The sequence below is a fragment of the Citrobacter sp. Ce119 genome, assembly GCF_030334525.1.
In the GTDB taxonomy this organism is placed as follows: Bacteria; Pseudomonadota; Gammaproteobacteria; order Enterobacterales; family Enterobacteriaceae; genus Citrobacter; species Citrobacter europaeus.
Genome location: NZ_JAOWDR010000060.1, coordinates 57,672 through 750,240, shown reverse-complemented (window position 1 = coordinate 750,240; position 692,569 = coordinate 57,672). Strand labels below are relative to the sequence as shown.

The 692,569-nt window shown below is 52.0% G+C and carries 618 protein-coding genes, 9 tRNA genes, 5 pseudogenes, 2 riboswitches and 1 other annotated feature (1 of these 635 running past the window's edge); of the genes and pseudogenes, 257 read left to right on the top strand and 375 right to left on the bottom strand.

All coding sequences use genetic code 11. The features are described 5' to 3' along the window. Positions 1–2: 2 nt before the first annotated feature. The 4 genes from OGV80_RS23785 to uvrY all read right to left on the bottom strand — a co-directional run bounded on the left by OGV80_RS23785 (position 3) and on the right by uvrY (position 3,319). Positions 3–78: transfer RNA gene (locus tag OGV80_RS23785), tRNA-Gly, on the bottom strand. A 151-nt stretch (positions 79–229) separates the two neighbouring features. Continuing rightward, a complete protein-coding gene (gene pgsA / locus OGV80_RS23780) occupies positions 230–778 on the bottom strand; it encodes a CDP-diacylglycerol--glycerol-3-phosphate 3-phosphatidyltransferase (RefSeq protein WP_043016768.1) in 549 nt (182 codons plus the stop codon). Positions 779–833: 55 nt separating this feature from the next. After that, positions 834–2,666 carry an excinuclease ABC subunit UvrC gene (gene uvrC, locus OGV80_RS23775; RefSeq protein WP_087052593.1) on the bottom strand — a complete coding sequence of 611 codons (1,833 nt, stop codon included), beginning with the start codon at positions 2,664–2,666 and terminating at the stop codon, positions 834–836. Beyond that, positions 2,663–3,319, bottom strand: coding sequence for a UvrY/SirA/GacA family response regulator transcription factor (gene uvrY, locus OGV80_RS23770; protein ID WP_003834023.1), 657 nt, complete (start codon positions 3,317–3,319; stop codon positions 2,663–2,665). Before uvrY ends, uvrC begins: the two co-directional genes overlap by 4 nt. A gap of 296 nt (positions 3,320–3,615) precedes the next feature. Here uvrY and OGV80_RS24545 point away from each other — a divergent pair. The 3 genes and pseudogenes from OGV80_RS24545 to OGV80_RS23760 all read left to right on the top strand — a co-directional run. Beyond that, positions 3,616–3,696: pseudogene (locus tag OGV80_RS24545) on the top strand (hypothetical protein); the annotation flags it as partial. Continuing rightward, positions 3,669–3,782, top strand: coding sequence for a hypothetical protein (locus OGV80_RS23765; RefSeq protein WP_140389851.1), 114 nt, complete (start codon positions 3,669–3,671; stop codon positions 3,780–3,782). The pseudogene OGV80_RS24545 and the gene OGV80_RS23765, both read left to right, overlap by 28 nt. Continuing rightward, the gene (locus OGV80_RS23760; RefSeq protein WP_286515824.1) at positions 3,779–4,003 is read left to right on the top strand and encodes a DUF2594 family protein; all 225 of its coding nucleotides are present in this window, start codon (positions 3,779–3,781) and stop codon (positions 4,001–4,003) included. The genes OGV80_RS23765 and OGV80_RS23760 overlap by 4 nt, the downstream gene beginning before the upstream one ends. A 66-nt stretch (positions 4,004–4,069) precedes the next feature. On the opposite strand, the gene sdiA is transcribed toward OGV80_RS23760, so the two are convergent. The 8 genes from sdiA to OGV80_RS23720 form a co-directional block, all read right to left on the bottom strand. After that, positions 4,070–4,792 carry a quorum-sensing transcriptional regulator SdiA gene (gene sdiA / locus OGV80_RS23755; protein ID WP_043016771.1) on the bottom strand — a complete coding sequence of 241 codons (723 nt, stop codon included), beginning with the start codon at positions 4,790–4,792 and terminating at the stop codon, positions 4,070–4,072. A 230-nt stretch (positions 4,793–5,022) separates the two neighbouring features. Next, positions 5,023–5,775 carry an L-cystine ABC transporter ATP-binding protein TcyN gene (gene tcyN / locus OGV80_RS23750; protein ID WP_003030477.1) on the bottom strand — a complete coding sequence of 251 codons (753 nt, stop codon included), beginning with the start codon at positions 5,773–5,775 and terminating at the stop codon, positions 5,023–5,025. After that, positions 5,772–6,440, bottom strand: coding sequence for a cystine ABC transporter permease (gene tcyL / locus OGV80_RS23745; RefSeq protein ID WP_003030474.1), 669 nt, complete (start codon positions 6,438–6,440; stop codon positions 5,772–5,774). The genes tcyN and tcyL overlap by 4 nt, the downstream gene beginning before the upstream one ends. Positions 6,441–6,461: 21 nt before the next feature. Then, positions 6,462–7,448: a D-cysteine desulfhydrase gene (gene dcyD, locus OGV80_RS23740; RefSeq protein WP_032943823.1), complete on the bottom strand. Its 987-nt coding sequence runs from the start codon at positions 7,446–7,448 to the stop codon at positions 6,462–6,464. Positions 7,449–7,555: 107 nt separating this feature from the next. Then, the gene (tcyJ, locus tag OGV80_RS23735) at positions 7,556–8,356 is read right to left on the bottom strand and encodes a cystine ABC transporter substrate-binding protein (RefSeq protein ID WP_043016773.1); all 801 of its coding nucleotides are present in this window, start codon (positions 8,354–8,356) and stop codon (positions 7,556–7,558) included. Between the two features lie 225 nt (positions 8,357–8,581). Next, positions 8,582–9,133, bottom strand: coding sequence for a flagella biosynthesis regulatory protein FliZ (gene fliZ / locus OGV80_RS23730; RefSeq protein WP_016153478.1), 552 nt, complete (start codon positions 9,131–9,133; stop codon positions 8,582–8,584). A 57-nt stretch (positions 9,134–9,190) separates the two neighbouring features. Continuing rightward, a complete protein-coding gene (gene fliA, locus OGV80_RS23725; protein ID WP_016153479.1) occupies positions 9,191–9,910 on the bottom strand; it encodes an RNA polymerase sigma factor FliA in 720 nt (239 codons plus the stop codon). Between the two features lie 162 nt (positions 9,911–10,072). Next, positions 10,073–11,572, bottom strand: a complete 1,500-nt coding sequence (locus tag OGV80_RS23720) for a FliC/FljB family flagellin (RefSeq protein WP_087052592.1) — start codon at positions 11,570–11,572, stop codon at positions 10,073–10,075. A 255-nt stretch (positions 11,573–11,827) separates the two neighbouring features. Between OGV80_RS23720 and fliD the strand changes: the two genes are divergently transcribed. The 4 genes from fliD (at position 11,828) to amyA (ending at position 15,581) form a co-directional block, all read left to right on the top strand. Then, on the top strand, positions 11,828–13,231 hold the full coding sequence (gene fliD, locus OGV80_RS23715) for a flagellar filament capping protein FliD (RefSeq protein WP_043016777.1): 1,404 nt from the start codon (positions 11,828–11,830) through the stop codon (positions 13,229–13,231). Between the two features lie 15 nt (positions 13,232–13,246). After that, positions 13,247–13,654 carry a flagellar export chaperone FliS gene (fliS, locus tag OGV80_RS23710; protein ID WP_043016778.1) on the top strand — a complete coding sequence of 136 codons (408 nt, stop codon included), beginning with the start codon at positions 13,247–13,249 and terminating at the stop codon, positions 13,652–13,654. Beyond that, the gene (gene fliT / locus OGV80_RS23705; protein WP_003030458.1) at positions 13,654–14,025 is read left to right on the top strand and encodes a flagella biosynthesis regulatory protein FliT; all 372 of its coding nucleotides are present in this window, start codon (positions 13,654–13,656) and stop codon (positions 14,023–14,025) included. Before fliS ends, fliT begins: the two co-directional genes overlap by 1 nt. Before the next feature lie 68 nt (positions 14,026–14,093). Next, on the top strand, positions 14,094–15,581 hold the full coding sequence (amyA, locus tag OGV80_RS23700; protein ID WP_075146002.1) for an alpha-amylase: 1,488 nt from the start codon (positions 14,094–14,096) through the stop codon (positions 15,579–15,581). A gap of 40 nt (positions 15,582–15,621) precedes the next feature. On the opposite strand, the gene yedD is transcribed toward amyA, so the two are convergent. Further along, on the bottom strand, positions 15,622–16,035 hold the full coding sequence (gene yedD, locus OGV80_RS23695) for a lipoprotein YedD (protein ID WP_043016780.1): 414 nt from the start codon (positions 16,033–16,035) through the stop codon (positions 15,622–15,624). Positions 16,036–16,199: 164 nt separating this feature from the next. Here yedD and yedE point away from each other — a divergent pair, with 164 nt between their 5' ends. Both yedE and yedF read left to right on the top strand, forming a co-directional pair. Next, positions 16,200–17,426 carry a selenium metabolism membrane protein YedE/FdhT gene (yedE, locus tag OGV80_RS23690; protein ID WP_370867271.1) on the top strand — a complete coding sequence of 409 codons (1,227 nt, stop codon included), beginning with the start codon at positions 16,200–16,202 and terminating at the stop codon, positions 17,424–17,426. After that, positions 17,423–17,656, top strand: coding sequence for a sulfurtransferase-like selenium metabolism protein YedF (gene yedF / locus OGV80_RS23685; RefSeq protein WP_000790504.1), 234 nt, complete (start codon positions 17,423–17,425; stop codon positions 17,654–17,656). Before yedE ends, yedF begins: the two co-directional genes overlap by 4 nt. A gap of 54 nt (positions 17,657–17,710) precedes the next feature. On the opposite strand, the gene fliE is transcribed toward yedF, so the two are convergent. After that, positions 17,711–18,025 (bottom strand): flagellar hook-basal body complex protein FliE, encoded by a 315-nt coding sequence (gene fliE, locus OGV80_RS23680; protein ID WP_043016782.1) that lies wholly within the window; start codon positions 18,023–18,025, stop codon positions 17,711–17,713. A 216-nt stretch (positions 18,026–18,241) separates the two neighbouring features. Between fliE and fliF the strand changes: the two genes are divergently transcribed. From fliF to rcsA, 14 genes are all read left to right on the top strand, one after another. Continuing rightward, positions 18,242–19,924 (top strand): flagellar basal-body MS-ring/collar protein FliF, encoded by a 1,683-nt coding sequence (fliF, locus tag OGV80_RS23675; RefSeq protein WP_043016783.1) that lies wholly within the window; start codon positions 18,242–18,244, stop codon positions 19,922–19,924. Next, a complete protein-coding gene (fliG, locus tag OGV80_RS23670; protein ID WP_003030443.1) occupies positions 19,917–20,915 on the top strand; it encodes a flagellar motor switch protein FliG in 999 nt (332 codons plus the stop codon). The genes fliF and fliG overlap by 8 nt, the downstream gene beginning before the upstream one ends. Continuing rightward, on the top strand, positions 20,908–21,615 hold the full coding sequence (fliH, locus tag OGV80_RS23665; protein WP_043016784.1) for a flagellar assembly protein FliH: 708 nt from the start codon (positions 20,908–20,910) through the stop codon (positions 21,613–21,615). Before fliG ends, fliH begins: the two co-directional genes overlap by 8 nt. Continuing rightward, complete coding sequence (fliI, locus tag OGV80_RS23660) at positions 21,615–22,985, top strand: flagellar protein export ATPase FliI (protein WP_047410431.1); 1,371 nt, start codon at positions 21,615–21,617, stop codon at positions 22,983–22,985. Before fliH ends, fliI begins: the two co-directional genes overlap by 1 nt. Before the next feature lie 21 nt (positions 22,986–23,006). Further along, the gene (fliJ, locus tag OGV80_RS23655; protein WP_003839084.1) at positions 23,007–23,450 is read left to right on the top strand and encodes a flagellar export protein FliJ; all 444 of its coding nucleotides are present in this window, start codon (positions 23,007–23,009) and stop codon (positions 23,448–23,450) included. Then, positions 23,447–24,661 carry a flagellar hook length control protein FliK gene (gene fliK, locus OGV80_RS23650; protein WP_087052590.1) on the top strand — a complete coding sequence of 405 codons (1,215 nt, stop codon included), beginning with the start codon at positions 23,447–23,449 and terminating at the stop codon, positions 24,659–24,661. Before fliJ ends, fliK begins: the two co-directional genes overlap by 4 nt. Positions 24,662–24,765: 104 nt before the next feature. Further along, a complete protein-coding gene (gene fliL / locus OGV80_RS23645; protein ID WP_003030435.1) occupies positions 24,766–25,233 on the top strand; it encodes a flagellar basal body-associated protein FliL in 468 nt (155 codons plus the stop codon). A gap of 4 nt (positions 25,234–25,237) precedes the next feature. Further along, the gene (gene fliM / locus OGV80_RS23640) at positions 25,238–26,242 is read left to right on the top strand and encodes a flagellar motor switch protein FliM (protein ID WP_003030434.1); all 1,005 of its coding nucleotides are present in this window, start codon (positions 25,238–25,240) and stop codon (positions 26,240–26,242) included. Further along, positions 26,239–26,652: a flagellar motor switch protein FliN gene (fliN, locus tag OGV80_RS23635; protein WP_003030433.1), complete on the top strand. Its 414-nt coding sequence runs from the start codon at positions 26,239–26,241 to the stop codon at positions 26,650–26,652. Before fliM ends, fliN begins: the two co-directional genes overlap by 4 nt. A gap of 2 nt (positions 26,653–26,654) precedes the next feature. Further along, positions 26,655–27,029, top strand: a complete 375-nt coding sequence (gene fliO / locus OGV80_RS23630) for a flagellar biosynthetic protein FliO (protein WP_080624994.1) — start codon at positions 26,655–26,657, stop codon at positions 27,027–27,029. Then, a complete protein-coding gene (gene fliP / locus OGV80_RS23625; protein WP_006684053.1) occupies positions 27,029–27,766 on the top strand; it encodes a flagellar type III secretion system pore protein FliP in 738 nt (245 codons plus the stop codon). Before fliO ends, fliP begins: the two co-directional genes overlap by 1 nt. A 9-nt stretch (positions 27,767–27,775) precedes the next feature. Then, positions 27,776–28,045 (top strand): flagellar biosynthesis protein FliQ, encoded by a 270-nt coding sequence (fliQ, locus tag OGV80_RS23620; protein WP_003030425.1) that lies wholly within the window; start codon positions 27,776–27,778, stop codon positions 28,043–28,045. A gap of 8 nt (positions 28,046–28,053) precedes the next feature. Beyond that, positions 28,054–28,839 carry a flagellar biosynthetic protein FliR gene (gene fliR / locus OGV80_RS23615; protein ID WP_286515823.1) on the top strand — a complete coding sequence of 262 codons (786 nt, stop codon included), beginning with the start codon at positions 28,054–28,056 and terminating at the stop codon, positions 28,837–28,839. A gap of 288 nt (positions 28,840–29,127) precedes the next feature. Beyond that, positions 29,128–29,751: a transcriptional regulator RcsA gene (gene rcsA, locus OGV80_RS23610; protein WP_043016789.1), complete on the top strand. Its 624-nt coding sequence runs from the start codon at positions 29,128–29,130 to the stop codon at positions 29,749–29,751. A gap of 51 nt (positions 29,752–29,802) precedes the next feature. Here the strand turns inward: rcsA and dsrB are convergent, their stop codons facing one another. Continuing rightward, positions 29,803–29,991, bottom strand: coding sequence for a protein DsrB (gene dsrB / locus OGV80_RS23605; protein WP_003030419.1), 189 nt, complete (start codon positions 29,989–29,991; stop codon positions 29,803–29,805). Positions 29,992–30,154: 163 nt separating this feature from the next. Between dsrB and yodD the strand changes: the two genes are divergently transcribed. Then, positions 30,155–30,382, top strand: coding sequence for a YodD family peroxide/acid resistance protein (yodD, locus tag OGV80_RS23600; protein ID WP_003030417.1), 228 nt, complete (start codon positions 30,155–30,157; stop codon positions 30,380–30,382). 206 nt (positions 30,383–30,588) lie between these two features. Here the strand turns inward: yodD and OGV80_RS23595 are convergent, their stop codons facing one another. Beyond that, positions 30,589–30,771, bottom strand: coding sequence for a YodC family protein (locus OGV80_RS23595; protein WP_043016790.1), 183 nt, complete (start codon positions 30,769–30,771; stop codon positions 30,589–30,591). Between the two features lie 77 nt (positions 30,772–30,848). Continuing rightward, positions 30,849–31,763 (bottom strand): DUF808 domain-containing protein, encoded by a 915-nt coding sequence (locus OGV80_RS23590; protein ID WP_200001030.1) that lies wholly within the window; start codon positions 31,761–31,763, stop codon positions 30,849–30,851. A 175-nt stretch (positions 31,764–31,938) separates the two neighbouring features. On the opposite strand from OGV80_RS23590, the gene yedA reads away from it, so the two are divergent. Then, the gene (gene yedA, locus OGV80_RS23585) at positions 31,939–32,859 is read left to right on the top strand and encodes a drug/metabolite exporter YedA (protein WP_075146000.1); all 921 of its coding nucleotides are present in this window, start codon (positions 31,939–31,941) and stop codon (positions 32,857–32,859) included. Here yedA and OGV80_RS23580 read toward each other — a convergent pair. From OGV80_RS23580 to OGV80_RS23570, 3 genes are all read right to left on the bottom strand, one after another. Continuing rightward, the gene (locus OGV80_RS23580) at positions 32,851–33,318 is read right to left on the bottom strand and encodes a very short patch repair endonuclease (RefSeq protein ID WP_043016793.1); all 468 of its coding nucleotides are present in this window, start codon (positions 33,316–33,318) and stop codon (positions 32,851–32,853) included. The genes yedA and OGV80_RS23580 overlap by 9 nt on opposite strands. Continuing rightward, a complete protein-coding gene (locus tag OGV80_RS23575; RefSeq protein ID WP_200000812.1) occupies positions 33,299–34,729 on the bottom strand; it encodes a DNA cytosine methyltransferase in 1,431 nt (476 codons plus the stop codon). The genes OGV80_RS23580 and OGV80_RS23575 overlap by 20 nt, the downstream gene beginning before the upstream one ends. Before the next feature lie 76 nt (positions 34,730–34,805). Next, positions 34,806–35,498: a phosphohydrolase gene (locus OGV80_RS23570; RefSeq protein ID WP_047410411.1), complete on the bottom strand. Its 693-nt coding sequence runs from the start codon at positions 35,496–35,498 to the stop codon at positions 34,806–34,808. A 441-nt stretch (positions 35,499–35,939) separates the two neighbouring features. On the opposite strand from OGV80_RS23570, the gene ompC reads away from it, so the two are divergent. Continuing rightward, complete coding sequence (gene ompC / locus OGV80_RS23565; RefSeq protein WP_087052585.1) at positions 35,940–37,142, top strand: porin OmpC; 1,203 nt, start codon at positions 35,940–35,942, stop codon at positions 37,140–37,142. Between the two features lie 169 nt (positions 37,143–37,311). Here ompC and OGV80_RS23560 read toward each other — a convergent pair. Then, positions 37,312–37,401 (bottom strand) — tRNA-Ser (locus tag OGV80_RS23560). Between the two features lie 93 nt (positions 37,402–37,494). Between OGV80_RS23560 and mtfA the strand changes: the two genes are divergently transcribed. From mtfA to OGV80_RS23545, 3 genes are all read left to right on the top strand, one after another. Next, positions 37,495–38,292 carry a DgsA anti-repressor MtfA gene (mtfA, locus tag OGV80_RS23555; RefSeq protein WP_075145996.1) on the top strand — a complete coding sequence of 266 codons (798 nt, stop codon included), beginning with the start codon at positions 37,495–37,497 and terminating at the stop codon, positions 38,290–38,292. Between the two features lie 99 nt (positions 38,293–38,391). Then, positions 38,392–38,467 (top strand) — tRNA-Asn (locus tag OGV80_RS23550). A 161-nt stretch (positions 38,468–38,628) separates the two neighbouring features. Continuing rightward, positions 38,629–39,897, top strand: coding sequence for a tyrosine-type recombinase/integrase (locus OGV80_RS23545; RefSeq protein WP_049097176.1), 1,269 nt, complete (start codon positions 38,629–38,631; stop codon positions 39,895–39,897). A gap of 160 nt (positions 39,898–40,057) precedes the next feature. Here the strand turns inward: OGV80_RS23545 and OGV80_RS23540 are convergent, their stop codons facing one another. Then, positions 40,058–40,780, bottom strand: a complete 723-nt coding sequence (locus OGV80_RS23540; protein WP_286515822.1) for a sulfite exporter TauE/SafE family protein — start codon at positions 40,778–40,780, stop codon at positions 40,058–40,060. An 11-nt stretch (positions 40,781–40,791) separates the two neighbouring features. Next, a complete protein-coding gene (locus OGV80_RS23535; RefSeq protein WP_049097175.1) occupies positions 40,792–41,688 on the bottom strand; it encodes an oxidoreductase in 897 nt (298 codons plus the stop codon). Positions 41,689–41,764: 76 nt separating this feature from the next. On the opposite strand from OGV80_RS23535, the gene OGV80_RS23530 reads away from it, so the two are divergent. The 3 genes from OGV80_RS23530 (at position 41,765) to OGV80_RS23520 (ending at position 46,516) form a co-directional block, all read left to right on the top strand. Continuing rightward, a complete protein-coding gene (locus OGV80_RS23530) occupies positions 41,765–42,649 on the top strand; it encodes a MurR/RpiR family transcriptional regulator (protein WP_134878370.1) in 885 nt (294 codons plus the stop codon). Continuing rightward, the gene (locus tag OGV80_RS23525) at positions 42,649–43,506 is read left to right on the top strand and encodes a DMT family transporter (protein ID WP_049097172.1); all 858 of its coding nucleotides are present in this window, start codon (positions 42,649–42,651) and stop codon (positions 43,504–43,506) included. Before OGV80_RS23530 ends, OGV80_RS23525 begins: the two co-directional genes overlap by 1 nt. A gap of 235 nt (positions 43,507–43,741) precedes the next feature. Beyond that, complete coding sequence (locus tag OGV80_RS23520) at positions 43,742–46,516, top strand: ATP-binding protein (RefSeq protein ID WP_049097170.1); 2,775 nt, start codon at positions 43,742–43,744, stop codon at positions 46,514–46,516. On the opposite strand, the gene OGV80_RS23515 is transcribed toward OGV80_RS23520, so the two are convergent. Continuing rightward, a complete protein-coding gene (locus tag OGV80_RS23515) occupies positions 46,493–47,680 on the bottom strand; it encodes an MFS transporter (RefSeq protein WP_049082432.1) in 1,188 nt (395 codons plus the stop codon). The genes OGV80_RS23520 and OGV80_RS23515 overlap by 24 nt on opposite strands. A gap of 172 nt (positions 47,681–47,852) precedes the next feature. On the opposite strand from OGV80_RS23515, the gene OGV80_RS23510 reads away from it, so the two are divergent. Then, positions 47,853–48,659, top strand: a complete 807-nt coding sequence (locus OGV80_RS23510; RefSeq protein ID WP_064360569.1) for an SDR family NAD(P)-dependent oxidoreductase — start codon at positions 47,853–47,855, stop codon at positions 48,657–48,659. Between the two features lie 235 nt (positions 48,660–48,894). Beyond that, a pseudogene (locus OGV80_RS23505) lies at positions 48,895–49,813 on the top strand (hypothetical protein). 572 nt (positions 49,814–50,385) lie between these two features. Here the strand turns inward: OGV80_RS23505 and OGV80_RS23500 are convergent. The 4 genes from OGV80_RS23500 to OGV80_RS23485 all read right to left on the bottom strand — a co-directional run bounded on the left by OGV80_RS23500 (position 50,386) and on the right by OGV80_RS23485 (position 53,959). Then, positions 50,386–50,742 carry a helix-turn-helix domain-containing protein gene (locus tag OGV80_RS23500; RefSeq protein WP_049097167.1) on the bottom strand — a complete coding sequence of 119 codons (357 nt, stop codon included), beginning with the start codon at positions 50,740–50,742 and terminating at the stop codon, positions 50,386–50,388. 112 nt (positions 50,743–50,854) lie between these two features. Beyond that, positions 50,855–51,718 (bottom strand): efflux RND transporter periplasmic adaptor subunit, encoded by an 864-nt coding sequence (locus OGV80_RS23495; RefSeq protein WP_004899294.1) that lies wholly within the window; start codon positions 51,716–51,718, stop codon positions 50,855–50,857. Further along, positions 51,715–51,930: a DUF1656 domain-containing protein gene (locus OGV80_RS23490; protein WP_004899298.1), complete on the bottom strand. Its 216-nt coding sequence runs from the start codon at positions 51,928–51,930 to the stop codon at positions 51,715–51,717. Before OGV80_RS23490 ends, OGV80_RS23495 begins: the two co-directional genes overlap by 4 nt. Further along, on the bottom strand, positions 51,920–53,959 hold the full coding sequence (locus OGV80_RS23485; RefSeq protein WP_502873999.1) for an FUSC family protein: 2,040 nt from the start codon (positions 53,957–53,959) through the stop codon (positions 51,920–51,922). Before OGV80_RS23485 ends, OGV80_RS23490 begins: the two co-directional genes overlap by 11 nt. A 76-nt stretch (positions 53,960–54,035) precedes the next feature. Between OGV80_RS23485 and OGV80_RS23480 the strand changes: the two genes are divergently transcribed. The 19 genes from OGV80_RS23480 to mobC all read left to right on the top strand — a co-directional run bounded on the left by OGV80_RS23480 (position 54,036) and on the right by mobC (position 70,818). Further along, positions 54,036–54,842, top strand: coding sequence for an AraC family transcriptional regulator (locus OGV80_RS23480; RefSeq protein WP_049096918.1), 807 nt, complete (start codon positions 54,036–54,038; stop codon positions 54,840–54,842). Positions 54,843–55,446: 604 nt separating this feature from the next. Then, positions 55,447–55,632, top strand: coding sequence for an AlpA family transcriptional regulator (locus OGV80_RS23475; RefSeq protein WP_032936812.1), 186 nt, complete (start codon positions 55,447–55,449; stop codon positions 55,630–55,632). A 61-nt stretch (positions 55,633–55,693) separates the two neighbouring features. After that, positions 55,694–56,278 carry a DUF2857 domain-containing protein gene (locus tag OGV80_RS23470; protein ID WP_032936811.1) on the top strand — a complete coding sequence of 195 codons (585 nt, stop codon included), beginning with the start codon at positions 55,694–55,696 and terminating at the stop codon, positions 56,276–56,278. Then, complete coding sequence (locus tag OGV80_RS23465; protein WP_048211278.1) at positions 56,268–56,477, top strand: TraR/DksA family transcriptional regulator; 210 nt, start codon at positions 56,268–56,270, stop codon at positions 56,475–56,477. Before OGV80_RS23470 ends, OGV80_RS23465 begins: the two co-directional genes overlap by 11 nt. Positions 56,478–56,873: 396 nt before the next feature. Then, positions 56,874–57,107 carry a hypothetical protein gene (locus OGV80_RS23460; protein WP_134878368.1) on the top strand — a complete coding sequence of 78 codons (234 nt, stop codon included), beginning with the start codon at positions 56,874–56,876 and terminating at the stop codon, positions 57,105–57,107. A gap of 71 nt (positions 57,108–57,178) precedes the next feature. Continuing rightward, a complete protein-coding gene (locus OGV80_RS23455; RefSeq protein WP_049096915.1) occupies positions 57,179–57,841 on the top strand; it encodes a lytic transglycosylase domain-containing protein in 663 nt (220 codons plus the stop codon). After that, positions 57,838–58,116 (top strand): TrbC/VirB2 family protein, encoded by a 279-nt coding sequence (locus OGV80_RS23450; protein ID WP_049096914.1) that lies wholly within the window; start codon positions 57,838–57,840, stop codon positions 58,114–58,116. Before OGV80_RS23455 ends, OGV80_RS23450 begins: the two co-directional genes overlap by 4 nt. Before the next feature lie 11 nt (positions 58,117–58,127). Beyond that, a complete protein-coding gene (locus tag OGV80_RS23445; protein ID WP_120763963.1) occupies positions 58,128–60,875 on the top strand; it encodes a VirB4 family type IV secretion/conjugal transfer ATPase in 2,748 nt (915 codons plus the stop codon). A gap of 22 nt (positions 60,876–60,897) precedes the next feature. Beyond that, a complete protein-coding gene (locus tag OGV80_RS23440) occupies positions 60,898–61,626 on the top strand; it encodes a TrbJ/VirB5 family protein (protein WP_090049478.1) in 729 nt (242 codons plus the stop codon). An 11-nt stretch (positions 61,627–61,637) separates the two neighbouring features. After that, on the top strand, positions 61,638–61,913 hold the full coding sequence (locus OGV80_RS23435) for an EexN family lipoprotein (RefSeq protein ID WP_090049480.1): 276 nt from the start codon (positions 61,638–61,640) through the stop codon (positions 61,911–61,913). Positions 61,914–61,984: 71 nt separating this feature from the next. Next, complete coding sequence (locus OGV80_RS23430; RefSeq protein ID WP_049096909.1) at positions 61,985–63,016, top strand: TrbL/VirB6 family protein; 1,032 nt, start codon at positions 61,985–61,987, stop codon at positions 63,014–63,016. Positions 63,017–63,105: 89 nt separating this feature from the next. Continuing rightward, entirely contained in the window at positions 63,106–63,246 is a 141-nt protein-coding gene (locus tag OGV80_RS23425) for a hypothetical protein (protein WP_032936799.1), read from the top strand. Next, positions 63,239–63,922, top strand: coding sequence for a VirB8 family type IV secretion system protein (locus OGV80_RS23420; protein WP_049096908.1), 684 nt, complete (start codon positions 63,239–63,241; stop codon positions 63,920–63,922). Before OGV80_RS23425 ends, OGV80_RS23420 begins: the two co-directional genes overlap by 8 nt. Further along, positions 63,922–64,809, top strand: coding sequence for a P-type conjugative transfer protein VirB9 (gene virB9 / locus OGV80_RS23415; RefSeq protein ID WP_064360579.1), 888 nt, complete (start codon positions 63,922–63,924; stop codon positions 64,807–64,809). The genes OGV80_RS23420 and virB9 overlap by 1 nt, the downstream gene beginning before the upstream one ends. Continuing rightward, on the top strand, positions 64,806–66,113 hold the full coding sequence (gene virB10 / locus OGV80_RS23410) for a VirB10/TraB/TrbI family type IV secretion system protein (RefSeq protein WP_049096906.1): 1,308 nt from the start codon (positions 64,806–64,808) through the stop codon (positions 66,111–66,113). Before virB9 ends, virB10 begins: the two co-directional genes overlap by 4 nt. Continuing rightward, positions 66,103–67,122, top strand: a complete 1,020-nt coding sequence (gene virB11 / locus OGV80_RS23405) for a P-type DNA transfer ATPase VirB11 (protein WP_049096905.1) — start codon at positions 66,103–66,105, stop codon at positions 67,120–67,122. Before virB10 ends, virB11 begins: the two co-directional genes overlap by 11 nt. A 60-nt stretch (positions 67,123–67,182) precedes the next feature. After that, the gene (locus tag OGV80_RS23400) at positions 67,183–67,485 is read left to right on the top strand and encodes a TrbM/KikA/MpfK family conjugal transfer protein (protein WP_075208278.1); all 303 of its coding nucleotides are present in this window, start codon (positions 67,183–67,185) and stop codon (positions 67,483–67,485) included. A gap of 699 nt (positions 67,486–68,184) precedes the next feature. After that, positions 68,185–70,059, top strand: a complete 1,875-nt coding sequence (locus tag OGV80_RS23395; protein ID WP_286515814.1) for a type IV secretion system DNA-binding domain-containing protein — start codon at positions 68,185–68,187, stop codon at positions 70,057–70,059. A gap of 12 nt (positions 70,060–70,071) precedes the next feature. After that, positions 70,072–70,818, top strand: coding sequence for a MobC family replication-relaxation protein (gene mobC / locus OGV80_RS23390; RefSeq protein WP_286515845.1), 747 nt, complete (start codon positions 70,072–70,074; stop codon positions 70,816–70,818). Positions 70,819–71,019: 201 nt separating this feature from the next. On the opposite strand, the gene OGV80_RS23385 is transcribed toward mobC, so the two are convergent. From OGV80_RS23385 to OGV80_RS23360, 6 genes are all read right to left on the bottom strand, one after another. After that, positions 71,020–71,967 (bottom strand): ArdC family protein, encoded by a 948-nt coding sequence (locus OGV80_RS23385; protein ID WP_090049486.1) that lies wholly within the window; start codon positions 71,965–71,967, stop codon positions 71,020–71,022. 867 nt (positions 71,968–72,834) lie between these two features. Further along, on the bottom strand, positions 72,835–73,989 hold the full coding sequence (locus OGV80_RS23380; RefSeq protein ID WP_158613265.1) for a RecB family exonuclease: 1,155 nt from the start codon (positions 73,987–73,989) through the stop codon (positions 72,835–72,837). A gap of 5 nt (positions 73,990–73,994) precedes the next feature. Next, positions 73,995–79,991 carry a DEAD/DEAH box helicase gene (locus OGV80_RS23375; RefSeq protein ID WP_154911216.1) on the bottom strand — a complete coding sequence of 1,999 codons (5,997 nt, stop codon included), beginning with the start codon at positions 79,989–79,991 and terminating at the stop codon, positions 73,995–73,997. A 17-nt stretch (positions 79,992–80,008) separates the two neighbouring features. Beyond that, positions 80,009–82,822 carry a coiled-coil domain-containing protein gene (locus OGV80_RS23370; RefSeq protein ID WP_286515813.1) on the bottom strand — a complete coding sequence of 938 codons (2,814 nt, stop codon included), beginning with the start codon at positions 82,820–82,822 and terminating at the stop codon, positions 80,009–80,011. 34 nt (positions 82,823–82,856) lie between these two features. Further along, the gene (locus tag OGV80_RS23365; protein ID WP_090049493.1) at positions 82,857–85,634 is read right to left on the bottom strand and encodes a hypothetical protein; all 2,778 of its coding nucleotides are present in this window, start codon (positions 85,632–85,634) and stop codon (positions 82,857–82,859) included. A 5-nt stretch (positions 85,635–85,639) separates the two neighbouring features. After that, complete coding sequence (locus OGV80_RS23360) at positions 85,640–86,725, bottom strand: DNA cytosine methyltransferase (protein ID WP_045338337.1); 1,086 nt, start codon at positions 86,723–86,725, stop codon at positions 85,640–85,642. A 306-nt stretch (positions 86,726–87,031) separates the two neighbouring features. On the opposite strand from OGV80_RS23360, the pseudogene OGV80_RS23355 reads away from it, so the two are divergent. After that, positions 87,032–87,789: pseudogene (locus tag OGV80_RS23355) on the top strand (integrase core domain-containing protein). A gap of 398 nt (positions 87,790–88,187) precedes the next feature. Here the strand turns inward: OGV80_RS23355 and OGV80_RS23350 are convergent. Further along, complete coding sequence (locus OGV80_RS23350; RefSeq protein WP_120763976.1) at positions 88,188–89,351, bottom strand: anti-phage protein; 1,164 nt, start codon at positions 89,349–89,351, stop codon at positions 88,188–88,190. A 17-nt stretch (positions 89,352–89,368) separates the two neighbouring features. Further along, on the bottom strand, positions 89,369–90,556 hold the full coding sequence (locus OGV80_RS23345) for a nucleoid-associated anti-phage protein (protein WP_090049498.1): 1,188 nt from the start codon (positions 90,554–90,556) through the stop codon (positions 89,369–89,371). A 622-nt stretch (positions 90,557–91,178) separates the two neighbouring features. Between OGV80_RS23345 and OGV80_RS23340 the strand changes: the two genes are divergently transcribed. Genes OGV80_RS23340 through OGV80_RS23330 form a run of 3 tightly spaced genes read left to right on the top strand, consistent with a single transcriptional unit; the run spans position 91,179 to position 94,582 of the window. Further along, the gene (locus OGV80_RS23340; RefSeq protein WP_043016798.1) at positions 91,179–92,216 is read left to right on the top strand and encodes an extracellular solute-binding protein; all 1,038 of its coding nucleotides are present in this window, start codon (positions 91,179–91,181) and stop codon (positions 92,214–92,216) included. Then, positions 92,200–93,888 carry an ABC transporter permease gene (locus tag OGV80_RS23335; RefSeq protein WP_087052584.1) on the top strand — a complete coding sequence of 563 codons (1,689 nt, stop codon included), beginning with the start codon at positions 92,200–92,202 and terminating at the stop codon, positions 93,886–93,888. The genes OGV80_RS23340 and OGV80_RS23335 overlap by 17 nt, the downstream gene beginning before the upstream one ends. 10 nt (positions 93,889–93,898) lie before the next feature. Next, positions 93,899–94,582, top strand: a complete 684-nt coding sequence (locus OGV80_RS23330) for an ABC transporter ATP-binding protein (protein ID WP_087052583.1) — start codon at positions 93,899–93,901, stop codon at positions 94,580–94,582. Positions 94,583–94,604: 22 nt separating this feature from the next. Here OGV80_RS23330 and ldtA read toward each other — a convergent pair whose 3' ends face one another. The 23 genes from ldtA to pduF form a co-directional block, all read right to left on the bottom strand. Continuing rightward, positions 94,605–95,534, bottom strand: a complete 930-nt coding sequence (gene ldtA / locus OGV80_RS23325; RefSeq protein WP_043016801.1) for a L,D-transpeptidase — start codon at positions 95,532–95,534, stop codon at positions 94,605–94,607. A gap of 125 nt (positions 95,535–95,659) precedes the next feature. Then, on the bottom strand, positions 95,660–96,724 hold the full coding sequence (gene cobT, locus OGV80_RS23320; protein WP_043016802.1) for a nicotinate-nucleotide--dimethylbenzimidazole phosphoribosyltransferase: 1,065 nt from the start codon (positions 96,722–96,724) through the stop codon (positions 95,660–95,662). A 24-nt stretch (positions 96,725–96,748) separates the two neighbouring features. Beyond that, positions 96,749–97,492 (bottom strand): adenosylcobinamide-GDP ribazoletransferase, encoded by a 744-nt coding sequence (gene cobS / locus OGV80_RS23315; protein ID WP_019077089.1) that lies wholly within the window; start codon positions 97,490–97,492, stop codon positions 96,749–96,751. Further along, on the bottom strand, positions 97,489–98,034 hold the full coding sequence (cobU, locus tag OGV80_RS23310) for a bifunctional adenosylcobinamide kinase/adenosylcobinamide-phosphate guanylyltransferase (protein ID WP_080624988.1): 546 nt from the start codon (positions 98,032–98,034) through the stop codon (positions 97,489–97,491). The genes cobS and cobU overlap by 4 nt, the downstream gene beginning before the upstream one ends. Next, positions 98,031–99,551, bottom strand: a complete 1,521-nt coding sequence (locus OGV80_RS23305) for a cobyric acid synthase (RefSeq protein ID WP_043016805.1) — start codon at positions 99,549–99,551, stop codon at positions 98,031–98,033. Before OGV80_RS23305 ends, cobU begins: the two co-directional genes overlap by 4 nt. Continuing rightward, the gene (locus tag OGV80_RS23300) at positions 99,548–100,363 is read right to left on the bottom strand and encodes an energy-coupling factor ABC transporter ATP-binding protein (protein ID WP_043016806.1); all 816 of its coding nucleotides are present in this window, start codon (positions 100,361–100,363) and stop codon (positions 99,548–99,550) included. Before OGV80_RS23300 ends, OGV80_RS23305 begins: the two co-directional genes overlap by 4 nt. A gap of 8 nt (positions 100,364–100,371) precedes the next feature. Beyond that, a complete protein-coding gene (locus OGV80_RS23295; protein WP_043016807.1) occupies positions 100,372–101,049 on the bottom strand; it encodes an energy-coupling factor ABC transporter transmembrane protein in 678 nt (225 codons plus the stop codon). Then, positions 101,036–101,317, bottom strand: a complete 282-nt coding sequence (locus tag OGV80_RS23290) for an energy-coupling factor ABC transporter substrate-binding protein (RefSeq protein WP_043016808.1) — start codon at positions 101,315–101,317, stop codon at positions 101,036–101,038. The genes OGV80_RS23295 and OGV80_RS23290 overlap by 14 nt, the downstream gene beginning before the upstream one ends. A gap of 2 nt (positions 101,318–101,319) precedes the next feature. Then, entirely contained in the window at positions 101,320–102,057 is a 738-nt protein-coding gene (cbiM, locus tag OGV80_RS23285; RefSeq protein ID WP_043016809.1) for a cobalt ECF transporter S component CbiM, read from the bottom strand. After that, entirely contained in the window at positions 102,054–102,767 is a 714-nt protein-coding gene (locus OGV80_RS23280; RefSeq protein WP_087052581.1) for a cobalt-factor II C(20)-methyltransferase, read from the bottom strand. Before OGV80_RS23280 ends, cbiM begins: the two co-directional genes overlap by 4 nt. Further along, positions 102,764–103,558 (bottom strand): sirohydrochlorin cobaltochelatase, encoded by a 795-nt coding sequence (gene cbiK / locus OGV80_RS23275; RefSeq protein ID WP_043016811.1) that lies wholly within the window; start codon positions 103,556–103,558, stop codon positions 102,764–102,766. The genes OGV80_RS23280 and cbiK overlap by 4 nt, the downstream gene beginning before the upstream one ends. Positions 103,559–103,568: 10 nt before the next feature. Next, the gene (locus OGV80_RS23270) at positions 103,569–104,354 is read right to left on the bottom strand and encodes a cobalt-precorrin-6A reductase (protein WP_043016812.1); all 786 of its coding nucleotides are present in this window, start codon (positions 104,352–104,354) and stop codon (positions 103,569–103,571) included. Then, the gene (locus OGV80_RS23265) at positions 104,351–105,076 is read right to left on the bottom strand and encodes a precorrin-3B C(17)-methyltransferase (protein ID WP_087052579.1); all 726 of its coding nucleotides are present in this window, start codon (positions 105,074–105,076) and stop codon (positions 104,351–104,353) included. The genes OGV80_RS23270 and OGV80_RS23265 overlap by 4 nt, the downstream gene beginning before the upstream one ends. After that, positions 105,076–106,131, bottom strand: coding sequence for a cobalt-precorrin 5A hydrolase (gene cbiG / locus OGV80_RS23260; protein ID WP_043016813.1), 1,056 nt, complete (start codon positions 106,129–106,131; stop codon positions 105,076–105,078). Before cbiG ends, OGV80_RS23265 begins: the two co-directional genes overlap by 1 nt. After that, positions 106,112–106,885: a cobalt-precorrin-4 methyltransferase gene (locus tag OGV80_RS23255; RefSeq protein ID WP_003030275.1), complete on the bottom strand. Its 774-nt coding sequence runs from the start codon at positions 106,883–106,885 to the stop codon at positions 106,112–106,114. The genes cbiG and OGV80_RS23255 overlap by 20 nt, the downstream gene beginning before the upstream one ends. Beyond that, positions 106,878–107,447, bottom strand: coding sequence for a decarboxylating cobalt-precorrin-6B (C(15))-methyltransferase (locus tag OGV80_RS23250; protein ID WP_043016815.1), 570 nt, complete (start codon positions 107,445–107,447; stop codon positions 106,878–106,880). The genes OGV80_RS23255 and OGV80_RS23250 overlap by 8 nt, the downstream gene beginning before the upstream one ends. Further along, complete coding sequence (locus OGV80_RS23245; RefSeq protein WP_087052578.1) at positions 107,437–108,042, bottom strand: cobalt-precorrin-7 (C(5))-methyltransferase; 606 nt, start codon at positions 108,040–108,042, stop codon at positions 107,437–107,439. The genes OGV80_RS23250 and OGV80_RS23245 overlap by 11 nt, the downstream gene beginning before the upstream one ends. Beyond that, on the bottom strand, positions 108,036–109,172 hold the full coding sequence (gene cbiD, locus OGV80_RS23240) for a cobalt-precorrin-5B (C(1))-methyltransferase CbiD (protein WP_043016817.1): 1,137 nt from the start codon (positions 109,170–109,172) through the stop codon (positions 108,036–108,038). The genes OGV80_RS23245 and cbiD overlap by 7 nt, the downstream gene beginning before the upstream one ends. Continuing rightward, entirely contained in the window at positions 109,169–109,801 is a 633-nt protein-coding gene (locus OGV80_RS23235) for a cobalt-precorrin-8 methylmutase (RefSeq protein WP_087052577.1), read from the bottom strand. Before OGV80_RS23235 ends, cbiD begins: the two co-directional genes overlap by 4 nt. Before the next feature lie 10 nt (positions 109,802–109,811). Next, positions 109,812–110,771, bottom strand: coding sequence for an adenosylcobinamide-phosphate synthase CbiB (cbiB, locus tag OGV80_RS23230; protein WP_087052576.1), 960 nt, complete (start codon positions 110,769–110,771; stop codon positions 109,812–109,814). Next, positions 110,768–112,147, bottom strand: a complete 1,380-nt coding sequence (locus OGV80_RS23225; RefSeq protein WP_043016820.1) for a cobyrinic acid a,c-diamide synthase CobB — start codon at positions 112,145–112,147, stop codon at positions 110,768–110,770. The genes cbiB and OGV80_RS23225 overlap by 4 nt, the downstream gene beginning before the upstream one ends. Positions 112,148–112,235: 88 nt before the next feature. Continuing rightward, a riboswitch (cobalamin riboswitch) is annotated at positions 112,236–112,410 on the bottom strand. Positions 112,411–112,742: 332 nt separating this feature from the next. Then, a complete protein-coding gene (pocR, locus tag OGV80_RS23220; RefSeq protein WP_043016821.1) occupies positions 112,743–113,654 on the bottom strand; it encodes a transcriptional regulator PocR in 912 nt (303 codons plus the stop codon). Positions 113,655–113,855: 201 nt separating this feature from the next. After that, on the bottom strand, positions 113,856–114,665 hold the full coding sequence (gene pduF, locus OGV80_RS23215; protein WP_043016822.1) for a propanediol diffusion facilitator PduF: 810 nt from the start codon (positions 114,663–114,665) through the stop codon (positions 113,856–113,858). A 524-nt stretch (positions 114,666–115,189) separates the two neighbouring features. Between pduF and pduA the strand changes: the two genes are divergently transcribed. The 21 genes from pduA (at position 115,190) to OGV80_RS23110 (ending at position 131,948) form a co-directional block, all read left to right on the top strand. Next, positions 115,190–115,471, top strand: a complete 282-nt coding sequence (gene pduA, locus OGV80_RS23210; protein WP_003030255.1) for a propanediol utilization microcompartment protein PduA — start codon at positions 115,190–115,192, stop codon at positions 115,469–115,471. Further along, entirely contained in the window at positions 115,471–116,283 is an 813-nt protein-coding gene (gene pduB, locus OGV80_RS23205) for a propanediol utilization microcompartment protein PduB (protein ID WP_003834129.1), read from the top strand. Before pduA ends, pduB begins: the two co-directional genes overlap by 1 nt. Before the next feature lie 18 nt (positions 116,284–116,301). After that, entirely contained in the window at positions 116,302–117,966 is a 1,665-nt protein-coding gene (gene pduC, locus OGV80_RS23200; protein WP_003030249.1) for a propanediol dehydratase large subunit PduC, read from the top strand. Between the two features lie 10 nt (positions 117,967–117,976). Further along, positions 117,977–118,651, top strand: a complete 675-nt coding sequence (pduD, locus tag OGV80_RS23195) for a propanediol dehydratase medium subunit PduD (protein WP_047410249.1) — start codon at positions 117,977–117,979, stop codon at positions 118,649–118,651. 14 nt (positions 118,652–118,665) lie between these two features. Then, a complete protein-coding gene (pduE, locus tag OGV80_RS23190; RefSeq protein ID WP_043016824.1) occupies positions 118,666–119,184 on the top strand; it encodes a propanediol dehydratase small subunit PduE in 519 nt (172 codons plus the stop codon). Positions 119,185–119,199: 15 nt separating this feature from the next. After that, a complete protein-coding gene (locus OGV80_RS23185; RefSeq protein WP_087051374.1) occupies positions 119,200–121,032 on the top strand; it encodes a diol dehydratase reactivase subunit alpha in 1,833 nt (610 codons plus the stop codon). Further along, positions 121,022–121,372: a glycerol dehydratase reactivase beta/small subunit family protein gene (locus tag OGV80_RS23180; RefSeq protein ID WP_043016826.1), complete on the top strand. Its 351-nt coding sequence runs from the start codon at positions 121,022–121,024 to the stop codon at positions 121,370–121,372. The genes OGV80_RS23185 and OGV80_RS23180 overlap by 11 nt, the downstream gene beginning before the upstream one ends. A gap of 19 nt (positions 121,373–121,391) precedes the next feature. Next, positions 121,392–121,667, top strand: coding sequence for a propanediol utilization microcompartment protein PduJ (gene pduJ / locus OGV80_RS23175; RefSeq protein ID WP_001057752.1), 276 nt, complete (start codon positions 121,392–121,394; stop codon positions 121,665–121,667). 23 nt (positions 121,668–121,690) lie between these two features. Continuing rightward, the gene (locus OGV80_RS23170) at positions 121,691–122,155 is read left to right on the top strand and encodes a BMC domain-containing protein (RefSeq protein ID WP_087051373.1); all 465 of its coding nucleotides are present in this window, start codon (positions 121,691–121,693) and stop codon (positions 122,153–122,155) included. Beyond that, positions 122,155–122,787 carry a phosphate propanoyltransferase gene (locus OGV80_RS23165; protein ID WP_043016828.1) on the top strand — a complete coding sequence of 211 codons (633 nt, stop codon included), beginning with the start codon at positions 122,155–122,157 and terminating at the stop codon, positions 122,785–122,787. The genes OGV80_RS23170 and OGV80_RS23165 overlap by 1 nt, the downstream gene beginning before the upstream one ends. Next, the gene (gene pduM, locus OGV80_RS23160; RefSeq protein ID WP_087051372.1) at positions 122,784–123,275 is read left to right on the top strand and encodes a microcompartment protein PduM; all 492 of its coding nucleotides are present in this window, start codon (positions 122,784–122,786) and stop codon (positions 123,273–123,275) included. The genes OGV80_RS23165 and pduM overlap by 4 nt, the downstream gene beginning before the upstream one ends. A 3-nt stretch (positions 123,276–123,278) precedes the next feature. Beyond that, a complete protein-coding gene (locus OGV80_RS23155) occupies positions 123,279–123,554 on the top strand; it encodes a EutN/CcmL family microcompartment protein (RefSeq protein ID WP_043016830.1) in 276 nt (91 codons plus the stop codon). 8 nt (positions 123,555–123,562) lie between these two features. Continuing rightward, positions 123,563–124,570: a two-domain cob(I)yrinic acid a,c-diamide adenosyltransferase PduO gene (gene pduO, locus OGV80_RS23150; protein WP_075145984.1), complete on the top strand. Its 1,008-nt coding sequence runs from the start codon at positions 123,563–123,565 to the stop codon at positions 124,568–124,570. Next, a complete protein-coding gene (gene pduP, locus OGV80_RS23145; protein ID WP_043016832.1) occupies positions 124,567–125,952 on the top strand; it encodes a CoA-acylating propionaldehyde dehydrogenase PduP in 1,386 nt (461 codons plus the stop codon). Before pduO ends, pduP begins: the two co-directional genes overlap by 4 nt. 10 nt (positions 125,953–125,962) lie before the next feature. Continuing rightward, complete coding sequence (locus OGV80_RS23140) at positions 125,963–127,075, top strand: 1-propanol dehydrogenase PduQ (RefSeq protein ID WP_080624978.1); 1,113 nt, start codon at positions 125,963–125,965, stop codon at positions 127,073–127,075. Then, positions 127,072–128,427 carry a cobalamin reductase PduS gene (pduS, locus tag OGV80_RS23135; RefSeq protein WP_043016834.1) on the top strand — a complete coding sequence of 452 codons (1,356 nt, stop codon included), beginning with the start codon at positions 127,072–127,074 and terminating at the stop codon, positions 128,425–128,427. Before OGV80_RS23140 ends, pduS begins: the two co-directional genes overlap by 4 nt. 2 nt (positions 128,428–128,429) lie before the next feature. Next, positions 128,430–128,984, top strand: coding sequence for a propanediol utilization microcompartment protein PduT (gene pduT, locus OGV80_RS23130; protein ID WP_003030201.1), 555 nt, complete (start codon positions 128,430–128,432; stop codon positions 128,982–128,984). Further along, positions 128,984–129,334, top strand: a complete 351-nt coding sequence (gene pduU, locus OGV80_RS23125; protein WP_286515804.1) for a propanediol utilization microcompartment protein PduU — start codon at positions 128,984–128,986, stop codon at positions 129,332–129,334. The genes pduT and pduU overlap by 1 nt, the downstream gene beginning before the upstream one ends. A gap of 3 nt (positions 129,335–129,337) precedes the next feature. Continuing rightward, positions 129,338–129,790: a propanediol utilization protein PduV gene (gene pduV, locus OGV80_RS23120; RefSeq protein ID WP_043016835.1), complete on the top strand. Its 453-nt coding sequence runs from the start codon at positions 129,338–129,340 to the stop codon at positions 129,788–129,790. After that, positions 129,775–130,989, top strand: a complete 1,215-nt coding sequence (locus OGV80_RS23115; protein WP_286515803.1) for an acetate/propionate family kinase — start codon at positions 129,775–129,777, stop codon at positions 130,987–130,989. Before pduV ends, OGV80_RS23115 begins: the two co-directional genes overlap by 16 nt. Positions 130,990–131,081: 92 nt before the next feature. Then, positions 131,082–131,948 carry a GHMP family kinase ATP-binding protein gene (locus tag OGV80_RS23110; RefSeq protein WP_075145982.1) on the top strand — a complete coding sequence of 289 codons (867 nt, stop codon included), beginning with the start codon at positions 131,082–131,084 and terminating at the stop codon, positions 131,946–131,948. 40 nt (positions 131,949–131,988) lie between these two features. On the opposite strand, the gene OGV80_RS23105 is transcribed toward OGV80_RS23110, so the two are convergent. The 7 genes from OGV80_RS23105 to phsA all read right to left on the bottom strand — a co-directional run bounded on the left by OGV80_RS23105 (position 131,989) and on the right by phsA (position 139,238). Beyond that, positions 131,989–132,324, bottom strand: a complete 336-nt coding sequence (locus OGV80_RS23105) for a DUF496 family protein (protein ID WP_043016838.1) — start codon at positions 132,322–132,324, stop codon at positions 131,989–131,991. A 237-nt stretch (positions 132,325–132,561) separates the two neighbouring features. Next, on the bottom strand, positions 132,562–133,620 hold the full coding sequence (locus OGV80_RS23100; RefSeq protein ID WP_200000820.1) for an FUSC family protein: 1,059 nt from the start codon (positions 133,618–133,620) through the stop codon (positions 132,562–132,564). Between the two features lie 85 nt (positions 133,621–133,705). Continuing rightward, entirely contained in the window at positions 133,706–134,173 is a 468-nt protein-coding gene (sbmC, locus tag OGV80_RS23095; protein ID WP_043016840.1) for a DNA gyrase inhibitor SbmC, read from the bottom strand. Positions 134,174–134,295: 122 nt separating this feature from the next. Beyond that, complete coding sequence (gene dacD / locus OGV80_RS23090; RefSeq protein ID WP_043016841.1) at positions 134,296–135,468, bottom strand: serine-type D-Ala-D-Ala carboxypeptidase DacD; 1,173 nt, start codon at positions 135,466–135,468, stop codon at positions 134,296–134,298. Between the two features lie 139 nt (positions 135,469–135,607). Then, positions 135,608–136,375 (bottom strand): thiosulfate reductase cytochrome B subunit, encoded by a 768-nt coding sequence (gene phsC / locus OGV80_RS23085; protein WP_200000821.1) that lies wholly within the window; start codon positions 136,373–136,375, stop codon positions 135,608–135,610. Continuing rightward, complete coding sequence (gene phsB / locus OGV80_RS23080) at positions 136,372–136,950, bottom strand: thiosulfate reductase electron transport protein PhsB (protein ID WP_075145980.1); 579 nt, start codon at positions 136,948–136,950, stop codon at positions 136,372–136,374. The genes phsC and phsB overlap by 4 nt, the downstream gene beginning before the upstream one ends. 14 nt (positions 136,951–136,964) lie before the next feature. Further along, positions 136,965–139,238: a thiosulfate reductase PhsA gene (gene phsA / locus OGV80_RS23075; protein ID WP_200000822.1), complete on the bottom strand. Its 2,274-nt coding sequence runs from the start codon at positions 139,236–139,238 to the stop codon at positions 136,965–136,967. Positions 139,239–139,639: 401 nt separating this feature from the next. Between phsA and sbcB the strand changes: the two genes are divergently transcribed. Beyond that, the gene (gene sbcB, locus OGV80_RS23070) at positions 139,640–141,064 is read left to right on the top strand and encodes an exodeoxyribonuclease I (protein WP_087052569.1); all 1,425 of its coding nucleotides are present in this window, start codon (positions 139,640–139,642) and stop codon (positions 141,062–141,064) included. A gap of 59 nt (positions 141,065–141,123) precedes the next feature. On the opposite strand, the gene plaP is transcribed toward sbcB, so the two are convergent. The 4 genes and pseudogenes from plaP to OGV80_RS23055 form a co-directional block, all read right to left on the bottom strand. Then, positions 141,124–142,485 (bottom strand): putrescine/proton symporter PlaP, encoded by a 1,362-nt coding sequence (gene plaP, locus OGV80_RS23065; RefSeq protein ID WP_016153551.1) that lies wholly within the window; start codon positions 142,483–142,485, stop codon positions 141,124–141,126. Then, positions 142,475–142,537 carry a membrane protein YoeI gene (yoeI, locus tag OGV80_RS24440; RefSeq protein WP_100194947.1) on the bottom strand — a complete coding sequence of 21 codons (63 nt, stop codon included), beginning with the start codon at positions 142,535–142,537 and terminating at the stop codon, positions 142,475–142,477. The genes plaP and yoeI overlap by 11 nt, the downstream gene beginning before the upstream one ends. A 164-nt stretch (positions 142,538–142,701) precedes the next feature. Then, positions 142,702–143,686 (bottom strand): annotated as a pseudogene (locus OGV80_RS23060) (LysR family transcriptional regulator). Positions 143,687–143,726: 40 nt separating this feature from the next. Beyond that, positions 143,727–144,551, bottom strand: coding sequence for an SDR family oxidoreductase (locus tag OGV80_RS23055; protein WP_286515801.1), 825 nt, complete (start codon positions 144,549–144,551; stop codon positions 143,727–143,729). A gap of 174 nt (positions 144,552–144,725) precedes the next feature. Between OGV80_RS23055 and hisL the strand changes: the two genes are divergently transcribed. The 9 genes from hisL to hisIE all read left to right on the top strand — a co-directional run bounded on the left by hisL (position 144,726) and on the right by hisIE (position 151,956). Further along, on the top strand, positions 144,726–144,773 hold the full coding sequence (gene hisL, locus OGV80_RS23050; RefSeq protein WP_100250077.1) for a his operon leader peptide: 48 nt from the start codon (positions 144,726–144,728) through the stop codon (positions 144,771–144,773). Beyond that, positions 144,749–144,871 (top strand) — a sequence feature (His leader region). It overlaps the preceding gene by 25 nt. 45 nt (positions 144,872–144,916) lie before the next feature. After that, positions 144,917–145,816: an ATP phosphoribosyltransferase gene (hisG, locus tag OGV80_RS23045; RefSeq protein WP_003030161.1), complete on the top strand. Its 900-nt coding sequence runs from the start codon at positions 144,917–144,919 to the stop codon at positions 145,814–145,816. Positions 145,817–145,821: 5 nt separating this feature from the next. Further along, positions 145,822–147,126: a histidinol dehydrogenase gene (hisD, locus tag OGV80_RS23040; protein ID WP_043016848.1), complete on the top strand. Its 1,305-nt coding sequence runs from the start codon at positions 145,822–145,824 to the stop codon at positions 147,124–147,126. Further along, the gene (hisC, locus tag OGV80_RS23035) at positions 147,123–148,202 is read left to right on the top strand and encodes a histidinol-phosphate transaminase (RefSeq protein ID WP_286515800.1); all 1,080 of its coding nucleotides are present in this window, start codon (positions 147,123–147,125) and stop codon (positions 148,200–148,202) included. Before hisD ends, hisC begins: the two co-directional genes overlap by 4 nt. Next, positions 148,199–149,266 (top strand): bifunctional histidinol-phosphatase/imidazoleglycerol-phosphate dehydratase HisB, encoded by a 1,068-nt coding sequence (gene hisB / locus OGV80_RS23030; protein WP_075145973.1) that lies wholly within the window; start codon positions 148,199–148,201, stop codon positions 149,264–149,266. Before hisC ends, hisB begins: the two co-directional genes overlap by 4 nt. Then, the gene (gene hisH, locus OGV80_RS23025) at positions 149,266–149,856 is read left to right on the top strand and encodes an imidazole glycerol phosphate synthase subunit HisH (protein WP_199994417.1); all 591 of its coding nucleotides are present in this window, start codon (positions 149,266–149,268) and stop codon (positions 149,854–149,856) included. The genes hisB and hisH overlap by 1 nt, the downstream gene beginning before the upstream one ends. Next, a complete protein-coding gene (hisA, locus tag OGV80_RS23020; RefSeq protein WP_043016852.1) occupies positions 149,856–150,593 on the top strand; it encodes a 1-(5-phosphoribosyl)-5-[(5-phosphoribosylamino)methylideneamino]imidazole-4-carboxamide isomerase in 738 nt (245 codons plus the stop codon). Before hisH ends, hisA begins: the two co-directional genes overlap by 1 nt. Then, on the top strand, positions 150,575–151,351 hold the full coding sequence (gene hisF / locus OGV80_RS23015; RefSeq protein ID WP_019077116.1) for an imidazole glycerol phosphate synthase subunit HisF: 777 nt from the start codon (positions 150,575–150,577) through the stop codon (positions 151,349–151,351). The genes hisA and hisF overlap by 19 nt, the downstream gene beginning before the upstream one ends. Beyond that, on the top strand, positions 151,345–151,956 hold the full coding sequence (gene hisIE, locus OGV80_RS23010; RefSeq protein WP_043016853.1) for a bifunctional phosphoribosyl-AMP cyclohydrolase/phosphoribosyl-ATP diphosphatase HisIE: 612 nt from the start codon (positions 151,345–151,347) through the stop codon (positions 151,954–151,956). The genes hisF and hisIE overlap by 7 nt, the downstream gene beginning before the upstream one ends. Before the next feature lie 46 nt (positions 151,957–152,002). Here hisIE and ugd read toward each other — a convergent pair whose 3' ends face one another. The 38 genes from ugd to OGV80_RS22820 form a co-directional block, all read right to left on the bottom strand. Then, a complete protein-coding gene (gene ugd, locus OGV80_RS23005; protein ID WP_087052563.1) occupies positions 152,003–153,169 on the bottom strand; it encodes a UDP-glucose 6-dehydrogenase in 1,167 nt (388 codons plus the stop codon). Between the two features lie 279 nt (positions 153,170–153,448). Further along, on the bottom strand, positions 153,449–153,823 hold the full coding sequence (locus OGV80_RS23000) for a GtrA family protein (RefSeq protein ID WP_043016855.1): 375 nt from the start codon (positions 153,821–153,823) through the stop codon (positions 153,449–153,451). Then, positions 153,813–156,695, bottom strand: a complete 2,883-nt coding sequence (locus OGV80_RS22995; RefSeq protein WP_200000828.1) for a hypothetical protein — start codon at positions 156,693–156,695, stop codon at positions 153,813–153,815. The genes OGV80_RS23000 and OGV80_RS22995 overlap by 11 nt, the downstream gene beginning before the upstream one ends. Before the next feature lie 8 nt (positions 156,696–156,703). Further along, the gene (locus OGV80_RS22990) at positions 156,704–157,438 is read right to left on the bottom strand and encodes a glycosyltransferase family 2 protein (protein WP_170928030.1); all 735 of its coding nucleotides are present in this window, start codon (positions 157,436–157,438) and stop codon (positions 156,704–156,706) included. A gap of 1 nt (position 157,439) precedes the next feature. Further along, positions 157,440–157,838, bottom strand: a complete 399-nt coding sequence (locus tag OGV80_RS22985; RefSeq protein WP_085452483.1) for an HAD family hydrolase — start codon at positions 157,836–157,838, stop codon at positions 157,440–157,442. Positions 157,839–157,847: 9 nt separating this feature from the next. Then, positions 157,848–159,329, bottom strand: coding sequence for a hypothetical protein (locus tag OGV80_RS22980; protein WP_286515799.1), 1,482 nt, complete (start codon positions 159,327–159,329; stop codon positions 157,848–157,850). A gap of 11 nt (positions 159,330–159,340) precedes the next feature. Further along, a complete protein-coding gene (locus tag OGV80_RS22975; protein WP_087051361.1) occupies positions 159,341–160,210 on the bottom strand; it encodes a lysylphosphatidylglycerol synthase domain-containing protein in 870 nt (289 codons plus the stop codon). A 1-nt stretch (position 160,211) separates the two neighbouring features. Next, on the bottom strand, positions 160,212–161,012 hold the full coding sequence (locus OGV80_RS22970; protein WP_087051360.1) for a glycosyltransferase family 2 protein: 801 nt from the start codon (positions 161,010–161,012) through the stop codon (positions 160,212–160,214). 275 nt (positions 161,013–161,287) lie between these two features. Further along, positions 161,288–162,694 carry an NADP-dependent phosphogluconate dehydrogenase gene (gene gnd, locus OGV80_RS22965; RefSeq protein WP_087051359.1) on the bottom strand — a complete coding sequence of 469 codons (1,407 nt, stop codon included), beginning with the start codon at positions 162,692–162,694 and terminating at the stop codon, positions 161,288–161,290. A 128-nt stretch (positions 162,695–162,822) separates the two neighbouring features. Then, positions 162,823–164,799, bottom strand: coding sequence for a glycosyltransferase (locus OGV80_RS22960; protein WP_087051358.1), 1,977 nt, complete (start codon positions 164,797–164,799; stop codon positions 162,823–162,825). A 6-nt stretch (positions 164,800–164,805) separates the two neighbouring features. Then, complete coding sequence (locus OGV80_RS22955) at positions 164,806–165,987, bottom strand: class I SAM-dependent methyltransferase (protein WP_286515798.1); 1,182 nt, start codon at positions 165,985–165,987, stop codon at positions 164,806–164,808. A 45-nt stretch (positions 165,988–166,032) separates the two neighbouring features. Further along, the gene (locus tag OGV80_RS22950) at positions 166,033–167,181 is read right to left on the bottom strand and encodes a glycosyltransferase family 4 protein (protein ID WP_087051356.1); all 1,149 of its coding nucleotides are present in this window, start codon (positions 167,179–167,181) and stop codon (positions 166,033–166,035) included. A gap of 9 nt (positions 167,182–167,190) precedes the next feature. Further along, a complete protein-coding gene (locus OGV80_RS22945; protein WP_231130625.1) occupies positions 167,191–168,270 on the bottom strand; it encodes a glycosyltransferase in 1,080 nt (359 codons plus the stop codon). A gap of 17 nt (positions 168,271–168,287) precedes the next feature. Beyond that, positions 168,288–169,040 carry an O89/O101/O162 family O-antigen export ABC transporter ATP-binding subunit gene (gene wzt / locus OGV80_RS22940; RefSeq protein WP_000018741.1) on the bottom strand — a complete coding sequence of 251 codons (753 nt, stop codon included), beginning with the start codon at positions 169,038–169,040 and terminating at the stop codon, positions 168,288–168,290. A gap of 6 nt (positions 169,041–169,046) precedes the next feature. Next, on the bottom strand, positions 169,047–169,826 hold the full coding sequence (gene wzm / locus OGV80_RS22935; protein WP_043016863.1) for an O89/O101/O162 family O-antigen export ABC transporter permease subunit: 780 nt from the start codon (positions 169,824–169,826) through the stop codon (positions 169,047–169,049). After that, positions 169,823–172,039 (bottom strand): glycosyltransferase, encoded by a 2,217-nt coding sequence (locus tag OGV80_RS22930; protein WP_286515796.1) that lies wholly within the window; start codon positions 172,037–172,039, stop codon positions 169,823–169,825. The genes wzm and OGV80_RS22930 overlap by 4 nt, the downstream gene beginning before the upstream one ends. 33 nt (positions 172,040–172,072) lie before the next feature. Further along, positions 172,073–173,089, bottom strand: a complete 1,017-nt coding sequence (gene galE, locus OGV80_RS22925; RefSeq protein ID WP_043016865.1) for a UDP-glucose 4-epimerase GalE — start codon at positions 173,087–173,089, stop codon at positions 172,073–172,075. A gap of 443 nt (positions 173,090–173,532) precedes the next feature. After that, positions 173,533–174,426: a GalU regulator GalF gene (gene galF, locus OGV80_RS22920; protein WP_000609089.1), complete on the bottom strand. Its 894-nt coding sequence runs from the start codon at positions 174,424–174,426 to the stop codon at positions 173,533–173,535. A 165-nt stretch (positions 174,427–174,591) separates the two neighbouring features. After that, the gene (gene wcaM / locus OGV80_RS22915) at positions 174,592–175,986 is read right to left on the bottom strand and encodes a colanic acid biosynthesis protein WcaM (RefSeq protein ID WP_286515795.1); all 1,395 of its coding nucleotides are present in this window, start codon (positions 175,984–175,986) and stop codon (positions 174,592–174,594) included. An 11-nt stretch (positions 175,987–175,997) separates the two neighbouring features. After that, positions 175,998–177,218, bottom strand: coding sequence for a colanic acid biosynthesis glycosyltransferase WcaL (gene wcaL, locus OGV80_RS22910; RefSeq protein ID WP_047410133.1), 1,221 nt, complete (start codon positions 177,216–177,218; stop codon positions 175,998–176,000). Beyond that, positions 177,215–178,495, bottom strand: a complete 1,281-nt coding sequence (wcaK, locus tag OGV80_RS22905) for a colanic acid biosynthesis pyruvyl transferase WcaK (protein WP_043016868.1) — start codon at positions 178,493–178,495, stop codon at positions 177,215–177,217. Before wcaK ends, wcaL begins: the two co-directional genes overlap by 4 nt. A 65-nt stretch (positions 178,496–178,560) precedes the next feature. Next, a complete protein-coding gene (wzxC, locus tag OGV80_RS22900; protein WP_200000833.1) occupies positions 178,561–180,039 on the bottom strand; it encodes a colanic acid undecaprenyl disphosphate flippase WzxC in 1,479 nt (492 codons plus the stop codon). Position 180,040: 1 nt separating this feature from the next. Further along, a complete protein-coding gene (gene wcaJ / locus OGV80_RS22895; RefSeq protein ID WP_043016870.1) occupies positions 180,041–181,435 on the bottom strand; it encodes an undecaprenyl-phosphate glucose phosphotransferase in 1,395 nt (464 codons plus the stop codon). A 54-nt stretch (positions 181,436–181,489) separates the two neighbouring features. Continuing rightward, on the bottom strand, positions 181,490–182,860 hold the full coding sequence (cpsG, locus tag OGV80_RS22890; protein WP_087052550.1) for a colanic acid biosynthesis phosphomannomutase CpsG: 1,371 nt from the start codon (positions 182,858–182,860) through the stop codon (positions 181,490–181,492). A 127-nt stretch (positions 182,861–182,987) separates the two neighbouring features. Beyond that, positions 182,988–184,424 carry a mannose-1-phosphate guanyltransferase gene (gene cpsB, locus OGV80_RS22885; RefSeq protein WP_043016872.1) on the bottom strand — a complete coding sequence of 479 codons (1,437 nt, stop codon included), beginning with the start codon at positions 184,422–184,424 and terminating at the stop codon, positions 182,988–182,990. After that, complete coding sequence (wcaI, locus tag OGV80_RS22880; protein WP_087052549.1) at positions 184,424–185,650, bottom strand: colanic acid biosynthesis fucosyltransferase WcaI; 1,227 nt, start codon at positions 185,648–185,650, stop codon at positions 184,424–184,426. Before wcaI ends, cpsB begins: the two co-directional genes overlap by 1 nt. Next, entirely contained in the window at positions 185,647–186,126 is a 480-nt protein-coding gene (locus tag OGV80_RS22875; RefSeq protein ID WP_087052548.1) for a GDP-mannose mannosyl hydrolase, read from the bottom strand. The genes wcaI and OGV80_RS22875 overlap by 4 nt, the downstream gene beginning before the upstream one ends. Before the next feature lie 2 nt (positions 186,127–186,128). Continuing rightward, entirely contained in the window at positions 186,129–187,094 is a 966-nt protein-coding gene (gene fcl, locus OGV80_RS22870) for a GDP-L-fucose synthase (protein WP_087052547.1), read from the bottom strand. A 2-nt stretch (positions 187,095–187,096) separates the two neighbouring features. Continuing rightward, positions 187,097–188,218, bottom strand: coding sequence for a GDP-mannose 4,6-dehydratase (gene gmd, locus OGV80_RS22865; protein ID WP_047410111.1), 1,122 nt, complete (start codon positions 188,216–188,218; stop codon positions 187,097–187,099). A 24-nt stretch (positions 188,219–188,242) separates the two neighbouring features. Then, positions 188,243–188,797 carry a colanic acid biosynthesis acetyltransferase WcaF gene (gene wcaF / locus OGV80_RS22860; RefSeq protein ID WP_043016877.1) on the bottom strand — a complete coding sequence of 185 codons (555 nt, stop codon included), beginning with the start codon at positions 188,795–188,797 and terminating at the stop codon, positions 188,243–188,245. Positions 188,798–188,806: 9 nt separating this feature from the next. Next, a complete protein-coding gene (wcaE, locus tag OGV80_RS22855; protein WP_087052546.1) occupies positions 188,807–189,553 on the bottom strand; it encodes a colanic acid biosynthesis glycosyltransferase WcaE in 747 nt (248 codons plus the stop codon). A 5-nt stretch (positions 189,554–189,558) separates the two neighbouring features. Further along, positions 189,559–190,776 carry a colanic acid polymerase WcaD gene (gene wcaD / locus OGV80_RS22850; RefSeq protein WP_087052545.1) on the bottom strand — a complete coding sequence of 406 codons (1,218 nt, stop codon included), beginning with the start codon at positions 190,774–190,776 and terminating at the stop codon, positions 189,559–189,561. Then, positions 190,751–191,968 carry a colanic acid biosynthesis glycosyltransferase WcaC gene (gene wcaC / locus OGV80_RS22845; protein WP_087052544.1) on the bottom strand — a complete coding sequence of 406 codons (1,218 nt, stop codon included), beginning with the start codon at positions 191,966–191,968 and terminating at the stop codon, positions 190,751–190,753. The genes wcaD and wcaC overlap by 26 nt, the downstream gene beginning before the upstream one ends. After that, the gene (gene wcaB / locus OGV80_RS22840; RefSeq protein WP_047410100.1) at positions 191,965–192,453 is read right to left on the bottom strand and encodes a colanic acid biosynthesis acetyltransferase WcaB; all 489 of its coding nucleotides are present in this window, start codon (positions 192,451–192,453) and stop codon (positions 191,965–191,967) included. The genes wcaC and wcaB overlap by 4 nt, the downstream gene beginning before the upstream one ends. Before the next feature lie 2 nt (positions 192,454–192,455). Continuing rightward, positions 192,456–193,298, bottom strand: a complete 843-nt coding sequence (wcaA, locus tag OGV80_RS22835; protein WP_043016882.1) for a colanic acid biosynthesis glycosyltransferase WcaA — start codon at positions 193,296–193,298, stop codon at positions 192,456–192,458. 77 nt (positions 193,299–193,375) lie between these two features. Next, complete coding sequence (wzc, locus tag OGV80_RS22830) at positions 193,376–195,538, bottom strand: tyrosine-protein kinase Wzc (protein ID WP_087052543.1); 2,163 nt, start codon at positions 195,536–195,538, stop codon at positions 193,376–193,378. Beyond that, the gene (gene wzb / locus OGV80_RS22825) at positions 195,538–195,984 is read right to left on the bottom strand and encodes a low molecular weight protein-tyrosine-phosphatase Wzb (RefSeq protein WP_043016884.1); all 447 of its coding nucleotides are present in this window, start codon (positions 195,982–195,984) and stop codon (positions 195,538–195,540) included. Before wzb ends, wzc begins: the two co-directional genes overlap by 1 nt. A 5-nt stretch (positions 195,985–195,989) precedes the next feature. Then, complete coding sequence (locus OGV80_RS22820) at positions 195,990–197,129, bottom strand: polysaccharide export protein (RefSeq protein WP_043016885.1); 1,140 nt, start codon at positions 197,127–197,129, stop codon at positions 195,990–195,992. A 654-nt stretch (positions 197,130–197,783) separates the two neighbouring features. On the opposite strand from OGV80_RS22820, the gene OGV80_RS22815 reads away from it, so the two are divergent. Next, complete coding sequence (locus tag OGV80_RS22815) at positions 197,784–199,367, top strand: TerC family protein (protein WP_043016886.1); 1,584 nt, start codon at positions 197,784–197,786, stop codon at positions 199,365–199,367. A gap of 44 nt (positions 199,368–199,411) precedes the next feature. Here OGV80_RS22815 and asmA read toward each other — a convergent pair whose 3' ends face one another. The 3 genes from asmA to udk all read right to left on the bottom strand — a co-directional run bounded on the left by asmA (position 199,412) and on the right by udk (position 202,605). Further along, a complete protein-coding gene (gene asmA, locus OGV80_RS22810) occupies positions 199,412–201,265 on the bottom strand; it encodes an outer membrane assembly protein AsmA (protein ID WP_075145947.1) in 1,854 nt (617 codons plus the stop codon). Positions 201,266–201,290: 25 nt separating this feature from the next. Further along, complete coding sequence (dcd, locus tag OGV80_RS22805) at positions 201,291–201,872, bottom strand: dCTP deaminase (protein WP_003036774.1); 582 nt, start codon at positions 201,870–201,872, stop codon at positions 201,291–201,293. A 91-nt stretch (positions 201,873–201,963) separates the two neighbouring features. After that, complete coding sequence (udk, locus tag OGV80_RS22800) at positions 201,964–202,605, bottom strand: uridine kinase (protein ID WP_003036776.1); 642 nt, start codon at positions 202,603–202,605, stop codon at positions 201,964–201,966. Positions 202,606–202,920: 315 nt separating this feature from the next. On the opposite strand from udk, the gene OGV80_RS22795 reads away from it, so the two are divergent. Next, positions 202,921–206,250, top strand: a complete 3,330-nt coding sequence (locus OGV80_RS22795; RefSeq protein ID WP_087052617.1) for a diguanylate cyclase — start codon at positions 202,921–202,923, stop codon at positions 206,248–206,250. Here the strand turns inward: OGV80_RS22795 and alkA are convergent. Beyond that, positions 206,218–207,087, bottom strand: coding sequence for a DNA-3-methyladenine glycosylase 2 (gene alkA, locus OGV80_RS22790; protein ID WP_087052618.1), 870 nt, complete (start codon positions 207,085–207,087; stop codon positions 206,218–206,220). The genes OGV80_RS22795 and alkA overlap by 33 nt on opposite strands. A 136-nt stretch (positions 207,088–207,223) precedes the next feature. Here alkA and yegD point away from each other — a divergent pair, with 136 nt between their 5' ends. Beyond that, positions 207,224–208,576 (top strand): molecular chaperone, encoded by a 1,353-nt coding sequence (gene yegD / locus OGV80_RS22785; protein ID WP_087052542.1) that lies wholly within the window; start codon positions 207,224–207,226, stop codon positions 208,574–208,576. 99 nt (positions 208,577–208,675) lie between these two features. Here yegD and OGV80_RS22780 read toward each other — a convergent pair whose 3' ends face one another. Next, positions 208,676–208,735, bottom strand: coding sequence for a type I toxin-antitoxin system Ibs family toxin (locus OGV80_RS22780; RefSeq protein ID WP_109017525.1), 60 nt, complete (start codon positions 208,733–208,735; stop codon positions 208,676–208,678). A gap of 279 nt (positions 208,736–209,014) precedes the next feature. Here OGV80_RS22780 and OGV80_RS22775 point away from each other — a divergent pair, with 279 nt between their 5' ends. The 8 genes from OGV80_RS22775 to trhP all read left to right on the top strand — a co-directional run bounded on the left by OGV80_RS22775 (position 209,015) and on the right by trhP (position 222,215). Then, the gene (locus tag OGV80_RS22775) at positions 209,015–210,262 is read left to right on the top strand and encodes an MdtA/MuxA family multidrug efflux RND transporter periplasmic adaptor subunit (RefSeq protein WP_043016890.1); all 1,248 of its coding nucleotides are present in this window, start codon (positions 209,015–209,017) and stop codon (positions 210,260–210,262) included. Continuing rightward, positions 210,262–213,384, top strand: coding sequence for an MdtB/MuxB family multidrug efflux RND transporter permease subunit (locus OGV80_RS22770; RefSeq protein WP_087052541.1), 3,123 nt, complete (start codon positions 210,262–210,264; stop codon positions 213,382–213,384). Before OGV80_RS22775 ends, OGV80_RS22770 begins: the two co-directional genes overlap by 1 nt. Next, entirely contained in the window at positions 213,385–216,465 is a 3,081-nt protein-coding gene (gene mdtC, locus OGV80_RS22765; RefSeq protein WP_087052540.1) for a multidrug efflux RND transporter permease subunit MdtC, read from the top strand. Next, a complete protein-coding gene (locus tag OGV80_RS22760; protein ID WP_075145942.1) occupies positions 216,462–217,874 on the top strand; it encodes an MFS transporter in 1,413 nt (470 codons plus the stop codon). Before mdtC ends, OGV80_RS22760 begins: the two co-directional genes overlap by 4 nt. Beyond that, the gene (gene baeS / locus OGV80_RS22755) at positions 217,874–219,277 is read left to right on the top strand and encodes an envelope stress sensor histidine kinase BaeS (RefSeq protein WP_087052539.1); all 1,404 of its coding nucleotides are present in this window, start codon (positions 217,874–217,876) and stop codon (positions 219,275–219,277) included. Before OGV80_RS22760 ends, baeS begins: the two co-directional genes overlap by 1 nt. Beyond that, complete coding sequence (gene baeR / locus OGV80_RS22750) at positions 219,274–219,996, top strand: envelope stress response regulator BaeR (RefSeq protein WP_043016895.1); 723 nt, start codon at positions 219,274–219,276, stop codon at positions 219,994–219,996. The genes baeS and baeR overlap by 4 nt, the downstream gene beginning before the upstream one ends. A 26-nt stretch (positions 219,997–220,022) precedes the next feature. After that, positions 220,023–220,733, top strand: coding sequence for a tetratricopeptide repeat protein (locus tag OGV80_RS22745; RefSeq protein ID WP_043017945.1), 711 nt, complete (start codon positions 220,023–220,025; stop codon positions 220,731–220,733). A gap of 120 nt (positions 220,734–220,853) precedes the next feature. Then, on the top strand, positions 220,854–222,215 hold the full coding sequence (trhP, locus tag OGV80_RS22740) for a prephenate-dependent tRNA uridine(34) hydroxylase TrhP (protein ID WP_043016896.1): 1,362 nt from the start codon (positions 220,854–220,856) through the stop codon (positions 222,213–222,215). A gap of 268 nt (positions 222,216–222,483) precedes the next feature. Here trhP and clpA read toward each other — a convergent pair whose 3' ends face one another. Both clpA and clpS read right to left on the bottom strand, forming a co-directional pair. After that, entirely contained in the window at positions 222,484–224,760 is a 2,277-nt protein-coding gene (gene clpA / locus OGV80_RS22735) for an ATP-dependent Clp protease ATP-binding subunit ClpA (protein WP_003036804.1), read from the bottom strand. 30 nt (positions 224,761–224,790) lie between these two features. Beyond that, the gene (gene clpS / locus OGV80_RS22730; RefSeq protein ID WP_003036810.1) at positions 224,791–225,111 is read right to left on the bottom strand and encodes an ATP-dependent Clp protease adapter ClpS; all 321 of its coding nucleotides are present in this window, start codon (positions 225,109–225,111) and stop codon (positions 224,791–224,793) included. Positions 225,112–225,434: 323 nt separating this feature from the next. Between clpS and cspD the strand changes: the two genes are divergently transcribed. Further along, positions 225,435–225,659: a cold shock-like protein CspD gene (gene cspD, locus OGV80_RS22725; protein WP_003036813.1), complete on the top strand. Its 225-nt coding sequence runs from the start codon at positions 225,435–225,437 to the stop codon at positions 225,657–225,659. A gap of 74 nt (positions 225,660–225,733) precedes the next feature. Here cspD and macB read toward each other — a convergent pair whose 3' ends face one another. Together macB and macA are read right to left on the bottom strand one after the other, a co-directional pair. After that, positions 225,734–227,680: a macrolide ABC transporter ATP-binding protein/permease MacB gene (gene macB / locus OGV80_RS22720; protein ID WP_286515790.1), complete on the bottom strand. Its 1,947-nt coding sequence runs from the start codon at positions 227,678–227,680 to the stop codon at positions 225,734–225,736. Beyond that, a complete protein-coding gene (gene macA, locus OGV80_RS22715; RefSeq protein WP_043016898.1) occupies positions 227,677–228,792 on the bottom strand; it encodes a macrolide transporter subunit MacA in 1,116 nt (371 codons plus the stop codon). The genes macB and macA overlap by 4 nt, the downstream gene beginning before the upstream one ends. Positions 228,793–228,952: 160 nt before the next feature. Between macA and OGV80_RS22710 the strand changes: the two genes are divergently transcribed. Further along, a complete protein-coding gene (locus tag OGV80_RS22710; protein ID WP_075145940.1) occupies positions 228,953–229,903 on the top strand; it encodes a VirK/YbjX family protein in 951 nt (316 codons plus the stop codon). On the opposite strand, the gene OGV80_RS22705 is transcribed toward OGV80_RS22710, so the two are convergent. Further along, positions 229,900–231,558, bottom strand: a complete 1,659-nt coding sequence (locus OGV80_RS22705; protein WP_043016900.1) for an ATP-dependent endonuclease — start codon at positions 231,556–231,558, stop codon at positions 229,900–229,902. The genes OGV80_RS22710 and OGV80_RS22705 overlap by 4 nt on opposite strands. Before the next feature lie 372 nt (positions 231,559–231,930). Here OGV80_RS22705 and aqpZ point away from each other — a divergent pair, with 372 nt between their 5' ends. The 5 genes from aqpZ to OGV80_RS22680 all read left to right on the top strand — a co-directional run bounded on the left by aqpZ (position 231,931) and on the right by OGV80_RS22680 (position 238,281). Beyond that, positions 231,931–232,626: an aquaporin Z gene (gene aqpZ / locus OGV80_RS22700; protein WP_043016901.1), complete on the top strand. Its 696-nt coding sequence runs from the start codon at positions 231,931–231,933 to the stop codon at positions 232,624–232,626. A gap of 143 nt (positions 232,627–232,769) precedes the next feature. Beyond that, on the top strand, positions 232,770–233,669 hold the full coding sequence (locus OGV80_RS22695) for a LysO family transporter (RefSeq protein ID WP_087052538.1): 900 nt from the start codon (positions 232,770–232,772) through the stop codon (positions 233,667–233,669). A 156-nt stretch (positions 233,670–233,825) separates the two neighbouring features. Further along, the gene (hcp, locus tag OGV80_RS22690; RefSeq protein ID WP_043016903.1) at positions 233,826–235,478 is read left to right on the top strand and encodes a hydroxylamine reductase; all 1,653 of its coding nucleotides are present in this window, start codon (positions 233,826–233,828) and stop codon (positions 235,476–235,478) included. A gap of 10 nt (positions 235,479–235,488) precedes the next feature. After that, a complete protein-coding gene (gene hcr, locus OGV80_RS22685; protein ID WP_043016904.1) occupies positions 235,489–236,457 on the top strand; it encodes an NADH oxidoreductase in 969 nt (322 codons plus the stop codon). A gap of 201 nt (positions 236,458–236,658) precedes the next feature. Next, positions 236,659–238,281 carry an FAD-NAD(P)-binding protein gene (locus OGV80_RS22680; protein ID WP_286515789.1) on the top strand — a complete coding sequence of 541 codons (1,623 nt, stop codon included), beginning with the start codon at positions 236,659–236,661 and terminating at the stop codon, positions 238,279–238,281. Positions 238,282–238,351: 70 nt separating this feature from the next. On the opposite strand, the gene OGV80_RS22675 is transcribed toward OGV80_RS22680, so the two are convergent. After that, positions 238,352–238,786: a DoxX family protein gene (locus tag OGV80_RS22675; RefSeq protein ID WP_043016906.1), complete on the bottom strand. Its 435-nt coding sequence runs from the start codon at positions 238,784–238,786 to the stop codon at positions 238,352–238,354. 152 nt (positions 238,787–238,938) lie between these two features. Here OGV80_RS22675 and poxB point away from each other — a divergent pair, with 152 nt between their 5' ends. From poxB to OGV80_RS22655, 4 genes are all read left to right on the top strand, one after another. Continuing rightward, positions 238,939–240,657 carry a ubiquinone-dependent pyruvate dehydrogenase gene (poxB, locus tag OGV80_RS22670; RefSeq protein WP_286515788.1) on the top strand — a complete coding sequence of 573 codons (1,719 nt, stop codon included), beginning with the start codon at positions 238,939–238,941 and terminating at the stop codon, positions 240,655–240,657. 155 nt (positions 240,658–240,812) lie between these two features. Further along, complete coding sequence (gene ltaE / locus OGV80_RS22665) at positions 240,813–241,814, top strand: low-specificity L-threonine aldolase (protein ID WP_286515787.1); 1,002 nt, start codon at positions 240,813–240,815, stop codon at positions 241,812–241,814. A gap of 10 nt (positions 241,815–241,824) precedes the next feature. After that, positions 241,825–243,255, top strand: coding sequence for an SDR family oxidoreductase (locus OGV80_RS22660; RefSeq protein ID WP_286515786.1), 1,431 nt, complete (start codon positions 241,825–241,827; stop codon positions 243,253–243,255). Between the two features lie 97 nt (positions 243,256–243,352). Continuing rightward, positions 243,353–244,366 carry a 3-beta-hydroxysteroid dehydrogenase gene (locus OGV80_RS22655; protein WP_043016909.1) on the top strand — a complete coding sequence of 338 codons (1,014 nt, stop codon included), beginning with the start codon at positions 243,353–243,355 and terminating at the stop codon, positions 244,364–244,366. Here the strand turns inward: OGV80_RS22655 and OGV80_RS22650 are convergent. Together OGV80_RS22650 and OGV80_RS22645 are read right to left on the bottom strand one after the other, a co-directional pair. Continuing rightward, positions 244,363–245,193: an N-acetylmuramoyl-L-alanine amidase gene (locus tag OGV80_RS22650; protein WP_220771481.1), complete on the bottom strand. Its 831-nt coding sequence runs from the start codon at positions 245,191–245,193 to the stop codon at positions 244,363–244,365. The two genes, OGV80_RS22655 and OGV80_RS22650, sit on opposite strands and share 4 nt — an antisense overlap. Further along, positions 245,190–245,513: a heavy metal-binding domain-containing protein gene (locus OGV80_RS22645; protein WP_043016911.1), complete on the bottom strand. Its 324-nt coding sequence runs from the start codon at positions 245,511–245,513 to the stop codon at positions 245,190–245,192. The genes OGV80_RS22650 and OGV80_RS22645 overlap by 4 nt, the downstream gene beginning before the upstream one ends. 126 nt (positions 245,514–245,639) lie before the next feature. Here OGV80_RS22645 and OGV80_RS22640 point away from each other — a divergent pair, with 126 nt between their 5' ends. The 7 genes from OGV80_RS22640 to yegS all read left to right on the top strand — a co-directional run bounded on the left by OGV80_RS22640 (position 245,640) and on the right by yegS (position 251,272). Beyond that, positions 245,640–246,155, top strand: a complete 516-nt coding sequence (locus OGV80_RS22640) for a lipoprotein (RefSeq protein WP_047410047.1) — start codon at positions 245,640–245,642, stop codon at positions 246,153–246,155. A gap of 225 nt (positions 246,156–246,380) precedes the next feature. After that, the gene (gene artP, locus OGV80_RS22635; protein WP_003027295.1) at positions 246,381–247,109 is read left to right on the top strand and encodes an arginine ABC transporter ATP-binding protein ArtP; all 729 of its coding nucleotides are present in this window, start codon (positions 246,381–246,383) and stop codon (positions 247,107–247,109) included. A gap of 16 nt (positions 247,110–247,125) precedes the next feature. Further along, positions 247,126–247,857 carry an arginine ABC transporter substrate-binding protein ArtI gene (artI, locus tag OGV80_RS22630; RefSeq protein ID WP_003027298.1) on the top strand — a complete coding sequence of 244 codons (732 nt, stop codon included), beginning with the start codon at positions 247,126–247,128 and terminating at the stop codon, positions 247,855–247,857. 6 nt (positions 247,858–247,863) lie between these two features. Further along, entirely contained in the window at positions 247,864–248,580 is a 717-nt protein-coding gene (gene artQ, locus OGV80_RS22625; protein ID WP_286515785.1) for an arginine ABC transporter permease ArtQ, read from the top strand. Next, positions 248,580–249,248, top strand: coding sequence for an arginine ABC transporter permease ArtM (gene artM, locus OGV80_RS22620; RefSeq protein ID WP_075145931.1), 669 nt, complete (start codon positions 248,580–248,582; stop codon positions 249,246–249,248). The genes artQ and artM overlap by 1 nt, the downstream gene beginning before the upstream one ends. Positions 249,249–249,509: 261 nt before the next feature. Continuing rightward, positions 249,510–250,241: an arginine ABC transporter substrate-binding protein ArtJ gene (artJ, locus tag OGV80_RS22615; protein WP_043016914.1), complete on the top strand. Its 732-nt coding sequence runs from the start codon at positions 249,510–249,512 to the stop codon at positions 250,239–250,241. A 131-nt stretch (positions 250,242–250,372) separates the two neighbouring features. Further along, positions 250,373–251,272 (top strand): lipid kinase YegS, encoded by a 900-nt coding sequence (yegS, locus tag OGV80_RS22610; RefSeq protein ID WP_080624937.1) that lies wholly within the window; start codon positions 250,373–250,375, stop codon positions 251,270–251,272. Between the two features lie 21 nt (positions 251,273–251,293). Here the strand turns inward: yegS and fbaB are convergent, their stop codons facing one another. Then, positions 251,294–252,346, bottom strand: a complete 1,053-nt coding sequence (gene fbaB / locus OGV80_RS22605) for a class I fructose-bisphosphate aldolase (RefSeq protein WP_043016916.1) — start codon at positions 252,344–252,346, stop codon at positions 251,294–251,296. A 252-nt stretch (positions 252,347–252,598) separates the two neighbouring features. On the opposite strand from fbaB, the gene OGV80_RS22600 reads away from it, so the two are divergent. From OGV80_RS22600 to OGV80_RS22590, 3 genes are read left to right on the top strand one after another with little or no spacing between them, the layout of a single operon-like run. Then, on the top strand, positions 252,599–253,876 hold the full coding sequence (locus tag OGV80_RS22600; protein WP_043016917.1) for a nucleoside permease: 1,278 nt from the start codon (positions 252,599–252,601) through the stop codon (positions 253,874–253,876). After that, positions 253,873–254,877 carry an ADP-ribosylglycohydrolase family protein gene (locus tag OGV80_RS22595; RefSeq protein ID WP_043016918.1) on the top strand — a complete coding sequence of 335 codons (1,005 nt, stop codon included), beginning with the start codon at positions 253,873–253,875 and terminating at the stop codon, positions 254,875–254,877. Before OGV80_RS22600 ends, OGV80_RS22595 begins: the two co-directional genes overlap by 4 nt. Continuing rightward, complete coding sequence (locus OGV80_RS22590) at positions 254,874–255,839, top strand: PfkB family carbohydrate kinase (protein WP_087052537.1); 966 nt, start codon at positions 254,874–254,876, stop codon at positions 255,837–255,839. Before OGV80_RS22595 ends, OGV80_RS22590 begins: the two co-directional genes overlap by 4 nt. Here OGV80_RS22590 and OGV80_RS22585 read toward each other — a convergent pair. From OGV80_RS22585 to OGV80_RS22560, 6 genes are all read right to left on the bottom strand, one after another. Further along, complete coding sequence (locus OGV80_RS22585; RefSeq protein ID WP_043016920.1) at positions 255,813–256,559, bottom strand: GntR family transcriptional regulator; 747 nt, start codon at positions 256,557–256,559, stop codon at positions 255,813–255,815. The two genes, OGV80_RS22590 and OGV80_RS22585, sit on opposite strands and share 27 nt — an antisense overlap. A 41-nt stretch (positions 256,560–256,600) precedes the next feature. Beyond that, positions 256,601–257,401, bottom strand: a complete 801-nt coding sequence (gene thiD / locus OGV80_RS22580; RefSeq protein WP_043016921.1) for a bifunctional hydroxymethylpyrimidine kinase/phosphomethylpyrimidine kinase — start codon at positions 257,399–257,401, stop codon at positions 256,601–256,603. Then, a complete protein-coding gene (gene thiM, locus OGV80_RS22575) occupies positions 257,398–258,186 on the bottom strand; it encodes a hydroxyethylthiazole kinase (RefSeq protein ID WP_043016922.1) in 789 nt (262 codons plus the stop codon). Before thiM ends, thiD begins: the two co-directional genes overlap by 4 nt. A gap of 31 nt (positions 258,187–258,217) precedes the next feature. Further along, positions 258,218–258,314, bottom strand: a riboswitch (TPP riboswitch). A 221-nt stretch (positions 258,315–258,535) separates the two neighbouring features. Beyond that, positions 258,536–259,153: a TetR/AcrR family transcriptional regulator gene (locus OGV80_RS22570; RefSeq protein WP_087052536.1), complete on the bottom strand. Its 618-nt coding sequence runs from the start codon at positions 259,151–259,153 to the stop codon at positions 258,536–258,538. Next, a complete protein-coding gene (locus OGV80_RS22565) occupies positions 259,146–262,271 on the bottom strand; it encodes an efflux RND transporter permease subunit (protein WP_286515784.1) in 3,126 nt (1,041 codons plus the stop codon). Before OGV80_RS22565 ends, OGV80_RS22570 begins: the two co-directional genes overlap by 8 nt. 15 nt (positions 262,272–262,286) lie before the next feature. Continuing rightward, complete coding sequence (locus OGV80_RS22560) at positions 262,287–262,739, bottom strand: hypothetical protein (RefSeq protein ID WP_140389849.1); 453 nt, start codon at positions 262,737–262,739, stop codon at positions 262,287–262,289. A gap of 345 nt (positions 262,740–263,084) precedes the next feature. Between OGV80_RS22560 and OGV80_RS22555 the strand changes: the two genes are divergently transcribed. Continuing rightward, the gene (locus OGV80_RS22555; protein WP_003834436.1) at positions 263,085–263,417 is read left to right on the top strand and encodes an RcnB family protein; all 333 of its coding nucleotides are present in this window, start codon (positions 263,085–263,087) and stop codon (positions 263,415–263,417) included. A gap of 55 nt (positions 263,418–263,472) precedes the next feature. Here OGV80_RS22555 and OGV80_RS22550 read toward each other — a convergent pair whose 3' ends face one another. From OGV80_RS22550 to apbC, 6 genes are all read right to left on the bottom strand, one after another. Beyond that, a complete protein-coding gene (locus tag OGV80_RS22550; protein ID WP_286515782.1) occupies positions 263,473–264,456 on the bottom strand; it encodes a fimbrial protein in 984 nt (327 codons plus the stop codon). Between the two features lie 11 nt (positions 264,457–264,467). Continuing rightward, positions 264,468–266,954 (bottom strand): fimbrial biogenesis outer membrane usher protein, encoded by a 2,487-nt coding sequence (locus tag OGV80_RS22545; protein WP_286515781.1) that lies wholly within the window; start codon positions 266,952–266,954, stop codon positions 264,468–264,470. A gap of 13 nt (positions 266,955–266,967) precedes the next feature. Continuing rightward, positions 266,968–267,648 (bottom strand): fimbrial assembly chaperone, encoded by a 681-nt coding sequence (locus OGV80_RS22540; protein ID WP_087052532.1) that lies wholly within the window; start codon positions 267,646–267,648, stop codon positions 266,968–266,970. A 63-nt stretch (positions 267,649–267,711) separates the two neighbouring features. Next, positions 267,712–268,251, bottom strand: a complete 540-nt coding sequence (yehD, locus tag OGV80_RS22535; protein ID WP_087052531.1) for a fimbrial protein YehD — start codon at positions 268,249–268,251, stop codon at positions 267,712–267,714. 274 nt (positions 268,252–268,525) lie between these two features. Continuing rightward, entirely contained in the window at positions 268,526–268,807 is a 282-nt protein-coding gene (locus tag OGV80_RS22530; RefSeq protein WP_075146373.1) for a DUF2574 family protein, read from the bottom strand. A 261-nt stretch (positions 268,808–269,068) separates the two neighbouring features. Continuing rightward, positions 269,069–270,178 carry an iron-sulfur cluster carrier protein ApbC gene (apbC, locus tag OGV80_RS22525; RefSeq protein ID WP_043016929.1) on the bottom strand — a complete coding sequence of 370 codons (1,110 nt, stop codon included), beginning with the start codon at positions 270,176–270,178 and terminating at the stop codon, positions 269,069–269,071. Between the two features lie 164 nt (positions 270,179–270,342). Between apbC and metG the strand changes: the two genes are divergently transcribed. Further along, on the top strand, positions 270,343–272,376 hold the full coding sequence (gene metG / locus OGV80_RS22520) for a methionine--tRNA ligase (RefSeq protein ID WP_080624930.1): 2,034 nt from the start codon (positions 270,343–270,345) through the stop codon (positions 272,374–272,376). A gap of 210 nt (positions 272,377–272,586) precedes the next feature. Further along, positions 272,587–273,045, top strand: coding sequence for a YehR family lipoprotein (locus OGV80_RS22515; protein ID WP_087052530.1), 459 nt, complete (start codon positions 272,587–272,589; stop codon positions 273,043–273,045). 44 nt (positions 273,046–273,089) lie between these two features. On the opposite strand, the gene OGV80_RS22510 is transcribed toward OGV80_RS22515, so the two are convergent. From OGV80_RS22510 to OGV80_RS22500, 3 genes are read right to left on the bottom strand one after another with little or no spacing between them, the layout of a single operon-like run. Next, positions 273,090–273,560 carry a YehS family protein gene (locus OGV80_RS22510; protein WP_087052616.1) on the bottom strand — a complete coding sequence of 157 codons (471 nt, stop codon included), beginning with the start codon at positions 273,558–273,560 and terminating at the stop codon, positions 273,090–273,092. 46 nt (positions 273,561–273,606) lie between these two features. Further along, on the bottom strand, positions 273,607–274,326 hold the full coding sequence (btsR, locus tag OGV80_RS22505; RefSeq protein ID WP_003840155.1) for a two-component system response regulator BtsR: 720 nt from the start codon (positions 274,324–274,326) through the stop codon (positions 273,607–273,609). Then, a complete protein-coding gene (locus OGV80_RS22500) occupies positions 274,323–276,008 on the bottom strand; it encodes a sensor histidine kinase (protein ID WP_043016932.1) in 1,686 nt (561 codons plus the stop codon). The genes btsR and OGV80_RS22500 overlap by 4 nt, the downstream gene beginning before the upstream one ends. Before the next feature lie 225 nt (positions 276,009–276,233). Between OGV80_RS22500 and mlrA the strand changes: the two genes are divergently transcribed. Both mlrA and OGV80_RS22490 read left to right on the top strand, forming a co-directional pair. Next, a complete protein-coding gene (gene mlrA / locus OGV80_RS22495; RefSeq protein WP_043016933.1) occupies positions 276,234–276,965 on the top strand; it encodes an HTH-type transcriptional regulator MlrA in 732 nt (243 codons plus the stop codon). A gap of 51 nt (positions 276,966–277,016) precedes the next feature. Then, a complete protein-coding gene (locus tag OGV80_RS22490) occupies positions 277,017–277,124 on the top strand; it encodes a protein YohO (RefSeq protein ID WP_003027354.1) in 108 nt (35 codons plus the stop codon). On the opposite strand, the gene OGV80_RS22485 is transcribed toward OGV80_RS22490, so the two are convergent. The 5 genes from OGV80_RS22485 to bglX form a co-directional block, all read right to left on the bottom strand. After that, entirely contained in the window at positions 277,105–277,836 is a 732-nt protein-coding gene (locus OGV80_RS22485) for an ABC transporter permease (protein ID WP_043016934.1), read from the bottom strand. The genes OGV80_RS22490 and OGV80_RS22485 overlap by 20 nt on opposite strands. Then, positions 277,820–278,767 carry an ABC transporter ATP-binding protein gene (locus OGV80_RS22480; RefSeq protein WP_043016935.1) on the bottom strand — a complete coding sequence of 316 codons (948 nt, stop codon included), beginning with the start codon at positions 278,765–278,767 and terminating at the stop codon, positions 277,820–277,822. Before OGV80_RS22480 ends, OGV80_RS22485 begins: the two co-directional genes overlap by 17 nt. Continuing rightward, positions 278,760–279,926 carry an ABC transporter permease gene (locus tag OGV80_RS22475; protein ID WP_043016936.1) on the bottom strand — a complete coding sequence of 389 codons (1,167 nt, stop codon included), beginning with the start codon at positions 279,924–279,926 and terminating at the stop codon, positions 278,760–278,762. Before OGV80_RS22475 ends, OGV80_RS22480 begins: the two co-directional genes overlap by 8 nt. A gap of 15 nt (positions 279,927–279,941) precedes the next feature. Continuing rightward, positions 279,942–280,859: a glycine betaine ABC transporter substrate-binding protein OsmF gene (osmF, locus tag OGV80_RS22470; RefSeq protein WP_047410003.1), complete on the bottom strand. Its 918-nt coding sequence runs from the start codon at positions 280,857–280,859 to the stop codon at positions 279,942–279,944. A gap of 231 nt (positions 280,860–281,090) precedes the next feature. Further along, on the bottom strand, positions 281,091–283,388 hold the full coding sequence (bglX, locus tag OGV80_RS22465; protein ID WP_080624927.1) for a beta-glucosidase BglX: 2,298 nt from the start codon (positions 283,386–283,388) through the stop codon (positions 281,091–281,093). 232 nt (positions 283,389–283,620) lie between these two features. On the opposite strand from bglX, the gene dld reads away from it, so the two are divergent. Beyond that, positions 283,621–285,330, top strand: a complete 1,710-nt coding sequence (gene dld, locus OGV80_RS22460; protein WP_043016938.1) for a D-lactate dehydrogenase — start codon at positions 283,621–283,623, stop codon at positions 285,328–285,330. 102 nt (positions 285,331–285,432) lie between these two features. Here the strand turns inward: dld and pbpG are convergent, their stop codons facing one another. Both pbpG and OGV80_RS22450 read right to left on the bottom strand, forming a co-directional pair. Next, a complete protein-coding gene (gene pbpG, locus OGV80_RS22455) occupies positions 285,433–286,380 on the bottom strand; it encodes a D-alanyl-D-alanine endopeptidase (RefSeq protein WP_047410000.1) in 948 nt (315 codons plus the stop codon). 180 nt (positions 286,381–286,560) lie between these two features. Then, positions 286,561–287,148, bottom strand: a complete 588-nt coding sequence (locus OGV80_RS22450; protein ID WP_043016940.1) for a Yip1 family protein — start codon at positions 287,146–287,148, stop codon at positions 286,561–286,563. A 162-nt stretch (positions 287,149–287,310) separates the two neighbouring features. On the opposite strand from OGV80_RS22450, the gene OGV80_RS22445 reads away from it, so the two are divergent. Then, positions 287,311–287,898, top strand: coding sequence for a DedA family protein (locus OGV80_RS22445; RefSeq protein ID WP_043016941.1), 588 nt, complete (start codon positions 287,311–287,313; stop codon positions 287,896–287,898). 17 nt (positions 287,899–287,915) lie between these two features. On the opposite strand, the gene mdtQ is transcribed toward OGV80_RS22445, so the two are convergent. Further along, on the bottom strand, positions 287,916–289,355 hold the full coding sequence (gene mdtQ, locus OGV80_RS22440) for a multidrug resistance outer membrane protein MdtQ (protein ID WP_087052529.1): 1,440 nt from the start codon (positions 289,353–289,355) through the stop codon (positions 287,916–287,918). A 169-nt stretch (positions 289,356–289,524) separates the two neighbouring features. On the opposite strand from mdtQ, the gene OGV80_RS22435 reads away from it, so the two are divergent. Then, positions 289,525–290,259, top strand: coding sequence for a class I SAM-dependent methyltransferase (locus OGV80_RS22435; protein WP_087052528.1), 735 nt, complete (start codon positions 289,525–289,527; stop codon positions 290,257–290,259). Between the two features lie 71 nt (positions 290,260–290,330). Next, the gene (gene yohP / locus OGV80_RS22430) at positions 290,331–290,414 is read left to right on the top strand and encodes a small membrane protein YohP (RefSeq protein ID WP_015572324.1); all 84 of its coding nucleotides are present in this window, start codon (positions 290,331–290,333) and stop codon (positions 290,412–290,414) included. Positions 290,415–290,517: 103 nt separating this feature from the next. On the opposite strand, the gene dusC is transcribed toward yohP, so the two are convergent. From dusC to mhbT, 6 genes are all read right to left on the bottom strand, one after another. Continuing rightward, a complete protein-coding gene (gene dusC, locus OGV80_RS22425; protein ID WP_043016944.1) occupies positions 290,518–291,462 on the bottom strand; it encodes a tRNA dihydrouridine(16) synthase DusC in 945 nt (314 codons plus the stop codon). A 61-nt stretch (positions 291,463–291,523) separates the two neighbouring features. After that, on the bottom strand, positions 291,524–292,717 hold the full coding sequence (locus OGV80_RS22420) for a 3-hydroxybenzoate 6-monooxygenase (protein WP_100194591.1): 1,194 nt from the start codon (positions 292,715–292,717) through the stop codon (positions 291,524–291,526). Between the two features lie 14 nt (positions 292,718–292,731). Beyond that, complete coding sequence (gene maiA / locus OGV80_RS22415) at positions 292,732–293,376, bottom strand: maleylacetoacetate isomerase (protein ID WP_043016946.1); 645 nt, start codon at positions 293,374–293,376, stop codon at positions 292,732–292,734. 8 nt (positions 293,377–293,384) lie between these two features. Beyond that, entirely contained in the window at positions 293,385–294,086 is a 702-nt protein-coding gene (locus tag OGV80_RS22410; RefSeq protein WP_087052526.1) for a fumarylacetoacetate hydrolase family protein, read from the bottom strand. Positions 294,087–294,101: 15 nt separating this feature from the next. Beyond that, entirely contained in the window at positions 294,102–295,139 is a 1,038-nt protein-coding gene (gene gtdA, locus OGV80_RS22405) for a gentisate 1,2-dioxygenase (RefSeq protein ID WP_087052525.1), read from the bottom strand. Between the two features lie 11 nt (positions 295,140–295,150). Beyond that, positions 295,151–296,509: a 3-hydroxybenzoate transporter MhbT gene (mhbT, locus tag OGV80_RS22400; RefSeq protein ID WP_087052524.1), complete on the bottom strand. Its 1,359-nt coding sequence runs from the start codon at positions 296,507–296,509 to the stop codon at positions 295,151–295,153. Positions 296,510–296,635: 126 nt separating this feature from the next. On the opposite strand from mhbT, the gene OGV80_RS22395 reads away from it, so the two are divergent. From OGV80_RS22395 to preA, 8 genes are all read left to right on the top strand, one after another. Continuing rightward, the gene (locus OGV80_RS22395) at positions 296,636–297,544 is read left to right on the top strand and encodes a LysR substrate-binding domain-containing protein (RefSeq protein ID WP_043016950.1); all 909 of its coding nucleotides are present in this window, start codon (positions 296,636–296,638) and stop codon (positions 297,542–297,544) included. Between the two features lie 131 nt (positions 297,545–297,675). Next, entirely contained in the window at positions 297,676–298,074 is a 399-nt protein-coding gene (locus OGV80_RS22390) for a CidA/LrgA family protein (RefSeq protein ID WP_043016951.1), read from the top strand. Further along, the gene (locus OGV80_RS22385) at positions 298,071–298,766 is read left to right on the top strand and encodes a CidB/LrgB family autolysis modulator (RefSeq protein WP_043016952.1); all 696 of its coding nucleotides are present in this window, start codon (positions 298,071–298,073) and stop codon (positions 298,764–298,766) included. The genes OGV80_RS22390 and OGV80_RS22385 overlap by 4 nt, the downstream gene beginning before the upstream one ends. Before the next feature lie 148 nt (positions 298,767–298,914). Then, positions 298,915–299,799, top strand: a complete 885-nt coding sequence (gene cdd, locus OGV80_RS22380) for a cytidine deaminase (protein WP_043016953.1) — start codon at positions 298,915–298,917, stop codon at positions 299,797–299,799. Between the two features lie 169 nt (positions 299,800–299,968). Continuing rightward, positions 299,969–300,688, top strand: coding sequence for an outer membrane permeability protein SanA (gene sanA, locus OGV80_RS22375; RefSeq protein WP_043016954.1), 720 nt, complete (start codon positions 299,969–299,971; stop codon positions 300,686–300,688). Positions 300,689–300,690: 2 nt separating this feature from the next. Continuing rightward, positions 300,691–300,930 carry a DUF2542 family protein gene (locus tag OGV80_RS22370; RefSeq protein WP_047409976.1) on the top strand — a complete coding sequence of 80 codons (240 nt, stop codon included), beginning with the start codon at positions 300,691–300,693 and terminating at the stop codon, positions 300,928–300,930. A 233-nt stretch (positions 300,931–301,163) separates the two neighbouring features. After that, positions 301,164–302,405 (top strand): NAD(P)-dependent oxidoreductase, encoded by a 1,242-nt coding sequence (locus OGV80_RS22365; protein WP_286515779.1) that lies wholly within the window; start codon positions 301,164–301,166, stop codon positions 302,403–302,405. After that, positions 302,399–303,634 (top strand): NAD-dependent dihydropyrimidine dehydrogenase subunit PreA, encoded by a 1,236-nt coding sequence (gene preA, locus OGV80_RS22360; RefSeq protein ID WP_075145910.1) that lies wholly within the window; start codon positions 302,399–302,401, stop codon positions 303,632–303,634. The genes OGV80_RS22365 and preA overlap by 7 nt, the downstream gene beginning before the upstream one ends. A gap of 58 nt (positions 303,635–303,692) precedes the next feature. On the opposite strand, the gene mglC is transcribed toward preA, so the two are convergent. The 6 genes from mglC to folE all read right to left on the bottom strand — a co-directional run bounded on the left by mglC (position 303,693) and on the right by folE (position 310,613). Then, positions 303,693–304,703 (bottom strand): galactose/methyl galactoside ABC transporter permease MglC, encoded by a 1,011-nt coding sequence (gene mglC / locus OGV80_RS22355; RefSeq protein ID WP_005129205.1) that lies wholly within the window; start codon positions 304,701–304,703, stop codon positions 303,693–303,695. Positions 304,704–304,718: 15 nt separating this feature from the next. Beyond that, positions 304,719–306,239 carry a galactose/methyl galactoside ABC transporter ATP-binding protein MglA gene (gene mglA / locus OGV80_RS22350; RefSeq protein WP_003027396.1) on the bottom strand — a complete coding sequence of 507 codons (1,521 nt, stop codon included), beginning with the start codon at positions 306,237–306,239 and terminating at the stop codon, positions 304,719–304,721. 71 nt (positions 306,240–306,310) lie between these two features. Next, positions 306,311–307,309 (bottom strand): galactose/glucose ABC transporter substrate-binding protein MglB, encoded by a 999-nt coding sequence (mglB, locus tag OGV80_RS22345; protein WP_043016958.1) that lies wholly within the window; start codon positions 307,307–307,309, stop codon positions 306,311–306,313. Between the two features lie 293 nt (positions 307,310–307,602). After that, positions 307,603–308,628: an HTH-type transcriptional regulator GalS gene (gene galS, locus OGV80_RS22340; RefSeq protein ID WP_043016959.1), complete on the bottom strand. Its 1,026-nt coding sequence runs from the start codon at positions 308,626–308,628 to the stop codon at positions 307,603–307,605. 144 nt (positions 308,629–308,772) lie between these two features. Next, positions 308,773–309,930, bottom strand: coding sequence for a DUF418 domain-containing protein YeiB (yeiB, locus tag OGV80_RS22335; protein ID WP_286515778.1), 1,158 nt, complete (start codon positions 309,928–309,930; stop codon positions 308,773–308,775). A gap of 14 nt (positions 309,931–309,944) precedes the next feature. Beyond that, positions 309,945–310,613 (bottom strand): GTP cyclohydrolase I FolE, encoded by a 669-nt coding sequence (gene folE, locus OGV80_RS22330; RefSeq protein WP_003027410.1) that lies wholly within the window; start codon positions 310,611–310,613, stop codon positions 309,945–309,947. A gap of 321 nt (positions 310,614–310,934) precedes the next feature. Between folE and fghA the strand changes: the two genes are divergently transcribed. Further along, on the top strand, positions 310,935–311,771 hold the full coding sequence (gene fghA, locus OGV80_RS22325) for an S-formylglutathione hydrolase (RefSeq protein ID WP_043016961.1): 837 nt from the start codon (positions 310,935–310,937) through the stop codon (positions 311,769–311,771). Here fghA and OGV80_RS22320 read toward each other — a convergent pair whose 3' ends face one another. Both OGV80_RS22320 and OGV80_RS22315 read right to left on the bottom strand, forming a co-directional pair. After that, on the bottom strand, positions 311,772–312,161 hold the full coding sequence (locus OGV80_RS22320; protein ID WP_286515777.1) for a helix-turn-helix domain-containing protein: 390 nt from the start codon (positions 312,159–312,161) through the stop codon (positions 311,772–311,774). It lies immediately after the preceding gene. Further along, positions 312,158–313,522, bottom strand: coding sequence for an L-serine ammonia-lyase (locus OGV80_RS22315; RefSeq protein WP_286515776.1), 1,365 nt, complete (start codon positions 313,520–313,522; stop codon positions 312,158–312,160). Before OGV80_RS22315 ends, OGV80_RS22320 begins: the two co-directional genes overlap by 4 nt. Before the next feature lie 216 nt (positions 313,523–313,738). Here OGV80_RS22315 and serB point away from each other — a divergent pair, with 216 nt between their 5' ends. From serB to OGV80_RS22300, 3 genes are all read left to right on the top strand, one after another. Then, positions 313,739–314,626 carry a phosphoserine phosphatase SerB gene (serB, locus tag OGV80_RS22310; protein WP_087052518.1) on the top strand — a complete coding sequence of 296 codons (888 nt, stop codon included), beginning with the start codon at positions 313,739–313,741 and terminating at the stop codon, positions 314,624–314,626. A 31-nt stretch (positions 314,627–314,657) separates the two neighbouring features. After that, positions 314,658–315,980, top strand: a complete 1,323-nt coding sequence (locus OGV80_RS22305; protein WP_286515775.1) for an MFS transporter — start codon at positions 314,658–314,660, stop codon at positions 315,978–315,980. 333 nt (positions 315,981–316,313) lie between these two features. Next, positions 316,314–318,299, top strand: a complete 1,986-nt coding sequence (locus tag OGV80_RS22300; RefSeq protein ID WP_043016965.1) for a ligand-gated channel protein — start codon at positions 316,314–316,316, stop codon at positions 318,297–318,299. A 73-nt stretch (positions 318,300–318,372) separates the two neighbouring features. Here OGV80_RS22300 and lysP read toward each other — a convergent pair whose 3' ends face one another. Together lysP and yieE are read right to left on the bottom strand one after the other, a co-directional pair. Then, entirely contained in the window at positions 318,373–319,842 is a 1,470-nt protein-coding gene (gene lysP / locus OGV80_RS22295; protein ID WP_003027419.1) for a lysine-specific permease, read from the bottom strand. 194 nt (positions 319,843–320,036) lie between these two features. Beyond that, the gene (yieE, locus tag OGV80_RS22290; RefSeq protein WP_080624919.1) at positions 320,037–320,918 is read right to left on the bottom strand and encodes a DNA-binding transcriptional regulator YeiE; all 882 of its coding nucleotides are present in this window, start codon (positions 320,916–320,918) and stop codon (positions 320,037–320,039) included. Between the two features lie 244 nt (positions 320,919–321,162). On the opposite strand from yieE, the gene OGV80_RS22285 reads away from it, so the two are divergent. The 3 genes from OGV80_RS22285 (at position 321,163) to OGV80_RS22275 (ending at position 324,232) form a co-directional block, all read left to right on the top strand. Beyond that, positions 321,163–322,212 carry a YeiH family protein gene (locus tag OGV80_RS22285; protein ID WP_043016967.1) on the top strand — a complete coding sequence of 350 codons (1,050 nt, stop codon included), beginning with the start codon at positions 321,163–321,165 and terminating at the stop codon, positions 322,210–322,212. Positions 322,213–322,283: 71 nt separating this feature from the next. After that, entirely contained in the window at positions 322,284–323,141 is an 858-nt protein-coding gene (gene nfo / locus OGV80_RS22280) for a deoxyribonuclease IV (protein WP_043016968.1), read from the top strand. 2 nt (positions 323,142–323,143) lie between these two features. Further along, positions 323,144–324,232 (top strand): sugar kinase, encoded by a 1,089-nt coding sequence (locus tag OGV80_RS22275; protein ID WP_087052517.1) that lies wholly within the window; start codon positions 323,144–323,146, stop codon positions 324,230–324,232. 43 nt (positions 324,233–324,275) lie between these two features. Here the strand turns inward: OGV80_RS22275 and OGV80_RS22270 are convergent, their stop codons facing one another. From OGV80_RS22270 to hypT, 4 genes are all read right to left on the bottom strand, one after another. Further along, positions 324,276–325,526 (bottom strand): NupC/NupG family nucleoside CNT transporter, encoded by a 1,251-nt coding sequence (locus tag OGV80_RS22270; RefSeq protein WP_043016970.1) that lies wholly within the window; start codon positions 325,524–325,526, stop codon positions 324,276–324,278. Between the two features lie 96 nt (positions 325,527–325,622). Further along, entirely contained in the window at positions 325,623–326,558 is a 936-nt protein-coding gene (locus tag OGV80_RS22265; protein ID WP_043016971.1) for a pseudouridine-5'-phosphate glycosidase, read from the bottom strand. Next, a complete protein-coding gene (locus OGV80_RS22260) occupies positions 326,546–327,487 on the bottom strand; it encodes a pseudouridine kinase (RefSeq protein ID WP_047409937.1) in 942 nt (313 codons plus the stop codon). The genes OGV80_RS22265 and OGV80_RS22260 overlap by 13 nt, the downstream gene beginning before the upstream one ends. A gap of 303 nt (positions 327,488–327,790) precedes the next feature. Next, the gene (gene hypT / locus OGV80_RS22255; RefSeq protein ID WP_256145798.1) at positions 327,791–328,711 is read right to left on the bottom strand and encodes a hypochlorite stress DNA-binding transcriptional regulator HypT; all 921 of its coding nucleotides are present in this window, start codon (positions 328,709–328,711) and stop codon (positions 327,791–327,793) included. Positions 328,712–329,055: 344 nt separating this feature from the next. Here hypT and cuyB point away from each other — a divergent pair, with 344 nt between their 5' ends. Both cuyB and OGV80_RS22245 read left to right on the top strand, forming a co-directional pair. Beyond that, positions 329,056–329,775 carry a cysteate racemase gene (gene cuyB, locus OGV80_RS22250; RefSeq protein WP_043017952.1) on the top strand — a complete coding sequence of 240 codons (720 nt, stop codon included), beginning with the start codon at positions 329,056–329,058 and terminating at the stop codon, positions 329,773–329,775. Positions 329,776–329,851: 76 nt separating this feature from the next. After that, on the top strand, positions 329,852–331,150 hold the full coding sequence (locus OGV80_RS22245; RefSeq protein ID WP_286515772.1) for an anaerobic C4-dicarboxylate transporter: 1,299 nt from the start codon (positions 329,852–329,854) through the stop codon (positions 331,148–331,150). 61 nt (positions 331,151–331,211) lie between these two features. Here OGV80_RS22245 and OGV80_RS22240 read toward each other — a convergent pair whose 3' ends face one another. From OGV80_RS22240 to fruB, 4 genes are all read right to left on the bottom strand, one after another. After that, positions 331,212–331,448, bottom strand: a complete 237-nt coding sequence (locus tag OGV80_RS22240; protein ID WP_043016974.1) for a YgdI/YgdR family lipoprotein — start codon at positions 331,446–331,448, stop codon at positions 331,212–331,214. Between the two features lie 146 nt (positions 331,449–331,594). Continuing rightward, a complete protein-coding gene (gene fruA, locus OGV80_RS22235; protein ID WP_043016975.1) occupies positions 331,595–333,283 on the bottom strand; it encodes a PTS fructose transporter subunit IIBC in 1,689 nt (562 codons plus the stop codon). Positions 333,284–333,299: 16 nt separating this feature from the next. After that, positions 333,300–334,238 (bottom strand): 1-phosphofructokinase, encoded by a 939-nt coding sequence (fruK, locus tag OGV80_RS22230; RefSeq protein WP_003834544.1) that lies wholly within the window; start codon positions 334,236–334,238, stop codon positions 333,300–333,302. Continuing rightward, on the bottom strand, positions 334,238–335,368 hold the full coding sequence (gene fruB / locus OGV80_RS22225) for a fused PTS fructose transporter subunit IIA/HPr protein (RefSeq protein WP_087051319.1): 1,131 nt from the start codon (positions 335,366–335,368) through the stop codon (positions 334,238–334,240). The genes fruK and fruB overlap by 1 nt, the downstream gene beginning before the upstream one ends. Before the next feature lie 368 nt (positions 335,369–335,736). Between fruB and setB the strand changes: the two genes are divergently transcribed. Further along, entirely contained in the window at positions 335,737–336,918 is a 1,182-nt protein-coding gene (gene setB, locus OGV80_RS22220; RefSeq protein ID WP_043016978.1) for a sugar efflux transporter SetB, read from the top strand. Here setB and OGV80_RS22215 read toward each other — a convergent pair. Beyond that, positions 336,915–337,169 (bottom strand): YkgJ family cysteine cluster protein, encoded by a 255-nt coding sequence (locus OGV80_RS22215; protein WP_016153739.1) that lies wholly within the window; start codon positions 337,167–337,169, stop codon positions 336,915–336,917. The genes setB and OGV80_RS22215 overlap by 4 nt on opposite strands. Positions 337,170–337,326: 157 nt before the next feature. On the opposite strand from OGV80_RS22215, the gene yeiP reads away from it, so the two are divergent. Beyond that, positions 337,327–337,899 (top strand): elongation factor P-like protein YeiP, encoded by a 573-nt coding sequence (yeiP, locus tag OGV80_RS22210; protein WP_005129255.1) that lies wholly within the window; start codon positions 337,327–337,329, stop codon positions 337,897–337,899. Positions 337,900–338,294: 395 nt separating this feature from the next. Here yeiP and torD read toward each other — a convergent pair whose 3' ends face one another. From torD to torC, 3 genes are read right to left on the bottom strand one after another with little or no spacing between them, the layout of a single operon-like run. Continuing rightward, complete coding sequence (gene torD / locus OGV80_RS22205; protein WP_181231242.1) at positions 338,295–338,927, bottom strand: molecular chaperone TorD; 633 nt, start codon at positions 338,925–338,927, stop codon at positions 338,295–338,297. Next, positions 338,917–341,415 carry a trimethylamine-N-oxide reductase TorA gene (gene torA / locus OGV80_RS22200; RefSeq protein ID WP_286515771.1) on the bottom strand — a complete coding sequence of 833 codons (2,499 nt, stop codon included), beginning with the start codon at positions 341,413–341,415 and terminating at the stop codon, positions 338,917–338,919. The genes torD and torA overlap by 11 nt, the downstream gene beginning before the upstream one ends. A 9-nt stretch (positions 341,416–341,424) precedes the next feature. Then, on the bottom strand, positions 341,425–342,558 hold the full coding sequence (gene torC / locus OGV80_RS22195) for a pentaheme c-type cytochrome TorC (RefSeq protein WP_043016981.1): 1,134 nt from the start codon (positions 342,556–342,558) through the stop codon (positions 341,425–341,427). 165 nt (positions 342,559–342,723) lie between these two features. On the opposite strand from torC, the gene pdxR reads away from it, so the two are divergent. Continuing rightward, positions 342,724–344,199, top strand: a complete 1,476-nt coding sequence (gene pdxR, locus OGV80_RS22190) for a MocR-like pyridoxine biosynthesis transcription factor PdxR (protein WP_080624910.1) — start codon at positions 342,724–342,726, stop codon at positions 344,197–344,199. A 42-nt stretch (positions 344,200–344,241) separates the two neighbouring features. Here the strand turns inward: pdxR and uxuA are convergent, their stop codons facing one another. Further along, on the bottom strand, positions 344,242–345,432 hold the full coding sequence (uxuA, locus tag OGV80_RS22185; protein WP_043016983.1) for a mannonate dehydratase: 1,191 nt from the start codon (positions 345,430–345,432) through the stop codon (positions 344,242–344,244). 202 nt (positions 345,433–345,634) lie between these two features. Here uxuA and OGV80_RS22180 point away from each other — a divergent pair, with 202 nt between their 5' ends. The 9 genes from OGV80_RS22180 to yejF all read left to right on the top strand — a co-directional run bounded on the left by OGV80_RS22180 (position 345,635) and on the right by yejF (position 357,296). Next, positions 345,635–347,101 (top strand): mannitol dehydrogenase family protein, encoded by a 1,467-nt coding sequence (locus OGV80_RS22180; protein ID WP_087052513.1) that lies wholly within the window; start codon positions 345,635–345,637, stop codon positions 347,099–347,101. A 119-nt stretch (positions 347,102–347,220) separates the two neighbouring features. After that, the gene (locus tag OGV80_RS22175; protein WP_047409913.1) at positions 347,221–348,207 is read left to right on the top strand and encodes a CobW family GTP-binding protein; all 987 of its coding nucleotides are present in this window, start codon (positions 347,221–347,223) and stop codon (positions 348,205–348,207) included. A gap of 28 nt (positions 348,208–348,235) precedes the next feature. Beyond that, the gene (locus OGV80_RS22170) at positions 348,236–348,955 is read left to right on the top strand and encodes a phosphatase PAP2 family protein (protein WP_087052512.1); all 720 of its coding nucleotides are present in this window, start codon (positions 348,236–348,238) and stop codon (positions 348,953–348,955) included. A gap of 413 nt (positions 348,956–349,368) precedes the next feature. After that, positions 349,369–349,938, top strand: coding sequence for a bifunctional murein DD-endopeptidase/murein LD-carboxypeptidase (gene mepS / locus OGV80_RS22165; RefSeq protein ID WP_003027474.1), 570 nt, complete (start codon positions 349,369–349,371; stop codon positions 349,936–349,938). 173 nt (positions 349,939–350,111) lie between these two features. Next, positions 350,112–351,671 carry a cyclic di-GMP phosphodiesterase gene (locus OGV80_RS22160; protein WP_047409910.1) on the top strand — a complete coding sequence of 520 codons (1,560 nt, stop codon included), beginning with the start codon at positions 350,112–350,114 and terminating at the stop codon, positions 351,669–351,671. A gap of 99 nt (positions 351,672–351,770) precedes the next feature. Further along, positions 351,771–353,585, top strand: coding sequence for an extracellular solute-binding protein (locus OGV80_RS22155; protein ID WP_043016988.1), 1,815 nt, complete (start codon positions 351,771–351,773; stop codon positions 353,583–353,585). Beyond that, on the top strand, positions 353,586–354,680 hold the full coding sequence (locus OGV80_RS22150) for a microcin C ABC transporter permease YejB (RefSeq protein WP_286515768.1): 1,095 nt from the start codon (positions 353,586–353,588) through the stop codon (positions 354,678–354,680). Further along, positions 354,680–355,705: an ABC transporter permease gene (locus OGV80_RS22145; RefSeq protein WP_043016990.1), complete on the top strand. Its 1,026-nt coding sequence runs from the start codon at positions 354,680–354,682 to the stop codon at positions 355,703–355,705. Before OGV80_RS22150 ends, OGV80_RS22145 begins: the two co-directional genes overlap by 1 nt. Position 355,706: 1 nt before the next feature. Beyond that, positions 355,707–357,296 (top strand): microcin C ABC transporter ATP-binding protein YejF, encoded by a 1,590-nt coding sequence (yejF, locus tag OGV80_RS22140; protein WP_286515766.1) that lies wholly within the window; start codon positions 355,707–355,709, stop codon positions 357,294–357,296. 3 nt (positions 357,297–357,299) lie between these two features. Here the strand turns inward: yejF and OGV80_RS22135 are convergent, their stop codons facing one another. The 3 genes from OGV80_RS22135 to rsuA form a co-directional block, all read right to left on the bottom strand. Further along, positions 357,300–357,644, bottom strand: coding sequence for a YejG family protein (locus OGV80_RS22135; protein WP_029139605.1), 345 nt, complete (start codon positions 357,642–357,644; stop codon positions 357,300–357,302). Positions 357,645–357,977: 333 nt separating this feature from the next. Continuing rightward, on the bottom strand, positions 357,978–359,168 hold the full coding sequence (locus tag OGV80_RS22130) for a Bcr/CflA family multidrug efflux MFS transporter (protein WP_043016992.1): 1,191 nt from the start codon (positions 359,166–359,168) through the stop codon (positions 357,978–357,980). A 15-nt stretch (positions 359,169–359,183) separates the two neighbouring features. Then, on the bottom strand, positions 359,184–359,891 hold the full coding sequence (gene rsuA, locus OGV80_RS22125) for a 16S rRNA pseudouridine(516) synthase RsuA (RefSeq protein WP_080624908.1): 708 nt from the start codon (positions 359,889–359,891) through the stop codon (positions 359,184–359,186). A gap of 151 nt (positions 359,892–360,042) precedes the next feature. Between rsuA and radD the strand changes: the two genes are divergently transcribed. After that, positions 360,043–361,803: a DNA repair helicase RadD gene (gene radD / locus OGV80_RS22120; RefSeq protein WP_087051440.1), complete on the top strand. Its 1,761-nt coding sequence runs from the start codon at positions 360,043–360,045 to the stop codon at positions 361,801–361,803. A 124-nt stretch (positions 361,804–361,927) separates the two neighbouring features. Then, positions 361,928–362,212, top strand: a complete 285-nt coding sequence (rplY, locus tag OGV80_RS22115; protein ID WP_043016994.1) for a 50S ribosomal protein L25 — start codon at positions 361,928–361,930, stop codon at positions 362,210–362,212. Between the two features lie 119 nt (positions 362,213–362,331). Here rplY and yejK read toward each other — a convergent pair whose 3' ends face one another. Continuing rightward, entirely contained in the window at positions 362,332–363,339 is a 1,008-nt protein-coding gene (yejK, locus tag OGV80_RS22110; RefSeq protein ID WP_043016995.1) for a nucleoid-associated protein YejK, read from the bottom strand. A gap of 134 nt (positions 363,340–363,473) precedes the next feature. Between yejK and OGV80_RS22105 the strand changes: the two genes are divergently transcribed. The 4 genes from OGV80_RS22105 to narP all read left to right on the top strand — a co-directional run bounded on the left by OGV80_RS22105 (position 363,474) and on the right by narP (position 366,499). Then, positions 363,474–363,701, top strand: coding sequence for a YejL family protein (locus tag OGV80_RS22105; RefSeq protein WP_003027506.1), 228 nt, complete (start codon positions 363,474–363,476; stop codon positions 363,699–363,701). Between the two features lie 31 nt (positions 363,702–363,732). Next, positions 363,733–365,493, top strand: coding sequence for an LPS biosynthesis-modulating metalloenzyme YejM (gene yejM / locus OGV80_RS22100; RefSeq protein ID WP_043016996.1), 1,761 nt, complete (start codon positions 363,733–363,735; stop codon positions 365,491–365,493). A 74-nt stretch (positions 365,494–365,567) separates the two neighbouring features. Beyond that, positions 365,568–365,644, top strand: a tRNA-Pro gene (locus tag OGV80_RS22095). A gap of 207 nt (positions 365,645–365,851) precedes the next feature. Continuing rightward, complete coding sequence (gene narP, locus OGV80_RS22090; protein ID WP_016153764.1) at positions 365,852–366,499, top strand: nitrate/nitrite response regulator protein NarP; 648 nt, start codon at positions 365,852–365,854, stop codon at positions 366,497–366,499. 96 nt (positions 366,500–366,595) lie between these two features. Here narP and OGV80_RS22085 read toward each other — a convergent pair whose 3' ends face one another. The 15 genes from OGV80_RS22085 to napF all read right to left on the bottom strand — a co-directional run bounded on the left by OGV80_RS22085 (position 366,596) and on the right by napF (position 378,780). Beyond that, positions 366,596–367,645 carry a cytochrome c-type biogenesis protein CcmH gene (locus OGV80_RS22085; RefSeq protein ID WP_043016997.1) on the bottom strand — a complete coding sequence of 350 codons (1,050 nt, stop codon included), beginning with the start codon at positions 367,643–367,645 and terminating at the stop codon, positions 366,596–366,598. Next, on the bottom strand, positions 367,642–368,199 hold the full coding sequence (dsbE, locus tag OGV80_RS22080) for a thiol:disulfide interchange protein DsbE (RefSeq protein ID WP_080626298.1): 558 nt from the start codon (positions 368,197–368,199) through the stop codon (positions 367,642–367,644). The genes OGV80_RS22085 and dsbE overlap by 4 nt, the downstream gene beginning before the upstream one ends. Next, entirely contained in the window at positions 368,196–370,151 is a 1,956-nt protein-coding gene (locus tag OGV80_RS22075; RefSeq protein WP_047409894.1) for a heme lyase CcmF/NrfE family subunit, read from the bottom strand. Before OGV80_RS22075 ends, dsbE begins: the two co-directional genes overlap by 4 nt. Further along, positions 370,148–370,627, bottom strand: coding sequence for a cytochrome c maturation protein CcmE (gene ccmE, locus OGV80_RS22070; protein WP_047409891.1), 480 nt, complete (start codon positions 370,625–370,627; stop codon positions 370,148–370,150). The genes OGV80_RS22075 and ccmE overlap by 4 nt, the downstream gene beginning before the upstream one ends. Further along, the gene (ccmD, locus tag OGV80_RS22065; RefSeq protein WP_016157004.1) at positions 370,624–370,836 is read right to left on the bottom strand and encodes a heme exporter protein CcmD; all 213 of its coding nucleotides are present in this window, start codon (positions 370,834–370,836) and stop codon (positions 370,624–370,626) included. Before ccmD ends, ccmE begins: the two co-directional genes overlap by 4 nt. Further along, the gene (locus OGV80_RS22060; RefSeq protein ID WP_043017001.1) at positions 370,833–371,570 is read right to left on the bottom strand and encodes a heme ABC transporter permease; all 738 of its coding nucleotides are present in this window, start codon (positions 371,568–371,570) and stop codon (positions 370,833–370,835) included. Before OGV80_RS22060 ends, ccmD begins: the two co-directional genes overlap by 4 nt. A gap of 75 nt (positions 371,571–371,645) precedes the next feature. Continuing rightward, positions 371,646–372,305 carry a heme exporter protein CcmB gene (ccmB, locus tag OGV80_RS22055; RefSeq protein ID WP_003027542.1) on the bottom strand — a complete coding sequence of 220 codons (660 nt, stop codon included), beginning with the start codon at positions 372,303–372,305 and terminating at the stop codon, positions 371,646–371,648. Continuing rightward, a complete protein-coding gene (gene ccmA, locus OGV80_RS22050) occupies positions 372,302–372,922 on the bottom strand; it encodes a cytochrome c biogenesis heme-transporting ATPase CcmA (protein WP_286515762.1) in 621 nt (206 codons plus the stop codon). The genes ccmB and ccmA overlap by 4 nt, the downstream gene beginning before the upstream one ends. Positions 372,923–372,942: 20 nt before the next feature. Continuing rightward, a complete protein-coding gene (napC, locus tag OGV80_RS22045; protein WP_006683729.1) occupies positions 372,943–373,545 on the bottom strand; it encodes a cytochrome c-type protein NapC in 603 nt (200 codons plus the stop codon). Positions 373,546–373,554: 9 nt separating this feature from the next. After that, positions 373,555–374,004, bottom strand: coding sequence for a nitrate reductase cytochrome c-type subunit (gene napB, locus OGV80_RS22040; RefSeq protein WP_016153772.1), 450 nt, complete (start codon positions 374,002–374,004; stop codon positions 373,555–373,557). Further along, complete coding sequence (gene napH / locus OGV80_RS22035; protein ID WP_043017003.1) at positions 374,001–374,864, bottom strand: quinol dehydrogenase ferredoxin subunit NapH; 864 nt, start codon at positions 374,862–374,864, stop codon at positions 374,001–374,003. Before napH ends, napB begins: the two co-directional genes overlap by 4 nt. Beyond that, on the bottom strand, positions 374,851–375,546 hold the full coding sequence (gene napG / locus OGV80_RS22030; RefSeq protein ID WP_043017004.1) for a ferredoxin-type protein NapG: 696 nt from the start codon (positions 375,544–375,546) through the stop codon (positions 374,851–374,853). Before napG ends, napH begins: the two co-directional genes overlap by 14 nt. A gap of 6 nt (positions 375,547–375,552) precedes the next feature. After that, a complete protein-coding gene (gene napA, locus OGV80_RS22025) occupies positions 375,553–378,039 on the bottom strand; it encodes a nitrate reductase catalytic subunit NapA (RefSeq protein ID WP_286515761.1) in 2,487 nt (828 codons plus the stop codon). Next, positions 378,036–378,299, bottom strand: a complete 264-nt coding sequence (gene napD, locus OGV80_RS22020; RefSeq protein ID WP_016153776.1) for a chaperone NapD — start codon at positions 378,297–378,299, stop codon at positions 378,036–378,038. The genes napA and napD overlap by 4 nt, the downstream gene beginning before the upstream one ends. Then, positions 378,289–378,780: a ferredoxin-type protein NapF gene (gene napF, locus OGV80_RS22015; RefSeq protein WP_087052505.1), complete on the bottom strand. Its 492-nt coding sequence runs from the start codon at positions 378,778–378,780 to the stop codon at positions 378,289–378,291. Before napF ends, napD begins: the two co-directional genes overlap by 11 nt. Positions 378,781–379,193: 413 nt before the next feature. On the opposite strand from napF, the gene eco reads away from it, so the two are divergent. Next, the gene (gene eco / locus OGV80_RS22010; RefSeq protein WP_075146372.1) at positions 379,194–379,691 is read left to right on the top strand and encodes a serine protease inhibitor ecotin; all 498 of its coding nucleotides are present in this window, start codon (positions 379,194–379,196) and stop codon (positions 379,689–379,691) included. 95 nt (positions 379,692–379,786) lie between these two features. On the opposite strand, the gene mqo is transcribed toward eco, so the two are convergent. Further along, positions 379,787–381,448: a malate dehydrogenase (quinone) gene (gene mqo, locus OGV80_RS22005; RefSeq protein WP_043017007.1), complete on the bottom strand. Its 1,662-nt coding sequence runs from the start codon at positions 381,446–381,448 to the stop codon at positions 379,787–379,789. 278 nt (positions 381,449–381,726) lie between these two features. Between mqo and OGV80_RS22000 the strand changes: the two genes are divergently transcribed. Beyond that, a complete protein-coding gene (locus OGV80_RS22000; RefSeq protein ID WP_043017955.1) occupies positions 381,727–382,974 on the top strand; it encodes a SulP family inorganic anion transporter in 1,248 nt (415 codons plus the stop codon). On the opposite strand, the gene mgtE is transcribed toward OGV80_RS22000, so the two are convergent. The 6 genes from mgtE to OGV80_RS21970 form a co-directional block, all read right to left on the bottom strand. Then, complete coding sequence (gene mgtE, locus OGV80_RS21995; protein ID WP_043017008.1) at positions 382,937–384,373, bottom strand: magnesium transporter; 1,437 nt, start codon at positions 384,371–384,373, stop codon at positions 382,937–382,939. The two genes, OGV80_RS22000 and mgtE, sit on opposite strands and share 38 nt — an antisense overlap. A gap of 105 nt (positions 384,374–384,478) precedes the next feature. After that, the gene (locus OGV80_RS21990) at positions 384,479–386,122 is read right to left on the bottom strand and encodes a multidrug ABC transporter permease/ATP-binding protein (RefSeq protein WP_043017009.1); all 1,644 of its coding nucleotides are present in this window, start codon (positions 386,120–386,122) and stop codon (positions 384,479–384,481) included. Between the two features lie 75 nt (positions 386,123–386,197). Further along, positions 386,198–386,848 carry a DNA oxidative demethylase AlkB gene (alkB, locus tag OGV80_RS21985; protein ID WP_043017010.1) on the bottom strand — a complete coding sequence of 217 codons (651 nt, stop codon included), beginning with the start codon at positions 386,846–386,848 and terminating at the stop codon, positions 386,198–386,200. Further along, complete coding sequence (gene ada, locus OGV80_RS21980; protein WP_286515759.1) at positions 386,848–387,912, bottom strand: bifunctional DNA-binding transcriptional regulator/O6-methylguanine-DNA methyltransferase Ada; 1,065 nt, start codon at positions 387,910–387,912, stop codon at positions 386,848–386,850. Before ada ends, alkB begins: the two co-directional genes overlap by 1 nt. Before the next feature lie 79 nt (positions 387,913–387,991). Beyond that, a complete protein-coding gene (gene apbE, locus OGV80_RS21975; RefSeq protein WP_043017012.1) occupies positions 387,992–389,044 on the bottom strand; it encodes an FAD:protein FMN transferase ApbE in 1,053 nt (350 codons plus the stop codon). A 115-nt stretch (positions 389,045–389,159) separates the two neighbouring features. Continuing rightward, complete coding sequence (locus OGV80_RS21970; RefSeq protein WP_043017013.1) at positions 389,160–390,284, bottom strand: porin OmpC; 1,125 nt, start codon at positions 390,282–390,284, stop codon at positions 389,160–389,162. 739 nt (positions 390,285–391,023) lie between these two features. On the opposite strand from OGV80_RS21970, the gene rcsD reads away from it, so the two are divergent. Together rcsD and rcsB are read left to right on the top strand one after the other, a co-directional pair. Further along, on the top strand, positions 391,024–393,693 hold the full coding sequence (gene rcsD, locus OGV80_RS21965; RefSeq protein WP_286515758.1) for a phosphotransferase RcsD: 2,670 nt from the start codon (positions 391,024–391,026) through the stop codon (positions 393,691–393,693). 16 nt (positions 393,694–393,709) lie between these two features. Next, complete coding sequence (gene rcsB / locus OGV80_RS21960; RefSeq protein ID WP_003027592.1) at positions 393,710–394,360, top strand: response regulator transcription factor RcsB; 651 nt, start codon at positions 393,710–393,712, stop codon at positions 394,358–394,360. Positions 394,361–394,472: 112 nt separating this feature from the next. Here the strand turns inward: rcsB and rcsC are convergent, their stop codons facing one another. Further along, positions 394,473–397,319 (bottom strand): two-component system sensor histidine kinase RcsC, encoded by a 2,847-nt coding sequence (gene rcsC / locus OGV80_RS21955; protein ID WP_199994362.1) that lies wholly within the window; start codon positions 397,317–397,319, stop codon positions 394,473–394,475. A gap of 120 nt (positions 397,320–397,439) precedes the next feature. Then, on the bottom strand, positions 397,440–400,076 hold the full coding sequence (gene gyrA / locus OGV80_RS21950; RefSeq protein ID WP_047409857.1) for a DNA topoisomerase (ATP-hydrolyzing) subunit A: 2,637 nt from the start codon (positions 400,074–400,076) through the stop codon (positions 397,440–397,442). Between the two features lie 158 nt (positions 400,077–400,234). Here gyrA and ubiG point away from each other — a divergent pair, with 158 nt between their 5' ends. The 4 genes from ubiG to yfaE all read left to right on the top strand — a co-directional run bounded on the left by ubiG (position 400,235) and on the right by yfaE (position 405,163). Beyond that, positions 400,235–400,963: a bifunctional 2-polyprenyl-6-hydroxyphenol methylase/3-demethylubiquinol 3-O-methyltransferase UbiG gene (gene ubiG / locus OGV80_RS21945; RefSeq protein WP_043017017.1), complete on the top strand. Its 729-nt coding sequence runs from the start codon at positions 400,235–400,237 to the stop codon at positions 400,961–400,963. A gap of 418 nt (positions 400,964–401,381) precedes the next feature. Beyond that, the gene (gene nrdA, locus OGV80_RS21940; protein WP_043017018.1) at positions 401,382–403,667 is read left to right on the top strand and encodes a class 1a ribonucleoside-diphosphate reductase subunit alpha; all 2,286 of its coding nucleotides are present in this window, start codon (positions 401,382–401,384) and stop codon (positions 403,665–403,667) included. Between the two features lie 111 nt (positions 403,668–403,778). After that, entirely contained in the window at positions 403,779–404,909 is a 1,131-nt protein-coding gene (nrdB, locus tag OGV80_RS21935; RefSeq protein WP_043017019.1) for a class Ia ribonucleoside-diphosphate reductase subunit beta, read from the top strand. Continuing rightward, positions 404,909–405,163 carry a class I ribonucleotide reductase maintenance protein YfaE gene (gene yfaE / locus OGV80_RS21930; protein ID WP_087052501.1) on the top strand — a complete coding sequence of 85 codons (255 nt, stop codon included), beginning with the start codon at positions 404,909–404,911 and terminating at the stop codon, positions 405,161–405,163. The genes nrdB and yfaE overlap by 1 nt, the downstream gene beginning before the upstream one ends. 172 nt (positions 405,164–405,335) lie before the next feature. Here yfaE and glpQ read toward each other — a convergent pair whose 3' ends face one another. Beyond that, positions 405,336–406,403, bottom strand: coding sequence for a glycerophosphodiester phosphodiesterase (gene glpQ / locus OGV80_RS21925; RefSeq protein WP_286515757.1), 1,068 nt, complete (start codon positions 406,401–406,403; stop codon positions 405,336–405,338). Between the two features lie 3 nt (positions 406,404–406,406). After that, positions 406,407–407,765, bottom strand: coding sequence for a glycerol-3-phosphate transporter (gene glpT, locus OGV80_RS21920; protein WP_043017022.1), 1,359 nt, complete (start codon positions 407,763–407,765; stop codon positions 406,407–406,409). 270 nt (positions 407,766–408,035) lie between these two features. On the opposite strand from glpT, the gene glpA reads away from it, so the two are divergent. The 4 genes from glpA (at position 408,036) to OGV80_RS21900 (ending at position 413,227) form a co-directional block, all read left to right on the top strand. Further along, the gene (gene glpA / locus OGV80_RS21915; RefSeq protein ID WP_286515756.1) at positions 408,036–409,664 is read left to right on the top strand and encodes an anaerobic glycerol-3-phosphate dehydrogenase subunit A; all 1,629 of its coding nucleotides are present in this window, start codon (positions 408,036–408,038) and stop codon (positions 409,662–409,664) included. Then, the gene (gene glpB, locus OGV80_RS21910) at positions 409,654–410,913 is read left to right on the top strand and encodes a glycerol-3-phosphate dehydrogenase subunit GlpB (protein ID WP_200000936.1); all 1,260 of its coding nucleotides are present in this window, start codon (positions 409,654–409,656) and stop codon (positions 410,911–410,913) included. The genes glpA and glpB overlap by 11 nt, the downstream gene beginning before the upstream one ends. Continuing rightward, entirely contained in the window at positions 410,910–412,100 is a 1,191-nt protein-coding gene (gene glpC / locus OGV80_RS21905) for an anaerobic glycerol-3-phosphate dehydrogenase subunit GlpC (RefSeq protein ID WP_043017025.1), read from the top strand. The genes glpB and glpC overlap by 4 nt, the downstream gene beginning before the upstream one ends. Before the next feature lie 185 nt (positions 412,101–412,285). Further along, a complete protein-coding gene (locus tag OGV80_RS21900; protein WP_075145889.1) occupies positions 412,286–413,227 on the top strand; it encodes an Rpn family recombination-promoting nuclease/putative transposase in 942 nt (313 codons plus the stop codon). A gap of 38 nt (positions 413,228–413,265) precedes the next feature. On the opposite strand, the gene OGV80_RS21895 is transcribed toward OGV80_RS21900, so the two are convergent. Both OGV80_RS21895 and OGV80_RS21890 read right to left on the bottom strand, forming a co-directional pair. After that, positions 413,266–414,462 carry a nicotinamide mononucleotide deamidase-related protein YfaY gene (locus OGV80_RS21895; RefSeq protein ID WP_043017027.1) on the bottom strand — a complete coding sequence of 399 codons (1,197 nt, stop codon included), beginning with the start codon at positions 414,460–414,462 and terminating at the stop codon, positions 413,266–413,268. 79 nt (positions 414,463–414,541) lie between these two features. After that, a complete protein-coding gene (locus tag OGV80_RS21890; RefSeq protein WP_286515755.1) occupies positions 414,542–415,084 on the bottom strand; it encodes a YfaZ family outer membrane protein in 543 nt (180 codons plus the stop codon). A 317-nt stretch (positions 415,085–415,401) separates the two neighbouring features. On the opposite strand from OGV80_RS21890, the gene nudI reads away from it, so the two are divergent. From nudI to arnF, 8 genes are all read left to right on the top strand, one after another. Next, positions 415,402–415,827: a nucleoside triphosphatase NudI gene (gene nudI, locus OGV80_RS21885; RefSeq protein ID WP_043017029.1), complete on the top strand. Its 426-nt coding sequence runs from the start codon at positions 415,402–415,404 to the stop codon at positions 415,825–415,827. A gap of 282 nt (positions 415,828–416,109) precedes the next feature. Next, the gene (arnB, locus tag OGV80_RS21880; protein WP_286515844.1) at positions 416,110–417,249 is read left to right on the top strand and encodes a UDP-4-amino-4-deoxy-L-arabinose aminotransferase; all 1,140 of its coding nucleotides are present in this window, start codon (positions 416,110–416,112) and stop codon (positions 417,247–417,249) included. Between the two features lie 2 nt (positions 417,250–417,251). After that, positions 417,252–418,235 (top strand): undecaprenyl-phosphate 4-deoxy-4-formamido-L-arabinose transferase, encoded by a 984-nt coding sequence (gene arnC / locus OGV80_RS21875; RefSeq protein WP_043017031.1) that lies wholly within the window; start codon positions 417,252–417,254, stop codon positions 418,233–418,235. After that, positions 418,232–420,214 carry a bifunctional UDP-4-amino-4-deoxy-L-arabinose formyltransferase/UDP-glucuronic acid oxidase ArnA gene (gene arnA / locus OGV80_RS21870; protein WP_286515754.1) on the top strand — a complete coding sequence of 661 codons (1,983 nt, stop codon included), beginning with the start codon at positions 418,232–418,234 and terminating at the stop codon, positions 420,212–420,214. The genes arnC and arnA overlap by 4 nt, the downstream gene beginning before the upstream one ends. Next, positions 420,211–421,113 carry a 4-deoxy-4-formamido-L-arabinose-phosphoundecaprenol deformylase gene (arnD, locus tag OGV80_RS21865; RefSeq protein WP_043017033.1) on the top strand — a complete coding sequence of 301 codons (903 nt, stop codon included), beginning with the start codon at positions 420,211–420,213 and terminating at the stop codon, positions 421,111–421,113. The genes arnA and arnD overlap by 4 nt, the downstream gene beginning before the upstream one ends. Then, entirely contained in the window at positions 421,110–422,768 is a 1,659-nt protein-coding gene (gene arnT, locus OGV80_RS21860; RefSeq protein WP_087052495.1) for a lipid IV(A) 4-amino-4-deoxy-L-arabinosyltransferase, read from the top strand. The genes arnD and arnT overlap by 4 nt, the downstream gene beginning before the upstream one ends. Next, positions 422,765–423,100: a 4-amino-4-deoxy-L-arabinose-phosphoundecaprenol flippase subunit ArnE gene (gene arnE / locus OGV80_RS21855; protein ID WP_043017035.1), complete on the top strand. Its 336-nt coding sequence runs from the start codon at positions 422,765–422,767 to the stop codon at positions 423,098–423,100. Before arnT ends, arnE begins: the two co-directional genes overlap by 4 nt. Further along, on the top strand, positions 423,100–423,489 hold the full coding sequence (gene arnF, locus OGV80_RS21850; RefSeq protein WP_043017036.1) for a 4-amino-4-deoxy-L-arabinose-phosphoundecaprenol flippase subunit ArnF: 390 nt from the start codon (positions 423,100–423,102) through the stop codon (positions 423,487–423,489). Before arnE ends, arnF begins: the two co-directional genes overlap by 1 nt. A gap of 2 nt (positions 423,490–423,491) precedes the next feature. Here the strand turns inward: arnF and pmrD are convergent, their stop codons facing one another. The 9 genes from pmrD to OGV80_RS21805 form a co-directional block, all read right to left on the bottom strand. Next, a complete protein-coding gene (gene pmrD / locus OGV80_RS21845; protein ID WP_043017037.1) occupies positions 423,492–423,755 on the bottom strand; it encodes a signal transduction protein PmrD in 264 nt (87 codons plus the stop codon). Positions 423,756–423,850: 95 nt separating this feature from the next. Continuing rightward, positions 423,851–425,275, bottom strand: a complete 1,425-nt coding sequence (gene menE, locus OGV80_RS21840) for an o-succinylbenzoate--CoA ligase (protein ID WP_047409811.1) — start codon at positions 425,273–425,275, stop codon at positions 423,851–423,853. Beyond that, complete coding sequence (menC, locus tag OGV80_RS21835) at positions 425,272–426,234, bottom strand: o-succinylbenzoate synthase (RefSeq protein WP_100194618.1); 963 nt, start codon at positions 426,232–426,234, stop codon at positions 425,272–425,274. The genes menE and menC overlap by 4 nt, the downstream gene beginning before the upstream one ends. Beyond that, positions 426,234–427,091: a 1,4-dihydroxy-2-naphthoyl-CoA synthase gene (gene menB / locus OGV80_RS21830; protein ID WP_003027671.1), complete on the bottom strand. Its 858-nt coding sequence runs from the start codon at positions 427,089–427,091 to the stop codon at positions 426,234–426,236. Before menB ends, menC begins: the two co-directional genes overlap by 1 nt. A 14-nt stretch (positions 427,092–427,105) precedes the next feature. Then, a complete protein-coding gene (gene menH / locus OGV80_RS21825; protein WP_087052493.1) occupies positions 427,106–427,864 on the bottom strand; it encodes a 2-succinyl-6-hydroxy-2,4-cyclohexadiene-1-carboxylate synthase in 759 nt (252 codons plus the stop codon). Further along, positions 427,861–429,531, bottom strand: a complete 1,671-nt coding sequence (menD, locus tag OGV80_RS21820) for a 2-succinyl-5-enolpyruvyl-6-hydroxy-3-cyclohexene-1-carboxylic-acid synthase (RefSeq protein ID WP_286515753.1) — start codon at positions 429,529–429,531, stop codon at positions 427,861–427,863. Before menD ends, menH begins: the two co-directional genes overlap by 4 nt. An 84-nt stretch (positions 429,532–429,615) precedes the next feature. Beyond that, positions 429,616–430,914, bottom strand: coding sequence for an isochorismate synthase MenF (gene menF, locus OGV80_RS21815; protein ID WP_286515752.1), 1,299 nt, complete (start codon positions 430,912–430,914; stop codon positions 429,616–429,618). 104 nt (positions 430,915–431,018) lie between these two features. Further along, positions 431,019–431,324 carry a stress response protein ElaB gene (elaB, locus tag OGV80_RS21810; RefSeq protein WP_003027683.1) on the bottom strand — a complete coding sequence of 102 codons (306 nt, stop codon included), beginning with the start codon at positions 431,322–431,324 and terminating at the stop codon, positions 431,019–431,021. A gap of 63 nt (positions 431,325–431,387) precedes the next feature. After that, positions 431,388–431,849, bottom strand: a complete 462-nt coding sequence (locus OGV80_RS21805) for a GNAT family N-acetyltransferase (RefSeq protein ID WP_043017044.1) — start codon at positions 431,847–431,849, stop codon at positions 431,388–431,390. A 67-nt stretch (positions 431,850–431,916) separates the two neighbouring features. Between OGV80_RS21805 and rbn the strand changes: the two genes are divergently transcribed. Together rbn and OGV80_RS21795 are read left to right on the top strand one after the other, a co-directional pair. Beyond that, positions 431,917–432,834, top strand: a complete 918-nt coding sequence (gene rbn / locus OGV80_RS21800; protein ID WP_043017045.1) for a ribonuclease BN — start codon at positions 431,917–431,919, stop codon at positions 432,832–432,834. Positions 432,835–432,898: 64 nt separating this feature from the next. After that, on the top strand, positions 432,899–433,903 hold the full coding sequence (locus OGV80_RS21795) for a chemotaxis protein (RefSeq protein ID WP_047409800.1): 1,005 nt from the start codon (positions 432,899–432,901) through the stop codon (positions 433,901–433,903). Positions 433,904–433,961: 58 nt separating this feature from the next. On the opposite strand, the gene nuoN is transcribed toward OGV80_RS21795, so the two are convergent. The 14 genes from nuoN to lrhA all read right to left on the bottom strand — a co-directional run bounded on the left by nuoN (position 433,962) and on the right by lrhA (position 450,660). Next, positions 433,962–435,419, bottom strand: coding sequence for an NADH-quinone oxidoreductase subunit NuoN (gene nuoN, locus OGV80_RS21790; protein WP_003027689.1), 1,458 nt, complete (start codon positions 435,417–435,419; stop codon positions 433,962–433,964). Between the two features lie 6 nt (positions 435,420–435,425). Then, on the bottom strand, positions 435,426–436,955 hold the full coding sequence (gene nuoM / locus OGV80_RS21785) for an NADH-quinone oxidoreductase subunit M (protein ID WP_003027692.1): 1,530 nt from the start codon (positions 436,953–436,955) through the stop codon (positions 435,426–435,428). 251 nt (positions 436,956–437,206) lie between these two features. Continuing rightward, complete coding sequence (gene nuoL, locus OGV80_RS21780; RefSeq protein ID WP_043017047.1) at positions 437,207–439,048, bottom strand: NADH-quinone oxidoreductase subunit L; 1,842 nt, start codon at positions 439,046–439,048, stop codon at positions 437,207–437,209. Then, positions 439,045–439,347 (bottom strand): NADH-quinone oxidoreductase subunit NuoK, encoded by a 303-nt coding sequence (gene nuoK, locus OGV80_RS21775; protein WP_006683663.1) that lies wholly within the window; start codon positions 439,345–439,347, stop codon positions 439,045–439,047. The genes nuoL and nuoK overlap by 4 nt, the downstream gene beginning before the upstream one ends. Then, on the bottom strand, positions 439,344–439,898 hold the full coding sequence (nuoJ, locus tag OGV80_RS21770) for an NADH-quinone oxidoreductase subunit J (protein ID WP_043017048.1): 555 nt from the start codon (positions 439,896–439,898) through the stop codon (positions 439,344–439,346). Before nuoJ ends, nuoK begins: the two co-directional genes overlap by 4 nt. Before the next feature lie 11 nt (positions 439,899–439,909). Further along, positions 439,910–440,452, bottom strand: a complete 543-nt coding sequence (gene nuoI / locus OGV80_RS21765) for an NADH-quinone oxidoreductase subunit NuoI (RefSeq protein ID WP_003028062.1) — start codon at positions 440,450–440,452, stop codon at positions 439,910–439,912. 14 nt (positions 440,453–440,466) lie between these two features. After that, the gene (gene nuoH, locus OGV80_RS21760; RefSeq protein ID WP_003028063.1) at positions 440,467–441,444 is read right to left on the bottom strand and encodes an NADH-quinone oxidoreductase subunit NuoH; all 978 of its coding nucleotides are present in this window, start codon (positions 441,442–441,444) and stop codon (positions 440,467–440,469) included. Further along, positions 441,441–444,167, bottom strand: a complete 2,727-nt coding sequence (gene nuoG / locus OGV80_RS21755) for an NADH-quinone oxidoreductase subunit NuoG (RefSeq protein WP_075146370.1) — start codon at positions 444,165–444,167, stop codon at positions 441,441–441,443. The genes nuoH and nuoG overlap by 4 nt, the downstream gene beginning before the upstream one ends. 80 nt (positions 444,168–444,247) lie before the next feature. Next, positions 444,248–445,585 carry an NADH-quinone oxidoreductase subunit NuoF gene (gene nuoF / locus OGV80_RS21750; protein WP_003834753.1) on the bottom strand — a complete coding sequence of 446 codons (1,338 nt, stop codon included), beginning with the start codon at positions 445,583–445,585 and terminating at the stop codon, positions 444,248–444,250. Continuing rightward, positions 445,582–446,082: an NADH-quinone oxidoreductase subunit NuoE gene (gene nuoE / locus OGV80_RS21745; RefSeq protein WP_003028069.1), complete on the bottom strand. Its 501-nt coding sequence runs from the start codon at positions 446,080–446,082 to the stop codon at positions 445,582–445,584. Before nuoE ends, nuoF begins: the two co-directional genes overlap by 4 nt. A gap of 2 nt (positions 446,083–446,084) precedes the next feature. After that, the gene (nuoC, locus tag OGV80_RS21740) at positions 446,085–447,887 is read right to left on the bottom strand and encodes an NADH-quinone oxidoreductase subunit C/D (RefSeq protein WP_075145879.1); all 1,803 of its coding nucleotides are present in this window, start codon (positions 447,885–447,887) and stop codon (positions 446,085–446,087) included. Positions 447,888–447,972: 85 nt separating this feature from the next. Continuing rightward, entirely contained in the window at positions 447,973–448,635 is a 663-nt protein-coding gene (gene nuoB, locus OGV80_RS21735; RefSeq protein WP_003028075.1) for an NADH-quinone oxidoreductase subunit NuoB, read from the bottom strand. A 15-nt stretch (positions 448,636–448,650) separates the two neighbouring features. Continuing rightward, on the bottom strand, positions 448,651–449,094 hold the full coding sequence (gene nuoA, locus OGV80_RS21730) for an NADH-quinone oxidoreductase subunit NuoA (RefSeq protein WP_003028077.1): 444 nt from the start codon (positions 449,092–449,094) through the stop codon (positions 448,651–448,653). A gap of 627 nt (positions 449,095–449,721) precedes the next feature. After that, positions 449,722–450,660, bottom strand: coding sequence for a transcriptional regulator LrhA (gene lrhA, locus OGV80_RS21725; protein ID WP_016153838.1), 939 nt, complete (start codon positions 450,658–450,660; stop codon positions 449,722–449,724). A 928-nt stretch (positions 450,661–451,588) separates the two neighbouring features. On the opposite strand from lrhA, the gene alaA reads away from it, so the two are divergent. Both alaA and yfbR read left to right on the top strand, forming a co-directional pair. Next, positions 451,589–452,806, top strand: coding sequence for an alanine transaminase AlaA (gene alaA / locus OGV80_RS21720; RefSeq protein WP_003028082.1), 1,218 nt, complete (start codon positions 451,589–451,591; stop codon positions 452,804–452,806). Between the two features lie 83 nt (positions 452,807–452,889). Beyond that, positions 452,890–453,489 carry a 5'-deoxynucleotidase gene (gene yfbR / locus OGV80_RS21715; protein WP_003028083.1) on the top strand — a complete coding sequence of 200 codons (600 nt, stop codon included), beginning with the start codon at positions 452,890–452,892 and terminating at the stop codon, positions 453,487–453,489. A 63-nt stretch (positions 453,490–453,552) separates the two neighbouring features. On the opposite strand, the gene OGV80_RS21710 is transcribed toward yfbR, so the two are convergent. The 4 genes from OGV80_RS21710 to yfbV form a co-directional block, all read right to left on the bottom strand. Then, positions 453,553–455,385 carry an SLC13 family permease gene (locus OGV80_RS21710; RefSeq protein WP_043017051.1) on the bottom strand — a complete coding sequence of 611 codons (1,833 nt, stop codon included), beginning with the start codon at positions 455,383–455,385 and terminating at the stop codon, positions 453,553–453,555. Between the two features lie 77 nt (positions 455,386–455,462). After that, a complete protein-coding gene (locus tag OGV80_RS21705) occupies positions 455,463–456,140 on the bottom strand; it encodes a sugar phosphatase (protein WP_087051296.1) in 678 nt (225 codons plus the stop codon). Next, positions 456,133–456,627 (bottom strand): YfbU family protein, encoded by a 495-nt coding sequence (locus OGV80_RS21700; RefSeq protein ID WP_003028086.1) that lies wholly within the window; start codon positions 456,625–456,627, stop codon positions 456,133–456,135. Before OGV80_RS21700 ends, OGV80_RS21705 begins: the two co-directional genes overlap by 8 nt. An 83-nt stretch (positions 456,628–456,710) precedes the next feature. Next, positions 456,711–457,166 carry a terminus macrodomain insulation protein YfbV gene (yfbV, locus tag OGV80_RS21695; RefSeq protein ID WP_003028087.1) on the bottom strand — a complete coding sequence of 152 codons (456 nt, stop codon included), beginning with the start codon at positions 457,164–457,166 and terminating at the stop codon, positions 456,711–456,713. 339 nt (positions 457,167–457,505) lie between these two features. Between yfbV and ackA the strand changes: the two genes are divergently transcribed. The 4 genes from ackA (at position 457,506) to OGV80_RS21675 (ending at position 463,971) form a co-directional block, all read left to right on the top strand. After that, positions 457,506–458,708 carry an acetate kinase gene (ackA, locus tag OGV80_RS21690; protein ID WP_043017052.1) on the top strand — a complete coding sequence of 401 codons (1,203 nt, stop codon included), beginning with the start codon at positions 457,506–457,508 and terminating at the stop codon, positions 458,706–458,708. Between the two features lie 75 nt (positions 458,709–458,783). Next, positions 458,784–460,928 (top strand): phosphate acetyltransferase, encoded by a 2,145-nt coding sequence (gene pta, locus OGV80_RS21685; protein WP_043017053.1) that lies wholly within the window; start codon positions 458,784–458,786, stop codon positions 460,926–460,928. 200 nt (positions 460,929–461,128) lie between these two features. Then, complete coding sequence (gene yfcC / locus OGV80_RS21680) at positions 461,129–462,649, top strand: putative basic amino acid antiporter YfcC (protein ID WP_047409785.1); 1,521 nt, start codon at positions 461,129–461,131, stop codon at positions 462,647–462,649. A gap of 311 nt (positions 462,650–462,960) precedes the next feature. Next, complete coding sequence (locus OGV80_RS21675) at positions 462,961–463,971, top strand: fimbrial protein (RefSeq protein ID WP_286515750.1); 1,011 nt, start codon at positions 462,961–462,963, stop codon at positions 463,969–463,971. Positions 463,972–464,021: 50 nt separating this feature from the next. Here OGV80_RS21675 and yfcD read toward each other — a convergent pair whose 3' ends face one another. The 3 genes from yfcD to yfcF are packed head-to-tail and all read right to left on the bottom strand — an operon-like array spanning position 464,022 to position 465,875. Then, the gene (gene yfcD, locus OGV80_RS21670) at positions 464,022–464,567 is read right to left on the bottom strand and encodes an NUDIX hydrolase YfcD (RefSeq protein WP_043017056.1); all 546 of its coding nucleotides are present in this window, start codon (positions 464,565–464,567) and stop codon (positions 464,022–464,024) included. A gap of 56 nt (positions 464,568–464,623) precedes the next feature. Further along, positions 464,624–465,175 carry a phosphodiesterase gene (yfcE, locus tag OGV80_RS21665; protein WP_181634523.1) on the bottom strand — a complete coding sequence of 184 codons (552 nt, stop codon included), beginning with the start codon at positions 465,173–465,175 and terminating at the stop codon, positions 464,624–464,626. A gap of 55 nt (positions 465,176–465,230) precedes the next feature. Further along, the gene (yfcF, locus tag OGV80_RS21660; RefSeq protein ID WP_199994354.1) at positions 465,231–465,875 is read right to left on the bottom strand and encodes a glutathione transferase; all 645 of its coding nucleotides are present in this window, start codon (positions 465,873–465,875) and stop codon (positions 465,231–465,233) included. Positions 465,876–466,009: 134 nt separating this feature from the next. Here yfcF and yfcG point away from each other — a divergent pair, with 134 nt between their 5' ends. The 4 genes from yfcG (at position 466,010) to OGV80_RS21640 (ending at position 468,562) form a co-directional block, all read left to right on the top strand. Then, on the top strand, positions 466,010–466,645 hold the full coding sequence (gene yfcG, locus OGV80_RS21655; protein WP_047413416.1) for a GSH-dependent disulfide bond oxidoreductase: 636 nt from the start codon (positions 466,010–466,012) through the stop codon (positions 466,643–466,645). A 54-nt stretch (positions 466,646–466,699) separates the two neighbouring features. Beyond that, on the top strand, positions 466,700–467,062 hold the full coding sequence (gene folX / locus OGV80_RS21650) for a dihydroneopterin triphosphate 2'-epimerase (protein ID WP_043017059.1): 363 nt from the start codon (positions 466,700–466,702) through the stop codon (positions 467,060–467,062). Positions 467,063–467,081: 19 nt separating this feature from the next. Continuing rightward, positions 467,082–467,975: a TIGR01777 family oxidoreductase gene (locus OGV80_RS21645; protein WP_286515748.1), complete on the top strand. Its 894-nt coding sequence runs from the start codon at positions 467,082–467,084 to the stop codon at positions 467,973–467,975. A gap of 71 nt (positions 467,976–468,046) precedes the next feature. Beyond that, positions 468,047–468,562, top strand: coding sequence for a GNAT family N-acetyltransferase (locus tag OGV80_RS21640; RefSeq protein WP_286515747.1), 516 nt, complete (start codon positions 468,047–468,049; stop codon positions 468,560–468,562). A 33-nt stretch (positions 468,563–468,595) separates the two neighbouring features. Here OGV80_RS21640 and hisP read toward each other — a convergent pair whose 3' ends face one another. The 7 genes from hisP to OGV80_RS21605 all read right to left on the bottom strand — a co-directional run bounded on the left by hisP (position 468,596) and on the right by OGV80_RS21605 (position 474,682). Next, positions 468,596–469,369, bottom strand: coding sequence for a histidine ABC transporter ATP-binding protein HisP (gene hisP, locus OGV80_RS21635; RefSeq protein WP_200005637.1), 774 nt, complete (start codon positions 469,367–469,369; stop codon positions 468,596–468,598). Positions 469,370–469,382: 13 nt separating this feature from the next. Further along, on the bottom strand, positions 469,383–470,090 hold the full coding sequence (gene hisM / locus OGV80_RS21630) for a histidine ABC transporter permease HisM (protein ID WP_043017063.1): 708 nt from the start codon (positions 470,088–470,090) through the stop codon (positions 469,383–469,385). Next, positions 470,087–470,773, bottom strand: a complete 687-nt coding sequence (locus OGV80_RS21625) for a histidine ABC transporter permease HisQ (protein WP_043017064.1) — start codon at positions 470,771–470,773, stop codon at positions 470,087–470,089. The genes hisM and OGV80_RS21625 overlap by 4 nt, the downstream gene beginning before the upstream one ends. Before the next feature lie 185 nt (positions 470,774–470,958). Then, entirely contained in the window at positions 470,959–471,741 is a 783-nt protein-coding gene (hisJ, locus tag OGV80_RS21620; RefSeq protein WP_003028120.1) for a histidine ABC transporter substrate-binding protein HisJ, read from the bottom strand. Between the two features lie 247 nt (positions 471,742–471,988). After that, positions 471,989–472,771, bottom strand: coding sequence for a lysine/arginine/ornithine ABC transporter substrate-binding protein ArgT (argT, locus tag OGV80_RS21615; protein WP_043017065.1), 783 nt, complete (start codon positions 472,769–472,771; stop codon positions 471,989–471,991). A 287-nt stretch (positions 472,772–473,058) separates the two neighbouring features. Next, on the bottom strand, positions 473,059–473,628 hold the full coding sequence (locus OGV80_RS21610; protein ID WP_043017066.1) for a UbiX family flavin prenyltransferase: 570 nt from the start codon (positions 473,626–473,628) through the stop codon (positions 473,059–473,061). Between the two features lie 40 nt (positions 473,629–473,668). Beyond that, a complete protein-coding gene (locus OGV80_RS21605) occupies positions 473,669–474,682 on the bottom strand; it encodes a LacI family DNA-binding transcriptional regulator (protein WP_213731910.1) in 1,014 nt (337 codons plus the stop codon). Positions 474,683–475,021: 339 nt separating this feature from the next. Here OGV80_RS21605 and OGV80_RS21600 point away from each other — a divergent pair, with 339 nt between their 5' ends. Further along, the gene (locus OGV80_RS21600) at positions 475,022–476,425 is read left to right on the top strand and encodes an MFS transporter (RefSeq protein WP_286515741.1); all 1,404 of its coding nucleotides are present in this window, start codon (positions 475,022–475,024) and stop codon (positions 476,423–476,425) included. 7 nt (positions 476,426–476,432) lie between these two features. After that, positions 476,433–478,394, top strand: coding sequence for a glycoside hydrolase family 127 protein (locus OGV80_RS21595; protein ID WP_087052488.1), 1,962 nt, complete (start codon positions 476,433–476,435; stop codon positions 478,392–478,394). 102 nt (positions 478,395–478,496) lie between these two features. On the opposite strand, the gene purF is transcribed toward OGV80_RS21595, so the two are convergent. From purF to pdxB, 9 genes are all read right to left on the bottom strand, one after another. Further along, a complete protein-coding gene (gene purF / locus OGV80_RS21590; RefSeq protein ID WP_016153855.1) occupies positions 478,497–480,014 on the bottom strand; it encodes an amidophosphoribosyltransferase in 1,518 nt (505 codons plus the stop codon). A gap of 33 nt (positions 480,015–480,047) precedes the next feature. Continuing rightward, positions 480,048–480,536: a colicin V production protein gene (cvpA, locus tag OGV80_RS21585; protein ID WP_005129678.1), complete on the bottom strand. Its 489-nt coding sequence runs from the start codon at positions 480,534–480,536 to the stop codon at positions 480,048–480,050. A gap of 220 nt (positions 480,537–480,756) precedes the next feature. Further along, complete coding sequence (gene dedD, locus OGV80_RS21580) at positions 480,757–481,419, bottom strand: cell division protein DedD (RefSeq protein WP_043017070.1); 663 nt, start codon at positions 481,417–481,419, stop codon at positions 480,757–480,759. Further along, positions 481,409–482,677 carry a bifunctional tetrahydrofolate synthase/dihydrofolate synthase gene (gene folC, locus OGV80_RS21575; RefSeq protein WP_043017071.1) on the bottom strand — a complete coding sequence of 423 codons (1,269 nt, stop codon included), beginning with the start codon at positions 482,675–482,677 and terminating at the stop codon, positions 481,409–481,411. Before folC ends, dedD begins: the two co-directional genes overlap by 11 nt. A gap of 192 nt (positions 482,678–482,869) precedes the next feature. Continuing rightward, complete coding sequence (gene accD, locus OGV80_RS21570) at positions 482,870–483,784, bottom strand: acetyl-CoA carboxylase, carboxyltransferase subunit beta (RefSeq protein WP_043017072.1); 915 nt, start codon at positions 483,782–483,784, stop codon at positions 482,870–482,872. A 149-nt stretch (positions 483,785–483,933) separates the two neighbouring features. Continuing rightward, positions 483,934–484,593: a DedA family protein gene (locus OGV80_RS21565; RefSeq protein WP_043017073.1), complete on the bottom strand. Its 660-nt coding sequence runs from the start codon at positions 484,591–484,593 to the stop codon at positions 483,934–483,936. Positions 484,594–484,617: 24 nt separating this feature from the next. Next, complete coding sequence (gene truA, locus OGV80_RS21560; RefSeq protein WP_047409760.1) at positions 484,618–485,430, bottom strand: tRNA pseudouridine(38-40) synthase TruA; 813 nt, start codon at positions 485,428–485,430, stop codon at positions 484,618–484,620. Further along, positions 485,430–486,443 (bottom strand): aspartate-semialdehyde dehydrogenase, encoded by a 1,014-nt coding sequence (locus OGV80_RS21555; protein ID WP_043017075.1) that lies wholly within the window; start codon positions 486,441–486,443, stop codon positions 485,430–485,432. The genes truA and OGV80_RS21555 overlap by 1 nt, the downstream gene beginning before the upstream one ends. Positions 486,444–486,510: 67 nt before the next feature. Beyond that, positions 486,511–487,647 carry a 4-phosphoerythronate dehydrogenase PdxB gene (gene pdxB / locus OGV80_RS21550; RefSeq protein ID WP_087052487.1) on the bottom strand — a complete coding sequence of 379 codons (1,137 nt, stop codon included), beginning with the start codon at positions 487,645–487,647 and terminating at the stop codon, positions 486,511–486,513. A 108-nt stretch (positions 487,648–487,755) separates the two neighbouring features. Between pdxB and flk the strand changes: the two genes are divergently transcribed. Then, positions 487,756–488,757, top strand: coding sequence for a flagella biosynthesis regulator Flk (gene flk / locus OGV80_RS21545; protein ID WP_043017959.1), 1,002 nt, complete (start codon positions 487,756–487,758; stop codon positions 488,755–488,757). Here the strand turns inward: flk and OGV80_RS21540 are convergent. Then, positions 488,754–489,932: an MFS transporter gene (locus OGV80_RS21540; RefSeq protein ID WP_286515737.1), complete on the bottom strand. Its 1,179-nt coding sequence runs from the start codon at positions 489,930–489,932 to the stop codon at positions 488,754–488,756. The two genes, flk and OGV80_RS21540, sit on opposite strands and share 4 nt — an antisense overlap. A gap of 289 nt (positions 489,933–490,221) precedes the next feature. Between OGV80_RS21540 and OGV80_RS21535 the strand changes: the two genes are divergently transcribed. Beyond that, complete coding sequence (locus OGV80_RS21535) at positions 490,222–490,740, top strand: YqhG/Tai3 family protein (RefSeq protein ID WP_087052484.1); 519 nt, start codon at positions 490,222–490,224, stop codon at positions 490,738–490,740. A gap of 50 nt (positions 490,741–490,790) precedes the next feature. Here the strand turns inward: OGV80_RS21535 and fabB are convergent, their stop codons facing one another. Then, the gene (fabB, locus tag OGV80_RS21530) at positions 490,791–492,005 is read right to left on the bottom strand and encodes a beta-ketoacyl-ACP synthase I (RefSeq protein WP_003028160.1); all 1,215 of its coding nucleotides are present in this window, start codon (positions 492,003–492,005) and stop codon (positions 490,791–490,793) included. A 159-nt stretch (positions 492,006–492,164) separates the two neighbouring features. Here fabB and mnmC point away from each other — a divergent pair, with 159 nt between their 5' ends. After that, complete coding sequence (gene mnmC / locus OGV80_RS21525; protein WP_286515735.1) at positions 492,165–494,165, top strand: bifunctional tRNA (5-methylaminomethyl-2-thiouridine)(34)-methyltransferase MnmC2/FAD-dependent 5-carboxymethylaminomethyl-2-thiouridine(34) oxidoreductase MnmC1; 2,001 nt, start codon at positions 492,165–492,167, stop codon at positions 494,163–494,165. A 110-nt stretch (positions 494,166–494,275) separates the two neighbouring features. Here mnmC and OGV80_RS21520 read toward each other — a convergent pair whose 3' ends face one another. The 6 genes from OGV80_RS21520 to prmB are packed head-to-tail and all read right to left on the bottom strand — an operon-like array spanning position 494,276 to position 498,829. Continuing rightward, positions 494,276–494,554 (bottom strand): YfcL family protein, encoded by a 279-nt coding sequence (locus tag OGV80_RS21520; RefSeq protein WP_043017078.1) that lies wholly within the window; start codon positions 494,552–494,554, stop codon positions 494,276–494,278. Positions 494,555–494,586: 32 nt separating this feature from the next. Continuing rightward, positions 494,587–495,135, bottom strand: coding sequence for an elongation factor P hydroxylase (locus OGV80_RS21515; RefSeq protein ID WP_005129723.1), 549 nt, complete (start codon positions 495,133–495,135; stop codon positions 494,587–494,589). Beyond that, the gene (locus OGV80_RS21510; RefSeq protein WP_043017079.1) at positions 495,135–495,944 is read right to left on the bottom strand and encodes a sulfite exporter TauE/SafE family protein; all 810 of its coding nucleotides are present in this window, start codon (positions 495,942–495,944) and stop codon (positions 495,135–495,137) included. Before OGV80_RS21510 ends, OGV80_RS21515 begins: the two co-directional genes overlap by 1 nt. Continuing rightward, positions 495,944–496,768 (bottom strand): penicillin-insensitive murein endopeptidase, encoded by an 825-nt coding sequence (gene mepA / locus OGV80_RS21505; RefSeq protein ID WP_043017080.1) that lies wholly within the window; start codon positions 496,766–496,768, stop codon positions 495,944–495,946. The genes OGV80_RS21510 and mepA overlap by 1 nt, the downstream gene beginning before the upstream one ends. 3 nt (positions 496,769–496,771) lie before the next feature. Next, on the bottom strand, positions 496,772–497,857 hold the full coding sequence (aroC, locus tag OGV80_RS21500; protein WP_043017081.1) for a chorismate synthase: 1,086 nt from the start codon (positions 497,855–497,857) through the stop codon (positions 496,772–496,774). Positions 497,858–497,896: 39 nt separating this feature from the next. Further along, positions 497,897–498,829: a 50S ribosomal protein L3 N(5)-glutamine methyltransferase gene (gene prmB, locus OGV80_RS21495; protein ID WP_043017082.1), complete on the bottom strand. Its 933-nt coding sequence runs from the start codon at positions 498,827–498,829 to the stop codon at positions 497,897–497,899. Positions 498,830–498,995: 166 nt separating this feature from the next. Between prmB and smrB the strand changes: the two genes are divergently transcribed. Beyond that, the gene (gene smrB, locus OGV80_RS21490; protein ID WP_003839296.1) at positions 498,996–499,547 is read left to right on the top strand and encodes an endonuclease SmrB; all 552 of its coding nucleotides are present in this window, start codon (positions 498,996–498,998) and stop codon (positions 499,545–499,547) included. A gap of 80 nt (positions 499,548–499,627) precedes the next feature. Here smrB and sixA read toward each other — a convergent pair whose 3' ends face one another. The 4 genes from sixA to OGV80_RS21470 all read right to left on the bottom strand — a co-directional run bounded on the left by sixA (position 499,628) and on the right by OGV80_RS21470 (position 504,240). After that, positions 499,628–500,113 (bottom strand): phosphohistidine phosphatase SixA, encoded by a 486-nt coding sequence (gene sixA, locus OGV80_RS21485; RefSeq protein ID WP_003028179.1) that lies wholly within the window; start codon positions 500,111–500,113, stop codon positions 499,628–499,630. Positions 500,114–500,321: 208 nt separating this feature from the next. Further along, entirely contained in the window at positions 500,322–502,469 is a 2,148-nt protein-coding gene (gene fadJ / locus OGV80_RS21480) for a fatty acid oxidation complex subunit alpha FadJ (RefSeq protein WP_080626274.1), read from the bottom strand. Next, positions 502,469–503,779, bottom strand: coding sequence for an acetyl-CoA C-acyltransferase FadI (gene fadI, locus OGV80_RS21475; protein ID WP_043017084.1), 1,311 nt, complete (start codon positions 503,777–503,779; stop codon positions 502,469–502,471). The genes fadJ and fadI overlap by 1 nt, the downstream gene beginning before the upstream one ends. Before the next feature lie 176 nt (positions 503,780–503,955). Then, positions 503,956–504,240, bottom strand: coding sequence for a YfcZ/YiiS family protein (locus OGV80_RS21470; protein ID WP_003028186.1), 285 nt, complete (start codon positions 504,238–504,240; stop codon positions 503,956–503,958). Between the two features lie 371 nt (positions 504,241–504,611). Here OGV80_RS21470 and fadL point away from each other — a divergent pair, with 371 nt between their 5' ends. Beyond that, entirely contained in the window at positions 504,612–505,892 is a 1,281-nt protein-coding gene (gene fadL / locus OGV80_RS21465; RefSeq protein WP_043017085.1) for a long-chain fatty acid transporter FadL, read from the top strand. 59 nt (positions 505,893–505,951) lie between these two features. Here fadL and mlaA read toward each other — a convergent pair whose 3' ends face one another. Continuing rightward, complete coding sequence (gene mlaA, locus OGV80_RS21460) at positions 505,952–506,707, bottom strand: phospholipid-binding lipoprotein MlaA (RefSeq protein WP_043017086.1); 756 nt, start codon at positions 506,705–506,707, stop codon at positions 505,952–505,954. Between the two features lie 288 nt (positions 506,708–506,995). On the opposite strand from mlaA, the gene OGV80_RS21455 reads away from it, so the two are divergent. After that, complete coding sequence (locus OGV80_RS21455) at positions 506,996–507,937, top strand: formate/nitrite transporter family protein (RefSeq protein WP_043017087.1); 942 nt, start codon at positions 506,996–506,998, stop codon at positions 507,935–507,937. Between the two features lie 75 nt (positions 507,938–508,012). Further along, positions 508,013–508,084, top strand: a tRNA-Arg gene (locus OGV80_RS21450). 51 nt (positions 508,085–508,135) lie between these two features. On the opposite strand, the gene OGV80_RS21445 is transcribed toward OGV80_RS21450, so the two are convergent. Both OGV80_RS21445 and OGV80_RS21440 read right to left on the bottom strand, forming a co-directional pair. Beyond that, positions 508,136–508,765 carry an ECs1377 family protein gene (locus OGV80_RS21445; protein WP_043017088.1) on the bottom strand — a complete coding sequence of 210 codons (630 nt, stop codon included), beginning with the start codon at positions 508,763–508,765 and terminating at the stop codon, positions 508,136–508,138. A gap of 174 nt (positions 508,766–508,939) precedes the next feature. Continuing rightward, entirely contained in the window at positions 508,940–510,838 is a 1,899-nt protein-coding gene (locus OGV80_RS21440) for a methyl-accepting chemotaxis protein (protein WP_047409736.1), read from the bottom strand. A 373-nt stretch (positions 510,839–511,211) separates the two neighbouring features. Here OGV80_RS21440 and OGV80_RS21435 point away from each other — a divergent pair, with 373 nt between their 5' ends. Continuing rightward, positions 511,212–511,751 (top strand): DUF2058 domain-containing protein, encoded by a 540-nt coding sequence (locus OGV80_RS21435; protein WP_043017090.1) that lies wholly within the window; start codon positions 511,212–511,214, stop codon positions 511,749–511,751. A gap of 104 nt (positions 511,752–511,855) precedes the next feature. Here the strand turns inward: OGV80_RS21435 and pgtA are convergent, their stop codons facing one another. Genes pgtA through pgtC form a run of 3 tightly spaced genes read right to left on the bottom strand, consistent with a single transcriptional unit; the run spans position 511,856 to position 516,298 of the window. Then, the gene (gene pgtA, locus OGV80_RS21430) at positions 511,856–513,103 is read right to left on the bottom strand and encodes a two-component system response regulator PgtA (protein WP_047409734.1); all 1,248 of its coding nucleotides are present in this window, start codon (positions 513,101–513,103) and stop codon (positions 511,856–511,858) included. Then, positions 513,093–515,087: a two-component system sensor histidine kinase PgtB gene (pgtB, locus tag OGV80_RS21425; RefSeq protein ID WP_193145567.1), complete on the bottom strand. Its 1,995-nt coding sequence runs from the start codon at positions 515,085–515,087 to the stop codon at positions 513,093–513,095. Before pgtB ends, pgtA begins: the two co-directional genes overlap by 11 nt. Before the next feature lie 11 nt (positions 515,088–515,098). After that, positions 515,099–516,298, bottom strand: a complete 1,200-nt coding sequence (gene pgtC / locus OGV80_RS21420; protein WP_155762297.1) for a phosphoglycerate transport regulator PgtC — start codon at positions 516,296–516,298, stop codon at positions 515,099–515,101. A 416-nt stretch (positions 516,299–516,714) separates the two neighbouring features. Here pgtC and pgtP point away from each other — a divergent pair, with 416 nt between their 5' ends. Then, positions 516,715–518,106 carry a phosphoglycerate transporter PgtP gene (pgtP, locus tag OGV80_RS21415; RefSeq protein ID WP_043017094.1) on the top strand — a complete coding sequence of 464 codons (1,392 nt, stop codon included), beginning with the start codon at positions 516,715–516,717 and terminating at the stop codon, positions 518,104–518,106. A 107-nt stretch (positions 518,107–518,213) separates the two neighbouring features. Here the strand turns inward: pgtP and OGV80_RS21410 are convergent, their stop codons facing one another. Beyond that, the gene (locus OGV80_RS21410) at positions 518,214–518,456 is read right to left on the bottom strand and encodes a YfdY family protein (RefSeq protein ID WP_043017095.1); all 243 of its coding nucleotides are present in this window, start codon (positions 518,454–518,456) and stop codon (positions 518,214–518,216) included. 439 nt (positions 518,457–518,895) lie between these two features. Here OGV80_RS21410 and lpxP point away from each other — a divergent pair, with 439 nt between their 5' ends. Beyond that, on the top strand, positions 518,896–519,816 hold the full coding sequence (gene lpxP / locus OGV80_RS21405; protein WP_286515731.1) for a kdo(2)-lipid IV(A) palmitoleoyltransferase: 921 nt from the start codon (positions 518,896–518,898) through the stop codon (positions 519,814–519,816). Positions 519,817–519,857: 41 nt separating this feature from the next. Here the strand turns inward: lpxP and OGV80_RS21400 are convergent, their stop codons facing one another. Further along, positions 519,858–520,472 carry a lysozyme inhibitor LprI family protein gene (locus OGV80_RS21400; protein ID WP_200000962.1) on the bottom strand — a complete coding sequence of 205 codons (615 nt, stop codon included), beginning with the start codon at positions 520,470–520,472 and terminating at the stop codon, positions 519,858–519,860. A 343-nt stretch (positions 520,473–520,815) separates the two neighbouring features. On the opposite strand from OGV80_RS21400, the gene ypdK reads away from it, so the two are divergent. Beyond that, positions 520,816–520,887: a membrane protein YpdK gene (gene ypdK, locus OGV80_RS21395; RefSeq protein ID WP_010723117.1), complete on the top strand. Its 72-nt coding sequence runs from the start codon at positions 520,816–520,818 to the stop codon at positions 520,885–520,887. 66 nt (positions 520,888–520,953) lie between these two features. Here the strand turns inward: ypdK and alaC are convergent, their stop codons facing one another. Further along, positions 520,954–522,192 (bottom strand): alanine transaminase, encoded by a 1,239-nt coding sequence (gene alaC, locus OGV80_RS21390; RefSeq protein WP_043017098.1) that lies wholly within the window; start codon positions 522,190–522,192, stop codon positions 520,954–520,956. A 387-nt stretch (positions 522,193–522,579) separates the two neighbouring features. Here alaC and OGV80_RS21385 point away from each other — a divergent pair, with 387 nt between their 5' ends. Genes OGV80_RS21385 through OGV80_RS21375 form a run of 3 tightly spaced genes read left to right on the top strand, consistent with a single transcriptional unit; the run spans position 522,580 to position 525,905 of the window. Beyond that, on the top strand, positions 522,580–524,277 hold the full coding sequence (locus OGV80_RS21385) for a sensor histidine kinase (RefSeq protein ID WP_087051437.1): 1,698 nt from the start codon (positions 522,580–522,582) through the stop codon (positions 524,275–524,277). 14 nt (positions 524,278–524,291) lie between these two features. Then, positions 524,292–525,026, top strand: a complete 735-nt coding sequence (ypdB, locus tag OGV80_RS21380) for a two-component system response regulator YpdB (protein ID WP_043017099.1) — start codon at positions 524,292–524,294, stop codon at positions 525,024–525,026. Between the two features lie 15 nt (positions 525,027–525,041). Beyond that, on the top strand, positions 525,042–525,905 hold the full coding sequence (locus OGV80_RS21375; RefSeq protein ID WP_286515729.1) for an AraC family transcriptional regulator: 864 nt from the start codon (positions 525,042–525,044) through the stop codon (positions 525,903–525,905). A gap of 368 nt (positions 525,906–526,273) precedes the next feature. Here the strand turns inward: OGV80_RS21375 and ptsP are convergent, their stop codons facing one another. From ptsP to glk, 6 genes are all read right to left on the bottom strand, one after another. After that, positions 526,274–528,769, bottom strand: coding sequence for a phosphoenolpyruvate--protein phosphotransferase (gene ptsP, locus OGV80_RS21370; protein WP_220771508.1), 2,496 nt, complete (start codon positions 528,767–528,769; stop codon positions 526,274–526,276). A gap of 23 nt (positions 528,770–528,792) precedes the next feature. Continuing rightward, positions 528,793–529,833 carry an aminopeptidase gene (ypdE, locus tag OGV80_RS21365; protein WP_286515726.1) on the bottom strand — a complete coding sequence of 347 codons (1,041 nt, stop codon included), beginning with the start codon at positions 529,831–529,833 and terminating at the stop codon, positions 528,793–528,795. Beyond that, the gene (gene ypdF, locus OGV80_RS21360) at positions 529,833–530,918 is read right to left on the bottom strand and encodes an aminopeptidase (RefSeq protein ID WP_286515723.1); all 1,086 of its coding nucleotides are present in this window, start codon (positions 530,916–530,918) and stop codon (positions 529,833–529,835) included. Before ypdF ends, ypdE begins: the two co-directional genes overlap by 1 nt. A gap of 17 nt (positions 530,919–530,935) precedes the next feature. Then, positions 530,936–532,183, bottom strand: a complete 1,248-nt coding sequence (locus OGV80_RS21355; protein WP_047409694.1) for a PTS fructose transporter subunit IIC — start codon at positions 532,181–532,183, stop codon at positions 530,936–530,938. Positions 532,184–532,203: 20 nt separating this feature from the next. After that, a complete protein-coding gene (locus tag OGV80_RS21350) occupies positions 532,204–532,530 on the bottom strand; it encodes a PTS fructose transporter subunit IIB (RefSeq protein ID WP_003028254.1) in 327 nt (108 codons plus the stop codon). A gap of 218 nt (positions 532,531–532,748) precedes the next feature. Beyond that, complete coding sequence (gene glk / locus OGV80_RS21345) at positions 532,749–533,714, bottom strand: glucokinase (protein WP_043017106.1); 966 nt, start codon at positions 533,712–533,714, stop codon at positions 532,749–532,751. 204 nt (positions 533,715–533,918) lie between these two features. Here glk and OGV80_RS21340 point away from each other — a divergent pair, with 204 nt between their 5' ends. Then, on the top strand, positions 533,919–535,154 hold the full coding sequence (locus OGV80_RS21340) for an ion channel protein (RefSeq protein WP_075145852.1): 1,236 nt from the start codon (positions 533,919–533,921) through the stop codon (positions 535,152–535,154). Here OGV80_RS21340 and OGV80_RS21335 read toward each other — a convergent pair whose 3' ends face one another. Further along, positions 535,155–536,807, bottom strand: coding sequence for an alpha-keto acid decarboxylase family protein (locus tag OGV80_RS21335; protein ID WP_286515722.1), 1,653 nt, complete (start codon positions 536,805–536,807; stop codon positions 535,155–535,157). A gap of 181 nt (positions 536,808–536,988) precedes the next feature. Between OGV80_RS21335 and mgrA the strand changes: the two genes are divergently transcribed. The 6 genes from mgrA to OGV80_RS21305 all read left to right on the top strand — a co-directional run bounded on the left by mgrA (position 536,989) and on the right by OGV80_RS21305 (position 543,557). After that, on the top strand, positions 536,989–537,978 hold the full coding sequence (mgrA, locus tag OGV80_RS21330; RefSeq protein ID WP_286515720.1) for an L-glyceraldehyde 3-phosphate reductase: 990 nt from the start codon (positions 536,989–536,991) through the stop codon (positions 537,976–537,978). A gap of 137 nt (positions 537,979–538,115) precedes the next feature. Continuing rightward, complete coding sequence (gene ypeC / locus OGV80_RS21325; RefSeq protein WP_003834889.1) at positions 538,116–538,442, top strand: DUF2502 domain-containing protein YpeC; 327 nt, start codon at positions 538,116–538,118, stop codon at positions 538,440–538,442. Between the two features lie 293 nt (positions 538,443–538,735). Then, positions 538,736–539,944: a PfkB family carbohydrate kinase gene (locus tag OGV80_RS21320; RefSeq protein WP_043017110.1), complete on the top strand. Its 1,209-nt coding sequence runs from the start codon at positions 538,736–538,738 to the stop codon at positions 539,942–539,944. A gap of 43 nt (positions 539,945–539,987) precedes the next feature. Further along, positions 539,988–540,950: a sugar ABC transporter substrate-binding protein gene (locus tag OGV80_RS21315; protein WP_043017111.1), complete on the top strand. Its 963-nt coding sequence runs from the start codon at positions 539,988–539,990 to the stop codon at positions 540,948–540,950. 73 nt (positions 540,951–541,023) lie between these two features. After that, positions 541,024–542,550 carry a sugar ABC transporter ATP-binding protein gene (locus tag OGV80_RS21310; RefSeq protein WP_220771504.1) on the top strand — a complete coding sequence of 509 codons (1,527 nt, stop codon included), beginning with the start codon at positions 541,024–541,026 and terminating at the stop codon, positions 542,548–542,550. Between the two features lie 14 nt (positions 542,551–542,564). Next, the gene (locus OGV80_RS21305; protein WP_043017112.1) at positions 542,565–543,557 is read left to right on the top strand and encodes an ABC transporter permease; all 993 of its coding nucleotides are present in this window, start codon (positions 542,565–542,567) and stop codon (positions 543,555–543,557) included. A gap of 52 nt (positions 543,558–543,609) precedes the next feature. Here the strand turns inward: OGV80_RS21305 and OGV80_RS21300 are convergent, their stop codons facing one another. Next, on the bottom strand, positions 543,610–544,848 hold the full coding sequence (locus tag OGV80_RS21300; protein ID WP_043017113.1) for an Nramp family divalent metal transporter: 1,239 nt from the start codon (positions 544,846–544,848) through the stop codon (positions 543,610–543,612). Then, positions 544,845–544,919 (bottom strand): hypothetical protein, encoded by a 75-nt coding sequence (locus tag OGV80_RS24540; RefSeq protein ID WP_418219455.1) that lies wholly within the window; start codon positions 544,917–544,919, stop codon positions 544,845–544,847. Before OGV80_RS24540 ends, OGV80_RS21300 begins: the two co-directional genes overlap by 4 nt. 273 nt (positions 544,920–545,192) lie before the next feature. On the opposite strand from OGV80_RS24540, the gene nupC reads away from it, so the two are divergent. Beyond that, a complete protein-coding gene (gene nupC / locus OGV80_RS21295; RefSeq protein ID WP_042306965.1) occupies positions 545,193–546,395 on the top strand; it encodes a nucleoside permease NupC in 1,203 nt (400 codons plus the stop codon). Positions 546,396–546,538: 143 nt separating this feature from the next. Here nupC and OGV80_RS21290 read toward each other — a convergent pair. After that, a tRNA-Ala gene (locus OGV80_RS21290) sits at positions 546,539–546,614 on the bottom strand. A 42-nt stretch (positions 546,615–546,656) separates the two neighbouring features. Beyond that, a tRNA-Ala gene (locus OGV80_RS21285) sits at positions 546,657–546,732 on the bottom strand. Positions 546,733–546,953: 221 nt separating this feature from the next. Between OGV80_RS21285 and OGV80_RS21280 the strand changes: the two genes are divergently transcribed. Both OGV80_RS21280 and OGV80_RS21275 read left to right on the top strand, forming a co-directional pair. Further along, on the top strand, positions 546,954–547,316 hold the full coding sequence (locus OGV80_RS21280; RefSeq protein ID WP_006683575.1) for a YfeC-like transcriptional regulator: 363 nt from the start codon (positions 546,954–546,956) through the stop codon (positions 547,314–547,316). A 1-nt stretch (position 547,317) separates the two neighbouring features. Next, positions 547,318–547,710 carry a MerR family transcriptional regulator gene (locus tag OGV80_RS21275; protein ID WP_043017115.1) on the top strand — a complete coding sequence of 131 codons (393 nt, stop codon included), beginning with the start codon at positions 547,318–547,320 and terminating at the stop codon, positions 547,708–547,710. A gap of 56 nt (positions 547,711–547,766) precedes the next feature. Here the strand turns inward: OGV80_RS21275 and gltX are convergent, their stop codons facing one another. Then, positions 547,767–549,182, bottom strand: a complete 1,416-nt coding sequence (gene gltX, locus OGV80_RS21270; protein WP_043017116.1) for a glutamate--tRNA ligase — start codon at positions 549,180–549,182, stop codon at positions 547,767–547,769. Between the two features lie 258 nt (positions 549,183–549,440). Between gltX and OGV80_RS21265 the strand changes: the two genes are divergently transcribed. Both OGV80_RS21265 and OGV80_RS21260 read left to right on the top strand, forming a co-directional pair. Then, positions 549,441–549,516: transfer RNA gene (locus tag OGV80_RS21265), tRNA-Val, on the top strand. Between the two features lie 4 nt (positions 549,517–549,520). Next, positions 549,521–549,596, top strand: a tRNA-Lys gene (locus OGV80_RS21260). Between the two features lie 163 nt (positions 549,597–549,759). Here the strand turns inward: OGV80_RS21260 and OGV80_RS21255 are convergent. The 3 genes from OGV80_RS21255 to xapA form a co-directional block, all read right to left on the bottom strand. Further along, positions 549,760–550,644 carry a LysR family transcriptional regulator gene (locus tag OGV80_RS21255; RefSeq protein WP_286515717.1) on the bottom strand — a complete coding sequence of 295 codons (885 nt, stop codon included), beginning with the start codon at positions 550,642–550,644 and terminating at the stop codon, positions 549,760–549,762. 98 nt (positions 550,645–550,742) lie between these two features. Further along, positions 550,743–551,999, bottom strand: coding sequence for a nucleoside permease (locus tag OGV80_RS21250; RefSeq protein ID WP_043017118.1), 1,257 nt, complete (start codon positions 551,997–551,999; stop codon positions 550,743–550,745). Between the two features lie 57 nt (positions 552,000–552,056). Further along, on the bottom strand, positions 552,057–552,890 hold the full coding sequence (gene xapA, locus OGV80_RS21245; protein ID WP_087052469.1) for a xanthosine phosphorylase: 834 nt from the start codon (positions 552,888–552,890) through the stop codon (positions 552,057–552,059). Between the two features lie 291 nt (positions 552,891–553,181). Between xapA and OGV80_RS21240 the strand changes: the two genes are divergently transcribed. Beyond that, positions 553,182–553,523, top strand: coding sequence for a FlxA-like family protein (locus OGV80_RS21240; protein WP_087050899.1), 342 nt, complete (start codon positions 553,182–553,184; stop codon positions 553,521–553,523). On the opposite strand, the gene OGV80_RS21235 is transcribed toward OGV80_RS21240, so the two are convergent. Beyond that, on the bottom strand, positions 553,514–554,440 hold the full coding sequence (locus OGV80_RS21235; protein WP_043017121.1) for a LysR family transcriptional regulator: 927 nt from the start codon (positions 554,438–554,440) through the stop codon (positions 553,514–553,516). The two genes, OGV80_RS21240 and OGV80_RS21235, sit on opposite strands and share 10 nt — an antisense overlap. A gap of 89 nt (positions 554,441–554,529) precedes the next feature. Between OGV80_RS21235 and OGV80_RS21230 the strand changes: the two genes are divergently transcribed. Further along, positions 554,530–555,528 carry a bile acid:sodium symporter family protein gene (locus tag OGV80_RS21230; protein ID WP_047409665.1) on the top strand — a complete coding sequence of 333 codons (999 nt, stop codon included), beginning with the start codon at positions 554,530–554,532 and terminating at the stop codon, positions 555,526–555,528. On the opposite strand, the gene OGV80_RS21225 is transcribed toward OGV80_RS21230, so the two are convergent. From OGV80_RS21225 to zipA, 3 genes are all read right to left on the bottom strand, one after another. After that, positions 555,525–555,743, bottom strand: a complete 219-nt coding sequence (locus OGV80_RS21225) for a DUF3820 family protein (RefSeq protein WP_003038102.1) — start codon at positions 555,741–555,743, stop codon at positions 555,525–555,527. The two genes, OGV80_RS21230 and OGV80_RS21225, sit on opposite strands and share 4 nt — an antisense overlap. A gap of 1 nt (position 555,744) precedes the next feature. Continuing rightward, positions 555,745–557,760: an NAD-dependent DNA ligase LigA gene (gene ligA / locus OGV80_RS21220; protein WP_047409663.1), complete on the bottom strand. Its 2,016-nt coding sequence runs from the start codon at positions 557,758–557,760 to the stop codon at positions 555,745–555,747. A 71-nt stretch (positions 557,761–557,831) separates the two neighbouring features. After that, positions 557,832–558,845 (bottom strand): cell division protein ZipA, encoded by a 1,014-nt coding sequence (zipA, locus tag OGV80_RS21215; protein WP_043017124.1) that lies wholly within the window; start codon positions 558,843–558,845, stop codon positions 557,832–557,834. Positions 558,846–559,075: 230 nt separating this feature from the next. Between zipA and cysZ the strand changes: the two genes are divergently transcribed. The 5 genes from cysZ (at position 559,076) to crr (ending at position 563,936) form a co-directional block, all read left to right on the top strand. After that, the gene (gene cysZ / locus OGV80_RS21210) at positions 559,076–559,837 is read left to right on the top strand and encodes a sulfate transporter CysZ (RefSeq protein WP_087052468.1); all 762 of its coding nucleotides are present in this window, start codon (positions 559,076–559,078) and stop codon (positions 559,835–559,837) included. Between the two features lie 163 nt (positions 559,838–560,000). Next, the gene (gene cysK / locus OGV80_RS21205; protein WP_003038091.1) at positions 560,001–560,972 is read left to right on the top strand and encodes a cysteine synthase A; all 972 of its coding nucleotides are present in this window, start codon (positions 560,001–560,003) and stop codon (positions 560,970–560,972) included. A 383-nt stretch (positions 560,973–561,355) separates the two neighbouring features. Next, positions 561,356–561,613, top strand: coding sequence for a phosphocarrier protein Hpr (gene ptsH, locus OGV80_RS21200; RefSeq protein ID WP_043017126.1), 258 nt, complete (start codon positions 561,356–561,358; stop codon positions 561,611–561,613). Between the two features lie 45 nt (positions 561,614–561,658). Beyond that, positions 561,659–563,386 (top strand): phosphoenolpyruvate-protein phosphotransferase PtsI, encoded by a 1,728-nt coding sequence (ptsI, locus tag OGV80_RS21195; RefSeq protein WP_008785405.1) that lies wholly within the window; start codon positions 561,659–561,661, stop codon positions 563,384–563,386. A gap of 40 nt (positions 563,387–563,426) precedes the next feature. Beyond that, positions 563,427–563,936, top strand: coding sequence for a PTS glucose transporter subunit IIA (crr, locus tag OGV80_RS21190; RefSeq protein WP_000522253.1), 510 nt, complete (start codon positions 563,427–563,429; stop codon positions 563,934–563,936). A gap of 89 nt (positions 563,937–564,025) precedes the next feature. Here the strand turns inward: crr and OGV80_RS21185 are convergent, their stop codons facing one another. Both OGV80_RS21185 and pdxK read right to left on the bottom strand, forming a co-directional pair. Beyond that, positions 564,026–564,265, bottom strand: a complete 240-nt coding sequence (locus OGV80_RS21185; RefSeq protein ID WP_043017128.1) for a hypothetical protein — start codon at positions 564,263–564,265, stop codon at positions 564,026–564,028. Continuing rightward, positions 564,262–565,128 carry a pyridoxine/pyridoxal/pyridoxamine kinase gene (gene pdxK / locus OGV80_RS21180; protein ID WP_087052467.1) on the bottom strand — a complete coding sequence of 289 codons (867 nt, stop codon included), beginning with the start codon at positions 565,126–565,128 and terminating at the stop codon, positions 564,262–564,264. Before pdxK ends, OGV80_RS21185 begins: the two co-directional genes overlap by 4 nt. Before the next feature lie 82 nt (positions 565,129–565,210). Between pdxK and ptsJ the strand changes: the two genes are divergently transcribed. Together ptsJ and OGV80_RS21170 are read left to right on the top strand one after the other, a co-directional pair. Further along, positions 565,211–566,503 (top strand): MocR-like B6 salvage transcription factor PtsJ, encoded by a 1,293-nt coding sequence (ptsJ, locus tag OGV80_RS21175; protein WP_087052466.1) that lies wholly within the window; start codon positions 565,211–565,213, stop codon positions 566,501–566,503. 13 nt (positions 566,504–566,516) lie between these two features. Beyond that, the gene (locus OGV80_RS21170; RefSeq protein WP_043017131.1) at positions 566,517–567,233 is read left to right on the top strand and encodes a type 1 glutamine amidotransferase; all 717 of its coding nucleotides are present in this window, start codon (positions 566,517–566,519) and stop codon (positions 567,231–567,233) included. An 81-nt stretch (positions 567,234–567,314) separates the two neighbouring features. Here OGV80_RS21170 and cysM read toward each other — a convergent pair whose 3' ends face one another. The 7 genes from cysM to OGV80_RS21135 all read right to left on the bottom strand — a co-directional run bounded on the left by cysM (position 567,315) and on the right by OGV80_RS21135 (position 573,886). Then, positions 567,315–568,226, bottom strand: a complete 912-nt coding sequence (cysM, locus tag OGV80_RS21165) for a cysteine synthase CysM (protein WP_181231206.1) — start codon at positions 568,224–568,226, stop codon at positions 567,315–567,317. Between the two features lie 67 nt (positions 568,227–568,293). Then, positions 568,294–569,391 carry a sulfate/thiosulfate ABC transporter ATP-binding protein CysA gene (gene cysA, locus OGV80_RS21160; protein ID WP_047409650.1) on the bottom strand — a complete coding sequence of 366 codons (1,098 nt, stop codon included), beginning with the start codon at positions 569,389–569,391 and terminating at the stop codon, positions 568,294–568,296. Further along, positions 569,381–570,256 (bottom strand): sulfate/thiosulfate ABC transporter permease CysW, encoded by an 876-nt coding sequence (gene cysW / locus OGV80_RS21155; RefSeq protein ID WP_043017134.1) that lies wholly within the window; start codon positions 570,254–570,256, stop codon positions 569,381–569,383. Before cysW ends, cysA begins: the two co-directional genes overlap by 11 nt. Continuing rightward, positions 570,256–571,089 carry a sulfate/thiosulfate ABC transporter permease CysT gene (gene cysT / locus OGV80_RS21150; RefSeq protein WP_003038061.1) on the bottom strand — a complete coding sequence of 278 codons (834 nt, stop codon included), beginning with the start codon at positions 571,087–571,089 and terminating at the stop codon, positions 570,256–570,258. The genes cysW and cysT overlap by 1 nt, the downstream gene beginning before the upstream one ends. Further along, positions 571,090–572,106, bottom strand: a complete 1,017-nt coding sequence (gene cysP, locus OGV80_RS21145) for a thiosulfate/sulfate ABC transporter substrate-binding protein CysP (RefSeq protein WP_047409644.1) — start codon at positions 572,104–572,106, stop codon at positions 571,090–571,092. A 158-nt stretch (positions 572,107–572,264) separates the two neighbouring features. Continuing rightward, complete coding sequence (gene ucpA / locus OGV80_RS21140; RefSeq protein ID WP_047409642.1) at positions 572,265–573,056, bottom strand: SDR family oxidoreductase UcpA; 792 nt, start codon at positions 573,054–573,056, stop codon at positions 572,265–572,267. 173 nt (positions 573,057–573,229) lie between these two features. Further along, positions 573,230–573,886: a FadR/GntR family transcriptional regulator gene (locus OGV80_RS21135; protein WP_043017137.1), complete on the bottom strand. Its 657-nt coding sequence runs from the start codon at positions 573,884–573,886 to the stop codon at positions 573,230–573,232. Between the two features lie 144 nt (positions 573,887–574,030). Between OGV80_RS21135 and OGV80_RS21130 the strand changes: the two genes are divergently transcribed. Next, entirely contained in the window at positions 574,031–575,347 is a 1,317-nt protein-coding gene (locus OGV80_RS21130; protein WP_043017138.1) for an anaerobic C4-dicarboxylate transporter family protein, read from the top strand. Positions 575,348–575,471: 124 nt separating this feature from the next. On the opposite strand, the gene OGV80_RS21125 is transcribed toward OGV80_RS21130, so the two are convergent. The 6 genes from OGV80_RS21125 to OGV80_RS21100 form a co-directional block, all read right to left on the bottom strand. Beyond that, the gene (locus tag OGV80_RS21125; RefSeq protein ID WP_047409640.1) at positions 575,472–576,788 is read right to left on the bottom strand and encodes an anaerobic C4-dicarboxylate transporter family protein; all 1,317 of its coding nucleotides are present in this window, start codon (positions 576,786–576,788) and stop codon (positions 575,472–575,474) included. 62 nt (positions 576,789–576,850) lie between these two features. Then, positions 576,851–578,227 (bottom strand): argininosuccinate lyase, encoded by a 1,377-nt coding sequence (gene argH / locus OGV80_RS21120; RefSeq protein WP_043017140.1) that lies wholly within the window; start codon positions 578,225–578,227, stop codon positions 576,851–576,853. 453 nt (positions 578,228–578,680) lie between these two features. After that, positions 578,681–579,580: a porphyrinogen peroxidase gene (yfeX, locus tag OGV80_RS21115; protein ID WP_087052464.1), complete on the bottom strand. Its 900-nt coding sequence runs from the start codon at positions 579,578–579,580 to the stop codon at positions 578,681–578,683. 93 nt (positions 579,581–579,673) lie between these two features. Continuing rightward, on the bottom strand, positions 579,674–580,249 hold the full coding sequence (locus OGV80_RS21110) for an RpoE-regulated lipoprotein (RefSeq protein ID WP_043017142.1): 576 nt from the start codon (positions 580,247–580,249) through the stop codon (positions 579,674–579,676). A gap of 59 nt (positions 580,250–580,308) precedes the next feature. Next, entirely contained in the window at positions 580,309–580,758 is a 450-nt protein-coding gene (locus OGV80_RS21105; RefSeq protein ID WP_087052463.1) for a DUF2919 domain-containing protein, read from the bottom strand. Beyond that, a complete protein-coding gene (locus OGV80_RS21100) occupies positions 580,745–581,170 on the bottom strand; it encodes a GNAT family acetyltransferase (RefSeq protein WP_003038048.1) in 426 nt (141 codons plus the stop codon). Before OGV80_RS21100 ends, OGV80_RS21105 begins: the two co-directional genes overlap by 14 nt. A 212-nt stretch (positions 581,171–581,382) precedes the next feature. On the opposite strand from OGV80_RS21100, the gene amiA reads away from it, so the two are divergent. Beyond that, the gene (gene amiA / locus OGV80_RS21095) at positions 581,383–582,252 is read left to right on the top strand and encodes an N-acetylmuramoyl-L-alanine amidase AmiA (protein WP_003038046.1); all 870 of its coding nucleotides are present in this window, start codon (positions 581,383–581,385) and stop codon (positions 582,250–582,252) included. Between the two features lie 2 nt (positions 582,253–582,254). Then, a complete protein-coding gene (hemF, locus tag OGV80_RS21090; RefSeq protein ID WP_286515709.1) occupies positions 582,255–583,154 on the top strand; it encodes an oxygen-dependent coproporphyrinogen oxidase in 900 nt (299 codons plus the stop codon). Positions 583,155–583,253: 99 nt separating this feature from the next. Here the strand turns inward: hemF and eutR are convergent, their stop codons facing one another. The 18 genes and pseudogenes from eutR to maeB all read right to left on the bottom strand — a co-directional run bounded on the left by eutR (position 583,254) and on the right by maeB (position 600,690). After that, positions 583,254–584,306: an HTH-type transcriptional regulator EutR gene (gene eutR, locus OGV80_RS21085; RefSeq protein WP_043017145.1), complete on the bottom strand. Its 1,053-nt coding sequence runs from the start codon at positions 584,304–584,306 to the stop codon at positions 583,254–583,256. A 48-nt stretch (positions 584,307–584,354) separates the two neighbouring features. Then, positions 584,355–584,885 (bottom strand): ethanolamine utilization microcompartment protein EutK, encoded by a 531-nt coding sequence (gene eutK, locus OGV80_RS21080; RefSeq protein WP_047409617.1) that lies wholly within the window; start codon positions 584,883–584,885, stop codon positions 584,355–584,357. An 11-nt stretch (positions 584,886–584,896) separates the two neighbouring features. Next, entirely contained in the window at positions 584,897–585,556 is a 660-nt protein-coding gene (eutL, locus tag OGV80_RS21075; protein ID WP_047409614.1) for an ethanolamine utilization microcompartment protein EutL, read from the bottom strand. 9 nt (positions 585,557–585,565) lie between these two features. Next, on the bottom strand, positions 585,566–586,468 hold the full coding sequence (gene eutC / locus OGV80_RS21070) for an ethanolamine ammonia-lyase subunit EutC (RefSeq protein WP_043017963.1): 903 nt from the start codon (positions 586,466–586,468) through the stop codon (positions 585,566–585,568). 20 nt (positions 586,469–586,488) lie between these two features. Further along, positions 586,489–587,850 (bottom strand): ethanolamine ammonia-lyase subunit alpha, encoded by a 1,362-nt coding sequence (eutB, locus tag OGV80_RS21065; RefSeq protein WP_005121914.1) that lies wholly within the window; start codon positions 587,848–587,850, stop codon positions 586,489–586,491. Positions 587,851–587,861: 11 nt separating this feature from the next. Beyond that, entirely contained in the window at positions 587,862–589,265 is a 1,404-nt protein-coding gene (eutA, locus tag OGV80_RS21060; protein ID WP_047409611.1) for an ethanolamine ammonia-lyase reactivating factor EutA, read from the bottom strand. Then, the gene (eutH, locus tag OGV80_RS21055; RefSeq protein ID WP_043017149.1) at positions 589,262–590,494 is read right to left on the bottom strand and encodes an ethanolamine utilization protein EutH; all 1,233 of its coding nucleotides are present in this window, start codon (positions 590,492–590,494) and stop codon (positions 589,262–589,264) included. The genes eutA and eutH overlap by 4 nt, the downstream gene beginning before the upstream one ends. A 119-nt stretch (positions 590,495–590,613) precedes the next feature. Continuing rightward, on the bottom strand, positions 590,614–591,801 hold the full coding sequence (gene eutG / locus OGV80_RS21050; protein WP_286515706.1) for an ethanolamine utilization ethanol dehydrogenase EutG: 1,188 nt from the start codon (positions 591,799–591,801) through the stop codon (positions 590,614–590,616). After that, positions 591,791–592,630: an ethanolamine utilization protein EutJ gene (gene eutJ / locus OGV80_RS21045; RefSeq protein WP_199994334.1), complete on the bottom strand. Its 840-nt coding sequence runs from the start codon at positions 592,628–592,630 to the stop codon at positions 591,791–591,793. The genes eutG and eutJ overlap by 11 nt, the downstream gene beginning before the upstream one ends. A 12-nt stretch (positions 592,631–592,642) precedes the next feature. Further along, positions 592,643–594,046, bottom strand: coding sequence for an aldehyde dehydrogenase family protein (locus tag OGV80_RS21040; protein WP_043017152.1), 1,404 nt, complete (start codon positions 594,044–594,046; stop codon positions 592,643–592,645). A gap of 11 nt (positions 594,047–594,057) precedes the next feature. Continuing rightward, positions 594,058–594,345, bottom strand: a complete 288-nt coding sequence (gene eutN, locus OGV80_RS21035; protein ID WP_003038011.1) for an ethanolamine utilization microcompartment protein EutN — start codon at positions 594,343–594,345, stop codon at positions 594,058–594,060. 114 nt (positions 594,346–594,459) lie between these two features. Further along, positions 594,460–594,753, bottom strand: a complete 294-nt coding sequence (gene eutM / locus OGV80_RS21030) for an ethanolamine utilization microcompartment protein EutM (protein WP_003835054.1) — start codon at positions 594,751–594,753, stop codon at positions 594,460–594,462. A gap of 167 nt (positions 594,754–594,920) precedes the next feature. Next, positions 594,921–595,931 (bottom strand): annotated as a pseudogene (pta, locus tag OGV80_RS21025) (phosphate acetyltransferase); the annotation flags it as partial. After that, complete coding sequence (eutT, locus tag OGV80_RS21020) at positions 595,928–596,731, bottom strand: ethanolamine utilization cob(I)yrinic acid a,c-diamide adenosyltransferase EutT (protein ID WP_286515703.1); 804 nt, start codon at positions 596,729–596,731, stop codon at positions 595,928–595,930. The pseudogene pta (OGV80_RS21025) and the gene eutT, both read right to left, overlap by 4 nt. A 9-nt stretch (positions 596,732–596,740) precedes the next feature. Continuing rightward, positions 596,741–597,445, bottom strand: a complete 705-nt coding sequence (gene eutQ, locus OGV80_RS21015; protein ID WP_286515701.1) for an ethanolamine utilization acetate kinase EutQ — start codon at positions 597,443–597,445, stop codon at positions 596,741–596,743. Further along, positions 597,423–597,902 carry an ethanolamine utilization acetate kinase EutP gene (gene eutP / locus OGV80_RS21010; RefSeq protein ID WP_003037998.1) on the bottom strand — a complete coding sequence of 160 codons (480 nt, stop codon included), beginning with the start codon at positions 597,900–597,902 and terminating at the stop codon, positions 597,423–597,425. The genes eutQ and eutP overlap by 23 nt, the downstream gene beginning before the upstream one ends. Before the next feature lie 12 nt (positions 597,903–597,914). Next, positions 597,915–598,250: an ethanolamine utilization microcompartment protein EutS gene (gene eutS, locus OGV80_RS21005; protein ID WP_003037995.1), complete on the bottom strand. Its 336-nt coding sequence runs from the start codon at positions 598,248–598,250 to the stop codon at positions 597,915–597,917. Between the two features lie 160 nt (positions 598,251–598,410). Then, positions 598,411–600,690 (bottom strand): NADP-dependent oxaloacetate-decarboxylating malate dehydrogenase, encoded by a 2,280-nt coding sequence (maeB, locus tag OGV80_RS21000; protein WP_286515699.1) that lies wholly within the window; start codon positions 600,688–600,690, stop codon positions 598,411–598,413. A 281-nt stretch (positions 600,691–600,971) separates the two neighbouring features. On the opposite strand from maeB, the gene tkt reads away from it, so the two are divergent. Then, on the top strand, positions 600,972–602,966 hold the full coding sequence (tkt, locus tag OGV80_RS20995; RefSeq protein ID WP_286515697.1) for a transketolase: 1,995 nt from the start codon (positions 600,972–600,974) through the stop codon (positions 602,964–602,966). Here the strand turns inward: tkt and OGV80_RS20990 are convergent. The 3 genes from OGV80_RS20990 to aegA all read right to left on the bottom strand — a co-directional run bounded on the left by OGV80_RS20990 (position 602,956) and on the right by aegA (position 606,834). Next, complete coding sequence (locus tag OGV80_RS20990) at positions 602,956–603,999, bottom strand: DUF1176 domain-containing protein (RefSeq protein WP_075146368.1); 1,044 nt, start codon at positions 603,997–603,999, stop codon at positions 602,956–602,958. The two genes, tkt and OGV80_RS20990, sit on opposite strands and share 11 nt — an antisense overlap. A gap of 123 nt (positions 604,000–604,122) precedes the next feature. Then, positions 604,123–604,698, bottom strand: a complete 576-nt coding sequence (nudK, locus tag OGV80_RS20985; protein WP_087052461.1) for a GDP-mannose pyrophosphatase NudK — start codon at positions 604,696–604,698, stop codon at positions 604,123–604,125. Between the two features lie 156 nt (positions 604,699–604,854). After that, a complete protein-coding gene (gene aegA, locus OGV80_RS20980) occupies positions 604,855–606,834 on the bottom strand; it encodes a formate-dependent uric acid utilization protein AegA (RefSeq protein ID WP_286515694.1) in 1,980 nt (659 codons plus the stop codon). 260 nt (positions 606,835–607,094) lie between these two features. Between aegA and narQ the strand changes: the two genes are divergently transcribed. Together narQ and acrD are read left to right on the top strand one after the other, a co-directional pair. After that, positions 607,095–608,792, top strand: coding sequence for a nitrate/nitrite two-component system sensor histidine kinase NarQ (gene narQ, locus OGV80_RS20975; RefSeq protein WP_286515692.1), 1,698 nt, complete (start codon positions 607,095–607,097; stop codon positions 608,790–608,792). Positions 608,793–608,976: 184 nt separating this feature from the next. After that, positions 608,977–612,090 (top strand): multidrug efflux RND transporter permease AcrD, encoded by a 3,114-nt coding sequence (gene acrD / locus OGV80_RS20970; protein ID WP_043017160.1) that lies wholly within the window; start codon positions 608,977–608,979, stop codon positions 612,088–612,090. A gap of 75 nt (positions 612,091–612,165) precedes the next feature. On the opposite strand, the gene ypfM is transcribed toward acrD, so the two are convergent. Continuing rightward, the gene (gene ypfM, locus OGV80_RS20965; RefSeq protein WP_001386977.1) at positions 612,166–612,225 is read right to left on the bottom strand and encodes a protein YpfM; all 60 of its coding nucleotides are present in this window, start codon (positions 612,223–612,225) and stop codon (positions 612,166–612,168) included. A gap of 387 nt (positions 612,226–612,612) precedes the next feature. Here ypfM and OGV80_RS20960 point away from each other — a divergent pair, with 387 nt between their 5' ends. The 3 genes from OGV80_RS20960 to OGV80_RS20950 are packed head-to-tail and all read left to right on the top strand — an operon-like array spanning position 612,613 to position 614,328. Next, positions 612,613–612,969, top strand: coding sequence for an ArsC family reductase (locus tag OGV80_RS20960; RefSeq protein ID WP_075145835.1), 357 nt, complete (start codon positions 612,613–612,615; stop codon positions 612,967–612,969). Positions 612,970–612,972: 3 nt separating this feature from the next. Further along, positions 612,973–614,100: a succinyl-diaminopimelate desuccinylase gene (gene dapE / locus OGV80_RS20955; RefSeq protein WP_003037976.1), complete on the top strand. Its 1,128-nt coding sequence runs from the start codon at positions 612,973–612,975 to the stop codon at positions 614,098–614,100. A 27-nt stretch (positions 614,101–614,127) separates the two neighbouring features. Continuing rightward, positions 614,128–614,328, top strand: coding sequence for a YpfN family protein (locus tag OGV80_RS20950; RefSeq protein WP_003835080.1), 201 nt, complete (start codon positions 614,128–614,130; stop codon positions 614,326–614,328). 92 nt (positions 614,329–614,420) lie between these two features. Here OGV80_RS20950 and ypfH read toward each other — a convergent pair whose 3' ends face one another. The 6 genes from ypfH to dapA all read right to left on the bottom strand — a co-directional run bounded on the left by ypfH (position 614,421) and on the right by dapA (position 620,973). After that, positions 614,421–615,119, bottom strand: coding sequence for an esterase (gene ypfH / locus OGV80_RS20945; RefSeq protein WP_286515690.1), 699 nt, complete (start codon positions 615,117–615,119; stop codon positions 614,421–614,423). Positions 615,120–615,192: 73 nt separating this feature from the next. Then, entirely contained in the window at positions 615,193–617,208 is a 2,016-nt protein-coding gene (locus OGV80_RS20940; protein WP_286515689.1) for a tRNA(Met) cytidine acetyltransferase TmcA, read from the bottom strand. A 15-nt stretch (positions 617,209–617,223) separates the two neighbouring features. After that, positions 617,224–618,090, bottom strand: a complete 867-nt coding sequence (gene ypfJ / locus OGV80_RS20935) for a KPN_02809 family neutral zinc metallopeptidase (RefSeq protein ID WP_005121887.1) — start codon at positions 618,088–618,090, stop codon at positions 617,224–617,226. Between the two features lie 129 nt (positions 618,091–618,219). Next, on the bottom strand, positions 618,220–618,933 hold the full coding sequence (gene purC, locus OGV80_RS20930) for a phosphoribosylaminoimidazolesuccinocarboxamide synthase (protein WP_003835086.1): 714 nt from the start codon (positions 618,931–618,933) through the stop codon (positions 618,220–618,222). Between the two features lie 110 nt (positions 618,934–619,043). After that, positions 619,044–620,078, bottom strand: coding sequence for an outer membrane protein assembly factor BamC (bamC, locus tag OGV80_RS20925; protein ID WP_043017164.1), 1,035 nt, complete (start codon positions 620,076–620,078; stop codon positions 619,044–619,046). A 16-nt stretch (positions 620,079–620,094) separates the two neighbouring features. Continuing rightward, complete coding sequence (gene dapA, locus OGV80_RS20920; RefSeq protein WP_199994329.1) at positions 620,095–620,973, bottom strand: 4-hydroxy-tetrahydrodipicolinate synthase; 879 nt, start codon at positions 620,971–620,973, stop codon at positions 620,095–620,097. Positions 620,974–621,118: 145 nt separating this feature from the next. Here dapA and OGV80_RS20915 point away from each other — a divergent pair, with 145 nt between their 5' ends. Both OGV80_RS20915 and bcp read left to right on the top strand, forming a co-directional pair. Next, positions 621,119–621,691, top strand: a complete 573-nt coding sequence (locus OGV80_RS20915; RefSeq protein WP_043017165.1) for a glycine cleavage system transcriptional repressor — start codon at positions 621,119–621,121, stop codon at positions 621,689–621,691. Beyond that, positions 621,691–622,161, top strand: a complete 471-nt coding sequence (gene bcp / locus OGV80_RS20910) for a thioredoxin-dependent thiol peroxidase (RefSeq protein ID WP_003835095.1) — start codon at positions 621,691–621,693, stop codon at positions 622,159–622,161. Before OGV80_RS20915 ends, bcp begins: the two co-directional genes overlap by 1 nt. Positions 622,162–622,276: 115 nt before the next feature. Here bcp and iadA read toward each other — a convergent pair whose 3' ends face one another. The 4 genes from iadA to OGV80_RS20890 all read right to left on the bottom strand — a co-directional run bounded on the left by iadA (position 622,277) and on the right by OGV80_RS20890 (position 625,805). Continuing rightward, entirely contained in the window at positions 622,277–623,440 is a 1,164-nt protein-coding gene (iadA, locus tag OGV80_RS20905; RefSeq protein WP_200000996.1) for a beta-aspartyl-peptidase, read from the bottom strand. 11 nt (positions 623,441–623,451) lie between these two features. Further along, entirely contained in the window at positions 623,452–623,913 is a 462-nt protein-coding gene (locus OGV80_RS20900; protein WP_003037948.1) for a YjiG family protein, read from the bottom strand. A 1-nt stretch (position 623,914) separates the two neighbouring features. Next, a complete protein-coding gene (locus OGV80_RS20895) occupies positions 623,915–624,574 on the bottom strand; it encodes a nucleoside recognition domain-containing protein (protein ID WP_047409568.1) in 660 nt (219 codons plus the stop codon). Between the two features lie 166 nt (positions 624,575–624,740). Further along, positions 624,741–625,805, bottom strand: a complete 1,065-nt coding sequence (locus OGV80_RS20890; RefSeq protein ID WP_006683504.1) for an AI-2E family transporter — start codon at positions 625,803–625,805, stop codon at positions 624,741–624,743. 226 nt (positions 625,806–626,031) lie between these two features. Here OGV80_RS20890 and bepA point away from each other — a divergent pair, with 226 nt between their 5' ends. Together bepA and arsC are read left to right on the top strand one after the other, a co-directional pair. Next, entirely contained in the window at positions 626,032–627,495 is a 1,464-nt protein-coding gene (gene bepA / locus OGV80_RS20885) for a beta-barrel assembly-enhancing protease (protein WP_043017169.1), read from the top strand. Positions 627,496–627,506: 11 nt separating this feature from the next. Continuing rightward, a complete protein-coding gene (gene arsC / locus OGV80_RS20880; protein WP_040233488.1) occupies positions 627,507–627,866 on the top strand; it encodes an arsenate reductase (glutaredoxin) in 360 nt (119 codons plus the stop codon). 35 nt (positions 627,867–627,901) lie between these two features. Here arsC and OGV80_RS20875 read toward each other — a convergent pair whose 3' ends face one another. From OGV80_RS20875 to OGV80_RS20860, 4 genes are all read right to left on the bottom strand, one after another. Next, entirely contained in the window at positions 627,902–628,603 is a 702-nt protein-coding gene (locus tag OGV80_RS20875; RefSeq protein WP_211924219.1) for a DnaA inactivator Hda, read from the bottom strand. Positions 628,604–628,698: 95 nt separating this feature from the next. Beyond that, on the bottom strand, positions 628,699–629,988 hold the full coding sequence (gene uraA, locus OGV80_RS20870; RefSeq protein ID WP_016157119.1) for a uracil permease: 1,290 nt from the start codon (positions 629,986–629,988) through the stop codon (positions 628,699–628,701). Positions 629,989–630,083: 95 nt separating this feature from the next. Then, complete coding sequence (upp, locus tag OGV80_RS20865) at positions 630,084–630,710, bottom strand: uracil phosphoribosyltransferase (protein ID WP_003835110.1); 627 nt, start codon at positions 630,708–630,710, stop codon at positions 630,084–630,086. Between the two features lie 183 nt (positions 630,711–630,893). Continuing rightward, on the bottom strand, positions 630,894–632,324 hold the full coding sequence (locus OGV80_RS20860; protein WP_286515687.1) for a 6-phospho-beta-glucosidase: 1,431 nt from the start codon (positions 632,322–632,324) through the stop codon (positions 630,894–630,896). Positions 632,325–632,619: 295 nt separating this feature from the next. On the opposite strand from OGV80_RS20860, the gene purM reads away from it, so the two are divergent. The 4 genes from purM (at position 632,620) to ppx (ending at position 638,123) form a co-directional block, all read left to right on the top strand. Further along, positions 632,620–633,657, top strand: a complete 1,038-nt coding sequence (gene purM, locus OGV80_RS20855; RefSeq protein WP_003838485.1) for a phosphoribosylformylglycinamidine cyclo-ligase — start codon at positions 632,620–632,622, stop codon at positions 633,655–633,657. Continuing rightward, the gene (purN, locus tag OGV80_RS20850; protein WP_075145831.1) at positions 633,654–634,295 is read left to right on the top strand and encodes a phosphoribosylglycinamide formyltransferase; all 642 of its coding nucleotides are present in this window, start codon (positions 633,654–633,656) and stop codon (positions 634,293–634,295) included. Before purM ends, purN begins: the two co-directional genes overlap by 4 nt. Before the next feature lie 215 nt (positions 634,296–634,510). Continuing rightward, positions 634,511–636,577 (top strand): polyphosphate kinase 1, encoded by a 2,067-nt coding sequence (ppk1, locus tag OGV80_RS20845; RefSeq protein ID WP_043017172.1) that lies wholly within the window; start codon positions 634,511–634,513, stop codon positions 636,575–636,577. Between the two features lie 4 nt (positions 636,578–636,581). Further along, complete coding sequence (gene ppx, locus OGV80_RS20840) at positions 636,582–638,123, top strand: exopolyphosphatase (protein ID WP_043017173.1); 1,542 nt, start codon at positions 636,582–636,584, stop codon at positions 638,121–638,123. Here the strand turns inward: ppx and OGV80_RS20835 are convergent. Further along, a complete protein-coding gene (locus OGV80_RS20835) occupies positions 638,103–640,373 on the bottom strand; it encodes a bifunctional diguanylate cyclase/phosphodiesterase (RefSeq protein WP_286515685.1) in 2,271 nt (756 codons plus the stop codon). The genes ppx and OGV80_RS20835 overlap by 21 nt on opposite strands. A gap of 350 nt (positions 640,374–640,723) precedes the next feature. Here OGV80_RS20835 and OGV80_RS20830 point away from each other — a divergent pair, with 350 nt between their 5' ends. Next, positions 640,724–640,927, top strand: coding sequence for a YfgG family protein (locus OGV80_RS20830; protein ID WP_286515683.1), 204 nt, complete (start codon positions 640,724–640,726; stop codon positions 640,925–640,927). Between the two features lie 367 nt (positions 640,928–641,294). Next, the gene (mscS, locus tag OGV80_RS20825; protein WP_043017176.1) at positions 641,295–642,173 is read left to right on the top strand and encodes a small-conductance mechanosensitive channel MscS; all 879 of its coding nucleotides are present in this window, start codon (positions 641,295–641,297) and stop codon (positions 642,171–642,173) included. A gap of 118 nt (positions 642,174–642,291) precedes the next feature. On the opposite strand, the gene guaA is transcribed toward mscS, so the two are convergent. Both guaA and guaB read right to left on the bottom strand, forming a co-directional pair. Further along, positions 642,292–643,869, bottom strand: coding sequence for a glutamine-hydrolyzing GMP synthase (gene guaA, locus OGV80_RS20820; protein WP_043017966.1), 1,578 nt, complete (start codon positions 643,867–643,869; stop codon positions 642,292–642,294). Between the two features lie 63 nt (positions 643,870–643,932). Then, complete coding sequence (gene guaB / locus OGV80_RS20815; RefSeq protein WP_003037756.1) at positions 643,933–645,399, bottom strand: IMP dehydrogenase; 1,467 nt, start codon at positions 645,397–645,399, stop codon at positions 643,933–643,935. 160 nt (positions 645,400–645,559) lie between these two features. On the opposite strand from guaB, the gene xseA reads away from it, so the two are divergent. Next, positions 645,560–646,942 carry an exodeoxyribonuclease VII large subunit gene (gene xseA / locus OGV80_RS20810; protein ID WP_043017178.1) on the top strand — a complete coding sequence of 461 codons (1,383 nt, stop codon included), beginning with the start codon at positions 645,560–645,562 and terminating at the stop codon, positions 646,940–646,942. Between the two features lie 37 nt (positions 646,943–646,979). Here the strand turns inward: xseA and OGV80_RS20805 are convergent, their stop codons facing one another. The 16 genes from OGV80_RS20805 to OGV80_RS20730 all read right to left on the bottom strand — a co-directional run bounded on the left by OGV80_RS20805 (position 646,980) and on the right by OGV80_RS20730 (position 678,341). Beyond that, positions 646,980–655,115: an adhesion domain-containing protein gene (locus tag OGV80_RS20805; RefSeq protein WP_286515681.1), complete on the bottom strand. Its 8,136-nt coding sequence runs from the start codon at positions 655,113–655,115 to the stop codon at positions 646,980–646,982. Positions 655,116–655,229: 114 nt separating this feature from the next. Then, positions 655,230–656,192: a SinI family autotransporter-associated protein gene (locus OGV80_RS20800; RefSeq protein WP_047409545.1), complete on the bottom strand. Its 963-nt coding sequence runs from the start codon at positions 656,190–656,192 to the stop codon at positions 655,230–655,232. 43 nt (positions 656,193–656,235) lie between these two features. Beyond that, on the bottom strand, positions 656,236–658,428 hold the full coding sequence (gene sinH / locus OGV80_RS20795; RefSeq protein ID WP_286515679.1) for an intimin-like inverse autotransporter SinH: 2,193 nt from the start codon (positions 658,426–658,428) through the stop codon (positions 656,236–656,238). Positions 658,429–658,632: 204 nt separating this feature from the next. Continuing rightward, positions 658,633–658,851: a zinc ribbon domain-containing protein gene (locus OGV80_RS20790; RefSeq protein WP_043017181.1), complete on the bottom strand. Its 219-nt coding sequence runs from the start codon at positions 658,849–658,851 to the stop codon at positions 658,633–658,635. Between the two features lie 51 nt (positions 658,852–658,902). Then, positions 658,903–659,985 (bottom strand): Gfo/Idh/MocA family oxidoreductase, encoded by a 1,083-nt coding sequence (locus OGV80_RS20785; RefSeq protein WP_286515678.1) that lies wholly within the window; start codon positions 659,983–659,985, stop codon positions 658,903–658,905. A gap of 63 nt (positions 659,986–660,048) precedes the next feature. Then, positions 660,049–661,590, bottom strand: coding sequence for a peptide MFS transporter (locus OGV80_RS20780; RefSeq protein ID WP_047409540.1), 1,542 nt, complete (start codon positions 661,588–661,590; stop codon positions 660,049–660,051). A 300-nt stretch (positions 661,591–661,890) separates the two neighbouring features. Further along, positions 661,891–663,363 carry a ribosome biogenesis GTPase Der gene (gene der, locus OGV80_RS20775; protein ID WP_047409536.1) on the bottom strand — a complete coding sequence of 491 codons (1,473 nt, stop codon included), beginning with the start codon at positions 663,361–663,363 and terminating at the stop codon, positions 661,891–661,893. A 116-nt stretch (positions 663,364–663,479) separates the two neighbouring features. Continuing rightward, entirely contained in the window at positions 663,480–664,658 is a 1,179-nt protein-coding gene (gene bamB, locus OGV80_RS20770; protein ID WP_016153997.1) for an outer membrane protein assembly factor BamB, read from the bottom strand. Positions 664,659–664,668: 10 nt separating this feature from the next. After that, positions 664,669–665,289, bottom strand: coding sequence for a YfgM family protein (locus tag OGV80_RS20765; protein ID WP_043017184.1), 621 nt, complete (start codon positions 665,287–665,289; stop codon positions 664,669–664,671). Positions 665,290–665,302: 13 nt separating this feature from the next. After that, entirely contained in the window at positions 665,303–666,577 is a 1,275-nt protein-coding gene (gene hisS, locus OGV80_RS20760) for a histidine--tRNA ligase (protein WP_043017185.1), read from the bottom strand. A gap of 110 nt (positions 666,578–666,687) precedes the next feature. Beyond that, a complete protein-coding gene (ispG, locus tag OGV80_RS20755; protein ID WP_043017186.1) occupies positions 666,688–667,806 on the bottom strand; it encodes a flavodoxin-dependent (E)-4-hydroxy-3-methylbut-2-enyl-diphosphate synthase in 1,119 nt (372 codons plus the stop codon). Positions 667,807–667,832: 26 nt separating this feature from the next. Next, positions 667,833–668,822 (bottom strand): cytoskeleton protein RodZ, encoded by a 990-nt coding sequence (gene rodZ / locus OGV80_RS20750; protein ID WP_043017187.1) that lies wholly within the window; start codon positions 668,820–668,822, stop codon positions 667,833–667,835. Between the two features lie 284 nt (positions 668,823–669,106). Beyond that, positions 669,107–670,273 (bottom strand): dual-specificity RNA methyltransferase RlmN, encoded by a 1,167-nt coding sequence (gene rlmN, locus OGV80_RS20745; protein WP_003037713.1) that lies wholly within the window; start codon positions 670,271–670,273, stop codon positions 669,107–669,109. A 251-nt stretch (positions 670,274–670,524) separates the two neighbouring features. Beyond that, entirely contained in the window at positions 670,525–670,956 is a 432-nt protein-coding gene (ndk, locus tag OGV80_RS20740; RefSeq protein WP_003037710.1) for a nucleoside-diphosphate kinase, read from the bottom strand. A gap of 137 nt (positions 670,957–671,093) precedes the next feature. Continuing rightward, positions 671,094–673,406 carry a peptidoglycan glycosyltransferase PbpC gene (gene pbpC, locus OGV80_RS20735; protein ID WP_286515676.1) on the bottom strand — a complete coding sequence of 771 codons (2,313 nt, stop codon included), beginning with the start codon at positions 673,404–673,406 and terminating at the stop codon, positions 671,094–671,096. Beyond that, on the bottom strand, positions 673,407–678,341 hold the full coding sequence (locus tag OGV80_RS20730; RefSeq protein WP_286515675.1) for an alpha-2-macroglobulin family protein: 4,935 nt from the start codon (positions 678,339–678,341) through the stop codon (positions 673,407–673,409). Between the two features lie 206 nt (positions 678,342–678,547). Here OGV80_RS20730 and sseA point away from each other — a divergent pair, with 206 nt between their 5' ends. After that, positions 678,548–679,393, top strand: a complete 846-nt coding sequence (sseA, locus tag OGV80_RS20725; protein WP_286515674.1) for a 3-mercaptopyruvate sulfurtransferase — start codon at positions 678,548–678,550, stop codon at positions 679,391–679,393. 43 nt (positions 679,394–679,436) lie between these two features. Here sseA and sseB read toward each other — a convergent pair whose 3' ends face one another. The 11 genes from sseB to trmJ form a co-directional block, all read right to left on the bottom strand. Further along, positions 679,437–680,213, bottom strand: coding sequence for an enhanced serine sensitivity protein SseB (gene sseB, locus OGV80_RS20720; RefSeq protein ID WP_286515672.1), 777 nt, complete (start codon positions 680,211–680,213; stop codon positions 679,437–679,439). Between the two features lie 70 nt (positions 680,214–680,283). Beyond that, positions 680,284–681,567 (bottom strand): aminopeptidase PepB, encoded by a 1,284-nt coding sequence (gene pepB / locus OGV80_RS20715; RefSeq protein ID WP_286515670.1) that lies wholly within the window; start codon positions 681,565–681,567, stop codon positions 680,284–680,286. 61 nt (positions 681,568–681,628) lie between these two features. After that, complete coding sequence (gene iscX / locus OGV80_RS20710; RefSeq protein ID WP_003037694.1) at positions 681,629–681,829, bottom strand: Fe-S cluster assembly protein IscX; 201 nt, start codon at positions 681,827–681,829, stop codon at positions 681,629–681,631. A gap of 11 nt (positions 681,830–681,840) precedes the next feature. Beyond that, the gene (gene fdx, locus OGV80_RS20705) at positions 681,841–682,176 is read right to left on the bottom strand and encodes an ISC system 2Fe-2S type ferredoxin (RefSeq protein ID WP_286515668.1); all 336 of its coding nucleotides are present in this window, start codon (positions 682,174–682,176) and stop codon (positions 681,841–681,843) included. Between the two features lies 1 nt (position 682,177). After that, positions 682,178–684,028, bottom strand: a complete 1,851-nt coding sequence (gene hscA / locus OGV80_RS20700; RefSeq protein ID WP_286515667.1) for a Fe-S protein assembly chaperone HscA — start codon at positions 684,026–684,028, stop codon at positions 682,178–682,180. Between the two features lie 15 nt (positions 684,029–684,043). Further along, a complete protein-coding gene (gene hscB, locus OGV80_RS20695; protein ID WP_043017193.1) occupies positions 684,044–684,559 on the bottom strand; it encodes a co-chaperone HscB in 516 nt (171 codons plus the stop codon). A gap of 108 nt (positions 684,560–684,667) precedes the next feature. Beyond that, on the bottom strand, positions 684,668–684,991 hold the full coding sequence (gene iscA, locus OGV80_RS20690) for an iron-sulfur cluster assembly protein IscA (RefSeq protein ID WP_003835203.1): 324 nt from the start codon (positions 684,989–684,991) through the stop codon (positions 684,668–684,670). Positions 684,992–685,011: 20 nt separating this feature from the next. Continuing rightward, positions 685,012–685,398, bottom strand: coding sequence for a Fe-S cluster assembly scaffold IscU (gene iscU, locus OGV80_RS20685; RefSeq protein ID WP_002913991.1), 387 nt, complete (start codon positions 685,396–685,398; stop codon positions 685,012–685,014). A gap of 25 nt (positions 685,399–685,423) precedes the next feature. After that, positions 685,424–686,638 (bottom strand): cysteine desulfurase, encoded by a 1,215-nt coding sequence (gene iscS / locus OGV80_RS20680; RefSeq protein WP_003835233.1) that lies wholly within the window; start codon positions 686,636–686,638, stop codon positions 685,424–685,426. Between the two features lie 184 nt (positions 686,639–686,822). After that, positions 686,823–687,314 (bottom strand): Fe-S cluster assembly transcriptional regulator IscR, encoded by a 492-nt coding sequence (gene iscR, locus OGV80_RS20675; protein ID WP_003037674.1) that lies wholly within the window; start codon positions 687,312–687,314, stop codon positions 686,823–686,825. 159 nt (positions 687,315–687,473) lie between these two features. After that, the gene (gene trmJ / locus OGV80_RS20670; RefSeq protein ID WP_087050921.1) at positions 687,474–688,205 is read right to left on the bottom strand and encodes a tRNA (cytosine(32)/uridine(32)-2'-O)-methyltransferase TrmJ; all 732 of its coding nucleotides are present in this window, start codon (positions 688,203–688,205) and stop codon (positions 687,474–687,476) included. Between the two features lie 118 nt (positions 688,206–688,323). Here trmJ and suhB point away from each other — a divergent pair, with 118 nt between their 5' ends. Beyond that, positions 688,324–689,127 carry an inositol-1-monophosphatase gene (gene suhB / locus OGV80_RS20665; protein WP_003037670.1) on the top strand — a complete coding sequence of 268 codons (804 nt, stop codon included), beginning with the start codon at positions 688,324–688,326 and terminating at the stop codon, positions 689,125–689,127. Between the two features lie 72 nt (positions 689,128–689,199). Here the strand turns inward: suhB and OGV80_RS20660 are convergent, their stop codons facing one another. Together OGV80_RS20660 and OGV80_RS20655 are read right to left on the bottom strand one after the other, a co-directional pair. Then, a complete protein-coding gene (locus OGV80_RS20660; protein WP_087050922.1) occupies positions 689,200–690,180 on the bottom strand; it encodes a nickel/cobalt transporter in 981 nt (326 codons plus the stop codon). Beyond that, positions 690,171–690,809, bottom strand: a complete 639-nt coding sequence (locus tag OGV80_RS20655) for a DUF1007 family protein (protein WP_286515665.1) — start codon at positions 690,807–690,809, stop codon at positions 690,171–690,173. The genes OGV80_RS20660 and OGV80_RS20655 overlap by 10 nt, the downstream gene beginning before the upstream one ends. Positions 690,810–691,229: 420 nt before the next feature. Between OGV80_RS20655 and OGV80_RS20650 the strand changes: the two genes are divergently transcribed. Together OGV80_RS20650 and OGV80_RS20645 are read left to right on the top strand one after the other, a co-directional pair. Then, positions 691,230–692,213, top strand: a complete 984-nt coding sequence (locus OGV80_RS20650) for an autoinducer 2 ABC transporter substrate-binding protein (RefSeq protein ID WP_043017197.1) — start codon at positions 691,230–691,232, stop codon at positions 692,211–692,213. 103 nt (positions 692,214–692,316) lie between these two features. After that, positions 692,317–692,569, top strand: the 5' end (the start) of a protein-coding gene (locus tag OGV80_RS20645) for a sugar ABC transporter ATP-binding protein (RefSeq protein ID WP_047409499.1). 1,256 nt of this gene lie beyond the right edge of the window; only the first 253 of its 1,509 coding nucleotides appear in the window; it begins with the start codon at positions 692,317–692,319; its stop codon lies off the right edge, out of view.

Here is a 692,569-nt window from a genome sequence, read left to right as displayed (position 1 = left end):
TTTGGAGCGGGAAACGAGACTCGAACTCGCGACCCCGACCTTGGCAAGGTCGTGCTCTACCAACTGAGCTATTCCCGCATCACCAAGTAAGTTTGTTAATCACTTGATTTTGTTATCGTCTGGCAATCAGTGCTGCCGTTCGATGCGTTGCATTCTACTTACCTGACGCAATGAGTCAACGATATTTTTCACCACTGACGATCGTTTGCTGAAATTTGCGCCGAAACGATCACTGTTCAAGCAAATCTCCCCATGCAGCGCTCAAATACTGGAACATTGACCACAAAGTCAGTATCGCGGCGACGAAGAAAAGTGCGATCCCGGCGTACTCTACCCAGATATTTGGACGCCACAGCAACCATGCGAGCGCGGCCATTTGCGAAGTAGTTTTCACTTTACCGATCCAGGACACTGCCACACTGCTGCGTTTACCCAGCTCGGCCATCCATTCACGCAGCGCAGAGATAATTATTTCACGCGCGATCATCGTGGCGGCAGGCAGCGTCACCCACCAGCTGTGATAGTGTTCGGTCACCAACACCATCGCGATAGCCACCAGCACTTTATCAGCAACCGGATCGAGGAAGGCACCAAAACGGGTGCTTTGGTTCCAGCGACGTGCCAGAAAACCGTCAAACCAGTCGGTGACCGCCGCAATACAGAAGATCAGCGCACAAACGAAGGGAGCCCAGGTAAATGGCAGATAAAAAGCCAATACAAAGAATGGGATCAGGATGACGCGAAACAGCGTGAGCAACGTAGGGATATTAAATTGCATATGACGGATAACTATCTGTTGTCAGTGAAATTACCCCTATGTTGCTACAGAGGGCCTAATGTTTCAACGAGTAGAAGATCTTTTCTGCCAGAGCTTGCGAAATACCCGGCACTTTTGCAATTTCTTCGATACTCGCGTTACGAAGACCTTGCAAACCGCCCATATATTTCAACAACATCTGCCGACGCTTTGGACCAACGCCTTCAATGGTCTCAAGCGTACTGGTACTTTTCACCTTCGCCCGTTTTTTACGGTGCCCGCTAATCGCATGATCGTGAGATTCATCGCGGATATGCTGGATAACGTGCAATGCAGGCGAATCAGGCGGCAGGCTAAAGCCCTCACCTTCCGGCTCAAAGAACAGCGTTTCCAGGCCGGCTTTACGATCGGCCCCTTTTGCCACCCCCAACAAGAGTGGGTGCTGTTTGTCCCAGGGAACATCCAGCTCCGCAAAAACGGCTTTCGCCTGCCCTAACTGACCTTTACCGCCGTCGATCAATATGACGTCCGGAATCTTACTGTCTTCAATCGCCTTACCGTAACGCCGACGCAGAACCTGATTCATGGCCGCATAATCGTCACCCGGCGTAATGCCAGTGATGTTATAGCGGCGATATTCTGCACGCAGCGGACCATTGGCATCGAATACCACGCAGGAGGCTACCGTCTGCTCGCCCATCGTGTGGCTGATATCAAAACATTCCATGCGTTTTACTGCCGGTAGCTTAAGTACCGATGCCAGCGCCGTCAGACGTTGGGTAATGGTCGACTGCTGGGAAAGCTTCGTGGTTAACGCCACCGCCGCGTTGGTTCTCGCCAGCTTCAGATAACGAGCGCGATCGCCTCGCGGTTTCGTCTGAACGTTAACCTTCCGCCCGGCCAGCTCAGACAAAGAATCCGCCAGCAGGGTTTTATCGCTAAGATTAAAATCGAGCAGGATCTCACCGGGGAAGGTGCGCATCTGGCTTCCCTGCAAATAGAACTGTCCGACAAAGGTTTCGACGACCTCGCCGAGTTCTGTTCCACTCGGTACTTTCGGGAAATAGCTGCGACTGCCTAACACTTTCCCCTGGCGAATGAACAGAACGTGCACACAGGCCATGCCAGCGTCAAACGCCACGCCGATGACGTCCAGATCGTCTCCGGTATTTGAGACAAACTGTTTTTCAGTCACGCGGCGTACGGCCTGAATTTGATCACGAATGCGGGCAGCCTCTTCAAATTCGAGATTTTGGCTGGCCTTTTCCATCCGGGCGATCAGTTGCGTTAATACCTGATCGTCTTTCCCGGACAGGAACAGACGAACGTAATCAACCTGCTGCGCATACTCTTCTTCACTCACCAGACCCGCGACACACGGACCGAGGCAGCGACCAATCTGATATTGCAGACAAGGACGCGAGCGATTGCGATAAACACTGTTCTCGCACTGACGAATAGGGAAGATTTTCTGCAGCAGCGCCAGCGTCTCACGTACAGCATAACCGTTAGGGAACGGTCCAAAGTACTCGCCTTTGGCATGCTTAGCCCCACGATGCATCGCCAGGCGAGGATGGGTATCGCCGCTGAGGAAAATAAAAGGATAGGATTTATCGTCGCGCAGCAAAACGTTGTAGCGCGGCTGATACAGCTTGATGTAGTTGTGCTCAAGCAGTAACGCTTCGGTTTCGGTGTGCGTTACCGTGACATCAATCTGCTGTATTTGCGCGACCAGCGCTTCGGTCTTACGCGACGCGAGGTTGCTACGGAAGTAGCTGGAAAGCCTTTTTTTCAGGTCTTTCGCTTTCCCGACGTAGATGACCGTCCCGGCGATATCATACATACGATACACGCCGGGCTGACTGGTCACGGTTTTCAGGAACGCTTTGGCATCAAACTGATCGGTCACTGGCTTGTTAATGTCTCCGCATTACACAGGCCATGGCGAATTGCCAGATGAGTCAGCTCAACATCGCCGTGAATGTTTAATTTACTGAACATTCGATAGCGATAGCTGTTCACCGTTTTAGGACTAAGATTCAGCTGTTCTGAGATCTCATTGACCTTCTGACCTTTGGTGATCATCAGCATAATCTGCAACTCACGTTCAGACAAACTGGCAAACGGGGTTTCCGTTTTCTCAGGCTCAATCTGGCTGAGCGCCATTTGCTGAGCGATATCGGAGGCAATATAACGTTGGCCGGAAAAAACCGAACGAATCGCACTCACAACTTCCTGGGGGGCGGCTCCCTTGCTGAGATAGCCCGCAGCTCCTGCCTGCATGACTTTAGCAGGCAACGGGTTTTCGGTATGGACCGTCAGCATGATCACTTTAATGTCAGCCGTTGAACGCGCAATTTTACGCGTTGCCTCAAGGCCACCAATACCGGGCATATTCATGTCCATCAGCACGACGTCAACGGAATTTGAGCGACACCATTTTACCGCATCTTCACCGCAGCACGCCTCACCGACAACTTTAATGCCTTTTATATCTTCAAGAATGCGTCGTATCCCTGCGCGCACCAGTTCGTGGTCATCAACAAGAAAAACGTTGATCAAAGGAATATCTCCAGAATAGGGATAACGCTACCGATAGTTAATCGGTCCTATGTTAACGGGTTTTATCTCAACTTTGAAATGTAAAAAACGCCCGACTTTCGATTTTGCTCTCGTTTTTGGAAATTAGATTGTACGACGGGTGGAAACATTCAGTACTGGCAACCTTCGGCCACGGTTATATCTGCATAGCTGTTTCATAATAGTGACAAAAAAATCATATTCCTTCGCTGAATGCGAACCAGGCAGTTAAAGTTGTAACAATAATTAACGAAGAAAATACTCGAAATAAACATCAAGTGGAGAAAATATATGCAGTGCAACATGTTGTTTATTTTAATGTCACCCACTTTTGTTTGCGCAAAAAACAACCGCTGATATTTTTAGCCTCACTTATGGTATACTCCGCCGCCTTAAGATTTCACATCGCACTTTTTCATTGAAACATAACGAGGAAAATAAATGAGTACGCCTGACTTTTCCACTGCTGAGAATAACCAGGAACTGGCCAATGAAGTCACCTGCCTGAAAGCCATGTTAACGCTGATGCTGCAGGCAATGGGTCAAGCTGATGCAGGACGCGTGATTATTAAAATGGAAAAACAGATCGCACAGATTGAAGATCAATCACAGGCTGCGGTATTTTCCAGCACTGTTAAGCAAATTAAACAGGCCTACCGCCAGTAATAAGAAACCGGCTGAAAGCATCGCTATCAGCCGGTTCTGCGTCTGACACTCAGAACGATAATTTATTCAGATAAGCCCGGTCGCAGCGGCGTAACAGGCAATCTGCGTTTTGTTTGGCGCATTGAATTTCTTTTGCATATTCTTCTGGTGAAAGTTAACGGTATTTTCAGAAATCGAGAGAATTATTGCTATTTCTGAAGATGTTTTGCCCTCAGCGGTCCATTTCAATATTTCTTTTTCCCGCTTGCTAAAGCGCATCTCTGGCGCCATGACCATGTCATCTTCCAGTCGCGTCAGAACGGATAAACTTTCCCGCACCAAGAGCTGCATCCTGAGCTCCACTTCATCATTCGCAAAGCGACTATTGCGGATACTTGCACGTGACACCGATAAAAATCCCAACGCTCGATTAGGTAACATTAAGCATTGCGTCATCCCTTTACGTAAACCATGATTGCGCGCGGCATCCCACAGGGGCTGCGCATCGCGAAATAAGGTGTCGTTCCAGGGTAAATGCCCCTGACTGAAGTTTTCAGGCTTCAGCACCGGATCAATCGCGAAATAATTCTCGGACTGATAATGCGCCACCCAGGCTTTGGGATACGTCGTGTGAAGTGATGTTTTGGGCCGGGTAAAAGGTACGGGATGACGAACACATAGCGCGTAAAAATCGAACTCTAAGTGCTGCGTCTGTTGCTGTAATTCATTATAGACATCCTCTGCCGTCGCCATTTCCTGAAAGCGTAACAGCATGCTCCGTCGCCAGGTGAAGAAATCATGATCCTGCATACTAAGTGGTATTGCCCCTGAGATTGATAATCATCCAAACATATGAAACAAGCTAACACATAAATGTATTTTATATATGCAAATTATCGGACAAAGGAACAATTACTTGAGCGTTACTCAACGGCGAGAGGAAGTAACAGAATCGGGGGTTGATAATAAAGCAATATTTATAAATAGTTATGCGAGCAGTACTCACCCAAAACATTATCGGTGAGTACTGTATGCACAATTTATTGCATCAGAAACTTTTCAAGAAACTGACGGGTTCGTGGCTGTTGCGGATGCGTGAACAGGGATTTAGCGGGGCCCTGCTCCACGATCCTGCCTTGATCCATAAATATCGCCCTGTCGGCCACATCGCGGGCAAAGCTCATTTCATGCGTCACAATCACCATGGTGCGTTTTTCCTGCGCCAGTTGACGGATGGTATTAAGTACCTCGCCAACCAGTTCAGGATCGAGCGCAGAGGTCGGCTCATCAAAAAGAATAACCTCTGGTCGCATCGCCAGCGCCCGGGCAATAGCCACGCGCTGCTGCTGCCCACCGGACAAACGCCGCGGATAGCTGGTTTCTTTACCTGCCAGGCCAACCTTCGCCAGCAGTTCGCGCGCACGTGCTGTCGCTTCGGCTTTCGGCTCGCCTTTAACAATCACCGGGCCTTCAATAATGTTTTCCAGCACCGTACGATGTGGGAACAAATTAAAGTTCTGAAACACAAACCCCACGTGCTGGCGCAACTGACGAATCAGGCCTTTTTGCTGAGTTAACGAACGTGCGGTATCAATGGTAATCTCACCCACTTTAATGGTGCCCGCCTCCGGTTGCTCCAGCAAATTAATGCTACGCAACAGCGTGGTTTTGCCGGAACCGCTCGGCCCGATAATCGCCACGACCTCACCGGGTTTAACGTCGAGATCGATCCCATGTAACACCGTTTGCCCATGGAATTTTTTGACCAGGTTTCTGACTTCGATAGCACTCATTTCGGCTCTCTCTCCTGGCGGTTCAGTTGTTCTTCAAAATAGTTTTGCAGTGCGGAAAGCACCGTCGCCATCACCCAGTAAATCAACGAGGCCGCCAGATACATTGTGAACACTTCCAGAGTACGCGAGGTAATCAGCTGCGCCTGGCGGAACAGTTCCGGTACCTGAATAGTGGCAGCCAGAGAGGTGTCCTTCACCAGGCTAATAAAGCTGTTGCTCAGCGGCGGGAGCGCAACCCGCGCGGCCTGCGGCAGGATCGCCCGGCGCATGGTTTGCCATCTCGTCATGCCAATACTGGCGCCCGCCTCCCACTGCCCTTTGTCGATGGAAGAGATTGCCGCACGCAGGGTTTCCGCAGCATAGGCTGCCGTATTAAGCGACAAGCCAATCATCGCCGCCGGGATGGGATCCAGCTCAATACCAAACTGCGGCAGACCGTAATAGATCATGAACAGTTGGGCAATCAACGGCGTTCCGCGAAAAATTGAGATATAAAAGCGCGCCAGCCAGCGCACAGGCAACAGCGGCGACAGACGCATCAGCGCCAGGATAAACCCCAGCACGAGGCCAAAGAACATCCCGCCGATGCTCAGTTGCAGCGTAAAAACCGCACCTTTGAGCAGGTACGGCAGAGAATCAATCACCAGTTGGATACTTTCATGCATTAGCGTTTTTCTACCTGGTCGTTACACGTGAGGATGGTAGGCAAACAGCGCAGGCGCCCCACCAGTATGAATAAAGAGAATTGGCCCTTCATCTTTGAAGCGTTTCTGGCTGATGCCGTCAATCAGACCTGCCATCGCCTTGCCGGTATACACCGGATCCAACAAGATACCTTCCAGCCGTGCCAGCAGTTTTACCGCCTCCATGCCCTCTTCGTTTGGCGTACCGTAGCCCGGCGCAAAATAATCGTCCCATAGCAGGATATCCGCGGAGGCCGTCAGTTCCAGTTCTCGGGCAATATCCTGCTGTAGCGTAACAACTTTGGGTTTTTGATCCGCCACGCTGCGCGAGACAGTCACGCCGATAAGTTCGACGTCTGGCATCAATTGTTCCAGACCGACGGCAAGTCCGGCATGCGTTCCCGCACTGCCCGAGGCAACCACTACGGAAGAGAGCGCAACAGCGCCTTCACACTGTTGGGCTATTTCCAGCGCACTTTCCACATAACCCAGTGCGCCCAGCGCATTAGAGCCTCCAACCGGGATCACATACGGGCGGAACCCTTGCGCTTCAATACGCGTCGCCAACTCCTGCAGTTGTGCATTCGGATCGGTCAGCGCATCGCACATTTCAATTTGCGTATTAAACAGGTCCAGCAGCAGACGGTTGCCATTGGTGAGATAGTTTTCCGCAGTGGTGCCAATCGGATTTTCCAGCAGCGCCACACAGTGCAGACCGAGCTTAGCCGCTACCGCCGCCGTCTGGCGAACGTGGTTAGACTGAATCGCACCGGCGGTTATCAGCGTATCAGCGCCTTCACGCAGCGCGTCTGCGGCGAGAAATTCCAGCTTACGCAGCTTATTGCCGCCCATGGCCATCGGCGTGACGTCATCGCGTTTGATGAAAATATCGCGCCCGAGGTAGTCGGAAAAGCGTGGAAGATATTCGAGCGGTGTTGGCGCGCCAATAAATTCCAGACGTGGAAAGCGCGTTAAGTTATGCAGCGGCATACAGCCTCCGGTATTCGTTGTTGTGATGTTCTTTTTATTATGCACGTTCAGGCGCAATGAAATAAAAAAAGGCGCTGTTAAAGGCGCCTTTTTTCATCGGATGACGATTATTTCGTCACATCCGCTCCAAACCATTTTTCAGACAGCGCTTTCAGCGTACCGTCTTTTTGCATTTCGGCAATGGCAGCATCAACCGCTTTCAGCAGATCTTCATTGCCTTTGCGCAGCGCCACGCCGGACTCCTGGCGGGAGAATGCTTCACCGGTAACGGCCAGCGTATCCTTGGTTTTTTTCACCAGGTCCAGTGCGGCCAGGCGGTCAACCAGAATGGCATCGATACGGCCTACGCGCAGATCCTGGTATTTGGTCGGATCATCATCATAGGTACGAATATCCACGCCCTGCACGTTCTGACGCAGCCACTCTTCATAGTTGGTACCCAGACCAACGCCGACTTTTTTACCTTTCAGATCGGCAGCAGTCTTAATAACGCCTTCATTGCCTTTCTTCACCAGCGCCTGAATACCAGACACAGTATACGGGGTAGAGAAATCGTATTTTTTCTTCCGTTCGTCAGAGATGGTCACCTGGTTGATGACCACGTCAATGCGTTTGGAATCAAGAGAGGCCAGCATACCGTCCCATTTGGTCGGTTTGAGCGAGGCTTTCACACCCAGATGTTTAGCCAGCTCCTCGGCAAATTCCACTTCAAAACCGGTCAGCTTGCCGTCATCGCCCTGAAAACTAAACGGGGGATAGGTCCCTTCCAGGCCCACCAGCAGCGTGCCGCGCTCTTTAACTTTATTTAACAGACCTTCATCCGCATAAGTCTTTACGCTCATTCCGGCGACAAGTGCAACAGCCATTACACCCATCAGAGCCTGACGTCCCAGAAGTGCTAATTTCATAGTTACCCCGAATATTGTCATTAGTGACTGCTATTTATACACAAAATCATTCTAGTTGCATCAAGGCGGCAAGCGAGTAAGTCCCCAGGAGCTTACTAAAGTAAGTGACTGGGGTGAATGAGCGCAGCCAACACAGAGGCAACTTGAAGGATGACATGTTTATGAGCGTAGTGTAGAGCGCTTGTCGTGATCCACAAACATCACTCTGTTACACCTTATTCGTTTTTAATATATATCAGAACTGGCTGTCCAGGAGGATTTCTGCATATGTCCCATATGGGTATGGGCTTTGAACTGCTCATACTTACGCAAGGCGATGCGGTAATTGTTGGTGCTGGTTTCCGGCAGCCACGGGGCAAGGTTTTCGTCGAGGAACCCTTCCTGCAGCAGGTCGTGAGAGATATTTTGTTCGGTCAGATGATTTCCGAGGCGGCGCAGGCGGACAACGTATTCACGTACCGTGCCGTGGCTCATTTCGGTCTGCTCGAATAAAAATTGTTTAAAACCGATAATGTCAAAAAAGTCGCTCTGCTCTTTGCAGTGCAAATCACCGCAAAAACGACACAGTGCCACCCACTCTTTTTTTTCCTGTTCCCACTCAGCTTCATTGAGCAAAGTGTCCAGTCGGGCGATGGCGATTTTATTCACAATTTGCCCGCGGCGAACCAACGTGATCCGGTCGAGCAGCTTAAAGCAATGGGCGCAATGCGTCTGGCTGTGTTTGAAATCTTTGAGGTAGCGGCTTAGAGGCCGTCTTTTTGATTGCTGCACCGTCATGAGAACTCCTGGTAGTCAATTCGTAATGCGGCATTGTTCAGGGGTAATAATGTACCCCTATAGCTTACCCAGCTTGGTGCGTAGACGTTTGATGGCCTGACTGTGCAACTGGCTGACCCGTGATTCCCCGACTTCCAGTACCGCGCCAATCTCTTTCAGATTCAGCTCTTCCTGGTAGTACAGCGTTAACACCAGCTTTTCGCGCTCCGGCAACGCCTCGATCGCGTCCATCACGCGCTGGCGGAGGTTACCCTCAAGTAGCTGTTGTAACGGGTTTTCCTGCTGATGTTCTTCCGTCACCAGCTCAATACTATCGCCATGCTCTTCCCGCCACTCGTCATAAGAGAAGAGCTGGCTGTTATTGGTATCAAGCAACATCTGACGATACTCTTGCACAGGAATAGCCAGACGCTCCGCCACTTCGGTTTCAGTCGCGTTACGCCCTAATTCCTGCTCCAGTTGTCCCATCGCCTGTGCCACTTCGCGAGCATTGCGCCGAACGCTACGCGGCACCCAGTCCCGGCTACGTAGTTCGTCCAGCATCGCTCCACGAATACGCTGCACTGCGTAAGTGGTAAATGCCGTTCCTTGCAAAGCGTCATATCGGTCAACTGCATTCAATAACCCGATGCCGCCCGCTTGTAGCAGGTCATCCAGTTCTACGCTCGCCGGCAAACGCACCTGAAGGCGCAATGCTTCGTGACGCACCAACGGTACATAACGCTGCCACAGCGAGTGTTTATCCATTACACCTTCAGCGGTATACAGTGAATTCACGATAAACAGCCCTGCGTTAAATGAGTTATCGGCATGATTATCCGTTTCTGCAGGGGTTTTAATCGGGTGAATAGTGGGTGAAATGGGGGGTTATTTAGGGGTTACGGGTAAAGCTAATTATAAAAAACCCCGCCGGAGCGGGGTTTGCGCAGTAAGCGTAAATTAACGCAGCAGAGACAGAACGTTCTGCGTGGTCTGGTTAGCCTGTGCCAGTACAGAAGTACCTGCCTGTTGCAGAATGTTTGCACGAGACATGTTGGACACTTCGGTCGCGTAGTCAGCATCTTCGATACGGCTACGTGCTTCAGACAGGTTGTTTACGGTGTTACCCAGGTTGGTGATGGTAGAGTTGAAACGGTTCTGTACCGCACCCAGGTCGGAACGCAGGTCAGCAACCTGAGCCAGCGCTGCGTCGATTTTAGCCAGTGGGCCTTCAGTTTTCACGGCAGCGACTTCGTTCAGCGCTGCACCAGATTTGAAGTTGTGATCTTTTACGCTGGATGCCAGGTACTGTTTTCCACCTACGGTAGCGATTTCAGTTTTACCGTTCACACCACCAAACTGAACAGCGGCTTCTTTGCTAACACCTTTATCGTCGGTGTATGCAACAGTTTTAGCAGTGATTTTGCCGTCTTTGTAATCAGCAGCGTAGTATTTGCCACCGTTTTCCAGAGCATAGCCGCCATCAATCACTTTACCGTTTTTGTCTTCAAAAGACATTTTCACCAAGGTGGTGTTGGCAGCAGTTGCACCGGTAACACCTGCATCAGCCAACGCTGTTGCTGCATCTGTTGTAACTGGTTTAGCTGCAGGAGTATCTACAACCTGATTTTTGGTAACGGTTGTAGTTTCTGCTTTGGTAATGCCTGTTGCATCTTTAGCACCAAAGGTTACGGCACCAGTAGTCCCATCGATTGTCGCCTTGTACATGCCGTCACCTTTGGTTGGATCCGTTTCATCCGAACCAGTGACGCTTATATAATGCTGACCATCTTTAAACTCAATCGTCGCCTTACCTTTACCAGCAGTGCCCCCAACTGCAGTATCAATTAACCCTTGAGCAGGTCCGGTAAGAGCGACACCGTCTTTATAGGTTGCTGCACCTACAACTGTAGCGCTAGTCTTATAACCGTCCTGCACGCTCAGGCTATCCAGACCCAGAGTTTTGGAGTTAATTTCTTTCAGGTTGATATCGATGGTTTCGCCATCGTTGGCACCGACCTGGATGGTCAGGGTGTTGTCTTTCGCCAGCACTTTCACGCCGTTGAACTGGGTCTGACCAGATACGCGGTCGATTTCGTTCAGACGCTGAGTGATTTCAGCCTGGATAGAGTCGAGGTCAGACTGGGAGTTGGTACCAGTAGAAGACTGAACCGCCAGCTCACGAACACGCTGCAGGTTGTTGTTGATTTCAGACAGAGAACCTTCAGTGGTCTGCGCGATGGAGATACCATCGTTGGCGTTACGGGACGCCTGAGTCAGACCTTTGATGTTAGAGGTGAAGCGGTTAGCAATCGCCTGACCAGCAGCATCATCTTTCGCGCTGTTGATACGCAGACCAGAGGACAGACGCTCGATAGCGGAGCTCAGGGAAGACTGAGATTTGTTCAGGTTATTCTGGGTCAACAGCGACAGGCTGTTTGTATTGATGACTTGTGCCATGATCTTTTCCTTATCAATTACAACTTGATGTTATTGGGCTGTTGCCCACGGTTTCTCACCGTAACCCTTGTATCGGCACCTTAATTTCGAACTTTAGAAAATTTTTACTTTCCGTCGTTTTTTTTCTTAGCCGCTGAAATACCCTCTATATGCACCACTATTCCGCGCATTATTTTTGCAAAACTATTATTAAACTTTGCGCGCAGATTGCCGATAAAGCGGTTAACTACTGTTTGCAATCACAAGGAATTAGGCATGCCTTCATTTACATCACTGGGCGTTGGTTCGAACTTACCGCTGGATACATTGCTGACAAACTTAACCACTGCTGAGAAAAAGCGTTTAACGCCGATTACTCAGCAGCAGAGCGCTAACACCTCGCGTCTGACCGCGTATGGCACGCTAAAAAGTGCATTAGAAAAATTTCAGACTGCGAATACCGCACTGAACAATGCCGATCTGTTTAAAAGCACCACTGCTACCAGCAGCACAGAAGATTTAAAAGTCAGCACCACCGCGGGCGCTGCTCCAGGGAAATACACCGTCAGCGTCACTCAACTGGCGCAGGCACAGTCATTATCGACTACGGCGAAAATTACCTCGACTAAAGAACAGTTGGGCGATACCAGCGTCGATGAACGTACGATTACGATTTCCCAACCGGGCCGTAAAGAGCCACTGGAAATCAAATTAGGCAAAGGCGAAACCTCACTGGAAGATATTCGCGATGCCATAAATGATGCCGACAGCGGTATTTCCGCAAGTCTGGTGAAGGTTAAAGAAGACGACTACCAGTTGGTGTTAACCGCAGAAAGCGGCACTGAAAGTGAAATGACCATCTCGGTGTCCAACGACGCAAAACTGAGCGATTTACTGTCCTATGACAGCAAAGCCGGCAGCGGGAAAATGAAACAGCTGGTCGGGGCGCAAAATGCGCAATTGACGGTCAACGGCATTGATATTGAACGTCAAAGCAATACTGTAACTGACGCTCCGCAGGGCATCACGCTCCAGCTGACCAAAGAAGTAAAAGATGCGTCTATCACGGTAACAAAAAGTGATGAAAAAGCCACCACGGCGATCAAGGCCTGGGTAGAAGCCTATAACTCACTGGTGGATACCTTTGGCACGCTGACGAAATATAAAGAAGTTGAACCGGGTGAAGCGGCCAGCGCCGATAACGGCGCGTTACTGGGCGACAGTGTTCTCCGTACAATTCAAAACGGCATTCGTGCGCCATTTGCTAACAGCGGCAGCGAGTCCCCGTTTAAAACCATGTCTGAGATTGGTATTACGCAGGATGGCGGCACTGGCAAGTTAAAAATTGATGAAGAAAAACTGGCTAAGGCACTGAAAGATAACACGGCAGCGACCCGTGAACTGTTGGTGGGTGACGGCAAAGAGACCGGTATTACCACTAAGATTGCCACCGAAGTAAAAAGCTATCTGGCCGATGACGGCATTATCGATAATGCGCAAGACAATATTAACGCCAACCTGAAGCTGCTGACTAAACAGTATCTGACCGTCAGCAACAGTATTGATGAAGTCGTTGCTCGTTATAAAGCCCAGTTTACCCAACTGGATTCCATGATGAGTAAGCTGAACAGCACCAGTACCTATCTGGGCCAACAATTTTCAGCGATGAATAATTCCTGATAACACGAGGTAAGCATGTATACCGCGAGCGGTACCAAAGCCTATGCACAGGTCAGCGTGGAAAGCGCCGTAATGAGCGCCAATCCACATCAGCTGATTGAAATGTTGTTTGATGGTGCGAACAGCGCCCTGGTGCGCGCTCGCCTGTTTATGCAGCAGGGTGATATCGTCGCCAAAGGTGAAGCGTTAAGTAAAGCCATCAATATTATTGATAATGGCCTGAAAGCCGGCCTGGACCACGAAAAAGGGGGAGAACTCGCCACCCATCTCTCTTCATTGTATGACTATATGGTTCGCCGCTTACTGCACGCTAATCTGAATAATGATTGTCAAGCCATTGAAGAAGTCGAAGGGTTACTCGGCAACATTGCGGATGCCTGGAAACAGATCTCACCGAACGCGTCGTCCCAGGAGTCTCGTTAATGACCTCAGCCGTGGAGTTTATCAACCGTTGGCAGCGCATCGCGCTACTCAGTCACTCGCTGCTGGAACTGGCGCAGCGTGGTGAATGGGACCTTTTACTGGAACAGGAAGTTACCTATCTGCAAAGTATTGAAGTGGTCATGGAAGAGCAAACTCCACCAGGCATTACGCGAAGTATTCAGGACTTAGTGGCCGGGTACATTAAACAGACGCTGGATAACGAACAACTGCTCAAAACATTGTTGCAGCAGCGCCTGGATGAACTCAGCAATCTCATCGGTCAGTCGACGCGCCAAAAGACGCTGAATAACGCCTATGGTCGTCTTTCCGGCATGCTGTTAGTCCCCGACGCCCCCACTGCCCCACAATAATTTCCCGTCTCGTCTGAATTATCTTCCATACTCCAGAGGTCGGCCAAACGACTTCTGGAGCACGGAAGATGAAAAATCCCACGTTATTGCAGTATTTTCACTGGTATTACCCTGAGGGCGGTCAACTCTGGCCCGAACTTGCCGAACGCGCAGGCGGACTCAATGACATCGGCATCAATATGGTGTGGTTACCTCCCGCCTATAAAGGCGCATCCGGCGGCTACTCCGTTGGCTACGACTCCTACGATCTGTTTGATCTGGGCGAATTCGACCAAAAGGGAACCGTCGCCACCAAATACGGCGATAAAAACCAGCTGCTGGCGGCGATAGACGCGCTAAAACACAATGATATTGCCGTCCTGCTCGACGTGGTGGTCAACCACAAAATGGGCGCGGATGAGAAAGAGAATATCCGCGTTCAGCGGGTTAACGCCGACGATCGCACGCAAATAGATGATGAGATAGTCGAATGTGAAGGCTGGACGCGTTACACCTTCCCTGCCCGCGCAGGCCAGTACTCGCAATTCATTTGGGACTTTAAATGTTTCAGCGGCATTGACCATATCGAAAATCCAACCGAAGACGGCATTTTTAAAATCGTTAACGACTACACCGGTGAAGGCTGGAACGATCAGGTTGATGATGAGTTGGGTAATTTTGATTATCTGATGGGCGAAAACATCGATTTCCGTAATCACGCGGTCACCGAGGAGATCAAATACTGGGCTCGCTGGGTGATGGAGCAAACCCAGTGCGACGGTTTTCGCTTAGATGCCGTGAAACATATTCCGGCATGGTTTTATAAAGAGTGGATCGAGCACGTACAGGAAGTCGCTCCCAGGCCACTGTTTATCGTCGCGGAATACTGGTCCCACGAGGTCGATAAGCTACAAACCTACATTAATCAGGTGGAGGGGAAAACCATGTTGTTCGATGCCCCTTTGCAGATGAAATTCCACGAAGCCTCCCGTCAGGGTCGTGATTACGACATGAGCCAGATTTTCACCGACACGTTAGTGGAGGCCGATCCATTTCATGCCGTAACGCTGGTAGCCAACCACGACACTCAGCCCTTACAGGCGCTCGAAGCCCCTGTCGAGCCGTGGTTTAAGCCGCTGGCCTATGCGTTGATCCTGTTACGAGAAAACGGCGTGCCGTCGGTGTTTTATCCTGACCTCTACGGAGCGCATTACGAAGACACTGGCGGAGATGGCGAAACCTATCCTATCGACATGCCGATCATCGAGCAGCTTGATGAACTGATCCTCGCGCGCCAACGCTTCGCGCACGGGGTACAGACGCTCTTTTTCGATCATCCTAACTGTATTGCTTTTAGCCGCAGCGGAACGGATGAAGATCCCGGCTGTGTGGTGGTCCTGTCTAACGGCGATGATGGGGAGAAGACAATTAATCTCGGCGCGAATTATGGCAATAAAACCTGGCGTGACTATCTGGGAAATCGCGAAGAAAGCGTGGTCACCGATGAAAACGGTGAAGCAACGTTTTTCTGTAACGGCGGTAGCGTCAGCGTGTGGGTAATTGAGGACGTGTTGTAAAACTTAACCCCGGTGGCCGTTGGCTACCGGGGCGTATAACTTATGGCAGTGGCGTGGCCAGCGGCGTTTTCTTTAACGCGTCAGCACATTCCTGCGTCGGGCGATCGACCCGCTGCAGCGTCATACCGTCATATTCCAGCGTATTGCCTTCCCGCTCAATCTCATACAGCTCGCGTTTCACCGTCACGTTGGTGAGATCGCCTGAAATCATCGTCAGTTTCCCCGGCAGGGCAATGACCCGCTGCCACTGGCGACAATCCAGCGTATCGCCCTCTTTTGTTACCACCAGGCTGGCAATCGCTTCCGGGCTGACCAGGCTGCGTTGCGGACCTTTTGACTGCCAGTATCCTTCCAGACCGGCTGGCGCTGGCGTTTTCACCACGTCGTTATAATTTTCTACTTCGGCGCATCCGGTAAGCGCCAGAAATACACCAACGATTGCTAATTTTTTCATCATTCATCCTGCATGCGAAGAAAATGGGATTGTGGCATTAAAGGCCTGATGCCGCCAGCCTTTCGGCTGCGTTGAGAAAGATTGATCCAGACGGTATTACCTCTTATTACTCATAGTCAAAAATTCTGATCGGTGTAGTATCCACACTTCTTGTTACATACCTTCTGAGTTCAGAGGCAAAACGCATGTCATGGCAACACTTCAAACAGGCCTGGTTAATTAAATTTTGGGCCCCCGCCCCTGCGGTCATCGCAGCGGGTATTCTCTCTACTTATTATTTCGGCATTACGGGAACCTTCTGGGCCGTGACCGGAGAATTCACTCGCTGGGGTGGTCAAATCCTGCAACTTTTTGGCGTGCATGCCGAAGAGTGGGGATACTACAAATTGATCCATCTCGAAGGCTCGCCCCTGACCCGCATTGACGGGATGATGATCCTCGGCATGTTTGGTGGCTGTTTTGCTGCCGCGCTGTGGGCAAACAACGTCAAATTACGCATGCCGCGCAGTCGGGTGCGCATTATGCAGGCGATAGTCGGCGGGATGATCGCCGGTTTCGGTGCCCGACTGGCAATGGGCTGTAACCTGGCCGCATTCTTCACCGGCATTCCGCAGTTCTCGCTACACGCCTGGTTTTTCGCACTGGCAACGGCTATTGGCTCGTGGTTTGGCGCACGCTTTACCCTGCTGCCGATGTTCCGTATTCCGGTCAAAATGCAGAAAGTCTCCGCCGCTTCACCGTTGACGCAAAAACCGGACCAGGCCCGTCGCCGTTTTCGCCTCGGCATGCTGGTGTTTATCGCCATGATCGGCTGGGCGCTACTCACCGCAATGGATAAACCCAAGCTCGGTCTGGCGATGCTGTTTGGCGTCGGGTTTGGTCTGCTGATTGAACGGGCGCAGATCTGCTTCACCTCCGCCTTCCGCGACCTGTGGATTTCCGGTCGCACCCATATGGCAAAAGCGATCATCTTCGGGATGGCGGTCAGCGCCATCGGTATCTTTAGCTACGTGCAACTTGGCGTTGAGCCTAAAATCATGTGGGCGGGTCCAAATGCGGTGATCGGCGGCTTGCTTTTCGGCTTCGGTATTGTTTTAGCGGGCGGGTGTGAAACCGGCTGGATGTACCGCGCCGTTGAAGGTCAGGTACATTACTGGTGGGTTGGTCTGGGCAACGTAATTGGCTCGACCATTCTGGCCTACTACTGGGATGACTTTGCTCCCGCGCTTGCCACCAACTGGGACAAAGTGAATCTGCTTAACACCTTCGGCCCGCTCGGTGGTCTGCTGGTGACCTATCTGCTGTTATTTGCCGCGCTGATGCTGATTATCGGCTGGGAAAAACGTTTCTTCCGTCGCGCAGGGCTGACGCCTGCCAAGGAGTCTGTATGAAAAATATCGTGCCTGATTATCGCCTCGATATGGTCGGCGAACCGTGCCCGTACCCGGCTGTAGCCACGCTGGAAGCGATGCCGCAATTGAAGAAAGGTGAAATTCTGGAAGTGGTGAGCGATTGCCCGCAGTCAATCAACAATATTCCACTGGATGCGCGTAATCACGGTTATACGGTGCTGGATATTCAGCAGGATGGCCCAACGATCCGCTATTTGATTCAGAAATAACTCGTTGCCGGATGGCGCTGCGCTTATCCGGCAAACATTCTCTGCACGCAGTCTCTACACCTGCATCGACATCACTTCCTGATACGCCGACACCAGTTTATTACGCACCTGAATACCCATCTGCATCGATACCGACGCTTTTTGCATATCGGTCATCACATCATTCAGCGCAATACCCGGTTCACCGAGGGTAAATTTCTCAGCCTGCACACGGGATGCGGTTTGCACATCGCTGATCCTGTCTAACGCTGCATGCAGTTGACCGGCAAAACTCACGGTCGGTTGTGGCTGCAAATCCTGCATTTTTGCTGACATCGCCGTGGTCTGTAGCTGGCTGATGACCCCTTCAATCCCCTGTATTGCCGACATTCTGATCCCCTGGATGATTTTTTACGTAGTTGAGATTACCAGTTAGTCAATAAGATAAAGGCGTTAAATAACGATAAAAAACCACGGTTTTTAACGCATAGAAAAATTCGAAACCGCAAATAATGAGACCGTCAATTTTTCGAGTTTGCTGACCCGGGAGTGAGTCTTGTTCCACTTTGCAAAAAACGCCGTCCACGATAAGCCACGAGGTGCGAGATGAGTGCGACAGCATCGACTGCAACCCAGCTTAAACCTCTCGAGTGGTTAAACCGCCTGCGCGCGAATCCCAGAATTCCTCTGATTGTGGCGGGAGCCGCTGCCGTCGCTATCATCGTGGCGATGGTCCTGTGGGCCAAAGCGCCTGACTACCGCACGCTGTTCAGCAATCTTTCCGATCAGGATGGTGGCGCGATTGTCACCCAACTGACGCAGATGAACGTTCCCTACCGTTTTACTGAGGGAAGCGGCGCCATTGAAGTTCCTGCCGATAAAGTCCACGAACTGCGCTTACGTCTGGCGCAACAAGGCCTGCCGAAAGGCGGTGCGGTGGGCTTTGAACTGCTGGATCAGGAAAAGTTTGGTATCAGCCAGTTTAGCGAGCAGGTCAACTACCAGCGTGCGCTGGAAGGTGAATTAGCCCGTACCATTGAAACGCTGGGACCGGTAAAACGCGCCCGCGTGCATCTGGCAATGCCGAAACCGTCGCTGTTTGTGCGTGAACAAAAAGCGCCTTCAGCCTCCGTCACCGTCAATCTCGAGCCGGGCCGCGCCCTCGATGAAGGTCAGATCAGTGCGGTCACGCATTTGGTCTCCAGCGCTGTTGCAGGCTTACCTCCGGGCAACGTTACGCTGGTCGACCAGGCGGGTCACCTGTTAACTCAGTCGAACACCAGCAGCCGCGATCTTAACGATGCGCAACTGAAATACGCCAGCGATGTTGAGGGCCGCGTTCAGCGTCGTATCGAATCGATCCTGTCGCCGATTGTCGGCAACGGTAATGTACACGCTCAGGTCACCGCACAGCTGGATTTTGCCAACAAAGAGCAAACCGAAGAGCAGTATCGTCCAAACGGTGATGAGTCCCAGGCCGTGCTGCGTTCACGTCAGTTGAACGTCAGCGAACAGGTTGGTAGCGGAGCGCCAGGCGGCGTCCCGGGCGCATTGTCTAATCAGCCTGCTCCGGCAAATACCGCGCCAATCGCCACCCCACCGGCTAATCAGCAAAACGCGCAAAATACGCAAAACCCGCAAACGGCGAATAACAGCAATAATGCCGGCCCGCGCAGTACGCAGCGCAATGAAACCAGCAACTATGAAGTCGACCGTACCATTCGCCACACCAAAATGAACGTTGGCGATGTACAGCGTCTCTCGGTGGCAGTAGTCGTCAACTATAAAACCTTGCCAGACGGCAAACCGTTGCCGTTAACCGCCGAGCAGATGAAACAGATTGAGGATCTGACCCGCGAAGCGATGGGCTTCTCAGACAAGCGTGGCGATACCCTGAACGTGGTGAACTCTCCCTTCACGGCGACCGACGATTCCATTGGCGAGCTACCGTTCTGGAAACAGCAGTCCTTTATTGATCAGTTAATGTCCGCAGGTCGTTGGTTACTGGTTCTGTTAGTCGCCTGGATCCTGTGGCGAAAAGCTGTTCGCCCGCAGTTGGTTCGTCGCAGCGAAGAAGCAAAAGCCGTTCAAGAGAAAACGCGTATCCGTCAGGAAACCGAAGAAGCGGTTGAAGTTCGCCTCAGCAAAGACGAACAAACCCAGCAGCGTCGAACTAATCAGCGTCTGGGTGCAGAAGTCATGAGTCAGCGTATTCGTGAAATGTCAGATAACGATCCGCGCGTCGTGGCGCTGGTCATTCGCCAGTGGATGAGTAACGATCATGAGTAATGCCCTTACCGGTACCGATAAAAGCGTCATCCTGCTGATGACCATTGGCGAAGATCGCGCGGCGGAGGTGTTTAAGCACCTTTCCACGCGCGAAGTTCAGGCGCTCAGTACAGCGATGGCGAACGTACGCCAGATCTCCAACAAACAGTTGACGGAAGTGCTGGCCGAGTTTGAGCAAGAAGCAGAACAGTTTGCCGCACTGAATATCAACGCCAACGAATATCTACGCTCCGTGCTGGTGAAAGCGCTTGGCGAGGAACGTGCCTCCAGCCTGCTGGAAGATATTCTGGAAACCCGCGATACCACCAGCGGCATTGAAACGCTCAACTTTATGGAGCCGCAAAGCGCCGCCGACCTTATCCGCGACGAGCATCCGCAGATTATCGCCACCATTCTGGTGCACCTCAAACGGGGTCAGGCTGCCGATATTCTGGCGCTGTTTGACGAACGTTTACGTCATGACGTCATGCTGCGTATCGCCACATTCGGCGGCGTACAGCCTGCCGCGCTGGCAGAACTGACCGAGGTACTCAACGGTCTGCTCGATGGCCAGAACCTCAAGCGCAGCAAAATGGGCGGCGTGAGAACGGCGGCAGAAATTATCAACCTGATGAAAACCCAGCAGGAAGAAGCCGTTATTACCGCCGTACGCGAATTCGACGGCGAACTGGCACAGAAAATTATCGACGAGATGTTCCTGTTCGAAAACCTGGTGGACGTCGACGATCGCAGCATCCAGCGCCTGCTGCAGGAAGTGGATTCCGAATCGCTGCTGATTGCCCTGAAAGGTGCCGAACAGCCGCTGCGCGAGAAGTTCCTGCGCAACATGTCGCAACGTGCTGCCGATATTCTGCGCGACGACCTCGCCAACCGCGGTCCGGTGCGTTTGTCGCAAGTGGAAAACGAACAGAAAGCCATTCTGCTTATTGTGCGTCGTCTGGCGGAAACCGGCGAGATGGTGATAGGCAGCGGCGAGGATACCTATGTCTAACGAACTGCCATGGAAAGTCTGGACCCCGGACGATCTCGCCCCACCAATGGCGGAGTTCATACTGGCCGACCACAGCGAAACGCCGCTGTCAGAAGAGTCCGACGAGCCGGAACTCTCTGCAGAGCAACAGCTTGAGCAGCAGCTTGCACAGTTGCAAATGCAAGCCCATGAGCAAGGCTATAACGCGGGCCTGGCGGAAGGTCGACAAAAGGGCCACGAACAAGGTTATCAGGAAGGTCTGAACCAGGGGCTGGAGCAAGGTCAGAGCCAGGCGCGCGCTCAGCATGCGCCGATTCATGCCCGCATGCAGCAGTTGGTGAGCGAATTTCAGAATACGCTGGACGCACTGGACAGCGTTATCGCCTCACGCCTGATGCAAATGGCGCTGGAAGCCGCGCGTCAGGTGATTGGTCAGACGCCAATCGTGGATAACGCGGCGTTGATTAAGCAAATCCAACAGCTGTTGCAGCAGGAGCCGTTGTTTAGCGGTAAACCGCAATTGCGTGTGCATCCGGACGATCTCCAGCGTGTGGAGGAGATGCTCGGTGCGACCCTCAGCCTGCACGGCTGGCGGTTGCGCGGCGATCCGACGCTGCATCACGGCGGTTGTAAAGTCTCAGCCGACGAAGGCGATCTGGATGCCAGCGTCGCCACGCGTTGGCAAGAACTCTGCCGTCTGGCAGCGCCGGGAGTCGTGTAATGACCACTCGCCTGACTCGCTGGCTCAATACACTGGACAACTTCGAAGAGAAAATGTCGCTACTGCCTGCGGTGCGCCGTTACGGTCGACTGACCCGTGCCACCGGGCTGGTGCTGGAGGCCACGGGATTACAATTGCCGCTCGGCGCCACCTGCGTTATTGAGCGTCAGGACGGCAACGAAACCCAGGAAGTCGAAAGTGAAGTTGTGGGCTTTAACGGTCAGCGTCTGTTTCTGATGCCGCTCGAAGAGGTCGAAGGCGTTTTGCCTGGCGCGCGCGTGTACGCAAAGAACATTGCTGGCGAAGGTCTGCAAAGCGGCAAGCAATTACCGCTTGGCCCTGCACTGCTCGGGCGGGTGCTAGACGGTAGCGGCAAACCGCTCGACGGACTGCCCGCCCCGGATACCACCGAAACCGGGGCGTTGATTACTCCGCCGTTTAACCCGCTCCAACGTACCGCGATTGAACACGTACTGGATACCGGCGTACGTCCCATCAACGCGTTGTTAACCGTTGGTCGCGGCCAGCGTATGGGACTTTTCGCAGGCTCCGGCGTTGGTAAAAGCGTTCTGCTCGGCATGATGGCGCGCTATACCCAGGCCGATGTTATCGTCGTGGGCTTGATTGGCGAACGTGGCCGTGAAGTTAAAGATTTCATTGAAAATATCCTCGGAGCCGACGGTCGCGCACGCTCGGTGGTGATTGCCGCTCCGGCAGATGTCTCGCCGCTATTACGTATGCAAGGCGCGGCCTATGCTACGCGTATTGCTGAAGATTTCCGCGATCGTGGACAGCACGTATTGCTGATTATGGACTCCCTCACCCGCTACGCGATGGCGCAACGTGAGATAGCCCTGGCGATCGGCGAGCCGCCGGCAACCAAAGGTTATCCCCCTTCAGTATTCGCCAAATTACCGGCGCTGGTTGAACGTGCCGGGAACGGTATTCACGGCGGCGGTTCAGTTACCGCGTTTTATACGGTACTGACCGAGGGTGACGACCAGCAGGACCCCATTGCGGATTCCGCGCGCGCGATTCTGGACGGCCACATTGTGCTGTCACGTCATCTGGCTGAGGCGGGTCACTATCCGGCCATCGATATTGAAGCCTCGATCAGCCGCGCTATGACCGCGCTCATTAGTGAACAACACTATGCGCGGGTGCGTAACTTTAAACAGTTGCTATCCAGCTTCCAGCGCAACCGCGATCTGGTTAGCGTGGGGGCGTATGCCAAAGGCAGCGATCCCATGCTGGATAAAGCCATCGCCTTATGGCCGCAACTGGAAGCGTTCTTACAGCAAGGCATCTTTGAACGGGCTGACTGGGAAGATTCTCTGCAAGCTTTAGAACTGATTTTCCCTGGTGTGTGATTAAGCAGGAGAGCATAGGTCATGGCACAACATGGTGCATTAGCAACATTGAAAGACCTGGCTGAAAAAGAGGTAGATGACGCCGCTGTCTTATTGGGAGAGATGCGTCGTGGCTGTCAGCAGGCGGAAGAGCAGTTGAAGATGCTGATCGATTATCAGCATGAGTATCGCAACAATCTTAACACTGACATGGGTCAGGGTATTACCAGCAATCGCTGGATCAATTACCAGCAATTTATTCAGACGCTGGAAAAAGCCATTGAGCAACATCGCCAACAGCTCAATCAATGGACGCAGAAAGTGGACCAGGCTTTGAACAGTTGGCGTGATAAAAAACAACGTTTACAGGCATGGCAGACTCTGCAGGACAGACAAACCTCGGCGGCATTGCTGGCTGAAAACCGCCTGGATCAGAAAAAAATGGATGAATTTGCTCAGCGCGCAGCTATGAGGAAACCCGAATGATTACTTTACCCCAACTGATTACCACCGACACCGACGTAGCCGCAGGTCTTCAGTCTGGCAAAGCGGTAGATTCAGCCGAGGATTTTTTAGCGCTGCTGGCTGGCGCATTAGGTGCGGGCGACGCACAGGGTAAAGACGCCCCGCTGTCGCTTGCCGACTTACAGGCGGCCGGTAGCAAACTGCAAAAAGGGTTGCTGCAAAAAAATGGCGATCCAACCCCGTCGCTCAAGTTATCCGAGCTGCTGGCGCAAAAAGAGATGCAAACCGATGCGTCTCTTGCTGACATGACAGACGCTCAGCAACTGTTGTCAGCCCTCACGCCCTCCTTGAAAGCTAATGCCCTGACAACACTGGGCAAAGTCGCTCAGCAGGATGAAAAAACCACCACGCTCAGCGATGACGATCTCGCCAGCCTGAGCGCGTTGTTCGCCATGCTGCCAGGACAACCACTGGCTACGCCTGCCATCGACAGCGCGCCAGTCCCAGTTGATGCCGCACTTTCGGCGTTGTCACGCGGCACGGTACACGGCGCTATCGCCGATAACGCGGGCGAATTGCTGCCCGGTGATGCCAAAAAAGGCAAAGCGGATATTGCCAATCCTGGCAGCAGCCTGGATCAGACAAACAATCCGACGCTAACCCCGTTGACGGCAGCAGCGACGACCAAAGCGGAAATTGACAGTTCCCCTTCGCCAACCAGCGTTGGCGTTACGGCGGCTCCGTTAAGTAGCCCGCAACCCCATGCTCAGCCGTTACCGACCGCCGCCCCCGTGCTCAGCGCCCCATTGGGTAGCCACGAATGGCAGCAATCTCTGAGCCAGCACGTCACGCTGTTTACGCGTCAGGGTCAGCAAAGCGCAGAACTGCGCCTGCATCCACAGGATCTCGGCCAGGTGCATATTTCCCTCAAGCTGGATGACAACCTCGCGCAGCTGCAAATGGTATCGCCACACAGTCACGTACGTGCTGCGCTGGAAGCCGCGTTACCGATGCTGCGTACGCAGTTGGCTGAAAGCGGGATCCAGCTTGGGCAAAGCAGTATCAGTAGTGAAAGCTTTGCCGGCAATCAGCAGTCTTCCGGGCAGCAACAGCAGACGGGTCGCGCTCAGGGACAAGACATTTTTGCCGCTGAGGATGACGCCGTACTGGCTACGCCAGCCTCACTGCAAGCCGCAGCTCGCGGTGATGGAGCAGTAGACATCTTCGCCTAACGCCAGAGGTAGCATGATTATCCGCGTCTTTTCCACGCTTTGTCGTGGACAGGACACGGGATAATCAGCCCATAAGCTGTACCGAAACAGGAAGCCCGTATCTGATGACTGACTCCGCGATTAACAAAAAAAGTAAACGCGCTATTTGGATCCCTCTGCTGGTATTAATTACCCTCGCCGCCTGCGCAACTGCGGGGTATAGCTACTGGCGCATGCAGCAGCAGCCGTCCGCCAGCGTCAAAGCGGAACCGGCTCCACCGCCAGCCCCGGTATTCTTCGCGCTGGATACCTTTACCGTCAATCTGGGTGATGCGGACCGTGTACTGTATATCGGTATCACACTGCGTATGAAAGACGAGGCGACGCGTTCACGTCTTAACGAATATCTGCCGGAAGTACGCAGCCGTTTGCTGCTGCTGTTTTCCCGCCAGAACGCGGCTACGCTCGCCACCGAAGAAGGTAAGCAACAGTTGATTACCGCCATCAAAGAGACGCTCGCGACTCCGCTCGTTGTTGGTCAACCCAAACAGGTTGTCACCGACGTTCTTTATACAGCTTTTATTCTGCGGTAAAGACATGGGCGACAGTATTCTTTCTCAGGCTGAAATCGACGCATTGCTTAACGGCGATAGCGAAACTAAAGACGAACCCATTTCCGGTATCGCAAAAGAAAGCGATATTCGTCCTTACGATCCCAACACCCAGCGCCGCGTAGTACGTGAGCGTTTACAGGCGCTGGAGATTATTAACGAACGCTTCGCGCGCCAGTTCCGTATGGGATTATTTAACCTGTTGCGCCGTAGCCCGGATATTACCGTGGGTGCGATCCGTATCCAGCCATACCACGAGTTTGCGCGTAACTTACCGGTTCCGACCAACCTGAACTTAATCCACCTGAAGCCGCTGCGCGGTACGGGTCTGGTGGTGTTCTCACCGAGTCTGGTATTTATCGCCGTTGATAACCTGTTCGGCGGTGATGGACGCTTCCCGACGAAAGTTGAAGGTCGGGAATTTACCCATACCGAACAGCGCGTTATCAACCGCATGCTGAAGCTGGCGCTGGAAAGCTACAGCGACGCGTGGAAGGCCATCAATCCGCTGGAAGTGGAATACGTTCGTTCCGAGATGCAGGTGAAATTTACCAATATCACCACCTCTCCTAACGACATCGTGGTGAATACTCCGTTCCACGTTGAAATTGGCAACCTGACCGGTGAATTTAACATCTGTCTGCCATTCAGCATGATTGAACCGTTGCGTGAGCTGCTGGTGAACCCGCCGCTGGAAAACTCGCGTAATGAAGATCAGAACTGGCGCAATAATCTGGTGCGTCAGGTTCAGCATTCTGAACTGGAGCTGGTGGCAAACTTTGCCGACATTCCGCTGCGGCTATCCCAGATTTTAAAACTGAAACCCGGCGATGTACTGCCGATTGAAAAACCCGACCGCATTATTGCTCATGTGGACGGCGTGCCTGTACTGACCAGCCAGTATGGCACCGTAAACGGTCAGTATGCGTTACGCGTAGAACATCTGATAAACCCGATTTTGAATTCGCTGAATGAGGAACAGCCCAAATGAGTGATATGAATAATCCGTCCGATGAGAACACTGGCGCATTGGACGATCTGTGGGCTGACGCGTTAAACGAGCAAAAAACCACGCCCACCAAAAGTGCGGCCGATGCGGTATTCCAGCAGTTAGGTGGCGGCGACGTCAGCGGTGCTTTGCAGGACATCGATCTGATCATGGACATTCCGGTCAAACTGACCGTCGAATTGGGCCGTACCCGCATGACCATCAAAGAACTGCTGCGTCTGACGCAGGGTTCGGTCGTCGCATTGGATGGTCTGGCTGGCGAGCCGCTGGATATCCTGATCAACGGTTACCTGATTGCCCAGGGTGAAGTGGTGGTGGTCGCAGATAAATACGGCGTTCGTATCACCGACATTATTACCCCATCAGAACGCATGCGCCGTCTGAGCCGTTAAGCATGAATACCCAGGCGACAGTTTCTCAGCCAGCCGCCGTACCCGGCTCACCGCTGGTACAGGTAAGCGGCGCGCTGTTTGGGATCATCGTATTGATCCTGGCTGCGGCCTGGGTCATTAAGCGTCTGGGGTTTGCCCCCAAAAGCGCTGGTACGCGCGGACTGAAAGTTACTGCGAGCACCTCACTGGGTCCACGTGAGCGCGTGGTGATTGTTGAGGTTGAAGATGCGCGCCTGGTGCTGGGCGTCACGGCCTCGCAAATTAACGTATTGCACACCCTGCCCGCGGCGCCTGCCGAGGCAGAAGAAAAACCGGCCTCCCCCGCGGATTTCCAGGCCATGATGAAGAGTTTGCTCAAGCGTCCTGGGAGATCCTGATGCGCCGTTTGTTATCCATCACGCTGGCAGGCTTATGGCTTTTCAGCCCTGTTGCCCTCGCTCAGCTTCCGGGACTGGTAAGCCAGCCGTTGCCAGGCGGCGGACAAAGCTGGTCTTTGCCAGTGCAAACGCTGGTGTTTATCACCTCGCTGACATTCCTGCCCGCCATTTTATTGATGATGACCAGCTTCACCCGCATCATCATCGTTTTCGGCCTGTTACGAAATGCGCTGGGAACACCTTCTGCACCGCCGAACCAGGTGCTACTGGGGCTGGCGCTATTTTTGACCTTTTTCATCATGTCGCCAGTAATCGACAAAATTTACGTCGACGCGTATCAACCGTTCAGTGAAGAGAAGATCTCCATGCAGGAAGCCATGGAGAAAGGCGCACAGCCGCTGCGTGAGTTTATGCTACGCCAAACCCGTGAAGCGGATCTGGCGCTGTTCGCTCGTCTGGCAAACAGCGGCCCTCTGCAAGGACCAGAAGCCGTACCGATGCGAATTTTGCTTCCGGCCTATGTCACCAGCGAGCTGAAAACGGCATTCCAGATAGGTTTTACTATTTTTATTCCGTTTTTGATTATCGACCTGGTCATCGCCAGCGTGCTGATGGCGCTCGGGATGATGATGGTCCCCCCGGCCACGATCGCGCTGCCGTTCAAGCTGATGCTGTTTGTGTTGGTAGATGGTTGGCAGCTGCTTGTCGGCTCGCTGGCACAAAGCTTTTACAGTTAGAGGCGCGAAATGACTCCTGAATCGGTCATGATGATGGGCACAGAGGCGATGAAGGTCGCCCTGGCCCTTGCCGCGCCGTTGCTGTTGGTCGCCCTCGTCACAGGTCTTATCATCAGTATTTTGCAGGCGGCGACCCAGATTAATGAAATGACGCTGTCCTTCATTCCCAAAATTGTCGCGGTGTTTATTGCCATCATTGTTGCCGGACCGTGGATGCTTAACCTGCTGCTCGACTACGTACGTACGCTGTTCAGCAATATCCCCTATATCATCGGGTAGATGACATTATGCTGCAGGTGACCAGCGTTGAATGGCTCCACTGGCTAAACCTTTACTTCTGGCCTTTGCTGCGCATACTGGCGCTCATCTCAACGGCCCCTATTCTCAGCGAGCGCGCCATCCCCAAACGGGTAAAACTGGGGCTTGGATTAATGATAACCGTCGTTATCGCCCCATCGATTCCCCCCGTAGACGTCCCTATCTTTTCTGTTGGCGCGCTATGGCAGGCAATGCAACAAATCCTGATCGGCATCGCCATAGGCTTCACCATGCAGTTTGCATTTGCGGCAGTACGAACCGCCGGGGAATTGATCGGCCTCCAAATGGGTCTCTCCTTCGCAACCTTCTTCGACCCCGGCAGCCGTCTGAACATGCCGGTGCTGGCACGCCTGATCGACATGCTCGCCATGCTGTTGTTCCTGACGTTTAACGGTCATTTATGGCTTATTTCACTGCTGGTGGATACCTTTCATACCTTGCCAATCGGCGGCAATCCGGTGAACAGCAATGCGTTTCTCGCGCTGGCGCGGGCGGGTAGTCTGCTTTTCCTCAACGGTCTAATGCTGGCCCTGCCGATAATGACGCTGCTACTCACACTGAACCTCGCACTCGGTTTGTTAAATCGTATGGCCCCCCAGCTGTCGATTTTCGTCATCGGCTTTCCACTCACCCTCACCGTGGGTATTTCATTAATGGCGGCGCTGATGCCATTAATTGCGCCATTCTGCGAACGATTATTCAGCGAAATTTTTAATTTATTGGCTGATATTGTCAGCGAAATGCCCGGAAAATAATAACCCTTATTTTTTATCCTGTTTTACTAAGGATTGTCCTAAATTTAAAAAGTGACAACATCCACCAGGATATCTCTGTCGCGGTTTATTTGTTTTTGCCTCACTCACATAACGCAACATTTACTTTACTTTAAGATGTTTCCTGGCAAATTATACGCAACTTTACGGGATAGTAATTTCGCCTGAAAAACAGCGAAAGCGTCATCTTGGGTCGTTATTATTCCGTTTAGTTGTGATGAAATAATCAGGTAAGGGGAATTATCGTTACGCATTGAGTGAGGGTATGCCATGTCAACGATTATTATGGATTTATGCAGTTACACCCGGCTAGGGTTGACCGGATATCTGGTAAGTCGGGGGGTGAAAAAAAGGGAAATCAACAACATTTCCAACGTTGATGAACTCAGTCTCGCCTGTGTCTCTCAACAGCCCGCTGTGGTGTTTATTAATGAGGACTGCTTTATCCACGATCCTGCTAATAGCCAGCAAATAAAGCAAATCATTAATCAACATCCCGGTACATTATTTATTGTGTTTATGGCAATTGCCAACGTACATTTTGATGAATATCTATTAGTAAGAAAAAATTTATTGATTAGTTCTAAGTCGATTAAACCAGATTCATTGGATACACTTCTTGGCGATATTCTGAAAAAGGAAGTGGATATTGTCATTGATGTTAATCTGCCGACACTGTCATTAAGCCGTACCGAGTCCAGCATGCTGCGCATGTGGATGGAGGGTCAGGGAACAATACAGATATCCGACCAAATGAATATCAAGGCCAAGACCGTGTCATCCCATAAGGGGAATATAAAACGAAAGATAAAGACGCATAATAAGCAAGTTATCTATCACGTTGTTCGACTCACGGATAATGTCACCAATGGTATCTTTGTGAATATGCGCTAAAACGTTCTGACTGGTGGTGAATCCACCAGTCAGAATCACTGCAGAACGGGTTTACTCCACTTTTTCCACAAAGATACCATCCTGATGACCTGACTCATTAAAGAACCAGATACCGAGCGGGTAGTCTTCCAGCGAAACCAGGTACATAGTGCCTTCACTAAACTCTTCAATAGCCAGTACCACGCCCGGTCGACGAGGACCGCCGTCCGTTTTGACTGTGACCCGATCATTCACCTTCATAGTTTTCCTCCTGTGGCTTTGTGCCAGTGTAGAACAATTTCCTTTTTCTGGCAGCGCCTGGCTCGTGCGATTGCGGGTTTTATCGACGGTCTATACTTAAGTTGTGCGTATCTGATGTCCGGATACGCTCCCCCGGTATCCTTAACGGTTGAGAGGTATGAGGATGAAAACCGCGAAAGAGTACAGCGATACGGCCAAGCGTGAAGTCAGCGTCGATGTGGACGCGCTGCTGAAGGCAATCAACGAAATCTGCGAGAGTGAAATTCATCGCAGCCAGGATGACCCGGAACGCGTCAGCGTCGACGGGCGTGATTACCATACATGGCATGAACTGGCCGACGCATTCGAGCTTGATATCCATGATTTTAGCGTGTCGGAAATCAATCGCTGACTGAGGGCGAAAAAAATCCCGGCCCTTATCGGGTCGGGATCAAACTTGCTTATGCAAGAAGCACTTGAAAATTCGTTACACCAGGAAATCTGATGTGAAACAAACCTTATCTGCAATTTTTTTGCCTGACAAGTAAATAATTCTCACTAAAATGATAAATATAACTAATGGTTGAGAGATCGCCCGGTTACGCGCAAGCCAGATGTTCAGGGATCCTGGCACAGCTTTCTGCGCTCGCCCGGCACCAGTTCATCTTCACGGAATGCTTCCCGTTTGACGCCAAAGCCGTCGTACCAGCGACACTCCACCATTCCGCTGGCATATCCGGTAACGATCATGCGTGGGCCACCCTCTTTTGAGGTGACTTCCTCACTGACAGAAAAGACCATACCTGCCTCCTGTATCAAGAGAAACCTTTACACCTTAGACGACAAAGAGGCGTTTTGCGTAATCAACCCTGCGACATTTAGTGCGAAACTCCGCGCAGTCTGGCAACAGCTTTCACCAGCAGCACGACTATCCCGCCAATGATAAAACCAAGCACCAGATTCAGCAGGGTTGGAAGCATCAGCGCAATCAATGCACTTTGCTGTTGGGAAAAATGTTCAATCGCATGATGCAATGGTGATATTCCATGCACCACAATTCCGCCGCCGACCAAAAACATCGCCAGCGTGCCGACCACGGAAAGTGTTTTCATCAGCCAGGGGGCAACGACCAGCAATCCTTTACCCAGCGACTGGGCAAGCGCGCTACCTTTTTCTGCCAGCCAGTACCCAATATCATCGAGCTTAACGATAATCCCGACCAGACCATAGACCCCCACGGTCACCACTAACGCGATGCCCGATAACACCAATACCTGATTCAACAATGGCGCATCCGCTACGATCCCCAGCGTAATCGCGACAATCTCAGCAGATAAAATAAAGTCGGTACGTATCGCCCCTTTGATTTTATCCTTCTCAAAGGTGAGCGGATCCTGCGCCGCCAAAGATGTCAGACGCTGCTGACGTTCTTCCGGAGTTTCTTTGTGTTTACGCGCTTCCAGGGTATGGAGAACTTTTTCCACACCTTCAAAACAGAGAAACGCCCCGCCTACCATTAATAAGGGGGTAATCGCCCAGGGAATGAAAGCGCTTATCAATAGCGCCAACGGCACAAGGATAACTTTGTTAACAAACGATCCCTTCGCCACGCTCCAGACCACCGGGAGTTCGCGATTCGCCCGCACGCCCGACACCTGCTGCGCGTTAAGCGACAGGTCATCTCCCAGTACGCCCGCGGTTTTTTTCGCGGCCAGTTTTCCCATGACGGAGATATCATCCAGCAGCGTGGCGATATCATCGAGTAAGGTCAATAAGCTACTTCCTGCCAAAATTTTTACCCTCAATATTATTTTTTTGCAGTCATAAGTATGAAGTAAAACACGCAATGCTGAAACTGACCTTTCTGGTCAACAAATTTTTAACATCGGCAGGTAATTATAAATCTCGCCAGCAAGATAGTTTTAACGTTTACTATGTTGCACCTTTTTATTTCCACCGTGAGGGATTATGCGTTTCAGGCAATTGCTACCGCTTTTCAGTGCGCTTTTCGCGCTGTACATCATTTGGGGTTCCACGTACTTCGTTATTCGCATTGGCGTTGAAAGCTGGCCGCCGTTGATGATGGCTGGCGTTCGTTTTCTCTCTGCGGGAATTTTGTTAACCGCATTCTTACTTATTCGCGGACATAAGCTGCCGCCTCTGCGTCAGCTTTTGAACGCCGCGTTAATTGGTATCCTGCTGCTGGCTGTAGGTAACGGACTGGTGACTGTCGCTGAGCATCAAAACGTGCCTTCCGGTATTGCCGCCGTAGTGGTCGCCACCGTGCCGCTGTTTACGCTGTGCTTTAGCCACTTTTTTGGCATTAAAACGCGCAAGCTGGAGTGGATGGGGATCGCAATTGGACTCGCTGGGATCATCATGCTGAACAGCGGAGGTAATTTGAGTGGTAATCCGTGGGGCGCTGTTTTAATCCTGATAGGTTCAATGAGCTGGGCATTTGGATCGGTGTACGGTTCACGCATAACGCTACCCGTTGGCATGATGGCCGGGGCCATTGAAATGTTAGCCGCCGGTATTGTGCTGATGTGCGCCTCGTTGCTTTCCGGGGAAAAGTTGACCACTATGCCAACATTTTCAGGCTTTATGGCGGTCGCCTATCTGGCCCTGTTTGGTTCTATTATTGCCATTAACGCGTATATGTACCTGATCCGCAACGTCAGTCCGGCATTAGCCACCAGCTATGCCTACGTGAACCCGGTTGTCGCCGTATTGTTAGGTACCGGTCTGGGAGGAGAAAGCCTGGCGCCCATCGAATGGCTGGCGCTTGGCGTGATTGTATTTGCGGTAGTACTGGTCACGCTCGGTAAATACTTATTTCCCGCTAAAGCGGACGCCGTTGTGACCCCGTCGGAAAAGACGTTACAGTAAATGAATACCGAGAGTGTCGATCTGCGCGCTGGCGCCACCACCGCAGATCCACTCGATAACACGTTCGGATAACGCGTCATCCCCCAGCTTTTCGCGCCCACGCAGGGCGCACTCCCAGACAATCAGTACACGCCAGCCCAGCGCCTGCAACATTTCACCGTCCCGCGCGTCACGCTGGACATTTTTGCCAATTTTTTCCAGCCAGAATTCCGTTCGTGTTGCGGGGACTTTAAATAGATAGCAGTGGTGATGATGCCAGAAACAACCGTGGGTAAAAATCACACAACGATAATCATCGACCACGAAATCGGGGCGACCGGGTAACGTCGCATCCTGCACGCGAAACGTTACCCCCTGCTCTGTCAGCAAGCTGGCAAGGCGTTTTTCAATGGCAGTATCGCGGGTGGCTATCGCCCGCATATTTTTACTGCGCGTTGCCTTATCGTGAACGTCTGCCACGCAGGTTCTCTTTCTCGCGAATAGCGACCGCCTGTTTGATTTTTGGCTCCAGCAGCCTGGCGACCGCCGCAAACGCCGGGACGACCACCGAGTTACCAAACTGACGATATGCCTGCGTGTCCGACACCGGGATCCTGAACTGATAACCCTGAGGTGATTCGAACCCCATCAGACGCGCGCACTCTCTGGGCGTCAACCTGCGAGGACGGTGTCGCTGATTGTGCGGATCATCAAAATCCTTTTCACCCAGCGCCAGATCCCAGCCGCGGTCGATCAAGATCTCCGCCCCATCTTTATAGTAACGCGCCGATAATGTACGCGTTACGCAATCGGGATTGCCGGGATACACCATGCCATAGCCAAACCCATTCCCCCGCGCCTGATGCTTTTTCGCATAGCGATACAGATATTTCCACAGCACCGGCGTCAACACATATTTTGCATCAACGGTCGGCTCAAGCAGCTCCGCCAGCGTAGTGCGCCGCTGAGGATAGCGGGAGATAATATCGCGCAGCGTGAAGTCTGATTTCAGATTTAGATCGCGGCGAAAGCCGACGAGCACAATACGTTCGCGATGCTGAGGCAAGAAATGTTGCCCGTCGATAATTTTCGGATCGTCCGGTCCGTTATCGTCTGCATCCGCCACGTCATAACCCAGCTCGTCCAGCGTTTGCATAATGATGCGGAAAGTTTTTCCCTGATCGTGGCTCTTCAGGTTTTTGACGTTTTCGAGCACAAATATTGCTGGCCGACGCGCATTGATGATGCGCACCACGTCAAAAAAAAGTGTGCCCTGCGTGTCGCAGGCGAAGCCATGAGCACGACCTAACGCGTTTTTCTTTGATACGCCGGCCAGTGAGAATGGCTGACAAGGAAACCCCGCCAACAGCACATCATGCTGAGGAACATGCTGGCGAATATGTTCTGCCGCCTGCTGGTCGCTCACCCCATCATGATGACTGAGGGTGATATCGCGAATATCTTCATTAAAATGGTGCTGGTGAGGATCGCAGTAGTGATTCGCTTTGTAGGTACGCACCGCATGCTTGTTCCACTCACTGGTGAACACACACTGCCCGCCAATCGCCTCAAAGCCGCGACGAATGCCGCCAATACCGGCAAAAAGATCGATAAAGCGAAAAGCATAATGTGGATGATGCGCAGGCGGCGTCGGCAGCAAGGCTTTCAGATGAGCCAGCTCGCCATCGCTGAGACGATGCCATGTCTCATTGGCGACAACTCGCTTAAAGATGGCCGGACTCCAGCGGTTCTCGCCAACACCATTCAGATGAGCAACCAGCGTTTTCACGTCATAAATTTCAAGCAACTTCGCCAAAATCACCTGTGCGGCGGCGTCGTTATCATCTGTCATCGGGTTCATGGAGCCTGCTACTGAAAAATTATCCTGCATACATTTAACCGGCCGAAATGGATAACCGACAGATTAACATAAAATAGCGCGGTTGACGTTGCGGCTGTACTGGCAACTAACGCGCTATAAGGGGTTGAATCGCGTCAAGATCCAGCATTTCATATTCTCCTTTTAACTCCGCACTCAGTTTCGCCATGTACGTCAATAAGAAGTCAGCATTATGTTGCGCCAAATGCCGGCCTTGCGCGGTTTGCATCGTTAGCGGCAGCGTCAACAGTTTGGTCTGGAAGTGATCGAGCGCGTACTGTTTATCATCAAGATTACGCTGCCTGGCAAACGGATCTTCCGCATCAAACAGCGCCACGCCTAACGCCCCGGACACGGCAAATACACGCGCTAAACCAATCGCCCCCAGCGCCTCAAGCCGGTCAGCATCCTGCACAATTTTGGCCTCAAGGGTTTCTGGTACAATTTTGGCGCTGAAACTGTGCGCCTCAATGGCATGGCACACGGCAGGTAATCGTTGGTGTGGAAAGTCAGGGAAATCGTGCATCAAAACGCGACGTGTTTCCTGGGCTGCCATTACCGATGAACGATGACGATCGGGATGATTCTTCGGCAAACTGACGAGATCATGGAAGTAGCATGCCGTCAGCACCACCAGCCAGTCTACGGTCGCATCCGTGCTCAGCTTTTGAGCCGTCTTCCACACACGCCGAAAATGAAAGATGTCGTGAGCAGCGTCGTGCCCTGAATGATTTTCACGCAACCAGGCTTCAAATTTCGACTGCCAGTCATGTCGCTCCATACTCTCACTCTTCGCAAAAAGAAAACCACCTTAGCAACAATTCTCATATCAGACTACCGCCAACCCTGCATATCACCACCATATATTATTTTATGATAGTCATACTTTCTACAAATGTATAATCACCATTAGTCTTGACGAGCAGATAAATTATAAATATGACAGAAAAATAAATAACAAATATCAATAATATATATTTAACAATAAAAATAAACATAAAACATAACTCAATGATAGCAAAGCATTTATCATAAAAATAAAATCATGATAAACATACAATATTAATGATGATAATGCGCTGGTGACATATTTTGAAATATCTTAAATACATTTGTTACATGTTATATTTTAAATTAAATGAACTTCATAGATAGTATCCAAATGTAGTCTTTCAAATAGTGTTACATATTCATTTTAATTATTATATAAAGGGAATACATAATGAAAAGAAAAGTACTGGCACTGCTTCTCCCTGCTTTATTAGCTGCAGGCGCAGCTAATGCGGCTGAAATTTATAATAAGAACGGCAATAAACTGGATCTGTACGGTAAAGTCGATGGTCTGCGTTATTTCTCTGACGATGCAGGCAGCGATGGCGACATGTCCTATGCACGTCTGGGTTTCAAAGGCGAAACGCAGATCAATGATATGCTGACTGGTTATGGTCAGTGGGAATATAACATTCAGGCCAACGGCACCGAAGGTGATAAAGGCGATTCCTGGACTCGTCTGGCTTTCGCTGGCTTAGGATTTGGTGAGAACGGCACCTTCGATTACGGTCGTAACTATGGCGTCGTCTATGACGTAGAAGCCTGGACCGACATGCTGCCAGAATTTGGTGGCGATACTTACACCCAGACCGACGTGTACATGACCGGTCGTGCTAACGGCGTTGCCACCTATCGCAATAAAGGCTTCTTTGGTCAGGTTGATGGTCTGAACTTCGCCCTGCAGTATCAGGGTAATAACGAAGGTAGCAGCTTAGGTCAGGAAGGTTCCGGTAACAGCACTAACCGTAAACTGGCGAAAGAAAACGGCGACGGCTTCGGTATGTCTACCTCCTATGACTTCGACTTCGGTTTAAGCCTGGGTGCGGCGTACTCCAGTTCCGATCGTACTAACGAGCAAGTTGCAGCTGGCCGCGGCGATCGTAGCTATACCGATAAATATGCTGGTGGCGAAACAGCGGATGCCTGGACTATTGGCGCGAAATATGACGCTAACAACGTGTATCTGGCTGCTATGTACGCAGAAACCCGTAACATGACAGCATACGGCAGCGGCTCTTATAAGAATGCTGCAGGGGAAGATGTTGCGAAAGGCGGTATCGCCAACAAAACGCAAAACTTTGAAGTCACTGCTCAATACCAGTTTGACTTTGGCCTGCGTCCTGCGGTTTCTTTCCTGATGTCTAAAGGTGTTGATTTAGGCGGCTGGGATCGCGACAGCAATGGCAATTACCGCTACACCGACAAAGATCTGGTCAAATATGTTGATGTGGGTATGACTTACTACTTCAACAAAAACATGTCCACCTATGTTGATTATAAAATCAACCTGCTGGATGAAGACGACAGCTTCTACTCTGATAACGGTATCGCGACAGACGACATCGTTGCCGTTGGTTTAGTCTATCAGTTCTAATTGATGCACAAACGCGCAAGCCCGCTTCATATGAAGCGGGCTTTTTATTTATATGAAACGTATTTTTTTACCGCACGGGCATGACAACGATAAACTTGTGAGGATACTCAAAGAAAAAAACATCCGTGAGAACTGTCGTTGAAAGCAAGGCGTGCAAGTGCTTGAATAGTGGCGGAGAGAGGGGGATTTGAACCCCCGGTAGAGTTACCCCTACTCCGGTTTTCGAGACCGGTCCATTCAGCCGCTCTGGCATCTCTCCGTTTTGGCGGTTGCCATGATGCCAGGTAATTTGGCATTTTAACAGACCCAGTTCCGTCAATTTCGTTCAAGTGACGAGTTTGCGAGCAAAACGATGATTAAGTGGCCCTGGAAAGAACAAGAAACAACCCGGAGTGACGACTGGCCGTGGGACGACGCCATGGCTATTCCCCTTTTGGTTAATCTCACCGAGCAAGAACAAGCCAGACTTGTCGCCCTGGCAGAACGCTTTTTACAGCAAAAAAGAATGGTCGCTCTTCAGGGATTTGAGCTGGACCCGCTAAAAAGTGCGCGCATTGCTCTGCTGTTTTGCTTACCTGTTCTGGAACTGGGGATTGAGTGGCTCGACGGGTTTCATGAAGTTCTCATCTACCCTGCCCCGTTTGTCGTAGACGATGAATGGGAAGACGATATTGGGCTGGTGCATAACCAACGCGTTGTACAGTCCGGACAGAGCTGGCAACAAGGCCCAATAATCCTCAACTGGCTTGATATTCAAGATTCCTTTGACGCCTCCGGCTTTAATCTGATCATCCATGAAGTGGCACACAAGCTTGATATGCGTAATGGCGATCGTGCCAGCGGTGTTCCGGCAATCCCCCTGCGCGACATCGCCGGTTGGGAACATGACCTGCATGCCGCAATGAACAATATTCAGGATGAGATCGATCTGGTTGGAGAAACGGCCTGCAGTATAGATGCCTACGCAGCGACCGATCCTGCAGAATGCTTTGCCGTGTTATCCGAGTATTTTTTCAGCGCGCCTGAATTATTTGCTCCGCGTTTTCCTGCCTTATGGCAGCGTTTCATCCAGTTTTATCGCCAGAACCCCATGGAACGGTTACGCGATACCCGGGGAGACGACGATTATCGCTCACCAAATGCGCATTAACACTGAATTTGAAGATTAATTAACCAATTGAAATGACGCGCTAATTTTACTGTTGACACCTCATGGCGAGGTCAGTAATATGCGCCTCGTTCACACGATTCCTCTGTAGTTCAGTCGGTAGAACGGCGGACTGTTAATCCGTATGTCACTGGTTCGAGTCCAGTCAGAGGAGCCAATTTCCTGTTTGCATGCATCTTTGCGAATCCTTATCTGATATTGATTCAAGAGGTTAGCGTGAAAACTCTTCCCGGTGCATTTTGATTTTACCCTCCGCATCGGGAAAAATTGGTGGTCAAATCTGGGGTCAGGTTAGTTCGATGACGGAGTGACCCCCAAATGTCCCTTAACGACTCAAAAATCCGCAACTTAAAACCATCCGCAAAACCCTTCAAAGTTTCTGATTCTCACGGTCTGTACCTTCTTATCAAACCAGGCGGCTCACGTCACTGGTATCTTAAATATCGTATAAACGGCAAAGAATCCCGCATTGCACTGGGTGCCTATCCTGCCGTCTCCCTGTCTGATGCCCGCCAGCAGCGCGAAGGTATCCGTAAGATGCTGGCGCTGAACATCAACCCGGCACTGCAGAGGGCTGCTGAACGCAGAGCCTGCACACCAGAGAAGGTGTTTAAAACAGTGGCGCTGGCATGGCATAAAAACAATAAAAAGTGGTCGCAGAACACCGCTGACCGTCTGCTTGCCAGCATGAACAACCATATCTTTCCTGTAATTGGTCATCTGTCCGTCACGGAGCTTAAACCCCATCATTTCATTGACCTGCTGAAAGGCATTGAGGAAAAGGGCCTGCTGGAAGTCGCGTCCCGCACGCGGCAGCACCTCAGTAACATCATGCGCCATGCGGTCCATCAGGGATTTATCGACACCAACCCGGCAGCAAATCTTGATGGCGTGACGGCTCCCCCCATGAGACACCACTATCCCGCCCTGCCGCTGGAGCGGCTGCCTGAACTGATTGAACACATTGAAGCATATCATCAGGGCCGTGAACTGACCCGGCTTGCTGTCCTGCTGACGCTGCATCTGTTCATTCGCTCCAGTGAGCTGCGCTTTGCACGCTGGTCAGAAATTGATTTCATAAACAGAATTTGGACGATACCCGCCACACGCGAAGCCATTGTGGGTGTGCGTTATTCAGGGCGCGGTGCAAAAATGCGCACTGCTCATATCGTGCCCCTCTCACAGCAGGCTATAGCTATTCTGAAACGGATTAAGGAAATATCCGGGGCTTACGAACTGGTCTTCCCCGGCGACCATAACCCGTACAGGCCGATGTGCGAAAACGCGGTTAATAAAGCACTGCGCCTTATGGGATTCGACACGAAACAGGACATCTGCGGACATGGCTTTCGGGCAATGGCATGCAGTGCCCTGATGGAGTCTGGCTTATGGTCGCAAGATGCAGTGGAACGCCAGATGAGTCACCAGGAGCGCAACACCGTGCGTCTGGCTTACATTCATAAGGCTGAGCATCTGGAAGCCCGCAAGGCGATGATGCAGTGGTGGTCAGATTATATCGATACATGCCGGGTCGCATACGTACCACCTTTTAACACAGGGCGGGATAAAAACAACGAAGCTGCATGACCAATAACAAAAAGCTGTATCAGCATACCCTGGTACGGCTTTATTCATTTCTGATGGCTTGCCAACCCCTCCACCCCGACCCGACCCGTCGCTGCCTGTAGAAAGCTGTTACACAACAACAACAACAACACGCTTGCGCCGTCAGCCCTGGCGTGCCATTTCATTTGAGAGCAAGGATCATCCCTACTGCCCCAGCGACGAGAACGGCATCAATGAGAAGCTCGAACGTATGCGTCTGGAGTTTCTGGACGAGACGTTTCGCAATCATCGAACCGACGAACAATGCGATGCCGATGGCAAGTCCATGTGTGAGGACAGGCTGCGCGAGTGCGCCCGATATACCGAACGTAGCTAGCTTACCAGCGTAGAGCAGGATTGCGCTTGCCGCCTCTGATCCCAAAAATACGCCTCCACTCATTCCGTACCCGGTAAATACCGGCACGCTGAGCGGCCCGGTGGACAGCACGAATCCGGTCATAAACCCGACAATCGCCCCGGCCAAACTCATGTGCCAGAGATTCAAGTGGAGGTTCGATCGTCTGATGAGACGGCGCAGCGGGATCATCGCAAGGAAGAAAGCTGCTAGGAATACCTCCACTGTGCCAGGAGAAATCGTAAGTAACGTGTGCGCCCCGAGAACAGCCGCAGGAACTCCCACCAACGAATAGGCAAACACCGGTCGCCAACGAATCTCATGCCACCAGACAATCACCCGTCCGATGTTGCCGAAAAGGGAGGCGATCGCCATAACAGGCACAGCAATCCGTGGCCCGTACGTGGCGACGAGGACGGGCAGCATGATTAACGACGAGCCAGTGCCGACGACACCGCTGAGTACTCCGGCACCGAGAGCGACGAAGAAGAGAAGTAAGAGTGCAATCATCGGCTTTAAGATCAACCAGGGCCATCGCTCGCAGCCGCAAGAAGCGGCACCAGGATGTCGCTGATCGGCGTTGGAATGCTGTGAACCCGGCCGCGACGCGCAATGACGCCGTTGCGGATATCCCATTCAAGCGGTCGGCCAGCTTCTCGATCCGTGAGGATGGAGGTGCTCATGTCTGCAGGAGCCGCCCGGAACTTATCGAGGATCTCCTGCGGCACTTCGTCTCCGAGTTCAGCGCCCTCTGCACGTGCCACGGCCAAGCATTCCTGCAGATAAGCCAGCGTAAGCCTGGCGATATCAGCACGGCCAAACATGCCTGAGCGGCGGTGCGTGAGTGCCATGAGTCCAGCCACCGCATTCTGCATCAGCTTGCGCCAGGCCAGGGAGCTGAAATTCGCGGCCAGATCTACGGAGCACCACGTGCCTTGCAGCGCTGCGGCCACTACACGGGAAGCTGGTGCGTCTGGCACGCTGAGGCGCGCCTCACCACGCAAGCGTACCGAGCCATCGGACTGCGCTTGCGCAGGGAACCACACGACAGCGGGAACAATCTGTCCGGGCAGAGAGTACGTAGCGAGCCTGTCCAACTGTTCGACCCCATTCTGGAGCACGCATATAACCGTCTCCGGGCCAGTCAACGCCCTGAGCCATTCTGCTGCCGCGTCGATTTGTGTGGACTTGACTGCCAGAAAGATAAGATCAACCGTGCGAGTGATTTGTGCCGGATTCGTCTGTACCGGACCGGGTACGGTGATAAAGCGGTTGCCATCTTGCAAGGTCAGGCGATCGCGGGGAGTACGTCCACACAGCAATGGTGTGCGGTCGACTTCGTGTAACGCCGCCGCGACTGTTGTGCCGATGGCACCTGGACCTAAAACAGCAACAACTGTATTGATTTCAGTGTTCATGAATGCGGACTCCTTGCAACAGAATCTAATTACGTGGTGGTTGTGCCCTTCCCAAAGGACATGTAATATATTACATATGAATAAAGAAAATGGTAATAAAATTTCAGAAGGTGAGCAGCGGTTACAGCAATGGCTTGGCAGCATTCACGCCCGAAGCGGCGACCTCGCTGCAAGTGAGGCTAAAGTTGTCGATCTCCTGCTTGTCGATCCTTTATTTGTCGGTACAAGCACGGCAGCACAGGTTGCCACCCGTGCTGGTGTATCACCGCCGACAGTAATACGCGCTGCACGAGCGATCGGGTTCACCGGGTTCACTGAACTTAAGATAGAGATTGCCCGGGCTCGTGGCACTGCCCAATTCTTTGCCCCGCCTGAAGTTCTTACAGCGGATGCGACGCTGGCATCAGTGCTGGAAACATCAATTCGTGCTGGTGTAGACGCACTGACTGCGCTCAGCGGTGCTATCGAAATCTCCGCACTTGATGAGGCGGTCGATTTAATCCAGAGCGCACGCCAGGTATTTGCATTTGGTGCTGGTCCCTCTGCGACGGTTGCCGCTGATGCGGTCTTTCGTTTGCGGACGGCGGGTGTGATAACCGTCAGTATCCAGGATTATTTATCAGCGATGATTGCTGCTCGTCTACTCGGTCCAGGCGATGTCATCATCGTCGTCAGTTCAACAGGGCGCACATCATCCACACTCTCCATCGCTGATGCAGCATCCTCGGCAGGAGCATCGCTTATTGCAATAACTAACCAGTACGATACCCCACTGGCAACACTCGCCAACGTTTCGCTCGTTGTTGGCGGAATGCCACTCCCGGCACAGATGGCCGCTGCCGGGAGTCGACTGGCCCAGCTCGTCGTTATTGATACGCTGGTCGCTGCTCTCACTCTGCGGGATAAAGAACAAAGTCGCCGGGCTGAACGGGCGGGTATTGATTTGCCCGATATGTCCTGATGCAGTTCAGCACGGTAGCAATGATTCTTACTGCTGCGGTAGCTCATGCAGTATGGAATATAGCCTCAAAATACAAGAGGGAAGACACTCTTGTGTTCGTCTGGGCGTACAGCTGTGCCTCAGCATTGCTGTGGCTCCCGTTCAGCCTCATTCTGATAGTTGAGGGACAACAGGAACTCGACTGGAGACTCGCTGTCGGCGCAGTTATCTCGTCTGCACTTCATATCGCTTATTCTCTAATCTTGCAGGCTGGCTACGAGCGCGCCGAACTGGGTGTTGTTTATCCGATTGCCCGAGGAAGTGGACCAGTTCTGACGATACTGTTTGCAACCCTTCTCATGGGAGAACGGCTTTCACCAGGCGCTTTACTCGGCGCTTTTATCGTTATCGCTGGTATTTTCGTTGTCACCGGCAATCCGTTCAGGAGCGGAAGCCGACCACTACAGGGAATGCTTTGGGGGGCAGCGACAGGCACCGCCATCGCTGGCTATACACTCTGGGACGGTTATTCGGTAATCTCTCTGCACTTGGATCCAGTGCGCTACTACGCCAGCACACTCCTGCTACAGAGTCTGATTCTTACCCCTGGTGCGATGCGGCGACGAAATCGCATTCCAACTGCTGTACGTGTGGATATCATCCCAATCCTTATCATTGCTGTATGCTCTCCCCTTGCCTACATCCTTGTACTGACAGCCATGCAGAGCATGCCACTGGCACTCGTCGCTCCTCTCAGGGAAACATCCATTATTGTCGGCTCCCTTCTTTCGTACTGGCTGTTTCGTGAAAATCATCTGGCACGCCGGATTGCCGGTGCAGTGGTGGTGCTGACCGGCATCGCAATAATTAGCCTTTGATCGCTTCGTTGGATGCCAATCGTCGTCTTATTGTCAGCGTGGATCGTTCGTCGAAGTTCAGTTTTCATCACCAGTTTGATCGCAAAGCTATGCCACATAGCACTATTGGCTTTATAATCATTAACGGTAAAAGTGGTATTGAATAGTGATACTCCGATGCAACACATTCAACATGTAGCCTGATTCTGATAACCGCTTTCGTTAGAAATGGCTTACTCCATAGCGAGAGTTCGTGATGCTCAAAACAGAAGATCTCAACACTATGATATCAATTGATGAGATTCACTTTGCTGACTGGCAAATCTGGCCACAGCTAAGGATTCTGTTACATCGGGGTAAGCCAGTAAGAATTTCTGCCAGAGCTTTTGATGTTCTGGTTGTTCTGGTGAGTGCCAGAGGTAAAGCGGTAAGTAAAGAATCTTTACTTACGCAAGTGTGGGGAAATGAAATCGTCGAAGAAAATAATCTTCAGGCACAAATTTCAGCTATACGCCGCATACTGGGACATGACCGCCATCTACTGGTTACTGAATTTGGTTGTGGTTATCGCTTTAATATCAACAAATCGCCAACTGAACCTCTCTCTAAATCAAAAATACCTGAGCCCGCTATTACCCCTTTTCTAGCGTCGATTCTGGGGCGTGATAAAGCTGTGCAGGAATTATGCGCCTTATTGGATCAATACCGTCTGGTGACGATTACAGGCTCAGGGGGCGTGGGTAAGACTCGTCTGGCATGGGAAGTCGTCAGTCTTACACACACGCATTTTCCTGATGGAATATGTGTGGCTGAACTGGCTCATATCACCGAAGCATCCAGCTTGCTATCCGTTATTTCACAAGCGCTCCATCTTCCATTAGCTGCCATTCATAATGATGCCGATTTACGGCAACAGCTTGCACGGCGTCGATGTTTACTGCTGATTGATAACTGTGAACATGTAATTAATGAACTTGAACCAGTGATTACGTTGCTCCTGCACCTGGCTCCCCATATCAAACTGTTGTTGACTAGCCAGGTAGCGTTGCAGGTTGCCGGCGAGCAACAATATCTACTACCACCATTACAAGTTCCTGAGAGCGAAGAGGCTGATACCCACGAGTTACTGACTTTTTCCAGTGTCCGCCTCTTTATCGAACGCGGGCAGGCAAATCGACATGATTACCATCCATCAGCCAGCGAACTGTCTTTGATTGGCGAGTTATGCCGTCATCTTGACGGTCTGCCGTTGGCGATTGAACTTGCGGCCTCCCGTCTGCCAGTCATGAGTGTCAAAGAGATCTATAGCCGACTGGAAGACCGTTTCCAGCTATTGAGCAATACGCACAGATCTCTGGAGCCCAGACATCAGAAAATACTGACCGCGCTGGAGTGGACTTATCAGTTGCTCAACACACGTGAACAACGATTATTTTGCTCTCTGGGGATCTATACCGATATGTTCAGTGCGAAATCAGTAAGCGACCTTCTGCTGATTAAAGACAAGCATCGCTGGCAGGTTGTTGACGATCTGCAAAGATTACTGTCTTTATCCCTGATTCAGGTCAGTACTCAGGTACCAGAGACCCGTTTCCGCCTGCTGGAAACCATGCGCCAGTTCGCATGCGATAAACTCAGGCAACAGGGTGAATATACTGTTCTTGAGGCCCGTTTTGCCGGTTATTATAAAGTTCTGGTAGAAGAGGCCCAAGGTGATTGGTTTATGCTGCCAACGGGACAGTGGCGTGAACGTTATAGCCATATGCTTAATGATTTGCGGAGTGTATTACAGCAAACGTTGACTGAGGGGGCCGATCCTTCTAAGGGGCTTAAGATATTACAAGCGATGACCCCTTTTTGGATTGAATATTCACTATACGATGAATGTCAGCGCCATATTTATCCTCTGCTTTATGAAAATACTTCGCAGGTAGTATTAACGCTACGCCAGAGAATGAATCTCAGCGCTGTAGCAGGTAAGGCGTCAACCTGGGCAAAAGGCCCTACGCCTGAAACACATTCAGCCTGGAAAACCGCGCTGACAATTGCAGAAAAGCTCGACGACAAAGAAATACGTTTACAGGCTCATTACGGATTATGGTTGTATTATCTGCGTACTGGCGAGTTGGATAAAGCGCTTGAGCATGCGCAATCTATGTGCGAGCTAGCACGGTCCATTACCGACGAGGAGGCGATGGCAACCGGGCTGCGTATTCTCGGTGTATCCCTGCATTTTTTGGGCCGTCATGATGTCGGGCGTGATTATCTCCAGCAATCTCTTGATTGGTATGAACATGGTGAATTAAGCCACTCTTTCCGTTTTGGTCTTGATCAAGCGAGCGCCGGTCAGGCCTTTCTGTCTCGTTTACTCTGGTTACAGGGTGAGTATAAGGCCGCGAAACAGATGGCATGGCGCGGTGTTAAAAAAGCCGCTCGTTTGCAGCATGTCTGTTCTCTTTGCTGTGCACTGGCTGAAGGCGCTTGTATGACAGCAGCACTGGATCGTAATCCGCGTTGGGTTATAAAGGCCGCAAACTGGCTTATTCATCTGGCAAAAAGGCATGATTTATATTTCTGGAAGACATACGGCGAGCTGTTTCTTGTTTGGGCCAAACAGTTCAGTCATACCGATGTTAGTCAAACTACACTGTTTAGCTCGTTGCGGGCGATGGGATTAGACTGGCAATATTCCCCCTTGTTGTCAGAAATTGATACCGGGGTATCACTGAGAGCCACCCGCCAAGATCATGAAAACTGGTGCACGCCTGAGCTGATGCGTCTTTCTGCCACTCAATTACCTCCTCAGAAGCAACGCCTGCTGTTGGAGAAGGCCCTGGACAAAGCGCGTCAGCAACAGGCTCATGGCTGGGCCCTCCGTATTGCTTATTCATTGGCGACATTGCAGGCTGAAGCCGGGGAAAAATGGGCTGCTAAACAATTGATACAGGACGCTTTACATGATGTTGATGACTCAGACAATGCGACGGATGTAAGAAGTGCTATTGCGCTATGTGCCCGAATAGGGACCTGAATATTTACGTTTTACGGCTATTAACATCCCCATGATCACGAGTCCGCCCCCTGCTGAAGAAATCAGCGCCCAGCTATGAGTTGTCTCCCATAACCAGGTGGCAGTCAGTGAGCCACATGCTCCGCCAATAAACATAACGCACATAAATAATGTATTAAGACGGTTTCTGGCATCCGGACGCAAAGAATAAATCGTGTGCTGATTAGCTATCAGTACACATTGCTCACCCGCATCCAGTAGTAGAATGCCCACCACCATACCCACAATACTGTTCCATCTCCAAAAAACAGTCCAGGCTAGCAGCATGAGTATCACACCAAAAACAACCATTCGGAATGGTCCCTGACGATCGCTGAAACTTCCCGCCAGAGGCGCACACAGAATACCGATTAACCCCAAAGCAGCCAGGGCGCCGGTTATCCCTGCACCGTAATCGTAGCGATGAGCTAACCAGAAAGGGAGCACGGTCCACAGCACGCTGAAGGAGGCAAACAGCATTGCTTGTGTAAGAGTTGCACCACGCACCTGCGGCTCGTTTTTCCACAGCAGTCCTAATGAACGTAATACCGCCAGATAGTTAAACTTTGGCGTTGACAACGACTGAGTAGGCAAAATGCGTAAGATGAAAAATATAGCCAGCAATGTCATGATCGCGCCGGATAAAAAGACGCCACGCCAGCCGAAATACTGACCAATAAGGCCTCCGATAGCCCGGCCAGCAAGGATACCTGCCAGGACACCGCTCATCACCGTACCAACGGTTTTACCTCGTGCAGAAGTTCTTGAGAGCGAGGCGGCAAGCGGCACTATCTGTTGAGCTACTGTTGCAGCCATCCCGGTAAGGAAGGAGAAGAACACCAACACTGTCGCCGTTGGGGATAACATCATGCCGATCATTGCCAGGAAAAGCACCTGCGCTTGACGCAGGATAAGCCGCTGACGTTCAATATAATCGCCCAGGGGGATCAGAAAGAATAAGCCCACCGCATAGCCTACCTGGGTGACCATGGGGATCAAAGAAACAGCTCCCCATTCATTGGGAAATGATCCGGCAATTAAATTCAGGACAGATTGATTAAAATAAATATTAGCCACAACAATACAACAAATAATCCCCAGCATAAGAATCCTGGTAGAAGAAAGCTCGTGATTGTCCGAACGCATTGACCACTCCTGGCACTAAACTCAATATTGTCTGGAGTATAAGCAAAGGCGACACCCAACTCTTTGACCGCTTTTTTCAGACATCTGAATTCTGATGCACAAGCTCCTGAAAAAGAGATTTGTTACTAATACTGCTCATGTTATTGACTGTGCTTAACTTGAGGAGCAACAAATGGATTTAAAACTGACTGGAAAAGTGGCTCTGGTAACTGGAGCCCGTACCGGAATTGGTTTCAGCATTTGTGAAGAATTGGCCGTGAATGGTGTGCATTTAGTCATGGTGGCCAGACGAGAACCTGAGCTGATTCTTGCTGCGAAAAAAATTTCAGAGAAATACGGTGTTTCGGTGCTGCCTATTGCCGGGGATGTGACTGATCCCAAACTACCTTCTTTAGTGGTTGAACAAGCGGAAAAAGTTTTTCAGCGTATTGATTTACTGGTGAACAATGCCGGAAGAGCCCATGCGGGCACGCTGTTAACCACTTCGGAAGAAGACTGGCAGATAATGACTGAGACCAAATTCTCCGCCATGCGACGTTTTTGTAAGGTAATCATCCCCGGGATGCAGAGACGAAACTGGGGGCGTATTGTCAATATCTCATCCATTGGCGGTATCTACCCTAATCCGCAACTTACCGTCTCACACGCACTGAGCGCCGCTATCAACAACCTGACCCGTAGTTTAGCACTTAGCGTGGCTCCGGATGGCATTCTGGTCAATGCGATCGGAGTGGGTGCTGTCGCGACGGATAACTGGGCGCAGAACATGCTACCGAATGTTCGCAATCGTCGTCCTGAACTGGCTGACAGAACAGACGAAGAGGTAATGGCATTACTGGGTAAAGAGAAAACGCCTGTGGGCCGCTTTGGACTTCCTGAAGATATTGCTGCAATTGCTGCGTTCCTACTTTCTGGGAGGAATCAGTTTGTTACTGGACAGACAATTGAAGCATCAGGCGGAGCAGACAGATTTATGTAATGTCTTCCATTCAACTTAAATAATGTTTGAGAATTGAATTAGTTTAACCTGATATTTGTTCTTCTTTTCAATCACTGCGAAATATGAGGCCGGATATGGGGGGCTGAAACGCTAAGAAGCCCCCGCGCCAATATAATCCAAATATTATAACGTAATAAATCCCGCACCATGAAATTAATTTCACTGGAAAATTCATGGTATTTTTTTAAAAAAATAGAAATAGAGGCAAACCACTATGTCAAAAAAACAAACACTATCAAATACAAACTATAGTTCGCCTGACTGGCTGACTATCCGTGAAGCAGTCGAAGTGATAAATAAAAAAGGACTGAAAATTAAAAAAAAGTGACATTTACAAGCATGCATTACATGGCAGCATTCATCTCTCTATTTACTTTCAGTCGCCAATTACATTACGAAAAATACAGAGGTCGGGCTACAAAGTAAGGCTCAGACCATGTGATATGTCATCAATAAATCGTTTATGCCTTCTTGACAAAAAAGCGTTTATTGAAGGACATAATTTTATTGTTAGCACTACTGGCAAATATATCATCCCCACAGAGAGAGTTATTGACACTCTATTGATTGGATATGAATATGTTCTAGTACAAAAATTACTTGCCCAATCTCTTAAAATACCATTACCTGTAACAGGAGCTATTGATTTTAATCATGGCATAACAGTTAGCTTACAAGGAGAACCATTTCAACTATTCGATAAAATGACATGGGAAGAAAGAATAACACAAAAAATTATGCAACTCCCTAAAAACATTTCACCATATGTACATAAAGAGATATTCTCAAAGAGGATAAATAATTACCTGGGGAAAGAGTATTTCCCGGCTCATATTTTACCTCGGGATGCCTGGTTTGTTATTCGACACACTGAACTTGATAAAGTCATTGACATCATAACCAATAGCAGAATGCCCCCATTATCTGCAACGCGAATATCAACACCACTATCTCGTTTTTTCTGGCTGGCCTGTAAAAACAATGAAGTCATCCGTCCATTAATTAGTAAACCGTACAAACTACTATCTATTTTCGAACAATGGGCATCTGACGAAGGCATTACCGACAGGCTCAGTGGTGATACGTTAAAAACTGCACTCGTACGCGGTTCCCCCACATCAATGTCGGATTGACGCAAGTGAATTTTACCAAACCCAAATGTCCGTATTAAGGACCCTAAAATCAGTAATACGGACATAATTAGTTTTTTTGACTCTTTTTTCCTTGTCACCTCAAGGGATATTATATTTCTGCATTACGGGTATAAATACATATCATCAATTACCAAGCATTAGAAATGTAAAAACAAAATAGTACTTAAATGCTCACAACCCCACACATACATAAAGCCACCCCTTATTCAAGGAGGATTTAGCCGACCTGCATAGGTTCGATCGAATCCAAAATGCGAAAAATAGATTAACCTTAATTTATCCAACCATTAAATACACACATGGGTTCGTAATTATATTCCAATTAATTAATCTAAAATTTACTCACCAATACATTACACATGCAAAAACACGAAAACATACATTGCACAGAAAGACTTAGATTCATTTACAATGAAATAAATGAGTGATTTCATTTCGCTCAACAAATATATAACTGAGGTACTAAGGCCATGATTACTAGATGAACCCGTCCATAATCCAGATAGTTACTAAAGATTTAAAAACTCATCCTTATGATACGAGTAATTACCTTATTCCCTAGTAGACTTGCTTTTAATATTTACGGCCTTTTTTCTATACCGGTGCGGGGGGACATTATACCTTTTCCGAAATGCCCTGGTTAATGATTGCTGAGAGTCAAAGCCAAATCGCATCGCGATGTTTATCAAAGGTTCATTAGTTGTGATAACAGCCTCTAAAATAAGACATAATTTTTTCTCTCTGATAAAACCTCCCAGGCTCTGCCCTGTTTCAGAAAAAAACAGTCTCTGCAAATGCCATTTTGAATATCCGGACCTGATAGCCACATCATCAATTTTTAGTGGCATCTCTATATTTTTGTTTATCCAGATAATTAAGTCATTTACAAAATCTTTTCTGTTTTTCATAACCGAAACCTTAGAATTACTCTACTAGAAATACATTTTCATCAGGCATATAGATCAAGAGCTGACAATCCCTAAGTTCTGCATAAATCCTCAATAGAAACCATACTTTTTATTATGGTGTGATGGATATACTCGCAGACAGTCCAGCCACCAATTCAACTCCCTCCGGCAATCTGTCAATATGAATCCGAACCGGGATACGCTGCGCGAGCCGCACCCAGCTAAAGGTTGGCTCGACATTAGGCAGGCCAAGCCCCCCGGTCTCGTCATTGTTATCATCTATTCCGCGTCCGATACTCTCAACATGACCCGTGATCACCGGCTTAAATCCCATCAGCGTAATGTGTGCAGTATTTCCCGTGCGGATATGTTGCAACTTAGTCTCTTCAAAATAGCCAACCACCCAAAAACTATTGGCATCAATGATGGAAACTTTAGTTTCTCCCGCTGTGGCATAGTCACCAGGGCGAAGCCGCAAATGTGTGACATAGCCCGTAACCGGTGACCGAACAATAGCATGCGATAAGTTAAGCTCTGCAAGGTCCAGCGCAGCCAGTGCACCGTGGTAATTAGCCGCAGCGACGCTGGCTGCGCTGGCTGTTTGTTGTAAATCCTCGCTGGAAATCACCCCTTTAATCTGAGAGCGTCGCCTCGCCGCATCCTGGCGCATCAGCATTTCATGACGTTTCGCCTCAACATCAGCCTGGGCGCTGACCACTGCCAACCTCAACCAGTGCGGGTCAATGGAATAGAGCACATCGCCCCGATTAACCCACTGATTATCGCGGACGGCCACATTCAGAACCGGTCCAGAGACATCCGGCGCAATCTGAACCACATCCGCACGAACCCGACCATCGCGGGTCCAGGGGGTTTGCACATAATGTTTCCAGAGAATAAAAGCCAAAAGCGTAGCAACCGCCACAGCGCTGAGCGTCAGCAAATAGCGGCCCAGTAGAGAAAGTAACGATTTCATTTTAAAAACCCCAGTTCGGTCAGTCCCTGCAATAACAGGTAAAAAGTAATAATAAAGATGGAAAAATCGATCATCGGGCGAAACGGCAAGCGACGGTAACCCTTGCTTAGCGAGAAAAGCTGCACGAGTAATAGCGTACAGGTGAGCGCGACGAGGGAAATTAACAGTAGACCGGGTACAAAAACGCCCTCAATATTGAAATCATTGATCATCGACAGGCTCCATTTCCTGAGTGCTTAATGCGCAGTACAGATCAACCAGTTGATTAACATGATGCCGCGATAGTTCATCTGCTACGGACAGGCTACGCTCAGTCAGGCTGACAATCCGTTCAAGTAAGGTGTTAATATCCGTCGAGTGTGTAAGACAATTGAGAACCTCTTTTATTTCTTTGTCTGCATGCGCATCCCATCGGCGTAATCGCATTACACACAGGCCTATACGCAGGGTGTGCAAAAGATGATTCAATGCCTGTTCTGATGACTGTCCGCTGCGCGGCAAACGTGGCAGTATCAACGCAGCCCGATCGATCATCAGGTTGATCCAGAGAGTTTCATCAGTATTCAACACACCTTTCACGCTGCGGTTAATATCGCGCTGGCATAATTTAAGCAGGCGATTTATTGCCGCATCTGCCTGCACAGTCTGCAGAAAGCCCATGCTGAATACCGCAAAGCCAGTTGCAGAAAATAATGCGATAGAGGTATTCACCGCCACGGCAAAATCCCCGCTGTAATGAGCACCCAGCTCGCACAAAATAGGCAGCGTCAGTGTGATCCCCATCGCCATAAACGTGGTGGGCGGCCTTGCCTGGAGCGATCCGGCAAGCAGATATACCGGAGCTAGAACCACTACCAGCACGATAAAATCACTGACTTGCGGTAGGAGAAAGAAGCTGTAAATCAGGCTTATCACAACTCCCCAGAGGGAACCAATGATGTATTTCACAATATGCGGGGCAGGCGTATCGAAGCTGCCAAACAGTGTGCAACAAACGCCAAGGATAGATACTGCCGTACCGCCATCAGGCCATGCCGAGAAAATCCACACCATGCAGCCGCTCAAAATGATGGTGAAAGCGCCCAATGCGGTGCGGGCAGCAGTAAGAGGATCGCGGTGGAATACATACCCTTTCACGGTATTCATTTCTGAGTGCGCAGGCATCTGATTCGCGTGATGAATGGCATCCGAAAGACGATAGCACTGCTGCACGAGGACAATGGCCTCTGTCAGGTAGCGCATAAAACTTACATGCAGTGCTTCTACAAACGTCAACTCATGTACGACATAGCGCTGCAGTAATTTTTCACTGCGTTTTTTGAGCTCTTCCCCCTCGCTTTTAAATTTTCCTTCATCTTTGCAGGCCAGCCAGACCTCAACATCATCCATTAAAATTTGCACATCGAAAGGTATCTTCGCTATCAGCGCTAAACGGTCACGTAACTCACAGTTAACAATGACTAATCGCGCAAGCCTGTCATGAAGCCTTTTTCTCGCTTGCCGGACCGGTACAGAGAACGCAAAATCATAAGGGATATGATGGCTGATGCCCTGCAGGAACTGCAATGCCAGTGCCATATGCAGCGGCGAGGAAACAGGATCGGGTTTGCCTGTTAAAGTCTCTGCGATACGCTGTCGCGCCGCGAGCAGCGTCTGCGATAATTTACTGTTGAACTGGCCTGAGATGCGCGCGGGCAATACATAGCGATGGATAAGTGCCGCGCAGAAGATACCGATCATGATTTCCTGTACCCGAGTGATAGCGATTTCAAAAATCGCGCCAGGATCGGATACAGCAGGGAAGCCAATCAGACTCGCAGTGTAACCAGCAAGGACAAAACCATAGGCCCGGGGCGTACGTTCCAGCAAGGACAAATAGAGGCAGAATGTAATCCAGCCTGCCAGTATCACGCTGCAAAATACGGGGGAATTCACGAACGTGGGTACAATTAATACCGTCATGCCAGCGCCAATTACCGTTCCCACCAGACGATACAAACTTCTGCTTAGCGATGCTCCGACGGAGGTTTGGGAAACAATATATACGGTGATAATTGCCCAGGAAGGCCGCTCCAGGCCAATTGATAATGCAATATAGTATGCGAGCATCGCAGCGGTAAAACTCTTCGCCGAATAGAGCAGAGCGTTCGCATCATTCAGTAGTGAAGGAGAAGCCATACCGTGAAGACTATGGCATATCGTGTGTAAAAAAATGAAAGTAACTCGCGTTAATTTTTTCATGCCGGAAATTATTACCGGCTTGCATATCTACTTAAATACTCTATTCTGTCAAAAAATACCTAAATGTTGCCAATCTATGTTACCCCCACTTGCCAATACGCTGTTCGATCCGGATACCACCTCCTGCCCCGCAGTCGCGCGTCATTTGGATTTTGTCGATTACGCGGCCGAAGTGCCTGTGCATACGCACCGCAAAGGGCAATTGATTATTGCCCTCTATGGAGCGGTCATTTGTCGCGCCGAAAATGATATCTGGATCGTGCCGCCTGATTGTGCCGTCTGGATCCCTGGGGGAGTGCCGCACAGCGCAAAAGCTACTTGGAATGCGCATCTCAACTATCTTTTTATCGAGCCTGGAGCCGCCGAGCTGCCGGAGCGATGCTGCACTCTGGCCATTTCTGGTCTGATCAAAGAACTCATTGCCCGTTTAACCCACGAGGGCGTCGGATACCCACCAGAAAGCCATCTAGCCAGACTGACCAGAGTAACACTTGATGAATTAGCCACCATGCCTCAGCAGAAACTGAGCCTCCCTGTGTCGTCGCATCCTAAAATCCGCGCCATGGCCGATGCTCTGGTCAGTCAACCTGATGACCGAAGCACATTCAAAACATGGGCAAAAAGACTGGCGCTTAGCGAGCGTTCTCTCGCGCGTTTAATGCTGCGCGAAACCGGGTTGACGTTCGGACGCTGGCGTCAGCAACTGCAACTGATAATTGCTCTCCGGGAACTGGCTAGCGGCGTTTCGGTTCAGAATGTTGCAGCTAATCTGGGGTATGAATCGGTTAATGCGTTTATCACCATGTTCAAAAAAACCATGGGCAGTACACCCGCACACTATTTTGCCGAACGGAAAACAAGCGCACACTTAACCGATATTTAGCGACATCAGGTTTTCCAAGAAACCAGAGGTGAGTCATAGAGCTGCCATATCCGTCTCCCTATGCGGGGGATCACACTACAGAATCTTTACCGCATGGAACCTCCAGCCAGGACTATATTGCCTCAGCCGCCTTAACGATAAAAAGAATCAAAGGACGGTATTATATCTGTTGGATCGGTCTATACATGATCGGGAAGCACAATCAATTCAGCATTGTGTTAAGGAAGTAGTTGAGCATATATGTTTCGACCACACAGAACACTTCTATGGCGATGCTTCATAGCGCATTACCGCCACAGTGGTAACGCCCCCCCCCCCTGACTGAAATTCACAATGAATGTATTTAACCGCATCTTTTTATTGTCCTCATTATCACGCTAAGTCATGACACCATTGCAGCAGCGAAACGCTGAAAACTACACAGCAGCACAACTATCCTTCTCCACATCCTTATACAACTAATAACTTATTATTTATTCACTACAAAACCGTACTAAGGATCTTCCCATCAGTAATAAGGTGCTATCGGCTTTTCCTAAGCTTACTGCTGTGTTCTTTTATTTTCTCTGGACATGCACCAGTCATTCCACAATAGGAGAATACAATGACATCACATCAGTTGTTACGTTTAAAACAGGTCGAAGAAAAAACCGGTTTGAAACGCTCTCAAATTTACTTGTATATGAAAAATGGTTCGTTCCCACGTTCAATAAAAATTGGCCCGGCCAGTGTGGCCTGGCTCGAATCGGAAATTGATGAATGGATCAACCTTAAGTTAGCCGGACGTTAGATCAGTTAAAAATGTCCGTTTATTTGCTCAACTTTTCCATATGGATTGAGGAGATAACAGAATGATTCCATTAATTAATTACACCATCTTAACTGATGCATTGCACGCTCTGAAAGAAGGCAATATTCGTCACTGTAAATCCCTCGGATTTACTTTCGACGAAATGAATGCTCTTAATCAGTTATCACTCGATGAACTGTTTACGGTCAGCCGGGCGGCAGTTCCCTTTGTTTCGGTCAGTGTCCGCCATGATGTTCTGCATCATTTACTGGCGCAGGCCCGCCAGGAATACCAGCATCAACAGGAGATTAACCGTGCTATCCGCCTGGGTGGCTCTATCTCGTTGCTCAACCACTATTTTGGCCTGACATCAAATGAAGTCTGCCTTCGTCGCCGGTTGCTGAGTGTCAGCGTGCCGTATGGGCGGACGCCTGAACCAGATGAAGAGACAGATGCCGAAATCTGGAGGCAATGGCAAAAATGTCGGGTGGATAACCTTGAATCCTCCGACGCGCTGGCCGCCATGATGCAGGTGACGGAAAAGCTATTGCCGGACGCCGAAGGTCTGTCTCTCACCACCATCTGGAAGCGCATCACACTCTGCGAAAAGGAAGCCGCCAACAGGAGGGCATCAAATGCCGGATGAGATCGACCGCGATCAGGAGTTCAATGAACAACGACTGGAAGAGATGATTGAACAGAGCCGTTTCAAACCAGGAACAACACCATCATTATTCCACTGCCGTTTATGCGGTAAACCTATTCCTGAAAAACGACGGCAGGCACTACCAGGCGTAACAACCTGTACGGAATGTCAGGATAAACTTGAACGCCGTCGTTGTTAAATGTGAACCAAAAGACGTATGAGTAATAAATGCTCATACGTCTTTATCTGTATCAGAAAGTAAAAATAAATCCCCATAATTTACTTCAACTTCCTTTCCTGCTCTCCAATTTCTTTATTTATCCATCCGACTAACTCTTTCATTTTTGTTTTGAGTTTATCGTTTATGACTCGATCCAGCCCCCTCATGCTGAACACGCCATTACAGAATGGTTGCCCTAATGGACGTTAATTCGTCCGGGCCGGGTATTGCTCTTTAATAATACGGAACGGGCTGTCACAAAACCACAATTCAGGGTGCCGCTGAATGTTCTCGCTGACCCGTTAAAACCGGAATGCAGAATCGGGACGTGATCGAAAAATATTATTTTCTACCATTTTATTAAAAGGGCTCATCATGAGAAAACCCGATTATTATGCATATGTTGCCCAGGAAAGTCAGCCGGATACTCAGGGCGAGAAAAATACGTACTGGACAAAAGTCGGCGTTGCCTTTGCTCACCACGGTAAAGCCGGTCTGAATATTGTCCTGACGCCCGGTATTGCCGTCTCCGGCAAACTAGTCCTGCTGGAACCTCGCGAGGAAAACAGTCCGCAGCAGAGTACGGCTCCTGTCGAAACCACGCAGTAATCCCTTTGATTCTGACTCCACAGCATGCAGCGTCTGCAGACCCTGCATGCTGTCTGCTTTCTGAGGCCATCATGCTTTCCACCACTGCCTTTCTGGCGGCGGCCATGCAGTGCGCCGCCAGCATTCATCCGTCCACGGCACTCGACGTGGCGCGGGTGGAATCCGGTTTTAACCCGTATGCCATTGCCGAGATTGTCCCGAACTCCGGAGAATCTTCCGGCGATAAACACGTTAATTCTCACCAGCCAGCCAGTCGGGGAGAGGCAGAGCATATTCTCCGCAGCCTAATGGCTCAGGGCCGCCGTTACTCTGTTGGACTGATGCAAATCACCAGCACCAATTTCCGCCATTACGGCGTCACGGCCAGCGACCTACTTAACCCTTGCATCAATCTGTCGGTATTTGAGCGCATTCTCGCCGACTGTTACCGGCGCGGCGGCACCCTGAAACGAGCACTCAGTTGTTACTACTCCGGCAACTTTGAAACCGGACAGCGACCGGAATCCGCCTTTAACCAGACCAGCTACGTACAGCGCATTGGCTATGTCGTCCCGTCCACGCGGGAAGACCGGCACCGTGCCCCTGACCGGAGTGTACAGCCCTCTGTCCGTTATCCCGCCGTTGTGCTGCGCGGCGAGCCTGCCGGTGCCACTGCGCCGATCCTGACTTCTCTGCATTATCCCGGTGCCGTCATTCGCGGCGCTATCCCTGTTATCCCTGATGAGGATAAATGATCATGCGTAAACGCCGTTACTCCGTTGTTGCTTCCGTGCTGCTGCCTGCCCCACTGCTGGCGGCGGACAGCGGATTTAACAAGGCCAATGAGACACTGAGCAATACTTCGACCGGCCTGCTGGGACTGGCCGCCGTCACCATCACGCTGGCGACCATGTGGGTGGGCTACAAGGTGCTTTTCGACGGCAAGAGCCTGCACGACATGCGTAACGTCATCATCGGCGCGATCCTGATTGTCGGCGCGTCCGGCTTCGGTGCCTACTGGGTGTCATAAGCGAGGTAACGATGGCTACGCTGAATAAAGCACTCACGCGGCCTGCCGCCATTATGGGTATTCCTCTTGTGCCGTTCGTTCTCGTCAGCGGGGCCATCGTCCTGCTGGCGGTCTATGTCAGCTATTACCTGGCACTGTTGCTGATCCCGGCCTGGGCGGAAATGAAAAATAAAGCCCGGAAGGATATTCATTATTTCAGTCTGCTCTGGCTGGCATTTAAAACCCGTGGGCGACTTTTCACCAGTAAGCATTTTGGCGCGAATGCCCTTCTGGCAAACCAGTACGATAATGTTGATGTGTCGGAGTTTATTCAGAAAATGAAATTAAACGAGCGTATTACGCTGGATAAATATATTCCGTATTCCTCCCATATTCACCCTTACGTCATCAGAAACCGTCACCGTGATTTGGTTGCCACCTGGGAACTGGGCGGTACAGTCTTTGAATGTGAAGACGAACATCACCTGACCCTGATGGCCACGCATCTGAACAATATTATCCGCTCGTATGAAGGTCTGCCGGTAACATTTTATATTCACCGGCTCCGTGAAAAATACCATGATGCTTTTGAAGCCTGTTCGGGCATACCCTTTTCTGATGACGTGACCCGGCGGTATTACCAGCCGGTAAAAGAAAAACCGTTCTGGCGGCACCGGCTGTTTTTCACCGTCTGCTACGCGCCGTTCTCTGCGATTGAGAAAAAAACCATGAAAGCGCAGTCGCACGGTAAACGCCAGCCAGCTCTGGATGACGCGCTCAAAATCATGCAGGAATACCGTGAAGCACTGGAATCTTCATTATCCCGCTATATGGCAACGCCGCTGGGGATATATGAAGAAAACGGGCGGGTATATTCCTCACAACTGGCGTTCTTCCACCGCCTGATCACCGGCCAGTGGCAGAAAGTGGCCGTAACGCGCTCGCCGTTTTATGAAACGTTAAGCACGCCGGACGTGTTTTTCACCACCGACACCGGTGAATGCCAGACGGTCAGCGGTTCCCGCTTCTTCCGCAGTCTGGAGATTAAGGATTATTCCCCGGAAACCCACACCGGCATGCTGGATGCGCTGCTGTACGCCGAAAGCGAGTATGTTCTGACGCAGTCCTTTACCTGCATGGCACGGGATGAGGCACAGCATCATATCCGGCTGGCGGAAAAACGGCTTAACTCCACGGACGACGACGCGACTTCCCAGCGCGAAGAGCTGATTGTCCTGCGCGACCTGCTCCAGTCCGGACATGTGTCATGCGGTAAATTCCACTTTTCCCTGCTGGTCTCCTCAGACAGTGCCGGACAGGTGGTGAAGGACACTAACGTTCTGGCCCAGCCCTTCGCCGATTTGGGTATTATGACGACGCTTTCCACCCTGTCACTGCCAGCTGCATATCTGGCGCAACTGCCGGGCGTCTATATGCTGCGTCCCCGACTGGTGGCCGTCAGCAGCCAGAATTTCGCCGATATGGCCTGCCTGCATAACTTCCATCCCCACAAACGTAGCGGCAATCCGTGGGGGGAAGCCATCGCCATCCTCACATCTCCCGGCGGTGGCGGGTATTACCTGAACCTGCACGACAGCCAGGCCGGACGGGATGACACTGGTGAGAAAACGCCGGGGAATACGGCGATTATCGGGAAAACCGGCTCCGGCAAAACCCTGCTGATGACCGTCATGCAACAACTGATGCAGAAATACCGTAACCCGGCGTCGTTTGCGCCTTCTGCCACCCTCAAACGGCTGACCACGGTGTATTTCGATAAGGACCGGGCGGCGGAGATGGCGATCCGCCAGGCGGGCGGGCGTTATTTCCGTATCCGTACCGGCGAGCCCACCGGCTTCAACCCGTTTGCGCTGGAGCCAACCCGCCGGAACATCAGTTTTATCAAACGGCTGGTGCGCATGCTGTGCCGCCGCAACGGTAAGCCGCTCGATCCGCGCGATGAGGAGCGGATCAGTGCCGCCGTTGACACCATCATGCTGGACTATCCGCCGGAGTACCGCCGGTTCGGGATCACCCGGCTACTGGAAGTGCTGCCGGAGCCGCCGACCACAGACGCCCGCACCAACGGGCTGCGTATTCGCCTGAAACAGTGGGCGCAGGGGGGCGAGTTCGGCTGGGTGTTTGATAACGAGGCCGATACATTCACCATCAGCGATGTCGATAACTTTGGTATCGACGGCACCGAATTTCTGGATGATGACGATATTCGCGGCCCCGTGACCTTTTACCTGCTGTATCGCGTGACCAGCCTGCTGGACGGTCGCCGCCTGGTGATGTTTATGGATGAGTTCTGGCGCTGGCTGGCCGATGTCGAATTTTCCCGCTTCTCGCTCAATATGCTGAAAGTCATCCGCAAGCTGAACGGTATCTTCGTTCCGGCAACACAGTCACCGGATGAAATCGTCAAACATCCCATAGCCCCGGCGATTATTGAGCAGTGCGGTACCCAGATTTTCCTCGCCAACCCGAAAGCCAGCCATGCGGATTACGTGGAAAAAATGAAAGTACCGGAAAGTGTTTATGACACGGTCAGGAATCTGGATCCGGGCGAGCATTATATGGTCATCCTGAAAACACCGCTTCGGGCCGGGGAAACCCGCCCGTTTATGGCGATGGCGAAAATGGATCTGTCCGGACTGGGTAAATTCACCCGGCTTCTCAGCGGCAGTGAGGACAACCTGAAAATATTCGATGCCATTTATCAGGACGGTATGCGACCTGATGAATGGAAAGATACGTTTCTTGACCGGGCAATCTGAAAGCCAACCGGAGGTAATATCAATGCGTTCCAGGAATCACCTTCTGGCATTATCGTTATTTTTCTCAGCACAGACGTTCAGCGCCGGAATACCGGTTTTCGACGCCGTGCAGAATACCGAATCCATTAACCAGTGGATGCAGAAACTACAGCAATGGGAAGATACGGTTACCCATTATAAAAGTGAACTTGATGCATATAAGAAACAACTGGCTACCGCAACCGGCGTGCGGGATATTCAGGGTTTTCTCAGTGATGCCCGAAGCCTGAAAACCGATATTGATAATCTCCGTAAGAATGATATTTCACTGGATGATCTGCTGACCACGCAGAACAGTTCATATTCTGCTGAACTGCAAAACCTTTACAGTAAATACAAATCGTTCAGCGTATGCAGCCCGGAACAGGAAGGAATAAAATCCCAGTCTCTGGCCGACAGTTGTAAACAGATGATCCTCAATCAGGCAATGGCGATTGAGAATACCACTGACGTTGAAAACAGGATCAACAGCACACTCAGCGACATATCAGACTTATCTGACCGTATATCGAATGCGCAAGACTCGAAAGAGTCTCAGGATCTGGCTAACGCCATCGCGGCGAAAAGCGTACAGTTAAATGCGCTGACGAATCAGTGGGAGATGTCTGTCAGACAGGCTGAACAGCGAACGACATTGCTGGAACAGCAAAGACAGAAAGCCTTTGAACAGCAGCAGCTAACGGCACCTGTTGCTGACCTTAATAATTTATAAGGAGGTTATCCGTGCTCAGATCCTTATTCACCTTATGCATACTCTCAGGCGTTATCGTGCTCTCCGGCTGCAAGGAAACCAAATCCGAAGCCTGGTATAAACAGCATCCTGACGAAACTTATGCGGTTTATACGCAATGCCTGAAGGATGGCGAGGCAAGCGATAACTGCGAATTTGCCCACCGGGCAGCACTTATGTTTGCACAGGAAGGCCAGCCCGGGGTTAAGGAGAAATTTGAGGCGATATTTCAGCAGGAAGCTGAAAAACGAAATGCTGTGACACAGTAATTTTTCCTTCAGCAAAACAGGGAATTCTCCCTGTTTTTTATTTCCTTTCTTTATATATCAGGTGAGGCACCATGTCCGGTGGTATTTTTGTTGGTATGGACAAAAACATCATGAATGGACTGAATGCCGTACTGGAAGGCCAGTCTTCCACTTACGGCACGATGATCAGCGTCATCATTGTCAGCTCTTTTACCTTATTTATACTGTTTCGCGGTTATCAGACGCTGGCTGGCAAACTCCGGACCCCGGTTGAAGATATCGCCTGGGATGTGGGGCGAATGCTGCTTATCACCACCTTTGTGTTAAACCGGGATGGCTGGCTGGATATGGCGGTAGCGGCTATCCAGGGACTTAAAGACGGTATCAGCGGCGATGATAACGTCTGGGCGCTGCTCGATACTGTCTGGGAAAAGGCACAGGCGCTGGGGCAAAAGTTATTTAATATGGACACCTCAACTTACGTCAAACTGAATGGCGGCCTTGCCGAAGTTCTGGTATGGGGCGGCTCTATTGTCCTGCTGATGGCAGCCACCTTTGTCAACCTGCTCGCCGAAATCACCATCCTGTTAATGACGACCACCGCGCCGCTCTTTATTTTCTGCCTGCTGTACGGTTTTCTTAAGCCGATGTTTGATAACTGGCTGAAAACGATTTTCGCGGCAATATTAACGGTCATGTTTTCCGCCTTATCCATCCGTATCGCCATTAATTACCTGAATAAAATACTGGATGCCGCAGCAAAAACATCCGCTGAAACCAATATGGTCACGCTGGCAGCGCAGTGCCTGCTGGCCGGGATAGCGGCGGGTGTGGTGGTCTGGTTCTCCGCGAAGCTCGCCAGCGCACTCAGCGGGGCCGCCGTACAGGCGGTGCTGCAGGGTGCAGCCATGAGTGGCCTGAGCGGACTGGCGAATAAATCCGCCAGTCTTGCCGGGCCGGGTGTAAAGGGAGGTGCCCGCCTGGCTGCGAAAGGCGGCATGGCCGTCGCCGCGGCGACAGGCAGGCTCACCGGCGCAGGCGTGGGTAAAACCGTGAGCGCCTGGCAGAAACGCGCCGCCGCCATCGAAAGTATGAAACGCCTGAACCGGCAGCGTTACCGTTAATCCTCCCGGCTGTTAATTTCCTTTCCCCGTCACGCCGTGCCCAGCGCCACCGGTGCGGCATTCCTGCATCCATACGATAAGAGGCTTCCATGAAATTCAGCATCTTTCTTCTGATGCTGTGCGCGCTCACGGGCTGCGCACGGCATCAGGGCGACCTCCCGCCGGTATCCGGCGAACCCGAGCCGGTGAATTCCCCCGCCATCATTCAGGAGCTGACTCACCATGTCTGATATTCAGAACATTGTTAATGTTTCCCGCTCTTTTGAATCCATCCTGCTGGAAAAGGAAGAGCGTTCCCGAAGAACCGCCTGGCGGGTGGCCGCTGCCGGACTGATTCTGGCTGCAATGGCGATTGCGGCCATTATTATTCTGCTGCCGCTGAAAACTACCGACACTGAATTATGGTCAGTGGATAAACAGACCGGGCGCTATGAATATATGACCCGTGTGAAGGAGCGGGATATCTCGTCTGAAAAAGCACTGGCGCACTCTCTGGCAGCACACTATGTCAGACTTCGCGAGGGGTATAATTATTTCTCCCTCCAGCGTGATTATGACGACGTACAGTTATTTAACAGCGACAGCGTGAACCGGGACTATCTGGACGGGTTTAACGGTGACCAGGCACCGGACGTTATTTTTAATAAGGCGGAATATGTTGTCTATATCGACATTATTTCCAATGTTCATACGCCTGCCACCGGGCCGGATAATCTGGCAACCCTGCGTATCAAGCGCACTATCCGCCGTATTGCTGATAATTCCGTGAAAACGGATGTGTGGAATATCCGTCTCACATACCGCTACGTCCCGCACCGGCAACTGACCGACAGCCAGCGCGAAGTGAACCCGCTGGGCTTTATCGTCACCAGCTACCAGCGCGACAAAGAGCTGAGGGGGGAATGATGCTGAAATACATTCTGCTCCTCACGGGTTTACTGGCGTCATGCGTGGCATGGAGCGCGGCGACACCGCGCGGCAGCGCGTATGACAGCCGGATGCAGAACGTCACGTACAACAGCCAGAACGCCACGGTCGCCAGTACCCGACCCGGCTACGTCACCATGCTGGTGTTTGATGATGATGAAACCGTTATCGATGCGCAGGCGGGTTTCCCCAGAGGCTGGACCGTGACGAAAAGCGATAACCGGGTGGGCGTCAGCCCGAACCCGATTACCCAGCCGGTCACGGACGCCAGCGGCAACAACGTCAGTCAGGTGTTTCTGCCGACGGCAAAAGACTGGAAAACCAACCTGTTCGTGGTGACATCGAAGCGCGATTACAGCCTGGAGCTGAACGTGCTGGATAAAGACTCGCCCGCCCAGGCCTTTGTTATCCGCTACCACTATCCCGATGAGCAGCGGAAAAAGTCAGCGGCCACCAGCGCCACCCTCCAGCAACGACAGCAGGAAACACTGGACCGGCAGCGGATAGCGGCGGCATTCGGGCAGACAACCACGCCGCGCAACTGGCGCTATACAAAACGGGTGGCCGCCGGTTCCGCCGCCATCGCCCCGGACTTTACCTGGGATGACGGTCGTTTTGCGTATATCGGTTTTTCTCCTGCGAAAACCCTGCCTTCCGTTTTCCGGGTGGTTAACGGCCAGAAGCAGGCGGTCACGCCCGGAACGGTTAAACGGGGCAACTACACCGTGATGGTGGTTCCGGCATCGCCGCAACTGGTTCTGCGTTACGGCAGCTCGGTGGTGGGGATCGAAAACGACGGATTCGGGCGTATCCCGCTGACCAACAGTGACACCGTTTCGCCGTCCGTTACGCTGGAGGAAAAATGACCGACAAATCTTTCCCGGACGAACCGGAAAAAACCACCGCAGAACGGGAAGCAGAAGCCCGCGAACGCGCCCGCGCGGCAATGGCATATCAGGAACCGGAGCAGAAAACGCCGCCCGGTCAGCCGGAAGTGACCCGCTTTCGTAAAGCTTCTGGTCGCCGCACGCTGATCGTCAGCCTGCTGAGTCTGGTACTGGTCATCGCGCTGGCATCCGGTGGCGATCGTCTTCTCAGCGCCCTGAAAAGGGGTGCTGAGAAAGAATCTGACACTGCGCCACCGCCCGCCTCCGGGACGGTGCAGCAGGAGCGTAAGAATCTGGGCATGGACAGTAACCCGTTTGGCCTGTTCGGCCCAGGGAGGCAGGAAAGCGCAGGCACTGCCAGTCAGAGCGCCCCGGCCACTCCAGCTCTGCCGCCCGGGCCGCCCGCTCTGAACAAGGCGGCAGCACTGGCAGGCGGGCTGAACAGCGGCAGTACAGGGTCAGGCGACGATATGCGCACGCCCCGAAGCGGATCGCGCAGCAACGCGGAAACGTCGGGCAGCCCGTCAGCCTCAACGGCGTACACATCCTGTCAGTCGGTACTGGTCAGTGGCGAAGATGGGCGCCTGCGTTGCCCGGATAGGGTCACACCGGCAGCCAGCAGTAACAGCGACAATCCAGGCCTCGCCAGCGTTACCGGCGTGAAGCGGCTTGGCCTCAATCCCGATCTCTATATCCCGGTGGATCGCTATATTCCGTGTTCGATGATGCGGCGCTTCGTATCCGATGTTGGCGGTCAAATCTCCTGCCTGATCGGTGAGAATGTCTGGAGCGCCAGTAACCATGTGAAGCTGATCCCGGCAGGAACGGTCGCCCGTGGCGTCTACCGCACCGGGGCACTGCAACACGGACGCAGCCGGATGTTTGTGCTGTGGACGGAGCTGCGCACGCCGGAGCCCGGCAGCCTGCAAATCCCGCTCACCGATACGCAGGCCACCGGCCCGCTCGGTGAGGCGGGGATCGCGGGCTGGATCGACAGCCATTTCTGGGAGCGTTTCGGCAATGCCCTGATGCTCAGTACCGTGCAGGACGTGGCGGTGGCGGCATCAGATGCCGCACCGGGTAAAGACCGTAATACCGACTATACCGAAAACACCCGCGCTGCCACGGCGGAAATGGCGAAAACGACGCTGGAAAACAGCATCAGTATCCCGCCCACCATGTACCTGAACCAGGGTGATGTGATCGGCATCATGACCGGCACGGATATTGATTTTTCCTCTGTTTATCAACTTCGACTGAAAAAGAAATGGTATGAACGCTGAAAACCTGTCACTGGATTTTATGAAAAACCGGCTGTTTGGTGATTTTCTCGCGCAGGATGGCCTGACAGAAATTGCTGTTAACCGACCGGGTGAGCTGCATACAAAAATTCGGGGAAAATGGCAAAAACAGGCATCTCCCATCACGTTACGTCAGTGTCATGCTTTTGCCAGAGCGCTGGCGTCCTGGCATGACGATAATATCGACGATACATCACCCATCCTTTCAGCAACATTAGGATCCGGCGAACGTATTCAGGCGATTATTCCCCCGGCCTGCGAGCGTAATACGGTGTCCATTACGCTTCGCAAACCCTCGTTTGAGCAGAAAACACATCAGTCATGGATTGATGCGGGATTTTATCAGCACGTGGCTGGTCAGGAAAATACGGAAAGTCAGGATAATGCACTGATCCGGTTATATCACAGCGGGGATATTCCCCGTTTTATGGAAAAGGCGGTGGAATACGGCAAAACGATTTTTATTGTGGGTGAAACCGGCTCCGGCAAAACCACCTATATGAAAACGCTGCTGTATTATATTCCACTACATCTCCGTCTGGTAACGATTGAGGATAATCCCGAAATCCGTTTTTATCACCATGCCAATTATGTTCATCTTTTTTACCCGGCGGATGCCGGGGATAACGCCATTGTCACACCCGGCAGGCTGATCCGTGCTAATTATCGTATGAACCCTGACCGGATATTACTGGCGGAAATTCGTGGACGGGAGGCGTGGGATGCGCTGAAAATTGTCGGCTCCGGGCATGAAGGGTTAATAACCTCCCTGCATGCGGGCAGCCCGGAAGAATGTATTGAAGGCATCATTGACCGCTGCTATGAAAACCCGGACTGCCGGAACATTCCTTTTGATGTGCTGTTACGCAAGGTACTTAAAAGCATCGATGTCATCGTCAGCATTGATATACACGGCGATGTGCGACGGATGCGTGACATTTACTTTAAGCCAGTTCATTTAAATGGCATGAAAGAGACATTCAGACAATAACTCCGGCAAATAACATTACTCAAGATACGTAACCTTTCATTAATCATAATGGTAACTGAAATGAAAAAAACAATATTATCCGTATTATTACTCTGCGTTATGGCGTCATGTCCAACATCTGTACTGGCTGCTGATGCCTGCAAAGTGGTGTTATGTATGTACGGTAAAGCAACCGGGAATGGCGGCAGCAGTGAATGTCACACCGCTGAACGGGCATTTTTTAATATCGCAAAAAAGAACAGGCATGGTTTTCTACCTGACCATACGGCTGATGCCAGAAAATCGTTTTTACTTGAATGTGACTCGGCAGACCCGGCGGCTATCAGTCGGGTCATCAGTAAATATGGCCGCGTTCGTGGTTAATACTGGCGAGACGGGCACAGAGCGTGACGGTTTTCAGGTTTTTACGGCTTCTGTTTTTCGCGGATTAAGGAGCGAAGAAACAGGGGCCGTAAAAATGAGGCAGCGGACAGAAATATTTTCGCGGGTTAAGGAGCGAAAATAATTCAGGCACCGCCCCTCACCTGCAAACAGCCGCGCCCACGCGGATTTTGCAGGCCGGGGGGAGCCGGATAAATTTCGCCGCCCCAGCGAGCGAAAAGCTGTCGCCCACGACAGCGATTTATCTGGGGGGCACAGCCCCGCACACCGTCGCGGCTAAGTCTCCGGCCAAAAGCCGGTAGCGTGGCGCGACCACCCTCTTTAAAGGTCAGCTTCCCTTTTATTCCCGCTGCGAGGAACGAGCAAAGGGAAGAAAAAGGCGAAAGCGACCGTCTTAAAGGGGGTGGTCGCGCGTAGCGGGCGACGGTGTGCCGCCGTTGACATTGGGGGTTTTGGCGTGGCGTCCAGCTGCGACATTACCCCCATGTGACATTACATAAGGGCGTCCAGCCCGCATGTAATGGTGCACGCCGTTTCGTGCAGGGAGGCATGCTTTCCTGCACATGGTCGCATAGCGGCCACCTTCTCCGTCCCTGACGTTCGCCCCGCCTTTTCGCCCAACACCGTGGGGCGAATTAATGGGGCGACGTCATGGGGCCAACTGCTGACGAAGGAGGCATCGTGATTTTGAATAAGCTGGCCGTTTCACTGTCGCCGATAGTGAATGGCGCGCTGAACTTCATGGCTTTTATGCAACAGCATCAGCTGATGCTGGCGCTGTTATCGGGGCTGACGATGCCGTTTTTCGCGTCGATGAAAAGCGATGAACGGCAAAAAGCCCCGTTGTGGCAAAAGCTGATTATCGCTTTTTCCCTGCTGTGTTTTCTTTCCGGTACCATGGCCCCGGTTGTTATCTGGATTTTCCAGTGGCTTTATAAAGGCCGTGTAGTCGCCAGCATTCCCGTTCTGGCATTGCCGGTGCTGATTGCCTTTACCGTAACGGGTTTTATTTTGCATATTCTGCTGCGAAGGGTATTAACCCCTGAATTAGACAAAATAAAGAAACGCCTCGTCAGAAAAACCACGCTTGAACGGGAATTGCGCACCGATGTCCGCACGGTAAAATCCCTGCTGCCGGAAACGCTATATTATGACCCGCTGGATTATATCGACCTGAACAAAGGGTTATTTATCGGCATTGACCGAGATATTCAGCCGATGTATTTGCCGTTAAAAGACTGGCAAAAACAACACGCGGATATTATCGGCACCACCGGTGCCGGTAAGGGCGTTGCCACCGGGATATTACTTTATCAAAGTATTCTGGCCGGTGAAGGCGTATTTGTGATGGACCCCAAGGATGATGAATGGGCTCCGCACCTTTACCGCAAAGCCTGCGAGGATGCCGGTAAACCTTTTGCCCTGATTGACCTGCGAAAACCCCAATACCAGTTAAACCTGATTGAAGAGATCACCGCCGATGAACTGGAAGAGCTTTTTGTTGCCGGTTTCAGTCTGGCGGAAAAAGGCCAGGAGTCGGACTTTTACCGGATTGACGACCGGAAAGCGGCACGAATAGCCGCGCAGTTTGTCACCCGTAATACTGCCTCAACCATTCGGGATGTGTATAACGGAGACTACGTTCAGGGCATTGCAGATAAAATAAAAGCCTTTTTCGGGAAAATTGAAGAGCTGGCCTTACTCAATGCCATCAATGCGCCGACAGGATTTTCGCTTAATAGGATATTTGATGAAGGAGGTTGCTGTTATGTGATTGGCTCAATGCGCAACAGCAAAATCATTACCACTCAACGCATGTTGCTGGTTCGCCTGTATCAACTGGCAGAAAGGCGCGAGCGGGTTAAAGACGTGCCCCGCCCCATTGCTATTTATCTTTCCGAACTGAAATACCATTTATCCAGGTCCGCGCTGGAAGGTTTAGGCGCGGCACGCGATAAAGGCGTGCACATTATTATGGACCATCAGTCGATTGCCGATTTAAAAGACTGCCCGGCAGATTTGAAAGGGGACGCTGTTGTCGGCGCAGTCGTTGAGAACGCCAAATTCAAACTGGTTTATCGTGTCATGGATCCGGACACCGCTGAATGGGTGGCCAGGATGTCCGGCACCATATTAGTCGATGATGAGGTCCGCAAAGCGAAAACCGACGCCGTGCTGACGGAGACTATCGACGATGAACGCACCATCAGGCAGGCCGAGCGTTTTTTTACCGACAGCAATATGATCCTGAATCTACCCGATTTTGTCAGCTTCATCTTCACGACAAAAACACTCCCGTCGGCCTCTCTGATTTCGCCCATTAAGGTGAAAAAACGCGACCTGCAGATCTGTGCCGTGTCGCCCGCGATTGCCGCCAACGCCGCAACGGTAAACATCACCCTGGATTTTAACGAGGAGGAAACTTCCCCCGGACCCGCATCAAAGACGGATATCACCACAACGCGACCCGATCTTTTTTTTGATAATACGGACGAAGAAGACACAACAACATCGAGCGCCGATAAAGAGGAAAACCCATCATTGCTGGATTTTTAAAGGGGGGGAATGATGCTTATCACCGCATACCGCGAACGCCAGGCGCGACATCACGAAAAAATACAACGACTGCTGAATTTCCTGAAGGAAGAAACGTACAGTGACTTTAAAACCCTGATGTTGCTGTTCAGGTTCAGAGACCATAAATCGCTGTATTCCCTGCTTTCAAAAGTCGAGAACATGGGCTTAATACAAAAGCACGTCCTGGTATCGCGCACCGTGAAAATTTCATTGTGGGGCATAACCAGTGACGGACTGACCGTTGTGTTAACCTCCGACGATGTGCTTTTTCCGGCGCGGTTTGAGCCTTCAAAAATCACCGGCTGGACGCTGGAGCATCACCTTGATAATCAGGCGGCCCGGATTATCCTTGAGCAAAAAGGCGCATCCGGATGGATAAACGGCGATCGCACAACTTTCCTCAGCCGGTATCAGGTCAGTCACCGCCCGGACGGGCTGATCACCCTGCCCGGCGGCACCGTTATCGCCATTGAAACCGAGCGCCGCTTGAAAACCCGAGCCCGTTATCAGTCGATCATTGCCAGCCACCTACTGGCCCGGACCCGCAAGCAGTGGATTTACGTTTTTTATGTTGTGCCCAATCCACAGAAGAAGCGTGCGCTTGAACTGCTGTTTGACAGCATCAGGCATGTCATCATCAACCATCAGCACGTCCCGCTGGAAGAACGCCACCGTCGGGTGTTTCGCATTTATACCTTTGATGAACTGAAACACCTGTCATTAGGCAGCTATACGTAAGCTTTTACTCAGGCCATCTCGATGGCCTCACCGGCCTGGCGGCGATACCGCCAGGCCGGACGATTTTTTATTCCACTGCGAGGCGTAGACTGTTCGGTACTCGCTGTGCTGCGTGCTGCGTTCCGCCTCAGTCTGCGCCTTGCAGCGTTGCCGGTTAAAAACCATGTAACCGCATTCCCTTGCGGTTGTTTGATTCCGGTCTCAGAGTTTATCCATCAGGTAACGATGTGCTTTGGAGGCAGCGCTGGCCGCTTTGAAAATATAACGCTTGTCGTTTTTCAACGCTTTCAGCCAGGAAGCAATATAGCTTTCATGTTGTACCTCTCCCTCAATGCCAAGATCAGCCATCAGAAAGGCACTTCCCAGTTCCGCGACAAGTTCTTCCTCTGCATAATCCGCATTGCCAAACTTCCCTTTCATTTCACGGTTCAGACGTTTTTTGCCACCACTCCAGTGAACCAGCTCATGCAGACCTGTAGCGTAGAAATTAGCCGCATCTGAAAACAGATGGCGCTCAGGTAGCCAGACTTCATCTGTTGATGGAATGAAAAAGGCGTTTTGTCCTTTCTCGATGATGTTTGCGCCACTCTTCCGTAACAGGTTCTCAGCCTGCGGCACCGGGTCAAAGGTTGCTTCCGGGCTAACAGTTTCTGTGGTCAGAGTTAAACCGTCGATTTGCTGAACGTTAAACACGGTGAAAGTTTTCAGCATAGGGATTTGTTCAACTTCTCCGGCGTCGTTTTCCTTCTCCAGCGTGGTATAGAAAATAGCTGTTGTGCCATGCTCACCCTTGCGAACCTGTCCACCTGCTACCTGTGCCTGTTTGTAGGTCATCCAGCGGGAATCGCTGAAACCCTGTTTTGATGCACTGCACCACAGCAACATGATGTTCATACCGCTGTAGGCTACGCCGGTGGCGTAATTCGATGGCAAACCAGACATGCCAGATACACGCTGCCACGGGCAAGACCAGGGTTTCACACCGGCTTCCAGCACTGCAATGATGCTATCGGTAACGGTCTGATAAATATCCGTTCTGGTTTTAGAAAATTTCGTTTTTGAGGAGCCTGACGGGTCCAGCGGGGATACGCTGGTCGCCGCTGCGGTGTTAGGGGCGCTTGTCCGGGTGGTGCGCAGGGAAATCGTCATGTTTTTTCTCCGTCAGTGGTGTGATTTTCGTCTTCGTATCGCCTGACGGTTCGCTTTCCCGGCATCGTTCCGGCACGCAAGGACGCAGAATGCGTGCCATTTATCCTTGCTGGACGGGTTGTGCTGGGAAACGATTAACCGAAAGCAGATATGGAGAACGGAAAGCACACGGAAGAAAAAACTGCCCCTGCATAGCCGGGCTTAACGCCCCTTACTTCGCAGTGGTGAAAAGCAGACTGGTGGTGTTGAGTCGGAGACTGGCACTGACAGGAACTTCATGTAGGTGTTAGCATGCTTTCCTGCCGGGCGAGGCGATCCAGCTAACCGGAGGCGGTTTGTTCTTAAATTGTCTCGTTCCGACATCAATCACAACCAAGTCTGTGCTGTCTCCTTATTGAGCGCCGCATACAGTCTATCTACCATCAAACGGATTCGGGGTGAGAGATTTCTTGAAAAAGGCCACAGCGCCGTAACCGTCGCATCCTACTTGGGGTCTCAACGGGTATTATCCTCAATTCCCCCCGCCGGATCTTCGGTTTTATCAGAGTTTCGGCGAAGAGCGCCATACTAGGTCAGGACGGTGAAATTCGTAGCGGAGTTGAAGAGAATGGACTTTAGCCGTGCGCGCGACACAAAAAAGCACTAACGCCTTATGTCGTCGATGGAGTTAGTCAGGAGGCCAATCCCGACGCCTGATTTTGCAGGCGCGGGGTAAGGAAACAGCGATTGATGATGAGCGGCAAGAAAATTACTGGAAAGTGGATCGCAGAAAATAAAAAATCCATCCATAGAGTATATAATTATTCTGTCTGTTAAGCATTCTTAATAAACCTCTCTACTTTCCTCTATTATTTTTCGAGACAATATTTAGTGGTTTTTCTTCCATTGCAGGAAAAACTGAAATGCCGATCTTCTGGGTTCCTGAGTATCCACAACATAAAAATTTCGTGGGATATTGTTCTCCGAACTAGCGCCAAAGACATTCAATCCATACAGAGTAACGTCGCAACCTATCATCTCATTAGACTCAGGAATAAATCGAGTCGGAATATGAAATACTTTTGCCATATAACCATCAGGAAGTAGGAGTCGTAGAGTCGTAAAATTATTATCCATCTCAACCTCCAGTAATCGCCCATGAATATCGATGTTAAAATGACGATCGTCAGGGCAGGATTGTTGCCTGAAATGACATGAATTTTTTGAGTAAATCGGGCACGAGCAACGGCCAGCACACTGAATACAATGTTTACCCGGCCGAGCTATATTAAGCGCAGAAAAAGAAGTATTACGAGGTAATATTTCATTAAATGAGACAAGAACACGATTGACGCATTCTTGCAGGCTGTTATCCAATACACCGGTCCAGCTACCCCCTACTCCGGCTAGTTCCAGTTCAATATTAATTTCAGGAGCTAGCTCTTTTATCATCATGCCATATGCCGCTATTTGTAACAAATATTCTTCTTTCGGCTGATTTTTTTCGTCTCTCACTTCGCCGGTTTTAAAGTCAACAACCCGTATCTGCCCGGTTTCTTTTCTGTAAATGAGATCGGCACGTCCCTGCATATCGAAACAAGTACTTTTCAGCAGTTTTTCCCGACCTACCGGAATAACACTTTCCCGCATTTTTATCATATCTGGCAAATGTCCACCCCGTTCATCAACCGGAGTAACAAGAGATTTGGCGTAACGAATGTATTTGATCAACGCCTGACGCGATACTAATCCAGCAATGCCATAGCGTTCCCAGACCCATAGCGCCAGTGCTCCTTGCTGAGTCTTTATCAAGGTCGCCACAAAGTCGTTTTCAAGCCTCTGTATGATTGATTCAGGACTATTCTCGCCACTTTTTTGCAACGTGTTTGCCAGTCTGTGCACGGCACTCCCCAGAGCAGCCTGAGGAGGCAAAGGCAAACACAGGAAAGAATGCTGCTCGCTTTCCAGCAAGTACCTCATTGGGCAGGTAATAAATACGCCCAGCTTTGAGGGGAGCACCGGGCGGGTACGCTCCAACGTCATTATATTCATTTTTCGCTCGAACGAGGTGGTGTGCACAGTTTTGCCATCACAGTTCCCATACGGCGAGAAAGCTCAAAGGTGTTTGTAAATACGATATCTTCCTCAAGCGAGAGCACCTCAAGTTCAGGATTAGCTTTAAAAACCCCGTCATAACTCCAGAAAGGATGCAGTACTGCCGCCCAGCGTTGTGGGCTAATACCTATCAGCGGGATATTTCCCACGATTTTTACTTCACTCCCCTTAAATAAAGACGATGCTTCTTCGGCCAGTCGTTTGGCATTAACCGTCCAGTCAATTATGCCGGGGGATGAAAAATCTCCACGTAGTCCGGCATCATAGGTTTTATCCAAAAGCAATTGAATGACATCCAGTCCCAGACGCCAGTCGAGCAAGCCATGATAAGCCTGATTACCGTATCGATGCAGGCAGTAATAACATGCCTGAAAACATACGTCGCGATGCTGTGGTTCTAAAAACTCTTTTAGTGGATAGGATCTTTCGTCATTGATAATCTCATTCATCACTTCAAGAACAATCGGAGAGCCAGAGCTCCCGATCTGCTGTAGTCGCTCGCATAATCCAGAACCATTAACCAGACGATCGGCCATTTGTAATATCGGTGCAGAAATACCGTTTTTTAAAATTTGTACGCGAGGCTCCAGAATTTCAATTTCTTCCGGATCAGTATCAAGTAGCTCTTTCGAAGCATAGTTGACGATGATAAAAGAAGCAGATAGCGCGGCCGCCCGAAATGCAGGAGTCAGTGCGCCTTGCAAGTACTGTAACTGGAGGTCCACCGGAGTATCCACCAACATCAACGCCAGTAAATCGGTTACTTTAGGTGCCGAGAGATAAAACGATTCTCGGCTTTCCTGCATAGGGGTAAAGCGGTTTTTAAGTGATAAATCAGCCTCAAGAAGGTTACTGTCTAACCATACGTGGTTTGCCCATAGCGGCTGATATACTCCCGCCTTTCTGAATGGAACCCGTAGATTGCCTTGTATCGCATTGAAACCACTCCATGTTTTGTCCGCATAAACACCACGATTTAACCTGTTAAGGCAGGTTTGGGATTTTAGCTGGATGGCAACATTAGAGTCAGGTACAGATACTGCATTCTCAATTGAGTAAGCTTCAGCAATAGATACTCTGCTGGCCACCGTCAGGGTTTGGTCAAAGTCTTCTTTTGCAGATTTATCTTCAAGAGTGGTAATAAATCCGTTGGGTACGTAACACGAATATTGCTCAGCACCATCCATGACCCCACCGCAGGCGCTGCATACAGCGGTCATCGAGCCCACCAGTACCCAGACTTTGCACACCGGGCAAACGGTCATCGCCCTGCATTCTCCCGGTTCGTCAGCTTCAGTGAAAAATTCGGCCGGGTTTTTGTAGCTTTGCTTCAGCATTCCGGCATAGCCTGCGGTAAAGTAACGGCGCTTGTCCTGTACCAGATATTTTCCCGGTGCAAATTCCTGAATCGCAATATCCAGATCGCGATCCATGCTGGCGAACTGTACATCATGTTCGTCCGTACTCACCGGCCTTGTCAGCAGAAGTCGTGTTCGGGTTGGCATACCGTACATAGGGAATTTTCCCTGTTCGGCCAACGCTTCCGCCAGTCCCTTTCCTGCCATAGCGTCGTCGTCCAGTACTGATTTAATATCTTGTATTAGACATTCCGGCGTCAGAGGGTGGATTATTGTACGGTAGAATATTTCATCCTGTTGCATACACGCTTGAGCAAACTCATCACGCGCGTTGATGGTTTCTTTCAGCGCGTTACGAATGCGCGGCAACCAGTTTGCCTGATTTTCTTTTAGCCAATGAACCTGAAAAAACTCTCCGTGATTGTCGGGTTTATGTCTGTCACCATCAACAGGCCACGACAGCCCCGAATCCACTACTTGCTCTCTGAGCCACTTAAAAGCGGCCACCAGCCAGATTTTGCGCACTAAGCGCTGGCAGATCATTTCCAGTTTAGTAGTTAAGAAAGGTGGCGGAGGGAGATCGCCGGTGATCTTTTCCGGGTTACGGAAGTAAAATAAATCATGGCTCTTGCTGCGACATGCCGTTAATACAAATGCAAAAGCCTGCCCACGTCGTCCCGCTCGCCCTACGCGTTGCTGGTAATTAAAACGTTGCGGCGGCATGTTAGCCTGAAAAACTGCGCGTAGATCGCCAATATCAACCCCCACTTCCATCGTGGTGGTAACAGAGAGTACATCCACCTCTCTGGCGGCTCTATCCAACTCAGGATGAGGTTCGAAGTCCTCCAGCCCTTTTGGCAATATGTCGTCATCATCAGCAATGAGGATACTTTTAAAACGGCGTAATCTCGCTGCCGGATTCCCCGTCATGCCCGTGAGTTCTTCAGAACGCATTCTACTGATACGGGAAGCATACGATATACGTTTACCGAGATAGTTTTGGGTTTGTAATTCCCCCGCGTTACCAGAAGATGTTTCAGGTAGTGGCGCATAACAGCGGGTGCAAAGTTTTGCCCCCTTGTGCAAATGGACGCGGCCACAGTGACTACAGCGCCAGAAAGGAGCGGTAGCCTCTACTAAACGAAAGTGCACTTTTCCAATGTCAATAATGCCGCCCTGATGACCAGAGCGTTTGAGGTGCACCAGAAAGTCCCCAATCAGCGATAATGTCTTGGCTCTGGAGTGGTTACAAAGCTCATCGCTAAAACGGCGCAACCGATTTTTAGGCTTCACATCCTCTGCAACATGCCAGCGCGTTTCTGTTGTTGTGTACTGGGACGGTGCGACTCGATAGGCATCCGCCAATACGCGAAGCATAGCGTCATAGACAGCCAATTGTTCCCGCGAGCAGTTGTTAGCCAGAGGAAGACAGGGATAACCCCATCCTGCTTCTTCCAGCGCAAAATAGGTTTTACTGAACACGCTTTCCCCGACCAGTTGTTTTAGGTCGCGGGAGATTTCCTTCCGGGCAACGTCCAGATTATCCTCATAGGAAGGATGTTTCTTCCAACACCATTTGGTCTGTTTGTTTTTTTCAAATAATTGCTGCCATGCAAAAGTGATAGTTTCTTCATCATGTTTTTGTTTTGAGGGCTCAGGGACAGGAGATATCCCCGTTCGATCGGTAGGATGAATACCCGCGTCAACTAATGTTGCCAACAGAGGATTAAGGACGTTGCCTGCGATTGGTGCTTCAGGCTCCAGTATGCTGCTCAGCGATACGCTGTCTGCCTGTGGCAGTAGCAATAAGTCACTCAGCCGCTCTTTTTCGCCAAAAAGCTGTCCTAATTCTTTGTCTTCATCCGCAGAGAGCCGCCCCTCTTTAATCTCTTTGCTAATTAGTTCTTTTCTGCGTTTATTAAGTTGTTCTAACTGTATGGTCACTTCTTTATGGGAGCACTGACTCGCTGACAGTTCCTTCAGCGAGCGCACAACAATCTCACGGCGAACATCATCATGGTGACCTGACTCCAAATCGAGCGCCGCATTGGCAGCATCCTGCCGACTGTCAGAAAATGTGACCAGCCGTTCCCGATCGCCAGAGCGTTGTAATTCAGCCATCAACGTACTGGCCAAGAGCTGCGTGGTTTTCGCAAAGCCGACTCGAAAACTGCGGATAGGTGATAGTTTACCTTTACCGTATTTATATGATGTACCACATGCCGGACACTGGAAAGGCAGCGCACTCCCCGGTGACTGGCTGGACGACTGGCCTCTTTTCCTAGTGGAAAAATCACCCGATGGGACATAATAGAACCAGCCTGCAATATGAGTTTGTTCAATCGATCTTATAGGCGATAACGTGTGTTGAATCGCCGCAGTAAACGGATCGTAACCAGCCTTAATCCACTTCCCAAAAGAGTCCTCATCGGCTGGAGTTCCTTCTCCTCTAGGCCAGAATCGATCGACGGTCGGCATAAACAACGCATATTCTTCGGCGGAACGTCGTTCAACCATAACCGATTTCGCATGTTCAGGTAGTTGATCAATATCGGGATCGTTGGGTAAAAGCTCTACGCGGCTATCCGTTGCCGAGAAAGAAGAGGGTTTGCCGCCAAAAAATAGTGTGGCGCAACACTCACAGTAGAGTAATTCTACGCGTCGTGATTTTTTGTTGTCATAGTGACGCTCGCCATAACGCAGGCCAGACTCAACCGTCAGATCGGCAAAAAAGTGCTGATCTCTTTCTTCTGTTGATGCACTTGAGGGGGAAGGTAGCGGTGCTGCATATAATCCTTCCAGAGCCCGTAAAAACGCATGGGCGCGAAAACGTGGCAATGGAATATCATCGGGAAAGGGATGTGAAAACCACTCAGGCCAGCTATCTGTAGCAGCACGTAACCATATTAATGCACGAATCCCCTCACGTCCTGCGGAATGGGAGGGAAATATACGCTCTGCCAGAGCAGTTATTGATGTAGCACGCAGAGACTTTTCACATGTATAGCAACCTTTTTCAAGCATACAGGCGGCCTGCACAACAACCCATTTAGCCAGTTTTTCCATACACTGCTCGTCATGATAGCCCCCCATACTTCGGGCAACGTTTGACCAGTGTTGCAAAGATGGCAGTGAGGATCCCTGTAGCTGTCTTACCGTATTGCAGAAGTCGTTGAGGTCTCCGTGGAAATGCAACGTATTATCCTGTGCTGGAGAAACCATGGCACCATTCACCACGCAATCTGCCCAGTCTTTAGCTGCTGCACTCACAGGCAGTCCTCGCTGACCGAACATCCCCCATAAATACTCAACGCTTTTCTTACCTTCAGGGCCATCAACGGGCAGTGAGGCACTGGATGCCAGAATACGGAGCTTATGTCGGTGCTGTTCCTGATCCAGCCCCAGACGGTTTATGAGATGTTTGAGCAAATAACTGACTTCGGTCCCTGCTGTACCGCGCTGAAGATGCAGTTCGTCAAGGACAAGATAAAAATAGGCATCAGGATCGTGTTCAATCCATTCTCGGGTTTGGTCAAAAATAGGATCGTCAATCTCCCGTACCAACATCGTGGAAAGCATACTGGTGTTAGTAATCAGTATATCCGGAGGTGATTTTTGCATTTCCCAGCGGCTAAGCATTTCTCCGCCTGATACACTAGGGAAATTGAATTGCAGGTTATCATCATGATCCCGAATCCCCTGCCGCACAGCTTCCCGATGAGTGTCTTCCACGGATTGAAGATATTCGCGCAATTCAGTGATTTTACCAGCGACCCGTTTTTTCTCTTTTTTCTCTTTTTCCTCGCTCCCCGGTCGGGGATGGTTTAACCAGCCAGTGACTTTCGTTGCGCCAGTATAACGACCAAAAAAGATACGGTTGCCACCCAAGTGTAAATCCATCGCTTCATGTGCTTCTCGGGAATCAAGCGCCCGACGCATACGCACCATTTGATCTTCAACCAGTGCGTTCATTGGATACAAAATTAGCGCTCGTACGGCTTTTGGCCGTGCTGATGCTTCTGCCTCACGCATAAACGTAGGCTGAGTATTTACTCCACTATGCCACCACGGCTGCCAGCATTTAAGCGAAGGACTTTTCGGCCAACCACTCGCTTCTTTCACAATTTGAGCCAGAACTGGCAGCAGAAAAGATTCTGTTTTACCTGACCCTGTTCCTGATGTAACGATACCCGGCATTGCGGGCTGTACACCTCTTTTCAGCATGTCTAGCTGGTGGGTATAAAGTTTAAAACGTCCTTTGGTGGAATCGGCTTTATCGCGAGGCAAAAGCCCTCCCAGACAAAGATCGATAAATGCGTCCCTTTGTTGCTCGGTAAACCCTGGCAGCCATTCCTCACCTTCAGCCACATTACGTAAATCACTGATGGTTAAACCATAATCCTGATATCTTGGCATTGGTTCCAGAAAAAGATCTGCACATAATGTACCTTGCTGTTCCAGTAAGCTACGTCGATATGCCTGAATATCGGGTGAACCTATACGAAAAGCAGTTTCAAGATAGGTGATGTAAAAATCCCTTATTGATTCAAATGATTCCAGTGGGTTATTCATAAAATGCCCTTGTTTATTTATAGCTGGAACAGATGATCAAGCACGGTTGCAGATGCACCGTGAGTGATTTCCTGAACATAAGGTATCAATGCAGGAGCCAATGGCTCAATTTCTGCGGTTATTTTTTCTGTGGTACTGCGCCCAATAGTGAAAGCCAGCATTGCCAGCGCCTGAGATTTTTCGTCGGAATAACCCAATGCGTTTAACACCGCCCGCATAGTTTGCTGCTGATTATCTTTAGGGTGAGCATCGGCGTATAACGAAGACCATAATTTGGAGGCCACGCACGCGGGCGCAATATCTGAAGTATATTCGGCTGGTGAGTATTCAGTCTGCTCAACCTGTGTACTGCTATATTCGGCCATAAATACGGGCAACTGATTAGCAACTGGCCCCTGTAGTGGGAACGTACTTTTACCAACGGTAAACGTCAATACAAACAATACAGGGTAACTTAACGAAAGGTGCCGCAAGGTATTATTTTGATCCTTCCAGCATAGTCCCGCAGAATATTCACTGCTAAACAGGCATTCGTTAAGTTCGGGAAGTAATGTTTCCGGCGGCATTCGGTTAAACCCACGTAGTTTTACTATCGTCATTAACCCGCTTGATTGTTGGTGCGCTAAGAAGTCACCCAGCGTCATAGAGCTCGTGCTATTTGTACTCCTGATTAGCACAGGCGATTTCATTAAGTCGCTGATACTAAAAAGATCACCATGAATAGAGACCTCCCCCCATATGCTTCTCGACAGAATATTGGCTAAAGAAACGACAGTTTTCTGGGCGTATTTTCCTGTTAATCCGACAACTGATACAACACTTGCGGCAGCAATCAAACTGAACAACAGATTTTCGCTTAGTCCGGTAATCGCTGCCTGTTCTTCGATCGCGGCCTGTAGCACTCTTTTGCTGTTTATTTCATTTACTTCCGGCGGTAGTAAAGACTGAGGTAACGGAAGGCTCAAGGCGGGTTCGGTGATTCGTTCTGATGGTATAACGGGTGTGGGTGTGGCCGAACCAGCGATCATCGTTCGCAACAACGCCGTCTGTGCCAACGTTTCTATACCCGCCTGAGACGCTTGCTCAAAGGTTTGCCTGATTCGTGAATCCAGCTCAGCTTCCTGCTGGCGTAGCGCTTTTTTTATACGGTTTGTTTCGCTTTTTAGCGTCTTTTCCTGTCGGTTAATTTCTGCATCCAACTGCGCCTTCTTATCCATCAGTGATGCAATCGTCTGTCTGAGTTGTTCCTGCTCACTTTCATACTGAGCCAGTATTACTTGCTTCTCTGCATAGATTTGCGTCTTTATTGTCGGCAACGTCAACAGTTGTTGAATGCTACCGTCCAGAAATTCTCTTGAAACCGCAACCTTCTCAAGTTGCGTCAATGCACGTAAATACGCACTTCGATTATCTGACTCATATTCAGCCATAAAGTGAGCTAAACGCTGTAAGTGTGATTTGCTGAAAACAGGAAAATCTGTCGATGAATAGTCTAACTTTAACAGCCGTTTTATCCATGTAATGGCAGGCGCACAATCATATTTTTCGCTCAATCCGGGGAGTTGAGGCACTATAGTGATTGACTGAGAGCGCAGTTCCACACAACTTAATTCCCGATAAGAATCCAGAGGTACGTCAAAATCATATTTTTTAGGATCAAGAATGTCTCCGGGTAATCTTAGCGCCAGACCATCGGTTAAGAAGAAGATAGTAGGAGTTTTATCTTGAGGTTGGTAACAGGTTAATAGCCATTCACGAATCGCATCCGGTTCGCCAGAATCATAGGGGATTTTGACAACGGAATATACGCGAGACTGGTACTCAGTCAATGCACACTGGGCCGTTTTATCGGATGGCTTGTGTCTCGCTTGCCATATGCCTAATTCCCCATGGGTCACATTATTTGTAAAATGATTTAAAAATCCTATAACTTCACCACGATCGGGATAGAGCATATGGCTGTGAGCATCTGAAAGATCCCGCAGTTCATCGCCAATAAACAGGCCAACGGGCGAAACAAAGAATACGCCAGAGGGAAGCACTTTCGTCACTTTACCGACAAAGGACACTCCATCGATATCGCCATTGATATCGTCTGGCGCGACAGGCTCTGCCAATAATACTATTCCGTTGTCAGCCTCTTCCTGAGGACGAACGACGCCAAATGTTGAGATGAGCCTACCAAATTTTTGCCCCAGAGGCAGTGAGTGATTGGATAACTGTGACACCCACTGACCTGCAACTTCCGTTTCCCCCTTCAACGTAGCAACAAGCCCAGCAACGAACGCCGGAATTATTCGATCTGAAGGAGATATGTCACGTCCCTGACTTACGAATAGACACTGCTCGATATCTTCATCAGTAACACTAATCGTTGACTGCTCAGGTAATCTATCGCTGGACTCATGAGGATCATCATTATGGAGTAGTGTAATTTCTTCACCGCGAAGAAATTGTGCGACGATGTTAGGGCAAGGCTGAGTGACGTAGAACCCAAGGATTGCGCGCCATAGCGGTTTTGGTGATGAGATATCTTTATCGTTATTTTCTGCGAGCAGAATCTCATGAATGATTTTTTGGGGATCACCTTGTTCTGGAAATTGTACGTGAGTACGAAACCAGGTTAGCACAATGGAATGGGCCTTAGGTGGTAATGCGCTCAAAAAATGTAAAATCTTGTTCGGAACCTTTGGCAAATTGTCCGCTTTAGCACCAGCCATGATCAGCTTTTGCTGCGATTCTTTCAGGCAGTTCATCAACTCAAAAGGCTCTGCACCAAAGAGATACATCTGCCTCAATCTTTCTTTAATGATATGTTGTTTTTTAGACACCCTGAGTGAGCTCCTTGGTGATTGATTTAAGAGATTAATTGATGCTGCTTATCCTGCGTAGCGCCAAAGCTCTCGCCCGCCGAGTGACTGCTCGATTAACCGGGAAAACAGCATTATCATCACACTCAACGCCTCCCCACAATTCATCCCCTCTACCAGCAAATATTATCCTTCCGTCATCACTGACGGTACAACAACCGCCGGCGAAATGTAACCACCACTGAGTGACAGAAATCGGTAAAGTAATTAGTGACTTAGACCAGAAGAGATCGCCATAGTGACTTTGAGTACCAAGCGTTTTTTCCGACCTCATGACGTGAGCCATTAACGCCCAGGCAAAGCTATCAGTTTGCCAGTACCCCGTATCTGCCCGAATAAAATAACGATTACGTTGCTTTTCCCGACAGCGCATTAACAGGTCGCTATTTGTTGGCTGGATTTCTTCTGACCATTGGTTTTTTTTTGTCTGCCAGAACGCCACATAAATATCGGGTGGCAAAGCTGGAACTTGCTTTATTTGAGTCATGGATAACAGCACGCCACTTAATGGGCCAACAGAAAAATCTTCTCTGGCTAGAAACTGCCAATTGAACTGTTCAAGCAAATCTTTTACGCGATCGGTTCCTGACAAAATCAATTCAATACTGCCAAGTGCAAAATTATTATCCACTGTTGACCAACGTCTTACCCGTTCACTCTCTTTCAACAAACCTTGCAGATGATGACGCTCGCTTTTCGTCAACATACCGCCAACTCGGGCAGTGAGTCCTTCTACCTTCTCACAAACAGACAATGTACGTTTTGCCAGTGATACCACCGGATACGGCGCATGTCGTCTTTCTATTACGCAAAGCCAGCCTGAGGCAAAAAGCAACCGGCGCAACCGCCATGCAGGTATACCTGTCGCTAGTGATACGGGCGTTAAATGTGTATTAAGCTCATCAAATGGTAGCGTACTGCGTTTTTGAAAACGCAGTGCCAGTGCTTCAGCTAACCAGTCAAATGCGGCAGGAAGCATGTGCAAATCAAACTGTTTACTCTCTACAGGCACACGTTCATCAAGTCGCCATATCGACCATGATCCGCCTAGTGAGGTAGTTTTTTGGTTTTTCAGACACTCCATTGACTCAACATTGTTTAATGGCACTAATGTTCCCCGTTGACCATCAATAAGCCAGTCATGTTGTTCGGCAACTTTACGATATGGAGCATCCGGCGCATGATCGAGGACGTGAATGTCAAAAACCAACGGTTCAACCTGTTTCTCAAGCGTTAACCGATAGCGACAAAACGCCTGTCCTGATAATGAAGTGAGTTTTTCCGGAGAAATAAATAGTCCTTCACCACCTTGTGTTGGTGTTAGTATGCCGCTGACCAGTTCTATATGATTGGAATCTCTGATTACATATTCCCCGCCAATGGCACCCACCATATGAATAACCGGCGTACTGGCTGGGTTAAGTAATATTGACTGTCCAAAACGGGCTGCACCTGTGATATAAGGTCGAGCAGGTATCCAACTCTGAACCATAAATCTACGAGCAGCACCAGGAAGTAATTTGGCAAGTTCGGTTAATTCCTGTCTACTCATCGTATCAAAGACGAGAACTTCCCAATCTTCAGAACCTGTATTTTTTCCTAGCGTCATAACAGTCAGGCCAGTATGTTCAAACATGGTGCGGATATGTACAGCATATTCATGACGAATAATCAAACAAACCAGACCATCGTCAAAATAATGACCATCCGAACTGATAAACCCAGAATCATCCCTGAAAAGGGGTAAACAACCAGCATGTAGCGCCATGCCAACCCGCGATCCAGTTAAGCCTTTTTTTCTTTTTTGTAGAAATGGAAGTAAACTCGTTAATGTAGCATTAACGTTGGTCTGATAATAAATGCTACTGTAATTTCCCAATTTTTCTGGTAACGATTCAGTTTTAACGGTATCCAAAGTCTGAGCACCAACATCATCCATTAACAGACAAAGTTCTGGAAGTTGCGGATCGGTAGCGTCTAAGTGAATGCAGAAAAGCCCATTCTCTCTGGCTTGTTGATTTTCTTCATGCCACGTAATATCCCTCACAGCCCCCCAGAACGGGCTACTATATGCCTGCTGCATGGCTGCAGTTGATAATAGCGTATAGAATACTTTGAATTCACTGACGAATACTTCACTAAAATCATCAATTCTCTGGTGTATTACTTTATTAACAGATTCAAATGTTGAATGGCTGTCCAGATTATTACGAACCAGTATGGCTCGCAAACGAATTTCATCTCTATAACAAGGAAAAGAAAGCCTCTTAGAATACCCAATCAGCTTTTCATTTTGGGGATGGGGTAAAAATAACCGAGAACAACCCTGTTTACTTTGACTCCATTGTTCAACTCTTCGCCATAAGCTAGGCAGTTCTCTAAAAATAAATTTCTTATTCCTATTCAGTCCCAATAATACAGAAAATCTAACCCTAAAGTCTCCTTCATCATGAGTTTCATTATCAGCACTGGCGGCAAGTAACGTTAAATATAGAATAGAAAAATGAGGTGGGATGCCTTTTATTCGAGTCAGACTATCAAGCGTTGAATCATCTCTGAGATAACGTTGTATTTTTCTTTCATCCTTACCAAATGAATCAAGAAAGCTTTGCTTAGCTTCTTCTTTACTACGAGAACCAGCCAATTGCTCAAAAATTCTTCCAGTAGTATCGATTCGACTCAAAAATACACCTGCACGGGAAGGCTCAAAAAAAACGGCGTTAACTAGTGCTGCATTCCACTCTTCTAAAGAAATAGGGAAAGATATACTCATGATTTTTATTCGCCCTTCCTCAAATTCATTTTCAACCCATCACCAGAAAATAGATGTTGAAAAATGATTTCGGCCAGTAACGGAGGAACTGCATTGCCTATCTGAGTAAATCGAGATTCAATATCACCAATAGGCTCAAAATCATGACGAAACGTCTGTATTCTGGCACATTCCCGCCATGACAAACGCCTAGCCTGTTCCAGCTTAGGCCGGGTTGAATCAATAGCAACATGTTCATATTCTTCAGAAAAATCCCAGCGCTGCTTCCAGCCGTCCTCAAGATTTGACCATGTTAACTTCATCATTGGGCTGGCTGGATGCAACGTCACATGTCGCCAGTTCGCTACGACGGTATAAGCAGGACTATCCCATTTGGCCTTACGATTTCTGGACATAAAGTACCATGAGAAGTGCCCCTCGGGATCGTGAGGTCGTTCGTAAAACTCACCCTCTGGCCATAATGGCAAATCGCGGATAGCCTCACCATGGGAAACATAAGGTTTTAAGTGCGGGTTCTTTAAGGTCGCTTTACCATGCGTTGCTGCCGGAAATTCAAAATATTGCCCCAGATCGTTTCTGACACCAATAATAAACAGGCGCTTGCGTGACTGTGGAACACCGTAAGATTTTGCATTAACAAGATGGTGACTAACTTGATATCCTGCATCCCGATAGGCGTTAACTTGTTGTTCTAAAAAGCTACCTGCGCCCAACTGCTGTAATCCTGAAACGTTTTCAGCCACAAAATACTTAGGTCGAACGATATTCAATACCCGAAGAAATTGCTTATAAAGATTGGTCCGCGCATCGTCGCTGGGCTTTCTGTTACCAGCCATCGAAAATGACTGGCACGGGTAGCCACCAACGACAACATCCACAGATGGAAAAGTTTGAATTTGAGAGATATCGCCATGCTTAACATCAGTATCAGGAAAATACTTGGCTAATGTTTTACACGCGTTTTCAACGATATCGTTAGCAAAAACAATCTTTCCTCCGGCAGATTCAATACCAAAGTCCATCCCTCCACAGCCAGAAAATAGTGAAAGAACCCGGATTTCGTCTCCTTCTCTTGCAAAAATACTATTCATATCACCATACCAGATGTCATCATTTTACTTGACCACACATATGATTTGCCTGAAATGGCAACTATTTTGTTCGAAAAATCATAGAATAAGATTATACCCCTGCATAATGGCATCGATCACTAACTATGTTATTTTTTTGAAAGTGTTTTCACCAGCCAAAGCCCCACCCACAGTCCAGCATCTAGTACCAGTACTCGGCTTACACCCCAACTTTGAAGCGGCTGATCTGTAAGCAACCCGGTAAACCGGGCCATTTACTTTTAGAGATCTTCCGGCATACTGACTATGTCCCTGGATGAGATCACCATGCGCAAAGCCGGATTAACCGAACACCAGATCATCGCTGTTATGAAGTCCGTCGAAGCCAAACGTACCGTTAAGGATGTCTGCCGCGATGCCGGGATCTCTGAGGCCTTGTACTATAACTGGAAAGCGAAGTTCGGCGATATGGAAGTCTCTGATATCAAAAAGATGAAAGAACTTGAGGATGAAAACCGCCGACTGAAACAGATGCTTGCGAACCTGAGTCTCGAATGCCGCGGAGTGAAAGACGTTATTGAAAAAAGCTTTAAAACCAGCGATAAAGCGTGAGTTGGTCCATCGATTTTATGCACTATGCGCTGGTGTGCGGCAGGCGCTTACGGACCTTCAACGTAGTGGATGGTTTTAATCGCGAAGCGCTGGCGATCGAAATTGACCTGAATATCCCGGCGCAGCGGGTCGTGAGAGTGCTGGACAGGAACGTGGCAAACTGCGGATACCTGCTGAAAATGCGGATGGATAGCGGCCCGGAGCTGGTCTAGCTGACGCTGGCACAATGGGCAGAAGAGCATGGTGTGATGCTGGAATTTATCAGGCCCGGCAAGCCCACGCAGAATGCCTTTATCGGACGGTTCAACCGGACGTACCGGACAGAAATATTGGATTTTTATCTATTCAGAACCCTGAATGAAGCACGGGAAATCACATAGCGCTGGCTGGCTGAATATAACGGCGAGCGCCCTCACGAGTCACTGAACAACTTGACACCTGAAGAGTACCGGCTGATGGCTGAAATCCCATAAAGTGCGGGGAACTAAAACCGGTGCACTTACAGTCATTTTTGAAACATTGGCCAAACTTCTAGGTGTATCTCCCAATGTTAATTTTTCCGATTATTTTAAATAACATGATGGATAAATGGTAGTTCAATAGAGAAGATAAGAAATCCGCCAGTAATTCACTTGCAAAAACTCATGAAGAGGGGAACTTCAATAAATATGAAAGTATAATTTTTTAATACCAGTGAAACCCAATTAGTTATACACTTTCAGGCTCCCGAAAAACTAATAATTCGGTTGTAGATGAAATTACAAAAGAGCTTGAAAATCAAACTAAACAACCATCACATGGTGATATAAAAACTCTCACTTGTCATTCTCTTGATAATTGAAAAACAAAATTAGATTAACAATATTTCTATTTACTTACCATCAATAAATATCATTTTCAAGACCAGATACCCCCCACCTATCCAAAGCATCCATTTTGCAATGCTATTAACTTTTTCCAACCGTTCTTTTGCATTATCTATTTTATGATAAAGCTCTAATGAGATTTTTTTGGCTGCATCCCTAACTTCCACCCCTTCATCAAATTTAGAATACCTTGAAAAAGAGTCATTAAGACTATTTTTTAAAGTTATATAGGACTCATATAAAACTTGGTTGGACATAGAAGTTATGTAATATACGAGAAAGAGACCTATAAAAATCAATAAAGAATCCCAGAAGCCGCTGGCTTTAGCTAATCCACCGATCGCAATCAAGGCCCCAGGAATTGCAAAAGCTTTTGTCTGACTAGATGAAACAAAATCATTTATTTTGGTTGTATACTCAAGGTTTTTTTGTTCCAATTCAGACAATAGTTTGTTAACGGAGAATCTATTAGTATATAACTCCAAAAGATCGTTATACCGGTTAAAAACCCTCTCGCTTATTGTGATTAGCGCTGAAACATCTTTACTCTCAATGTTATTAATCAAATCATATATAGCAGTACGAATAATAGATTTTCTTTCGGGAGACTGAGCATCCTCGACATCAAGTACCTTTATTATTTTATCAACTGAGTCTACAGCGACCTTGCTATAGGGAGCTTTTATAATATAGTCCAATCTTTCGTAGGAATTAATAACTAACTCCTTACCACCATTATCACTTGGTATATAGAGTATAAACTTCCCTCCAATTTGATGATTAGCAACACTGGATAATACTGAAGTCCATTTTAAGTAAATATCAATACTACCAATTTTATCATCAATTAATAGTGAAGAAATCTTCTCAGTGAGAATAATAAAATCATTAGGAACATAACCTAGAGAAATACATGTTCTCAAAAAGGAATCTAGCGTACTATATATATTTGAATCATCTCGAAATGCCCCAGAAGACAACGGGAAAATAATTTCTTTACTTTCAACTTCAGGTTCTACGGCTAAACCATAATCTTTGATTAACTTAGATATTATATTAATATCAATTGATTGGTCTTCAAATTCGAGCAACATATAGCCACTATCGACTTCAATTTTTGCCGATAAGATAGCATTTACTAATGTTTCAAAACCATTCATGTCGCTCATCACTTCTCCTTGTAAATTTAACCAACTATTTTCTCGATTTCAGTTACTGCATTATGCGACAATCGTATTATTAATTGGCCATTAGCTCTATCATATATAACTTTTGCATTTGATGTATCATCCTCGCTAATTGCATCAACAGATATTTTACATTCATATTCCTGTTCCGCATCAGAAATCTTTATTTCTCCAAAGCTACTTCCAGAAAATCTACTTGGTTCGAAAAAATCATCAATAACATATTCATTAACATCCGCGAACTGTACAAACTTCCCTTTTAATTCTTTATTTTCAGGAAGGGTTTTCTCTATACAATTCCCTATATCTTCAATCGTTAACTTTCTATCATTGGGATCTTTTGCTTTTGATTTCATCAAAGCTTCGACTGCTTTCTTTACTTTAACTCTATCGATGTGCTTTAACTTCATTACCTTAACAAAATCATCAACAGCTCTATTTGTTTCATCAATACTTCTATTATTATCAATTTTTGGGTTACAACCCAATGCTCGCTTAAAGAATTCGCTACTAGATCGACCAGATATAAAGTGCAGATAAGGGTCGCCATTATTTTCTGGGTAGCTTGCTTTGAATAAAGTCAAATCAACAAGGACAGCTTGTCGCAAGGAATCTATATCTATAGATGGTAATTTCTCTGGAATAAGATTTTTATCGAAATTAAAGACTCCCTTTCTATCCACCATGATAATAAAAAGACGACCACTACTTTCTTTATCATTATCTACATTGTAATGAATAAATATTATAGCCCCACCAGAAAGCCTTGATTTGTCATTATTCGCTTCACCTCTCATTCTATCCATCATTGACTGAACAAAAGATTTAAAATCTATATTTTGATTTAGATATTTACTGAAAGAAATAGGTGCACTTAATGGCATTTTATTTTCATCGATTACACCATGAAGTTTCCTTTTAAGTTTAAATTTTTTCTCGATTTGTTTAATAAAAAGCTGAACGTCTTCTGTATCTAATGTCCAAACTTCACCTAAAGACTCTTTAAATATAGGGCCGGAGTCCCCTGACACTTTATCCAGAGTTGCTGTCAATGCAAACTGAGGGACATAACTTTCCTCCTGCACATCCAAGCTTGAGTCATAGCCACAAGCACACACTTCATCTGAATCAAGCATGCTACCGCATGAGGGGCAATTATTATTTAAATGTTCATTACTATCAGCCATGTATGGTCCTTATTCAAAATCATTCCAACCGAGAACATATAAAAACTACATAATATATTATATTCTTATATTTACTTGCTAGTAATCATTGAAGTATACAATCATGTATATAAAAACAGTATATTACAATGACATTAAACAGCCAAAAGGTTTTACCTATTAATATATATAATTCTACGATTTTTTCTCTCTGAGGAAGAAGACATCCAAGAGATATCCCCCTTTATCGATAGTATATAACTTTGCAGATGCAGATAAGATCTATTGGTGGTCATTCTGGTGGTCTTGACAGAACGGCAATTCAGGTTTAGCTTACATATTAGCCAGTTACTGGCAAAGGCGATCCCAGTCAGAGGAGCCAAATTTAAGAAGCCTGCTTAGGAAACTAAGCAGGCTTTTTGCTTTTTATGTCTGTTAAAAAAATGCCTGTAAGAGAGCGCCCAGCCTGCCATAACGCCCCATCCGCCGTTGCATCACATCGTTGATTAAAGTTGTGTAAATGTAAATCGTTTAAACTTTGCACTTATTGTAAGTGCTAGTGATTATCATTTATTGTACGCGAGCCAAAAGAACGAGCCTTGCTCGGTTCACTGTATGTTCCAATTACTCTGGGATAAAAACGATGAATGCTCTGCCTCGCACCGGATTGCGCCGTATCACGCTTGCCTCTGCCCTCGTCTTCTCTGTCAGCCTGCCTGCTTTCGCTCAGGAAACGTTAACGCTTTATACCACCCGCGAACCGGGTCTGATCCAGCCTTTACTTGACAGCTGGACTAAAACCAGCGGCATCAAAGTGAGTACGGTCTATATCAAAGACGGTATGCTTGAGCGTGTTAAGGCTGAAGGCAAAAACTCGCCTGCCGACCTGCTGATGACCGTCGATGCCGGTAATCTCATCGATTTAGTTGAAGCCGGTGTAACCCAGCCGGTAGAGTCAGAAGCACTGAAAGCCGCGATTCCTGCGAATCTGCGCGGTGCGGATAATCAGTGGTTTGCGCTTTCTATGCGCGCTCGCGTGCTGTATGCCGAGAAGTCGCTGCCAATCGATAACTGGCATTACGAACAGCTCGCCAGCCCTGAATACAAAGGAAAAGTCTGTATTCGCTCCGGGCAGCACCCGTACAACACGGCGCTGATCGCCGCGATGATTGCCCATCATGGCGAAGCCAAAACCGAAGAATGGCTGCGCGGCGTGAAGGCTAACCTGGCACGTAAAGCCACCGGCGGCGACCGCGATGTTGCCCGCGATATCCTCGGCGGAATTTGTGATATTGGTCTGGCTAACTCCTATTACGTCGGCCATATGAAAAATGCCAAAGAAGGCAGCGATGCACGTCAATGGGGCGATGCCATCAAAGTCGTAAAACCCACCTTTGAAAATGGCGGTACGCACGTCAACATCAGCGGTGCAGCCGTTGCCCGCTATGCGCCGAATAAAGCCGATGCCGTTAAGCTGATGGAATATCTGGTTTCGGCGCCTGCCCAGCAGCAGTACGCGAAAGCGAACTTCGAATATCCGGTACTGAAAGGCGTAACGCTTGACCCGGTTATCAGCGCCACAATCGGTGAAATCGATGTCGATAAAACGCCGCTAACCGAAATCGTAAAGTATCGTAAACAAGCTAGCCTGCTGGTAGATAAAGTTGGATTCGATCAATAAACCTCTGCAGTTTCCGACGTTACGCGGCCTGGTTTCCGGGCCGCAGTCATTATTAACGCCGTTGCATCTTGGCGCGCTGTGCGTCGCACTTGGCGTCCTGACCCCTGTCGTTGCGCTGATCTGGCAGGCCACCCAGGCCGATTTATCCCACTGGGATAATCTCATGACATATGTACTGCCATCTGCGCTAAAAAACACCGTGCTGTTGCTCGCAGGTGTCGCTGTAATGGTCGGTGTCATTGGCGTAGGCAGCGCATGGGCGGTGACGGCATGGGATTTCCCTGGGCGAAAAATTCTCAGTTGGGCGCTGCTGTTGCCGCTGGCGATGCCGACCTACATCGTCGCCTTTGCGTGGCTCGATCTGTTGCATCCGATAGGTCCCCTGCAAACCTTTATCCGTTTCTTACTGGGATTTGACAGCCCGCGACAATTCCGCCTGCCAGATTTACGTTCTCTTTCCGGCGCAATAATTCTGCTCGGCTTAGTGCTTTATCCTTACGTCTACCTGACAACCCGCGCTATGTTTATCAGCCAGCCGGCCCATTTACTGGAAGCTGCGCGTACGCTGGGATGCAGCGCGACCGGAACCTTTTTTCGCGTCGCTCTCCCCATGGCTCGCCCGGCACTGGCCGTTGGGATCAGTCTGGCACTGCTGGAAACGCTCAACGATATTGGCGCGTCAGAATTCCTCGGGGTACAGACCTTAACGGTTACCGTGTACACCACGTGGATCTCGCGTTCTGATTTATCTGCCGCGGCGCAAATCGCCTGCATGATGCTGATGTTTATATTTTTTATTCTGACGCTGGAATTTTATGGCCGCAGAAAACAGGGTTTCAGCAGCCGCAGTCTGCGGGAAATTCAACCCACGCGCGTGCAGGGCTGGCGTGGCTGGCTGCTCGGTGGCGTTATTTCACTGCCGGTTGTGCTGGGTTTTCTGGCCCCGGTCCTGTTTTTAATTTGGGAAAGCGCCAAACGCATAGGCGATGAGAACCCAATATCCTCCTCGTTACTGTCAGCATTACAAAATACGCTATCACTGGCGGCGGGAACCACGCTGGTGGTGGTGTGTGTCAGTATGCTGGTTGCCTGGAGCGCGCGCCACAGCGCCGCAGATAACGCGATGCCGGGATTTCGTCGCGGTGTAATGCGTCTGGCGTCTTTAGGCTATGCGGTTCCCGGCACCATTCTGGCGATTGGTTTTTTAACCCCCGCCATGGCTGTCGACCGCTGGCTGGCTGATTTACTTGATGTTCGCGGCCTGCCGCTGATGTCTGCAGGGATCCTGCTGGTAATTTGTTGTGCCATGCGTTTCCAGGCAATTGCTATCGGCGCGCTGGACTCCGGCCTGGGGCGCATCCCGCCGTCGCTGGAACAGGCTTCACGTCTGCTGGGTGAGAATGGTGCGGGCACATTTGCACGGGTTCATTTCCCATTGCTGCGCCCGGCGTTAGTGAGTAGCGCCCTGCTGGTTTTTGCCGATGCCATGAAAGAACTGCCAACCACGTTGCTTTTGCGCCCGGTAAACTTCGAAACGCTGGCAACGTTGCTGTATGCGGAAGCCGCCCGTGGAACCTATGAAGAAGGCGCTATCGCCGCGCTAATGATTGTTTTAGCTGGCACGCTACCGGTTATTTTGTTGGTGCGTCATCAGATGACTCGCCGTGGTTAAGAGAGCAACAATGTCAGAAAATGCATTACGACTCCAGGATGTGCACGTTGCCTACGGTAACAGCCAGCAATCGGTACTGAGCGGATTTTCAATGTCGGTACGTAAAGGAGAAATCGCCTGTCTGCTGGGCGCTTCAGGCTGTGGAAAAACTACGGTGCTACGCGCAGTTGCCGGATTTGAACGGCTGCGAAGCGGAGAGATCTATGTGTCACAGCGCCGCGTTGCCGGTCCCGGGGTTCATCTGCCGCCGGAGAAACGTCATGTCGGCATGGTCTTTCAGGAATATGCGCTGTTCCCCCACCTGACCGCGCAGCAAAACGTGGCCTTTGGATTACGACGTATGCCACGCGAGGAGCAGCTGGTTCGGGTGGCGGAGCTGTTAAAAATGGTGGAGTTGCACAGCCATGCCAGCCGTTATCCGCATGAACTTTCCGGCGGGCAGCAGCAGCGTATCGCGCTTGCGCGCGCGTTGGCCCCGCATCCGGAAATCCTGCTGCTCGATGAGCCTTTCTCCAGCCTGGATAAGCGTACGCGTGAGCGTCTTGGCAACGAGGTACGGGATATTTTACGCGCCGCCGGGCAAACGGCACTGCTGGTTACCCACAGCGAACACGAAGCGCAGCTGATGGCTGACCATATTGGCGTGGTAAAAATAGGGCAGTATCAAATTAAAACAGCGACCCACCCTGGCTAAAGGTACCGGGTCGCCGTGATAATTAATAGTGCGTCTGAACCAGACTGATGTTCACCGGCATGCCGGAGCGTCTTTCCAGCGCCTGATTTCCGCGACTCACATCCACGTCATTCCCGCTGATGAAAGTGCGCAACGCGGGAGTGACTGGCAAGGGAACCTGTCTGTCAGACTCATATTCCGAACGGTTTCGTGACAGGGGTTCATGCACTTCCACCCAACGACTGCCGTCGGGCTCTACGCTGTATTTCACCGGTCGGTCTATCAGTTGCACACGCGTCCCAACCGGGACGGTATCAAACAGATATTTAATGTCATCATTTCGCAAACGGATGCAACCCTGGCTGACCCGCAGACCAATGCCAAAATTCGCATTTGTGCCATGTATGGCATAAAGCCTGCCGATATAAATCGCATACAGCCCCATCGGGTTATCTGGTCCAGCGGGCACAAACGCAGGCAAGGATTCCCCGCGTGCGGCGTATTCACGGCGGGTATTCGGCGTCGGCGTCCAGCTCGGCGCTTCCTGCTTACGCTCGACCGCCGTCACCCAGTTACGCGGCGTTTCTCTTCCCGCCTGACCAATGCCAATGGGTAAAACTTCAACCGTATTACTGCCAGCGGGATAATAGTAAAGGCGCATTTCTGCGACGTTAATGACGATCCCCTCGCGCACGGTATCCGGTAAAATCAGTTGCTGAGGCACAACCAGCGTTGAGCCAGACTGAGGCAGAAAAACATCTACGCCGGGATTGGCTTCAAGCATGTTGCTCAACCCCTGCCCGTACTGCGCGGCAAAGGCTTCCAACGGCTGAGTGTTTCCTGAAGGGACCGTAATAGTTAAAGGGCTTCCCACCAGGCGACTTCCTTCTGGCGGCAGCGGATAGCTCACCGCCTGCGCGCCCTGACATGCGAGCAGCATAATGAGTGAACAAAGCAGTTTCACACGACGCATCTTTTTCCTTTCCTTCGTCGCAGCAGACATCCGTTAATTATAGCTTTTATTATCTGTTTTAGTGGGTTACGTCTAAAATGTGCATAAAAAACCCCGCCATCCCGCGGGGTTCAGGGCTCACGTAACTACGCTTCCTTACCATCCGGAAGCACAATGTTACTGGCGGCGAGCTGCCCCATGTTGGAGTACATTGCACAGGCCGCTTCAATAATCGGCATCGCCAGCGCGGCCCCGCTACCTTCGCCCAAACGCATCCCCATGTTGAGGTACGGATCCAATTCAAGATGGGCCAGCGCAGTGCGAGCGCCCTTCTCAGCGGAGAAGTGTGATGGGATCAGGTAAGGTTTAATCTGCGGCGCAATCTGGCTGGCCGCCAACGCAGCAGAGTAAGAGAGAAAACCGTCCAGCACCACAGGCAGGCCACAGGAGGCCGCCCCCAGCATCACCCCCGCCATACCGACAAGATCAAACCCGCCAACCTTAGCCAGCACATCGATACCGTCATTACGATCCGGTTGGTTGACGGCAATAGCTCGCCGCACAACCTCAACTTTATTGCCTACTCGGGAAAGCGGCAGGTTAGCGCCGATACCTACCACATCCTCAGCATCGCTGCCGGTCAGCACGCTGACGATTGCTGCTGCAGGTGTCGTATTTGCCATACCAAGTTCACCAACGCCAAACAGCGTTACACCGTCTTTGGCCAACTCATGAGTATAACGAATAACTTCCAGCAGCAGTTCTTCGGCCTGCGAACGGCTCATTGCCGGGCCTTGGGCAATATTGCCGCAGCCGCGCGCCACGCGCATGTTCACCACGCCAGGAATAGGTTCGGCATCAATACCGACATCAATCACATGTACCTTTGCCCCCGCCTGCGCGGCCAGCACACAAACGCCGGTTGTCCCGCGCGTCATATTCGCGGCCTGAATAGCCGTGACGATTTTAGGCGAAACAGCAACCCCTTCATCCCACACGCCGTGATCGGCACACATCACCAGCATCGCTTTGCCGTTCACATGCGGGGTGCCTTTCAGGCCAGGCATACCGGCCAGTTGCACGGCGAGCGATTCGAGCCGCCCAAGGCTTCCCGGCGGTTTAAGCAAGCCGTCGATATGCTGTTGTGCACGCCGCATCGCAGCACTATCAGGTGTTGGGATTGCGCGGAGTAAAGAGGTTAAAGTCTGCATAAGGGTTCCAGTATGTTGGCTGACTCAGAGCAGAGCCAGCAGGAAAATCAACTCGCCAAGTTCAATGGCTGCGCCCAGCGTATCGCCGGTCTGCCCACCCAACGTGCGTTTTAATAACTGCCCAAGAATAAAAATCGCCACTATCGTAACAACCAGCGCTGCAACGCCGCGCATGCCGGGAAGAAGCACGGCAGCCAGGATCGCCGCGAATCCCAACGTGACGCAGGTTTGACGCCCGGTGACTTTACCAATAAAGACATTACCCAGCCCTTCTTCGCGGGCGTAACGATGTCGATACATCAGCAAAACAGCGGTACCCCGTCCGGCGACACACGCTGCAGCAAGCGCCGCCAGCATCGGTGTGCCACGCAAAGCCAGTTCGCTCACCACCAGCACTTTCGCCAGCAACACGAAAATTAACGCCAGTCCGCCGTGGGTTCCCAGGCGGCTGTCACGCATGATTTCCAGCATCCGCTCACGTCGACGGGCAGAAAAAATGCCGTCACAGGTATCCGCCAGCCCGTCGAGATGAAATCCCCCGGTCAATAACGCCAGGGTAAGGACGGCAAACAGAGCCGCCAATGGCACTCCGCACCAGGGCTGTAGCGCCATAAAGACCAGCCCCGTCAGGCCTCCCAGCACCACGCCAATCAAGGGGAACATCACAATACCGCGCGAATAGTGCTCGAAATCCAGTCCTTGCGACCAGCGTGCAGGAACGGGCAAGCGACTGATAAAAGAGAGCATTGCCCAGAACAACTTACTCATTTAATTTTGACTCCAATTCCTGATACCACCAGCCAGACCTCATCAGCTGCCGCCGCCAGTCGCTGGTTCACGCGTCCTGCAATATCGCGAAAATGCCGTGCCAGACGGTTTTCCGGAACAATCCCCATTCCCACTTCGTTGGTGACCAGCACCACCTTTGCCGGGCAGCGCTGACAGGCAGCAATCAGCGAACGGATTTCGTCGTCGATGGACTGCTCCATCGCCGCGTAATCCCAGCTATCCGGGTCACTGTCACCGCCCAGCGCAAACAGCAGATTAGTCACCATCGTGGTAATGCACTCCAGTAGAATGGCTTCTTGCGGATTGTTCGTTGCCGTTATCAGTTCATCCAGATGTTGCCAGCGCTCGGCTGTACGCCAGTGCGCAGGGCGTCCATCGCGATGATGCTGAATTCGCGCAGCCATCTCCTCATCAAAAATCTGCGAAGTTGCGATATACAAAACGTTTGGAGAATCAGCGATCAGCGCCTCCGCATGCCGACTCTTGCCGCTTCGTGCGCCGCCCGTAACCAGAATAATCATACTGGCTCCCGGTGTTGCTGCATGATGGTATAAATTTTCTCAATATCGATGTGTTGCCGCATCGCATCCGCCAGCAGATCAAACTGCTGCGATTTATATTGCGCGTAATGGAAGGTGGAATCCAGCGGGGCTAATCCTTTACGCTCTCGCAGGCCATTCACCAGCGCACGGGTAAATTCATCGCTGTCGAACAGACCGTGAAGGTAGGTGCCGAACGCCAGACCATCCGGAGTGACCGCGCCGTCAGCCACATTGCCGCCGTCTTTTCGCAGCGTCATCACCGACCGGCATTCTTCAGTTAACGTCGTTTCGCCCATGTGGATTTCATAACCGCGAACGGATAACCCCGCCGTGCCTGCCAGCCAGTCGGGCAGCGAGGAGGACATTTGCCCTTCAACCAGGGTGGTGGTTTTATGCTGGGCAAAATGGGTTACGGTATTGAGCAAGCCCAGCCCCGGCAGCGTACCGAGTCCTGACTCCACGTCATCAATGATGGTATCGCCGAGCATTTGGTAACCGCCGCAAATCCCCACCACCGGTACGTTATTACGATGCAATTGCACGACGCCGTGCGCCATGCCGCTTTCACGCAGCCACACCAGATCGCCCAGCGTATTTTTGCTGCCGGGCAGAATCACCAGATCGGCCCCCGCCAGCTCTTCTGGCTGGCGAACATAGCGCACGCGCACATCCGGTTGTGCGGCAAGCGCATTGAAATCCGTAAAGTTAGAAATGTGCGGTATTTGAACCACCGCGATGTCGATGTCGCGTTTGTCTGTGCGCAAATATTTGCCCTTTTGCAGCGCAACGCCATCTTCATCTTCCAGATCAACATCCAGCCAGGGCATGACGCCCAGTACCGGAACGTCGGTCAGCGCTTCAATTTGCTCAATACCGGAGTGCAGCAGCGTCACATCACCGCGAAACTTATTGATGATCACCCCTTTGACCCGCGCGCGTTCGTGATCGTGCAACAGCGCCAGCGTGCCATAAATGGAGGCAAACACCCCGCCGCGATCGATATCTGCCACCAGAATGACAGGACATTGCGCCATTTCAGCCATGCCCATATTGACGATATCGCGATCGCGCAGGTTAATCTCAGCCGGACTTCCCGCGCCTTCCAGCACCAGTACATCGAATTCCTGCGCCAGGCTGTTGTAAACTGACAGGATTTGATCCCGCAGACGCGGTTTGTACTCGTGGTAACTCACCGCGTCCATATCGGTCGCCACTTTGCCCATCAGCACGACCTGCGCTTTACGATCGCTGGTTGGCTTAAGCAGCACCGGATTCATACGCACATCTGGCGTAATGCCGGCAGCCTCAGCCTGAAAGATTTGCGCGCGGCCCATCTCTTTGCCCTCTGGCGTAATACCAGAGTTCAGCGCCATATTCTGCGATTTGAACGGTGCGGTACGCAGCCCATCCTGATAAAAAATTCGACACAGCCCGGCGACCAACACGCTTTTACCCACATCAGATGCCGTTCCCTGCAACATTATTGCCTGCGTCATGACGCCTCCTTCAGTGCGTTCTCTCGCATACAACTAAAAAATTCAGCCTCTGTTTTACACAGCGGGAAGCCCAGCTCAGTATGCAGCTTCACCAGCCAGGGCTGAGTTAGTCCCGCTTGTTCAATCAGTTCCGTCTGGGCGAAAACGTCACCCGGCGTGCCATGCGTTAGCACTTCGCCCCGGCGCAAAACGTAAACTGCATCGCTGACCTCATAGATAAGATCGATATCATGGCTGGAGATAACCACGTGATTTCCTTGCGCTACGATGCGTTTGATTATCTCAATCATCTGCGTGCGACCTGAAGGGTCAAGGCCTGCAGTAGGTTCATCCAATAGCAAATACTGCGCCTGCAACACCAATGCCCCAGCAATCGCCACACGTTTTTTTTGCCCGTGGCTTAAACACTGAATAGGCTGATGGCGAAAATGCTGGGCGTCGACCAGCGTGAGCGCATCGTCCACCCGACGGGAGATTTCAGCCTCATCCACGCCAAGGTTGCGCAGGCTGAAGGCAATGTCGCTGTCGATATCGGTATAAAAGATTTGCTGATCGGGGTCCTGAAAGACGGTTGCCACCTGCTGACGTAGCGCCAGCAAGCCGCGTTTGCTGTAATCCAGCGGTTTGCCTTGCCACATCACTGTGCCTTGCTGCGGGCGCAGTAAGCCACTCAGGTTCATAAATAGCGTAGATTTCCCGCAGCCATTGGCACCGACCAGCCCGGTGACGGCATGCGTAGAAAAGTCCAGCGTTAGCCCTTTGAGGATGGGGTCATCCTGATAGCGAAACCAAAGCGCTGAGGTGGCAAGCATACTTATCCTTACAGGTGAAAATCACCCTGATACAGTTTGATATCCAGTGTGGTGGTCATTTGCTGGTAGCGGATCAACACGCGGGTAAACAGCAGTCCCACCAACATCGCCAGCGAGCGATAGCCCAACGGCAAGCTACGATAACCAAAACGCAGCGTTTGTGCGCGATGTATAGCCAGCGCCTCGTCTAACAGGATAAAAATAAAGCGCCAGGTTAACAGGATCTGCTCAGTCAACAGGCGAGGAACGCGCCCGCGTTTAAGTAAGATAATTAATTGCGGAAACGGTAGATTCAGTACCAGCCAGAACGTTGCCGCCAGCGCAGCCAGGCTGCGCCAGAAGGTTTCATTAGCGGTGACCAGCCCTGGCCCACTCACGCCTAACCAATAGCTTCCTACAGGAATACTCGCCAGCAACGTCTGTGGATCGCGGCTAAAACTAAACAGAATAGTCACCACACCAACTGTCAGAAAACCAAATGGCAAAGCCATCCAGCGACACCAGCGCCAGAAGGAAATGCGCAGCAGCCAGCAGCTCAGCGCGGCAATCAATAATAGCTCAATACCCTGCCCCAACGGGGGCAGAGTAAATGCCAGAATCATCATCATCAGCCAGAGCAGAAATTTCCGCACCGGTGAGACATGAAACCAGCGGCTTTGATAGCTAAGCCTGTCAAGCCCGGTCATCACGACGTTGCCTGCCCTTGGTATAACCCAGAATGTAGAAAATCACGGCTGCGCCCAGCGATCCCTGAAGCGTAAACAGCAGGCTTTCAATCTCGCCGCTTGCGGGTTCATACAACGGCTGGAACCACGGTTCATAATGGGGAGCAATTGCCTGAATCTGACTCTCCGCCTCACCGTCTGAACCGCCGTACTCTCCACCGTGGTTGATAAAGAACGGCAGGATCACCAGCGCGACAACCATCACTAACAAAATCAGCGTCTTTTTCATCGTTAATGTCCTTGAGCGGTAATCAACTGCCGTTTGGTTAGCTGGTCATAAATCATTACGGTGAGCAGACCTTCCGCAATCGCAATAGGGATCTGCGTCAGGCAGAAAATTCCCATGAACTTGATGATTGAGCCGGTAGCGCCAGCGGACGGATCCGGGAACGCAACGCCCAGTTGCACCGAGGTCACGAAATAAGTGACGAGATCCGCCAGCATCGCGCACAGGAAGACGCAGACATCACGACGCAGCCCCGCACGGCAGGCCATTTTCCACACCATGTAGCCCACAACCGGGCCGATCACCGCCATCGACATACCGTTAGCGCCGAGCGTCGTCAAACCACCGTGCGCCAGCAGCAGTGCCTGGAACAGCAGAACAATTGCCCCAAGGATTGCCACCACGCCCGGTCCAAACAGGATAACCGCCAGACCTACGCCGGTAGGGTGTGAACAACTTCCGGTAACGGAAGGAATTTTCAGCGCCGATAGCACAAAAATAAACGCGCCGCACAAAGCCAGTAACACTTTTTGGTGACTATCTTCCTGTACGATTTGGCGCAGACGCACCAGCCCGTACCACAGACAGGGCAAAAACAGCAGCCACCAGGCCAGCGCCCACATCGGCGGCAAGAAACCTTCCATTATGTGCATGGCGAACGCTTGTTCAGGAACAATCATCAGTAATAGCGCCGCAGCCAACCCGCTGAAAGACAGCTGTTTTAGCTGTTGTTCAAGCTTCATTGTGCATACTCCCACTGTTTATTGACCAGAATGGTCGAGAAATAAGGCAGCGGCTGATCGTCGCTCACCTCATCGAGATGACGCCAGCACTGCTCACCCGGCAGCGTGGCTTCAGACATCATCAATGCGCAATCTAACAATCCCTCTTGTCGCAGCAGTGCTTTGATGCGCGCAAAACGACCGTATACTTTCATCAGCACCAGACTGTCATGTTGCTTTAATGCCTGCTGGATTTCCGCTTCCGGCGCGGTACAGGAGACCACTGCCAGAGACTGTTGCTCCATGGCGAGCGGCGTTTTGGAACGCGCGGCAATCGCAGCGAAAGAGGTCACGCCCGGGACAATTTCTAACCAATCAGGACAGCCTATACGCTGGAGTAAAAAGACCCAGGTGCTGAACAGCATGGCGTCGCCGAGAGTGATAAAGCCCACCTGCTTACCGGCTTCAACTTCCTGTACTAACGCGGCAGCAACGTCATCCCATACGGCCTCTTTTTCAGCGCTGTCGGCACTCATAGGAAAATGGCAGCAGCGAACTTCGGTCTGCTCGCCGATATACTCCCGCACGATCGACAACGCCAGGCTGTCGCCACCTTTCCGCCCGGCAGGCGCATAGAGAATGTCCAGCGTGCCCAGCGTGCGTGCGGCCCGCACGGTAATAAGATCGGAAGCACCTGGCCCGGTGCTTAATGCGTACAGTTTTCCGCTCATGCCGCTTCCTCCAGCGCAACATTAAGCGCCTGCTGTAAATGCGCCACAAACATAGCGCGAACCGCTGGATTCTCACCCAGGCCACTGAGCCACGGCGTTGCCGGTATCCCGGCCGCGTTAAACAATGTTTTCCACGAATCATCTTCGTCGGAGGCCATATCATTGATGGCATGATCGCCAGCAACTAGCATCAGCGGCATCAGATGTACCGCCGTCACTCCTTCCTGGGACAAACTTTCAATCAGCACATCGACTTCCGGATAGCTTTCCACCGCCCCAACCCGCGCCGGGTAACGCTGCGCCGTCATCATGTGATCGAGGCAGGCATAGGCGGCAAAGGCATGATGGCTGGCGCCGTGTCCCATAAAGACCACTTTTTCATTTTCGCCAAGCGCCGGCATTTGCTGTTGCAGCGCCAGCATCAGCTGGGCGTAATCTTCATGGCTGCTCAGCAGCGGTACACCCAGCGTCAGGCGAGAAAAAAGCGGGCGCATACTTTGCACTTCGCGGACAATTTTTTCGTATTCGTCGCCGTTGATAATATGCAACGACTGAATAGCCACATCCTGATATCCCTGCTCCGCCAGTTTTTGCAGCGCCTGCAGCGGCGTGTCGATTTCAATGCCGTCACGCTGCTTGAGCTTGCGGATTATCATCCCGGAGGTAAACGCCCGGAACAGGTCGCGGTCAGGGCAACTGGCTGCGAGATCGCGCTCACAGGCCACAATATTTTTCTCACAGGTGTCGTGGTAGCTGGTGCCAAAGCTGACCACCAGAAGCGCCTTTTTCATCTCTAACTCCTTAAGCAGCGGCCAGCCAGCGCGTTAAACGCGCCCCAAAGGCGGCCTGACTTTCCAGTAACTCATCTCCCGTCACCAACGGTGCCGGACGTGTAATCACGATGCAGGGGATACCGGCATCCAGACAGGGTTGAACTTTTTCCTGATAACCACCTTCCGCGCCTGATGCTTTGGTGATCACCACATCAGCCTGACACTGGCGATAAAACGCAGCGTTGAACTCGGCGCTAAACGGCCCGCACAATGCGAATATTTCACCGACACCAAACCCAAGATCCGCGCATTGCTGAATGACTTCAGGTACAGGCAGCACGCGTGCCAGCAGCGTTTTTTCAGGCAACCCTTCGCGCCAGATAGCCAGATCTTTACTGCCGGTCGTCAACAGCACGCGATCGCCGAAGCGTCGAGCCACCTCGCACGCTTGCTGAATACTCTGTACGGTATACAACTGCGGGTGGGTTAAACCGCTCAACTGCTCAGGACGCTGATAGCGGCTCAGCAATACGCCCGCGGCTTCGCAAGCGCTCATGATGTTGCGGCTCACCACCTCGGCATACGGATGCGAGGCGTCGATCACCCAGCGCGTCTGATTTTCCTGCAGCCAGGCAATCATTTGTTCACGTTCCAGACGTCCGCAGCGCACCTGGCCTTTAATATCTCCCGCCAGCTGTTTCCCCGTTGGGGTTGCAACCGACAGGGTGTAAGCCACGTTTGCCGCATCCAGTTGCTGGCACAGCATGCGCGCATCGCTGGTACCGCCCATGACCAGCACATCACCATAATTCACAGCACATAACCTCGTGGCGTGATCATCAGGCCGTCCTGAACATAGGTGGTTTTGTTGCCAACGATCACAAGACTGGTCATATCAACCGGTTCAAAGTCCATTTCGCCAAGAGTGGTCAGCCATTTTTCCTGCTTTTTACGTCCAGCTGACTTCACAATACCGACCGGCGTTTGCGCGCTTTTGCTGGCAGACAGCAGTTCAAATGCACGCGCCAGATGACCTTCGCGTCCCCGACTGCGCGGGTTGTAGAAACAGATAACAAAGTCTGCTTCGCCAGCGGCAACGATACGTTTTTCGATGACCGGCCACGGCGTTAACAGATCGCTTAAGCTGATGTGGCAGAAGTCGTGCATCAGCGGTGCGCCAAGCAAAGAGGCGGCGGCAATACTGGCGGTCATGCCAGGGATTAACCTGACCTCAACGTCCAGCTTTTGCTTGCTGACCAGTTCGAGCACCAGCCCAGCCATACCGTAAATCCCCGCGTCTCCGCTGCTGATCAGCGCCACATTGCGACCCGCCTGCGCCAGCTCGATAGCCGCCTGGCAGCGTTCAATCTCTTTGCACATCCCGGTTTTGATCACCTGCTTGTCGCCAGTGAACGCTTTTACCAGATGGGTGTAGGTTTTATAGCCAACGATGATTTCCGCTGCCTGCAATGCTTCAACGGCTTCCATGGTCATCATTGCCTGCGAGCCAGGGCCAATTCCAATTACGCTTAACATCAGTGTGAAACTCCCAAAGTGATAGTGACGCCCTGTTCTCGCAGGGTCTCGCCTAACAGTTTTCCGTGGCTCAACAGCCAGGCTGCAGGACCAGAAACGCTTCCTGTACCCACCGTTTTGCGAACAAACGATGAGGCCGGAAAACGGTGCTCATGCTCACGCAGCGCGTCAGCGGTAAAGGTTTCGAAAGGAACGCGACAGCACGAAGCCAGTTGGATAAGTCCCTGTTCATCTTTTTTCAGCGTGATACTGCCAATCGCTTTTAGCGCCAGCGGGTCGAGCTGCTGGGCTTCAAGTTGGCGGGCTAGCAGCGCGGCCAGAAGTGGGAACGGCGTGTCACGACGACAACCAATTCCGGCCACCACACGCTGCGGCACCAGCTTCCAGTGCGGAACAGGCAGATCGGGTAAATTGGTGCGTAAGGTGATACACACCAGCGCATCCAGTTCAGGTAGCTGGTTGAGATCGGTGACCGTGATAAAACCGCGCCGGTCGCAATGGCTGACATCCTGCGTCAGTTCGTCATCCCACCACAGTCCAACTCGCTTATTGCTGACCAGCATCTGATTAACGATCTTGACCGCCGAACGGAAATCACTCATCCGGGCATTCAGTTGAAATGCCAGCGTATCCAGTGCCGCCATATCGTTCACATCCGTCGCCGTAGTGATAACCGGGTCTGCGCCCAACATGCCCGCCAGATAACGCGCCAGCGCATTCGCGCCCCCTGCGTGACCGGAGAGCAGGCTGATGACATGCTGGGCACGTTCATCAATGACCACCACAGCCGGATCGCAAAATTTGTCGTTGACCAGCGGGGCCAACACGCGGACCGCAATGCCGGTCGCCCCGATAAAAATCAGCGCCGAGTAATTCGCAAACGCTTCGCGGGCGGTATTCGCAAAGCCGTTTTCGAAAGGAACAAACCCCTCTTCCAGCAGCTTTTCACTGGTAAAACAGGTGACCGGCAGCATGGCCGCCAGACGTTTCGCCAGCACAACGCCGCCGGGGGTCAGGCAAAAAAGCGCAATAGATTCAGGCTTTACGGTATTCATGGCTAAAGTCCGCCGCATAGAGTTTGGAGTAGTGATACTCCGAGCCCAGGAAATTACCGACCAGAATAAGAGCCGTTTTACGGATGCCCGCATCGCGAACCTTGTCGCCAATATCCGCCAGGGTACCGCGCACGGTCTGGCTTTCTGGCCAGGTGGCCTTGTAGATCACCGCCACTGGCGTGGTCGCCGGATAACCGCCTTCAATCAAACGCTCCGCTACCCGATGAATACGCTGGACGGACAGATAAATCGCCATAGATGTCTGGTGACTGGCAAAAGACTCCAACTGTTCACGTTCCGGTACCGGCGTGCGTCCTTCAAGGCGAGTAATGATCAGGCTCTGCGAAACCTCAGGCACGGTATACTCAACGCCCAGCTCCGCCGCCGCGCCAAGGAATGCGCTAACGCCAGGCACCACCTGCCAGTCGATCCCGCGTTTGGTCAACTCCTCGCCCTGCTCGCGCACGGAACCGTACAGCGAAACATCGCCGGTTTGCAGGCGGACAACGGTCTTACCCGCTTTCACTCCGGCTTCCATCAGGTCGAGGATCTGTTCCAGATGCAGTTCAGCGCTGTCGTGACATTCAGCGCCGGCAGGGCAATATTCCAGTAGTTCTGTGTTAATCAGCGATCCGGCGTAGATAACAACCTGCGCCTGCTGTAGCAACCGGTAACCTTTGAGGGTAATCAGCTCGCGATCGCCAGGACCTGCGCCAACAAACCACACGCTACGGGGATCAAAAATCTCAGACATGGTTTCCTTCCTTCTGACAGGCGATAACAAATACGGGGTTATTCGGTTTGAAATAGTGACCACTGCCAAGCGTGGCAAGCGAGGAAACCTGTAACTGCAGGCAATCCACTCCCTGTACGCCAAGATGGTCCAGATGCGCCAGCGCGGTGTTGAGGTTTTCCTGGAGGATGAACGTCATCACCAGCCGCCCGGCGGGATGTAATTGACGCATTGACCAGTCAATCAGTTCGGTCAAATGGCCGCCGCTGCCGCCCATAAAAATGGCATCGGCTTTTTCCGCGATGGTCATTGGCGCAACGCCAGGAAAAATGTCGATGTTTGCACAGGCAAAATGCTGGCGGTTTTCATCCAGCAATCTGAGCGCCGCCGGGTTACGCTCGATTGCCGTCACGCGCAATCCAGGGTATTGCAAAGCGGCTTCTATCGACACGCTGCCGGTTCCGGCACCAATATCAATCAGGTGACTGGCGCGGTGTAATTCAAGTTTTGAGAGGGCAAGTGCGCGTACCGCTTCTTTGGTCATCGGCACTTTCTCTCCACGTAGAAACAGCTCATCTTTCATCGAGGATCACCACTGCATTCATGTCATAGTCGGCGTTAACTTCACTCACAGGCAGGAAATGGATCCGTTCGTTTTCCATCGCCAGGTTTTCGCCAATCACCATCCAGCGATGTCCCTTGCCTCGTGCGATAAGCTGTTGTGCAATTTCCCGTGGGCCGCACAGCGTATCTGTCACCATCGCCACCTTGTTATGTCGCGCCAGTTCATCAAAACAGACACTACGACCATGGCTACTGGTCAACCACATATCGTTCATATCAATGCCGGACTGCGCGCACAGGTACTGCACCGCGCTAATGCCGGGAATAATGCGTACATTTTCAATACCGAAATGGCCCACCATGCGCGTCCCGATGCCGTAAAACAGCGGATCGCCAGACGCCAGCACCACAATGTGTTGTTCCTGGTGCGCGCTGATCCAATTCAGGAGTTCCGGGATATTGGCGCCAAGAGCAAACTGTTCACCGGTAAAATCCGGGAATTGCTGCAAATGCCGCTTTCCACCGACCAGAACATCAGCCTCTGCGATCGCTTCACGCGCCGCAGGCGTCATTAAATGCAAACCGGCGGGCCCCATCCCTACAACGGTTAACATTGCATTTCCTCAGCAATTTCTGCGACCGGGCGATTACTGCCAAGCACCTGATTATCAAAAGAAAACATGATGGCGTCGCAGGTCGGGGGATTTTTGGTAAAGCGCAGCGTTTGCAGGACGCGCATACAGATGCGCTTAGCCAGATGGTTATAAATGTGCTGAAAACCGTATGCTTCGATGTGTTCCATCGCCGCCTCGGTGGTATCGCAGTCGCTGACCAGCGTCAGCAGTTCCAGCGGCGCGCCAAGTAATGCGAGGTGGGCCACCAGCGTTTCCATGCGGGCATCGGCAATATGGCTGTGGGTATGGAAGATCCCCGCCGCAATTTTGACGAGCTTGCCTGGATGTCCCACCAGTACGATTTGCCGGAATCCAAGACGTACGGCTTCTTCAATCATGTAGCCAACAAAGTTGCTCATGGTGACCACCACCTGAGTGTCGATCCCCATCTGTTCGCGCACAAAACGCTCGCCGTGGTTTCCAGGCACCAGTACGACACGCTCCAGCCCCGCCGCTCGCTTAATTTCCAGCTCCAGCGACAGTGAACGTTTCCAGCTCTCTTCCGACATCGGCGTGACGATCCCCGTAGTGCCGATAATCGAAATGCCGCCCAGAATGCCAAGGCGGGAGTTGTAGGTTTTTTGCGCCCGCTCTTCACCTTCCGGCGCGAAGATTTCAATCTGCGCTCCACGATTCGGCCCAATCGCCTCACGTACCGCAGACTCAATGGTCTGGCGAGGTGTGCGGTTAATCGCCGAACTCCCCACCGGCAGGCCGATCCCTTTGCGGGTTACCGTGCCAACGCCTTCCCCGCCCTGAAGGGTTATCTCTTTACTATCGTTTAACGTCACGCGGGCAAAAATCAGCATGCCGTGGGTGGCGTCCACATCATCGCCACCGTCTTTGCGGATGGCCGCTATCGCCTGCTGTCCTTCGATATGCGGCGACTCCACGTTCAGGCACAGCGTCACACCGGAAGGCGTGACAATGGAAACCTGATGGATCAGGTGTTGGCGCAGTACCATCAGCGCTGCCACTTTTGCAGCCGCCGTCGCGCACGATCCCGTGGTATATCCCTTACGCAACGCTTTACCGTTGTGCCAAACCGGCGTATCGAAGGCCTCGCTCATCGCGCCCCCTGCATGTGATAAAGCATGGCGTTGACGATAGCGGCAGCGACATTACTTCCCCCTTTGCGACCTAGCGCTGCAATGGCGGGCAAATTGCTTTGGGTCAGGGCATCTTTCGACTCTTCTGCGCCAACGAACCCGACCGGTACACCAACCACACCGCTGACGGCTACATCATGCTCTAGCAGGCGAAACAGCGCTGTCGGCGCGTTGCCAAAGACAAACAGCTTTTCCCCTTCTTCCTTCACCGCAATGTCGACGGCCGCCATGGACCGGGTAATACCCTGCTCTTTTGCCGTACGTACGACGCGCGGGTCGCTGATGTAGCAGCGGCATTCACCGCCGAATTTTGCCAACAGCGTTTTATTGATCCCGGAAAGCGCCATCGTGGTGTCGGTATAAATCACGCTCGAACGGCTAAGCGCCGCACAAAACTGCTCCAGCACATCACTGGAAAACCACAGAATGTCCAGCCAGTCGAAATCCGCCGTCGTGTGAATGACCCGCTTGATAATGGCTTCATGTAACGGACTGGCAAACTGATAGTCCGGACGGGTTTCACTGATGATCTCGCCAATAATGTCGAAACTTTTGGCCTCAATCGCCTGGGGTTGCTGGATATATTGCATTGTGTTGTCCTCAGGCTACACCGACCAGCAGGCATCGCAGCGCAATAAACAGCGCCAGTGCCAGCGTCGATGCCACCCACATCAATCGAATCGTATGGGAAATGTCGTCTACCGAAATGTCACGTTGTGCATCACCGATCCACGGTTTCTCAACGCGCTCGCCAAAGTAGTCATTTGGACCACCCAGCCGAATTCCTAATGCGCCGGCAACGGATGCTTCCGACCACGCACAGTTTGGGCTGCTGTGGTTGTAGCGATCGCGCCAGCCAATCTGCAACGCACGCGCGCCATCCTGGCGGCATAAAAACGCCGCTGCGCCCAGCAGCAGCCAGCTCAGCCTCGCAGGGATATAATTTGCGACATCGTCCAGGCGGGCGCTGACCATACCGATTGCGCGGTATTTCTCATGTTTGTAGCCCACCATGGAGTCAAGGGTGTTTACCGCTTTGTAGGCCATCGCCAGAGGCGCACCGCCGAGAAAAAGGAAAAACAGCGGCGCGATGATGCCGTCGACAGTGTTTTCAGCCACGGTTTCTACTACGCCGCGATTGATCTGCTGAGGTTGTAATTGCGAGGTATCGCGTCCCACAATCCATGACAATTTTTCACGACTTGCGGCAAGATTACCGGCACGTAGCGGACGTTCGACATCCTGCGCCGCGTTTGCCAGACAGCGCCCGGCCAGCACGGTAAAGATCATCCAAACCTCCACCACCCAACCAAGCCAGGGATGAATAGATTGCGCCAGCGCCAGCACTCCCCAGGACACTGTCCAGGTCAGACCGACCACCACAATCCACATCACCGCGCCGCCGATACGTAGCGCGCGGTCGCTATGGCAGTAACGCCGAACAACTCGCTGCACCGCAGAAACCAGATTGCCAATCCAGCGCACCGGATGTGGCCAGTTCTGCGGATCGCCGATGATATAATCAAGCAGCCAGGCAACACACCACGCGAGGATCGTCATAGCGCACTCCTCGCGGCTGCCAGCCAATGGTTGAGCATCTGCGGACGTTGAGCAAAATGAACGTGTAGATAGCTGGCGAAGGTGTTTCCGACCTGCCAGCCGCCAGACCAGGCTTGCAGCGTTTTGCCATCGCGCACTTTGCGACAGTTCATCACCGCTGGCGTTTCAGGGGTAAAATCGGAGTAGTGGAATTCATGTCCGCGCAGCACTTCGCCTTCTGCGGCTAACAATGTTTGCTGTGTGGCCTGCGCTTCACAGTAGCCAAATCGGGTCAGACGTTTCCCCATTTTGCTGTGACCGGGAATGATATCCGCCATCAGCCAGGTATCGCCGTGGCTATCCTCCAGCGAACTGCCGAGATACATCAATCCCCCGCACTCGGCATAAATCGCGACACCCCGCTGATGCGCTGCCCGCAGTTGGCTAAGCATCGAAACATTGCGAGCCAGCGTCGCAGCATGTAACTCAGGATATCCGCCACCTAACCAGACCATCTGACAATCGGGTAAGCTGGTGTCGTGCAACGGGCTAAAACGAACAATCTTAAGCCCTGCGCGCGCAAGGAGCGTGATGTTATCCGGGTAGTAGAAGTTGAACGCTTCGTCATCGGCGATGGCAAGCGTTAGCCCTGCTCCGGCGTCTGCGGCAGGCAGCGCTGGCCATTCACCAGTGGGAAGGTTGGTTAACTGGCTTAATTTCAGCAGCGCATCGATATCAAGAGTTTGCTCCAGCGTCGCGGCAAACTCCTGCCACGGCTGCTGGTTAATAACCGACTCGCGTGCGGTAACCAAACCCAGATGCCGTTCAGGAAGCGCAACGCCTTCCATTCGGGGAACATAGCCCAATACGGGGACATCGCAATAACGCTCAATCGCCACTTTCAGGAGCTGGTAATGCGATTCGCTGTTGACCCGGTTAACAATGACGCCGGCGATGTTCAGGGTTGGATCAAAATGCTGAAATCCCATTACCGTCGCGGCGATCGAGGTGGAAACGGCTTTGCCATCAACCAGTAAGATAACAGGGCAGCCTAACTGTTTGGCCATCGCGGCGGTGCTGCAGTAATTTGGGTCGGTGCCATAACCGTCATACAGCCCCATAACACCTTCAATCACCGCGATTTCCGCATGTTGCATTTGCTCGCAAAATAGAGCGTTCAACGTGGGGACGGGAAGCATGAAGCTATCAAGATTGCGCGAAGCAGTACCGCATACCGCTGTATGCCAGCCGGTATCAAGGTAATCAGGACCCACTTTGCAAGGCTGGACGCGTAAACCGCGTTTTTTCAACAAGCTCAACAAGCCCAGCGTCACCGTGGTTTTACCACAGCCGCTTCCGGTACCTGCAAGAACAAATGCGTGAAAATTGGCCGCCATACCCTGATCCTGTTCAGGGTGGTAGGGGTGTAGAGATACCCAGTCTCTCGACTGTATGCATCTGAACCACCCACTTCCCACCGAAGTTGTTGGTAGTCACTGACAGGCAGGTCTTCTGGCTTAGCGTCATCCTCACCCGTCCTTCCCAATCTTGCGATCAGTGGTCCATACGGGGTCGTCAGCATCACAGCAGCGGGGGCTGCGGGGGATTCTCACCCCCTTCCCTACCACAAATGTGGCAAACCTGTCAGTTCAAGAGCCTGGTTAATTAAGCTCTCTGTTATGAGGTAAATTCACAACCTCATGACAATAATTCAATTTAATATCTTTCCGGGTTCATTCAGCCAATTATCTGGCCTAAACCCACTTATTCATATGTTCAAACTTTGAATGAAAGCGTCAGTAAAGAATAAAGAAAGTCATTCACACAGACACTGTATCTCATCACAAAAATAAAAACTGGTGCAGTTTATCCCTCTGATACCATTAATTTGTTGCGCTATGACAATTTATTGACTGGTGTCGTTACTTTTCATTTTATAATGACTGACATAGCGCCCTATATCAAAAATCGGCAATAGCAAAATATTGCTATTTAGGCGGATTCACTACGTGAAATGACATTAATTTGCTGGCGAAATGCCTGCGGCGTAACCTGATAAGTTTGACGGAAAACCTTGCAAAAATAACTGGTTTGCGAGAAGCCCAAATTACGCGCAATGCTGGCAATGCTCCAGTCACTGTGACAAAGCAACTCTTTGGCACTGGCCATTCTCTGCTGGTTTACCCATGCGTTAAAACCGATACCCTGATATTTTTTGAACAATTTACTGAAATAGTAAGGACTCAGGAAAACATGAGAGGCAACATCCTCCAGACGCAATTCGTCTGATAAATGCGCATCAATATAGCGCAGAGCTTTTTTCATTTTACTGTCGTGAGGGTTGGTACTGCGGTTCGCACGAACCGGCTCTGACTGCTGCGGATTATCCTTGATAACAACAAAATTAAGTTGTTTCTTAAGACAATTTTCTACAATGAGTTTGAGAAGATCCGCAGAAGCGATGACTCGCGAATAGTCCATCTCCGGTACATTACGAAATTCACTGACCAGCTCGGGATCCGCTTGCCAGCGATCATCTACATTCAGAATATCAACCAGACCGACATCATTACTTAAGCGGACTTGTCCACAAAGCACAAACCCTACCAGGTGTCCCGCAATGACCAGCGGAATTGAGAAATCGGTAAGCCCGGCGTGACAGCGATAGATGCAGGGTTGATCGGATTTCGAAGCTTCCAGTCCCCCACAGCGATCGCTCATACGACAGCGGGTACTGTGCTGCGGATGCTGGCGCATCAACTGGCAAAATGGGGTGAAATTAAAAAGCTCAGAAATTTCATCACCGTGAATATTGACAACCACAACGGCCAGACTGGTGGCCTGCGCAAAATCCTGTGCGATTTTATTAATGAGTTCTGAGTTCAGGGCACTCGCAGAAATCATGATAAAACCTCTCAGTTAATTTATTGTTATAAACAAAACATATTATTCACATTCATTTTCATCCTGCCATCCTGAGCAATGATGAAAGTCATCATTGAACATAACAAAAGTCTCCCATTGTTGGGAGACTTTTTCAGCGGTTCAGGAAACCGGATCACGAAAACAGTTTTTACCTTTCAAAAATAAACTTCTTCTGTGAAGCTAGCTCTCATTTTCCTCCAGCTTACACGTATTACACGGTAAATTTTTGCCAATAAAATAACGATAAATTGCTGCGCCCGCGCAAGCACCGATGATAGGGGCGACAATCGGCACGATAAAATAAGGAATATCACGTCCACCTGTCATCGCAACATCTCCCCATCCGGCCATCCAGGCAAACAATTTAGGACCAAAATCACGCGCCGGATTCATTGCAAATCCGGTAAGCGGACCGGTGGATGCGCCGATAACAGCGACCAGAATACCAATCAGCAATGGCGCCAACGGACCTTTAGGAACACCGTTACCATCATCAGTCAGCGCCATGATCATTCCCATAAGAATGGAGGTAATCACCACTTCGACTAACGCGGCCTGCCATACGCTGAGCGCCGCTGCAGGATAGGTACTAAAAATACTGGCAAGTTGCAGACTTTCCAGACTGCCGCGCACCATCTGGTGGGCCGATTCATATTCGGTAAACAGACTGCCGTAGAGCAAATACCCCAGCAGTGCACCGCCGAAGGCACCCGCAACCTGTGCCACGGAGTAAGGTAAAACTTTACGCCCCGGAAAACAGGCAAACAGCCACAGAGCAATAGTGATAGCCGGGTTGAGATGCGCGCCAGATATCCCGGCAGTCAGATAGACTGCAAGCGAGATCCCCAGTCCCCATATGATGCAGATTTCCCACAATCCCAGGCTGGCACCCGCGACTTTCAGGGCACTCAGGCATCCAATACCAAAAAATAAAAACAGCCCGGTACCCAAAAACTCAGCAATGCATTGTGCTTTTAGTGAATCGTTCATTGTGACACCTTCTAAGCAGAGTTCGTGTCTTTACCAGCGGACTCCTTGCTGGCAAGTAGAATACTTCAAGGCTTACTATAAAAAGGCATGTCGGCAAATTGTTGGCAATCTGCGAGTGGTATGATTTTTAAAATCGTGCTGCGATAGCAAATTCTTGCTATCACCTTTATTAAAACAGGTGATAAAACGAGGACTCACCCTATTAAAAGCACATTTTCAAAATAATAAAATATTGCTAATAGCAGAATTCCGTTTTCAAACCACCATCACAATTTCATTTTTCCGCATAGCAAATGATATTTAAACTGTCACTCAGAAAAGTGTAAATATGGAATTGACATAACCAAATAATCACATCATAAAAAATTAAAATAACAATATAAAACAATCACATAAAATAAAACACAGCAATTTTATATCACCGTATCCTCACTATTTTTTCACTCTTACTTTCAACTCAGCCATTCTTTTTCCTCGCTTCTTTTTATAGTCATGAAAATCGGGACAACCCAGGCGAGGTCTTTATGCAACAAGAAGCGTTAGGAATGGTAGAAACCAAAGGCTTGACTGCAGCCATAGAGGCCGCAGATGCAATGGTGAAGTCAGCCAATGTAATGCTGGTCGGCTACGAAAAAATTGGTTCGGGGCTGGTAACAGTTATTGTCCGCGGCGATGTCGGCGCAGTCAAAGCAGCAACAGATGCAGGTGCCGCCGCAGCCCGTAACGTGGGAGAAGTGAAAGCCGTACACGTCATCCCACGCCCTCATACCGATGTAGAAAAAATCTTACCGAAGGGAATTAGCTAATGAGCAGCAATGAGCTGGTTGAACAGATCATGGCGCAGGTGATTGCTCGTGTGGCAACGCCGGAACAGCAGGCTATCCCTGAAAATAATCCTCCAACACGAGAAACGGCTATGGCAGAGAAAAGCTGCAGTTTAACGGAGTTTGTCGGTACTGCGATTGGCGACACCGTCGGTCTGGTAATCGCCAACGTAGACAGTGCCCTCCTGGACGCGATGAAACTTGAAAAACGGTATCGCTCCATTGGCATCCTCGGCGCACGCACTGGTGCGGGTCCTCACATCATGGCCGCCGATGAAGCGGTAAAAGCAACAAATACTGAAGTCGTCAGTATTGAGTTACCACGTGATACCAAAGGCGGCGCAGGACACGGCTCGCTGATTATTCTCGGCGGCAACGATGTTTCCGACGTGAAACGCGGCATTGAAGTTGCGCTGAAAGAGCTGGATCGCACCTTTGGCGATGTTTATGCCAACGAAGCCGGTCACATCGAAATGCAGTACACCGCACGCGCCAGCTACGCACTTGAAAAAGCCTTTGGCGCACCGATTGGCCGTGCCTGTGGCGTTATCGTCGGCGCGCCAGCATCCGTTGGTGTCCTGATGGCTGATACTGCGCTGAAATCCGCCAATGTGGAAGTTGTGGCCTACAGCTCCCCAGCCCATGGAACCAGCTTCAGTAACGAAGCCATCCTGGTCATTTCAGGTGATTCCGGCGCTGTTCGCCAGGCCGTTATCTCCGCCCGTGAAATCGGTAAAACCGTTCTCGGGACCCTCGGCTCAGAACCGAAAAACGATCGTCCGTCCTACATCTGATATCAGTGAGGCTGATTCATGAGATCGAAAAGATTTGAAGCACTGGCGAAGCGCCCTGTGAATCAGGATGGCTTCGTTAAGGAGTGGATCGAAGAAGGCTTCATTGCGATGGAAAGCCCGAACGACCCCAAGCCGTCAATTAAAATCGTCAACGGTACAGTCACTGAACTGGACGGTAAATCCGCCAGTGAATTTGACTTAATTGACCATTTTATTGCCCGCTATGGCATTAACCTGGCACGCGCTGAAGAAGTCATGGCGATGGACTCGGTAAAACTTGCCAATATGCTTTGCGACCCTAACGTGAAGCGCAAAGACATTGTGCCGCTGACCACCGCAATGACGCCGGCAAAAATTGTCGAAGTGGTGTCCCATATGAACGTCGTTGAGATGATGATGGCCATGCAGAAAATGCGTGCGCGTCGTACACCATCTCAACAGGCGCACGTTACTAACGTTAAAGATAACCCGGTGCAGATTGCCGCTGATGCTGCTGAAGGCGCATGGCGCGGGTTTGACGAACAGGAAACAACCGTTGCCGTTGCGCGTTATGCGCCATTTAACGCCATTGCGCTGTTAGTCGGCTCACAGGTTGGACGCCCTGGCGTATTAACCCAGTGCTCGCTGGAAGAAGCAACCGAACTTAAACTCGGCATGCTAGGCCACACCTGCTACGCGGAAACCATCTCCGTCTATGGTACTGAACCCGTCTTTACCGACGGCGACGATACACCATGGTCGAAAGGCTTCCTCGCCTCTTCCTACGCCTCACGTGGCCTGAAGATGCGCTTTACCTCCGGCTCAGGCTCAGAAGTTCAGATGGGTTACGCCGAAGGCAAATCGATGCTTTATCTGGAAGCCCGCTGTATTTACATCACCAAAGCCGCTGGCGTACAGGGTTTACAAAATGGTTCAGTAAGCTGCATCGGCGTGCCTTCCGCGGTGCCATCAGGCATTCGTGCTGTGCTTGCTGAAAACCTGATCTGCTCTTCTCTGGATCTGGAATGTGCTTCCAGCAACGACCAAACCTTTACCCACTCGGATATGCGTCGTACTGCCCGCCTGTTGATGCAGTTCCTGCCGGGTACTGACTTCATCTCTTCCGGTTATTCCGCGGTACCGAACTACGACAACATGTTTGCGGGTTCGAACGAGGATGCCGAAGATTTTGACGACTACAACGTTCTCCAGCGTGACCTCAAGGTAGATGGGGGTCTGCGTCCGGTTCGTGAAGAAGACGTTATCGCCATTCGTAATAAAGCGGCGCGCGCACTACAGGCCGTCTTTGCTGGAATGGGATTACCGCCAATCACTGATGAAGAAGTGGAAGCTGCGACCTACGCCCACGGTTCGAAAGATATGCCTGAACGAAACATCGTTGAAGACATCAAGTTTGCGCAAGAGATCATCAATAAAAACCGTAACGGTCTGGAAGTGGTGAAAGCCCTTGCTCAGGGCGGGTTTACCGATGTCGCTCAGGACATGCTCAACATCCAGAAAGCCAAGTTAACCGGGGATTATCTGCATACCTCCGCCATTATCGTTGGCGACGGACAGGTGCTATCCGCAGTAAATGACGTCAACGACTATGCCGGTCCGGCAACAGGTTATCGCCTGCAAGGCGAACGCTGGGAAGAGATCAAAAACATCCCTGGCGCACTTGATCCCAACGAACTTGGCTAAGGGGTGAAAAATGGAAATCAATGAAAAGCTGCTGCGCCAGATAATTGAAGACGTACTGTCTGAAATGCAAACCAGCGACAAACCTGTCTCATTCCGCGCATCGACAACGGCTAGCGCACCACAGGCTGCTGCGGTACAAGGAGACAGTTTTCTGACCGAGATTGGCGAAGCCAAACAAGGCCAGCAGCAGGACGAAGTGATAATTGCCGTAGGTCCGGCGTTTGGACTGTCGCAAACCGTCAATATCGTAGGGATCCCGCATAAGAATATCTTGCGAGAAGTGATTGCCGGTATTGAAGAAGAAGGTATTAAAGCGCGTGTTATACGCTGCTTTAAATCCTCCGATGTGGCGTTTGTCGCCGTTGAGGGTAACCGTCTGAGCGGTTCCGGGATCTCTATCGGCATCCAGTCAAAAGGCACCACGGTTATCCACCAGCAGGGGTTACCGCCGCTTTCAAACCTGGAGCTGTTCCCTCAGGCACCGCTTCTGACGCTGGAAACCTATCGCCAGATCGGTAAAAACGCCGCGCGTTATGCCAAGCGTGAATCTCCGCAGCCCGTCCCTACTCTGAATGATCAGATGGCTCGTCCTAAGTACCAGGCGAAATCGGCCATTCTGCACATAAAAGAGACTAAATACGTCGTGACGGGCAAAAACCCGCAGGAACTGCGCGTGGCGCTTTAATAAAGGATAACTCCATGAATACCGATGCAATTGAATCGATGGTTCGGGATGTGCTGAGCCGGATGAACAGCCTGCAAGGCGAGTCCGTAACGCCTGCTGCGGCGAGCTCATCAACACATACCGCGAAAGTCACGGATTACCCTCTCGCGAATAAACATCCTGAGTGGGTAAAAACAGCAACCAACAAAACTCTGGATGATTTCACGCTTGAAAATGTTCTGAGCAACAAGGTGACGGCGCAGGACATGCGCATCACCCCTGAAACGCTGCGCCTGCAGGCAGAAATCGCCAAAGATGCCGGACGTGACAGGCTGGCGATGAACTTCGAGCGCGCCGCTGAGCTAACTGCTGTTCCTGACGATCGCATTCTTGAGATCTACAATGCGCTGCGCCCGTACCGCTCAACGAAAGATGAGCTGATGGCCATCGCCGACGATCTCGAAAATCGTTATCAGGCCAAGATCTGTGCAGCTTTCGTTCGTGAAGCGGCAGCGCTGTACGTTGAGCGTAAAAAACTCAAAGGCGACGACTAACTCAGGGACAGGATCATGCGATATATAGCTGGCATTGACATAGGCAACTCATCAACGGAAGTCGCTCTGGCAACCCTGGATGAGTCTGGCGCGCTGAGCATCACCGGCAGCGCCCTGGCAGAAACCACCGGGATTAAGGGCACATTACGTAATGTGTTTGGCATCCAGGAGGCGCTTACGCTGGCGGCAAAAAACGCCGGTATCAATGTCAGCGATATTTCGCTCATCCGTATTAACGAAGCCACCCCGGTCATTGGCGACGTGGCGATGGAAACGATAACCGAAACCATCATCACTGAATCCACCATGATCGGCCATAACCCCAAAACGCCGGGCGGCGTCGGGTTAGGCGTAGGCATCACGATTACGCCGGAAGACCTGCTCAGTCGCCCGGCGGATACCCCCTACATTCTGGTGGTGTCATCGGCATTTGATTTCGCCGATGTCGCCACGATGATTAATGCTTCCGTCCGTGCCGGATATCAGTTGACTGGCGTAATTTTGCAGCAGGACGATGGCGTTCTGGTTAGTAATCGTCTGACTCAGCCTCTGCCCATCGTCGATGAAGTCCTTCATATCGACCGCATCCCTCTGGGTATGCTGGCTGCCATTGAGGTCGCGGTCCCAGGAAAGGTTATTGAAACGCTTTCTAACCCCTACGGGATTGCAACCGTCTTTGGCCTCAATGCCGAGGAGACTAAAAACATTGTCCCGATGGCGCGGGCGCTGATCGGCAACCGCTCTGCCGTGGTGGTGAAAACACCGTCAGGCGATGTGAAAGCACGAGCTATTCCCGCCGGAAATCTGGAGCTACAGTCGCAAGGTCGTACTGTACGTGTCGACGTTGCAGCTGGCGCTGAAGCGATTATGAAAGCGGTCGGTGAATGCCCGAAACTGGATAACGTCACCGGAGAGGCTGGCACCAATATTGGCGGCATGCTGGAGCATGTGCGCCAGACAATGGCTGAATTAACCAACAAACCCAGCCACGAAATTTTTATTCAGGATCTGCTGGCGGTCGATACCTCGGTTCCCGTCAGCGTGACAGGTGGCCTGGCCGGTGAGTTCTCCCTTGAACAGGCCGTCGGCATTGCCTCCATGGTGAAATCAGACCGCCTGCAAATGGCGATGATTGCCCAGGAAATCACGCAAAAGCTCAACATTGATGTCCAGGTTGGCGGCGCCGAAGCCGAAGCGGCCATTCTGGGAGCCTTAACCACCCCAGGCACGACGCGCCCGCTGGCCATTCTGGATCTCGGCGCGGGATCGACTGACGCCTCCATCATCAACCCGAAAGGCGAAATTATTGCCACACACCTGGCGGGCGCGGGCGATATGGTCACGATGATCATTGCCCGTGAACTGGGGCTGGATGACCGTTATCTCGCTGAAGAGATCAAAAAGTATCCGCTGGCAAAAGTCGAAAGCTTATTCCATCTTCGCCACGAAGATGGCAGCGTCCAGTTCTTCCCCACGCCTCTCCCACCAACGGTTTTTGCCCGCGTGTGTGTAGTAAAACCCGATGAACTGGTGCCACTGCCAGGCGAACTGGCGCTGGAGAAAGTACGGGCCATCCGCCGCAGTGCGAAAGAACGCGTTTTCGTTACCAACGCGCTCAGAGCGCTACGTCAGGTGAGTCCGACCGGGAACATTCGGGATATTCCCTTTGTGGTACTGGTTGGCGGCTCATCGCTGGACTTCGAAGTTCCACAGCTGGTCACCGATGCGCTGGCACATTATCGCCTGGTTGCCGGGCGCGGCAACATTCGTGGCACCGAAGGTCCACGCAATGCGGTTGCGACCGGGCTGATTCTCTCCTGGTACAAGGCGTTCGCTCATGGAAAGTAATCTCACCACGCCCGCCATTGTGATCTTCACCACTGCTGGCTGCGCTGACGTCTGGAGTGACGTGCTGCTGGGTATTGAAGAAGAAGGGATCCCCTTTGTCATCCAGGAGAGCCAATCAACTGACGTTATCCACAACGCATGGCTGGCTGCCTGCCAATCGCCATTGCTGGTTGGCATTGGCTGCAGTCGCGAAAAACTGGTCGTGCACTACAAAAACTTACCCACATCAGCGCCACTTTTTACGCTGACGTATCAACAAGATAACCACGCTCGTCGCAGTATTGGTAATAACGCTGCGCGGCTGGTTAAAGGCATTCCGTTCCGGGAATGCCACTCATAACCCACAGGAGAAAAGCAGTATGAATAACGCACTGGGACTGGTTGAAACAAAAGGGCTTGTCGGCGCTATTGAAGCCGCTGATGCCATGGTGAAATCCGCAAACGTGCAGTTGGTTGGTTACGAAAAAATCGGCTCAGGCCTGATCACCGTTATGGTTCGCGGCGATGTCGGCGCGGTAAAAGCTGCCGTAGATGCCGGAAGCGCAGCGGCAAGCGCCGTTGGTGAGGTGAAATCCTGCCACGTTATCCCGCGTCCGCACAGCGACGTTGAAGCCATTTTACCTAAATCCGCATAAGCGTTAAAACCAAGGAGCACAGCGTGAAGCAATCACTGGGATTACTTGAAGTTAGTGGTCTGGCATTAGCCATCAGTTGCGCGGACGTCATGGCGAAAGCCGCCTCCATCACGCTGGTGGGCCTCGAAAAAACCAACGGCTCAGGCTGGACGGTGATCAAGATAATCGGGGATGTGGCCTCCGTTCAGGCGGCCATTTCCACCGGTGTCAGTTTCGCTGAACAACGTGACGGACTGGTGGCCCACAAAGTCATATCCAGACCAGGGGACGGTATCCTGTCACATAGCGTTACCCAGGAGTCTGAACCTACACCCGAACTCACTCCAGCCGTAGCGCATGAAGAGATGCTTGTAGACCCGGCAGCACCTGAAGCGCCGCAAGATGCCGAGCTGATTAGCTGCAATCTGTGTCTTGATCCTGCCTGCCCTCGTCAAAAGGGCGAGCCGCGCACTCTTTGTCTGCACTCTGGCAAACGAGGTGAAGCGTAATGGATAAACAGCAACTGGAAACAACGGTCGCTAAAGTTCTGGATGAAATGCGCGAGCGCCCGATTCCGCTGGGGATCTCTAATCGTCATATTCATCTGTGCGCTGAAGATTACGGTCGCTTGTTTCCCAATCACCCTATTAGTGAGAAAAAAGAGCTGCTGCAGCCCGGACAATATGCAGCAGAGCAAACCGTCACGCTGGTGGGGCCAAAAGGCCAGTTAAAAAATGTGCGTTTACTCGGCCCACTGCGTAGCACCAGTCAGGTCGAGATTTCCCGTACCGACGCCCGCACGCTGGGAATTGCTGCTCCGTTGCGGATGTCAGGCAATATCAAGGGCACGCCTGGCGTTCGCCTCGTCAGCCCATTTGCTGAGCTGGACTTAGCATCCGGGGTAATTGTCGCCCAACGGCATATCCATATGTCGCCTCTCGATGCCCTGATCCTGCGCGTATCCCATGGCGATAAAGTCTCGGTCGCCATTAATGGCGATGAACGTCGACTGATTTTCGATAACGTCGCCGTACGCGTTTCGCCGGATATGCGCCTTGAGATGCATATCGATACAGACGAAGCCAATGCTGCAGGTGCTGATAATCCGCAGGCATTTGCCACACTGGTGAGCCCACGATGAACAACGAACTGCTGCAACGCATTATCGAGGAGGTTGTTTCCCGATTAAAAAAACGCGCGGAAAGCACGCTCACTCTTAGCGTCGCGCAGTTACGGGAACTCGATTCACGGAAAGTATGCTGCCAGTACTCGGCGATCCACCTCCTGCAGGTCGACCTGCCATTGTTGCAGCAAATTGCCGAGGATTGCTCAGCCAATGCGCCGGTGGTAACCATTCACGAGGCGCTGGCATGCGGAGTCCGCGTGAAAATTTCACTACATCATCGATTGTTACCCGCGATCCCCGTGAAAAAACTCGCGCGTCTGCCGCTGGAGTTCAGTGACGAGCTGGGGCGAATCATTTTTTTGCATCCTGACAAACTTCTCAGCTATGCCGACGTTGCCCAATTGAAAGGTGGCGTACTGGTGCTACGCCGCCGATGTGTCGTGACGGCCCTGGCTCAGGAAGCGGTCAGTACGCGAAATGTTCAATTAATTAAGCAGGAGTGAACTATGCATCTGGCACGGGTTACAGGCGTTGTGGTTTCCACGCAAAAATCTCCATCGCTGGTGGGGAAGAAACTGCTGCTGGTACGTCGGGTGAGTGCTGACGGAGAGCTTCCCGCATCCCCGCTAAGCGGAGATGAAGTCGCCGTTGATTCCGTCGGCGCGGGGACCGGCGAACTGGTATTGCTCAGCAGCGGCTCCAGCGCCAGACACGTTTTTTCTGGCCCTAATGAGGCCATCGACCTGGCTATCGTCGGCATTGTCGACACGCTTTCTCGTTAGGAGGAACTATGGCGATTTATACCCGCACCGGCGATGCTGGCACAACGGCCCTTTTTACCGGGCAACGCGTGAGCAAAACGCACCCGCGCGTCGAGGCTTACGGTACGCTGGATGAACTTAATGCGGCGCTTAGCCTGTGCGTTTGCGCGGCGAAAAACCCGCAGCACCGCCAGTTACTTGAAAACATTCAACTGCAGCTTTTTTGGTTCAGCGCCGAGCTGGCAAGCGAAAGCGAAGAACCAACGCCAGAGCAGCGTTATATCAGCTCGGAAGAAATTGCAGCACTGGAAGCCGCCATCGATACCGCAATGGGCAGGGTACCTCCCCTGCGCAGCTTTATCTTACCTGGCCGCAGTGAAGCCGCCAGCCGTCTGCATTTTGCCCGCACGCTGGCTCGTCGCGCAGAGAGGCGACTGGTCGAGCTCTCCACCGAGATCGCCGTCAGACACGTGCTGATGCGTTATATCAATCGCCTGTCCGACTGTTTATATGCGCTTGCACGTGCAGAAGATCATGACGCCCATCAAAACGACATTATTCAGAAGGTGGCGGAGCGCTATCTTGCCGCCATCCGTACTTCAGCCACGAGGGAGCCGGCTATGTCTCTGTCTTTTCAGGAACTCCACCAACTCACTTGCGCTGCGGTAATGAGAGCAGAAGAACTCCAGGTTCCGGTCGTCATCAGCATTGTCGATGCGAACGGGACCCAAACGGTGGCCTGGCGCATGCCTGACGCATTACTCGTCAGTAGCGAACTGGCGCCGAAGAAAGCCTGGACTGCCGTGGCGATGAAAACCGCCACGCATGAGTTGACATCAGAGGTACAACCAGGCGCCGCGCTTTACGGTCTGGAAAGCCATATGCAGGGAAAAGTCGTCACCTTTGGTGGCGGGTACGCTTTATGGCGTGAGGGTTTACTCCTTGGGGGTCTTGGCATCAGCGGGGGAAGCGTTGAGCAGGATATGGACATTGCAGAAACGGCCATTGCGGCGATTAACGTGAGAACACATCAATGAATACTTCAGAACTTGAAACCCTTATTCGTAACATTTTGAGTGAACAACTCGCCCCGGCAAAAACAGACGTTAAGAATAACGGAATTTTTCCGTCCGTTGGCGAAGCGATCGATGCGGCTCATCAGGCTTTTCTGCGTTACCAGCAATGTCCATTGAAAACCCGCAGCGCCATCATAAACGCCCTGCGCGAAGAACTGACGCCTCATCTTGCTTCACTGGCCGCTGAGAGCGCTGCCGAAACGGGAATGGGCAACAAAGAGGATAAGTTCCTTAAAAATAAAGCCGCGCTGGACAACACCCCGGGTATCGAAGATCTCACCACCACGGCGCTAACCGGCGACGGCGGCATGGTGTTATTTGAGTATTCTCCATTTGGCGTAATTGGCTCCGTCGCCCCAAGCACCAACCCGACGGAAACCATTATTAACAACAGCATCAGTATGCTGGCTGCGGGAAATAGCGTTTATTTTAGCCCGCATCCGGGTGCTAAAGCAGTCTCACTGAAGCTGATTGCCATGATTGAAGATATTGCTTTCCGTTGCTGCGGGATTCGCAATCTTGTCGTCACGGTCACAGAACCCACCTTTGAGGCTACCCAGCAGATGATGGCGCACCCTAAAATCGCAGTTCTGGCGATTACCGGTGGCCCTGGCATTGTTGCTATGGGCATGAAAAGCGGGAAGAAAGTCATTGGCGCAGGCGCAGGGAATCCGCCCTGCATTGTTGATGAAACGGCCGACCTGGTTAAGGCGGCGGAAGATATCATCAATGGCGCATCCTTTGATTACAACCTCCCCTGCATTGCTGAGAAGAGCCTGATTGTTGTTGATGCTGTTGCTGAACGACTGGTTCAACAAATGCAGTCTTTTGGCGCGATGCTACTCAATAACGAAGAGGTAGACAAACTGCGCGCAGCCTGTCTGCCAGAAGGCGTGGCCAATAAAAAACTGGTGGGTAAAAGCCCGGCAATCTTACTGGAAGCAGCAGGAATACCGGTTCCGGCAAAAGCGCCTCGATTACTGATAGGCATCGTCAAGGCTGACGACCCGTGGGTGACCAGCGAGCAACTGATGCCAATGCTCCCCGTCGTCACGGTGAGCGATTTTGACAGCGCGTTAACGTTGGCCCTCAAGGTTGAAGAGGGATTGCATCACACCGCCATTATGCATTCGCAGAATGTGTCACGTTTGAACCTTGCCGCGCGCACGCTTCAGACCTCCATCTTTGTGAAAAATGGCCCCTCTTACGCCGGGATTGGCGTGGGTGGTGAAGGCTTTACTACTTTCACCATTGCGACGCCAACTGGCGAGGGAACAACATCTGCGCGCACTTTCGCACGCTCTCGTCGTTGCGTGCTGACAAACGGTTTTTCTATTCGCTAATGGGGCCGTTATGAAAAGCTTTTCACTGCAAACTCGATTGTACAGCGGCCAGGGAAGTCTGGATGTGCTCAAGCGCTTCACGAATAAGCATATCTGGATTATCTGCGATGGTTTTCTCGCGCGCTCCCCCCTGATTGAAAAGCTGCGCGACGCTCTGCCAGCGGATAACCGCATCAGCATTTTCAGCGACATCACTCCCGATCCTACCATTAACACGGTAGTACATGGGATTGCGCAAATGCAGTCCCTGCGACCAGATGTCGTCATTGGTTTTGGTGGCGGCTCAGCTCTGGACGCTGCAAAAGCCATCGTCTGGTTCAGCCGACAGTTCGGTATTGAAATTGAAACCTGTGTCGCTATCCCTACCACCAGCGGCACAGGCTCGGAAGTCACCAGCGCCTGCGTGATTAGCGATCCGGATAAAGGCATTAAATATCCATTATTCAATAATGCGCTTTATCCGGACATGGCCATCCTTGATCCGACGCTGGTCGTCAGCGTTCCGCCAGCCATAACCGCAAATACCGGCATGGACGTGTTAACGCATGCGCTGGAGGCTTACGTGTCCACAAAAGCCAGCGACTTCACTGACGCGCTGGCTGAAAAAGCGGCACAAATCGTCTTCCAGTACCTGCCTGTCGCCGTCAGTAAAGGCGAATGCCTGGCAACCAGAGGGAAAATGCACAACGCCTCAACGCTCGCGGGAATGGCATTCAGTCAGGCTGGACTGGGGATCAATCATGCGATTGCCCATCAGTTGGGCGGTCAGTTTCATCTGCCGCACGGACTTGCCAATGCGCTGCTGCTGACCCATGTCATTCATTTTAATGCCCGCGATCCGCGGGCTGCTAAGCGCTATGCCCGTTTCGCTAAAGCCTGTCACTTATGCCCGGATAACGCGAACGATACAGCGGCATTGAATGCGCTTATTCGTCATATCGAGCTACTCAAAAAACAGTGTGCGTTACCTTCTTTTGTTGACGCGCTTAAAGATGGAAAGCAAGCCTGGTCACAACGTATACCGTCGATGGTTCAGGCCGCGCTGGCTGACGTCACCCTGCAAACCAATCCGCGTGTTGCCGACGCCAGTGCCATGCAGGAACTGCTTGAGGAATTATTATGAAGACAGCCATGACGGCAGAGTCCACGCTTTATGATGCGCAGACAATTCGCGAACGCGTTCGCGCAGCGGGTGTTGTCGGGGCAGGAGGCGCGGGCTTTCCTGCTCACGTAAAATTACAGGCGCAGGTCGATACATTTCTGGTCAATGCGGCGGAATGTGAGCCAATGCTGAAAGTTGACCAGCAGTTAATGGCCGTCCAGGCTGAGCGACTTATCCGCGGCGTTCAATATGCCATGACGGCTACCGGAGCCAGTGCCGGAATTATTGCGCTCAAAGAGAAATACCAAAAAGCGATCAAGGCGTTAACGCCCCTTCTGCCTGCCGGGATCCGCTTACATATTTTGCCTGATGTCTACCCGGCAGGTGATGAGGTTCTGACCATCTGGATGGCAACAGGTCGGAGAGTTCCGCCTGCCGCGTTGCCTGTTAGCGTCGGCGTAGTAGTCAATAACGTCCAGACCGTGCTCAACATCGCGAGAGCAGTTGAGCAACAGTACGCCGTTACGCGTCGTACCCTGACCGTTAACGGCGCAGTCGCCAAACCAATCACTCTCACTGTCCCTATCGGAATGTCTTTACGTGATGTTCTGGCGTTGGCCGGCGGCGCAACCGTTGACGATCCCGGCTTTATCAACGGTGGTCCGATGATGGGCGGCCTGATTACTTCACTGGATACCCCAGTCAGCAAGACCACCGGGGGCCTGCTGGTTTTGCCTAAGTCTCATGCGTTGATTCAGCGGCGGATGCAGGATGAACGCACTGTGCTTTCAGTAGCAAAAACCGTTTGCGAGCAGTGCCGTTTGTGTACGGATTTGTGCCCAAGGCATTTGATCGGCCATGAATTATCCCCGCACCTGTTGGTTCGTGCGGTGAATTATCAGCAGGCGGCCACGCCGCAACTGCTGCTCACAGCCCTGACCTGTTCAGAATGCAATGTGTGTGAAAGCGTAGCCTGTCCGGTTGGGATATCACCGATGCGAATCAACCGCATGCTTAAACGCGAGCTGCGGGCTCTCAACCATCGATATGAAGGGCCGCTAAATCCTGAGGATGAAATGGCGAAGTACCGGCTGATCCCGGTTAAACGCCTTATCACCAAACTGGGTCTTAGCGACTGGTATCACGACGCGCCACTGGCTGAGACTGATTATTCCACAGATAAAACGACGCTGTTGCTACGCCAGCATATTGGCGCCAGCGCCACCCCATGTGTACAGCAAGGTGAACGCGTTGTTCGCGGTCAATGCGTTGCCGATGTGCCGTCCGGTGCATTAGGCGCGCCTGTTCACGCCAGTATTGACGGTATTGTCAGCGAAATCACTGAGCAATCCATCACGGTAATTAGAGGTTAATCATGTCTCAGGCTATAGGGATTTTAGAACTCACCAGCATTGCCAAAGGAATGGAAGCTGGCGATGCCATGTTAAAAAGCGCGAATGTGAATTTACTGGTCAGCAAGACCATCTGCCCGGGAAAATTTCTGCTCATGCTCGGTGGTGACGTAGGTGCCGTACAACAGGCGATAGCCACTGGAACATCTCTGGCTGGCGATATGCTCGTTGACAGTTTGGTACTCCCCAACATTCATGCCAGCGTACTTCCCGCAATCAGCGGACTAAACAGCGTGGATAAGCGTCAGGCAGTTGGCATTGTCGAAACATGGAGCGTTGCTGCCTGCATCTGCGCCGCCGACCGGGCGGTTAAAGCCTCCAACGTCACGCTGGTTCGCGTCCATATGGCATTTGGTATTGGCGGCAAGTGCTACATGGTCGTTGCCGGCGATGTGTCGGATGTGAATAACGCGGTAACGGTTGCCAGTGAAAGTGCGGGTGAAAAAGGCCTGCTGGTTTACCGCTCGGTCATACCTCGCCCGCATGAAAGCATGTGGCGACAAATGGTGGAGGGATAATGGAAAGACAACCCACCACGGATCGAATGATTCAGGAATATGTTCCAGGCAAGCAGGTCACGCTGGCGCATCTTATCGCCAATCCAGGTAAAGATTTGTTCATGAAACTGGGATTACCAGATTCAGTTTCCGCAATCGGTATTCTGACCATTACCCCTAGCGAAGCCTCAATCATCGCCTGTGATATCGCCACGAAATCCGGGGCGGTAGAGATTGGCTTTCTCGACCGGTTTACCGGCGCGGTGGTACTGACTGGCGATGTTTCCGCCGTTGAGTACGCGCTGAAACAGGTAACCCGAACGCTGGGCGAAATGATGCGTTTTACCGCTTGCCCCATCACCCGGACGTAAAGCATGAAACGCATAATGTTAATTGGCCCCAGCCAGTGCGGTAAAACGTCGATCACGCAGTGCATGCGGGGAGAGGCGCTTCACTATCAGAAGACCCAGGCCATAGTCTGGTCTCCTACGGCAATAGACACACCGGGTGAATATCTCGAAAACCGCTGCCTGTACAGCGCGCTGCTGGTCAGCGCCTGTGAAGCAGACATTATCGCGCTGGTTCTGAATGCTGACGCGCCATGGTCACCTTTTTCTCCAGGTTTTACAGGTCCCATGAACCGTCCCGTTATCGGTCTCGTCACCAAAGCCGATTTAGCTAACCCGCAGCGTATTTCTCTTGTGGAGAGTTGGTTAGTTCAGGCTGGCGCACAAAAAGTATTTGTCACCAGCGCGTTGGAGAATACCGGGGTCGATGAGATGTTCACTTTTCTGAATGCAAAGGAACCTTCATGTCTCACAAAATAATGGCCATTAATGCAGGCAGCTCCTCGCTTAAGTTTCAGCTACTGGCGATGCCACAGGGTGAAATGATTTGCCAGGGACTGATCGAGCGTATCGGTATGTCTGATGCGCATGTCACCCTAAAAGCACCAGCGCAGAAATGGCAGGAAACTTTGCCCGTAGCCGATCACCGTGAAGCAGTGACGCTGCTGCTGGAAAAACTGCTCAGTCACAATATTATCAGCAGTCTGGAAGAGATTGACGGCGTTGGCCATCGCGTCGCCCACGGCGGAGAATCCTTTAAAGATTCCGCGCTGGTAACCGATGAAACGCTGGCGGAAATCGAACGCCTTGCGGAACTGGCACCGCTTCATAACCCGGTAAATGCGTTGGGAATTGCGGTATTTCGCCAGCTATTGCCAAATACGCCGGCCGTTGCGGCTTTTGACACGGCTTTTCATCAGACCCTTGATGAACCCTCTTTCATCTATCCTCTGCCCTGGCGCTACTATTCAGAGTTGGGTATTCGTCGCTATGGTTTTCATGGCACCAGCCACAAGTACGTCAGCGCTAAGCTGGCTGAAAAACTGGGCGTGCCGCTCACCGCCCTGCGCGTTGTTTGTTGTCATTTGGGCAACGGCAGCAGCATCTGTGCTATCAAAGGCGGGCATTCGGTAAATACATCAATGGGCTTTACGCCGCAGTCTGGCGTAATGATGGGCACGCGAAGTGGCGATATTGATCCATCCATTTTGCCGTGGATTGCCCTGCGTGAAGGCAAAACTCCCCAGCAGCTCAACCAATTGCTCAACAATGAATCTGGATTGCTCGGCGTTTCTGGTATTTCACCCGACTATCGTGATGTTGAACATGCCGCAGATACGGGCAATCACCAGGCCGCACTGGCGTTGACGCTTTTTGCCGAGCGGATTCGCGCCACTATTGGCAGCTATATTATGCAGATGGGCGGCCTGGATGCGCTGGTGTTTACCGGAGGAATTGGCGAGAACTCAGCACGGGCCCGCACCGCAATTTGTCACAACCTGAATTTCTTAGGTCTGGCCGTTGATGAAGAAAAAAATCAGCGTAACGCCACCTTTATTCAGACGGAAAATGCGGTGGTCAAAGTGGCGGTGATTAATACCAATGAAGAGTTAATGATAGCTCAGGACGTTATGCGTTTAGCGATATCAGAAACTGTGACATTGGGCATTCCCGCCTGATATTGCCACACCGCAAATTGCGGCAAATCATGGTAATAGCGCGATCGCCATGACACTATGCGCCGAGGATTGCTGAACACAAAGGTGAAGACGTGGCTGTTGCGCAATGTCCCGCATCGTGCGGAGAACTTATCCAGGGCTGGATTCTGGGCAGTGAGAAACTGGTCTCCTGCCCGGTCGAATGGTATAGCACCGTTGAGGTCAGTTCAGGCTCACCGCTAACGGACGAACGTCCACTTTCCCGGGCGATGGTAGACAGGTTATTACAGCACTGGCAGTACCCGGCGCATCTTAGTCAGGATATCCGAATTGATGTTCAGTCAACCATTCCCGTCGCTAAAGGGATGGCCAGCAGCACTGCGGATATTGCCGCCACGGCGATCGCCACGGCGCATTACCTGGGCCATCAACTGGACGAACCGGCACTGGCGCAGCTTTGTGTTTCGCTGGAGCCGACCGACAGCACCGTTTTTCGGAAGCTTACTCTTTTCGATCATAACAACGCCTCCACGCAAATAGCCTGTGAAACTCAGCCTCAACTCGATCTGCTGGTTCTAGAAAGTCCGGAAACATTACGTACCGCGGATTATCACCGTATTCCGCGTCATTCCGGCCTGCAGGCGGGAGCAGCGGCATTAAAACGGGCATGGGAAAAAGTGCAGGAAGCCTGTATCAGCCAAAATCCTTACCGCCTGGGAGAAGCCGCTACGCTTAGCGCGATCGCCAGCCAGTTACTGTTACCAAAACCGGATTTTGATTCACTGTTAGCGCTGGTAGAAGAATGCGATTTATACGGCGTCAACGTCGCGCACAGCGGCAGCGTAGTTGGGCTGATGCTGGACAGAAAGCGACATGATGTGGATTACATTAAATGGATGCTGGCGCAGAAAAAACTAACGGCTCACTGGCCGGAACAGCATTTGTTGCGGATGGTTACTGGCGGGGTCGAACTGCAATAAGGGTCGCCGCTATGCAGCGACCCGAACAAAGATATAATCGTTACTCGGCTTTCGCTTCGGCGTTTTTCACTTCGCCCATCGCTTTCAGCTTCTTAGAGATATCGCGGCGTTCTTTAGAGATCTCGGCATTTTTGATGATGTAATCATCAACACGATCTTCATAATCGCTTTTCATGCTGGCAATAATGCCCTGAATCGCTTCCACGCTCATTCCAGGCTTGATGTAGTCGCTCAGGTTGTCTAACAGCAGAACGCGTTTCTGGTTGTCACGGATCTTTTTCTCAACGTCCTGGATTTCACGTTGCAGTTTGTTTTTACGACGGAACAGACGAACAAATTCCAGCACGTCCTGGAAAGAAGGCTTGGTAGTTTCCATTTTTACACCCCTGATAATGTGAGATTCGGATTCGTTAAAACAACGGCTAAAGTGGGTCAACATTACTTTCATGCCCGCCATACTTCAAGTTGCATCTGCATTGACAATGCATGGTTGAAACCTGAATTATCGAGGGTAAGCCATTGCAGTTACCAATGGTTTTAGCCTTTTTCAGTATCATACCTCTATTCTTTGCTGAATCGAAGCAGCAGCAGAATCAATCCCCTCATCTGCTCTTTATTTGCGCAGCGCGCGACAGATTAAATGTGAGAGTAACTCCAACTGCCGCGCCATTTCCATGTTCAACCAAACGTAGCCGTGAATGGGCGTTTCAGCGACATTATCGCCTTTCTGTTCAGCAATGAGCTGGCGTAGTTCCGCCACGGTGTCATTGAGCTTTTCCGTATTGGCTAGCACCGGCTGCGGATTCCCTTCGTACAAAGCGTGGGTTATCGTCAGTAGCGCCTGCTGCGTCATGAGCTGATTTTCACGCAAAGTTTGCGCATTCAGCATGACAAAGTGGCTGGTGCGGCTGGCCCAAAGCGCATTGATTTGCAGCTCAAGCATGCAGACCAGATTGCGATTAACCGTCTGAATAGCTTCAAAGATCGATTTTTGAATGTGGGTTTCTTTGCTGGCAGGAACGATGAGCCCACGCATTTTGACAACGTCGCTTAAGAGCTGTTGTAAATGCTTCTCCAGCCGCGGTTGCTCAAGCAGATTAGGGGATAGCGCGGCCTGATAAACCCGATTGTACCCCGTTACGCAATGCGCCAGTTGGATACGCCAGTGTATAAATGCCCGCTGCGGCCAAATGCCGGTAAACAGCATCGCCAGTAACGACCCCAGAATAACATCGCCACCGCGCCATAACGCGGTATTCATATCTCCGGCAGGCGCCCCCACGACCACGGCAAGCGTGATGCCAATCAACAGCGCCTGATAGGGCCTTTTACCCAACGCCAGCCAGCCGCAGAGAAACATCGCCACCGCGCACCATATCAGCATTAGCAAAAGCGAAAAGAGTTCCAGACGCAGGGCAATCAACCCAAGCACCGAGCCCAGGATAGTTCCGCCTATACGCTCAAACGCTCTGGGAACAACGTTACCCCAAAAAGAAATTGGCCCCATAATCACCACCAGCGTGATCAGAGGCCATGTACCTTCAGGAATGTTAAACAGACGTACCAACAGAAAAGTAAGAAGAAACGCCAGCGCAATGCGAATACCATGCACCACACGATAATGACGATACAAACGAATTTCAAAAGGACTTAGTGACTTATCTGCACGCACTCATGCACTCCGTCAGGGAATAGCAAAGAAGCGAATTGTACCTGTTTTACGGTGAAAACATCATCCTGATTTACACCTTAAGCAGTTACTTCGGTTGCACCGGCACATACATTTCAATGTCCCAGTAGCCGTCCTCCATGCCATTGTTCATATAAACTTCAAAGCAGGGTTTAGCGGCTATCGTATAAGTCGTATCCTGCATCAGGCGCTCAAAAAACTGATACCACGGCGTCGCAAAATCATGATTTTCAACGCGCGCTACGGCTACAGCATAGTCGCCACCCGCCAGCTCGGTGAGGATCACCCCTTCGCTATTTTCCGGTATTTCAAAACCTTCAGGCACAGAAACCACGGTATCACAGCGCAGTTTTTCTGCTGGAACCACGTCAGGATTGTCGTAATAAACAGCTATCCATTCCAATGGCACAACCTGTTTACCGTCGACCCACTTCATTAACTGCTCAAAACCCTGTTTAACCGTTTGTTCCCATGGTCCAACCATATGGAAACCGGCAATCATGCGTTTATCAACCTGCTTTATCTCGTACTCCATACAACCTCCACTGTTACACTGTATTTATATACAGTGTAATTTTTAGCTATGTCGGCCACAAGGAAACAGTGATTATTATGTGAGCAGATTCGCACTCTTGCCAGCCTGGCGCATCGGGAAAACTACGCTTTGTGGTGGAAATAATCGCTCAGACGCGAAAAGACGCCGCCTTCGCCAACGGACTCCAGCGTAACCAGAGGCCAATGCGCCACCAGCTTATCGCGATCGTAGAGTTCAATTTCCCCCACACGTTGATGCGCGGCGATTGGCGCAACCAGTTCTTTCTTATCAAGGACATATTTTGCTTTGATGTTAGGGACTTCCGCCTTAGGCAGGGCCATCCAGAAATCCTGCTCGGTACCGAGGCTGATTTTTTCTTTATCGCCATACCAGATCCGTTCAGTACCAACCTGCTTACCGCTACGCAAAACCTGCACCGTATCAAAGTTGTGTTGCCCCCACTGCAGCAGTTTACGTGCCTGGTCTTCGCGCCCTTTCGCACTCTCCGCGCCCATCACAACCGCAATCAGGCGGCGCTGCCCGTCAACGGCGGAAGCAATCAGGTTAAACCCGGCGCCGGACGTGTGCCCTGTCTTCAGGCCATCAACGTTCATGGTTTTATCCCATAACAAGCCGTTACGGTTTTGCTGCGTGATGCCGTTCCAGGTCAGGCTTTTCTCACTGTACATATGGTAGAAATCCGGCTCCCCGTGGATGATAGCGCGGGACAGCACGGCCAGGTCGTACGCCGAGCTATGCTGACCCGGCGCATCCAGGCCATGTACCGTTTCAAAATGGGTATCCTGTAGGTTCAGCTTTTGCGCATAGTTATTCATCATCGCGACAAACTGCGGTTGTCCCCCGGCGATATAATCCGCCAGCGCCACACAAGCGTCATTTCCTGAATCAACGATTAATCCACGGCTGAGGTCGCGTACCGAAACGCGATCCCCTTCTTTCAGGAACATCAGGGATGAACCGACAAATACCGGGTTATCTTTCGCCCACGCATCGCGCCCGACGGTGACAATATCTGTCGGACTAATACGGTTGCTGTCGATTGCGCGATCGACAACATAGCCGGTCATCAGCTTAGTCAGGCTGGCGGGATTGCGCTGCTGGTGTTCATTACCGGCTGTCAGAATTTGGCCCGTGGTGTAATCCATTAATACCCACGCCCCGGCAGCGATCGCCGGAGGTTGTGGGGCGAAGCTTACGGCATCATTCGCCCAGGCGGACGTAAAACTCATCGTGAATAGTGAAGCGGCAATAAACAAACGGCGTTTCAACAGCATGTCCTCAGAAAAGGGAGAAATAGCCGTTCTTTTTACGGAAGTTCTGTCGAACAAACATGGATAAATTGCAAGAAAATGTGACATAAGGCACATTTTCTTGCTATCAGGAAAGATTTTCAGAGACAAGCCTCGTCCGGAACTACCCTTTACGCGGCGCAGTCTCTTCGTGATGGCTGCGATGGCGGTGATAGCCATCGATCATACTGCGGAAAATTTGCCCCGGCGTGTCGCCCAGCGTGCACAGGTAAATATGCGCGCAGATAAACAGTAAGCCCACAACCGCTAACGCCATATGCAGCACCAGCATCACCGGCCCCGCCCCAATCACCTGCGGGTAAAGACATAGCAACCCCGTGATGATCAGCAACGGAACCAGCGCGTACATGATGGCAAGATAGGCCAGCTGTTGCAGCGGATTGAATTTGTCCTCTGCCGTTGCGGCAAACGGGTGCGGCTCGCCTTTCATGATGCCATACAGATAGAAGCGCGTTTGCAGCAGGCAGCGTGATATCAACCCGTTTAACTTCACGCGATAATGGCAGCCGTTGCCGCTGGTTGCGTTTATTAACACAAAGCCAATCCAGAAGGCCAACAATGCAAAACCGCACCAGGTATGGATTTGCACCATCAATGCCACCGGTCCGACTGAGAAGTGGCCAAACAAACCGCTCAGCAGTAGCAGGATAAAGAGTAGCGCGTTGCCCCAATGCCAGCGGCGGACCGCCAGCGAATAGAGGTAGTCCCGATGCTCTTCTCCGGCTGTCGTTTTGGGCGCCAGCATCCGACGCAACAACGCGTGCGTGACCAGGCCCGCAATCATCAGCACGACAACAACGCCTGCATAAATGAGCCACAGCGGCCAGTAGTCTGGCGCATAGCTAAGCTCTGCTCCCCAGATAGAATTCATACGTTTCCCTCCTGATGGATCTCTTTACGCCGATAGACACTTACCGGGCCGCTGCGCGTATCCTGCTGGCGATAAACCTCTTTTTGATTTATCCAATGCTGAATTTCCGGGTCGTCGCGACGGCCAAACTTCAGCGCATCCGTCGGGCAAACGGAAACGCAGGCAGGTGACTGACCACTATCCAGGCGAGTATCCGCGCAGAAGTTACATTTGTCGGCAATCCCCGTTTGCGGGTTGAGGTAGCGTACGTGGAACGGACAAGCGGCAACGCAGTAGTCGCAACCAATACAGCGAGACTTATCCACTTGCACAATGCCATTTTCGTCACGAAATGAAGCGCCGGTAGGACAGACGCTGACGCAAGGCGCATCTTCACAATGCTGACAGGAAACGCGAACAAACTGGAAGTGTGACAGCACCTCGGGTTCATGTTCGGGTGAACGGATCTGCACCTGTAGGCGGCTATATCCTTCCGGCACGTCATTCAGTACCTTGCAGGCAACCGTACACGCCTGACAGCCAATACAGCGTTTCTCGTCATGCAGCATGACATAAGGGTTTGTTGATTGATTCATGATGTTCTCCTTTCTCATGCCCGACGGAGCGTAACGCCAGCGGTATGTACCACCGTACCGGAAACCGGACTGGTAACATGCGGAAGCAAATTACCGCAGTGAATACCGTGCGTCGTCGCCGCTGTTTTGGCTCCCGCCTTGGCGCCAAATCCCATATAAACAAACAGCGTATCGGGTCGAATTCCGGCCGTGACCAGCGCTTTGCCTTTTTCCTTGCCGGTCGCATTTTCCAGCCAGATCTCATCGCCGTTTTTAATCCCTTTTTCGCGGGCCGTTTGTGGGTGGATCCACACCGCGTTGTCCCACATCAGCTCACTGAGCAGTGGCACATATTGCGTCGCGCCATTGGTATGTACCGCCACTTTTCCCTGAATAAAATAGAGTTCATTGTCGCTTTTGAGGGCAAAATTGCGGGCGCGCGGAATGCCGTAGCCAGGCAGAAGCGTTTCCAGCGCCTCAGAGTAGAGTTCGATTTTTCCCGACGGGGATTTAAAGCGCAGTTGCTCGCCATAGGTGCCGTCGCCGTCAACCGCCACAGCGCCCGGATAGCGCGCCACAAACTGACGCACCGCTTCAGGTTCACGCAGCAGCAGCGGAACACCCCACTCACGATATCCTTTCTGACGCAGTTCAGCGGACAGTGCATGATCGCCATTGAGCTGGAACAGTTGTCGCGTCTGCATATCCTGCCAGGGATAAAATTGCCCAAGACCTAATTGCACGGCCAGTTCTTTCCAGATTTGCCAGCTCGGACGTGCATCGCCTATAGGTTCAACAACCTGTTGGCGCAGGGCATAGGCCGGATTCAGGCCCGACATGTCAGAGACTTCTTCATCGCGCTCAAGGTAAGTACATTCAGGCAAAAGATAATCGGCATACGCCGCGCTTTCGCTTAAATAGACATCGCAACTGACCACCAGATCGAGCTGTTCAACGGTTTTAACCAGATCTGGCCGACAGGTTACCGTCTGGAAGGGATTGTGACGGGACATAATCCAGCCCTTCACCGGGTAAGGCGTCTGATTTAACACAGCGTCGATAATGCTTTGTACCACGCCACCGCCCGCCGCAATGTACTTAAACTGAGGGGCAACCAGATCGATGCGCTGTGCAGCTGGTTTGGGTAATTTGACATCGGGTTTTGCCAGCACAGGAGCAACCTTCTCTCCGGCCAGCTTGTTGTAGGTTGCCGCGGCTTTTTTCTGGTACAAGCCACCCTCACGCTCAATATTACCCAGCAGCGCATTGAGGGTAAAAATCATACGCCGCATATCAATTTCTTCTTGCGAAAACGTCGCGCGATGGCCTGGGCTGACGATAGCATGAGGCGCACAGGCGGCCATTTCGCGGGTGACCCGGACAATAACATCAGCAGGCACATCCGCTTGCTTTTGCGCCCATTCCGGCGTGGTTTCTTGTACTGCTTCTGCCAGTTGGTCAAACCCGGTGGTGTAGCGTGCCACAAAGTCTGCGTCATACAGATTTTCATTAATCATGACGTGACACATGGCCATTAACACCGGCAGGTCGCCGCCCGGTTTAAGCGCATGCCATTCATCCGCCTTGCTGGAGAAGACGGACAGACGGGGATCGAAACTGACCATTTTGGCGCCCTTTTCCTGCGCGGTCATTAGCTCATGCGTATCGGCAACTTCAATGCCTTCATAGAGGTTATGGCCAAAAGAGACCATATATCGGGTATTGGCGATATCCATGGCTAAGTCACCGCCCATCATTACTTTCGCGGCAATGGCTTTTCCGGCAGGACACGTCGACGCGTGAGTAAAGGTGTTTGGCGATCCAAATGCTGTTGCCAGATGAAATAAATGACCAGAAAGCGAACCGGATTTGGAAGAGAATACGACCCCTTGCGGACCATACTGCGCCTTTATTGCCGTCATTTTTTCAGCAATTTCTTTATACGCCTGCTGCCAGCTAATGACCTGCCATTCACCGCTCCCGCGAGGTCCTGTGCGCTTCATGGGTTTAACAATACGATGTGGGTCGTTGACCAGGCTAACACCGCTGCCACCACGAGCGCAGATTCGCGTCCCCTGCTGAGGCGCATTAGGGTTCCCCTGAATAAAAACCGTCTTATTATTAATTACCTGCGCCTGAATTGGGCAGCGAAAAGAACACATTTCGCACAAACTTGGCGTCAGGGATGTTTTCCCCTTAATGCTCTGTGGAGAATTTCGCGCCAGTGCGCCTGGCGGGAAACTCCCTATCGCGCAGGCTGAGCAACCGATGCCCACTCCTCGCAAAAAATTACGCCGACTAATGCTCATATAACCTCCTGTTATTAGATATATCCAATGATTATATGGCGTTTAAATTATTAATTTTTAACCTCACTCACATTTCATTACAATATGAAGTCGTCAATTCAAGATTATAAAAACCTATTGTTTATAAAAGACTTTTAAAACTTCCAGAAACAACAAACTAACAGAAAAAAATAACAATAATGGTTATCAATTAGATTATTTTCCAGCCCGTAAATTTCAGAAAATTTATTCCAGTAATTTCCTTTAATAACACAGAGTTTATTATTCAATTCTATTAAAGCCGCATTCATCGCAATTTTATTGCGTGCGCCATCCAGCATCGATAATGCCATTGCTGATTACCTCGCTATTTTTTGGTATTCTTGGCCGAGCGCTAAATTGATCCCGGACATAACTGAACAATGAATGACGGCAAGCAGCAACCTGGTTTTCTCTTCCACGATTACGAAACCTTTGGTACCCATCCGGCGCTGGACAGGCCCGCGCAATTTGCGGCTATCCGCACAGATAACGATTTCAACATCATCGGTGAACCTGAAGTCTTTTACTGCAAACCCGCAGACGACTATCTGCCGCAGCCTGAGGCGGTGCTGATAACCGGAATCACCCCGCAGGAAGCACGTGAAAAGGGAGAGAATGAAGCCGCTTTTGCTGCGCGCATCCACGCCCTGTTCACCGTGCCGAAAACCTGTATCCTGGGCTATAACAACGTGCGCTTCGATGATGAGGTGACGCGCAACATTCTGTATCGCAATTTCTACGATCCCTATGCCTGGAGCTGGCAGAACGATAATTCACGCTGGGATCTACTGGATGTGATGCGCGCCTGCTATGCCCTGCGTCCTGAAGGCATTAACTGGCCGGAAAACGACGACGGCTTACCCAGTTTTCGCCTGGAGCATTTGACCAAAGCCAACGGTATTGAACACGCCAATGCCCACGATGCGATGGCCGACGTTTACGCCACGATCGCGATGGCACAGTTAGTGAAGTTGCGCCAGCCGCGTCTGTTTGATTATCTCTACAGCCATCGTAATAAGCACAAGCTGGCCGCGCTGATTGATGTCCCGCAAATGAAGCCGTTGGTTCATGTTTCGGGTATGTTTGGCGCGTGGCGCGGTAACACCAGTTGGGTGGCACCATTGGCCTGGCACCCGGAGAATCGCAACGCGGTGATTATGGTCGACTTAGCCGGTGATATTTCGCCGCTGCTCGAGCTGGACAGCGACGCGCTGCGTGAGCGGCTCTACACCGCTAAGGCAGATCTGGGAGATAACCCCGCTGTACCGGTTAAACTGGTGCACATCAACAAATGTCCGGTCCTGGCACAAGCGAACACTCTGCGCCCGGAAGATGCCGATCGTCTTGGCATTAACCGCCAGCAATGCCTGGACAATCTCAAGGTTCTGCGCGAAAACCCTCAGGTACGCGACAAAGTCGTGGCTATCTTCGCCGATGCACAACCCTTTGTGTCATCTGATAACGTAGACGCCCAGTTGTACAACGGCTTTTTCAGCGATGCCGACCGCGCCGCGATGAAAATCGTTCTGGAAACCGAACCGCGCAATTTACCGGCGCTGGATATCTCCTTTGTTGATAAACGCATTGAAAAACTGCTGTTTAATTACCGCGCGCGTAACTTCCCCGGAACGCTGGATGAAGCCGAACAACAACGCTGGCTGGACCATCGTCGTCAGGTATTCACGCCGGAGTTTTTGCAAAATTATGCCAATGAATTACAGATGCTGAGTCAGCAATATGCGGACAACAAAGAAAAGCTGATGCTGCTGAAATCACTCTGGCAGTATGCGCAAGAGATTGTATAAATCCCACGTATAAAAAAACGGAGAACATGTCTCCGTTTTTTTTCAGCTAAATGCCGTTATTACGCGATATCTTCGTCGTACTGCGGTACCGGATTACGGAAGCTTTTGGTCACGCAAGCCAGGTAGATCAGGCCAATAGCAGCCCAGATCAGGCCCAGAACCATTGAGCTCTCTTCCAGGTTCACCCACAGCGCGCCAACGGTCAGCGCACCGCACATTGGCAGGAACAGGTACTGGAAGTGGTCTTTCAGCGTTTTGTTACGCTTCTCACGGATCCAGAACTGGGAGATTACCGACAGGTTAACGAAGGTAAACGCTACCAGCGCACCGAAGTTAATAAGCGCCGTCGCCATCACCAGGTCGAAGTTGATTGCCAGCAGAGCAATCGCACCAACCAGAATGATGTTCATGGACGGAGTACGCCATTTCGGGTGTACGTAACCGAAGAAACTTTTCGGGAATACGCCGTCACGGCCCATCACGTACATCAGACGCGCTACGCCTGCATGCGCCGCCATACCGGACGCCAGTACGGTAATGGTAGAGAAAATCAGCGCGCCAACCTGGAAGAATTTACCAGCGACATACAGCATGATTTCCGGCTGTGAAGCGTCTGGATCCTTGAAGCGCGAGATATCCGGGAAGTACAACTGCAACAGATAGGTGGAGACGATAAAGATCAGGCCACCAATCAGCGCGGTCAGGAAAATCGCACGCGGGATCACGCGTTCAGCGTCTTTGGTTTCTTCAGACAGGTTGCTGATACCGTCAAAACCGGTGAACGAGAAGCACAGGATGGTGGCCCCCGTGATCATCGGGATCACATGCGCATCACCAGACCAGAACGGACGGCTACTCGCCAGCGTACCGGCACCTTCCCCTTCGAACACGCCATAAACGACCATGCCGAGGATCACTGCAATCAGTACCACCTGCAACAACACGATGACGGTGTTGAAATTCGCAACAGATTTCAGGCTGCGCAGGTTAAAGGCGGTCATAAAGGCCACCAGCGCCACCACGAATATCCATGACGGTATCGACGGCACCAGAGCTTCAAAATAAATTTTCGCCAACAGAATGTTAATCATCGGTGCGAACAGGTAGTCCAGCAGTGATGACCAACCCACCATAAAGCCAACGGTCGGGCTAATGGATTTCTGGGCGTAAGTGTAGGCAGAGCCTGCAGACGGATAGCGACGCACCAGTTTACCGTAGCTCAGTGCGGTAAAGAGGATGGCGATCAGTGCAAAGGCGTAAGCTGTCGGGACGTGACCATCGGTCATTCCTGATACGATACCGAATGTATCGAACAGCGTCATCGGCTGCATATAGGCAAGGCCCATCATGACAACCGGAACCAGCGTAAGCGTTTTACGTAATTCCACGCGAGAGGTGTTTGGAGTAGCGTTATGCGACATGGTTATCCCCCATTACGGTGAAAACCGTCGCGTAAGCAAAAAATTGCCCCATTTTTTGTTAATCCTCAGCGACAACAACTGTCGATTTTTAAGTAAGTATCTATCCGGTACGAAGCCCGGCCTCTTTTATGAATGATTGGTTTGATGCAAAAAAAAATAACCGACGCGTATGAAAACGTCGGTTAATGTCATTTTTTGCAAGCGGCGTATTTTGCACTAATTTGGAGAGAAATAACAAGAGATTGAAGCAGCTGTAAAAGAATATTTTTTCTTAACTGATTGATTTATCAGCAGCCGTTTTAACGTACACCCCCGCAATAGCACTATTTGCTAAAATCTCATCCCGCCACCAGGCACTGGCTAGCCCGGCGGTCTGTTCATTCCAGCCTATCCACACAGGTTCAAAGACAATTTGCGCGACCACATTTTTTTCAATCAGCGCGCCGCTCTCCAGAAATCGCTGCGCCAGGTAGCGCGGAATATAGCCACATCCCAGACCGCTGATTTGCAGTTCCAGCTTGGTTTTGAAGTCAAAAACGGTAATCGCTTCCTGATCGTCAAGCACCTGAGAACCTGAGGCGCTGGCATGCTGCGCATTGTCGCCCACCACAATGGCGCGAAAACGCCGAATGGTGCGACGACTTAACGGCTCCTGTTCCTGTGCCAGCGGGTGATGCGGCGCAACCACAAACACCTGTTCCAGAACCCCCAGCCGCGCAAAGCCAAATTCGCTCGCGGCAGGCGGTTCATGCATGGCGCCGACGATAATATCCGCCCGTCCCTGAGTGAGGGCATCCCATGAGCCGCCCAGCACGCCATTGATAAATTTCAGGCGCGTCACACTGTGGTGTTGATAGAAAGATTCGATGAGTGGGGCCAGCAGCGAAAAGGGAAACGTATCATCTACGCCAATAACCAGTTCATTCTCCCAGCCTTCGTGAAGTTTAATCGCCTGCTTTTCAAGTTCGCGGACGGTGTGCAGCACCTCCCGCCCCTTTTCCAGCAGCATCTGACCGGTGCGGGTAAACTTCGCCCGATGTCCGCTGCGATCGAGTAGCTGAATATTAAGATCGCTTTCCAACTTATGGACGGTATAGCTAAGCGCCGACGGCGTCTTAAATAATTTTGCCGACGCCGCCGCGAAACTGCCCTCTTTTTCCAACGCATCGAGAATGATAAGAACATCCAGCAGTGGTTTCATACTCGCCCCCTGGCGGTATCAGCGACACTCTGCTGGCCTGTCACTCCATCGGCATCACCAGCGGGTCGGGATACTGGTACTCAAACCCAAGCTCATTACAGATACGGTTGCCATCAATGACTTTACCTTTACCGTTATCCTCACCGCCGCGAAATTCTGGCGGCTCCATCCCCAACTGGCGGGCCATCTGCGGATAGAACACATTACGCGCCGGATGCATAGGCGCACATATATTATAGATGTGTCCCCCTTTGGGCGCTTGCAGCAGCAACGAGATGGCAGAAACCACATCATCCAGATGCACCAGATTGACGCCATGATGACCATCTGGCGCCGTCTTGCCAGCGAAAAAGCGACCAGGATGTCTGCCCGGCCCCACAAGCCCGGCCAGGCGCAAAATATCCACCGAGGTGCCTGGTAAATTGTGCAACCAGTCTTCAAGTTCTTTCAGAACCCGACCGCTCGCCGTAACCGGGTTACGCGGCGTCCCTTCTTTCACGATGCCTTGTGCATCGCCATAGACCGACGTCGAGCTGGTAAAAATAATCCGCGGGATACGATACGCCAGCGCACTGTCGACCAGTTCCTGCATAGCTTGCAGGTAAAATGCCTCCCCCGGGCCGCTACGGCGCGCAGGTAGCGTAATAACCAACGCATCGGCGTCCATCAGTGCGTCGAGATCGTCTGGCTCACAGACCAGTTCAGGCTCCAGGCGCAGCGAGTAGCTCTCGATACCACTCATGCGGGCCGCTTCCACCCCATCCAATGTGGTTTTGCTGCCGGTACCCTGCCAGCCTCTCGCCGCCAGCGACATAGCTAACGGCATGCCTAACCAACCTAAACCGACAATTGCGACCTTTTTCATGCCTTCTCTCCTGACTTTTGGCCTATAACGCAAGGCTACGCTAGCCCACTGCGGCTGACAATTCATAGTATCAATATGAAATGAATTAATGATCAAAAAAAGCCCTTGCTTTCCGTAGCTAAAGTGGTTTAGGTTAAAAGACATCAAATGAATAAACATTCATCGAGAAAATTTATGACACGCGCTCAATTTAAACACCATCATCACCATCATCCTGACTAGTCTTTCAGGCGATGTGTGCTGGGAGACATTTAAATCTTCCAGCGGTGCATGAGCGTATGAGAAAGCCCCCGGAAGATTTCTTCCGGGGGCTTTTTTTTGTGCGTGACCCAAACTGATTCAGACAGGATAACGAGGAATAAAGAATGTTAGATAACACCCGTTTACGCATAGCTATGCAGAAATCAGGCCGTTTAAGCGATGATTCACGCGAATTGCTGGCCCGTTGCGGCATTAAAATTAATCTCCACACCCAGCGCCTGATTGCGATGGCGGAGAATATGCCAATCGATATCCTGCGCGTGCGTGATGACGATATCCCTGGTCTGGTAATGGATGGCGTCGTTGATCTCGGCATCATCGGGGAAAACGTTCTCGAAGAGGAACTGCTCAACCGCCGGGCACAGGGTGAAGATCCTCGCTATTTTACCCTGCGCCGCCTGGACTTCGGCGGCTGCCGTCTCTCGCTGGCAACCCCGGTTGACGAAGCCTGGGATGGCCCGGCAGCACTGAACGGTAAGCGTATCGCGACTTCTTACCCGCACCTGCTCAAACGTTATCTCGATCAAAAAGGGGTATCGTTTAAATCCTGTCTGTTAAACGGCTCTGTAGAAGTCGCCCCCCGCGCGGGTCTGGCTGATGCGATTTGCGATCTGGTTTCAACTGGCGCAACGCTTGAAGCTAACGGTCTGCGTGAAGTGGAAGTGATTTACCGCTCTAAAGCCTGCCTGATTCAGCGCGACGGCGAAATGGCCGACGCCAAGCAACAACTGATCGACAAACTGCTGACCCGTATTCAGGGGGTGATTCAGGCCCGCGAATCCAAGTACATCATGATGCACGCGCCGAGCGAGCGTCTGGACGAAGTCATCGCTCTGCTGCCTGGCGCTGAGCGCCCGACTATTCTGCCGCTGGCGGGTGACCAACAGCGCGTTGCCATGCACATGGTCAGCAGCGAAACCCTGTTCTGGGAAACGATGGAAAAACTGAAAGCGCTCGGTGCCAGCTCAATTCTGGTGCTGCCGATTGAGAAGATGATGGAGTAACGACCATGAGCTTCAATACCCTGATTGACTGGAATAGCTGTAGCCCTGAGCAGCAGCGCGAACTGCTGATGCGCCCGGCGATTTCCGCCTCTGAAAGCATCAGCCGCACGGTGGCCGAGATCCTTGAGAACGTCAAAAATAATGGCGACCGGGCGCTACGTGAATACAGCGCGAAGTTTGATAAAACCGAGGTCGGCGCACTGCGCGTCACCGAGGAAGAAATTCAGCAGGCCAGCAGTCGCCTGAGCGACGAACTGAAACAAGCCATGCAGGCGGCGGTGCGTAATATTGCTACTTTCCACACCGCGCAAATCCTGCCGCCGGTGGACATCGAAACTCAGCCGGGTGTCCGTTGCCAGCAGGTGACTCGTCCTATCGCTTCCGTGGGGCTGTATATTCCAGGGGGATCGGCGCCGCTGTTCTCTACCGTATTAATGCTGGCGACCCCGGCGCGCATCGCCGGGTGCCAAAAAGTGGTGCTCTGCTCACCGCCGCCTATTGCCGATGAAATCCTCTACGCCGCACAGCTGTGTGGCGTAAAAGAGGTGTTTAATGTGGGCGGCGCGCAGGCTATTGCCGCGCTGGCGCTGGGGACTGAATCTATTCCGAAGGTCGATAAAATCTTCGGGCCAGGCAATGCGTATGTGACCGAAGCCAAACGCCAGGTTAGCCAGCGTCTTGACGGCGCGGCCATCGACATGCCTGCTGGCCCGTCTGAAGTGCTGGTTATCGCCGACAGCGGCGCAACGCCAGACTTTGTCGCTTCCGACCTGCTTTCTCAGGCCGAACACGGCCCCGACTCGCAGGTTATCCTCCTGACGCCAGACGCTACGCTGGCAGAGGGCGTTGCCAAAGCCGTTGAACGCCAGCTCGCCGAACTTTCCCGCGCTGAGACCGCACGCCAGGCGCTCAGTGCCAGCCGACTGATTGTCGCCAACGATCTTGAGCAGTGCGTGGACATTTCTAACGCCTACGGCCCGGAACACCTGATTATTCAGACCCGTAACGCGCGAGAGCTGGTTGACGATATCACCAGCGCTGGTTCGGTGTTCCTCGGCGACTGGTCACCGGAATCCGCAGGCGACTACGCTTCTGGCACTAACCACGTTCTTCCAACCTACGGCTATACCGCGACCTGCTCAAGCCTTGGGCTGGCGGATTTCCAGAAACGGATGACCGTACAGGAATTAACACCTCAAGGTTTCTCTGCCCTGGCCTCAACCATTGAAACACTGGCCGCTGCTGAACGACTGACTGCCCACAAAAATGCCGTCACCCTGCGCGTTAACGCCCTGAAGGAGCAAGCATGAGCACTGACAACTTTCTCAGCGTCACTGATTTAGCCCGTAAGAATGTTCGCGAGTTAACGCCCTATCTGTCTGCCCGTCGCCTTGGCGGCAACGGCGATGTCTGGCTCAACGCGAATGAGTACCCCACCGCCGTTGAGTTTCAGCTAAGCCAGCAGACGCTGAACCGCTACCCGGAGTGCCAGCCGAAAGCGGTGATTGAGAATTACGCGCAGTATGCTGGCGTTAAACCGGAACAGGTGCTGGTCAGCCGCGGCGCAGATGAAGGGATCGAACTGCTGGTGCGTGCATTTTGTGAACCCGGTAAAGATGCAATTTTGTACTGTCCGCCGACTTACGGCATGTACAGCGTCAGCGCAGAAACGATTGGCGTTGAATGCCGCACCGTCCCGACACTTGATAACTGGCAACTGGATTTGCAGGGCATCGCGGACAAGCTTGATGGCGTGAAGGTAGTCTACGTATGCAGCCCCAACAACCCAACCGGCCAGCTGATTAACCCACAAGACCTGCGCGCACTGCTCGAAATGACGCAGGGTAAAGCCATTGTGGTCGCTGATGAGGCCTATATTGAGTTCTGTCCGCAGGCCACGCTGGCAGGCTGGCTTTCTGAATATCCGCATCTGGCGATATTACGCACGCTGTCCAAAGCGTTTGCTCTCGCCGGTTTACGCTGCGGCTTTATGCTGGCGAATGAAGAGGTTATCAATCTGCTGTTAAAGGTGATTGCTCCCTACCCGCTCTCTACGCCGGTGGCGGATATCGCCGCCCAGGCGCTGACGCCGCAAGGGATTTCCGCCATGCGCCAACGCGTAGAGCAGATCCTGCAAGAGCGTCAGTATCTGGTGGAGAACCTGAAAGAAATTCGCTGTGTAGAACAGGTTTTCAACTCTGAAACCAACTATGTTCTGGCGCGCTTCACCGCATCAAGCAGCGTATTTAAATCTTTGTGGGATCAGGGCATTATCTTACGAGATCAGAATAAACAACCTTCGTTAAGCGGCTGCCTGCGAATTACTGTCGGAACCCGTGAAGAGAGCCAGCGCGTCATTGACGCATTACGTGCGGAGCAAGTATGAGCCAGAAGTATCTTTTTATTGACCGTGATGGAACCCTGATTTCCGAACCGCCAAGTGACTATCAGGTCGATCGCTTTGACAAACTCGCCTTCGAGCCGGAAGTCGTTCCCGTTTTGCTGAAACTGCAAAAGGCGGGCTTTAAGCTGGTAATGATTACTAACCAGGATGGACTCGGTACGCAGAGCTTCCCGCAGGCTGATTTTGACGGTCCGCATAACCTGATGATGCAAATCTTCACCTCTCAGGGCGTTGCGTTTGATGAGGTACTGATCTGCCCGCACCTGCCAGCGGACGAGTGCGATTGCCGTAAGCCAAAAGTGAAGCTGGTTGAGCAGTATCTGGTTGAGCAGGCCATGGATGTGGCAAACAGCTACGTCATTGGCGACCGGGCGACCGATATTCAGCTCGCTGAAAATATGGGCATTAGCGGATTACGCTATCACCGCGATACCCTGAACTGGCCGATGATCGGCGAGCAACTGACCAAACGTGACCGCTACGCGCACGTTGAGCGTAATACCAAAGAAACGCAGATTGACGTCAAAGTCTGGCTCGACCGCGAAGGCAGCAGCAAAATTAATACCGGCGTTGGCTTCTTTGACCACATGCTGGATCAAATCGCCACCCACGGCGGTTTTCGCATGGAGATTGCCGTCAAGGGCGATCTGTACATAGACGATCACCACACCGTTGAAGATACCGGTCTGGCGCTGGGTGAAGCCTTAAAGCTGGCATTAGGCGATAAACGTGGCATCAACCGTTTTGGTTTTGTGCTGCCGATGGACGAGTGTCTGGCACGTTGCGCGCTGGATATCTCCGGGCGCCCGCACCTGGAATATCGCGCAGAATTTACCTACCAGCGCGTGGGCGATCTGAGCACGGAGATGATTGAACACTTCTTCCGTTCGCTCTCCTATACCATGGGCGTCACCTTACACCTGAAAACCAAAGGGAAAAATGACCACCACCGTGTGGAGAGCCTGTTTAAAGCCTTTGGTCGTACGCTGCGTCAGGCGATTCGTGTAGAAGGCGACACGCTGCCCTCCTCAAAAGGAGTGCTGTAATGAACGTGGTGATCCTTGATACCGGTTGCGCCAACCTGCACTCGGTAAAATCCGCCGTCGCACGCCATGGATACGACCCAATTGTCAGCCGTGACCCGGACGTAGTGCTGCGTGCCGATAAACTGTTTCTGCCAGGCGTCGGTACCGCCCAGGCTGCTATGGACCAGTTGCACGAGCGCGATCTGATTGAACTGATTAAAGCCTGTACGCAACCGGTACTGGGGATTTGCTTAGGCATGCAACTGCTTGGCCGTCGTAGCGAAGAGAGTAACGGTGTTTCCCTGCTGGGCATTATTGAGCAGGACGTTCCGAAGATGACCGATTTCGGTCTGCCTCTGCCGCATATGGGCTGGAATCGCATCTATCCGCAGGCGGGAAATCGTCTGTTCCAGGGCATTGAAGATGGCGCGTATTTCTACTTTGTACACAGCTACGCTATGCCGGTAAACCCGTGGACCATCGCCCAGTGCAATTACGGCGAACCGTTTACCGCGGCAGTACAAAAGGACAATTTCTTTGGCGTGCAGTTTCACCCGGAACGTTCGGGCGCGGCTGGGGCGCAGTTGCTGAAAAACTTTCTGGAGATGTAATGATTATTCCGGCATTAGATTTAATCGACGGCACGGTGGTGCGTCTTCATCAGGGCGATTACGCTAAGCAACGTGATTACGGCAACGATCCTCTTCCCCGTTTGCAGGATTATGCAGCCCAGGGCGCAGAGGTACTGCACCTGGTAGATTTAACCGGCGCGAAAGATCCGGCGCAGCGCCAGATCCCACTGATTAAAACGCTGGTCGCTGGCGTCAATGTTCCGGTTCAGGTTGGCGGTGGCGTGCGTACGGAAGCGGACGTTGCGGCGCTTCTTGACGCAGGTGTGGCGCGCGTGGTGGTGGGCTCGACGGCGGTAAAATCCCCCGAGGAAGTCAAGAGTTGGTTTACCCGTTTTGGCGCCGACGCGCTGGTGCTGGCGCTGGACGTTCGTATTGACGAGCGCGGCAATAAACAGGTAGCGGTTAGCGGCTGGCAGGAAGATTCCGGGGTTTCACTGGAAGAACTGGTTGAGACCTATTTACCCGTCGGCCTGAAGCACGTGCTGTGCACCGATATCTCTCGCGATGGTACGCTGGCAGGCTCGAACGTCGCGCTTTATGAAGAAGTGTGCGCCAAATACCCGCAGGTCGCGTTTCAGTCATCTGGCGGCATTGGCGGAATTGAGGATGTAGCAGCCCTGCGCGGGACCGGAGTTCGCGGCGTGATTGTCGGACGAGCCCTGCTGGAAGGAAAGTTCACCGTTGAGGAGGCCATTCAATGCTGGCAAAACGCATAATTCCTTGTCTGGACGTCCGTGATGGTCAGGTGGTAAAAGGCGTCCAGTTCCGTAATCACGAGATTATTGGCGACATTGTCCCGCTGGCAAAACGCTATGCCGATGAAGGCGCAGATGAACTGGTGTTCTACGATATCACCGCGTCCAGCGATGGCCGCGTAGTGGATAAAAGCTGGGTATCACGCGTAGCGGAAGTGATTGATATCCCGTTCTGTGTTGCCGGTGGCATTAAATCCATCGACGATGCGGCACGTATCCTCTCCTTCGGGGCGGACAAAATCTCCATCAACTCCCCGGCGCTGGCCGAACCGGAGCTTATCACTCGTCTGGCGGACCGCTTCGGCGTGCAGTGCATCGTGGTGGGCATTGATACCTGGTATGACGCCGAAACCGGCAAATATCATGTGAATCAGTATACCGGGGATGAAAGCCGTACCCGCGTCACGCAGTGGGAAACGCTGGACTGGGTACAGGAAGTCCAAAAACGCGGCGCAGGCGAAATCGTACTGAACATGATGAACCAGGACGGCGTACGTAACGGTTATGACCTGGAGCAGTTGAAAAAAGTGCGCGACGTTTGCCATGTACCGCTGATTGCCTCCGGCGGCGCGGGCACTATGGAACATTTCCTGGAAGCTTTCCGGGACGCCGACGTGGACGGCGCGCTTGCCGCCTCCGTCTTTCACAAGCAAATTATCAATATTGGCGAATTAAAAGCGTACCTGGCAACACAGGGCGTGGAGATCAGGATATGTTAACGAAACAACAATGCCGCGAGCTGGACTGGGAAAAAACCGACGGACTGATGCCAGTTATCGTGCAGCATGCGGTTTCCGGTGAAGTCTTGATGCTGGGTTATATGAACCCGGAGGCGCTGGATACAACGCTCGAAAGCGGCAAAGTGACCTTTTTCTCGCGGACCAAGCAACGCCTGTGGACCAAAGGTGAAACCTCTGGCAACTTTCTTAATGTGGTGAGCATTGCACCTGACTGCGACAACGACACCCTGCTGGTGCTGGTTAACCCGATTGGCCCGACCTGCCATAAAGGCACCTCAAGCTGCTTTGGCGACGCCAGCCACCAGTGGCTGTTCCTGTATCAACTCGAGCAACTGCTCGCCGAACGTAAAACCGCAGATCCAGCAAGTTCCTACACCGCGAAGCTGTATGCCAGCGGCACTAAACGCATTGCCCAGAAAGTGGGCGAGGAAGGCGTGGAAACCGCGCTTGCCGCAACCGTGAACGATCGTTTCGAGTTAACGAATGAAGCCTCTGACCTGATGTATCACCTGCTGGTGCTGCTGCAGGATCAGGACCTCGACCTGACGACGGTGATTGAGAATTTACGCAAAAGACATCAGTAATAGACAGATACCGGCACTATGCCGGTATCTTTATTTTATTGATAGTTTAATCATTTCCGAATAAATCTCTGGTATAAACTTTATCGGCTACATCCAGCAGTTCTTCGGCCATCCGGTTAGAGATGATAACATCGGACTCACTTTTAAATTTAGTCAGATCACGCTCAACCCGCGAATTAAAAAAACTATCCTCTGGCAATACAGGTTCATAGATTATGACAGGGATACCTTTCGCTTTGATACGCTTCATAATACCCTGTATAGACGATGCTCTAAAATTATCTGAGCCACTTTTCATGATCAGTCGATAAATACCGACGACCTTTGGCTTTCGTGAAATAATTGCATCAGCAATAAAGTCTTTTCGCGTCCGGTTGGCATCAACGATTGCTGAAATAATATTATTGGGTACAGACTGATAGTTGGCGAGTAGTTGCTTCGTGTCTTTTGGCAGACAGTATCCACCGTAACCGAAAGAGGGATTGTTGTAATGGTTACCAATGCGCGGGTCCAGACAGACCCCTTCTATGATCTGTCGCGCATTGAGCCCTAAACTCTCTGCATAGCTATCAAGTTCGTTAAAATAGGCTACGCGCATAGCCAGGTAGGTATTTGCAAAGAGCTTGATAGCTTCGGCTTCGGTTGAGTCCGTAAATAGGGTCGGAATATCTTTCTTTAATGCCCCTTCCTGTAGCAGAGCAGCAAAACGCTCAGCGCGCTCTGAACGCTCGCCGATGACAATACGAGATGGGTACAAGTTGTCATATAGTGCTTTACCCTCACGCAGGAATTCTGGTGAAAAGAAAATATTGTCGGTGCCCAATTTTTCTTTAATAGAATTAGTAAAACCTACTGGGATGGTAGATTTAATGACCATTACTGCATCTGGATTAATTGCAACCACGTCGCGAATAACAGATTCGACACTTGAGGTATTAAAGTAATTAGTCTTTGGATCATAATCAGTGGGTGTCGCGATAATGACGTAGTCCGCATCGCGGTAGGCATCATACTTATCAGTCGTTGCGCGGAAGTTTAGTGACCTGGTCGCCAAATACTCTTCAATATCTTTATCCACAATCGGCGATTGTTTCTGATTCAGCATCTCGACTTTCGTCTGGATGATATCCAGTGCCACCACTTCGTGGCTCTGAGCAATCAGAATACCATTTGACAAGCCAACATATCCGGTACCAGAAATGGTGATTTTCATTTAATTATCTCAGGGTTAACTTTTGCTCATCATGTTTGTATCATCATGACATGTATTAAAAGTTGTAACGTCTGAGTTGATGAAGTGTCAATGAAAGACAGTACAATTCAGATTTACTTCATAACTATAGATCTCATTTATTAAGTTAATATTAAGGAAAAAGTAAAAATCAATAAGAATTTAGACAAAAAAAAGCCCAGACAATTAGAGCTGGGCTTAAAAAACAAAAAGCATTCAGCAATAGCGCTGAATGATATATTTACATATTTAAATTAACATCTACTTTAAACGTAATCGTCCAGTGGTCAAAAAAGACATAAACTGGAAGTTTGCGTAGAAGGTTAAAGGTGTAACTATAATTTTTGCTACTATAGGCAATATCTCATATTGTAAAGCTATGAAGTCAATGAGTAGTGATGCACAAACTATAGCAATTAATTGATAAACTATATAATTAAAAAGTTTCCAAATGATATAGTGGCCATTATATTGGAAAATTCTCCTGACTGAAACAAAGAAAACAAACAATACAGCAGCAGTGGCACCAACAATATTAGCCAGCCAGATTGGAAGCCCTAATAAATTCAATAATGCGAAGATAGAAAAATCAATTAACCATCCCAGGCCTGAGACAACGGCGAATCTAACAATCATTGCCTACACCTTTATATTTCCTCACCTTGGATTCTATCAATATGAGCATAGGCAACATGAAACCTATAAGTTGCAATTCGTAAAGATAAAGGAAGACCGATGCAGGAGCAAAGAAAAGGAAAACAGTGGCTCTAATAAGCTCGGCACAAGCAATAACAGCTGCAAACGGCGCTCGTTTAAAAAACACTATAGCCATAAAGCACATAAGTATTTGCAAATAATTACTTGAAATGTAATCAGACCATTTCATTAAGCTTTTCATTAAATTAGCAGATAAATGAGGGTGTGGGCCAAACCCCATAAGTTCGACTGTTTGTTTCCAAGGGTTAGTTGTACTTAATAGATGATCAGATAATCCAGGAAGAATATTAAACTGTGGTGAAGCTATAGGAGGCAAAGGAAAAATATCTTTTCCCAGTATAGCTGTAAAAGATGAAAGCCGGAGGTGTAGAAAAAGTACAGGCTCCTTTATAGCACTTATAAAATACAATTTCGTAAGTTGTTTAGATACTTCAGATGTTGGTAGAGGCCTTTCTGAGGCTGTCTGATGCCAATAGACTACATTATAAGGAGACCAATTTTTTAAAGCATACTCAACATCCATAATTTTATTTAGCGACACATAAATATCTTTATACAATTGAGGATCCAACTTATCTTTGCCATAGACCAACATACCTGTTAGAGGGTTCATAACAGCAGTTGAGGCGTAAAGACGTTTCTCTTCCTCCGCGCGATGACGATCTGGATACACCAATGGTTCTACGACCTTATTTATAGCCCCCCAACTCATTGCTATAAGCAGTAAAACCGAGAACAATTTAACACTCGGTTTAAAAGTTAATAGGCTAAGACCGATAGCGATAAAAATTAATGAAGGAACGTTATCAATACGTAATAATGCTAATGCAATGCCAAGTACAAAAAGTGTAACTGTAAAAAATAGTTTTGCATTTAAATTAAGTTTTCGCCAATATATTGCCAGGCAAAAACTGCCAAGCATGAATAGAGCAAGAGTCAAACCATTGAAAGCATCACGGAGATGAGTAAGCATCCCCAACATAATTACTGTCAATGGAATATAAACAATAGCCCAGATGACCCCCCACCACGCCAACTTACCCTGGTAATAACGAAAAAATAAAGAGCATGAACCAAGCAAAACAACAGAGGTAGCCAGAAACGACCATACTGTGATGACTTGTGGCATATTTGACAATAAAAATCCACCTACGATTAGGGGATAACCAATTCCGTACCAGAGAGTAATTTGACCTCCTTGCGCCTGAATATAAGGAGAAAAGCCATCCCACCCTAGAACAGCTGGCCATCCGATCACCATAGCAATGAGCAACCACCCAAAGATGCCAAAGCACACTATCCAAATCTTTTTAGATTGGGCATTTATCGCAGAACTAATCAGGCAACGCATTATTGCAAATAAAAAGTAAGTCAAAAGAACGAAACTGATACAAACGAGTACAAATGCCACTTTCATAGCTGTAAAGCTACCAAAGTCAGGGTAGTTGAAAGAGGTTAATTTTACACCCTCACCTTTCTCATTTACACTCAAAGCCTTATAAACACCAGGTTTAAGAGCACTGATACGGATCAGAGTTGAGAACTCTGAGTTATTTTTGTCAGTTACAGAAACTGAATTAACCCACTGGGAGTACCTTTCCCATGCAGCGGAGTAGATTACTGCACGCGAACTAGTAACTGTAAGTACATCCTTATTTTTTGAAATATAGACAAAATACTTATCCGTGTTTTTATTTCGTTCAACATTTACTAATTGATATTTTATATGCCCATCAGTTAACCATATATGAGGGTTGTCACCGAAGATTTGATAAACGCAACCTTTACTTTCTTTTGAAAAGTCACAGACTTGCTCTGTTTGAATAGCTTCTCCGTCAAGCAGAACACGAGAGAATGAACCGTCACTTACTTCAAGATGCCACTCAGATGAGCTTGAGTTAGGATAGTTTTCGGTATGAACAGAACCTGTTTTCACAGGAAATGTTAAGGCTTTAGTAAAGCCATAACCAGCATCGAATGACATTTTTGATGGAGAGCCATTCCCGGAAAGGACTACTAATTCCAGGTCGCCTGTATAAGAGATATCCTTGACGTACCACAGAGAAGCGCCAGTTACTACCAAACACAGGGCTAATAGTTTTGCAATTTCAGATTGTCGCCCACTACCTGGAGTTGTAAGGGCAAAAAAAAGTAGGCTAAGCGATATAAATATTGAAATCCTCTGCAGCCAACTCTTCCAAGAAACAGCGCCATCAGGAAGTGGGATGTTAATTGTATGCGCGTTGGAAGAATAGAGATCAATTTCTCGCTCATCATTACCTATTTTTAATTTAGCAATACCAGAGTATGCATGACTAGTTAAACTGAGATGCGAGTCATTGCTCCATTGGCCAGAAAATGTGATTGTATTTGGCTGGTTCTGATAAGAAACATATACTCCGGGTCTTTTTTCCCAGCCGGGATATGAAACAGAAATATGTGATTTAGGATTCGTAACGAATTGAACAAAAACCTCAGAAGATATCGACTCAGGATTTTTCTGTCCCGTAGCAGTGATACTGACCACTGGAAAATCATTCTGAACTAATGGAACTGAAAAAGTGAAAAAGAGAGCAGCCACTAGTGGCGCTATTACCCATATAGATATTGCTTTTTTGTCTTTTGTAATAAAAAAGAAAGAAACAGCACCACTAACAGATAATATCAAAGAGTAAATTACATTACCCAATGACAACGAACTATATAGAGGGGCTAGAAACAGCAATATTAACGCAAGGAAAAAACATATGGGGTATAAGCTTTTAGCATTTCGCATTTGCAAGAAATTCACTAAGTTAGTTAAACCTGAGGTTTTTTAGCAGACATGAAACATTGGACTTCTGTTGGTGTTCCAAGCGGAGAAACGGCATCAAAAGGTACCTGATGAATATAAACATCAAGACCTTTTTGAATCATCTCACGGTACATTGGTGCAATATATTTCTCACCTTTTTCCATATTTGAGGAATCTTTATAGTATTCAGAATAAATATCACGATAAAGATTAAAGGAAGAGAACCAATAGAGACCAATAGTCGCATGTTCAGAAATGCGAACTTTCTCTCGTAAATCGATAACACGATTATCAACATCAACTTGCGCAAAACTCCACCCCTCACCTTTACCGGGAAAACATGGAATCCAGCCATCCCCCTGTACAGCACTCACAGGTAGCGAGTCAGGGTGAACAAAGGTATCTATATTGTATACAATAAAAGGAAGTTCTGGCTCAGTAATCAAATCACCACCAAGCAATGCTGAGGTGGCTTGCCCATCTGTAAGTTCATCAATTTCAAGTATTTTGCATGACTTAATATTAGCTTTACAGGATTGCTCCTCAATAAAGCTCTTTGCGTTATCCTCTTTTCTAACAACAAAAATAAAATTGGCACCTGCATCAATAAACGTTTTCAAACTGGACATTGACCAATAAAATAACGTATGTCCATGAACAACGATCTCATACTTAGGACATGTATACCCAGCATCCCTAAAGCGCTTACCCAACCCAGCCATTGTAATTACAATATTCATATTATTGACCTCCTGGCTCATCACCAATTAATGCCAGAATTTCTTCATAAGATAATTTTAAAAATTCATCAGGGCGTATACTTTTATCATCTACATAGAATCCACCACGACCGGGCCAGGGTTTTCCCAGGTGCATTTCATCATATGGAATATTATGGCGTTCCAGCCATTCCATAAGTTGCTTACCCGTTACTGCTGCAATACGTCCAATATTTCCCTGGAATGTATTCATGTTTCTTGCAGAATATAATATGATATAAAAACCTTTTGCTTTATACTCGCGAAGTAAACTAATCATATCCTCAAATGGTTCAAGCTCTGAATAATCCTCATCGGGCTTGCGAATTGGACATAATGTACCATCAACATCAAATACAATACTTCTTGTTTTATTAATCATTATAATTCCTTAAAGCTGTGTTTCAATTTCATCCAGGATTATTTCGGCATTAATTAAAAAAGCGATAACTTTTTTAGGTGAATCAATGTGCAGAGGCACCATACTTAGAAATAGTGAAGCCTCAAATAAACGAATGAGCACAGGGTTATAACCTATTTCTTTTAATTTGTTCTGGAATATATTTTTCGCCCATAATGGACTACTATTATCCAACGTAAGTCTTACACTGAGATTTTTTTCTAGATCTAGCGAGCAGAGTCCATAATTTATAAAATCATAATTTCCGCATACTGAGTGTGATAGTTTAGCAAGATCATAGTAAGGGCTGACATAAAGCTCATCTTCAGTATTGGCCCCACGCGGGTCAATGAATCGCATCAACCCTGTTGTTTTACTGTACAAGATGTTAGAAAAACACAAATCGCCATGACCGATTCTTAACTCGTTTGAAGATTGCGAACGACCATATTTATCAAATAGGGAGTAATAGCGTTGGAATAGTGAGTCAATATCACCAAAGCGAGAATTGATATAAGGCTCCAACGATAGATATTCAGGTAAAGACTTCAATTGTAAAAGACGTTCTTTTACCTTACCGAAAAATGCGTCATTATGGATTTCTTGTGCTGTTACACTATCTACCTTTTTCACTGGCCGAAGTTTTATAAAGTGGAATACTTTATCAATAAAACGTTCAAAATTTAGTTCATTCATCGACCCATGGATCCATTGAAGTGCCATATCAGGCACAAAAAGGCGTTCCATTTTATAGCTCGCTCCAGTTGATTCCAACCTGAAATCATATGTCTGTATAAAGAACATCTTCAACTCTGGAGGTAACAGATCGTAATACTTACATTCTCGCTCAAGTTTTTTATAATCAGTTGAATATTTGATTAAAGTGAAATTATCAATTGGTTGAACTGAATTAAAAAAGCGAACATCGAAATTACTGGTAAGATAATCTGTAAATCGCAAGGGATCACACATATCGATAAGTTCAACATCACTTTTTAGTAACTTGAGATTATCGATAAAGTTAAATATAAAGTCTCTAGGTTTAGAGTTATGTTCAAGAGCATTTAAAAGTTCTCGTGCTGTTTGACCAACAACCGCACTAAGATAAATATCTTTTACACCAGTTAAAGTTTCATTTCCAACGATGGCAACTGAAGACCTTGTATAACTTATTTTTTTAAGAAAAAGGGAAGCATCTATCTCATCACATCCAAATGCAACATAAGATGGCATATACATAACAACTAAATTTTGTGTATTCAAATAACCGAGTTGTCTTATTTTTTCGACATCGCTTTGAACATCACCTGATATTTCCACAAATTTGATATTAGCTTCCGCGCAAATATCGCTAACCCATTTATCCAGTGAACGTTTGCGATAATAAATATCAGAAAATTTGCTGACACCTAAAAGATTTGATATGTCCTGGGGAACAGGTATCGAATTATCATATACCATTACAACCGTCATTTTTATTCCTTTTATTTTTTTAAATTCATCTGCATGTAGAAAAATAGTGAGACGTAACCAAAAATAATTAATAGAGTATTTTTCACTGCATCAACAGTTATTAGCTGCACTAACGATTTTGGGGAGTCAGTGAGAACAAACGAAAATTGAGCTAATAAGTCCTTAACAATTGGGATAATTTGTGTGTGGTCTAAGAAAAGCATTAATGATACTAGTTCAAAAATCCAGATAAAAATTGTTAATATTGATAGAGTCAAAATTTTTTCAGAAACAATTGGCCTTACTTTTTCTAAAATACTGGAGATAATATCTAGTAAATGCAGTATTTTTATAGCCTTACGGCCCCTGTAAGATCTTATCACATGTAGATTTAACGCACTTAACTGCTCTGGGAGAACAAAAAACATAACAATGCTAAAAAAAACAAATGCAAGCATTATCCACAATAATCCCCACATCCCTGCTAAAACCTGTGCACCGCCCGAAAGATAGATTAATAGAGCTAAAATACTTAGAGCAACAACATCAAATATTCTTTCAATCCATACAATTAAAATGCCTTTGCAGTAATTGTTTTCCCATCGAGACACTTCATTTATTCTTATTAACTCTCCGAGTTTGAATGGTATTACAGCCGAACATGCTGCTGTATAGAAATGCAAAGAGAGCAATTTCCGTATTTTTTGTGCCTTCAATAATACACCTAAACGTATTGCACGGAGAAAATGAGCGAGGATATATGCAACAGTGGGTACAATAAGAGCCGTAGCGAAACTGCTGAAGTCATATTTTGTTAAAGAGCTGACTGAAAAATACACAAATGCCAAACTACCAACTATTGTAGGGCATAGCTTTAATTGTGTTCTTCGAGAGAAAGTCATTTTAAAAATCCCTGCGATGATGCTGTTCCATAATTGTAAATTTATAACTATTAAATTCGCGACCAGAATAATTATTGGTCAGGAATTTATTACGCATAAATACATATCGGAGTAATATTTTCAATACTTCACGAGACTGTTTAAATAATTTGACATTAGATATCTGATCGTCTTCACGCCATGTAATGGGAAAGAATTCCATATCCCATTTCCAATTTACTGTTGCTAAAATCATGAAGTAATTAAATGTCAAATTATTAGCAAAACCTTGATAATTTACTGAAGCTAAGGCTTTAACACTGTACATGTTTAAACCGGAACCCAAATCAAAGAGCTTTTTCCCACATGCCATTGAAAATAAATTATTAAAAACATAATTACCAAAAGTCCGAAACAAAGAATATCCTTCTAATTTTGATTTCGGCATGAATCTTGCCCCTAGAAGGCAATCTTTGTCTCTGTGCTTACCTTCGATAATTAGTGGTAGAAGATCAGAAAGCGTTCCTTGATCATCACCATGCAAGACAATAATGTAATCAAACTTATTGTCAAGAGCATATTGAAATGCAGCTTTATGAGAACCACCTAATCCATAATTATCATTGTTACGTACAATTGTCACTGGCGTTTCAATATTTTTCGCTGCTTCAGATGCCGCAATTAACGTATTATCGGTGCTTTGGTTATCAACAACAATAACTTCATTTATGATTTCATTTATATTTAGGCATTGATTAAGCACACGAGGAATTTGTTTTTCACAATTATAAGCAGGAATAAACAAAAGAATTTTATCTTGCATTGATTTGCCCTAATAATATCAGAATTTATAATTATCACAAGTATACAAACTATTACCCAAAACCAATAGGATAGGTAATGTTAACTATAATTCAAGTTTTGTCCGAAGATACACCAGATAACAGTGTATGTGAATATTAAATAAAGTTGTTTTAGTTCAACCATATTTAAATAAAACAGCGATGAAATTTATATATATAAATTATTATAAATGCTTACTTCAAAAAGACAGCAAGCATTTGATTTAATGCACATTATCACTTCTAAAAAAAGAGATTAATTAATCCATTCAGTATGATATACACCATCTTTATCTATACGTTTATAAGTATGTGCACCAAAATAATCACGTTGTGCCTGGATCAAATTTGCAGGGAGAACTTCTGCTCTATAGCTATCATAATACGCGATTGCAGCTGAGAATGTTGGTGCAGGGATACCATTTTGTACCGCATAGGCTACCACATCACGCAGAGCTTGCTGGTATTCATCAGCAATATTCTTGAAGTAGGGATCCAGCAGCAGGTTCGCGATTTTATCATTGTTAGCATAAGCATCAGTGATTTTCTGCAAGAACTGTGCACGAATGATGCAGCCAGCACGGAAAATCTTCGCGATCTCACCGTATTGCAGATCCCACTTATATTCATCAGATGCAGCACGCAATTGCGAGAATCCTTGTGCATAAGACACAATTTTCCCCAGATATAATGCACGACGAACTTTCTCAATAAACTCTACTTTGTCACCTGCAAGCTGAGCTTTAGGTCCGGTCAAGACCTTAGAAGCTGCTACGCGTTGGTCTTTCAGGGAGGAGATATACCGAGCGAATACAGATTCGGTAATTAGAGATAGCGGTTCGCCCAAGTCCAGAGAACTCTGACTGGTCCATTTACCAGTGCCTTTGTTAGCCGCTTCATCCAGGATCACATCAACCAGGAATTTACCCTCTTCATCTTTTTTGGTGAAAATGTCTTTGGTAATGTCGATCAGGTAACTGCTCAGCTCACCTTCATTCCACTTGGTAAAAGTGTCTGCCAGCTCTTCGTTTGACAGGTTAAGCCCACCTTTTAGCAAAGAATAGGCTTCAGCAATCAGTTGCATATCGCCGTACTCAATACCATTGTGGACCATTTTCACGTAATGGCCTGCACCATCAGCGCCGATATAAGTTACACACGGTTCGCCATCTTCAGCAACAGCCGCGATTTTAGTCAATATTGGAGCAACTAACTCGTACGCTTCTTTCTGACCACCAGGCATAATAGATGGACCTTTCAACGCCCCTTCTTCACCACCGGATACACCGGTGCCGATGAAATTGAAACCTTCGGCGGACAGTTCCCGGTTACGGCGAATAGTATCCTGGAAGAAAGTATTACCGCCATCAATGATGATGTCACCTTTTTCCAGATACGGCTTAAGTGAATCAATGGCAGCATCTGTACCCGCCCCCGCCTTCACCATTAACAGGATACGACGAGGAGTTTCAAGTGATTCAACAAACTCTTTTACCGTGTAGTAAGGAACCAGTTTCTTATCCGGATTCTCAGCAATGACTTCTTCGGTCTTTTCACGGGAGCGGTTGAATACGGAAACGGTATAACCGCGGCTTTCAATGTTGAGCGCCAGGTTGCGCCCCATTACTGCCATACCGACGACGCCGATCTGCTGCTTAGACATTATATACTCCTGTCAGGTTTTTATTGTGTATAGGTGTAATGCACTTTTACTGGTGGCAACACAATACACCAATTTAAGTTTACCACGTTACCAACTTTGATATTAAAATTCGTGTCAAAACTGGCGGTTTAAAGTACTGAATCAAAAAAAGATTTAAAATTTTGAGACTTAATACTCCAGTCCCACTTTTTAATCGTCTCAATATTTTCGTTTGACAAGTTACTGATCAATGACTCTCTTTCAAAATAGAACTTTCTTAATTTTTCTTTTAATGCTTTCTGTGAACGCTCAGCGAGTAGCCATTCCTTTTGAAGGGGGCCAAAAGCATCACGAACGACACCAACATCTGTAGATATTACTGGTACCCCGCACGCCATTGATTCTAGAACAGGGTTAGGTGTCCCTTCAATTTTTGAAGGGCATACATAAAGATCAATTTTTGCATAATAATTGACCATTTCAGTATGAGGAATAAAACCATTCTGCCGATCGGCTAGTTCTAGTCTGATACTTAGACCTTCCATTTGGAGTTCCTCAACCGCTGGCTTTAATATTGAATGAAAACCTTTAAAATCCTCAATATCACCAGCCCATTTCGAGTTACCAGCCCAGCCGACAACAAGTTCGCGATCTTGTATATTATTGAAACGAGTTAAATTAACCGGCTTAAATAAAGTAAGATCCACCCCATCTTCTGTAACTATTTTAGGGCTAGGGTAGCAAGATATATCATTATATATCTTAAAAAGTTTAGATGAGCAAACACTATAAGCAACTATTTTTTCGTTATAGAATGATTGCCTCTCCAGAATTTCATCATGTGATAAAAAAAGATGATCATAGATTGTTGTTGTAAACTTCCGTCCTTTAATAAACCGTTCATCAAATTCTATATCACTAATCCCAATCTCTTTGTTGTAAAGGGTATAATAAGAATTATTCTGCGCTCTAATAAATTCACGCCAAAAAAAATGAACAAGATCACAATCCTTTGTCATCATTAAAACGTGATGTAAATTTGAAATCAATTGAGTAGGTATGATCATAAAGTCATAATAACTACTCAAATTTTTCTTTAGTTGATTTGCTATATTCGCAAAAGCCCAGTTTTCAGCATCAATGATCAATGCAATTTTAGGTTTCTTGATCGGAAAATCTAATTTTTCAATTATTGTATCTGATTCTGATAACTTTTCGTTCCTTTTACCACAAATCGAACTAATTATATTATCACTAAGCAATACGTTATGTTTATTTTGAAAAGAGTTTAAAGAATGCGTTAACAATTTAGTATCAAAGGACGTCTCTGCTTTTTTAAAGTCATGTTGTGCTATCTTATGCTTCTCAATTATACTGTTTTTACTATTTCCAATGAACAACCCACTATTTCGTAACCTAATCGAAAAATCAATCAGTTCAATACCAAAGCTAAGATTCTCATCGAAATAACCAATATTTGAAAAAATAAGATGGTTAATTAAATGGGCCTTGTTCTCAAGAAATCCAGAAAAATAAAAAGATTGTTGTTCTATTGAACTTTCAAAGATAATCTCTGTTACCTTTTTATCAAGCCTAATTTGATAGTCACTATATTCCAGTGTCAAACTACCATTCATTGATATTCGGTTTGAATCTTTACTAATCAAAACAGGAAAATTGTAACTAACACAAGGTTGATGTTTTATATCATCATTAACTAATAATAACTCTTCCTTGGAGAATAAGAAATTTAAAGCGACAAATAACACCCACTGAGTATTTATCTCTTTTAGTAAAATATTCTTGATTTTTGAATCAGTTGTCGAGTCTTCAAAATAACGAATATGGATATTTTTTTCGCTTTCAGTTGATTGTGCAGCCAGTATCTCATGGGCATTGTTTTTACTATATTTTACTGCTAAATATACTTTCCCTAAAAAATCCTCGCTAACATACCCATTGCGTTTTATTTCTCCCACAGCATTCTTAGCATTTTCTTCAGTTATAATTATAATAGATAAATTTTTAAAGTTCTTCCCTAGTGCTTTTTCTTCTTGAGTCAAAATACCAATATCGTCTTCATAAAGAAATACAGATTTAATTGAGGGAATATGATTTCTTGTCATTATTATTCATCCATGAAATTTACGATACATTTTCAGAACTAATTTTTTTGCAAATACTGGAACATATTTTGACATTCTCAGATAACGATAATAACCAATTTTCATCACGTCAACATTATAACTTAAATCATTAACTTTATTCTTCAACTCAATTATCTGCTTATTCAAGTCAATTATCTGATTATTCAAGTTAAAAGTTTCTTCTTCTGCCTGTCGTGCATTCTTATGAATTTGTTGTTGTAAAATATCTTTTTGCAGAACAAGTTTTGAAACACTCTCTTTTAAGATCTTATTCTCCGAATCAGCAGCCATCAAAAAAAGTGTTTTTCTTCTGAATTCAACTTCTAATTCTTGTACTCTATTTCTTAACGCATCATTATCATCTCTAAGCTGAGATATGATGTCATATTCGATAGCCTCAAATATCTTTTTATAAGCATCCATTCCGAACGGAAATATTCCGGATGAGAATGAAATATTGGAAGCGTTCCATATACCGCAGTAAAAGCTACAGTTAGATGTATCTAGTGGTAAGGTTGAATCATTCTCAATTATCAAACCACCTTCAGAACGATATTGTCTCATCCATGATGTCCCAAGCGGCTGGTATTCATTACTATATAATGGGGCTGTTCCGAACCCCCATACAGTACTCCCAAGCCCCCAAGAAACAGCATTGCCTAATACTGATTGAGTCAATTTTGAAAAATCTTCAAACGTGTATTTACGAATGTGAAAAGGATTCGACTCATTTTCAGTAGGAAAATACCAATAATCATTAGGACATGTAATGTAAAAAATAGCATCTTCTTTAGCTACTTTTTTCATTGTTTTCAATAAAGCTTCAGGGTCTTGAACATGCTCGATTGTTTCTATTGAAACAACAACATCAAATACACTTTCACCAAGCAACTGTGCTACCGTTTGCGCATCACCCGCTATATATTCCGCCCCAGTTGAGCCAAACAATTGTTTTGCTTTTTCAATAGTCTCGACAGAAATATCCACGCCGACAACCTTTTTAGCACCATATTGCATGAGAAGTGCGGAACCATATCCCTCACCACATGCGAGATCCAACACAGTTTTATCTTTAATATGATTAAGTATATTTGCATATCTGGCAAGGTGAATCGCAGCCTCTTCTAATGGGTGCGCAGGCTTCATATCGAGATCTAAGCGTTCCATAAAATATCCTGTCTAGTTTGCTGTAAGGCTTGTTGTTTCATGTATTTAGATTTTTGTGATAGCGTTAATGGGGATGTTTAAAATAGATAATAGATTTATATTTACAATTGATGAGTCAAAATTCATTTTTGCAATATTATAACTTGCTTCACCCATTTTTTTTATTTCATCAGGATTATTCAAAAAATAAATCATTTTATCGGCGAGTTCTTCTGAAGATTTAGGCTTAATCAAAAACCCATTAACACCATCAACCACCGTATCTCGGCAGCCTGGCACATCGCTGGTTATGACGGCGCGTCCCATTGCCATCGCCTCCTGTGTACTCCTCGGAAACCCTTCACGCCAGGAAGGCAATACAAATACACTCGCTTTAGCAAGCCAGTCCTGCACGTTATCTACGTGGCCAGGTAACTCAATGATGTTATTACACTTCAAATCATTAAGCCGCTCTATAGTTAAGCTCCCCGGATTATGGAGATCCAGATGACCCAGCATGCAAAAATGAGTTTCAGGAAATTTCTTTTTGACTACTTTTGCAGCCTCAATAAATTCATAAACTCCCTTTTCTTGTAAAAATCTAGCGACAAAAATGAAAGACACTGGATCAACAGGCGGTGGGCAGTAGGGATAATCAGACATATTTAATCCAATACCCCCTAATATATGAACCTTTTTGACTTGAATTTTTTCATTAACTAAAAGGTCTCGCTTATCATCCGCATTAAGCAAGATGAGACTTTCAATATGTCTGAAGCTTAATTTGTAAAGCGATACTAATATTTTTTTCAGTAATTTAGTCCGTAATGAAACCTGCCCTCCAGAATTGGTAAAGAAAAAACCAAGCCCTTCAAGCATTGCATAACGCTTTTGTATTCTTGCAAATTTTGCTGCTAAAGTACCAAAAATGGCTGGCTTTGAAAAATATGAAAATGCCAGGTCCAACTTAAGTGATTTTAGAATCTTATATAATTTATAGGTATTGATAATATCAGAAAATGGATTTAGCCCTGTTCGACTGAAACGGTAATGTACTGGTATAGCACCAAATGATTTAACTTTTTCTTTTGTTACATCATCATAGTCAATTGCAAACGCATACACAACATGGCCATTTTTATGTAATAAATTAATCAGTTCTTTTCTGAATTGGATTAGACTTTCTGCTGTAGTACCGATTAATGCTATTTTCATAGGTGAGTTCTAGATTCTGTTTTTCTGTATGCGCAGGTAGATATCTTCCCATTGAGATACGATTTTTTTAGCAGAAAATTTCTCAATGACTCTTTCCCGAGCACGATAGCCACTTCCTCTACGCTGTTCAACATCTAATGATTCAATTTGTTGCATCGCAGCGGTTAAGTGATGTACATCATTAACCGAAATTGTTATGCCAAAATCCTGTCCATTTCCAATAATTTCTGCCGGCCCACCACAGTTTGTTGCGACAACTGGCAATCCGCATGCCATAGATTCGGCAACGACGAGTGCAAATCCTTCATAGTCTGAGGCCAGCACAAAAGCATCGGAATCATGATAATAATCAACAACATTATCTTTTTTCCCCAAGAGAGTAACTCGTTCGCTTAGAGAATTGTGATCGATAAATGTTTGTAATGAGAGTCGTTCCTCGCCTTCTCCAATTATGATGAGTTCACTATGTGGCAACTTCATCATCGCTTGCAAAATCAGCAGTTGATTTTTTACTTTTACAAGCCGCCCAACGGTTATCCAGCGAAATCGTTTCCTGCTCTGTCTATCAATGATACGAAAATGATCAATATTGATACAATTATAAACAGTAAGTGTTTTCTCTGATGGAAATACTTTGTCGTTAATAAACCGCTGCCGTGCCGCATCGCTTACGACTGTATTCAAGTCACTGAATTTATTAGTTAAACGATAAAGCCAGTCTCTGGTACTGCCACCTTCACGAACGCTGTGCGCAGTACAAATAATAGATGTACTATCCGCCAAAAATACTCTCACAAGACGTACCAGGATATTGGCATGAAACATATGCGAATGCACAATATCTGGAGAATTCTGTCTCATCAACCTGGCTAATTTAAATGCTGCAAATGGTAAAGCTAATTTGGACTTCATCCCCAATGAAACAACTGGGATGTTATTTCTAATTAGCCTATCGATCAAATCAACTGGTGGTGTAAGCGAAATTAACCGAACAGAATGCCCACACCTTTTAAGCTCGAGAAGCAGTTCAACTACCTGCATTTCCGCGCCTCCGACATTCATGCCTGTAATGACATAATCAATTTTCACTCATACCACCTGTTTTTTTAAATCACACTATCCATATATTTATTTAGTACTTCTTCCGGATCTCCAATCATCTTTGGTTTACCGCCCTCTAGCCACAGGACTTTATTACAAGTTTTCAGAATGACATTATTGTCATGCGAAGACAACACAACTACCTTTGCCCTCTCCTGTAATTCCTCGAATCTTTTCTTTGCTTTATTTAAGAAGGAAGCATCGCCAGTACCAATAATTTCGTCGAGTAGAAGTACATCTGGATCAACTGAAGTTGATACTGCAAATGCTAATCTCACGCGCATGCCGGTAGAGTAGACACGAATTGGTAGATTTAGATAATCACCTAGTTCAGTGAAACAAGCGATCTCTTCTATTTTGGATTCGATTTCTGCATTCGTCATACCTAGTAATAAACCACGTAGCTTTATATTTTGGTATCCTGTGGAATCATCATCCATCCCTAGAGCGATGTCCAACAGAGGAACTATCTTACCCTTTCGTTTAATTGTGCCGGATGTTGGTTCATAAATACCAGCCAAGAGTTTCAGTAGCGTAGATTTTCCCGCACCATTGTTTCCAATAAGTCCGAGTTTATCACCTTCTTTCAGACTAAACGTCAAACCGTCCAATGATTTAACCGTAACTGTGCTGCTTTCTTTTTTTGAAGAAATTACACCACGGGTTAAATTTGCCACCTGCGATTTAAACGATCTACTTTTAGCGTCGTAAATGGGAAATTCAACACCCACATCTTTCAAGTCAATCAAATGAGACATAATAATTTACACCCAATATGCAATGCGGTTTCTACATTTTGCAAATGTAATTAGGGAGATAACTGTTCCTACGCATGCAAGGATAATGGAATTATAATAGCAGTATAGCTCTGGCATTTTGCCCACTAAAGGCGAACGAATAATCTCAATAAACCAAGCAAATGGATTTAACTTCAGCAGTAAGCTATATTTAGCCAGCATTGTTCCAGAAAATAATATCGGAGTTATGTAAAAGACAACCTGCATAAAGCTCATAACCATTTGCGGAAAATCTCTAAAACGTACAGAAATCACCGCGAACAAAGTCGCAATCCAGATCAAGTTAACAACTACGATCATAAAACCAAGTATAAAAAGAGGAAAATTCCTTAACGAAAAAACGTTGAATATAATCAACACACCAATCACTATTACTATATTATGGCAAAGCATCATAAAATTTCGCCATAACATTTGCATAATATATATGAATTTCTTAGTTGGTAATTGACTTATAAAAGAGCTGGACGATATGAAAGTAACACACCCTTCATTTATAACGCCGCTAATAAAGTTCCAGAAAACCAAACCAACTGCTAGCATCGGGAGATATTCTTTAACTTCTAGTTTAAAAAGCTCTCCATAAATCACCCCTAAGGCAATAATAAGGACCGCCATACTTAATGTAATCCAAAACGGTCCAACAATGGATCTTTTATATCTCTGTCTTAATTCCAACCAACCTAATGTAGTCCAAAGATGCCAAGATTTTATTGACGAATATATATCTGTTAGTGATTCTTTCATTGCTTCAGCTCTTTATACATCTTTTCTTTAATTAATTCTAACCGGGAGTTGTATTCCAAAACAAATGCGTTAAGCAAAACTTTAATTTCCCCGTAATTATCACGAACTAATTGTAACCGATTCCTGATTGCAGTTGGATTATCAACCTCTTTTTCAACCAAATACAATTCTAACTCAGGAAAACCTTTATATATGTTTCCGGCTGGCCCCACAACGCATGGCGTTCCGACACTTGCAGATTCCAACGCTATCATTGGCGAACATTCCGTATTCGTTACATAGCACACAACATGTAAACGAGATAGCAGTTCGATAAACCGCTTATTATTTAAATTCTCTGATAAGGCCGTAAGTTTAATATTTGAAGTAACCCACTTCATATTATTTTCAAGATGCAGGTTTGTAACTAGCTCACATCCTTTTAATGAACCAATTGCTAGTAACTGAGGAAATGGATTTTTATACCAACTGAACATTGCAGCGAACAAACCTACGCGGAAATTGGCAGAATCAGGTGCAGCTAATTTTTTAGAAAACGAAGTGCCTGATACAACATAATTCGATACTGAGAATGCACGAATACCGTAAGCATTGAGTGTTTCATCTAGCTCAGGCTTAAACGAGATGACCCCATCAACAATTCGCTCTCGGTAAAGTTCATACCATCCATCAAACGTTGAATATTGCGAGGAGTCAACCCACTGAGCAGGTGAACCATGCCATGCAAAAAATATTTTTATTTTCGGACTTAATGCCTTAATTTTTTTGGCAAGTTCCATTTGTAATTGTGTTCCACCGCTCATGATCACACTTTTTAGTGTTTTAGATGCAGCAAGTTTTTCTGCCAACCTGTTTAGATAGACATGAGTAGAAACCTGTGGGAACTCATATGAATAATATGGATATTGGATACTATCATCTTTAAAGAAACTAGCAGTTGATGTGGCAACACCAGACCAATATGCAGAGTAAAATGCTAATACTTCTTTATCTGCTATTGCATTACTATAAAACTCATCCAACAAATCATAATCAACTTGATTTGTGGTTGTTCCTGCAACCTTATAATATATTTTTCGTAGCAGGTTGTATTGTTTTAGCGTATTCATCAAATTCAAACGAAGAGCTAGTCTGCTTAGATTATAAATAGCTTTTGATATCAATCGTTCTTTAAATGATGGAGCCTTCTGCTCGCGAAGGAATATATTCTTAAATTCATTTTGCGATTTTGAACACATATCTTTGAAGAACAATGCCCATTTGTCAGCTATAAGGCCACCATCTACAAATTGCTGGCGATATGCTAAATAATTCATTCTTTGTAATTCTTCAAGACCACGTTGATCGTCAAGAAGACCTTTCAATGAATCATAAAATGCCTCTGCATCTCGAGACACAATATACTGTAGCTGCTTTTCAGGTAATACTTCATTGGCTATGCCAACATCTGTCGACACAACAGCACAACTGTTTGCCATTGCTTCAAGAAGTGGCAATGGTGTACCTTCACATTCCGAACTAATCAGTAGAATATCTGCATCAGAAAGTGTTTTAAGAATTACCTCACGATCGGTCTTACCCTTAGAACTGTCAAACTCAATATAATCAAATGTATATCCAGATTTTTTTAATTTATCTAGAGCCGGCAATACTATTGTATTCAGGCCTTTATAATCCTGGTAACCGAGGTATTCCCCCCATTTACTATTGCCAATCCATACGAGTTTTTTTCTGTCACGATTATCATAACTTTTTACCTCGCTCATTGGAATTTCTGGATTATCATAGATAACACTATGAGGAGGCGGGAAATCAGACAGTTCAGAATATAGCTCTTTCAATTTTCCGGATGTAACAAAATACCCATCCACAAAATTCATAAGAGGAATTCTTCTCTCATAGTTTGCAATATCATCATAAGTAAAAAGATGATCAGGAATATGCGTTGTAACAATATTGCTGATCAAAATTTCTTTATATTGGGGATTCCGCTGAGTGAAGTTCATCACCTCCATGAGATAATCACGCCAAAAGAAGTGTAAGATACTCTTTTCTTTTACGTTTTTATCCAGGTGCATAACAAAGTCTGCCACAGTTTTAAAATCATCGGTGCAAACTATTTTTACATTAAAACCGCTTAATTCTGTTGCTATATTTTGGGCTATTCTACCGAATGCCCAATCCAACTTATCGACTATGAAAAATAAATTCATTGATACGCCATTATAATATTAAATAGATTGGTACTAGCTTCCATAGCCATTAGGGTTTTGTTTTTGCCAATTCCAGGTATGGACCATCATATCTTCAATATTGTACCTGGATTTCCAGCCTAAAATCCTTTCTGCTTTAGATACATCAGCCCAAGAAGATCCTATATCGCCCTCACGTCTGGCGACAATTTCATAATTAACTTTCTGGTTACTTGCTTTTTCAAAGGCATCAATTACTTGTAAAACTGAGACACCAGTGCCGGTACCAAGATTAAAAATGTCATATCCTTGCAATTTATCGATATACCTTAAAGCACTAACATGGCCTGCTGCAAGATCTACTACATGGATAAAGTCGCGTACTCCTGTTCCATCAATAGTTTCATAATCGCCACCATAAACGGACAGTTTTTCCAATTTGCCAATAGCAACTTGAGAAATATAAGGAACAAGATTGTTTGGAATGCCGTTCGGATCTTCCCCAATAAGGCCACTAGGATGTGCACCTGTAGGATTAAAATAACGCAGAGCAATAATTTTTAATTTATCATCAGATTTCGCATAGTCTGATAAAATCTGCTCCAGCATGACTTTAGTAGTTCCATAGGGGCATGAAGCATTTCCAATAGGATATTCCTCCAGGTTGGGAACTGGAGAATGATTACCATAAACAGTCGCAGACGAACTAAAAATGAATTTGTAAACATTTGCTTGCTTCATAACTTCAAGCAGAGTGAGGGTTCCACTGACATTATTAATGTAATATTCCAGTGGTTTCTTTACTGATTCACCAACAGATTTTAATCCTGCAAAATGAATCACTGCATCAATATCGTAGTTTTTAAAAACTTCTTCAAGCTTTTGTTTATCGTTGATATCAGCTTTAATGAATGGAATATTTTTCGAAACCAAAGACCCAACGCGATGAAGTGACTCTTGGGATGAATTACTCAGGTTATCAAGCACAACCACATCATACCCGCCCTCAATTAATTGTAAAACGGTATGTGAACCAATATAACCAGCGCCACCTGTCACAAGTATAGTCATGAAGTCTCCGAAATTGTATTAATCTTTTATGCTAATTACGTGTTCAATTATTTGATCTTATATATTTTGTAAATTAGCCTTTAACATAACGTTATCTTATTTTAACACCGAAATGTTAATTTGTTCAGACACGCTACCGCCCCTGGCTCAACAGCTACCAGTCTACTGTACACTCCAATTTTTGCGGGGCTCAACCTGTCAATTATCGATTACATTTTGACACATTTAGCCCCAGAACATTCCAAATATTGTCGTATTAATCTCACTAAGAAACAAGGAAAAATCGATTTTTGCTACAAGAAAAGGTAGAACATTGATTTTTTTACTGCTTGATTTTTATCATAAAAAAGGCAGTAGAGTCATGCTGTCTACCGATAGCATCAAGAGACTTCCCCTGCCATTTAATATGAAGTATTACCAATATAAATAATCTGTTGTCTTGATTATTCCCCGAGCAACTTCTCAATGCTCTTACGGAACTTAGGCCCTTCCTTCAGGTTGCGCAGTCCGTACTTAACGAATGCCTGCATGTAACCCATTTTCTTACCGCAGTCGTAGCTATCGCCTGTCATCAGCATGGCATCAACAGACTGTTTTTTAGCCAGCTCTGCGATGGCATCCGTCAACTGAATACGTCCCCATGCGCCAGGTTGGGTATGCTCTAATTCGGCCCAAATATCAGCAGACAGCACATAACGCCCTACTGCCATCAGATCGGAATCCAGCGTCTGCGGTTGATCCGGCTTTTCAATAAATTCAACGATCCGGCTGACTTTGCCTTCGTTGTCCAAAGGCTCTTTGGTCTGAATAACCGAGTATTCGGACAGATCGCCTTCCATACGTTTTGCCAGCACTTGACTACGCCCGGTTTCATTAAAACGAGCCACCATGGCAGCCAGGTTGTAGCGCAGAGGATCTGCACTCGCGGTATCCAGAACGACGTCCGGTAATACGACGACAAACGGGTTATCCCCAACAATTGGGCGAGCGCAAAGAATGGAATGACCCAAGCCCAGCAACTGAGCCTGACGAACGTTCATAATGGTCACGCCAGGGGGACAAATAGACTGCACCTCGGCTAAAAGCTGGCGCTTAACACGCTGCTCAAGCAACGATTCGAGTTCGTAAGAGGTGTCGAAGTGGTTCTCAACCGCGTTCTTAGACGCATGAGTCACCAGAACGATTTCTTTGATACCTGCAGCTACAATTTCGTCGACAATGTATTGAATCATCGGCTTGTCTACGATCGGCAGCATCTCTTTAGGGATTGCCTTAGTGGCTGGCAACATGTGCATCCCCAGACCCGCTACCGGAATAACTGCTTTCAAATTAATCATTAAGTCATTCACCTATTCATTAGTTGCTGAATTATAGCTTTTTAGCTTGTTTTAGCCAGTATGAATTACATTGTACAGTTGCCGCGTATGTTACGCCGCTTATCTGTAGAATGCAGTAATCTTAAGCTCAAGTATGTACAACTTGAGCCAGGAATGGTCGCAAAGTTACCTCCCCTGCCCCGGCAGTCGAAAATTCACCGCCTCGACATTTACTACCTGATGATTTATACGGTCGATGTCAACTGAACTTTGCCCGGCTTCGTTTACCGCATGGACATTGGCCAGCGAGAGTAGTGTGTCCTGTTTAGCCATAAACTTGCCGCGTACATCCTTACGGAGATCGAAGTGCATCTTAAGCGCGGGCCCTGTTACAGATTGCTGCATCACCCTGATGTTACGCAAGAAAAGATGCTGTGGTTGGTTGTGCAACTCAAGCGTGGCGCGCTTCATCTCCACGTTGGTAATGGCCACGAATGATGTTGCATTACCCGATGAGATCTGAATGCCGCGTAATTTGTATTCAAGTTTGGTGTTATCGAGATGGATATTATTCAGCTTAAAGTTTTGTGGAATGGATAAATATCGCCCTTTGATAACGCCATAACCAATGAGCATACCCGCGCTATTTTCCATATTGATATTATCAATGACGAAATTATCACATCCATAAATAGCGACCGTCGCATTATCGATGCCCGCTTTCTTACTGAAATCAGGGGTGATATTTCGCGCGGTAATATTACGAATGATAAAATGCTTACCGTTCTCTACATGGACTAACTGTCGACAGTCGGTACCAGTGATGTTCGCCACGACAAAGTTTTTTACAGCCAGCTCATCGGGATAGGTATTGTCATAGGTACTGCCCGCCAGCCCGATGCCTATGCCCCAGTTCACATTGCCGTTGGTACAGTTGATACGTTCGATGACGTGGTCAGAAATGAGAATGTTGCTGTCGTTAATCGCCACATTCCACTCAATAGCATCGCCCTGAAGATCGCTAAAACGGCAGTGGGTAATCTTCACACCATCCATACGGTTATGAAAACCCTGTCGCAGGATCCCGTAGTTAGCGCGCGTGACGGTAATATCATCGATAGTCAGATTGCGCATCAGCCTTGAGGTTTTTCCGCCGATATAGATTTGCGTCACCGGGCCGAAACCACTCATGGCAATCCCTTTTATCACGCAGTCCGATCCCCGTACATCCAGGGTAACATTCCTCAGATTCCCGCCCTGCTCGCCCAGCACCTTACATCCATCCTGCAGAACAAAGCGGCCACGGCCATTACCGCTTATTCGACCTTGCACAGATAGTGTTTTGCCAGGGGGAATAACGATAGCGGTATTAAGATCCTTACATTCCAGTCCTTTTGGCACGACTACAGTTTGTCCTTCTTTGAACGCCTGCCGGAAAGAAGCGACCCAATCATTTGGGTTGTAATCCTGAATATTGACGCGGCCAGATGATTCAAGCGCCCGGACAACGGGAAAATGCAGCACGGCAAGCGCAGAGCCTGCCGTCAGAAAAGTACGGCGTGAGAGTTTGTTCTCTGACATACAACCTCGATTTACATCGTTTGTAGCAGACTGGCTAACTGTTTATTGATCGCTAATTGATTAAATTCTTTTTCAATTTTTTCGCGCGCGCACTGCACAATCGGTTGCACCTGCTCACTATCGAGTAGGCTAAATGCCGCTAATCTCTCTGCCAGAGCCTGCGCGTCATTTTCCGGTGCCAGCCAGCCAGATTTACCCGACTCGACAAGCTCCGGGATCCCACTGTGGACGGTAGAAATGACCGGGATCCCCACTGCCATCGCCTCCATCAGCGCCACTGGGATACCCTCCATATCGCCATCCCTTCCGGTGATCGACGGCAGCAAAAATACATCCGCCTGCTCAAGCATCTCCTTTACCTGATGACTGGGTTTAAAGCCGGGCATCTCAATCACATCATCAAGCTGATATTGCTCGATAAGCGTACGCAAACGACGCTCCCAGGGACCAATGCCAAGAATGCGGTAGCGAAATAAGACGCCCTGCTCTTTCAACTGCCGACAGGCTTCGATGGCGACATGCAGTCCTTTTTTCTCGGTTAACCGGGCGACAGAGATAATCTCCAGCGGTGCGGCTGGGGCTTTCAGTTGACGAGGCGTAAAACGTGTCATGTCGATACCCATACGGGAAACCGCGATTTTTTGCGGCGGGCACCCCATGTTTTTTAAACGTCCAGCCCAGAGATTACTGATGGGTAACATCAAATCTCCACGTTGAAACAGCTGCTGATATTCAGGGGTATAGTGAGCAAGCACATCCCGATGCGAAACATCAACGCCATGAAATACCGTGGCGATTTTTCCGCGGATCACCCCAAGCTCACGCAGTTTGGCGGCCGTTACGCCTGCAGGTCCAAAATGAGCGATAAAGACATCCGCCTCAAACGCCCGTGGATTCCCACCACAAATGGCCGCTAAAATCAGATTGCGCGCCTCATCGCCATAGCGTGCCACATTAAGCGCTTTCCAGGTGGCTGCGCGGGTAATCCCGTGCAGCGTCGCCGCCGCTCTATACTTCAGCTTCGCCAGCTTGCTCTGTGGTTCATTCAGTAACCAGCGCGTTTTTTCACCCAGACGGTAGGTATTAAATGAAGCATGGGTATTTTCAAGATCGCCCTTCTGCAACGCGACAATCTCCACGTCGTAGCCCATATCGATAAATGCGGTAATCTGATTGAGGATAAAGGTCTCAGAGGAGAGCGGAAATTTAAGCAGGAAAAAGCCAATCTTCATTTTTCCCCCTCAATACGCGATAAAACCGACTGCACCATGCTCACTCCGCGTTCGCGCTCACGCGTAACCGCGTCGCCGAGACGTATGCGCAGCTCAGGTAGCTGTCCGAGAGCATCGGCGACCTTCCCTTCCAGACTACCATCGAGCAGATGGCGAATATCGACGGCCATCTCTGGTAACCCCAACTGTTGCATAATCCCTGCCGATTTATGCTCGTAGTTAATGGCGATGGCTGGCGTCATAAAATTCATTGAGATGATGGCAGAGTGCAAGCGAGTCCCCACCGTCAGATCGCAGGCAGCCAAAATTTTCCCCATTTCCAGATCGTTGAGTTCATCCATCACCACGTGATACCGGGCCGGGTCGTTAACATACTGGCGCAGGTTTAACGCAACCATGCGATCATCTTTGTTGTAACTATCAATACCGGTGCAGGTTGACAGTGCAATCACCTGGTAACCTTCATCGAGGATGCGATTCACCACCCCGGCAAAGGCTTGCTCATAGGCCTGCTGCGTTGTCCCCAGGCGTTTATCAAAAGGAGCCAACTCACGCAACGTTATGGCAACCGTCTTCTGTTTAGCCGCCATTTTTAACCAATGCTGGACGGCATAACCGGGTTCATAATCCTCATGATGGTTATCTACCAGCCAGGCGGTATCCACCCCGGTTTCGACTTTATCCGTGTTTATTGCACTGCGCTTCATCAGTTCCAGACTGACGGACTCACGCAAAATCAGCGCATTACAGTGTCCAAATACGTAGTTCGCCAGTTGGTTAAACTGCTCATCCTGGAATGGCCCCACGCTGTGGCCAATCATGTACAGTGGTTTTTTTGCCATAAACGAACACAGGGCATGTTCAAACTGCGGTACGCCATACAGATCGACAAAAAACGATCCACCGACCTGGATAATGGCGTCGTAGCGCGACAGCAGACGAACAAAATCGGTAAATCCCTGGGCGATAGCGATATTGCGCAGATTACCGGAATCAGTGACGCGCGAGAGCAGTACCTGGTGCTGATAGCGACGACGCAGCACTTTCTTCACGCGCCCCATGACGCCCGCTGCGTTATTGTGCTGCTTCATCTGCGAATACAGCGGATCGCCCATCACCGGGCGGTTCAGCAACCATGAGGAGCTCACCGGGTAACGGCTCATCACATCCACTTCAGTCTCGGGACGCAAGGCGGTAATGGCATCCAGCAAACCGCGCAGAATCGCGCTATCCCCACGGTTCCCACAGGTATGGTTGCCTAAAATTAGTAATTTCATTCTGACCTCTTCTAATCATTGCCGGAGGGCGGATGTCACCTGTTCCGGCATGCAACAAGCACAATTCATCCTGCACGAAGCAAGGTTTTCATTTTTTCACTGCGACAAAGCTGGCGTTTTATTTCCACCACTAGCGGATGGCGCGACAGCACAATCATCACCGCAAATACCAGCGCACCTGCCACAATCTGCATCCCCAGCAACGCGCCTAATGGCAGGTAGCTGCGCAGCGTTAAGCCCAGCGCATAGCTCACCACAAGGGTGGGTAAAGAGAGATACAACGGCAACCAAAGACTGAGCATGTACTGGCTGTAGCTGGGGCCAAGAACAGGCTTGATCATCACGAAATAGCTGAGGATCGTGTTAATCACCTGAACCAGCAAAAAGCCCAACGTCACGCCAATCGCCCCGGCAAGATGACCACCGATAAAAATGGCTGGAATAAACAGAAAGGTTTTGAACACATTAAACTTGAAACTGATATCAACCCGCGCTTTCGCCATCAAAAGCGATCCTATTGGATTCCCCACCGAGCGCAGCAGACCCACGATGCACAGCAGTTGCAAGACGGGAATAATGCCGTTCCACTTCTCGCCAAACACCAAAGGCACTACGTTGTTCGACACCACCATTAATCCCAGCAGCGCCGGGAAGTTGATAATCCCGACCACCGATAGCAGTTTGTAAAAATTCACCTTTAGCTTTTCACTGTCGTCCTGGATTTTGGCGAAAGCCGGAAACAGGACGCGGGTAATAATCGGGTTCAGTTTGATCGGGGGGACAACCGCCACGTTCCAGGCCAGATTGAATCCCCCCGCCACACCAGCTCCCAACGTTCTGGCTAAAACCAGCGTGGAAAGATTGGTATTGATGTAATTGATGATGCTATCTGCCGTCAGCCATGCGCCAAAACGCAGATTCGACGAAACGGATGCCAGCGAAAAATGCAGCCCCGGGCGGTAAATCCGACGGCCAAAATAGCCGAACAGCAGCGTACGTAGCGTACTGTTTACCAGATACCCAAGAATGGCGGTCAGCGCGAGCGGCCAGAAATGGGCGCTGACCACGGTAAAGATAAAACCAGCCAGCACCGAACTGGTTTCGATCATGCCGATTTTGTTAAAGGCCAGCTCTTTTTGCATCAACGCACGAAACTGCTGCCCGTGCGGTATCACTACAAACGCCAGCGATAAGGTTTTGATGAGCGGCGCAAGTTCGGGGTTATTGAGCACACGGGCAATCGTCTCGCTCAACAGAAACATCGCCACGCATACCGCGATACCCAGCCCAACGTTGAGCCAGTACAGCGTGGTCAGTTCAAGATAGCCAATTTCTTTACGCTGAATAATTGAGTTGGCGATACCAAAGTCAGACAACGTATCGGCCAGCGCAATGATCACCAGCGACACGGTTAACAACCCGAACTGGTGGTTATCAATAATCCGCGCCAGGACGGTCATCTGAATAAGTCCGAGTCCAATAATGATCACCGTGGCAATCGCCGACCACTTAGCGCCGTTAAGCGTTTTTTCTCGTAAGCTCATGTTAGTACGCCGCTTTGTTAACAAAGCCTTTGAATACTGTCAGAAAAACAATTTTGATATCGAACCACACGCTCCACTCGCGAATGTATTCGAGGTCAAACTCCACACGTTTTTCCATTTTTTCCAGCGTATCGGTTTCACCACGCCAGCCGTTGATTTGCGCCCAGCCGGTAATCCCCGGTTTCACCTTATGGCGTAACATGTACCCCTCAATCAACTGGCGGTACTGCTCGTTATGCGCCACCGCATGCGGACGTGGCCCGACGATAGACATTCCCCCGGTCAGCACGTTAATAAACTGCGGCAGTTCATCGAGCGACGTCCGGCGCAGGAAATTTCCCACAGGAGTTACGCGCGGATCGTTTTGCGTCGCCTGCGTCACCACCGCGTCGTTTTCCATCACTTTCATTGAGCGAAACTTCCAGACTTTGATTGGTTTTCCGTCCATGCCATAGCGAGTCTGGCGGAAAATCACCGGTCCTTTGGAGGTCAGTTTTACCAGCAGCGCTATGCCACACAGCACCGGGGAAATAAGCAGCAGGATCAGTGAAGCCAGCACGATATCTTCCGCACGCTTTAACAGGCGATTAATCCCCGAGAGCGGCGTGTCATACAGCGGCACCACCGGAACGCCGTTCATCTCTTCAATCCGTGAATGCAGGATATTGAAGGTAAAGACATCGGGAATGAGGAGTACCGAACAGGTGGTGTCGGCCAGATCGCGCACCAGTTTTTTTACGCTGGCGCCATCGCTCATCGACATGGCGATATAAACGTTATGAATACGCGAGGATTTGGCGTCATCCACCAGTTGCTGCAGATTACCGGCCCAGTCGCGAGAGTTTTTTCCAGGGATGGGGTCGTGATAGACACCCGCTACTTCAAATCCCAGCCACGGTTCATGGCGAAAACTGTCCAGCAACAGTTGTCCGGCAGGCATGTCGCCAGCCACCGCCACCCGGCGAGTGTTGTAACCACGATTACGCAGCCACCCCGCGCCGTAGCGAATAAACGAACGACTCAACACCAGGCCAACGCTAGATAACAGATACCACGCCAACCAGACGGCGAGACGGTTATCGAAATCGTTATTAAAGGCGATCAGACCTGCGCAAAAAATCAGACTCAACGTCCAGTTTTGCAACAACAGCACCAGCTCAGTTGAAATTTTGACGCCACGCCAGGAGCGATAAAAATCTGTTATGCCCCCGAGCATCTGAAAAACAACCAGTGTGATCAGCGCCACCAGCAGGTGCATATACAGGAAAGGCAAACCGCTTAATTCGCAGACTACCCACAATCCGCCAAACATGATGGTGATATCTGAAAAGCGTTGCACCATCGAAATTAACGACGCATTGGTTTTGGCGCGTTCGCGCTTTTTTAGATGTGTCATCGTGGTTCCTGTTAGTCACCCTTTGCCCGTAATCGGGCAAAGGAAGCACCGGCATTACTGATTCAGTAACGCCAGAAGAGTGCGCGTTCGCGCTTCCATCAACGGAATATCTCCGCGCGATTCCACGTTCAGACGCACCACCGGTTCAGTATTGGAAGAGCGTAAATTGAAGCGCCAGTCGACAAACGACATGCTGATACCGTCCGTTCTGTCCACCGTCAACGCCTCACGGGAAAAATGCTGCTCCACGCGCGCAATCGCTGCCGCCGGCTCTGCCAGCGTACTGTTTATTTCTCCACTCGCCGGATAGGCCACCATCCGGTCGCGGACCAGTTCGCCCAGCGACTGTCCTTTCAGACACAGCAACTCCGCCACCAGCAGCCACGGGATCATGCCGCTGTCGCAGTAAGCAAAGTCGCGGAAATAGTGATGCGCACTCATTTCACCGCCATAAATGGCATCTTCATGACGCATGCGCTCTTTGATAAACGCGTGCCCGGTTTTTGACATCACCGGTTTACCGCCTGCCGCCGTCACCACATCCACGGTATTCCAGGACAGGCGCGGGTCGTGGATAATTTTCGCCCCCGGGTTCTTCTCCAGAAACGCTTCCGCCAGCAGGCCGACAATGTAGTAGCCCTCAATAAACTGACCTTTTTCATCGAACAGGAAGCAACGATCAAAATCCCCATCGAAGGCAATCCCCATATCTGCGCCGTGTTTAATCACCGCATTGCGCGTGTCAGCCCGACATTCCGGCAGCAGAGGATTGGGAATACCGTTGGGGAAGTTGCCATCCGGCGTATTGTGGATTTTGATAAATTCGACCGGTGCGCCCAGCGCCTTAAAACGGGCTTCAATGGCGTCAATCACCGGACCTGCCGTGCCGTTGCCGGAATTGAGCACCAGCTTCATCGGTTTCAGGTTGCCGGGATTGATGTACCCTAACAGGTGGTCGATGTAGGCATCGCGGGTAGTAATACGCTGGTAGCGGCCACGTTTTGCCTCATCGACCGGCGGGAAGTCGTTGACTTCCGCCAGGCGCTGCACGTCGCGCAGACCGGTATCACCGCTGATGGGGCGCGCCCCTTCCCGCACCAGCTTCATGCCGTTGTAATTCAGTGGATTATGGCTGGCGGTCACTTCAATACCGCCGTCAATGCCCAGATGAAAGGTGGCGAAGTAAATCTCTTCGGTGCCCGACATACCAATATCCAGCACATCCACCCCCGCATCCTGCAGCCCTTTTGCCAGCGCCAGCTTTAGCGTCTCGCTGGTCAGGCGCACGTCGCCACCCAGAACAATCGTTTTTGGCTTCAGGAACTCGCCGTAAGCGCGGCCAATACGCCACGCAATCTCTTCATTTAGTTCTTCGCCCAGCCTGCCGCGAATGTCATAGGCTTTGAAACAGGTTAATTTCGTCATGATTTACCCTTCTTCAGGCAACAGTTAGCCCTCTCCTGACTGGAGATATTTTTCAAAAAATGACTAACCGTTCGTTTGTAGGCCGGATAAGGCGTACACGCCGCCATCCGGCAACGAGGATGTTGTGTTAAGCGCGCCCGTATCTGTCCGCAAACCGCACGACATCATCCTCATCGAGATAAGATCCGGAGCGCACCTCAATCAGATCGAGTGGGATTTTCCCAGGGTTCTCCAGACAATGGGTCGCGCCCAGCGGAATATAGACAGACTCGTTTTCAGCGAGCAGCTTGATATCATCATTAATCGTCACCTTCGCGGTACCAGCCACCACAACCCAGTGTTCAGCCCGGTGATGATGCATCTGCATGGACAATCCCTCACCGGGTTTGACGGTAATTCGCTTCACCTGATAACGGTCTCCGGCATCAATAGAATCGTACTTGCCCCATGGGCGATAAACTTCACGGTGAATATGGTGCTCATGACGTCCGTCAGCTTTAATTTGCTCTACCACTTTTTTAACGTCCTGCACCGCGTTGCGATCGGCTATCAGCACTGCGTCTTTGGTCTGCACCACCACCAGATCTTTCACCCCGACGGTCGTCACCAGGCCAGATTCGGCATACACATAGCTGTTCTCCGTTTTATGGCTAATGACGTCGCCGTGATGCACATTACCTTCAGCGGTATGGGCGCTGATTTCCCACAATGATGACCAGGAGCCAACATCGCTCCAGCCTGCGTTCATTGGCATCACCACCGCATCGGCCGTACGTTCCATAACCGCATAGTCCACAGACTCTTCCGGGCAGGCGAGAAACGCCTGTTCATCAACGCGGATAAAATCGAGATCGGGGTCAACCGTACTCATGGCGTTTTCGCAGGCCTCAAGAATATCGGGACGATATTTTTTCAGTTCTTCCAGATAACGCCCGGCGCGGAATAAAAACATGCCGCTGTTCCAGTAGTAGTCGCCGCTCGCCACGTAAGCCTGCGCGGTTTCCAGATTGGGCTTTTCAACAAACTGCGCCACTTCAAAAGCCACGGCGTCGGTATTCGTCGGTGAAACCTCACCACGACGGATATAGCCGTAGCCGGTCTCCGGCTGGTCTGGCACGATACCAAACGTCACCAGCTTACCCGCACTGGCATAGGGCATCGCATTACGAACCGCCTCGCGAAATGCCTCTTCGTCAGCAATCATGTGATCGGCTGCCAGTACCAGCAGCAGCGGATCTTCACCCGGACTTTGACGTTTTGCCGCCAGCGCGGCCAGCGCTATCGCCGGAGCCGTGTTACGCCCGGCAGGTTCGAGAATAATGTTCTCAGTCAGCTTGTGCAGTTGCCGTAGCTGTTCCGCTACAATGAAACGGTGTTGTTCATTACAGATAACCACCGGGCTTTCGCACTCCACGCCGTTCAGACGGCAGATCGTTGTCTGCAGCATGGTGAGATCGCCTTTCAGACACAGGAACTGCTTTGGATACAGCACGCGGGACAATGGCCATAAACGGCTACCCGAGCCACCGGCCATCACTACCGGAAAGAGTTTGCTTTGACTCATCATGTACCCCGAATATCAGCAATAAATTGACTCAGCACGTTTTCTTTATCCAGCGTGCGTTCGGCATAATCACGTGCCATCGTGTTCACTTTTGGCATCATCAGCGCCCGTTGAATACCGCAGGCCAACGCGTTAACCGACTCCGGCTCCACACACACCGCAATGCCAGGATAAGTGTCACAAAGCTGACCCAACTCGGTTTCAGGCTCGGCGGTAATGACCGCGTTACCGCCAACGGCGAGGATATTGGTCAGTTTGGAGGGCAGTACGGCATCCGCCGCACCGCGCTTTTGTACCACCAGATGACAATCCGCCATCTTGAGCAATGCCGGCAGCGCGTCATAAGATTGCAGTGGAAAGAACATCACATTGTTCAGACCGCGTTCGCTGACCATACTCTCCAGCCGCGCTTTACCACCGCCCTGCCCGACAATCACAAATAGCCAGGGCTGTTCGCTCAACAGGACAGCCGCGTCAACCACGCTCTCCAGCCCCTGCTTTTCACCGATATTGCCCGAGTAAAGAACGATCTTTTGGGAGACAGGCAAGCCCAGTTGCTGACGCAACGCCAGGGCATCGGTATCGTTCACGTCGCGAAAACGTGTCACTTCCGACCAGTTTGGAAAGAAAATAACTTTGTGCGGCGCAACGCCTTTTTCCATGGCTTTGTGCATCATGGTCCGGGAGATGGTCGAAATATGGTCCATATTCAACAGTCCACTGCGCTCAAAGGCGCTGGCCAGTTTTGCCACCATACCGCGCTTGCCTGTGCCCGCCATCCCAAGTCCCAACATGGCATCGACTTCGTAATCCTGAACGTGCAACAACGTGCGCGCGCCACAAAGTTTTGCCAGCAGACGCATGCCCGGCGTACAAAACAGCGTCGGCACCACGCCGATAATGCGGTCCGGCTTCCAGCGACGTTGCGCCAGCAGCGGGAAAAAACTGCTCAGGGCAAAACTGCCCAAATGCAGCAGCCGTTTGAGCGTAGAGGGTTGCTCAGGCACATACAGCGGACAACGCCAGACAATGGCGTCACCCTCTTCACGACGGTAACGCCAGGATGAATAGCGACCGTTGACCTTCCACTGCGGATAATAAGGCGGCGCGGTGATCACCCGAACGTCATGCCCCTGTTGCGCCATCCACTGCACCATTTCACCGGTGTATTTGCCGATACCGGTCAACTCCGGTGAATAGTTGATGCCATACACGAGGATCTTCATAGACCGGGTACTCCGGTCTGGGCCGTTTCACAGAAGTAAGCCCGGCTGTTGTCGTGCACGTGGTCACTGGCCAGAATCTGTGCAGCTGCCAGCCAGCGGTACGCATCATGTTGAACGTCAGGCAGGTGCAGGTCGTTTTCCGACACCCGTAGACGAAATCCCAGCACGATGTAATGCGTTGAGAAATCCTCCCCGGAAAAGTTGTCGTCATAGAAATGCTGCCAGACACCGTAAAACTCCGCAGCGGACAGCGGTAAACGTAACCCCAGCTCAGCTTCAGTAAGCCGCTCAAAGGCCACGCGCAGCGATTCATCTTTTTGCACCCGACCGCCGGGCACGAACCAGTACCCCTGCGCCGGACGATTGAGACGTTTACCGAGCAGAAATTCGCCGTCGGCGTTTTCCACGATTAAATCGATGGAAATCAGCGGGGTTGAACGGACAACGGTGGCAAAATCCTCATGACGTAAAAACATACTTACCCCCGGTAGTGCTGCTGGTTTTCAAGGAACCACTGATATGTACTGGCAAGCCCCGCTTCCAGGGATATCTCGTGATACCAACCCAACTGATGCAACCGCGTGACGTCGAGCAATTTGCGCGGCGTGCCGTCCGGTTTGCTGGCGTCGAACACCACTCGCCCCTTGTAACCCACGACCTGCGCGATGGTCTGGGCCAGTTCACGGATGGTGCAATCAACGCCAGTACCCACGTTGATATGCGACAGCATTGGTTGGGTATATTCCTGCCAGACTTCCTGAGCCAGCTCCATCACATGAATACTGGCCGCCGCCATGTCGTCGACATGCAGAAATTCGCGCATCGGCGTACCGCTACCCCACACCACCACATCCGACGTATTTTGCTCGCGAGCTTCATGAAAGCGGCGCAGCAGCGCCGGGATCACATGCGAATTACTCGGATGGAAGTTGTCATGCGGTCCGTACAGATTGGTCGGCATCACTGAGCGATAATCCCGGCCATACTGCCGGTTATATGATTCGCACAGCTTGATACCGGCAATTTTGGCAATCGCATACGGCTCATTGGTCGGCTCAAGTTGCCCCTGCAACAATTCACTCTCAGCGATTGGCTGGGTGGCTTGCTTTGGATAAATACAGGATGACCCGAGGAACAACAGTTTATTCACGTTATGCAAATGCGCAGCATGAATAATGTTGCTCTCAATTATCATGTTTTCATAAATAAAATCAGCAGGATAAGTATTATTCGCCACAATCCCGCCCACTTTTGCCGCCGCCAGATAAACCTGGTCAATGCGTTCAGTGGCAAAGAACGCCTGCACTGCGCTGGCGTCCAGCAGGTTGAGTTGCTCGCGGGTACGCAGCACCAGCTCTATATTATTTCGCTGAGACAGTTGTCTGACGATGGCGGCCCCCACCATACCGCGATGGCCCGCCACAAAAATACGTTGTGTCTTCATCCTCAGTACTCCAGCGCGATAGCGACCTCGTAACCGTGCGACTTCAGCAGGGAATGTTTCTTCGCCGCATCAAGATCGTTGGCAACCATTTCCGAGATCATCTGGCGCAGCGTAATTTCCGGCTTCCAGCCCAGTTTTTCATGTGCTTTAGCCGGATCGCCCAGCAGCGTTTCCACTTCAGCCGGACGGAAATAACGCGGGTCGACGGCAATCATGACATCTCCAGGTTTTACCCCTGGCGCATCGTGTCCGGTTACGGAAACCACAATGCCTTTTTCATTCACGCCCTCGCCTTCAAAGCGCAATTTAATTCCCAACTGAGCGGCCGCCATTTCCACAAACTGGCGCACGGAATACTGCACGCCGGTGGCAATCACGAAATCTTCCGGTTTATCCTGCTGCAGCATCATCCACTGCATCCTGACGTAATCTTTGGCATGGCCCCAGTCGCGCAGTGAATCCATGTTGCCCAGATACAGGCAAGACTCGAGCCCCTGAGCGATGTTGGCGATCGCTCGGGTAATTTTGCGAGTAACAAAGGTTTCGCCGCGGCGCGGAGATTCGTGGTTAAACAGAATGCCGTTACAGGCATACATACCGTAAGATTCACGGTAGTTGACGGTTATCCAATACGCATACAGCTTAGCAACGGCATACGGCGAGCGCGGGTAGAACGGCGTAGTCTCTTTCTGCGGAATTTCCTGTACCAGGCCGTACAGTTCAGAGGTGGAAGCCTGATAAAAACGCGTTTTCTTTTCCAGGCCGAGGAAACGGATAGCTTCCAGCAAACGTAAGGTGCCGATCGCATCGACATCGGCGGTATATTCCGGTGAATCAAACGACACTGCGACATGACTCATGGCGCCCAGGTTATAGACCTCATCCGGCTGGACCTCTTGTAGAATACGGGTCAGGTTGGAGGAGTCCGTCAAATCGCCATAGTGCAGATGAAATTTGGGATTACCCGAATGCGGATCCTGGTAAATGTGGTCCACACGTTCGGTGTTAAATGATGAAGCGCGGCGCTTAATGCCGTGTACTTCATACCCTTTTTCCAGCAGAAATTCTGCCAGGTAAGAACCATCCTGCCCGGTTACGCCAGTAATGAGAGCGACTTTTGACATGTTATTACCTCTTAAATGATCCCCTCAGGGAGTAACTTTTTCGACGCGTTTGCGCGTGACTACTGCGGGATTTCCCCGACAAACGACATTTGCTGGCAGCGATTTAAAAACGCTGCTTCGTGCTCCGACGACGGTGCCATCGCCAATGGTCACGCCAGGCGCGACAAAGACATCTGTCGCCAACCAGCATTTATCACCAACCACTATCGGTGTGGCGTTAATATCAAAATATTGACTGGCATAATCATGACTCCCGGTGCATAAATAACTTTTTTGCGAAATAACCGCGTGAGCACCAATAGTAATATCACCCAACGTATATAAAACCGCGTCATCACCCACCCAGGCATAATCTCCCAGGGTCAATTTCCACGGATAAGTAATTTTTACTGAAGGTCGAATAACTACGTTTTTTCCTATTTTCGCGCCAAACATGCGTAATAAAAATGCGCGCCAGCGGTACATGACCTGCGGTGACCAGCGAAACAATGTTGCTTGCACTGCCCACCATAATTGGACTTTAATGGCGCCACCACCACGAAAACCAGCAGGCACTTTAAATCCGCTTAAATCCTGCATAATTTGCCCTTACGTTTTTCCATATAAAGCTTTTGTTTTACCGGTTGTGCGCAGACGTAAATATTCTGACAATCCGGTCCAAAAACCTGGCATATGTAATATCTGGCGCTGTACCTTTTTGGCATCCCGGCACAATTCCAGATTATTCGTCGTTGACACGCCACCCATGGAAAACTCTGACACCAGCCCGCTCAGTTTTTTAAAAGCATAACCGGATTTGTATAATCGGGCAGCTAATGCGTAATCGGACGATATTTTATATTGCAAATCATAGCGCCAGACATTCAGTCCAGAGAGCGGAAAGAAGATGGCCTGATGGCTGGCGGGCAGGCTGTGATAAATATACCAACCCGGCTTGGCTCGCCGCTTAATTTTGTTGCCATTGCCGAAATCCAACAACGCATCACCAATAACCATAGTTTTATCGCTTTGCGTTTTCAGCTGACGGATAAAACAAGCCGAATCCGCATGCAGAATATCCCCGGAGTTGAGGAACAGCGCAAACCGCCCGCGCGCCATAGCGATACCTTTGTTCATCGCATCATAGATGCCCTTATCCGGCTCGCTGACAAACCGTAACCGGTGCTCTGCGCTAAGTCCTTCAAGAAAGGATGACGTACCATCAGAAGAGCCGCCATCAACAACAATCCACTCAAAACTGATATCATTCGCCTGCGCCAGATGTGCCAGTGATGCGTGAGTTTTGACGATCCCTTCCAGATTGCGAAAGGCGACGGTGATAATACTGAGCAGCATGTGATTTACCTCGCGATATTCAGCGCCTTGCGCAAAATAAACGGACACACAATTAAAAACGCGTATTCCGGACTAAATACTGAGCCTGTAAAAAACAGCGACAGTGGCGTAAAAAGATAAAGCTGCACCCGATAATTCTGATTATCACCAAACGCATTGATCATCATTTTCATGACTTTCCCCATGTACCATAGGGCTAATATCACCGCGAACCATGAAAAATAAATAATCAGCAGATACAAGCCATTGTCTATTGTTTTACCAACATCTGCACCGTTAAAAATTCCGAATGACGCAACATATTCATAAAGTGAGCCGAATCTCACTACCCCATCAACGTTAAGTAACGAATAACCGACCATCACTAATGGTCCTACGATCCGATAATACGATGACGAACCTTCAGTTCCTAAATCTCCAAGGCGCGTTGCGATGTATGGAAAAGCAAATATCACTCCAACTACAAATACGCTTAATGAGATTATCGCCAGCGGTAGCTTCTTTTTTATCGCATCCTTATTCAGATACTGGAACGCCCACTCCAGAAGATAAAACAAAATAAACGTCATTACCCCTGAAAACGATCCCGATAATATTATCCCTGCCAGAATCATAGCATCGGACTTAGGCGTTTTGATACCAAACTGTTTGATGCTGAGCCAAATTGAGATTAACGCCAGAGCGAAAAATGCCGGTTCGAAATAGAGCGCAGTAGTACGTTTTCCACCAAATTTAATAAAGTTCAGAACATAGCTGTTACTGTAAATAAGATATTTCGAAATAACTTCCATTAAACTGCTGCCGCCACTGAGAATTATCTGCGCCATTTCAACTGCAGCTAACCCCACCACCAGTCCCACCGCCAGCCAGAAAAACCGCAAGATCTTAGTGTAGTTATGCGGTGAAATGGTTTTGAAGCGAATACTCCACACCATGCCAATGATCACCACGGTATAAATAAACAGCATTGCGGACGTCACGTACTTGCTGGCATCCAGTGACTGACCGAACAGATAATTAAACGCCGTCAGCCCGCCCCCCATGCCCAACGCAATCATTAATTTTTTGATATTAATGCGCTCGACAAACAGCAACAGCAGAACGGGTAAGAAGGTGACGATAGTTATTGGGAAGCTCTCGCCAAGCTGGGCGAGTTTGACGTTGACCAGCAAATAAAGCAGCGGTAGCACCAGATAGCTACAGATTCTGATAGAACGAGACATATTCCTCCAGCATCTGTTGCCCACTGTATGCCACCCGGCTGCGCTGGCTGAACGCAGCAAGCGACGTGTCAAACACCGCCTGCGCAATGTCTGATTTTTTCAGTTGCACCAGTTGCAATACGTCCGCTTCGCTGAACGTTTTACCGCCCGATTTTGCCAGTACTTCTTGCGCGGCGTCACTGTGCGTGGCAATAACCGGTACGCCAATGGAAAGCGCTTCGCACAGGATCAGCGGGTAGTTATCAACTCGGGAGCTGAACACCAGGCCATCCATCTCGTTTAGCGCACTCATCAACGTGCGCTTATCGCTTTCAAACCCGTGATTGATGACGTTATCTCCCGCAAATGGCGAAAATTTGCCAAAAGTATGCAGCTCAATTTTGTCTCCGAGCGCTACCATCGCTCGCACCAGTTGCTGGCTGGTTTTCCCGTCATAGCGCAGATCATGAGCCACCACGGCGATTTTCGGTCTACCGCTCCCCTCATGCTTAGCGGGAAGCTCGGCAAGAATGGATTCAGTTGCTACATCGATGCCGTTGTTAATAATACGGCAGCGTCCCACGCCATACAGGCTGTTGAATGCGTCGGCCACATGCTGACTGGGCGAGATAAACTGGCAGCCCAGCGCCAGCATGGCACGAAACATCTGCCGCTTACCGGGTAACTGCTGATGGGCTTTATCGATTTTTACCGGCGGATAGTTACTGAGCGTTGGGCATTTCTGGCAGCCCGTTTTCCAGTTTTCGCAACCATCGGTAAAGGCACAGCGCCCGGTCACGCTCCAGTGATCGTGCAGCGTCCAGACGAAGGTAACATCCGGTTTACACACCTTCACTTTTTGGCAAAAGGTGACCACCTCTTCCAGGTTCAACCAGTAGCTGTGCAACACATGAAAATGCAGGACCTGCGGGCCGCTGGTGCGGATAACTTCACGGTATAACTTGTCGAGATTGCCAAACAGATCGCGGTTCGCGAAACGAAACAGCGCAATGTTCACCGCCGACGTCAGGCGTGGCGTATGTTTGAAAACCTGCGGGTAATTCGCATGGCTGACGCTTTTCTTACCTCCTTTGCCATAGCCATAGACAAAACGCGAGGACAGCCCTTTCTCCAGCGCCCTCAGATGTAAATCTAACGCCACGCCAGCCGCCCCACCTTCTGCGAGCCGCACATTAAACTGTAATATCTTCATTTTATTACCTTCACCCGAGCCTTCTCACCCACGACCAGCGCATTGTCCGGGACGCTATCCACCACGACGCTCCCGGCGCCAATCGTCACGTTATTGCCAATAACAACGTTGCCGAGCAGAGTGACATTCGCTCCCAACTCAACGCCGTTACCAATAACTGGACAGGACGGATCGTTGGTACCCAGATTGCCGATGGTGACACCGTGACGCAGAGTAAAATCATCCCCTGCCACCACGTGTTTATTAATAACCACCCCATAGCCATGATGGATGGTGAAACGACGACCAATAGATGCAGCAGCCTGGATTTCATAGCCGAACAGGCATTCGGTGATAAGGCGATACATCACCAGCACCGGGGCGGCCCACAGGTTATTCAAGACATTTTTTTTACGCCAGACGGAGCAAAAATGGGCAATCCGATAGGCCACCACCATGCAGCAGGGGCGAAGACTCCAGCTATTAGCGCGTAAATCTTCCAGCATACTTAACGACCTCGCATTCCGTCGGCCAGACGCTTGCTGTTGCGAACAGAAAGCAGCGTCAGCAACGTGCGCCAGTTCATCCGTTTGTTGCGGATCTGATAGAGAGTAAACAGCTGATATTTCTTGCTGGCCCGGTCAAATTTGCCTTTGTGTTTACGGTAAAACTGAAAGTAGCCGGAGAATTTTTTCGGCGATGAGGTAATACGCATTTCACCGTGATTGACATGCAGGATCTGCGTTGCCTCTTTTACCTTCCACGGTTTACCGTACGCCACTACCATACGCAGGAAGATGTCGTAATCCTGCGCCGCTTTCAGCGTGGTATCGAACAGGCATGCTTTAAACCGCCACGCCCAGGTAAACACCTGATTACCAATGATATTACGCTTATAAAATTTACGACGTGAATAACCGGATTTCGGATACAGCGGCAGGCTGGCCGGTTGCGAATACACTTCGCCTTCGCAGACATAGTCATTGGCGTACAGAAACGCCCGCGTGACCAGGTGATGGCGGTAGTTAAGAAAGATGCTCAGGCGGTTCGGCGTCCATTCATCATCATCATCAATTCCCGTAATATACTGCCCACTGGCCTGCATAATGGCCTGATTACGCACCGCGCAGGCCCCGGAGTTAGTGGAATTATGCGTATACGACACCCGCGGATCGTTGAGTTCCTCAACAAACTGCTGCAGTTGCTCATACGAGGAAGAGCAATCATCCACAATGATCATCTCCCAGTGAGGATAGTCCTGGCGCAATACCGATTTAATCGCCCGGATAGCCAGCTGTTGACGGTTCCAGGTTGGCATATAAATTGAAATTAGTGGGTTTTCTGTCGTCATTTTCGTTTCCCAAATAAAGTTGCCTGATGGCGCTACGCTTATCAGGCCTACATTCGATATGCGTTGCTGTTCGTTATCTATTTCGAATCCGACGTGTATTCGTATTCGTAGTAACCGTAATCCTGATACCCGCTGGCGCGGCGGAAGATAGAGTTGAGGATCACCCCTTTCACCTGAATGCCGTTTTGCTCGAAGCGACTCAGGCTGGTTTCCACCTCTTTCAACGTGTTGACCGCATAACGGGCCACCATCAGCGTGGTTCCGACGTGACGACCCACGATAGCCGCATCGGTCACAGCCAGTATTGGCGGCGTATCAATCAGCACCAGGTCATAGTGCGAGCTGGCCCAGGCAATCAGTTCGCCGAAGCGCTCGCTCATCAAAAGTTCGGAAGGATTGGGAGGGATTTGACCGCGAGGGATCAGATCGAAATGCGCAATGGATGTCGGTTTCGCGCCAGATGAGATATCCCCCTTGCCGATGAGGATCTCAGACAGACCGTTAACGTTATTGGTCCCCAGCAGCTCGTGGGTATAGCCTTTACGCATATCGCAGTCGATCAACAGCACGCGTTTGTTGGTCTGGCTGATGACCGCCGCCAGGTTGGCGCAGACAAATGTTTTACCAATCGACGGGCTGACGCCGGTCAGCATCAATACGTTATTGCGCGCCTGCATCATGGCAAAGTGCAGGCTGGTACGCAGGCTGCGGACCGCTTCTATCGCGAGATCCGTCGGATTTCCCACCGCCAGTAACTGGCTTTGCTTGTAGCGTTTCACACCTTTGATGGTCTGAACGTTATCACGCGCTTTTTGCCATTCAGACAGCGGAATACTGGCATACACGCTGATACCATGTTCTTCCAGCACCTGCGGGCTTTCAATGCCGCGATTAAACAACGATCGCAGCAATACGCCCACCACTGAAAGCATCAAACCGAGAATGATACTGCCGAGAATGATGAGTGCCGTTTTCGGTTTCAACACGCCAGGCTGGGCAATCGCGGGATCGACGATACGCACATCTCCGACCGTACTGGCCTCGGTGATCTTCAGTTCCTGTTGCTTGTTAAGTAACTGCATATAGACCTGCTGACCAGACTCCACGTCGCGCGTCAGACGGACAATTTCCTGCTGCGTTTTTGGCATCGCCGTTACGCGTCCGTTCAGCTTGCTTTTCTCATCTTCCAGCGCCTGGCGTTTTTCCAGCAACGTGCGGTACGCCGGATGCGCTTTAGTAAACAGCTTGGAAATTTCCGCTTCTTTGAAGGTCAGCTCATTAAGCTGCGCGTCAATATTCACCATTGAATCCAACACCGCTTTGGCTTCCAGCGGCAAATCCACGGAGTCTTTGTCCTGACGAAAAGCATTTAACTTGTTTTCGGCAACGTCCAGCCGGTTACGCACCACGGGGAGTTGCTTTGCCAGAAACGCCAGACTTTTAGCGGCCTCTTCAGATTTACGCTCCACGTTTTGTTGCAGATAGTTGCGGGTAATACTGTCAAGGATCTGGCGGATTTGCTCACGATCTTCGCCGGTAAAGGTCAGGCTCAATACGCCAGTATCTTTTCCGGTTTCCGTCACCATCAGATTATTTTGCAGGGTGTTTATCATGCCCAGCGTGGAGAATTTACGCACGGTAAATTGGCTCTCAGGGCTGGCATGAATAGCCTCCACCAGCATCGTCACGCCATCATGTTCCAGTATCTGCCCTACCTGCCCCTGGGCGCTAAATCCTCCGTCACTCACCAGTTGATAGCGTTTGTCATTCAGCACGCTGATTGTGAAGGTCTGTTCATTCATTGCCTTTGGCAGCGTGAAGGTGGTCACGTTAACTGTTTCGTTCTGACGGCCCATCAACCGATCCCAGCCCGCGCCAAAAATGGGGAACGTATCTTTGGTAACGGCAATATCCAGATTGAGATCGTCTACCGTTTTCCCCAATACCAGCCGTGACTGGATGAGCTGAATTTCCGCTTCAGAGGCCGGAGGTTTGTTCGACAACGCCGAGCCAATATCCTGCACCAGTGAATTTCCGGTATTTTGCTCAATTTGCACCAGCGCATCCGCACTGTAGATTGGTGTGGCAAACAGCGTGTAGATCGCGGCGCACAATGCAAATACCGCGGTGATGCCAAGTACCCACCAGCGGGCTTCCACCACCGTTGCGACCAGACGACCAATATCGATTTCATCATTGCCCGTTACCGGCGCAGCAGACTGTTTAACTTTTTCTGTCATTATTTTCCCTGCTCTGCGTTCAATGCCTGAGCCCATTGGCGGGCAGACCGTTCAAGTAATGCGTACACCGCGTCAAACGCGTCCCGGCTTTTACGATACGGATCGGGGATTTCACGCTCGCTGTCCCAGTGACCAAAGAGCATCACTTTGCCGCGCATCTCCGGCACCATTTCGCACAGAGCAGCAATATGGCGTTTTTCCATGGTCAGGATCAGGTCATATTCCCGGCACATTCGTCCCGAGATCTGCCGGGCACAATGATTCTCCAGAGACAGGTTGTGCGCCTGCGCCACGCTGATGGCGTTCGGATCCGCACCTTTGCCCACCAGCGCCCCGAGGCCGGCAGAAGATACCGTCAACGCCGGATGAAATTGTCTTAACAAGCGCTCTGCCGTCGGGGAGCGGCAAATGTTTCCCACACAGACAACTAATATTTTGTTAAACATGATGATTACCAGTTGTGAAGGTCGCTGGCCGTGTCCGTCATATAGCGAACACCGCTAATAGTCGGCAGCAACTGATTGATCAAACGGTTCCAGCGAGCAACCGGCGCAGTCGTGACATACACCACATCGTAGGGTTGAAGTCGGAATGAGGTCGCCATCACCAGCGATGTCGCATCGGACATATCAAGCTGATAGATATTGGCTATTTTGCCGTTGTTCCCGCCGTCGCCTTTCAGTGGTCGAATAACAAAAATACCGCTGGCGTTGGAGGTGGTCAGATCGATACCTTCCGCATTGCCCAGCGCTTCGGTAAGCGTCATGCCGCTGAAGTCCATTTTGAGGGTGCTCTGTTTTTTCACTTCGCCCATCACAAAGACTTTCAAATCGTCATTACGCGGCACAAACAGAATGTCGCCAGGATAGAGCAGACGGTTCTGGCTCAGGTCGCCATTTTGCATCAGCGCTTGCAGTGAAATGCGTTGCTCTTGCCCTTTATGAGTCAGTACAACGTTGCGCCAGTCTGCCGCCTCGGTAAGACCGCCAGCGGCGTTGATGGCATCGAGAACAGTAAGCGGCACGTTGGTAATGGCCTGCTGGCCGGATTTGTTTACCTGCCCGGAGACATAAGCCTTCTGCGAGCGGAAAGCGGCGATATTAACGTCCACCTGCGGGTCAGCAATGTACTTCGCTAAGCGCCCGGTAATATCACTACGAATTTCAGCCAACGTCTTTCCTACTACGCTGACTTTGCCAATGTAGGGGTAAAACATGGAGCCATCAGGCTGAACCCAGTTGCCGGTATCGCTTGAGCTACGATACTGCCCGGCGGGGGTGGTAAGTTCAGGGTGATCCCAGACGGTCACATTCAGGACATCACCCGGACCAACCCGATACTGATACCCGGCAATCTCCTGGTCGAGAGACATATTAGGCTGTGCAACATTTGGTCGGGGGCGTAATTGTTCGACCAGCCGCGGGGTGAGTGGATAAACATTCACCATGCGATCGATATCAAAATCAGCGTCCTGCTGTTTAATCACATCTTTGCCCATCGTAGACATATTGCTGCCCGGAAGCACGGTACAACCGTTTATCAAGATTACCGATACCAATACTGGCATCAATTTAAGTTTGGATTTCATCATTGATTATTTATCACTTTGGCAGAGTAATTATCACATGCAATCTAAATAGCGACTTCGCCTGTACGCATTTACCTTGCCGTTAATTGAAATGGAATTTAACTGGCATCAATCCTAAAAAAAATGAATTCATCTGCGGTCTCTTGACAGAAGAATTTAGGCTTGTTTCAGGCGACCAGACACGCTACCGCCCCTGGCTTCAATAGCTACCAATGCACTGATTAATTTAAATTTTTATCTTCTCCTTTATTTTCATCACATTTACAGCGGCAACGCATCAGAAATAGCGCCTCTGATTGACGAGGAAATATTTGCCTTTTGATTATTACCGCAGGAATTGTTGCAGCTAAGAGAATGTCAGACAAGATAACAAGCCGCCAACAACTCGCTTTTAAGATTAATATTAAGCGTTGAATTTGTATATTTTTAGGATTTTATTGATGTTGACAATATTGATATAGAAATATCCACCTGCGATATTTCCTAAATATATTTGGATTAATAAAACTATTTCCTGTAGTTACATTAAGGCTCATATCCTGCATTTGACCGGATATCGCTGACAGAGAAATCCCTCCTCGCCATTGCATTTTTCGCCAGTTTTACCCATGATCGAATTGTGACAATTGTCATACAACTATGGGTATAGCATTTACTATGGAATGGATTGCCGATCCGTCAATCTGGGCCGGACTGGTCACGTTAATCGTGATCGAACTTGTTCTTGGCATTGATAATCTTGTTTTTATTGCCATCCTCGCGGAGAAACTGCCTCCAGCCCAGCGGGATAAGGCGCGTATTACCGGGCTACTGCTAGCGATGGTCATGCGCCTGCTGCTGCTGGCATCAATTTCCTGGCTGGTGACGCTGACCACGCCGCTGTTCAGCATTCGCGACCTGAGCTTCAGCGCCCGCGATCTGATCATGCTATTCGGTGGTTTCTTCCTGCTGTTTAAAGCCACTATGGAGCTAAATGAACGGCTGGAAGGAAAAGACAGCGATAACCCCACCCAACGTAAAGGTGCAAAGTTCTGGGGTGTCGTCGCGCAAATCGTGGTGCTGGACGCCATCTTCTCTCTGGATTCCGTCATTACAGCCGTTGGGATGGTCGATCACCTGGCGGTGATGATGGCTGCGGTAATCATCGCCATCAGCCTGATGGTGCTGGCCAGCAAGTCGCTGACGCGCTTTGTTAACAGCCATCCAACGATTGTCATTCTTTGTCTGAGCTTCCTGCTGATGATTGGTTTCAGCCTGGTTGCCGAAGGATTTGGTTTCCATATCCCGAAAGGTTACCTGTACGCCGCCATCGGCTTCTCGGTGATGATTGAAGCATTGAATCAGTTGGCTATCTTTAACCGTCGTCGCTTCTTGTCTGCCAACCATACCTTACGCCAGCGCACCGCTGAGGCGGTGATGCGGCTGCTGAGCGGGCAAAAAGAAGACGCCGAACTGGATGCCGAAACTGCGGCGATGCTGGCGGATCATCATGAAGGACAGATTTTTGCCCCTCAGGAGCGACGGATGATTGAACGCGTGCTGAACCTTAATCAGCGTACCGTCAGCAGCATCATGACCTCGCGCCACGATATTGAACACATCGACCTCAATGCGCCCGAAGCAGAAATCCGCGCTTTGCTGGAAAAAAACCAACATACGCGTCTGGTGGTCACCGGCGAAGATGAGCAGGAAGAGTTGCTCGGCGTGGTGCATGTCATCGACCTGTTGCAGCAGTCCCTGCGCGGTGAGCCGCTCGATTTACGCGTCTTGATTCGTCAGCCTCTGGTGTTCCCGGAGACCCTGCCGCTGCTTCCGGCGCTTGAGCAGTTCCGTAATGCCCGAACGCACTTCGCTTTTGTGGCCGATGAATTTGGATCCGTCGAAGGGATTGTCACACTCAGCGACGTCATGGAAACCATCGCAGGTAACCTGCCGAACGAGGTAGAAGAGATTGATGCCCGCCATGATATCCAGAAAAATGCTGACGGTACCTGGACCGCTAACGGACATATGCCGCTGGAAGACCTGGTGCAGTACGTGCCTATCCCGTTGGACGATAAGCGTGAATATCACACCATTGCCGGGCTGTTAATGGAGTACTTGCAGCGCATCCCGAAAACCGGGGAGGAAGTACAGGTTGGCGATTTCCGATTGAAAACCCTGCAGGTGGAAAATCATCGCGTGCAAAAAGTCCAGCTGATACCGCTGCACAATGAAGAAGAGATGGATTACGAAGTGTAGTTCAAGAGCCGGAGGCGGCATCATCCGCCATCCGGCAATATGAATCAGAGTTTATCCAGCAACTTTTTAACATCCTTGCCGTTGCGAGAGTCTTTGTTGCGATCGGCCCAGTCATTCAGACGACGTTTCGCTTCATCCTGCAGATGCTTACGCAAAAGCTGGTCGACCTGCAGATTGTAGTTCAGCGCCTGCCACTGACCGTAGACTCTGAGAGGTACCGGGGTGGCCTTCAGGAAGTTAATTAGCTTACTTTCGCCATCCCAGCCGCCGAGGACGCGAATATTAAACAGCGTGTCGCAATTCTGCTTCACCAGATCCAGCGTTCCCTTACCGGTCAGCGCCAGCATCGACGACTCACCGGCCATGTTATCCAGCGTCACCTCGCCATTATCCAGCGTCATATCGGTTACAAAACGATCGAGGCGAGTCACGTTATCCAGGTTTTGCTGGGCTTTAACATCCCCACCGCTACGCTCGACGGCCTGTTGTATCATCTGCTGGAAGTTCATCCCTTCCATTCGCGTATCGTTCATTTCGACATGGGCCTGCCCTTGCCAGCTATGACGAAACGCCTGAGCATCGATATCTGAGCCAGAGAAATCACCCGCCAGCGACAGTTTACCGGTGAGGGCGATTGGATAGTCGAAAGCTTTCAGGATAGTACCAATTTCTACGCCATCCAGCCGCGGATGGAAGACCGCTCGCGGCTGCCCTTTTCTGGCATCCAGCGTACCGGGAAGCGACACCAGCCCGCCGTCACTTTTCCCCTGCAACTGGGCAACGTTCAATAAGCCGAACTGGTTGTCAATTTTTGCCGAGACATTGTCAAACGCCATTTTCCGCCACAGCACTTTGTCAGCCTGCAAAGCGATGTCTGCCGAAAAGCCCTTAAGTCCCTGATACGAAACGGCATCAACCTGCGAAGCAATGACGGGGCGCGCCAGCGTTGGCTGACTCTGACCTTGCTGAGCCTCACCGTTAGTGGTCGTCGCAGCCTCACGTTGTACGAGCAGATTATCCAGATTGAGCTGGCCAAACTTGAGGTCGACGACCCATTCTGGTTTATCCAACAATGACACGTGAACTTGCCCGGCGAGAGAGCTGTCGTTAGCGGTCAAATGAATCTGGCTAAACGCGAGCTGTTTTTTCTCTTCCAGCCACTGTGCCTGAAGCTGTCCCTGACCCTTGATCCCCTGCGCCGGCAGATCGGCTCCCTGCAGTTGCCAGCTTAGCTGTTGAATATTCGCGGATAAGTTGTGCGGATAGTCGGAAGCATCGACGGTGCCGTTGAAAGATAAAGCAAGGTCACGCTGATCGCGGTTCACGCGCCCGGAGAAATCAAACGTGCCGCGGTGCTGGTTATCCTGTTCCATGTCCAGACGAATATCGCGAACCGTGACCTGCTCATCGTCTTCATGCTGGAAGACCAGGACACTATCGGCAACGCGCAGGCGCGCGATGTCAAACGACCACCCTCTGTCTTCAGCCAGGTCGGGCAACGTATTGTCTTTTGGAGCCACGGGCGCATCTTCGCCGCGCACCGCTTCAGTTTGCGGGGTCAGTTGAATCACCGCGCCTTTGAGCATCACCTGCTTCACGCTGAGCTGGTGACTCAATAGTGGCCACAACGCGACGTCAAGACGCATATTATCGGCACGAATCAGGGGTTCGCTGGCGCCTTCAGCCGTTAACACCATGCGCCCCGAGAGGATACTCAGTTGAGGCCAAACGTGCCAACGCAGAGGACCATCCAACTGCAGTTGATATCCGCTACGCGCCGCAACCTGCTTGACCATATACGCGCGGAAATCATTCGGATTCACCAACAGTACTAACGCAGAAAAACCGGCCACCAGCACGACCAGTAAGATCATCAGCGTCGTCAGAAATCGTCTCATGCTATCCCCAATGGACTGAAAAAACTCAGTCTTTATCGATTCGGCTGGCAACGGCGCCCTGCTGATCGCGATACTTTGCATCCTGACGACGGTTGTAAGGTCGCGCCGCCGGACCAGAAAGCGGTTCGAAGCTTAATGCGCCAATCGGCATGCCTGGACGCAGGGCCAGCGGTAGTTTCCCGGAGTTGTAAAACTCCAGTACGATGCAGCCAGACCAGCCCGGATCGATACGGTGTGCGGTGACGTGTACCATCAGTCCCAGACGCGCCAATGAAGAACGTCCATCTAACCAACCGACGAGATCGGAAGGCAGCGTCACGGATTCGAACGTCACTGCCAGCGCCAGTTCGCCCGGGTGCAGGAAAAACGCCTCGCCGTCTTTAAGGACGATTTCATCACTCATCACGCGATCCAGCGCGGCGCTGACTTCATCTTTCGGCCCGCTCAAATCGATATACGCCGCCGTATGACCGCGGAACGTACGGAATTTGTTGCCAAGGCGCACATCTACCGTGGCGCCGTTGATTCGCTCGACAGGAGGGCGTGGATTGATCGACAGGCGACCTTCATCCAACCAGGCTTCAATATCTCGGTCACATAAACGCATGGCACTTTCTCCTTTCGTGCTTCAACCCCTTAATGCCAGGTGCGTTAAGGGTGAACCAGGTTATCACTGAACGGTACACAATTCGCTGAACTTATTCAAAGAACTGACTGATTTTAGCCTTCAGAATATCGATGGCGATGCGGTTTTTACCCCCGCGCGGCACAATGATGTCGGCGTATTGTTTTGAAGGCTCAATAAATTGCAGGAACATCGGGCGGACGGTTTTCTGGTATTGCGCCATCACAGAATCCATTGAACGACCACGTTCGTTCACATCCCGCTTGATACGGCGCATCAGGCAAATATCCAGCGGCGTATCGACAAAAATAGAGAAGTTCATCTCATCGCGCAAACGCGCATCCGTCAGCAGCAAAATGCCTTCCAGGATGATGACTTTTTTGGGTTCGATGTGAATAGTGTCTTGCGTGCGCGTATGCTCAACGTAGCTGTACACAGGCAGCTCAATGGCACTGCCGCGTTTCAGAGTTTGCAAATGTTGGAACAGCAGGCTGTGATCCATCGCGTTCGGATGGTCGTAGTTGGTTTTTACACGTTCTTCCATCGACAGATGGCTTTGATCTTTGTAATAGCTGTCTTCGGGAATAACGCCAATATGTTCGTCACCGACTTGTTCACGCAATTCGCGATAAAGAGTACTGGCAATAAGACTCTTGCCGGAAGCCGATGCGCCGGCAATGCCGATAATGACGCACTGATGGGACTGATCAGTCATAAATTTAGCGACCTGATTAACCTGGATGTAAGGAAGGGCGGCGCCGAAACGCCAAACGCGGCAATTATAGGGATTTCAGCAGCGCGATGCCAGCCCAGCCTGCACCAATGCTGTCCCTGTCGCAAATTTAAACGGTCATATTTAAAGCATGCGCTACATTTATTCATCAGCCTTAGTAATTAATAGCTTGAGAGTGTTAATTTATGAGCAGCTGGCGTATAAATTGTAAATTATTTGTACTAGCATAATCCCAGATTAAATGTGATGCGTCCGGCATCTCTACTGGGCGACACCGGCTATTTGGGTAGAGTGGTAATGAGTAAACAATCCCAACATGTTTTAGTTACCTTACCTCATCCTCTACTGCGCCTGGCCAGTTTAGGTCTGGTGGCTTTCATCTTTACGCTGTTCTCGCTGGAACTGTCTCGATTCGGTGCACAACTGGCGCCGCTGTGGTTTCCGACCTCGATCATGATGGTGGCTTTTTATCGTCATGCAGGAAAAATGTGGCCAGGAATCGCGCTGGCGTGCTCATTTGGTAACATCGGGGCTTCTTTACTCTTTTTCCCCGGCGAGTCGCTTAGCTTTACCTACACAGCCATCAACATTATTGAGGCTGTCGTTGGGGCAATGTTATTGCGCAAACTACTGCCCTGGTACAATCCCTTAAAAAATCTTAACGACTGGGCACGCCTGGCGTTCGGCAGCGCCGTTGTCCCTCCGCTATTGGGTGGTTTACTATTGTGGTTACTTTTACCGCGGGAAACGTCGTTAAATACTTTTCTTATTTGGGTGCTCTCAGAATCCATCGGCGCGCTGGCGCTGGTGCCGTTAGGTTTACTGTTTAAGCCACATTATTTGCTGCGCCACCGCAATCCGCGATTACTGTTCGAGACGTTAATTACGCTCCTGGTAACCCTAACGTTCAGTTGGCTGTCCATGATGTATCTTCCATGGCCTTTTACCTGCGTAATCGTCCTGTTGATGTGGAGCGCTGTGCGTCTGCCGCGCATGGAGGCGTTTTTAATTTTCCTCAGCACCGTGATGATGGTTTCGCTGATGCTTGCCGCCGACCCTTCGCTGCTCTATACCCCCAAGCCCAATATGATGACGGATATCCCCTGGCTGCCGTTTTTGATGATTTTGCTACCAGCCAATATGATGACCATGGTGATGTATGCGTTTCGGGCCGAACGCAAGCACATCTCAGAAAGCGAATCGCGCTTTCGCAACGCCATGGAGTATTCGGCAATTGGCATGGCGCTGGTCGGTACCGAGGGGCAATGGCTACAGGCCAATAAAGCCTTGTGCCAGTTTCTGGGCTATAGTCAGGATGAGCTGCGTTCGCTCACCTTCCAGCAATTAACCTGGCCGGAAGATCTGAATAATGACCTCGAACAGTTGGAGATGCTGACTCGCGGTGAAATCAACAGCTATTCCATGGAAAAACGCTATTACACCCGCGAGGGCGAGGTTGTCTGGGCCTTGCTGGCGGTGTCACTGGTACGTCATAGCGACGATACCCCACTCTACTTTATTGCGCAGGTTGAAGACATTAACGATCTGAAGCATACCGAGTGGATCAACAAACGGCTGATGGAGCGCATCACGCTCGCTAATGAAGCCGGGGGGATCGGCATTTGGGAATGGGAACTGCAGCCTGATGTGATCAGTTGGGATAAGCGTATGTTTGACCTCTACGAAGTCCCTGCGCATATCAAACCCAGTTGGCAAGTCTGGTATGAGTGCGTTGTACCTGAAGATCGCGAACACGCCGAAAATGTGATTCGCGATTCGCTGGCCGCTCGGGCTCCCTTTAAGCTTGAGTTTCGTATTGCGGTAAAAGATGGCATCCGGCACATCCGCTCTCTGGCTAACCGGGTGCTGAATAAAGACGGCGAAGTTGAACGCTTACTTGGCATCAATATGGATATGACAGAAGTAAAGCAGCTCAACGAAGCGTTGTTCCAGGAAAAAGAACGTCTGCACATTACGCTGGATTCCATCGGCGAAGCGGTTATTTGTATTGATGTCGACATGAATGTGACTTTTATGAACCCGGTCGCCGAGAAAATGAGCGGCTGGCAGCAGGAAAGCGCGATCGGCATTCCGCTCCTGACGGTGTTGCGAATTACTTTCGGCGATAACGGCCCGCTGATGGAAAATATCTACAGTGCAGACATGTCGCGTACGGCCATCGAGCAGGAAGTGGTGTTGCATTGTCGCAACGGCAACAGTTATGACATTCAGTACAGCATCACCCCCCTCAGCACTCTCGATGGCGGTAGCATTGGCTCGGTGCTGGTCATTCAGGATGTCACCGAGTCACGTAAAATGCTGCGCCAGCTTAGCTACAGTGCCTCGCATGACGACCTGACGCAGCTGGCAAATCGGGTCAGCTTTGAAAACCATCTCAAGCAGTTGCTGCATACGGTACACGACGCACACCAGCGTCATGTGCTGGTTTTTATCGATCTGGATCGCTTTAAAGCGGTGAATGATAGCGCAGGCCATGCCGCGGGCGATGCCCTGCTGCGTGAACTCTCTTCGCTGATGCTAAGCATGCTGCGATCCAGCGATATGCTGGCGCGCCTTGGCGGCGATGAGTTTGGCCTGCTGCTGCCAGATTGTAATATCGAAAGCGCCCGCTTTATCTCAGGTCGTATCATCAACGCGGTTAACGATTACCACTTTATGTGGGAAGGCCGTTTGCACCGTATTGGCGCCAGCGCGGGGATTACGTTGATTGATGAGAAAAACCATATCGCGACCGACGTTATGTCTCAGGCGGATATCGCCTGCTACGCGGCGAAAAACAGCGGACGTGGACGAGTGTGCGTCTATGAACCCCAGCAAAGCCAGGCCCATGCCTCGCGTAGCCAACTGTCACTGGACGAACAAAGACACACCATCACACACAACCCCATGCTGATGATCGCCAGAGGCGTGGCTTCACCGCGTATCCCAGAGACGTTTAGCTTCTGGCTGATATCGTTACGCTTAGGGACCGCAGAAGGCGAAGTGATTGAAGAGCACACTTTCCGTAATGGGCTGGTCGATCCCGCGTTGAATCAAGCGCTCGACCGGCGGGTATTCAGCGAATTCTTCCAGAATGCTGCTTCGGCTGTCGCCAGCAAGGGCCTCAGTATTGCCCTGCCCCTTTCAGCCGCCGGGCTGCTCAATTCAGAACTTATTGATGAGCTACTGGATCAATTGCAACACAGTCCGTTACCGCCACGGTTGCTGCATCTGACCGTTCCGGCTAGCGCCATCAAAACCAATTCAACACAGGCGATATCCGCCCTGCATCGGCTACGTCAGTTCGGCTGTCGAATTGTGTTAAGCCAGGTCGGTCGTGATTTAGAGCTTTTTGACAACCTGAAGTATCACATTGTCGATTACCTGTTGCTCGACAGCGAGCTAAGCGCCAGCGCTCACGGCGACCTGATTGATGAAATGTGGGTGTCCATTATCCAGGGCCATGCCCAGCGCCTGGACATTAAAACCATCGCTGGCCCGGTGCAACTGCCACTGATCATGGATGCACTTTCAGGCATCGGTATCGACATGATTTATGGCGATATTATTGCCGATGCCCAACCGCTGGAACTGCTACTGAATACCAGTAATTTCGCCATCAACTGACGGATTCCAGCCATCCGTATACCAGATATGCAAAAGCGCATAGGAGCGCCAGGGCTTCCAGCGCTCGGCATAGCGCCGGATCTGCGCTGGCGTCATGCCGGGAAAACGCTGTTTAATCAGGTAATCATCCGGCAGAAAAACATCTTTCGCCTGCCAACCACGTAGCGCGAAATAGTTGGCGGTCCAGCGTCCTATCCCGGGAAAGGTTTGTAGCTGCTTAACGCCTTGCTCAATATCGTCCGGGGCTGTTGTCGCAAGCGTGCCCTCAAGCGTTGCGCGAGCAAGGTGAATCAACGCCTCAGCGCGTTTGAGCGGCATGCCTAACGCTTTCAGGTCCAGTGGTTCTGCGTTAGCAAGCGCTTCAGGCACAGGAAAACAAACGTACCCCGGCGCATCTTCCAGCGTATCCCCATAAGCGTGCGCTACTTTCGCCGTCAGTTTTGCTGCCATCGCCACGCTGACTAACTGGCCTAAAATTGCCCGTACCCCTTGCTCAAACGCATCGACACATCCCGGCAGACGCAGTCCCGGACGCGCCGCACCGAGGTTGCCCAGCGCGCTGACAATTTGCTGCGGGCAACAGGTAAGATCGAACAAGCGTGTTATTCTTGCCAGGCACTCGGAGGCTACCGGTTGCAATCCTGAGCTTAACGTCACGTGTAGCACGTTGGCGTGCAAATCTGGTACGACGCGCACCAGACCATGATGCTTCCCTATGGACAGGCTTCTGGCATAACTCAGTTCTTCTACAGTTTCGATACCTTCAACCGCACGGGCGGCAAGAAATCCCAGCATCCAGGGCCAGTCATAAGGCGGTTGCCAGCTCAGCGTGAACATTCGGTTTTCCTTTTTAAGCAAACCTACAGCATAAACGGTATTCAACTGATGCGCCTTGCTTTCATATTCCAGTTGTCGGAGCGTCAACATTTCGTTAAAGTCACGCCCCTTCTTCACTGGCATGGGGATTTTTACGGTGTTTATTGGTTTTGACTACGGTACGGCAAACTGTTCAGTGGCCGTTATGCGTGACGGGCAGCCTCACCTGCTCAAAATGGAAAATAACAGCACGCTTCTGCCCTCAATGCTTTGCGCACCAACGCGCGAAGCGGTCAGCGAGTGGCTGTATCGCCACCACGACGTCCCGACCACGGACGATGAAACGCAGGCGCTGCTTCGCCGTGCAATGCGCTATAACCGCGAAGAAGACATTGACGTTAACACCAACAGCGTGCAGTTCGGTCTGGCGTCGCTGGGTCAGTATATTGAAGACCCGGAAGAGGTGTACTTCGTTAAATCGCCAAAATCATTTTTGGGTGCCAGCGGTCTGAAGCCGCAGCAGGTTGCGCTGTTTGAAGATCTGGTCTGCGCGATGATGCTGCACATACGCAACCAGGCGCAAAACCAGTTGCCGGAAGCCATCACTCAGGCTGTTATTGGTCGTCCCATCAACTTCCAGGGGTTAGGTGGCGATGACGCCAACGCCCAGGCGCAAGGTATTCTTGAACGTGCGGCCAAACGCGCCGGTTTTCAGGATGTCGTCTTCCAGTACGAGCCAGTAGCGGCGGGACTGGATTACGAAGCCACGTTGCAGAATGAGAAACGCGTCCTGGTGGTGGATATTGGCGGGGGTACGACCGACTGTTCACTGCTGCTGATGGGGCCGCAATGGCATCAGCGCGCCGATCGCGAAAACAGCCTGCTCGGGCACAGTGGCTGCCGCGTAGGCGGGAACGATCTGGATATCGCGCTGGCGTTTAAACACCTGATGCCATTGCTTGGTATGGGCGGCGAAACTGAAAAAGGTATCGCTTTGCCTATTCTGCCCTGGTGGAACGCGGTCGCAATCAACGATGTTCCCGCGCAAAGTGATTTCTACAGCAGCGCCAACGGTCGATTGCTCAACGATCTTGTCCGCGACGCGAGAGAAGCCGATAAAGTCGCTCTGCTGCTTAAAGTCTGGCGCGAGCGTCTAAGCTATCGCCTGGTACGCAGTGCAGAAGAGAGCAAAATCGCGCTTTCCGATCAGGCCATTGTTACGGCGGCGATACCGTTTATCAGCAACACGCTGGCAACCGATATCAGTCAATACGGACTGGAAGCTGCGCTCAACCAGCCATTGGCGCGCATTCTTGAGCAGGTTCAGTTGGCGCTGGAAAACGCGCAGGAAAAACCGGACGTGATTTACCTGACCGGCGGCAGTGCGCGTTCGCCGCTGATTAAAAAAGCACTTGCCCAGCAGCTTCCGGGGATCCCGATCGCAGGTGGCGATGATTTCGGTTCCGTTACCGCCGGACTGGCCCGCTGGGCTGATGTTGTTTTCCGCTAAGCCGCTCGCAAGCTGAAAGGTGTGCGTATTGACATCACCGTTGCTGTGGCTTATTTTCAGGAGTGAGGGTTAGGGAGGGTTTCCCCTCCCCCTGGTGTCTTAGTAAGCCGGTAAGCTAATGACTAAGAGTATCACCAGTATGATGACCTGCTTCATCATAACCCTTTCCTTATTTTGGCCCCTTCCTCGGGAGGGGCTTTCCCGTTCCAGCGTCCCGCTGAAATCTCTGGCTTTCCTCCTTTTTGCCTTAAACGCACTCTAGCGCACTATTTCTTCTTCGCCGTTTTCAGCGCTTAATGTTGCGTAACGCCTCGCAAAGCCGCGTCAGCATTCAGACGAATCCCGACAGTGTTTCATAATTCCTCCATTTTTCTCCCTTGTTCGCTGGCTAAACTAGTATCATTCCGCGAATCGTTTCAGGATGAGAAACTTATAACAATGAAAGGCAGTAAAAAATCCCGCTGGGTGATAGCAATCGCGATCGTCGTGGCCACCGTCGCCGCCATCTGGTTCTGGCATAGCCGCAGCGGCTCCCAGGAAACCGCACCGGGCGCAACCAAACCCGCGCAGAATGCGCCAGGTTCAGGGCGGCGTGGAATGCGCTCCGGACCGTTAGCTCCCGTCCAGGCTGCCACCGCCGCCGTTGAAGCCGTTCCGCGTTATCTGACAGGGCTGGGTACCATTACTGCCGCAAATACCGCTACGGTACGTAGTCGGGTAGATGGTCAGCTCATCGCCTTGCACTTCGAGGAAGGACAGCAGGTGAAAGCCGGCGACCTGCTGGCAGAGATAGATCCCAGCCAGTTCAAAGTCGCTCTGGCTCAGGCGCAGGGACAACTGGCAAAAGATAAAGCCACGCTGGCGAATGCCCGTCGCGATCTTGCCCGTTATCAACAGCTGGTAAAAACCAATCTGGTCTCCCGCCAGGAGCTGGATGCCCAGCAGGCACTGGTAAATGAAACGTTAGGGACAATCAAAGCTGATGAAGCCAGCGTCGCCAGCGCTCAGTTGCAGCTCGACTGGAGCCGGATAACCGCCCCTGTTGATGGTCGTGTCGGTCTGAAACTGGTCGATATCGGCAACCAAATTTCCAGCGGCGATACCACCGGTATCGTCGTTATTACGCAAACGCATCCTATCGACCTGATATTCACTTTGCCTGAAAATGACATTGCTACCGTAATCCAGGCGCAAAAATCGGGAACGCCGTTAAAGGTCGAAGCCTGGGACCGAACCAATTCGCAAAAGCTGAGCGAAGGCGTCCTGCTCAGTCTCGACAATCAGATTGATGCCACCACCGGAACCATTAAAGTTAAAGCCCGCTTTAACAATCAGGATGATGCTTTATTCCCTAACCAGTTCGTTAACGCTCGCATGCTGGTCGACACACAACAAAATGCCGTTGTGATCCCAACAGCTGCCCTGCAAATGGGCAATGAGGGCCATTTTGTCTGGGTACTGAACAGCGATAACAAAGTGAGCAAACATCTGGTTAAACCCGGTATTCAGGATAGCCAAAAAGTGGTGATCTCCGCTGGATTGTCCGCTGGCGATCGGGTCGTAACCGACGGTATTGACCGCCTGACGGAAGGCGCAAAAGTCGAAGTCGTTGAGGCGCACGATGCCTCAGCGACGGGCGAAAAAACTGCGCCACGCGGATACAGCAAAAAAGGAGCCAACTCCTGATGCAGGTGTTACCTCCGGACAACACAGGCGGGCCATCGCGCCTGTTTATTCTGCGCCCCGTCGCCACCACGCTGCTGATGGTGGCGATTATGCTTGCCGGTGTTATCGGTTATCGCTTCCTGCCGATCGCCGCCTTACCCGAAGTCGATTACCCCACGATCCAGGTTGTTACGCTCTATCCCGGCGCCAGCCCGGACGTCATGACCTCGGCAGTCACCGCACCGCTTGAGCGTCAGTTCGGACAGATGTCAGGCTTAAAACAGATGTCCTCGCAAAGTTCCGGCGGCGCATCGGTAGTAACACTGCAGTTCCAGCTCACGCTGCCGCTGGACGTTGCTGAACAGGAAGTCCAGGCTGCGATTAACGCCGCCACCAACCTGTTACCGAACGATCTGCCTAACCCGCCGGTGTACAGCAAGGTAAATCCGGCGGATCCACCGATCATGACGCTGGCGGTCACCTCCAGCGCCATGCCGATGACGCAGGTGGAAGATATGGTCGAGACCCGCGTCGCGCAGAAAATATCCCAGGTTTCCGGCGTCGGTCTGGTGACGCTGTCCGGTGGACAACGTCCAGCAGTGCGCGTGAAGCTTAACGCACAGGCTATTGCCGCTCTCGGTCTGACCAGCGAAACCATCCGTACGGCCATTACCGGCGCTAACGTCAATTCGGCAAAAGGGAGTCTTGATGGCCCAACGCGTGCCGTTACCCTTTCAGCCAACGACCAGATGCAGTCCGCAGACGAATATCGTCAGCTCATTGTTGCCTATAAAAATGGTGCGCCGGTTCGTCTGGGCGATGTCGCCACTGTCGAACAAGGTGCAGAAAACAGCTGGCTGGGCGCATGGGCCAATAAGCAACAAGCTATAGTCATGAATGTTCAGCGCCAGCCTGGAGCGAACATCATCTCCACGGCAGACAGTATCCGCCAGATGCTGCCGCAGCTCACCGACAGCCTGCCCAAATCAGTTAAGGTCAGCGTACTTTCGGATCGTACGACCAATATTCGTGCGTCTGTTGCTGACACCCAGTTCGAGCTGATGCTGGCGATTGCGCTGGTAGTCATGATTATCTACCTGTTTTTGCGCAATATTCCGGCGACTATTATTCCCGCCGTCGCCGTTCCGCTATCGTTAATCGGTACCTTCGCGGTAATGGTGTTTCTTGATTTCTCTATCAATAACCTGACCCTCATGGCGCTAACCATCGCGACAGGCTTTGTGGTGGATGACGCTATCGTGGTCATCGAGAATATTTCGCGCTATATCGAAAAAGGCGAAAAACCGCTAACTGCCGCCCTGAAAGGTGCAGGTGAGATTGGGTTTACCATCATCTCTCTGACATTTTCACTGATCGCCGTGCTGATCCCGCTGTTGTTTATGGGGGATATCGTGGGCCGGTTGTTCCGTGAGTTTGCCGTTACGCTGGCCGTGGCGATTCTGATTTCCGCCGTCGTATCACTCACCCTCACGCCGATGATGTGCGCACGTATGCTTAGTCAGGCCTCATTGCGTAAGCAAAACCGCTTCTCCCGTGCCTCGGAGCGAATGTTCGAACGCATCATAGCCGGGTACGGCCACTGGCTGGCAAAAGTGCTTAACCACCCTTGGCTCACGCTGGGCGTGGCACTCAGCACGCTGGCACTGAGCGTCATGCTCTGGGTCTTTATTCCCAAAGGTTTCTTCCCAATCCAGGACAACGGCATTATCCAGGGTACGCTACAGGCACCGCAGTCCAGCTCATTTGCCAGCATGGCCCAGCGCCAGCGTCAGGTTTCAGATGTCATCCTTCAGGATCCGGCAGTAGAGAGCCTGACCGCTTTTATTGGCGTGGATGGCACTAACCCGGCACTGAACAGCGCACGTTTGCAAATCAATCTTAAACCGCTGGATGAGCGCGACGATCGCGTACAGAAAGTGATCGCGCGGCTACAGGACGCGGTTGACAGAGTACCCGGCGTCGACCTTTATCTTCAGCCCACCCAGGATCTGACGATTGATACCCAGGTCAGCCGGACGCAATATCAGTTTACGCTGCAAGCAACGTCCCTGGATGCCCTCAGCACCTGGGTTCCACAACTGTTAGCAAAACTACATCAGCTACCGCAACTGTCCGATGTCAGTAGCGACTGGCAGGACAAAGGCCTGGTGGCGTATGTGAACGTCAATCGCGACAGCGCCAGCCGTTTAGGCATCAGCATGGCGGATGTCGATAACGCTCTGTACAACGCTTTCGGCCAGCGACTGATTTCAACCATTTACACCCAGGCAAACCAGTATCGCGTGGTGTTAGAGCATGACACTAATAGTACGCCGGGACTTGCCGCGCTCGACACTATCCGCCTGACCAGTAGCGAAGGCGGCGTGGTACCGCTCAGCGCGATAGCAAACATTGAACAGCGTTTCGCCCCACTGTCGATTAACCATCTCGATCAGTTCCCGGTCACCACCATCTCGTTCAACGTGCCGGACGATCATTCACTGGGCGATGCGGTGCAGGCGATTCTGGATGCCGAAAAAACGCTTAACCTGCCCGTGAATATTACCACCCAGTTCCAGGGCAGCACGCTCGCTTTCCAGGCCGCGCTGGGTAACACCATCTGGTTGATTGTGGCTGCGGTTGTCGCGATGTATATCGTGCTCGGCGTGCTGTATGAGAGCTTTATTCACCCGATTACCATTCTCTCCACGCTACCCACGGCGGGCGTCGGGGCGCTTCTGGCGTTAATGATTGCCGGGAGCGAACTGGACGTCATCGCGATTATCGGCATTATTTTGCTCATTGGTATCGTCAAGAAAAACGCCATCATGATGATCGACTTCGCCCTGGCTGCAGAGCGCGAACAGGGCATGGCACCGCGCGAAGCCATCTTCCAGGCGTGTCTGCTGCGTTTTCGCCCAATTCTGATGACCACGCTGGCAGCACTGCTCGGCGCCTTGCCGCTGATGTTAAGTACCGGCGTAGGTGCCGAATTACGCCGCCCATTAGGAATTGGTATGGTCGGCGGGCTGCTGGTAAGCCAGGTATTAACCCTGTTTACCACCCCGGTGATTTATCTGCTGTTTGACCGTTTGTCGCTGTATGTGAAAAGCCGCTTCCCGCGCCAGGAAGAGGAAGCGTAAATGAAATTTTTTGCGCTTTTCATTCATCGTCCGGTGGCGACCATTCTCATTTCGGTAGCGATCACCCTGTGCGGGATACTGGGCTTTCGTCTGCTGCCGGTCGCTCCGCTGCCGCAGGTGGATTTTCCGGTGATCATGGTCAGCGCCTCGTTACCGGGGGCGTCGCCTGAGACAATGGCATCATCCGTTGCCACCCCGCTGGAGCGCTCGCTGGGGCGCATCGCGGGCGTGAACGAAATGACGTCGAGCAGTTCGCTTGGCAGTACGCGCATTATTCTCGAATTTAAATTCGACCGCGACATCAATGGCGCGGCGCGGGATGTTCAGGCCGCAATTAACGCGGCGCAAAGCCTGCTACCAAGCGGAATGCCAAGCCGACCAACGTACCGCAAAGCCAACCCTTCCGATGCGCCAATCATGATCCTGACGCTCACATCGGACACTTACTCGCAGGGTGAATTATACGATTTCGCATCAACTCAATTAGCGCAGACCATCGCGCAAATCGACGGAGTGGGCGATGTAGACGTTGGAGGCAGCTCTTTGCCTGCCGTGCGCGTAGGGCTCAATCCGCAAGCGCTGTTTAACCAGGGCGTGTCGCTGGACGACGTACGTAGCGCAATTGACAACGCCAACGTGCGTAAGCCGCAGGGCGCTATCGAGAATGATGCCCATCGCTGGCAGGTACAAACCAACGATGAGCTGAAAACCGCCGCCGAATATCAACCCATTATCATTCACTACAACAACGGCGCTGCAGTGCGACTGGGCGACGTTGCGTCTGTAACTGATTCGGTGCAGGACGTTCGTAACGCGGGGATGACCAATGCCAAACCGGCCATTCTGCTGATGATCCGCAAACTGCCGGAAGCCAATATTATTCAGACGGTAGACAGCATTCGCGCCAAATTACCGGAGTTACAAACGATGGTCCCGGCCGCCATCGATCTGCAAATCGCTCAGGACCGTTCGCCGACTATTCGCGCCTCACTGGAGGAAGTCGAACAGACGCTGATTATCTCCGTTGCGCTGGTTATCCTGGTGGTCTTTGTTTTCCTGCGCTCCGGGCGCGCGACCCTGATCCCCGCGGTAGCGGTTCCGGTCTCGCTCATCGGGACGTTTGCCGCCATGTATCTGTGTGGATTCAGTCTGAACAACCTGTCGTTGATGGCGTTAACCATTGCCACAGGATTTGTCGTTGATGATGCCATCGTGGTGCTGGAAAATATTTCCCGTCACCTGGAAGCGGGAATGAAGCCGCTCCAGGCGGCGTTACAAGGAACGCGTGAAGTGGGATTCACGGTGCTCTCCATGAGCCTGTCGCTGGTGGCGGTGTTCCTGCCGCTACTGTTAATGGGTGGATTACCTGGGCGCTTGCTGCGCGAGTTTGCCGTCACGTTGTCGGTTGCTATTGGTATCTCGCTGCTGGTATCGCTGACCTTAACGCCAATGATGTGCGGCTGGATGCTTAAATCGAGCGCCCCGCGCGAACAGTCCCGGAAACGGGGTTTTGGTCGTGTGCTGGTCGCGCTACAGCAAAGTTACGGCACCTCGCTTAATTGGGTGCTGCGCCATACGCGACTGGTAGGCGTGGTGTTACTTGGCACCATTGCGCTGAATATCTGGCTTTATATTTCCATCCCCAAAACCTTCTTCCCGGAGCAGGATACGGGCGTATTGATGGGTGGGATCCAGGCCGACCAGAGCATCTCTTTCCAGGCGATGCGCGGCAAACTGCAGGATTTTATGAAGATAATCCGCGACGACCCGGCGGTGAATAACGTCACCGGGTTTACCGGTGGTTCACGGGTTAACAGCGGGATGATGTTTATTACCCTCAAGCCACGCGGTGAGCGCCATGAAACCGCTCAGCAGGTGATCGACCGCCTGCGTGTCGCGCTTGCCAAAGAACCCGGAGCAAACCTGTTTCTGATGGCGGTGCAGGACATTCGCGTCGGCGGTCGTCAGGCCAACGCCAGCTATCAATACACTCTGTTGTCAGATGACCTCGCGGCACTGCGCGAGTGGGAACCGAAGATCCGTAAGGCGCTTGCCGCCCTGCCCCAACTGGCGGACGTCAACTCCGATCAGCAGGATAATGGCGCGGAGATGAATCTGATTTACGATCGCGACACCATGTCTCGTCTGGGGATCGACGTTGCCGCCGCCAACAGCCTGTTGAATAACGCTTTCGGACAACGGCAGATTTCAACTATCTATCAACCGATGAACCAGTACAAAGTGGTGATGGAAGTCGATCGACGTTACACCCAGGACATCAGCGCGCTGGATAAAATGTTCGTCATCAACAATGACGGTAAGGCCATCCCGCTATCGTACTTTGCAAAATGGCAACCGGCGAATGCCCCGCTGTCGGTGAACCATCAGGGCTTGTCCGCCGCCTCAACCGTGTCGTTTAACCTGCCGACAGGGTCTTCACTGTCCGAAGCGACAGAGGCCATCAACCGAACCATGACCCAGCTCGGCGTCCCGTCCACGGTTCGCGGTAGCTTTGCCGGAACGGCACAGGTATTTCAGGACACCATGAACTCACAGGTGATCCTGATTATTGCCGCCATCGCCACGGTCTACATCGTGCTGGGTATGCTGTATGAAAGCTATGTCCATCCGCTGACCATTCTCTCCACGCTACCTTCGGCTGGCGTCGGAGCGTTGCTGGCACTGGAACTGTTCAATGCCCCGTTCAGCCTAATCGCCCTGATAGGGATCATGCTATTAATTGGCATTGTGAAGAAAAACGCCATCATGATGGTCGATTTTGCGCTGGAAGCGCAGAGAAACGGTAAGCTGCAGCCGGAAGAAGCTATCTTCCAGGCCTGCCTGTTGCGCTTTCGCCCAATAATGATGACCACGCTGGCGGCGTTGTTTGGCGCGTTGCCGCTGGTGTTATCCGCAGGGGATGGCTCCGAACTGCGCCAGCCTTTGGGGATAACCATTGTCGGTGGGCTGGTTGTGAGCCAACTCCTGACGCTGTACACCACGCCCGTGGTCTATCTCTTTTTCGACCGTCTGCGTCTGCGTTTTTCGCGTAAAAACAGCAAACCGGTAGCAGAGTTATGACAGAACTTCCCGACAGCACCCGCTGGCAACTTTGGATTGTGGCATTCGGCTTTTTTATGCAGTCGCTGGATACCACCATCGTTAATACCGCGCTTCCCTCAATGGCGGCAAGCCTCGGGGAAAGCCCGTTACACATGCATATGGTCATTGTGTCATATGTTTTAACCGTTGCCGTGATGCTGCCCGCCAGCGGATGGCTGGCGGACAAAGTTGGCGTGCGTAATATCTTCTTCACCGCCATTATCCTGTTTACGCTTGGCTCGCTGTTTTGTGCCGGGTCCAGCACCCTCAACGAGCTGGTGATGGCGCGCGTCTTACAAGGCGTTGGCGGTGCGATGATGGTGCCGGTCGGCAGGCTAACGGTGATGAAAATCGTCCCGCGTGAGCAATATATGGCGGCGATGACGTTTGTCACTTTGCCCGGTCAGATTGGTCCTCTGCTGGGGCCGGCATTAGGCGGGATTCTGGTTGAGTACGCCTCCTGGCACTGGATATTTTTGATTAACATTCCGGTTGGTATTGTCGGCGCTATAGCGACGTTAATGTTGATGCCCAACTACACCATGCAAACCCGACGCTTCGACCTCTCGGGATTCGCGATGCTGGCGGTCGGCATGGCGGTACTGACGCTGGCGCTCGATGGCAGTAAAGGAACTGGCCTCTCCAGTATCACGCTGGCGGCGCTGGTTATCTGCGGGGTGTTGGCTATTGCGCTGTATCTGAAACACGCCCATCGAAATCCACGCGCGCTGTTCAGCCTGAATCTGTTTCGCACACCAACCTTCTCGCTGGGGCTGTTCGGCAGTTTTGCCGGACGCATCGGCAGCGGCATGCTGCCGTTTATGACGCCGGTGTTTTTACAGATTGGTCTCGGTTTTTCACCTTTTCATGCCGGGCTGATGATGATCCCAATGGTGCTGGGTAGTATGGGTATGAAGCGCATTGTGGTACAGGTCGTTAACCGCTTTGGCTACCGTCGCGTACTGGTCGCCACAACGTTTGGCCTGTCGCTGGTCAGTTTACTGCTGATGACCACCGCGCTGCTCGGCTGGTATTACGCTCTCCCCTTCGTGCTGTTCTTACAGGGAATGGTCAACTCAACGCGCTTTTCATCCATGAACACCCTGACGTTAAAAGACCTGCCTGACGATCTCGCCAGTAGCGGCAATAGCCTGCTGTCGATGATCATGCAACTGTCGATGAGTATTGGGGTGACCATCGCGGGCCTGCTGCTAGGTATGTTCGGTCAGCAGCATATTGCCATCGATAGCGGTAGTACGCATACCGTCTTTATGTATACCTGGCTGTGCATCGCCTTCATTATTGCGCTGCCCGCCATTATTTTTGCCCGCGTGCCGAACGACACGCAAACCAACGCGGTGATTTCACGGCGCAAAAGGAGCACCTGATGAAGTTCTGGCGGCCCGGTATCACCGGCAAACTGTTTCTGGCGATTTTCGCCACCTGCATCGTATTGCTGATCAGCATGCACTGGGCCGTACGCATAAGCTTCGAACGTGGTTTTATTGACTATATCAAGCACGGTAACGAACAGCGGCTGCAAATGCTCAGCGACGCATTAAGCGAGCAGTATGAGCAGCACGGCAACTGGCGGTTCTTGCGCAATAACGATCGTTTTGTTTTTCAGATCCTGCGCTCTTTTGAACACGACAACGACGATGATAAGCCAGGTCCAGGCATGCCGCCGCACGGCTGGCGTACGCAGTTTTGGGTTGTTGATCAAAATGCCCACGTTCTGGTCGGTCCGCGTGCTCCGGTTCCCCGCGACGGTATGCGCCACCCTATCCGCGTCAACGGTAGCGAAGTGGGCGCCGTGATTGCCTCTCCCGTGGAACGCTTAACGCGGAATACGGATATCAATTTCGACATGCAGCAAAGGCGTTCCAGTTGGCTCATCGTTGCGCTCTCCACAATCCTGGCGGCACTGGCAACGTTTACGCTGGCGCGCAGCCTGCTGGCCCCGGTCAAGCGGTTGGTGGAAGGCACCCATAAACTGGCGGCAGGCGATTTCACCACTCGCGTTGCGCCAACCAGTACGGATGAGCTGGGCAAACTGGCGCAGGACTTCAACCAGCTCGCCAGTACGTTGGAAAAAAACCAGCAGATGCGTCGAGATTTTATGGCCGATATTTCTCACGAGCTGCGCACGCCGCTGGCGGTGTTACGCGGTGAACTGGAGGCCATTCAGGATGGCGTACGCCAGTTTACCCCTGACTCCGTCGCCTCGTTGCAGGCTGAAGTCGGTACCCTCACCAAGCTGGTGGACGATCTTCATCAGCTCTCTATGTCTGACGAAGGCGCGCTGGCTTACCAGAAAACCTCGCTGGATCTTATTCCCCTGCTGGAAGTGGCAAGCGGCGCATTTCGTGAACGCTTCGCCAGCCGTGGACTGACGATACAACTTTCGCTCCCCGACAGCATGACGGTGTTTGGCGACAGGGATCGTCTGATGCAGTTGTTCAACAATCTGCTGGAAAACAGCCTGCGCTACACCGACAGCGGCGGCGGGCTGCACATCAGCGCCGAACAACACGAGCGTATGGTTTTAATAACCTTTGCGGATTCCGCTCCCGGCGTAAGTGACAGCCAGTTACAGAAGCTGTTTGAGCGATTTTATCGCACCGAAGGCTCGCGTAACCGCGCCAGCGGAGGTTCCGGGTTGGGGCTGGCGATTTGCGTCAATATCGTACAGGCGCATAATGGTCTGATCCGTGCCGCCCATTCGCCTTTTGGCGGGGTTAGCATTACAGTAGAGTTACCGCTGGAACGCGATTTACAGAGAGATGTATGACTGAGTTACCCATTGATGAAAACACGCCGCGTATTCTGATCGTGGAAGACGAGCCCAAGCTGGGACAACTGCTTATCGATTATCTGCGTGCAGCAAGTTACGCGCCTACGCTCATCAGCCATGGCGATTTAGTGCTGCCTTACGTGCGTCAAACGCCGCCCGATCTGATCCTGTTGGATCTGATGCTGCCCGGTACCGATGGCCTGACCCTGTGTCGGGAAATTCGCCGTTTCTCTGAAATCCCTATCATGATGGTAACCGCCAAGATAGAAGAAATTGACCGTCTGCTGGGACTGGAGATTGGTGCGGATGATTATATTTGTAAACCCTACAGCCCGCGCGAAGTTGTGGCTCGCGTGAAAACAATTCTGCGGCGTTGTAAACCGCAGCGCGAACTGCAACAAATGGATGCCGACAGCCCGCTAATTGTCGATGAAGGTCGCTTTCAGGCATCGTGGCGGGGGAAAATGCTCGACTTAACGCCCGCAGAGTTTCGCTTACTCAAAACGCTGTCGCATGAACCGGGAAAAGTGTTCTCTCGTGAACAGTTGCTCAATCATCTCTATGACGATTACCGCGTCGTCACCGACCGCACCATCGACAGCCATATTAAGAACCTGCGACGCAAACTGGAGTCGCTGGATGCGGAGCAGTCGTTTATCCGCGCGGTCTATGGCGTAGGATATCGCTGGGAAGCGGACGCCTGCCGAATTGCTTAATGTCTTTAAAGGATGCATACATGAAAATGGACTTACGCTGCGGACCGTTACTGTTTTTACTGGCCTCAGGTTTTACCCACGCTGAAATCACTGAGCAGCAAATCAAAGCTGACTGTGCCAAAGTCCCGACCTACGCCAGCCAGGGCGAACAGTTCTACAAAGCTAAGAACTACGCAAAAGCGCGTGAAGCTTTTGAAAAGCAGGTCACCTGGAGCGAAGGCTGCCGCCTTGATGATAAAACCGTAGCGACGGCCTACAACAACGTGGCCCTGACCTGGATGCGCGAAGGACAATGGCGTAAGGCGCAGGCCTGGCTGATGATCAATCCCAATGATACGAAGTCGGTCTACAACCTGGGTCTTATCAAAGATAAGCTGGCCGCACTGCCAAAGAACGATTCTCCTGCCGGTGAATACTGGAACTACGCCGGTCTGGCATCCTGGGAAACGCTGGTTATTAAACCTACAGAGAATAAATCAGACTATCAGGTTGATTTTCAGGGTTATTACTTTGGCATGATGGCTCTTTATTATGGCCCAAACATGGGTGAATTCTCAGAACTGGTCACGCTGAAAAACGATAAAGGCGTGATCGCGCTCAGAGAGGGCGACTATATCCACTGCGATATCTCACTTACGGTCACGCCTGAGGGCATCGACGCCAGAACCGACGACCCGCAAAACTGCGGTTTCGGTATGAATGTCAGCGCCGACGGACACTATCTACGGGTTGATTGAGCCTACAAGGTTTACGGCATCTTCGCGTAGCGCTACAATGCCCGCCCTTAATATGGGGGCACTCCCCTAACCGCCTCATTGAGTGAGGCGAGTCTGACCTGTCATCAGAACGAGAAAATTATGTTTAAACCGGAACTCCTTTCCCCGGCGGGAACGCTGAAAAACATGCGTTACGCTTTCGCCTATGGCGCAGACGCTGTGTATGCGGGCCAACCGCGTTACTCACTGCGCGTACGCAACAACGAATTCAACCACGAAAACCTGCAGCTCGGCATTAATGAAGCCCATGAACTGGGTAAAAAATTCTATGTGGTGGTTAACATTGCCCCACACAATGCCAAGCTGAAGACCTTTATTCGTGACCTGAAACCGGTGGTGGAAATGGGACCGGATGCACTGATCATGTCGGACCCGGGTCTTATCATGCTGGTGCGCGAAAACTTCCCCGACATGGACATTCACCTTTCAGTACAGGCTAACGCCGTAAACTGGGCGACAGTGAAATTCTGGAAGCAGATGGGGCTGACCCGAGTGATCCTCTCTCGCGAACTGTCACTGGAAGAAATCGAAGAAATCCGCACTCAGGTGCCGGATATGGAGCTTGAGATCTTCGTTCACGGCGCCCTGTGCATGGCCTACTCCGGTCGCTGCCTGCTCTCTGGCTACATCAACAAGCGTGACCCAAACCAGGGTACCTGTACCAATGCCTGCCGCTGGGAATACAACGTACAGGAAGGCAAAGAAGACGTGGTGGGCAATATCGTGCATAAGTACGAGCCTATCCCGGTACAAAACGTTGAGCCAACGTTAGGTATTGGCGCACCGACAGACAAAGTCTTTATGATTGAAGAAGCCCAGCGTCCGGGTGAGTACATGACCGCGTTTGAAGACGAGCATGGTACTTACATCATGAACTCAAAGGATTTGCGTGCCATTGCCCACGTTGAACGTCTGACGCAGATGGGCGTGCATTCGCTGAAAATCGAAGGCCGTACCAAGTCATATTATTACTGTGCACGTACCGCGCAGGTATATCGCAAAGCCATTGATGATGCCGCGGCCGGTAAACCGTTCGACCCGCAATTGCTGGAAACGCTGGAAGGCCTGGCGCATCGCGGTTACACCGAAGGGTTCCTGCGCCGCCATACGCATGACGACTATCAGAACTATGAATACGGTTTCTCCGTTTCCGAGCGTCAGCAGTTTGTCGGCGAATTCACTGGCGAGCGTAAAGGCGAGCTGGCAGCCGTACTGGTGAAAAACAAATTCACCGTTGGCGACAGCCTGGAGCTGATGACCCCACAGGGCAACATCAACTTTACTCTCGAGCAGATGGAAAACGCGAAAGGCGAAGCGATGCCAGTTGCGCCAGGCGATGGTTACACCGTGTGGATGCCTGTACCGGAGGATATCGATCTGAATTATGCATTGTTGATGCGTAATTTTACCGGTGAGTCCACGCGCAACCCGCATGCTAAGTAGTTAATTACGGTTATTTTTCAGCGTTCGGAAGATTCTTAGAAATCGATCACATACCGTTTCGTTCATTAAGGGTATTATCGCTTCCGCTGAAAAACATAACCCATAAATGCTAGCTGTACCAGGAACCACCTCCTTAGCCTGCGTAATCTCCCTTACGCAGGCTTATTTTTTGCCTGCCGTTTAAACTCTGCGAGTCCCCCTATTCTATTCACTACTTTCAGGCGAAAAAAAACCGGGCATTATGCCCGGCTTATTAGGTGATTAGAAATTAATGTGCTGCTTCTGGCTTGTGCTTTTGCGCACTCTGGAAACCATAGGTCAGCTCATTTTTCTCTTTATCCAGCGCAACGGTCACCTGACCGCCATCCACAAGCGAACCGAACAGCAGTTCGTTAGCCAATGGTTTTTTCAGGTTATCCTGGACAACACGCGTCATTGGACGTGCGCCCATTGCACGGTCGTAGCCTTTCTCTGCCAGCCAGTCACGGGCTTCCTGACTCACTTCCAGAGAGACACCTTTCTGATCCAACTGAACCTGAAGCTCGACGATAAACTTATCAACAACCTGATGAATCACCTCTGTAGAGAGATGATCGAACCAGATAATGTTGTCGAGACGGTTACGGAATTCCGGCGTAAACACTTTTTTGATTTCGCCCATTGCATCGGTACTGTTGTCCTGATGAATAAGCCCAATCGATTTACGCTCGGTTTCACGCACGCCGGCGTTAGTGGTCATGACCAGCACCACGTTGCGGAAATCCGCTTTACGCCCGTTATTGTCGGTCAGCGTGCCGTTATCCATTACCTGCAGCAGCAGGTTAAAGACGTCCGGATGCGCTTTTTCGATTTCATCCAACAGCAGTACCGCATGCGGATGCTTAATGACGGCATCGGTCAGCAAACCGCCCTGGTCGAAACCAACATATCCCGGAGGCGCACCAATCAGGCGGCTAACGGTGTGGCGTTCCATATATTCGGACATATCAAAACGCAGCAGTTCAATACCTAGCGCTTTGGATAGCTGTACCGTGACCTCGGTCTTACCCACGCCAGTTGGCCCGGCAAACAGGAACGAACCGACCGGTTTATGCTCGTGACCCAGACCGGCACGGCTCATTTTGATCGCTTCAGTCAGCGCCTCAATGGCTTTATCCTGTCCGAACACCAGCATCTTCAGACGATTGCCCAGGTTTTTCAGCGTATCACGATCGCTTTGCGAAACGCTCTTCTCCGGGATCCGCGCAATGCGGGCCACGACGGACTCGATATCCGCCACGTTGACGGTTTTCTTGCGCTTGCTGACCGGCATCAGACGCGCACGCGCGCCCGCCTCGTCGATCACGTCAATCGCTTTATCCGGCAGGTGACGATCGTTAATGTACTTCACCGCCAGTTCGACCGCTGCACGCACCGCTTTGGCGGTATAGCGGACATCATGGTGCGCTTCGTATTTCGGCTTCAGACCGTTGATTATCTGCACGGTCTCTTCGACCGATGGCTCAGTGACATCGATTTTCTGGAAACGGCGCGCTAACGCACGGTCCTTTTCAAAGATATTGCTGAACTCCTGATAAGTAGTAGACCCTATCACACGGATCTTACCGCTGGAGAGCAACGGCTTGATCAGGTTAGCCGCATCCACCTGGCCGCCCGATGCCGCACCCGCACCGATAATGGTATGGATCTCATCGATGAACAGAATGCTGTTAGTATCCTGTTCCAGCTGTTTCAGCAGCGCCTTGAAGCGTTTTTCAAAATCGCCGCGATATTTGGTACCCGCCAGCAGCGAGCCGATATCCAGAGAATAAAGGGTACAATCAGCCATGATTTCAGGCACATCGCCCTGGACGATACGCCAGGCGAGGCCTTCAGCAATCGCGGTTTTACCGACGCCAGACTCTCCCACCAGCAGCGGGTTGTTTTTTCTGCGACGGCACAGTACCTGAATGGCGCGCTCCAGCTCTTTGTCCCGGCCAATGAGCGGATCAATTCCGCCCACACGGGCAAGCTGGTTAAGGTTAGTCGTGAAGTTCTCCATACGGTCCTCCCCGCCAGCTTGCTCTTCGTTATTCGGCTGATTACCAGAGTCAGAAGACTGACTTGGTTCGTCTTTGCGCGTGCCATGAGAAATAAAATTCACCACATCAAGGCGACTCACTTCATGCTTACGCAGCAGATAAGCCGCCTGAGATTCCTGCTCGCTGAAGATAGCGACCAGCACATTCGCGCCGGTAACTTCATTGCGCCCGGAGGACTGAACATGGAAGACCGCACGTTGCAACACTCGCTGAAAACTCAACGTTGGCTGCGTGTCGCGCTCTTCTTCACTGGCAGGCAATACGGGTGTGGTTTGTTCAATGAAGGCTTCGAGTTCCTGACGCAGCGCCACCAGATCCACAGAACACGCTTCCAGCGCTTCGCGGGCCGATGGGTTACTGAGCAACGCCAGTAACAAGTGCTCGACGGTCATAAACTCATGTCGGTGCTCGCGCGCTCTGGCGAAAGCCATGTTTAAACTGAGTTCCAGTTCTTGATTGAGCATAGGCACCTCCCCCAATATTTATGCCTGCATTCAGGCTTTTTCTAGCGTACACAGCAACGGATGCTCGTTCTCCCTCGCATACTTGTTCACCATCGCCACTTTGGTTTCAGCTACTTCGGCAGTGAATACGCCGCAGATCGCTTTACCTTGATAGTGAACTGCAAGCATCAGTTGCGTTGCACGTTCTACATCATAAGAAAAGAATTTTTGTAACACGTCAATAACAAACTCCATCGGAGTGTAATCATCATTGACTAATATCACTTTATACATAGATGGCGGTTTTAGCGCGTCGCGCAATTTATCTTCCGCCAGCAGATCGAAATCCAGCCAGTCGTTCGTCTTACCCATTGTCTGTCGTCATCTTCAGTTACGGTTTCCGGCAGAAAATCTTGCCGCTGACAAGCAGCCTATGCGCACAATCAATCTACCTCAAGTATTAGATAACTATCATCTATTAGTGCCATCCGCGACATCTGTCACATAACCGACAATAGCGTTAACTGCTTCAAATTTTGATGCATTTTTACCCTATTCCGTCTGCCTGGCGCTTGACGCCTCGCCTGATTTCTCTAAATTGTAGTTTCGAGAGTTGGCGAGGTTTTGAACAGCCCCCACTCCGCCACCGGTTCATTCCATCTTACTTATATAAGATTTACGAAGGATGTCGAAGTATGGAAACGGGTACTGTTAAGTGGTTCAACAACGCCAAAGGGTTTGGTTTCATCTGCCCCGAAGGCGGCGGCGAAGATATTTTCGCCCATTACTCCACCATTCAGATGGATGGTTACAGAACGCTAAAAGCCGGACAGTCTGTCCAGTTTGATGTCCACCAGGGGCCAAAAGGCAATCATGCCAGTGTCATCGTGCCTGTCATTGAAGCAGAAGCTGTCGCATAACTCTTCTGTCTCATTGTGTACATCCCGCAGTCAAAATGCCAGCCCTTGCGGCTGGCATTTTTATCTCAGTGGCATTATTCCCGCGCCAGGGCATCTACCGGATCCAGCCGCGCCGCATTTCGTGCTGGTAGCCAGCCAAACAAAATCCCGGTCGCGGTTGAGCACAGAAACGCCGTCAACAAGGCCACGGGTGAGAAACCAATTTCCCAGCCAGGTAGGAATAGCTGAAGCGTAAAGGCGATCAACATCGACAGGCTAATACCTAACGCACCGCCCACCAGACATACCAGCACCGCTTCAATTAAGAACTGCTGCAGCACGTCACTGGCGCGAGCGCCAACCGCCATACGAATGCCAATCTCGCGCGTTCGCTCGGTTACCGACACCAGCATAATATTCATCACGCCAATCCCACCGACCACCAGCGAAATCACCGCCACCAGCGTCAGGAAGAGTTGTAATGTACGTGTGGTCTTTTCGGCAGTTTTCAAGACGCCGTCCATGTTCCACGTGAAGAAATCTTTCTTACCGTGGCGCAACGTCAACAATCGGGTGAGCTGCTGCTCGGCCTGGGCACTATCAAAACCGTCCTTCACCCGCACGGTTATCGAGTTCAGCCACGACTGCCCCATAATTCGCCCGGACATGGTGCTGTAAGGCAGCCATACCCGCAGGATCTTGCTACTGCCAAACATCGACTGTTTCTCTTCTGCAACGCCGATAACCGTGGCAGGCATATTCCCCACCAGCACGACTTCGCCAACGACTTTCGCTTTATTGGGGAACAACTGACGCCGGGTATTGCTGTCGAGCACCACCACCTGAGCGCGGCCCGCCAGTTGTTCAGCGTTAAAAGTGGTCCCTTCGCTAAACGTCATGCCATAGACGTTGAAATAGTCGCCGCTCACGCCGTTAGCACTGGCTGCCACATCGATATTGCCATAGCGTAGCCGCAGGTTCTTCGACACCGCAGGCGTCACCGAACTTACCCATGGCTGCTTCTGTAGCGCCGTTAAATCGTCATACTTCAACGCCTGTTGATATTGCGGGTCGTCGTCGCCGAAGTCTTTGCCAGGGTAGATATCGATGGTATTAGTGCCGATAGCGCGAATATCCGCCAGCACCAGCTGTTTAGCCGCATCGCCAACCACCACGATCGACACCACCGAAGCAATACCGATGATGATCCCAAGCATGGTCAGCAGCGTTCGCATTTTATTCGCGGCCATTGCCAGCCAGGCCATAGTGAGGGCTTCACGAAAACCACTGACAAACTGCCCCCAGCCGGACGCCGCTTTCACCGTCGGCTCCACGATGTCGCGCCCGCCAGAGGGCTTGTGCGACGGAGGATTGCGCACAATCTCGCCGTCACGAATTTCAATGACGCGTTCAGCCTGCGCGGCGACCTGGCTATCGTGAGTGACGATAATCACCGTATGCCCGCGATCGCGCAACTGATGCAAAATCGCCATCACCTCTTCGCCGGAATGGCTGTCCAGCGCACCGGTGGGTTCGTCGGCAAGGATCACTTGCCCACCGTTCATCAGCGCACGCGCAATACTGACCCGCTGCTGCTGACCACCGGAAAGTTGAGAAGGCTGATAGTCAACTCGGTCACCCAGCCCCAGCCGCTGAAGGAGTTCCTGCGCATGAGCCAGGCGTTGTTTGCGTTCGGTGCCAGCGTAGACCGCGGGTACCTCAACATTTTGCGCGGCGGTTAAATGCGACAGCAAATGATAACGCTGGAAGATAAAACCGAAATGCTCACGACGCAGTTGCGCTAGCGCATCGCTATCCAGCGTGGAGACATCACGCCCGGCAACCCGATACGTACCGCTGGTGGGTTTATCCAGACAGCCGAGAATGTTCATCAGCGTCGATTTACCCGAGCCAGACGCCCCGACAATCGCCACCATTTCCCCAGCCTGAATGCTCAAGGATACGTCCTTCAACACCTCAACCTGGCCTTCGCCTGACGGATAGCTGCGGCGGATATTGCTCAGTTCAAGCAATGCCGTCATTTTGCAGCTCCAGCGTTGCCCTCACTGGTGATGACTTCATCCCCCTCTTCCAGCCCTTTCACGATCTCCACATCGGTGTCATTACGCGCGCCGATAATCACTTCACGTTCACGGGTTTCGCCGTTGCGCAGCAGCCTGACGTTATAACGATTGTTGCCGATAGGATCGCCCAATGCCGACAGCGGGATCGTCAGGACATTTTTAACATCCGTAAGCTGAATATGGACCTGCGCGGTCATATCCAGGCGCAGGATCCCTTTCGGGTTGGGAACTTCGAAGCGAGCATAGTAGAAAATCGCGTCATTCACTTTTTCTGGCGTCGGAAGAACATCTTTGAGCTTACCTTCGTAACGCGTCTGCGGATCGCCGAGAACGGTAAACCAGGCCTTTTGCCCAGGATGCAGATGAATCACATCCGCCTCGGAAACCTGCGCTTTCACCAGCATGGTGCTCATATCGGCCAGCGTCAGAATGTTAGGTGCCTGCTGGGCGGCAATAACGGTTTGCCCCTGCAGGGTAGTAATTTGCGTGACTTCACCTGCCATTGGCGCGACGATGCGGGTGTAATCAAGGTTAGTTTTTGCCGTATCAAGAGAGGCCTGATTACGCTTAATTTGTGCGTCAATTGTGCCGATTTGCGCCTGTTTTACCGCCATCTCGGTAGCCGCGGTGTCGAGATCCTGCTGTGAGACCGCCTGGGTTTTCGCCAACTGTTGCTGACGGGAAAGCGTCACCCGCGCCAGTTTCCACTCGGCTTCAGCCTGTAACCGCTGGGCGCGTAATTCCATCAGCGTCGCTTCGACCTCTTTGATCTGGTTTTGCGCCTGTTCAGGATCGATAACGCCGAGCAGTTGATCTTTTTTTACTTTGTCGCCAATCGCGACAGACAGCGTTTTTAACTGCCCACTGACCTGCGCCCCGACGTCAACTTTACGCAGCGCATCCAGTTTCCCGGTTGCCAGTACGCTTTGCTGCAGATCGCCCGGACGAACAATTAAGGTTTGATACTGAGGTAAAGGCGCATTAAGCGTTCGCCAAAGTGCAATTATCGCCACAATAATGATGATGGCGAAAAGAATATAGCGTTTTTTGATTTTTCCCTTGAGCTTCATAAATGTCCCAATTTCCCCCAATACGTCCACCAGAGTGAAGTGTTAAACATCAACGTTAAATAAATAGCCGTTGAAAAATGCAAGAATAACAGAGTTATTGATGAATGGTTAAGATCCGCTGTGCTGAAATTAGTGCCAGAGTATCCATCGGATTGTTATTATGAGCCAGCTAACTGACAGCACTTTTCATTCTTCAAAACCAGTCACAAGTTTTAGTCTCTTTTGTAGCCTGATGACCGGACATTGGCGCCCCGGAAAATTTTGGCATCAGCGAAGCTTTCGTCGTAAGTTTTTGTTGCGCTCAGCGCTTATGCCGAGATTAACGCGTGAATGGATGTCTGAGCTGGCACAATGGCCTGACCTGGATAGCGTACTTGCACGCCAGCCTCGATTGCCGGTTCGTTTGCATCGCGCCTATCTTGCGCAAAACCTTGACCGGAAGACGAAACTGGATGCTGTGCGTTATCATTACCATGCTATCCGCAGCTCTTTTTCAACCACTGAGTTTAAGGATTATTTAAGTGCAGATGGATTACAACTGGCACAAATTGAAGGCAAAAACAGCGAAATATTTAACGTAATAATGGCCTCATTTATCTCACTGGATAAAGAAGGTGAAAGCACCATTTTGGTACGTAATTGCGCTGGCGAGACTTTAGCGGAAATGACGTTTACGCTATGCAATTATCAAGGAAGCAGTACGTTGTTTATTGGCGGGTTACAGGGAGGCAGCCGATTACTGCCACATGAAGAAATTCAAAAAGCGACCAAGTCATGCCATGGGATTTTCCCAAAACGTATTGTGATGGAAGCCATTTGCTGTTTTGCAGAACAATTGAATGTCGAACAAATTCTTGCTGTCAGCAATGAACAGCATATTTTTCGCAGCCCTCGTTACCACGACAAAAACAAGGTAATCCTTTCCGACTACAACACATTTTGGGAGTCGGTTGGCGGTGAGTGCGACAGCCACGGTTACTATCATATTCCACGCACAATGGCGCGAAAAAGCGAAGCGGACATTGCCAGCAAAAAACGCGCGGAATACCGCCGTCGCTATCAGCTACTGGACAGCATCCACTCGCAGCTGTCGTCGATGTTTCGCCACTAATCCGCTCTGCCGCGTGCCAACCACAGCACGCGGGAAAACATTTTTCGCAGCAACGTTGGCACCGCGTCAACGCCGCGCCGCCCGGCTTCCATCGCCACCTCAATGGCTAAATCTGGTTTTGACGACCGGTGAATCGCTTTTGAGATAATTTTGCGCATATTCATGGGCACGTTTTCGGGGATTTGCGCCACCCGGTGAAAAACGTCAGCGAATCCCTGGCGATACATAAAGTGTTCCATATCCAGCGCGGGGAGCATGGTTAAATGATCGCGCTCTTCTTCCCTGTCGTTATTCAATAAACTCCGCACCGTAGCGGCATACTTTTTCCCGGCTTCATCTCCATCGACCAGCACATGCCACTCGATTCCCATCCGGCGGGCAAACTTAACCAGCGGCTTAAGTCCAGACTGGGCAAATTCAATCACCTTGATACCTTCCGCGTCAAAATGGTGGCCGCACTGTCGGGCCAGTTCGTTAATGACCCAGGTTTCCGTTTCGCCTTCCACCAGTAGCCAGCAGCGAGCAAACAACGACGAAGCACGATTGAAACGAATATGGAAGGCAATGCGCCGACCATCTTCTGCGCTGATCCCACCCGGTCCAAGCCGCCAGGCAGCAACCCGGGAGGATTCACGCACCAGGCGGACAACGTGTTCCACGGGCGTGAGGGACAGCAGTTCACCAGAGTTGGTAGTCGCTACCCGCTGCAGAGGCAGTAAATTCAGCAGGTGCCAGGCAACGGAGAGCATAATAGGATGTAAACGCGTTTCCGGATCTTCGACCAGCAGCAAAGGCCGGGCGTCTTTATCCAGTCTCAGCGTACCTTTGGCCTGTAACAACGTTGAAAACAGGCCCAGCAGGATCACCCGGTGCGTGCGTCCGCCGGGTTTATCAATCATCCGGTTGATAATATCCAGATAGCGCCAGCTACGTTGTTCGTTATTAGAACGCCGACGCATCAGACGATAGCGGGACTGGCCGGAACCCTGCTCAGAAAAATAGTGTTCTAACAGCTGGACCATAGCCGATAGCCCCTGACGTATCTGCCCATCTGTCAGGTTTTGCGGTCGGGTGGCCAATTCGCGCGCCAGAAAATCCAGTTGCCGGGCGGTCACTTCGACATCCGCCGAATCCGGCACCGTACCGTTACGGATACGTCGCATGAAACGCGCGTCGCGCAGGCGCAGGACCGGCATCAAACGCACGAGATGCCGCGCCATATCGTTAATGTCGTCAAGAGTGAGCGGGTGGCCCTCGCCATCAAGAAAACTGCGTAACGTCAGAACGCTACCATCATCCGCACATTCACCTTCCAGCCGATAGAAAATGCGGTGATAGCCATCCTGGCACTGCGTCCAGCAGTTTTCCAGAGGACGATATCTGCGTACGCGGTGGCGACCCGGTTGAGACTCACGAAAGGTCAGGATGATATGCAGGTGATGTTCCCGCCCTTGTATATCACCCGGCGGGAACCAAAAATCTTCGCGGTCAAAGTGGTACAAATCAGTTTCCGGTGACAGCAGAAGGGTTAAGGCATCCAGCAGACTGGACTTCCCCCACGCGTTCTCCCCAATCAGCACGTTGCTCTGCTCCAGCATCAACGACAGACGGTTAATACCACGAAATCCAACAATCTCAACGCGTTCGAGAATCATATAGCCTCCGGAAATGCTAACTTTTTCCTTCAAGTTATCAGGAGTATAACGGCAAGCGGGCGCGCAGGACACCCGATATCATCAGGAGGTTAGTCGCAGAAATTGAATAATATAAGAATATTCTTCTTATGTTTTCCTCGGAATATTATTTCAGAACTCAATCATCACCTTTTTCTAATTGAACTATGCTTCATTCATCCAATATTCATAAAGGAATAACAACATATTGCCTTAAATCAAATTTTTTCATCAATTTAACTGGCGAAGGGATGATTTTTTTATCTAAAATACCCGCTCTTTCATCATCGTCCCTTTTTAGCGATGAATTACCGGGCAAGGAACACGAACCCGGAACTTTTAATTGAGGTGGTTATGTTCAGGAAATTAGCAGCCGAATTCTTCGGTACGTTTTGGCTCGTCTTTGGCGGGTGCGGTAGCGCAATACTGGCCGCAGCATTCCCGGAGTTGGGTATTGGATTTGCCGGTGTGGCCCTGGCGTTTGGTCTGACCGTACTGACCATGGCATTCGCCGTAGGTCATATTTCCGGTGGGCACTTTAACCCAGCGGTAACCTTCGGTTTATGGGCTGGCGGTCGCTTCCCGGCAAAAGACGTTATTGGTTATGTTATTGCTCAGGTTGTGGGCGGTATTGTTGCAGCAGCGGCGCTGTATCTTATTGCCAGCGGTAAAGCAGGTTTTGATGCCTCCGCCAGCGGTTTTGCCTCGAACGGCTTTGGTGAACATTCACCAGGCGGCTATTCCATGCTTTCTGCCGTAGTAATTGAAATTATTCTGACCGCTGGTTTCTTATTAGTGATCCACGGCGCAACTGATAAACATGCTCCGGCAGGTTTTGCCCCCATTGCGATTGGTCTGGCGTTAACCCTGATCCACTTGATCAGTATTCCGGTTACCAACACGTCGGTAAACCCGGCGCGTAGTACCGCAGTAGCCATCTTCCAGGGTGGCTGGGCGTTACAACAATTGTGGTTCTTCTGGGTTATGCCGATTATCGGTGGGGTTCTCGGCGGTCTTATTTACCGCACCCTGCTCGAAAAACGCGATTAATCGCTAACAAAAAGGCCTGGCGAAAGTCAGGTCTTTTTTTTCCTCTCTATATTTCCTTTTATTTGCAACTTTACTCCCCTCTTTGCATTGAGTAGTGTGTGCTGGCGCATTTCGTCTTACATCTCAGCAAGGATCGGGTTTTCATGTTTTCAGGGCTGTTAATCATTCTGGTTCCCCTTATTGTGGGCTACCTTATTCCGCTTCGGCACAGGGCTGCATTAAAAATAATCAATCGCCTGTTGAGCTGGATCGTCTACCTTATTCTCTTTTTTATGGGTATCAGTCTGGCGTTTCTGGATAATCTCGCCAGTAACCTGCTGGCCATTCTTCATTATTCTGCAGTCAGCGTGACGGTCATTTTGCTGTGTAATATCGCGGCGCTGTTCTGGCTGGAGCGTACGCTGCCCTGGCGACATAATCACAAGCAAGAAAAGCTCCCCTCACGAATAGCAATGGCGCTTGAGTCACTTCAGCTTTGCGGCGTCGTCGTCATCGGTTTTCTGCTCGGCCTCACCGGTCTTCCCATTCTGCAGCACGCCACCGAAGCCAGCGAATATACGTTAATCTTTTTACTGTTCCTGGTGGGGATCCAACTGCGCAACAGCGGTATGACCTTAAAGCAAATTGTGCTGAATCGCCGGGGGATGATTGTGGCGGTGGTGGTGGTCGCCAGTTCGATGCTGGCGGGGGTTATCAATGCGTTGATTCTCGGCCTGCCGCTGAAAACCGCGCTGGCGATGGCGTCAGGTTTTGGCTGGTATTCCCTGTCAGGTATTTTGTTGACCGAATCGTTCGGCCCGGTAATTGGGAGTGCCGCCTTCTTCAACGACCTGGCGCGCGAGCTGATCGCCATTATGTTGATTCCAGGACTGGTTGGCCGTAGCCGCTCTACCGCGTTGGGGCTATGTGGCGCGACATCAATGGATTTTACCCTGCCCGTACTACAACGCAGCGGCGGCCTGGAAATGGTCCCGGCAGCCATCGTTCACGGTTTTATTCTGAGTCTGTTGGTGCCTCTGCTGATGGCGTTTTTCTCCGCCTGAAACCCGAACAAATACCTCCCTGGCGGTAGTCAGCTACCGCCAAAATTGCGCTAAATCAATCTCCCTGCAAGTTGTAGCAGAAATCCCTTTTATCCCTTCGCGCACAGGCATAACCTTAAACATGTATATTAAATATAACTTTAAAAAGGTGTGACCATGTTTTGTGTGCAATGTGAACAAACCATCCGTACTCCGGCAGGAAACGGCTGCTCTTACGCGCAGGGTATGTGCGGTAAAACGGCTGAAACCTCCGATTTGCAGGATCTGCTGATTGCTTCCCTACAAGGTCTGTCTGCATGGGCTGTTAAAGCACGTGAATACGGCATCATCGACCATGAGGTTGATAACTTTGCGCCGCGTGCGTTCTTCTCCACGCTGACCAACGTAAACTTCGATTCCCCACGTATTGTTGGCTATGCCCGTGAAGCTATCGCCATGCGCGACGCCCTGAAAGCGCAATGCCTGAACATCGACGCGAATGCCGCGGTCGTCAACCCGATGGCCGATCTGCAACTGGTCAGCGACGATCTGGGCGACCTGCAACGTCAGGCCGCTGAATTTACCCCGAATAAAGACAAAGCAGCCATCGGCGAGAATATTCTCGGCCTGCGTCTGCTGTGCCTGTACGGCCTGAAAGGTGCGGCAGCTTACATGGAGCACGCGCACGTTCTTGGTCAGTACGACAACGACATCTATGCTCAGTACCACAAAATCATGGCGTGGCTGGGTACCTGGCCTTCTGATATGAACGCTCTGCTGGAGTGCTCAATGGAAATCGGCCAGATGAACTTCAAAGTGATGAGCATTCTGGACGCCGGTGAAACCACCAAATACGGTCACCCGACTCCGACTCAGGTCAACGTCAAAGCCACCGAAGGTAAGTGCATTCTGATCTCCGGTCACGACCTGAAAGATCTGTACAACCTGCTGGAGCAAACCGAAGGTACCGGCGTTAATGTCTATACCCACGGTGAAATGCTGCCGGCACACGGTTACCCGGAACTGCGTAAATTCAAACACCTGATCGGTAACTACGGCAGCGGCTGGCAGAATCAGCAGGTTGAATTCGCCCGCTTCCCTGGTCCAATCGTGATGACCTCTAACTGCATCATCGACCCAACCGTTGGCGCGTACGACGACCGTATCTGGACCCGTAGCATCGTCGGCTGGCCGGGCGTGAGCCATCTCGAAGGCGACAACTTCGGTCCGGTAATTGCTCAGGCACAGCAAATGGCGGGCTTCCCGTATAGCGAAATTCCGCACCTGATAACCGTAGGTTTTGGTCGTCAAACCCTGCTGGGCGCCGCGGATACCCTGATCGACCTGGTCAGCCGTGAAAAACTGCGTCACATCTTCCTGGTGGGCGGTTGTGACGGCGCACGTGGCGAACGTAACTACTTCACCGATTTCGCGACCAGCGTACCGGACGACTGCCTGATCCTGACCCTGGCGTGCGGTAAATACCGTTTCAACAAACTGGAGTTCGGCGATATCGAAGGTCTGCCGCGTCTGGTGGATGCCGGTCAGTGTAACGATGCATACTCGGCCATCATCCTGGCGGTAACCCTGGCTGAGAAACTGGGCTGTGGCGTGAACGATCTGCCATTGTCTCTGGTGCTCTCCTGGTTCGAACAGAAAGCGATTGTTATCCTGCTGACCCTGCTGTCTCTGGGCGTGAAAAATATCGTTACTGGCCCGACCGCGCCAGGCTTCTTCACACCGGACCTGCTGGCCGTGCTCAACGAGAAGTTCGGTCTGCGTTCCGTGACCACCGTTGAAGAAGACATGAAGCAATTGCTGAGCGCGTAAGGAGTAAAGAATGACAATGCCAACTCATCAGTGCCCATGGCGGATGCAGGTTCATCACATCCATCAGGAAACGCCGGATGTATGGACAATTTCGTTGCTGTGCCACGACTATTATCCATACCGCGCCGGGCAGTATGCACTGGTCAGCGTACGTAATTCAGCGGACACACTGCGTGCTTACACCATCTCTTCAACGCCGGGCGTTAGCGAATACATCACGCTGACCATCCGCCGAATTGACGATGGCGCAGGCTCACAGTGGCTGACCCGCGACGTGAAGCGCGGCGACTATATCTGGCTGTCTGATGCAATGGGTGAATTCACCTGTGAAGATAAAGCGGAAGACAAGTTCCTGATGCTGGCCGCCGGCTGCGGCGTTACGCCAATCATGTCAATGCGCCGCTGGTTGGCAAAATACCGCCCACAGGCTGATGTGCAGGTGATCTTCAACGTACGTTCTCCGCAAGATGTTATTTTTGCCGACGAATGGCGCGAGTATCCGGTGACATTAGTTGCTGAAAACAATGCCACTGAAGGTTTTGTTTCCGGCCGACTGACTACCGAACTGCTGCAAAGCGTTCCGGACCTCGCCTCACGCACCGTGATGACCTGTGGCCCGGCGCCGTACATGGATCTGGTCGAGAAAGAAGTCAAAGCGCTGGGCGTGACGCGCTTCTTTAAAGAGCAGTTCTTTACCCCGGTGGCTGAAGCCGCCACCAGCGGTCTGAAGTTCACTAAACTGCAGCCGGCGAAAGAGTTTTATGCGCCGGTGGGCAGTACGCTGCTGGAAGCGCTGGAAAGCAATAAAGTACCGGTTGTTGCCGCTTGCCGTGCAGGCGTTTGCGGCTGCTGTAAAACTAAAGTGGTTGACGGTAACTACACGGTAAGCAGCACCATGACGCTGACCGACGCAGAAATCGCTGAAGGTTATGTACTGGCGTGCTCCTGCCATCCGCAGAGTGACTTAGTGCTGGCGTAATCGCCTGATATCAGATGTACAAAAGGCTACCTGGCTATACCGGGTGGCCTTTTTTTATCCTGTCAGGCGCTGCAAAATTCTGATTTTTCCATCCCCAAGGGCAAAATAGCACCTTCCTCCCGCCAATTATCGACCACACTTACCCTGCACAACGTAAGCAATATCCCCGACTACCACGTCGAACTTTCTACAAGGATCCCCATGAAAAAAGTGGCCATTGTCGGCGTCGGTCCCACCGGTATTTATACGTTTTATGCCCTGGTTGAGCGTGGTGAACCGCTGGAGATACAGCTTTATGAGCAAGCTGAGGAAGCGGGCGTCGGCATGCCTTATAACAGCGACAACAACGCAGAACACATGTTGGCAAATATAGCCAGCATCGAGATCCCACCGATTTATATCAGCTATCTGACGTGGCTACAAAATCAAAGCGATGACTACCTGGCGCAGTTTCGAATTGAACGCACCTCTTTGCATGAGCGGCAATTTTTGCCCCGCGTGATCCTCGGCGACTATTATCGCGATCGTTTTTTAGCCATCGTCGATAACGCACAAAGAGCCGGTTTTACAATTCGCATATATGAATCAAGCCAGGTCACCGACCTGCAAGCAACGTCGAATGGGGTCTCCCTGTGGATCAACCGCGCGTCCGAACCCGTTGAGGTGGATTTCGCCGCTATCGCTACCGGTCATCTGTGGCCCGAAACGGATGCTCAGGCACGCAAGTTTTTCCCCAGTCCGTGGACCGGTCTGATGGACGCCGAGATTAGCGCTTGTAGGGTGGGGATTCTGGGCACATCGCTAAGCGCTATCGACGCAGCGATGGCCGTGGTCTGTCAGCATGGCACCTTTACGACCAATACCGACCATTCACTGCGGTTCACACGTAAACCTGACAGCCAAAATCTGAAACTGACCCTGATGTCGCGCAGCGGAGTGCTGCCTGAAGCTGATTTTTACTGTCCTCTTCCCTATGAACCGCTGAATATCGCGACGCCAGAAGCGATTGAAGACGCCATTGCCCGGGGCCAAAACGGATTGCTGGACCGCATCTTCCGCCTTATTGCTCGACAACTGCAAGATGCGGCGCCAGGGTGGTGCCAACAGATAACACTTGCGACGCTTAACGCCGACACATTCCCCGAAGTCTATTTTGCCGACAGGATCAGGCATGACCCTTTTGACTGGGCGAGACGTAATCTGGTGGAGGTTGAACGCAACAAGCAGGAACAACATACCGTCGCCTGGCGATATACCTTGCTGCGCCTGCACGAGGTTATCGAAGAGATAGTCCCTCATCTTGATGACTGCGACGAAAAACGTTTCAGGCGCGGACTGGCGCGCGTATTTATTGATAACTATGCGGCTATCCCGTCTGAGTCTGTCCGCCGACTGCTGGCGCTGCACGACGCCGGGCTGATAGAGATCCTCGCGCTCGGCTCAGATTATGAGCGTATGAATGAACAGGGAATGACGGTGATTTACCACCAGAGCCAGCGCCAGCGCCACGAATTTGATGTATTTATTGACGCCCGAGGACAACGGGCATTGCAGAGCAAAGATATCCCGTTCCCAACGCTACGCGATCAACTGCTGGCTTGTGGCGATGAGATCCCGGATATTGGCGAGGATTACACACTGCAAGCGCCGGAGTATGCCCGCAATCGCATCGCTTTTGGCGGGCTGCCGTGGTTGATGCACGATCGTCCGTTCATTCAGGGACTGGTGGTCAGCGCTGAAATAGGCTCCGCGATGGCCAAAGCATTGACGCAGCGAGCGCTGAGACGTCGGCACAAACTCTGGAACAGAGACGACATAGATTAGCTACACATTGAACGACGAGGCGGAGCAAGGCTACGCGTTCCCGCCTCTGTATTGATTCTCGGATGGCAAACTATCGCCAGGCTGAATTTCCGGCAAGGGAGAATCGCCCCGCCCCCAAAAACGCCACGGCCAGCGCGCCGATGAAGAAATACACCAGACTTTCAATCGCCCATGCACCGGTTTTATCCAGTAACCAGGTTTCGCCCATCCCAACCATCAGCCATGCCACAACCATCGTAAACGCCAGCCCCAACGCTGCAGGACGCGTCAGGATCCCAAGGATAATCAGACACGGCGCCACAACTTCTCCCAGCAGGACGCCATACGCAATAAAGCCCGGGAAACCTTTCGCTATCAGCATGCCGCTGATGCCATCAATACCCGCGAACAGTTTATGCAACCCATGAAAAAGCATCAGCCCACCCACGGCAAGGCGTAACAAAAACTTGCCAAAATCTTCATGAGTCAGTACCCGGTTAACGCTATTTAATAGTTTTATAACCATCTGAATTTATTCCTTGTTTCGCCATGTCCAATAACAAACTACGCTTAGTACAGGTCAAATGAAACCTGCCGGAAATAAGGGGGAATGAGAAGCATAACTATTATCTTCATCTAAACTTGTAACCGGTATCACATTAAAGGAGAAGGAAAACCATGAAACAAACGGTTGCCGCTTTTATTGCTAAAACACTCGAACAAGCTGGCGTAAAACGCATTTGGGGTGTAACGGGTGACTCACTCAATGGCCTAAGTGATAGTCTGAATCGTATGGGAACGATTGACTGGATGCCAACCCGTCATGAAGAGGTTGCTGCCTTCGCCGCAGGTGCTGAAGCGCAGTTAACGGGTGAATTGGCCGTCTGTGCAGGGTCGTGTGGGCCAGGCAACCTGCACCTGATTAATGGCCTGTTTGATTGCCACCGCAACCACGTTCCGGTGCTGGCCATTGCCGCACATATTCCATCCAGCGAGATAGGCAGCGGTTATTTCCAGGAGACCCACCCGCAAGAGTTGTTCCGCGAATGTAGCCATTATTGCGAGCTGGTTTCCAGCCCTGAACAGATCCCACAGGTGCTGGCAATTGCCATGCGTAAAGCGGTGCTCAACCGCGGTGTCTCTGTGGTGGTATTACCTGGCGATGTCGCGCTGAAGCCGGCCCCTGAGAGCGCCACCACGCACTGGTACCATGCGCCGCTGCCGGTGGTCACTCCGGAAGAGGAAGAGCTCAGAAAACTGGCGCAACTGCTGCGCTACTCCAGCAATATCGCTCTGATGTGCGGCAGCGGCTGCGCCGGTGCGCATAAAGAGCTGGTCGAGTTTGCGGCTAAAATCAAAGCGCCGATTGTGCACGCCCTGCGGGGTAAAGAGCATGTTGAATACGATAATCCGTACGACGTGGGCATGACCGGGCTAATTGGCTTTTCATCCGGCTTCCATACCATGATGAATGCCGACACGCTGATCCTGCTCGGCACCCAGTTCCCCTATCGCCCGTTCTATCCAACCGACGCCAAAATTATTCAGATTGATATCAATCCGGCGAGCATCGGCGCGCACAGTAAAGTTGATATGGCGCTGGTGGGCGAGATTAAATCCACCCTCCGCGCCCTGCTACCGCTGGTGGAAGAAAAAACAGAGCGGAAGTTTTTGGACAAAGCGCTGGAGCACTACCGTGAAGCGCGCAAGGGTCTGGATGATTTAGCTAAACCCAGCGATAAAGCCATTCACCCGCAGTATCTGGCACAGCAAATCAGCCACTTTGCCGCAGACGACGCCATCTTCACTTGCGACGTTGGCACGCCAACGGTGTGGGCGGCACGCTATCTGAAAATGAACGGCAAACGTCGCCTGCTCGGTTCGTTTAATCATGGTTCGATGGCCAATGCCATGCCGCAGGCACTCGGCGCCCAAGCGACCGAACCGGGACGCCAGGTTGTCGCAATGTGCGGGGACGGCGGATTTAGTATGCTGATGGGCGACTTTCTGTCGGTGGTCCAGATGAAGCTGCCGGTGAAGATTATCGTCTTTAACAACAGCGTACTGGGATTTGTGGCGATGGAGATGAAGGCTGGCGGTTATCTGACCGACGGCACGGAGCTGCACGATACCAACTTCGCGCGGATTGCCGAAGCCTGCGGTATTACGGGCATTCGTGTGGAGAAATCCTCAGAGGTTGATGAAGCGCTGCAAAGGGCAATGTCGATTGACGGCCCGGTGCTGGTCGATGTGGTTGTGGCGAAAGAAGAGTTAGCCATCCCGCCACAGATCAAACTCGAACAAGCGAAAGGTTTTAGCCTGTATATGTTGCGCGCAATCATCAGTGGACGCGGTGATGAAGTGATGGAACTGGCGAAAACTAACTGGCTCAGGTAAAACATCCTTATTAAATCACACACAAAATCATTCATGATGCATCAAGGCGGCTAGCCCGAAAATCCCCAGGAGCATAGGTAAACTATGTGACTGGGGTTTAAGGGTGCGGCCAACGCAGAGGCAGCTTGAAGGATGAAGTGTAATAAGGAGACACCATGATTGATTTACGCAGTGATACCGTCACCCGGCCAAGTCGCGCCATGCTGGAAGAGATGATGGCAGCCCCGGTCGGGGACGACGTGTACGGTGATGACCCTACCGTTAACGCTCTCCAGCAATACGCTGCAGAGCTCTCTGGCAAAGAAGCCGCTATTTTCCTACCCACCGGCACTCAGGCAAACCTGGTTGCGCTGCTCAGTCATTGCCAGCGCGGCGAAGAGTATATTGCCGGTCAGGGCGCACATAACTATCTCTATGAAGCGGGCGGCGCAGCGGTGCTTGGCAGCATTCAACCGCAACCCATCGACGCCGCCCCGGATGGTTCCCTGCCGTTAGACAAAGTGGCAGCGAAAATCAAAGCTGACGATATCCATTTTGCCCGCACCCGTCTGCTCAGTCTGGAAAACACCCACAACGGCAAAGTGCTTCCGCGCGAGTATCTGAAAGACGCCTGGGAATTCACCCGTGAGCGCAATCTTGCCCTACACGTCGACGGCGCGCGTATTTTTAACGCCATCGTCGCCTATGGCTGTGAGCTTAAAGACATCACGCAATACTGCGACTCGTTCACCATTTGTCTTTCCAAAGGTCTGGGAACGCCGGTAGGTTCGCTGCTGGTCGGCAGCCAGGACTACATCAAGCGCGCCATTCGCTGGCGCAAAATGACCGGTGGCGGAATGCGCCAGGCCGGTATTCTGGCGGCGGCGGGACTGTATGCGCTGAAAAATAACGTGGCGCGTTTGCAGGAAGACCATGACAACGCCGCCTGGATGGCAGAACAACTGCGCGAAGCAGGGGCAGACGTCATGCGCCACGACACCAACATGTTGTTTATTCGCGTTGGTGAAGGGCACGCTGCCGCGCTGGGTGAATACATGAAAGCGCAAGGCGTGCTGATTAACGCCTCCCCGATTGTGCGCCTGGTGATGCATCTGGACGTATCGCGTGAACAACTTGCTGAAGTCGTCGCCCACTGGCGCGCTTTTTTAACCCGCTAAGGAGATGGGCGTGCCGCAACGGATTTTGGTTCTTGGCGCCAGTGGCTACATTGGTCAGCATCTGGTTCAAGCGCTCAGCCAGCAAGGGCATCAGGTGCTGGCTGCGGCACGCCGCATTGAACGTCTGGAAAAGCAGCAACTGGCCAACGTCAGTTGCCATAAGGTCGATTTGAATTGGCCAGATAACCTCACCCCGCTGTTGACGGGTGTTGATACGGTTTACTATCTGGTTCATGGTATGGGTGAAGGCGGTGATTTTATCGCCCACGAACGCCATGTGGCGATGAACGTACGCGATGCGCTGCGTAATACGCCAGTTAAACAGCTTATTTTCCTGAGCTCATTACAGGCTCCCCGGCATGAACAGTCCGATCATTTGCGTGCGCGGCAAATAACCGCTGACACCCTGAGAGAGTCAGGCGTGCCAATGACGGAATTGCGCGCTGGCATTATCGTAGGGGCAGGTTCCGCCGCCTTTGAAGTGATGCGCGACATGGTCTATAACCTGCCGGTTCTCACCCCTCCGCGCTGGGTACGTTCGCGTACCACGCCCATCGCGCTGGAAAATTTGATGTACTATCTGGTGGCGCTGTTGGACCATCCCACAAGCCATCACCGCATACTCGAAGCTGCCGGGCCGCAGGTGTTGAGCTATCAGGAACAGTTCGAGCATTTTATGGCGGTCAGCGGTAAACATCGCCTGCTCATCCCCATCCCCTTTCCTACCCGCTGGATTTCGGTCTGGTTTTTAAACGTCATTACGTCAGTGCCGCCGACCACGGCCAAAGCGCTTATCCAGGGTTTAAAACACGATCTGCTGGCCGATGACACCGAATTACGCGCGCTGATCCCGCAAAAGTTGATTGCCTTTGATGACGCGGTACGCAGCACGTTGAAAGAAGAGGAGAAGCTGGTCAATTCCAGCGACTGGGGTTACGACGCGCAGGCGTTTGCCCGCTGGCGCCCTGAATATGGCTATTTTGCCAAACAGGCTGGCTTTAGCGTTGAAACCTTCGCCAGCAAAAAAGCGCTATGGCAGGTTGTGAATCGACTCGGCGGCAAAGAAGGCTATTTTTTTGGCAATATTTTGTGGAAGACGCGGGCGGCGTTAGACCTGCTGGTCGGCCATAAGCTGGCTAAAGGTCGACCAGAACACTCTCTGTTGCAGGTTGGCGATACCGTCGATAGCTGGAAAGTTATCATCGTTGAACCAGAAAAACAGCTGACGCTGCTGTTTGGGATGAAAGCGCCTGGTTTGGGTCGCCTGAGTTTCACCCTGGAAGATAAAGGCGATCACCGACGCATTGATGTACGTGCCTGGTGGCATCCGCACGGCATGCCAGGACTCTTCTACTGGCTGTTGATGATCCCAGCTCATCTGTTCATTTTCAGAGGGATGGCGAAGCATATTGCTAAACTTGCAGAACAAATCACAGACTAATGATAAAAAGAGCCTGTATTCTTTCATGTTTCCCATTGCATACAGGCGTATTTCACGGAAGAATGCGCACGATGTTTTTTAAACACAGTGGATTGATATGAAGGTACTGGTTACCGGAGCCACCAGCGGCTTGGGCCGAAACGCGGTTGAGTTTCTATGCAGCAAAGGCGTCAGCGTCAGAGCTACCGGTCGCAATGAAGCGATGGGCAAGCTGCTGGAGAAAATGGGCGCAGAGTTTGTACATGCCGATTTGACCGAGCTGGTGTCTTCACAGGCAAAAGTGATGCTTGCCGGCATCGACACGCTGTGGCACTGCTCCAGTTTTACCTCACCGTGGGGAACTCAGGAAGCCTTCGATCTGGCCAACGTTCGAGCGACCCGACGTCTGGGCGAGTGGGCCGTGGCCTGGGGCGTACGTAACTTCATTCATATCTCCTCTCCATCGCTCTATTTTGATTATCACCACCATCGCGATATCAAAGAAGATTTCCGTCCACATCGCTTCGCCAATGAATTCGCCCGCAGCAAAGCGGCAGGCGAAGAGGTAATTGCGCTGCTCGCGCAGGCTAACCCGCAGACCCGCTTCACGGTATTGCGCCCACAAAGTCTGTTCGGACCTCACGATAAAGTCTTTATTCCACGCCTGGCCCATATGATGTATCACTACGGCAGCATCCTGCTGCCGCACGGCGGAAGCGCGCTGGTGGATATGACCTACTACGAGAATGCAGTGCACGCGATGTGGCTGGCCAGTCAACAAGCCTGCGATAAGCTGCCGTCGGGACGCGCGTACAACATTACCAACGGCGAGCATCGCACCCTGCGCAGCATTGTGCAGAAACTTATCGACGAGCTGAATATTGATTGCCGTATCCGCTCCGTGCCCTACCCGATGCTGGATATGATTGCCCGCAGCATGGAGCGTTTAGGCAATAAATCGGCGAAAGAGCCAAAGCTTACGCATTACGGCGTCTCGAAGCTGAATTTTGATTTTACGCTGGATACTTCCCGCGCTCAGGAAGAGTTGGGTTATCAGCCCGTTGTGACGCTGGATGCAGGAATTGAGCGTACCGCGGCCTGGCTGCGTGACCACGGTAAGCTGCCGCGTTAACCCTGCCCGTATTTCTCCAGTAACGCTTCGGCAATTGCCTGAGTTTCTGCATCCGCCACGCCGTTCCACAACGTCGGGCGGAAGTGCATCTGAAACGCCATAATCACCCGCTGCTGTTCACGCGGCGTCATATCAGGTTTTACTTCATAACCGTAGCGCGACAGCAGATCGAGTAATGATGCGGTTTCTACCGGCGTATGGGGCGCTCGTCCGGCAAGATAAAATGCCACGCGCTGGGTATCCGGCCACGCGCCGATGCCCTGAGCGGCCAGTGCTTTCCACGGAAATAGCGGGCCGGGATCGTCCTTGCGCTGCGGAGCGACGTCCGCATGGGCCACCACATTCTGCGGTTTTATGTCGTAGCGGGCGATAATATCTTTCACCAATGGGATTAACGCCTGAATTTGCGCGGGCTCAAACGGCGCAAAATACTTGCTGCCCGCTGATTTTTGCCAGCCGCGGTTTTCCAGCTCAATGCCGATCGAAGTATCGTTGATACGCGTAGCGCCGCGCCAGAAGCTAATCCCTGCATGCCAGGCCAGATCTTTTTCCGGGACCAGTTGCCAGATACGCGGCTTGCCGTGGTAGAGCGGCGGCACTGCCGGGATCAGATAGTGTGAACTGACGTTTTTATCGGTCAGCGTAGCCAGAGAAGCGTCGAAATCATCCGCCGTGTAATGGATAACTAGCACTTTAATGCGCGGGTAAGCAGCCTGCGCCTGACGGCGGGTATCTAACTGATACCCGTCTTTGTCGACTATTCCTTTTTCGCCAGCACACCCCACCAGCAGTAGCGTTAATGCCAGCAAATACAACAGACGTTTCATCGACGAGTTTTCACCGCGGTGCCGCTGACGCTCACCATCAGCATGCTACCGTCCTTGCCCACCGTTTCGTAATCGATATCGATACCGACTACCGCATCAGCACCGAGTGCTTTCGCCTGTTCACCAAGCTCCTGAAAAGCAATTTCACGCGCTTTACGCAGCTCTTTTTCATACGCGCCGGAGCGACCGCCGACAATATCGCGAATGCCGGCGAAAAAATCGCGGAAGATATTCGCGCCTAAAATGGCTTCGCCAGTAACAACACCGCAGTATTCCACGATGCTCTGTCCTTCCAGCATAGGGGTTGTCGAAAACTGCATGATTAATCTCCTTTTTGCGCTAAGAGCACGATCTCAAAAGCATTATCGAACCGATCCACTATCATTGAAAGGATATATTCTATCAACGTAGAACACTAATAGTAGAAAGCTAATAAGGAAATCATTATGCGCTACTCGAAACTCTCTCTGCTGGTTCCCTGTGCACTACTTCTCAGCGCTTGTACTACCGTGACGCCGGTCTATAAAGATAACGGCACGCGTAGCGGTTCATGCGTAGAAGGCGGGCCAGACAGCGTGGCTCAACAATTCTATGATTACCGTATTCAGCATCGAAACAATGACATTACCGCCCTTCGCCCGTACATCAGCGACGACCTGGCTAAGCTGCTGAACGATGCCAGCCGTGATAACGCGCATCGCGAACTGTTTAACAGCGATCCGTTCTCCAGTCGCGCCACATTACCGGACAGCGCCAGCGTCGCCAGCGCATCGACTATTCCGAATAGTGATGCACGCAACATTCCACTGCGTGTAGAGCTGAAACAAGGTGACCAAAGCTGGCGTGATGAAGTGCTGATGATCCGTGAAGGCCAGTGCTGGGTCGTTGACGATGTCCGCTATCTGGGCGGCAGCGTACACGCGCCAGCCGGGACGCTGCGCCAGTCTGTCGAAAACCGCTAACCGCCCCATTCACCTGCTTAAATCATAACCCCCATAAATTGTCTGGCATTCTGCATAGAATGCCGACAATTATTCTTGCCCACTGGTGGCCCCGCTATTTTGTGCTATGTTTAGATAAGAATGCGGTTTGCATTTAACTTTTAACGCATAAATATTGCATAACTATTCTGTCAAAGGTAGTATCTGCGGCTTCAATAGCTATCAGACTGCCAGTATCGAGTGTCAATGAGTATTCAATTAAACGGCATTAACTGCTTCTACGGCGCACATCAGGCGCTGTTCGATATCACGCTGGATTGCCCTCAGGGTGAAACACTGGTGTTACTTGGCCCAAGTGGCGCCGGGAAAAGCTCGCTGCTGCGCGTACTCAACCTGCTTGAGATGCCGCGCTCGGGCACGCTCTCTATTGCGGGTAACCGTTTCGACTTCACTAAGACCCCGTCAGATAAAGCCATTCGGGATCTGCGTCAAAACGTGGGCATGGTCTTCCAACAATACAACCTCTGGCCACATCTCACGGTTGTGCAGAATCTGATTGAAGCGCCCTGCCGCGTACTGGGTCTGACAAAAGAGCAAGCGATGGCGCGCGCCGAGAAACTGCTGGAACGTCTGCGCCTGAAGCCATACAGCGATCGCTATCCGCTGCATCTCTCTGGCGGCCAGCAACAGCGTGTGGCCATTGCCCGCGCGTTGATGATGGAGCCACAGGTGCTGCTGTTTGATGAACCGACCGCCGCGCTTGACCCGGAAATTACCGCCCAAATCGTCAGCATCATTCGTGAACTGGCGGAAACCAACATTACTCAGGTGATCGTCACTCACGAAGTGGAAGTTGCCCGTAAAACGGCCAGCCGTGTGGTGTATATGGAAAACGGTCATATCGTCGAGTTTGGGGATGCGAGCTGCTTTGCCAACCCGCAAACCGAAGCGTTTAAAAACTATCTTTCTCACTAAGATTCGGGACAATACAATGAAAAAAGTTCTGATTGCCGCGCTAATCGCAGGTTTTAGCCTTTCCGCTACCGCAGCCCAAACCATTCGTTTCGCCACCGAAGCGTCTTATCCTCCGTTTGAATCAATCGATGCTAATAACAAGATCGTCGGGTTTGACGTTGATCTGGCGAATGCGCTGTGTAAAGAGATTGACGCTACCTGTACCTTCACCAATCAGGCCTTCGACAGCCTGATTCCGAGCCTGAAGTTCCGTCGTTTTGACGCGGTAATGGCCGGTATGGACATCACCCCAGAGCGTGAAAAACAGGTGCTGTTCACCACCCCGTATTACGACAACTCTGCGCTGTTTGTTGGCCAACAGGGTAAATACACCAGCATTGATCAGCTGAAAGGCAAAAAAGTCGGTGTACAAAACGGGACTACGCACCAGAAATTCATCATGGATAAACATCCGGAAGTGACTACCGTGCCGTATGACAGCTACCAGAATGCCAAACTCGATCTGCAAAACGGTCGTATTGACGGCGTATTTGGCGATACCGCAGTGGTGACCGAGTGGCTGAAAGATAATCCTAAGCTCGCCGCGGTTGGCGACAAAGTGACGGATAAAGATTACTTCGGTACCGGTCTGGGCATTGCTGTGCGCCAGGGCAATACCGAACTGCAGCAGAAATTTAACGCTGCGCTGGAAAAAGTGAAGAAAGATGGGACTTACGAGACCATCTACAACAAATGGTTCCAGAAGTAATATTTGATGAATGAATTTTTTCCTTTAGCAAGCGCCGCCGGGATGACCGTCGGCCTTGCCGTTTGTGCGCTGATCATTGGCCTCGCGCTTGCCATGTTGTTTGCCGTCTGGGAGTCAGTTAAATGGCGTCCAGTGGCATGGGCTGGCTCGGCTCTGGTCACCATCCTGCGCGGTCTGCCGGAAATTCTGGTGGTTCTGTTTATCTATTTTGGCTCCTCGCAGCTGCTGCTGACGCTGGCCGATGGCTTTACGATCAATCTCGGGTTTGTACAAATCCCGGTTCAGATGCAGATCGAAAACTTCGACATCAGTCCGTTCCTGTGCGGTGTGATTGCGCTGTCATTGCTGTATGCCGCTTACGCGTCGCAAACGTTGCGTGGCGCGCTGAAGGCCGTGCCACTCGGACAATGGGAGTCAGGTCAGGCGTTAGGTTTGTCTAAAGCTGCGATCTTCTTCCGTCTGGTGATGCCGCAGATGTGGCGTCATGCACTACCGGGACTGGGTAACCAGTGGCTGGTATTGCTGAAAGATACTGCGCTGGTCAGCCTTATCAGCGTGAACGATCTGATGCTGCAAACCAAGAGCATCGCCACCCGTACCCAGGAGCCGTTTACCTGGTATATTGTGGCGGCGGCTATTTACCTGGTGATTACGCTGGTAAGTCAGTACATTCTCAAACGCATTGACCTGCGCGCGACACGTTTTGAGCGGAGACCAGGCTGATGCTTGAGTATTTACCTGAATTGTTGAAAGGGCTGCATACCAGCCTGACGCTGACGGTCGCCTCCATCGTGGTTGCTCTGGTGCTGGCATTGATTTTCACCGTCATCCTGACGCTGAAAACACCGGTTCTGGTTTGGCTGGTTCGCGCTTATATCACGCTGTTTACCGGTACACCGCTGCTGGTGCAAATCTTCCTGATCTACTACGGGCCAGGACAATTTCCGACGTTGCAAGAGTATCCGGTGCTGTGGCATCTGCTGTCAGAACCGTGGCTGTGCGCTTTAATTGCGCTGTCGTTAAACAGTGCGGCCTATACCACTCAGCTGTTCTACGGCGCTATTCGTGCAATCCCGGAAGGCCAATGGCAGTCCTGCGGAGCGTTGGGGATGAGCAAGAAGGATACGCTGGCGATTCTGTTGCCGTACGCCTTTAAACGCGCCCTCTCCTCGTATTCCAACGAAGTGGTGCTGGTGTTTAAAAGTACTTCGCTGGCATACACCATCACGCTGATGGAAGTCATGGGCTATAGCCAGTTGCTGTATGGTCGCACTTATGACGTCATGGTTTTCGGTGCGGCAGGTGTGATTTACCTGATCGTCAACGGTTTGCTGACGCTGATGATGCGCTTAATCGAACGTAAAGCGCTGGCGTTTGAACAGCGGAATTAAACATATGCCTGATGGCGCTACGCTTATCAGGCCTACGGTTCATGCACCTTTTGTAGGCCGGATAAGGTGCTAGCACCGCCATCCGGCAAATATGCATAAAGCAAAATAATAAAGACGGACAAGAACCTAAATTGTCCGTCTTTTTTTATATCAAAAAAATACTTAATCATTTTTATTGCATATAAATTCATTAAATGGCATTGTTAATCCACGCCGCAGATACGGTAAATAATCATAAGATTGACAGACGGGAGTTCCACCATGAAAAAGTTAGTACTGGCTGCATTACTTGCTACTTTCGCCGCTGGCGCCTCAGCCGCTGATAAAATTAGTTTCGGTGTATCAGCCACTTACCCGCCATTTGAGTCGCTCGACGCAAACAATAAAATTGTCGGATTTGACATCGATCTGGCAACGGCGCTGTGCAAACAAATGCAGGCTGACTGTACTTTCACCAATCACGCTTTCGACAGCCTGATCCCCGCGCTGAAATTTAAGAAATATGATGCGGTAATTTCCGGAATGGATATCACGCCTGAGCGTAGCAAGCAGGTTGCATTTACTCAGCCGTACTATGCAAACTCCGCGCTGGTGATTGCGAAAAAAGACACCTATAAAACCTTTGCCGACCTGAAAGGAAAACGCATCGGCATGGAAAACGGCACCACGCACCAGAAATACTTGCAGGACAAACATCCTGAAGTGAAAACCGTGGCCTACGACAGCTATCAGAATGCGATTATCGACCTGAAAAATGGTCGTATTGATGGCGTATTTGGCGATACCGCTGTGGTTAACGAGTGGCTTAAAACCAACCCGCAGCTAGGCGTAGCCACTGATAAAGTGACCGACCCACAATACTTCGGTACTGGCCTTGGCATCGCGGTTCGCCCGGATAACAAAGCCCTGCTGGAAAAACTGAACAGCGCGCTGGCGGCAATCAAAGCTGACGGCACGTACCAGAAAATCAGCGATCAGTGGTTCCCACAGTAACGTCTGCCCAGTCTGAAAAGCCGCGCTCTGCGGCTTTTTTTATCTCTTCGCCTGCGCTTTCAGTCAGTTCTTACGCCAGAAACGCATTCCTGGCGTACACTTGTTAAAACGAAAAAAAGTGAGGCAAAAGGATGATAGCATTCCCTGCCAGTTTACTGATCCTCAATGGAAAAAGTGCTGATAACCTTCCCCTGCGTGACGCCATTGCGAATCTGCGTGATGAGGGCGTGGAAATCCATGTTCGCGTTACCTGGGAAAAAGGCGACGCCCAACGATACGTTGATGAAGCTCGTCAGTTGGGCGTTGAAACGGTGATTGCCGGTGGCGGCGACGGCACAATAAACGAAGTCTCGACGGCGCTTATCCAGTCGCAGGGCGGCAATATTCCGGCGCTGGGTATTTTACCGTTGGGAACGGCGAATGACTTTGCCACCAGCGTTGGTATACCCGAGGACCTTGATAAGGCGTTAAAGCTGGCTATCGCCGCAAATGCGACGGCGATCGATATGGTGCAGGTCAATGATAAAACCTGTTTTATCAACATGGCAACCGGTGGCTTCGGCACACGCATCACGACCGAGACACCAGAAAAACTCAAGGCTGCGCTGGGTGGCGTATCGTACTTTATTCACGGATTAATGCGCATGGATACGCTCAAACCCGACATCTGCGATATTCGAGGGGAAGACTTTCACTGGCAGGGTAAAGCGCTGGTAATTGGTATCGGTAATGGTCGCCAGGCCGGTGGGGGGCAACAGCTATGCCCGACAGCGCTTATCAACGATGGTCTGCTGCAACTGCGTATTTTTACCGGAGAAGAGCTGTTGCCTGGGCTGCTTTCGGCGTTAACGCAATCCGAAGACAACCCTAACATTATCGAGGGCGCATCATCGTGGTTTGATATCCGCGCCCCGCATGAAATTACCTTTAATCTCGATGGCGAACCGCTCAGCGGACAAGAGTTTCATATTGAAATCCTGCCCGCGGCGTTACGTTGCCGACTGCCGCCGGGTTGTCCGCTGTTGCGCTAACACGACGGCAGTCGCCTGAAATCAGGCGATGGTGACTTTGCTATCCAGATAAACATCCTGCACGGCGTTAATCAGCTTAACGCCGTCGGCCATGGTTTTCTTGAATGCCTTGCGCCCAAGAATCAGCCCCATGCCGCCCGCACGTTTGTTAATCACCGCAGTACGTACCGCATCGCTCAGATCGGTTTCGCCGCCAGCCGCACCGCCAGAGTTAATTAACCCGGCGCGTCCCATATAGCAGTTCGCCAGTTGATACCGCACCAGGTCAATCGGGTTGTCGCTGGTCAGCTTGCTATAGACGCGATCGTCGGTGTAGCCAAAATTGACCGCTTTATACCCGCCGTTATTTTCCGCCATTTTTTGCTTCACGATATCCGCCCCGATAGTGGCCGCCAGATGGTTAGCCTGCCCGGTAAGATCGGCAGAAACATGGTAATCCACGCCATCTTTTTTAAACGCCGGGTTACGCAGATACGCCCACAGCACCGTGACCATACCCAGCTCATGAGCACGCTCGAATGCGGCAGAAATCTCTTCAATCTGGCGGCGAGACTCCTCTGAACCGAAATAGATGGTTGCCCCCACCGCAACCGCACCCATATTGAACGCCTGCTCTACGCTGGCATACAGCGTCTGGTCAAACGTATTGGGATAGCTCAGCGTTTCGTTGTGGTTAATTTTTACCAGGAACGGAATGCGGTGCGCGTAGCGACGGGAAACAGAAGCCAGCACGCCATAGGTCGATGCCACGCAGTTACACCCTGCTTCGATAGCCAGCTCCACAATATTCTTCGGATCAAAGTACAGCGGGTTAGCCGCAAACGATGCTCCAGCGGAGTGCTCCACGCCCTGGTCCACCGGTAGAATAGACAGATAACCTGTCCCGGCCAGTCGGCCCGTGTTATACAGCGTCTGCATATTACGCAGCACGGCTGGCGGACGGTTGTTATCCACCATCACGCGGTCGACGTAATCATGTCCAGGCAGGTAAAGTTGATCAGAAGGAATGGTCATACAACGATGCTGTAAAAGGTTGTCGGCGTCTTTGCCAAGCAACTGCGCAATATCAGTCATAGCTATGCTCCCGTAAGTTCCGCTTTGAAAACGGAATGTGGATTGTCCTGGCCCGTTTTGTTGCGGGCAGCAATAAGCCTGGTACCGACTGCGTTTTTTTTCCATCTTTAGCGCACTTTTCAGCAACTTCTGCTGGCTCGATTCAGGAAGAAATAATGTTAAGGCGGTCAAATTTAGACCTCAAAGGTATTTTAAAGGTATTATCGAATGGTACTATCATGGCGTACCTTACCTGTCATGAAGGATTTAAAGATGAAAACTACAGTTAAGCTGTCGTTCATGATGTTTGTAGAGTGGTTTATCTGGGGCGCCTGGTTTGTACCGCTGTGGCTGTGGCTGAGTAAAAGCGGCTTTAGCGCCGGGGAGATCGGCTGGTCTTACGCCTGTACCGCGATTGCCGCGATCCTGTCGCCCATCCTGGTCGGCTCAATCACTGACCGCTTTTTCTCCGCGCAGAAAGTGCTGGCGGTATTGATGTTCGCTGGCGCTATTTTGATGTATTTCGCCGCCCAGCAAACCACCTTCAGTGGATTCTTCCCGCTGTTACTGGCCTATTCGTTAACCTATATGCCGACGATTGCGCTGACCAACAGCATCGCTTTTGCCAACGTACCGGACGTTGAACGTGATTTCCCACGCATCCGTGTGATGGGGACCATCGGCTGGATTGCTTCTGGTTTGGCCTGCGGTTTCTTACCGCAAATGCTTGGCTATAGCGATATTTCACCCACCAATATCCCCCTGCTTATCACTGCCGGAAGCTCCGCGCTGTTGGGCGTCTTTGCGTTCTTCTTACCGGATACGCCGCCAAAAAGTACCGGCAAGATGGATTTCAAAGTCATGCTGGGTCTGGATGCGCTGATCCTGCTGCGTGATAAGAACTTCCTCGTCTTTTTCTTTTGCTCTTTCCTGTTCGCAATGCCGCTGGCGTTCTATTACATCTTCGCCAACGGCTACCTGACAGAAGTCGGAATGAAAAACGCCACCGGCTGGATGACGCTGGGCCAGTTCTCTGAAATCTTCTTTATGCTGGCGCTACCGTTTTTCACCAAACGCTTTGGCATTAAAAAGGTATTGCTGCTTGGTCTTATTACTGCGGCTATCCGCTACGGATTTTTCGTTTACGGCGGCGCGGAGGAATATTTCACTTATGCTCTGCTGTTTCTCGGCATTCTGCTGCACGGCGTTAGTTACGACTTCTACTACGTCACGGCCTACATTTATGTCGATAAAAAAGCACCGGTACATATGCGCACCGCTGCGCAAGGGCTTATCACCCTCTGCTGTCAGGGATTCGGCAGCCTGCTCGGTTACCGTCTGGGCGGCGTCATGATGGAAAAAATGTTTGCTTATCAGGAACCGGTTAATGGTCTTACCTTCAACTGGGCTGGCATGTGGGGATTTGGCGCGGTCATGATCGCCGTCATTGCCGTGATGTTTATGATTTTCTTTCGCGAATCAGATAAAGAAATCACCGCCATTAAGGTGGACGATCGCGATGTAGCGTTGAAACAAGGGGAAGTGAAATGAAAGCAGAACGTATTCTCGGTGCTCTTTATGGGCAGGCGTTAGGGGATGCGATGGGTATGCCGTCGGAACTGTGGCCACGAACCCGGGTAAAAGCTCATTTCGGTTGGATCGACCGTTTTTTGCCCGGCCCTGCGGAGAATAATGCCGCCTGCTATTTTAACCAGGCGGAGTTCACTGATGACACGTCAATGGCGCTGTGTCTGGCAGATGCCCTGCTCGAGTGCGACGGAGAGATTGTGCCAGACGTTATTGGCCGCAATATTCTGGCCTGGGCCGAACGTTTTGACGCCTTTAATAAAAACGTGCTCGGCCCAACTTCAAAAATCGCGCTAAAAGCCATTCGCGACGGCAAACCTGTCGCCGAACTGGAAAACAACGGCGTGACCAACGGAGCGGCAATGCGCGTTTCGCCGCTGGGATGCCTGCTACCCGCCCGCGATGTCGATGCTTTTATCGATGATGTAGCATTGGCCTCCAGCCCGACGCATAAATCGGATCTGGCTATCGCTGGGGCTGTTGTGGTCGCGTGGGCGGTATCACGCGCTATCGACGGAGGCCAGTGGTCAGAGATTGTCGATGCGCTACCTGCCATTGCCCAACATGCGCAGCAAAAAAGGATCACGACCTTTAGCGCATCACTATCTGCACGACTTGAGCTGGCACTGAAAATCGTCCGTAATGCTGACGGCATTGAGTCTGCCTGCGAGCAGTTGTATCAGGTTGTGGGCGCCGGAACCAGTACCATTGAATCCGTGCCTTGCGCCATTGCTATGGTTGAACTGGCGCAGACCGATCCTAACCGCTGCGCTATTCTGTGCGCAAACCTCGGGGGTGATACCGACACCATCGGGGCGATGGCAACCGCCATTTGTGGCGCTATCCATGGCGTAAGCGCGATTAACCCGACATTGAAACATGAGCTGGATGCGGTGAATCAACTGGACTTTATCCGTTACGCCAGTGGATTGATGCGACTGCGCGAGCAGCGGGAGGCGCTATGATCGCCACGCATCTGCAACACCTCCTCCCGCAGTTGCGTACACAGCGGCCCGTTACGGTGGTGGGTGCGGCGGTAATTGATGTCATTGCCGATGCATATGCCCTTCCCTGGCGCGGATGTGACATTGAACTCAAACAGCAGGGGGTGAACGTTGGCGGCTGCGCGCTCAATATTGCCGTGGCGCTCAAACGTTTAGGTATCGACGCCAGTAATGCTTTACCGCTGGGTCAAGGGGTGTGGGCCGACATTATCCGCAACCGGATGGCAAAAGAGGGATTGCACAGCCTGATCGACAATGCCGCGGGCGATAACGGCTGGTGTCTGGCTCTGGTCGAGCCGGATGGCGAACGTACCTTTATGTCCTTTAGCGGCGTTGAAAATCAGTGGAACGCTGACTGGCTGGCACAGCTGGATATCCCACGCCATAGTCTGGTGTATCTCTCGGGCTATCAGTTAGCCTCTGGGTGTGGCGGACTGCTGGTGCAGTGGCTGGAAGGTCTGGAGGAGGTGACGCCGTTTATTGATTTTGGGCCACGCATCGGCGACATTCCCGAGCCCTTACTTGCAAGAATTATGGCCTGCCGTCCGCTGGTATCACTTAATCGTCAGGAAGCGGAAATTGCCGCCGAGCGGTTTGCATTGAGCCATGATGTAGAAGGTTTTGGCGCAGAATGGGTACAACGTTTCGCCTCGCCGGTAGTGGTTCGCCACGATAAAGACGGCGCGTGGTATTTCAGCGCTCAGACATCCGGTTGCGTACCGGCATTTGCGACAGCGGTCGTTGATACTATCGGCGCAGGCGACAGCCACGCTGGCGGCATGCTGGCCGGACTGGCGTCTGGCTGGACCCTGGCTGATGCCGTACTGCTGGGTAACGCAGTTGCGTCCTGGGTGGTAGGGCATCGCGGCGGCGATTGCGCCCCTTCGCGCGAGGCGTTACTCCTCGCACACAAAGACGTATAGATCGCTTCGACAATAGCTGATGCTGTATTCAATGGGCCGTTGCTGCTGGTCAAGCGCTACTTGCTTGATCACCAGTACCGGCACTTTGCTGTCCATTTGAATGTGCGCCTGGAACTCCGCATCAGGCATTCGGGCGCTGACGCGGGAGCGCGTGCGCTGCGGGAAAATATGCTGGCTGCGAAAATAGTCATACAGTGAAACGCCGATGGCATCCACGTCATGGATAAGATGGGCAGGAACCCATGACTCTTCAATAGAAACCGCGTCTTCATCTACATAGCGAATGCGCTTGAGCAGGAAGACGTCACTCCCCGCGGCAACAGCCAACTGCTGAGCCACCTCTTCCGGGCAAGGCACAATACGCTTGTTGACCCACAGCGTATCTGGCTTTTTACCGCGCAAAACCACCTGCTGTGAAAAACCACGCGCTTCTTTTAGCGAATACTCGAAGATGTTGTTGATCTGCGTCCCGTAACCACGGGCGCGCGTCACTACGCCTTCTTCTTCCAGGGCCTGCATAGCCTTGCGTACCGTAATTCGCGAAACGCCGGTTAACTGGCTGAGATCGCGCTCGCCGGGCAGGATATTTCCATGCTCCAGAATCCCGCTACGCACAGCGTTTTTCACTGTTTGCGCAAATTTCATATACAGCGGCGTGTTATCTGCCGCTGCAATGCGTTCATTCAGTTGCGCGATAAGCTGGGTATGCGCTTGTTCCATTTATCTTTTTCCTGCAGCCTTCTCTGCAGCCAGTATACCCATTACCACCACGCGTGGAAATGATGTACCGGACCAATTCCCTCACCAACTTCCAGGGTGTCGGCCTGCGCCAACGCCGCAGAAAGCCACAGCTTAGCTTCCTGCACTGTCTGTGCCCAGTTGTCATGGCGCGGACGCAGCGCCGCCAGCGCCGCGGATAGCGTACAGCCGGTGCCATGGGTATTTTTGGTCATCACCCTTGGCGCGGTAAAACGCTGCTCTCCCTCACGGGTAAAGAGCCAGTCGGGGCTTTGCGCATCCTCCAGATGACCGCCTTTCATCAACACCGCCTCGCAGCCCAGCGCCCGCAGTGCCCTTCCCTGCTCTAGCATCTCCTGCTCAGTCTGCGCATGGGGAGCCCCGAGCAGTGCCGCAGCTTCGGGTAAATTAGGGGTGATAATCGAAACCTGCGGCAGCAAATGGGTACGCAGTGTTTCTACCGCCGAGGGCGACAGCAACGGATCGCCGCTTTTCGCCAGCATCACCGTATCCAGTACGACATTTTGCACCCGATGGCGACGCAAACGTTCGGCAACCGCTTCAACAATATCCGTCTCCGCCAGCATACCGATTTTGGTGGTGTCGATACGCACATCACTCAACACCGAGTCCAGTTGTGCGGCAACAAAGTCAGGTTCTATGCGATAAACCGACTGCACCCCGCGCGTATTTTGCGCCACCAACGCCGTGATAACCGAACAGCCGTAAGCGCCCAGCGCCGAGAAGGTTTTTAAATCGGCCTGAATACCCGCACCGCCGCTTGGATCGGTTCCGGCGATCGTTAATGCGTTAATCCGTTTCATGCTTGCTCCTGTGCGTTCAGGTTATAGAGGGCATCGAGAAAAGCCGGGACAAAACTGCCCGGTCCGGTTGATTGTTGTGTGGCTATTTGCCCGGCCTGTTTCATCCAGCTACAGGCGGAGGCGATGTTATCAAGCCGGTCACCGTGCAGGGCGCAACTGGCCGCAACGACCGCCGACAGCGCGCATCCGGTGCCCACCACGCGGGTCATCAACGGATCACCGCCGTTCACGCAGACGGTACGCTGACCATCGGTCACGTAGTCCACTTCGCCGGTAACCACGACAATGGTCCCAACCTGACGAGCCAACGCCTGCGCAGCGGAAAGCGCAGCGGCTGGCGTATCTGTCGTGTCGACGCCGCGGCCCCCGCTGTTCATACCCGCCATAGCAAGTATTTCCGAGGCGTTGCCACGGATAGCGGCAGGCTGTAGTACCAGTAAATCCAGACAGAAGCGACGGCGAAACTCTAGCGCGCCCACGGCAACGGGATCGAGCGTCCACGGGGTTTTAACGAGATGTGCCCGCTCAACGGCGGCACGCATCGCCGTAGCCCGCGTCTGGGTTAAAGTGCCGACATTCACCAGCAACGCACTGGCGATAGCCGCAAACTGGCTGGCTTCCTCAGGCTCGATTACCATCGCAGGGGATGCGCCCAGCGCCAGTAGCGTATTGGCCGTAAAGCTTTGCACGACCTCGTTGGTCATACAGTGTGTGAGTGGTGAAAGCGTTCTAAATTGGTGCAAGGTGTGAGCCGCGAGTGCGCGGCTGTGCAGGTCAGGCTGCATGGTTCAGCTCCTGCCCGCGCGAAGAAGGGACACGAGCAGTGTCAGACTTCCCTACGCTGGCATTATCCAGATCAGGTGGTACGGGTATTTCTCAGCCTTCACAAGGAAGGGCACCCCGAGTCGTTGTTACATAAAACTCAATAATATTAAAAGGACAGTAAGGGAAACTTACATACTTAAGCCCCTGCTATCCATTTACTGAATGGCGGAATATATCCACACCGCATACTTTACCAGCCAGCGAGGGAGGTGAACAGCAGCGGTTTATTCTGGAAGGGGCGCTCATTGCCGCAGGCGTCGTCATCCACTCAGGCATTTCGTAGCGCGTCTCAATGCTGAGACACCACGATCATCCGCTCTTAAATCCCCAGGCAGACAGAAAGGTTGCAATTGAACATTCAGCCAGTTTCTCAAGTTTATGGGGATCAACTGCTTTTTGCGAGATTATTGCTCCAGGAAGCAGATATCCCATAATGGCCCCGAGGAAAGCAGTAGCCTGTAATTCCGGATTATCTAACGTGACTATTCCTTCATTATTTTTCTGTTCCAGAATTTCTGTCAGCGCCTGCAAAACGCGTCCAGAGTTTCTTTGTTCCAGCATAACGTGTAAATCGGGCTTTTGAACCAGCACTTGAATCAATAATCGCTGGAAATGGATATTCTCAGGGGTATAGAAATGATTCTGTACAACCCGGGCAAAACCTCTCAGGAGATCGGGAAAATCCAGTTGCTCCTGGAGTAGCTGGCGTAAAGGCGGCTGCATTTTGTCATTCAGAAATTCAAACGTCGCCAGCAGGAGAGCATCCTTTCCCCCCGGAAAATGGCTGTAAAGGGTCGGCCGCGTTGTCCCTGCTTCACTGGCGATAGTATCAAGGGACACGTCAATGCCATGCTTGAGAAACAGCTCACATGCCGTTTGTAAAATGCGAGGGCGGGACTTCATTGGCCGCCCACGTTGATTAACCATTATTGCATTCCTTACGTTTGCCTTTTTTCAGTCTCGAGATTCCCTGCTGAATGAGAATAAAAAACAGTGGGACAAAGAGCAGCGTCAGTAACGTGCCTGTGAGCATACCGCCGATTACCGAAGTTCCAATCTCTTTCTGGCTGGAGGCCCCTGCGCCCGTAGAGAGTACCAGAGGGATAACTCCAACAACAAATGCCAGAGACGTCATGATGACAGGACGTAAGCGTAATCTTGCGCCTTCAAAAGCGGCCTGAATCAACGGTTTACCCCTGCGGATTTGCGCCAGAGCGAATTCAATAATGAGAATTGCATTTTTTGCTGACAGCCCCATCGTTGTTAGTATACCTACCTGGAAGTAGACATCATTTTCGAACCCGGCGATTAAGGCTGCACTCACTGCGCCGAGAACCCCAAGTGGGATAATCAGAAGCACAGCAATAGGCACAGACCAGCTTTCATATAAAGCAGCCAGACACAAAAATACGAACGCAACGGAGGCAAGATATACCCACAGTGTCTGTGCCGAGGAAGCCTGTTCTTGCCATGATATCCCGCTCCACTGCAGATCAAATCCTTCGATTGGCGCTATCAGCCTGACCATTTCAGCCATTGCTGCCCCAGAACTTATGCCGGGAGCTGCATCTCCTTGAAATTGCACAGCAGGTAATCCATTGAATCGCTGAAGCATTTGTGGACCAGTAGTCCAGCGGAAGGAGGCAAAACTGGCGAATGAGGTCATATCATCGCTACTGTTACGTACAAACCAGGCGGATAAGTTTTCAGGTATTGAACGCCATGGCGCATCACCTTGTATATAAACCCGTTTTACTCGGCCACGGTCAATAAAGTCATTAACATAAATCCCTCCCCATGCAGCAGAAAGAGTTTCGTTGATATCCGCCTGTTCAAGGCCGTGAGCTTGTGCTTTTTGTCTGTCAATATCTACCTGCAGCAACGCCTTTGCGGCAAGGCTGTTCACTCGCACAGCGTTCAGATTTTGGTTTTCTCTGGCGGCCGTAAGTAACATTGTTTGCGCCTGATTAAGACTGTGATAACCGCGGTCTGAAATATCCTGAAGCCATAATTCGAACCCACTGGATTGTCCCAGCCCACGAACTGTGGGTGGAGATACAATGCTGATAGCTGCGTTCTGAGACGTTTGATTAAAATATTGATTAGCCCTTGCGATAATAGCCTGAGCGCTGTTCGTTTCACCCTGACGCTCGTCCCAGTGCTTTAACTCAGCAACGGACATTCCCACATTTTGCCCGCTACCTGCGTTATTTCGGCCAGCGACCGTAAATATAGCGTTAAGATTGGCACTCTCCTGTGTCATAAAATAGCGTGTGATTTCATCTCCAACCTTCTGAGTCATTGACATTGGCGCCCCTGGAGGAAGAGTGAACTGGATTGATATTGCCCCCTGGTCCTCCTCCGGAAGAAAACTGGTCGCGAGTTTTTGATATTGCCAAACCATGAACATCGACATCAGAAAAGCGAGAATAATGATTCTCACAGGACGCGCTGATATTTGCGCAAGCATATTAATGTAGCGATGCTGACTTTTTTCGACATACCTGTTGAAATGAGTGAAGAATTTACCTTTCTTCTCATTTCGGCTTTTAAGCAAATGAGCGCACAACGTAGGGGTTAAAGTCAGTGCAACCAGCACGGAAAGCGACATAGCAGAAACAATGGTCACTGTGAACTGGCGGTAAATAATGCCGACTGAACCACCAAAAAACGCAATTGGAATAAAAACGGCGGATAAGACCAGCGCGATACCTATTAATGCACCGGTTATTTCCCGCATGGAGTGGAGCGTAGCCTGCAGCGGATCGAGATGTTCTTCTTCCATCACTCGTTCGACATTCTCAACCACGACAATCGCGTCGTCGACAAGTAGCCCAATGGCAAGCACCATGGCAAAGAGTGTTAAGGTATTGATGCTATAACCCAGCATACTGAGGATGCCGAATGTGCCCAATAATACGACGGGCACCGTCAATGAGGGGATTAATGTGGCTCTCCAGTTTTGTAAAAATAGATACATTACCGCCACAACAAAAACAATCGCTTCAATCAGCGTCTGCACAACATTTCCGATGGACACCGTCACAAACGGTGTACTGTCACGAGGATAAGCAACGACAATGCCTTGCGGAAACCGATCTTTTAATCTGTTAACTTCAACGCGAATCTTTTCAGCAGTTTCCAGTGCATTAGCTCCGGATGCGAGTTGAATAGATATTCCAGCAGCAGGATGACCATTAAGTGTGGTCAGATTCTGATAGTTTTCAGCCCCAAGTTCGATTCGAGCAACATCTCGCAAATATACAGCTGAACCATCATTATTTGTCCGAAGAATGATACTTTCAAATTGCGTTGATGTTTCCAGGCGGGACTGGGCGGTCACCGTCGCATTCAGATACTGATCATTGAGAGAAGGAAGAGAGCCAATCTCTCCGCTGGTCACTTGCGAGTTTTGTGCTTCGATAGCCGTTTGTACATCTGATGGCATCAAACCATAATTATTGAGTTGGTGTGGGTTGAGCCAAATCCGCATGGCATATTGCGCACCAAAAACAGTTGTTTCTCCCGCCCCCTTTATTCTACTTAAGGGCTCCTGCAACGTATTGATAAGGAAGTCGCTAATATCGACACTGGTTAAACGATCGTTCTGGTCATATAAGGCGATAACCATCAGGCTATCTCCCTGTGATTTAGTCACAGAAAGCCCCTGTTGTTGCACTTCCTGCGGTAGCCGTGTCATAGCCTGATTTACAGCATTTTGTACCTGGACCTGCGCTATATCGGGATTAATACCTTGTTCAAAGCTAAGACTAATACGAGACTGACCAGCTGAACTGCTGGTTGAAGAAAAATAAAGCAGACCATCAATTCCTTTGATTTGCTGTTCAAGTAGCTGCGTTACGCTGTCCTCAACGTTTTGCGCAGAAGCGCCTGGGTAGTTTGCCGTAACGTTCACCCCCGGAGGCGCAATATCCGGATACTGCTCAACAGGCAATGTGAAAAGAGCCAGGATACCGGCAGAAACGATGCAAATAGCAATGACCGCGGCGAATACAGGACGGAAAATAAAGAAGTGAGCCAGCATCGTGTTTTCCTCCGTTTAGTCAATGGGGTCGCGCAGTGAAAACACGTGCGGAGGCCTGGCACGCTGAATAAAAGCCATATGCGATGTTTGCCACAAATTAAAAACAGGTTGAGGTATGGGCAATGTGACCGTTGCTGGGCATAGCAGAATATTGATTGCTTTTGTGACAATGTATCTGCTGATTTCAAGGCAAGACATTGTTCGTTGATGTTCACGCCAGAGATAGTCATAGGTTTGGATAGTGAAACTATTTTGTAGTAGTAAAAAACGTAAATAGCTGAGTCGTAGCTGCATATGCTGATAATTCAAATCAGTGCACTGAGAGCAAGCCAGCTCACGGTCCCGCGTGACCAGACAGCGTTCAACAGTCTTTGGTTCCACAGATACCCCCTCATGCAGAGAGGCGTTAAGATGACATGAAAAAGCCATTAACATAATGAAAAATAATAATTTTCCCCAGTTAACCATAGCAAACTCCCATGTATTTATTTACTTTACAGTAAAGTAAATAAATTGATTAAACAAGCATCAATTTTTAACGCTATTCCAGTTATGGGTCTTCTTGAAGACAGCTGTTCCGGGTCACAGAGACCGGAGCAACTCCTGTATGTCGTTTAACAGCTCCACTCTGAGTTGATATGCAAAAACGTGATACTTCATCGCTAAAATGCCGCTTGAAATTGTCGCAATGCTGTACATTCATTTACACTTTTTACGAAATTACTGGTGTGATAACAAAAAAGTCCTTGTCAGATGCCCTGTAAGCCAGGAATGATACATGACTGATTTTGATGACCCGAAGAGGTAGAGAGGATGGGTATGAAGAATAAAATGTTGCTGGGTGCACTCCTGCTTGCAAGCAGTGTCGTCTGGGCCGCGCCGGCTGCAACAGCTGCGCCCACAGGTATCGATAAGTATGAGCTGAGCAGCTTTATTGCTGACTTCACCCATTTCAAACCCGGTGACAAGGTTCCACCACTGTATCTCACCGAAGAATACACCATTAAACAGTGGAATCTGCGCAACCTGCCTGCACCAACAGCAGGTACCCACTGGACCTACATGGGTGGCGCCTACGTGCTGGTCAATGATGCCGATGCCAAGATCATTAAAGCCTACGACGGCGAGATTTTTTATCACCGATAAAAAAAAGTACCTTCATCACGAAGGTACATTTTTTAGAAACATCACACCGCACTAATTAGTCATAAGATACCGCAAATATGACTTTACTTTGAACCTCACCAGGCCGTAACGATTCTCCTGTTACACGAACATATTTCGCAGTAATAGGGAAAGTGTACTGATTGTTGATTGTATCCAGTTTAGCTATTCTGTTCATCAGAGTATCCCCCAGTTTTAGGGGAGTCGTCGCGGTGCCGTTATATATCTGGAACCCCACTCCTTTTGCGCCATTCGTTAGCGTATTTTTTAGTATTTTCCCGCCTTCATCCCAGTCACCGCGAGCCACCTTAAAACTCACGGGGTTGGTGGTAACGTTATAAACACTATTGCAATTCAGTACCAAATTTGCAGATCCTGATTTTGTATTATTTGCCGTATTCATTTCATTTAATGTGGTATCTGGCATTTTAATTTCGTATCGAGGTAAGGAGAACTGGCAGGTCGTCGGTTTATGCGTAACAGTAAAGTTAATATTCTGCGTAAATGCAGAATTACTCGATAAACGCCCGGTAATCCAACAATAAAGATAAGCAAGCCAGTTTGAAGTACACGAGTTATCAGAGGTTATGCTTACCGCCGGGTCGCTCAGGCTAAATGCATCACCGGAAACCGTTTGCTTAGCCGTTCCTGAATTTACATAACTTGCTGTAATAGTGAAAACCTTGGTATTCAACACTTCGCTGGCACTAACCGTTTTCTTCCCAATGCTAACAGGAAAATCATTGCTGGTTAGATTGATATTTATTAAAACCTTTTTGCCACCGCTACCCTGAATTGCAACAATGTAATCCTTGAGAGGTGTTGTATAATATAAGCTGTCACTATTGGCAGTACACACTATATCGCTACCGGAGCTGAGATTGATTTTGTTCGTTGCTGTTCCAGATGTCATATCCAGATTAATTGTCGTTAATGCACCATTTTTTGTCTGAAATGTACATCCGGCATCGGCGCCAAAGGATGACAGCAGCAGAAACATTAAAAATACGTATCCTTTCATATCTTGCATCCTTAGCGGCAAGTATAGACTTTATTCTCATCAATCGCCTTATCGAAGGTAATCGTACAGAACTGCCCCTGTTGTTTATTAACTGCAACGCGTACCGAAGCGGGAATATCATTGGTACGAATAAATAACCGGCTACCCTGCCCCACCAGGCCAACATTATTACCAAGTTCATCTTCCACTTCATAACCAAACGATAACGGAGAGCCGTCCGAACGCGCGGCAATGAAATACCAGGGTTTACGCCGATCGGTTTCAAACTCCGTCATCACGACCGCGCCGCGATAAGGTACTGTGCCTTTTCGATTGCCCAGCAACGCCACATCGCTATTACTGTCGGAAAGATCCAGCATCAGCATATTTTCACGATACGGCGTCAGACTGTCGTAAACCGCGTAACCTTTGCTGTTAGTTGTTAGATAACGATGTCCCTGCACGGCCGCGCCCTGTAACCCAGGCGCTTTAACAATGGCGAATGTATCTGAAAGCCGAGGAGCTAACGCGACACCATCTGACCACACGACTAACCCACCCTGAATATTGCCGCTGGCCTGCTGATATTTATTCGATTGACTATAACTGCTGCCAAAGGTCGCCATCGGCGCGCGCCAGACCAGGTTACCACCTGCCGTTGTCTCACTCTCCTGACGTTGATGGCTCAGATTTGCCCCTAAACTAAACTGATCGCGGTTTCCGGCAACACCGCTGAGACTGGTGTTACTCGACTGAAAGCCGTCATTATCAAACGTCGTCGAGTTGGATACGAACAAATCGCGTCGCGGCGAGGAAATCCCATCCCCCCACGAGAATGGGATGGAGATATACAGGTTAAAACGTTTATCCTCGTGGTTGTTCTCATCATAGGTCTGGCTAACAGACAAGGTGTAACTGACTCGCTGCCAGGCGTTCGAGTAGCTCAGCTGATAATCTTTGCCGGTTCCACTGCGCTGCCAATAGTCGCGCCACAGGCCGCTGACGGCCAGGGATCCCCAGTTCTCGGGTAACGCTTGATTGATATTTAGCGAAAAGCTGTTCTTACGACCAAAATCGTTCTGATAGTAGTCCGCAACGTCATAAACATCATTTTCATCGCGGTCATAGTGATTTTTGTTATTCGCCCATACGTAGTCATTAAAGGTACGATAATTTCGCGAGGAGTAACGAAAAGCTGCCAGCGCAAACTGCGTGCCGGTCTGAGCGACATACTTATTCCACGCAACCTGATAACTCTGACCATCAAAAACATCACCATTGTCCTGCTCACTATGCGATCGCGTGGCGTCTACCGATACTGCGCCAATGGGTGTATTCCAACCGGTCCCGAGCACAAATGAGGTATAGTTTTGTGACAGCATAGTGCCGCCATAGACCGTAAGCAGATTGTTCAGACCATATTGATAGCTACCTTGCAGGAAATCATACTGATTGCCAGCCCCCTCTATATGACTGCGCCCAGCAGCAAAATCATATTTCGATACGCCCGACTGCAGCATATTTGGTACAGATGAATAAGGCACCAGATAACGAGATACCGAACCATCCGCTTCTTTCAAGCTCACATCTAAATCCGCACCACCGCCAGCGAGCTGGAGATCATCAATAGCAAATGGGCCAGGTGGAACTTCTTTCTGGTAAATAACAAAGCCGTTTTGTTCGATGGTTACCAGCGCGTTGCTCTGGGCAATCCCGCGGACTACTGGGGTAAAATTCTGTTTTGAGTTCGGTAACATTTGCATATCGCGCCAGATACGCACACCACGAAAACGTACCGCATCAAAGATATCCGCGCCGGTATACATATCTCCGGTACGTAGCGTGCCAAGTATTTGTGGGATACCTCGCTCCATATATAGCGTATTACTTTTCCAGTTGCCGCTGCCCTCGTTGCCTTTGGTATAGTTGGCATTTGAGTGCAACTGCCACCCTGACAGGTTCAACCCGCTATTCAGGTTCACATAGCTGCTTTTATCATCACCACCGTGTTTATAATTACTGTAATACTGGCTGGCGTAATAAGAGGTATAAAAAGCGTTAACACCGCGATCCCAGGTTTCAGGCGGCATATATCCTGGTTCATATTCCAGCACATACGCCTGCGGAACGCTTAGATTCAAAATAAATTGCCCGATGTCATAACCAACACTGCCGCCCTGAACTGCTTCACGTAGCGGCACGCACTCCTCTTTTTTATCCGTTTTAATATTCTCTGTGCGAATACCAATTTGCTGCAATTGTGCCCAGGACAGACATGTCGCGTCAGGATCAGCGTTGATATTAATTTCGTACCGGCCACGCCACTGGTTATTAAGATAAACATCCATTTCATATATGCCGGGCATTGGCTTATCACCATCAATTTGATAGCGAGAGATTTTCTCGCCGTTCAAACCGCCGATCATAAAATTTGTATCAAACGTGTCTTCTTCAGCCCATGAGGATGAAGTGGCTAACACTGACAAGATTGCCAGTGTAATGGAGTTTATCTTTGACATAATCAGTCCTTGACTATCTTTCCGTTTTTATTTTTTCACTTAAGTAGTTTCCGTGATCGTCAATAAGAGTAACCTTGTAATGATTAACGACAGCAGCAGTGACAACCTTTTTATCTGACCACGGAGCAAGCAACACTGTCTCGCTGTTTATTTTTGAATTACCCACGAGCTCAGGTATCGTTATCCAGTTGGCAGAATTGTTTTTGATATTAATGCCACCACTGATATATTTGACGCTTAAGCGAGAAAAGCTTTTTTCATCTACACCGGCAATGCCCTGCGGACGATATATAAATTTGATGCGATTCTGCATAGCAAATTTAATCATATTCTTCCCTGCTGATTCCGCAGAATTAGGAGGAATATCCAACACATTAAGAAAAAAAAGGCTTTCACGATCTTTTGGCAGCGTATTTGCCAGTTGCCTGATTTTGAGTTGTTGGCCGGAACCTCCGCTGACCTTAGCCACGGGAGGATTCATCACGAATGGCACCTGGATTTTTTCTGGTGGCAGGCTGGTATCTCCGTCATCTATCCAGGACTGAACCAGGGAACTACGGCTACCTTCATTCATTAACTGTACGGTAATTTCTTTTTTCTGTGCCGGATAAATGACACGTGTGCCGTAAATGTACACCCCACCCCATGCAGGCAATACTGTGCCAGCTAATAATAATGCTATTATATTTTTCATTATAATTATCCTTACTACGGAAATAATCGGCGACCAGAGCCGCCGATAAACAGGATAGCAATCTTAATCAGTAACAACAGTCATCGTCAGCGAAGAGGCAACGTCACCAGCGGAAACAGCGGCAGTACCAATTTTTGCGTAGCGTGCGCTAAAGTTCAGCGTATATTTATTGTCTGCGGTTTTGGTTAACTCAATACCTGTATCTGGGTTAACCTGTTTAGTAAAGTCATCACCATAGTAAACGGAGAAGCCAGCACCATTATTTGCGGCAGTATTTCGTGTAATATATTTATTAGTGCTATCAAATTGAGAACTGGAGAAAGTAATTTTCGGTGCTTTATCCCCGGTACATTCAACAGTCAATGGCACGGTAGTCTTATTTGAGTATCCGTCATAAACACCACCCGCACTTAAGGTATTTAATCTGTCAGCACCAATTTGGTTCATACCAATGGTCGCCGTGGAGTCACCCGTAAATTTACAGGTTGTTCCAACCACCTTACCAGTAATAATCAGTTCACCCTGATCGGTATCAGCAGCAAAAGCCCCAGCGCTCATAAATACAGCAGACAGTACAACAGCAGAAATAACTGAACGTTTCATAGTATCTTCCTTAATGAATTGAATTCTATTTGTTAAGAGGGTTTAACTCTTGAAATTAAATTCGCACACTAGAAACGTTACCGCAATGTAAACGCGTTGTTTTATTGATTTAAAACAAGTTACAAAGTGCAATATAATTGCAACAAATAAATTGAGTTCTTTATTGTTTATAAATTAATAAATTTAGGAGATTAACTGTCGGAGTGAAATTCTTTGAGGAAATAATTAACCATGTATCATTCACCACAAAAATACATGGTTAATAAAAGACTTTCTAATCATAACGAGTCAGCACAATCTGCCGTGTAGCGTCGCCGGGGACAGTAACAATTTCCGTTACCGCACCTTTTGTTGGTTTGGAGACACCCTCTCTGACGTTTGAAAAGGAAACGGCATTGCCACAGCGTTGCTGCACTTCGTTATTGACAACATCAGTGCTGCAGGTAGGCTCGGTTACTCGACCACTTATATTCACGGTGGCAGTCTCTGCGGCAAAAACAGAAGCGCTCATTCCATACATCAGAGTAATAACTCCCAAGAATAAACTAATTTTCATAGCATTCATTATTCCTGTATTGGGCGGAAACAGCGTGCAAGCCGTCTGGCTGTGAGTAATGGTTAACTCTCTCACCAGAACTAATTGAGATTGTAGATTAATAGGATGAATTTGATCAATTCAAATGATGCATTGAAGCGATTTATTCAGAAAAAGACATGGATTATACAGGCAGGATAAACAATATAACGAAGTTTATTCACCCCATACATTCACCGCATCAATTTATTATGATGCGGTGAATATCTGTCACGCGGTTAATTACACGGCGCGAAAGGCAATCTCGCCCGGAATAACTTCACCCTGCCAGTAAAGCTGGGCAGCTACACGCCCAGCCAGGTCACGGTAAATGGCGGTAAATTCACTGTCAGGACGACTGATAACCGTCGGGGTACCACGATCGAGGTCTTCACGCAGAGAGATATGCAGCGGCATCTGTCCCAGCAGTTGGGTGTGATACTGCTCAGCCAGCTTCTGCGCGCCTCCGGTGCCAAAGATTGGCTCATGATGACCGCAGTTGCTGCAAATATGCATGCTCATATTCTCAACAATACCCAGCACCGGCACTTCGACTTTTTCGAACATCACGATGCCTTTTTTCGCATCGATAAGCGCAATGTCCTGCGGAGTGGTCACCACAACAGCCCCCGTGACCGGAATGTTCTGCGCCAGCGTCAACTGGATGTCACCGGTGCCCGGCGGCATATCCAGTACCAGGTAATCAAGATCCGGCCATAGGGTTTCCTGCAGCATCTGCAGCAGTGCTTTGCTGGCCATCGGACCACGCCACACCATTGCGTTATCGTCAGTGACCAGATAACCAATAGAGTTCGTCGCCAGACCGTGAGACATGATCGGCGCCATGTGGGTACCGTCTGGCGAGGTTGGCCGCTGGTTTTCCGCGCCGAGCATCGTTGGGATAGACGGCCCATAAATATCGGCGTCCAGAATCCCTACCTTCGCGCCTTCCGCAGCCAGCGCCAAAGCCAGGTTCACGGCGGTAGAAGATTTACCCACGCCGCCTTTACCCGAACTGACGGCGATAATGTTTTTTACACCATTAATGCCTGGCTGGTTTTTCACGCGTTTCAGCGTCGCAATGTTATGCGACAGCTTCCAGTCGATCGCTTTCGCACCGGTAATACGCAACAGATCGGCGCTACATTGCTCTTTTAATTCCTCAAACGCGCTATGCCAGACAAACGGCATGACCAGCTCAACGTGCAACGTGTCATCCATCCAGGCGACGTGGTGCAACGCTTTAAGCGTCGTCAGATTATGCTTCAGGGTTGAATGCTGAAAATTCGCCAGCGTCCCGGCAACCATGGCGCGCAGGGTCTCTGGTGATTTGGCCTGGGATTGTGCGTTCATCCCGACTCCTTTTTGTTGTTCTGAATATACAATAGTCACCAGGTAGTTTACTCCAACCGCAACAATTATTCATTTACGGATAAATGCCCTTATCGCTTGGCGCAGTAATTACCATTTTGGTACTATCAAAGCCCTTTTCACTACAAAAGAAGTAATTGCCCACTATGACTCAAGTCGCGAAGAAAATTCTGGTAACGTGCGCACTGCCGTACGCCAACGGCTCAATCCACCTCGGCCATATGCTGGAGCACATCCAGGCTGATGTCTGGGTCCGTTACCAGCGAATGCGCGGCCACCAGGTTAACTTCATCTGCGCGGACGACGCTCACGGCACGCCAATCATGCTGAAAGCGCAGCAGCTTGGGATCACGCCAGAGCAGATGATCGGTGAAATGAGTCAGGAGCATCAGACTGATTTTGCAGGTTTTGACATCAGCTATGACAACTACCACTCTACGCACAGCGAAGAGAACCGTGAGCTGTCTGAGCTGATTTACACGCGCCTGAAGGAGAACGGTTTTATTAAGAACCGTACAATCTCCCAGCTTTACGATCCGGAAAAAGGCATGTTCCTGCCGGACCGTTTTGTTAAAGGCACCTGCCCGAAATGTAAATCACCGGATCAATACGGCGATAACTGTGAAGTCTGTGGCGCAACCTACAGCCCGACCGAACTTATCGAGCCGAAATCCGTCGTTTCTGGCGCGACGCCGGTAATGCGCGACTCCGAACACTTCTTCTTTGACCTGCCGTCCTTCAGCGAGATGCTGCAGGCCTGGACGCGCAGCGGCGCGTTACAGGAGCAGGTTGCCAACAAAATGCAGGAATGGTTCGAGTCCGGCCTGCAGCAGTGGGATATTTCCCGCGATGCCCCGTACTTCGGTTTTGAAATCCCGGATGCGCCAGGCAAGTACTTCTACGTCTGGCTGGATGCGCCTATTGGCTACATGGGTTCGTTCAAAAACCTGTGCGATAAGCGTGGTGACACCACCAGTTTTGAAGAGTACTGGAAGAAAGATTCCGACGCCGAGCTTTATCACTTCATTGGCAAAGACATCGTCTATTTCCACAGTCTGTTCTGGCCTGCCATGCTGGAAGGCAGCAATTTCCGTAAGCCGACCAATCTGTTCGTACACGGTTATGTGACGGTGAACGGCGCGAAGATGTCCAAATCTCGCGGCACCTTTATTAAGGCCAGCACCTGGCTGAAGCACTTTGATGCCGACAGCCTGCGCTACTACTACACCGCGAAGCTTTCTTCACGCATTGATGACATCGACCTGAACCTGGAAGACTTTGTCCAGCGCGTAAACGCCGATATCGTTAACAAAGTGGTCAACCTGGCTTCACGTAACGCGGGCTTTATCGCTAAGCGTTTTGACGGCGTTCTGGCGGCTGAGCTGGCCGATCCGGCGTTGTATAAAACCTTCACCGACGCCGCAACGGTGATTGGCGAAGCGTGGGAAAGTCGTGAATTCGGCAAAGCTATCCGTGAAATCATGGCGCTGGCCGACGTGGCAAACCGCTACGTTGACGAACAGGCTCCGTGGGTCGTGGCTAAACAGGAAGGCCGCGATGCCGACCTGCAGGCGATCTGTTCCATGGGTATCAACCTGTTCCGTGTGCTGATGACTTACCTGAAGCCGGTTCTGCCAACGCTTGCTGAACGTGTGGAAGCGTTCCTGAACTGCGAACTGAGCTGGGATGCCATTGAGCAGCCGCTGCTCGGTCACAAGGTCAACACCTTTAAGGCGCTCTACAATCGCATTGACATGAAACAAGTTGAAGCGCTGGTGGAAGCATCGAAAGAAGAAGTGAAAGCCGCTGCCGCACCGGTAATCGGCCCGCTGGCGGATGATCCAATTCAGGAAACCATCACCTTTGACGATTTCGCCAAAGTTGACCTGCGCGTGGCGCTAATTGAAAACGCTGAATTCGTGGAAGGTTCCGACAAACTGCTGCGTCTAACGCTGGATCTCGGCGGCGAGAAGCGTAACGTCTTCTCCGGCATTCGTTCTGCTTATCCGGATCCACAAACCCTGATTGGACGCCAGACCATTATGGTTGCTAACCTGGCTCCTCGTAAGATGCGCTTCGGCATTTCTGAAGGGATGGTAATGGCGGCAGGTCCTGGCGGAAAAGATATCTTCCTGTTAAGCCCGGACGAAGGCGCAAAACCTGGCCAACAGGTGAAGTAAATCAGACATCTCAAGCGCTGCAACTGCAGCGCTTTTTTTGCTGAATGATTTTATCCCTAATCTTAAACACACTGCCTCACTCCATTTTCGGACTGCTCAGCCAACGCGATTAGATTTATTCTATACTGCTCTGCTATTAAGGCCGTTCGGACCCATCAAATTCATTGGCGCTATTATTTAGCATCCAACATTCATGAAATGGAGTTTTACATGAAAGCGTTTCAAAAATTAGTTTCACTTGTCGCAGCGTCGGTTGTCGTTTTTTCTCTGACGGGATGTGGTGATAAAGAAGAGACAAAAACATTTAATGCCAACCTTTACGGTTCGGATATTACCGTCTCTTACACCTATAAAGGCGATAAGGTTCTGAAACAGATCTCCGAAAGTAAAATCAGCTATGCATCGATCGGTGCCAGCAATAAAGAAGAAGCAGCGAAAGTATTCGACGCGTTAAGCGCTAAATATCAAAATATCGCGGGTATAGAAGAAAAGCTCAGCTATACAGATACCTACGCGCAGGAAAATGTCACTATCGATATGGAAAAAGTTGATATAAAAGCATTGCAGGCAATTTCCGGGATGAAGCTTTCTGAGAATGCCGATAAAAACATCAGCATGAAGCAAATGCAAACGGTAATGGAATCGGCGGGTTTTAAAGAAGTGAAGTAAACCACCGGCGACCCGATATTCATCGTGGTCGCCCGCTTTACGCTTTAAGACTTCGCGTTATGCACGTGGAAGGTCAAACCTCGCAGGAAATAACGTAGAAACTGATCGCCGCATTCGCGATAGTTCTTATGGTCCGGTGCGCGCATCATGGCGGTGATTTCCGGCATCGACACACGAAACTTCTGCCCGGTCATAATGGCCAGAATATCATCGGTTTTCAGCGAAAAGGCGATACGCAGCTTTTTCAGTACCGTATTGTTGTTAACACGACGCTCAAGCGCCAGTTCCGGCGCAGAATCATCTTTACCACGCAGATGATAAATCAGTCCGTTTAAAAAACCGGAGAGAATGATATCCGGGCAGCGCACAAACCCGTCTTCATCTTCTTTTGTCATCCAGGTATCGAAACCTGCGGAGGTGGATTCCATGTCAGCAAGCGCAAGAATACGCACCATGTCGTTATTGTCCGCTTTCAGGGTGTAGCGCAGGCTACGAAGAATATCGTTACTTAGCATAGAGCCTTCAACTGTCGGTGATGCAATGGCGCGCAGTGTATCAGTTTTACAGTCCAATCGCCTCTTTTAGACTTTTAAGATAACGGCGGCTTACCGGAACGGTCAGGCCGTTTCGCAAAATCAGCTCCGCCTGACCGTTATCTTCCAGACGGATCTCCTGCAATTGCGCCATATTCACCAGATATTGCCGGTGACAGCGCAGCAGAGGAGTACGACTTTCCAGCGTTCTGAGCGTCAGTTCGGTGAACCCCTCTTTACCATCACTACTGGTCACATACACGCCGCTCATACGGCTGCTGATAAACGCCACATCATCCATTTGCAGCAGATAAATTCGGCTATGACCGCTGCACGGAATAAACTTCAGCGCCTGCTGATTCTCGGGCAGTAGTGATACATCCTGCTTGGTGCGCTCCTGGCGTAAACGGATCAGCGTTTTTTCCAGCCGCGCTTCTTCAATCGGTTTGAGCAGATAATCAAACGCGTGTTCTTCAAAGGCCTTCACCGCATACTCATCAAAGGCGGTAAGGAAAACAATGTACGGGCGATGCTCGGGATCAAGCATGCCGACCATTTCCAGGCCGCTGATACGCGGCATCTGAATATCAAGAAACAGGACATCCGGACGCAGCTTATGCACCGCGCCGATGGCTTCCACCGCATTCGAGCATTCCCCGACAATCTCGATGTCGCTTTGCTCCTGCAACAGGATCCGCAGATTCTCCCGCGCTAACGGTTCGTCATCGACAATCAGCACTTTGATCATGCCAGTTCCTCCAGAGGAAGTCGTAAAGTGATTCGGGTAAAACGGTCAGGTTCACACGCTACGCTGATGCCAAAATCGTCGCCAAACCGCTCGCGCAGTCGTTTATCGACCAGATTCATACCCAATCCGCTGGCCTCAGACGTTGGCTGATACAACCCGGCGTTGTCTTCAATATCCAGCATCAGATACAGCCCTTCGCGGCGGGCGGTAATCGACACTTCCCCGGTATCCAGTAGCTGAGAGGTACCATGCTTGATGGCATTCTCCACGATCGGTTGTAAGGTGAAAGCGGGTAATTGCTGATGAGCAAGCGCATCTGGCACCGTTAAGGTCACCTGCAGGCGCGACTGAAAGCGCGCCTTTTCAATTTGCAGATAGGCGTTAACATGCTCAATTTCATCGGCCAGCGTCACAATCTCCGACGGGCGCTTTAAGTTTTTGCGAAAGAACGTCGACAAATACTGCACCAGTTGACTGGCCTGCTCGCTATCGCGTCGGATTACGGCTTTAATGGTGTTGAGCGCATTAAACAGAAAATGGGGATTCACCTGTGCATGCAGGAGTTTGATTTCCGACTGCGTCAGCATCGCTTTTTGCCGCTCATACTGCCCGGCCAGAATCTGCGCCGAAAGCAGTTGGGCGATCCCTTCCCCCAGCGTGCGGTTGATCGAGCTAAAGAGACGGTTTTTGGCTTCATACAGCTTGATAGTCCCCATCACCCGCTGGTTTTCGCCCCGCAAAGGGATGACCAACGTTGAGCCTAATTTACATTGCGGATGCAAAGAGCAGCGGTAAGGGACTTCATTCCCATCGGCATACACCACCTCGCCGGTTTCTATCGCCCGTTGGGTGTACGAGGAGGAAATCGGTTTACCGGGCAGATGATGGTCGTCGCCAATACCGGTAAATGCCAGCAGCTTCTCACGATCGGTAATCGCCACGGCACCGATATCCAGCTCCTCATACAGCACCTGGGCAACCTTCATGCTGTTAACCTCGTTGAATCCCTGGCGCAATATACCTTCCGTGGAAGCAGCAACTTTGAGCGCTGTGGCGGAAAAAGCGGAGGTATATTTTTCAAACATCGCCCGTTTATCGAGCAAAATACGCATAAACAGGGCCGCGCCCACGGTATTAGTCACCATCATCGGCGCGGCGATATTGCTGACCAGTCGAAACGCGTCATCGAACGGACGAGCAATTAATAAGATGATCAGCATCTGCACCAGTTCGGCAACAAAGGTAATAGCCCCCGCGGTCAGTGGGCTAAAGACTTTATCGGTGCGACCGCGACGGGTGAGTACACTGTGCACCAGCCCGCCGAGTAAACCTTCCACAATGGTTGAAATCATGCAACTGAGCGCCGTCATTCCACCCATGGAATAACGATGTAAGCCGCCGGTCAGGCCGACTAAACCGCCAACCACCGGGCCGCCAAGCAGCCCGCCCATCACCGCGCCGATAGCACGGGTGTTGGCAATAGAATCATCAATGTGCAGCCCGAAATAGGTGCCCAAAATGCAGAAAATGGAAAAGGTGACGTAGCAAAGCAGCTTATGCGGGAGCCGGATCGTGACCTGCATCAGCGGGATAAACAAACGCGTTTTGCTCATGAGCCACGCGATAACGAGAAACACACACATCTGCTGAAGCAGCAGCAACACCAGATTAAACTCGTACATACCCGCCAACCACACATCACTTAAAAGCGCGTAACATACATGGGCTGCGCGTAACTTTCTTTGAAGTGTTGCAAAAAAAAAGGAATTTGTGAGAACGATCACTCGAAAGCGCGAGCATGACTACAAATTCACCCATTCGTTGAACAAAAAACAGACAAAACTACCTGGTTCGCAAAAGAGCGTCTAAAGTAAAACTGGGACCTCGCGAGCATAAGTGAGACGACGATGGCGCTTTACACAATAGGTGAAGTGGCTTTGCTTTGTGATATCAACCCTGTCACTTTACGCGCGTGGCAGAGGCGTTACGGATTACTCAAACCGCAGCGGACAGACGGCGGGCATCGCCTGTTTAACGACGCGGATATCGACAGGATCCGTGAGATAAAACGCTGGATAAACAACGGCGTTCAGGTCAGTAAGGTAAAAATGCTGCTCAGCAATGAGAACATTGATGTCCATAACGGCTGGCGCGAACAACAAGAGACGCTGTTGAGCTATTTGCAAAGTAATAATTTGCATAGCCTCAGACTGTGGATCAAGGAGCGCGGTCAGGATTATCCCGCACAAACGCTCAACACCCATTTGTTCATTCCGTTACGCCGACGTCTGCAATGCCAACAGCCGATCCTGCAGGCGTTACTGGGGATCCTCGACGGCGTCCTCATCAACTACATCGCAATTTGTCTGGCTTCGGCGCGCAAGAAACAGGGTAAAGACGCCCTGGTTGTCGGCTGGAACATTCACGATACCACCCGTTTATGGCTGGAGGGTTGGGTAGCCAGCCAGCAGGGATGGCGCGTTGACGTCCTCGCCCACTCGCTGAACCAATTGCGACCGGAGTTGTTTGAAGGTCGAACCTTACTCGTCTGGTGCGGCGAGAGCCAAACGCCCGCACAGCAGCAACAGTTGAACGAATGGCGCGCGTTAGGTCACGATATTTATCCACTCGGTATTTAATATTCTATTAACAAACGTGTACAATCCTTGAATTCACATAAGGAGTGCATAATGAGCGCAGCTAAAATCGGTGTTATCACCCTCTTTCTGCTAATGGCTATCGGCGGTATCGGCGGCGTCATGCTGGCAGGCTACACATTCATTTTACGTGCCGGGTAAGGCGGCTCGCTAATCGCTCAAACCCGCGATCAACTATCACTGCCGCCAGCGCGACCAGCAGCGCGCCCTGAATCACATAAGCGGTATTGAACCCGCTAAGCCCGATAATAATCGGCGTGCCCAGCGTGTTCGCCCCGACGGTTGAGGCGATTGTTGCGGTGCCGATATTAATAATCACCGACGTGCGAATCCCCGCCAGGATGACCGGTGCCGCCAGCGGCAACTCCACTTTGCGCAGCCGCTGGCTCTGACTCATTCCCATTCCGCTGGCTACCTCCATCACGCTGGGAGAAATGCCGCCAAGTCCCGCCAGCGTTGCCTGCAGGATCGGTAACACGCCATACAGGATCAGCGCGATAATCGCGGGTTCAAGCCCAAACCCCATCACCGGTACGGCGATTGCCAGCACGGCGACCGGAGGAAAAGTCTGCCCCACGGCGGCAATCGTTTCCACCATCGGCCTGAATTCCACGCCCCAGGACCGGGTTACCACAACTCCCGCCCCCGTGCCGATGATGACGGCGATAAGACTTGAAATCCCCACCAGCGCAAAGTGGCTTAACGCCAGCGTCGTAAAACTTTCCTGCTGATACACCGGTCGCGGCAACTCGGGGAACAGCGAACTAAACAGGGCCTGACTGTGCGGTAACCCGACCAACAGGATCAGGAACAGGACAACCAGCCAAAGCAGCGGATCAGCAAGACGTTTCACGGGTCGGCATCTCCGAAAGCAGATCGCGAAAATGAAGCGTCCCGCAAGGCAACCCCTGCGGCGTCACAACCGGTAAAACCTCGCAACCGCGCGCCACAAACACCGACAACGCATCACGAAGCGTCATCTCATCCACCAGCGGTTCACCATCTGAGCGTTCGCCGCGACGGATAAAATCACCTACCGTGCGCAGTGACAACAGCCTTACGCCCAGTTCACTACGGCCAAAAAAGGTTTGCACGAAATCATTCGCTGGCGCAGTCAGCATCGACATCGGCGCACCTTGCTGCACAACCTTTCCTGCATCCATCAGAACCAGATGCTCCGCCAGCCTCAGCGCCTCATCGATATCATGTGTCACCAGCACAATGGTACGCCCCAGCAGACGGTGAATGCGCGTCATCTCCAGTTGCAGCGCACCGCGGGTGACCGGATCCAACGCGCCAAAAGGCTCATCCATCAATAGCACCTGCGGGTCTGCCGCCAACGCACGCGCAACCCCGACCCGCTGCTGCTGTCCGCCGGAAAGCTGATGCGGATAACGGTGACGCAAACTCGCCTCAAGACCCAGCAGTGCCATCAGTTCATCTGTTCGGTCATCAATACGTGAGCGCGACCACTTTTGCAGCTGTGGTACGGTGGCGATGTTCTGCGCAACGGTCCAGTGTGGAAACAAACCAATCGACTGAATCGCGTACCCCATACGTCGTCGTAACTCCAGCACCGGTAGGCTGCGGATCTCCTCCCCGGCAAATCGGATCTGCCCGCTGTCATGCTCAACCAGACGGTTGATCATCTTCAGCGTGGTGGACTTCCCCGAACCCGACGTACCAATTAATACCGAAAAGCTGCCCTCCCCTAACTGCAGATTAAGGTCATCGACGGCCCTGTGCTGACCATAGGTTTTACTGACATGGCGAAATTCAATCATTATTCGATACCTTTAGCAGCGCGAGACCTAAATCAAACAGCGCATCAATCAACACTGCCAGCACAACTACCGGGATCACACCCAGCAGAACTAAATCAACGGCGCTACTGAGCAATCCCTGAAAGACCAGCGCGCCAAATCCCCCTGCGCCAATCAGCGCGGCAATCACCGCCATCCCCACTGTCTGGATCATGACCACCCGCAAGCTGCGCAAGAAGACCGGCAACGCCAGTGGAAATTGTACCGAGATAAACCGCTGCCGCGCGCTCATCCCCATCGCCCGGGCGCTTTCCAGCACATCGCGTGGAACCTGATTCAATCCAGCCACTACGCCGCGAACCAGCGGTAAGAGCGCATACAGTACCAACGCAATAAGCGCAGGCGTCAGACCGGTTCCGGCGACGCCAAGCGAACCCAACACCGGAAAGTGCTTCACCAGCCCGGCGAGGGGCGCAATTAACAGGCCAAACAGCGCGACGGAGGGAATGGTCTGGATGATATTCAGTGCAGCAAATACCGGCCCCTGGCGAGCGACAGAAAAAGCACACCAGACGCCCAGCGGCACGCCAATAAGCATCGCGGGCACCACGGTAGCGAACAGAATTGTCAGATGTTGCGCCAGTGCGTCATTAAAGACATCCTGACGGTTGGCATATTCTTTAAGCAGAGAAAGATCGTTAAACGTGCCGGAGAACAAAAGTACCAGCGGCAAAATAAACATTTGCGCATGCAACAGCCATCGCCATGACGCCTGTTCGGTGATGCGACGAATGGCGTCACTGGCGGCCAGCAGCATCAGCCCCAGTCCCAACCAGAACCCGCTGCCCAGACTGGTTCTGGCCAGCGGGCTACCGGTCTGGGCCAGATACGTTGCCGTTGCTCCTGCGGTTACCAGCGCCGCAATCACCAACAGCTGGCTAATAACAAGCGTCAATATATTGCCTGACTTTCCCGGTACAAAGCACAGAAGAAACAGCAGCAAGCAAGCCACCGCCAATCCCCACGCCATGTCGGGCCGGATATCCCAGAGTTGACGACCTTCGCCGGAAACCAGGCGATTGGGAGCATAGCTAATGAAAGGAAGCGCTGCCGCCGCGAAGGTAAGAAGCACCAGCAGCAGCAACACCCGATTTACTGAAATTTTCGACAAAACACCCACCCGCTGCAAACTCCGTTACTTCACCCATCCTTTTTGCTTCAGGTAGTCTGCTGCGACTTTTTTCGCATCCAGCCCCTCCACGGCAATACTGGCATTCAGTTGTTGCAGCGTTTTTTCATCCAGGCTGGCAAATACCGGTTGTAGCCATTCTCCCATTTGCGGGTAGTCCTTCAGTACCGATTCACGCACAACGGGCGCAGGGGCATAAATGGGCTGGACGCCTTTTGGATCGCTTAATGTTTGCAGACCGAGCGCCGCAACCGGACCGTCGGTGCCGTAGGCCATCGCCGCATTGACTCCAGAAGTCTGCTGCGCCGCCGCTTTAATTGTCACCGCGGTATCACCACCCGCCAGCGACAACAACTGATTTTGCTTCAGCTTGAAATCATAGGCTTTTTCAAACGCAGGCAACGCGTCAGCGCGTTCGATGAATTCCGCAGAGGCGGCAAGCTTGAACGTTCCCCCGTCTTTCAGGTAACGACCTAAATCAGCAAGCGACTCTAGCTTGTTCTTTTGTGCGATATCCTGGCGTATAGCAATGGTCCAGGTATTGTTGGCGGGCGCAGGCGTTAGCCAGACCAGCTTATTTTGCTCTGCGTCCAGCTTTTTCACTTTGTCGAAACCGGCCTGCGCATTCTTCCACGCAGGATCATTCTCATCTTTAAAAAAGAATGCCCCATTGCCGGTATATTCCGGATAAATATCCAGCTCACCGGAGGTGATGGCGCCACGCACTACCGGAGTGGTACCCAGTTGTACTTTATTGACGGTTTTCACGCCGTGACTTTCGAGCACCTGCAAAATAATGTTGCCGAGCAGCGCCCCTTCGGTATCTATTTTTGAACCGACCGTGACGGGTGACGCGGCCTGTAAGGGTAAGCTTATCGCGGCTAAAAGCGCCAGTGAGCCCCCCCATACTTTTGAGATTATCATGCTGTACTCCTCATCCTTTTGCGGCCCTTTTCAGAGACTTGAGGAAAAAGCATAGTCGAAAAATCAAGCCTTAACCTGGCAATTGGGTAGTAACACTGAGAGTTATTAGCGGTAAGGCGATAATAAAATAAAAAAATCCGGCAAACCCAAAGTGAATTTGCCGGATGATTCTATTTAGTCAGCCTGGTAAGCGTAACGCCATCAGGCATGATGCGTGGCTTTATTCATCAATTACAGCAGCTCAAATTCGCCCTGCTTCACTCTGGCGGAATCAACGCCGATAAAGACGTTGAACTTGCCCGGTTCCGCATCGTATTGCATGCGCTGGTTCCAAAACTTCAGCGCTTCAACGTCAATCGGGAAGCTTACGGTCTGGGTTTCGCCCGGCTTAAGATTTACTTTCTCAAAACCTTTCAGCTGTTTTACCGGACGACTCATTGACGCGGTCACATCCTGCAAATACATCTGAATAACCGTCGCACCTTCGCGCTTGCCGGTGTTGGTCACCTGCACGCTGGCCGTCACTGTCCCGTCACGCTTCATCGTTGGGGAGGAGAGTTTCACATCAGAAACCGTGAACGTGGTATAGCTCAGGCCATAGCCAAAGGGATACAACGGACCATTCGCTTCATCAAAGTAGCGCGACGTGTACTTATTCGGCTTATCGGCATTATATGGGCGGCCGGTATTGAGATGGCTGTAATAGACCGGGATCTGTCCAACAGAGCGCGGGAAAGACATCGGCAGCTTACCTGACGGGTTGTAATCGCCAAACAGCACATCGGCGATGGCGTTACCGCCTTCCGTCCCGGCAAACCAGGTTTCAAGGATCGCATCGGCCTGTTGGTCTTCCTTAACCAGCGCCAGCGGACGTCCATTCATCAGCACCAGAACCAACGGTTTACCCGTGGCTTTCAGCGCAGTAATCAGGTCACGCTGACTCTGTGGAATAGTGATATCGGTGCGGCTGGAAGCTTCATGCGCCATTCCCTGCGCCTCACCGACGACCGCGACCACGACGTCAGACTGCTTCGCGGCGTTAACGGCCTCATCGATCATCGCCTGCGGCGAACGCGGGTCAACCTTCACCGCCTCTTCATACAGATTGAGGAAATCAACAATGCCTTTGTCGTTGGTGATGTTCGCCCCTTTCGCGTACACCACTTTACCCTGCTCACCGATGGCGTTTTTAATCCCCGTAAGCACCGTTACCGACTGATCGGCCACACCGGCAGCAGACCAACTGCCCATGACATCACGCTTGCTGTCAGCCAGCGGACCGACAACCGCCACGGTGGCGGATTTTTTCAGCGGCAATGTTTCCAGACGGTTCTTCAGCAGTACCAGACTTTCACGCGCCACTTCACGCGCTTCTTTGCGATGCAATCGGCTTTCCGCATTGGTGTCCTGCGGGTCAGATTCTTTGGCCCCCAGATGGCTGTACGGATCGTTAAACAGCCCCATATCATATTTCACGTTCAGCACGTGGCGCGCGGCGTCATCCAGTTCCGCCATCGTGACTTTGCCTGACTTAATCAACCCCGGCAGGTATTTGCTGTAATACTCATCGCTCATGCTCATGTTGATGCCGGACTTGATCGCCACGCGCACTGCATCTTCAGGATCGGAGGCGGTGCCGTGCTTAATCAGTTCCTTAATCGCGCCGTGATCGGAAACGGTGATGCCCTTAAAGCCCCACTCATCGCGCAGCACGTCTTTTAACAGCCAGGCATCCGAGGTTGCTGGCGTGCCGTTCAGCGAATTAAGCCCTACCATCACCGCACCGCTACCAGCATCCAGTCCGGCTTTGTACGGCGGCATGTAGTCGTTGAACAGACGCTGCGGGCTCATATCGACGGTGTTATATTCCTTGCCGCCCTCAACCGCGCCATAGGCGGCGAAGTGCTTAACGCTGGTCATCACTGAATACCTGTCGGCCGGGCTTTTCCCCTGCATCGCTTCCACCATGGTTTTGCCCATTGTGGCGGTCAAATACGTATCTTCACCAAATCCTTCTGAGGCACGCCCCCAGCGCGGATCGCGCGAGACGTCGACCATCGGCGCCCAGGTCATATTCAGACCATCATCGGCGGCTTCATACGCAGAAACCCGACCAACGGTTCTGACCGCATCGAGATTAAAGGAGGACGCCAGACCGAGGCTAATTGGGAACACGGTACGCTGACCGTGTAATACGTCGTAGGCAAAAAAGAGAGGAATTTTCAGGCGGCTGAGTTCCATCACCTGATCCTGCATTTTGCGGATATCCTGGCGTGTGACGGTGTTAAAAATTGCCCCAACCTGCCCGTCTTTGATCATCTCGCGGATGGCTTCCTTCGGATTATCAGGCCCGACGCTTATCAAACGGAGTTGCCCAATTTTCTCATCCACGGTCATCTGCTTGAGTAAATCGGTAACGAAGGCATCCCGCGCTTCTGGCGTCAGCGGATGGTTACCAAACAGAGTGTCCGCCAACGCGGGTTGCAACGCCAGACTCACCGCGACACCTACAGAACATAGCCATTTCATGTTGATTCTCTCTTTATTTTTTCCCGACGAGGCAGCGAAAATATAACAAAAACCGCAGTTTGCCGTAAGACTAAACGGGAGCGATAAAGAAAGCTAAGGTTATTCTCCTAATTTTCAAAACCAGCGCGAATCAGTAGAAGACGAACCAGAGACATTATGAATGAGAAAGCGTATTGTCATACAAAGCGCTATGCTTGTTCCTGATATTGAGTCCCACCACAAGGAGTGGAGAATGTCTTCCATTACAACAGATAATAAAGCTTTTCTGAATGAACTGACCCGTCTGGTGGGTCATTCACACCTGCTCACAGACCCTGCTAAAACCGCCCGCTATCGCAAGGGCTTCCGCTCCGGCCAGGGCGATGCGCTTGCCGTCGTGTTCCCGGGCTCGCTTTTAGAACTGTGGCGCGTTTTGAGCGCCTGCGTCGCCGCAGATAAAATCATCCTGATGCAGGCCGCAAACACCGGTCTGACCGAAGGCTCTACGCCGAGCGGTAATGATTATGACCGCGAGATTGTCATTATCAGCACTCTGCGTCTTGATAAGCTGCACGTCATTGGCAAAGGCGAACAGGTTTTGGCTTACCCTGGAACCACGCTTTATTCGCTGGAAAAAGCGCTCAAACCGTTTGGCCGTGAGCCGCATTCAGTGATCGGTTCGTCTTGCATCGGCGCTTCGGTTATCGGCGGCATTTGCAACAACTCCGGCGGCTCGCTGGTACAGCGCGGTCCGGCATACACGGAGATGTCGCTGTTTGCGCGTATTGACGAACAGGGCAAATTACAGCTGGTTAACCATCTGGGTATCGAGCTGGGCCAGACCCCGGAGCAGATCCTGAGCAAACTTGATGACGAGCGGATTAAAGATGACGATGTCCGCCATGACGGGCGTCATGCGCACGATCACGACTACGTTACCCGCGTCAGAGATATCGAGGCGGACACGCCTGCACGCTATAACGCCGACCCGGATAGATTGTTTGAATCATCCGGTTGTGCCGGCAAGCTCGCGGTTTTCGCCGTGCGCCTGGACACCTTCGAAGCCGAAAAAAACCAGCAGGTCTTTTATATCGGCACCAACCAGCCAGAGGTATTGACAGAGATCCGCCGGCATATTCTGGCAAAATTTGAGCATCTGCCGGTCGCCGGTGAATACATGCACCGCGATATTTACGACATTGCTGAGCAATACGGCAAAGATACGTTTCTGATGATCGACAAGCTCGGCACCGACAAAATGCCGTTCTTCTTCACCCTGAAAGGTCGCACCGATGCGATGCTGGAAAAAGTGAAAATTTTCCGTCCGCACTTCACCGATCGCGCAATGCAGAAATTTGGTCATTTGTTCCCCAGCCACTTACCGGCACGCATGAAAAGCTGGCGCGATAAGTACGAACATCACCTGCTGTTAAAAATGGCCGGCGGCGGCGTGGCTGAAGCGCAAAACTGGCTTAGCGAATATTTCAAAACCGCTGAAGGCGATTTCTTTGCCTGTACCGCGGAAGAAGGCAGCAAGGCGTTTTTACACCGCTTTGCGGCGGCTGGCGCGGCTATACGTTATCAGGCCGTTCATGCCGATGAAGTGGAAGATATTCTGGCGCTGGATATCGCGCTACGCCGTAACGATACCGAATGGTACGAGCATCTGCCTCCAGAGATCGACAGCCAACTGGTGCACAAACTCTATTACGGTCACTTTATGTGCTACGTCTTCCATCAGGATTACATTGTGAAAAAAGGCGTGGACGCGCATGCGCTGAAAGAGCAAATGCTGGAACTCCTGCGCGAGCGTGGGGCGCAGTATCCGGCAGAGCACAACGTCGGGCATCTGTATCAGGCGCCGGAAACCTTGACCCGTTTTTACCGTGAGAACGATCCCACCAACAGTATGAATCCGGGTATTGGGAAAACGAGTAAGCAGAAGTTCTGGAAAGAGTCGTAAAGCAAAAAAAAGATAAGCGCCACCGGGCATGTTGCCGGGGGCGCTTCGCTTGCCCGGCCTACAGCCACATTAGTTTTGTGCAGGCCGGATAAGACGTCTTGTTTAATCGTTCTGTGCGGTTTGCTCGCCCGTCGCCGAACCTGCCGCCGCCATCTGCGCGGCTTTTTGCTTTTTATAGCTCAGCGCCGCCGCCGGAACCGGCATCACCTTGCCCGTTTCAATCCAGGTACGTAAACGGCTGGCATCGGCAAAGTGGGTATATTTACCAAATGCATCCATCACCACCAGCGCCACCGGTTTGTTATTAATCACCGTGCGCATCACCAGACAGTGACCCGCCGCATTGGTAAACCCGGTTTTCGTTAACTGAATATTCCAGTTATCGCGGTATACCAAATGGTTGGTGTTACGAAACGGCAGCGTATACGCCGGATTGGCAAACGTCGCCATATCTTCGCGCGTCGTACTTAGCTGGCCAATCAGCGGATACTGTTTGCTGGCAATCAGCAGTTTGGTTAAGTCCCGGGCCGTCGAAACGTTATGAATCGATAAGCCGGTGGGTTCCACAAAGCGTGTCTGAGTCATACCGAGCGATTTCGCTTTGGCATTCATGGCTTTGATAAACGCGTTATATCCGCCCGGGTAATGATGCGCCAGGCTCGCCGCCGCGCGGTTTTCTGATGACATCAGCGCCAGCAACAGCATGTCTTTACGGCTAATTTCGCTGTTAAGTCGAACGCGAGAGTAAATGCCTTTCATTTCCGGCGTCTGGCTAATATCAACTTTCAACTTTTCATTCAGCGGCAGTCGCGCATCAAGCACCACCATCGCCGTCATTAATTTGGTAATCGACGCAATCGGACGCACAAGATCCGGATGGTTCGAATAGATAACTTTGTTGGTATTCAGATCAACAATCATCGCGCTACCGGATGCTATCTCAGGTTGAGAAGCCGCTGCGGTAGTTGCCGTTTTAGCCACGGCTTGGGGTGCAAAAGGAACGGCCAGCACCAGGGCAAGGCTTAATAATGAAACTCGGAATTTCAGCATGATGAGATTTCTGATAATGGTTCACGCACGTCACAACGCACACCGCCTGAGACTAAGTATTATCTCAAGCTAGCTCAGGCATCATAGCGATCCGGCAGGTTTGCCGCCACAGGAGAATCGTCTCGAAATGCTGCGTTGCTGACTTTTACGTCAACAACGCAGCGCAGACAGGTTTATCCGTCAGAATAACCGATAGCCGTAACCCCACAGGATTACCGTAATAGCCAGCAAAACTTCCAGTACCAGCACACCGATCGCCAGCGTCGAACTGGAAAAACTTAACCCTTCCTCACGAGTGATATTCAGGAACGTCGGTATACCGAGGTAAAGTAAATAGCCGGTGTAAAACAGCGCGATGGTCCCCACCAATGCGCACAGCCAGACCAGCGGATAAAGTGCGACGAGCCCGCTTAAAAACAGCGGCGTCGCGACATATCCGGCAAACACCATACAATGCGCCAGCGACGGACGCTGCGGGTAATTTCGCGCCATCCACCAGATAACCCGGCCCATGACGGCGACGCCTGCCAGCATCACCCCGTAAAACAGAATCGCCATCGCCAATCCGGTTAACAGGGATAATTTCAGGATATTGCCATCGCCAAAATTCCAGCCGATTTGCGTGGTGCCGATAAACGCGCAAATAACCGGGATTGCCGCCATCAGCAGTACATGGTGGGTGTAGTGATGCGAAACACTTTCGTTTTCGCTGTTGATTACGTGCATTTCACGATCGGGATGGGAAAACAGCCCCCAGACATGGTTCATACCGCCCCCTTCTTGTCAGCTCCGGACCTCAACACTTCAATTATAATTCAGCTTTTGATTATTTTATGTACACAGGAAAAATACCGAAGCGCCAGGTTGTGCTTTTCCGGCATCAAATATTCATAGGGTGTATGCTATTAGTAGTGGAGGTCATACAAACGTATGGATATAAATCATTATGTTGCGCAATACGGCTATGCTGCGTTAATCATCGGCAGCCTGGCGGAAGGCGAAACCATTACCCTGTTAGGCGGCGTGGCGGCACATCAGGGCGTTCTGAAATTTCCGCTGGTGGTACTCTCGGTCGCACTGGGTGGGATGATTGGCGATCAGTTGCTCTATTTACTCGGACGCCGTTTTGGCGGCAAAATTTTGCAGCGTTTCTCGCGCCATCAGGCAAAAATTGATTATGCACAAAAGATGATCCAGCGACGTCCTTACCTGTTTGTGGTCGGTACGCGCTTTATGTATGGCTTTCGCGTTATTGGTCCTTTGCTGATTGGCGCCAGTCACCTGCCGCCGAAGATTTTTTTACCGTTGAATATTCTTGGCGCATTTGTCTGGGCATCGCTATTTACCACTCTCGGCTATGTCGGTGGCGAAGTGATTGCGCCGTGGCTGCACAGCCTTGACCAGCATATCAAGCATGGCATCTGGCTGGTGCTGGTTATCGGGATAGTCGCGGGCGTCCGCTGGTGGATGAAACGGCGAAGCGCACGTAAGCGCAATGAAAATGGCCCGACAGCTTAACACCGCGGGCCGAACAGTCAGGACGCGTGATAACCACCACCCAGCGCGCTGGTCAACTGGATTGAGGCATCCAGCCACTGGCCTTGTAAAAGCAGACCGTTGCACTGCTCGCGTAAAGCCGGGATCTTTGCCTCGCTGACCCGGGAGCCAGCAATAATACCGGCATTAAAGCGCGCCTGCGCCAGACCCACGACGCGCTGGGCATCATGCTCAATCTGCTGCTGATGCTGATTTTTCTGCGCCAGTGTTTCCACCTGCGAAGCTGCTCGCGCCACGTCATTCACTGCATCTACCACGGCTTTATTGTAATTCGCCACCGTCAGGTTGCTTTGGGCTTTGGTTATGTCGAGATTCGCATTTAGTCTGCCGCTGTCGAAGACAGGCAGCGTGAGTCCGGCTGTGACACCCATTTGCTGTGCGGAATGGCGGAACAGGTCGCTCAGATGTAACGCATCCTGTTGTAAAAACGCTATCAGATTCACATCGGGATAAAACGCCGCTTTCGCCGCATCAATGCTGCTCAGCGATGATTCGATGTACCAGTGCGCCGCCTGTAAATCCGGTCGGCGGGCCAGTAGCGAGTAACCTAACTGGGACGGGAGCTGACTTTCGACCGCAGGCAGTTTGGTCGTATGGAGCTTCAGGGCAGTGGACTGGGCATTAGTCAGCGCGCTCAGTCGCGCCTCGATGACCTTCATTTTACCGCTGACGTCGTTTAACTGCTGCTCTGTCTTGCTGGAATCGATGTCAGTTTCAACGCCTTCCACTGAAGAAGTAAGACCGTTTTGATACAGCTGACGATCGACGGTAATCACGTTTTGCTGCTCAGTTTCGATTTGCGTCAGCACGGTTTTCAGCGCGGCCTGCGTTTGCCATTCCCAGTACAGTCGAGACACGCCGCTCGCCAGCAGCTGTCGGGTTTGCTCACGCTCGGCTTCACGCGCCTTAACGGCCCCTATACGCGCCGTCACTTCAGCCCGATTCTTACCCCACAGATCCAGATTCCAGCCTGCGGTTAAACCAAAGGTGCCGTTGGTGTACCACGGCCCTGTCGTCCCGGCGGCCGGATCGGTAATGGCAAACGGTCCCATCAGCCCTTCGGCTGACATTCTCTGACGCTCAACGTCCGCGGAGAAGTCGATCTCCGGGCCATCCTGCGCCTCCACCGCCTTAGCCTGTGCCTCCGCCAGTTGAATGCGCTGTTCCGCTACCTGCATATCAGGAGAATTTCGCAACGTGCTGTCAATCAACGCATTAAGCTGGGGGTCATGGTATGCCTTCCACCACTGGCTGTCCGGCCAGCCATTTTTTAACGCTGCGGGCAATGTGGTATCGACATTCGCAGCAGGAGCCTGCTGCGACAGAGACTGGCGGTCATCATGCATTGGCGCGCAGCCTGACATCAGAATAAAAAGCGGCAACAATGCCGCCGGGACTAAAACGGAATTACGATTCATGGAGATATACAGGTAAGAAAAGATGTGCAGAGATTACGACTTGTCGTTCCTGCTTTTTTAGTTACGCGTGGCAATACATCTTTGGCAATAAAATTATATAATCGGAAGAATATACACCAGACAAATAATATAGATTAAATAATTTTAATAATTAATAGATGGAGACGTTATGTCACAGAATATCTATGACGACCCTGAGTTCTTTGCAGGATACGCCACGCTGGATCGTTCGGTGAAAGGACTCGATGGCGCGCCAGAATGGCCGACAATACAAGCTATGCTCCCCTCTCTGCAGGGAAAAAACATTCTCGATTTGGGCTGTGGATATGGCTGGTTTTGTCGCTACGCGCGCGATAATCAGGCTGCCAGCGTATTGGGACTGGATATTTCACAAAAGATGTTAACCCAGGCGCACAGTATGACTCAGGGTAGTGGCATCGTTTATCAGCGTGAAGATCTCGAAATGCTTACCCTGTCGCCAAATTCCTTTGATCTGGTTTATAGCTCGCTTGCCCTGCACTATTTGCGCGATATAGAACGATTATTGGTAACGATTTACCAGTCATTAACACCAGGCGGCATGTTAGTTTTTTCTGCCGAGCATCCAATTTATACCGCACCGCTTAACCAGGGCTGGATAAAAGATAAAACCGGGCAACAGTCCTGGCCGGTCAATCATTATCAGCAGGAAGGCGAACGCATCAGTAACTGGTTTGCTGAAGGCGTCAAAAAACAGCACCGTAAACTGGCGACCTGGATTAATGCGTTGGTTGGGGCCGGATTCGACATCGTCTGTGTCGATGAATGGGGACCGTCTGCGCAACAGATTGCTGAAAACCCGGCGCTGGATGAAGAAAAAGAGCGGCCAATGGTGTTTTTGCTCAGCGCACGTAAACCAGCATAACAGTCCCCCCAGGCAGAATGATTGATACTTTCCTATACTCAATCTGAACTTACCAAAAAAAGGGAAAATTAATGAAAATTCTGCTGTGGGTAATTCTGATTATTTTTCTGATTGGACTGTTGGTGGTAACGGGCGTGTTTAAGATGATTTTCTGATGTTGTCATTTCGCCCAGGCCTGATAGCAGAAATGTCAGGCGATTATTCTCTCTGATGCCGGATGGCGGCGTAAACGCCTTATCCGGCCTACCGGAACTGACGTCAGGCGGTAATCTCGATGGCCTGAATCGCCCGAGCGATATCCGGCGAATTGTTTAACGCACGAATCTCCTGAAACAGTGCAGTTGCCTCTGAATATTCTTTTCGCAAATACCCCAGCCATTGTTTAATCCGCGCCACGTGGTACAGCCCGGTGTCCCCCTGCTTTTCAAGACGGGTATATTTTTGCAACAACCTCACCACATCAGGCCACGGCATACGCGGCTCGTTGTACTTCACCACGCGACTCAGGTTCGGAATATTTAATGCGCCACGTCCAATCATCACCGCATCGCATCCGCTGATGGCCATGCAATCCTGGGCGCTTTGCCAGTCCCAGATTTCGCCATTCGCGATAACCGGAATGGAAAGCCGCTGGCGGATCTCACCGATCGCCTGCCAGTTGATATGTTCGGCCTTATAGCCCTGCTCCTTGGTTCGGCCATGCACGGCCAGTTCGCTGGCGCCAGCCTGCTGGACGGCATCGGCAATTTCAAACTGCCGGTCGCTGTTATCCCAGCCCAGACGCACTTTCACCGTCACCGGGAGATGAGCCGGAACCGCTTCGCGCATGGCTTTTGCGCCCCGGTAGATAAGCTCAGGATCTTTCAATAACGTAGCACCGCCGCCGCTGCCGTTGACCAGCTTCGACGGACAGCCGCAGTTCAGATCGACGCCGTACGATCCCAGTTCAACCGCGCGCGCGGCGTTCTCCGCCAGCCACTGCGGATACTGCCCCAGTAGCTGTATGCGCACCCGCGTGCCGGATGGCGTCCGACTGTCGTTATGCAGTTCCGGGCAGAGCCGATGAAATACTTTTGCCGGCAAGAGCTGATCCACCACGCGCACAAACTCGGTGATGCACAGGTCGTAATCATTCACTTCTGTCAGCAGCTCGCGCACCAGTGAGTCGAGCACGCCTTCCATCGGCGCCAGTAAAACACGCATATCGTCACCCGCAAAAAAAGAGGCGCTATGGTAGCGCCTCCGTTAGGGAGATTAAAGAGGCTCAGCGCGGCAACAGGCAGTTATCTTCTTTCCAGCCATACAGCCATTCCATACCACGATAAAATTCAGCCTGTGATTTCCCTTTCCACAGCAGATTACGCACCTGACGTTCGACTCCCGCAGCGTGATAAACACGGCCCATTTCGCGCGTCGACCAGACAATCCTGGCAGTACGCGGAATACGCACCGACTCATACAGGGCAAAGGCATCAGCCGCATCGCCGTCACACTGCTGTAACGCCCTACCAAGCGTGACGGCATCTTCCAGCGCCATACAGGCTCCCTGCGCCATATATTGCGCCACCGGATGTGCGGCATCACCCACCAGCGTAATACGATCGGTGCCCCATTTTTCTACCGGTTCGCGGTCGGCAGTGGACCAACGCCGCCAGGACGTGGGTTTATCCAGCATCTGGCGCGGTCGCGCGTGAATTCCGGCGAAATAGGAGAGAACCTCCTCTTTACTGCCATCCTTCACTCCCCACTCTTCCTGCTGACGACTGTGGAAGGTCACCACCAGATTGTACTGTTTGCCGCCGCGCAGCGGATAGTGAACCAGGTGGCAGTGCGGTCCGGCCCACAACACTGGCGCGTTAATGCGCAAATCTTCCGGCATATCATCGCAATCAATCACCGCCCGGTAGACCACATGCCCGGTCACGCGTGGCGCATCGCCAATCAGAGACTGGCGAACGACCGATTTCACACCGTCACAGCCCACCAAAATATCCGCCGTCCAGCTGTTGCCGTGCTCATCAAATACCGTCACGTCATTCTCGGTCTGGCGAATATCAACCACGTTCGTTGAAGTGCGATACTCAACGTTGGGGTGAACCAGCGCCGCTTCCCAGACAGAAGCATGAATATCAACCCGATGGATAACCGCATAAGGGCCGCCGAAGTGATCGCGAAACGCCTGCCCGGTTTCAATATGTACCACCTCTTTCGCGTTTACCGCATCCATCATGGTGATGTGATCGGTAAAAACGGCGCGCTGACGGGCGACGTCACCCACGCCAAGACTGTCCAGAGCAGAGAACGCGTTCGGTCCAAGCTGAATACCTGCGCCAATTTCACCAATCTCGTGCGCTTTCTCCAGCAACATCACTTTAATGCCCTGACGGGCCAGCGATAGCGCAGTCGCCGCGCCGCCAATCCCACCACCCACGATAATTGCGCGTGTCACTTTAGCCATTGTCGTTCTCCTTATCAGGCTGGAATTTTGTCTTGTTGATTCTCGGGCGCGGCGGCGATAAACGCCGGAAGCTGGATACAGGCATCATATACCGCCTTACAACGCGGATATCCGCTCAGATCGCAGCCCATACGTAACGCGTTCGCCCACTGTGGGATCAGACAGCAATCCGCCAGCGTCGGCGCATCACCCACGCAGAACGTCCCCGAATGACTCTGGCGCAGCATCTGTTCCACCGCGCTTAACCCTTGCTGGATCCAGTGCGCATACCAGCGTTTTTTATCTTCTTCACTGACCTTTAATTCTTCGCTCAGGTAGCGCAATACCCGCATGTTATTCACGGGATGGATATCACAGGCGATGGCATAGACGATTTCCAGCACCTTACTACGCGCCGGGAAATCGGCAGGCAGCAGCGGCGACTGCGGAAAGTGGCCGTCCAGCCAGTCGGTTATCGCCAGCGACTGCCCGAGTGATTCTCCGTCGTCGGTAACCAGCGTAGGCACCAGCCCCACAGGATTCATCCGCCGGTAGGCCAACTCGTTCTGCTGACCGATGCGAATGTTGACGCCCACCGTCTGGTAATCGAGCCCCTTCAGCGCCAGCGCAATGCGTACACGATATGACGCGGAGCTATTAAAGAAACTGTACAGCTTCATCATCCACCTCAGACAATCTTCACGGCGATGGGGGTTAAACCGTCTACGTTTCCGGTGATCACATCCCCTTTCACCACCGCCCCTACGCCTTCTGGAGTACCGGTGTAGATCAAATCGCCCGGCTGCAGTTCGAAAAAGCCGGACAGATAGCTAATGGTTTCATTAACGGACCAGATGAGGTGGCGAATATCGCTCCGCTGATGATCGACGCCGTTGACCTGCAGCCAGATAGGCGCATGGTTAACATCCGCGCTTTCGCAGGCTTTATGCAGCGGCGCGATGGGGGCAGAGAGATCGAACGCTTTGCCGATTTCCCACGGACGCCCCATCTGGCGCATCTCCATCTGCCTGTCGCGGCGGGTCATATCCAGACCGGTGGCATAGCCCCAGATATATTCGTGCGCTTTTTCCAGTAGTATATCGCTGCCCTTTTTACCAATCGCCACCACCAGCTCTATCTCATAGTGATAGTTATCGGTCTGCGAAGGGTATGGCAGTTCGAGGGTTTGACCGGCCGCCACCGGAACCACCGCATCGGCAGGTTTACAGAAGAAGAACGGCGGTTCGCGATCCGGATCAAAGCCCATTTCACGCGCATGAGCGGCATAGTTGCGGCCCACGCAGTACACGCGGCGTACGGGAAATTGTTCATCACTGCCAACCACCGGAACGGTAACAGGCGCTTGTGGTTCGAATACGTATTGCGTCATTTTCTCTCTCCCAAATTAATAACGTGCTTCACGGAACAACCCCAGCGCTTCCTGAACCGGTCTGTCCGAAAAACTAAATAAAACGGTATCTTCGTGGGTCCTGAACGACACGCCGTGCCAGGTTGGCACCACGAAGATATCTTTTGGTGAAAAATTGAAGGTTTCGTTGCCGATGGTGACCTGCCCGCTTCCTTCCACCACGTGGTAGATAGTGCTGTCGGTGGTACGCGCCATCCGCGAAGCAAAGCCCTTCGGCAACAGTTGCAGGAAGGTCCCCATTGAAGGCATGGGATAACCACCGGTTACCGGGTTCACGTAACGCATCTTGTAACCGTCCCACTCATCGGCGTCGCCCATGCGGGACAGGTCATGTAGCGCTTCACGGCTGCGATCGTAGCGATAGTTAAAAATGGGCGATGAGTTACCCTTCTGATGACGCAGCGGCAGCATATTGGCCGCATAGCGCGGTAAATAATCCCCTTCCTTGCGCGTGACCGGCTGTTGATCTTCCGGGTAGTCTTCTGCAAAACCGCAGCCCAGCAGATTCACCAGCGGCAGATCCAGACCGTCCAGCCACACCACCGGTTCGCTGCCTGGGTTGCCGTGATCGTGCCAGCGCCACTGCGGCGTCAGAATAAAATCGCCTTCATGCATCTGGGTACGCTCACCATCCACGGCGGTAAATGCCCCTTTCCCTTCGACAATAAAGCGCAGCGCAGACTGATTATGGCGGTGACTCGGCGCAACCTCGCCCGGCATGATTAACTGCAATCCCGCGTACAGCGTCGGGGTGATTGAAGACTGTCCGCGCAGCATTGGGTTTTCCAGCACCAGCACGCGGCGAATCGCCTCTTTCGCGCCAATCAGATCGCCGCTTTCCAGCAGTAGCGGACGGATCTCCTGATAGTTCCAGTACGCAGGCGCGCAATTCGCGTTCGGCGTTGACGGCACCAGACGATGCAGCGACTCCCACAACGGGGTCAGATTCTGCCCGGAAATATGCTGGTAAAACTGCTGACGGCTGTTCTTAACATCCTGATTCAGTTCAGACATAGGGATTCTCCTTATTCATTCACAACACTTGCACGTGGCAGAGTATTTGAGGCAGAGGCCGACTGGCGGATAACAACCGTCAGCAGGGCTAGCATCATCGCGCTGATGGCCGCCGGAACGGCGATAATGAAAAACAGGTTATCGAATGAGAAATTCATCGCCATCATCACGCCGCCGGATAGCGAGCCGACAATCGCGCCGCAGCGGCCAATCGCATTAGACCAGCTGACGCCCGTCGCCCGACTCTGCGTCGGATAAAGCGTGGCGGTTAACGCATTGAGGCCCACCTGAGAACCACTGATACCAATGCCGGTGCCAAAAATGGCCAGCGCCATCAGCCACAAGCCGTTTTCGCTCAGGCCAATCATGACAATACACACCGCACCCAGCGCATAGCTCACAGCCAGCACGCGGAAAGGGTTGTATTTATCCATCAGCACTCCCAGCGCCAGCGCGCCGAGCGTACCGCCAATCTGGAAGGCGGCGGTCACCCATGAGGCATGCTGCAGGTCTATTCCGCGATGGTTTAACAGCGTCGGCATCCAACTGGAGAGCAGATAAATAATCAGCAAGCTCATAAAGAACACCACCCATAACATCAGGGTAATGGGTAGCTGTCGCCCGACGAACAGCTGGCGAATGCTGCCTTTAGCAATCGCGGTGCCCTCGTTGAGATAAAATTGGGTATTGTCATAACGTTCCCGGGTGATGGCGCTAACGGTTCTGGCAATCACGTTTTGCGGCAACTGACGACGAACCTGCCAGCGTGGGGATTCCGGTAAGGCAAACAACAGGGCCACAAACAGCATCAGCGGTAGAACGCCTCCCAGCACCAGGATGCCGTGCCAGCCAATGACCGGCACCAGCTGCGCGCTGACAATCCCGCCCATCGCCGACCCCAGGGTAAATCCACAGAACATCATGGTAACCAGCGCGCCGCGCCGACGCGCTGGCAGGTATTCTGACGTCATGGTGATGGTATTTGGCATCGCGCCGCCCAGACCTAATCCGGTAAGGAAGCGCAAAATGACCAGCGTTTGTAGGTCGGGAGAAAAAGCCGATAAAAGGCTCAATGCGCCGAACAGCGCCACGCAGAGTTCTATCACGCGTTTGCGACCAAAACGATCGGACAGCGGACCGCAGAGCAGTGCGCCAGCGGTCAGACCCAGCAGGCCCGCGCCAAACAGCGGCGCCAAATCGCCGGCAGTCAGTTGCCAATGAGTGCGAATGTCGGGTGCGATAAAACCAATCGCCGCGGTATCAAAACCATCGAGCATGACGACCAGAAAACAACAGATGATAACGCGCCACTGGGTCTTGCCGACGGGGGCGGAATCGATCAGTGCTTGTAGATCACGTTGGTGAGTCATAGTGAATGCCTCAGTGCAGGTAGAGTAGATGTCTGTTTTGTTTTAGGTATGTTGCGACTTTGTATGTTTGGAGATGAAATGTACAATGGCTTTTCATGCAGAGGCATAACCTGGAGGTTATAGCAAATGGCTAACTGGGCGCAGAAACTGAAGTTGCACCACCTGCAAACGCTTATCGCGCTGGGCGAACAGGGGAATTTGACTCACGTTGCCCGGATGATGAATATCACCCAGCCAGCGTTGTCAAAATGGTTATCACAGCTCGAAGATGAGATTGGCATCACGCTCTTTGAACGTCACAGCAAAGGCTTGCGTCCTTCCGAAGGCGGTAAACTGCTACTTCAGCATGCCCAACGCCTGATCAATGATATGGAACGTTCGCAGTATGAAATCGCCCGTTTTAAGCAAGGCGGCCTGGTAGGGAGCCTGAAGATTGGTTGCTCGCCGGTGGCGACCGACTGCGTTTCACAGGCGATACTGGGTTTACTCACAGAACTGCCCACCCTGCATCTTAATATTGAAGAAAAGGTGATGACCCCGCTGCTGCACGATCTGCTTGCGGGTTCGGTGGATGTCGTCGTCGGTCGCGTCGGCGGCCGGGCGCTTCAGTTGCCGCTCAATTATCAGGTGCTGTATACCGAGCCGGTCTGCTTCGTCGCACGTCCCGACCATCCGCTGGCAAAATATCCCCTACTCACCTGGCACGATCTGGCTAACTGGCGCTGGATTGTCTGGCCGACGGGAACGCCCATCCGGATAAGCATTGATAACGCGCTAGTAGATAACGGCGTCATGCTGCCGGAAAACATCATTGAATCGGCGTCGATCAACGTCAGCACCAACCTGCTGCAAAGTAGCGACATGATCTCTATTCTTTCTCTACGCCTGGCGCAGCGTTATGCCGCCCAGGGACAGTTGGCTATTCTGAATCTGCCGAAAATTGAACAAAAAGGCAGCGTAGGCGTATTCTGGCGCAACAATGAAACGCCCACTACCGCTTTGAATCGTTTTCTGTATTACCTGGCACAGGTTTAGCGTAGATAGTTAGGGCCATCGCCCGATGTTCCAGATATCTATTTCCTCTATGCTTAGAATTCATGATGTGATCGGTAGCACGTTTTGAAGTTTAATTGTATGATGAATCAGTCTCGTCAAGGGTTTCAACTATGAGCAAAGCACTGAACACTATCTGGCAATATTTGCGCGCATTCGTCCTGATTTATGCCTGCCTCTATGCAGGTATTTTTCTTGCGTCACTACTTCCTATCACCATTCCGGGCAGCATTATCGGCATGCTGATTCTGTTTGTTTTACTGGCTTTGCAGGTGTTACCAGCAAAATGGGTTAACCCTGGCTGCTACGTGCTGATTCGTTATATGGCCCTGCTGTTTGTCCCAATTGGCGTTGGGATCATGCAGTACTTTGATCTGCTCCGCGCACAATTTGGTCCGGTGGTGGTGTCCTGCACCATCAGTACGCTGGTCGTTTTCCTGGTGGTGAGCTGGAGTTCGCACATTGTGCACGGTGAGCGCAAAATCGTTGGGCAAAAAGGGTCTAAAGAATGATGTCGTATATATGGTGGTCGTTACCTCTGACGCTGGCGGTATTTTTCGGCGCACGTAAGCTGGCTGCACGATTTAAAATGCCGCTATTGAACCCGCTGCTGGTCGCCATGGTGGTGATTATTCCCATTCTGCTGCTGACCGGTATTCCCTACGATCACTATTTCAAAGGCAGTGAGGTGCTGAACGATTTGTTGCAACCTGCCGTGGTCGCGCTGGCCTATCCGTTATATGAACAGTTGCACCAGATCCGCGCCCGCTGGAAATCAATCATCGCTATCTGTTTTGTGGGAAGCATCGTGGCGATGGTTACGGGTACAACAGTCGCCCTGTTAATGGGCGCATCGCCGCAAATTGCCGCGTCTATCATGCCGAAATCGGTCACTACGCCTATCGCTATGGCGGTGGGAGGCAGTATTGGCGGTATTCCGGCTATCAGCGCCGTTTGCGTCATTTTTGTCGGTATCCTCGGAGCTGTGTTTGGACATACGTTGCTTAATGCGATGCGTATTCGCACCAAAGCCGCACGTGGGCTGGCAATGGGCACTGCTTCGCATGCCCTCGGCACCGCTCGCTGTGCGGAGCTGGACTACCAGGAAGGCGCGTTTGGCTCTCTGGCGCTGGTTATTTGCGGGATTATCACCTCGTTGGTCGCCCCATTCCTGTTCCCGATTATTCTGGCGGTGGTCGGTTAACCTTCATTTTTTGGTAATTTATTTGCGATGCGTTGCACATTTTTCATTTAAGTTTCATAAGTTGCACACACAATGAGATTTGGATCACATATAAAGCCGTAACAGGCCCGTAAACTACGATTCCATTACATTGTTATGAGGCATCGCCATGCATCCACGTTTTCAAACTGCTTTTGCCCAACTCGCGGATAACTTGCAATCAGCCCTGGCGCCTGTTCTGGCGGATGTGCATTTCCCCGCCATGCTGACTGCTGAGCAGGTCTCTTTGCTGAAACGCGAATCGGGACTGGACGAAGACGCGCTGGCATTCGCTCTGCTGCCGCTGGCTGCGGCCTGCGCGCGTACCCCGCTGTCCAATTTCAACGTTGGGGCAATTTCTCGCGGCATCAGCGGTAACTGGTACTTCGGTGGGAACATGGAGTTCCTGGGCGCGACCATGCAGCAAACCGTTCATGCCGAGCAAAGCGCCATCAGCCACGCCTGGTTGCGCGGTGAAAAAGGGCTCGCCGCCATCACCGTCAACTACACGCCGTGCGGACACTGTCGCCAGTTTATGAACGAACTGAACAGCGGACTGGACTTACGCATTCATCTGCCGGGGCGTGCGCCGCACGTGCTGCGCGATTACCTGCCAGATGCCTTCGGACCGAAAGATCTGGAGATCAAAACGCTGCTGATGGACGATCAGGATCACGGCTTCGCGCTGCAGGGCGATGCGTTGACCCAGGCGGCAATTACCGCCGCCAACAGATGCCATATGCCGTACAGCAAATCCCCAAGCGGCGTTGCGCTGGAATGCAAAGATGGTCGAATTTTTAGCGGCAGCTATGCTGAGAACGCCGCCTTCAATCCGACCCTGCCGCCGCTGCAGGGCGCGTTAAACCTGTTGAATTTGAACGGTTATGACTACCCGGACATCCAACGCGCCGTGCTGGCTGAAAAAGCCGATGCGCCGTTGATTCAGTGGGATGCGACCTCCGCCACCCTGAAAGCGTTAGGCTGCGATAATATTGAGCGCGTTTTGTTAGCGTAAAAATTCGTACTGCAGGGCGGATCGGCCAATACCGCCGTCCGGCCTGCAAGACGACCATTCAATATGACCGTTTTGCTGAAAATCCCCTCAATCAGATTGCTGTTTCTTGCGCTACGTCTTCCGGTACAGTAGCCTGATTGAAATTCCATCCAAATAACGAGTTTTCTGCATGTTAAAGCGCGTGTTTTACAGCCTGTTAGTCCTGGTAGGCTTGCTGCTTTTGACTGTGCTTGGACTCGACCGGTGGATGAGCTGGAAGACAGCCCCCTACATCTACGACGAACTGCAGGATTTACCCTACCGCCAGGTTGGTGTGGTTCTGGGCACGGCGAAGTATTACCGCACCGGCGTCATCAATCAGTATTATCGCTACCGCATTCAGGGCGCATTGAACGCCTATAACAGCGGGAAGGTAAACTATCTGCTGTTAAGCGGCGACAACGCGCAGCAAAACTATAACGAACCCATGACGATGCGTAAGGATCTTATTGCCGCAGGCGTCGATCCAGCAGACATCGTGCTTGATTACGCCGGGTTCCGGACGCTTGACTCCATCGTGCGTACCCGCAAAGTGTTCGATACCAACGATTTCATCATTATTACCCAGCGCTTCCACTGCGAGCGTGCCTTGTTTATTGCGCTGCATATGGGTATCCAGGCTCAGTGCTACGCCGTACCTTCGCCAAAGGATATGCTCACCGTGCGGGTACGTGAATTTGGCGCCCGTTTTGGCGCACTTGCCGATCTCTACATTTTTAAACGTGAACCCCGCTTTTTAGGCCCACTGGTGCCTATCCCTACCATGCATCAGGTACCGGACGACGCACAGGGATATCCGGCGGTTACGCCTGAACAACTGCTCGAATTACAAAAGAAACAAGGAAAATAAGCATGGATGTACAAACCCTTTTCGTCGTGTTGGCCTTTCTGCTCATTCCCGTATTTTGTTTTCGCGAAGCCTGGAAAGGCTGGCGCTCCGGGGCCGTAGATAAAATTAAGAAGAATGCGCGCGAACCGGTCTACGCTTATCGCCATGAAGAGCCCCTGCAATTTTGGTCTTATGTACTGGTTTATGCCGGATGCGGATGTTTATCCTTCGGTATGGTTATTTACTTAGTTTTTTATCGTTAAGGATATTGCCTTTATATTAGCATTTGAGAATAGCTAATATTTTGATAATAGTTACCATTTCAATATAAGGGATTAATGCTGTCTCCCAGCATTTCCCTCAAACTATCTTCTATTTGTGAATTCTTTCACAGAATACTCTTCCTGCAGTGCTTAGCCTTAAGAATAGCCTTTCACTTTTTATATTTTGTTATTAACGGTTTGCCTTAATTTACTCAAGCATTAAGGAAGAAAATATGCCACTACAAAATTATCTGGATGAGCTCACGCCTGGTTTTACTCCATTATTAGCAATAAAAGAGGCTTCCCGCTGTTTATTATGTCACGATGCTCCCTGTAGTCAGGATTGCCCGGCGCAAACCGACCCGGGGAAATTTATTCGCTCCATTTATTTTCGTAATTTTAAAGGCGCCGCCGAAACTATCCGCGAAAATAATGCGCTCGGTGCGGTGTGCGCCCGGGTTTGCCCGACAGAAAAATTATGCCAGCGCGGATGCACGCGCTCAGGAATTGATAAGCCTATTGATATTGCGCGTCTGCAGCGTTTTATTACCGATTTTGAACAGCAGACTGCAATGAAAATCTATCAGCCCGCAACAAAAACGTTGGGTAAGGTCGCCGTCATCGGTGCGGGGCCGGCAGGGTTACAGGCCAGCGTAACGCTGAGCAATCTGGGTTATGACGTCACCATCTTCGAAAAACAGGCCCAGCCAGGCGGCTGGTTGCGCCATGGCATTCCAGAGTTTCGTCTGCCGCACTCGGTTTTGGATCATGAAATTGCCCGTATCGTTGAAATGGGCGTGACTATCAAGTGCAATTGTGAAGTCGGCAATGCCCTTTCCGTTGAGCAACTCAAAGCAGAATATCGCGCCGTACTGGTTACCGTAGGCATGTCTTACGGTTCAACGTTACCTCTGTTTGAGAGAGCGAATCACGTCGAAATTGCCGTCGATTTTCTGCAACGGGCCCGGCAAGCCAGCGGCGATATTACCGTCGCGCAAAGTGCATTAATCATCGGTGGCGGCGACGTGGCGATGGATGTCGCCAGTACATTGAAGCTGCTGGGCTGCCCATCAGTCACCTGCGTCGCGCGTGAAGAACTGGCCGACTTCCCGGCCAGCGACAAAGAATTCAGCAGCACTCAGGCATTAGGGGTATCGATTATTGACGGTTTCACGCCGGTAGCGGTTAGCGGAAATCGCGTCACCTTTAAGCACGTAAGCCTGCCGGGCGAACTCACGCTTGAAGCCGAACACATTATTCTCGCCGTCGGCCAACATGCTCAGCTTGCTAATTTCGCCGCGTTAAAGCCACAGCGTAATCTTATTGATACGCAAAACTACCAAACCGCCGATCCGGTCCTGTTTGCTGCGGGCGATATTGTTGAAGGCGATAAAACGGTGGTTTACGCCGTGAAAACCGGTAAGGAAGCCGCTCAGGCCATTCATCACTATTTAGAGGGAGCTTGCTCATGTTAACGAAAGATCTTTCTATTACTTTTTGCGGCGTCAAATTCCCCAACCCATTCTGCCTCTCTTCCTCGCCGGTAGGCAACTGTTATGAAATGTGCGCCAAAGCCTATGATAGCGGCTGGGGCGGTATTGTTTTTAAAACGATAGGTTTCTTTATTGCGAATGAAGTCTCCCCACGTTTTGATCATCTCACCAAAGAAGATACTGGCTTCATTGGCTTCAAAAACATGGAGCAAATTGCCGAGCATCCGCTGGAAGAGAATCTGGCCGCGATCCGCCGACTGAAACAGGACTACCCTGACAAGGTCCTGATTGCGTCGATCATGGGAGAAAATGAGCAGCAATGGCAGGAACTGGCCCGTCTGGTTGAAGAAGCGGGTGCAGATATGATCGAGTGTAACTTCTCGTGCCCGCAAATGACCTCACATGCCATGGGCAGCGATGTGGGGCAAAGCCCTGAGCTGGTTGAAAAATACTGTCGGGCGGTTAAACGCGGCTCTACCCTGCCAATGCTGGCTAAAATGACGCCAAATATTGGTGATATGTGCGAGGTGGCGCTGGCGGCAAAACGCGGAGGTGCCGACGGTATCGCGACCATCAATACGGTTAAATCCATCACCAATATCGACCTGAAGCGGAAGATCGGGATGCCGGTCGTCAATGGTAAATCCAGTATTTCCGGCTACTCCGGCAAGGCCGTTAAACCTATCGCCCTGCGTTTTATCCAACAACTGCGCATGCACCCTGAACTGCGCGATTTCCCAATTAGCGGCATAGGGGGAATTGAAACCTGGGAGGATGCCGCTGAGTTTTTACTGTTAGGCGCGGCCACGCTGCAGGTGACCACCGCGATCATGCAATATGGATATCGGATTGTGGAGGATATGAGCAGCGGATTGTCACATTACCTCGCCGATCAAGGGTTTGAGTCACTGGAGGAGATGGTGGGTCTGGCCAATGCCAATATCATCCCCGCTGAGGAACTTGATCGTAGCTACATCGTCTATCCGAACATCCATCTTGATAAATGCGTTGGTTGTGGGCGCTGCTACATCTCCTGCTATGACGGTGGGCATCAGGCGATGGAATGGAATGAGGAAACCCGCACGCCGCACTGCGACACGGAAAAATGTGTGGGATGCTTGTTGTGCGGTCACGTTTGCCCGGTTGCCTGTATTGATCTGGGCGAGGTGAAATTTAAAACCGGAGAGAAAGAACATGCGTTAACGCTGTAACGCTGATAAGAAAAGCCCGGTACAGATTGCGCTGTGCCGGGCTTTTTGCGTTGTACGTTTACTTCTTACGCGCGTACTTCAGTGAGTCCAGCGCCACAGCGAAGATAATAATGCCGCCCTTGATAATATACTGCCAGTATGGGTTCACGCCGATGTAGGTTAGACCATAGTTGATAACGGTGAAGATAATCACACCGGTCACCACGCCAAACACGGTCCCTACCCCGCCGCTGAACGACACGCCGCCAACCACGCACGCCGCAATCGCATCCAGTTCATACATAAAGCCGAGGTTGTTGGTCGCCGAGCCGATACGCCCGGCTTCGAGCAAACCACCGAAGGCATAGAACACGCCAGACAAGGCATAGATAATCAGCAGGTTCAGCGCAACGTTTACCCCGGACACTTTCGCAGCTTCCGGGTTTCCGCCGATGGCGAAAATGTTTTTACCGAAGCGGGTCTTGTTCCACAGCACCCACACAAAGGCTACGGCAATCAACGCGTAGAAGGTGATGTAGGAGAGTCGGAAACTGCCTAGCGCAATAAAGCCCTGCGCAAAGGTTGAGAATCCGCTGTCAAAGCCAGAAATTGGCGATGCGCCGACGAAGTCGTAGTACAGGGAGTTGATCCCGTAAACGATAATCATCGTACCCAGAGTGGTAATAAACGGCGTCACGTTCAGATAAGCAATGATAATGCCGTTCACCAGACCGATAACGGCACCAATCACGCAGACAATCAGCACCACTACGATGATTGGCATCGTAGCCATCTCAGGAAACACCTTATTGGCGTTCTCCATCGATTGCAGCAAGGTTGCCGCCACGACCGCCGCCAGGCCGACCTGACGTCCCGCAGACAGGTCGGTCCCCTGGGTAACGATCAGCCCGGCCACACCCAATGCGATAATAATACGCACCGAGGATTGCGTCAGAATATTACTCAGGTTCAGTAAACTTAAGAAAGTGGGATCCTGGAAAATAATAATTGCCAGCAAAACTAAAAGAACAACGTAAATTCCGCCTTCTTTCAGGTAAGTAAGAAAACTTTTCTTATTTAACGCACTCATAAGGAGCCCCTAATCTTAAAGGTGCAAAGACGCAAGACGGAGGATTTCGTTTTGCGTTGTAGTTTTAGTGTCAACAATTCCGGCAACGAGACCATTGCTCATCACCAGAATACGATCGGTAATACCCAGCAGCTCCGGCATTTCAGAGGAAATAATAATAATCCCCTTATCCTTTTTCGCGAGTTCGGCAATCAACTGATAAATTTCAAATTTCGCGCCAACATCAATACCACGCGTGGGTTCATCCAGCATCAGAATTTCTGGCTGGGTTAATAACCAGCGGCCAATAACGACCTTTTGTTGATTACCGCCGGATAGTGAACCGATTTGTGTACGATGGCCCGGCGTTTTCACCCTCATTGAGTCAATAACCCACTGGGTATCGCTCTTCATGCGGGAATTATCCAGCAGACCAACTTTATTTTTATAATTTTGGATATTGGAAATTAACGAGTTAAAACCAATATCCAGATACGCATAAATACCGGTTGAGCGGCGCTCTTCCGTGACCAGCGCAAAACCGTGGTTGATGGCTTCATTTGCGCTGTGGTTATTAATCTTTTTGCCGTGGAGCGTAATCGTACCCGATGATTTCTCACGAATACCAAAAAGCGTTTCAACGATATCAGTACGTTTTGCGCCCACCAGACCGGCAATCCCGAGAATTTCCCCTTTGTGCAAATCAAACGAGATATCACGAATCGACGGCTGACGCAGCGAAGTCAGGTTACGCACTTGCAGAATAACTTCACCGGGTTTGTTCTCTTTATCCGGAAAACGTTGGTTAAGTGAACGCCCAACCATCATGGCGATAATCTTATCCATATCCAGCCCTTCCAGTGGCTGAGTCGCTATCCACTGGCCGTCGCGCAGCACGGTAATTTCATCACACAGCTGGAAGATTTCCTCCATCTTGTGCGAAATATAAACAATGCCGCATCCACGCTCTTTCAGCTTACGGATGATGGTGAACAGATGGTTAACTTCTTTCTCGGTTAGCGATGAAGTCGGCTCATCCATGATGACGATTTTGGCGTCATAGGAGAATGCTTTCGCAATTTCAATCATCTGCATTTGTGAAACGGATAATGTGCCAACGCGCGCGCGCGGATCGATATCAATATCCAGTTCATCGAATATCGCTTTGGTATCGCGGTACATTTTTTCCTGATCGACAAACATGCCTTTGGTGGGATAGCGTCCCAACCACATGTTATCCATCACAGAACGTTGTAATACCAGGTTTAATTCCTGGTGGACCATCGAAATACCATTCTCAAGCGCTTCTTTAGCAGAATGAAAATCGATTTCTTTACCCTGAAATAAAATACTGCCGGAATCTTTTTGATAGATGCCGAAAAGGCATTTCAATAATGTGGATTTCCCCGCGCCATTCTCGCCCATTAAGGCATGAATCGAATGCGGGCGGACTTTTAAATTGACATTATCAAGAGCCTTAACGCCGGGGAAGGACTTGTTGATGCCGGTCATTTCCAACAAGTATTCGCCTGACGACTGAGTATGTGTGCTGACCATAATTATACCTTGTTGGCCTTGCAGAGTGCATAATTAAGGGCGCAATGAAATTGCGCCCACATACGGAGTATTTATTTGTTGGTAAACTCTGCCAGATTATCTTTATCGACACCTACGTACGGAACGCGAACAATCTTGTTCTCAATTTTCCAGTTGGTGCCATCAGCTGCACCTTTGCCGTCAGCCAGATTTCTCGCCAGATCGAAGGTAGCTTTCGCCTGATTGTTGGCATCGTTCAGCACGGTACCGGCCATTGCGCCAGACTTCACCAACGCCAGTGCTTCAGGCAGCGCATCCACACCAAATACCGGTACGCTGGTTTTATTGTGTGCTTTCAGCGCTTCAACTGCGCCCATTGCCATCGCATCGTTGTTGGCGATAACCACTTCAATTTTGTTCGCGTTTGGACCGGACATCCACGCATCCATCTTATCTTTCGCCTGAGCGGTATCCCACATTGCAGTATCTAACTGCAACTGCTCAGTTTTAATGCCTTTGTCGTTCAGCTCTTTAATCACGTAAGTGGTACGCGCTTCAGCATCCGGGTGTCCCGGTTCGCCTTTCAGCAGAACAAACTGAATTTTGCCGTCTTTGTTCAGGTCCCAGTTCGGGTTTGCAGCCCAGTGTTTGGCAATCAAATCACCCTGAATAATACCGGATTCTTTAGAGTCGGTACCGACGTAATACGCTTTGTCATAGCTGTCCAGCGCCTTACGAGAAGGTTCTTTGTTGAAGAACACGATCGGTACGTTCTGTCCGCGTGCTTTTTCAATGACCGTGCCTGCTGCTGCCGGGTCAACCAGGTTAATCGCCAGTGCTTTCACACCTTTTGCCAGCAGCACGTCGATCTGATCGTTTTGTTTGGACTGGTCGTTCTGCGAGTCATTCATCAGCAACTGGACATCTGGCGCCGCTTTAGCATCTTTTTCGATAGCCTTACGTACCACAGACATAAAGTTATCATCATACTTATAGATAGTTACACCAATGCGGGTATCAGCAGCGTGCGCAGCCGCGCCGAATAACATGCTTGCCATTACAGCAGACAGGGTCAACACCTTCTTATTCATGGTATCTCCGGTTTTATTATGCAGGGTAGTACTTGAGATAAATGCTCGGCAGGCAGAACGTTACTGAAGTGTTACTGAACGCCGAAGCTCACTTTTAAAAAATATTTCTTCCGTGTCTGGCAACGCTCCAAAAACAGGCTTTAATTTTTGTTTAAGGCACCTATACCTCGATGAAAGTGATTATTCACCGTTACATAGTAGTTACAGCGCAACAAACAGTGTCATCATAGCTATCGCATTGTTAATATACTGTGAATTTACTCACATATTGAAAGCGGTTACATCGCGCAACGTTATGAGTTAGTGATCGGTGCCGCATTCTGCCGCAGCGCCACCGAATGGCGACGCACCAGCGTCGGCATAAAGCAATGCGTCGCCTGCGGATCCAATGTGCCTGCCGCGCCCTGCAGCGCGAGCTCCGTCGCCATTTTTGCCATTGAGGCAATGGGATAGCGCACAGTGGTCAGCTGCGGATCGGTGTAACGCGCGATGGGAATATCATCGAAGCCAATGATAGAAAGGTGTAATGGAATAGCGATGCCGTTATCTTTTAGCGCAGTCAGCGCGCCGGCAGCCATATTATCGTTGTAGGCGAAGACCGCCGTCAGTTGTAAGTTACGTCCCAACAGTTCCACCATCGCGGACTCTCCGCCCTGCATATCGGGCGAACCGGTGCCGACCCAGCTTTCTGCCGCAACAATCTCCTGCTCTTTTAGGGCTGTTAACCACCCTTCTTTACGCATGGCATCATCTTCAATGCGATGGCTTGATGCCAGATAACCGATACGTTGGTGACCATTATTCAGCAGCATTCGGGTCGCCATTTTAGCCCCACTGATGTTATCCAGGCAGACGCAACGGTGAGCGTAGCCTGGCACCAGGCGGTTGATCAGCACCATGCCGGGGATCTGATCCATAAACTCGGCCAGCTCCCGATCGCTCAATGCTTTAGAGTGAACAATCAGTGCGTTACAGCGCTGGCGAATCAACACCTCAATGGCATGACGTTCTTTTTCCGCCTCATGATAGCTGTTGCCAATCAGGACGTACTTCTGATGCTGCTGGGCAACCATATCCACGGCTTTTACCAGCGCGCCAAAAAACGCATCTGATACATCCATGACCACAACGCCAATGGTGTCGCTTACCTGCGTCGCCAGCGCTTGCGCGTTGGCATTAGGTCGATAGCCCAATTGCGTGACGGCTTTCATTACCGCTTCACGCGTATCGGGACTTACCAGCGCACTGTTGTTTAATACGCGAGAAACGGTCGCTACAGAAACGCCAGACTGTCGTGCCACATCACGGATGGTTACCATATTCACTGCCCTGTTTTAGATTGTGGTTACCCACAGACACCCCAGGTTGGGTATTTTGTCAGCACAATGAAACGGACTGCGTGAGTGGTGTCACAGGAATGAAAGCGCTTACATCCATTTTGTTAATGAATGTGATCCAGATCGTTATCTGGATGTACGCGGCAATGATGTCCCCGCAGCACGCAGGGTTAATTGACGCCACAGCCATTCTATCGGGCCCTGGCGGTAAAAACGTAGCCATAGGACGGAGAAAAGTAGATTCACGGCCCAGACCGGGATGACGAAAAACAGCAGCTCCAGCCGGTCATATTTCATAAATAAGCCGGCCTGGTAAAACAGCGTGGTGCAGATTAAGGTTTGTAACAGATAGTTGGTTAATGCCATGCGGCCCACACAGGCGATGGCAATGACCCATTTAAAGCGGCTAAGCTGCGGCCAGTAACCGAACATCAGCGCGGCGTAACCGATAGTCTGCAACGGCGCGCCCAGCTCTCGCGGGGCTTGCAGCAAGAAGGCACACCAGCGGTAGGTCCAGTCCAGTTGCCACTGAATGATAATAGCAGGCAGGTTAATCGCCATGCCGATAATAACCAGCAGCACGCCGGTGCGTCGGTAATGCTGTAAGCTGTACTGCCCTTTTAGCCAGCCGCTGCGCATTAATGCCGCGCCGAGCAGCATCATCCCCGCCAGTTGCCAGCCGTATTGCGCGCCTAACGCCAGCAAGCTATTGGACATCATATCCACGCGATTGCTGACCGCTTCCATTCCGCCGTTCACTTTCCAGTATTTTTCATACAGCAACGCTGAGGCATCCGGCGTCCAGGCGCGACTGGTTTCACTCCCTGAGATAACCCCCAGCAGCAGCAGTACGCCAACCCCCACCAGATAAAGCAGTAAACCGGTGTTAAACAAGCTTTTTATCGACGGCGCATCCCGGATCAACCGCCAACAAATCAGGCCAATTAAGCCATATGCCAGCAGGATATCGCCATCCCAGAAAAGTAAACCGTGTATAAAACCCAACAGCACCAGCAGCGTAAGCCGCGACTGGATCCAGCGTTTGCCGCGCGGGAGCAGCATTTGCAGACCGGCACCGAACAGCAATGCAAACAGCGTGAGGAATTTTACCTGCGCAAAGAGATCGAGCAGCGCCCAGGTCCAGGCATCGGATAAGGTGATGTTGCCATACCACGCGGGATTGAGGTATGCCGCCTTTGGCAAGCCAAAGGCGCTAATATTGAGAAGCAGGATACCAAGAATGGCGACGCCACGAATAAAATCCAGCGTGACATTACGCTCCATGGTTCCTGCCCTAATCAGTTGTGATGACGTACTGCGCGCAGGAATTCCTGACGCGTGTTCTGGCTGGACTTAAACAATCCGCCAAGAGACGTGGTCGTGGTCGCACTGGTCGCATCACGAATGCCGCGCGCTTTCACACAGTAATGTACCGCATCAATCGACACCGCCACATTATTGGTTCCGAGCAGCGTTTGCAGCGCGGTGAGGATTTGCTGGGTCAAACGTTCCTGAACCTGCGGACGCTGTGCAAAGAACTGCACAATTCGATTAATCTTCGACAGACCAATGACCGAATCTTTCGGGATATACGCCACCGTCGCTTTGCCGTCGATAGTGACAAAGTGGTGTTCGCAGGTGCTGGTCAGCGTGATATCGCGGACCGTGACCATCTCGTCCACCTTCATTTTGTTTTCAATGACGGTGATTTTCGGGAAGTTGGCGTAATCGAGGCCGGAGAAAATCTCATCGACATACATTTTCGCAATGCGATGCGGAGTTTCCATCAAACTGTCATCGCTCAAGTCGAGATTGAGCAACTGCATAATCTCGGTCATATGGCCCGAGATAAGACGTTTGCGCGTTTCGTTATCCATCTCTTGCACGGGCGGGCGTAGTGGCGTTTCAAGACCACGCGCGACCAGCGCTTCATGAACCAGGGCCGCTTCTTTACTGAGTGATGACATTTCTTCTTCTCCTGCAGGTGGGGCGCCTCTGCCCTGCATGGGGCAAAGTTTTTAGGCTGTGTCACAGCCAGAACATTGTGCGTGAGGCGGCGCACATAATCCAGTATTCACCGCGATAATTATTGAAATTGGCGCAGCCTTTCAGCGTAGCGATTTCACTTTTCATTCAACCCGGTGACATCGAGTGTTAATGTAAAGTTATATAGATGATGAAGTATGTTTGCTCAATGCGGAAGTGAAAGTTACTCACAGTGCTATGAATAATCTGTATTATGGTGAGTTCGCAAACACATTCAGGTTCAACACAATAAGGAGCCACGCATGGAAATGCTTGAAGAGCACCGCTGTTTTGAAGGCTGGCAGCAACGCTGGCGTCACGACTCTACCACGTTAAATTGCGCCATGACCTTCAGTATTTTTCTTCCGCCACCCCGCGATAACGCCCCGCCTCCGGTGCTGTACTGGCTGTCGGGCCTGACCTGCAATGATGAAAACTTTACCACCAAAGCCGGTGCGCAGCGCATCGCGGCTGAACTGGGCATTGTTCTGGTGATGCCGGACACCAGCCCGCGCGGCGAGCAGGTTGCCAACGATGACGGCTACGATTTAGGCCAGGGCGCGGGATTTTACCTCAATGCCACCCAGTCACCGTGGGCAACGCATTTTCGCATGTATGACTATCTGCGTGATGAGCTGCCGGCACTGATTCAATCGCAGTTTAACGTCAGCGATCGCTGCGCCATTAGTGGACATTCCATGGGCGGTCACGGCGCGTTGATTATGGCGCTGAAAAATCCCGGGAAATACACCAGCATTTCCGCCTTTGCGCCGATCGTCAATCCTTGCCGCGTTCCGTGGGGCGAGAAGGCGTTTAGCGCTTATCTGGGTGAAGATAAATCACAGTGGGCCGAGTGGGACAGCTGCGCGTTAATGTTGGCCAGCAAGCCCGCAGATGCGATTCCGACGCTAATCGATCAAGGCGACAGCGACCAGTTTCTTGCCGATCAGCTCCAGCCTGCGGTACTGGCCGAAACGGCCCGTCAAACCGCATGGCCGATGACGCTGCGCATCCAGCCAGGTTACGACCACAGCTATTACTTTATTGCGTCGTTTATTGAGGATCACCTGCGCTTCCATGCCCAGTATCTGCTGAAGTGATCACCAGTAAAGCGTATTTTCTATTGCCGCGCTGTAGCTCATCTCTTCTGACTGCGGCGCGGACGCTTTACGATTTAGATCGGCCGCCTGCTGGCGTACCTGTAATCGCCCCATGCTCTCACCGCCTTCATGACCTTCGTTAAAATTACGCACTTCAGACTCGAATAAGATTGCATCCAGGTGGTGCAACTTTTTCAGCGCCCGCAACAGGGAGATAAGCGTGTCCAGATTGAGGCCACCGCCTTTCTCGATGCGTTTAATGGTCGCAATGCCGACCTGTGCACTGTCAGCAAGCTGCTGCTGCGTTAGCGCCAGAGAAATCCGCGTTTCTCTGATGCGAGCGCATAATGACAAGATTATTTCATCATTATTCATGGTGTGATATTTCATGCCGCCCTCCCCCGATTTTTGGGCTGAATTTTCCCAAGACAGCCGTGATACGTTTCGCGGTACTTCGCGCTCATGTCTTTACCCGTTTCATACATGGCTGCAATCACCTCATCGAGCGAAACGCATGGCTCACTGACGCGGCTCATCGCCATCGTTGCGGCGTTAATCGCTTTTACGGACGAAATCGCATTTCGTTCGACACAGGGAATTTGTACCTGCCCGCCAACCGGATCGCAGGTCAGCCCGAGATGATGCTCCATGGTGATTTCTGCGGCATTCAGCACCTGAGCAACTGACGCCCCCATCAGTTCCGCTAACCCGGCCGCGGCCATCGAACTGGCCACACCGATCTCTCCCTGACACCCGACCTCAGAACCCAAAATAGACGCGTTTTGTTTGAACAGTAGCGCAATGGCGCCAGCGGTGAGGAAAAAGCGGATAACCGATGCGCTATCCAGCTTACAGACAAACTTATCGTACCAACTGAGGACCGCTGGGATGATACCGCTGGCACCATTGGTCGGCGCGGTCACCACCCGCCCTCCTGCGGCGTTTTCTTCGCTGACGGCAATCGCAAACGCATTCACCCAGTTGAGGTTGGTGAGAAAGTCGTTAGCAGAGGGTTTCATTGCCAGTAATTTATAGAGCGAGCAGGCCCTGCGCGGCACCTGATACGAGCCAGGCAGTAGGCCTTCAGTATGCAGACCACGATGGACTGCCTGCTGCATTACCGCCCAAACATGCGCGAAATAGTCATGCAACACCGCCTGAGAATGCATCTGTAACTCATTTTTCATCATTAATGCCGCAACGGATAATCCATTACACTGGCACAGCGCCTGCAACTGCGCGGCATTTTGAAACGCAAACGGAAATGCGTTTTTTTGCGCGGCTCTCTCGGGCACCGACTCGCCGGGTTTGCGAACCTGGCCGGCGCCGGTTGAAAACCATGTTTCTTCATACAACGTAAAATAATCATCCCTGGCGCGAAACGTCATCGCATAGGGATGACCAGAATGCGGATGTTGATTCGGCTTAATCGCGACCGTCACGGTAACTGAAGGAGAAAGCGTCAGGGTGCCGTCCTGTTCAGCACGTTTAATGAGATCCATCTGCTGGCGTAAATCAACATCATCCGGCTGATTGCCCAACAGCCCCAGATAAAGAGCGATATCAACGTTATGACACTTGCGGCTTAATGAGAGCGCGCCATATAGCTCAACCTCGATTTCTCGCGTTAGCGGTAAGATCTCCTGTAGCTTTAATTGTGAAATGAAGTTAAACGCGGCACGCATTGGCCCTACTGTTCTTGAACTGGAAGGCCCAATAACGACTTTAAAAATATCAATACAACTTTCCATTTCAGACCCATCCCTGTTAGTCAAAATAGAATATACCGCCAGTAGCAACAGACCGTGACGTGTATATCAAAAACGATACCTTTCAGACTTTGTTTATTTTTTGGTATAAAAAACAATACTATTTTATCTTTTTTTTAACATTCACATCTGTGATAAAGCAGGATTCAATCGTCACCCCCTACTATTACAATAATCTTAATTTACAGGAGTGAGATAATGGCAATTATTTATTTTATTAGTGCAAAAGATCCTGAAAAACTTCAGGCATGGCTGCACAATACGTTTCTAAATACCGAGACCAAACAATATCCGTGCGCACTGGAACAGTTATCTATAGCCGCATTCAATAAACCGTATTTAAAATTATCAATACCCGATGAAGTATTCACCGATGACATATACAAAAAACTAAGGGCGACATCGTTCACTCAGCAATTTGATTTTTTCCTAAAACCGCAAATCATCCCGACGAACGGGATCATCGCCTTTGACATGGACTCGACGTTTATCGAGGAAGAAGGTGTGGATGAAATCGCCCGCGCGCTAGGCATCACCGATCGGATAACGGAATTGACGCAGCAGGCGATGGAAGGAAAACTGGATTTCAATAGCAGTTTCACTCAGCGCATCGGAATGTTAAAAGGAACGCACATCGATGTCATCAATGCCGTATGCGATCGGATGACGGCCTCTCCCGGCATCACCACCATTTTGCCACTCCTCAAACAGAAGGGATTTAAAACAGCGATCATTTCCGGCGGACTGGATATTTTCACCCGCCGTTTACAACAGAAATATCAGCTGGATTATGTATTTTCAAATACCGTTGCAATCAGGGATGGCATGCTAACGGATAATATTTCCACGCCAATCATGAATGCAGAAAATAAGCAGAAAACGTTGGCCATACTTGCCGACTCTCTACAGATACCTCAGCATAATATTATCGCCTGCGGTGATGGCGCCAACGATATCCCCATGCTGACGTATGCTGGCACCGGTATTGCCTGGCAAGCAAAACCAGCCGTCAGGAATTTAATTTCCAATCAGATTAACTTTCACGGATTCGAGTCGCTTTTGTTCTTTATCGAAAATGGATTATAACCCCACGAGCACTGTCTGAAGGGAAAATCATATGAGCTTGAAATCATTTATATTCAGCCAGGCTGATAAGCCGGTTGTAAAAGAAAAAAAAGAGATCGACCATACTTACAAAAAATTCAGAATAGAGATTATTACCTCAGTTTTTATCTCTTACGCCGTCTTTTATTTAACACGTAAAAACTTCTCAGCCGCCATGCCGGCCATGCTGTCAGATACCGCTCTGACCGCTGAAGATTTTGCCATCATGTCTTCACTGTTTTACATTCTGTATGGCTCAATGAAGTTTGTTGGCGGCATGCTGGTTGATAAAATCAACCCGAAAGCCATGACCGGCCCGGTGCTCATTGGCGTGGGGATCGTTAATATTCTGTTTGGTTTTTCCGACAGCGTTGCCGCGTTTTATGTGTTGTACAGCCTCAATGCTATCCTCCAGGGTACCAGTTTTCCGCCCATGGCAAAGATCATGGCATCCTGGTTTTCCAAGAATGAACGCGGACGTTGGTGGGCGGTCGTTGAAGCGGCGCATAATATTGGCGGTAGTCTCGCCCCACTGCTGACAAGTTTCGCGATTGTCTGGAGCGGTAGCTGGAAAATGGGTTTTTATGTGCCGGGCGCGATCTCCTTGCTGATGGGGGTCATTGCGCTCTTTACAATTAAAGACCGTCCCGGGACCTTAGGTTTGCCCAACGTTGGCGAATGGCGCAAGGATCCAACAGAGTTAGCCCAGGTTAAAGCCAGTCCGGTTAACCTCTCCTTTTGGCAGATTTTTGTTAAATATATCCTGATTAACCCGCTGGTGTGGATTATTATCATTGGCGATATGTCGGTTTATATTGCCCGCACCATCCTCAACGACTGGCCACAAATTTACTATTCTCAGGTACATGGCTGGAGCCTGATTAAAGCCAACTCCATTATCTCGTGGTTTGAAGCCGGAGGACTTGCCGGGGGGTTACTGGCGGGTTACTTATCGGACTTTATGTTTAAAAGTAACCGCTGGATGACAGGATTAATATTCGCATTAATGCTCTGCGTGTGTATTACCTTAATCCCACTAGTTCAGGATACTTCATATACCATTACGGCCATTCTCTTCACTATTATGGGTTCTGCCCTGTACGGCCCGCATATGCTTTTTGCCGTAGGTTGTCTGGATGTCACTCACAAAGATGCGGCGGGATCGATAACCGGTTTCCGCGGATTGTTTAGCTATGTTGGCGCGGCATTAGCAGGCGTACCGGTGATATTAGTAAAGAACAACTGGGAGTGGTCTGGAGTCTATCTCTATGCCGTGATCGCAATCCTGTTAACCACCTTGTCACTGGCCTTACTCGCCAAATTCCATCGGCTATAAGCCAGCCATAACAGGACGGTGGCGCCATCGCCGCTGTCCTTCAGTTAGGCTCTTTCAGCGTCAAAAAGGTGTCCTTCCTCTTCATTCCTCCATCATTCCTTCACTTTTTCTCCTTTTTTCTTTCCACATTATCCTGTTGATTAAAAAAGCTTTTATATCGAAAAAATATCAAACACAAATGATTTCTATTATCATTTGTGTTTACAAATATTCATACTTTTGTACAATCCATTCGCTTCTTTACTGAAAAGAGTCCTTAAAAGACAAATACATACAATTGTCATGGCCTTTCATATGACACGCAGTTTGATTCATTTAAATGGAATGATACAAATGACTATACCTCACGTTAAGGCTGTAGCTGCCGCAGTATGCGTCGCCAGTCTCCCATCACTCGGCCATGCCGCTGAACAAGACACCGTAGTCGTTACCGCTACCGGCTTCGAGCAGAAAATTCAGGATGCACCCGCGTCGATATCTGTTATTACCAAGCAGCAGATTGAGGACAAAGCCTATCGCGATGTTACCGATGCGCTAAAAGATGTCCCTGGCGTCGTCGTCACCGGCGGGGGGAGCAGCAGCGATATTAGTATTCGCGGTATGGCTTCGCAATACACGCTCTTCCTGGTCAACGGCAAACGCATTAGCACGCGCGGCACACGTCCTAACAGCGACAACTCAGGTATTGAGCAAGGTTGGCTGCCGCCGCTGGAATCCATCGAGCGTATCGAGGTAATCCGCGGCCCGATGTCATCCCTCTACGGCTCCGATGCGATGGGTGGCGTCATTAACGTCATCACCAAGAAAGTGTCGAATACCAAAGCCTGGACCGGCTCTCTGCACGGCGATGCCACCTTCCAGGAAGACAGAGATTCCGGCGATATTTACCAGACTAACGCCTATGCGTCTGGGCCACTGATTGACGGATTACTCGGCGCGAAGGTGACTGGCTTATTCTCCCACCGGGCCGAAGATAAAATCCTTAATGGCTACAATGAACAGCGTATGCGTAACGGGGGTTTAACCCTGAACTTTACGCCAGATGATAAAAATGACATCGACTTCGATTACGCGCGTGAACTGCAGGATCGCGACAGTACGCCAGGCAAATCCATGGCCGAGGAAAACTGCCGTAACGGGAGCTGTAAGCCCAACAGTAAAAGCGAAAACAAGTATGTGCACACGACGTATTCCCTGACCCACAGCGGTTATTACGACGACTTCAACTCCACCAGCTATGTCCAGCAGGAAGAGACCGACAACCCCGGTCGCCAGATGAAGTCTTATAACACGATTTTCAATAACCAGAACCAGGTCTTCCTTGGGGCGCACACCCTGACGTTGGGCGGGCAATATCGTTATGAAAAACTGCGCGATAATGGCAACCAGCTACAAGCGGCTGATGGACTGAACAAACTGACTCGCTGGAGCTGGGCGCTGTTTGCCGAAGATGAATGGGCCGTTACCGATACCTTCACGCTGACCGGCGGTCTGCGTATGGATAAAGATGAAAACTACGGCGACAACTGGACGCCACGCGGCTATGGCGTATGGCATCTGAGCGATCAATGGACCTTAAAAGGCGGCGTTTCTGCGGGCTATCGCGCCCCGGATCTGCGCCAGTCTTCTGCCAGTTGGGGACAGGTCACCGGCGGCGGTCGTCTGAACGGGATCATTGTCGGCAACCCGGACCTGAAACCGGAGAAAAGCCTCAGCGAAGAGATCGGTTTACTGTGGGATAACGGCAACGACCTCAATGCGGGCGTGACCCTGTTCAATACCGACTTCAAAAACAAAATCACCGAAGTTCGCCGTTGCAACAGCAGTTCCGATCCGGCCTGCACCATCGGCAATACCCATTATGACTTCGTCAGCGATCGCGTTAACGTCGATAAAGCCAATATGCGCGGCGTAGAATCCACCTTCGGCTGGAAAATCACCTCCGACGTCAACTGGACGGCGAACTATACCTATACGGAATCTGAGCAGAAAAGCGGTCAGTTCTCCGGCCAGCCGTTGAACAAAATGCCGAAGCATATGTTCAACACTACGCTGGACTGGCAGGCCACCCAGGATCTCGGTTTCTGGAGCCGTCTTAATCTGCGCGGGAAAACGTCTGAATACCTGAGCCGTACCTCCATGGCCCAGGGCACGCCGTCCTATACTCAGGTCGATGTTGGTTTACGTTACTATGCAACCAAGGATCTGTTGATGACCGCTGGCGTGTATAACGTGCTGGATAAACAAATCGATTACGATACCTACGACACCGTTCTTGATGGACGTCGTTACACGGTTGGCATGACTTACAGCTTCTAAGTCTGGCGCAATAAAAAAACCCCGGCACTCATCATGCCGGGGTTTTGTTTTTTCTGCCGTAGCTGGTTAAGAATTATTTCTTCACGCGACCCGGGAATTTCATTTCGCTATAACGAACAAAATGGGTTCCTTTCGTCAGCTTATAGCCAAACCAAATAATCAGGAACAGCGGGATACCGATATAGGTTGCCATCACGCCGCCCCAGTCAATGCTGTCTTTCAGGAACGCTTCGTAGTTCTGGCCGAGAGTGATAATCAGACACAGCACAAAGGCGAAGATCGGACCCAACGGGAAGAAGCCAGAACGGTACGGCAAATCCTTCACATCGTGACCCTGCAGCACATAACCACGACGGAAGCGATAGTGGCTAATGGCGATCCCCAGCCAGGCGATAAAGCCCGTCATCCCGGAGGTATTCAGCAGCCACAGGTACACGGTCTGGTTGCCAAACATCGAGGTCAGGAAGCACAGCCCCGCCACCACGGTGGTCGCATACAGCGCGTTACGCGGAACGCCGCCACGAGACAGTTTACCGAAAATGCGCGGCGCTTTACCGTCGCATGCCAGGGTGTAAAGCATACGCGTGGAGGCGTACATCCCGGAGTTACCCGCAGACAACACCGCCGTCAGGATAACCGCGTTCATCACCGCCGCCGCAGACAGCAGACCCGCATGTTGGAATACCAGCGTGAATGGGCTAACGCTGATGTCTTTCACGTCGTTGCGCAGCAGGCTCGGATCGGTGTACGGAATGATCAGGCTAATAATCAAAATCGCGAACACATAGAACAGCAGGATTCGCCAGAACACCTGACGTACCGCACGTGGAATATTCTTTTCAGGATCTTCAGATTCGCCTGCCGCGATACCGATAAGCTCCGTACCCTGGAAGGAGAAGCCGACGATCATCGCCACGCCAATCATCGCGGCAAAGCCACCGGCAAACGGTGCATCACCGGTCGTCCAGTTACTCCAGCCCACCGGCTGAGCGCCTTTGAAGATACCGAAAATCATCATCACGCCAACCACGATGAAGATAATGACGGTGGTAACTTTGATCAGTGAGAACCAGTATTCCGCTTCACCAAATCCGCGAACGGAAATGTAGTTCAGCAGGAAGATAACGCCGAGGAACAGTGCGCTCCAGATCCAGCCTGGCGTGTCCGGGAACCACCAGCTCATCACCAGCTGTGCGGCCACCAGGTCAACGGCAATCGTTACCGCCCAGTTGTACCAGTAGTTCCAGCCCAGCGCGAAGCCAAAGCCTTCTTCTACGTAGTTCTGACCGTAGGTGGAAAACGAGCCGGAAACCGGCATATAGGCAGCCAGTTCACCGAGGCTGGTCATCAGGAAGTACACCATCAGACCGATCAATATATAAGAGAACAACGCGCCGCCAGGACCCGCCGCAGAAATAGTTGCACCAGATGCAACAAAAAGACCTGTACCGATGGAGCCTCCAATGGCAATCATCGTCAGGTGACGCGCCTTCAGTTCACGACGTAGCGTGGGCGCTTCTGTGGTTTTAGTTTCGGAAACCATGTGAAAATGCTATCCATCCAAAAAATGAGGCGCGATTGTAGCAGACGAAATGGCATTCTTCCGGCACAAATACGCAGTTATAAGAGACCTTCATGACTGGCCGCGGATTATAAGTAAAGCAGAAAATGGGCGACGCAAGGCGGATAAAACGTAACCGCCAGCATGCTTAGAGGGACCTTTCGACAATCAGCGCTTTAATCGCCCAGTTCTACCTGGTCGCTGTAATGTAAAAAACGCGTAATGGCATTAGAGATATGTTTTTGCCGGTGATGAACGCGCCAGAGAGTGCGGACTAAACGCGGCAGCGGCACAGGAACTTCGCTCAACGTACCCGCCTGTAACTGCTCCGCTATAACCCGGCGCGACAAACAGCTGATCCCGAGACCATGGCGCACCGCATGCTTAATGGCCTCCGAGTTACCCAACTCCATTGCCATCTGAAATCTCGGCAGATGGGACAGCAGCAGGTAATCCACCAGTTCGCGCGTACCCGATCCTCGCTCGCGCAGGATCCACGGCGAAGCCGCCAGCTGTTCCAGCGTAACGGCCCCCTTTGTGAGCGGTGACGAGGGTGCGGCAAACACCACCAGCTCGTCTTCCAGCCACGGTTCAGAGATGATTTCCGTGTTGTGACACGGCCCTTCGATCAGCCCAATGTCTACCCGAAAATCCAGCACCGCATTGATTACGTCCTGGCTGTTGCCCACGCTAAGCTCCAGCGGCAAATCAGGGAAATCCTGGCGATAACGGGCGATCATGGCGGGCAAAATGTAGTTGCCAATAGTGCTACTGGCGTAGACCCGAATAGCACCATTATCTTCGCGAAAAAGCTGTTCGATTTCGATCGTTTGCTCAAGCAGCGCCAGCGCGCGTGGATAAAGCAAGCGCCCGTGCTCGTTGACCACCAGCCGTTTGCCCACACGGTCAAACAGCTGCACGCCAAGTTGCCCTTCGAGATCGGTTAGCGCCGCACTCACCGCCGACTGCGACAATGCCAACATGACAGACGCCTGGGTCGTTGAGCCGCTTTTTAGTACCTCAGCAAACACTTCAAGTTGTCGCAGGGTGATATGCATAGTCGTTTTCCACCGGATATCCGTTACTTATACCCTAAATAATTCGAGTTGCAGGAAGGCGGCCAGAGAGAGCATCCCCGGGAGCGTACTTAAGTACGTGACTGAGGTGAACGAGCGCAGCCAACGCACATGCAACCTGAAGTATGACGGGTATACCACTTATATAGATTAATTATAAATATATAATCAATTTTATTTTTAAACCACTTCGCCGTACTCTTTTACCCAGATAAAGGAGAAGGATATGACAGAACTCACCTTGCAGACTCATCGTCGTACAGCGTGGCATTTTATTCCGGGGCTCGCCCTGAGTGCAGTTATCACTGGGGTCGCCTTATGGGGTGGATCCATTCCCGCCGTCGCAGGTGCCGGGTTCAGCGCCCTCACCTTAGCTATTTTGTTGGGGATGGTTCTCGGCAACACCGTCTATCCGCACATCTGGAAAAGCTGTGACGGCGGCGTGCTGTTTGCTAAACAACATTTATTACGTCTGGGGATTATCCTCTACGGTTTCCGCCTCACCTTCGCGCAAATTGCTGACGTCGGCGTCAGCGGTATCGTGATTGATGTGTTAACGCTAAGCAGTACCTTTATGATTGCCTGCTTCCTGGGGCAGAAAGTGTTTGGTCTGGACCGCCACACCAGCTGGCTGATTGGCGCGGGGAGCAGCATTTGTGGTGCCGCCGCCGTGCTGGCAACCGAACCGGTGGTGAAAGCGGAAGCCAGTAAGGTAACCGTCGCTGTCGCTACCGTGGTGATCTTCGGTACCATCGCTATCTTCCTGTATCCGGCGATGTATCCGCTGTTGGCGCACTGGTTTAGTCCAGAAACCTACGGCATTTACATTGGCTCCACCATGCATGAAGTAGCACAGGTAGTGGCTGCAGGGCACGCCATTAACCCGGATGCGGAAAACGCCGCGGTTATTGCCAAAATGCTGCGCGTCATGATGCTGGCACCGTTCCTCATCCTCCTGGCCGCTCGCGTAAAACAACTGTCTCCGGCCACAGGCGGTGAGAAGAGCAAAATCACCATTCCATGGTTTGCCATCCTGTTCATTGTGGTCGCGATTTTTAACTCGTTCCACCTGCTGCCGCAGTCGGTAGTGAACATGCTGGTAACGCTGGACACTATTTTGCTGGCAATGGCGATGGCTGCCCTGGGGTTGACCACTCACGTTAGCGCGCTGAAAAAAGCCGGTGCCAAACCGTTACTGATGGCCCTGCTGCTGTTTGTCTGGCTGATTGTGGGTGGTGCTGCGATTAACGTCGCTGTCCACGCCCTGATGGCATAAACGATCACGACTCACCTCCATTAACCCGCTATACTCTCCCTTTTTGTATTTGAGTATGGCGGGTTAAATTTATGAAATATATCGGAGCGCACGTAAGCGCCGCTGGCGGTCTGGCTAACGCCGCTATTCGAGCCGCAGAAATCGAAGCGACCGCATTCGCCCTGTTCACCAAAAATCAGCGCCAGTGGCGTGCCGCGCCGCTGACCACCGACATCATTGATGATTTCAAATCCGCTTGCGAGAAGTACCACTATACTTCCGCCCAGATCCTGCCTCACGATAGTTACCTGATTAACCTCGGTCACCCGGTCAGCGAAGCGCTGGAAAAATCCCGCGATGCGTTTCTCGATGAAATGCAGCGCTGTGAACTGCTTGGCTTATCCCTGCTGAACTTTCACCCAGGCAGCCATTTGATGCAGATCCCTGAAGATGAATGTCTGGCGCGCATTGCCGAATCCATCAACATCGCCCTCGCTCAGACTCAGGGGGTGACGGCAGTTATCGAAAATACCGCCGGACAGGGCAGTAATCTTGGCTTTAAGTTTGAGCACCTTGCCGCCATTATCGACGGCGTCGAAGATAAATCCCGTGTCGGCGTTTGTATTGATACCTGCCATGCCTTCGCCGCCGGATACGATTTGCGTTCCGCCGAGGAATGCGAAAAGACGTTTGCGGAATTTGAACGTATTGTCGGCTTTAAGTATCTGCGCGGTATGCACCTGAACGACGCCAAGAGCGCATTTGGCAGTCGCGTTGACCGTCACCACAGCTTAGGTGAAGGCAATATTGGCCACGATGCCTTCCGTTGGATCATGCAGGACAATCGTTTTGACGGCATTCCGCTGGTACTGGAAACCATTAATCCGGATATCTGGGCAGAAGAGATTGCCTGGCTGAAAGCCCAGCAAACAGAAAAAGCGGTGGCATAATCATGAACGACAGGGAAAAGCAGATCCTTAAGATCCTGCGTCGCAATCCGTTGATTCAGCAGAATGAAATCGCCGATATTCTGCAGATAAGCCGTTCACGCGTCGCTGCGCATATTATGGATTTAATGCGTAAAGGTATGATCAAAGGTAAAGGTTATATCCTTACCGAACAGGATTATTGCGTGGTTGTTGGGGCGATCAATATGGATATTCGTGGTGTGGCAGACATCCATTATCCTCAGGCCGCCTCTAACCCTGGCAGCATTCACTGCTCGGCAGGTGGCGTAGGACGTAATATCGCCCACAACCTTGCGCTGCTGGGTCGTGATGTCCACTTAATTTCCGCTGTTGGCAGTGACTTCTATGGCGAAACATTGCTGGAACAAACGCGTCAGGCTGGTGTTAACGTTTCCAGTTGCATACGTCTGCATGGACATAACACCTCAACTTACCTGTCGATCGCTAATCAGCAGGAAGAGACCGTACTGGCAATCAATGATACCCATATCCTGCAACAATTGACGCCGCAGTTGTTGAACGGTTCGCGAGATTTGATTCGTCATTCCGGTGTTGTACTGGCAGATTGCAATCTCACCGCCGAAGCCATTGAGTGGGTCTTCACTATAGCTGATGATATTCCGGTATTCATTGACACCGTTTCAGAGTTCAAAGCGGCAAAAATGAAGACCTGGTTTACGCGCATTCATACGTTGAAACCCACGCAAAAAGAGCTGGCGATTCTGTGGGGGCAACCTATCTATTCAGATGCCGATCGCATACTGGCCGTCAATAGTCTCCATCAACAGGGGGTAAAACGGATCTTTGTCTGCCTGGAAGATGAATCCGTGTTTTGCAGCGAAAAGGACGGGGAACAATTTTTACTGACCCCTCCTGAGCATACGGTTGTTGACAGTTTTGGCGCCGATGACGCATTTATGGCGGGATTACTGTACAGCTTTCTGGAAGGGAGCGAGTTTCGTGAAAGCGCTCACTTTGCCATGGCCTGCGCGGCGCTATCGCGAGCCAGCGTCAGTATCAACAACCCAACCCTCTCAGCAGATAACGCCTTGTATTTGCTACAAACAGCTTAAATGTCATGCCGGATGGCGCTACGCTTATCCGGCATGATTCTCGCTATGCTATACCGATAAAGAAACCGGCTATGGTGGCGCTCATCAGGTTTGACAACGTTGCTGCTGCCAGCGCCCGCATTCCAAGCTGCGCGATTTCCGGGGCTCGCTGGGGTGCTATCGCCGAAAACGCGCCGACAACAACGCCAATCGAACCAAAGTTAGCGAAACCGCACAGTGCAAACGAGATAATCGCAATGGTCTTCACATCCAGTGTCCCGCCGGTTTGCAGATACGGTGAGAAGTTGAGATACGCGACAAACTCGTTGATTGCCAGTTTCTGTCCGATCAGGCTACCTGCCAGCGTCGCATCGCTCCAGTCCACCCCCATAATCCACGCCAACGGGGCTAATACATAACCAAAGATCCCTTCCAGAGTGGCGTGTCCAAAACCAAACCAACCGCCAATCCCGCCGATAATGCCGTTAATCAGTGCGATAATGGCGACAAATGCCATCACTACCGTCGCCACGCCAGCGGCAATTTTCAGCCCGGTCATCGCCCCGCTCGCCGCTGCCTCGATGATGCTTTTCGGCGGCGTTTCAGTAAATGACAGATTCTCAAAGGTGACTTGGGATTCTTCAGTTGCCGGACTCAACATACGCGCGAACAAAATACCGCCCGGGATTGCCATCAACGATGCCGCCAGCAGGTAGTCAATCGGAACGCCCATTCCAGCGTAACCAATCATCATTGAGCCAGCAATCGAGGCCATCCCACTGCAGATAGCGGTAAACAGCTCATTGCGATTCAGCCGGTCAATAAACGGTTTCACGATTGCCGGGATCTCGTTTTGCCCGAGGAAAATCGTGGTAACTGCGACAAATGACTCGATTTTACTGATGTTCAAGGCTTTCTGGAAAATACCGCCGAGGATGCGGATCAACAGCCCCATCACGCCAATGTAGTAGAGCAGACTGATTAATGCAGTCACAAAAATGATGGCCGGGAGCACACGAAAGGCGAAGATAAACCCGGCTCCGTCAAACAACACATCCATTTTTGGCCCGACCAGGGAGCCAAAGATAAATGCGCTACCCGCATCACTATATGACATTACCTTGTGGACACCGAGAGCGGCCTGTTCAACCAGCCATTTTCCCGGTGGGAAATACAGCATGATGCCGCCAATTGCAATTTGCAGTACCAGTGCTGCTCCGACCGTACGCAGACTAATACGCTTTTTATTTACTGACAGCAGAAACGCGATGGCCAGTAATACCACCATACCCACTACACTTCTCATTATATCCATAATGAAATTCCCTTCATGCCAGGAAACCCGGCGTTATCGCCAGGTTTTGGTAGGTTTGATATTCGCGGGCGACCGCATGCTGCCCGGAAAATTCTGTCAGGCGAGACGTTGATACTCCTTCGCAATTTCACAGGCCAGTACCGCGTTGTTGAACACCAGTTGAATATTTGATTTCAGGCTGTCACCACCGGTCAGCTCCGCAACTCGCGCCAGCAGGAACGGCGTACTCTCTTTGCCCACAACCCCCTGCTCTTCCGCTTCTTTCACCGCCCGATCGATTGCCGCATTTATTTTCTCCTCTGCCATCGCAAACTGTTCTGGGATTGGGTTCGCAACAACCAGACCGCCGTCAAGACCCGTTTGCCATTTCACCGCCATCGCTCGGGCAATCTCTTTTGCGCTGTCCAGACGGATACTGACCTCAAACGGACTGGTACGGCAGAAAAACGCCGGCAACGCGTTGGTCTGATATCCAATTAATGGCACGCCAAAAGTTTCTAAATATTCGGTCGTTAAACCGAGATCAAGAATAGATTTCGCTCCTGCACAAATAACCGTGACATTGGTATGCGCCAGTTCTTGCAGATCTGCAGAAATATCAAAGGTATGTTCAGCACCACGATGAACACCACCAATGCCTCCCGTTGCAAATACTTTAATTCCAGCCAGTGCGGCAATAATCATGGTTGAGGCAACAGTCGTTGCACCATTTTTTCCTGCCGCGACCACAAACGGTAAATCACGACGACTGACTTTAGTAACGCTATGACCTTCTCTTCCAAGCAATTCAATTTCATCTTTGCTTAAACCAACTTTCATTACCCCGCCAATAATGGCAATGGTTGCAGGAACTGCTCCATGCTTACGAATAGTTTCTTCTACTTCAATCGCTGTCTGGGCATTTTGCGGGAATGGCATACCATGAGAAATAATGGTTGATTCAAGTGCAACAATCGGTTTTTTACTGTTTAATGCTTCCTGTACTTCTGGAGATATTTGTAATAATTCAGAGGAAAGAGTTAATTCAGACATTCTGTGTTCTCCACTATTGAGCTAACATTCGCAACAGACAAATCAGGATTATTGGTATATTCACAGGCTAACGCCATTGATGAACAACCCTGAGCAAATCGAACCGAATCAATAAAAGGCATACCGTCTAGCCAGCAGGAAGCCAGTCCAGCCATCATTGCATCGCCTGCCCCGGTAACATTAATGACGTGAGTTTTAATCGGCGGCGACCAACCACTATTCCCCGTAATATCGCTGTAATAAACGCCGTCCCCCCCCATGCTGAGCACCAGCCGATTTAAGCCGCGATCGTGAAACCACGCGGCGACGCTGCCAACGTCATCACGCCCGGAAAGCGCAATACCACTCAGCGTTTCGGCTTCAAGGCGGTTTGGTTTGAGGGTGTGGATTTGTCCCAGACGCTCGCGAATTTTGACGCACTTCCATGCCGACACAGGGTCAACAAACACCGGAACATCCCCGGCATTTTCCAGTACCCATGCCATGGCGTCTTCGCTGATATTGCAATCGGCGACGATCACTTTCGCCTGCCGAATAAAATCATAATGCTGCGATAAAAACGCTGCTGAAATATGTTCGGTAATGCTCATATCATTAATGGCCACCAACATTTCGCCGGTGTTATCAAGCAGTGATAAATAACTGGATGTATTCTCTCCGGAAACGATAAGGCACTTATCAACATGAACTCCGGATTGATTGGTTTGCGCCAATAACGATTGCCCGTAAAAATCATTACCAACCGCCGTTAGCAGCCAGGAATTTTTACCCAATAGCGCGAGATTATGTGCAATGTTACGCCCAACGCCTCCTGGGGTGAATTTTATCTTCCCTGGATTTGAATCCGCATAATTTAGAGAAGCATGCGAACACCCGGCAACATCCATATTGGCCGAGCCAATAGTTACTATGTATTCCTTTTCACGCATAGCACGTCCCCTGGCAATTAACTTGCCACAAATGAGTTCGTTAAAAATAACCAACGCCACACACCAGGTTATTAGAGCAAATGTTCACTATCAAACATGTGTTCATAGTAAGCGTGTTTTTGATAAAGTAAATCCATCTGCAAGACCTAAAACCAATAGATATGAACAGAATCACAATTTTTTATAGATACAGTTTGTCAGGAGGAGAGAAAATGAGAGGTAGTACACAAATCAAGCAGGATGAAAAGTATCACTCCGGCATAACCGGAGATTTTTCAGGTGTGCCCGGTGAACAGGCGCATATCAGGTAAGCGAAACCAAATCTTCCGGCATATGGTTGTACAAAATCCGCCAGAAGTGCTCTGCGGTTTTATTTAACCGGGTATCCATCCGGTAAATGTAAGCCTGAATAGGCACCATCAACTCCGGCGTCTGCAGACAAACCAGCCGCTTATCACGCAGTTCGTTCACGATAGTCCATGCCGGCAGCCAGGCGATACCATGCCCATCCAATGCCATATTTTTCAATAACTCACTCATTGAGGACATAAACAGCGTACGAGCTGAGATACCGCCCACTTCCGCCAGATGACGGTTTACCAATCTTCCCATGTATGATGTGCTGGTATAATTCAGAATCGGCGCCTGCGGCTGATAGATATCAAACAACGCCTTACCCTGCGCATCAGCAGCACATACGGGATACAGTTCAGACTCAAAAACCTTCAAGCCGCAGAAAGGTGACTGCATTAAGTCCTCATCCCGAAAGGAGAAAATAAAATCACTTTTTCCCTCGCGCAGAGTATTCACCGCCTGAACCACATCAATAGCTTCGACGTGCCAGACAAACTCCTCCCCCCAGGCCGCCATTGAGTGCACTAATCTGGGCAACATCGTCAGTGACAAAGAATGTGCTGCCGCTATTTTGATATTGGGTACCCCAAGCAGATTGTGGCCGCTTAGCTCATCCAGATTGCACTCCAGCTGTTGCAGCAAGCTACGGGTTTGCGAATGGAATAGCTTGCCCTCCTCCGTGAGTTGCAGTGGGCTCGTCGTGCGATCAAAAAGCAGTACACCCACGGCAGATTCCAGCGCTTTGATCCTCCGGCTAAATGCCGGTTGAGATATGTTGCGCTCCTCAGCCGCCTGGGAAAAATGACGACACGCTTCCAGCGTCAGAAAGTCATATAACCATTTTGTCTCAATGTTTTTCATGCCTGTCACACAGATATTTAAATATGCCAATGAGTCTTCAGCATCATGCCTGAATATTTGCGCGGATGACATTCATCAACAGCACCTGGTGATTCGTTTTTTGCATCATACCTTCGTTTTTAACATTAACATGTTTCTCTCCCAATCGGCCACAATCGCTTCTCCACCGCAATACGTCAGGCCTATGGCTCAAAACCAGCCTGCAGAGGTGGCAAAACAAATCGCAGCTATGCGGTTTTTGCATTAAACCATACATTATTGCATTTCTCCTCACGTCTCACTGCTGTTAAACATTATCTACAGACACACCCCTGCTCTGAATATTAATGATCGGTGAAATTGAGGTATATATTGTGAAAGGTTTAATTGGCGTATTAGGTGGTATGGGGCCTGCTGCAACGGTCGATCTATTTAATAAATTCGTTACTTTTACTGCAGCACAGCGCGACCAGGAACATATCCCGTTAATTATTTCCTCTATCCCGGACATACCTGACCGAACCGATGCGTTAATGCATCATGGTCATTCCCCACTTCCGGCCATGCGCGATTATATGCATAAACTCGAAGATGCTGGCGCCGAGTGTATTGTGATCCCCTGTAATACCGCCCACTTTTGGTTTAATGAATTAAAAGAGTGCTGCCATACAGAACTGCTCAGTATCGTTGAAACGACCATCAACGAGGTTAAAAACTGTGGAAAAACGCGTATCGGACTGCTCGCCACCAACGCCACATTGTACATGGGCCTCTATCAAAAAGGCATTGAATCTCTTGGGCTAACCTGCATCAGTCCTGACTCTGCCAGTCAGGAAAAAGTGATGGAAAGCATCTATTGCTTAAAGGCCGGTGATGCTAAGCGGGCGCAAGTATTGATGAATGAACAAGCTCAAGCACTCTTCTCACGCGGTGCACAAGTCATCGTACTGGGATGTACTGAAGTTCCCGTCATACTTGCTGAAGCAATCAAAACGTCACCTGAAAAATATATTGACTCAACCGGTTCGTTAGTTCGTGCCGGTATTAAATGGTACGAGAAACGCGTTGGCAAAAATCATCTTTTGGCACAATGAAAGCCAACACATGGTTAATTATTGCATTAAATAAACATCCATTTTAATAACGAATTATTCTCTGGCGGAGGCCATTATGATTTGGCTGGAAATTATCGTAGTGTTGGGCGCAATATTTTTTGGCATCCGCCTCGGCGGAATTGGTATCGGTTTATGTGGCGGACTGGGACTGGCTATATTAACGTTGGGATTTGGGCTGCAAATTGGTTCTCCCCCCGTTGACGTTATTCTCATTATTATGACAGTGGTAGTGGCGGCATCAGCGCTACAGGCCGCCGGAGGTATGGATTATCTGGTTCGCGTTGCCGGTAATTTCATGCGTCGTAATCCTAAGTATATCAACATTATTGCGCCGATCATCACCTGGTCGATGACCATTATGGCGGGAACAGGATTTATCGTCTTTTCGACTCTGCCGGTAATTGCCGAAGTTGCCAAAGAGTCAGGTATCCGCCCTTCCCGTACGCTCGCAGGATCCGTAGTCGCCTCTCAGGTGGCGATATCCGGTTCACCGATCAGTGCCGCAATGGCGGCGATGCTGACCATTATGGAAGGCAACGGCGTCAGCTTTATTCAGGTCATGGCGGTATGTCTGCCAGCCTCGTTTGTCGCCGCGATGGTCGCCGCTTTTATCGCCTCACGTCAGGGATGCGAACTACAGGATGATGAAGTCTATCTGGAGCGCTTGCAAAAAGGTTTGGTGCGTAAATATGAAGGGCAGAACAGCACCACGCCGGGAGCCAGATTATCAGTCGCCCTGTTTATGCTGGCAACGGTCGTCATCGTTATTCTTGCCGCATGTCCTCAACTACGCCCCGGATTCGATGCAGGTAACCCAATGAATACCCGGGATATTATCATTATCTACATGCTGGCTGACGCGTGCCTGATGGTGGTGCTGTGCAAAACATCAACCGACGCGATTGTCCTGACATCCACGTTCCGTGCGGGTATGAGTTCGCTGGCGGTCATTCTGGGGATTGTTACGCTGGGCACAACTTTCATTGATGCCCACTTAACGGGAATTAAGGATATCGCGGGCGATATTCTACGGGCTTATCCAATGCTGCTGGCGCTGGTGCTGTTTGGTACCTGCGCGCTTCTCTATTCGCAGGGAGCTACCACGCCGCTGATTATCCCTCTCGCCGTCGCGCTCGGCGTACCCACATGGGCGATTCTGGCTTCCTACGTAGCAGTAACTGGCGTGTTTGTTCTACCAACTTACCCCACTTCGCTGGCGGCCATGGAGTTCGACACCACCGGGACAACGCGCGTGGGTAAGTATGTCTTAAACCATCCGTTTATGTTGCCAGGGCTTGGTGGGATCATCGCGGGCGTTGCCTTTGGTTTTATCATCGCGCCAATGATTGCCTGACCCGTTTGATCCAGGGGTGCGAATAAATTTCGCCCCCTGAATGATTACATATCTGGCCAGCTCACCACATCAAAACCGTCTTACCTTTATCTATTTGCTTCACATCGCTGCTCTTAATCACGCGGTGATAGCCATAGGCGTCAGCGTATTTTGTCAGTCCTGTCCCGGAGTCTTGCTCAGGCTTTCCTTGCGTCTCTATCGTTGAACCTGACGTTGTTGTCATCACCCAGGTGGTTGAGCACCCCGTAAGCAGCAGTGTCGCGAGTGACAGAGAGGCAACAATGAGCGTTTTTTTCATATTCGATTTCCGTGATCAGTTTGATTTAAGGGCACTTTATCGAATTTGCTTAAGGCTGGATGGATTATTGTGGCGATGCTGCAACGGTATGGGTAAATGCATAAAAAAGGGGCAGAGAAGTCTCTGCCCCGGCTATCAACGTTTAATCAGGCTGCCTTTGCCATAACCTCTGCTTCCGGGCGTTTCAGCACCGCGTAGGAGAGACCGGCGACCAGCGTACCGGCAATAATAGCCAGCAGGTATCCTACCACCGGCGTGATTGCGCCAGGGATTAACAGCACAAACAGACCGCCATGCGGCGCCATCAGCTTAGCCCCTACCGCCATCGAGATAGCACCGGTAATCGCGCCGCCAACGATACAGCAAGGCAGAACGCGCATTGGGTCACGGGCAGCGAACGGGATTGCCCCTTCGGTGATAAAGCACAGGCCCAGCACCAGCGCAGCTTTACCGCCTTCCTGCTGAGCTTTGTCGAATTTACGACGCGCAACCAGCGTTGCCAGACCCAGCGCCAGCGGAGGCACCATACCTGCCGCCATAATGGCCGCCATCGGCGCATAGGTTTGCGTACTCAGCAGGCCCACACCGAAAGCATACGCCGCTTTGTTAACCGGACCACCCATGTCGGTACACATCATGCCGCCAAGAATCGCTCCAAGCAGTACCGCATTCGCTGTACCCATGGTTTGCAGCCAGTGGGTCAGACCTTCCAGAATGCCGGCTACCGGTTTACCGATCAGGTAGATCATAGCCAGACCCACCACCAGGCTTGAGAGCAGCGGAATGATCAGGATCGGTTTCAGCGCTTCCATACTCTGTGGGAGTTTCAGCTTCGTGCTGATGAGCTTCGCCACATAACCGGCAAGGAAACCGGCAATAATCCCGCCAATAAAGCCAGAACCGGTGCTCACCGCCAACATACCACCGATAAGACCTGGCGTCAGACCCGGACGGTCAGCGATAGAAAACGCGATATAACCCGCCAGAACGGGCACCATCAGCGCAAACGCTGAACCGCCACCAATCTGCATCAGCGCCGCTGCCAGCGTCCCCTGCTCTTTGAACGCTTCAATACCAAAAGCGAATGAGAGTGCAATACACAAACCACCGGCAACCACCATCGGCAGCATGTAGGACACGCCTGTCAGCAGGTGACGATACGCACCCGCGCTTTCTTTCTTACCTTCTGTTGCTGAAGCCTGTGCTTTACCGGTTGGCTGGTACGGCGTTGCTTCTTCCAGCGCTTTGTCCAGTTCCTGCTTGGTTTTCTTCAGCGCAAGGCCAGTAGAAGTACGGTACATGGGTTTTCCGGCAAACTTCGCCAGATCAACTTCAATGTCAGCCGCTACAATCACCAGATCCGCCTGAGCCACCTCTTCCGGCGTAATGGCATTGCCTGCGCCAACAGAACCTCGGGTTTCAACCTTCACCCACCAGCCACGTTTTTTCGCTTCTGTTTCAATAGCTTCAGCGGCCATAAACGTATGGGCTACGCCGGTCGGACAAGCCGTCACCGCCACCACGCGTTTTGGACCACTGCTGGCCACAGGCGCTGTCGCAACCGGGGCGCTGTAAGGTTTTGCATGGCCTTTCGCTTCGCTGAGGAAGAGTTCCGGATGCGCTACCGCACGACCAATGTCGCCCAGCCAGACCTTTTTGCCGTTCAGCGAACTGTCGGCAGGAAGCGTGTCGCCCAGAACAATTGCCAGTTCGGCGTCATTAGGATTATCAATAATTTCCAGATGTGCTTTCTGCGCCGCCGCTCCAAGCAGGGTTTTCGCCATGTAAGCGCGAGCCTGGCCGAGATTAGCGTCAATAATCAGCAGCGTTTTCATTATGCCTCTCCTGCTGTCAGTTAAACGGTTTTAAGTCGACACGCGCCATCATTGCGGCCAACTGAGGACGATCGGTAATGCCCACATTGCTTTGGCTTACCGCCAGGGCGGCAACAGCCGTCGCCAGACGCAGGGTATGTTCGCTGGACTCACGCATCAGCAGGCCGTAAATCAGACCGCCAACCATTGAATCACCTGCGCCTACGGTGCTTACCACCTCAACTGACGGCGGTTTAGCAATCCACTCACCCGAAGCGTTAACCCACAGCGCACCTTCCGCACCGAGCGAAATCACCACGTGAGCAATACCCTGCTCGCGCAGCGCATGCGCCGCTTCGATCACATCTTTCATTTCCGGCAGCTTGCGGCCTGCCCAGATTTCCAGCTCACGACGGTTTGGTTTCACCAGCCACGGTGCCGCTTTCAGACCCGCCACCAGCGCTTCACGACTACTATCAAAGATAATGCAAGGACACTGACTGCGCAGGCGCGTCATCCAGTCGGTGAATGCTTCCGGGCTAACGCCGGTCGGCAAACTGCCGCTGACACACACCATGTCGAACTGACCCAGCCAGCTCAGTGAGTCATTCACAAAGCGTTCCCAGTCAGCCGGGGTAACTTCAAAACCGGAGAAATTAAAATCGGACACTTCGCCGTCTTTTTCGGTTAGCTTGACGTTGATACGGGTACGCCCTTGTACAACCTGAAAACGGTTGGCAATACCCAGCTCGCTGAACAACTGCTGAAAACCATCCTGGTTGTCTTTCCCCAGGAAACCGCCCACAGTGACATCAATGCCTAAATCTTTCAGAACTTTAGCGACGTTAATCCCTTTCCCTGCCGCATGCAGACCGGTAGTTTTTACCAGGTTCACTTCACCGCGTTCAATTTCCGGGCAGAAACCCACCAGGTCGTAGGCCGGGTTAAGGGTGATAGTAGCAACACGTCTGCTCATTACGCGCCCTCCCCAAGACCTGCCGCAATGGCTTCGCCAATCGCTTTCAGCGCCTGTTCAGCATCTTCGCCCTGGGCAGTAAAGCGCAGGTGATGTCCTTTCTTCACGCCCAATGCCACAACTTTCATCAGACTGCGTCCATTCGCCGGTTTGCCGGTTCCATCAAGATTTGTCACGGTAATTTCACTGTTAAATTGTTTAATCGTATTCACCAGCATGGTGCCCGGACGGGCGTGTAATCCATGCTCGTTGCGCACAATAAATTCGGCGCTCAGTACATCATCAGTTAAGGCGTCATCGCTGGTCAGCAGCGCTAACACCGTGGCCGCATCGGCTTTCAACAAACGGTCAGCTTTGTTATTCAGCAGCAGATCGCCAAGGCGCTTCAGCACCACAACCGGTTGATCGTCATTCATAGCGACGGTCACCAGCAGGGCTGCAGCTTCACCTTGTACATCGAATGCTGTTGCTGCGCGGCTAACCGCAACGGCGCTGCGTACATTGCCTTCAGCACAGTCATTCAGCCAGATACCCTGACCGAGATTCATCGGCAGTTCATTGATTGCTCTGGCCACAAAGGTGGCGTCAACCGCACCAACTTCTTTCAGTCGCGCCGCGTTGAGCGCCTGCAACGTTACCAGCGAATTAGCCACGACATCCAGCGACAGCGTTTCGTTATCAAGCTTCAGCTGTTCGCTTTGCTTTTCGCCCATCAGCAACGCGCGCAACTCTTCCGCCGTGGTCGCAGATTTCAGCTGTTCAGCGACGGAGTCATCGCTCAGCACGTGCGTCAGTTGACGCAGTAAACCGAGGTGCTCATCGGAACTGGCGGCAATGCCGATCGCCACATAAGCAACCTGACCTTCGCCCCAGGTCACGCCTTGCGGAAACTGGAACACCTGCACGCCGGTTTTCAGCACCCGATCGCGCGTGTCCGTCGTACCGTGAGGAATAGCAATACCGTTGCCGAGGAACGTGGACGTCTGTTGTTCACGCGCCAGCATGCCATCGACGTAGCCTTCCGCCACGTTACCCGCCTGTACTAAGGCAGCGGCAACCTGGCGAATAGCCTCTTCTTTATTCCCGGCCTGTTCGCCCGGGTGAATATCCTGAACAGATAACTGGAACATGGTTCTCCTCTCCCGCTGATTTGAAACGATTCAGCTAACATGAGAAAAAAGGCGTCACCTGAATCCATCAGTTATGGCGAGATGACGCTGAAACGTTTCAAGAAGTCTTGCTCTTTTTTCTTCAGCACACAAGTAAAGTTGACAAATTACTTGCTGAATTTAGAGATAACGCACATTTTCTCTGCGTGGGAGAAAAAAATGCTGACGAAAAATCGGCGTCAGCATGTCAGATTCAGCAGCGTCAGCAAACGGCATTCTCTGACTGAAATGCTATTTTGATTTTTGATGCCGATTTTGATTTGGCTCCCTGTTTATTTTCTGACAAGCAGCGTAAACTCCGCGTCTCTTCACATCATTGATATCAAAACATGCATAACACCCCCGTAGCCGCCACACCCAAGGCGTTTGATTTAACGTCTTCGGCGTTCCTGCTTGTCGCATTTCTGACGGGTATCGCCGGTGCGTTGCAGACGCCAACGCTTAGCCTTTTTCTGACGGATGAAGTCCATGCCCGTCCCGGCATGGTCGGTTTCTTTTTTACCGGCAGCGCCGTGATCGGCATTTTGGTGAGTCAGTTTCTGGCCGGACGCTCGGATAAAAAAGGCGATCGCAAAAACCTGATTGTGTTTTGCTGCGTGCTGGGGATGCTGGCCTGCGTGCTGTTCGCCTGGAACCGTAACTATTTTATTCTGCTGTTTATCGGGGTATTCCTCAGCAGCTTTGGATCGACTGCCAACCCGCAAATGTTTGCTCTCGCCCGCGAACACGCCGACCGTACGGGTCGGGAAGCCGTCATGTTCAGCTCAATATTACGTGCGCAGGTTTCGCTGGCCTGGGTGATTGGCCCACCGCTGGCCTACGCGCTGGCCATGGGTTTCAGCTTTACGGTCATGTATCTCAGTGCGGCAGTGGCGTTTATTGTTTGCGGCATAATGGTCTGGCTGTTCTTACCCTCAATGAGTAAAAACGTGCCTCTCGCGACGGGCGCGGTAGAGGCCCCGCGCCGCAATCGACGCGACACGCTTTTGCTATTTGTTATTTGCACATTAATGTGGGGCACGAACAGTCTCTATATCATCAATATGCCGTTGTTTATCATCAACGAACTGCATCTGCCGGAAAAGCTGGCGGGCATCATGATGGGAACCGCCGCAGGGCTGGAAATCCCAACCATGTTGATTGCCGGCTACTTCGCTAAGCGTCTGGGCAAACGCCTGTTGATGAGGATTGCCGTCGTCGCCGGATTCTTCTTTTATGCCGGCATGCTGTTGGCTCACTCTCCGGCGATATTGCTCGGCTTACAGCTGCTGAACGCGATTTACATCGGCATCCTCGGCGGGATTGGCATGCTCTATTTTCAGGATCTAATGCCGGGACAGGCAGGTTCAGCCACGACTCTCTACACGAATACCATTCGCGTAGGCTGGATTATTGCCGGATCGCTGGCGGGGATTGCCGCTGAAATCTGGAACTATCACGCGGTGTTCTGGTTTGCGCTGGTGATGATCGTCGCCACCGTCGTGTGCCTGGCGCGCATCAAGGACGTTTAAGGCGCGGTCAGCGCTTCAAGCTCAATAAGATAAACCATGGCCTGGTGCGTCGTCTGTCCGCACATTTCCGCACTGGGCTGTAAACCGGCGCACACTTTTGGCCGCAGCGGTGATGCAAAAATTTTACAGCGCAGGGATTCATCCAACTGAACGCATGGCGTATTAGCGGGTTTGCCATCAGGCATACCGGGGATGGGACTGGAGATTGAAGGCGCGGTGCAGCATGCACCACAATCCGGACGGCATTCCATACAGTACTCTCTTTATCGTAAACCATCGGATTGTGTGGGAAGCGCACAGTACCACCTTTTTTGCACCAGCAAAAGCATGAATTCCGCTTGCCTGAATGCCCCGGCGCGAGTAGTTTTACGCGATATTTTAGACACTCCTCACTACAGGATTTTTTCGATGCCAAGAGCGAACGAAATTAAAAAAGGTATGGTACTGAACTACAACGGCAAGCTGCTGATTGTAAAAGATATCGATATTCAATCACCGTCCGCACGTGGTGCAGCCACGCTGTACAAAATGCGCTTTTCTGATGTCCGTACCGGTCTGAAAGTTGAAGAGCGCTTCAAAGGCGACGATATCGTCGATACCGTCACCCTGAGCCGTCGTGGCGTTGATTTTTCCTACGTCGATGGCAACGAATATGTCTTTATGGATAAAGAAGACTATACCCCGTATACCTTCACCAAAGACCAGATTGAAGAAGAGCTGCTGTTCATCCCGGAAGGCGGGATGCCGGACATGCAGGTCCTGACCTGGGATGGCCAGCTACTGGCGCTTGAACTGCCGCAGACCGTAGACCTGGAAATCGTTGAAACCTCACCGGGTATTAAAGGTGCTTCAGCGAGTGCGCGCAACAAGCCAGCAACCCTGAGCACCGGTCTGGTGATCCAGGTTCCTGAGTATCTGAGCGCGGGTGAAAAAATCCGTATTCATATCGAAGAACGTCGCTATATGGGCCGTGCAGATTAATCTCCTGTCGTTACAGGTGAACCAAAGATAATGACATGTTGTCTCTGGCAAAATGTTCCGTACCCTTAACAATCCCGGCTCCCGGTGGGAAAATTGCCACTTCGTGGTCCCCTCCGCTTATTTCTTCAGGCTACCGGGCCGGGCGCGAGGTAGCATCCCTGCAAAGCGCGCCCTGAACCCGCATCCCAGCGGGTTCTCCCGGCCTTACGAAAACACGTCGGCAATTTTCAGCCGGACCAACCCACACCTGACCATCTGCGTTTTTTGTTTAAACAGCAAAAAAGTGTTAACTGGAAGTCAGGCGTTGAAGCGATGAGCATGAGATGAACGGAACTCTTTCTCCGAGATAGCCTGTTCTTTACCTCCGCCAGCACAGGTTGTCCCTTTTTTTATATTCACTGCTGGCTGCTGAGATAAAAATCATCCATCAGCAGTGATTCCAGATACTGTTCATCCTTGCGCATAAAACGCACGACCAGGTTAACCGCCTGAGGATAAAACCCCTCTTCATCACGCGCCAGGCAGCTATCGCGCAGCAACGACGCCCAGCACATAATATGATGATGCAAAAAGTAATATTGCGTGGAGAGCTTCTCCTCTTTAGCAACCATCCTCGCCATCAATGCCAGCTGTACAGCAATATGATCGGAGGATTCATTTTCCCGCGCCGCCAGCCCTTGTTCAACCAACAGCACATTCATTTGCCGACGTTCTGCCGCAGCTGTCGTATGTGGATAGTGCCCTGCATAGGGAGAAACACTGGCAGGCGGAGACAGCATAAACAGCGAGGCAAAATCTGCCGCCAGCTCCAACTGCCGGGAGTCACGCCGCAGAACCCGCTCCAGGCTACGCACAAAATGTTTAACCTCGACAGACAATCCGGGAATTGCCGCCAGTGAGGCAATCCACGCCCGGTTATCGCCATTTTCCAGGCTGGCGAGCTGTTTTTCGTCCAGCTCACGAAATAGCAACTGTGAAAACCACTGATAGATCGCCGTCCGTTGCTGATGAATTTGATTATGCTGCACTTGTCCCCTCCTCTTTCACTGTCTGCGGACCACCGAATGCCGTTACCTGCGGGGCTTTCTGCTGATAACGCTCGACCTCCACCAGCACGGTATGCGCTGAAGGGCCCTGCGCCAGCTGTGAAGTACCGATATCCGCGCTCAGCACATTCGGATCGCCATAGGTGCATAACGTCCCGGCTTTTCCTCCTTCCTGCGGGGAGTACCACGCCCCTTCATGAATGCGGACCACGCCGGGTGGAAAATCCGGACTGACAACCACGCCTGCCAGCACCTGGCCACGCGCGTTAAAGACGCGGGCAATATCACCGGCTTTCAAGCCACGCGCGATGGCATCCTGTTCGCTGATATAAAGCGGCTCTCTCCCGGCAACCGCATAGGTATTGCGAAACGCCTCGCTTGAGCACAACTGGGAATGCAGACGTTTATCCGGATGGCAGGATTGCAGATGCAGCGGGAATTTATCTGTTTTGTCGCCATGGCTACGCTCAAATGGCTCCATCCACACCGGATGCCCAGGACAGTCCTCGTAGGCGAAGCCCGCGATGGTTTTACTATAGATTTCAATCAGACCTGACGGCGTTCCCAGCGGATTAAGGTCTGGCTGGTCGCGAAACTCACCGTGACGCACCCACGGCTGCCCTGGCGGATATTCAATATATCCTTCCCCCTGCCAGAACGTTGTAAAGTCCGGTAAGGAGACGCTGAGTGATGCGCCCATCTTCACACCTTCGTCATAAAGCGCCTGTATCCACTGCATTTCATCCCGGTTCTCACGGTACACAGCCTCCTTGTCAAAGCGCTTACACAGCCCGGCAAATACGTCGAAATCATGCCGCGCTTCATATTGCGGTTTGACTATTTGATGCAGCGCCATCAGCCCTTTATTCGAATGCGTACCGAACTGCTCAATATCGTTACGTTCAAAGCGAGTGGTAACGGGCAGGACGATATCGGCAAAACGGCACGACGCGGTCCATTGATGATCCAACACCACCACAGTTTCCAGCTTCTTCCACGCGTCGATCATGCGGTTTCTGTCCTGCTGCGCATGGAACGGATTGGCTGCGCTGTAGATCGCCATTTTGATGTCAGGCCAGGTTAACGTTGCGCCGTTGAAGGCAATTTTTTTGCCCGGCTCAAGCAGACAGTCCACGATGCGCGAGGTGGGGATATGCTCAGACGCGCCGCGAAAATCCGCTTTATATTTCGCCGGTGGAGGATTAGCAATACTCCCCAACCCAGAAAGTACGGGACCGGCGGATGTCACCGTCCCCCCGCCGTTATAGTGCCAGCCAAACCCTACGCCGCCGCCTGGCAAGCCAATTTGTCCAACCATGCTGGCCAGCACCACCAGCATCCACGGATACTGCTCACCATGGTGCATGCGCTGTACGCACCAGCCGCCCATAAACTGTGTCCGGCCTTTGACCAGCAGGCGGGCAAAGTCACGGATCTGCCCGGCCGTCAGACCGCAGATTTCCGCCGCCCATTCGGCGTTTTTCGGCTGTTTATCACTCTCACCCAGCAGGTACGGCAAAAACTGTTCAAAGCCGACGGTGTAATCGGTAATAAACGCCGTGTCGTACAGTTTCTCTTCGTACAGGGTATGCGCCAGCGCCAGCATTAACGCGACATCCGTTTGCGGTCGCAACGCCAGTTGTTCACAGCCAAGATAGTTTTGCGATTTGCTGCGTACCGGATCAACGCTGATAACGCGCATCTTCCCCAGCGCTACCGCCTCTTTAATTTGCTGCCAGTAGCCAAACGCATCGTGATCGGGAACCAAAAACTCGATCTGCAGATTCTTGATCGGATCGCATCCCCACAGCACAATGGTATTACTGTTCTCGATAACCAGCGGCAGTGACGTTTGTTGCTCATAAACTTCCAGCGAACCGATGACATGCGGCAAAATGACCTGCGCCGCTGCCGCAGAGTAGTCACCAACGGTCGTAACATAGCTGCCATGCAAGCCCAGTGCCCGGTCCATCGCCCCGCCCGCTTTATGGTATTTGCCCACCATTTGCCAGTCGGCGAGCCCGGTAAATACGCCTGATGAGCCATAGGTTTTTTGCACCCGCTCCAGCTCTTCGTAAAACAGATCCAGCGCCCGATCCCAGCTTACCCGCACAAAACGGTTATCTCCGCGCTGGTTGCGATCCGATTTCTCACACTTACGCAGCCAGTCCAGACGTACCATCGGGTAGCGTACCCGCGAAGGGTTGTAGACCACTTCCCGCACCGCGTTCAGCATATCGCAGGGATATTTGTCATGTTTGAATGGGCGGGTCTCTGTCCACTCGCCGTTGACCACTTTGGCTTCAAAAGCGCCATAATGCGAGCCGGACTGGATCCACTGTTCGGGGTTTTCTCCCGCCGCCCACACTTTTGATATCAACGGATTGGGCGCCAGGGCGCTGGCAGCGCCCACTGCCAGCATACCGCTCAGAAAACGGCGGCGAGACGGATTAAAGTCATGAATATCCATACATTATCCTTACTTTTTAATGGGTTGAGACACATCGCTGGCATGGGTCTGGAGGTATTTCAGCAACGTACGCTCCTCCACCGGGTTAAGACGGTAATAGGTCGACATCGCTTTCAATCCGGCGATCCAGCCGTTAGCGGTATAACGGGTGGGAGGAGGAGTGCTATGGCAGGCACTACAGGTGGATTGCAGCATTTGATCTGAGTATTCCCAGATGGGCTCAAGCGTGCTGATAAGATCCTGCCCGGAGGTCCAGGCGGTGACGCTCACCTGCTGCCAGGCCTGATGTGAGTCAGGATCGACCTGGGTTTGTAGCACTTTTACGTTAGCCATCAGGGAGTCATCGAGAACGGCGGAAAACACGCGCTTACCCATATACTGGGTGATCACCCGCCCGCGTCCTTTGGTTTCACGCCAGCCCGTGATTTCGACCTGCACGTTACTGCCTTCTTTTTGCAGCACCTTGACCTCGGTGGCGGGAAATAACAGCGCTTTGCCTGCGGGGCTTCCTGCCGTTGCCGTCAGTGCTTTTTCACTTAACGAGAACAGCGTGCTCGCCTGCGATGACGACGCATCCTGACGCTGTAGCTGCTTAAAGCGATCGCGAAAACCGCTGCTCATATCGGGTTTGTGATGGGCAATTCCTTTGTGGCAATCAATGCAGTTGCTGTCTTTTTCCGCCGCCGCGGTCATTTGTGCCGCCGCATTTGCCGATTGTTTGCCGTGATCCATCGCCTCATAGCTGTGGCAGGATTTACACGCCGCTGAATTATTCGCGCTCATGCGCGCCCATTCCCGCTGGGCCAGCTCCGCCCGTTTTGCGGCAAATTTTTCGGGGGTATCGATCGAAGGAGAAATAAAGGTGTGGTAGAGATCGTTTAAGGCTTGCGTTTTACGAACCAACGTTGGCACGATGCCCGGCGGAATATGACAATCCTTACACTCCGCACGCACGCCAGAGGCATTGCGAAAATGCACGCTGGTTTTATATTCCTCTCCAGCCGTGCGCATCGAGTGACACGATAAACAAAACCCGGTAGTACTGGTGTAATGAACGCCTTGCCACGTTCCCCAAATCGCCAGGGCCATGACTACCGCTCCGACGAATGCGCACCACAGTGCATTTTTTCTTATCCACGACATGCTAGCCTCCATTTTTTTAATAGCGACACGCTAAGTGATAATAAAAATCAAAAATAGAGACAGCGCAGGCAGAGTATAGGAACAGCAATCACTCTATGAGATTCGTCAAATAGTAAAGAGCAGAAATTCGTAATATAGTGACCATCTATAAATAAGGATTTTCTCATGCTCACACTGACTCTCAATAGAGAAAGCCGTACTCCGCTACAGTTGCAGATATTTCAATTTTATTTACAGGCTATTCAGCAGGGAGATTTGTTGCGTGGAGATAAACTCCCTTCTATTCGCGAGCAGGCTCAGGTATTGAATGTAGCCAAAATAACGGTCGTGATGGCCTATGATAAGCTTATGGCGGCTGGGTTAATTAAGAGCCGACACGGCATTGGCTATGAGGTGATATTCACCACGCCTGTTCGTATCCCGCCTGCGCATGTTCCCATGTCCCAGGGCTCTCCGCCAGTAACACCCAAAGCAGCCGGGGTCTCTACCGATGTTTACGCAGAGCCTGGGCGGGAGTGTTACTGCCGGATGGGCGTCCCCGATCCCAATGCTTTTCCCTGGGCCAGTTGGCGAAAATGGAATAACGCGCCAAGCGTACTTAAAGAACAATTGCTTACCCGGTATCATTCACCAAACGGATTATTTTCACTGCGTGAACAACTGGTCAGATACCTTAATTTATCTCGTGGCATTAATACCCGGGCAGAGAACATCATTATTACCAACGGGATCCAGGAAGGATTGTCGCTGTTGAGTCAGATATTTATTATTCATCATGCCGTCAGCCAGCAAAAAAAATGCCACGTTGTGACCGAATCCCCTTGTTATTCTGGCGCATGGCATCTGTTTAATTATTACGGCGCAAACATTACGTCAATTGCCGTAGATAACCACGGACTGCAAACAGATAATTTACCTGAATATGAAACTCAGCTTTGCTATGTGACGCCGGCCCACCAGTATCCGATGGGGAGCGTACTTTCGCTGGAGCGCCGTCAGGCATTATTAACGTGGGCACAGCGCGTCGGCGCTTATATCATAGAAGACGACTACGACGCTGTTTTTACCTATGGCGAGAATCACCTTCCTGCGCTGAAAGCCATGGATTATCACAACCGGGTTATCTACATGGGGACATTTTCTAAAACGCTGGGACCGGGGGCGCGTCTTGGCTACCTCATTTGCCCTGATGAATTGCTCCCGGCGGTACAGAATATGAAAGCGCTCAATAACAACGGCAGTCAGTGGTTGTTGCAGCAATTTTTAGCCGAATTAATGCAAAACCAGGTGTTTTATACGCATATCAGCAAGCTGGCCAGCAGCTATGCGGCGCGCCTCAACCAGTTACGCGATGGCCTTTCCGCGCTGTTTCCCACAGGGAAAATCGCTGGCGCAACGGCGGGTCTGCATCTCTCGTTACGCGTTGAAAGACACCCCGATACGATAGCCAGGCTGCAACAACGCTGCCTGCAGGCTGGGATCCGGTTTGACACTCTGGCGGATATAGAAAATGGGTCAGAAACCGCATGGCGTAAGGAGAACAGCGACGTGGTGATGTTTTTTGGCTTTGGCGGGTTGCAGATACAGCAGATTAATAGGGTACTGTCGGTACTGGAGCAGGCGCTGACGCAGCCTTGCTGAATAACAGGGATCGCGCCGGTGGCGCAATCCCTGTGGTAAGTCTTACAGCAGATCGCGGAACTGAGTTTGTTTCAGCGCCAGCTCAACGCCGCGAACTTCCGCCAGCCCTTTCAGACGACCAATTGCGGAGTAGCCGGGGTTGGTTTTCTTGTGCAGATCGTCAAGCATCTGGTGTCCGTGATCCGGACGCATCGGGATAGGACGCAAATCGCCCGCCTTTTTACGCCGCTGTTCTTCACTCAGGATGGCAGCGACCACCGATACCATATCCACATCGCCCTGCAGGTGCGCACCTTCGTGGAAGGTTTTCGGGTTATCTTCACGGCAGGTGGAGCGCAGATGCGTGAAGTGGATTCGATCGCCAAAGGTTTCGATCATTTTCACCAGATCGTTATCAGCACGCACGCCGTAAGAGCCGGTGCACATGGTGAAACCATTATTGATGCTGTCGACGGTTTCTTTCAGCCACTGCATATCTTCGATAGTCGAAACAATGCGCGGCAGGCCAAGGATCGGACGCGGCGGATCGTCAGGATGCACAGCCAGGCGCACGCCCACTTCTTCTGCCACTGGCACGATCGCCCGCAGGAATACCGCCATATTATCGCGCAGATCGTCTTTACTGATGCCGTCATATTCAGCGAGGCGCGCACGGAATTGATCCAGCGTATAGCCCTCTTCCGCGCCGGGCAGTCCGGCAATGATATTGCGGGTTAGCTTTTCAATTGCGGCATCGCTCATGGCATTGAAGTAGTCCAGCGCCTGACGTTGTTCTTCTGCGGTGTAATCCGCTTCAGCTCCCGGGCGTTGCAAAATATGCAGTTCGAAGGCCGCAAAAGCAATCTGGTCAAAACGTAGCGCTTTGGAGCCGTCTGGCAACTGATATTCCAGGTCAGTACGCGTCCAGTCGAGGATCGGCATGAAGTTATAGCACACAGTATCAATGCCGCAGGTCGCCAGATTACGGATACTCTGCTGATAGTTGGCAATCCATGTTTGGTACTGGCCTGAACGCGTTTTGATATCTTCGTGAACAGGAATACTTTCCACCACCGACCAGGTCAGCCCTTTTTCAGCCAGAATGGCCTGACGCTGTTGAATCTCTTCTACCGGCCACACTTCACCGTTAGGAATATGGTGCAAGGCAGTCACAACACCCGTTGCGCCAGCCTGACGCACATCATCAAGCGATACCGGATCGTTAGGTCCGTACCAACGCCAGGTTTGTTCCATTGCTTCACCTCACAAGTTGTTATACCAAATTAAACTACCTGAATGATGACTACCATACAGGCATCCCATGGATGATCAACAGATGGCCGGTCATTGATTGATCCAGCTCACATTCCCCTGATAAATGAGGCACACCAATTCAATTTGCTGTCATATAACTTTATACTGCCATTGTTAATTAATGGTTAATCAGGTGTATTAAATGAAAACTATTGCCTCAGCGCCACTGGCGGAAAATGTCATGATGCCGCAGTACGACCGCCAGCAATTAAAAACGCGGATTGTGCATTTTGGTTTCGGTGCTTTTCATCGCGCCCATCAGGCGTTATTAACCGACAGGGTGCTGAACGCGCAGGGTGGAGACTGGGGAATTTGCGAGATCAGCCTGTTCAGCGGCGATCGGCTGATGCGTCAGCTTCGCGAACAGGACCATTTATTTACCGTGTTAGAAAAAGGAGCAAACGGCAATCAGCCCATCGTCATCGGCGCCGTTAACGAGTGTCTGAACGCCACGCTGGATTCGCTGGCGGCCATTATTGAAAAATTCTGCGAGCCTCAGGTGGCGATTGTCTCGTTAACTATCACCGAAAAAGGCTACTGTATCGATCCGGCGACGGGATCGTTGGATCTCTCTAATCCGCGAATTATTCACGATATGCAGACGCCGGCTGAACCGCACTCCGCGCCCGGAATAATTGTAGAAGCGCTGCACCGCCGACGTGAACGCGGGCTGCAACCATTTACCGTCCTCTCCTGCGATAACATCCCGGACAATGGCCATGTGGTAAAAAATGCCGTACTGGGAATGGCGGAAAAACGCTCACCTGAGCTGGCGCACTGGATCCAGGAGCACGTCAGTTTTCCGGGAACCATGGTGGACAGGATTGTTCCCGCCGCCACCGACGAGTCGCTGGCTGAAATCGCCCACGAGCTGGGTGTTGCCGATCCTTGCGCAATCAGTTGCGAACCGTTTATCCAATGGGTGATTGAAGACAACTTTGTGTGTGGTCGTCCGCAATGGGAAACCGCGGGTGTCCAGATGGTCGAAAACGTGTTGCCGTGGGAGCAAATGAAACTGCGGATGCTGAACGGTAGCCATTCGTTCCTTGCTTATCTCGGCTATCTGGCCGGATTCCAGCACATCAGCGACTGTATGCAGGACAGCGCATTTCGTGAAGCCGCTTACCGGCTGATGCTCAATGAACAGGCCCCCACGCTGCAAATTACCGATGTGGATTTAGACCAGTATGCTTTAAGCCTGCTGGAACGCTTTGCCAACCCGGCGCTGAAACACAAAACCTGGCAAATAGCGATGGATGGTAGCCAGAAATTACCCCAGCGCATGCTGGAAGGGATCCGCGTACATTTAGCACGTCAAAGCGAGTGGCCGCTGCTGGCGCTCGGCGTCGCAGGCTGGATGCGCTACGTGAGCGGCGTGGATGATTCAGGCACTGCGATTGATATTCGTGACCCGTTAAGTGAGAAAATTGCCGCTCTGGTTAAACAGAGCACTGAATCAGAACGCGTCAGCGCCCTGCTTTCACTGCATGAGATTTTCGCCGCCGATCTCGTACAGAATCCGCAGTTTGTCGCGGCCATTCAGCAGGCCTGGCAGCGTATTGCCCAATACGGCGCGCATCAGGCTGTCATTGAAACGTTAAAAAATTAACGATTTCTGCCATTAAGCAGGACGAAGCACGTCTTCGTCCTCCCACCCCTTCTCTTTTTCCCCGTTTTTCGCCAGGATTGTTAAATGCCATTACGGTAATTTATGATTCTGGAGTAAATGTGACTAAAACCAATCTCATCACTGGTTTTCTCGGCAGTGGCAAAACCACCTCTATTCTTCATCTATTGGCGAACAAAGATCCCGCAGAGAAGTGGGCCGTGCTGGTCAATGAGTTTGGCGAAGTAGGCATCGATGGCGCACTGCTGGCCGACAGCGGCGCACTGCTAAAAGAGATCCCCGGCGGCTGTATGTGCTGCGTTAACGGTCTGCCAATGCAGGTAGGCCTTAATACGCTGCTGCGTCAGGGAAAACCCGACCGTCTGCTGATTGAACCCACCGGCCTCGGACATCCCAAACAGATTCTGGATTTACTCACCGCGCCGGTTTACGAGCCGTGGATCGACTTGCGCGCAACTCTCTGTATCCTTGACCCCCGCCTGTTGCTGGATGAAAAAAGCGTCGCCAATGACAATTTCCGCGATCAGCTGGCCGCCGCAGATATCATTGTTGCCAACAAAGCCGACCGGGCCACGATGGAAAGCGAAAATGCCCTGCAAAGCTGGTGGCAACACTACGGCGGCAATCGCCAGTTGGTTCATGCCGACCATGGGAAAATTGACGGGCAGCTACTGGATTTACCCCGACTCAACCTTGCGGAGCTTCCGACAAGCGCGGAGCATAATCATCGTCATGCCGACAAAAAGGGGCTGGCGGCGTTGAGTCTTCCGGCGCAGCAGCGCTGGCGGCGCAGCCTGAACAGCGGTCAGGGCCATCAGGCCTGCGGCTGGATTTTTGACGCCGATACGGTATTCGATACCATCGGTCTGCTGGAGTGGTCGCGTCTTGCTCCTGTTGGGCGCGTGAAAGGTGTAATGCGTATAAAAGAGGGACTGGTGCGCATTAACCGCCAGGGAGACGACTGGCACATTGAGACGCAAAACGTCGCGCCGCCGGATAGTCGTATTGAACTCATCTCCGATACCGAGACCGACTGGAATGCGTTACAGAGCGCATTGTTGAGACTTCGTTTAGACGCCAGCGCGTAAGGTTGCCTTCGTTTTATAGCAATGGTAAATGACGATGAAAACCCGATACCCTCTTATCCTCCTGCTTAATATCGCGGGCCTGGCGCTGTTTCTTTCCTGGTATCTTCCTGCCGGGCATGGGATCTGGTCTTCAATAGATACGGGCGTTTTCCGCTTCTTTAATCAGAAGCTGGTGGAAAGTCCGCTATTCTTATGGATTGTTGCTATTACCAATAACCGGGCATTTGATGGCTGCTCATTGCTGGCAATGGGCGCATTGATGCTGCATTTTTGGCTGAAAGAGACGTCGGAAGGTCGCCGACGCATTGTCGCTATTGGTCTGGTTATGCTGCTCACCGCAGTGGTATTAAATCAGTTAGGTCAGGCGCTTATTCCGGTTAAACGCGCCAGCCCCACTCTGATGCTGGATAATATTTACCGCGTCAGCGAACTGCTGCATATTCCGACCAAAGATGCGTCCAGAGACAGTTTCCCCGGCGATCACGGTATGATGCTGCTTATTTTTTCCGCATTTATGCTGCGTTATTTCGGAAAAACCGCCGGAATAATCGGCCTTATTATTGCTGTGGTTTTTGCCTTCCCGCGCGTAATGATTGGTGCTCATTGGCTCACCGATATCGTGATCGGTTCCATGACGGTCGTCCTGATTGGTCTGCCCTGGTGGCTAATGACGCCTTTAAGCGACCGATTAGTGACTCTGTTTGCGAATTACCTGCCGGGCAAAAACAAACAATTTTTAAACAAATAACGCAGAGTAATTAACATCATCAGGGATACTTCTGATTCCCTGATGATGCTTACTGATATTTCATCATTGTGGCTGTCATTCTCCTGTCATCTTATTCACGTTAAAAATGAGTAAGTTGCGTCTTTTTTATCCCAATTGTTCTTAATTTATACAATACCGATTATTCACTTTCTGTATCAATTTTTCTTATAAGAAATCACGTAAAATCACTCGCAATGACCGGAACGATCGGGTAATCTCGAACTCGTTTTGCCTCGCGGGATAATTATTCTCTTTATGAATAAATTTGTGCGTTCTGCCACAGATTTGACCTTAAAGAATTGTCTCATCGTGCGAGGGTAATTAGTCTCGTCACGTTTGGCATTTTTTATAACGATATTTATCGTTAAGGACTTCAAGGGAAAACAAACAAAATGGTCAAATCTCAACCGATTTTGAGATATATCTTGCGGGGCATACCCGCGATAGCAGTTGCGGTTCTGCTTTCTGCATGTAGCACAACGAACACCGCCAGGAATATGCATTCTGAGACGCATGCTGTGGGCAATGGAGATAACTCTTCACTGCAAGCCTCTCAGGATGAATTTGAAAATATGGTGCGTAATATCGATGTTAAATCACGTATTATGGACCAGTATGCTGACTGGAAAGGCGTGCGTTACCGCCTTGGCGGCAGCACCAAAAAAGGTATTGATTGTTCAAGCTTCGTACAACGTACGTTCCGTGAGCAATTTGGTTTAGAGCTTCCTCGCTCAACCTACGAACAACAGGAAACGGGTAAATCCGTTTCGCGCACTAACCTGCGCACAGGCGATCTGGTTCTGTTCCGTGCTGGTTCCACCGGCCGTCACGTCGGTATTTATATCGGCAACAACCAGTTCGTACATGCCTCGACCAGCAGTGGCGTTATCATTTCCAGCATGAACGAACCTTACTGGAAAAAACGTTACAACGAAGCTCGCCGGGTCCTGAGCCGCAGTTAATTTCGTTTGGCAGCTATCCCTTGGCTATCCTGATGAGACATATTGAAAAGCACTGCTTCGGCGGTGCTTTTTTTTTGGCTTCGCCTCGTGACTAAGAAAAATCTCACAAGGTGAGTCATTTCAGGTTATATTCATACAGAATAAGCGCTTAACTCAGGTAAACATAAGGAACTATGTTCAGACGCTCCTCTTCATCCGGTCGGAAAATCCTGCTTTCCTGTATGTTAACGGGGCTTATCGTCGCGCTCCTTGTGAGTACCCTGCAATTTTTCGTGACCTGGCATAAACGAGACGTTAAGTACGACACGCTCCTTACCGATATCCAGAATTATGTCAGTAGCTACTTTGCCGATCTCCAAACCACCACAGATGCCCTTCAGCCACTGGTCGCCAACAGTTGCCAACAAGTCGGCGCTAAGCTGACCTCCAGCGCGGCCTTTAGCCTCAACGTCCGCGCATTTTTACTGGTCAAAAACGGCATTGCTTTCTGCTCCTCCGCAACGGGTTCAATGTTCACCCCGATTTTAGATCTGGTCCCAAGCCTTGATATCAGCAGAACTATTGACGTGGAATTACTCCCCGGCACGCCCATGATGCCGAACAAGCCGGCGATAATGATTTGGCACCGCAACCCATCGTTTACTGACAGCGGCGTGTTTACCTCACTGAATATTAATCTGGCTCCTTACCTGCTTTATACCGCCCGACAGGATGATTTTGACGGCATTGCCATCGTCGTCGGTGATAACGCAATTTCGACATTTTCATCACGGATTATTGATGTCTCCGCCCTGCCTAAATCTCGCTGGCGGCAGGCGAGTCTGGAAGGTATCCCGCTACAGATTCGTTTATATGCCGATGAGTGGACCTACACCGACGTCTGGTATTCGATTATGTTGGGGTGTATGGCGGGGATTATTGCCGCTCTTCTTCTCTGGTATTACATCTACACCATCCGTTTACGCCCGGGCAAAGATATCCTCAACGCTATCAAACATAACCAATTTTATGTGGTGTACCAGCCCGTTGTAGAGGTGCAAACGCTCGAGGTGAAAGGTGCCGAGGTGTTATTACGCTGGAATCATCCGACAACGGGTGAAATCCCGCCGGATGCCTTCATTCACTACGCCGAATCACAGAAAATGATTGTCCCGCTGACCCAGCATCTCTTTAAGTTGATTGCGCAGGACGCGCCGATGCTGCAAAAAGTCTTACCCGCTGGCGCAAAATTGGGGATCAACATCGCGCCAACGCATCTGCACGGCGAAACGTTTAAAGACGACATTCATCGCCTGCAGGATTCGCTTCCCGCAAACCATTTCCAGATGGTGCTGGAAATCACCGAACGGGATATGCTCAATCAACACGAGGCCACGAAGCTATTTGAATGGCTTCATTCAGCAGGTTTTGAAATTGCCATTGACGATTTTGGCACCGGTCATAGCGCACTGATTTATCTGGAACGCTTTACCGTTGACTATCTGAAAATCGATCGCGGCTTTATTAACGCCATCGGAACAGAGACCCTGACCTCTCCGGTTCTGGACGCTGTGTTGACACTCTCTAAGCGTCTTAATATGCTGACGGTTGCTGAAGGGGTTGAAACGCCTGAGCAAGCCCGTTGGCTGCGCGATCGTGGGGTGCATTTTTTCCAGGGATACTGGATTAGCCGACCATTAAAGCTTGCTGATTTCGTGCGTTGGATGGCACAGCCCAATAAGCCGACGTGGTGATCGCAGTATGCGAATCATAAACTCTCACTCGCCGCTACATCCCTTATCTTTCAGGCATGATGCCCGTCGGGTTGTAGCAGGAAAAGGAAATCGCTTTTAATGATCCCTCGCGTATTGCTTCTGTTCATCGCCCTCATCGGGTTTAGCGCCGAGGCCCAGTCCATCAAAGAAAGCTATGCTTTTGCCGTACTGGGCGAACCGAAGTACGCGTTTAACTTTAATCACTTTGATTACGTGAACCCTGCAGCCCCCAAAGGCGGGCAAATCACCCTCTCCGCCATCGGCACCTTCGATAACTTCAACCGCTATGCGATGCGCGGTAACCCCGGTGCACGTACCGAAACGCTTTACGACACGCTGTTTACCACCTCCGACGACGAACCTGGCAGCTACTATCCGCTCATCGCCGACAGCGCACGCTATGCTGACGACTATTCCTGGGTAGAAATCGCCATCAATCCGCGGGCGCGTTTTCACGATGGCTCCCCCATTACCGCCAGCGATGTCGCATTCACCTTCCACAAATTTATGACTGAAGGCGTGCCGCAGTTTCGTCTGGTCTATAAGGGAACAACGGTAAAAGCGATCGCGCCATTAACCGTACGCATTGAATTAGCCAAGCCGGGTAAAGAGGACATGCTCAGCCTGTTTTCATTACCCGTGATGCCAGAGAAGTACTGGAAAGATCATAAGCTCAGCGATCCCTTATCATCGCCTCCGCTCGCCAGCGGCCCTTATCGCATCGCGAAATGGAAGATGGGTCAGTATATAGTCTATTCACGCGTCAAAGATTATTGGGCCGCGAACCTGCCAGTTAACCGCGGGCGCTGGAACTTTGATACCATTCGCTACGACTACTATCTGGATGACAACGTCGCCTTTGAAGCGTTTAAGGCTGGGGCGTTTGACCTGCGTCTTGAAAACGATGCCAAAAACTGGGCAACGCGTTATACCGGGAAAAATTTCGCCAATCATTACATCATCAAAGATGAGCAAAAAAACGAATCCGCCCAGGATACCCGCTGGCTGGCATTTAATATTCAGCGACCGGTGTTCAGCGACCGGCGGGTGCGGGAAGCCATCACGCTGGCCTTTGATTTTGAATGGATGAATAAAGCGCTGTTCTATAACGCCTGGAGCCGGACCAACAGCTATTTTCAGAATACCGAATATGCCGCGACAAAATACCCCGATGCGGATGAACTGGTGATACTCGCGCCTTTGAAAAAAGATCTCCCCCCTGAGGTCTTTAGCCAAATATACCAGCCGCCAAAATCAAAAGGCGATGGCTACGATCGTGACAACCTGTTGAAAGCCGATACCTTACTGGAACAGGCCGGATGGGTCTTAAAGGGACAGCAGCGCGTAAACAGCACCAGCGGTAAACCTCTGAGCTTTGAACTGTTGCTCCCGGCGGGCAGCAACAGTCAGTGGGTGCTGCCGTTCCAGCACAACCTGCAGCGCCTGGGCATTACAATGAATATCCGCCAGGTGGATAACTCACAAATCACAAACCGCCTGCGCAGTCGCGACTATGACATGATGCCAAGGTTGTATCGCGCAATGCCGTGGCCGAGCTCCGACCTGCAAATTCTTTGGGCCTCTGACTATATTGACTCCAGCTATAACGCTCCAGGAGTGCAAAGCCCGGTGATTGATAAACTGATCGGTCAGATCATCGCGGCACAAGGTGATAAAGCCAAGCTGATCCCGCTGGGCCGCGCACTGGACAGGGTATTAACCTGGAACTACTACATGTTGCCGATGTGGTTCATGGCAGAGGATCGCATTGCATGGTGGGATAAATTTTCGCATCCTGCTATTCGCCCAATTTATACTATTGGCCTCGACAACTGGTGGTATGACGTCAATAAAGCGGAGAAGCTGCCCGCAGCCAGGCGGCAGGGAGAATAAATGGGCGCTTATCTGATTCGACGTCTGCTGCTGGTGATCCCAACGCTTTGGGCCATCATCACCATCAACTTTTTTATCGTGCAAATCGCCCCCGGCGGCCCGGTTGAGCAGGCCGTCGCCGCTATTGAGTTCGGGCAAAGCGGGGCATTACCCGGCGCGGGCAGCGAAGGCGTTCACGCCAGCCACGCGCAAACCGGCGTTGGAAACATCAGCGACAGTAATTATCGAGGCGGACGGGGTCTGGATCCGGAGGTTATCGCCGAAATCACTCGCCGCTACGGGTTCGATAAGCCTATTCATGAGCGTTATTTCAAAATGCTCTGGGACTATGTTCGTTTCGATTTCGGCGATAGCCTGTTTCGTAGCGCCTCAGTGCTGACGCTTATCAAAGACAGCCTGCCTGTTTCCGTTACGCTTGGGCTGTGGAGTACGCTCATCATTTATCTGGTGTCGATCCCGCTTGGGATCCGCAAAGCGGTACACAATGGCAGCCGATTTGATGTCTGGAGCAGCGCATTTATTATTATCGGCTATGCCATACCGGCCTTTCTGTTTGCCATTTTGCTGATTGTCTTTTTTGCCGGGGGAAGCTACTACGACCTGTTCCCGCTTCGCGGGCTGGTTTCCGCCAATTTTGACTCCCTGCCCTGGTATCAGAAAGTGACCGACTACCTTTGGCATATTACCCTACCGGTGCTGGCGACGGTGGTTGGCGGGTTTGCCGCGCTGACCATGTTGACCAAAAACTCATTTCTGGATGAGGTACGCAAGCAGTATGTCGTCACCGCGCGCGCCAAAGGTGTCAGCGAGAAAAATATTCTGTGGAAACATGTGTTTCGCAATGCCATGTTGCTGGTGATCGCTGGCTTTCCGGCGACGTTTATCAGCATGTTTTTTACCGGCTCACTGCTGATTGAAGTGATGTTCTCGCTTAACGGTCTGGGACTTCTGGGTTATGAATCCACCGTATCACGCGACTACCCGGTGATGTTCGGCACGCTCTATATTTTCACCCTGATCGGTCTGCTGCTGAATATCCTCAGCGACATCAGCTATACGCTGGTCGATCCCCGTATTGATTTTGAGGGACGCTAATGTCGCGATTAAGCCCCGTTAATCAGGCTCGCTGGGCGCGCTTTCGCCACAACCGTCGCGGCTACTGGTCGCTGTGGATTTTTCTGGTGCTGTTCGGTCTTAGCCTGTGTTCAGAACTGATTGCCAATGATAAGCCGCTGCTGGTGCGCTACGACAATAGCTGGTATTTCCCGCTGTTCAAAAACTACAGCGAAAGCGATTTCGGCGGACCGCTGGCGACCCAGGCTGATTATCAGGATCCGTGGCTACAGCAACGCCTGGAAAACCAGGGCTGGATCCTGTGGGCACCAATCCGCTTTGGGGCCACCAGCATTAACTTTGCCACCGATAAGCCCTTCCCTTCCCCGCCTTCGGCACAAAACTGGCTGGGCACAGACGCCAATGGCGGTGACGTGCTGGCGCGGATCCTCTACGGCACACGTATTTCTGTCCTGTTTGGATTAATGCTAACCCTGTGCTCCAGCGTGATGGGGATCATGGCTGGCGCAATCCAGGGCTACTATGGCGGCAAGGTGGATCTGTGGGGGCAACGATTCATTGAAGTTTGGTCAGGAATGCCAACGCTGTTTCTGATCATTCTGCTGTCGAGCGTGGTCCAGCCTAACTTCTGGTGGCTGCTGGGCATTACCGTGCTGTTTGGCTGGATGAGCCTGGTTGGCGTGGTGCGCGCGGAGTTTTTACGTACCCGAAACTTTGATTACATTCGTGCCGCTCAGGCGCTTGGCGTAAGCGATAGCAGTATTATTCTGCGTCATATGCTACCCAACGCGATGGTCGCCGCCCTGACATTTTTACCGTTTATATTATGTGCCTCGATAACCACCCTGACCTCGCTGGATTTTCTTGGGTTCGGTTTACCGCTTGGCTCGCCATCGCTCGGAGAACTCCTGTTGCAGGGTAAAAACAACCTGCAGGCACCGTGGCTTGGGATCACCGCGTTCATCTCCGTCGCTCTGCTATTATCGCTACTGATCTTCATCGGTGAAGCAGTACGCGACGCGTTCGATCCCAATAAGGCGATTTAAGATGACACAACCGCTGTTAGCTATTGAGAATTTATCGGTAGGTTTTCGCCAACAAGAGACCGTGCGCACCGTCGTCAACGCCCTCTCACTGCGGGTTGATGCCGGACAAACTCTGGCGCTGGTGGGTGAATCTGGTTCGGGTAAAAGCGTGACCGCGCTTTCTATTTTACGGTTATTACCCTCCCCTCCGGTAGTCTACCTTTCCGGCGACATTCGTTTTCATGGAGAATCATTACTTCACGCCAACGAGCAGACGCTTCGCGGCGTACGGGGGAATAAAATCGCCATGATTTTCCAGGAGCCGATGGTGTCACTGAACCCGCTCCACAACCTGGAAAAACAGCTTTATGAAGTGCTGTCGCTGCATCGGGGGATGCGTCGCGAGGCTGCACGGGCCGAGATTCTGACCTGTCTGGATCGCGTTGGCATCCGTCAGGCGGCCAAACGTCTTGCAGACTACCCGCACCAGCTGTCCGGCGGTGAACGCCAGCGTGTGATGATCGCCATGGCGCTGCTAACACGACCGGAGCTGCTTATTGCCGATGAACCGACCACCGCGCTGGACGTTTCGGTACAGGCGCAGATCCTGCAGTTGCTGCGAGAGTTGCAGCGTGAGCTGAACATGGGATTACTGTTCATCACCCACAACCTGAGCATTGTGAAAAAGCTGGCCGATACCGTTGCGGTCATGCAAAACGGCCAGTGCGTTGAGCAAAATCGAGCAGCACAGCTGTTGGCTGCGCCAACGCATCCCTACACGCAGAAATTGTTAAACAGCGAACCTTCCGGCGATCCGGTGCCTGTACCTGCTGGGCAAGCTCCGCTGCTGGAAGTGGAGAAACTCCGCGTCGCCTTTCCCATTCGCAAAGGTATTCTGAAGCGCGTGGTGGACCATAACGTCGTCGTTAATAACGTCAGTTTTTCCCTCCGGCCCGGTGAAACGCTGGGGCTGGTTGGGGAATCTGGATCGGGGAAAAGTACTACCGGGCTGGCGCTGCTGAGACTTATCACCTCACAGGGTAGCATTGTGTTCGATGGTCTGGCGCTACATACCTTAAATCGTCGCCAGCTGTTGCCGGTCCGTCACCGCATTCAGGTGGTTTTTCAGGATCCCAATTCCTCGCTGAACCCGCGCCTGAGCGTGCTACAGATTATTGAGGAGGGGTTACGCGTTCATCAGCCAACCCTGTCAGCCGAACAGCGCGAAGCGCAGGTGAAAGCGGTAATGGCGGAAGTGGGTCTGGATAGCGAAACGCAGCATCGTTATCCGGCGGAGTTTTCCGGCGGCCAACGTCAACGTATAGCCATTGCCAGAGCGTTGATTCTCAAGCCTTCCCTGATCATTCTTGATGAACCAACATCGTCGCTCGACAGAACCGTACAGGCGCAAATCCTGAAGTTGTTAAAGTCGTTACAGGAAAAGCATCGCCTGGCTTATATCTTTATCAGCCATGATTTGCACGTAGTACGCGCGTTATGCCATCAGGTTATTGTACTAAGGCAGGGAGAGGTCGTGGAACAAGGACAATGCGAGCACGTATTTAACGCGCCACAACAGGCATATACGCGTCAGCTGCTTGCGCTAAGCTGACGCTCAAAACGGATTGTTATTTGAAAACGGCTCTGCGATAGCCACGCCGAAATTTTTCAGCCTGCAGGTCGCGGCAAATTCATCCTGACGATTCACAAACAGGCACGGCTCTCCTTCGCATTCCAGTACAGAACAAGGTACCTCAATGTCGCTGAGGGCCTGGCTGAGTTTATGCATGACTGACCACGCGCTGTCACCATCAGGGCTAAGCAATTTGAGCGCCACCAGGCTGTTCTCATTGCTCTGACCGTTTTGCGGAATCGGTTCAACTTTTGAACCTGCGAAACCCACCGACCAACGATAGCACTGCGGCAGACGATGAACGATTGAGAGTTGTAATGTCATCACTTTCTTTCCCTGGAAGTACAATTACTTCACAATTATTTTACATCAATATTAACACATCATTGACAATACGTCTTTAAACAGTTGGTAAACGTTTACACCCTGTCGTTATGCCGTTTTCCGAACCCACTATTTAAATTTATTCAACGGTTCTGGCATATTTCCGCGCTATATGTACTCGTTTCTGCGATCTAACTCAACCTTTTTAACTACAATGATGTGACTTTTTACATAAATTGATTTTACATAAAATAAACATAAGCAGGGAAAATGATAGATTTGCGGTTGATGTACATCAACTCTGGAGGCCTTATGACCCCCAGGTTGTGTAATAGATCACCGTTTTTTGGCGCGACTGGCGTAGAGATAGAAGAGAATTGAACTGGTAGCGCAAAACGCTATCGACCATATCATTGGCCAGGCCGAGTTAAAGGTTGCCAGAGATAACAGCGCCCCAACGATAGCGCCAATGCCGAAGCGGAATGTCCCAGCCAACGATGACGCCGTTCCCGCCATATGCGGAAATTCATCCAGAATAACCGCCATGGCGTTGGATGACACCATCGACACACAGCCAACGAACGCCGCAACACCCACCACCAGCGCCCAGAAACCAACCCCGAACAGTGCGCTAAAGACCATCCAGCCCGCCATCACGAACTGGATCCACAGGCCGGTACGGAACATATTCAATGCGCCAACCCGACGAACAAAGCGGCTGTTGATGATGGTCATCACGAACAGGAAAACAATATTCAGCGCGAAGTAATAACCGAAATGCTGCGGCGAAACGTGGTTGATCTCAATATAGACAAAAGGTCCGGCGCTCAGGAACGAGAACATCCCGGCAAAGCTGAACCCACTGGCCAGCATATAGCTCAGTACGCGTTTATGGCGAAACAGCGAGGCAAAATTGCCAAGAGTAGTACGCAGGCGAAACGGCTGACGACGCTCTACCGGTAAGGTCTCTTTGATCAGCGTAAAGATCATCACCGATGCCAGAATAGCCGCCACGGCGAGGATCCAAAAGATGTAGTGCCAGCTCAGCCATACCAGCACCCAACCGCCTACGATGGGCGCTAACAGCGGCGCAATTGTCGTGACCAGCATGACAAATGACATCATGCGTGAAAACTCTTCCTTTGGATAGATATCGCGCATCAGGGCGTTGATAACCACGCTCGCCGCCGCAGCCGCCAGACCATGGAAGAAACGCATGACGATCAGTTGATCGATAGTTTGCGCCAGCGCACAGGCAACTGCCGCCGCCGCAAATACCAGCGTCCCGCCCAGAATAACCGGCTTGCGCCCAATGCTGTCAGCCATTGGACCATACAGCAACTGCCCCACCGCGAACCCAAGAATATAGGTGCTGAGGGTCATCTGCGCGCTACCTGCAGGCACACCAAACTGTTCAGAGATAACAGGCAGCGCCGGAAGATACATATCAATCGACAACGGCATCAACATGGCTAATAAGCCAAGGATAAAGACAATGGCAATTGACGAGTTCTGCCGGGTGGTCACATTTAGCTCCTGAAATTAACGCGGGGTTAAGTTAACGCTGGCGATTTCTTCTTCGGTCAATGGGCGGTATTCGCCCGGCTCCAGATCATCATCAAGCCTGATGTCACCAATCCGTTCACGGTGCAGTTCCACAACGTGGTTACCCACGGCGGCAAACATACGTTTAACCTGATGATAGCGCCCTTCACTGATGGTCAATCGCACCTGAGTTGGCGTAATGACTTCCAGCACGGCCGGTTTGGTCAGGTCTTTTTCGTTATGCAACTGTACGCCACGGGCAAACTGTTCGGCGGTATCGTCTGCCACTGGCGACTCCAGCGTCACCAGATAGGTTTTCTCACAATGGTGACGTGGCGACGTGATGCGATGCGACCACTGTCCGTCATCGGTCATCAGCACCAGTCCGGTAGTGTCGATATCCAGACGCCCTGCCGCATGCAGCTTGTAGGCAACCGGTTCATCAAGGAAATAGAGGACCGTCGGGTGATCGGGGTCATCCGTTGAGCAAACATAACCCTGAGGCTTATTCAGCATAAAATAGCGCGGGCCATTTTGCTGAACCAGGGAATTACCGTCATATTCTACGTCGTGTTCTGGCAGCAGCTTAAAAGCGCTATTTCTGACGATTTCACCGTCTACGGTAACGCGGTTAGCACGGATCTCACGCCCGGCAATAGCGCGGCTGACGCCGAGTTGCTGAGCGATAAATTTATCAAGTCGCATGAGTGTGATTTTTGCCTGTAAAAATACGAGAAGCGGGTTTGCGCCCGACAAGTGGGACTATTATCCGCCCAGTATAGCGGCGTTACACCATCCCTCAAGGGAAATGATTCATGGCATACTATACATTGTTGCTGTTTACCTTAATGAGCCCATGATTTTTACTCTTCGCCCGTACCAAAAAGAAGCCGTGGATGCCACGCTCAACCATTTTCGCCACCACCGCACGCCGGCGGTTATCGTCCTGCCAACCGGCGCGGGCAAAAGTCTGGTGATTGCCGAACTGGCCCGCGTGGCGCGTGGCCGCGTACTGGTACTGGCGCACGTCAAAGAGTTGGTTGCACAAAACCATGCCAAATATTGCGCACTGGGGCTGGAAGCCGATATTTTTGCCGCAGGCCTGAAGCGTAAAGAGAGCCACGGGAAAGTGGTGTTTGGCAGCGTACAGTCGGTGGCGCGTAATCTGGACGCCTTTCAGGGAGAGTTCTCGCTGCTAATCGTCGATGAATGCCATCGCATTGGCGATGATGAAGAGAGTCAGTATCAGCAAATCCTCACTCACCTGACTAAAGTAAATCCCCACTTACGCCTGCTCGGGCTTACCGCCACGCCTTTTCGTTTGGGTAAAGGCTGGATTTATCATTTTCATTATCACGGTATGGTGCGCGGCGATGAAAAAGCGCTGTTTCGCGACTGCATTTATGAATTACCGCTGCGTTACATGATTAAACACGGCTACCTGACGCCGCCAGAACGCCTCGACATGCCGGTAGTACAATATGACTTCAGCCGCCTGCAGGCGCAGAGTAACGGCCTGTTTAGCGAAGCGGACCTGAATCAGGAATTGAAAAAACAGCAGCGAATAACGCCGCATATCATCAGCCAGATTGTCGAGTTTGCTCAGACGCGCAAAGGGGTGATGATTTTCGCCGCCACCGTTGAGCATGCTAAAGAGATTCTGGGCCTGCTGCCCGCTGACGACGCCGCGCTAATCACCGGAGACACGCCAGGCGCTGAGCGCGACGTGCTGATTGAAGAGTTCAAAGCTCAGCGCTTTCGCTATCTGGTGAATGTGTCGGTCCTGACCACCGGCTTCGATGCCCCGCACGTCGACCTTATCGCTATTCTGCGCCCAACAGAGTCAGTTAGCCTTTACCAACAAATTGTCGGTCGTGGGCTGCGCCTGGCGCCGGGTAAAACCGACTGTCTGATCCTCGATTACGCCGGCAACCCGCACGATCTGTACGCGCCGGAAGTGGGAGCGCCGAAAGGAAAAAGCGACAACGTTCCGGTACAGGTATTCTGTCCTGCCTGCGGGTTTGCCAACACCTTCTGGGGCAAAACAACGGCTGACGGCACGCTGATTGAACATTTTGGCCGCCGCTGCCAGGGATGGTTTGAAGATGATGACGGCCATCGCGAACAGTGTGATTTTCGTTTCCGTTTTAAAAACTGCCCACAGTGCAATGCGGAAAATGATATCGCCGCCCGCCGTTGTCGGGAGTGCGACACGGTGCTGGTCGACCCGGATGACATGCTGAAAGCCGCGCTCAGGCTCAAAGATGCGCTGGTTCTGCGCTGTAGCGGCATGGTGTTACAAAACGGCCTGGATGAAAAAGGCGAATGGCTGAAAATCACCTATTACGATGAGGATGGCGCCGACGTCAGCGAACGCTTTCGCCTGCACACTCCCGCGCAGCGAACGGCCTTCGAACAACTGTTTATTCGCCCGCACACCCGAACGCCTGGCATTCCCTTACGCTGGATAACCGCCGCCGATATCCTCGCCCAACAGGCGCTGTTACGTCATCCTGATTTCGTGGTGGCGCGTATGAAAGGTCAGTACTGGCAGGTGCGTGAAAAGGTCTTCGATTATGAAGGTCGCTTTCGCCGGGCACATGAATTACGCGGTTAATCGTACTTTTGATTGATATACCAGCCGTTTGAGTATAGAATCTCGCCCGCTTTTGCATACGCAAAGCAGATCACTTACCTGTTGCTGGGTCGCCTGTAGCAGGAATTATTAAAGAGAGATTTAAATGTTTACTATCAACGCTGAAGTACGTAAAGAGCAGGGTAAGGGTGCGAGCCGCCGCCTGCGTGCCGCTAACAAGTTCCCGGCAATCATCTACGGTGGCGCAGAAGCCCCGATTGCTATCGAACTGGATCACGATGCAGTTATGAACATGCAAGCTAAAGCTGAATTCTACAGCGAAGTTCTGACCATCGTTGTTGACGGTAAAGAAGTTAAAGTTAAAGCTCAGGCTGTACAGCGTCACCCGTTCAAGCCGAAGCTGACTCACATCGACTTCGTTCGCGCGTAATCGCCTGGAAGTTGAAGAAAAACCCCGCCTCGGCGGGGTTTTTTTATGGGATTTTGCTGGCGGTAAAGGTGTATCTCGCAGGCCGGAAAGGCGTTAACTCGCCCATCCGGCAAACGGCTTTATTTCCCGCCCGACGTGCGACGCTGGAGCTGATCGCGCAGGTTCGGCGGCGTACCTTTGATGGTCAAGGTGTCCGTCGCCGGATCCCAGAAAATACGCTCGCCCAGTAACATGGCGTCGAAGTTAATGGTTAACCCACCGCCGCTGCCGGCAAATTTGGTTAACTGACGCAACGTGCTGCGATCCGCCGGGAAGCTCTCTTCCAGCTCGTAGCCTTTATCAGCGGTAAATTCGCTGAAGCTAATTTCACTGACGCCGGAAAGCTCTTTGGACAGTGATTCCAGCTCAATCTCTTCACCAGCCTGCAACTGCTCGTTACAGTAGCTGTACACCTGCTGACGCACGTTCTGGCGTTCGGCTTTGTCGAGTTGCGCCTCATTGGTAAAGTCATCGACCGCCTGCAGCAGCCCACGGTTTTGCGCTTTGGCATTAAGACCTTCGCTGGCACCGAGGAAGTCCATAAAGAAATCAGCGACTTTGCGCCCTACCCGCCCTTTCAGGAACGTCAGATAGCGCGTGGACTCCGGGTTGGTTTCCCACTCGGTTAAATCAATACGCGCCACGATATCCGCATGATTGATATCCAGATAGTGCGTTGGGTTGATATCCAGATTTTCATTGACGCGCATACTGCTTAAATTGTTCAGCACGGCGACCAACAGATACTCTACCGCCAGATAGCGGTAATGGCAGAACAGAACAATACCGCCGTCGGCAAAAGGATATTTCGCCAGTTCGTCCCGCAAACGCCCTGTCGCTGCACGACTAAAGGCCAAAAAATCCTCTTCGCCCTGACGCTGTAAACGCAGCGTTTGCGCCAGTTCACTCTCTTCGCTAAACAGGCCATAAGCTTTATTCTTGGCGCTATATACCCGATGCAGCTCAGCCATCATATCGACAACGGTCGCTGTCGGTTCCAGTAATGAATCGCGCAAGACCAGCTCAAGGTTCTGCTCGTCGCGTTTGATAAGCTGGTGCAGGGCAATCTGGTTGATATCCAGACTCATGATAAACTCTCCTTTTAGACCGGGCGGTATTCAACCACCTGCCGGGCAGTGACGCAATAGAAGATAAAAAAGCAGAAAAAAAACTGTCCGTACGGTAATATGTTGCCCTTTCATGAACAGACTGATTTCGATTTATGCCACAAATTTCCCGCTATAGTGACGAACACGTTGAACAACTGCTGAATGAGATGCTCAACGTACTGGAAAAACATAAGGCGCCGACCGACCTTTCCCTGATGGTACTGGGAAATATGGTGACTAACCTTATCAATACAAGCATCGCACCGGCCCAGCGCCAGGCGATTGCCAACTCTTTTGCCCGCGCATTGCAGTCTTCGGTAAACGACGACCAAGCGCATTAAGAGCCTGCTCCGGGGAAACGAACAACAGTTTATGGTAACTCATCGTCAGCGCTACCGTGAGAAAGTCTCCCAGATGGTTAGCTGGGGGCACTGGTTTGCCTTGTTCAACATTCTGTTGGCCATGGTGCTCGGTAGCCGTTACCTGTTTGTCGCCGACTGGCCGACAACCCTTGCAGGTCGTGTATATTCCTACCTGAGCGTTGTCGGGCATTTTAGCTTTCTGGTGTTCGCCACCTATCTGCTGATCCTGTTTCCCCTGACGTTTATCGTCATGTCCCAGAGGCTGATGCGATTCTTATCAGCTATTCTGGCGACGGCAGGCATGACGCTGTTGCTCATCGACAGCGAAGTTTTCACCCGCTTCCACCTGCACCTCAATCCGATTGTCTGGGAACTGGTCATCAACCCTGACCAGAACGAAGCGGCGCGTGACTGGCAACTGATGTTTATCAGCGTGCCGGTTATCCTGTTAATTGAAATGCTGTTTGCGACCTGGAGCTGGCAAAAGCTGCGCAGCCTGACGCGTCGTCGACATTTTGCTAAACCGTTAGCCGCATTCTTCTTCGTTTCCTTTATCGCCTCGCACGTGGTGTATATCTGGGCGGATGCCAATTTCTATCGCCCGATTACTATGCAGCGCGCGAACCTGCCGCTCTCCTACCCGATGACGGCACGTAAGTTCCTGGAAAAACATGGCCTGCTGGACGCGCAAGAGTATCAGCGTCGCCTGATCGAACAGGGCAATCCGGAAGCGGTTTCCGTGCAATACCCGCTTAGCGAACTGCGCTATCGTGATATGGGCACTGGTCAGAACGTCCTGCTGATCACCGTCGACGGCCTGAACTACTCACGCTTTGAAAAGCAGATGCCTGCGCTGGCTGAATTCGCCGGGCAGAATATCTCCTTTACGCGTCACATGAGTTCCGGCAACACCACGGATAACGGGATCTTCGGCCTGTTCTACGGTGTCTCGCCAAGCTACATGGACGGCATTTTGTCGACCCGAACGCCTGCGGCGCTGATTTCTGCACTAAATCAGCAGGGTTATCAGTTAGGGCTGTTCTCCTCGGATGGCTTTACCAGCCCGCTTTATCGCCAGGCGCTGCTGTCAGATTTCTCCATGCCGAGCGTGCAAACACAATCTGATGAACAAACCGCAAGCCAGTGGATTAACTGGCTGGGACGCTACGCGCAGGAAGATAACCGCTGGTTCTCGTGGGTCTCCTTTAACGGCACGAACCTTGATGACAGCAACCAGAAGAACTTTGCCAGACGCTATGCCAACGCCGCTCAGGATGTGGATGCCAACATCAACCGCGTGCTTAGCGCCCTGCGAGACTCCGGCAAACTGAACAACACGGTGGTGATTATTACCGCAGGCCGCGGTGTGCCGCTGACGCAGGAAGAGAACAATTTTGCCTGGTCACGCGGTCATCTGCAGGTGCCTCTGGTTATTCACTGGCCGGGAACGCCTGCCCAGCGCATCAATAGCCTGACCGATCATACAGACCTGATGACAACGCTTATGCAGCGCCTGTTGCACGTCAGCACGCCAGCTAACGAGTACTCGCAGGGGCAGGATCTGTTCAATGCAACCCGCCGCCATTACTGGGTTACCGCCGCCGACGGCAGCACGATGGCCGTTACCACGCCAGAAATGACGCTGGTGCTGAATAACAACGGTAATTATCAAACCTATGATTTACGCGGCGAGAAAATAAAAGATCAGAAACCACAGCTAAGCCTGCTGCTACAGGTTCTGACGGACGAGAAACGATTTATCGCTAACTGATTAATTATAAATCAGTTAGCGAAGCATCCTCTTGCATTCGCAGCGGAAAGCAGTAGTATTAGCAGCCATAGCGTCGGCACGTAGCGCAGCCTGGTAGCGCACCGTCATGGGGTGTCGGGGGTCGGAGGTTCAAATCCTCTCGTGCCGACCAAAAATCCCAAAAAAACCAACCTTTATGGTTGGTTTTTTTATGCCTGCGATTCAACATTCCTTATTATTACTCCGGCCTTCAGCACAGGTTTTACTACTTACCCATGCACAAATTGGGGTAAAATTTATCCTCTCATCAGCGTGATGAATCTGGACGATTGATGCGCTGAAAACAATAATGATACTAATAAAAACTCAGGAGAATAGTATGCCTGAAGCAACGCCTTTTCGGGTGCTGATTGTTGACGACCACCCACTAATGCGGCGAGGAATTAGTCAATTATTGCAACTGGATCCCGCATTTAACGTAGTCGCGGAAGCGGGTGATGGTGCCAGCGCTATCGATCTGGCAAACCGCCTGGACCTTGATGTGATCCTGTTAGATCTCAATATGAAAGGGATGAGCGGACTGGATACCCTGAATGCGCTGCGCCGGGATGGCGTCACTGCGCAAATTATTATTCTTACCGTTTCGGATGCCGCCAGCGATGTGTACGCCCTAATTGATGCCGGCGCGGATGGTTATTTGCTTAAAGACAGCGATCCTGAAGTCCTGCTGGAGGCCATTCGCAGCGGAGCCAAAGGCGGTAAAGCTTTTAGCACACGCGTCAGTGAATATCTGCGCGAACGCGACCTGTTCGGCGCTCAAGAAGATCCGTTCAGCATTCTCACCGAACGTGAACTGGATGTGTTGCATGAGCTGGCTCAGGGGCTGTCGAATAAACAGATTGCATCGGTGCTGAATATTTCCGAACAGACGGTGAAGGTGCATATTCGCAACCTGCTGCGCAAACTGAACGTGCGCTCTCGCGTTGCTGCCACCATCCTGTTTTTGCAAACGCGCGGCATGCAGTAATCAATGAGATGCCGGATGGCGACGCAGCAGCGTCTTATCCGGCCTACAAAGCCCGCACAGGCCCGAAAGCAACACGCCTTCGGGCAATCTGGACTCTTACTTCTCCTGCGGCGTTAGCTGCTCCATCGCCTGCTTAATACTGCGTTCTATTACCGCCCGACGGGTATCGTTGGCGGGTAATAATTTCAGCATCATCTCCCACGCCGCAACCGCCTCGCCGAAGCGCTGCTGTTCAAAAGCGTTAAACGCGTACATGCTGAGAACCCGCACGTTAGCATGCTCGCCACGCACCAGTTGACGTAACAGCTCCCCTCCCCGACGGTTATCATCAGGATCGGATGAACGGGTCAGCGCTTCCGCGTAGCCCAGCGCCGCATCGCTATTTTTAGGATCCAGTCGATAGGCATTGGCATAGGCTTCAGTGGCTGTACTGGCGTTACCGAGTACCATGCCAATACGCCCAAGCATGATCCAGCCTTCAACATTTGCGGGATCGGCTTGTAAACGCGTGCGCAGTCCCAGCGCCAGACGTGTCATATCCTCTTCATTGAGCGGGTCAGCTTTCGGATCCAACGCGCGTTCCAGCAGGGCCGGAGCCTGAGCGGTGGCCTGCTGCCAGACCTGAACCTGCTTATAGCTGCCGATTTCATAATAGCTCACTGCGCCAACCACCAGCGCTACCACGATACCAGGCACAAACAGCCCAAATCCACCGCGCTTGCCTTCCGGAATAACGTCGTCAGGAAACGCTTCCTGTTTCACCCGGACACGTCGGCGAGTACGGGCGAAAATAATCCAGCCGCCCAGACCAATCGCTACCACCGGCATCACCCACAGCAGCACGGTAAGCGGTGTTAAGGGTGGATCGTAAGTGACGAAGTTGCCGTAGCGCGCCACCATATAATCAACAATTTCTTTCTGACTTTTCCCTTCCTGCATCAGTTCATACACTTTCTGGCGCAGGTCAGTGGCAATCATCGAGTTAGAATCGGCGATACTGTTGTTCTGGCATTTAGGACAGCGCAATTGTTCGGTAAGCTGACGGAACTGCTGCTCCTGCGCTTCATCCTTAAACTGCATCACGTCGATAGTCGCAAGCGCAGATCCCGAGATAACCAGCATCAGCAGGCCCAGTAAAAATCTCATTGCTTAGCCTCCTTACTGTACTTATCCCACAACGGTTTGATCTCGCTCTCCCACACCCGGGCATTCAGATCACCGGCATGGCGATAGCGAATAATGCCTTTGCCGTCGATCAGAAACGTCTCCGGCGCGCCGTACACGCCCAGATCCAAACCGAGCATACCGTCGCCGTCAAACAGACTTAATGCGTATGGATTGCCCAGCTCTTTCAGCCAGACAATAGCTTTCTGACGATCGTCTTTATAGTTCAGGCCCACTACCCGCACACCTTGCGCAGACAGCTGATTCAGATACTGATGCTCGGCGCGACAGGTCGGGCACCACGTCGCCCAGACGTTCAGCAATACTGGCTTGCCCTGCGTCAGCACATCGGCCTGATAGTGCTGACCCGGATTTTCCAGCGACTCCAGGCGGAATGTCGGAACAGGTTTGCCGATCAGCGCCGATTCCAGATTCGTGGGATCGTCCCCCTGAGCGTTACGCGCTAACTGCCACAGCAACGCCGCTGCAATAATGAGAAAAATAATAAACGGAATTAACAGTGCGTTGCGCTTCATACAGCCTCCGACGCATTTTTTTGCACCGCAGCGCGAGGACGTGTGCGCTGGCGATAGCGTGGATCAAACAGGCAGAACAACCCGCCCAGCGCCATCAGCAATCCTCCGGCCCAAATCCAGCGAATAAACGGTTTGTAGTACAGACGCACAGCCCATGCGCCGTTATCCAGTTCTTCCCCCAGCGCAGCGTACAGATCGCGTGTGAATCCGCCGTCAATTGCTGCTTCGGTCATCATCGAGCTGGTGCTGTTATAGAAGCGTTTTTCCGCATGCAGCGTGGCTTCCGGTTTGCCATCACGGGTAACGCCGATAATGGCAACGCCACCCCGGTAGTTTGGTCCGGTAATGTCTTTCACTTCGCGGAAAGTAAACTGATAGTCATGGATACTGACGCTATCACCTGCTTTCATGCGCACATCGCGTTCTACGCTGTAGTTCTGGCTAAAGGCGATACCGACAATGGTAACCGCCAGCCCAACGTGACCCGATACCATGCCCCAGTAGCTGGCCGTCAGTTTTGTCCCGCGGGAAACACGCAGGTACGCTTCGGACATCGCCAGCACGAATATCCAGCACGCCATCGCCAGCCCCACCACCGTCATAGCGGCAATGCGATCTTCAAATAGCCACGGCAGCAGCAGCGACAGAACAAGCGTGGTGACAAACGCGATAATCAGTAACGTCTTCAGTTTACGCGGTCGGTCCCGGCCCCAGCGCACTAATGGCCCAATCCCCAGCAGCAGTGCGAACGGCGCCATCAGCCAGGTGAACATGGTGTTGAAGAACGGTTCGCCAATCGAAATGCTGCCGAGCCCCAACTGTTTGTGCACCAGTGGCAACAGCGTGCCCAATAGCACGACCAGCATGGCGGCAATCAGCAGGACGTTGTTGCCCAGTAGTAGCGATTCACGCGACCACAGCGCGTTGTTTACCCGTGAGCGAACCTTGTGACCGCGCACCGCAAACAGCAGCAGGGAACCGCCAATGACCAGCACCATAAAGGCCAGAATAAACATTCCGCGCGACGGATCGGAGGCGAAAGCATGCACCGACACCAGCACGCCGGAACGCACCAGGAAAGTACCTAACAGGCACAGCGAGAACGCACAGATTGACAGCAGCAGCGTCCAGGCTTTAAAACTGGCACGCTGTTCAGTTACCGACAACGAGTGCATCAGCGCCGTCCCCACCAGCCATGGCATAAATGAGGCGTTCTCAACCGGATCCCAGAACCACCAGCCGCCCCAGCCCAGCTCGTAATAGGCCCAGGCCGAACCGAGCACAATGCCCAGCGTCAGAAACACCCAAGCCGCCAGCGTCCATGGACGAGAAAAACGGGCGAAGGTACTGTCCAGTCGTCCGCTCATCAGCGCGGCAATCGCAAACGCAAAGGCTACAGAGAAACCGACATACCCCATGTACAGCAACGGCGGATGGAAAATCAGCCCCGGATCCTGCAATAGCGGGTTCAGATCGCGCCCTTCAATAGGGAAGTCAGGTAACGTGCGGGCAAACGGGTTAGAGGTAAACAGAATAAACAGCAGGAAGCCAACGCTCACCATCCCCATCACCGCCAGTACGCGGGCGACGATATCCAGCGGCATACGCTGACTGAACGCCGCAACGGCGAACGTCCAGCCGCTCATCAGCAGCACCCATAGCAGCAGTGAACCTTCATGCGCGCCCCACGTCGCCGCCACCCGATACCAGACCGGAAGCTGGGTATTGGAGTTACTGGCTACATAGGTGACGGTAAAGTCATTAACCACGAAAGCGTTGACCAGAATCAGGAACGCCCCCATCACGCAGATAAACAGAATCCAGGCAAAGGGCCGCGCGGAGGCCATCATCCGCACATCACCGCGCGCTACGCCCCACAGCGGATAGACCGACAGCAGTAATGCAACGCCAAGCGCAAGGCACAACAGCGCATTGCCAATTTCAGGCATCATGACGTTTTATCCTTATACACGCTTTCCGGACGACGGTGGTTTTCCTGCATCGCCTTTTCGACTTCCGGCGGAGTGTAATTTTCATCATGTTTGGCGAGCACTTCTTTGGCCTGCACATGATTTCCCTTGTCCAGCTCGCCCTGAACGACGACGCCCTGCCCTTCGCGGAACAGATCCGGCAGAATGCCTTCATAAGTTACATCCACCACACCTTCGGCGTCATAGATGCTGAAATTCACCTTCAACGACTGCGGATCGCGCTTCACGCTACCGGGCATGACCATGCCCCCCACGCGCAGGCGCTGACCGACTTCGGGCATCTGCTGCGTCTCGCGCTTACCGTAGAGTATCTCTCCCGGCGTATAAAATAGATCGATATTGGAACGCAGCGCGTAGAGCACCAGCGTAATGGTCAAAGCCAGACCCGCCAGGACCGCGCAGGCAATCCATAGCCGATTTTTACGTCGAATATTCACGCCGCCTCCCGTTGCACTTGCGCCGCACGCATGCGCGCTTCTCTCGCCCGCTGCTGCGCCACACCGCGTAAGATTGCGCGATGCTGTAACGCAGAATGCAGCACCAGCGCCACCAGTGGGATAACGCTCATGGCTACAGCCAGCCAGACATACAAGGCGTAACCGCCCATCGCGAAAAAATCACTCCATGATGCAAATGCAGGGGTCATTGGCGGCCTCTTTTTAAGATCAGTTCGCTCACCCACGGGCGGCGTTTTTCCATCATCAAAATCAGGTTACGCATGCGCATTAGCGCCAGCGTGACAAACAGTAACAGGTAGCCGACGATCGCCAGACGCAGCGGCGCGCGCATTGCCGGATCGATACTCTGCTGCATACGGGTCGACCCCTGATGCAGCGTATTCCACCACTCGACCGAGTAATGAATGATCGGTAAGTTGACCACGCCAATCAGCACCAGAATACCGGCAGCGCGACCTGCCAGACGACGGTCGTCAAAGGCATGCCACAGTGCAATGGCGCCAACGTAGAGAAACAGCAGCACCAGTTCCGAGGTGAGTCGGGCATCCCAAACCCACCAGGTTCCCCACATCGGTTTGCCCCATGCGGACCCCGTAACCAGCGCAATAAAGGTAAACACTGCACCAATCGGCGCCATCGCAGCCAGCGCCAGATTAGCCATTTTCATCTGCCAGACCAGGCCGATAAACGCGGCAACGGCCATCGAGGCGTAAATACCCATCGACCAAATCGCCGCCGGAACGTGCAGATAAATAATGCGATAGCTTTGCCCCTGCTGATAATCCGCCGGCGCGAAGCCAAAGCCCCAGATCCATCCTGTTATCAGTACCACCGCGCTGGCAATTGCCAGCCACGGGATAAACCAGCCACAGATCTGATAGAGCCGAGGAGGCATCGCCAATTGATGAAGTGTTTTCCACATAGTTCAGTCACCAGACTCCATAAATTAATATCCGTTTTGCCGGAGCGCCTTGCCCGGCCTGCACATCTAACTGCACTACTGCACGCTTATCCGTAACGCCGCGGCTGTGGCAAACGGGCTTAACGTAGCGCTGCCTACCAGCAACGCGCCCAGAATCGCCATGTACCCTTCGACCGGTAGGTGCATGGAAGCCGCATCCATCGCGGCGGTCGCAAAAATCAGTAAGGGTATGGTAAGCGGGAGTACCAACACGCTTAACAGCACGCCGCCGCGCTTTAAGCCCACCGTCAACCCCACACCCGGCGCACCGAGAAAGCCCAGCGTCGGTGTTCCGAGTAACAAGGTCAGCGCCATAATTTTCCAGCCGTACATATCCATGCCCAGCAGCAGCGCCACCAGCGGCGAGAGGATTAACAGCGGCAGGCCGGTCACGACCCAGTGCGCCATCACTTTCGCCAGCACCACGGCCGGTAGCGGCAGCGGCAGCAGCATCAGTTGCTCAAGGCTGCCGTCCTGTAGATCATCACGAAACAGGCGTTCCAGCGCCAGCAACGACGCCAGCAGCGCCGCAACCCAGATGATGCCCGGCGCAATACGTGCCAGTAGCTGCGGCTCCGGCCCAATGCTCAGTGGGAACAGTGTGATAACAATCAGGAAGAACCATAAAGGATTAGCGATTTCCGCACTATGACGAAACGCAACCCGCAGTTCTAAACGGAAGATTCGCCACATCATTGCGTTGCCCTCTCGCTGGTCAGCGCAATACGTCGCACTTTATCGGTATCGACATTGAGCGGTTGATGAGTGGTGAGAATAACAATACCGCCCTGCTCAGTATGCTGCGCCATACGCTGAGTCAGTCGCTCAACGCCGTTCACATCAATGGCGGTAAAAGGTTCATCGAGGATCCACAGCCGGGCGCGGGTCAGCCACAAACGAGCCAGCGCCACACGCCGCTGTTGCCCGGCGGAAAGTTGGTTCACCGGGATATCTTCGTATCCGGCAAGTCCCGCCTGCGCCAGCGCAGCCAGGCACTGTGCGATGTCGCCATCATGGTGGAAGAAACGCAGGTTCTCCAACGCCGAAAGCCGGGTTTTTATCCCCGGCTGATGTCCGATCCACAGCAATTGCTGATGGTAGCTGTCCCGTACGTGATGCAGCGGTTGCTCTTGCCAGCAAACCTCCCCTGCATCGGGACGCGCCAGCCCGGTAAGCAACCGCAGCAGAGTGGTTTTTCCTGCGCCGTTGCTGCCGGTAATTTGTACCCATTCCCCTGCGTTAACGCGAAATGACAAATCGCTGAACAGTATTCTGTCATCCCGCTCGCAAAGTAATTCTCTGGCTTCAAGCATACCTGGTTATCTACATCCTGTTAAAAGCCCGGTTTGACTTCGCGCATATCAGGCAGTTTGTGCGCTATCCCTTTATGACAGTCAATACAGGTTTGCCCGTCTTTCACGGCCTGGTCGTGCATTTTGGCCGCAACGCCTTTCTGGGCGGTTAAATCCATAAACTCGAAGTTGTGACAATTGCGACACTCTTGCGAATTATTATCTTTCATACGCCGCCACTCATTTTGCGCCATCGTCAGACGATGGTCTTCAAATTTTTGCGGTGTATCTATTAACCCCAGTGCTTTCGCGTACAGCTCTTTACTGGCCTTGATCTTACGGATCATTTTCGGAGCCCACTCATGTGGGACGTGGCAATCAGGGCAAGTTGCTCGCACACCACTGCGGTTGTTGTAGTGTACGGTTTCCATGTATTCCTGGTATACCGTATTGCGCATTTCGTGACAGCTAATGCAGAACTCTTCTGTATTGGCCTTTTCCATACCGGTATTAAAGCCGCCCCAGAAAATAATGCCGCCCACAAAGCCGATTAACAACAGCGTGCCGAGCGCCAGACGGCTGGGGCGACGCCACCATTGCCAGACGCGCTTAATCCAGCCTGGTTTACGGTTAGAATTTTCCATAATGACCTCTTATTTCCCGTAACCTTTCGAGGGGGTGAAGGTATTTTCAACAATCGGCGCGGCGTCAGCCTGCGGAACGTGACATTGCAGGCAGAAATAACGACGCGGCGCGACTTCAGCCAATACCTTGCCGTCGCTATCCATAAAGTGCGTCGGACTAATGCGCGGCGCACCGGTGGTGCGATAGCTTTCCACACCGTGGCATTGCAGGCAGCGGTTAGTGTTCGTCGTCACCTGATACCCTTCAACGCTGTGCGGAACCATCGGCGGCTGATTCACATAGTTCAGCGGCATACGCACTTGCTCTTTCGGCATGCGAATCGCCCCTTCCTGTGTCCCTGAGACTTCCGGTGACTGGCTCAGATCCACTCCGTTTGCAGCCCAAACGGCCCCACTGACTACCAGGGCCAGCGCAGCCGTCCATTGACTCAGCGCTTTAATCAGGTCATGGCTTTTCATGATTTCGCTCCCGAACTCCATCGTGTTGTTATTGTAAAAACATCCTCAGAACAGACATCCACGCAGCGACCGCAGGCCATGCAATCGCGGCTGGTTACCTGCACCGGACTTTGCTCATCCAGCACCGGCGCACGTAGCACATGCGGTTCCGGGCAAACATGAAAACAATCCATACAGCGGTTACATCTGTTACGTTCTTTTGCCGAAACGGTTAATGCACCCTTACTCCCCACCACGCTATACAGCGCACCCAGTGGGCAAAGATGCCCGCACCAGCCATGCTCAACGACCAGTAGATCAAATAAAAACAGCGCGAGGATCAGCAGCGCTCCGCTGCCAAATCCCATTACCAGGCTACGTCCGAGCAGCGAGACTGGATTTATCCACTCCCACAGCAGCGTACCGGTCAGCGCAGAACCGACCAGGATAACCACCAGCAGGACGTACCGTATATGGCGCGGCAGGGTTGCGGACTGATTCAGGTCAAACCTTCTGCGCAACCAGCTGGCTAAATCGGTGACCGGGTTCATGGGACAAACCCAACTGCAAAACAGTCGCTTACCGGCCAGGGCATACAGCACCGTGATGATGGCCGCCCCCGTGATTGCCACCGTCGCCGGCAGGTGTCCGCTGGCCAGGCTTTGCAGGGTAATCAGCGGATCGGTGAACGGAATGGCGTCCAACAACAAACTACTGCTGTAGTTACCATGCAGGATCCACACGCCAAGCCACGGGCCGCTCAGGAACATCGCCAGTATCAGAAACTGACTCAGACGACGCAGTAGCAGCCAGCGATGGCTCTTCCACCATCCTTTTTTTGCCTGCGCCTCACGCCCGGCATCACGTTTACGATTTGCCATTGTTCCCCTCCAGCCAACCGAAGCGGTAATGGTGTCCTAACTCCCCTTTCGCCAGCGACAGCGGCAGCACTTTTATTGCTGGCTGTTCCAGTACGCAGACTTTTTCGCATTTCCCACAGCCGGTACAGGCATCACTGTGTACGGTTGGAATAAACCGCGCATGCTTGCCGGTACGCATGTTGCGGTCCAGCTCCAGGGTGATCGCCTCATCAATTTTCGGACACTCGCGATAGCAAACATCGCAGCGCAACCCTTGATAGTTGAGGCAGTTTTCGTGATCCAGCAGCACCGCCAGTCCCATACGCGAGTCGTCGATGGATTCAATTTCCCTGTCCAACGCGCCGCTGGGGCAGACTTTGGCGCACGGAATGTCCTCACACATTTCGCAGGGAATATCGCGGGCGACAAAATACGGCGTACCGGCTGCCAGCCCGGAGGCCAGCGTCGCCAGTTTCAGCGTGTCATATGGACATGCCTGAACGCACTGACCGCAGCGCACGCAGGCGCTGGCGAATGCTTCCTCGCTCAGTGCGCCTGGCGGACGCAACCGCACGCCGCTTGCACGAGCGGTTTGTTGTTGCAACCCCAGCGCCACGCCAACGACGGCCAGCCCGCCCGCTGCACGAACCATGTCGCGCAGAAAGCGGCGGCGGCCATTTTGGGGTTTTGCTGACCGGGACATAACGCGTTACACCTTCGCCAGTTTCACGGCGCACTTCTTGAAATCCGTCTCTTTGGAGAGCGGATCCGTCGCATCCAGCGTCAGGTTGTTCACCAGCTGTGCGGCGTCGAAGAACGGCATGTACACCAGCCCCTGTGGCGGACGGTTACGCCCGCGCGTTTCAACAATCGAGATAACTTCGCCACGACGGGAAACCACTTTGACTTTATCGCCACGGCGCAGATCGCGTGCTTTTGCATCCAGCGGATGGATAAACAGCACGGCTTCCGGGAAAGCACGGTGCAGTTCAGGCACGCGACGCGTCATGCTGCCGGTATGCCAGTGCTCCAGCACACGTCCGGTAGACAGCCACAGGTCGTACTCTTTATCCGGGGCTTCTGCGGCAGGCTCAAATGGCAGCGCGAAGATAACCGCTTTGCCGTCCGGCTTACCGTAGAACTTGTAGCTTTCACCCGCTTTCACATAAGGATCGTTGCCTTCGCTGTAACGCCACTGGGTCTCTTTGCCCTCAACAACCGGCCAGCGTAAACCGCGCGCTTTGTGGTAATCGTCAAACGGTGCGAGATCGTGTCCGTGGCCACGACCGAACCAGGCGTACTCTTCGAACAACCCTTTCTGCAGATAGAAGCCCAGCTCGCGGGATTCATCGTTAAGTTGATCTTCAGCCAGTTCAGCCACCGGGAATTTCGTCACTGCAGGCGTAGCAAACAGCACGTCATACAACGTTTTGCCGCGCAGCTCTGGTTTCTGCGCCAGCAGCTCTTCCGGCCACACTTCTTCGGTTTTGAAGCGACGGGAAAACTGCACCAGTTGCCACAGATCCGATTTCGATTCGCCCGGCGCTTTAATCTGCTGACGCCAGAACTGTGTACGACGTTCCGCATTCCCGTAGGCGCCTTCTTTCTCTACCCACATCGCGGTCGGCAAGATCAGGTCAGCTGACAGGGCGCTGACCGTTGGGTACGGATCGGAGACAATGATGAAGTTGCGCGGATCGCGCCAGCCCGGCATACGCTCTTCGTTGATGTTTGGACCGGCCTGCATGTTGTTGGTACACATCGCCCAGTAGACATTGAGCTTGCCATCTTTCAGCGCACGGTCCTGTGCTACGGCGTGCAGACCAATTTTTGCCGGAATGGTCCCTGACGGAATATTCCAGTGCTTCTCGCAGATATCGCGGTGTTTTTCGTTCGTTACCACCATATCCGCAGGCAGACGGTGGGAGAACGTCCCGACTTCACGCGCGGTACCGCATGCGGAAGGCTGACCGGTCAAAGAGAACGGGCCGCAGCCTGGCTGGGAAATTTTGCCGGTCAACAGGTGCAGGTTATAGACCAGGTTGTTGGCCCATACGCCGCGTGTGTGCTGGTTGAAGCCCATTGTCCAGTAGGAGATAACTTTTTTCTTCGGATCGGCATACAGCTGCGCCAGCTGTTCCAGTTGATCTTTTGGTACGCCGGTCATTTCGGCGGTTTTATCCAGCGTGTACTCAGCAACGAAGGCTTTGTAATCCTCAAAGCTCATCGGTTCAGAGGCATCAGATCCCGGGTTCTTCGCCGCTTTTTCCAGCGGATGGGTTGGACGCAGACCGTAGCCGATGTCCGTCACGCCTTTACGCAGGTTAACGTGCTTGCTAAAGAAATCCTGGTTTATCGCATTGTTTTGAATGATGTAGTTAGCGATGTAGTTGAGGATCACCAGATCGGTTTGCGGCGTGAATACCATACCGTTATCCGCCAGCTCAAAGCTGCGGTGCTGGAAGGTGGAGAGAACCGCGACGTTCACGTTAGGATCGGACAGACGACGGTTGGTGATGCGCGACCACAGGATCGGGTGCATCTCCGCCATATTCGCGCCCCACAGGACAAAAGCGTCTGCATGCTCGATATCGTCGTAACAGCCCATCGGCTCATCCATACCAAAGGTACGCATAAAGCCGACTACCGCTGAGGCCATGCAGTGACGCGCGTTCGGATCGATGTTATTGGAACGGAAACCCGCTTTAAACAATTTGGCAGCGGCATAACCTTCCCAAATCGTCCACTGGCCAGAGCCGAACATACCGATAGACTCTGGGCCTTTCTCTTTCATCGACGTTTTGAATTTCTCTTCCATCACGTCAAAGGCCTGGTCCCAGCTAATCGGGGTAAACTCGCCTTCTTTGTCATACTTACCGTCCTTCATGCGCAGCATCGGCTGCGTTAAACGGTCTTTTCCGTACATGATTTTCGGCAGGAAGTAACCTTTGATGCAGTTAAGCCCACGGTTAACCGGCGCATCCGGATCGCCCTGGCATGCCACAACACGCCCTTGCTGCGTCCCGACCAATACGCCACAGCCCGTCCCGCAAAAACGGCACGGGGCTTTGTCCCATTTGATGGCTTCTTGCTGACCGACTACCGCGCGGGCTACGCCCGGCACGCTTAACCCGGCAGCCGCCGCAGCGGCCGCAACGGCGTTAGCTTTCATAAAGCTACGACGACTGAGTTTCATGGTGTTTCCTCACCTTGCTCATCCTGCTGGTGATAAACCAGCGACACCGCCAGTACGCCCGCAACGTTGCGTACTGACTCAATAGTTTTCATTAACGTTTCGCTGTGCTCAGCTTCCACCACCACGATCAACTGACCGCTTTCGACATCGCTGAGTGCAACTTCGCAACCCGGAAACGAACGCAACTGGGTGGCGATATCATTGATATGCTGACTTTTGGCCTGAACGACCAGGCTGCAGACCTGCCAGTTATTGTCCATGGTTGTACTCCGCGTTAATGGCTGATACCGGGCAGATAGCGACACATGCGCCACATCCGTTACAGGCCTGATTGTCGAGCTGCGGCTGATAAATGCCGGACAGCGTGGGGCGAAAGGTTATGGCCATGGGTTCACAGCTATCCTGACAGCGATGACATTCAATGGACTGATGTGCGAGACAGTTTTCCCCAATCGTAAAATTCAGATCCCATGCCCTGGTGTGGCGCGGAAGAAAAAGTGATTCGGGACAGGCTTCTGCGCAGGCATAGCAAAAGCTGCACTCGCCGTGTTTGAAATTTACGCTCGGGTAACCACCCTGGCCTCGCTGCAGGATGTCGGTTTCACACGCCTGGATGCAGGCGTCACAACGGAGGCAATGGGCAAGAAAGTGAGAGTCTTCCTTGCTCCACGGCGGACGGATCCCCGCGCTGGCGTTTCGCCAGCTACCTGTCAACATGCCTCGACGGGATAAATCAACCATGACATTGTCCTTCCATAATGACGCCCTCCCTCGGCGGGTTGAACGACATAAAAAACTGCACTATTTATGAGTAGTTATTTTTAGCCGTAAGATATTTCAGGATGTGTTAGAGGTGCATACCCCAATCGGGGTAAATGCTGTTGCCGGATCAAAGGAGTGGTGAGTTGGCGGAAAAAAATGCGCTTTTGCTCACATTTCAATGAGTTATATAACAGCTTATATAACGATTAACTCAAAAAGATAAAGATCTCAATATTAGGATAATTCCTGGAACATATCGCTACTTTGATAGTAAACCACTACCCAATACACTTTAAATATAAGTAAATCCAGATTAATAGATTATACAAATATGTTAACCTGCTACAGACTCGTTCATAAGACAGAAGAAAGGAAACACTGTGAACAATAAGATGAAGACAATTGTCCCTGCCGTACTTTTCGCCGCCTTTGCCAGCACCTCTGCATGGGCTGCCAGTAACGATACCGCCGCTCAGCCGCTGGAAAAAGTCGCCCCTTATCCCAAGGCGGAAAAGGGTATGAAGCGCCAGGTTATCCAGCTTACCCCTGAGAAAGATGAATCTACTCTGAAAGTAGAACTGCTGATCGGACAAACGCTGGAAGTTGACTGTAATCAACACCGTCTGGGCGGTGAACTGGATAGCAAAACACTGGAAGGTTGGGGATATGATTACTATGTTTTTGACAAAGTTACCTCTCCGGTTTCAACCATGATGGCCTGCCCGGACGGTAAGAAAGAGAAGAAATTCATTACTGCGCATCTGGGTGATGACGGCATGCTGCGTTACAACAGCAAGTTGCCGATTGTGGTCTACACCCCGGAAAACGTGGAAGTTAAATACCGTATCTGGAAAGCGGAAGAAAAGATTCAGGACGCGGTGGCGCGCTAAGTGTGAATGTGCCGGATGGCGGCGTACCGCCTTATCCGGCCTACAGACGCATAAACCATGCCGGATAAGCGCAACAGCGCCATCCGGCATTTTATTTACAGTGCAATATCCGCGACGGCTTTCTGCTCAGGCTGCGGCTGTGCCTGAGGTTTCAGCTGTGGTTTCGGCGCTTCATCAGCAACCTGCGGCTTGTCATATTTCAGCCCCAGTACTTCACTGGTGTATTGCAGTTCTTGTTCCGTAGCCGCAACGTTACCGTTCAGCCTGGTACCATAAGACGGAATAATGGTTTTCAGTTTCGCCTGCCACTCGGGGCTGGCCACTTTATCTTTAAACACTTTTTCCATCAGATGCAGCATAATCGGTGCCGCGGTTGACGCACCCGGAGAAGCCCCCAGCAGCGCAGCAATCGTGCCCTCTTTATCGCTAACGACTTCGGTTCCCAGACGCAGCACACCGCCCTTCTCCGCATCACTTTTGATGATCTGCACACGCTGACCCGCCTGCCATAAACGCCAGTCTTCTTTTTTCGCCTGCGGATAGTACTCTTGCAGCGCGGCGAAACGGTCGTCATCGCTGAGCATCACCTGGCTTACCAGATATTTGACCAGATCGAAGTTATCCAGACCCACGTTGACCATCGGCATAAAGTTCGAGGTGGTGGTCGAGCTGAGCAGGTCCCACAATGAACCGTTTTTCAGGAATTTGGTGGAGAAAGTTGCAAATGGCCCAAACAGCACGACGCGTTTGCCATCAAGGATACGCGTATCGATGTGCGGTACGGACATCGGTGGCGCGCCAACGGAGGCCTGACCGTACACTTTCGCCAGGTGGCGATTGACCACGTCCGGATTGTCCGCAACCAGGAACTGCCCGCCCACCGGGAATCCGGCATAGCCTTTCGCTTCCGGAATGTCGGTTTCCTGCAACAGTTTCAGCGCAGCGCCACCGGCACCGATAAAGACAAATTTCGCCTTGATATCGTGTTCCGTTTCGTTATTTTTCAGATCGGCGACCGTAACCGTCCAGCTATTATCGGCATTACGCTTAAAGCCACGCACTTCGGTACTCAGTTGCAGCGCAAAGTTGGGCTTTTTCTGCAACGAAGCAATCAGCTGGCGCGTGATTTCGCCGTAGTTTACGTCAGTACCAATCTCGGTACGCGTTGCCGCGACTTTCTGCTGCGGATCGCGGCCTTCCATGACCAGCGGCGCCCACTCTTTAATCTGCGCATGATCTTCGGAATAACGCATACCGCGGAATAACGTGCTCTGCTGCAGTGCGGCGTAACGTGCGCGCAGGAAGTTCACGTTCTCGTCACCCCAGACAAAACTCATGTGTGGGACCGTGGTGATAAATGAGTGTGGTTCATGCATCACGCCATTATTGACCTGATAGGCCCAGAACTGGCGGGAAATCTGGAAGGCTTCGTTGATTTCGACTGCCTTTTCAATACTGATGCTACCGTCGGCCTTTTTAGGCGTGTAGTTCAGCTCCATCAGTGCGGAGTGGCCGGTTCCGGCGTTATTCCAGCCGTTTGAGCTTTCCTGCGCTACACCATCCAGTCGCTCTACCATGGTCATTGACCATTGCGGCTCCAGCTCCTGTAAATAGGTTCCCAGCGTGGCGCTCATGATGCCGCCGCCAATCAACAGTACATCCGTTTCCTGCTCTTGCGCCGCTTTCGCTTTTGCTGCCATCGAGACAACGTTCAGCCCTACAGCCATGGTGAAGAGCATGGCAGTCACTTTTTTCATAATGTTAATGCCTTACTTTTAGTATCGCTTTTTTGCTTTTAATGCAGGTGAAAATCGAGCGGCATCAACGGTAACACTTAAGTAAAAATAATTAAATATTGTTTATAAATTATATTTAATTTTTAAAAATGTTATTAATACGTTGATAGTTTATACGGTTATTGACAATCATTTCTGGAAACCAGTCCGTCAGACAGGTACTATGCTGCGCTTTGCTATTCACCGCACGGATGCCTGTCGGTCTGCTGTATCAGGCCATTTTTGACCTGAGTGTAACTATGTCTGCAAATCATCCTTCCTCTGTCGCTGTCGCGGAACACACGACCCGTGCCGTCCTGCGCCAACCCCGTCTGCTGGTTCGCGAAACGCTGGCCGGTGTGGTAACCGCCCTGGCGCTGATCCCGGAAGTGATCTCTTTTTCCGTTATCGCCGGCGTCGATCCTAAAGTCAGCCTGATAGCCTCGGTCGTACTATGCCTGGCGATGTCATTTTTAGGCGGACGTCCGGCAATGGTAACCGCCGCTGCAGGATCGGTTGCGTTGGTAATAGGCCCGATGGTGCATCAATTCGGTGTGCAATATATTCTGCCTGCGGTGGTGCTGGCCGGGATGATTCAGATCCTGTTTGGCGTATTAGGAATGGCGCGTCTGATGCGATTCATCCCTACGGCCGTCATGACCGGCTTTGTGAACGCGCTGGGTATTTTAATTTTCTTTGCCCAGGTCCCGCATTTCTGGAGTAAAAGCCCGCTAATCTGGGGGCTGTTTGTCCTGACGCTGTTGATTGTGCTTTGGGTTCCGCGTTTTATTAAAGCAATCCCCGCACCGCTTATCGCCATCGTGCTGCTGACCCTGTTCACTGTCACCAGCGGGCAACTGTTACCGACCGTCGGTGACGAAGGTTCAATGAGCGGCGGCCTGCCGGGATTAACGCAGCTACTCGTCCCACTCAACCTGCACACGCTGGCGATTATCTGGCCCTGCGCGTTGAGCATCGCTTTTGTTGGTTTGATGGAGTCATTGTTAACCGCCCGTCTGGTGGATGATCTGACGGTTACGCCGTCGAATAAGAATCGCGAGAGCGCCGGGCTGGGGATAGCCAATATTCTGGCCGGATTTTATGGCGGTATTGCCGGGTGCGCGATGATTGGTCAAACCATCGTTAACGTTGAGATGGGTAAAGGACGCAGCCGCGTCTCAACGTTTGCCGCAGGGCTGGTATTGTTACTGCTGGTCACCGCCTTAAGCGAAGTGATGGCGAAAATCCCCATGTCGGTGCTGGCGGGGATTATGGTGATTGTGGCGGTGAAAACCTTCAGTTGGCACAGCATCCAGCCCACCACGCTGACGAAACTCCCCGTCACTGAAACCCTGGTGATGCTGGTGACCGTCGCGGCCACGGTGTCGACCGGCAACCTGGCGATTGGCGTGGTTGCCGGGGTAATGACGATGCTCATTTTGCCGCGTATCGTCAGACGCCAACGTGCGGCTACATCAGAAACAGCGTCGCCAGACCGAGAAAAATAAAGAAACCGCCGGTATCGGTGATTGCCGTAATCATGACGCTCGAGCCGACCGCCGGGTCGCGCCCGAGCTTCACCATCGTCATCGGAATAATAACGCCCATCAACGCCGCCATCAGCAGATTGAGCATCATCGCCAAAGTCATCACGGCGCCGAGCGCCATGTCATCGTACAGCCACCAGGTAATGCCGCCCATGATTCCGCCCCACACGAGGCCATTAATCAACGCTACGCCCATTTCGCGCAGGATCAAAAACGTCAGGTTTCCCGGCTGAATATTTTGTAGCGCCAGCGCGCGAACGATCATGGTGATGGTTTGATTCCCGGTGTTGCCGCCGATCCCCGCCACAATCGGCATCAGCGAGGCCAGCGCCACCAATTGCGAAATAGTATGTTCAAAGCCGTCGATCACTCGCGAAGCGATAAAGGCAGTACAGAGGTTAACGGCCAACCATGCCCAGCGGGTTTTTACCGCTTTGGTAACGGGAGCAAACACATCTTCTTCGGCGCTTAAGCCCCCCATTCGACGCAGATCGGTATCGGTTTCTTCATAAACAACATCAACGATCTCATCAATGGTTAAGCGGCCCATCAGTTTACCTGAAGGGTCAACTACCGCGGCACTGACAAGGTTGTCACGTTCGAAGGTACGCGCAGCGTTTTCGGCGATATCTTCCGGAGAAAAGGTGAGCGGGTCATCTTCCATCACCTCGCTGACTTTTCGCTGCACATCATTGAGCAGAATACAGGTTAGCGTCAGTTCACCGACCAGCACTTTATTACGATCGGTCACGAAGAGTTTATCGGTGTTCTCCGGCATTTTCCCCAGCCGTCGCAGGTAGCGTTGCACCACTTCCAGCGTCACGTCCGGACGCACGGTGATGACCTCGAACTCCATGATCGCACCGACGCGGTTCTTCTCGTAGTGCAGCACCTGACGGACGCGCGCCCGCTCCTCGGCCGGTAACGTTGCCAGCAGTCGTCCCGTAAGGTTACGAGGGAGATGCTGGACCAGATAAATCTGCTCGTCGATATCAAGATATTGCAACGCATCCAACAGCTCGCGGTCGCTCATCTCATCGATCAGATCGTCCCAGACGTTCTCTGACGCCTCAAGCAGTACGTTACCGCGCTTTTCACTTTCGACCAGTCGCCACAGGGCGTGGCGCTCTTCAGAGGGTAAGGCTTCCAGGGTATCGGCCAAATCGGGCGGCGGCAGGTGAGCTACCAGCGCCCCTACCTCAGCAATATCGTCGGCTAACGTACCGACGTCATATTGCTCAGCCAGGGTAAGCTTGCCCAACAGGGTTGAAATAATGGCTTTATCTGTGGTCAGCAGCCAGATTAGACGCGCACGCTCTTCATCACGCAGCCTGGCGCTGTTTTTGTTTGTAACGGACATTAATCATAAATCCATGATATGAAATATCATTAATCATGATGCCGATTTATGTAAATAACAATAAACAGTGCCGCCGGCTGGATAAAAAACCAGCGGCATGTGGGATCATGCCGTGCGCGCCACCGCGTCACGAGAAGCAGCATCACGCTCATCGCCCAGCAGTTCACTCAACTGTCCGTTGCGCATTTCCAGCAGGCGATCGGCATGAATAAAGTAGTGATCGTCATGACTAATGGCGAAGATGGTTTTACCCATTTCCTGCATCAGCGGTAGCAGGACCTGATAAAACTCCCGGCGGAAATGAGGATCCTGATCGGCAGCCCATTCGTCCAGCAGAATGATGTCGCGCTCCTCCGCCAGGGCCAGCAGCAGCGCCACGCGTTTCTTCTGCCCTTTCGACAACTTCAGATTGAGGATACGGCCATCGCTCAGCTCCAGCTTGTGACCCATCTTCAGATGTTCCAGCCACTTCGCAACCAGCTGCGGATTAGCCTCTTTACCTTCCGGCCCCAGCAGTTTGTCGAACAGCCAGACGTCGGTAAACACGGCGGAGAACAGCTTGCGATAGTCCTCCGGCTTTTCAACGGCAACGGCCTTACCATCAAGCAAAATCTCACCTGACTGCGGCTGGTATAGTCCGGTCAGTAACATCGCCAGCGTAGATTTCCCACTACCGTTACCGCCAATCAGAAAGATCAGTTCACCACGATGAATAGTCAGATTCACCGGCCCTACGGAAAATGCGTTGTCCTGATAATGGAAAACCACGTTACGCAGCTCCAGCGTTTGCCAATTAGGAAATGCGGTTGGACGCGGGAACTCTGCTTTAAAAGGTGCCAGTGCGAATTTATTCAGCTTGTTGAACGCCACCTGCGCGGTGAGCAGCGTCGGCAGTGCGCCAACGGCAGAGAGCAGCGGCGTACGCAGGAATAACAGTGTCAGAGAATAGGTCGCCGCCACGGCGGTATCCGCCCAGCCCAGACTGTTGGCCATCCAGAACACCAGGCCAATGGCGCCCAGCATCATGATGTTCGACCAGTTAACCGCGCTCAGGTGGAAAGTATCGGCACGGATAATATGATGACGGTACTCTTTGGCATCCGGGACGTACATCTGATTAAAGATATGCTCGGCGCGCTCGCGGTTGAGCGTCAGCTCTTTGCGCCCTTCCAGCACTGTCTGATAATCGTTGTACAACTTGTCTTCTGTTTCACGCAGGGTGGCCATGTGTTTATACACTCGCGCCACCAGTACAAATCCGCCCCAGATGGTGATTGCCATCCAGATTGCCGTCACCAGCAGCATTTTGGTCGACAGCATCGCCAGATACGCCGCCGACCCGACGGTCAGGATAATTCCCTGCACCAGTTCAGGCAGACGAACAAAGGCGATGGTGATATTGCGAATATCGCTGGTTAAACCGGCCAGTAACGAGGCACTACCAAGCTGTTCTATACGCTCGACGTGGGTATCCAGAATACGTTTGATAAATTCGCTACGCAGTCGGTAGACAAAGTGGTGGCCAAGCGTGGTCAACGCCAGCTGAGAGCCGAGAGTGACAACCATCAATAGCAGCAGCAGGCCAAGAAACTCCGGCAGCACCATCAGCGTGGTGTCGACCGTTTCAATCAGGCGCTGGTTGATAAACGCAATCAGCCCAATTCCCAACGCGGCGCTGGCGAGGCTGAGCGCCATAACGCTGATAAATGGCCAGCGATACTGCCGCCAGACAAGAAGTAAAAGTTCCATGCACACAACCCGGACAAGTAATAACAGCCCGCAGTTTAAACATCTCTTCGCTGACAGCAATAATAATTCTTATTTTTATTCTTTTTTACCCGCCTGGCGAAACGTCAGATTGTAGCGACAGTCTCCGGTCAACGGATGATACCCCGTTTTAAGCGGCTGGATCCCATGATAAAACAACCGCGAATTACCGCCCCACACCACGACATCGCCATGTTCCAGCAGCAAACGCTTTAAGGGATCATTACGGCGCAATCCGCCAAATTGAAAGATGGCCGGCAGCCCCAGCGACACCGAGACAATCGGCGCCCGCAGGTCAGGCTCGTCTTTATCCTGATGTAAAGACAGTTTTGCCCCTGGCGTGTAGCGGTTAATCAGGCAGGCATCGGGTTGAAAATCAGCATAGCCCGCCGCCGTCGCCGCCTGTTGGCACAGGTCAGCAAATGCGTCCGGCAGCGGCGGCCAGTGCGCGCCGGTGAGTGGATCAAACGGAGAATAAAGATAGCCATGCTGATCCGTCGTCCACCCCAGACGACCACAGTTGGTCATCGCCACCGACATCGTGTAACCGCCGGGCGTCACCATCTGGCGAAAAGGCGACTGTCTGGCGACAGCCGCTATCGCCTGCAGCAAAGGGGGCGCGGAATCAAAAGCGAAACGTCGCAGAATAACCGCACCTGAAGCCAGCGGCTCCTGCCAGGGTTTAGCATCCGCAAAGAGATCGAGCATTATGTTTCCTCGCCAGTAGTTTCACGTTGCAGTAACTGCGCTTTGCGCGCAATGCCCCACCGGTAGCCCGAAAGCGCCCCGTCGCCGCGAATAACCCGGTGACACGGGATAACAATCGCCAGTTTGTTGGCCCCACAGGCACTGGCCACCGCGCGTACCGCCTTCGGTTTACCGATAGCGCTGGCCAGTTGTTGGTAGCTCATCGTTTCGCCGCATGGAATTGTGCGCAGCGCCTGCCACACCTGCTGCTGAAATGCGGTGCCCCGGATATCCAGGGGCAGCGATAGCGACGCGTCACGCGAATTGATCGCGGCGATCACTTCGCGCACGCGCTGCTGAAAATCGGCATCTGCAGGAACATCCTGCGCAGCGGGAAACAGCTCATGCAGATCCGCAACCAACGCCGTATCATCATCACCAAGTAAGATCGCACAGATACCCCGCTCGCTTTCCGCCACCAGACAACGACCCAGGGAGCAATTTGCAAGGGTATAGCGTACAGAAACGTTGTCGCCGCCTTTACGAAATTGTTTTGCGGTCATGCCTAGCGCCTGATCCGCTCGTCGGTAGTAGCTGCTGCTGTCGGGGAATCCGGCGTTGAGAATCGCCTGCGTTACCGGATCGCCTTTTGCCAGGGCATCGCGCAGACGGCGGGCACGCCAGGACTGCTGCCACGCTTTCGGGGTCATGCCTGTCGTAGCTTTGAACAAGCGATGTAAGTGATAGGGGCTCATTGCCACCTGCCGCGCCAGTTCGTCCAGCGTAAGGGGGGATTCCTGCTCCAGCAACTGGCAGGCGCGGGCTATTTTCTCCAGCCGATGCTGCTGTGCGCTGTCTTTATCTGGCTGGCAACGTTTACAGGGACGAAAACCGGCGGCCAGCGCCTGCCTGGCATCGGCAAAGAAACTGACATTTTTGCGTAGCGCATGTTTCGCCCGACAGGACGGACGGCAGAAAATGCCGGTGGTCTGGACGGCGAAAACAAACTGGCCGTCAGCGTCGGCGTCACGAGCCAAAACGGACTGCCAGCGGTCATCATCAGTTACGCGTAAACGATTTTTCATTATGGACTCCTTTGTTAAGCATAGCGCTTAGCCTCAGTGTGTCCCCATAGGCGGATACAAAAACCCGCAATCTTGCTTTTTAATTTTTCTCGCTGACCAGAAAGCTTTTGAACTGCGGCGACATCCAGGTTTTAAACCCCTCACCCTCTTTCATAATCATATAGACCGCCAGACCTTCACGACGTACCACCTCTTTGGCCTTTTGCGGGCCGAGGACCATCAATCCGGTATCCCAGCCGTCAGCCTCCAGCGCCGTTGGGGCAATCACCGTCACGGACACCAGGTTGTGTTCAATCGGACGACCGGTTTGAGGATCGATAACATGGGAAAGGCGCTTACCATCCAGCTCATAATAGTTACGGTAGCTGCCGGAGGTACTAATGCCATGCCCGTTAATGTCGACAATCGCCTGCACCGCGTTTTCACGATCGGTAGGCTTCTGAATCGCGACTCGCCACGGATTCCCTTCTGCATTCATACCGCGGCTGTTCAGCGCGCCGCCAACGGAAACCAGATAACGGGCGATCCCTTCCTGCTCCATTAATCGTGCCAGATGATCGGCGGCATAACCTTCACCAACGGTCGAGAGATCCACATACAACTCGGGCAAATCTTTTTGCAGATAGTTCCGATGAGCCTCATTAACAACCTTCAGATGTGAAAGCCCGGTTTGCGCTTTGGCTGCGTCAATTTGCGCCTGAGTGGGAATATGCACCGGTTGCTTATCCGGGCCAAATCCCCACAGATTGACCAACGGTCCCACGGTAATATCCATGGCCCCATCGGTTTTTGCGCCAATGCGCAGCGCCGAAGTCACGATATCTGCCATGGCATCATTAACCGGCCATGGCGACAGGCTTGTCGACAGGTTAAAGCGCATCAACGCAGAATCATTTTTATAGGTAGAGAGAAGTTGATCGTCGGCATCCAACTGAGTCTGGATCTTCGCCTGCAGTTCCCCGACGCGTTTGGCATCTACGCCCACCGCACTGACCCGCCAGAAAGTGCCCATCGTTTTACCTTCCAGAACGGTGGCAGGTGTCGTGGTCTGAGCGGGTTTCGGGGCCTCATCGCACCCGACTAAAAAGATCGTCACAGCCAGTAACGCTGCGCGATAAAAATTCACTTCCATACGTAATTATCCTCATGCGAACGGGCGCAAGAGTACACCAAAAATCGTTGTTTGTACGACGAAAAAACGGCATTAAAAAAGGCCCCGCAGGGCCTTTTAACGACATGAGCGCAGATTAGAACTGGTAAACCAGACCCAGTGCTACGATATCATCGGTAGCAATACCTGCTGCCTGGGTAAACGCATTGTCATCCAGCAGATTGATTTTGTAATCAACATAGGTAGACATGTTTTTGTTGAAGTAGTAAGTCGCGCCAACATCAACGTATTTCACGATATCCTGGTCACCGTAGTTGGTGAAGCCATTGCTGATGTCTTTGCCTTTTGACTGCAGGTAAGCCACGGAAGGACGCAGACCGAAATCGAACTGGTACTGTGCCACAACTTCAAAGTTCTGAGCTTTATCTGCGAAGCCATATGCAGCAGTGCGGTTGCTACCGTTAGAGGTACCGAAACGGGTTGCGTTATAGGACTGGGAGTACTGTGCGGCCAGGTAAACGTTGTTAGCGTCGTATTTCAGACCACCGGTATAAACCGTTGCACGGTCACCGTTACCGTACACGCCAAGAGCATTCTGATCAGCGGTACGTTTAGAGGTAGTGATCGCACCACCAATACCAAAGCCAGAGCCGAGATCGTAAGTCAGGGAGCCGCCGTAACCATCGCCATTCTGGGTCAGCAGGCTACGACCAGCTTCGTTTTCACCGCTTACGCTGCCATTTTTACCCTGGTACTGCAGGGCAAAGTTCAGACCATCAACCAGGCCAAAGAAATCTGTGTTACGGTAGGTCGCATAACCGTTACCACGCTGCTGCATGAAGTTGTCCGCACCGTAGGTATCACCGCCGAATTCTGGCAGGACGTCGGTCCAGGACGTTACATCATAAGTTACACCGTAGTTACGACCGTAGTCGAAAGAACCTGCATCAGCGAATTTCAGACCTGCGAATGCCACACGCGTCCAGGCGTCGTTGCTGGATTCACTCTGGTTGCCTTGAATCTGGTATTCCCACTGGCCGTAACCGGTCAGTTGGTCGTTAACCTGGGTTTCGCCTTTGAAGCCGATACGCATGTAAGTCTTGTCACCATCATCACCTTTGTTGTCGGAGAAATAGTGCAGACCGTCGACTTTGCCGTACAGGTCTAATTTGTTGCCGTCTTTGTTATAAATTTCAGCCGCATTTGCTGCGCCTGCTACCAGCAGTGCTGGTACCAGGAGGGACAGTACTTTAACTTTCATGTTATTAACCCTCTGTTATATGCCTTTATTGCTTTTTTATGCCACTGCATACTGATTAAGGTCATTAACCAGTCGGCAACTTCATTCTCCGCAAAAACACAGAATAATCCAACACGAATATGATACTAAAACTTTTAAGGTGTTTCATTTATCCACATAGGTGTTTCTAAATGTTAATAAGAGGGAACTTTTTAAAATTCAAAAAACAGGAAAAATAAGCACAAATAATCAAGAATTATTGAAATTTAATTCAAAATCAGAAAGTTACAATGCAATTAGTTATAGCACTGAATGACAAAACAAAATCTTCACTCGCAACTAAAATAGACTCGCTATCATCATTAACTTTATTTATTACCGTCATTCATTCATGAATGTCTGTTTACCCCTATTTCAACCGAATGCTTCGCGTTCGGTTTTTTTTTACTCTTCTTTACACAAAACTTACCGTTCTGTGCTACCGATGAAAAACCATAACGACTATTAACTATCTCATAGAGTCGTATCCAGATATAAATCTGATTAATAATTTCTTGTTATTTAATGCTAAATGTATACATTCCGTACAAATATTTGTACTCGCTTTTATCCACTGTACACCTTTGCATCATGATGGCTGCAACAAAATGAGGGGCGGAAAAATGCGGGCCATGCGGCGTGGTGTAAGTGTGGCAATTCATACATTACCCTTTATACTGCCCCTTCATCTTTGGCGTCGTTTAACAGGTCATAAACACGAATGAGTCAGTCTGACACAACGGCTTCTACCCGATTCTCCCTGCTACCGGGAAGTATTACCCGTTTCTTCTTATTACTGATCGTTGTGCTGTTGGTGATGATGGGCGTTATGGTCCAAAGCGCCGTCAACACCTGGTTAAAGGATAAGAGCTATCAGATTGTTGATATCACCCACGCCATTCATAAAAGGGTCGATACCTGGCGATACGTGACCTGGCAAATCTATGACAATATTGCCGCCTCAGCCAGTTCGTCGGGCTCTGAAGGATTACAGGAAACGCGTCTGAAACAAGACGTCTACTATCTTGAGAAGCCGCGTAGAAAGACCGAGGCGCTGATTTTCGGCTCGCATGATAGTTCGACGCTGGAGATGACCCAACGCATCTCAAGCTATCTGGATACGCTATGGGGCGCGGAAAATGTTCCGTGGTCTATGTATTACCTGAATGGCCAGGACAATAGTCTGATCCTTATCTCAACGTTGCCGCTAAAAGATCTGACTTCCGGATTTAAAGAATCGACAATTGGTAATATTGTCGATTCACGGCGCGCGGAAATGCTACAGCAGGCCAATGCGCTGGATGAACGCGAAAGCTTCTCTTCACTGCGCCGGCTGGCCTGGCAGAACGGGCATTACTTCACGCTACGCACGACCTTTAATCAACCAGGACATCTGGCAACGGTTGTCGCCTTTGACCTGCCGATTAATGACTTGATCCCGCCCGGCATGCCGCTGGATAGCTTCCATCTCGAACCTGACGCCACGTCCACGACCGAGCACCTGAATGAAAAAGAGTCGCCTGACAGCGTCAGCATTAATTTCAACAACAGTAAAATTGAGATCTCTTCGGCACTAAATTCAACGGATATGCGCCTGGTGTGGCAGGTTCCGTTTGGTTCATTGCTGCTCGATACATTGCAAAGCATTTTGCTACCGCTGTTGCTTAACATTGCGTTGCTGGCCCTGGCGCTGTTTGGCTATACCACCTTTCGCCACCTCCCTGCCCGTTCCACCGAAGTGGCGCCAAACCTTGCGGCCAATAATGAATTGCGCGTTCTGCGCGCGATCAACGAAGAGATTGTCTCTCTGCTGCCGCTGGGCTTGCTGGTGCACGATCAAGAAGCAAACCGCACGGTTATCAGCAATAAAATTGCCGACCACCTGCTGCCGCATTTAAATCTGCAAAACATTACCAGCATGGCGGAGCAGCATCAGGGGGTGATTCAGGCCACCATCAATAATGAACTGTATGAAATCAGGCTATTTCGCAGTCAGATCTCATCAAGAACGCAGATCTTTATTATTCGTGACCAGGATCGAGAAGTGCTGGTGAATAAAAAGCTGAAGCAAGCGCAGCGACTGTATGAGAAAAACCAGCAGGCCCGCGCCGCCTTTATGCAGAATATCGGCAGCGCACTGAAAGACCCGGCTAAAACCCTGGCCGCTAATGCCGCCGCCCTTAATAGCCCTGACAGCCAGAAACTGGCAAATCAGGCAGACGTTCTGGTGCGTATGGTAGATGAAATCCAGTTGGCCAACCTGCTGGAAAGCGACGCCTGGAAAGGGGAATCGACGCTATTTTCCGTGCAGGCGTTAATTGATGATGTGGTTCCTGAGGTTCTGCCCGCTATCAAACGTAAAGGGCTGCAACTGCTGATTAAAAATCACCTGAGCGCCCATGATGAACGCCGCGGCGACCGTGATGCCCTGCGCCGTATTTTGCTGCTGTTAATCCAATATGCGGTAACCACCACGCAAATCGGCAAAATCACGCTGGAAGTCGACCAGGATGAGTCGGAGGCTGAACGCCTGACCTTCCGCATTCTGGATACCGGAGAAGGCGTCACGTTGAATGAAGTCGATAACCTGCATTTCCCGTTCATCAATGACACGCAGGGCGATCGATATGGCAAGGCCAACCCGCTGGCGTTCTGGTTATGCGATCAGCTCGCCCGCAAGCTGGGCGGACACCTGAACATTAAAGCGCGGGAAGAACTTGGAACACGTTATATAGTCCATGTTAAAATGCCGCTGCACGATCAACATGCTGAAAGTGAAGAACGTTTGTTAGATGACGTCTGCATAATGGTTGATGTCACTTCTAATGACGTACGCAGCATTGTATTACGTCAGCTGGAGAACTGGGGCGCAACCTGCATCACGCCAGATGAACGGTTGAATAGTCAAGAATATGATCTCTTTTTAACAGATAATCCGTCTAATCTTACTGCCTCAGGCCTTCTTTTAAGCGATGATGAGTCTGGCGTGCGGAAAATTGGCCCTGGCCAGCTGCGCGTCAACTTTAATTTGAGCAATGCTATGCAGGAAGCTGTCCTCGAGCTGATAGAAGAGCAGCTGGCACAAGAAGAGATCCAGGAACTCCCCCTCGGCGGAGATGAAAACGCCGAACTTCATGCCAGTGGTTACTATGCACTCTTTGTAGACACAGTACCGGATGATGTTAAGAGGTTGTATACTGAGGCAGCAACCAGCGATTTCGCTGCGTTAGCCCAAACGGCCCATCGCCTGAAAGGCGTGTTTGCCATGCTTAATCTGGTACCCGGCAAGCAGTTATGTGAAGCGCTGGAACATCTTATTCAAGAGAAAGATGCTCCAGGTATAGAAAAATACATCAGCGACATTGACGATTACGTCAAGAGCTTGCTGTAGCAAGGTAGCCCAATACATGAACACTATGAACGTAATTATTGCCGATGACCACCCGATTGTACTGTTCGGTATTCGTAAATCACTTGAGCAAATCGAGTGGGTAAACGTTGTCGGCGAATTTGAAGACTCCACTGCACTGATCAACAATTTGCCTAAGTTAGATGCTCATGTGTTGATTACCGACCTCTCCATGCCGGGAGATAAATACGGTGACGGGATCACGTTAATTAAGTATATCAAGCGCCATTTCCCGAGCCTGTCGATTATCGTTCTGACGATGAACAATAACCCGGCAATCCTGAGCGCGGTACTGGATCTTGATATTGAAGGGATTGTCCTGAAGCAAGGTGCGCCAACCGATCTGCCAAAAGCGCTTGCCGCTCTGCAGAAAGGTAAGAAATTCACCCCGGAAAGCGTTTCTCGTCTGCTGGAAAAAATCAGCGCCAGCGGCTACGGTGACAAACGTCTGTCTCCGAAAGAGAGTGAAGTTCTGCGTCTGTTTGCCGAAGGTTTCCTGGTTACTGAAATCGCGAAAAAACTCAACCGCAGTATTAAAACCATCAGCAGCCAGAAAAAGTCGGCAATGATGAAACTCGGTGTGGAAAACGATATCGCACTGTTGAATTACCTCTCTTCCGTAACGCTGAGTCCCTCAGACAAAGAGTAATTCTTTTAGCACAAAAGTGCCTGATGGCACGCCGTTTATCAGGCCTACGAATGACACTGCGTGGTGCGTGTTCCGTAGGCCGGATAAGGCAAACGCCGCCATCCGGCATCTGTTATTCCCGCGCCTTCCTCACCCTTTCCGCATAGACGGTCAGCGTTTGCTTCAATACGTCCAACGTCACTGGCTTAGACAGACAGCTATCCATACCTGACTCAAGACAACGCTGCTTCTCTTCGGCCAGCGCGTTGGCCGTCACGCCGACAACCGGCAGCGTTAACCCTAGCTGGCGAATACGCTGCGTCAGGCGATAACCATCCATGTTCGGCATGTTGACGTCGCTCAGTACGATGTCGATATGGTTTTTACTCAGTACATTGAGTGCATCCACGCCGTCATTCGCGGTTTTACACTGGTATCCCAACGATCCCAACTGATCGGCCAGTAAACGTCGATTGATCGGATGATCGTCGACCACCAGAATCATCATGTCATCGTTCGTTGCCCCTACTTTATCCGGGGCTGGTAGTGCAGTGGAAAGCTCTTCACTGTTCAGCTCAACGCTGTAGATATGCGCCAGCAGCGCAGGCAGCTCGTGAGGTGATGCCACGCTGTGCACCCACTCCCCAGGCACTCTTTCCAGTGGAATACCGATATGACGGCGGCAGAAAATCACCGCGGCGCGTCCCTGCCATGCCTGGTCCAGCACATCGTCAGCAATTAGCAGGTCATCCGCATCCGGTTGTTGCCCCTCATAACGCAGCACTGTCATCCCGTTACGCGTCAGGCTGGATTCAACAAACTGATACAGCGACGCGTTACGCACCGCCAGCCAGCAACGCTTGCTGACAAGCCCATCGATACCTTTATTCAGTGGATACTGCGCGCCATAAAGCGGAATACGCAGCATAAACTGACTCCCCATTCCCGGTTCAGAATCGACGGAAATGTCTCCATCCATCATGCTGATCAGTTTTTCACAGATAGCCAAACCAAGCCCGGTTCCCTGGAAATTACGCTGGACGCCGGTTCCCACCTGGAAGAAAGGATCGAACAACCGGACGACCTCTTTGGCAGGGATCCCGACTCCGGTATCACGTACGCGAATACTGAGATAGTCGCCGTTACACTGCACGTGCAGCACAATGCAGCCGGTATCGGTAAACTTGATAGCATTACTCAACAGATTGGAAATTACCTGCTGTAAACGCATCGGGTCGCCATTGAGCGCCACCGGTACATTTGGGTCGATAAAGCAGTACAAGCCCAGTTGCTTGCGGACCACCAGCGGCAGATAGTTAGCCGTAATATGATTCATGACTTCACGCGGTGAAAACTCGCGCGGTTCAATCTTCAGCTGTTCAGATTCAATTTTCGAGAAATCGAGAATATCGCTGATAATTTTCAACAGCAGGCTGGAAGAGTTGTTCATCGCCGTCACCAGGCGATCCACCCCGTTGGGTAACTCTTTGGTTTGCAACAAATCGAGGTTACCGATAATACCGTACAGCGGCGTACGCAGCTCGTGGCTCACCGTCGCAAGGAACATCGATTTGGACTGGCTCGCCTGCTCCGCCGCCTGCGCCATCTCCTGCAACGACTCTTCCATTTTTACGCGCGCGCTGACGTCAACCAGCACGCAAATCGCTACGTTTTCATTACGATAGCGCGAGTGCACAAAGCTGATTTGCAGATTGGTATTGTTACTGGTCAGTACATCGACAAAATTGACCTGCTGGCCGCAGATAATTTGCGTCAACCGCTGCCGGTCTTCATGCGTCAGCATGTTGAGATAGGTGTGCGCCAGCTCATTACTCAGGATGTTAATGCCATCTATCGTACGCAGAATACAAATGCCAACCGGCGCGGAAGCCACGATTTTACGGTTAAACTGCTCGTGCTCTTCCAGGCGCTGAGCATCGCTTTCCGCCGGAATAAAAATACGTCGCTCATACATACGCGTGAGCATAAATAACGCCGCACCAACCAGCACATTCAGTAGGATCGCGTTCAGGATCATCATGCGGATCCGCTCCAGCACCAGGTCGACCGGAACGGAATACACAATGCTCAGCGATGAAGGGGGCAGGTTTTTCTTCAACACCAGATCGCGAAAACCTGGGGTATAACCAAACCAGGAGCGCTCCTGCATCCAGCGTGGTTCAGCCTTAATATTACCCTCAGGGCCGGTGAGCGAAATGAGCGCATGACCATTTTCATCAAGAATGGTCACGCCCATTGGCAAACTGCCAGGCGTGAAGAAGTTTTCCATTCGAATAGGTTGTTCGACGCCGAGCAGCGCTTGCAGACGATTGGCGAGATAAACCGGCGTCAGCGCATAGAAATACCCCACGCCCGGACGCGGCCCCTGGCTGATCCAGAACAAGTTGTTGCCGTTTTCGTCTTGCGTAGCATTGCGATACTTAATAATGCGCTCGTGTAGCGCCTTCAGCGCCTCGTCACGTTCAACCGGCATATCACGCAGGCCGAAATTAGCCATACAAAGGTTGTCGCTGCCGATCAGGAACACGCGATTCAAATCATAGGCGGCGGAAAAGTTGTCGCGCCAGTAGCGCATAAACCACGCCAGCGATTCCAGCGATCCCCGCCAGGCGTTGCCCATCACCGAGCAGTCGGAGTCGGCAAACAGCGGCTCAAAGTTTGGCACAACGGTTTTATCATCCCGCGACCGCAACGACATCACGCCGTTTTCCGCCGTTAAACGATTCTCAGCGATATATTTCAGCTCTTTAATTACATCAGAGGTGCGCTGAATGTAACGTTGGGCCTGATCGGAGCTGAGGTTAAGCTCCTGATGGATCTCAGATTCTCTCTGGTGCAGCGCATTCACGATGTAGAAAACGGAAGCGAACGCAATTAAAAACCAGATCAGGAGCGCCAGGGCCCTGAACAGGTAGCGTGAGACTTTTAGCGTTGAATGAACGGAAGCAAGGTATTTCAAAGGGGCGAAGCTCCGCCTCAGGGCATTAATAGAGTGTGGTTAAGGTAGCGGTAAATGTCTTTTGTCGCAATGCCATTAAAAAAAGGGCCGGATTTCTCCGGCCCCCTTATAACATCTCAATTACTCTTCAGCGTCGTCCGCTGCATCGTCATCGCTTTCCGCTTCAGGCGCGATATCCTCGTCCCCTTCAGCAGCACTGCCGTCGATGGAGTCGAGCTCTTCATCATCAACAGGTTCAGCCACGCGTTGCAGACCCACTACGTTTTCATCTTCCGCAGTACGGATGAGGATAACACCCTGGGTATTACGCCCTACTACGCTGATTTCCGACACGCGAGTACGCACCAGCGTACCTGCATCGGTGATCATCATGATCTGGTCGGTATCTTCAACCTGCACTGCGCCAACAACGGAACCGTTGCGCTCGGTGACTTTGATGGAGATAACGCCCTGGGTCGCACGAGACTTGGTCGGATACTCTTCCGCCGCCGTACGTTTACCGTAGCCGTTCTGGGTAACGGTCAGAATTGCGCCTTCACCGCGTGGAACGATCAGCGATACCACGCTGTCGCTTTCCGCCAGTTTGATACCACGTACGCCGGTCGCGGTACGACCCATTGCACGAACGGCATCTTCTTTAAAGCGCACAACTTTACCCGCGGCAGAGAACAGCATGACTTCGTCACTACCGGACGTCAGGTCAACGCCAATCAGTTCGTCGCCTTCGTTCAGGTTAACCGCAATGATACCGGCAGAACGCGGACGGCTGAACTCGGTCAGCGCCGTTTTCTTCACGGTACCGCTGGCGGTTGCCATGAAGACGTTAACACCCTCTTCGTACTCGCGTACCGGCAGAATTGCGGTGATACGCTCGTTCGCTTCCAGCGGCAGCAGGTTGACGATTGGACGTCCACGCGCTCCACGGCTCGCTTCCGGCAGCTGATAAACCTTCATCCAGTACAAACGACCACGGCTGGAGAAGCAGAGGATCGTATCATGGGTGTTAGCCACCAGCAGGCGGTCGATAAAGTCTTCTTCTTTAATACGTGCTGCAGATTTGCCTTTACCGCCACGACGCTGCGCTTCGTAATCGGTTAACGGCTGATATTTCACGTAACCCTGATGAGACAAGGTCACGACAACATCTTCCTGGCTAATCAGATCTTCGATGTTGATGTCAGCACTGTTCGCGGTGATTTCGGTACGACGTTCGTCGCCGAACTGCTCGCGAATCAGCTCCATCTCTTCACGGATAACTTCCATCAGACGATCGGCGCTGCCCAAAATGTGCAGCAGTTCAGCGATCTGCTCCAGCAGCTCTTTGTATTCGTCGAGCAGTTTTTCATGCTCAAGGCCAGTCAGTTTCTGCAGACGCAAATCCAGAATCGCCTGGGCCTGCTGTTCAGTCAGGTAGTACTGACCATCACGCACGCCAAATTCCGGCTCCAGCCACTCAGGACGCGCGGCGTCATCACCGGCACGTTCCAGCATGGCAGAAACGTTGCCCAGCTCCCACGAACGCGCGACCAGCGCTGCTTTCGCTTCTGCCGGAGTCGGCGCTCGGCGGATCAGTTCGATGATCGGATCGATGTTCGCCAGCGCAATCGCCAGTGCTTCAAGAATGTGTGCACGGTCGCGAGCTTTACGCAGTTCAAAGATAGTACGGCGGGTTACGACTTCACGGCGGTGACGTACGAACGCGGCGATAATATCTTTCAGGTTCATGATCTTCGGCTGACCATGGTGCAGAGCAACCATGTTGATACCGAAGGAAACCTGCAGTTGAGTCTGGGAGTAAAGGTTGTTCAGAACCACTTCCCCGACCGCGTCGCGTTTCACTTCAATCACGATGCGCATACCGTCTTTGTCAGACTCGTCACGCAGCGCGCTGATACCTTCAACGCGTTTGTCTTTTACCAGCTCGGCGATTTTCTCGATCAGGCGCGCTTTGTTCACCTGATACGGAATTTCATGGACGATGATGGTTTCGCGGCCAGTTTTGGCATCCGCTTCGACTTCTGCGCGTGCGCGAATGTACACTTTGCCACGGCCGGTACGGTAGGCTTCTTCGATACCACGACGACCATTGATGATCGCGGCGGTCGGGAAGTCCGGACCCGGAATATGTTCCATCAGCCCTTCAATGCTGATGTCTTCATCGTCAATGTATGCCAGACAGCCGTTGATCACTTCCGTCAGGTTGTGCGGCGGAATGTTGGTTGCCATACCTACCGCGATACCGGACGAACCGTTCACCAGCAGGTTAGGAATTTTGGTCGGCATGACGTCAGGAATTTGTTCGGTGCCGTCGTAGTTATCGACGAAATCAACCGTTTCTTTTTCCAGGTCAGCCATCAGCTCATGGGCGATTTTCGACATACGGATTTCCGTATAACGCATCGCCGCTGCGGAGTCGCCATCGACAGAACCAAAGTTACCCTGACCATCTACCAGCATGTAACGCAAGGAGAATGGCTGCGCCATACGAACAATGGTGTCGTAAACGGCGGTATCACCATGAGGGTGGTATTTACCGATTACGTCACCAACGACACGGGCAGATTTTTTATAGGCTTTATTCCAGTCGTTGCCCAATACGTTCATGGCGTAAAGTACGCGACGGTGAACCGGCTTCAGGCCATCTCGGACGTCTGGCAGCGCACGGCCAACAATGACCGACATCGCATAATCCAGATACGAGCTCTTCAGCTCTTCCTCAATGTTGACCGGTGTAATTTCTCTCGCAAGGTCGCTCATCTAACCGCTATCCCTCTACTGTATCCCGGATTCAAAGGTCGCAAATTATAACACATTCGCACAGATTCAGGTAAATGGATTCCCCCAGACAGAGGCTTTATTCATCCCGCCAGGCTGATATACTCATTTGCATCGCAAATTTAGGAGTAGAAGCCCCAATGAATGCCGAAAAACCCCCGGTAACTCACAACGTTGACCATGAAGAAATTGCCAAGTTTGAAGCAGTCGCGTCACGCTGGTGGGATCTTGAGGGTGAATTTAAGCCACTGCACCGTATTAACCCACTGCGTCTGGGCTATATTACTGAGCGCTCAGGCGGCCTGTTTGGTAAAAAGGTACTCGACGTCGGCTGCGGCGGCGGCATTCTGGCGGAAAGCATGGCGCGCGAAGGCGCAACCGTCACCGGGCTGGACATGGGTTTTGAACCGTTACAGGTAGCAAAACTTCATGCGCTGGAGAGCGGCATCCAGGTGGAATACGTACAAGAAACCGTTGAAGAACACGCGGAAAAACATGCGCATCAGTACGACGTTGTGACCTGCATGGAAATGTTAGAACACGTGCCGGACCCGCAGTCGGTGGTCAGGGCCTGCGCCAGACTGGTCAAACCGGGCGGCGAAGTGTTTTTCTCCACGCTTAATCGTAACGGCAAATCCTGGCTGATGGCCGTAGTTGGAGCGGAATATGTTTTGCGTATGGTGCCAAAAGGCACCCATGATGTGAAAAAATTCATTAAGCCCGCTGAACTGTTGGAGTGGGTTGACCAGACCGTGCTGAAAGAGCGTCATATGACCGGCCTGCACTACAACCCGATCACCAACAGCTTTAAACTCGGCCCAGGGGTTGATGTGAATTATATGGTGCACACTACCGCCAGGGTTGATTAACCTCTCCTGTAGGCCGGATAAGGCGTCAACGCCGCTATCCGGCATGCTCACGCGAACAATGCCTGATGACGCTCCGCTTATCAGGCTTACAAATCCTGTGCCAGATCATAAGAACTTTCTTCGCCTTAGATGAAGAAATCAGCACTCGATCAAATTTTCTATTTTTTTTCTCAATTATTGACATCCTCGCCAGGCCTTATAAGACGCGCACTTAGCGATTATTACCCTTTTGCAACCTCAATTTAACCTCAAAATCAACTCTTGTACTGAAAAGAATCCCTACTAGAATACTCACCATATAGCGTCTACTTTATCAAACAACCCCTACATATAGTATTTATCCACAGACTTAGTCACAACATGACTTTGTGGATAATATGGGGGATATTTTTTCTTTCACGGACAGGTAAAAAACCACATGAATCAGAGTCTGCTGGTGACAAAGCGTGATGGTAGTACAGAGCGCATCAATCTCGACAAAATCCACCGAGTTCTGGATTGGGCGGCAGAAGGACTGAATAACGTATCGATTTCTCAGGTCGAGCTGCGCTCCCACATTCAGTTTTATGACGGTATCAAGACCTCCGATATCCATGAAACGATCATTAAAGCTGCCGCCGATCTGATCTCCCGCGAAGCGCCAGATTATCAGTACCTGGCTGCTCGCCTGGCAATTTTCCATCTGCGCAAAAAAGCCTACGGCGAGTTTGAACCGCCGAAACTGTTCGACCATGTCGTGAAAATGGTTGAAATGGGCAAATACGACAATCATCTGCTGGAAGACTACACGGAAGAAGAGTTCAAGCAGATGGACTCGTTCATCGTACACGACCGGGATATGACCTTCTCCTACGCGGCGGTAAAGCAGTTAGAAGGCAAATACCTGGTACAAAACCGTGTTACCGGTGAGATTTATGAAAGCGCGCAGTTCCTCTACATACTGGTAGCGGCCTGCCTGTTCTCTAACTATCCACGCGAAACACGTCTGCAATATGTAAAACGTTTCTACGACGCCGTTTCTACGTTTAAAATTTCGCTGCCTACGCCGATTATGTCCGGCGTGCGCACCCCTACTCGTCAGTTCAGCTCCTGCGTGCTGATCGAGTGCGGCGACAGCCTGGATTCCATCAACGCCACCTCCAGCGCGATTGTGAAATACGTTTCTCAGCGCGCCGGTATCGGTATCAACGCCGGTCGCATCCGCGCACTGGGCAGCCCGATCCGCGGCGGTGAAGCGTTCCACACCGGCTGTATTCCGTTCTACAAGCACTTCCAGACTGCGGTGAAATCCTGTTCCCAGGGTGGCGTACGTGGCGGTGCAGCCACGCTGTTTTACCCAATGTGGCACCTGGAAGTTGAAAGCCTGCTGGTCCTGAAAAACAACCGTGGCGTTGAAGGCAACCGCGTGCGTCACATGGACTACGGCGTACAGATCAACAAACTGATGTACACCCGTCTGCTGAAAGGCGGCGATATCACGCTGTTCAGCCCGTCCGACGTCCCGGGCCTGTATGATGCGTTCTTCGCCGACCAGGACGAGTTTGAACGTCTGTACACCAAATATGAAAACGACGACAGCATTCGCAAGCAACGCGTGAAAGCAGTCGAACTGTTCTCCCTGATGATGCAGGAACGTGCCTCTACCGGCCGCATCTACATCCAGAACGTTGACCACTGCAACACCCACAGCCCGTTTGATCCGGTTGTCGCGCCGGTGCGCCAGTCAAACCTGTGCCTGGAAATCGCCCTGCCGACCAAACCGCTGACCGACGTTAACGACGAAAACGGCGAAATTGCGCTGTGTACGCTGTCCGCATTTAACCTCGGCGCTATCAATAGCCTGGACGAGCTGGAAGAGCTGGCCGTACTGGCGGTGCGCGCGCTGGATGCGCTGCTCGATTACCAGGACTATCCAATTCCTGCCGCCAAACGCGGCGCGATGGGCCGTCGTACGCTGGGTATTGGCGTGATCAACTACGCCTACTGGCTGGCGAAAAACGGTAAGCGTTATTCTGACGGCAGCGCGAACAACCTGACTCACAAAACCTTTGAAGCCATTCAGTATTACCTGCTGAAAGCCTCTAACGAGCTGGCAAAAGAGCAAGGCGCGTGCCCGTGGTTTAACGAAACAACTTACTCCCAGGGCATTCTGCCGATCGATACCTATAAAAAGGATCTCGATGCTATTGCCAACGAGCCGCTGCATCTGGACTGGGAACAGCTGCGTGAATCCATCAAGACGCACGGTCTGCGTAACTCCACGCTGTCTGCGCTGATGCCGTCCGAGACCTCTTCGCAGATCTCCAACGCCACCAACGGTATTGAACCGCCGCGCGGCTACGTGAGCATCAAAGCGTCGAAAGACGGTATTCTGCGCCAGGTCGTGCCGGACTACGAACACCTGCACGACGCGTACGAACTGCTGTGGGAAATGCCAAACAACGACGGCTATCTGCAGCTGGTAGGTATCATGCAGAAATTTATCGATCAGTCGATTTCCGCCAACACCAACTACGATCCGTCACGTTTCCCGTCCGGAAAAGTGCCGATGCAGCAGTTGCTGAAAGACCTGCTCACCGCCTACAAATTTGGTGTTAAAACGCTGTATTATCAGAACACCCGTGACGGTGCGGAAGATTCTCAGGACGATCTGGTGCCGTCCATTCAGGACGACGGCTGCGAAAGCGGCGCATGTAAGATCTGATGAATGTTGCCGGGTGGCGCTACGCTTACCCGGCCTACGATTGCACGGTTTGTAGGCCGGATAAGGTTTTTATACCGCATCCGGCGCTCATCCCACAAAGGATTCACATCAATGGCATACACCACTTTTTCACAGACGAAAAATAACCAACTTCTGGAGCCGATGTTCTTCGGCCAGCCGGTGAACGTCGCCCGCTACGATCAGCAAAAATATGACATCTTCGAAAAGCTGATCGAAAAGCAGCTCTCTTTCTTCTGGCGTCCGGAAGAGGTCGATGTTTCTCGCGATCGCATCGACTTCCAGGCGCTGCCGGAACATGAAAAGCATATCTTCATCAGCAACCTTAAGTATCAGACGCTGCTGGACTCCATTCAGGGACGCAGCCCAAACGTAGCGCTGCTGCCGTTAATCTCGATCCCTGAGCTGGAAACCTGGGTGGAAACGTGGGCGTTTTCTGAGACGATCCACTCCCGTTCTTATACTCATATTATTCGTAACATTGTGAACGATCCGGCGGTGGTGTTTGACGATATCGTCACCAACGAACAGATCCAGAAACGCGCGGAAGGCATTTCCAGCTACTACGACGAATTGATCGAGATGACCAGCTACTGGCATTTGCTGGGCGTTGGCACACATACGGTCAACGGTAAAACGGTTGTCGTTAACCTGCGTGAGCTGAAGAAGAAGCTGTACCTGTGCCTGATGAGCGTTAACGCGCTGGAAGCCATTCGCTTCTACGTCAGCTTCGCCTGCTCCTTCGCCTTCGCTGAACGTGAACTGATGGAAGGCAACGCGAAAATTATTCGTCTGATCGCCCGTGATGAAGCGCTGCACCTGACCGGTACCCAGCATATGCTGAATCTGCTGCGCAGCGGCGTGGACGATCCGGAAATGGCGGAAATTGCCGAAGAGTGCAAACAAGAGTGCTACGACCTGTTCGTCCAGGCCGCGCTGCAGGAAAAAGAGTGGGCAGATTATCTGTTCCGTGACGGCTCAATGATTGGCCTGAACAAAGATATCCTGTGCCAGTACGTTGAGTACATCACCAACATTCGTATGCAGGCTGTCGGGCTCGATTTGCCGTTCCAGACGCGCTCTAACCCAATCCCATGGATCAACACTTGGCTGGTGTCTGATAACGTGCAGGTTGCGCCGCAGGAAGTGGAAGTCAGCTCCTATCTGGTTGGGCAGATTGACTCGGAAGTTGATACTGACGATCTGAGTAACTTCCAGCTCTGATGGGCCGCGTTACTCTGCGCATCTCTGGCACACAGTTGCTGTGCCAGGATGAACACCCTTCCCTGCTTGCTGCGCTCGAATCGCACAATGTCGAAGTAGAATATCAGTGCCGTGCAGGTTATTGCGGCTCCTGTCGTACCCGCCTGGTAGCGGGACAGATCGACTGGATTGCCGAACCTCTGGCCTTCATTCAACCAGGTGAAATTTTGCCCTGCTGCTGTCGGGCAAACGGCGATATTGAAATAGAAATGTAGCGCATCGTGGGGAAAAATCGTTACTGACAAAAGAGCCGCCGGTGAACGGCAGCTCTTTATTTCTCCTGCAGGCAAGTATGAAAACGTTGACAGCAGACGGCCTTATCTAGCGGTTTATAACGTTTCATCCTATAAGGCCCGTGACCGGAGGTGCGTCACAGGCCTTGTGCCATTACTCTTTATTCAGGAACTTCACTGCTTTGTCGGGGAAGTCGGTGAACAGCCCGTCAACGCCCGCCTTGTTATACATAATGTCATACAGCTGGTTTACGTCAGTAGTGTAATCCGGTAGCTGATCGGCACGAACGGTATAAGGATGCACCACCATCTTGTTCTGATGCGCATCCTGTACCATGCCAGTTAACAAGATATTGCCTTTCTTCGACTTCTCATCAACCAGCATGTGGTAGTCCGGCCCAATGCCGTCCGCATACTGCGCAACCTGCTTCATGGCACCCGGTTTAAACATCCAGTCGTAGTTGTAATTAACCCAACTGCCGTCCGGCTTTTTCTCCTGTGTTTCATTCCAGTCAGTGTACGCAATCAACTGTACCAGATTGAGATCCATCCCCATCTTCGGTTCCAGCTCATTCTTAATGCGCTTTAACTCTGCGACATCAAAACACTGCAGATAGACCTTGTCGTTCTTGTCGGTATACCCGTACTTTTTCAGTACTTCCAGCGTTTTAGCCGCAATGTCCTTCCCTTCCTGATGATGGAACCACGGTGCTTTCATTTCCGGATAAATACCGATGTTTTTACCGGTTGAATGATTTAATCCCTGAACAAACTCAATCTCTTCTTCGAAAGTGTGTACGCGGAAGTCAGATTTACCCATCGGGAAACGCCCTGGGTAGGTCTGGACCTTTTTGCCATTTTCGATATCAAAACCTTCGGTAAATTTCAGCGATTTAATCTCATCCAGCGTAAAGTCGATAGCGTAATAACGCCCGTCTTTACGCGCGCGATCCGGGAAACGCTCGGCAACATCGGTGACGCGGTCAAGATAGTGGTCATGCAGGACGACCAGATGGTCGTCCTTGGTCATCACCAAATCCTGTTCCAGGTAATCTGCGCCCTGAGCATAGGCCATCGCTTTCGCAGGCAGCGTATGCTCCGGTAGATAACCGCTGGCGCCACGGTGCGCAATCACGATTTTATCAGCGGCAACCGCTGCGCTGCTAACCACCATACCTGCCAGCATTAGCGCCACGCTGAGACTTTTCAATGTGGTTTTCATCTATTAGCCCCCGTTACGCTTCAGTAACATCTCTTCGTGATGACGTTTTTCGCCAATCATAACGACCACCAGCAGAATTACCGCCAGCACGCTACCGCCAATCATCACCATAAAGCCGCCGTCCCAACCGAAGAAGTCAACGGTGTAGCCGACAATGGCGCTCGCCGCCACAGAACCGCCGAGATAACCGAACAGTCCGGTGAAGCCTGCCGCCGTACCCGCCGCTTTTTTCGGCGCCAGTTCCAGCGCGTGCAGACCAATCAGCATGACCGGGCCGTAGATCAGGAAGCCGATGATAATCATACAAGCCATATCAACGTTCGGATTTCCTGCCGGGTTCATCCAGTAAACGATGGTCGCAATCGTCACCAGCGTCATAAAGAACACGCCGGTCGCACCACGGTTGCCACGGAAGACTTTATCCGACATCCAGCCACACAGCAGCGTGCCCGGAATACCCGCATATTCATACAGGAAGTAGGCCCAGGAAGATTTATCCAGTGCGAAATGCTTCACTTCTTTCAGATAGGTCGGTGACCAGTCGAGGATGCCGTAGCGCAGCAGATAAACAAACACGTTGGCGATAGCGATGTACCACAACAGTTTGTTCGGCAGTACGTATTGCATGAAGATCTGCTTCGCAGTCAGCTCTTCTTCCGCTTTCTCGTTGTAATCGTCCGGGTAGTCGTTCTTGTACTCTTCGATAGGCGGCAGGCCACAGGATTGCGGCGTGTCACGCATCAGAGCAAAAGCAAACAGCGCGACGACGATCGCACCGAAAGCAGGCATGTACAGTGCCGCTTTCCAGTCATTAAACCAGGCCATACCCAGCAGGAACAACAGAGGAGGCAGACCGCCGCCCACGTTGTGCGCACAGTTCCAGACGGAAACTATGCCCCCACGCTCTTTCTGCGACCACCAGTGCACCATGGTACGACCACACGGCGGCCACCCCATTCCCTGGAACCATCCGCAGAGGAACAGCAGCACAAACATAATCGCAATGCTCGACGTCGCCCACGGCACAAAGCCCATGAACAACATCACAGCGGCGGCCAGTATCAGACCCGCTGGCAGGAAAACGCGCGGATTCGAGCGATCCGAGACGGATCCCATGATGAATTTCGAAAATCCATAAGCAATGGAGATACCGGACAAGGCAAAACCCAGATCGCCACGCGAAAAGCCTTGCTCAACCAGATACGGCATCGCAAGGGCAAAGTTCTTACGTACCAGATAGTACGCGGCATAACCAAAAAATATCCCCAGAAAAATCTGCCAACGTAATCGACGATATGTCGGGTCGATCTCCGCTGCAGGCAAACGCGCCGTGTGTGACGCTGGTTTAAAAATGCTCAACATAGTGTAGCCTCCGTGGCCGTCTTTCATTCGAAGTAAACACTGCAGTTCGTCATTACTACCCTACCGCTCCCAGTGTGGCCGCGATGTTAAGGAAAGATACATAACAAAAATGTGAAACGCAGCACATATTGTTACAGATTTATGACAAATGTTCATAAAAGCGCATGAAATCACGTTTCATTTTCGAATAATGAGCGATTATGCGCGAAATCAAACAATCCATGTTTTTTATGTGGCTAAATGATAAAAAACGAACTGTGAGGAAAAACAATGAAAACTCGCGACTCGCAAACAAGTGACGTGATTATCATTGGTGGAGGAGCAACTGGTGCAGGGATCGCACGTGATTGTGCGCTGCGCGGGTTGCGCGTCATCTTAGTGGAGCGCCACGATATCGCCACAGGGGCGACCGGACGTAACCACGGCCTGCTGCACAGCGGTGCGCGCTACGCCGTCACCGATGCTGAATCTGCCCGTGAGTGCATCAGCGAAAACCAAATTCTGAAACGTATCGCCCGTCATTGCGTTGAGCCGACGGACGGTCTGTTTATTACCCTGCCGGAGGATGAGCTCTCCTTTCAGGCTACCTTTATTAGCGCCTGTGAAGAGGCCGGTATTCGCGCAGAAGCGATCGACCCTCAGCAGGCCCGCATTATTGAACCCTCCGTTAACCCACAGCTGATTGGTGCGGTAAAAGTGCCGGACGGCACGGTTGACCCTTTCCGCTTAACCGCCGCCAACATGCTGGATGCGCGTGAGCATGGCGCGGTTATCTTAACGGCGCATGAAGTGACGGGACTGATTCGCGAAGGGGCAACGGTTTGCGGCGTTAACGTGCGTAACCATCTTACGGGTGAGATGCAGTCCCTGCATGCGCCAGTAGTGGTCAACGCCGCCGGGATCTGGGGCCAGCGCATCGCGGAATATGCCGATCTGAGCATCCGTATGTTTCCGGCCAAAGGTTCACTGCTGATTATGGATCATCGTATTAACCAGCATGTCATCAACCGCTGCCGTAAGCCGTCTGACGCCGATATTCTGGTGCCCGGTGATACCATTTCGCTAATCGGTACTACCTCGCAGCACATTGATTACGACGATATAGACAGCAACCGCGTCACCGCAGAAGAGGTCGATATTCTGCTGCGTGAAGGTGAGAAACTGGCGCCGATTATGGCGAAAACGCGCATTTTACGCGCCTACTCAGGTGTGCGTCCGCTGGTGGCCAGTGACGACGATCCAAGTGGACGTAACGTCAGCCGCGGAATTGTGCTGTTCGATCATGCAGAGCGTGACGGACTGGACGGATTTATCACCATTACCGGCGGCAAACTGATGACCTACCGCCTGATGGCGGAATGGGCTACCGATGCGGTTTGCCGTAAGCTGGGTAATACCCAACCTTGTACAACGGCAGACACCGCGCTGCCTGGCTCACAGGATTCTACCGAGCATACGCTTAAACGCGTGATCTCGTTGCCCGCACCACTGCGCGGCTCGGCGGTCTACCGCCACGGCGATCGCACCCCTGCGTGGCTTAGTGAAGGTCGTCAACACCGCAGCCTGGTCTGTGAATGCGAAGCGGTCACTGCAGGCGAAGTGCAATACGCCGTCGAAAATTTAACCGTCAACAGTCTGCTGGATTTGCGTCGCCGTACCCGTGTTGGAATGGGGACCTGCCAGGGCGAATTATGTGCCTGTCGCGCCGCAGGTTTGCTGCAACGTTTTAATGTCACCACCGCCGCGCAATCTATCACCCAGCTTTCCGATTTCCTCAACGAGCGCTGGAAAGGCGTGCAGCCTATCGCCTGGGGAGATGCGCTGCGCGAAAGCGAATTCACGCGCTGGGTCTATCAGGGATTGTGCGGTCTGGAAAAGGAGCACCAGGATGAAATTTGATACCGTCATTATCGGCGGCGGTCTGGCCGGACTGCTGTGCGGCCTGCAACTGCAAAAAAGCGGTTTACGCTGCACGATTGTCACGCGCGGCCAAAGTGCCCTGCATTTTTCCTCCGGCTCACTGGATTTGCTCAGTAACTTACCCGATGGCCAACCGGTGACCGATATAGAAGCGGGCCTGAATGCGCTGCGCACTCAGGCACCAGCGCATCCGTATAGCACCATCGGAACCCACAACGTTCTGGAACTGGCCCAGCAGGCGCAAAATCTGCTGGAAGAATGCGGGACCCATTTGCAGGGCAAGGTACATCAGTCACATCAACGCGTAACCCCGCTGGGAACACTGCGCTCAACCTGGTTAAGTTCCCCGGAAGTTCCGGTCTGGCCGCTGCCCGCGCAGCGTATCTGCGTGGTAGGTATTAGCGGCTTACTGGATTTCCAGGCGCATCTGGCCGCGGCCTCACTGCGTCAACGCAATCTCAGCGTCGAGACGGCAGAAATCGACCTGCCTGAGCTGGACGTCCTGCGTGATAACCCAACCGAGTTTCGCGCCGTCAATATAGCGCGCCTGCTGGATAACGAAGATAAATGGTCACTACTCTATGACGCTTTATTACCGGTCGCAAAAACCTGCGACATGATAATCATGCCAGCCTGCTTCGGTCTGGCAGATGAACGACTCTGGCAGTGGCTTAACGAGCGCCTCCCCTGCTCGCTGTCGCTGCTACCGACACTACCGCCTTCGGTTCTGGGTATGCGTTTACACAACAAATTGCAGCGCAAGTTTGTGCGTCAGGGCGGCGTCTGGATGCCGGGTGATGAAGTGAAGAAAATCACCTGTCAGGATGGCGTGGTCAGCGAAATCTGGACCCGTAATCATGCCGATATTCCTTTGCGACCACGCTTCGCCGTGCTCGCCAGCGGCAGCTTCTTCAGCAGTGGACTGGTCGCCACGCGTGAGGCTATCTATGAACCGATCCTCGGGCTGGATGTACAGCAAACCGCCACCCGCGCCGAGTGGTATCAGCGTGACGTCTTCGACCCACAACCATGGCAACAGTTTGGCGTCACAACCGATGCTACGCTGCGCCCGTCGCTGGCAGGAAAAACGATAGAGAACATGTATGCCATCGGTTCCGTTCTCGGCGGATTCGACCCTATCGCCCAGGGTTGCGGAGGCGGCGTGTGCGCTGTCAGCGCTTTACATGCCGCACATCATATTGCGAAACGTGCAGGAGGCCAGCAATGAGCGACACACGTTTTGAAAGTTGTATCAAATGCACGGTGTGCACCACGGCCTGCCCGGTAAGTCGCGTCAATCCGAACTACCCTGGTCCTAAACAGGCCGGCCCGGACGGTGAGCGTCTGCGCCTGAAAGATGGCGCGTTATATGACGATGCGCTGAAATACTGCATTAACTGTAAGCGTTGTGAAGTAGCTTGCCCGTCAGACGTGAAAATTGGCGATATCATCCAGCGCGCGCGCGCCAAATACGACACTACACGTCCGTCGTTACGTAACTTTGTCCTGAGCCATACCGATTTGATGGGTAGCGTATCCACCCCCTTCGCCCCGATAGTGAATACCGCCACCTCGCTAAAACCGGTGCGTCAGCTGCTGGATTACGCGCTAAAAATCGATCATCGCCGTACGCTGCCGAAGTACTCCTTTGGTACTTTCCGCCGCTGGTATCGCAGCGTTGCCGCACAGCAGGCGCAGTATCCGGATCAAGTCGCCTTTTTCCATGGCTGTTTTGTGAATTACAACCATCCCCAGCTCGGCAAAGATCTGATCAAGGTGTTGAACGCGATGGGAACCGGGGTGCAACTGCTGAGCAAAGAGAAATGCTGCGGCGTGCCGCTGATTGCCAACGGCTTTACCGATAAAGCGCGTAAGCAGGCGGTGAGCAACGTGGCTTCGCTTAGGGAAGCGATTGATGGCAAGGGCATTCCGGTGATCGCCACCTCATCCACCTGCACCTTTGCGCTGCGTGATGAATATCCGGAAGTGCTGGATGTCGATAACTCAGGCCTGCGCGAGCACATTGAACTGGCAACCCGCTGGCTGTGGCGCAAGCTGGATGAAGGCAAAACGCTACCGTTGAAAACGCTGCCGCTGAAGGTGGTCTATCACACGCCATGCCACATGGAGAAAATGGGCTGGACGCTCTACACGCTGGAACTGCTACGGCAAATTCCAGGTCTGGAACTAACGGTGCTGGACTCGCAGTGCTGCGGGATTGCCGGGACATACGGCTTTAAAAAGGAAAACTACCCGACATCGCAATCCATTGGCGCACCGTTATTCCGCCAGATTGAAGAAAGCGGCGCTGATATCGTCGTCACCGACTGCGAAACCTGTAAATGGCAGATTGAGATGTCTACCAGTAAGCGTTGCGAACATCCCATCACCCTGCTTGCCAAAGCGTTAGGTTAACTCTGTTGCCCGGTGGCGTCCTGCTTACCGGGCATTTTTGCGCATCATGTTCCGCTTAACTGAATACGTTGCAATTGGACGTATTTATCTCTGATTCATCTACGCAAAGCCCCCATTCTCCACATGCAACGCATGTTAGAAGCGGATACCGTCACGCCATCTTCTCTTTCTGGTGACGGACTACCATGGCTAAATCCACCACACCTACACCGCACGATGCGGTTTTTAAAAAGATAATGTCTTACCCCGAGATGGCTCGGGATTTTCTGGATATTCACCTCCCTGTCGCATTACGTGAGATATGCGATATGCAAACGCTGAAGCTGGAGTCCACCAGTTTTATCGAACAGGATCTCCGTGCTTACTACTCAGACGTATTGTGGTCACTAAAAACACGCGAAGGTCAGGGGTATATCTATTGTGTTATCGAACATCAGAGTACCGCGGTACAGCACATGGCATTTCGCCTGATGCGTTATGCCACTGCTGCGATGCAGCATCATCTTGATGCCGGGCATAAAACGCTGCCGCTGGTGATCCCCATGCTGTTTTATCACGGTCAACAAAGTCCCTATCCCTGGTCGCTCAACTGGCTGGATGAATTTGATAATCCGCAACTGGCGCGCCAACTGTATTCAGAGGCTTTTCCGCTGGTCGACATTACCGTAATACCTGACGATGAAATCGCACAACATCAGGGGATTGCGCTGCTTGAGTTGATGCAAAAACATATCCGCGATCGTGATTTAATGGGGTTAGTGGACCGACTGGTCTCGCTATTAGTTACAAGTACCGCTAATGACAGCCAGCTACAAACGCTATTTAATTATCTGCTACGGTACGGTGACGCTTCTCACGTCAGCGGATTTATCCATGAAGTTGCCGAACGTTCCCCACATAACAAGGAGAGGTTAATGACAATAGCAGAGAGGCTGAAACAGGAAGGTCACCACAATGGGCTGCAACAAGGAATTGAACAAGGGATACAACAAGGATTAGCGCAAGGAGTACGCAAAGGTACACAAGAAGAAGCCTTGCGCATCGCGCGCATGATGCTGGAAAATGGAATTGATAGAGATTTGATTCGGTTAATTACTGGGTTATTGCCTGACGATGTCACCAAATGAGTCAGACAGGGAAGGTTTGTAGCCTTCCCTATCAATCATTAAATCGTGAGCGACTCAACGACTTCGATCCAGCCGTGCTCGCTGGCAACATCCTGGCCGTTGAGCCAACGGCGCAGCATATTGAGGGCCATCATCGCGCACACTTCCTGGCGAATCGGCAAGCTGTAGCGATTAGCGTTCAACCGTACGCGTAAGGCATGCGTCCCGTTAGGCGTGGCCAACGCAAAGTTAATATGTTCGTTTTCGAAAGCCGATATCGCCAGTGCCAGCCCGGCATAGTGATTGCCTCGTCGCTCGGTTACCCAATGCGCCGTTTGCGCCAGCGTTTCTTCCTGGGGAGGCACCACTTCACTTGCCAACAAAGGAGCATTTGCACGCGAAAGCTGTAGCGCCACCAGGCCACCGGTGAATTGTTCGCTCAGCGTCAGGCTGTATTGTCGTTCCTGCAATGTGCGGGCGATTTGCGCGGGTAAACCTTCCGTACCTTCGAAAATCATATTCTGCCCGGCAACCCGCTTAACTTCGGGCCACAGCGCCAGCATCGCTTCGCGTTGGGAATCCGGTCCGGTCAGCTTCAGCTCAATAATCGGCATTGAGGAGCGGTAGCCCATTGTCACTCCCGGAGGCAATGGCAGCGGATCCAGGCTTTGCGCCAGATCGCTTTCTGAACGACCAAAAGTGGTTAATCGCAGACATAGCGGAGGTTGAGACAGCGAAAAACGCTCACGCAAACGCGGCAGGATCTCATGCTCAACCATGACTTTAAATTCAGATGGTACACCCGGCGTAAAGAACATCAGGCAGCGATTAAGCTTCAGGGCAAACCCGCACGCGGTCCCCACCGGATTATTGATAAACTCCGCGCTGGCAGGAAGTTCAGCCTGTTTGCGGTTGCTCGGCGCCATTACGCGTCCACGATCGCGGAAATAACGCTCCATCTCGGCGAGCCATGCTTCATGCAGCACCAGCCCTTCGCCTTTTGCCGTTGCCGCCGCCAGCGCGCTCAAGTCATCGCTGGTTGGCCCCAGACCGCCGTTAACGATCAGTACATCGGCATGTTCGCTACGCTCACGCAAGACGGCGACCAAATCGTTAAGATTGTCACCTACCGTGTTGCGACGCGTTAGCGGTAAACCCTGATTAAAGAAAAAATCGGCCAGCCAGGCGGCATTGGTGTCGACGATTTGTCCGTGCAACACTTCATCCCCGGTGGATAACATCTCCACGTTTAACATCGTGTTCTCCTGCTTTTATGATGAAAACACTATAACGCATGGAGGGGGGAAGGCGCGACTGAACGCCGCGCCAGAAATATCAGAAGCTGGCATTAACCCCAACGTACGGGCCGTCAGCAATCGCATTATCACGGTTGCCGTCTTTACCCGCCAGGTTCAGATAGCGATAGCCGGCTTCAATGCTCAGCGGGCGCAGGATAGTCAGACGCGCACCGGCATTCGCTTCTTCATAGCTGTCGATACCGCTGGAAAGCGAATCCGGCGAGTAATAGTACTCACCAAACAGACGAATGCTGTCGCCGATCGGCCACTGCAGACCGCCACCTACCGCCGCCGCATAACCTTCATCACCATCGTTTGGATTGATATAAACGCCTTTACCGCCAACGGTCGCTAACAGTGGACCCAGTGGGATATTCAGACCCAGGCCCAGTCCGGCAACATCACCGTCGTCATCGTTATGCATCCAGTTACCGCTGACAGCCAGACCGGTGGTCTCAGTACCCATACCGAAACCCAGGTTGGTGTAGTCTTCGCCCGCCTGGCCGCTGATGCTAATCGCGCTCGCCGACGCGGAAAAAAACAGCATTCCGGCAAAACCCAACATTAAACTTTTTTTCATTTTCTATCCTTTCCAGCAAGAATCAAAACATAGCCCCAAAACCGGTGAATTGTACTGTCAGATGACGAGGAATCAATGAGCTAAAAAAGCGATGCAACGACATATTGTAACTAAATACTACTCAGAAGATGTGGATAAGGTTAAATTCTTGTGTCATTTATACATGTGAACGTAGCAAATGGCCGTTTTCAACAAACATCCTGTTTTCCCAGCCAAAGTGGCGTTATTCATTGATGAAGCATTTTTTCTAGCGTCAGCAAAAGGTAAGATGCGTGCATGATGGAATTTTTTTCTACCTCCCCTAAAGGACTGAACTTATGCGCCAAAGAACGATTGTTTGCCCATTAATTGAAAACGATGGCTGTTATTTGCTGTGCAAAATGGCTGACGACCGCGGTGTGTTTCCCGGTCAGTGGGCGCTGTCTGGCGGCGGTGTTGAACCAGGCGAACGCATCGAAGAAGCTTTGCGCCGGGAAGTGAGAGAAGAACTGGGTGAACAGTTGGTGTTATCAGAAATTACGCCATGGACCTTTAGTGACGATATTCGTACCAAAACTTATGCCGATGGCAGCCAGGAAGAGATTTATATGATTTATCTCATCTTCGATTGTGTGGCGGCGAATCGCGAAGTGAACATTAACGAAGAGTTCCAGGCATTCGCCTGGGTTAAAGCGGAAGATCTCCGCACCTACGACTTAAATATCGCCACGCGTAAAACGTTAACTTTGAAAGGGTTACTGTAAATCCCACAAGTTTAAACGTAATATAAACAATGTGCACAATAGCGGTATTGTTCTCAGCATTCAGCAACAGAGGTCATTACCGCCATGAAGACTAAAAACACTTTATATTCAAACAAATAAATCACCGCTCCCTCTTTTTATCTTTGAATTTCAAACCTTAAACTCTTAAGGATAAATTAACCTTCAGTCATTAACCTTTGAAGCCTGATTAAATAATTAACGCCCCCTGTTTATCACGAAAAATAAAACTTCGGTGGCGTTAAATGGCTTGAAGGAATAATGATGTCTGACTTTTTGCCTTTCTCTCGCCCGACCATGGGCGCTGAAGAACTTGCCGCTGTGAAGACGGTTCTGGACTCTGGATGGATAACCACCGGCCCGAAAAACCAACAACTGGAAGAAGCATTCTGTCAGCTCACCGGAAATCAGCACGCCGTCGCCGTCTGCTCCGCTACGGCAGGGATGCACATCACGTTGATGGCGCTGGGCATAGGCGCAGGCGATGAGGTCATTACGCCGTCAATGACATGGGTTTCGACCCTCAACATGATTGTTTTGCTGGGTGCGGCGCCGGTCATGATCGACGTCGACCGCGATACGCTGATGGTCACGCCGGAGCAAATTGAAGCCGCTATCACCCCGCGTACCAAAGCCATTATTCCGGTACATTACGCAGGCGCCCCCGCCGACCTTGACGCAATTTATGCCATTGGCGAGCGCTACGGCATTCCGGTTATAGAAGATGCGGCTCACGCCGTAGGGACGTTATATAAGGGTCGCCATGTCGGCGCGCGCGGCACGGCAATCTTCTCGTTTCACGCCATCAAAAATATCACCTGTGCAGAAGGTGGGCTAATCGTCACCGACGACAGTCAGCTTGCCCAGCGTCTTCGCAGCCTGAAGTTTCACGGTCTGGGCGTCGATGCATTTGATCGACAAACCTATGGCCGGGCGCCGCAGGCCGAAGTACTTGCGCCAGGATACAAATACAACCTCACAGATATCAATGCCGCCATCGCGCTGGTACAGCTGAATAAGCTGGGACAACTGAATTCACGCCGGGCGCAAATTGCCCACAAATATCAACAGGCGCTGGCCGATACCCCGTTTCAACCGCTGGGCCTGCCCCAGTGGTCGCACGTTCACGCCTGGCATCTGTACATCATTCGCGTTGACGAAGCGCGCTGTGGCCTGAGCAGAGATGCCCTGATGGAGACGCTAAAGGCCAAAAATATCGGTACTGGTCTGCATTTTCGTGCGGCCCATACGCAAAAATATTACCGCGAACGCTTCACTACCCTTTCGCTCCCAAATACTGAATGGAACAGCGCGCGCATATGCTCGCTGCCGCTATTCCCCGACATGACCGAAGCGGACACCCAGCGGGTGATTACGGCACTTCGCGAGATTGCAGGACAATAACCATGTTTGAAGCAGCACCGATCAAAAAAGTCTCGGTGGTCATTCCCGTTTTTAATGAACAGGAAAGCCTGCCAGAGCTAATCAGACGTACCAGTGCCGCCTGCGAAAAATTGGGCAAAGACTATGAGATTCTGCTAATCGATGACGGCAGCAGCGACAACTCCGCGCAGTTGATGATGGACGCGTCTCAGGCACCGAACAGCCATATTGTCTCTATTTTACTGAATCGAAATTACGGGCAACACTCGGCAATTATGGCCGGTTTCAGCCATGTCACCGGCGACTTGATCATCACGCTGGATGCCGATTTGCAAAACCCGCCGGAGGAGATCCCCCGACTGGTTGCCACCGCAGATGAAGGCTTCGATGTGGTGGGTACGGTACGTCAGAACCGCCAGGACAGCGTATTTCGTAAGACCGCCTCGCGCATGATCAACCATCTTATTCAGCGCACCACCGGTAAAGCGATGGGCGACTATGGTTGCATGCTACGCGCCTATCGCCGTCACATCGTCGATGCCATGCTGCATTGCCAGGAGCGCAGCACCTTTATCCCGATTCTGGCCAATATTTTTGCCCGTCGCGCCACCGAAATCCCGGTACATCATGCAGAGCGTGAATTTGGTGACTCTAAATACAGCTTCATGCGTCTGATCAACCTGATGTATGACCTGGTGACCTGTCTGACCACCACGCCGCTTCGTATGTTGAGCCTGTTGGGCAGCGTGATTGCCGCCACCGGCTTTACCTTATCCGTTGTGCTTGTTGTTCTGCGCCTGACGCTCGGCCCGCAGTGGGCCGCGGAAGGGGTATTCATGCTGTTTGCCGTCCTGTTTACCTTTATCGGCGCACAGTTTATTGGCATGGGTTTACTCGGCGAATATATCGGTCGCATCTATAACGATGTCCGCGCCCGCCCCCGCTATTTTGTTCAACACGTTATTCGCCCACAAACCACACAGTCAAACGAGGAAAACCGCGCATGAAAACCGTCGTATTTGCCTATCACGATATGGGATGTCAGGGTGTCCAGGCTTTGTTAGATGCAGGTTATGAAATCGCTGCAATTTTTACACACACCGACAACCCGGGTGAAAAAGCGTTTTTTGGATCTGTTTCCCGCCTGGCGGCCAGCGCTGGTATTCCGGTTTACGCCCCGGACGAGGTCAATCATCCCCTGTGGATTGAGCGCATTAGCCAACTGGCGCCAGATGTCATCTTCTCATTCTACTATCGTCATTTACTGAGTGATGAGATCCTCAGTCTTGCGCCTAAGGGGGCATTTAATCTGCACGGTTCGCTGCTGCCGAAATACCGTGGTCGCGCGCCTCTGAACTGGGTATTGGTTAATGGCGAAACCGAAACCGGCGTCACGCTTCACCGCATGGTCAAACGCGCGGATGCGGGTGCCATAGTTGCCCAGCAGCGCGTTGCTATTTCGCCGGAAGACGTGGCGTTAACGCTGCACCATAAATTGTGCCAGGCTGCGCGTCAGTTGCTGGAACAAACGCTGCCTGCGATTAAAACGGGAGATTATGCAGAACGCCCCCAACAGGAAGCAGAAGCCACCTGCTTTGGTCGCCGTACGCCGGAAGATAGCCTCCTCGACTGGAACAAGCCAGCCGCAGAGCTGTATAACCAGGTTCGCGCCGTCAGCGATCCGTGGCCGGGCGCATTTAGCTATGTCGGCACGCAAAAATTCACCGTCTGGACATCTCGGGTTTGCACAAACGATTTTGCGGCCCAACCGGGCACCGTCGTCTCCGTATCCCCTTTGCTGATCGCCTGTGCTGATGGCGCACTGGAGATTATTACCGGACAAGCTGGCGATGGTATTGCAATGCAGGGGTCACAACTGGCGCAGGTTCTGGGCCTGGTACCAGGTTCTCGTCTGAACAGCCAGTCAGTTACCGCCAGCAAACGTCGTACTCGTGTGCTAATCCTCGGCGTTAACGGCTTCATTGGTAACCATCTGACCGAGCGCCTGCTGCAAGAAGATAATTATGAAGTATATGGACTCGATATTGGTAGCGACGCCATTGGGCGTTTTCTGCAACATCCGCGATTCCATTTCGTCGAAGGTGACATCAGCATTCACTCCGAATGGATTGAGTATCATGTGAAAAAATGCGACGTCGTGCTGCCGCTGGTGGCGATCGCAACGCCAATCGAATATACCCGCAACCCGCTGCGCGTGTTTGAGCTCGATTTCGAAGAGAACCTGAAAATCATTCGCTACTGCGTGAAATACCATAAGCGCATTATTTTCCCGTCAACCTCCGAAGTCTACGGCATGTGTACCGATAACGTCTTCGATGAGGACAGCTCGAATCTGATCGTCGGCCCGGTGAATAAACCGCGCTGGATCTACTCTGTTTCTAAGCAGTTGCTGGATCGCGTTATCTGGGCGTACGGCGAAAAAGAGGGATTACGCTTCACCCTGTTCCGCCCGTTTAACTGGATGGGGCCGCGTCTGGACAGCCTTAACGCCGCGCGTATCGGCAGCTCACGCGCCATCACCCAGTTGATCCTCAATCTGGTGGAAGGGTCACCGATCAAGCTGATTGAAGGCGGCAAGCAGAAACGCTGCTTTACCGACATTCGCGATGGTATCGAAGCCCTGTACCGCATCATTGAAAACGAAGGCGGACGCTGCGACGGCGAGATTATCAACATCGGTAACCCGGAGAACGAAGCGAGTATTCAGGAACTGGCAGAAATGCTGCTTTCCTGCTTTGAAAAACATCCATTGCGTAACCACTTCCCGCCGTTTGCCGGTTTCCGCGACGTCGAAAGCAGTACCTACTATGGTAAAGGTTATCAGGACGTTGAGCATCGTAAGCCCAATATTCGCAACGCAAAACGCTGCCTGAACTGGGAACCTGGCATTGAGATGCAGGAAACGGTAGAAGAGACGCTGGACTTCTTCTTACGCAGCGTGGATATCACGGAACACACATCATGACCAAAGTCGGCTTGCGCATTGATGTCGATACGTTCAGGGGGACGCGCGAAGGCGTGCCCCGCCTGCTGGAGACATTGAACCGACATCGCGTCCGGGCAAGTTTTTTCTTTAGCGTTGGACCTGACAACATGGGGCGCCATCTCTGGCGTCTTGTGAAACCACAATTTCTGTGGAAGATGCTGCGCTCAAACGCGGCATCACTCTACGGATGGGATATTTTGCTGGCGGGAACCGCATGGCCGGGTAAAGAAATCGGCCAGGCTAATGCGGCGATCATTGCACAAACCGCCCTGCTTCATGAAACCGGTTTGCATGCCTGGGATCACCATGCCTGGCAGGCGCGAAGCGGAAACTGGAATGATAAACAGTTAATTGATGATATTTCACGAGGCATATCCGCCCTTGAAGCCATCATCGGACAGCCTGTCACCTGTTCTGCGGTTGCCGGATGGCGTGCCGACAACCGCGTCATCCATGCCAAAGAAACGTTCCATCTGCGCTATAACAGCGACTGTCGGGGAACATCGTTATTCCGTCCTGTGCTGGCGTCCGGGAAAACAGGTACACCGCAAATTCCCGTCACGTTACCAACATGGGATGAAGTGGTTGGTCAGGAGGTCCAGGCGGTGGACTTCAACTCTTATATTCTCTCCCACATCCAGATGAGCAGAGGAACACCGGTGTACACCATTCATGCGGAAGTTGAAGGCATCGCCTTTCATCAGGATTTTGACGAGTTGCTTACTCGTGCCGCAGACATGGGGATCACATTTTGCCCGCTCGGCGAGCTGTTACCAGACGATATTAATACGCTGCCAACAGGACAGATCGTGCGTGGCAAAATTCCCGGCAGAGAGGGGTGGCTCGGCTGCCAACAACCGGTGAGTGTGACACAATGAAATCTGCTGCCCGCTACACTCTGGCGTTCATCGCTTTTATTGCGCTGTATTTTATTCTTCCCATCAACAGTCGCCTGCTCTGGCAGCCAGATGAGACGCGCTATGCCGAAATCAGCCGGGAGATGCTGACCTCTGGCGACTGGATCGTTCCTCACTTTTTAGGGCTGCGTTATTTTGAAAAACCGATTGCCGGATACTGGTTAAACAGCATCGGGCAATGGTTGTTTGGCGCCAATAATTTTGGCGTCAGAGCGGGGGCCATTTTTGCCACCTTGCTGACGGCGCTACTGGTAGCCTGGCTTGCCATGCGGTTATGGCAGGATAAGCGTACCGCCGTACTCTCATCAGTTATCTTTTTAACGTTTTTTTTGGTATACAGCATCGGCACCTACGCGGTACTTGATCCTATCATCGCGCTCTGGCTGATGGCGGGCATGTGTTGTTTTTGGCAGGGGATGCAGGCCACCACCAGAACGCGCAAAATGACTGCCTTTTTGCTGTTAGGGTTAACCTGCGGCATGGGCGTAATGACCAAGGGTTTCCTGGCGCTTGCCGTTCCGGTGCTCAGCGTACTGCCGTGGGTTTTCGCACAAAAGCGCTGGAAAGATCTCATACTCTACGGTCTGCTGGCGGTCGTCGGCTGCGTCGTGATTGTGCTGCCGTGGGGAATAGCGATTGCCCGGCGTGAGCCGGATTTCTGGCATTATTTCTTCTGGGTCGAACACATTCAACGCTTCGCGCAGGATGATGCTCAACACAAGGCTCCAGTCTGGTACTACATCCCGATATTTGTAGCGGGCGCATTACCGTGGCTCGGGCTGCTTCCCGGCGCACTGCGTACGGGCTGGCGTGAGCGAGATGTTCCGCGCAGCACACTGTACCTGCTAAGCTGGATTATCATGCCAATCCTTTTTTTCAGCATCGCGAAAGGAAAATTGCCAACCTATATTCTTTCCTGCTTCGCGCCGCTGGCGATATTGATGGCGCGTTTCGGCCTACAGGCCGCGGAAAAAGGCTCAGCCGCGCTGCGCGTCAATGGCTGGATCAACGTTCTGTTCGGTGTGACCGGGATTGTCGCCACGTTTATTGTTTCCACGCTGGGCCCGTTAAAGACGCCGGTCTGGTCGCATATCGAAACGTATAAGGTGTTTTGTGCGTGGGGTATTTTTATCGTCTGGACGCTGTTCGGCTGGTATACGCTAAATAACCGCGAGAAGAACTGGCCATTCGCAGCGCTGTGCCCATTGGGACTGGCACTGTTGTTTGGCTTTTCCATTCCTGACCGGGTGATGGAATCTAAACAGCCACAGTTTTTTGTCGAGATGACCAAAGAGTCGCTGGACTCGAGCCGTTATATTCTCACCGATAGCGTTGGCGTCGCCGCGGGGCTGGCCTGGAGCCTGAAGCGTGACGACATCATGATGTACGGACAAACGGGCGAGTTAAAATATGGCCTTAACTACCCGGATGCCCAGGGGCGTTTTGTCAGTCGGGAAGACTTTGCCGACTGGTTAGCGCAACATCGTCAGCAAGGAAACATTACGCTCGTGCTCTCGATTGATAAGGATGAAGATATTAATCAACTTGCCATCCCTCCCGCTGATTACATTGATAATCAGGGGCGTCTGGTCCTGATTCAGTATCGACCCAAATGATCTGGATAGCCTTAGTTCTCGCCAGCATGCTCAGCGTCTGCGGCCAGTTATGCCAGAAGCAGGCGACCCGACCGGTGTCCGCACGAGCGCGAAAACGTCATATTTCGCAATGGATTGGGCTTGCTCTGGCAAGTCTCGGTTTGGCCATGCTGCTCTGGCTCGCGGTACTGCAGAACATTCCTGTCGGCATCGCCTACCCCATGCTGAGTCTTAACTTTGTCTGGGTGACGCTGGCCGCATGGAAAATCTGGCGTGAACCCGTCACCACGCGCCACTGGCTGGGGGTTGGGCTCATCATCACCGGCATCTTTATTCTTGGGAGTGCGGTGTAATGGGCATTTTTTGGGGATTATGTAGCGTTATTATCACCTCCGCCGCCCAGTTGAGTCTCGGCTTCGCGATGGATAATCTGCCGCCAATGCTGCGGCCGCAGGAATTCATCACAGCCGTATTTTCTCTTAGCATCGGGGCGTTTGCTCTGTATGCCGGGCTGGCCGGCTATTTACTGTCGGTTATTTGTTGGCATAAAGCCCTGCACCAGCTCGCACTGAGCAAAGCTTATGCTCTGCTCAGCCTGAGCTATGTGCTGGTGTGGGTTGCATCCATGATTCTGCCCGGCTGGCAGGGAACATTTTCATTGAAGGCACTTGCCGGAGTGCTGTGCATCATGGCGGGGCTAATGACGATTTTTCTGCCTTCACATCAGCGCCAGCAGCCCTGAGACTATTTATCTTCGGACAGTCGTAACACGCGTTCCCATTCGTCGCAAATATACTGTCTGGCATCAATTATCTTAATCATCCGGGATAAATCGCGATTAATACAATACTGCGCGTCTTTTAAGGGAGAAAGGAGATCTCCGGGCTTAACCCGCTCAGAAGATTGCGCCTCGGCAAGCATCTTTAACGAACCGCCGCTATCACAAAGCACAACATAGAGCCTCCTTGCTTTTTTGTGACAGCAAGTCTTCTTCACATGCCATTCCATAGCGCACCTTTTGCTAATGAATTTCACACAAGGTTACACATTAGCAGATAAACAAAAGGACAATGGCTACGCAACGGCGAAAGTGAGAAATGTAATTACTGTTTTCTTAATGTTAACAATGAAGCAGTTACCCAATCCGACAGCGCGCGGCGAGAGATTTTAATCCCTCCAGCTTTGAGTTCGGGAGGCAACGTCAACCAACACACCGGTTGTTGAAAGCGAGCTAGCTTATCTTTAACCCACTCTGCCAGATTGGTTTCTCCAGCGTTGGCGTCATACTCAATGACCGCCACCGGGCGATGCCCAAACTCCTGGTCTTCTATCGGCACAATAAAGGCTTGCAGAACATGCGGATGCGCTGCAATTACGCGTTCCACCTCTTCCGGCTGAATGCCTTCCCCGCCGCTAAAGAACAGATTGTCCATACGACCGACAATGGTCAACTTGCCGTCCTTCAACACGCCGCGATCGCGGGTCGCAAACCAGCCTTCCGCGTTCACTAAGGGAATAAGCTTACCGTTACGCCAGTAACCTTGCGCCATGCTGGCGGCACGCAGCCAGATTTCATCATCAACGATTCTGACTTCTCTGCCTACCAGCGGGGAACCCACATCCGCCAGACCATCCGCCTCTTTCGCGCAGACCGTAGAAGCAAACTCCGTCAAACCGTAACCGCACCAGCAGCGAATCCCCTGCTCGCGCGCCTGTTCCGTTAATTCAACAGGAATTGCCGCACCGCCCAGCAGTACCGCTTTGAGCGTGACCGGCCTGTTGTTGACCAGCAAGCGCCACAACTGCGTAGGCACCAGCGAAGCGTGGGTGCACCCAGCCAACATGTGCTCAAGCGGCTGCTTGTCGCGCACGGTCATTCGCGCCCCGGCAAACAACCAGCGCCACAATATGCCCTGACCGGAAACATGAAACAGCGGCAGTGAGAGTAGCCAGTCATCTTCAGCGCCAAACGGCATTAACGACAGCACGCCCTGCGCGCTCGCCAGATGCGCCTGACAGGTATGCACCGCCGCCTTCGGCAATCCGGTAGAACCAGAGGTTAACGTCATCGTGCTCAAACGTTCGGGTAACCACGCGGCGGCATGCGTGCCTGGCACTACCTGCATCTGCAACGGACTGAGCCCTGAAAGTGCGTTAGCGGCTTCCAGATCGAGCGCAAAACGCAGCGTTAAGTCCGGGACCAGCGCATCTAGCAGCGGCTGGGGCAACTGTGGATTCACAGGTAAAACCCGCGCCCCACATTGCAGCAATGCCAGCCAGGCCAGCAAAGCCCGCGGATGGTTCCAGGCACGAAGCAGGACACCATCGCCTTCTTCCACGCCCTGAGCGGCAAAACCGCAGGCCAGATGGTCAACGCGCGTGCAGAGCTCGCTCCAGTTTAATACCTCATCGTTGAGGCGCAGGGCTGGCGCCTTCGCACGCACTTGTCGCCAGTGGCGCCACGGCCAGTCACCCGGTTGTATCAGGCCCGATAAGCTCACGCTATCGGGCATGTCCTGCTGGGTCATAGCAGACGTTCCAGCGCTTCAACGTCAATACACGGCAACGCGCTGCCCGGCCAGGTGCGTACCTGCTGGCACTGCATCAGACTCAGGGTATCCAGACCTGGAATGGTCTGCGGCGTCAGCCAGGCGGCAATTCGCGCCAGCTGAGTTAAGCCCAGGCTCGACTCGATCGACGAGCTAATAACAGCGGTGAGACCAAGCGCTTGTGCCGCTGCCACCTGTTCGCGTACTTTATCGAGACTGCCCGTCAGCGTAGGTTTGATAACCACAGCCTTGACGCCCTCTTCGGCTTCGAAGGTAAAATCCGCTTCACGCAGACTTTCATCCCAGGCGATGGCAATGCCAGTTTCACGCGCAAAAGCACGGGAGTCATCGCGGGTTTTGCACGGTTCTTCGAGGAAAGCGATGCGGCCGCGATACTCCGGATTAACGTATTTTGCAAACTGCTGGGCTTTCAACGGCGTCCAGGCTCGGTTGGCGTCAAGACGCAAATGCAGCTCTGGGATAGCCTCAAGCAGCAGGTTGGCTACCATACCGTCGCGAACCGCTTCATACAGTCCGACCTTGATCTTCGCCACTTTTTCACCTGGCATATCCGCCAGTTGCAGTACCAGATCGTCAGGATCGCCCGTACACAGCGGTGCAGCACGGTAATCTGCGTCCTGTGGCAATGCGCCGGCCAGTTCGGCCAACGCACAGCTTGCGCCAAAGGCGACCGAAGGCAGTTGCGGTAAAGAGGCATCGCCTTGCAGCCAGCCTTTGACCCAGACCAGCAGTTCGGTTTGCGCCTCTTCCCAGCTTTCCTGACTAAAGCCCGGCAGTGGGGAGATCTCTCCCCACCCTTCGCGCTCGCCGTCACGAAGACAAACGTACAGCCCGTCACGCGTTTTTAACCGCCTGTCGCGCAGAATCACCCCCGCGTCCATGGGGATCTGCCAGCGGTATACCTGCGCGCTACGCATTACGGATTCCGTTTGAATTTGCTGAAATCAGGCTGACGTTTCTGGTTAAAGGCGTTACGACCTTCCTGACCTTCTTCCGTCATGTAGAACAGCATAGTGGCGTTACCCGCCAGCTCCTGCAGACCAGCCTGACCATCGCAGTCAGCGTTCAGCGCGGCTTTCAGGCAGCGCAGCGCCATTGGGCTGTTTTGCAGCATTTCGCGACACCAGCGTACGGTCTCTTTTTCCAGATCCGCCAGTGGAACCACGGTGTTGACCAGGCCCATATCCAGCGCTTGTTTTGCATCGTACTGACGGCACAGGAACCAGATTTCACGCGCTTTTTTCTGACCGACGATGCGCGCCATGTAGGAAGCGCCCCAACCGCCGTCGAAAGAACCGACTTTCGGACCGGTCTGACCAAAGATGGCGTTTTCAGCCGCAATGGTCAGGTCGCACATCATATGCAGCACATGCCCGCCGCCGATGGAAAAACCGGCAACCATCGCCACTACCGGTTTCGGACAGGTACGAATCTGACGCTGGAAGTCCAGTACGTTCAGGTGATGCACACCGGAATCATCCTGGTATCCGCCGTAGTCGCCACGCACTTTCTGATCGCCACCTGCGCAAAACGCTTTGTCGCCCGCACCAGTCAGAATAATCACGCCGATGTTGTCATCATAGCGGGCGTCCGCCAGCGCCTGGATCATCTCTTTCACGGTAACCGGACGGAAGGCATTGCGTACCTGCGGACGATTAATGGTGATTTTTGCGATACCGTCGGTGGATTTCTCATAAAGAATATCGGTGTAGCCTTCAGAGCAATCGTGCCATTCTACCGGTGCGTAAAGCATTGTTTCATCAGGATAGATCATAAAATGTCCTATAGTCAGCGACGCAGAATCTGAGCCAGACAGTCCACCACGCCAGCGGGATTATCCCGATGCGCGTTGTGTCCGGCATTACGAATCACATGGTTTGGTACTGATATTTCCGCCGCTAAAGCGCGGAATTTATCGTCACGTTCACCACATAAATAATAAAACGGAAATGTGCGCGTATGGAGTTGCGCACGTAAATCAGGTTGTACGGCAAGCGAGGTTGCCTCAAGCATTGCCGCCAGCGTATGCCCATTATTCTGGCTACGCAGAGCGACCAGCGCCTCTCTTTGCGCCGCATTCAGCGAGGAAAAAACTGGTTGTTGGTACCAGTCATTAAACACCTCGCGCAGCGGCTCAGCGCGAAAACGCGCGGCCCAGCGACCGTCCGAGAGACAACGCTGCACACGCGCCTCCTCGCTTTGCAAGCCAGGATGTCCACCTTCAACCACCAGACCACACAGTCCCGGCATCTCCTGACAGGCTGCCATCATCGCGACTCTGCCGCCAAGAGAGTATCCTACCAGCCAGTAGTTAAGTATGTTGTAACTAAGCAGAGTATTATGCAGCAAAGCGTTTACGTCATCGAATCCGCTCACGCTAATGTCAGCGGACCCGCCGTGTCCTGGCAGGTCGATGTACAGCCGCGAATAATTCTGAAACGCTTCGCCAACCGTCTGCCATTCGCGATAATCGCCGGAAAAACCGTGCAGGAAAACCAGCCAGGGAAATCCTGGCTGGCCCTCGTTTGCCTGCGCGTGCAGGATCATAGATGGCTTACCTGCGCCAGCAGTTGCTGCAGGGTTTGCGCCCCGTCAGTTTCATTTACCACCAGCTCAATCACCGTTGCCGCCGGAGTACGCCAGGCGTTATTCAACGCGCTCTCCAGTTGCTCCCAGTTTTCCGGACGCTGGTATTTAAGGTCAAACATGGCGGCAGCATGCTCAAAATGCACGTTCTGCGGCATCAGGTAGAACCGTTCACGTTCGCTTGTCGGCGTCGGCAGCAGGGAGAAGATCTGCCCGCCGTTATTGTTGACCACTATCAGGACAAACGGCGCGGATACCTGGCGCAATAACGCCAGGGCATTGAGGTCATACAACGCAGATAAATCGCCGACGATAGCCAGCGTCGATTTTGCGCTGGCGCGCTGTACGCCTGCAGCCGTTGACAACAGACCGTCGATACCGCTCGCGCCGCGGTTGCTATAGACCGGGAAACCCGCCGGAAGCTGTGACAGCGCATCAATCAGACGCACCACCAGGCTGTTGCCCACGAACAGTTGTCCCTGCTCCGGCAGGTATTCGCGGATACGGTGGGCTAATTGCGCTTCACCAAACGCGTCGCGGCGGGCTTCTACCGCCTGCCAGGCCAGCTGCGCCAGGCGTGGGATTTCTACGCACCAGGGCTGACGTTTCTCCGCCGGATGCAGCTCCAGCCAGTCGCCAACCTTTGCTACCAACCTGCGCCCACGATGATGAGCCGGATCGAGGCGGCCTTCGAGATTATCGACAATCCAGTATTCCTGCGGATCACAGCTGGCCTGCCATTGCAGGAGTCGTTTTCCAGTCAGGCTACTGCCAAGCTGCACCACAATCTGCGCCTGCTGTAATTCAGTTACCGCTTTCGCATTCCCGAGCCACAGGTCGGCGCACGGCAACGGCTGTCCGGTTTGCGACAGAACATCGCCAATCAACGGCCAGCCTAGCATCTGCGCCCATTGCGCAACCTTCTTGCCCTCTTCGGCACTCATGCGACCTGCAATCACGACGCCGCGTTTTTGTCGCCAGAAAAACCAGTCACGTTGTTTGTCGCTTTCCAGCCGACGCGCTTCACGCAGCCAGGGTTTATCGTCCTGCCACCAGTCGCCAAGGCGCTGCTGCCAGGCAATCCCCGTTTCGTCCATATCGCCATACAGCGGTTCCGCAAACGGACAATTAATATGAACCGCCCCGCTATGCAGCGCAGCTAAGGCGTTATCAATGGTGGACACCAGCCAGCTCGCCGGGATGTCCTGGGTCGGGCGCGGTAAGGAGAGCGTTTGCGATGGATGCGAGGCAAACATTCCGGCCTGACGAATCGCCTGGTTAGCGCCGCAGTCGATAAGTTCAGGCGGTCGGTCAGCGGTAAGTAAAATCAGTTTTTCACCGGTCAGGCCCGCTTCGATCAACGCGGGATACAAATTCGCCACCGCCGTACCGGACGTCACAATCACGGCGACAGGCTGCCGGCTGACTTTTGCCAGACCTAAAGCCAGATGCCCAAGACCGCGCTCATCAAAATGAGTATGGTGGATAAAAGCCGGGTTTTCCGCTGCCGCCAGCGTCAACGGTGTAGAACGAGAGCCAGGGGCAATGCAGACATGCCTGACGCCGTGGCGAGTGAGTGCTTCCAGAATGACCGCCGCCCAGCGTCGGTTAAATGCGCTTACTGACATGAGATTGTCCGGTATCAATATTGCGACACAGTATAAAGAATCGAATAAATGGATTTTTGATATGAGTCGGTAATATACAACTCATTACCCTTCCATCTGTAATAAAGTGCGCAGTCCTGCCGCTTTATTGTCTATTTCTTGCCATTCCTGCTCAGGATCTGAACCGCGAACGATCCCTGCCCCGGCATACAGGCGCACCACGTTTGCGCTAATTTTCGCCGAACGTAATGACACGCAAAACTCGCTTTGGCGCAGAGAAAGGTAACCCGCAGAACCGGCATACCACTCGCGTTCAAAGGGTTCATTATGTTGGATAAATTCACGCGCCAGCTCACGCGGAATGCCTGCGACTGCCGCCGTAGGCTGAAGCTGCATCAGGCAAAGCGTATCGTCGGCCTGATTCAGTTCCGTCCAGATACAGCGACGCAGGTGCTGCACTTTACGCAGTCTGAGCACTTGCGGCGGCAGCACGTCAAGCGTTTGCGTACAGCCCTGCAAACGCTGGCAAATATCTTCGACCACCAGCATATTCTCGCGCTGGTTTTTATCATCTTTCATTAGCCATTCACCCAACTGCCATGCCCGATGATCCTCAGGGTGATTGGCAACGGTTCCGGCCAGCGCCTCGGTGCGCAGCGCCGTGTCACGCCGTCGATACAGACGTTCAGGGGAAGAGCCAAGAAACGCGCACTCTGCAGAGAATGCCATAAAGAAATGGTAGCAGTTCAGATTCAAGCGACGGCTGGAGGCCATCACGGCCGCGGCATTAACCGACTGAGAAAACTGTAAGTCGGTCGCCCGCGCCAGCACCACCTTCTCAAGCGCTTCCGCATTGATTGTTTGCGTGGCGAGTTTTATCAGATCTGTCCAGCCTGCTTTATCCGGCCAGTTCTGTTCTCCCGTCAAATGCAGGCGCAATGCGGGTAGCGGCTTTACGTTGGCGAGCGATGTGATAAACGCCATCGCCCGCGCGGCGTCTTCACGCAGCGACACGTCGCTATAGAGATGTAAGCGTAAGCTCGCCGCCCCGGCGCAACGTCGCCACTCCAGCCGTGGCAATAACAAATTACCGCGCTGGGGCTCAAAGGCATTCAGGCCCCAGATACGCAGGTCGGGATGATTATCATGCTTGCGTAAAAAGTGCTGAGCTGATTCCAGCGAGGAAAATGCGGCGACAGCACCCAGAACGGCGGCTTCTTCGTCGCCGTTACGCTGCTGCCAGTAAAACTGGGGCCAGACGGGTTGACTGGCCAGCCATCCTAAAGCATCAAACGCATCATTCAGTGGGAAAGGTATATCGTAAATACGAATTCCAGGTGCTGCCGGTATCTCTTGCGACAAATGACGCATCAGACTTTCCAGCGCAGTAGTGATTGAATGCACGCGGACCTCTCCCTGTTAAAAACCTCACATTATACGGGGTACTGAGCAGAAAAAGCAGTACCCCCAGTTAGGGAGTACGTACAAATGCGCTGACGGAATGGAATTTATCGCCGTGCTAACAATAATCCCATCACTAAACCGACCGTGGCACCAACGCCAATTCCGCGCCAGGGTTTTTCATGCACATAGTCATCGGCCCGGCAAACGGCTTTTTTCGCGCGGTAATAGTAGCTGTCAGAGGCGTGGCTGACGCGATTTCTCACCTCTTCTAACGCCCGCTCTGCCCGCGCTTTTAACTCAAGGTATTTTTGATCGGCTGGATCGCCGGAAGAACGCAGCACCTCCTCCAGCGTTTCACTCAACAATTCCAGATCATCATCGATGCGTGATTCATAAGAATGAAAAGACATTTTATTCTCCCTTTCTATTGACGTACCCGCTAACTATAGACAATCAGGCGTGTTTGCGCCTGTTTATGCCTGATGCGCTTCTCGCGCCATGCCGATGTGCGGAATACCGTCTTCGTCATAGATATCCGTGACCGGAACAAAACCAAAGCGCGCATAGAACGATTGCAGATGGGCCTGCGCCCCCAGATACAGCGCCTTATGCGGCCAGTGCTGGGTACAGGATGCCAGCGTTTGGGTCATCAGTTGCTGCCCCAGTTTTTCACCACGCAGCGCTTCGCTTACAATCACCCGGCCAATGACCACCGGCTCCAGCTCGTCATCGCTTTTCAGAATCCTCGCATACGCCACCAGCTCATCGTTATGCCAGCCCAGAATGTGCCGGTTTTCCCCAACCAGGTCATCACCATCCACATCCTGATACGGACACTGTTGTTCAACAACAAACACCGCACAGCGAAGCTGAAGAATGGCGTACAGCTGCTGGGTATTGAGCTTTGCATGGTGGAGATCTTGCCAGTGGATCATTGTCTGCCCCTTTGTTGTGATAACCTGAACACCCTGCCTTGTTGATGGCGAAAAGTGTAACGCGAAGATGGAATTACTATTTTTAGGCACGTCTGCGGGTGTCCCCACGCGCTCCCGCAATGTAACGGCAATTTTACTGAATCTGCAACACCCGACTCAGGCGGGGCTGTGGCTTTTTGATTGTGGTGAAGGAACGCAGCATCAGTTGCTGACCACGCCGTTTAACCCAGGAAAACTCGATCGTATTTTTATCAGTCATCTGCACGGCGATCACCTGTTTGGTTTACCGGGGCTGCTGTGCAGTCGTTCGATGGCCGGCAATGTCCAGCCGCTGACGCTATACGGCCCGAAGGGGTTGCGAGAGTTTACCGAAACCGCTTTGCGCTTAAGCGGCTCGTGGACCGATTATCCGCTGGATATTGTAGAAATCACAGCAGGTGAGATTGTCGATGACGGCCTGCGTAAAGTAACGGCGTACCCGCTGGCGCATCCGCTGGAGTGCTACGGTTTTCGTATTGAAGAGCACGACAAGCCAGGGGCGCTCGACGCCAGCGCCCTGAAGGCCGCAGGCGTTAAATCGGGCCCGTGGTTTCAGGATTTGAAAGCCGGGAAAACCATCGTACTGGAAGATGGTCGCGCAATTAACGGCGCCGAATTTCTCGCTCCGGCCACCAGGGGAAAATCTGTGGCTATTTTCGGCGACACAGGCCCCTGCGCGTCCGCCATTGAACTGGCACGAGGTGTGGATGTAATGGTGCATGAAACCACGCTGGACTCCTCAATGGAGGAAAAAGCCAACAGCCGCGGGCACAGCTCGACCCGACAAGCCGCAAAGCTGGCGCTTGAGGCCGGAGTGGGACGCCTGATCATGACCCACGTTAGCTCACGCTACGATGAAAAAGGCTGTCAGCGGTTACTCGAAGAGTGCAAAGCAATATTTCCAGACACGGAACTGGCTCACGATTTCGCCATTTTCACCGTTTAATGCTCCATTTTTCCGCCTCAGTGCCGATAACAGTGGAAAGGCTGGCTTTCACACTGAGGACAGGATGAATAATTTCCAGAAAGATATTGATGACAGGACAAACCTAACCCTGTCTAACCGTTTTGAACTGCTGCTGTTTCGCCTTGGCAAATCTGTTGAGGAGCAGAAATCAGAGCTGTTTGGCATCAACGTATTCAAGCTGCGAGAAATTGTACCGATGCCGACCTTTACGCGTCCGGCAGGTATGAAGGCCCCGCTGCTGGGTATGGTTAACATTCGCGATCAGGTGATCCCTGTGATTGACCTGCCCGCCGTCGCGGGCTGTAAGCCAGAGACCGGGCTTAACATCCTGTTGATCACGGAGTATGCCCGCAGCGTCCAGGCATTTGCGGTGGAATCAGTGGAAAACATTATGCGTCTGGACTGGCAACAGGTGCATACCGCTGAGAAAGCCGTCAATGGTCGCTATATTACCAGTATCGCCTGTCTGGACGATAACAAAGAGACCAATAACCTGGCGCTGGTGCTCGACGTCGAACAGATCCTGTACGACATTGTACCGTCTAACCATGACCTGCGCGCAACGAACCTGAAAACCAATAAATTCAACATTACCCCGGGTGCGGTGGCGATTGTGGCAGATGATTCCAAAGTGGCCCGCGCGATGCTGGAAAAAGGGCTTAACGCCATGGAGATCCCGCACCTGATGCATGTGACGGGCCAGGATGCGTGGGAGAAGATCCAGCAGTTATCTGAGGAAGCTGAAGCGGAAGGTAAGCCAATCAGCGAGAAAATAGCCCTGGTGCTCACCGATCTGGAAATGCCAGAGATGGACGGTTTTACGCTTACCCGTAAGATAAAAACCGACGAACGCCTGAAGAAAATCCCGGTCGTTATCCACTCTTCACTTTCCGGTAGCGCCAACGAAGATCACGTTCGCCGAGTAAAAGCGGATGGCTACGTGGCCAAATTCGAAGTCAATGAGCTTTCTTCGGTGATCCAGGAAGTGATGGATCGCACAGCGAAAGGCATCAGCGGTCCGCTGGTGAGCAGGCAGCTATTGAACTGACCGTATTGCACGTATAAAAAAACCCGCCTTGGCGGGTTTTTTCGTTTCTGCATTTCGATTACATCAGCGGAGTCGCTAACTGCACAATGCTGATCAGCGGTTGCGGGTAGATACCCAGCACCAGTACCAGCAGAGCTGAAATCAGCACCACGATACCGCCCGCGCTGTACTGCCAGTTGGACGGCGCATCGCGGTTCAACTGCTGCGGTGCGCTCAGGTACAAGCTTACGGCAACGCGCAGGTAGTAGTACAAACCAATCGCAGAACCTACCACCACAGCGGCAACCAGCCACCACAGGTTAGCCTGCACACCGACAGCCAGTACGTAGAACTTACCGATAAAGCCCAGCGTCATCGGAATACCCGCCAGAGACAGCATCATCACCGTCATCACCGCCGCGAGGATCGGACGATGCCAGAACAGACCACGGTAGGAGAACAGAGAGTCTGCATCCGGACCGCGGTACGGGCTGGACATCAGGCTGACCACACCGAACGCGCCGAGGCTGCTGAACAGGTAACCGGCCAGATAAACGCCAACCGCTTCCATCGACATTTCGCCGCTCTGCAGGGCAATCAGCGCCACCAGCAGGTAACCGAGGTGAGAGATAGAAGAGTAACCAAGCAGACGCTTGATGTTGGTCTGGCTCAGCGCCATCAGGTTACCAAAGATGATGGAAGCAAAGGCGATCACGCCCAGCACGATACGTACCGCTTCGCTATCACCTACCGGTGCGTACAGGAACAGACGCATCACCACGCCGAAGATAGCGATTTTGCTCGCCGTCGCCAGGAAGGTGGAAACCGGAGCCGGAGCGCCCTGGTATACGTCTGGCGTCCACAGGTGGAATGGAACCAGCGAGAGTTTAAAGCCGAGGCCAACAATCATCAGACCGAAGCCCGCCAGCAGCAGCGGTTCGTGTAGCATGCCATCGCCAAGGCTCTTACCGAGCGCGACAAATGACAGGTTGCCAGACTGCGCGTACACCAGCGCCATACCGAACAGCAGGAAAGAAGACGCTGCGGCAGACAGAATGGTGTATTTGATACTGGCTTCAAGCGAACGTTTCTGACGGAACGCATAGCCAACCAGACCAAACAGCGGCAGAGAGATAAGCTCAATACCAAGGAACAGCGCCGCCAGATGGTTAGCGTTAGCCAGCAGAATACCGCCGAGCGCGGCAATCAGCACCAGCAGATAGAACTCTTCCCGGTTGTCGTCGTAGCCTTCCAGCCACGGGTAAGCAAAGGTACAGGTGGCAAGACTCGCCAGCAGCACCAGCCCGGTGTAGAGCATAGCGAAACCGTCAACCCGCATCAGCGGGGTGACGTCCATGGCGCCCGCCTGGCCAACAAACCAGAGCGAAACCAGCGCGGCGTTAAGCCCAATGACCGACAACGTGGCATTGAGGAAGTGATTGCGTCGCCACGCAATGGAGAGCATCACAACCACCACCGTCAAGCCGACGATCAGCAGCGGTAGCAGCGCAATCAGGTGTTGTGGAGTTATTGTCATGGCGATTTACGGCCTTGTAGTAGTAACGGAATTAACAAACCACTGCTGGATGTTGCTCATCGCAGAATGCGAGGTATCCAGAATCGGCTGCGGATAGAAGCCAAGCAGTACCAGAAGCACAACCAGCAACAGGATGATAAACAGCTCACGCAGCGACATCCCTGGCAGTTCAACACTGGCAATCTGGCTCTTCGCCTTACCAAAGTAAGCGCGATGCAGCATCGCCAGCGAGTAAACAGAGGCAAACACCAGACCAAAGGTCGAGATCACGGTAATGACCGGAACCACCTGGTAGCTGCCGAACAGAATCATAAATTCGCCAACGAAGTTACCTGTACCCGGCATACCCAGCGTACACACTGCGAAGAACATTGACAGCGCAGGCAACCATTTCATTTTGCCCCACAGGCCGCCCATCATACGCATATCACGCGTGTGCAGACGTTCGTACAGCTGACCACACAGGATGAACAGACCGGCTGCAGACAGACCGTGCGCGATCATCTGAATAACCGCACCCTGGTAAGCCAGCTGGCTGCCGGTGTAGATAGCAATCAGTACGAAGCCCATGTGCGATACGGAGGTGTAGGCAATCAGACGTTTGATGTCGTACTGATTAAAGGCCATCCACGCGCCGTAGAAGATGCCGATTACGCCAAGCCACATTGCGATAGGCGCAAACTCCGCCGACGCGTTCGGGAACAGCGGCAGGGAGAAGCGCAGCAGACCGTAGGCTGCGGTTTTCAGCAAAATCCCCGCCAGGTCAACGGAACCTGCGGTCGGTGCCTGAGAGTGCGCATCCGGCAACCAGCCGTGCAGCGGAACCACCGGCATTTTCACCGCGAAGGCGATGAAGAAGCCCAGCATCAGCAGGTATTCCACGCCGTGGGACATCGGGGTATTCAGCAGCTCTTCATAGTTGAAGGTCCACACGCCGGTCGCTTTGTAGTGCACAAACACCAGCGCCAGGATGGCAATCAACATCACCAGACCACTGGCCTGGGTATAAATGAAGAACTTGGTTGCCGCCGTGATACGCGTTTTACCGTCAGAGGCTTTATGCCCCCAAAGTGCTATCAGGAAGTACATCGGCACCAGCATCATTTCCCAGAAGAAGAAGAACAGGAACATGTCGATGGCAAGGAATACGCCGATTACGCCGCCTAAGATCCACATCAGGTTCAGGTGGAAGAAGCCCTGGTATTTTTCGATTTCATTCCAGGAGCAAAGGACCGCCAGAACACCGAGCAGACCGGTCAGCACTACCATTAGCAGCGACAAGCCGTCGATGGCTAAATGGATAGAGATGCCAAAACGTGGGATCCACGGCAGGACAAACTCAGACTGCCACTGCGGAATACCCGCGGATTGCGTCAGTGAATAGCCGCCCTGCAACCACAGTTGCAGGCCTAGCGCCAGCGTCAGTCCCATGGTAATCAGCGCTATCCAACGCGGCACCTTCACGCCAAAGCGTTCGGTCTGCCAGCACAGGAAGCCACCGATAAAGGGGATTAATATCAACCAGGGTAATAACATAGCTAAGTATGTCCCTTATATTTACTCCTGCTCAGGCTATCTCACTCGTCAGCCCAAATCCCGGCAGTGCTCGCAATCCTCACGTACTTCAGTACGCTCCGGTTGCTCTGCGCTGGCGGTCTCCGGTCTGACTTCGCCGATGACGCCTGTACATCAGGAACAGATTTTCAACGAATTCTAAAAATTATTTTTGGGTTTGTAGGCCGGATAAGCGCAGCGCCATCCGGCAATCGTTCATCCAGCCAACAAACTCAACGCAGTACCATCAACAGTGCCAGCACAACGACAGCGCCGATGCTCATTGAGGCCACATACCAGCGCAGATAACCGTTCTCGCTTAACAGCAGGCCTTTACCTGCAAAGCGGGAAAGGATGGCCGGAATGTTCATCATTGAGTTCAGCGGATCGCGTTTCAGCAACCAGGCAACGCCCAGGAACGGCTTAACGAACACTTTGTCGTACAGCCAGTCGAAGCCCCAGGCGTTATACCACCAGGTCCCCAGCAGACGACCTGGCGCACTGTTGGCAATCGATGTCACCAGCGTGCGTTTGCCCAGCCACAGCCATGCTGCGATCAGGATGCCCGCAATCGCTACGATACCGGAGGTAATTTCCAGCGTCATGACGCGACCATGTTCAAGCTCGGTCGTCGCAGGCAGTACCCCCTGCAGCGGTGGCACAATCAGCGCGCCGACGAAGGTGGACAGGATCATCAGCACAATCAGCGGCAGATGATGGGTAATCCCCTTCCCTGCGTGAGCGTGAATTTGTTCTTTACCGTGGAACACGATGAAAATCATACGGAAGGTATACAGAGAGGTCATGAACGCACCGACCAGACCTGCAACCATCAGATTGATATGACCGTTCGCCATCGCACCGGCCAGAATCTCATCCTTACTGAAGAAGCCTGCGGTAATCAGCGGCAGAGCCGACAGCGCCGCGCCACCAATCAGGAAGCAGAGATACACCAGCGGAATAGACTTACGCAGGCCGCCCATCTTGAAGATGTTCTGTTCGTGGTGGCAAGCCAGGATAACCGAGCCGGATGCCAGGAACAGCAGCGCTTTAAAGAAGGCGTGCGTCATCAGGTGGAAAATCGCCGCATCCCACGCCTGAACACCCAGCGCCAGGAACATATAACCAATCTGGCTCATGGTGGAGTACGCAAGAACGCGCTTAATGTCGGTCTGTACCAGCGCGGCGAAACCCGCCAGCACCAGCGTGATAGCACCGATAATTCCCACCAGATGCAGAATTTCCGGGGTCATCAGGAACAGGCCGTGCGTACGTGCAATCAGGTAGACACCGGCGGTAACCATCGTTGCGGCGTGGATCAGCGCGGAGACAGGCGTCGGGCCGGCCATCGCGTCAGCAAGCCAGGTCTGCAACGGCAACTGCGCGGATTTACCCACCGCACCGCCCAGCAGCATCAGGGTTGCCCACATCAGCATGTTGTTACCCGCTTCGAAGTGCGCAGGCGCCAGTTCGACCATTTCGCGGAAATTCAGCGTGCCCAGCTCGTTATAGAGGATGAACAGCGCGAAGGCGAGGAACACGTCACCGACACGGGTTACCACGAAGGCTTTCATTGCCGCAGCGCCATTCTTCGGATCGGTGTAATAGAAACCGATCAGCAGATAGGAGCACAGGCCCACGCCTTCCCAGCCGAGGTACATCAGCAGCAGGTTGTCCGCCAGTACCAGAACTACCATGCTGGCGATAAACAGGTTGGTGTAGGCGAAGAAACGAGAGTATCCCTCTTCACCGCGCATATACCAGGAGGCGAACATGTGGATCAGGAAACCGACGCCGGTCACCACGCTGAGCATGGTCAGCGACAGGCCGTCCAGCACCAGGTTAAAACCGATGTTGAAGTCACCAACGGACATCCACGTCCACAGCGGCTGGCTGTAGGCCTGTTGGCCATTGGCAAAGAAGTCAACGCCAACAAACGCCGTCACCAGCGCCGCCAGGCCAATCGACCCGACGCCCACGGTAGCGGACAGATTTTCTGACCAACGACCGCGAGAGAACGCCAGTAATACAAAGCCAATAAATGGCAGAATAATGGTTAAGGCAAGCATGTTCATCCACGCATCTCACTTACTGAATCGATGTTCAGGTTCTGGCGACGGCGATGAAGTTGCAGCAACAGCGCAAGTCCAATGCTCGCTTCCGCAGCCGCAAGGCTGATGGCGAGAATATACATCACCTGACCATCGGTCTGGCCCCAGTAGCTTCCGGCGACCACAAAGGCCAGCGCGGAGGCGTTAATCATGATTTCCAGCCCGATCAGCATAAACAGCAGATTGCGGCGGATAACCAGACCGGTTAAACCCAGTACGAATAAGACAGCCGCGAGGATCAGTCCATGTTGTAAGGGGATCATGCGTGCTCCTCCGTTTTTCTTTTCGCGCGGTCATCGGCGCGGTTGCTCAGCACTTCACCTGAACGCTCTTCGCGTCCAACGTGGAAGGCCACAACCAGACCCGCCAGCAGCAGCATCGAAGCCAGTTCGACCGCCAGTACATACGGACCAAACAGGGAAATACCGACTGCTTTCGCGCTGATTGGCGTACCGTCAATGCCCTGATCGTTAACGCCCAGAATGGCGTAAACAATGACCACCAGCATGATGGCCGACAGAATCGCCGGACCAATCCACACCTGCGGTTTCAGCCACTGGCGTTCCTGTTCAATTTCAGAACCACCGAGGTTGAGCATCATTACCACGAACACGAACAGCACCATGATGGCGCCCGCGTAGACGATAATTTCCAGCGCACCGGCGAAGTAAGCGCCTAACGAGAAGAACACCCCGGAAATCGCCAACAGCGAAATAATCAGATACAGCAGCGCGTGTACCGGATTGGTGTGGGTGATCACCCGCAAGGTTGCGAGAATGGCTATCAGGCCACAGATATAAAAAGCGAACTCCATTGCCCCTCTCCTTACGGTAACAGGCTCTTGACGTCGATAGGCTTGGCTTCGTTCTCTGCTTCGCCCTTATCTTTGCCGTCGATTGCCATACCTGCCATCCGGTAGAAGTTATATTCCGGGTATTTGCCCGGACCGGAGATCAGCAGATCCTCTTTCTCGTAAACCAGGTCCTGGCGCTTGTACTCACCCAGCTCGAAATCTGGAGTCAGCTGAATAGCCGTTGTCGGACAGGCTTCTTCACACAGGCCGCAGAAAATGCAGCGTGAGAAGTTAATGCGGAAAAACTCCGGATACCAGCGGCCATCTTTGGTCTCTGCTTTTTGCAAAGAGATACAGCCTACCGGACACGCTACCGCACACAGGTTACAGGCAACGCAGCGCTCTTCACCGTCCGGATCGCGGGTCAGAACGATACGACCACGAAAACGGGGCGGTAGATAGACCGGCTCTTCCGGGTACATCTGCGTTTCGCGTTTCGCGAACGCATGCAGGCCGATCATCCAGATACTGCGTACCTGGGTGCCGAAACCTACGAACAATTCTTTTAAGGTCATGGTCTTTGTGTCCCTTATTGCGCCTGCCACAGAATGACAGCCGCCGTTACCAGCAAGTTGACGAGCGTCAGCGGCAGACAGACTTTCCAGCCGAAGGACATTACCTGGTCATAACGAGGACGCGGTAACGACGCACGAATCAAAATGAACATCATCATGAAGAACGCGGTTTTCAGCGCGAACCAGACGAATGGCGGTAAGAACGGGCCATGCCAGCCACCGAAGAACAGGGTAACCATCAGTGCAGAAATGGTGACGATACCGATGTACTCACCCACGAAGAACAGACCGAATTTCATACCGGAATATTCAATGTGGTAACCGTCGGCCAGTTCCTGCTCGGCTTCTGGCTGGTCGAAAGGATGACGGTGACACACCGCCACGCCCGCGATGGCAAAGGTGACAAAACCAAAGAACTGCGGAATTACGTTCCAGATATCAGCCTGGTTGTTGACGATGTCGGTCATGTTAAATGAGCCGGCCTGCGCCACCACGCCCATCAGGGAAAGTCCGAGGAACACTTCGTAGCTCAGCGTTTGCGCAGACGCACGCATCGCACCGAGCAGGGAGTATTTGTTGTTACTGGACCAGCCGGCGAACAGTACCGCGTATACCGCGAGACCTGCCATCATCAGGAAGAACAGGATCCCGATGTTCAGGTCAGCGACCACCCAGTTCGGACTCACCGGCACGATGGCGAAAGCCAGCAGCAGCGAGGTGAAGGCGATCATTGGTGCCAGGGTAAAGATGACGCGATCCGAGAATTTCGGGATCCAGTCTTCTTTAAAGAACATCTTGATCATGTCCGCAACCAGCTGGAGCGAACCGCCCCAGCCAACACGGTTCGGTCCGTAACGGTTCTGGAACAGACCCAGCAGACGACGTTCGCCAAAGCTCATGAATGCCCCGCAGGTGACCACCACCAGCAGGATCACGACCGCTTTGAGAATGCTCAGCAGGATCTCAATCAGATCGGGTGTAATCCAACTCATTGTTGTGCCTCCTGCAGATCCTCAAGACGCGCACCTGCCAGTACCGGCGCGATGCCAGGCATACCCATCGGCAAACCAACCTGCCCTGCCGTTAATCCTTCAGCGATTTCAACCGGCAGCGTAACCGTGTTGCCATCGTAGCTGAAAGAAACGCGCGTACCGGCATTAACCCCCAACTTCGCGGCATCAGCCGGATTGAGTTTAATGTACGGCTGCGGCATACGGGTCTGGAAGACCGGCGCACGTTGTGACATTTCGTCGCTACCAAACAGATGGTAGTAAGGCGCGATACGCCACTGACCATCCTGAGCCTGGAAGCTCGCCGGAACGGTAGTGAAGTAATCCATCCCATCCGCAGAAGCTTCGATCAGACGCACGCCTGGGTCGCCATGACGCAGTTTACCGCCCACTTCATCCTGGAACTTATTCCACGCCTGTGGGGAGTTCCAGCCTGGTGCCCAGGCAAACGGAATTTGTGAACGCGGCGCAGACGGTTGGTTGTTCCCTTCCATCGAGAAAGCGAACATGGTGTCTTTGTCCTGCGGCTGGCGCGGTTCGTGTACGCTGATGTTGGCGCGCATTGCGGTACGACCGCTGTAGCGGTGCGGTTCACGTGCCAGTTTCTGTCCACGAATACGGAAGGTTGCATCCGGCGCGGCATCTTTAATACCCGCCAGTTGCGGCAGCTTCTCAACGACCGCGTCGATGACGTGGTCAAGCTGCGTCCAGTCTACTTCACGGCTCTGCACGGTGCTGTGCAGCGAGTGCAGCCAGCGCCAGCTTTCCAGCATGACGGTGTTGCTGTCGTAGTAGGACGGGTCGTAGACCTGGAAGAAGCGTTGGGCGCGGCCTTCGTTGTTAATCACCGTACCATCACTTTCGGCGAAGCTTGCGGCGGAAAGCACCAGATGGGCGTTTTCCATAATTGCCGTACGCTGATGATCAACGACCAGTACCAGTGGCGCTTTCGCCAGCGCGGCGTTCACACGCGTAGCTGAAGCATGGCGATGCAGGTCATTTTCCAGCACCACAACGGCGTCAGCACGACCTGTTTCCAGCTCGGTCAGCGCATCCTCAAGGGAACCACCGCCAATCATACCCAGGCCCATGCTGTTAACAGAGCGAGCAATCATGGTGATGCCGACATCAGCGCCCCGACCTTTCAGCGCCTTGGCCACGTTGGCAGCCGCCTGAATCACCTCGGCGCTACCGGCGTTGGTGCCGGAAATAATCAGTGGTTTCTTCGCTCCGGCCAAGGCCTGAACGATAACGTCAATTTTGTTCTGCAGGTCACGATCGATACCGTCAACCGCCGGGGCGTTGTTATCCAGCGCGTGGGCGATAGCGAAACCTAAACGCGCCTGATCTTCAACCGGCGCACGGTAGGTCCATGCGGCGATATCATCCAGACGGGTGTTATCGACGTTGGTGACGAACAGCGGATGCTTGGCGCGCTGGCCGATGTTGAGGATGGCCGCAATCTGCCAGTCGGCCACTTTCTGCGCCGCCGCCATTTCGCGTGCTTTACCTTTCACCGCCTGACGCACTGCCAGCGCAACGCGCGCGCCGGTCTGGGTGACATCTTCGCCCAGCACCAGAACCGCATCGTAGGATTCGATTTCGCGCAGTGCCGGAGTATGAATACCGCCGTCACGCAGTACGCTCAGCGCCAGCTGCAGACGTTCCTGCTCGCCCTGGGCGATACCGGTATAGAAGTTATCCGCACCGACCAGTTCGCGCAGTGCGAAGTTGCTTTCAACGCTGGCGCGCGGGGAGCCGATACCAATCACTTTCTTCGACTGACGCAGAATATCTGCCGCGCCCTGCATCGCCTGTTCGGCGTTCAGCGTGATCAGGTCATCGCCACGACGCTGTACCGGCTGACGCGGACGGTCTTTCAGGTTCACGTAACCATAGCCAAAACGACCACGGTCGCAGAGGAAGTAATGGTTAACAGTACCGTTATAACGGTTTTCGATACGACGCAGTTCACCGTAGCGCTCGCCCGGGCTGGTGTTACAGCCGATGGAACACTGCTGGCAGATGCTCGGCGCAAACTGCATGTCCCATTTACGGTTATAACGCTCGGAGTGCGTTTTATCGGTGAAGACGCCGGTCGGACAAATTTCGACCAGGTTGCCGGAGAATTCGCTTTCGAGCGTACCGTCTTCCGGACGACCGAAGTAGACGTTGTCATGTGCGCCATAGACGCCCAGATCCGCGCCATCGGCGTAATCTTTGTAGTAACGTACACAGCGATAGCAGGCGATGCAGCGGTTCATTTCATGAGAGATGAACGGCCCCAGGTCCTGGTTGCGGTGCGTACGCTTCGTGAAGCGGTAGCGACGGAAGCTATGACCGGTCATGACGGTCATATCCTGAAGGTGGCAGTTACCGCCCTCTTCACAAACCGGACAGTCGTGCGGGTGGTTAGTCATCAACCACTCCACTACACTTTCGCGGAACTGCTTCGCTTCTTCGTCATCAATAGAAATAAAGGTGCCTTCGGTGGCCGGTGTCATACAAGACATCACCAGGCGACCACGCGTGTCTTCCGCGTTCTGATATTGCTTCACCGCACACTGGCGGCAAGCACCGACGCTTCCCAGCGCCGGGTGCCAGCAAAAGTACGGAATATCAAGGCCGAGAGACAGACAAGCTTCCAGCAGGTTGTCCGCTCCGTTGACCTCATATTCTTTGCCGTCTACATGAATCGTAGCCATAGTCAGCATGCTTCCAGTTGGCTCGGTCGTAACCGAGCGTTAATCGAATTACTTATCGCGATGCAGGGGTTAACCTGCAATTACCAGCGCTCTTTCAGCAGGTTCGGCTGAATACCACCAATCTGATGGGTATTGCTGAAGGACTGCTTGATGCCAGCTTCGAATTCTTCGCGGAAATATTTAATGGCGCTCTGCAGCGGTTCCACCGCACCCGGTGCGTGTGCACAGAAGGTTTTACCCGGGCCGAGGAAACGACACAGTTGCTCAAGTGTCTCGATATCCCCTGGCTGGCCTTCGCCACGCTCCAGCGCGCGCAGAATTTTCACACTCCACGGCAGACCGTCACGGCACGGCGTACACCAGCCGCAGGACTCGCGGGCAAAGAACTCTTCAAGGTTACGCACCAGAGGAACCATGCCGATCTCGTGATCGACGGCCATTGCCAGCGCGGTACCCAGACGGCTGCCTGCTTTACCGATGCTTTCGAATTCCATTGGCAGGTCAAGGTGCGCCTCGGTCAGGAAGTCAGTACCCGCGCCGCCAGGCTGCCAGGCTTTAAACTTCAGGCCATCGCGCATGCCGCCCGCGTAATCTTCGAGGATCTCACGCGCGGTAGTACCGAAAGGCAGTTCCCACAGGCCAGGATTCTTCACACGACCGGAGAAGCCCATCAGCTTGGTGCCTGCGTCTTTGCTCTTCGAAATGTTCTGGTACCACTCCACGCCGTTCGCGAGGATAGCCGGTACGTTACACAGGGTTTCAACGTTATTTACGCAGGTCGGCTTACCCCATGCGCCAGAGCTTGCCGGGAACGGCGGCTTGGAACGCGGGTTAGCACGGCGACCTTCGAGGGAGTTAATCAGCGCGGTTTCTTCACCGCAGATATAACGCCCTGCCCCGGTGTGGACAAACAGTTCGAAGTCAAAACCGGTGCCCATGATGTTTTTGCCAAGCAGACCGGCTTCGGTCGCTTCGGCGATCGCGCGACGCAGATGCACGGCCGCTTCGATATATTCACCGCGCAGGAAGATGTAACCACGGTACGCTTTCAGCGCAAACGCGGAGATCAGCATGCCTTCCACCAGCAGGTGCGGCAGCTGCTCCATCAGCAGACGGTCCTTATAGGTGCCCGGTTCCATTTCATCGGCGTTACACAGCAGGTAACGGATGTTCATGGATTCGTCTTTCGGCATCAGGCTCCACTTCAGACCGGTGGAAAAGCCCGCGCCGCCGCGCCCTTTCAGGCCAGCGTCTTTTACCTGATTAACGATTTCATCCGGTGACAGCCCGGTCAGGGCCTTTCGCGCACCTTCGTAGCCGTTCTTGCTACGGTATTCGTCCAGCCATACCGGCTGTTTGTCATCACGCAGACGCCAGGTCAGCGGATGCGTTTCGGGAGTACGGATAATGTCTTTCATTTATACCGCTCCAGCAGTTCGGGAATGCCTTCCGGGGTCAGGTGAGCGTGAGTATCCTCATCGATCATCATGTTTGGCCCTTTATCGCAGTTCCCCAGGCAACAGGTTGGCAGCAGCGTAAAACGACCGTCAAAGGTCGTCTGCCCCGGCTTGATGTTGAGTTTTTTCTCAAGCGCAGCCTGGATCCCCTGGTAGCCGTTGATATGGCACACCACGCTGTCGCAGTAGCGGATCACGTGGCGACCTACCGGCTGGCGGAAGATCTGGCTATAGAACGTGGCAACACCTTCTACGTCGCTTGCCGGGATACCCAGCACATCAGCGATCGCATAGATCGCGCCATCCGGCACCCAGCCACGCTGTTTCTGAACGATTTTCAGCGCTTCAATGGACGCCGCACGCGGGTCTTCGTAGTGGTGCTTCTCGTGCTCAATCGCTTCACGCTCAGCCGCACTCAGCTCAAAAGCCTCGGTTTGTGGTTGTTGATTCTCGTGCATAATTAGCGGTCCACATCTGACATAACAAAATCGATACTACCCAGATGGACGATCAGGTCGGACACCAGGCTGCCACGTACCGCTACCGGGATCTGCTGCAGGTGCGCATAGCTCGGGGTACGGATACGGGTACGATAACTCATGGTGCTGCCATCGCTGGTCAGGTAGTAACTGTTGATACCCTTGGTCGCTTCCACCATCTGGAAGGACTCGTTTGCCGGCATAACCGGTCCCCACGAAACCTGCAGGAAGTGGGTGATCAGGGTTTCGATATGTTGCAGCGTGCGCTCTTTCGGCGGCGGCGTCGTCAGCGGGTGATCCGCTTTGAACGGGCCTTCCGGCATGTTATTGAGGCACTGCTCAAGGATGCGCAGACTCTGGCGCAGCTCTTCAACTTTCAGCATCACGCGGGTATAGCAGTCGGACACACCGCCGCCAACCGGAACTTCAAAGTCAAAGTTTTCGTAGCCAGAGTACGGACGCGCTTTACGCACGTCGAAATCAATACCAGTCGCGCGCAGCGCAGCACCGGTACAGCCCCAGTCCAGCGCTTCTTTCTTGCCGTAAGCGGCAACGCCCTGCGAACGGCCTTTCAGGATGGTGTTACGCAGCGCCGCTTTCTCGTAGGAATCCAGACGTTTTGGCATCCAGTCGAGGAAGTCACGCAGCAGCTTGTCCCAACCGCGCGGCAGATCGTGCGCCACGCCGCCGATACGGAACCAGGCCGGGTGCATACGGAAACCGGTGATCGCTTCCACGACGTCATAGATTTTCTGACGGTCGGTAAAGGCGAAGAATACCGGAGTCATTGCGCCGACGTCCTGAATGAACGTGGAGATATACAGCAGGTGGCTGTTGATACGGAACAGTTCAGACAACATCACGCGAATCACGTTAACGCGATCCGGCGTGGTGATACCAGCCAGTTTCTCAACGGCCAGTACATAAGGCATTTCGTTAACGCAGCCGCCGAGGTACTCGATACGGTCAGTGTACGGAATATAGCTGTGCCAGGACTGACGTTCACCCATCTTTTCAGCGCCACGGTGGTGGTAGCCGATGTCAGGCACGCAGTCGACGATTTCTTCGCCATCAAGCTGCAGCACAATACGGAACGCACCGTGAGAAGATGGGTGGTTAGGACCGAGGTTGAGGAACATGAAGTCCTCGTTTTCGGTACTACGCTTCATGCCCCAGTCTTCTGGTTTGAAGGTCAGCGCTTCCATTTCCAGATCCTGCTTGGCTTTGGTCAGCTCAAACGGATCGAATTCGGTCGCACGCGCCGGGTAGTCTTTACGCAGCGGATGTCCTTCCCATGTAGACGGCATCAACAGACGCGTCAGGTGCGGGTGGCCTTCGATATCGATGCCAAACATTTCCCAGGTTTCACGCTCATACCAGTTGGCGTTCGGGAACAGTTTGGTGAAAGTCGGTACGCGCAGATCGTTTTCAGACAATGCCACCTTGAGCATGATATCGCGATTGCGTTCAATGGAGATCAGGTGATAGAAAACGGAAAAATCCGCGGCAGGTAACCCTTCGCGGTGCGTACGCAGACGTTCGTCCATGCCGTGTAAGTCAAACAGCATGACGTAAGGTTTCGGCAGTCTCTTTAAGAAATCGCCAACTTCCAGTAGTTGTTCACGCTTGACCCAAACAACGGGTACCCCGGTGCGAGTCGCCTGAACGGTAAAGGCATCCGGCCCAAAACGGTTGCGCAGTTCGCCAATGACCGGGTCATCAAGGTGATCCCGTGTTTGCCATGCGGCGTCTTGCGCGGTTAAGTCGGTCATATTGTTCACCATTGCAAATGGTCCGTGGTGGTCGGCAGTGCTTCGCGCTATTTATGTAGTGATAAGCGAAGGAAGTGCTGCTGCCGACAGGCGCAAATTAAATCTCGTCTGGTGTACGAAGATTCGTTACAGCGATACGTTCGCCGCGTTTACGCTCGCGTTCTGACTGCATATTGGCGCGATAAACGCCCTGATCGCCAACCACCCAGGAGAGCGGACGGCGTTCTTTGCCAATCGAATCTTGCAGCAGCATCAGAGCCTGCATATACGCTTCCGGACGCGGCGGACATCCCGGGATGTACACATCAACCGGAATAAATTTATCAACGCCCTGCACCACAGAATAGATGTCGTACATACCGCCGGAGTTGGCGCATGCGCCCATGGAGATAACCCATTTCGGTTCCAGCATCTGATCGTAGAGGCGCTGAATAACCGGTGCCATTTTGGTAAAGCAGGTTCCGGCTACCACCATCAGGTCAGCCTGACGCGGCGATGCACGCAGTACTTCCGCACCAAAACGGGCCACATCGTGCACGGCGGTAAACGAGGTCACCATCTCAACGTAGCAGCAGGAAAGGCCAAAGTTATATGGCCAAATTGAGTTTTTACGGCCCCAGTTAACCATGTCATGCAGCTTGCCCATGAACACGTTTTTGTTAACTTCTTGCTCCAGGGGGTCGGTTACGATCTCCTGTTTTTGCAGGGGGTAACGGTCGTTCTCACCGTTAGGATCTATGCGGGTGAGCGTATAATCCATCTTAATGCCTCGCGGTTAGCGTTGACGATTAGCGATACTGTTCGTTTCCGGGTTCATACGCTCGCGGCGTGAACGCGCGGGCGTCCAGTCCAGCGCGCCAATACGCACCAGATAAACCAGACCTGCCAGTAACACAAAAATAAAAATTGCAGCTTCCACAAAGCCAATCCAGCCGCTTTCACGGATAGAAGTTGACCATGCGAACAGATACAGCGCTTCAACGTCGAAGATAACGAAGAACATGGCTACCAGATAAAACTTGGCAGACAGGCGCAAGCGGGCGGTGCCGACCGAGTCGATACCTGATTCAAACGGCACGTTTTTAGATCTCGCGCGCGCGCGACCACCTAAAAACCAGCCGCCGACGAGCATCAGGCAGCACAGGCCAATGGCAACAATAAGAAAGATAGCGAATGCCCAGTGATGAGCGATGATTTCAGTGGATGTTGACATACTCATTGCTTACTCATCAAAAGTAGCGCCAAATTCTCTGCTCTTTTCGGCAGATGAACGCCACATCGATTCATGGGGAGGAATAAAAAAAACCTTACAATCACTGTGAAAAACCATTTTATACAGCTAATTGATGGGGTTTTTTACTCCTTTCTATAACCTTTTGTCAACTTTAACAAAAGTTTCCTCACATTATTTTACACCAATCCAACTTCATTAACATAAAGTGCTATTTAGACCAATTTCGATCGCATCATCGGTCATTTTTAACGTTGTTGAATCGTGTCCGTAGTGAAGTAAAAAAGATAATACTCGTCTATTTTGACAGGAATTCACCCAGATGCCTCCCCCTAAATGGGAGTATTTTCTTGATCTGTGACACGCTTTTGTTAATTCACCATAAAAAACAGCAACAATTTCTCTAGTTTTTTAACATGGAAACAATTAGCAATGCTGCTGATTATTTTTTAGCCTAACATCAGGCCATTTTTTTACCTTCTGATTTTGTTAAGTTTTAGTATAGCAAATGACATAAAGCGGCAATATTTGCATAAAAAAAGAGCCGCTGGATGTTCTTTCAGCATCAGCGGCTCTTTTTTACACTTACATTTTAAAACTGTTTTTTGTGACGGGTTACTCAAAGTCGCCTTCAACAATCAGCGAGTCATCTCCCCCTTCAGGGGTAAACTGATTGTATTGCCAAGGATTTTGATACGTTTGCATCGACTTAAAGATAACCTCTGCCAGCTCATTTTGCGTGGACGGATCGCAGCACAACAGATACTCAGTATCAGGCAATGGCGGCAATCCGTCGGCGGCACCCAGGACGCGCAAATCCGGACTCATCATTTCGACAGGACGCGCAGTGACGCCGAGCCCTGCTTTTACCGCCGCACGAACCGCGGGTAATGTTGAAGCGACATATGCCAGACGCCATGGGATCTGTGCGGCGTTTAATGTCGCCAGCACGATATCGCGAAACGGACTCGGATCGTCCAGCAGAACCAACGGTACCGGCTCACCCTTTTGCAGAATATATTCGGCAGCGCAGTACCAGTGTGTTGGCGAGGTACGCAGATTCAGACATTCAAAATCGCCTGGTCGGTTGGTGGTAACCACCAAATCCACTTCTTGCGACTTCAGCATATCCACCATATAAGCGTTACGCTTGACTCTCACATCCAGCGCAAGCTTCGGATAAACCGAACTTATACGGTTGAGCAGGAAAGGCAGTATGGTATCGGCGGATTCATCAGAAGCACCGATAGTTAACACTCCCTGAAGATTATTAAACATTAATGATGAGCATGCCTCATCATTAAAACGCAGTATTTTTCTGGCGTAACCCAACAGTTGTATACCATGTTCGGTCAGTAGCTTGTTGCGTCCATGGCGTGCGAACAACTCTTTCCCCACGAGTTGCTCAAGACGCTGCATTTGCTGACTCACCGCAGACTGAGTTCGACATACCGCAGCTGCCGCAGCCGCAAAGGTATTCAGGTCGGCAACAGCAACGAAGGTTCTCAGCAGATCGAGGTCGAGGTTAATTATCGGACGATTTGCATTTATCATAGTTTTTCACTTACTCGCGGGTCATACCGGGTTAATGCTGTGCATTTGGAATCAAACAACTCCATTTGTAATGTGCCTCCCTCGCAGTTTCGCTTAGTGTAACCAAGTGAAAATAAGGATGTATTTGGTTTAACAAACGAAACAATTCTCTTTCTGAGCTATTTTAATACCCGTGATATTCATCGGAATATAGCAACGAGAAAGAGCCGGATTTTTAGCTGCTGGATGATTCTGACTTATGGAAAACATGTAAATTTTGTAAATTTAAAAAAAAGTTAACGAACAATAATTTACACATTAAGAACTATCTTTTCAGTATGTTAGGAACAACCAACCAACATTTGAATTATCTTAAAATTCAGACTACTTACCATTTCATGGGACTTATCTTAACCTAAAACCACTATATTTATAAGTGTTATCGTGAATAATTCCAGGCAAATTCGTGTTATGTCCTGGCAGCAGTTTCCCTATTATTAGCCCACTCAATTTGATGCCATTTAAATATTAAATAATAATTAATTAAGAATCCCTCAATTCATTAATTATGCTTAACAATGGATTTACACCGTATCACGGACGGATCAGACCGATAACACCCCCCGCAGCTAAAACCTCAGTATTTTCGAATTGCCTCATCCAGCTTAGACGTCGGTGACATTTCGCTTTACAGCCTTAACTTTTTTTGACAAGACAAATCACCACAACCAAAGCGTCATGGCAAATCATATAACTAATAAAATACAGTTAACCAGATTATTATTCTATGATAATTGCATCATTTAGTTGTTAACAGTTAATTATAACTTCATGGCTTTTCAAAATGTTCTACTAAAGACCCTTCAAAACTCACCGCCGTGGGAGTACATTGTGCTGGGCTGACTTCCATGGCAGGGAGTGGCATTCACAGCTAAAAAGGTCAACGTTCATGTCCCCCATTGAAAAATCCAGCAAATTAGAAAACGTCTGTTATGACATTCGCGGCCCGGTTCTGAAGGAAGCAAAGCGCCTGGAAGAAGAAGGCAATAAAGTTCTGAAACTGAACATCGGCAACCCGGCGCCATTCGGGTTTGAAGCACCAGATGAAATTCTGGTGGATGTGATCCGCAATTTGCCAACAGCGCAAGGATATTGCGACTCAAAAGGTCTTTATTCCGCCCGTAAAGCGATTATGCAGCATTACCAGGCCCGTGGTATGCGCGACGTCACCGTGGAAGATATTTATATCGGTAACGGCGTTTCTGAATTAATTGTGCAGGCTATGCAGGCATTGCTGAATAGCGGGGATGAAATGCTGGTTCCTGCCCCTGATTATCCACTGTGGACGGCAGCGGTTTCGCTCTCCGGCGGTAATGCCGTTCACTACCTGTGTGACGAATCATCAGACTGGTTCCCGGACCTCGATGATATCCGCGCCAAAATTACACCGCGTACCCGCGGGATCGTCATCATCAACCCAAACAACCCAACCGGCGCTGTTTATTCTAAAGAGCTGCTGATGGAGATTGTTGAGATTGCTCGCCAGAACAACCTCATCATCTTTGCGGATGAGATTTACGACAAAATTCTCTACGATGACGCTGAACACCACTCCATCGCGGCAATGGCTCCGGACCTGCTGACCATCACCTTCAACGGCCTGTCAAAAACCTATCGCGTCGCTGGTTTCCGTCAGGGCTGGATGGTGCTGAACGGACCGAAAAAACATGCCAAAGGGTATATTGAAGGTCTTGAGATGCTGGCCTCTATGCGCTTATGTGCCAACGTTCCGGCGCAACATGCTATTCAGACCGCGCTGGGCGGATACCAGAGCATCAGCGAATTCATCATGCCTGGTGGGCGTCTGTATGAACAACGCAACCGTGCATGGGAACTGCTCAATGACATTCCCGGCGTCTCTTGCGTAAAACCGCGCGGCGCACTGTATATGTTCCCGAAAATTGATGCTAAACGCTTCAACATTCATGACGACCAGAAGATGGTGCTCGACTTCCTGCTGCAGGAGAAAGTCCTGCTGGTGCAGGGAACGGCGTTCAACTGGCCGTGGCCGGATCATTTCCGCATCGTTACGCTGCCGCGAATTGATGATATCGAAATGTCGTTGAGTAAATTTGAGCGTTTCCTGTCGGGTTATCGCCAGCTGTAACCCCGCAAAGTGCTACCGGGTTTGCATCCGGTAGCACTCTCTGCGCAAAATACCGTTACTGAAGTCACTGAGTAAGGGTCGTTATGAAGCAGAGCCACTTTTTTGCCCACCTCTCCCGTCTGAAACTCATTAATCGCTGGCCGCTGATGCGCAATGTGCGCACCGAAAACGTGTCTGAACACAGTCTGCAGGTTGCCATGGTTGCTCATGCGCTGGCCGCGATCAAAAACCGTAAATTTGGTGGTCAGGTGAATGCTGAGCGTATTGCCCTACTGGCGATGTATCACGATGCGTCAGAGGTGTTGACCGGCGATCTCCCTACCCCGGTGAAATACTTCAACTCGCAGATTGCCCAGGAATATAAAGCGATAGAGAAAATTGCCCAGCAAAAGCTGGTCGATATGGTTCCTGATGAACTGCGCGATATTTTTGCGCCTCTCATTGATGAACATGCCTTGAGTGAAGAAGAGAGATCGATTGTTAAACAGGCCGATGCCCTGTGCGCATATCTGAAGTGTCTGGAGGAACTCTCCGCCGGTAACAACGAGTTTCTGCTGGCTAAAACGCGTCTGGAAAAAACGCTGGAATCGCGACGCAGCGAGGAGATGGACTACTTTATGGACGTATTCGTCCCGAGCTTTCACCTCTCATTAGATGAAATAAGCCAGGATTCACCATTGTAAGTTTGCACCGACATTACCTTGATATGCCGGACAGGATGTTAGCCTCCATCCGGCATATAAAAATCAAAACGGGAACAGCATCGGGATCATCACCACGCACACCACCATCACAATGATGGTAAACGGCACGCCAATCTTCACAAAATCGCTAAAACTGTAGTTGCCAGGCCCGAGCACCAGCGTGTTTACCGGCGAAGAAACCGGCGTCATAAAGGCCGCGGATGCCGCCATCGCAATCACCATCGCAAAAGGATAAGGCGAAACACCCATCGACTTTGCTGCCGCCAGCGCGATTGGCGCCATCAGCACCGCCGTCGCGGTGTTGGAGATAAATAACCCGATGGTCGCGCACAGCACGAACAGGCAGCCCAGCATCATATACGGACCATACCCACCGCCGACGTCCATCAGCCCTTTCACCACCAGATCGACACCGCCGGTTTTTTGTAAGGCCAGCGCGAAGGGCATCATCCCGACAATCAAAATAATGCTCGGCCAGTGAATCGCTTTATAGGCGCTTTCGGCATCGATACAACGAAATTTCCCCATCAGCAGACAGGCGATGATCGCGGCAACCGTATTGGGAATTTCATCAGTGAGCATCAGGGCGACCATCAGCACCAGGCAGAAAATCGCATGCGGCGCCTGGCTGTGCGCCGGAGAAGCTTCACTGACTTCCACGGGCATATTCAGCACCACAAAATCGCGCCCTTTTTGTCCAAGCAGCGTGATAAGCTTCCAGTTTCCCACCACTAAAATGATATCGCCCATCAACAGCGGCTCATCAACCACTGCTCCGGCCAGCGCTGTACCATCACGCTTCAGCCCAACGACATTCAGCCCGTAACGCGTACGAAAAGCGATTTCCCGTACCGTTTTGCCGATCAATTCCGACTCAGGGATCAGAGAGATTTCGGCCATCCCCACGTCAAGCGCCTGCTCGGAGAAGTATTCGCCGCGCAGTACCATCGGCTCCAGCAGTTGCTCACTGCAAAACTCTCGCAGATCGACATCCGCTGCAGACATATCAATCAGCAGCACGTCACGGGCGCGAAACTCAGAAACCCCGTTTACGTCAACGATCACGCGACGAAAGCGACGCCAGCGCTCCACGCCAATCACGTTTGCCCCGTAGCGCTCACGCAGTTTCAGGTCGTCCAGACGCTGGCCTATCATAGGAGAACCCGGACGAATCGCCAGGCGACGCGCGCGCCCGGTCAGGCGATATTCTTTAATCAGATCGCGAAAGGTCCGGCGTTTCCAGCCGTCTCCCGGCTGGCCGGAATCTTCCCCCTTGAGCATAAAGCGCATCAGCAGCATATAAATTATGCCAAGCACCAGGACCACCAGCCCCATCGGGGTAACGCTAAAAAAACTGAAACCGTTAAGTCCTTCGCGCAACAATTCACTGTTGACGACCAGGTTGGGCGGCGTCGCCACCAGCGTCATCATGCCGCTGATTAGTCCTGCAAAACTCAGTGGCATCATCAGGCGTGAAGGGGAAATTTCCATGCGCATGGAAACGCTTAGGACCACCGGAATAAAGATGGCGACCACGCCGGTCGAACTCATAAACGCACCAAGCCCGGCGACGGTAATCATCAGCAACACCAGCATTTTGACTTCACTGCTGCCAGCCACCTTCACCAGCCAGGCTCCCATTACCGTCGCCACCCCAGTACGCACCAGGCCATCGCCGATAATGAATAAAGCCGCTATCAAAATAACGTTAGGATCGCTGAATCCGGAAAAGGCTTCTGTGATGCTCAATGTTCCGCTGAGAACAAAGGCAATAATGACCAGCAAAGCGACCGCATCCATACGCACTCTGCCAGTTGCAAACAAAACGACGGCAATCGCCAGCAATGAGAGAACCCATATCAATTCACCGTTCACAACATATCCTTGTTAAATGAGAGGGATGAGTCGATTCTGCCATAAAAAAGCCCCAGCAATCTGGGGCTAAATCATGATCAGGTATTTCTTACCACGACCACATTTCCGTTGGGTTGTTTGGTCACAGAAATATGTTCCAGACTGGTCAGCGAAAAATCGACCTCATCCAGACGCGGCGTATCCGCAGGCGCGTTGACCGCTATCACATGACACCCTGCAGCCAGTCCTGAGAGCACTCCGGCAGGCGCATCTTCCACCACCGCGCATTCCTGTGGCGCAAGACCCAGAAGCTGCGCGCCGAGCAGATAGGCGTCTGGCTCTGGCTTCCCTCTTTTTACCCGCTCGGCGGTGACAAACACTTCAGGAGCAGGAAGCCCCGCGACACGGTGGCGCGCCCGCGCGACAGGCATAGATCCAGAGGTCACAATCGCCCATGGAATACCCGCTTTATTGAGGTGGTTGAGTAAATCAACCGCCCCCGGCAGCGCGGTGATCCCAGCGGTTTCCGTCGCTTCGATCTGCTCCAGGCGGGTGAATTCCGCGGCGATCTCAGCCTCAGATTTTCCCACCATAAAGTGTCGCAGGGAGGTAATGGCCTGCTTGCCATGAATAAAGCCGAGCACCTCGGCATGATCGAGGCCAAAACGATCGGCCCAGTTGCACCACGCGCGTTCTACCGCGGGTAAGGAATCGACCAGTGTTCCATCCAGATCAAACAGAAAACCTTTGCACTGCACGCTCGCCCCCTCAGGCATTAATGATTTGGTTAATTTCATTCGCGCTCAGGTGATACTGGCGCGGGCAAGAGTGCCAGACATTCAGCATACGCTGATATTTTTCCCACATCGGGGTCTGGGCGTTGAAGCCATGCGTACCTGCATCGAAGTGGGTATAACGACCTTCCACATTAACCATAAAACGAACGTACCCGAGGAAACGGGCTTCCGTTGCGGCGTCAAAACCGAGGAAGGTCACGCGACGCTCATCAATAGCCTGCGCGTCTTTAAGGTTAGTCCAGGACACATGTAATGCGTGATACATCTCCATAATATCGATAATCGTACGACAGGTTTCTTCCGTCAGCTCACCAAACTCACGATCCAGCTCGCGCATCTGCAAGCCGTAACCGCGTTCAATAATCGTCTGCAAACGACGATAACGCTCGGCGTTAGTGGGATCGAGCATAGTCATCATTTTGTACTGATTCGACAAAATCAGACGTTGAGCGTTGGTCATTTCCATTTGGGACTCCTGTATCACTGCTACTGCGATGAAAAAAAAGAAGGCATCTTGTGCCTTCTTTTATATGCGTAATCAGGGGTCAATTACAAATCATCGAGGAAAGTTTTATCCAGTTGTTTGAAGGCGCGCTTAAGCGTGTCAGCCAGCGCCTGGTAATCAGGCTTTCCTTCTACCGGTGAGAGCGCCTGCCCGGCCTCTTGCAATTTACCCCGAACTTCGTAGAACCAGTTGAGTATTGAAGGCGGCAGCGGCGTTACAGAACGTTTACCCAGCCACCACATGCCCTGCATCGGCAGGCTGAGCGCAAACAGCGCAGTCGCCACGGCCGGTCCCAACTGCCCGCCGAGCGCAATTTGCCAGCATAAGGTGAAGACAGCGATGGGTGGCATAAAACGGATTGCGTAACGCGTCATGCGAATCACGCGGTTCTCAACAAACACGGGCGCGAGGCGCTTTTCCATTGGCCACGTCTTCGCATAGTGCTGCCCCCGGCGAAACAAGCTAAAAAAATTGACGGAACGATTATCCGGTGTCGACATGGCGGTTACCTCAACTTCACATATAAAAATTAAAAAAATTGTGCAAAACAACAACTACAAGGGACATCGTTCAAAACATTTTGTCTTTGATACCCACATTCAGGTATCCTGTGCCGGCCTGTAAGGCCTTTAGTCCAAAATCATTGAGTCGTCAAATTGGCATATAGTATGCCATTGCCTGAAAAATACGCAAAATGACATAGACTCAAAGGTATTTATTCCATCGTGCCCAAAAAGACAATGGCGCATGATGTTAATCATAAACGTCGGTGTCATCATGCGCTACGCTCTATGACTCCCTGACGTTTTTTTAGCCACGTATCATAAATAGGTACTTCCATGTCGAGTAAGTTAGTACTGGTTCTGAACTGCGGTAGCTCCTCACTGAAATTTGCCATCATCGATGCAGTAAACGGTGAAGAATACCTCTCTGGTTTAGCCGAATGTTTCCATCTCCCAGAAGCACGTATCAAGTGGAAAATGGACGGCGGTAAACAAGAAGCGGCTTTAGGTGCAGGCGCCGCTCACAGTGAAGCGCTGAACTTTATCGTTAACACTATTCTGGCACAAAAACCAGAATTGTCCGCGCAATTGACCGCTATTGGTCACCGTATCGTACACGGCGGCGAGAAGTACACCAGCTCCGTGGTTATCGATGATTCTGTTATCCAGGGCATCAAAGATTCCGCCTCTTTCGCACCGCTGCATAACCCGGCTCACCTGATCGGTATCGCAGAAGCGCTGAAATCCTTCCCGAATCTGAAAGACAAAAACGTAGCTGTATTCGACACCGCGTTCCATCAGACTATGCCGGAAGAGTCTTACCTCTATGCTCTGCCGTACAGCCTGTACAAAGAACACGGCGTTCGTCGTTACGGCGCGCACGGTACCAGCCACTTCTTCGTCACTCAGGAAGCGGCAAAAGTGCTGAACAAACCGGTTGATGAGCTGAACATCATCACTTGCCACCTGGGCAACGGCGGTTCTGTATCTGCTATCCGTAACGGTAAATGTGTTGATACCTCCATGGGTCTGACCCCGCTGGAAGGTCTGGTGATGGGTACGCGTTCCGGTGACATCGACCCGGCGATCATCTTCCACCTGCACGATACCCTGGGCATGAGCGTTGACCAGATCAACAAAATGCTGACCAAAGAGTCCGGCCTGCTGGGTCTGACCGAAGTCACCAGCGACTGCCGTTATGTTGAAGATAACTACGCCACTAAAGAAGACGCTAAACGTGCAATGGACGTTTACTGCCACCGTCTGGCGAAATACATCGGTGCTTACACCGCGCTGATGGATGGTCGTCTGGATGCCGTTGTCTTCACCGGTGGTATCGGTGAAAACGCAGCGATGGTTCGTGAACTGTCTCTGGGCAAACTGGGCGTTCTGGGCTTTGACGTTGACCACGAACGTAACCTGGCCGCACGTTTCGGCAAATCTGGTTTCATCAACAAAGAAGGTACCCGTCCTGCGCTGGTTATCCCAACCAACGAAGAACTGGTTATCGCGCAAGACGCGAGCCGCCTGACTGCCTGATTTCACACCGCCAGCCTAGCTGGCGGTGCTGTTTTGTAACCCGTCTAAATTGGCGGTAACGAAAGAGGATAAACCGTGTCCCGTATTATTATGCTGATCCCTACCGGAACCAGCGTCGGTCTGACCAGCGTCAGCCTTGGCGTGATCCGCGCAATGGAACGCAAAGGCGTTCGTCTGAGCGTCTTCAAGCCGATCGCTCAACCGCGTGCCGGTGGCGATGCGCCAGACCAGACTACCAGCATCGTCCGTGCTAACTCTTCTCTGCCAGCCGCTGAGCCGCTGAAGATGAGCCACGTTGAGTCTCTGCTGTCCAGCAATCAGAAAGATGTGCTGATGGAAGAGATCATCGCGAACTACCACGCGAACACCAAAGACGCTGAAGTTGTACTGGTTGAAGGCCTGGTCCCAACCCGTAAACATCAGTTCGCACAGTCTCTGAACTACGAAATCGCAAAAACGCTGAACGCGGAAATCGTCTTCGTGATGTCTCAGGGCACCGATACCCCGGAACAGCTGAACGAGCGTATTGAACTGACTCGCAGCAGCTTCGGCGGCGCGAAAAACACCAACATCACCGGCGTAATCGTTAACAAACTGAACGCACCGGTTGATGAGCAGGGCCGTACTCGCCCGGATCTGTCCGAGATTTTCGACGACTCTTCCAAAGCGAAAGTGATCAAAGTTGATCCGGCCAAACTGCAAGAATCCAGCCCGCTGCCGGTTCTGGGCGCGGTGCCATGGAGCTTCGATCTGATTGCTACTCGTGCAATCGATATGGCGCGTCACCTGAACGCCACCATCGTTAACGAAGGCGATATCAATACCCGTCGCGTGAAGTCTGTGACTTTCTGCGCACGTAGCATCCCGCACATGCTGGAGCACTTCCGCGCAGGCTCCCTGCTGGTAACTTCCGCAGATCGTCCTGACGTGCTGGTTGCAGCATGCCTGGCGGCCATGAACGGCGTAGAAATCGGCGCCCTGCTGCTGACTGGCGGCTATGAAATGGACGCGCGCATCACTAAGCTGTGCGAACGTGCATTTGAAACCGGCCTGCCGGTATTCATGGTGAATACCAACACCTGGCAGACCTCTCTGAGCCTGCAGAGCTTCAACCTGGAAGTTCCGGTTGACGATCACGAGCGCATTGAGAAAGTTCAGGAATACGTTGCTAACTACATCAACGCTGACTGGATTGAATCCCTGACCGCGACCTCTGAGCGCAGCCGTCGTCTGTCTCCGCCGGCGTTCCGTTATCAGTTGACTGAGCTGGCACGTAAAGCTGGCAAGCGCGTTGTTCTGCCTGAAGGCGACGAACCGCGTACCGTTAAAGCGGCGGCTATCTGTGCCGAACGTGGTATCGCAACCTGCGTACTGCTGGGTAACCCGGATGAGATCACTCGTGTTGCGGCCTCTCAGGGTGTTGAACTGGGCGCTGGCGTAGAAATCGTTGATCCAGATGTGGTTCGCGAAAGCTACGTTGCTCGTCTGGTCGAACTGCGTAAAAACAAAGGTATGACCGAAACCGTTGCCCGCGAACAGCTGGAAGACAACGTGGTTCTCGGTACCCTGATGCTGGAGCAGGACGACGTTGACGGCCTGGTTTCTGGTGCAGTTCACACCACCGCAAACACCATTCGTCCGCCGCTGCAGCTGATCAAAACTGCGCCGGGTAGCTCCCTGGTGTCTTCCGTGTTCTTCATGCTGCTGCCGGAACAGGTTTACGTTTACGGCGACTGCGCGATCAACCCGGATCCGACCGCAGAGCAGTTGGCAGAAATCGCGATTCAGTCCGCAGAATCCGCTATTGCCTTCGGTATCGAACCGCGCGTAGCGATGCTCTCCTACTCCACCGGCACCTCTGGTGCAGGTAGCGATGTAGAGAAAGTGCGTGAAGCGACTCGTCTGGCGCAGGAAAAACGTCCTGACCTGATGATCGATGGTCCGCTGCAGTATGACGCCGCTGTTATGGCTGACGTAGCAAAATCCAAAGCACCGAACTCTCCGGTTGCAGGTCGCGCTACCGTGTTCATCTTCCCGGATCTGAACACCGGTAACACCACCTACAAAGCGGTACAGCGTTCTGCCGACCTGATCTCCATCGGGCCGATGCTGCAGGGTATGCGCAAGCCGGTGAACGACCTGTCTCGTGGCGCGCTGGTAGACGATATCGTCTACACCATCGCTCTGACCGCGATCCAGTCTTCCCAACAGCAGCAGTAATCTGCCGCGTGTGCCGGATGTCTTATCCGGCAATACCTGTGCTTATCAAACCGGAAATAGATGATATTTCCGGTTTTTTTATCTCTGTTTTTCCCTGTGGCGTATTCTGAAACATTTGTCAGGATGCGCTGCATCAATGAATAACTATTCTCCTGTTTGCATACTTACTCTCTTTTGCATTGCAACAGGGATAGTCTTTCATGTCAGCAGTAACAGAATCACAGCCAGCCAGAAAATGGGCGATGCCCGATACGCTGGTGATTATTTTTTTCGTCGCCATTTTAACCAGTCTGGCGACATGGGTTGTTCCCGTCGGGATGTTCGACAGTCAGGAAGTGCAGTATCAGGTTGATGGACAAACCAAAACCCGTAAGGTGGTCGACCCCCACTCTTTTCGAATTCTGACCAACGACGCGGGTGAAGAGCAGTATCACCGGGTGCAGTTTTTCACCACCGGTGATGAACGCCCGGGCCTGATGAATTTTCCATTTGAAGGGTTAACCTCCGGATCGAAATTCGGCACCGCCGTCGGCATTATTATGTTTATGCTGGTGATTGGCGGCGCATTCGGCATCGTTATGCGTACCGGAACCATCGATAACGGCATCCTGGCGCTGATCCGCCATACGCGCGGGAACGAAGTCCTGTTTATCCCGGTGCTGTTTATTCTTTTCTCGTTAGGCGGCGCGGTGTTTGGCATGGGGGAAGAGGCCGTCGCCTTTGCCATTATCATTGCTCCGCTGATGGTGCGCCTGGGTTACGACAGTATCACCACCGTGCTGGTTACCTATATCGCGACTCAGATTGGCTTTGCCAGCTCGTGGATGAACCCGTTCTGCGTGGTGGTCGCGCAGGGTATTGCGGGCGTGCCGGTGCTCTCTGGTTCCGGTCTGCGCATCGTGGTGTGGGTCATTGCCACGATGATTGGCCTGACCTTCACGCTGGCCTACGCGGCGCGCATCAAAAAGAATCCGCTATTGTCCCGGGTTCATGAGTCCGACCGCTTCTTTCGCGAGCAGCAGGACGAGGTTGTGGAAAGACGCTTCACGCTCGGCGACTGGCTGGTGCTGCTGGTGCTGACAGCGGTGATGATTTGGGTGGTCTGGGGCGTTATCGTCAACGCGTGGTTTATTCCGGAAATCGCCAGCCAGTTCTTCACCATGGGGCTGGTGATTGGCATTATCGGCGTGGTCTTTCGGCTCAACGGCATGACGGTCAACGTCATGGCCTCCTCGTTTACCGAGGGGGCGCGCATGATGATTGCCCCTGCTCTGCTGGTCGGTTTTGCTAAAGGCATATTACTGCTGGTCGGCAACGGTGAGGCGGGCGAAGCCAGCGTGCTAAACACCCTGCTAAACAGCATTGCCAACGGCATTAGCGGGCTGGATAACGCCATCGCAGCGTGGTTTATGCTGCTGTTCCAGGCGGTGTTTAATTTTTTTGTGACTTCCGGCTCTGGTCAGGCCGCGTTGACCATGCCGTTATTAGCGCCATTGGGCGATCTGGTTGGCGTAAACCGTCAGGTCACCGTGCTGGCCTTCCAGTTTGGCGACGGCTTCAGTCATATTATCTATCCAACGTCGGCATCGCTGATGGCAACGTTAGGCGTTTGCCGGGTGGATTTTCGAAACTGGCTGAAGGTTGGCGCCACGCTGTTGGGACTGCTGTTTATTATGTCCAGCGTGGTGGTGATCGGCGCACAGATAATGGGTTACCATTAATTTAATTTTTATCTATATTTAATATCGGAAGCATTCGTCACGCTTCCGATATTTATCATTGCTTAATAAAACAACCTCGCTAATAACATTATAAAATACAATCATCGGTATGTATTAAATTAAAGTATTCACAAAAATTATATTTATAAAATCATAAAATAAGACTTCATCAATAGATTTTTGAAAAACCGCCATGTTACCCTACTCTCTCAATTCACTCTTATAAAAACATCATGACGCGAAATACACTTATTATGCTAATGCTGCTTATCGCCCCTTTACGTGCGGTATGGGCAGCAGGCTGTACGTTTATGATTGGCAATACCTCCGACCAAAATGCCACCATTGATGCAGATATCAATATCGCCGCCAGCGGACAAAGCTATTTGCCGAGTACCGCTGACGTTCTGGTAAAAACCAATAGCACCGGGATTTCCTACTGGGGGAAAAACGAAAATAAACAAAGCATTAAAGTTATTTTTACGCGCGTTGACAACGTATCCTACCCGATGGACCCTAACAACAATAAAGGTTCATTAGTCGATAAATCCATTCCCGGTCTCTACTTTACCCTAGCCGCAAATTTAACGCCGCCTGCTGGCTACTGGACCGGCTGGGAAAAAATGCCCATCTATATGTCCAACGACAGTAGCGTGAACCAGACTGAACCTGCAAGCGTTTGGGGTTGTGCAAACAACTCAAGCGCACAGTTGCTGATGAATGCCACCGCGACCTTTACGCTGACATTCTACACCACCGCCGAGTTTGACCCGGCCCAGGCAGCCGGCAAGCAGGTATTTGCCACCCGACAAAAAGTAGGCGAAGTGACCAACAGTTCCACCGCCGGAGGGCAAATTGATGTTTATTTAAACGGACCGGTAACCATTACTACCGCCGGGTGCGGCGCATTTAAAGCAGAAGAAGTCGTCAATCTGGGGCAGACAACGGTGGAGGACTTATATGCCTGGGACACAGTTAATGAAACGCCCTTTTCAATAAAGCTGCAAAACTGCTACGGCAACCCGAGTCTGGTGATAAATCTTTCCAGCAACCAGGTAAAAGATAATAAGCTGGTCAATACCAGCGGCAGCGCCAAGGGTGTTGGCGTGGGATTAGGTTATATACTGACATCTAGCGGAGCAGATTACCTTTCTGGCTTAGATTTGACGAAAGCAGTGACGCTTGACTCCCGGTATTTAAATTATGACGCATCGGGCAACGGAACATTAAATCTATCTGCCCACCTTGCGATTATCGAAAGAAGCGCCTTAACCGGAGGAACGGTTAATATTCCGACGGTCATCACTCTGACTCATCCGTAATAAATATCGCTACCGCAACGAGTTTTAGCGTTGCGGTAACGGTTAACGTCTTATTCCGTTTCTTCTTCTTTCAGCGATTCATTCTTGGCGTTGCGGGTCATCCACAGCGCCAAGGCTTTCAGTGAGTCCGGCGTGAACTCGTCGCAGCGCGCGGTAATTTCTTCCGGCGTCAGCCAGCAAACTTCACTCACTTCTTCTTCCTGAAGCGCAAACGGCCCGTGGGAGACACAGCTAAACAGCCCGCCCCACACGCGACAGTTCTGGTCTTCAAAATAAAACTGCCCATGCTCGGCAAACGGCACACCCGCAATCCCCAGTTCCTCTTCCGCTTCACGGCGCGCTGAGTCCAGTAACTGCTCGTCAGCCTGCACGACACCGCCTGCGGTGGCATCCAGCATGCCGGGCAAAAAATCTTTTGTCTCAGTGCGACGCTGAACCAGAATTTTGCCCATACCATCGTGCACAACGATATACGTCGCACGATGGCGTAAGCGTTGCGCCCGCATTTGTTCCCGGCTGGATTGTGCAATGACTTCGTTGTCTTCATTCACAATATCCACCCATTCCGTACTTGCCAAACGACGCTGTTCCACCATCAGGAAACCTTCTTTTTTCTGGCGCTCTTACGGCGCGTTTATGTTTGTGGGGTAAATTACGGATTAATCTCGACCTGTGCAATAACACTTTGATCATTGAGTGCCATTACGCTGAGAACATTATCATCCAGAATCCCGTAACTTGCCGCAAAGCCCCCTTTCGGGATGCTTACCGAGCCGGGATTGAAGTGGTAAACATCCCCCTGCAGCTCAGCGACCGGCAGATGAGTATGCCCGTAAACCAGCACATCTCCTGCGTTGAGCGCCGGCATATTTTGCGGACCAAAAAGATGCCCGTGCGTCAAAAAGAGCCGCTGATTTTCGGTCAGAATTTGCTGCCACGGCGCGGTCATCGGAAAATGCAGGAGCATCTGATCCACTTCGCTGTCGCAGTTGCCACGCACCGCGATAATTCGCGCGGCCTGCTCATTCAGCCGCTCTGCAACCTGCGCTGGCGCATAGCCCTGGGGTAGCGCATTACGCGGCCCATGGTTTAAAACATCACCCAATATCACCAGCCATTGCGCACCGCTTGCGCTAAACAGTTCGAGTACGCGTTCCGTGGCTGGCAACGAACCATGAATGTCCGATGCGAACATCAGTTTCATCACTCACTCCTCGTTGAAAATTACCTTGTAATGATACTGGATTACGCCCCGTTTTTCAGCAGGAACGCTTTGCCGAAAGCGCGATAAAACGCTGGACAGAAGCGCGCTGCCACTGGAAGGCGGCGTATTCTGCAAGCGCCTGCGGAACCTCATCGCCGTTAAGGACCAGACGATTAAGCATTAGCGCTAAATCGCAGTCAGCGATACACCATTCGCCAAATAAATTCTGCTTACCGTGGCTCAGTAAACTGCTCGCAGTAGCGAACAGTTTTTCCGCACTGGCTTTTCCCGCGTCGCTTAATGGCCCCTTCTTCACGCCAGCAAAAACCACATCCGTTGATCGTTCTTCACGGATAGGCATTAGATCGCTGCGGATCCACGCCTGAACCTGACGCGCCCGCGCGCGCTTTTGCACATCGTGTGGGTAAATACGCTCCCACTGCGGTGGCGCAAAGCGCTCTTCCAGGAACTCAGTAATCGCTGATGATTCGCTCAGCTCAAAACCGTCGATTTCAAGAACCGGCACGCGGCGCGTCAACGCATAGCCTTGCCATGAAGGTTGCAAGTGTTCACCGCTGTTGAGATCAACGGTTCTCAGCGTAAAAGGCAGCCCTTTCTCTTGCAGAGCGACATAAACAGACAGCACGTAAGGGGAGAAAAAATTGGCATCTGACCACAGCGTAATTGCAGATTTGCTCATAATGTCCTCTGAAGTGTATTGGCTTGCCTTCAAAATATAGAGTCTTTCTCTCGCTGTCACTTGATGAAAACTCACGCACGCCAACAGGCTCTATACTTGTTATGACCCGGTTCATGACAAAACGGACGCTGAAAATGATCGATCTCTATTACACGCCATCGCCAAACGGTCACAAAATCACGCTTTTCCTTGAAGAGGCGCAGCTGCAATACCGTCTGATTCATGTCGATATCAGTAAAGGCAGCCAGTTTCGCCCTGACTTTCTGCAGATCTCGCCGAACAATAAAATCCCGGCCATTATCGACAGCGCCCCGGCGGACGGAGGAAGACCTATCAGCCTGTTTGAGTCCGGAGAAATTTTGCTCTATCTGGCGGAAAAGAGCGGTAAGCTGCTGAGCGGTGAGTTGCGTGAGCGCCACACCACGCTGCAGTGGCTGTTCTGGCAGGTCAGCGGGCTGGGCCCCATGCTGGGCCAGAATCATCATTTCAGCCACTACGCCCCACAAACGATTCCCTACGCCATTGAAAGATACCAGGTAGAAACCCAGCGCCTGTACAACGTGATGAATAAACGCCTGGAAACGTCCCCCTGGCTGGGAGGAGATCACTACAGCATTGCCGACATTGCCTGCTGGCCGTGGATCCACGCCCATCAGCGTCAGCGCATCGACCTCGACAACTATCCGGCGGTTAATAACTGGCACGAACGCATCCGTACGCGTCCCGCTACGGAACGCGCCATGCAGCAAGCACAGAGTGAGAAGCGGTGACGCGAATCGGTTCTCGTGTATCATGCAAAGGTTCATACATGGAGGAAACCTGCAATGTCACAACCTGACGCTATTATTCGTATAAAAAACCTTCGTCTGCGCACCTTTATCGGCATCAAAGAAGAGGAGATCCTTAACCGCCAGGATATCGTCATCAACATTGCCATTCACTATCCGGCAGACAAAGCCCGTGCCAGCGAAGATATCAACGACGCGCTGAATTATCGCACTATCACCAAGAGCATCATTGCCCACGTGGAAGGTAACCGCTTCTCATTATTGGAAAAATTAACTCAAGATGTGCTCGATATCGCACGCGAACATCACTGGGTCACTTATGCTGAAGTGGAGATAGATAAACTTCACGCATTGCGTTACGCCGACTCAGTGTCTATGACGCTGAGCTGGCAGCGCTAAACGTAACCCGGGAGGCGACATGCAGATTCTGATTACCGGCGGTACTGGCCTGATTGGACGTCATCTGATCCCCCGCCTGCTGGAACTGGGGCATCAGATAACCGTAGTGACACGTTCCCCTGATAAGGCGCGTCAGATCCTCGGCTCCCGGGTCACGCTGTCCAAAGGCCTGGCTGAGCGGCAAAACCTCAATGATGTTGATGCCGTGATTAACCTTGCCGGAGAGCCTATCGCAGATAAGCGCTGGAGCGCACAGCAAAAGGAACGCCTGTGCCAGAGCCGTTGGGGTATTACGCAGAAGCTGGTCGATTTAATCAATGCCAGCGAGACGCCGCCCGCGGTGCTCATTTCCGGTTCCGCTACCGGTTACTACGGTGATTTGGGCGAAGTTGTGGTCACGGAAGAAGAGCCGCCGCATAACGAATTTACCCACAAGCTGTGCGCCCGCTGGGAGCAAATTGCCAGCACTGCGCAGAGCGATAAAACTCGCGTGTGTATGCTGCGTACCGGCGTGGTACTGGCCTCTGCTGGCGGTATTCTGGCAAAAATGGTCCCGCCGTTTCGTCTTGGCTTAGGCGGCCCCATTGGCAACGGACGGCAGTATATGGCCTGGATCCATGTTGATGATATGGTCAACGGAATTATCTGGCTGCTGAATAACGATCTGCGCGGTCCCTTCAATATGGTTTCACCCTATCCGGTACACAATGAGCAGTTTGCCCATGCGCTGGGCCACGCGCTGAACCGCCCTGCCATTCTGCGCGTTCCCGCCAGCGTAATGCGTCTACTGATGGGTGAGTCTTCAGTGCTGGTTCTCGGCGGGCAGCGGGCGTTGCCAAAACGCCTGGAAGCGTCTGGTTTCGCCTTTCGTTGGTACGATTTAGAAGAAGCGCTGGCGGATGTCATTCGATAACCCTTAAGCGCTATTCACAGTCGCCGTTGCGGTGGTAAGGTTATAGACCAGATATCCGCAATGGCGACGTTATGGCGATAATTTCGACTCCCCGACTTACCCTCTCTTTGTTTCAGTTTTCTGACTGGTCATTTTTCCAGAGACTACGTGAATGTCCTGACGTCATGCGTTATATGGGCGATATCGCCCCAGCGAAAGATACGCGTCTGTTATTCGCCAGACGCCTTGCCGCACAGCACACTTTCGTCATCCGCGAGCATAACAACCCCACGCCGCTCGGCGATATTGGCCTGCAAATCAGTCACCTGTACCCGCACGAGGCCGACCTCGGCTACGCCATTATGCCGCAGGCTCAGGGGAAAGGTATTGCCAGCGAAGCCGTACGCGCGGTGTGCCAGTATGCCTTCGAGCAGACATCCGTCACGGCGATAAATGCTTACGCACTTGCGGAGAATAAGAGCTCAGTGCGGATTCTGGAAAAAACGGGCTTTGTGCGTACGCAGGTGCTGGAAAAAGCATATGAGATTGACGGCATCGCCTACGACGACTGGGTGTTTCGGCTGGAGCGCGACGCGCTAAAATTGTAAGCCCGGAAAGCGTAGCGCCTCCGGGCAGGTGATTTACTTCAACGAACCTTTGAGGAACTGCTGCAAACGTGGGCTTTGCGGATTACCGAATACCTGCTCCGGGTCGCCCTCTTCCTCAATTTTCCCCTGATGCAGGAAAATCACGTGCGTGGAGACATGACGGGCAAAACCCATTTCGTGGGTCACGACCACCATGGTTTTTCCCTCTTCGGCCAGTTGCTGCATGATGCGCAACACTTCGCCCACCAGTTCCGGATCAAGCGCCGACGTGGGTTCATCAAACAGCAACACTTCCGGTTCCATCGCCAGCGCGCGGGCAATGGAGACGCGCTGCTGCTGACCACCGGACAGGTGCACCGGATATTTGCCCTGTGCGCGCTCATCAATGCCCACTTTAGCCAGATACTTCACCGCACGTGCGCGGGCTTCCTGCTTGCTCAGCCCCAGCACCTGGATCGGCGCTTCCATCACGTTTTCCAGCACCGTCATGTGGCTCCACAGATTAAAGTGCTGAAAGACCATCGTCAGTCGCGTACGCAGCAGGCGCAGCTGATTTTTATCTGCAACCTTAAGCTGACCGTCTTTGTCGCGCACCAGACCAATATTCTGGCCACTGACGACAATCGACCCGGCGCTCGGTTTCTCGAGAAAGTTAATGCAGCGCAGGAAGGTACTTTTACCGGAACCTGACGAGCCAATAATACTGATAACATCACCCGCGTTGGCCTGCAGCGATACCCCTTTCAGCACTTCATGTTCGCCGTAGTGCTTATGTAAATCGATAACGTTTAATTTATTTTCAGACATCGTGTTACTCGAATCATTTAGAGGATACATGCTGCAACCAGCGTTTTTCCGCTCTACGGAACAGACTGATCAGGACATACGAAATAATCAAATACAGTACAGCGGCAATACCGAATGCGGTAAACGGCTGATACGTTGCCGAGTTGATATCACGGGCGATTTTCAACAGGTCAGGCACCGTTGCGGTAAACGCCAGCGCCGTGGAGTGCAGCATTAAAATCACTTCATTGCTGTAAGCCGGCAGTGCAATACGCAGCGCGGAAGGCAAAATAATGCAACGATACAGTTTAAACGACGAGAACCCGTAAGCACGCGCGGCTTCAATCTCACCATGGGGCACGGAACGAATGGCCCCGGCGAAGATCTCCGTCGTATAGGCGCAGGTGTTCAGCGTCAACGCCAGCACGGTGCAATTCAGCCCACTGCGGAAAAACGCGTTGAGGAAATCCGTGCCTTTAACTATCTCCAGCGTATACATCCCGGAATAAAACACCAGTAGCTGTACGTACAGCGGCGTCCCACGAAAAATATAGGTGAATAGCCAGATAGGGAACTGGATAAATTTATTACTGGAAACACGACCAATTGCCAAAAACAGCGCCAGTATCCCGCCCATCACCACTGATGAAATCAGAAGCCACAGGGTGATAGCAACGCCGGTGTAGCGATATCCGTCGGTCCACAGCAGGGACTTCCAGTATTCCTGAATAATCTCGATCACAGGTCAGCCCTCTTCACACCCACGGAATAGCGGCGCTCAAGGTACAGCAGCACACCATTAGAAACAGTGGTAAACACCAGATAGATGACCCCGCACACTACGGCAAAATAGAATGGCTCCCAGGTACTCTTCCCGGCAAGCTGAGTGGCTTTCACCACGTCTTCAAGTCCTAGCAACGATACCAGCGCCGTGGCCTTAAGAATGACCTGCCAGTTGTTGCCAATTCCCGGTAAGGCATAGCGCATCATCGCCGGGAACATTATGCGGCGAAATATTTGTGAGCTGGTAAAACCGAATGCCGTCGCGGCTTCAATATGGCCTTTTGGCACGGCCATAAATGCGCCACGAAATGTTTCGGTAAAATAGGCGCCGTAGATAAACCCGAGCGTAATGATACCCGCGACCATTGGATCGATATCAATCTGGCCGATACCGATGGCATCGGTAACGGTGTTCAGCGCGATTTGTAATCCGTAGAAAATGAGCAGCATTAAGACCAGATCGGGCACGCCGCGGATAAGCGTGGTGTACCCTTCGAATATAAGCGCCAGCGCCCGGCTTTGCGACAGCTTTGCTGCCGCGCCGACTAAGCCTATCAGAACCGCCAGTACCACCGAGCTGAGTGCCAACTCGAGCGTAACAATTGCGCCCTGTAAAATAACACCTGAAAAGCCATACAACATGCTGCCTGTCCTGTTGTGTGTGGTGAAGTAAGAAGCCTCTTTTGATTTCAGACTCACCGTTAAATGCCGGATGGCGGCTTTGCCTTATCCGGCCTACAAATCAACGTAGGCCGGATGAGCGCAGCGCCATCAGGCATAAATTCAACGCGTCAAAAATCTACGGGCTTTATCAGCACCTGCGGTGATTAACCGCCGTAAACATCAAAATCGAAGTACTTTTTCGCCAGCTTCTCGTAAGTACCGTCAGCTCGCATTTCGGCAAAGGCTTTGTTCAGCGCTTCGCGCAGCTCGTTGTCGTCTTTGCGCAGTCCCATACCGGTACCCACACCGAACAACTTCTCATCTTTCACAGACGGGCCGCCGAATTTATAATCTTTACCAACTGGCTGCTTCAGGAAGCCTTCGCTGGCTGCGACTTCATCCTGGAATGCGGCATCAATACGCCCGGCAGTCAGGTCAGAATAGATATTGTCTTGCCCCTGATAGGAGACAATTTCAATGCCTTTTGGCGCCCAGTGTTCGTTGCCGAACGTTTCCTGAGTCGTGCCCTGCAGCACGCCAACACGTTTGCCTTTCAGCGACTCAATGGTCGGCTGAATAGCAGAATCTTTAGCGACAACCAGACGCGAATCGGCTGCATAAAGCTTGTCGGTAAAGGCGATTTCCTGCTGACGTTTTTCAGTAATGGAAAGCGAGGACATGATGGCATCGATTTTCTTCGCTTTTAGCGAAGGGATAAGCGCGTCCAGCGGGTTTTCCACGAAGGTACATTGTGTATTGATACGTTTGCACAGCTCTTTAGCCAGATCGATATCAAAACCGACTAATTCACCCTGCGCATTTTTCGATTCGAACGGCGCATAAGTAGGATCGGTGCCGATACGAATTTTTTGCGGAATGGCTGCAAATGCTGCGGTAGCACTGGAGAAAGCCAGAACCAGAGAAAGAGACAACACCAGTTTTTTCATAACTATCCTCAACAGACTGTCTTTTATAGGGGATCTTTACAGGACCAGGTGCAGTTATCGTGCCATTAATCAGGCCGACAAGGCAAAGCATTCTACCCTGTCGGCGGTATTTATTTGCATGAAAAGCGCTTAAGTATGCACTCATGCTTATTAAGTCAGCGATAAAAGCACCAAAACAGTGCACTGAATTTATCATGCACCGTAATGGTTACCCGCAATGGTGCAGTCAATTCCCCGCTGCGGCGTATTAATCACCGTAGACATTGAAGTTAAAATACTTGCTCGCCATTTTGTCGTAGGTGCCGTCTTTGCGCAGTTCGCCCAGCGCTTTATCGAAAGCGGCTTTCAGCTCTGCATCATCTTTGCGTAAGCCAATCCCGGTTCCGTCGCCAAAGTATTTTTTATCTTTTACTGATGGACCGGCAAAGACGTAGTCCTTACCAGCGGGCTGCTTCAGGAAGCCTTCGCTGGCCGCGACTTCATCTTGCAACGCCGCGTCCAGACGGCCCGCCGTCAGGTCAGAATAGATGAGGTCCTGGTTCGCATAGGCCACCACGTCCACGCCTTTGCTGCGCCAGTTGTCATTGGCATAGGCTTCTTGAGTCGAGCCTTGCAGGACGCCAACGTGCTTGCCCTTCAGGGAGTCCAGAGTCGGTTGAATCGGGGAACCTTTCGCGGCGATCAGACGTGAGTCTGCAGCGTAAAGTTTGTCTGAGAATGCAATCTCTTGCTGACGCTTCTCGGTGATAGAAAGCGAGGAGATGATGGCATCGATTTTTTTCGCTTTCAGCGACGGGATCAGCGCATCAAAGTCGCTGGCAACCCAGGTACATTTGATCTGCATGCGCTTACACATCTCATTTCCCAGATCGATATCAAAGCCGACGAAGTCGCCTTTGGCATCTTTAGAGGAAAAAGGTGCGTACGTTGTATCTGTACCAATACGAACCGTCTGCGGAAGTGCTGCGTAGCTGGCCGCGGTGGCGGAGAGTCCTACCAGCAAAGACAAAGCAAGAACCGTCTTCTTCATACATAACCCTCAAGTGGCGTAATTTTATTATGTTTTACGTTGTGTTGTGTGTTTGCAGACTTTTTCATGCAGGTCTTATGCCATTTTCGCGCCGATGAGGATATTCGACGTTAAATATGTTAATAAAACGTTGCAATAATGTCCTGATTTTGAAGATAGCAGGTCTGACGGTTGAACCGCAGCGTTTCGTTGAGTTTTAACGAATTAAATGTTGAGGATATGATCGCGGTTACAAAATTGCCCTGAAACAGGGCAACGGATGTTTCTTTGCACGCTGATGGAACGGCTTACGCCCCTTGCCAGCGGGTGAACAGATCCTGCGGAAGGGAGATATCAAACTGATCAAGTACGCGGTTAACCGTTTGATTAATCACATCATCCAGCGTTTGAGGGCGATGATAGAATGCCGGGACAGGCGGCATAATCACCGCGCCAATTTCCGCCGCCTGCGTCATCAGCCGCAGATGACCCAGATGCAACGGCGTTTCACGCACGCACAGCACCAACGGGCGACGTTCTTTTAACACCACGTCTGCCGCACGGGTAAGCAGTCCATCGGTGTAGCTGTGAACGATGCCAGAAAGCGTTTTGATTGAACACGGCAGAATAACCATTCCGGCGGTCTGAAAAGAACCGGAGGAGATACTGGCGGCGATATCGCGCGTATCGTGATTAACATTCGCCAGGGCCTGCACGTCGCGTACAGAGAGGTCCGTTTCCAGCGCCAGTGTCTGCCGGGCAGCGGCACTCATCACCAGATGGGTTTCCACATCGCTAACGTCACGTAAAACCTGCAGCAGGCGCACGCCGTAAATTGCCCCGCTTGCGCCAGAAATACCAATGATGAGTCGTTTCACTGTGAGAGCCTTTTCGTCGTAATGGCGAGACTTTGCCGGATTACGGCGTCGGGCGCAACTGTGAATGTGGCGCTGAACTGAGCGAGCTTTCACGAACCACCAGACGAACCGGCTGCAGCAGATTTCGTTCCCCTTGCTCATTGAGCAGCAAACGAAACGCATCCTGTCCAAGCTCGCGCTTATCAACCGCAACGGTGGTTAACGCCGGATGCGCCCAGGCCGCTGCATCAATATCATCGAATCCAACAATGGCGATATCTTCCGGCACCCTGATTCCTTTGCGCGCACAGACCCGCATCGCCACCAGCGCGGCAATATCGTTATAGGCAAAAATCGCGTCCGGCGGCTGGGCCAGCGCCAGCAGTTTGTCCATCCCCTCAATCAGCGCCTGCTCAATATTTTTGACCGGCGGCGCTTCAACCTGATATTCCTCAGGAAGCGAGAGTCCGGCGTCAAACAGCGCCTGCTGATACCCTTCTACACGCTGGCGAATACTGTAATGTCGTTGCGAATGTCCAAGAAATGCAATGCGCTTGCGTCCCTGTTCAAGCAAGTGACGTGTAGCAATAAATCCGCCATGAAAATTATCCGGGTTGACGCAAGGAAAGTCGGCGGCCCACAGATCCACCAGCGCCACAGGCAATGCCAGCTTCCGCAATTCAGCAAGTATTTCAGCTTCCAGATAACCGGCGCAGATAAGCGCATCGGGCTGGTGCAGGTTAATCATCTCCGCCACCGAGTCTTCCGGTCCGATGGGTAAGAAACTCATCGCAATGTCATTTTCCCGACAAGCTTCAGCCACGCCGAGCATCACCGTGGAATAGAAAGGTAACGCGCTGGCGATATTGTGTTCGCGATGCAGCAAAAAAAGTAAGCGTTTAATACGACCGCTACGCAAACGGCCAAAATCGTAGCCCTCAGCCTGCGCAATCGTCAGTATTCTCTGACGCGTCTCCTCGCCAAGACCGGGTTGCCCTTTCAGCGCCCGGGAAACCGCAGCAATAGAAACACCGCATGCCGCTGCAATGTCTTTAATTCGGGTCTTTTTCGCCATTCCGTTTGTTTGCACCTGTCACGCGTTCTTCAGTCGACGTCTGATTCCATTAGCCGTAAGCATATCACTCTCACAGCAGACGATTAACAATACGTAATTTCCCCACAGAGTCACTAGCAGAACCGCTAATCGTGCTCCTCCACCCTGCATTTGTGATTAAAATCACTATTAATAATATTTTTCTAGTAAAAATCACGATCATTTTCACAGAGAAAGAAACACGCCATATACCAATTCTCCATAGCAGATCTATGCTCACCGCCGTTACTTGTTTAGTAAAAACTGTCAGAGATAAGCCGTAATGACTCTTTAAATCATCCCCCTGTTCGAGGATTGGTTATGACAATTGCTGATAACCTGGATACTGATGTACAGACAATTGACGCGGGCGAGACGCTTTCGACCCGCGAAAAGATAGGCTATGGATTAGGCGATGCCGGCGGGCACTGCATCTCAGATTTGATAAGCGGCTTTTTGCTCTTTTTCTATACCGATGTTTTTGGCTTAAGCCCGGCCATTGTGGGGGCGATGTTTTTTGTTCTGCGTATTTTCGATGCCGTTTCTGACCCGGTGATGGGCGTGATTGCCGATCGTACCCGCAGCCGCTGGGGCCGTTTTCGTCCGTGGCAACTGTGGACCGCAGTACCGCTCGGCGTAATCGGCATTCTGACTTTCACGGTGCCGGATATGGGGCCAAACGCGAAAATTGCCTGGGCCTTTGGCACCTACTTCCTGCTCTCCATCGGCTATACCGCTAACAACGTTCCATACTGTGCGCTGATTAACGCAGTGACTAATCGACACGATCAGGTGATGTCTTGTCAGTCCTGGCGCTTTGTATTAAGCGGCATTGCGGGTTTCCTGGTCGCGGTAGGATTACCGTGGATGGTGGAGGTCTTTGGGCAGGGCAACCTGGCAAAAGGCTACCAATACGGCGTAACGGTACTGTGTACCGTGGGCGTGGTGATGTTTCTGCTGTGCTTCTTCTGGGTCAAAGAGCGCGTACCGTTATCGCTGGCGGGCAGCTTTACGTTGCGCGAACATCTGGCCGGGCTGCGTAAAAACGATCAGCTCTTGATGATGCTGGTGATGTCCTTCCTGCTGGTAAACATTCTGTGTATTCGCGGCGGCGGCTACATGTACTTTATCTCTTATGTCCTGCAGGGCAGCGCCGGGTTTATGTCGCTGTTTTTTGGCGTAGTGACCGTGGCATCCATTGCCGGGGCGATTATCGTCAATCCCCTCTCCCGCCGCTTTGATATGGTGAAACTGTATTTTTACACCAACCTGGCGCTGGTCGTCTTCGGTATCGCCATGTACTTTCTGCCGACCGGGCCGCAGTACCAGGCCCTGTGGCTGGTTTGTATCTTAATCAACAACGTGGTGCTGGGTTTCACCCTGCCGCTGCACTTCTCCATTATGGCCTTTGCCGATGACTACGGTGAATGGAAAAACGGCGTTCGTTCATCCGGCATGAACTTCGCCTTCAACCTCTTTTTTATCAAGCTCTCCTGGGCCTCTTCCGGCGGCATTATCAGCCTGATTCTGATTATGGTGGCCTATCGACCGGGGCTGGAAAACCAGACCGCGGCATCGATTCAGGTCATCACCCTGCTGCAAAGCATCGTACCCGCAATTTTCCATCTCGCGCTGGCGCTGTGCCTGCTCAAATGCCGTCTCAACGGCCCGATGATGCAGCAAATCTCAACCGATCTTCACCAACGACATTCACACATTTCCTGAGGTAAACATGATGCAGTCTGATGTGATTGAAGCCGACCTGAATAACATCACCATCACCGACCCGTTTTTAGGAGAGTACCAGCGTCTGATCCGCGACGTGGTTATCCCCTATCAATGGCAAGCGCTGAACGACGAGATCCCTGAAGCGGAGCCAAGCCACGCGCTGATGAACTACCGCATTGCCGCCGGACTTGAGCACGGTGAGTTTTATGGCATGGTATTTCAGGATAGCGATGTGACTAAATGGCTGGAAGCCGTGGCCTGGTCACTCAGTCAAAAGCCGGACGCACAGCTTGAGAAGACCGCCGATGAGGTCATCGAGCTGCTGGCAAAAGCGCAGTGTGAAGATGGTTATCTCAACACCTGGTACACCGTTAAAGAGCCGGGGCTGCGCTGGACCAACGTTGCGGAATGCCATGAGATGTACTGCGCCGGGCATCTGTTTGAAGCCGCAGTGGCCTTTTTTAACGCCACCGGCAAGCGTCGGCTGCTGGAGATAGCCTGCCGCTTCGCCGACCACATCGACACCGTTTTCGGTCCAAACGAAGGCCAGCTGCGCGGCTATCCAGGTCATCCGGAAATTGAGCTGGCGCTGATGCGCCTGTATGAAGTCACACAGGAACCACGCTATCAGGCGCTGGCACGCTTCTTTCTCGAAGAGCGCGGCCAGCAACCGTACTATTACGATATTGAGTTTGCTCAGCGCGGGGGCACCTGGCACTGGGATAACTGGGGCGAGGCATGGATGGTCAAAGATAAAGCCTATACCCACGCCCACAAACCGCTGGCGCAACAGAGCGAAGCCGTCGGCCATGCGGTACGTTCGGTGTATCTGATGACCGGGCTGGCGCATATCGCCCGCATGACGAACGACGAAGAAAAGCGCCAGACCTGCTTGCGCATCTGGAATAACATGGTGCAGCGCCGAATGTACATCACCGGCGGTATTGGCTCGCAAGGGATCGGCGAGGCCTTCACCAGCGATTACGATTTACCGAATGATACCGCCTATGGAGAAAGCTGCGCCTCCATCGGCCTGATGATGTTTGCCCGCCGCATGCTGGAAATGGAAGGCGACGCGCACTATGCCGATGTCATGGAACGCGCGTTTTACAACACGGTGCTGGGTGGGATGGCGCTGGACGGCAAACATTTCTTCTATGTGAACCCGCTGGAAACGCAACCCAAAAGTATTCCGCATAACCATATTTACGACCACATTAAGCCCGTGCGCCAACGCTGGTTCGGCTGCGCCTGCTGCCCACCAAACATCGCCCGTACGCTGGTCGCCATTGGTCACTATATTTTTACCCCACGCCCGGACGCGCTGTTTATTAACTTCTATGCCGGTAGCGAGGCGCAGTTTACGGTTGACGCTCAGACGCTGGCGCTCAAGATTGAGGGTAACTATCCGTGGGACGAGCAGGTCTCGATTCGCTTTAACCAGCCGCAGGTAGTCGAGCACACGCTGGCGCTGCGCCTGCCAGAGTGGTGCGCGGCACCAATGGTGCAGGTAAACGGCGAAGCGGCTCAGGGCAAAATGGTGAAAGGTTATCTGCACCTGCATCGCCAGTGGCAGGAAGGAGACATCATTACCCTAAATCTGCCGATGCCCGTTCGTCGCGTGTATGCCAATCCGCTGGTGCGCCATGCGGCGGGTAAAGTGGCGATTCAGCGTGGGCCTCTGGTCTACTGTCTGGAAGAGGCGGATAACGACGCACAACTGCACAACCTGTCGCTACCGAAGGCGAGCGCGTTTCGTGAGATTCAGGGCGTGGGCTTGCTGAAAGGGAAAGTGCTGCTACAGGCGGAAGGCGTACGCGTGTTGACCGCGCATGAGGATAAGCCGCTATACAGCTTTGATAATCGCCAGACGGCGGTTGAGAAGCAGACGCTGACCTTTATCCCGTGGTTTAGCTGGGCCAACCGCGGCGAAGGCGAAATGCGAATTTGGGTCGACGAGGTGTAGCCATAAAAAAGCCGGATGGAGGCTACGCCTTATCCGGCTTACAACGATGATGGACTGTAGACCGGATAAGACGCAATGCGTCGCCATCCGGCATGTCCAGTTTTAACCTTCGTTGTGCATCTCAAGGTTTTCCGCTTCGTTCTGACGCAACACCGCTTTGGCATCGTCATTACGCAGGGAGTCGAGGAAATCGAGATATTGCTGGTCGACGTCTTTAGTAACGTACACGCCGTTAAACACTGAACATTCAAACTGCTGAATATCCGGGTTTTCCGCGCGGACCGCTTCAATCAGATCGTTCAGATCCTGGAAGATGAGCCCGTCTGCGCCGATTATCTGGCGAATCTCGTCGACTTCGCGACCATGAGCAATCAGCTCGGTCGCCGTCGGCATATCGATACCATAAACGTTCGGGAAGCGAATTTCCGGGGCAGCAGAAGCCAGATACACCTTCTTCGCTCCGGCTTCACGCGCCATCTCGATAATCTGTTCTGAGGTGGTGCCACGTACGATAGAGTCATCCACCAGCAGCACGTTCTTATCACGGAACTCCGCACGGTTGGCGTTCAGCTTACGGCGCACGGATTTACGGCGCAGCTGCTGGCCCGGCATGATAAAGGTACGTCCCACGTAGCGGTTTTTCACAAATCCCTGACGGTACGGCTTACCGAGGATACGAGCAATTTCCAGCGCGATATCACAGGAGGTTTCCGGAATCGGGATCACCACGTCAATGTCCAGATCTTCCCACTCACGAGCAATTTTTTCGCCAAGCTTAGTACCCATGTTTACGCGGGCACTGTAGACGGAAATCTTGTCGATAAAGGAGTCAGGACGTGCGAAGTAAACATATTCAAACAGGCACGGATTGCTGACCGGGTTATCGGCACACTGGCGGGTAAACAGCTGACCTTTTTCGGTGATATACACCGCTTCGCCGGGTGCTACGTCGCGCAGGAATTCAAAGCCCAGCGTATCCAGCGCTACGCTCTCGGACGCCACCATGTACTCGGTACGACCATCGCCGATATCGCGTTTACCCAATACCAACGGGCGGATACCGTTAGGATCGCGGAAGGCAACCATACCGTGGCCGATAATCATCGCCACGCAGGCATAGGCGCCGCGGATCTGGCGGTTGGTTGCGGCAATAGCAGCAAAAATATTGTCGGCTTCCAGCGGATAGTGGCGGAAGTTATCCAGCTCGCTGGCGAAAATATTCAGCAGAATTTCAGAATCTGAAGTGGTATTGATGTGGCGGCGCTTTTCTTCGAACAGCTTTTTACGTAGCTCATGCGCGTTGGTCAGGTTGCCATTATGGGCAAGCGTGATGCCATACGGTGAGTTGACGTAAAAAGGTTGAGCTTCGGAGGCGCTGGAGCTGCCAGCCGTTGGGTAACGCACATGACCGATGCCCATATTGCCCTGCAAACGCTGCATATGGCGAGCTTCAAAAATATCGCTCACCATTCCGTTTGCTTTACGCAAGCGGAAGCAGTTATTGGCATCAATGGTGATGATGCCTGCGGCATCCTGACCACGATGCTGGAGCACCGTTAACGCGTCATAAATCGACTGGTTTACCGGCATAACACCGGCGATACCGACAATACCGCACATACGTCTTTTCCTCGTTCAGCAACAACCCAAAGTTTATACTTTGGGCAAGAAACTTGACGAGCTTTGCAGATAGTCAAAGAACCATCTGATGATGAAACTGAACTGCGGGATCAGCTGCGACTTACTCCAGTCTTCACTTTTCGACAGACCGGTAAAGGTATCGAGAAAGAACAGTATGGCGGCGACGATCAGCGCTCCTCGCAGAGCACCAAAGCAGATCCCCAACACCCTGTCGGTACCCGACAAGCCTGTTTTCTCTACCAGTTGGCCTATCACAAAGTTAACGATAGCGCCGACGATAAGTGTCGCGATAAACAGTATCGCGATAGCAATCCCATTTCGAACCAGTTCGTCTTCAAAGCCCGTAAACCAGACAGACAGGTAAGTGTAGTAATGGCTGGCGACAAAGAAAGCACAACCCCAAGTCACCAACGATAATGCTTCACGAACAAAGCCACGGATCAGGCTAACCAGACAGGAAAAACCAATCACCGCGATAATGGCGTAATCAATCCAGACCATAAGTGTCCCACGATTTAACGCCCTGTCGTCCTGTTCGGGGCGCATTCTAACAGAAAAAGAAAACGTTTGCGTAGGGATTTCCTTTCCACGCGTAAATAAAAATGGCGCTGAAAAAATCTTCAACGCCATACCTTTTTATGCCTCTTCGGGCAGTGCCGGATAGCGGTGAAAACACCCTATCCGGCCTGAATAAGAGCAGCGCCGAGAACAGCGCAATCCCTTAATTAGGGGTGTACCCCATCACGACGCCACTCAGACCAGAGATCTTCTGCAGCTCGCCCAGCGAGTTCTTTAGCTTATCTTTGGAGGCGTCAGGCCCTACGAGAATACGGGTTATTTTACCCTGCACCGGCGTCGACGGGGAAGTATATACCCGGAAGCCCGCGCCACGAAGTTTACCCACGATCTCATTGACCTTATCCGCATTTTTCAGCGCACCAAGCTGTACAACGTACGCTTTACCAGTCGGCGCTGGCGGTTCCTCAACAGCCGGTTTAGGCGCTGGGGTCGGTGCAGGCGTCGGAGCGACGGCAACAGGCTGCGGCTTCGGTTTGGGCTTCGGCTGCTCTACGGGCGCAGGGACAGGATCTAACTCCGCGCTGTTTGCCGTCGTCAAACGTGACGGATCCAACGATGGCGCGGCAGCATCACCCGCCCGCACCTCTTCTGCCGCCCCTTCCGGCGGCTGGGTCGGCAGCGCCTGCGTTGCCGCAGGCATCATGTCTGGTTCATCGCGATCGCCGGGCTTCGGCACCAGAGGGATCGCCGCAAACTCATCCTGATAATGCTTTTTCTGCCCGTCAAGCAGCCCGGGGAGCACAATCACCCCCAGCGCGACCAGCACAATTGTGCCGACTAATCGATTCTGAAACTTACTCGCCACCGCTTCTCCCCACGTCTATCACTTCCATGACATGTGCGACAGTGTGAAACGATCCACACACCAACACGGTATCTTCTGGCTTCGCCTCAGCGAGTGCTGCAGACCATGCCTGCGCCACGCTGTCATAGGCGTTGCCTTTGCCCAGGTGCTCCAGCAGTTGTTCTGCCGTTGCACCACGCGGCCCTTCCAGGGGCGCACAGTACCAGGCGTCAACCACGCTTTTTAACCAGGCTAACGTACCGGCAATATCTTTATCATGTAGCATACCGATAACCGCAAGTACACGCCCGCTTTTCACTAACTTTTTCAGACGTCCGGTCAAATACTCCGCCGCATGCGGGTTATGGGCGACATCAAAAATCACCCGCGGCGACTCGCTCACAATCTGAAAACGCCCCGGTAAAATCGCTTTTTCGATACCCTCACGAATCGCCTGCTCGCTGACGTTAAGCCCGCTTGCGCGAAGCGCGGCCAGTGCGGTAGCGGCGTTAGGTTGTGGAACCTGCGGCAACGGCAGGTGCGACAACGTTCCATGAGCGTCCGTAAACGACCAGTCATTCTCCGTGACCGCATAGCGCCAGTCCACGCCGCAGCGTTGCAAAATCGCCCCGCTCTCTTGCGCGACATCGGCGATGGTGTAAGGCATTTCCGGTTCGCCGACGATAGCCGGTTTCTCTGCGCGGAAAATTCCCGCCTTCTCACGACCGATGCTTTCGCGATCCGGGCCCAGCCAGTCAGTATGGTCAAGTGCAATGCTGGTCACCACAGCGACATCGGCATCAACGATATTGGTCGCATCAAGGCGGCCGCCTAACCCCACTTCCAGAATGACGACATCCAGTTGAGCCTGTTTAAACAGCCAGAGCGCTGATAACGTACCGTATTCAAAGTAGGTCAGAGAAATGTCGCCACGCGCGTCTTCAATCTCAGCAAATGAGGCGGTATGCGCGGATTCCGGCAGTTCACGTCCCTGCACGCGCACGCGTTCCGTGTAGCGCACCAGATGGGGTGAACTGTAAACGCCAACTTTATAACCTGCTGCGGTCAGCACAGATTCCAGCGTACGGCAGGTTGTGCCTTTCCCGTTGGTTCCCGCCACTGTAAAAACAAATGGCGCGGGTTTCAACACACCGAGTTTGCGCGCCACCTGACTGACGCGTTCAAGGCCAAGATCGATGGTTTTACTGTGCAGGTTTTCCAGATAAGAAAGCCACGATGCCAGGGGCGACGCGGCTTGAGGAATACGTTTATTGTCCATGATGGCTGTAGATTCTTTACGTTGAGGAAAGCAAAAGGGCAGCGCCAACCGGCCTGCCCTTTTTTACACGTCGTTTTTCACGTTGCAGATGCGTTGGCTGTACTCGCTCTCCCGAATCACTTACCGGTGTAAGCTCATCGGGATCAACGCTTTTATCGCCTGCCTGCAACCCGAAACCCATAGAGTAAACTATCAGGCCTCTGGTTCCTGCTCGGGAACCGGAGGTACCACCTCGCCTTCACGCGGCTCATCCGGATTCGGCGCAGGCAGATTCATCAGCTTCGCCAGAATGCTTGCCAGTTTCAGGCGCATTTCCGGACGGCGGACGATCATATCGATAGCGCCTTTTTCAATCAGGAACTCGCTGCGCTGGAATCCCGGTGGCAGTTTCTCACGTACGGTTTGCTCGATAACACGCGGACCCGCGAAGCCGATCAGTGCTTTCGGTTCTGCAATGTTGAGATCGCCCAGCATCGCGAAGCTCGCGGAAACACCGCCCATCGTTGGATCGGTCAGTACAGAAATATACGGTAAACCGCGTTCCTGCATTTTCGCCAGCGCGGCAGAGGTTTTCGCCATCTGCATCAGAGACATCAGCGCTTCCTGCATACGCGCCCCGCCAGAAGCGGAGAAGCAGATCAGCGGACAGTTATCTTCCAGCGCCTGCTCAACGGCGCGGACAAAACGCGCACCGACCACAGAGCCCATGGAGCCGCCCATAAACGCGAACTCGAATGCAGCAGCAACGACCGGCATACCGTGGAGCGTGCCTTTCATCACCACCAGCGCATCTTTCTCACCGGTTTCTTTCTGCGCAGAAGCCAGTCTGTCTTTGTATTTTTTGGAGTCACGAAACTTCAGCACGTCTTTCGGCTCAAGCTCGCTACCCAGTTCCACAAGAGAACCTTCATCTAACAGGCTATGCAGGCGATTGCGCGCCGACATGCGCATATGATGGTCACACTTCGGACAGACCTCAAGATTACGTTCCAGCTCAGCACGGTATAAAACCTGACCGCAGCTATCACACTTGGTCCACACCCCTTCAGGAATGCTTGCCTTGCGGGTGGGAGTAATGTTGCTTTTAATTCGTTCAATCCAGCTCATTGGTGACCTTTCTGCCTGAACCCTAGTCAGCTTTGTTATAAGGGGCGCATAATGCCATTTTTGCCCCTAACAGACCATGAATGTTGCACATTAAAACATAACAGCCCGAAACTTTGGATAAAAAAGTGGTCGAACCGCTGAGTTACTTTCTATTTTGCAGCCCGTGACGCAGCACGTTTATGGCGAATCACTTCAATTACGCCCGGCAATACGGAAAGGACGATAATCGCCACAATCAGTAATTTCAGGTTTTCCTGAACGATCGGCAGATCGCCGAACAGATAGCCTGCATAGGTGAACAGCAATACCCACAGCAGCGCGCCTGCGACGTTATACATCGCAAAATGACGGTAGGACATGTGCCCCATCCCGGCAACAAACGGCGCGAATGTACGCACGATAGGCACGAAACGCGCCAGGATAATCGTTTTGCCGCCATGACGCTCGTAGAACGCATGGGTTTTATCCAGGTAACTGCGACGGAAAATTTTAGAGTTCGGGTTACTGAAAAGTTTTTCACCGAACAACCGGCCAATCGTGTAGTTCACCGCATCGCCGATAATCGCCGCCACAATCATCAACATCACCATCAGATGAACGTTGAGATCGTTAGTTGGCAGCGCAGAAAGCGCACCAGCGACAAACAACAGCGAGTCTCCCGGCAGGAACGGCGTTACCACCAGTCCGGTTTCGCAGAACAGGATCAGAAACAGAATCGCGTATACCCAGATACCGTATTCCGCAACCAGCTCCGCCAGATGCACATCAATGTGCAAGATAAAATCGATAAGAAAGTAAATCAGGTCCATAGTTTTGCCTTTATACGACTCAAATTAGTCCGCCAGAAATAGCGGGCCCATAGGCGGTTTTGGCAGGTCGAACCGTTCCGGGTAATCTACCGCAACCAGATACAGCCCTTCCGCTTTCGCCGTTGCCGCTGCCAGCGTTCTGTCCTTCGCCGCTAACAGTTCTGCTATCCAGCTCTCCGGCTGGTTGTGGGCGCCTACTTCCATCAGGCTGCCGACAATATTCCTGACCATATGATGTACAAAGGCATTCGCTTTAATATCCACCACCACATATGCACCGAAACGTTCGACGTTAATGTGCATCACGTTGCGCCACGGTGTGCGCGACTGACACTGCACCGCCCGAAACGAGGTAAAATCATTTTCGCCAATCAGACACTGGGCAGCACGATGCATACGCTCAGCGTCCAGCGGTTCATAGTAATGGGTTACCCCTTTACCCAAAACCGCAGGGCGCAACCGATGATTGTAGATGATGTAGCGATAACGGCGAGCCGTGGCGCTAAAACGGGCATGAAAATCATCGGGTACAGCTTTCACCCAGCGTACAGCGATGTCACCAGGTAAATTCGCATTTACCCCCAGTGTCCAGGCCGCATCTTTACGCAGGGCGGTCGTTTCAAAGTGCACAACCTGCCCCGTGCCATGAACACCTGCATCCGTGCGTCCGGCACAAAAGACATTGATACGCTCATTCGCCACCTGAGAGAGCGCTTTTTCCAGTTTTTCCTGAACGCTACGCACTTCGTTCTGGCGCTGCCAGCCATAATATTTGCTGCCGTCATACTCAATACCCAGCGCAATTTTATGGGTTGCAGGCTGTTGCTGGTCAGACATTAGTACAGGTACTCCTGTACCAGTTTTTCCGCAATTTTCACCGCCATCAACGCGCCGCCGAAGCGTACGTTGTCTGCCACAGACCAGAACTGAACCTGCTCCGGCATACCGTAATCGTTATGCACACAGCCAATTGACAGGTGCGGAGTGCCCGAGGCATCGCCAACCTGGGTCGGGAAATCAGTCTCTTCCGACAACACCACGTCCTCACCGCGTGAAAACGCATCACGTGCTTCTTCCGCCGCCAGCGGACGCAGAGCTTCAAAATTCACCATCTGCGCATGGCCATAAAACACGGGCGACTGCACGATGCTGGCGGAGATCAGCAGTCCGTCGTCCTGCATAATTTTGCGCACTTCATCGACAATACGACGCTCTTCCCGCACGCTACCTTCGCGATCTGGCAGCAGCGGCAGCATGTTGAACGCCAACTGACGGCCAAAGAAATCATCTTCGTCAATCGGGATGCCGTTAAGCAGTTTCGCACTCTGTCCGGCCAACGCATCGACGGCTTTTTTACCGTGAGCGGAAGCCGAAATAATATTGGTCACCGTAATACGTGACAGACCGCCGTCATCAATCAGCGGCTTCAGCGCAGACAGCAGTTGGCTGGTCAGGCTGTCAGGGACCGCAATCACATTACGGTTGCGGTAATCCGCCAGCACGAACGGGTTAACGTCCGGAACCACCAGCGGAACGTCCGGCTCAAGCGCGAACAGGCCACTGCTGTCGATAACCAGACAACCGGCATTGGTCGCTTCTTCGACCCATGCGGCGGTGGCTTCTGCGCCCGCAACGAAAAATGCTAACTGCGCCTGCGTCCAGTCAAAGTCTGCAACGTCCTGCACAATGACCGATTTACCGTTAAAACGCAGATGCTCGCCGGCGCTTTCATTACGCGCCAGCGCATAAATTTCACCGACCGGGAACTGGCGTTCAGCCAGCGTATCGAGCAGGGCTTCGCCTACGGCGCCCGTAGCGCCAAGAATGGCAATATTCCAGCCTTCAGACATGGTGATTTACTCCAGAAATACGTAAGCGTCCCTGTCGTATTATTCGACAGGGAGCATTAAGAAGACATTAATGTGCCGGGTGGTGAACCGCGTTAAAACCCAGCTTACACAGCAAGGCCGCAGCCGTTGCGTCGTCACACATCACGTATAAAGACGACCATTCACGGCGCTCAAGATAATTTTTACGCAGTTTATCAAACTCACCCGGAATTCCAGCGACTTTACGCAGCGGCGCATCATCGCGGCGCACATCATACACTAAATGCGCCAGCCTTTTCAGCGTTGGCTGATCTAACGGGCCATGCAGAGTGATACGACCAAATTCAGGCGCCGGTAACAGGGTATTCAGCGCCACGTGCTGTTCGCGACCAATAAACTTGCTATAGGCCTCAAAGACCTGCGTGGTGCCACGCGCTTTTCCTTCCAGGGTGTACCCGGCAATGTGCGCTGTGCCGATATCGGCTTTCTCCAGCAATGCCACATTGAGATCCGGCTCCCCTTCCCAGACATCCAGTACGACGCTCAGCGACTGACCTGCATTCAATCGGTTCAGCAATGCCGTATTGTCGATGACTGGCCCGCGGCAGGCGTTGATCAGAATGGTGCCCGGCTTCAGTCGGCTAATCAGCGCGTCATCCGCGAGGTGCAACGTCTTGTACGGTCCGTCTTTGAACAGCGGCGTATGGAAAGTCAGCACATCGGCTTGCTCTACCAGTTCATCCAGCGTGCAGAAATTGCCTTCGTCACCGCGATCGGCTCGCGGTGGATCGCACAGCAGCGTACGGATCCCCAGCGCTTCCAGGCGCGTCTGTAAACGTCCGCCCACGTTACCCACGCCCACGATGCCCACTGTACGATCGCATAACGCAAACCCGTCACGCTCCGCCAGCATCAGCAGTGCTGAAAACACATATTCCACGACCGCAATCGCGTTACAGCCGGGGGCGGCGGAAAAACCGATCTTCGACTGCGCAAGCCAGGCTTCATCCACATGGTCCGTGCCTGCGGTTGCCGTACCGACAAATTTAACCGGTTTTCCGCTAAGCAGTGATTCATTTACTTTCGTCACCGAGCGCACCATTAAGGCATCTGCATCATCCAGTTCGGCAACGGGAATCGGGCGACCGGGAACCGCTTTTACCTCCCCCAAACGACTGAACAGTTCGCGGGCATAGGGCATATTTTCATCAACGAGGATTTTCACGTCTTTCGCACCTGTTTGAGAACGAGAGTTAACCGGGCAAGTGTGCCATAATCTCGCCGCCAGGCATACTGCGAGACCTGGTCAGCACAGATTTAAGGAACAGAGATGATGCAGCCCATTTCAGGTACGCCCGCTCGCCCTCCCGGCGAAGGCCAAAATGCCCCTTCCGCGGCGGGTGAACAACCGTTATCCACACAACAACGTACCGTGCTGGAGCGACTGATTACCCGTCTGATTTCACTCACCCAACAGCAAAGCGCCGAGGTGTGGGCCGGAATGAAGCACGATCTGGGCGTTAAAAGTGATACGCCGTTGCAGTCACGTCACTTTCCTGCCGCTGAGCAAAACCTTAACCAACGGCTGGGGGTTGCTCAGCAAAATCATGCTAATCGTCAGGTGCTGTCGCAGCTCACTGAATTACTGAGTCAGGGAAATAACCGCCAGGCGGTAAGTGATTTTATCCGTCAGCAGTATGGGCAAACGGCGCTTAGCCAGCTCACGCCTGAGCAGTTGAAGAACGTGCTCACGCTGCTGCAGCAAGGGCAACTTTCGATACCGCAACCGCAGCAGCGCCCGGCCACCGATCGTCCGTTGCTCCCCGCTGAGCACAATACGCTGAACCAGTTGGTTACCAAACTGGCGGCGGCCACGGGAGAATCCGGGAAGATGATCTGGCAGTCGATGCTGGAGCTGTCTGGCGTAAAAAGCGGAGAGCTGATCCCCGCCAAACAATTTACGCATCTGGTCACCTGGCTGCAGGCGCGCCAGACGCTCAGCCTGCAAAGCGCCCCAACACTGCAAACGCTCCAGGCGGCGCTAAAGCTGCCATTAGAGCCGAATGAGCTGACGGCAATAAAAGAGTACGCGCAGCAGACGTATCAGATCCAACCACAAACGATTCTGACCACGGTGCAGGTGCAGGACTTGCTGAATCAAATCTTCCTGCGCCGCGTGGAACGAGAACGCGAGCTCAGCGATCCGCGTCATCTGCAGCCCATTTACAGCCCGTTCGCGCCGATGATTGAAACGGTTAAATCTCTGTCGGCACGACCGGGACTGCTGTTTATTGCGTTGATGATTGCGTTAGCCATTTTCTGGCTGGTCGCTTAACCTTTACGCAGCGTTAGCAGCGTTACAATAATGCCCACCACGGCGGATATCGCCCCGGCAAGGAATACCGAGGGATAACCGTATGCGGTGGCCAGCACCCCGGCGATCGGACCACTTATGCCGTAGGAGATATCCTGAAACGCGGCATAACCGCCCAGCGCTGTACCGCGAACCTGCGCGGGCACTCGCTTCACGACCTCGACGCCCAATGCCGGGAAGATAAGCGAACACCCGGCCCCGGTTAATGCCGCCCCGAGCAGCGCAATCCAGGCCGATGGGGCCTGCCACAGCAGAATCAGTCCTGCGGTTTCCACCAGCAAGGAGACAACGGCGACCTTCACGCCGCCGAACCGGTCCGGCATCCAGCCAAACAGAATGCGCATCAGCACAAACGCCCCACCAAACGCGGTCAGGGTGAACCCCGCCATCGTCCAGCCGTTGCTGACAAAATAGAGTGAAATAAACGTACCGATCACCGCAAAGCCAACGCCCTGCAGCGCCAGGCCCAGGCCCGGTTTCCAGATAAGCCCTACCACGCTCCATAACGAAGGACGTTCTCCTGCATGAGCAGGCACTTTGCGCACGGTGCCATTGAATACCCATGCCAGCAGCGGTAAAACCATCGTCGTCCCCGCCAGCGCCGCAAAACCAAAGTGGCTGTGGATCAACAGGCCCAACGGCGCACCGGCAGCCAGCGCACCGTAAATCGCCATCCCGTTCCACGACATCACCTTACCCGAACGTGTTGGCCCGACCAGCCCAAGTCCCCAGGTCAGCGTCCCGGTGAGCAACTGGCTTTCGCCAAAACCGAGGATCAAACGACCGACGATTAACAACGCAAATTTTACGGGGACAGAAACAGGCAATAGCGCGGCTAAAAGCCACGCCGCGCCCGCCAGCCCACAGGCAAACATCCCCTGTAGCGCCGAACGTTTAGCGCCATATTGATCGGCCAGGCGCCCGGCGTAGCCGCGCGTTAATACCGTTGCCAGAAACTGTACGCCTACGGCGATACCGACCATGGTATTGCCATAGCCGAGCTCCTGGTGCACAAACAGAGGAATGACGGGCAAAGGTAAACCGACCGTCATATAGGTCAGGAAAACCGCAAAAGCGATGCGAAACAGCGAAAAGTTCGCCGAAGGTGTTTTTTCTTGTTGAGTTACAGCTGTCATGCGTTACTCCAAAATGCAGAGTAAGGCGAGGAATGCCCACGCCCCCTCTACCTGACTATCAGGATTAAGGTGCGTTGGATAACGTTAAACGCTTACGCATTATCAAGAGGATAATGTTGAAGCTGGAGTCTGCCTGCGAGGGGCTAAACTTGTCAACCTTGAAATCACTGAACACCACACAAAACAAATGGTTATTCTCTCTAAGAAAAGCACAAACAATGAGGAAAAAGTTGTCAATCAGGAAGACACTCAACGATCAGTTTCGCCAGAATATTTTAGGGACACGGAAATGAAAGCATTTTCGCTTATTGCTCTCATCCTGGTGCTTTGCGGCTGCTCTGCGCCTCATCGGGACAGCACACAAGATGTAAAACAGTTCTATCTCGCGTGGATGTCCGCCTACACACAAGATCGGGATACGTCCGCACTCATGCAACTTTATGTGGCGAAAGACGTTATCGACCGTCTGGCGCTGATTGACAGTCTTTACGAGCAGGAAATAATGGATTCTGACTACTTTATGTACGTGCAGGATTACGCCCCTGAATGGATCCCACTGTTACGGGTTGGGGCGGCCCAGCCCTTTCTCGGTGGCGAAAAGGTGGAAGTACAATTAGGTGGACCGACAGGCGAAGCGCCCATGCAGTTGGAAGTGTATACCCGTTGGGAAGAGGGTCGCTGGAAAATTTATCGTGTGCGGGATCTGGGCAATCAATTTGAACAGCCAATCTACAGCGCCGGTAATATTGCGCAAGCCAGGGCATGGTCTGCGGAGATCGCACCGGAGTACGAAAAGATGAAAAAATAAAAAAGGGAGCCATTAGGCTCCCCTTTGCATCTCATTTTGTAGACTTACACTTACAGCTTACGCATGACCAGCGTTGCGTTGGTGCCGCCAAAGCCGAAGCTGTTGGACATCACGGTGGTCAGCGCCTGCTCGGTCGGTTTGGTCACGATGTTCAGACCTGCCGCCTGCTCATCCAGCTCTTCAATGTTGATGCTTGGCGCGATAAAGCCGTGTTCCAGCATCAGCAGAGAGTAGATAGCTTCCTGTACGCCAGCCGCGCCCAGGGAGTGACCAGTCATCGCTTTGGTCGCAGAGATTGCCGGGCTGTTGTCGCCAAACACTTCACGAATTGCGCCAAGCTCTTTCACGTCGCCTACCGGAGTAGAGGTACCGTGGGAGTTCAGGTAGTCGATCGGCGTGTCTACGCCGTGCATCGCCATCTGCATGCAACGTACTGCGCCTTCGCCAGACGGAGCAACCATGTCAGCACCATCGGACGTTGCGCCGTAACCGACGATTTCCGCATAGATATGCGCGCCACGGGCCAGAGCATGTTCCAGTTCTTCGACGACAACCATACCGCCGCCGCCTGCAATAACGAAACCATCACGGTTTGCGTCATAGGTACGGGAAGCTTTGGATGGATCGTCGTTATATTTGGTAGACAGCGCGCCCATTGCGTCGAATTCACACGCCATTTCCCAGCACAGCTCTTCGCCGCCGCCAGCAAAAACGATGTCTTGTTTGCCCAATTGAATTTGTTCTACCGCATTGCCGATGCAGTGCGCAGATGTCGCACAGGCAGAGCTGATGGAGTAGTTTACGCCGTGGATTTTGAACGGCGTTGCGAGGCAGGCTGAAACGCCGGACGCCATCGCTTTGGTGACCACATACGGGCCAACCGCTTTCAGGCCACGCGGGCTACGCATTGCGTCAGCGCCGAATACCTGAAAACGTGGGGAGCCGCCGCCGGAACCTGCAATCAGGCCAACGCGCGGATTATTCTGGTAATCTTCTGCAGCAAGGCCAGCATCAGCCACAGCCTGCTCCATTGAAAGGAATGCATAAATGGATGCGTCGCTCATGAAGCGCACTACTTTGCGGTCAATGAGGCCAGTGGTATCCAGTTTTACGTTGCCCCAAACGTGGCTACGCATGCCGGAGTCCTTCAGCTCCTGAGAGAAAGTGATCCCTGAACGTCCTTCACGCAGAGATGCCAGGACTTCCTGCTGGTTATTACCGATGCTGGAAACGATGCCCAAGCCAGTAATCACTGCACGTTTCATTCAATACCTCTGTAAGTCGCACTATTTTAAAGTTTCGAGTGGCACAATAGCGTACACTTGTACGCCGAACAAGTCCGATCAGCCAATTTATGTGGAAATTTGCGCAGCCAGGCACTCATCGCTAAGATCGGGGCACAGCCTGCCAGACGAGTAACTTACGTGAAACAATACGCTATACAACCTGCCAACCTTGAATTCAACTCTGAGGGTACACCTGTTTCCCGAGATTTTGACGATGTCTATTTTTCTAATGATAACGGGCTGGAGGAGACACGTTACGTCTTTCTCGGCGGTAACCATCTCGCACAGCGATTCCCTTCACATTCACGCCCCCTCTTCGTGGTAGCAGAAAGTGGGTTTGGCACCGGACTTAACTTCCTCACGCTCTGGCAGGCATTTTCCGAGTTTCGCGATACTCACCCTGACGCTACCCTGGAAAGATTACATTTCATCAGTTTCGAAAAATATCCGCTAACGCGTGAAGATCTTACTTTAGCCCATCAGCACTGGTCAGAACTTGCGCCGTGGGCCTCGGCGCTGCAAGAGCAATGGCCTCTGCCGCTGGCGGGATGTCATCGTCTGCTGCTTGATGAAGGGCGTGTCACACTGGACCTGTGGTTTGGCGATATTAACGAGCTGACCTGCAAACTGGATGATTCTCTTAATCAAAAGGTGGACGCCTGGTTCCTGGACGGTTTCGCGCCGGCAAAAAACCCGGATATGTGGACGCCAACACTCTTTAACGCGATGGCCCGACTGGCTCGTCCCGGCGGTACATTAGCGACCTTCACATCGGCAGGCTTTGTACGTCGGGGGTTGCAGGAAGCCGGGTTTACAATGCAAAAATGCAAAGGCTTTGGCCGCAAGCGCGAAATGCTCTGTGGCGTAATGGAACAGACTCAGGCGCTCCCTTCCTCAGCGCCATGGTTTGCACGTACGGGAACAGATAAACGTGAAGCCGCCATTATTGGCGGGGGGATTGCCAGCGCATTGTTGTCTCTGGCGTTACTGCGCCGTGGCTGGCAGGTCACGCTGTATTGCGCAGACGAAAAACCCGCCGGGGGCGCATCCGGCAATCGCCAGGGCGCGCTCTATCCGCTACTCAGCAAGCATGACGCGGCCATTAATCTGTTTTTCCCCACCGCGTTTACCTTCGCCCGTCGACTGTATGACGCCCTCCCCGTTGAGTTCGCGCATGACTGGTGCGGCGTGACGCAACTGGCATGGGATGAGAAAAGCCAGCAAAAAATCGCGCAGATGCTGTCCCTTGAACTGCCCGATGCGCTCGCCATCGGGGTTGACGCTCAGCAGGTTTTACAAACGACAGGCGTGGAAACCGGATGCGGCGGGATTCAGTATCCGAGCGGAGGATGGTTATACCCGGCGCAGTTAACCGCCGCCGTACTGGACTATGCCGCAACGCTGGGATTACGCACCCGCTATCAACATACGCTGACCTCACTGACACGCCACACGGCAAGCTGGCAATTGCAGTTTGCCAGTGGTGAAACCGCCACTCACGCAGCTGTCGTTCTGGCTAACGGTCATCGAATTAACAGCATTGAGCAGACGCAGTCGCTCCCGGTGTACTCCGTGGGCGGTCAGGTGAGTCATATTCCCACCACGCCTGCGCTTTCAGCGTTGCGTCAGGTGCTGTGCTATGACGGCTACCTCACGCCGCATAACCCGCAAAATCAGCAGCACTGCATTGGCGCCAGCTATCATCGAGGGAGCGAGGAAACCGCATATCGCGAGGACGATCAGCAGCAAAATCGTCAGCGCTTAATCGACTGCTTGCCTAACGCTGCGTGGGCAAAAGAGGTGGACGTTAGTGGCAATGCCGCCCGCTGTGGAGTGCGCTGCGCCACGCGCGATCACATGCCGATGGTCGGCAACGTCGCGGACTATGACGCCACGCTCAGCCAGTATGCCACTCTTGCCGAAGACAAAGCGCACGCCGTAAACGCCCCGGTGTATTCCGATTTGTTTATGCTGGGCGCGCTGGGCTCGCGCGGGTTGTGTACTGCCCCGCTATGTGCAGAAATTCTGGCATCACAAATGAGCGATGAACCTATCCCTATGGATGCCAGCACGCTGGCGGCGTTGAATCCGAATCGGTTGTGGGTCAGGAAGTTATTGAAGGGAAAAGCGGTGAAATAAGATACCCTCTCATCATTGCCTGATGCACTGCGCTTATCAGGCCTACAACTCCCGTCCTTGTAGGCCGGATAAGACGCCTTAGCGTCGCCATCCGGCACAATCCACTGCAATTATTGTTTTGTCGCCTTCTGGAACAACATGTCCCACATCTCTTTCACTAACGCCTGGTCACGCGGCGAGAGTTCGCCTGCGCTGATGGCTTTTGCCAGGCTGCTGGTCACATTGGCGTACAATGCCTCAGCGGAATGGTCCTCGCCAGCGTCCAGTTCAGCCACGGCCAGCGTCAGGTGCCCACGCAAATAGCCACTGGCAAACAACTCATCATCGCTGGCGTGCTCTACCATATCGTCGATTAATGCCAGAATGCGTGATTCAAACTCCGCGATCATCTTCTTTCCTCATTGTAAACGTGGTAGCGGCTTCAGTTGAGCGCTTCGGGCCACGGGAATTGTTCCGCCTTAAGTTCAGGCGTGTGATAATAATTTTGTAACGCGTTAATGAAGCGCGCCGGACGTTCGGGGATGCCCTTATCCAGATACTCCATCACCTGGGCATGAACACGGCGCTGGAATACCACGCGATCCGGTTCAAAGTCCCCTTCCAGGTTGTCGCAACTGACGTTAAACGGATATCCCGCCGCCATGCAAAACAGCCAGTCAAACGCCTGCGGCTTCACTTCCACATCTTCAAACTGGCATTGCGTCTTCGCATCGCGTCCATCAGGGCAGTACCAGTAACCAAAATCGACCAGCTCACGACGGGCCTTACCGGCGATGCACCAGTGTGAGATTTCGTGTAGCGCGCTGGCATAATAACCATGCGCAAAAACGATACGGTGATACGGTAATTCCGCATCAGCAGGAAGATAGATCGGTTCGTCGTCGCCTTTAATCAGACGGGTATTAAATTCATCGGCAAAGCAGCCGTTAAAAATCTCAATTAACTGTTCATAGTGATGGGTATTATTCATTAGTTCATCCCCAGCCAGTGGAGAATCTCCTGTCCATGATTATCATAAAGTAGCTTGGCGCTCATCACGGCGGAGACAATAACAATCATTGGCCGTATGAGTTTTTGTCCTTTGCTGAGCACCAGCCGCGAGCCCATCCGTGCGCCAATAAACTGGCCAATGAGCATCACAAATCCGGTCGCCCAAATCACTTTGCCGCCGAGGGCAAACAGCAACAGCCCACCGATATTCGATGTGGCATTTAATACTTTGGCGTGGGCCGTCGATTTCGCCAGGTTATAGCCGCATAACATGACAAAGGCCAGCGCGTAGAACGATCCCGCCGCCGGACCAAAAAAGCCATCGTAAAAGCCAACGCAGCCACCGGCCACCAGCGCGAAAGGCAACCCGTGCAATCGACGCTGACGATCTTCTTCGCCCACTTTCGGCATTAACAGAAAGTAAAGGCCAATACAGATAACCAGAACCGGCAGGATCTGGCGCAGAATATCTGACTGCACGTGCTGAACCAATAGCGCGCCGCTCATTGACCCGATAAACGTCATGAAGATATTGAGCTTCTGATCCGCCAGGTTAACCACGCCCCGACGAATAAAATAGAGGGAAGAAGAGATAGATCCGCCACAGGCCTGCAACTTATTGGTAGCCAGCGCTTGCGCGGGTGGCATGCCGGCCGCCATCAATGCCGGGATGGTGAGTAAACCACCGCCTCCGGCCAGAGAATCAATAAAACCTGCCAGCATCGCCACGAAAAAAAGCACGCCTAACAGCAGTGGCGACACCATAAACACAGAGGCAAAATGATCCATTAGAGTACATGCTCGTCCAGTAGCGCCTGGCAGGAAGGCGGCAACGGGGGCGGTGTCTTCTTCTCAGGCTTGGTGGTTCCAGGTTTTGGAGGTTCGAACCAGCTTTGCAGCTCCGCGCCACAGCCGTCACCCGGTGGCGGTAACGGTTGATCTTCGCACTCAAGACTGTCGGCAGGACAACGTAACCGTACATGCATATGCGCACGATGCTGGAACCATGGCCGCACTTTACGCAACCAGTCCCTGTCGGTACCCGCATCCAGACAAAGTTGCTGCTTAATCGCCGGGTTCACAAAAATACGCGTGACTTCATTATCTTTTGCCGCCAGCCTTATCAGGCTGAAAATCTCCGGCTTCCACAGTGACGGCACGACACGTTTACCGTCCTGTGAGACCAAATCTAACGCCTGCGGTCGCAGCAGTTGCGACTGGGTCCAGCGCGTTTTTGGCAGTTGCAGGAAAATATCGACATCCAGTCCCGTCTGGTGGCTGGCGTGACCGCCATTGAACCGCCCACCGGCTGGCATGCCCATATCGCCGATTAACACCGTGCCCAGCCCCAGATTATTAGCCTGATTACTCAGACGCTGGATAAACATCACCAGGTCCGGATGACCAAAGTAACGACGCTGATCGGTGCGCATCACCTGATAGTGTTCTGACTGTACAGGCAGCGTATCTGCACCAACAATGCAGCCATTGGAAAACGCGCCGATAGACTGCGCGCTACCTGCAACCGGATGGGTAATTTTCTGCCAGGGCGTCGCCGCCAGACAGGCGGTGCTGGCAAACAGAGCCAGCGCCACAAGTGCCGTTTTTTTCATCTCTTACCAGCGTGGAATATCGGTCTTCACGTCCGCATTCTGCGCCCGCTGACGCAGCAGGTGATCCATCAATACGATCGCCAGCATCGCCTCGGCGATCGGCACAGCGCGGATCCCAACACATGGATCGTGACGACCTTTAGTGATCATGTCGACTTCTTCACCGAAGCGGTTAATGGTACGACCTGGAACGGTAATACTGGACGTCGGTTTCAGCGCCATATGAGCAATGATTTGTTGCCCGCTGCTGATCCCACCCAGAATGCCGCCCGCATGGTTACTCTGGAAACCTTCTTTGGTGATTTCATCTCGGTTCTGGCTGCCGCGCAGCGCAACAACGTCAAATCCGTCGCCAATCTCAACGCCCTTAACGGCGTTAATGCTCATTAGCGCATGGGCGATGTCGGCATCCAGGCGGTCGAATACCGGTTCGCCGAGACCCGCAGGAACGCCGCTTGCAACAACGGTCACCTTCGCTCCGATGGAGTCACCCTCTTTCTTCAGCCCACGCATCAGTTCGTCCAGCGCGTCGAGTTTATCCGGGTCCGGACAAAAGAACGGGTTAAGTTCCACCTGGGACCAGTCTTTGATCTCCAGCGGAATATCACCCATCTGCGTCAGGCAGCCGCGAATTTCAACGCCGAATTTTTCTGCCAGATACTTTTTGGCAATAGCTCCGGCCGCCACGCGCATCGCCGTTTCACGTGCGGATGAGCGTCCGCCACCACGGTAGTCGCGCAGGCCATATTTCTGCTCATAGGTATAGTCGGCGTGTCCTGGACGAAAAACGTCCTTAATCGCGCCGTAATCCTGTGAACGCTGATCGGTATTTTCAATCAACAGCCCAATGCTGGTGCCGGTGGTAACGCCCTCAAACACGCCGGAGAGGATTTTCACCTGATCCGGCTCACGACGCTGCGTAGTGTAGCGCGATGTGCCCGGACGGCGTCTGTCGAGATCGTGCTGCAGGTCAGCTTCTGTCAGAGAAATGCCCGGCGGAACACCATCGACAATACAACCGAGCGCCAGCCCGTGTGATTCGCCGAAAGTGGTTACGCGAAAGAGTTGCCCAATTGTGTTTCCTGCCATCACGGCTCCGTTATGAGTGTTGTGTATGTGCGCGTGTATTTAGTCTTTATAAATGCTGAAGTGCTCGCGAGCAGCGATTAACTGCTCTTTGGTCAGCATGAATACGCCGTCACCGCCGTTGTCGAACTCCAGCCAGGTGAACGGTACATCCGGATACTGCTCTATCAGATGTACCATGCTGTTTCCGACTTCACAAATTAGAATACCGTTATCTGACAGGTAGTCCGGGGCGTTCCCCAGAATGCGGCGGGTCAGTTTCAGCCCATCGCTGCCGGACGCCAGACCCAGCTCAGGTTCGTGGCGATATTCGTTTGGCAGGTCTGACATATCTTCCGCATCGACATACGGCGGGTTGGTCACAATCAGGTCATACTGGACTTTCAGCAGGTCGCGGAACAGATCGGAGCGGATCGGCGTTACGTGATGGATCAGGCCGTGCTCTTCAATGTTGTGTTCGGTCACCGCCAGCGCGTCCGTGGAAATGTCCACCGCATCGACTTCGGCTTCCGGGAACGCATAGGCGCAGGCAATGGCAATACAGCCGCTGCCGGTACACATATCGAGGATATGCTGCGGCTGCTCATTGATAAGACCCGCAAAGCGATTATTAATAAGTTCGCCAATTGGTGAACGCGGAACCAGCACGCGTTCATCTACATAAAACTCATGCCCGCAGAACCAGGCTTTGTTGGTCAGATAAGCAACGGGAATGCGCTCATTGACGCGGCGAATCACGCGTTCAACAATACGATGGCGCTCGCTGGAAGTCAGACGCGCGGTACGCATATCTTCTGGAATATCCAGCGGCAGATAAAGTGACGGCAGCACCAGCTGTACAGCTTCGTCCCATGGGTTATCCGTGCCATGGCCATACCAGATGTTCGCCGCGCTAAAACGGCTGACCGCCCAACGCAACATGTCCTGAATGGTATGCAGTTCACTCACTGCTTCATCGACGAAAATTTTATCCACGTATTCCTCCAGGGCATGCTCGTATTAAATTCGGCGGCTAGTTTGCCACGAAGACGGCGATAAATCAGCATTCACACAGGGCCTGAGAGCGAAAATTGCGTTTTAAGCGATCGGATGCCCGCCGAGTCGGGTTAAACTAGCGGAAAATAAAAGTTGAGACTCTCGAATGAAAAAGAAAACATCGCTCAGCGAGGAGGATCAGACGCTGTTTCGCCAGCTGATGACCGGTACGCGTAAAATTAAACAGGACACCATTGTTCACCGCCCCCCACGTAAAAAAATTGCCGAGGTTCCGGTTAAAAGGCTGCTACAAGAGCAGGCTGATGCCAGCCACTATTTCTCGGACGAGTTTCAGCCGCTGCTGAATACGGACGGCCCGGTAAGATACCTGCGTGCCGACGTGAGCCATTTCGAACTGAAAAAAATGCGCCGTGGCGATTACTCCCCGGAGCTGTTTCTCGATCTGCACGGACTGACCCAGCAGCAGGCCAAACAGGAGTTAGGCGCGCTGATTGCCGCCTGTCGTCGCGAACATGTGTTTTGTGCCTGCGTGATGCATGGCCACGGAAAGCATATTCTTAAGCAGCAAACGCCGCTCTGGCTGGCGCAGCATCCGCACGTGATGGCGTTTCATCAGGCGCCGAAAGAGTACGGTGGTGACGCCGCGCTGCTGGTGCTGATTGAAGTGGAAGAGTGGCTACCGCCTGAACTTCCGTAATGCAAAAAAACAGAAAGAGCCGCATTTGCGGCTCTTTGATTTTTCGAATGACGGCTACGCCTTATCCGATTCCAGACTTTTTAAATCGCTTTTGCCATTTTCAGGTTACACGGGCTCATCTGCCAGTTAAAAGTCCCCTTCCCGCTCTCATCAAGCGTAACGCTGGCAATCGCTGATGTGGTAAACATCGGCGGTGTTTCGCCCGGGCAAAGCTCAGACACCAGATATCCCACTAAAGGCAAGTGAGAGATTACCAGTGCCGTGGCGATACCTTCATTGGCCAGAGCCTGTAAATAGGCGCTGACCAGACCGACATCGCCGCAGGGAGTCAACTCCGGCAAAACATCCACACCGGTTGGCAGGTTCATACACTCCCCCACCACATCCAGCGTTTGTTCGGCTCGTAGGAACGGGCTCACCAGAACACGTTCGATATCCACTTTTTGACCTTTCAGCCAGTTCGCCATCAGGCGAGATTCGTCACAACCACAAGAGGTTAAGGGACGAACCGAATCACTGGCGGCATCGAGGGCTGCGTCGCCGTGACGCATGATAAAAACTTGCATATTGCACCGCTTTTGTTAACCAGAATCACCGACACCTTTATCCGCAGCCCCTATTGACCGTGGTAACGATGTGGTGGCCGGCATTGTGCCTTATCCATTCACCGAATGAAACGCTGTTTTTTACCTCAACGACGTAAGTATAGTCAATCTCTGTTTACATTTTGAGCGAGACCCATACATTCAGTGCGGATTCATCCTACGTTTGACCTCATGAATTCAGGTCAGTTTCCCCAGTATTCCAGAATTTTTCACCGCGTTCCGCCATCTGCAATAACTGCTCACACGGTGTAAACCGCGAGCCGTATTGCGTGGTCAGTCGTTGCAGAGTCGCAACCACTTCACCCGCGCCGAGAGAATCCATATACCGGAACGGGCCGCCGAGGAATGGCGGAAAACCAATACCAAATACAGCGCCGATGTCGCCATCACGCGCGCTGCGGACTATCTTCTCGTCGAAACAGCGTGCTGCTTCATTGAGCATTAACATGACGCACCGCTCAGCTATCTGCACGGCGGTAAGCCGGCCCTGACCCTGGACGCCAATAAGCGTATAAATTGCAGGGTCGACCTGTTTTTTGCTTTTACGCCCTTTCACTCCATAAAGATAGAAACCCCGACCATTTTTTCTACCTTTGCGATCGTCATTCAAAATTGAAGCAACAACATTTGCAGGCGCGCTAAAACGTTCTCCATATGCAGCCTCAAGCACTGGTATAATTTTAGTGCCCGTATCAATTCCGACCTCATCCAAAAGTTGGATTGGCCCGACCGGAAAACCAAACTTAACCAGCGCGGCGTCAATGGTTTCAACCCGCTCGCCTTCGGTTAGCATACGTATAGCTTCGTTGATGTAAGGCGCTAAAATGCGGTTAACATAAAATCCAGCCTTATCCCTGACCACTATCGGTGTTTTACCCTGTTTTTTCGCCAGCTTAACGGTTGTCGCAATGGTCTGCTCAGAGGTCGTGGCATGCGGGATAACCTCGACCAGCGGCATCTTTTCCACCGGGCTAAAGAAGTGTAAACCAATGACTTGTTCAGGCCTGGCAGCGTTCGCTGCAATATCGCCAATCGGCAAAGAAGAGGTGTTTGAGGCAAAAATGGTATGAGATGCGCAATTCTGCTCAACTTCTGCCACCATCTGTTGTTTTAAGGCCAGATCTTCAAAAACGGCTTCAATAATCAGGTCGCGATGCGCAAAGCCACGGTAGTCGGTTGATCCCGAAATCAGCGCCAGCTGTTTATCACGCTCGCTGCCTTTGATATGACGGCGGCGAACCTTCGTTTCAAGCTGTTCCCAGCTGTACTTCAGCGCGTGGTTGATTCCCTTAGCGTTTATGTCTTTGATACGCACCGGTACGCCGCCTTTACAGGCCGTCACGTAAGCAATACCGCCGCCCATCAGACCACCGCCCAAAATGCCTACGCTGTTAAGCGGGCCGGGTTTCGCATCACTTCCCGGATCCTTTTTCACATCGGTGTTGGCAAAAAAGATGTGCCGCAGCGCCTGAGACTGAGATGTCATCGCCAGTTCACCAAACGCGCGGGCTTCTGCGTCGTAACCGCTGCTGCTACCTTGCGCCAGACCGGTTTCGATGACCTCAAGGATACGCTCTGTTGCAGGGTAGTTACCTTGCGTTTTTTGCGCCGTCTTTTTACTGGCCATGCGGAATAACAGCGCCCGCCCCAGCGGCCCCGCTAACACACGCTCTCGCACCGGCAGAGTTCGATGAGCTGAACCGTCCTTTTTAGCCAGTTCCACGGCGGCTTCCAGTAAAATGGTATGCGGTACAACTTCGTCCACTAAGCCAACTTTCAGCGCCTGTTTTGCGCGTAATTGTTTTCCGGAGAGGATCATATCCAGCGCGGTACTAACGCCAATCAGACGGGGCAGTCGCTGCGTACCGCCGGAGCCAGGCAGCAGACCAAGCTGCACTTCCGGCAAACCCAGTACGGTTTTAGCATCATCGGTACAAATACGGTTATGGCACGCCAGCGCCATTTCCAGGCCACCGCCGAGGCATGCGCCATGAATCGCGGCGATAACCGGGATCGGCAAAGCATTAATTTCCGCCATAATCTGCTGCCCCTGACGGGCCAGCGTTTCGGCTTCCTGTGCGCTGCGACAGCTACCGATCATGTTGATATCCGCCCCGGCGATGAAGTTATCGGGTTTAGCCGAAATGAACACTACGCCACGCAATGCTTTGTTATCGCGAATTTGTTTCAGAATGGCCCGCACCTGAGAAGCAAACTCCGCCTTCAGGGTATTCATTTTTTCTCCGGGCACATCAATGGTGACAACAGCAACGTTATCCAGACGTACGTTTAGCGTAAAAGCCGATGTCATTTCCATTATTCCGCCTCCAGAACCATTGCCGCACCCAAACCACCTGCAGCACAGGCTGTCACTAAACCAAAACCGCCGCCACGACGTCGTAACTCATGGAGGGTTTGGGTGATCATCCGCGCGCCGGTCGCCGCAAAAGGATGTCCATAGGCAATCGATCCGCCCAGCACGTTAAATTTGCTGTCATCAACCTCGCCAGTGGCATGCGCCCTGCCCAGCACGTCGCGGGCGAAACGTTCGCTGCCCAGCAGTTGAAGATTCGCCAGCGTTTGTGCGGCAAAGGCTTCATGCATATCGATCAGGGTTAAATCTGCCATCGTCAGACCCGCTCTTTCCAGAGCAAGCGGCGTTGACCACGCCGGTCCCAGCAGCATGTCCTGCCAGACATCAATGGCGGTAAAGGCAAAACTACGCAAGTATCCCAGCGGCACCAGTCCCAGCTCTTTCGCGCGCGACTCCGTCATCATAATCACGGCGGCTGCGCCGTCAGTTAGCGGGGTACTGTTCGCCGCGGTCACTGTGCCATGCTTGCGGTCAAAGGCCGGACGCAATTTTGCGTAATCGGCCAGCGTAGAGTTGCCGCGAATATTGTTATCTTCTGCAAAAGGATCTTTAAACGGCGGTGCGTAGGTCGTCATCACCTCATCTGCCAGTTTTCCTTCAGCCCACGCCTGAGCGGCACGCTGATGAGAACGATGCGCCAGGGCATCCTGTTGCTCTCGCGTAATACCATAAGTTTTGGCCATTTGCTCGGCCGTATCCCCCATGCGTAAACCGGTAGAATACTCAGCGACGGCTGGCGGCACAGGCATCAGGTCACGTAAGCGCAGTCGGGAGAAAAGTTTAAGACGCTGACCGGTGGTCCGGGCCTTATTGACATCCACCAGCACCCGCGCCAGCTTTTTGCTGACGCCAATCGGCAGAACTGACGACGAGTCCGCACCGCCGGCAATTCCTGCGCGAATCGTCCCCGCCATCAGGCTTTCCGCGACATTCGCCACTGCCTGAAAGCTGGTGGCACAGGCCCGGCTTACGCTGTAGGCATCCGTGTGCACATTCATCCCGGTCCCCAGCACAATTTCACGAGCAATATTGGGGGCTTCAGGCATTTGCACCACCTGGCCAAAAACCAGTTGTTCAATCACATCTGCGGGTATTTCGCTGCGCGCCAACAGTTCGCCAACAACCATTTTCCCCAAATCTACGGCGGGAATGCCATGAAATGCGGTTGCCTGACGGGCAAATGGCGTACGCAATCCGCTTACGATGGCGATGCGATCGCCCTGGCGGGTAACCAGCGGTAAAGCCTGACTCATAACACTCCCCTGTAAAAAATAAAAATAAGTGGTCTGACCTGATCACAGTCTTAACCAATTTTTTACATTTAGCCAAGCGGAGAGAAAAGAAAGTGGGAGCTAAGACACAGTGAATAATCACTGACAGTTACGAAAAAGCCCTTGCTACCAGGCAGCAAGGGCTTTTTTTGAAGGGATTAACGCAGGCCCAGCTGGAAGATCAGCGTTTCAGCTTCACAGGCAAAAACAAAGTCGATATCCAGACGCACACCTTCAGACACTTCAGTAAAGGTCGAGGTGATTTGGCAAGGCTCAGATTCCACGCCACGCGCCTTTTCAGTCAGAGCAGCCAGCGTTTCTTCTGCTTCTGCGCGATTCGCGAACACACGGCTGTATGACGCGGTGCAATCGGAGTTGTCCATGATGGTGCCAACATCCATACAGCAGCAAACCGGGGTTTCATCAGCACTGCATTTACTCATTGTAGATTTCCTCTGTATTCGCACCTGAGGTGCCAGATAAACGATGGGGATATTTTACGCTCCCATTATTCGCCTCTCCAGTCGTTAATTGTATGAAATGAGATAAGTGACCGAAATCACACTTAAAAATGATCTAAAACAAAAATCACCCAAACAGGTGAGTGCGCATACCCGCAATTTTGCCAGCTGGATCGCGTTTCCGAGATCAGAATTGAAAATATTTATAAACATACTTGCAACATTTCAGCTGGTCCGACCTATACTCTCGGCACTGGTCTGATTTCTAAGTCGTACCTCAGACCCTACACTTCGCGCTCCTGTTACGGTATGTAACATTGTTTGTATAAAAATAAATCAATGAGGTTATGGTCATGAGCCAGAAAACCCTGTTTACAAAGTCTGCTCTCGCAGTCGCAGTGGCAATTATCTCCACACAGGCCTGGTCTGCAGGCTTTCAGTTAAACGAATTTTCTTCCTCTGGCCTTGGCCGGGCATATTCGGGTGAAGGCGCTATTGCAGATGATGCAGGTAACGCCAGTCGTAACCCGGCACTGATTATGATGTTTGACCGCCCTACTTTTTCTGCGGGTGCGGTGTATATCGATCCAGACGTTAATATTTCCGGTAGATCGCCATACACCGGACGCAGCACCGATGCGGACAACATCGCCCCTACGGCGTGGGTTCCCAATGCTCACTTCGTGATGCCTATTAACGACCAGTTTGGTTGGGGTGCATCTGTCACGTCAAACTACGGTCTGGCAACCGAATTTAACGACAGCTACATCGTCGGCGAATACGGCGGTAAAACCGACCTTAAAACGGTCAACCTGAACCTGAGCGGAGCCTATCGACTGAATGATAGCTGGAGCTTTGGTGTTGGTTTTAATGCCGTTTACGCCGATGCAAAAATTGAACGTTATTCCGGCGAACAAACTGCTGCATTGCCGAAAGTGGACCAGAAAATCGCCAGCCTGAAAGGTGATGAATGGGGCTACGGATGGAACGCCGGTATTTTGTATGAGCTGGATAAAAATAACCGTTATGGCTTAACGTACCGCTCTGAAGTCAAAATCGACTTTGATGGCGATTATAAAAGTGGTATCCGTACTCAGGCCAACGCGTTACCTGGCGCAGGCACGGCGTTCCCGTGGGGAACAACCAATGCCACAGTCCCAGGTTCTCTGACGCTTAACCTGCCGGAAATGTGGGAACTGTCGGGCTACAACCGTGTAGACCCGCAGTGGGCGATTCACTACAGCATCGCATACACCAGCTGGAGCCAGTTCCAGGAGCTGAAAGCAACCGGCACCAACGGACAGACGCTGTTCTATAAAGAAGAAGGCTTCAAGGATTCTTACCGCATCGCGCTGGGTACCACTTATTACATGGATAAAAGCTGGACCTTCCGCACCGGTATCGCCTATGACGATAGCCCGGTTCCTGCGAGCAAGCGTTCCATCTCCATTCCTGACCAGGACCGCCTGTGGCTGAGTGCGGGTACGACTTACGCATTCAATGATGATGCGTCCATCGACGTTGGCGTCTCTTATATGCACGGTCAGAAAGTGACCGTCAAAGAAGGCCCGTATACTTTCGACTCTGAAGGTAAAGCCTGGTTGTTCGGTACCAACTTCAACTACGCATTCTGATTTTCTTCAGATATAAAAAAGGTGAGCTTTTTAGCTCACCTTTTTATTTTCATCAGTCCTTACTCGGAATCGATCTCTTTTAAATCGTCCTGAATGTCTTTCGCGTTCGGGTTTTCTTCTGGTTTGAGTTTCCCACCGTTCGCAATAAAGTCATGACGCTGGAAGTAAGCCTCACGCACCATGATGTAAGGATCGGAAGACTGACGCAGCAGACCGTCGGAATCGAGCAGCTGCGCGCGGGTTTCAATCCCTTCAACCGTCCATTTGCCTATCGACAACGGCCATGTCAGCCAGGACAGTACCGGATACAGCGTATCCACCATGTCGCCGCCATCATCACGCAACGTGAAGCTGCCATAGAATGGAAGCTGCATATACGGTCCGTAACCAACGTCATAATGGCCTAACGTACTACCAAAACGGTGCGGTTCAACGCGCTGTAACTTCGGATTAGCCATACCTGCCACGTCAATAAGGCCGCCCATACCTAACAGAGTATTCAGGAAGAAACGGGTAAAGTGCACCATTCCCTGATAAGGGTCACCTTGCAGGAAGTAGTTAACCATGACGGCCGGCTCTTCAAGGTTGCCGGTAAAGTTACTTAAACCATTACGTGCCGGCTGCGGGACATAATCACGCCAGGCTACGGCTACCGGTCGAACAACGTATGGATCTAAAACATTAAAGTTGAAGTTGTACATGGTGCGGTTGAACCCTTCAAATGGATCCGAACGCCCCTGCTGTTCAGTACCGGAGCTCGCACACCCCACCAAAAGTGTGGTTCCCAGCGCAAGCGCCGACAGGCGAAGCTTCATAAGTGTCTCCCTGTGTATTATGGCTATCGCTGATTGCCATCCATGACGGAACGAGGACGTATCCGCCTGTTTAGATGTGAGCGATTGTAACAGCACGTCAAATGATGTCTATATACCCTGTCTTACTGATTTGATCATAGCCTGGTAATACGCACTCCGCGGCGGTTCTATTCTAGCTAACCCGATAAAAACAAACGTTACCATTTTTGCTATCTCAGACTTTCTCCCGCTGATTTTCGGACAAAAGCCGCTACGCTTTAGCAATACGTGCTAATTCGGGATTCGGCTATGAATGACATTGAGAAAGAAAAGATTGATCGGCACAGCGACGAGCTTCAGGTCGAAAGTGATGAAAAGTTAGAGGGTAAAAAGATTGAGGTCGACGAGGACAGGCTCCCCTCCCGCGCCATGGCGATCCATGAACATATCCGCCAGGATGGGGAGAAAGAGATGGAGCGCGACGCGATGGCGCTATTATGGTCAGCCATCGCTGCAGGGCTGTCGATGGGCGCCTCGCTACTGGCTAAAGGGATTTTTCACGTACAACTGGAAGGCGTACCAGGGGGATTTTTACTGGAGAACCTCGGTTATACCTTCGGCTTTATTATTGTCATTATGGCCCGCCAGCAACTCTTTACCGAAAATACCGTCACCGCCGTACTGCCGGTGATGCAAAACCCAACCCTCGGCAATTTTGGCTTGTTGATGCGCCTGTGGAGCGTGGTTCTGCTGGGTAATATTATTGGCACCGGGGTTGCAGCATGGGCGTTTGAGCATATGCCGATTTTTGATGAAGAGACCCGCGATGCTTTCGTCAAAATCGGTATGGACGTGATGAAAAACAGCCCAACAGAGATGTTTTCTAACGCGATTATTTCTGGCTGGTTAATTGCCACGATGGTGTGGATGTTTCCTGCTGCCGGGGCAGCAAAAATTGTGGTCATTATTCTGATGACCTGGCTGATTGCGTTAGGCGATACCACGCACATCGTGGTCGGTTCGGTGGAAATTCTCTATCTGGTCTTTAATGGCACGCTGCACTGGAGTGATTTTTTCTGGCCCTTCGCGCTACCAACGCTCGCCGGAAATATCTGTGGCGGAACGTTTATCTTCGCGCTGATGAGCCATGCGCAGATCCGCAATGATATGAGCAACAAACGCAAGGAAGAAGCCAGGTTGCAAGCAAAGCGTGATGAGCAAAAGCAGAAAAACCAGAAAAAACAGGACTAAATGGTGACTGTTTGAGCAGTCGGGCGGCTTGAGACTTACCGTTGTGAGGAAAAAACGCTATACTCGTGCCGCTTCGTCCCCTTAGTTAAATGGATATAACGAGCCCCTCCTAAGGGCTAGTTGCAGGTTCGATTCCTGCAGGGGACACTCTGAAATTAATGCTTCCTGCTTAAATCCAATCATTTACCAGTCAGTTCATCACAGGGCCTGGCGATAAAACGGCACATTCCTCACTGTTGCAGTCAGATTGTCGGACACTATCGTCTGCTCTGTAGCTATCCGCATCCCCGATTTTCTCAGCCTCAGTACGTCAGCAGCTATACGTTGGCTGCCAAACCAGAAAAGCCCATCCAGAGCCGTGACATCAAGACCAGACTCCAGAGCCAGCTTCAGTCGTTCACGCGGCGCTTTTACCGCTTTAGCAATCTGCTGATATGGCGCTTCGCTTGAACCTGCAGGGCCAATGCGTCGGATACGATGCGACAGACGGTATTGAAATTCATCCGGGATCCCGTCGAGATTCGCTTTCAGGCTGTAAACACAACCAAAGCGTTTGCCGTTAAAGATGACGTTTTTCTGACTAAGCTGCAACTCTTCACGCACGCTGGCAATCAGTTGTGGAGTACGGAGTAATAACAAGCGGAAAGGCAGCTCAAAACTGGTCACATAGTCTACATTCAATAAAGCAATACGCAGACGTTCTTGCGGCCCCGCCTTCAATTCCCGACATTCAGTAATAACATCAGCCCACTGGCCCCTAAGGCGGGAACTCTCAGTCGCCTCAGTAAAACTGTATTTTTCAGTCTCATAATCAATACGTTCAGTCACACGGAATTCCCTTCTGGCCACATCTCGGTATCGGTTGTTCACTTTACCAGCGACAAGATTGCTATGTCAGGAATCTTTTCTTAACCCGCCCAATATTTGCTTCATATCATCACACAAAGATGAAGACAACTGACCGATCCGACGCAATTACCGGATCGGTACAGCGGCGTCATGTCAGACAACAAAACGATTGACCAGCCCCTTCATGGTGACCGACAGATTGTCCAGCCGCTGGCTGTCGCTCGCAGCCTGAGAAACCAGCGCCGCATTTTGCTGAGTAACCTGCTCCATCGGTCGCAGCGCCAGGTTTATTTGGGTTACCCCTTGCGACTGTTCCGTCGCCACACGCGCGATATCCGCAATATATTGCTTCATACTGGTGGTATTGTCCGCTGCCGCTTCCAGCGCGGTAGCAGACGCCGTGACCCGCTCAACGCCCTCACTAATTTTGACCATATTCTGCGCAACCAGCTCGCGGATCTGGTTAGCTTCTTTGGCGCAACGCTGCGAAAGATTCCGCACTTCACTGGCCACAACCGCAAATCCCCGGCCCATCTCTCCCGCCCGCGCTGCCTCCACTGCCGCATTCAGCGCCAGCAAATTGGTCTGAAACGAGATATCATCAATTGAGGTGACAATATTCGATATTTTCTCACTGGAAGCGCGAATATCCCCCATACTCTGGTTCGCCGCACTGGCAACGTTGCTCGCCTGCCGAACTTCTTTTTCCAGCCTGATTGTCAGATGCTCCGCTTCACGGGCATTATCCGCCGTTTGCGTAATCGTCGTTGATAGCTGCTCCATACTGGCCACGGCTTGTACTATTGATGCTGCCTGTTCATCCGTGCGTTGGGCCAGATCCTGATTACCCGCCGTAATACTGCTGCTGGCATCGGACAAAACCACGGAGCCTTGTTTAATCTCCTGTACGATATGCTGGATACTTTCCAGCATGGTGTTATAGGCACGATTAAGTGAGGAAAGCTCATCTTTACCCGGCGTCGCCAGACGTTGAGTCAGATCGCCATTCATACCCGCAATCTTGCGCAGAGTGTCGCTGAATTGGCGATGCATATTGACTGCGATGGCTCCGGCAAAGGTCAATGATGCCAGTAGCGCTAACAAGCTGACGACCATATATATTTGCCAGTTTTTTCGTGCATCCTGTGCAAGTTTTTCCGCATTCGCCAACAGAAGATTCGCCGTCACATTTTCTATCTGCCGCATCACTTCAATACGCTGGGTTTGTACTTTAAACCAGACAGTTGGATCGACATCAAATCCACCGTTGGCGGCATGGCTAAACGCGGTTTCACGAAATGAGAGGGCTTTTGACGCTTCTGCAGATTGTAAGCGATTTTTCAACATGGCCGCCTGTTCCGGCGAGCTCAGGCGCAACGATTGTGCCAGCCAGACGTTCTGTTTACTGACGACATCACTGAGCTGATGTAACTGTCCTTCGGCGAAATGACCGGAGGAAAAGATATTTGATAACAGTGCTCGTTCAATACCTGCTTGTTCTTTCAAATTCAGCAGGTTGTAGTAGGCGGCGAATGCGTTTGCCATTTCGCCAGAATCCGTCAACTGCCCCAACTTGCCGACAAAACTCAGCACATCAGCAATGACGTTGGTGTAAAACTTCACCACATCTGCGGCTGGAAGCCCCAACTGCGTGACATTTTCCCTGATGGTGGCAAGCGAAAGAATGTTTTTCTTAAACGCAGCGACAGAGGTAGCAACATCCCCTTCCGGTAATGCAGTATCGGACAACGAGCGCACGAAAACCTCAATCTCGCGATCGGTCAAAGCCCGTTGTGCATTTAACTCATCTTTGAACGTTTTCCCTGCAGCGCCCAGAAATCCGACACTCATTCCCCGTTCTTTTTGCAGTTCATGCACCACATTTCCGGCACTGCGAGCGAGCGCTGTCAGCTGGGCAATATTCTCCATCTGCCGTTCTGTCTCAATGCGCGTCAATATTCCTGAACCTGCAAACCAACATAACGCCAGTAATAGTGGTTGTAGCGCGATTATTAACTTCATTTTCATCGGCATTCGATAAACCCACCACATGCTACTCCCCTCCATTGTCCATATTTTCATTATGGTTATCGGCGTTAAGAGGCTGCACTTTAAATTTTATCAAGAAGCAAGTGGTTGTTTTATAGATTGAATATCTGCCAAAATAACTCTATTTGATTATAACCGACAATACAAACATCTGTAACACAAAGCCTCATTGAATCTTTATCTCATTTTTTCAATTTATTTAGCATATTATTAAAGTTTGAGAAATTGGGTAACTATCAACACGATTCATAAAAAAGTCAGCCCCATAACAGTTACAATTGCTGGAGGTAACTGTTGTCACACGGCCATTATCTGGCATCCCGCCGAACGTTGAGGTTATAATCCTTACAACGATTTTTTTGGATTAGAAGCGACAATGACAAAACTTACCCTACAAGAACAGATGCTTAAAGCAGGTCTGGTCAGCAGCAAAAAAATGGCGAAAGTGCAGAGAACGGCTAAGAAATCGCGCGTTCAGGCTCGTGAAGCCAGAGAAGCGGTTGAGGAGAATAAAAAAGCGCAGATCGAGCGTGATAAGCAACTCAGCGAACAACAAAAGCAGGCCGCGTTGTCTAAAGAGTATAAAGCGCAGATCAAACAACTGATTGAAATGAATAAAATCACCATTACCCGTGGCGATATTGGTTACAACTTTACTGACAATAATCTGATCAAAAAAGTCTATGTTGATAAGGTGACCCAGTCTCAGTTGATCAAGGGCCGTCTGGCCATTGCCCGTCTGACGGCTGAAAGTGGTAGCGAGAGCGAATACGCCATCATTCCGGCAGTCGTCGCCGACAAGATTGCCCAGCGCGATGCAAGCTATATCGTGCTTAATTGCGAACTGAGCCAGGAAGCGAAGGATGAAGACGATCCGTATGCTGATTTTGTCATTCCTGATGATCTGATGTGGTAAGCGAAACATCCCAATAATCACCCGGAATTTCATCGCATATTTCGGTGAACGCTAACGCCGCCACCGAAATACTGTCAACGTCTCCTCCTCCCCGATCCTGGCCACTAAAACTTATAGTGTTCTTTGCTCAACCCGTATTTTCTCATGCGTAAATAGAGTTTTTTACGCGGGATTTGTAAATACTCCGCGACTTCATTAATACGTCCCTGATGGATATTTAGCGCTTCAGTAATGATCTGCCGCTCGTACTCTTCAACCCGACGGTCAAGCGGTGTCGGTTCGGGCAGATGCAGCTGCGGATTCGCGGTTTCAGCCAGTGGAAGCAGACCAACGGCAAAAAGCTCGGCGGCATTCGCCAGTTCACGGACATTGCTTAACCACACACGACGCCGCATGCCTTTCAGTAAATCTCCTTCAACCTCGGGCACGGGATGGTTCAGGCGCAGACAGGCTTTCTGCAGATAATGTCGAAACAGCGGCTCAATATCATCCGGGCGCTGTGACAGAGGTTGGCAGCCGATTTGCGTCATCGCAAAACAGTAGTAGAGTTCGGCCACAATCTGATTGGTTGCCGCCAGTTCCACCAGCGATGTAGCGCCAATACCTATCAGGCGAAACGGACGCCGTTCCTGGCTTTGCAGATGTACCAGATGGTGCTGTTGTTCACGCGTCAGGCACTCAATATGGCTCAGGACCAGCGTTCCCCCTTGCGCTTGAGTAATAAGGTCATTCAGTTGCCCCGCATTCTCTAACGTCAATTCCCCACGGATAAACGGCCCTTCGGTATTACGCCCAAGCTGGTGTAAATAACGAGCGCCAGTCATACGCCCCGTTCCCGGCTCGCCATAAAACCAGACGGCAATGTCCGTTTCAGCCAGGTGCTGGAGGCGCTGGCGATACTGATTGACCCAGTCACTGTAGCCAAGCAGTTCAACCTGGAGCTTTTGCTGGCAATAGTGGCGACGAGCAATCACGGATTTTCTTTGGCGCAGCGCATCTTCTACCAACGACAGCAGTTTGCCGGGATCGATCGGCTTTTGCAGAAAATCCCATGCGCCTTTCTTCACGGCCTCTACCGCCATAGGGACGTCGCCATGTCCGGTGATCAATAGGATCGGCAGCTGATTATCATCCTGATGAAACAACGTCATCAAATCAATTCCATTGCAGCCAGGCATGCACACGTCGCTCAGTACAATTCCCGGCCAGTCGGCCTGCAGCCAGTTTCGGGCGTCATAAGGGTTACTGCATGCGCAGACACGATACCCCTCTTGTTCAAGCAACAGGGTGTAAGCGTCGAGAACATCGGCATCATCATCAATCAGCAGAACAGAATATTCATCACTCAACATCGTTTACATCCGTCAGATTAAATTGCAAAACGACGCAGGCATTATGACCCGGCGTCGAGGCCAGGCGCAGTTCGCCGTCCATTTGCGTCATTAACGATACACAAATCGATAAGCCAATACCGAGACCCACATCCTTACTGGTGGTAAACGGTTTTAACAGTGATGGCAATAACGCCTCTGGCCAGCCGGGACCGTTATCACAGACAAAGACGCACAACTGGCTGCCCTCAGCCTGCCAGTGAACGTCTATGTGCGCGGCAGTCGGACATGCATCCAGCGCATTTGCCAGGACGTTTACCAACACCTGCTGAATACGCACTTCATCACCTGCCACCCACACGCTCCGGTCTGGAAGCGTCAGCGTGCCCTGCTGCGGCTTATGCCGCATAGCCAACAGTTCCCAGGCAGCGCTGAACGTTTGTCGTAGGTCGACCGGATGCAAAGGCGCGCCCGGTTCGGCCCGACGCGCAAACTGACGCAGTGAACGAATAATGGCATCGATGCGGGTAATCAGCCCCTCTGCTTTAGCCAACGTACTTCTGGCCTGAGCGGATTGGCCCTGCTCAATTGCCCTTCCCGCCGTAAACAAGTACATCGACAGCGCATTTAGCGGTTGGTTAATTTCATGCGCCAGCGTGGTCATGGTCTGACCAACCACCGCCAGCTTTGCCGTCTGGATCAGTTCATCCTGCATCGCCCGGAGATCGGACTCAATCTCCTTACGCTCCGTCACTTCTTGCTCCAACTGATTTTTTTGCGCACTCAACTGACCCAGAGTATGGCGCAGCAAGCCTGCAATACGCCCCAGCTCATCGCGCCCATAAACCGGGATAGTAGCATCCGTTCTGCCAAGACCAATTTGCACCACGGCCTGGTTGAGCGCGGTAAAACGCTTCACCAGCCGCGAACGAATGAAGTAGTGGTTAAGCCCCCAGGCAAGAAGTAGCGCGAGCAGCGTAGCCAGCAAAATAAGTCCGCCGCTGACGCGAACAATCTGTTCCAGCCGCTGGTTAAACATCTGCATTTGCTGATGGCTACTTCCCAACTGCGCTTCCAGCAGCGTTCGAAAGCGCCCGAGCGTTGCCTCTCGGGTATGGTTGGCATCAACCAGCGCTTTTTGCGCGGCGACATAATCGCGCATGGTATCGGGCATTTTATTTTTCATCATGCCGATTTCCAGCAGCTCGTCGATAGTTTGCCGCAGGGTTATCGTACTGGGCCAGTCATCGAGGGTACGGATATTTTCATCCGCCGTTTTTTTCAGGTTCTCCAGATAGCGGATGTGATTTTCCACCAACATGCCGTCGTCACTACCCGACTTCAGTTCATTGAGCCTGTCGCGTAAATCATCAACGATCTGATTTTCAATTCTTGCCAGGGTGTAGACCTGCTGCTGCTCGTTTTGCACCTCTCTGGCACGTTTGAGATACAGCGCAGCATCACCATTTTTGGCCTCGATTTGATCCAGCAACGTCCCCTGCTGCCAGGTAAAATCCTGCACCAGTGAATTCAGCTCAGTAGTAAAATCATCATGAAGCCAGTCGATGCGCGCGGAAAGTTCACTCACTTTTTCACGCACAAGGAACAGGTTGTAGAGCACCCGATCCAGTTCCGCCATCAGCGCCCGGCTGTCTTGCAAAAGCACCGCCAGTTGCTGCTGCTCTGTCGGTTGCAAGCCCCGGCTCAGCACCTCAATCTTATCCAGATGGGAGATTATTTGATTGCGTAGCTGCAACCTTACCGTGGTGTTGGGGGCCAGCAGGAACTCATTCAGTTGATCCACAACCAGGTTGAGATTCCCTTCAATCAAAAAAGCGGAATGCACGCGCGGGAAGTAATCATCAAGCGAATAACGTATCTGCGAGCTTTGCTCATGCCAGGAGTACAAACTGACGCAGCTTACGCTCAGCGTCAGTAATGCGCCGGTAAGGAAAGCGCCCCGCAGGCTGCTGCTGATGCTGAGCTGACGCAGGCGTTGCAGTATCGATCCACCTTTCATTTTAACTCTTCCAGTTTGGAAATAGCCTGACGCTGATTTTTAAGAAACCACAACTGCCACTCCATCATCTGCTGTTCGGCCACGCTTTTATTATCAAATTGCGCAAGCCAGGCCTCATCTTCACTGTTCCTGGCATCTATCGGAACGCTGGTCAGCAGCGCTCTGATTTCGGGTAGCGGGCGTTTCAGGCGCGCTTCGGCACTGTAGAGCGCCCGCCATGCATCTTTCAGTTGCGCGAGTCGAAAACTGATCGCGGTATCAAACATCCGCTGTACCAGCCGTTGTCGCTTAAGGATCAGGCGATAATTAAGCGCTGGCTGGCTCATCAAAATTGCCTGCTGAGCCGCGCGTGGGTTATCAGGCGCGAGCTGAGTAACCGGATATTTTCCCGTGTTCGCATCGGCAAGGATCCGCTGCCCTTCAGGGCTTAACAGATAACGGATAAATCGACGCGCTTCATTGGGGTGCTGGCTGTTCTTAAGAACGGCAACGTAAGTAGGCGAAACCGCCGAGCGAGGAAAATAGGTAAAAGCCAGGTGCGGATCGTTTAGCAACAGGTTGGCATAGTTATCAATGACCGGCCCCGCCACGCCCAGACCGCTCTTAATTTTGTCGGCCACACCAAAACTGCGAGATGAAATAGTGACCAGATTACCGGCACTGGCCAACAGCGTCGCCCAGCCCTCTTCCCATCCTTTTTGCTGCAGCAGCGACTCAACCATCAGGTGGTTGGTATCGGAACGCGACGGGCTACTCATTAACAACGCGTTCTGATATTTAGGTTGCGTTAAATCCCCCCAGTCAGCAGGAGGCGACAAATGACGCGCCGCCAGCGCAGAACGGTTAATTAGCAGACCAAAACCAGATATCGCAACGGCCACGGAGGTAGAACGAATCGAGTCAGGCACCAGCCGCTGGCTTTCCGGCAGTACATTATCGAAGGGCGCCAGCTTCTGATGCTCCTGAAGATGCTGCAACAGCATGGGCGACGAGGTCAGAATCAGATCGACGTTTTCCGCATTGGCAGTATCAAGCAGTTGTTCCAGTGAACTGCTGGTCCGGTTTAACGTGCGAATCATCACTGACCCTGGCTCCGTCTGCCAGCGCTGGATAATCCAGGCCGTTGCCCCTGGGGAAAAAGTAGTCGCCATCACCAGTTCTTTCCCCAAAGCCAGACTACTCACCGACAGCGACATAAAACAGAGCAAGATCGCCCAAAAGCGCCCCCGACCCAAAAGTCTGTTTGTGATCCCGTTCATAAATACCAACATGTGCAAAAAATAATATTGAGACAAAACTTACCCGTTTATCACCGCTGGGGGAGAAGAATAAGGTTATTCGTACAATAACCAAACGGAAAGTGACGACATCAGTAAAGAATACCCGAAAATGCGGTCTGAATTTGTTAATATCCGCACACACCGAAGATAAAAATGCCCGTAAAAGAATAGATTCTAAAATCCTTTATTTAAAAAGAGTCAAAATCAGCTACGCAATACACAATTTGTGTCAATAGTGACTCATTTCATCAACTTGAGTTTCCCTGCCTTCTATTTCACTCTTCACAGCGAAAAATCCTGATATTCACATCAATATAAATTTAGGTGATGATATGTTATCAATATTTAAGGCAGGGCCAGCGGCAAATAAAGTCCCGGCGGAGAAAGTCCAGGCTACTTATAGCCGATACCGCATGCAGGCATTACTCAGCGTATTTCTTGGCTATCTTGCGTACTATATTGTGCGCAATAACTTCACGCTCTCAACTCCATACCTGAAAGAGCATCTGGATCTCAGTGCTACGCAGATTGGCTTACTTAGCAGTTGCATGCTTATTGCCTATGGGATCAGTAAAGGCATAATGAGCAGTCTGGCAGATAAGGCCAGCCCAAAAGTCTTCATGGCATGCGGCCTGATCCTGTGTGCTATCGTCAACGTAGGCCTGGGGTTCAGTACCGGATTCTGGATTTTTGCCGCTCTGGTCGTTTTCAACGGTTTGTTCCAGGGGATGGGCGTCGGCCCTTCATTTATTACCATCGCTAACTGGTTTCCACGTAAAGAGCGTGGACGCGTTGGCGCATTCTGGAATATCTCACATAACGTTGGCGGAGGTATTGTCGCGCCGATTGTTGGTGCCGCCTTTGCCATTTTGGGGAGCGAACACTGGCAAAGCGCCAGCTATATTGTCCCAGCCGGCGTTGCCGTACTGTTTGCTTTTATTGTACTGCTGCTGGGGAAAGGCTCACCGCGTCAGGAAGGCTTACCGGCACTAGAGCAAATGATGCCGGAAGAAAAAGTCGTATTAAATACCCGACACGTTGTCGAAGCGCCAGAAAATATGAGCGCCTTCCAGATCTTCTGCACCTATGTCCTGCGCAATAAGAATGCCTGGTATGTTTCACTGGTAGACGTCTTTGTTTATATGGTGCGTTTTGGCATGATTAGCTGGCTGCCAATTTATTTATTAACCGAAAAACATTTCTCGAAAGAACAAATGAGCGTAGCGTTCCTGTTTTTCGAATGGGCGGCAATTCCATCCACATTACTGGCGGGTTGGCTCACTGATAAACTGTTTAAAGGCCGCCGCATGCCGCTGGCTATGATCTGTATGGCGCTGATTTTCGTCTGCCTGATCGGCTACTGGAAAAGTGAATCGTTAGTGATGGTCACTATTTTTGCCGCCATCGTGGGTTGCCTGATTTATGTTCCGCAGTTCCTCGCGTCCGTTCAGACGATGGAAATTGTCCCCAGTTTCGCGGTAGGTTCTGCGGTCGGGTTACGCGGATTCATGAGCTACATTTTTGGCGCATCCCTGGGAACCAGTCTGTTTGGCGTGATGGTCGACAAAATGGGATGGCATGGCGGATTCTATCTGTTGATGGGTGGGATTGTCTGCTGCATCCTGTTCTGCTACCTCTCTCATCGTGGCGCGCTGGAGCTCGAACAACAGCGAAAAAATGCTCAGCAAGAGGAAGCCTCACTCCAGTTGGCAGATGCCCGGTAATCGACGTAGGTTTCGCAAAAAAGTGCCAGCGATGCTGGCACTTCAATAACTCAGATAAATATAAGTCGCTCTGTGTGATAATGTATTGCTAATAGTAACATTCCTAATTATCGCTTACCGTAGCCCACCATAAAGCGAATAATCAAACCGCATGCAGGGGCAAGAAAAAGGAATAATCCGGTTACCATTTCGTTACCATTGGTCAACCGCATAGTAAAAACGTAAATTAATGCCGTAAGGATGGCCATACCGAGAAAAGCGCTGATTGACGCCGCAGCGCCCATAACCTGCCAGATATAGCAACTGACGCACAAAATGCTCAGTGCAAGAAAGATCCAGAAATAGAACATAGCGATACCTCCTGTCTGCCATAAACTTAACCTAAGTCCTTACACTCCCTTAACTTTATATTCTAAGATAGTTCCTATCTTCATGCAATTTAAGCAACATCTTAGTTACATATGTCATTCGCCTGCGTACTGTTAACTCTTCAACAGACTGTTATTTAATCTGCATAAAAACAACGAATTATATATAGGTTAATTTTTGTTCTTAATCGCCCTAAAAACATTTACGAATCTTGAGTAATTATTTCTGGCTGACATTAATCTTCGGGTGTACATTGTGCGTCCGATCATTCATGCCCCCTCGTGGTTTTGTCCTGACTCAGTTTTACACTCTTTACAGGAACCAATGTCGTTCATGGCGGCCTAACGATCAGTGCAGAGTGTAAAGCGACTGACAAAGAATCTTCGCGATACATCTATTTCGTATCAACAACAGGTGCTTATGTTCCCCCAATGTAAATTTTCATGCGCGTTTTTGCATCCGCGCTACTGGCTCACATGGTTTGGTGTTGGTGTGCTCTGGTTACTGATACAACTTCCCTATCCCGTATTGTGTTTTCTTGGTACCCGTACAGGAACGCTTGCTCGTCCATTTTTGAAACGCCGTGAATCTATTGCACGTAAAAATCTCGAACTCTGTTTCCCGAATCTGTCGCAAGATGAAAGAGACAAGCTGGTCGATGAGAACTTTCGTTCACTCGGCATGGGACTGCTTGAAACAGGTATGGCCTGGTTCTGGCCGGACCGCCGGGTGCGTAAATGGTTTGACGTAGAAGGGCTCGACAACCTGAAACGCGCCCAATTGCAAAACCGTGGCGTGATGGTTGTAGGCGTACACTTTATGTCGCTCGAGTTAGGTGGTCGCGTAATGGGGCTTTGCCAACCGATGATGGCAACCTATCGCCCGCACAACAATAAGTTGATGGAGTGGATCCAAACCCGCGGTCGTATGCGCTCTAACAAGGCCATGATCGGCAGAAATAATCTGCGTGGTATTGTCGGTGCCCTGAAAAAAGGCGAGGCCGTATGGTTTGCCCCCGATCAGGACTATGGTCGCAAAGGGAGTTCATTCGCCCCGTTCTTCGCAGTCAAAAACGTTGCGACCACTAACGGCACTTACGTATTGTCACGGTTATCGGGCGCAGCAATGCTGACAGTAACCATGGTGAGAAAAGCAGATAACTCCGGTTACCGCCTGTTCATCACCCCGCAAATGGAAGGTTACCCGGCAGATGAAAGCCAGGCTGCAGCGTATATGAACAAAATTATCGAAAAAGAGATCATGCGCGCACCCGAGCAGTATCTCTGGATCCACCGCCGCTTCAAAACTCGCCCGATGGGTGAAGCCTCGTTATATATCTAAAAAGAAAGGCCGTAAGGCCTTTCTTTTTTTCCGCAGTTGAATTACTTAACGCCCCACTTGTTCTGGAGTTCAGTCATTCGCTCATTATAGTTACGGGCAATACAGGCTGGCTTGTCCTGCTCTTTCCAGCACTCATTACGCCCTTTCACCCAGCCGCGCTGCTCTGCTTTGAGCGTCGGGTTATTACCCGATTTCACCAGCGCCTGCTTGTAGGCCCCATTTAGCGCCATATCCATAGCTGAGAGCGCAGGGCTCTGGCAGATAGCCTCTTCGATACTGCCTTTTGCTACCGCAGCGCAGGAAAAAGAAGGCCCGCTGCTGGTCGGTTTTTTTGCCCCGGAAAAGTCAATATTGTCTTCAGGCAGGCATACCCCGTGCTTTCGATTCGGCCCGCTCCAGGAAACATCCGGATTCCCGTCATCTTTGCGGGAGATAGAAACGGTATTGTTACCGCTTTTTGCTTCCCAATAGTTTTCATTAAAAGCCTTCACCGTCGCCTTCGTGCCATCAATCCAGACATTGCCTTTACCATCACTATTCACACCACCAATACTTGCGCAGCTGAAATTGAATGCCAACGGCGAGGCCGCCATCGACGTCAATGGCGTAAGAACGAGTGCTAACATCATTAATCTGGTCATTTTTAACCTTTTCATTATCTAATTCCGCGAAAAATTAACCGCATTAACATCATGGCGATATGAGAATTCTCCGAGTAACCATTACGTCGCTCAATAGCAATTTATTACCGGCAGAAATTAAACTGTCGCCGAATCACGACACTTGTAAGTTATTAAAATCAAATAAAAAAATGCCTCTTGTCTCGCCTCATTTTTAGGCGTACATTAGCGCCGTCTGGAGCATGAAAGCTCAGAATTCTGAGGTGATGCAGCCAAGCAAACGAGGGGAATTCTCCCTTTCGTTTACGCGTGCATCAGCTCTCTGTCAGGTAAGCATATGTTCATTTAGACGTACCTCAGGTACGCGGAGAGATGAAAAGTGAAATATTTCTTTATGGGCATTTCTTTTATGGTCATCGTTTGGGCCGGTACTTTCGCCCTGATGATCTAAATTAAAAGACGCAGCAAAAAAAACAGGAGCCATCAGGCTCCTGTTTGCTTTTGGGGAATCGGGTTGTTAGTCGGTACTTTCAGTAGCCGATTTTGCACTGGCAGGCAGTAAGCCATCGGCGCGAAACATCGCTTTAATACCGCGAATCGCCTGGCGAGTACGGTCGCGGTTTTCAATTAGCGCAAAGCGCACGTGCGTATCGCCATAATCACCAAATCCAATCCCCGGAGAAACGCAGACCTTCGCTTCGTTCAGCAGCTTCTTGGCAAATTCAAGTGACCCCATCCCGGCGTAATGCTCTGGAATTTTCGCCCAAACGTACATCGAGGCTTTTGGCATCTCGACCATCCAACCGGCTTCATGCAGCCCTTTTACCAGTACGTCTCGACGGCGTTTATATTGCTCCGCAATATCCCGTACGCACTGCTGATCGCCTTCCAGCGCGGCGATAGCTGCAACCTGCAACGGCGTAAAGGTTCCGTAATCGTGATAGCTCTTAATTCGTGCCAGCGCGTTGACCAGCGTTTTATTACCCACCATAAAACCGATACGCCAGCCCGCCATGTTGTAGCTTTTCGACAGGGTGAAAAATTCAACCGCAACATCGCGAGCACCCGGTACCTGCATAATCGACGGCGCTTTCCAGCCATCGTAGACAATATCGGCATAGGCCAGGTCATGAACCACCAGCACGTCATAGCGTTTCGCCAGGGCCACGACTTTTTCGAAGAACTCCAGCTCGACGCACTGCGCAGTCGGGTTAGAAGGGAAACCTAAGATCATCATCTTCGGTTTAGGATAGCTTTCGCGAATCGCACGCTCCAGCTCATTAAAGAAATCGACGCCGTCGACCAGCGGCACTGAACGTACCTGCGCGCCAGCAATCACCGCACCATAAATATGGATCGGATAGCTCGGGTTCGGTACAAGGACGGTATCACCGTGATCCAGCGTTGCCAGCATCAGGTGCGCCAGTCCTTCTTTAGAACCAATCGTCACAATCGCTTCGGATTCCGGATCGATCTCAACGTCATAGCGTTCCTGGTACCAGCGGGAAATCGCCCGACGCAGACGCGGAATGCCGCGCGAGGTGGAATAACCGTGAGTATCCGGGCGCTGCGCCACGGTACACAGTTTTTCAACAATATGAGGAGGCGTGGCCCCATCCGGGTTCCCCATGCTGAAATCGATAATATCTTCGCCGCGCCGACGCGCAGCCATCTTCAGCTCAGCAGTGATGTTAAAAACGTAAGGGGGAAGGCGATCAATACGCGTAAAGCGACGTTCAGGGCGGGAGTCAGCCATAATATCCTCAGATTAACGTTAGCGCCCGGACCGTCCGAGCGACGCTGCCACGATGGTGACACGTTTAGAAAATAGCCTGAATAATTTCCTTCTGTCGAGAGGCAAAGCAAAATATTTTTTATTAACGAAAAAGAGGAACAACAAGAAAAAATAGGGAAATAACCTTTTTCACAGCCCGCTTAAAATTACCATCATTTAACATTTTGTTGTTAACTACATTACTTTGAACGCGGCACTGACAGGACAGGTATTGTAAATACAACAATCATGCAACAATCCCCTTTTAATATTAAGGTTTTTCCTCATTAGACCCAGGCTGCGGGGGTGCTGGTCATCCAGCCTCAGGTTACCTATCATAGAGGTTTAACCCTTGCGCAAGAGTCACCCGTGCACGAAATATTCAATATGCTGCTGGCGGTATTTGACCGGGCAGCGCTGATGCTGTTCTGTCTATTTTTCCTGATTCGTATCCGCCTGTTTCGCGAACTGTTGCACAAGTCAGCCCACTCCCCAAAAGAGCTGCTCGCCGTTACCGCGATTTTCTCAATGTTTGCCCTGTTCAGTACCTGGTCCGGCGTACCGGTTGAAGGCTCACTGGTTAACGTACGTATTATTGCGGTCATGTCAGGAGGAATTCTGTTCGGTCCGTGGGTCGGCATCATTACGGGCCTCATCGCGGGCACCCATCGCTACCTGATCGACATCGGCGGCGTAACCGCTGTGCCCTGCTTTATCACCAGCATTCTGGCAGGCTGTATTGCCGGGTGGATCAACCGTAAGATCCCCAAAGCGCAGCACTGGCGCGCAGGTATTTTAGGCGGAATGCTGTGCGAATCCCTGACCATGATCCTCGTCGTCGCATGGGCGCCCACCACTGAGCTGGGGCTGGATATTGTCTCGAAAATCGGCATCCCTATGATCCTGGGCAGCGTCTGCATTGGCTTTATCGTCATGTTGGTTCAAAGCGTGGAGGGTGAGAAAGAGGCCAGCGCCGCGAAGCAGGCCAAGCTGGCGCTGGATATCGCCAACAAAACCCTGCCGCTTTTCCGTCAGGTTAACAGCGAGTCGCTCCGCCAGGTGTGCGAAATTATTCGCCATGACATACATGCAGACGCCGTCGCGATTACCAACACCCAGCACGTACTGGCGTACGTTGGCGTGGGTGAACTTAACTACCGCGATAACGATGACTTCGTCAGCCCGACCACCCAGCAGGCGATCAATTACGGAAAAATCATCATTAAAAACAATGATGAAGCGCACCGTACGCCCGAAATACACTCCATGTTGGTGATCCCGCTCTGGGAGAAAGGCGTTGTCACCGGTACGCTAAAAATCTACTACTGCCATGCCCACCAGATAACCTCCTCACTGCAGGAAATGGCGATTGGTCTGTCGCAAATTATCTCGACACAGCTTGAAGTTTCCAGGGCTGAGCAGCTTCGTGAAATGGCAAATAAGGCAGAACTGCGCGCACTGCAAAGTAAAATAAATCCCCATTTCCTGTTTAACGCCCTGAATGCGATTTCATCGTCGGTGCGGCTTAATCCGGACACCGCACGCCAGCTCATTTTTAATTTGTCGCGCTATCTTCGCTATAATATTGAATTAAAAGACGATGAGCAGATAGATATCAAAAAGGAGCTGTATCAAATTAAGGATTACATCGCCATCGAGCAGGCTCGTTTTGGCGACAAGCTGACGGTTATTTATGATATCGACGAAGAGGTAAGCTGTTATATCCCCAGCCTGCTGATTCAGCCGCTGGTAGAGAACGCGATTGTCCATGGGATTCAACCCTGCAAAGGAAAAGGCGTGGTCACTATCAGCGTGGCAGAATGCGGTAACCGGGTAAGGATTGCTGTGCGGGATACGGGCCACGGTATCGATCCAAAAGTCATTGAACGGGTCGAATCCAATGAAATGCCGGGTAACAAAATTGGCCTATTGAATGTGCATCATCGCGTTAAGCTGCTCTACGGCGAGGGCTTACATATCCGCCGTCTGGAGCCAGGCACTGAGATTGCCTTTTACGTGCCTAATCAGCACTCGCCCGCAGCCGCACCGGCCACATTGTTGCTTTAACCAGGAGCGAAGTCGTGAAAGTCATCATTGTTGAAGATGAATTCCTGGCCCAACAGGAACTTAGCTGGCTGATAAAAGAGCACAGCCAGATGGAAATTGTCGGCACATTCGACGACGGCCTGGACGTGCTGAAATATCTCCAGCACAACCGCGTTGACGCCATTTTTCTGGATATCAATATTCCCTCGCTGGATGGCGTGCTGTTGGCGCAAAACATCAGCCAGTTTGCGCACAAGCCTTTTATTGTCTTTATTACCGCGTGGAAAGAGCACGCCGTTGAAGCCTTTGAACTGGAGGCCTTCGACTACATCCTGAAGCCGTATCAGGAATCGCGGATCGTCGGCATGCTGCAAAAGCTGGAAGCAGCCTGGCAACAACAGCAAACGGGAACTTCGCCCATCAGTCCGGTAGCACGCGAAAACGACACGATCAATCTGATCAAAGATGAGCGAATCATCGTGACCCCGATCAACGACATCTACTACGCAGAAGCCCATGAAAAGATGACGTTTGTCTACACCCGACGCGAATCGTACGTGATGCCGATGAACATCACCGAATTTTGCAGCAAATTGCCGGCTTCGCATTTCTTCCGCTGCCACCGCTCGTTCTGCGTGAATCTGAATAAAATTCGCGAGATCGAACCCTGGTTTAACAACACCTACATTTTGCGCTTAAAAGATCTGGAATTTGAAATCCCGGTTAGTCGGAGTAAAGTGAAAGAGTTCAGACAGTTAATGCACTTATAGCGCAGAGAAAGAGCGATGAAAGAACCAGGCCTACCCGCAGACCAACAGTTTTTCGCCGATCTGTTCAGCGGCCTGGTATTAAACCCGCAGCATCTGGGGCGCGTGTGGTTCGCGACCCAACCCACCACATTACCAACCGGAAGTTTATGTATTGACCTTCCGCGCCTCGATATCGTGCTGCGTGGCGAATACAGCAACCTCCTGGAAAAACAGCAGCACAGCCTGCCAGAAGGCGACATGCTGTTTATCCCGACGAAAGCGGCAAATCTGCCCGGCAGCGACAGGCCCGTGATGCTGTTGAGCCTGGTGTTTTCTCCGGCCTGGCTGGGACTCTCTTTTTACGATAACCGAACCGCATCGCTGTTACGTCCGCTCCGCCGTATTGAGTTACCCCATCCGCAGCGCGGCGAAGGCGAGGCAATGCTGACCGCATTAACCCATTTAAGCCGCACTCCTCAGGCCCAGGATATCATTCAGCCGCTGGTGCTTAGCCTGCTGCATCTGTGTCGTAGCGTGGTGAATAGCCGCCCTGACACAGAGCGTCCTCGCGCTGAATTTCTCTATCACAGTATGTGTAATTGGGTACAAGATAACTATGCCCAACCGCTGACCCGGGAAAGCGTGGCGCAGTTTTTTAATATCACGCCCAATCACCTGTCAAAAGTGTTTGCCCAGCACGGTACCATGGGATTTGTCGAGTATCTGCGGTGGGTCAGAATGGTGAAGGCGCGCATCATCTTACAGAAATACCATCTGTCGATTAGCGAAGTCGCACAGCGGTGTGGATATCAGGACAGCGATTATTTCTGCCGCCTGTTCCGACGTCAGTTTGGCCTGACGCCGGGAGAGTACGGCGCGCGCTTTCAGTCAGCGCGTTAAGTGAGACAACACCAACGGTGTTAGTCATATCCGTTTGCCTCGTTGTAAAATAGCGGCCTTTAGCCCAATCCTACTGGCTTACTCAATAAAGTGAATATGCGATGAAAAACAGACGTGCACTCTCCCTGATGTGTTTTCAGATGCTGGAATCAGGTGCGGATCGTCAAACCGTGAAAAGAGCCCTTACCTCCCGCCGAGTTAAAGGTCGTCAAGCGGTGGTTCTGCTCTGCAAGCAAGAGATGAAACTATTAAGAGCCGGGAAACTACCGGGGCACAACGCGCCGCATTGATGATTTCGCTTTCCAGGAGCGTTTTATCCCGCCTGCAACCACAGCGCCACAGGCAGGATAGCGCTCTTTCAGTGAAGCTTAAAATGTCAGTTCCGCCTCCAGCAGCGCCAGAATGCTCTCGGCATTTTCAGCGGCGAACAACGACTGGCGGAACTGCTTGTTAACGAGCTTACGCGCCAGCTGCGAGAAGACCTTCACGTGGTTAATGCCTTCGTCGGCACCCAGCGTCAGCATGATCACCAGCTCTACCTCGCCCATCTCAGACTGCCAGTCAACGGGCTGTGCAAGCCGGGCAATGCTGATGCTGGAATGGCGGATCCACTGGGATTTCGTGTGTGGGATAGCTACCCCAAAACCAACGGCGGTAGTGACTATCTCTTCGCGCTGCCAGACATCCTCTTCCAGCTCAAACGGATGTTCAGTTCGCCCGTTAACGCCAAGGTTGCCGCACAGAAACTGAATCACCTGCTCTTTGTTGCTCAGAGATTCACCAACAAAGATATTCTCCAGCGCCAGCAGCGGACGTACATCTTTCTGCGGTGCAAACTGGTTGAGCAGATCTTCAATCTCCTGAGCGCTACGGCACTCGCAGGCCTGCAAAGCGAGTTCGCGGCATGCCTGACCGTCCAACTGACGGAGTTGGCTTTTTACCGCCGGAATACGAGGACTGCTCATACTCAGTTCATCGAGCCCTAAACCCAACAGCAACGGTAAATAACGCCCTTCGCCACCCAGTTCGCCGCAAATGCCGACCCATTTTCCGCGCTCGTGCGCCACGCGAACAATTTGCTGCAGCATACGCAGGAACGACGGCGTAATCGGGTTGTACAGCGGCGAAACGCGCGGATTATTACGATCGACGGCATACAGGTACTGGGTCATGTCGTTTGAACCAATACTGAAGAAATCCACCTCATCGCAGAAATGGTCGATGATGTAACACACCGACGGCACTTCAACCATAATCCCCAATGAAATCGTCGGGGCATGGCGTAAACCGTCCGCTTTCAGCGCCGCCAGCGCTTTTTGCAGTTCACTTTTTACCCATAAAATCTGGTCGAGGCTGTGCACCATCGGGATCATCAGCTGTGCGTTACCGAAGGTCGCCGCCCGTAAAATAGCGCGCAGTTGGGTGCGAAACAGTCCGGCAAACTCTGGATAAATCCGCACCGCGCGGTAGCCCAGGAACGGATTCTCTTCCTGCGGAATATTGAGATAGCGGATATTCTTATCACCACCAATATCCATGGTACGAAAGATAACCGGCTTATCACCCGCAGCCAATAAGACCTGCTGGTAGGCTTCAAACTGTTCCTGCTCGTCGGGGGCGCTGTCGCGGTCCATAAACAGCATTTCAGTACGAAACAGCCCAATTCCTTCCGCGCCGTTGGCAAACGCTCCCGGCGCTTCCAGCGCGGTACCGATATTCGCCGCAACGTCAATACGCTGATTATCTTTGGTCAGCGCGGGCTGGGCGGCATCAAGCGCCTGTCGACGCTGGCATTCATCGGCCAGCTTCTGCGCAATCGCGTAATAACCGCGAACCGCTTCGTCTGGGTTGATGGCCAGCACCCCACAGCGGGCATCCAGTACCGCATATTGCCCGGTATAGCGGCTAATGGCCTCCAGCGGCAAGCCACTAAGCACCGGAATCGCGGACGCGCGAGCGAGGATCAGGGTATGCGAGGTGCGCCCCGTTTTTTCCAGGATCATGCCAGACAGATGCTGCAAATCGAGGCTTAAAAACTGGCTGGGCGTCAGATCTTCAGCGACCAGAATCGTCGGTTTTTCCAGTACCAGCGCATTGCGCGGGCGTCTTTCAGGCCAGGTGATGTGCAACAACTGTTCGCTGATATCACGGATGTCGCTGACGCGTTCGCGCAGATAATCACTACCGGAGGCCGATAGCCTGGCGCATACCTGTTCCATATTGACGATAATCGCCGCCCCCAGCCCCAGATGCTGACCCTGCATTAAACGGCGAATATTCCCGGCAAACTCATCATCCTGAATCAGAGACAGATGCGCGCTGAGAATGGTTTTACTCTCGCCGTCGCGCTCGCGCAGCTGTTGATTGAGCTGCTCGGCAAGCGTCGCCAGGCTGTGCTCCAGCCGGGCGTTATCTTCCGCACTCGCCGCTATCGCGCGATAATTTTCCAGATTATCGCTTTGCCAAAGCGTGAGCAAACCGGTCCCCACGCCTCCTGCCAGCACGGTACCGTACAGCAGGTCCGGGTTGAGGCGAATCAGCGAACGCGGCAATGGATGTGCCGCCAGTTCCGCCGGCGTCGGCTGAACGCTGTCGCTGTCAATAAACCGGTGCTGGAGATACTCCTCCAGTGTTCGCCGGGCTTGTTCTTCATCGCGACCGGTAATGGTCAGGCTACAACTGTCGTTAAACAGCGTCCCGGTGCCAATCAGCGCCAGCGAGCTTTTCGCATCCGCCCTCGCGTTCTGGCGATGATTAATAAATATCACCTCACTTTGCCACTGGCTGCACTGCTCTTTCAGCTCCCACGCCGGACGCGCATGCAGGCCATTGGGTAACGGGCAAAGAAATTGAATCGTTAACATAACAACTCCTGATTAGCGCGAAATCAGCACCTGAAATCCGTCAGATGAGCCACGGTTTCGCACGTTAGATGTGAAATAAGAGCTGACAACAACTGCTGTGTCTGGATGATGTCACGACAGTCGGCAATCGATGCCGCGCAGTGTCCATGCCGTGTGGCAGGCCCTATGACAACCGTTGGGACCCCCGTGCCGCTGACGTGCACCGCACCGCCGTCGGTGCCGCCGTTACTGAACATGTCGAGCTGCAGGGTAATACCCGCATCAGCGGCCACGTTTTCAACCCACGTCGTCAGCTTCGGCGGGGCAATCAGTGATTTATCGCTCAACACCAGCATCGGGCCTTTACCGAGCTGTCGGTGGTTGGCCGCACTGCAATCAAAGTTTTTGGCCCAGCAGGCCGTATCCAGCACAAACGCCACATCCGGTGCGACCGCGCGTGCTGCGGTTTGTCCTCCGCGCAATCCCACTTCTTCACTGGAACTGGCCGCCAGCCACACCTCGCAAGGGAGAATGGCGTCATGCCATTCACGCAGCAGCGCCACCAGCAAATAACATCCAAGTCGGTCATCAAAGGCTTTTCCCATGACTCGCTGGTGCGGCAAAACCTGAAAGGTTGTGTCAAAGGTGACGCGATCGCCCGGGCGCACACCTGCCTGCAGTACCTCTTCATAGGACCGCGCGCCAATGTCCACCCGCAGCGCACTGACTTCATTACCGCTGCGCTCTCCGTCAAGCAGACCAGGGATCTTGCTCTCTTCACGGGTGGTGATCCGCACCGGCTGCAATTGCCTGGCCGCCATACGCACATTTCCCACCGGCAATACATCGATCGCCCCTTCGCTGGAAATACTGCGCACAATAAATCCTACTTCATCCATATGCGCGCAGATCATCACCTTCGGACCGGTTGATTCATTGAGCCGGATCAGCACCGATCCCAGTCCATCGAAGCGCACCTCTTTATTGAGACGATCCGCCTCTTCAAGCAGGATCTGACGCACTTCCTGTTCAGAAGAGGCGATCGCGTCCGCCTCGCTCAGCGCCTTCAGTAGCGACAAATCCATTACGCCTCTCCCGTGTGTAACAATGTTTTCGCCATGGTATAGAGCACCTCGCCGCCGTCTGGCGTAACCAGCACCACATCCTCAATACGCACTCCGCCCTGCCCCGGCAGATAAATACCCGGTTCAACGGTGAGCAACATGCCAGCCGCCAGAGGTGTTGTATCTGTGGGGGAAAAACGTGGGTCTTCATGCACCTCAATACCGATAGCGTGTCCGGTATTGTGACCAAACGCATCGCCATAGCCCGCCTGCATAATGACCCGCCTGGCTGCGGCGTCTACCTCATTGCAACGCGCGCCTGGTCGAATTGCCGCCACCGCGGCACGTTGCGCAGCCAGGACAATCTGATACACGGCAAACAGCGCGCTTTCTTCCGCTGGCTGGTTGGCGTCGGGGATGCGAAAGGTTCGCGTCATATCAGAACAATAGCCCTGATACTGTGCGCCAAAATCCAGCGTAATGAACTCACCTGCCTCGACACGCTTGTCGCTGGCTTTACCGTGCGGCAGAGCGCCGCGCCAGCCGCTGGCGACAATGGTGTCAAAAGAGGCTTTATCTGCGCCGAGCGTACGCATATACCACTCCAGTTCGGCGGCAATTTCGCGCTCACTAAGACCGGGTTGAATAAAGCGGCGTATATGTTCCGCGCTCAGGTCAGCTATCCGGCAGGCTTCGCGGATGCAGGCTATCTCCTGCGCGGTTTTCACCTGTCGAAGCACGTCCGGCACAGCGCTCACCAGTCGGGCATGCAGTTTGCCCGACCAGACCTGCGCGGTATCCCAGCTTACCTGCTCACCTTCGAATCCCACCGTCTGCAGCTTTTCGAGCGCAATAATGTGATTCACCTGCGAATACAGCGTCTGCGTTCCATCGAGTCGATGGATTTGGTAGCCCTGAGTGCGCGTGGCGACATCGGTGTAGTAACGGCCGTCGACCAGGATATGCGCGCTTTCATGGCTGATAAACACAAACCCTGAACTGCTGGAGATCCCCATATGCGGCTGTTTATTCTGCCGCGATGACAGCAGCATCGCGTCGAGATGTTGCTCCGTCAGCCAGTCGCGCAGCGAGACAAGTAAGCTCATGGTTACAATCCTTTTAATCAGAGGCTTTCAATCAGCAACTTGCCTTTGCGGTACATAAGATGGCGCAGGAACACCACCATCAGCGCCGTAATCACCGCGCCTAACAGGATCCCCGCCATATAGACGCCGAGATTAGTGACCAACGGCCATGCCCAGATAGCCGATTCCGGGAACCACTGCACCGCCCCCAGCCAGACGGCAGCCGTCGACCCGACAATGGCGCCAACCATATAGGAAGGAATTGCCGTGATGGGGCTTTCCAGCGCAAACGGGATCGCTCCTTCGCTGATACCCATAAACGCGAGGAACATTGCCGTTTTCCCCTGCGGGTAGAGCTGTGCGCTGAACAAGCGTTTGCCGGTTAAGCGACGGTCAATAAGTGTGGCCAGCCCAAGGCCAATCGGGGGAATGACAATAGCAATAGAGCGCGCGGTTACCGGCAAAACGTGATCGGTGGTAAAGCTGAAGGCGACAAATCCTGCGGCTTTATTAATCGGACCGCCGAGGTCAATCGCCGTTGCCGCGGAAATCCCCATCGCGTACATCAGCGTGCCTTTCTCTCCGGCTGCCGTCAGCAGTGTACGAATTCCGCCGTTAATCCAACCGCCAAACGGCGTAATCACGTAATACATCGCCAACATGACGAATATCGCGGAAAGAATGGGCAGTAAAAAAGTGGTTTTGAACGCCAGCAGGAAATCCGGCAACTGGATTTTTTGATTCATCCACTTCACCAGATACCCGGCGACAATCGAGATAATCAGCGCGCCAATAAAGGTTGACGGAACGGGAGCACTGGTAGCCCATTGCAGCGTTGCGGGGTCAAAATTCAGTATCTGCGTGGGCTGAGTGGACATCAACCCACCGATAAACCCCGCCGGAAACGCCAGCTTGCCGCCGATAGAGTTGGCGACAAATGCGGCAAACATCGGGATAGCAAACCCAAACAGCACGCCGCCAAAAGATTGCGACAGCCAGGCAAACTTCAGTAATGAGAGATTAAAACCGGTGAATTTTCCGCTGTTCAGCGCATCCATGATGCCGGTGTCAGCAGGAATATCGAGCCAGCTATAGGCGATCAGTTGCGAAAAGGCGAGAATGACCCCGCCCATAATTAACGTCGGCACCATGCGCGAAATACCCGACATCACATGTTGCGGAAGTTCGCCCCAGAAGCTATTGCGGGAGGCCGGTGGATTTTTTATTGCCGCTGCCGCACCAGATGCGCCTGGCACAACGGTTGCACTGCGTTTTTTAATGGCCATAAGTAATTCCCTGTCGATGATTATTGTTGTTCAGCGGCAACCATCTCTTCGATCTCTTTAATGATGCCGGCCGCATTTTTTATCGCGTCCTGTAACGTAATTTCGTAGACGTCACGCGACTCAAAACGCTCGTTATCCTCCGGGGTAACGGCAACAGAGTGGATGATTAACGTTGCCTCTGCGATATCCTGCGCCGTCAGTCGATTTTGAATTCCGTCCGCGCCCTGGGTTTCAATTTTTACTTCATAACCCGCTTCAACTGCGGCTTCTTCCAGCGCCTGAGCCGCCATGAAGGTGTGGGCCAGACCCATTGGGCACGCGCAAACGGCAATCAGTTTTTTGCTCATAATCATTTCCTCTTAATCGTTGACGAGTGAAATTATGGTCCGGGGAAAGTAACGACCGTTATCAGACAAATAATGCTTTTACTGGACAAATGATTCCGTCACTCGGAAATGTGACGAAGGTCGGAAAGGCGGTTAGCAGGCATAAAAAAACCGCGTCAGGAGCGCGGTTTTGTGGGAATGCAGGCCGGATGACCGCTAAATGCCATCCGGCATTGGTCTTACAAAATATGGCCCAGCGTCTGGCGCAGATGGGCACCAGAACCAAGCAGGCCCGGGTTATCATGCACGATCAGATACACAGGAATATCCTGTACATAGGCTTTAAAACGCCCTTTATCTTCAAAACCACCGCGGAAGCCGGAAGCTTTAAAGAATTCGAGGAAGCGCGGTACGATGCCGCCTGCGATGTACACACCGCCAAACGTGCCCAGCGTCAACGCCAGATCGCCGCCAAAACGCCCCATGATGACGCAAAACAGCGACAGCGCCCGACGACAGTCGATACAGGAATCAGCCAGCGCACGGGCGGTGATATCCTTTGGCTGCAGATTTTCCGGCAGGCGCCCGTCTGACTTGACGATGGCGCGATACAGGTTCACCAGCCCCGGGCCGGACAGCACGCGCTCTGCAGAAACGTGACCAATTTCCGCGCGCAGAACCTCAAGGATAATCCCCTCTTCTTCGCTGTTAGGCGCAAAATCCACGTGGCCGCCTTCACCTGGGAGGCTTACCCAGCGTTTATCCACGTGCACCAGATGCGCCACACCGAGCCCGGTTCCTGCGCCATACACAGCAATAGGTTTGCCTTCCACAGGTTCCGCGCCGCCAAACTGGATCAAATGCTCTTTTTTCAGCATCGGGATCGCCATCGACACAGCGGTGAAATCATTAATGATTTCCAGATGGCTGAAGCCCAGATTTTTTTTCATCTCAGCAATAGAGAATGCCCAGGTATGGTTAGTCATTGCCACCCAGTCGCCGGTGATCGGGCAGGCAATGGCAATGCAGCCATCTTCAACGCTGACGCTATGCTCATCCAGGTACACGCGCACCACTGCCTCGAGGCTTGGGTAATCCAGCCCGGAATAGGTTTTTGCCTGCGAAATCTCGCCGCTGGCAATGTCGCACAGAGCAAGACGCGCGTTGGTGCCGCCAACATCACCTACTAAAGCATATTTTGTCATTCTTCCACTGCTCCGCTAAAGTCAGAATAAATCTTTGCCACACTGTAAATTCATGGGGGCATAACAACAACGGCCTGAAGGCTGATGCCCGTGGAAAATCGATCCAGATCACATAATTACTTTATCGTTTCAGCACCATTTGCAGCGATGCGGTTACGCAGGCTGTGCAAACTATGTCTATGACTCTGTTTTAAGGAATAGAAAATGCTCCATCCGCGCGCCAGAACGATGCTCTTGCTATCAACTCCAGCGCTAATCATTGGCATAGCGTCCAGCCTGGTGTTGATCGTTGTGATGAAAGTGGCTTCCGTTTTACAGCAATTTTTGTGGGAGCGCCTACCCGTTAGCATTGGTATTGCCCAGGACTCTGCGCTGTGGATTATCGGTATGCTGACGCTCACGGGGATCATGGTCGGGTTAGTTATTCGCTACAGCCAGGGCCACGCGGGACCGGATCCTGCCTGTGAACCGTTAATTGGTATGCCGGTGCCAACATCAGCAATACCGGGCCTGCTGGCCGCGCTCATCCTTGGCCTCGCGGGAGGCGTCAGTCTGGGTCCGGAACACCCGATTATGACCGTGAACATCGCACTGGCTGTGGCACTCGGCAGCCGCATGTTTCCGCGCATTGCGAAGCTGGACTGGACTATCCTTGCCTCTGCCGGCACCATCGGCGCGCTATTTGGCACCCCCGTTGCCGCCGCACTGGTATTTTCGCAAACGCTGAATAGCTCGAACGAAGTGCCCTTGTGGGATCGCCTGTTTGCACCGTTAATGGCCGCCGCCGCGGGTTCACTGACCACCAGCCTGTTTTTTCACCCCCATTTTTCATTACCCATTGCACACTACACGCAGATGCACTTGATCGATATCCTCAGCGGTGCGGTCGTTGCCGCCATCGCCATTGCCGCCGGGATGGTGGCCGTCTGGTGTCTGCCGCGTTTACACCGTTTAATGCATCGATTAAAACACCCGGTTCTGATCCTTGGCGTTGGCGGCTTTATCCTCGGTATTCTGGGCGTTATTGGTGGACCGCTCACCTTGTTTAAAGGGCTGGACGAAATGCAGCAAATGGCGTTCAGCCAGACGCTGGGGACATCGGATTATTTCATGCTCGCCGTGATCAAACTGGCGGCATTGGTGGTTGCAGCTGCGAGCGGTTTTCGCGGCGGGCGAATTTTCCCGGCAGTGTTCGTTGGCGTCGCGCTTGGCCTGATGCTGCACGCCCACGTTGAAGCGGTGCCAGCGGCCATCACGGTCTCCTGCGCGATCCTTGGACTGGTGCTGGTCGTTACCCGTGACGCCTGGCTGAGCCTGTTTATGGCAGCAGTGGTGGTGCCAGACTCCACCCTGCTGCCGCTACTGTGCATCGTCATGCTACCCGCCTGGCTACTGCTGGCGGGCAAACCGATGATGGTCGCCGAGCGCCCGGATAAATAACTATCCTCCGTTACGCGTTTCCAGCGCACGGGTTACCGTGCGCAATAACTCAGGAAGATCGGCTTTCGGTAGCACTACCTCAATTAACGACAATCGTTGCGGACGGGCCAACCGTGCCAGCACTTCTTCCAGCTGTACCGCCTGCTTTACCCGCCAGCATTCGGCCTGACATTCACGACTAAACGCCTGCGGCACCTGCGTCCAGCTCCAGGCGGCGATATCGTTATAACGCTGATTTTCCCCATGTATGGCCCGCTCCACGGTATAGCCATCATTATTGAGCAGCAGAATAACGGGAGACTGGCCGTCCCTGAGCATAGAGCCCAGCTCCTGAATGGTGAGCTGCGCCGCGCCATCACCAATAATCAGGATCACCCGGCGTTCGGGGCAGGCAGTTTGCGCACCGAATGCAGCCGGGAGCGCGTAGCCGATAGACCCCCACAGCGGCTGAACCAGCACTTCCGCTCCGCCGGGTAGCGTGAGCGCTGCCGCGCCAAAGGCAGCGGTTCCCTGGTCGACGAGGATAATGTCATTGGGCGCGAGAAACTGCTGCACCGTATGCCAGAAATTTTCCTGCGTCAGAGGCCCCTTCTCAATCTGAATACGTCCTGTGGGCGGGCGTTCTGGCGGTAGTGAAAAGGACATTTCCAGACACAGTTCCCGCAAGGTGGTGACTGCCTGCTCCATTGGGATGTTAAACCATCTGGTTGCAATCCGTGAGGCATGTGGCTGCACCTCAATCGTGCGTTCCTGCGGTAGTTGTTGCGTAAAGCCGGCGGTCAGGGTGTCGACAAATTGTGTGCCGACACACATTATCGTGTCGGCATCTTCTATCGCCTGACGCACATAGTCGCTGCTGGCTCCAGCGCTGTATGTGCCAACAAACGCCGGATGACGCTCATCGAACAGCCCTTTGCCCATCAACAGCGTGGCGTGAGCCATCGGCGTTTCCGCCATCCAGCGTTGCAAAACTGGCTGCAGGCCAAAGCGCAACGCAAGAAAGTCTGCCAGGAGCGCTACGCGCGGGCTATCCAGCAATCGCTCGCGGGCATGATAGCGAAACGCTTCTGCCACACTGCTTTCCGGCTCGCTCAGAGGAACAATCAGAATGTCATCCGGCGGCGTAGCGGGCTGTTTTGCCACATCCGCAGGTAACATCAGATAGCCCGGCCTGCGTTCGATAAGCATTGTTCGCAGCACACGGTCAATCTCATAACAGGCGTTTTGTTCATCCAGCACCGCGCTGGCCGTCGTCACCGCCTGCTGCATACGATAAAAATGCAGAAAATCACCGTCACCCAGAGTGTGATGCATTAACTCCCCACGACGTTGCGCTCCGCGACAGGGCGCACCAACAATATGCAAAACTGGAACATATTCCGCATAGCTTCCAGCGATACCGTTAATTGCGCTTAACTCCCCAACGCCAAACGTAGTGAGCAGCGCCCCCACCCCGGATACCCGGGCATAGCCATCCGCAGCATAAGCCGCATTCAACTCGTTCGCACACCCGACCCAACGTACGCTGGGATGTTCAATCACATGGTCAAGAAACTGCAAATTATAATCGCCAGGCACACCAAAGAGATGGCCGACGCCACAGCCTGCCAGCCTGTCCAGCAGATAATCAGCAACGGAATACGGGGTTTGCATGACAGCTATCCTTCTGACGGTAACCTCATGTTGAGTATCGAAGAACTGTGATGACTGTCCAGGAAAGTCGCAGTGAAGGGGTGGAAAGCAAGATGTACAGTTTTCACCCGAAAATTTCATTGTTACCCATTTTGTGTAAACGTATACACTCAGAGATACACGTTATCCGACAGGAGGCTACATGGCTTATCAGGCTGATGAAAATCGTTATCAAACAATGGAGTATCGCCGTTGCGGTCAGAGCGGTCTTAAACTGCCGATTGTCTCTCTGGGCTTGTGGCACAATTTTGGTGATACCACGCAGGTCGAGAACAGTCGGGCGTTGTTACAGCGCGCGTTCGATTTGGGGATCAGCCATTTTGATCTGGCGAATAACTATGGTCCGCCGCCAGGTTCAGCGGAACGGAATTTTGGTCGCATCCTGCAGGAAGATTTTTTACCGTGGCGGGATGAGCTTATTATCTCCACCAAAGCGGGTTACACCATGTGGGAAGGCCCTTACGGGGACTGGGGCTCACGCAAATACCTGATTGCCAGCCTCGACCAAAGCCTGAAGCGTCTGGGGCTGGAGTATGTCGATATCTTCTACCACCATCGCCCCGCCCCTGAAACACCGCTCAGAGAAACCATGCGCGCGTTGGATCATATCGTCCGTCAGGGCAAAGCGCTGTACGTCGGGCTGTCTAACTATCCGGCCGATCTTGCAAAGCAAGCGATTGAAATACTTGACGATTTAGGTACGCCCTGCCTCATCCACCAGCCCAAATATTCTATGTTTGAACGTTGGGTCGAAGAGGGATTGCTGTCGCTATTAAAAGAAAAAGGCGTCGGCAGTATCGCCTTTTCACCACTGGCTGGCGGGCAGTTAACCGACCGCTATCTGAACGGTATTCCTGCGGATTCTCGCGCGGCAAGCACCAGCCGTTTTCTGAACCCAGACCAGTTAACCCCACAAAAACTGGAAAAGGTGCGGGCGCTGAACGCGCTGGCAGAGCGACGCGGACAAAAGCTTTCTCAAATGGCGCTCGCGTGGGTGCTCCGGGATGACAACGTCACGTCGGTGCTGATTGGCGCCAGTAAACCGGCGCAAATTGAAGATGCCGTTGGGATGCTGGCAAACCGTCACTTTACGCCTGCAGAGTGCGCGGAGATTGATGCCATCCTGAGTTGATTGAAATAAAGACACATTTATTAACAAAAAGTGCTCTCACTTGCGATTTAAGAGTTGTGGCGATGAAACGGGGCTTTACTGCCCCGTAATATTACCTTAACAGGCCGGCTACGGCTCGATCGTGAAGGAGAGAAAACATGTTCAGGTCACTGATTCTGGCGGCAGTCTTATTGGCGTTTACACCGCTGGCCGCGAACGCCGGCGAAATCACCCTGCTGCCATCCATAAAATTACAAATTGGCGATCGCGATAATTACGGTAACTACTGGGATGGCGGCCGCTGGCGCGACCGGGATTACTGGCACCATAACTATGAGTGGCGCAAAAATCGCTGGTGGCGTCATGACAACGGCTACCATCGTGGCTGGGACAAACGCAAAGCTTATGAGCGCGGTTATCGTGAAGGCTGGAACGATCGCGATGACCACCGCGGTCGTGGGCGCGGCCACAAGCATCATCATTAATGTAACAAAAAGCCAGTATGTAATCCCCTTCCTACAAGGGAGCAATCCCAGACTTTGTTGGCAGGTTTAAAAAAGGGTCCATGTCTTTACAGGGACCCTTTTGCGTCATTCTTACCCAAAAGCCAGTTTTCGCTCACTCGCAGCAAAGCCGCCCAGATTTTCTCAACTTTCCTCATCATTTCACTAATTCGCAAAATCGGAAAAAAAAATTCCGATTTATGGTGCTTTTTTTGAGCTTTACGCCATAAATATTAACATAAATTTAATACTATAAAAGTTGGGGGGGGGCGCTAATGAAAAAACAAGAACGACATAAAGCCATTCGCGTTAAGCTGGTAACGGATAAAAAAGTTTATGTTAGCGAATTAGCAAAGGAATTATCGGTAACAACTCGAACTATTCGTAATGATCTAAACGAGTTATGCCAAAATACTCTATTCTCATTATTTCATGGTGGCGCACAATTAAAAAACACACCTGATGATGAATCCTTATTTGAACAATCGTTTACAAAAACGATATTGAATGGATTTAAAAGCGACAAAGATATTGCGCCTGCGGCAACCCGTTCTACACAAAACAACTATATTGATGAAAGCATTTACATCCTCGGTTCGTTTAACGTTGATATTGTCTCTGAAACAACAACACTACCCCAGGTAGGGCAAACAATACGCGCATCGGCAACCCATTTTTATGCCGGGGGAAAAGGTACAAATCAGGCCGTCGCTGCGGCAAAAATCAATAACAATGTTCACTTAACGGTAAAGTTAGGTGCCGATGAGTTTTCCAAAAAAGCTAAGCGATATTTAACAAACACTGAAATCTCATCATTTTCTTTTTTTGAAAATGAAATGTCATCAACTGGGATTGCTATCGTATGGGTTTCTGGTGCCACCGGAGACAACATGATCAGCATCGATCTTGGGGCCAATGAAACATTTACCCAAGAGGATATTTTGTTGGATATTGATACCATTCGCAATTGCAAGGTATTTTTAACTCAATTAGAAAACAATTTCCCTATAACCCGTTATGCTGTAATGCAGGCAAAAATTGGAAAATCTCTCGTTGTGTTAAACCCAGCGCCGTATGTTTCAGAAATAAAAGAAATATTACATCTAATAGATATTATTACCCCAAATAAAATTGAAGCTGAAGCACTGTCTGGCATCACCATTGTCGATATTTATTCGGCAAAAAATGCTGCCAAAAACATTCATGTTCAAGGCGCAAAATGCGTCATTATCACGTTAGGTAGCGAAGGTTGTCTGATCTTTGATGGCAAAGTTTTTACCCATATACCTGCCTATAAATCAGCTGTCGTCGATACCAGTGGAGCAGGTGATGCCTTTACCGGAGCACTGGCTGCATGTATTGCAAATGGCAAAGGACTCATCCATGCAGCGCAGTATGCTTCTGCGTTTGCCTCGTTGAAAGTTGAACGTAAAGGTGCATCAAACATGCCCAGTAACTCGCTCGTTTATCACCGAATGCAGTAACTATTTAGAGCATCATCCCCCCCTACACCTATAGGATAATTAGATGAAAAATAAATTGTTTTATCATGTTATCGGTGCAACTGTCGGATTAACGCTTTCCGCCGCCTTCGCCGCGCCTGCTTTTGCCGCTGATACCCAGACGCATAAACCTAAAGTCGCGCTGGTCATGAAATCGCTAGCAAACGAGTTTTTCCTGACAATGGAGACAGGAGCAAAGGATTATCAGAAAAAAAATGCAGACAAATTTGACTTGATTTCTAACGGAATCAAGAACGAAACGGATACGGCAAATCAAATCCAGATTGTAGAGCAAATGATCGTCTCTAAAGCCGATGCTATCATTATTGCACCATCAGATTCAAAAGCACTCCTGCCGGTAATTAAGAAAGCGATTGATGCAGGAATAATTGTTATTAACATTGATAATAAATTTGATGATGGCGTACTCAAAGATAAAAAATTAAACATTCCTTTTGTTGGTCCAGATAACCAAAAAGGTGCTAAAGATATTGGTGATTATTTAGCGAAACACCTCAAACCGGGCGACCAGGTTGGTATTATCGAAGGTATTCCAACCTCCAGCAATTCTCAGCAACGAACTCTGGGTTTCCAGAATGCAATGGCGCAGGGTGGAATGAAGGTGGTCTCCGTTCAATCCGGTCAATGGGAAATTAACAACGCTAATGCGGTAGCCGCTGCAATGTTAAGCGAATATCCCGATATCAAAGCGTTGCTAGCAGATAACGATAATATGGCATTAGGCGCCGTTTCTGCGATTCGTTCAGCCGGAAAAAAAGGACAGGTTATGGTGGTTGGCTATGACAATATCGAAGCGATTAAACCTATGCTGAATGATGGCCGCGTCTTAGCAACAGCCGATCAATTTGCGTCCCAGCAGGCGGTATTCGGCATTGATGCCGCACTCGACGCGCTAAAAAATGGCAAAAAGCAGAGTGAGTTGTCCAGCAACGTTGAAACGCCAATAAAACTTATTGTTAAACAATAAGCTAATAACAGTACGCCGCTGTGATATTGCAACGACTCAGGTATCACAGCGGCTTACCGGATAGGGTCAGAATATGAAAAGTGGACAAGAGATCCTCGCAATACAGGGAATAGGTAAAACCTATAGTGAACCTGTCCTGGTGGATGTAACGCTAGCATTATATCCAGGAAAAGTATTAGCGTTGACGGGGGAAAACGGTGCTGGAAAAAGTACCTTATCCAAAATCATTGGGGGACTCACCAGCGCAACCGCCGGACAGATGATTTATCAGGGACAACCTTACGCACCAACAAGCAGGAAAGATGCGGAAAAATTGGGTATTCGCATGGTTATGCAGGAACTCAATTTACTGCCTACGCTGTCGGTGGCAGAGAATCTGTTTCTCGAACAACTCCCTCACCGATTTGGCTGGATTGATCGTAAAAAGTTAGAGCAAATGGCTCGCCCCGTCATGGCAATGGTCGGACTACAATCAATCGACCCGAATACTCTGGTGGGTGAATTAGGCATCGGCCATCAACAAATGATTGAAATTGCTAGGAACTTAATTGGTGAAAGCCGGGTGCTTATTCTGGATGAACCGACAGCCATGCTCAGTAGCCGCGAAGTTGAATTATTGTTTAAACAGATAGCGCTATTCAAAGCCCGCGGGGTTTCAATAATTTACATCTCTCACCGGCTGGATGAGTTAGCCATAATTGCAGATGATATTGCTGTTCTGCGAGATGGCCATTTAGTTTGCGTAGACGAGATCAAGCATTTTACCAGCGATCAGATTGTTTCCCTGATGGTCGGACGTGATTTGGAAAGTTCATTTGATTTAAGTGGACGTCGGGCTGGCCGCCCCATAATGAAGGTGGAAAATTTCAAGCGAGGGAAAATCATTCGGGATACTTCGTTTACGTTGCACAGTGGTGAAGTGTTAGGTATTAGCGGTCTGGTTGGCTCTGGTCGAACCGAACTTCTGCGCGCTATTTTTGGCGCAGATAAAATTGACAGCGGTACATTACAGACTGGCGATCCATTAAAACCTATAGCGATTCGCTCTCCTGCAGACGCCATACGGCACGGTATTGCTTTAGTCACAGAAGACCGTAAAGGTGAAGGTCTTTTATTACCTCAATCGGTTGCAGCCAATATTTCGCTGGGCAACAGCGACAAAATAAGTCATCTGTCGGTTGTTAACTCTTTAAGCGAAACGACGTTAGCGAACAAACACATTAAAAGTTTAGGTGTCCGTACGAACAACACTTTACAGGCGGTGGAGAGTTTATCGGGTGGCAACCAGCAAAAAGTGCTGATTAGCCGTTGGCTGGAACGAGATTGCGACGTTGTATTATTTGATGAACCCACTCGCGGTATCGATGTCGGCGCAAAACAAGATATTTACCAATTAATGAATACGCTGACGGCAAAGGGGAAGGGCGTGGTTGTCGTTTCAAGTGACCTTCGCGAACTGATGCTCGTTTGTGATCGTATTGCGGTAATTTCCGATGGAAAGTTAGTGAACACATTTTCGCGGGATGACTGGAGCCAGGATCGAATTTTAGCAGCAGCATTTTCTGCATATCAGCACGTAGAAAAGACTTCCACCGAATAGCCGGGGATAAAAAAATGAAGAATAACTTAGCGACAAAACAAACGGCAGCAGAGAAGGGAAACACCCAGACGTCATGGACAGGGTTAAGTAGCTACATCGGGCTACTCGGAGCATTATTAGCGATGATCGTGCTCTTTTCATGCCTCAGTACGCATTTCCTGAGCATGAATACTTTTAGTACTATTGCGAATCAAATCCCTGACTTAATCGTTATGTCGGTGGGGATGACATTTATATTAATTATTGCCGGTATCGACCTTTCCGTGGGGTCGCTACTGGCTCTTGCCGCCGCAGTAGTAAGCGTTACTTATTTAAATTTCCAGTGGTCGCCATGGCTAGCTGCCCTCTCTGGTATAGCGCTCGCAACACTGGTAGGGGCGTTAACAGGCTTGATTACTGTAGCCTGGCGTATTCCGGCATTTATCGTCTCTCTCGGGGTGCTGGAAATGGCTCGTGGAGCAGCATACCAGTTGACTGATTCGCGAACGGCTTATATCGGTTCGATTTATGACTACCTGGCCGACCCCATTTTCTTCGGCGTCTCCCCTTCTTTTATTATTGCTATCGTAGTCATTATTGTCGGGCATCTGGTATTAACCCGAACCGTATTTGGCCGCCATTTAATTGGTATTGGTACCAATGAAGAAGCAGTTCGATTATCAGGCATTAATCCCGGACCTTATAAGATCGCTGTATTTGCGCTTATGGGGGGATTATCCGGTCTGGCTTCACTGTTTCAGGTGGCACGTCTTGAGGCCGCTGACCCGAATAGTGGTGTTGGCATGGAGCTACAGGTTATTGCTGCTGTCGTGATTGGTGGCACAAGCTTGATGGGAGGACGAGGTTCAATTATCTGCACTTTTCTTGGCGCCTTAATTATTTCCGTTCTGGCTGCAGGGCTGGCGCAAGTTGGGGCAAGCGAGCCCACAAAACGCTTTATCACAGGAGCGGTTATTATCGTTGCAGTGGTACTGGATACCTACCGTAGCCACCTGAATAAAAAATAAATGCCATGGTTACCCGGTACATCCGGGTAACCATAAGCAAAAGCAAACCCTACTACAAACCGAGCGCGGTTCCCACCAGTAGCCAGATATTGAGTGCCACCACCAACACAACAATCACCCAGCCCAGTTGTTTTACCCAGCGGGTATTTACCAAATCGCCCATCAGTTGACTGTTGCTGGTGAAGATCAGCAGCGGCACCAGTGCCAGCGCAATACCGAAACTAAGCAATACCTGGCTCATCACCAGAATGCGGGTCGGATCCAATCCCATCAAAATCACAATAAATGATGGCATCATGGTAACGGTGCGGCGTACCCATAGCGGAATGTGAAAGCGGATAAATCCTTGCATCACCACCTGCCCCGCCAGCGTACCGACCACGGTAGAAGAGAGCCCCGCAGCCACCAGGCTTAAACCAAACACCGTCGCCGCAGCGTGACTCAACAGCGGTTCAAGGGTCAGATACGCCTGATCGAGATCGGCAATACCGGTATGCCCGCTAAAATGAAATGCCGCGGCAGCCGTCGCCATCATCGCCAGATTGACAAATCCGGCAATCGTCATGGCGATAGCCACATCCCATTTCGTGGCCGCATAGCGCTGTTGACGCGTTCCGCCGTGCAGATGTTGGGTTAAGGAAGAGTGCAGATAAATGACGTGCGGCATGATAGTCGCGCCGAGCACCCCGGCTGCCAGGAACACCGCCTCGGAATTAGGCAGGCTTGGGATCACCATTCCCTTACTAAGCTGCGCGAAGTTCGGTTGCGAAAAAACCAGCTCCACAATGTAAGCCGCAGCCACAAACAGCAGCAGGCCGCCGATGACTTTTTCCAGCGGCTTTTGCCCGCGACGCTGCAGCATCAGAATTAAGAACGTCGCAATCCCGGTGAGCACGGCCCCTTGTAATAAGGAAACGCCGAGGATCAGCTTGAAGCCAATCGCGGCGCCTATAAATTCAGCAAGGTCCGTCGCCATGGCGATAATTTCGGCTTGCACCCAGTAGAACCACACCACCGGGCGAGGATAATGATCGCGAATTTGCTCCGCCAGGTTTTTACCCGTGGCAATACCCAGTTTCGCCGACAGCACCTGGATCAGCATCGCCATCAGGTTTGCCCAGACCACTACCCACAGCAGTTTGTAGCCAAAGCTGGCCCCCGCCTGGATATTGGTGGCAAAGTTACCCGGATCGATATAGCCGATCGCCGCGATGAACGCAGGTCCCATTAATGCGAGCTTCAACTTGCGCGCTGCCCGTCCACTGCTACTCTCAACGCGATCGTTAGTCATTTTAGTGCCTCAGAAACATAGCCTTTGCTATGTTTCAAGCTACGCCTGTTGAGAATGATTATCAAATTCATTTTGATGGGTGAAGTTGATTCCTCTGATAGCGTTTGTCTATGGATCGATAAGGATTCTGGAAATACCGGTGAGATGTTTAATTATTGTTATGAGATTAGCACAATGACATAACTTTTCACTTCCATACTAAACATAACAGAAGTGTATCACCGATCACTAATTTTGAATCTCGTCACAGGTCCTTATTATAGTGTGTGTTTGATCTCGTTTTCTTTATGGTTGTTACATAGAATGTGCACGAAAACTAAACCTGCCTCATATTTGGAGCAAATATGGACCGTGTTCTTCATTTTGTCCTGGCCCTTGCCGTGGTTGCGGTACTCGCACTGCTGGTAAGCAGTGACCGTAAAAAAATCCGCATTCGTTATGTTATTCAGTTGCTTGTTATTGAAGTGTTACTGGCATGGTTCTTCCTGAACTCTGATGTTGGTCTGGGCTTCGTGAGAGGCTTCTCCGAGATGTTTGAGAAACTTCTCGGATTCGCTAATGAAGGAACAAACTTTGTCTTCGGCAGCATGAACGATAAAGGCCTGGCATTCTTCTTCCTGAAAGTGCTTTGCCCGATCGTCTTCATTTCCGCGCTGATCGGTATTTTGCAGCATATCCGTGTTCTGCCGGTTGTCATCCGCGCAATTGGTTTCCTGTTATCCAAAGTGAACGGTATGGGCAAGCTGGAATCCTTCAACGCCGTCAGCTCGCTGATCCTGGGTCAGTCCGAGAACTTTATCGCCTATAAAGATATTCTCGGCAAAATGTCTCGCAACCGTATGTACACCATGGCTGCAACGGCGATGTCGACCGTTTCCATGTCTATCGTCGGCGCGTACATGACCATGCTGGAGCCGAAGTACGTTGTTGCGGCGCTGGTTCTGAACATGTTCAGCACCTTTATCGTACTGTCGCTTATCAACCCGTACACCGTTGATGCCAGCGAAGAAAATATCCAGATGTCTAACCTGCACGAAGGCCAGAGCTTCTTCGAAATGCTGGGTGAATACATCCTGGCGGGTTTCAAAGTGGCAATTATCGTTGCGGCGATGCTGATTGGTTTCATCGCGCTGATCGCTGCCCTGAACGCCCTGTTCGCGACCGTGACCGGTTGGTTTGGCTACAGCATCTCCTTCCAGGGCATCCTGGGTTACATCTTCTACCCGGTTGCATGGGTAATGGGTGTGCCGTCCAGCGAAGCGCTGCAGGTGGGCAGTATCATGGCAACTAAGCTGGTTTCCAACGAATTCGTTGCGATGATGGACCTGCAGAAAATCGCCTCCACGCTCTCTCCGCGCGCAGAAGGCATCATCTCTGTATTCCTGGTCTCCTTCGCTAACTTCTCTTCTATCGGTATTATCGCCGGTGCGATTAAAGGCCTGAATGAAGAGCAAGGTAACGTGGTTTCCCGCTTTGGTCTGAAGCTGGTGTATGGCTCTACGCTGGTGAGCGTACTGTCTGCATCTATCGCAGCACTGGTGCTGTAAGCGTAAGACAACGTCGTAGTGAAAAGGCCGGGGATTCCCCGGCCTTTTTATGCCTGCTATTTAGCAATCCAAAGAGATACAGGCACAGACTGTGCAAGATACAGAAACAAAAAACCCCCGCTTTTCAGCGAGGGTTTCAATTTTGGTGGAGCTAAGCGGGATCGAACCGCTGACCTCTTGCATGCCATGCAAGCGCTCTCCCAGCTGAGCTATAGCCCCACGATGCTTTTACGTATGTACCAAATTTATTGGGATTAAATTTGGTGGAGCTAAGCGGGATCGAACCGCTGACCTCTTGCATGCCATGCAAGCGCTCTCCCAGCTGAGCTATAGCCCCACAACGTAAAGCTTGTCGAGTTGACGGGCGGCATCATATGAATTCCCTTCGCGTGTGTCAACGGCAAAATTAACTCAAAGAATTCAATCGCTGAAAAAGCAGTCAAATGAAGAACATTGCGTAACAACTCGCATTCAGTAGTTAAACGCGTCACGGTTTCTACTAAAATGGTGCTATAAAATGAGCCACTAATTAACCCCACGACTATTCAGGGAATCGTTATGTTCAAGGAACGGATGACGCCAGAAGAACTTGCTAATCTGACCGGATACAGCCGACAGACCATCAATAAATGGGTGCGCAAGGAGGGTTGGGCTACATCACCAAAACCTGGCGTACAGGGCGGTAAAGCCCGACTGGTTCACGTCACCGAACAAGTTCGTGAATACATTCGCAGCGCTGAGCGTTCAGCCGAAGGTTTATCAGATAACTTATCGTTATCCGGCGATACTTCTATTGAGGCACTGCTGATTAGACTCGCCAAAGAGATGACGCCGTCAGAACAGAAAATGTTTACGTCTCTGATCCTGCGTGAAGGCATTACGGGTTTATTACAACGCTTAGGGATCCGCGAAAACAAATAATATGAAAAAATTACGCAGCAAAATGACGACCGAAGAACTGGCGGAATGTCTCGGGGTTGCCAAACAAACCGTCAATCGTTGGATCAGGGAACAAAACTGGACCACCGAAAAATTTCCCGGCGTTAAAGGTGGTCGTGCAAGGCTGATTCATATCGACTCCAGCGTCCGCACGTTTCTGCTCAATATTCCGGCTTTTCGCAAAGTCCCTGAGGTTTATCAGGCTGAAGAATCGCTGGCAGAATACACCCCCGTGGTGCGCAGCCACGCCTGTCGCCAGATAATTAGCTCTTTGGACAACATGTCCCCTACGGAACAAGAAAAGTTGTGGCAGTTTATCTCGCGCGAAGGTATTCGTAATTTTCTTGCCCGGTTGGATATTGATGAGTCTGAATAACAGGCAAAAAAAACGGCAGGATGCACTCCTGCCGTTGTTTCATCGGTCTATCGGTCTTACTGCTGGCTTTCACGCTCAGCAATAAATGCCAGCGCTTTATTAATACGCTCAATGCTGCGGGATTTACCAATCGCATGCACCGTGACGTCTAATCCCGGAGACTGACCTGCCCCGGTAACGGCTACGCGCAGCGGCATCCCAACTTTACCCATACCCACTTCCAGCTCATCAGCGGTTGCCTGAATCGCGTGGTGCACGTTTTCTGCCGTCCACTCGCTAATCGCAGCCAGCTTGTCGCGAACCACTTCCAGCGGCTGACGCGCTACCGGACGCAGGTGTTTCTTCGCCGCGTCAGCATCGAACTCAGCAAAGTCTTCGTAGAAATAGCGGCAGCTCTGCGCCATTTCTTTCAGCGTTTTGCAACGCTCGCCCAGCAGTTTAACCAGCTCTGACAGCTGCGGACCAACGCGGGTATCGATATTTTCCTGCTCAATGTGCCATTGCAGATGCGTTGCCACATATTCCGGCGCCAGCGCATTAATGTAGTGATGGTTCAACCACTGCAATTTTTCGGTGTTGAACGCACTGGCAGATTTGCTCACTGCACCAAGGGAGAACAGTTTGATCATCTCTTCACGAGTGAAGATTTCCTGATCGCCGCTGGACCAGCCCAGACGCACCAGATAGTTCAGCAGCGCTTCCGGCAGGTAACCGTCGTCGCGATACTGCATAACGCTGACCGCACCGTGACGTTTGGAGAGTTTTTTACCATCGTCGCCGTTGATCATCGACACGTGCGCGTAAACCGGTACCGGCGCATTCAGCGCTTTCAGGATGTTGATCTGACGTGGAGTATTGTTGATATGGTCTTCACCACGAATGACGTGAGTGATTTCCATATCCCAGTCGTCAACCACAACGCAGAAGTTGTAGGTCGGAGAACCGTCGGTACGGCGGATGATCAGATCGTCCAGCTCCTGGTTGCTGAATTCGATCGGCCCACGGATCTGGTCGTCAAAAATAACGGAACCTTCCTGCGGGTTGGCAAAACGCACCACGCAAGGTTCATCAGCAGCGTGATGTTCGTGGCCGTGGCGGCAGCGGCCGTCGTAACGCGGTTTTTCACCGTTCGCCATTTGCTCTTCGCGCAGCGCGTCCAGACGCTCTTTGGAGCAGTAGCATTTATATGCAGTACCTGCTTCCAGCATCTCATCAATCACAGCGTTGTAGCGATCAAAACGTTTGGTCTGGAAGTACGGGCCTTCATCCCATTCCAGATTCAGCCAGTTCATGCCATCCATAATGGCTTCAATAGCTTCCGGCGTGGAGCGTTCGAGATCGGTGTCTTCAATACGCAGCACAAACTCACCGCCATGGTTACGTGCAAAAAGCCAGGAATAAAGAGCAGTACGCGCACCGCCGACGTGCAGGTAACCTGTCGGGCTTGGCGCGAAGCGAGTTTTGATTTTCATGAAATGGCCTTACGTTTATAAAGATGCCGACAACCGGCAAATCCAGGGAAGATTATCAGGCTCGTATTCTATCACTGTGGTCTGATTCCTCAATGTTGATCGGGTTGGAACATCACGCTTTGCCATTTTCGTATACAAATCATGCCGCATGGATTGTTTTGCGATCGTTTTGTTTAAATTTACGACGAACGAACAATTTCTTTAGAAAATGCGTTGACTCATTTTCAACTCTCCCTATAATGCGACTCCACACAGCGGGGGTGATTAGCTCAGCTGGGAGAGCACCTCCCTTACAAGGAGGGGGTCGGCGGTTCGATCCCGTCATCACCCACCACTTCGGGGCGTTAGCTCAGTTGGTAGAGCAGTTGACTTTTAATCAATTGGTCGCAGGTTCGAATCCTGCACGCCCCACCAATGTAAAAAGGCGCCCTAAAGGCGCCTTTTTGCTATCTGCGATTTATAAGATTCGAACCTGCAGCAGGTTCGGGCCTTGCCTGATGCGCTGCGCTTATCAGGCCTACAGACAATACCGCACGCGTAGGCCGGATAAGACGTTAGTCGCCATCCGGCACAGATATCATACCGTCAATGCTGCCACCAGTTTCTCCAGCGCGGGCGTCGCCTGCTGTTGGTCATACACAATATACAAATCCGCCGGAATACGTTCCTCTAACGGTCGGAATACCACACCCGGCCAGCTCATCTGCGCATAACTGTCAGCAATCAACGTAATACCAATCCCCATGCTGATCATCGCCAGCACCGTTTGCGGCTCCCTCACCTCACGAATAATCATCGGTGAAAATCCAGCGCTCAGGCATACGCGCTGCAAAAATGCCCAGTCGGTATGAATGGAGGGCATCGTGACAAAATATTCATTTCTCAACGCCTCCAGAGGAACGAATTCACTGGCGGTAAGAGGATGTTCTTCAGGCATGGCAACCAGAAAAGAGGACTCATGCAAACGCAAACTGGTAAACCCGGGGGAAAGCTCCGTAGCCATCCGCCAAATTCCCGCATCCAGTTCACGGCGTTCCAGCATCGTCATCTGCATCGCGGGCATGTTCTCGCGAAAAAGCACCTCCACGTTGGGATTATCTTTCAGAAAACGCCGCATTACCGGGCGCATTTTTCCCCACATCGCAGTACCGATGACCCCGAGTTCAATTCGCCCTGCCTCACCGCGACCAATCTGCTCCACTCTCGCCAGCGCCTGATTGGCGCTGGATAACAGTCGGCGCGACTCTTCCATCAATATCTTTCCAGCGTGGGTTAACGCTACGCTGCGGGAATGACGGATAAATAGCAAAGTCCCGAGCTGCTGTTCCAGCTCTTTAACATGGGTACTGATCGGCGGTTGCGACATATTCAGGCGAGCAGCAGCGCGTCCAAAATGCAGTTCTTCTGCAACAGCAAGAAAATAACGCAGTAACTTCAGATCGATGCGGTGCGTGCGTTCCATGGATAATGCGCTCCTGAAATAAGGGTAATGCGCAAAGTTACCATATTGGCTCGCAGAAAATGAAACGACGGGTATCGGAACCCGCCGCTAATGGGACGTTAATGTGCCGGTGATTTCTGTACCCGTCGTTCAGGCTCATGATTGTATTTAAAGAACAATGCAAAGATAACTGCCAGGGCCAGCGCATAGGCGGCAAAGACCAGCCAGATTGTCTGCCAATCTTTAACACCATCAACAGAAAAATAGTCCACCGCTATACCGCTCAGGATTGAACCCACCCATGCGCCAACGCCGTTTACCATCGTCATAAACAGCCCCTGCGCACTGGCGCGAATAGTTGAGCTAACCTCCTGCTCAACAAATACCGACCCTGAAATATTGAAGAAATCAAACGCACAGCCGTAGACAATCATCGACATCAGCAGCAGCACAAAACCAAACGGTGACGGATCGCCAAAGGCAAAAAAGCCAAAGCGCAGCGTCCATGCCAGCATGCTCATCAGCATCACCGTCTTAATGCCAAAGCGTTTGAGGAAGAACGGGATTGTGAGAATAAAGCCTACCTCAGCCATTTGCGAAACCGAAAGCAAAATGGAGGGGTACTTCACCACAAAACTGTCGGCGAATTCTGGGTTACGGGCAAAATCATGCAGGAACGGATTACCAAAGACATTGGTAATTTGCAGCACCGCCCCCAGCATCATCGCAAACAAAAAGAAGATTGCCATCTGCGGTTTTTTAAACAGGACAAAGGCGTCCAGCCCCAGTTTGCTGGCAAGCGTGGCGGACTCTTTTTTCTCGGCAACCGGAATTTTGGGTAATGTAAGAGCGTATAACGCCAGCAGCAATGAAGCACCTGACGCGATATACAGCTGCGCGCTACTCAACTCCAATCCCATCAGGCTGACCGTCCACATCGCCACAATAAAACCTATCGTGCCGAACACACGAATTGGCGGGAACGCAATGACCGGATCCTGACCCGATTGCGCCAGGCACGAGTATGAAACGCTGTTCGATAACGCTATTGTCGGCATATACGCCATCGCGTTAACCAACATCACCCAGAACATTGTCTGGGGATCGGTAACGGTTGTGGCGTATAGCAACACGCCAGCACACACCAGATGGCAGAGCATGTAAGCGCGCTCGGCACGTAGCCATTTATCGGCAATGATACCCATAATGCCCGGCATGATAATCGCCGCCAGCCCTTTCGAACTGTAAACCATACCGACGTTGGCACCGGTAAAATCCAGGGTGTTAATCATGTAAGAACCCAGGGTTACCAGCCAGCTTCCCCAGATGAAATATTGCAAAAACGACATGAGCTTTAAGCGAGATGCGATACCCATTTTTCCGTTCCTTGCCAAAAAAGTAAGACCCCGCAAGCGGGGTCATTTTTTAATTATTCAGGCCAGTTTGCGCAAGAAGCCGCAGATCAGATTGATGAAATTCTGCCGGGACAGTTCCGCTGCCGCCAGCGTCTGTGCGTGAGATAATTTCACATCACCCAGACCTTCCGCCAAATTAGTGATGGCTGCCACCGCAACGACTTTCAGACCGCAGTGGCGCGCAGAGATAACTTCCGGCACCACCGACATTCCCACTACATCACCACCGATAATTTGCATCATGCGGATTTCTGCCGCGGTTTCAAAGTTCGGTCCCGGATAAGAGACAAAAACCCCTTCACTCAGTGGGAACCCTTCCTCAGCGGCAACGGTTTGCAGGACCGCGCGGTAGTCAGCATCATAGGCATTCGCCAGTGAAAAGAATCGCTCACCAAAACGCTCATCGTTTGGCCCTACCATAGGCGTACCCGGCATCGTATTGATGTGATCGCTAAGCGCAACGAGACGACCTGGCCCGACTTCGGGACGCAAAGAACCTGCGGCATTCGTGCAAAACAGCAGCTCACAGCCCAGCAGCTTCAGCGTACGAATGGCATCCGTCATCACCGTCATGCCCCGCCCTTCATAGAAATGTCCACGTCCTTTCATACAGGCCACCGGTACGCCTGACAGATTTCCCAGCACCAGTTCACCGGCATGACCGTGTACGGTACTCACCGGGAAACCCGGTAGTTTCTCGTAAGAGATGGCCACCGCATCCTCAATTTGATCCGCCAGCGCGCCCAGACCAGAACCAAGGATAAACGCTACACGCGGCGTGAAATCCGGTTTGTAACCACGAATAATATCGGCGCTGTACCATGGGTTTTGCGAGAAAAGAGAGTGGCTCATAAGATGTCCTTAACACTGAGTAATCGAAAATGACGTAGCGTACAGCACAGTTATAGCGAGACTACGCAATCGATTACCAATACCGTTTATCCCGACAACCGATAGTAAATCGGTATCGATGAGGTGCGCTAAATCAGCCTGAAATCACATTATTTTCGAGCCAGAAATGGCACAGGAAAACAGATACATTAAGGTTTGGGATTTTTATGATTAAACTCCACTCGGCCGTATTATTGCTGAAGTTCTGTTCGCTGATGCCGATACTCATGTTTTATGGCACGAGGGATCCGTATGACAACTATCAACGTTTCCACCCCAACTGTTCAAAGCAGTAGCGGCGGTGGAAAAGCATCAGCCGGGAATGATATCTCCGCACAGATTGCACAAATCACCCATAAGATAACCAAGCTAACCCAGCAGCTCAAAGATATCCCCAATAGCAGTGGCAGTGTTGAGCAGAAGCGCGAGCAGCAGGAGCTTATTCAGACTCAAATCAAGATGTTACAAGCACAGCTGGCTCAATTGTTGCGCCAGCAGGCCGAGGAGTCACAGCAAAAGCAAAGCGCCGATCAAAGAAAAGCTAGCGGCGTCAACAATGCTACCGACCCACATCGGGTCGATATTTATATCTGATACAAAGGATCGCTAGCACGACCGGCGGTTAATTCACTGGCCTGCATCCGCACCACGTCCCATAACGCCTGAGCCGCGGTCGATAAAGAACGGTTTTTACGTCGCGCCAGCATCAGTTGCCGTTCAACCACCGGCGTCAGACGCTTCACCTGCAGATGACTGCCCTGCGGTAAAGGGAGCGCCAGCGCGGGGAGTACGCTAATACCAATTCCCGCCTCAACCATCGGGAACAGCGTGGCCGGGTGACCAATCTCCTGAACAATATTGGCATCAATGGAAAAGTGGGCCAGCGCCGCATCGATCAGCGGCCGACTGCCGGAAGCATAATCCTGTAGCACCAGACGCTCATGGTAGAGATCCTGCCAGTTTACCCATTCCCGCTGGGCTAAAGGATGGTCCTGCCGACACAGCAACAAGAAAGGCTCGGACAGCACGGCTTCACACTGCAAATCAGTCACGGCGCCGGGATCAATCACAATGCCAAAATCGACTTCTCCCTGGCGAATACTTTCCAGTACCCATTGCTGTGGCCGGTCGTGCAGCACAAAATCGATCGCCGGATAAAGCTGATTGCTCTGGGCAATACACTGGGGAATAAGGTGCGCCGAGATAGTCTGACTGGCAGCCACTCTGACCGTCCCGGTTAACTGCGTCCCTACCTGGCCTGCTTCACGCAAGGTGCTGTGCAGTTCGTCCAGAATGCGTTCCAGACGCGCCGCCAGCTGATGGCCAGCTTCCGTCAGCACCACTTCCCGCGTCGTTCTGTCCAACAGGCGCACACCCGTCTGCGCTTCAAGCTCTTTAACGCTATGGCTGACCGCCGACTGGCTTAAGCCAATGATATCCCCCGCCCGGCTAAAACTTTTGGCCTGAGCGACGGTAACAAAGATACGCAGCTGACGCAGAGAGTAATTCATCTATTCGATTCATATATGGATGCAATAAATCAATTTTATTTCTCAAACGGAAAAACGCAAAATGTTACTACCGAATTTCAGGAGCTTTTATGAAACTTTTTCGTATCCTTGATCCGTTCACGATAACGCTGATTACGGTTGTTTTGCTAGCGTCCTTTTTCCCGGCCGAGGGTGGCTTTGTGCCTTTCTTTGAAGGCTTAACCACCGCCGCCATTGCCCTGCTGTTTTTTATGCACGGGGCGAAGCTCTCTCGTGAGGCCATTATTGCTGGTGGTAGCCACTGGCGTTTGCATCTGTGGGTAATGTGCAGCACGTTTGTTGTCTTCCCGGTTCTGGGCGTTCTTTTCGCCTGGTGGGCGCCAGTCAACGTTGACCCAATGCTCTACACCGGTTTCCTGTACCTGTGTATTTTGCCCGCCACGGTGCAGTCAGCCATCGCCTTTACGTCGCTGGCAGGCGGTAACGTTGCCGCCGCCGTATGTTCTGCTTCCGCCTCCAGCCTGTTGGGTATTTTTCTTTCGCCGCTTCTGGTCGGGCTGGTGATGAATATGCACGGCGCAGAAGGCAGTCTGGAGCAGGTAGGAAAAATCATGCTGCAGCTGCTGCTGCCGTTTGTGCTAGGTCACCTTTCGCGTCCGTGGATTGGAAACTGGGTAGCACGACATAAAAAATGGATCGCGAAAACGGATCAATCCTCTATTTTGCTGGTGGTGTACTCCGCCTTCAGTGAAGCCGTGGTTAACGGGATCTGGCATAAAGTGGGGGTGGGTTCATTGCTGTTTATCGTGGTGGTCAGCATCATCCTGCTGGCCGTCGTGATTGGTATAAACGTCTTTGTTGCGCGTAAATGCGGCTTCAACAAAGCCGATGAAATCACCATTGTGTTCTGCGGTTCGAAAAAGAGCCTGGCGAACGGGATCCCAATGGCAAATATTCTGTTCCCGACGTCGGTGATTGGGATGATGGTGCTGCCGTTGATGATCTTCCACCAGATACAGCTGATGGCGTGCGCCGTGCTGGCGCGTCGCTACAAGCAGCAGACGGATGCATTACAGGCGCAGCAGAAAAGCCGCGCCGCGAAGGCTTAAAGCGGGCGTTTCAGGGGCTGCACCAGTTGCGTCAGCCCCTCAGTTTTAATCAGCAGCGTGATTTGCATCAGTTCGCCGAGCTTGCCCGGCGGGAACTCATCCTTTCGGGCAAACCACAGCAGATACTCTTCCGGTACATCAATCAGCCGACGACCTTTATACTTGCCAAAGGGCATCACGGTATTGGCGATTTCAACCAGCTGCTCTTTTTCCATCTCAGGCACCCAGCAAGCGGATCATTTCAGCTTCATCGATCACGGCAATCCCAAGCTCCTGCGCTTTCGCCAGTTTCGAGCCCGCCGCTTCACCGGCAATCACCAGATCGGTTTTCTTCGATACGCTGCCAGCCACTTTTGCGCCCAGCTCGGTGAGTCGCGCTTTGGCGTCATCGCGTGACATCTGGCTCAGACTCCCGGTCAGCACCACTGTTTTACCCGCGAAGGGACTGTCGATTTCTTCAGCGTTAATGACCACCGGCGCTGGCCAGTTAATCCCCTGCGCCAGCAGTTGCACGATCACCTCGCGGTTGCTCTCTTCGGCAAAGAAATTAAATACGTGGGTCGCTACCACAATGCCGACATCCGGCACTTTTTGCAGCTCTTCAATAGAGGCTGCTTCCAGCGCCTCGAGGGTGCCGAAATGCGCCGCCAGACCTGCCGCCGTGGCTTCGCCGACTTCGCGAATTCCCAGCGCGTAGAGGAAACGGGCAAACGTCGTTGCCTTCGCTTTTTCCAACGCATTCACCACGTTTTGTGCCGATTTCGGCCCCATACGATCAAGACCAGTCAGTTTACCTGCGGTCAGGGTGAAGAGATCCGCTGGGGTATGGACATACTCTTTTTCGACCAGTTGATCGATTATTTTGTCGCCCATACCGTCAACGTCGAGCGCGCGGCGGGAAACAAAGTGTTTCAGCGACTCCTTCCGCTGAGCCCCACAGATTAAACCACCGGTGCAGCGAGTGACCGCTTCGCCTTCGACACGTTCAACGTCAGAGTGACAAACCGGACAATGCTCTGGGAACACAATTTCGCGAGTATCTTCCGGGCGTTCGGAAAGCACGACGTTCACCACCTGCGGGATAACATCACCCGCGCGGCGAATGACGACTTTATCGCCGATACGCAAACCTAACCGCTCGATTTCGTCAGCGTTGTGCAGCGTTGCGTTACTGACGAGCACCCCGGCAACCTGGACCGGCTCAAGGCGGGCAACGGGCGTAATCGCCCCGGTACGTCCGACCTGAAACTCAACATCACGCACAAAGGTCATCTGCTCCTGCGCCGGGAACTTAAAGGCCACCGCCCAACGCGGTGCGCGGGCAACAAAGCCCAGTTGTTCCTGCAACGCCATAGAGTTGACTTTGACAACCACGCCGTCGATATCAAATCCCAGCGTTGGTCGGTCTTCTTCAACTTTATGATAGTAAGCGAGTACTTCCTCCGGAGAGTCGCAAAGCATGACTCTGTCGCTTACCGGCAATCCCCACTCTTTAAATTGCAGCAGGCGGCCCAGGTGAGTATCAGGCAGCACGCCGCCTTCCAGTACCCCCACGCCATAGCAGAAGAAAGTAAGCGGTCGCTTCGCTGTGATACGCGGATCAAGCTGACGCAATGACCCGGCCGCCGCGTTACGCGGGTTAGCAAAAACTTTGTTACCCGTGCGACGGGCCTCTGCGTTAATTTTTTCAAATCCGGCCTGCGGCAGGAACACTTCACCGCGCACTTCCAGACGCGTCGGAATGTTATCGCCACGCAGTTTTAACGGGATCGCGCGAATGGTGCGCACGTTAGAAGTAATGTCCTCACCCGTGGTGCCATCACCACGAGTTGCGGCACTAACCAGCACACCGTTTTCATACAGGATACTGACCGCCAGCCCGTCCAGCTTCAGCTCACAGCACCAGGTCAGTTTATCGGTACTCTTCAGCCTGTCCTGAACGCGCTTATTGAAGGCCAGAAAACTCTCTTCATCAAATACGTTATCCAGCGACAGCATTGGCACTTCATGGCGAATCTGGCTAAACGCCGTTAACGGAGCGGCGCCAACGCGCTGGGTTGGCGAGTCGGGGGTAATAAGGTCCGGATGCTGTGCTTCCAGCTCGCGCAGTTCACGCAGCAGGCGATCGTACTCCGCATCAGGAATTTCCGGCGCGTCCATCACATGGTAGAGATACTCATGATGGCGAAGCGTGGTTCGCAGTTCTGTCAGTTGTTGTTCGATTGATTCCATATCGCACCATCAATGATAAAAAACCCCCGACAGGCGGGGGTTTAGCAAGGAGATGTCACGCCAGAGGAAAATCAGGCGTGAGATTCTTTAACTTCGCGGATGCGGTCCTGATACTCGCGCAGTTTCTGCGGCGTCATCATGCGACGTTGATCGTCGAGCACCACACCGCCCACTTCATCGGCAATGTGCTGTGCGGACTGCAGCATCAGCTTAAAGTTTTGCAGCTCGTCCCCGTAGGACGGAACCTGCATAAAAATGGTCACGCCAGGAGTGCTGAAGTCGCCCGTCATTTCTGGGTCAAACGTTCCCGGGTTAACCATATTGGCAAGGCTAAACAGCGACGGACCGCTGCCATCCGGGCTCAAATGGCGATGGAAAATATTCATATCACCAAATTTGAAACCGGCCTGCTGAATGCTGTTGAGCAGCACTTCACCGTTGAGCTCGCTACCGTGATGCGCAGCAACGTTCATAATGATGACCGCTTCTTTACGCTGCGGTTTTTCAGCAACAGGCGCTTCTTCTACTACTGGCTCAGGCTGCGGTTGATGTTCAACGACAGGCTCAGCTGGCTGGAAGGTCTGCGGCGCAGGTTGCGGGGCTTGCTGCACGGGTTGCTGAACCTGCGGCGCAGCGGGTTGATGCTGCATCGGCTGTTGCGCAGGTTGCTGCTGAACAGGCTGATGTTGCACCGGCTGCTGCGGTTGTACAGGCTGCGGCGGCTGCTGAACATGCGGCGGCGGTACCGGCGCTTGTGCAGGCTGCTGCGCGGATTGACGCGGCTGAGCAGACGCATAAGGCGGCTGGTACTGGTGTTGCGGCGACTGAGGAGGAACCCCATGTTCCTGCGCATTACCGGGAGCATGATTCACACGATGAACGCGAACTTCGCCCACGCCTTCGTCTTCCTCGACGTTGTCGTCGAACGAATCCTCGTCTTCACGTTTAGACTTCATGCGTTTCAGTGGGCGATCGCGGAATATAGAAGACCGCTCTTTACGGCTAGTCCAAAAACCATGTACCAGTAAAGCGATTATGGCGATCGCGCCAACAATGATTAATATCAGACGCAAATCCTGCATCATTATATTCTCTGTTGTTCTAACACCTTGCCACCACGGCAAACATTTACTCACTAAGAGTATTTGTCGATTACGCCAAGTGCAAGTGTACTCTTGGCTTTCACAGCATAAAGATGAACAAAATTGTGCTTTTTGCTGTTTTTTCGAACATTTCCGAACAGCTTAACGCTCAACAACCCGGTAAGATACGCAAAGTTTACCAGAGCTTATATAACAAGGAGTATGTCCTGACCATGGTTTCATCATCTGCAGTTGTACCTCGCAGCGGCCTATATTACTTTTCTCAGGGATGGAAGCTCATCACTCAACCGGGTATTCGTCGGTTTGTTATCCTGCCTTTACTGGTGAATATCCTGCTGATGGGCGGCGCATTCTGGTGGTTATTTACACAACTCGATAGCTGGATCCCCGCGCTGATGAGCCACGTCCCTGACTGGCTTCAGTGGCTCAGCTATTTACTGTGGCCGATTGTGACTGTCTCTGTGCTGTTGGTATTCGGCTATCTGTTCTCGACTATTGCTAACTGGATTGCCGCACCGTTTAACGGTCTGCTGGCGGAACAGCTGGAAGCACGCTTAACGGGCGCCACGCCGCCTGACACCGGCGTTCTCGGCATCATGAAAGACGTTCCGCGCATTATGAAACGCGAATGGCAAAAGCTGGCGTGGTATCTCCCGCGCGCCTTCGTGTTGCTGATCCTCTATTTTATTCCAGGCATTGGGCAGACCGTTGCCCCAGTGCTGTGGTTCCTGTTCAGCGCGTGGATGCTGGCCATTCAGTACTGCGATTATCCGTTTGATAACCATAAGGTGCCTTTTAAAGAGATGCGCGTCGCGCTGCGCACACGCAAGGTAACCAATATGCAATTTGGCGCGTTAACCAGCCTGTTCACCATGATTCCGGTGCTCAACCTGTTCATCATGCCGGTCGCGGTTTGTGGTGCCACGGCGATGTGGGTAGACTGCTATCGTGCTAAGCACGCGTTATGGAAGTAATGCAAAAATGTGTAAAAGCGGGCTGGCTTATGCCCGCTCTTATTCCATACTGCTACGCATTATTTCTCATCAGCATATAGATATGCGAATTCCTTACTTCCCCATACTTTCTCAACAGGTATGCTGAAGCGGTATCCCAATTTCATACAGTTAAGGACAGGCCATGAGTAAGATTTTTGAAGATAACTCGCTGACTATCGGTCATACGCCGCTGGTTCGACTGAACCGTATCGGTAACGGACGCATTCTGGCGAAGGTGGAATCACGCAACCCGAGCTTCAGCGTCAAATGCCGTATCGGTGCCAATATGATTTGGGATGCCGAAAAGCGTGGTGTGCTGAAACCGGGCGTTGAGCTGGTAGAACCGACCAGCGGTAACACCGGTATTGCACTGGCTTACGTCGCCGCCGCTCGCGGTTACAAACTGACGCTGACCATGCCGGAAACCATGAGCATTGAGCGCCGCAAGCTCTTAAAAGCGCTGGGCGCGAACCTGGTACTGACCGAAGGCGCAAAAGGCATGAAGGGCGCAATCCAGAAAGCGGAAGAAATCGTCGCCAGCGATCCGGAAAAATTCTTGTTGCTGCAGCAGTTCAGTAACCCGGCGAACCCGGAAATCCATGAAAAAACCACCGGCCCGGAAATCTGGGAAGATACCGATGGCCAGGTTGATGTCTTTATTTCCGGCGTAGGTACCGGCGGTACGTTGACTGGCGTGACCCGTTACATTAAAGGCACCAAAGGTAAAACCGACCTGATCACCGTTGCGGTTGAACCTACCGACTCCCCTGTTATCGCCCAGGCCCTGGCGGGTGAAGAACTTAAACCAGGCCCGCATAAAATTCAGGGCATCGGCGCAGGCTTCATTCCTGGCAACCTTGATCTGAAGCTTATCGATAAAGTCGTTGCCATCACCAATGATGAAGCGATTTCTACTGCACGTCGCCTGATGGAAGAAGAAGGTATTCTGGCGGGGATCTCTTCCGGCGCAGCGGTTGCTGCCGCGCTTAAGCTCCAGGAAGATGAAACCTTTACCAATAAGAATATTGTGGTTATCCTACCGTCATCGGGTGAGCGTTATCTGAGCACTGCACTGTTTGCCGATCTCTTCACAGAGAAAGAACTGCAACAGTAATGCCAGCATGTTAAAAACGCGTAAAAAAGCACCCTTTTGGGTGCTTTTTTGTGGCCTGCTTCAAAGTTTCACCTCTCCTGGCATTGATTCAACCCGCCGGAACTGGTATTTAACCAAACTAATTATTTTGATGCGCGAAATTAATCGTTACAGGAAAAGCGCTAGCTGAATCGATTTTATGATTTGGTTCAACTCTTCCTTTCGCGGCATAATGTTTAATGACGAACGAAACGTCAGCGGCAAGAAGTTGCCAGCAACGGATTGCACCGAACTCCTTTTGTGTCGCGTCCAGTTTACGCCGATGCTAACAATACAGGCTAAAGTTGAGCCGCCAGGCTAGACTTTAGTTCCACAACACTAAACCTATAAGTTGGGGAAATATAATGTTCCAGCAAGAAGTTACCATTACCGCTCCGAACGGTCTGCATACTCGCCCTGCTGCTCAGTTTGTTAAAGAAGCAAAAGGCTTTTCTTCTGAAATTACTGTGACTTCCAACGGCAAAAGCGCTAGCGCCAAAAGCCTGTTTAAACTGCAGACTCTGGGCCTGACTCAGGGTACCGTTGTCACCCTGTCCGCAGAAGGTGAAGACGAGCAGAAAGCAGTTGAGCATCTGGTTAAACTGATGGCTGAACTCGAGTAAGTTCAACGAGTTCTTTTAAATATCAGTCACAAGTAAGGTAGGGTTATGATTTCAGGCATTTTAGCATCCCCGGGTATCGCTTTCGGTAAAGCATTGCTGCTGAAAGAAGACGAGATCGTCATTGACCGGAAAAAAATTTCTGCCGACAAGGTTGATCAGGAAGTTGAACGTTTTCTGAGCGGTCGTGCCAAGGCATCTGCGCAACTGGAAGCGATCAAAACTAAAGCTGGTGAAACGTTCGGTGAAGAAAAAGAAGCCATCTTTGAAGGGCATATTATGCTGCTCGAAGATGAGGAGCTGGAGCAGGAAATCATAGCCCTGATTAAAGATAAGCACATGACGGCTGATGCAGCTGCGCATGAAGTTATCGAAGGTCAGGCCACAGCCCTGGAAGAGCTGGATGATGAATACCTGAAAGAACGTGCGGCTGACGTACGTGATATCGGTAAACGCCTGCTGCGTAATATCCTGGGTCTGGCAATTATCGACCTGAGCGCGATTCAGGACGAAGTTATCCTGGTAGCCGCTGACCTGACCCCGTCAGAAACCGCACAGCTGAACCTGAACAAAGTGCTGGGTTTCATTACTGACGCGGGCGGACGTACCTCCCATACCTCTATCATGGCGCGTTCTCTGGAACTGCCTGCCATCGTAGGTACGGGTAGCGTCACCTCTCAGGTGAAAAACGACGACTATCTGATTCTGGATGCCGTAAACAACCAGGTTTACGTCAATCCGACCAACGACGTTATTGAGCAACTGCGTGCCGTTCAGGAGCAGGTTGCTACCGAGAAAGCGGAACTCGCTAAGCTGAAAGATCTGCCGGCTATCACGCTGGACGGACATCAGGTTGAAGTTTGCGCCAACATCGGTACCGTTCGTGACGTTGAAGGCGCTGAGCGTAACGGCGCTGAAGGTGTGGGTCTGTACCGTACCGAATTCCTGTTCATGGACCGTGAATCGCTGCCAACTGAAGAAGAACAGTTTGCTGCGTATAAAGCCGTCGCTGAAGCCTGTGGCTCTCAGGCGGTCATCGTCCGTACCATGGACATCGGCGGCGATAAAGAGCTGCCGTACATGAACTTCCCTAAAGAAGAGAACCCGTTCCTGGGCTGGCGTGCTGTGCGTATCGCCATGGATCGTAAAGAGATCCTGCGTGACCAGGTTCGCGCTATTCTGCGCGCCTCTGCTTTCGGCAAACTGCGCATCATGTTCCCAATGATCATCTCTGTTGAAGAAGTGCGTGCACTGCGCAAAGAGATCGAAATCTACAAACAGGAACTGCGCGACGAAGGTAAAGCATTTGACGAAAGCATTGAGATTGGCGTGATGGTGGAAACACCGGCAGCGGCAACAATTGCGCGTCATTTAGCCAAAGAAGTTGATTTCTTTAGTATCGGCACCAATGATTTAACGCAGTACACCCTGGCAGTTGACCGTGGTAATGATATGATTTCACACCTTTACCAACCGATGTCGCCATCTGTACTGACGCTGATCAAGCAAGTTATTGATGCTTCTCATGCGGAAGGCAAATGGACTGGCATGTGTGGTGAGCTTGCAGGCGACGAACGTGCTACACTTCTGTTGCTGGGGATGGGTCTGGACGAATTCTCTATGAGCGCCATTTCTATCCCGCGCATTAAGAAGATTATCCGTAACACGAACTTCGAAGATGCGAAGGTGTTAGCAGAGCAGGCTCTTGCTCAACCGACAACGGACGAGTTAATGACGCTGGTTAACAAGTTCATTGAAGAAAAAACAATCTGCTAATCCACGAGATGCGGCCCAATTTACTGCTTAGGAGAAGATCATGGGTTTGTTCGATAAACTGAAATCTCTGGTTTCTGATGATAAGAAAGACACCGGAACTATTGAGATTGTTGCTCCGCTCTCTGGCGAGATCGTCAACATCGAAGACGTGCCGGATGTAGTTTTTGCTGAAAAAATCGTTGGTGATGGCATCGCTATCAAACCAACCGGTAACAAAATGGTCGCCCCTGTTGATGGCACCATCGGCAAAATCTTTGAAACCAACCACGCTTTCTCTATCGAATCCGACAGCGGCATTGAGCTGTTTGTTCACTTCGGTATTGATACCGTTGAACTGAAAGGCGAAGGCTTTAAACGCATCGCTGAAGAAGGTCAACGCGTGAAAGTGGGCGACCCGGTTATTGAATTCGATCTGCCGCTGCTGGAAGAAAAAGCCAAGTCTACCCTGACTCCGGTTGTTATCTCCAACATGGACGAAATCAAAGAGCTGATCAAACTGTCCGGTAGCGTGACGGTGGGTGAAACTCCGGTTATCCGCATCAAGAAGTAATTCTTGTTGCAGAGAAGAATGGCGCCTGATGGCGCCATTCTTTTATATATGTATACCCCGACAACGATTTTTTGTAGGTCGGAAAAGCGTTAAATTTGTGAGATGACCGGTCGGTAACACGCTTCGCGCATCAGGATTTTCATTCCCTCCGGCCCGCTTTCCAACATCCGTCGTTCCGAATCCGCCACTAACAGTTCACAATCGTAGCCACCCGTAATACCAAACATCGCCCGCGCCACGCAGATATCTTCCAGCGCTGCAGCCCCGCTGGTGTCAAAATGTCCAACCATACGCCCATTCTGGCGAACCACCAGCCGGTAACTTTTCATCGCGCCTCCCCTGCCGGTGGCAGAATTAATTCATCACAACCGCACAGGTTGGTCCACGTCATCACGTCCAGCACCCGCTGTGCGGCGTCGTGCGTCGCGGTCGTCAGCGCTTTACCCAACACAATACCGCTCACCAGCTCAGCACAGAACAAATCGCCAGTCCCCTTCAGATCCGTTTTCACCCGCGGGTGGGCCAGCACCTCAACCGTTTCAGCCGTCACCACCGCAACGTTAATAATCTCTTCGCTATCCCCCGGCGCGCTGGTAATCACCACCCATTTCAGCGTGTCGGTGAGCAGCGATTGTGCCGCCGCGATAGCTTCATCAAGCGTACGACACGGTTTTCCGCTCAGCATTTGTAGCTCAAACACGTTCGGCGTCAGCCCCTGAGCCAGCGGCAACAGGTGCTTGCGATAAGCTTGCGGAATTTCAGCTTTCACATACATTCCGCTGTCCGTATCGCCAATGACCGGATCGACCAAAATGCACAGTGCCGGATGCGTAGCCCGCACCGTTTCCAGCCACTGCGCCAGCAAGGCGATTTGCTCCGCGCTCCCCATATAGCCCGTGGTCACCGCCTTTAGCTCGCGTAAAGCATCACGCTCATTTAAGGCGCGGAGATAACCGCTAAACCAGTCGGGCGGAATAACGCCGCCGTAAAAGGTTTCATAATGCGGGGTATTACTGAACAGCACCGTAGGGACTGCCGTCACGCGTAATCCCTGCGCCTTAATGGCCGGAACAGCGATGCTGTTGCCTACGCTGCCATACACCACTTGTGACTGGACGGCGACGATATCGGTCTGTAACGCCCGATGCTTGTCGTCGAAGAGCACCGACTGAATATCATTCCCCTGCTCCATAAATTTCTCCTCTCGCTGGACAGCGGGCTTACACCTCACTATTATCGTCATATGCTAAAATTCATTTTGTCATAGGTCAATAATGATCGACGGAAAAACCGCTAGCGAAATTTTTGACAGTATTCGTCAACATGTCGCTACAGGCACGCTGGCAGCGGGCGAAACGTTACCGCCAGTACGTGAACTGGCAACGGCATTAAACGTCAACCGCAATACTGTCGCAGCGGCTTATAAGCGCCTGGTCACCTCCGGGTTGGCACAAAGTCTGGGACGCAATGGCACGGTGATCAAAGAAATTTCTGCCCCCGTTGCGCTGGAAGGCGGTGATCCGGATACCCCGCTTATCGATCTTTCCGGCGGTAATCCTGCGCCCTCGCGTCTTCCCGATCTGAGTAGTTATTTCGCGAAGATAAATAAGAATCCGCGGTTGTATGGTGATGCTGCCGTGTCGCCAGGACTTAAAGCATGGGCCGCGCAGTGGATGCAGGATGTAATGCCTTGCAAGGGTGAAATTGATATCACCAGTGGCGCCATTGATGCCATTGAGCGGCTGCTGTGCGCCCATTTACTGCCTGGCGACAGCGTTGCCGTAGAAGATCCGTGCTTTTTGAGTAGCATAAACATGCTGCGCTATGCCGGTTTCTCCGCCAGTCCGGTCAGCGTTGACCGCGAAGGCATGCAGCCAGACATGCTGGAAACCGCGCTTCAGAAAGGCGCGCGGGCGGTGATTCTGACGCCGCGCGCGCACAACCCTACAGGATGCAGTCTGAGCGCATCCCGTGCGGCGCAATTGCAGGAAATCCTGGCTCGCTATCCGCAAACGCTGGTGATCGTCGACGACCACTTTGCGCTGTTGTCCGCTTGCCGCTGGTATCCGGTAATAGCTAAGGAAACCACGCACTGGGCGGTTGTCCGCTCGATGTCAAAAACGTTAGGCCCGGATTTACGCCTGGCCATTGTGGCCAGCGATCCGCTCACTTCCGGAAAACTGCGTTTACGGCTCAACTCCGGCAGTCAGTGGGTCAGCCATCTGCTCCAGGATTTAGCCTGCGCCTGCCTGAGTGACGAGACATATCAACACACGCTGGCGCAAACTCAGCAGTTTTACGCTGCCCAGCAACAAAAACTGGCAGCGGCTCTGCGCCAACATGGCATTGATCTGCCCGCCGGTGACGGGCTGAATCTATGGCTACCGCTGGAAAATAACAGCCAGGCGACCGCTTTTGCGTTGGCAAAATCTGGCTGGCTGGTACGTGAAGGCGAAGTGTTTGGCGTCAATACGCCTGCGCACGGCCTGCGCATTACGCTGTCAACCTTAACTGACAGCGACATTAACAAGCTGGCGGCTGATATTCATCTGGCGCTAAAGCGCTAACAGGAGAGAAAAAGTGCGAGTTCATTTTGTTATTCATGAGTCTTTCGAATCTGCTGGCGCGTACCTGCCGTGGGCCGAATCACGCGGCTATACCATCACCTGGTCACGCGTTTACGCCGGAGAAACGGTCCCCGCTAATGCCGATGGCTTCGATATGCTGGTGGTATTTGGCGGCCCGCAGTCACCCCGCACCACGCTGGCAGAGTGCCCATACTTTGACTCTCAGGCCGAGCAGCATCTGATTAACCAGGCGATTTCGGCACGAAAAATCGTGGTGGGCATCTGTTTGGGGTCGCAGTTAATCGGTGAAGCGCTGGGCGCGAAGGTGTGCCAAAGTCCGGAAAAAGAGATAGGTCACTACCCGATCGTCCTCACCGAGGCAGGCCAACAGCATCCGTTATTCAACCATTTCGGCTCACCGCTCACCGTCGGTCACTGGCACAATGACATGCCAGGGTTAACCGACCAGGCGACAATTCTTGCCGCAAGCGAGGGCTGCCCGCGACAAATCGTGCAATACGGTAATTTCATCTATGGTTTTCAGTGCCATATGGAGTTTAACGCCGAAGCGGTAGAAGGATTAATTCAGCACTCTGAGCAAGAACTTGCCGAAGCCAAAGGGAAACGCTTCATCCGCTCTGTGGAAGAGATGCGCGCCTGTGATTACCAGCAGATGAATGAGAAGCTGTGGCAATTCCTGGATAAGCTGGTGGAAAAACGTAACGATTAATCATCCCTGGCCGGATAAAACATTATCCGGCCATCGTGCCAGGCAGTTACCTGATGGCGCTGAGCTTATCAGGCCAACAAGTTAAATTCCCAGCCCCTGATTAAAGTGCTCTTCACCAAAAACGCCGGTCGAAAGGTAGCGATCGCCGCGATCGCAGATGATCGCTACCACCACTGCCCCCGGTGTCGCGCGCGCCACGCGTAACGCGCCTGCCACCGCGCCGCCAGAACTGACACCGCAAAAAATACCTTCACGCACGGCCAGTTCACGCATGGTGTTTTCCGCATCGTTCTGATGAATATCCAGCACCTCATCCACCAGCGAAGCGTTAAAAATACCCGGCATATATTCTACTGGCCAGCGGCGAATGCCTGGAATGCTGCTGCCCTCTTCCGGCTGCAGACCGACGATGGTGACCGGTTTTTCCTGCTCGCGCAGAAAACGCGACACGCCGGTAATCGTGCCAGTCGTTCCCATACTGGAAACGAAATGCGTGATACGGCCTGATGTCTGCTGCCAGATTTCGGGTCCGGTGGTGGTGTAGTGCGCGTATGGGTTATCAGGATTATTGAACTGATCGAGCAGTTTACCTTCTCCACGCTGCGCCATCTCAAGGGCTAAGTCGCGCGCCCCTTCCATCCCCTGCTCTTTGGTCACCAGAACCAGTTCAGCCCCATAAGCACGCATCGCCGCACGGCGTTCCTGACTCATGTTGTCTGGCATCAGCAGCTTCATGCGGTAACCCTTCAACGCGGCGATCATTGCCAGCGCAATTCCGGTATTACCGCTGGTCGCCTCAATCAGCACGTCGCCAGGCTTAATTTCTCCGCGTTTTTCCGCTTCGACGATCATCGACAACGCGGCACGGTCTTTCACCGAACCCGCGGGATTATTGCCTTCCAGCTTGACCCAAATTTCACTGCCGTTATCCGGCACCAGACGTTGTAATTTCACCAGAGGCGTATTGCCAATTGTTTGTTCTAATGTGTTCACGTTTTCAGCTCATAAAAAAGCCCGGTAAGCGTAGCGCCACCGGGCGATAACTATGCAAATTAACCTATCAGGCAGATTGCGCCAGGGCAAGTTCCTCTTCACGCGTTTCAATACGCTGGTCGCCGTTATACAGACGCGCATTTTGCAGTCCAACGAACAAACGTTCGCCGCGGCTCGGGGAATTATCGCCCTGCATGACCACCGTCAACGGTTCGTTATACCACCCCAGTGGTTGCACAACTAATTGGGTGTAGTGTCCTTTCGGGCTGGCTTCCAGCACCTGAACCGGCAATGGCGAATCCAGGCTGGTACGACGGCTGACATCCACTTCCCACGGGCGCAGGAACAGATCCACCGGTCCCTGATAGCCTGGCGTGTAGCCCAACGGCCAGCGATGTGCGCCCACGTGGAACTGTCCACCGCGAATCGTCCCCTGCAGGCGGTTAACCTCACCCATAAATTCCAGGACGAAACGAGTAGCCGGTTCGCGCCATACCTGATCCGGCGCATCGGCCTGTTCGATATGGCCCTGACTCATCACCACCACACGGTCTGCAACTTCCGTCGCTTCTTCCTGATCGTGGGTCACAAACACGCTGGTAAACTTCAGCTCTTCATGCAACTGGCGCAGCCAGCGACGCAGCTCTTTACGCACCTGAGCATCGAGCGCGCCAAACGGCTCGTCGAGCAGCAGGATCTGTGGCTCTACCGCCAGCGCACGCGCCAACGCCACACGCTGCTTTTGCCCGCCGGAAAGCTGTGCCGGGAAACGGTCCGCCAGATGAGCCAACTGAACCATTTCCAGCAGTTTGGTCACTTTTGCTTTGATGGCCGCCGCATTCGGGCGCTCACGCCGTGGCAGGACCGTCAGGCCAAAAGCGATGTTGTCGAAAACGGTCATATGACGAAACAGCGCATAGTGCTGGAACACGAACCCCACCTTACGGTCGCGGGCGTGCAATCGGCTGACGTCGGTACCGTGAAAACGGATATGCCCGCTGGACTGATGCTCCAGTCCGGCAATAATGCGCAGCAGCGTGGTTTTTCCCGAGCCGGATGGCCCCAGCAGCGCGACCATCTGACCTGAAGGAATATCCAGCGAGATATCGTTCAGCACCTGGGTGCGACCAAAAGACTTCTTAATATTGGCAATCTCAATGCTCATGGTTTTCCTCCTGCTGCGCGCGTTTCTCCTGGTTCTCCAGACGCCATTGCAACATGCTCTTCAAAAACAGGGTAATAATCGCCATCAGCGTTAATAGCGCCGCGGCGGTAAAGGAGCCGACCGTGTTGTAGTCCTGCTCCAGTAATTCAATCTGTAGCGGCAGCGACAAGGTTTCGCCCCGAATCGAGCCGGAAACCACCGACACCGCGCCAAACTCGCCAATCGCACGCGCGTTGGTCAACACCACGCCGTACAGCAATGCCCAACGAATATTTGGCAGCGTAACGCGTCGGAACATCTGCCAGCCGGACGCGCCCAGCAACACAGCCGCTTCATCTTCATTGCTGCCCTGGCTTAACATCACCGGCACCAGTTCGCGCACCACAAACGGACAGGTCACGAATACCGTCACCAGTACCATCCCCGGCCAGGCAAACATAATTTGCAGGTTGTGCTCATCCAGCCATCCACCAAGCGGACCGTTAGAGCCGTAAAACAGCAGATAGACCAGACCGGCGACCACCGGCGAAACGGCAAATGGAATGTCCAGTAGCGTCAGCAACAGCTGACGGCCGGGGAAGTTAAAGCGAGTCACCAGCCAGGCCAGCAACACACCAAACACCAGGTTCACCGGCACCGCAATCAGCGCAATCAGTACCGTCAGCCAGATGGCATGCAGCATGTCCGGGTCAGCCAGGTTATTTAATACCGGCATCAACCCCTTGCTGAACGCCTGCACGAAGATATAAATCATCGGCACCAGCAAAATAAAGGCGGAGACCAGCATGCCCGTGCCGATCAAAAACCATTTACCCCAGTTGATGCGGGGTGCGCCATAGCGTTTCAATTGGGTAATGTCTGCCATCAGTGACCTACCACGCGTCGACCAAAGCGACTTTGCAGGGTGTTAATTGAAAACAGCAGCAGCAACGACGCCCCGAGGATCACAGAAGCAATCGCGCTGGCGGCTGGGTAGTCAAACTCCTGCAAGCGAACAAAAATCATCAGCGAGGTCACTTCCGTTTTCCATGCGATGTTCCCGGCGATAAAGATAACCGCGCCAAACTCACCGAGGCTTCGGGTAAACGACAGCGCAACGCCCGCCACCAGCGCGGGAGACAACTCCGGCAGCACCACTTTACGAAAGCTCTGCCAGCGGGTGGCGCCGAGCGTTTCCGCCGCCTCTTCATATTCCGGGCCTAACTCCTCCAGCACCGGCTGTACGGTACGCACCACGAACGGAATGCTGGTAAACGCCATCGCCACTGCGATGCCGAGCCAGGTGTAGGTCACCTTAATATCCAGCTTCGCCAGCCACTCGCCGTAGAAACCGTTGACTGAAAACAGCGATGCCAGCGTCAGGCCTGCCACAGCCGTAGGCAGCGCAAACGGCAGATCCATTAACGCATCCAGCAGCGTACGGCCCGGAAAGCGATAGCGGGTTAAGATCCACGCCATCAGCAAACCAAACACGCCGTTAAAAATCGATGCCACAAACGCTGACAGCAGCGTCACTTTATAAGCTGCTACCACCTGCGGATTGGTAATTACATCCCAGTATTGCGCCCAGCTCATTTGCGCCAATTGCATCACCAGCGCGCTGAGCGGCAGCAGCAATATCAGGCAGACAAACAGTAAGCTGGTGCCCAGGCTTAAGGTAAAGCCGGGCAGCACGCGTCGGGAAGAAACAGCAAACATTTACTTACGCCCCGCCGCCAACAGTTTGTCCAGCTCACCGCCGCTGACAAAGTGCGTTTTCATTACCTCAGGCCACGAGCCAAACTTGTCTTCCACGCGGAACAACTCGGTCTGCGGGAATTTGTCTTTCAGCTTGTCCATCACCTGCGGGTTATTCACCCGGTAGTAGTAATCCGTGATGATGGTCTGCGCCTGCGGGCTGTACAGCCAGTTCAGGTACGCCTTTGCCGCTTTTTCAGTACCGTTGGCTTGCACATTTTTATCTACCCAGGCCACCGGGAACTCCGCCAGAATGTTGACCTTCGGCACCACGACTTCGAAGCCCTGGTCTTCATACTGTTTACGGATGTTATTCACTTCCGATTCAAACGTGATCAGCACATCACCCAGACCGCGTTCAACAAAGGTGGTCGTTGCACCGCGACCACCGGTATCAAACACTTCCACGTTCTTCAGAAACTGGGTCATAAACTGTTCGGTTTTGGCTTTATCGCCCCCATCCGCTTTATCTGCCGCGCCCCACGCTGCCAGATAGGTATAACGCGCGTTCCCGGAGGTTTTCGGATTCGGGAAAATCAGCTTCACGTCCGGGCGAACAAGGTCGTTCCATTCGTGGATATTTTTTGGGTTACCCTTACGCACCAAAAACGCCATGGTGGAATAGAATGGCGAACTGTTATTCGGTAGACGGCTTTGCCAGTCGGCGGGGATCAGTTTGCCCTTGTCATGCAGGATCTGTACGTCGGTCACCTGGTTATAGGTCACCACATCGGCTTTCAGTCCCTGCAGAATCGCCAGCGCCTGTTTTGATGACCCGGCATGAGATTGTTTAATCGTAAGTTTGTCACCGCCGTTATCCTTCGCCCATTGCTGTTCGAACGGCGGGTTAAGGGCGGCAAACAGTTCGCGGGAAACATCGTATGAACTGTTCAGCAGTTCCGTTGCCTGCGCCTGACCCACCAGCAACAGCATTGCTGCCAGCGTCAGGGTTCTTTTTTTCAGTAAGTTAACGGCCATTGCGCACCCTTATAAATTAAATGACTTTCTTATGGTCATCATATTTATAACCAGTGCTAAAGGAGTAACGGTTTTATATACCGTTTGATGATTTGAAAGTTGAAAAGAGAATAAGGGGGGCACCTCCCCAGGTTCACCAGGGAGGAGACCGGCATCAATCAGACGCCAACGCTAACGCTTTCAGGCAGGGTGCTGCCGCCATCAATCACATTTTGCGTGCCAGTTAAGTAACTGGACTCATCCGACGCCAGGAATGCCGCCAGTTCACCGACCTCAAGCGGGCAGGCCAAACGGCGCATCGGAATAGCTTTCGCCATTTCGACTAATACGGATTCCGGATCCTGCGGATTAGACTGACGAGCGATGTTTTCCGCCATCGGCGTACGAACGTAGCCCGGGCAAATGGCATTCACGCGAATGCCGGACTGCGCGTATTCGACCGCCAGGGATTTGGTCAAACCGATAATTGCGGCTTTCGACAACGCATAAGCCGTTTCGCCCGGATCGGCAACCATATCTCCAGTCACAGATGACATCATCACGATGCGCCCATCTTTGCGCGCAATCATCTCCGGCAGAACGGCTTTCGTCACGTTCCAGACGCCTTTAATGTTAATATCAATGTGGAAATCGCGATCTTCATCGCTCATATCAAGGAAGTTGCCGAGGCGACAGACGCCCGCATTGTTGACCAGAATATCGATTTTGCCTTCGATTTTCTTCGCGCGTTTTACCGCTTCCGCTACCGACGCAAAATCTCTGACGTCAGCATGAACGGCTGTGCAACGGTGTCCACGCCCAGCCAGTTCATCCGCCAGTTTTTCAATCTCATCGGAGATATCCAGCAGGATTAAGTTCGCGCCATGGCGGGCAAACGTTCTGGCAATCCCTTCGCCAATACCCTGAGATGCGCCCGTAATCAATGCTGTTTTGCCCGTGAGTTTTCCCATTTCAATATTCTCCTTTTGAATATGAAGCATTCACTTCATTCACGCAGAAGATACAGCAATAACAAATTAGTGCTGAGGAATAGCTCACTAAATCAGGTTAATCTCAGGTAAAAAAATCCCCGACGATGCGGGGACCCAACAGCAAACATGTTCTGACTACGTTATCAGAAGATTTACAGCCGTTTTTCCAGCAAATGTGCTCTCATCAACTCCGACGCCATCTGCGCATCCCCTTTCTTAATATGAAGCAGTATTTCCCTCTGCTTTGTCGCCGTATCAAGAAAATACTGACGATCGTTCGCAGGTAACGACTCCCTTGTTTTCTCAAAATAAGTAATCAGGACATCTGAGAAAACCTGCAGCACTCGATTGCCACTCGCCTGTAGCAAGAGCAAATGAAAATCTCTATCGTGACGATCGGCCACCAGGGGGTTATCCGCATTTTCTTCAATAAGCCTTAGCTCATTTTCAAGTTTGGAGAGCATTGCCGGGAAGATTCTACGCGTTGCCAGAGGGATAATCGCACACTCAATCAGGATCCTTGCCTCTGTAAATTCCGTGATATCAAACCCGGACAAATCAAACTGCATTAACAACTGGTGATTTATATTGTGCTGTTCCAAATTTTTCAAGACGCTACCACGACGGGGAGAACGTTCAAGCATTCCCATCTGTACCAGCGTACTGAGCGCCTGACGAACTTTATATCTTGATGTATTAAAACGAACAGCAAGTTCAGTTTCAGTTTCAATGCGCCCATCAGCATTGCGGTTAGCATCATCAAGCAGATAATTTTTAATGCTTTCAAACAGTTCGTTTTTGTTATCCATAAACACTCTCTGATTAAAGTGCTGTAAAAATCATGAGTATAAATAATCTAATAAGTTAGATTGCTTAATATACTGTTATGGTAAGATTATAGCCCCTATTATTCAAATTATATCAGGTCATTTGTTAATAAAAAGGAATTAATTATGGTGTTATTCGTAACTCAGTTTGCGATAGTACTGATATGTATCGGTATAGGCGGGCGTTTTGGCGGGATTGGCCTCGGGGCTGCTGGCGGGTTGGGACTCGCTATCCTGACTTTTGGTTTTGGGCTCCCCCCCGACTCACCTCCTATTACTGTTATTTCTATTATCCTTGCGGTTATCACATGCATCACAATCCTCCAGGCGGCTGGTGGGCTTGATTTATTCGTTACGATGGCAGAACGGATCCTCAGAAAGTGGCCAGGCGCTATCACTTTTCTCGGCCCAGCCGTCGCTTACCTTTTTACTGCTATCTGCGGAACAGGGTATGTTGCCTTTTCCGTTTATCCAGTAATTGCTGAAATTGCAGCAGATGCCAGGGTACGGCCAGAAAGGGCCATGTCTATGTCAGTAATCGCTGCCAATTTTGGGCTCATTGCCAGCCCAGTCAGTGCGGTCGTTACAGGGACAATTGCTGTCCTTGCTGGATTACATGTCTCTGCTTTAGATATCTTGTTGGTCACCGTTCCCGGAACGTTCCTGGGCTGTATTGTCGGCTGCCTGTTCGTCTTTAAGAGAGGTCATGAGCTTAAAAACGATCCGGAATTCCAACGCAGGGTTGCTGAAGGTGAGTTTGAATCAGTAAAAGCTGAAGAGCGAACCGCCAATATAGTGACAAAAGAAGCGAAGAGAGGATTGCTGATTTTCCTTACCGGTATCATTCTGGTGGTGCTTATGGGTTCAATTCCTGAGTTACGTCCACAGTGGAATAACGGTAGCGGAATGGAACGTATGAGTATCCCAACCACACTGCAAATAGTTATGCTGACAACAGCATGTATTATTATGATGGTGTGCCGAATTTCTCCATCAAAACTAGATTCAGGTTCAGTTTTTAAAGCAGGTCTTGTAGGTGTCGTCGCCATATTTGGTCTGTCATGGATGATGAACTCCTTCTTTGAGGCATGGCACGAATTATTTAACACTGCCTTCCACGGTTTTCAGAATCCCGTATTGTTTGGCATTATTGTTTTTGGCCTTTCTGCCGTAATTTATAGCCCAGCTGCAACTGCTGTAGCGCTACTCCCCGCTGGCGTGTTAATGGGATATCCGGCAGAAACTCTGGTCGCCCTGCTCCCGCTTACTTGTGGATCGTTCATTATTCCTGGAGGGGCACAGATCGGCTGTGTGGCGTTTGATCGAACCGGGACAACTCGAATTGGCAAGTATGTGGTTAATCACAGCTACATGCTACCAGGCCTTGTTACCGTTGTAGCATCAACCCTTTTTTGCTTCCTTTTTTCCAGAATGCTGATGTAGAGCGAGAGAGCTCGTTAATTGTGGTAATACCTTTTCTTCATGGCATCCCCCCTGAACGAGCTCAGAGAGGATGCCCATTACTCATTTTTGAATATCGCCACTGCAGTTTTCCACAGAACGTACTTTACAGAACAACCTGAGCAATTAGATAAGCAAAAATTACCTGAGAGATGACCATGACAAAGCCCGGACGAATATAGCTATGGTTGACAACAAAGCGTCCAATCTTTGTGGTACCTGTTCGGTCAAATGCAACACAACCGATTTGATTTGCTCCCGGTATAATGAAGTCACCACAGGTACAGGCAAAAATAGCAATAAGAAACGGGGCTGGTATACCCAAGGTAACACCAAGTGGCATGATGGCAGCTACCGTCGCCGCAGGACTCATAATGACCAGAGAGAACAAGAATACAACCACACCAAATAGCATTGGAGCGCCATTTACAATGCCACCAAAGACCTTAATCAATTCTGGCTGATAGGCATCAAAAAACGTCGCAGTCATCCATGAAACGCCAAGGATTGCCACCACCCCCATTAAACCAGCACGGAAGACTGAGCCGCTATTCAAGCTACTGCTTGGTACTTTACTGACGATCATAATAAACAAAGCTGCTGTCAACATAATCATCTGAATAACCATTGGGGTTGACAGTCTTTTTCCATCCCAGGAAGGAAGTAACCCTGTAAAAGAACCTAAAATAAGCACCAGTACTACGCCAATCGCAAAGATCACAACGCCTTTTTTAGCGCCGGCCGTAGCAACATATTCTTTTTTCTGCTCAGTATGCATGAACTCATATTCGCCAGCGGCTACTCTCCTCTGAAATTCCGGATCGTCCTCCAGCTCTTTTCCGCGTTTATAAACCGAAAAGCTGGTAACAATGGCAGCCAAAAAGAATGAAGGGAGAGCAATTGTCAGTATTTGCCCAAGAGTAATCCCAGCATATTCATGCAGGATTGCCAGCATCCCCGCGGTTGCCGCACTCATCGGACTGGCTGCAACCGCGACACTGGCCGCAATAACCGTTGCGGACAACGCTCGCTCCGGACGGACCTTTGCTTCAGCAGCAACCTCAGCGACAACCGGATACAAAGAGAAAGCAACGTAAGTAGTGCCACAGAATAGTGTAAATATGGAAGTTAATATTGGGGCAACAAAAGTAATAGCCTGTGGTTTTTTACGCAGTAATTTTTCAGCCACACGCACAAGATAATCAAGTCCTCCAGCGGCCTGTAATACGCTGACAGCGCCAATCACGCAAATAATAATTAACATTGCAGTAATAGATGGTGTGGAGGGTTTAAGTCCAAAGCCCAGAACTAATATTGCAACGCCAAGTCCTCCACCAGCACCAAGCCCCATTCCGCCATAACGCCCGCCTATACCAATACAGGCGAGTACAATTAGTAATTGTATAAAAAATAAAGCATCCATTTTTCACCTCTAAGCATCTCCCGGATATTGCATCCGGGAGATATTAATTATTATGCTCAGGATTAGTTTAAATATGATTTAGCAACTTCGATCTGTTTTTTAACAGCGTCAGTGCCAGTTCCACCATAAGACATTCTTGATTTAATACATGCTTCGAGAGATATACTCTCATAAATATCATTATCAATCTTATCATCAAATGAATGGAATTCATCCAGGGTAAGTTCTTCCAACATTTTTCTATGTTTTATACAGTAATTAACAGCACTGCCAACAATATGGTGAGCTTCCCTGAAAGGGATTCCTTTTCGAACCAGGTAGTCAGCCATATCGGTCGCGTTTGAAAAACCTCTCGCTGCTGCGCTGCGAGTATTCTCTGAGAGAATAACCATTTTTTCGAGCATCGGCGCCATAATTTTCAAACTGGTCTGTAAGGTATCCATAGAGTCATAGACCTGTTCTTTATCCTCACTCATATCAGTATTGTAGGCGAGAGGAATACCTTTCATGATGGTCAGCATCGCCATTAGATTTCCGTACATACGCCCACCTTTACCACGCATTTTTTCGGCCACATCGGGATTTTTCTTCTGTGGCATAATGCTGGAGCCGGTACAGAAATCATCTGAAAGCTCAATAAATTTAAAATCCTGACTTGAGAATAAAACCAGCTCTTCAGACAAACGGGTAAGATGCATAAAACACATAGCCGCTGCAGCAGTGAATTCAACCATATGGTCGCGATCGCTGACAGAATCAATACTATTCTCAGTCGGCTTGTCAAAACCAAGCTCTTGAGCCGTGAAATCACGATCAATGGGGAAAGTTGTACCAGCAAGGGCCGCTGAACCTAAAGGGCATTCCCCCATGCGTTGATAAAGGTCTTCAAAACGGGTCCAGTCACGGCGTAACATCCAGTAATATGCCATTATCCAGTGCGACAGAAGAATGGGCTGCCCGGTCTGCAAATGAGTATAACCGGGCATAATCGCATTAATGTTATTTTCAGCTTTGCTGATAATAACTTTTTGCAGATTAACGATATCCTGCTGAATTTCCCGAATAGTTGATCTCATATGCATTTTAGAATCAACAGTCGTTTGGTCATTACGACTTCGGCCTGTATGTAACTTCCCGCCAACAGGACCAATTATTTCTGTCATACGTCTCTCAATCGCCATATGAATATCTTCATCAACGGTATCAAAAACGAACTGCCCTTCCTTAATCTCTTTATCTACTTGCCTTAAGCCAGCAATAATCTTATTCGCTTCATCCTGCGTGATAATTCCCTGACGGCCCAACATAGTGGCATGAGCAATACTCCCCTGAATATCGAAAGGGCAGAGACGTTGTTCCAACATAATTGTCGCGTTATAGGATTCAACCAGTTTATTTGTAGGCATATCAAAGCGCCCACCCCATAATTTTGTAGACATAAAACCTCCAGGGAGTTTTTGTTGCAAAATAGTTAAATAAAAATTCCGTTATTTTTCGGTCATTTTCAGATTACAAGACTGTCATTTTAATTGTCAACAAATGAAGCCATTAAATCAATTTATATAGGAATTAATTACACTTATTAGCGTATTTATTTTTGTGAATCACGCGAAAAAATCAGATCTTTATCACATTTAAATCATTTTTTATTTCAGATATATTCAGAATTTTTAAAGTAATAAATTGTTATTAATAGCTTATTGATTCTAAATAGTGGCATTTAATACTGTTGTTATACGAATAAACTGGCAGGTTAATAGCACTGAACTTGGGGAGAGATTTTCCAGGGAGAGCATCAATGCGGGTGCATTATCGACATGGCAGACGTTGTGTGGCTTGGGGAATAGCTATTTTTTACCAGATGGCGCTGACGCCGCCATCTGGCACAAAAATTACAGGCTCAATAAACGATCCAGCGATGGGGCAAAGTAATAGCCGCCGGTCACTGGTTTGGTGAAACGCAGCATCGCGTCGCGCTTACCGTCTGTGTCGCCAAACATGCTCAACAGCTGTTGTTCAATGTTGTGCAGGCGGGCGCAATAGGCGCAGAAGTAAAGACCGTGCGTGCCGCTGGCGGTGCCGTATGGCAGGCTCTGGCGCACAATTTTCAGTCCTTTACCGTCTTCCTTCAGATCGACACGGCTCAGGTGAGAGGTGACCGGACGTTCATCACCGTCGATCTCTTCGTTGGCTTCTTTAGTACGACCAATCATCATTTCCTGGTCATGGATACTCATGCGATTAAGCTGCTTCAGGTTATGTTCCCAACGCTGCACAAACACATAGCTGCCGCCAGCATCCACGCCATCTTTGATAACGGCAACTTCACGGCGCGTTTCTTCGCCTGCCGGGTTTTCCGTACCGTCAACAAAGCCGCTGAGATCGCGTTCTTCAACCCAACGGAAACCGTGGATCTCTTCTTTGACTTCAATACAGTCGCCAAATGCTTCCATTGCCGCCTGCGCGACGGAGAAATTCACATCATGACGCAAAGAGAGAATATGGATCAGCACATCATACTGGGTGGCTGGCGCCAGGCCTTTACCGTAAGGGATAAAGTCTTTTAACTCTTCTGCGCCAACGCCGCCGCTCAGCGTACGCCAGGTATTGTTGCCGAAAGCGACAACCGCGCCCAGATGCGCGTCCGGGAACTTAGCTTCGAAGGTCGCCAGCTTATCGGCGAAGATTTTGCTGGCCGCTCGCAGGGCCTCAACGTCGCCTTTAACATTGGCTTCAATCCAAATCGCCGCACGGCAATGTTCTGGCAAAATGCCACTCTGAACCTGAGACATTGTTCCTCCTGAAAAAAAGATGCCACGACATCGTGGCATTGTTGGGCGCTATTCTACCTGTTTTTTTAACAAGCTGATTTGTTCAGACGCAAATTAACGCCGCCAGATAATTTTGCTTACTTTCCATGCTTTCAACGTGTCGTCAGACGGCATTAAGCCTTCAGGCCCGCTCCACTCACCGGAAAAGACATAGCTAATATGTTGACTTCCTTCAGCTTTACACTCTACGCCCGCGCTGTCATCTCCGGTTGCTTTCTGACAATTACCGAAAGCTTTAGTGTAAAGGTCACTAAACGGTGTACCCATTTCAACACCCGCGGAGGACGAGATAGCGCTGTCCAATACATCAATTCTGCTGATGGTTCCCTGGCTGCCATTGATGACCATCGCCAGCTTGTCATCTTTCATCGCTTCATAGAAGCGCACCACATTACCGTTATCGGTCTTCATCCCGCTACGCAGGCGGTAATCACCGTCCAGCGCATCAGCAATGGCTTTTTCATCCAACGGCGTCGCGCCCGTTAACGCGCCGACGCCCTGCTCAGTGACCTGCGTTGAAGAACCAAACCAGTTCCACGGATTGGCGGCAGACCAGTTTACCGACGACAACGTTGAACACCCGGTCAGTAGCAGCGGCATCGCGCATAAAGTCAAACGCAGTGATTTCATTTCACTTCCTTCCTTATTTATCAACGTTGCTTGGAGTCCGGTTTCAAAGAAAAGTGCCGTCATTCTTTCTCAAAGGAAAAACAGGCGCGCAGGCGTTGATTGGTTAATAGCCAGATCAGCGCGACAATATCCGCTACCAGCAGCGCCAGCCCGACGCCGTTGACCGGATCGCCTGCCAGCCACATCGTCGGCTGCCAGCACAACAGCACCAACTGAGCGAGGATCAGTAATCCGCGCAGCCAGCGCCATATCACCGGAAACGCAAAGCGTCGCCCGCTGAGTAAAAACGCCAGCACCGCGGGAACGCCGGGAAGCAATCCCAACCAGAATGCGTCATGATCGGGATAAAACAGATTCAGCAACGTGTTGCCTTGTTCACGTGAAGAACCGGCAATCACGAACAGAACCCAGGTGCGCGCCTGCAACAGCAGTACGCACCAGAACAGAAAAGGCAGGCGCAGACGCCCATGACCGTCATAGTCGGCCGGATGAAACTCAGTACTCTTCATCTTCGATCAAGCGCTTACCCAGATTGAGTACATCCGCATGCTCATAACCCAGACGCTCATACATGCCCTGTACAACGTCGTTATCGTCACGCACCATGATTTGAATCTTCGGACAACCGCGGGCAATGAGCTTTTTCTCCAGCCGGTTCAGTAGCGCATTGGCGATGCCGCGGCCGCGAAACTCAGGATGCACGCCCAGGTAATAGGCCGAGCCGCGATGTCCGTCGTATCCGCCCATCACCGTACCGACCACCTCGCCGTTCACTTCAGCAACCAGGAACAAACTGACGTCATGATTTACTTTACGTTCGATGTCCATTTCAGGGTCGTTCCATGGACGCAGCAAATCACAGCGCTCCCAGAGGGTGATCACCTCTTCGAAATCTTCCTGGCGAAAAACGCGTATTTCCATGGTATTGGTTACCTTTTCAGGACGTTAAAAAGCGATTATGGCGCGAACGGCTGATTTAGCCAATATCTGACGCGAAGCGGCGGAAAAAATGGCATAATACGGAATTGTCACGTATTGAAATGAAAAGTAAAACAATTCTTATCCCGATCCGTCGCAACGGACAACGCGATACGATATAACGTTTAGAACCTTTTTTTTACAACTCAGGCCGTATGAGCACTTTTAAACCACTAAAAACACTCACATCGCGCCGCCAGGTGTTGAAAGCCGGGCTGGCCGCCCTGACGCTGTCAGGCATGTCGCAAGCCATCGCTAAAGAAGAAGCGCTTAAGACCAGCAATGGCCACAGCAAACCGAAAGCGAAAAAATCCGGCGCTAAGCGCGTTGTTGTTCTTGATCCGGGTCACGGAGGAATTGATACCGGCGCAATTGGTCGCAATGGCTCGAAGGAAAAGCATGTGGTACTGGCAATTGCCAAAAACGTGCGCTCGATTCTACGCAACCAGGGGATTGATGCACGCCTGACCCGCTCCGGCGATACGTTTATTCCGCTTTACGATCGCGTCGAGATCGCCCATAAACATGGCGCCGATCTGTTCATGTCGATCCACGCCGACGGATTTACCAACCCAAGCGCGGCAGGTGCTTCAGTCTTTGCGTTATCCAATCGCGGTGCCAGTAGCGCCATGGCGAAGTATCTGTCCGATCGTGAAAACCGGGCCGATGAAGTGGCCGGAAAGAAGGCCACCGACAAAGACCATTTGCTGCAGCAGGTGCTGTTCGATCTGGTGCAAACTGACACCATTAAAAACAGCCTGACGTTAGGTTCGCATATTCTTAAGAAGATCAAGCCGGTACACCGTCTGCACAGTCGCAGCACCGAACAGGCCGCCTTCGTGGTGTTAAAATCACCATCAATTCCGTCGGTACTGGTCGAAACCTCGTTCATTACCAACCCGGAAGAAGAACGTCTGCTGGGTACGGCGGCATTTCGCCAGAAAATCGCCACCGCTATCGCTAATGGCATCATCAGCTATTTCCACTGGTTTGATAACCAGAAAGCACACTCGAAGAAACGTTAACCATGAAGCCCGATGCACAGCGCGTAAAACAGTTCCTGCTCAGCCTGCAGGATAATATTTGCCAGCAGTTGTCCGCCGTAGATGGCGCTGAGTTTGTTGAAGATAACTGGCAGCGCGAAGCGGGCGGCGGCGGTCGCAGTCGGGTGCTACGTAACGGCGGTATTTTCGAGCAAGCAGGCGTTAACTTCTCCCATGTCCACGGCGAGGCAATGCCGGCCTCGGCTACCGCGCATCGCCCGGAGCTTGCCGGGCGCAGCTTTGAAGCCATGGGCGTCTCACTGGTGGTGCATCCGCAGAATCCCTACATTCCGACCAGTCATGCCAACGTACGGTTTTTTATCGCGGAAAAGCCGGGCGCTGATCCGGTCTGGTGGTTTGGCGGCGGCTTTGACTTAACGCCCTACTACGGCTTTGATGAGGATGCGGTTCACTGGCACCGCACGGCGCGGGATCTGTGCCAACCGTTCGGTGATGACGTTTATCCCCGTTACAAGAAGTGGTGCGATGACTACTTCTTCCTCAAGCATCGTAACGAACAGCGCGGCATCGGCGGGTTGTTTTTTGACGATTTGAATACGCCGGATTTCGACCACTGTTTCACCTTTATGCAGGCGGTAGGACAAGGTTACACCGAGGCGTATCTACCGATCGTCGAACGCCGCAAAGCGATGAGCTGGAGCGAGCGCGAGCGCGATTTCCAGCTCTATCGTCGCGGGCGCTATGTGGAATTTAATCTGGTGTGGGATCGCGGCACGTTATTTGGTTTACAGACCGGCGGGCGTACGGAATCGATTCTGATGTCGATGCCGCCGCTGGTGCGCTGGGAGTATGACTGGCAGCCGGAAACGAACAGCCCGGAAGCCGCCCTTAGCGAGTTTATACAGGTCCGCGACTGGGTGTAATTGCCTGATGGCCCTACGCTTTTCAGGCTTACAACTACAACGGCACAGCCCCGTAGGCCGGATAAGACGCAAAGCGTCGCATCCGGCACAATAGTGTCATCACGCCCACTGGCGCATACGCTGATGTAGCGTTAACGACGGTTTCTCCGCAAACAATTGCTGGTAGTCGGTGGCAAACTGCCCCAAATGCCAGAATCCCCACTGCATGGCGGCATCTTTTACCGTCGCGCTTTGCGACCATGGGCTTATCAGCTCGCGACGCACGGCGTTCAAACGAATACGTTTTAACCATGCGTTCGGACCAATTCCGAGTATCGTATGAAAAGCGTTTTGCAGCGTCCGACGGCTGACGTGAAGTTGATTACACAAGTCGAGTACCGTCAGCGGCTCTGACATATTTTCCAGCACATACTCGCGCGCACGCGACAGCAGGCGACGATAGCTCTGATGGCTGATGCTCTCGGCCGTGATTATCGGCTGCGCTTCTTCCAGCATTGTGCCCATCGCCAGCAACAGGTTATCGCCCAGCACTTTGCGCACCGCAGGTTGATGGAGGTTTTCCGGATTCTCGCTAAATGTCGCCAGCGCCTGCTGCACAAAGCCCCATAGCGCAGCTTTATGTTGCTCTTTTACCTCCAGCGCCGACTGGTTACGCAGCATATGCAGCACCCTTTCCGGGTTGTGGAGGAAGTTGGCCTGGCGGGCAATCGCCTCTTGCGAAATAACGACACCCAGAATGGTGTAATCATCCGGTGTACTCAGTTCAAATTCCGTCCCGCCAGGTCGGGTGGCAATTTCAGCGTTACCGAGACACTGGGTGCCAATAAATCCCTGTTCGCCGCGCGTGGCCGGAATACCAAACCAGAAGGAGTTCGGCCAGACAAGACACGACTGACGTAGTGCCAGTCCGGTGTATTCACGGAACACCTGAATATCGTCGAGCAGGATTTCCGTGAACTCGCCATGAAATTTTCCCGGATGCAGCTGGTCGTAGATCTGCTGCCATGCGGTAATCGTCAGCGCATGCTCATACACATCCGTTGTTCGCCGTTGGTGAACGTTGTCCACCTCCACTTTCGGCGTAAGTTTAACGTCTTCGGGTAATGCTTCATGATAAAGATGGTGCAGGTTTGCAGTACGTTTCTTTTTCATGATCTTTTAAGCCGGAAGCTTCAACGAAGCCCCCGGCCCTCCGACAGGTTAGTTTTTTAAGCGATAGCGACTACTGCGTTTACGCAACGCTCCGCCAGAAAAGAGCTGTTCCAGCGCCTTTCTGGCTTCATCAAGTGACCAGCCAAAATGGGCAGCCACTTCCCCTGCCGTCATTCCTTGACGGACCGATGCCAACAGCGTCAGAAGTTGCTCAGAGGATTCAGGCGTCAACGGGGCGTCCTGCGTCTTCTCTGCTTTTACGTCTGCTTTCACTTCTGGCTTCTGTTCTGGTTTCTTCGGCTGGCGCTTAAAACCGCCGATCAGCCACTGGGTGTCATCGTCCGGCCGGCCTATTTCCTTACGGCTGATAACACGGCCCGTACGCGCTGCGGCGGCGCTGCCGGCATCAAGCGCTGCGCGGCACGCCGCCAGATCGCCTTCCACCACCAGCGTCAACCGGCCAGGATCGAGCACTTCGTGGCTAAGCAGACGCACATTCGCGGCTTTCAGCATGGCATCTGCCGCATCCACGGCAGCCACCATGCCATCCACTTCCAGTAATCCCAGTGCATTGATCATCACAACCTCTCTTACGCGCGCTGGACTGGATTACGGGCAATATCCAGAACGGCATCGGCAAAGGCGTTACATGCAGCTTTACAAGCGGCCTGGCTCCCGGTCAAAAACGCGGCCGAGTAGTTAGTTTCTGACGGCGGTGGGACGTAGGTCACCAGTTGTACATCGGCAGATTTCAGCGCAGCATCAATGCCAAATGTCGCTTCCAGCGGCGGCGCCACCAGATACGCCATCGGATCGCCAAGTCGGCATCCTGCGGTAGCCGAAAGATACGACCCGGTACGCGAAACCACGTGCGCCAGGAAAGCGGTATCTTCTGCGTCATTCGCCCACTGGAACGCCGCGCCGCTTTCAATATTGGCCACCATCGCATCCAGACCTGCGCGAACTTCGGCCGGGTTTGGCCCTCCGAGCATAATCAGTACTTCGCCCGAGGTTGGAGAGGGACTGTGCGCCGCGCCGGCATACAGCGAGCGGCCATAAACCACTTCGACCATTGCCTGTTTTGTCGCTTCGTCTGCAGCAATATACGCCACGTCATCAGAATCTGCTGTGATGAGTCCGAGGCTACGTATATGTGGCGGTAATTTAAGTTCACGGGCAAAACCGTCATTTATCGAGGCAATCACGCGCATTGCGGTGACTGAAGGTCTAATCAAATCTAATGCTGGCATGATGCCTCCTTAACGGGTCATATTGATGCCGGATGCTTTTTGCTCCAGCATGCGCTTGGCCAAATCCACAATCACCGCCGCCGCTTCAACCGGTGGCGTACCGCCCTGGTGAATGTTCGAGATACAGGTACGGTCAGCTTCAACGGTCGTCGCCACACGCGGCGAATAGACGGCGTAGCAGGAAAGGCTTTCAGACTGGCCAAGGCCCGGACGTTCCCCAACCAGCAGGATCACCGCCTTCGCGCCCAGCAGTTCGCCGATCTGATCTTCGATTTTCACGCGACCATAGCGAACAAAGAATGGCGTCCCCACCTTCAATCCGGCCTGTTTTAAGCCCGACAACAGCGGCGGCAGGATCTCTTCGTAGTTGGCGGTGATAGCATCAGTCGACAGGCCATCAGAGATAATTACCTGTACATCCGGATTCATTACACACTGTGATTTCAGCGCTTCAATGGCTTCCGCACTCAGACGACGCCCCAGATCCGGACGCGTCAGATACAGATTTTTGTCACTGATTTCCGAGCGCACTTCCAGCAGCCCCTGAGCTTTTACCCACTCTTCCGGCACTTCTTTTAAGACCGTATCTTTCGAACGCGAATGGTCGGCAAGGAAACGCAACAACGCCTGAGTACGCGGGCGAGGACCGGCACGGCCGGTACATACGCGCGCTGCGGTGCTACGACGCAGTTCGGTCAACACATCTGCACGATGCGGATCCTCAACGCCAATCCACGCTTTGGCTTCGGCGGAGCCTAAATCCATCGCACAGCTTTCACCAGTCGGCGCGGCGCACTGCGTGGTGCTGCATTTTGCTTGTGCTGACGGCGTCTGAGCCTGAGCCTGCGGCTGCGACTCCCCCATTGATGCCATCACGCTACGTACAATTTCTTCAATCTGCTTTTGATCCATCATGTGTCATCCCCGCGTCATCAAAAGAACAGTGACGGATCGCCCGCCCGTTTGGTCAGGCGACCGTTTGCCATAATGCCCATGGTTTCCAGCCAGCGTTCAAACTCCGGCGACGGCCGTAAATTCAGCAACTGACGGACGGTGGCGGTATCGTGAAACGCGGTGGTCTGATAGTTGAGCATGATGTCGTCACCGAGCGGCATGCCCATGATGTAGTTGCAGCCAGCGGTGGCGAGCAAAATCATCAGGTTTTCGTTGAGGTTCTGGTCAGCATCAGCATGGTTGGTGTAGCAGCAGTCACAGCCCATTGAGATACCGCTCAGCTTGCCCATAAAGTGATCTTCCAGACCCGCGCGAATAATCTGACGGTCGTTGTACAGATACTCCGGCCCGATAAAGCCCACCACGGTGTTCACCAGGAACGGATCGTAGTGGCGCGCCAGCCCGTAGTTACGTGCTTCCATCGTCACCTGATCGGCACCAAAGTTAGCGCCAGCAGAGAGCGCAGACCCTTGCCCGGTTTCGAAGTACAGGCAGTTTTCCCCGGCGATGCGGTTAAACTCAGCCCCCACTGCACGTGCTTCATCCAGCATAGCCAGCTCAACGCCGAACTCTTTTAAGCCTTTCTCGCTGCCGCAGATACTCTGGAAAATCAGCCCGCCCGGCGCGCCGCGGCGAATCGCTTCGATCTGGGTGGTAACGTGCGCCAGTACGCAGCCCTGGGTCGGAATGTTGAATTTGTCGATGACGCCGTACACGGTATCCAGTACGCGGCTTAAGTTTTCCACGTCATCCGTTACCGGGTTAACGCCGATCACCGCATCCCCCGCGCCGAATGACAGCCCTTCGTAGATTTGCGCGGCAATACTCTGCACGTCATCACGGGTATCGTTCGGCTGCAAACGGCAGCTAAAGGTGCCCGGCAAACCAATGGTAGTGTTGGCCTTTTTGATCACCGGCATTTTCTTACCGCCGTAGATCAGATCCGCGTTGGAGCAAATTTTTGCCACGCCTGCGACCACTTCTGACGTTAACCCTTTGCGCATAAACGCAATGTCATCCACGGAGGTTTCATCGCTCAGCACGTACTCGCGCAGTTCGCTGATGCTCCAGTTTTTGATGCGGTTATAGGCCGTTTCGTTGACGTCATCCTGAATCAGACGCGTCACGCAGTCTTCTTCATAGGAAATCACCGGGTTATTGCGGATATCCGCCACCGTCATTTCCGACAGCACCTGCTTGGCCGCCACGCGCTCCTGTGAACTGGTTGCAGCTACCCCTGCCAGCACATCCCCCGAACGCAGTTCGTTGGCTTTTGCCAGCACCTCTTTAACATCCTTAAACTGATAAACATTGCCGAACAATGTGGTCTTTAGTTTCATAAGTCGTTCCCTCAGGAAGGAAATGCGAGTGATTTCACCGTCACCGGCACAACCGATCCGCCAAAAAGAGGCGTACCAATGTCGATATAGTCCCCCGCCCGGACAACCACCTCATCGATGACCGCCAGCGGGTGTTGCTGTAACTGTGGGCGTAACAGCATGCCCAGGGCTTTACCAAAATCCTGCTCGGCTACCACCAGCAGGGGATGCGGATTCGGATAGCGCGCGACAAAAGCCAGCAGCGCATCAATAACCGTTAACAGCGCGGCGTAGCGCACCGGCAGCGAACTGGGCAGCGCCAGCACGTAGGCGTCCGTTTGCGGGTCCAGATCGAGTTGCATCAGCGCTTGCTGCCAGGCGGCTACCAAATCAGCCTCATCAACCGGAATCGCCACCGGCAGATTGCGCAGCGGAAGCGCCACACCTTCCAGCCAGATAGTGCTGCCCGAAAGCGACAGCGTATGCGCCCCGGCGCCAATCACCGTGGCACGCACGGTTTGCGCCGGAAACTGCACGTTCATCTCACGCAGGCGCGGATGTTCATGCAGCGCCGTGGCGAGCAGCGGCCCGATGTCGGAAAAACAGAACGGATCGGCAGGTTGGTTGCGGTAGCACTCGCCCACCCCGCCGGACAACGTAATCACTTCCGGTTTCACGCCCGCAGGCAGCAGACCGGTTTGCATCAGTGCCTGCGCCAGCGGTGAAAGCGTACCGTCAATCACTTCCACAATCAGCGCCGCCATCCGTCGCGCCACCTGAACCAGTTGCGTGGCGTTAAGCGAACGAGCGTCGGTACCTGGGCCAAATACGTCATCAACAATCATTTGCCCCGGCTGATGCGCATGCACCACTCGCCCCTGGCCATCAGTTTCCAGCAATCGTCCGCCGACGTTCAGGCAAGCCGAACCGCTGACCTTTCCGGCATCAAACAAGACGTAGTTCGACGTACCGCCACCGATGTCGATATTCAGTACGCGGCACAACTTCTGCTCTGACAGGGTTTGAGCCCCCGCGCCGTGACCGGCAATCACCGATTCCAGATGCGGACCGGCGCTGGCAACCACGAAGTCCCCCAGCGACTGGGAGAGCGCCATCACCGCCGGTCGCGCATTGCGGGTTTTGGCACTTTCTCCAGTAATGATGATCGCACCGGAATCGACGGCCTCAGGCTTGATACCCGCTGCCTGATACTGGGCGAGGATCAGCGCCTTAAGTTCGGCCTCTTTCAACCCGCCCTGCTTATCAACGGGGGTAAAGAAAACCGGGCTTTGCCAGCTAATTTCGCGTTTGATGAATTCGTAGCGCGGCACCTGCGACACTGCCGCACGGTTAACCAGCTCAAGGCGCGAGAAGATCACCTGAGTGGTGGTGGTGCCGATATCGATACCGACGCTCAGTAGCTGGCGAGTATTCACGATTGCGCCTCCGGGTTGGTTTCTACTTCTGCTGGCACATCTTCATCTTTCGGTACCAACAGCATAGCCACACCAATCGCCGTCACGCCGCCAATCAACTTGCCGACAATCATCGGGAAAATCATCGCGTTCATGTTGGCAGCGGCGAAGCCTAAGTGGTCACCCAATGCAAAGGCCGCGGAGACCGCAAAGGCGCAGTTGATCACTTTGCCGCGGGTATCCATATTCTTCATCATGCCGAACATTGGGATGTTGTTCGCCAGCGTCGCGACCATGCCTGCAGCCGCAATATTATTGATTTTTAACAGATTACCGACGCTCATCAGCGGTTTTTCAAACCAGCGGGTCAGCAGCAGAACCATTGGGTACGCACCGAGCAGTACGCAAGAGATAGAACCGATAACTTCGATGGCGCGCATCACTTCACCCGGCTTGTCGCCCGGTGCCATGAAGATGGGATCAAGACCCGGAATCAGCTCCCAGCCGAGCAGGAACTTAATTACCGCTGCCGCCAGGCCGATGGTGATCAGCGCCACGAGGAATTTCGCGAAGATCTGAAAACCGTTGATCATTTTTTCCGGGATGAATTTCAGTCCCAACGCCACCAGCACGGCCACGATCAGCACCGGGATCATATTCATCAGGATCAGCGCGAAGGTGAACTCCACCGGCTGCCCGTTGATTTCGACGCCGGAGTACATCGCTATCAAACCACCCGCAATACAACCAATCGGAATGGTGACGATACCGGCCAGCACACCCAGCGCCAGATAACGACGGTCAGATGGTTCAATAATCCCCAGCGCAACCGGAATGGAGAACACCAGCGTCGGCCCCATCATCGCCCCGAGGATCAGGCCTGAGTACAGCCACGCCGCAACGTCGCCGCCCGCCAGTTCTTTCGCCAGGAAGAAGCCGCCCATATCGCACGCCAGCAGCGTTCCGGCAAACATCGACGGGTTCGCGCCCAGCATTTCGTACAGCGGAATAATCACCGGCCCGAGCACATGCGCCAGTACCGGCGCCAGAGCGGTCATACCGACCATCGCCAGGCCCAGCGCGCCCATCGCCATAAAACCTTCTTCAAACTGGCCGCCCGACCCCTCAATACTCTTACCGAACTTACCGAGGAAGCGCGCCGAACCGCCGAACTGCGACAGGATCCTGTCCACGGCGGCAATCAGCATAAAGAACATCATGATGTACATGATGATTTCGTTAATTCCCATAGCCCCTACTCCCTGTCATTTGTGATTTGTAGGCCGGATAAGACGTTTACGTCGCCTCCGGCATTAACGCCGTGTTATTGCCGGATGGCGGTGCGAGCACCTTATCCGGCCTACAGGCATTACCCGGCAGCCGCGTACAGGTCGATAATCTGTGCCTGCGTGGCGGTGCGTGGGTTACTGCGAATACAAATATCCTCCAGCGCGGCGTGAGCCCATGCGCTGTAATGCTCGGGTTTTGCTCCCACGTCTGAGAGTCGTTTGGTTTGGCCCACTTCGCTAATCAGCTCGCTGACAGCGTTGATGGCATCGCGATCGTCCGACTTCTTGTTGGTTAACGCCCGTCCGATATGGCTGAAGCGCTCACGACACACCAGGCGGTTGAACCCCATTACCGTCGGCAGCAGCATGGCGTTAGCCTGTCCATGCGGGATGTGCAGCGCAGCGCCCGGCTGGTGCGCCATCGCGTGACACAGACCCAGCCCCGCACTGGAAAACGCCATCCCGGCCATACAGGAAGCCAGCAGCATACTTTCCCGCGCCGCCAGATCCTGACCGTAGCCGACGGCCTTCGGCAGCGATTTACCGATCATCGCAATCGCGCCAATCGCCAGGCTGTCGGTAAACGGCGTCGCGTTCAGCGCGCTATACGCTTCAACAGCGTGCGTCAGCGCATCGATCCCGGTCATCGCCGTGACGTGTGCGGGCACACCTTCCGTCAGCGCGGCGTCAAGGATCGCCACATCCGGCATCAGTGTTGCGTGGGCCAGCACTTGTTTGAGTCCAGTCGCGGCGTCGATAATCACCGTGACGTTAGTGGTTTCTGAGCCCGTTCCGGCGGTAGTCGGTACGGCAATCAGCGGCAGACGTGGGCGTAACGTGCTGCGCTCGTCCATGTCAGCCAGCGTCTGGGTGGGGTTGGTCACCAGCAACGCCACTGCCTTTGCGGCATCCAGTACGGAACCGCCGCCGAAGGCCACTACGCCATCGCACTTCGATTCACGCATTTGCGCGACCGCTGCGCAGACGTCCGTAATGCACGGTTCGCCCACCGGACATGGCCACAGCGTCATCGCCACGCCCTTCATCGCCAGACTACGCTCCAGTGCGGCGGTCATCCCTGCCTGATGCAGGAAGCTGTCAACCATGACGAACATATGCGTCAGTCCGCGCGTTTGTGCTTCCTGTCCGCAGGTACTGAGCGCTCCCAGTCCACATAACGTAACCGGTGGAACGCTAAACGTTTTTACGCGTTGCAGATTCAGGGTATCGAATGCCTGAAAGAGCGCGGTCTGCAATTCAGCTTGCATAGATTCCTTCCGCTTTTTCTTTTCCGCTATTTGCAATCGCCAGCGGGGTCATAAACAGGCTGTGCTGGGGTAAATGCACCTGCAGTTCCGGGAAACGCTTACGAAACAGTTCATCAACGCCCGGCTGCATACAGGAGCCACCGGCCAGCCACAAGTCAATGACGCCCTGTCCTGCTATATGGTGAGCCACGATCTCCGCCATCTTTTCGTAGACCGGCTTAACCACTGGCCAGATTTCTTTGCCGTTGCTGCGCTTGTACTGCTCGGCTTCCTCCAACTGGATGCGGCGGTTCCCGGCCAGCGTCAGAGAAATATGGTGCCCACCGGTCGCTTCATCGGCGGAATAAGTCACTTTGCCCTGCTTCACAATGGCTATCCCGGTGGTGCCGCCACCGATATCCACCACGCCAGCGTTATCGAGCTGCAACAGGTCCGCCACGGCGGTCGGTTCGTCGAGTACATGACTTACTTCAAGCCCGGCAGACTCCAGCACGTTGATCGAAATTCGCGGGTCCGTTCCCGGTGGAAACGAGGTTGCCGCATGGGTAAAACGGCAACCCAGCTGTTGTTCGAGCGTATCGAGATGGCGACGAACGATGGTCACCGCACCGAAGAAATCCCAGACGATGCCATCGCGCACGACATCGGCCCAGTCCAGGCAAACCGCAACCGGCTGCCCGTCGCTGTCGACAACCATCGACACCACATCACACGTTCCCAAATCCACGCCCAGCCACAGCGGTGAATCGCTCGCAGCAGGCGTCTGGTTACATAGCGTTGCCGCTTTGAGCAGCCTGGGTGTCAGCCAACGTTGTTCGTCGTGCGCCATCTCTTTTACTCCTTATACAATTCTGAAGGCGTCCACCAACACGCAGCGACGCAGACGCACAAACGTACGCGCGCTGGTCACCCCTTCCCCGGTTGGCGTGGTAATGGTCATCGTGGTCCAGCCTTCGCCGCCGAGCCCAAGACCGGCAATACACGGTCCGTTCTTGACGAAAATGCTGGTATCAATGGCGTTTGCCATACGGTTCATGTTGTCGATATTGCGCGAGTGCATCGCCGCCGTATGGTGGCAGCCGCCTTCAAGCTTGACCGCCAGTTCGATGGCTTCATCAACGTTGGCGACTCGCACAACCGGCAGAACCGGCATCATCAGTTCGGTGACGGCAAACGGATGCGTCGCTGAGGTTTCGACGAATAACAGCCGGGTTTGATCCGGTACGTTCAGACCAATCGCCGCAGCGATTTTTCCTGCATCGCGGCCTACCCAGTCACGACTGACCGTGCCTTTACCGCGCTCATCGATATTTTTCAGCAGCACCGGCTGCAACTGGTCGGCCTGAGCCGCAGTCAGTTTCACCGCATGCTGGCTTTCCATCAGACGCATCAGTTCATCAGCGACGCTATCGACCACGATCAGCACTTTTTCGTCGGCGCAGATGATGTTGTTGTCAAACGAAGCGCCTTTAACGATCGACTGCGCCGCGCGGGCCAGGTCGGCCGTTTCATCAACCACCACTGGCGGATTACCCGCACCAGCAGCAATCAGACGTTTGTTGGTGTGCTTACGCGCGGCGTCTACTACGGCTTCACCACCGGTCACCACCAGCAGGCCGATACCTGGGTACTTGAACAGACGCTGCGCAGTCTCGATATCCGGGTTGGCAACCGTCACCAACAGGTTTGCCGGACCACCTGCAGCAACCACCGCCTGGTTAAGCAGGGTGATAGCGCGCTGAGAGACTTTTTTCGCCGCCGGATGCGGTGCGAAGACCACGCTGTTACCAGCGGCAATCAGGCTGATAGCGTTGTTAATGACGGTTGCGGCCGGGTTGGTGGATGGGGTTACCGAGGCCACCACGCCCCACGGCGCATTTTCAATCAGCGTCAGGCCGTTATCGCCGGTCAGGACCTGTGGAGACAGGCATTCCACCCCCGGCGTGCCGCGCGCCTGCGCCACGTTTTTGGCAAATTTATCTTCAACGCGTCCCATGCCGGTTTCTGTGACGGCAAGTTCCGCTAATTCTCTGGCGTGCTTTTCGCCCGCCTCACGTAGAGCCGTGATAGCCAGTTGGCGCATGGCAACGCTTTTCAGCCCCTGCTGGGCCAGTTTTGCTGCCGCCACTGCGTCATCCAGGGAGGCAAAAACGCCCATTTCTTGAACGGCACTGACCGGTTGGCTGCTGTCTTTCATTTTCAGCAGCACCGCTTTCACGACCTGTTCAATATCCTGTTGATTCATGATTTTCTGCCTTATTTATGGAAGATCACCTGACCACCTGCCACCACTTCATCGACAATGCCAATCACGCACAGATCGACAGGTGATGATTCATTCCGGTGCGCCTGACGGGCTGAGCTTCCGCTGACCAGCAGCACCCACTCTCCGGTTCCCGCCCCGATGCTGTCGATCGCAACAGCACATTGCCCGTCGGGATTTCCCTGGGCGTCAATCATTTCCACCATCAGCAACTTGTCGTGCGCGAGCCCCTGATGGCGTACGGTACAAACAATTTGTCCTGTGACGATTGCCAGTTTCATACGCGCCTCCGTGGCATATTTCAGGTAAAACCTCCCCCTACCCTCCGCAGAAGGTAATGTGAAAAGGAGAGAGGGTGACGCCAGCAATGAAGTCTGTGGCGTCACATGGACGACTTACATGTCGTTGCTGTCGCCTTTAAAGCTGATCGGGAACACTTCTTCCAGATCGCCATGCGGACGCGGGATCACGTGTACGGAAACCAGCTCACCGATACGCTGCGCAGCTGCAGCACCAGCATCCGTTGCCGCTTTACATGCCGCTACGTCGCCACGGACCATGGCAGTGACCAGACCGCCACCGATTTGCTTCACGCCAACCAGTTTCACGCGTGCCGCTTTAACCATTGCGTCAGAAGCCTCAATCAGTGCAACCAGGCCCCGGGTTTCAATCATTCCTAATGCTTCCATTGTGTTTTCCTCTCATTAAGGGGTCCAGAACGGGACCTATACATACACTTCATCCTTCACACAGCCTCTTTGTTGGCTGCGTTTGCTCACCTCAGTCACTTACTTAAGTAAGCTCCTGAGGTTCCCGCACTTGCCGCCTCGACGCTGCGCGAATGATTTTGTGTATTAACCAGTGTGTGCGAGGCGTTTTCACGACTCACGTCAGTCTGGCGCGGCACTGCTGCCACCAACGCCAGTTCGATAATTTCCTGTACGCTACAGCCGCGAGAAAGGTCATGAAGCGGTGCGGCCAGCCCTTGAATCAACGGACCAACTGCGCGATACCCTCCCAGACGCTGAGCGATTTTGTAGCCAATATTGCCTGCCTCCAGCGACGGGAAGACCATCACATTGGCATTGCCCTTTAACGGACTGGCGGGCGCTTTTTGCGCGGCGACCTCCGGAACAAAGGCGGCATCAAATTGCAGTTCCCCATCCACGATAAGCTGTGGAGCTCGCTCACGGACGATCTCGGTCGCCTGCTGCACGTTAGCGACGTTGGGATGGCGAGCGCTGCCATTACTTGAAAACGACAGCATGGCCACGCGCGGCTCTTCACCTGTGATCGCCTGCCATGTCTGCGCGCTGGCAATCGCAATATCCGCAAGCTGTGCGGCGGTGGGCTGCGGCACGACGCTGCAATCGGCAAACCCTAATGACGGCCCGAGGTACTGCGGCAGCATCAGGAAGATAGACGACAGCGTTTTACAGCCCGGCTGTAGCCCAATAATGCGCAACCCGGCGCGAAGCACGTTTGCCGTCGATGACAGATTGCCCGCAATACAAACGTCTGCTTTGCCCGCGCTGACCATTGCCGCGGCGAACATCAGCGGATCGTTGAGTTTTTCCAGCGCATCCGCAGGCGTTTTATCTCCCGCGCGGGCCAGCCAGCGCAGCGCAAATTCTTCGCGCATTGGCAGGTTGCTTTGCGGATCGATAACCTGAATGCCATCCATTGCCACCCGATGGCTGAGGGCAAACTGACGCAGCGCAAACGGGCTGGCGACGAGAATGGGATGTGCCAGACCATGCTGGTGCAGGTAATTAGCAGCCTTCAGCACCCGAACATCCAGCGCATCCGGGAACACCACCCGTGCAGGTGAGCGCTGGGCGAGTTGACGAGCACGTTCAATGATCATGGCTTCTCCCCCAGTCGCTGTTGAATTTGGCTAACCGTTAGCGGATGCTTCGCCACGCTCAGAATCATCATCACGTAGACCGTACTGGAAAGGCGGTTGAGCGCCTGCATGATGTCCGGTCGCATAACTTCAAAACTACGAGTGATGAAAACCTGGGCCGCCACCGTCTCCGTTTCTCGGACTTTAGTACGTAGCAGATTAAGCAACGCGCAATCACGTCCGTGGCTGGCCTCAGGCACCAGATGGTCGTGGTCCAGATAGCGCAGCGGCTGATGCGAAAGCCGGTGTAAATCTTCGTCACTTAAACCGACGATAGCTTGTGCTGCCAGCGGCTCACCCATAGCGTCGGCGCGCATAATGTTGCCCAGGCGCGAACGGATATCCGCCAGCCACGGCTGCCACGGTTGCGCCAGCTCTATCTGCAACCACACGGCCAGCGCGATGGTGCTGTCCAGCGCGGCGCGAAATCCCAGGCGCGGATCGCTTTTGGCGACCATCTTGTCCGCCGTCAGATGCGTCAGCGTGTCTGGTTTCTTCACAACCGGTTGATGACACAGTTCGCAGCTGGCCTGTGGATGCGTATCGCTGCTGGTTAAGCCATGCACCGGCTGCGGCTGCTGTTCTTCGTCATCAATAAACAAGCTACCCTGCTCGTCAATAAACTTAATGCGCAGATGTCGGCTTTCCAGTAATTCCCGGGCAGACGGCGTCAGGCGAGCGTCAGCGGGGAGATGAATTTCAGCCCCTTCGCTGAGCGTATGATTCTCTCTGAGCCATGCTTCGGTAATGAAATCCTTCATACATCCGCCTTAGCAGGACTGCCAGTTCGCAGGCCAGGCTACATACAGAAACTTCACCGTTGATGGCGTGCCAAATTCGATGCTGGAACCTTTCGGGATAAACATCACATCCCCGGCTTTAGCAATCATGGTTTCGCCTTCGTGACGAACGTGCAGCTCGCCTTCCAGAATCATGTCGATTTCGTCGTAGTTCAGCGTCCATGGGAAAAAAGCGTTATCCCACTGCATGAACCCGGCTGCCATACTGCTACCATCCTGGTCGGTCACCAGGTCGGTTAAACCTACGCAGTGCGGCTGTGCGCCGTCAAAACGACCAAACTTCACGCTGCTGCCGTCGATGACTTTGACACCGCCTTTGCCGGTTACCGAGTTAAAGCTCGGCTGCATTCCGCCTTGCTCCAGCGACTGTTTCTCCTTCATGACTTTATCCATCAGTTGGGCGACCAGGCTTTCGGTAAACTGCCCTTCCGGTAACTGCGCAATAATGGTTTCGCGAATACGTTGGCTTTCCGTTTTGCCATCATCCACCGACGCCGGTGCAGCAGCGGCAGCAGTTGGCGCGGATTCATCGCATTCGCTGATGGTGACGCCCAGCAGCTCCGCAACTTCGCGCGCCTCCGGGGTGATGATGCTGGCGCGCAGAACAACCGACATTTCCTGTTCGCCGCGTGCGTGGGCCGCACGAATATCGTTAGCTGTGATGAGTTTTTTCACCTGCCCTTTCCTCCTTTTGGCTGAGCTCAGTCAGATAATCCACCAGGTGCTGCACGCTGCGCGGGTCATGGCTATTGAGCTCAAAAATCGGCTCCTGAAACCCCATCCCGCGAAGTAGTTGTCGCGTTGCGGCGACGTCGGCATCCGGCATGTCCGTTTTGCTGATAACGGCGATTTGTCGTTTACTGGCGCCGATATCCAACAGCCCGGCAGGTAAGCGACTTTCTTTATCATTTGCCGCGTGTATATAAATCAACGTATCGACATCCTGCAGCGTGGTAATTAAGGCGTGATACCAGCGCGGATGGCTGAAATATTCCCCTGGCGTGTCGATATCGCCATTTTCATTAAACTCCACGGCCTGAGTTTTTCTGGCGAGGGAATAATTCCCCTGTAGCGCATTAAAGAGCGTTGTTTTCCCCGCCCCCACCGTACCGACAAACGCAATACGTTTCATCGCCGCCTCTGATTAACTTTTTGTCAGATTGCACAAAGTGAAATTTAATAACCGACCCAGACCGCTTACCGTCTGTAATAACGCTTCCTCTACCGCGCCTACTGAGCCGTAGATAACCAGCGCACCGCTGAATCTATCGAGAAAGCCGATATGTACATCTGCCGCCTTCATGGCTAAATCACCGGCAATCATCGCGGTTTCACCTGGCGTCAGCGTCATGATGCCGATGGCACCCGCTTCGGGAACGCCGATCTTTTTCGCCAGTTCTTCGCCGGGGTGCGCAATGAGATGCGCCAGCGTGACCTGTTTCCCCGGCACAAATTCCTGAATAATGCGTTCTTTTTCCATTGCTCACCGCCTCCTCTAAAACTGCCCTCATCGTGGCAATTTTTTGTCAGAGTAAATAACAAAATTCGGCAACCAGGTTTAAAAGGTGAAGTGGATCACTAAGAAAGGGAAAATAAAAAGGCGCGAGAGAAACCCGCGCCGGAAATAAATTAAAGTGAAATTACAGCGGCTGCGTTTGGGCTTCTACGACCGCCAGCGCCACCATATTAACGATACGACGAACAGAGGCGATCGGCGTTAATACGTGAACCGGTTTTGCAACCCCCATCAGCACGGGGCCAACCGTAACGCCTTCAGAACTGGAAACGCGTAGTAAGTTGTAACTAATACGGGCAGCTTCCATATTCGGCATCACCAGAATATTCGCTGAGCCTTTCAGCGGACTGTCCGGCATACGGTCATTACGGATGCTTTCCACCAGCGCGGCGTCGCCGTGCATTTCGCCGTCAATCATCAACTCTGGCGCACGCGCCTTAATCAGCTCCAGCGCATCGCGCATTTTGCTGGCCGATGGACAGTCAGATGAACCAAAGTTGGAGTGGGACAGCAGCGCCACCCTCGGTTCGATACCAAAGCGACGTACGGTTTCTGCCGCCATCACGGCGATTTCAGCCAGTTGCTCCGGCGTAGGGTCATCGTTGACGTAGGTATCGGCGATAAAGGTGTTACCGCTTGGCAACAGCAAGGCGTTCATCGCCCCGGCAGTATGCACGCCATCGCGATGACCAAACACCTCTTTCACCACGCTGAAGTGTTCATGGTAGTCGCCAATCGTACCGCAGATCATCGCATCCGCTTCGCCGCGCTGCACCATGATCGCGCCGATCACCGTAGTATTGGCAATCACCGCGCGCTGCGCCTGCTCCTGGGTAATCCCACGGCGTTTCATAATCTGATAGTACTCGCTCCAGTACTCTTTGAAGCGCGGATCGGACTCGTTGTTGACGATTTCAAAATCGACGCCCGCTTTGATCTGCAAACCCAGTTTCTGGATACGCATTTCGATAACGCTCGGACGACCGATCAGGATCGGCTTCGCCAGACCTAACGTGATCAGCTCCTGGGTGGCATGCAGCACACGCGCCTCTTCCCCTTCCGTCAGCACCACTCGCTTCGGCGCTTTGCGTGCCAGGGAGAAAATCGGTTTCATAAACAGGTTGGTTTTGTAGACGAATTCGCTCAGCTTATCGATGTACGCATCAAAGTCGGCAATCGGACGCGTTGCCACACCGGAGTCCATCGCCGCCTTCGCCACCGCAGGGGCTATTTTGACGATCAGACGCGGGTCGAAAGGTTTCGGAATGATGTATTCCGGGCCGAAGCTCAGGTCCTGATCGCCATAAGCAGAGGCCACCACCTCGCTCTGTTCGGCGTGCGCCAACTCAGCAATGGCATGTACCGCAGCCAGTTTCATCTCTTCGTTGATGGCGGTAGCGCCGACATCCAGCGCGCCGCGGAAGATGAACGGGAAGCACAGGACGTTGTTAACCTGGTTCGGGTAGTCAGAACGACCGGTGCAAATGATGGCGTCGGAACGCACCTCTTTTGCCAGCGGCGGCAGGATTTCCGGTTCCGGGTTGGCGAGCGCCAGGATCATTGGCGCACGCGCCATCTTCTTAACCATTTCCTGGGTCAGCACTTTCGGACCGGAGCAACCGAGGAAAATATCTGCGCCGTCAATCACATCATCCAGCGTACGCTTACCGTCATCTACCACCGCATAAGCCGCTTTGGTTTCCGCCATGTTCGGTTCGCGGTCTTTGTAAATCACGCCTTTGGAGTCGCAGACCACAATATTGTGCTTCAGCATCCCGAGCGCCACCAGCAGATTCATACAGGCAATCGCCGCTGCGCCTGCGCCAGACACCACCATGCGCACGTCAGAGATATTTTTCTCAACCACCCGCAGACCGTTCAGAATAGCGGCAGTACTGATGATTGCCGTACCGTGTTGATCATCGTGGAAGACCGGAATATTCATGCGCTCGCGCAGTTTTTGCTCAATGTAGAAGCACTCCGGGGCTTTAATATCTTCGAGGTTAATGCCGCCAAACGTGGGTTCCAGGGCCGCAACCACATTGATAAATTTATCCGGATCGAGCTCATCCACTTCGATGTCGAAAACATCAATCCCGGCGAATTTCTTAAACAGAACGCCTTTGCCTTCCATTACCGGCTTACCGGCCAGCGCGCCAATGTTGCCGAGGCCCAGCACCGCTGTACCGTTAGAAATAACCGCAACCAGGTTGCCGCGCGCGGTATATTTGTAGGCGGCCAGCGGGTCTTTCTCAATTTCCAGACACGGTGCAGCCACGCCCGGCGAGTAGGCCAGCGCCAGATCGCGCTGCGTTACCAGAGGCTTGGTCGGAGAAACCTGGATTTTACCGGGTACCGGAAACTCGTGGAAATCGAGGGCGCTTTGTTTTAACTGGTCATCCATCTTGTTGTTCCTTTCACGTATCTATCAAAAAAAGTGGCGCGGGTAACCATTCTACTGAGCCGCACATTATCACCCCAGTCAACGGCACAAACTTTGAAGGTCCCCAAACTCTCACCATTCAAAGAAAGAATTTGTTATCAATTTATAACAGCCATGTTACCTGCTTAATCCAGCAATACCATGCTTGTCTGCTATGCTTTTTGCTGACAACGCCCGCAATTTTCCCAAAAGTGTGAATCACAACACGCATCTAACACTTTACTTTTCAAGGAGTATTTCCTATGACCCGTAAAGAGCTTGCCAATGCCATTCGTGCGCTAAGTATGGATGCCGTCCAAAAAGCTAACTCCGGCCACCCTGGAGCACCAATGGGGATGGCCGATATCGCTGAAGTGCTATGGAACGATTTTCTGCGCCATAACCCGACCGATCCTACCTGGTACGATCGTGACCGGTTTATTTTGTCCAATGGCCACGCCTCAATGCTGCTTTACAGCCTGCTGCATCTTTCCGGCTATGACCTGCCGCTCGACGAGTTAAAGAATTTCCGCCAGCTCCATTCGAAGACGCCAGGACACCCGGAAATTGGCTACACGCCGGGAGTGGAAACCACCACCGGCCCGCTGGGCCAGGGTTTAGCCAACGCGGTTGGCCTGGCGATTGCCGAACGCACGCTTGCAGCGCAGTTTAACCAGCCGGATCATGAAATTGTCAGCCATTTTACCTACGTATTCATGGGCGATGGCTGTCTGATGGAGGGAATTTCTCACGAAGCGTGCTCGCTGGCGGGCACCCTGGGACTGGGTAAACTCATTGGCTTTTACGATCACAACGGCATCTCGATTGATGGCGAAACCGACGGCTGGTTTACCGACGATACCGCGAAACGCTTTGAGGCCTATCACTGGCATGTGGTGCATGAGATTGACGGTCATGACCCTGAGGCGGTGAAAAAAGCGATTCAGGAAGCGCAGTCTGTTACCGATAAGCCGTCGCTGATTATCTGCCGCACGGTAATTGGTTTTGGTTCGCCGAACAAAGCCGGGAAAGAGGAAGCGCACGGCGCAGCGCTGGGCGAAGAAGAAGTGGCGCTGACCCGGCAGAAGCTGGGATGGCATCATCCTGCTTTTGAAATCCCCAAAGAGATTTACCGGGCGTGGGACGCACGCGAGAAAGGCGAAAAAGCGCAACAGGGCTGGAATGAGAAATTCGCGGCGTATCGACAAGCGCATCCGGAGCTAGCGGCAGAGTTTACCCGCCGGATGAGCGGCGGACTGCCGAAGGAGTGGGAAGCAACAACGCAGAAATATATTACCGAGCTGCAGGCCAATCCGGCCAAAATCGCCACCCGTAAGGCCTCGCAAAATACCCTTAACGCCTACGGGCCGATACTACCTGAGCTGCTTGGCGGCTCTGCGGATCTGGCGCCCAGCAATCTGACTATCTGGAAAGGCTCCACTTCTCTTAAAGAGGATCATGCAGGAAATTACATTCACTACGGCGTGCGGGAATTTGGCATGACCGCGATTGCCAACGGTATCGCACACCACGGGGGCTTCGTACCGTACACCGCAACGTTCCTGATGTTTGTTGAATACGCCCGTAATGCTGCGCGCATGGCGGCGCTGATGAAAGCCCGACAAATTATGGTTTATACCCACGACTCGATTGGTCTGGGGGAAGATGGTCCTACGCACCAGGCCGTTGAACAGCTCGCCAGCCTGCGTCTGACGCCTAATTTCAGCACCTGGCGGCCGTGCGATCAGGTTGAGGCGGCGGTAGGCTGGAAGCTGGCGGTCGAACGCCATGACGGGCCCACGGCGCTGATCCTCTCGAGGCAGAATCTGGCGCAGGTTGAACGCACGCCTGAGCAGGTACAGCAAATTGCCCGCGGTGGCTATGTGCTGAAGGATGGCGGTGGTAAGCCGGATGTTATTCTCATTGCTACCGGTTCAGAAATGGAAATCACGCTGCTGGCGGCGGAAAAACTGACCGGCGAAGGTCGTAACGTGCGGGTGGTTTCTCTGCCCTCAACCGATATCTTCGACGCCCAGGATGAGGCGTACCGGGAGTCGGTCTTGCCGGCAAACGTCAGCGCGCGCGTGGCGGTAGAGGCTGGAATTGCCGACTACTGGTACAAATATGTTGGACTGAAAGGGGCGATTGTCGGCATGACGGGTTATGGGGAGTCAGCACCGGCGGACAAGTTGTTCCCATTCTTCGGCTTTACGGTGGATAACATCGTCGACAAAGCGCACAAGGTGCTTAACGCGTGATCCACAGCGTGGGCCAGGCATCTGGCCCATGCCAGTTATCACAGCTAGGCTCCTGGGCGTAGCGCACCAGGCGAAACCGCTGTCCATCATAGCGCCAGCGGGTCTGGATACCGCAATCTGCCATCCCTCGTCCTTTGGCGAGGGTTACCAGCTCCCGCGACTTCTCGTCAAACGTGGCGTTGGTCAACTCCATATCGCGACTTTCCGCATCCGTTTTAAAAGGCAGGCTCAGGCGTACCGCGCGTGAAGTCATAGGGTTAGTGCGTGAAACCACCCACGCCAGATCGATGGTGTTATACGCCCCGGCCTCACAGCCAATCATCAGCAGCGCTTTATCATCCGTCAGGGCCGTAACGCGCATCTCGCGCCGCAGCGGATCGATCGAGCAGCGAATACCGTTGATCCGCCAGTTACCGTAGTCCAGCAGTTCACTGCGCTCTTGTTGTGTGAGGGGGGTTGGCGTTGGGTTAATGACCGCTACGCCTTTCAGTGCGGGGGCCGGAGGAACGCTGAGCGGAGGCTCGTCGCCTTTTTCGATCCATGCGGTTTCGCTACCGACCCGTTTTTGTTGGGCGTCGATAAACAGCAGCGCGGCTTTTAGCCCATCCAGTGACAGGGTTTGCGTCCCTTTTTGCAGGGTTATCGCCTTCGCGTCCTGTACGGTTTGTAAAAAGGCGCTGATGGTCGCCGGATCGTCGGTCATCAGTTGCCGGGGAGTAATACGCCAGTGTTCGCCGCGAAGCGAGAGCGGCGCGCCATCCAGGAGCAGACGCGGCGCAATATCGCTCTCTTTGACAGTGGATGTTTCCAACCCACCCAGTTCAATACGCAACACGGCGTCGGTATGCGCCCCGGCGCTGCGGCTTAAGGTCATGACCAGGCCGTGATGTTCACCGGTATTGCGCGCCACGCAAAAGTTTTGGTTATTGCACGTTACCTGCCAGTCAGAAAACGCTTGCTGAGCGGGTGCAGCCCACAGCAAACGGACGGGTAGCAACCCGAGCAGGAAAAGCAAAATAACGCGATAGCGCATGGACGGTACAACCCCGAAGTCAAAACACACAGCCTAAGCGGTATCTTCCTTGCGCGACTGATGTGGCTCAATAAGAATCGTCGGATTGGCCGAAAATTTGTAAAGAAATATAAATCCCGTGCATTAATCCATGAGATGCGACGACTGCAAATAGTTCAGTAAAAGCACCGTTTTACCGTCACGGATCTCACCCGTTTTAATCATTTCCAGCGCCTGTGTGAACGGTAGCTCCAGAACCTCAATATCTTCATCTTCCACACCGCCGCCGGCGTTTGCCCGCTGACTGTCGCTGTATTGCGCGATAAAGAAATGGATCAGCTCCGTTACGCCGCCCGGCGACATGTAGAGTTCGAACAGTTTACGCACTTCACCCACTTCATAGCCGGTCTCTTCAATCGCCTCTTTACGAATACACGCTTCCGGTTCGTCGTTATCCAGTAGCCCGGCGCAGGTTTCAATCAGTTGGCCGTCTTCGTTACCGTTGACCCAGGTGGCGACACGAAACTGGCGGATTAACACCACCGTTTTCTTCTCCGGGTTATACAGCAGGATAGTAGCGCCGTTACCGCGATCGTAAACCTCGCGCTTATGACGAATCACCTCCCCAGTGCTACGGGTCAGGTCATAGGTGATATTGCGCAGGATGAAGTAGTTATCGGAGAGGACTTTATCTTTGATGAGGGTAATTTTTTGCGACATACCGGCTCCACAGCAAGAAGTGAGAAATAATACTACGCCGTGAAACCGGGTTTGTCTTGGAACAATGTAGGCCTGATAAGCAAAGCGCCATCAGGCATGCATGCGGCACATTGCCGGATGGCAACGCTAACGCGTTTTATCCGGCCTACTCGCCGATTAATGAGATTTGACTGATTTTACGCCCAGCCAGTCGACTATCCCCTGGGCAGCATGCCGTCCTTCCGCCATGGCCGTCACCACCAGGTCCGCACCGCGTACCGCGTCGCCACCGGCAAAGATTTTCGGATTACTGGTTTGATATCGGTATGCGCTTTCAACATCGGCAGCAATGCGCCCCCAGTGATCGACCTTAACGCCATGCGCCTCCAGCCACGGCATGCCGTGCGGGTGAAAGCCAAACGCCATGATCACCGCATCTGCGGGCATGACAAACTCACTCCCGGCGATGGGAACCGGGCGTCGGCGGCCCTGCGCATCCGGCTCGCCAAGCTGTGTACGTAAAAAACGCACGCCGCTGACTCGCCCATCGGCATGCAACACCAGCTCAACCGGCTGGACGTTAAACTCGAAGTTTGCTCCTTCTTCCCGAGCGTTCTTCACCTCTTTTTTCGAACCGGGCATATTGGCTTCATCACGACGATAGGCGCAGGTCACCTGGCTTGCGCCATGGCGCAATGCGGTACGCACGCAGTCCATTGCCGTATCGCCTCCGCCCAGTACCACCACGTTCAGTCCGGCAGTATCGATAAACGGTTCTTCGGGCAGTTCATCCAGCCCCATCACCTGCTTAGTGTTGGCGATCAGGAACGGCAGCGCATCATATACGCCAGACGCGTCTTCATTCGGCAGATCCGCCTTCATGGAACGATAGGTTCCTACGCCCACGAACACGGCATCGTAATCCTCCAGCAGCGTTTCAAGCGCGACATCCTTACCTACTTCACAGTTCAGTTCGAAATGAATACCCATGGCGCTGAAGATTTCACGGCGGCGCGCCAGCAGCGATTTGTCCAGCTTGAAGGCCGGAATGCCGAACGTCAGCAAACCGCCGATTTCAGGATGGCGATCGTACACGGTGGCGCTGATACCGCTGCGCGCCAGCACATCGGCGCAGGCCAGACCCGCCGGGCCTGCGCCGATGATAGCAACCCGCTTGTCCACTTTCTGCACGTGGCTTAAGTCCGGTCGCCATCCTTTGCTCAGGGCACGATCGGAGATGTAACGCTCAATATTACCGATAGTCACCGCGCCATGTTCGCTACGTACCGTGCATGCTCCTTCGCAAAGCCGGTCCTGTGGACACACGCGACCGGTCACTTCCGGCAGGCAGTTAGTCTGGTGAGAAAGCTCAACCGCCGCATCGATGTTCCCGGCTTTGACCAGTTCAATCCACTGAGGAATATGGTTATGCAGTGGGCAGGTCCATTCGCAAATACTGTGGTCGCCGCATTTCAGGCAGCGGGATGCTTCCCGTTCCGCCTGCGCCGTACGAAACGGCAAATAGATCTCTTCAAAGCTGGTTTTACGGGCCTCAATCGCCAGCTTATCCGGCTCGCCCCGCGCAGGCGTCGCCTGCATTTGCTCACGTTTGGTGATGACATGTGGAACAAAATCGGTAGCGCTGGCATGCCATGGCTGGCTTTCCAGACTAGCGGTACGCAGCCTGCGCGCTTTTGACAGGCCGGTAAGCGAATTTTCCGTCACCAGCTGTAACGCCTGTGCCGGACAGTTCTCGACGCAGGCAGGTCCCTGTTCGCGTCCCTGACACAAATCACATTTGTGCGCGGTGGCTTTCACCTTCCCTTTGGCTACGGGAGTGAGTACGATCTGCATCGTGCCGAAAGGACAGGCTACAACGCATGATTTACAGCCAATGCACTTTTGCGGATTCACCTGCACGCTGTCGTTATCATGGCTGATTGCCCCGTTCGGGCAACTTCTGGCGCAGGGCGCATCTTCACAGTGGTGGCAGGTCACTGCGCTACGCTGCTGCTGATGTTTAATGACGGTAATTCGGGGCTGGAAATGCCTCTGGCTCAGGACATGCTGCTCGTCGTTGTGAGCCATGACGCAGGCGACCTCACAGGCATGGCATCCCAGGCACTGCTGGCTATTGACCATAATAAAACGATTCATGGCTTCCTTCTTTTTTGGTTGCAAAAACCTTATTCTTTATAAGAGTGTTATTAACCGACACGGAAGGAAGCGGCAATGTTCATTTGCCCAGGAAGCACAACTATTTATCCAGAACCTGTGGCAGATCAATTTATTTCATCGCATATGAAATTGTGTTTCAGTTACCATCCAGTTTCATGGCGTTTTATTAACATTTATCAAATACACCGCATCGTTCAGGCTGTTTTAAGGCGCGACGTGTATTGTGTGAGGATGCACAAGTGACGGTAAAGCGTCCGGTCTCGGCCAGTCTGGCTAAAGCTTTTTTCTACATCGTGCTGTTGTCGATTCTCTCAACGGGTATTGCGTTGCTCACGCTGACCAGCAGCTTGCGCGATGCCGAAGCCATCAACGTTGCTGGCTCATTGCGCATGCAAAGTTATCGTCTGGGTTACGATCTACAAAGCCAAAGCCCACAGCTCAACGCTCACCGCCAGCTTTTTCAGCAGGCGCTAAACTCACCGGCGCTTCAGAACCTGAACGCGTGGTATGTGCCACAAGCGGTAAAAATCCGCTATGGACGTCTGCATGCTAACTGGCTGGAAATGAACGCCCGTCTGATTGATGGCGATTTAAAATGGTACCAGGCCAATATCAATAGCTATGTCGATCAAATCGATCTCTTTGTGCTGGCGCTGCAGCATTATGCCGAACGCAAAGTGATGCTGGTTTTTGGAATTTCACTGGCGGGTGGGATCGGCATATTCACTCTCGTCTTCTTTACCTTGCGGCGAATTCGCCAGCAGGTGGTGCGTCCGCTGAATAAGCTGGTGATGGCCAGCCAGCACATCGAACACGGGCAGTTTGATATCCCGCCGCTGGATACCGGTTTGCCCAACGAACTTGGGTTGCTGGGTAAAACCTTCAGCCAGATGTCGAGTGAATTACACAAACTGTACCGCTCGCTGGAAGCTTCGGTCGCTGAGAAGACCCACGATCTCCACGAAGCCAACCGCCGTCTGGAGGTGTTGTATCAGTGTTCCCAGGCATTAAATACCAGTCAGATTGACGTACACTGTTTCCGCCATATTTTACAGATTGTCCGCGAGCATGACGCCGCGTATTTCCTGGAACTCACCGTCGGCGATAACTGGCGGATTAGCGAAGGGACTAAAAGTCCTGAGTTACCAATGCAGATCCTGCCAGTCACCATGCAGGAAACCGTTTACGGGGAACTGCACTGGCAAAGTCCCAACGTCAACGCTTCCACTCCGCTGCTCAACAGCGTCTCCTCAATGCTGGGACGCGGGTTGTACTTCAACCAGGCGCAAAAACATTTTCAGCAGTTGTTGTTAATGGAGGAGCGGGCGACGATTGCACGCGAGCTGCACGACTCGCTGGCGCAGGTGCTCTCTTATTTACGTATTCAGCTCACGCTGTTGAAGCGCTCGATCCCGGAAGATAACGCCCCGGCGCAAAGCATTATGGCGGATTTCTCCCAGGCGCTGAACGATGCCTACCGCCAGTTGCGCGAACTGCTCACCACCTTCCGCCTGACTTTACAGCAGGCCGATCTTCCCTCAGCCCTGCATGAAATGCTGGAAACGCTGCAAAATCAGACCTCGGCTAAACTGACGCTGGATTGCCGATTGCCGACGCTGGCGCTGGACGCGCAAATGCAGGTGCATCTGCTGCAGATCGTCCGTGAAGCGGTGTTGAACGCGATTAAGCATGCCAACGCAACCGAAATTGCCGTCAGTTGCGTAACAGCACCCGATGGTAATCATACGGTTTATATCCGCGATAACGGCATCGGCATTGGCGAGCCGCATGAGCCTACGGGGCACTATGGGTTAAATATTATGCGCGAGCGGGCGGAAAGGCTGAGCGGCACGCTGACCTTCTCTCAACCCTCCGGAGGGGGGACGCTGGTGAGTATCAGTTTTCGTTCAGCAGAATCCGACGGTGAACTAACGTAAAGAACCGCAAAGTGCCGTCGGGGCTGGATCCAGGCCTGACGGCGTTGGCACAAAAGGTATGCTGTAAACGGGCATGATAATTTACATTATCTTCTTTTTTTCTCCACGTTTGACCCGTACCTTGCCGCTAAAGTGAAGCAAGTCATACCCATAACGATACGCAGAAACACGAGGTCCCCTTTTAATGGCGAATTTTTTCATCGATCGCCCCATTTTTGCCTGGGTGTTAGCTATCCTGTTGTGCCTGACAGGAGCCCTGGCTATTTTTTCGCTGCCCGTTGAGCAATATCCCGATCTGGCGCCGCCAAACGTGCGGATAACCGCGAACTACCCTGGCGCATCCGCACAAACGCTGGAAAACACCGTCACCCAGGTTATCGAGCAGAACATGACCGGTCTCGATAATCTGATGTATATGTCATCGCAGAGCAGTGGGACAGGCCAGGCATCGGTTACGCTGAGCTTCGTCGCCGGAACCGATCCTGACGAGGCCGTCCAGCAGGTGCAAAACCAGCTACAGTCGGCAATGCGTAAGCTTCCGCAGGCGGTACAGGATCAGGGGGTCACGGTGCGTAAGACCGGGGACACCAATATTCTGACCATCGCCTTCGTCTCCACCGATGGTTCAATGGATAAGCAGGACATCGCTGACTACGTCGCCAGTAATATCCAGGATCCGCTCAGCCGTATAAACGGCGTGGGCGATATTGATGCTTACGGTTCACAATATTCCATGCGAATCTGGCTCGACCCGGCCAAACTCAACAGCTTTCAAATGACCGCCAAAGATGTGACCGACGCTATCGAGTCACAGAATGCGCAGATTGCCGTCGGACAGCTTGGCGGTACACCTTCGGTGGACAAGCAGGCGCTAAATGCAACAATCAACGCCCAGTCTTTGCTGCAGACTCCGGATGAATTCCGCGCGATTACGCTACGCGTCAACCAGGATGGCTCAGAAGTTAAACTGGGCGATGTGGCGACGGTCGAAATGGGCGCTGAAAAGTATGACTACCTCAGCCGCTTCAACGGCAACCCGGCTTCCGGTCTGGGGGTAAAACTGGCCTCCGGCGCTAATGAAATGGCAACGGCGGAGCTGGTTATCGACCGCCTGAACGAGCTTTCGCAGTATTTTCCGCACGGGCTGGAGTACAAGGTAGCGTATGAAACCACCTCCTTTGTCAAAGCCTCAATTATCGACGTGGTGAAAACGCTGCTGGAAGCGATCGCGCTGGTATTCCTCGTGATGTACCTGTTCCTGCAAAACTTCCGCGCCACGCTGATTCCTACCATCGCCGTTCCCGTGGTCCTGATGGGCACCTTCTCGGTGCTCTACGCCTTTGGCTACAGCGTTAACACCCTGACGATGTTTGCAATGGTGCTGGCGATCGGTCTGCTGGTCGATGACGCCATTGTGGTGGTGGAAAACGTCGAGCGTATAATGAGCGAGGAAGGCCTTTCGCCGCGGGAAGCGACGCGGAAATCGATGGGTCAAATCCAGGGCGCGCTGGTCGGTATCGCGATGGTACTGTCGGCGGTGTTTATCCCAATGGCCTTCTTCGGCGGCACCACCGGGGCTATTTACCGCCAGTTCTCGATAACCATCGTCTCCGCGATGGTGCTGTCTGTTCTGGTGGCGATGATCCTCACCCCTGCCCTGTGCGCCACCCTGCTCAAACCGCTGCATAAGGGCGAACATCACGGGCAAACCGGTTTCTTTGGCTGGTTTAACCGCATGTTTAATCGCAACGCCGAACGCTATGAAAAAGGCGTCGCCAGGATCCTGCACCGCAGCCTGCGCTGGATACTGATCTACGGCCTGCTGCTTGGCGGTATGGTTTTCCTGTTTCTGCGCCTGCCAACCTCCTTCCTGCCCCTGGAAGACCGCGGCATGTTTACAACCTCGGTGCAGTTGCCCAGCGGCTCCACGCAGCAACAAACATTGAAAGTGGTTGAGGAGGTGGAGAAGTATTACTTCACCCATGAGAAAGACAACATTACGTCAGTCTTTTCCACGGTCGGCTCCGGCCCTGGCGGGAACGGTCAAAACGTGGCACGTATGTTTGTCCGCTTAAAAGACTGGGATGAGCGCGACACCACGACCGGAACCTCTTTCGCCATCATTGAACGTGCGACCAAAGCCTTTAACAAGATTAAAGAAGCCCGCGTCTTCGCCAGCAGCCCTCCAGCTATCAGCGGCCTCGGAAGCTCTGCCGGTTTCGATATGGAGCTGCAGGATCACGCCGGTGCGGGCCATGATGCGTTAATGGCCGCGCGAGACAAGCTTATCGAACTGGCCGGGAAAGACGCCTCCCTGACCCGCGTTCGTCATAATGGTCTGGACGACAGCCCGCAGTTGCAAATTGATATCGATCAGCGCAAAGCCCAGGCACTGGGCGTTTCCATTGATGATATCAACGACACATTGCAAACGGCCTGGGGCTCCAGCTACGTCAATGACTTTATGGACCGGGGGCGCGTGAAGAAGGTTTACGTGCAGGCGGCGGCAAAATATCGCATGCTTCCGGACGACATCAACCTGTGGTATGTCCGCAACAATAGCGGCGGCATGGTGCCTTTCTCGGCCTTTGCCACGTCGCGCTGGGAAACAGGTTCACCGCGTCTGGAACGCTATAACGGCTACTCTGCCGTCGAGATTGTCGGCGAAGCCGCGCCGGGCGTCAGTACCGGTACGGCAATGGACATAATGGAATCGCTGGTGCGCCAGTTGCCGACCGGATTCGGCCTCGAATGGACTGCGATGTCCTATCAGGAACGGCTGTCAGGTTCTCAGGCTCCCGCCCTGTACGCCATTTCTCTGCTGGTGGTATTCCTGTGTCTGGCGGCTCTGTACGAAAGTTGGTCGGTTCCCTTCTCCGTCATGCTGGTGGTGCCGCTGGGGGTCATTGGCGCGCTGCTCGCCACCTGGATGCGCGGCCTGGAAAACGACGTGTACTTCCAGGTTGGGTTACTCACCGTTATCGGTCTTTCGGCGAAGAACGCGATATTGATTGTTGAATTCGCCAATGAAATGAACGAGAAAGGACACGACTTGCTCGACGCCACCCTGCATGCCTGTCGCCAACGCTTACGACCAATTCTGATGACGTCGCTGGCGTTTATCTTTGGGGTGCTGCCGATGACCATCAGCAGTGGCGCAGGTTCCGGTGGTCAACATGCGGTGGGGACGGGCGTAATGGGCGGGATGATTTCAGCCACTATCCTGGCGATTTACTTCGTTCCTCTGTTCTTTGTGCTGGTGCGCAGACGCTTCCCGTTGAAGCCACGCCCAGAATAATCGGACACAAAAAAGGCGACTTACGTTGAGTCGCCTTTTTTTATCCTTTGCAGGATATGAATTTCTTCCAGAAAATTATTTACGAAGCATCACTTCGATAAAGTCTTTCCAGTTCCCCAGTTCACGTTCAATCATAACAACCTCTCTTATTATTATGGGCATTCTACGAAATCATCATCTTTAAAAGAAGGCAATTTAACCGATGGTTGTGATTACTTCCTCCAGTGCTGGGGTATATGTAATCACTATGCGCTAAACCCATAAATTTTATGTGACTTACTGCAATATTTTGAAATATTCATACATCATCTACTACTTTGTCAATTCTGATGGAAAAACAGGCTGATGCAAACAGGCAAATTCTGATTTTCAGTTTCCCGCGAGTTTTGGAACTTTCAGGAATCATTATTCACCATTCAACAACAATGTTATATTTTTCTATAACGATTCGATGACAATATGTATTATTCATAGTTATAGAATACGAGAATAAATATTCAATTTATGTCAATAAGGATTCAAATGATTACCCTCTACGGCATTAAGAATTGCGACACGATTAAAAAGGCCAGACGCTGGCTCGAAGACAATGGGGTCGAATACCGCTTTCATGATTATCGCGTCGACGGCCTGGACAATGCGCTATTGCACTCTTTTATTAACGAATTAGGCTGGGAGCCATTGCTCAATACGCGTGGAACCACCTGGCGTAAACTGGATGAAGCTACACGCAGTAAAATCACAGATGCCTCCTCTGCCGCCGCGTTGATGATTGAAATGCCAGCAATTATCAAACGCCCATTGCTCTGCGCGCCGGGTAAGCCTATGCTGCTTGGTTTCAGTGAATCCAGTTATACTCTGTTTTTTAATGAGGTGTAGTCTATGTCGTGCCCGGTTATTGAGCTGACACAGCAGCTTATTCGCCGTCCTTCCCTGAGCCCGGATGATGCCGGGTGCCAGGCGTTAATGATTGAACGCCTGCGCGCGGTAGGTTTTACCGTTGAGCGTATGGATTTTGGTGACACACAGAATTTTTGGGCATGGCGCGGTAAAGGTGAGACTCTGGCATTTGCCGGTCACACTGACGTAGTGCCTGCCGGCGATGTTGATCGTTGGATTAACCCCCCGTTCGAACCGACCATTCGCGATGGCATGTTGTTCGGGCGTGGCGCAGCGGATATGAAAGGTTCGCTGGCGGCGATGGTCGTGGCCGCAGAGCGTTTTGTTGCCCAGCATCCAAACCATCAGGGTCGTCTGGCGTTTTTGATAACGTCCGACGAGGAAGCCAGCGCTAAAAACGGCACCGTGAAGGTAGTTGAAGCGCTGATGGCGCGTAATGAGCGACTGGATTATTGTCTGGTTGGCGAGCCGTCCAGTACGGAGATCGTTGGCGACGTGGTGAAAAATGGACGTCGTGGTTCACTGACCTGCAACCTAACCATTCACGGTGTGCAGGGCCACGTAGCCTATCCGCATCTGGCCGATAACCCGGTACACCGCGCGGCGCCAATGCTCAACGAACTGGTGGCGATTGAGTGGGATCAGGGTAACGAATTCTTCCCGGCGACCAGCATGCAGATTGCCAATATTCAGGCAGGTACCGGCAGCAACAACGTTATCCCCGGCGAACTGTTTATCCAGTTCAACTTCCGTTTCAGCACTGAGCTGACCGATGAGATGATTAAAGCACGGGTTCACGCGCTGTTGGAGAAACATCAGCTCCGTTATACCGTCGACTGGTGGCTTTCCGGTCAGCCTTTCCTGACAGAACGCGGTAAACTGGTTGATGCGGTGGTGAACGCCATTGAGCACTATAATGAGATTAAACCGCAGTTACTGACTACAGGCGGGACGTCCGACGGGCGTTTTATTGCTCGCATGGGGGCGCAGGTAGTAGAACTTGGGCCGGTCAACGCCACTATTCATAAAATTAATGAATGTGTTAATGCCGCCGACCTGCAGCTGCTTGCCCGAATGTATCAACGTATCATGGAACAACTCGTCGCCTGATGAGTGTTCCTGTAAGAGGAAATGAGCATGGATTGGCTGGCAAAGTACTGGTGGATTCTGGTGTTGGTGTTTTTGGTAGGCGTACTGCTGAACGTGATTAAAGATCTCAAGCGCGTCGACCACAAGAAATTTCTTGCGAATAAGCCGGAACTTCCCCCGCATCGTGACTTTAACGATAAATGGGATGACGACGACGATTGGCCGAATAAGGATCAACCGAAGAAATAATTTGTAGGCCGGATAACACATATCACATTGCTATCCGGCACTATCACTGACTGTCATGCCGGATGGCGGCTTCGCCTTATCCGGCCTACAGGTTAAATCATCTCAATCACATCATCATCGTGAGGCTTACCACCGCTCAGCGCTTCATCAAAGTAGTGCTTCGGTACGGTAAAACGCAAATGATCGAGCGCAAACTGCATGCTGCGTTCATCAATGGCGTGCCCCAGATTTTCAACGATATCCAGCGTCACATCCCCACCGGCGCGAATTAACGCCTCCTGCGCGGCAACGGCGTGAGATAACTCAATCACCCGGTCTTCACCGCCGTGAATCAAGTGCACCGTAGTCGCAGTGGTTGCCGTCTCCGGTAAAGTGGCATAGCGACCATTGAAGGCAATGACCCGCGACGCCAGCCCCGGCTCGGCTTTGATGCTCTCAAGCGACATAATAGAACCCTGAGAAAAACCAATCAGCGCGGTAGCCTGCGGTGAAACGCCGCTTTGCTTCTGCCAGTAACGCACTGTTTCGATAAACACCGGCATAATCGCGTCAATACGCGCCTGACGGTTCTCTTCCGTTACGCCCTGCACCGAAAACCACTGACGTCCAGAAGTTGTACCGTAAGGCTCTGCCCCGCCAATGCTAACGATTAGCGCATCCGGAAACAGCGGCGCAAACCAGGAGCCAATTTCCCCCATGGCAACCGGGTTATCGCCGACGCCATGAAACAGCAACAATAGCTGTTGAGCGGGTTTATCGGGACTTTGAACAACAAAATGGTCATCTTTCATGGCGATCTCCTTAACTGATGAGAATCATTCTACGCCGCTTAACCGCAATGACCATGCCAGGAAATTGAAGAAGTTAGTGAAAAAATTGCCATTGCATAATGCGATTATGTAGCCGCTGTTCACGTTCAGCGTCCAGCTGTTTTAAGGCCTGCGCGGCCTCAGCGCGCTGAACCGCCAGCAGCGCTTTGCGACCTGAGATCTTCAGCCGTTGGCATAATTCGGCGTCGCTGTGTTTAGCCTGTAAACGCCCGCGAAGCGCCGGAAGAGGCAGTTCGCTGTGCTCAAGCAGACGACTCAGACAGCCAAGCGACGTCAGCAATGGTCGATGCGCGAAGGCAAACCCAGCCAGCTCAGCCCAGTCATCCCCATTAAGCGTAGCCTCTTTCAGCGGGGTCAGCGGAATGTGCTCTCCATTCCACTGCGCAAGGATTTCCGCATCCCTGCGCAGGCGCTGGTGTTCCCGCCGGGCAAGGCGTTTACCCGCTTCGCTGATGGGAAGTATCGCCATAGCGGTGTAACAGCCGCTGCTGGCTTCCCGATGATTGCCCATCCGTACCAGCACAAAACCGCAGCGTTGCCAGAAACGCCATAGTTCAGCCGTATAACCAAAGCTGACGGACAGATAATCACACTGCATGGAATAACGCAGGGCCTGCATAATCAACTGCTGTCCGATACCTTCTCGCTGGCGCGAGGGATGAACCGCAATTCGGCTAACCCGTCGCCCGACAAGCGTCGCCGCCAACGGGTCACCGCCATGCGCCGCCAGTGACTGTGCAACCAGATTGCCTCTTGGTCGGCGATATCCGGCCCAGACGGCCTGGCTTAATTCTGCGGATAATCCCCCCTCATCGACCAGCCAGACGGCTCCCGCCACCGAGTCAGCAGCCGAAGCCTGAAGGAAATGCTGCCCCGGCGCATCCATCATCCGCCGCAGGTCCAGTGGCGAGGTGCGATAATGCGCCCCGGAAAGCAGTTGATATACCGCTAACGGCAGCGCCGGGTTTGTATGCCAGGCGCGTTGCTCAAACGCCGAGAAGTGCAAATCCCCCAATGGGGTATGCGTGAACGTTTCATCACCAAACACCAGCGCATCGCTGACGATTTGCTCCAGCGGACATCCCTGCGCCCAGCGTACGGGTTGTTGCAACTCATAGCGTCGAAGAGTGGGGAAGCAGGCGCAGAATTTCAGCAAGAAGCCTCTGCCAGTCCCCTCGTAGCCCTGAACGGTGGTGGTTAACAGTGTACGAGGAAAACGCGCCACCAGTTGGTGCAGCAGCGGCGCGGGGATCGCGGCGGCTTCATCTACAATCAGCCAGTCTGCGGTTGCAGAACTGCTTAACAGCGCATCCGGGGCCATGAAGCGGTAACGCTCTGCGGCAAATTGCGCCAGCACATCGGTTGCCGCTTTGGCAGGCGCGGTAACAATCGCTGTCCCGTTGATACGTGCTATCAGTTGCCCCGCCAGCGCGGATTTGCCCCGGCCACGTGCGGCAGTGACCGCAACCACGCCGGGAGGCATCTCCAGCAACTGCGCTAAAATCAGCGCCTGTTCAGGCTGAGGTTCACCGGTTGCCGCGTGCCAGTCTGCACGAACAGGAAAACCTGGGCTGGATGCAGGCAGATGCTGTTGCCAGTGCAGAGCCTGCCCGTCACAGGAAATTACCCGTTTAACGTGTTCAACAAAGTACGGTGTTGGGATAGGTTCAGCGCAGTCGCCCCAGCGCAGTGAATCCGCGTCCGGATGCGTGTGCCAGCTATGCCAGGGTGGAGTGAGCAAAACCAGCCAGCTTCCGGCAATCAGCGTTCCGCTTAAGGCGGCAAATGCCGCAGCGTCAAATCCCTGCCCTGCGTCAAAAACCGCATGACGGAACTCGCGCCCTAGTAACGTTTGCAGCGCCTGCGGCGTGCAGTTCGGCTCAGCAGGGGCTTGCGCCCCTACCCATAGCCAGTCGCCGGGTAACATGTTGCGTAGCGCTAATGCCCGCTCCCGACACCAGTTCCCTTCGCCGCTGATAATCAGCAGACGACGGATCCCTTCGCAGCTCATCTGTTCGGTTAACGCGCTCAGCGCCGTGATATCAGACATCCCTGCCTCTGTATCTTAAATGCCTTTACCAAAAGTATTACATTGTCCCGGATCGCCGCTGTCAAAACCGCGTTTGAACCAGGTAAAACGCTGCTCGGAAGTACCATGGGTAAAGCTGTCCGGCACAACGCGTCCTTGTCCCTGCTGCTGCAGGCGATCGTCGCCAATGGCCTGAGCGGCGTTCAGCGCTTCTTCCAGATCACCGGACTCCAGCACGCCCTGCTGCTGCATACTGTGGCCCCAGACGCCGGCAAAGCAGTCCGCCTGCAGTTCCATACGCACGGAAAGACGATTTACCTCAGCCTGTGAGGCATTCTGCTGCATCTGGCGAACTTTCGGTTCAATACCCAGCAGTTTCTGCACATGGTGACCCACTTCATGGGCGATAACATAACCCTGAGCAAAATCACCATCGGCGCCCAGTTTGTTTTTCATGTCATCATAGAATGAGAGGTCGATATATACCGTGCCATCTGCCGGGCAATAAAACGGTCCCATCACGGACTGGCCCGCGCCGCAGCCGGTTCGCGTTGCTCCGCGATACATCACCAGCTTCGGCTGTTGGTAGGTCCGGCCCATTTTTTCAAACTGCTGTCCCCAGGTATCTTCCGTGGTGGCCAAAATTACCGAGGTAAATTTCGCTGCTTCATCATCATTTGGGCTGATGGAGTGTGATGATTGCTGTTGGGAAACAGGCTGACCGGTCATTAATCCGGTGAGATCCACGCCATAATAACCTGCGACAAGCACCACGATTAGCAGGATGATGCCGCCTTTACCACTGGGCAAACGAAAACCAGGGCCGCCCATAGAGGGGCCACCGCCGGAGCTGTTTCGTCTGTCTTCCACATTGTCACTTTCACGACGCCCTTGCCAGCGCATAATCACCTCAACTTTTTATTCATTATGATGATGATCGTAGGCGGTTCGGAACAGGATTACCATAAGAAACAGTAATCAAAATCAGCGGGATTGATGAGCCGGAGAGCGATCGCCGGCTCAGAGGGAGGATTAGTCTAACTTCACACCCAGACGATGCGCGACGGCTTCATAGGCTTCGATCAGCCCGCCCAGGCTCTGGCGGAAGCGATCTTTGTCCATTTTATCCAGCGTTTCTTTGTCCCACAGACGACTGCCGTCCGGTGAAAACTCATCGCCCAGAACCACTTCACCTTTATACAAACCGAACTCAAGTTTGAAGTCGACCAGAATCAGACCCGCATCATCAAACATCTTTTTCAGCACGTCGTTGGCTTTGTAGGTCAGCTCTTTCATACGCGCCAGATTCTCTTTGCTCACCCAACCAAAAGTTTCGCAATAGGAATCGTTAATCATTGGATCGTGCATAGCATCGTTTTTCAGGAACAGATCAAACAGCGGCGGATTCAGTTCAATACCTTCCTCAACGCCTAAACGCTTAACCAGTGAGCCTGCCGCGCGGTTACGTACCACACATTCAACCGGTACCATCTCCAGTTTTTTCACCAGACATTCGGTATCGGAAAGCAGTCGCTCCATCTGGGTAGGAATGCCCGCTTCTTGCAGTTTAGTCATAATGAAATGGTTGAACTTGTTGTTCACCATGCCTTTACGGTCAAACTGTTCAATGCGCGCGCCATCCCCTGCTGACGTATCATTGCGGAATTCGAGCACCAACAGGTCCGGGTTTTCCGTGCTGTATACGGTCTTCGCTTTACCACGATACAACTCAGCTTGCTTTTGCATCTTTATTACTCCTGGGTGTGAATTAACGATAAATATTGCGTTTTTCTGCCGACGCACACGTTTGCGTATCATATCAGAAAAAAAGGCTGGAGTTATCCAGCCCTTTATTTTTACTTACTGAACGCGGCCTGGAAGACGGCGACCAGCGCGTCGTTCTGGCTTTGCGTCAGGGTATGCCCCTTCGGATCGATAAACTGCAAACTACTGCGGTTGTCTAAATCACCGACCTGCAGTTTGTAGTCGCCGGATACCAGACCCGGATCGCTTGCGCCCAACTCCTGCCAGTTGCTATCGGACAGTGGTTTGTAGGTGACGGCGATGCTGCCCTGAGAGCGGGTGCTGTCGGTCACTTTCATCCCCACTTTCTCAAGCGCTGCCGGCAGACGCTGCCATACCACGTTGAACGGTCCACGTACCACCAGCATCGGTAAACCGGTGTCATCGGCGGCGCTCTGAACATCCATGGTGGCTGCCGAGCGGTTTTGCGCGGCATTCGCGGCGTCGGTGGCGTTCTTATCCAGACCAGCAGAGATAACGTTCATCATCTCAGCGCTGTAACGCTGCATTGATGCCGCATCGGCTACGGGTTTACCCGCCTGCTCGAGGTTAATCAGTTTCACCGTTACCGCTTGCTGATAGCCCTGCGGTTTAACCGAGATTTGATAACGTCCACGGTACTGCTCGTCTTCATCCAGACGGTTCCAGTTAACCCAATCGGTGGTCAAAGTCTGACTGGCATCATCACGTTTGGTGATCGTGTAGTTTTTAGACTGAATGACGCTAACGACCTGTGGCCACAACGTGTTGCCACGACCATTTTCCACCAGCAACGTCGACGTATCACCCGCGATCTGAGTGCGAGCGCCGGTGACCAGTGCTAACGGCTGAGCCGGTGGGCGAATGTCCAGCGCTTTACCCACGGCACCGCTGCCGTTGGTTACCGGGATATTATAGTCACCCGACATAACCGGCAGAATCATTCCGGCTGGAGCGTGAAGCTCAGCAAGCGGTGCGGCCTCCAGATAGGATTCATCACCGCTCACCTGGCGCTTATAACGCGAGTCAGAACTACAGGCCGCGAGCAACATAACAAGCGAAACACCCGCAACCTTGGCCAGGCGCGACTTTTGTACTGAGTAAGCCATCAAATCTCCCTAAACTTTACAGCAAACCGGCATGCTTAAGCGCCGCTTTGACGATTTCACGAGCATTGTCCGTGATTGGCGTCATCGGCAGACGTAGCGTATCGGTCGCCACAAGTCCCAACTCCTTACACGCCCATTTCACTGGGATAGGATTGGGTTCGACAAATAGTTTGTTGTGTAACGGCATCAGACGCTGATTAATCACCCGCGCCTCGGCAAAGTGCCCGGCTGCCGCCAGTTTGCACATTTCAGCCATGTCACGCGCCGCAACGTTAGACGTTACGGAAATCACGCCATGACCACCGAGCTGCATAAAATCCAGTCCGGTTGCGTCATCACCGCTGAGCAGAATGAAGTCGTCTGGAACCAGCTCTTTGATCTGGTGAACGCGACTTAAGTTCCCCGTGGCCTCTTTAATAGCGATAATATTTTTTACTTTCGCCAGGCGACCAACGGTTTCCGGCAGCATATCGCAGCCGGTACGGGACGGCACATTATACAGAATTTGCGGCAGGTCAGTATGTTCAGCGATGGCTTTGAAATGCTGGAACAAACCTTCCTGGGTTGGGCGGTTGTAGTAAGGCGTCACCGTCAGGCAGCCGACAACACCACTGTCGTTGAAACGCTGCGTCAGACTAATGGCTTCCGCGGTCGCATTGGCGCCGGTTCCGGCTATTACCGGAATACGCCCGTCGGCCAACTCCAGGGTCATCATCACCACATCGCCATGCTCATCATGACTCAGGGTGGCAGACTCACCGGTGGTGCCAACCGAAACGATCGCCGAGGTGCCGCTGGCGACATGATAATCAATCAGTTTTTTCAGGCTCGACCGGCAGACTTTACCTTTCTCATCCATCGGCGTAACAAGCGCGACAATACTTCCCGTGAACATGGGCCATCCTCTGTGCAAACAAGTGTCTCAATGGTACGTTTGGTACGACAATAAAAGCAAGCGACCAGAGCCGTTCTGATTGTTGTATGCATGTTTTTTTTATGCTTTCCTTATGATTACCTCACCGCTCAAAGGAAGAACAGGTTTGACATCGTCATCGCAACACTATCTGGTCATTACTGCGCTGGGTGCTGACCGCCCAGGAATTGTGAACACCATCACGCGTCATGTCAGCAGTTGCGGCTGTAATATCGAAGACAGCCGGTTGGCCATGCTGGGTGACGAGTTCACGTTTATCATGTTGCTGTCGGGCACCTGGAATGCCATCACCCTGATTGAATCAACCTTACCATTGAAAGGTGCAGAGCTGGATTTACTGATCGTGATGAAGCGCACGACCGCGCGCCCCCGTCCGGCGATGCCCGCGACGGTATGGGTTCAAGTCGATGTCCCTGATTCTCCACATTTGATTGAACGCTTTACCGCCCTGTTTGACAGCCACCAAATGAATATTGCGGAACTGGTGTCACGCACGCAACCGGCTGAGAACGGAAAGGCGGCACAGCTGTTTATTCAAATCACCGCACATAGTCCTGCGTCACATGATGCGGCAAATATTGAAGATGCGTTTAAAGCACTCTGTACAGAACTCAATGCGCAAGGCAGTATTAACGTCGTCAATTACTCACAGCATGATGAACAGGATGGAGTTAAGTAATGAACCCACTGAAAGCCGGTGATATCGCACCGAAATTTAGCTTGCCGGATCAAGACGGAGAACAAGTAAATTTAACCGACTTCCAGGGACAGCGTGTTCTGGTTTATTTTTACCCAAAAGCCATGACACCCGGCTGTACCGTTCAGGCCTGCGGCCTGCGCGATAACATGGATGAGTTAAAAAAAGCAGGTGTTGAAGTGCTGGGAATCAGCACCGATAAACCAGAGAAGCTTTCCCGATTCGCGGAAAAAGAAGTCCTTAACTTCACGCTCTTGTCCGACGAAGATCATCAGGTTTGCGAGCAGTTCGGCGTCTGGGGTGAGAAATCGTTTATGGGCAAAACCTACGATGGCATCCACCGCATCAGCTTCCTGATTGATGCTGAAGGGAAAATTGAGCATGTGTTTGATGACTTCAAAACCAGTAACCACCACGATGTGGTAATGAACTGGCTGAAAGAGAACGCTTGATTTACGTTTTGCCGGATAAAGCCTGATGGCGACGCTACGCGTCTTATCAGGCCTGTTTCCGCGCAACCCGCAGGCCGGATAAGGCATTTACGCCGCTATCCGGCATCAACCTCGTTTATTCAAACGTCCCTTTTACGCAGGCTTTTTTCTCCCTGACCACGGCTTTTCCCTTCGCCCACAGGTGATGAACCTCCAGCGCGTCGTTGAGCACCAGAATGTCTGCATCACATCCCACCGCCAGACGCCCCTTATGCTCCAGTCCCAAAAACTCTGCGACCGTGCGCGTCAGCGGACACAGCGCCTGCTCCAGCGGTATGGCATGAACCTTCACCAACTGGCGCACCGTTTCTGCCAGCGATTCAAACCCTGCGACACCGATGCCGGTGAGGTTACCGTACTCATCAAATTCCGGCTGGCTGCCGTTGCCGTCTGAGCTCAGCGTAATACGCGACAGCGGCACGTTCTGGCTAAGCGCCGTGGCGATTGCCGTGGCCGGGTCGACGGGCTCATCAATACTGCTGGTAATGTCGATATAACCGCCTTTGCGGGCATACTCCAACGCCGCCTGGAACAACGGTTGTGCACGATTAACGTGGGTCGGCAGCAGTTTGGTAATCGGCACATCGCAACAGTCGAGGATCTGGTACAACGGCTCCAGCATGCGCGGGCTGTCGCCCATATGGAAGACGCTGATTCCCGGTTTTCGCCCTAACAATCCACCCACGCGCGCTTGCGCCGCCATGTTTGCCAGCGCCGAAGAATCCGGAGCGGAAGAACGGTGGTCCGAAACCGCGCATTTCACGCCAATAATTTTATCGATCAGCGCCACGTCGCGATCGATGCTGCCGGTAATAGTCGGGGAAGGTAGAGAATACGCCCCGGTCAGCATCCACGCGCTAATGCCTTCAAATTCCAGCGCGCGGGTTTTCGCCAGCAGCGATTCCGGGTGACGGGTAATACCATCAGTACCCAGTAATCCCACCACCGAGGTGACGCCAGCTTCAACCAGCCGCGACAAGCGCACTTCCGGCGTGCGGGTGTGCGGCCCCGCTTCTCCACCGCCGCCAATCAGATGGACGTGTTGATCGATAAACCCCGGACACACAATCGCGCCGTCAAGATTGATGCACGTGCAGCCGGGAAAATCTTCAGGGGAAATCAACGGCGCGATGGCAACAATTTTGCTGCCGGACACCAGTATGTCCTGGCGCCCTAAATCTTCCGGCGCGTACACGTGTCCCTGCTGGAACAACGTCAAATTAAGAATGGAACAGTTCATAACCTTCCTTGTCAGGCAATAACCTGCATAACCCAAATAGAGAGCAGCGCATTAATTACGCATACCGCAATAATCAGCGGGTAGTAACGGGGATGAACCCCCGCGGTCCCCAGACAGCGTCCCACATTTTGCACCGGATTGCCCATCAGGTAGATAGCCGGTAACAATACCGTGGCATCATGTCCCGAAAGCGTACCGGCGACAACCAGGCTGGCGCAAACGCCGACGCCGCCTCCCATACTCATCACCGCCGCCAGCAGCACGGTGGCAGATTCCCCCGGCAAGCCCCACAGCGCCATAACCGGCTCACATACCCGCCCGACAATCTCGAGCAGCCCCGTCACCTTCAGCGCCTGAATAATTACAAACGCCATCACCACGTTAGGCAACAGGCTGGTCGTTGCAATAGTAAATCCGCGCCGTGCGCCATCGATAAACATATCCATGACATTTTTACGTACCTGCGTTGTCATCTCACGCCTCCTGCTGCATACGGCGATTTTCCAGCTGCGCAATCCACAAACGCAGCAGGTTCGCACCCACAAATTTGAAGACAAGGATCACCGCAAGCGGCGTAATTACCGGAACGGTAACCACCGTAAACAGCGCAGCGCCAGAGGAAAAATAGTTGGTAATACACGCGCTGCCGCTGGTTTGCCAGCAGGCAAAAATGGCACGTTCCTGTTCAGTGATAATGCCCTCTTCCGCCATTTCTTTGGTCATCCCGGCCGCGGCATCGGTATTTTGCAAATTCGCAATCAACGCCAGCGAACAAATCCCTGGAATACCGAGTAACGGGCGCAAGACAGGCGTCATCAGCTGTTGCGCCGCACGTAAACCTCCCAGCCCTTCAGTGACGGAAATTATCCCGAGCGAAAGAATGACGGAAGGCGCCAGCTCAAGCGCGAATAAGAAGCCATCTTTGGCGCCCATACCGCCCGCGCCGCGAAAAGAGACTGCCGTGTCGCCCGCCGCATTAATCTGCCCAAATGCGCCGTTGAGGACGGTGAAGTCAAAGACCCGCCACCATTCGGTACTTTTCGCAAACATGCCGGAAAAAAGAATAATCGTAATAAAAAAAGCGAGATAACCGCCCCATCCCACCTTTTGCTGCGTGTGTGTGTTGTGACCCATTTTGTTCTCCAGTTGGCCTTATTCCTTGTGTGACTAAAAGACATCACGCAGGTCAAGTTAAAGACAAATGCGGAGAAAAACGACAGCCGAGGAGAATATTCAGAAAGTGTGGATAGAGGTCCGACAAGTTCAGCTCCGGCGACATTGCATCGCCAGAGCATGCGGATTAGGGTTCATCAACGGCCTGACCATCCGGCCAGGCATGCATTACCGCTTTGATTAACGTTGCCAGAGGAATCGCAAAGAATACGCCCCAGAATCCCCACAGGCCGCCGAAGATCACCACCGACAGAATAATCACCAGCGGATGCAGATTTACCGCCTCGGAGAACAGCACCGGCACCAACAGATTCCCGTCTAACGCCTGGATAATCAGGTACACGGCAAAACAGCTCCAGAACTCGGTGCCAAGGCCAAACTGGAACAGCGCCACACCGACTACCGGAATCGTCACGACAAAAGCGCCGATATACGGGATCAGCACAGAGAACCCTACCAGCACTGCCAGTAGCAGCGAATAGTTGAGACCAAACAGCAGAAAACCGAGCCAGGTCGCCACGCCGACCACCACCATCTCCAGCACCTTTCCGCGAATATAGTTGGTGATTTGCTGATTCATCTCTTTCCATACCTGCCCCGCCAGCCCGCGATTACGCGGCAGCACCCGGCGCACGGCGTTCAGCATCTGTCCTTTATCTTTGATCAGAAAGAACACCATCAATGGGACGAGAACCAGGTAAACCGCCAGCGTCAGCAAACCGACCAGTGAGGCCAGCGAATATTTCACCACCGAATCACCCATGGTGAGCATTCGCGAGCGCATATTCTCCGCCATCGCATCAATAATGCCCGCATCCATCAGCGCCGGATAACGTCGTGGCAAGGTGGCGGCAAAATCAGACAATTTATTGAGCATGCCGGGCATATCGCGGATCAGGTAGATCCCCTGCTGCCATGCAACGGGCATCACCACAAACGCCATCAGCAGCAAAATACCGACAAACACCACCAGCACGATCGATGTTGCCCAACGCCGTGAACAACCTATATGTTCCAGCCGTACGGTCGGCCATTCAAGCAGGTAAGCCAGCACAATGGCGACCAACAGCGGCGCCAGAAGACCGCTAAAGAAGAACAGGATGCCAAAACCAGCAACCAGAATAATCAGCAAGGCGATGGCTTCGGGGTCGCTAAAGCGGCGGCGATACCATTGCATCAACATTTCGAGCATAAAACCCTTCCATGAACCCAATAGCGGGATTGCGATCCCGAATTGTATCGAAATGTCACAAAAAAGACTTCGCTTTTTATGGCTGATTACGCAAAGTGAAAAGACATTTTTCCTGGGTGTTCATCGTCAGGTTTCGCAGTTACACTCCCTAAGCTTGCGGAGTGTGAACGATACTTCACGGCATTGGTCAAATGGCTATCTCAAAAAAGAATACAGGACAGAGGTTATGTTCAGGCAGTTGAAAAAAAACCTGGTTGCTACCCTCATTGCCGCACTGACCATCGGTCAGGTCGCGCCCGCATTTGCTGATACTGCGGACACCCTGCCTGATATGGGAACCTCGGCAGGGAGCACGCTTTCCATAGGACAGGAAATGCAGATGGGCGATTATTACGTACGCCAGCTGCGCGGCAGTGCGCCATTAATTAACGATCCGTTGCTCACCCAATACATTAATGCGCTGGGGATGCGTCTGGTCTCGCACGCCGACTCGGTAAAAACGCCCTTCACCTTCTTTTTGATTAACAACGATGAAATCAACGCCTTTGCTTTCTTTGGCGGCAACGTTGTCCTGCACTCCGCGTTATTCCGCTATTCCGATAACGAAAGCCAGCTGGCATCGGTTATGGCGCACGAAATTTCCCACGTTACGCAGCGTCACCTGGCGCGTGCTATGGAAGATCAGAAACGCAGCGCGCCGCTAACGTGGGTTGGTGCGTTAGGTTCAATTTTATTGGCGATGGCCAGTCCGCAGGCGGGTATGGCGGCGCTGACCGGTACGCTGGCAGGTACACGTCAGGGGATGATTAGCTTTACGCAGCAAAACGAACAGGAAGCCGACCGCATCGGTATTCAGGTGCTGCAACGCTCGGGATTCGATCCCCAGGCCATGCCGACGTTTCTGGAAAAACTGCTCGATCAGGCCCGTTACTCTTCGCGTCCACCAGAAATTTTGCTGACTCACCCCCTGCCTGAGAGCCGTCTGTCGGATGCCCGTAACCGCGCCAACCAAATGCGCCCGGTGGTCGTCCAGTCATCAGAAGATTTTTATCTGGCTAAGGCGCGAACCCTGGGCATGTACAATTCTGGTCGCAACCAACTGACCGACGACCTGCTGAGTAACTGGTCGAAAGGCAACGTGCGTGAGCAACGTGCGGCGCAGTATGGTCGGGCATTGCAGGCGATGGAAGCCAGTAAATACGATGAGGCGCGTAAAGCGCTGCAACCGCTGCTGGCGGCAGATCCTAACAATGCCTGGTATCTCGACCTGGCTACGGATATCGATCTCGGTCAGAAGAAAACCAGCGACGCTATTAATCGGTTGAAAAACGCCCGCGACCTGCGCACTAACCCGGTACTGCAGCTCAACCTGGCGAATGCGTATTTACAGGGAGGACAAGCCAAAGAGGCGGCAACCATCCTGAATCGCTATACGTTTAACCATAAGGACGATCCCAACGGCTGGGATCTGTTAGCGCAAACGGAAGCCAACCTGAACAACCGCGATCAGGAACTGGCGGCGCGCGCCGAAGGGTATGCCCTTGCAGGGCGTCTGGATCAGGCGATTTCGATGCTCAGCAGCGCAAGCTCTCAGGTGAAACTGGGTAGCCAGCAGCAGGCCAGATACGATGCCCGTATTGACCAGCTACGCCAGTTGCAAGAGCGCTTTAAACCGTACACGAAAATGTAACAGGAAGAAAAATGTCAGACGCGATCAAAATCTACCATAACCCACGCTGCTCCAAGAGCCGCGAAACGCTGGAATTACTGAAGTCCAACGGCGTGGACCCGGAGGTGGTGTTGTATCTGGAAACGCCGGCTGATGCCGCAACCCTGCGTGAACTGCTGCAGATGCTCGGCATGTCCAGCGCACGTGAACTGATGCGCCAGAAAGAGGATCTCTATAAATCGCTTAACCTGGCGGACAAAAATCTGAGTGAAGATGCGCTGATTCAGGCAATGGTGGAAAACCCGAAACTGATGGAGCGCCCAATTGTGGTCGCCAAAGGCCAGGCGCGGATTGGTCGTCCGCCGGAGCAGGTACTGGAAATCATCGGTTAACCTGCAACCTGCCGCAGTCTTTTCGGCTGCGGCGCTTACAGCTTCAGTATCTCTTTTACGAACGGAATGGTGAGTTTGCGCTGGGCGGTGATCGATGCGTGATCTAACTGATCCAACGTCATAAACAGCGTACGCATTTCCCGATCCAGACGCTTAAGCAGAAAGCGTCCCACATCTTCTGGCAGTTCAAATCCACGAAGTCTGGCGCGTAATTGCAACGCCTGCAGCTTATCTTCATCGGAAAGCGGCTGCAGCTTGTAGATTTGTCCCCAGTCCAGGCGCGAGGCGAGATCCGGCAACCCCAGATTCAGCTGTCTTGGCGGGCGATCGCCGGTGATCAGCAGGCGCGTTTTCCCCGACTCCAGGATGCGGTTGTAGAGATCAAAGATCGCCATTTCCCACAGCGAATCCCCGGCCACACATTCGATGTTATCGATGCATACCAGCGATAAATGCTCCATCCCGTCGAGCACTTCAGGGACAAACCAGGTGCGTTTATCGAGCGGCACGTAACCTACTGCATCGCCGCGCGCGGACAGTTCCGCACAGGCTGCATGCAGCAAATGACTACGGCCAGCGCCTTCGCGCGACCAGAGGTAAATATACCCGCTATGTTCCTGACGCAGCACGTTTTGCAGTGCAGCCAGTAAAGAGGAGTTATCCCCCGGCCAGAAACTTGCAAAAGTTTCGTCGTCAGGAAGATAAAGTGGCAAAGAGAGCTGTGCCGGTGTGTTCAGAGATACCTCAACCCAGGATTTCATAAAATCGCGTTGAGTTTAACACAGAAATACGTCGTGATAGAACCGGGCAGCACCGCCGCCCGGTCAGAGATTTACTGTTGCGGACTGTCGGCATCTTCTGCGTCAAGCACGACTTCTTCCGGGCGCAGCAGGCTGATAACTTTGAAAATCAGGCTCAGGCAGACGCCAACAATGGTCGCCAGCGCCATGCCTTTCAGCTCTGCGGCACCAATGTGAACTTTCGCGCCACTTACGCCGATGATCAAAATAACCGAGGTCAGGATCAGGTTTTGCGCTTTGTTGTAGTCAACTTTCGACTCGATCAATACGCGAATACCGGAAGCGCCAATCACGCCGTACAGCAGCAGTGATACGCCCCCCATTACAGGCAGTGGGATGATTTGGATCGCCGCCGCCAGTTTACCCACGCAGGAGAGCAGAATGGCAAAAATCGCCGCGCCGCCGATAACCCAGGTACTGTAAACGCGGGTAATCGCCATTACGCCAATATTTTCGCCGTACGTGGTGTTCGGCGTTGAGCCGAAGAAACCGGAGATAACCGTAGACAGACCGTTAGCAAACATAGAACGATGCAGGCCTGGGTCGCGAATCAAATCTTTTTTCACGATATTCGCCGTTACCACCAGGTGCCCGACGTGTTCAGCGATGACCACCAGCGCTGCTGGCAGGATGGTCAGAATGGCAACCCATTCAAAGCGCGGCGTATAGAACGTTGGCAGCGCGAACCAGTGGGCCTGCGCAATCGGCGTAGTGTCCACGACGCCCATCACGAAAGAGAGCGCATAACCGGCCAGCACCCCAATCAGAATCGGGATAATCGCCATAAAACCGCGGAACAGTACGGAGCCAAATACCGTAACCGCCAGCGTCACCATCGAGATGATGATGGTTTTTGAATCCGGTAATTGCCCCTCAGCAGGCAGTAACCCCGCCATGCCCGCAGCGACGCCTGCCAGCTCCAGACCGATAACGGCAACGATTGCGCCCATCGCCGCAGGCGGGAACATCACATCCAGCCAGCCGGTACCTGCTTTCTTAACGATGAAAGAAACCAGGCAGAACAGGACGCCGCACATAATGAAACCACCCAGTGCCACTTCATATCCTAACGGCAGCAGCAGCAGTACCGGAGAAATAAATGCAAAGCTGGACCCCAGATAGGCTGGGATTTTTCCTTTACAAATAAAGAGATACAGCAACGTACCAATGCCATTAAACAGCAAAACGGTAGCCGGGTTGATGTGGAACAGGACTGGCACCAGTACCGTTGCGCCAAACATGGCGAACAGGTGCTGCAAACTAAGCGGGATTGTCTGTAAAAGCGGCGGTCTTTCACTCACCCCGATAGCACGGCGCGTCATAGTGTTTTCCTCTGAGTGTTGTTTGTTATTCGCATTGGGTTGTTATATTCAAAAAAAAGCCGACTCTTAAAGTCGGCTTCTTTTCACTTATTCGTTTACTTGGTACCAAAAATCTTATCGCCGGCATCACCAAGCCCCGGAATAATGTATCCGTGCTCGTTCAGTCCCTGATCGATGGAGGCTGTGTACAGCTCAACATCCGGGTGCGCTTTTTCCAGTGCCGCGATACCTTCTGGTGCCGCAACCAGGACCAGCACCTTAATGCTGGTGCAGCCTGCGTTTTTCAGCAGGTCGATGGTAGCGATAACGGAACCGCCAGTCGCCAGCATCGGGTCAACGATCAGCGCCATACGCTCATCGATGTTAGAAACCAGCTTCTGGAAATACGGAACCGGCTCCAGCGTCTCTTCATTGCGGTACATACCGACCACGCTGATACGCGCGCTTGGAACGTTTTCCAGAACGCCTTCCATCATGCCCAGGCCTGCGCGCAGGATTGGCACAACGGTGATTTTCTTACCTTTAATTTGGTCAACTTCAACCGGGCCATTCCAGCCTTCAATGGTCACCTTTTCGGTTTCCAGACCAGCGGTTGCTTCATAAGTCAGCAGGCTGCCAACTTCCGAGGCGAGTTCACGAAAGCGTTTAGTGCTGATGTCGTTTTCACGCATCAGTCCCAGCTTGTGTTTGACGAGTGGGTGTTTGACTTCCACGATCTTCATACTCTTCTCCTTTCCTCAGACGAGTGGCAACCACAAAAAAAATCGCCGGATTATACCGCTTTTAGTCTCTGTCGCAACACTGCATGCGCTTGATATGGATCAACCAAAGTCATTTACGTCTGGATGATGAGTATAAAACAAGCCCCGCACTCATGGCGGGGCTTGTTATCAATGCTATGAATTTTAAAGGTATTCAGCATTGGTCTGGATGACGTTTTGATACCATGAAAAAGATTTTTTCGGAGAGCGAGTTAATGTCCCGCTACCGTCATTATTTTTATCAACGTAGATAAACCCGTAGCGTTTTTTCATTTCCCCCGTCCCGGCCGAGACTAAATCAATACAGCCCCACGGGGTATATCCCATCAAATCCACGCCATCTTCCACCACCGCTTTTTTCATCTCACGTATGTGAGCGGCAAGGTAGTCGATACGGTACTGGTCATTCACCGCACCATCGTTCTCACGCACGTCGATGGCGCCAAATCCATTCTCCACAATAAATAGCGGCAACTGATAATGATCCCAGAACCAGTTCAGCGAATAGCGCAGACCGACGGGATCAATCTGCCAGCCCCAGTCCGATTTCTGTTCGTACGGGTTGGAAACCAGGCTTTTCGACTCGTCGTAATCCAGCTCAGGGTTGTCCGCCGTTGCCTGCGTCGCGAAGGACATATAGTAGCTAAAGCCGATGTAATCCACGCAGCCCTCAGTCAACGCCTGACGGTCTTCCTCGGTGATATCCAGCTCAAAACCGCGTCGGGCAAAGTAGTTGAGAAGATGCTGCGGGTATTTGCCGCGCACATGGACGTCGGTAAACCAGTAACGGCGGTGCATGGCGCTCATCGCCATCATCATATCGTCCGGCGCGCAGGTCAGCGGATAGATAGGACACATGGCGATCATGCACCCTATCTGCAATTCCGGGTTAATCTCACGTGCGACCTTTACCGCCAACGCGCTTGCCACCAGTTCATAGTGCGCCGCCTGGTACATGACCGGCTCGCGGTCTTCACCGGGCTGGTATTTCAGACCAGAGTTAGTAAAGGGCGCGAAATCTTCATGATAATTTGCCTGGTTGTTAATCTCATTAAACGTCATCCAGTACTTTACTTTGTGCTGGTAACGAGTGAAAACCACCCTGGCAAAACGGACAAAGAAATCGATAAGCTTACGGTTGCGCCAGCCGCCATATTCCGTCACCAGATGGTAAGGCATCTCGAAATGCGACAACGTAATCACCGGCTCAATGCCATATTTCAGGCATTCGTCAAACAGGTCATCATAGAACTGCAGGCCAGCTTCATTGGGTTGCGCTTCGTCGCCTAAGGGGAAAATACGCGTCCAGGCGATAGAGGTGCGAAAACATTTAAATCCCATTTCGGCAAACAGCTTAATGTCGTCTTTATAGCGATGATAAAAATCGATGGCGTCATGGTTAGGGTAGTTTTTACCGGCGATCACACCGTCGGTGATTTCTCGCGCCACGCCGTGCGCCCCCGCCGTCATGACATCGGCAACGCTGACGCCTTTTCCACCCGCCTGCCAGCCACCTTCCAGTTGATGAGCGGCTACGGCACCACCCCACATGAAATCTGCTTTAAATCCTGACATACCCTTCCCCTATCGTGATGACTCTGCGCAAAACGCTGTAGATGAGGTCCGCAACAGAAAACAGAAACCGGTTTCAGTACGATACTGTGCATTCGGCTGGCAGGTTTCAAGCACAAGACTGTAGCCGGTTTCATTTTCGTGGCGCAGTTCAAACAAATAGATAAATGATTGTAAAATGCTGAAAAAATCAGCAGATAAAACTTGATGCAGAGCAGGCTCGCAAACGTTTGCTTTCCCTGTTAGAATTGCGCCGAATTTAACTTTTACTGCAAGTAAACATGTGGGGAAGCAGGCAGTGACCGATAAAACCTCTCTTAGCTACAAAGATGCCGGTGTTGATATTGATGCAGGTAATGCTCTGGTTGATCGAATCAAAGGCGTAGTAAAGAAAACTCGTCGTCCGGAAGTTATGGGTGGTCTGGGTGGCTTCGGTGCGCTGTGCGCATTGCCGCAAAAATATCGTGAACCAGTACTGGTTTCCGGCACTGATGGCGTTGGCACAAAACTGCGTCTGGCGATGGATCTGAAACGCCACGACACTATCGGTATTGACCTCGTCGCAATGTGCGTCAACGACCTCGTCGTTCAGGGCGCTGAGCCGCTGTTTTTCCTCGACTACTATGCGACCGGCAAACTGGATGTGGATACCGCAGCCAGCGTCATTAACGGTATTGCCGAAGGTTGTCTGCAGTCTGGCTGCGCGCTGGTTGGCGGGGAAACGGCTGAAATGCCGGGGATGTACCACGGCGAAGATTACGACGTGGCAGGCTTCTGCGTTGGCGTCGTCGAGAAATCAGAGATTATCGACGGTTCAAAAGTGGCTGACGGCGACGTATTGATTGCGCTCGGCTCCAGCGGCCCGCACTCCAACGGTTACTCTCTGGTGCGTAAAATTGTTGAAGTCAGCGGTTGTGACCCGGAAACCACCGAGCTTGAAGGCAAGTCGCTGGCCGATCACTTGCTGGCCCCGACCCGCATTTACGTAAAATCCATTCTGGAACTGATTGAGAAGGTTGATGTGCATGCCATCGCCCACCTGACCGGCGGCGGCTTCTGGGAAAATATTCCACGCGTTCTACCGGACAACACGCAGGCGGTGATCGACGAATCGTCATGGCAGTGGCCAGCTGTTTTCAACTGGCTGCAAACGGCGGGTAACGTCAGCCAGCATGAGATGTATCGCACCTTTAACTGCGGCGTAGGTATGGTAATCGCCCTGCCAGCTCCGGAAGTGGACAAAGCCCTTGCTTTGCTCAATGAGAAAGGTGAAAACGCATGGAAAATCGGTATCATCAAAGCTTCTGATTCCGAACAGCGTGTGGTCATTGAATGAAAAACATTGTGGTGCTCATTTCCGGCAACGGAAGCAATTTGCAGGCGATAATAGACGCCTGCGAACAGAAAAAAATCAATGGCACCATACGTGCAGTATTCAGTAACAAGGCCGATGCGTTCGGCCTTGAGCGCGCACGCGAAGCGAATATTCCGGCGCACTCGCTGGAAGCCGCCCAGTTTGCCAGTCGCGAAGCATTCGACCGCCAGTTGATTCAAGAGATTGACGCCTATGCGCCCGATGTCGTCGTGTTGGCCGGTTATATGCGCATTCTCAGCCCGGCGTTTGTCGCTCACTATTCTGAGCGATTGCTGAATATCCATCCGTCTTTATTGCCGAAATATCCCGGCCTGCACACGCACCGTCAGGTTCTGGAAAACGGTGATGAAGAGCATGGAACTTCCGTCCATTTTGTCACCGATGAACTGGACGGCGGACCGGTTATTCTCCAGGCCAAGGTTCCGGTATTTGAAGGCGACAGCGAAGATGATGTCACGGCCCGGGTCCAGGCCCAGGAACATACCATTTACCCACTGGTGGTAAGCTGGTTTACCGATGGTCGCCTGAAGATGCGTGATAACGCAGCATGGCTGGACGGCGTTCGTCTGCCGCCACAAGGCTACGCCGCCGACGAATAATAAAAACCAGCCTGTAAGCCGGATCTCACCATCCGGTCTACAGGCATGATTACCTTTTCCGGTTAACATCTCCGGTATTCATCTACGCTCCCCCCTTTCTCTTTGCTATCAGACGGTTTATTGTCATATTTTTCTGGCACAGTTGGACATCTGAGAGCAATGCTCGCCATAATAAATCGGTAGTGTCCCGTGAATGAAACGGAGTAAAAGTGGTAATGGGTCAGGAAAAGCTATACATCGAGAAAGAACTCAGTTGGTTAGCGTTCAATGAACGTGTACTCCAGGAAGCTGCTGATAAGTCAAACCCGTTGATCGAACGGATGCGTTTCTTAGGCATCTATTCCAATAACCTCGACGAGTTTTACAAGGTTCGTTTTGCCGAACTGAAGCGCCGAATCATTATTAGCGAAGAACAGGGTTCCAACTCTCACTCCCGCCATCTGTTAGGCAAAATCCAGGCCCGCGTATTAAAAGCCGATCAGGAATTTGACGGCCTGTACAACGAGTTGCTGCTGGAGATGGCGCGCAACCAGATTTTCTTAATCAACGAACGTCAGCTATCGGTTAATCAACAGAGCTGGTTACGCCATTACTTTAAGCAATATCTTCGCCAGCATATTACGCCGATCCTGATTAACCGCGAGACGGATTTAGTTCAGTTCCTGAAAGATGACTACACCTATCTGGCGGTAGAAATTATTCGCGGTGATTCGATCCGCTACGCGCTGCTGGAAATCCCTTCCGACAAGGTTCCACGCTTTGTGAATCTGCCGCCGGAAACCCCGCGGCGTCGCAAACCGATGATCCTGCTGGACAACATCTTACGCTACTGCCTGGACGACATTTTCAAAGGGTTCTTTGATTACGATGCGCTAAACGCTTATTCGATGAAAATGACCCGCGACGCCGAATACGATTTGGTGCACGAGATGGAATCGAGCCTGATGGAGCTGATGTCATCCAGCCTGAAACAGCGTCTGACCGCAGAGCCTGTACGTTTTGTCTATCAGCGCGACATGCCCAATGCGCTGGTCGAGGTGCTGCGTGAAAAACTGACGATTTCTCGCTACGACTCAATTGTTCCCGGCGGGCGCTACCATAACTTCAAAGACTTTATTAACTTCCCCAACGTTGGCAAAGCTAACCTGGTGAACAAACCACTTCCTCGTTTACGCCATATCTGGTTCGACAACGAGAAGTTTCGCAACGGATTTGATGCAATCCGCGAGCGCGATGTGCTGCTGTATTACCCGTATCACACCTTTGAACATGTTCTTGAGCTGTTGCGTCAGGCCTCTTTCGACCCGAGCGTGTTGGCGATAAAGATCAACATCTACCGTGTGGCAAAAGACTCGCGCATCATCGACGCGATGATCCATGCAGCGCATAACAGTAAAAAAGTCACCGTAGTGGTGGAATTGCAGGCGCGCTTTGATGAAGAAGCCAACATTCATTGGGCCAAGCGTCTGACCGAAGCGGGTGTTCACGTCATTTTCTCCGCGCCGGGCCTGAAAATTCACGCCAAGCTGTTCCTTATCTCGCGTAAAGAAGGTGACGAGGTGGTGCGCTACGCCCACATCGGTACCGGGAACTTCAACGAAAAAACGGCGCGACTGTATACTGACTATTCTTTGCTGACCGCCGATTCGCGCATTACCAACGAAGTCCGTCGGGTGTTCAACTTTATCGAGAACCCGTATCGTCCGGTGACGTTCGATTATCTGCTGGTTTCTCCACAGAACTCACGCCGTCTGCTGTACGCGATGATCGACAAAGAAATCGCCAACGCACAGCAAGGGCGGCCTTCCGGTATTACGCTAAAACTTAACAATCTGGTCGATAAAGGCCTCGTTGACCGCCTGTATGCGGCGTCCTGCTCGGGCGTGCCGGTTAATTTGCTGATCCGCGGTATGTGCTCCCTGATCCCGAATCTGGAAGGCATCAGTGATAATATTCGCGTGATAAGCATCGTTGACCGCTACCTTGAACACGACCGGGTTTATATCTTCGAAAACGGCGGCGACAAGCAGGTATATCTCTCCTCCGCAGACTGGATGACCAGGAATATCGACTATCGCATCGAAGTCGCCACGCCGCTGCTGGACCCGCGTCTTAAGCAGCGTGTGCTGGATATTATCGATATCCTGTTCAGCGACACGGTGAAGGCTCGCTTCATCGATAAAGAACTCAGTAATCGCTACGTACCGCGCGGAAATCGCCGTAAGGTTCAGTCACAATTGGCGATTTACGACTACATCAAATCACTCGAGCAACCTGACTAAAGATATGCCAATACACGACAAGACTCCGCGACCGCAGGAATTTGCTGCGGTCGACCTTGGTTCAAACAGTTTCCATATGGTCATTGCCCGTGTGGTTGATGGCGCTATGCAAATTATCGGACGCCTGAAACAACGCGTTCATCTGGCTGATGGTCTCGGCGAAGACAACAAGCTGAGCGAAGAGGCAATGGAGCGCGGATTAAGCTGTCTGTCGCTGTTCGCCGAACGCCTGCAGGGCTTTCCCCCATCAAGCGTATGCATCGTGGGTACCCATACTTTGCGTCAGGCGCTGAATGCGACCGATTTTCTCAAGCGCGCAGAAAAAGTCATCCCCTACCCGATTGAGATTATTTCCGGTAATGAAGAAGCCCGACTGATTTTTATGGGTGTAGAGCACACCCAGCCGGAAAAAGGTCGCAAGCTGGTTATCGATATTGGCGGTGGCTCAACAGAACTGGTGATCGGCGAAGATTTCGAACCCAAACTGGTCGAAAGCCGTCGTATGGGCTGCGTCAGTTTTGCCCAGATGTATTTCCCGGGCGGCGTTATCAGTCGGGAAAACTTCCAGCGTGCCCGCATGGCGGCAGCGCAAAAGCTCGAAACCTTAACCTGGCAGTTTCGCATTCAGGGCTGGAACGTTGCGATGGGCGCATCGGGTACGATTAAAGCGGCACATGAAGTGCTGCTGGAGATGGGCGAGAAAGATGGTTTCATCACTCCCGAACGCTTGGACAAACTGACATCCGAAGTACTGAAACATGCGTCATTCGAAGCCCTCAGCCTGCCAGGGCTGTCAGAAGAGCGAAAAGCGGTGTTTGTGCCTGGGCTCGCGATTCTGTGCGGCGTTTTTGACGCGCTGGCTATCCGCGAACTTCGCCTTTCTGATGGCGCGCTACGTGAAGGCGTACTGTACGAGATGGAAGGACGTTTTCGCCACCAGGACGTTCGCAGCCGTACCGCCAGCAGTCTGGCGAACCAGTACAACATCGACAGTGAACAGGCCCGGCGCGTACTGGAAACGACGATGCAAATGTACGATCAGTGGCATACGCAGCAGCCAAAACTGGCCAATCCGCAACTGGAAGCATTACTGCGCTGGGCGGCGATGCTGCATGAGGTTGGGCTGAACATCAACCACAGCGGTTTACATCGCCACTCTGCTTATATCCTGCAAAACAGTGATTTGCCGGGCTTTAATCAGGAACAACAGCTGATGATGGCAACCTTAGTTCGTTATCATCGCAAAGCGGTGAAGCTGGATGATTTGCCCCGCTTTACGCTGTTCAAGAAAAAACAGTTTCTACCGTTAATTCAGCTGTTACGCCTGGGCGTGCTGCTGAATAATCAGCGTCAGGCAACCACCACGCCACCGACGCTGACCCTGATTACCGACGACAACCACTGGACTTTACGCTTCCCGCATGACTGGTTTAGCCAGAATGCGCTGGTGCTGCTCGATCTGGAAAAAGAGCAACAATACTGGGAAGCCGTAACCGGCTGGCGTCTCAAAATTGAAGAAGAAAGCTCACCCGATATCGCCGCATAAGCTCTCAGCAGGTGCCAGTTCTTCTGGCACCTTTTCTTCCAGCGTTTCGTGCAGCGGTTGCGGTTTACCAATCAGATACCCCTGCATGTAGTCAATCCCCAGCGAAATCACCGCACTGCGTATTTCCTCGCTTTCGACGTACTCCGCAACCACCAGCATTCTTTTCATTCGCGCCAGGTGGCAAATGGACGCCACAATTTGGTAGTCGAGGCTGTTCGAAACGATATTGCGAATAAAGCTGCCGTCAATTTTCAGAATATCGGCATTCACATTCTTCAGCCGCGCATAGCTGGCATAACCAGTACCAAAATCATCAATCGCAATCTGACATCCCAATGATTGCAACTGCAGCAACGTTGCCTGCGCCTGTTCTGCATTGGTTAAGGCATTGCTTTCCGTGACCTCAAAAATCAGCTGCCACGCCTCGACTTTGTACTTAGTCAGTAGCTGGTTGATGTCATGCGGAAGTCGGGCGCGGCATACCGACGTAGGTGATAAGTTAATCGCAAATCGACGGGCGGGCATTTTTTCCCGATTCTGCGCCATAAATTTCAGCGTATTTTCAATCACCCACAGATCGATGCTGGAGGACAAACCAAACTCATGCGCTACCGGCAAGAAGTTATCAGGGGCGATAGTCTCCCCGTCGTCCCCCTCAAGACGCAGCAGGATTTCATGATAAACATCGCCGCGTACGCCAGAAATCGGCTGCGCCATCAGGAAAAAGCGATTGTTCTCCAGCGCCTGCTGCAGGCGATTCATCATCGCAACCTTATCTTTCAGGTCACGTTGCAGGTGCATCACGCCCCGTCGCTGCAAATTCTCTGGCGCATTGGTCGCCAGAGAAAGCTCGGCGATGGTGCTTAGCTCTCCCAGTAACAAATAGATGTGGTTAACAGGAGAACGGACATAGCAAAAACTGATCCCCACCTGCGGCTGTAACGGCATGCCATCCCAGATAAAACGAAACTGCTTGATATGCCTGTCCAGCGCTTCAATGCGCTCCTGATGCGATTCGGTGTTAAAACGCAAAACTAAATCATTACCCGATAACTGATAGACATGCTCATCTTGTTCCAGCAACGGCGTTACCCACTGGGCGAGTTTTTGCTTGTACTGGATACGCAGCATAATGCCGTAATTTTTCACCAGCAGTTCCATGCCCGGAACACTCAAAAAGCAGAGCACTGACCATGGCGCTTTTTTCAAATCCCGGTTCAACGCGCGCAAATTCGGAATATGCACCATGGGGTCAAAGAAGGCCAGACGATGGTTGCGCCGGGTAACAAACCGTTGACGCGTTGCCAGTACGGCAATGAAATTTACGATGAAGGAGAAAACCAGGTAACTTGATGAGGTAATGGCAAGCTGGGTATCGTAGCCCGAATACCAGGGCATATAGCGTTGATAATAATGTATCGCGGTAATAAGTACGACCGCCCATATCAACGAAATAAATCTATAACCGTAACGCATAGCTCCCCATAGCATCACGGGCAGCAACAATGACAGGGTATAATTCGTACTAAATATTGAGCTTTGCTCATTTAACGGCATGCACAACATTGCCATCAGCACGGTCAATATAATCAGCCAGACAGCAAACTCAGTTTTGGTGACTTTGGTATCAAACTGCTGCTTTAACTGAGAAAAATAGCCTCTCACATGCAAAGGGTTACGGATCGTACGAATAATAAAATAGCACAATGGAACCCCAACCAGATTCCCGACCAGCATGGCCTGATAGTTGATCAACGTACCAGTATTAAAGGGCATAACGCCCACCATACCCGATTTGCTCTCATAGACGCCCACAAACGCGGCAAACTGGAAGAGTATCAAAAACAGCGTCGCCGGGCAGAAGACCTGCCAAAACATGCGCTGGAACATCAGGTGGGAATCGCCGTGGGAAACATTGTTTCGTCGGGGAGAAAATACCTTATACCCTCCCCAACTAAGCACGATGGTAACAATAAAGTGCGAAATTATTGAGAGTGTTTCAAATAGCCCAACCTGCGGATATTTGTACCAAATAATGGAAATGATAATTCCGGGTAATGCAGCCCAACCAAAAAACAACATCAGGCTAATCATCAGCGCTAAAGGCAGATAGAAAAGAATTACGGTCCCGGTACTAATATGGGCATAGGTGTTGGCAGTGCTCAATACAGGCAACAGTAATGAAGGCAAGATGAGAGGTAACGCCCACCATTTATCTCTAATACCAATATAATTTTTATTCAGTTTCATAGATGCTCAGTAGAATCCCGCACATCCTGCAGGGGGTATTCAGACAGGCATCCCACCTGACGTTAAAACGATAAAGTAAAATACATCACAATGATTCATCAATTTTAGTTGGCAGCAAAGGGGGATGCTTGATACACATCAAAAAAAAAGTCTCTCATTAATCAATTATTACTCTTTTCATGGTTTTTTATCGTTATCTCATTATTCATGCAAATAATAATATTAATTTCCATAACATAAATGGATAAAACCACTGAGGCAATTTTACATAACGAAGAATTGACCATTCCCTCACAGTATGCCTTAATGTAAGTATCGCCCTCAGTTGGGTACACTACAAGGAACCTTTTGTGAGCCAGGTTACCAGCCTACGCAAACGACACCGATTTAACAGTCGCATGATCCGGATCGTACTGCTTATCAGCTTTCTCTTCTTCTTCGGACGCTTCGTCTACTCCGCTATAGGTGCGTGGCACCACCACCAGAACAAAAAAGAATCTCAGCAGATAACTCAGCCGCAAAAGGCATCTCCTGCTCAAACCGACGTGCGCTGATCGCTCGCACCTGTGATATCCCCAGCATTAAGATTCCTTACCGGATGGCTAATCGCCTGACATTTAACCATCCGGTAAGGGATTTGCGTGATGAAACTTCATACACTTCCCCCACCACCCTCGCTGTATTATCGGATAATCGACCGTATTTTTCGCACAAATACACAATCTTTTCATCCCACTTCACCGCACCATTCGCGCTGATTTTTTACGTTCCGGTTTACTGGATATAAAAAAGACACACAGTGCTCAAATAGACGCTAATTAATATCGCCAGAAAATATCACGGGCGAAAACATTAATATTTTGCATGAAATTAAATGCTTATTTGAATTGTTACCATTATTAAATTGTACAGGGTAATACCATGAGTGGTTTTTCATTATTTCCGAAAATAAGAAGCGGTGTTGAATGGATTGCCGGGCACAGCGATGCGGTTATTCAATTCGGCTGGAATATCGTTGCCGCCGTGATTTTACTGTTTATCGGTAAATTTGTCTCTCGTCTGCTTTCCCGTGGCCTGGAAAAGTTACTGTTAAAACGTAAAGTTGACCGGACCATTATCCAGTTTTTCACCGCGCTGGTACGTTACATCACCCTCGCTTTTTCCGTTGTCGCCGCGTTGGGCCGCGTCGGTATTGAAACCTCTTCCATTATTGCCGTCATTGGGGCCGCCGGACTGGCTATTGGTCTCGCGCTACAAGGATCGCTTTCCAACTTTGCCGCAGGCGTATTATTGGTCTCTTTGCGTCCTTTCCGCGCCGGAGAAGTCGTGCAGATTGGCGCAGTCACCGGAACGGTAGAAAAGGTGCACATTTTCTCCACTACCCTGCTCACCGCTGACAGCAAAGAAGTGGTGATTCCAAACGGTAAGATCATTGCGGATAACATCATTAACTATTCCCGCCACCCGTTTCGCCGTATCGACCTGGTGATTGGCGTGGGATATCAGAGCCGGATCGCAGATGTTAAGCGCGTGATTAACCATATCATTGAGCAGGACAGCCGCATCGATAAGCAACGTGGGGTAACCGTTCGTCTGGGCGAACTGGGCGCTTCAGCGTTGAATTTTTACGTCCGCGTTTGGGTACCCAACATCGAATACTGGAATACCTATTACGATCTGCTGGAAAACATTAAAGAGGCCCTGGACGACAACCACATTGCCCTGCCGTATCCGCAGATGGATATACGCGTGGAGAACGTGGCACCCCAATCTCAGCCCCAGCTACAGTTGGTCGATTAGTATCCCACGCTATAACATTCGCCAGACGCGCTTGCTGGCATACGGGCAATAAAAAACCCTCTGTAAACAGAGGGTTTTTGCATACTACCGGTTCAGAAACCGCGAACAGAGAGGGATATTATTCCCACTCAATCGTCGCTGGCGGCTTACCGCTGATGTCATACACCACACGGGAAATACCGTTCACTTCGTTGATGATGCGGTTGGATACGCGGCCTAAGAAGTCATACGGCAGGTGCGCCCAGTGCGCGGTCATAAAGTCGATGGTTTCAACAGCACGCAGGGAAACAACCCAATCGTACTTACGGCCATCGCCCATAACGCCAACGGAACGCACCGGCAGGAATACGGTGAACGCCTGGCTCACTTTGTTGTACAGGTCAGCTTTGTGCAGCTCTTCAATGAAGATAGCATCCGCGCGACGCAGCAGGTCGCAGTACTCTTTCTTCACTTCGCCCAGCACGCGTACGCCCAGACCTGGCCCCGGGAACGGGTGACGGTAGAGCATGTCATACGGCAGGCCCAGCTCCAGGCCAATCTTACGCACTTCGTCTTTGAACAGCTCACGCAGCGGCTCTACCAGACCCATCTTCATCTCTTTCGGCAAACCGCCCACGTTGTGGTGAGATTTGATGACGTGCGCTTTACCGGTCGCGGAAGCTGCGGATTCGATCACGTCCGGATAGATGGTGCCCTGCGCCAGCCACTTAACGTCTTCCAGCTTCAGCGCTTCTTCGTCGAATACTTCCACGAATACGCGGCCGATGATTTTACGTTTAGCTTCTGGATCGTTCTCGCCTTTCAGCGCGTCCAGGAAACGCTTTTCGCCTTCAACGTGAACGATATTCAGGCCGAAGTGGTCGCCGAACATATCCATAACCTGCTGAGCTTCATTCAAACGCAGCAGACCGTTGTCAACGAATACGCAGGTCAGGTTTTTGCCAATCGCACGGTGCAGCAGCATCGCGGTAACGGAGGAGTCAACGCCGCCGGACAGACCGAGGATCACTTTATCATTGCCAACCTGCTCGCGGATGCGGGCAACGGCGTCATCGATAATTTTTGCCGGCGTCCACAGCGCTTCACACTGGCAGATGTCACGCACAAAACGCTCCAGCATGCGCATGCCCTGACGGGTGTGGGTCACTTCCGGGTGGAACTGCACGCCGTAGAAACGTTTTTCCTCGTGCGCCATGATGGCGAACGGGCAGTTGTCGGTGCTGGCAACGGTCACGAAACCTTCCGGAATGGCGGTTACTTTGTCGCCGTGGCTCATCCACACGTCCAGCAGCGGTTTGCCGTCTGCGGTCAGAGAGTCTTCAATACCGCGGACAAGCGCGCTATCGGTCTGAACTTCAACCTGCGCATAGCCGAATTCACGTTCGTTAGAACCTTCAACATGACCACCGAGCTGCATTGCCATAGTCTGCATGCCATAGCACACGCCGAACACCGGCACGCCCGCATTGAAAACGTATTCCGGCGCACGCGGGCTGTTTTCTTCGGTGGTGCTTTCCGGACCACCGGAAAGAATGATACCGCTTGGGTTGAATTCGCGAATTTGTGCTTCCGTAACATCCCATGCCCACAGTTCACAGTAGACGCCCAGTTCACGTACGCGACGAGCAACCAACTGAGTGTACTGCGATCCAAAATCAAGGATGAGAATGCGATGTTTATGAATATTGTCTGTCATTGACGCTAATTCCGAGGCAAGTGTAACAAATTCGCCCGGCATAAAGCCGGGCGCGGAAACTTATCAGGAGCCCATGCGGTAGTTAGGGGACTCTTTTGTGATGGTCACATCGTGAACGTGACTTTCCTGGATACCCGCACCGCTGATGCGTACAAACTCTGCTTTCGTTCGCAGCGCGTCGATAGTACCACAGCCGGTCAGACCCATACAGGAGCGCAGGCCCCCCATCTGCTGGTGAATGATCTCTTTCAGGCGACCTTTATAGGCAACGCGACCTTCGATGCCTTCCGGAACCAGTTTGTCAGCAGCGTTGTCGCTCTGGAAGTAACGGTCGGAAGAACCTTTGGACATCGCGCCCAGAGAGCCCATCCCACGGTATGATTTGTAAGAACGGCCCTGATACAGTTCAATTTCGCCCGGAGATTCTTCGGTGCCCGCCAGCATGGAGCCAACCATCACTGCGGCAGCGCCTGCGGCAATCGCTTTCGCGATGTCGCCGGAGAAACGAATACCGCCATCGGCGATAACCGGAATACCAGTACCTTCCAGCGCTTCAACGGCGTCAGAAACGGCGGTGATCTGCGGTACACCTACGCCGGTAACAATACGGGTAGTACAAATAGAGCCTGGGCCGATACCGACTTTAACTGCGCTGCAGCCGGCTTCCGCCAGCGCGCGTGCGCCTGCGCCGGTTGCAACGTTGCCGCCGATAATCTGCAGATCCGGGTATTTAGCACGGGTTTCACGGATACGCTGCAGCACGCCTTCAGAATGACCGTGAGAGGAGTCAATCAGCAGTACGTCAACGCCAGCGGCAACCAGCGCGTCAACGCGCTCTTCATTACCTGCGCCCGCACCTACAGCAGCGCCAACGCGCAGACGACCATGCTCGTCTTTACAGGCGTTAGGTTTACGTTCTGCTTTCTGGAAATCTTTAACGGTGATCATGCCAAGCAGGTGGAAGCTGTCATCAACTACCAGCGCTTTCTCAACGCGTTTTTCGTGCATTTTGGCAAAGACAACATCGCGCGCTTCGCCTTCACGAACGGTCACCAGACGCTCTTTCGGCGTCATGTAAACGCTAACCGGCTGGTTCAGGTCAGTCACAAAACGCACGTCACGACCGGTGATAATGCCAACCAGTTCGTTATCTTCAGTCACAACCGGATAGCCTGCAAAACCATTACGCTCGGTCAGTTCTTTCACTTCGCGCAGGGTAGTGGTTGGCAGTACGGTCTGTGGGTCAGTTACCACGCCAGATTCGTGTTTCTTCACGCGACGGACTTCTTCAGCCTGGCGCTCGATAGACATGTTTTTGTGGATAAAACCGATGCCGCCTTCCTGGGCCAGGGCAATTGCCAGGCGCGCTTCCGTCACGGTGTCCATTGCTGCGGAGAGCATAGGAATGTTCAGGCGAATGGTTTTCGTCAACTGGGTGCTGAGGTCAGCAGTATTCGGCAGAACGGTAGAATGAGCGGGAACGAGGAGGACGTCGTCAAACGTCAGGGCTTCTTTTGCGATACGTAGCATGGGCAATATCTCACCTGGGAGGTTATTAAATATTGCCGCGGCATTATACAGAGCGTAACCGATTGCATCCACACTTTTTTGCAAAAAAACCTTGCGCTCCTCTGTGAGCATGTTACTTTCGACTGAATAACTTGCTGATTTAGAATTTGATCCCGCTCACATGTTATCCTCTCAGACCACCTCAATTTTTACCGTAAGCCGCCTGAACCAGACGGTTCGTTTGCTGCTTGAGCAGGAAATGGGACAAGTGTGGATCAGCGGTGAAATCTCGAATTTCACCCAGCCGTCCTCCGGTCACTGGTATTTCACGCTCAAAGATGACACCGCTCAGGTACGCTGCGCGATGTTTCGCAACAGCAACCGCCGGGTAACGTTCCGCCCACAGCACGGGCAGCAGGTGCTGGTACGCGCCAATATTACGTTGTACGAACCGCGCGGCGACTACCAGATAATTGTTGAGAGCATGCAGCCCGCGGGCGAAGGTTTGCTGCAACAAAAATATGAGCAACTGAAGGCTAAACTGCAGGCTGAAGGACTATTCGATCAGCAATACAAGCAACCTCTACCTTCCCCAGCCCACTGCGTTGGAGTGATTACCTCGAAAACCGGGGCTGCGCTGCACGATATTCTTCATGTGCTGAAGCGTCGTGATCCATCCTTGCCCGTTATTATCTACCCGACTGCGGTACAGGGCGACGATGCGCCAGGGCAGATCGTTCGCGCCATTGAACTGGCGAATGCGCGGGGTGAGTGTGACGTGCTGATCGTTGGGCGCGGCGGCGGCTCGCTAGAGGATTTATGGAGTTTCAACGACGAACGCGTGGCACGGGCGATTTTTGCCAGCGGCATTCCGGTAGTTAGCGCCGTCGGCCACGAAACCGACGTTACCATTGCCGATTTTATTGCAGATTTACGAGCGCCTACGCCATCAGCAGCGGCAGAAATTGTCAGCCGCAACCAGCAGGAGTTGTTGCGTCAGATCCAGTCCGCTCAGCAGCGTCTGGGCATGGCGATGGACTACTACCTCGCCAACCGCAGCCGTCGTTTCACGCAGATGTTCCATCGCCTGCAACAGCAGCATCCGCAGCTGCGTCTGGCGCGCCAGCAAACGGCGCTGGAACGGCTGCGTCAGCGGATGGGATTTGCGCTTGAGAACAAGATTAAGCAGGCCAATCAACGCCAGCAGCGCATGCTGCAGCGTCTGAATCAACAAAATCCGCAGCCACGTATTTATCGTGCGCAAACGCGTATTCAGCAACTGGAATACCGTTTAGCAGAGAATATCCGCGCACGTTTAAGTGAACAGCGCGAGCGGTTTGGCAACGCAGTTACCCATCTTGAAGCAGTCAGCCCACTGGCGACCCTGGCGCGTGGCTACAGCGTCTCCACCACCACGGGCGGCGGCGTATTGAAAAAGGTCAAACAGGTCAGTGCCGGCGACGTTATCACTACCCGGCTTGCCGATGGCTGGGTTGAGAGCGAGGTCACGACCGTAACCCCGCAGAAAAAAACACGCTCCCGCAAAACGAGTCAGCCCGACTGAATTTGGGCTGATTCGCTTCGCAGCGTCTTAACAACTTTCACTCACGCGCATTTACCAGGCACACCTGTCGATAAATGGATGACGTAGAGGTTGTCGTACGTTTCTGCCCGTTACTCAAGTTAAGCGCCTGTCGAGCATGAGTCGCCTCATCCTGATCGACCGCCCACCAGTAGTTATCCACCCCGGTAATCGGCCAACCGTACAGCGTCCCCACCGCGCCATTTTGGTTATCGTTGTACAACGTCAGCAACTGGCTATACAGCGGTTGACGCTGTGCGTCACATCCGGTAATCCCGGTTTTATCCAGATTCGAGGCGCTTACCGATGACCAGAGTTCTCCATTCGCACCATAGCTGGTATTACTGGAAGATACTTCCGCCGCCAACAGTGGGCGGCTAAATATGACGCCGTCGCTGGTGGTGGCCGTTTCGGGCATATGGCCCCAGTAATTCGCCTTAGCAGAGTTGGGGCTGGTAATTACGGTAAAAATAGCATCCAGAGAGGCTTTAAGCGTGGTGTTATTCGTCACCGTCGCCGTGAGCGTAGTTTTCAGCCCCGAACTGAGATCCTGTCGCAGGTTAAACGTTGCGGTACCGTTAGCGCCCGTCAGACCGCTAAAGATCGCGGTGTTGGTAGCCAACTTAGCGGTCTGCGCAGAAGGCGTTAGCTCGTCCAGCGTTAAATCATCCGCCCCGCCGCTGGTAATGACGTTGCCAACGCGCGACAACGCATTGCTGCGTGAAATCGTGAAATACACGTCCGGCATCACATTGCCGTCAGTGTCTGTCACCGTTACGGTCAGCGGGATTGTCTCTCCTTTTTTCACCTGCGCTGCCAGCCTCTCAGCGTTGAGAGCCGTCGACGTCAGCGTAATTGCCCCAGGCATAGGATGCGGATCGACCAGGCAAACCAGCGCCTGTTTGTCGCTTGTGCTCCTGGTGGAAACCGCACCGGTTTTCAGTTGCATGCTCTGCCAGGAGGTTCCGGCTTTATCCGTCACCCACCAGCCATAACTTGCATGAGATACCGGCCAGCCGTACAGCGTTTCGATTTCGCCGCCGGGATGCTCATCGTAGAGTGATTTCAGTTCACTTAACGTCGGCTGCCAGGCTTCGCCGCAGGTGGATTTGCTTGCCAGCCCTGCGCCGTTATGGTCATACAGCGGCCACAGTTCGTTACCTACCGTGGAGCTAAACGTGGTGTCTTCTGCGGAAACTTCCGCCGCCAGTAATGGTCGCTGAAAGCTCACGCCGCTGCTGTCGGTAACGGTCTCGGGCATATGCCCCCAGTATTGCGCTTTGTCGGTATCAGGGCTGGTCACCACGGTGAATATCGCCTCCACAGTAGAGGCCGGGTTAGGGTATGTGTCCAGCGTTGCCGTAATCGTCGTTTTCAGCCCCATCGCGTCGTCCTGGCGCAGGCTTAAGGTTGCCGTGCCGTCCGCTCCGGTCACCCCACTCCAGGTGCTGGTATTGCTGCTCAACACCGTCTCGGCTGTCGCAGGGGCTATCCCCTGAAGAACCAGATCGTCCGTCGCACCTTTACCATCCGTCGTTTTCACCGAACCGCTACGCGAAATGCCATTACTACGAGAGAGCGTAAAGGATGCATTCGCTGCGGGGTTGCCATTGGCATCTTTCACGGTGACAGTGAACGGAATTTCCTCGCCTTTTTTAACCTTCGCAATGCGTGTTTCGCTGTCAGCAAGGCTCGACGTCAACGCAATGGTCGCGGGCAATGGGGCATGCGGATCCACAAGGCATATCTGTGCGCCGGTCGTCCCGACAGAAGTGGTTGAACTTTTCCCGCCTGTATCCAGCCGCATATACTGGTATGCCCCGGTTTTTGACACGCGATCCACAGCCAGCCAGAACTTGCCAGCTGACACAGGCCAGCCATACTTTGTGCCGATTGCGCCTTTAGGGTCGTCAGCGTACAGTGTTTGCAGATCGCTAAACAGCGGCTGATATTCTGCGTCACAACCAGTAGCGCCCGCTTTTTGGGTATTTGAAATGGTGACCAGCGCCCAGCTTTCGTTATTGTACGTATAGGAGTACGTAAACGACGTTTCGGTCGCCAGAAGTGGACGTTTAAATCTAACCCCAGCGCTGTTGGTGACCGTTTCCGGCATATGCCCCCAGAAATTCGCTTTATCGCTGTCCGGGCTGGTAAGTACAGTGTATATCACATCCAAATTGCTGGAAGTCACCAGATCGTCGGGAAGTTCTGCCACAATGGCGGTTTTCAGGCCGCTGCTATTATCCTGGGCTATCTCAAACTGGGCTTGGCCATTCTCATCCGTCACGCCATACCAGTAATAGTTGCAGCGAGTAGTCGTACAGTTAAACGCCATTGAACCCGCTTCAGGCGTGAGCGCTGTCAGCAACATATTGCTTTCATTACCATCCTGAGCGAACCCAGCCCGGTTTAACGACGAGGTGCGCCTCAGACGAATAGTGGTATCAGGTGCAGGATTTCCTGAACCGTCGGTCACGGTGACGGTCAACGGTACGATTTCTCCCTTTCTCACAACCGCGGCGCCTTTTTCCGCATTCATGGCGCTCGACGTGAGCGCTATCGACAATACCCTTTTTTTACTCAAGCACAGCTGCGCCGTTGCGGTATTCGTGTTGGTAGCAAGCTTTGAGTTATCACTGAGCCGGAGGTACTGAAACAGGTTTGTCGCGTGCGCGCTGTCCGGCACGCTATTACCCGCTCCCCAGTATTTCCCCGTTGTCACCGGCAGGCCGAAGGTCGAGGAGAGCGTGCCATTTGGGTAATCGTTATACAGCGTCTGAAGTTGCTCCAGCGTCGGCAACCCCAGCCTGTCACACGGGCTGGCGGACTGCTGATAAAGCTGCGGATAACTATTCCACGTATACCAGGTTTCACTATTTTCCAGAAAGCCCGAGGTATTCGTCGTGGCAGAAAGCTCAGCGCGCAATAATGGTCGATTAAACTCGGCCCCTTTGCTGTTGACAAAGGTTTCCGGCATATGGCCCCACATACTGGCTTTGTCGCTGTCGGGGCTGGTAATGACGGTGAAGATGGCATCTGTGCTGTCGGTCAGATTGCTGCCATCCATCGCTGTGGCGTTGAGAGTGGTTTTCAGCCCCGCAGACATATCCTGTGAAAGCGTAAAGGTCCCCTCCCCCTGCTCATCGGTTTGTATATACAAAAATTTCGCGCTGGTATCCATAAGAAACGTCGCAGGGCCGGACGGCATGACGTTACGTAGAGTAATATCATCTTCAGAACCAGCGCTATGGATACTTCCTGAACGCGTCGTTGATTCACTGCGGCTCAGTTTCACCAACGCGTTGGCCATCGGCTGGCCTGCCGTATTTTTGACTGTCACGGTGGCGGCGATTTGCTCGCCTTTTTTGACCTTAACGATCCCCGTCGTTTCATCCTGACCCGCGAGCGTAAGCGTCAGGTTACCAGCCGTACCTCGGGGTGAAACGAGGCACGTCTGCATGTGATAAATCGACGCATTGCTTATTGAGGTAACATCACCATTGCTCAACAGGTTAACAACCGCGTATTCAACTGGGTCGCCCTCCGCGGACGGTAAAGCGTAATCCCCCGCCCACCAGTACTGGCTGGCGCTAACGTTCCCTGTACTGCTCATTGGCCAACCATTGCGGCTGTGCATCGCCCCGTCGGGCCAGGTGGCGTACAGCGCCTGAAGATTACTGGCAGTCGGCAAAAAGTTACGCCCACAGCCACCACCAACCCCATTCCAGGCATTGCTGACGGTGATCATGCCCCAGGTTTCGCCCATATCGTAGCTGCCGTTGGTGATAATCACGGTTTTCCCCGGCATGTTGCTAAACTCACTGGATAACAGCGGGCGCTTATACACTACGCCATCACGATCGGTGAGCGTTTCCGCCATGTGCCCCCAGTAGTTCGCTTTCTCTGTATCCGGACTGGTCACTACGCTAAAGACGACCGGCAGCGTCTGCTCTGTTGCAGAACTGGTATGCTCAAGCGACGCCAGCAGCGGCGTTTTAAAGCCTGCGCCACTGTCCTGGTTAATGTCCAGCGTCAGCGTTCCGTTCTCATTGGTCGCGGAGTAATACTCAACGCCGCTGCTACGACTCTCGCTATGGTTAATTTGTATCGCAGCCGCAGTGGAGGTGTTTACCACCTGGTACTTACGCCCGATGCTATCACCGCGTTTAAAGATAACCGGCGTATTGCCAACCGGATTCCCCTCATCATCCAGAGTGGTAATCACCACCGGGATAGTTTCGCCAACTTTGGCTTTAACAAAACCGTCGTCGGCATGGTATAGCGAGGATGTCAGCGTGAGCCTGGTTGCCACTTTCTGCGCTGTTTGCAGGCAGGAGAAATAGAGTTTTTCATTCCATAACATTGAGCTTATGTTGCCATCGCCCAGATCGAGCGATTTCACATAACGGTTTTCCGTTGAGCGGCTGATATCAGCAGTGCTGTTCTGGTAGTTTTTCCCTTCGACAGGCCAGCCCTGCTGAGTATTGATGGCTCCGCCAGGGAAGGCTGCGTACAACGACTGCAGGTCGGCCAGCGCGGGCACAAATCCCACCCCGCAGACGTTCTTTATCCCCTCAAAATCAACAGTGGCCCAGATTTCATTGTTTTCTGTGTTATTGCCAACGGCAATCCCGCTGGCAATTTCTGTGACCAGTTGTGGTCGCTTAAATACTTTGCCATTAGCTGCTGACACCGTTTCTGGCATATGGCCCCACATTTTGGCTTTATTACTGTCGGGGCTGGTGACGACGGAGAATATCGTGTCAACGCTGGCGCTGACACTGGCGTTTTGATATAGCGCTGCGGTAACCGCCACTTTGGTGCCATGCGTATCCGGGCGGGTGACGTTGATGATTTTACTGCCATCGGCTCCCGTCAGGCCGCCCACTTTGGTTGCCGTATCGTTGATTGAGTTTCCGTCGATCACGACCGGAGAAACGATACCGTCGCCGCTGCCCGCAATATGTTTATCGTTCTGCCGGGTATAACCATCACCGCGCGACAGTACAAACGGCGCATCCGGGATCGCCGTACCGCTGGCATCTTTCACCGTGACCTTCAGCTGTAACGTATCGCCCTTTTTCACCTTTAGCGCATGTTCGTTATTACCCTCATACCACAGCGACGAATCGACCGGTTCGATGGTAATAGAAGCGGCTACCGGATTGTCGCTGGCAAGGCAGGTGACATAATCCGACGCATTGTTACTGGAAAACTCGCTGCCGCTGGAAAGCGCGATGAGTTTCCACGACGTCGCTGTGGCAAACGTTGAAGACCAATAGTTAATCAGGGTTGGCCAGCCGTGGGTGCTGTGAATAGCCCCGCCGCTGTTGGCGTCATACAACGCCTTAAGCTGATCGATGCGTGGTAGTCGATTTGCCGCACAGCCGCCGACGTCCGTATTGCTCACCGCATCGCTATGGGTGACGCGTGCCCAGCTTTCGTTCGCTTCCTTCTGGGTGCGGGTAGCGCTAACCTCTGCCGCAAGCTTTGGACGCTCAAATACCGCATCACCCACCGTCAGGGTATCGGGCATATGTCCCCACATCGATGCCTGAGCGGTATCCGGGCTGGTGGGGACGGTAAATTTCACGCTGCGGCTGAGCGGCGTGGAGATGAGTGAGTTCATCGGCAGAATAGAGAGCTGAGTCTGCAGTCCAACGCCCTGCGGTTGTTCGATAGTCAGGGTGGCACTCCCTTGGCTATCGGTAGTGCCCTGATACGTCATCGACGCCTGAGAAGGACCGTACGCCGTACCCGCTATAACAAGCGCGCCGTCGGTGGCATCAGTAAAGCCGGTGGTGACGTTATCGCGATTGCGCCCATAAGCCATGGTAACTGTAAACGCCGCGTTGGGGACCGTAAGCCCGTTGAGCGCATTAATTGAGCGCACCGTCAGCGTTATCTGCTCACCCACTTTGGCTGTCGTCTGGCGCAGGGCAAAATCGCCGTTCATCGCCACGTCAAGCTGAGTGACTAACTCATTGCCCGAGCAGGAGAGATAGTTTGGCTCACTACCGCTGAACAAAGCATCAGCACCGGTAGCCAGATTGACGTGCGCCGTCTGCCCGTCGCTGGTGTCCGCCGCCAGATAGCTGTGGCTGGCGGTTGGCCAGCCGTGCTCGCTTTGCATCTCGTTATCAGGATGCGCATTATAGAGCGAGTCCAGCGACAGTTGCCCTGGCATTTGTCCACTGCCGCACTGGTTTTCACCCGCCGTGACGGAGTTGAACGTCGCCCAGTTTTCATTGTTTTCCTGCGTGGAGCCCGTTTTGTGCGTGGCTTCTGCTGCCAGCAGCGGACGTTTATACAAATTGCCCGCCTCCACTACGCCCTGCATATGCCCCCACATGTTTGCCGCGCTGACATCCGGACTGGTGAGAACGGTAAAGATCACGTTTTGCGTTGCCTGCGTGCTGCCGTCAAACAGCACCACGCGCAACGGCGTTAAGACGCCAGTACCTGAATCATGTTTGATCTCCAGCGAAGCCTGACCGTTCGCGTCGGTAACGCCCTGATAGTGATGGGTATCACCGGCCATCAGGCCTTCACCTGCAATGGTAACCGGATGCTCCTCCCAACTGGCGGAATAGTAAGCGGTATTGCGCGCCTGCGCGTTGCCAAGGTACAGATTAAAATAGCGATACGGCAGCGGCTTGCCGGTGAGTTCGTCGGTTACCGTGATTTGCATCATGACCGCCTCCCCTACCTTTACCCTCGCGGCGCTCAGGCTACTGTCGTAGCTGTCTGTACTCAGCACCAGCTTTGGCTTTACCGCCGGTGCGGCCTTATCTACGCAACTGACCAGGGAGTTCACCGTATCCGCTTCCTGCACCACGCTGCTGGAGCGCATATTGACGCCATAATGGTACATGCTCAGCGAACTTTCCGTGGCGGACCAGTATTCATCATCCCCGGCGACAGGCCAGCCAAGAGTAGTCGCCAGGTCGCCTCGTGCAGTTTTTAACCCGATAAGCTGGCGCGCATCCGGCAGAATGTCACAGTGCTCATCCGCCCCTTTCCAGTTAAACAGCGCCCAGCTTTCATTATCGGCATTCACCGTCGTACTTTCACCCTCCACCTCAGCGGCGAGCGCGGGTCGGGTAAAGGTGTAGGTTTCACCTTCCACCTCAGCGCTGGAGCTTTCCGCCATATGACCCCACATCGCCGCTTTATCGCTGTCCGGGCTGCTGAGAGTGGTGAAAATAACATCTACGCTATCGGCAAGCGATGTCGCTCCTACGGCTTTTACCGTTAGCGTGGTTTTTACGCCAGGGCTATTGTCCTGGGTGACCGTCACCGTAGCATTGCCACTGGCATCGGTTGTGCCGTGAAATTCGGTGGCGATCGTGGTGAGTTCAGTATCTCCTACATGTACAGGATTGGTGTTGTTGACCGCATTTTGTCGGTTGAAAGCATCACTTCGGGTAATGATAAAAGCCGTATTCGCCGCAGGTTCACCATCACAGGTCCTGGTGCTCACCGTCAGAGTGATGCTATCGCCAGCTTTACCCTTTGCCGCCTTTAGCGTTTCATTGAAATGGTCTGCGCTCACCGCCACCGGTTTGCCCGCAGCCGCGGCGATATCTACTGCAAATTTTTGCTCGAGTAACGTCACCGCATTGTTATAGGGGACACCGGTACGAGTCAGCAGCCAGAGTGGTGGTATCTCCGTTGTGGTATCAAGTTGCGGCCAGACCACCAGATGACGCCCCGCCATATTTTGCGCGCAGAAGCTGAGATTCGCGGACGGTTGTGGACTGAGCGGCACGTCGGGCGTGGCGGCATCAGCCCATACCAGAGAGACTCCCGGCGCACGATCGCTTTGCCAGACCAGCGGCGGCTCGGCAAAAATGTCACCTTCGGTGTCGTGCGGGTTACTGAGGATCAGTGCGCTGCCGCTGTCATCGGTACTGAACTGGTTTGGCCTCGCGGTATTCGCCACGGCATTGGCTTGATCCACACTAAGTTGCACGCTTCCCTGATACACCGGAATGGCGACACTGTCAGCCTGCGGTTTCGTACCGTTAATCGCCGACGTAACGCCGACAGGCTCCTGCCATGTATGACTCAAATTTGTGGCATTTGCAGACAAGCCGCTGATAAATAACAGCGGCAGCAGGAAACGATGCAGTGATTTCAGGTTACCGGACATATCCCCATCCTAACGCCTGTCTGATAATTGGATTTTCAACACGCTTTGCTTAGCGTCCTGCTAAGAAAAGCGCACGGAAAACGCCGCCCCCTGGAGAGCGACGTACGGTGCGAATTATTTGTTCTTGTACTTGATCGACAGGCCATACCCCTGAACGCCGTCGTCGCCTGCGTTCGGGAAGATCGAGGTTCTGGCTTCGGCATTGGTCTCTGGAATACGCAAATCGCCGTTCTGAACTGAAGAGTCGCCTCCCGCCGTTCCCAGTTGCAAACTCGTGCCAGTAAAGACCCACTGATAGTCGTACTGATTGGTAACCACCAGTTCTCCCGTGTCGTAAGTGCCGTTTTTGTTGGCATCTTTCCACAACTGAGCAACGTAGGTGTGACCGGTATGCAGCTTGGTACTGCTGTTTTTCAGCAGGTTGACAGAGGCATTCTCAGAGTCGTAGATAGCCACGGCAATAGAATCATCCACCACCGGACCTTCCGGGATGTCATCGTCATCCGCACCGCCACCCGAGCCGGTAGAAAGATCGTTTAACGTCAAGAGTTCAGCAACGTTGGGGTCACCGGTAGTCGTCGTTGGCGTGATGCGAATACCAATGTAATAGTCTGCATCCGATTCCTGGAGGGTATAGGAGTCCTTCCCGGAACTACCGCTTATCACGGTAGCATCAGAACCATCCTGTTGTTTCGAACGAATCCAGACCACCGTGGCTTTGGTTGCGGTATTGCTGACATCGAGATCGCCCTGCTCATCACCAATCGCCCAGTTTACCGTGACCTTATCGCCAATATGGAACTGCTTATCCCCCTCGCCGTTGACGACACGCTCCCCCCGGTCAATGCTAACCGTTACGTGGTTTTTATCTGCTTCCGCGACTTTTTCCGCCGAGCGGGTGATCCACGGTACCGTCCCCTGAATCGTGCCGGTATTGCCGCTGAACTGCCACGTATCGGAACCGGCACCTTGCAGTTTTCCTTCTTTCGCTGCTATCGCCGATGGAATTGAGCAGTAGCCTGCCACCACCAGCGCCAGTGCGACCTTACTCAGCCGCCGTTTTAACAATGCCTGCATTAAGACTCTCCTTTTCTTTAAAATTCAGCGACTCGCGCCGACGCTATTTCTGGTTGTAGGCAACACGTAATCCATACCCCTGCACGCCATCCTGCTCGTCGGCGCCAAACTTCTGCGCCGCTTCTTTATTGCTGGCTGGCAGAACCAGGTCCTCATTGCTGGTGTTCGTTTGCGCCCCGGTATGCCCGTTGGTGCTCTGCCCGGTAAACTCCCATTGGTAGTCATACTGGGCCATCTCGTCTTCTGTAAGCTGTTCCGACATCTGGAACACGCCGTCACTGTTAGCATCGCGCCAAAGCCGGAATCGATAGGTGTTATTCACAACAGGGTGCTTATCTTCTTTGTCGATCAGATTGACGGGGCTGGATGTTTTCGATTGATAGATAAGAGGGTTCAGCGCTGAAAGCGATTCACCAACAAAGGTAATGTCGACATAGTTGCTGTCGCCGTAAGCATCCTCTTTAGCCTTCCAGCGAAAAGTACCGGGAAGCGTGCTGGAGAGCGTAACGGTTCCCGCTGCTTTATCTCGGCTGGCAATGAATACACAGGGGGTTTCCGTGGTACAGGGCGTCGCCGCTAGCGTAACTTTTTTATCATTGCTGTCGTACAGCTCAGGCGTCATGGCCTCATCGACCAGTTCATCACCGTTGCGATCGGTGGTGTCGCCCCAGGAATCGGTCAGCAGCAAGTCCATTACTACACCGTCCACACCATCGGCCTGCGCGCTGGCGCCATGACTGTGATCGCTACGATCGGCATCAGCGATGTTATCGACGATCAGCTCGATTTTACGATCCTGCTGGACGGTAATTTCCACCACGCCGGAGTTCTGCTTATTGCCCTTTTCATCCTCCAGCGTCATGCGCACCTTCCAGGTGTTCATTGCCGTTCTCTGGTCGTCGGTATCAGCATTCACCCACGCCGGCAGAACTAAATTCCAGCGATTATTATTTCCCTCGGTCAAGGCATCCGCTTTTATCACCGGCATCACTAACGTCCGGCTGGCATTATTTTTCGCCTGCCAGGAGGCAGAAATAATCTTGTAATGGTGATTAATCATCGCATTGACGGTCCACTTGCATTTTTCCAGACCAACCGCAGCTTCAGGCGTGTCTTCAATCACGCATTCAGGGTGCTCATTGGTTGAATCGGCCTTCAGCCAAAGTGCGACGTCTAACGGATCTTTCTCACGGTATTCCAGAATGATGAAGTTGTTACGTTCTACAAAATCATGACGACTGCCCATCAGCGAATGCTGTGCTTTGACGTTTTCCGGGTCGAGCTGTGCTGCCAGCGGGGTACCAAGCTGGTATGTGACCGTGGCATTGACGTTGAGATCGGTGTTGTCCCCGGTTCCGGTTTTATAGTCCGCCCCCAACGTCACCATCGGGACGGGCGTATAGTTGAGACCTACGGTCACGGCATGCGGATTTTTTTGTAAATTATCGGTGCCAAATAACGCCACCTCGTCGCCATAGTACTGCTCATAAATGACTTTGCCGCCCAACTGCGGATAAAATGGCAGCCAGCTTTCTGCCCTAATATCCCAACCGCGCGCCGGGCGCTCTTCGTAAAAATCAAAATCTGCAGAATCTTTCCAGTCGGAAAGAGGATGGTAATAATTTCCGGAAAGTTTTAAATAATCAGTCCAGGCTTCGGTCCCCAGACCTAAGCGGCGGTGTCCACGGGTGAAGTCATAGTCATAAAACAGGTTACCGCCCAGCAGCCAGCTCGCGATATTCTGGCGTACGCCGAAGCCTAAATTACCAATAGTACGCTCTTCTTTACGTTGGGCGGATACTTGACTAAAGAGTACGGTACTTTCGTTGTCATACCAGGGAACAAAATAATCCAGCGAACTACCTTCAAGGTCTCCCCCTTCGCCCACGGAGAGACTGGTACGCACCTTGCCATAAGGCGACATTGCGCCCTCAAGGTATGACTGTGCTGATGAAGTGATTTGGTTTTGCAGATAGCTACGCGCCTGGGATTCCAGCGCTTCCGGCGTCAGGTTTTCAAATCCCTGCGTCGCTGAGTTGGTAATGTAATCAGCGCCTTTTTCTTTAAATGATTGCCCCTTATTTTCTTGTTCTTCTTTTTCTGCGGCATCACTGGCCAGATCGGGTAATGTGGAGAGGGCAATATTATTTTCAGAGACAGGGACGCTTATATCGGCCTCAGCGCTTACCACGCCAGACACCAATAATAAAAAGAATAAGCGTGCTCCTGACACCATAGATTATCCCTGTGTTAAAGCTTTCCTCACACAGAAAGATTATATCTACGTTCTAAACCAAACTATAATTTAGCCACCTAAATATATTCCTAAAAACAAGTATTCATTTGAATTACGCGTTACTTATTTGTTTAATAGATATCGAAAGAGAATTAATATTCTCTTTCGTATGTTTATTTCAACTAAATAGAACAACTAATATAATTAATTACTAATAGAATAGATAACACGTTTTTTTGAAATAAGGCCATGGCCGTGCTGGCAGAAATAATCGACTGCGCCACAGGCTTTGAGCACCTGCAGCGGCTGATTACACTCCGGACAGTGCGCTTCTAACTGAATATCTTTATTACAGTTATCACAGTGCGCCATACCGTTTTGCGGCTCCAGTTCTGCATGACAATCCGGGCAAATAATAGACATAGCGACTCCAGTACAGGGATCCATTACTGCGTAGAGTTTATCACGCTGCGTTTAATGCCGCCCGCGTAACTGCTGCTGTAACGTTAACAGGTACTCCACTTCCTCCAGCCTGCGCTGCGTCGTGCGACTCACTTCCTGTGGGCTGCGTTCAAACAGACTGTGCGCGCCCAGAATATGCTCCGCCAGACAATGGGCATAAATGCTACCGGGAAGGCGCCAGCATCGCACAACATTACCGTCAATCAGTTCGAGCACATCCTCGGTTCCTCGACGGTCATGGCTGATGATACGGCCGTCGCGCAGATAAAGGCGCAGGCCTTTTTGTCCACCAGCAGGCCCTGCGTATTTATTCAGCCAGATATCCAGCGGTATACCGCTAATCTGTCCCTGCAGATGTGCCTCTCCTTCCGCCGTGGTCAGGTCGCCTTCTACGATATCGCGTCCCAGACGGTCTTTAGCGCTCATCACCTGTAAGGTCATGCTGTCATTGCCGCCCAGATAACGCGCTGTTTCACGCAGCATTGCCAGTACGTGCGTGCCAATGTCCAGAATCACACCGTCCGGATGACGGAGTTCACGCGTATCCGGCTCACCGGTGGCAAAGTTGAGCGCGATGGGTTCTCCAACTGCGTTAAACCCGCTCGGTTCCTGTAAGAAGCCTTCGATTTTAACAACGTCCGAAAAGCGAGAGACCAGTGCCGGTTGTGGATTATCGCCCTGCCACTGCGCGCCGAGTTTACCCAACGCCAGCCGCATTGCGCCATTGCGCGCCATCCAGTGGTCGAGCGCCAGCACGCGGTCGGCAGCACCGGGTTGAGCCAGCAGCATTTTCAGTTTTTCAATTTGGGAAAGCGTGGCGACAATGGGCTTTTCGACCACGATACGTGCAATGGGCGCGGCCAGCGCCTGTTCAAGCACATCAAGGTGGTGCAGGGATGCGGTGGTGATAAACAGGGTATCAAGCGGTGTGGCAAGAAGTTCAGCGAGCGACGCGCAGCGTGCCACGTCTGCAAACTGCTTTACGGGTTGGACATCAAAACCCACGCAGCGGAGTGAATCACCGAACATATGACGTAATGCGGGCAAGTATGCCGTTTCAACAACTGCACCAAGCCCAACAAACCCTAACAACATGTTCTCACCTCAAAAATTGAATGGCCGGGACATAACGTCTGCCCCGGCACAATCGAGGTGTTATCAGGCGCTAGTTGCCGGTTTAGATTGCGTATTCTCCAGCATGCGACGAATCGGAACAATGAGGACGATCAGCACGGCGGCGCAGATCAGCAGCGCAATCGAGCAGCGAGCGAAGAGATCCGGCAGCATATCCAGTTGGTCAGCCTTCACATGGCCGCCAATCAAACCTGCGGCCAGGTTACCCAGCGCACTGGCGCAGAACCAAAGGCCCATCATTTGCCCACGCATTCTTTCCGGAGCCAGCAGCGTCATTGTCGCCAGACCGATCGGACTCAGGCACAGCTCACCAAGCGTCAGCATCAGGATGCTGCCCACCAGCCAGAATGGAGAAACGCCTGCACCGCCGTTACTGAGAACGTTTTGCGCCGCCAGCATCATCAGGCCAAAGCCTGCCGCCGCGCAGAGAATACCAATAACGAACTTGGTAATGCTGCTCGGGCGAATGTTCATGCTCGCCAGTTTCGGCCATGCCCAGCTAAATACCGGTGCCAGCAGGATGATAAACAGCGCGTTTATCGACTGGAACCACACCGCCGGGATTTCAAAATCACCGATCATACGGTTAGTGTAGTCGTTGGCAAACAGGTTGAACGAGGTCGGCTTCTGCTCAAACGCGGACCAGAAGAACGCGGCGGAAACCAGCAGGATAAAGCAGACCAGCAGTCTGGCGCGCTCTTTGCGGTTCAGACCGGCAAAGATGAACAGGTAGATAAAGTAGAGTGCAACGGAGGCGGCAATCACGTATACCAGCATGCTGGCAACCGCGACCGGATTAATGACAATCACGCCCTGCGCAATCAGCGTAACAATAACTGCCACACCGACGGCCAGCGCCAGCAGCCACGCGCCCACGCCGTTACGTTTTACAACCGGGCTGTTCCAGGTGGAGTCGAGTCCCACTTCGCTGTCGTAGCGTTTCATCGATGGAACGGCAAATACGCGGAAAATGATCAGCGCCACCAGCATCCCGATACCACCGATGCCAAAGCCCCAGTGCCAGCCGTGGGTTTTAATCAGCCAACCGGAGATCAGCGGCGCGATAAACGACCCCATGTTGATGCCCATGTAGAACAGCGAGAACCCGCCGTCGCGACGCGCATCGCCTTTTTTATACAGCGTGCCAACCATGACCGAAATACAGGTCTTGAACAGACCGGAACCGAGCACGATAAACATCAGGCCGATAAAGAACAGGTTGTTTCCCATAATGGCCGAGAGCGCAATCGACAGATGGCCGAGCGCAATCAGAATGGAACCGTACCACACCGCTTTCTGTTGGCCGAGCCAGTTATCCGCCAGCCAGCCACCCGGCAGTGCGGCAAGATACATCGTACCGGCAAAGATACCCACAATCGCCGAGGCGTTTTCACGAGCCAGCCCCATGCCGCCGTCATAGACGGTTGCCGCCATAAACAGGATCAGTAACGGGCGAATGCCATAAAACGAGAAACGCTCCCACATCTCTGTGAAAAACAGCGAGCCGAGCGGATAAGGATGGCCGAAGAAAGTTCGGCTTTCTTTTTGATTAACAGAGGATTGCATAATTCTCCCGAAAGTTATGTCGTCGTGCGTATAAACACCGCGATGTACGCCAGCCAGTTACGTATCTGACCGATTTTTTACATGCGGCGAAAAGTTATTTAACCATTTGATAACCTAAGGCTAGTTTTGTCTAGTACCAGCCCCCGGACTTTAAGATGAAAACTCGACAAATGTCTACTTTCTTAGATTTAAACTTGGTAAAAAACGAATAGTAATTGACATCGCACGGGTTGAGGCAGGCGATGGATTAGCGAAAAAAAACCCGCGACAGGCGCGGGTTTTTATCAGCATCAGCAACGGTTACTTGCTTTTTTTAATGTGCTTAATCAAACGCTTACGCTTACGCATCTGAGTCGGGGTCAGCGTATTGCGTTTGTTCGCAAATGGGTTTTCCCCCTCTTTGAACTGAATACGGATCGGCGTGCCCATCACGTCCAAAGATTTACGGAAATAGTTCATCAGATAGCGTTTGTAGGAATCCGGCAGGTCTTTGACCTGGTTACCGTGGATCACCACGATTGGCGGGTTATAACCACCGGCGTGAGCATATTTCAGCTTCACACGACGACCACGGACCAGCGGCGGCTGATGATCTTCTACCGCCATAGTCATGATGCGCGTCAGCATCGCGGTGCTGACGCGACGGGTGGAGCTGTCATACGCTTCGCGGACCGATTCAAACAGATTCCCCACACCGCTGCCGTGCAGCGCAGAGATAAAGTGTACGCGCGCAAAATCAATAAAGCCCAGACGGAAGTCCAGCGTCTCTTTGACCTGCTCTTTCACTTCCTGCGTCAGGCCATCCCACTTGTTGACCACGATAACAAGTGAGCGCCCACTATTGAGGATAAAGCCCAGCAGTGACAGGTCCTGATCGGAAATACCTTCGCGCGCGTCAATCACCAGCATCACCACGTTGGCATCTTCAATCGCCTGCAGCGTTTTGATAACGGAGAATTTTTCTACCGCTTCGGTAATTTTGCCGCGCTTACGCACGCCCGCGGTATCGATGAGCACATATTCGCGCTCATCGCGCTGCATCGGAATATAAATACTGTCACGCGTCGTCCCAGGCATGTCGTAAACCACTACGCGGTCTTCGCCGAGAATACGGTTAGTAAGCGTGGACTTACCTACGTTCGGTCGACCCACAATCGCCAGTTTGATCGGCAGATCCTGCGGGTTGAAGTCGTCCTCAGGCTCTTCTTCGCCGTTTTCTTCGGCTTCCAGTTGCGCCCAATATTCTGCGTCTTCATCCACGTCTTCCTGAGGGGCAACGTCATCCATCCACGGCAGCAGAACATGCTCCAGCAGGCTGAGGACGCCACGGCCATGGGATGCCGCGATCGGATAAATTTCACCCAGACCCAACGAGTAGAAATCGACAACCGCCTGGTCAGGATCGAGTCCGTCAGTTTTGTTGGCAACCAGGAACGTCGGTTTCTGGCGAGAACGCAGATGTTTCGCAATAGCTTCATCCGCTGGCATCAGGCCAGCACGCGCATCCACCATGAACAGCACAACGTCCGCTTCTTCAATAGCCAACAGCGACTGTTCCGCCATACGAGTTTCAACACCGTCTTCGGTGCCATCAATACCGCCGGTATCAATACAGATAAACTCGCGGCCTTCAATTTCCGCACGACCGTACTTACGGTCACGAGTCAGACCCGGGAAATCCGCAACCAGCGCATCTCGGGTGCGAGTTAGACGGTTAAATAACGTGGATTTGCCAACGTTAGGGCGCCCGACAAGCGCGACCACAGGTACCATGTTTAAAGCCTCATTTAAAAAATCATCAGACAACGGGCACATTTTGCGCCGTTGTTAAAAACAGTAAAACGGCCCCTGCACCAGGAGCCGTTTTTCAAAGCGAGCGGCCGGGACGATTAACGCGTAATAGAGTACAGCGTACCGTCTTTCGCCTGGATCAGCAGTTTACCATCAGCAGAGACCGGCTCGGTCAGGAAACCAGAGCTGTCAACTTTCTGCTGGGCAACAAAACGGCCATCGTCAACATTAATCCAGTGCAGGTAGCCTTCGCTATCACCGACGACCAGATTGCCATTATACAATACCGGGGACGTCAGCAGACGGTGCAGCAGATCGCTTTGCGTCCACAGCGTCACGCCGCCGTCGGTGGTCAGTGCCAGTACGCGGTCGTTCTGGTCAACCAGGTAGATACGGTTGCCGTCGACGATAAAATCATTCACCGAGCCCAGTTCACGTTTCCACATAATCTGGCCGCTGCGCAGATCCAGCGCCGTCAGGTTACCATTATAAGCCAGCGCATAAACAACGCCATTGACGATAACCGGCGTGGTATCAACGTCACTGAGACGATCGATTTCCGTTGGACCTGTCGCCTGAGAAATACGTTGCTGCCAAATCATCTGGCCCTGCTGCATCAGCACTGCGCTCACGCGACCGTTATCACCGCCGACAATAGCTGCGCCAAAGGCGGTCGCTGGGGCAGATTCGCCGCGCAGTGACAGAGAAGGCATGTCGAGGTTAACGGTCCATTTGATAGCACCATCAGCTTCGTTCAAGGCCTGCAACTGACCGTTGCTGGTGTGGATTAATACCACGCCATCGCTCACAACAGGGCGAGACAGCGCTTCACCGGCAACTTTCGTCTGCCACGCAGTGGTCCCGTCGCTGGTATTCAACGCATAAACCTGTGCTTTTTCGCTGCCAATGTAAACATGTCCGCCGGACACGGTTACACCGCCAGAAAGCTGTGCAGATGCGCGGGAGAACCAGCCGTCTTTCTCACCCAGATTAACAGACCAGACTTCTTTGCCGTCGTCCGCATTCAACGCCTTAACGACACCGGCGCGATCGGCTGCATAGACAACGTTATCCGCCAGCGCAGGATGAAGATTGGAATAGAAATCACCAATACCGTTGCCTACGGAGGTGCTCCAGTCCGTAGACGGAGTAAACTGGTTCTCAACCACCGGTAATGGGGACATCTTAACGACATCTTCTTCGCCACTAAACAGTGAACAGCCGCTCAATAGGGTAACGGAAAGCAGCCCTGGCAGAAGTAATTTACGCAATTGCATCGGGTCCCTCTCAGATGGACAAATTATTGATTTTCATCTGCATCATTTCGCTCAGAGCAGGAGAGGCATCGCTTTTCACGCCCGCTTCCCATGCGCTACGCGCACCTTGTTTGTCGCCTTTGCTCAGCAACGCTTCACCGCGCAGATCGGCAACAATGGCCGTCCAGCCTTCACCTTTAATGGTGTCGAGCGTTTTCAGCGCGGTATCGGCTTGTTTAAGCTGAACCTGAACACGAGCCAGACGCAGGTTGATCACCGCTTTGAGGTTTTCATCGCTGGTTGCAGCTAAGCCTTGTTGCAGTTGGCTTGCGGCTTTCTCAAGTTCATTTTGGTCAACAAACTGCTGCGCCAGTTCCAGAGAAGCTAACGCGCCGTAGGTATTTTTGTTTTCTGCGGCAAATTTCTCTGCAGCAGGAAGGCTGTCCGGTTTACCCGCACTAACCGCAGTCACCGTATTTTGATACGCCAGGGAAGCAGAGCGTGCGGACTCCGTCTGATGGCTGGTCCAGTAACGCCAGCCAACCAGCGCGCCAACCCCTAAAATGATCCCAACAGCCAGCGCTTTGCCATTTTCAGCAAAGAAGCGTTTTACCGCATCAACCTGGTCGTTTTCGTTCTCGTAAATTTCCACGCTGTCCTTCTCCTTAGCCCAGTAGAGTGCGCAAATGCGCGGCAACGCTATCCTGCGCTACTGCCGTTTGCTCACCAGAGCGCAAATCCTTCACTACAACAGTACCGTCAGCCACTTCGGACTCGCCCAGTACCAGTGCAACGCGGGCGCCCCACTTATCGGCGCGGGCAAACTGTTTCTTAAAGTTGCCGCCGCCGTGGTTGGTCATTAGTTTCACACCAGGAACTTCATCGCGCAGACGTTCTGCAAGCCGCATTGCCGCCGACTGCGTGTCCGTCCCCGAAGCGACCAGGTATATATCGACAACAGGGGAGGCAATAAATTCCGGATTAACTGCCTGAACTAACAAAACAAGACGTTCGAGGCCCATGGCAAAGCCCACGGCCGGAGTTGCACGACCGCCAAGTTGCTCAACCAGACCGTCGTAACGCCCACCGGCGCACACGGTACCCTGAGAGCCCAGGCTACTGGTGACCCACTCAAATACGGTGCGGTTGTAGTAATCAAGACCACGAACCAGGCGCTGATTGACGGTATAGGCAATACCTGCGGACTCCAGCAGTTTGCACAGACCCGCGAAGTGCTCGCGAGAGTCGTCATCCAGATAGTCGCCGAGTGCTGGCGCGTCGTTGAGCAGAGCCTGTACTTCCGGGTTTTTGGAGTCGAGAACGCGCAGCGGGTTGGTGTACATACGACGCTTGCAGTCTTCGTCCAGTTTCTCTTTGTGCAGTTCCAGGTAGGCGACCAGCGCATCACGGTAGTTTGCGCGGGCTTCAAGCGAACCGATTGAGTTCAGCTCCAGGCTGACATGCTGAGAAATACCCAGCGCGCGCCACCAGCGAGCAGTCAGCATGATCAGTTCCGCATCGATATCCGGGCCTTGCAGGCCAAACACTTCGACACCCAGCTGATGGAATTGACGATAGCGTCCCTTCTGCGGACGTTCGTGGCGGAACATCGGCCCGATATACCACAGACGCTGTTCCTGATTGTACAGGAGACCATGTTCGATGCCGGCGCGTACGCAGCCCGCAGTCCCTTCAGGACGCAACGTCAGGCTATCGCCATTACGGTCCTCAAAGGTATACATCTCTTTTTCAACCACGTCGGTGACTTCACCGATCGCGCGTTTGAATAACGGGGTCTGCTCTACAATCGGCAAGCGGATTTCACTGTAACCGTAGCTACCGAGCACGTTTTTGAGAGTGCCTTCAATGCGCTGCCAGATGGCGGTTTCGCCAGGCAGATAATCGTTCATGCCGCGAATGGCTTGAATGTTTTTTGCCACGTTTATTCTCTTTATGAATATAAAAATGAACCCTCAGCGCTAACCCGAACAATACGGGCGCCATGCGGGTTCAATCATACACGGGAAGCACGCCGCTTCCCATCACGTTGTTATTTTTCAAGCTGCTGCACGTCGATACGACGCGCTTCGTCCAGGATGCTTGCTTTAGCGCGAATGCGGGTTTCAAGCTGCGTAATCATGTCGTCGTTATCGATCCTGTCCTTACGCACGCCGTCTTCATACAGACCGCTTTTCTTGTTACCGCCCGTCACACCCAGCGTAGAAACCAGCGCTTCCCCAGGACCGTTTACCACGCAACCGATGATCGAAACGTCCATTGGCGTAATGATATCTTCCAGACGTTGCTCCAGCGCGTTAACCGTACCGATAACGTCAAACTCCTGACGCGAACAGGTTGGGCAAGCGATGAAGTTGATCCCGCGCGCGCGAATGCGCAACGATTTCAGAATATCGAAGCCTACTTTGATCTCTTCCACCGGATCGGCCGCCAGAGAAACACGCAGCGTGTCGCCGATCCCTTCAGATAACAGCAGGCCAAGGCCGATGGCGGACTTCACCGAACCGCTACGCAGGCCACCGGCTTCGGTGATCCCCAGATGCAGTGGTTGATCGATCTGTTTCGCCAACAGGCGATAGGATTCAACGGCGAGGAAAACGTCAGACGCTTTAACGCTGACTTTGAATTGATCGAAGTTCAGACGATCGAGGTGATCCACGTGGCGCATAGCGGATTCCAGCAGCGCCTGCGGCGTAGGTTCACCGTATTTTTCCTGCAGATCTTTTTCCAGCGATCCGGCGTTGACGCCGATGCGGATAGGAATATTTTTATCACGAGCGCAGTCCACTACCATGCGAATACGCTCTTCATTACCGATATTGCCAGGGTTAATACGCAGACAATCAACGCCGTATTCCGCCACCTTCAGCGCGATACGATAGTCGAAATGAATATCGGCAACCAGCGGGACGTTAACCTGCTGTTTGATAAGCTTGAACGCTTCTGCGGCATCCATTGTCGGTACAGAGACACGAACAATATCTGCGCCTACGCGTTCCAGCGCTTTGATCTGATTAACCGTCGCTTCCACATCCGTGGTACGCGTATTGGTCATCGACTGTACGGCGATGGGCGCGCCATCGCCGATCGGCACGTTCCCAACGTAAATGCGTGTCGATTTTCTACGTTGAATTGGAGCCTGGTTATGCATTAAAAAATCTCCCGCATTGCCGTCTGTTACTGAGCCGGTGATTGTTCGGCATTAACGGTCAGACGCGCAACCTGGTTAGTTCTGATAAAACGACTCAGATCGACAGGTTTACCCTGGAACTGAATCTGCACTGCCGCCGGAGCGCCAATTTTCAGTTTGTACGGCGCCTGACCGGTCAGGTTCAGATTGCCGTCTTTACGCTGCATCCCGCTGAACAGTTTTTTACCGGTCGCATCGGTGACTTCCAGCCAGCAATCGGCGGTAAAGTTCATCACCAGCGCGTTAGGATCGGCAGCTGGCGTAGTCACGCCAGCCTGATCGGTCGGCAGCGGTGCTGCGGTAGTTGGCGCTGCGGTTGCGGTATCGACGTTAGCCTGAGAAGGCGCCACAACGGCGTTCTGCTGCGCATCAGCGGCAGGTGCCGGGGTCGCTGCCGCATCTGCCGTAGGCGCTGCGTCCGCCACTGCACCATCGTCCGGTGCCGGAGTCGTCTCCTGGCCCGCTGCGGCGCTGGTATCTAACGGTACGTTCTGCGCACCCTCTTTACCGGCATTCAGCTCAGCGGAGGATTGATCGGCCATGGTGGTGATCTCTTCCTGCTGCGCTTTATGGTTTTGCCACCACCAGGCGCCTGTCAGCCCGACAACGACAAACAGTACCAGCCAGGTAAAGGTCATTAACCAGCCGTCGCGTTTCTTACGACGCTTACCGAGCGAGAAGCTCTGCATCGGCGCGACTTTGGCAGGACGAATCGGAGCCTGTTTTTCCAGCCCTGGCAACAGTTCTTCTTCAGGAATATGCACCAGACGCGCATAAGAACGGATGTACCCGCGCAGGAATGTTGAAGCGAGATCGGCTGGCGCCTTATCTTCTTCAATATCGCGTACCGTGGAGACCTTCAGGCAAAGTCGCTCCGCGACTGCCTGCTGGCTGAATCCGAGTTGTTCACGGGCATTGCGCAGACGAACGCCGGTGGATAGTGCTTCATTTTTGTCGTGCGTGGCTTCAGTATTCATTCGCTACAGCTGCGTAAATTTGGGTTCTGATGCCGGCGAGCCACAATGCTCACCCACACCGCGAAACATCTGGTCAGTTAACCTTCGTCAGACAGTATAAAACGGTCAGACTATCAATGACAAAACAGCGTAAGCCTGAGGGCTAAACGCTTGTTGCGCCGTTACATACTGCCTTAAAGTCGACAAAAACGCACCGTTATTATTGACCTGACGACGACAACAAAAAACCTCATATGGCTTACATTACACTACGGTACATGAATTGTACCGTAGTGCACTCAACATCAAACGGTCTTAATGTCGATAGCGTCGCCCTGCATACGCTTACGCAGAGTACGCTTGGTACGGTCGATAACGTCGCCCGCCAGCTGACCGCAGGCAGCATCGATGTCATCGCCACGTGTTTTACGCACGATGGTAGTAAAACCATAGCTCATTAACACTTTGGAGAAACGATCGATACGGCTGTTAGAGCTACGACCATACGGCGCGCCCGGGAACGGGTTCCACGGGATCAGGTTAATTTTACACGGCGTATCTTTCAGCAGCTCGGCCAACTGATGCGCGTGTTCAGTGCCATCATTGATGTGATCTAACATCACATACTCAATGGTCACACGTCCCTGGTTAGCGTTGGATTTCTCCAGATAACGACGAACCGCGCCAAGGAATGTTTCGATATTGTACTTTTTATTGATAGGTACAATTTCGTCACGAATTTCATCGTTCGGCGCATGCAGAGAAATTGCCAGCGCGACGTCAATCATATCGCCCAGCTTATCCAGCGCAGGGACCACGCCTGACGTGGAGAGCGTGACGCGGCGCTTGGACAGCCCGAAACCGAAGTCATCCAGCATGATTTCCATCGCCGGCACCACGTTAGTCAGGTTGAGCAGCGGCTCGCCCATCCCCATCATTACCACGTTGGTAATAGGACGCACGCCCGTAGCCTTCACCGCCCCGACGATTTTCGCCGCGCGCCAGACCTGACCAATGATCTCCGATACCCGCAGGTTACGGTTGAAGCCCTGTTGCGCCGTAGAGCAGAATTTACACTCTAATGCACAACCGACCTGTGAAGAAACACACAGGGTCGCGCGATCGTCTTCCGGGATATACACCGTTTCAACGCGCTGATCGCCAACTGCAATGGCCCATTTGATCGTACCGTCAGAAGAACGCTGCTCTTCCACCACTTCCGGGGCGCGAATTTCAGCCACTTCTTTCAGCTTGTTACGCAGCACCTTATTGATGTCAGTCATGTCATCAAAGTTATCGCTGCAATAGTGGTACATCCACTTCATGACCTGATCGGCACGAAACGGTTTTTCGCCCATCTCTTTGAAGAATTCGCGCATTTGCTGACGGTTCAGATCCAGCAGGTTAATTTTTCCATTTTTATTTGGAACCGCAGGAATGACGACTTCAGAGGTGTTAACTAATTCAGACATAATTTTTTCCGGCCTCGTTGTTACACGTTGTGGCCCGTGGAGGGTTAAAAAGAAACGCCCCGGCAAGCGATCTGCTCTTCCGGGGCGTTGCATTGTACAAAGTCTGGCGCAGGGATGCCACGTTTGCACGAAGCATTAGCGAAAATAATATGTAAAGGAAGATCGTAGGCCTGATAAGACGCATCAGCGGCGCCATCAGGCAAAGCAGAGCCGGATGCGCAAACGCTTATCCGGCCTACAGGACGAGCTTATCAGCGAGTGCGCGGGCAAACCTCGCCTTCACCAAAGAAATAGGCGATTTCGCGCGCTGCAGATTCAACGGAATCAGAACCGTGAGTACCGTTCTCGGTGAAGCTGTCAGCGTAGTCTGCACGCAGAGTACCCGCCAGCGCATTTGCCGGGTTGGTTGCGCCGAGCAGGTCGCGGTGACGCTGTACGGCATTTTCGCTTTCCAGAACAGAAACAACGATCGGACCGGAAGTCATGAATTCAACCAGACCGTCAAAGAATGGCTTGCCGTCATGCTCAGCATAGAAGCCGCGCGCCTGCTCAACGGTCAGGTGCAGCATTTTAGTACCGACAATTTTGAACCCTGCTGCTTCAAAGCGCGCAAAGATGCTGCCAATAACGTTTTTTGCCACCGCGTTTGGTTTGATGATGGAAAAAGTACGTTCAATAGCCATGATTACCTCTGAAAAAGATGTTTTGTTGTGGTTTACCTGGCGCGGATTATAAAGAGCATCCCGGCAATTGACTATTGATGAAGGTAACATTTCTTTAAAATAAGATGAATTTTAGCAACAAACAGTCACCAACTGATCTACTGCATCGAAAATCTCACCGTCGCCACCTGCCCGGCGTCATCCATCACCAGCAGTTGATAATCCCCTTTCGTCGCCAGCCGTAGCGTAAGATGTTGTCCGCGTTCATCCAGCCTTTCGCCATTGAGAAACCACCAGCGCTCACCTGACCCGCCGGTGGTTCGTACCGGCAATGAGGCTTGTGCAGAACCGGGTAAACGCCTCACAATCGCGCCATCACGCACCCCTGTCAACTGCAACGGCAGCGAATCGTCCTGCCCCAGCGGCGGACACGTGGCAGAAACCGGTGGTAATCTCGCCCTACGGCGTTCTGACTCCGGCAGCCATGGCTCCAGCGGTAAAGGCCAGACGATTAATGTTTGTTCGCGCGCCTGCGGGCAATCTGCCGCCACACGTTTGCCTTCTTCGTCCAGCCAGACGGGGAAACGAATGCCGCTCACCCCCTCCTGCTCGGGCAATAGCAACGTTGGCGGCTGGCTGTCGTCCAGTATCCAGGTTGCCAGACGACGTCGACAGTTGCTGTCACCGGGCGCAAGAGATTGCCCACCAGGCCAGCACACCACGCCACGGCTAACGGATACCGGACGCGGATCTTCCGGCTGATTTGTCCCGCGAGAGAGCAGAAGATTATTGACCTGATTAAGCAGCGGCACGGCACTGGCAAATCCAAACTGGCCCACAACTGGCGTTCCGTCTGGTCTGCCAGTCCAGATACCGATCACATAACGAGCGTTAACACCAATCGCCCACGCATCGCGATAGCCATAGCTGGTGCCCGTTTTCCACGCCAGCGGGACCACTCTGCTCAAAGCGTTATCCGGTAGCGGTTGCGCTTCATCGGCCATAATACGGCGAATAATCCACGCCGCGCCCGCCGACATCAACGGACGTTCAAGCAGTGGGTCGCCCGGCTGCAGACGCAGTTTTCCCGCTTTTCCCTGGCGAGCAAAGGCGCTGTAGGCTGCGGCTATATCTTCCAGCCTTGCCCCCGCGCCGCCTAAAATCAGCGACAGATTCGGCGCTGCCCCTGCGGGTAGATACAGCGGTAAGCCAACGTTACGTAACGATGCGGCAAAACGCTTCGGGCCATAGGCTTCGAGTACCTGCACGGCGGGTAAATTCAACGACCTTACCAGTGCTTCGCTCATACTCACCGGTCCATGAAAACCGCTGTCAAAATTCCCTGGTCGATAGTCCCCGGTTCGCCGAGGTACATCCTGCAACAACGAAGCAGGATGAATGAGTCCGTCATCCAACGCCAGACCATATACAAACGGCTTTAGCACCGAGCCCGGCGAACGGATCGCATTCACCATATCCACATGACCAAAGCGGGAGTCGTCATTCATATCTACCGACCCCACCCAGCCACGCACGCTCATATCGGTGTGATCGACCACAATCATCGCCAGCGAACTGCGTGCAGGTAAGCGCCCCTTCCAGTTTTGCGCCAGCTCTTCCAGTTGGCGCTGCAACCCGGCGTCAAGGGTGGTCACGATTTTATCGCTTCGGCTTTTTCCCAGCATCATGCGCGAGAATAACGGCGCTAACTGCGGCATTTGTCTGGGCGCCAACCAGACCGGTTCTTCGCGCGACTCCTGTACCTGGCTGGCAGGCCAAATGCCCTGCGTCGCCATACGTTCGAGCACTTTATTGCGCGCCGCTTGCGCGCGATCCGGCCAACGGTCCGGGCGCAGACGACTCGGCGCCTGGGGCAGCACCGCCAGCAGCGCAGCATCGGAATAACTTAATTGCGCGGGCGATTTGCCAAGATAGGCCCAGCTTGCCGCCCCCACGCCCTGCAGCGTACCGCCAAATGGCGCACGGTTAAGATACAGCGTCAGGATGTCGCGCTTGGAGAGGTGCCATTCCAGCTGCAATGCGCGCCAGAGCTGGCGGAACTTGCCGCCGAAGGTTCGCGGATGGGGATCGAGTAATCGTGCTACCTGCATGGTGAGCGTACTGCCGCCCGAAACCACACGCCCAGAGGAGAGGTCCTGCCACGCTGCGCGCAGCACGGAAAACGGATTGACGCCGGGATGCTTCCAGAACCAGCGGTCTTCGTAGTTAATTAACGCCTCAAGGTAGCGAGGCGATACCTCATCAATAGCCACCGGATAACGCCAGATACCGTCCGCATCGGCGAAGCGCCACAGCGGCGTACCATCATGCGCCACCACGACCCGTGCCGGATCGACTTCGTGCAGCGGCAGCGGCCAGATTTTATCTGCCGCCCAAACCGCCGCCAGAAACAATAGCGCAACGGCTGCCACCCAGAGCCAGCAGCCGCGTTTACCCAACCCGCGCATCATTTACGGTCTGACAATCAAAAGTCCCTCTGTCGCACCGGTCGCGCGCCACTGCGGAACATACATTGATTCCACCTGCGGGACAGGAACCTGGTAGGTCCCCGGCGTTACCGCCCGCGCCAGATACACCAGCGTAACCGGTTGTCCTTCATTGACCGCCACCGCGGCAACAAAGCGATCGTCACGGAATTCAACGTGCTGGATATCCGCTTGTTGCATCTGATTGAGCAGATTCGCTACTTCGCTACCGCTATCCTGCAGGCTTGCGCTGCCGTTGGCCAGATTCTGGTTTTCCAGCTCCAGGCCGGCTGGCAGTAGATCGACCACCAGCGCATCCGGTACATTCTGGCTGGCTTTCACCTCCAGCCAGACCAGCACCAGCTCGCCGCTGCGCAGAGAATCCAGCGATTTGCTGTTTCCGTCGAGCCCCAGGATTTGACGCTCAATATGCAAAACGTTGCTGGCAGGCGTCGGTGAGGTTTGCGGGTAACCGCTCACATCCAGACGCAGCCACAGTGGCAGATTACCGGTATTGGTGACGCTCAGCGTAGACAACGCATCGGCATCCAGATTCCGCGTCTGTGATTTCTCCCCGGCTAACGGTTGTTCAGAGAGTGACGTTTGCGCCTGCCATGTGCCTGGCAAGTCCTGTAACGTACGCGCGGCAAGGAACAGCGCATTATTCTCCTGAGTAGAGAGCCAGCGCTGCCCAAAGGCCTGTTCTGACAAGGTGTTCAGCAAGGTATTCTGCACGTCAGGTTTGAGTTTGTTCTCTTCCAGCAAGGCCAGCATCAGCGCGTTGTCGCGCAGTTGGCTGCCGTAATCCGCCATCCACTGCTGCGCGTCGCGACGTGGTGTATTCAGCGCCAGGGTCAACGCCTGTTCACTGCGGTTGGCATCGCCCATGTTTTTCAGCGCGATCCCCAGTTGCAACAGCGGTAAACCGGAAGCGGCCTGTGCACGGTGCTCCCAGATCTCACGCAGCGCACCGAGCGGGGCTTTCTGCTGACGAGCCAGCACCAGCGCGGCGTAGGCCTGTACGGCAAATCGGCTTGCAGATGCGTCGTCGGTATAGCGAATCGACATCATGCCCGGATCCTGCAAATAGCGCAGCAGCCGCTCGTTACCCCGGTTAATCACCTCCGCCGGGACGCTGTAGCCCTGTTCATTCGCTCGCACGAGGAAATCCATCACATACGCGGTCAGCCAGTACTCTTCCGATCCGTTTTTATCCCACAGCGCAAAACCGCCGTTATCACGCTGCATTTGCAGTAAACGAGAAATACCAATGTCTACTGCCGCACGGCGTTTTTCATCGCTATCACCCGCGATACCTAACGCCTTCAGCTGCGCGGCGTTGGTATATAAAGAAGGGAACAACCCGCTCGCCGTTTGCTCGAGGCAACCGTAAGGGTAGGCTTTCAGTTCGCGGATGTAGCGCGCCAGATTCAGCGGCGGCTTACCGCTAAACAGCAATTGCCCCTGCATCGTCGCTGGGGAGAAATTGGTCAGTTCTTCGACCGGAAGCTGCCAGGTTGCCCCCGGCTGAAGTGCGACGCCGTTATTCACGGTTTGCGCCGGGAATGCCGGTCGCACGCCAATCTTCCACTGTTTATGCTGCACAGGCAGCGTTTCACCCGGTAAAGTCAGACCGCTAATTTCTGCCTGAATTTCACCATCGCCAAAACCCTCCTGCGCGCGCACCGGAATAAACAGCGTAGTCCGTACGCCTGGCGCCAGATTCACCGGGGCGGGATCTTGCCCCATGAGTTCCAGCAGACCGCTGGCCGCGAGCTTAATATTCAGCGTTTGTGGTTTGTCAGTCAGGTTGGTCACATCCAGCGTCAGACGCGAGGTATCGCCCCCCGCCAGAAAGCGCGGCATGTTCAGTTCAGCAATCATCGGCGCGGCGACAATCACTTTGCTTTCGCTGCTGCCAAAATCATCCGCCGTCCAGGCTTGCGCCATTACCCGCAGCTCGCCGTTGAAATCACCAATCGGTAACGTCACCGTACCTTCGCCCTGCTCGTTAAGCGTGACCGGCAGCGCCTGTTGCGCCACAATATTGACGTGATTGACCGGTGGCTTACCGCCGCGTTTTAATTCATCGCCATCACCACCAAAGCGCAGCGCCGCCAGGCGCCCTTGCCCTTCGATCACCTGGCCGTAAATATCATAAATATCTGCACCATAGCGTTTTTGCCCGAAAAACGCCTGCCACGGATCCGGCGTGGCGTAGTCGGTAATGTTCAACACCCCGCTGTCGACGGCTGAGACCAGCACATTAACCTGCTTTGGCACCTCGCCATTTTTAACGCTGGCTTTAATCTTGACGGTCAACGGCTGATTTGGCCGTATTTTCGCCGGGCTTTCCAGGGCTAGCGCCAGACGACGGTTTTCATCGCCTAACGGTAAATGTAGTAAGCCGACCGCCCGTTTTGGCGTTGCCGAACGGGACTTGTCGCCAGGACGAACCACCAGCGCACTGAGATACAAATCGTGGCGATTCCAGGCTTTATCGACCGGGATGGAGATATCGAGACCATCCGCCGGTACGTCTATTTCTTGCCACCACAGCGGGCCTTCGCTGGATTCCACCATTGCATAACCTTTGCCAGCAGCGGGAGCGGCAACGTGTAGCTTCATGGTATCGCCAGGACGATAGCTGGGTTTATCAAGTTTCAGGGTCACGCGATCGGGACGCACTGCCCCACTGCCGTCGCTGTTATCCTGCCAGCTATAACCCGCCCAGAAGCGTACGCTGCTCACCGCATCATTCGGGGCTTTGACTTCCAGACGATAGGCACCCCACTCAACCGGAAAGCTGACTTTACCGGTCTCATCCGCTTTAAGATCCAGGGTCTGCTCACCCTCAACAAGATCCTTTTGATCGAACTGTGATTGCCAGCCCTCGCCTTCAGACCAGTTCCAGTAATAATCACGACGTTCACGGATCAAACGCACCTGCAAGCCGGACACCGCTTTTTTATCGCCTTGCGCATCGGCATACACAATATCGAAAGCAGCGTTGCTGTCTTCATCGACAATAGGCTGATTCACGGTGGTATCAGTGCGGTAATCATAAACGGCTTTTGCCGCAAACTGCGGACGAATACCCGGCAGTGTGTCCGCAGGCCAGATAGCTTGTTCAGCCCGACGCGTTACCGGACGGCCACCTGATTCCAGCAGGCTGGCTTGCAGGATCACCTGTAACGGAGAATGTGTCTCCTGCCATTGGCTGTTGGTCGTCACTTCGCCGCGACCGTGATCGTCCAGCGTCAACTGCACTTCATCGAGACTGCGGGAAAGGTTTTCTTCGGCAATATTACCAAACTGGAACCCCGGCAGTGCCTGCACGGCTTCGCGCAGCGGGCGCAGGAAAAGCTGCCCTTGCAGGGCATTGCCGTTAGCGGGCGCGCCGTACAGGTAGTAGCCCACTACCGAGAACTTCACTGCATCAGTTGGCGCTACCGGCATTTTGCTGGCGGTGAGATTGAGCGCCATCCGCTCCGGCATAAAATCTTCAACGTGGAAATCCCACATCCGCGACTGGTTGTCGCCTGTATTGGCACGAATATGCCACATACCGGTTGGCGCGCTGCTGTCCAGCGGCCAGCTAAAGCGGTACAGGCCGTTCTCCGGCTGGCTAACTACCGAGCGCAAGACCTGTCCGTCGGGCTTAACGACTTCCAGCTTCACCGGCTGGTCGGGCAACGTTTTACCGTCGCTGTCACGTAGTAATCCGTTGAGGATCACCGTCTCGCCAGGCCGATAGAGGTCACGGGGACCAAACATAAAGAACTGTTTGCTATATCCCGGCGCGCCAGCAATATCAAACTCAGCCAGGTCCAACGCCGGAAGCTTCAGATCCAGCAGCGTGGTTTGTCCGTCTTTGCGGGCCAACAATAAGGCCGCGTCTTTATCGGTCTTAAGCGTTACATGACCCTGAGTGTCGCTGGTTGCCTGCGCCAGCGTCTGCCCTTTTTCGTTGAGTAACGTGACCTCAATACCCTGCTGCGCGGCGCCGTTTTCAAGACTCTGCGTAAAGACATCCAGTTGATTGTGGTAACGGTGCGCCGATACACCAATATCGCTGAGCGTAAACAGCGTCGCGGCATTGCTGTAGTTGTATTGCCCAGCCTGATTCATCACAGCGATGTAAACGCCCGCTTGCTGCAACGGCTTGATATCGCTCAGCGGCAGCAGCAGCTTCTCACGGGTGTTACGCGCCGGATTGAGGTCAAAGCGTCCGGTATAAATCAGTTCAGCCATTTTCAGCAGATTGTCGGACTCCCAGTTTGCCAACGAATTGCGGTATTCCCACTGGCTGACAAACGCGCCGAGCGACTCAGGCTTCACGCGAAAGAAGTTCACATCCACGCTGTTAACGTTAAGAGCCATAACCGGCAGCCCTTCAATCACTTTTCCCGGCAGCAGCGAGCCACGACTGGCGAACCCTACGCTTGGCTGAACGTCGCGGGTGGTAATGTTTTTTTCATAATCTATAGAGAACGTCGCTTTATTCAGCGCCAGCAAATCACGCTCAATAGTCACCACCAGTTCCCGATTGGGTTCAAGATGGCGTAAGCGTAACTCTTTCAGATTTGGCGCCAGCTCCCAGGCACCATCCACTTTACCGCTTTTTTTATCAACAACGTGCACGACGCGGGAAAAATCTTGTTCCGGATCAAGGGGAATGGAGAAGGTCAACACGAGCGTTGCCGCACCGTCGAGCTGGACCTCTGAGGCATCCAGCAGCGTCAGCGACTTGCCCTGGCTTTGCTGCATCAGCTTTTGTAATTGGGCCTTGTCTTTTACTGGCGCAGTCTGGGAAGCTGGCGAGTCAGGTTTCGCAGCCGTCGGTGATTTTTCATTATTATTATCGCACCCAACCAGTGCCAGCATCAGCATGCAGGCCGCTACGCGTAAATGTTTCATTTTTCATCCCTGGCCGCAGTGGCCCGTTAGCTACGTAGAACAACTATTATGCGTTAGTTTTCAGGCTGTGGAAGCCAGTAAATGAACAACGTTGTCCTAATTTTCGTGATTAATGTGGATTCGCCTGACAAATCAGCCTCTTTTACTTGTCGCTTTGTACTAAACGTCCGACAATTTGCCAAAACCTGGTAAAAATGGAGATGCCTATGACCACCGCCTTCTTTGTCGCTGCCGACTGGCTTGCCGAACACATTGACGACCCGGAAATACAAATTCTTGATGCCCGGATGGCACCTCCAGGACAGGAAGATCGCGATGTTGGCGAGGAGTATCGTGCGGGCCATATTCCTGGCGCAGTCTTTTTTGATATTGAAGCGCTTTCCGACCATACGTCACCGCTACCGCATATGATGCCGCGCCCGGAAGCCTTTGCTGTAGCTATGCGTGAGCTGGGCGTTGATCAGGATAAGCATCTGATTGTCTACGATGACGGAAATCTGTTTTCCGCTCCACGCGCATGGTGGATGCTGCGGACTTTTGGCGTCGAGAATGTCTCCATTCTGGCGGGCGGTCTGGCAGGCTGGCAGCGTGATGAGCTAATGCTCCAGGAAGGAGATGAGGATTTACCTGAAGGTGAATTTAACGTGGCATTTACGCCTGAAGCCGTGGTGCGCGTCACTGATGTGCTGCTGGCCAGTCATGAAAAAACGGCGCAGATCGTCGATGCCCGTCCGGCTGCGCGTTTTAATGCTGAAGTTAACGAGCCGCGTCCAGGCCTGAAACGTGGTCATGTGCCCGGTGCGCTTAACGTACCGTGGACAGAGCTGGTTCGTGACGGTGAACTGAAAACCACCGACGAACTGGATGCTATTTTCTTCAGCCACGGCGTAAGCTTTGACCGCCCCATTATCGCCAGCTGCGGTTCTGGCGTAACGGCTGCTGTCGTGGTACTGGCGCTTGCCACGCTGGGCGTTTCTAACGTCGCATTGTATGACGGCGCATGGAGCGAATGGGGAGCGCGGAGTGATTTACCGGTAGAACCGAAATTATAAAGCTGGAAAAGCCGGATAGCGCTTCGCTCATCCGGCCTACAATTTAGATAATCCGGTTCTGTTTAAAGTCGCGCAGGAAACCACCCCATCGGCGCTCATAGAACGGGGCGATGTGCTCAGTGATAAAGTGGCTGACGCCCTTCTCGCCTTTCTTCACCTGGCAAATATCAATCGGTTCATCGCCCGGCAATGTGTCGGTTGCGACGCTGCCCGCAGCGTGGATGATCTCTTCAATATCCCCTTCCGCTTCAATACCAATCAGCAGATTCGGCTGGGCTTCCGCGTTTTCTTTGATTGAGCAGAGAAACGCGCGTTTTACCGGCTTGATGGTTTTAAACAGCGTGGTCAGCGAGTCAATCATCTGCGCTGGCGGCTCAGCGACTTCAGAGAGGATCAGCGATTCACCGCCTTCGAGTACTTCCTGGGTGCTCAGCGGATTACCCTCTTCCCCCATCAGCAGGCTTACCTCACGCGGCATAAATTCTTTGCCGGTCGGCAGTTTCGCGTTGAGAAACAGCGTTTCGCCGAGCGTCATTTCAAACAACGTACGCACCGGCATCACGACAAACGCTTGTTCATCTTCCACCGCCTGTTGCAGGGCTTCCAGAGAGGTGAAGAACGGGATCACGGTCGTGCCGTCTTCTTTCTCCCAGTGCTGCAGATCGAGGGCGCTGTCTTCAACCACCGCCTCACCTTCAGCGGCGGTACCCGGCACCCAGACTGTGGATTCCAGTAAAGTACGGAAAAATGCCGGACGATGCGCAGGTTCTGTCGCCGCTTGTTCAAGCAATGTTTCTAATTCGTTTTTTGTTTCGGACATAAGTATCACAAATTGGATGAATACATGTAGGCCGGATAAGCGTAGCGCCATCCGGCAATACAGTAATAAATTATGCGGTCAGCAGATTCGCGATAGTGCGCACACCCAGACCAGTTGCACCCGCAGACCACTGCTCAACCGGCGCTTTGCGATAGGTTGCGGAGCAGTCGATATGCAGCCAGCCCTGCTGGTAGTTTTCCACAAAATGGGACAGGAAGCCCGCCGCGGTGCTTGCGCCAGCCGGGTAAGCCGCACTGCCGGTGTTGTTCAGTTCAGCAAAGTTAGACGGCAACTGGCTTCGGTGGAACTCTGCCAGCGGCAGACGCCAGAACGGTTCGTTTTCTTGCGCCGCACTGGCCAGCAGGCGAGCAGCCAGCTGATCATCAAAGCTAAACAGCGCGTGGTAATCGTTGCCCAACGCTGTTTTCGCCGCGCCGGTCAGCGTGGCGGCATCAATGATCAGATCCGGTTTCTGCGCGCTGGCGTCGATCAGGCCATCGGCCAGCACCAGGCGTCCTTCGGCATCGGTATTCATCACTTCAACTTTTTTACCGTTGCGATAGTGAATAATATCGCCGAGCTTAAAAGCGTTGCCGCTGATCAGGTTATCCGCGCAGCACAGATACAGCTTCACGCGCTTGTTCAGACCACGGGTGATGGCAAACGCCAGCGCGCCGGTGACCGTTGCCGCACCGCCCATGTCGGACTTCATTGAGTCCATAAATGCGCTTTGCTTGATGCTGTAACCGCCGGAGTCAAAGGTAATTCCCTTGCCAACCAGACAGGCATAAACCGGGGCTTCCTTGTCGCCAGTCGGGTTGTAATCCAGCGCCAGCAGCACCGGCGGACGTTCGGAGCCACGACCCACGGTATGCAGTCCCATGTAGTTCTGCTCACGCAGATCTTCGCCTTTGGTGATCCGGTAAGAGACGTTATCACAAGCCACGCCACACAGCAGGTCGACCGCGCGTTGCGCCAGTTGTTCCGGGCCCAGCTCTTCTGCCGGGGCGTTAATGGTATCGCGCACCCAGTCAATTATCTTCAGACGGTTGTCCAGCTCTTTGCGCTGCGCTTCGTCCAGGGTAGCCCACTCAACTTTGCGGGTGCCTTTTGGTCCTTTATAGCCCTGCCAGAAAGCCCAGCTGCCTTCGGTATCCCAGCCTTCACCGTCCAGTTGAACGTGTTTAATCCCCAGACCGTCAATTTTACGTGCGGCGCGCTGGATAAGGCCGAGGTCATCTTTCCCGTTCAGATGCAGGGTAATGCCGTCATTATTAATGCTGTATGTCGCCTTTTCACCCCAGCGGGCGTCAGCGGGTTGCGTGGAAAGCGTAATTTTCATGGCTTCTGTCATTTTATTTATCCTTATTTTCGCGCATACAGGAAAACGGGCCACCCGTGGGCAGCCCGTTGACTTATTCGGCTTCGTCCAGCCAGACCAGCAAAATGGCCTCAAGGATTTTTTCGTTCGATGCCTGCGGATCATCATCGAACTCTTCCAGGTCACAGATCCATTGATGCAGATCGGTGAAACGAACGGTCTTGGGATCGAGGTCGGGGAACGCGTCATACAGCGCCTCGCCGATCTCGCGGCTATCGGTCCACTTCAGTCCCATACTACCCTCTGTTAATGCTCACGCGCATGATTGATTGTGTAACGTGGGATTTCGACCACTAAATCGTCCTCGGTTACCCGCGCCTGACAGCTTAAACGGCTCTCCGGCTCCAGTCCCCAGGCTTTATCCAGCATGTCGTCTTCTTCTTCCGTGCTTTCCGGCAAAGAATCAAAACCTTCACGTACGATGCAGTGGCAGGTTGTGCAGGCACAGGATTTTTCACAGGCGTGTTCAATCTCGATACCGTTACGCAGAGCAACGTCAAGAATGGTTTCGCCGGTCTCAGCTTCCAGAACTGCGCCATCGGGACAGAGATCCTGATGAGGCAAAATAATAATCTTTGGCATATTAAACCTCGTCCACGGAATGGCCTTTCAGCGCGCTACGGACGGATTTGTCCATGCGGCGAGCGGCGAATTCCTGGGTTTGTTTGTCTACGTTTTTAATGGCTTGTTCTATCGCGTCAACATCGTCACCCTGTGCAACCTCGCTCAAGTGCGCGGCGGCGGTGTCGATAGCCTGACGTTCTGCGGCGCTTAACAGCGCGGCATCAGCGTTCAACGCACCGGATAAACTCTCCAGTACGCGTGCCGCTTCGACTTTCTGTTCTGCCAGCATACGGGCTTTTACGTCCTGCTCGGCAAAACTCATCGAATCCTGAATCATGGAGGCGATTTCACTGTCGGTCAGACCGTAGGACGGTTTAACCTGAATTGAGGACTCAACGCCGGTGGATTTCTCCATAGCGGTGACGCTCAGCAGCCCGTCAGCATCTACCTGGAAGGTCACGCGGATATGCGCGCCGCCTGCCGGCAATGCCGGGATGCCGCGCAGCGCAAAACGCGCCAGTGAACGGCAGTCCTGCACCAGCTCACGTTCGCCCTGCATCACGTGAATGGACATCGCGGTTTGGCCATCTTTAAAGGTGGTAAAGTCCTGCGCGCGCGCCACCGGGATAGTGGTGTTACGCGGGATCACTTTCTCCACCAGTCCGCCCATGGTTTCCAGCCCCAGGGACAGCGGGATAACGTCCAGCAGCAGCATTTCGCTGTCCGGTTTATTTCCGACCAGAATATCGGCCTGGATTGCCGCACCGATAGCGACCACTTTGTCCGGGTCGATAGAGGTCAGCGGCGTACGGCCAAAAAACTCACCGACGCGTTCACGTACCAATGGCACGCGCGTTGAACCACCGACCATCACCACTTCCAGCACATCCTGTGGCTCTACGCCCGCATCTTTCAGCGCGCGTCGGCAGGCCAGCAGCGTACGCTTGACCAGTGCGGAAATAAGTTCATTAAAGGTTTCACGGGTGATTTCACCCTGCCATCCTGCCACGTTAACCGTTACAGAATCAGCGTCGCTAAGCGCGATTTTCGCTGCAATCGCGGCATCCAGCAGTTCGCGCTGCACGCGGTTATCGCTGCGATCGGCCACGCCCGCCTGCTCGCGAATGTAATCGGCCAGCAGATGGTCAAAATCGTCGCCGCCCAGCGCGGAATCACCGCCGGTCGCCAGCACTTCGAACACGCCGCGACTCAGGCGCAGAATGGAAATGTCAAACGTACCGCCGCCAAGGTCATAGACCGCGATCACGCCTTCCTGACCGGAGTCGAGGCCATACGCGATCGCCGCAGCGGTCGGTTCGTTCAACAAACGCAATACGTGCAGGCCCGCCAGACGCGCGGCGTCTTTGGTTCCCTGACGCTGCGCATCGTCAAAGTAAGCCGGAACGGTGATTACCACGCCGTCCAGCTCGCCAGACAGCGCTTCGGTTGCCCGTGCGGCCAATGCTTTCAGAATATCAGCGGAGACACGCACCGGATTCAGTAAACCGGCTGCTGTTTCAATCATTGGCAGGCCGTTTTCGCTCGCGTGGAACGTATAAGGCAGATGCGGGTAACGCGCCAGAATATCCGCCAGAGAGCGGCCCATCATGCGTTTTACCGAGCTGACGGTGTTGGCCGTATCCAGCGCGGCATTGGCGCGGGCATCGTAACCGACAGAGTAGCCCTGCTGCTGATAGTGAACCACTGACGGCAACAGGTGGCGACCTTGATGGTCTGCCAGCGTTTCGGCCTGGCCGCTGCGTACGGTCGCAACCAGGGAGTTGGTGGTGCCTAAATCGATACCTACCGCCAGACGACGCTGGTGCGGCGCGGCGCTCAGACCAGGCTCACTAATTTGTAATAAGGCCATTTTCGCTTCCGGAAATTAAAAATCGAGCAGTTTTTCTTCGAGTTGTTCTGCACTGCTTCGCAGTTTATCGAGAAAACGCAGCTTACGCACGGTATCTGCCGCGGCGTCCCACGTCTCGCTATCCAGCTGTTCCACCATCAGTTGATGGCGAACGTTATACATTTCACTGACGCGTTGCATAAACGCATCTAAACGTTGACTGTCTTTTGCCTGTTCAATCTCGTCCAGCTCTTCACGCAGCTCAAGTTGCTCCATCAGGAACGCGGTATCGCGCACCGTGTGCTGCTCGTTGCGGATATCAAAGCCGTGTAAAGACAATAAGTATTCGGCGCGCATCAAAGGATGACGCAGCGTTTGCCATGCCTGGTTGATAGTGGCGGACTGCGAAACCGCAGCAAGTTGTTCCGCCTGGGAACCGCTGGCGAATTTATCAGGATGATACTGACGTTGTAGATCCTGAAAACGTAGGCTCAGCGCCTGAGTATCGAGCTGATAACGGGCCGGTAAGCCAAAGAGGGTGAAGTAGTCCATAACATTCTCAGGGCATCGATTCTCTGTTGTTCGATGAGGCAAAACCAGAGAGTCAGGTAAAACAAACCCCACGCGCAGGCGACCACGGTGGGGTTATCAGTAAGCGCGTTACACGTGGAAGCTTTCGCCGCATCCACATTCGTCTTTCACGTTCGGGTTAGTGAACTTAAACCCTTCGTTCAGACCTTCTTTGACGAAGTCTAACTGCGTACCGTCGAGGAATTGCAGGCTCTTACCGTCGATCACGACTTTTACGCCTTTGTCTTCAAACACGGTATCTTCAGCCGCCGGCTCGTCAACAAATTCCAGTACATAAGCCATACCTGAGCAGCCGGAGGTTCTCACGCCCAGACGCAGACCAAACCCTTTACCGCGGTTTGCCAGGAAGGTATTTACACGCGCTGCTGCACTGTCGCTTAAGGTAATCGACATAATAAAACCTCAACTCTTAATTATTTTGCTTCACGTTTGCTTTTGTAATCCGCAATCGCGGCTTTAATCGCGTCTTCAGCCAGAATAGAGCAGTGAATTTTCACCGGTGGCAGTTCAAGTTCGTCGGCAATATCGGTGTTTTTAATCGCCTGTGCTTCATCCAGAGATTTCCCTTTTACCCATTCGGTAACCAGAGAGCTGGAGGCAATAGCGGAACCGCAGCCGTAAGTCTTGAAACGCGCGTCTTCAATGATACCCTCATTGTTGACTTTGATCTGCAACTTCATCACGTCGCCACAGGCCGGTGCACCCACCATGCCGCTGCCCACGTTCTCGTCGCTGTTGTCAAAAGAACCCACGTTACGTGGATTCTCGTAATGATCGATTACTTTTTCGCTGTAAGCCATGATGAATTCTCCTTATCGGTACCGATTAGTGATGTGACCATTCAATGCTGTTCAGATCCACGCCCTGTTTGAACATTTCCCACAGCGGAGAAAGGTCGCGCAGGCGGCCGATGGAGTTGCGAACCAGATTGATGGCGTAGTCAATCTCTTCTTCGGTAGTGAAACGACCTAAAGAGAAACGAATTGAGCTGTGTGCCAGCTCGTCGGTCATCCCCAGCGCGCGCAGCACGTAGGATGGCTCCAGGCTTGCAGAAGTACATGCAGAACCGGAGGATACAGCCAGGTCTTTCAGCGCCATAATCAGCGACTCGCCTTCAACAAAGTTGAAGCTGACGTTGAGAATGTTCGGTGCGCCCTGCTCGAGGTCACCATTGAGGTACACCTCTTCCATATCTTTCACGCCGTTCCACAGACGGTTACGCAGACTGCGCAGGCGCGCCATCTCGGTTTCCATCTCTTCTTTAGCGATACGGTAAGCTTCACCCATACCGACGATCTGGTGCACAGGCAGCGTACCGGAACGCATGCCGCGCTCGTGACCGCCGCCGTGCATCTGCGCTTCAATACGAATACGCGGTTTACGACGAACGTATAGCGCGCCGATACCTTTCGGACCATAGATTTTGTGGCCGGAGAAAGACATCAGGTCAACTTTCAGTTGGCTCAGATCGATAGGCAGTTTGCCCACGCTCTGGGTTGCATCAACGTGATAGATAATGCCGCGCGCACGGCACATTTCGCCGATAGTCGCGATATCCTGCACCACGCCGATTTCGTTGTTCACGTGCATGATGGACACGAGGATAGTGTCGTCACGCATTGCCGCTTCAAGTTCTTTCAGGTCAATAATACCGTTACGCTGCGGGGCGAGGTAGGTGACTTCGAACCCTTCGCGCTCCAGCTGACGACAGGTATCCAGCACGGCTTTGTGTTCGGTTTTGCTGGTGATGATGTGCTTGCCTTTTTTCTGATAAAAGTTGGCTGCACCTTTAATCGCCAGGTTATCGGATTCAGTCGCACCGGAAGTAAAGACGATTTCACGCGGGTCAGCGCCCACGAGGTCGGCAATCTGGTTACGGGCGATATCTACCGCCTCTTCAGCCTGCCAGCCGAAACGGTGTGAACGAGACGCTGGGTTACCAAAGTTTCCGTCCAGGGTCAGACACTGCATCATTTTCTCGGCAACACGCGGGTCCACCGGCGTGGTTGCGGAGTAGTCGAGATAGATCGGTAATTTCATTGCTCTATAAACTCCGTACATCGCTTCAATGCAAGGAATCAGGCAACCGGCTGGATGTACGACCGAGTTAACGGGGCGTCGAACACCCCGGCCTGATTCTAATATCTTATTATCTTTGCCCTAAATAGTTCGTGTTGCAGCAAGTGCGGCCAACGCAGTTGCGGCACGAAATATAACGGGCAAATTATGCGCGTAACTTAACGTCGATCGCGTCTTGAGCACGATTAGTGCGTGGAGCGTCATGCGTGTGCTGGCGACCAGACACATCCAGGACTTCCTGATTATTAACCAGCTCGCCCAACGTAATGTTGTTGAGGAAGCCGGTCAGACGATCGCTCAGATCGCGCCACAGCGCGTGGGTCAGGCACTTATCGCCGCCCTGACAACCGCCTTTGCCCTGGCAACGGGTCGCATCTACAGACTCGTCAACAGCGCTAATCACTTCACCTACTGCGATGCTGCCGGCATCTTTACCCAGCAAGTACCCGCCGCCTGGTCCACGTACGCTGGAAACCAGACCGTTTTTACGCAAACGGGAAAACAGCTGCTCCAGATATGACAGGGAAATTCCCTGACGTTCAGAAATATCAGCCAACGGTACCGGGCCCGTTTCGGAGTTGAGCGCAACGTCCAACATTGCGGTCACGGCATAACGCCCTTTTGATGTCAGTCTCATGTCTTACTTAGCCTCAAACTCGCCCCTGCCCGGGGTTTTTTATTGTAAAATGGGGGTATTGCATAGCAGGGGCAAGTCTGACATTCCCGACTAAATCAGTCAACTATTTACTTGACTAATTTAGTCAGGTATTTGACGTTCCGTGCGCCATTAGTACAGTTACTTGCATTTATTCTGCTGCTCGATTGAAGCTAAAATCCCACGCAGGATGTTCAGCTCCTGGCTCTCAGGTCGCGCGCGCGTGAACAGACGACGCAGTTTGTTCATCACCTGCCCCGGGTGCCCTTCGCGGATAAACCCGGTCGACAACAGCGTTTGTTCCAGATGACCGTAAAAACGCTCTAAATCATCAACCAGCGGATACTCTGCTTCTTCGTAATCTGCGGTCTTGTCGCTTTCCTGCGTTGCCAGCCAGGCCATGCGCACTTCATAAGAGATGACCTGCACCGCCATCGCCAGGTTGAGCGAACTGTATTCCGGGTTCGCGGCAATGGCGACATGATAATGGCACTTCTGCAGCTCTTCGTTGGTCAGGCCAACGCGTTCACGGCCAAACACCAGCGCCACCGGCGAATTCGTTGCTTCAGAGACGCTTTTTAAACCGCATTCACGCGGATCCAGCATCGGCCACGGCAGCGTACGCGAGCGCGCACTGGTGCCTACCACCAGACTGCAACCCGCCAGCGCTTCATCGAGAGTATCGACGATCTGCGCGCTGCCGATCACATCACTGGCGCCTGCCGCCAGGGCGATGGCCTGGGAGTCCGGTTTAACCAGTGGATTTACCAACCATAGATTGGTTAAACCCATGGTTTTCATTGCGCGGGCCACAGAGCCCATGTTGCCAGTGTGAGAGGTTTCCACCAGCACGATTCGAATATTTTGCAGCATTGTATTTCTTCGGCTAAAGATTATTCGGGCATATTATCATAAAACGAAGACATATTCCGAACTCGCTGCTATACTCTGCGCCGTTTTCCCGTTCTTTAACATCCAGTGAGAGAGACCGATGCATCCGATGCTGACCATCGCCGTGCGCGCAGCGCGCAAGGCGGGTAATGTAATTGCCAAACACTACGAAACACCAGACTCAGTAGAAACCAGCCAGAAAGGCAGCAATGATTTCGTGACTAACGTCGATAAAGCCGCTGAAGCGATTATTATCGAAACTATTCGCAAATCTTACCCTCAGCACACCATCATCACCGAAGAAAGCGGTGAGCACGCTGGTGAAGATCAGGATGTTCAATGGGTTATCGATCCACTGGATGGCACCACCAACTTCGTAAAACGTCTGCCGCACTTCGCGGTTTCCATCGCAGTACGCATTAAAGGCCGTACTGAAGTCGCCGTTGTTTACGATCCAATGCGTAACGAACTGTTCACCGCAACTCGCGGCCAGGGCGCACAGCTGAACGGCTACCGTCTGCGTGGCAGCACCGCCCGCGATCTGGACGGCACCATCATCGCTACCGGTTTCCCGTTCAAAGCGAAACAGCACGCCGCTTCTTACATGAAAATTCTTGGCAAGATGTTCACCGAGTGCGCTGACTTCCGCCGCACGGGTTCTGCTGCGCTGGATCTGGCTTACGTTGCCGCTGCGCGCGTTGACGGTTACTTCGAAATCGGCCTGAAACCATGGGATTTCGCCGCAGGCGAGCTGATTGCTCGTGAAGCTGGCGCACTGGTTTGCGACTTCACCGGCGGTCATAACTACCTGGCGACCGGTAACATCGTTGCAGGCAACCCGCGCGTAGTGAAAGCCATGCTGGCGAACATGCGTGACGAACTGAGCGACGCGCTGAAGCGTTAATCTGCTGTGGTGCCGGATACGACGCTCTCGCGTCTTATCCGGCCAATAATTCATACCATACCGCTCTGTAACCTAAAACGGTCTTATCCCCCGCCCCACCGGCACCGCGCTCATCCACATCACTACCGCAGCAGCAATCAGCACCGCACCACCGGCTAACGCCAGCGTCGTCCAGCCAATCTGTCGCCATAGCACAGGCGCTTTATGCCCGCTAAGTCTTACCGCCAGCGAGCGGAAACTGTGCACCAGCAGAGCCAGTGACGTAATCGTCAAAGAGGTTCCTGCCGCCATCGCCAGCGCCGACGCCATGCCCCAGCTAAAAACGCCAACCACTTTACTAAACAGTAAGACCATGATTGCCCCCGAGCACGGACGCATTCCCATTGATAAAACGATCATCAGCCGGGCGCGCCAGTCATCACCGCTTTGCAGCTGTTCAGGATCGGGCAAATGCTGATGTCCACAGCCGCAACCTTCGTGATGCACATGATGCGGCGTGAAGGCGGTGAATTTCGGGCGACGCAGCAGCTGGCGCAATTTCTTCAGCGCACGGACGCACAATAAAACGCCCAACACGCCAACCAGCGCATAACTCCCTTTCTCCAGCCAGAAACTACTCATATGTAACTGTCGCGCAGGCAACTGCAAGACGGTGAGCACGATAACGACCAGACCAATAGCGACCAGTCCTTGTAATAAAGACGACGCCAGCGTCAGGCCGATACTTGATTTGAGTTTCGAGGGATGCGTTGCAAGCCAGGTGGTAATAACGACTTTTCCATGCCCCGGCCCCAGCGCATGCAGGACGCCGTAGAGAAAACTAAACAGCAGCAGCGATCCCCCAGCCTGGGCCGGCCTGGCGGCAACCGCTTTGAGCAAACCGCTCATCTGCTGATTAACGTCGCGCTGCCAGACGATACTTTGCATCATCACCTGCGGCCAGGTCTGCCATAGCCACAGCACGCCGCCTGCTGCCAGCAGTAAAAACACCGCCAGCGGCCATAGCATGAGCCAGCGACGTCTGGCTGCACGTTGTTGAGAAACTACTGACATTGCAGCGTTACCGTCTGTGCAAACTGTTTACCCAACTCCATATCCTCCGGCGGTGCATCTTCTTTATCCAGCGACTGCGCAAAGCTCAGCGTTTGTTCATTCGGCGTCGGCGTATGTACTGAAATACGGCATTTCTGGCTTATGACATGTCCCAGCCTGGCGTCGCTGTCTTTGTCATAACTCATATCAACGTAGTAGGTCGGGTCGAAGGTTGAAATGGTATATTTTTGTCCACTCAGCGGCTGAGCTTCAGCCAACGGCAGAACGAACGTCAGCACCGCCTGGTGTTCCTCACGCGCCATACCATATTCCGTCGGCCTGTTTTTAAACTTTACCTTTTGCCCGTCGTGCCACACTTCGGTGAAATAGTGCTGACCGAGAACGTTGGCCATCACTTCCGCCGCCAGTTTTTTCCAGATCTCATCACCAGGTTTGGCATTCCCCGCATCATAAAGCAGATCCGCCGAGGTAATTTCATCCATCGTCCAGCGCATTTTAAGCGCGACGAACCGATCATTCGCGCTCACTATTTCGGTTTTCAGATGGATAAAGCTGTGGGGATGCGCGCCTGCGCCAAAGGGCAGGAGAGCGAGAAACAACGTGACAATGATACGTTTAACGCCTTGCATGAGTTCTCCACGGAAAAAATCGACACCGCCACAAATAATGAAGCCGGGTTTGGCGAAAGAGTGTTGAGGATACCATTGAACGAAAAAATGTTGAGTCCCCTTTTCCGGTATCGATTCAGTTCTCAATTTCGATAATTTCTTCTTCGGCAAATCCCGTCCAACTACCTTATCTGGGTCACGACTTAAGTTAAATGATAATTAAATGTTAATTTATAGTTTCATTTTAATATTTTATTAACGCTAAATTTGAATGACTGAATGTAAAACCATGCAAAATTAACTTAAATTTAACCATTTAATTTCCAAATATTAACAATGATGGGCATGGATCACATTCAGGAAACTCATAATTCATTCCCTCTTCCATTCGTTGTTAACTTCACGGCGTGACATGTCCTGCCCCCTACGAAAGGTACAACTATGAAATTCAAACTCGCATTACTCAGTGCAACCCTGGTTTCTGCATGCATGTTGTCCGGCACGTCCTTTGCGGCGGAAAAATATGAAATTGCTGTGGTTGCCAAGGTCACCGGGATTCCGTGGTTTAACCGGATGGAAACCGGCGTTAATGAAGCAGCAAAAAAACTGGATGTGAATGCTTATCAGACCGGGCCTTCCACGCCGGATCCAGCGCAACAGGTGAAAGTCATTGAGGATCTGATCGCCAAAAACGTCAATGCGATCATCGTGGTACCGAATGATGCCAAGGTTCTTGAGCCGGTACTAAAAAAAGCACGCGATAAAGGCATCGTGGTGCTGACGCACGAATCCCCGGATGAGCAAATTGGCCAGTGGGATATCGAAACCATCGACAGTGAAAAATACGCCCAGGCCAACGTCGATGAGTTAGCGAAAAACATGGGTGGTAAGGGCGGGTACGCTATCTATGTCGGTTCGCTGACGGTGCCGCTGCATAACGCGTGGGCGGATTATGCAATTAAGTACCAGAAAGAAAAATATCCGGAAATGTTCGAGGTCACTTCACGTCTGCCGGTCGCGGAAAGCATCGATAAATCCTACGCCACGACGCTGGACCTGATGAAAACCTATCCGCAGATGAAAGGCATTATTGGCTTCGGCTCGCTGGGTCCAATCGGCGCGGGTCAGGCTGTGCAGAAAAAACGCGCCAAAGATAAAATCGCCGTCGTCGGGATCGCTATGCCAGCACAGGCTGCGCCTTACCTGATGCGTGGTGATATCAAAAAAGCGCTGCTGTGGGATCCAAAAGATGCGGGCTACGCGCTGGTAACGGTTGCCGATCAGCTGTTACAGGGTAAAGCAGTGAACGCCGATCTGAGTATTGATGGTTTAGGGAAAGCCGATATCGACACGGAGAAGAAAGTGATCCGCTTTAACAAGATCCTCGAAGTCACCAAAGACAACGCACAATCACTTGGTTTCTAAGGCTTTAGCCGACACCAGGGAACCTTAACGCCGGCCGTCTGGTCGGCGCTATCAACCAAATTAACACTCAGCGTCCACCAGGACGCTCGCAGGGGTATTGTCCATGACAGACACCACCGCATTTATCACTCTTGAGAATATCAGCAAACAATTCCCGGGCGTGCTGGCGCTGGATAACGTGAATCTGACGCTGAGAAAAGGCGAAGTTCACTGTCTGGCGGGTCAAAACGGCTGTGGTAAAAGCACCATTATTAAAGTGATCTCCGGGGTTTATCATCCGGAAAAAGGCGCGCAGATTTTACTCGACGGCAAATTGTTCCATCACCTGACGCCGCAGCTCTCCTCCCATTATGGAA

Bases quoted from the DNA above. Each gene is read 5' to 3' on its own strand.
- pgsA (WP_043016768.1), bottom strand. From the start codon at position 778: ATGCAATTTAATATCCCTACGTTGCTCACGCTGTTTCGCGTCATCCTG.
- OGV80_RS23760 (WP_286515824.1), top strand. From the start codon at position 3,779: ATGAGTACGCCTGACTTTTCCACTGCTGAGAATAACCAGGAACTGGCC.
- sdiA (WP_043016771.1), bottom strand. From the start codon at position 4,792: ATGCAGGATCATGATTTCTTCACCTGGCGACGGAGCATGCTGTTACGC.
- tcyN (WP_003030477.1), bottom strand. From the start codon at position 5,775: ATGAGTGCTATCGAAGTCAGAAACCTGGTCAAAAAATTCCATGGGCAA.
- tcyL (WP_003030474.1), bottom strand. From the start codon at position 6,440: ATGCATGAAAGTATCCAACTGGTGATTGATTCTCTGCCGTACCTGCTC.
- dcyD (WP_032943823.1), bottom strand. From the start codon at position 7,448: ATGCCGCTGCATAACTTAACGCGCTTTCCACGTCTGGAATTTATTGGC.
- tcyJ (WP_043016773.1), bottom strand. From the start codon at position 8,356: ATGAAATTAGCACTTCTGGGACGTCAGGCTCTGATGGGTGTAATGGCT.
- fliZ (WP_016153478.1), bottom strand. From the start codon at position 9,133: ATGACGGTGCAGCAATCAAAAAGACGGCCTCTAAGCCGCTACCTCAAA.
- OGV80_RS23720 (WP_087052592.1), bottom strand. From the start codon at position 11,572: ATGGCACAAGTCATCAATACAAACAGCCTGTCGCTGTTGACCCAGAAT.
- fliD (WP_043016777.1), top strand. From the start codon at position 11,828: ATGCCTTCATTTACATCACTGGGCGTTGGTTCGAACTTACCGCTGGAT.
- fliS (WP_043016778.1), top strand. From the start codon at position 13,247: ATGTATACCGCGAGCGGTACCAAAGCCTATGCACAGGTCAGCGTGGAA.
- fliT (WP_003030458.1), top strand. From the start codon at position 13,654: ATGACCTCAGCCGTGGAGTTTATCAACCGTTGGCAGCGCATCGCGCTA.
- amyA (WP_075146002.1), top strand. From the start codon at position 14,094: ATGAAAAATCCCACGTTATTGCAGTATTTTCACTGGTATTACCCTGAG.
- yedD (WP_043016780.1), bottom strand. From the start codon at position 16,035: ATGAAAAAATTAGCAATCGTTGGTGTATTTCTGGCGCTTACCGGATGC.
- yedF (WP_000790504.1), top strand. From the start codon at position 17,423: ATGAAAAATATCGTGCCTGATTATCGCCTCGATATGGTCGGCGAACCG.
- fliE (WP_043016782.1), bottom strand. From the start codon at position 18,025: ATGTCGGCAATACAGGGGATTGAAGGGGTCATCAGCCAGCTACAGACC.
- fliF (WP_043016783.1), top strand. From the start codon at position 18,242: ATGAGTGCGACAGCATCGACTGCAACCCAGCTTAAACCTCTCGAGTGG.
- fliG (WP_003030443.1), top strand. From the start codon at position 19,917: ATGAGTAATGCCCTTACCGGTACCGATAAAAGCGTCATCCTGCTGATG.
- fliH (WP_043016784.1), top strand. From the start codon at position 20,908: ATGTCTAACGAACTGCCATGGAAAGTCTGGACCCCGGACGATCTCGCC.
- fliI (WP_047410431.1), top strand. From the start codon at position 21,615: ATGACCACTCGCCTGACTCGCTGGCTCAATACACTGGACAACTTCGAA.
- fliJ (WP_003839084.1), top strand. From the start codon at position 23,007: ATGGCACAACATGGTGCATTAGCAACATTGAAAGACCTGGCTGAAAAA.
- fliK (WP_087052590.1), top strand. From the start codon at position 23,447: ATGATTACTTTACCCCAACTGATTACCACCGACACCGACGTAGCCGCA.
- fliL (WP_003030435.1), top strand. From the start codon at position 24,766: ATGACTGACTCCGCGATTAACAAAAAAAGTAAACGCGCTATTTGGATC.
- fliM (WP_003030434.1), top strand. From the start codon at position 25,238: ATGGGCGACAGTATTCTTTCTCAGGCTGAAATCGACGCATTGCTTAAC.
- fliN (WP_003030433.1), top strand. From the start codon at position 26,239: ATGAGTGATATGAATAATCCGTCCGATGAGAACACTGGCGCATTGGAC.
- fliO (WP_080624994.1), top strand. From the start codon at position 26,655: ATGAATACCCAGGCGACAGTTTCTCAGCCAGCCGCCGTACCCGGCTCA.
- fliP (WP_006684053.1), top strand. From the start codon at position 27,029: ATGCGCCGTTTGTTATCCATCACGCTGGCAGGCTTATGGCTTTTCAGC.
- fliQ (WP_003030425.1), top strand. From the start codon at position 27,776: ATGACTCCTGAATCGGTCATGATGATGGGCACAGAGGCGATGAAGGTC.
- fliR (WP_286515823.1), top strand. From the start codon at position 28,054: ATGCTGCAGGTGACCAGCGTTGAATGGCTCCACTGGCTAAACCTTTAC.
- rcsA (WP_043016789.1), top strand. From the start codon at position 29,128: ATGTCAACGATTATTATGGATTTATGCAGTTACACCCGGCTAGGGTTG.
- dsrB (WP_003030419.1), bottom strand. From the start codon at position 29,991: ATGAAGGTGAATGATCGGGTCACAGTCAAAACGGACGGCGGTCCTCGT.
- yodD (WP_003030417.1), top strand. From the start codon at position 30,155: ATGAAAACCGCGAAAGAGTACAGCGATACGGCCAAGCGTGAAGTCAGC.
- OGV80_RS23595 (WP_043016790.1), bottom strand. From the start codon at position 30,771: ATGGTCTTTTCTGTCAGTGAGGAAGTCACCTCAAAAGAGGGTGGCCCA.
- yedA (WP_075146000.1), top strand. From the start codon at position 31,939: ATGCGTTTCAGGCAATTGCTACCGCTTTTCAGTGCGCTTTTCGCGCTG.
- OGV80_RS23575 (WP_200000812.1), bottom strand. From the start codon at position 34,729: ATGCAGGATAATTTTTCAGTAGCAGGCTCCATGAACCCGATGACAGAT.
- OGV80_RS23570 (WP_047410411.1), bottom strand. From the start codon at position 35,498: ATGGAGCGACATGACTGGCAGTCGAAATTTGAAGCCTGGTTGCGTGAA.
- ompC (WP_087052585.1), top strand. From the start codon at position 35,940: ATGAAAAGAAAAGTACTGGCACTGCTTCTCCCTGCTTTATTAGCTGCA.
- mtfA (WP_075145996.1), top strand. From the start codon at position 37,495: ATGATTAAGTGGCCCTGGAAAGAACAAGAAACAACCCGGAGTGACGAC.
- OGV80_RS23545 (WP_049097176.1), top strand. From the start codon at position 38,629: ATGTCCCTTAACGACTCAAAAATCCGCAACTTAAAACCATCCGCAAAA.
- OGV80_RS23540 (WP_286515822.1), bottom strand. From the start codon at position 40,780: ATGATTGCACTCTTACTTCTCTTCTTCGTCGCTCTCGGTGCCGGAGTA.
- OGV80_RS23535 (WP_049097175.1), bottom strand. From the start codon at position 41,688: ATGAACACTGAAATCAATACAGTTGTTGCTGTTTTAGGTCCAGGTGCC.
- OGV80_RS23530 (WP_134878370.1), top strand. From the start codon at position 41,765: ATGAATAAAGAAAATGGTAATAAAATTTCAGAAGGTGAGCAGCGGTTA.
- OGV80_RS23525 (WP_049097172.1), top strand. From the start codon at position 42,649: ATGCAGTTCAGCACGGTAGCAATGATTCTTACTGCTGCGGTAGCTCAT.
- OGV80_RS23520 (WP_049097170.1), top strand. From the start codon at position 43,742: ATGCTCAAAACAGAAGATCTCAACACTATGATATCAATTGATGAGATT.
- OGV80_RS23515 (WP_049082432.1), bottom strand. From the start codon at position 47,680: ATGCGTTCGGACAATCACGAGCTTTCTTCTACCAGGATTCTTATGCTG.
- OGV80_RS23510 (WP_064360569.1), top strand. From the start codon at position 47,853: ATGGATTTAAAACTGACTGGAAAAGTGGCTCTGGTAACTGGAGCCCGT.
- OGV80_RS23500 (WP_049097167.1), bottom strand. From the start codon at position 50,742: ATGAAAAACAGAAAAGATTTTGTAAATGACTTAATTATCTGGATAAAC.
- OGV80_RS23495 (WP_004899294.1), bottom strand. From the start codon at position 51,718: ATGAAATCGTTACTTTCTCTACTGGGCCGCTATTTGCTGACGCTCAGC.
- OGV80_RS23490 (WP_004899298.1), bottom strand. From the start codon at position 51,930: ATGATCAATGATTTCAATATTGAGGGCGTTTTTGTACCCGGTCTACTG.
- OGV80_RS23485 (WP_502873999.1), bottom strand. From the start codon at position 53,959: ATGAAAAAATTAACGCGAGTTACTTTCATTTTTTTACACACGATATGC.
- OGV80_RS23480 (WP_049096918.1), top strand. From the start codon at position 54,036: ATGTTACCCCCACTTGCCAATACGCTGTTCGATCCGGATACCACCTCC.
- OGV80_RS23475 (WP_032936812.1), top strand. From the start codon at position 55,447: ATGACATCACATCAGTTGTTACGTTTAAAACAGGTCGAAGAAAAAACC.
- OGV80_RS23470 (WP_032936811.1), top strand. From the start codon at position 55,694: ATGATTCCATTAATTAATTACACCATCTTAACTGATGCATTGCACGCT.
- OGV80_RS23465 (WP_048211278.1), top strand. From the start codon at position 56,268: ATGCCGGATGAGATCGACCGCGATCAGGAGTTCAATGAACAACGACTG.
- OGV80_RS23460 (WP_134878368.1), top strand. From the start codon at position 56,874: ATGAGAAAACCCGATTATTATGCATATGTTGCCCAGGAAAGTCAGCCG.
- OGV80_RS23455 (WP_049096915.1), top strand. From the start codon at position 57,179: ATGCTTTCCACCACTGCCTTTCTGGCGGCGGCCATGCAGTGCGCCGCC.
- OGV80_RS23450 (WP_049096914.1), top strand. From the start codon at position 57,838: ATGATCATGCGTAAACGCCGTTACTCCGTTGTTGCTTCCGTGCTGCTG.
- OGV80_RS23445 (WP_120763963.1), top strand. From the start codon at position 58,128: ATGGCTACGCTGAATAAAGCACTCACGCGGCCTGCCGCCATTATGGGT.
- OGV80_RS23440 (WP_090049478.1), top strand. From the start codon at position 60,898: ATGCGTTCCAGGAATCACCTTCTGGCATTATCGTTATTTTTCTCAGCA.
- OGV80_RS23430 (WP_049096909.1), top strand. From the start codon at position 61,985: ATGTCCGGTGGTATTTTTGTTGGTATGGACAAAAACATCATGAATGGA.
- OGV80_RS23425 (WP_032936799.1), top strand. From the start codon at position 63,106: ATGAAATTCAGCATCTTTCTTCTGATGCTGTGCGCGCTCACGGGCTGC.
- OGV80_RS23420 (WP_049096908.1), top strand. From the start codon at position 63,239: ATGTCTGATATTCAGAACATTGTTAATGTTTCCCGCTCTTTTGAATCC.
- virB9 (WP_064360579.1), top strand. From the start codon at position 63,922: ATGCTGAAATACATTCTGCTCCTCACGGGTTTACTGGCGTCATGCGTG.
- virB10 (WP_049096906.1), top strand. From the start codon at position 64,806: ATGACCGACAAATCTTTCCCGGACGAACCGGAAAAAACCACCGCAGAA.
- virB11 (WP_049096905.1), top strand. From the start codon at position 66,103: ATGAACGCTGAAAACCTGTCACTGGATTTTATGAAAAACCGGCTGTTT.
- OGV80_RS23400 (WP_075208278.1), top strand. From the start codon at position 67,183: ATGAAAAAAACAATATTATCCGTATTATTACTCTGCGTTATGGCGTCA.
- mobC (WP_286515845.1), top strand. From the start codon at position 70,072: ATGCTTATCACCGCATACCGCGAACGCCAGGCGCGACATCACGAAAAA.
- OGV80_RS23385 (WP_090049486.1), bottom strand. From the start codon at position 71,967: ATGACGATTTCCCTGCGCACCACCCGGACAAGCGCCCCTAACACCGCA.
- OGV80_RS23380 (WP_158613265.1), bottom strand. From the start codon at position 73,989: ATGACGTTGGAGCGTACCCGCCCGGTGCTCCCCTCAAAGCTGGGCGTA.
- OGV80_RS23375 (WP_154911216.1), bottom strand. From the start codon at position 79,991: ATGAATAACCCACTGGAATCATTTGAATCAATAAGGGATTTTTACATC.
- OGV80_RS23365 (WP_090049493.1), bottom strand. From the start codon at position 85,634: ATGAGTATATCTTTCCCTATTTCTTTAGAAGAGTGGAATGCAGCACTA.
- OGV80_RS23360 (WP_045338337.1), bottom strand. From the start codon at position 86,725: ATGAATAGTATTTTTGCAAGAGAAGGAGACGAAATCCGGGTTCTTTCA.
- OGV80_RS23350 (WP_120763976.1), bottom strand. From the start codon at position 89,351: ATGAGCGACATGAATGGTTTTGAAACATTAGTAAATGCTATCTTATCG.
- OGV80_RS23345 (WP_090049498.1), bottom strand. From the start codon at position 90,556: ATGGCTGATAGTAATGAACATTTAAATAATAATTGCCCCTCATGCGGT.
- OGV80_RS23340 (WP_043016798.1), top strand. From the start codon at position 91,179: ATGAATGCTCTGCCTCGCACCGGATTGCGCCGTATCACGCTTGCCTCT.
- OGV80_RS23330 (WP_087052583.1), top strand. From the start codon at position 93,899: ATGTCAGAAAATGCATTACGACTCCAGGATGTGCACGTTGCCTACGGT.
- ldtA (WP_043016801.1), bottom strand. From the start codon at position 95,534: ATGCGTCGTGTGAAACTGCTTTGTTCACTCATTATGCTGCTCGCATGT.
- cobT (WP_043016802.1), bottom strand. From the start codon at position 96,724: ATGCAGACTTTAACCTCTTTACTCCGCGCAATCCCAACACCTGATAGT.
- cobS (WP_019077089.1), bottom strand. From the start codon at position 97,492: ATGAGTAAGTTGTTCTGGGCAATGCTCTCTTTTATCAGTCGCTTGCCC.
- cobU (WP_080624988.1), bottom strand. From the start codon at position 98,034: ATGATTATTCTGGTTACGGGCGGCGCACGAAGCGGCAAGAGTCGGCAT.
- OGV80_RS23305 (WP_043016805.1), bottom strand. From the start codon at position 99,551: ATGACGCAGGCAATAATGTTGCAGGGAACGGCATCTGATGTGGGTAAA.
- OGV80_RS23300 (WP_043016806.1), bottom strand. From the start codon at position 100,363: ATGCTTGCCACCTCAGCGCTTTGGTTTCGCTATCAGGATGACCCCATC.
- OGV80_RS23295 (WP_043016807.1), bottom strand. From the start codon at position 101,049: ATGACCGGGCTTGACAGGCTTAGCTATCAAAGCCGCTGGTTTCATGTC.
- OGV80_RS23290 (WP_043016808.1), bottom strand. From the start codon at position 101,317: ATGAAAAAGACGCTGATTTTGTTAGTGATGGTTGTCGCGCTGGTGATC.
- cbiM (WP_043016809.1), bottom strand. From the start codon at position 102,057: ATGAAGCTTGAACAACAGCTAAAACAGCTGTCTTTCAGCGGGTTGGCT.
- OGV80_RS23280 (WP_087052581.1), bottom strand. From the start codon at position 102,767: ATGAGCGGAAAACTGTACGCATTAAGCACCGGGCCAGGTGCTTCCGAT.
- cbiK (WP_043016811.1), bottom strand. From the start codon at position 103,558: ATGAAAAAGGCGCTTCTGGTGGTCAGCTTTGGCACCAGCTACCACGAC.
- OGV80_RS23265 (WP_087052579.1), bottom strand. From the start codon at position 105,076: ATGTTAAGCGTAATTGGAATTGGCCCTGGCTCGCAGGCAATGATGACC.
- cbiG (WP_043016813.1), bottom strand. From the start codon at position 106,131: ATGAATACCGTAAAGCCTGAATCTATTGCGCTTTTTTGCCTGACCCCC.
- OGV80_RS23255 (WP_003030275.1), bottom strand. From the start codon at position 106,885: ATGTCTGAGATTTTTGATCCCCGTAGCGTGTGGTTTGTTGGCGCAGGT.
- OGV80_RS23250 (WP_043016815.1), bottom strand. From the start codon at position 107,447: ATGAAAGATGAGCTGTTTCTACGTGGAGAGAAAGTGCCGATGACCAAA.
- OGV80_RS23245 (WP_087052578.1), bottom strand. From the start codon at position 108,042: ATGTTAACCGTTGTAGGGATGGGGCCCGCCGGTTTGCATTTAATGACG.
- cbiD (WP_043016817.1), bottom strand. From the start codon at position 109,172: ATGAGCGAGGCCTTCGATACGCCGGTTTGGCACAACGGTAAAGCGTTG.
- OGV80_RS23235 (WP_087052577.1), bottom strand. From the start codon at position 109,801: ATGCAATATATCCAGCAACCCCAGGCGATTGAGGCCAAAAGTTTCGAC.
- cbiB (WP_087052576.1), bottom strand. From the start codon at position 110,771: ATGACGATCCTCGCGTGGTGTGTTGCCTGGCTGCTTGATTATATCATC.
- OGV80_RS23225 (WP_043016820.1), bottom strand. From the start codon at position 112,147: ATGGCGGCCAATTTTCACGCATTTGTTCTTGCAGGTACCGGAAGCGGC.
- pocR (WP_043016821.1), bottom strand. From the start codon at position 113,654: ATGATTTCTGCGAGTGCCCTGAACTCAGAACTCATTAATAAAATCGCA.
- pduF (WP_043016822.1), bottom strand. From the start codon at position 114,665: ATGAACGATTCACTAAAAGCACAATGCATTGCTGAGTTTTTGGGTACC.
- pduA (WP_003030255.1), top strand. From the start codon at position 115,190: ATGCAACAAGAAGCGTTAGGAATGGTAGAAACCAAAGGCTTGACTGCA.
- pduB (WP_003834129.1), top strand. From the start codon at position 115,471: ATGAGCAGCAATGAGCTGGTTGAACAGATCATGGCGCAGGTGATTGCT.
- pduC (WP_003030249.1), top strand. From the start codon at position 116,302: ATGAGATCGAAAAGATTTGAAGCACTGGCGAAGCGCCCTGTGAATCAG.
- pduD (WP_047410249.1), top strand. From the start codon at position 117,977: ATGGAAATCAATGAAAAGCTGCTGCGCCAGATAATTGAAGACGTACTG.
- pduE (WP_043016824.1), top strand. From the start codon at position 118,666: ATGAATACCGATGCAATTGAATCGATGGTTCGGGATGTGCTGAGCCGG.
- OGV80_RS23185 (WP_087051374.1), top strand. From the start codon at position 119,200: ATGCGATATATAGCTGGCATTGACATAGGCAACTCATCAACGGAAGTC.
- OGV80_RS23180 (WP_043016826.1), top strand. From the start codon at position 121,022: ATGGAAAGTAATCTCACCACGCCCGCCATTGTGATCTTCACCACTGCT.
- pduJ (WP_001057752.1), top strand. From the start codon at position 121,392: ATGAATAACGCACTGGGACTGGTTGAAACAAAAGGGCTTGTCGGCGCT.
- OGV80_RS23165 (WP_043016828.1), top strand. From the start codon at position 122,155: ATGGATAAACAGCAACTGGAAACAACGGTCGCTAAAGTTCTGGATGAA.
- pduM (WP_087051372.1), top strand. From the start codon at position 122,784: ATGAACAACGAACTGCTGCAACGCATTATCGAGGAGGTTGTTTCCCGA.
- OGV80_RS23155 (WP_043016830.1), top strand. From the start codon at position 123,279: ATGCATCTGGCACGGGTTACAGGCGTTGTGGTTTCCACGCAAAAATCT.
- pduO (WP_075145984.1), top strand. From the start codon at position 123,563: ATGGCGATTTATACCCGCACCGGCGATGCTGGCACAACGGCCCTTTTT.
- pduP (WP_043016832.1), top strand. From the start codon at position 124,567: ATGAATACTTCAGAACTTGAAACCCTTATTCGTAACATTTTGAGTGAA.
- OGV80_RS23140 (WP_080624978.1), top strand. From the start codon at position 125,963: ATGAAAAGCTTTTCACTGCAAACTCGATTGTACAGCGGCCAGGGAAGT.
- pduS (WP_043016834.1), top strand. From the start codon at position 127,072: ATGAAGACAGCCATGACGGCAGAGTCCACGCTTTATGATGCGCAGACA.
- pduT (WP_003030201.1), top strand. From the start codon at position 128,430: ATGTCTCAGGCTATAGGGATTTTAGAACTCACCAGCATTGCCAAAGGA.
- pduU (WP_286515804.1), top strand. From the start codon at position 128,984: ATGGAAAGACAACCCACCACGGATCGAATGATTCAGGAATATGTTCCA.
- pduV (WP_043016835.1), top strand. From the start codon at position 129,338: ATGAAACGCATAATGTTAATTGGCCCCAGCCAGTGCGGTAAAACGTCG.
- OGV80_RS23115 (WP_286515803.1), top strand. From the start codon at position 129,775: ATGTCTCACAAAATAATGGCCATTAATGCAGGCAGCTCCTCGCTTAAG.
- OGV80_RS23105 (WP_043016838.1), bottom strand. From the start codon at position 132,324: ATGGAAACTACCAAGCCTTCTTTCCAGGACGTGCTGGAATTTGTTCGT.
- sbmC (WP_043016840.1), bottom strand. From the start codon at position 134,173: ATGGAGTACGAGATAAAGCAGGTTGATAAACGCATGATTGCCGGTTTC.
- dacD (WP_043016841.1), bottom strand. From the start codon at position 135,468: ATGCTGTTGAAACGCCGTTTGTTTATTGCCGCTTCACTATTCACGATG.
- phsC (WP_200000821.1), bottom strand. From the start codon at position 136,375: ATGAATTCTATCTGGGGAGCAGAGCTTAGCTATGCGCCAGACTACTGG.
- phsB (WP_075145980.1), bottom strand. From the start codon at position 136,950: ATGAATCAATCAACAAACCCTTATGTCATGCTGCATGACGAGAAACGC.
- phsA (WP_200000822.1), bottom strand. From the start codon at position 139,238: ATGAGCATTAGTCGGCGTAATTTTTTGCGAGGAGTGGGCATCGGTTGC.
- sbcB (WP_087052569.1), top strand. From the start codon at position 139,640: ATGAATGACGGCAAGCAGCAACCTGGTTTTCTCTTCCACGATTACGAA.
- plaP (WP_016153551.1), bottom strand. From the start codon at position 142,485: ATGTCGCATAACGCTACTCCAAACACCTCTCGCGTGGAATTACGTAAA.
- OGV80_RS23055 (WP_286515801.1), bottom strand. From the start codon at position 144,551: ATGAAAAAGGTCGCAATTGTCGGTTTAGGTTGGTTAGGCATGCCGTTA.
- hisG (WP_003030161.1), top strand. From the start codon at position 144,917: ATGTTAGATAACACCCGTTTACGCATAGCTATGCAGAAATCAGGCCGT.
- hisD (WP_043016848.1), top strand. From the start codon at position 145,822: ATGAGCTTCAATACCCTGATTGACTGGAATAGCTGTAGCCCTGAGCAG.
- hisC (WP_286515800.1), top strand. From the start codon at position 147,123: ATGAGCACTGACAACTTTCTCAGCGTCACTGATTTAGCCCGTAAGAAT.
- hisB (WP_075145973.1), top strand. From the start codon at position 148,199: ATGAGCCAGAAGTATCTTTTTATTGACCGTGATGGAACCCTGATTTCC.
- hisH (WP_199994417.1), top strand. From the start codon at position 149,266: ATGAACGTGGTGATCCTTGATACCGGTTGCGCCAACCTGCACTCGGTA.
- hisA (WP_043016852.1), top strand. From the start codon at position 149,856: ATGATTATTCCGGCATTAGATTTAATCGACGGCACGGTGGTGCGTCTT.
- hisF (WP_019077116.1), top strand. From the start codon at position 150,575: ATGCTGGCAAAACGCATAATTCCTTGTCTGGACGTCCGTGATGGTCAG.
- hisIE (WP_043016853.1), top strand. From the start codon at position 151,345: ATGTTAACGAAACAACAATGCCGCGAGCTGGACTGGGAAAAAACCGAC.
- ugd (WP_087052563.1), bottom strand. From the start codon at position 153,169: ATGAAAATCACCATTTCTGGTACCGGATATGTTGGCTTGTCAAATGGT.
- OGV80_RS23000 (WP_043016855.1), bottom strand. From the start codon at position 153,823: ATGATTGTTAGATTCGCCGTTGTCTCAGGCCTGGGATGGTTAATTGAT.
- OGV80_RS22990 (WP_170928030.1), bottom strand. From the start codon at position 157,438: ATGAATATTGTAATTACAATGGCTGGGTTGGGTAAGCGCTTTAGGGAT.
- OGV80_RS22985 (WP_085452483.1), bottom strand. From the start codon at position 157,838: ATGATTAATAAAACAAGAAGTATTGTATTTGATGTTGATGGTACATTA.
- OGV80_RS22980 (WP_286515799.1), bottom strand. From the start codon at position 159,329: ATGACGGTTGTAATGGTATATGATAATTCGATACCTGTTCCCCAGGAC.
- OGV80_RS22975 (WP_087051361.1), bottom strand. From the start codon at position 160,210: ATGACTTTCTCTCGAAGAACACAATTAAAGCTATGCCCTACAATAGTT.
- OGV80_RS22970 (WP_087051360.1), bottom strand. From the start codon at position 161,012: ATGCAAGATAAAATTCTTTTGTTTATTCCTGCTTATAATTGTGAAAAA.
- gnd (WP_087051359.1), bottom strand. From the start codon at position 162,694: ATGTCTAAGCAGCAGATCGGCGTCGTCGGTATGGCAGTAATGGGGCGC.
- OGV80_RS22960 (WP_087051358.1), bottom strand. From the start codon at position 164,799: ATGACAAGAAATCATATTCCCTCAATTAAATCTGTATTTCTTTATGAA.
- OGV80_RS22955 (WP_286515798.1), bottom strand. From the start codon at position 165,987: ATGGAACGCTTAGATCTCGATATGAAGCCTGCGCACCCATTAGAAGAG.
- OGV80_RS22950 (WP_087051356.1), bottom strand. From the start codon at position 167,181: ATGAAAATAGCATTAATCGGTACTACAGCAGAAAGTCTAATCCAATTC.
- wzt (WP_000018741.1), bottom strand. From the start codon at position 169,040: ATGTCTCATTTGATTGACTTGAAAGATGTGGGTGTTGAATTTCCCATT.
- wzm (WP_043016863.1), bottom strand. From the start codon at position 169,826: ATGAAAGAATCACTAACAGATATATATTCGTCAATAAAATCTTGGCAT.
- OGV80_RS22930 (WP_286515796.1), bottom strand. From the start codon at position 172,039: ATGAATTTATTTTTCATAGTCGATAAGTTGGATTGGGCATTCGGTAGA.
- galE (WP_043016865.1), bottom strand. From the start codon at position 173,089: ATGACTATACTTGTGACAGGTGGCGCTGGTTATATTGGTTCACATACC.
- galF (WP_000609089.1), bottom strand. From the start codon at position 174,426: ATGATTAATTTGAAAGCAGTTATTCCGGTAGCGGGTCTGGGGATGCAC.
- wcaM (WP_286515795.1), bottom strand. From the start codon at position 175,986: ATGTCAGAGAACAAACTCTCACGCCGTACTTTTCTGACGGCAGGCTCT.
- wcaL (WP_047410133.1), bottom strand. From the start codon at position 177,218: ATGAAGATTGGCTTTTTCCTGCTTAAATTTCCGCTCTCCTCTGAGACC.
- wcaK (WP_043016868.1), bottom strand. From the start codon at position 178,495: ATGAAATTACTAATTTTAGGCAACCATACCTGTGGGAACCGTGGGGAT.
- wzxC (WP_200000833.1), bottom strand. From the start codon at position 180,039: ATGAGCTTACGAGAAAAAACGCTTAACGGCGCTAAGTGGTCGGCGATT.
- wcaJ (WP_043016870.1), bottom strand. From the start codon at position 181,435: ATGACACATCTAAAAAAGCGCGAACGCGCCAAAACCAATGCGTCGTTA.
- cpsG (WP_087052550.1), bottom strand. From the start codon at position 182,860: ATGACGAAATTAACCTGTTTCAAAGCCTATGACATTCGCGGCAGGCTG.
- cpsB (WP_043016872.1), bottom strand. From the start codon at position 184,424: ATGAGTCAAAGCAAACTCTTTCCGGTAGTGATGGCCGGTGGCTCGGGT.
- wcaI (WP_087052549.1), bottom strand. From the start codon at position 185,650: ATGAAGATCCTCGTGTATGGCATCAACTATTCACCGGAGTTGACCGGT.
- OGV80_RS22875 (WP_087052548.1), bottom strand. From the start codon at position 186,126: ATGTTTTTACGTCATGAGGATTTTGCCACCGTTGTCCGTTCAACCCCG.
- fcl (WP_087052547.1), bottom strand. From the start codon at position 187,094: ATGAAGACACAACGTATTTTTGTGGCGGGCCATCGCGGTATGGTGGGG.
- gmd (WP_047410111.1), bottom strand. From the start codon at position 188,218: ATGTCAAAAGTCGCTCTCATTACTGGCGTAACCGGGCAGGATGGTTCT.
- wcaF (WP_043016877.1), bottom strand. From the start codon at position 188,797: ATGCAGGATTTAAGCGGATTTAAAGTGCCTGCTGGTTTTCGTGGTGGT.
- wcaE (WP_087052546.1), bottom strand. From the start codon at position 189,553: ATGCTGCTCAGTATTATCACCGTCGCCTTTCGCAATCTGGAAGGGATC.
- wcaD (WP_087052545.1), bottom strand. From the start codon at position 190,776: ATGTCTCGTTCTATCAGAATCTGTAGCTATCTGGTGCTACCGCTGCTT.
- wcaC (WP_087052544.1), bottom strand. From the start codon at position 191,968: ATGAAGATATTACAGTTTAATGTGCGGCTCGCAGAAGGTGGGGCGGCT.
- wcaB (WP_047410100.1), bottom strand. From the start codon at position 192,453: ATGCTGGAAGATTTACGCGCTAATAGCTGGAGTCTTCGCCCCTGCTGC.
- wcaA (WP_043016882.1), bottom strand. From the start codon at position 193,298: ATGACGACAGAAAACCCACTAATTTCAATTTATATGCCAACCTGGAAC.
- wzc (WP_087052543.1), bottom strand. From the start codon at position 195,538: ATGACAGAAAAAGTTAAACAGTCTGCTGCGCCGGTAACGGGCAATGAT.
- wzb (WP_043016884.1), bottom strand. From the start codon at position 195,984: ATGTTTAACAAAATATTAGTTGTCTGTGTGGGAAACATTTGCCGCTCC.
- OGV80_RS22820 (WP_043016885.1), bottom strand. From the start codon at position 197,129: ATGATGAAATCCAAACTTAAATTGATGCCAGTATTGGTATCGGTAATC.
- OGV80_RS22815 (WP_043016886.1), top strand. From the start codon at position 197,784: ATGGAATGGATTGCCGATCCGTCAATCTGGGCCGGACTGGTCACGTTA.
- asmA (WP_075145947.1), bottom strand. From the start codon at position 201,265: ATGAGACGATTTCTGACGACGCTGATGATCTTACTGGTCGTGCTGGTG.
- dcd (WP_003036774.1), bottom strand. From the start codon at position 201,872: ATGCGTTTATGTGACCGAGATATTGAAGCCTGGTTGGATGAAGGTCGC.
- udk (WP_003036776.1), bottom strand. From the start codon at position 202,605: ATGACTGATCAGTCCCATCAGTGCGTCATTATCGGCATTGCCGGCGCA.
- OGV80_RS22795 (WP_087052617.1), top strand. From the start codon at position 202,921: ATGAGTAAACAATCCCAACATGTTTTAGTTACCTTACCTCATCCTCTA.
- alkA (WP_087052618.1), bottom strand. From the start codon at position 207,087: ATGTTCACGCTGAGCTGGCAACCGCCTTATGACTGGCCCTGGATGCTG.
- OGV80_RS22775 (WP_043016890.1), top strand. From the start codon at position 209,015: ATGAAAGGCAGTAAAAAATCCCGCTGGGTGATAGCAATCGCGATCGTC.
- OGV80_RS22770 (WP_087052541.1), top strand. From the start codon at position 210,262: ATGCAGGTGTTACCTCCGGACAACACAGGCGGGCCATCGCGCCTGTTT.
- mdtC (WP_087052540.1), top strand. From the start codon at position 213,385: ATGAAATTTTTTGCGCTTTTCATTCATCGTCCGGTGGCGACCATTCTC.
- OGV80_RS22760 (WP_075145942.1), top strand. From the start codon at position 216,462: ATGACAGAACTTCCCGACAGCACCCGCTGGCAACTTTGGATTGTGGCA.
- baeS (WP_087052539.1), top strand. From the start codon at position 217,874: ATGAAGTTCTGGCGGCCCGGTATCACCGGCAAACTGTTTCTGGCGATT.
- baeR (WP_043016895.1), top strand. From the start codon at position 219,274: ATGACTGAGTTACCCATTGATGAAAACACGCCGCGTATTCTGATCGTG.
- OGV80_RS22745 (WP_043017945.1), top strand. From the start codon at position 220,023: ATGGACTTACGCTGCGGACCGTTACTGTTTTTACTGGCCTCAGGTTTT.
- trhP (WP_043016896.1), top strand. From the start codon at position 220,854: ATGTTTAAACCGGAACTCCTTTCCCCGGCGGGAACGCTGAAAAACATG.
- clpA (WP_003036804.1), bottom strand. From the start codon at position 224,760: ATGCTCAATCAAGAACTGGAACTCAGTTTAAACATGGCTTTCGCCAGA.
- clpS (WP_003036810.1), bottom strand. From the start codon at position 225,111: ATGGGTAAGACGAACGACTGGCTGGATTTCGATCTGCTGGCGGAAGAT.
- cspD (WP_003036813.1), top strand. From the start codon at position 225,435: ATGGAAACGGGTACTGTTAAGTGGTTCAACAACGCCAAAGGGTTTGGT.
- macB (WP_286515790.1), bottom strand. From the start codon at position 227,680: ATGACGGCATTGCTTGAACTGAGCAATATCCGCCGCAGCTATCCGTCA.
- macA (WP_043016898.1), bottom strand. From the start codon at position 228,792: ATGAAGCTCAAGGGAAAAATCAAAAAACGCTATATTCTTTTCGCCATC.
- OGV80_RS22710 (WP_075145940.1), top strand. From the start codon at position 228,953: ATGAGCCAGCTAACTGACAGCACTTTTCATTCTTCAAAACCAGTCACA.
- OGV80_RS22705 (WP_043016900.1), bottom strand. From the start codon at position 231,558: ATGATTCTCGAACGCGTTGAGATTGTTGGATTTCGTGGTATTAACCGT.
- aqpZ (WP_043016901.1), top strand. From the start codon at position 231,931: ATGTTCAGGAAATTAGCAGCCGAATTCTTCGGTACGTTTTGGCTCGTC.
- OGV80_RS22695 (WP_087052538.1), top strand. From the start codon at position 232,770: ATGTTTTCAGGGCTGTTAATCATTCTGGTTCCCCTTATTGTGGGCTAC.
- hcp (WP_043016903.1), top strand. From the start codon at position 233,826: ATGTTTTGTGTGCAATGTGAACAAACCATCCGTACTCCGGCAGGAAAC.
- hcr (WP_043016904.1), top strand. From the start codon at position 235,489: ATGACAATGCCAACTCATCAGTGCCCATGGCGGATGCAGGTTCATCAC.
- OGV80_RS22680 (WP_286515789.1), top strand. From the start codon at position 236,659: ATGAAAAAAGTGGCCATTGTCGGCGTCGGTCCCACCGGTATTTATACG.
- OGV80_RS22675 (WP_043016906.1), bottom strand. From the start codon at position 238,786: ATGGTTATAAAACTATTAAATAGCGTTAACCGGGTACTGACTCATGAA.
- poxB (WP_286515788.1), top strand. From the start codon at position 238,939: ATGAAACAAACGGTTGCCGCTTTTATTGCTAAAACACTCGAACAAGCT.
- ltaE (WP_286515787.1), top strand. From the start codon at position 240,813: ATGATTGATTTACGCAGTGATACCGTCACCCGGCCAAGTCGCGCCATG.
- OGV80_RS22655 (WP_043016909.1), top strand. From the start codon at position 243,353: ATGAAGGTACTGGTTACCGGAGCCACCAGCGGCTTGGGCCGAAACGCG.
- OGV80_RS22650 (WP_220771481.1), bottom strand. From the start codon at position 245,193: ATGAAACGTCTGTTGTATTTGCTGGCATTAACGCTACTGCTGGTGGGG.
- OGV80_RS22645 (WP_043016911.1), bottom strand. From the start codon at position 245,513: ATGCAGTTTTCGACAACCCCTATGCTGGAAGGACAGAGCATCGTGGAA.
- OGV80_RS22640 (WP_047410047.1), top strand. From the start codon at position 245,640: ATGCGCTACTCGAAACTCTCTCTGCTGGTTCCCTGTGCACTACTTCTC.
- artP (WP_003027295.1), top strand. From the start codon at position 246,381: ATGAGTATTCAATTAAACGGCATTAACTGCTTCTACGGCGCACATCAG.
- artI (WP_003027298.1), top strand. From the start codon at position 247,126: ATGAAAAAAGTTCTGATTGCCGCGCTAATCGCAGGTTTTAGCCTTTCC.
- artQ (WP_286515785.1), top strand. From the start codon at position 247,864: ATGAATGAATTTTTTCCTTTAGCAAGCGCCGCCGGGATGACCGTCGGC.
- artM (WP_075145931.1), top strand. From the start codon at position 248,580: ATGCTTGAGTATTTACCTGAATTGTTGAAAGGGCTGCATACCAGCCTG.
- artJ (WP_043016914.1), top strand. From the start codon at position 249,510: ATGAAAAAGTTAGTACTGGCTGCATTACTTGCTACTTTCGCCGCTGGC.
- yegS (WP_080624937.1), top strand. From the start codon at position 250,373: ATGATAGCATTCCCTGCCAGTTTACTGATCCTCAATGGAAAAAGTGCT.
- fbaB (WP_043016916.1), bottom strand. From the start codon at position 252,346: ATGACTGATATTGCGCAGTTGCTTGGCAAAGACGCCGACAACCTTTTA.
- OGV80_RS22600 (WP_043016917.1), top strand. From the start codon at position 252,599: ATGAAAACTACAGTTAAGCTGTCGTTCATGATGTTTGTAGAGTGGTTT.
- OGV80_RS22595 (WP_043016918.1), top strand. From the start codon at position 253,873: ATGAAAGCAGAACGTATTCTCGGTGCTCTTTATGGGCAGGCGTTAGGG.
- OGV80_RS22590 (WP_087052537.1), top strand. From the start codon at position 254,874: ATGATCGCCACGCATCTGCAACACCTCCTCCCGCAGTTGCGTACACAG.
- OGV80_RS22585 (WP_043016920.1), bottom strand. From the start codon at position 256,559: ATGGAACAAGCGCATACCCAGCTTATCGCGCAACTGAATGAACGCATT.
- thiD (WP_043016921.1), bottom strand. From the start codon at position 257,401: ATGAAACGGATTAACGCATTAACGATCGCCGGAACCGATCCAAGCGGC.
- thiM (WP_043016922.1), bottom strand. From the start codon at position 258,186: ATGCAGCCTGACCTGCACAGCCGCGCACTCGCGGCTCACACCTTGCAC.
- OGV80_RS22570 (WP_087052536.1), bottom strand. From the start codon at position 259,153: ATGGTTAATCAACGTGGGCGGCCAATGAAGTCCCGCCCTCGCATTTTA.
- OGV80_RS22565 (WP_286515784.1), bottom strand. From the start codon at position 262,271: ATGCTGGCTCACTTCTTTATTTTCCGTCCTGTATTCGCCGCGGTCATT.
- OGV80_RS22560 (WP_140389849.1), bottom strand. From the start codon at position 262,739: ATGGTTAACTGGGGAAAATTATTATTTTTCATTATGTTAATGGCTTTT.
- OGV80_RS22555 (WP_003834436.1), top strand. From the start codon at position 263,085: ATGGGTATGAAGAATAAAATGTTGCTGGGTGCACTCCTGCTTGCAAGC.
- OGV80_RS22550 (WP_286515782.1), bottom strand. From the start codon at position 264,456: ATGAAAGGATACGTATTTTTAATGTTTCTGCTGCTGTCATCCTTTGGC.
- OGV80_RS22545 (WP_286515781.1), bottom strand. From the start codon at position 266,954: ATGTCAAAGATAAACTCCATTACACTGGCAATCTTGTCAGTGTTAGCC.
- OGV80_RS22540 (WP_087052532.1), bottom strand. From the start codon at position 267,648: ATGAAAAATATAATAGCATTATTATTAGCTGGCACAGTATTGCCTGCA.
- yehD (WP_087052531.1), bottom strand. From the start codon at position 268,251: ATGAAACGTTCAGTTATTTCTGCTGTTGTACTGTCTGCTGTATTTATG.
- OGV80_RS22530 (WP_075146373.1), bottom strand. From the start codon at position 268,807: ATGAAAATTAGTTTATTCTTGGGAGTTATTACTCTGATGTATGGAATG.
- apbC (WP_043016929.1), bottom strand. From the start codon at position 270,178: ATGAACGCACAATCCCAGGCCAAATCACCAGAGACCCTGCGCGCCATG.
- metG (WP_080624930.1), top strand. From the start codon at position 270,343: ATGACTCAAGTCGCGAAGAAAATTCTGGTAACGTGCGCACTGCCGTAC.
- OGV80_RS22515 (WP_087052530.1), top strand. From the start codon at position 272,587: ATGAAAGCGTTTCAAAAATTAGTTTCACTTGTCGCAGCGTCGGTTGTC.
- OGV80_RS22510 (WP_087052616.1), bottom strand. From the start codon at position 273,560: ATGCTAAGTAACGATATTCTTCGTAGCCTGCGCTACACCCTGAAAGCG.
- btsR (WP_003840155.1), bottom strand. From the start codon at position 274,326: ATGATCAAAGTGCTGATTGTCGATGACGAACCGTTAGCGCGGGAGAAT.
- OGV80_RS22500 (WP_043016932.1), bottom strand. From the start codon at position 276,008: ATGTACGAGTTTAATCTGGTGTTGCTGCTGCTTCAGCAGATGTGTGTG.
- mlrA (WP_043016933.1), top strand. From the start codon at position 276,234: ATGGCGCTTTACACAATAGGTGAAGTGGCTTTGCTTTGTGATATCAAC.
- OGV80_RS22490 (WP_003027354.1), top strand. From the start codon at position 277,017: ATGAGCGCAGCTAAAATCGGTGTTATCACCCTCTTTCTGCTAATGGCT.
- OGV80_RS22480 (WP_043016935.1), bottom strand. From the start codon at position 278,767: ATGATTGAATTTCGCCATGTCAGTAAAACCTATGGTCAGCACAGGGCC.
- osmF (WP_047410003.1), bottom strand. From the start codon at position 280,859: ATGATAATCTCAAAAGTATGGGGGGGCTCACTGGCGCTTTTAGCCGCG.
- bglX (WP_080624927.1), bottom strand. From the start codon at position 283,388: ATGAAATGGCTATGTTCTGTAGGTGTCGCGGTGAGTCTGGCGTTGCAA.
- dld (WP_043016938.1), top strand. From the start codon at position 283,621: ATGTCTTCCATTACAACAGATAATAAAGCTTTTCTGAATGAACTGACC.
- pbpG (WP_047410000.1), bottom strand. From the start codon at position 286,380: ATGCTGAAATTCCGAGTTTCATTATTAAGCCTTGCCCTGGTGCTGGCC.
- OGV80_RS22450 (WP_043016940.1), bottom strand. From the start codon at position 287,148: ATGAACCATGTCTGGGGGCTGTTTTCCCATCCCGATCGTGAAATGCAC.
- OGV80_RS22445 (WP_043016941.1), top strand. From the start codon at position 287,311: ATGGATATAAATCATTATGTTGCGCAATACGGCTATGCTGCGTTAATC.
- mdtQ (WP_087052529.1), bottom strand. From the start codon at position 289,355: ATGAATCGTAATTCCGTTTTAGTCCCGGCGGCATTGTTGCCGCTTTTT.
- OGV80_RS22435 (WP_087052528.1), top strand. From the start codon at position 289,525: ATGTCACAGAATATCTATGACGACCCTGAGTTCTTTGCAGGATACGCC.
- yohP (WP_015572324.1), top strand. From the start codon at position 290,331: ATGAAAATTCTGCTGTGGGTAATTCTGATTATTTTTCTGATTGGACTG.
- dusC (WP_043016944.1), bottom strand. From the start codon at position 291,462: ATGCGTGTTTTACTGGCGCCGATGGAAGGCGTGCTCGACTCACTGGTG.
- OGV80_RS22420 (WP_100194591.1), bottom strand. From the start codon at position 292,717: ATGGCTAAAGTGACACGCGCAATTATCGTGGGTGGTGGGATTGGCGGC.
- maiA (WP_043016946.1), bottom strand. From the start codon at position 293,376: ATGAAGCTGTACAGTTTCTTTAATAGCTCCGCGTCATATCGTGTACGC.
- OGV80_RS22410 (WP_087052526.1), bottom strand. From the start codon at position 294,086: ATGACGCAATACGTATTCGAACCACAAGCGCCTGTTACCGTTCCGGTG.
- gtdA (WP_087052525.1), bottom strand. From the start codon at position 295,139: ATGTCTGAACTGAATCAGGATGTTAAGAACAGCCGTCAGCAGTTTTAC.
- mhbT (WP_087052524.1), bottom strand. From the start codon at position 296,509: ATGACTCACCAACGTGATCTACAAGCACTGATCGATTCCGCCCCCGTC.
- OGV80_RS22395 (WP_043016950.1), top strand. From the start codon at position 296,636: ATGGCTAACTGGGCGCAGAAACTGAAGTTGCACCACCTGCAAACGCTT.
- OGV80_RS22390 (WP_043016951.1), top strand. From the start codon at position 297,676: ATGAGCAAAGCACTGAACACTATCTGGCAATATTTGCGCGCATTCGTC.
- OGV80_RS22385 (WP_043016952.1), top strand. From the start codon at position 298,071: ATGATGTCGTATATATGGTGGTCGTTACCTCTGACGCTGGCGGTATTT.
- cdd (WP_043016953.1), top strand. From the start codon at position 298,915: ATGCATCCACGTTTTCAAACTGCTTTTGCCCAACTCGCGGATAACTTG.
- sanA (WP_043016954.1), top strand. From the start codon at position 299,969: ATGTTAAAGCGCGTGTTTTACAGCCTGTTAGTCCTGGTAGGCTTGCTG.
- OGV80_RS22370 (WP_047409976.1), top strand. From the start codon at position 300,691: ATGGATGTACAAACCCTTTTCGTCGTGTTGGCCTTTCTGCTCATTCCC.
- OGV80_RS22365 (WP_286515779.1), top strand. From the start codon at position 301,164: ATGCCACTACAAAATTATCTGGATGAGCTCACGCCTGGTTTTACTCCA.
- preA (WP_075145910.1), top strand. From the start codon at position 302,399: ATGTTAACGAAAGATCTTTCTATTACTTTTTGCGGCGTCAAATTCCCC.
- mglC (WP_005129205.1), bottom strand. From the start codon at position 304,703: ATGAGTGCGTTAAATAAGAAAAGTTTTCTTACTTACCTGAAAGAAGGC.
- mglA (WP_003027396.1), bottom strand. From the start codon at position 306,239: ATGGTCAGCACACATACTCAGTCGTCAGGCGAATACTTGTTGGAAATG.
- mglB (WP_043016958.1), bottom strand. From the start codon at position 307,309: ATGAATAAGAAGGTGTTGACCCTGTCTGCTGTAATGGCAAGCATGTTA.
- galS (WP_043016959.1), bottom strand. From the start codon at position 308,628: ATGGTAACCATCCGTGATGTGGCACGACAGTCTGGCGTTTCTGTAGCG.
- yeiB (WP_286515778.1), bottom strand. From the start codon at position 309,930: ATGGAGCGTAATGTCACGCTGGATTTTATTCGTGGCGTCGCCATTCTT.
- folE (WP_003027410.1), bottom strand. From the start codon at position 310,613: ATGTCATCACTCAGTAAAGAAGCGGCCCTGGTTCATGAAGCGCTGGTC.
- fghA (WP_043016961.1), top strand. From the start codon at position 310,935: ATGGAAATGCTTGAAGAGCACCGCTGTTTTGAAGGCTGGCAGCAACGC.
- OGV80_RS22320 (WP_286515777.1), bottom strand. From the start codon at position 312,161: ATGAAATATCACACCATGAATAATGATGAAATAATCTTGTCATTATGC.
- OGV80_RS22315 (WP_286515776.1), bottom strand. From the start codon at position 313,522: ATGGAAAGTTGTATTGATATTTTTAAAGTCGTTATTGGGCCTTCCAGT.
- serB (WP_087052518.1), top strand. From the start codon at position 313,739: ATGGCAATTATTTATTTTATTAGTGCAAAAGATCCTGAAAAACTTCAG.
- OGV80_RS22305 (WP_286515775.1), top strand. From the start codon at position 314,658: ATGAGCTTGAAATCATTTATATTCAGCCAGGCTGATAAGCCGGTTGTA.
- OGV80_RS22300 (WP_043016965.1), top strand. From the start codon at position 316,314: ATGACTATACCTCACGTTAAGGCTGTAGCTGCCGCAGTATGCGTCGCC.
- lysP (WP_003027419.1), bottom strand. From the start codon at position 319,842: ATGGTTTCCGAAACTAAAACCACAGAAGCGCCCACGCTACGTCGTGAA.
- yieE (WP_080624919.1), bottom strand. From the start codon at position 320,918: ATGCATATCACCCTGCGACAACTTGAAGTGTTTGCTGAGGTACTAAAA.
- OGV80_RS22285 (WP_043016967.1), top strand. From the start codon at position 321,163: ATGACAGAACTCACCTTGCAGACTCATCGTCGTACAGCGTGGCATTTT.
- nfo (WP_043016968.1), top strand. From the start codon at position 322,284: ATGAAATATATCGGAGCGCACGTAAGCGCCGCTGGCGGTCTGGCTAAC.
- OGV80_RS22275 (WP_087052517.1), top strand. From the start codon at position 323,144: ATGAACGACAGGGAAAAGCAGATCCTTAAGATCCTGCGTCGCAATCCG.
- OGV80_RS22270 (WP_043016970.1), bottom strand. From the start codon at position 325,526: ATGGATATAATGAGAAGTGTAGTGGGTATGGTGGTATTACTGGCCATC.
- OGV80_RS22265 (WP_043016971.1), bottom strand. From the start codon at position 326,558: ATGTCTGAATTAACTCTTTCCTCTGAATTATTACAAATATCTCCAGAA.
- OGV80_RS22260 (WP_047409937.1), bottom strand. From the start codon at position 327,487: ATGCGTGAAAAGGAATACATAGTAACTATTGGCTCGGCCAATATGGAT.
- OGV80_RS22245 (WP_286515772.1), top strand. From the start codon at position 329,852: ATGATTTGGCTGGAAATTATCGTAGTGTTGGGCGCAATATTTTTTGGC.
- OGV80_RS22240 (WP_043016974.1), bottom strand. From the start codon at position 331,448: ATGAAAAAAACGCTCATTGTTGCCTCTCTGTCACTCGCGACACTGCTG.
- fruA (WP_043016975.1), bottom strand. From the start codon at position 333,283: ATGAAAACGCTGCTGATTATTGACGCTAATCTCGGCCAGGCTCGCGCT.
- fruK (WP_003834544.1), bottom strand. From the start codon at position 334,238: ATGAGCAGACGTGTTGCTACTATCACCCTTAACCCGGCCTACGACCTG.
- fruB (WP_087051319.1), bottom strand. From the start codon at position 335,368: ATGTTCCAGTTATCTGTTCAGGATATTCACCCGGGCGAACAGGCCGGG.
- setB (WP_043016978.1), top strand. From the start codon at position 335,737: ATGCATAACACCCCCGTAGCCGCCACACCCAAGGCGTTTGATTTAACG.
- OGV80_RS22215 (WP_016153739.1), bottom strand. From the start codon at position 337,169: ATGGAATGCCGTCCGGATTGTGGTGCATGCTGCACCGCGCCTTCAATC.
- yeiP (WP_005129255.1), top strand. From the start codon at position 337,327: ATGCCAAGAGCGAACGAAATTAAAAAAGGTATGGTACTGAACTACAAC.
- torA (WP_286515771.1), bottom strand. From the start codon at position 341,415: ATGGATATTCATGACTTTAATCCGTCTCGCCGCCGTTTTCTGAGCGGT.
- torC (WP_043016981.1), bottom strand. From the start codon at position 342,558: ATGTCGTGGATAAGAAAAAATGCACTGTGGTGCGCATTCGTCGGAGCG.
- pdxR (WP_080624910.1), top strand. From the start codon at position 342,724: ATGCTCACACTGACTCTCAATAGAGAAAGCCGTACTCCGCTACAGTTG.
- uxuA (WP_043016983.1), bottom strand. From the start codon at position 345,432: ATGGAACAAACCTGGCGTTGGTACGGACCTAACGATCCGGTATCGCTT.
- OGV80_RS22180 (WP_087052513.1), top strand. From the start codon at position 345,635: ATGAAAACTATTGCCTCAGCGCCACTGGCGGAAAATGTCATGATGCCG.
- OGV80_RS22170 (WP_087052512.1), top strand. From the start codon at position 348,236: ATGACGATGAAAACCCGATACCCTCTTATCCTCCTGCTTAATATCGCG.
- mepS (WP_003027474.1), top strand. From the start codon at position 349,369: ATGGTCAAATCTCAACCGATTTTGAGATATATCTTGCGGGGCATACCC.
- OGV80_RS22160 (WP_047409910.1), top strand. From the start codon at position 350,112: ATGTTCAGACGCTCCTCTTCATCCGGTCGGAAAATCCTGCTTTCCTGT.
- OGV80_RS22155 (WP_043016988.1), top strand. From the start codon at position 351,771: ATGATCCCTCGCGTATTGCTTCTGTTCATCGCCCTCATCGGGTTTAGC.
- OGV80_RS22150 (WP_286515768.1), top strand. From the start codon at position 353,586: ATGGGCGCTTATCTGATTCGACGTCTGCTGCTGGTGATCCCAACGCTT.
- OGV80_RS22145 (WP_043016990.1), top strand. From the start codon at position 354,680: ATGTCGCGATTAAGCCCCGTTAATCAGGCTCGCTGGGCGCGCTTTCGC.
- yejF (WP_286515766.1), top strand. From the start codon at position 355,707: ATGACACAACCGCTGTTAGCTATTGAGAATTTATCGGTAGGTTTTCGC.
- rsuA (WP_080624908.1), bottom strand. From the start codon at position 359,891: ATGCGACTTGATAAATTTATCGCTCAGCAACTCGGCGTCAGCCGCGCT.
- radD (WP_087051440.1), top strand. From the start codon at position 360,043: ATGATTTTTACTCTTCGCCCGTACCAAAAAGAAGCCGTGGATGCCACG.
- rplY (WP_043016994.1), top strand. From the start codon at position 361,928: ATGTTTACTATCAACGCTGAAGTACGTAAAGAGCAGGGTAAGGGTGCG.
- yejK (WP_043016995.1), bottom strand. From the start codon at position 363,339: ATGAGTCTGGATATCAACCAGATTGCCCTGCACCAGCTTATCAAACGC.
- OGV80_RS22105 (WP_003027506.1), top strand. From the start codon at position 363,474: ATGCCACAAATTTCCCGCTATAGTGACGAACACGTTGAACAACTGCTG.
- yejM (WP_043016996.1), top strand. From the start codon at position 363,733: ATGGTAACTCATCGTCAGCGCTACCGTGAGAAAGTCTCCCAGATGGTT.
- narP (WP_016153764.1), top strand. From the start codon at position 365,852: ATGCCTGAAGCAACGCCTTTTCGGGTGCTGATTGTTGACGACCACCCA.
- OGV80_RS22085 (WP_043016997.1), bottom strand. From the start codon at position 367,645: ATGAGATTTTTACTGGGCCTGCTGATGCTGGTTATCTCGGGATCTGCG.
- dsbE (WP_080626298.1), bottom strand. From the start codon at position 368,199: ATGAAGCGCAACGCACTGTTAATTCCGTTTATTATTTTTCTCATTATT.
- OGV80_RS22075 (WP_047409894.1), bottom strand. From the start codon at position 370,151: ATGATGCCTGAAATTGGCAATGCGCTGTTGTGCCTTGCGCTTGGCGTT.
- ccmD (WP_016157004.1), bottom strand. From the start codon at position 370,836: ATGACCCCTGCATTTGCATCATGGAGTGATTTTTTCGCGATGGGCGGT.
- OGV80_RS22060 (WP_043017001.1), bottom strand. From the start codon at position 371,570: ATGTGGAAAACACTTCATCAATTGGCGATGCCTCCTCGGCTCTATCAG.
- ccmB (WP_003027542.1), bottom strand. From the start codon at position 372,305: ATGATGTGGCGAATCTTCCGTTTAGAACTGCGGGTTGCGTTTCGTCAT.
- ccmA (WP_286515762.1), bottom strand. From the start codon at position 372,922: ATGCTTGAAGCCAGAGAATTACTTTGCGAGCGGGATGACAGAATACTG.
- napC (WP_006683729.1), bottom strand. From the start codon at position 373,545: ATGGAAAATTCTAACCGTAAACCAGGCTGGATTAAGCGCGTCTGGCAA.
- napB (WP_016153772.1), bottom strand. From the start codon at position 374,004: ATGAAAAGCCATGACCTGATTAAAGCGCTGAGTCAATGGACGGCTGCG.
- napH (WP_043017003.1), bottom strand. From the start codon at position 374,864: ATGGCAAATCGTAAACGTGATGCCGGGCGTGAGGCGCAGGCAAAAAAA.
- napG (WP_043017004.1), bottom strand. From the start codon at position 375,546: ATGTCCCGGTCAGCAAAACCCCAAAATGGCCGCCGCCGCTTTCTGCGC.
- napA (WP_286515761.1), bottom strand. From the start codon at position 378,039: ATGAAACTCAGTCGTCGTAGCTTTATGAAAGCTAACGCCGTTGCGGCC.
- napD (WP_016153776.1), bottom strand. From the start codon at position 378,299: ATGGACAATAACTGGCAGGTCTGCAGCCTGGTCGTTCAGGCCAAAAGT.
- napF (WP_087052505.1), bottom strand. From the start codon at position 378,780: ATGGTTGATTTATCCCGTCGAGGCATGTTGACAGGTAGCTGGCGAAAC.
- eco (WP_075146372.1), top strand. From the start codon at position 379,194: ATGAAGACAATTGTCCCTGCCGTACTTTTCGCCGCCTTTGCCAGCACC.
- mqo (WP_043017007.1), bottom strand. From the start codon at position 381,448: ATGAAAAAAGTGACTGCCATGCTCTTCACCATGGCTGTAGGGCTGAAC.
- OGV80_RS22000 (WP_043017955.1), top strand. From the start codon at position 381,727: ATGTCTGCAAATCATCCTTCCTCTGTCGCTGTCGCGGAACACACGACC.
- mgtE (WP_043017008.1), bottom strand. From the start codon at position 384,373: ATGTCCGTTACAAACAAAAACAGCGCCAGGCTGCGTGATGAAGAGCGT.
- OGV80_RS21990 (WP_043017009.1), bottom strand. From the start codon at position 386,122: ATGGAACTTTTACTTCTTGTCTGGCGGCAGTATCGCTGGCCATTTATC.
- alkB (WP_043017010.1), bottom strand. From the start codon at position 386,848: ATGCTCGATCTCTTTGCGGATGCTAAACCCTGGCAGGAGCCGCTGGCT.
- ada (WP_286515759.1), bottom strand. From the start codon at position 387,912: ATGAAAAATCGTTTACGCGTAACTGATGATGACCGCTGGCAGTCCGTT.
- apbE (WP_043017012.1), bottom strand. From the start codon at position 389,044: ATGGAAGTGAATTTTTATCGCGCAGCGTTACTGGCTGTGACGATCTTT.
- OGV80_RS21970 (WP_043017013.1), bottom strand. From the start codon at position 390,284: ATGAAAGTTAAAGTACTGTCCCTCCTGGTACCAGCACTGCTGGTAGCA.
- rcsD (WP_286515758.1), top strand. From the start codon at position 391,024: ATGAGTCAGTCTGACACAACGGCTTCTACCCGATTCTCCCTGCTACCG.
- rcsB (WP_003027592.1), top strand. From the start codon at position 393,710: ATGAACACTATGAACGTAATTATTGCCGATGACCACCCGATTGTACTG.
- gyrA (WP_047409857.1), bottom strand. From the start codon at position 400,076: ATGAGCGACCTTGCGAGAGAAATTACACCGGTCAACATTGAGGAAGAG.
- ubiG (WP_043017017.1), top strand. From the start codon at position 400,235: ATGAATGCCGAAAAACCCCCGGTAACTCACAACGTTGACCATGAAGAA.
- nrdA (WP_043017018.1), top strand. From the start codon at position 401,382: ATGAATCAGAGTCTGCTGGTGACAAAGCGTGATGGTAGTACAGAGCGC.
- nrdB (WP_043017019.1), top strand. From the start codon at position 403,779: ATGGCATACACCACTTTTTCACAGACGAAAAATAACCAACTTCTGGAG.
- yfaE (WP_087052501.1), top strand. From the start codon at position 404,909: ATGGGCCGCGTTACTCTGCGCATCTCTGGCACACAGTTGCTGTGCCAG.
- glpQ (WP_286515757.1), bottom strand. From the start codon at position 406,403: ATGAAAACCACATTGAAAAGTCTCAGCGTGGCGCTAATGCTGGCAGGT.
- glpT (WP_043017022.1), bottom strand. From the start codon at position 407,765: ATGTTGAGCATTTTTAAACCAGCGTCACACACGGCGCGTTTGCCTGCA.
- glpA (WP_286515756.1), top strand. From the start codon at position 408,036: ATGAAAACTCGCGACTCGCAAACAAGTGACGTGATTATCATTGGTGGA.
- glpB (WP_200000936.1), top strand. From the start codon at position 409,654: ATGAAATTTGATACCGTCATTATCGGCGGCGGTCTGGCCGGACTGCTG.
- glpC (WP_043017025.1), top strand. From the start codon at position 410,910: ATGAGCGACACACGTTTTGAAAGTTGTATCAAATGCACGGTGTGCACC.
- OGV80_RS21900 (WP_075145889.1), top strand. From the start codon at position 412,286: ATGGCTAAATCCACCACACCTACACCGCACGATGCGGTTTTTAAAAAG.
- OGV80_RS21895 (WP_043017027.1), bottom strand. From the start codon at position 414,462: ATGTTAAACGTGGAGATGTTATCCACCGGGGATGAAGTGTTGCACGGA.
- OGV80_RS21890 (WP_286515755.1), bottom strand. From the start codon at position 415,084: ATGAAAAAAAGTTTAATGTTGGGTTTTGCCGGAATGCTGTTTTTTTCC.
- nudI (WP_043017029.1), top strand. From the start codon at position 415,402: ATGCGCCAAAGAACGATTGTTTGCCCATTAATTGAAAACGATGGCTGT.
- arnB (WP_286515844.1), top strand. From the start codon at position 416,110: ATGTCTGACTTTTTGCCTTTCTCTCGCCCGACCATGGGCGCTGAAGAA.
- arnC (WP_043017031.1), top strand. From the start codon at position 417,252: ATGTTTGAAGCAGCACCGATCAAAAAAGTCTCGGTGGTCATTCCCGTT.
- arnA (WP_286515754.1), top strand. From the start codon at position 418,232: ATGAAAACCGTCGTATTTGCCTATCACGATATGGGATGTCAGGGTGTC.
- arnD (WP_043017033.1), top strand. From the start codon at position 420,211: ATGACCAAAGTCGGCTTGCGCATTGATGTCGATACGTTCAGGGGGACG.
- arnT (WP_087052495.1), top strand. From the start codon at position 421,110: ATGAAATCTGCTGCCCGCTACACTCTGGCGTTCATCGCTTTTATTGCG.
- arnE (WP_043017035.1), top strand. From the start codon at position 422,765: ATGATCTGGATAGCCTTAGTTCTCGCCAGCATGCTCAGCGTCTGCGGC.
- arnF (WP_043017036.1), top strand. From the start codon at position 423,100: ATGGGCATTTTTTGGGGATTATGTAGCGTTATTATCACCTCCGCCGCC.
- pmrD (WP_043017037.1), bottom strand. From the start codon at position 423,755: ATGGAATGGCATGTGAAGAAGACTTGCTGTCACAAAAAAGCAAGGAGG.
- menE (WP_047409811.1), bottom strand. From the start codon at position 425,275: ATGACCCAGCAGGACATGCCCGATAGCGTGAGCTTATCGGGCCTGATA.
- menC (WP_100194618.1), bottom strand. From the start codon at position 426,234: ATGCGTAGCGCGCAGGTATACCGCTGGCAGATCCCCATGGACGCGGGG.
- menB (WP_003027671.1), bottom strand. From the start codon at position 427,091: ATGATCTATCCTGATGAAACAATGCTTTACGCACCGGTAGAATGGCAC.
- menH (WP_087052493.1), bottom strand. From the start codon at position 427,864: ATGATCCTGCACGCGCAGGCAAACGAGGGCCAGCCAGGATTTCCCTGG.
- menD (WP_286515753.1), bottom strand. From the start codon at position 429,531: ATGTCAGTAAGCGCATTTAACCGACGCTGGGCGGCGGTCATTCTGGAA.
- elaB (WP_003027683.1), bottom strand. From the start codon at position 431,324: ATGTCTTTTCATTCTTATGAATCACGCATCGATGATGATCTGGAATTG.
- OGV80_RS21805 (WP_043017044.1), bottom strand. From the start codon at position 431,849: ATGATCCACTGGCAAGATCTCCACCATGCAAAGCTCAATACCCAGCAG.
- rbn (WP_043017045.1), top strand. From the start codon at position 431,917: ATGGAATTACTATTTTTAGGCACGTCTGCGGGTGTCCCCACGCGCTCC.
- OGV80_RS21795 (WP_047409800.1), top strand. From the start codon at position 432,899: ATGAATAATTTCCAGAAAGATATTGATGACAGGACAAACCTAACCCTG.
- nuoN (WP_003027689.1), bottom strand. From the start codon at position 435,419: ATGACAATAACTCCACAACACCTGATTGCGCTGCTACCGCTGCTGATC.
- nuoM (WP_003027692.1), bottom strand. From the start codon at position 436,955: ATGTTATTACCCTGGTTGATATTAATCCCCTTTATCGGTGGCTTCCTG.
- nuoL (WP_043017047.1), bottom strand. From the start codon at position 439,048: ATGAACATGCTTGCCTTAACCATTATTCTGCCATTTATTGGCTTTGTA.
- nuoK (WP_006683663.1), bottom strand. From the start codon at position 439,347: ATGATCCCCTTACAACATGGACTGATCCTCGCGGCTGTCTTATTCGTA.
- nuoJ (WP_043017048.1), bottom strand. From the start codon at position 439,898: ATGGAGTTCGCTTTTTATATCTGTGGCCTGATAGCCATTCTCGCAACC.
- nuoI (WP_003028062.1), bottom strand. From the start codon at position 440,452: ATGACCTTAAAAGAATTGTTCGTAGGTTTCGGCACCCAGGTACGCAGT.
- nuoH (WP_003028063.1), bottom strand. From the start codon at position 441,444: ATGAGTTGGATTACACCCGATCTGATTGAGATCCTGCTGAGCATTCTC.
- nuoG (WP_075146370.1), bottom strand. From the start codon at position 444,167: ATGGCTACGATTCATGTAGACGGCAAAGAATATGAGGTCAACGGAGCG.
- nuoF (WP_003834753.1), bottom strand. From the start codon at position 445,585: ATGAAAGACATTATCCGTACTCCCGAAACGCATCCGCTGACCTGGCGT.
- nuoE (WP_003028069.1), bottom strand. From the start codon at position 446,082: ATGCACGAGAATCAACAACCACAAACCGAGGCTTTTGAGCTGAGTGCG.
- nuoC (WP_075145879.1), bottom strand. From the start codon at position 447,887: ATGGTGAACAATATGACCGACTTAACCGCGCAAGACGCCGCATGGCAA.
- nuoB (WP_003028075.1), bottom strand. From the start codon at position 448,635: ATGGATTATACGCTCACCCGCATAGATCCTAACGGTGAGAACGACCGT.
- nuoA (WP_003028077.1), bottom strand. From the start codon at position 449,094: ATGAGTATGTCAACATCCACTGAAATCATCGCTCATCACTGGGCATTC.
- lrhA (WP_016153838.1), bottom strand. From the start codon at position 450,660: ATGATAAATGCAAATCGTCCGATAATTAACCTCGACCTCGATCTGCTG.
- alaA (WP_003028082.1), top strand. From the start codon at position 451,589: ATGTCCCCCATTGAAAAATCCAGCAAATTAGAAAACGTCTGTTATGAC.
- yfbR (WP_003028083.1), top strand. From the start codon at position 452,890: ATGAAGCAGAGCCACTTTTTTGCCCACCTCTCCCGTCTGAAACTCATT.
- OGV80_RS21705 (WP_087051296.1), bottom strand. From the start codon at position 456,140: ATGCCTGAGGGGGCGAGCGTGCAGTGCAAAGGTTTTCTGTTTGATCTG.
- OGV80_RS21700 (WP_003028086.1), bottom strand. From the start codon at position 456,627: ATGGAAATGACCAACGCTCAACGTCTGATTTTGTCGAATCAGTACAAA.
- yfbV (WP_003028087.1), bottom strand. From the start codon at position 457,166: ATGTCGACACCGGATAATCGTTCCGTCAATTTTTTTAGCTTGTTTCGC.
- ackA (WP_043017052.1), top strand. From the start codon at position 457,506: ATGTCGAGTAAGTTAGTACTGGTTCTGAACTGCGGTAGCTCCTCACTG.
- yfcC (WP_047409785.1), top strand. From the start codon at position 461,129: ATGTCAGCAGTAACAGAATCACAGCCAGCCAGAAAATGGGCGATGCCC.
- OGV80_RS21675 (WP_286515750.1), top strand. From the start codon at position 462,961: ATGATTGGCAATACCTCCGACCAAAATGCCACCATTGATGCAGATATC.
- yfcD (WP_043017056.1), bottom strand. From the start codon at position 464,567: ATGGTGGAACAGCGTCGTTTGGCAAGTACGGAATGGGTGGATATTGTG.
- yfcE (WP_181634523.1), bottom strand. From the start codon at position 465,175: ATGAAACTGATGTTCGCATCGGACATTCATGGTTCGTTGCCAGCCACG.
- yfcF (WP_199994354.1), bottom strand. From the start codon at position 465,875: ATGAGCAAATCTGCAATTACGCTGTGGTCAGATGCCAATTTTTTCTCC.
- yfcG (WP_047413416.1), top strand. From the start codon at position 466,010: ATGATCGATCTCTATTACACGCCATCGCCAAACGGTCACAAAATCACG.
- folX (WP_043017059.1), top strand. From the start codon at position 466,700: ATGTCACAACCTGACGCTATTATTCGTATAAAAAACCTTCGTCTGCGC.
- OGV80_RS21645 (WP_286515748.1), top strand. From the start codon at position 467,082: ATGCAGATTCTGATTACCGGCGGTACTGGCCTGATTGGACGTCATCTG.
- OGV80_RS21640 (WP_286515747.1), top strand. From the start codon at position 468,047: ATGGCGATAATTTCGACTCCCCGACTTACCCTCTCTTTGTTTCAGTTT.
- hisP (WP_200005637.1), bottom strand. From the start codon at position 469,369: ATGTCTGAAAATAAATTAAACGTTATCGATTTACATAAGCACTACGGC.
- OGV80_RS21625 (WP_043017064.1), bottom strand. From the start codon at position 470,773: ATGTTGTATGGCTTTTCAGGTGTTATTTTACAGGGCGCAATTGTTACG.
- hisJ (WP_003028120.1), bottom strand. From the start codon at position 471,741: ATGAAAAAACTGGTGTTGTCTCTTTCTCTGGTTCTGGCTTTCTCCAGT.
- argT (WP_043017065.1), bottom strand. From the start codon at position 472,771: ATGAAGAAGACGGTTCTTGCTTTGTCTTTGCTGGTAGGACTCTCCGCC.
- OGV80_RS21605 (WP_213731910.1), bottom strand. From the start codon at position 474,682: ATGGCGAAAAAGACCCGAATTAAAGACATTGCAGCGGCATGCGGTGTT.
- OGV80_RS21600 (WP_286515741.1), top strand. From the start codon at position 475,022: ATGACAATTGCTGATAACCTGGATACTGATGTACAGACAATTGACGCG.
- OGV80_RS21595 (WP_087052488.1), top strand. From the start codon at position 476,433: ATGATGCAGTCTGATGTGATTGAAGCCGACCTGAATAACATCACCATC.
- purF (WP_016153855.1), bottom strand. From the start codon at position 480,014: ATGTGCGGTATTGTCGGTATCGCCGGTGTTATGCCGGTAAACCAGTCG.
- cvpA (WP_005129678.1), bottom strand. From the start codon at position 480,536: ATGGTCTGGATTGATTACGCCATTATCGCGGTGATTGGTTTTTCCTGT.
- folC (WP_043017071.1), bottom strand. From the start codon at position 482,677: ATGGACAATAAACGTATTCCTCAAGCCGCGTCGCCCCTGGCATCGTGG.
- accD (WP_043017072.1), bottom strand. From the start codon at position 483,784: ATGAGCTGGATTGAACGAATTAAAAGCAACATTACTCCCACCCGCAAG.
- OGV80_RS21565 (WP_043017073.1), bottom strand. From the start codon at position 484,593: ATGGACCTGATTTACTTTCTTATCGATTTTATCTTGCACATTGATGTG.
- truA (WP_047409760.1), bottom strand. From the start codon at position 485,430: ATGTCTGACCAGCAACAGCCTGCAACCCATAAAATTGCGCTGGGTATT.
- OGV80_RS21555 (WP_043017075.1), bottom strand. From the start codon at position 486,443: ATGTCTGAAGGCTGGAATATTGCCATTCTTGGCGCTACGGGCGCCGTA.
- flk (WP_043017959.1), top strand. From the start codon at position 487,756: ATGCAGCCCATTTCAGGTACGCCCGCTCGCCCTCCCGGCGAAGGCCAA.
- OGV80_RS21540 (WP_286515737.1), bottom strand. From the start codon at position 489,932: ATGACAGCTGTAACTCAACAAGAAAAAACACCTTCGGCGAACTTTTCG.
- OGV80_RS21535 (WP_087052484.1), top strand. From the start codon at position 490,222: ATGAAAGCATTTTCGCTTATTGCTCTCATCCTGGTGCTTTGCGGCTGC.
- fabB (WP_003028160.1), bottom strand. From the start codon at position 492,005: ATGAAACGTGCAGTGATTACTGGCTTGGGCATCGTTTCCAGCATCGGT.
- OGV80_RS21520 (WP_043017078.1), bottom strand. From the start codon at position 494,554: ATGATCGCGGAGTTTGAATCACGCATTCTGGCATTAATCGACGATATG.
- OGV80_RS21515 (WP_005129723.1), bottom strand. From the start codon at position 495,135: ATGAATAATACCCATCACTATGAACAGTTAATTGAGATTTTTAACGGC.
- OGV80_RS21510 (WP_043017079.1), bottom strand. From the start codon at position 495,944: ATGGATCATTTTGCCTCTGTGTTTATGGTGTCGCCACTGCTGTTAGGC.
- mepA (WP_043017080.1), bottom strand. From the start codon at position 496,768: ATGAAAAAAACGGCACTTGTGGCGCTGGCTCTGTTTGCCAGCACCGCC.
- aroC (WP_043017081.1), bottom strand. From the start codon at position 497,857: ATGGCAGGAAACACAATTGGGCAACTCTTTCGCGTAACCACTTTCGGC.
- smrB (WP_003839296.1), top strand. From the start codon at position 498,996: ATGAAAAAGAAAACATCGCTCAGCGAGGAGGATCAGACGCTGTTTCGC.
- sixA (WP_003028179.1), bottom strand. From the start codon at position 500,113: ATGCAAGTTTTTATCATGCGTCACGGCGACGCAGCCCTCGATGCCGCC.
- fadJ (WP_080626274.1), bottom strand. From the start codon at position 502,469: ATGGAAATGACATCGGCTTTTACGCTAAACGTACGTCTGGATAACGTT.
- fadI (WP_043017084.1), bottom strand. From the start codon at position 503,779: ATGAGTCAGGCTTTACCGCTGGTTACCCGCCAGGGCGATCGCATCGCC.
- OGV80_RS21470 (WP_003028186.1), bottom strand. From the start codon at position 504,240: ATGAGTAAATGCAGTGCTGATGAAACCCCGGTTTGCTGCTGTATGGAT.
- fadL (WP_043017085.1), top strand. From the start codon at position 504,612: ATGAGCCAGAAAACCCTGTTTACAAAGTCTGCTCTCGCAGTCGCAGTG.
- mlaA (WP_043017086.1), bottom strand. From the start codon at position 506,707: ATGAAGCTTCGCCTGTCGGCGCTTGCGCTGGGAACCACACTTTTGGTG.
- OGV80_RS21455 (WP_043017087.1), top strand. From the start codon at position 506,996: ATGAATGACATTGAGAAAGAAAAGATTGATCGGCACAGCGACGAGCTT.
- OGV80_RS21440 (WP_047409736.1), bottom strand. From the start codon at position 510,838: ATGTGGTGGGTTTATCGAATGCCGATGAAAATGAAGTTAATAATCGCG.
- OGV80_RS21435 (WP_043017090.1), top strand. From the start codon at position 511,212: ATGACAAAACTTACCCTACAAGAACAGATGCTTAAAGCAGGTCTGGTC.
- pgtA (WP_047409734.1), bottom strand. From the start codon at position 513,103: ATGTTGAGTGATGAATATTCTGTTCTGCTGATTGATGATGATGCCGAT.
- pgtC (WP_155762297.1), bottom strand. From the start codon at position 516,298: ATGTCGCTGTCGGTGAGTAGTCTGGCTTTGGGGAAAGAACTGGTGATG.
- pgtP (WP_043017094.1), top strand. From the start codon at position 516,715: ATGTTATCAATATTTAAGGCAGGGCCAGCGGCAAATAAAGTCCCGGCG.
- OGV80_RS21410 (WP_043017095.1), bottom strand. From the start codon at position 518,456: ATGTTCTATTTCTGGATCTTTCTTGCACTGAGCATTTTGTGCGTCAGT.
- lpxP (WP_286515731.1), top strand. From the start codon at position 518,896: ATGTTCCCCCAATGTAAATTTTCATGCGCGTTTTTGCATCCGCGCTAC.
- OGV80_RS21400 (WP_200000962.1), bottom strand. From the start codon at position 520,472: ATGAAAAGGTTAAAAATGACCAGATTAATGATGTTAGCACTCGTTCTT.
- alaC (WP_043017098.1), bottom strand. From the start codon at position 522,192: ATGGCTGACTCCCGCCCTGAACGTCGCTTTACGCGTATTGATCGCCTT.
- OGV80_RS21375 (WP_286515729.1), top strand. From the start codon at position 525,042: ATGAAAGAACCAGGCCTACCCGCAGACCAACAGTTTTTCGCCGATCTG.
- ptsP (WP_220771508.1), bottom strand. From the start codon at position 528,769: ATGTTAACGATTCAATTTCTTTGCCCGTTACCCAATGGCCTGCATGCG.
- ypdE (WP_286515726.1), bottom strand. From the start codon at position 529,833: ATGGATTTGTCGCTACTGAAGGCGCTGAGCGAGGCGGACGCGATCGCC.
- ypdF (WP_286515723.1), bottom strand. From the start codon at position 530,918: ATGAGCTTACTTGTCTCGCTGCGCGACTGGCTGACGGAGCAACATCTC.
- OGV80_RS21355 (WP_047409694.1), bottom strand. From the start codon at position 532,183: ATGGCCATTAAAAAACGCAGTGCAACCGTTGTGCCAGGCGCATCTGGT.
- OGV80_RS21350 (WP_003028254.1), bottom strand. From the start codon at position 532,530: ATGAGCAAAAAACTGATTGCCGTTTGCGCGTGCCCAATGGGTCTGGCC.
- glk (WP_043017106.1), bottom strand. From the start codon at position 533,714: ATGACAAAATATGCTTTAGTAGGTGATGTTGGCGGCACCAACGCGCGT.
- OGV80_RS21340 (WP_075145852.1), top strand. From the start codon at position 533,919: ATGCTCCATCCGCGCGCCAGAACGATGCTCTTGCTATCAACTCCAGCG.
- OGV80_RS21335 (WP_286515722.1), bottom strand. From the start codon at position 536,807: ATGCAAACCCCGTATTCCGTTGCTGATTATCTGCTGGACAGGCTGGCA.
- mgrA (WP_286515720.1), top strand. From the start codon at position 536,989: ATGGCTTATCAGGCTGATGAAAATCGTTATCAAACAATGGAGTATCGC.
- ypeC (WP_003834889.1), top strand. From the start codon at position 538,116: ATGTTCAGGTCACTGATTCTGGCGGCAGTCTTATTGGCGTTTACACCG.
- OGV80_RS21320 (WP_043017110.1), top strand. From the start codon at position 538,736: ATGAAAAAACAAGAACGACATAAAGCCATTCGCGTTAAGCTGGTAACG.
- OGV80_RS21315 (WP_043017111.1), top strand. From the start codon at position 539,988: ATGAAAAATAAATTGTTTTATCATGTTATCGGTGCAACTGTCGGATTA.
- OGV80_RS21310 (WP_220771504.1), top strand. From the start codon at position 541,024: ATGAAAAGTGGACAAGAGATCCTCGCAATACAGGGAATAGGTAAAACC.
- OGV80_RS21305 (WP_043017112.1), top strand. From the start codon at position 542,565: ATGAAGAATAACTTAGCGACAAAACAAACGGCAGCAGAGAAGGGAAAC.
- OGV80_RS21300 (WP_043017113.1), bottom strand. From the start codon at position 544,848: ATGACTAACGATCGCGTTGAGAGTAGCAGTGGACGGGCAGCGCGCAAG.
- nupC (WP_042306965.1), top strand. From the start codon at position 545,193: ATGGACCGTGTTCTTCATTTTGTCCTGGCCCTTGCCGTGGTTGCGGTA.
- OGV80_RS21280 (WP_006683575.1), top strand. From the start codon at position 546,954: ATGTTCAAGGAACGGATGACGCCAGAAGAACTTGCTAATCTGACCGGA.
- OGV80_RS21275 (WP_043017115.1), top strand. From the start codon at position 547,318: ATGAAAAAATTACGCAGCAAAATGACGACCGAAGAACTGGCGGAATGT.
- gltX (WP_043017116.1), bottom strand. From the start codon at position 549,182: ATGAAAATCAAAACTCGCTTCGCGCCAAGCCCGACAGGTTACCTGCAC.
- OGV80_RS21255 (WP_286515717.1), bottom strand. From the start codon at position 550,644: ATGGAACGCACGCACCGCATCGATCTGAAGTTACTGCGTTATTTTCTT.
- OGV80_RS21250 (WP_043017118.1), bottom strand. From the start codon at position 551,999: ATGGGTATCGCATCTCGCTTAAAGCTCATGTCGTTTTTGCAATATTTC.
- xapA (WP_087052469.1), bottom strand. From the start codon at position 552,890: ATGAGCCACTCTCTTTTCTCGCAAAACCCATGGTACAGCGCCGATATT.
- OGV80_RS21240 (WP_087050899.1), top strand. From the start codon at position 553,182: ATGACAACTATCAACGTTTCCACCCCAACTGTTCAAAGCAGTAGCGGC.
- OGV80_RS21235 (WP_043017121.1), bottom strand. From the start codon at position 554,440: ATGAATTACTCTCTGCGTCAGCTGCGTATCTTTGTTACCGTCGCTCAG.
- OGV80_RS21230 (WP_047409665.1), top strand. From the start codon at position 554,530: ATGAAACTTTTTCGTATCCTTGATCCGTTCACGATAACGCTGATTACG.
- OGV80_RS21225 (WP_003038102.1), bottom strand. From the start codon at position 555,743: ATGGAAAAAGAGCAGCTGGTTGAAATCGCCAATACCGTGATGCCCTTT.
- ligA (WP_047409663.1), bottom strand. From the start codon at position 557,760: ATGGAATCAATCGAACAACAACTGACAGAACTGCGAACCACGCTTCGC.
- zipA (WP_043017124.1), bottom strand. From the start codon at position 558,845: ATGATGCAGGATTTGCGTCTGATATTAATCATTGTTGGCGCGATCGCC.
- cysZ (WP_087052468.1), top strand. From the start codon at position 559,076: ATGGTTTCATCATCTGCAGTTGTACCTCGCAGCGGCCTATATTACTTT.
- cysK (WP_003038091.1), top strand. From the start codon at position 560,001: ATGAGTAAGATTTTTGAAGATAACTCGCTGACTATCGGTCATACGCCG.
- ptsH (WP_043017126.1), top strand. From the start codon at position 561,356: ATGTTCCAGCAAGAAGTTACCATTACCGCTCCGAACGGTCTGCATACT.
- ptsI (WP_008785405.1), top strand. From the start codon at position 561,659: ATGATTTCAGGCATTTTAGCATCCCCGGGTATCGCTTTCGGTAAAGCA.
- crr (WP_000522253.1), top strand. From the start codon at position 563,427: ATGGGTTTGTTCGATAAACTGAAATCTCTGGTTTCTGATGATAAGAAA.
- OGV80_RS21185 (WP_043017128.1), bottom strand. From the start codon at position 564,265: ATGAAAAGTTACCGGCTGGTGGTTCGCCAGAATGGGCGTATGGTTGGA.
- pdxK (WP_087052467.1), bottom strand. From the start codon at position 565,128: ATGGAGCAGGGGAATGATATTCAGTCGGTGCTCTTCGACGACAAGCAT.
- ptsJ (WP_087052466.1), top strand. From the start codon at position 565,211: ATGATCGACGGAAAAACCGCTAGCGAAATTTTTGACAGTATTCGTCAA.
- cysA (WP_047409650.1), bottom strand. From the start codon at position 569,391: ATGAGCATTGAGATTGCCAATATTAAGAAGTCTTTTGGTCGCACCCAG.
- cysW (WP_043017134.1), bottom strand. From the start codon at position 570,256: ATGGCAGACATTACCCAATTGAAACGCTATGGCGCACCCCGCATCAAC.
- cysT (WP_003038061.1), bottom strand. From the start codon at position 571,089: ATGTTTGCTGTTTCTTCCCGACGCGTGCTGCCCGGCTTTACCTTAAGC.
- cysP (WP_047409644.1), bottom strand. From the start codon at position 572,106: ATGGCCGTTAACTTACTGAAAAAAAGAACCCTGACGCTGGCAGCAATG.
- ucpA (WP_047409642.1), bottom strand. From the start codon at position 573,056: ATGGGAAAACTCACGGGCAAAACAGCATTGATTACGGGCGCATCTCAG.
- OGV80_RS21135 (WP_043017137.1), bottom strand. From the start codon at position 573,886: ATGGATAACAAAAACGAACTGTTTGAAAGCATTAAAAATTATCTGCTT.
- OGV80_RS21130 (WP_043017138.1), top strand. From the start codon at position 574,031: ATGGTGTTATTCGTAACTCAGTTTGCGATAGTACTGATATGTATCGGT.
- OGV80_RS21125 (WP_047409640.1), bottom strand. From the start codon at position 576,788: ATGGATGCTTTATTTTTTATACAATTACTAATTGTACTCGCCTGTATT.
- argH (WP_043017140.1), bottom strand. From the start codon at position 578,227: ATGTCTACAAAATTATGGGGTGGGCGCTTTGATATGCCTACAAATAAA.
- yfeX (WP_087052464.1), bottom strand. From the start codon at position 579,580: ATGTCTCAGGTTCAGAGTGGCATTTTGCCAGAACATTGCCGTGCGGCG.
- OGV80_RS21110 (WP_043017142.1), bottom strand. From the start codon at position 580,249: ATGAAATCACTGCGTTTGACTTTATGCGCGATGCCGCTGCTACTGACC.
- OGV80_RS21105 (WP_087052463.1), bottom strand. From the start codon at position 580,758: ATGAAGAGTACTGAGTTTCATCCGGCCGACTATGACGGTCATGGGCGT.
- OGV80_RS21100 (WP_003038048.1), bottom strand. From the start codon at position 581,170: ATGGAAATACGCGTTTTTCGCCAGGAAGATTTCGAAGAGGTGATCACC.
- amiA (WP_003038046.1), top strand. From the start codon at position 581,383: ATGAGCACTTTTAAACCACTAAAAACACTCACATCGCGCCGCCAGGTG.
- hemF (WP_286515709.1), top strand. From the start codon at position 582,255: ATGAAGCCCGATGCACAGCGCGTAAAACAGTTCCTGCTCAGCCTGCAG.
- eutR (WP_043017145.1), bottom strand. From the start codon at position 584,306: ATGAAAAAGAAACGTACTGCAAACCTGCACCATCTTTATCATGAAGCA.
- eutK (WP_047409617.1), bottom strand. From the start codon at position 584,885: ATGATCAATGCACTGGGATTACTGGAAGTGGATGGCATGGTGGCTGCC.
- eutL (WP_047409614.1), bottom strand. From the start codon at position 585,556: ATGCCAGCATTAGATTTGATTAGACCTTCAGTCACCGCAATGCGCGTG.
- eutC (WP_043017963.1), bottom strand. From the start codon at position 586,468: ATGGATCAAAAGCAGATTGAAGAAATTGTACGTAGCGTGATGGCATCA.
- eutB (WP_005121914.1), bottom strand. From the start codon at position 587,850: ATGAAACTAAAGACCACATTGTTCGGCAATGTTTATCAGTTTAAGGAT.
- eutH (WP_043017149.1), bottom strand. From the start codon at position 590,494: ATGGGAATTAACGAAATCATCATGTACATCATGATGTTCTTTATGCTG.
- eutG (WP_286515706.1), bottom strand. From the start codon at position 591,801: ATGCAAGCTGAATTGCAGACCGCGCTCTTTCAGGCATTCGATACCCTG.
- eutJ (WP_199994334.1), bottom strand. From the start codon at position 592,630: ATGGCGCACGACGAACAACGTTGGCTGACACCCAGGCTGCTCAAAGCG.
- OGV80_RS21040 (WP_043017152.1), bottom strand. From the start codon at position 594,046: ATGAATCAACAGGATATTGAACAGGTCGTGAAAGCGGTGCTGCTGAAA.
- eutN (WP_003038011.1), bottom strand. From the start codon at position 594,345: ATGAAACTGGCAATCGTCACAGGACAAATTGTTTGTACCGTACGCCAT.
- eutM (WP_003835054.1), bottom strand. From the start codon at position 594,753: ATGGAAGCATTAGGAATGATTGAAACCCGGGGCCTGGTTGCACTGATT.
- eutT (WP_286515703.1), bottom strand. From the start codon at position 596,731: ATGAAGGATTTCATTACCGAAGCATGGCTCAGAGAGAATCATACGCTC.
- eutP (WP_003037998.1), bottom strand. From the start codon at position 597,902: ATGAAACGTATTGCGTTTGTCGGTACGGTGGGGGCGGGGAAAACAACG.
- eutS (WP_003037995.1), bottom strand. From the start codon at position 598,250: ATGGAAAAAGAACGCATTATTCAGGAATTTGTGCCGGGGAAACAGGTC.
- maeB (WP_286515699.1), bottom strand. From the start codon at position 600,690: ATGGATGACCAGTTAAAACAAAGCGCCCTCGATTTCCACGAGTTTCCG.
- tkt (WP_286515697.1), top strand. From the start codon at position 600,972: ATGACCCGTAAAGAGCTTGCCAATGCCATTCGTGCGCTAAGTATGGAT.
- OGV80_RS20990 (WP_075146368.1), bottom strand. From the start codon at position 603,999: ATGCGCTATCGCGTTATTTTGCTTTTCCTGCTCGGGTTGCTACCCGTC.
- nudK (WP_087052461.1), bottom strand. From the start codon at position 604,698: ATGTCGCAAAAAATTACCCTCATCAAAGATAAAGTCCTCTCCGATAAC.
- aegA (WP_286515694.1), bottom strand. From the start codon at position 606,834: ATGAATCGTTTTATTATGGTCAATAGCCAGCAGTGCCTGGGATGCCAT.
- acrD (WP_043017160.1), top strand. From the start codon at position 608,977: ATGGCGAATTTTTTCATCGATCGCCCCATTTTTGCCTGGGTGTTAGCT.
- OGV80_RS20960 (WP_075145835.1), top strand. From the start codon at position 612,613: ATGATTACCCTCTACGGCATTAAGAATTGCGACACGATTAAAAAGGCC.
- dapE (WP_003037976.1), top strand. From the start codon at position 612,973: ATGTCGTGCCCGGTTATTGAGCTGACACAGCAGCTTATTCGCCGTCCT.
- OGV80_RS20950 (WP_003835080.1), top strand. From the start codon at position 614,128: ATGGATTGGCTGGCAAAGTACTGGTGGATTCTGGTGTTGGTGTTTTTG.
- ypfH (WP_286515690.1), bottom strand. From the start codon at position 615,119: ATGAAAGATGACCATTTTGTTGTTCAAAGTCCCGATAAACCCGCTCAA.
- OGV80_RS20940 (WP_286515689.1), bottom strand. From the start codon at position 617,208: ATGTCTGATATCACGGCGCTGAGCGCGTTAACCGAACAGATGAGCTGC.
- ypfJ (WP_005121887.1), bottom strand. From the start codon at position 618,090: ATGCGCTGGCAAGGGCGTCGTGAAAGTGACAATGTGGAAGACAGACGA.
- purC (WP_003835086.1), bottom strand. From the start codon at position 618,933: ATGCAAAAGCAAGCTGAGTTGTATCGTGGTAAAGCGAAGACCGTATAC.
- bamC (WP_043017164.1), bottom strand. From the start codon at position 620,078: ATGGCTTACTCAGTACAAAAGTCGCGCCTGGCCAAGGTTGCGGGTGTT.
- dapA (WP_199994329.1), bottom strand. From the start codon at position 620,973: ATGTTCACGGGAAGTATTGTCGCGCTTGTTACGCCGATGGATGAGAAA.
- bcp (WP_003835095.1), top strand. From the start codon at position 621,691: ATGAACCCACTGAAAGCCGGTGATATCGCACCGAAATTTAGCTTGCCG.
- iadA (WP_200000996.1), bottom strand. From the start codon at position 623,440: ATGAACTGTTCCATTCTTAATTTGACGTTGTTCCAGCAGGGACACGTG.
- OGV80_RS20900 (WP_003037948.1), bottom strand. From the start codon at position 623,913: ATGACAACGCAGGTACGTAAAAATGTCATGGATATGTTTATCGATGGC.
- OGV80_RS20895 (WP_047409568.1), bottom strand. From the start codon at position 624,574: ATGGGTCACAACACACACACGCAGCAAAAGGTGGGATGGGGCGGTTAT.
- OGV80_RS20890 (WP_006683504.1), bottom strand. From the start codon at position 625,805: ATGCTCGAAATGTTGATGCAATGGTATCGCCGCCGCTTTAGCGACCCC.
- bepA (WP_043017169.1), top strand. From the start codon at position 626,032: ATGTTCAGGCAGTTGAAAAAAAACCTGGTTGCTACCCTCATTGCCGCA.
- arsC (WP_040233488.1), top strand. From the start codon at position 627,507: ATGTCAGACGCGATCAAAATCTACCATAACCCACGCTGCTCCAAGAGC.
- uraA (WP_016157119.1), bottom strand. From the start codon at position 629,988: ATGACGCGCCGTGCTATCGGGGTGAGTGAAAGACCGCCGCTTTTACAG.
- upp (WP_003835110.1), bottom strand. From the start codon at position 630,710: ATGAAGATCGTGGAAGTCAAACACCCACTCGTCAAACACAAGCTGGGA.
- OGV80_RS20860 (WP_286515687.1), bottom strand. From the start codon at position 632,324: ATGTCAGGATTTAAAGCAGATTTCATGTGGGGTGGTGCCGTAGCCGCT.
- purN (WP_075145831.1), top strand. From the start codon at position 633,654: ATGAAAAACATTGTGGTGCTCATTTCCGGCAACGGAAGCAATTTGCAG.
- ppk1 (WP_043017172.1), top strand. From the start codon at position 634,511: ATGGGTCAGGAAAAGCTATACATCGAGAAAGAACTCAGTTGGTTAGCG.
- ppx (WP_043017173.1), top strand. From the start codon at position 636,582: ATGCCAATACACGACAAGACTCCGCGACCGCAGGAATTTGCTGCGGTC.
- OGV80_RS20835 (WP_286515685.1), bottom strand. From the start codon at position 640,373: ATGAAACTGAATAAAAATTATATTGGTATTAGAGATAAATGGTGGGCG.
- mscS (WP_043017176.1), top strand. From the start codon at position 641,295: ATGAGTGGTTTTTCATTATTTCCGAAAATAAGAAGCGGTGTTGAATGG.
- guaA (WP_043017966.1), bottom strand. From the start codon at position 643,869: ATGACAGACAATATTCATAAACATCGCATTCTCATCCTTGATTTTGGA.
- guaB (WP_003037756.1), bottom strand. From the start codon at position 645,399: ATGCTACGTATCGCAAAAGAAGCCCTGACGTTTGACGACGTCCTCCTC.
- xseA (WP_043017178.1), top strand. From the start codon at position 645,560: ATGTTATCCTCTCAGACCACCTCAATTTTTACCGTAAGCCGCCTGAAC.
- OGV80_RS20805 (WP_286515681.1), bottom strand. From the start codon at position 655,115: ATGTCCGGTAACCTGAAATCACTGCATCGTTTCCTGCTGCCGCTGTTA.
- OGV80_RS20800 (WP_047409545.1), bottom strand. From the start codon at position 656,192: ATGCAGGCATTGTTAAAACGGCGGCTGAGTAAGGTCGCACTGGCGCTG.
- sinH (WP_286515679.1), bottom strand. From the start codon at position 658,428: ATGGTGTCAGGAGCACGCTTATTCTTTTTATTATTGGTGTCTGGCGTG.
- OGV80_RS20790 (WP_043017181.1), bottom strand. From the start codon at position 658,851: ATGTCTATTATTTGCCCGGATTGTCATGCAGAACTGGAGCCGCAAAAC.
- OGV80_RS20785 (WP_286515678.1), bottom strand. From the start codon at position 659,985: ATGTTGTTAGGGTTTGTTGGGCTTGGTGCAGTTGTTGAAACGGCATAC.
- OGV80_RS20780 (WP_047409540.1), bottom strand. From the start codon at position 661,590: ATGCAATCCTCTGTTAATCAAAAAGAAAGCCGAACTTTCTTCGGCCAT.
- der (WP_047409536.1), bottom strand. From the start codon at position 663,363: ATGGTACCTGTGGTCGCGCTTGTCGGGCGCCCTAACGTTGGCAAATCC.
- bamB (WP_016153997.1), bottom strand. From the start codon at position 664,658: ATGCAATTGCGTAAATTACTTCTGCCAGGGCTGCTTTCCGTTACCCTA.
- ispG (WP_043017186.1), bottom strand. From the start codon at position 667,806: ATGCATAACCAGGCTCCAATTCAACGTAGAAAATCGACACGCATTTAC.
- rodZ (WP_043017187.1), bottom strand. From the start codon at position 668,822: ATGAATACTGAAGCCACGCACGACAAAAATGAAGCACTATCCACCGGC.
- rlmN (WP_003037713.1), bottom strand. From the start codon at position 670,273: ATGTCTGAATTAGTTAACACCTCTGAAGTCGTCATTCCTGCGGTTCCA.
- ndk (WP_003037710.1), bottom strand. From the start codon at position 670,956: ATGGCTATTGAACGTACTTTTTCCATCATCAAACCAAACGCGGTGGCA.
- pbpC (WP_286515676.1), bottom strand. From the start codon at position 673,406: ATGATGCGCGGGTTGGGTAAACGCGGCTGCTGGCTCTGGGTGGCAGCC.
- OGV80_RS20730 (WP_286515675.1), bottom strand. From the start codon at position 678,341: ATGAAACATTTACGCGTAGCGGCCTGCATGCTGATGCTGGCACTGGTT.
- sseA (WP_286515674.1), top strand. From the start codon at position 678,548: ATGACCACCGCCTTCTTTGTCGCTGCCGACTGGCTTGCCGAACACATT.
- sseB (WP_286515672.1), bottom strand. From the start codon at position 680,213: ATGTCCGAAACAAAAAACGAATTAGAAACATTGCTTGAACAAGCGGCG.
- pepB (WP_286515670.1), bottom strand. From the start codon at position 681,567: ATGACAGAAGCCATGAAAATTACGCTTTCCACGCAACCCGCTGACGCC.
- iscX (WP_003037694.1), bottom strand. From the start codon at position 681,829: ATGGGACTGAAGTGGACCGATAGCCGCGAGATCGGCGAGGCGCTGTAT.
- fdx (WP_286515668.1), bottom strand. From the start codon at position 682,176: ATGCCAAAGATTATTATTTTGCCTCATCAGGATCTCTGTCCCGATGGC.
- hscA (WP_286515667.1), bottom strand. From the start codon at position 684,028: ATGGCCTTATTACAAATTAGTGAGCCTGGTCTGAGCGCCGCGCCGCAC.
- hscB (WP_043017193.1), bottom strand. From the start codon at position 684,559: ATGGACTACTTCACCCTCTTTGGCTTACCGGCCCGTTATCAGCTCGAT.
- iscA (WP_003835203.1), bottom strand. From the start codon at position 684,991: ATGTCGATTACCTTAAGCGACAGTGCAGCAGCGCGTGTAAATACCTTC.
- iscU (WP_002913991.1), bottom strand. From the start codon at position 685,398: ATGGCTTACAGCGAAAAAGTAATCGATCATTACGAGAATCCACGTAAC.
- iscS (WP_003835233.1), bottom strand. From the start codon at position 686,638: ATGAAATTACCGATCTATCTCGACTACTCCGCAACCACGCCGGTGGAC.
- iscR (WP_003037674.1), bottom strand. From the start codon at position 687,314: ATGAGACTGACATCAAAAGGGCGTTATGCCGTGACCGCAATGTTGGAC.
- trmJ (WP_087050921.1), bottom strand. From the start codon at position 688,205: ATGCTGCAAAATATTCGAATCGTGCTGGTGGAAACCTCTCACACTGGC.
- suhB (WP_003037670.1), top strand. From the start codon at position 688,324: ATGCATCCGATGCTGACCATCGCCGTGCGCGCAGCGCGCAAGGCGGGT.
- OGV80_RS20660 (WP_087050922.1), bottom strand. From the start codon at position 690,180: ATGTCAGTAGTTTCTCAACAACGTGCAGCCAGACGTCGCTGGCTCATG.
- OGV80_RS20655 (WP_286515665.1), bottom strand. From the start codon at position 690,809: ATGCAAGGCGTTAAACGTATCATTGTCACGTTGTTTCTCGCTCTCCTG.
- OGV80_RS20650 (WP_043017197.1), top strand. From the start codon at position 691,230: ATGAAATTCAAACTCGCATTACTCAGTGCAACCCTGGTTTCTGCATGC.